We start from the raw sequence: 922,746 nt of genomic DNA, 5'->3' as shown, positions 1-922,746 counted from the left end.
GCAGCACGTTCGGCAGGCAAACGGTGGTGCGCAGGCTGTCATCGGCACTGCCGGCGTTGATCAGCAAACTGTCGGGTAGTGCCGCACTCAATTGGCGCAGGCTGGCCGCGGGGGCATTCACCACAAACAGGCGCAGGCCTTGTTCGTGCTGAGCCTTCGCCGCTTCGAGCAAGGCTTCGGGGCTGTCGACGCTGGCGCTGACCAGGCTGTAGCCGTGGTTGAGAAAACGCCCGGTGCTGTTGCTGTCGGTGATCGCCAGTTCGGCGCCGCGCAGCCCGGCATCGGTGGGTTCGGGAATGACGTTGGACAGCAACGGGCCGGGGGCGGGGCGATAGCCCAGGTAGCCGATCCGCACCTGCAAGGGCGCATCGGCGGCCTGGCTTTGGGTGGCCAGGCCGGCGGCGCAGGCAATCGCCAGCAGGTAGATCAGGGCGTAAGGGGCAAGCTGGCGCATAAGGCTCTCCATGACCGTTAGCGCCAGCATAGGAAGCCTGGGGGGCGGTGAAAATATGCAGAAAGTACCGAAGGGCCAGTACCAAGGTAGTAGCCCGCCACACACGGCGCGGTTCTAGCATGGGTAACCACGGCCACTGATCTGGAGGGGATTGACCATGCGTATCGTCAAAGCACTGCTCCTGCCGTTTCTGCTGATCCTGACCCTGATCGGCGTCGACCGGCTCCAGGGCCCGCGTCCGGTGTCCAACGATCGCCTTACGACCAAGGGAGTAGGTGGCGACCACCAAAGCAGCATGGGGTCTGAGCGCAGGGCTTTCTAAGATGGCTGCCATAGCCTCTGCCAAGAGGTTTTGCGTGCAATCCAGAGGGCATGACAATGACAACAAAACGCAACGCCTTGCTCGTGACCGGTCTATTGGCCAGTTTGATCAGCGCAGGTTCGGTCTGGGCCCACGGCAACGTGGTGCCACAGGCTGTCGCCACCCAGGGCCTGACCCCGATAAAAGATGCCGGTGTGCAACTCGATGCCGATGGCTGGGCCGCGGTGAACCCGTATCGCACCGCCCCGGAACACGACAAGGCAGTGGAAATCGGCGCTTCGGCCTATACCCAGAACTGCGCGGCCTGTCATGGCCTGGAGGCCAAGTCCGGCGGCATCGCCCCCGACCTGCGCATGCTCGATGTCGGCGAGGCGGGCGATGAATGGTTCGCCGAACGGGTGCGCCATGGCGCGGTGCGCGACGGTCGCGTGTACATGCCGAAGATGGCCGACTACCTGAGCCAGGAAGCCCTGTGGGCGGTGCGCACTTATCTGGACACTGTGCACGTCGAGGAGTGACCCATGCGCCTGTTCGCGGTGTTGATCAGCGCTCTGTGGCTGTGCTGCCAGGCGGCGCAGGCGCAGGTTCGCAACTACGACGAAATGATCGCCGCCGGGGAGCTGAAGGTTGCGGTCTACAAGGACTTCGCCCCCTACAGCTTTGAACGTGCCGGCAAACCCCGGGGTGTCGATGTCGAGCTGGCCGAAGCCCTGGCCAAGGCGCTCGGCGTGCGCCTGACGCTGATCTGGGCGCCGGCCGGGGAAAAGCTCGATGACGACCTGCGCGATTACATCTGGCGTGCCAGTGCCTTGCACAACCAGCAACTGGCCGACCTGATGATGCGCGTGCCCTACGACCACGACTACGCGCAGAGGCGCAACGAAGTCGGTGAGCTGGTCAACGGCCATGTGGTGATGTTCGGTCCGTACCAGAACGAACAATGGCAGGTGGCCTATGACCGCCGAAGGCTGGACAAGGTCGCCAGCGTCGCGGTGTTCGAGCAGCACCCGATTGGTGTCGAAGTCGACAGCGTGCCGTCGTTCTACCTGACCTCGGTGTTCAACGGCATGCTCGCCGGCAAGACCCATCACTACCCCGGCGTGCCCCAGGCGTTTGCCGCGATGAAGGCCGGCGAGGTCGACGCGGTGATGGCCATGCGCGGCGAAATCGACTGGCAAGTGCACGAAGCGGCCGACCCGCAGCTGGCGCTGGCAGAAAATGCCTACCCGAACATGGGCAAGCAGCTCTGGGAAATCGGCATGGCGGTGCACGAAAGCAACCGGCAACTGGCCTATGCCGTGGAAGAGGCGCTCGAAGGCCTGATCCGCGAGGGTTCGGTGAAGACCATCTACGGCCGTTACGGCCTGCAATATGACGTGCCCGAGATGTATCAATAAGGAGCAGGCGATGAAATGGCGAGGGAGTTGTCTGTTGGCCTGCTGGTTGAGCCTGGCGGCACAGGCTGGCGCTATCGATCCCGGCAAAGACCCGGTGCCATCGGTGATGTGGGCTTTCTATCACCAGCAGTTTCTGGGCAATGCGCCGTTCGTTTTCGATGAACGGGTCAAGCTGCTGGCGCCGCCGTTTGCCGAAGATGCCCGGCAGGTGCCGCTGGAAATCGACGCCCGGGCGTTCAAGGGCGAGGTGGTAAGAATCCTCGCCTGGGCAGAACTGAATCCGTTGCCGAAAATCGTCGACTTCCAGCCGCTGAATTCGGTTTTGCCCTGGCTGTCGTTGCGCATCCGCATCGAACAGGCCACGCCCCTGCGCGCGGCGGTGTTGACCCGCGACGGGCTGTGGCATGTCGGCTCGACCCTGATTGACGCCGCAGGTGGCGGTTGCACCGCGCCGAGTGTGGTGCGCACCCAGTCGGGCTGGGAGGAACACATCGGCGAAGTGCTCGGCGGGCGCTATCCCCGGGACGGGTTCAGCCGTTTGCGTATGCAGGTGGCCCATCCCATGGACAACGGCATGGTCAGCGGCATTCCGGAATTCTTCATCAACCATGCCGAGCTGCGTGACCACAACCAACACGTGCTGGCCCGGCTGGAGCTGTTCCCCGCAGTCAGCGAAAACCCCAATCTGGCCTTTGACATCGAGGGGGCAGGGCAAACACGTCTGTTACTACGGGACAACAGCGGCAATGAGTTCGATGCGTCGATCCCCTGACCCCAAGGAGCGTGGCATGCGCTGGATCCTGTTGATGGTGTTAAGCGTCAGTCTGCCGGCCCTGGCCGATCTCGACTACTCACTCAAGCCCCGGCAGATCGCCCGGGACACCTGGCTGCTGGAAGGCAGCACCGATAATTTCGCCAAGGCCAACGGCGGCAACATCGTCAACACCGCGTTCATCGTCACCGAGCGCGGCGTGGTGGTAATCGACACCGGGCCGTCCCGGCGTTACGGCGAAGCGATGCGCAAGGCCATTGCCGCCACCACCGACAAGCCGGTGATCGAGGTCTTGCTGACCCATCACCACCCGGACCATGTACTGGGCAATCAAGCCTTCACCGACGTGCCGATCGGCGCCCTGGCCGGCACCACCGAACTGTTGCACCGGCAAGGCGACGCCATGGCCGAGAATATGTACCGAATGGTCGGCGACTGGATGCGTGGCACCGAAGTGGTGCTGCCGACGCAGACGCTGACACCCGGCGTGAAAAGTTTTGGGAATCACGATCTGCGCTTGCTGAGCCTGGGTGGGCATACGGGCGCGGATCTGGCTATTCTCGACCAGCAAACCGGCGTGCTGTATGCCGGGGACCTGGTGTTTTATCAGCGGGCGCTGACCACGCCAAACAGTCCGGGGCTGTCAGTGTGGCTGGCAGACATCGCGACCCTGCAAGGCTTGCCCTGGACGCAGGTCGTGCCGGGCCATGGGCCGGTGGCCAGTGATCGACAACCCTTCGAGCAGATGCGCGATTACCTGAGCTGGCTCGATCAGCTCATGCGCGACGGCGCGGCCAATGGCAGTGATATGGCCGAGATGATCCGCAGCCCCATCCCCGAACGCTTCGCCGGGATCAGCCTGAGCCGTTATGAACTGATCCGCAGCGTCAGTCATCTGTACCCGCGCTACGAGCGCGAGCGAATGACGCGGGTGGATTCTGCCAGCAAGTAGCCGACCACAGATCCCCTGTAGGAGCGAGCCTGCTCGCGATGGACGTTAACGATAACGCTGGCAGCCTGACACCCTGCGGTGTCCTTGAGTCCATCGCGAGCAAGCTCGCTCCTACAGGGGCCGGTGCTGTTCAAAAAAATCTTGTGTCCATCTCCTCCCACCCTGTACCAAGGAACTAGCAATCTCCTCATTGCGGGCAATTGTTGCCAGGGCGGCGGCGCCCAAGAATCTGCACCAGACCGGAAAATTTCCGGGCATAACAAAAATCCGCAGAGGAAGCCGTCATGACTCAACCCGCACGTCGCCAGCCCTTCGTCCTGAGCTTGCTGCTCAGTGCCATGCTGTTGTCCGGCCAGGCATTGGCCGGGGTTTCCGACCAGGACATTCTCCAGGACCCGAAGAACCCGGAACAGGTCGTGACCAACGGCCTCGGCGTTCAAGGGCAGCGCTACAGCCCGCTGGATATTCTCAACGTCGACAACGTCAAGGAGCTGCGCCCGGCCTGGGCGTTTTCCTTCGGCGGTGAAAAACAGCGTGGCCAGCAAGCGCAGCCGATGGTCAAGGACGGCGTGATGTACATGACCGGTTCCTACTCCCGGGTCTTCGCCGTGGATGCGCGCACCGGCAAGAAACTCTGGCAATACGATGCGCGTCTGCCCGATGACATCCGCCCTTGCTGCGACGTGATCAACCGTGGCGTCGCGCTGTATGGCGACCTGGTGATCTTCGGTACCCTCGACGCCAAGCTTGTGGCGCTGAACAAGGACACCGGCAAGGTGGTGTGGAGCAAGAAAGTCGCCGACCACAAGGAAGGCTACTCGATCAGCGCCGCGCCGCTGGTGATCAACGGCAAGCTGATTACCGGCGTGGCCGGTGGCGAGTTCGGCGTGGTGGGCAAGATCGAGGCCTACGATCCGAAAAACGGTGCTCTGCTGTGGACCCGGCCGACAGTCGAAGGCCATATGGGCTACGTCTACAAGGACGGCAAAGCCGTGGAGAACGGCATCTCCGGCGGCGAGGCGGGCAAGACCTGGCCGGGCGATCTGTGGAAAACCGGCGGTGCGGCCCCTTGGCTTGGCGGTTATTACGATCCGGAAACCAACCTGCTGCTGTTCGGTACCGGCAACCCGGCGCCGTGGAACTCGCACCTGCGCCCTGGCGACAACCTCTACTCCTCATCGCGCTTGGCGCTCAACCCGGACGACGGCACCATCAAGTGGCACTTCCAGAGCACGCCTCACGACGGTTGGGACTACGACGGCGTGAACGAACTGGTGTCGTTCAACTACAGCGAAGGCGGCAAGGAGATCAAGGCAGCGGCCACGGCCGACCGTAACGGTTTCTTCTACGTGCTGGATCGTACCAACGGCAAATTCATCCGTGGCTTCCCGTTCGTGGACAAGATCACCTGGGCCACTGGCCTGGATAAGGACGGCCGGCCGATCTACAACGAAGCCAGCCGTCCCGGCGCCCCGGGTTCGGAAGCCAAGGGCAGCTCGGTGTTCGTAGCGCCGGCGTTCCTCGGTGCGAAAAACTGGATGCCGATGGCCTACAACCGGGACACCGGGCTGTTCTATGTGCCGTCCAACGAATGGGGCATGGACATCTGGAACGAAGGCATCGCCTACAAGAAAGGCGCGGCGTTCCTCGGTGCCGGCTTCACCATCAAGCCGTTGAACGAAGACTACATCGGCGTGCTGCGGGCCATCGATCCGAAAACCGGCAAGGAAGTCTGGCGTCACAAGAACTACGCGCCGCTGTGGGGCGGGGTGCTGACCACCAAGGGCAACCTGGTGTTCACCGGCACGCCTGAAGGTTTCCTGCAGGCGTTCAACGCCAAGACCGGCGAAAAGGTCTGGGAATTCCAGACCGGTTCCGGCGTGCTCGGCTCGCCCGTGACCTGGGAAATGGACGGCGAACAGTACGTCTCGGTGCTCTCCGGCTGGGGCGGCGCGGTACCGCTGTGGGGCGGCGAAGTGGCCAAGCGGGTGAAGGACTTCAACCAGGGCGGCATGCTCTGGACGTTCAAGTTGCCCAAGGACCTTGTGGCCAAGCACTGATCCCTTGTGGGAGCGAGCTTGCTCGCGATGTTCGTCAACGATAACGCTGGAAACCTGATACCCCGCGGCGTTCTCGGGTTCATCGCGAGCAGGCTCGCTCCTACAGTGATCTGTGTGAAATCTACGACCAAATAACGAGAGCCCCTCCTGCCAACGACGCATTCGTCTGGCACGCGGGGCTCTCTAGTATCGGCTCATCGCCTGTCAGTACGGCAGGCATCGACCCAGACAGAGGCCCACCATGATCTACGCACAACCCGGAACCCCAGGCGCCGTCATTACCTTCAAGCCGCGCTACGGCAACTTCATCGGTGGCGAGTTCGTTGCCCCGATCAATGGCGAGTACTTCACCAACACCTCGCCGGTCAACGGTGAAGTGATCGCCGAATTCCCGCGTTCCAGCGCCGCCGACATCGACAAGGCCCTCGACGCCGCCCATGCCGCTGCCGACGCCTGGGGCAAGACCTCGGCCCAGGACCGCTCCCTGGTGCTGCTGAAGATCGCCGATCGCATCGAGCAGAACCTTGAGGTCCTGGCCGTCACCGAAACCTGGGACAACGGCAAGGCCGTGCGCGAAACCCTGAACGCCGACGTACCGCTGGCGGCCGACCACTTCCGTTACTTCGCTGGCTGCATCCGTGCCCAGGAAGGCGGGGCTGCCGAGATCAACGAGCTGACCACGGCCTATCACTTCCATGAGCCCCTGGGCGTGGTCGGGCAGATCATTCCGTGGAACTTCCCGCTGCTGATGGCCGCCTGGAAACTCGCCCCGGCGCTCGCCGCCGGCAACTGCATCGTGCTCAAGCCTGCCGAGCAAACGCCGCTGTCGATCATGGTGTTCGCCGAGCTGATCGCTGACCTGCTGCCAGCGGGCGTGCTGAACATCGTCCAGGGCTTCGGTCGCGAAGCCGGCGAGGCCCTGGCCACCAGCAAGCGCATCGCCAAGATCGCCTTCACCGGTTCGACCCCGGTGGGTGCGCACATCATGCATTGCGCCGCCGAGAACATCATCCCGAGCACCGTTGAACTGGGCGGCAAGTCGCCGAACATCTTCTTCGAGGACATCATGAACGCGGAACCGGCGTTCATCGAAAAAGCCGCCGAAGGCCTGGTGCTGGCGTTCTTCAACCAGGGCGAAGTCTGCACCTGCCCGTCTCGGGCGCTGGTGCAGGAGTCGATCTACGAGCCGTTCATGGCCGAGGTGATGAAGAAGATCGCCAGGATCAAGCGCGGCAACCCGCTGGACACCGAGACCATGGTCGGCGCCCAGGCGTCCGAGCAGCAATACGACAAGATCCTCTCGTACCTGACCATTGCCCAGGAGGAGGGCGCCGAGCTGCTCACCGGCGGCGCGGCCGAGCGTCTGGAGGGCGAACTGTCCAGCGGTTACTACATCCAGCCGACCCTGCTCAAGGGTCACAACAAGATGCGCGTGTTCCAGGAAGAAATCTTCGGCCCGGTGGTGGGTGTCACCACCTTCAAGGACGAAGCCGAAGCCCTGGCGATTGCCAACGACAGTGAGTTCGGACTCGGCGCCGGCCTGTGGACCCGCGACATCAACCGCGCCTACCGCATGGGCCGGGCGATCAAGGCTGGACGGGTGTGGACCAACTGCTACCACCTGTACCCCGCGCATGCGGCGTTCGGCGGGTACAAGAAGTCCGGCGTTGGCCGGGAAAACCACAAGATGATGCTCGACCACTATCAGCAGACCAAAAACCTGCTGGTGAGCTACGACATCAATCCGCTGGGGTTCTTCTAACCCGCAAAAACACCACAAACCAAAATGTGGGAGCGGGCTTGCTCGCGAATACGGAGTCCCATTCAGCAGAAATGTTGACTGGCACACCGCTTTCGCGAGCAAGCCCGCTCCCACATTGGTTATGTGTGTTTTGTAAGTCCTGCAACACCCCCTACCAAATCACCCCGCCAACTCCTTCGAAAGTAGCATTCGGGCGCCCGATGCCCCGTGCATTAATGGCTCTACCGGAATCACCCGGCACAAGAAGAGGAATGACCCATGTGGACTAAACCCGCGTTTACCGATCTGCGCATTGGCTTCGAAGTGACGATGTATTTCGCCAACCGTTGATTGATCACCCGGCCAGCCGATGCGTTGGCCGGGCCTGCCTTCCGGAGCATCTGCCATGCACATCCGCGTTCTCGGTTCCGCCGCTGGCGGTGGTTTTCCGCAATGGAACTGCAACTGCCGCCAGTGCGCCGGTGTGCGCAATGGCAGCCTGCGGGCCCGGCGCCGTACGCAGTCGTCGATTGCCTTGAGTGACGACGGTGTGGAGTGGGTGCTGTGCAACGCGTCACCGGACATTCGCGCGCAACTCGAGAGTTTTGCGCCTCTGCAACCGGCGAGGCGCCTGCGTGACAGCGCCATCGCCGGTATCGTGCTGCTGGACAGCCAGATCGACCATTGCACCGGTTTGCTCAGCTTGCGCGAAGGCTGCCCCCATGACGTCTGGTGCACCGAGCGTGTGCATCAGGACCTGAGCAGCGGTTTCCCTTTGTTCAACATGCTCGGCCACTGGAACGGCGGACTGCAATGGCAACCGGTCGGCCTCGATCGCCAGCCGTTCGGCATAGCGGCCTGCGGGCATTTGCAATTTCGCGCGATTCCCCTGGTGAGCAACGCGCCGCCGTATTCGCCCAATCGCGGCAACCCGCAACCAGGCGACACCATTGGCCTGTTCATCGAAGACCTGCGCAACGGCGCCTCGCTGTTCTATGCGCCGGGCCTTGGCCGAATCGACGATGAAGTGCTGGGCTGGATGCAGCGTGCCGATTGCCTGCTGCTGGACGGCACCCTGTGGCGCGATGACGAGATGCGTATCTGCGAAGTCGGCCAGAGCCTGGGCAGCGAAATGGGGCACCTCCCACAAAGCGGCCCCGGCGGGATGCTTGAAGTGCTGGAGGGTTTCAACCGCCAGCGCAAGGTGCTGATCCACGTCAACAACACCAATCCCATTCTCGATGAAGACTCGGCCGAGCGGGCTTTGCTGGAGCGGCGGGGGATTGAAGTGGCTTATGACGGCATGAGTATTGAGCTGTAGCGAAGGACGCCTTCGCGGGCAAGCCCGCTCCCACAGGTTTTGTGGACACTGCCGAACCCTGTGGGAGCGGGCTTGCCCGCGAAGAGGCCGGAACAGACACCGAAGATTCCCCGGAGACCCGCAATGACCGACACTCCCATGTCCCCCAGCGAATTCGAAGCCGCCCTGCGCGCCAAGGGCGCCTACTACCACATCCACCATCCTTTCCATCAAGCCATGTACGCCGGCCGCGCCAGCCGCGAGCAGATCCAGGGCTGGGTCGCCAATCGCTTCTACTATCAGATCAACATTCCCCTGAAGGACGCCGCGATTCTCGCCAACTGCCCGGACCGCGACGTGCGCCGGGAGTGGCTGCAACGGATTCTCGACCACGATGGCGTCCCCGGCAGCGAGGGTGGAATCGAAGCCTGGCTGCGCCTGGGCGAGGCTGTGGGCCTGGATCGCGAGCAGATCCTCTCCCAGGAACTGGTGCTGCCCGGTGTGCGTTTCGCCGTGGACGCCTACGTCAATTTCGCCCGTCGCGCCTGCTGGCAGGAAGCGGCCAGCAGTTCGCTGACCGAACTCTTTGCCCCACAGATCCATCAGTCGCGACTCGATGCCTGGCCGACCCATTACCCGTGGATCGACGTCGCCGGCTACGACTATTTCCGCACGCGCCTGAGTCAGGCACGGCGCGATGTCGAGCACGGGTTGCGCATCACTCTCGCGCACTACGTGACCGCCGAAGGCCAGCAACGCATGCTGGAGATCCTGCAATTCAAGCTCGACGTGCTGTGGAGCATGCTCGATGCCATGAGCATGGCCTACGAACTTGCGCGCCCGCCGTATCACACGGTTACCGGCGACAACGTCTGGCATCGGGGGATCGCCCTGTGAGCCTGATCGATCGCCAACAGTCACCGGCCTTGCGTCGCGGTTTTCGTCTGCAATGGGAGCCCCGTCAGGACTGCCATGTACTGCTGTACCCCGAAGGCATGATCAAGCTCAACGCCAGTGCCGGGCAGATTCTCGATCTGGTGGATGGCCAGCGCAGCGTGGCGGCGATCATTGAGCGATTGAGCGCGAATTTCCCCGGCGTACCCGGGATCGACGAAGACGTGCTGGCGTTTCTGGAGGTGGCCCATGCGCAATTCTGGATCGAGTGAGACGCTGCCCGGACCGCCGTTGTGGCTGCTCGCCGAGCTGACTTACCGCTGTCCGTTGCAGTGCCCCTATTGCTCCAATCCGTTGGACTTTGCCCGGCACGGCGAGGAACTGAGCACGCAAGAATGGATTCGCGTATTTCGCGAGGCGCGGGACATGGGCGCCGCGCAATTGGGCTTTTCCGGTGGTGAGCCGCTGGTGCGCCAGGACCTCGCCGAACTGATCAAGGCCGCCCGGGACATGGGCTACTACACCAATCTGATCACCTCCGGCATCGGCCTGACCGAGCAGAAGGTGCGCGACTTCAAGGTGGCCGGGCTGGATCATATCCAGATCAGCTTCCAGGCCGCCGACGAAGCGGTGAACAACATGCTCGCCGGTTCGCGCAAGGCCTTTGCCCAGAAACTCGCCATGGCCCGTGCGGTGAAAGCCCAGGGCTATCCGATGGTGCTGAACTTCGTCACCCATCGGCACAACATCGACCGGATCGCGCAGATCATCGAGCTGTGCCTGGAGCTGGAGGCGGACTTTGTCGAATTGGCCACCTGCCAGTTCTACGGCTGGGCTGAACTCAACCGCGTCGGCCTGCTGCCCACCCGCGAGCAATTGCAGCGCGCCGAGCGCATCACTAACCAATACCGCGAACGCCTTGAAGCCCAGGGCCACCCGTGCAAGCTGATCTTCGTCACCCCGGACTACTACGAGGAACGTCCCAAGACCTGCATGAACGGCTGGGCCAACCTGTTTCTCGACATCACCCCCGACGGCACCGCCTTGCCTTGCCACAGCGCCCGGCAGTTGCCGGTAGCGTTTCCCAACGTGCGCGAGCACAGCCTCTCGCACATCTGGAACGATTCGTTCGGCTTCAATCGTTTTCGCGGCGACGACTGGATGAAAGAGCCGTGCCGTTCCTGCGACGAAAAGCACAAGGACCTGGGCGGGTGCCGCTGCCAGGCTTTCATGCTGACCGGTGATGCCGCCAATGCCGACCCGGTGTGCAGCAAGTCGCCCCATCACGGGGTGATCCTCAAGGCCCGCGAGGAAGCCGAGGCACCGGGGTTGGGGATCGAATACCTGACGCTGCGCAACGCGAAGGCTTCGCAGCTGATCTACCGCGGCTAGTCTGGCGACATAAATCCCCTGTGGGAGCGGGCTTGCTCGCGAAAGCGGTGGGTCAGGCAATATAAATGTTGAATGTTAAGGCCTCTTCGCGAGCAAGCCCGCTCCCACAGGGGATCTGCGGTGAATTTGAATGTGAGTACGCTCCGGACAGTGCTACCCATTGGTCTGATTGCATTCACAGCTGGATGGTTTAGTGTGGTTTCTACCTTCCAAAACAATAAGAACAGGCTTTCCAATGAGCCAGAGTCTCAACCAGTTGCGCAAGTTCGTTTCCCCCGAAATCATCTTCGGTGCCGGTAGCCGGCACAGTGTCGGCAATTACGCCAAGACCTTTGGCGCACGCAAGGTCCTGGTGGTCAGTGACCCCGGCGTGATCGCCGCCGGTTGGGTCGCCGATGTCGAGGCCAGCCTGCAGGCGCTGGGCATCGAGTACTGCCTGTACAGCGATGTCTCGCCCAACCCTCGGGTTGAAGAGGTGATGCTCGGTGCCGAAATGTACCGGGAAAACCACTGCGACGTGATCGTCGCCGTGGGTGGTGGCAGTCCGATGGACTGCGGCAAAGGCATCGGCATTGTCGTCGCCCATGGCCGCAGCATTCTCGATTTCGAGGGCGTGGACACCATCCGCGTGCCCAGCCCGCCGCTGATCCTGATTCCGACCACCGCCGGTACCTCGGCCGATGTCTCGCAATTCGTGATCATTTCCAATCAGCAGGAGCGCATGAAGTTCTCCATCGTCAGCAAGGCCGTGGTGCCGGATGTTTCGCTGATCGACCCGGAAACCACCCTGAGCATGGATCCGTTCCTGTCGGCCTGCACCGGCATCGACGCCTTGGTGCATGCCATCGAAGCCTTCGTGTCCACCGGACACGGGCCGTTGACCGATCCTCATGCGCTGGAGGCGATGCGCCTGATCAATGGCAACCTGGTGCAGATGATCGCCAACCCGAGCGACATTGCCCTGCGCGAGAAGATCATGCTCGGCAGCATGCAGGCCGGGCTGGCGTTTTCCAACGCCATCCTGGGCGCCGTGCATGCCATGTCCCACAGCCTCGGCGGCTTTCTCGACCTGCCCCACGGCCTGTGCAACGCGGTGCTCGTCGAGCATGTGGTGGCCTTCAATTACAACTCGGCACCAGAGCGTTTCAAGGTGATCGCCGAGACGTTCGGCATCGACTGCCGGGGTCTGAATCACCGGCAGATCTGCGGGCGCCTGGTCGAACACCTGATCGCCCTCAAACACGCCATCGGCTTTCACGAAACCCTCGGTTTGCATGGCGTCAGGACCTCGGACATTCCGTTCCTGTCGCAACATGCGATGCACGATCCGTGCATCCTGACCAACCCGCGCGAATCCAGCCAGCGTGATGTCGAGGTCGTCTATGGCGAAGCCCTCTGACGAGCAACAACGGGCCCTGACCGGGCTGCTGGGGCTGGGCAGCCATTCTGCGCGCAAGAGTCATTACCCGGAACTGGCCGCGCGCCTGGATGATCTGGAAGCCGAGCGCAATCGCTACAAGTGGCTGTTCGAAAACGCGGTGCACGGGATCTTCCAGGCCAGCCTGCACGATGGCATGCGCGCCGCCAACCCGGCGCTGGCACACATGCTCGGCTACCAGGACCCGCAGGAGGTGCTGTTCTCCCTGACTGACCTGGGCAGCACCCTGTTCGTCGACGGCGCGCAGGAACTGGAAGCCATCGGCGAAATCCTCAGGCACCAGCGCAGCCTGCACGGCTATGAAACCCGCTTGCGACGCAAGGACGGCAGTCACCTGGATGTGTTGATGAACCTGCTGCTCAAGCCCGGCCAGGAAGGTCTGGTGGAAGGGTTCGTCTCCGATATCACCGAGCGCAAGCTGGCCCAGCGACGCCTGCAGCAACTCAATGACGAACTGGAGCAGCGCGTCGTCGCGCGCACCGATGAATTGCTCGAAGCCAACCGTAACCTTCAGCAGCAGATCACCCAGCGTAAACAGATTGCCAAGGCCTTGCGCGATGCCCGCGATGCCGCCGAGGCCGCCAACCACAGCAAGGACAAATACCTCGCCGCCGCCAGCCACGACCTGCTGCAACCGCTGAACGCCGCGCGGTTGCTGATTTCGACCTTGCGCGAACGCAAGTTGCCGCAAGCTGAACAGGTGCTGGTGGAGCGCACTCACCAGGCCCTGGAGGGCGCCGAAGACCTGCTGACGGATCTGCTGGACATTTCCCGGCTCGATCAGGCTGCGGTCAAGCCGGACATCGCGTTGTACCGCCTCGACGAACTGCTGGGGCCACTGGTGTCGGAGTTCCAGTCCGTCGCCCAGGCGGCCGGTTTGAACCTGCGGGTGCACATGGCCGATTACGCCATCAGCACCGACTTGCGCCTGATGACGCGGATCCTGCGCAACTTCCTCAGCAATGCCTGCCGCTACACCGATGAAGGCAGCATCCTGCTGGCGGCAAGGCGTCGGGGCGAGATGTTGCGCCTGGAGGTCTGGGACACCGGGCGTGGCATCGCCGCCGACCGGCTCGATTCGATCTTCCTCGAGTTCAACCAACTGGATGTCGGCCGAGCCGCCGACCGCAAGGGCGTGGGCCTGGGGTTGGCGATTGTCGAGCGCATCGCCAAGATCCTTGGCTACAGGATTGGCGTTCACTCGTTGCCGGGACGGGGTTCGATGTTCAGCATCGAGGTGCCGTTATCCGACGAGGTTCCATTGCCCGTGAGCCAGGCGGTGCCACAGCCGGGCACCGGCAACCCGTTGCCGGGACGCCGTTTACTGGTGATCGACAACGAAGTGAGCATTCTCCAAAGCATGGGCGCGTTGCTCGGGCAGTGGGGCTGTGACGTTCTGGTCGCCACCGATGAAGCGGCTGCACTGGCGGCGTTAGGCGGGCAGGCGCCGGAACTGATTCTCGCGGACTACCACCTCGATCACGGGGTGGTCGGCTGTGATGTGGTGCGACATTTGCGTGAGCATTTCCACCAGGACATTCCTGCGGTGATCATTACTGCCGACCGCACCGACCATTGTCGGCGTGCGTTGCAGCGGCTCAACGCGCCCTTGCTGAACAAACCGGTGAAGCCCGGCAAGTTGCGAGCGGTGTTGAGTCAACTGTTGGGGGCATCAGCCTGATACGGCCGATACTGCAGGGTCAAGCCCAGTTCGGTGGCTTGACCTTGCTCCAGCAAACGCAACCCCGGCCGACCGGGAAGGTGGTGTGCGTTGACCGGGTGGCTCACCGGTTCGATGCAGAAAAATTCCAGGCCCACGGGGCAGTAGAGCAGGTAGTAATCGCTACCGGTGGCCTGGCAGTCCAGTTCGTATCCGAGGTCGGGCTGGCGGATCAGGCAGTGGCCGTTCCATTCGCAGAAGCCGTTGTCCACGAGCGATTCGGGCAATGGCTTGAGCTGCTGAAAATCCCACTCGACCGGCAATGCGCTGAGTTGCGTCGGTAGTTTTTTCTCGTTGCACAACCATACCTCGCGGGCCGCGGCCTGCAGTCGAGTGTTGGCGGTGCGCGGCAGATACGGATGCAGGCCCAGTCCATGCCAGGCGGCACGTTCAGCCAGATGGGTGACGCTCAGTTCGATGCTGAGTTTGCCCTGACTCAGATGGAAACGCTGGCGGGCGCGATAAGCGAAGGGGGTTGTGCTGTCGAGTTGCAGGACCACTTCATTTTCCGACCGGGAAACCACATCCCACGCCTGCTGCCAGGCGCTGCCATGGATCGGCAGGGGATCGGTGAGGCTGTTGGGCGCCAGTGCCAGCCAGCCATCGGGGCAATCGAAGCCGCCTTCGGCGATGCGGTTGGACCAGGGGATCAAGGGAAAGCAGCCGAGCTTGCCGGGCAGACCGGTGTTCAGGGCGTGCTCATCGGCGTGGCGCAACAAGGGCTGGCCGCTGCTGCGCACGGTCCAGTTGACGATGCTGGCGCCGAGTTCGGGGGCGAGGGTCAGCTGAGTGTATTCGTCTTCGAGCTCGAGAAGTGCGGGCGTCATCGTCATCACTGATCCTGAAATCGCGGTTCCGGCAATCCCTTCACGCCAGGATCGAGCGCGAACACCCCCCCGGCCAGTGATTGCGGATCATGGTCGTCGCCGGGGCGGATCGAGGTCACGAAGAGCGTGTCCAGTCGAGGGCCACCGAAGGCGCACATGGTGGGTTTTTTCACCGGTACGGCCAGAGAAAGGTCTAGCCGGCCGTCGGGGGTAAAACGGTGGATCAAGCCGGCGTCGTTGGCGCAAATCCAGTAGCAGCCATCGGCGTCCACCGCCGCACCGTCGGGTCGACCTTCGTGCCGGTTCATGTCAACGAACACGCGGCGGTTGGAAGGGGTGCCGGTTTCGGTGTCGTAGTCGAAGGCCCAGATCTGCTGGATCTGCGGATGGGAGTCGGACAGGTACATCGTGCGCCCGTCCGGGCTGAAACCCAGGCCGTTGGGCACGATGAACCCGCTCAGCCGGGAATCGAGCGGCCCGCGTTGTCCGGCGCTGTAGCGGTACAACGTGCCGTTGGCGGCGTTGGCGCCCATGTTCAGCACCATGCTGCCGGCCCAGAAGCGTCCCTGACGATCGCAGCGGCCGTCGTTCAGGCGCATGTCGGCGCGGGCATGGTCGACGTGGGCCAAGGGTTCACTGTCGAGGCTGCCGTCGTTGCGCGGATGCACACGGAAGAACCCGCTTTCCATGCCGGCGACCCAGCCGCCGTCGGCATGAGGCGCGATGCAAGCGAGCATCTGCGGGGTTGTCCAGGTAGTCACCTGCCCGGTGTCGGCACTCCAGCGCTGTAAACCGCCGGCGGGAATATCGACCCAGTACAGAGCGCTTTCCTCAGGCACCCAGACCGGGCTTTCACCGACTGCGTTACGGGCGTCGACAATCAATTCGGCTTGCATGGCAACTCATTCCCTTGGTTTTTGTTGTGGGGATCAAGCGGGGCGCGAAGGTTCAGTCACCGAACGGGCCGGCTACGCAAAAGGCGCCGCCCTGATACAGCCGCGCCGGGTCATCGGCGGCAGGCATCGGCTGGGTTTCGATTTTTTCGCGGAACTGTTCGGAGCTGTCCTGCGCGACAAAACCCAGGGCCGTAGCGTAGCGGTTGTCCCACCAGACGTCCTTGTTGTCGGACACGCCGTAGACCACGGTGTGGCCGACGTTCGGGGTGTACAAGGCGCGTTCGAGCAGTTGCGTCAGGTCGCCGAAACTCAGCCAGGTGCTCATCATCCGCCGGTTGTGCGGCTCGGGGAACGAGGAGCCGATGCGCACGCTGACGGTCTCGATGCCATAGCGGTCGAAGTAGAACGTGGCCATGTCCTCGCCGTAGGACTTGGACAGGCCATAGTAGCTGTCCGGGCGGCGAGGGGAGTGGGCGTCGATGACTTCGTCCTGCCGGTAGAAGCCGATCACATGGTTGGAACTGGCGAAGATCACCCGCTTCACCCCATGGCGGCGCGCGGCTTCGTAGATGTGGAACACGCCACAGATGTTGGCGCCGAGGATCTGTTCGAACGAGTGCTCGGTCGACACGCCGCCGAAGTGCAGGATCGCGTCCACGCCTTCGACCAGTTGATGCACCGCTTGCTTGTCGGCGAGGTCGCACGGCATCACTTCTTCGCGATCATCGATGGCGGGCGCGATGTCGGCGATGTCCGACAGGCGAATGACATTGGCGTAAGGGCGAAGGCTTTCGCGCAAGACTTTGCCGAGGCCACCGGCGGCGCCGGTCAGCAGCAGGCGGTTGAAAGGGGGGCGGGCGGTTGCTGTGGTGGTCATGGGAATCCTGGGTACGCGGTTGTTGTTATTGGTTTGTTGTAGGTTGTCGTATGACTTGGTTGAAGTATCGTTAGGGTTTCCGCTGCTTGTCAACGCGGCATGGGTGGAAATTGACGGAGGGTCGTCCTGTCCTGTCCTGTCCTGTAGGAGCGAGCCTGCTCGCGATGAACCCGAGAACGCCACGGGGTATCAGGTTTCCAGCGTTATCGTTGACGACCATCGCGAGCAAGCTCGCTCCTACAGAGGGCGATTTGATCTTGGGAGTTACAACAACGAAATCGGGTAGCTGATGAAAATGCGGTTTTCATCGAATTCGTTGGTGCTGAAACTCTTGCGGATACTCGCGTTACGCCATTTCACGTTGAGGTTTTTCAGCGCACCACTTTGCACCGTGTAGGCCAGTTCGGATTCACGGCCCCATTCCTTGCCATCGGTGATCGCGCCGGTGTGCACGTTGTCACCACTGATGTAGCGGTTCATCAGGGTCAGGCCGGGAATGCCGAGGGCGACGAAGTTGTAGTCGTGGCGCACCTGCCAGGATTTCTCCCGGGCGTTGTCATAGCTGGAGTTGTAGCTGTCGTTGGCCAGGGTGCCGCCGCTGGTGCCATTGACCCGCATCCACACATCGTCGCCGGTGAGCTTTTGCAGGCCGACATAGAAGGTGTTGCCGCCATATTTGGCCGAGAGCAGGGCAAACGCGGTCTTGTTGTCGAGGTCACCGGCCTTGGCGCTGCCGTCTTCCTTGCCGATGAAGTAGCCCAGGTTGGCACCCAGGGTCCAGTCGCCGACGGGCTGGCTGTGGGTCAGGTTGAAGTATTGCTGCTGGTAGATGTCGCTCAGTTCCGAGTACCAGACGCCGACCTGCGTGCGCTTTTCATTGAACGCGTATTCACCGCCGCCGAAGTTGAAACGGTCGGAGGTGAACGCGGTTTTTCCGTTCATGAACATGTCTTCCATGCTCGCGTCATTGCGCGGGCTGTTTTTCTGGAATTGACCGCCATACAGCGTCAGGCCGCTGATTTCGGTGGACGTCACCTGGGCGCCCTGGAAGGTCTGCGGCAGTGAGCGGCCATCGTCGGAACGCAGGATCGGCAATACGGGCATCCATTCGCCGACCTTCAATTCGGTTTTCGAAATCTTGCCTTTGAGCGCCACGCCCAGGCGGCCGAAATTGTCGGCGGGGCGGCCGTCGTCGTGGATCGGCAACAGCTGCGTGCCGCCAGTGCCCTTGCCGCCATCGAGCTTCTGCGAATACAGGCCCAGTACATCGACACCGAAACCCACGGTGCCCTGGGTGAACCCGGACCTGGCATCGAGGATGAAGTTTTGCGTCCACTCTTCAGCCTTGCCCTGGGGGTAGGCCGGGTTGGTGTAGTTGCGGTTGATGTAGGCGTTACGCAGGTTCAGCGTGGCCTTGGCGTCGTCGGTGAAACCTGCGGCTTGGCCGGTGATGGGCAAGGCGAGGGCCAGCCCGCTGCAGCCGATCAGGCTCAGGGTATGACGACGAGAAAGGTATGCACGCGAAGAACGGGCGGACGAATTGCGGACGAGCTTGCTCACTGTGACGCTCCCTTGTTTCTTGTTTTTATAGTTGTCATACGTCGTCGTACAACATTGCGGGCGATATTTGCGGGATTTTTGCGGGTTGTCAATCGGAAGTTATACGATGACTTGTGGCGGGGTGGATTAGACTCTCAGCTTTCTGACTGCGGCTGTACGAAGATTCGTTTTCCCCTGTCGCCGCAGTCCAGAGCGGATGCTAGTCTTGCTCAACGCTGTTGTCGGGGACCCGCATGGGCAATCACAAGATCGAGATTCGTCGCAGTAACGTCGAAAAAATCCTGCTGGGTGCGGAAAAGGTCTTCGCTGAAAAGGGCTTCGGCAGCACGGCCATGGCCGACATCGCCGCGCAAGTGCAACTGCCGCGTTCCAACCTGCATTACTACTTCAGCACCAAGACCGAACTGTACAGCGCGGTACTGTTCGACTTGCTGGAAGTCTGGAAGCAGGACGCACTGTGCTTCGAGATGTTCGACGACCCGCGCGTGGTGCTCAGTAGCTACATCCGCGCCAAGATGAACCATTCCCGCAGCCGGCCTTATGGTTCGAAAGTCTGGGCCAACGAAATCATCCACGGCGCGCCGACCCTCGGCGCAGCGCTGGATGCGAGCCTGTACGACTGGGCCAAGATGAAGGAAGCGAAAATCCGCCAGTGGGTGGACGACAAACGCATCCTGCCGGTGGAGCCGTCGAGCCTGTTGTACATGATCTGGGCCTCGACCCAGCACTATGCCGACTTCGATCACCAGGTGAATATTCTCAACGACCATCAGCCGCTGTCGGACATGCAATTTGAAAAAGCAGTGCAGACGGTGACCAGTGTGATTTTACGGGGGATCGGGTTGGAGCCTTGAGTTTTGTGGTGACTGTGCCGGCCTCTTCGCGAGCAAGCCCGCTCCCACAATTGAAATGCATTCCAAAGTGGGAGCGGGCTTGCTCGCGAAGGCGTCGGTTCAGGCGCCGCTAATATCAAGGGCTGACATGATACGGATTCCTCGGATCATGATTCCAGTCCAGGAACGGTTTGCCGGTCTCCACCGGCACCATCTCGATACAGTCCTGCACCGGGCAGGTGATCTGGCACAGGTTGCAGCCCACGCACTCCTCATCGATCACCTGGTACTTGTGCGTGCCATCCGCTTGCTTGAGGCTGGCCACGGCCTGGTGCGAGGTGTCCTCACAGGCAATGTGGCAACGACCACAGCCGATGCACGCCTCCTGGTCGATTTTCGCGATCACCTGGTAGTTGATGTCCAGGTACTTCCAGTCCGTGGTGTTGCCCACCGCGCGCCCGGAAAATTCCGCGATGCTGGCGTAGCCCTGACTGTCCATCCAGCGTGACAAGCCGTCCTTCATGTCTTCGACAATCCGGAAGCCATGCAGCATCGCCGCCGTGCACACCTGCACCGCGCCGCTGCCCAACGCGATGAATTCCGCGGCGTCGCGCCAGTTGCCAATGCCGCCGATGCCGCTGATTGGCAGGCCTTGGGTCTGCGGGTCACGGGCGATTTCAGCGACCATGTTCAAGGCAATCGGCTTGACGGCCGAGCCACAGTAACCGCCGTGGGTGCTTTGGCTGCCGACCATGGGATTGGCGACCATGCGTTCGAGGTTGACGCTGGTGATCGAGTTGATGGTGTTGATCAGCGACACCGCGTCGGCACCGCCACGGTGGGCCGCGCGGGCGGCGACGCGGATGTCGGTGATGTTCGGCGTGAGCTTGACGATCACCGGCAGCGAGCAATAGGTCTTGCACCAGCGGGTGACCTGTTCCACGTATTCCGGCACCTGGCCGACCGCGGCGCCCATGCCGCGTTCCGGCATGCCGTGGGGGCAACCGAAGTTCAGTTCGATGCCGTCGGCGCCAGTGGCTTCCACCAGCGGCAGGATGTGTTTCCAGGATTCCTCGACGCAGGGCACCATCAAGGACACGATCAGCGCGCGGTCCGGCCAGTCCTTTTTGACCTGGGTGATTTCCCGCAGGTTGATCTCCAGCGAGCGGTCGGTGATCAGCTCGATGTTGTTAAAGCCAAGCACCTCCCTGTTCGCCCCGAAGTGCGCCGAGTAGCGCGACGACACGTTCACCGCCGCCGGATCTTCCCCCAGGGTTTTCCAGACCACGCCGCCCCATCCGGCCTCGAAGGCGCGGACCACGTTATAGGCTTTGTCGGTGGGTGGCGCGGAGGCCAGCCAGAACGGATTGGGTGCCTTGATGCCGGCGAAGACAATCGACAGATCGGCCATTTATGCAGCCTCCACGTTGAGCATCAGTTGAGCGTTGATCGCCTCGGCGGCGCGCTTGCCGTGTTGCACCGCTTGCACGGTGAGGTCTTGATCGAGGCTGGTACAGTCGCCACCGGCATACACGCCGGGGATGCTGGTGCGCAGCTGTTCATCGACGGCGATGCGCTCGCCCTGGCGCTTGAGTTCGCGCGCCAGCGGATCGGCCAGGGCGTCGCTGTCGAAGGCCTGGCCGATGGCCTTGAAGATCGCGTCGGCGGCCAGTTCGAAGGTTTCACCGGTGGTTTGCAGGCGACCTTCGACCAGATGGGTGCGGGCGAAACGCATGCCGCGCACCCGGCCGTGGTCATCGAGCAGCACCTCTTCAGGTTGTGCCCAGGTCATCAGCCGCACCTGATTGGCCTTGGCAATCTCCTGTTCGTGATGGGTGGCGCCCATGTCTTCGACGCCGCGCCGGTACACCAGGTTCACGTCACGGGCGCCGAGACGAGCCATTTGCACGGCCATGTCGATGGCGGTGTTGCCTGCGCCGAGGACGATGCAATGGTCGGCCAGGGGCAATTGGCTCAGGTCATCGGCCTGGCGCAGTTCGCGGATGTAGTCGGTGGCGGCGAGCAGGCCGGGCGCGTCTTCGTGGGCCAGGCCCAGTTGCTTGCTGGCGTTGAGCCCGAGGCCGAGGAACACCGCATCGAACTGTTGATGCAGTTCGCTGAGGGTCAGGTTGTCCCCGAGTTTTTGCCCGTGGCGGATTTCGATTCCGCCGATTTCCAGCAGGAACTCAAGCTCCCGTTGCGCGTAGTCGTCCACCAGTTTGTATTTGGCGATCCCGTATTCATTGAGGCCGCCAGCTTTTTCCCGCGCCTCGAAGATCACCACGTCATGCCCGTGCATGGCGCTGCGGTGGGCGCAGGACAATCCGGCCGGACCTGCGCCCACCACGGCGATGCGTTTGCCGGTGGCTGCAGCACGCTGGAACGGGTGAGTGCTGAAGTTGGCGTTGTCCACGGCGTAGCGCTGCAACAGGCCGATCATGACCGGCGCGCATTCGTGGGCGTTGTTGCGCACGCAGGCTTGCTGGCAAAGGATTTCCGTCGGGCACACCCGGGCGCAACTGCCGCCGAGGATGTTGGCCGAGAGGATCTTCTGCGCGGCGCCTTGCACGTTGTCCTGCTGGATATTGCGGATGAACGAGGGGATGTCGATTTCGCTCGGACAGGCATTCACGCAGGGCGCGTCGTAGCAATACAGACAGCGCGAGGCTTCCAGGTGCGCCTGGCGCTCGTTGAGCGGCGGCGCCAGATCGGTGAAATGGCCGGCGAGGGCGGCCGCATTCTCAACGGGATGCGGGAGGTGGTCCAGGGTCTTGATCACGGTGTTGGCCTCACGGTTATTTGAGGTATTGCCTCTGATGGGCATTGTTTTGTGTTGCCTGTACCGGCCTCATCGCGAGCAAGCTCGCTCCCACAGGATCTCGGGTGTTCACAAAACCTGTGGGAGCGAGCTTGCTCGCGATAGGCCGCAGGCCGCTTTCAGCGTTTCACAGCGACCGGCTGATTCAGCTCGGCCCGCTTGCTCAGCAAATCAAACACCGCCGGGTACGCCGGCCGTTCGATGTAGCGCCCGGCCCCGCGCTCGGCCCGCAAATCCCCATCGGCCCAGACCACCCGGCCCTGGCTGATGGTGTGACTGGGCACGCCGCGCACGGTCTTGCCTTCGAAGATGTTGAAGTCCACCTGCTGATGGTGGGTCTTGGCGGAAATGGTCCGCGTGCCTTGTGGGTCCCACAGCACCAGGTCGGCATCGGCCCCCACACGAATCGCGCCTTTGCGTGGGTAGAGGTTGAAGATCTTCGCCGTGTTGGTGGACGTCAGCGCGACGAATTGCTGCATCGAAAAGCGTCCGCTGTTCACCCCTTCATCCCACAACACCGCCATGCGGTCTTCGATGCCGGCGGTACCGTTGGGGATCTTGCTGAAGTCGTCGCGGCCCGCGGCTTTTTGCTCGGCGCAGAAGCAGCAGTGGTCGGTGGCGGTGGTGTGCAGGTTGCCCGATTGCAGGCCATGCCAGAGCGCCTCTTGATGACCACGGGGGCGGAACGGCGGACTCATCACGTAACCGGCGGCGGTTTGCCAGTCCGGGTGGCGGTAGACACTGTCGTCCAGCAGCAGGTGCCCGGCCAGCACTTCGCCGTAGACCGGCTGGCCCTTGCCGCGGGCGTAGGTGATTTCGTCGAGGGCTTCCTTGGTCGAGACGTGCACCAGATACAGAGGCGTACCCAGGGTTTCGGCGATGCGGATTGCCCGGCTCGCGGCCTCGCCTTCAACCTGTGATGGCCGCGACAGCGGATGCGCTTCCGGCCCGGTGATGCCCTGGGCCATCAGCTTGCGTTGCAGGTGATAGACCAGTTCGCCGTTTTCCGCATGCACGGTCGGCACCGCGCCCAGTTCCAGGCAGCGTTCGAAGCTCGCCACCAGGGTGTCATCGGCGGCCATGATCGCGTTCTTGTAGGCCATGAAGTGCTTGAAGCTGTTGACGCCGTGCTGGCTGACCAGTTCGGCCATTTCCTCGCGGACCTGTTCGCTCCACCAGGTGATGGCGACGTGAAAGCCGTAGTCCGACGCCGACTTCTCGGCCCAGCCGCGCCATTGATGGAAGGCTTCGAGCAAGGATTGCTGCGGATTGGGAATCACGAAGTCGATGATCGAGGTGGTGCCGCCAGCCAGTCCTGCCGCCGTGCCACTGTAGAAGTCTTCGCTGGCCACCGTGCCCATGAACGGCAGTTGCATGTGGGTGTGCGGGTCGATGCCGCCGGGCATCAGGTATTGGCCGCTGCCGTCGAGCACTTCGGCGCCTGCAGGGACATCGAGGTTTTCGCCGATGGCCTTGATCACGCCGTCTGCGCAATACACATCGGCGCGATAACTTTCATCATGGGTAATAACGGTGGCGCCACGGATCAACAGAGACATTCCGAGTTCCTCGCAGGCAATGACCGGCTTGTGCCGGCTCTAGATGTTTTATGTGACGCCAGCGTCAACAGGTGTAATCCTGTCAATGCTGTCAGGATTAAACGCTAGCTGCAGTTATTCGAATCGGCAAGAATATTTTTTATAAGCTTATTCGGTTATTAACTAATTGATATTCAACGATTAAATACAAGAATCACCAAAATGGTGAGCGGCCTCACCATTTTGACGCACTTGACAGGATCGAAAAATAGTCAAGATTTCTTATGTGAAATCAGCTGTTTGAGTATGGTCTATGGTTGATGCGCGGCCATTGAAAAAAAGATCAACGCACCAGTTTGAGTCCTGACTGTGCGGACAACTTGCCTGGCATTCGGCCTGAGTGGCCTGACAAATAGTCGAGTCAGTGAATAAAACCGATAAACATCAGTGGGTTGCAATGTGTTTATGGAACTGCCCGATGCGTAATCGGGGTACCCGGCACGTTTATTGATGCCGCCAGTCCCCGATGAGCAAAAAAATAATTCAAAGAACAGTGGAGCGGCCATGCAACAGATCAGATCGCAAGTGACCGAGCGCGACGGCTTGTTTGAGCTGGAAGCCGGCAGCGATGTCCTCGACAGTCCCCGTTACAACCACGACATTGCACCGACCAAGGTGCGCGAACGCACCTGGAACAAATGGCACATCACCGCGCTGTGGGTGGGCATGGCGATCTGCGTGCCGACCTACACCCTCGGTGGCGTGCTGACGGCGTACTTCGGCCTGACGGTCGGTGAAGCGCTGCTGGCGATTCTGTTTGCCAACATCATCGTGCTGATTCCCCTGACCTTGAACGCCTTTCCCGGCACCAAATACGGCATTCCCTTTCCGGTGTTGCTGCGCTCGTCCTTCGGCGTGCTCGGTTCCAACATTCCGTGTCTGATCCGCGCCCTGGTGGCGTGCGGCTGGTTCGGCATCCAGACCATGTTCGGCGGGTTGGCCATTCACCTGTTCCTCGGTTCGGTGTTCGAGGGCTGGAAGTCCCTGGGCGGCACCGGCGAGGTCATCGGCTTCATGGTGTTCTGGGCGCTGAACCTGTGGGTGGTAATACGCGGCGCCGAGTCGATCAAATGGCTGGAAACCCTGTCTGCACCACTGCTGGTACTGGTGGGCGTAGGGCTGTTGGTCTGGGCCATGCCGAACGTGTCGATGACCGAGTTGCTGGCGATTCCGCCCAAGCGTCCCGAAGGCGCCGGGGTAGCCAGTTACTTCGCCGCCGGGCTGACCGCGATGGTCGGTTTCTGGGCCACGTTGTCACTGAACATTCCGGACTTCAGCCGCTATGCAAAAAGCCAGAAGGATCAGATTGTCGGGCAGATCATCGGCCTGCCGCTGACCATGTTCCTGTTTGCTTCGCTGGGTGTGGTAATGACCGCGGCCTCGGTGAAGCTGGTGGGCGTGACGGTTTCCGATCCGGTGACCCTGATCGGCCATATCCAGAGCCCGGTGTGGGTCGCACTGGCCATGGCGCTGATCATCATCGCCACGCTGTCGACCAATACCGCAGCGAATATCGTGTCGCCGACCAATGACTTCCAGAACATCGCCCCCAAGGTGATCAACCGCACCAACGCCGTGCTGCTGACCGGCTTCGTCGGCTTGGCGTTGATGGCCCATGAGCTGTTGAAAAAGCTCGGCCTGATCGTTTCCGATCTCAGTCTGGAAACGGTCTATTCCAACTGGTTGCTCGGCTATTCCAGCCTGCTGGGGCCGATCGCCGGGATCATGGTGGTGGACTATTTCCTGATCAAGAAACAGCAACTGGACCTTGCCGGCCTGTACCGCGATGACGTGTATCCGGCGTGGAACTGGAGCGGTTTCATGGCCTTCGGTGTGCCGGTGGTGTTGACGCTGCTGTCGCTTGGCAGCGATGTCTTCAGCTGGTTCTACAGCTACGGCTGGTTCACCGGTTCGATTTTGGGAGGGGTGATTTATTACGGGTTGAGTGTGATGCGGTCCAGCCCATCTGTCGCGAAATCTGCGGTGTAGCGGCTGGCCTCTTCGCGAGCAGGCTCGCTCCCACAGGTTTTGTGAACACCCGAGAACCCTGTGGGAGCGAGCCTGCTCGCGAAGGCGGCCGCACAATCACCAACGAATTGCCTGAAGAAACACACAAGAACAGCCAGAGGAGATCATCATGAACGCGGCCGTCGACGTTCTGCAGTCCAGCCATCAACACATCAACCGCGACCGCCTGTGGCAGTCGCTCATGGAGCTGGCCAAACTCGGCGCCACGGTCAAGGGGGGCGTGTGTCGCCTGGCCCTGACCGATCTCGATCGCCAGGCTCGGGACATCTTCGTCAAATGGTGTGTTGATGCCGGTTGTACCGTCAGCATCGACGCCGTCGGCAACATCTTCGCCCGTCGCCCCGGGCGCAATCCCGACCTGCCACCGGTGATGACCGGCAGTCACATTGACACCCAGCCCACGGGCGGCAAGTTCGATGGCTGCTTCGGTGTATTGGCGGGCGTCGAGGTCCTGCGCACCCTCAATGACCTGAACATCGAAACCGAAGCACCGCTGGAGGTGGTGGTCTGGACCAACGAAGAAGGCTCGCGCTTTGCCCCGTGCATGATGGGCTCTGGCGTGTTCGCGGAAAAATTCACCCTCGAAGAAACCCTGGCCAAGGTCGATGCCGATGGCGTGACCGTGGGTGAGGCGCTGAATGCCATTGGCTACGCCGGCCCGCGTAAAGTCAGCGGCCACAAAGTCGGGGCCTATTTCGAAGCCCATATCGAGCAAGGCCCGATCCTTGAAGACGAACGCAAGACCATAGGCGTGGTCATGGGTGCGCTCGGGCAGAAATGGTTCGACCTGAAACTGCGTGGCGTCGAAGCCCACGCCGGCCCGACCCCGATGCACCTGCGCAAGGACGCCCTGGTCGGCGCCGCGGTGATCGTCGGTGCGCTCAACCGCGCCGCCCTCAGCCATCAACCCCATGCCTGTGGCACCGTCGGTTGTCTGCAAGCCTATCCCGGCTCGCGCAACGTCATCCCCGGTGAAGTGCGCATGACCCTGGATTTCCGCCACCTGGAACCGGAACGCCTGGACTCGATGATCGCCGAAGTGCGCGAAGTCATCGAAACCACCTGCGACGAACACGGCCTGACCTTCGAACTCACTCCGACTGCCGACTTCCCGCCGCTGTACTTCGACAAGGGCTGCGTCGAGGCGGTGCGCGGCGCTGCCCAAGGCCTGGGCCTGTCGCACATGGATATCGTCAGCGGAGCAGGGCACGACGCGATCTTCCTCGCCGAACTCGGTCCGGCGGGGATGATCTTTGTGCCGTGCGAAGGCGGTATCAGCCACAACGAAATCGAAAACGCCGCACCGGAAGATCTGGCGGCTGGGTGTGCGGTGTTGTTGCGGGCGATGCTGGCGGCTTCGGCGGCGGTGGCCAGCGGTGAATTGGCGGCTTGAAGATCAGAGGATCGCAGCCTTCGGCAGCTCCTACAGGGGAATGCGTTCTCATGTAGGAGCTGCCGCAGGCTGCGATCTTTGCTTTTATGTCACCAAATTGGCAGGGCGGGAGGCATTGTTGAATCTGTACTAGTCAAACAGCCGCCCGGAGCAGGCTCGCTCCCACAAGGTTTCTTTGCACTATTGCAAGCCCGGGCGGTCGTATTCTTCACAGGGTCGCCATTCTTGTGGAGATGCAATGAGCCAGGACGTCCTGAGCACGGAAACCAATCGCCGCCAGTTGCAGCAGATCATCGCCGGTCTCTCCGACGGGGTTATACTGCTCGATCCCGACCAGAGCATCCTGTGGGCCAATGAGGCGGCGCTGGCCATGCACGGTGTTTCGCAAGTCAGCGACCTGGGTGCCACTGCCGCGGCATATGCCAAACGCTTCGCCTTGCGCTATCGCAACAAGCACGGGTTGGCAGTCGACAGCTACCCGATCAGCCGGGTCGCGCGCGGCGAGACGTTCAGCGATGTGTTGGTGGAAGTGACGCCGGCGGCGGACGAAGCGCGTACCTGGGTCCATCGCGTGCGCAGCCTGGTATTGGCCGACAGTCGTGGCGACCCGGAATCTCTGGTGTTGATCATGGACGATGTCACCGAGTGGGCCAGCGCCGAGCAGCGTTTTGAAAAAACCTTCACGGCCAATCCGGCACCGGCGGTGATTTGTCGGCTCAGTGATTTGCGCTACATCAAGGTCAACCCGGGGTTCCTCGAAATGACCGGTTACTCCCGTGACCAGGTGATCGGCACTTCGACCTATGAGCTGGACGTGCTGGACCAGGCCGAGCACAAAGAACTGGCCAGGCAGCGTCTATGCGAAGGGGCGACCATTCCCCAGATGCAGGCCGAGTTGCGCCTGGCCGACGGTGGTCGCAAGCAAGTAATCGTGGCCGGCCAGCCGCTGGAGCTCAACGACGAAGCCTGCATGCTGTTTTCCTTTGTCGACATGGAGCCCCGGCACAAGGCTGAAATCGCCCTGCGCCAAAGCGAAGAACGTTTCGCCAAGGCCTTTCGCCTGTCGCCGGTGCCGATACTGGTATGCGGCGCGGCGGATCAGTTGGTGCTGGATGTCAACGAAGCCTTCCTTGATACCCTGGGTTATCCCGGTGAAGAGGTGCGTGGGATCGGCATAACGCAGATCGACTTCTTCGAAGACCGGCACGCACGCATCCAGCTGTTCGCCGCCCTGGAGAAAACCGGCAGCCTGGACCGCATCGATGTGCGTGTGCGTAGAAAAGACGCCGGGCTGATCGATTGCACGGTGTCGGCGGACACCGTGAACATTCAGGGCACACCCTGTTATCTGCTGGTGTTGATGGACATCACCGAGCGCAAGCGCACCGAGCTGGAGCTGGTGGCGGCCATCGAGGAAGTGATGAAGGACGCCTCCTGGTTCAGCCGCACGCTGATCGAAAAACTGGCCAACGTGAAGAGCGTGAATTCTGCGCAGTTGCCCAACCTGTCCTTCACTGACCTGACCGCCCGTGAGCGCGATGTGCTGGGCTTGATTTGCGAAGGCCTGGCCGACAAGGAAATCGCCGCGCGCCTGAAGCTGGCGCCGAACACGGTGCGCAACCATGCGGCTGCGGTGTATTCCAAGCTCGACATACACAGTCGCAGCGAGGCGATTGTCTGGGCGCGGGAGCGGGGGCTGTTCTCCAGCGAGTGGCGGCCCAAGGTGCAGCGTTAAGGTGCAATTGCACTAGGGCGCTGGGTGCAAATGCATGTGTCGACCTGCCGTGGTGGCTCTTAGGCTGGGGGTGCAGCTATGCGCCCCCTGAGTAAACCGCCAACAGGAATAGCCCCATGAGCCCTTTACACCCTGCATCAAGCCACCAGGGCCCGTCGCAATGATTACGCTGGTGCAGTTGAGGATGCTGATCGAGCACAGTTTTTCACCCCTGGCCTGTGAATGCAGTATCACCGGCGAACACTGGCTGACCGTCAAGCTCTATCACCCGGTGTCGGGTCAGGTGGACCTGGTGGTCAGTGGCCTGAACATGAGCACGCTGCAAACAGCAGAGTCGGTCGCTTCGCTGATCGAAGAATTGCGCTATGAACTGCAGTGCAATTCCCTGCAACGTCCAGACCCGGTGATGTAAGAACTGCCAGCTTTTTGCTGGCATTGGCCACTGGCTGGGCTATAAGTGATTCGCAGATATTTATTTTTGTGACAGGTGTATGGATTTTGCGCGCCGGTTTTGTTGTCACAAAAATGTGTCGATCACTTATCGCGGGTCAACCTATGAAAACTCTTGGGAAACGCGTTATCTCACCCTTGTCGCTGGCATTGTGCGTAGCGATTCTCGGCGGCTGTTCCAGCCCGCCACCACCTCCAGCGGTCACGCCACCCCCTCCTGTACGCAACTGCCAGGCCATGGATAAAACCGATGTACTGGGCGATGTGCGGGCTGAAAACGGCGAGGTGACCCGAGTCACCACCACGACTCGCTGCGTTACGCAGTAAACCCGGGCACGATGTGCAGCAACCTCGACCTGCTCGGGGTGATGGTGATTGCTTTCATCGTTGCCCTGGGTAGAGCGGGACCCGAGATCTGCTGATTGGCGTCACGCCTGCCAATGCCGTGGCCGAATCGATGCATTTCTGGCGAGGTACGGCACCGACCCGGTCACCTTAAAAACGTGAACGACTTGTATGCCATCTGCGGTTTATATCGCAGTTTGGTCTAGTAGCCCTGTCGTTTATGGCAGTTTTCGGTATATCGACTTTTCCTGATAGTGAATGGACTGTTTTTTTCCAACGCTAAAAAGGAAACGTCGTCATGACCGACGAATTAAAAGCTGCAACCGTTGCACCAAGCCCTTGGGACCAAGCCACGTTGTCGATCAACGGTAATAAAGTGGAAAGGGGTACGGCACCTGTTTTGCTCCGTGGGCAGGAGAACGTTGTGACGGTGGAGGCCTCACCCGCAATCGCCAGGGCGCTGAATCTGGCCGACGAGGTTGAAGCCCTGATTGACGGCGAAGCTGTTCCTGATTTTGGATTGAGTTTCAAATCAGGTGAAGGGCGAACGGTTACTCTGAAAATAAAAGACAACAGTCCATTAGCGGGACTCCCTCTGCAACTGAACTTTTCAACTATTGAAGGGGACGACCTCCAGTTTACGAGCGAGCCTGATTTTTGTGTACCGCAAACAGATTACGAGTGGAGTGTCAGGGGGGTATCCGGGACTGGCACGTTTCAACTGAGCCTTAAAGGTGATGGCATAATTGGAACTTTGGATTTACCGATTTGCTGGATTAGACCAGATACAGAAAATGATCTGATGATTTTCATGTTCGATGGTCGGGTAGTTACCGAGCGTGAGGTGATAAGTATTCCATCACCTGAAAGTGAACACACTATTAGACTTTTACCAAACAAAATACATCCCGAAAAAATCTGGACCTTTTTGAATCCTGGTAGTCGGTTTGTGACGACTCCAAGCGAAAGAATCCCTGTGGCGGTAGATCCAATAGACGGAGCGACATGGCGCATAGCTAATAAGGGGTGGAGGCCACAAGATGCTATTGTATTTGTTTATGGTGATCCGAAGGGGCATTGGGAGTACGTGGGAGCGCTTTATTTTTAATAACCAGCAATGAGCGGCGTGCCCCTTTTTATGTAATCCGGTCTTACCGTGTGAGCGTCCTCAAGGAAACTATCGTTTGCAAGCCGAGTTTATCGAAAAGTAGTTGATGCCATAACACTCGTGCAGTGGGGACATTCCACTCGGCTCCACCGATGTACAGGATTCATTCAGGTCGATAAGCGCAAAGAAGAAAGGCAGCCTAACGACTGCCTTTCTTTCATTCGCAAACCGAATCAGGACAGGAACCCCCCATCCACATTCAACGAAACTCCTGTCGTGTAACTCGAAGCATCACTCGCCAAATACAACACAGCGCCCGCCATCTCACTCGGGTCTGCCACCCGCTTCAGCGGAATTTGCTGCAGCGCGGTATTCAGAATCGCCTCATTCTTCACCAGCGCCGAAGCAAACTTGGTATCGGTCAACCCCGGCAGCAACGCATTGCAACGAATCCCGAACTGCGCGCACTCCTTGGCAAACACCTTGGTCATGTTGATCACCGCCGCCTTGGTCACCGAGTAGATGCCCTGGAAGATCCCCGGCGAAACGCCGTTGATCGAAGCAACGTTGATAATGCTGCCGCCGCCGTTTTCGCGCATCAGCTTGCCGGCTTCGACCGACATGAAGAAGTAGCCGCGAATGTTCACGTCGACGGTTTTCTGGAAGGCGCTGAGGTCGGTGTCCAGGACGTTGCAAAACTGCGGGTTGGTCGCGGCGTTGTTGACCAGGATGTCGAGGCGGCCGAACTGTTCCTTGATCCCGGCGAAGACCTGGCTGATCTGTTCCATTTCACCGATGTGGCAGGCGATGGCGGTGGCCTTGCCGCCGGCGGCGATGATCGAGTCGGCGACGTGCTGGCAGCCTTCAAGCTTGCGGCTGGAGACGATCACGTGGGCGCCTTGCTGGGCCAGCAGTTTGGCGATGGCTTCACCGATGCCACGGCTGGCGCCGGAGACGAAAGCGATCTTGCCGTCGAGGTCGAACAACTGAGTCTTGGACATGGGATTCCCTTATGAAAAGTCTTGTTATCGAGTCAAATGCCGGGTTGCGGCCAATGCTGTTGAGGCCGGTTAGTGCGCGTTATCGTTGACGATCTTCGCGAGCGGGCTCGCTCCTACAGGGATCGCGTACGGTCATAGGCTGGATTTCTGGATCACCTGCAGGCTCATCTGTTCCAGCAGTTTGTTCATGTGGATGAACTGGGCGAAGCGTTTGTCCTGGGTCTGGCCGTGGTAGAAGCGGTAGTAGATCTGCTGCACGATGCCGGCCAGGCGGAACAGGCCGTAGGTGTAGTAGAAGTCGAAATTGTCGATCTGGATGCCCGAGCGTTGGGCGTAGTAATCGACGAACTCGCGGCGGGTCAACATGCCCGGCGCGTGGCTTGGCTGGCGGCGCATCATCTGCACCGGTGCCGGATCATCGGCTTCGATCCAGTAGGCGAGGGTGTTGCCCAGGTCCATCAGCGGATCGCCCAGGGTGGTCAGTTCCCAATCGAGCACGCCGATGATCTGCATCGGGTTGTTCGGGTCGAGGATGACGTTGTCGAAGCGGTAGTCGTTGTGCACGATGCTGGAGGTCGGATGGTCGGCCGGCATTTTGTCGTTTAGCCAGGCTTTCACCGTTTGCCATTGTGGCGCATCGGGGGTCAGGGCCTTCTCGTAGCGATCGCTCCAGCCTTTGATCTGGCGCGCCACGTAGCCTTCGGGCTTGCCGAGGTCACCCAGGCCGTAGGCGTTGTAGTCGACCTGGTGCAGTTCGACGAACTTGTCGATGAAGCTCTTGCACAGGGCTTCGGTTTTCGCCGAGTCCAGCCCCAGTTCCGGCGGCAGGTCGGAGCGCAGGATGATGCCGTTGACCCGTTCCATCACGTAGAACTCGGCCCCGATCACCGATTCGTCGGTGCAGTGCACGTAGGCTTTCGGGCAGTACGGAAATCCGTCGCGAAGTTGATTGAGGATGCGGAATTCACGGCCCATGTCGTGAGCCGACTTGGCCTTGTGGCCAAAGGGCGGTCGACGCAGGACGAATTCCTGCTCGGGGTATTCCAGCAAGTAAGTGAGGTTCGACGCGCCGCCCGGGAACTGGCTGATCTTCGGCAAACCGCTGAGGCCCGGAATATGGGCCTTGAGGTATGGATCGATCAGGCTGGCATCGAGCTCTTCGCCGGTGCGGATACGGGTGGACTGGTCAGTAAGCGCCATGCTTATCCCTTCTGCTTATTCTGGAGGCCTGAAACTATTGGCTAATCTAATGCGCACACCCCGCACCCACAACCGCGATCGGCTCTTATAGGTGAGCGTGTTGCCGGCCAATCATTGTTTTTGATACAGCTGTTTGAATTGCCATCAATGAACCACCCGGCTTATGGCCGGCGGCAAATCGATCGGCGTCAGCACCGGTTGGCTGGAGAAAAACGCGACAAGGTTCTTGCCCACCAGTTCGACGGTGCCCTGGGTGGCTTCCGGGGACAGTCCGGCGACATGGGGCGTGAGGATCACGTTGCTCAGGGTCTTGAGCGCATCCGGCACCTTCGGTTCGGCGTCGAACACATCCAGCGCTGCGCCGGCGATCCGGCGTTGCTCCAGGGCGGTGATCAGTTCGGCGGTGGCAATCACGCTGGCCCGGGCGATGTTGACGATAAATCCCTGGGGGCCCAAGGCGTCGAGCACCTGGCGATTGATCAGGTGCTTGGTGCCCAGCCCGCCCGGCGTGGCGACGATCAGGAAGTCCGAGGCGCGCGCCAGTTCGGTCGGGGTCGAGCAGAACGTGTAGGGCACATCGCTGCGACGTTGGCGATTGTGGTAGCAGATGCTCATGTCGAAGCCGGCACTGGAACGTTTGGCGATGGCCATGCCGACCGCGCCGAGGCCGAGGATGCCCAGGCGCTTGCCGGCGAGGGAAGGGCGCATGATCTTCGGCCACTCGCCGCGCCGAACGGCGGCGTCACAGCGGGGCACGTCACGTACCAGCGACAGCAGCAGCGCCATGGCATGGTCGGCGACGGACGAGGCGTTGACCCCGGCACCATTGGTGACGGTGATGCCCCGGTCGGCGGCGGCCTGCAGGTCGACGTGTTCATAGCCGGCGCCGATCACGCAGATGATCTTGAGTCTGGGCAGCGCGGCGATTTCATCGGCATACAGCCCCAATGGCCCACGGGTCAGGACGGCGTCGATCTGCCCGGCGTGGCGGGCGATGGCTTCGGCACGCTCGGCGGGCGTCGGGGCCAGTATCAGGTGGAAGCCCTGATGTTCGAGGATAGGCAGGTAATCATTGATGGTTTCAACCAGTACCAGAACGGTTACAGGCATGCTTGGCTCCCTGTGGGCATCGGAAAAACGGCTCGAACGTCGCTTGAGATTGCTGATTTCAGGATAGCTTGGCAACCGCCGGCGATGGTCGTTAACGATAACCCGTGGGAACCGGATAAACGCGGCGCGTTTGAGTCCATCGCCAGCAGGCTGGCTCCTACAGTTTCAGCGTGGGCATGGCCCCTTGTGGGAGCTGGCTTGCCAGCGATGGTCGTTAACGATAACGCGTGTGGACTGGATATACGCGGCGCACTGGAGTCCATCGCCAGCAAGCTGGCTCCTACAGTTTCAGCGTGGGCGCGGTCCTTTGTGGGAGCTGGCTTGCCAGCGATGGTCGTTAACGATAACGCGTATGACCTGGATGAACGCGGCGCACTGGCGTCCATCGCCAGCAGGCTGGCTCCTACAGTTTCAGCGTGGGCACGGTCTTTTGTGGGAGCTGGCCTGCCAGCGATGGTCGTTAACGATAACGCGTGTGAGCTGGATTAACGCGGTGCGCTTGAGTCCATCGCCAGCAATCGAGCGTCGACCGGCTGTTCCTACAGTTTTAGCGTGGGCGCGGTCCTTTGTGGGAGCTGGCTTGCCAGCGATGGTCGTCAACGATTACGCGGGCGAACTGGATGATCGCGGCGCACTGGAGTCCATCGCCAGCAGGCTGGCTCCTGCAGTTTTCCGGGAATGCGTGAAGAACCTTTTATTTCGACGCCGAGAGTGCTGATCGGGCAGCCTCGAGAATTTCATCCGACAGTGGATCGCCGCGGGTCGCCCGGGACAACATCAGCGCGCCGAACATCAGCGAATACTGCACCAGCGCCTGTTGCCGTTTGTCGGCTTCGTCTTGGGTGTCGAGCAGTGAGCCCAGGGAATCGAGCAGGTTGTTCAGGCCCAGCAGATAGGTTTGACGCAAACCGCTCTCGGCGGCCTCGTGGCACATGTCCCCGGCAAAGGCCACTACCGGGCAGCTGTCACCCGGATTGTCCCGGCTTTCTCTGGACAGGTACGTTTCGACCACGGCGCGGCGGGCGGTGTCCTTGCTCTCCTGATCGGCCACCCGTGCTTGCCAGCGTTGCGCGGCCTGCTCGAAAGCCCGGCCACTGGCCTCTTGCGCCAGGGCTTCGCGGGATTCGAAGTGCCCGTAGAAGCCGCCGTGGGTCAAACCCGCGGCGGCCATCACATCGACCACGCTGATCCCGTGCAAACCGCGTTCGCGGAACAGCCGCGTAGCGGCATTGACGATGGTCTCGCGGTTGAGGTCGGCTTGTTTGCGGGAAACGCGGGGCATGGGTCTTTCTCGATTTCAGGTTGAATATCAGAGGGCGTATTGGGCAATTCCGTTGCCGAACGACCAGTTCTCTTTTTTGACTTCCACCAGATTGATGAATACGTCCTCCAGGCGCACGCCCAGCTCTGTGTGAAGGCTTTCGGCGATGGTTTTGTAGAGGCGTTTTTTCTGCTCGACGGTTCGCCCCTCGCTCATGGTGATCTGGATCACCACCAACTGGTCCGTGCGGTCGATACCCAGGTAACCGGGATCAAAGATGAAATGCTGCTCATCGTGTTCGGCGAGTATCTGAAAATTATCATTCTCCGGCACGCCGATGGTGCTGTGCATCGCGGCGTAGATCAGTTGGCCGATGCGTTTGGCGTGGGTGGGGTCCTGATGTTTTTTGATGTCGACGCGAACCAGTGGCATGGGAAGACTCCAGGAGGAATGCAGGTTGTTTAAAAATACATGATGGTGGACCTTTATCAAGTGCGGACTGCTGTTTGGCGATGAAGCACAAGTACACGACAGATCCTTGTGGGAGCGAGCCTGCTCGCGATGGCGGTGTGTCAGCCAAAGTGAATGTTGGATGTGCCAAGGTATTCGCGAGCAGGCTCGCTCCCACAGGTCTGTTTTTTGCCAATCTGGTACCACCGTTCCTCACCTAAGTCTTTGCTTCTGTTCACTAATCCTCCAGAATCGCGCCCCTGTTCCGGTCAGGGCGCTGCCTGTCGGGTATTCCGACGCGTTCTGACCGGGTGGCAAGTGACCGGAATGTGGAGATCCCACCGGATGAATGATCAGGCCAATAGCGTCAACAAACGCTATGTAGCAGCAACACCCGCAACGCTTTCGAGCTGGAATCGCCAGGACACCACGTGGATGCTGGGCCTGTTTGGCACGGCGATTGGTGCGGGCACCCTGTTTTTGCCGATCAATGCGGGCCTCGGCGGCTTTTGGCCGCTGCTGATCCTGGCGTTGCTGGCGTTCCCGATGACGTTCTACGCGCACCGCGGGCTGACCCGTTTTGTGTTGTCCGGTCGCGAAGGCGCCGACATCACTGAAGTGGTGGAAGAGCATTTCGGCATCAAGGCCGGTGCGCTGATCACCTTGCTGTACTTCTTCGCCATTTTCCCGATCCTGCTGATCTACAGCGTGGCCCTGACCAACACCGTGGGCAGCTTCCTCGAGCATCAACTGCACATCACGCCGCCACCGCGCGCCGTGCTGTCGCTGGTGCTGATCCTCGGCCTGCTGGCGGTGGTGCGTTGCGGTGAGCAACTGATCGTCAAGGCCATGAGCCTGATGGTCTATCCGTTCATCGTCGCCTTGCTGTTCCTGGCGGTGTACCTGGTTCCGCACTGGAACGGCGGCATCCTGACCACCGCCAGCAGCGTGCCGGCACCGTCGGCGCTGTTGCACACCCTGTGGCTGGCGATTCCGGTGATGGTGTTCTCGTTCAACCATTCGCCGATCATCTCGGCCTTCGCCGTGGACCAGAAGCGTCGCTACGGTGATCACGCCGAGGAGCGCAGCTCGCAGATCCTGTCCCGGGCGCACCTGTTGATGGTGGTGATGGTGCTGTTCTTCGTCTTCAGTTGCGTGCTGACCCTGTCGCCAGCGCAACTGGCTGAAGCAAAGGCGCAGAACCTGTCGATCCTGTCGTACCTGGCCAACCACTTCAGCAACCCGACCATTGCCTTCGCGGCGCCGTTGATTGCCTTCGTGGCCATTTCCAAGTCGTTCCTGGGGCACTACATCGGCGCCAGCGAAGGTCTCAAGGGGCTGATCGTCAAGAGTGGCCAGCGTCCGTCCGCCAAGGCCCTGGACCGCATGACCGCCGCGTTCATGCTGGTGGTGTGCTGGATCGTCGCCACGCTGAACCCGAGCATCCTGGGCATGATCGAAACCCTCGGTGGCCCGGTGATCGCGGCGATCCTGTTCCTGATGCCGATGTACGCCATCCGCAAGGTGCCGGCGATGGCACGCTATCGCGGTCAGGCGTCCAACGTCTTCGTGACGGCGGTGGGTCTGGTGGCGATTACCGCGTTGATTTATTCGTTGAGCGCGTAAGATCAATAGATCGCAGCCTGCGATCCTTTGATTTTCAGCTACAGTGGCCGCTGCACGTGATACGTGCAGCGGCTTTTTTTCGCCTGGAGACATTCGATTGTCGAGCGCCCCCAACGCCAACCCCACCGAGCAACCCAAGCGCTGGCAGGACCTGTTGGCCGGGTTGTCGATAGCCGGCCTGTTGTTGCCCGAAGCCGTCGCTTATTCAAGCATCGCCGCACTGGCGCCCCAGGCCGGGGTGATCGCCTTGTTTGCCGGGTTGCTGTGTTATGGCCTGTTCGGTACCAGCCGTTTTGCCATTGTCTCGGCCACTTCATCCTCCGCCGCCGTGCTGGCCGCCGCGACCGCCACCTTGGCCAATGGCGATCCCGAGCTTCGCTCGACCCTGGCCCTCGGTCTGGTACTGATGACCGGGGCGTTTTTCCTGCTGGCGGGGCTGTTCAAACTCGGCAGCGTGACGTCGTTCATCGCCAAGCCGGTGCTGCGTGGTTTTGCCTTTGGCCTGGCGCTGACCATCATTCTCAAGCAGGTCGCCAGCGTAGTGGGCGTGCATTTGACCGAAGCCAACCTGGTGGGTTTTCTGCCGCAATTGCTGGAGCAACTGCCGCAATGGAACTGGGCCGCAGCTGCTGTCGGCGCCGTGGCATTGGCCTTGTTATGGCTGTTCGCGCGGTTTCGGCGCCTGCCGGGTGGTTTGCTGGTGGTGGTGATCGGCATCGCGGCGGGGCAGTGGCTGGACCTGCCGGACTATGGCGTGAAGCTGATCGGCTTGATCGACCTGGGCCTGGAGGTGCCGAAGCTGCCGGTATTGCCGTTTACCGACTGGCTGCGTGTGGGTGAGCTGGCGTTTGCCATGGTGATGATTCTGTATGCCGAGTCGTATGGCTCGATCAGTGCCTATGCGCTCAAGCACGGTGATCGCGTAACGTCGAACCGCGACCTGCTGGCGCTGGGGGCTTCCAACCTGTTGTCCGGTCTGTTCCACGGCATGCCGGCGGGCGCGGGGTATTCGGCGACGTCGGCCAATGAGGCTGCCGGCGCCACTTCACGCCTGGCCGGGATCGTGGCGGCGCTGGTGGTGCTGCTCATTGTCCTTACGGTGCTGCCGTATATCGCCCTGACTCCGGAACCGATTCTCGCCGCCATCGTTATCCATGCGTTGGGGCGTGGCTTGAGCCTGCAACCGCTGGGACGCTATTTCATCTGGCGCCGTGACCGCTTGCTGGTGATCTGCGCCGTGGGTGCGGTATTGCTACTGGGTGTGCTGGATGGCTTGCTGGTGGCGGTGGCGATCAGTGTGTTGCTGATGCTCAAGCAACTGTCGGCGGCGGATATCCAGATTCTCGGGCGCATCGATGGCGGTCACGACTTTGTCGACCTGCAACGCCATCCAGCGGCCCAGGCCGTGCCTGGCGTGTTGATTGTGCGGCCGGGTGAAGCGTTGTTCTTTGCCAATGTCGAGCGGATTCTCGGCGCTGCCTTGCACTTGATCCGGCATTCGCAAACGCCGATTCATACAGTGATTCTGAGTCTGGAGGAGTCGCCGGATCTGGATGGCACCAGCATTGAGGCGTTGCAGGCGTTTTTCGTGCATGTGCATGAGGAAGGCCCGTGCCTGATCCTGGCGCGTCTGAAGGACGACGCACAAGCGGCGTTGGCGGTGTTGTCGCAGGTGAAGGCTAACGGGGTGGTGCTGAGTGGGTTGAGTGTGGATGGTGCGGTGAAACAGGCGCTTCAGTTGAATGCATGACTCCCACAGGGGGTAGTGTTCAAATTGAAGGCATAAAAAAACGCCGCTCATCTCACGATGGGCGGCGTTTTTCATTGCGTTGCAACGTTAGGCTTGAACGACCGGGATGTTGGCGTTCGCAGCAGCTTCACGGAACTCGGCGATCTGGTCGAAGGACAGGTAGCGGTAGACATCGGCCGCCATGCTGTCGATCTTGCCAGCGTATTCCATGTACTCCTCGACGGTCGGCAGGCGACCCAGGATGGAAGCCACGGACGCCAGCTCAGCCGAAGCCAGGTAGACGTTCGCGCCGTCACCCAGACGGTTCGGGAAGTTACGGGTCGAAGTCGACACAACGGTCGAGTTCGGCTCTACACGTGCCTGGTTACCCATGCACAGCGAGCAGCCCGGCATTTCCATGCGCGCGCCGGCCTTGCCGTAGATGCCGTAGTAGCCTTCTTCGGTCAGCTGGTGAGCGTCCATCTTGGTCGGCGGCGACAGCCACAGACGGGTTGGCAGCTGACCTTTGACCTGTTCCAGCAACTTGCCGGCAGCGCGGAAGTGACCGATGTTGGTCATGCACGAACCGATGAACACTTCGTCGATCTTCTCGCCAGCAACGCTGGAGAGCAGGCGAGCGTCGTCCGGGTCGTTCGGCGCGCAGAGCACAGGCTCCTTGATGTCGGCCAGGTCGATCTCGATGACTTCGGCGTATTCGGCGTCCTTGTCTGCTTCCAGCAGCTCAGGGTTGGCCAGCCAGGCTTCCATCGCTTGAGCGCGACGTTCCAGAGTACGTGCATCGCCGTAGCCTTCGCCGATCATCCAGCGCAGCAGGGTGATGTTGGACTGCAGGTATTCGGCAATCGACTCTTTGGACAGCTGGATGGTGCAACCGGCAGCCGAACGTTCAGCCGAGGCGTCAGACAGTTCGAACGCTTGTTCTACGGTCAGTTTAGGCAGACCTTCGATCTCCAGGATGCGACCGGAGAAGGCGTTCTTCTTGCCTTTCTTCTCTACGGTCAACAGGCCAGCCTGGATCGCGTAGTAAGGAATGGCGTGAACCAGGTCACGCAGGGTGACGCCTGGCTGCAGTTCGCCTTTGAAGCGAACCAGGATCGACTCAGGCATGTCCAGCGGCATGACGCCGGTGGCTGCGGCGAACGCAACCAGACCGGAACCGGCCGGGAACGAGATGCCGATCGGGAAACGGGTGTGGGAGTCACCACCGGTACCGACGGTGTCTGGCAGCAGCATGCGGTTCAGCCACGAGTGGATGATGCCGTCGCCCGGGCGCAGGGAAACGCCGCCGCGGGTCATGATGAAGTCAGGCAGGGTGTGGTGGGTGGTCACGTCGATCGGCTTTGGATAAGCCGCGGTGTGGCAGAAGGACTGCATCACCAGATCGGTCGAGAAGCCCAGGCACGCCAGGTCTTTCAGTTCGTCACGGGTCATTGGACCTGTGGTGTCCTGGGAACCCACGGTGGTCATCTTCGGTTCGCAGTAGGTGCCCGGACGAACGCCGGTCACGCCGCAAGCCTTGCCGACCATTTTCTGCGCCAGGGTGAAACCCTTGGTGCTTTCAGCCGGTGCTTCAGGCTTCTTGAACAGGGTCGAAGGTGGCAGACCCAGCTCGGCGCGAGCCTTCTCGGTCAGGCCACGGCCGATGATCAGCGGAATACGGCCGCCGGCGCGAACTTCGTCCAACAGGACCGGGGTCTTCATTTCGAAGGTGGTCAGGACTTCGTCGGTGCCGTGCTTGCAGACTTTGCCAGCATGCGGGTACAGGTCGATCACGTCGCCCATGTGCATGTTGGAAACGTCGAATTCGATTGGCAGTGCGCCGGCATCTTCCATGGTGTTGTAGAAGATCGGAGCGATCTTGCTGCCGAAGCAGAAACCGCCGGCACGCTTGTTCGGCACGTAAGGAACGTCGTCGCCGAAGAACCACAGTACGGAGTTGGTTGCCGATTTACGCGAAGAACCGGTACCGACCACGTCGCCGACGTAGGCGATCGGGAAGCCGGCATTGCGCATTTCTTCGATCTGCTTCATCGGACCGGTGACGCCTTGTGCGTCAGGCACGATGCCGTCGCGAGCCATTTTCAGCATGGCCAGGGCGTGCAACGGGATGTCCGGACGGGACCAGGCATCAGGCGCAGGAGACAGGTCGTCGGTGTTGGTTTCGCCGGTGACCTTGAACACGCGCAGGCTGATCTTGTCGGCCAGGGTCGGGCGCTTCACGAACCACTCGCCGTCAGCCCAGGATTGCAGCACGCCTTTGGCGTGAACGTTACCGTTCTTGGCTTTTTCAGCGACGTCGTGGAAAGCATCGAACATCAGCAGGGTGTGCTTGAGTTCTTCGGCAGCTACTGGCGCCAGTTCGGCGTCGTCCAGCAGGTTTACCAGAGTCACGATGTTGTAGCCGCCCTGCATGGTGCCGAGCAGTTCAACAGCGCGCTTCTTGTCGATCAGGGGGGAGGTGGCTTCGCCTTTGGCGATGGCGGACAGGAAGCCGGCCTTGACATAGGCTGCTTCGTCCACTCCAGGCGGAACGCGATTGGTGATCAGGTCAACGAGGAATGCTTCTTCGCCAGCCGGGGGATTTTTCAGCAGCTCGACCAGGCCTGCAGTTTGTTCGGCGTTTAGCGGCTGGGGAACGATACCCAGTGCTGCGCGCTCTTCGATATGTTTGCGGTAGGCTTCAAGCACAGTTATTACCCTCATCAGTGGTCCCAAATGGGTGTCCGGGACGCTCATCCCGAAATTGCCGTACTCATGCGCTGCATGGCGTTGTGAGCCACTTAGCCAGAATTACCGACAATTCCTTACAGAAGCTGCTTTCAAAGTTTTACGCCTGCAGAACGGGAGCTGATGAGGGTTGGCGTTGGGCTTTTCCCCGCTGGAAAAACCCCTCGCCAACACCGCTCTGAAGGAACGACTGTGCTCGTGACGCTTTGAAAACAGCTTCTAACGGACATTGGCGCCTAAAAAGGCAGGCTGATTCTACGGCAAAAAAAAATTTAAGGTAAGTCAGGTTTTATTGGACTTTGGTGGCGGTCGGTAAACGCCGATTTAGCCATGGCCCTGAACTTTGAGGGGTGATCAATGGTGGACAAAGGTCTAACATGCCGGCCTGTTCTGCTTTTTCGCGTTTTGCCTACCTATGCCCAATCAGACCATCAAGACGCCGTGCGTCGGCCTTTGCTCCACTGTTTACGGTGACCTGGTGTGCCGTGGCTGCAAGCGTTTCCACCACGAAGTGATCCACTGGAACGGTTACAACGAGGAGGAAAAGCGCGCTGTATGGCTGCGTCTTGAGCAATTGCTGTCGCAAGTGATGGCCGCCAAGGTGGAAATTTTCGATCCGGCGCAGCTGCGGATGCAGCTGGAGCAACGCAAGATCCGTTTCGTGCCCCATCAGTCGGAATATTGCTGGGCCTACCAGTTGATCGCCCGGGGGGCGCGGGTGATCAACAACCTGGAAGCCTACGGGATGGTATTGCTGCCGGAGTTTCGCGACTGGAACCTGCCGGAACTGCGCGATGCCATTGATCGGGAATTTTTCCTGCTCTCCGAGGCGCATTACCAGCGCTACATTGCGCCGGGGTTTCTGAAGGATGCGTTTGAAGGCTAAATTTTTTAAAAGCTTCGCGAGCAAGCCCGCTCCCACATTTATCCCCCGTCGTACACAAAAGTTGTGTCTGCTGAAGATCCAGTGTGGGAGCGGGCTTGCTCGCGAAGACGGCCTTTCAATCACCACATATCTCAGTGCTTGCCGGCAATCTCCTCAAGATGATCCTCGATCTCCTGCGGCTTGAGCACCAATACGTCACTTTCAACCGAATCGAGCACCACTTCCGCCGTATTGCCGATCAACACGCCTGACAACCCGCTACGCGCCACGGTACCGATGACGGTCACGGCCGCCTGCAGCTTGTGCACCATGAACGGAATCAATACGTCCGCCGGGCCTTCCTCGATGTGCAGGTGATCATCGTCGATGTCGAACTCGGCCTGGAACGACTTGCATTGCTCGCGGTAGCGCGCCTGGATGGTTTCGCTAAGTTGAAACGTGGGGTCGGCCGACGACAGCATCGGCGACGGGTGGGCGCTGATCACGTGCAAACGGGCCTTGGCCAGGGTTGCGATGTCATAGCCATGATCAATGATTGTGTTGTGCAGGTGGCGGTGTTCGAGGTCGGTGTTGCCGACGTCGATGGCTGCCAGGATCACTTTGTCTTTCCATGAGCCAGCGGTTTTCACCAGCAGTACCGGGGAAGGGCATTGGCGCAGCAGTTTCCAGTCCTCGGGTGTCAGCAAGGCTTTTTTCAGGGCGCTGTCGGGAAAGTGCTGTTTCACCACCAGACCGCAGCCTTCGGCTTGCTGCACCTCGACGATGGTTTGATGCAGGCTCTGGTTCCAGGCCTGCTCGGTGGTGACGCTGTATCCGTCTCCCTGTAAAGCGGCCTTGAGCACACCCAACATGCCACTGTGATCATGCTTGGGGTCGCACACCAGCAGATGCAACTGCGCCTGGGTCACGCCGGCGATCAGCTTCGCCCGCTTGAGCGCGAGGCTTTCGGAGTGTTCGGGGGCGATGACCACCAGAATGCTGCGTACGGCTTGCATGAGCGCGATCTCCTGAAAATAAAAAAGCACGGCGTTGCACAACTATAGTTGCTGCCTGCGATTCGGGGACTTGATGCATATCAACGGTTGGCGACTGGTGGTCTGCGGGCAGGCCGGTATAATCGGCGCCCTTCGTTTTGAACCTATTTGTCCGTGAGCCCCATGATCCTTCCCGAAATTCACGAGTTCCTTGGCTGCCGCACCCCCGACGGCTGGGTTCAAGCCGCGCTGGCCGATCAGGAAACCTTGCTGATCGACCACAAGAACTGCGAATTCAAGGCCGCCAGCACCGCGTTGAGCCTGATAGCCAAGTACCATTCCCATGTCGACCTGATCAACATGATGTCGCGTCTGGCCCGGGAAGAACTGGTGCACCACGAGCAGGTCATGCGCCTGATGAAGCGCCGCAAGATTGCGCTGCGCCAGCTGTCCGCCGGGCGTTATGCGTCGGGCCTGCGCAAGGTGGTGCGCAGTCACGAGCCGGTGAAACTGGTGGACACCTTGGTGGTGGGCGCCTTCATCGAGGCCCGCAGTTGCGAGCGTTTCGAAGCGCTGGTGCCGCATCTGGACGAAGAACTGGGCAAGTTCTATTTCGGCCTGCTCAAGAGCGAGGCCCGGCATTTCCAGGGATACCTGAAACTGGCCTACCAGTATGGTGACGCCAGGGACATCGCTCAGGTGATCGACAAGGTCCGCGCCGCCGAACAGGAACTGATCGAATCCCCGGATGTGGAATTCCGTTTCCATAGCGGCGTACCGGCTGCGGCCTGATCAACTGGTGTGGTTCCGACGCGCTCCCACATGGGATCTCATAAACGCTGGGAACCATTGTGGGAGCGGGCTTGCTCGCGAAGACTGCGCAACAGTAAACATTGATGCTGCCTGACACACCGCTTTCGCGAGCAAGCCCGCTCCCACAGGTATTGCGCTTGACTGACTGGCTTTAGCCTTTCTGGCCGGTTTTTTTCAGGTGTTCAGCTTCAGAAATCCCACTTGGTGGTCAACATCACGTTGCGTGGTTCGCCGTAGTACGTGGTGTCGAAGTTGCCCAGTCCCGTCAGGTAGCGTTTGTCGAAGACGTTGTTGGCGTTGACGGTGAAGCTCAGGTTCTCGTTGAACTGGTAGCGGCTCATCAGGTCGACGAGGGTGTATCCGCCTTGCTTGATGCGGGTGTAGTCGCCCACGGTCGGGCTGTAGATCTTGCCGTAGAACGCGCTCTGCCAGCTGATGCCGCCTCCGATGGTCACCTTGTCCAGTGCGCCGGGCAGGCGGTAGGTGGTGAACGTACGCACGACGTGTTCCGGTTTGCTGGTGGACAGCGGGAAGCCGAAGACGCGCTGTTCATCGGCGTCACGGGTGCGGGCGTAGGTGTAGCCGGCCGACACGTTCCAGCCTTGCGCCACTTCCCCGGCCAATTCCAGTTCCACGCCTTTGGTGGTCGCGCCGTCGATGGCCTTGTAGATGCCTTCGTTGGTCACCGGGTTGGTGCCGATCGATTCAGCGAGGTTGTCTTGCTCGATGCGGAAGAAGGCCAGGCTGGCATTCAGGCGCCCGTCGAAGTAGGCGGCTTTCAGGCCGGCTTCGTAGCTGTCGCCTTCGACCGGCGCCAGGGTCGAACCGTTGATGTCCTTGTAGGTTTGCGGCTGGTAAATGCTGGTGTAGCTGGCGTAGGCCGAGTAGGTGTCGTCCAGGTCATACACCACACCGGCATAAGGCGTGACCACGCCATGCTCCTTGTAGCTGGCATGGGTGTCATCGAGTCCCGCACCCGGATAGTACGAATAGTCTTCGTTGTACTTGAAGGTGCTCAAGCGGCTGCCGAGGATGATCGACAGGTCATCGGTCGCGTGCAGACGCGTGGCCAGGTACAGACCGTTCTGGCTTTGGGTGCGTTCGTACTTGCCGTTTTTCGGGAAGTCCTGTTCCGGCAGATCGCCGTTCCAGTCGTAGATGCTCCCCGGGACCATGGCGAAGGCACTGGTGTCGAAGGTCGCGCCGGTCTGGCGCGAGTGGGAGGCCATGAAGCCGGCCACCAGTTCATGCTCGCGGCCTCCCAGGGAGAAGGGGCCGGTGACGTTCACGTCAGCGGTGTTTTGCACGCGATGACCTTCCCAGCGACCCCAGTACAGAAACATGCCTTCACCGGTGGCACGGTCCGGGTTGCCGCCACTGGCCGAGGCCAGGCGAGTGTCGTGATCGGTGGTTTTCTGGTCGAACGTGGCCTTGAACTTCCAGTCGTTGGCCAGGGCCTGTTCCAGGGAGGCGAAGTAGGTGATGTCGTCGAAGTCGCGACGACTCCAGTCGGCACCCGGGTTGAAGTGACGCGGGAAGTCGGTACGGCCGCCGTCCGAGAAGTACACCGGGTTGCCGGTCCAGGACGAGCCGCGCGGGGTGGCGCTGGACTTGTCGATGCCGAAGGTCAGCAGGGTGTCGGGAGTCAGGTCGGCTTCGAGGACGCCGTAGAACAGGTCCTTCTTCTGGCTGTAGTGATCCTGGTAGGAGTTCTTGTCGGAATACGCGCCGACAAAGCGGCCACGCACGCTGCCGGAATCGTTCAGCGAACCGGAAATGTCGCCGACGCTGCGATAGGCATCCCACGAACCGACGGTGCCGCTGATCGACGCCTTGAATTCCTTGGTCGGCTTCTTGCGGATCAGGTTGACGGTGGCAGCCGGGTCGCCCGAACCGGTCATCAGGCCGGTCGCACCCTTGACGATTTCGATGCGGTCCAGGCTGGAGGCGTCGTCGCTGTTGTTAGGGTTTTCACCGTAGACGCCGTCATACGGGATGTTGATGCCGTCGTACTGAAAGTTGGTGATGGCAAAGCCACGGGCGGAAAACTCGGTGCGGTCACTGTCGTACTTCTGCGTCGAAATCCCGGGGGTGTTGCGTAGCGCGTCGCCGATGGTCTGCACGCCGCGGTCGTCCATTTGCTGGCGGGTGATGACGGTCACCGATTGCGGCGTTTCGCGGATCGACAGGGGCAGGCCGGTGGCCGTAGACGTTGAACCGGTGGTGTAGGAGTGGGTGCCTTCGGTAGTAGCGCCCAGCGCCTGGGCGGAAATGGTCGTTGCGCCCAGTTGCAGCACGCCGTCGTCCTTGGCCGGCTTCTTCTCGGCATCGGTTTCAGCGGCGTGGGCGGCGAAGCTCAGCAGGGCGGCAGGCAGGGCCAGCGCCAGAGGGCACAAGGCAAAACGGAAACGGGTGACAAGCGGGTGCGACATGGGGATCCCTTTGCATCGAATCGATCGGTAGTTGAAGTGCTTCTGAGGGGTTAACCGAACGAAACATGCAAAGGGGAACTGCCGCCTGAAAAAAATTGATAATTATTCTCAGTGAGCCAGGCTGAAACGCTGATGCCACTGGGCGATGGATTCTTCAGGGTAATGGACCGTCGTTGCTATTGGACAGGCACCAGAATCGCGTCGCCGGTCGCCACCAGCTTCAGTTGATCGCCGGTTTGGGTCACTTCCAAACTGGCCCAGCGGTTGAAGGCCGAGGTCGAGTTGATCAGTCCGCGTGATAGGTCATTGGATTTGAGGTGAATGGACTGTCCTATTCGCGAGCAAGCCCGCTCCCACAGGGGATTGCATTCTAAATGTGGGAGCGGGCTTGCTCGCGAAGAACGATAACGCGGTGATACTGGACGCCTGCCACAGGCCAAGTCAGCATGTCCGCCTCGAAACCGGGACACGACCTGATGCGACGACTACCTTCCCTGGCAGCCCTGCGAACCTTCGAATGCGCCGCCCGCCATGCCCATTTCGGCCGGGCGGCGGGCGAGTTGTGTGTCACCGACAGCGCGGTCAGCCACCAGATTCGCCAGCTCGAGGAGCAACTCGGTGTGCCGCTGTTCGTGCGCGAAGGCCGGCAGATTCGCCCGACCCTGGCCGCCGGGCGCCTGATGCAGAGTTTGCAGCAGGCGTTCGAACTGATTGGCGATGCCTGCGATGAACTGCGCGATCCTTCATCGCTTGCGGTGCTGCGTCTGGCGGTGACCGCCGAGCTGGCGCAAAAGTGGCTGATGAGCCGTCTCACAGATTTCTATGCGCGCTATCCGCACATCACCCTGCATCTGTACGAACAACCGATCGACGCCACGGCGCCGGGGGAAGACATCGACCTGGCGATCACCTACGGCACCGGTCCGGTGGACAGCAGCGCGTATTTCGTCCGACCGCTGCCGGCGTTGCAGTTCTTCCCGGTGTGCAGCCCCGGCCTGTTCAACCAGGGCTCGCTGAAAACCCCGAAGGACCTAGCCCGTCACTGCCTGCTGCACGACGACCAGGACGGCAAGACCTGGACTGCGTGGCTCACCAGCCACGCCGGCGACCAGCGCCCCGACCGCCAGTTGTATTTCGCCCACGCGGGGCTTGCGCTGGAGGCGGCGGCGCAAGGGCAGGGCGTGGCCATGGGCGACAACCTGACGGCCCAGGAAGATTTGCTCAGCGGTCGCCTGGTACGGCCGTTCACGTCGAGCATGACTGCCCTGGGCCAATACGCGCTGGTGTGCGAACGGGTGCGGCTGGAGCGTCCGGCCGTGGCGCAGATGCTGGAATGGTTCAACGATCAGTTGCTCGATTGATGAGTTGAATTCAAGTATTCCGAAATAATCATCGTTGGCGGGCCAGTCGCCAACGCCCTTAGCCTGTGGTCATTCCAATCCCTGCTGAAGAGGTTTGACCATGGCCCGTTTGCTCGACACCACTCCCAAACAGGACGGTTTCCGTCTGCCTGGCGAATTCGAAGCCAAGTCCGGTTGCTGGCTCGGCTGGCCGGAGCGCACCGACGTCTGGCGCAACGGTGCCAAGCCTGCGCAGAAAGTCTGGGTGCAGATCGTCACCGCCATTTCCATGAGCGAACCGGTCACCGTGTGCGCCTCGGCGGCACAGTTCGCCACCGCGCGCCGCCAGTTACCGCCGCAGGTGCGTGTGGTGGAAATGACCTGCAACGACACCTGGTTCCGCGACAGCGGCCCGTGCTTTGTGGTCAATGACCAGAGCGGCGAAGTGCGCGGTGTCGACTTCGAATTCAATGCCTACGGCGGGCTCGACGGCGGCCTGTACTACCCGTGGGACAAGGACGACCAGATCGCGGGCAAGATCCTCGAAATCGAACGCTTCGACCGCTATCGCGCCCCCTTGATTGCCGAGCTGGGCGGCATCCAGAGCGACGGCCAGGGCAGCATCCTCACCACCGAGCAATGCCTGCTCAATCGCAACCGCAACCAGCATCTGGGCAAGGACGAAGTCACCCGCCGCCTCACCGATTACCTCGGCGCCGAGCAGGTGATCTGGCTGCCGCGGGGCTGCAAGTTCGACGAAACCGATGGCCACGTCGACGACCTCGCCTGCTTCGTGCGCCCCGGTGAAGTGGTGCTGCAATGGACCGACAACCGCGACGACCCGCAGTGGGAAATCTATCAGGAGGCCTATGACATCCTGCGCAGCACCCGCGACAGTCGCGGCCGCGAGCTGGTCGTGCACAAGCTGCCGCAGCCGGATGTGCTGCAATGGACGGCCGAAGAAGCCGAAGGGCTGGACCAGCAGGACAGCACCCATACCCGCCAGGCCGGGACGAAGATCTGCGCGTCGTACATCAACTACTACGCCGGCAACAGCGCCATCGTGGTACCGCTCTTTGGTGATCGCAACGACAAGGTGGCGCTGGCGACCCTGGCCGAGCTGTTTCCGAAACACAGCATCGTCGGCATCGAAAACTCCCGGGAAATCCTCCTCGGCGGCGGCAACGTCGCGTGCATCACCATGCCGCAGTACGCCGGCACTGCTTGCAACAAAAAGGGAGTCTGACCATGGGCCTGCACAAACTGACTCAAGCAATACTGCTGGTGCTTGCACCCCTGTGTGTGCAGGCCGCCGACACCGCCAAGCCGGTGGTCAACCTGTATATCTGGGGCGAGTACCTGGCCCCGGATACCCTGAAAAACTTCGAGGAAAAAACCGGCATTCATGTGGTGGTCGACCACTTCGACTCCCTGGAAACCGTCGAGACCAAGCTGCTCACCGGCCACAGTGGCTATGACCTGGTATTGACGGCGGGGCAGCACCTGTCGCGCGCCATCGAGAGTGGCGCTGTGCAGACGGTCGACAAGCAGCAACTGCCGCATTTCGCCGGCGTCGGCGAGGAGTTCCGCCAGCACATGGCGGTGTTCGATCCAGGCAACCGCTATGCCGGGATCTACGCCTGGGGCACCACGGGCGTGGGTTATCAGGAACAGGCCGTGAAACAGCGCCTGGCCGACGCGCCGACCGACAGTTGGGCGATGCTGTTCGACCCGGCCGTGGTCTCGAAATTCGCCGATTGCGGGGTCAGCCTGCTCAACGATCCCAATGAAGTGTTCGCGGCGGTCATGAAGTACATGGGGCTGGACATCAATCGCCAGAACCTCGACGACCTGAAACTCGCCGAGCAGCAACTGGCGAAGATTCGGCCGTACATTCGCTACTTCGACAACGACCTGAACATCAGCGACCTGGCCAACGGCAACACCTGCGTGGCGATGTCGTGGAACGGCAACGTGGGCATCGCGGCGGGCCAGGCCGAGGCGGCGGGTAAACCCTATTCGCTCAAGTACCGGATTCCGAAGGAGGGCACGTTGATCTGGTTTGATGCCATGGTCATTCCCAGGGATGCGCCGCATCCGAAGGCCGCTCTTGCCTTGATGGACTACCTGATGACCCCGCAAGTGATCGCGCCGATCACCGACACCATCCATTACGCCAATGCGATCACGGCGGCCGATGGCTTGATCGACCCGGCGATCCGCAATGATCCGGGGACGTATCCACCGGCCGCGGTCAAGGCTTTGCTGTACAGCAAGAATGACAATGGCAAGGTATTCAACCGGGCGTTGATCCGGGCGTTCAGCCGGTTGAAGTCGGGGTTGTGACAGGCTCTGGTTGTGTGTTGTTGGTAAGGATGCCTTCGCGAGCAGGCTCGCTCCCACATTTAACCGAGTTCTGACATGGGAATGCGGTCGAATGTGGGAGCGAGCCTGCTCGCGAAGAACGATAACGCGGTCTACCGCCCGGGCACCCGCCACAAATACCAGGCCGCCACCGTCCGGTAAGGGCTCCACGCCGAGCCGATCTCGATCATCTGCTTGCGCGTCGGCTGCACCTCCAGCCCTTTGAGCCGTCGATAACCCTCGCGCACGCCAAAGTCATCGGCCGGCAGGATGTCCGGGCGTTCCAGGCTGTAGATCAGCAGCATCTCCACGGTCCAGCGCCCGACGCCGCGCAACGTGATCAACCGCTCGATCAGCGCTTCATCGTCCATGGCCAGCGCCGTGGCGTAATCCGGCACCACACCGTCCAGCGATGCCTGGGCGATACCCTGGATGGTCGCGATCTTGCTCGCGGAAAATCCACAGCTGCGCAATCGGTCGAAATCCGTGGCGACGATCTGTTCAGGCCGGGGAAAGGCACCCGAACCGAACAGCGCCAGCAGCCGCCCGACAATCGCATCGCCGGCCTTGGCGTGCAGTTGCTGATAGGCAATCGCCCGCACCAGCGACTCATAGGGATCACGCGCCGCATGCGGCTGGTGCAGGCACGGGCCGATGGCGTCGATGTGGCGGCGCCAGTCGTCATCGATGGCGGCCAGGAACTCACTGGCAGCCTGATAGCCCTCGGACATGGGCTCAGGCTTTCCCGGACGGTTTCAACAGGGCGTTGATTTCGCCATAGGTGAAGGCCTTCAGGTTGTGGCTATCGAACTTGCCGGTTTGCAGAAAACTTTGGGCAATGCCGGCCATGGCGCCGTAGAGGAATTCGGCGATGCCGGAACCGGCGCTCAGACGGCGCACGCCGAGCGCTTCAAGCGCTTCGGGCGACGGCAGGCCCGGGAATCCCAGCACATTCAGTGGCAGCGAGGTGCCGTGGCACAGCGCCTTGATCTCGTACTCGGCGGTAACGCCCGCCGCAAACAGGCCATTGGCACCGGCCGCCTGATACAGCGCGGCGCGCCTGAGGGTTTCGGCGACGCGGTCTTCGGCAGGCACCAGGCCGCGCAGGTAGACATCGGTGCGCGCATTGATGAACAGGTTCACGTTACGTCGATCGGCCACCTGGCGCGCGGTTTCAATCTTGCGTACCAGCAATTCCGGTGGCGAGGAACCGTCCTCGATATTGATCCCGACCGCACCGGCGGCGATCACCGCGTCAACCACCTGTGCCACCCGCTCCAGGTCATCGGAGTAACCGGCCTCGATGTCCACGGTCAGCGGCACCGAAATGACCCGGGCAATCGACTCGACGGTCGAGACCAGGCGCTCAAGGGGCAGGGTGTTGCCGTCCGGATAGCCATGCACCCAGGCCACCGCGGCGCTGCTGGTGGCCACCGCCTTGTTGCCCAGTTGCTCCACCAGTCGCGCCCCGGCGGCATCGGCGACATTGGTGAGGATCAGCAACCCCTCGTGATGCAGTTGGTGCAGTTGATTGTCGAGCCTGTCCATCGAGTGTCCTTCCTTACGAAAAGCCTGTGGGGGGATCAGAGCGTCAACTGCTCCGTGAGCTGCACCGCAGCGTTTTCCAGCCTGAGCAAAAACGCCTTGCGCGGCTGGCCTCCAGCGTAGCCGGTCAGCGAGCCGTCGGCGCCGATCACGCGGTGGCACGGCACGACAATCGATAAGCGGTTATGCCCGTTGGCCAGGCCCACCGCCCGGCTGGCACCGGGCTTGCCCAAGGTCGCCGCAATGGTGCCGTAGGTGGTGGTCTGTCCGTAGGGGATCTTCGCCAGCTCCGCCCAGACGCGGCGGGAGAACTCGCTGCCGGGCATGTGCAGGGCAACGCTGAACTCAGTCAGCGTCCCGGCGAAGTACGCCGACAATTGCGCTTCGATCTGCTGCAAATGGGTGTTGTGCCCCGGGGCCACGGCATAACCGAAACGGTTTTGCAGCGCTTCGATCGACGGGGTCAGTGAGGCCTGATCGAGAAACTCCAGCAGCACCAGCCCGCGCCGTTCGGCCATGGCGATCATCGGCCCCAGCGGCGTGGTCAGGCGGGTGAACAGCAGCGGCTCGCTGCTGGCCGCGCGGCCCGGGGTGATGTGAAACGACTTTTGAAAGGCATCGCGAAAACCGCTCAGGGACTCGTAGCCGGAATCGAAGGCGACGTCGTCGATGGAGTCGCCTTGTTTGATCCCGCCCAACGCCATGCCCAGGCGCCGGGCGCGTAGCCACGCGTGGAAGGTCATGCCGAAATGCTGCTTGAACCAGCGGCGCAGTTTCAGCGGCTCGATGCCTGCGGCCAGTAGCTGGGCGTCGGTCCAGCGCTGCTCCGGGTCGGCATCTACTGATTTGAACAGGCTCTGCACCCAGTCCGGCGCGCTGGCAGCGGTGTCCAGCGGTTTGCAGCGCAGGCAGGCGCGGTAGCCCGCCGCCAGGCATTGCTGCGCGTTGGCAAAGAACTCGACATTCTCAGGCTTCGGGCTGCGAGCGGTGCAGCCGGGGCGGCAGAAGATCCCGGTGGTCTTGACCGCCGTGAAGAACACGCCCTCGTAGGAGGTGTCTCGTTCGAGCATGGCGCGAACCATCTCGGCGCGGGGCGGGAGCAGCGTTTTTTGTAGGTTCATGGGCGCAGCATAGAGGGCGTCATGGGGGACCTCCACCGGAAAATCGACAGCGAATTCCGGACTGGAAATTGATCTCAGCCTGTGGGAGCGAGCAAGTCGGATCGCCGCACCGCCGCTCCCACATTAAGCAAGTGCAAATCCTTCAGGCGCGGCGCGCCATCAGGAGTACCGAAGCCGCCGCCGACAGCAACCCGGCGCAACAGCGGTTGAACAGGCGCTTGCCGGACGGCCTGGCGAACCAGCGGCGCATGTGCAGGCCCATGTAGGCGTAGGCGCCGATGGCGATCCATTCCAGCACCAGGAACAGCGCGCCCAACACCATGAACTGCGGCGCAATGGCCTGGGTCGAGTCGACGAATTGCGGCAGGAACGCGGTGAAGATCAGGATCGCCTTGGGGTTGCCGGCCGCCACCAGGAACTCCTGCCGCGCCAGTGCCAAGGTGCCCGCTGGCGCGCTGGTGGCGACACTCTCGACACCAGGATCGGCGCGCCACAATTGCCAGGCCAGGTAGAACAGATACGCCGCACCCAGGATCTTGATAGCGTAGAACAACAGCTCGGAGGTTTGCAGCACCACCGCCAACCCCGCCGAGGCCAGGGCGATCATCCCGGCGAACGCCAGCAACCGGCCGATGCCGGCCACGCACGCGGTGCGGTAGCCATAGCGGGTCGAATTGCTGACCGACAGCAGGTTGTTGGGGCCGGGTGCCATGTTGAGGGCGAAGCAGGCCGGCAGAAACAGGGTGAGGGTGGCGAGGTCCATGGTCGGCTCCTGAAGCAAGAGCGCTATTTTTATCACAGCCCGGCGGTGGTCAGACCCATACAGTGATGGGCGTAAACCACCGTATCAGGGTTCATTTGGCGAATTTTTTCGCCCCGGCGACGCACAGGATCACCGCGACGGTCACACCCAGCATGCCGAGGCTGACCTGTTCATGCAGCAGGGTCGCCGCCAGGGTCAACCCGAAAAACGGCTGCAGCAACTGCAATTGTCCAACGGCGGCGATGCCCCCTTGGGCCAGGCCGCGATACCAGAACACGAAACCGATCAGCATGCTGAACAGCGAGACGTACGCCAGGCTGAACCAGGCTGGCGTGCTGATGCCGCTGAACGAAGCCGGCATGCGCATCCAGCTGAGCAGCGCCACGACCGGCAGCGACAGCACCAGCGCCCAGGAAATCACCTGCCAGCCACCGAGGGTGCGCGACAGCTTCGCGCCTTCGGCATAACCCAGGCCACAGGCAAGGATCGCCAGCAGCATCAGGATGTCGCCCTGCGGGGAGGCGCTCAGCCCCTGAGACAGGGCAAAGCCGACCACCAACAGGCTGCCCAGCACCGAGAAAATCCAGAACGCCGCCCGTGGTCGCTCGCCGCCGCGCAGCACGCCAAACACCGCCGTCGCCAGGGGCAACAGGCCGACAAAGACGATGGAGTGCGCGGACGTCACGTATTGCAGCGCCAGGGCTGTCAGCAGGGGGAAGCCGATGACCACGCCAAGGGCGACTATGATCAGCGGGACCAGTTGCTGGCGCGCCGGGCGTTTTTCCTTGAATAACCCCAGCAGGCACAGCGCCAGGATCGCCGCGATGGTCGCCCGCGCGACCGTCAGGAACACCGGATCGAATTCCAGCACCGCCACCCTGGTCGCCGGCAGTGAGCCGCTGAAGATCACCACGCCGATCAGTCCGTTGATCCAGCCGCTGGTGTTGTTTTCCAGCGTCCGGTGTTGCAGGTTCGAAGTCCGTTCCATTTGGCTCACGCTCATTGTCTGATTGCACGAAACCCATCGTATGAGCGAGTATCGATACAATCAAAAAATTGTCATGGATACATCTCGACATGCCTCGATCCCGCTACAAAACGCTGGTGGATGCCTTTGCCGCCGACATTCGTTCTGGCAATTTGCCGCCGGGCACGCGCCTGCCGACGCACCGGCAACTGGCAACCGAGCACGGTCTGGCGCTGGTCACCGCCAGCCGGGTCTATGCCGAGCTGGAGGGCATGGGCCTGGTCAGTGGCGAAACCGGTCGCGGGACCTTTGTCAGGGAGACCTCGCTGCCGCCGGGGCAGGGCATTTCGCAGCACGTGGTGGCGGCGGGGATGATTGACCTCAATTTCAACTACCCGTCATTGCCCGGCCAGGCCGACCTGCTGCGCCATGCCTTGCGTCAACTGGCGCTGTCCGGAGACCTGGAGGCGCTCCTGCGTTACCAGCCCCACGCCGGGCGCCTGCATGAGCGGGCCTCGGTCGCGCGTCATCTGGCCGAGCGCGGGCTGAACGTGCCGGCCGAGCAGGTGTTGATCGTCAGTGGTGCCCAGCATGGCCTGGCGGTGACGCTGATGACGCTGCTCAAACCCGGCGATGTCATCGCCGCTGATGCGCTGACCTATCCCGGTTTCAAGACGCTGGCCGAAACCCTGCATCTGGAAGTCTTGCCCATTCCGGTCACGGATACCGGGCCTGATCTGCCGGCCCTGGCAAGACTCTGCCGCAGCCGATCGGTGCGCGCCGTTTATTCGATGCCGACCCTGCATAACCCGCTGGGCTGGGTGATGGACGCCGATCAGCGCGAGCAACTGGTGGCGATAGCGCGCCAGCACGACCTGACGATCATCGAGGACGCCGCCTATGCGTTCCTGGCCGAAAACGTACCGCCACCGCTGGCCGAACTGGCGCCGGAGAGAACGGTGTACGTGTCCGGTCTGTCGAAGAATATCGCCACCGGCTTGCGCGTCGGCTTTATCGCCGCACCGGCGCAATGGATCGCCGCCTTCGAACGCACCATCATGGCGACCACCTGGAACACCCCCGGCGTGATGACCGCCATCGCCACGGCCTGGCTCGACGATGGCACCGTCCTCCAGCTGGAAGCGCAAAAACGTGCGGACGCCCGGGCCAGGCAAGCCTTGGCCCGCGAGACGTTGGCGGGGCTCAGGACCATCAGTCACCCGAGTTCCTACTTCATCTGGTTGCCGTTGGCGGAAGACGCCCGGGCCGACCAGATCGCCATGGCGCTGATGCGCGAGCAAGTGTCGGTGTCGCCGGCCGAACCCTTTGCGACTTCAACCCATGTGCCCCACGCGATACGCCTGGCGTTGGGCTCGGTGGACATGGACTCGCTGCGCATTGCCCTGACCAAGGTAAAAAACGTCGTCGGCTATTACTCATAGCGCTGCAGGGCAGTTTTGTTCAATACGCGAGCCGCTCGGCTCATTACCTTGAGGGCCTTGTTCAACTCGATGGAAGAAGGTGTGCAATGAGTCTGATGATGTCCATGGCGGCGTTTGCGCTGGTCGCGTCCATCACCCCGGGGCCGGTCAATATTGTGGCGTTGAGTGCTGGCGCGCGGTTTGGTTTCCGGGCCAGCCAGCGTCACGTGGCCGGGGCCACGCTGGGGTTTGTCCTGCTCTTGGTGCTGATGGGGCTGGGCCTGCATGAGTTGCTGCAACAGTGGCCGGCGTTGACCCAGGGGGTGCAATGGGCCGGCGTAGCCTTTCTGTTGTACATGGCCTTCAAGCTGGCGGCCGACAATGGGCAGGTGCAAGCCAGTGAATCGCCAAAGGCCCCGTCGATGCTGTATGGCGCCATCATGCAATGGCTCAACCCCAAGGCCTGGCTGGCCTGCGTGGCCGGCATGGGCGCGTTTGTCGCCGATGGCGAGGCGCGTCTGGTCTGGCAGTTTGCCGCGATTTATCTGGTGATCTGCTATGTGTCGGTCGGTTGCTGGGCTTATGCCGGGACGTTTTTGCGCGGCTTTCTGAACAATCCCGCGGGGATGCGGTTGTTCAATCGGGTGATGGCGGCGTTGTTGGTGGTGAGTGCGGTGTATCTGGTGTTGCCTGAGATGCACTGATAGCAGACGTTTTTGATGCTCATGCCATTCGCAGAAATGCCCTACGCACTTATCAGAAACAGCTTATTTCCATCCTCGTCACCCTCGTGAAAGCTTGCGAGCGTTTGATCGAGGGTGGACCTCCAGTCTCCCCTTATCCCTCATACAGACCAAGGATGTCTGGATTTGCTCAACCCCCTGCGGCCCTTCTTCGACCCCAGCAGCGCTAGACGATACGTCCACGGTGATGACGCCGTTCTCGCCTTCAAGGGCGAAAAACGGTCAATAGCAAAACGTGTGGTTGAAAAAGACAAACATCCCTGGCTGTCGAGTAACCCAATGTAAAAGGGCTGATATGAACGACACCTTGCACCGTACGGACACGCTGAACCCTTTCAAGACCGTTACTTGCGGCCCACAAAAACGGCACTGGATCGAGTTCCAGTTGCTGGACGAGCAGGGTGAGCCCCTGGCGAACCTGCCTTGGCGCGCGGTGAATGAGGCCACTCGATGTGGCATTGCTGCCGAATATGCCGGGCAGAGCGATGCCCTGGGGGTGATCCGCATTGAGGGTTTGCACCCGTTACCCATCACCCTGCAGATGCAGGCCGATCCATTGGCGGAACAACTGCAGGGTCGGCGCCTGCGTGCCGTACGGGCCGAGCCACCGCAACCCGGTTTTGGGGATCGCACGCCACTGTATGGTCCGCAGCGCTCGGGCTTCTCGCCGATCGAGCGACAGGCGCTGGTGGAGGGTCATGGCTATCACTACCTGCGCATTGGGCAGTTGTGCGCTCAGCGTCCGACTTTTGTGCCGCCGTTGGAAGACCCTGATCAGCTCCCGGCCTTCCATTTTCCGGACCGGACATTCAGTGGCTTTACCATTGGTGACGAGCAACTGGATCGCCGGCATGTGTTGGAAGTTTGCCCGTTCCGCGCTTGGTCGCTGGTGTTGCATCACCAGGCGGAGTACAGCCTGGCTAACGCCTACAACTTGGGGTTGATGAGCATCTTGGCTTACAGCAATCAGCCCAAAAAGGAACGTGGATCTGTCGAGGAACTTTTTAAAGACCAATGTCAGGATCTGTCGCGCACACCTCGGGTCTGGGATAACGGTCAGGCGTGGCCCTGCTTGGTTACTGACGTGCCCTTCAGTGAGCGCTATATAACGATTAAACCCATCAACACAGCTCAAGCAGAGCCACCGGAAGGTGATACCCAACTGTTTTATGCCATCAGTGCCACCCAGGTGCTGGTTGGCTGGCGTGGCACCGAAACGAATGGTCTGTCCGATCTCATCACCGATGTCACCTTCCGTCCGACCGAGCCGAAGGTTGCGGCCCATTGTGAGCCCAAGGTGCCCTGTGGCGACCTGACCCCAGCAGGCAGCGTGCATATGGGCTTTCGCGATGCCTTCGAGGTAGCCACAAGGAATTATGCGAAAGATTTGGGAGAGACGATTCTGGAAAATGCGTTCGACAAGGAGTTGTTTATCTGCGGCCACAGCCTAGGCGGGGCCTTAGGTCTGATTCATGCAGCTTCGCTGAAAGAACGCAATCCGCTCCTATACACCTACGGCATGCCGCGCACCTTCACCCTCAAGGCCGTACAGTCCTTGAACGAGCTATGGCATTTCCGTCATGTCAACGACACCGACGTCGTCCCTCGCGTCCCCCCCGAGGCGGCGCTGGACAATCATCTCTATGACCTCCACGGCCCGATGGGCACATTGATGGGCCTGGGCTGGTCGGCCCGCCAGGCGTTGGTCAGTGCACTGTTCAAACACGGCGACCCCTTCAGCCATCACGGCGAAGTCGCCATGTTTTTCAGGACCGAACAACACCGGGAGGAACAGATCACGCCGTATCCCGCCTACCGCAATCCACAGGGCGCGCCCTATCGCAGCACCATCACCGTCAAGCTGCAGGAAAAGGCCAAGTTGTACCTTGTGCCCAGCCTGGGCGAGGCTGAAGAGCAGCAGGCCGAACAAGCCCAGGAACGTCTGAACGCGTCGCTGAATCCCGAAAGCCGGGCGAGGTTTTTTCCACAGTACAGCAACCCGGCGGTGGGCCGGATGCTGCGCATTGGCGACCACTTCATGTCGCAGTACCAGCCCTATATCCACAATCAGTTGCTGGAGTCGATCAATCCCGAACGCGAGCCGTTGCTGGAGCGGCAGGTGCAGCGGCGCAAGTTCGAACGGCAGATGCAGGAACACTACGGCAGCATTCCCGAGGATGAATACACCCGTAACAGCGTGTTCCTCGAGTTGCAGAAACTGATCGACCGCGCCTTGCAGGTGACGCTGCAAGCCGAGGGCGGCGGTGAGGCGTTACAGCGCTTCGATGCCATCGCCGACCCAAAGGCCTATTACGAAAAAACCTTCGGATAAGCCCGTCAATACGGCAGAGGAAAAAAGCATGCACCTGAGGATTTCTGTTGGTTTGTTCGTTGTATTTTTCAGTCTCAGTGGCTGCGGTCAGGATTACAGCCTGTCCCCGCCGGCGGACAGTGAACAGATTACCGTGACGGTCAAGGTCCCTAAGGAACTGAAAGCGGAGACCATGCAGGTCATGTATCGCTCAGCCACCTGTAAAAGTATTACCCATGGTGCCAGCGGTCAACGCGTTGAGGTGGACGGCCGTCACGGGATTGATGTGCAACTGCAACGTCAGGGGCTGAGCGACCTCTATCAAACCACGCTGGCAGTGGACGGAGGTGGTACCTGCCGGTGGCAGTTGAGCAATGTGATGTTTGGTGTCACCTACGATGATCCAACTTACTTTGGCGAGAACGTGACGTCTGGTGGGGGAGGAGGAACTTTGGTGAAGTTTGATCGCAACCGCCCGATGAGAAGTTCTGGAATACCAATAGAAATTGATGGGGATTTGACGATCAAGAAGGACTACTACCCTTGGTTAAAAGAGAACTTTATTGGGGGATACAGTAAACGTATCAGCCTTGCGGGTGAGGGCGATATCTATCTCAGTTATCAGGCATTGCAGGCTCGCCAAGTGTATTTCGAGCCCGTTCTACACACCGACTTCGTGGTCTATTCAGCCGGTCCCAAAGTGAAAAAAGAAGGTAACTACACTGCCATCACCTATCCCGATGGCAGTGTTGAATCGGATGGTCGCTGGGGACCCGATATCCGCAAATTGCAGGCTATACGCCTGGCTGCGGAGCACAAAAAATGACCTCGGTCTATACCATTGCTTTGACTGTTCTTGCGCTCAGTTTGAACGGCTGTGGTCAGGATTACAGCCTTTCCCCACCTGTAGACAGTGAACAGGTCACCGTAACGGTCAAAGTCCCCAAGGAACTGAAAGCGGAGATCATGAAGGTCATGTACCGCTCGGCCACTTGCAAACGCATCTCTCAGGGGCCGAGCGGCCAGCGTCTTGAATCGGACGGCCATCACGGATTTGATGTGCAACTGAAGCGTCAGGGGCAGAGCGATCTCTATCAAGTCAAGCTGCCGAAGGATGGCGGCGGGGCATGCCGTTGGCATTTGGCCAATGTGATCTTTGGGGTCACTTATGCCGATCCGACTCGCTTTGGCGAGAATGTGACCGCCGGGGCAGGGGGCGGTGTAGTGGTGATATTTGACTACAACAATTCACCACGAGGAGGTGCGGGGATTGAAGTCGATGGGGATTTGACGATCAAGAAGGAATACTACCCTTGGTTAAAAGAGAACTTTTTGGGCGGATACAGTAAGCGTATCAGTCTCGTGGGAGCGGGAAGTATTTATCTCAGCTATCAGGCGTTGCAGGCGCGGCAAGTGTACTTTGAGCCGATACTGCATAGCGACTTTACGGTTTACTCCACCCAACCGAAGGTTAAGAAAAAAGGTAATCACACCACCTTCACGTATCCGGACGGCAGCGTCGTGGCAGATGGCCAATCGCAGCCGGACTTTCTGAAACTACAAATGATCCGCACTGGGCGCGACCGCGATTGTTTCGATGTTTGGCGTTATGCCAACTGTCCAGGCCGCCGTCCACAGCTATTGCCCGATTGGCTTCCCGAGCCCGATCAACCTGGTTTTGGGCGCTACCTCATTGTTGACGAATGGGGCAATAAGCTGCCGTCGTATTTCTATCGGCTGGTCGGCGAGAACGGTGAGGTGTTCCAGGGATTGACCGAGCTCAACGGGCGGACAAACCCATTGCCGGAAAGCGCGCGTGCGCTGAGCAAAGCCGAGTTTCCCGAGCGGGTGTGGTGATGTTTATGCGCAAAAACTGGCAATCAAGGTACTCGCCGCGATTTATCTGGTGATCTGCTATGCATCGGTGGGTTGCTGGGCCTATGCCGGGACGTTTTTGCGCGGCTTCCTGAACAACCCGGTGGGGATGCGGTTGTTCAATCGGGTCATGGCGGCGTTGTTGGTGGTGAGTGCGGTGTATCTGGTGTTGCCGTAATGGCAGTCACTGCAGGTCTTGTGGCTAGGGAGCTTGTTGTGGCGAGGGGGCTTGTCGGAATGCCGCACCACCCCGTTCGGCGGCGAAGCCGTCGTAAAACCAGTATGCAGCCTATGTCTGAAGGAACGCTGGGGGCCGCTCCGCAGCCCAACGGGGGCAAGCCCCCTCGCCACAGATTCAGCCAAACCCCAGATTCAACCAGGCCACAGATTCAGGTAAACCTCTGCCTCACCCCCGATACTGCCCCGGTGTCGCCGCCAGATGCTGTTTGAACGCCCGTTGAAAATGCGCCTGATCGGCAAACCCCGCTTCCAGTGCCACGTCCGCGATCAGCTTGCCGCTGCGCAGTTGATCCTGGGCGAACTGGATGCGCCGGTTCACCAGGAACGCGTGGGGCGTCATGCCGTAATGCTGTTTGAAGGCGCGGATCAGATAGGACGGCGACAGTTGCGCGGCCTCGCAAATGTCTTCGAGCCTGAGGGTTTGCGTGCAGTGGTCGCGGATGTAATCGGCGGCACGCTCGAGCTTGAAATTGGGTTCGCGCAGCGGTTGATCGACCGGGTTGAGTCGTAGCTGAACGTCAGTGAAAAACTCCACGGCCACGCTGTGCTTGCGCAGGACATCCTGCTGCGGGTCGACCAGCACTTCATACAAGTCGACGAGGCCGGCAAACAGGTTGGCATCGCGCGTATGGGTCGCTGAAAAACGGCGAAACGCCGCGTCATCGCTGAACCCGAGCTGGCGCTGCAAATCCGTCAGCCACGGCGTATCGACGTACAGCATCAGGTACGACCAGGGTTGGTCTTCGATCGGGTTGCAGGCGTGGACGTCGCCGGGGTTCATCAGCACTACCGTGCCGGCGCTGACCTCGAAGGCTGACTGCTCATGGAGATAGGTGCTGCGCCCGGCGGTGATCGCTCCGATGGAAAAGTGTTCGTGGGCGTGCCGGGTGTAGCAGACCTCGCGCCCGTCGGCGATGGCGCGGGCTTCGATGAAGGGCAGGGCGTCATCGCGCCAGAAGCGCGGGGCCTTGTCGGCGTTCTTGGCATCGGCGTGCTTCATGCTCTCTCCTCGGCAGGTCAGTGCCGGAGTGTATTAGCTCTCGCCGTCAAAGGCTCGTTGCAGTGTGGCGATATCGAGTTTTTTCATTTGCATCATCGCCTGCATGGCGCGCTGGGATTTTTTCGTGTCGGGGTCTTTGAGCATGTCCATCATCGCGACGGGGATGATCTGCCACGACAGCCCGAACTTGTCCTTGAGCCAGCCACACTGCTGGGCCTCGGGCGCGCCATCGGCCGACAGGTTGCCCCAGTAATGGTCGACTTCTTCCTGGCTCAGGCAATTGACCTGAAACGAAACCGCCTCAGTGAACGTGAACGAGGGACCGCCGTTGAGGCCGGTGAAACTCTGGCCGTCGAGTTCGAAGCTGACGGTCATGACCGAGCCTTCGGGCCGGCCGTGGAACTCGAAACCGGCGCGGCCGTAATGGGTGATGGCGGTGATTTTCGAGCGGTCGAAGATCGAGCAATAGAACTTCGCCGCTGCTTCGGCCTGATCGTCGAACCACAGGCAGGGCGTGAGTTTTTGTACGCGTTGCATGGCGGGCACTCCTCGGCAGGTTATGCATGCAGGAATACAGCGTAGCCAGCCTGAGTGGGGTCGGCAGTACCGTAGATCGCCAAACAGCCGTTTCAGGACGCGATCAGAACGCCCACCGGGTGGTCAGTTGCACGGTGCGCGGTTCGCCATAAAACCCGGTGCCGAAGTTGCCCAGCCCGGTGTAGTAGGTTTTGTCGAACAGGTTCTTCACGTTCAGCGTAGTGCTCAGGTGCTCGTTGAAGCGATAGCGCGCCATCGCGTCCACCAGGGTGTAGCCCGGTTGGGTGATCGTCGTGTACTGACCGAAGCTCAGGTTTTCGGCAGGGTCGGGACGGAACACCTTGCCGAAGAATTCGCTTTGCCAGTTCAGGCCGGCGCCAACGGTGAGCCCGTCCCATGCGCCTGGCAGGCGGTAGGTGCTGAAGACCCGCACCAGCTGTTCCGGTGCCGTAGTTTGCAGCACCGAACCGTAGACGTAATCACCCTGGGCATCGCGGGTGTGGTTGTAGGTGTAGCCGGCCGACAGGTTCCAGCCGTCACGCAACTCGCCGGCCAGTTCGAACTCGAAGCCTTGGGTGGTGGCGCCCTGGACGGCGCGGTACACCGACTCGGTATCGATGCCACTGACATGTTCGGCGATGTTGTCCTGTTCGATGCGGTACAGGGCGAAGCTGGCGTTCAGGCGCCCGCCAAAGTATTCGGCCTTGATGCCCGCTTCAAGACTTTTGCCCTGTACCGGATCGAGCAGTTGGCGGTTGGCGTCCTTGCTCATTTGCGGCTGATAGATGTTGGTGTAGCTGGTGTACACCGACCAGGTGTCGTCGAGATCATAGACAAGCCCGGCGTAAGGCGTGACGACACCACTCTGGCGATAGCTGTCGCGCAGGTCGGCGCTGTGCGGGTCACTGTAGTCCAGGTCGTCGTGTCCGCTGAAGTTGCTGACACGTGCGCCGAGGATCAGCGCCAGGTCGTCGAGGGGTTTGAGCCGGGCGGCCAGGTAGGCACCGGTCTGGCGCTGGACGATGTCGTCGGTGCCCACCTGTGGGATCTCGGGTTTGGCAAACTCGCCGCGCCAGTCGAAGATGCTGCCGTCCACCGGCGGATACACCGAGCCGTACACCGGGATGTCCTGGCGGGTGTTCATCGACATGAACCCGACGATCAGTTCGTGCTCGCGACCTGCCAGGGTGAACGGTCCGCTCAGGTTGACGTCGACGTTGTCCTGCACCTGGTCGCCCTTGAACTTGCCCATGTACATGAACATGCCGTCACCGCTGACCGGGTCCGGGTTGCCGCCACTGGCGGAGGCGAGGAAGGTATCGTGCTGGCGGTGCTTGCGGTCGTAACTGACCTTGAGTGCCCAGTCGTTGGCCAGTTGTTGCTGCACGTTGGCGAACAGCGTCTGGTTGGTGAAATCGCGACGGCTCCAGTCGGTGGCCGGGTTGAAGGAACGGGAGAAATCGGTGCGCGAGCCGTCGCTGTAGTACATCGGGAAACCGGTCCAGCTGGCGCCTCGGGAGCGGGTGTCTTGCTGGTCGATACCGAGGGTGACGAGGGTGTCCGGGGTCAAGTCGGCCTCGACAATGCCGTAGGCGATGTCCCTGGAGTTGCGGTAGTGATCGACGTAGGCGCTGCGGTCCTGATAGACCCCGACCAGACGCCCGCGGACATTAGCGCTGGCGCTCAGCGGGCCGGAAATGTCGCCTTCGCTGCGATAGGTGTCCCAGGAGCCGACGGTGCCGCTGACCGAGGCTTTGAATGCCGGGGTCGGGCGCTTGCGAATCAGATTGACGCTTGCTGACGGATCACCCGCCCCGGTCATCAGGCCGGTCGCGCCCTTGATGATTTCGACGCGGTCATAGGGGGCCATGTCGGTGCTCGTGGTGCCGTAGTCGTAGACACCGTCGTAGTCGGTATTGACGCCGTCGTACTGGAAGTTGGTGATTGGCAGGCCACGGCTGGAAAACTCCCAGCGCTCGCTGTCGTAGTTTTGCACGCTGATACCGGGCGCGCGGCGCAGGGCGTCGACGATGCTGGTGGCGCCCTGGTCGTCCATGAGTTGGCGGGTGATGACCGTGACCGATTGCGGCGTCTCGCGCAGGGACAGCGGCAGGCCGGTGGCTGAAGACGTCGAGCCGACGGTGTAGGAGTGGGAGTCTTCGCTGATGGTCCCGGGTGCCTGCCCCGAAATGTTGGTCGCCCCCAGTTCCAGCGCTTCGGGTGCCATAGGGGCGGCGTGCAACACATAACCGCCGTTCCCCAGGCGTTGCGCTTGCAGGCCGCTGCCTTGCAGCAGTTGTTGCACAGCTTGCTGCTGGCTGTAGACACCGTTGAGGCCTGGGCTGCGTTTGCCCGCAGCGAGTTCATTGTGTCCGGCGAGAAAAATCCCGGCCTGTTCGGCAAAGCGGTTGAGAACGCTCACCAGCGATCCGCCGGCAATTACGTAATGGTGTGTCTGGCTGCCGGATTGTTCGCTCTCGACCAGCGGGGCAGCTTGACTGCGGGACACGTTCAGGCCCGGCAGGACAACCGCCAGCGCCAGCACCAGCGGATGCAAGGCGAAGCGCTGGCGGGTAAGGGTGGCGCGCGGCATGGAGTTCCCGGAGGGCGGATCAATCTGCATTCGAAGTGCTTGAAGGATTAACCGAGCGAAAAAGGCAAAAGGGAACCGACGCACCGGAAAAAAACGCTCATCAGGTTTTCGGGCCTACGTTGACCCACCACTCCAGCGGCTTCTGCAACCGTACCGGCAATGCTGCTTCCAGCAGGCGCAAAGCCTGATCGGTGTCCTTGAGCGGGAACGCACCCATGACCGGCAGCCCGGCCACCGCCGGGTCACATCCCAGATGCCCTGGACGATAGCGACTCAGTTCTTCGAGCAACTGCCCCAGTGGCAGGTTGTCCGCCAGTAACAGGCCGCGGCGCCAGGCTTCGCGGCCGGCCGACGCAGCGGTTGGTGTCGACGTGTGGTCTTGTGTAAAGCACAGCTGCTGTCCGGCCTTGACCACCTGCATCTGACCCTGGGTGGTGCGGACTTCAACTGCGCCTTCGTAGACATTCAACAGTGTTTGCCGGTCTTCCTGGCGCACGCTGAAACGCGTGCCCAGCGCGCGCAGGCGGCCCTCGACGGTTTGCACCAGCAGCGGGCGGCTGGTGTCGCTGGCGGTGTCGATCAACACCTCTCCGGCCTGCAACAGCAATAACCGTTGTGCGGTGTCGAAACGTACATTCAGTGCACTGAGGGCGTTGAGCCAGATCCGGCTGCCGTCGCTGAGCCGGGCTTCCCGGGTTTCGCCGGTGCCGGTGGAGAGGTCGGCGGTCCAGCGGGCCAGGGACAGCGGAAGGGCGCTTTGCCGCCATGCGCTCCAGCCGAGCCAACTGCCCGACACCAGCACCAGCAGGCTCTTGAGCGTCTGGCGGCGGCTGATGGAAGCGCGGCCGCTGTTGCGTAACACGTGGCCGGCCGCTTGTTGATGAGTGTCCTGTAGCGCGGCAAAGCGCTGGCTCACACGCTCGACATAGTGCCACGCGGCCTGGTGCTCGCCGCTTTGCGCCAGCCAGGCTTGCCAATGCTCGCGTTCCTGCTCGCTGGCGTGGTGATCGTTGAGTTGCACGTACCAGCTTGCCGCCTGTTCGAGGCTGGCGTGGCTGATGGCGTTGGTGGCGGCGCGGGTCATTGAATCAGCAGGCCGTCGAGTTCGGCTTCGAGCATTGCGCAATGCATCAGCGCCTGGGCCAGGTACTTTTTCACCATGCGCTCGCTCACGCCGATTTCTTCGGCAATGTTTCGGTAGGGCAGCCCATGCACCTGCGCCAGAACGAACGCATCACGCACCCGCTGGGGCAAGCGCTGCAACATGGCATCCACTTCGTACAGGGTTTCGACGATGATCGCCCGCTGCTCCGGCGAAGGCTGGACGGCCTGGGGCTGCGCGGCCAGGGTCTCGAGCCAGGCCTGTTCCAGCTGGCGACGACGCCAGTGGTCAATGCACAGGCCTCGGGCGATGGTCGCCAGATAAGAGCGTTCGTGGGTTTCCCCGTCAAACACCTGCGGACGCTTGAGCACCCGTATGAAGGTGTCATGGGACAGGTCTGCGGCATCGAACGCATTGTTCAAGCGCCGGCGCAGCAACTCGTGCAGCCAGTGATGGTGGCTGGCGTAGAGGTTCTGGACGCAGGAGGAGTCGGCAACCGTCATCGTGAGCACATGTCCATGGGCGATCTGCACGCTTATGCAAATAAGAATTGATCGCGATTAAAGCAAAAGGCCTATGACTGTGCAAATGATATTGGTTTGCTTTTATCAGGTTCGGCCCGGGCTCGAATGAGCTTGCAGTCGTTATGACTCTTGTGTGTGTCATAAGGACTATTTTTTGCATGAGTCATATTGACTGCGACTTTCTGAGGTCATTGATTTACCGGGAGATATCTCATTGGCACGAAACATGATGCAGGAGAGGTACAACTGAACGCCTTCAGGAAAACGCAAAATGTCCGACTTCTCCAGCAAACTTCAGAGATATCGCCAGAGCCCAAGCCTGCTCCAGGTGGTGGCTTGATGCGTAAGCTTGGCGCTGCAGCGCTTTTCAGTGTTGGTTTTCGGCCGTTCTTTCTGGCCGGGGCCGGGTTCGCCAGCTTCGCCGTGGCGGTCTGGGCAATGTGGCTGTACGGCCGTTTACCCCACGCGCAACCCGTGGGCGGCATGCTGGCCTGGCATCGACATGAAATGCCCTTCGGATTTGCCGCTGCCATCATCGCCGGGTTCCTCCTGACCGCGGTGCCGAACTGGACAGGTCGACCGGGGCTCAAGGGCTGGCCGCTGATCGGCCTGGTGCTGGTGTGGCTGCTGGCGCGGCTGGCCTGGTGGCTGCCGATGCCTGCATCCTTGCTGCTGGCCTTGCAGGTGCCTTTTCTGCCGCTGCTGGCATGGGCGTTGGGGCGCGACCTGGTGGCGGCGGGCAAGCGCGAGAATTATCCGATTCTGTTGATGGTGTCGCTGCTGGCCGGGTGTCAGGCATTGACGTTGCTGGGTTTTGCCGTTGATGACGGCAACCTGCAGCGGCATGGCGTGCTGGCCGCCCTGTGGCTGGTCGGTGCGCTGATGAGCGTGATTGGCGGGCGGGTGATTCCGTTCTTTATCCAGCGCGGCTTGAACCGCCCGGCAACGCCTGCGGCCCATCCGTTGCCGGGCAAGGTGCTGCTGGTCAGCGCCATGCTGGCGGCGCTGTCCTTTGCCGCCGGTTTGAATGACGTCCCCCGTGTGTGGCTGGCGCCGCTGTTTGCGTTGATCAGCGCTTTGCATCTGCTGCGCCTGTGGCGCTGGCATGACCGCGGCCTGTGGCGCGTGCCGCTGCTGTGGTCGCTGTACCTGGCTTACGCCTGGCTCGCCGTGGCGACACTGGCCATGGCGCTGTGGCACCTGGGTTGGCTGGCGCAACAAAGCCTGGCCACCCATTCGCTGGCCGTCGGCGGTATCGGCGGGTTGATTCTGGCGATGATCGCGCGGGTCAGTCTGGGGCATACCGGACGTTTGCTGCAGCCGTCCGGGGCGGTCGTAGCGGGGTTTGTCCTGGTGTTGCTGGCGGGGGCGTGCCGGGTAGGGCTGGTGCCTTTTTCCAGTCTTGGATTGGCGCTGTCGGCGCTGTTGTGGTGTAGCGCTTTTGCGGTTTTTGTCTGGCGCTACACCGGGATCTTATTGGGGCCAAGGCTCTAGCGAAGGGTTCCAGGGCCGTCCATCGAGGCGGCCTTTGCATGACCGGTGGTCGATGCGCAATGGTCTGGCGGCAAATCTGCGCTTAGCTGAAGGGATACCCGAGGCGCGCGCAGGTTGTACAAGGCTGCAGCGACGCCCCTTCAGATCACCGTGAGTCTGAGGAACCGCGCCATGCTCACCCTGAACATCAATGGCCAGGATCAGGAGCTGGATGTCCCCGCCGACATGCCGTTGCTCTGGGTCTTGCGCGATGTCGCCCACCTTACCGGCACCAAGTTCGGTTGCGGCATGGCCCAATGTGGAGCCTGCACAGTGCACGTCGATGGCGCGCCGCTACGCTCCTGCATCACACCGGCTACTGCCGTCGCCCATGGACAAAAGATTCTCACCATCGAAGGCCTGTCGGCGGACGGCTCGCATCCGGTGCAAAAGGCCTGGGCGGAACTCGACGTGGTTCAGTGCGGTTACTGCCAGTCCGGGCAGATCATGTCGGCGGCGGCGTTGCTGGCGAAAATTCCCAAACCGACCGACAGCGACATCGATCAGGCGCTGTCCGGCAACATCTGCCGCTGCGGCACTTACCCGCGGATTCGCGCGGCGGTCAAGCGCGCCGCCGAGCTGGGTTGAGGTGGCCATGAACAGCATCAACGGGTTATCGCGCCGGGGTTTTCTCAAGGGCAGTGCTGTGATGGGCGGTGGGCTGGTGGTGGCGTTTGTCATGCCCGGCGCCCATCGGTTCGCCATGGGCGCGGAGAATCAGGGCAACGTGTTTGCCCCCAACGCTTTCCTGCGTATTGGCAATGACAACAGCGTCACCGTGTTGCTCGGCCATTCGGAAATGGGCCAGGGCATCTGGACCGGCCTGACCATGCTGATTGCCGAGGAACTGGACGCCGACTGGTCGAAGATCCGCGTCGAGCATTCCCCTGCATCGGCCGCCGACTACGGTATGCCCGGGTTTGGCGGGATGCAGATCACCGGCGGCTCGACCTCGACCTGGATGGAGTTCGATCGCTATCGTCAGGCCGGCGCGGCGGCGCGCTTGATGTTGATCGATGCCGCGGCCAAGCGTTTCAACGTCGCTCCATCGCAGATTCATACAGAGTCGGGCGTGGTGGTTGCCGGTGAGCATCGCGCCACCTACGGCGAGTTGGCCGATGACGCCGGACAGCTGCCACCGCCGGACCCCGCCTCGATCAAACTCAAGGACGCGAAAGACTGGCGGCTGATCGGTAAACCCACCCAGCGTCTGGACACACCGGAGAAAATCACCGGCCGGGCGAAATTCGGCATGGACGTGCAGTTCGATGGGCTGATGACGGCGATGGTCGCCCGTTCGCCCACCTTCGGCGGCAGCGTCAAATCCTTTGAAGGCGCCGAGGCGCTGGCGATTCCTGGCGTGCACAAAGTGCTGCAAGTGCCGACGGGCATTGCGGTGATTGCCGATCATTACTGGGCGGCGAAGCTGGGGCGCGACGCGCTGAAAGTCGAGTGGAACCCGGGGCCGAACGCGGGGCTCAATAGCCAGGCGCTGCTGGAAAGCTTCCGCAAGCTCGCCGCCACCCTTGGGCTGAACGCCGGTCAGGCGGGCGATACCCCGGCTGCGCTGGCGAAAGCGGCCAAGACCATCGACGCCGAATACAGTGTGCCTTATCTGGCCCACGCGCCGATGGAACCGCTCAACTGCACCGTGAGCATCAGCAAGGACAAGTGCGAAATCTGGACCGGCACCCAGTTCCAGACCCTGGACCAGATGGTCGCCGGGCAAATCACCGGGCTCAAACCCGAGCAGGTCAAGATCCATACCGAGTTTCTCGGCGGCGGCTTCGGGCGCCGGGCCAATCCGACCTCGGATTTCGTCAGCGAAGCGGTGCATGTCGCCAAGGCCGCCCGGATGCCGGTGAAAACCGTGTGGGCGCGGGAGGACGACATCCGCGGCGGCTATTACCGTTCGGCGTTCCTGCACCATGCGCGTATCGGGCTGGGCGCTGACGGCCTGCCACTGGCCTGGAAGCATGTGATGGTCGGGCAGTCGATCATGGCCGGGACCTCGCTCGAAGCGAGCATGGTCAAGGACGGGATCGACAAAACCTCGGTCGAAGGCGTGGCCGACAGCCCCTACATCGGAGGGCTGGCCAATCACCAGATCGAATTGCACTCGCCACAAACCGGGATCAGCGTGTTGTGGTTGCGTTCGGTGGGCCACACCCACACCGCGTTTGTCATGGAGTCGCTGATCGATGAGCTGGCGACGGCGGCGGGCAAGGATCCGGTGGAGTACCGGCGCACCTTGCTCAAGGACCATCCGCGCCACCTCGGTGTGTTGAACCTGGCGGTGGAGAAGGCCAACTGGAAGGCACCGCTGCCCGATGGCCATGCCCTGGGTGTGGCGGTGCATGAATCCTTCGGCAGTTACGTGGCCCAGGTGGCCGAGGTGTCCCAGGACAACCTCGCCATCCGCGTGCACCGGGTGGTGTGTGCGGTGGACTGCGGCATTGCGGTCAACCCGCAGAGCATCGCTGCGCAGATGGAGTCGTGCATCACCTTTGGCCTGAGCTTCGCCTTGCACAGCAAGCTGACACTCAAGGACGGGCAGGTGGTGCAGTCCAACTATCACGACTATCAAGTGCTGCGGCTCAACGAAATGCCGGTGGTCGAAGTGTATATCGTGCCCAGCAGCAACAAACCCGGCGGTATCGGCGAAGCCGGTGTGCCACCCACGGCACCGGCGGTGGCCAACGCGGTGTTTGCCCTGACCGGGCAGCGCCTGCGCGAGCTGCCCTTGCAGCTGTCGGGGGTGTGAGATGAAACGTCACCACTGGTTGCTCGGGACGGTGATTCTGATCTGTCTTGCAGCCTACGCGTCGCATGTATTCGCCGATGACCGCGAGGCCTTGCAGGCGTTCGACACCGTGCAGAAGGTCTTCCAGAGCCCGCGTTGCCAGAACTGTCACATTCCCGGGGATTCGCCGCTGCAATTCGATGCCGGCGTGCCCCACGCCATGAATGTCGTGCGCGGCATGGACGGCAAGGGCTCGGCCGGGTTGCCCTGTGCAACCTGCCATGGGCAAAGCAATCCACCGGCCAGCTATGGCCCTCATGCGCCGCCCGGGGCGCCACACTGGAGCCTGCCGCCGGCAGCGCAGCGGATGGCCTGGATCGGCCTGCCGGCCGACCGTCTGTGCGCGATGATCAAGGATCGCGCCAGCAACGGCGACCGGGATTTCGCCGCGCTGATCAAGCACGTCAGCGACGACAAGCTGGTGCTGTGGGGCTGGAACCCGGGCGGCAATCGCGCGCCGGTGCCGGTGCCGCACGACATCTTCGTCAGCCAATTCAAACGCTGGGCCGACGCAGGAGGGCCGTGTCCGGTGGCGGGTACCTGACCAACGGCGCGCTTGCAGGGAGTCAATGCGGGTATGGGCGACTCTAAAGTGCATACCAGCAATGGGAGTGAACGATGTTGATCTCAGGCAAAACGGGCAAATCGGGCCGTTCCGCGAGCCCGTTGCTCACGCCACAGCAAGAACGGGAGCGGCTGCGTGAAATGGCGCGCCAGGCCGAGCGAGAGCTGGCGGGCGTGCAAATGGCAAGCATGGATGAGCTGACGCTGCTGTCCAATCGCCATGGCTTCACCGCGCTGGCCCGGCTCGGGCTGGACGCTTGCCTGGCGCTGGAGACGCCGGCGACGCTGCTGTATTTCTCCCTCGATGAGTTCAAGCGCATCAGCTATCTGTATGGCCGGGCCAAAGGTGACGATGCACTCAAGACCTTCGCCGATGTGCTGCGTATCGGCTTTCGTGAAAACGATGTGGTCGGCCGGCTCGAAGGCGACCGCTTCGTGGCGCTGCTGACCGGGTCCGGCACCGTGGAGACTGCGGCAATCAAGGCGCGTCTCAATGAGATACTCGACGAGCGCAACGCTGCGGCGCATCGCAGTTATGACATTCGCTTCAGTGTTGTGCAGGTCGAATATGACCCGGTTGTGCATGGCTCGATCGAGGAGCTGCTGGAGGAGGCCGAGAGTGTGATGAGCCGTTAGGACTGTGTTGTATTGGCGGGCCTCTTCGCGGGCAAGCCCGCTCCCACAGTACTTTGTGGCGATCCAGTAATGTGTGAACAACGCCGGCCACTGTGGGAGCGGGCTTGCCCGCGAAGGCGGCCGAACAGGCAGCGCATATCCTCACTTGGCAAACAACTGCCCAATATCCTTGAACGCCTTGAACTCCAGCGCATTCCCGCAAGGATCGAACAGAAACATCGTCGCCTGTTCCCCCACCAGCCCCTGAAAACGAATCCCCGGCTCAATGACGAAGCGAGTTCCCAGCGATTTCAGCCGATCGGCCAATGCTTCCCACTCCGCCATCCCGAGTACCACGCCAAAATGCGGCACCGGCACATCGTGACCATCGACGGCGTTGGTGTGGGCTGCTTCTTGCGAAGGGTTTTTCGGCGCCAGGTGAATCACCAGTTGATGGCCGAAAAAATTGAAATCGACCCAATGGTCGCTCGACCGACCTTCTTCCAGGCCAAACACCGCGCCATAAAAGTGCCGGGCGGCGGGCAAGTCGTAGACTGGAATGGCCAGGTGAAAAGGGGACAGTTGCATCGGGTAAACCTCGGTGGTGGGTGGGCGTGTGTTGAGTTTAGTCCTGTGCTTTTTGATTGAAAGACGATAATTTTTGCGCCGAGCTCAAATTATTTCGATCAATCGAGGCCGCCATGCTGCGAGAACTGAAAACCTTTGTCGCCGTGGCGCGTCACGGCACGTTCGCCGCGGCCGGCATGCACATCGGCCTGACGCAGTCGGCCGTCAGCGCGCAGATTCGCAATCTGGAACAGGCCCTGGGCATCCGTCTGTTCGATCGTACCGGGCGTCAGGCGCTGCTCAATGCGGCGGGGCAGCGTGCATTGCCGATGGCCAGGGAAATGCTCGAGACCTTCAGCCGCATGGCGGTCAGTGACGATGTCAGCGAGTACCGTGGCGAGTTGAAAATCGGCGCGGTGGCGACCGCCCAGACCGGGCTGTTGCCTCAGGCGCTGCTGCGATTGCGCCAGCAGGCGCCCTTGCTGGAGCCCAAACTGGTGCCGGGTGTGTCACTGAACCTGCTGAGTCAGGTGGACACCGGGGAAGTGGACCTGGCGATCCTGATCAAGCCGCCATTCGAGTTGCCCAAGGAGTTGTCCGCGCAGGTGATACGCCGGGAGCCGTTCGTGCTGATCGTACCGGCGAACCTGGACGGCGATGACCCGTTGCAACTGCTCGCCGAGCACCCGCATGTGCGCTACGACCGCAATTCGTTTGGCGGGCGACTGGTGACGCGGTTTTTGCGCGAACAGCAGATCGAGGTGCACGGGGCACTGGAGCTGGATGAACTGGAGGCCATTGTCAAAATGGTTGAGTGTGGGTTGGGGATTTCGTTGTTGCCGCAGGCGGGGTTGTGGCTTGAGCATGGGGCCGGGGTGCGAGTCATCCCCTTGGGCGAGTTGACGTTCTATCGGGAGATTGTGTTGTTGCAGCGCTATAGTCAGCGGACTCAGCCGATTCAGCAGTTGTTCGCTCAATGCCTGGCACAACACTGACCCTGTGGGAGCGGGCTTGCTCGCGAATACGGTGTGTCATTCAGAATTTATATCGACTGACACTACGCCTTCGCGAGCAAGCCCGCTCCCACATTTGATCGAGTCATGGCGGAAATCACAGGCATAAAAAACCCGCCAAAAGAGGCGGGTTTTTACTGGCTGACCGAAGATTACTCTTCGAGGCTGCCCATGGCCGTGGTGTTGAAGCCACCGTCCACGTACATGATTTCACCGCTGATGCCGGACGCCAGGTCGGAGCACAGGAAGGCGCCGGCGTTGCCGACTTCTTCGATGGTGACGTTGCGGCGCAGCGGAGTTTGCGCTTCGTTGGCGGCCAGCATCTTGCGGAAGTTCTTGATGCCGGAAGCGGCGAGGGTGCGGATCGGGCCTGCCGATACGCAGTTGACGCGGGTACCGTCCGGGCCCAGGGAACCGGCCAGGTAACGTACGCCGGCTTCCAGGGAAGCCTTGGCCATGCCCATCACGTTGTAGTTCGGCATGGTGCGCTCGGCGCCCAGGTACGACAGGGTCAGCAGGCTGCCGTTGCGGCCTTTCATCATTTCGCGGCCGGCCTTGGCCAGGGCCACGAAGCTGTAGGCGCTGATGTCGTGAGCGATGCGGAAACCTTCACGGGTGGTGGCTTCGGTGAAGTCGCCGTCCAGTTGGTCGCCCGGGGCGAAGCCCACGGAGTGCACGATGCAGTCCAGGCCGTCCCACTTTTTGCCCAGTTCAACGAAGACCTTGGCGATTTCTTCATCGCTGGCCACGTCGCACGGGAAGCACAGGTCAGGGTTGGAACCCCAGCTCTGTGCGAACTCTTCGACACGACCCTTGAGTTTGTCGTTCTGATAAGTGAAGGCAAGCTCAGCGCCCTCGCGATGCATGGCGGCAGCAATGCCGGATGCGATGGACAGCTTGCTGGCGACACCGACGATCAGTACGCGCTTACCGGCGAGAAAACCCATGTGTTGCTCCTCTTTCAGGTTATTGCGCAGTGGCCGGAGCCAAAAAAGCGGCTTCCAGCAACTGCTGTGTATACGGATGTTGGGGGGCGGCAAAAATGCTTTGCGCGTCTCCCTGTTCGACCACTTGGCCATGCTTGACCACCATCAGCTGGTGGCTCAGCGCTTTCACCACAGCCAGGTCATGGCTGATAAACAGATACGTCAGGTTGTACTTGGTTTGCAGCGAACGCAAAAGCTCCACTACCTGGCGTTGTACCGTGCGGTCGAGGGCCGAAGTCGGCTCGTCCAGCAAAATCAACGCCGGTTTTAACACCAATGCCCGGGCAATGGCGATTCTCTGCCGTTGCCCGCCGGAAAATTCGTGGGGGTAGCGGTGCCGGGTTTCCGGATCCAGGCCTACCTCCTTGAGTGCTGCAATGATCGCTTGTTCCTGTTGTTCCTCGGTGCCCATCTTGTGGATCCGCAAGCCTTCGCCAACGATCTGGCTCACGCACATCCGTGGGCTCAGGCTACCGAACGGGTCCTGAAACACCACTTGCATCTGCCGCCGCAGCGGCCGGACCTGTTGCTGCGTCAGGCTGTCCAGCGCCTGGCCTTCAAAGCGAATGGCGCCTTTGCTGGCGATCAGCCGCAAAATCGCCAGGCCCAGGGTCGATTTACCGGAACCGCTTTCACCCACTATCCCAAGGGTCTGGCCCTGGGGCAGGCTGAAATTGATGCCGTCGACCGCCTTGACGTAATCCACCGTGCGCTTGAGCAAGCCTTTCTTGATCGGAAACCAGACTTTCAGGTCCTCGACCGCCAGCAAGGGCGGGCCGATCACGTTGCTTGCAGGCTTGCCGTCGGGCTCCGCTGTCAGCAGTTCCCGAGTGTACGGATGCTGCGGCGCACGGAACAATTCTTCGCACGATGCCTGTTCGACGATGCAACCTTGCTGCATGACACATACGCGATGCGCAATTCTTCGCACGAGGTTCAAATCGTGGCTGATCAGCAGCAGCGCCATGCCCAAACGAGCCTGCAATTGCTTGAGCAATTCGAGGATTTTCAGCTGAACGGTCACGTCCAGCGCGGTGGTCGGCTCGTCGGCGATCAGCAGTTCCGGCTCGTTGGCCAGGGCCATGGCGATCATCACCCGCTGACGCTGGCCGCCGGACAATTCGTGGGGCAGGGCCTTGAGGCGCTTGTGTGGCTCGGGGATGCCGACCATCTCCAGCAGTTCCAGGGTGCGTTTGGTCGCGACCTTGCCGCTCAGGCCCTTGTGGATGCCCAGCACCTCGTTGATCTGCTTTTCGATCGAGTGCAGCGGATTGAGCGAGGTCATCGGCTCCTGGAAGATCATCGCAATCCGGTTGCCACGGATGTGGCGGATGGTTTTTTCCTTCAGGTCCAGCAGGTTCTGCCCGGAATACTCGATGGTGCCGGATGGATGGCGGGCGAGCGGGTAGGGCAGCAGGCGCAGGATCGAATGCGCGGTCACCGATTTACCGGAACCGCTCTCGCCGACCAGGGCCAGGGTTTCGCCGCGCCTGATGTCGAAGCTGACGCCTTCGACGGCCCGCTGACAACGATTGCCGACAACAAATTCGACGGACAGGTTGCGCACTTCGATCAGATTTTCCTGATTCATTTCACTTCCTCGGGTCGAAGGCATCGCGAGCGGATTCGCCGATGAACACCAGCAGGCTCAACATCAGGGCCAGCACCGCAAAGGCGCTGATGCCCAGCCAGGGCGCCTGCAGGTTTGATTTGCCCTGGGCCACCAGTTCACCCAGCGACGGGCTGCCCGCCGGCAGACCGAAACCGAGGAAGTCCAGGGCGGTCAATGTGCCGATGGCGCCGGTGAGGATGAACGGCATGAAAGTCATGGTCGAGACCATCGCATTGGGCAGGATATGGCGGAACATGATCGCGCCGTTCTGCATGCCCAGGGCGCGGGCGGCGCGTACGTATTCCAGGTTGCGCCCGCGCAGGAATTCGGCGCGCACCACGTCCACCAGGCTCATCCACGAGAACAGCAGCATGATCCCCAGCAGCCACCAGAAGTTGGGTTGCACGAAGCTGGCAAGGATGATCAGCAGGTACAGCACCGGCAGCCCGGACCAGATCTCCAGGAAGCGCTGCCCGGCCAGGTCCACCCAGCCGCCGTAAAAACCCTGCAAGGCGCCTGCGATCACGCCGATGATCGAACTGAACACGGTCAGGGTCAGGGCGAACAGCACCGAAATGCGGAAACCGTAGATCACCCGGGCCAGCACGTCGCGGCCCTGGTCGTCGGTGCCCAGCAGGTTGTCCGTCGAGGGCGGGGCCGGGGCCGGGACTTTCAGGTCGTAGTTGATGCTCTGGTAGCTATAGGGAATGGGCGCCCACAGCACCCAGGCGTCCTTGGCCTTGAGCAGTTCGCGGATGTACGGGCTCTTGTAGTTGGCTTCCAGCGGAAATTCGCCGCCGAAGGTGGTTTCCGGGTAGCGCTTGAGCGCCGGGAAGTACCAGTTGTTGTCGTAATGCACCGCCAGCGGCTTGTCGTTGGCGATCAGCTCGGCGCCGAGGCTTGCGCCGAACAGGATCAGGAACAGCCACAGCGACCACCAGCCACGCTTGTTGGCCTTGAACAGTTCGAAGCGTCGGCGATTGAGAGGGGACAGGTTCATCTCAATGCTCCCGGCTTTCGAAGTCGATGCGCGGATCGACAAAGGTGTAGGTGAGGTCGCCGATCAGTTTCACCACCAGCCCCAGCAACGTGAAGATGAACAGCGTGCCGAACACCACCGGGTAATCGCGGTTGATCGCCGCTTCGAAACTCATCAGGCCCAGGCCGTCGAGGGAGAAGATCACCTCCACCAGCAACGAGCCGGTGAAGAAGATGCCGATGAAGGCTGAAGGGAAACCGGCGATCACCAGCAGCATGGCGTTGCGGAACACATGGCCGTACAGCACGCGGTGGTTGGTCAGGCCCTTGGCCCTGGCGGTGATCACGTACTGCTTGTTGATCTCGTCGAGGAAGCTGTTTTTGGTCAGCAGGGTCATGGTCGCGAAGTTGCCGATCACCAGCGCGGTCACCGGCAGCGCCAGGTGCCAGAAGTAGTCGAGGATCTTGCCGCCCATGCTCAGTTCATCGAAGTTGTTCGAGGTCAGCCCGCGCAACGGGAACCAGTCCAGATAGCTGCCGCCGGCGAATACCACGATCAACAGGATGGCGAACAGGAACGCCGGGATCGCGTAGCCGACGATGATTGCCGAACTGGTCCAGACGTCGAAATGGCTGCCGTGTCGCGTGGCCTTGGCGATCCCCAGCGGGATCGACACCAGGTACATGATCAGGGTGCTCCACAGCCCGAGGGAGATCGACACCGGCATCTTTTCCTTGATCAGGTCGATGACCTTGGCGTCGCGAAAGAAGCTGTCGCCAAAATCCAGCGACGCATAGTTCTTGACCATGATCCACAAGCGTTCCGGCGCCGACTTGTCGAAGCCGTACATGTGCTCGATTTCCTTGATCAGCGCCGGGTCCAGGCCCTGGGCGCCGCGATAGGCCGAGCCTGCCACCGAGACTTCGGCACCGCCGCCGGCGATGCGGCTGGTGGCGCCTTCGAAGCCTTCGAGCTTGGCGATCATTTGCTCCACCGGCCCGCCCGGGGCGGCCTGGATGATCACGAAGTTGATCAGCAGGATGCCGAACAGGGTCGGAATGATCAGCAACAGTCGACGAAAAATGTACGCCAGCATCTGATTACTCCGTGCCCGCAGGATCGGCCTGCAGTATGGTTTCGACTTCTATCGCCGGCTTGATGTCGGGCTTGACCCACCAGGTGGCCGTGCCGATGTCGTACTTGGGCGAGACCTTCGGGTGGCCGAGGTGGTTCCAGTACGCCACGCGCCAGGTCTTGATGTGCCAGTTGGGTATTACGTAATAGCCCCATTGCAGAACGCGGTCCAGCGCGCGGGCATGGGCCACCAGGCTTTTGCGCGAATCGGCGTTGATCAGTCGCTCGACCAGTTGATCGACCACCGGATCTTTGAGCCCCATGGAATTGCGGCTGCCGGGTTTGTCCGCGGCGGCCGACATCCAGAATTCCCGTTGTTCGTTACCCGGTGAGTTGGACTGCGGGAAGCTGCCGACGATCATGTCGAAGTCCCGGGAGCGCACGCGGTTGATGTACTGCGAGACGTCGACCCGGCGGATCACCAGGTCGATGCCCAGGTCGCTCAGGTTGCGCTTGAACGGCAGCAGCACCCGTTCGAATTCGGTCTGGGCCAACAGGAACTCGATGACCACCGGCTTGCCGGTAGCATCGACCATTTTGTCATCGACGATGCGCCAGCCGGCCTCCTGCAGCAGTTGATAGGCTTGCCGTTGCTGGGTGCGGATCATGCCGCTGCCGTCGGTGGTCGGGTTCTGGAAGGCTTCGCTGAACACCTGCGGTGGCAGCTTGGCGCGGAACGGTTCGAGGATCGCCACCTGCTCGGCGTCAGGCAGGCCGGTGGCGGCCATTTCCGAGTTCTCGAAGTAACTGCGGGTACGCACATAGGCCCCGTTGAACAGTTGCTTGTTGGTCCATTCGAAATCCAGCAACAGTGACAGGGCCTGGCGCACACGCACATCCTGGAACACCGGGCGACGCATATTGAATACGAAGCCTTGCATGCCGGTCGGGTTGCCGTTGGGGATCTGCTCCTTGACCAGTCGGCCCTCGGTGACTGCCGGGATGTTGTAGGCGTTGGCCCAGTTCTTCGCGGTCATCTCAAGCCAGTAGTCGAACTGCCCGGCCTTGAGTGCTTCCAGGGCGACGGTGTTGTCGCGGTAGTAATCGGTGGTCATCACGTCGAAGTTATAGAAACCGCGATTGACCGGCAGGTCCTTGCCCCAGTAGTCCTTGACTCGCTCGTAGCGCACCGAGCGCCCGGCCTTCACTTCGCCGACCTTGTAGGGGCCGCTGCCCAACGGGATTTCAAGGTTGCCCTTGTTGAAGTCGCGGTCGGCCCACCAATGCTTGGGCAGCACCGGCAACTGGCCGAGGATCAGCGGCAGCTCGCGGTTGTTGGTGTGCTTGAACTTGAACAGCACGGTCAACGGGTCTTCGGCGATCACTTCGGCCACGTCGTTGTAGTAACCGCGGTACATCGGCGCGCCGTCCTTAGTCAGCATCTGGAAGCTGAACACCACGTCCTCGGCGCGTACCGGATGGCCGTCATGGAAGCGCGCTTCGGGGCGCAGGTAGAAGCGCACCCAGCCGTTGTCCGGGGCTTTCTCGATCAGCCGGGCGATCAGGCCGTACTCGGTGAACGGCTCGTCCAGGCCTTGCTTGGCCAGGGTGTCGTAGATGATGCCGATATCATCCGCCGGCACGCCTTTGCTGATGAACGGGTTGAGGCTGTCGAAGCCACCGAACCCGGCCTGGCGGAAGATCCCGCCCTTGGGCGCGTCGGGATTGACGTAGTCGAAGTGCTTGAAGTCGGCCGGGTACTTCGGCGGCTCGTTGTACAGGGTCACGGCGTGTTGCGGGGCGGCGCAGGCCAGCCCGGCGAACAACAGGCCGCTGGCCTGCAGGAGCAGGGTGCGGATGGGGTTCATTGATCTTTCTCCGAAGATTTCAGCCACCACGCATTCAGGCCCAGGGTGTAAGGCGGCGTGGTGACGAAGGCGAGCCGGTTGCGGTACGCCAGACGGTGATAATTGAGGTACCAGTTGGGAACGATGTAGTGCTGCCACAGCAGCACGCGGTCAAGGGCCTTGCCGGCGGCGACTTGCTGGTCACGGGTCTGGGCGGCCAGCAACTGTTCGAGCAGATGGTCGACCACCGGATTGGCAATGCCAGCGTAGTTCTTGCTGCCCTTGACCCCGGCCTGGCTGGAGTGAAAGTACTGCCATTGTTCCAGGCCCGGGCTGAGGGTCTGGTTGAGGGTCATCAGGATCATGTCGAAATCGAACTGGTCGAGGCGCTGCTTGTATTGCGCGCGATCGACCGTGCGCAGACGCGCATCGATGCCGATGCTGGCGAGGTTCTCGACATAAGGCTGGAGGATGCGTTCCAGATTCGGGTTGACCAGCAACAGCTCCAGGCGCAAGGGTTGGCCTGCGGCGTTTTGCAGGTGCTGGCCATTGAGCTTCCAGCCGGCTTCGGCGAGCAGGCCGAGGGCATTGCGCAAGGTCTCGCGGGGGATGCCGCGGCCATCGGTCTGCGGCAGGCTGAATGGCTCGGTAAAGAGCCTGGCCGGCAGCTGTTCACGGTAGGGCTTGAGCAACAGCCATTCATGCCCGACCGGCAAGCCGCCGGCCGAGAACTCGCTGTTGGGGTAATAGCTCATGGCGCGTTTGTAGGCACCGCTGAACAGCGCACGGTTGGTCCATTCAAAGTTGAACATCAGCCCCAGTGCTTCACGGACCCTGGCATCCGAGAAAGTCGGTCGGCGGCCGTTCATGAACAGGCCCTGGGTCTGGGTCGGGATCTGGTGGGGAATCTGTGCCTTGATCACGTCACCACGGCGTAGGGCGGGGAAGTTGTAGCCGGTGTCCCAGTTCTTCGCCTGATGCTCGATATAGATGTCGAATTCACCGGCCTTGAACGCCTCGAACGCGACGTCGCTGTCGCGATAGAACTCGACTTCCATGCGGTCGAAGTTGTACTTGCCGCGATTGACCGACAGGTCCTTGCCCCAGTAATCCTTGACCCGTTCAAAGACGATCTGGCGTCCTGGCGTGACCGACGTGATGCGATACGGCCCGCTGCCCAGTGGCGGTTCGAACGTGGTGGCCTTGAAGTCACGGCCCTTCCAGTAGTGCTGTGGCAACACCGGCATTTCGCCCAGGCGCAGGATCAGCAGCGGATTGCCGGCGCGCTTGAACACGAAACGGATGCGCTGGGGGTTGAGGATGTCGACCCGCAGCACCTCCTGAAGGTTGGTGCGGTACAGCGGATGCCCTTCCTTGAGCAGCGTGCGGTAGGAGAACGCAACGTCGAAGGCGGTAATCGGCGTACCGTCATGGAAGCGTGCTTCAGGACGCAGGTTGAATACCACCCAACTGCGGTCCTCGCTGTACTCCACCGACTGGGCGATCAGGCCATAGCTGGACGCGGGCTCGTCACCCGAAGGCGCGTACTGCCCGGTGCCGACCATCAGCGGCTCGTTGAGTTCGTTGATGCCGTATTGCAGGAAGTTCGGGGTGGTGACCGGGCTGGTGCCCTTGAAGGTGTACGGGTTGAGCGTATCGAAGGTGCCAAACGCCATCACCCGCAACGTACCGCCCTTGGGCGCTTGCGGGTTGACCCAGTCGAAGTGGGTAAATCGGGCCGGGTACTTGAGCGTGCCGAACTGCGCATAACCATGGCTTTCGCTGATCGTCGCGCTTGCGGTGGAGCTCAAGGCCAGGCTGATCAGGAGCAGGGGCAGGGGACGCTTCAAATAGGAGATCCGATCCAGGCGGCTTGGGCTTTGTGGACCGTACAGTAACAGCTTGTATGGACAGGAAAAAGACGGGGGATTAATGCGCAATATCGGTCGGGCCACAATCCCTGTGGGAGCAGCCCACAAAAACTGTGAAGACATAAAAGAGCCCCTGAAATCAGGGGCTCTTTTTTAATGCGGATTGGCCACCGTCAACATCTGGCCGGGTTTCAGCGCCTGGCCGACACGAGGATTCCAGCGCTTGAGGTGCTGCATCTCGACGTTGAAGCGCTTGGCCACGATGTACAGCGAGTCGCCTTGCTGGACCTTGTACTTGGTCTGCTGCTTTTTGGAGTTGGCGGCAATCACGGTGTTGACGCGCCCGGAGCTGCGTTTGCTGTTGTCCTGCATGACCAGGGTCTGGCCGGGCTTGAGATTCTTGCCGGTCAGTTTATTCCAGCGTTGCAGGTCCTTCACGTCAACGTTGTTGGCCTTGGCGATGGAGCCGAGGTTGTCACCCCGTTTGACCCGGTAGGACCGCCTGGCGCTGGCGACCTGGGTGTCGTCGGCACCTTCGAAGACCGGCTTGAGCGATTTCTTGCTGATCAACTCTTCAGGACGCATGGTCTGCAGGCTGCTGGTCAGCAGTTGCGCCTTGGAGGTCGGCACCAGCAGGTGCTGCGGGCCGTCGATGGTGGTGCGCTGCTTGAAGGCCGGGTTGAGCTGGAACAGTTCGTCTTCGTCGATGTTGGCGACTTCAGCAACCTTGGAGAGGTCCATGCGCTGGTTGATTTCGACGACCTGGAAATAGGGTTCGTTGGCGATCGGGTTGAGGTTCACGCCGTAGGCTTCCGGCGCCATCACCACTTGCGACAGCGCCAGCAACTTCGGCACGTAGGCCTGGGTTTCGGAGGGCAGTGGCAGGTTCCAGTAATCGGTCGGCAGACCGAGACGCTCGTTGCGCTCGATGGCCCGGCTGACGGTGCCTTCGCCGGCGTTGTAGGCCGCCAGGGCCAGCATCCAGTCGCCGTTGAACATGTCGTGCAGGCGGGTCAGGTAATCCAGCGCGGCGGTGGTCGACGCAGTGATGTCTCGACGGCCATCATAGAAACGGGTCTGGCGCAGGTTGAAGTAACGCCCGGTGGACGGGATGAATTGCCAAAGACCCACCGCGTTGGCCCGGGAATAGGCCATCGGGTTGTAGGCACTCTCAATCACTGGCAGCAGGGCCAGTTCCAGCGGCATGTTGCGTTCTTCAAGGCGCTCGACGATGTAGTGAATGTAGAGGCTGCCACGTTCGCCGGCGTTTTCGAGGAAAGACGGATTGCTGGCGAACCACAGGCGCTGCTGCTCAATACGCGGGTTGACACCCAGCCCGTCCTGCAACTGGAAGCCCTGGCGCATTCGCTCCCAGACGTCCTGTGGAATTTGCGGGCTGGGCTTTTCGCTGAGCCAGATCGGCTTCTGCTTGGCGCGCGCGGCGACGTTCGGCGTGTGCGCCGCATCGGTCTGCGGCGCATGGCTGGAACAGCCCGCCAGGGTGGCGGACACAGCCACCGCAATGGCTTGAGCCAGGCGGGTCAATGCGTCGGAACTGATGGCTTTGCGAATAGGTGACGACATTGGCTGGAAGTAAGTTCCGGGCAAAAATGTCGGGCGATTCTAGAAAGCGCACCCTGCGCGGTCAACCTTTCAGAATTGTTACAGCCTTGGGGGACCCCTTTAGAACGTGTCTTTCCAAGCGCGAAGCGCAGCAAAAACCATATCGGGCGCCGAGTTATCGGTGCCGGTCCGTTCGTCCGCTTTTTCTTTAACGGATGTTTCACCGGCGCGCAAAAACGGGTTTGTGAGCTTTTCCAGTGCCAGTGTCGACGGCAGCGTCATGATCCCGGATTCCCGTTGGCGGGTGACTTTGGCCAGGCGTTCGGCCGTATCCGGATTGTTCGGTTCGACGGCTGCGGCAAACTTCAGATTGCTCAGGGTGTATTCGTGGGTGCAGTAGACCAGCGTGTCTTCCGGCAACTCCGCGAGACGTGTCAGCGAGCTGTACATTTGCTGTGGCGTGCCTTCGAACAACCGCCCGCAACCGGCGGCAAACAGGGTGTCGCCGCAGAACAGCAAGCCGTGATGGTAATAGGCGATATGCCCCAGGGTGTGGCCGGGGACCGCAAAGATATCGAAGTCCAGCCCCAGCACGCTGATGCGTTCGTTGTCCTTGAGCGCAACGTCTCGCGCCGGGATCTTTTCGCTGGCCGGACCATAGACTTTCGCGTCCGTCGCTTTTTTCAGCTGTTCGACTCCGCCGACGTGGTCATGATGGTGGTGAGTGATCAAAATATCACTCAGTACCCAGCCCGGATTGGCCGCAAGCCAGGCGTGTACCGGGGCGGCATCACCCGGGTCGACCACCGCGCAGCGTTTGCTGCCGTGGTCTTGTAACAACCAGATGTAGTTGTCGGTGAAGGCGGGCAGGGCTGTGATCTGTATCATCGTCGGATTCGCCAAGCGGAAAACAATGGCGCATCTTAGAACTTCCTGGCGCGTTGGAGAATGCAATGACTGATAAAGCGTTCGCACAGGCTGATCCTGACTGGCTGGCGTTGATCAGCGCCGCCCGCGAGTGGCTGGAAGGTCCGATCGGGCAATTCCTGCTGGACGAAGAGCGTCGCATGCTCGAAGACGAGCTCGGGCGGTTCTTTGGTGGCTATCTGGTGCATTACGGTCCGTCGGCCCAGACCCCGCCGTCAGCGCCGCAGGTGCAGCGCAACGTACGCCTTGGCGCGCCGTTGCCGGGGGTCGAGATCGTCTGTGAAGAACAGGCCTGGCCGCTGAGCGAGCACGCCGCCGACGTGGTGGTGTTGCAGCATGGCCTGGATTTCTGCCTGTCGCCCCACGGGTTGCTTCGCGAGGCGGCAAGCAGCGTGCGGCCCGGCGGGCATCTGCTGATCATCGGCATCAATCCCTGGAGCAGTTGGGGCCTGCGGCATGTGTTTGCCCAGGATGGGCTGCGCAAGGCGCGCTGCATTTCGCCGTCACGGGTCGCGGACTGGCTGAACCTGCTGGGCTTCGCGCTGGAGAAACGCCGCTTCGGGTGCTATCGTCCGCCGCTTGCGTCTGCGGCGTGGCAAACCCGCCTGGCCGGATGGGAGCGCAGGGCCGGTGACTGGCAACTGTCGGGCGGCGGCTTCTATTTATTGGTGGCGCGCAAGATCGTGGTGGGCCTGCGACCGGTCCGTCAGGAGCGGCGCGAGCCGATGGGCAAGTTGATTCCTTTGCCGATGGCCAAGGTCAACCGTCGCAACATCGAACCGTAATACACACTTTTCATTTGCGGCCGGGCCTGTCCCGGCTTCGGGCGTCGTCGATCTGCGATCGGCGGGCCAGCGCATTTTCTGGATAGATTGGCATGAGCGATAGCGTAGAACTGTTCACCGACGGCGCCTGCAAGGGCAACCCCGGCCCTGGCGGCTGGGGCGCACTGCTGGTGTGCAAGGGCGTTGAAAAGGAACTCTGGGGCGGCGAAGCCAATACCACCAACAACCGCATGGAGCTGATGGGCGCGATCCGTGGCCTGGAAGAGCTCAAGCGTCCCTGTGAGGTGCTGCTGGTGACCGACTCCCAGTACGTGATGAAAGGCATCAACGAGTGGATGGACAACTGGAAGAAGCGCGGCTGGAAAACCGCGGCGAAGGAGCCGGTGAAGAACGCTGACCTGTGGAAGTTGCTCGACGAGCAGGTCAACCGCCACAAGGTCACCTGGAAATGGGTGCGCGGGCACATTGGCCATCACGGCAACGAACGCGCCGACCAGTTGGCCAACCGTGGCGTCGACGAAGTGCGCGGGTACAAGCAGGACTGATTTGGGCTCGACTGCTGGACCGAGTCGTGGCCTTCGCGAGCAGGCTCGCTCCCACAGATGATCTCCATATGCCGAAGAGCCCTTGTGGGAGCGAGCCCGCTCGCGAAGGGCGCAACACGGTCCACCTGAAAGACCCGGGCGAGCGTGTTAACATCACCGCTTTTGCACGATTGACCGATTGAGAGCTGAGCACTGATGGCCACCAGATCCGTTGTACTCGACACCGAAACCACCGGCATGCCGGTGACCGACGGCCACCGGATTATCGAAATCGGTTGTGTCGAGTTGATCGGCCGCCGCCTGACGGGCCGGCACTTTCACGTGTATCTGCAGCCCGATCGCGAAAGTGACGAGGGCGCCATCGGAGTCCACGGCATTACCAACGAATTCCTCGTGGGCAAGCCGCGTTTTGCCGAGGTGGCCGAAGAATTCTTCGAGTTCATCAAGGGCGCGCAGCTGATCATCCATAACGCGGCGTTCGACGTTGGCTTCATCAACAACGAATTCGCCCTGATGGGGCAGCAGGACCGCGCGGACATCACGCAGCACTGCACGATCCTCGACACCCTGATGATGGCCCGGGAACGTCACCCGGGGCAGCGCAACAGCCTCGACGCCTTGTGCAAACGTTATGGCGTCGACAACTCCGGCCGTGAGCTGCACGGCGCCTTGCTCGACTCCGAGATTCTCGCCGACGTCTACCTGACCATGACCGGCGGGCAGACCAGCCTTTCCCTGGCCGGTAACGCCTCCGATGGCAACGGCTCCGGTGAAGGGGCGGACAATTCGGCCACCGAAATCCGTCGTTTGCCGGCGGACCGCCAGCCGACGCGCATCATCCGCGCCAGCGAAGACGACCTGGCCCGCCACGCGGCGCGTCTGGAAATCATCGGCAAATCCGCTGGTGCCCCGGCGTTGTGGGTGCAGTTGGCTGAGGCTGAAGCCCAGGCCTGACGCCAGTCTTTTGGTGAATGGCTTTTGTGGCGAGGGGGCTTGGCCCCGTTCGGCTGCGAAGCAGACGTAATTCCATTCTCTGCGGTTTATCCGAAAGATTGTTGGGGGTCGCTTCGCGACCCAACGGGGGCAAGCCCCCTCGCCACAGGGAAGCGCTCTCGTCGCCACAAAGTGGTGCATCCCGCTCGCCACTTGCGCTGCAACACTCTACCCTGAGGTGATTGGCAGGCTCTGGTCTGCCGTCTCAGGACACTGAGCCTCATGTATAAAGATTTGAAATTCCCGGTCCTGATTGTCCATCGCGACATCAAGTCCGACAGCGTCGCCGGCGACCGCGTGCGGGGGATTGCCCGGGAGCTGGAGCAGGAAGGGTTCAGCGTCGTTTCGGCGGTGAACTACACCGAAGGACGACTGGTGGCGTCGACCTACCATGGCCTGTCCTGCATGCTGATAGCGTCTGAGGACGCCAGCACCCATTCCCATTTATTGCAAAACATGGCCGAACTGATCGGTCTGGCGCGAGTGCGTGCGCCGGATCTGCCGATCTTCGCCCTGGGCGAAAAAGTGACCCTGGAAAACGCGCCCGCCGATGCCATGGCCGAGCTCAACCAGTTGCGCGGCATTCTTTACCTGTTTGAAGACACCGTGCCCTTTCTTGCCCGGCAGGTGGCCCGTGCTGCGCGCAAGTACCTTGATGGCCTGTTGCCGCCATTCTTCAAGGCCCTGGTGCAGCACACCGCGGATTCCAACTATTCCTGGCACACCCCCGGTCACGGCGGTGGCGTGGCGTATCACAAAAGTCCGGTCGGGCAGGCGTTTCACCAGTTTTTCGGGGAAAACACCCTGCGCTCGGATCTTTCGGTGTCGGTGCCGGAGCTCGGATCCTTGCTCGATCATACCGGCCCCCTGGCTGAAGCCGAGGCCCGTGCAGCGCGTAATTTCGGCGCCGATCACACCTTTTTCGTGATCAATGGCACGTCCACGGCCAACAAGATTGTCTGGCACTCGGTGGTCGCTCGCGATGACCTGGTGCTGGTGGATCGCAATTGCCACAAGTCGGTGCTGCACTCGATCATCATGACCGGCGCGATCCCGCTGTACTTGTGTCCGGAGCGTAATGAGCTGGGGATCATCGGCCCGATTCCCCTGAGCGAGTTCAGCCGCGAATCGATCCAGGCCAAGATCGATGCCAGTCCGCTGACCAAGGGGCGTGCACCGAAGGTCAAGCTCGCCGTAGTGACCAATTCGACCTATGACGGCCTTTGCTACAACGCCGAACTGATCAGGCAGCAACTGGGCAACAGTGTTGAGGTATTGCACTTCGACGAGGCCTGGTACGCCTATGCGGCGTTCCATGAGTTTTTTGCCGGGCGCTACGGCATGGGCACGTCCCGTGATGAAGGCAGTCCGTTGGTGTTCACCACCCATTCCACCCACAAGTTGCTGGCGGCCTTCAGTCAGGCGTCGATGATTCACGTTCGCGACGGCGGCGCGCGGCAACTGGACCGGGATCGCTTCAACGAAGCGTTCATGATGCACATCTCGACCTCGCCGCAGTACGGCATCATCGCCTCGCTGGATGTGGCTTCGGCGATGATGGAGGGGCCGGCGGGGCGTTCGCTGTTGCAGGAAATGTTCGACGAAGCCCTGAGTTTTCGCCGGGCGCTGGCTAACTTGCGCCAGCACATTGCCGCTGATGACTGGTGGTTTTCGATCTGGCAACCGCCGTCGGCAGAAGGCATCGAGCGGGTCGTCACCGAGGACTGGTTGCTGCAGCCGGAGGCCGACTGGCACGGCTTTGGCGGCGTGACTGACGATTATGTGCTGCTCGACCCGATCAAGGTCACGCTGGTGATGCCGGGGCTGACGGCCGGTGGCGCCCTCAGCGAGCGCGGGATTCCGGCGGCGGTGGTCAGCAAGTTCCTTTGGGAGCGTGGCCTGGTGGTTGAGAAGACCGGGCTGTATTCGTTCCTGGTGTTGTTCTCCATGGGCATCACCAAGGGCAAGTGGAGCACGCTGCTCACCGAATTGCTGGAGTTCAAGCGCAGTTATGACGCCAACGTCAGCCTGGCCAGTTGCCTGCCTTGCGTGGCGAAGGAGAAGGTCGCGCGGTATCAGGGCATGGGCCTGCGTGATCTGTGCGATCAGTTGCATGCCTGTTATCGCAGCAATGCCACCGCCAGGCACCTCAAGCGCATGTACACGGTACTGCCGGAAGTCGCGATGAAGCCGGCGGACGCCTATGATCAATTGGTGCGCGGTGAAGTCGAAGCCGTATCGATCGATGCGCTGCACGGACGGATCGCCGCGGTGATGCTGGTGCCGTATCCACCCGGCATTCCGTTGATCATGCCGGGTGAACGCTTTACCGAGTCGACCCGCTCGATCATCGACTACCTGGCGTTTGCCCGCACGTTCGATAGCAGTTTCCCGGGGTTCGTTGCTGATGTGCACGGATTGCAACACGAAGATCAGGGCAGTGGGCGGTGCTACACCGTCGATTGCATCAAGGAGTGAGGACCTTTCCCAGTATGCAGCCGGTTATAAATCCGAATTACCCAGGGTTGTCGGTACGGGTTGCCGATGAAGGTTTTGCCGCGTACATCTGGGGCAGTGACTTCAGTTTCGAAGTCGCGGCCTATGGTGCGGCCGAAATCGGCAAACCGGTCGCACAGTGGCCGGTGACGCCGATCACGCCTTATCGCAAGTGCTACGGCATCGACCCGGAGGAGTTCAGCAGCTTTCGCAATGCCGCCGACAGCGCGATCTTCATGGCTTATCTGGATGACCAGCCCGTGGGGCACCTGGTGGTCAGTACCAACTGGAACGGCTTTGCCCATATCGACGAACTGGCGGTGCATGCACCGGCCCGACGGCACGGTGTGGCCAAGGCCCTGCTGGATGTGGCGCAGTTCTGGAGCCGCAAGAAGAAACTCCCGGGCATCATGCTCGAAACCCAGAACAACAACCTGGGGGCCTGCCGGCTCTATGAGCGCTGCGGTTACGTGATCGGCGGGATCGACCACCTGCGTTATCGCGGCATCGATCCGAACACCGCCGAAGTGGCGCTGTTCTGGTATCGATTGTTCGAAAACCCGCTGGAAAACCCGCTCAGTTCGTCAGCATCGCCGCGGCTTGTTCCGTGACGATGGCCAACAGGGCCTGAACCGCCGGAGACGCTTCGGCGTTTTTCAGGGACAGGGCGTAGAGACTGACCGGGATGGCGGGTGCCAGCGGGCAACTGTCCAGTCCCGAGGCTTTGGCACCGAGGGCGGTAAAGGGGTCGACGATGGCCAGTCCTTCGCCGGCCTCGACCATGCTGCGCATCATCTGGTGCGTCTGCACCCGGGTCTGGATCACCGGGGCAGGGCGCAAGCCGTGCAGTTTGTTTTCCAGTGCCGGGCTCAGCGGGTCGTGCCCCTCCAGGCCGATCATCGATTGACCGGCCAGGTCCTGCAGTGAAATGTATTTCTGTTTCGGTTGCAGCCAGCCATGGGGGGCGAGCAACTGAAGTTTGCCCTGGGCAATCACTTGGCAATCGAGGTCGGCGTGATCGGGGTCGTGCAGGCTCAGGCCCAGATCGCTTTCACGCAGCAGCAGGCTTTTGACGATCTCGCGGGTCGGCTGGCTCAGCAGTGTGCAAGGCGCTTCGGGCAGGCGTCGGCGCAGGGCTGCGATACTGTGTGGCAACAATTGGTTGGCCAGGGGCGGGGTGCAGATGATGCGCAGCGGCGGCGCCAGGTATTGCCTGAGGCTGTTGGCCAGACGCTGCACCGGTTCGAGCGCGTCGTAGACCCGGGCAATTTCCACCTGCAGTTGCTGCGCTTCGCGGGTGGCCTGCAATCGTCCGCGAACGCTGGCGAACAACATGAACCCCAACTGATCCTCGGCGTCGCGCAGCAAGCGCTCGACTTCGGTCACTGGCAACTGCAGCCATTCGGCGGCGGTGCCCAGGTGACCGGTCTGCAGGAGCGCCTGGATCACTTCGATATGGCGTAAGCGCATGCGTGAAGTCCATGTTCAGCAGGTGGAGGAGTCAGTGGCTGAATCCTACCCCAAGTCCGCGCATATGACTTCTGCTCATAACGACGGGTTATGAGGCGCTGACGGTTTGCGGTTCGCGGGTAATGGTCACGCCGGTTTGCACCAGCATGAATTGATTGTCGTCGACCTTGTTGACACGGTCGCCAATGGCCAGCTTATAAGTGGTGACAGGCCCGGAACCGTCTACCGCCGGGGTGGATTCCTGGAACTCGTGCACCGAATAAATACGGCCTTGCGCGTCTCTTGCATGGAACTGACCGACAAGTACTGCTGCCATCTGCTTAGAACCTCTGGAGATAAATCACTCAATTTGCGGTTCTGTAGACCGTGTCTGGGTGAGGTAAGTTTTCCTACAGGAAAAAAATAGTCAGGGACGGCGTTTTTCAGTCGGCCGCTGCTTGAATCGTCATCTATAACTACAAGCTCTTCATATCGGACAGTCGAGACATTCCCATGAGCAACGTCTATTCGGTCGCCGTCGTGGTCGGCAGCTTGAGAAAGGAATCGATCAACCGCAAGGTCGCACGGGCCCTGGCTGAACTGGCACCGGCCAATCTGAAGCTGAACATCGTCGAAATTGGCGATCTGCCGCTCTACAACGAAGACATCGATGGCGCTTCACCGCCGGCAGCCTACAGCACTTTCCGACAACAAGTGAGTACATCCGACGCGGTGCTGTTCGTGACCCCGGAATACAACCGCTCGGTGCCGGCACCGTTGAAAAACGCGATTGACGTGGGTTCGCGTCCCTATGGCAAAAGTGCCTGGAACGGCAAGCCGGGCGCGATTATCAGCGTTTCGCCGGGGGCCGTCGGCGGGTTCGGTGCCAACCACAACCTGCGTCAATCCATGGTGTTCCTCAATGTGCCGCTGATGCAGCAACCTGAGGCCTATCTGGGGAACGCTGGTACGGCATTCGACGAGGCGGGCAAGCTGTCCGAGTCGGTCAAGCCGTTTCTGCAAAGTTTCATCAATGCCTATGGGCAATGGGTCGAGCAGCACAAGAAAGTCTGATGGTCGTTTGCCAGCGCTTTGGCCTGCAAAGCGCTGGGTGGTTATCTCTTTAGACCGTGTTGGCCCCTTCGCGAGCAAGCCCGCTCCCACAGGGATCCTCAGTGGATACAAGACTTGTGTTCGGCTGAGGCCCAATGTGGGAGCGAGCTTGGTCCGGGCGGCGATCCGACGAAGAGGCCGTCTCAGGCAATACTGGACTCAACCCTGTCCCGGCACATTCGGCCAAAGATCCGCCACCAGAAACAATCGCTCGGCCTCTTCCCAGTCGCCGCTGGCATTTTCCGTCAGGCGCACCAGCAGTTGTGCCGGCGCCAGCGGGTCAAGGTCATTGAGCCATGCCCGCATTTGTTCAGGGGTCCAGGTGTGCTCCGCCCAATAGTGCGCCGGTGCCAGCCACGCATGGCGGGGCAGGGGTTGCCAGCGACCGGGCGGGCTTTGGGCAATTAGCGCCGGCCAGTCCTTTTGATGCAGCCAGCGACCGCGCAGATGCTGCGGATGGGCACCCGACGGCGGGGCGGCCTGTCCGGGCCAGGGGTACAGCAAATAACCCCCCAGCCATAAATGGGCGCTGAAGGCCTGAATATCCAGCGCCGCCAGTACTTCACGGCTCTCGGGACGTGCGGAAATCGGTAACTGATGCTGGCTCAGGTGCGCCAGTTTGCGGTCGAGCCGATCGTGGCAGCCCGGGCCCAGCCACTGGGCGGTGTCGTGTCCGTCGCCCGATTGCGGGCCGAGGTAGAGCTTGATCGCCAGTTCCAGGTGATGCACCCCGTCGCGGTCGCGCAGCAGCATGTCCAGTTCACCCAGGGTGTGCCCTTCGCGGCGAATCGGCATGTTGGCGGCAATCAGCTCAATGCCCGGCGCGTGCTGCACGGCAAATTGCCAGAGGCGTTCGTAGTACAGACCCAGGCGGCGGGTGCGGGCCTGGGCCAGCCAATGCAGCAAGCCATAACTGTCCCGGTCCAGCTGCCTTAGCCACTGCTCCAGCCGGTCGGGAGCCTGCACCCAGTCGCTGCCGGCCAACGGGTGACGTTGCGGCCACGGGGTATCGTCCAGCATGGGCGGGGCGAGGATGACCCACGCCAGGTCACGCACTTCGGGATGGCGTAACTGATGGGGCAGGTGGAGCAAATCCGGAAATAGCATCATCTTGCGAGCATAGCCCGAAACCCGGGCACACCCTTGAAGCTGAAAGGATTTTGTCTATGAGCGGCTTTCGCCCATAATCGTGGTTTTCGCCGCCACACAGATCCCCGCAGGAGCCTCATGGAGCAATTTCGCAATATCGGCATCATCGGTCGCCTGGGCAGTTCCCAGGTGCTGGATACCGTCCGCCGACTGAAACGGTTTCTGCTCGATCGTCATCTGCACGTGATCCTCGAAGACACCATCGCCGAAGTGCTGCCAGGGCACGGCCTGCAAACCTCGTCGCGCAAGATGCTCGGCGAAGTCTGCGACATGGTCATCGTGGTCGGTGGTGACGGCAGTCTGCTCGGCGCTGCCCGGGCGCTGGCCAAACACAATATTCCGGTGCTCGGCATCAACCGGGGCAGCCTGGGTTTCCTGACCGACATCCGCCCCGACGAGCTGGAAGCCAAGGTCGCCGAAGTGCTGGACGGCCACTATCTGGTGGAAAACCGCTTCCTGCTGCAGGCCGAGGTCCGCCGCCACGGTGAGGCGATCGGCCAGGGCGATGCCCTGAACGACGTCGTGCTGCACCCTGGCAAATCCACGCGAATGATCGAATTCGAGCTGTACATCGACGGCCAGTTCGTCTGCAGCCAGAAGGCCGACGGCCTGATCGTCGCCACGCCGACCGGCTCCACCGCCTACGCGTTGTCTGCCGGCGGGCCGATCATGCACCCCAAGCTCGACGCTATTGTTATTGTGCCGATGTACCCCCATACCTTGTCGGGCAGACCGATCGTGGTCGATGGCAACAGTGAGCTGAAAATCGTCGTGTCCAAGGATATGCAGATTTACCCGCAAGTCTCGTGTGACGGGCAGAACCACTTCACCTGCGCGCCCGGCGACACCATTACCGTCAGCAAAAAAGCCCAGAAACTGCGGCTGATTCACCCGCTCGACCACAACTACTACGAAGTCTGCCGGACCAAGCTCGGCTGGGGCAGCAAGCTGGGGGGTGGAGGCGACTGATGCTCGATCCCGCGCGTAGCTACGACCTGATCGGTGACGTGCACGGTTGCGCCCTGACCCTGGAGCACTTGCTCGACCGACTCGGCTATCACAAACAGGGTGGCGTCTGGCGGCATGCCTCGCGCATGGCGGTGTTCGTCGGCGATATCATTGACCGCGGCCCGCGGATTCGCGAGGCGCTGCACATCGTCCACGACATGGTCGAGGCCGGTCAGGCGCTGTGCATCATGGGCAACCATGAGTTCAATGCGCTGGGCTGGAGCACGCCGGCACTGCCCGGCAGCGGCAAGCAGTTCGTGCGCGAGCACACGCCGCGCCATGCCCGCCTGCTGCAAGAAACCCTGACCCAGTTCGAAGGCCATCCGGCTGACTGGCACGACTTCCAGCAATGGTTCTATGAGCTGCCGCTGTTCGTCGATGCCGGGCGTTTTCGTGTGGTCCACGCCTGCTGGGATGCCGGGCTGATCGAGCCGCTGCGGGCGTTGTTCCCCAACGGTTGTATCGACGAGCATTTTCTCCAGGCATCGGCGGAGTCGGGTTCGTTTGCCTGCACCGTGTTCGATCGCTTGCTGCGCGGCACCGACATGCGCTTGCCCCATGGCCTGACCATGACCAGCGGCGACGGCCTGGTGCGTTCGTTCTTTCGCACCAAGTTCTGGGAAGACGATCCGAAAACCTACGGCGACATCGTGTTCCAGCCGGACGCGCTGCCTGAGCCCGTGGCCCGGACGCCGCTGACGTCCACTGAAAAGAACAGCTTGCTGCGCTATGGCGTCGATGAACCGTTGTTGTTCGTCGGCCATTACTGGCGCAGCGGCAAGCCGGCACCGATCCGCCCGAACCTGGCCTGCCTGGATTACAGCGCAGTGCTCTACGGCAAACTGGTTGCCTACCGACTAGATCAGGAAACCCGCCTCGATCCGGATAAATTCGTCTGGGTCGATGTCGAGCGGCCGGAGGTGCTGCAATGAGTGCTGTAGCGGTATTGCGTCTGCCCCTGGCAGTGGACTTGAGCGGGTTCGTCAACTTGCTCAAACGCATGCAAGTGCCCCATCGGGTCAGCGAAGAAGCGGGCGAGCAAGTGCTGTGGGTGCCGGACAATATCAGTGAAGACGTGCGCGCACTGTACGAACGGTTTCCTGGGGGCGATCCCGATCAGCAACTGGACATTCCGGTGGCGCAGACCGTCAAGCGTCCGGGCTTTGTCGAACAGTTGAAATACGCCAGGGCCACTGCACTGGTATTGCTGCTGAGCCTCATCGTCGGTGCGATCACCTTGCTCGGTGACAACCTGGAAACGATGCGCTGGCTGACCTTCCTCGAATTTCGCGTAGTCGGCGAATACATCCACTTCACACCGCTGGCCGACAGCCTGGCGGCGGGGCAGTGGTGGCGCCTGTTCACGCCGATGCTGATCCACTTCGGCATCCTGCACCTGGCGATGAACGGCATGTGGTACTGGGAACTGGGGCGGCGCATCGAGTCGCGCCAGGGCAGCATCAACCTGATCGGCCTGACCCTGCTGTTCAGCCTGGTGTCCAACTACGCCCAGTACTCCTTCAGCGGCCCGACCTTGTTCGGCGGTTTGTCCGGCGTACTGTACGGCCTGCTCGGGCATTGCTGGATCTTCCAGTTGCTGGCGCCGAACCCGGCCTATCGCCTGCCGCGCGGCGTGCTGGTGATGATGCTGGTGTGGTTGCTGCTGTGCCTGTCCGGGCTGGTCTCGATGATCGGCTTCGGCGAAATCGCCAACGCGGCCCACGTCAGCGGGTTACTCATCGGATGCTTCACCGGTTTGTTGGGCGGTTTGTATAACCGCCGTAAACTGGCCGCCTAATTCAAGAACATGCAATAAAGAGACGGAGACCCAATGTCCTCTTTTAACGAAATGATCCAGAACATCACCCCCGATATCTACGAAAGCCTGAAACTGGCCGTGGAAATCGGCAAATGGTCCGACGGTGGCAAACTCACCGCCGAACAACGCGAGCTGTCGCTGCAGGCAATGATCGCCTGGGAAATCCAGAACCTGCCCGAGGACCAGCGTACCGGCTACATGGGGCCGCAGGAATGCGCCTCGAAGTCGATCGAAGTGCCGAACATCCTGTTCAAGTCGGATGCCATCCATTGATCGAGATTGGCCGCGGTGCAATCAGCAAAATGTCGGCACGCCTTGACGGGCCGAACGTGCAATACGCTTTCCGTCTGGGCGAAACCGAGGTCCCGGTCAATCCGTTGATCGGTACCACGGTGCGCCTGGAATACCTGGGGGCGATCCACTGCACCCATTGCGGACGCAAGACCAAGACCAGCTTCAGCCAGGGTTACTGCTACCCGTGCATGACCAAACTGGCCCAGTGTGACCTGTGCATCATGAGCCCGGAGCGCTGCCACTTCGACGCCGGCACCTGCCGTGAGCCGGAGTGGGGCGAGAAGTTCTGCATGACCGATCACGTGGTGTACCTGGCCAACTCGTCGGGGATCAAAGTCGGGATTACCCGCGCTACCCAGTTGCCGACCCGCTGGCTCGACCAGGGTGCGAGCCAGGCCTTGCCGATCGTGCGCGTCTCAACCCGGCAACAGTCGGGTTTCGTCGAGGATCTGTTTCGCAGCCAGGTGGCGGACAAGACCAACTGGCGTGCTTTACTCAAGGGCGATGCGGCGGCGGTCAACCTGGCCGAGGTCCGCGATCAACTGTTCGACAGCTGCGCCGAAGGCTTGCAAGGGTTGCAGGAACGTTTCGGCTTGCAGGCGATCCAGACGGTTACCGGCGTCGAACCTCTGGAAATCCGCTACCCGGTCGAACAATACCCGGCGAAGATTGTCAGCTTCAACCTGGACAAGAACCCGATTGCCGAAGGCACGCTGATGGGGGTCAAGGGCCAATACCTGATCTTCGACACCGGCGTGATCAACATTCGTAAATACACGGCTTACCAGCTCGCCGTGCTTCAGTAAGGACTCCAGCATGCGCACCGAACAACCGAAGATGATCTACCTCAAGGACTATCAGGCGCCCGAGTACCTGATCGACGAAACACACCTGACCTTCGAGTTGTACGAGGACCACAGCCTGGTCCATGCGCAACTGGTGATGCGCCGCAACCCCGAGCGTGACCCGGGACTGCCGCCGCTGGTGCTGGACGGCCAGCAGCTGGAACTGCTGTCGGTCACCCTGGCCGACCAGGCGCTTTCTGCCGCGCAGTATCAGTTGACTGAGAATCACCTGACCCTGCACCCGACCAGCGCGACCTTCACGGTCGATACCAGTGTCAGGATCCACCCGGAAACCAACACCGCGCTGGAAGGCCTGTACAAGTCCGGCACGATGTTCTGCACCCAGTGCGAGGCCGAGGGCTTTCGCAAGATCACCTATTACCTCGACCGCCCGGACGTGATGAGCACCTTCACCACCACGGTCGTCGCCGAGCAGCACAGCTATCCGGTGCTGCTGTCCAACGGCAACCCGATCGCTTCCGGCCCCGGCGAAGATGGCCGGCACTGGGCGACCTGGGAAGACCCGTTCAAGAAACCGGCGTACCTGTTCGCGCTGGTGGCCGGTGACCTGTGGTGCGTCGAAGACAGCTTCACCACCATGAGCGAGCGCAACGTGGCGCTGCGCATTTACGTCGAGCCGGAAAACATCGACAAGTGCCAGCACGCCATGAACAGCCTGAAGAAGTCCATGCGCTGGGACGAAGAGGTCTACGGTCGCGAGTACGATCTGGACATCTTCATGATCGTCGCCGTGAACGACTTCAACATGGGCGCCATGGAGAACAAGGGCCTCAATATCTTCAACTCCAGCGCCGTGCTGGCCAAGGCCGAAACCGCCACCGACGCCGCGCACCAGCGGGTCGAGGCGATCGTCGCCCACGAATACTTCCACAACTGGTCGGGTAACCGCGTGACCTGCCGCGACTGGTTCCAGCTGTCGCTCAAGGAAGGCTTCACCGTGTTCCGCGATGCCGGTTTCTCCTCGGACATGAACTCGGCCACGGTCAAGCGCATCCAGGACGTGGCGTACCTGCGCACCCACCAGTTCGCCGAAGACGCCGGCCCCATGGCCCACGCCGTGCGCCCGGACAGCTTCATCGAGATTTCCAACTTCTACACCCTGACCGTGTACGAAAAGGGCTCGGAAGTGGTCGGCATGATCCACACTCTGCTCGGCGCCGAAGGCTTCCGCAAAGGCAGCGACCTTTACTTCGAACGCCACGACGGTCAGGCCGTGACCTGCGATGACTTCATCAAGGCCATGGAAGATGCCAATGGTGTCGACCTGACCCAGTTCAAGCGCTGGTACAGCCAGGCCGGTACACCGCGTCTGGCGGTGAGCGAGTCCTTTGATGCCGCGGCGAAAACCTACAGCCTGACCTTCCGCCAGAGCTGCCCGCAAACCCCGGACAAGGTTGAAAAACTGCCGTTCGTGATCCCGGTCGAGCTGGGGCTGCTCGATAGCAAGGGTGGCGAGATTGCCCTGCGTCTGGCTGGTGAAACCACCGCGCAAGGCACTTCACGGGTGATCTCGGTGACCGAAGCCGAACAGACCTTCACCTTCGTCGACATCGCCGAACAACCGCTGCCGTCGTTGCTACGTGGCTTTTCGGCGCCGGTGAAACTGAGCTTCCCGTACAACCGCGACCAGTTGATGTTCCTGATGCAGCACGACAGCGACGGCTTCAACCGCTGGGATGCCGGCCAGCAACTGTCGGTGCAGGTGCTGCAGGAATTGATCGCCCAGCAGCAGAAGGGCGAAGCGCTGGTGCTCGATCAGCGTCTGGTGTCGGCGTTGCGCACTGTGCTCTCGGACGAGTCGTTAGATCAGGCCATGGTCGCCGAAATGCTCTCGCTGCCAAGCGAAGCGTACCTGACCGAAATCAGCGAAGTGGCGGACGTCGAAGCCATTCACAGCGCCCGCGAGTTTGCCCGCAAGCAATTGGCTGACGCGTTGTTCGAAGGCTTGTGGCTGCGTTACCAGGCCAACCGCGAACTTTCGAAACAAACACCGTACGTGGCCGAGGCGGAACATTTTGCCCGCCGTGCCTTGCAGAACATTGCGCTGTCGTACCTGATGCTCAGCGGCAAGTCGGAGGTTCTGGCGGCGACGCTGGAGCAGTTCGACGCGTGCGACAACATGACCGAGCGCCTGACCGCGCTGGCGGTGTTGGTCAATTCTCCGTTCGAAGCCGAGAAGGCCAAGGCCCTGACCAGCTTCGCCGAGCACTTCAAGGACAACCCGCTGGTCATGGACCAATGGTTCAGTGTCCAGGCCGGTAGCGTGTTGCCGGGCGGACTGGCGCGGGTCAAGGCGTTGATGCAGCACCCGGCGTTCAACATCAAGAACCCGAACAAGGTGCGGGCGTTGATCGGCGCGTTTGCCGGGCAGAATCTGATCAACTTCCATGCGGCGGATGGTTCCGGGTATCGCTTCCTGGCGGATCTGGTGATCGAGTTGAACGGGTTTAACCCGCAGATCGCGTCGCGTCAGTTGGCGCCTTTGACTCGCTGGCGCAAGTACGAGAGCGCTCGGCAGGCTTTGATGAAGGGCGAGCTGGAGCGGATTCGGGCTTCGGGGCAGTTGTCCAGTGATGTGTTTGAGGTGGTCAGCAAGAGTTTGGCTTGATCCTGCTGCCGCGCAGTGCCAGGCACTGCGCGGCGTGCAGGTTAGCGCAGCGAGAAAAACTTCGTGGCCAGTTCCTTGTCGATGTGGCCGCGATAGATGTCGATTTTCTGGTTAGGGTTTTGTGCCTTGGCCAGTGCCGTGGCATTGGTTTCGAAGCGCTGTTCTTTGGTTTTCAGGCTGGCGGCAGTGTAATCAGCCTGGGCATCAGTGAGCTTGTCATAATGAAAGTGTGCATACCATAACGGCCGTTTGTTACGGTTCAACAGGACGTATTCCTGCAAAAAGTCCTGGCGTCCGGTTTTTAGTTGTATGCGCTCGCCGATTTTTTGCGGGTGAACTTCCTCGCGACTCAACAGATATTCAACGGCTTCACTGGTAGGGGCTTGGGCCAGGGATATCTGGATACGCAACTGCGTTGCCTTTTCCTTGATTTTTCGCGCCCTGACCCGTAGGTCTTTGACGAGGTCGACATCCTTCTGCGAGTCTGACGGTGCGTTTTCATGGCGTTCCATGCGGTCCGCATAGTCGATCAGATTCTGTGCCGTGTTCTGCAAGCTCTCTTCGATTCCCTTTGGATGGCTCGTCCCTCGAGCGTATTCCTCGAATTTGTGCACCAATTCATCGATTTTTGCCAACGCCTTTCGAGCATCACCCTTGAGTTGCGGGTAGGGAGTGACTCGCGCTTTAGGTGCGGGGTTCGTCTCTTCGGCGACTTCTACCCAGACACCCCTCCCATCTTTTTTGAAAGAGGCCTGTCGCTCGCCTCCCATAGGGTTGTTGATGTCGACAGTGTCTTCGCTCTGATCGGCAGCTCGATCCCGAATCTCTCCGATCAATGTGCCTTTGGCAGTGTGGATGACCCGCTTGCGGGAGGGCGATGTAGCGGGAAGTTCCGCTTTCGATGTTGGGGAGGGCGTTGCAGTGTCCGCCTGGTTCTTCAGCTCATCAGCCAGACGGCGCTCGGCATCGTCGCGCAATTGTCCAACGATTTCACACAGACGGGCGAACCGGTCCGGCTGCAATTCATCGGATCTTAAGATCTCAATACTGGTTAGCCCGACCATTGTCGTGTCGTAGTGTTTGACCAGGTTATCGAGTACGGCAATGCGATCGTCGCTTTTATAGTGCTGTGAGCCTTGAAGCTCAATATGGGACATGACCACCAACCGCAGAGGCTCCAGAGCGTCTTGCAGTGCTACTGATGTGTCGCTGCCAAGTGTCTTGGCGCTGAGGAAGCGCAAAGTGGACAGTTGGCAGACCTTGGTACTCAGCACGCAAGCTTCATTTTCGGGCCTGTTGCTGGTCAATCGCTCCCAGGCCTCGGCCCCCTGGTGCGATATCCCTTGAAGTTGGAGAAGCCGGCTCCCCACATCTGTATGGAGCTTGAGTACCGTTTCGTAGATTTCGCAGCTCTTGCTCTTGTATTCCAAAAAACTATCCACTACGACCGTACCGTCGGTTAGTTGGGCTGTAACGAGCTGCGCTGCATTACTATTAGATTGGGTGTGCTCATATTCAGCGGCTTCGAGATCCAGGCCTGCTATGACGATTTTCGCGCGAGCATTGTTGACCAGATTTACTAGCAGGTTGCACCGCATTTGAGCAGTTTCAGGATCAGCCCCGAAGTCAATCAATTTCTCGGTCACGTCCAGCAGCGTGACATAGCTTGTGCTTTGAGTGTCCAGTTCGACGACATAACGTTGCCTGAACTTCGCCCGTTCCTGTTCAGAGCATGACGGATCGTTTTGTTTGCTCAGCATTACGTCGTGCGTGATATCAACGCGCTTTTTCATCCGTTCCTGTTGCCCCAGGAACTCCTCGACATTTTTCATTAGCCCTGCGAAGCGCTGCCGGTTTTGCTCTCGCATCTCGATGATTCTGTTCTTGCGGCCACCCCCGGATGGCTTCGGTCCCTTCGCAGATGAATCATGCCCCGGTTTTTTATCCGCTGATTGCGCGCACGGCACAAAATCCGCTTGTCCCTGGTGAACGAGTTTCACCGCTTGTGCAATGGGTGTGCGGTCTATTGGACGGTCGTTGTTTGCGAGAGTGCGGCTGGATGAGGAGCTAATTGGGGATGGAATCATTTCTTGCCGTCGATGGGTGATTGATGCGCATCACCATAGGAGGGCGGCAAGTCGGTTTCTGACAAAAAACGCTCATGGTTACAATTCGCCAGGCAGCATGAATCAGCCAAACACCGGCATAGGCCGTCCATGGACAACTCGATACCCTGACCGTGTACGAAAAGGGCTCGGAAGTGGTCGGCATGATCCACACCCTGCTCGGCGCCGAAGGCTTCCGCAAAGGCAGCGACCTGTACTTCGAACGCCACGACGGCCAGGACGTGACCTGCGATGACTTCATCAAGGCCATGGAAGATGCCAATGGCGTCGACCTGACCCAATTCAAGCGCTGGTACAGCCAGGCCGGTACACTGCGCCTGGCGGTGAGCGAGTCCTTTGATGCCGCGGCGAAAACCTACAGCCTGACCTTCCGCCAGAGCTGCCCGCAAACCCCGGACAAGGTTGAAAAACTGCCGTTCGTGATCCCGGTTGATCGGCGCGTTTGCCGGGCAGAACTTGATCAACTTCCATGCGGCGGATGGTTCCGGGTATCGCTTCCTGGCGGATCTGGTGATTGAGCTGAACGGGTTTAACCCGCAGATCGCGTCGCGTCAGTTGGCGCCTTTGACTCGCTGGCGCAAGTACGACAGCGCTCGGCAGGCTTTGATGAAGGGCGAGCTGGAGCGGATTCGGGCTTCGGGGCAGTTGTCCAGTGATGTGTTTGAGGTGGTCAGCAAGAGTTTGGCTTGAGTCTGTTGCCGTGGGCTGCCTGGCAGCCCGCGGTGCCTGCTTCGCGAGCAGGCTCGCTCCCACAAGCGATGTTCGATCCCAGCAGGCGTTGACATCATCTCTGCGGAAGTTTAGGCGCCTGGGAAGGAACCACGCCGCGAATTTGCGGCGTGGTGCCTTGAAAACATTCAAGCGGTTTTAAAGAATAGTTTCCTGGCTATTTCGGTAGGCACCTTGCTTCGCCAGATGCGCACCACTTGCGCGTCTTCCCGCGCCTGTTTGAGCTGTGCCTTGAGCCCGATGAAACGTTGATTCGCACGTTTCAAGTGGGCAGCGGTATAGGACAAGTCTGGATCGGTGCTGTTGGCATAGTGAAAATGCGCATACCACAGGACTTCGCCGGAGTGTTTATCCCTGATGGCAAACTCTGTGAGAAAGTCCCTTGCGTTAGTGGCTTGGCGGTTTATCAGCGGTTCGATACTCAGCTCTTTACATTGCCACAAGACTAGAAGCTTCTCCGCCGTCGGCGCTTGCCTTTTGTATCCGGCATTGCGGTGCTTCGGACCTGCGCGCCTCAACTCTTGTGCTTCAGTACGAAACGCTTCGATGACTGCCGGTGTCTCCGGGTTTGCGCTTTCGACGAGAACGAGTTCGTCAATGATTGACTCCAGTTGTTCGGCGAGCTGCTCCAGCAAGGTGTTCCATTCCGCAGGACGCTTTTCTTCGCACAGCGAAGGGTCTTTCAGCTGTTTAATTTCGCGTTGAATCATTGCGTCGTGTTTTGCGCGCTTGAGTAGCAGTTCGTTACCTGCCGCGATAATTTTCTTCTCAGACCGATAGACCGGTTTTGGCGCGACAGTTAGTGTTTGCTCAATTTCGACGTTGTCACTTATCAGTGGACTCTCTTGCTGGGTATTGGCGATTTCGCCGGATTGAGGGGTACGAGTTTCGATGGCTTCGTCTTCCACTTTGGACTTTCGAATTTCAGTGTTCTTGGTCAAAGCGCCTTTATTGTGCAATTTGAAGTTGCGTGCTTCTTCCGGCTTGTGTTTCAACGGCAATGACGAGAGGGGCAATACCACGACTTCTTCGACTTCTTCGACCTCTTTGATCGCAGCGGCCAGATCTTTTTCGGCAATGACGCGAGCTTCTTCGAGACACTGTTGAAAGGGCTCCTGATATTCCATGCAGATTTGAGTTGATCCCATTTCCTTGAGTGAGCGAATGGCGTGGGCATAGGTTTCATACAGTTTGAGCGCATTTTCGTACGTCGAGATTTTGTTTTCCGGTGGGTTGCCCCGATTGTTGCGCATCTCAATGTGCGGCCTGACCGCAGAATGGAGTTCGTTTCCAACTATTTGCTTGAGGAAGGTACGCTCGGTCAGATCAGTGATCGGGCCGTGGAGGTTTGGTATCAAGTTTTTGTAGCGCATCAGCATGTTTAACTTCACACTGCTGGAGTCACTTGACGTTGACGCCTTCCTCAGAGATTTATCATGGGCGTGGGACTTCGTCAGCCGAGGTATTTCCTCAAGTATCGTTTCTAGTTGGATCGTCCCCTCTAACAACTCTTTCAATTTGTCTAATTCTTTTTTCTGCTGGCTCACCAATTCTTTGTAAGCAGCGGACTCGCCACGGCCCCTTTCGATCTTCGCCCGGGATACCAGCTTGTGCGTGCTTTCACCTCGGGAGGAAACTTGCAGGTAGCGAACCTGTTTGCTCAGAAAGGTATTGCACACCCTCTGCTCATTGGCTGCACCGATCAATGCTTTCCGCAGATCGTTTTCGTGAGCAGTGTCAGTGTCAATTTCTCGAACATGATTCAGGGCTTCGATCAACCTCTGTCGCACCGGTTTGGCATTGTCCATGCACAGTTTCCACTTGCGCATGGCGACTTCGAATGCGACTTGGGCTACTCGAGTTTCTTTAAGCTCAACCTCATGTTCCCGTGCTGCCTGGTCCTTGCCCGCAGGTGATGCGACCTCCAGGCTATTGAAAGCGCAAACAAGTTTTTCCATTTTCAACTCAAAATCTTTTCTGGTAGCAAGGACTTTGGTGTGCGCTGCCTTCAGCGTCGGGAGATGGGCGTCGAACTGTTGTTTTGTGGTCTTCAGCGCAGCAGATCTATTGGCTTTTTCTGCACGCAAGGCATCAGTTCTATTTCTTCCAACTGTCGGCTTGACGCCATTGGCAATCGATCCGTGGCTCTTGTCATCCAGATCTGCCGGCAAACTCGCTGCGGGTGATAGCGCGGGCGACACTAATACCGATGGTCCCTGGCTAACGAGATTCACCGCTGTTGCTAGGGGTGTGTGGCCTTTTGGAGGGTTGTCGTTTGCGGGAGAATTGGTGGGTAAGGGGCTTGCACCACTTGCGGATCGAATCATTTCTTGCCGTCGATGGGTGATTGATGCGCATCACCATAGGAGGGCGGCAAGTCGGTTTCTGACAAAAAACGCTCATGGTTACAATTCGCCAGGCAGCATGAATCAGCCAAACACCGGCATAGACGGTCCATGGACAACTCGATCACTCTCGGCAATACCCGACCATTCACCCGGGCCGCCTTCCCCCTCGGTTAACAAAAGATAACGTGGCGTCGATTGTCAGACGTTAAAAAACACCGATAGGATAAGCCAGCTTCCGAAGGGGCTCTGGATTGCGGGTTTCAGGACTATGCTCTGAAACAACCGGTCCAGACACGCACCCTTGCGGCGCCCAGAAAGGTTGAACGACCTAACAATAATAATGGGAGAAGGTCTATGAGTGAGCCTGTCATGGGTGTGGGTATCTGCCGCCCGCCGGCACTGCGCAAATTAGCGTTGCTGGCTACAGCGCTCTCGCTGTTGGGCTCTGCCATGCTGTCGGCACCTGTGCTGGCCGCGGCGGCGCCAGCATCCGATGTTGTTTATTCCATTGAATCGGCCAAGGCTGCCAAAAGCCTGATGCTCGATGTCGTCCACACCGGCAAGCGCCTGGTGGCGGTCGGGGATCGTGGGCACATCCTGTATTCCGATGACCAGGGCGCGACCTGGACCCAGGCCAAGGTGCCGACCCGGGCCCTGCTGACGTCGGTGTTCTTTGTCGATGACAAGCACGGCTGGGCCGTCGGCCATGACGCACAGATCCTCGCCAGCGAGGACGGCGGCGCGACCTGGACCAAGCAATTCGAAGATCTGAATCGTGAATCGCCGCTGCTCGATGTCTGGTTCAAGGACGTCGACAGCGGCTTTGCCGTGGGCGCTTATGGCTCGCTGATGGAAACCACCGACGGTGGCAAACATTGGGAAGACGCCAGCGACCGCCTGGACAACGAAGACCAGTACCACCTGAACGCGATCGCCGCGGTCAAGGATGCCGGGCTGTTCATCGTTGGCGAGCAGGGCAGCATGTTCCGCTCCGCTGATTGGGGCCAGACCTGGGAAAAGCTCGAAGGTCCGTACGAAGGTTCGCTGTTTGGCGTGATCGGCACGGCGCAGGCCAATACGCTGCTGGCCTACGGACTGCGCGGCAACCTGTACCGCTCCACGGATTTCGGCAGCACCTGGGAGCAAGTCGAGCTCAAGGCTGAGCGCGGCGACCTGGAGTTCGGGCTGTCCGGCGGCACGCTGCTCGACGATGGTTCGATCGTGATTGTCGGCAACGGCGGTTCGGTGATTCGCAGCAGCGACAATGGCGAAACCTTCAAGGTGGTCAACCGTGCGGACCGTATTTCGGTCTCGGCAGTGACGGCGGCAGGCAATGGCAATCTGGTTCTGGCCGGGCAGGGCGGCGTTCGCGTCACCTCGCCAAACGGCACCGAGTCGGGCAAATGAGCCGGGTTAATAATAAGAAGGCGGAGCTATGACTTCCTTGAGTACACATCACCAGGACAAGGCGACGTTCCTCGAGCGCCTGATCTTCAACAACCGTCCGGCAGTGATCACGATCTGCCTGCTGGTCAGTATTTTCCTGTTCTGGCAGGCGACGCTGATCCGTCCGTCCACCAGCTTCGAAAAAATGATCCCGCTGGAGCATCCCTTCATCCAGAAGATGATGGAGCACCGCAACGATCTGGCGAACCTGGGCAACACCGTGCGGATCTCGGTGGAAGCCACCGATGGCGACATCTTCTCCAAGGAGTACATGGAGACCCTGCGTCAGATCAACGACGAGGTGTTCTACATCTCCGGTGTCGACCGTTCCGGTCTGAAGTCGCTGTGGAGCCCCAGCATTCGCTGGACCGAAGTGACGGAAGAGGGCTTCGCCGGCGGTGAAGTGATCCCGCAGAGCTACAACGGCTCCCAGGCCAGTCTCGATTTGCTGCGCAACAACGTGCTCAAGTCCGGTCAGGTCGGGCGCCTGGTGTCCAACGATTTCAAGTCGAGCATTGTCGACATTCCGTTGCTGGAGTCCTACCCGGACCCGCAGGACCAGGGCAAGCTGCTGGCGCTGGACTATCGCAAGTTCTCCCACGAGCTTGAAGACAAGATCCGCACCAAGTTCGAAACGCAGAACCCGAATGTGAAGATCCACATCGTCGGTTTCGCCAAGAAGGTCGGTGACCTGATCGATGGCCTGGTGATGGTCGTGATGTTCTTCGGCATCGCCTTCGTCATCACCCTGATCCTCCTGCTGTGGTTCACCAACTGCCTGCGCAGTACCGTCGCCGTGTTGAGCACGACGCTGGTGGCCGTGATCTGGCAACTGGGCCTGATGCACTTCTTCGGTTTCGGGCTCGACCCCTATTCGATGCTGGTGCCGTTCCTGATCTTCGCCATCGGTATTTCCCACGGCGTGCAGAAGATCAACGGGATCGCCCTGCAATCGAGCGAGGCGGACAACGCCCTGACGGCGGCGCGCCGCACCTTCCGTCAATTGTTCCTGCCGGGGATGATCGCGATCCTTGCCGATGCCGTGGGTTTCATCACGCTGCTGATCATCGATATCGGCGTGATCCGCGAGCTGGCGATTGGCGCATCCATCGGTGTGGCGGTGATCGTGTTCACCAACCTGATCCTGCTGCCGGTGGCGATTTCCTATGTCGGCATCAGCAAGCGTGCCGTGGACCGCAGCAAGAAAGACGCAACCCGCGAACATCCGTTCTGGCGCCTGCTGGCGAATTTTGCCAGCGCCAAAGTCGCACCGGTTTCCATTCTGCTGGCGCTGATCGCCTTCGGCGGCGGCCTGTGGTACAGCCAGAACCTGAAAATAGGCGACCTCGACCAGGGTGCCCCGGAGCTGCGTCCGGACTCGCGCTACAACAAGGACAACAACTTCATCATCAACAACTACTCGACCAGTTCCGACGTGCTGGTGGTGATGGTCAAGACCAAGTCCGAAGGCTGCTCGCGCTATGAAGCCATGGCGCCGATCGACGAGCTGATGTGGAAGATGCAGAACACCGAGGGCGTGCAGTCGGCGATTTCCCTGGTGACCGTGTCCAAGCAAATGATCAAGGGCATGAACGAGGGCAACCTGAAATGGGAAACCCTGTCGCGTAACCCTGATGTGCTGAACAACTCCATCGCCCGCGCCGACGGCCTGTACAACAACAGTTGCTCCCTGGCGCCGGTGCTGGTGTTCCTCAACGATCACAAGGCCGAAACCCTGGATCGTGCGGTGCATGCGGTGCAGGAGTTCGCCAAGGAAAACAACAAGGAAGGCCTGGAGTTCATCCTCGCTGCCGGTAACGCCGGGATCGAGGCGGCCACCAACGAGGTGATCAAGAAGTCCGAGCTGACCATCCTGATCCTGGTGTACATCTGCGTGGCGGTCATGTGCATGATCACCTTCCGTTCATGGGCGGCGACCTTGTGCATCGTGCTGCCGCTGGTGCTGACCTCGGTACTCGGTAACGCCCTGATGGCCTTCATGGGCATCGGCGTGAAAGTGGCGACCCTGCCGGTCGTGGCGCTCGGGGTGGGGATTGGCGTGGACTACGGCATCTACATCTATAGCCGCCTGGAAAGCTTCCTGCGTGCCGGCCTGCCGCTGCAGGAGGCGTACTACCAGACGCTGAAGTCCACCGGTAAGGCCGTGCTGTTCACCGGTCTGTGCCTGGCGATCGGCGTGTGCACCTGGATCTTCTCGGCCATCAAGTTCCAGGCCGACATGGGTCTGATGCTGACCTTCATGCTGCTGTGGAACATGTTCGGTGCGCTGTGGCTGTTGCCGGCACTGGCGCGGTTCCTGATCAAGCCGGAGAAACTGGCGGGGCAGAAGGGCAACTCGTTGTTTGCTCACTGATCCATGCAGAAATGAAAAGCCGCAACCTCAGGGTTGCGGCTTTTTTTTATCTCAAATTCGCACCAGTCCCTGTAGGAGCGAGCTTGCTCGCGATGGTCGTCAACGAAAACGATGGCTGGCAGGTGCCCCGCGGTGCTCTGCGGTTTATCGCGAGCAAGCTCGCTCCTACAAGGGGACGGTGATCAGGCAGGATCGCTACCCAACACCACATTCAGCGCACTGCGCGCATCATCCAGCTGCACCAGCGTTGCATGCCGGGCGCCCAGAGCATCACGGTTCTCGATGGCGGTGAGAATCGCCTTGTGCCGCGGCAGCGCAAGTTCATGCAGGTTCGGTCGCTGGTTCGAATGCTTCAAGGCTTCGGCAATCGCCACCGAGAGCATGTTGCACAGGTTGGCCAGCAAGTCGTTGTGCGTGGCGTCGGCGATGCGACTGTGGAAGTCCAGGTCCGGCTGCAACAGCGCCTCCGGTGTCGGCGCGGCTTCCATGCGCTGGTAGGCCTCAGCGATGGATGCGATGTCCGCCTCGGTGGCGAATTGCGCGGCGAGGGCGGCAGCGGCCGGTTCGATGATGCTGCGCACACTGGTCAGCAGGTCGAAAAACTGGTTCTGCGGACTGCTCTGCATCAGCCAGTGCAGCACGTCCGGATCGAGCATGTGCCAGTCCTTGCGTGGCTTGACCACAGTCCCGACGCGCGGGCGGGAATACACCAGGCCCTTGGCAACCAATACTCGGGTGGCTTCGCGCAGCACCGGCCGGCTGACCGCATACTCTTCGCACAACAGCGCTTCGGCGGGCAGTTTGTCGTCCGGCAGGAAACGTCCCGAGACGATCTGCATGCCCAGTTCCTGGACGATGCGCGAGTGCATGCTTTTGCGGTCGGAGGGTTTGCGGTAATCCATGGGGAGCGGCGCGGTCCTGTGCGAATTGGTGTCGCGCATGATAGCAGGCGCGGCACAATCTTGAGGCGGGCGTAGATCAAATGTGGGAGCGGGCTTGCTCGCGAAAGCGGTGGGTCAGACAACATATGCGTAGGCTGACACTGCACTTTCGCGAGCAAGCCCGCTCCCACAGGGGGCGGAGGTGATCAGTGGGAGTGACGCGGCACTTCAGCCCCACGGCAACCGACCAGGAAGTCGAAGTCGCAACCCTGGTCCGCTTGCAGCACATGGTCGATGTACAGCTGACGATATCCCCCGACGATCAGGTTCTGCGGCGGTTGCAGGTCGGCCATGCGCGCGGCCAGTTCGGCATCGGGAATATCCAGGTGCAAACGGCCGCTGGCGCAATCGAGTTCGATCCAGTCGCCTTCTTTCACTGCGGCCAGCGGTCCACCGGCAGCGGCTTCGGGGGCTACGTGGAGGACAACAGTGCCGTACGCGGTGCCGCTCATGCGCGCATCGGAAATGCGCACCATGTCGGTCACACCCTGGGCCAGCAGCTTGGCTGGCAAACCCATGTTGCCCACTTCGGCCATGCCCGGATAACCCTTCGGCCCGCAGTTCTTCATCACCAGGATCGAGTTGGCATCCACGTCCAGTTCCGGGTCGTTGATCCGCGCCTTGTACATGTCGAAGTTCTCGAACACCACCGCGCGACCGCGATGCTGCATCAGTGCCGGCGTGGCGGCGGACGGCTTGAGCACGGCGCCCAGCGGTGCCAGGTTGCCGCGCAAGACGCAGATGCCGCCATCGGCGCGGATCGGGTTGTCGAGGGTGCGGATCACTTCGTCCTCGCCATAAATCGGCGCGTCTTTGGTGTTCTCGCCGATGGATTTGCCGTTGACGGTCAGGGCATTCGGATTCGGGATCAGGTTGGCTTCGCCGAGGCGACGCAGCACTGCCGGCAAGCCACCGGCGTAATAGAACTCTTCCATCAGGAAGCGTCCCGACGGTTGCAGGTCGACGATGGTCGGCATGCCGCGACCGATACGGGTCCAGTCGTCGAGGTCCAGTTCCACGCCAATGCGCCCGGCGATGGCTTTGAGGTGAATCACCGCGTTGGTCGAACCGCCAATGGCGGCGTTGACGCGAATGGCGTTTTCGAAGGCTTCCCTGGTGAGGATCTTCGAGAGTTTCAGGTCTTCACGCACCATCTCCACGGCGCGCATGCCGGACATGTGCGCCAACACATAACGGCGCGCATCCACGGCCGGGATCGCGGCGTTGTGGGGCAGGGAGGTGCCCAGTGCTTCGGCCATGCAGGCCATGGTCGAGGCCGTGCCCATGGTGTTGCAGGTGCCGGCCGAGCGGGACATGCCGCCCTCGGCCGCGAGGAAGTCGTCGATGCTGATGGTGCCGGCCTTGACCTGTTCGCTGAGCTGCCAGACCACGGTGCCGGAGCCGATGTCCTTGCCCTTGTGCTTGCCGTTGAGCATCGGCCCGCCGGTGACGACGATGGCCGGTACGTCGCAACTGGCGGCGCCCATCAGCAGAGCCGGGGTGGTTTTGTCGCAACCGGTCAGCAGCACCACGCCATCGATCGGGTTGCCGCGAATGGCTTCTTCCACGTCCATGCTCGCCAGGTTACGGGTGAGCATGGCGGTAGGACGCAGGTTGGATTCGCCGTTGGAGAACACCGGGAACTCCACCGGGAAGCCGCCGGCCTCGATCACGCCGCGTTTGACGTGCTCGGCAATCTGGCGGAAATGCGCGTTGCACGGAGTCAGTTCCGACCAGGTGTTGCAGATGCCGATGATCGGCTTGCCATGGAACTGGTGGTCGGCGATGCCCTGATTCTTCATCCAGCTGCGGTACATGAAGCCGTTCTTGTCGGCTGTGCCAAACCATTGGGCGGAGCGCAGGGTGGGTTTCTTATCAGACATGATCGGTTCTCTTATTGTATGACTATATTGTTCGAGCTGAGGCGTAACATAAGCTCAAATTGCGATGTTTGGAAGTGTTGTTGAGTAAATAGTATTACTATATAGTCCGCTCAAACGGAGGGATGGTCCTGGCGAATTTTTCGCGAGAGGCGTCCCCCGAGGTTCCATAACAACAACAATCGGAGACCGATCTCATGAGCCAGGAACTGCGGCTTATCCGTCGCATCACGCTGAAACTGATTCCCTTCCTGATCCTGCTGTACCTGATCGCCTACGTGGACCGCTCCGCAGTGGGCTTCGCCAAACTGCACATGGGCGCCGACATCGGTCTGGGCGATGCGGCCTACGGACTTGGTGCCGGGCTGTTCTTCATCGGCTACTTCCTGCTGGAAATCCCCAGCAACCTGATGCTCGACCGCTTTGGCGCACGGCGCTGGTTCGCGCGGATCATGCTCACCTGGGGCGCCATCACCATCGGCATGGCTTTCGTCCAGGGGCCGAACAGCTTCTATGTGATGCGCTTTTTGCTCGGCGCCGCCGAGGCCGGGTTCTTTCCCGGTGTTCTGTACTACATCACCCAATGGTTCCCGGTGCGCCATCGCGGCAAGATCCTCGGGCTGTTCATCCTCTCGCAACCCATTGCGATGATGATCACAGGCCCCGTGTCCGGCGGCCTGCTGGGTATGGACGGCGTGCTCGGGCTGCACGGCTGGCAGTGGCTGTTCATTGTCATTGGCATCCCGGCGATCCTGCTGACCTGGCCTGTGCTGCGCTGGTTGCCGGACGGCCCGCAGCAAGTGAAGTGGATGGACCAGGCGGAAAAAGACTGGCTGAGCGGCGAGCTGAAAAAGGACCTGGACGCGTATGGCCAGACCCGTCACGGCAATCCGCTGCACGCCCTCAAGGACAAGCGCGTCCTGTTGTTGGCGCTGTTCTACCTGCCGGTGACCCTGAGCATCTATGGCCTCGGCTTATGGTTGCCGACCCTGATCAAGCAGTTCGGCGGCAGCGACCTGGTGACCGGCTTCGTTTCCGCGGTGCCGTACATCTTCGGCATCGTCGGCCTGCTGATCATTCCGCGCAGTTCCGACCGTTTGAATGACCGCTACGGCCACCTCGCCGTGCTTTACGTGCTGGGTGCGATCGGTCTGTTTCTCAGCGCCTGGCTGTCGGTGCCGGTGCTGCAACTGGCGGCGCTGTGCCTTGTGGCGTTCGCGTTGTTCTCCTGCACGGCGGTGTTCTGGACCTTGCCGGGCCGCTTCTTTGCCGGCGCCAGTGCGGCGGCGGGGATCGCCTTGATCAACTCGGTGGGCAACCTCGGCGGCTACCTCGGCCCATTCGTGATCGGCGCACTCAAGGAATACACCGGCAACCTGGCTTCGGGCCTGTATTTCCTGTCGTGCGTGATGGTGTTCGGGCTGATTCTGACTGGCGTCGTCTATCGCCTGCTGGAACGCAAACACGTCCTGCCGACTGATGAGTTTGCAGCGAGTGCGCGTGGGGCCACCCGTACTTAAAGACCAACACCCATCAACTGTGGGAGCGAGCTTGCTCGCGATGAGGTCGTCACATTCAAATTTGATGGCGACTGATACACAGCCATCGCGAGCAGGCTCGCTCCCACAGGGATTTACGGTGTTTTAAAGGAATAGGAGAAATCATGCGTTTGGTTCAATTCGAATTGAGTAACGGCGAACGCCGTGTCGGTGTGGTCGACAACGACCTGGTTCGTGAAGTGCAGGACGCGCGCACTGTCCGCGACCTGGCACTGGCGGCGATTGAAGCGGGCGCGAGCCTTGAGCAACAGGTGCAGAGCCTGGGGCTGGGCATCAGCCATGACTATGCCGATCTGCTGACGCAACGGCGCATCCTGCCGCCGCTGGATCATGCTGACCCGGCGCACATGCTGGTCAGCGGTACGGGCCTGACCCATCTGGGCAGCGCGTCGGCCCGGGACAAGATGCACCAGCAAAGCGGCGACGAAACCGCGATGACCGACACCATGCGCATTTTCAAATGGGGCGTGGAGGGCGGCAAGCCGGCGGCGGATGAAGCCGGCGTGCAACCGGAATGGTTCTACAAAGGCGATGGCAGCATCGTCGTAAGGCCAGGCCAGCCGTTTCCATTGCCACCGTTTGCCGAAGATGCCGGTGAAGAACCGGAGATCGCCGGCCTGTACGTGATCGGTCACGACGGCAAGCCGTATCGCCTGGGTTTTGCCGTGGGCAACGAGTTCTCCGACCACGTCATGGAGCGCAAGAACTACCTGTACCTGGCCCATTCAAAACTGCGCAGCTGCAGCTACGGCCCGGAACTGCGGGTGGGCGAGCTGCCGCAGCATCTGGCGGGCACCAGCCGCATCCTGCGCAACGGCGAAGTACTGTGGCAGAACGAGTTCCTCAGTGGCGAAGCGAACATGTGCCACAGCCTCGCCAACCTGGAATTCCATCATTTCAAGTACAGCCAGTTCCTGCGCCCGGGGGACGTGCACATTCACTTCTTCGGCACCGCGACCCTGTCCTTTGCCGACGGCATTCGCACCCGACCGGGTGACGTGTTCGAGATCACCCAAGCCGAGTTCGGCGCACCATTGATCAACGGTATCGCACCGGTCCCGGCGGCTTTCGAACCCGGTACCGTCGGCACACTTTGAGGACTTACCCATGACCCGGATTCTTGGTCACAACTACATCGGCGGCCAACGCAGCGCCGCCGGCAGCGTCAAGTTACACAGCGTCGATGCCAGCACCGGCGAAGACTTGCCCCACGATTTTTATCAGGCGACACCGCAGGAAGTCGATGCGGCGGCCCACGCAGCAGCGATCGCCTATCCGGCCTATCGCAGCCTGAGCCCGGAGCGACGGGCGCAGTTTCTCGATGCCATCGCCGATGAACTGGACGCCCTCGGTGACGACTTTGTCGCTGTCGTCTGCCGAGAAACGGCGTTGCCCGCAGGGCGGATTCAAGGCGAGCGTGGGCGCACCAGCGGGCAGATGCGTCTGTTCGCCAAAGTGCTGCGTCGCGGTGATTTCTACGGCGCGCGAATCGACCGGGCATTGCCTGAACGTCAGCCGTTGCCGCGTCCGGACCTGCGTCAGTACCGCATCGGCCTGGGACCTGTGGCGGTGTTTGGTGCCAGCAACTTTCCGCTGGCGTTCTCCACCGCCGGCGGCGATACCGCCTCGGCGCTGGCCGCCGGGTGCCCGGTGGTGTTCAAGGCCCATAGCGGCCACATGGCCACGGCCGAGCAGGTGGCGGATGCGATCATTCGCGCTGCCGAAAAAACGGGTATGCCGGCCGGCGTGTTCAACATGATCTACGGCGGGGGTGTCGGCGAGGCACTGGTCAAGCATCCGGCCATCCGGGCCGTGGGGTTCACCGGTTCGCTCAAGGGTGGTCGGGCCCTGTGCGACATGGCCGCGGCACGAGCGCAACCGATTCCGGTGTTCGCCGAGATGTCGAGCATCAACCCGGTGATCATCTTGCCCCAGGCATTGCAGGCGCGGGCCGACACGGTTGCCCGGGACCTCACGGCCTCGGTGGTGCAGGGCTGCGGGCAGTTCTGCACTAATCCGGGTCTGGTGATCGGCATTCGCTCGGCGTCGTTCAGTGCCTTTGTGCAGCAAGTGGCCGGGCTGATGGCAGATCAGCCGGCGCAAACCATGCTCAATGCCGGCACCTTGGGCAGCTACGGACAAGGCTTGCAAAAACTGCTGGCGCATCCGGGAATTGAACACCTGGCCGGCAATCCGCAACAGGGCAATCAGGCCCAGCCGCAGCTGTTCAAGGCTGATGCCCGCCTGCTGCTCGATGGCGATGAAGTCCTGCAAGAGGAAGTGTTCGGGCCGACCACCGTGGTGGTCGAGGTCGCGGATCAGGCGCAACTGACGGCCGCCCTGAACGGCCTGCACGGCCAATTGACCGCCACCGTCATTGGCGAGCCGCAAGACTTCGAGCAGTTCGCCGGGCTGACGGCATTGCTGGAGCAGAAGGTCGGACGCATCCTGCTCAATGGCTATCCCACTGGCGTGGAGGTCTGTGATTCGATGGTCCATGGCGGGCCTTATCCGGCAACGTCCGATGCGCGCGGTACATCGGTGGGCACGCTGGCCATCGATCGTTTCCTGCGCCCGGTGTGTTTCCAGAACTACCCGGACAGTTTGCTGCCGGACGCGCTGAAGAATGGCAATCCGCTGCGCATCCAGCGACTGGTGGATGGCCAATCGTCCCGCGAGGCGTTGTAACGACTCACCACAATCCCTGTGGGAGCGGGCTTGCTCGCGAAAGCGGAGTGTCAGCCAACAGAGATGTTGAATGATAAACCGCCTTCGCGAGCAAGCCCGTTCCCACAGTTTTGTGTGAAACTTTGGTCGGGTGCTTGCGCTATCATTGGTGCTTTCCCATTCAAAGATTGACTGCCATGACTTCCGCAACCGACACCCTGCTCAACGTCCTCGAACACTGCGATATGGTGGAAATCGACGGTTTTCACGCTTTCGAATTCTCCCTCGATGAATTCGACAACCTGCACATCGAATGCATGGATGGCCGCGCGGCCAAGCACTGGGAGTTCACGCCGGCGCAAATCCAGGCGGCGAGCTTCGATCCAACCCTGCAAAGCTGGCTGATTACAGGTGATTCCGGCGAGCACCGGTTGGTGTGCATGACCGCATACCGCGGTGACAACGATGACGGCGAAGACGCGCAAGACGATGCGTAACCTCTGGCCACTGTTGATGGCCAGCAGCATCGGAGCGATGGGCGTCCAGGCCGCATCCGCCGAGGACTATCAACTGCTGGTGGGCTCCTACACCACCGGCCAAAGCCAGGGGATCTATCGCCTGGCGTTCGACAGCAGTACCGGGCAGATCGATGCCAGGCCCCTGCAAGTGATCAAGAGCGAAAACCCGTCGTGGCTGACCCTGTCGAAAGACCAGCGACACCTGTTCGTGGTCAACGAAAACGGTCCGGGCCAGGCTGATCCGCTCGGGCGCGTCAGCAGTTATGCGATTGATCCCAAGACCCATGGGCTGAGCCTGATCAGCCAGGTGCAAAGCCTGGGCAACGAGCCGACCCATTCCAGTCTCAGCGCCGATGGCAGCCATTTGTTTGTCAGCAATTATTCGGTGGCCGAAGACCCCGGCGGCACCCTCGCGGTGGTGCCGGTGGCGGCCGATGGCACGCTCAAACCTGTGGTGCAGATGAGCAGCCACCCGGCGAGCCGGGTCAATCCCGAGCGCCAGGCCTCGGTCCACGTGCATTCGACCGTCCCGTCGCCGGACGGTAAATACGTGTTCTCCATCGACCTGGGCGCCGACAAGGTGTTTGCCTACCGTTTCGACCCAAAGGCCAATCCGCAGCTGCCATTGACCCCGGCCAACCCGGCATTCGTGCAACTGCCGCCCGGTAGCGGGCCGCGTCATCTGCTGTTCAGCAGCGATGGCAAGCACGCCTGGCTGACCATGGAAATGAGCGCTCAGGTGGCGGTGTTCGATTACCACGACGGCACGCTAGAGCAGACGCAGATGGTCGACCTGGCTGCCGGGCAACCCGTCTCGGACAAGGCGGCCGCCGCGTTGCATGCCTCGGCCGATGGCAAGTTCCTCTACGTCAGCAACCGTGGCACGGCCAATCAACTGCTGGTGTTTGGCATTGACCCGGTAACCGCACGCCTTACCGAACTGCAACGCCGGGCGGTAGAAGGCGATCATCCGCGGGAGTTCAGCCTTGATCCGAGTGGCAAATTCCTGTTGATCGCCAACCAGAAGAGCAACCAGATTGTCGTCGTCGAACGCGACGCCAAGAGCGGTCTGTTGGGTCAAACCGTGCAAAAACTACCGATGGACGCCCCGAGCGACCTGAAGTTTCTGCTGCGTCAATAAGCCGCAGGCCCCGGTTGATGGGGCCTGCCTGCTTTTATCAATGACGCTGATATCTGGTACTGCTACAAAGCATTTCAAGGCGCGAACCCTCGAGGGTTAAGTTTGCTTCACGGCCCCACCGGGCAAGCAAGCCAACTGAATCCGAGGAATACCGCCATGAACTTCAACATCTTCTCTGTCATCGCCGCTTCCGCCATTTCTGCCACCGTTGCGCTGCCAGCCAGTGCCAACGTTGAAATCAGCGACAAAAAAGCCCACACCCAGAGCTACACCCAGAAATACCTGCAACAGAGCGCCAACTTCTACGCCGCGCTGGATCACAAGACCCAAGCCTGAACTTCCCCCCCTGCCTTTATGCAGGAGCGAAGTCATTGATGATCGAAGCGCCTGATGCTGAGAAGCAGGTGTCGAAAACGATCAGAGTGATGTCGCTCCTGCATAACGCATTTGCGACAGCATCATTTTGCTATCAATGTCGCGCTTGATATCACATGGCCATGCGTTTAAATTGACGCTGATTTTTTGACTCCTCCTCACGGCAAGGATCGGCAGCATGGTGACGCGTCTGGCATTGGTTCTTCTGTTTCTCTATTCCACCCCTATTTTGTCGGCATCCGACGCTGTTTCCGGTGAACCGGATGCTGCGCGCGAGCGCTTGATGAGTTTTATTGAAGACTGAAATAGTCTGGCTTGATGATCAACGAAGCTGATGATCACTATGGATAACCCTGAGTGGTTACCCAGGCTTTTTTGATCGATTCTGTGGGCATTGAAACATGCCTGCGGAGAACATCATGGCCAGCGCAATTCTCACTTCTGCCAAACTCGGTGCCTATGTAGCGATCGGCCTGTACCTTGCCATGGTGCTGTTGGTCAGCCTGTCAGCCCAGTCACAATCCAGCTTCGAAGCACCGATCCAGGTCGCTCATCCCGGCACCCAGTTTGACCACCGTGCGCAAAACGCCAGCGTTGATCAGGCTGAACTCGCAGGAGTCGCCGGCGCATGAAAGGGCACAGACTTTGGGTCATCGCCTTCCTGGCGTTCATGACCAACGGATCCTCCCTGCTGGGGATCGGACAGGGCTCGGCGGGCTCGGTGGCACGCGCCATCGAAGCCAATCACAACATTGCCCGCAACATCGAAAATGCCAATGCGCAGGGCATGCTGGCCGGTAATCCGCCGATCAGGAATGAAGGCGTGGTTTTCGGCCCGTTCCAGGTGGATTGCTCGGCGATCGGGATGTGTGGGGTGTTGGCTTGAACCCTGCTGGTCACTGAATCCTTTGTGGCGAGGGGGCTTGCCTGTGGCGAGGGGGCTTGCCCCCGTTCGGTCGCGAAGCGGCCGTAAATCCGGATGACCAGAAAAAGCTTGGGGCTGCTTCGCAGCCCAACGGGGGCAAGCCCCCTCGCCACAGGGGTCGTGCTTACTTGCGCATCACACTGGTAAACAGTTCAGACTCCAGAAACCGCTGCAACCAGTCCTGCAACCGCCGATACGGCGTCTGCGCAAACCATTCGCGGTCGACGTGGGCGAACTGGCGCACGAAGGGCATCAGCGCCACGTCGGCCAGGCTTGGATGGTCGGCCAGCAAATAGTCGCGTCCCTCCAGCAACGCCTCCAGCCTTTGCAAAAACACCTCGCCCTCGGCGCGATAAACCTCCATAGGTTGCTCGGGATAACGCTCGGCGTACTTGTAGCGGTTCAAGTGCACCTTGAACACTTGATCGTTCTGTTCGATCAGCAGGGCGATCTGCGCCGCTGCGTCAGGATCATCCTTGAGCAGCCAGTCTTGCGGATCGTTCTGTGCCAGGGCCCAGCGCATGATGTCGAGGCTTTCGTCGATCACCCGGCCATCGGCGCTCAGCACCGGCACCGTGCCTTTGCCCGACAGCGCGAGCATCTCGGCGGGCTTGGCCTTCAGGCTGACTTCGACGATGTCCACGGCCACTGCCGAATAACGCAGGGCCATTCGTGCACGCATGGCGTAGGGGCAGCGGCGGAAGGAATACAGCGTGTTCATTTCACCTCCAGGATGCTCAGGCCGTTGCCCTGGCGGCGGACCTGAATCTGCACCGGAATCCGTTCATGCATTTCCTGTACGTGGGAAATCACCGCGACCTTGCGGCCCTGGGCCTGCAAGCCGTCGAGGGCGTCCATGGCCAGTTGCAGGGACTCCGGATCGAGGCTGCCGAAGCCTTCGTCGATGAACAGCGACTCGATTTTCAGCGTACTCGATGCCATCGAGGCCAGGCCGAGGGCCAGTGCCAGCGATACCAGGAAGGTCTCGCCACCGGACAGCGAATGCACCGAACGCAGTTCGTCACCCATTTCGGTGTCCATCACCAGCAACCCGAGCATGCTGCCGCCGCGCTTGAGGCGATAACGGCGCACCAGTTGGCGCAATTGCACGTTGGCGTGATGCACCAGCAGGTCGAGGTTGTAGGCCTGGGCGATCTTGCGGAAGGTGTCGCCGGTGGCGGACCCGATCAACGCATTCAGGCGTGCCCAGCGTTGATACTCGTCGTAGGCGTCGGCAATCTGTTGGGCCAGGGCCTGATTGGCGTTCTGCCGGCGCTGGTCTTCGACCTGCTCGGCGCGCAGTTCGGCGCAGTGCTGCTCGCTGACGGCGAACTGATTTTGCAGGTCGGTGAGGGCGGTGGCGAGTTGCTCGGCATCGAGATGGCCGTTGTGCTGGGTTTGATGATCGAGCAAGCGCTGATCACGCTCCTGCAGCAGCACCTTGGCCTGTTCGATGGCTTTTTCGTTGTGTTGCAAACGTTGGCGCAGTTCGCTGACTTGCGTGTCGTCGACCCGCAGCAAGTCTTCGAGGCCACCGTCATCCAGCTCAGGATGTCGGCCGCGCCAGTCGGCGATTTTGTCGGTGAGATCGCGATCTTCGTTTTCCAGCGCTTGCAAACGCTCCTGCTGCGCCTTGAGTTCGGCGGCGATCTGCACCCTTTGCGTACTTACGTGCTGCAGCTCCTGCGCCGTTGTTGCCTGGGCACAGCGTGCTTGCTCTACGGCGTTTTCCAGCCCTTGCTGCCACTGCTCGGCGCTGCCGTGCTCGCCCAGCAGTTGTGCAAGCTGGTGCTGGCAAGCCCGTTGCTGTTCGGCCAGTGCACTGAATTGCCGCTCGGCGATTTGCAGTTGTTGTACGCGGGTTTGCTGGCGATCCTGTTCTTTCTCAAGCGTCTGTTGACGCTGTTGCTGCTCGGCAAGTTCTTCCTTCTGCTGATCGAGCTGTGTGAGGCGTTCGGCGATCTGCCGATCCAGCTGCATGAACGTCGCAGCAGGCTCCTCCCGCACTGCTTCGAGGGTTTCGGCCGGCAGAAGACTGCCGAACGCGCTGAGCTCCTCGTCGAGCCGCTGACGGTCGCTGCTCAGTTCGCGCTGCTGGTTGCTCAGGTGCTGGGCCGCTTGCTGGTGCGCGGTTTCGGCGTGGCGCAATTGCTGGGTCAAGCGCGCGGCGTCCTGCTGCAGGGTGAGCAGGGCGCGCTGACGTTGTTCGTCCTGAGTGATGCTCTGGTTCAACTGATCGTTTTGCCGGGTCAACCAGGCGTCGCGCTTTTCGGCGTCCTGGTCCAGAAGCTGTGCAGCCAGTGGGTGAGCGTCGAGGCTCGGAGCCAAAGCTTGTTGTTGGGCGTCCAATTGCTCCTGTTGTTGCAGCAGCTCCTTTTGCCGGGCGATGACGCCCACCACCTCGGCGCGCAGTTCGGTGAGTTTTTCCTTGAGCTGGTCGACCGCTTGCTGCGCGCGGGTCTGTTCGTTTTCATCGTGGCGACCGAGACTTTGCAGCAGCGCTTCGGGCTGATGGTAAGGATGCTCGTGACTGCCGCAGACCGGGCACGGCTGGTCGTCCTGCAACTGCGTGCGCAACTCTTCGACACTCGCACTGCGGGCCAGACGTTGGCGCTCCAGCAGTTCCCGGGTGACGTTGAAGGTTTGTTCGGCGACCGTCAGTTCGGCTTTGGTTTTCACCCCGTCCTGAGTCAGGCGCTCACGTTCCTGTTGCGCGGTGAGCTGACGCTGTTGCAGTTCGGTACTGCGCTTGTCCAGTTCCTGCTGGCTGGCCCACAGCCGCGTCAGGTCTTCGACAGCGCGCAGCTGTTTACGGTTGTCCTGCAACAGGTTGCCGAGGATGCCGATCTGCTCGGCTACGGCGTCCGGCTCCGCACCGGCCTCTTTGAACAGCACTTCAAGTTGCTGCTTTTGCAAGGCGAGTTCTTCGCCGTAGCGGGTGGCGTTTTGTTCGAGGGTCGCCAGCTCGGCCTGGCCTTTATTCAACCGGTTGCCGATCAACATCAACTGTTGCAGGCGATCCCGATAGGCATTCCACGCGTCGCTGAGCGGCGCCAGATGGGCGCTTTGTTCAAGCTCGGTGGCGATACGCTGCAAACGTTCGGCAACGTGCTTCTGCTTTTCCAGCAAGGCTTGAATGGCACTTTGGCCCTGGATGCAGGCTTGTTCTGCGTTGTGCTTCGCGTCGGCGCTGAGGGCGGTTTCCCTGGCCAGGCGGGCGAGGGTGCTTTGTTCTTCGAAAGCCTGACGCAGCAGCGGAGCACTGTCGGTTTGTCGTTGTTGGGCTTCGCTCAGGGCGATTTGTGTGGCCGAGAGGTTTTGCTCCAGCGACGTCTGGCGTTCAGTCAGCTCGTGCTGCTGCCGGGTATGGGCAGCAACCTGTGCAGCCAGTGGCGTCAGCAGTGCATCGAGTTCGGTTTTGCGCGCGAACTGGTGCCGTTGCGGGCCGAGTTGTTCCAGCCGTGTCAGCTTCAAGCGCTCGTCGGCCAAACCTTCCCACTGCTGTTGGGCGCTTTGAAGTTGCTCGGTCGCTGCGAGTTGAGCGTCCTGCAACTGACGCAAATCCTTGAGCCAGGTGTGCTGCTGCTCAAGCTGTTTGAGTTGTGCCTGCTGCAATTTCTGCTGTTGTTGCGCTTCGTTGAAGCGCGCATCCAGTTCTGCACGGACCTGCGGCGCCAGCGGCGTCACACCGCTGGCCTGATCCTGCAGCAGCTTGTGAACCTCGCGAGCCTCCTTGGTCTTGTCGAAGGCGCGACGACCGAGACGGGTGTAGAGCGCGGTGTCGGTGAGTTTCTCCAGCAGTTCGCTGCGGTCGTTGTCGTCGGCCTTGAGGAATGCGCTGAACTCGCTTTGCGCCAGCAGCACGGCGCGGGTGAACTGTTCGAAGTTCAGCCCCAGCGCGGCTTCGAGCTGAGCCTTGTATTCGCCTTTCTGGCTGGCCAGCAACTGGTCCTGATCGATGTCTCGCAAGCTCTGGCGGCTGGCCTGCAGTTTGCCGGCGGCCTTGTCCCGAGCGCGATTGGCTTCCCAGCGAGCGCGGTAGCGGCGGCCGTCGACTCCGACGAAATCCACTTCCGCATAGCCTTCACCGGTGCCGCGCCGCAGCAGGGTTCGCGGGTCGCCGGTGCCGATTTCGCCGTCGGCGTCCGGCACTTTCGCGTCGCGGCCGGTGTTGTTCAGGCGTGGAACGGCGCCAAACAGCGCCAGGCACAAAGCATCGAGCAACGTGCTTTTACCGGCACCTGTGGGGCCGGTGATGGCGAACAGTCCGGCACTGGCCAGGGGTTCGGCGGTGAAGTCGATTTCAAAGGGCCCGGCCAGGGAGGCGAGGTTTTTCAGGCGGATCGCGAGAATTTTCATGGCTGTTCGCTCTCCATCTGCACGTCTTGCAACAGCTCGGCAAAGTCCTTGAGGGTCTGCTCATCGACCTCGCTGCCGTAGTTGTCCTGCCAGGCACGGCTGAACAGCTCCTGGGGCGTGAGCTGGTCCAGCTCGATCAGCGTGCTGCCCTCATCGGCACCGTCACGGCTGCCGTTGCCGGCGTACTCGGCGGCGATGCGCACCAGGCGCACGGCCTTGCCTTGCAGGGCGGTTTCCACTTGATTGCGCAGGTCGGGCTGCGGCTCATCGAGGCGCACCCGCACCTCCAGCCACGGTTGGCGCTGGATGTCGGCCAACAGGTCGATGTCCGGCAGGTCCGCCAGCTGCAGCAGGATCTCGCTCAAGGGCGCCGGGCCGATGCGTTGCAGGTTGACCGCGCGGGGAATCAGTTTCGGCTCGACGCTGACCAGGGTTTCGCCGTCGAGCCTGATGTCGAGAATCTGGTGCTGATAGCTGATCTCGGAGAACGACAGCGGAATCGGCGAGCCGCTGTAGCGGATGCGCTCCTCGCCGTTGACCTTCTGCGGTTTGTGCAGGTGACCCAGGGCAACGTAACTGATGCTCGGCCCGAACAGGCTGACGGGCAGGGCTTCGGCGTTGCCGATGATCAGGCTGCGCTCGGAGTCTTCCGACACCGAGCCGCCCGCCATGTGCGCGTGGCTGATGGCGATCAGTGCCTGGCCTGGTGTGCGCTTGGCGTTGGCCGCTTCGATCAGCCATTCGTGCACCTGGCCGATCCCGCGCAGATAGTTGTCGCCCAAGTGCGCGCCGGTGACTTCCGCCGGGCGCAAGAACGGCAGCGCCAGGCACCAGGCGGTGACTTCACCACTGGCGTCAGGCAACGGTAACAACAGGCGCTCGGCATCCAGCTGTCCGTCATCCAGCCACAGCACACGACCGAGCGCATGGGTGCGCAAGCGGCGCATCAAGGGGGCCGGCAGCTCGATCCGCGAGCCGGAATCGTGGTTGCCGGCAATCATCACGATGGTCAGCGACGGCTGCTGCTCGTGGGCGCTGACGATGAAGTCGTAGAGCCGCTCCTGGGCTTTGACCGGCGGGTTGACCGTGTCGAAGATATCGCCGGCGATCAACAGCACATCCGGCTGATCCAGTTTCAGCTGGCGCAACAGCCACTCAAGAAAACAGCCATGTTCGAAATCGCGATCCTGGCCGTGCAGGTTTTGCCCCAGGTGCCAGTCGGAGGTGTGAAACAAGCGCAAGGCGGACTCCGGTACAAAAAACAGGTGATGGCCGCGTGAAAATGAAGGCGGCGAAAGGGGGGAGAGTTTACTGGGAAAAGCGCTTGACGGGATCAACCAAATGCTTGAGTAGAAAGTCTTTTCAGACGTGTTCGAAGTGGCGAGGCGGCGATGGTATCGCCGCTTTGTGGTTGTTGGCTTCAGGCAACCTGTTATTTCTGACAGTAGAGGCAGCATTAACACTCATGCTATAGAAGTGCGCATGAACAATACCTTTTTGGATCGTGCCACACCCGCGCTGAGGGTCATTGACCCTCGTGGTGCTGTTTGTCGTGAAATTGCCTTTTGCCGCTCCCAAGCCGATCAGGTACCGGAACGACGAGTTACGCGCTTTGGTTACGATTTGATGGGGCGAGAAATCACCAGTTGGGATCCCAGGCTATGGGCGAAAGTAGAGTTGGGGAATACACTCGCGGCCAATCTAATTCGGGTGCGTAGTTTGTCCGGTGCCGAGCTGCTTACAGATAGTGTTGATGCAGGTTGGCGTGTGACATTGTTTGGGGTCGCTGGCATGGAGTGCCATCTTTGGGATAGTCGCAAGAGTGAGTTTCAGTACTCCTACGATTTTTTACTCCGGCTGATTGCGGTGCAGGCATCCGCAAAAGATGAACAAGAAAAAATAGTTGAGCGATTTTGTTATGGGGATACCGGGGAGGACGCCATATTTCGAAATCAGGGTGGCCGCCTTGTTCGCCATGATGATGAGGCAGGCACGTTGCGTTTTACCCGATACTCACTGGATGGCCACCTGTTGGAGGAATCCAGGCAGTTTATGGCGAACCTGGATATTTCCGATTGGCCGTCCGATTTGTCTTCGCGTGACAAGTTGTTGGTGGATGAATGTTTTATCTCAATGTTTCGTTATTTTGCGTTGGGCGAAATGCGTGCTGAAGTTGATGCATTGGGCAATACGAAAGAATTCACTTATACACGTGCTGGAGAATTGCGAAATGTAAAGCTTAAAGCGTCTGGCAGTGATGAGTCATGCGCTTTGGTCAGCAATATAAGCTATAACGCCCAAAGACAGATTGAGAGTGAGCACTTAGGGTGTGGTGCAAATGTCGTCGCTGAATATGATCCTGAAATCAATCGGCTGAGTCGGCTTGTCATCAGTCACGGTCTCTCGAAGATTTTGCAAGATCAACGATATGTCTATGATCCGGTTGGTAATGTCTTGCATGTTGAAAACGTTGCTCAGTCGGTAAGTTTTTATAAAAACCAGAAAGTAGAGCCGGTTAGCATTTATCGGTACGACAGTCTCTATCAACTTGTTGAAGCAACGGGCCGTGAAATAAGCTTTCCAATATTTGGGCCTCAATTGCCGGTGTGGCAAAAAGTGCCTATTGATCCGAATTGTTTACGCAGTTACACACAGAGTTTCGAATATGACCGTTCGGGAAATCAGCGAGTTCGATTTCACAGTAATTCGCCAACAATCAGGATGGCGGTTTCCGAGTTTGGCAATCGGAGTTTGGGTCAAAACGAGGATGGTTCACTGCCGACTGAGCAGGAAATCGCTGATGGGTTTGACGCTAACGGGAACCAGCATGAGCTTTCTCGTGGCCAACGAATGTCGTGGAATGTTCGTAATCAACTGCACAAGGTCACTATGGTCAAACGCAAGAGTGGTAGTGATGACGAAGAACGATATTTTTACGATGGTACGGGACGACGTGTGAGAAAGGTGCACCTGACACAAGTTGGAAGTCGGACCCTGTTGGCTCAGGTATTTTATCTTCCCGGCCTTGAGATCCATCGATGCGAAAATCGCGAACACCATGTAGTGGATATCGAACTGGGAAGGTGTCGTGCCCGGATAATGCAGTGGGCGCAAGATCCCGCAGTTGGAGTCACTAATGATCAAATAATCTATGGCTTGAAAGATCACCTTGGGTCAAATACTCTCGAGCTTGACGGGGGGGCGGGCTGAGCAGTCAGGAAAGTTACTATCCGTTTGGTGGGACTGCATGGCATAGCAGCAGGAGTGAGGAAGCATCAAAGTGCAAAGTAATTCGGTATTCAGGCAAGGAGCGTGATGCTACAGGGCTTTATTATTATGGTTTCAGATATTACGCCACCTGGTTATGTCGCTGGATAAGTCCGGATCCGGCCGGTACGGTGTATGGTCAGAATCTCTATGCGATGGTCGAGAATCGACCCACGTCACTCACTGACATCGATGGTTTGAAGCCGGGCTTTCCGGATGCTGTGAGCCAATCTTTCCAACATCCGAATCTGAAGGCGAGGTTTGACCAGTTGGACCAAAAAAGTCAAGCGGCACAGCGCTTCATACAGGAAAAATTTGAACGGCCGGACGTTCATCCTGAGTCTCATTTAATCAGTTCTACATACTTCCATGATGAGGGCGGTCATCGCTATGAAAGTTGGTTTGTGAATGAATTTCGCGAAGATATCTGGGTTTTCAAAGAAAACTATATAACCAAGCCTCCGCGAAGTGACAAGATGGACGCTGGCGGTGTACTTGGGTTTTATGCTAGCGATGTTGCGCGGTATCAGTATGAGGTTGTCGCTAATCAGCTTGGTTTTTTTGGTAGGTTACCCTCGATTATAAAAAGGGAAAATGTTCTGAATTTTACAGCGCTCACCAATACGGAAAGCAGTGCAAATGAATTGGACGATTTAAGTACGGCTTTTTTCACTAAAACACCGAACGGAAAAAGTACAAGGCGAATAATCGAAGATTTCGATCTGGAAGCCGTCAGTGTGGAAAAAATCAAAAACTCAGATGGTGAATTTGATTTTCTGATTCATGTGCAGCCTAAAAATATTCAGCGAGCGGAACCGCAAGCATTCACGGCGAAACCGCAAGGGGGGTCGACAGATCGCGATGACGTAGCGACAAGATCAGAGTTCTTCGGATCAGATCCGATAAAAGGGTCATTCCGCAGAGGATCTGTAGATATGAACCACTTCGATCGTTACTGGTGATCCTGCAAAAATGCCTGGTTTCCTTACTTCGGATAAAGCCGCGGCAACCCACTGTCGCCGACCGGGTCCTGTACCCGTTCGGCCATCGGAATCGCCTTGATCGCCCGCCAAAACTCGTCACCTTGCCGGTACTGGCCGGTTTCGCTGTAGAGCACGTCGTTCAAGCTGAGCTTTGACAGGCGGATTGACCGCGATGAAGATATCGCCTGCGATCAACAGCACATCCTGCTGATCCAGTTTCAGCTGGCGCAACAGCTACTCAATCAGCCATGTTCGAAATCGCGATCCTGGTCGTGCAGGTTATGCCCCGGGTGCAAGTCGGAGGTGTGAAACAAGCGCAAGGCGGACTCCGGTACAAAATAGGTGATGGCCGCGTGAAAAATGAAGGCGGCGAAAAGGGGGGAGAGTTTACTGGTAAAAGGGCGGGAATGCAGAAGGCAAAAAAAGCAGCCTGCGACATTTCCTACAGGATATGCGCATGTCCCATGTAGGAGCTGCCGCAGGCTGCGATCTTTCGATCTTGTTGTTGGTAGAGGGGTACGCTTGGTCGAGGTACATTGGCCCTCGGGACGTCTGGTGTAGAGGGTGACACAAGATCTTTCGACGTCTATCAGGGCGGGCATGCTGTTACGCACCATCAGGGAGTAGTCCAGTGCCTATCGGGCCGAGTGCATAAGGAAGTGTCATGACTCAACGGTTACTTCAGCTTGATCAAGTGTCCTTCAACCTGCCCGACGGGCGCGTGTTGCTCGATCACTTGAACCACACCTTCAGTCCCAGGGCCACGGGGATCGTCGGCGCCAATGGCTGTGGCAAGTCCTTGCTTGGCCGGCTCCTGACGGGGGAGCAACAGCCCACCAGCGGCATCGTCCGTCGCGAAGGGCGGGTTTACTCTGTTGCGCAGTTACTGGAACCGGAGCGCTATCCCAGCGTTGCCGCGCTGGCCGGGGTCGCCCCTATTCTGGCGGCGCTGGATCGCATTGCCCAAGGCAGCGTCGACGATGACGACCATGCGCTGGCGGTCGACCAATGGGACTGTGCCACTCGTCTTGAGGCGCAGCTTGCGCAGATCGGGCTGGGTCATTTGAACGCCGACTCCCGTACCGACGCACTCAGTGGTGGCGAGCGACAGCGGGTGGCACTACTGGGGGCATGGCTCTCCAGAGCCGACTGGCTCATTCTCGATGAACCCAGCAACCACCTCGATAGGGATCAGCAACACAAGCTCGCGCAGCAGATCGATCGTTGGCCGAGCGGCCTGGTGTTGGTCAGTCACGACCGAGGGCTTTTGGAGCACATGGACGAAATCGTCGAGCTGTCGCCATTGGGGCTGGCGGCTTATGGCGGCAACTACAGTCAGTATGCGGCGGCGCGCGAGCAGGAGCAGCAGGCGTTCCAGTCGGCATTACTAGGTGAGCGGGCGCAGGCCAAACGCGAGCAACGCGAGATGGTCATACAGATGGAGCGTCAGCAGCGACGCAATGCCCGTGGCGACCGTCAGGCTCGCGATGGTAATCAGACCAAGCTCATCACCAACGCCCAGAAAGAACGCAGCGAAAACAGCCAGGGCAAGTTGCGCCTGAACCAGCAGTTGGCCCGGGAACAGCAGCAACAACGAATCACCGAGGCCAGGGCACGGTGTGCGCCTGACATTCAACGCATGATGCTGTCTCCGGAAAGCGTAGTGCCCAATGGCAAGCTGGTTGTGCAGCTCAATGACGTCATTCTCCCGTACGGTTACGCGGCACCGATCAATCTGACGCTCACCGGGCCTATGCGCATGGCAATCCTGGGCGCCAACGGCAGCGGCAAGTCGACGCTGTTGCGGGTGATCGCCGGCCAATTGCCGGTGCGCGAAGGCGAACTCATGCGCAGTTGCCATATCGGCTGGCTGGATCAACACGCCGGGTTGCAGCACCCCGAACGCACGGCGGTGCAATGGCTCCACGAGAGCAATCCTGAGTTGCCTGAGGCCGAGGCGCGGACCCGCCTGGCCCAGATGGGAATTGATGCAGACCGTGCGGTGCTCAAGACCTGTCAGTTGAGTGGCGGCGAACGCCTGAAAATAGCGCTCGCTGCGCAGTTGTATGCACAGCGTCCACCGCAATTGCTGTTGCTGGACGAACCGGATAACCATTTGGATCTGCCTAGTCGAATGGCGCTGGAGCAGATGCTTGATCAATACCAAGGGGCATTGATCGTGGTTTCTCACGATTGCGCTTTTTTACACGCGATTCATCTGGATGCTGAGTTTCATCTCTAAAGAATAAAACAATCACTTCGGATAAAGCGGCGGCAACCCGCTGTCACCGACCGGGTCCTGTACCCGTTCGGCCATCGGGATCGCCTTGATCGCCCGCCACAACTCGTCGCCTTGCCAGTACTGGCCGGTTTCGCTGTAGAGCGCGCCGTTCAAGCCGTCGAGGGCATTGGACAGGGGCACGAAGCGGGCGGCCATGTCGGCCAGGGTTTCCGGTTGTTGCCGGGCCCAGGCGTCGAGGGCCTGGCGGGTGGCGTGGGAATCATTGGCCAGGCAGGCGCGCTTGAGGTCGTCGAGTACGGTGCGCGGGCTCGGGCCGGTTTGGGCGGTGCGCGCCACCGCCGGTTGCCAGCGGCCACGCCACCAGAGGCCGAAGCCGAGCAGGGTGGTGCAGGCCAGGAACAAGGTGCTGAGTTTCCAGCGCCACAGGGCTTCGCTGTCGGCGCTGGCCTGGACCGCAGACGCGCCGGCCGGGGTGTCGACCACCAGGCTCGGGTTGGCCGCCACGTGTAGCGTGCGGGCAGGCAGGCTGCTGTGTTCCAGATGGTCTTCGAAAGTGTTCCACCAGACCACGTCGACGGTGGGCAGCTCGATGGCACCGGTCCGTGTCGGCACCAGGGCCTCGCGGTCTTCACGGCTGCCGACCAGGCCGCGTTCGCTGTTCTGGTTGCCGAACACCGGTTGATCCGGGTAGCGGCGCAGCCCGCCGACATCGGTGCCGGGCAGCGGTGGCAGTTGGCTGCTGGACAAGCCTTCGGCCGTCACCGTCAGGCTGCGGGTCAGTGAATCGCCGACCTGGGTGTGGTCCGGTTCCGGGTTCCAGCTTTCGCTCAGGGTCAGGCTGCGCGCAGGCAGCCAGGGTGCATCGTCCGGCCAGGTGGTGGGTTTGGCCTTGACCGTCAACAGCAGTTCGGTCGAGGTGACGCGCATCAGCTTGCCGGATTTCGGCCCCTGGGCGGCGCTGTCCTGTACCGGTTGTGCGTCGACCAGCGCAGCGTTGAAGATCTGTGCCGGAATGATCAGTTCGCCACTGTGTTGCGGGTAGATCGCGTAGCGCATTTCGATCACACCGTGGCGCAGGCCATCGATGTCTTTTTCGTAGGTGCGTGAGTCGCCCAATTGTTCGATGCGTGCATCAGGTATCTGCAAGGGTGGCAGGCTGCTGTCGTCGTACAGCGACACCGAGTGGTAGATGCGCAGGGTCAGGACGGCCTGGGCCTGAACGTACACGCTGGTTTGATCGAGGCTGGCATCGATGAACACCGGGGCGCGTTTGTTCGGGGTGTCCGGTGTTTCGCTCTCGACCACTTGCAGGGTGATCGGCTGGCTCTGCAGTTCGCCCAGTTGCAGGGGCGCAATCACGACGCTGCCGTTTTGCCGCGGCAGGAGGGTGATGATCCAGCGCGTGGCGGCCTGGTTCTCGCCGCTGAGGGTGTTCAGCTGGTTGACCTGGCGGGTGCCGCGCACTTCGAACAACGGCTCCAGGGGTGTCAGGTCGGGTTTGCCGAACTGTGTCACGTCGGTGGACTCCAGGGTCAGCTCGACCGTCTCGCCTGAACTCAGGCGAGTGCGGTCCACACTGGCGGCCAGCTCTGCAGCCTGTGCCTGGACAGTGCAGAACAACAGGCCGTGCATCAGCGCGAGCAATAAAACGGTGAAGCGGGTCATCGAGTTTTTTCCTGATCCTGATGTTGCTGCTGTTCGTACCAGAATTTTCGCCGCAGCAGCTCACCGGGGTCATCCGGGATCTGCCGCAACCACTGCTCCAGTGCCTGACGCTGTTCACCTTCGATACTGTCGGTGGCCGGGCGCAGGGGCGGCGTGGTGTGCTGTTCGTCACCCAACTCGCTGCCGGGCACTTCATTGGCCCCCGGTCTGGGCGGCGACACCGGCGGTTGCGCGGTGTTGGAGTCGGCCGGCGGTTGTTGCGCCTGCGGCTCGCCGCTGTTCGTAGACTGCGATGAAACACCGGGTGGAGTCTGTTGTTGCATGGCCTGGGGTTCGTCGCTGGCGGAGCGATCCGGTTCCGGGGTGGGCGGGCTGTTTTTCTGCTTGAGCAGCTCCTCCACGAGCGCCTTGTTGGTCAGCGCCGGGCGCAAATCCGGTTGACGTTCCAGAGCTTGTTCGTACGCGTCCAGGGCCGCCTCCAGCTCACCGCTTTTGGCCAGGGCATTGCCCCGATTGTAGTGGGCGTGGGCATTGTTGCCTTCTGCGAACCGCTCGGCGGCGCCGGCATAGTCTGCGGCTTCATAGAGCGCCACGCCTTGCCACTGGTGGTCTTCGAAGCGCCGGGCGGCTTCGGCGGGGCGCTTTTGTTTGAGCAGGTGCACGCCTTGTTGGTCGGGACGCAACCACAGGTCGGCGAGGTCGAAGGCGTAGCTCGGTTGAGGCAACGCCAATAGCAGCGGCAGGCACAGCAGCCAGCCGCGACGTCCCGCGCAGGCCGCAAGCAACAGGAGCGGTAGCAACAGCCAGTAACCCTGATCGGCCCAAGTGTCCAGGCGCAGGGTCTGACCGTCGTTGCGCAGGTGGCGTGGGCCGTCGAACAGGCCAAGGGCATGCAAGTCACTATCGTCCAGGCGTGCCTGGCGAAAGCCTCCATCCAGGTCGTTGGCAAAACTTTTCAAGCCTGGCTCGTCCAGACGCGGCACGAGAATGGCCCCTTGTTCATCCTTGAGGAAACTACCGTCCTCCTGGGTGATGGGCGAGCCTTCGGCGGTGCCAATGCCAAGCATCAGAAATTGAGTCGATTTGCCGTTGAGCGCGTGACGAATGCCCAGCCGTTCCTGTTCGGTCAAGGACGAACCGATCAGCAGGATCCGGCCGTCGCCCAGCGCCGCTTGTTCGAGTAGTGCCAGGGCCTTGGTCACTGCCAGATCGGCGCGATGTCCGGCCTCTGGCATCAACGACGGTTTCAGTGCGTCCAGCAGATTGCGGCTGGTGGAAAGATCATCCGACAGCGGTACCAGCGTGTGGGCACTGCCGGCGTAGACGACGATGGCGGTTTGCGCGTCGCTACGAATCTGCAGCAGATCGAACAACTTGCGTCGAGCCTGTTCGAGGCGGTTGGGCATGACGTCGGTGGCAAGCATTTCCGGGGTCAGTTCGAGCACTACCACCAGCGGGTCGGCGGGCTTTTGGCTGGTCTGCTCGACACGCTGCCAGCCCGGACCGAGCAGGGCGAGCACGGTCAACAGCCATGCCAGACCGAGGGCGATCCAGGGCAGTTTACTGTCACGGCCACTGCCGCCACTGAGCAGTGCGGCGTGAAAGGCCGGTGGCAGAATCATTTGCCAGCGTCCGGCGCGCTTCTTGCGGTGCCAGAGTTGCCAGAGCAACCAGCCAAGCACCGGCAGCAACAGCAGCCACCAGGGGCGGAACCAGTACGGCCACAGCGCACTCATCGACGCCTCCGCAGGCGCAGGCGTTTGAGACGCTGGCGCCAGTCAGGCAGCAGTTGGGTTTGCAAGAACAGATCCTTGGTAAGCAGGCGTTGCAAGGGGTTGTCCGGCCAGAGCACGTGGGCCACCAGGAGCATGCTCAACCAAAGCGCCAGGGCCAGTGGCCAGTGGTACAACGCTTGAGTCGGGCGGGCCTGGGTGGGTTGCTGGGCCACGGGCTCCAGTTGGTCAAGGGTGTCCTTGATGGCCTGCAGCTCTTTGCCGTCGCGAGCACGGAAATACTGGCCACCCGTGGCCTCGGCGATGGCCTTGAGGGACGGTTCGTCCAGGTCCAGGCTCGGATTGACGCCGAGAAAGCCGACCGTGCCACTTTGCTCGGGATCGGCGCCGATGCCGATCGGATAGATTTTCACGCCTTCCTTGGCGGCGAGTCGCGCAGCGGTGAGGGGGTCGATTTCACCGCCATTGTTGGCGCCATCGGTCACCAGAATCAGCACGCGGCTGGTGGCCGGACGCAAGCGCAGGCGCTTGAGGGCCAAGCCGATGGCATCGCCGATGGCGGTGTTTTTGCCGGCGATGCCGATGCGCGCCTCGTCGAGCCAGACGCGCACGGTGTGGCGGTCGAAGGTCAGCGGTGCCTGCAGGTAGGCCTGGCTGCCGAACAAGATCAGCCCGACCCGGTCACCTTCGCGGCTTTCGAGAAAGTCTCCGAGCAGATGCTGGACCAGTGACAGGCGACTGATGTCTTCGTCCTGCCATTGCATGTCAGGGAAATCCATGGACCCGGAAACATCCACTGCCACCAGCAGATCACGGCCGCTGGCGGCAATCGGCAAGGGTTCGCCGAGCCACTGCGGACGAGCCGCCGCGACCAGCAGCAACAGCCACAGCAGGATGAACGGTGCCTGCTGGCGCCAGGCTGGCAGGTTGGCCCGGGCGCGTCGCCCGGCGAGGCCTTCCAGATCGCTGAGGAAGCTGACCTTGAGTGCCGGTTCACCACTGTCGGCCACCGGCAATAGGATGCGCATCAGCCACGGCAGCGGCGCAAGGGCAAAAATCCACGGCCAGGCGAATTCAAACATGTTTGCGAATCCACGTTTCGACGGCTTGGGTCAGGCCGGCGATGGCCTTGTCGTCGAGTTTGCATTCGGGTTTGTAGGCGCCTTCCACGAGCACCATCCAGCGGGTCAGGCCGGCCGCCGGGCAGCGATTGTCGAGGAACGCCAGCCATTTGCGGCCGTTGAGGGTGTGGCTCTGGCTGTAAGGATAGTGGTTGCGGCACAGACGCTTGAGCAGGCCGTTGAGTTGCTGCAGCCAGGCACCGGCCGGCGCACCGTCGTAAGGCTTGGGCATCAGTGCCAGCTCGGCCAGGGCCGCAAGGCGTACCGGGTCAAGCGGCTGTTCGGCGCGTACCACTGGACGTTTGTGTGGAATGAAGCGACGCAGCTTCCACAGGCCCAGACCGATCAGCGGCACCACGAGAAGCAGCAGCCACCAACCCGGTGCCGGAGGCCAGAATTCCACCGGAGGCGGGGATATCAGCGGTTGCAGTTGATCAAGGCTGCTCATCGGCCTTTCCCCGGTTTCTGTGGGTTCAGGTATTCGCGCAATTGCTCGACCATCTCGCTCTGAGTGCTCAACGGCATCAGCAGCACCCGCAGTTTCTGCGCGAGCAGTTCCCAGCGGGCGATACGTGCTTCGGCCAGGGCCCTGTAAGTCTGGCGCAGATCGAAATTCAGCGTGTCGAGTTCCAGTTGTGCGCCGCGTTCGGCGAAACGCAACAGACCTGCGGCGGGCAGGGCATGGTCCAGCGGGTCGGACAATGGCAGCAGCAACAGGTCACAGTGGCGCGATAACAGGCTCAGCTGTTGCTCGGCGCTGTCCGAAAGGGCGCGTTCGTCGCAGATCACGATCACCAGGCTGCCAGGGCGCGACACTTCCCGGGCACGGCGCAGGGCAATGCCAAAGGCGTCGCGGTCCGGCTCGCTTTCGCTGTTGAGCGACTGATTGACCCGCACCAGCCGGTTGAGCAACTGCAGCAGGCTTTGTTTGCTGCGCCGAGGCTTGATTTCGTAGTGCTCGTTGTCGCCATACACCAGCCCGCCGACCCGGTCGTTGTGCCCCAGGGCGGCCCAACCGATCAGGCTCGCGGCCTGGGCGGCGAGCACCGACTTGAACATCAGGCCCGAGCCGAAAAACAGCCGGCGGCTTTGTTCGACCATGATGAAGATCGGTCGCTCACGTTCTTCGTGGAACAGCTTGGTGTGGGGTTCCTGGGTGCGGGCAGTCACGCGCCAGTCAATGGTGCGCACATCGTCGCCGGCCTGATAGACCCGCACCTGATCGAAGTCGACGCCACGTCCGCGCAGTTTGGAGTGGTGCAGGCCGATCAGCGGGCTGCGCTGGCTCGGCGTGGAAAACAATTGCACTTCACGCACGCGATGGCGCATCTCGATCAGGTCGGCGAGGCTGACACGGATGCCCGGCTCGGGCGGCAGGCTGGCGTTCATCGGGGTCAAGCGACGGCTACGACGTCGAGAATCCGCTGGACCACCCGGTCCTGATCGATGCCAGCGGCTTCGGCTTCAAAGGAAAGAATGATGCGATGGCGCAACACGTCGAACAGCACGGCCTGGATGTCTTCGGGGCTGACGAAGTCGCGGCCGGCCAGCCAGGCGTGGGCACGGGCGCAGCGGTCCAGGGCAATCGAACCGCGAGGGCTGGCACCATAGGCGATCCACTCGGCCATCTCCGGGTCGAACTTGGCCGGGATGCGGGTGGCCATGACCAGCTGCACCAGGTATTCCTCCACGGCGTCGGCCATGTACAAACCGAGGATTTCCTTGCGCGCGACAAAAATCGTCTGTTGAGTAACCCGACGCTCAGGCTTCGCTTCGCCGTTCAGGGCTTCTCCACGGGCTTGCTGCAGAATCCGGCGCTCAACAGCGGCATCGGGAAAGCCGATTTTCACGTGCATCAGGAACCGGTCAAGCTGGGCTTCCGGCAGCGGATAGGTACCTTCCTGCTCGATGGGGTTTTGCGTGGCCATCACCAGGAACAGCGGCGACAGCTCATAGGTGCTGCGCCCGACACTGACTTGCCGCTCGCCCATGGCTTCGAGCAAGGCCGACTGAACCTTGGCCGGGGCGCGGTTGATTTCGTCCGCCAGTACCAGGTTGTGGAAGATCGGCCCTTGCTGGAACACGAAGCTGCCGGTTTCCGGGCGGTAGATTTCCGTACCGGTAATGTCGGCCGGCAACAGGTCGGGGGTGAACTGGATGCGGTGGAACTGGGCCTCGATGCCTTCGGCGAGTTCTTTGATGGCCTTGGTCTTGGCCAGGCCAGGGGCGCCTTCGACCAGCATGTGGCCGTCAGCGAGCAGGGCAATGAGCAAGCGCTCGATGAGTTTTTCCTGGCCGAGAATCTGCGTTGAAAGAAAGGTTCGCAGCGCGAGCAGCGCTTCACGATGTTCCATCGATGACTGTTCCTGCAAAAGGGTGGCCGAGGACGTTCGAAAATGCGCCAGGGCTGGGGGCGTTACTTTAATCCATCGCGGGGGGCGGCGACTAACGGCATTTTGTGCAAAGTGCAGGAAATGGCTGGCAATCGTTGTAGGAACTTTCTACGGGTTTCAGGCTGGTGGTGTTCTTTCGGGTCTCTTCGCGAGCAAGCCCGCTCCCACATTTGATCGCATTCTTGTTGGAAGAGCGCGGTCGACTGTGGGAGCGAGCCTGCTCGCGAAGGCGCCCGCTAAGGCACCATCAAATCTGGCTGATATAGGTGCCAGTACCCTTGAGAATGTTCTGCAAGGTTTCATCCACCTCAGACAGATCTGTCATGTCGGCATCAAAGGTGATTTCCAGTACATCATCCCCATTCAGCACATCAGCATCTGCCGCCGCAATTTCAATCTTCAACAGGGAAGGGCTAAGGGTGACTTTCACGCCCTCCAGGGTCGAGGGTTCGCCGTCGAGGGTGATTTCCAGTTCGTCCTCATCCGGGTAACGGCTCATCAGGAACATTTCGCCCTTGTCGCTATGGCAGCAAAGCATGGCCATGTTGTCTTCTTCGTCATCGCATGGGTTGACGATCAAGAGGGCGGTTTTCATTTTCATGGGGATTTCCTGGCTCAACGAGCGCTGCGAAGACAGACAAGGGCACAATTCTGCCAGCCTTTAAAAAATCCTGCTCGGCTACAGGCCCTTTTGCGTAGCGATAGCAACAACAACGAGACGTCTCTGTGCAGTTGTCTTCAGTGTAAGTACCAAGGATTAGATAAGTGTGACCAGTCGTCGGCACTGTTATTTTTGACAGTAGCCACTCTTCGGTTTGCAGCATTCACTGTGGGCCGAGCAATCAATGAATAGCAGTCGAGTTTGTTCTGTGTTGCATGGGCCAGTGCTGGTGTTGCTGGAAAGTGCTTTATTGATTTTTGCAACAGTTGCGAGGTGTAGACATGAGGTCGATGAATAAATGGCTGGGCGCTATGTTGTTTTGTGTTGTTTCGTTGCCTTTGCTGGTGAATGCGGCCGCTCCTGATTATTCGCGTGTAATGATATTGGTTAAGCGCGGTGTTTTATCTTCGGAAAGTCATGATGAATCGTTAAAGACACTCAAGCTTCTTGTGCCTGATATGCGGCCGCTGGTTCCAGTTTCCCGAGAGAGAACCAATGCTCAGATACAGGCGCTGCAGAGACATCGATTGGATCGTTACTTCATGGTTGATACCCATAAACTGACTGAAAATCAGGCTGAGTCATTGCTTGATAAATTAAGACAGAATTCTTTGGTCGAAAGCGCCGAGTTTGAGCCACGTGTAGAAGGGATGCATGAAGATAATGGTAAGCCTATTAAAAAGCTCGCGCGCAAAAATATTCCTGATTTCACGGGTCAACAAAACTACCTGCAAGGCAAAGCTACAGTAGCCCCCTATAAGATTGGTGGCGTGAACGCGGTTGAAGCCTGGAAAGTTTTGGGTGGCAAAGGCCGCGATATGCAAGTGGTCTCCGCAGAAGTAAATCGATGGGCGGAGGAACATGTTGATTTACCAAAAGCTAATCTGGAAATTGATGTCGGGGCCGTAACAGGCGCTCATGACACGGCCAGTGCAGGCATTATTGCATCACAGCAAAATGGTTTTGGCACTACCGGGATTGTTCCCCATACCAAGTTGGGTTATTTGCAATGGGGTACGGATAGACTGCTTCAGTTGGCGGAGAAGTTGAATGCGGGAGATGTTGTGCAATTGGGTGTGCACTATAATTACACGCCTTTTGAGGCGGTGGGGTGCGCAACAAAATGTTATATGCCCCTGGAATATTATAGGCCAGTGCGCGACATTATTTCTTATCTTGTTCAAGAGAAAGGTGTGCATACTGTGTTGGCGGCTGCAAATGGCAATATCAATTTGGATCATCCATTTTTCAAAGGTTATTTTGATCGTACCCTTGTCGATAGTGGTGCAATTTATGCGGGTGCTGTTGATCCAAAGACTGGCCTTAGAGCGAGCTATTCCGAATATGGAAGTCGCGTCGATTTGTTTAGTTGGGGTTACAATGTCACAACGACGACATGGAGTGTGAACAATCCAACCACGGGCTATACGCATACGTTTAGCGGCACCTCTTCAGCGAACCCAATCATTGCCGGTGTTGTTGCCTCGTTACAAGGAGTAGCCCGCGCCAAGGGGCTAGGCAATATTCCACCGAAAGAACTCCGTAAACTCCTTGTCGAAACAGGCTACCCGCAGATCAATGGCGATAGTACAGAAATAGGCGTTCAACCCGATCTGGAAGTCGCAATCAGGAAAATGTTGGAGGACAAACCGCCTACAGGACGGCTTGCCGTGCCAGAGGAAGTAGCATCGGGCGAGACATTCAGCGCACATGTCTATGCGGGGTCTCCAGCAAACAAGCCCCTGAATTATCTTTGGACCGCCACCGGATTCGAGCCTTCGAGAGGTGATACGCAATCGATGTCCTTCAAAGCGCCGACAGTCACTGCGGATACTAGAGGTACCCTTTCTGTAGCCGTTTCTGATGGCACGCATACCATTACGCTAACTGAACATCTCAATATCAAAGCATCTGCCGGGGGCGGTGAGTGCGGCGATATCCCGATCTGGGATGTGGAGAAAATTTATGCAGTCAAAGGAGAAGAAGTGGCGTTCGAGGGAAAAAAATACAAACAGCACCACTGGAGCCGTGGCCAGCGACCGGATATCTACTCAGCTCCGAATGGACAGCCTTGGCTGCCAGGGGTCGATTGCCCATAACAAGGTACTTGTAGGGCAGTGTTGTTGTCTGTGCCGAAATCTTGAACCGCCAGTGGGCACTGAAGGCCCCGTGCTCACTGGCACTTTTGACCCGCTCATCTTCGTTGATCACTGCACCTGACGCCAACAAGCCTCATTCCCCCCCCAAAAAAAAACTCTGCTCGTCCGAACGGCCATGCTCATGTAGCGAACAATCAGTGTGTTTCCGGTCATTTCTGGTACGAAGTTCCCGTAAATGCGGGTGCAAATCCGTCATTTTCCTGTACGACTGCTAGTGTTGTTCGATGCGCATGCCCAGAGCAGCGTGCCGATGACCGAATATGTCGCAGCGCCGCAAGCACGGGCCTTACCGCACTGGTTAAGCTGCGCAACCAATGGATACCTGTAAAGACATTGGAGCAACCTGTGGCCAGTCGTTTTTGCAGATGCCCATTCACGGAAGGTGAATGTGACCTGAGTGTCTCGTCCAGCTTCACCCACCTGTCACCCTGTTTCCTCTGCCCGAGAATCAGGAACCGGGTGACGGCTAGCTTTGAAACGTAGCCCCGAACAGGGGTTTTGCACGCGACGCTTCCATCAATAACAAGCCCAAGCGGAGTACCACAGATGGCGTTCTTCACCGCAGCCAGCAAAGCCGACTTCCAGCACCAACTGCAAGCGGCACTGGCGCAGCACATCAGTGAACAGGCACTGCCACAAGTGGCGCTGTTCGCTGAACAATTCTTCGGCATCATTTCCCTTGACGAGCTGACCCAGCGTCGGTTGTCCGACCTTGCTGGCTGCACCCTTTCTGCATGGCGCCTGCTTGAGCGCTTCGATCACGCGCAACCGCAAGTGCGCGTCTTCAACCCCGATTACGAACGTCATGGCTGGCAGTCGACCCACACGGCGGTCGAAGTGCTGCACCACGACCTGCCATTCCTGGTGGACTCGGTGCGTACCGAACTGAACCGCCGCGGCTACAGCATCCATACCCTGCAAACCACCGTGCTGAGCGTGCGTCGTGGCAGCAAGGGCGAGTTGCTGGAAATCCTGCCCAAGGGCACCCAGGGCGAGGACATTCAGCAAGAATCGCTGATGTACCTGGAAATCGACCGCTGCGCCAACACCGCCGAGCTCAATGTGCTGAGCAAAGAGCTGGAGCAGGTGCTCGGTGAAGTCCGCGTGGCGGTCGACGATTTCGAGCCGATGAAGGCCAAGGTCCAGGAGATCCTGAGCAAGCTGGACAACAGCCAGTTCGCCGTCGATGGCGACGAGAAGAGCGAAATCAAGAGCTTCCTGGAATGGCTGGTGGGCAACCACTTCACTTTCCTCGGCTACGAAGAGTTCGTGGTCAGCGACGAAGCCGATGGCGGCCACATCGTCTACGACAAGGACTCCTTCCTCGGCCTGACCAAGCTGCTGCGTGCCGGCCTGACCTACGATGACCTGCGCATCGAAGACTACGCTGTGAACTACCTGCGCGAACCGACCCTGCTGTCGTTCGCCAAGGCTGCGCACCCAAGCCGTGTACACCGCCCGGCTTACCCGGACTACGTGTCGATCCGCGAAATCGACGCCAACGGCAAGGTCGTCAAGGAATGCCGTTTCATGGGCCTGTACACCTCGTCGGTGTATGGCGAGAGCGTGCGGGTGATCCCGTACATCCGCCGCAAGGTCGAGGAAATCGAACACCGTTCCGGCTTCCAGGCCAAGGCTCACCTGGGCAAGGAGCTGGCGCAGGTGCTCGAAGTTCTGCCGCGCGACGATCTGTTCCAGACTCCGGTGGACGAGCTGTTCAGCACCGTGATGTCGATCGTGCAGATCCAGGAACGCAACAAGATTCGCGTGTTCCTGCGCAAAGACCCGTACGGCCGTTTCTGCTACTGCCTGGCCTACGTGCCGCGTGACATCTATTCCACTGAAGTGCGCCAGAAGATCCAGCAAGTGCTGATGGATCGCCTGAAAGCCACCGACTGCGAGTTCTGGACCTTCTTCTCCGAGTCCGTGCTGGCCCGCGTGCAGTTGATCCTGCGCGTCGACCCGAAAAACCGCCTCGACATCGACCCGCTGCTGCTGGAAAAAGAAGTGGTGCAGGCCTGCCGCAGCTGGCAGGACGACTACGCCGCACTGACGGTCGAGAGCTTCGGTGAAGCCCAGGGCACCAACGTGCTGGCCGATTTCCCGAAAGGCTTCCCGGCCGGTTACCGCGAGCGTTTTGCCGCGCATTCCGCTGTGGTCGACATGCAGCACCTGTTGAGCCTGAGCGATAAAAACCCGCTGGTGATGAGCTTCTATCAGCCGCTGGGCCAGGTTGCCGGTCAGCGCCAGTTGCATTGCAAGCTGTACCACGCCGATACCCCACTGGCACTGTCCGACGTCCTGCCGATCCTGGAAAACCTCGGTCTGCGCGTGCTGGGCGAGTTCCCGTATCACCTGCGTCACAGCAATGGCCGCGAATTCTGGATTCACGACTTCGCGTTCACCGCCGCCGAAGGCCTGGAACTCGACATCCAGCAGCTCAACGACACGCTGCAGGACGCGTTCGTCCACATCGTGCGTGGCGATGCCGAGAACGACGCGTTCAACCGTCTGGTACTGACCGCCGGCCTGCCATGGCGTGACGTGGCGCTGCTGCGTGCCTACGCCCGTTACCTGAAGCAGATCCGCCTGGGCTTCGACCTGGGTTACATCGCCAGCACCCTGAACAACCACACCGACATCGCTCGCGAACTGACCCGGTTGTTCAAGACCCGTTTCTACCTGGCGCGCAAGCTGACCAGCGATGACCTGGACGACAAGCAACAGCGTCTGGAGCACGCGATTCTCAGCGCCCTGGACGACGTTCAGGTACTGAACGAAGACCGCATCCTGCGTCGCTACCTGGACCTGATCAAGGCCACCCTGCGCACCAACTTCTACCAGACCGATGCCAACGGCCATAACAAGTCGTACTTCAGCTTCAAGTTCAACCCGCACTTGATTCCGGAGCTGCCCAAGCCGGTACCGAAGTTTGAAATCTTCGTGTACTCGCCACGCGTCGAAGGCGTGCACCTGCGCTTCGGCAACGTTGCCCGTGGCGGCCTGCGCTGGTCCGACCGTGAAGAAGACTTCCGTACCGAAGTCCTGGGCCTGGTAAAAGCCCAGCAAGTGAAGAACTCGGTGATCGTGCCGGTGGGTGCGAAGGGCGGCTTCCTGCCGCGTCGCCTGCCACTGGGCGGCAGCCGTGACGAGATCGCGGCTGAGGGCATCGCCTGCTACCGCATCTTCATTTCGGGTCTGCTGGACATCACCGACAACCTGAAGGACGGCGCCCTGGTACCACCAGCCAACGTCGTGCGTCATGACGACGATGACCCGTACCTGGTCGTGGCGGCGGACAAAGGCACCGCGACCTTCTCCGACATCGCCAACGGCATCGCCATCGACTACGGCTTCTGGCTGGGTGACGCGTTTGCCTCCGGCGGCTCGGCAGGTTACGACCACAAGAAGATGGGCATCACCGCCAAGGGCGCGTGGGTCGGCGTACAGCGCCACTTCCGCGAGCGCGGCATCAATGTCCAGGAAGACAGCATCACCGTGGTCGGTGTCGGCGATATGGCCGGTGACGTGTTCGGCAACGGCTTGCTGATGTCCGACAAGCTGAAGCTGGTCGCGGCGTTCAACCACCTGCACATCTTCATCGATCCGAACCCTGAGCCGGCGTCGAGCTTCGCCGAGCGTCAGCGCCTGTTCGACCTGCCGCGTTCGGCCTGGTCGGACTACGACACCAGCATCATGTCCGAAGGCGGCGGTATCTTCTCGCGCAGCGCGAAGAGCATCGCGATTTCCCCGCAGATGAAAGAGCGCTTCGACATCGAGGCCGACAAGCTGACCCCGACCGAACTGCTGAACGCCTTGCTCAAGGCACCGGTGGATCTGCTGTGGAACGGCGGTATCGGTACGTACGTCAAGGCCAGCAGCGAAAGCCACGCCGATGTTGGCGACAAGGCCAACGATGCACTGCGCGTGAACGGCAACGAACTGCGCTGCAAAGTCGTGGGCGAGGGCGGTAACCTGGGCATGACCCAGCTGGGTCGTGTGGAGTTCGGCCTCAATGGCGGCGGTTCCAACACCGACTTCATCGACAACGCCGGTGGCGTGGACTGCTCCGACCACGAAGTGAACATCAAGATCCTGCTGAACGAAGTGGTTCAGGCCGGCGACATGACCGACAAGCAGCGTAACCAGTTGCTGGCGAGCATGACCGACGAAGTCGGTGGTCTGGTGCTGGGCAACAACTACAAGCAGACCCAGGCCCTGTCCCTGGCAGCCCGTCGCGCCTTGCCGCGGATTGCCGAATACAAGCGCCTGATGAACGACCTGGAAGGCCGCGGCAAGCTGGATCGTGCCATCGAGTTCCTGCCGTCGGAAGAAGCGATCAACGAACGTGTAGCGCAAGGCCATGGCCTGACCCGTGCCGAGCTGTCGGTACTGATCTCCTACAGCAAGATCGACCTCAAGGAGCAGTTGCTGGGCTCCCTGGTGCCGGACGACGACTACCTGACCCGCGACATGGAAACCGCTTTCCCGCCAACCCTGGTGAGCAAGTTCTCCGTGGCCATGCGCCGTCACCGCCTGAAGCGCGAAATCGTCAGCACCCAGATCGCCAACGACCTGGTCAACCACATGGGCATCACCTTCGTTCAACGACTCAAAGAGTCGACCGGCATGAGCCCGGCGAACGTGGCTGGCGCCTATGTGATCGTGCGTGACATTTTCCATCTCCCGCACTGGTTCCGTCAGATCGAAAACCTGGACTACCAGGTTGCCGCCGACGTGCAACTGGAGCTGATGGATGAGCTGATGCGTCTGGGCCGTCGCGCCACGCGCTGGTTCCTGCGTGCCCGTCGCAACGAGCAGAACGCTGCCCGTGACGTCGCGCACTTTGGTCCGCACTTGAAAGAGTTGGGCCTGAAGCTCGACGAGCTGCTCAGTGGCGAGATCCGTGAAACCTGGCAGCGCCGTTATCAGGCCTACGTCGAAGCCGGTGTGCCGGAGCTGCTGGCGCGTATGGTGGCTGGTACCTCGCACCTGTACACCCTGCTGCCGATCATCGAGGCTTCCGACGTGACTGGCCAGGATCCGGCTGAGGTGGCCAAGGCTTACTTCGCCGTGGGTAGCGCGCTGGACATCACCTGGTACATGCAACAGATCAGCGCTCTGCCGGTTGAAAACAACTGGCAGGCCCTGGCCCGTGAAGCGTTCCGTGATGACGTCGACTGGCAGCAACGCGCGATCACCATCTCGGTCCTGCAACAGGGCGACGGCACCCAGGACGTGGAAACACGGCTTTCCCTGTGGATGGCGCAGCACGAAGGCTTGATCGAACGCTGGCGCGCCATGCTGGTGGAAATCCGTGCCGCCAGCGGCACTGACTACGCCATGTACGCGGTGGCCAACCGCGAACTGCTGGACCTGGCGTTGAGCGGTCAAGCGGTAGTGCCTGCCGCCGTCGCCGCCGAGCTGGAACCGGCGGCCTGATCAGGCGTTGAATAAAAAAGCCCCGCATCGAAGGATGCGGGGCTTTTTTTTAATGGGTCAAATCACCAGACACTGCTATTTCAAGTGTAGGGTGTAGTGCTTTGAGGGGTGGCCACGTTTCTTTCAAGAATGTGCAGTTTGAATAAAACCTGGTGACCCGCCAGGTCGTGGAAGCAATAACGGTTCACCTGAGCGCCCCATAGCATTTTTTTGATAACGCCTGCATTGCGTGCCTGCAAGTAAACGGTCTGATTGTCGCTGTCGAAATCATCTAGCGTGACAGTCTTGAAACTTTCATTCAGCAAGTTAAAAGAAGTCGTATCACCTCCCGCCGCCGGAAGCGCTCCGAGGAAACCTTGGGTGCTCTTGCTGAAGTAGTTGTTGTAGTAGGACTCGCTTAAAATCTGCAGATTGTAATAGTCGTCATAGCACCTGAAATGCACCACTATCCCTATGCTGTTTTTATTTTTAGAGGTGACGCCCAAGGGTACCATTTTCTGTAAATCAGCGGAGTAGACTTCTGCAGTCGTAATCAAGTGTTTGTGCGGGCCATCTTCGTCGTCTTGCTGAAAATGCCTGTCGCTTAATACCCTTTCGAAAAAAGTCATGGGGCTCCCTTCGCAGGTCAGGTGCGCTATGAAGGATCTTTCCTGATCTTTGCTCATATATCAATCCATTATTTAAAGTTAAAAAGGTGGCTGTTCCGTGCCGAACTTAAAATAACTTTAATTGGTTTGTTTTACCTTGGTTAATTGTTTCGCAGTGCTACACAGCCCGCTCCCATTTCCTGATCTACTGTGGGAGCGAGCTTGAGCGTGCCTTTAGGCTTCAGAAAGTCTGGGGGACGATAACATCAGTAGCGGTTTTGCTCTGGCGTGTTGTCAATCATCGAGAGACTAGTCGGTTTGCTAAGCAAACTATTGAGCGACTGGTCAAACTTCTGCAGCGCCCTGACTTGCACATTCTGTTGTTCATGGATGTCGGCAACTATGTCTTCACTACGTTTGTAGTCAGCCCACACGGGACTGAGCGCTTTGGCGTCATGCCCTTGTGCAGTACCGATATAGTTAAAGTTCTTGTCGTAAAAGTCCGCACTGACATCTGACTGGATGTCTGAACTGCGCGATGTCATCAGTTGGCTGCGGGTATCGACTACCGCCATCACGTCCGGTTTCGCCGCCCTGAGACTCTGCATGTCCGGATACACAGTCACCGAACCGAATTGCCGTTGCAGGGAGGCCTTCACCCAATCCACGGCCAGGTCTGGCCTGGAAGTGGCTACATAGGCGTCATGAATCGGCTGCACCAGCAGGCTCTGGCCGAAACCGGTGCCGGCGTTGGCCTGGTAGTCCCGCAGATAGGCACGGTTCGTCTGGGTATTCTGGCTGTAGACGATGCCCAGCGAGACATGGCTGCCGTTGGTAACCAGGGTGGCACCACTGCGGCCTACCGGCTCGGTAAAAATGCCATTGAGCGAAGAGACCGCCGTGGGGGCAGTCGGGATCGAGCAACCAGTTAACACTACCGTTATGGTCAATGTACTGACAAGTGCAAGTTTCATGGTGTTTCTCCAGTGAAACAGTTTGGTCGACAGTTGAAGTTGCCGGCGTTGTGCCGACGGTGACTTAAGACTAAACCCTGGATATTTTATTGAAATGGCCAATGTTCGAACTTATCCGGTGGCCAATAGTTTTGTTTGGCTTAATAGCCTGCGGTTAATTGCCTCGGGAAATAAAAAGGCCCGAATTCGTAATTCGAGCCTTTTTATTTATGGCTGTACGTTCAGCCATCAGTTTTCCAGTGGGATCAACACTTTCTCGTCGGGGGCCAATACCATGAACACCAACAGCTTCGCCGGCTTGGTTGTACTGGCGTTTTTCGAGACCAGGTGTTCCGAACCTGCGGGTTCGTACCAATATTCACCGGCCTTGTAGGTGACCGCTTTTTCGCCTTTCACCTGAGAAGTGACCGACCCCGAAAGCACATAGGCCATGGCCGTGCCGTCGTGCTTGTGGGCGATGGACGATTGGCCTGGCTGGTAGTCAACCTCGATCATCAAAGCCTTTTTGCCCGGGGCATTTTTCAGCATTTGGTCTTGCAAAACGGTGACCTTTTCCGAAGAGTCATGGGCAAAGGCCGAAGCGGACACAATCATGGCCAGAGCGGCGAGGGAGGCAGCACAGCAACGCAACATGTTCATGGTTCTTTACCTGCGGTGGTTAGTTGTTGCAAACCACAGTAGTGCGCAAGCGGTAGCGGTTAAACAGCCAATATTCCGGAAGGCGAGGGGACCAATTGACCGAGGTGAAAAGCAAAGATCGCAGCCTGCGGCAGATCCCGTGTAGGAGTTGCCGCAGGCTGCGATCTTTTGATCTTGTTTTCAGACGATCGGAAAACTGTTGAAGTCCACGGCATTGGCCAGTTGGCTGTCGATCAGGCCAATGAAACCCTGGACTTCGGGGCAGTTGAAATGGGATTTCATGGCCGCTTCCGATTGCCAGCGGGCGCTGACGGTCCAGCGATTGCTGTCCTCTGGGCAGCGGTCGACCATATAGGATTCGCAGCCCGGTAGTTCACGCAGGGTTTCGACAATCTTTTGCAGTTGCTTACCCAGTTCATCCGAGCGGCCGGCGACGGCCTGTACCTGTACGGTATTGATCACTTCATGGGACATTGCTCACACTCCTGAATCAGGCCGGACGAATCCTGCTCATTGAGGGATAACGCCTATGCAGGATAGGCCTGACCCTGGGGACCGCCAATAGCCAATCGCCGGATAAAACCCCAGGCCAATCCGTCAGGCCACCTGCTGCAAAATGTCGCGCACACGGTCCAGGGCGGTGTCGATGTCCAGGGTCTCGATGGCGCCAAAACCGAGGAAAAACCCGGCCTTGGGCGCTTGCTGATAGAAAAAGCCGTCGATGGCATAGAGCCCGACTTCGACTTTTTTCGCCAGTTCGATCACCAATGGAATATCCATGGGCACTTTGCACATCACCACCATGTGGAAGCCGGCGGTGGACGGCACCGCCTCCAGCCAGGGTGAGAGGTCGCCGGCCATGCGCGTCAGGATCCGTTCACGGCGCCCGGCATAGACCGTATGGCAGCGGCGGATGTGCTTGAGCAGGCAGCCTTCGGCGATGAACTTGGCTAGCGCCCATTGCGGCAGGGTTGAGGTGTGCAGGTCGGTGAGCTGTTTGGCGCGCACCACGGCCTCCAGGATCGCTGGCGGCAGGATCGCATAGCCAAGCCGCAGTTCCGGCAGCAGGGTTTTGGAAAAGGTCCCGACGTAAGCGACGATCCCCCGTTCGTCCATGCTTTGCAGGGAATCGGTAGGGCGGCCTTCATAGCGGAATTCGCTGTCGTAGTCGTCCTCAATGATGATCGCGCCCAGCTCATGGGCCTTGGCCAGCAGTGCTTGCCGGCGCGCCTGGCTCATCGGCATGCCCAGCGGGAACTGGTGCGACGGGGTGACGTAGATCAGTCGCGTGCCGCGAGGAATCTGGTCCACCACAATGCCTTCGGCGTCCACCTGCACGCCAATCACCGTGGCACCATGGGTGCCGAACAGCAGCCGCGCCGGCGGGTAGCCGGGGTCCTCCATGGCGACCAGGCTGCCGGGACTGATCAGCACCCGCGCAATCAGGTCCAGTGCCTGCTGCGCGCCGTTGCACACCACCACATCCTCATCCTGGCAATTGACCCCGCGGGAGAACGCGATGTGCCGCGCAATGGCGTTGCGCAGGGCGGGCAAGCCCTCAGGCAAGCTGTACAAGCCCTTGGAGCCGGCTATCTGGCGCAGCGCGTGGGAGGTGCAGCGTCGCCAGTCATCCTGGGGAAACTGGCCTTTGCTGGTGGCGCCACCAATGAAGTCGTAGCGCAGCGAGCCTTCCAGGGTCGGATGACGCAGGAATACCGGCAGGTTGCGCCAGGATTCGATCACCTCAAAGCCGCCAAGATCTGTGTAGTTCTGTTTACGCTGCACCTTCGACGAGCGCGCATTGACGTAGGTGCCTTTGCCGACCACCCCGGTGAGGAAGTTTTCGTAGGTCAACTGGGCGTAGGTATCGGAAATGGTCTTGCGTGAAATACCCAATTGTTCGGCCAGCAAACGGCTGGGCGGCAGTTGCGTCCCGGCGGCCAGGCGTCCGGACTCGATGGCGCTGCGCAGTTGGTTATACAACTGGCCGGCCAGGTCCTTGCGGCCGTTGATGACAACATGTAGTTCCATGTTGGCGAGACTCCGGGGCTGTTGAGGCGCGTGTGCGTCGCGCAAGATTACGCCTATCCGTTCGGTCGGCAGAAGTTGCGCAGTGGAAAAACCGTCAATTGGTCTGCAGGCTTGGTCCACGGGGAAATCGCGAAATTGGATCTGTCATGCTCGCGCGCCAGCGCTTACCGTGAAAGTCAACTCAAGGCAGCACGAGAACGCACCATGAAGCCCCGCCTGGATTACTACAGCGCGTCCCCCAAAGCGATGAAGGCCATGATCGCCATGGAGGCCCTGACCAGCAGCCTGAGCATCGAGCAGGGCCTGCTGCACCTGGTCAAGATTCGCGCCTCGCAACTTAACGGCTGTGCCTTCTGCACCGACATGCACTCGGTGGATGCAAGGCGCCTCGGCGAAAGCGAGCGCCGGCTGTATTCCATTGTGGTCTGGCGCGACAGCAACTTTTTCAATCCGCGGGAAAGAGCCGCGCTGGCCTGGACCGAAGCCGTCACCTTGCTTTCGCAAAGCCACGTACCGGACGATGTTTACGCGCAGGCAAGGAAGCAGTTCAGTGAAAGCGAAATGGTCGACCTGACCATCGCCGTCACCACCATCAACAGCTGGAATCGCCTGGCCGTGAGCTTTCGCCAGACACCCAGCGCCTGAGCCATTGTCACGGCAGGTTCATCAATGATCCGCAGGATGGAACTGTCAGTGTCATGTCGACAGGGAGTCCTCGATGTCAGTCATGGAAACCGGCGCCCACCGGGGCGCTACCGAGTATCGTGTAACCATCGATAAAAATGCGTCCTGGCGCCAGTTGGCTGCGGGTATCGACCCCGAACTGGCGCTGTGCTTTACCGTCAGTGCCCGTTGCGGTTGTTTCATGCAGGCCGCGCGCAGCCTGAACATCAAGGCCACCCGCCTGCGCAGGCAACTGGCGCTGCTGGAGACACAGCTGCGCTGCTCACTGTTCAACCCGTCAGACAATGGTTTGAGCCTCAGCCGCGATGGCTTGCGCTTGCACGCACAATTGATCGCACTGGCTCATGAGCGCGATCTGCCGGTGATCGAACAGCCGTTGATTCGGCTGGCCGTGGCCGATTCGATCCTGCATGACATTCTCGGGCGTGACCTGGTGGCGTTGCTGCGGCGCAATGCCAGCGTGCGCCTGGACATCAAGACCCTCGACAGCGAACTGTCCCTGCAAGCGGTCAGCGCCGACGTGGTGGTGTGGCTGGGCGAAACCGGATCGCCGTTGCCGGGGCCGAGCTTTGCCACCACCGAACCCCGGTCTCTGGCGCAACTGGAGTACCTGCCGCACATTGCCAAGCGTTACTCACGGGTGGCTTCCAGGCCGGAGTGCCTGGAGGAACTGGCCGATTTCCTCCTGGTGCAATGGCAGCAGGACTGCCAGGTTGAAAGCTTCCGGCCATGGAATGCACTGGTGGACCAACGCCTGGCGGGAGCTGTGCAGTTGCAATCCTACGAACTGATGCTGGAGATGATCCGTTGCAGCGCCTGCGTCGGTCTGCTGCCGCACTACATGAGCCATTTCGACCGCGGCCTCGTTGCCTTGCCAGGCCTGTTCGAGCGGCCGATGCGACGTCAGGTGTGGATGGCGGTCAATGCCGAGTCACAGGGTGAAGCACAGGTGCGGACGGTCGTCGAGTTGATCGAAAACACCTTCAGCGAGCGTTGGGAGTGGTTCGAAAGCTGAATGCGATCAAAATGTGGGAGCGGGCTTGCTCGCGAAGGCGTCATCACATTCAACATTGAAGGTGACTGGTCAACCGCCTTCGCTAGCAAGTCGGATCGCCGCACCGCAGCCCCCACATTGATTCTCGCCACACGTGAAGAAAGCGTTATAGAGTGAACGGCCATGTCTGCTTCAAGGATGATTCACCCATGCCGACCACCGAACCCGTTATCACGTTCGAGCGCTTCAACGAATCCCATATCGAAGGCATTACGGCGCTGTACAACGATCCCGCCATCGCCCGGCAGACCCTGCAAATGCCGTTTCAGTCCACCGAGCTCTGGCGCAGTCGCCTGGCGCTGGATAACGAACGCCTGGTGAAGGTAGTGGCCCTGCATCAAGGCACGGTCATCGGCAACATTGGCCTGGAACAGTTCTCGCGCATTCGTCGCAGCCATGCCGGCAGTTTCGGCATGGGTGTTGCGGTCGAGTGGCAAGGGAAGGGTGTGGGTTCGAAGCTGCTCGCGACGGCGCTGGATATCGCCGACAACTGGATGAACCTGCAGCGCGTCGAGCTTTCGGTGTATGCCGATAACGAAGCGGCCATTGCCCTGTACCGCAAGTTCGGCTTCGAAACCGAGGGCCTGTTTCGTGATTACGCCGTTCGCGACGGTGTACTGGTGGACACCTTGAGCATGGCGCGCCTGCGTCGCCCGCCCAGGGCCGGCTGAGTCATTCGCCCAGGGCGATCGCCACCGCAGCTGGCGCTTGCAGCTCGGTGGTGTCGAGCAAGGGCAGGGTGCTTTGTTCGGGCAGATCAGCAAGTCCACTTTCAATACCGTTCGCGCTTTTAGTCGTACGCTGGCAACGCGCATCTGCCATTCTGAAAGTCCGCAGTACTGCTTCAACCAAAGGATCACCGCAATGGACGATGTACAGCAACTGGGCGAGATGCTTCGTCACTACGCAGAAAGTGAAGCGCACAAGAAACAGCTGTTCGAGTCGCAATCGGTACAATGGGCGGCGCGCATTGCTGAACTGTTCGATCAGATCCAGCAGTGGCTGGAGCCAGTGCTGGTACCGCATCTGCTGGAAGTAAGCCGTGAGGCCTATGTCGCATCGGGGCCGAGCGTGCCAGTCGAGGCATCGACGTTCAAGAGCGAAAAGCTGTCCATTGTGATTGCTGGCAAGCCGGTGGAGTTCGTACCGGATGTGATGGGTGTCGGCGGGCAGATTTCCATTGCCGTGATGGGATTTACCGCAGCACGTTATGGCAGCGTGTCACTGGTGTGCCTGCCGCCATCCACTGGCTGGCAGTGGCGCAAGACCAATGGCTTGAAAGACCCGGACACGTTTGAGTTCGATGCAAACTTCCTGGCGCAACAGCTGCAGAGCCTGATTCCCCGCGAGCGCAGCTGATGTCATAGGTCAGGGCGACCCGCGTCTATCTGCACCATAGACGCGGGCTCGCTGGCGCCAGCAGTTACTGTCGCACGTTCTGATACAGCATTAACCTTGAGGTTTCATGCATGGCGCGGGTCAACTGCACCAGGCGCTTGAACTCTTCAGGGTTTTGCTCGGCCACGTTGTCCAGGGGCGTCTTCGAGGCAAGGTCGTGGAGCGTTGGCGAGCTGCCGTCGTGCTCCATTTGCACCATGTAATGTTGAGTCACGCCGGCAATCAGCGGGAACGTTCCTTCGCGCAATACCAGCGGTACCACGCGTTCACCCTCGGGCGCTGGCTGCTGAATATCGCGACCCATGCCGCTGTTGCGGAACTCAAGACCGGCCATGCCCGCCACGGTTGGCAACAAATCCACCAGGCCAACCGCCTCCTGGACCTTGCGTGTCCCGAGCAAGCCCGGGGCGTGGATGATCATCGGCACCGCATTGCTTTCCAGGCCCAGTTGCTCATAGGCCGGGGCCAGGAAAGGGATTTGCGCGATACGGGTGTTGTGGTCGCCAAACAGCACAAAGATGGTGTTGTCGTAGTAGCCGCCGGCCTTGGCGATTTCCATCAAGCGGCCGATGTTGAAGTCCAGCAGGCGCACGGCGTTGTATTGCTCGACACTGCGCGACCCTGCGGCCTGGACTTCCTCGAGGGTAGGGTGCTTGACCTCGAATCCATCATTGGTCTTGGGAATCGTGAAGGGACGATGGTTGCCGGCAGTCTGTACATACGCAAAGAACGGTTTGTCCTTGGGCAGCGCCTGCAGGAGCTGGTCGGTCTCCTTGAACAGGTCCAGATCGGAAATGCCCCAGACATCCACCACCGGGGATTTCCAGTCCCGCTCTTCGTACAGGCGAACGCCGTCGATGCTTTGCCGAATCAAGGCATTCATGTTGGCCCAGCCGGAATTGCCGCCGATGGTGTAGATCTTCTCGTAGCCGGTGAAGGCATTGACCAGGGAGTGCTGCCGGGTGATCAACGGGTTACGCGTCGCAGTCTCTTGACGCGTGACGTCAGGGACCCCGGAAATGCTGGCCCATACGGTTTTTGCTGTGCCGGTCACCGGCACATAGAAGTGCTCGAAGAACCAGCTCTGCGTGGCCAGGCGATCGAGATTGGGGGTCGGATTGATCGGGTTGCCGTAAGCCCCGACAGCACTGGTGCCCAGGGATTCAAGCATGACAAACATCACGTTCGGCGGTCGTGATCCCGGTACTTTGTAGGGTTGTGGTGCCTGGTGGCGAACAAAATTAAGCGTTTGCGGATCGGGCTGGTCAACGCCCAGGTAGTTGGCCATGACTGAATAGTGCTCGCGCACCTGTGCTTCGTCATAGCGCGACTGGCCGACCTTGAGCGTGTCATACAGGAAGATCACCGGGTTGAGCCCCAGTGCGGCAGTCTGGTTATTGCCCGAGAAGAAGGCATCGCTCCAGCGCAATGGCACAGGGTTTTCCAGGTTCATGTTCTCGACACGGCCTAAAATGCCCAGCAATACCACCATGACCATCAACGCGCCGCCCCATGTGGCAGAGAACGGGTGAATCGGTTTGCGAGGGCGGTCCAGCGTCACACGCTCCAGATGCACCAGGGCCAGTGTCGTCAACGCTACCGTTGCCAGCCAACCCAGAGAAATCCAGATGACCGGGTAGGTCTGCCAGACCATGTCACGGGATATTTGTGCATCCTCGATGAAGCGCAATACCGTGGCGTTGATCCTCATGCCCAGGTAAGCGTAATGCCCGAAATCGATGATGTAGATCAGCAGCAGGGCGCCTAGAGCCGCGAAAATGTAAAGGCGTGCGATCCAGCGCAGCAAGCGGCTTGTGATGAGGTTCCAGCGAGGAATCCAGGCAAGCAAAGCCAACGGCAGCATTACCAGAATGGCCAGGCGCAGATCGAAACGAAAGCCGATGCCCAGGGTTTCCCGTACGGCCTCGTCCTTGATCAGGGCATTAGCGTCGAAACCGGAATAGCCGAAAAAGAACACCACCCGTAGCAGGGCAAACAACGCAAACAGAATCGCTGTTGCGCCTAGCCAATAGTGCAAACGTCTCGATTGCAGCCAACCCATCCAAGTTCCCCTGTTAAATTTGTCGTTGAAGCTCAAACGGATCTGGATGCTTTAAACACTGGGCTGGGTTGTTTGTTCAGGCAACCATACGTCCAGCGTGTGAAATGCATCAGAAGTGCCACGCAGCAAAATAGACCCAGTAGTGGATCAATCAGGTAATCCCAATAGTTTTGCGAAGGTTTTATCCCGGCGATGAAGGCCAGGGTCGCGCTGGACAGCATCACGACGGCCAGGCTGTTGCGCAGGTAAAACAGGCCCAGAGTGAGCAGTGCGAAGAAAATCAACATCGGGCGCGGGCTGTATCCAAGTCGATAAGGATCCAGATCGCTCAGACCAAGGGTTGCCGGGTACAGCACCAGGGCCAACAGGGCGAACATGATCAGAATGCAGGTTTTACCCTGCCGCGCAGGCGGCAGGTAGCCCAGCCGACGTAAACAGCCCCATGCCATGAACACCAGTGACGTGATCGCAAGGTCATCGATGTGGCTGCGCAAATACGTGGCCAACGACAACCCGTCCAGCGGTATGAAGCTGGCGGCCAGCAAGGCGGCCAGCAGCGCGATACGCCAGCTCCTGTTCAAACCGAAAGACGGCAGCAAGAGGAAGATGATCATCGCGAAGCAGATATGGGCTTGCCAAAGGTTAATCATTTGAGTCGCTCGGACAGCCACGCATCGTTGAAAGTAACGTGCTTGATGAAAGTGTTGTTCCAGGAATAAACCAGGTGATACATGCCGTCCGGGCTGCGGATGAAATATGGATATTCATATTCAAACTCGCAGCCTCGGGGGTTACAGACACGTGTGTCGAGATTGTTCAGGAATTGCGCCTCCAGAGGTTGGCGCAGCGCGCCACTGGAACCGCGGAACTCATTGCCTATGATTTTTTTGTAGGCCTGGGGTGAAAACGGATCTCCTTCCGGATCAGGTGATTTGTCCAGGTCACGCAACGAGCGCCAATTGTCCATTTTTTCGTCTGTGCCATAAAGGCTCAGTTTGAAGCGCCCCTCTTGCAGGTCATTTAGCGCTACCAGCAGCCCATGCTCGGGGGTTGCGACGGCCGCCAGCGAGGAGTTCGGATTCCATGGCTCGAGCGGATAAGGTTCACTCCAGTTTTGTCCGGCATCTTCAGTGCGGGTTGCCAGAACACGGTGGTGGGTGTTGCCGGCATAACGCAACAAGGCGATGCCGCGCTGCCCATCCAGCGGAACCACCGTGGGTTGCAATGAGTTCTTGCCGTGGCTGATGCGGTATTTGTCGATCACATCACCGTCTGCGCTCAAGTAGAGGTACTCGGCAAACTTGCCCAGGAACTCGTGGTAGACCGGTAAACCGATGGAACCGTCGGCATGAAACACGGGTGCGGACCGGACCAGGGTGCTGATGTTCAGAAAGGGGGACGTGATCAGTTGGCGCGGAGCGGACCAGGTTTCACCGAAATCGTCGGAAACCATCACGTTGACTGCACTGCCGGCCCAGCCGCCCATGGACACGGATACGTAGAACAACCACAGGCGTTTATCCGGCGCCAGTGCAATCACCGGGTTGCCCAGCTTGCGAATGTATCTTTGGGTGCCCTGTTGGGTCGAATTCCGTGTCGCCAATACCCGTTCGGCACCCCATTCGCCGGTTTTCGCGTCGAAGCGGGCGGAACGCACCTGCACATCGGCTGCGCCTTCGCGAGAGCCGGCAAACCAGGCTGTCATCAAACTACCGTCAGGCAAGGCTGTTACGGCCGAGGAGTGCACGAAGTCCACCAGCCCGGACGAGGCGAAACGGCTGGTATAAATGGGCCTGGCTACTTGATCGGTCACAGCCTTCACTGGATTCATCGCAAAGGACGAATGCGTGTGGGCAGGATTGAGTAACCATGCGGTCACAAACAGGCAAGACAGTGCGAGATAAACACCGAGGGCAGGAATACTGGGTAGCTTGATGCGCATTTGAGGCTAGGCATCTCTTGGCCCGATCGAGGGCCATAACTTATCACCTATAGTTGCAAGATCGATTTTATGCAAATGAAGTATTTGTAAGTAAATGTGTTTAAGGCGTCGCCGCTTTTGAAAAAGTCGACTCGCTGAAGTGGGGGATTGATTGAATCCAGGCGTATATTGATAGTGTCGATTCAGACAGTTGAGGCGATAGTAAATCGTCGGTGGTGTGACAGGCCAGAGCGCTGGGGGAATTGGATATCCCGGAACGTTTGGAGGTGTTACATGAGCCAGTATCAACGACTCTTTCTGATAGCAGGTCCAGCCATGCGCCACACCCCGGCGTTGGAACGAGCTATCGCCATTGCCCAAGCCACTGGTGCAGCGCTGCACATCACGGTGTTTATCGAAGACTCCAACCTCTTGGGTTTGATGAGCGCAGGTGCGCGTTTTCGTGAGGCCTGTCAGCAAGAGAACGAAAAGTGGCTCAAGGATGAGGCCGAGCTAATTCGCGGGCACGGGGTCAAGGTGAGTACCGAAGTACTTGTTACGCGAACCGCGCTGCAAGAAATACTTGTGCATGTGGCAGAAATGCAGCCGGATCTGGTTATCAAGGACGTGCAACACGAGTCGGCGCTCAAACGCGTTTTCATTACGCCTCTGGATTGGCACCTGTTGCGCGAATGTCCGGTGGCTGTGCATCTGGTCAGCGAAGTCAGGTGCCCACTTCCGCGAGTGGTAGTGGCGGCAGTCGATCCGTCACAACCCGAGACTCAGATCACTGGCATCAACGACCGCATCATCCAGGCGGCGAACGGATTGTCGATGCAATGCAGCGCGGAGCTGCATCTGCTGTATGCCTACGATCTATCGCTGACACATATATCCGACGCAGGTGCTGGTGCAGTGACGATGCCGGGCTTCAGCAGCGATGTGCGCAAGTCACTGCAAAAGTCATTTATCGCACTGGCCGACCACTACGGCGTGCCCACTGAGCGACAACACTTCGTTGAAGGGCCACCTGGCAAAGCACTGGCCGACTTTGCAGCGCATCACCGGGCCGATGTGATCGTCATGGGAAATGCGCATCGCAAGGGGCTGGGCAAATGGGTGGGCAGTACGACGGAGCATGTCCTGTATCAAGTGCCCTGCAACATTCTTGCCGTTGCGGGATCCGCGGATCAGTGAATGGATTGGCTGTTACACCGCAAAATGGCTCGCTCCTACGGAGATCACATTGATTTCCCAGGAGCGAGGCTTGCCCGCGAGAGGCCTTTGAGCCAGCCCCCCGATCATTTCAACGCCGGATCCCCCATGTTCATTTTCTTCCACCCCTGCAACAGCACCTGTGCCTTGGGCTCCTGGCCGTTGGCCAGGTAATACTGGATCAGCGACAAGCGGGCATTACGGTTGGCCGGTTGTTCTTTCAACAGCCGTTCCAGTTCTGCGCAGGCTTCGTCAATCTTGCCGCTGTCATGCAGGGCCACTGCCAGTACGTAGCCGAATTGCCCACTCTGCGGTTCCAGCTTCGCGGCCTGGCGCAGGTACGGCATGGCTTGAGCCGCCTGGCCGGCACGAATCAGTGCCAGGCCCTGGGTGTATTGCAGCAGGCCCGAGTCAGGATGGTCCTTGAGGCTTTGCGCCAGCAGGGCATGACTTTCCTGGCTGCGACCGTTGGCCTCCAGCCACTGCACCAGGGTGACCAGCGCCGGGTAGAAGTCCGGATCGCGTTGCAGGGCCGTGCGCAGGAATCCTTCGACTTCTGCATTGCGACCGCTGGCCTGATACAGCATCGCCAGGTTGAGGTTCGCTTCGGCGCGTTCGAGCAGGTTTTTCTGCACCGCCTCGTATTCGGCGATGGCGGCATTCCAGCTGTCCTGGGCCGTGCCCAGGCCGTTGGCCGCGACACTGAGCAGATCACGGGCGGCGGCGATGCGCACGGCTCTCACAGGGTCACTCAACAAGGGTGTCAGCAGTGGCGCACGTTCCGCTGGCGGCAGGAAGGCGCTGAGTGCGCGGATGGCGCTCTCACGGACTTGCGGCGCCGGGTTGTTGAGGTCCCTGGTGGCCAGTTTCAACGCTTGTTCGCTCGGATACTGCGACAATTCGCCAAGCAGCGTCGCGCGCTGGATCGCCGGCAGGTTGCTCCGTTGCAGTTGTTCGATCAAGGCCTGTGCGGCACCGGCCTGACCGTTGCGAATCAGCCACAGGCTTTCGTCGTAGCGAGGGGCTTGTACCGCGCTGGCGTTGGCGGTGTTCCACAGCTTGAACTGCTCGGTGACCTTGTCGCCGGCCTTGCCCTGGTGGCAGGTCAGGCAGGCATCAGGCGTACCGAGTTTCTTTGCCCGCTCAGGGTTGGGGATGCTGAAGCTGTGGTCATGCCGCAAGTCATTGCCCATGTAGAACTTGCCGGGCATATGACAATCCACGCACTGCGAACCCGGTTGGCCAATGGTGTGGCGAGTGTGTTCGACGGAGTCGTAGTTTTTCGCTTGCAGGCCCTTGCCGTCGACGCCTTCCACGGTGGTTTTGCCGGCGGTGTTGTGGCATTGCAGGCAGACACCGTTGCCTGGCGCTTTCAATTGCGTGCTGTGCGGGTTGTGGCAGTTGCTGCAACGCACGCCCTTGTCGAACATTTTGCTCTGGGCAAAGGAGCCGTGTTCGAACACTTCGTCCTTGATCTTGCCGTCCAGCGCGTACAGCTCGCGGGTCAGGACGCTCGGCAGGTAGTCGTCCATCAGCCGCTTGCCGACCGTGTAGCCATCATCCAGAGGCGCGCGGCGCGAGTGGCAGCGGGCGCAGGTTTCGATTTCGACGGTGGCGTTCTTGTCCTTGAGGTCGACGGCAAAGCCGGCATGGATCAGATCGGTCTTCTTCGCCGTCCATTCCAGGTGACTGGATGCGGGGCCATGACAGGCCTGACAGCCGACACCCAAGCTGTTCCAATTGCTGTCGAAGGTGTTTTTTGCCGCATCGAAATTGCGCTTGAAGTCGGTGGTATGGCATTCGACGCACATGAAGTTGGCGTTCTGGCTCGGTTTGCTCCAGTGCAGCGGGTTCTTGAAGTTCACGCCCTGGCCCGGATAAAGGTGAAACCAGCGGTGCTTTTCGGTATCCCAGGCAATGCCAAGGGCCTGCAACCGGCCTTCGCCGACTTCGATCAGGTACTGCTGCAAGGGGGCGATGCCAAAGGCATAGGCCACCTTGAAATCGGCATTCCTGCCATCGATGCCCGGCGTGTTGACCCAGTATTCGTCGCCTTTGCGCGAGAACACCGTGGTCTCCTTTTCGGCCTTGAAGGTGACGTTGTTGAAGTCGCCGAGCATCGTGTCCGCGTTGGCTTGCTGCATCGCCAACTGGTGGTGGGAGCCTTGCCAGTCCTTGACCTGCTCGCCGTGGCAACCCTGGCATTGCTGCTCGTCGACCATTTTTGCAGGCGCGATGGCGACGGGTTGCGGTTTGGCCGGTTGAACAGCAGGGGGGCTGACGGTGACCGGCCTGGGCGGCGTGGGTGTACTGCTCAGCAAAAACCAGCCAATACCCGCCACAGTCAGCAACAGGATGCCGATGGTGACGGGGAACAGATAACGGTTGATCAGGGTCGGTTGCGAATCAGGGTTTGGCTGTGCAGCTTTGTTTTTATTTTTCGGCATTACGACTTCCATGGTCCAGGTGCGATTGCCGTCAGGCGCGCGTTGAGGCTTGATGCAGCTTTGCCGGAGGGTCGGCGTCTGTCAAATGGCATTGTTTTGAGGCAGATGGCCTCTTCGCGAGCAGGCTCGCTCCCACAGGGGAACACATCCTCATGTGGGAGCGAGCCTGCTCGCGAAGGCGGCCGCCAAGGCGCAACATCACTCCCCGACAAACCACCGGTAATACGGATTCCCGGAATCCCCACGCATCACCTCGCGCATCTCCCTGGCCCAACCCTCACGGTCACCCTCATAGGCATGCAGGCTCGCCCGGTAGAACTGCATCAGGCGTTGTTGCTGGGTGTTCATGCGCTCGATAAACCCGGCATCGGCGTTCAGCAGTGCGGGTGACTGATACAGGTCGAGCAGGGCGGGAAGCACTCGGGTGATTTCCCTGGCCCGCACCCAGGGCGCGTATTCGATGCGCGGTTGATCGTCCGTCACCGGTTGCGCTTGCCCAGCGAAGCGTTCCAGCCCCGCACGGTCAGTCACCCAGGTGGCGAGCAATGCCGCGGCCGAGCCGATGCCGATATCCTGCAAGGTGCTGCGGACACTGTCCTGCTGCAAGCGTGCGTTGATCTTCGCCGTATCCAGCTCAATCGGCTCCATCGAACCCACCAGCAGCATCTCGTGGAACTCGCTGGTCCACAGGTTCGCGTAGGGGAATACGTCGAGGAAGCTGCGCACCAGTGAGCGCGAGTCGTCGATATTCTGCGTCGGCAGCGGCAGCCATTGGGCGACCAGGCCCTGTTTTTGCAACCGGCTGGCGGCCAGTTGGTAGAAGTCCCGGGAATACAGGTTGACCACGCCGGCAGCGGAGGGCGGTGGCGGTTCAAGGGTGATCAGGTCGTAGCGCTGTGGATTGCGCAGCAGTTCCTGGCGACCGTCACGCAAGCGCACATCGACACCCGGATCGGCTGCGGCATTGAAATTGCCCTTGAACAAGGGGGCCGCCTTGACCACCGAGGGCAGCAGTTCGGCGACCACGCGATGTTCCAGGCCGGGGTAGCGGGTCAGGGCGCCGGCGGTGATGCCGGTGCCGAACCCGATCACCAGCGCCGAACGCGGTTCACCGTTGTGGATCAGCAAGGGCAGCAGCGCCTGAATCCGCATGTAACGCAGGGACGGCATGGCGTCGCCGGTATTGGACACGCCCTGGATATACAAACGCTGGAACGCCCGTTCGCCCTTGCCCTGGGTGACCACGGCGACGGTCCCGCCACGGCCTTCTTCGTAAAACGTCAGCGTGCCATTGCGTGCGCCCGGCAGCAGGCTGGCGAGCTTGTTGACCGGCGTGAACACGGCCAGTGCCAAGGACACCAGGCCAATGGCAACCACCGCCTGACGCCGGCCTTTCTTCACACCATGGCCCTTGCGCACGGCGAGGTACGCGATACCGGCGGCGATCATCGCCAGCAGGCCCAGGGTCCGTACCAGCCCCAGCATCGGGATCAGGACAAAGCCGCAGAGCATCACGCCGATGATTCCGCCAAGGGTATTGAACGCGACGACTTCGCCGACGTTGCGCCCCACCTGTGCGCCGCCGACGCTCAAGCGCAGGGCCAAGGGGAACGCCGCACCCAGCAACAGGGTCGGTACAAATACAATGCTCAAGGCCGCCACCGCAAAGCGCGTGCTCATGCCCGCCAGTTCACTGCCGCCCCATGACAATACCCAGGATTCGGCCAGGGTCTGGGCGAGCACCAGCCAGCGTCCGAGCAACGCCACTTCCAGCAAGGCAATCGCCCCGGCTGCGGCAATCAGCAAACCGAACACCCCCCAGGGATCACGCAGGCGATCGACCCGACGGGCCAGCAGCATGCTGCCCAGGAACAACCCGGTAAGGTAGGTTGCCAGCACCACGGCAAAGGCGTAGGTACGGGTGCTCATGAATTGCACGATCGATTGCGACCACACCACTTCGTAGCCCAGCGCTACGCCACCGGCAATGGAGTACAGCCACAGGGCCAGGCGGTCGGGGGCTTTTTGAACGTGATGTTTCGCTACCGTATCAACGGGGGCCACGCGCCGGCGCTGGAACCACAGGGCCCCTGCGGCGGCCAGCAGGTTCAGCATGGCAGCGGCCAGCGCACTGCCGCGCACGCCGAGGGTGGCAACCAGCACGAACGCGGCGAGCAGGGTGCCGGCGATGGCCCCGGCGGTGTTCGCCGCATACAGTTGCCCGCCGGCCTTGCCCAGGTGTTGCGGGTCAGTGGCCAGGGAGCGAACCAGCACCGGCAGGGTGCCGCCCATCAGCAACGCAGGAATGCCCACCAGCGCGAACGGCAGTACCCAGGCCAGCAAGCCCACGTGCGCTTCCAGCCAGGCAAACGGGCTGGCCGCCAGGCTCATGGCGAAGGTCGCAGCGACGCCCAGTACCGCCACCAGCACTTCCAGACCGGCGTAGAGCACAACCGGGTGCTGCATCCGGTCCGCCCAGCGGCCGAACAGCAAGCCGCCCAAGGCCAGCCCGGCAAAGAATGCGCTGATCCCGGTGGTGATGGCGTAGACCTCGACGCCCACGACCAATGACAGCTGCTTGATCCACAGTACCTGATACACCAGCGCCGCGGCACCGGAGACAAACAGCAGCAGGGCGGGGATCAACAGCGCCGGGGAGGTGACTTGAGGGGCAGGTATGGCCGACGACTTGCTGGCGACACGTGAGGTCATGGATCTGTTGCCTTGTGCGAATTTTTGAATCGATTACGTAGGAGCTGCCGCAGGCTGCGATCTTTTGATCTTGCTTCTTTAAAATCAAGATCAAAAGATCGCAGCCTGCGGCAGCTCCTACAGTGATCGCATTCACATTGCAGAAAAGTCCGCTCGCCGGTGAGGGCGAGCGGCGGTCTTACTGTGCAGCTTTCATTTTTTCAGCGATCTTGGCATCTACCGCAGCACGGATCTGGTCGATGCTGAAGCTCGCCGGTTTCTGGCTTGGCGGGTATTCGATGAACGTTTGCAGGAACCCGGCCGCTTTTTGTACGGCTTGCGCGGCGAGGTAGACGTTTTTGGTCTGCCAATCGTAATACTGGTCGGAAACCACGTCGGCCCGTTCATACGGGTCCATCCTCAGGTTGAAGATTTTCGGTACGCGCAGGCACACGAACGGTTCGCTCCAGACTTTAAAACCACCGGGCTCGCGTTGTTCGCAGAACACCACTTTCCAGTTACCGAAGCGCATCGACACCAGCACGCCGTCGTCGTTGAAGTAGTAGAACTCCTTGCGCTCGCCTTTAGGTTGTTGGCCGGTCAGGTAGGGCAGTTGGTTGAAACCGTCCAGGTGCACTTTGAAGTTGTTGCCACCCGAAGTCGGTGCCCAACCCTTGAGCAGCTTTTCCTTCACGTCGGTTTCGCCCGCGGCTGCCAGCAAGGTCGGGAACCAGTCCATGCCCGAAAACATTTCGTTGGAGACTTCACCGGCCTTGATCTTGCCCGGCCAGCGAATGATCGCCGGCACGCGGTAGGCGCCTTCCCAGTTGGAGTTCTTCTCGTTACGGAACGGCGTGGTGGCCGCGTCCGGCCAGGAGAACTGGTTCGGGCCGTTGTCGGTGGTGTAGACGACGATGGTGTTGTCGGCGATTTTCAGGTCATCGAGGGTCTTCAGCAGTTTGCCGACGTCGCCGTCGTGTTCCAGCATGCCATCGGCGTATTCGTTGCCGGGCATGCCGCTCTGGCCCTTCATCGAATCGCGCACGTGGGTGAACAAATGCATGCGTGTGGTGTTCATCCAGACGAAGAACGGCTTGTCGGCCTTGGCCTGTTTCTCGATGAAGGATTGAGCGGCAGCCGTGGTTTCGTCGTCGATGGTTTCCATGCGCTTGGTGGTCAGCGCACCGGTGTCTTCGATCTTGCCGTCGGCGAAGCTGTGGATCACGCCACGGGGGGTATTGGCCTTGACGAACTCGGCATCGTCTTTTGGCCAGTACGGACGCTCAGGCTCTTCTTCGGCGTTGAGGTGGTACAGGTTGCCGAAGAACTCGTCGAAACCGTGGTTGGTCGGCAGGTATTCATCCTTGTCGCCCAGGTGGTTCTTGCCGAACTGGCCGGTGGCGTAGCCTTGGGACTTGAGCGCCTGGGCGATGGTGATATCACGCTTTTGCAGGCCAACCGGTGCGCCCGGGATGCCGACTTTCGACAGGCCGGTACGCAAAGGCGTCTGGCCAGTGATGAACGAAGACCGGCCGGCGGTGCAGCTGTTCTCCGCGTAATAGTCGGTGAACATCATGCCTTCTTTGGCAATGCGGTCGATGTTCGGCGTCTTGTAGCCAACCACGCCCATGGAATAGGCGCTGATGTTGGTCTGGCCGATATCGTCGCCGAAGATCACCAGAATGTTGGGTTTATCAGCGGCTCCGGCTGTTGCCGAAATCGCCATCACCGAGGTTGCCACCAGGGCGAGTTTCGGTAGCCACTTACCTATGCGAGTCATCTGACTGGCTCCTTTTCACTGCGTCGCTGAATGCGACAAACGTTTATTGCGGTCCTGCGTAACGCTTTTTTTATTGCACTTGCTCGGGTGTGGCGGCGTCGTACGGATAGATCCGGCGCCATTCGGACGCCATGTCGACGACTGTCCAGCCACGCTTGTTCGCTTCGTCCAGGGCCTTGTCCAGGCGACCGATCTGCGACTGTCGGTCGTAAGCCCATTCGCGTTTGGCGTCGGTGTGATGCACCAGCCCCATGAATCGTTTGCCGGGACCGGCGGCGGTCCACTGGAGCATTTGCAGGTCACCGTCGGAATTGCCGAACGCGAGGATCGGACGACGACCGATTACCGCGTCGATGCTTTCCGGCTTGCCTGGGCCATCGTCGTTGTGGGCCAGTTTCGGCGTGCGCAAGATCGACGCCTCGCCGTCCTTGTACTGGAACGCGGTGACGAAGGTGGTGCCGATGACTTGTTCCGGTGGAACGCCATAGACCTTCTCGGCAAAGGCGCGCATGAACCCGGTATCGCCACCGGAGACGATGTAGGTCTTGAAGGCGTTACCGCGCAGGTAGTCGAGCATCTCCAGCATCGGCTGGAAGATCATTTCGGTGTACGGCTTGCCGGTTTTCGGATGCCTGGCCTGACTCAGCCAGGTCTTGGCGTAGTCATCGAACGCTTCGCTGGTCATGCCGGTGTGGGTCGCCCCGAAGATCTTCATCATGCCTTCCATGCCGCTGGCGGCCAGTGCCTTGTGATCGTTTTCCAGCACGGCCTGGAATGGCTGGGTGGTTTTCCATTCCGGGTGCTGCGGCGCTGTGCGTTTGACTTCTTCGAGGGCGAACAGCAATTCGAAGTACATCGGCTGCTCGCTCCACAAGGTGCCGTCGTTATCGAACACGGCAATGCGCTCTTCGGGTTTGACGTAGTCCTTGCTGTTTTGATCGGTCACCGCCTGCACGAACTCGATGATCTGCTTTTTCGACGGTCCATCGTTCCACGAGGGCAGCGGTTCGGCTGCCTGGACCAGCAGCGGCAGGCTCAAGACCAGGGTCAGCAGAAAGCTGAATACGCGATGATGGTGTAACGATATCGAATTCGTCATGGGAAACCCTTCTTGTGAACGGGGTTGAGCGGATGAAGAGCAGAAGAGACTGATTCTCTGTTGCACTCGGCCTGACTATGCAGCGTAGACAAGGATTCCCTGATTTGGCGCAGAGCCTGCTCTTTGTCCGTTTCACGGCCGTAACAGGCCCGCAGAAAGCTTTGCAGGCCCGGGCCGAGACCGGTCAGTTTCAGGCCCCGGCGGCTGCGTCGGGTCCACAGGTACAGGGCGCTCAATTGCGTCGGTTTGCTCTCCAGTTGTGCCGGAATCTGCTGCCACGCGTAGTCGGCGGACTCGAGCCAGGCGGCGTGTCGGGCGCGGCGGCGGGCTTGCCACTTGAGGTATGCGCGGTGTACGAGCGGGCGACTGAACCAGCCCAGTGCCACCACCGCCAACGCCAGGGCCAATAGTCCGAACCAGTGCCCGGAAAGATGCAGGCGATTGTGCTGGCCGAGTTTTTTCAGGTCTTCGGTGATTGAAAATACCGGCTTGTAGGCGCTGTTGGCCGCCGCGTCGAAGGTCATGCCAGGCACCGTGGCCGTGCGGGTTTGCTGGCTGCTGGCATCCCACCATTTCAGTTCGACGGATGGCAGGCTGTAGTGGCCTTCGGTGTCGATTCGATACGTCACGCTGTCGATGCGCTGGCCGCCATTGAAGTGGCCGCGACCGTCATCCAGATTGCGGATTTGCGCTGCTTTCGGGTAGCGACTCAGGCCCCTGATGGCCTCCAGCGTCGGTGTCGGCAATGACATGCCCAGGGCACCGTCGGCCTGTAGCGTCAGTTCCCGGGTGATGCTGTCGCCGACCTTCAGCGGCGTGGCCGAATGGATGATCTTTTGGGTAAGCCGTAGCCCTTGCGCCACCAGCACCGCCTCCCCGGGCTGGAATCCCGGCGGCTGTGCGGCGTTGAAGTGCAGTGGCTGACTGTGGGCGCTGAGTGCGTGGCTGGCCTGGCCCGGTGTGGCTTGTACGGTCAGCGCCGGAATGTCGAAGCCCTGGGCCAGGTTCGGGGTGATCAGGTAGCTGTAGCGCATGCCGCTGAAGGATTGGCCGTCGATCGTCTGGTTGATGTGCTCGGCATGGCCGTCCGGTGGCATCACCAGTGCGCCGGGTAACTTCAGGTCGGGCAGGGTGGGGGCGCTGGTGAACCAGGTGTCGGTGAAGACATCGAGTTGCAGTTCGACCAAGCTGCCGACCATGACGGGGGTGGTGGGTTGCAGGGTGGCCTGGACTTTCAGTTGAGGGTCGGCGGCGAATGTGTTGAGGCTGATCAGGCCGATGAGCAGGGCTCCGAGATTTGTGGTGAGTGGTCGGGCCCTTTCGCGAGCAGGCTCGCTCCCACAGGGGGTTTGTGGTGCGCTTGGATCAAATGTGGGAGCGAGCCTGCTCGCGAAGGCCGCGACACGGACTTTCAGGCTGATCACGGTTTAGCCCCCGCCTGATCCTGCAGGCTGAACTTCTGCTTGAGAAACTTCGCCGGCGACGTGGTCAGGTTCTGCAGCCATTGCTCATCCGAAGCCGCTTGTTGGGTTTCCATCTTTTTGCTTTGCCCTTTACCCGGCGCCTTGTCCATCTTGATTTCGTCGGGTTTGACCTCTGGCGTGTTTTTCTCGGCGCTTTCGGTGTCTTTCTGCAAGGCGATGGCCAGCGCCAGGTTGGCCGTGGCTTCGGGGAACTGCGGTTGCAACTTCAGCGCCTGGTTATAGGCGGCGATGGCCTGATCGAACTTGAACCGGCGCACGTAGATATTGCCCAGGTAGAAATACGCCTGCGGTGTGTTCAGGCGCGCGAAACTGGCCAGTGCCAGGTCGAAATCGGCCGCGTTGTAGGCGGCCACGCCTTTCCAGTACGGATCCACGAACAGCGCCGCCGCCTGAGGGTAGTGCTGGTGTTCGAAGGCCCAGCGGCCTTGCTGGTCGCGGGTGAAAAAGGCATCGGTCAGCGCATTGGCCTGTGCCGGCGCCGATTGCAGCCCCAGGCCCACCGCCAGCAGCAGTCCAGCCATCCAGTTCACGCTCCAGCCCCTGCGTACGCTGAAGAAAGCAAACAGCAACAGCGGCCAGCACAACCAGTAACCGGCGTCTTTCCAGTGCAATTCACGCTGTTCTTCGCTGGCTAACTGGTAGTGCTGCTCGGCGTGCAGTTCGATCCAGTCCAGATCGTCATCGTTGAGGGTCAGGCTGCCCAGCGGGGCATCCAGCGTTGAGGCAAGCTGCTTGAGGGCGTCCTGGTCGAAACTGCCGAGTTGCGGGCGACCATTGCTGTCGATGCGCGGCTGGCCGCTGGCATCGCGGATGATCCCGCCGTCGGTGCTGCCGGCCGCCAGAATCAGCACTTGCAACGCACTGCCAGCCAGTCGTTTGTCCAGCCCGGCCAGTGCCGTGGTGTCGGCGCCATCGGTGATCAGCAGCAGGGTACCGGGTGTTTTTTCGGCGGCCAGCAGGCGCTTGGCCTGATCGATAACGGCACCGGCATCTTTCCCCGGTTTGTTGATCAGATCGGTGCTCAGGGCCTGAATGAAGGTATCGAGCAGCGCCGGATCGTCGGTGGCGGGTAAAACCAGATGCGCGCTGCCGGCATAGGCAATCAAGGCGTTGCGCGAACCGGCGCGGCGCTGGACCAGGTCGTGGAGCTTGTGCTTGACCGCTTCCAGGCGACTGGGTGGGACATCGCTGGCGTCCATGGACGGCGACAGGTCGACGGCGATGATCAGCGGCGCGCGGTTTTCCAGAAAATCCGGGCGATCCTGTTCCCAGGTCGGCCCGGCGGCGGCGAGGGCGCCCAGTACCAACAGCGCACACAGCAGATGCACGGGGCGCAGGCGGTGCCGGTCTTGCGGGGTGATGAGCAGGTGCGGCAGCAGGTGCGCCGCGATATTGCTGCGCCAGCGCCGTTGCAGATCCTGGCTATGTCGCCACAGCACTGGCAGCAGTGCGCCGAACACGGCGAGCAACAGCCACACAGGGCGCAGGAAATGGAAGTCGCTGAGGTTGATGTCCATCTCAGGCCTCCTGCCGTTGACGGGCGAGCATCAGCCGTGGAAGCAGCAGGGCGCCCAGGTGATACATCGCCAGCAGCGCAAGGGCTGCGCCCAGCGGCCACCAGAACAGATCGCGTTTGGGCTGGTGGCTGAGGGTTTTCACCTGATGCGGGGTGAGCTTGTCGAGGGTGCTGTAGACCTGATCCAGGGCGTTGCGATCTTCGGCGCGGAAGAAGCGTCCGCCCGTGGTTTGGGCCATGTCCTTCAGGCCTTGCAGGTTGACCTTGGCTTCGCCTTCGGCGTTCGGGTCGCCGATGCCGATGGTGTGAATCACCACCTCTTTGGCGGCAGCCATGGCGGCCGCGTGATCCGGGGTGATGGCGCTGCTGGTGTCGTTGCCGTCGGTGAGCAGGATCAGCACTTTTTCCTGCTCGTGGGCCTGCTCCAGCAGTTTCAGGCTCAGGCCGATGGCGTCGCCGATGGCCGTGTTGGGGCCGGCCATGCCGATGCCGGTGTCGTCCAGCAGCAGTGACAGGCTGGTGTGATCGAGGGTCAAGGGTGCCTGCGGATAGGCGCCGGTGCCGAACACGATCAGTCCGATTCGATCGTCCTTGCGCTTGTCGATGAACCCGTGCACCACGTCCTTGACGGCGGCCAGGCGATTGATTTTCTGACCGTTGGCGTCGGTGAAGTCGGTGGTTTCCATCGACTGGGAAATGTCGATGGCCAGCATCAGGTCACGCACCGGCTGCTGGCGCTCGATGGGCTTTTCCACCCACACCGGCCGGCTCGCCGCCACCAGCAACAGTGTCCAGACCAGCAGGTTCAGCAGCAACTGCCAGCGGTTGCTGCGGGTACCGGCCTGGCTGGGTGCCTGGCCGACAGCGCGGCTCATGGCGCCGAAAAACGGTACGCGAACGGCACTCCGGGCTTCACGGTAATCGGGCAGGTAGCGATAACCCAACCATGGCAATGGCAGCAGGATCAGCAACCATGGGTAATCAAGCTGCCACATGATGACGCTCCACCCAGGTTTTGCAGGTGCTGAACAACAGTTGGCGCTGCTCGTTGGGCATGGCCCTCAATGTTGCGTCCGGCGCGTAGGCCAGCAGCGACAGTTGTTGGCTGAAGTCGGCGGGCAAGGGTTGTGAAATGTGCCGCTGCAGGAATGCCTGCCAATCCTTGTTTCCTAACGCCGCAGGACCCTGTGGGAGCGGGCTTGCCCGCGATGAGGCCATGACATTCAAAATTGATGTCGACTGACAGGACGCCTTCGCGGGCAAGCCCACTCCCACAGGGAATGCATTCCAGTTAGAGGACGGCATGGAGAGGGCCACGCGTTTGAGCAACTCCGGAAGTTCGCGCAACGCATTCAGGTCATTGCTGCGCTGCTGCAACTCCGCCAGCCGTGCCAGTGCCTCGCGCCGATAGCGGTCGCGCCGCCATTGCCAGTAACGTCGGGCACTGACCAGCAGCAGGCTGAGCACCAATAATGTCAGCAACGCCCACCAACCCCACGTCTGCGGCGCATAGCTGACCGGTGCCGGCAGGGCCATTTCCTTGAGTTGGTCGATGCTCGGGACAGCGGGGTTCATCGGCGCCCCCGGACGAGCTTGCCCAGTTCGGCGCGCAGTTGTTCGTGGGCTTCGGTGGCGGTGCTGAACATCATCAACGGCACCTGGCTGCGGCGCAGCAAGGTCGCGACGTCCTTGAGCCGACCGCTGAGAAAGTCCTCCAATGGCTGATGCACCTGTCGCCGATCCACCGCCAATTCCACCTGCAATTGCCCCTGCGTGATCAGCACGCGACCGTTTTTCGGCAGGTTCAACGCCAGCGGGTCATAGACCTGCATGGCGATCACATCGTTATGGGCCGCCAGTTGCCGCATGAGCTGCAAGGTGCGTTCACCGGCCCCGGCAAAATCACTGACGATGCAGATCAGGTGATCGTGACCGGCCACGGCCAGGCAATGCTGCAGGACCTTGTCGAGCTGGTCTTCGCCCTCGGCATCCGGGTTGCCCGCATTGAGTGCCTGGTTCTGCCGGGCAATGCGGCTGCACAGCGCCTCGACGCGTTTACGGCTGCGCAGCGGGGCGATGCTGTCGATGCGTTGATCGTTGAATACCAGCCCACCGACGCGGTCGCCGGCGTTGAACACCACCCACGCCGCCAGGGCGCCGAGTTCGGCGGCGACCGCGGATTTGAAGCTGCGTTGCGAACCGAAGAACATCGACATGCGCTGGTCGACGAGGATCAGCGCCGGGCGGTCGCGCTCTTCGGTGAATGTCCGTACCACCGGTTTGCCGGTGCGCAGGGAGGCGCGCCAGTCGAGATGACGCAAATCGTCCCCCGGCTGATAACGGCGCAGCTCATCGAAGTTCAGGCCGCGGCCACGCAAGCGTGACGCGTGATTACCCGCGAGGATGCTGCCTTGAGGTTGGCGAGCGACAAAACTCAGGTCACGGGCCTTGAACTCCAGGGCCATCAACTGCGCCAGAGAGACATACACCAGGCCGTCGACGCTGTTCATGGACATCAGGCCGCAATCGCCACTTTATCGAGCAGACGGTCGAGCACCTGGTCGGCGCTCACGCCATCGGCTACCGCGTCGTAGCTCAGTTGCAGGCGATGGCGCAGCACCGGGTGCACCACGGCGCGGACGTTGTCCGGAGAAACGAAATCCTGGCCCTGCAACCAGGCGTCGGCCCGGGCACAACGGTCCAGGCCGATACCGCCGCGAGGGCTGGCGCCGATGCTGATCCAGCGCCCAAGGTCGGCGTCATAATCGGCCGGATGGCGCGTGGCATTGATCAGGTCGATCAGGTAGCGGTCGATGGCCGGGGACACGTGCACCGCACTGACTTCCCGGCGCGCGGCAAAGATCACGTCCTGGGCCAGGGCAAAACCCTGCACCGCAGCCGTTTTGGCGCCGAGTGCCTGCTCTTCTTCGCGCAACAGGCGCAGGACCTGGCTTTCGTTTTCCGCGCTCGGGTAATCGAGCAGCACTTTCATCAGGAAGCGGTCCATTTGCGCTTCCGGCAGCGGGTACGTGCCTTCCTGTTCGATCGGGTTCTGGGTCGCCACCACGATGAACAGTTCCGGCAGGGCATGGCTGTTGCCGGCCACGGTGATCTGGCGCTCTTCCATGGCTTCGAGCAACGCGGCCTGGACCTTGGCCGGCGCACGGTTGATTTCGTCGGCCAGGATCAGGTTGCCGAACAGCGGGCCGGGCTGGAAGCGGATTTCGTTCTTGCCTTCGACCTGATGCAGCACCTCGGCGCCGGTGATGTCCGACGGCAGCAAATCCGGGGTGAACTGGATGCGGCTCATCTTCGCGTCCAGGTGTTTGGCCAGTGCTTTCACCGTGCGGGTCTTGGCCAGGCCGGGCAGGCTTTCGAGCAGCAGATGCCCATTGGCCAGCAGGCCGACGAGGATTTGCCGGATCACCTGGTCCTGACCGAGTACCGCTTCGGCGATGCTGGCTTGCAGGGCATTGAGGTCGTTGAGTGCGGTCATGAAAGGCTCCTGCAGAAGATCGAACGGGTACTGATGACCATGCCTGGCGACCTCCTAGAAAAATGCCAGGGTCAGGTTGACGCTGATGCCATTGCCTTCGGGCCGGTTCTTGGTGTCGAACTCCGGGACCCAACGGGCACTGATGTTGGCCTGGGCGTCGGCGAACTTGCCGCTCCAGCCTACCGTGGGGCCCGCGCCCACCGAGCGCCCGCGAAAGCCGCTGGTTGCGCCGGATCCGGAGTCATCGGTGACCTGCTGGATATAGCCGGCCACCATGCCGGCGTTCCAGCCGTTACCGAAACCGTGGGTCCACAGGGCGTCGAGGGTGAAAATGTTGCCGTTGCGATAATCCGTGGCGTCGTTCTCGGTGTAGAACTCCAGGCCACTCGACAACGTGAACTCGCCGCCCTTGCCAATCAGGTGAGTGAACGCCACCGTCGGCATGAAGGTGTAAGTGTTCTGCCCGGGGTTGGCCAGGCGATCGTCGTTGTAGGCACCGGTCGGCACGTAGATCGGCAGCGAGAACGCGATGTGGTTGAGTTCGTCGAAGTGATAGCCGGCGGCAATCGGCGTCACCAGCATGTCGGCGAATTGGGTGCCGCTGTCCTCGGTGCCCAGGGTCCTGCCGCGAGGGCCGCTGATACTGGCGGTAACGTCGGTGTACTGCACCGGTACACCGATGGCCGAGGCGTAGTTCCAGCGACCCTTGCCCGTGTCCCAGACGCGAGTGAAGTTGGCCATGGTGTAAGACACTTTCATGTCCAGCCCGGTACTCAGGGCGCCCACGATCGGCACCTGGGCGTTGCCCTTGAGATCACCGTCGTACCAGATGCTGGTCAGGGACATGACCCAACCCGGCTCCGGAGGCACGATCCCGGCATCGGAAAACACTAGTTGCCCGGTGATCGGGCGACCGACACCCCCTTCGGCCGCCAGGCTCAATGGACTGACGCTGACCATGCACAGCGCCAACAAGGGGCGCACTACGTAAGGCCTGATCATGAACGACTCCGCTTATTGTTGTGTGGTTGCTGGCGTCAGCAGCGGCAGTTTCCATTGGCCGTTGTTGACTTCCGGTTTGGGCAGGTACAGGCGCCTTGTCAAAATGCAAGGTGTAGTCGGTTTTCGACGCATCGACCGGGTTTCCGGCCCAGGCGTTGGTGCTCAGAGCCAATGCAAGGTCGGTGAATACGATGCGGTAGTTCATGGTGCTTCCTGTCTCGGCCTTCATTGCACAGCCGTGATGTCGTCGAGCTTCCAGCTCTTGTCGAAATACGCCTCGGTCGGGGCGTACAGGCGGAAGTAGCTGAACCAGTGCTTGCCCGGAAGGGTTTGCACCCAGTTGTCTTCAAAGCCTTGCGGTGCCGTCGGGCCGAAGTACAGGTCCACCGAGCCGTCGGGGTTTTTCTTCAGGTTCTGCCGGGACGACAGGTCGGCCTTGCGCTGGGGGTTGTCGATCAGGCAACGGCTGTCGATGTCATACACGGTCATCGACCAGAACTGCTTGGCCGGTGGGTTGGCGTCGACGTGCAGGCGATAATGCTTGCTGCCGTCGAGCCAGTTACCCTGGTTGTCGGTGTAGGCGCCAAGGTAGGTCTGGCCCAGCCCCGGGGTTTTCGAGACCATGCCTTTGGTGTTGGTCACCGCCTCGTAGAACCAGGCACTGCGCTCCCACAGCTGGTCGTAATAGGCGACACGCTGGGACGGCTCGGCGATGTTCAGCACGGTGTCCCATTGGCGATCCGGCCAGTACTGGGCATCGGGGAAACGCTTGGCGAAGGTGTTGGCCTTGGCGATCAGTTCGCCGACCTGCGCACCCTGTTCCAGGGCCGCGCGTTGCTTGTCGTCGGGATTGAACGGCTTGTCCTTCTCGATGCCCAGGCTGGCCAGCATGGCCATGTAGAAACGGTCACGTTCGTTGACCGGTTCCTTCTGAATGATCTGGTGCAAGCGCTCCCAATACGCCAGGCCTCGTGGCTGGGTACCGGACCAGGCTTTGCCGCCGGGGGACAGCAACCTGGTCCTGGACGGTTCTGCACGCCTGGCATACGGGTACATCCTGAATTGCTCGACCAGCGCCTTGCCCTTGGCCGGGTCCGGATCGAGTACACGGAAACCGACCAACACGTTCATGGTTTCCGATTTGGCCAGGTAATATTTGCCGGCATCGGCCGGTGGCTCGGCACCCGGTGGCAGCACCAGGTATTTGCCTCCCTTGCCTTTGTCCGGGCCTGTCTGGCCCATGTCGATGATCGCCCGCTGCCAGAAATCGCCCACGCCGCCAGCAGTCGGGCCGGGTGGCAACTCAATCACCAGTGGCCCGGTTTCATTGAGGTCGACAAAACCAAGGATGTACGGCGTGGTGGCATTGGCCGTGATCACCCCGAGCTTGTCTTCGTAGCTGTTGAGCACCATCAGGTCGCCGCTGTGGGCACCCAGTTTGTCGCGAAACTCTTCCTGCCATTGGGCGTAGGACACCAGCGGCAACGCCCACAGATAACTTTGTGTGGCCTGCTGGAAATCCAGTTCGGCGTAAAGATGGGCGATTGACTCGTGGGCCGGTAGTTCGCCTTGCATGGCAATTTTGCCGATACGCGTATCGAGATCCTGGGCACCCACGCCGCAGCTGACGAACATTGTCATCAGGCTGAAGCCGGCTGCGCGAAGGGCAACGTTCATAAGAAGGTCCTTATTTACTGAAGGTGGCATTGATCCCGGCGAACAGTGTGAGTTGCGGTAAGCCATCGCCTTTTCGGTCAACGGTCCACTGTGGCTCGATAAAGGCATTGAGGATATTGGACCCGGACTTCCAGGCTTTGCCGCCACCCAAACCGAGTGGGATGTAATGAGTGTTGTTCTTCAGGTCGAAAGCCCAGGTGCCGGTCGAGCACAGGTACCAGCCTTTTTCCAGGTTATGGAAGATGAGCGGCTGGAAGGTGGCGGACTCGACTGGAGGGTGAGTAGCCGGTTGGCCGTCTCGGCGTGAACACAAAAAAAAGGCGCCAGTGAAGTCACCCAGACGAAGGCGTACTTCCCCAATTGCTTTGACATCATTCCCCCCGGTTCCCTGGTGGCTGGCTGATCGGGCCTGCGGCCGCTTATGTTCAGCCGCAACTTCGTAATCCCTTTCCGATCAAGCCTGTAGGACTTATCGGATGAAGTTAGCAGTTAACCATGGGTTAGCCAGCCATATGGATTAATTCTTTCGTTTTGTGTGTGGATTCTCGTTATTTTCGTGTACTAAAAAGTTAATACGGGTCAAAGACTTGCCCAAGCAAGTTAAGTGGCTATCTAGTTAATGTGGGAGCAAGCCCGCTCCCACAGCAAGCTTAGGAAAAGGTCGAATCAGTCAGTTCTTCTTCGCTTGCTCCCAAACCCGCTCTTCCTGCTCGCGCAGTTCCGGCGTGAACTCGGCGCCAAAGTCTTCGGCCTCAAACACCTGGCGAATCTCGATCTCGGCCTCGGTGCCCGGCATCGGGTTGGGGCAGCGCTTGACCCATTCGATGGCTTCTTCTCTGGACTTCACTTTCCACAACCAGAAACCCGCAATCAGTTCCTTGGTTTCGATGAAGGGGCCGTCGATCACCGTGCGTTTTTCACCTGAAAACTTTATGCGAGCGCCTTTGCTGCTCGGGTGCAGGCCTTCGCCCGCGAGCATGATGCCGGCCTTGACCAGTTCTTCGTTGTAGTTGCCCATGGCGGTCAGCAGTTCCTGGCTGGGCATGACGCCGGCTTCGGAATCCTGGCTGGCCTTGATGATGATCATGAATCGCATGGTGTCGTCTCCGTTGCGGTTGAGTGATTCGATTTATAGTCGAACGACGATGGAGTAATTCGACAGAGTGCTATCAAAAGTTTTAGTCGAAGACGAGTCGCGTACCTTTCGTCATGAACATCGGGAAGCGGCGGGTGAGGGCGTACTCTGTACTTTTGCCGACTTGATCGGCTAACAAACGAACCCTGTGGGCGCGAGCCTGCTCGCGATGACGTCAGCTCAGTCGCCAGCGATGTTGCATGACATTGCGCTTTCGTCGGATCGCCGCCCGGAGCAAGCCCGCACACGGGGTTATGAGTTGTATCCAGTTTTGTGCGCTGATACATGACAATTTATGTTTGATCGTAGGTCGCAGGACAATTTCGTGGTTAACTTCGGCCTCGTCAAAATTCTCCACCACAACGTTCAGAAGGACTCCGTTCATGGCTCAAGTCACTCTTAAAGGCAACCCGGTTCAAGTCAATGGCCAACTGCCACAAGCCGGTTCCAAGGCGCCAGCCTTTTCCCTGGTTGCCGGCAATCTGTCCGACGTCACCCTCAAAGACTTTGCCGGCAAGCGCAAAGTACTGAACATCTTCCCAAGCGTTGACACCCCGACCTGCGCCACTTCCGTGCGCAAGTTCAACGCCCAGGCCAGCGACGTGGCCAACACTGTTGTGCTGTGCATCTCCGCTGACCTGCCGTTCGCCCAGGCCCGCTTCTGCGGCGCCGAAGGCCTGGAAAACGTACAGAACCTGTCGACCCTGCGCGGCGCAGAGTTCATCCAGAACTACGGCGTGGCCATCGCCGACGGCCCGCTCAAGGGCCTGACCGCTCGCGCCGTCGTGGTTCTGGACGAGAACGACAACGTGTTGCACAGCGAACTGGTTGGCGAAATCGCTGACGAGCCGAACTACGACGCGGCACTTGCTGTTCTGAAGTAAGTACGCCGTTGCAATTGTTAACACCCCCGCTGTCAAAAATGCTGTTGTAGGAGCGAGCTTGCTCGCGATGGACTCAAGAACGCTGCGTTTCGTCAGTAGACATGCGTTATCGTTAACGACCATCGCGAGCAGGCTCGCTTCTGCGCTGATCGGCATTACCCTTTGTCCAGGCCGTTTTCATTTGTGTTTCAGTGTCTTGGATAAAACTCCTGTTACGTAAGCTGAAAGTAAATTGCCGGTAAAGGCGCTTTGCTTAATACCCGCCAGTGCTTATCGTTCAGCCTCATGTAAAAAAGCCCACGCGCCCAATGGTTGATCACTCAATGCAATCCTCCGCTTCCCGTAGTCCCCGTCGCTGGCTGTTCGGCCTGCTCGTCCTGTTGGTCATCGCCGCCCTGTGCTGGAAATTCTGGCCTGGCAGTGCTGCACCCAAAGAGGCTGCGGGACAGAAAGCCGTTGCCGGGCATACCGGCCGATCGGGGGGCATGCGCCCGGGGTTCGGCGGTGCGTCAGGGCCGGTACCGGTGCGCGTGGCTGCGGCCGTCACCGGCGACTTCCCGCTGTATTTCAAGGCGCTGGGCACGGTCACGGCGCTGAACACCATCAACGTCCGCAGCCGCGTCGGCGGTGAGCTGGTCAAGATTCATTTCGAAGAAGGGCAGATGGTCAAGGCCGGCGACCTGCTGGCTGAAATCGACCCGCGCCCTTACCAGAACGCCTTGCTCCAGGCCGAAGGCACCTTGCTGCAGAATCAGGCGCAATTGAAAAACGCCCAGGTCGATGTCGAGCGCTATCGCGGCCTGTACCGCGAAGACAGCATTGCCAAGCAGACCCTGGACACCGCCGAAGCGCTGGTCGGTCAGTTCCAGGGCACGGTCAAGACCAATCAGGCAGCGGTCAACGATGCCAAGCTCAACCTTGAATTCACCCGGATCCGCGCACCCATCACCGGTCGCGTGGGCCTGCGTCAACTGGACGTCGGCAACCTGGTGGCGGCCAACGACACCACCGCCTTGGCGATCATCACCCAGACCCAACCGATCAGCGTGGTCTTCACCCTCCCGGAAAACAGCCTCGACACCGTGCTCGCCCGTTATCGCAGCGGTGCCAGATTGCCGGCCGAAGCCTGGGATCGAGGCGATACCAAGTTGCAGGCCACTGGCGTGCTGCAGAGCCTGGACAACCAGATCGACGTCACCACCGGCACCCTGAAATTCAAGGCTCGCTACGAGAACCGCGATCAATCGCTGTTCCCGAACCAGTTCGTCAATGTGCGCCTGCTGGCCGACACCCTCAAAAACGTGGTGCTCGCACCGTCCGCCGCGATCCAGTTCGGCACCAACGGCACGTTCGCCTATGTCCTGGACGGTGACAAGAAGGTCAAGATCCGTCAGTTGAAAGTCGGCGCCAGTGACGGCCTGAACACCGTGGTCACCGAAGGCCTGTCCGCGGGCGACCGGGTCGTACTGGAAGGCACTGACCGCCTCAAAGACGGCAGCGACGTGGAGGTGGTCAACGACAGCCAGGACGTGCCGACCACGCCAACCGAACACCTGCAAGGCAAGTCGGCGGTCAACGCGGCTGAGCCTGCGACCACTGACAAGGCGAAAAAGGGTGGCGCATGAACCTCTCGCGGCTGTTCATCCTTCGCCCGGTAGCCACCACGCTGAGCATGCTGGCGATTATCCTGGCCGGCGTCATTGCCTATCGGCTGCTGCCGGTGTCGGCGTTGCCCCAGGTCGATTACCCGACCATTCGCGTCATGACCCTGTACCCTGGCGCCAGCCCGGACGTCATGACCAGCGCGGTGACCGCGCCGCTTGAACGGCAGTTCGGGCAGATGCCCGGCCTGACACAAATGGCCTCCACCAGTTCCGGCGGGGCGTCGGTGCTGACCCTGCGGTTCAGCCTCGACATCAACATGGACGTGGCTGAGCAACAGGTGCAGGCGGCGATCAACGCGGCCACCAACCTGCTGCCCAAGGACCTGCCGGCCCCGCCGGTGTACAACAAGGTCAACCCGGCCGACACGCCGGTGCTGACCCTGGCCATCACCTCCAAGACCATGCTGCTGCCCAAGCTCAACGATCTGGTCGATACGCGCATGGCGCAGAAAATCGCCCAGATCAGCGGCGTCGGCATGGTCAGCATTGCCGGTGGTCAACGCCAGGCTGTGCGGATCAAGGTCAACCCGGAGGCCCTGGCGGCCAACGGCTTGAACCTGTCGGACGTGCGCACCCTGATCGGCGCCTCCAACGTCAACCAGCCCAAGGGCAACTTCGACGGCCCGACCCGGGTCTCGATGCTCGATGCCAACGATCAACTGACGTCGCCCAAGGACTACGCCAACCTGATTCTGGCCTATGCCAACGGCGCGCCGTTGCGGCTCAAGGACGTCGCTGAAATCGTCGACGGCGCCGAGAACGAACGCCTCGCGGCATGGGCCAACGAGAACCAGGCCATACTGCTCAACATCCAGCGTCAGCCCGGTGCCAACGTGATCGAGGTGGTGGACCGGATCAAGGCCTTGCTGCCGAGCATCACCGACAACCTGCCGGCCGGCCTCGACGTGGTGGTGCTGACCGATCGCACCCAGACCATCCGCGCCTCGGTCAAGGACGTGCAGCACGAATTGCTGATCGCCATCGCCCTGGTGGTCATGGTCACCTTCCTGTTCCTGCGTCGCGCCAGCGCCACGATCATTCCGTCGGTGGCCGTGCCGCTGTCGCTGATCGGCACGTTCGGCGTGATGTACCTGGCCGGGTTCTCGGTCAACAACCTGACCCTGATGGCCCTGACCATCGCCACCGGTTTCGTGGTGGACGATGCGATCGTCATGCTGGAAAACATTGCGCGCTTCATCGAGGAGGGCGATAGCCCGCTGAACGCGGCGCTCAAGGGCGCCAAGCAGATCGGGTTCACCCTGATTTCCCTGACGTTGTCGCTGATCGCCGTGCTGATCCCGCTGCTGTTCATGGCGGACGTGGTCGGGCGCTTGTTCCGCGAGTTCGCCATTACGCTGGCGGTGGCGATCCTGATTTCCCTGGTGGTTTCCCTGACGCTGACGCCGATGATGTGCGCGCGGTTGCTCAAGCGCGAACCCAAGGAAGCCGAACAGGGGCGTTTCTATCGCGCCAGCGGTGCGTTCATCGACTGGATGATCGCCGCTTACGGACGCCAGTTGCAGTGGGTGCTCAAGCACCAGCCCCTGACCTTGATGGTGGCCATCGGCACCCTGGCGCTCACGGTATTCCTGTACATGGTAGTGCCCAAGGGCTTCTTCCCGGTGCAGGACACCGGGGTTATCCAGGGTATTTCCGAAGCGCCGCAATCGATTTCCTTCGCCGCCATGAGCGAGCGTCAGCAGGAGCTGGCCAAGGTGATTCTGGCCGACCCGGCGGTTGAGAGCCTGTCCTCCTACATTGGCGTGGACGGCGACAACTCGACCCTCAACAGCGGTCGTTTGCTGATCAACCTCAAGTCGCACCGCGACCGTGACCTGAGTGCAACGCAAGTGATTGCCCGCCTGCAACCGGAGCTCGACAAGCTGGTCGGCATCCGCCTGTTCATGCAGCCGGTGCAGGACCTGACCATCGAGGACCGGGTCAGTCGTACGCAGTACCAGTTCAGCATGTCGTCGCCGGACTCGGAGCTGCTGAGCCTGTGGAGCGGGCGCCTGGTGGAGGCCTTGGCCGACCGCCCGGAATTGACCGACGTGGCCAGCGATCTTCAGGACAAGGGCCTGCAGGTTTATCTGGTGATCGACCGCGATGCGGCGTCGCGGGTCGGGGTGTCGGTGTCGAACATCACCGATGCGCTGTACGACGCCTTCGGTCAGCGGCAGATTTCCACGATCTACACCCAGGCGAGCCAGTACCGCGTGGTCCTGCAATCGCAGTCCGGCGAGAAGATCGGCCCGGATGCGTTGAACCAGATTCACGTCAAGACCACCGATGGCGGTCAGGTACGCCTGTCCAGCCTGGCGCATATCGAGGAGCGCCAGGCGCAGCTGGCGATCACCCACATCGGCCAGTTCCCGGCGGTGATGATGTCCTTCAACCTCGCGCCCGGCGTGGCGCTGGGGCATGCGGTCGAGATCATCGAGCAGGTGCAGAAGGACATCGGCATGCCGATTGGCGTGCAGACCCAATTCCAGGGCGCGGCGCAGGCGTTCCAGGCTTCGTTGTCGAGCACCTTGCTGCTGATCCTGGCGGCGGTGGTGACCATGTACATAGTGCTGGGCGTGCTCTACGAGAGCTACATCCACCCGATCACCATTCTATCGACCTTGCCGTCGGCGGCGGTGGGCGCCTTGCTGGCGTTGATCCTCAGTGGCAACGACCTGGGCATGATCGCGATCATCGGCATCATTCTGCTGATCGGCATCGTCAAGAAGAACGCGATCATGATGATCGACTTCGCGCTCGACGCCGAGCGTAACCAGGGCATGGACCCGCAAACGGCGATCTATCAGGCCGCCTTGCTGCGTTTCCGGCCGATCCTGATGACGACCCTGGCGGCGCTCTTCGGTGCCGTGCCGTTGATGCTGGCCACCGGTTCCGGTGCGGAACTGCGCCAGCCGCTGGGGTTGGTGATGGTCGGCGGCCTGTTGCTGAGCCAGGTTTTGACCCTGTTCACTACGCCTGTGATCTACCTGTATTTCGATCGTCTCGGTCGGCGCTTTGGCAAGACCGGCGCTCAGGAGACGGCGGTATGACGGCCTGCCTAACCTGTGGGAGCGGGCTTGCTCGCGAAGGCGTCCGGTCAGGCGACAGGGATGTTGAATGCATGGCCCTCTTCGCGAGCAAGCCCGCTCCCACAGGGGGGCTGCAGGGCTCGTGGGTTGGGGCTGGGAGCAGTCATCGATGAATCTCTCGGGACCTTTCATCAAGCGCCCGGTCGCGACCATGTTGCTGAGCCTGGCCATCATGCTGCTGGGTGGCGTGAGCTTCGGTTTGCTGCCCGTGTCGCCGCTGCCGCAAATGGACTTTCCGGTGATCGTGGTCCAGGCCAGCCTGCCCGGCGCCAGCCCCGAGGTGATGGCGTCGACGGTGGCCACGCCGCTGGAACGCTCTTTCGGCGCGATTGCCGGGGTCAACACCATGAGCAGCCGCTCCAGCCAGGGCTCGACCCGGGTGATCCTGCAATTCGACCTCGACCGCGACATCAACGGTGCGGCGCGGGAGGTGCAGGCGGCCATCAACGCCTCGCGCAATCTGCTGCCCAGCGGGATGCGCAGCATGCCGACCTACAAGAAGGTCAACCCGTCCCAGGCGCCGATCATGGTGCTGTCGCTGACGTCCGATGTGCTGGAAAAAGGTCAGCTCTATGACCTGGCTTCGACGATCCTGTCCCAGAGCCTGTCCCAGGTGCAGGGCGTCGGCGAGGTGCAGATCGGCGGCAGTTCGCTGCCGGCGGTGCGTATCGAACTCGAACCGCAGGCGCTGAACCAGTACGGCGTGGCCCTGGACGATGTGCGCAACACCATCGCCAATGCCAACGTACGCCGGCCCAAGGGCTCGGTGGAGGACGATCAACGTCTGTGGCAGGTCCAGGCCAACGACCAGCTGGAAAAAGCCAAGGACTACGAGTCGCTGATCATCCACTACAACGGCGGCGCGGCCCTGCGCCTCAAGGACGTGGCCAAGGTCAGCGACGGCGTCGAAGATCGTTACAACAGCGGTTTCTTCAACGACGACGCGGCGGTGCTGCTGGTGATCAACCGGCAGGCCGGCGCCAACATCATCGAGACGGTCAACGAGATCAAGGCGCAGTTGCCGGCGTTGCAGGCGGTGTTGCCGGCCAGCGTCAAGCTGAACCTGGCCATGGACCGTTCCCCGGTGATCAAGGCCACGCTGCACGAAGCGGAAATGACCCTGCTGATCGCCGTGGCGCTGGTGATCCTGGTGGTGTTCCTGTTCCTCGGTAACTTCCGCGCCTCGCTGATCCCGACCCTGGCGGTGCCGGTGTCGCTGGTCGGTACCTTTGCCGTGATGTACCTCTACGGCTTTTCGCTGAACAACCTGTCGCTGATGGCGCTGATCCTGGCCACCGGGCTGGTGGTGGACGATGCCATCGTGGTGCTGGAGAACATTTCCCGGCACATCGACGAAGGCGTGCGACCGATGAAGGCGGCCTACCTCGGCGCCCAGGAAGTCGGCTTCACCCTGCTGTCGATGAACGTGTCGCTGGTGGCGGTGTTCCTGTCGATCCTGTTCATGGGCGGGATCATTGAAAGCCTGTTCCGGGAATTCTCCATCACCCTGGCGGCGGCCATCGTGGTTTCGCTGCTGGTGTCATTGACCCTGACCCCGATGCTCTGCGCCCGCTGGCTCAAGCCGCACACGCCGGGGCAGGAGAACCGCCTGCAACGCTGGAGCCGGCGGGCCAACGACTGGATGGTCGGCAAATACGCCACCAGCCTCGACTGGGTGCTGCGCCACAAACGCCTGACGTTGCTCAGCCTGTTTGTGACAATCGGTGTCAACATTGCGCTGTATATTGTTGTTCCTAAAACATTTTTACCTCAGCAGGATACCGGTCAGCTGATCGGTTTCGTGCGCGGCGACGACGGCCTGTCGTTCAGCGTGATGCAGCCGAAGATGGAGATTTTCCGTCGTGCGGTGCTCAAGGATGAAGCGGTAGAAAGCGTCGCCGGATTCATCGGCGGCAGCAACGGCACCAACAACGCCTTCATGCTGGTGCGGCTGAAACCGATCAAGGAACGCAACATTTCAGCGCAGAAAGTCATCGAACGCCTGCGCAAGGAAATGCCCAAGGTGCCCGGCGCACAACTGATGCTCATGGCCGACCAGGACCTGCAGTTCGGTGGCGGCCGTGAGCAAACCACCTCGCAATACTCCTACATCCTGCAAAGTGGGGATCTCGGGGCATTGCGCGAGTGGTATCCGAAAGTCGTCACCGCGCTCAGGGCCTTGCCGGAACTGACGGCCATCGATGCGCGGGAAGGCCGGGGCGCCCGGCAAGTGACCCTGATCGTCGACCGCGACCAGGCCAAACGCCTGGGTGTCGACATGGACATGGTCACGGCGGTGCTGAACAACGCCTACAGCCAGCGGCAGATTTCGACCATCTACGACAGCCTCAACCAGTATCAGGTGGTGATGGAGGTCAACCCGAAATACGCCCAGGACCCGATCACCCTCAAGCAGGTCCAGGTGATCACCGCCGATGGCGCGCGGATCCCGCTGTCGACCATCGCCCATTACGAAAACAGCCTGGAAAACGACCGGGTCAGCCACGAGGGCCAGTTCGCCTCGGAAAGCATTGCCTTCGACATGGCTGAAGGCGTGACCGTGGAGCAGGGTGGTGCCGCCATCGAGCGGGCGATTGCCAAGGTCGGGCTGCCGGAAGAAGTGATCGCGAAAATGGCCGGCACAGCCGACGCTTTCGCGGCGACCCAGAAAAGCCAGCCGTGGATGATTCTGGGGGCGCTGGTGGCGGTGTATCTGGTGTTGGGGGTGCTGTACGAAAGCTACATTCACCCGCTGACCATCCTGTCCACCCTGCCGTCCGCCGGGGTCGGCGCGTTGCTGTCGATCTATGCGCTGGGCGGCGAGTTCAGCCTGATTTCGTTGCTGGGGCTGTTTCTGCTGATCGGCGTGGTCAAGAAAAACGCCATTCTGATGATCGACCTGGCGTTGCAGCTGGAGCGGCATCAGGGCATGGCGCCGCTGGAATCGATTCGCAGTGCCTGCCTGCAACGTTTGCGACCGATCCTGATGACCACCCTGGCGGCGATCCTCGGTGCCTTGCCGTTGCTCCTGAGCCGCGCCGAAGGGGCGGAAATGCGCCAGCCGCTGGGCCTGACCATCATCGGCGGGTTGATCTTCAGCCAGGTGCTGACGCTTTACACCACGCCAGTGGTTTACCTCTATCTCGACAAACTGCGCCATCGCTTCAACAAATGGCGTGGGGTGCGTACCGATGCTGCTCTGGAAACTCCGCTATGACTGAACGTTCGCTTTTCAACCTGGCTGCACCGCTGATCACGGCTCGAGGCTCGCGTCTGCTGAGCCTGTCACTGTGCGTGGCGATGCTCAGTGCCTGCGCCGTCGGCCCGGATTACCAGCGCCCGCAAACCGCGGAACCTGCGCAGTACAAGGCAGCAGAAGGCTGGCGCCAGGCCAACCCGAGCGATGCCCTGGCGCGCGGCGCATGGTGGGAGCTGTATGGTGATCAACAGCTCAATGGCCTGATCGAGAAGCTCAACAGCGCCAACCAGACCGTCGCCCAGTCCGAAGCCCAGTACCGCCAGGCCCAGGCCTTGGTGCGCAGCGCACGCGGGGCGTTTTTCCCCACGGTCGACCTGAACGTCAGCAAGAACCGTTCAAGCCAGGGCACAGGCAGCAGCAGCTCCAGCCTGAGCAGTTCGTCCAGCGGTATTCGCGACACGTATTCGGCCCAGGCGGGCGTCAGTTGGGAGGCGGATGTGTGGGGCAAGCTGCGCCGTGGCCTGGAAGCCGACACCGCGAATGCCCAGGCAAGCTTCGCCGATCTGGCGGCCATGCGCCTGAGTCAACAGTCGGAACTGGTGCAGAATTACCTGCAATTGCGCGTGATCGATGGCCAGAAACGCCTGCTCCAGGACACGGTCGAGGCTTATCAGCGCTCCCTGAAGATGACCGAGAACCAGTACCGCGCCGGCGTATCCGGCAAGGACGCCGTGGCCCAGGCCCAGACCCAGCTCAAGAGCACCGAAGCGGACATGATCGACCTGATCTGGCAACGTGCCCAGTTCGAGAACGCCGTTGCCGTGCTGATCGGCCTGCCGCCGGCGCAGTTCAGCCTGGCGGAAAGCCAGGACATTCCGCAGTTGCCGCAAGTGCCGGTCGCCCTGCCTTCGCAGTTGCTGGAGCGTCGCCCGGACATCGCTTCGGCCGAACGCTCGGTGATGGCTGCCAACGCCAACATCGGTGTGGCCAAGGCGGCCTATTACCCGGACCTGACCCTGAGCTTGAACGGTGGTTACAGCAGCAGTACCTCGAAAGACTTGTTCAGCCTGCCGAACCGCTTCTGGTCGGTCGGGCCGCAATTGGCCATGACCCTGTTCGACGGCGGCCAGCGCTCGGCGGAAGTCGACCGCAGTGAAGCGGCCTATGACGAAACTGTGGCCAAGTACCGCCAGACCGTGCTGGACGGATTTCGCGAAGTTGAAAACTTCCTGGTGCAACTCAAGGTGCTGCAGGATGAGGCCGTCGTGCGCCAACAGGCGCTGGACGCTGCCCGTGAATCGTTGCGCCTAACCCAGAACCAGTACAAGGCTGGCTTGATCGCATACATCGATGTGGTAGTGACCCAGGCGGCGGCGCTGAACAATGAGCGCAGCAACCTGGACCTGTTGCAAAGCCGCCTGATCGCCAGCGTGCAGTTGATCGCCGCGCTGGGCGGTGGCTGGGACGGGCAGCTTGAAGTGAGCGAGAGCCGATAACGCAATCTAACGCACGCTGCAATCCCTGTGGGAGCGAGCTTGCTCGCGATGGCTGAGTCACATTCAGCATGGATGTTGCCTGACCCACCGCTATCGCGAGCAAGCTCGCTCCCACAGGTTTTGTGGTGCCAGCAGCTTGATGCGAGTTGATGTAAAACCTTAAAACAAGCGTTTCATCGGACTGATGGCCCTTTGCTCATTTTGTGAGTGCGTTCTCATTCGGAATCAGTACAATCGCCGCATTTTCCCCCGGCGAGAATCAATACCATTAATGGGGGTATTCGCGAGAAGTCCGCATGCTCATCGGTAGCTATTCCCCCACCCTGGTTATCATTTCGCTCTTTGTCGCGATTCTCGCCTCATATACCGCACTCGACCTGACCGGACGCATTGCCACTGCCAAAGGCCGCGCCGTGCATTTGTGGACCGCGGGCGGGGCCATTGCCATGGGCATTGGCATCTGGTCGATGCACTTTATCGGCATGCTCGCATTCAATCTGCCGATCGATCTGGGCTATGACGGCGCAATCACCCTGTTGTCGCTGTTGATCGGCGTGCTCTCCAGCGGTTTTGCGCTGTGGCTGGTCAGCCAGCCAAAACTGCCGGCCTGGCAACTGGCCTTTGGCGCGCTGGTCATGGGCGCCGGCATCAGCGCGATGCACTACACCGGTATGGCGGCCATGCGCATGCAACCAGGCATCGACTATGACCCGACGCTGTTCGGCGCTTCGCTGATCATCGCTGTCGCTGCCTCGGGCGCGGCATTGTGGATCGCGTTCCATTTACGCCAACACACGCCTTATGTCCGCCTGATCCGTGGCGGTGCCGCCGTGATCATGGGCATCGCCATCGTCGGCATGCACTACACCGGGATGGCCGCTGCACGCTTTGCCGATGGCAGCTTTTGCGGGGCGGCGGTCAACGGCCTGAATGGCAAGGGCCTGGACAACCTGGTGCTGATCACCACATTGGCGGTGCTGTGCATTGCCTTGCTGACCTCGATCCTCGATGCGCGCCTGGAGGCTCGCACCGCAAGCCTGGCCCAGTCGCTGACCGAAGCCAACCGTGAACTGACCCAACTGGCCCTGCACGACACCCTCACCGGGTTGCCGAACCGGACGTTGCTCGCCGACCGAATCGATCAGGCCATGTCCCGGGTTCGTGAACAGGGCGGTTGCTTTGCCCTGATGTTCATCGACCTGGACGGCTTCAAACCCGTCAACGATGCCTTCGGTCACCACATGGGCGACCTGCTTTTGCGCGAAGTGGCCCTGCGCCTGCGCGAAGACTTGCGCAGCCAGGACACCCTGGCGCGGATCGGCGGCGATGAGTTCGTGTTGCTGGTGCAATTGAGCGAGCAGAACGATGCCTTGAACCTCGCGGCCCGCCAGGTCGGGTTGATTGCACGGGCGTTCCGGGTTGCCGAACATGATTTGCACATTTCCGCCAGTGTCGGCATCGCGCTCTATCCGGGTAACGGGCAGTCCGCCCACGAATTGCTGATGAACGCCGACGCGGCGATGTACCACGCCAAGGGCGCGGGTAAAAACGGCTACAGCTTTTTCGACGCCTCGATGAACACCAACGCGCGTAAGCAACTGCAATTGTTGCAGGACCTGCGCAATGCCGTGGAGCATCAGGAATTCAGCCTGCATTACCAGCCCAAGTTCGATGCCGCCAATGGCCGGCCGGTGGGCGCCGAGGCCCTGTTGCGCTGGGAGCATCCGACGCAAGGCTTGCTGTTGCCGGACAAATTCATCGAACTGGCGGAAAAGACCGGGCTGATCATTCCGATCGGCGAGTGGGTGCTCAACGAAGCGTGCCGCCAGATGCGCGAGTGGTACGTGCTGGGCTACACCGATTGGCGCATCGCCGTGAACCTGTCGGCCATCCAGTTTTGCCATGCCGGACTGGTCCAGAGCGTCGCCAAGGCATTGGCGACTCACCATCTGCCGGCCAATAGCCTGACCCTGGAAATCACTGAAACCACCGCCATGAGCGATGCCGACGCGAGCATGACGGTGCTTCAGGAACTCTCGGAAATGGGTGTCGACCTGTCCATCGACGATTTTGGCACCGGTTATTCGAGTTTGATGTACCTCAAGCGCTTGCCGGCCAACGAACTGAAGATCGACCGCGGTTTTGTCCGTGACCCGGAGCACGACAGCGATGACGCCGCCATCGTTTCGGCCATCGTGGCTCTCGGCCAGGCGTTGGGGTTGCGCATCGTTGCCGAGGGTGTGGAGACGGGGTCGCAGCAGGACTTCCTGACGCAACTCGGCTGCGACTCGTTACAGGGTTACCTGCTGGGGCATCCGCTGCCGGCCGAAGGTTTCATGATGGAAATCCATCGCTCGGAGCGATTGGCGCTGGCTTGACAGTCTGTGTCATCGTTCATCGCGGGCAAGCCACGCTCCCACAGGTTTTGCATATTCTGTGGGAGCGTGGCTTGCCCGCGATGGCGTCTGTGCAAACGCCACCGAAGCCATGCAAAAACCACCAATGGCGGTTATTCTTGCCCCCGACCGCTTAAGCTTTGATTGGGGGAAGGCTCGCATGGACAAAGTCATCGTCATCACCGGCGGCAGCCGCGGCATTGGTGCCGCCACCGCACTGTTGGCCGCCGCGCAGGGCTATCGGATCTGCATCAATTACCAGGCGGACGAAAAGGCCGCACTCGGCGTGCTGGAGCAAGTCCGCGCCCTCGGTGCGCAAGCCATTGCGGTAAGGGCCGATGTCAGCATCGAAGACGAAGTCATCGCGCTGTTCCATCGGGTCGACGATGAACTGGGCCGGGTCACGGCGCTGGTCAATAACGCCGGGACCGTGGGGCAAAAGTCCCGGGTCGACGAAATGTCCGAGTTCCGCATTCTCAAGATCATGAAAACCAACGTCCTGGCGCCGATCCTCTGCGCCAAGCACGCGATCCTGCGCATGTCGCCCAAACACGGCGGGCAGGGCGGCAGTATCGTCAACGTGTCCTCGGTGGCCGCACGCTTGGGCGCGCCCAACGAATATGTCGACTACGCAGCGTCAAAAGGCGCGCTGGACACCTTCACCATCGGCCTGTCCAAGGAAGTGGCGGGAGAGGGGATCCGTGTCAACGCGGTGCGCCCGGGCTACATCTACACCGATTTCCATGCCTTGAGCGGCGATCCGGACCGGGTCAGCAAGCTTGAGTCGGCGATCCCGATGGCCCGCGGTGGGCGGCCGGATGAAGTGGCGGAGGCGATTGTCTGGTTGTTGTCGGACAAGGCTTCTTATGCAACGGGGACATTTGTTGATCTTGGTGGTGGACGCTGAGTTGAGCCCGCAAGCATCCACCTGTTATTTCTGACAGTAGACGCTGCTGACAAGGGCGCCTAGATTGGCGACGAGCCACGCAACCGAACACTGCGTGTGTTGAAGCCTCTCAAAGTCGGGCGCCTTGTGCATGCACATCCACACACCAACGCTGAACGCCGTCGACCCTCGCGGTTTAGCTGTTCGTACGGTGGCTTATCACCGTCGCGCGACCAGTGCGCCGCCCGAGTCACGGGTCACGCATCAGCTGTATGACGGGGCCGGCCGTCTTGCTCGGCAACGCGATCCGCGATTGTTTGCGTTGCTCGATGCGCCTTCAAACCTGTCCACCACTTACAGCCTTTCGAATCAGCCGCTGTGCAGCGACAGTGTCGATGCTGGCTGGCAAGTCGATTTGCCCGGTGCAGCCGGGCAGGTAATCGAGTCATGGGATCAACGCGGTTGGCATCGTCGCACTGAGCATGATTCGTCGCTGCGGCCGGTGGCGATGTTCGAGCAAGGCGTCGGTGAGGTGGAGCGCTGTGCCGAGCGCATCCTATGGGGCGCTGCGACAGATGAAGAGGCCCGGCACAATCGCTGTGGTCAGCCGATCCGACAGGATGATCCGGCAGGGAGTCGATTGCTTTCCGATTACGGGATGTCAGCGGCTGTACTGCTTGAGATTCGGCATTTCTTGAACAGTTTTGATCCGCCCGATTGGCCCCTTGTAGAAGCGGAGCGCGACCGTCTGCTGGAACCGGGCGAGGGTGCACGGGCATCCTGGTCCTTCCTGCCTTCGGGTGAGCTCTCGCATCAAACCGACGCCAAAAGTCATACCCGACATTTCACCTATGACCGCGCCGGGCAACTGCATTCGGTCGGGCTACAACGGGCTGGCCAATCCGTCGCCGACACGCTGGTCAATGCCATCGAGTACAACGCCTTTGGCCAGATAGAACAGGAGCGGGCAGGCAATGGCATGCGTACCACCAGCAGTTATGACCCGGCCAATGGACGCCTGACGAACCTCGATACCCAAGGCCCCGCTCAGGGATTTCTGCAGGAGCTCAGTTATGGCTACGACCCCGCAGGCAACATCACCGAAATCGCCGATGCGGCGCTGCCCATTCAGCATTTCGCCAACCAGCGCATCGAGCCGGTGCGGCGCTTCACCTATGACACGCTCTATCAGCTAATCAGCGCCACCGGTTGGGAAACAGCCAGGCCGTCGTTGGGGCCGGCGTTGCCCGAGTGGCAGGGATTCGGCCCGCCGGATGGTAGTCGCTGGTGCAGTTACACAGAAACCTATCACTACGATGAAGCAGGCAACCTGCTGCGGCGTCTGCATCACGGCGCGGTAGACGACACCTTGATCATGCGCGTGGCATCGCACAGCAATCGCAGCGTGAAAGATCGAGCCGGCCAGCCGGCCATTGACGAGCTGTTCGACGCTCGCGGCAACCTGCTGGAGCTGCAACCTGGGCAGGCTTTGCAGTGGAATGGGCGTAATCAGTTAGCCCAAGTCACCCAAGTGGCGCGGATTGAAGGCGCTGACGACATCGAGAGGTATGTCTACGACAGCGAAGGCGCTCGCCTGCGCAAATACCGGGAGGTCACCGCGAAATCCATCGTGCATACGCCCGAGGTACGTTACTTGCCGGGCATCGAACTGCACGCCAATAGCGCCACAGGAGAACGGCTCCAGGTGATAAGCGTACAGGCCGGGCGGTGCACCGTACGCCTGCTGCATTGGGACAGTCCGCCGCCTGCAGGACTGGACAACGATCAGTGGCGCTACTGCTTTGACGATCACCTGGGATCGAGTGCCTTTGAGGTGGATGCCCAGGCTAAAACCATCAGCCAGGAAGTCTATTACCCCTTCGGCGGAACCGCGTGGTTGGCAGGGCGACATGAGGTGGAAACCGGTTACAAGACCATTCGTTATTCGGGTAAGGAACGGGATGTTTCAGGGCTTTATTACTATGGCGCGCGGTATTACGCGCCGTGGTTGCAGCGCTGGTTGAATCCGGACCCGGCGGGGGATGTGGATGGGTTGAATTTTTATCGGTTTGTCAGGAATGGTCCGGTTATCTATACAGATAAAAGAGGATACGCTCCGAGTGAGGCGGAAAAAAACCGTACTGAGCTTGAAAACGAGTTTGGGTTGAAAAATCTAATTCAGTCGCGTGGTATGGAAGCAATTAAAATGAATTATCGCGATATTGCGAAAGCGTTGCATGCTTCATTCTTAGAGGCAGAAATGATTTTAGAAAATACTTTGGCTTCGTTGGAGTCTGCAAATTTTGATAGTGAGGATTCTGGGATAATTGGAAATCACTTTGGTATAATTGACTTTGATGCTCCAGGGTATTTAATCGGTGGTTATCGTAAGGCGTTATCGAATGTTAGGCTTTTAATGTCGGAATCGGATAGCGTTGTTTTGTTTAAAGGGGCTGGAAGGTATTTAAGAACTGAAGCGTTAGTTTTTCCTACTGATACAACAAATTCCGTGTATTTTAATTCGGAAATAATTCGTGGGCTGGATGTGAAAGATCTTGCATTTACAGTAATTCACGAAATTACACATCGGCGTGAAGTATTTGCTTCCAAGGATTTTTGGTATCTCTCAGTTAATGGGGTAGGTGGTGATAATTCTTCTGGAAGCAGGTATTCGCGCACAGAAAAATTATCAAGCAGGATGTTGAACGAAAAAATTGAAAAAAGTGATGTTTCAACCAGGTTACATGAGAAGTTTTCTCGAGTCCTGCGGAGTGAGGATATTCATGCAGCGATAAAGAAATTTAGAGAGAATCCAAGCACTCGAAATAAAATGGCATTAAGAAATGCCGACAATCTTGCATCTGCTGCTGGCAGACTAAGTGAGGCAAGAGAGTTACGGAAACGTCAGCACCAGATTTTCCGTCGGTAATAAATGCGTAATTATAAAGTTCGAATCGGAGTAACGATCAAGGTAAAAACGACCGCACAATCCGCCCCAACGTCTCCATCGCTTTCTCCGCCGCCTCATCCCACGGGCTCCCATAATTCAACCGAATACAATTTCTGAACCGCTGCGTCGGCGAAAAAATCGGCCCCGGTGCAATGCTGATCCCCTGCGCCAGCGCCATCTGAAACAACTTCAACGAATCCATCTGCTCCGGCAATTCCAGCCACAAAAAGTATCCGCCCGCCGGTTGGCTCACTCGCGTCTGCGCCGGGAAATAGCGGGCGATGGCGGCGAGCATGGCGGCTTGCTGGTCTTCCAGCGCATGACGCAATTTACGCAGGTGCCGGTCGTAGCCGCCGTGTTGCAGGTAGTCGGCGATCGCTGCCTGGGCCGGCATCGAGGCGCACAGTGAGGTCATGAGTTTCAGGCGTTCGATCTTCTGTGCGTAGCGCCCGGCGGCGACCCAGCCGATGCGGTAACCGGGGGCCAGGCTTTTGGCGAACGAGCCGCAATGCATCACAAGGCCTTCGGTATCGAATGCCTTGGCCGGTTTCGGGGCTTGTTGACCGTAATACAGTTCGGCGTAGACATCGTCTTCGATCAGCGGCACCTGGTGGCGGCGCAGCAGTTCCACGAGCTGTTGTTTCTTGGCCTCGGGCACAGTGGCGCCCATGGGGTTCTGGAAGCTGGTCATGCACCAGCAGGCCTTGATCGGATGGCGTTCCAGGGTTTGTTCGAGCACGCCGAGGTCGATGCCGTCGCGCGGGTGCACGGGGATTTCCACGGCTTTGAGTTTCAGGCGTTCGAGCACTTGCAGGCAGGCGTAGAACGCCGGTGCTTCGATGGCCACCAGGTCGCCAGGTTGCGTCACTGCTTGCAGGCACAGGTTGAGGGCTTCCAGGGCGCCGTTGGTGATCAGCAGTTCTTCCATGGGCAGCATCAGCCCGCCGACCATGTAGCGCAGGGCGATTTGCCGGCGCAGCTGCGGGTTGCCCGGCGACATGTCGTTGACCACCATGCGCGGGTCCATCTCGCGGGTGGCGCTGGCCAGGGAGCGGGACAAGCGTTGCAGGGGGAACAGCGTCGGGCTGGGGAATGCCGAGCCGAAGGTCACGGTGTTCGGGTCCTTGATCGAGTCGAGTACCGAAAACACCAGTTCGCTGACGTCGACTTCCGTGGATTCGTTGACCTGGCTGCTGATCACCGGCTCGGAAAACGGTCGCGGCGCATGGGCATTGACGAAATAGCCGGAGCGCGGACGGGCGCGGATCAGGCCCCGACGCTCCAGCAGGTAGTAGGCCTGGAACACCGTCGACGGGCTGACGCCGTAGGTCTGGCTGGCGTAGCGCACTGACGGCACACGCTGGCCGGGACCCAGGACGCCGGAGCGGATCAGTTCTGCGATGTCGTCGGCGAATTTTTCGTAGCGTTTCATCAAAAAGCCCGGTTGGGTGTCTTTTGGAAAGAGGGGACGGGGGTACCGCCAAGATCGCAGCCTTCGGCAGCTCCTACAATGGATCGGCTTGCGTGTGTAGGAGCTGCCGAAGGCTGCGATCTTTAACGCTCTGCATCTTAAAGGCTCAGCGATTCATTGGCGCAACAAACCGGCTCTTCGCCACGCTGTAGACGCCAGGCTCATCGCTGTCGATCACTTTGAAGCTGATGCTCTGCGAACTGCTGGCCGGGCGTTCCGTGAGCATCGCCACCGACACAGGCAGATCGACAATCTCGCCCGGCGCCAGGCTCAGCACTGTCTTGCCCTGCAACTCGAAATCATCGGCATCGACCAGGCGCAATTGGTAGTCCTGACGCTGCTGGGTCTTGTTGATCACCTTCAGGCTATAGATGTTTTCGATCTGCCCCCGACTGTTTTCGCGAAACAGGCCCCGGTCCTTGCTGACGTCGAGCGAAACCATCGGCCGTTCCATCAATGCCACCACCAGGGCGGCGATCATCACCAGCAGCACGGCGGTGTAGCCGATCAGGCGCGGGCGCAGCAGGTGCGTCTTGCCACCTTGCAACTGATGTTCGGAGGTATAGCTGATCAGTCCCCGGGCGTAGCCCATTTTGTCCATGATCGAATCGCAGGCGTCGATGCACGCGGCGCAACCGATGCATTCCATCTGCAAGCCATCGCGGATGTCGATGCCGGTCGGGCAGACCTGTACGCAGAGCTGGCAGTCGATGCAATCGCCCAAACCGACCTCGGCGGGTTTGACCTCGCGTTTGCGCGGGCCACGGTTTTCGCCACGGGCCGCGTCGTAGGAAATGGTCAGGGTGTCCTTGTCGAACATCACGCTCTGGAACCGCGCGTAAGGGCACATGTGCATGCACACCGCTTCACGCAACCAGCCGGCATTGATGTAGGTGGCACCGGTAAAAAACAACACCCAGAACAGGCTGACACCGCTCATTTGCAAGGTCAGCAACTCTTCGGCCAGTGGTCGGATCGGAGTGAAGTAGCCGACGAAGGTCAGGCCGGTCAACAGGCTGATGGCCAGCCACAAGGAGTGTTTGGCTGAGCGACGCATCAGTTTGTTGACGCCCCACGGCGCGGCTTGCAGCTTGATCCGTTGGTTGCGCTCGCCCTCGGTGACTTTCTCGCACCACATGAAGATCCAGGTCCACGAACTTTGTGGGCAGGTGTAGCCGCACCAGACCCGGCCGGCAAACACGGTGATCGCGAACAGGCCGAACGCGGCGATGATCAACAGCGCCGACAGCAGGATGAAGTCCTGCGGCCAGAAAGTCGCGCCGAAGATGTGGAATTTACTTTCGGAAAGATCCCAGAGCACCGCCTGGCGGCCGCCCCAGTTCAACCACACGGTGCCGAAAAACAGCAAAAACAGAAAGCCCGCGCCGCTGATGCGCAGGTTGCGAAACAGCCCGGTGAAGCTGCGGGTGTGGATCAGGTTGTCGCTGGTTTTGGCCTTCGTCCTTGGACGCGGAGGCTCGAATGTTTCTACGGTTCGGACGGGGATTCTTTCGCTCATGGTCTTTCGCTCATCAGCCTCCATCAGGCATGAGCACTATGAGCGGCGATCTGTTTGCATAACAGACTCAGGTATTGCATTAAAAAGCGGATCAGATGGCCGTGTCCGCCCGGCCTGCGACAACTTGAAGCACCCGTCGCACAAAGGTGCAAACGCCTGGGCAAAACAGCTGAGGCGGGTATTGATCAACGTCAGTCAAATCACCGAATCACTGTCGCTGGATTTCAGGTGCCGGCGTCCATCCACCGCGCCTGCGACGGTCAAGGCGTCGGCTTCCGCTTCGGTGATGTAGATGCGCTGGCCTTCGATGTCCACCGCCGACATGGCTTTGCGACCATCGGTGACGATGGTCACGTCAGGACACAGACGAATCTGTTCGCCATTTTCGGTGGTGAAAAAGCAGGTCTGGTTATCGATGCGCACGGTCATGGCGGAATCCTTTTTCAGGGGTATCTGAAGTGTCAGGCCGCAACCGCCGGTCATCGTTCTGTGCAACCGATTAATGGTCGCTGCGGTCCACTCTCCATGGCTCCTCACAAGGACAACACCATGAACGCCTGGTGGCACGAAGTCTGGGTGACCCTGCAAGCCGAGTTCGCCGACATCACCGATGCCTCGCAATTGACGCGGATGACCGTACGTCTGTTGATGGCCGCCTTGCTGGGCGGGATTCTCGGATTCGAACGCGAGCACCAGGGCAAGGCCGCTGGTGTGCGTACCCACATGCTGGTGGCGATGGGGGCGGCGCTGTTCGTGCTGGTACCGCAAATGTCCGGTTCACAGGCCGATGCCATGAGTCGGGTCGTGCAGGGCGTGATAGCCGGGATCGGCTTTCTCGGGGCCGGTACCATCCTGAAAAACCACGAAGGCGACGAAGGCAACGTCAAGGGCCTGACCACCGCCGCCGGCCTGTGGATGACCGCCGCCATCGGCGTCGCCACCGGGCTGGGTCGGGAGGCGACGGCAGTGCTCAGCACGCTGTTGGCACTGGGGGTGTTCAGTGTGATGCCGAGGATCGTGAAGCTGATTGACAAGGATCATCAACCCTAGGAGCTGTCAGGGATTAACCCTGTCTGCGCAGTCGCTTCACAGCCTGAGTCCTGCTCGTTGCTCTTCGTTTCCGAGAGTTCGTGCTGGCTGTAGTCCATATCACCGTGCAGCAAATGTTTCTCCAGTTCCCTGATGATTGAACTTTTGGTTGATTGTTCAGAGGGATTGCGCTCGGCTTCGAAGCAAAGAAATTCGTAGTTGAATATTTTCAAGGGATGGCCAGCCGTCGGTGGGTCGTTCACGGTGTAGCGCGTGGTGCGGTGCGCTAGCTTTGTTTGTGAATTCGCTGACGCTGGAAAAAAACGTTTTCATGGCTAACCACACTCAAGGCTGAAGAAGTGATGGCTATATAAGGCGCGGGGTGCAGGTTTCGTAAAGTGTCGGACGGGCAGAATTGGCGCTTTAGGATCGGTACTACAGGTACTTGGGAAGCGTCATTCATTTTTGATGATCGTTCCTGCTGTCGAGGCAGGAACGATCAACTGTCTTCATTCAGGATTCACAATCACCGGCGGCATCGTCGCTGGCGGTTCTTCCCTTGGCGGCGGGGTCGTGCCGGGTGGGTCCTGTTCGGGCACCGGTTGTGGTTCGCTCGGCGGTATCACCGGGTTGTCGATGTTTGGATCGGGGGTTTCTGCCGGGAATGGATTGGTCATGGTTCAAGCCTCCAGTGGCACATGGCGTGAGTCGTGCTTAAGTTGGTGGACTGCAGTGCGAACGATTTGATTCCGCAAATTGCTGATGAACTTTTCCCGGCAGCCATCGCTCGGAACCTAAGTGAGTACGTCCCGGGGCGGATGGCCCAACGGGATGGCGACCCGACACAAGCGCGTCCATGGGGCGTAAGGAGAGAGGCTCGATGACGGCTGAAAAACCGACTGAGTTGAGCTACAACCCGCACATGCCGCTGTCGCAGGCGCTGTTGCTGCCGCGCATAGTCATAGAAAACATCATGCCGACCCTTGAAGGCGGGCAGTTCGCGGTCAAGGCGGTGGTGGGGCAGGATGTGGTGGTGACGGCCAAGGTCTTTGCCGACGGGCATGACAAGCTGGCGGTTCGCGTGCGCTGGCGGGCCGAGGACGAGGACGTCTGGCAAAGCGCTGTCATGCACGATCTGGGCAACAACGGTTGGCAGGGGCAGTTCCGGGTGAACAGTCAGGGCCGTTATCTGTTCTGTATCGAAGCCTGGATCGACCAGTTCGCCAGTTTTCGCTACGAACTTGAAAAGAAGCATATGGCAGCGGTGCCCGTCAGCCTCGAATTGCAGGAAGGGCGGATCCAGGTGCAGCAAGCCGCCGAGCGCAGTGAAGGGCAACTCAGCGAGCAATTGGCGGCATTGCACCATGAACTGGCAGGACTGCTCGAAACCGAGCAGGTCGCACTGTTTTTGCACCAACGTAGCGCCGACCTCATGGCCCGCGTCGATCATCGTGCTTACCTCAGCCTGAGCCCGGAGTACCCGGTGGATGTGGAGCGCGAGCTGGCGCAATTCGCCAGTTGGTATGAATTGTTCCCGCGTTCGATCACCGACAGTCCGGAGCGCCACGGTACTTTCAATGACGTGCATTCACGGCTGGCGATGATCCACGACATGGGCTTCGATGTGCTGTATTTCCCGCCGATCCACCCGATCGGGCGCAGTTACCGCAAGGGCCCGAACAACTCGCTGACGGCAGGCCCCGATGATCCGGGCAGTCCCTATGCGATCGGTAGCGAGGAGGGCGGCCACGAGGCGATTCACAAGCAGTTGGGGACTCGCGAAGACTTCCGGCGACTGGTGTCGGCCGCTGCGGCCCACGGCCTGGAAATCGCCCTCGACTTCGCCATCCAGTGCTCCCAGGACCACCCATGGCTCAAGCAGCACCCCGGCTGGTTCAACTGGCGGCCTGACGGCACGATCAAGTACGCGGAGAACCCGCCGAAGAAATACCAGGACATCGTCAACGTCGACTTCTATGCCCCCGAGGCGATTCCGAGCCTGTGGGTGGAGCTGCGCGACATCGTGGTGGGCTGGGTCGAGGAGGGCGTGAAGATCTTTCGCGTCGATAACCCGCACACCAAGCCGTTGCCGTTCTGGCAATGGCTGATCGCCGATGTACGGGCGCTGTACCCCGAAGTGATCTTCCTTGCCGAGGCCTTTACGACCCCGGCGATGATGGCGCGCCTGGGCAAGGTCGGTTATTCCCAGAGCTATACCTATTTCACCTGGCGCAACACCAAGGCCGAACTGGCGACTTACTTCACCGAACTCAACGAATCGCCGTGGCGCGAGTGTTATCGGCCGAATTTTTTCGTCAATACACCGGACATCAACCCGGCGTTCCTGCATGAATCCGGGCGTCCCGGGTTCCTCATCCGCGCCGTGCTGGCGACCATGGGCTCGGGCCTGTGGGGCATGTATTCGGGTTTCGAATTGTGCGAGTCAGCACCGGTGCCGGGCAAGGAGGAGTACCTCGACTCCGAGAAGTACGAGATCCGCCCCAGGGACTTCAACGCGCCGGGCAACATCATTGCCGAGATTGCCCAGCTCAACCGCATCCGTCGGCAGAACCCGGCGCTGCACACGCATCTGGGCCTGAAGGTCTACAACGCCTGGAACGACAACATCCTGTACTTCGGCAAACGCAGTTTTGACGGCAGCAACTTTATTCTGGTGGCGGTCAGTCTCGATCCGCACAACGTGCAGGAGGCGAATTTCGAGTTGCCGCTGTGGGAAATGGGTTTGCCTGACGACGCCAGCACCCAGGGCGAAGACCTGATGAATGGCCATCGCTGGACCTGGCACGGCAAGCATCAGTTCATGCGGATCGACCCGGCGTACCAGCCGTTCGGGATCTGGCGAATCACCGCCTCTTGAATGCGCCGCCCCCCCCTGTAGGAGCTGCCGCAGGCTGCGATCTTTTGATCTTCGCTGTAAAGCAAAAGATCGCAGCCTGCGGCAGCTCCTACAAGGGGCGCTTTGAGAGCGGCCTTTATGAATTCACCAGGAGTTTCACATGGCGAAGAAACCCAAGGCAGCCACGTTCATCAAGGACCCGCTCTGGTACAAGGATGCGGTGATCTATCAAGTACACGTCAAATCGTATTTCGACTCCAACAACGACGGGATCGGCGACTTTCCCGGCCTCATCGCCAAGCTAGACTACATTGCCGACCTGGGCGTCAACACCATCTGGCTGTTGCCCTTCTATCCCTCGCCACGGCGCGACGACGGTTATGACATCGCCGAGTACCGCGGCGTGCACAGTGACTACGGGACCATGGCCGATGCCAGGCGTTTCATTGCCGAGGCACACAAGCGCGGCCTGCGGGTGATCACCGAACTGGTCATCAACCACACCTCCGACCAGCACCCGTGGTTCCAGCGTGCACGCAAGGCCAAACCCGGGTCGGCGGCGCGGGACTTCTACGTGTGGTCCGACGACGATCAGAAATACGACGGGACCCGCATCATCTTTCTCGATACAGAAAAGTCCAACTGGACCTGGGACCCGGTCGCCGGCCAATACTTCTGGCACCGTTTCTACTCCCACCAGCCGGACCTGAATTTCGACAACCCGCAAGTCATGAAAGCGGTGCTGTCGGTAATGCGCTACTGGCTCGACATGGGCATCGACGGCTTGCGCCTGGATGCGATTCCCTACCTGATCGAGCGCGACGGCACCAACAACGAAAACCTGCCGGAAACCCACGATGTCCTGAAACAGATCCGCGCCGAAATCGACGCCAATTACCCCGACCGCATGCTGCTGGCGGAAGCCAATCAGTGGCCGGAGGACACCCAGTTGTACTTCGGCGACACCGACAAGAAAGGCCTGAACGGCGACGAATGCCACATGGCCTTTCACTTCCCGTTGATGCCGCGCATGTACATGGCGCTGGCCCAGGAAGATCGCTTCCCGATCACCGACATTCTGCGCCAGACCCCGGATATTCCCGCCAACTGCCAATGGGCTATCTTCCTGCGCAACCACGATGAACTGACCCTGGAGATGGTCACCGACAAGGAACGCGACTACCTCTGGAATTACTACGCCGCCGACCGTCGCGCGCGGATCAACCTGGGGATTCGCAGGCGCCTGGCGCCGCTGGTGGAGCGTGATCGACGCCGGGTCGAACTGCTCAACAGCCTGTTGCTGTCGATGCCCGGCACACCGACCCTGTATTACGGCGACGAGATTGGCATGGGTGACAACATCTACCTCGGCGACCGCGATGGCGTGCGCACGCCGATGCAATGGTCCATCGACCGCAACGGCGGTTTCTCCCGCGCCGACCCGGCCAGCCTGGTGCTGCCACCGATCATGGACCCGCAATACGGTTACCTGTCGGTCAATGTCGAAACCCAGGCCGGCGACCCGCATTCACTGTTGAACGGGACCCGTCGCATGCTCGCCGTGCGCAAGCAGTCCAAGGCCTTCGGGCGCGGAACCTTGAAGATGCTGTCGCCGAGCAACCGGCGGATTCTGGCCTACACCCGTGAATACACCGGGGCGGACGGCAAACACGAAGTCATCCTGTGCGTGGCCAACGTGTCGCGCAGTGCCCAGGCCGCGGAGCTAGATTTGTCGGCCTACGTCGGCATGGTGCCGGTGGAGATGCTCGGGGGTAACGCGTTCCCGCCCATCGGCCAGTTGAATTTCCTCCTGACCCTCGCGCCCTACGGCTTTTACTGGTTTGGCCTCGCCGCGGAAAACCAGATGCCCAGTTGGCATGTGGAGCCCGCACAGAGCCTGCCGGACTTCACCACGCTGGTGCTGAAAAAACGCATGGAGGAACTGCTTGAAGCGCCGTCACGCCACACCCTTGAGCAGAGCATCCTGCCCAGCTGGTTGCAGAATCGTCGCTGGTTCGCCGGCAAGGACGCCGCCATCGAGCAGGTCGATCTGGTCTACGGTGTGCGCTTCGGCGATGAGCAGCATCCGGTGCTGTTCAGTGAGATCAATGTCACCAGCGCTGGCCAGAGCAGTCGTTATCAGTTGCCGTTCGGCTTTATCTCCGAGGATCAGGTCGGTACGCCGCTACCGCAGCAGCTGGCACTGTCGCGGGTACGGCGTGGACGCCAGGTCGGCCTGATCACCGATGCCTTCAGCCTGGAGTCCTTCGTGCATGCCGTATTGCAAGGCATTCAGGCTGGCACCGTATTGGCCTGCAGCGATGGCGATATTCGCTTCGAGTCCACCCCCGAGCTGGAAAAACTCGGCCTCAATGCCGAGTCGCCGGTGCGTTACCTGTCGGCGGAACAGTCCAACAGCTCGGTGGTGATCGGCAACAGCATGGTGCTCAAGCTGATCCGCAAGGTCGCCAGCGGCGTGCATCCCGAACTGGAAATGAGCGCCTGTCTGACCGCAGCCGGGTTCAGCAATATCTCGCCACTGCTGGGGGCCGTGGTGCGCCGGGACGGGGCGGGTGAAGACAACCTGCTGATGATCGCCCAGGGCTACCTGAGCAACCAGGGCGATGCCTGGGAATGGACGCAAAACAACCTCGAACGGGCGCTGCGCGATGAACTGGCCGACGCCATGTCCGAGCAGGAGCAACACTACAACGCGCTCGGCGAACTGAAAGATTTCGCCGGTATGCTGGGCCGGCGCCTGGGGGAAATGCATCAGGTGCTGGCAGCGCCCAATGCCAACCCGGACTTCTTGCCGCAGGTCACCACGCAGAAGGAGGCGCTGGCTTCGGCCAGGGATGTCGCAACGCAAATCGAGCACGCGCTGAACTTGCTCAAGCAGCATCAAAATCAATTGAGCCCGGCGGACCAGACCCTGGTCAGCCGTTTACTGGACAACAAAAAAGCCATTCTCGGACATGTGCAAGCGTTGGGCAAAAAGACTGCAGGCGGCTTGCGCATTCGTGTGCACGGTGACCTGCATCTGGGCCAGGTGCTGGTGATCAAGGGCGATGCGTACTTGATCGACTTCGAGGGAGAACCGGCGCGGCCCTTGCATGAACGTCGGGGCAAACACAGCCCGTACAAGGATGTCAGTGGCGTGCTGCGTTCCTTCGACTATGCGGCGGCAATGGCGATCAACGTGCACAACGTCGATAGCACGGCGGCGGCCGATGCCGCGCGTGTGCGGGTCACCGAACGTTATTTGAGTGAAGCGCGAACAGCATTTGTCGACGCCTATCGGCTGGCGGCAGCTAGTCTTGCCCATGCATGGCAAGATCCCGAAGGCGAGGACGCTGCGCTGGCGTTGTTCGGTCTGGAGAAGGCGGCGTATGAAGTGGCCTATGAGGCGGAAAATCGCCCCAGCTGGTTGCCCGTGCCGTTGCACGGTTTATATGGATTATTGAGTGGGCTTAAACCCTTTTCCGATCTTGGTGGAGAGTAGTCATGAGTGTCTCGAACAAGGAACAGGGTCATCACAAAGAAGCGCTGCTGCCCGGCGCACGGGATATCGATGCATTGGTGCGTGCCGAGCATATCGATCCCTTCGCCATACTTGGCCCCCACGGTGATGGCGCCGGTGGACAGTTCATCCGCGCCTACCTGCCGGGCGCCCTGAGTGTAGAAGTTCTGGCCCGGGATTCGGGTGAAGCGCTTGGGAGTCTTCAAGCCACAGAGACGCCGGGGTTGTTTGTCGGGCATTTCGACCGCGCGCAAGCGTATCTGCTGCGCACCCGTTGGGCCGGCGGCGAGCAGACGGCCGAAGACCCTTACAGCTTCGGCCCATTGCTGGGCGACATGGATTTGTACCTGTTTGCCGAAGGTAATCACCGCGACCTCAGTGCGTGCCTCGGTGCGCAGCTCAAGACCGTGGACGGCATCGACGGTGTGCGTTTCGCAGTGTGGGCACCCAATGCCCGGCGGGTGTCGGTGGTGGGTGATTTCAACGTCTGGGACGGGCGCCGCCATCCGATGCGCCTGCGACATCCCACCGGGGTCTGGGAGTTGTTCATCCCGCGCCTGCAAGCAGGGGACGCCTACAAGTACGAAATTCTCGGTGCCCACGGCATCCTGCCACTGAAGGCCGACCCGATGGCGCTGGCCACCAGCCTGCCACCGGATACCGCCTCGAAAGTCGCCTCACCTTTGAACGTCGACTGGCAGGATCAGGACTGGATGATGGCCCGAGGCGACCACCAGCGGGTGACGGCGCCCTTGTCGATCTACGAATTGCACGCCGGTTCGTGGCAATGCGAGCTGGACGACCTGGGTGAAGTGGCCCGCCAGTACACCTGGCCGGAACTGACCGAACGACTGATTCCCTATGTCAAAGACCTGGGCTTCACCCACATCGAACTGATGCCGATCATGGAGCACCCGTTCGGCGGTTCGTGGGGTTATCAGTTGCTGTCGCAATTCGCGCCGAGTGCGCGTTATGGCACGCCGGACCAGTTCGCCGCGTTCGTCAACGCCTGCCACCAGGCCGGCATCGGGGTGATTCTCGACTGGGTGCCGGCGCATTTCCCCACCGATACCCACGGCCTCGCCCAGTTCGACGGCACGGCCCTGTACGAGTACGGCAACCCGCAGGAAGGCTTCCACCAGGATTGGGACACGCTGATCTACAACCTGGGGCGCACCGAAGTGCACGGCTACATGCTGGCGTCGGCGCTGCACTGGCTCAAGCACTTCCACGTCGATGGCCTGCGCGTCGATGCCGTGGCTTCGATGTTGTACCGCGACTACTCGCGCAAAGCCGGCGAGTGGGTGCCGAACCGCCATGGCGGGCGCGAGAACCTGGAAGCCATCGACTTCCTGCGCCACCTCAACGATGTGGTCGCCCTGGAAGCACCCGGTGCGTTGGTGATCGCCGAGGAATCCACCGCATGGCCAGGCGTCAGCCAGGGCACGCAACAGGGTGGCCTGGGCTTTGCCTACAAATGGAACATGGGCTGGATGCACGATTCGCTGCATTACATTCAACAGGACCCGGTGTACCGCGCCCATCACCACAACGAGCTGAGTTTTGGCCTGGTGTACGCCTGGTCCGAGCGCTTCATCCTGCCGATCTCCCACGACGAAGTGGTACACGGCAAGCACTCGCTGATCGACAAAATGCCCGGAGACCGCTGGCAGAAATTCGCCAACCTGCGGGCCTACCTGAGTTTCATGTGGGCGCACCCGGGCAAGAAACTGCTGTTCATGGGCTGCGAGTTCGGCCAATGGCGCGAGTGGAACCACGACCAGCAACTGGACTGGTACTTGCTGCAGTACTCCGAACACAAGGGCGTACAGAAACTGGTTGGCGACCTCAATCGCCTGTACCGCGAAGAACCGGCGCTGCATGAGCAGGACGATGTGCCGCAGGGTTTCCAATGGCTGATCGGCGATGACGCGATCAACAGCGTTTATGCGTGGCTGCGCTGGAGCAAGGACGGCCGGCCTGTGCTGGTGGTGGCCAACTTCACGCCGGTGCCGCGCGAGGCGTATCGCGTTGGGGTGCCGTTTGCCGGGCAGTGGAACGAGGTGCTCAATAGCGACTCGTCCATCTATGCCGGTTCCAACTACGGTAATAGCGGAGGCGCGGTTGCCGAGGAAACGCCGAGCCATGGGCAGGCGTTGTCGTTGGTGTTGAATTTGCCGCCGCTGGCGGTGTTGATGTTGCGGCCGGAGGGGTAAGACTGCCCTCGGTTTCTCTATGTAGCAGGCTTGACATGGGAAGCGTCGAGCCTGTCGCATGGACGGGTATTATCGCTAGTGCTCAACTTGCTTTCGTTGAGGAAGTTGATATTTCGGTCTTAAAGGTAAAATTCAGTTCTAGTGTTGGCGGGAGGAAGCTCCGACTTGCGTCAATTTAAATTGAGAAGCCGTAAATGCGGCCATTCTAGGGGTGAGAACTTGAGGGCGGCCAAGTGTATTGATAACTGGACCTATGTTTTCAATGGGTTGAGAGGTAATGTATTTCTTTAATGCCTTCCTTGTAGCTGATGAAAATTGGGGAAGGTCGGCGGCGACACGCAAGCCTATACCGTTGAGCATGTCGCTGCCAAAGAAAAGTAGGTCTTTCGGCGTTAGTTCAGGCAAGTCGGTTCTGTGAATAAAGTCATGATGAGTTAGTACGGTCTGCTCATGTTTGTTCAATGATAGACGCTTGAAAAAATTAGGGCGTTCTTTGAACCACGGCAATGTAGATAAACGTTGATGGCTAATTTGTCGTAGATTAGGATTAAGTAGATCTGAAAATTCGACGTGTGAGTACCCTTCCAGACTTTCAAAAGAAGCCTCGTAACGAAAATTTCCGAAAGTCGACTCTGACTTAAGCGGGGCTCCCGTTTCCAGCGAAAAGAACGTGAAATCGTCAGTCGCAAAGTACATGAGATCTTCAGGTGCGGTATGTCCTGTGGTGTTTCGAGCTAGCCTTCCCGTTTCCTGGAGTTTCCTTCGCGATAAAATTTCTAAGCTGCCGTCTAAGTTTCTGAAGTCGCTTTTACTAAAATGTACAACTGTGTAGTTCGAGTGTGACAAATTGGCGATCGTAGACGCCACCTTGTTTTGTGAAATTTCGTAGATGTCCAATTCAGCCAGGAGATTGTCGATGTTCTGATTTGAAATTCTACTGATTGCTTCAATTCCCGACTCTCCCTCAGCCCTCAGGTCCTTGAATTTTGATCCAAGCGAAAACATCCTGTTGTACGCTGCTTCACCATAGGTATTCATTTCTTCCTGAGTGAGAGTATTGTTACCGTTCGGATCAACCCATGTAATGGGATTGTTGCGCACGAACCTGTATAGATTGAGACCATCAACTTCAGCGGCAGGATCTGGATTAATCCACCGCTGCAACCACGGCGCGTAGTATCGGAACCCATAGTAGTAAAGCCCCGTCGCATCCCGCTCCTTACCTGAATAGCGCACGGTCTTGTATTTGGCTTCAGTGGCCGAACGGGCCGCAAAACACGCGGTGCCTCCAAATGGGTAATACCATTCCTGGCTGATCAGGTTGGCGTTCTGATCCAGCTCCATCATGCTGGATTGCTGATGGTCGTTGAGGCTGTATCGCACTTGATTGTTGGCGATGTCCTCGGGCTGTCCGGCGACCCAATGCAACACCTGCACGCTATTACTGCCCGCGCTGGCAGTGATCACGTGAAGGATTTCTCCGGTGCCTCCGTGACTACGGATTTCCACGCCGGGCAGATAGCGCACTTCACTGATCAGCGTGCGCGCATTGGTCTGGTTCGCGCGGAGCTTGCGTACACGTTGGCCACCGCCATCGTAGATATAGCGTTCGTAGTCGTCCTCAGCCTCTTCGCGCACCACCGGGCGCACGACGGTGAGTTGATTGCGCAAGTCCCATTCCATCGCCTGGCCGGCTTGCAGTTCCCGCAGGTTGCCATTGGCATCGAAGCCGGCAGCGATTTCCGCTTCAGTCGGTGGCCGGCCGTTGCGCTCGGGCAGGCAGCGGTTGCTGTATTTGGCGCGAGTCAAAATGCGACCGTGGGGCTGGGCGCCGACGTGTACCAGGTTCAGCAGGTTGCCGCCGGCGTCGTAGTGGTAGGTCTGGGTGTAGTTGGCAATCTGGCTGGGGTCGAGGGGCAGGGGGTGCAGGGCGGGCAGGGCGGGGCCGCCGTGGCCGATTTTGGCTTCCCAGCCGCTGGCTTCGATCAATTGATCGAGGGTGTCGTAGCGGAAAGTCTTGATCGGTTCGATGCGCTGGTTGTTGAAGTAGCGAATCGGATGGGCGGCGTCTTCGAGGCTTAGCACGTTGCCGGTGGCGTCGTAGCTGTAGCGCAAGTCTTGAAGGGGGGTGCCATCGGCTTTGTGCGCGCTCAAGCCAATCAGGCGTCCGTCCGCGAGGTCGTAGCGATGGCGGGTGATGACGCGGTTGCCGGCGGTTTCCGACTCGATCTGGCCCGAGGCGTTGTAATGGAGATCGCTGACCAGCGTCATCTCATCCTCACCGACCAAGGTCAACCGAGTGTTTTTCAGTTCGCCGGCGACGGTGTAGGCAAAGCGCTGGCGGTTGCCCAACGCATCCGTTTGCTGGAGTGGTTCGGCGCCTGGCGAGTAGACATGGGAATTGGTGGCGCCATCGCCGGCTTCGAGCAAGGCGTCGCGGGCGGCTTCGCTCGCAGGCCAGTCTGGTGTATCGGCATCGCGCAAGAAGTGCCGAATCTGTTGCAGCACCGCGCCGCCGAGCCCCAACTCCTTCAGGTGCAGCGTGCCGGCCGGATCGTCATGGCGAATCAATTGGCCGCAGAGGTTATGCTCGGCTGTGTCGGCATCAACCCCAGCATAGGTAAAGCGCTCAATCACGTGTTCAGCGCTCACACTGCCATGCTCTCGCACAGCCACGGGGCGCAACAGTGCATCGAACTCAGTCAGCGTGCGGCTACCTCGACCATCCCAACGCTCAACGATTTGCCCGGCAGCACCTTGCAGCGCGACTCGCCACCCGGCGTCGAGGCTGTCACTCGCCAACGGCACGCCGGACAAACTGAACACCTGGCTGAGGTTCGCCGGGACCGACGCATCGTTCTGCGCCAGGGCAAACAGATACGGATCACGACTGGCGACCGGTCGCCCGGCGGTGTCGAAGCGTTGATGCGTGATCCGCGCCTCTGCCGGGTCGGTCGCTAGCCGCCGATGGTATTGAATGGCCCTGACCGCCAGCCCGCGCGCGTCTGAAACCGCAAGGGTGGGTGTGCCGTGATGCGTATGGACCACAGACATTCGTGCCGGCCTCGATCAGGGTGACTTGCCTATTACAATGCATCGCCGTCAATGCCGTGGATACTGTAAGAAATACCAGTTTTCACCAACAAATCTGCGGGTTGCTTCGCTGAAGCGAAGAAGGTTAACCGGCGTCGTGGTGGCCAGCTGCAAGAGGAATCAGACCGAGTGTCGGGATGTCCTGGCGATACCACGGCGTCACAGGCTGCCCGTTTTTACGGGAACCCGCGACTGGATAGAGCGATTTAATCCCCTCACCACTTCACCCGAACCCCCACGTTACCGAATGTCCCCCGTTGTTGGTTGCTGTCGATATTGCTGGTGTAGTCGACGCCGGCATACACACTGACGGATGCCGCGACGCTCAGTACCATGCCGATTCCGAGGTCGGCGGACGAGGTTCGTTGTTGGGTTTCGACCTGATCGACATGGTCAAAGGTGACCGTATCGGTACCGGTGAAGGTGTGCCAGATATTGGCCCGCAGATAGGGTTCCAGCGGCCGGCCACTGACTTCGTAGCGACCCTTGAGGCGTGCGCCGACGCGGCCGGTCCAGGCACTGTCGGAATCGAACGAGACATGGGAGATGCCGTCGTCCTGGCTGTCGAGCTTGACCTTCTGGTAAATCGCCTGGGCCTGGGGTTCGACCACCCAGTTGCCTGCCACGGTGATCGGGTATCCGACTTCTGCCGATAACGTCGTTACATGGCCATCATTGTCGATCTTCAGGCCACTTTCGGAACGGTTGTCGCCATTGAGCCAGGTGTACATGGCCACGGCATCGAAATAGGCGCCGGCGGAATCGGTGAGGGTCCAGTACACGCCAAGGCTGTCGCCTTGCAGCTCGACGTTGCCGGAGCGTTTGCCTTCGAAGCCCTGATTGAAACCATCGACATCACCTTGCAGGCGGCTGTGGCCGATAAAGAAACCGCTGCGCTGGGTTTGTCCACTCGCCAGTTGCGAACTGAACAGGTCATTGCCGACCTGGAAGCCATTGAGCGAGCCGTCCAGCCTTGGCGTGACGGTGCCGGCCCAGGTCTGTTCGAGGTTCTTGCCGTAGACCCGACCCCAACCTGCGCCCAGGGCCCCGGTTTCGGTCAGCAGACGCTGATCGCCCTGACGGTCATGAAAGGTACCCAGTGCTGACAGGCTCAATTGCGCTGCAGCCGGCGGCACCACCGACCAGGCAGGTACCGCCTCGCGATACAGGGGGATAGGTTTTGCGCCGGGTACGGCGGCCGGTAGCACAGGAGCTTCGAGTGTCACGACGCCTCCAGCGCCTTGAACCCCGGTAGTCACGACCACAGGTGCGGCGACCGGCACTGCCACGATCGGTTCCAGCGTCGGCGGCAAAGCGGGATCCGGGTTGGCGACGGCAACCACGGGCGGCGCCACCACCGAGGAGCGCAAATACCAGCTGTTTTCGCTGCCTGGTGTGATACCGCCTTTGAACAGGCGGTAATCGAAGGCGCCAACCGACACCCGGGCTTTGAGGGCGAACGCGGTGTTGTCGCTGACCGCCGTGCCTCGGGCCTGAACCAACTGGATGCCGTTTTGCTGGGTAAGGGCCCCCGCGCCGCCAACGTTGGTGACGCTGATCAGGGTGCTGCCGGTCAGCGTTCCGTTGTTGACCACCAGCTTGTCGCTGGGGGAGCTGTCATCGCCCACTGCGCTTTGCAAGAGTAACTGGCCGCCGTTACCCACGTAATTGCCTTCAACGGTCAGGGTATCGTTGGTACGCGAGTTACCGCTGGCAAGGTCGATGACCCCGCTGTTGTTCAAGGTCGCGAGCCGACCCGCGGTCGAAGACGTGATGCTGCCCCGGATTGACGTGAGCATACTGCTGCCGTCGATGTTGAACACGCCGGTGCCCGTGGTGCTGTCCCCCAGTTGAAGATTGCCATCGAGATCAAGGCGCGAGCCCTTGACCAGATTGATGGTTTCCCAATTGATATACCGGGCAGCGCCCGATGACGTGGTGTGATCGAAGGTCAGCAGGTCATTGTCATTGCCGCCATTGATGCTCGGGGTCTGGGCGAGGCTGCTTTCGGTCAGATTGCGCAAAGTGGCGCGGTCGTTGCCTGCCCCCAGCAGGACTTGCGAGCGGATGATCCCGCCGCCGTCCCACACCAGCGTGTCATCGCCGTTGCCGGCGCGAATCTCGCCGACGATTTCTCCACCTGTGATCGTGATGCTGTCGTTGCCGTTGCTGACACTGATGTTGCCGCCAATACGCCCCCCGGAAACGATGATCTCATCGGTGCCCAAACCGGTCACCAGGTTGCGGAGGATCTGCCCACCGGACATATCGAAGATATTGTTATCGAGTTTCATGTCGACCCGGTCGATGATGCCGTCGGTCATCCTGGCGACGTCGCCATCTTCGAAGGCGCCAAGGATGGTGCCGCCGGTCATCAGAAAGGTGTCGCGGCCGTCCCCTTGGGCCAGGGACTTAATGGTTCCACCGGACATGATGAAATCATCGATGCCATTGCCTTGGCTGACCGCCCCGGTGACTTGCCCGGCGCTGATCATAAAGCTGTCCGCCCCGTCGCCCAGATCCACTGCACCGGTCACGATGCCCGAGGCCATGTTCACAGCGTCGGCGCCGGCACCGAAGCTCACGCTGCCGTTGATCCTGCCGGTGCCATTGGCGGGGAAGGTCAGGGTGTTATTGCCCGACAAATCGGTCAACGGCGCGCTGGTGCCGCTGTCGCAGACGAAGTTGTCGTTACCGGCGCTGGGGGTGAGTGTGCAGGCGGCATAGGCGGGTTGAGGCCAGTTCGCACATATCCAGATCGAGAACAGGCAGGCGCCATAACGGTACTTGGACAGATCTGTCGAAAACTCCATGTTGCCTCCGCGATGGGATCAACTTCCGTTTCTTTGGCCGTCATCGATGGCCAGGAACCAGACGTGCTTGGCAGCGCGAGTTGCAAGACAACATCGGGCGGGACTATGACCCGCAAGTACCTTCGGCAACCAAGGCGCTACGTGTGTGTCGCAAGCCCCTGCGGATTTCCGTCAGGGCGGCAACAACGTAGCAGGCAGCGATCCAGCATGGCTACTGTCAGAAATAACAGGTGGGGGACGATTTCTCGGTACTTCACACTTAATCGCCGCGACTCAAAGATGCACTTCCACCGCTAACGGCAAATGGTCGGAAAGGTGCGTCCATGGTTTATTCCCGAGTATTTTCGGCTCATGGCTGCTGGCATTGCGCAGGTAGACGCGATCCAGGCGCAGCAAGGGGAACCGCGCGGGGTAGGTTTTGGCCGGGCGGCCATGGTGGCGCTCGAAGGCTTCGTGCAGGTAGTTGCGGCGGGCAAGAGCGGCATTGCCTTGCATCTGCCAGTCGTTGAAGTCGCCGGCAATGATCACCGGCGCATCATCCGGCAGGGACTCGAGGAGCTGGCAGAGCAACTGCAATTGCAGCTGACGATGGCTTTCCAGCAGGCTGAGGTGCACGCAAATGGCATGCACTTCGCTGTGCCCAGGCACGTCCAGCACGCAGTGCAGCAAGCCGCGGCGTTCCGGGCCGGTAATGGATACATCCAGGTTTCGGTATTCGCGGATCGGGTATTTCGACAGCAGGGCATTGCCATGGTGACCGTCGGGATAGACGGCATTGCGCCCATAGGCGAAGTCGCTCCACATGCTGTCGGCAAGGAACTCATATTGCGAGGTCTGTGGCCAATCGTTGTAGCGGGAGGAGTGGCGGTCGTGCTCGCCGACCACTTCCTGCAGAAAAACCAGGTCTGCCGATGTACTACGCACGGCTTCACGCAGCTCGGGGAGGATGAAGCGCCGGTTGAGCGCGGTAAACCCCTTGTGGGTGTTGACCGTCAGCACGCGCAGTCGGTGGATGTCCGGGGGAGTACTCAACGGCACCGATTCAGCTGTTTGCCGCTTGGAATGACTGGCCACGTTTGCTCCTGGGATTGGGGGCTGCCTATGCATGCGACTGATGCATGGACGGGCAGTTCAGTTTGCCGTTAACGCCAACGTGCCAGATCTGACACTTTGCGGCGCTCTCTCCTACGGGGTTTGTGTTTTCAGCATCGGCGGCCAATGCTTCCTGTAGGAGCGAGCTTGCTCGCGATAAACCTGAGAACACCGCGGGGTGTCAGGCTCCCCTCATCATCGTTGACCTCCATCGCGAGCATGCTCGCTCCTACAGAAAGCGCATTGGGCTTAGACGAAGACGATTTCATAAGGCAAACGAATGCGCTCCAGCAACGTGCGCGGCAGCAACGGCGCAAGGCCGATGGCGGGTTCACCATCGAGCTGGCTGGCGTAGGCGTGGGTAGCGTGGCTCTTGCGGGCGACGGTCCAGGCATCGAGGCGTACCTTGCGCGCACGGTGCCAGGGAATCAGCTCCCGGTCCCGCGCCGGCCAGTGCCAGGCCCGGAACGGCACGTCGTTGTAGGTGGCTCCCACACTGGCCGCCGCCCTGGCACTGGCGCGGCCGACGGTGTCGTGGTCGACGTTGCCGTCTTCGCACCAGGTGCTGAACACCACATCACCCGGGCGCAGGTAACGCCCGATGAATTGGGCGATCCGTTCTTCGTGTTCCACCAGGGCGTTGTCGGTAAAACCGCCACGAATCCACTTCAGGCTGTGCATCGGCAAACCCAGTCGGCGGATGGCTTCCACGCTTTCCTGGGGACGAAACACACTGAGGCGTTTTTCCGACCACTGCCGGGAGCCGGGATGGCTGGCGCTGCCGTCGGTGATCGAGATCAATTGCAGCGGGTGGCCCAGGTTGCTGAGCAACTGCAGCAGGCCGCCGCAGGTCACGACTTCATCGCCGGGGTGCGGGGCAATGAGCACTGCGCGTGCACCGGCTGGCACCAGGGATTGGGTGCTGATGACCGCAATGCTGTCCAGTTGCGGGGCACTGTTCCAGATCTGGGAGGGCAGGCTGGCTTCGCTGAGGGTAACGGATTTCATGGGTATACGTCCTTGTGCTGCTTCGCCTTCAGTCGTGCGCGAGACAAGCCCGGCCGACCCGTGAGGGCTGGTGAATAGCGAGGTGCGACAACCTCAACCCTGGATTGCCGCGAATCGAGTATTGCTCATGTAACGCTTTTCGTCGCGTGGCGACCCCGGCCAAAATGATTTTTCCGCTCTGCGGCAATGGCGCGCTGAATGCCTGAGCTTCGTCGTCACTCCTCTTCCTCATGCTGCAACTCGAACAGCAGCAATGAGCGGCCGGTTACCGAGTACTCGTGGCCGAACTCGAAGCGCTCCTGGCCACGGATCGACGGCTGGTTGGTGTCGATCATGCACGTCCAGAAACCGCCGTCAGGCACTTGCGGCAGGCGGAAATTGACGATGTCGTGATGCGCGTTGACCACCAGCATCAAGGTCGCGTCGACGCCTTTGCGGCAAATGCCGGTTTCCTGGGCGCGTCCATCGAGCAGCATACCCAGGCAGCGGTTGTGCGCATCGTGCCAATGCCTGGTGGTCATTTCCGTGCCGTCCGGCGCCAGCCAGGTCACGTCCTTGACGCCGATGTCCTCGTTGTAGTTACCCACCAGAAAACGCCCGCGGCGCAGGATCGGGTAGGTCAGGCGCAACTTGATCAGGCGTTTGACGAACTTGAGCAAGGCCTTGCCGTCTTCGCTGAGGTCCCAGTTGACCCAGCCGATCTCGCTGTCCTGGCAATAGGCATTGTTGTTGCCCTCCTGGGTGCGGGCGAACTCGTCGCCGGCCACCAGCATCGGCGTGCCCTGGGCCAGCAGCAGGGTGGCGAAGAAGTTGCGCATCTGCCGATGGCGCAGCGCGTTGATCTCGGGATCATCGGTGGGGCCTTCGACGCCGTGGTTCCAGGACAGGTTGTTGTTGCTGCCGTCCTGATTGTTTTCATCGTTGGCCTCGTTGTGCTTGTCGTTGTAAGAGACCAGGTCGTTGAGGGTGAAACCGTCATGGGCGGTGACGAAGTTCAGCGATGAGTAGGGGCGGCGACCCCGTTCATTGAACATATCCCCCGAAGCGGTCAGGCGGCTGGCGAAGTCCGCCAGTTGACCGTCGTCGCCCTTCCAGAAGGCGCGCACGGTGTCGCGGAATTTGTCGTTCCACTCGACCCAGCCCGGTGGAAAATTGCCGACCTGATAACCGCCGGGGCCACAGTCCCAGGGTTCGGATATCAATTTGACCTGGCGCAGCACCGGGTCCTGGCGGCAGGCGACGAGGAAACTGTGGCGCTCATCGAAACCGCCGTGATAGCGCCCGAGTATGGTCGCCAGGTCGAAGCGGAACCCGTCCACGTGCATTTCCGAAGCCCAGTAGCGCAGGGAGTCGGTGACCATTTGCAGCACGCACGGGTGACTCAGGTCCAGGGTGTTACCGGTGCCGGAATCGTTGATATAGAAGCGTTTGTCATCGGGCATCAGGCGGTAGTAGGACGCGTTGTCGATGCCGCGCATGGACAGGGTCGGGCCTTGCTCGTTGCCTTCGGCGGTGTGGTTGTAGACCACGTCGAGGATCACTTCCAGATTCGCTTCGTGCAGGTGCGCGACCATTTCCTTGAACTCGGCAATCTTGCCACTGGCCAGGTAACGCGGGTCGGGGGCGAAGAACGCGATGCTGTTGTAGCCCCAGTAATTGGTCATGCCCTTGTGCAGCAAATGCTGGTCGTTGACGAACGCGTGGATCGGCAGCAACTCCACGGTCGACACGCCGAGCTTGCGGATGTGCTCCAACACGTCATCGACCATCAACCCGGCAAAGGTTCCGCGCAGGTTTTCCGGGACCGAAGGGTGACGCATGCTGAAGCCGCGTACATGGGTTTCATAAATGATCGTCTTGTCCCACGGTACGCTGACGCGGTGGTCGTGGCCCCAGGTGTGCGCCGGGTCGATGACCTTGCACTTGGGCACGAAGGGCGCACTGTCACGTTCATCGAAGCTGAGGTCGGCGTCGGGGTGGCCGATGGTGTAGCCGAACAGCGCTTCGGACCATTTCAACTTGCCGACCAGTTGTTTGGCGTAGGGGTCGATCAGCAGTTTGTTGGGATTGAAGCGATGACCGTTGGCCGGGTCGTACGGACCGTAGACCCGATAGCCGTAAATCAGCCCGGGATGAGCGTCGGGCAGGTAGCCGTGGTAGATCTCGTCGGTGTATTCGGGCAGTTCGATGCGTTCGAGTTCCACCTCGCCGCTGTCGTCGAACAGGCACAGTTCAACCCGGGTGGCGTGGGCGGAAAACAAGGCGAAGTTGACTCCCAGTCCGTCCCAGGTGGCACCCAGCGGGAAGGGCAGGCCTTCGCGGATTCGTGTGGCTTCGACACGGGGGGCTTTCTTTGGGCTGGTCATAAGTGCTCCTGGCTACAAATACTCGCTGATCAGCATTGCAACCTGTGGGAGCGGGCTTGCTCGCGAAGGCGGTGTGTCAGGCAACATCAATGCTGGAAGTGATGGCCTCTTCGCGGGCAAGCCCGCTCCCACAGGGACCTGTGAGTTGCCACAGATTGCAGTTACAACACCAAACACTGTGGGAGCGGGCTTGCCCGCGAAGGGGCCTCAAGACATATTCAAACCGCGGGCGGTTTTCGTGGTGCCCGGGGCTTTTTCTCGACGGCCTTTTCCCCTGGCGGAATCACTTTCGAGGCCGCTGCAGGCTTGGCTTTGGCTTTCGGCGCGGCGGTCTTGCCATTGAGTGTCTTGTCGGGACCAAGTTTTGCGTCACCGGTTTTCTTCGGCGCTGCCTTGCTGGCGGCGGACTTGGCAGGCTTCTTCGGGGCCAGGGCTTCGGCTTCCGCCAGTTTGCACGCCATCTCCCAGTGGCGGGCTTCCTGGCCTTCGGGTTTTCCTTCGGATTCCCAGATCTGATAGGCGAATTCGCGGATGCGTTTATCGTCGGTACTCATCGCAATGCTCCTGAACTGAACTCAAGTGTGGTGAGTTTGAATAATGAGGTTGACCGGGAAATCCCCCAGCGCGGCGCTGATCAGCAGCTCTCTGTGTTTTGTGACTGTGATGCCGGTAAAAAGTCCCTTCAGATGTTCGTCCGCAACGGTGAACGGCAGTTTGACCCGGGTATCGCCCCACAGCGGCGCGTGGACCTGGGGGCCGGCACTGTTTTCCAGCAATTCGGCACAGCGTATCGGCACAATCACGATGGCGCGTTCTCCCTCCCGCTCACGGACAAAACCCAGCACTCGATGGGCCTCGCTGCCAAGCACTTCCAGGGCCTGGTAAGTGCCACGCCGAAACAGCTCGGCGTGTTTGGCACGCAGGCCCAGGGTGCGTGCAATCAGGGCTTGCTTGATGCGCCCGTCCTGCCAGTTCGACAACAGGTCCGGCAGGTCTGCCGCTTGCTGCAGTGCCTGCTGGCGGCTGGCGTAATCCACGGGGCGACGGTTGTCCGGGTCGACCAGGCTGAAGTCCCAGAAATCGTTGCCCTGATACAAATCCGGCACGCCGGGTACGGTCATGCGCAGCAAGGTTTGCGCCAAACCGTTAAGGGCACCGGGGGCGGCAATCGAACGGGCCGCCTTGGCGAGGGCCGCACGCAGCAGCTCACCCTCTGGGCTGAGCAGCAGGCGCTGGATAAAGTCCTCGGTCGCTTGCTCGTAAGCGTCATTGGGCGCGCTCCAGCTGCTTTGCAGCTTGGCTTCGCGCAGGGCTTTGCGTTGCCATTGCCAGAGGCGTCTGGCGTAGTCCTCGAGCGCCGGCGGATTATCGATAGCCAACCCCAGCGGCCAACTGCCGAGGATGGCCTGGTACAGAATCAACTCATCGCCCGCCGAAGGCACTTGATCGTCTTGGCGCAATGGCCGGGCGAGGGCGCGCCACAGGCCGATCTGCTCGCTGTACCAGCCGCTGCGTTCACTCAGTACCGCCAGCCGCGCGCGTGAGTCTTCGCCACGCTTGTGGTCGTGGGTGGCGCTGGCCAGCAGATTGTCCGGGAAGGTTTCAAGGCGCTCGATGCAGGCCCGATGAAAGTCGGCCACCGGCGCACTGAACTGCTCGGTGCTGAACCCCACGTCATTGCGCGAAAGGAGGACGGCCGAACGATAGAACGCGGTGTCTTCCACCGCTTTCGCCGCGGCTGGCGAAGTCAGTTGCTGGAAACGTACGCAGGCGTGCTTGAGGCGTTTGCGCTGACGACCGGCCGGGCGTTGCCGCCAGGGCTCACCGCCGAGCCAGCCGGCCAGGCAGTCGAGCACCGGCCAGTCAGCCTCGCTCAGTGTCTGGCGGGCGCCGTCCATGGCCTGCTGGAAAAACACCTCGTCCTGGCCTGTCCGGCCAAGGGGGCCGATGTAGGTGCGGTACACCGGGAAATGTACGATCAGCTCCTGCAACGCCCGGCGGATGGCGCCGAGCGTCAGGTCGCGGCTCATGAGATTGTCCCGGGCCACTTGCAGTAAAGCCTGGGCGACGCTTTCGAAATCGCCGGCCAGGGAACCGTTGAGGATTTGCTGACGGGCCAGCTGTGCTTCCCGGGAGAAGTCAGTGGGCCGCTCACTGTGGCGTTGCCAGAGTTCGGCCAGTGTCTGCGCGCCCCGTGGGTCGTGTTGCAGCAGTGACAGCTGGTTCATGAATTCATAACCGGTGGTGCCGTCCACCGACCAATCGAGGTGCAGGGACTCACCTTCGCCGAGGATTTTTTCGACAAAGATGGGCAGATGGCGGCCCGCGGACAGACTGTCGACGCGGCGCCGCAGCTTGCGGCAGTAGCCCCGCGGGTCGGCGAGGCCGTCGATGTGGTCGATGCGCAACCCGTCGATCAGCCCCTCGGCCACCAGCTGGAAGATCTTCGCGTGGGTGGCTTCGAACACCGCGGGACGTTCGACGCGCAGTCCGCCGAGTTCATTGATATCAAAGAAGCGCCGCCAGTTGATGTCATCGGCGGCCGTGCGCCAGCTGGCGAGACGATAGCTCTGGCGCTCCAGCAGGTTGTGCAGGCGCTGGAAGCCTTCGCCGGTCAGTGAGTCGTAGTGCTTCAGGTGTTGTTCAATGGCTTGAGCAATAAGCGGATCGCTGACTAGATCGCGCAGTTCCGCCTTCAGCGGTATGGCCAGGCTGTGGGCGTCGGTCTGATAGCTCAGGGTGCTGAAGCGATCGGCCAGGTTTTTCAGTTGTTCGGCCTGCTCCGTATCGAGCGCTGCATCGGTTTTGAGCAGCTCGCCGTAGTCCCGGGGGCAAATGGGAAAGCGATGTTCGTAGTGCTCGACATGGAAGCTGCCGTGCCAGGCATCGAAGCGCAAGGGCAGGGTGCCGTCCTGCAACGCCACACCGTAATCGCTGCCCAGGAACGGCAGGAGCAGTTGGCCTTCCATCAACGGATCGGGAGAGTGCCACTGGATGTCGAAAAACTCGCCATAGGGACTCAGGCGTCCCCACTCCAACAGGTCCAGCCACCAGGGATTGTCAGCGCCGCCGACCGCCATGTGGTTGGAGACAATGTCGAGGATCAACCCCATGTCCTGCTCGTGCAAGGCGTCGACCAGGTTGCGCAGCGCCACTTCGCCACCCAGTTCCGGGTTGACCCTGGTCGGGTCCACCACGTCATAGCCATGCATCGATCCGGCCCGGGCACGCAGCAGCGGGGAGGCGTAGACATGGCTGATGCCCAGGCGTGCGAAATACGGCACCAGCGGCACCGCGTCTTCCAGCGTGAAGCCTTTATGAAATTGCAGGCGCAGCGTGGCGCGCAAGGGGCGGGTCGGCTGTTGGGTCATCGGTCACGCTCGGCCGCCTGCAGTCGCGCACAGGCGAGCAGTTCCAGGCGCCGCGCGGCATCCGGTCCATCGAGCAGGGCTTCGCTGTAGCCGGGCAAGCGCCGCGACCAGTTCGGGTGGGTGTCGATGGTGCCGGGCAGGTTGGCCTGTTGTTCCACGCCAAGGGCATCTTCCAGCGGCAACAGCACCAAGGGCGCCCGGGTATGACCGAGAAAACGCACGCTGGCATCGAGCACTTGGTCGGTTTCGTGGGATTCTTCGCGGAAGTTCTGCGGGTCCTGGCTCAACGCCCGGCGCAGGCCCTCGCGCTCGCGCTCGCGATGCTGGCGCCATTCGATCTCACCGCTGGCGTCGATCATGCCGAGCCGGGCGTTCCAGTCGATATCGCGACCATGCCACCAGCCGTTGAGGGTCGGCAGGTCATGGGTGCTGGTGGTCGCCAGGGCGTTGTCCGGCCAGTCGAGGATCGGCTTGAAGTGCGTGTTGTCCTGCTCGAACAGCAGCACCCGCATGCCGAGCATCGAACGGGCGATGAGTTTTTCCCGCAGGCCGTCCGGCACGGTGCCGAGGTCTTCGCCGAGGACAATGGCCTGGTGCCGATGGGATTCCAGGGTCAACAAGCGCAACAGGTCGTCCACCGGGTAATACAGGTAGGCGCCGTCGGCCGGCGGCGAGCCGTTGGGGATCACCCACAGACGCTGCAGCCCCATGACGTGATCGATACGCAAGCCACCGCAGTGGGCGAAGTTGGCCCGCAGCATTTCGATGAAAGCCCGGAAACCATTGCGTACCAGGCCTTCAGGGGAGAACGCGGAAATCCCCCAGCCCTGGCCCGTACGGTTGAGAATATCCGGTGGCGCACCGACGGTGAGGGACGCGAGCAGTTCATCCTGCCGGCTCCAGGCCTGGCTGCCGCCGCCATCGGCGCCAACGGCCAGGTCGGCGATCAGGCCGATGCTCATGCCGCTGGCGCGGGCGGCGGTTTGCGCGCGTTCCAGGCAGCGGGTGATCAGCCACTGGCAGAAGGCGAAGAAGCCGATGCGCCCGGCATTCTCTTCGGCGAATGCCGCCAGTTCAGCGCTTCGCGGATTACGCCAGGGTTCGGGCCACAGTCGCCAGTCGAGGCCTTCACCCCGGGCAGCGCGTGCCTCCTGGATGGCTTCGAAGCGACAGTGGTTTTCCAGCGCTTCGCCGGCGGCGTGACGAAAACTGCTGAAGTCTTCGTGCAAGGGGTGTTCACCCTGGACGAAACCTTCGTACAGCGACTGCAACAGCCGATGCTTGGCTTCGGCGGCGGCCGGCCAGTCAATCAGCGGACGCTCTTCCAGCGCCTTGAGTTCAATGGCCAGCCCGGTTGCGTCGATGGCGGTGCGCAGGGCGCGCTCGCCGAGAATGGTGCCGGGGGCGCAGTAAAGGCTGTTGAGAAACAGACGGCTGGAGGGCGAGTAAGGACTGTAGCGTTGGGCGTCATTGGAAAACATCGCATGCAAGGGGCTGATCGCCAGCGCCTCGGCGCCACGTTCACCGGCCACCCGGGCAAGGTCCTCCAGCGCCTGGGTGTCCCCAAACCCGCCATCGCCGGGGCGACGCAAGGCATACAGTTGCACGCTCAGGCCCCAGGCACGAGGGATCGGGTTATCCACGGCATCGCCGACGCTGTAACAACGGGGTGGGGCCACCGCCAGGGTGAAGGTTTGTCCGTCGATACTGACCTGTTGATAGCCGACCGGTACCAGCCCCGGCAGCTTTGCGTTGGCGTCCAGCTTGAGGTTTAGCCGCGAACCGTCTTCGAGGTGGATTTCGCAAGGCGTTTCAGGTGCAAAATAACGCGCCAGATCCAGGCCAACTCCAACATCGGCGGTGATCAATGGCGGCAAGTGATGGGTCTGTTGCACCGCTTGCAATTCCAGCAGGCTGGCGTCGATTTCCTGGGCACTGCCCGCCGGGTGACCGAGGCCAGTCAGCACATTTCGCAACACGGAAGGCGCGACTTTTTGCGGGCGGCCGTTGGCGTCGATCCAGTCGACTGCGAGGCCGGCACGGCTGGCCAGAATTTCCAGTTGCGCATCACTCATGGACGCTCTCCATACGAACTAGCAAAGGGGCTGCGGCGGTGAGGCTGACGAGCGCGCAATACGGGGCAAGGATGCCCTGGTCCAGCAAATCGGCGCTCTGTGGCGGGTATTCGAACAACCGCGCGGCACCGGTCTGTGGTGTGTGGACTACGGGCTTGTCGCTGAGGTTCAGGTCAATGCGCAGCTCGCTGCCATCGCCCAGGCGCCAGGCGGCACTGACCGCGCCTTCGCCCAGCGCGTCAGCCCCCAGTGCCTGGGTGCCCGGCAAGCGGGGGATGAGGACTCGGTGACGGATCTGCAACAGCCGGCAATACAGCTCGTGCATCTCTGTATGGCCGGTCGGAGGCAGGACAGGGCGGGACGCTGCAAACGTCTGCGGATCGTTCGGGTCAGGAATGTGCTCGCGCAGGAGTGGGTCGGCAAACACGCTGAATGCCGCGAACTCGTTGCGCCGGCCGTCCCGTACCAACTTGGCCAGCTCACCGTGATGGCTGGTGAAAAACAGGAAGGGTTGTTCGACGGCGAACTCGTCGCCCATGAACAGCAGCGGAATCATCGGCGACAACAACAGCAACACCGTGGCGGCCCGCAGCGCTTGCGGGTGGGCGAGTTGATGCAGGCGCTCGCCGAAGGCCCGGTTGCCGATCTGGTCATGGTTCTGCAGGAACAGGATGAAGGCGCCGGGCGGCAAGTGCCCGCTGGGTTCACCGCGTGCCACGCCATGGCGATTGACATGCCCCTGGAACACGAAACCCTGACTCAGGCAACGCGCCAGTTGTTTGGTGGGGTTGTGCGCGTAATCGGCGTAATAGGCCTCGGTTTCGCCGGTCAGTAACACATGCAGGGCATTGTGGCCGTCATCGTTCCACTGCGCGTCGTAACCCTGTTCGAGCAGGCCGGCCTGGTTATGTTCGTTCTCCACCATCAGCCACACATGTCGCGCCGGTCCCGTCTGCTGGCGCACCCGTTGCGCCAGTTCCTGGAGAAAATCCGGATCTTCGATGGCGTGTACCGCGTCCAGGCGCAAACCGTCGAAACGGTATTCGAGCAGCCACATCAAGGCGTTTTCAATGAAGAAGTCCCGTACTTCGCGGCGGCGGAAGTCGATGGCCGCGCCCCACGGCGTCTGTTTGTCTTCGCGAAAGAAGCCCTTGGCATAACGATGCAGGTAATTGCCGTCCGGACCGAAGTGGTTGTAGACCACGTCGAGAATCACCGCCAGGCCATGACCGTGGGCGGTGTCGATCAAGTGTTTGAGCTGCTCGGGTGACCCGTATGAAGCCTGGGGCGCGTAGGGCAGGACGCCGTCATACCCCCAATTGCGTTCACCGGGAAACTGCGCGATGGGCATCAGTTCGATCGCGGTGACCCCCAGTTCGACCAGGCGCGCCAGATGCTGCTCGACGGCACTGAAGCCGCCGAGGGCACCGACGTGCAACTCGTAGATCACCGCTTCGTTCCACGGCCGTCCCGACCAGGCACTGTGTTGCCAGGCATAGGCCAGCGGATCGACCACCACACTGTGCCGGTCGATATCGCCGTCCTGTGCGCGGGAAGCCGGGTCGGGCACATCCAGTTCGCCGTCGATGCTGTAGCGGTAACGCGTGCCCGCCGCGCATCGGGTGTCGCTCACGAACCAGCCGTCGGCCTGGGGCAGCAACGGCAAGGACTGTCCATGTTCCAGTTCGACACTGACGTAAAACGCATCTGGCGCCCACAACGCGAATCGCGTGTGCTCTGCGTCCAGCATGATTGCGCCGTGGGGCCAGGTCTCAAGGGTCCGTAACGGCATCTTGAAAGCCTCTTACTGTTTGTTCGATTTCCCCAACGCTTTTGCCACAAGCTGTTCATAGAGTTCGGCGTAGGGTTCGACCGCCTTGCACCAGTTGAACGGCGCTGCCATGGCCCGGCAGCGCATGGCGTGCAGCAGGTCGGGGAAGGCGAACACCTTGAACGCGCGGCTCAGGGCTTCCTGATAGCTTTGCACGGTGGATTCATCGAACAGGAAGCCGGTCACACCGTTTTCGATGGTGTCGGCCAGACCGCCGGTATTGCGCGCCACCGGCAACGAGCCGAAGCGCTGGGCGTACATCTGGCTCAGGCCGCAGGGCTCGTAACGCGAAGGCATCAGCAGGAAGTCGCTGCCGGCGAACATGCGCCGGGCATCGGTTTCGTTAAAGCCGATGCGCACGCCGATCTGCCCGGGGAAACGCAGGGCCAGTTCGCGCATCGACTGTTCTTCTTCCGGCTCGCCACGGCCGATGATCGCGATCTGGCCACCGGATTTGACGATGTACTCGGAGACCGCTTCGGTCAGGTCCAGGCCTTTCTGATAGACCAGGCGCGACACCACGGCGAACAGCGGCCCTTCGGAGTCTTGCAGGCCGAACAGCTCGCGCACATGGGCGGCGTTCACCGCCTTGCCATCCCAGTCGCCGATTTCGAACGGGCAGAACAGGTGCGGGTCGGTGGCCGCATCCCAGCTTTCATCGATGCCGTTGGGAATCCCGCTGAGCAGGCCTTGCTGGGTCTTGGCGGCGAGGAAACCGTCGAGCCCGCAGCCGAAATCCGGGGTGGTGATTTCCTGGGCGTAGGTTGCGCTGACGGTGGTGATGTGGCTCGAGTAGGCCATGCCGGCCTTGAGGAACGACATCTTGCCGTAGAACTCCATGCCTTCCTGTTGCAGCGCGTGATGGGGAATGCCCAGTTCGGGGCACGAGCCCAGGCTGGTCACGCCTTGATAAGCCAGGTTGTGAATGGTGAACAGCGTTGGTGTGCGCTGCCCACGCCAGTGCATGTAGGCCGGGGCCAGGCCGGCCGGCCAGTCGTGGGCGTGCACCAGGTCCGGGCACCAGTGGATTTGCGCGAGGTTGGCGGCAATATCGGCCGCCGCCAGGCCCAGGCGGGCGAAACGGATATGGTTGTCCGGCCAGTCGCGGCCGTTGTTGGCGCCGTAGGGTGAACCTTCGCGCTCGTAGAGTTCAGGGCAGATCAGTACGTAGATGACCAGGCCATCGGGCATGTCCATGCGCCCGATCTTGCACGGTGGCAACGCGGCATGGCCGCCGAGCTCACCGATGATATGAATGGGGTTCTCGCTGTGCAGCACCTGCGGGTAACCCGGGATCAACACCCGCACGTCGTGCAGATGGGCCATGGCTCGTGGCAGCGCCGCAGAAACGTCACCCAGGCCACCGGTTTTCACCAGGTCGGCAATTTCCGAGGTCACGAACAACACTTTCTTACGGTTCGGATTCTGGTGGGCTGCCGGGGTCAGCGTCCTGGTGCCGGGAACGCTGACGGGCTGGGTGTTTGCGGCAGTTACGGCGCTCGATTCGCCGACCTGATGAGCACGTTCTCCCTGTATTTCCAAAGCCGTACTGATCATATGAATCTCCCGTGCTGTTGATCTAATTCTTAGGTCTGGCAAACGGTGTTTCATGGCCAATTGCTGTGGCCGGGCGCAATCGCGCTGAGCATCAGTGAGCAAGCGCTGCCCGATGCGTCTAAGCCAAAGGGGTGAATGAGCCGTTGCAAGGATTGCACCAGTCGCAACGCACCTTCTTGTCAGAGGACCGATCGGGAATGGAAAAAGTTTCGACTGTTTTTCCACTTTATGACCGATCGGTTTCGCTTTGAGAAAATGAGTCTAGGCCAGAACTTAGAGCGGTAAAGGGCAGATGGCAAAATTGTTCGACAATCGGTTTGTAACGGTACGGACGTGCCTGATCGAGGTGCAAACGCCCCGACGAAGTGCATGTTTTTTTTGCGTTTTTGCCGCAAAAAGTCACCGGGCTGTCACATCAATGTGCGACGTGATCGAGCGGTTGCGCACCAATGTGGTGCGCGTGCCAAGTCCCGGATTTGGCTGAACCGCTGCCTTACTGCCGGTCGCGATGCCTTGTTATAGTTCGGGCCTCGTTTTCTGCCCGCAAAAGGATCAATGGAATGTCTCAGTACAGCGCGTTCAACGTCGAACTGGTCGATAAAATCGCCCATGTGCAGATCAACCGGCCGGAGAAGATTAACTCGATGAACGCTGCGTTCTGGAGCGAGATCGTCGAAATCTTCCAGTGGATCGACGACACCGATGAAGTGCGCGTGGTGGTCCTCAGCGGGGCAGGCAAGCATTTCTCCTCGGGTATCGACCTGATGATGCTGGCCGGTGTGGCCAATGAACTGGGTAAGGACGTCGGCCGCAATGCGCGGCTGCTGCGGCGCAAGATCCTTACCCTGCAAGCGTCGTTCAATGCCGTCGACAACTGCCGCAAACCGGTGCTTGCAGCGATTCAGGGCTACTGCCTGGGTGGCGCCATCGACCTGATTGCCGCGTGCGACATGCGTTATGCCGCCGAGGACGCACAGTTCTCGATCAAGGAAATCGACATCGGCATGGCTGCCGACGTGGGCACGCTGCAACGCTTGCCGCGAATCATCGGTGACGGCATGCTGCGCGAACTGGCTTACACTGGTCGCACCTTTGGCGCCGACGAAGCGCGGAGCATGGGCCTGGTCAATCGCGTCTACAGCGACAACGACAGCCTGCTCGACGGCGTCATGGGCATTGCCTCTGCAATCGCCAGCAAGTCGCCGATCGCCGTCACCGGCACCAAGGAGATGATCAGCTACATGCGTGACCATCGCATCGATGACGGCCTCGAATACATCGCCACCTGGAACGCCGCCATGCTGCAATCCACCGATCTGCGCGTGGCCATGGCCGCCCATATGAGCAAACAGAAACCCGAATTTCTGGATTGATTAACCATGATTCCTCGCTGGACCACTGCAGTACTGGACACCGACCAACCCGGCGGCTGGGCCGTCGCGCGCAGCCCCGAAGGCTTTCTGTTTGATGACAATGGCGCACTGTTTCCACGCGAATGGTTGAAGCGTCAGGACCTGCCGATTCTCGCCGAACATGGCATCGGTCATCTCGATGGCGAGCCGGTCTACCTGCTGGAGCTGCGCAGTCACAGCGAGGTGTCGGGCTGCAACTGGAAGGGCTTGCGGGCGTTCATGCTCGAAGGCGATCACACGGTCTACAAGGTGCTCGGTTACGCCGCACAGATCGGCACCTGGGCCCGCGAGCACCGCTTTTGCGGTAACTGCGGTCAGGCCATGACCCAGGTGCCGCGCGAACGGGCGATGTATTGCCAGCCGTGTGATCTGCGCAGCTATCCACGGATTTCGCCGAGCATGATCGTACTGGTCACTCGGGGCGATGAAGTGCTGTTGGCACGCTCACCGCGTTTTGTCAGCGGTGTCTACAGCACATTGGCCGGGTTCGCCGAACCGGGCGAATCGGCCGAGGACTGCCTGATTCGCGAGGTTCGTGAAGAGGTGAGCATCGAGGTCAGGAACATCCAGTACATGGGCAGCCAGTGCTGGCCGTTCCCGCACTCGATGATGCTCGGTTTTCATGCCGAATACGCCAGTGGCGAGATCGTCTGCCAGGAAGACGAGATCGAAGACGCCCAGTGGTTCAACGTGCATGCGCTGCCGCCGTTGCCGGCGTCGCGCTCGATTGCCCGTTACCTGATCGATGTCTACGTGGCGCGGCGTTTAGGCCACGCTGAACCAGTGCTGCCAGGCTAGGCGCACGGTCAGGCCCAACACCACGGTGATGAACACCGGACGAATGAATTTCGCGCCGCCGCTGATGGCGGTGCGAGCGCCGAAAAAGGCGCCGACCATCAATGACGAGCCCATGCACAGGCCGATGATCCAGTCCACCTGACCGGAAAAGATGAAGATCGACAGCGCCGCCGCGTTGCTGACGAAGTTCATGCTGCGCGCCACGCCGCTGGCTTTCACCAGGTCGATGGGGTAGAGCAACAGGCTGCTCACGGTCCAGAATGCGCCCGTGCCGGGACCGGCCACGCCGTCATAGAAACCGAGGCTGAAGCCCTGGGTCGACTGCCACGTTTTCTTGATCGGTGCGTCGCTGTCCGTCGGCGCTTTCGGCGTACCGCCAAACAATAGATAAACGCCGCAGGCGAAGACGATCACCGGCAGCATTTTGTTCAACCATTCCGCCGGCAGGTAATGCGCGACCACGGCACCGGTCAACGCGCCGACCAGTGTGCCGACGATGGCGTGCACCCATTGCGCGGGGTGGAACAGCTTGCGCCGGTAGAAGGTGAAACTGGCAATCGCCGAGCCGAAGGTCGAACTGAGCTTGTTGGTGCCCAGCACCAGATGCGGCGGCAGGCCGGCGGTCAACAGGGCCGGGGTGGTCAACAGACCACCGCCACCGGCGATGGCGTCGATGAAACCGGCAACAAAAGCGACAAGGGCCAGGATGGCCAGGGTGGAGAGGTCAACGCTGAGTTCGAAAGGCATGGGATCGGCTTATTCGGCGGGTGCAGAAAGAGGCTGCGGGGAAGGGCAGCATCTTAACCACCTGCACAGCACAAAACCAATGTGGGAGCGGCGGTGCGACGATTCGACTTGCTCGCGAAAGCGGTGTGTCAGCCAACGTCAATGTTGGATCTGATGGCCCCTTCGCGGGCAAGCCCGCTCCCACAGGGATCAGCGTCAGGTCGGATTACAGGCCCAGATCCGACAGCCCCGGATGATCGTCAGGACGACGCCCCAACGGCCAGTGGAACTTGCGCTCGCTTTCCTTGATCGGCATGTCGTTGATGCAGGCGAAGCGGCGGGCCATCAGGCCGTCCTCGTTGAACTCCCAGTTTTCGTTGCCGTAGGAACGGAACCAGTTGCCCGAGTCATCGTGCCATTCATAGGCATAACGCACGGCGATGCGGTTGTCGGTAAAGGCCCAGAGTTCCTTGATCAGTCGATAATCCAGCTCCTTGGCCCATTTGCGGGTCAGGAAGCCTTTGGCTTCTTCGCGGTTATAGGCGAACTCGGCGCGGTTTCGCCACTGGGTGTCCAGGGTGTAGGCCAGGGACACGCGCTCCGGATCGCGGGAGTTCCAGCCATCCTCAGCCAGGCGAACTTTTTCAATGGCCGATTCACGGGTGAAAGGGGGCAATGGCGGACGAACTTCGGCATTAGACATTTCAAGTCTCCGTATCAAGTTTAAGTTAAAACAATTGTCGAGCTTGATCAGGTTGCTACAGGTCCAATAACTTTCGCGCCATGCATTGCGCATTATCGGCGGCACTGTGATCACCCGTTACAAGCGCCACGGTAATGGCACCATCGATCAGGATCAGCAGCTGTCTGGCCAGCCTCTGCGGATCCTCGGCGCCATGTTCGGTACACAGCTCGCACAGGTAGTCGAGCAGTTTCTGTTTATGTTCTTTGGCGACCAGGCGCACCGGGTCTTGCGGGTCGCCGGTTTCGCCACTGGTGTTGATGAAGGCGCAGCCGCGGAAGCCTTCGTTGTCGAACCACGACTTGAGTACGGTAAACAGGTTGAGCAGCCGCCCGGCCGGGGTTTGTGCCTGGCCGACTTCGCTGCGGTACCAGTGCATCCAGCGCTGATCGCGGCGTTGCAGGGCGGCCACGACCAGTTCGTCCTTGTTGGCGAAGTAACGGTAAATGCTTTTTCTGGAGACACCGGCGGTTTTCACCAGGAGATCCATGCCAGTGGCGGCAATGCCACTTTTGTAGATCAACTTTTCGGTGACATTCAGAATGATGTCGCGTGTGTCGTTGCTATTGAGTTCGTTCATGTGGCTAACAGTAGAACGATCGTTCTCCTTGGTCAATCGATATTTTTGCGGTGCCTGATAAATGGTCTTCGCGAGCAAGCCCGCTCCCACATTTGAAATGCGTTCCCCCTGTGGGAGCGGGCTTGCTCGCGAAAGGGGACATTACAGACAGTAACAAGACCCGAACCTTTGCATGGTGTAAGCTCTCAGGTTCTTCGGATTCGACCCATTGCGAGCCCTATGCCGTCGCTTTTCAAACGCTCCCTGCTGCCCAAGCTGCGCAGTTTTCCGCTGACGGCCGATGCCGTCGGCATCCTCTCCGGCGCTGCCGAGTTCCGTCGTTGCCTGCTGGAAAAAATCGCCAGTGCGACCCGGCGCATCTACATCGTTGCGCTGTACCTGCAACAGGATGAAGCCGGCCAGGAAATTCTCGATGCCTTGCACGCGGCCAAACTGGCGCGTCCGGAACTGGACGTGGTGGTGGTCGTCGACTGGCTGCGCGCCCAGCGCGGCCTGATCGGTGCCGGCAAGCAACCGGGCAACTCGGCCTGGTACCAGGAGATGACCCGCACCCACGCAAGTGAGGTGCCGATCTATGGCGTCCCGGTACAAACCCGCGAACTGTTCGGTGTGTTGCACCTCAAAGGCTTCGTGATCGATGACTGCGTGATCTACAGCGGTGCGAGCCTGAACAACGTCTACCTGCACAAATTCGACAAGTACCGCTACGACCGATACCACGTGCTGCACAATCGCGAACTGGCCGATTCGATGCAGCACCTGGTGCAGCACGGTCTGGTGGCCTCCAAAGCGGTGCACCGCCTCGACCTGCCGAACCTGCCGACGACCCGCAGCCTGCGCAATGACATCGGTGACCTGCGCAGCCGGCTCAAGCACGCGGCGTACGACACCACGCAAGGCACCACCGAGCGGACCGGTCTGTCCGTCAGCCCGTTGCTCGGCGTCGGCAAGAACAATCCGCTGAACCGGGTGATCTGCGAGCTGATCGCCAGCGCCCAGCAGCAACTGACCATTTGCACGCCGTACTTCAACCTGCCGCTGGCGATCATCCGCGAGATCAACCGCGCGCTGGCCCGTGGGGTGAAGATCGATATTGTGGTCGGTGACAAGACGGCCAATGACTTCTACATTCCGCCGAGCGAACCGTTCCGGGTCATATCGGCGCTGCCGTACCTGTACGAAATCAGCCTGCGTCGATTTGCCAAGCGTCATCAGCGCAACATCGACAGCGGTCAGTTGAACCTGCACCTGTGGCTTGATGGTGACAACACCTATCACCTCAAGGGCATGTGGATCGACCGGCGCTATACCTTGCTGACCGGCAACAACCTCAACCCGCGGGCGTTCCGGCTCGATCTGGAAAACGCCTTGTTGATCGATGATCCGCACGGCGAATGGCTGGAGCCGCGCCGTCAGGAACTGGCGGAGATTTTCCAGCACACCCGGAGAATCGAGCACTTCCAGAACCTGGAAACCCTCGCCGAATACCCGATGGGCGTGGCCAAGTTCCTCAAGCGCGTGAGTCGTGTGCGGATCGAGCGCTTGCTGTACCGGATTCTCTAAAAGATCGCAGCCTTCGGCAGCTCCTACAGGGTTTTTTGTCCGTCCGCGGCACTGCGGTGTGTAGGAGCTGCCGCAGGCTGCGATCTTTTGATCTTGCTCGTTTTGGCTTTTGATCTTGCTAATATGCCCCCCACTCGAACAAGAACAGGGCTTGCCGCAATCCATGTCGGAAAAAGACTCCATCTCCATCCAGCTGGTGCGTGAAGCACTGTTGCAAAGCTGTGCGCCAGACATCGACAAGGACGAGGTGTTGATCAAGGTTGGCATCGACCCGCAGCTGTTGGGTAACGCCGGCGCCCGGGTTCCAGCCACCGCTTATGCGCGTCTGTGGCGGCTACTGGCGCGGCGTGGGGATGACGAGTTTTTTGGCATGGACCCACGCAAACTCAAATCCGGCAGCTTCGCATTCCTGTGTCGCAGCGCCATGCTCCAACCCAACGTGGCGGCGGGACTGGCTGGCGGCCTGGCGTTTCTGTCGTTGATCCTCGAACACCTGCCGGCGCAGTTGGTGCGTCAGCAAAGCCTGGCGGAAATCGTCCTGCTCGAAGACGACAAAGAGCCACGCCGGGCCTTCACCTATTTCACCTACTGGATGATCGTCCACGGCGTTGCCTGCTGGCTGGCAGGGCGGCGGATTCCGATTCTGGCCATTGAACTGCGCTGTTCGAAACCGGATTTCTGCGATGATTATCAGGTAATGTTTTCCGAGAACCTGCGTTTCGACCGTCCGCGCACGCGGATGATTTTCTCCGCCGATTGCCTGGATTTGCCGATCAAGCGCAGCCCCGAAGAGCTCAAGCGATTCCTGGCCCACGCGCCGGCGAACATTCTGGTGAGGTACCGTGATCCGCAGAGCCTGGCCAGCCGTATCAAACACGATCTGCGTCACCTGCCGGCCGAGCACTGGCCGGAAACCGAGGCCCTGGCGCAACGCCTGTGCATGTCGGCATCGACCTTGCGGCGCCGGCTGGCCGAAGAAGGGCAAACCTATCAAGGTCTCAAGGACAGCGTGCGCAAGGAACTGGCGATCGTCTGGTTGGCCGAGCCGGCGATAAGCTTCAGCGAAATCGCCACGCGGCTCGGGTTCGCTGACACCAGTTCGTTCTACAAGGCCTTTCGCAAGTGGTCGGGGTCAAACCCGGGGCATTACCGCAGCCTGATTCTCAATGACGTCGAGTAAATTCAGCGCCAGCCTGACCCTCTCTCGCTAGCGACTGCCAGTGGTCGATCCCGGCAGATTGAGTGTGCCGCTGTCGACGAAACGCTTCGTGTTGAACACCCCGCCCGAGAGCTTGCCGCGCAGGATATAAGGCATGTTGTTGAGCGTTTTCATCTGGCTGATGCCATAGGTCTGGCGGATGAACGAAAATGCCGAAACGCTGACCGGCACGCTCACGACGGTGTCGGAAAAACGCCCGATCTCGCCCCTCTGATCGCTGACGCCCGAGGCGAATGGCTGGCCGTTGATGTCCAGATCCAGGGCCACGCCGCTGTAGGTGAGGTTGTAGTCATTGGGGTTCTGCACGCGGATTGTCACGGCAAAGCGTACTTCCATGCCCTCGCCCTGCAGGGGCTCGATACCCACGACGCTGATTTTCAGCGGGTCTCGATTGGGCAGCGAGGAGCAGGCGCCCAGACAGAGCAGGAGGGCAATCAGGACCGCGTGAACGCTGCGCATGGACGTGCTCTCATCTGAAAAGGGCTGTACCGCCACCGGCTCAGCCCCTGAGCCCGTCCGGCGGTTCTACGGTGCGACCACCGCAGCCTTTGCGGGTTCATCCCTGGTGGTCACATCGGGGTTCTGCATCACCTGAAGCACGGAGGCCTCCGGATCGAATTCGTCCTCTTCCAGCTCGATGAACTCCTCAGGCAGGAAGATATTAAGAACGATAGCGCACAGCGCGCCGACGGTGATGGGCGATTCGAAAATGTTGTGCAGGGCCTTGGGCAGTTCACGCAAGACTTCCGGCACGGCGGCCACCCCCAGGCCCATGCCGATGGAAATCGCCACGATCAGCATGTTGCGCCGATGCAGGCCGGCCTCGGCGAGAATCTTGATCCCGGCCACGGCGACGGTGCCGAACATCACCAGCTCCGCGCCCCCCAGCACCGGTTTGGGCATCAATTGCAGTACCGCACCGATCATCGGGAACAGGCCCAGCACCACCAGCAAACCGGCAATGAAAAACGCCACGTAGCGACTGGCCACGCCCGTGAGCTGGATCACCCCGTTGTTCTGGGCGAAGGTCACCATTGGCATGCTGTTGAACACCGCCGCCATGGCCGAGTTGAGACCATCGGCGAGCAGGCCGGATTTGATCCGGCGAATGTACACCGGGCCTTTGACCGGTTGCCGGGAAATCATCGAGTTGGCCGTGAGGTCACCGGCGGCTTCCAATGGCGAAACGAGAAAGATCACCGCCACCGGAATGAACGCCACCCAATCGAAGGAAAAACCGTACTTGAACGGCACCGGTACGCTCATCAGCGGGACGTCGGGCAGGCCGTTGAAATCCACCTGGCCCATGAGCCAGGCCATCACGTAACCGAGGGTCAGGCCGATGACAATCGCCCCCAGGCGCAGAAACGGCACGTCGACCCGGTTCAACACCACGATGGTTCCCAGCACCAGCGCCGCCAGGGCCAGGTGACTGGCAGCACCCAGGTCCGTTGCACCGAAGCCTCCGGCGATGTCGGTCATGGCGACCTTGATCAGCGACAAACCCATCAGCGTGATGATCGTCCCGGTCACTACCGGGGTGATCAGCATGCGCAGTTTGCCGATGAACTGGCTCAACACCACTTCAATGAACGCGGCAAAAAAACACACGCCGAAGATGGTCGAGAGAATCTCGTCGGTACCACCGCCCCGGGCCTTGACCATAAAGCCGGCGCTGAGAATCACACTGATGAACGAGAAACTGGTGCCTTGCAGGCACAACAGGCCCGAACCCACCGGGCCAAAACGCCGCGCCTGGACGAAGGTGCCCAGGCCCGAGACGAACAGCGCCATGCTGATCAGATAAGGAATTTCGCTTTGCAGACCCAAGGCGCTGCCCATGATCAGCGTCGGGGTGATGATGCCGACGAAACTCGCCAGCACGTGTTGCAGGGCGGCGAAGACGGTGGCGGTCAGGTGCGGGCGGTCGTCGAGGCCGTAGATCAGGTCATTGTTACGTGGCGCGGGGGCTTTTTCGGAGGCGGTCATGGAGGTTTGCGTGCCAGAAGGCGGCCGGGTCAGAAAATGGAGGCGCAGGATGCCAGAACCGCCCGGCCACGGCAAAAGATCCTCCAGAACAGGGGCTTACGGACGCGGGGCGAACACCTCGGCGACGCTGCGGCGTTTGGCGTGCAATTGGCTGGCCTGGATCAGCTGTTCGAGGTCCTCGGGCGTGACGTCATAGAAGGCTTCCATGTCCGCCAGCGCCAGTTTCAGGTCTTCGGCGGTGATGGCCTGACTGTCGACTGGCGGGTGATCGGCCGGGACAGTGACGGCCGGTTCGCTGGTGCCCTTGGGGTAACGAACGCGGGTCAGGTTGTTGTAGGCAAGGGCGCAGAGCAGCATCGTCGCTGCGCTGAGCATGACTGGCTCAATGGCTTTCCAGTCCATGGCAATGGTCACCGGATCGGCCAGTACCAGGGTCAGGGCCAGTGCCCCGGCCGGTGGATGCAGGCAGCGTAACCAACACATCAGCAACACCGCCATGCCCGCCGCCAGACAGGCGCTCCCAAGGGTTCGCCCCAACACATGGGCCACCAGCAGCGCAATCACTGCGGCGCACAAGTAGCCACCCAGAATCGACCAGGGCTGGGCGAGCGCTCCCGAAGACACCGCAAATAACAGCACAGCAGACGCCCCCAGCGGGCCGATCAGGTGCTGGGCCACCTCAATGCCAAACACCAGGCTACAGAGCCAGACGCTCAGCAACGTGCCCAAGGCCATGCCGATGGCGGCGCGGCTCCATTCTGTGGGGCGGGTGTTGATGGCGACGGGCAACCAGCGGGCAAGCATTGCGAGAAAACTCCGGCAGAAAAAGTCGAGGTAAAAAAAGGGCTTAGCTGGCAAACCCAGAAAGCCCTTGAAGGTGTTCCAACTGTTGGGGGAGGAACAGGCACAGTGTGCCGTTCAATCCAGCTACTGACAAATTCATATTAATGAGCTTTCAGTGCATTAATTTTGCTTTGAGTGGCCCCGTCGACCACTCATGTAGCAGAGCAGGCCACCCAGCGCCGCGAGTGCACTCAAGGCATAAAACATCGTCGGCGCCGGGGTGTGCATCAACATGAAGCCGCAAATCACCGGACTCACCGCGCCGCCAAGCGCAGCAAGGTTTTGCGCCCCGTAGTAACTGCCGCGCAGTTCTTCCGGAGCGAGGGTGTCGACAAAGAGAAACTCGGCCGGGTAAATGATGATTTCACCCAGGGTGAAGATGAACATTGCCACGCACCAGCTCACCAGGCTGTCCGCCAGGCTGAAACCGATCAGGCCGAGGATGAACAGGCCGGTGCCGGCCACAATCCACTGGCGCAATTGTTCACGTTTGAGAAAACGCCCGACCTGGTATTGCAACAGGATCACGCTGATGGCGTTGCAGGCGAGCAGGGCAGCCATGATTTCCATGGTGTGCTGGGGATTACTGGTCACCAGCAGGTACTGCGACAAGTAAAAGGTAAATCGCCCGTGCACCACGGTGCTGAGCAGGCAACCGGCGGTGAACATGATCAGGGTGCGGTCGTTTTTCAGGGTGATCAGGGTTTTCAGAAAACTCTGCGCTTGACCCGCAGGAGCCACTTTGGCCGGATCCGCGGGAATGCCGGTCATCAGGAAAATACTGAAAAAAGCGATGGCCGCCGCGATCAGGAATGGCGCACTGGCAAAGGCGCCGGCAATCAGCACGCCAAGCATCGGCCCGACCGCGTAGCCAATGTTGGTCAGCGTATAGCTCAAGGAAAACGCCTTGGCTCGCTGGCCCACGGGCAGATTGTCGCTGAGGATCGCTTTTGAACCGATCAGGAACAGCGCCGAGGCGGTTTCGGTGACGATCAGGGTGATCGTGGTCAGGTAGAGGTTTTCGGCAAAGGTCAGCAACACCAGGCCGACCGCGCTGGACGCCATCGACAGCACGAGCAATCGGCGTTTTTCGAAGCGATCGATGATGTAGCCGCCGTAGAGGGAGAGCAGGGTGGCGACGAACACCGCAATGCCGAGCAACAAGCCGACGTCCTGCTGGTCAAGGCCAAGCTTGTCGCTGATGAACAACGTGAGTAACGGGCTGGTGATGGCGCGGCTGACGACGATGGTCAACGAGCAGATCAGCAGGCGGCGGATGAGGGGGGAGTAACGAGTCACGGTGTGAATGTCCTTATTCGATCGGGCCGGCATCAGTCCAATGGTCGGCGCTACTCTAGCAGGCGGACATCCGGTCGTTGCTACAGGATTTACTGGCGGTGCAGCAACGACGCCAGGCACCGGCAGCGCCGATGCCAGCAATCGGAAGTCAAACCGCCGGGAGCATGAGGTTCAAGCGACCACTGACTCGGCCAGCCATTGCTGGTAAGGGATCGGCAACTTGTGCGACTCACCCCGACCGATCGGGAAGTAGGTAAAGCCGATGCGTGCCAGTCGGTCCGCGTCGTACAGGTTGCGGCCATCGAAGATCACCGGCGTGTTGAGGCGTTGGCGGATAAACTCGAAGTCCGGCGCCTTGAACTGTTGCCATTCGGTGCAGATGATCAATGCATCGGCGCCGGACAAGACCGACTCAGGCGTCCCCATGAGCATCAGTTTCGACTCAACCGGATACAGCTTCTGGGTTTCCTGCATGGCTTCCGGATCGAACGCGCGGACATTCGCCCCGGCGGCCCACAACGATTCGAGCAACACCCGGCTCGGTGCATCGCGCATGTCGTCGGTATTGGGTTTGAAGGCCAAGCCCCAGACGGCAAAGGTCTTGCCGCGCAAGTCGCCCTGGTAGAACGCGTTGATGCGCTCGAACAGCTTGTGCTTTTGCCGCTCGTTGATGGCTTCCACTGCCTGCAGCAGGTCACTGGAGCAATGGGCCTCTTCGGCGCTGTGGATCAGGGCGCGCATGTCCTTGGGGAAGCACGAGCCACCGTAGCCGCAACCGGGATAGATGAAGTGGTAGCCGATACGCGAGTCGGCGCCGATGCCCAGGCGCACCGATTCGATGTCGGCACCCAGGTGTTCGGCCAGTTCGGCGATCTGGTTGATGAAGCTGATCTTGGTCGCCAGCATGCAGTTGGCGGCGTATTTGGTCAGTTCGGCGCTGCGCAGGCCCATGAACATGATGCGTTCGTGGTTGCGGTTGAAGGGGGAGTACAGGTCACGCATCACATCACGCACTTCATCGCGTTCACAGCCGATGACGATACGGTCCGGGCGTCGGCAGTCGGCCACGGCCGAACCTTCTTTCAAGAACTCCGGGTTCGAGACGATATCGAACTGCAATACCCGCCCGACACTGAGCAGGCATTTGTCGATGTGCGCGCGCAAGGCGTCGCCGGTGCCGACCGGGACGGTGGATTTCTCCACCAGGATCGCCGGCTGTTCGCGATACCGTGCTACCGCTTCGCCCACCGACATCACGTAGCGCAAGTCTGCTGAACCATCGTCCCGGGACGGTGTGCCGACCGCGATGAACAGCACCTGGCCGTGCTGGACCGCTAATCTTTCGTCGCTGGTGAACTGCAACCGTTTGGCGTCAAGACCTTCGCGTACCAGGCTGGCCAGGCCGGGTTCGAAAATACTCACGTGGCCCTGTTGGAGCAGTTCGACTTTTTTCTCGTCAACGTCCATGCAGATAACGTCGTGGCCGACTTCCGCCAGTACCGCTGCCTGCACCAGGCCAACATAGCCGCTACCAAACACACTGATTTTCATGGGGCACTCCTTTGTTCGGGCGCACGAGCAGGTCGGGAATTGATGGTGATGACGCCGAGGATGACCAATGCCACGCCCAGGCTTTTTGTAAGGCTGAACGCTTCGATCAACAGCGGGACGCTGGCGACCAGCAGACCCAGGCCCAGGCAGGTCAGCAGGATAGGCAAGGCCATATTTCAATTTGCTTATCGTGTTGAAAAAAGCCACGTGCGGCCGTTTCAACCGCCAGGACAACGCCGAAGCGGCGCCCAGGTCGTTGCTCGGCAATCTGACGCTCTGGTTGAGTGACTGCGGCGTGGGTAGCGTCTTGGATCACGGCAATGCCGTGTTTGTCGGCGAGGGCGTAAAGCGGATCGAGATCGAATGCCGCACCGGCGTAATGCACCGGGATGATGGCTTTGGTGCGCGGTGTGATCGCCGCCTCGATATCAGAACCTGCATCAAATCAAATAGTTACCGGTCGGCGGTAAAAAACTGCATCGATTGACTTTTTTCGCCGTGGGCGGCAGGTTGGACGTCCATTCGGGTTGCTTTGACTTCATGGGAGGTTATGCCCGATTTTGTGAAAGGGGCATGAAAAGCGGTGGGGGTATTGTTTATCTGAAGGCTATTTTATCTGCTGTTCAGACTTCCCGCGTTTATGGTGTTTTTAGGAAAAGTTCTACAGAACTGATGTCCTTTATATGATCGTTATTTCTCTTCTTGGTTGCTTCATTGACCTGTTTTCATTCAAGGCTGTTTCGTTTGATTGACTTACCTGTAACTGATTCTCGTACGCCCCTCACCAATCCGCTGACCCTGTATCTGGCGCGGCTGGCACCCTCCAGCCAGCTGACCATGCGCTACGTGCTGCAGGACGCCGCCGACCGCCTGGGCTTCGAAGACTGCGATATCGAGGAGATACCCTGGCACAACCTGCAGCCCGAAGATGTGATCGCACTGGTGGCCACATTGCGTTCAGACGGCTATGCACCGAACACGTCTTCACTGTATGTCAACGCGGTGCGCGGGGTGATGAACGAAGCGTGGCGCATGAGCCTGATCTCGCAGGAGCACCTGTTGAAGATGCGCTCGGTGAAGGGCATCGCCGGTACACGGCTGTCCCAGGGACGCAACCTCAGGCGTACGCTGATCCAGGAACTGATGGCCGTCTGCGCCGCCGATCCGCGGCCACAAGGCTTGCGGGATGCCGCGATCATCGGGATTTTGTACGGCTCGGGAATGCGCAAGTCCGAATCGGTGAACCTGGAGCTGAATCAGGTCGACTTCACCCAGCGCAGCCTGCAGGTGACGGCCAAGGGCAACAAGCAGTTGATCAAGTACGCGCCGGCCTGGGCTTTCGCCAAACTGCAAGCCTGGCTTGAACTGCGCCGCTCCCTGCTCAAGGAAGGCGAAACGGACGATCCGTTTCTGTTCAATCGCATTCGCCGTGGCAGCCATATCACCCGTGAGCGCATCACCAAACATGCGATCTACTACATCGCCCGGCAACGGGGGGCGCAGGTCGGAGTGAAAATCATGCCCCACGACTTCCGGCGTTCATTCATCACCCGGGTGATCGAAGAGCATGACTTGTCGATTGCGCAGAAACTGGCGCACCACAGCAACATCCAGACTACGGCCAACTACGATGTGCGCGACGACAACGAGCGGCGTCGGGCAGTGGATCGTTTCGACCTGTGAACGATTACAGCTCGCTCAGCACGTGGGCGTGGCCAATGGTCGAGACCTGAACCGCGCTGCCGGCGGGTGGTGCGTACATGCCGGAGCTGCGCACCAGCAGTGATCGGCCCGGTTGCTCGCGGCTGGTCAATGACTGGAGTTCGACGGTCAGCGTGCAAGTGTTGCCGCTGAAATCCCGATCGGTGACCACTGCCCGGCAACCATCGGCTTGCGGGTCGCCGGGAAGGATACCGGCCAATTGCAGCTGTTCAGGGCGCAGCATGATCTGCGCCGAGTTGTTGTTGCGGTGGTTGTTGACCGGGATCCGCCCCAGGTCGCAATGAGCCCAACCGGCCTCGATGCGCGCCGGCATCACCACGGCGTCCCCCAGGAACAGGGCGGTCTGTTCGTCTTCGGGATAGCGGTAAAGGTCCAGCGGATGCCCTGACTGTACCAGTCGGCCCTGGCGCATCACCGCCAGCTGGTCGGCGAACGACAGGGCTTCACTCTGGTCATGGGTGACCAGGATGGTGGTGACGCCCGCGTCTTCCAGCAGCCGCGCGACCATCTTGCGCATCGCGGCGCGCAATCCGGTGTCGAGCGCCGAGAACGGCTCGTCCAGCAGCATCAGCCGTGGCTGTTGTGCCAATGCCCGGGCCAGGGCCACGCGCTGTTGCTGGCCACCGGACAATTCGTGTGGCCAGCGCTCGGCCATCTTCGCGTCCAACGCCACGCTGTCCATCAGTTCGGCGACGCGCTGTTGTTTTTCAGAACCCTTGGTCGACAAGCCGAAACCGATGTTCGCCGCCACGGTCATGTGCGGAAACAGCGCGCCGTCCTGCGGCACGTAGCCGATCAGGCGTTGATGGGCCGGTACTTCGTGGGTGCCGTCGACCAGGGTCTGGCCATTGAGCGACAGGCGCCCGGAATCAGGGAATTCGAAGCCGGCAATCATTCGCAGCAAGGTGGTTTTGCCGGAGCCGGACGGGCCGACGATGACCGTGCGACTGCCGCTCGGCACCGACAGGCTGACGTTGTCCAGCGCGCAATGGGCGCCATAGGACTTGTAGAGGGCATTGAGTTCAAGTGTGTTCATCGGCCAGCCGTTTTTTTCGATTGGTGATAAAGAAGTCCGGTCAGCGGCAGCGACAGCACAACCATCAATAAGGCGTAGGGCGCCGCGGCGGCGTAATCGATTTCGCTGGTCATGGCCCAGAATCCGGTGGCCAGGGTGCGCGTGCCGTTCGGGGCCAGCAGCAGGGTGGCGGTCAATTCGTTGGTGATCGCCAGGAACACCAGCGCCGCACCGGCGGCGGCCCCGGGGGCGGCCAGGCGCAAGGTGATCAGCCACAGTGCCCGGGCTGGCGAACGACCAAGGCTGCGGGCGATGTTCTCCAGTTCCACCGGTGCCTGGGCAATGCCGGCGCGCAGGCTGACCAGGGCGCGGGGCAGGAACATCAGCAGGTACGCCAGCAACACGGTGAAGGTGGTCTGGTAAATCGGCCGGGCAAAATGGATCGTGACGGTGACCAGAGCCAACGCCACGATGATTCCGGGCAAGGAACTGGTGATGTAGTTGCAGCTTTCCAGCACGCGTTGCATTCGGCCGGGGTAACGGATCGACAGCCAGGCAATCGGGATCGCCGCGAAAGTTGTCAGCGCGGCACCTGCGACGCCGAGCAACAGGGTTTGTTCCAGAGCAGGCAACAACTCGGCCATGTCCCAGACTTCCACGCCGCCGGCGATCAGCCATTTGCCCAAGGTGATCAAGGGCACGCCCAGGGCCAGGGCACAGGTCACGATTTGCAGCGTCAACGAGAGCAGGGTGGACGCCGGTTTCAGGCACACGACCCGTTGCTCCCGGGCGCTCCCCGAACCGACGCGAGCGTAACGTGCCGAACCCCGGGCGGCGGACTCGGCCGTCAACATGGCCAGGCAACACAGCGCCAGCACACTGGCCAGCATGTGCGCCGCTGCGCCGTTGAAGGTCGATTTGAACTGGTCGAAGATCGCGGTGGTAAAGGTGTCGAAGCGGATCATGGCGTACAGGCCATATTCGGCCAGCAGGTGCAGGCCGACCAGTAACGCGCCGCCGCAGATCGCCAGGCGCAATTGCGGCAACACCACACGGAAAAACACTTTCCAGGGTTTGAGCCCCATGGACTCGGCGACGTCTTCGATGGCCGGGTCGAGCCGGCGCAACGTGGCCGCCACCGGCAGATACAGGAACGGGAAGTAGGCGATGACCGAGACCAGGACACCGGCAAACAGGCCGTGAATCGGTGGCACCAGGCTGACCCAGGCGTAACTGTGAACGAACGCAGGCACCGCCAGCGGTGCGGTGGCCAGCAACGACCACCAGCGCCGCCCTGGCAGATTCGTGCGTTCGGTCAGCCATGCCAGCGTCACCCCCAGTGCCACGCACAAGGGAATCGTCAGCAGCACCAGCAACAGGGTGTTGACCAGCAGCTCACCGACCCGAGGGCGGAACACCAGGGTCACGACGGTTGACCAGCCTGTCTGCAGGGACACGCCGATAACATAAGCGATCGGTAGCAGTGCCAGTAACGAAACCAGCACCGACAAACCGATCACCCATACACCGCCACGTCCGGCGAATAGTCCGCGGGATCGTCGACGCAATTGCGCGGGAGTCGCCTTGGCGACTCCCGCAGGCAGGGTTTCAGGCATCAATTAGAGCAGTCCGGCCTGTGTCATCAGCTCCACGGCTTTTTTGCTGTCGAGTTTTGAAGCATCGACAGTCGGCGCATCGAGTTGATTCAGAGGCACCAGTTTAGGGTTGGATTCAGCGCCTTTGCCGACGGCGTATTCAAACGACTTGCCGTTCTTCAGTACAGCCTGGCCGTCCTTGCCGGTAATGTATTTGAGGAACGCCTGGGCTTGTTCCTTGTGTTGGCTGGAAGCGAGGACGCCGCCGCCGGAGATGCTGACAAAAGCGCCCGGATCCTTGTGCTTGAAATAGTGCAGGGCGGTGTTCTTGCTGTTTTCCCCGGTCTTGGATTGATCCACCAGGCTGTAATAGTGGTAGATCACACCGCTTTCGATCTGCCCGGCATTCACCGCCTTGAGTACTGCGCTGTTGCCACGGTAGCTGGTGTAGTTGGTTTTCATCCCCTTGAGCCATTCCAGCGTGGCGGCTTCGCCCTTTTGTTGCAGGATGGCCGCGACTATGGCCTGGAAGTCAGCACCGCCTGGCGACGCGCCCCAGCGACCTTTCCAGCTTGGGTCGGCCAGGTCCATGATCGATTTCGGCAAGTTGGTTTCCGAGAGTTTGCTCGGGTTGTAGACAAACACCGTGGAACGCGCGGCGATCCCGACCCATTTGCCGTGGGCCGGACGATAGGCCGGGTCGACCTGCTCCTGCGTGGCTTTGTCGACAGGTGCGAACAGCCCGGCGTTGTCGACCAGCACCATGGCCGGGGAGTTTTCGGTCAGGAATACGTCTGCCGGAGAGGACGCGCCTTCCTGCACGATCTGATTGCCCATTTCGGTGTCATCGCCGTTGCGCAAGGTGACAGGGATACCGGTTTCCTGGGTAAAGCCCTCGACCCAGGCCTTGGTCAGGCCTGCATGTTGCGCGTTGTACACCACGATGCCGACGGAGTCGGCAGCATAGACCTGGCCAACGCTCAGCAAAGCGGTGGCCAGCAGGGCTTTTTTCAAGAACGAAGGGATTTTGGGAATCATTCTGCGGGCTGCTCCTGGTGCATTTTTTGAAAGTCATGCGCATTGAAACGCCAGTTAACCAATGCGAATCATTTGCATATCTGGAATTGCAGGGAATGTAGAGATCCAAATGAGAAAATAACGTCAAAAAAACCGTTAATACATGTAATTTTCATTCAGATTAGCAGCACTGTGCCAGCCGTGGTGCGACTCGTCGATTAAACGATGTCGTCGATCAGAATGTGACGCTGCCCACGACTGCCTTTTTCAATCACCCGATGCCAGTTGCTGCTGGCCCCGCGCGGAGTTCATCGGGGTTGCGAAGCGATAGCTCGGTGATTGCCGGTGTGCCGAGGAACGGGTCGCTGAAACTACTGTAGGAGCCAGCCTGCTGGCGATGGACTCCAGTGCGCCGCGTTCATCCAGCTCACCCGCGTTATCGTTAACCACCATCGCAGGCAAGCCAGCTCCCACAGGGGAACGTGCCCACGCTGAAACTACTGTAGGAGCCAGCCTGCTGGCGATGGACTCAAGTGCGCCGCGTTCATCCAGTTGGCACGCGTTATCGTTAACGACCATCGCAGGCAAGCCAGCTCCCACAAGGGACCGTGCCCACGCTGAAACTACCGTAGGAGCCAGCCTGCTGGCGATGGACTCAAGTGCGCCGCGTTCATCCAGTTGGCACGCGTTATCGTTAACGACCATCGCAGGCAAGCCAGCTCCCACAAGGACCGTGCCCAAGCTGAAACTGTAGGACCCAGCTTGCTGGCGATGGATGGTCTTCAGGACGAAGGGCAGTTCGCCTGGGGGCGGGTGGCCGCCTGGCTGATCAGCGCGGCCAGGCGTTTGATGTTGTTTTGGTGGGCAAGTACCAGTTCATCGACACTTGCGCCTGACGGCGTTTGCAAGGTGCTGCGGCAAATCACCTGGGCCTTGTTGCCGGGCTCGGCACTGCGCAGACGCCATATCACGTCCATCAGCGCGTATTGACCGGGGACAGAGTCAAAACGCTGCACATCGACCCGCACCGAATACCTGCCCTGTACGGGACTGTTGCCCAGTTGATCGGCCAGCGCACTGCTCAATTCGTCGACGAGGGTTGCGCCCCACCAATGGGTTTCGAGGATCGCCAGGGTACTGTTGCCCTCGCGAATGACGATCTGCGCACGATCGACCTGGGGCGGCAAGCTTATCGTCTCGATCTGAATCACCCCGGCGGTGGTCGTGGAATGATTGCCCACCTGGGCCGGGGTCAGGGTATGGAACTGAATCGGGTCACTGCGGCAAGCGGCGAGCAGCAACAACGCGGTGAACACTGTGAATTTCAGCGGAAAAGCCATGGGTGTTGCTCCTGTGCTCAATTGCGCGGTGGCCCTTGCAGATCCATGGGCGGGGCATTGTTCGGGCGGCCGCGAAGCAGCGATTCCGGATGCCGTCCCAGGTAATCCGAGAGATCTCGCAAGGATCTCGACGTGCGTCCCAGTTCATCCAGTGTCTGGCCCAGTTTTTCCCGTTGCGGCGAGTCGTCGGCCAAGGTCGAACCGGCGGATTTCAGGGTCGTATTGGCGGTTTCCAGCGTCTTGCTTAAGTCCGCCAGAGTGGTTTGCACGCCGGGCATGATCTTGCCGTTGAATTGCGCCATGCCCTTGCGCAGTTCGACGAGATTGCCATCGAGATTGCCGGCGATTCGCTCGATCGGCAGTTTGTTGATCTTGTCGACCATGGCTTCGAGTTTTTCCTGCAACTGCTCGAGGCTGCCGGGAATGGTTGGAATCATGACCGGACGCGCCGTTGTATCGAAGGCGACTTTTTCTGCCTTGGGGTAGAAGTCCAGGGCAATGTACAACTGGCCGGTCAGGAAATTACCGGTGCGCGCCTGGGCACGCAGGCCGTTTTCGATAAAGGTGCCGATCAGCCTTACGCCACCGGCTTCGTCATTGGGGTCATGATTGAGCGCCTTGAGCATCTTTTCGTGGGCCTTGCCCAGGCGTTGCGGGTAAATCACGATGCCGACGTTGACCGGAAAGGAACGAAGCTTCTCGTCGTAATCCAGATTGACCGACACCACCTTGCCGATTTCCACACCGAGGAATTCCACCGGCGCATCGACCTTGAGCCCGCGCATTGCCTGGTCGAAGCGCATGGCCAGGTACTGCGGCTTGCCGTTTGGCGGGGCGAGGGCGGTTTGCTGGTCGTCGAACAGTTCGTAGGCGTACTCCGCAGCGGCCGGTTTATCGCCAGGGCTGTAGTCGGGTGCGCGGAAGGCAATGCCGCCCACCAGCAGGGAGGACAGCGATTCGGTCTTGACCGCAAACCCGTTGGCGCCGACGTTCACGTCAATGCCGCTGGCGTTCCAGAAACGGGTGTTTTCGGTAACGTACTTGTCATTGGGGGCGTGGATGAACAGCTCGATGTTCACGCCTTTGCCATCCGGGTCCAGCGCGTAGGCCACCACCTGACCCACCGGGATCTTGCGGTAGTAGACCGGGGAGCCGATATCCAAGGACCCCAGGTCCTGGGTGAACAGGGTGAAACGCTTGCCCGGTTCGCCGTAGGTGATGGGTGGCGGGTTTTCCAGCCCCGTGAAGTGTTTTGCCCGGCCGTTGGCCTGGCCGATATCGGCGCCGATGTAATCGCCCGACAGCAGGGTATCGATGCCGGACACACCACCCGCGCCAATGCGCGGGCGCACAACCCAGAACTGCGAATCCTCGCGGGTAAAGCTTTCGGCCTGCTTGGCCAGCTTGATGGTGGCGTTGACACTCTTCTGGTCATCGCTCAGTTCCACATCCGAGACTTGGCCAATCACCACATTACGGTACTTGACCTCGGTTTTATTCGCCGTCAGGCCGCTCCCGGTCTTGAACGTGACAACGATGGTCGGGCCTTGCTGCAGAATGCTGTGAACCACCAGCGAAATACCCACCAGCACCGCGACGATCGGCACGATCCAGACCAGCGAAACGCTGAAACGGCGGGTCTTGATCGGTGCCTGCCCAGGGGCTTGCGGCCCGTCAGTGGCTTGCGACTTCATCCGTGACCTCCTCATTGTGCGGGTTTTCCCGCTCTTTATCCCAGATCATGCGTGGATCGAAACTCATTGCCGAGAGCATGGTGAACACCACTACCAGACCAAAAAACAGAATGCCCGGGCGCGGCTCAATGTCGGCCAGGGCCTGGAATTTCACCAGCGAGGCCACCAGGGCCACGACTATCACATCGAGCATCGACCAGTAGCCGATGACCTCGACGAAGCGGTACAGCGTCGAACGCTCTTTGCGTGCCCACGCGCTGTCGCGCTGGACGGTGACCAGCAGCAAGGTGATGGCGACGAATTTGATGCCCGGTACCGCGATACTGGCAATGAAAATGATCAGGGCGATGTCCCAGGCCCCGGCTTCCCAGAACTCCAGCACGCCGCTCATGATCGTGCTGTCGGCACCATGGCCGACCATTTCGGTGTTCATCACCGGCAACAGGTTGGCCGGGATGTAAAACACCAGGGCCGCGATCATGTAGGCCCAGGTGCGGGTCAGCGAATTGGTTTTGCGCCGGTGCAGCGGCGCGCCGCAACGCTCGCATTCGTTAGGCTCGCCAGTCATGTCGCAAGCCAGGCCGCAGGTGTGGCACAGGCACAGGTTGAGCTCGTCGGCGTACGGAGGCGTGCTCATACAATGTCCCATAGTTCGCGGATGTCGCGCCCGGCGATGCGGATCATCATCAGGCTCAACACGGCCAGGGCAAACAACCCGATACCGGGCAGCACATCAAGCAGGCCGGCGAGTTTGATCACGGCGACCATGGCGCCCAGCAGGCAGACTTCGAGCATGCTCCAGGGCCTCAGGGTTTCCAGCCAGCGCATGCAGAATTTGAAGCCGGGTGAGCGTTGCCCGGAGAGCGCGAAGCCCAGCACCCAGATCAGCAGCAACAACTGGAAGATCGGCGCGATGATCATGGCAATCGCCGCCACCATGGCGATGAAGGTGATAGGCCCCAGGCTCAGGGCCAGCACCGAGTCCCAGAGGGTGGCGCTGTGCTTCGAGCCTTTGAGGCTGATGCTCATCACGGGATAGAAATTGGCGAAAATCCACAGCATCAGCGCGGTAAAGGTCAACGCAAGACGCTGCTCCACTGTCAGGCCGTTATAGCGCTGAAGCACGCCGCCGCAGCGCGTACACAGGGTTTTCTGATGTTTGGCGAGCGTCACTTTTTGGTAAACGCTGTCGCAGTGCTCGCAGATGATCAGCTGATCGGTAGTTGCCATGGGTCAAGCTCAACAAGAGGCAGGAAATTCAGAGCACCCCCTCAATATAGAAGTGCCTCGCGATTGAGCAAATCGAAAGTCGAAACAAGGGGATGGAGGGCGTACCCGATGTTGCCCAAAGCATTGTGGGAGCGAGCCTGCTCGCGAAAGCGGTGTGTCAGGTAGCCCATTCTCTGGCTGCCAAACCGTCTTCGCGAGCAGGCTCGCTCCCACAGGATGAATCTACTTTTCTGGAGGATTGTGTCAGCCGAGCATTTCCCGCATCCGATACCAGAACATGCCAAGGGCCAGCAGCGGCGAGCGCAGGGCGCGTCCGCCGGGGAAGGTCATGTGCGGCACGGCGCTGAACACGTCGAAGCCTTTGCTGTGTCCGGCATGGATCGCTTCGCCCAACAACTTCGCGCACCAGTGGGTCACGTTCAGGCCATGGCCGGAGTAGCCCTGGGCATAGAACACGTTCGGGTGCTGGCTCAGGCGCCCGACCTGCGGGAAGCGGTTGGCCGAGATGCCGATCATGCCGCCCCACTGATAGTCGATGCGCGTTTTGGCCAGTTGCGGGAACACCTTGAGCATCTGCGGGCGCATGTAGGCGGCGATGTCCGCCGGGTCGCGCCCGGAGTAATGACAGGCACCGCCGAACAACAAACGCCGGTCAGCCGAGAGCCGGTAGTAATCCAGCCCGACTTTCTGGTCGCACAGCGCGACGTTGTGCGGGATCAGTTGCCTGGCGGCGTCTTCCGACAAGGGTTCGGTGGCGATGATGTAGCTGCCCGCCGGGAGCACCTTGCCGCTGAGCTTCGGTTCCAGCTCTTCCAGGTGGGCATTGCAAGCCAGCACCAGCGTGGCCGCACGCACGGTGCCCCCGGCACAGCGCACCTGCACCGTGCTGCCGTGGATCAATTCCAGCACCGGGCTTTGCTCGAAGATCTGCACGCCAAGGGACTCGGCGACTTGCGCTTCGCCCAGTGCCAGGTTCAACGGATGCAGGTGCCCCGAGCCCATGTCAACCAGGCCGCCCGCGTAAACGCCGGAGTTCACCACCTGCTCGCGGATCTGGCCAGGTTCGATCAGGCGCGTTTCATGGGCGTAACCGGAATCGAGCAATTGGGCGTGTTCGGCCTTCAGCCCGGCAAAATGCGCCGGGGTGTTGGCCAGTTCACAGAAGCCCCAGCGCAGGTCGCAATCAATGCCGTGTTCGCGGATGCGACTGGCCACGACTTGCACCGATTCGACCCCGGCCTGTTCCAGGTACTGCACGCCTTCGGCGCCCACATGTCGGGCAAAGCCGCTGACGTCATGGCCGATGCCGCGTATCAACTGGCCGCCGTTGCGCCCGCTGGCGCCCCAGCCAATCCGCCGGGCCTCCAGCAGGACCACCGAGAGCCCACGCTGGGCCAGTTCGATGGCGGTGTTGATGCCGGTGAAACCCGCGCCGACCACGCAGACATCGGCCTCCAGGTCTGAGGCCAGAGCGGGACGCTGCCTCATGCCCTTGGCGGACGCTGCGTAATAGGAGTGAGTATGTTCCTGGGTGTACTGATTCATTTGTTGGACTTCACTTTGCTCCACGAGCGGGTCATCAGGCGCATGATCGACTGTGGCGGCGTGGTGGAGATGTAGAGTTTGTCGAGGACCTCCTGGGGCGGATACACCTCGGGGTTGCTCACCAGTTCGGGGTCCATGTACTGCTTGGCGGCGGGGTTCGGGTTGGCGTAGCCGACCGACGCGCTGACCTTGGCAATCACTTGCGGATCCAGCAGGTAGTTGATGAAAGCGTGGGCTTCTTTCTGATTGCTGGCGTCGGCGGGGATGGCCAGCAGGTCGAACCACAGGTTGGCGCCTTCCTTGGGAATGGCGTAGGCGATGTTCACGCCGTTGTTGGCTTCCTTGGCGCGGTTGGCGGCCTGGAACACGTCGCCCGAGTAACCGAACGCCACGCAGATGTCACCGTTGGCCAGGTCCGAGACGTACTTGGAGGAGTGGAAGTAGGTGATGTACGGACGGATCTGCAGCAGCTTGGCTTCGGCCTTCTTGAAGTCTTCGGGGTTTTCGCTGCGCGGGTCCATGCCCATGTAGTTGAGGACCGCCGGGAACACCTCATCCGCCGAGTCCATCATCGACACGCCGCAGGCACTGAGCTTCTTGATGTTTTCCGGTTCGAACAGCACGGCCCAGGAGTCGATCCTGTCGATGCCCAGCACCGCCTTGACCTTGTCGACGTTGTAGCCGATGCCGTTGGTGCCCCACAGGTAGGGCACCGAGTGGGCGTTGCCCGGATCGTTTTTCTCCAGCAGCGCCAGCAGTTTCGGGTCCAGATTCTTGAAGTTCGGCAACTGCTCGCGATCGAGCTTGAGGAACGCGCCGGCCTTTACCTGGCGGGCGAGGAAGTGGTTCGACGGCACGACCACGTCATACCCGGTGCGACCGGCAAGCAGTTTGCCTTCCAGGGTTTCGTTGGAATCGAAAACGTCGTAGATCACCTTGATCCCGGTCTTGGCCTGGAAGTCGGCGAGGGTGGTTTCGCCGATGTAGTCGGTCCAGTTGTAGACACTGACCTGGGGTTGAGCCTGGGCAACGGCGCTGAACAAAACCGCCAGTGCGGCCGGGACCACGGATTTCAGTAGACGCATATCGATACCTTCTTGGAATTATTGGATTCTTCAGGCAATTCTTTGGTGTTTGAGCGGCCGTCTTCGCGAGCAGGCTCGCTCCCACAGGGGAATGCATTCCAATTGTGGGAGCGAGCCTGCTCGCGAAGGGGCCCTTGAGAACAGCGCAGGCCTCAGACGCTGAGCATCAGGAACTCACGCTCCCACGAACTGATCACACGCTTGAAGTTCTCGTGCTCGGCGCGTTTGACCGCGACGTAGCCCCGTACGAACTTGCTGCCCAGGTAGCGGCTGATGGTGTCGCATTCTTCCATCTGGGTCAGGGCGTCTTCGATGGTGATCGGCAGGCGCAGGTTGCGACGCTCATAGGCGCGGCCCTGTACCGCGGCGCTTGGCTCGATACGCTCGACCATGCCCAGGTATCCGCACAACAGGCTGGCGGCGATGGCCAGGTACGGGTTGGCGTCGGCGCCCGGCAGTCGGTTCTCCACGCGCATGGCGTCCGGGCTGGACGTCGGTACGCGCAGGCCGACGGTGCGGTTTTCTTCGCCCCATTCGACGTTCACCGGTGCCGAGGTGTCCGGCAGGAAGCGGCGGAACGAGTTGACGTTCGGTGCGAACATCGGCAGCACTTTCGGGATGTACTTCTGCAAGCCCCCGATGTGATGCAGGAACAGCTCGCTCATGTTGCCATCGGCATCGGCGAAGATCGGCTGGCCGGTAGCAATGTCCACCACGCTCTGGTGAATATGCATGGCGCTGCCAGGCTCGTCGCCGACCGGCTTGGCCATGAAGGTTGCCGCCACGTTGTGCTTGAGTGCCGCTTCACGCATGGTGCGCTTGAACACGGTGATCTGGTCGGCCAGGTCCAGTGCGTTGCCATGACGGAAGTTGATTTCCATCTGCGCCGGGCCGTCTTCGTGGATCAGCGTGTCGAGGTCCAGGCCTTGCAGTTCGCACCAGTCGTAGACGTCTTCGAACAGCGGATCGAATTCGTTGGCCGCGTCGATCGAGAACGACTGACGACCGCTTTCGGCGCGGCCCGAACGGCCCATCGGCGCCTTGAGCGGCAAGTCCGGGTCTTCGCAGCGCTGGGTCAGGTAGAACTCCATTTCGGGCGCCACAATCGGCCGCCAGCCTTTGTCGGTGTACAGCTGCAGGACTTTCTTCAGCACGTTGCGCGGCGACAGTTCGATCGGGTTGCCGAACTTGTCGAAGGTGTCGTGGATCACGATGGCGGTCGGCTCGATAGCCCATGGCACCACGTAGACGGCGTCGGCGTCCGGCTTGCAGACCATGTCGATGTCGGCCGGGTCGAGCAGGTCGTAGTAGATGTCGTCGTCGACAAAGTCCCCGGTTACCGTTTGCAGAAGGACACTTTCCGGCAGGCGCATGCCTCGCTCATGCAGGAACTTATTGGTCGGTGCAATTTTGCCGCGTGCAATGCCGGTCAGGTCGCTGACAACGCACTCGACTTCGGTAATCTTGTGATCTTTCAGCCAAGTGAACAGCTGATCGAAAGGGACATTCATAAAGACCTCGTTATTGGTTTTATTAACGCCAGGAGAAGCCGGTTTCATCCGCCGGACACTTCCCCTGTAGCGCGTTGAGGTCTATCTTGGGCGACCCTTGCGGTTCCATCTATCCACTTTAAGCAGCACAAAGCGCACCAAAAGAGTGCGTAAGGTCATCCCATGACAGGTTCCAACGCCCTCCAGGTCCAAGCCTTCAACACCGCCGATGTCGCCGAGCAAATCCGCGCCACACCGGGTTGGACTCAGCATTACCAGCAGATGTCGCCGGGGCATTTCGCGGGGCTGGTGCGCTACCTGGATCTGCAGGGCGTGGAGATTTACGAAGAGTCGATGAACACCCGGGTCGAGCAGAATTTCAGTGCGCCCCAGGGCTCGTTGTCGTTCTGTTTCGATCGCGGCGACAACGCGCTTTACGTATTGAATGGCGAAAGTCGCAACATCTGGATCACCCCGGAGAACTACCAGGAAATCGCCGTGGTGTTCGGGCCGGAGTTTGTAAAACGCCACAGCCTCGACATCGCCCGGCTCGAAGGGCTGTTCATGGCGCCGCTCAACTCGCAGCAGAATGCGCTGTTCTGCCGCTGGCTCAGCGGGACCCTGACGCGGCTGTCGCAGACCTTCGATCCACCGAGCCGCGAAGCGCTGACCCAGCAACTGCTGGAAGATTGTCTGTTCATTCTCGACAACGCCTGTGTCGGCCTCGACCAGGGCGCATTGCAGCGCCGTGCCGGAGAGCGGGCGATCATGAAGCGCGTAGGGGAATGGGCGGCGGACACCCCGGAAGAACACCTCAATCTGCTGGAGCTGTCCCAGGTGGCCGGGGTTTCACTGCGCCAGTTGCAGCATGCGTTCAAGACCTACACGGGCATGGCGCCGACCCAATGGCTGCGCCTGCGCCGCCTCAACAGCGCACGCCGCGAATTGCTGAGCCGCACGCCGACGCAAACCACCGTGGCCGAAGTGGCGATGCACTGGTCGTTCTGGCACCTGGGGCGGTTTTCCAGCAGCTATCGCGCGCTGTTCAAGGAACTGCCGAGCGACACCCTCAAGCGCGCGAGTGTCACTCCGTCAATCGGGCGCGGCCGGCGTTAGAACGTCGGCGGCGTAATCACCCAGATCACCACCGCGTCCACATCGCCGGGGTTGCCGTAGCGGTGCGGCTCCTGGCTGGAAAAGCTGAAGCTGTCGCCTTCATTGAGCTGGAAATGGCGTTCGCCAACCCACAGTTCGAAGCTGCCGGACAGCAGATAACCGGCTTCTTCGCCATCGTGGCTGTAGCTTTGCTGGCTGTAGGTGCCGGGCGGGAACCGTGAGTGGAGCATTTCCAGTTGGCGGTTGGCTTGTGGCGTCAGCAACTGATCGACGATACCGTCTTCGTAATGCACGTTCAGGCGGCTGTTCTTGCGCACCACGACGCCATCGTCTTCGGGGGCGGTGACCGCTTCACTGGCGAAGAACCACTGGATGGTGACGCCGAGGCTGCGGGCAATGTTGAACAGCGCCGGAATCGACGGGTAGGCGAGGTTGCGCTCCAGCTGGCTGATGTAGCCGGCGGTGAGTTCGCTCTGTTGCGCCAGTGACGCCAGGGTCATGCCCCGACGTTTGCGCAGGCCGCGAATGCGCGTGCCGAGGAAATGCGGTTCGGCGCTGCCGGGTGCGGGCTGTGTGGTGCTGCTGTTGCTCATGGTCAAATCCGAACCGGGAGGAGTGGCGCAAATCCCTGTAGGAGCGAGCCTGCTCGCGATGGTCGCCAACGATAACGCTGCAAGCCTGACACCCAGCGGTGTTCTCGGGTTCATCGCGAGCAGGCTCGCTCCTACAGGGGTGGTGTTAGCCGTCTAAGCCCCGGAGTATAAACAGCCTTAAAGCTCCCACGCGACTTTCAAACCTTCATAAATCGCTTCTTCGGCGGTGCGCGGCGCCAGGCAGTCGCCGATGCGGCGAAACTCCACCAGCCCTTGCAACTCGGCGCCCAACGTATCCACTGGTTGATGACCCTGGCACAGCACCAGCGTATCGATGTTCTCCATCAGCATCGGCTCGCCGCTGGCGGTGTGTTGCAGGTAGACCGTGTTGTCATCGCAGCCATACAGCCGCGCGTACGGCGTGATCGGCACGCCCAGTTTATGCAGCTCGCCGGCCAGTTGATCGCGCACGTACAGCGGCAGGTTTTCCCCGCAGTGGGTGCCGTTGACCGCCAGTTGCACCTGATGCCCGGCACGCACCAGGCGCTCGGCGATGCCGGGGCCGATCCAGTCGCAGCGCCAGTCGACCACCACCACCGAGCGGCCGATCCGTACCTCGTCGCGCAACACCTGCCAGGCATCCACCACCTGCAATTCACCGCCACGCTCGAAGGTTGGCCAGTAGGGCTCGGCACCGGTGGCGACGATCACCATGTCCGGTTTTTCCTGCTCCACCAGCGCCCGGTCGACCCGGGTATTGCGCACCACGCGCACGCCGGCCAGCTGCATTTCCCGCTGCAGGTTGGTGCTGGCGCCGCCAAACTCACTGCGCCGTGGCAGCAACTGCGCGAGCAACACCTGGCCGCCCAGTTGTGAACCGGCTTCGTACAGGGTCACGTCATGTCCGCGCTGGGCGGCGACAGCGGCTGCTTTCATCCCGGCCGGACCGCCGCCGGCGATCATGATGCGTTTGCGATTTGTCGCTTGTCGGCGTTCAGCAAAAATCAGCTCGCGACCGGTTTCCGGGTGCTGGATGCAGGAAATCGGCAAGCCCTTGTGGAAGTGCCCGATGCACGCCTGATTACAGGCAATGCACGCGCGCACGTCTTCGACGCGGCCGGTGTCGGTCTTGTTGGGCATCTGCGGATCGCAGATCAGCGCCCGGGTCATGCCGCAGACATCGGCCTGGCCGCGAGCCAGAATCAGCTCGGCTTCCTGGGGCTGATTGATGCGCCCGGTGACGAACAGCGGAATGTTCAAACCGGCCTTGAACGTCCCGGCTTCCTTGGCCAGGTACGCCGCTTCGATCGCCATGGGCGGCACGATATGCACCGCACCGCCAAGGGAGGCCGAAGTCCCGGCGACGATGTGCACGTAATCGAGCTGCGCTTGCAGTGACTGTACGGCGGCCAGGGACTCGTCTTCGGTCAGGCCTTCGGGATCGCGTTCGTCGGCAGAGATGCGCAGGCCGATGATGAACTGCTCGTCGGTCGCCGCACGCACGGCAGCGATGACTTCGCGCAGGAAACGCAAGCGCTGTTCCAACTCACCGTTGTAGCCATCGGTACGCCGGTTGACCCGCGGATTGATGAATTGCGCCGGCAGGTAACCGTGGCTGGCAACCACTTCGACGCCATCGATCCCGGCCTGATGCAGGCGGCGGGCGGCAGCGGCATAACCGGCGACGATCTCGTCGATCATGGCCTGATCGAGGGCGCGGGGCATCACCCGGAAACGTTCGTTGGGCACTGACGAGGCTGAATAGGCCACCGCCAGCAGACCATCGCTGGACTCCATGATCTCCCGACCCGGATGGAACACCTGGGACAACACCAGGGTGCCGTGGGCGTGGCAGGTTTGCGCCAGTTTGCGATAGCCCTCGATGCACGCATCGTCGGTGGCCATCAGCACATGGGAGGTGTAGCGCGCACTGTCGTGCACACCGGCCACTTGCAGCACGATCAGCCCGGCACCGCCTTCGGCACGGGCCCGGTGATAGGCGATCAGTTGTTCATTGACCAGGTTGTCGGTGGGCATCGAGGTGTCGTGACCGCTGGACATGATGCGGTTTTTCAGGCGCTTGCCACGGATTTCCAGGGGTTCGAACAGGTGCGCGAAGGCAGGTGTCGAGGTCGGCATGGTGCGGGTACTCCAGGCAGGCTGACCTGTGTAGGAGCGAGCTCGCTCGCGATGGACGTCAACGATAACGCTGGGTACCTGACACCCCGCGGCGTTCTCAGGTCCATCGCGAGCAGGCTCGCTCCTACAGAGGTAACAGGTTTTGAGTGCTGTTATTATTGCGCTATAGAAATTTACCTTCAGTAAAAAATCAACTTGTTTTTTTACTATGGCGTGGAGTAATTTCATTTCGAGCCCGCTCCCGGGCCGTACCTCACAACAATAAAAAAGGGCTGCGCCGGCCTCTGTCCGGGCGGCACCTGCAAGAGGAACCCCTGATGAAATCGCACACGCTCAAGCACGGTTTTTATCCCTTGGTGTTGTCCGTGGCCATGGGCCTGGGCAGCGCTCAGGCAGCATCGGACATGGTGGTGGTCGGATACGGCGGAGCCGGACAAAAAGCACAGGACGTGGCGTTCTTTCAACCCTTCGCCGCCGTGGATCAAAGCAAGGTGATCCAGAGCGAATACAACGGCGAGATGGCGAAAATCAAAGTGATGGTCGACACCGGCAACGTCGACTGGGACGTGGTGCAGATCGAAGGCCCGGACCTGATGCGCGGCTGCGAGGAAGGCATGTACGAGCGCCTGGACTGGACCCGTCTGGGCCACGCCGACCAGTTGATCCCCGATGCGGCACAGGAGTGCGGTTCCGCCGCACTGGTGTGGAGCGTGGCGATTGCCTACGACACCGACAAACTGGCCCAGGCCCCGACCTCCTGGGCAGACTTCTGGGACGTGAAGAAAACCCCCGGCAAGCGCGGACTGCGTAAACGCGCGGTGTACAACCTGGAATTCGCCTTGCTCGCGGACGGCGTGAAAACCGAAGACGTCTACAAGGTACTCGGCACCCCGCAAGGCGTGGACCGGGCATTCGCCAAACTCACTGAACTCAAGCCCTACATCCAGTGGTGGGAAGCCGGGGCGCAACCGCCGCAGTGGCTGACCGCCGGCGACGTGGTGATGACCTCGACCTACAGCGGACGCATCGCCGACGCCGCGCAGAAAGGCAGTCACCTCGGCCTGGTCTGGCCCGGCAGCCTGTACGGGATGGACTACTGGGCGATCATCAAAGGCTCCAGGCACGTGGATCAGGCCAAGCGATTCATCGCCTTCGCCAATCAGCCAGACGCCCAGGTCAACTACGTGCAGCAGATCCCCTACGGCCCGACCAACATCCAGGCCGCCGCACGGCTGGACGACAAACTGGCGCAATGGGTGCCTACGGCGCCGCAGAACCTCAAGGGCGCGCTGGCGATGAACGTCGGCTTCTGGGTCGATCATGGCGAAGAGCTGGAAGAGCGCTTCAACGCCTGGGCCAGTAAATAAATGCGGATGGCTGGACGTGTCCAAGCGTCCAGCCTTACTGTCTGCCCAGCCGATCAGCCTGGAGAACCACGACAATGAATAAAATCGCCAGCCACCTGGCCCCTGAGCGCAGCGCCACCGAGCAGCGCCTGCGTGAGGAATTGGCGGCCTGCTATCGCCTGATTGCGCACTTTCGCATGACCGATTTGATTTTCACCCACATCTCGGTGCGCATTCCGGGGCCGGAGCATCACTTTCTGATCAACCCGTACGGGCTGATGTTCGACGAAATCACCGCGTCCAACCTGGTGAAAATCGACCTCGATGGCCACGCTGTGGAGCCATCGCCGTACCCGGTCAACCCGGCCGGTTTCGTGATCCACAGCGCCATCCATGGTGCCCGTGAAGATGCGCAATGCGTGCTGCACACCCATACCAAGTCCGGGTGTGCGGTGGCGGCGTTGAAGTGCGGGTTGTTGCCGGTCAATCAGATTTCCATGGAGTTCTATGGCCGGGTTGCCTATCACGACTACGAAGGGGTGGCGCTGGACCTGAGCGAGCAACAACGGCTGGTGGCGGACCTGGGCGACAAGTCGGTCCTGATGCTGCGCAACCATGGTTTGCTGACCGTGGGCGAGACCGTTAGCCAGGCGTTCCTGCGCATGTACTACCTGGAAAAAGCCTGCGAAATCCAGTTGGCCGCGCAAGCTGCCGGTGAAGTTGTTCTGCCGTCGCACGAGGTCTGCGCGCACACCGAGCGGCAGTTCAATGATCCGGGGCGGCCGTTGGAAGAGGGGGAGTTGAGTGATCCGGATGCCATGCAACTGGCGTGGGCGGCGTTGTTGCGGATGCTGGATCGGGTGGCTCCGGGTTATCGCGACTGATCCGGATTCTTGGTTGTTTGGGCTGGCCTCTTCGCGAGCAGGCTCGCTCCCACAGGGGATTTGCGTCGTACACAGAATGTGTGGAAACCCGAATCAACTGTGGGAGCGAGCCTGCTCGCGAAGGGCGCGCCACGGTCTGCCAGACTGGCAACTGACTGGAGACAAGGCCCACTCTTGCTGTACAGTCGTTCAGCCCGCCGCCAACCCGCGCCGGCCCAAACGATTGAACCAAGGAGCGTGTCGCCCATGAACCAGGAAGCCCGTTTTTCCCGCATGGAACCTGAGTTGCGCAAAGCCAACCTGATCGAGGCGACGCTGGTGTGCCTCAAGCGTCACGGCTTCCAGGGCGCGTCGATCCGCAAGATTTCCGCCGAGGCCGGGGTCTCGGTGGGGCTGATCAGCCATCACTATTCCGGCAAGGATGAACTGGTGGCCGAGGCCTACATGGCGATCACCGGGCGGGTCATGACCCTGTTGCGCGACGCCATGGAGCAGGCCGCACCGAATGCCCGGGAGCGTTTGTCGGCGTTTTTCCGCGGTTCGTTTTCCGCAGAACTGCTTGATCCGCAACTGATCGATGCCTGGTTGGCGTTCTGGGGCGCGGTGAAAACCGCGGAGGCGATCAACAAGGCCCACGATCATTCCTATGGCGAGTATCGCGCCATCCTGCGCAAGGTGCTGGCGGAACTGGCCCAGGAGGAGGGGTGGGAGAACTTCGACGCCGACCTCGCCGCCATCAGCCTCAGCGCCTTGCTCGATGGCCTGTGGCTGGAGTCCGGGCTCAACCCCGGGACCTTTACCCCGGAGCAGGGCATCCAGATTTGCGAAGCCTGGGTCGATGGTTTGCAGGCCGGTGGACGCCAGCGCTTTTGCGTGCAGACGAGCGACTGTTGATCAGTTGTTCAACACTGGATACTCTCTGGCGCCGATGCGGGAAAACACTCTAATAAGAAACTGGCCTTCGGGCCTGAGCCGGACACCAAGCGATGACTCCTCGGGTACTGATCGTCGATGACGATCCGCTGATTCGCGATCTGCTGCACGCCTACCTGTCCCAGGAAGGCTACGACGTCCATTGCGCTGCCACGGCGGAACTGGCGGAAACCTTCCTCGCCAGCCAGACCGTCGACCTTGTGATGCTCGACATCCGCCTGCCGGGCAAGGACGGCCTGACCCTGACCCGCGAGCTGCGGGTGCGTTCGGAAGTCGGGATCATCCTGATCACCGGGCGCAACGACGAAATCGACCGCATCGTCGGCCTTGAATGCGGCGCCGATGACTATGTGATCAAACCCCTCAATCCAAGGGAACTGGTGTCCCGGGCGAAAAACCTGATTCGCCGGGTACGTCATGCGCAGATACCACAGCCAGCCGTTGCGCAGGCCAAACCGGTCAAGCAGTTCGCCGATTGGGCGCTGGACACCGACCGCCGTCGCCTGATCGATCCATCGGGCAACGAAACCCTGCTGACCCACGGCGAATACCAGTTGCTCAGCGTGTTCCTGCGCAACAGCGGCCACACCCTCAGCCGCGATCAATTGATGGACCAGATCCGCAACCGCGAATGGGTGCCCAACGACCGCTCCATCGACGTGCTGGTCGGACGCCTGCGTCGCAAATTGCACGACGATCCGGCCGAACCGCAGTTGATCATCACCATTCACGGCGCCGGTTACCTGTTCACCGCCGGCGTGGCGGCCTGAACCGGATGGCGCGATGGCTTTGCCTGCTGGCGCTGCTGGTGGCCGGCCAGGGCGTTGCGGCGGACAAGGTTCGCTATTGCGATTACCCGGTGTACCCGCCGGTCTCCTGGAGCGATGGCAAACAGGTGCGTGGCCTGGCGCCGAGCGTAGTGAAAAACCTGTTCGGTCGGCTGGGTTATGAGGTCGAGATGGTCGTGCTGGGCAACTGGAAACGCTGCCTGCTGGACGCCGCCGACGGTCGGGTCGATGTGGTGCTGGCCTACAGCACCGCGCAACGGGAGCAGAGCATGCTGTTCTCGACGGTGCCGGTATTGCGTGAAGAAGTGGCGCTGTTCATCAACCGTCAACACCCGGTGAAATTCGAACAACTGGACGACCTGGCCCATTACCGCGGCGGCCTGTTGTTCGGTGAGAGCTACGGTGTGGAGTTCGATCGCATGGTCGCGCGCAACAACAACATCGAATGGGTGTCCGACAGCCACCAGAACTTCGGCAAGCTGATTCGCGGGCGCATCGACTTCATCACCCAGGAGCGGCGCACGGGCCAGTTGTACGTGGAAAACCTGCCCGGCGGCCAGGACATCGTCGCCTTGCCCAGGGCCTTGAGCGTGGACTATCTGCGGGTCGCCGTGTCACGGCGCTCGCCCTTGGCCAATCGCATGCCCGAGATCAACGCGCAATTGCAGCGCATGGTCGATGCCGGCGACATCGAGCGCTGGCTCAATGAAAGCGAAGTGACCTACCGCGACATGATCAACCTGCCGGCGGATGCGCAATGATTGGTGCGCGTCCCGGTGGACTGTTGCGACGCCTGTTGCTGTTCATTCTGTTGTTCAGCCTGTGCTTCACCGTGCTGGCCAGCAGCGTGCAACTGTACATCGAGTATCGACGGGAAATGCGCGACATCGATTCGCGCATGGAACTGATCCGCGCCGGCTACCTGGCCAGCCTGGAACGCAGCCTGTGGGACTTGAACCAGGAGCAGTTGAACGTGCAGTTGCGCGGGCTGGTGGACTTCTCCGACGTCGCCCGGGTGCACTTGACCAGTGCCGATTTCGACCTGATACAGGGCAATCCCGAGCCGGTCGGGCCGCTGCGCATCGAGCGCTTTGCCCTGGACTATCAGCCGCCGTCCGGCCCCTTGCGCCACCTGGGTGAACTGGAAGTCAGCACCGATCTGGGCGCGGTGTATCAGCGTCTCTACGCCACCGGTTTGACCAGCCTGCTGTGGATGGCGGTGTTTCTCTGCGGTCTGGCCGTGGCGTTGTCGGGCTTGTTCTATCGCCTGGTGACCCGACACCTGAAAGTCATGGCCGAGTTCGCCCGGCGCATCGCCGCCGGTGAATGGCAGGAACCCCTGCAACTGGACAAGCGCCGCGGCAGCGACGAAATCGACACCGTGGCCCATGCCCTGGACGACATGCGTCGGGCGATCCTGCGCGACATCGAGCGCCGGGAAAGCGATCGCCTGGCCTTGCAGGACAACCGCGACGAGCTGCTGAAAATGGTCGAGCGCCGCACCGCCAGCCTGATGCGCGCCAAGGATGAAGCGGAAGCGGCCAACCTTGCCAAGTCGCGGTTCCTGGCGACCATGAGCCACGAACTGCGCACGCCCCTCAACGGCATCCTCGGCATGGCCGAACTGTTGCGCGGCGCGCGCCTGGATGCCCAGGATGGCAAGCGCCTGGATGCCTTGCACAAGGCCGGCGAAGGCTTGCTGACGATCCTCAACGAAGTGCTGTATTTCGCCAAGCTGGAGGAGGGCGTCAGCCATCCCGAGCCGGCGGATTTCTCGCTGCGCCAGTTGCTCGACGAGGTGCTGACACTGCTCGAACCGCGAGCGTTGAACAACGACACGATCCTCAGTTGCCGGGTCGATCAGCGGATTGCCGAACATCACCACGGCGCCGAGCAATTCCTGCGCCAGGTGCTGAGCAACCTGCTGGCCAACGCGATCAAGTTCACCGAAGGCGGCGAAGTCAGTGTCCAGGTGGCGCTGCTCAGCGAAACCGGCGAACAAATGGGACAGCGGCTGCGGGTCAGTGTCACTGACGACGGCATCGGCATTGCCCCGGCGATGCAGGCGAAGATTTTCGAGCGTTTCACCCAGGCCAGCGAAGAAGTCGCGCAACGTTTTGGCGGCACCGGGTTGGGATTGGCGATCTGCAAACACCTGGTGGAGCAGATGGGCGGCTGCATCGGTGTGGACAGCGAAGAGGGGCGCGGCAGTTGTTTCTGGTTTGAGCTGTCCCTGCAGCCGGCCAGCGGCGTGGCAGAGGCCCCGCCGGTTCTGGCGGCGGGGCCGGCACTGGATATCCTGGTGGTCGAAGACGTGGCGCTCAACCGCGAAGTGGCCAAGGGGTTGCTGCAGCGCGACGGCCACCGGGTGTGGCTCGCCGAAGACGCGGAGCAGGCGCTGCAACACTGCACAACGCAGGTTTTCGATTTGCTGTTGCTGGACGTGCATCTGCCGGGCATCAGCGGTGTCGAGTTATGCCGGCAGATCCGTCACAGCGACGGGCCGAACCGCCATACGCGCATTTTCGCCCTGACCGCCAGCGTGCAACCGGCACTGGTGCGCAGTTATCTGGAGGTCGGCATGGACGGTGTCCTGGCCAAGCCCTTGAAGCTGGAAAACCTGCGCCAGGTGCTGGAGGGGCGTACTCACATCGCCGGGGCGTTGATGAGTGATGAAGCGATGGACTGGCCGTTGTTGCAGACCCATCGCACCTTGCTCGGTGAGCAAAAGGTCCAGGGCCTGCTGGCGGTGTTGCGCGATTCGATCCTGCAGCACCGCGATGCGCTGCATGAAGCCATGGCCGCCGATGACTGCACAGAGGTCGCGCAACTGGCGCACCGTCTGGCCGGCAGCTGCGATTCCCTGGGTTTCAGGGCCCTGGCCAGCACCTTGAGGACGCTGGAAACCCTGGCGTTGGCCAACGATGAGTCGGACATCCAGCGCATGAACCCGGCGCTGGATGAGCAATTGCAGCACTCGCTCGATACCCTCAAAGGCCTGTTGCAGAGCTGACGTACAAATTTGTTACGACTTTGTACAACTTCGATCCTTACGGTCAACGCGAACTTACATGGCTTTCCAATAATCGACGCAACCGCCGCAGCGCGGTCTTCGAAGCTTATTGGAGATAATAATAATGAATTGCCGTAAAGCTGATCCCTCCCTGCGCCGTGACGTCCTGTCGCGCGCTGTTCACCTCAACGACTGCTGAGGTGCCGACATGAACGAAAACACTGATCGCAGCACCCATCAAAAAGGCATACAGCTGACCCGCGCCCTCAAGAGCCGGCACATCTTCATGCTGTCTTTGGGCGGCGTCATCGGCACCGGGCTGTTCATGGGCTCCGGCGTGACCATCAACCAGGGTGGCCCGGTGGGGGCGATCCTGGCTTACCTGGTCGCGGGTTTCCTGATGTACCTGGTGATGGTCTGCCTGGGCGAACTGTCGGTGCAGATGCCGGTGTCCGGTTCGTTCCAGACCCACGCCACCAAGTACATCGGCCCGGCCACCGGGTTCATGATCGGCTGGGTGTACTGGATGAGCTGGGCCACCACCGTCGGCCTGGAATTCACCGCCGCCGGCATGCTGATGACCCGCTGGTTCCCGGCGGTGCCGATCTGGTACTGGTCGGCGCTGTTCGTGGTGGTGCTGTTCGGCATCAATGCCCTGGCCACCCGCGCTTTCGGTGAAGCCGAATACTGGTTCTCGGGGATCAAGGTCGCGGCCATTCTCGGTTTCATCGTGGTCGGCGTGCTGGTGATCTTCGGCGTGATGCCCCTGAGCAGCGGCGCACCGGCACCGATGGCAACCAACCTGATCGGCGATTCGTTGTTCCCCAACGGTCTGTCCGCCGTGTTCGCGGTGATGATGACCGTGGTCTACGCGTTCCAGGGTTGCGAGATCATGGGCGTGGCCGCCGGTGAAACCGACCAGCCGGAAAAGAGCATTCCCCGCGCCGTGCGCAACGTAGTGTTCCGCGTGCTGATTTTCTACGTGCTGGCGATTATCGTGCTGTCGGCCATTGTGCCGTGGCAGCAGGCGGGACTGATGGAAAGCCCGTTCGTGCAGGTGTTCGATATGGTTGGCATTCCCTACGCCGCCGACCTGATGAACTTCGTGATCCTCACCGCGATCCTGTCGGTGGGCAACTCCGGCCTCTATGCTTCGACGCGCATTCTGTGGGCGATGTCGAAAACCGGCATGGCGCCGAAAAGCCTGTCGCCCTTGAGCAAGCGTGGCGTGCCGTTGCGGGCCCTGAGCATCACCTTGTGCTTCGCGCTGGTATCGCTGATGACCAGCTTCGTCGCCGCCGACACTTTGTTCATGGTGCTGATGGCGGTGAGCGGCATGTCCGGCACCGTGACCTGGATCGTCATCGCCCTGGCGCAATACAAGTTCCGCAAGGCGTTCCTGCGTGACGGCGGCAAACTCAGCGACCTGAAATACCGCGCACCGTGGTTCCCGGTATTGCCGCTGATGTGCATCACGCTGTGCTGCTCGCTGTTCGTGTTCCTGGCCCTGGATGAAACCCAGCGTCCGTCGCTGTATTGGGGCTTTGGATTTATTGCGCTGTGCTATGGCGCGTACTTCCTGATTCATCGCAAGCGTCAGGGCGTGCTGGCACCGAGCCTGCCGACTGCCTGATTCCTTGAACTAAACACTTCCCCCCCTGTGGGAGCGGGCTTGCTCGCGAAAGCGGAGTGTCAGTCACCATCAATGTTGACTGACAGGGCCTCTTCGCGAGCAAGCCCGCTCCCACAGTTGTTTTGTGGTGGGCGGGAAAGCTGCGGCTCACCGAGTGTCGCCAGTTGTGCGAAGTTGTAACAACACCAGCGGCTTATGCTCGTCAATCTATAAATAATTCAATAAAACCAATGTGTTATAGATTTTTTTGGCTTGTTACAGCCCATTTCCCCACCGATTGCCGCCTTGCTGAACACTCGTTTAGTATGGCCACAAGTCGCATCACCTCAGACGAATCACAATAATTCGAGGATTCCCATGACCACTCAATCGTCGCTGCTCAGCCAGGTCGAAGCAGGCGTTGCCTGGATCACCCTCAATCGCACTGCCCAGCGCAATGCGCTGGACGTTCCGACGCTGAAAAACCTGCATGCTTTGCTCGACGGTTTCAACGCCGATCCAGCGGTGCGTGTGGTGGTATTGACGGGCAGTGGCCGCAGCTTCTGCGCGGGCGCCGACCTCGATGAATGGGCGGATGCCGAAGCCCGGGGCGCACTGGAAACCTACGGCTGGACCGAGACCGCCCACGCCTTGATGACTCGCCTGCACAGCCTGGAAAAACCGACCATCGCCGCCATCAACGGCACCGCTGTCGGCGCCGGGATGGACCTGACCCTGTGCTGCGACCTGCGCATTGCCGGGCAGTCGGCTCGCTTCAAGGCCGGCTACACCAGCATGGCGTACTCGCCGGATGCCGGCGCCAGTTGGCACCTGCCGCGCCTGATCGGCAGCGAAAAAGCCAAGCGCCTGCTGTTCCTCGATGAACTGTGGAGCGCTGACCGTGCCCTCGACGCCGGTCTGGTTGGCGATGTCTGTGCCGACGATCAGTTGCTGACGGTCACCAGCGAACTGGCCGCACGCCTGGCCGCCGGGCCGACGTTCGCTTTTGCCCAGACCAAAAAACTCATGCGCGAAGGTGCCGATCGCAGCCTGGCGGAACAACTGCAAGCCGAACTCGCCGCGGGCCTGCTCTGCGGTCGCAGTGAGGATGGCAACGAAGCCCTTCGCGCCGCCATGGAAAAACGCCCGGCACGTTTCGTCGGCCGTTGATTTCCACACTTCTTTCAGCACACGAACAACAGGTAGCAGCATGAATTTCCAACTGACCCAAGAACAAGAAATGTTGGTGGACTCGGTACGCAGCTTCGTCGAGAAGGAACTGCTGCCCTATGAAGAGCAAGTCGACCGCGCCGACGAAGTGTCCCCGGAGCTGGCGGCGCAGATTCGCGGCAAGGCGATCGCCGCCGGGTTCTACGCCTTCAACATGCCCGAAGAAGTGGGCGGCGGTGGCCTGGACTACCTGTCCCAGGCACTGATCGAACGTGAGCTGTCCAAGGTCTCCTGGGCACTGCACGTGTTTGTCGCGCGGCCGTCGAAAATCCTCATGGCCTGCACCGGCGAGCAGATCAACGACTACCTGTTGCCGTGCATCCAGGGCGAGAAAATCGACTGCTTCGCCTTGACCGAGCCGGGTGCCGGTTCCGATGCCAATGCGATCAAGACCCGCGCCGTGCGTGAAGGCGACGACTTCATTCTCAACGGCAGCAAGCATTTCATCAGCCACGCCGGGCATGCCGACTTCGCCATCGTCTTCGCCGTGACCGACACCTACGAACACAACGGCAAAAAGCGTAACGCCGTGACCTCGTTCCTGGTCGACCGCAACACCCCGGGCATGACCATTCGCCGTGGGCCCAAGTGCGTGAGCAACCGGGGTTACCACACCTTTGAAATGTTCTTCGACGACTGCCGCGTACCGGCCAGCAAGGTGCTGGGCGAAGTCGGCAAGGGCTGGGACGTGGCCAACGCCTGGCTGACCGCCGGGCGGGTGATGGTCGCGGCCAACTGCGTCGGTCAGGCCCAGCGAGCACTGGACGTGTCGCTGCAATGGGCGGCGGACCGCAAGCAATTCGGCCAGCCGATCGGCACCTACCAGGGCGTGTCGTTCAAGTTGGCCGACATGGCCACGCAGATCCGCGCCGCCGAACTGCTGACCCTGCACACCGCGTGGAAAATGGACCAGGGCACCATGACCGATGGCGAGGCCGGCATGGCCAAGCTGTTCGCCAGTGAGGTGCTCGGTCGTACCGCCGACGAAGCGGTGCAGATCTTTGGCGGCATGGGCCTGATGGACGAAGGTCCGGTGGAGCGCATCTGGCGTAACGCACGGATCGAACGGATCTGGGAAGGCACCTCGGAAATCCAGCGCCACATCATTTCCCGCGAGCTGCTGCGGCCGCTGCTGCGCTGACTGGCCCGGAGAATCCCCATGTCCCAATCCATTCGTGACAACCTCAAACGCATGCTCGCGCCGCAACACGTGGCGTTTGTCGGCGGCCGCAGCATGGCGCGCGCTCTCAAGCGCTGTGCCGAGGGCGGCTACCCAGGGCAGATGTGGCTGGTCAATCCACAGCACGACAATCTTGAAGGTGTGCCGTGTGTGCGCAGCGTTGCCGAGCTGCCTTGCGGCCCGGACGCCGTGTTCATCGCCACCAACCGCGAACTGACCCTGACCTGCGTCGCCGAACTGGCCGCCATCGGCGCGGGCGGCGCGATCTGCTACGCCTCGGGTTTCGCCGAAACCGGCGCCGAAGGCCAGGCCCTGCAACAGCAACTGCTCAAGGCCGCCGGCGACATGGCCTTGCTCGGCCCCAACTGCTACGGCCTGCTCGACTACCTGCACAGCTGCGCGCTGTGGCCGGTGGCCCATGGCGGCAAAGCGGTGCAGAAGGGCGTGGCGGTGCTGACCCAGAGCGGTAATTTCGCCTACAACCTGTCCATGAGCGACCGCTCGTTGCCGGTGGCCTACATGGCGTCGGTGGGCAATCAGGCGCAACTGGGCGTGGCTGAATTGATGGACGCGTTGCTCGACGAACCTCGGGTCACCGCCATCGGCCTGCACCTCGAAGGCCTGAAAAACGTAGCGGGTTTCGCCCGTGCCGCGCACAAGGCGCTGGAGAAGGGCATTCCGATCATTGCCCTGAAAACCGGCGTGTCGCAGATCGGCGCAGAACTGGCCTTGAGTCACACCAGTTCGCTGTCCGGCTCCGATGCACTGTACGACGCGCTGTTCGACCGTCTCGGGGTGATCCGCGTCAGCGGCCCGGTGAGTTTTGTCGAAACCCTCAAGGCCGCGGCCTGCGGCAACCTGCCAGCGGGTAACAGCCTGATCGCGCTGGCCTGTTCCGGCGGTGACGCAGGGTTGATTGCCGACTACGCCGAACGCAACGACCTGGGTCTGCCGAAACTCGATCAAGGACAGGTCGGCGAACTCGCGCAGGTGCTGCCGAGTTACGCCAACCTGGTCAATCCGCTGGATTTCACCACGGCGATCTGGGGCGACGGAGAAGCCTTGAACCGCATGCTCGACAGCGCCCTGCGCACCGAAGCCGACGCGGCGATGCTGGTGCTCGACTACCCGTCGGAGTTCACCGGCGAGCGCAAGGAGTGCGACCTGCTGCTGGAGCTGTACTGCGCGGCATTGCAGCGTCACGGCAAGACCGGTTTCGTGACTTCGGCCTTCCCCGAATTGCTGCCGGCCCATGCCCGCGAGCTTCTGCACGCGCAGGGCGTCGCGGCCTTGCAGGGCGTGGAAGACGGGCTGGCCGCGTGGGGCCGCATTGTGGGTTATCAGCGCAATCGCCAGGCCTTGCTGGCTCTGGGTGAATCGGCACTGGTGCCGCTGTGCCCGCACGCACTGGAAGGCGAGGGACGCTTGCTCAATGAATGGGATTCCAAAATGGCGTTGAAAGCCTTTGGCCTGCCGACGCCGAACGGCGTATTGAGCACCCCGGAACAGGCCCTGAAGGATGCCGAGTCACTGGGCTATCCGCTGGTCTTGAAAGCCGTCAGCGCACAACTGCCACACAAGACCGAAGCCGGCGCCGTGGCGTTGAACCTCAAGGATGGCGCTGCGTTGAGTGCGGCGCTGGAGAAGATGCACGCCAGCATTGCCGCCTACGCCCCGGGCGTAGCCTTCGATCAACTGTTGCTGGAGCCAATGGCCAAACCGCCACTGGCTGAACTGATCGTCGGCATCAAGCGCGAAAACGATTTCGGCCTCGCGCTGGTGATCGGTGCCGGCGGCATTCTGGTGGAGCTGCTCAAGGACAGTCGCAGCCTGTTGCTGCCGACCACCGACGGCGCAATCCGCAATGCCTTGCTCAGCCTGCGCAGCGCCCCGTTGCTGCAAGGTTTCCGTGGCCGCGAGTCTGCTGACCTCGACGCCCTGGTGACGGCGATCCGCGCCGTGGCCGACTACGCCTGTGAAAACGCCGCGCAACTGCTGGAACTCGATGTGAACCCATTGTTGGTCGGTGCCCAGGGCACGACTGCGGTCGATGCGTTGATTCGCCTCGGCCACGAGTGAGGACATGAACATGCAAAGCAAAACCTTGACCGGCGGCCAGGCCTTGGTGCGCCTGTTGGCCAACTACGGCGTCGATACCGTGTTCGGCATCCCCGGCGTACACACCCTGGAGCTGTATCGCGGCTTGCCCGGCAGCGGCATTCGCCACGTACTGACCCGTCATGAGCAGGGCGCCAGCTTCATGGCCGACGGTTATGCCCGGGTCAGCGGCAAACCCGGCGTGTGCTTCGTCATCACCGGCCCCGGCGTGACCAACGCCGCCACCGGTATCGGCCAGGCCTATGCCGACTCGATTCCGATGCTGGTGATTTCCAGCGTCAACCACAGCGCCAGCCTCGGCAAGGGTTGGGGCAGCCTGCACGAGTGCCAGGACCAGCGGGCGATGACCGCGCCGATCACGGCGTTCTCGGCCGTGGCGCTGACCGCCGAAGACCTGCCGGAACTGGTCGCCCGTGCCTACGCGGTGTTCGACAGCGAGCGACCGCGCCCGGTGCACATCGCGGTGCCGCTGGACGTGTTGGCGGCGCCGATCGCCCGTGACTGGAGCAATGATGTGGTGCGTCGTCCGGGCCGTGGTCCGGCATCCGCCACTGCGCTGGATCAAGCGGTGGCCAAACTCAACGCGGCCAAACGCCCGATGATCATTGCCGGCGGTGGTGCACTCAATGCCGTGCAGGAACTGAACGAACTCAGCACGCGTCTCGCTGCGCCACTGTTCACCAGCGTCGCCGGCAAGGGCCTGCTGCCACCGGATGCACCGCTCAACGCCGGCTCCTCCCTGTGTGTGGAGCCGGGCTGGAACCTGATCGCCGAGGCCGACGTGGTGCTGGCGGTCGGCACAGAAATGGCCGACACCGACTTCTGGCGCGAACGCCTGCCGCTCAAGGGTGAACTGCTGCGCGTCGATATCGACCCGCGCAAATTCAACGACTTCTACCCCTGCGCAGTGGCCTTGCAGGGCGATGCACAACAAACCCTCAGCGGTTTGCTTGAGCGCCTGCCATCGGACGCGCGTGATGCCGGCCCCGCGATTGCCTCGGTTGCCGCGTTGCGCGAAGCGGTCAAGGCCAGCCATGGCCCGTTGCAGTCGATCCATCAGGCGATTCTCGAGCGTATTGCGGCGGAGCTGCCGGAAAACGCCTTCATCAGCACCGACATGACCCAGCTTGCGTATACGGGTAACTACGCCTTTGACAGCCTGGCCATCCGCAGCTGGCTGCACCCGACCGGCTACGGCACCTTGGGTTATGGCCTGCCGGCGGGGATTGGCGCCAAGTTCGGCGCACCGCAACGGCCCGGTCTGGTGCTGGTCGGCGACGGCGGTTTCCTCTATACCGCGCAGGAACTGGCGACGGCTGTTGAAGAGCTGGACAGCCCGCTGGTGGTGCTGCTGTGGAACAACGACGCCCTGGGGCAGATCCGCGACGACATGCTCGGCCTGGACATCGAACCCATCGGCGTACTGCCGCGCAATCCGGATTTCGCCGCTCTCGCGCGTGCGTTCGGTTGCACGGTGAACCAGCCGCAAAGCCTGGCCGAGTTGCAGACCGACTTGCGCCACGGCTTCAAGCGCAACGGCGTGACCTTGATCGAACTCAAGCATGCCTGCGCGCACTGATCTGTATTTGAAGGGGACGAAGCCATGCGCTTTTCCGATCTGACTCAACGTATCGCCGGCGATGGCGCTGCCGCGTGGGATATTCACTACCGCGCCCTGGCGCTGCGCGAGCAGGGCCAGGACATTTTGTTGCTGTCCGTGGGCGACCCGGATTTCGACACGCCACAGCCGATCGTGCAGGGGGCCATCGACAGCCTGTTGAGCGGCAACACCCATTACGCCGAGGTGCGCGGCAAGCGTGCCCTGCGTGAGGCCATTGCCAGGCGTCATCAACAACGCAGCGGCCAAAGCGTTTCGGCCGACCAGGTCACTGTGCTGGCCGGGGCGCAATGTGCTTTGTTCAGCGTCGCCCAATGCGTGCTCAACCCGGGTGACGAAGTGATCGTCGCCGAACCGATGTACGTCACCTACGAAGCGGTGTTTGGTGCCTGCGGCGCCGTGGTGGTGCCGGTGCCGGTGCGTTCGGAAAACGGCTTTCGCGTATTGCCTGAAGATGTCGCCGCGCGCATCACGCCGCGCACCCGGGCCCTGGCGCTGAACAGTCCGCACAACCCGTCCGGCGCCAGCCTGCCGCGCAGCACCTGGACCGCTCTGGCCGAATTGTGCATCGGCCACGACCTGTGGCTGATTTCCGACGAGGTCTACAGCGAACTGCTGTTCGAAGGCGAGCACGTCAGCCCGGCGAGCCTGCCGGGCATGGCCGAGCGCACCGCGACCCTCAACAGCCTGTCGAAATCCCACGCCATGACCGGCTGGCGCGTCGGCTGGGTGGTGGCGCCACCGTCCCTCGCTGCGCACTTGGAAAACCTTGCGCTGTGCATGCTCTACGGCTCGCCGGATTTCATTCAGGACGCTGCCGTGGTTGCCCTGGAAAGCAACCTGCCGGAACTGGAGGCCATGCGCGAAGCCTATCGCCAGCGTCGCGACCTGGTGTGCGACAGCCTGGCCGATTGCCCCGGCGTGCGGGCGTTGATACCCGATGGCGGCATGTTCGTGATGCTCGATATCCGCCAGACCGGGCTCAGCGCTCAGGCGTTTGCCGACCGTCTGCTGGATCGCCACGGTGTGTCGGTATTGGCGGGCGAGGCCTTTGGTCCGAGCGCGGCGGGGCACATTCGCCTCGGTCTGGTGGTCGGTGCTGAACCGTTGCGCGATGCCTGCCAGCGCATTGCCCGTTGTGCCCAGGAATTGATGGAGGCTCAGGTTCATGCTTAATCACAATGCACTGTTTATTGATGGCCGCTGGCAAAAACCGTCGGGGCAGGGCATCGCCGAGGTGATCAACCCGGCCACGGAAGAAGTGGCTGGCAGCGTGCCGCTGGGCGATGAGCGCGATGTTGAAAACGCCGTGGCGGCTGCACGCCGGGCCTTCGATTCATGGTCACGCACACCCTCCAGCGTGCGTGCCGGTTACATTCGCGCCCTGGCCGGGCAATTGCGTGCCCGTGCTGATGAGATGGCCTCGGTCATCACCAGCGAACTGGGCATGCCGGTGCAATGGTGCCGCTCGGTGCAGGTCGACGGGCCGATCGCTGGCCTTGAGCAGTACGTCGAACTGGCTCATCTGATGGACGAGGTGCGCGAAGTCGGCAATTCGCTGGTGATCCGCGAGGCCGTGGGTGTCTGCGCGTTCATCAACCCGTGGAATTACCCGCTGCACCAGTTGATCGGCAAACTCGCCCCGGCTCTGGCCGCCGGTTGCACCGTGGTGGTCAAGCCGAGCCAGGAAACCCCGCTGCATGCCTTCCTGCTGGCGCAGATGATAGAAGACATCGGCTTGCCGGCTGGTGTCTTCAACCTGGTCAGCGGGCCGGGTTCGAAAGTCGGCGAAGCGCTGGCCAAACACCCTGACGTGGACATGGTGTCGTTCACCGGCTCCACCGGTGCCGGCGTTCGCGTTGCGCAAGCGGCGGCGCCTTCGGTGAAACGGGTGTGCCTGGAACTGGGCGGCAAGTCGCCGCTGCTGATCGCCGAGGATGCGGACCTGGACGCTGCCGTGCGCTACGGCGTGCAGGACGTGATGATCAACTCCGGCCAGACCTGCACCGCACTGACCCGCATGCTGCTGCCGGCCAGCCGTTATGCCCAAGCTGTGGAAATCGCCCTGCAGGAGACCCTGAGCCTGCGCATGGGCGATCCCCTGGACCCGCAAAGCTTCCTGGGACCTATGTGTTCAGCGGGGCAAAAACGCACCGTGCTCGATTACATCAAGGCCGGCCAACAGGAAGGCGCAAGGCTGCTGTGCGGCGGTGACGCGCCGTCGGTATTCGAGCGCGGCTTCTATGTCAGCCCGACGCTGTTCGCCGATGTCGACAACCGCATGCGCATTGCCCAGGAAGAGATCTTCGGTCCGGTGCTGTGCCTGATTCCCTACGCCGACGAGGCGCAAGCGGTGCAGATCGCCAACGACTCGCCGTTCGGCCTGTCCAGCGGCGTCTGGGCCGGCAGTGCCGAGCGTGCCTTGCACCTGGGCCGGCAGATGCGCGCCGGCCAGTGCTTCCTCAATGGCGCGGCGTTCAACTATCAGGCGCCGTTCGGTGGCTACAAACAATCGGGAAATGGCCGGGAGTGGGGTGAGGAGGGACTCAACGAGTTCGTCGAAGTGAAGGCGATCCAGGTGTGACGGTTGGCGATGCAGACTGTTCATCACCCACGATGTTGCTACTCCACACTTTCACTCGATACGCTGGAACAAATCTAAGGAACCACCATGAAAGTACTGATCGTCCACGCTCACCCGGAGCCGCAATCCTTCACCGCCGCCCTGCGTGACCAGGCTGTCGCCACCCTCCAGGCCCAGGGCCACGAAGTGCAGGTCAGCGACCTGTACAAAATGAACTGGAACCCGGTGGCCAGCGAAGCTGACTTCTCGAATCGGGAAAATCCCGAGTACCTGGTCTATGCCCTGGAACAACGCCTGGGCGTGAAGAGCCAGTCGCTGGCACCGGACATCCAGGCCGAGCTGGACAAACTGCTGTGGGCCGACCTGCTGATCCTCAACTTCCCGATTTTCTGGTTCTCCGCCCCGGCCATGCTCAAGGGCTGGATCGACCGGGTGCTGGTGTCCGGCATCTGCTACGGCGGCAAGCGCTTCTACGATCAGGGTGGATTGGCCGGCAAGAAAGCGATGGTGACCGTGACCCTGGGTGGGCGTGAGCACATGTTCGGTGAGGGCGCGATTCACGGTCCGTTGGAGGACATGCTGCGGCCGATCCTGCGTGGAACCCTGGCTTATGTTGGTTTTGACGTGCTGGAACCCTTCGTGGCTTGGCATGTGCCGTACATCAGCGAAGAGGCGCGCCAGCAATTTCTGGTTGATTACGGCCAGCGCCTGCAACACCTGAGTGATGACCAGCCCCTGGTGTTTCCGAAGCTGTCGCAGTTCGATGACAAGCTCTATCCGCTGACCACCAAGGCCTGATCAACACTGCAAAACCTGTGGGAGCGGGCTTGCTCGCGAAGGGGCCTTCAAATTCAACATCATTGGTGGCTGATACACCGCCTTCGCGAGCAGGCTCGCTCCCACAGTTTGATCTTCAGTGCGTTCGACTCCCCGCGCCATTGTTCTGAATACACGTCCTACCTTGCTTTCGGCCTCATGCCCCTTCGGGGGATTGGCGCCTGATAAAAATGATGATGCCGGCGCGTTGTGTCGACGACCGGCTGGTCATGGAGATCGAGCCCACCGCCGGTCAGCAATCGGGTGGCTGATGGGGGCTGATCTAAACTCCTGTTGGGGGTGAGCCAGGTTCATCCGGAGGTCATCATGAAAAAATTGTCACCTATCAGTCTGTGTCTCGCCTTGTCGGTTTTAAGCGCCCCGGGATGGGCGCAATCGGTGGTGCCGATGAAAGGGCAAAGTTCACAACAAACCCAGGCCGACATCAACGAATGCAACAGTATCGCCGCCAGCCAAAGCACCTCGACGGCTTCCACGCCTTCTGGCGGGCGGATCAAGGGTGCCGCTGTGGGGGCCGCCGCCGGCGCCGCTGGGGCCCAGGTGCGCGGCAATCAACGTGACGAGGTCTATGATCGTGTCGACGACGACACCAAACAGGACTATCGCCAGAACCGCGCCAAGGAGACGGCGGCGGCCGGTGCCGTGGTCGGTGCGTCACGTCAGCGCCAGGAACGCCGGGAGCAATCGAAAACCACGCAGGCGAACACCACGTCGGCTTACACCAGTTGTTTGCAGGGCAAGGGTTACCAGGTCAATCCTTGAATCAGGTATTGAACACACCGTAACTGTAGGAGCGAGCTCGCTCGCGATGGTCGTCAACGATAACGTTGGTTAGCAGGTACCCCGCGGTGTTCTCCGGTTTATCGCGAGCAAGCTGAACTGGTCAACTAATTTTGGACACCAGTTACGGTTTCATGCCGCCAGCTTCTCCATAGCTACCGGCGACCGGTAGTCGTTGTAGCTATGGAGCCTGACGTTGTTGTAACGCATCACATAACGCTGCACATCCACCCGCGCCTCATGTTCCGAGCGGTAGCCATCTTCTGGTACCCACTCTGACTTGAGGCTTCCAAAGAAACGCTCCATCGGAGCGTTGTCCCAGCACTCACCTTTGCGACTCATGCTTTGCAGGAGGCCATGTTTGCGCATTTCTTTCCTGAATTTATGACTGGTGTATTGGCAGCCCTGGTCAGAGTGAAACAGCACCTCTTTTGGCCGGCCTCGCAGGTCGACCGCCATCCGCAACGCTTCGCAGGTCAGCGTGGCATCGGAAATCATCGAAAACGACCAGCCCACGATCCTGCGGGCAAACAGATCCAGCACCGCCGCGAAATACATCCAGCGCGTGCCGACTTTGATGTAGGTCACATCGCCGCACCACACTTGGTTAACCGCCGTGACATCAAACTTGCGCTTGAGCACATGCGGCGCCACCAGCGCCTCAACGCCGGAAGATTTGTACTTGTGCCGCCGCCGTTGATGACTGGCAACACCGGCTTCGCGCATCAAGCTACGAGCCATATGGCGCCCGACACGGTGCCCCTTGGCTTGCAGTTCCTTGGACAGGGTGCGAGACCCGGCGGACGCTCTGGATTCCTTATGATGCTTGACCAGCACGGCCTTAAGTTTCTCCCGTTCAGGATTCACCTTGCCCTGGCGCTGACGCCAGGCGTAAAAGCTGCTGCGGGTGACTCCAAACGCCCGACAGCAATTGTTAACGCCGTACTGCTCGTCCAGCTCATTGATCAGCGAGAATGATCTTTGGAGTCCAAAAGCAGGAGAGCACTGGCCTTTTTTAGGATTTCAATGTCCAGGTCTTTTTGCCTGAGCAACGCTTTGAGCTGCTGAATCTCCCGCTGATCGGCGGTGATTGCCTTGGCCCCCAACGGGGTCGAACCCAAGCGTTCTTTGCGAACCTGGTCGACCCAACGGCGCAAGGCCGTAGGGCCAATATCCAAACTGGCACAAACATCGGGAACTGACTGGCCCTCGTCCAGCACCATGCTGGCGGCCTTGAGTTTGAACTCACTGGAATAAGATTTACGCATATCCAAACACCTCAGATTTGGGCGCCATCATAGCGCCCGATTGAAGTGTCCAAAATCATTAGGCCAGTTCAAGCTCGCTCCTACAGAGGGCATTGGCCGCTGGCGAAAACACAAACCCTGTAGGAGCGAGCTCGCGATGGTCGTCAACGATAACGCTGGCTGGCAGGTGCCCCGCGGTGCTCTCTGGTTTATCGCGAGCAAGCTCGCTCCTACAGAAGCACCCATCTGACAACCGTTCATCGGTGGACTACGCTGCGGTACGTACACTCGACCAGAAATTTATGAAGTAGGGATCTGACAGATGCGGAGCAGGCTGCTCGTTGTATTGTTCACTGTTTTCGGGTTGTTCTGGTCGTTGCAGCTGTGGGCCGAGGATTCACCAAAGGTGGCTGATGCGCCTGCTGAACTGAAAGTGGCCAACCGCAGTGTCATGGTGTTTCGCGCGACCCTCCTCGGTGAAGCCCCGGCCTCGCGGGTCAAACGGGCGAAAGCGGTGATCGGGGAGGCGCTGGACGAGGCCGACAACCTGAAGGTTACCCTCGACCCGATCATGACAAACTACATGGTGCTGCTGGGTTCTCGCCGCGCTTTCATCGTTACGCCCAAGGATTTCGACGCCACCGAATTCGACTCGGTGCAGCAAGCCGCGGAAGCTGCGGCTGAAAAACTGCGTCAGGTGGTGGCCGAAACCCAGGAAGCTCGCAGCCTGCACTTGATACTCCGCTCGGTGGGCGCCGCGCTGCTCGCCACCGGAGTCTATCTCGGCCTGCTCCTGGCCATGGTTTTTCTACGGCGCAAATTGCTGAAAAAACTGCCCGACCTGATGCATCGGCACACCCAGGCCCTGAAGGTCGGGCGGGTGCCGCTGATCGACGCCAACTTCCTCTATCCCTTGGTCAGCCGCGTGCTGGAAGTGCTGCGCTGGGTCATCGTGCTGCTGCTCACCTACGAGTGGCTGGGGTTTGTCCTGTCGCGTTTTCCCTATACCCGACCCTGGGGGGAAAGCCTTAACAACTATCTGCTGGAAGTCGCCGACTATTTGCTGCAAGGGATTCTCGGGGCCATCCCCGGGCTCGGCGTGGCGCTGGCGATCTTCTTCATTGCGCGAGGCGTGACCGTCTTCTCTCGCCGGATACTGCAGCGCATGGCCACGCCCGGCACCTTCAACTGGCTGAACCACGAAACCCTGAAGCCCACCCAGCGCCTGACGTCGCTGGCGATCTGGCTGTTTGCCCTGGCCATGGCTTATCCCTACTTGCCGGGTGCCGGAACCGATGCGTTCAAAGGCCTGTCGGTGCTGGTCGGCCTGATGATCTCGCTGGGTGCTTCCAGCGTCGTTGGGCAAGCGGCGGCCGGGTTGATCCTGACGTACACCCGGACCCTGCGCCCCGGTGAATTCGTACGCATTGGCGAGCACGAAGGGACGGTCACTGAACTGGGCATGTTCACCACCAGCATTCGTACCGGCCTGGGCGAAGTACTGACCCTGCCCAACTCGATGATCACAGGCACCGTCACCAAGAACTACTCTCGGGTCGTACAAGGCCCCGGTTATGTGGTCGACACCGTGGTCACCATTGGCTATGACACCCCCTGGCGACAGGTCGAAGGGATGTTGCTGGAAGCCGCCAGACGCACGCCCGGCGTCCTCGAAACCCCACCGCCGCAGGTGTTCCAGACGGCGTTGTCGGATTTCTACCCCGAGTACCGGTTGGTGGCCCAGGCCATCCCCAGCCAACCACGGCCGCGAGCGGTGCTGCTGAGCATGCTGCACGCCAACATCCAGGATGTGTTCAACGAGTACGGTGTGCAGATCATGTCGCCGCACTACCTGGGTGATCCGCAACAGGAGAAATGGGTGCCCAGGGACAAGTGGTACATGGCGCCGGCGCAAGAGTCGGAGGAGCCTTGATTGACGCCTGACCGCTAGTCCGCGCCATGCTTGGATTCATACTCCACGGCTTGCGCGCTGTTCCCGAAATCGCAGTCGTCGCCACCGCCCGGAGAGGCGCGTAAGCAATACATCATGTTACGTGATCAGCCCTCCTGAGGGGGGAGCTTATGCCTCGCGTCAGGGTTCACAACGATTCCGATCACGTACCGCTCAGATGACGATGTCGTCTTTTAGCCTGACATGCAGCATACGCACCAACGCGTCGATGGAGATCGTTCGCTCGGCCGAAGTCAACATACCGGTCTGGATGTCGAGTGTCGCTTCCAGTCGGCTGAAGAGCTGCTCCCAGTCACGTGTACTCAATTCAACCCTGTCGAGGGCTGTTACAGCTTCAGGGGGTTCGCCGGTCACATTGCAGAGCGTGTGAATGACGAGTTGGCGAATGAAATGAGGTGTCAAGAGTGTGACCCCTTGCTGATTGGTTTTTAGTTAGCGAATTTAACTTGGCTGGTTTCGAAGAGTAATTAATCTCTTTGATAAAGGCACGATATTTAATTCAGGTCAAATCTCGTCGGGCTGCAAGTTCCGAATCTAACTCGGAATAAAATAGTGGCGTAGTATTTTTCTTTAGGCTTTGTAGGACTCTTCTCCAGTAAGGCTTTTCGATCTCATCGGGTATTGCAAGAGCTCCTGTCACATGAAAATGTAACATGCTACTCCAGCTGTTGTCGGCACAGCTTTCTCAACCTCATTTACATGTTTAGTGTTTGCGACTTGCTCGGCGTGATGCACATAACGGAAGTAACCAACTTACTTCATAAAGCTTTATTTCTGTGCGAAACGCGTTCGTCGTAGGGGCACGGTGACGATTAGCGCCACGTTGCACCATCCCATTCATCGAATCTTGCGTGCTAAATCATGATTACAGAAGAAGAACAGCTCTACGGACCCAAGGTGGATCGGCTTCTGCGCATTCGGAAGCTCGATTCCCTGAGTAATCTTGTGCTGCCCATCTTTCCGATTGCTCCTTTGTCAACTGCAGTTGCGGGCGGGCAGGCAAAGGCGGATGACGCGGTATCGATCTACGAGGCTGCTTTGAAGGAGGCTTTTCCGGGGTTGGCGCGAAGCGTAGAAAACGTCTGTGGTCCGGCGCCCTGGATCGTGCGTAGTGCAGGCAACGAGGATCTGACGGATCACGTCAATGCCGGTGGTTACGAAAGCCTGATCTGTCCCGAGCCAGAAGCGCTGATACAGTGTGTTGCCGCGGTGGCCATGAGTGGATCTACTGAGCATGCACGACTCCAGCTCGCGCTTTCGGGGCATAACGATCAAGTCGAGGCCATTCCATGCTTTGTGCAGCCGCTGCTAAAGATCGATGTCTCCATCGATGTCGGTCCTGATCATTCGCCGTATCTGGACACGGCAGTTCTTGAACACATGGAGGCGGTTTGCAACGAGCTGATGCAGACGTTTGACTTCATGGCTATCGATTGCGAATGGGGCATCGATACAACGCTTGGCTTTGTGTCCGTGACGACCATCATGCCGAGAAACCCGCAGTTGATGAATGTCGCGCATACGATCGGTTTTGGTTTCGCCAGTGCTCAGAATACCGGCTCGCTGGCGACGTCCTTGGTCCTGCGTCCGGCTTGTTCAGACCTTAGGCTCTGGCGTGGACGCCATTTATGCACGACGACAGTGCGACGGTTACATCTGCTGCAGGTGCGGCCGGCGTATCTTGATGATGCCTTTCGCGACCGTGATGTGTTGACCGACGCATGCCGTGAAGCGTTGATCGGGCGCTACGATGTTGTGGATGCCTGCTTGTTGATGCTGGGCGCACAATCTTCGGGCCGCGCATTAGTGGCACCGGATCTCATGAGCGCTTGGCGCCGGTATCTTGCGCTCAACGCACGGGAACAGGCCAACGTGGCGGTAGTGATAGTGGACGAAGGCAGTGCGGAGGAACACGCCGGTATCATGTTCCGTCAGCAGAAAATTACCTGCGTCAGGATGGACACTCGACGCATGCCAGCCGGAGCAGACAGCGTTGTATTTGACCGTGGCACCTGCATTCTCGGTGACGCGACAATGCTGCGAGCAGTTCAGACTGAGCTACGACGAGAGTTGGTGGTGCCCGATGATTGCGCTCTTGTCTTTACCGATGAAGTGTTGGCACCGGGTGGCAAGTTGTCGCGAGACTGCAGCGAAATCCTTTCCCAACTGCGTCGTCTGCCGATCGCGAGAGAGGCCAGGGAACGGCTGTTCACACGCACCGAACAACCGATGCCGGAAAGGTGGATGCATCGTGCAGATGGCATAGTGGAGTCACCTTCCTTGCTCGCGGCAATCTGGCGGTCAAAGAATCCAGGGTATGCCGATGAGTACCGCGCGCTCACGGATTTTTCGAGAGACTACGAACGTGCCGTTCAAGTATCTCGGGATACGCCACAGAACCCATTGCGCGCACTGTTCGCTCTGTCGTTCGTGACACGCACCTTGGTCACAAGCGGTGACCTTCGAATCATCATGGCATTGCTCGACTGTGAAGCGGCGATGTCTTGGGTGCCACCACAAACGTTGCGTCGTCTGCTCGGCTCGGCCGCTGCGCAACTGACGTCGCTTCGGCGAGAAAACGCCGTGTTGATTCTAGAATGCGTCGCCTTCGTCAGGACGGAATGTGCGCAGCTGCCCGTTTATGTGCAGGATGATGCCATCTCCTATCTCGAGGCATTGTCGCGAGATCTTGAAGATGGCTTGCTTGTCGAGGCGATGATATCCATCCGTTCCTTGGAGTTGCCGATATCGAGTGCAATCTTGCTTACGCGGCAGGCTCTCAATAATCCCGCCGTCCTTGAACCGGTGGATGCATTCCGGCAATCAGTAGCGTCGTTTAGAGGCATTGTGTCGGGTGGCGGCGCAACGGCGCGACTTCCTCAACAACTCAACCATACCTACTTGACGTTGCGAGGCGCACTGTATGAGGCAGGTCTGGAAAACGTTGCCGAGCAGATCAGAGGATCATTAGTCGAAACTTACGACGCCTCATTAAAAGGAATGCTAGCGCGCGCGGTGGAGGAGGGCGATTTTAGCAGCTACCGCGACTACCTCATGGCGATGCAATGCTGGATCGATTTTTTGAGCATGGGATCGCTTTCTGAGGGCGATACCGCAGTGCTCCAGTGCTTTCAAACTTGGCTGAGTCAGTGGGCTGATGAAGCGATCCCGGAGTCATTCGAGATACAGGACCGCAACTGGCGGTTCGAGTTCGGCGCCATTGTGCTTTCCCGCGGGGCAATTCAGCGGTACGAAAATCCTCACGTTCTACACAACCTCCTTCATCAATATTCCCTGGCGGGGCTGCGGCTTGATACACAGCAGCTACCAAGGCGCGTACAAGCGCTCGAACACTTCTGTTCGACGTTCAGCAGTCGCTCGACAAAGGTTCTGCGTTTCGAGCGAGAGTTGCTCGAGATCCAGATTCCTATGGGAACGCACAAAGCCAGTTACGTCTTCACGCCGCGTAAGATTTCGGTTGAGTGGACGGAACCACCGGACTGCACCGGGGATGAAATCGCGCGGATCCTGGCGTTTGAGGTATTCCTGGATCGATTCCGTGCCTGGATGTTCCCAGCACTGAGAATCAGGCGCGAACAGGTGCTGGGTACCTGGACACTGTTCATCCGCCTGCACGCGCAAGAATCGGATCCTTGGGATTACGAGAATCTCAGGCATTTTGTGGTCGCCACGCGTTTGCTATTCGACGCCTCTTACGATTTTTCGTATGTTGCCAACGAAGTCGTCGACGGCTTCGCCGAACGTTTCGATGGGCCGAAATGGAAGGCGATTCTCACAACACTGGTCCAGCATCGGGCGATGCTCGATGATGCGTCGCAGTACGTCGCCTTGCACGCCCTACCGTTGTCGTCGACTGTCGCCGCGATAGCGCGGAGTCGACTCGTTCGTGGTCTGCTCTTGCGTTGCCTGCGCAGGGGATTCGATTATTGCCGCGGAATAATTGACGGGTATGCGCACTGGCTGAATGAGGAGTCCGAGGACGATGGACTGTGGTCAGAACGTTATGAGTCGCTCCGTCAAGCCAGCCTTTTTCTGGCAGCCAAGTGGCCAAGAGAAGCACTTTGGGAGCTCGCCAGGCGGGACGTCTTCAATGTCGGCGATGATCTGATTGCAGCCTGCCTGTTCAAACGTTCGGACCTGGTGGATGACCTCCAGCGAGTCATGGCGGCGGGATCGTCAACGCTATCGGGAATGCCGGGGATGATCGTGCGGCATGCTCCCGAAATTGCTGTGGCGGGCAGTGGCGCATCTCCCTTGGCTGCGCAACTAATCGGCACCGGAGTTCGATTTCGCCAAGCGAAACATTACTTGGTCGCTCAATTTGGCGATCGCCTTGATCAGGACATATTGGCGAGTCTGCTGCGGGACCTGGACACGGTTCCGTGGGGACATACCGCCGACGCTGAGCAGACCATCCAGACGCAGATAATGATGCGCGGACCTGTTTGTCGTTTTGAATTAGAAAAAGGCATCGATTGGACGACGTTGGATTCCTGGCGGACTCTTGTACAGAGGTGTCCAGTCTACTTGGGGCAGACCGAGTGTTGATTTATCGCGCGGACCCATTGGCCGGCTTTCCAGTTATTGAGCGTAGGACGATTCTGTAGTTCTAGTGTGTTAGCGGGGGGCTTTCAAAAAACCGGGAAGGACTTCGGGATTTTGGTGTCGTTGGCTTTTTGGCACTTGGCGGGGAGGGAGTGCGTCTTGCGGGTGCAAAGGCACACGTGAGCATCGGTGATCGGGTCCGGTGCCAGGGGGGGGACGTTGCGACGAGTGCGATGAGCGACCGGGGCCGGTCGCTCAGTTGCAGCGGTATTAAAAAAGCATGTAGGCGGATGCAGTCGTCTGATTCAGGTCGATCTCTCCGACCTCCAGCACTTCGTATTCAGCGCGCACACCGATGTTGCGAAAGACATCGAATTCCACGCCGACACCGTAGGTCAGGTCAACCCCGGTATCGTCGTCGGTGGCATTACCGTCGGCGTCCCAGGCGTGAGCACCGACACTGCCGAACAACCGCACCCGATCACCCAGCGGAAAGCCGACATGGGCGGCAGCCTGAGCCGACTTGCCGTCGAAATCGATGTTCTTGTCCTTGAATTGACCGAGATCGACGTAGGCACCTTCGAAGGCCAGGTAGCTGTTGACGCGATAGCCGGCATAAACTTTGTAGCTGGTGTCCTCGTCGTCCAGCCGGGATTCTTCGGTCTGGATGCTGCTTACGCCAGCTCCAAGATACAAACCTTTGTCATCAGCGAGCGCCTGGAAAGACAGCAGCGATAGCAGTGAAGCGAAGCCAAGGTTTCGAAGTAGCATGTGTAGTGGAGTCCTTGTACAGGTTTGTCAGGTGTTAGGGTTCGGCGAGCATTTGAGGGGCCATGAGGCGTTAATAGAAGTCATTGATTGATATTTTCGGGTCGTGAGGCGGGCTGTTTGCCGGGCATTGAAAGTAGCGTCTTGCCAACGCCTGGACAGGCAGCGCTTTGGAGAACAACCAGCCTTGTGCCAACAGAACGCCCTCTGAAACCAGATGCGGCAGTTGCTCCGCAGTCTCGACCCCTTCGGCCACGACCTTGAGTCTTAGCGACCTGGCCAACTGGGCAATGTGTCGCCACAGGGCATCCTCGGCTGCGATCTTGTCGCCGGCGATGAACGAGCGATCTATTTTCAGAATGTCGAAAGGCACTGAATCGAGGAGCGAGAGGTTGGAGTAGCCGATACCGAAGTCGTCCACGGCGATGCGATGACCGCACGCCCGAAGCCGTCGCAATTGCATGGCGGCAGGCTTCTGGTCGAGCATGGTTCTTTCGGTGATTTCAAAGGCCATGGCTGAGACAGGCATGTTGTAGGTTGCCAGCACGCTGGCCACATAGTCTGGGAAGTCCGGGTCCTGAATATCCTGGGCGGACAGATTGACCGTGATGTAGAAATCCTTGCACGCCCAAAGGTAAGTGCTGTAATCCTCCGCTACTTGTCGAATCACCGAACGCGTCAGTTTGCGGATCAGGTCAGACTTCTCCGCCACCGCAATGAACACGTCCGCAGGCACAGGGGTGCCGTTGTCGCTCCAGTGAGAAAGTGATTCGGCGCCAACCAGATAGCCTGTCGTCAAATTGACGATCGGCTGATAGTGAACACCCAGCGTGTTGGCTTTCAGGGCTTTGCGAAGTCGTACGGCAGTGGAGGTGTAATGCCGTTGGAAACACCTTGCGAGCAACAGCAGCGCTGCGAACAGGCACGCAAGGCCAATGAATAATTTGAATTTGAGACCTGTCAGGTAACTCGACGGAAGCGAAATGACCGAGATCAGTTCATTTCGGTTGCCTGCAAAGGCGATGAGGACCTTGTCTGCCGAGGCAACCAGTTCTTCAAGGTGGAACGGCTTCAGCATCTGCAGGGGCTTGAGGCCTGTAGACGCAATGGGTACTGCGCCGCCGGGGCCGATGAGGTCCAGTTGCAGGTCCTCGGGAAACTTCAAGTTGTCGAGCAGGATCTTCTTGTTTGCCCAGACGTAGGTCGACTGTTCCGAGACGATGATAAAGTCGGTGTCCGCAGAAACGGCGTGGCCGGAATCGACCCAATAGGTTCGCCTTCCAACGGAGAACTTGCGCTTCTCATTACCGGCCAGTATCGACGGCAGTTCTTGTCCATAGGAGGAGCAGATCTTGCCATTGGGCAACTGGATTGCCGCTTGATCAACAAATCGCAGGTCTTTGACCAGGTCGGCCAGTTGTGAATACTGCTCGACGGAGCATTCCTGACCTGAGCGATCAAGATCGCCGAGGGCTTCCAGTACCTTGTCGATCTGCGCATTGGGCTCCACTTGAGCCGCACGCAGATCGGCATAAACGTTATTCAACTTCCGTGCAACGACTGACTCCGCCAGACCTGCGGCGCAGAACCATGCGGCCCAGCCCGCTGCAGCAATCAGACATACAGTGATTGCGTGCCTTGCAGATAACGCTTTATATACGGCAATCATCGAAAACCCCGAGGTATCATTATTTCACTGTGCACCTTGCAGTCGCGAGTTAAACCTCTTCAGTACCAGTCAATGACCCAGGCCAATAAGATGCCGCTGACATAGGCGGTCATGCACAGCATGATTTTTTGCTTGAGTGGCAGCGTGTTTATTCGATGAAGCATGCTTATCTCCTTGAGTGGGAAAACAAGCAATTGTCGGCATCCATGGTTAATCAACGGAAATTATTAATCCTCATTTTCAGGGGGAAGATGGAAACGAACCAACGACCTGGTTGTATAGGGATGAGGTGGTATTCCTGGGCCTGGCTGAGTTGCGCCTGGCCGTTTCTGACGGGGTCTCTCCGTAAGCAGTCTGATAGGCCTTGGAAAAGCGGCCCAGATGATGAAAGTTCCAGAACATGGCGGTTTCCGTCACGGTGGGCCATGTTTTATTGATCAGGTCGCGGCGGGCACTGGCGAGTCTCAAGTTTCTGATATAGGCGATTGGCGACATCCCGAATGTCTCGATGAAGCCAAAATGCAGGGTGCGGGTTGTAGTCTCAAGTTGCCTTACAAGCGACTTGATGGTGAGCGTTTTTTTGACATTGTCATGAATGTACTCGATGGCTTCTATCGCCACCTTCCGTCTGGTGGGGACTTTACGTTTAAAGCCGCCAGCGGGGGTCAATGATTGCAATACAGACGCAAGTACCGCAGTTTCAATCGTTGAGCGATCTGCTTGAGCGTACTGTGGGGAAGCCGCGTCATTGATGTCGACACAGCAGGCGCTGATGGCTTGAATGGCAGACTGTATGAATTGAAAGTTATCAACCTGGTAGCTGTGTTTTGTTCTGTTCGCAAGTATGTCTTTGACAGGGTGAAGTTGGCGGCACCGGTCATAGTGCTCCAGTGTTGTGGTGATGGTGAACAGTGTTTCATTCGGTTCGCAGGTGTAATGCACCGATTCGTCGCTGTGCAGTACGATAATTTCGTCAGGCCGTAGTTTGTGATTGTTCACGACGGGGCGGCCAATCGGGGCCTGCGAGATGGCGAATGTGACGAATCCGGCGGGAACGGAACTGACCAGGGTGATGGATGAGTCGAACTCAAGGCGACTGCACTGCAGTTCAGGGCTGTGAAAGAGCTTGTGTTGCCGGATGCGCGCCTCATGCTCGGTCGGGATAAGGCTCATTTCCCAGTTGCCTATGGTTCTGTTCAGTTGACTTGGCAACGCAGTAGACAAATGAAAGATTTCATCGGGAGGTGCGATACTCATGAAATTGAAAGCTCACCTGTTGAATGATTAGGGTCAGGCAATGACTGTCCGTGCAGCGATGACGGTCACATGCCGGATGAAGGTACAGCCGCGTCGGGAGGGGTGTCAGAGCCCGCGGATTATTTCCAGCTCCGCTGAAAACGCGTAATTGCTGTGCGATGGTGAGTCGTCCAGCTGCTGTACGTTGCGCGGGTCAACCATCGGACTGAATATTTTCGACTGGGGTTTCATCGGGTCAATGGCTGCCGCTGTAAAGGAATAAAAGTCGTCAATACGGTAACCCGTTTTTACCTGATAGCCAGTTTTCACAGAATCCGGAGCCTTCTTGTTGGTTTCGACACTCGTCAATTTTGCGCTGTAGATGCCCTTGTCGTCGGCCATGGCCTTGAGCGAAAGCAATAAACCAAACGACACGGTGACGAAGTTTTTCAGTAGCATCGAGGCGATTCCCTTATTTACAGTTCATTCAGGCAGAACCTAGTGTCAGCTGTATCTCTGCCACGACGTGGTCTGAAAATAATCTCACCCCGACTGCGCCTTCCAAAGTCAATAACTCATATTTACCAGGTCGTCAGAAGAGGCCGATCGCCGCTTGCGACGGCAAATGCCGCGCTGTTCAAAGTAATATGAGCGAGGTAGCGTAACTCATTCCGGTATCACTTTGTGGCGGAGTAGGGAGGGCTGAATCACTGTCCTGCTCGTCCGCATGATACTCATTCTCACTATGAATTTTCAGATGCGATAGTTTCTGGGAGTCATCCGGATTTGTTTGAATTTCATAATATTCAATGGTCGTGCTTTCGACGGAGTGTTCGTCGTTCGCTAACGAACAAAATGGCAGGGCAGACAGAAATAGAACCGCCAGCCATCCGAAGGTCGTCGATTTATTGCTTCGCAGGAAATGCATTGTTTTCACTTGATTCCCCTGTGTAGGGCATTGTCCCGGACGAGAATCAAGCAGGCTCGATTCCAGAGATTATTGGCGGGGGATTTTTTTTCGGGACGCCATCTGATTCAAGTCAATAACTGTTATTTTTATCAGGAGTGATTTTTGATATGAGCCTGTGCCAGGCGAGTGCTGAGTCAATTAATGGTTCAGGCAGCGCAAACGGCCAAGATCATGTATGTAAAAGCATACGGCGTTTTTATTCTGCGTGGGAATCAATTCGTAGTTCAGAATGGCGCCTTCTTGCAAGACGTATTGGCGTCTGAAGAACAGGTCAGGGGTTTTTTCAATGGCAAAGAGTTCATTGTCCTGGCTGAGTTTGACGTTACTGATTTTGATCTGTACTTGCGTTTTGCTTTCTTTGATTATATTTGCCGATATGGTTGCATTGCGGATTTTCCCATTCAGGCTTTCCAGCGTGGTCCCGGTGAGTCGACCATGCCCGATAGTGAGATACTCTTCGGTGTTGAGTTGATTGAGATCTTCCAGCCATTGCCGGGTCTTTGTTTGATAGCTGGTATTTTCCATGTAGTGCGAAGGAGAATAAAAAATGGAGAAAACACAGAGTGCATTGATCAAGGCGATAACCGGCCAGTGAGCCGCTTGCGGAATTTCAAACTTCATAAGGTGACTTCCAAGCATTGACGAATCATCATGGCGAGGTCTTTTTCGGCGCTGTTTAATTGTAGATTTGCAGTGCTTAGATCCGGGCGAATGCACGAAACGGAATAGTTGGTTTTATACAGGTTGATCCAGACTTGCCCCTTCAGGTTGGGTGGAAGCTGTTCTGATTGTTTGGCCGATAGCTCCAACAACGCTTGTGCCTCGGCAAGATCATTGCCTACGGCGTGGATGATCAGTCCATTCTTGTCGACACTGGATATTTCAATTTTTGGCGCTTCGAAGTCGAACTGAAAGACCGTCAAGGCAACGACTGCCAGGGTAACGATATAAGCGATCAGTTGGGCCTTGGTAATGCGGGTGGATTTTTCGGTTTTACTCGAGGGCGCCTGCGACTCATCGCCATTCGGCGGCGGTCGTTGTCCAGCAGTGGCAACCGGTGGCTGCACAGCTTCTTCTGAGGGAGCCGGTACGTCGGCTGCTGCATCGACGATAAAGTGCCGGTTGAAGCAATATCCCCGGCGAGGAACAGTCATCAGGATCTCGTGATCGCGACTGTCATTCAAAATGTTTCGTAGTGAGAAAACGGTTTGATTCAAACTGCCGGAAGCAACTACGCGGTCATTCCAGGTGTAGTCGATGATTTCATCGCGGCTTTTAGTGACACCTGGCTCCATCAGCAGCAGGTCCAATAGACGCGATTCGGCTCTGCCTAGCGTGGAATTCTGTACATCTCCATGGGGTGTTGTAAGGGAGAGCATGGCGCTGTCCGGGTCGAATATCGCCACGGCGCCATTTTTCAACTTGAAGGTGTAGCTCATAGAAATCTTCCGATCAGGCGGTACTGGCCTGAGTATAGGGGCCGGATTTGGCTCGGTACATTCTGGACTGGGAGGTGAACGAAGATGGGGACCGTGCGCAAGTCGCGCTGTGTGTCGCCTTTACATTGCGGGACCGGCTCGTTTCAGGAGCGTGCAGTGCGGTAAACAGCCCTGCCTGTCAGAGGCATCAGTTGAATCAGACAAAGGAAAAGCATTGCTGGATGACCCACGGTTTTTGATTTTGACAGCATGAATAATGCTTTGAATGGATATTCTGCGCTATCCGAAAACTGCAAGCTCGGGCGGGTGGGTTTGCGCGGCGACTGGGTCTGAGCGGATTGCCTGCGCAGTCCAGACAAGGCTTTAGTCGCTCCCGAACGGGGCGAGAGTGTTCACAATACAAGTCAATGATTGTTGTTTGTGCGCCCGTTCAACGGCAGATTATTTTTGATTCCAATTAGCTTTGAACCGGGCTCGTTAGCGCTTTTAATGGATCTCGAGGAGCGTTGACACTCATCGCGTTCATGCGCGGCGTAAACGATCCTCACCTCTCGTTCAACGGCTTTTGCCCCGCGCCCTTCATGGAGGACGCGGGGTTTTTTTTGGTTTTTTTCATGCAAGCCCGGGAAATTGCAGGAGCTGGCTTGCCAGCGATGGTCGTCAACGATAACGCGTGTGACCTGGATGAACGCGGCGCGCTTGAGTCCATCGCCAGCAGGCTGGCTCCTACAGGTTCCCGGGATGCGTGAAGAACCTTTTTTGCGGAGGGTATCGGCGTTACAGGCATTCCTGCGCAGCACGCTCGATGCTCGATGGCCTGAAGGTCGAGGCCAGCAATTGGCGCTCGTACAGATACACCTTGCCTCCATCCTGTGCCCTGTGGGTTTCCAGCACGGTGTCTACGGCAATTTTGCTCGAAACGACAACCCGGTAACTGCGTTCGCTGCCAGATACAACCGGGCTCATCGCGTTGTCCTTCAACTTCGGTACAAGGCAGTCGACATACTGCTCGGGCGATTTGTCCGTTTGCAACGATGAAGTCGGGCTGTTAGGGGAGGCGGTGCAACCGGCCAGGAGCCAGGAAGCGAGGATCACGACTGGAACACCTGCTAGGCGCATCGGTGAAGCCCTCAAATTCGAATCGGTTCGTTGAGTCATGGTGAAGAAGGTCGGCCAATGTTTCTGATCATTGTCGCCGCCGATCAAGGCAACACATCGTAGCCACGCTGCTGCAGGCAGCTGCTATAGACGGAGTTATTGGCGGTGACGCTTTGCTCGCTCGCCGCATCATTCTGCCGGCGCGCCTGGCGTTGCCTGGAAGCCCCCACCACGGCACCGGCCGCCGCGGCACTGCGCGCGTGGTTCTGGCGATAGTCTTGCCGGGTGTCGTCGTCGATCTGGTCATAGACGTTTTCATGTTGGCGGCCCCGGACCTCGGCCGCGGTCGCCCCGGCTACGGCGGCGGTTGCGGCGCCCTTTGCCCGACCACCGGTCGGCACGGTGCTTTGTACCGGATGTTGTGCGTTGGCCTGGGATTGGCAGGCACTGGTGTCCTGTTGGATGGCCTGGGAAGTCTGACCTTTGAGGGGGATCACCGTCACTGCCAGGGCGCTGGTGCTCGGCAACAGCATGAGCACCGCCAGGGTATGGGCCAGTATTTTCATGATGGGGTCTCACGTCAGGCGTCGGCACGGCTGACGGTTTTGTTAGAGAACAAGCACGGTTCAAACCCCATGCCAGCCTGCGTGCGATGGGGTTTATCCGGGCATCAGTGCTTGAGGAGCAGGGCCTGCATATCGTCTGTCATGCTTTTGAGCGCGACCTTGAAGTCACTGGCAAGCACCGGCTGTTGGGCATTGTCGAGTGTCGCGCCAAACACCTTGCGAACGATCTTCGCGACCGGCATACCGGTCTTGGCATCGATCAGGTTGGCTTCGATGTACATCTCGGCAGTCTGATCCCGATGGCCGGTGGCTGCTTGTGTTGCCCCGACAATGGCGCCGATCGGAACGGCCTCATACCAGTGCATGCCTTCGTTGTTGGCGCTGACGTGAGTGATCGCCGCTTGCAGGATCAGCGATCGCGAATTGGTCGGTGCCAGTTGCGGATAAGGGACGATCGCATAGCGGCGGGCAAAGGCGAGCTTGACGCTGTTGCTGGCCATCAATTGCAGGTCCTGCAGGGTCTTCAGGCTGACGCGCGCGGTTGGTTTCGGCGCTGGATACAGTTCCATCTGCCTGAACACCACAGTGGAGTACGCGCGAGGATCGAACCCCGGCGATACCCAGCGCAGGACCTTCTGTTCACTCGGCGTGGTTTGCTCCTCCAGGCCCTGGTAATTGCCCAGGAAGCCCGAGTATTGCTCCTGTTGCGCCACTTTCGAGACACAGCCGACCTGAAATACACAGCTCAAAGCAATACCCGCAATCCATTTATTCGACATGCCCATGTGTTCGGTTCTCACGTGATGAAAGTTGTCATTCGGGTACAGGTGTTTGCACGCCGGTCAATGCGGGCCGAATGCTGCCTGCAGTAGCGGGATAATCCGAATCAATAACTCTCAAAAACCCTTAAACACACGGCCAGCGGGTGGCAGGACCGGGTTGCACATCGATCACAGTTGCCTACGCTAACCCTGTGCTACCCGGCTCTGACCTCTACAGGTGAGTGAGAATGGATGTGAAAATACGGTGGATGGGTACCGCTTCGACATTCGTCGTGGTGTTGGGTTTTGTCCCGGTGACTCAGGCCGAGGACTCTGCGGAACTGGCGAAGAAAGCCCTCAACCCGGTCGCAGCCATGTACAGCCTGCCGGTGCAGTACAACTGGGACCAGAAAATGGGGCCGACCGGGGAGGGCATGCACAGCGTGACCAATCTCCAGCCGGTGCTGCCGTTTGCCTTGAACGAGGACTGGAATCTCATTTCTCGCACCATTCTGCCGATCATCGACCAGCACGGCCTGGCCCCCAATGGTGCGGCGGACAAATCCGGCACCGGCGATATCACCCAGAGTTTTTTCTTCTCGCCGACCAAGCCGACGGCAAGTGGCTGGATACTCGGTGCCGGCCCGGCGTTGCTGATACCGACCGGCAGTGACGAGTTGCTCGGCAGCGAGCAATGGGGTCTGGGCCCGACGGGAGTGGCGTTGAAACAGTCCAATGGCTGGACCCGCGGCATCCTGGCCAACCATATCTGGGGCCTGGACGACAGCCCGCCGGACGATAAGGAAAAGGTCAACCAGACCTTCCTGCAACCCTTCCTCTCGTACACCACCCATACGCTCACGACCTACGGGGTCAACACCGAGTCAACCTACAACTGGCAATCGCGGGAATGGTCGGTCCCGGTCAACCTCACGGTCACCCAATTGTTGAAGATCGGCGGTCAACCGCTGACGGTGCAGGCCGGCCCGCGCTACTGGCTCGACAGCCCGGAGGACGGGCCGCAAGGCTGGGGCTTTCGCGCCGCGGTGACGCTTCTGTTTCCACGCTGATACGCCGTATCGGACGGCCTGGAGGAGACACCCCATGGACCGATTCACCGGCGGTTGTTTGTGCGGCAAGGTGCGCCTTGTCGCATCGGGGCGTCCGTTTCGGGTTGGCGTTTGTCACTGCCTCGACTGCCGCAAGCATCATGGGGCGCTGTTCCACGCGTCTGCGATATTTCATCAGGATGCCGTGACGATCGAAGGCGAAACACGTGACTACGCAGGGCGGCATTTCTGTCCGCACTGCGGTTCCTCCGTGTTCGCGCGCAGTGCAGATGAAATCGAAGTGAACCTCGGATCCCTGGATACCCCGGACCAACTGACGCCGACCTACGAGAGCTGGGTCGTGCGGCGTGAGGCCTGGCTGCCGGCGTTTGCGCTCACACGACGCTACGAGCGCGATCGGGATTCCACGGGGCGTTTCGAGGACTAGCGGGCACGCATTGCGGTACGCCAGGTCTTGAGGCTCCGGGTGTCCGGCTCAACGCTCAGTTAGTTTTCAGCACCGCACCGCACAGAACGATAGATGCAGCGAATCTCTCGCCGCTACTCAAGCAGCTGATCGATCAACACCGCGTTGGTATAAATCAGGCTGCCATCGCTCGCACGATGCCCGACCAGATGAAACTGACCGCGTTCGTGGTGCAGATAGACGCGCATCTGACAGTCGGACAGGGGCGCGTATCCCTCGGGCATGATCAAATCCATCGATTCCATATCGACATCGACCATGGCTTCACGCTCGTGGGTCTTCTGCAGACGCTCTTCGGCCTCTTCCAGACGCAGATGGAGAGGTCCGTCGACGTAGAAATGGACTTCCCCCATCGGGGTGGACTTTTGGTCGCTGCTGGTTTTGCACCAGCCTTCGATCGTCAGGGCACTCATGACGAAACCTCCCATGTGGATTGCTGGACCCTGTGGCTATCGTCCCTGCTCAATGTCACCACATTCGTTTGACGACTCTACAAAGGCAGGGTTCGAACGTTGCCATCCGTCATCAAAAATCAAGTATAGCTGGCAACCGGAACTCCCTTGGCGGCCTCACGGTACAAGCCGATGGCTCTATACTTCTTACTGACTTTAACGCCCGGACGGGTGGTATTTGTCAGCCCTGCTTGGACGTCAGTGGCGATGCTTTTTGCATAACCAATGAACAACAGGAATAGGATGAAGAGCAAATGGCAATAGCAATTGTCTTGATACTCATCGTTATTGCCTCCGTGCTATTCCACATACTGGCGCCCTGGCATGCGACACCGGCAGCGTCCAACTGGGGATCCATAGACACCACCCTGTTCATCACCCTGATCATCAGCGGAATATTTTTCATTGCCATCACGGTATTCATGGCGGTAGCGGTGATTCGGTATCGTCACAAGGCGGGTTCCAGGGCGGCCTACCAGCCGGAAAACAAAAAACTGGAAACCTGGTTGATCATCGTTACCTCGGCAGGTATCGCCGGGATGTTGGCGCCAGGTCTGGTTGTCTACAACGATTTCATCCGGGTACCGAAAGATGCCTACGAACTTGAAGTGGTTGGCCAGCAGTGGCAGTGGGCCTTTCGTTTTGCCGGGCAAGACGCAAAGCTGGGCAAGTCGGATATCAGGTTTGTCGACGCCGCCAATCCCCTAGGTCTTGATCCCAAGGATCCTGCAGGCCAGGACGATGTGCTTGTCATGAATAACGAAGTTCGCCTTCCGCTCGATCGGCCGGTGAAAGTTCTACTGCGCTCTAAAGATGTTCTGCACGATTTCTATGTACCGCAAATTCGCAGCAAGATGGATATGGTGCCAGGGATGGTGTCGTACTTCTGGTTTACGCCGACTAAAACCGGAAAATACGAAGTCCTTTGCGCTGAATTTTGTGGTGTGGGTCATTACAACATGCGTGGCCACATGATCGTGGAAGAGCAGGGCGTCTTCGATCAATGGCTAAAAGGCCAGCCGACCTTTGCACAGACATTGACCACAGCTGCCAAGCCCGGTCGAGACAGCGTGCTGGAAAAAGGCCGCCAGTTGGTCGAGCAGTACGGCTGCAAGGCCTGCCATAGCCTGGATGGCAGTGCCAGTCTCGGCCCGGGATGGAAGGGGCTGTACGGTCGCACCGAACAGCTTGCCGATGGCACCAGCGTGCGGGTCGATGAGGCCTACCTGAAAGAGTCGATTCTCGATCCGAAGGCCCGCCTGGTACAGGGCTACCCGCCGGTCATGGTGGCCTATACTCTCAAAGACGACGAAATGGGTGCCGTCATCGCCCTGATCAAATCATTGGGTGCTGATCAAAATTCGACTGGCGAAGCGTCGAGTCCGGGTGAAGACCTGGTGGCGCAGGGACAGCGACTGGCCGGGTCGCTTGGCTGCCTGGTCTGCCACAGTGTCGATGGCAACAAGGGCGTAGGCCCTAGCTGGAAGGGCCTGTATGGCAAGACCGAAACCCTTGCCGACGATACGAGCGTAAAGGTCGATGAGGGCTATTTGAAAGAGTCGGTTCTTCATCCCAATGCCCAAATCGTCAAGGGCTACGCAGCCGTCATGCCAGCCATGGCTCTGAGTGACGAGGAACTGAATGCACTGATCGCTTTTATCAAATCCAAAGCGAATGCTGACGCTGATGCGACCAAGGCGGAGCCAGGGAAACAGCCGTAAAGCAGCCAGAAACACACTGAAACTTCGGAACGAGGATGACGTGATGGCCTATGCGGAGCAAGCCGAAACAGAAGCACTGCACGAGCCCAAAAGCTTCCTGACCAAATATATCTGGAGTCAGGACCACAAGGTCATAGCCATTCAATATTCCTTGACGGCTCTGTTCGTGGGGCTTATCGCCCTGGTGCTGTCCGGCTTGATGCGCATGCAGATCGGCTTCCCAGGCAGTTTGGCGTTCATGGATGCCAGTACTTACTATCAGGCGATGACCATGCACGGCATGATCATGGTCATCTACTTGCTGACGGCCCTGTTTCTGGGGGGCTTCGGTAACTATCTGATCCCGCTGATGGTGGGCGCCCGCGACATGGTCTTCCCCTATGTCAACATGCTCAGTTACTGGTTTTACCTGCTGGCGGTAGTGGTCTTGCTCAGCAGTTTTTTCGTCCCGGGCGGCCCCACGGGTGCCGGCTGGACGCTCTATCCGCCACAGTCCATCGCTCAGGGGACACCGGGCGTCGAGTGGGGCATTGTCCTGATGCTCGTCTCGCTGGCGATTTTTATTGTTGCCGCCACCATGGGCGGGTTGAACTACGTCACCACGGTGTTGCAGGCGCGCACGCACGGCATGACATTGTTTCGCATGCCGCTTTCGGTATGGGGCATCTTCATGGCCTCGATCATGGCCTTGCTGGCCTTCCCTGCGTTGTTCGTCAGCGCGGTCATGATGTTGTTTGACAAGCTGTTGGGCACCAGCTTCTTCATGCCGGCGATGGTCTCGCTGGGGCAGCAGCTCGATCACCAGGGTGGCAGCCCGATATTGTTCCAGCACTTGTTCTGGTTTTTCGGCCACCCGGAAGTCTACATCGTTGCGCTCCCTGCATTTGGCCTGGTCTCGGACCTGATCAGCACCCATGCGCGTAAAAACATCTTCGGCTACCGAATGATGGTATGGGCCATTGTTGCGATCGGGGTACTGAGTTTTGTGGTCTGGGCGCACCATATGTATGTCAGCGGAATGAACCCGTACTTTGGCTTTTTTTTCGCCGTCAGCACCTTGATCATCGCGGTGCCGACCGCGCTGAAAGTCTATAACTGGGTGCTGACCCTGTGGCGCGGCGACATCCATCTGACCGTGCCGATGCTGTTTGCCCTGGCCTTTATCGTCACCTTCCTGGTCGGCGGTCTGACCGGGTTGTTTCTGGGCAATGTGATCGTGGATATTCCGCTCTCGGACACCTATTTCGTCGTCGCCCATTTTCATATGGTCATGGGGGTCGCACCGGTACTGGTGGTGTTCGGTGGTATTTATCACTGGTTCCCGAAAGTCACCGGGCGCATGTTCAACGACACCCTGGGCAAACTGCATTTCTGGATTACCTTCCTGGGCACCTACGCCATCTTCTTCCCCATGCACTACCTGGGTTTCCAGGGCATGCCACGCCGCTACTACGCCTATGAAAACTACGCGTTCATCCCGCAGTCGGCGCAAGAGCTGAATGCGTTCATTACGGTAGTCGCATTGGCCGTCGGGGTTTCCCAGTTGTTGTTCGTGTTCAACATGGCCTGGAGTGCGTTCAAGGGCAAGCCAGCAGGCAGTAATCCCTGGGGCGGGGCCAGCCTGGAATGGCAAACGCTGCACACCCCGCCGAAACACGGTAACTGGGGAGAGAAATTGCCGGTCGTACATCGCTGGGCCTATGACTACAGCGTACCGGGGATAGAACAGGATTTCGTGCCGCAAACGGTCTCCGCCGAGGAGCTGGAGCAGATGCGGCAACTCAGTGCCGGGACTAAAATAGCGGACGTCAAGACATGAACAGGCTGCTATTGAGAAACGCCGACGGCGCTGACCCCGGCGGCAGTTGGAATCGCGACCCTGAGGGTGTTCAGGCCGCCGAGGGTGCCAATAGAAGTCAAATCGCAAGAGTGGGCTTGCGCTTGTTTCTGGTGGTGGTGAGTTCGTTATTCTTCCTCTTCCTGATCGCCTTTGTCGCCCGTTCACAAATGGCCGACTGGCTACCCCTGACGGAGCCTTTGGCGCCGTTAGGCAATCTGCAGCCGCTATGGCTGAATTCGGCTTTTCTGCTATTGAGTTGCATCGCACTGCAGTGGTCGCGCATGGCTGCCCGAAAGGCTCGGCCGGTCGCAACCGTGATGGGTTTTGCACTGGGGGGCGTCTTTGCAATTGCCTTTCTGGCGGGGCAATTCTGGGTCTGGCAGCAGTTTGTCTCCTGGGGCTACTTTGTCGCCAGCAATCCGGCCAACAGTTTCTTCTATCTGTTGACCGGCCTGCATGGGCTCCACCTGCTGGGCGGACTGATCGCCTGGTGCTGGATCGTCGCCAGATTTGTGCGTCATGCGCCATTGGCGCAATTGAGCGCCAGCGTAGAGCTCTGTGCCATCTATTGGCATTACTTGCTGGGTCTCTGGTTCGTGCTGTTCGCTCTGCTGGCCAGCTCGCCGCAAACCTATGAAGCCATCGCCAGATTCTGCGGCCTGAGGTGAACAGCCATGGCATCGCACCCGCAAGCCCAAGTCCACGCCCAGGTCCAAGCCGAGACCAGTTCGTCCAATCCACCAGGTTCGCCACCTGCGCCGGGATGGCAAGGCATCGCCAGCGACTGGTCCTCGGATAAAGACGCCTTCAAGCAGGTGCCCTGGGGCAAGGCGATGATGTGGATATTCCTGCTCAGCGATACGTTTATATTCACCTGTTTTTTAACCGGCTACATGTCAGTACGCATGACCATCACTACGGCCTGGCCGAATCCGAGTGAAGTGTTTGCATTGACGATCGCAGGAGCGGAAATCCCGCTTATTCTGATCGCCATCATGACCTTCGTGCTGATCAGTAGCAGCGGCACCATGGCCATGGCCGTTAATTTCGCCTATCGCCGTGATCGCGCGAAAACGACTGCCATGATGCTGGCGACCGCTGCCTTGGGTGTGGCTTTCGTCGGCATGCAGGCATTTGAATGGAGCAAGCTCATTGCAGAAGGGGTGCGTCCGTGGGGGAACCCCATGGGGGCGGCGCAATTTGGTGCCAGCTTCTTCATGATTACCGGTTTTCACGGGCTGCATGTGTCAATCGGCGCCATCTACCTCAGTATTGTGGCGCTGAAAGTAATGCGCGGGGATTATGAGCGCTCCGGAAACTATCAGAATGTCGAGATAGCCGGGCTTTACTGGCACTTCGTGGATTTGGTGTGGGTGTTTATTTTTGCTTTCTTCTATTTATGGTAGAGGAGCACAGGTGATGGCACATGCTCAGGGACAGCAACATCCAATCAGTTTGTACCTCAAAATCTGGGGGCTGTTATTCGTCCTCAGCACGCTGTCGTACCTGGTCGACTATTTCCACTTCCAAGGTTACCTTCGGTGGTCCCTGATCATCATTTTCATGCTGTTGAAGGCAGGTTTGATTGTCTCCATCTTCATGCATATGGCCTGGGAACGGCTGGCTATGGTCTACGCCATATTGGTGCCGCCTTTGTGTTTGCTGGTGCTCGTCGGACTGATGGCCACCGAGGCCGACTACATTTTCCTCAGCCGGGTCATTTTCTTTGGTCAGTAAGCAGTTTTCGGATGGCTTTGAGTCTCCAGGCGCTAACCCGATATCACTCGCTTGAACTGATGCCATTTGTGCTGCCAGGCCACTGTCCAATGGGGGGCTGCCGCTCCAGTGCCGGCGATCGTCAGCTTTGGATGTTGTTTGATGACCTGATCCAGTACAGATTCCTGGTTCGGCTCAACATCGACAAAGAAGATATGTTTGCCCTCGTTGACTACCTGCTTGAAATTGCGGAAGTGAGTGTTCGGCACCTGGAATCCAAAAAAACCGCCTTCCCAGATGCAGAAGCCCAAAATGACAATGGAAAGGAAGATAAAAGGCATCCAGCCTGCGGCGGATTCGGTCCAACCCATCCAATAGGCGCCACCCAGAACCAGTGCCGCCAGTGGCAAACCGATCACCGCTCCAATCTCACCCGAGTGAACGGCATCCTGTTCCATTAACGAGTTGACCTCGTGCAGGTGATGTTGTTCGACATCAGCAACGTTTTCACTGAGCACATGAATCTGTTCAGAATTGATGCCGCTGGCTTCCAGTTCATATTCAACGGTTTCAAGATCGTTGAGATTGTCACTGATGTAATAGTGCCGATTCATGCCACACCTCCCGACTCGCGTTTGCTGTAGACCTCCTTTGTCCGGCAGCGGTCAACCTGGGTTGCACACTTCATGCAATCTGAAAAAAAGTATAGCACTCGCCTCCCTGCGGACCGGTCGCTAGTTGATCTGCACTATGACCGGACCTTCCGTCACGATCGGCGGGTTCGCGTGGATATGCGAAGTGTTTTTCTGAATCCACTCACGCGCAACTTTCAGGCTCGCATCACTGCCGGCCTTGTCCTTGCACACAGTGATCGAAGTACCACCGTCACCCGTATTGAGCAGTGTGTAGCTAACGAGGCCAGGTACTGTGCGCAAGGTCGCTTCGATGTCGACGCGGCGCTCTTCCAGAAGCTCGAATAGCTGCTTGGCTCCAGCACCCAGGTAGGTTCTTATCACCGCATACATGGTCGTCTCCTTTGAGAGTACCGTCTTGATGCCAATACAGATCCGTTGAAGTGCGCAAATCCCCGGATTTCAGGTCGCCCTGATTCAATAAGCTTAGCCAAACGCCGACGACAATCGACATGCATCGACCACCGGCCACATGGGGCCGATTTCTGCCTGTCCGATCGGAGGCGAAACACCAGCTACATCGAACATCTCGATGGGTTTAACCAACATTTCACTGTTTTTCCGATAACGCCATGTCGCGATAATTCGCCTTCAAAAGTGACGGGAAGGGCAGCGTGATGGCGAAGGAAGGAAGTTATACCGGTACAGCCAAGTGGCTGCATTGGGGCATGGCCCTGATCTGGTTGGGGGCCTGGGTCATCGGATTTGTGGCGACGCATTGGCGCGACGAATTCAATGCCCACCATGAACTCACCTACGTGCACAAGGCGATTGCCAGCACGCTGCTGTTCTTCATCGTCGCGCGTATCGCCTGGCGATTGGGTCACCCGGCACCGGCGCTACCCGATTCGATGAGCCCGACGATGAAGCGTGGTGCGCTGGTCGGGCATGTGCTGCTGTACGCCGTGGCCCTGATCGGGCTGCCGTTGTCCGGCTGGTACTGGAGTTCGGTCGCCGACAAACCCGTCATGGTGGCGGCGCTGTTCGTGCTCCCGCCAATCGTTGACCCCGATCAGAGCCTGTACGATCTGGCAAAGTCGGTTCATACCTACATGGCGTGGTTGTGTGGCGCGCTGGTTGGTGGCCATCTGCTGGTTGCGCTCAAGCATCACTTCGTTGAAAAGGATGATGTGCTCAAGGGCATGCTGCCCGCACGCAACCGCTGATTCTCCTGGCGTTTCATTATCGACGTAATTGCACCGGACTCACGCCGAGGCGTTGCCTGAAGGTGGTCGCCATGTGCGCCTGGGAATTGAAACCGCAGGCGTAGGCGATTTCAGCCAGGGTTGCGCTCGAGTCGCGCATCAGGGCGCGGGCCCTGGCCAGGCGCCGGTCGATCAGGTAAGCATGGGGGCTTTTGCCGGTGGCGTTCTTGAAGGCCCGCATGAAATAGCCTTCGGACAATCCCAGCAGGCCCGCCATCGCCGGTACGCTCAACGGGCCATCGAGGCCCGCGTCAATGAACTCATCGAGCAAGCGCATCCGGCTGCCGGTTATCGAGCCATGGGGCGGTGTCGACACGGCTTCGCTAGCCGTCGCGCGCTCGGACAATGCCAGTGCCCAGGCCTCCCAATCGTCCTCCACGCAAGCGTGCAACAGTGCGGCGCGCATTCGCCATGCGAGGGCGGTCGCTTGCCGGTCGATGCGATTGTTGAAGGCGCGATTACCCTCCAACGCTATACCGTCGGTGCGTATCACCCGCAGATATTCCCCCCCCTTGGGCGATTCGGACAACACGTCACACCCGACCGGAACGAACGCCAGGCCGTTGGGCATGGCATCGAAGGGTTGTACCCGGTCGCTGCCGATCGCGTGCAGGCCTCGTTGGCTGTCGAAGGCAAAGCCGATGCCTGCCTGGGTCGCTACGTATCGGGTCGCGTAGGCGCAGCCGGGGAGCAATTCGATCGCCCAGGGGCCGGCCTCGATGCGGCGGACCGGTTCGGACAGCAGGGGTGGATGCAGACGGTTTCGATGACTCATGTGCACCATAGTAGTGAAGTGGGGACACAAAAGTCAGGTCGGTTTTTTGAAAGCCTGCGTACTGCGCCCCTGTTCAGACTGGGCGAAATCCCGGGGAGACAACTCATGCACACACTGACTCGCGACGACATCGAACAGGCCGCACGCAACGTGTACCAGGTCATGCCCGCCACCGCCCAGTACTCTTGGCCGTTGCTGGCCAGGCGGTTGGGTTGCACGGTGTGGGTCAAGCACGAAAATCACACGCCTACCGGTGCTTTCAAAGTGCGCGGCGGCATCACGTTCATGCACTGGCTCAAACGCGAGCATCCGGGCGTGAAGGGCATTGTCAGCGCGACCCGCGGCAACCATGGCCAGAGCCTTGCACTGGCGGCTGGCGCACTGGGTTTGCGGGCGCTGATCGTCGTGCCGCAAGGCAACTCGGTCGAAAAGAACAACGCCATGCGCGGCTTTGGCGCCGAAGTGGTCGAGTATGGGCGCGATTTCGATGAGGCTCGTGAAGAGGCGGCACGGCTTGCGCAGGAGCACGACCTGTTCCTGGTGCCGCCGTTTCACACCGAACTGGTCAAGGGTGTGGCCACCTATGCGCTGGAGCTGTTCAACGCCGCGCCGGATCTGGATACCGTCTATGTACCGATTGGCTGTGGATCGGGGATTTGTGGCGTGATCGCCGCTCGCGATGCACTGGGCCTGGACACCCGGGTGGTGGGCGTGGTTTCCACCGAAGCGGCGGCCGCACAGTTATCGTTCGACACCGGAGCCCTGTGCGAAACGGCCTCGGCGACCACCTTCGCCGACGGTCTGGCCGTACGCAAGCCGGTGCCTGAAGCCTTTGCCGTCTATGCGGCAGGTGCGACGCGAATCGTTGCAGTCAGTGACGCGCAGATAGCCGAGGCCATGCGCGTGTATTACACCGATACCCACAACCTGGCCGAAGGAGCCGGTGCGGCGGCGCTGGCGGCGCTCATGGCCGAGCGTAAGGCCATGTCGGGAAAAAGGGTGGGGGTCATCCTGTCCGGTGGAAACGTCGACAGATCGGTGTATGCGGGCGTGATTGCGTGAAAGGGAGCTGAAACCTGGTCGCATAAATTTGAAATGCACGGCATTGCCCGACACAATCGCGCCCCGATCCGGCCAAAGGCGCCGGACGTTCGTGGTGAGAAGGGGCCGCAGTTGAACGAACAGACATTGTCCATGCGCCTGGAACGCGTGGCGGCGCATGTGCCGGCCGGTGCGCGCCTGGCCGATATCGGCTCGGATCACGGCTACCTGCCGGTGGCATTGATGCGCCGTGGCGCCATCACGGCGGCGGTGGCCGGGGAGGTGGCGTTGACGCCGTTCCGCGCAGCCGAACGCACCGTGCACGACAACGATCTGGAGCAACGGATCAGTGTGCGCCTGGCCAACGGTCTGGCGGCAATCCTGCCTGGGGACGGGATCACGGCTATCAGCCTCTGCGGCATGGGCGGCGAAACGATCCGCGACATCCTCGACAGCGGCAAGGCGTGCCTGAGCGGGCAGGAGCGCCTGATCCTGCAACCCAACGGCGGCGAGCAGCCACTGCGCCTGTGGCTGATGGAAAACGGCTATCGCATCCTCTGCGAGGAAGTACTGCGGGAAAATCGTTTCGACTACGAAATCATCGTCGCCGAGCGCGCCGGGCCGGTGATCTACACCGCTCAAGAGTTGTACTTCGGCCCGTTGCAGTTGCAGGCCCGCAGCCCGGCGTTCCTGATCAAGTGGCAGCGCAAGCTGCGCCAGAAGCAGAAGACCCTGAGCCAATTTGCCGGAGCGCAGCGGGCCGTGCCTGAGGAAAGGGTGCAGGACATCGCGCGCCAGGTCCGGTGGATCAGCCAGTTGCTGGCCTGATCCTGTTGCGCAAGGTACGCGTCTGCGCTTACGCGGGCAATGGATTGCCCTTGTTCCCGGCCCCTTTGGCCAGACGGGCGCTGCGCCGCAGTTCCTGCGGCGTGCGCCCGACGACTCGCACGAAACTGCGCAGCATGTGATCGGCATCGCCGAATCCGAAGCACCTGGCGATCTCCTCGAACGTCTGGTGCCCGTCTTCGACCAGCGGCCGTGCCGACTCGATACGCAGGCGTTCGATAGCTTTGGCCGGCGTCACCCCGACCGATGCCGCGAACACGCGACCAAACTGGCGCACGCTCATATGGGCAACGTCTGCCAGGCGTTCAACCGACAGATCATCACGCAGATGATCGCGCACATAGCTCAGCACCGTTCGGATCCGGTCCGAGCCCGGGTCGAAATCCAGCAGCGAAGAGAACTGGTACTGACCACCCGGTCGCCGATAGTAGACCACCAGCATGCGCGCGACAGCGCGTGACACTTCCTTGCCCAGGTCCTGCTCGATCATCGCCAGGGCCATGTCGATGCCGGCCGACATGCCGGCCGACGTCCAGACATTGCCGTCTTCGGTCCAGATTCGATCACCATCCACGCGCAGCGCCGGATAGCGTGCCTGCAATTGCGGCGCGTAGTTCCAGTGCGTGGTCGCGACACGACCGTCGAGCAGACCGCTCTCAGCCAGCAGGAAGGCGCCCGTGCAGACGCTGGCAGTGCGGCGGGCGCGCGGGGACATCTGCCGTATCGCCGCTGCCATCGGCATCATCCTCTCATCGATCGGGGCGCTGGGGGCGCCGACGATGATGAGCGTGTCGAGTTGGTCGACAACCTGCAGGGCTTGCGTCGCGACTTGCACGCCGCTCGAAGCTTCGATCAATCCGCCTGCAAGGGAGGCGACCGTGAATCGATAGCCCGAAGGACGCGCACGGCTGGCGTTGGAGAAGGCTTCGAGCGGGCCACTCAGATCCAGCAGCACGAAGCCCGGGTAGACCAGGAAACAGATGTGACGTTGCATGAACGGAGCGCCCAAAGTCTGCATGGGAGGGGAGCCATGGTACGCGCTTGCCGTCTACAAGGTCAGGGTGGGGCATCAAGCCCGTACACCTCACGCGACATGGCTGTGCGTGTCGGCCGAAATCCAGGGATTAATGTCCATTTGCTGATGCCTTCTCGCCGTACCGTACATGCACCCCCCACATTGAGGACGTGCAAATGACCTTCAACAGAATTCAAGCCGCGAGAATGATCTCCTGCGCCACGTTGCTGTCGGCTTTCCTGATGGCGCCCGGCGTTGGCTTCGCCGCAGAGAACCCTTACGCCGATCCGGCCAAACCCGCACTCCCGGCATCCACCTTCGAATGGGATTCCAGTCGAACCGCGCTGGTCGTGATCGACCCGCAGATCGACTTCATGAGCCCGGAGGGGGCGGGCTGGTCGGTCTTCGGACAGAGCGTTACCGAGCAAAATCTTGTGCCGAACCTGAGCCGGCTTTTCGCGGCGTTCAAGCAGGCCGCAGCGACGGTAGCCATCTCGCCGCACTACTACTATCCCCACGATCATAAATGGGAGTTCGAGGCGCCGGCGGAGACCGTGCAGCACAAACTGGGGCTCTTCGATCGCAAGGGCGCCCTGACGCTGGATGGATTTCGCAATTCGGGTGCCGACTTCATGAAGGAGTTCAAGCCCTTCATCGAAGACGGCAAGACTATCGTCGCCTCACCGCACAAGTTGTATGGCCCGCAAAGCAACGACCTGATGCTGCAGTTGCGCAAGCAGCGGATCGACAAGGTCATCCTGGCCGGCATGGCATCCAACCTGTGCGTCGAATCGCACCTTCGCGAGTTTCTGGAACGCGGTTTCGAGGTGGTTGTCGTACGTGATGCCATCGCTGGCCCGAAGCTGCCTGACGGCGACGGGTACGGTAGCGCGCTGGTCAATTTCCGCTACATTGCCAACGGCGTGATGACCACAGACGACGTCGTGAAAAAACTGGAAGGGCGCTGATCTGCGGTATGGCCCATCCGCTGACCAGGCACGGGAGTCCTTGTGGCTTCCGTGCCTGATGACTGACACTGAATGACCCATGAGCGATGGATCGCCCTCATCACTCTTCTTCCCTGAGTGCCTGGATCCGCCCTGACTTTTCTGCCGCCAGTAGCGCGGCATGGTCTTTCGCATTTTGATTGGCATAGGCAATGGAAAATTTGCCGATGGCCTGGTCGAAGGAGTCCGTCTTGCCCAGGTAGCCACTGATGAGCGCGGCATCTCCGGATTTGGCATGGGCACGGGCCAGGGTTTGCCCGCACCACTCGGCGTACATCTTCATTCTTGCGGCGCAAATCCCTTCGATGGGGGCTGACATTTTCATGTCGCGTAACTGGCGTACAAAGAAATGCCGGCCATTTTGTCCGCGTGTCCAGCCCAGAAAGATGTCACTGGAGGACTGCATCAGCCGCTGACCCGTGACCACACGCTGCCCCTGGTTTTCGTATTCGCTGTCGCCTGCATAAGGCGCCAATACCGAGGGGCAGGCTTCCTTGAATTGCAGGAGCAAGGGGTGGTTTTCCGCAGAAAAGAACAGGCCGACGAAACAGTAGGTGCCCACGCTGCCAATGCCGACAGCCTTGACGGCAACGTCTTCGAGGCGGTACCGATCGAAGAGCACACGTCGTTCATGGGGCAGCGACAAACGATAATCCTGCAGGGCGATACGCACTCGCTGCTTGAAGCCCTTTTCATACACATGAAAAAGCAAGGGCGGTTGATCGATCAGTCGCCGTCGACCGCCGACTTCGCTGCTGATCTTGGGGTAGAGGTAATCCCCCAGACGCATCTTCGCCTTTGCCACCACTTGCTCGCGAATTTTCCTGATCTGGGCATTGGGCGCCATGTCGATGATCGCCTGGGCATCCAGACGGTCATACCAGACCTCCAGCGGGCCCATTTTCGAGAATTTGCGCAGGCCCTCGCGGTAAGCACAAACGCATTTGACGGCAATGCCCCGTGCCTCTTTATCGGTGATCCGGTTATCGCGTGCGGCCACGACAAAACTGATTGCCAGGCGTTTGACGTCCCATTCCCAGGGGGCAGGGAGTGTTTCGTCGAAATCGTTGATATCAAAAATCAGATTGCGCTCAGGTGTCGCGAACAATCCGAAGTTCATCAGGTGACAGTCCCCGCAGGCCTGCACCTCAATGCCTGTGGTCGGGGTAGTGGCCAGGTCATGGGCCATCAAACCCGCAGAACCGCGTAAAAAGGTGAACGGGCTGCGCAGCATCCGGCCGTAGCGCAGCGGCACCAGGTTGGGCAGTCGATAGCGGTTGGATTCTTCGAGGCGTTCGATAGGGTCGCGGTGTTTGCCCGGCGGTTTCCATTCGGCGTGAACCGAATGGGGCAAGCGTTCGCGTAATTGCTCACCTGCGAACAGGCGCTCCTTGCGCGAGAGAAAGACGGACTCGTCTGCGCTGTCGTCCGATTGTTTTGCCAGGCCGTCGGCAGACTTGCTTTTGCGGGGGGGCATGTCCACTCCTTTGCTCAACGAAGGCTGACTCCCTCGGGCACAGGATCTGCTAATGCGACTGTTCCATCAGCCTTCAGGGTGACCTGCACTGGTGTTTCGCAAAGAGTCGAAGCCGTTGTTGAAGCGTAGCAGTTCCGTTCCGGGATGCTGTATTGCCAGCATTGAATGGCGTGGCTGCGAGGGAGGCAAAATTCGCTGTTTGCAGCATCAGACGGTGTGAGTTCCGCGGGAAATCCGCTTTTTTTTTCGGCGCGAGAAATGAAACGGTTCAGCCGCTTGGCAACGGTGGTTTCAGCCAATTAAACCGGCCTCCCGAGGCATTGATGGCAGTACCGTTTGTCGTGGTTTTTGTTCGAAAAATGAACAATTGGGGTATTCTGGGCTCTGATCTTCCAGCAGGCGGATCCCTTGAGCTTCGCACTGCACTCCCTAGTAAAATGGACGTATACCTCATCTGCATTGAATGGAATGCACATGGGGATTTTTTTTACCTGAGACCTGGAGTGATATTATGCCGTCATCACTGACTCGCTGGGCGAGTCGCTCTCTCTTGTAATACCCAAACTATTTGAGTTGCTTCAATCAATGTGAACTTTGATTGTGCAGGCGTGATTATTTAATTCACGTGCCTGGGGCATGGTCAATTCACACTGCTGCAATAAGTGGAGATGTAAGCGTGGATATTAATACAATGATCGGCCTGCTTGGCCAGAAAGAATCCATGGAGTTTATGCGTTTAGGAGTGGTTTACGTACACCTGTTGGCATGCTGCGTAGCCATTGGCCTGGTGTTTGCCAGCGATGTCGCAATGGTCAAGGATCTATTGAAAGGCCGTGTGTCGTCCGGGCACAATAATGATCATATGGCCAGTCTCCAGAAGTCTGTTTCCAATGCGTTGTTATTCTTGTGGATCACCGGTGCGGCGATTATAGGCATTGATTACCTTGAAAAAGGGATGACCTATTTTGCCAACCCGAAACTTCAAGCCAAAGTCATAATTGTGTTGTTGCTGACATTCAACGGCATGCTGTTGCACCGCTATGTATTGCCCGCCATGCTCAAGGCCGGTTCCTTGCTTGATCTGCCTATCAATGTGCGAATGTTTGCCCTGTTCTCTGGTGCACTGTCGGGTGTTTCCTGGCTGTATGCCGCGATGCTCGGTGTCGGTCGACCGCTGGCCTGGAAATACTCGCTGACCGAGTTGCTGATGGCCTATCCGGTATTGATCGTGCTCGGCTTTGCGACGATGGTGGCGCTGACCCAGTGGGCGCGCAATCGCAACGCGGCAGCGCCGGCTGAACAGACTACCTGGCTGTTCGCTGGAATTCCTGCGCGATGAGTTGACGAAAGTCCAGGTGAAGACGGGTTTAACCGTTAGAACCTTGCAAACACCAGACCCCCTCCCTGTGAGGGGGTTTTTATTGGGTGTTCACGCAGTTCCGGGGAACACCGATAACTGTAGGAGCGAGCTTGCTCGCGATGGAGGTCAACGATGATGCGGGGAGCCTGACACCCCGCGGTGCTCTCAGGTTTTTCGTCGGAACGCCGCCCGGAGCAAGCTCGCTCCTACAGAGCCCGCCGCGATCGGCCTCGTTGTTTGGTGGTGCACGTGTTCCCCTGTAGGAGCTGCCGGAGGCTGCGATCCTTTGATCTTGATCTTCAGCAATCTCCAGATCGCAAAATCAAAATCAAAAGATCGCAGCCTTCGGCAGCTCCTACAGATATTTCGCTATCTGTGTTCCCCCCGGGATTTGTCCATGGCCGAATGTTGTCCGCTCATCCCTTGATTCGGCGAGGGGCAGGGCAGCACGCTCGGCCGTGACCCTGCCGTTCATCGCCAAGGCCTAAAATAAACTTTGACATCATTGGGGCTTTGGTTGAGTATTCATTCATCGCATGCGATCTAGTCGAATGCGATAGCAAACAAAACAACCCTTGCCGTTTGGAGATTCAGCCATGAACACCGGAAGCCGCCGCACCCTGTTGATCGCTACCGCTCAAGCTTCCCATGGCCATAACGGCAACAACTGGATCGTTGCACACGCCAATTGACGAACGTTGTCTTTTTGAAGGTTACACACATCGCATACGATACAATCGCACAAACTTGAAACCCCGAGGAAATCCCCATGAGCAAAATCGTAAAAGTACTGGCAACCGGCAAAACCCACACCACCCGCAGCAATGTCGGCGGTCACGGCAACCTCGATATCGTCCTGTCGTCACCGGGTTCCACCCAGCCAGCCCACGTCTTTGCCGCCACACAGCCGCATCCGAAAGCCGAGCAACTGTTCGCCGGAGCCTGGTCGGCCTGCTACACCGCAGCAGTGGGGCTGGTGGCCCAGGAGCGCAATATCGTTTTACCGGCGGACATGGCCGTCGACATTGAAGTGGACCTGGGCCAGACTGGTCCGGCCTACTTCCTTCAGGCCCGACTGACCCTGCGCGTGCCCGGGCTGGCACAGGATGTCGCGACTGAACTTGCGCACATCGCCGACTCCATCTGCCCTTACTCCAAAGCGACACGCGGCAATATCGATGTTGCCCTGAACGTGATCACGGCGTGACGTGCGGATGCATCATTAACATCGCATACGATGCAAGCGCATACGAATTTAACTGATTGTAATCCTGAGGGAATCATCATGAGCAAGATCGAAAAAGTACTGGCCAGCGGCAAAACCCACACCACCCATAACAGCGCAGGCAAAACGTCGCGCGGTCATAACGGCAACCTCGACATCGTGCTGTCGTCCCCCGGCAACGACACACCGGCACACGTGCTGACCGCCGTCCAGCCGCACCCGAAAGCCGAGCAACTGTTCGCCGGCGCGTGGTCGGCCTGCTACATCGCAGCGGTGGGGCTGGCCGCCCAACAAATGAAGGTGACACTGCCGACCGATACGGCCGTCGACATTGAAGTCGATCTGGGCCAGACCGGCGCGGCTTACTTCCTCCAGGCCCGACTGACATTGCGCGTGCCGGGGCTGGATCATGGAGTGGCGACTGAACTGGCCCACAACGCCGATGCAATCTGCCCGTACTCCAAGGCCACACGCGGCAACATTGATGTCGACATCAATGTCTTGACGGCCTGACCCGCTGCACGGCCGGTTCAACGGGAATTTTCCCGGTGAACCGGCCGTCGGTGTTTATGCACACTTCCGATACCATCGTGTACGACGTATAGTTTCAGTCTCGCAAGATTGCCCCTGGGAACGTCCATGAAAAACACCGCCAAGATATCCGCCCTGGATCTCAAACTCTCCGACTTCCTGTGTTTTGCCGTCTATTCCACCAACCTGGCCTTCGGCAAGGCCTACAAGCCGATGCTCGAACGGCTCGGCCTGACCTACACGCAATACATCACCCTGGTCGCGCTGTGGGAAGAAGACAATCAGACCGTCGGCAGCCTTGGCGAAAAGCTGTTTCTGGAATCCAACACCCTCACGCCGATCCTGAAGAAGCTCGAAGCGATGGGTTATTTGCAGCGCCAGCGCGACCCGGAAGACGAACGTCAGGTTCGGATCAATCTCACAAAAGAGGGGCGAACACTGCGTGAAGGCCTGCGCGAAGACGGCTTCCCGCAAACCGGCCTCGATCCTGACGATTTCGTGCAAATGCAGAAGGCCATCGTGAAGTTACGGGGTAATCTCATCCGTACGACGAAAGACAGGGAGTAGGGGGCATCGACTCAAGAGACGCAGTGGCCCCCGATTTCGGTGTGAGCGCCCCCACAAACGGGGCGCTATTCCCCAGCCGTATTCAAGCCTCCATCAGCACGGCATTTCAACTTTCGACGAATGTTTGTAGGGACTTGCCGGCCTTTGCACATATTTTGTTACAGCAATGGCAGGCTAATTGCTGAGTGAGCGTGTCCCGTTCATCAAAGGTGCAGCGTCGGCAAGCTGTGGAGCTGTAAGTACCCCATTGAGTGATTGCATGTAACCATCGGTTTGCATCAATACCCCTGGCGACTCAATAGAAGTACTGCACTCATCCTCTGCAAGCCGTCCAGAGGAAATGCCATGAGCCACACCAGACCAACGTGTGCACAGTTAGCGCTGCACGGGCTATCGGCCTTGATTGTTCTATGGACGATCAGCGCCGGGTCTTACATGGCAATGTTCAACGTACCGCCAGGGGTCAAGCTGGCCATTGTCGACTTGAACATTTCCCTGGCGTCATTGTTCATACCGTTGTTCCTGGCGCTCAAACCTCTGGCTCGCCGTTTACTGTTGTTCCTGGCCTGCCTTCTGACGGTAACGCTGGCGGCGGCCGACGAACCGCAGAGCAGCAACAATCAGGGCAATGACAATCAGAGCAATGAGAAGTGGCTGGAGCCGGCACGCTCCAGGCTCATGCGTGTGACGGGCGGGATGCCGTTCTTTCCGCACCGGGCCAATACCACCGGTAACCTGGTGTTGAATGTGAAGGACTTCGACAATGCCCAGGTCTGTGGCGCTTGTCATACGGAGATCTACAGGCAGTGGCGCTCGTCGATGATGTCCCAGGCCTGGGATGAACCCATCTATCGGGCCTTGCTCAAGCGTGCGAGTGCGGCCACCGAGGGCAAGGTCGATAACTTCTGCACCGGCTGCCATACCCCGATCGGTCTCACGACCGGGCAGATCACTTCGCAAGTCAACCGCTCCTCGATTGAAGACAGTGAGAAGAATCATCCGATGCCCGGGGTCGACTGCGAGACCTGCCACAACATCAGTGCCCGCACGGGCCTCGATAACGGGGCCTATGTCATGAGCCCCCGAGCACACGGCAAACCGACCAAGTTCGGCCCGCGCAAAGACGCCGTTTCGCCTTATCACGACACTGTTTACTCGGCTTTGCACACCCGCTCGGACTTTTGCGGCACTTGCCACAACGTCACGCATCCGTTCAGCAGCGTGGCGGTGGAGCGCACCTATGACGAATGGCAGGAGAGCAGCTACAGCCTTAACGACATCACCTGCCAGAGCTGCCACATGCCAGGTTACAAGGGCAAGGCCGCGATCATGGGGCCGGAACGCGAGTCGGTCGCCTCGCATTGGTTCAGTGGGGCCAACGCGATGATGCTCAACCATCTCGGTCAGGAAGAGGGCGCGCAACGGGCTCGCAACATGCTTGCACGCGCGGGGGAAATAACCTTCGAGCAATTGCCGGCAGCGATCGTTGCCGGGCAATACACCTCGGTCGCCGTCAAGGTTTCCAATGTCGGCGCAGGGCACAAGCTGCCGACCGGCTTTCCGGAGGGACGGGAGATGTGGATCGATTTCCGGGTGCTGGATGCCACGGGTCGCGAGATCTACCGACTGGGTTCGATCAAGGACGGCAAGACCGAAATCAACACGCGAAATTTCAAAGTGCACATAGGCGACAAGGACGGCAACCCGCTGGACGTCGAGGTCTGGAATGCCACGCAGATTCTCTCGGACAACCGCATTCTGCCCAAGGGCTACGATATCGGGGAGTTCTCCTTCCTGGTGCCGACCGACGCCGTCGGGCCGCTGACCCTGACGGCCGACCTGAACTACTGGCCGTTTTCGCAGAAGCTGGCCGACTACCTGCTCGGCAAGGACAAGGTGCAGGTGGAAATCACCCGGATGGCAAACGTCACGCAGAGCGTACCCCTGTCGACCCGCCTGCCGGTTGCCGGGGCGGATACGGGTGCAGTGTCGACGCCCGGGCCGGCCACGGTCATGCAAGGTGACAATCAGAAGGCCACTGAAGAGAATCGTCTTGTCACCTTCAGACTTCGTTAAGAATTGTCTTTGATACTGCTCCCCAATTGATCCGGGGAGATGTTTTTCAATGTCCGATTTCAACTGGAACGTTCAGTTGCCACTGTGCTTTGGCCTGACCGAAGCACAGCAGATGCATCTTGTCAGGGCCTTGCCTGGCGCCCCGCAAAGGGGTGTCTTCGAAGCCTTTATCCAGCAACGGTTTCGCAGGGCCCACGGTGCCGATGTTCGTCACTTCATGCCGCAGCTGTTTGGCATGAGCGATGCGTGCGGCACGCTTTGTGCGGTGGTTGGCGTGCGTCTGGCGAGCGACGGACCGTTGTTTCTGGAAGGTTATCTGGACGAGGCGATCGATGCGCTGATCAGTGTCGCGGCCGACCATACCGTAAGCCGCTCAGCCATCGTCGAGGTCGGCAACCTGGCTGCCAGCGACACCGGCAGCGCACGTATGAGCATCATCGCGATGACTTACCTGCTGGCCATGGGGGGGCTGGAATGGGTCGCTTTCACTGGAAACCTGGGGCTGGTCAATAGCTTTCATCGACTTGGCTTGAAACCCGTGACCCTGTGTGCTGCCAACCCGGCGCGTCTTGGTGAAGACCGCCACGCCTGGGGCAGTTACTACGAAAGCAAACCGTGGGTTCATTTCGGCAATATCCGTTCCGGTTTCATTCATTTACGCAACACGGGCCTGTTCAGTCGCCTGGGCTTGCCGACTTCCATTGAAGGGACCTGCCATGTCGCCTGAAATGGAGCGTTTCAAACAGACCCTGCGTCATCATGCTGAGCAAAAAACCAACGCCATTGCCTTGTGGGATGACCATCGCAAGCTTGACTACGCCACGCTCTATGCCGAGGTCAGCTATCGTCAGCAGCGCCTGCGCGATGAAGAGGTCAGGGGGGTCGCCCTGGCACTGGACAATGGTATCGAGGCCATGCTGTGGGACCTGGCCGCGCTGTTCGAGGGTTTGACCTGCGTGGCCTTGCCACCTTTTTTCAGTCCGGCGCAACGCAAGCATTGCCTGGAGCAAAGCCAGGCCGAACACGTCATTGCCGAACCGCCATTGCAGGACGAACTGCAAGCCGCTGGATATCAGAAGTGCGGCGAGTTCTGGCACCGCACGTTCAGTGGCCCGAACCGGATGCCTGACGGCACCGCCAAGTTGACCTTCACCTCCGGCACCACAGGCACACCCAAGGGCGTGTGCCTGAGTGCCGACAGCATTCTGCGGGTCGCTCGCGAGCTGGATCAGGCCAGCAAACCCACTGATCCGCAACATCACCTGGCGCTGCTTCCCCTGGCCATTTTGCTGGAGAACATCGGTTGTTACGCCGCACTGTATGCCGGGGCCACCTTGAGCCTGCCCAGCCAGAAAACCCTGGGGATTGCAGGCGCCAGCGGTGTGGAGGTGCCGAAACTGTTGGGATGCCTGGCCAGCCGCTCGCCTCAGAGCCTGGTCCTGGTGCCGCAGTTATTGCTGATGCTGGTCGGTGCTGCCGAGCAGAAGGTTTTCGATCCACAGCACTTGCGTTTTGCCGCCGTGGGCGGTGCCCGGGTCAGTGAAGATCTACTGCATCGCGCTGAACGCGTGCGCATACCCGTCTATGAAGGTTACGGGCTGTCCGAGTGCGCATCGGTGGTGTGCCTCAATCGCCCGCAAGCTCGGCGCCCCGGCAGTGTCGGACGGCCATTGCCCCATGTGGAGATTCGCCTGGCGCAGGACGGAGAAGTGCTGATCAAGGGTTCAACCTTGCTGGGCTATCTGGGAGAGGCGCCGCACACCGCCCAGTGGTGGCCCAGCGGCGATCTCGGCGAGTTCGACGCCGAAGGTTTTCTCTACCTCAAGGGACGCAAGAAGCATCAGTTCGTCACCAGTTTCGGGCGCAACGTGAACCCCGAGTGGGTGGAAGCCGAGTTGACCCAGCGCGGGCCTGTCGCCCAGGCCTTCGTCTATGGCGAGGCGATGCCTCACAACCATGCGCTGCTCTGGCCGCTTCGCCCGGACTGTACCGACGAACAACTGGCCACCGCCGTGGCCCAGGCCAACGAGGCTTTACCCGAGTACGCCCAGGTCCGTCACTGGAGTCGGCTGGACCAACCCTTCACCGCCACCAACGGCTTGCTTACCGCCAATGGCCGGCCCCGCCGTGACGCCATCATCGAGCGCTACCGGCGGCAATTGACCGAATCTGCATTTTCCGAGGAATCCGCACCATGAGCTTTTTTGACACCTTGCAACAAGCCACTGAGCAAGAACGCAATGAGTTGTTCAACCTGCCGATCATCCGTGATGCGCTGCAGGGCGATGTCAGCCTGGAAAGTTACCGGGCCTTTCTGGCACAGGCCTATTACCACGTGCGCCATACCGTGCCGTTGATGATGGCCTGCGGTGCGCGCCTGCCATTGCGTCTGGAATGGTTGCGCGAAGCGGTATGTGAGTACATCGAGGAAGAGTACGGCCACGAACAATGGGTACTCAATGACATTCAAGCCTGCGGCGGTGACAGGGACGCAGTACGGGACGGGCGCCCGTCATTGCCGATCGAATTGATGGTCAGCTTCCTCTACGACCTGATTGCCAGGGACAATCCGGTGGGACTGTTTGGCATGGTCAACGTGCTTGAAGGCACGAGCATCGCCCTGGCGACCCACGCCGCCGGCAGTATTCGCCAGCGCCTGGACTTGCCGGAAAGCGCATTCAGCTACCTCAGCTCCCACGGCTCGCTGGATATAGAACATATGCAGACCTACCGTCGACTGATGAACCGTCTGGATGACCCGCAAGACCAGGCCGCCGTCATTCATGCCTCCAAAGTGGTGTACCGGCTCTACGCCGATATGTTTCGTGGCTTGCCGCGTAACGGGGAGAGCCTGCATGCGCCTGTCTGAAGCCCGCGTCGTGTTGACCGGTGCCAGCGGCGGCATCGGCCTGGCCATCGCCACTGCACTGTGCGCCAGTGGTGCCCAGGTGCTGGCCGTGGCTCGCCATCGGGAGCCTCTGGTGCCGTTGCTCGAGCTTTATCCCAATAATCTGTGTTGGATCCGTGCAGACCTGACGTTTCTCTCCGACCGCCGCGAGGTGCTGGCGCGGGCCCAGAACATCGGCGGTATCAACCTGCTGATCAATGCCGCCGGAGTCAACCATTTCGCCATGCTCGAACAGCTTGACGACAGTGAGATCAATTCGATGCTCGCGGTGAACATCAGTGCGCCGATGTGCCTGACAAAACTGATGTTGCCGCTGCTCAAGCAAGCCGACAGTGCCATGGTGGTCAACGTCGGTTCGACCTATGGCTCCATTGGCTACCCAGGCTACGCCAGTTACTGCGCCACCAAGTTTGCCCTGCGCGGGTTCTCCGAAGCCCTGCGCCGAGAGTTGGCAGATACCCGGGTCAGTGTGCTCTACGTCGCCCCGCGAGCGACCCGTACCGGCATGAACAGCCCGGCAGCCCAAGCGCTCAATGATGCGCTCAAAACCAATGTCGACGATCCGCAAACCGTGGCGGCCGCGGTGACTCACGCCATTGCCGGTGACCGTCGCGACTTGTACCTGGGCTGGCCCGAGCGTTTTTTTGTACGCCTGAACAGCCTCCTGCCCCATCTGGTGGACCGTGGATTGCGCAAGCAATTGCCACTGATCCGCCGCCTGAGCCAGAAACCCAACCAGGAGAATCTCGAACCATGAAAAACATCATCGCTTGCCTGCTGCTGGGCGCATTGAGCCAGGGTGTCTGGGCGCTGGATGCTGCCGACCAGCAGCGTCTCAACGGTATCCAGCAAAGCTGGGCGCACATTCAGTACGAGCTGCCCGAGGGCCAACGCACTGCGGCTTTCGAAAAGCTGGCGGCCCAGGCTTCGAGTTTCAAGCAGGAGCGCCAAGCGGCGGCGGAGGCGTGGATCTGGTCTGGCATCGTCACCAGTAGCTGGGCAGGTGCCCAGGGTGGGCTGGGTGCGCTGAGCAAGGTCAAGGATGCCAAGGCCGATCTGGAAAAAGCCCTGGCCCTGGACCCCAAGGCCCTGCAAGGCTCAGCCTATACCAGTCTGGCGGCCCTCTATGACCGCGTACCGGGCTGGCCCATCGGTTTCGGCGATTCGGACAAGGCCGAGCAGTTGCTCAAGCTGGCATTGCAAATAAACCCCAACGGCATCGACAGCCTGTACTTCTGGGGCGATCACCTCTACCGTCAGAAGCGTTATGGCGAAGCCAGGACAGCGTTGCAAAAAGCCTTGCAGGCTGCTCCCCGACCTGGCCGCGAGAGCGCGGATGCCGGGCGCCGCAAGGAGATCGAAGCGTTGTTGGTGGACGTGAACAAGAAACTCGGCTGACAGGAGACCCTGTGCGTTTATTACTCGTAGAGGATGACGTGGCGCTCGGCGAGGGCATTCATCAGGCCCTGCGCCGTGAAGGTTATACCGTCGACTGGTTGCAGGACGGCAACAGTGCCTTGCACTCGCTGCGCAGTGAAATCTTTGATCTGGCGGTGCTCGACCTTGGCCTGCCACGCATGGACGGTCTCGAAGTGCTCAGGCGCTTGCGTGACAGCGGCTCCAACCTGCCGGTGCTGATCCTGACGGCACGCGATGCCACCGAAGACCGCATCGCCGGCCTGGATGCCGGCGCCGATGACTACCTGATCAAACCCTTCGACCTGGCAGAATTGAAGGCGCGCATACGTGCGTTGCTTCGGCGCAGCGCCGGGCGTGGGCAATCGCTGATCGAGCACGCGGGCATCAGCCTGAACCCCGGCACCCAGCAAGTCAGCTACAAAGGCGAACCGGTGGCCCTGACACCCAAGGAATACCAGTTGCTCCACGAACTGCTCTCGCCACCGGGTAGGGTAATGACTCGCGATCATCTGATGCAGTTGCTGTACGGCTGGAGCGAGGAGGCCGAAAGCAACACGCTGGAAGTGCACATCCATCACCTGCGCAAGAAGCTCTCCACCGATCTGATTCGCACCGTCCGTGGTATCGGTTACTTGGTGGAGGAGCGTCGATGACCTCGATCCGCCGGCGCACCCTGACCCTGATCATTGGCCTGATGCTCGCAGGTCTGGCGGTGATCAGCGTGTTGAACCTGTACGACAGCAACCATGAAATTGCCGAAGTCTATGATGCCCAACTGGCCCAGAATGCTCGCCTGCTGCAAGGCGTCATGCGTATGCCCATGGTGAGCGAGGATCACGCAGATCTGTACAGGGCTTTCAACCAGGCCCTGAACGAGGCGACGCCCAGGGCCGACGGGCATCCGTATGAAACGAAGATTGCATTTCAGGTCTGGAATGCCAGGAATGAAGTGCTGGTGCATACCGCCAGTTCTCCGTCCTTCAGCCAACCCCCGGTCACACCAGGCTTCAGCGATGTAGTCGACCTGAACAACCGGCACTGGCGCGCCTTCCTGCTTGAAGACAAGCAGAACAACCTGCGTATCTGGGTGGGGGAACGGGACGACGTGCGCACGGACCTGGTGGACCGCATCGTGCGCCACACCTTGTGGCCTAACATTCTGGGGAGTTTGATACTGGCCGCAATGCTTTGGCTGGCCATCGGCTGGGGATTGAAACCTCTGGTCAACATGGCTGCAACACTGCGGGCGAGGCATCCCGGATCACTCGAACCCCTGCAATTGACGCCGCTGCCTACCGAGCTTGAGCCGATGCAGGCAGCCCTTAACCGTATGCTTGCGCAGATTCAGGAAGTCATGGGACGTGAGCGACGTTTTATCGCTGATGCCGCCCACGAAATGCGCACACCACTGGCCGTGCTCAGGGTGCATGCGCAGAACCTGATGGAAGCGGCGAGCGAAGGGGAGCGTCGTGCGTCGCTTGAACACTTGATTGCCGGGGTGGACCGTACCAGCCGGCTGGTCAATCAATTGCTCACGATGGCTCGTATCGAGCCTCAAGCTGGCGCGCAACCGCCTGCACCGATTGACCTGGCAGCCACGGTTCGCGACAGCCTGGTTCAGTTGACACCCTGGTTGTTGAGCAAGGATCTTGAATTGGTTTTCGATGTCGGCGACAACATCGGCCTTGTGAGGGTCGACCCTGCGGCTATCGACATTGCCTTGAACAACCTGGTCACCAACGCGGTGAATTTCTCCCCCCGGCACGGCGTGATCACGGTAAAGCTGGTCGAAAAGAGTAACGGCTACGAACTGTCTGTCGAAGATGAGGGGCCGGGTATCGATGAGCAGGATCGTGATCGGCTCTTCGAGCGGTTCTACAGTCGCGCAAACGATCAGGGGGCAGGGTTGGGGCTGACCATCGTCAAGGCCATTGCCGATCGCCTGGGTGGGCAGATCAGACTGGAGAACCGCATCGCGGGCGGTTTACGCGCCACGTTGGAGATCTGTCGCGTTTGACGTTGTGCCTGGTCATGCCTGGTGCATGGCGTCCATGCGGCGGTAACCGGGAGGCACCGGTTACCGCCGCACGGCGTTGCGTCAAGACGCCTGGACGCGGTCCAGGGTCAGGCTTGCGCGGCGCTGACCTGGCCCGTGACCGCGGAATTCTTGCGCACCGCTTGATACAACAGGCTCGATACCATGAACCCGACAATGGCCAGCAGACTCATCAACGAGAAGACGTAGTTGTAGCCTTGTTGACCCGGGAAGTGGTCGAGTATCGCGCCATAGATGACGTAGGCGAACATGCCCGGCGCATAGCCGATCAGGCAACCAATGCCAAAGGCCGAGCCCGTGATGTGCTGGGGAATGCCAACTTCACCCATCGGTGCCCAGAACACACCGCGCATGGAAAACACAATCAGCGCGAAGGAGAGGGTGGCCGCCATGCCAGCGTAGATGTAATCCGGGCTTTTCGGGATGAGCATGATGACGCCCATCAGCGGCAACAACGCCAGGAATGCCCACTTCAGGTAACGGCTGGAACTCTTGAACTGCTTGTCGGCAATGAAGCCGCCAGCGGGGCCGCCGAGGATCTTGAGGAAGTACTGGTTGATGATGCCGTAGGCGCCCACCAGGGCCACGGGCAGTTCGTACATTTCCTTGAGGTAGGGAATGAAATAGGTCAGGCCGCAGTACACGATGTAGACCATGAACACGTTGAGGCTGACCAGCCAGATGCCCGGAACCTTGATCGCTTCGAGCAGGTTCGACAGTCCGTTCTTCGGCTTGGCGGTCGACTGGGTTTTGCCGCTCTTGAGCAACAGCCAGGTCAGGGTGCCGGCAAGAATGTCGATGACCGAGTAGAACAGGATCGCCGACTTCAAACCGTTTTCACCGGAGCCCATGGCGACGAAGACGCCCAGCGCAGAGAAGGCGACCAGGGTATCGATGACGCCACGCCCGCCTTCGAGCAGACCGAACAGGCGCCCCTGTTCCTTATCGTCACCCAGGTTGCGGATGGCCTTGAGCAGCGAAGGCCAGAAGAGGCAGTCGGCACACACGGCCAGCAGGCAGAACACAACCAGCAGATTGCTGAAGGGCGGAAAGGTCGCCAGGTAAAGTCCCAGGCCTCCGGTACCGATCAGGCCGAGGGGGATCAGCTTGCGCGTGTCGTACCGGTCGGCGAGCATGCCGCCCACCACGAACAGCGCGGTGGCGATGATGGCGTTGGCGCTCAGCAGCACGCCGATTTCAGTGTGGGACAGCCCCATGAATTCCTGCATGGGGATATAGAAGGCGTCCTTGAGGCTCGCCAGCTTGTAGATGGTGCCGCCACCGAGGATGAGAATCAGGAATCTGAGCCATTTGGCCTTGTCTTGGGATGTCATTATTGTTCTCCAGGCTTGATTGGGTAGGCAGTGCCGTTCGGCACGTCAGGTTCAGGCGTCAGCGCAATGGGCCAGGGTCAACTCGGCCAGGGTTCGGAACTCGGCCAGCAGACCTCGTACGTAGGCGACCTGGTTGTTTGCCCAACGGTGTTCATCGGCCAGCATTCGCTCCAGCGAGTAGCCTTGCGGCAGCGCTGTTTCACTCATTTCCCGGTACGCAATGAACGGGTCGGCGGCTTCGTCGAACTGGCGGAACGCCGGTGCCACGTAATGGTTTTCCTGCTCGAGAATGAAGGCGATCACTTGCGGGGTTGATTCGCCGAGCATCAACAGTTCGAACAACATGCGAGCGCTGGGCAGGTCGTCTTCGTCGCTGCCTTGCAGCACGCCGTAATGCCCGAAGCCGTTTTGCTCAGGCACGATGCGCACACCCTTGAGGTGCGTCTGGCGTATGTGCGGGGCCAGGGTGCGCATTGCCGCAAGGGGCTGTTCGCAGGCATTGATCATGTTGCCGAAGTCGAACAGGGCGTGCAGGCGCGGGTGGTTCAGCCGGCTCAGCAGTTGCGCGATCTCGCCGCTCTTGAGTTCCTCGTGCTGCTCGAAATCGAAGAACAGGTCGTGTTCGTCTGCCTGTTGCGCGAGGTAGTGCAGGTCCGACTCGATCACGTCCATGACCCGGGACAGCGCCCCTTCGTAGCGTGAGTAGACACGGATGTTGCGGGTACCCAGCGCCTTGGCGATGGCGATCACTTGATCGACATCTTTTTTCAGGGTGCTGCTGATTTCCAGATGCACGTCCAGCCCGAGTGTTTTGGCCTTGGCAGCGAACGCCTGAAGCTGCGCGGCTGTCATTTGACTCAGGCTGTTTTCCTCACCGTCGAGCAGGTGCAGGCTCAGTCCCTGGAGTTCATGGCGATAGGCAAAGTCCAGCAGGTCGCCAGGGGTGACACGGCCGTGGGTCAGGTTGGTCAGCAAGGGGTAGGCATGGGCAAACAGACGCAGTTGCCCAAGTCGGTCGAGCAACCGGCGGGCCAGTGCCTCGGTCAGTTGAGGGGGAGCCTCGGCCTCGACAGCCTTATGGCTGAGCAAGGCGTTGAATCGTTCCTGGATCTTATTGTTCATTCGAGTCGTTCCTGGTTCAGACACCGGGTCTACCGGCGCAGCCTTTATCGCGCCAGTCAGGAACTCTCGATAGATCCATTATCAGCTAAATCATAAGACCACTTGCCCGGCGTCAGGTGGCCGGCTGCAGGTAACCCATTTTGTCCAGGGCCAGGGCCAGCTCTTCGACCCGCGCCTGGGCCTGGTCCTCGGGGGTGCTGGCAAAGCCGATCAGCAGCGCCGGCGGCAAGACATGTTCGACGCAGTAGTCGCTCAGGGGATAGGTATGAATGCCATGCTGGTCGAGCTCCCTGGCCAGGGCATCGTCATCGAGATGCGCAGGTAACCAGGCGATCATGTGCATGCCGGCTTCCACCGGGGTGATCCTGAAGAAAGTCCCCAGTTGTTTCTGTAGCTGTTCGACCAGTGCCTGCTGGCGGGTTTGGTACAGGGCGCGCATCCGCCGAATATGGCCGAGGAAGTGGCCTTCGCGCATGAAGTCCGCGGTGGCGGCCTGAAGCAGGGTAGGCGGGCTGCGATCCATGACCGCCCGCAGGGTGCAGAAGGGTTCGACCAGGGCGTGCGGCAGTATCACGTACCCCAGTCGCAGCGAGGGGAAGAGCACCTTGCTGAAGGTCCCGGCGTAGATGACCCGGGCCCACTGGTCCATGGCATAGAGCGCGGGCAGGGGGCGGCCGTTGTAGCGAAACTCACTGTCGCAATCGTCCTCGATGATCCAGCTTTGATTCTGCGCGGCCCAGTCGATGAGTTCCTGGCGTCGTGCATAACTCATAGTGACGCCCAGAGGATGCTGGCGAGAAGGCGTGGTAAACACCAGGCGGGCGTCAGGACACACAGCCAGGCCTTGCCGGACATCGATCCCCTGTTCGTCGATACGCAACGGCACGACCTGGCCACCCTGTGCCTGGAGCGCAATGCGCGCCGCGATATGCCCCGGATCCTCCATCCAGAAGCTGTCCTGCGGGTTGAGCAACAGCATGCCCAGCAGGTTGAAGGCTTGCTGGGCGCCGGACACGATGACTACCTGCTCGGCACTGCAATCAATGCCGCGGGCATCGAAGACGTACTCGGCAATCGCCTCGCGCAGGGCCAGCAAGCCTTGCAGTTCGCCATAGCCGAGCATGGCCTTGGTCGGTTTGTGCAGGTGGCGGTTCAACAGGCGCTTCCAGACCGATTGCGGGAACGCATCGTAAGCGCTGTGACTGGGCAGGAACGAGGTCGGGCTGCCGGTCGCCCAGCCGGCATAGGAAACACCACGGAAATGATCGCTGCGCAACGACAGCATCGACTGGCTCAGGTCGGACAGTCGAGGCGGCTGGCGCTTGTGCTCATCGTCTTCAATACCGCGGCCTTCCCATTCATGGCCGACGTAAGTCCCGGCCCCGGTCCGCGACGTCAGGAAACCTTCGGCAATCAGTTGATCGAACGCATTGAGAATGCTGATTCGCGACAGCTCAAGCTCCTTGCTCAGGGTCCGCGTGGACGGCAGGCGCACGCCGCCCTGAATCCTGCCACTGAGAATCTGTTTGCGAATCTGCAAGTAGAGTTGGCGGTACAAGGGGATGGAACTGGCACGATCCAGTTCGATACCCGACAACAGCAAACCTGCGGAGGATTTCATTATTCGTTCGTCCACGGAAAAGGAAGGTGCCTGATCGTCATGTGCATGCCCAAGCGGTCCAGTAAAAAATCAGCAGGAAGTAACAGATTGTAAATTTGAACTATACCCAATAGGGCAATCGCTCCTGGCCTTGGGACATGATGCCTGCCCAGATACTCGTCCCGGGAACTTCAACGTCGGACAGACAGAGAAATTCTGCTTCTGAACGCTTTGAAGATCGCTGCCAGCAATGCGGTGCGTTTACAGGTTCAAAGTCTGATCAAGCATTAGCCCCAGTCCGGCCGCGTGTTGCACGTCGCCAGGCCCAAGTTCAAAACACTGAACAAGGCAAGGAGTTTGCGATGGCTGATTCAAGCAAGAAAATGGGCCTGATGGGGCTCACGACGCTGGTAACGGTCAACATGATGGGCTCGGGCATCATCATGTTGCCCACCAACATGGCTCAACTGGGTGCCGTCTCGCTACTGTCATGGATCTTCACCGCGATCGGTTCGATGGCTATCGCTTACTGCTTTGCCCAATGCGGAGTCTTCTGTTCGCGTTCCGGCGGTTTGTCCGCCTACACAGAAGAGGCCCATTCAAAGTCGGGTTTTTTCCTCTGCTCGTACCTGTACTTCCTGTCCCTGGCCATCGCCAACGTGGCCGTGGCCATTTCGGCGGTGGGCTACATGACCGCCTTCGTGCCCTGGCTGGGCACGGGTGCCATTCCTTTGTGCGTCGGCACCATCGGGCTGATCTGGCTGACCACTTTCGCCAATTTCGGGGGCCCGGGCATCACCGGCAAGATCGGTGCATTCACGGTGTGGGGCGTGATCATTCCGGTAGCGGGCCTGAGCATCATCGGCTGGTTCTGGTTCAAGCCTGATGTGCTGGCCGCCGCCTGGAACCCCAACAGCCTGCCGATTTCCGAAGCCATCAGCAAAGCCATTCCCCTGACCCTGTGGGCCTTCCTGGGCATGGAGTCGGCGGCCCAGGCCACCGATGCCGTGGAAAACCCCAAGCGCAACGTACCGCTGGCCTGCCTGTTCGGCACCCTCGGTGCCGCCGTGGTCTATGTGCTGTCGACCACCGTCATCCAGGGCATCATTCCCAACGCCGAACTGGCCAAGTCCTCGGCGCCCTTTGCGCTGGTCTACGCGACGATATTCAATCCGATGGTGGGCAATATCGTCATGGCCCTGGCGGTCATGGCCTGTGTCGGCTCGCTGCTGGGCTGGCAATTCACCCTGGCGCAAACGGCGAAGATGACGGCTGACCAGAACCTGTTCCTCAAGCTGTTCAGCAAGGTCAACTCGATGAATGCGCCCGTCGTCGGCATGATCGTCTGCGGTGTGCTGCAAACCCTGATGGCCCTGTCGACCATCTCGCCCGACGCCGCCGCGCAGTTCAGCAAGCTGGTCAGCCTGGCCGCGGTCACCAACCTCATCCCCTATATCACTGCGCTGACCGGCCTGCTGGTGATCATGCACAAGGCCGGGGTCTCATCAGCGATTCGCACGCGTAACGTGGTGGTCTTGCTGATTGCAGTCACGTACTCCCTGTACGCCCTGTATGCCTGCGGCAAGGACGCAGTGATGGGCGGCACCCTGGTGCTCGCTGTCGGCTACCTGCTCTACGGATTCCTCGCCAAGCGCTTCACCGAAGCGCCAGCGGCCAGCCAGGCCAGGCCTGCAAACCCTCAGGTGTAGCCATCAGGACTGCACAGACATCTGCATACGGGGAAACCGGACATGAACGTACCATTTGCCACAACCACCAGACTGCTGCTTGCCTTCGCACTCTTGACGCTGCCGCTGGTAGCCGGCGCCAACACCCTTGAACGCGTGCGCAGCAGCCACACCTTTAACCTGGGCTACTTGCCGGACCTGGCGCCCTTCAGCAAGCAGGAAGGCGACAAGGCCAGCGGTTATGCCATCGACCTGTGCCTGAAAGTCGCCGACAAGCTCAAGAGCGAACTGGGCCTGCCCGACCTGCAAGTGCACTACCTGCCGGTCACGGTTGCGGATCAGGTCAGTGCCGTCAGCCAAGGCAAGGTGGATATCCTCTGCACGCCGACCGCGCCCACCCTGGAACGGCGCAAGATGATCAGCTACTCCATCCCGGTCTACACCGCCGGCCTCTCGGTCGTGGTGCGCAACGATGCGGCCGAACCCTTGCTCAACGTGCTCAATGGCAAGGTCGCCACTGCGGGCCCGACCTGGCGTGCAAGCATCAACAATGGCCTGGCCAACCAGACCTACGCGACCCTCGAGGGCGGGGTGACCGAAGACTGGATTCGCGAACGCATGCGCCTGCTCAACGTGATCGCCTCGCTGGTGACCGTGGCCAACAACGACGAGGGCGTCAAGCTGGTCGCCGAGGGCAAGGCCGATGCCTTCTTCTCCGAACGCATGTTGCTGCGAAACGAAATCGCCAAGGAAGGTGCGGCGCAGAACCTGATGATCCTGGACCGCATCTTCGAGTACTCGCCGGTGGCGATGATGGTCGATCGCAACGACGAAGACTTCCGCCTGCTGGTCGACACGGCCCTGAGTGAAGCCTATTACTCGGGCTTTGTGGAAAAGGCCTACGACCAGTATCTGGGCGGGAGCAACCTTACCGTGAAGAGACTGTTCAGGGTCTATGCATTGCCGTAGCTGTGGCGAGGGAGCTTGCTCCCGCTGGACTGCGCAGCAGTCCCTCTTTTTGGGGGCGCTGCGCACCCCAGCGGGAGCAAGCTCCCTCGCCACAGGTGATGCCATTGGTTCGGAGCCGCATCAATTGGCGAGGACCATGGCCAAGCAGGAATCGCCCTGTCGCCACTAACGGTTAAAACGCTCGGCCAGGCTGTGCAGGTATTCAGCCATGACTTCAAGATCCTGGCTGATTGCGGCGCCTTGTTTGGCCTGCCCGGCGCTGTGATCACAGAGCTGGGCAATACGGGTGATCTGCTGATTGATGTCTTCAGCCACGTGACTTTGTTCTTCAGACGCCGAGGCCATCTGCTGGCTCATTCCGGTAATCCGGGTGACGGCCTGACTGATGCCGACCAGCGCCGACTGTACCGCCTCGACACGCTGCATGCTTTCGCGGGACATCTGCTCGCCACGGTTGGCCGTTGATACTGCGCGATCGGCACCGTCGTACAGAGAAGCGATGATGCCGTGGATCTGCTCGGTGGAGGTGCGAGTGCGTTGTGCAAGGGAGCGCACCTCGTCGGCAACTACGGCAAAACCGCGACCTTGCTCACCGGCCCGGGCCGCCTCGATCGCCGCATTGAGCGCCAGCAGGTTGGTCTGTTCGGCAATGGACGTGATGACATCCACGACACTGCCGATCGATTGCGTTTCGCTCGCCAATGCGTTGACCGCCTTGCCGATTTCGTTGACCGCCTCATGCATGGTTTCCATGGCGTTCAGGCTTTGCCGGGCCAGTTCACTGCCCTCACGCGTCAACTGGTCAGCCTGCGACGCGGCATGCGCGGTGCTGATGACGTTCTGGGTGACTTCCTGGATGGTGGCGGCCATCTGTGAGATGGCGGCGGCGGACTGATCGGTTTCACTGCGCTGACGATCAAGCGACTGCGCCTGAGAACCGGAGAGTTCGGATGACTGCGCGGCCTTGGCCTTGACATTGACCCCGGCATCGACGAGTCGGCTCAGGGCGGTCTGCAAGCGCGCTTCCTCACTGACCATGGCCATGTCCAGGCGACCCTGGGGACCATGATTGTCGCTGTAGGTGAGCGCGACCAACGGATCGGAAAAGGCTTTCGGATGCTCGGCCAGGGTGCGCTCGATGGCTTTGCGATGCCGGGACTCGATCAGGTACCAGGCCATACACAGGCTCGCCACCATCAGCCCCTGTGCCGCCGCATTGGGCAGCCACTGCACGGCGAGCAATGAAACTGTGCCAGCGACCAGCAACGGCCACCCCTGTTGCAGCGGCCGGGAAATCCGCGCGCTCAGCGAAACGATGGGCTTGCCGGCCCGCATCCGTGCATAGAGTGCTGCAGCCCGACGAACCTGGTCGCGGCTGGGCAGCGAACGAACCGACTCGTAACCACTCAGGCGTCCGTTTTCATGGATGGGCGTGACGTAGGCACTGACCCAATAGAAGTCACCATTTTTCGCGCGGTTTTTCACAATGCCCATCCAGGGTTTGCCTTGCTTGATGGTGTGCCACATGTGAATGAATACCCCGGGAGGCATGTCGGGGTGTCGAACCAGGTTATGGGGCTGGCCCACCAATTCGTCGTAGGTGAAACCGCTGATGGCAACAAAGGCCTCGTTGCAGTAGGTGATCCGGCTATCGAGATCGGTCGTGGAGATCAATCGTTGTTCGGCGGGAAATACTCTTTCATGCTCGGTTACGGGCAAATTCACGCGCATACGATGCGACCCCTCGGATTATTATTATGATGTTGAGCCTATAGAACAGAACGGGCCCGAAGAGGAATTTATGGAGGGGGGAGGCTGACGGAGATTCATCCGACGACAATTTCTTTTCATTTCATGACAAATTCACGATATCGCTGTGGAATCATGCGTGACGTCCAATTGAGTCGGTTTCGGGGCGCGACGTATAACCTCGGGTGACGGATGTCGCCGCCCCTCTATACAAGGCAGGTTCCAGGCATTGCGGGCAAGCCATGGAGAAAGGCGGCAATCTCCCGACTATTGCGCAAATGCACCACAGGAATCCGCGGGCCCGTGGCCATGCGCACCGCTTCGATACCCGGGCGGTAGCCTCGATCGAAATTCCACACGAACTCAAGGAACGTCAGGAACGCCCGGTCGAGCTTCTCTGCGCAGCCGGCTGCAAGGTCAGGGCGAGGGCGGTTCATGACGCTGCGCAGGATCACCCGGGCGAAGCAGGTGAGTCGCGGCGTATCGAGCCAGATGATCAGGTCGGCCCGGGGCAGGCGAAGATCGAAGGTGCGTCGGGCATAGTTGCCTTCACAAATCCAGCTATCCGCCGCGATCGCTGCGCTGACCCGCGCGCGGAACTGCTCCGCGTCGGGTTCGATCCAGCCGGGCTCCCAGAACAGGGTATCGAGGTGCACCACGGGCAGCCCCAGATGCTTGCCGAGGGTGCGGGCGAGGGTGGATTTGCCGCTGCCGGCATTGCCCAGAATAACAATCCGTTGCACGAGTGACGTCCTGTGGAAAAAAAGATTCTTTACGCATTCCCGGGGAACTGTAGGAGCCAGCCTGCTGGCGATGGACTCAGATGCGCCGCGTTTATCCAGCTCACCCGCGTTATCGCTAACGACCATCGCTGGCAAGCCAGTGACCTCCAAACCAGTGAAGGCCCCAAAAAAAGCCGGCAATTGTGCAGGGTTTTGCTCGCCAGTCAAAGGCCGCTGAGGGAAACCTCGCTGACATGACGCCTGCCGGCCCGTTTCGTGTGTCAGGCGGATGCACCCACGCCTTCGGCTTTCTCCTGCGCCGCAACGTCATGCAGGGAAATCCTCGAGGTCTCCGGCAATGCCAGTCCCCCGGCCAGCGCGAGCAATGCGATCGCGATCAGGTAGAACGCCGGCGACAGGTTGCTGCCGGTGGTGCTGATCAGCCACGTCGCCACCAGCGGCGCGGTGCCGCCGAACAAGGTGTACGCCATGTTGTAGGTGATGGCCGAGGCGGTGTATCGAGTGCGGGTCGGGAAGGTTTCCGAGAGCAAGGCCGCCGTCACCACGCCACACAACACCGCGCCAATCGCCAGGAGCATGACGCCGACGACGGACGCTGCGAACGAGCCGGAGCTGGCCATCAGGAACGATGGATACACGACAACGATCAACAGCGCGCAGGCCGTCATCACCGTCATGCGACGCCCGACCCGGTCCGAATACAGTCCGGCCAGCGGGCAGATCGCCGCGGCGAACAGCAATGCAATCAGTGACACCAGCAACGCGGTTGCGCGACTCAGGCCACCGGCGACTTGCAGGTAAGTCGCGAAATAGGTGGTGAACATATAAAACGACAGGGCGGTCAGTGACACGAAGGCACCCAGGCAACAGATCGCCGCCCCATGGTTGCGCAAGGTGTCCTTGAGCGGCGAGTGGGCGACCGCATGTTCCTGGGTCACCGCCTGGAATGCCGGCGTCTCGTCGAGCTTCCAGCGCAAGTAAAGCCCCACCAGGCCCAGCGGTGCAGCAATCAGGAACGGCAGGCGCCAACCCCAACTGCCCATGGCTTCGGCCGACAATGACGCCTCGAGTGCGTAGGCCACCACGGCAGCCGCGGCGAAGGCGGAAAATGTCGACACCGGGATGAAGCTGCCGTACCAGGCGCGCTTGTCGCTCGGTGCATGCTCCATCAGGTAGGCACAGGCACCTGCGTATTCGCCCCCGGCGGAAAAACCCTGGGCGCAACGGATCAGCGACAGCAGAATCGGCGCCGTGACCCCGATCGCCGCATAAGTGGGCAGCAGGCCGATCAGGGTCGTCGCACCTGCCATCAGCAGAATGGTCATCGCCAGGGTTCGCTTGCGGCCGATCCGGTCGCCCAGCATGCCGAAGAAAATCCCGCCAAGGGGCCGAAACGCGAAGGCCACGGCGAACACGGCGAAGGTCTTGAGCAGCGCGGCGCTGGCATCGCCGCTGGGGAAGAATTGCTGGGCGATGGTCGTGGCTAGAAAGCCATAGACGGCGAAGTCGAACCACTCGACGAAATTGCCGATGCCGGCGGCGACAATCACTCTTCTCAGTGTTTGCGGGCTGACTTGTTCCGTATTTGCGCTCGTCATGCTTGACCTCGACAGTTCGTCAGTAAGCTATCGATTATCGGGGCAGGCACGGCGGCGGCTCACTTCAAAAGTGTCATCCACATAGTCAGTACCGACTTCATACTCTTGAATGACCCATGATTGTCGGCCTGACTGGCCGAAAGCCGCAGTTTGCGAAGGGCGGTGTTTTTAGTGAACTTGTAAAGCACCGGGGGTATTGTCGGTCGCCAGGACCAGATCGATAGGGAAGGGATGAAGATGACATTGACTGCCGAAAGCCTGGTCAGGATCGCAATGACCAATCCGGTCAACGCAGAAATTTACACGCGCTTGCCCGAGCTTGGCTTGAACCAATGCATGCTCACGGCCGGTTGCCTGTTCCAGGCCGTCTGGAATCATCAGTCACAGCGACCGCCAGCGTGGGGAGTGAAGGATTACGACGTATTTTACTTCGATGATGATCTGTCCTGGGAAGCAGAGAACGAGGTCATTCAGTCAGCCCGGCAGCTGTTCAACGATCTCGACGTGAATGTTGAGGTCAAGAATCAGGCTCGCGTTCATCTATGGTACAGCCAGCGGTTCGGCGGGGATTATCCCAGGCTTGAGTCCGCCAGGGACGGAGTCGATCGCTACCTGGTTGCCGGTACCTGCATCGGTTGGGATGTCGCCACCGGCGAGGTCTATGCCCCCAACGGCCTGGCCGACACAGAGCACGGGCTGCTTCGAATCAATCCAGGCAATCCCAGGCCGGACTTGTTCGATCAGAAGGCCAGAAGTTATCAGGCTCGCTGGCCGTGGCTCAGGATCATCGCGCAACACAGTTGAACGGGACCAACCGAACTGACCGATTCGGGCCTCAGATCCTTTGAGGCCCTCGTCGCTAAAGCCAGGTTGAAACTCAGTTCTTCACTACCGGCACCGTCACGGTTTTGCCGAAGGCCGACTTGATGGTCGCCGTCGGGGCAGCCGACGGGCCGCTGCCGACGGTTGTCACCGCTATATTCCAGCGCGCGCCTGTCGGCGTAAGCGTCAGGGTGGCGGTGCCAAGGTTCACCGTGCCGGTTGTGGTCGTGGCCGTCGCCGTGATGCTATTGCCCGCTCCACGCGAGGTGGTGCCGGACAGCACCCAATACCAGCGGCTGCTGCTACGGGCGGTGACGGTGGCGCTGGTGACGATCAGGTTCTCGACGACCCCTGCCGAGACCGCCACGGACACCGTCGCCGGTGCCGACTCCGCGTTCTTGGCATCGCTGGCCCTATAGGTAAAGGTCGCGGTGAACGGCGCGGGGATCGTGGCCGGTGGTGTGTAGATCACACGCAAACCGTCGGTGCTGACCGAGCCCTTGCCGGAGTCCGGTTGCTCCAGACCCACCACTTTAAGTGGCACGTTACCGTCAGGGTCGCTGTCGTTGGCCAACACGTTGATGGTCACCGGTTGGCCGGTGTTACTGATGGCGCTGTCGGGGTTGGCGACAGGTTTCTGGTTGGCGAGGTCTTCGACACGTTCATCGCCAGTGCGGAAAGTCGGCAGCGCGGCGGAATTGACGTAGGTGACGCCGTCCCAGCCAGGCAGGGGCGTTGGCATCAACTGGAACTGGCCGGGGTGCTCGACATCCCAACGCATCAGCATGGACGTGTCCTCGTGCTGGGTGTTGTGGCAGTGCTCCAGGTAGGTCCCGGCGAACTCGCGGAAGCGGATCGCAATGTCCACATCCACCGAACTGTCGATGCCTTGGCCGATGAGATAGACATCCTTGCGTGCCCATTTTTCCCATTCCGGCGGCGCCTTGCCGTCGCGGTTGAGGACGATGCCTTCTTCGAAGTGCACGTGCACCGGGTGGCTCCAGCCGTTGCCGCCGTTCCTGATTTTCCACACTTCCAGGGTGCCATCGCCGGAGAACCCGGCAGGGGTCGGACCGGTGGCCAGTTGCGGAGCGGCGCTGATGATCCGAGGATCCATTTGGTAGCCGAAACCGCCATCGGTCTTGATGGTCCAGGGTTCTTCGTCGGTACCGTCGGAGCGACCGAAGATGAACTCGCGATGGCGTGCAGCCTTGAGCTTGGCCTGCATCGTCGGGTCGTCGCGATTGATCGTCAACGGGATCATGCTTTTACCCACTGGCTTGCCCGGTTTGGCGGGTTCGTAGTCGGCGGGGTTCATGCTCACGTCCTGGCCGGCATATGGCTGGACCACCATCTGCATGAACTTGCCCACCACCGGGTCGCCGTCCTCCCATCTCAAGCCAGTACTGGTCAGCTTGAGCACTGCCTTGTACCTGCCGGCCAGGACATCGGCCAAGCTCAGCGGAATACTCTCCGGACCCTTGCCGTCGTGATGTTCCATCAGGTTGACGAAGTAGAGTTTGTCGCCGGTCCTGATCCCGTATTTCGAGAAGTTGACGATGATGTCGAAGCGCTCGGCAATGCCCTGGGCGGGCAGGATCGCGTTGTGGTCCTGCAGGTCGCCGTCAGCGTCCAGATCCAGGCTGCCGTCGAACGGCACGGCGTGTTCCATGAGGTTGCCGTCGTTGGCGATCAAGTGGAAGGGCACGCGGGTATAGGACAGGCCGGAGCCTGTCGGGCCGGGGAATTCGCCACCGGTGCCGACGACTTCACGCACCAGCGCGATCCTGAAGAAGCGTGACACCGAGCCATTGAGAATGCGGAAGCGATAGCTGCGAGCCCGCACGTTCAGACGTGGTTGGTACTGCCAGTTGACCAGCATCTGATCGCCGAGGAAGCCGTCGGTGTTGAAGGGGTTGAACCACAGCTGGCCGTTCTGATCCCAGGCCTTGTCGGCCAGCATCAGGTTGACGTCGTAGTCGCGGTTGCCCCAAGGCAAGGCCGAGCCACTGGGCAGGCGCAGGTTGACGCCGTCCTGCAGCGCTTCGTTACCGCGATCCAGGGCGCTGTAGTAGTTCATCATTGACGCGCTGCCCTTGTAGACGTTCTGCGCGGTGAAATCGAGCATGTGGTCGTGGAACCAGTGGGTGCTCATGGTTTCGCGCCAGTCACCACGGATCTTGATGGTGCCGTTGTTGCAGGTCTTCAAGCCCGGCGTGGCGTCGTTGACATACAGGGTTTCGCCCGGGGCGCAGGGAAACGCCGCGCGCGGATCCTGGGCGCTGGTGTTGATGCTGTCGTAACCGGCCAACTGGATCGGCCAGCGATAGTCGAAGTACTGCCCCGGAAAGAAAAACGCATTGGCATAGCCGTCGCTTTCGGCCGGGTTGTGGCCGTTGTGTTCGTGGGTGCTGAGGGTGTGCAGGCCAAAACCCATGTTGGCTGATGGATCGATCGGCAGGGCGTTGTAGTGCCGCATCAGCACGCCCTGGCCGTAGCGCACCATCAACAGTTTTGGCGGAAAGGTGCCGTCGAAGGTCCAGAGCGCCTTGTGGTTCTGAATCGGCATGTTGGGGTGGAAACGCGTGTCGATGCCTTTGGTGGTGCCCGCGATGATCGGGTTGTCCGAGGTCTGGTTGTAGAGCCCGCCCGGCCCGAATTCACCGACGGCGTAGTTGTGCAATTGCTTGCGGTCGCGCATGCCGCCGTTGAGCTTGGCGCCCGCTTGGGCGGTCTTGAAGGCGACCTGTGGGTAGAACTCGTTCCAGCGCTGGTGCGACCAGCCTTTTCCTGGCGGACGACCCTCGGCCGGCGAGCCGACCGGATGGCGGTTGAGGAAGGCTTCTACCTGCGCTTTCCACGGGTTGCGGTCCAGCACGTTGGAATACTGTGACGGAAACGGGTACAGCCCGGGCTGGCGCATGAAGGCTTCGAGCGCCACAGCCGAAGGGCCGCTGCGGGCGATGTTGTTCGGGTCCTGCACGGGCGCCGGGCCGACGGTCGGAGGCGGGAAGGTCAGGGTGGGCGGTGGCAGTGTCGGGTCGAGTTTTTCCGTGCCGAATTCTTCGAACAACAGCAATTGCTGGGTGTACGGCTGCGCCCCGAACAACGGGCTGGGCTTGCCGTTGGTGGGGATCTTGAACGATGTCTGCAGCGCTGGTGGCAGCACGTTGTCGGTCGTCGGCGTGGTGCGGGTACCATAAACGCCATTGGGCAGGGCGAAGGCACCCGTGTTGGTGGGTGGCATGGCCTCTACAGCATCCACCGCGGCCTGGGGGTCGGCCGGCGGATTGGTATACGCCGAGGGGTCCGTCGGTGGTGGCGGGCCGTAATCATCCAGTGGTGCGGCGTCTGCCGTGGCCAGGGTAAAGAACATCGCACAAGGCAGGCTTGTTTTGCGCAGCCAGTAGAAGGAATTGCCTGGTTGGGTCGTGCGTTTCATGTTTCACCCCTCACGTGATGTCCCGTCGTCTCCATGTCCGGGACGACTGCTGTTGTGGGCACAAGGGGGGGCGTGCAACTAATGAGCCATCACCCGGGCAAAGAAAAAACCCAGGTTAATGAACAAGTTGCTGGCGGATTTGCATTCGGGAGACGCGGGGAGAAAGGGGATGTTCCTCCAATTTGGTGGTAATTGCCCGCAAGGGTGGGTGAAGTAACCCATTTATGGGGAAGCGGCAGCCCGGCCTGAATGTTTAAGCTGATATCATTCAAGAACCACCGGTTGAGCAGAAAAACATGAATCGTCGCAAGAAAATAAAGCAGCTACTGAAGGCTCACGCGAAAAAGGCCAGTGCCAAACTGGCACCGCAAAAAAAGGATAAATACATCAGCAAGGCTGACCGGTTGAAGCTGGCGGCCGAATCCGATCAAGGCCCGGTTGTTGCCGGCGAAAGCTGATCCCTGCAGGTCCTGCCCCCTTTTTCGATTCGAGGGGCCTTGTCACCATCCACTCAGCGAATACCGGCACCCGCCATGGACTCCGGCACCCACTGTGCCGTCGAGAGCGGCTCGATGTAGCGGATGCCGCCATGAGGGCCGACCACGCCATTGATGTTGTAGGTGCCTTTCGACAGGTCGTACGTCATGAAGGGCGTGGCATCCGGGACTTGCTGGTCATAGCTCTGGCTGAAGAAAGCGAAGGAGCCACGATACAGCTGGCCACGGGTGTCGTATTGGTCGGAGGCCACCGCGGCCCAGGTATCTTCATCCAGGTAAAAGCGGCGCTTGTGGTAGATGTGCTTTGCACCGGGCTTGAGATTGCCCTCCACGACGTAGACCCGGTGTTTCTCCCAGCGAACGAAATCCGGGGCAATGAAATTCGGCGTGGTCAGGGATTTGGCATCGCGAGCGTAGGTGAGCTTGTAGGTGTTGTAGGGCACGATCATTTCCTGCTTGCCGACCAGCGTCCAGTCATACAGCTCGAGCGCACGGGCAGTACCGGGGTTGGGGGTGTCGTAGGCCAGGATCGAAATCTGTTTGACCCGGCGCTGGGCCGGCATGTATTGCCAGGCGCGGCCGGGAAACTCCGTTGCATTGGTGGCGTTCTTGAGCATGATCGACTCGCCGGCTCGGCGCGCAGGCCCGGTATAGGACAATTTCAACTGATAATAAATGTCCGAACTGTTGAACGGCTTGGACATGTTCTCGTAGATCGGGAAGGAGACGAACGCCTCGCCGGTGACCGCAAGGCTCGGTACCCCGGCTGTGTCGACAGTCCAGGAGTCGTACTTGGAATGGATGTTGACGCCCTGGTAGCGCAGCAGGAAGTTCCACATCGCTTCGGCGCCCGATTGCGGGATCGGGAACGGCACTCCGGGCATCACGTTGTCGATGGCGATCCCGCCGTTGAGGGACCTGGCATGGGTGGCATTCCTGCGGCTGTTGTCCAGTACCGCCTGGGGCAGCGATGCCGTGCGGTGGGTCGGATACACGTCGATGCGAAAGCCGGGGTAGCGCCTGGCCAATGCCACGGTGGTGGCGGTGAGCATGCCTTTGTACGCATCGACGTTCTTGCCGTTGATCACCAGCAGCGGTTTTTCGCCCGCAAAGGGGTCCGGGCGCATGCTGTCGCCGGTCTTGAAGCCGGGTGGGGCAGTGGTCAGGCCGCCGTTGTAGGGCGGAATGGAGCCATCGGCATTACCGGCTTTTTCGGCTCCCACCCACGTCAGGCTGCTGCCCAGCCGTGCGGCTTCCTGGCTCGATACATAGGCTTGGGCATCGATGGCCAGCGCCATGAGGGGTACGGCAGCCAGAAGAGTTTTCACGAATTTCATATTGTTGTTCTCCTGCCTGGTGTTCCAGGCAACTCCTTCCCGGAAAACTGTAGGAGCCAGCCTGCTGGCGATGGTCGTTAACGTTAACGCGTGTGAACTGGATTAACGCGGCGCTCTTGAGTCCATCGCCAGCAAGCTGGCTCCTACAGGTATTGCGTTTCCCGGAATTGCGTGAAGAACCATTAAAAGCCCCGCGCATCACAGACGCTTTTCATTCGACGACAGCCCCTTTGCTATTCATGACAGGCCTATTGATGACAGGCCCGGTTGGTCCCAACAGGCAATCAATCGCGCGGTCGCTGAGAGTGACCGTCACTTCTTTGTATTTCCCAGCGGAATCATTGAGTTACAGAATGGTCATAACCCTGTGTGAACACTGCCCGGATGAACGTTTCGAGCAGCCGTGACCCTTCCATAATCCGACATTCAGGACGTTTTCATGAGTCGCGCAGTAATCTTGATATTGGCCATTTCCAGCGCCGTGTTGTTGGGAGGCTGCGGCCCGCATTGGGATGACGGAGAACGGTACGGGCGATATCACGATCATGATCATCGACGTGGTGACGACTGGAGAGGGGACGATGATCAGGGTTATGACCGTGACTATGATCGTCGTGGCTATGATCGCGATCACCGTCGCTACCGTGATCGCGATGACAATGACGACTGATAGGTCACATTGAATTGCAGGGCCTAGTCAGAGCCTGTGCCCGATAGCTCAGACATTCCGTGGACAGCAATACGCAGCGAATAATTTGCAGCCCGTCTCATACCTGGCACTAAAGTGAACAAATCATTGAAAAAAACCGCTATAAGCTTTACATAAATGTGAAACTAGATGGCACATTGCTAGCAATCAGTCAGTGAGTTTCGGCAGTTTTTGGCTCAGGGAGCCCTGATGAGTTTTCGTACATTGACCGACTCCCGGCGGCATTCGAGCCATTGCGAAGTGGCCGCGCTCCAACCCATGGTGAATCCGGATGCTGTCGGCATGGCTTACGCCGGCGGCGACGACTCGATCGAACTCGTGCTGGACTCAGCGCGCAACTGGGCCCACAGCACTGACTGGGTGTTCTACCGCGCCGGCGAACAAATGCATTGGGTCGGGCAAGGCGACCCGCAGGCGCAATGGCCTTCGAGCATTGCCAATGAGGCGTTTGAAGCCTTTTGCCTGACGTCGAACCTGCATCGTTGGCCGACCGGCAGAGGCGAAAGTGAGCTGGGTTGGCTGCTCGCACCCATCAATGAAGCTGCTGAACCCGCGTTCGCGGACTTTGCCCGGCGCCTGGGCATCGAACTACAGACCAATACCCTGGCCCGTGCGCAGATCACCCAGCGTGTGCTGTATGAAATTACCTATCTGGCCAGTTCGACCCGTGACCGTTCAGTGTTCCTGGTGGGGGTTCACCGGCTGCTGGCCAGCCTGATCGACGCCGAGAACTTCTATCTCGCGCTGTATAACCCGCACACTGGCAAGATCGATTACCCGTATTACGTCGACATCATTGACGTCGACGCGCTGGAATCGGAAAACCATGAATACCTTGACCCTTCGCGCCTGTCGTTGACCGGGCAGGTGTTGACCACTGGCCAGCCCTTGCTGATCGACGCCGCCGGCATTCTCGAGGCCCAGGCACAAAACCGTTTCCACTGCGTGGGTGATCGTCCCGAGTTCTGGATGGGCGCACCGTTGAAAAATGCTTCCGATGACGTGTTTGGCATGCTGGCGATGCAGGTCTACGACGTTTCGCGCATCTACAGCGCTGAAGACCGCGCGTTGTTTCTGGTGGTCGCCCGTCACGTGGCCATGGCGCTGGACCGGATCCTGCACCGGGAGGACCTGGAAGAAACGGTGATGCGTCGCACCCTGGAACTGTCCGCAGTCAACAATGCATTGCGCCAGGAAGTGGCAGACCGGGAACGCGCCGAACATCTGCAGAACGCGCTGTTCCAGATTGCCGAACTGTCCAGCCAGCCCGGTGACATGGCCGAGTTGTTTGAAACCCTGCATGGCATCGTCGGTGATCTGCTGTTCGCGCAGAACTTCTATATTGCGCTGTTCGACGACGCCACCGGCGAAGTGACTTTTCCCTATTACGTGGATGAACGGCAGACGACCTGCCCGCCGGCACGGCGAGGGCGCAGGGGCCTGACCGAGTATGTGATCCGTCAGCGCCGACCTTGCCTGATTGACGTTGCCGAGGCAGAACGATTGCACGCGCAGGGTGAAATCGAAATCGCCCATGAGTCTGTGCGCTCTTACTCCTGGCTGGGCATTCCCTTGTTCGAAGACGACGCGGTGCGTGGCGTGCTGGCGGTGCAAAGCTATACCTCGCAGGTGCGCTATACCCAGCGTGACCAGGAACTGCTGACGTTCGTGTCGCGGCACATCGACACGGCGCTGTCACGACGCACGGCCGCTGAAGCGATCCATGCCGCCAACCTCAAGCTCGAGGCCCGGGTGCAGAGCCGCACCCGCGAACTCGATCACGCCAATGCCAAGTTGCAGCACGAAAACGCCCACGATGCGCTGACCGGGCTGCCGAATCGCACCTACCTGCAACAGCGCCTCAATCTGGCCTGGTCGCGGTTCGGCAGCGAGGGCGGGCACCTGGCGGTGATGTTCATCGATCTGGACCGTTTCAAGATGGTCAACGACAGCTTCGGCCACCACTTTGGCGACCTGCTGTTGATGCAGGCGGCCCAGCGTTTGCGCGGTTGTCTGCGCGAGACCGACATGCTGGCACGCCTGGGGGGCGATGAGTTTTCGGTTCTGGCGCCCGAGGCCCCGCTGGACGTGATGATCGAGATCGCCGAGCGGATCCTGGTGGCGTTCGACCTGCCGTTTTTCATCAATGGCCATGAGGTTTTTTCGTCGTGCAGCATCGGTATCGTCAGTGCCGACAGTCAGTTCCACCACGAACCCGCCGACTTGCTGCGCGATGCCGATGCGGCGATGTACCGGGTCAAGAGTGCCGGGCGCGACAGCTATGCGGTGTTCAACCAGGAAGTGCGCCGTGAAGTCTCGGACCAGGTCGAACGGGAAGGGGCCTTGCGCAACGCGCTCAAGCGCACTGACGAACTGCTGCCGTATTTCCAGCCGATCGTCAGCGTCGAAACCGGCGAGCTGCTGGCCCTGGAAGCGCTGATCCGTTGGCATCAGCCGGGCGGCCGCGTGATCGCGCCGGGCGAGTTCCTGCCGGATGTCGAAGGCCTGCGCCTGATCGGTCGACTGGACCTGTACATGCTGACCAGCATTGCCGCGATCCTCGCGCAGCCCGAGCACGCCAATTGGCCTGCTGTGCACGTCAACTGTTCCAGCTACAGCATGACGCGCCCCGACTTCGCCAGTGAGGTGCTGGAACTGTTGGCGCAGCACCGGGTATCGCCGTCGCGGATCTGCCTTGAACTGACCGAAGGGGCGCTGGTCGCCGAGCCGGCGATTGCCCGACAAACCATGCAGCAACTGGCTGACAACGGTATGTCGGTGGTGCTCGATGACTTCGGCGCAGGGTTTTCGTCCCTGAGCTATGTGCATCAGTACCGCTTCAGCGGTTTGAAAATCGACAAGTCGTTCATCCTCGAGCTGACCACCAGTTCCCGCAGTCGCGCGATCGTCCGGGCGATTGTGCGGATGGCCGAGTCGCTGGACCTGAGTGTGGTGGCCGAAGGCGTCGAGGATGAAGCGACGCTGGAACTGCTTCGTGAAATGGGCGCAGGGCAGGCCCAGGGTTATCACTTTGCCAGGCCGATGGCGTTGAAAGCGCTGTTGGCGAGTGAACTGCTCGGCCGTCAGGGATCAAGCGGACTACATGGCGCAAGCCAATACGGATGAACATTTTTCAAGGGAGAGACTCATGGCATCAGGGCAATGTCTTTGCGGGGCTGTACGCTTTTCGCTGGCGGTTGAACCACGATTTTTCTATCGCTGCCATTGTACGCTGTGCCGCAAGCAAACCGGGGTCGGCCATAATCTCGCCACACTGGTCAACGCTCGCGACTTTCGATGGGAAGACGGGCAAGAGGCGATCACCGGTTGGCGCAAATCCAGCGGGTACAGAAATGATTTTTGCTCGCGATGTGGCTCGACCGTGCCTAATGTTCTTCGCGAAACACCTTATTTCTGGATTCCGCTCGGACTTCTCGATGCCGGGCTGAGCATGGAATGCATTGGAGATTTCTGCACCGATGACGCGATGCCATGGGATGAACATCGCTCGGAAAAAAGCCATTGCGCAGCCCCGGAATCACTGGGGTTTCTTCTGCATGAACTCCAGGTCAATGCCTGACCCGGAACCGGTTCACCACAGTCCGCTGCATGGAGTGCGCCGAATGCCGTCCATCACCACGCCCCTGGTGGCGCTGTTTGTGCTTTGCCTGGCGCTTGAAGTGCCGGCCCAGACCAGCGACTGCCCGGCTGGCGAGAGACAGGTGTGCCTGGATGGCTGCATCTGCCTGCCGGACATGGTGCCCGAGGATATCTACCAGATCGCGACGCCGGCCCTGGCGCTGTGGCTGACCCAGGCCCGTGATGAAGCAGTCACCGCCGGTACCCAACCCATTCCTGCGCACATCCGTGAGCAACTGCTGTCCTGGTACGAACCCGGCGTCCTCGATGCCGCGCTCTACAAAATCAGCGACAACGGCCAATTCAGCGCCGCCACTGCCATGCTGCAGAACCCCGATGTCGGCGCCGTCACGCTGATCGACATCATCCTCTTCCGCGACCCTCAAGCCGCAGAAACGGACGTCGCGCTCTGGGCTCACGAACTCAAGCATGTGCAGCAATATCAGGAATGGGGTGTGCACGGATTTGCCCAGCGCTATACCCATGACTTCAATGCCGTGGAGGCACCGGCTTATGCCATACAGGCCGAGGTCAGGCGGGCGGTGCGCAAAGGGGCTGACTGAAGCCGTCCCGACTCAGCCCCCGTTTTGCGCAGACGATAAATTTGATCACCGAGAAATTCACGCCCCCCCATGGCCGCAATCGAAATGGCGAGCAAGAGGTGCCGGGTTTTCATGCGGATCTTCCTTGATCGTTCGTTGTGGAATGACAGCTGATCAACCACAGCACCAGGGCTGTCGCACTGATCGAGGCGCCCAACAGGCTGACGGCTGTCCAGCCCCATTGCGCATAAACCTGGGTCGCGGCCGCGGCGCCCAGTGCGCTGCCCACCGAGTAAAAGCACATGTAGGCGCCCACCATGCGGCTTTGGGCGTCCGGTCGTGCGGCAAAAATGAAGCTCTGGTTGGTCACGTGTGCGGCTTGCACCGCGAAGTCGAGCAGGACCACTGCGCACACCAGCGCGATCAGTGATGTCTGCGCGAACGCGATGGGCAACCAGGACAGCGTCAGGATCACCAGCGAAATGCCGGTCACGCGTTGCCCCAGACCCTGATCGGCCCAGCGACCGGCTCTTCTGGCAGCAAGAGCACCGGCGACGCCAGCCAGACCGAACAGGCCGATGGCCGTGTGTGACAGCGACAGCGGAGGTGCGCTCAATGGCAGCACCATGGATGTCCACAACACCGAAAACGCGGCAAAAATCAGCAAGGCCAGCAGGCCCCGGATGCGCAAGACCGGTTCGGTCATGAACAGCCTGAACAGCGAACGGATGAGCGCCGGGTAGGTGTTTCGGTTGCGTGGAGACAGGGTGCGAGGAAGCACTTTCCAGAACACCGCCGCGAGGACCAGCATCAAGCCCGAGGAAACGAAATACACGGCGCGCCAGCCGGCCAGATCGGCGATCAGCCCAGAGGTTAACCGCGCCAGCAGAATGCCCAGGACAATGCCGCTGGTGACGGTGCCCACGGCCTGGCCCCGTTGTGACGGGGTTGCCAGCACGGCGGCATAGGCCACCAGCACTTGAACCATCACCGCCAGCAATCCGACGATGACCATGGCGCCCAACAGGGTCAGCCATTGCTGCGCTGCACCGACCCCCGCCAGAGCAACCGAAGACAGCAGCACTTGCGTCAGGATCAACCCCTTGCGGTTCAACAAGTCGCCCAGCGGGACGATGAACAGCAACCCCAGCGCGTAACCGACCTGGGTAGCCGTCACCACGACCCCGATCATTGATGAGGCAACTCCCAGGCTCTGAGCCATTGAATCGAGCAGGGGTTGAGCGAAATACACGTTGGCGACTGCAAGCGCGCAGGTGACGGAAAACAACAGCGTAAGTGACGGAGAAAGCCCGGCAGAGCTGTCTGCGCGGGCGCTTTCTCCATCATCCGTATGGGCCAGGCCCGAAGCCTGCGGGGAGAAAGTTTGGGTGGCTGAATCGGCATCGGCTGTCACATGAGCCTCCGTGGCGCTAAACTGGTTTCAATTAAAAACCGGATTGAATTGTTATCGGATCAGGTTTTAATTTGCAACCACTTTGCTCGGGATTGCACGGCAAGCCCGGCAATCCTTATCCAGAAGGTCAATACGATGGTCGAAGACACTTCATCCCACAGCAGCGAATGCCCGGTAGCCAGAACACTGGAGGCCATTGGGGATCGATGGTCGCTGATGATCATCCGCGACGCATTCGACGGCATTCGCCGATTCAGCGAATTTCAAAAAAGCCTCGGCGTGGCCAAGAACATTCTGGCATCGCGCTTGAAAACCCTGGTTGAGGTTGGTGTGTTCGACGTTCAACCCGCGTCAGACGGCAGTGCCTACAAGGAGTACGTCCTTACGGACAAAGGGCGGGAGATCTTTCCGGTGGTGGTCAGCATGCGACAGTGGGGTGAACGTTACCTGTTCAAGCGCGAAGAGACGCGTTCTGTGCTGCTGGACAACGAGCGCGGGCAGACGCTGATGCCGATTGAAGTTCGCTCCTCCAGCGGTCAGAAGCTTGGGCCGTCCGACTGCCACAGGGTCAGGGTGGTTGCCGACGAGTCGTGAATTGATGGGCCATGCGTTCATGACCAGCGCAGAGGCGGGGCGGTGTCAGGCAGATGAATCAGTCGAGCAGTGACACCAACCGAGGTTCGATGGACTGTGCAGACAGCTCCAGCAGCGCCAGGGTGACCGGCAACTTGAAGCGTCGACGCCCGGCGCTGCCCGGATTCAGGAACAGTCGTTCGCCGCGCCATTCGATGCCTGGTTTATGGGAGTGGCCGCAGATCACCAGGTCGATACGCTCATCTGGATTGATTGCAACGTCGGCGATGTCATGCACCAGCAGGACCTTCCAGCCGTTGAGGTCCAGGCGCAGACAGTCGGGCAGCTCGCGTGCCCAGGCCGCGTCCAGGTCGTTGTTGCCACGCACCCCATACACCGGAGCAATGCCCGCCAATTGGTCGAGGATGTGCGCGCTGCCGATGTCGCCGGCGTGAATGATGCCATCGCAGCCCAGCAGGGCGGCGATGGCTTCGGGGCGGAGCAGGCCGTGGGTGTCGGAGATGACACCGACTTTCATCGCGGGTGGGGCGAGCGGCATTCTGACGGGCCTGTCTGCTGTGCGATTGTTGCCGCCACTAACCTTGCGGCACTAACTTTGCGGCACCACCCGCGCTTCGTTTCCAGTGCCCTCGACATAAACCTTCAGGCCTTTTGTCAGCGCCGGATTGATTGGCTGGGTCACCTGAACCAGTACGCCGCTTTGGGTCCGGACGATGATCTGCTGAGCGTCTACGGGCTGATCATATTTTTTCTTTTCTACGTAATTGCCGCCAACCCCGCCGGCGAGGGCACCGGCAACCATCGCCACATCCCGACCGGTTCCCTGGCCGACCAGGCTTCCCAAGGCCAAACCGCCAAGACCGCCCAATATGGCGCCGACGCCGCTATCGTGATTGGTCTGCATCTGGGTGAGTGTAATCTGCTCGATTTTCTCCGAACGGATCTGCGTCTCGCCAGCGCCTCCGCTCCCGGCGCCGACCGCGGCACAGCCGCCAAGCACCAGCCCAAGGAACGTAACCGACAGCCAGGAAGCGAAAGTTTTCATCGTCGAACTCCATTTTCAGGGGAATAGATCATGCAAACGCTTCAATTCACGTTAGACGAAAAAGCCTGGTGCATTCGCTTCTTTCACCTGGCCTGATTCGATGGATAAAGACCGGCAAACCGCGCAATCACTACACCCACGTAAAAAACGCCGGAAAATTCTTCGACCATCACCAGTGAACGGGCATGGTTGGTCAACGGGATAAAATCACCGTAACCGGTGGTTGTGAGTGTCGTGAAGCTGAAATAGATCAGTTTGAAGAACGTGCCGGGCTGTGTGAAGTCGAGGTGGCCGGGGCCGAATGAACCAGCGCTGGATACTTCGACCAGGGCATAAACGAAGGACCAGACGAAGGCCAGCATGATGTAACCCGCAAGCGCGCCATGCAGCTTGTCGGCAGAAATTGGCCCGCGCTTCAGAATATAGCGAAGCACTGCGCTAAACGAGACGGCAAGAGACGCCGTATAAGCTATCCCGGCAAGGCCAAGAATCGCGGTACTCCCAGCCAACAACGCCGCCCATTGAAGACCAACCCCAAGCAACGCCAGCCCCAGCTTGAGGATGAACCCCCGCCGAGTCTGCCTGGTGGCGAAAGCACCCACGAGCAGCACGATTGAAAACAGAATGCCAAGCAACGTACGAGCAAATAGACCTTCCTCAAGAAAGGGAAACAGCAGGATCAATCCCAACAAGAGCAGCAATAGATAGGTGCAGGGACCTTTCCCTATAAGCATCTGAGCTAAACCCTCGTCGGAGTCGGGTTTATCTTGCGGATCTGTCATATCGGTTTCCCAAAGGGCTAAGTAGTGCTTCGGACCTGACGTCGCACGGTTGAAATCAGACTTGGCTTCAGAATAGCCGGCAGTACGATTCAAGTCGTGAATGGGTGTGGAATGCTCTAGTCCGCGCCTTCAGGCAACCGCTGTCGCGAAACTGTAATATTGCAGTCATAGAATTGACATGAGTGATTACATTTATTACAGATGGCCTTTGGCCTTTTCATGGATGAGCAAGCCTTATGCGTCGTGTCGTATTCAATCAAAAAGGCGGCGTTGGAAAATCCAGCATCGCCTGCAATCTTGCCGCGGTGAGTGCTGCCGAAGGGTACCGAACGCTGCTGGTTGATCTCGATCCGCAGGCAAACTCGACTCACTACCTCACGGGGCTGAGCAACGAGCGTATTCCTGCCGGCATAGCCGATTTCTTCAAACAGACGTTGTCCGGCGGCTTCGAAGGCCGGCGCAATCGGGTGTCCATCACCGAGACCCATTACAACAACCTCCACCTGGTGACGGCGAGTCCCGATCTGGCAGACCTGCAATCAAGACTCGAAAGCAAGTTCAAGATCAACAAGCTGCGCAAGTTGCTGGTTGAACTGTCCGAGGATTATGAGCGCATCTATATCGATACGCCGCCATCGCTGAACTTCTACACCTTCAGCGCTTTGGTGGCGGCAGACCGGTTGCTGATTCCATTCGATTGCGACAGTTTTTCTCGCCAGGCGATCTACCGGGTCATCGCTCAAGTGGAAGAGCTGCGACTCGATCACAATGAGTCACTTGAAGTGGAAGGGGTGGTGGTCAACCAGTTCACCGGGCACACCGGGTTACACCAGAATCTCGTCAATGAGCTGCTGGCCGAAGGCTTGCCAGTGCTGCCGGTTTATCTCAGCAGTTCCGTCAAGATGCGCGAGTCTCACGAAGTGTCTGTTCCCATCGTGCATCTGGCCCCGCGCCACAGACTCTCGCTGGAGTACGCGGGCTTGCTGGATGCACTGGAGCGGGCGGCCTGATAGCGAGTCGCTGTCTACGCACTATTGCAAGCCGCCCGTTACGAACCTGTACTCCGATCAGAAGTATTTGAGCCAGCCGATATCACGACGACGAGCCTTCAATGCGGCAAACCAGCGCACAGGTAGATACAGCGTTATAGCCAGGAGTGCTGCCGCCAGCCACACCACCCAAATGCTGTCGAAACCGAAGTAGTTGCCCTGATTCAAACCGAACAACGCCACATGGGCCAGATACAGCATTTTCAGCGCGTAAAGATGGAGCAGGTAGAAGAACATCGGCGCTGCGCCGAATACCGCCAAAGTGCTGATCCACTTGCGTTGCCGAGCCCGCTCAAAGCCAAGCAGCAGCAACAGGCCCACCCCTAGCGTCAGCGAGAGGAACAGCAGGGAAGGCGGGTACTTTGTGATGTTGAAGAAACTCATGAGGGTTTGTGTGGTGCTTTCATAGAGCACCCAATGTGCCTCGCCATAACCGTTGACCAGGCGCAGTGCGATGAAGCCGGTCAATGCGCTGGCCCCGGCCAGTAACAGATGGCGCTGACGCACGGCGGTTGAGGCTGTGCGTGCGAACCAGGGGCCGATGCAGTAACCCAGGGCGATGACACCGATCCACGGCAGCAGCGGATAGGAAGTGCGCAGGCGCAAGCTGTCGGAGAATTCGATCCAGCCGCGATCATGCAAGATTGCCCAGGGCAGGTGCATCGCTGATCCAGACGGGAAGTGCAGAGTATCGAGCAGGTTGTGCCCGGCGACGATGACCAGGCCCAGAACACACAGGAGTGGCCGGGGTAGCCAGACCAGTGCAGCGAGGGCCGTCATGCTGACGCCAATCGCCCAGATCACCTGCAGGTAGATCACATTGGGCGGGAACTGGAATGTCCAGGCGAAATTCACCAGGGTGAGCTCCAGCAGAACCAGGAATAGACCACGCTTGAACAGGAACATCGACACGGCTTTCTTGCCCTGGTGCTTTTCGCCGTACAGATAAGCGGACAGTCCGGTGAGCAGAACGAACACCGGCGCACATAAATGGGCCAGAGTCCGACTGAAAAACAGCGCCGGTTCGGTGGTGTCGATGACCATCGGGTCGGCTACCTGGCGGTGTAGAAAGAACGTCTCGCGCACGTGATCGAGCAGCATCAATATGATCACCAATCCCCTGAGGGCATCGATGGATAGCAGGCGCTGGCTTAGGCTCGTGGCGGGCGGAATCTGATTGAAGTTTGTCATCGAAAGTCGCAGGCAGGGAGGGCGGAGAGCTCTGCCAGTAGCCACCGACAGATTATTCTTAGTTACAGTATAACATAATATAGACCTGTCCCGTGAACGTTCCGGCCATTGATTCGATATGGGGAGCCTACAGAACTCGGAAAAAATCGTACGCTAAGGTTTTCCGACCTGCCGTAGCGGGCTGAATGTACCGTCTTCCAGCTTGCGGTTCTGCCGCCAGATGTAATCGCCGGTCAGGTTGACGTGTTCCCAACCCAACGGCGACAGGTATTGAAACAGGTCGGTGTACACCGGCTTTCCAGCGTCAGTCAGCCCTTGGGTTGCCCGCTCCAGGTAGACCGTGTTCCGCAGCACAATGGCGGCGGTCACCAGGTTGAGGCCGCTGGCCCGGTAGTGTTGCTGCTCGAAGCACCGATCCCTGATTTCACCGAGACGGTTGAAGAACACCGCCCTGGCCAAGGTATTGCGAGCCTCTCCCTTGTTCAAGCCTGCATGCAGCCTGACATCAGGTGAGGGTATAGCCCAACCTGACGGCACTCTTGATGATGTATAATTATTCACTATGATTAGCATTAAATCGAACTGACCAAGATTAGTGCAGAGTAAATCTGTCAAGGATCGGCCGATGAACCATTCCAGCCCATTGACTCTCCAGAATGCTACCCATCGCGATTCCGCGTGGGAACGCGCAGTCAACTACGAGAAGGAAGAGAGACCGATTCGCCCTGTGTGCAAAATTGTGGTCAAGGGCGCGAAGGCCCGCGTGGCGGGTTCTGGCGACATCGTGATCCGTGGTAATCCGCCGATCCGCGATCATTCCGTTGCAGGATCCGGCGACATCAAATTCAAGAAGTAACGATCAGGAGTAACCCTTATCATGGCAACCACCGCGAAAACACGATCTGTCACGGCTCACGTCCCTGAGCAACTGGCCCAAAAGGTCGATTTGATGGCCGAGCGTCTGGAACGCTCCAAAAACTGGATCGTCAAACAGGCTCTGTCCGCTTGGATAGAGCAGGAAGAAGAGCGTAGCCGTCTGACCCGTGAGGCCTTGGACGATGTTGACGCTGGCCGCGTTATTGACCACCAAGCAGTCCAAGCCTGGGCTGATAGCCTCAGCACCGACACTCCGTTGCCGGTGCCGCGCTGATGGAATTGAAGTGGACAAGCAAGGCGCTTTCCGACATTACCCGACTGTACGAGTTTCTGGCCTCGGTGAATCAGCCAGCCGCCGCTCGAACAGTGCAGCAACTCACAGCCGCACCTACCACGCTGCTGACCAACCCGCGCATTGGCGAACGCTTGGAGGAGTTCGAACCAAGGGATGTGCGCCGAATTCAAATCGGCCAATACGAGATGCGTTACGAGATACTGGATTCGACTATCTACCTGCTGCGCCTGTGGCACACCCGTGAAGACCGATAGCCTGGCAGGACAGAGGCCTGAACCGGCCTCTGTCATTTGCAGATAGCAAGACCCCGTAGCATTGAAACGAGAGCCGCTACACCTAAGCAGGCGATCAAAAACGCGGCTTCTGGATCGGGCAGGTGTTTGACGTTGACCCATACACCGATACTGACTACCACCAGATTGGCGAATTCTTCGGTGCTGTAAAACGCGGCGTCAGGCGCAAAAGTATTGGGCCAGAGCATGGCGACGGTACCCGCAATGCCACCTGCGACAACCCCTGCGCTGACGGCAGCACCGGACAACCCCAGCGACAACGAGCCACCGGCTCGCACATGGCTTACGTTGGTTTTTGGTTCCATAGCTTCCCAACCCCCAACCCCCAACCTGGCAGACCTACTCCAGATCAAAAAGCCTGAGCGTACGATTTTTTTCCGAATTCTGTGGGCTCCCCGATATAGCCTGAAGCGAGTTGTTTATTCCATAAAGAAAGTACAAATGCGTTTTATAGTGCGTTTTAATCTATTCAAGATTTTTTGAATTGATTGGAGCATTTGTCTTTGAAAACTATGGCGCTTCTACCCTTTGGCCTGGCGTTGCTCGCTACCTGCTCAACGGCTTTCGCGGGTGCGACCCTGGATCGCGTGACACAGAAAGGGGAGCTGACCGGCGTCCTGATGGAAAGTTATCCGCCGTTCTCGTTTCTCAATGAGCAGAACCAACTCGACGGGTTTGACGTGGATGTTGCCAAGGCTGTTGCGCAACGCCTGGGGGTCAAACTCAAATTGGAAACACCGTCCTGGGATGTGATTGCCGCTGGCCGCTGGAGTGGGCGCTATGACATCTGCGTCTGCTCGATGACGCCGAGCAAGGCACGGGCCGAGGTGTTTGATTTTCCGGTCGAGTATTACCAGTCGCCGGCAGTCATCGTGGTGAATGCCAAGGACAAGGACATCACGGCGGGCAAAGACTTGTCCGGCAAAAAAGTCGGTGTGATCAGTGCGTCGACTTACGAAGCCTACTTGAACAAGGACCTGGTGATCGAGGGCGCCGAGGACAAGCCATTGAACTATCCGTTCGATAACGTCCAGGTGGCCCCTTATGACAATGAAACGGTGGCCTTCCAGGACTTGGCACTGGGAACGGGTGTGCGCCTTGATGCCATGGTCACCAACCTCATCACCGCTCGCGAGCGGATTGCCCAGGATCCGCGCTTCAAGATAGCCGGCGACACGCTGTATGCCGAACCGAACGTCGTGGCCATTGAAAAGGGCGACCCGCAATGGAATGCCAAAGTCACCGAGGTCATTACTCAACTCAAGACTGACGGTACGCTGAGCAAGATTTCGCAGAAGTGGATCGGTGCCGACATCAGCCAATGACAGCCCTCAATCCACACCCGGCCAAGGCGACTGCCGCCCCTGCAATCGAGACGCGCCGATTCAGTCAATTTTTTGGATTTCGCACTCGCCTGTATTTGACGTGGGCAGCGCTGTCTGGATTGTGCGTGCTGTTCTTCATGAGCTTCGATTTGAAGTTTTCGATCATCCTGGAGAAATTGCCCAATCTGGTCGGCCTGCACCTTGGGCCAAACGGTTTCCTGCAAGGCGCCGCGCTGACGTTGTTCCTGTGCTTGTGTTCGATCTGGCTCTCATTGCTCCTTGGCTTTGTCACCGCGCTGGCGCGACTGTCACGCAGCGCAGTGGCATTCGGTATCGCCAGTTTCTATGCGTCTTTTTTTCGCGGTACACCGCTGCTGATCCAGATCCTGCTGATCTATCTGGGCTTGCCGCAGTTGGGCGTTGTACCCGGTGCAATCAGCGCGGGGATCATTGCGCTTTCGCTTAATTATGGTGCCTATCTGAGCGAGATCTTTCGCGCCGGCATCCTGGCTGTAGCACCCGGGCAGCGCGAAGCGGCGAAGGCGCTGGGTCTTGGGCCGAGGGCGACCTTTTTGCACATCATCTTGCCGCAAGCCATGCGCACGATCATTCCGCCGACAACCAGCCAGTTCATTTCAATGCTCAAGGACTCATCGCTGATTTCGGTGATGGGCGTGTGGGAGGTCATGTTTCTGGCGCAGTCCTATGGGCGGTCTTCCTATCGCTACATCGAAATGCTCACCACCGCAGCGGTCATCTATTGGTTGCTGTCCATCGGGCTGGAATTGATACAGCACCGCCTTGAGCGCCACTACGGCAAAGGTTTCAAGAATCAGCGGTGAACCGCCCCGTTTAATGACTTTACTTACAGGAATCACGATGTCCGATCCAAAACCTCTTTTGTTTGCACTCTATGAGCAAGCCAGTGTGGGCTGTGGCGGCGCGCCAAGCCTTTGGACCCATCCCGCTGACGAGCGACTGGCGATCAACTCTCTGGGCTATTGGTCGAACCTGGCGCGCATTGCCGATCAGGCTCACCTCGACATGCTGTTTTTTGGTGATGTGCTGGGCTTCTACGATGTGTTTGGTGGCAACGCCGATGCGGCGATGAAGTGGGCGGTGGAAGCCCCGGCGAACGATCCGCTGATGATCATTCCAGCCTTGGCCGCCGCTACGGAGAACCTGGCCTTTGGCGTTACCGTGACCACCAGCTACGAACATCCCTTTACCCATGCCCGACGCTTCAGCACGCTGGATCACCTCACCAACGGCCGGGTCGGCTGGAACATCGTCACCTCATACCTGTCCAGCGCCGCCCGCAACTTCGGCCTGGAGCAGATGATCAAGCACGATGACCGCTATGAACGTGCCGAAGAGTTTCTTGATGTGGTCTACAAACTCTGGGAGGGCAGTTGGGCCGACGACGCCGTGGTCGCGGACAAGGCGCGCCAGCTCTACGCTCGGGGCGAGCGCGTGCGACCGATCAATCATGTGGGTGAGCATTACCGGGTGGCCGGGCCGCATTTGACGTCCCCATCGCCACAACGCACGCCTTTGTTGATTCAGGCTGGCTGGTCGGGGCGCGGTCGTGAGTTCGCCGCCAAGCACGCCGAATTGATCTTCATTGCCAAGTCCAATCCGCAGGAAATTCGCCTGGGGCTCGAGGAAATCTGGGCCAGGGCTCAAGCACGTGGTCGTCAGCGTGATGATGTGAAGTCCCTGACAGTGCTGCGTATCGTCACCGCGAAAACCGAGATTGAGGCGCAGCGCAAATACGACGAACTGCAAAGCAACTATCACTTGCAGGCGCAACTGGTCAGTTACGCGGGCGACACCGGCATTGATATCGGCCGCTATGCCGACAGTGAGGCGCTTTCCACCTACACCGAGGGCATGACCTCCTATGTGATGCATCCCGATGGCAGTGGCAAACCCTTGACGGCGGGTGACGTCAAACAGCGTTTTGCCAGCGTCACCCGAGGCAGTGATCTTATTCTCGTGGGCACTCCTCAACAGGTGGCCGAGCGCATTGAGGAACACGCCAGAATATCCGGTACCAGCGGGTACATGATCAATCCGCTGATCAGCCCGGGCAGTCTTGAGGATTTCGTAGAACTGGTGATCCCTCAATTGCAGAAACGTGGTCTATACCGTACACAACCGCAAAGCGGTACCTTTCGCTCGCGGTTACGGGGTGACGGTTCGAACCATTTGCCGGCGTCGGCTTATGGCGCTTCGTTCCGTTTCAATGAAGGCTCGTAGTGCCTGGGACACTGGAACTGGCACGAGAAGGACTGCACATGAGCAAGTATCTTGTCTTGTTTCTTGTTGGCGCCACGGGATTCGCTCAGGCGCAATCCCTATGCTCTGACGCCTGGTACCAGGCGATCGACAAGAGACTGCAAACCGCCGATGCGCAAGGGCACGGGCCGGATATTGGCTCCGATGAATGGAAGTCGGTGATCGAATTCAAAGCAGGGGTTCGCGGTGGGGCAAACGTCCCTGAACGAAACTCCGAAAAGTGGTGCACGTACATCGATCAGCAGACCAAGGCGATGCAGGCGACCGGGAGCGACGCCGCAAAACCCCTGACGGTCAATGTTACACCTGGCCCTTCTTACGATTGCGCCAAGGTGAAGCCCGGCGGTATCGAAGCGATGATCTGTGAGGACAAGGACTTGTCCGCACTCGATCGCAAGCTGTCGCAAGTGTATGCCAGTGCGAGTATCAAGGCCGGCAACGAGCATCCTCCCACGCTGAAAGCAGAGCAACGTGGATGGATCAAGGGGCGCGATGACTGCTGGAAGAGCGATGACGCGGGTGCATGCGTACGCATGCAATACCAGCGTCGCATCGCCGAGTTGCAGGCCCGGTACCGACTGGTGTCGGGCACAGGGCCTGTTTACTACGAGTGCGACGGCAACCCGGCTAACGAGGTTACGGCCATGTTCTTCGAAACCGATCCGCCGACATTAATCGCCGAACGTGGCGATAGCGTATCGCTGATGTACCAGCAGCCAGGCGGCAGTGGCATAAAGTACCTTGGGCGCAATGAGACCCTTTGGGAGCATCAGGCCGAGACGATAATCACTTGGGGATACGGTGCGCTCGAGTCGCATTGCAAAAGAAAACCTTGAAACTGCGCGCTCATCGAACGCATCGCCGGCAGGCGATCGCTCGTGGCGCCATGCTGGCTAACCCAGTGCTTTCCTGAGCCCTTTCAAGCGCACATTCGCCCGTTGCACAGCGGCCATTTTTTCAGGCCGCTTCATGCGCTTCCACTTTCTGATGTCTTCCTTGCTTCGCCCGCAACTGACACACAGATCACCACTGAGTTGGCAAACTGCAATGCAGGGGTTTTCGATTTCCTTAGCCATTGTCAGTCACCCTTTGGCTATCCGTGATTGAGCCAGGCGACTTTTCCAGTCGCCGCCGTGAGTGCGCTGGCACTCTTGCTCAGAGTCGAAGCGGACATTGCGGTCTGAAGGGGTCAGGTCGATGTTGGCCTCACTCAACGCGATGGCCGTCAACTCAAGGATGCGCGCCTTCGCGTCAACCTGGGCGAGCTGCCTGTCCGCCAGGGTTTCGAACACCCAGGTGACCTTCAGGGTTTCAGCCAACGCATTCAGGTCAGCGGTGTGGGTGAGCCAGGTAAAGCCTTTGATTTCACCTTTTGCGGTTTCGCATGCTTCGGTGAGCGTGGTGATCAACCGGCGCTCGATCCGCGCCAGTTCACGTTTGCCTGGTGGCATCAGGGGTTCCTTTGGAGGCAAGAGTGGGGAGGTGCTTGATCAGGCCGGTCGAAACTCGACCGTCAGGTGGCTGACTTCGTGCACCGGCTTGAGACGTTCACGAATGCTGTCGGCGCTCGCCGTGGCTTCGCCAAGGACGCTGACGATGGCCGCATGGGCTTGCGGCCCGACTCGCCAGACGTGCAGGTCCGTGATGGTGGCATCCCCCGGTTTCTCGACCAGTTCGCGGATTTCCTCGGCAACGTGCGCATCGGTCTGATCGAGCAGCACGCCTGCGGTGGTCCCCATCAAGGTCCAGGCCCAACGCGCGATAACGATGGCGCCGACGATGCCCATGACCGGGTCCAGCCATACCCAGCCCAGATACCGGCCGGCGAGCAGTGCAACAATGGCCAGAACCGAAGTCAGCGCGTCTGCGATGACGTGGACATAGGCTGATTTCAGGTTGTTGTCGTTGCCGTGATGGGGATGGGCATGGCCGTGATCCTCATGATCGTGCCCATGACTGTGTCCGTGTCCGTGTCCCAGCAGCAGGGCACTGATGACATTGACGATCAAACCGGCAATCGCGATGAGCGTCGCAGTGCCGAACTGAACCTGCGTTGGCTGCAAGAGGCGCATGACAGATTCAACGCCAATGCCCAGGGCGACCATGCCGAGGATCAGCGCCGAGGCGAACCCGCCCAGGTCTCCAACCTTTCCGGTACCGAAACTGTAGCGCTGGCTGTAGGCATGGCGCTTTGCGTATCCGTAAGCGGCCGCCGCGATGCCCAATGCGCCGGCATGGGTTGCCATGTGAAAACCATCGGCCAGTAGTGCCATCGAGCCCGTGATGTACCCTGCGGTGATCTCGCCAACCATCATCACAACGGTCAGTGCCACAACCCAAAGCGTTCGCTTGGCATTTTCGTCGTGCGCCGGGCCAAGGAACACGTGGTCGTGCCTGTAGTTGATGGGGGGGCTGCTCATGATATTTACCTGGATGCGTTCACTTGGAGTAACGGCGAATGGCTTCAAGCAACTCTTCGACGCCCTTGTTGCGCTCCGCTTCACTCAGCGCAGGGTTCGCGACATGCTCGCGCGCGTGGTCCTCAATGATTTCTTCCATCAAGCCGTTGATGGCGCCGCGAGTGGCGGCCACAAGGTGCAGTGTCCTGGCGCAATCGAGATCCGATTCCAGTGCGCGTTCAACGGCCTGGATTTGCCCGGCGATACGTTTTACGCGCTTGAGAAGATCGTCTTTGTTTGCTGCGATATGGCCCATTGGATGGATACCCCCCCTACCTATGCTTTGCGCATGATAGGCATACCCCCTATACCTATACAAGATCGGCGGGGGAAGAGATCGGCGCAACCATCGCGGCAACGAACTTCAGACGATTACACCAAAAGGAAACCTGACAGCTAATGACAGCGAATCATTGCTGGTGGCCGTGCGTGCTGATACGGGCCTTACAACGAAGCGTTGAGTTCCTCGATCAAGCTTTCACGATGTTTCAACGCGGAAACGGACGCCTCGCCCAACTTGCTGGCAACGGCACTCAACAACGCCTGCGCCAGCAACATGAAGGCGCACATGCTGTTGCTGAAAAACAGGCTGTGGTTGGGCACATAGAAGCTGTGCAATGCAACCTTGGCCAGCGGCGAGCTGGATGAGTCGGTCAGCGCAATGACCCTGATCCCGTGGCGGGCAGCCACTTCGGCAGTGGCGAGCACGCTGGGGGTGTAGGGGAAGCAGCTGGACACCACCAGCACATCGCCCACATCCAGTTGCGCAAGGGCATCCGCCACACCCTGGCGACTGGAATCGAGCGCCGCCACATCCGGGCGCAACATGCCCAGGCCGTAGGACATGAAGAGAGCCAGCGAATTGAATTGGCGCATACCGTGGATCCGTACCCGGTGGGCACTGGCCAGCAATTCGACGGTCTGGACAAACACGTCGGGATCGACCTGCTCGATCATGCTGGCGATGTTTGCGCTTTCCTGGCGACCCAGGCGAGTCAACTGGTTGAGGATGTCCTTGTCACCGGCATTGACCACCAGTTGCGAGGCCTGGTCACTGTAGAAATGCTTGCCTTCGGTGATCTCCCGGCGAAAGACGTCCTGCAATTTGCTGAAGCCGCCATAGCCCAGGCGTTGTGCCAGCCGGGACAGTGTCGAGGCGTTGACGTCCAGTTGCTCCGCCAGCTCACTGATCGAAGATACAGCGGTGCGTTGCGGCGACTCGATCAGTGCCATCAACACGCGTCTGGAGCTGCTGCCCAAGGCGATATCCACCTCGCGCCGTTCGATGGCTTCGAGCAATTGCTTGAGGCCATTCAAAGTGTCAGGTAATTCTGCCGGGGCAATAGTCATCAGGGGCATCCATAAGCTGTTGGGCGGTCGCCACTCGACCTTGAGTGCTTGGAAAATCGGTGCTGCGACGCGTGAAAACTGCCAATTCTACCGCGCCAGGGGCCATCGCAAAGACTACCCCTGGCGTGATTTTCATCAGAGTGCCCGGGACAGCTTTTCTCCGGGGCCTTCCTGTTTTCTCATAGCGCTAACTTTTGCCGAGAGGGTTGAGTACTACGCCCTCGATATCGGGTCGGCCGGTGTCTGGCGTTGTATGAATCCGCCACTTTACAGCGCTGGCGCTGATCAGGAAAACCCCGGTGGCCAAGGTGTTTTCATCGTCCGGATCATCGGCGGCGGTGCGGTATACAGGCAGGTGCCCACCCGAAGTGTCGCGCAGTATACCCAAAGACAAATCGGCATCCAGCTCGCCAGGTACCTGCTGCAGCTGCTGGTCAACGCATCGTTGCCGGGCGCCTGAGCTGGCGGTGATGCGTTGAGGGACCCGGTTCAGCGACGGCGCGATCAGGTGGTTCGAATGCCCGCCCGGCCTGCGCACCTCCCTGATGGCGCTGCCTTCGGCGCTGGCCTCGACACTGACGACCCGATTGCTCCCGGCCTGGCCGAACGTATGGTGAAACGCACCGGCGCGGTCGGTTCGGGTCACTATCGCAATCGCTTCCTGGAGGGTGTGGGCGTCAAGCGTTGCGCGGCCCAGGATCTGTCGAGGGATACCGGCTGGAATGCTGGCCGGGCGAATGTTGTTGACGGTCGCCACCAGTCCGCGCTCGTTGACGGCCAGGGTGTGTCCAGGCAAGGAGCCCGGATAGACAAAGCTGCTGAACGCCAGGCCTGACTCGGGTTTGACATGGGCGAATGCGCAGCTCCCCCTGAGTTGTGGCAAGCCGTCCTCATTGTGAGCGATCAGCGTGCCGCCGCCGGCAGGACCGAACACCGTGGTGCAGCCATCCACGCTTTGCGGGTGAACGAAGTCACCCCGGCAGTTCCACATGAACACTTCATTGAACGGCAGCTGCAAGCCAGCGGCCAGTCCTTCGATTTCACGCCAGTAACGAGGAAACGCTGCTTGCACTGCTTGACGCATCTGCGCGGCGGCTGGCGTTTGCGCCAGCGCAGCCAGGTGTTGCCAGAGTGCCAATGGACGCAAGTGCCGATGCACGGCATCACGACCGAAGACACCGAGGCCATGACCTATTGCGTGCGCGTCGCCTTCAAGATGAATTTGGGACAACGTCATGACGTCTCCTCAGGATACGTGCTGTAGAAATTCCCGCAGGCGCGGGCTGGGAGGGTTGGCGATCAGCGTGGCGGGTGGTCCGTCCTCGGCGATGCGGCCCTTGTCGATAAAGATCAGTCGAGTGGCGACCTTGCGGGCAAAGTCCACTTCATGGGTGACTATCACCATGGTCATGCCTTCCTCGGCCAGCGACTTCATGACGGTGAGCACTTCATGACGCAACTCCGGGTCGAGTGCCGAAGTCGGCTCGTCGAACAGCATCAGCTTGGGCTTGACCGCCAGCGCGCGAGCAATGGCCACTCGCTGTTGCTGGCCACCGGACAATTCGGACGGGTAGTGATTGGCCCGCTCGGCGAGGCCGACTTTTGCCAGAAGCCCGGCGGCGATCGCCTCGGCTTCCGCACGGCTGGCGCCACGCACCCGCACCGGGCCGAAGGCCACGTTCTGCAGTGCGGTCATCTGCGGGAACAGGTGAAACTGCTGGAAAACCATTCCGGCTTCCTGGCGAATCAGCCGCTCATCGACCTTGGGGTTGTTGACCTCCAGTCCATCGACGATCAACTGGCCCGCGGTAATCTCTTCGAGCTTGTTGATGCAGCGCAACAGCGTCGACTTGCCTGATCCAGACGGGCCAATGATCACGACCACTTCGCCGCTGGAAATCTTCAGGTTGATGTCATGCAGCACTTGAGTACTGCCAAAGTGCTTGGAGACACCTTTGAACTCGATCATAGGATTTTCAACCTCGATTCCATGCGCCGCAGCACGTAACTCAATACCAGGGTAATGATCAGATAGATGATGGCCACCGCCGACCAGATTTCCATCGCGCGGAAATTACCGGCAATGACTTCCTGCCCCTGGCGGGTCAGTTCAGCGACACCAATGACAATGAACAGTGAAGTGTCCTTGATGCTGACGATCCACTGGTTGCCCAGCGCCGGGATCATCCGCCGGAAGGCCAGCGGCGCAATGACGTAGCGCAGCGTGTCTCTGCCGGATAATCCCAGCGCCAGCCCGGCCTCGCGAAATCCACGGTTGATCGATAGCACCGCTCCGCGGGTGATTTCGGCAATGTAGGCGCCGGAGTTGAGCATGATGGTCACCACCGCCGCGCTGAACGGATCGATGCGCACCGGCACCATCATTGGCAAGGCGAAGTAGATGAACATGACCTGCACCATGATCGGTGTGCCACGAATCAGTTCGATGAAAACGAGCGCAACACGGCTGCTGAGAAAACCGCCGTAGGCGCGGGCAAAGCCCGCGACTACGCCGATGATGGCGCCACCGATCAGACCCAGGATCGAGATCCACAAGGTCAGCTTGGCGCCCTCGAGCAGTACCGGCAGCGCATCCCAGATGGCGCTCCATTGGAAATGCATGCTGAATTCTCTTTTTTATTGAAGGGCAGGGGAGTTACTGCGGATCGGTGCCGAACCACTTGCGGTAGATCTGCGCATAGGTGCCGTTGTCACGGACCTTCTTCAGTGCCGCATTGACCTGTTCGCGCAACTCGCTGCCCTTGGGAAACGCAATGCCGTATTGCTGGGCCATCATCTGTTGGCCGACGGCTTTGACCTGGCCTTCACCCGCCGTCTTGATGTAGTACAAAACGTTTGGCGTGTCGTGCATGGCGGCGTCGACGCGGCCGGTGCGCAGTTCCAGATAGGCATTGTCGATATTGGGGAACTGTCGCAGATCGCTGGCCTTCAGATTGGCCTTGGCATAGTCGGCTGCCGAGGTGCCGCTCTTCACCGCCAGGGTCTTGCCGGCGATATCCGCTTCACCCTTGATTGCGGCATTGTCGCTTTTGACCATCAGCAGGAAGCCGCTGTCGTAGTAGCCGTCGCTGAAATCAATGGCCTGTTTGCGTTCTTCCTTGATGGTGATGCCGGCCAGCGCCACATCGACGTTGTGGGTCTGCAGGGCGGGAATGATGCCGTTGAAATCCATCGGTTTGAGCTTGTAGGTGACGCCCATTTCCTTGGCGATCGCTGCCCACAGGTCGATATCGAAACCGACGTATTCGTTGCCCTGTTTGAACTCGAAAGGTACGAACGCCGTGTCCGTTGCCACGAGCAGTTCCTTGCCAGCGGCAAAGCAGCCCGATGCGCCGACCAGTGCCATTACAGCCAGTGATGCCTTCAGAAGGTTTCTCATGCGTGTTTTCTCTTCAGGTGAGTACAAACCCCAGGGCAAGCCCGGGGAGGTTGGGGTAGCGGCAGTTTGTTTTTCGAGTGATCCAAGGCAATTCACTCCACTGTTTTTGTTGTAGGCCCGGCTAGCCACCTGGAGAGGAGGCGCACGAAACGTATGCTTTGATGCAAAATATACGTGCAAAAATTATAAATGCAAATAAATTTTGCGGATGGCTTGCCACCTGTAATTACAGGCTTCCACCAGTATTGATTGGCTTTTATGGCTAAGCTGGCAGCGAGTGACCGGATTTATAAGTGCAAAAAAATATTGCAATTGGATTTTATGCACATATTATTTGCGAAAATAATCCGGAGGGGATCATGAGCCACGTCTTTCATCGCAGCCTTACACAAAGCTATCCAACGGCCGTTCAAGGCGATGGCCCCTACTTGATCGACAGCGATGGCCGTCGCTACCTCGATGCCAGCGGCGGTGCTGCTGTGTCGTGCCTTGGCCATAGCGATCCGGAAGTGATTGCCGCCATTCGCAACCAGGTCGGTCAATTGGCCTATGCGCACACATCATTCTTCACCACACAGGTGATGGAGGACCTGGCGGATTTCCTGGTAGCGCGGGCACCTGAAGGGATTGAGTCGGTGTACTTCGTCTCGGGTGGTTCCGAAGCCGTGGAAGCGGCATTGAAACTGGCCCGCCAGTATTTCATCGAGATCGGGCAGCCGCAGCGCAAGCACTTGATCGCACGCCGTCAGAGTTACCACGGCAATACGCTTGGTGCGCTGGCCACGGGTGGCAACGCATGGCGGCGCAAGCAGTTCGAACCCTTGCTGATCAACGTCAGCCATGTCAGCCCTTGCTACGCCTACCGCGAGCAGAAAACCGGAGAAACGGTCGAGGCAATGGGCGTGCGCCTGGCTGCCGAACTTGAAGATGAAATTCTGCGCCGGGGTGCCGAAAACGTCATGGCATTCGTCGCCGAGCCCGTGGTCGGCGCGACCTTGGGCGCCGTCGCCGCCGTGCCTGGTTATTTCAAGCGGGTTCGTGAGGTGTGCGACCGCCACGGCGTGTTGTTGATCCTTGATGAAGTCATGTGCGGCATGGGCCGGACCGGGACTTTGTTCGCGGCCGAGCAGGAAGGGATCACCGCGGACCTGATCACCATAGCCAAAGGGTTGGGCGCAGGTTACCAGCCGATCGGCGCGACGCTGGTGAGCAAGAAAATCCGCGACGCCATCGCCCATGGCTCGGGGTTCTTTCAACACGGCCATACCTACATTGGCCATGCGACGGCATGCGCAGCCGCGCTGGCGGTGCAGCAGGTCATCGAATCGCGCAACTTGCTGGCTCGCGTCAATCAACTGGGCGATGGACTGCGCACACGGCTGCTGGATCGGTTGGGTAACCATCCCCATGTGGGTGACATTCGCGGGCGTGGCCTGTTCCAGGGCGTCGAACTGGTAGCTGATCGCGACAGCAAGACGCCGTTCGATCCAGCGCTCAAGTTACACGCCAGGCTCAAGAAAGCCGCCATGGCAGAAGGACTGATGTGTTACCCGATGGGGGGAACCGTCGACGGTCAGTACGGTGATCACATCCTCTTGGCCCCGCCATTCATTCTGCAAGACCATCATCTGGACGAGATCGCCGACAAGCTTCTGCGTGCCCTGAACATTACGCTCAAAGGTCTCTGAGGAATCATCGCCATGGCTATTCAATCGCGCCTGACACCCCTTGACGAAGCACAAATGAACGAGGCCCAGCGCGCCGTTCTCAACGAAATCCTCAACGGCCCGCGCGGCAACCTCGACGGGCCTTTTCTGGCCTGGATTCACAGTCCCGAACTGGCCAACCACGCACAGCGCTTGGGCGCATTCTGCCGTTATGGGACTCGCCTGGAACTGCGTTTGACCGAGCTGGCCATCCTCTACACCGCGGCATGGTGGCAATCCCAGGCCGAGTGGCAGATCCATGAACCCATCGCACGTTCTGCCGGCCTGGCCGATCCGATCATCGAAGCATTGCGCCAGCAAAGGTTCCCACCCTTCACCCGAGCAGATGAACTGCTGGTTTATCGAGTGGGCAAGTCGCTATACGAGACACGGCGTGTCGACGACCTGCTTTACGCCGACGCTGTTAAAGCGTTCGGCGAGCCGGCTGTCGTAGAGCTCATTGGGGTCTTCGGATATTACGCACTGGTGGCGATGACCCTGAACGTCTTCGCCGTTCGCCGCGATAGCGATGCACCGCTTCCATTTGATGAGCCTGGAGAGGGCAGAAGTGCAGAGCAAAAAACACCGCAATGAGTCCCTCAACGACTGACCGAAAAGGAGTTGATCATGGCGCAACCCAATCCGGACACGGTAAGGGTCGGCGAGTTTCGCCGGCGTTACGAAAACCTGTACCGCAAACTCAGTGATTACTATGCCTGCTGTTCCGCCGATGAGGTTCGCAACTGGAGGCGTGTTACCCGAATCCTTCTGGACGAAGCTTCGGCACTCAAATGTGGTCAAGCATCCCGCGAGGATCTTGATGCGCATCGACAGGTCATTGCTGCCGTAACCGAGTGTCTCGCGAAGGCCGGCCTTCGCATTGAGGGTTACGCAATGAAGGCCGTGGCGAGGGCGGCGCTTCAGGAACCATCAATTGGACTGCACGCCAACGATCAAGCAAAACTCCGCAGTTTTGCTAAATCTCGTGTCGGTGGTGAACCGAACTGACGACTGTATTCGCGAGTGAACTGCGATGGGCTCTCATACCCCACTTGAAATCCAGCGGCTGCGACGTCAAGGCCTTCAGAGATCATGAGGCGTCGCGCTTCGTGAAGGCGAAGTTGCTTTTGATATTGCAGGGGGCTCATGGCCGTTATGGATTTGAACCTGTGGTGGAGCGTCGAGGTGCTGAGATTGACGAGTTTGGCCAGCGAATCGATTTGAAGGGGTTTTGAGTAGTTTTCATTAAGCCACTCAATTGCTCGTGTTACGCGATGCGCCTGGCTGTCAACGATCGCAATTTCGTGCAGCCTCTGGCCCTGCTGGCCACGCAAGAGTCGATAGAATATTTCTCGAATGGCTAATGGCGCCAGGGTGGGAATATCTTCCGGGCTTTCCAGCAGTCTCACGAGGCGCAGCATTGCGTCGAGTAACGACGTATCTATTTTATCCAGGAAAAGGCCACGGTTTTGTGCACCACTGGGCACGCCGATCGGACTTGCATCGGCGATCAGCTGCGTAATTTCGCAGGGGTCAATATCCAGGCGGATGCATAGGTATGGCTCCTCGGGAGAAGCTTCAATCACTTGGCCCGCTAAAGGCAGCGTCACGGAAACGACGAGATAATTCAGCGGATCATAGACGTAGCCTTCATCACGCAGTCGAACCTCTTTACGACCTTGAACAACAATACATAGACCTGGTTTATGAATTGTGTGAATCGCATCTGTAGGAGCATCACTTCTGATGAAGTGATGCGGGAGCACTGCCGTCTCGAATACACCATACTCGGGCGCAAAACGTTGAATGATGGACGCCAGCTCGGTTCGACGTTTCGTAGTTTCGGCATCGGACTGAATCAAAGGAAACTCCTTGAGAGTTGCTCACGTGTGGCGGGAGTCGGGGCGCTTTTTCGGCAGTACAGCTTTATTAAATATCAAAAAAGCCCAGCTATTGCCGGGCTTTTTGACGGTTTTGATTCTGTGTTAGCCAACTTGCTGCATTCCTGGAGTGCGATCAGAACCATCCTGGGCAACGAAGGGGCGCATTGCCTCTTTGCATTGCTGAGCTTCGTTCACTGGCGGCCTGGCGCTTGTGCTTTCCAGCGCAAATACGCTCAGGCTAAGCGCTGTGAGGGTCGCGAAAACGAAGATTTTTTTTGAGGTTTTCATGGCAATGACTCCGGTAATTTGAGTGTCTGGTACCGGTAGGTCAGGGCAACGTTTTTTGCACTGAGTTCCGGTTGCAGGCGAGGTGTTCTCTCTGCATGTGTCCAGACTACGGTGCCGGTGTTTTTTACGTTATTCGGTTCCTGTGAGCTTTTTGCACAATCCTGCACTGCGATGCTGGAGCAGCTGATTTTTTAGCTGTAGATGTGTTCGTGGCAGCCAAATGCCTGGTGCGCGATTCACATCATTGTGAGCAGTGATGATGGTGAGCAGACACGACTTGCCTAAAGCTCCCGTAGAGCAGGCCGTCAGTGTTACTTGACGGCCTGCGTTTGCATTTCTCTGACTGCAGGTGCTCCACCAATGGCGCCTGGGTCGAAAGCGTTTCATCCAGCCATTAAAAAAAGCACCCCTTACTCCCGGATATCATGATTTTTCACAAGCATGAGCCTTCCTTATAGTCCTCCCAAGCCCACTTGGAACACGGTTGTGTTTCCCTTGATGCGAGACAACTTTATGGAAAACAAGAAACGCGCCGTCCAGGCTTCAGAGGTTGGGATGGGAACTCGAGTTGTATGGGGAGGAGAGCAGGTTCGACATCCCTACAATGCGACCCAGACCCCCATAGTGGTCAGCGCCGCCTATGGCTATGACGATATCGATAAGTGGTATGACGTGGCATTGGGAAAGGAGCCCGGCTTCATTTACAGCCGGATGAGCAATCCCACTGTCTGCGTCCTGGAAGATAAACTCTGTGAGCTCGAGAACGCAGAGTCGGCTGTAGCTTTCAGTACCGGAATGGCTGCAATCAGCGGTGTACTACACACCTTCCTGTCCTATGGGCAGCGCGTGATATCCACACGTGACAGCTACGGTGGCACGAACAAGATTTTTGAGGAGTTTCTCCCACGCATGGGCGTGGAGGTAACTCTTTGCGATACGCTCGACACTATGGCGCTTGAGCAGGAGATCGCTAAAGGCTGCAGCGTCCTGTACCTGGAAACCCCCACGAACCCAACGCTGAAAATCGTTGATATTCGGCGCCTGGTGGCCGCGGCGAAGCGAGTGGGCGCTTTGGTTGTCGCGGACAATACATTCGCGACCCCTCTGAATCAGAATCCGCTCGCTTTAGGTGTTGATGTGGTTGTGCACAGCGCGACCAAATTCCTCTCCGGCCATGGTGATGTACTCGGCGGCGTGGTGTGCGGCGCCGAGCATTTGATGTCTCAAGTTCGCCATTACCGCGAAATCAATGGGGCCTCGCTGGATCCTTTTTCAGCGTATCTGATTATCCGGGGCATCAAGACTCTGGCCCTGCGTCTTCGCCAGCAACAGGCGAGCGCACAACTTCTGGCCGAGTACCTCTGCACCGAACCGCTGGTTGAGACTGTGAACTATCCGGGGTTGCCTCAACATCCAGGTCATGACATCGCTCGTTCTCAAATGAACGGATTCGGCGCCATCGTCAGCTTCGTACTCAAAGGAGGCATGGACACCGTGACTCGTTTGCTACCGTTGCTCAGATATGCGCATCGGGCGGGTAATTTGGGCGCTGTCGAGACCATTTACGGGCCGGCACGGACGACCAGTCACGTGGAAAATACCCTGGAAGAGCGTCAGGCACTTGGCATTTCCGAAGGTTTGGTTCGAGTGTCCGTAGGTATTGAGGATTCGGCAGATTTATTGGCTGATCTAAAACAAGCCTTCGCTTTAGTGCGAAGTAAAAAAGGTGATGCAACCCTTCACGCTGACAGTGCCCAACGTTTCATTGAAGTAGAAGCCTGAATACGAGCAGGACTTTCGATATTCATCTTAAGCCCTTCATGAAGAATGAAAATAATAAAATCCAGCGACGACAAAATTGTACTGCCCAAAAGCCGGTTACAAGGTGTTTGTCCGAACATTTCATGAGAATAAAACTATGTCCACGCATATCGAAGATAATCAGCCCGATCCAAACTCGCGTTTCAAAAAGGAAATGCAAACACGCCACATCGTGATGTTGGCACTGGGCGGTGTGATCGGTACGGGATTATTCCTGACCTCCGGTTACACGGTTAATCAGGCAGGGCCGCTCGGTGCGGTGATCGCTTACATCATCGGTGCGGTGATGGTGTATCTGGTCATGGTCTGTCTCGGTGAGTTGGCTGTGCAGATGCCGGAAACCGGATCGTTCAGTAGCTACGCAACACGCTACCTGGGCCCAGGTACAGGCTATACAGTGGCCTGGCTTTACTGGCTCACATGGGCAGTAGCGATCGGTTCAGAATTTACCGCTGCGGGCATACTGATGGTTCGGTGGTTTCCTGAGACACCGGTCTGGATCTGGAGTGCGCTGTTTGCCCTTGCAGTCTTCTTCAGCAATGTTGTCTCTGTCCGGTTGTTTGCGGAGACTGAATTTTGGCTTTCGTTGATCAAGGTTCTGACCGTTATCACGTTCATTGCGATCGGCGGAGCGGCAATTTTCGGCCTTTTGCAAGTACAGAGTTTGCAAGGGGCGGGACTTTCCAACTTCACACGTGAAGGGCTGTTCCCCACCGGGTTCCTGCCCATTGCAATGACCCTCCTGGCTGTTTCCTTCGCATTTTCCGGAACCGAGCTGATCGGAATTGCGGCAGGTGAAGCACAAGATCCACAAACCAGCGTGCCCAAGGCTATCCGCACCACAGTGGTACGTTTGGCGCTGTTCTTCGTGGGGACAATTTTCGTCCTTGCGACGTTACTGCCACGCGAGCAAGCGGGGCTCGTAGAAAGTCCATTCGTCATGGTGTTTGAGCTGATTGGCATCCCATACTCCGCCGACATTATGAACTTCGTCATTCTCACGGCACTGATTTCCGCCGCTAACTCGGGGTTGTATGCAGCCTCGCGCATGCTGTGGACATTGAGCGATCAAGGACATATGCCTAAGCGCTACGCCAGGCTTTCCAGTCGGGGCACACCGGTGAACGCCATCGTTCTGAGTATGGCGGGTGCAGTGGCTTCTCTGCTTAGCAGTGTGTTCGCCCCTGATACGGTTTACTTGGCCCTGGTGTCCATTTCCGGTCTGGCGGTCGTCGTCGTGTGGATGAGCATTGCAGCAAGCCAGATCGCGTTCCGTCGTCAATACGTCGCTAATGGCGGACGAGTTGAAGACCTGCATTTCCGTGTGCGCGGCTACCCATGGGTGCCTATCGGTGCACTGTTGTGTTGTCTGCTGGCCTGTGTGGGTATCGCTTTTGATCCCGAGCAGCGAGTGGCGCTGTACTTCGGCCTGCCCTTTATCGCGTGGTGTTATTTCGTGTACTGGATCACTCGAAATAAAAGGGCAGAGCGGTTGGCTTTAGCCGCAGCTGTTCATTCCTCTGGCACCGCGTGAATTTCTCAGGCAATGATTGTGTATAGATAAAGTCCTGATGAGGTTGCGCCGATGAGTCAAAAGTCACTACCACCCTTGAACTGGTTGAGGGCATTCGAAGTATCGGCGCGTTGTTTGAACTTTACCCACGCAGCGCAAGAGCTCCATTTGACTCAAGGGGCTGTGAGTCAGCAGATCCGTCAGTTGGAAAGTCACCTCGGGGTGGCGCTGTTCAAGCGCTTGCCCCGAGGGCTTGGCTTGACCGAGGAAGGGCAGTCGTACCTGCCTGTCGTCCAGGACGCGATCAGTCGCCTTGCCGTTGGCACCAACGAGATTTTCGGCCAGCACAATCGAAGACATTTGAAAGTGCGTGGCAGTCTTTCCTTTCTTCACTATTGGTTGGCCCCCCGGCTCGCAGATTTTTGTCGGGAGTACCCCCAGATTGATATTCGATATATCAGCAACATCTGGGTGAAAGAACCGGATGGCGAGGATGACCTGGAGATTCGCTGGGGATGCGGTTCGTGGTCAGGCTTGCACGCTCAGCGATTGACCTGGGACATCCTTCAGCCTGTTTGCTCCCCACAGCTCATGGCCAGCTCACCCATACATGAGCCTCGCGACTTGATGAACCATTCTCTGCTGCATGTTTTGGGGTACGAAGAGGGTTGGGGTTACTGGTTGAAGCGAGTTGGAGCAGACGACGTCGACTATTCCCGCGGCCTTCAGTTTGACACGCTGATTTCCACGATCCGCATGGCCGAATTGGGGCAGGGCGTTGCGCTGGCACGGTCTTCGGTGGTCGAGGATTTGCTCAAGACTGGGCAATTGGTTGCGCCGTTCAGTCACCGAATCGAGGCCAGTGAGTCTTTTTATCTGGTGCACGAACAGAGCGAAGCGCTATCGCCTGATGCCGCAAATTTTTCTACCTGGCTGGTGGCTCAAGCCCATCGCCTTTTGTAATACCGATTGGGAGTGGTCATGGATTATGTAAGCACACGCGGCGGTGACATGCGGGCAGATTTTCGCAGTGTGGTTCTGTCGGGGCTCGCCGAAAACGGTGGTCTCTATGTCCCAGCCAGTTTGCCGGTATTCACTGAGAAACAGATTGCCAGCTGGTCGTGGCTGCCGTTCGATGAGTTGGTTTGGCGAGTGATTTCGCCTTTTGTTGGCTCTTCCATAGATGAAAGTACCCTGCGTGGCTTGCTCAGTGACAGCTATCGACAATTCAAGCACCGCGCCATTACGCCGCTTGAGCAGATAGGGCATAACGAGTGGATACTCCAGCTGTTTCATGGCCCGACCCGTTCTTCCAAGGATTTCGCCGCGCAATTGCAGTCGCGCCTGGTCAAGCATTTTCTTAAGGAGGTCGGTAAAGAAGCGTTGGTGGTCGGTGCAACTAACGGTGATACCGGCCTTGCTGCGCTTGAAGCCTTTACTGACTGCCCGGCCGCCCGCATGGCGATACTGTATCCGCGCGATGGTCTTGCGCCTGAGCAACTCAGTGCCTTGCAGGCAGCCGACCCGCAGCGGGTACAGCTGTTTGCGGTTGACGGTAATTTCGATGATTGCCAGATGCTGGTCTCCCGACTATTGCGTGAGTGGCCGTTGGACGCAGTCATGCCGATCTGTTTCAACTCGACCAATTGGATCGGCGTCCTGGCCCAGATCGTTTTTTACTTCCACGCGGCCTTGCAACTGGGCGGTGGCTCGCGTCCCGTCGGCTTTAGCGTTCCAGCGGCCAGCTCGGCCGAAATCTACGCCGGCTACATTGCGCAGAAAATGGGATTACCCATCAATCAGGTGATCATTTCGACCAACAGCAATGATGCCCTGCACCAGTTTTTTCATTGCAATCGCTACTCCACCCGGATGACTGATCGAACAGTGTCACCGGCGATGGACTTCTCGTTGTTTTCCAACCTGGAGCGGTTTATCTGGGAGATTTACGAGCACGATGGCTGCTCGACAAAAGCGCTGATGGAGCATTTTGAAAGTTGCGGAGAAATGAGCATCGGCAACCAGCAATGGCTGCGAGCCCGAGTGCTCTTCGATTCCTATGCCGTAGACGAATCCCAGGTGCGCGATGAGGTCGTCGAGCTGTTCCGCGAGACAGGCTCGGCCATCGATCCTCACACCGCTGTCGGTGTACTGGCTGGCAGGCTTCATCGACGCAGCCTGGGCGCGCCGATGGTCACCTTCGGGCAAATAGCGCCGGCCAAGTCAGCGGCGCTGTTGGCCGAACTGGGCGTCTGGCAAGCAAGCGTTCCGATCACTGTCGATGTGCGCGCGCAACCACCGTACCTGGCCAAGGGCGATCTGGACGGTCTGTGCCAGGCCCTTTGTCTGGCGCAGCAGAGGCTTGTATGAAGCGCATTCTGGATCCGTTGGATGAACGCATACTGGCCGAACTGACCGCCAATGCGCGAATAGCCCATATCGAACTGGGTGCCAAGGTCAACTTGTCGCGCAATGCGGTGCGCCAGCGCATCGAGCGTCTTGAGCGCGACGGTGCGATCCAGGGCTATACGGTACTTCTCGGTGAAACGCGGCGGCCTGCGTCGCTTATCAGTGCAGTGATCTTCGTCTACCGCTACGACCGCATGCGTGGCGAAGCAGTATTGGCTGCGCTGCGCTCCATTCCCGAAGTCGTGCAATGTGAAGTACTCAGTGGTGAGTTCGATTTAATGCTGCGCGTGAATGCTGCCACACCTGAGCGTGTCCATCTTGTGTGGAAGGAAATCGCGGCCATGCCAGGGGTGGAAAACACCGTGACCTCGTTCGTCCTTTCTGCCGTGTTTTAAAGAAAATGTGCTTGGGCAAAATGCCCAACTAATAGAGCAAACTGCCATATTCAACTGCCAAAGCGCGGCTCTTAGGATGTTCCTGTCGAACAACATCAATAAAGGAACAGCTTTCATGACTGAGTACAAAATTGCCTTGGTAGGGTTTGGTGGCGTGAACCGTGGCTTCGCCCAGTTGGTCGCCGATCGTAATGCCCAGTGGAAAGAGTCCCTGGGCTTCACTATTAAAATTGTCGGTGTCACCGATCTGTTCCTCGGCTCCATCGTTGCCAAAGACGGTCTGGATGCCAAGCAGTTGGTCGCGCTACCGATTGAGAAAGGCGCTCTCGCTCAACTGCCTGGCGGCAATGCCGAGGCCTTCAACGAAACAGTGATCAAGCATTCCGGTGCCGACATCATCGCTGAGGCCACTTTCACCAATCCGGTGGATGGCGAGCCCGCAACCACCTTCTGCCGCTGGGCCCTGGAAAGTGGCATTCATGTAGTGACCACCAACAAGGGGCCTATTGCACTGCACGGTGCCGAGCTCAAGGCGTTGGCTCGTCGCAACCAGGTTGCTTTCGAGTACGAGGGGGCAGTGATGAGTGGCACGCCCGTGATTCGCCTGGCCAAGCAGGCCTTGGCGGGTGCCGGCGTACAAGGCTTCGAAGGCATCCTGAACGGCACTTCCAACTATGTGCTCAGCCAAATGAAAGACGGCCTGGCGTTCAACGATGCCGTCGTACAAGCGCAACAGCTCGGTTACGCCGAGGCGGATCCAACCGCCGATGTGGAAGGGTATGACGTACGCCTCAAGGTGGTCATCCTGGCCAACGAACTTCTGAATGCACGACTGAATGTCAGTGACGTAGCCTGTTCAGGCATCAGCAATATCAGCGCGCAGGATATCGCTCAGGCAAGTGCCAATGGCGCCAGCTGGAAACTGATTGGCTCAGCCGATCGTGAAGCCGATGGCTCGGTTCGAGCGAGTGTCGAGGCCCGTTTGCTGCCCAATTCCCACCCTCTGGCAGGCATTGCCGGCGCCACGAATGCAGTGTCGTTCAATACCGAGTTGCTGGGAGCTGTCACGGTGTCCGGGCCTGGGGCAGGGCGTATCGAGACGGCCTTCGCATTGCTGTCGGACATCGTCGCCATCCACACCGCCCACGGCAAATAACAGGAGATAGTCATGAGCGTATCCAGCATGGCCAGTATCCAGCTTGTTGAAGCCAAACAGATAGATGTGTTCAGTCCATTCGATGGTCGCTTGGTAGGGAGTGTCCCTTGCCTTGATGCCGCTGCAGTTCCTGGCTTGCTGGAACGCGCGCGAATCGGCGTTCGCGAGAGTGCGGCAATGCCTCGTCACCTGCGGGCGCGCATTCTTGAGAATGCCGCCCGCAGTGTGGAGCTTGAGTCTGATGCATTCGCCAGGCTGATCGTTGCAGAGGCGGGGAAAACGCTGCGACAAGCAGAGAAGGAAGTGAAGCGTTGCGTGAACACGTTGAAGTTATCGGCGGAGGAGGCGCGTCGTAACGCCGGGGAAGTGATTCCATTTGGGGCTTATGAAGGATCGGAATCGCGTCAGGGTTGGTTCACGCGAGAGCCCTTGGGACTTATAGTCGCAATCACGCCCTATAACGATCCGCTGAATCTGGTCGCCCATAAACTCGGCCCCGCAATCGCCGGTGGAAATGCCGTGATTCTGAAACCTTCGGAACTCGCGCCGCTGTCCGCTCTCAAGCTCGTTGAGTGCCTGGTGAAAGCGGGTCTTCCACCCTCTGTGATTACTCCGGCGACCGGTGGCGTCGACTTGGGTAAAGCTTTGGTGGAGATTCGCGAAGTTCGGATGATTTCCTTTACGGGTGGTTTTGCAACAGGAGAAGCCATCGCTCGTAGTGCCGGATTGAAGAAGCTGGCAATGGATCTCGGAGGAAATGCCCCGGTTCTCGTGCTTGAAGATTGTGATATGGAATCGACCGTGGAGTCGTGCGTGTCTGGTGCCTTCTGGGCAGCAGGGCAGAATTGCATCGGTACGCAGCGCATCCTTATCCATAGTTCTATTTATGCGGACTTCCGTGAGCGATTTGTCAGCCAAACGCGCGCCTTGGTAGTGGGTGATCCTCACCAGCGAGCAACGGATGTAGGCCCGATGATTACGGAGCAGGCGGCGCGTCGTACCGAGCAATTGGTAAATGAAGCACTGGCCGAGGGGGCTGTTCTGCTGTGTGGGCACCATCGCCAAGGGGGAAGCTATGCACCGACCGTGCTTGAGCACGTGAGCCATGGCAGTACGATTTGGCAGCAGGAAGTCTTCGCGCCGGTGGTTATCCTGGAGCCTTTTGAGCATTTGGAAGACGCTGTTGCACTGGCTAACGCAACAGAGTACAGCTTGCATGCAGGTCTTTTTACGCGTGACCTTTCCAAGGCTTTGAAACTGGCGCGTCAGATTGAAGCAGGTGGCGTGATGATCAATGATTCTTCCGATTATCGTTTCGATGCCATGCCGTTCGGTGGTTTCAAGTACGGAAGTCTGGGGCGCGAAGGTGTTCGATTTGCGTATGAAGACATGACGCAGCCTAAAGTGGTCTGCATCAGCGAATTGGATTAAACCTGCGAAGTAAATTGCCATTGACTCACAAGGGCCTGAGAGGGCCCTTTTTTGTTGCCCGGATTTCATTCGCAGCCGATCTTGACTTGTACAGTTCCGAGCAAAACCCAAACTCATTTGCATGGGCTGCGACTCACCCAGGGCCGCTCCAAGGGTATTGGTTTGTCACCTGGCCGTGACTCATGAGTTCGCCAAACTGTCCCACCAACAACAGCAATCGATAATGCCCCGAAAAATTCGGCACCAGGCTCGGGTGGGCATTCATCGCACGCGGCAAAAACAACTCCAACATGGCCATACAACATGCACCCGTTACGACAAAGCCTGCACAACGAACTACACGCGCGCCCGTCACTGTATTTCGATGAGCCGGCCCATGTGTTTCATCTGGCCTTCCTCGGCAGCGATCAGGCGTGCAATGCATTCCTTGAACAATGCTGCCTTGGCACCCTCGACCTGAATGCCGCCCAGGGCATTACCCAACTCGATGGCCATGCACTGAAATGGGAGCGCCATGCCGAGTTTTTCACCCTGACACTGGTGGTCACTTCATCCTCTGATGACTTGTCCTGGACAACACTTCCCGAGGTGTTGGCGTCAAAGGTCGAAGTGCATTTGCCGGCCCTGATCAACTCGGTGCAGATTGTCGTGCGTGGTGAAACCGACCTGGATCTGTCCCGGTACGGCTTCAAGGATCCGAGCGGTTCGTGCGTGGGCGGTGGCGATGCCATGGTCTGGAGTGATTTTCGCCTGAGCGAGGAGGGCAACAACCACATGTTGTTCGTCAACCGGCGCCTGAATGCCTACCGCCAGGGCCGGATGATACGCCGCCTGCTGGAAATCGAGACCTACAGGATGATGGCCTCGTTATCCTTGACCACGGCCAAGGACTTGAGCGCGCAGCTCGATGTTTTCGACAAGACCCTGGTCACCCTTTCCGAACGCAACGCCGACCCGCACGGCAGTAATGCAAAAGCCCTGCTTGCGGATATTTCCAACCTTTCTGCGCAAGTGGTGAGCAGCGCGGCGAAAACCCGACACCGCTTCAGTGCCACGCAAGCCTATGCACAATTGGTGTTCGAACGTCTGGGTGAGCTGCGGGAAAGTCACGTAGGTGATTGCCAACGCCTGGGCGTATTTATCGAACGCCGCTTCAAACCTACCGTCAGGTACTGCACCGCCACCGAACAGCGCCTGGAGCACCTGGCCGAAAGCGTGGCCAACCTGGGCGATCTGTTACAAGCACGAGTCCAGGTCGAAATGGAGGAACAGAACTCGGAAATCCTCAAAAGCCTGAATGCCCGCGCCGATGCTCAGATCAAGATTCAGCGCGCAGTGGAGGGGCTGTCGATTATTGCCATTACCTACTACCTGCTCAGTTTGCTCAAGCTGGGTTACTCAGGGGTTCACCTGCTTGGCGTTGAGGTGTCCCCGCGAGAGGCCATGCTGGTCATGGCGCCGCTCGCGATCGGTATTCTTGCATTGATCGTGCTGCGTATCAGGAAAGTCAAAGAGCATTGAGGTGATGGCCTGCGATGTCGTTGCAGTGCCTTTTCCACTTGCACATGGCGGCCGCAGGCAAAGGGGTGAAACTAATTGCAGGTGTAGCAGCAGGCTTGCCAGGCACCCACCGTGGGTACATCCAGTTGGCGATAAACCAGTCCACTGCCTCCGTCCTGACTTTGAACTCATGAGCACTAGCATTGTGGAGTCAGCAGGACATGCACTGTTGTAAAGCGCTGTGCTTAACAAAGTGCACCAGTCGGAAGCGACGCGCTGGGCTTTCGCCTCCATTAGCCCACAGCTCATCGATTTGCTGACCTTGGCAATTAGCTTTCTCGGGATGCCTGCTCATGCCACAGAAACTCGCCTGGATCGCAGTTACCGTGATAACCATCTATAGCTCGGGAGCCTGGACTTGCGCATAGGATGAAGTGTCTGTGCTGCCGGCTGGCACAAAGACTGCAAGACCTGCATCAGGTTTACCTACCACACATTCCTCTGGACTCCTCCTCGGTCAACGATGATCGATGTACTGAACAGGTCATGAATAAGGTTGGTACCTCAGACAGGAATCTCAGGCTTTAACACTGCAAAAGAACAGGCAAAGGCGCCTGGAACCGAAGGGTTTCAGGCGTTTTTTTTGCGTTTTTTATCCGTAATTATCTTCGGAGCCGTTCATGAAAACAGCCGCACAATTGCTGAAACTGAAGGTCACGCAAAACCAGCAGGTACATAGCATCGCGCCAGATCAGATGGTGTATGAAGCGCTGAAGATGATGGCTGAAAAGAATGTAGGTGCTCTACCCGTGATAGAGGATGGGCAGGTGGTTGGCGTTATCAGCGAGCGTGATTATGCGCGCAAGGTCGTTCTACAGGGGCGATCTTCGGTCGGTACTCCAGTCCGGGTCATCATGAGCGCGCCCGTCGTTACGGCAGACAGTCAACAGAGCATCGAGCGTTGCATGATGGTTATGACCGACAGTCATCTGCGTCATTTACCGGTGGTGGAAGGTGACCAACTGATTGGCCTCCTGTCGATTGGTGATCTGGTGAAAGAGGCCATCGTCGAGCAGGCCGACCTGATCCGGCAACTGGAACACTATATCCGTGGACACTGAAACGACCAAGGTAAGGTGGATGCCGGGCGCACAGGCACATGCCGTATTCCAATGTGGCTCTCTCTTGCAGGACAGCCATATTGAATGGCCTCGAGGTTCTTAGACACCACCATGCCTTAAAATGCAGTGTTCCAATGAAACCCGACACCCAATGTTGGACATCAGTTTGAACAACCGACGTCGCTGGTCGTATTGCTAGCAAGGAGAGTTCTTCCTTGATAGGGCGCCGACTGGCGAACACGCAGATCGCTGCAACAATGGCGATACCTGTCGCAGTATTGCCCTGGCGCGGGAAGGCATTGCCTGGCATCCCGGTTTCCCTTGCCATGGCGGCGCGCAATGCGAACTCGCCGTTTTGCAACATACCCGTCCGTCACCCACTTGAAAGCCCGGTCTGCATAACCGGCACTTACCCGAGGCCGCGTTGTCAGTAAATGGCGCCTGTAGCGACGAGGACCGTCTCTGATAGCGGCACGTCAGACTGCATTTGGTGTTTCTCCCCTTGGGCAAACGCTCGCGATGGATTGCGTCCTGTACCGACTCTTTCTTAAGCGAGCAACTTTCTATGGGTTTTTTTCTCGATCCGCGTCATGACATTGACGCCGCGTTATTAAGCTACCGCCGGGTGTTCTGGTCGTTGGCACTGTTCAGTGGCGTGATTAACCTGTTGGTGCTGGTGCCGTCGCTCTACATGATGCAGGTGTACGACCGGGTCCTTACCAGTCGTAACGAAACCACTTTGTTCATGCTTACCTTGATCGCGCTGGGGTTGTTCATGTTCAGCGCCTTGATCGAGTGGGTTCGTGGCGCGGTGATGATTCGCATGAGCGCGGGGCTCGACGAAGCCTTGGGCGAGCGGCTTTTCGACGCTGCTTTCGCCCGTAGCCTTCGCGAGCACGATGCCAACCCGGCCCAGGTGCTCACCGATCTGGCGACACTGCGGCAATTGATCACCGGCCAGGGCCTGATTGCCTTGCTCGATGCGCCATGGTTGCCGATCTTTTTGCTGATAGCGTTCATCTTTCACCCATGGTTCGGCGTGCTGACGCTGGTTCTGGCCCTGATACTGATCGGCCTGGCTCTGTGGGGGGAATGGGCGACTCGAACACGCCTGGACGAAGCCAATCGGCTGGGTGTGCAGTCGTCGATTTATCTCAACAGCACGTTCCACAATGCCGAAGTCATCCAGGCCCTGGGCATGCTCAAGCCATTGCGTCAGCGCTGGAGCCTGCTGCAGCAGCGCATCGTTGCGGCCCAGGCCCATGCCAGTGACCGTAGTGCGCGTATCACGTCGATGACTCGTTTCGTACGCATTTCCGGGCAATCGCTGGCCCTGGGGCTCGGCGCGCTGTTGGTGCTCGAAGGCCAATTGTCGGCGGGCATGATGATCGCCATGTCGCTGCTATTGGGGCGCGCCCTGGCCCCCGTGGAAATCGCCATCGGCTCGTGGAAGCAATTCAACTCCGGCCGCCAGAGTTACCAGCGCCTCAGCCAACTCCTTGTCCGGCATCCAGGCGAGCGCCTGCGCATGTCGTTGCCGCCGCCCAGCGGCGCGGTGCGTGTGGAGCAGTTGTATGTCGGCCCGCCCGGTGCCTCGCAACCGATCCTGCGGGGGATCAATTTCAATTTGGTCAAAGGTGACGTGCTCGGCGTTGTCGGGCCCAGCGCCAGTGGAAAGTCAACGCTGGCCAGGGCGCTGGTCGGGGTCTGGCCAGCCATGGGCGGGTCGGTGCGCCTCGATAACGCCGAGATCAGCCAATGGTCTCACGACGCCTTGGGCCCGCACCTGGGCTACTTGCCGCAGGACATAGAACTGTTCGACGGCACGGTGGCCGACAATATTGCCCGCTTCGGTGAGCAGGACGCCGAAAAGATCATCGCGGCGGGGCGTCATGCTGGCATACACGAGATGATCCTGAGGTTCCCCAAAGGTTACGACACGCCGTTGGGCCCCGGCGGGCTTGGATTGTCCGGGGGACAGAAACAGCGCCTCGGCCTGGCTCGTGCACTCTATGGGCTCCCTACGCTGATCGTGCTCGATGAGCCGAACTCCAATCTCGATGAAGCCGGAGAGCTGGCGCTGGTCCAGGCGATCGGTGCGCTCAAGACTGCTGGCAGCACCGTGGTGCTGATTACACATCGGCCTAGTGTACTGGCGGTGGTTGACCACATCCTCGTGCTCAAGGACGGCACTCAACAAGCATTCGGTCCACGGGATCGGGTGCTCAAGGCATTGCTTGCGGGGCCGAGACCGGCAGCGATCAAGGAGGCTGGCGAAGATGCATGATCTGACCCCAGGCACACAGATGTACAGCGAACAACGACCGATCGTACGTGATAAAGCCACGCCGCCAGGTGCCAATACCGACGCGGGCAGCGCGGCACGATATGGCGTGGGCTTCCTGGCCCTGGCACTGGGTGGCTTCCTGCTCTGGGCCTGCCTGGCGCCGCTCGACCAGGGTGTCCTGGGCAGCGGCACCGTGGTAGTGGCGGGCGAACGCAAAGCGGTGCAGTCGTTGGTCGGTGGCGTGGTGGAAAAACTTCTGGTCAGTGATGGCGACCGCGTCACCCAAGGGCAGTTGCTGGTGCAACTCAACACGGTGCAAGCGCAGTCACAACTGGACGTGACCCGGGGCAAATTGCTTAATGATCGCAGCGTGGAGGCTCGCTTGATTGCCGAGCGCCTGGGCACCGCCGAGATCCAATGGCCCCCTGACTTGCTGGAACACGCTGAAGAGCCGCGGCTCAAGGCAGCCATGGCCTTGCAGAGTAAGTTGTTTGCGACCCGCCGTGCGGAATTGGCCAGTCGCTTGCAGATCATCGAACACGAGACCGCCGCATTGCAGCAGCAATTGACCGGATATGAAGGTGTCAAGCGCAACTACGAAACGCAGATGCGCTTCCAGCAGCAGGAACTGGAAGGCCTGCGTGTTTTGGCACATGAGGGCTACGTCCCGCGCAACAAACTCTTCGAGGCCGAGCGCAACGCCGCCCAATTGGCCGGGCAGATTGCTTCCGTGACAGGTGATGCCGGCAGGACTCGCCAGTCGATCAATGAAAGTCGGCTCAAGGCCTTGCAGGCGCAGCAGGAATTTCGCCGCGATGCCGAAACCCAGCTCAGTGAAGTCTCCGCCGAGGCGTCAGCTTATGCCGATCAGATCAGTGCCTTTGAGTTTGAAGTCGACAACGGTGCGATCCGCGCGCCGGTGTCCGGACAGGTCATGGACGTGAACATTCATACGATTGGCGGCGTTGCCCAGGCGGGGCAAATCCTGATGCAGGTGGTGCCGTTGGATGCGCCGATGGCGATCACCGCGCGTTTCGAGCCGTTGATGGCCAACAAGTTGCGTCCGGGGTTGCCGGTGCACGTGCATTTCACGGCGCTGCAACGGGTGGATACCCCGACTGTCACCGGGACGGTGACTACGGTGTCGGCGGACCAGTTGATCGATGAACAGACTCACCAGCCGTACTTTTCCGCCAAGGTCGAAATTCCCGCAGATACCGTAGTGTCGCTACAGGCCGCCGGCCTGTCGGTGCGGCCGGGCATGCTGGCCGATGTCACGGTGGTCACGGGCGAGCGTACCTTGATGAACTACCTGATGAAACCTTTGCGCGAACGCTTGCTCGCAGCCTTCAAAGAAGAATGAGTGGCTACCCTCGTCTTTTCGAACGCCACACATTCCGGCAGGAGCGTAATGCTGTTCAGTTAAGCGAGAATGCTCCACTGTAGGAGCAAGCTCGCTCCTACAGAATCCTTAAACGTTAGGAGCGGGCAGGCTTGCTATCACCAATTATGGTCTGGACTCAGGCGGTGAAATCGCTGGCGTGCAACTCCTTGACGCCCAGCAGTGCGAATTCGAACTCGGGGGTGGCGTCGGCGTCGACACTGCCGTAGAGAATGCCATCGGCAAAGCGCACTTGGCCGGTGGCGTTGGCAGGGTCGAAAGCGTTGCTGGCGATGAAGGTGAAGGCATCGACAGTGCCGGTCAACGGGTTGGCGTCCAGGCCGGAGAAGTCCAGATGATCGCCTTCGATGCTCTTGAAACCGTTGAGCACATCACGCGAAGCACCGACGCCCATGTCCGACAGCGCACCAAATGCATAGGTATCCGCACCAGTGCCACCGGTGAGATTGTCGGTGCCTGCACCGCCGATCAACCGATCATCGCCGGAACCGCCCACGAGCGTGTCATTGCCCGCACCACCGTTCAGGACGTTCGCGGCGCTGTTGCCCGACAGACTGTCTGCGTAGGCACTTCCCGTCAGGTTTTCGAAGAACTTCAAGGTGTCGAGCCCCGATCCCCCGGTGTTTTGTTGCACTGAGGTCGAGAGGTTGGCGGTGACACCGGACAGAGCGCGTTCAAAAGACACGGTGTCATTTCCCTCGCGCCCGTCCAGCACGTTGTTGCCGGCAGCGGCGAACAGCGTGTTGTCCAACGCGTTGCCCGTGCCATTGGCGGCGCCCGGGTTCTCGATGTACAGATTCTCGACATGGGCGCCAAGGGTATAGGTCCCCAGGCTGCTGCGCACACTGTCGACCCCTCCGGGCAACACATTGCCCTGGGTCTCGATCACGCTGTCGTCGGCGTTGTCGACATAGTAAGTGTCGTTGCCATCACCACCACTCATGCTGTCGGCCTCTGCGCCACCATTGAGCACGTTGGCGGCGGCATTGCCGGTGATGAAGTTGCGCAGCGCGTTACCGCTGCCGTCGATCTCAGAGACACCGGTGAGCACGAGGTTCTCGAGATTGGCGCCCAGGGTCCAGCTGACTGATGCCTGCACCGTATCGATCTGCGAGGCCGAGGTATTGGTTTCCATCACGCTGTCGGACGCGTTGTCGACCAGATAGATGTCGTTGCCATCGCCACCGGTCATGGAGTCGGCGCCCAAGTCGCCATCCAGTGTGTCATTGCCCGAACTGCCCACCAGGGTATCGGCCTGGTCAGTGCCGGAGATCATGCCGCCCTGGTTCTGAGCGTTGTCGAAAATCTCCTGAACACTATTGTTGTCGTCCGGGTTGCCTTGAAAACCAAGGTCTGCGGCGATGTAGTCGGCCAGGCGCTGGCCGACGATTTCCGCCGATTCCTCGTGCAGGTGCCAGACGTCATCGGGATACACCAGCGGATCGACTTCGTAGCGCAAGGGCAGGTCGGTGTAGTCCACCGCCAGCTTGACATCGGCACGTTCGGTGGCGATGACTTCCTGGACGGCGCGAACATAGCCCACGCCCTCGACGATGGAGGCTATCTTTTCTTCGGAATAGCCCCGGGCACGTGCCGCATCCTCCTGATAGTGGCCGGTTTCCATGATGTACACGTTGAAGTTGCCGAACTGGGCATGCAGGTAATCGAACACCTTCAGGGTGGCGTCCTTGTAGGCAGCGGCCGCCGCTGTTTTGTCCGTGGCACGCGCGATCTCCTGGGCAGCTTCCTCGCCCTGGCCCCAAATGATGCCCATGGTGACGTTATCGATCGATTGCAGTTCGGCGAGCTGGTCCCCCAGCAACGCGACGGCACGCAACAGTGCAGGCCCTGGCTGGTTGGTGTCAGTCAACCACCAGCACAACTTGAGCTCTTCGGCGCCCAGGGTCGACAGGCCGTTGACCGTGCTACCTCCCACCGCGATGTCGATGCCGTTGCCGTCGGCATCGGTGAACTGGCTGCGTACGTCATAGGGGGTGTAGCGGTCCAGGTCTTTGACCAGCATCGAGGTGCCGGACTGATCGTCATCCTCTGTCATGCGCAGCAGGCGCGCATTGGATTGACCGAGCGTGGGCAGGTAGAGAATGTCCTGTTGGGCGCGCTCGCCAAACACGAAGTCGCTGGTGGTGAGGGTGTTGAGGTAGTTGCCGTTGAGGGCGATTTCAAAACGGTTGCCATTGGCATCTGCGTCGGCGGATTTGATGTAGGTCTTGTCGCCGGCCGCGTTGAGGGTCGTGTACAGCGTGTGATTGCTGCCGTCGCCGAGACCGAGAAAGCCCAGGCCCGACACATCGATCTTGTCGACGCCAGCAGTGAAGTCATAAATCGTGTCGGTGGCAGTGATGCCGCCGGCGTCGTAATCGCGGTAACTGTCGAGTGCGTTGGTGTAGCGGAAGTTGTCAGCCCCATCGCCGCCATACAGCGAGTCGCGTCCGGCACCACCGTCGATGATGTCTGCCCCGGTGCCAGCCTTGATCGTGTCATTGCCACCGTTGCCCAGGATCAGGTCAGCACCTGCCGTGCCGTTGAGCGTATCGGCATTATCGGTGCCGACGAGGGTACTGGCTGGCGCATCAGCCACCGTCAGAGCGAAGCTGTCGCTGACCGAGGCACCCGAAGGATCGGTGGCCTTGACCAGTACATTGTAGTTTCCGGCCGCAGTGCTGATCGGCGTGCCGCTGAACGTCAGGCTGGTGGCATTGAAGCTCAGCCATGTGGGCAGGGCGCTTGCGTCGGCGAGGGTCGCGGTATAGACCAACGCATCCTGGTCGGCGTCGGTGAAACTGTCCTGGGTCACGGTGTAATTGAACGGCGTGCTTTCGGTGGCGTTCTGGTCGAGCAGGGGAATGGCCACCACTGGCACCGCATTGCCTGGAGTGTTCTGGTCGGCGAAGACAAAATGACTCGCCGTCAGGCTGCTCACCAGATTGCCCGCCATCGACAACTCAAAGCGATTGCCGTTGGCGTCGACGGTGAGATCCTTGAGGTAAGTACGGTTGGTCGACGCACTGTAGGTCAGTTGCAGCGTACCGTTCAGGCCATTGCCCAGCGCCGTGTAGCCGAGTGCCGAGACATCGATCTTGTCGGCGGTCACGTCGAAATCGAGGATTTGGTCGCTGACGCTCGTGGAACTGGTGCGGTAACTGTCGAGTTTCGAGGTATAGCGGAACACATCGGCACCCGCGCCGCCGGTGAGCTTGTCCACCCCGGTGCCTCCGATCAGGATGTCGTTGCCCGCGCCACCATTGAGCGTGTCATTACCTGCGCCACCGAGCAGTTGCTCGTTGGCTGCGGTGCCAGTGAGGGTGTCGTTGTTCGGGGTACCATTGATCACCGTGGGGCCCGCGGGTACGTCCTGCACGGCGAGGGTGAAGCTGTCGCTGACGGTGGCGTTGCTGCCATCGGTCGCGGTGACCAGGATGGAGTAAGTGCCCGACGCGGTGTCGTTGGGTGTGCCACTGAACGTGCGAGTGGCGGCATCGAATGTGAGCCAACCGGGCAGGGCGCTGCCATTGGCCAGCTTGGCGGTGTAGCTGAGGCTGTCGTTATCCGGATCGGTGAAGCTGGTGGCCGGGACCACGTAACTGAACGCTGTACTTTCGGTCGCGCTCTGATCCAGCAGCGGCGTGGCCAGCACCGGCGCCTGGTTGGTTGGTGACGACGTGGCGAAGACGAAGTTGGCGCTGGTCAGTTTGTCGAGGTAGTTGCCGGCCAGCGTCACCTCAAAACGATTGCCATTGGCGTCGGCGGTCAAGGACTTGATGTAAGTCTTGGTGCCGGTGCTGTTGAGCACCAGGTACACGGTGTTGTTCTTGCCATCCCCCAGGCCGGTAAATCCGATGGCCGACAGGTCGATCTTGTCGTTGCTGACATCGAAATCGGTGATCAGGTCGCTAAGGTTGGCACCGCCGGTGTTGTAGTTGCGGTAACTGTCCAGGCGATTGGAGAACACAAAAGTGTCCGCCCCGGCGCCACCGGTGAGGCTGTCCATCCCGGTGCCGCCGTCGAGCTTGTCGTCGCCCGCGCCGCCACCGAGATTGTCGTTTCCTGCGAGGCCGAGCAGGGTGTCGGCCGAATCGCTGCCCAGCAACGCGTCGCTGGCGCTGGTGCCGGTGACCACCCGATTGAAAATGAAGTTGCTGGCGGTCAGGGTGCTGGCGAGGTTGCCCGAGAGAATCAACTCGAAGCGATTGCCGCTGGCGTCGGCATCGTAGTCCTTGATGTAGGTGCGGTCGTTGCTGGCGCTGTAGCTGACCTGCAGGGTGCCACCACGGCCATTACCCAGGCCGGTGAAGCCCAGGCCGGCCAGGTCGATCTTGTCCTGGGTGACGTCGAAGTCGGTCACAGTGTCATCGAAGCTTGCGGTTGCATTACGGTAGCTGTCGGACTGAGAGGCGAAACGGAACGTATCGGCGCCGGTACCACCGGTGAGTTTGTCGATGCCCGCACCGCCCACCAGAATGTCGCCACCGGCCCCGCCATTGATCGTATCGTTGCCGGCCCCGCCGTAGAAAATCTCGCTTTCGGCGCTGCCCGACAGGGTGTCGTTGCCAGCCGTACCTTGCACAGTGGTCATCGGCACCGTGTCGCTGACGTAGCTGCCGTCACCATAGATCAACGTGGCACCCTTGCTGATGTGACTGATGGTATTACCGATGATGGCATTGCGATCCGTGCCGTCTTCATTGCGTTCTGCAACACCGTAGGTCGAGAGGTTGCTGCCGCTGATGATGTTGCCCTGGATGGTGTTGTCGCTGCCGTTGAAGTACTTGCCTGACACGCCCAGGGTGTCGTCATAGGACTGGATGATGATTTCCGGTACGGGGCTGACCAGTGAATTGTTGTGGAGCGTGTTGTCGGTGATTTCAACGTGGTTACTGCCGTAGATGCGAATCCCGGCGCTGGCATTGTCGTGAATATCGACGCCGCTGACAGTCACCTCGCTGGACATCTTGATCAGCACCCCTTCGGCGCCGTTGCCGTACACCTCGCCACCGGTAATGGTTATGTTGCTGGGGGAGGGGATGTCCTCGCTGCCGCGCTGCACCACGATGCCATTACCGCCGTTGTTGTAGGCAATGTTATTGGTCAGGGTGAAGTCGTGGGTACTGGTAACGACGTTGAAACCGTGCCGGTCGTTGTCGTAGGCGATGTTGTTTTCAAAGGTGCTGTCGCTCAGGAAATCAGCGACGAAGCCGTCCAGGCCATTGCCGTGGGACACGCTGTTCTTGATGACCATGTTGACGGTCTGCTCGTGGGGGTCGAAACCGTACCCGGAGCAATCCTTGATTTCGACACTGTCGAGGGTGACGTTGGAGTCGTAGCCTTCTTCGCCGGGAATGAAGCCGTTGAACCAACCGTCGATCTTGCCCGTTGTGTTGTCACGATTGCCATCGATGGTGAGATTGCTGACGCCAAAGTCGTGGGTTTCTTCGCCATAAGCGGAGCGAATAACCCCCGTTATCTTGGTATCCGAACCGTCAGCCACTTTGACGTTGGTGACGCCCATGCCGTCGCCGTACAGGTAGACGTTGCTCTTGAGCATCAGGCATCCGTCAGAGGGTTCCGCGCCTGCGGAAACGATATAGGTCCCGGTTGGCATATACACCTGGCCACCGCCAGCGGCAGCTGCGGCATCAATCGCACTCTGTATTGCGGCCGTGTCGTCGGTAATCCCATCGCCTTTAGCGCCAAAACTTTGTACGTTGAAAATCATTAGGTTATCTCCGTATCAGTCTAAATAGCGGCGCACGCCAATATTCCATCGACGAACAGCTTGTTAGGACTCGGAGACGCGCGAAAGTTGTGACCGCATATCGGAAGCACGTCAAAAAACAGATATTACTGATCAGTGGTCTGAACGATCTTTTATGGAAACAACTTTATTTTGACTCTCACCGTGGACAGTGCCTCTCGGCGTATTTCCGACCCTGGACCAGGACATGACACGGGAATCAGCGACGGTGAAAGCAGCCCGTAGAGTAGGTATGGTCGGCTCCCAGGTAAAATTCAGGTGGATTTACCCACGGAAACTGGAGCCGACGACCCACGACGGTTTTGTCGCTCAAACCATTCGAATAGCGCCATGCCGGCCAGCATGGCCATGACAAACACCGCGCCCTTGAGAATGCCAGAGCCCAACAGCACCAGAGAGGGGCCCGGGCAAATCCCGGCCAATCCCCAACCGACCCCAAATAGTAGGCTGCCGATAATCAGGCGTCGGTCGAAGTGTCTAGCTGTTGGCAGATTCATCGGCAAGCCAAGCAGTGATCGCGTTCGTTTTCTTGCCACCCAAAAGCCCAGGGTAGCCACGGCAATGGCACCGGCCATGACGAATGCCAGCGAGGGATCCCACGTCCCGGTCAGGTCCAGGAACCCCAGCACTTTGGCGGGGTTTGTCATGCCTGAAACCAGCAAACCGACCCCAAATATGAGCCCGCAAATCCAGGCGAAGAAGAGTGCCATGATCAATTCCCTCCCAGAAGGTGGCGAACCACAAAGACGGTGGCAAACCCGGCACTCATGAACACTACAGTCGCCACCCCTGAGCGCGGCGACAAGCGCGACAGGCCGCAGACACCGTGACCGCTGGTGCAGCCAGCCCCATAGCGCGTGCCAATGCCGACCAACATCCCGGCGACAATCAATAGCGGATAACCGGCATCGATCTGCAACGTAGGCAGTGGTGCATTCAGGCGGTAAAGCAGCGGAGCCATGAGCAGCCCCAGGACAAATGCTATGCGCCAGGCGACATCACCAGCCAACGGGCGCAGTAAACCGCCGACAATGCCACTGATGCCGGCGATGCGCCCATTAAACAGCACGAACAGGGTAGCGGCAGTGCCTATCAACAGGCCGCCAATCAGAGCGCTCAACGGTGTGAAATGGTTCAGATCGATCATGGCGACCACCTATCGTAAACCGTCGCTACATTGTCTACAGACTTGTGCGCGTCACTTGCTCATCGGCATGTTCATCATGCTCGATTGCTGATCCATCATTTTCATCATCATGTTCATCATTCCCATCTCCATGCCGTCTTTGTTGCCGGCCATGCCCATGCCATGACAGTTCTTATGCATCATGGCCATGCTGTCCTTCATCGTCTTCATGCTCTCCTGCATGGCGGCGTGTCGCTCGGCAGGGGTCGTGGCTGCGGCTGCCTTGTCGTGTGCAGCCTGCATTTTTTGCATTTGCTCGGTCATGACATTGTTTTGCTTAGGCGTAGCTGTTTCGCTCGTCTGGCCAGGCGCGGTCTGTCCTTGCTCCGGGTGATGCTCGTCGACTGCCGAGGCGATGAGTGGGCTGCTGATCAGCAGGGTGGCGAGGATTATTTTCAATGAGGCATGCATGGCAATCTCCAAAGGGTGAGGACAACTCAGGTAATACCAGGCCGCACCAGGTTGGCGCAGTCAGACAATGCGCCGAAGATCGGCGCGCAGAAGGTCGGATTAATCGTTGAAACGGACGAAAATCAGGCGGGCAGGCGGCTTGGCCGGTACAGGGCGCCGTAATGCAAGAAAGGCAAAAGCGCAGGGATTTGCGGGAAACAAAATCAGCAACGCAGGGATCAGTAACAGAAACGTCCAACTGAACAGATCAAATGTTTGAAGATGGAGCGAAGGACTTACAGCTATCGCCGCATCGGCGCAGTGCTGAAGGCAGCCCAGGGCGTGGGCGTCGTGGCTCTCGTGATCTTGCGCAGTGTTCAGTGAGACATGCGCTTTAGCCGGATTGTGGCTGGTTTGTGCCAGACATCCCTGGGTCGCTGCCACACCAAACGCTAACACCCACAGCACGATGGCGAGGCGTATGAACGTTGGTTGACGATGGCGAAACCAGAACATGGAGAATCTCCGGTACTGATTAGCAAGTTTTGATTTATCAACATACAGCACATCGAAGTGCCACGGTTGATCCACATCAATTTATGCAGGTGGGTGTCGGCTCTTGTGATGTGGTCAAAGAGCGCATGTTCGGGTGGCACATTATTTAACAAGTGGGCCATGTCATATGTTCATAGGCAGGCCGTTACTATGTTCTGCCGCAGGCCCGACGGCTGATGGCGTGGAAATGTTCATCGGTGCAAGTTCATGGAAACCGGGCTGCAGCTTCAGGACTGTCCGGCCAGCAGAATATCAAAACGGCCGAACACCCCGACCATTCCAGCCAAACGGCGGCGATCTGATACTGTTTTTTATGTTGGATCTGAGCCTTTTATTAGTTTGCCGGTGCTCTATAGAGTGCGCGTCCGACGCACTAGTGGACAGTGATCGGCCGCCACTATTTCTGGCTCTCTGAAGACCGGACGACCTCGAGAGTCTTCAGGAACAACCATGAATACTCGTCCGAGCTTTCACAGCAAGACCTTCCCCGAGTCGCAGCGTGAAATTCTCGGTATGATCGCGACCGATCATCATCTGGGCGACATACTCTGCGCCATCTGCCAGATGCTTGACGATCAGGCCCCCGAAACCTTCTGCTCCATCCTGCTAACTGATGCCGAGGGCAAACGCTTGCTGAGCGGCGCGGCGCCCAGCCTACCGGCCGAGTACAGCGAGGCGATTGATGGAATGGCCATTGGCCCACACGAAGGAACCTGCGGCTCCGCAGCGTTGCGGCGCAAACTTGTGGTCACCGAAGACATCGCCCGGGACCCAAACTGGGAGCGTTTTCGCAGCCTGGCTTTGGGGCATAACCTGCGTTCCTGCTGGTCGGTACCGTTGCTCTCCCATCAAGGATGCGTGTTGGGCACATTTGCCCTGTACCAGAACCGCGCCCATACGCCGGACGAGGCGCAGATTCAACGACTGGCCTGCGCAGCCCAACTCCATGGACATCTCCAACCTGCCGATCATGGTCAACGGAGAGATCGTCGGGGTATTTGGCATTGCCCGGGACATCAGCGAGCAGAAACATTTCGAGCGCCAATTGAGCTTCAACGCCAGCCATGACCGCCTGACGGGTTTGCTTAACCGTGTTTCGCTTGAAGACCGGTTTCTTCTGGATTGTCACATCAGCCGTCGGCGTAAGCGTCGTCTGGCGGTGATGTGTATTGATCTGGACGGGTTCAAATCCATCAACGATTCGATCGGACACTACTTCGGCGATCAGGTAATGGCGTTGAATATTTCACCGATGCATTTTCAGCGTGGCCAGTTCGTCCAGTGTGACCCGAAGATGTCAGTGAGGTAAGCAGAGGCCGTTACGAGTTAACTGCCTCAGCGATCGGCCGCAAGCAGGTAGTCATGCAATTTTTCACCTAGCACTTCAAAGGCCAGCATGATCCGTTTTACCTTGCGCAGATCACTGTGCATCGCGATCCACACATCAACCTCAAAGCCGAAACTGTCCGGCAATACTTCTATCAGCTGGTGATCGCGCGCAATCCGCGTCGGGCAGAGGCCGAATCCCAATCCCGCTTTCAGGGCAGCCAGTTGTGCAAGGTGGTTATCGGAGGCAATTGCGAAATGCTGGTCGGCTTCACACAGTCCGACAGCGACTAACCGACGCAAGTCGGCAGAGCGCCGATCTGGCCCGATCAGGGGGCCCTGGCGAAGCGACGCCATGCTGGCCGGCTTGCCATAACGTTGCAGGCATTCGGCGCTGGCATGGATACCCACTTGCAAGCTGCCCACGCGCCGTGTCGCGATATCAGCTTCCACGGGGCGCATCAGGCGCACGGCGATATCCGATTGCAGCCTTGCAATGTCCTCCAGCGCGTCGCCGATGCTCAGCTCAAGCTTCAGCCCAGGGTGGCTGTGATGGAAGTTGCGCAACAAACCGGGCAAAACCTCCACGCCCAGCAACTCACCACAGGTTAGCCGCACCACGCCCTGGTCTACCGACGTTTCAGCGCCAGCCATGCGGTTGAAGGCTTGCGCGGCAAGGTCCATGGCCTCTGCATGCTCGATCAGGCGCAGCGCACCGCTGGTGGGCGTCAGGCCTGTGGATGTGCGAGTGAAAAGGCTCAGACCGAGAGCCTGTTCAAGATAGTCGAGGCGCCGCCGGGCCGTGGCCTGCGCAATCCCGAGTAACTTCGCCGCGCTACTCAAACTGCCGGAACGCAACACGGCAAGGAATACCCGCTGGCTTTCCCATTCAAGTCCGCTCATACATTCTTGACCAACTGTTGCTCCCTTTTATTTCTTCTGCCCGGGCCCACGAAGAGGGATCATGGTGCCCGAACTTTTCCGGACGTCATTGTAAGGAGTAAAGGTATGAGATTCACTGGTCAGTGCCGATGCGGGCACGTCGTCATCGAGATCGAAGCGCAACAACTGCCACCGTTGTATGCCTGCCATTGTCTCAACTGCCAGCGTTGGAGCGGCAGCTCGTTCGGGCTGCACATGCTGTGCGGGGCTTCGACGGTGCGTGTGACAGGTAATACGGCCACCTATGCACACGAACATCAGGGCCATACCTCCACCCAACACGCCTGCGGCGAGTGCCACACCCGGCTGTTCAACGAAACCACGGCAGCGCCTGGCATGCGAGTGGTGCGGGCCGGCGTGATAGAGGGCGCAGAGCAGTTCGAACCAGTGGCGCATATCTGGACTCGACGCAAGCAACCGTGGTTGATGCTGCCGGAAGGCTCCGCGCAATGGAAGGAAAGCCCGACGCCCGAGGCGTTTGCCAGCGCCCTGAGTTAAATCAGACACTGCTTTTTGCGCAAATAAAATATACCTACGGGCGAATTCTGACCGTCGATGGGGCGACACTGTCCACATAGCAAATGGTGGGATGCCCTCTATGAGTCGAAGGCGGGATGTGTTGAATGTCTTTTGGCCGTTTTTCTACCTGTAACGGCCTACTGATTTCGACCCACAGCAGCACACAGTGATCGTTCAATTCCTCTTGTACTTAGCTGTTCCAATGTCGACCTAATCACGTTTCCGGTAACCAGATCCGGCCGTGAGCGTTTGGCCGTTCAAACTGCTTACTACCACCTATACTGCCGAAGCCGTGTCTTCGAGGTGGAGACAAGTCGTTTCGCCTAGCTTCGGCCTTGTGTGCGCTGTCGCATGACCATGATGCTTGTGCAGTAAGCCCAACCACTCTCAAACGGAAAGAGAACGTCGCATGAATATGAACAAGTTTTTGTTGGGAGCCACCACTTTGCTGTTTGCCACTGTGGCCAGTGCTGATATTCCGCAGCTCAACTACGACTGCCCGACCAATATCGCCGTGCATGCGGATAAGGGCGGGCCGGTGTTCATCAATGGCAAGGAGGCGAAACTGAAGAAATTCAACGACAACGCCTATGAAGCCAAGGGCTCTGGCGTGGCGATTTCCCTCACGCGCAATCCAGATGAGTCATGGGACGTATCCTATACCGGTAAAGGCGGGGCTAACGGGGTTTGCCAGCCAGCGACATCGGGCGCTGCGAGTGCCAGTAACACCAGTGGCACATCTGCCACCAGCAAAGCGGAGAAGGCCTGCCTGGCCGAGGTGGCGAAGAAAACCGGTGTGGCCGTCAGCAAACTTTCGGTGACCGACGTCATGACCGCCGAAGCGGGCATTGGCGTGACGATCAGCGTACCTGACGCGGACGCTCCTTGGTCGTGTCTGTCCAGTGCCAGTGGCAAAGTCCAGGGTGCAAGTTACACCGGGTCTGAAGGCAACCTCTGATGCATCCAGGCGCCCCTTGCGTGCGCGGCCGGCAGACCAACAGGGCTTGGCCCGGCCGACCGCGCAATTCGGCTTGGCCTTAGTGCTCAGGGGGTATGGCGCCCAACAGGGCGATGATGAAGAGCGTCCAGTCGTTGAGTATATGGGCGCCCGTGGAGACCCAGATGTTCTTCGTCATGATATAGGGCAGCAGCAGGACCAGCCGCGCGCTGCCGATAACGACGAACGCCTGCACCATGTTCCAATCATAGGTCGGCAGGTGCGCCGCGCCGAAGAGCAGGGCCGACAAGAGCCAGGCACCGACGATCGTTCCCTTGCGTGACCAGTGCAACCGCGTGTTCAGGAACGTCATCAGTGCAAGGAATGGCAAGATCGTCAGCACCTCCTCGCCCAATAGCTGCGGCAGCGTCTTGAGAAAGAAAAGTAGGTGCTCGACTGGTGTTTGCGTCGCCATCCCTGCGAAAACCGGGTTCGAGTGCGTACCCAGGGTCTTCATGACCACCAGGCCTATGACCATGGTGACCACGATATTGAGCAGCGCGAACAGTATCATCCATTTGATGTCGCGGCCCGTGACCCTGCGGAACAGTGCCATCCAATGTTGCGGAGTGATATATGCCAGCGTCGCCAGCGGGATGGCGAAGAACAGGGTTGCGGGAATGAACTGCCCAATGTTTCCCGAAAACAATGGCAAAGGCGCTATCAGCACCAAAAAACCGGCCAGCACCCCAAGCATTAGCAGCAGCCATTGTTTGCCTGAAAGGCCCACGGGCTTGCCGTTGTAGTAGGGGAAGTCGTCGTCGAGGTACTCCAGGCAGTGGAAGCGCTCATCCGCCCCGGATTCGTCATTGCCTGTTGCCTGCTTGCAGTTATCCATAGGTGGCCCCCCTCCGACGTGAAGTACCAAAGGCATGAGAACTCCACGCTGCAGTTCACCGTAGCAGTGCCGGGCCGAGTCGCAAGGCATTTTCGTGCTGGGAGCAACGACAGCGCTTCGCCGCCAATGGAGATAACCCGCCAGATCGTCATAGGCGACTGCCCGCTGTACCGCACAGCTTGGCTATCATGTAAGTGCTTAATTGCGTAGGTGTCCCTCACGACTATCGCAACTCTCACCTCTAAACGCCAAATCACTATCCCTGTCCAGGTACGGGCTGCTCTTGGCCTGCGTCCAGGAGATGAAATCGAATCCGTCGACCTGGAGAATGGTCAGTTCGCCATTGTGCCGGCCTCGGTTTCGCAAGGCCGGGTTTCAACTAAAAACAACTATTTGCAGTTACCTGCCTTTCGATATCCTGCCGCCTGGGCCTCAGATTCTGACGTGAAGGAGACCTGATTTTTTTCAGACACCTGACCATAGCCAGGGCATCCCAAGGCAAGGTGATAGACCTGGCTCTTTCGGTTACCAATGATAGAGCCTACCCCGCTCGCACTTGCCAGGGTTGGATGGACTGGTGACCGCGCAGGATTGACTGGAACGGCGCTTACCACCCCATCACCAACTGCCCTGTATCCTTGCGACCATTGGCGCTCGCCAGTTACGAATGGATTGGAATGTCCCATGATCGCGGCAATGCGTCGATCTCGCTCTTTCTCCCAAGACGAAACCGGATACTGCTTGTCCCAGGCCATCAGTAGCTGTTGCTGCTGACGAGACATGCTCAGTTTGTATCTGTCGAACATGTAGAAGGTTGTCCTTGCGACTAGCCCCTTGACCTCATCACGTGGCTCGGCTGCTCTTTGATCGAAGTCAACTCGCGTCTTGCACTGGCCATACTGCGGCGCGACCCCGGTGGCCATGCCGTAGTTGAAATTGCTACGGTCACCATTCACCTCCCCAACAGATGGATAGAGGTTGAACAGGTCTGCTTCCATTGCTCGAAACACCGGATCATCGTCCACACAGTGCTCTCTACCACCGTTCTTCCAGCATTGGCGTTGGTTACCGAATGTCCAGGCTGGAACTATGTGTTCCCACTCAGTCCGCTCTGCTCGAACTTCGTGCTTTCTGGCCTTCAGTCCACATGACGCTGCATCGATACGACCACCTGATTTACCGACCCACGTCCATTTGCACCCGCAATACAACTCCCCCATGGAGCTGTTCGCTTGGTCGAGGTAAATCTTCTGCTTTGCGATGACCTTGGCCTCGGAAAAGGTCGAGGGAGGGCTTGAGAAGGCGGGGGTAATTACCGAGAGGGCCAGCGCTACTACGGAAAACAGTTTTTTCATTGGAAAGCTTAAGCACTTGAGAAGAAGCGAAGTATACGCACGACTCCATGTGCACCGAAGAAGAACTACCCAATGCTTAGCTGCACAGCCAAGTCCGTGCAGACTAAGGTGAGTGATGATCCGCTCACTGCTTTCGCAACGACTCCAGTACGCCTTCGACGTCCAACCCTTTCAATAGGCAGTTATGCGCAATTCAGCAGACCCTCATCATCAAACAGGATGAACTCACTCGGTTGAAGTATGCCGAGCAGGTGGGGGTGGTGTTTACTAAGCATTGACCTGAGCGCTTCGATGCCCGCGAAAAGGCGGGCTGATATCTCGAGGGAGGGCTGCCTTCATGCACGTGGTCAGATGCATGAGGGCAGACACCGAACATGAAACCTTTTGATCTGCCCGTGGGTAACATCTTCCACCTCATATTTTGCAGCAGCTATTAATTTCTCGGCATCGCACGAGATAAGGCCATTTGGCCGACGGACTCACTGCTCTTTGAATCTTGATCTGCGCATCCGCTCGTGCATTCAAGCTCTTCAAAATTTCGGCGTTCTGCTCCTCCATCTCTACTTGGACGCGCGCCTGTAGAAGTTCACCCAGATTGGCGACGCTCTTGGCTAAAATGTCCAGCCTTTGCTCCGTAACGGCGCAGTATCTAATTGTTGGTTTGAAGCGTCTTTCGATGAAAATACCTAGGCGCTGACAATCACCTGCGCGGTTTTCCCGCAGCTCTGCTAAACGTTCGAACACGAGTTGTGCGTACGCTTGTGTGGCGCTGAAGCGGTGGCGGTGTTTGGCTGCGAGGCTGACGACTTTTGCAGACAGTTCTGCAATTTCTGAAAGCAGGGCTTTGGTATTGCTTCTGGTGGGCGCGGCGTTTTGCTCGGACAGATCTGCCAGCGTTTTATCGAAAACGTTGAGCTGGGTACTCAATTGCTTTGCCGCGGGCAGCGAAAGTGAGGCCATCATGCGATATCGAACTGGCGTCGCGCATTGGTTTTCAAGTCTTCCTCGCTCCGTATAGCCCCAATGGCATGCCGCTTCACGTACAAGGCTTTCTAGCCGCATTCAACACGGCTGCGATACGCAATGCCAGGCAGCTTCAGGCCTTGAGTGAATCGGGTGTGCGCTTGGTCGGTCTGGATCCGGCGATGACGTTGGTATACCGCCAGGAATACGCAAAAGTACCGGGTCTGGCCGAGGCTCCTGCGGTCAGGTTGCCTCAGGAGTGGCTATTGGATTGATTAACAGAAACATCTGTTTGCAAGATGCCGAGGACGTTTCGTTTGCTGGCCCACTGTACAGAGAAGACCAATGTCCCAGCGAGCAGCAAGCAATGGGTTGAAGTATTTCGCCGGTTGAATTTAGAACTGAGTGTCGAAGCGACTGGTTGCTGTGGGATGTCTGGCACCTATGGTCATGAAGCGCGTAATCAAGCGACATCACGGGTCATTTTTGATCAGTCATGGAAACGAAAGCTTGCAGATGATACGCCCGGCGAGCCGCTGGCTACTGGGTACTCGTGTCGCAGCCAAGTAAAGCGCCTTTCCAGCAGAACCTTGAGGCACCCGCTGGAGGTACTGTTGGAAGTGTATCAAGACATCCAGGCAAACGACCTGACCCATTGTAGTTCCGAGGTGAATCACAACGCCTATACGTGAATTCAATCAAACGGTTCATTCAAAAGGTGCGCAGTATTATTCAATACACTGCTCGGTGCCTCCTCTGAAACTGGCCTCTCAAAAACAATAACAGTTATGAGGAAGTCATGAAGGTACTCAATATTTTCGCCAGCCTGCTTGTCCTTGCGACCACTCTCGCCAGCGTTGCACACGCTGCGGACAAACCTGAAATCAAGGCGAAAGTCGCGTTGAAGGAGAGCGTTTCGTGGGACGGGACGCCTTATGAGCCTTACCCCAAGGGGCAGCCGCAACTCTCGATACTGGAAATTACCATTCCTCCCCACACGGCATTGCCTTGGCATCACCATCCCGTTCCTAACGCGGCCTACGTGGTGTCAGGGGAATTAACGATCGAGGACAGGGCGTCGGGCGCGCATCATAAGGTGACCGCCGGGCAAGCATTCGCTGAGTCGGTGGGGGCCAGCCATCGCGGCGTAACCGGCGATCAGGCGGCTGTCGTGATAGTTACCTACTCGGGTGTCGAGGGCATCCCTCTCTCAATTCCCGACAAAGGCGAAAAGGCTGAGTTCGAACACGTCGAATAAACCGTCAGGTGGATGGACCGCAAGGCCGGTTGTTGCACCTTGCGGTCGTTTCACCATTTCATCGAGCTAACATGTCGCGGGCTGGCTTAGAACACCTTGATCGGTACGTTGACGATAAGCCTGAGCTCATCAAGATTGCCCTCCAGTTGATATTCACTTGCACGGTGCGAGGAATAACTGGTCATCAGGCTGATATTCTTGAAGGTGCCCGATTGCACTGTGTAGCTTGCACTGACACCCACTTCATAATGGCTTTCACCCTGCTGCTTTAGTACCGAGTTGTAGATGCCGTTCGGGCCACCGTCGTAATGGCTGCCGTCGATGCCCATGCCCTTGATGTACCAGAGCGTAGTCTTGAGACCAGGTAGACCATAAGCGACCCAATCGTTGTTGTAGAACACCCCGATCGAGTGCTCATTGGGGCCGTTGAAGAAGGACATCATGGTATTGGGCAGGTTGATGGCATTGGATTCGAAGGGATAATCGAAATATTCGTCACCCTTGATTTTCTGCAGACCGATCTTCAGCGAGTGGTTGCGCCACTTGGGCGTAATACTGAGGCCGTAGGCCTGCTGGTCGATATTGCCACCGATTTGGCGACCACTGGACCGGGTGTTATAGGCATCCAATTGCACATCGACGTTGACCGATCCCCAGTTAGTTTTCTTGCCCAGGCCCAGATACTCGCGATCCCATATATCGTTGAAGCGAGAGACATAGGCGCTGCTGCGCCAGCCAGCGCTCGACAAATAGTCGGCCCCGGCGTAAGCGTTGAAGTCACTGGTGACAACGGGCGAACCGTAAGTGGGACTCAAATCCTGGCTTCCGGCTCCCGTACGCGGCGACCCCTTGTCGAAGTAGCCAGATTTGAGCGTCAACCCTTCGATGTCATGACTTTCCAGGGAGACCCCATTGAACGATGAAGGCAAGGTACGGGTATCGGTGTAGGACATCATCGGTGTCCTGACTTGCTGCCTGCCAACCTTGAGCAGCGTCTCGGCGACCTTGAACTTAAGCGCTGCGATACCGAGTTTGCTCCAGTCATCGACCACATCGCCGTCCTTGTCGACCAACAATCGATTACTGCCGCCTGCCGCCGCCGTCCGGCTGCGCTCCAGCGCCACTGCCGAGAAGGTCGAAAGATCCAGCCCGAACTTAACCGGCCCTTGAGTAAAGCCGGAGACGAAGTCGAGCCTGAAGCCTTCCAGCCAGGCGGTACGGTCACGCAACTTGCGTACTCCGTCTGGTGTTTGCAGTTTGAAATAAGTGGCCTTGTGGCCGACCTCGTGTGAGTACCACTGACGGGTATTGAGCGTCAGGGAGCTGTCATCCAGAAAACCTTGTTCCTGGGCATGGACCTGGGTAGTAGAAATTGCGGCCGCCAGCGTGCCGACGGTGAATAACGCCAAATTATCTGTGCGATACATAGACCTTGCCTGTTGTTGTTTTTAGGGCAGATAAGAAGTAAGTCGCTGAGTCATCGTTATTGAGTTTTTGCGCGGGCAGGACTTAGCCCGACTTGCCCATCAGGCCGTAGTGGCCTGATGGTGGTCGTTCAGTTATTGGGGTGCCGGTTCAACGGCTCGAGCACTTTGCAGTCATCAACCATCGATGAAGATGTGGACCCAAGCCTGCGACCTCAGTTGAGATTATCCTTCACAAGTTTCAGCCAGCAGTCGGAGCCGATGCGAATCAGCTCGTCATTGAAGTCGTAGTGGGGGTTATGCACCGAGCAGCCATGAAATTCGCCTTCGCCGTTACCCAGGAAGAAGTAGCAGCCGGGCACTTTGGTCAGCATCCAGGCGAAATCTTCTGTCGCCATGATCTTCGCCGCCTGCGGCAACAAGTGGCCTGGCTTGAACAGCGGCGCCAGGCTCTGGCGAAGCATTTCTGTTTCTGTCCCCGTATTGACCAGTGCTGGCGCCAGTTGCGTAGTTTCAAGTTCGATTTTGACGCCGAACGTGTGTTCATGGCCCTGGGCGATTTCCCCCAGGCGCTGATTGATTTTGCCTTCGGTCTGCGCTGTGTCGGTACGTACGCTGATCAGCATCGATGCCGTGTCGGGAATGATGTTGTAAACACTGCCAGCTTCGACCATGCCGATGCTGATCACGGCGTGTTCATCAACGCAGAGATTGCGCGACTTCACTGTCTGGATTGTGTTGATCATGCTGGCTAGCACCGGTATCGGATCGACAGCGCGTTCGGGCATTGCTCCATGACCGCCACGACCTTTGATCAACACACGCACACATTCCGAAGAGGCCATGGTTGGGCCGGCCTGGACCACAGCAGTGCCCAGCGCAATACCCGGCAAGTTGTGCAAGGCAAAAATCGCGTCACAAGGAAACCGACTGAAAAGACCGTCGTCCATCATGGCCTTGGCGCCGCTCAGTCCTTCTTCGTCCGGTTGGAAAATCAGGTTGAGCGTGCCATTGAAGTCGGGCAACTGAGCGATTCGCCATGCGGCTGCCAGCAGGATGGCCGTGTGGCCGTCGTGGCCGCAGGCGTGCATGCGGCCCTCGATCCGACTGGCATGGGCGAAGCAGTTTTTCTCCTGCATAGGCAGCGCATCCATGTCGGCACGCAAGCCCAATCGGCGAGTGCCGCTGCCTCGACGCAGTACGCCGACCACGCCATGTCCGCCGATATTGCGGTGAACTTCGTAGCCCCATTCTTCGAGCTTGCCGGCCACCAATTCGGCGGTCAGCGGGGTGTGCGCGCCCAGTTCAGGGTTCTGGTGGATCTCCCGGCGCAACTGGATAAAAGCGTCCAAGTCCAGTTCGGCAAGGGTTTGGGTTTGGGTTTGGGTTTGGGTCAATGAATTCATCAGGTCACTCCCGACCAGGGTTTTCGGGGAATACAGCCAGGCAAGCCAGACTGATGGCGCCGCCGGCGAGCAGGTACAGTGCTGGCGCCTGGGGGTTATCCAGGACCGCCGTCAGCCATGTGGCGATCAACGGGGAGAAACCGCCGAACAGGGTGACGCCGAAGCTGTAGCTGACGGCGGTACCCAGGGCGCGGCGATTTTTCGGAAAGGCTTCCATGATCAGAGCGAAGAAGGCTCCCGAACCGATACAGCCAGGCAGTACCAGAATCGCGATAACCAGCATCGCTACGAACAAATCGGTGCTCAAACTGAGCAGGTAGAAAGCTGGCCACGCCAGTAGCACCGGCAGGGTGATCGTCCAGGCCAGCAGTTTTTTGCGCAGGCCGTGGCGATCGGCAAAGCGTCCTGCCAGAGGCGTGATGACAGCCAGACAGGCACTTGCCACACAGGCGATAGCCAAGGCGCTGCGTTGCGGGTAACCCAGGGTGACAGTCAGGTAGGCGGGCAAATAGAAAATGAACAGGTATATGGCGATGGTGGCGCTGGCCATAAGGCCGATTGCCAATAGGGTGTGACGCACGTCAATGTGATCGCGTAGTCGAGCATCGCGTTTGGTCGGTTCAGCTTCGTGGGTTTCTGGCAGACAGCGACGGATGTACCAGCCAAGCGGTCCGATGAGCAGCCCCAGCATAAAGGGGATACGCCAACCCCAGCTCTCAAGGTCATCTGCGCTCAACGTGCTGTTGAGCAGTAAACCCAGACCGGCCCCAACCAGGGCGGCGTAGCCTTGGCTGGCAGCCTGCCAACTCACATTGCGACAGCGATTTGCCGTAGCGCTGGACTCCATCAGATACACCGATGCAGTCCCTATTTCCCCTCCTGCCGAAAAGCCCTGCATGAGGCGGCCAGCCACCAGCATCAAGGTGCCGAACAAGCCGATGTCCTGGTAGGAAGGCGCGAAGGCAATCATCGCTGTGCCGAAAGTCATCAAACTGATCGTGAGGCTCAAAGCGGCCTTGCGGCCACGGCGGTCGGCAAAGCGACCAATCACAAGAGCACCCACCGGCCGCATGAGGAAGCCGACGCCAAATGTGGCAAGCGATATCAGCAGCGATGCCATTGCCGACTGTGCGGGGAAAAAGTTCTTTGCAATTACCACGGCGAAGAAGCTGTAGATCGTGAAGTCATACATTTCCAGGGCATTGCCTAGAGCGCAGGCGACGGTGGCTTTCCTGGACCCTATTACGGATGGCGCGGTGGTGCGGGGGAGAGGGGGCGCTTGCAGAGTAGTCATCGATATTTCCTGTGACAGTTTTGTTGTGGGCCGAATATCCGGCAAACACTGTCACTGCACACTTGCGCTTTTCTTCGATGATTAACCGTTGGTTATGACCTCCAGCCGCCCCAGTGAAACTCGGCGCCAGATCGGTGCGGTTTCGCCCGATAATCGATCACACGCACTGTTTGACGACAGCGACACAGCCGTCCTGGCAATCAACTCAGGCGACAAACACAGGGTTTGGCTCGATGCTCTTGAAGATAGGGTGGTCGGTCCCAAGGAACAGGGACTGACTTAACCGTTGGACATATCGTTGCGTTTTTCTTAAGTTTCTCGCTTGCCGCTGCGCTCTAGCGTGACGCATCCATAGGCTGGTTCTTCGAGAGCACGCTTCTGATCGCGTAGTAAAGGTCTCGTGCCGTTGTGGTCAGCGCGTGGCGATCAATGCAGACCAGATAGATGGGGTACTCAGGGATGCTTTCTTCGATCATGACCCGCATCAGGTCTTCATTGAGTCCTTTGGGTAACGTGTTTTCCATTCCGGCTTCACTGAGCGTCATGAACGCATCGGCGTGATGTAACAGATCAAGGGCCAACAAGACTGATGAACACTCGGTTATCCGCTGCGGCGGAGGTATCTCGTTGTCTTCAAACATTTGATAGAACTGCGACGAGTGATCGTCGATGGCATCGAGGCTGATCCAGTTTGCAAACTGCAACTGACGCAGCGAATGGGAGTAGCGAAGCGGATTGTTTTTTCGACAGACCACCAGACCCCGCATGCGGCTCAGCGCTTCCCAATCCAGGTTTAGTCTCTGTGTATGCTGCTGCGAAGTAATGGCGAAATCCAGGGTGCCGTCCCTAAGTCGCTGCAGCATCTGGTTGGGGCGCAGATTCACCAGGCGGATGCGTACACGCGGATTCTTGGCCTGGAACCCGGCGATGCATTCCCCCAGTCCTTTGAGCACTGAAGTCAGGGACGTGACGCCGATGGTGACTTCACCGACCTGCATATCCTTGATGTTTTCAGCCTCCAGTTGCAGCCGTCGCATGCTCTCGACGGTCAACTGTGCATGGCGAATGATGCGACGGCCTTCGTCAGTGAGCGACATCCCCCTGTGGGAGCGCTGCAGTAGAGCCAGGCCCAGCTCGCTCTCCAGATCCTTGATCGATCGGCTGATGGCGGGCTGAGTGACGTGCAGGATCTGCGAGGCCTCGCTGATGCTCCCGGTTTGGTGGATGGCGACCAGTGCCCTGATTTGATGGAGTTTCACGTACTGACAGGTCCTTGCGGTGCGATGAAGATTCAATCGCTTGCATAGTGTCATGCCTGTCACTGCCGCAACAATGCGGTGGTGTTCCCAAGAGGCCCGGAACCAGGGTCGCTGCCGGATCCAGGCTCCGAAGAGTGGCGCCAGTGCACTGATCAGCAGATCAATGCGATATCACCCTCTGCACAAAACGGATAGCGATCTGCGCAAAGCGGATATTGGCCCCCTCGCGCTCTCAATACCCTTGATTTGCATCCTGCGTAACAGTGCTTTGCATGGCAGGCAACAATGCGGCCGCCATCGGTGAACCGTTGCCCGCGCCGCTCACAGCCGCACGCTAAAACGCTCAAACGAACAAACGAACAAACGAACAAACGAACAAACGAACAAACGAACAATAAAAAATAACAACAAGAGACCGATGTCATGCGAAAAATCGATGTACACGAGGTTATCGACAACGCGCGCTTCAACCGCTTTCACTGGATGGTTTTGTTCTGGTGCGCCCTGATCATCATCTTCGACGGCTACGACCTGGTGATCTACGGGGTGGTCTTGCCGACGCTGATGAAAGAGTGGGGATTGAGCCCGCTGGAGGCTGGGGCGCTGGGCAGCTATGCGCTGTTTGGCATGATGTTCGGTGCGCTGTTTTTCGGGCCGCTGTCGGACAAGATTGGGCGCAAGAAAACCATCACCCTTTGCGTGATGCTCTTCAGCGGCTTCACCGTGCTCAATGGCTTTGCCACAAGTCCGACTACGTTTGGCATCTGCCGGTTCATTGCCGGCCTTGGCATCGGCGGCGTGATGCCAAACGTGGTGGCGCTGATGAACGAGTACGCGCCAAAGAAAATTCGCAGCACCCTGGTCGCCATCATGTTCAGCGGCTATTCGGTGGGCGGCATGCTCTCGGCGGGCCTGGGGATTGTGCTTATTCCCAGCTTCGGTTGGCAGGCTGTGTTCTACGTGGCAGGGCTGCCGTTATTGTTGCTGCCGTTGATCATGTATTTCCTGCCGGAATCGGTGGGTTTCATGCTGCGTCAGGGCCGCAACGAAGAGGCGCGCAACGTACTGCAGCGGGTCGACGCACGCTACATCGCACAGCCCGACGACATCCTGCACATGACTGAGGTGAAGGGGATCGGCACCCCTGTGTTGCAGCTGTTTCGCGAAGGCCGCGCCTTGCGCACCCTGATGCTTTGGTTGGCGTTTTTCTGCTGCTTATTGATGGTCTACGCCTTGAGCTCCTGGCTGCCGAAACTCATGGCCAACGCCGGTTATAGCCTCGGCTCAAGCTTGTCCTTCTTGCTGGTGTTGAACTTCGGCGCGATTTTCGGTGCGGTGGGTGGGGGCGTATTGGGCGATAAGCTCAACCTTCCAAGGGTACTGGCGGTGTTCTTTGCCATTGCCGCGGTGTCGATCACCTTGCTCGGATTCAAAAGTCCAACCCCTGTGTTGTACCTGCTGATCGCCATCGCTGGCGCCACCACCATTGGTTCGCAAATCCTGCTGTATGCCTGTGCTGCGCAGTTCTATTCCATGGCCATTCGTTCCACGGGGCTTGGCTGGGCGTCGGGGATTGGCCGTAACGGAGCCATTGTTGGCCCTCTGTTAGGCGGTGCGTTGCTGGGAATCAGTTTGCCACTGCAACTCAACTTCATGGCGTTCGCCTTGCCGGGTGCGGTGGCTGCCCTCGCCATGACCCTGTATGCCATCAGCAGCGAGCGTAACGCCTCCAGCGTTGGCGAGCCGCTGTCGGCGGCCAAGGCCTGAGTCCGCAAGGAGCTGTTTGATGAAAGGCTTAATGCGTGACTTTTCACTGTCCGCTGCAGTTGCAGGCTTTATTGCTACGGTGATCTCGTATGCGGGCCCCCTGGTGATCATTTTCCAGGCAGCGGACACTGCGCATCTGTCTCGCGAACTGCTGTCGTCCTGGGTCTGGGCGATCTCCATTGGCAGTGCGCTACTGGGGATCGGCCTGAGCCTGCGTTACCGCGTGCCGATCATCATTGCCTGGTCGGCACCCGGCTCGGCCCTGTTGGTGGCGTTGCTGCCGGGCATTTCGATGAACGAGGCCGTCGGCGCTTATCTGCTGAGTAGTCTGATTATCTTTCTGGTAGGCCTCTCGGGCGCGTTCGACCGCGTTATCAGCAAGCTGCCCGGCGCCATCGCAGCGGCAATGCTGGCGGGAATTCTGTTGCGTTTTGGCACTGGCCTGTTCGTGTCATTGCAAGGCAAGCCCGGGTTGGTGCTGGCAATGTTCACCACCTACCTGGTGTGCAAACGGCTGCTGCCGCGATACGCGGTGATGGCGGTACTGGTGGTGGGCTGTGCCATCGCCATGCTCACCGGCCAATTGCACCGCGAAGCCCTGGTGATCGGCCTGGCGACGCCGGTGTGGATCCCCCCCCAGTTCAGCCTGGGTGCAACCTTGAACGTCGCCTTGCCACTGGTGATGGTGGCACTGACCGGTCAGTTCGTGCCGGGCATGGCCGTGTTGCGCGCCTCGGGTTACACCACACCGGCCAGTCCGATCATCGCCTGCAGCGCGCTGGGCACGGCGCTGTTGGCGCCGTTTGGCTGCCACGGCCTCAACCTGGCGGCGATCACTGCCGCCATCTGCACGGGCCGCGAGGCCCACGAAGACCCGGGCAAACGCTATGTCGCCGGTGTGGTCGGCGGCCTCTGTTACCTGGTTCTGGGCATTTTCGGTGCGACCCTGGTGTCGTTGTTCGCGGCCTTTCCCAAAGAACTGATCGCCGCTCTGGCGGGCCTGGCCCTGTTCGCTGCAATTGCCGGTGCCCTGGCCAATGCCATGGCCGTGCCCAATGACCGTGAAGCGGCGCTGGTGACGTTCCTCACCACCGCCTCAGGCATGTCGCTGTTCGGGTTGTCCGCCGCGTTCTGGGGGCTGATTTTCGGCATGGTCGCGCACCTGCTGTCGAGTACGCGTCGGCCACCCCTTGCAACCGCAACCAGCCGCGCCCGAGAGATGACGCGCTGACCCGTTTTCGTAACGCCTTACCTATTCATAACAACAATAAGAGCACACCTATGAAGTCAACCATTCATGCAACTCGTACGCTATTGTCCACGGCTGTCGCCTTGGGTTGTTCCAGCCAATTGATGGCCGCGCAGGGCGGTTTTATCGAGGATGCCACCGCCACCTTGCAGGCACGCAATTACTACTTCAGCCGTGACTATTCGGACATTGTCGGCGCTAACCGGCAGTCGAAGGCCGAGGAGTGGGCCCAGGGCTTTATCCTCAACGCCAAGTCCGGTTACACCCCAGGGCCGATCGGCGTCGGCATCGATGTCATCGGCCTGCTCGGGCTCAAGCTCGACAGCAGCCCGGACCGGGTCAATACCGGCCTGTTGCCGGTGCACAGCGATGGCCGCGCGGCCGATGACTACAGTCGCCTGGAAGGCACGCTGAAGCTGCGTTACTCGAAGACAGAACTGCGCGTTGGCGAGCTGCAACCCAACTTGCCGGTGCTGGTTTTCAGTGACATCCGCCTGCTGCCGCCCAGTTACCAGGGAGCGAGCATCAGCTCCGCTGAGATCAATGGCTTGACGCTGCAAGGCGGCCATCTGAGCTCCACCCACCTGCGTAACGAGGCCGGCGACGAGAAGATGCAGGCCATGCTCGGCTACGTGCCCCAGCGCCAGGTCAGCAGTGACGCCTTCAACTATGGTGGCGGCGATTACGTCTTCAACGACAAACGCACCAGCGTCAGTGCCTGGTACGGGCAACTGGAAGACATCTACCAGCAAGGCTTCCTGGGCCTGAAACACAGCCAGCCCCTTGGCAGTTGGACCCTGGGCGCCAACCTCGGCTATTTCGACGCGAAGGAGGATGGCAAGAAGCTGTTGGGCAATATCGACAACCAGGCGTTCTTCTCCCTGCTGTCGGCCAAGTACGGCGGCCATACCTTTTACGTCGGCTACCAGGGTATCTACGGTGAAAGCGCGTTCCCCCGGGTATTTGCCAATATCTCGCCGCTGGGTAACGAAGTGCCGACCTATGAATTCGCCTCCACCGACGAGCGTTCCTGGCAGGCGCGCTACGACTACGACTTCGCCGCCCTCGGCGTGCCGGGACTGACCAGCACCGTGCGCTACATCACCGGCAACAACGTCAACACCGGCAAGGGCTTCGAAGGCAAGGACCGCGAACGCGACCTGGACCTCGGTTACGTCGTGCAGAGCGGGACCTTCGCAGGGCTGGGTGTCCGGGTGCGCAATGCCATGGCGCGCTCCAATTACCGCAGCGATATCGATGAGAACCGGCTGATCCTGAGCTACACCTGGACGTTGCTGTGAGTGAGGCGAGTATGAGCAATAAAGTCTGGGCGCAATTGGCCCTGTGTGCAGCGGGTGGCGCAGTTGTGCTGCTCGCTGTCGGCAACGGCATGCACCTGATGTATGCCGGCATTATCGACGTGTTGCTGCTGGCAGCGGCGGTGCTTTATCACCGTCAGCCAGTACGGATAGTCGAAGTGCCCGTGCAACGGGAACCAGATCTCGTGGAGTCCAGTGCGCCGGTCCCGCTATCGTCGCTGCAAGTGGTCGAGCCCGCTTGGCCGGGCACCCAGGTAAAGGTGGCACTCGAACACTTGACTCAAGTGGTGCAGCAAACCGAAGAAGACATGCGCTTTGCCGACCAGCTGGCGCGTGGCGCGGGCGAACGGGTACAGGCAAGTGCCGTGAGCATGCAGTCTTCGGCTGCCGTGCTGGGGGATCTTGATCAGTATCTGCAGCGCCTGGATCAGGTGTTCGATGAACTGGGCAGCCAGTCGGTACGCATCGGTGCGATTGTCGGCAGCATCCAGGACATCGCTCGGCAGACCAACCTGCTGGCGCTCAATGCCGCGATCGAGGCCGCTCGGGCTGGTGACCATGGCCGGGGTTTTGCTGTGGTGGCGGACGAGGTGCGCAATCTGTCGCGCCAGGCAGCGGACTCCAGTGCGCAGATCCGGCAGATCGCCACAGGTCTGGAAAAGTCGGCACAGGATGCGCGTCAGGGCCTTGAACAGCTTACCGATTCGACGCGTTTGGGCCTGGACAAGGCCGAGGTCGCGTTGCAGTCGATGGGGGAGTTACGCAGTGGTGCGGTCGCCAGGCTGGAAGTGGTCGAGCGCATCATGCAGCGTTTGGCCAGTTTGCACGAGTTGGCACTGCAGGCAACCCGGATAGCGGTCTGAACAACGTGGCTTGCCGGTCTCTCAAACGCCCGAGCAAATGCCCATCACCTTGTAGGTCAACGTGTGCGTTTCACCCTGGTGGTCGATATAGACCATGGTCGCCGGCACGACTTCGCATGCAGTCGAGGTATCGGTTACCGAGATGACCTTGGCGATATCCAGAGCTGGAGATGTTGTGACCGGGTTGCTTTCGGCGGCCATCACGGCGGTTGTGGTCAGGGCCAACAGTACACTCAACAAGGTCTTCATGTTTTTTCTCCGTGGTGTTTTGATGAGTGAATTTTATTCTTTTACGGGTAGGGATAAAGAGGGCTGTACTTGATGCTGCGTTACATCAGATGCAACAGTCATTGCCGTCGGAGGGTTCATGGATTTGCTTAACAGCCTGCGGGTATTTGTGCGTGTAGCCGACGCAGGCAGCTTTACCACCGCCGCACAGGCGCTGGACTTTTCCACGGCGCAAGTGTCTCGGCTGGTGGCTGATCTTGAGCAGCACGTGCAGGCACGTCTGCTGCAGCGCACCACCCGCCGGTTGAGCCTGACCGAAGCCGGCGAACGCTTCCTGTTGCGGGCGCGGCAAATACTCGACGACATGGCCGAGGCCACCGCAGAAGCGCGTGGCGCTCACCTGGAGCCCAATGGCCGGTTGCGTCTGCACTGTTTGACCGGGCTGGGCGTGCTGATGACGCCACTCATTGCCCGCTACTGCGAGCTCTATCCGGACGTGGTGGTTGAGTTGACCTTGTCGCAACGCAACCCCGACCCCCTTGAAGACGGGCACGACGTGGTCATCTCCATTGCCCAGGAACTGGCGGATTCACAATTCGTTGCCCAAGCGGTAGGGCGCATCTTCAGCATCCCTTGCGCGTCGCCTGCGTACATCGCGCGTCGGGGCCTGCCCACCCAACCCGAACAACTGAATGAACACTGCTGCCTGCGCATGATCGACCCGTTGTACGGCGATGATTGGGTTTTCCGTGACGAGCAGGGCGAGCATTCAGTGGTGCCCGGCAAGACCTTCCAGAGTAACGTTCCCGAGGCGATGGTCAATGCGTCGGAGGCCGGGATGGGCATCAGCCTGCTGCCGTTCTACACCGCAACCCGGTCGCTGCGCGAGGGCACGTTGCTGCGCCTGCTGGGCGACCATCGGCTCAGGGAGCGAAACGTCTATGCACTCTATCCTTCCAAGCGTTTTCTGGATGCCAAGGTGAGGACCTGGGTGGACTTTCTCAAGGCGGAGTTGCCCGGGCTTTTTTCCGGACATGAGATCACAGCGAATGATGTTCGGTATTGGGCAGCAGGCTAGCTGAAAAGGCCAACATTCCGGGATGGAGTCTGGGTGATTGGCCGCCGCGCTGTTTCGTTACTGCAAGGCCGATGAGCAAAAAAGCCTGGAGGCGTTTTTCTCGCGATACTGTTTGGGCGTCATGAACAGTTTTTCCTGAAACAGTCGGGTCATATGGCTTTGGTCCGAGAATCCACAATCCATGGCCACCGCCTTCAACGGAATGTCGCGCACCGTCGACAGGATCCGCTCGGCCTTTTTCAAGCGGCGCGACTGAACGTACTGATGGGGAGAGACCCCGTATACAGCCCCAAATACTCGTACAAAGTACGACGGGCTCAGGTCGACGATGGCGGCCATTTCCTTGACCGAGATGGGGCAGGACAGATGTGAATCGATGTATTGCTGAAGCTGGTCGCGCTTGAGGTTTGTCAGGCGAGACGCTTGATCGCTGTCTCTGAGGTCACACCGCACGTACTGACGCAGCAGATGAATGCACATCTGTATTTCCAGCGTCTGGGCGAAGATGCTGCTCCCCGGTTCGCCACTCAGGCACTCCATTTCATAGGTAGCCATGAGTCTGGAGAGCTTCGCGTCGTTGACGAGCGGGCAGTGGTCGACAAAAACGCCGTCAACATCCTGTTGAAAGACTTCATTGGCGACTTTGGCCATCATGGCTTGCGAAATGTAGATATGACTGACTTCGATATCGTTCATCCAGTACCACCTGGATGATTCACCTCGGGTCAAAATGGTGACGTCGTTATCGCCAACGGACCATTTTTGCCATTGCTTGCCATCGTGGAAGCCCAGATTTGACGTGCCCGATTTCCATCTCACCAGCTCGTAATCGCGCATGCACGGGATGCTGACTTCGGTTTTGTCAAAGCGGTAGCCCCGAATCGACACGCCATTATCAGGTGCGGTCTCAACGGTTCCCTTGATCGTTACTTCACCAGGGATAACGTCCAGCATTTTTTCTGGCGTTAGCAGGATGGCACTCATCACAACTCCCTTTTTATTTGTATTGGCTGTGGAGTTTTTATCAGTACTTAGCGGCTTTTGAGCGTTGAAGGTGTCGAGAACACAGATATAAAAATTAACACATCCTTCAAATTTGTACGCAATACAGGCTTGCCATCGATCAGGGGAATTTCCACCGCTCGTCTGGCAAGCCTTTTCTTATTGCGCCTGAATTTCGTGGTCACCCGGCCCGGTCAAGTCCGGTCGCCAGCGGCGCAGGTGAGTGTGACGCTCATAGGCTTGCGATGAGGGGTAAGTCACCAATTCAATCGTGCTTCCCCAAGGGGTGCGGGTGTACACGTAGCGATTACCTGGTCCGGCGTCACCACCCGGGAGGTCGCCGGGTCGGCTGAGCAGAATGCCGCCGGCCTTCTCAAGGCGATTGGCAGCGGCATCGATATCGTCAACGTAGATGCAGATGTGCTGAATACCAAAGTCGCTCGGAACGATCGGCTGCAACTGCTGGACGCCAGTGTAGGAAAACAGCTCCAGGTTGGGGCCGTTGCCCAGACGCAGCATCCGGATTGAAGCAATGACTGCACCAGGCGCAATGCCGAGTCCCGCTTCTACCTCAGGCCCTCCCAGGGGCGCGTCGAGCATGTCGTAAAGCTTCTCGGCACCAAAGGCCTCGATGAAGAATCGGGTTGCCGCTTCCATATCGGGAACGGTGATGCCTACGTGTTCAATTGCACGAACATTCATGACAACTCTCCTATTTTCGCCGCCGCCCAGAAACCGGATTGGGTCGCCTCATACATCCGCCCACCGCGGGACCTTGTACCGATGCTGTGGACGCGAATGTCATCGACCGACTCCTCCAGAACCGTTGAAGGCGCACGGGCGGTCGCCATTACTACGTAACCATTATCAGGCACCTTTGCTGCTGTGTTGATCGAAACGTCCAGATGCTTGAGAAGGCCGGCGAGATGCTCGCGCTGCATATCATTGGTATCGATACCCACGCTATCGGCGGGTGAAACAAGGCTGACCTTTTTGCCTTGCTCCGCCAGCCATAGGGCAGCGAACATTGCCGCCTCGGTTTCACCAAACACTGTGACCTCGTCCGTCACAGGCAAATTGGCGCTTGCCAGCATATCGGCCACATCCGGGCCGCGATCCTGCGCAACTGTACCGGTCGCAAGCAGTACGGTGTCCCATGGGCTCAGGTCCAAGTCAGCTGCATCGGTATTGAGATGAACGTCGACGCCTACGCGTTCGAGTTCGCTCTCGTAAAACGCAATCATGTTCTTGACCTCCATGCGAAACGGGCTCGCGGCTGCCCACGCATGGAGCTGGCCGCCGATGCGGTCCGCTCTCTCGACCAACCTCACACTATGGCCACGCTCGGCAGCCAGTATCGCGGCCTCACAACCGGCCGGACCGCCACCGACAATCAATACTCGCTCCTGTCTGGAAGCAGGGCGGCGAGCATCACTTGCGCGACGTTCCTGTCCGAGGGTCGGATTGATCACGCACTGGGTGCCTTTGCCGTTGAACATCCACCGCGAGATGCATTCATTGACCGCCAGGCAGCGGCGGACACTTTGCGGTTGCCCGCGCCGTGTCTTGTTGACTGTTTCGGGGTCCGCCAGGCCCGATCGACCCAGGGCCACAAAGTCGAGTTCGCCGTCAGACACCGCTTGTGCCATCTCGTCGAACAGCCAGGTAAGTCGACCGACACCGATCACCGGGATGGAGACACGCTGTTTCACCAGCTTGGCGTAGTTGACTAATGATCCTGGCGGGACCATCGGCAGCAACGTCATCGCGGTGTCGTAGTTCCCGGCACTGACATCCAGGGCGTCAACGTAAGGCTCGAGCATTTCGCAAAAGGCCAGGCCATCTTCCAGTGAGAGACCGCCCTCGTAAGGCTCCATCACGCTGAGCCGATACAGGATCGGATAATCCGCACCGACCTGTTCGCGGATCCCACGCACGACTTCGAGGGCGAAACGGGCACGGTTTTCCAGGGAGCCGCCCCAGCGGTCGGTGCGTTTGTTTGTGAAAGGGGAGAGAAACTGGCCGAGCAGATAGCCATGTGCACCGTGCAGCTCAACGGCATCGAAGCCAGCGGCCACCGCACGTCGGGCGCCCTGGACATACTTATCGATCAGTCCTGGTATTTCATGTTCTTCGATTGCACGCGGTGGGGTACCGAATGCGCTGGTGATACCGGCTGTCGGTGCCAGTGGTGGCTCGTTACGCTCTGTGTTGCTTTGGGAGTTCTGGCGCCCGGTGTGGTGCAGCTGCACGGCAATCTTCGCGCCTTCACCGTGGACCGCGTCGACCAGGTTGCTGAGTGCGCCAATGAACCTGTCATGGTCGATTCGCATCGGGTGACCCGCGGTGCGCCCGACCTCCCAATCGATAGAGGTATTCTCGGTGATGATCAGACCAACGCCGCCTCGGGCGCGGGCTCTATGGTATTCGATGAGCTTATCGTCAACCTCACCGAAGGTGCTGGCGAACTGAGTGAAGATCGGTGCTTGCACGAAGCGATTGCGCAACTGCAAGGTGCCAATTCGTCCGGGTTGGTAAAGCGCCGCGGCAGGGCCGTCTGAAATCACAAGGTTTCGGATGTCTGGGTGTGCCATTGCCATCTCCTCATTATTTTTTTTGTTTGAGGTTCAAGCATGGAATGAGCGCGGGCATGAGTATTGAACATTCATGTCGAGGCGTTGAAGAATCCTGCCTTGGTGTCGTAGCGGTACTTTTCAGGTGGTTTAGTCCGAAAATAACTCAAACATCAGCTGGCGAAGCCAACGATTGGCGGGGTCTTTGTTAAAGCGTGCGTGCCAGAACAGGTTGATTTCGATGTTCGGCAGTTCCACAGGCGTCGGTAGAACCGCGAGGCCAAACGGTTGTTCGCAACTGCTGGCGAAACGTTCAGGCACTGTTGCCACTAAGTTGGTGCGTTGAAGGATGTGGCCAACCGCAACGAAATGGGGGACTTCCAGGCGAATGTTGCGCTCGATACCGGCCCGCGCCAGAAACGTATCGACTTCGCCGTGTCCTGTGTTCGCCGCTACCACACGAACGTGCTCATAACTGCAAAAACGCTCAAGCGTTAACGGTTCCCGGGTAGCGGGGTGATCCTTACGGCACATGCAGACGTAGCGATGGTGAAACAGGCGCTGCTGAAAAAATCCGGCTTGCAGGTGTGGCAGTAATCCAACGGCGAGGTCGATCGCACCGTTTTGCAACCCTTCAGCCAGGGTATCGGATGTGTTGCGCAGCGTGCTGATCGAGCAGCCCGGCGCGCGTTCAGCCAGCGCGTCCATCAGCCGTGGCATGAAGTAGATTTCACCAATGTCGGTCATTGCCATGGTAAATCGGCGATTGCTGTTGAGCGGGTCGAACGTATCCTGTCGGCTCAGTGCATCGCGTAAGGTCTGAATGGCCAGTGCGACGGGTTCGGCCAACTGCCGGGCATAAGGTGTGGGCTCCATTCCCTGATAAGTACGCACGAAAAGCTCGTCGTTCAAGGCGACACGCAGGCGTTTCAACGCATTGCTGACAGCGGGCTGGGTCAGATCGAGATTATCCGCCGCGGTCGATACCCGCCGGTCAACCAGCAGTTGGTTGAATACCAGCAGAAGATTGAGGTCAAGCTCACGTAATTCCATAACGCCTCGTGCAGATTGTGCGCTCATGAGGGCGATAGATCTTTGCCCGTTATTGGGTCTGAACCGCTCTAAATTCGCCGCTGCAAGGGTCCCAAGCCTAACAAGCGCCTACCATCGCGTCCATTGAGAGATATTCGGGCCTTTTGCTTAACCTCGAGCTTTATTCACGTTCGAAATATTGAGTATTCGCCTGACTGCATTTATCCCGGTTGTTGGTTTGCCCATGATCGAATCCATGCCCGGTTCTGAACGCTCCGCGTCCATTGGGCAGCTCGCAACTTTCCGGAGGCGTCAGATCCTCCGGCTCTATAACAATGACAAGAAGAGCGAAGCCATGCGTACGATCGATGTATCAGCCCTGATTGACGGGGCACGGTTCAATGCCTTTCATGCGCGCGTACTGTTCTGGTGCGCGCTGATCATCATTTTCGATGGATACGATCTAGTTATCTATGGAGTCGTGCTGCCTTCATTGATGTCCGAGTGGGGCCTCAGTTCGTTGCAGGCGGGTGCGCTGGGCAGTTGCGCACTGGTGGGCATGATGCTGGGGGCGTTGTTTTTCGGTTCACTGTCCGACCGTATAGGTCGACGTAAAACCATCATGATGTGTGTCGCCATCTTCAGTGGCGTCACAGCGATCAACGGCTTGGCGCAGGGCCCCGAGGCGTTTGCGTTGTGCCGGTTTATCGCCGGTCTTGGCATCGGCGGGGTGATGCCCAACGTTGTGGCGTTGATGAACGAGTACGCGCCAAAGAAATCGCGCAGCACCCTGGTGGCGATCATGTTCAGCGGCTACTCGTTGGGCGGAATGCTATCGGCGGGCCTGGGCATGGTGCTGATCCCGCAATGGGGATGGCAAGCCGTGTTCTATGTAGCGCTGATACCTCTGTTGGCCTTGCCTTTTCTAATACGCCAATTGCCGGAGTCAATGGATTTTCTACTGCGCACAGGGCAGTCCGTGAAGGCTCAAAATCTATTGGCACAAGCCGAGCCGTCTTACGTACCCACTCCCAATGACCAGTTGAACCAAATGGTCGCCAAAGGCACGAAAGTGTCGATTGCGCAGCTGTTCCAGGACGGGCGCAAGGTGAACACTTTCATGCTGTGGCTGGCGTTTTTCTGTTGTTTGCTGATGGTTTACGCACTGAGTTCCTGGCTGCCGAAACTGATGACGGCCGCAGGCTATGGATTGAACTCCAGCCTGGCGTTTTTGCTGGCACTAAACGTCGGCGCGATTATTGGCGCAGTGGCCGGTGGGTGGCTGGGGGACCGCATTGGAATCGCCAGAGTCTTATTCGCGTTTTTCAGTTGTGGAGCGTTAGCCCTGAGCCTGTTGGCGCTCAAGGCGCCGTTACCCGTTCTTTATCTGCTTATCGCCATCGCCGGGGCCTGCACTATTGGTACGCAAATCCTGGCCAACGCTTGCACCGTGCAGTATTACCCCGCGCACATAAGGTCTACCGGGCTTGGCTGGGCAATGGGTGTCGGGCGTACCGGGGCCATCATCGGTCCGTTGCTGGGTGGGGCACTGCACGCTTCATCACTGCCGCTGCAGGCCAGCTTTCTCATCTTCGCCTTACCAGGATTGGTAGGGGCCATCGCTATTCTGGTGTTTCTGATTCAGAACGCTCCAGGCCGTCAGGCCGCTTTATCCCGGCAACCGGCGCAGTAACCCTTGCAGCAAAAGACGAGCCCCGAGAGGGCTCGTCCGGCCGATGCCTGTTCGACCTGGCGAGTAATATTCACACCCATGATGGGAAGTATGGGGGTTGCGGTATTTATCAATAGCGCTCGGATGGCGATGATTTGCTTACTCCAATAACAATCAGCCTCATGGGTAACTTGCTATGCGTACTTCTCAATCCAAACTGCAAATCGGCATTGTTGGCGGCGGTATCGCCGGCGTCGCTCTGGCCTTGGACCTTTGCCGTCATTCCCACCTCGACGTGCAATTATTCGAATCGGCGCCTGCCTTTGGCGAGGTCGGAGCGGGTGTCTCGTTCGGCGCCAATGCCGTTCGCGCCATTGCGGGCCTGGGTATTGCCGAACCTTACCGCAAGATTGCCGACCAGACGCAGGATCCCTGGCAGGACATCTGGTTCGAATGGCGTCGTGGTGAAGATGCCGGTTATCTGGGCGCAAGCCTGGCCGAAGGGGTAGGGCAGTCATCGGTACACCGTGCCGACTTCCTCGATGCGCTGGCCAGCCAGTTGCCGGACGGAATCGCTCAATTCGGCAAGCGCGCCGTCAGCGTGGAGCAGGATGCCGAACAGGCTCGCGTAGTGTTCACCGATGGCACTGAGCATCGCTGCGACCTGTTGATCGCCGCGGACGGTATCAAGTCATCGATTCGTGATCATGTGCTCAACGGTCTTGGCCAACCCCTGGTGGCGCCGCGTTTCAGTGGTACCTGCGCCTATCGCGGGATGATCGACAGTCAACAGTTGCGCGCGGCCTACCGCGCCCGGGGTGTCGATGAACACTTGATCGACGTCCCGCAGATGTACCTGGGGCTTGATGCACATATCCTCACGTTCCCCGTCAAACAAGGCCGGCTCATCAACGTTGTGGCGTTTATTTCCGATCGCAGCCGCCCCGATCCAACCTGGCCTAGCGATGCTCCGTGGGTACGCAATGCCAGCCAGGAAGAAATGCTTTCTGCCTTCAACCATTGGGGAGACGCTGCTCGGGTTCTGCTCGAATGCATTCCGTCCCCCACGCTTTGGGCGTTGCATGAACTCGATGAGTTGCCAGGTTACGTGCACGGCCGCGTGGGACTGATCGGCGATGCTGCGCATGCGATGTTGCCACACCAGGGCGCTGGAGCAGGTCAGGGCCTGGAAGACGCCTGGCTTCTGGCGCGATTGCTGGCCGATCCACAGGTCCTGGACAGCCAGCCACAGGCGGTGCTCGAAGCCTACGACGCCATCCGTCGTCCCCGTGCCTGCCGTGTGCAGCGTACCTCCTGGGAAGCCGGTGAGCTGTATGAAATGCGTGATCCAGCGGTGGCCGATGACGAACAACTGCTGAGCAAAACCCTCGCCGAGCGTTTCGACTGGCTATGGAATCACGACATGCAGTCCGACCTTCAAGAGGCCCGTGCCCAGTTGGGCTGGCGAGCGGTCGCCTAATGATTTGAACCGACACGCGCGGAGGGAGCACCGAGCGGCTCTCTTCGTGGGTGGATACCAATAAGATCAGGTGAATCGAAATGACAGTGAAAATTTCTCAACTGCCGCAATTGCAGCAATTCTTCCGAGAAGCCTCTGGGCTGGACAACAATGCAGGCGATCCGCGCCACAAGCAGATCGTCTTGCGGTTGCTGCAGGAAGTCGCCCGAGTGATCGAAGATCTGCAGATCAGCGACGATGAATTCTGGGGCGCGGTGGACTACGTCAACCGCCTGGGCGCCAAAAACGAAGCAGGTTTGCTGGTCGCCGGGCTTGGCATCGAACACTTCCTTGATCTGCTGGCCGATGCCAGAGACGCCGAAGCGGGTCGTACCGGTGGCACCCCACGGACAATCGAAGGCCCGTTGTATGTCGCCGGTGCCCCACTATGTGAGTACCAGACTCGAATGGATGATGGGACCGAGGATGGCACAGCAACGGTGATGTTTCTGGAAGGGCGTGTAACCGACCTGAACGGTCAGCCGATCGCTGGGGCCACCGTGGATTTGTGGCAAGCCAACACCCAGGGCAACTACTCCTACTTCGACAAAAGCCAGTCTGAATTCAACTTGCGTCGCCGGATTCTCACGGACGCCAATGGATGCTACCGGGCTCGCAGCATCGTGCCTTCGGGCTACGGTTGCGATCCAGCCGGCCCGACTCAGGAATGCCTCGATCACTTGGGCCGCCACGGTCAGCGACCCGCGCATATCCATTTCTTCATTTCTGCCCCTGGGCATGAACATCTGACCACCCAGATCAATCTGTCCAATGACAAGTACCTGTGGGACGACTTCGCCTATGCGACGCGTGACGGATTGATCGGTGAAGTTCGCTTTGTGGAAGACGAGGAACGAGCTGCCGCCATGGGAGTGGCAGGGCGCTTCGCCGAGATGACTTTCAATTTCAGCCTGCGTCCGGCCGCCAGCGAACAAGCAACCCATCGCAGCCAACGCCCGCGCGCGTTGCAGTCTGCTTGACCAACCGATGTTCACTCGACGTCGACGAACCACTTCAAGGAGACAACGATGTCCCGGACTGATGCACAATCGATGAAAATCCGTGCCGCAGTATTGCGTACCTCGGGAGCCCCTTTGCAAATTGAGGATGTCTTGCTCGAGGCTCCTCGGCCAACCGAAGTGCGCGTGCGTGTGGTCGCTACAGGTGTTTGCCACACTGACATGGTGGTGCGTGATCAGCTGTTTCCCACTCCTCTGCCCATTATTCTCGGTCATGAAGGTGCCGGTGTCGTCAATGCAGTCGGTTCTGCCGTGACGACGGTACAACCGGGCGATCACGTGGTCATGACGTACATGTCCTGCGGTCTTTGCCTGCCTTGCGAAACGGGCCACCCGGCGCACTGCACACACATGCACCCGTTGAACTTTGGTGGTGGCCGACTAGATGGCACCACCTCTGCTTGCGCATGTGGCAGCGACCATGCCATCCACGACCATTTCTTTGGCCAATCCTCGTTTTCCACTTACACAATCGCCAATGAGCGAAACGTCGTCAAAGTCCCAAAGCTGGCACCATTGGAACTCTTGGGGCCGCTGGGTTGTGGTATTCAGACGGGCGCTGGATCAGTGCTCAACGCACTCAGGGTTGAGGCAGGATCGAGCTTCGCCGCCTTTGGTGCAGGCGCGGTCGGGCTGGCGGCGGTAATGGCAGCGAAGGTCGCTGGCGCTACGACCATCATTGCTGTGGACGTCACTCCCAGTCGACTGGAACTGGCTCTCGAACTGGGAGCGACCCATGTCATCAATAGTCGCGAAGAGGACCCGGTTCAACGCATTCAGGCCATCACCCAGGGTGGTGTCAATTACAGCCTTGAATGCTCCGGTCGCTCCGAGGTGTTGCGCCAGGCGATCGACTCAGTCGCAACGCTTGGCACCTGTGGCATTGTCGGCGCTACCAAAGTTGGTACCGAGGTCGCCTTTAATATCAACGACGTGATGATTCCCGGCAAACGCATCATGGGCATCGTGCAAGGCGATGTCGTTGCCAATGCCTTTATTCCGAAGCTGGTTGATCTGTTCCTGCAGGGCCGATTCCCCTTCGACAAGCTATGCAAGTTTTATGAGTTCGATGAGGTGAACCAGGCGATGGCCGATAGCGAGCGCGGTATCACCATCAAACCGATTCTCCGTATGCCAGTCCCTGCTTCGGTCTAACTTTTTCGATCTGCCAAGGAACCAGCAATGACCGTTCAAATCGTAATAGACAATCAAAAGCTCGACGCCTCCAATGGCAAGACTTTCCAGCGCATCGATCCGCTCAGTGCCGCGACCGTGAGTGTAGGTGCAGCCTGCAGCGTCGAGGATGCCATCCGTGCTGCCGAGTCTTCCCAGCGCGCTTTTCAAACATGGTCAAAAACCGGGCCAACCGAACGCCGCCGTATATTGCTAGCGGCAGCCGATGCCCTGGAATCGAAAATGGCGCAGTTCTGCTCGGTCATGGCCGAGGAGATTGGCGCTTCGCAACTCTGGGCACAATTCAACGTGGGAGCATCGGCCAACCTGCTGCGTGAAGCTGCAGCCCTGACCACACAAATCAAAGGCGAAACCATACCTACCGACAAGCCCGGCGCACTGTCGATGACGTTGCGCCAACCGGTGGGCGCCGTACTGAGTATCGTGCCTTGGAACGGGCCGGTCATTCTTGGCGCACGGGCTATTGCCTACCCACTGGCGTGTGGCAATACGGTAATCTTCAAGGGTTCTGAAAGCAGCCCACGTACGCATGCGTTGCTGGCCGAAGCCTTTTACGATGCCGGTTTGCCGGCGGGGGTATTGAACTTTCTGATCAGCGCGCCAGAAGACGCGTCTGCGGTGACTGAAGCACTGGTCGCTCATGACGTTGTGCGTCGAGTGAATTTCACCGGTTCGACCAAGGTTGGCCGCATGATCGCCCAGACGTGCGCCAGTCATCTCAAGCGCTGCCTCCTGGAACTGGGTGGTAAAGCACCTTTTGTTGTTCTGGACGATGCGGATATCGACGGAGCAGTCAACGCGGCCGTTTTCGGAGCCTTCCTTTATCAGGGTCAAATCTGCATGTCGACCGAGCGTTTCGTGGTCGATGAAGCGGTTGCCGAGCAATTCGTTTCTCGTTTTGCAGAACGCGTAAAGTCGCTGGAAACGGGCGTTCCATCGACGTCGCCAAGTTGCGTGATAGGCCCGATGATCGGCCAAGGCTCGGTACAGCGGATCAATCATTTACTCGACGACGCCATCGGCAAGGGCGCTGTCATCGTGGCTGGCGGCCTGGCCGAAAATGCCTTGATGGGCCCGACGCTGGTCGATCGGGTTACCCGTGAGATGTCGATTTACGACGAAGAGACCTTTGGTCCCGTGACGACGATCGTGCGAGTGAAGGGAGCCGAGGAAGCGCTGGTGGTCGCCAACGACACTGCCTACGGTCTTTCCTCTTCTATCTTCAGTCGCGATGTGACACGGGCATTGGAATTGGCCGGCCGACTGGATGCCGGCTGTGTACACATCAATGGCGCCACCGTGCAAAACGAACCGCAGGCCCCGTATGGTGGAATGAAGAAGAGCGGTTACGGCCGCTTCGATGGCAGCGCAGTCATCGAGGAGTTTACCGAGGTCAAGTGGGTCACGGTCGAACCCTCCAACCAGCCTTATCCATTCTAGGATTGAAACCGGCGCGTAATGCGCCGGTTTTTTTTCGATCACGTGACGCAGGGACTTCAATCAAGCAGGTCGGAGATGGATTCAGCCGCCAGTTGATAGGAGCGGGAGCGGGCTTCAGGATCATAAATCCGCGCATCAATTATGATCTCGTCTGCCTCGGTGGTCGCGATGAACTGGCGCAGCCAACTTGAAACATCATCTTGGTCGCCTACCGCGGTGCAAGCCATGGCCTGCGCCAGATTGTGGCGGTCCACGTCGGCGAGCCTTTCCATAAAACCCTCTTGTGGACGCGGCAGAGCTCCTGCTTTTCCCGCGTACAAATTGCTTACCCAATGCCGATGCGAACTCGCCTGATACTCAGCTTCGGCGCGTGAGGGGGCCGCGAAGACATTGGCGCCAGCGATGACATAGGGGCGCTCAAGCAACATCGAGGGCCGGAACGAGGCGCGATAGTGCGCGATGGCCTGCATCAGGAATCGAGGCGCAAAATGTGAAGCGAAGGCGTAGGGGAGTCCCATTTTTGCAGCGAGATCCGCACTGTTGAGGCTCGAACCTAGCAGCCATAGCGGAACGTCATGGGTTTCAGGGATTGCACGAACCGGCTGATTTCCGTTGTCCGCCAGGTAGTCAGTCAATTGCTTGATATCCTGGGTAAAGTCTCGCTCGGAGGCATCACCGCGCATGGCACGAATAGCCAGCCCTGCCGACCCCGGTGCTCTGCCAATGCCCAAATCGATGCGACCGGGAAACAAGGTATTCAATGTCCCAAACTGCTCCGCCACTATCAGAGGCGAGTGGTTGGGTAGCATGATTCCACCGGAACCGATACGCAGGGTGCTGGTTGCCGCAGCGAGATGCTGGATGAGCAAGGTGGTTGCCGAAGAGGCAATCCCCGGTAGGTCGTGGTGCTCGGCGATCCAATAGCGTTTGTAGCCGTGGGCTTCCACGTGTCGCGCCAGAGTGGCGGCTTCTTCTAGCGTATGGGCGAAAGTTTTGCCTTCGCCGATCATCATGAGGTCAAGCACAGAAAGGGCTGTCATTGCATATTCCGTTTTGAAGGTTAGGTTTGTAACGCAGCAATCCGCTACTTCAGTGGGAACTCTGACCAGGACGGATGGCAATCCAGGCGTTGATCGATTTCACGTAGCGTCGCCAGGCAGCGTTGGAGCTTGAGGTAAATGTCCCCCCCGTAGTCCCAGCCGAGCACGCCGATGCTGCCGGTGTACCCCACACGATTCAGTGCGGCGATCAGGGCGAAGTTGTCCATCTCCCCGCGGTCGACTGGCTCCATGGTCGCCACGCCGCCCCAGCCCAACTGCGAAAGTGCACTGCCAGAGGTCACCACTTGCATGAGCCAGGGTTTCATCGCCGCAAGGCGCAGTTCCAATTCGCCTTCCTGACTGGCGTACCAGTGATAACCATTGAACGAGGCCCCCAGGCGTGGGTTAGCGAAGAGCTCGCAAATTTGCACGACTTGCGTAGTGGTCTGGGTGACATGATGAAGATGCGGATACAAGGCGATCCGTAATCCGCGCCGCTCGGCAATGGGCAGCAGCGACTCGATAAACCGCAGAATGGCTTGGGCGCCATTGACTGTGGTCTGAATCGCCAACTCGATCAGCTCTACACCCTCGACGGTTTCGACGATGCGCCGTATCAGGGCATCGTTACGCCCCTCATGTAGCACCACGTAAAGGCCTTCGATGTGCAGACCATGGTTTTCCCGGACGCTGGGCAACAGGCTGAGGTCCGTCAGTGGTGTGCCGCCCCAAGCGGCGACAGTGATGCCGTCGTAGCCGATCTCGGCCAACATTTCGCACTGTGTCTGAAAGGCGTATACGCCCATCGATGAGTAGAAGAAGGAATCGAGTGCATGGATGCGATGAGCCATGATTTATCTCCTGGCTCAGCGGGGCGAGTCGGTCACGACAGCCCACTCGGGGTGGGCAGCCAACCGTTGTTCCATGGACCGAAAGGCGGTGGCCGATCGGCGCAGGTTGCCGTAGACATCGCCGCCCATGCTTTCCCAGCCGAGCACGCCAAACCGTCCGTCAAAGCCACGCCGTTCGAGCGCGCCCAGCAACACGAAGTTGTCCATTTCCCCCTCATCGAGCGGTTCGATGGTTGCAAGGCCGCCCCATCCGAGCGGGGAGCGTCGAGTGCCAGCGATGTTCACCTGTTTCAGCCAAGGCCACATCGCATCAAGGCGCTGCTCCAGGGCCTGTTCTTCAGTCGCGTACCAGTGATACCCGTTGAACACGATGTTGAGTCGTGGATGGTTGAACTCCCTGCAAAGGGCCACTGCCTCGGTGGTCGTCTGCATGCCGTAGCGGGCGTGCGGATACAGGCTGATCTCCAGGCCTCGGCGCTCGCAGATCGGGAGTAGGCGCTGGATCATTTGGCGGTCGAAGTTGGTGACTTCGTCGCCGGAGTGCAGGGCCAGTTCGATGGTGGTGCAGCCCTCGATAGTCTCGAACAGGTTGGTCACAAACGATTCCAGGCCCCTGCGATAAATCAGGTAGACCGCACCGACGTCCAGGCCCCAGGTGGGTTTGACCTGGGCGATCGACTTCAAATCGTTACTCCAGGCAGACATCGTCAATCCCTGGTAGCCAAGCTCGGCGAGCATCTCGCACTGCGCCGCCAGGGGATAGGTCCCCAAGGCTGTCTGAAAAATGAAATCCATGTGATGCAAAGGACGATTCATGAGTGGGTCTGCGCTGTAGTTGGTTTGGCGGGTAAGGACGCACTTGGAAAGTGCGGCAAGAGGTATTCGCCTAGCTCGTCGATGACTTCCGAGGCGTGGCGTCGTTGAGGTTTGAAGTGCAGGGCTACGTGACTGACGCCTTGGTCCTGTTGACGTTTCCAATGTTCGATCAGCGCGTTACGTCCGGCACGCAACACGCGCCCAGTCTGGAGGGGATGGTTCGGATCTCGGTCCAGGTCGAACAGAGTGCCGTAGCCATAGGGCTTGTAGACGTTGTCGCCGCAGGCTGCACGCCACCGCTCGATGATCTGGGGAATCAAGGCTGGGTTGGAAATGTAGGAGAGGATGCCGTCACTGTTTTTGCCAACCCACTCAAACGACTGGCCGGCCTGACCAATGATAAGGGTTGGCATGCGCGAGCCCACTGGTTTGGGAACGAGGTCGATGTCTCCATTCAACTGGCCATAAAACCGAGACGGGTGCACGGCCCAGTGCGTTTCCGAAGCGGCACGAATGATTGCGAGCGCATCACGGAAACGCTCTGCGCGATTGCCGAAGTCGAGTCCGAAGGCCGGGTATTCCACCGGCCGATCGCCTGTGGCCAGGCCCAGAATAAATCGTCCCCCCAGCAGTTGATCGATACTCGCGGCCTGCTTGGCAACAATCAACGGATCGCGCAGGGGCAGGACAATTCCGGCAGTACCGATGGCTATCTGCTTGGTCACTGCAGCGAGGAAACCGGCATAGACCAACGGATCAAGAATTTGCCCCACGTCACCGAAGTTCGGATCGTAAAAGGGCACGTCCCGTAGCCAGATAGCGGAAAACCCCGCTTCGTCAACCTTATGAGCTAACTGCGCGTGATCCTGCAGGGTCGGGCCCGGGCTATCGGGGTAGCTTTCCAGCGGTGCAATAAAACCGAAGGTCAAATGGCCGGGTTGAAAAACCCTCGCGAAGCCGGGGTGCTGTTTGAGCGCCGGTGCGAGTTCAATGGGGGAAGGCATCGAAATCATTCGAGGTCTCTCATGTAGTCAGATGACGTTAACTTCGCGGTGCGATAGAGCGGGTGAAGTCACAATGGCGGTGACTATAAGTTGTATGATTGGAAAGAAAAACAGGATGAAATTCCGATCATTTACGAATACAACGCTCAAATACACTGAGGTGACCATGGATCATTTTGGAGCGCTCGGCGCGTTCGTTCATGCCGCGCAAACCCGCAGCTTTACCGAAGCCGGGCGCAGAACCGGCGTGTCGTCATCTGCCGTTGGCAAGGCGGTTGCGCGACTGGAGGAAGAACTGGGTGTGAGGCTGTTTCATCGATCCACGCGGGCCATCACCCTGACGTCCGAGGGCAGCCTGTTTCTGGAGCGCTGCCATCGAATATTTGCCGAATATGAAGTCGCCAAACGGGAGATCACTCAGGCTGCCGGTAAACCCCAGGGAAAGTTGCGCCTCGGTTTGCCGCAGCTGGGGATGAGGCTGATGCCTCACTTGATTGCGTTTCAGCAGGCATATCCCGACGTGGAGCTGGAACTGGAGTTCAGTGATCGGTTGGTCAACGTGATCGAGGAGGGTTTCGATGCCGTGATGCGGATCGGTGAAGTTGAAGACTCGCGACTGATGATGCGCAAGCTCAACGGCTACAGTCACCGCCTGGTGGCATCTGCTGCATATCTTTCACTGCGAGGTGTTCCTTCACGACCCTCGGAACTGTCCAGCCATTCATGTCTGCGTTACCGATTTCCCACCAGCGGTAAACTCGACCCCTGGCCTCTGGTGACGAAAAAGGGGCAGACCAGTGTTGAACTGGGACAGTCAGCTACCGCCAACGCAATTGAACCGTTGATGGCAATGGCTGAGGCGGGGCTGGGAATCGCCTGTCTCCCTGATTTTTTCGTCGAGGACGCGATTGCTGAAGGACGATTGGTGCCGGTACTGGATCGCTACGTTCGCGACCACCGCACGTTCAGCATTCTCTGGCCATCGAGTCGCCATCCGTTGCCCAAGATAAAGGCGTTCGTGAGCTTCATGACATCGCGCCTAACGTGATGACTTACGGCTGAGCTCAAACGAAAACCACCGACGCTCCGGGGCAGGGCGTCGGTGGGTGTTGAGCCAGCAGTAACTTACGCGTTGCTGGATGCTTTTGTCGCCATGGCGCCGTCGCCCAGCAACGCGACAACCAGAGCTGTTGCCGCCAGGTAGACAGGATATTCCCAGCCGCCATTGGCGTTAGTGAAGCTCCAGCCATTACCGAAGTGGACGGTAGCGGCCACGACCAGTTGAACCACCGCCAGCGCGGCCACCCAGCGTGCGTAGACACCCAGCACCAGCATCAAGCCGCCGATGACTTCAAAGGCCATGACCGGGTACGCCAGGAAACCCGGGAAACCAATGGACTCAAAAAAACCTGCGGTGCCAGCGGGGGTGAACACCAGCACCTTGGTCAGGCCGTGAGCAATGAACATGATGCCAAGGGCCAGGCGCATAACGAGTGCGGCATACGGAGCGGTACGTGAATCGATCATGGTGCAGTTCCTTTTTTTTACTTGGAGAGAGACAGCGTGTGGTTCAGCCATTGCGAAAAATCCGCCAGTTCTTCAGCGATGATCTCGTGGGCCATGTCGTAAAAATGCGTTTCGTGGGCGACACCGATTCGACTCAGCCAGGCGTCCGATTCTTTCGCCCAAGTCACTGGTAGGACGTTGTCCTGCAGCCCATGGGCAATGAACGCGCTGACCGACTTGAGTCGCTCGGTGGAAGCGATCCGAGGATCAAGTTCACGCAGCATTCGTCCGCTTAAAATTGCGAAACCGGCAACCAATTCGGGCTCGGTGACCCCAAGGCTCGCGCTCATGATGCCGCCCTGGCTGAAGCCGGCGATCACGGTCGGCAACTTGGGCAGTGCTTCGATAAAGCGTTGCAGCAGTTGCCGGCTTGACTCTGCTTGCTCTTGATTGAACGAAGGGCCGTTGCTGGTGAAGTTCACCTGATACCAGGCGAAGCCCTGTGGGCCGACTTGCAGCGGACCGCGAAGCAGAATCACCTCCAGCTCCTCGGGCAACGATGCGGCCAATGAGGCAAGATTCGCTTCGTTTGAACCAACGCCATGCAGCAAAACCAGGCGGCCCTTGGGCGCCGAAGTACCGCACCCTTTGCGGAAAAACAGGCCCGTTTGCGGTTCGCGGGCAGCGTCAGAAAAAATCGTGTCAACCATAGTCTGTGCGCCTTAACTAGTTTGAATGGATTCAGATCCATCATTGTCGTTCGAGGTAAACAGGTAGCTGTCCATTGCCAGCACTCCGTAGCTCACGCCGCCTTCCAAGACACGCGTTTCATATCGTTCACCCGCCGCACCAAGGGCGATGAGCAACGGCAAAAAATGTTCATCCGTCGGGTGGGCGCGTTCGGCTGAAGGGGCGTGCTGCCTATAGTCCAGTAGCAAATCGGTGTTGCCCGCCTGCAGGTTTTGGGCTGTCCAGGCAGCGAACGCTTTCACGTAGTCAGCCTCATGGCTGGCAGCCCCCCGAAACTCATACAAGTTATGGGTCAGACTTCCGGAAGCCACGATCAACACGTTCATCTTGCGCAGTGGCGTGAGGGCTTTGCCCAATTTCCAGGCCTGGTAAGTGTCAAGGCCGGCAGGCATCGAGACCTGAACGATGGGAATGTCGGCTTCAGGCGCCAGATAAAGCAGAGGCACCCAGGCGCCGTGGTCCAGACCTCGACGGGCGTCAAGCCGAGATCTCCATCCGGCATTCTGTAGCAGACCCACGATATGAGCGGCGAGGGCCGGAGCACCCGGTGCGGGGTAGCGCAGCTGGTATAAGGCGTCGGGAAATCCGCCGAAATCGTGAATGGTTTCAGGGGCGGTGCTCGCTGTAACGCTGATTTCGCCGCGGGTCATCCAATGCGGGGAGATGATCACGATGGCGTCAGGTCGCGGCAGCTTGCGACCGAGTTCGGCCAGACGTTGACCCGCCAGACCAGGCTCGATGGCAAACAGTGGTGCACCGTGAGACACAAACAACAGGGGGAACGACGTGTTCATAGTGAATGCTCCCCACGGATTACTTGTTAAGCCAGGAAGGGGCGATGGAAGTGCCTAGGCCGGCGCCATAACCGAGGTAGATGTTCAGACCTGCCAATGGCTCCAGGTAGCGGGCATTGATCAGTGCGCCCGCGTCCACCGTGTCCCAGCCAAGGCTGTGTGCCAGGGTGTTCGCGGTCTGCTTGGCGCGCTCGCTGTCGCTGGCGACAAACACACTGCCGCGTTGGTCATTGGCGAATGTCGGACCATCGGCAAGCACTTGGGCAAACAGCGTGTTGAACGCTTTGACGACTTGGGCTTGAGGTACTGCTTTGGCAATCTCTTCGCCAGCGCTCGTCACGTGACCGAGAGTCAGCGACATATAGTCGGCGCTCAGTGGGTTGGTGATGTCTATAACCACCTTGCCCGTCAGGTCGCCCAGGCTTTGCAAGGCTTTGGCGGCGTCTTCATAGGCAGTTGCAACGACAACGACGTCGCTGTCACCCAGTGCCTTCGCAGCTGGATAAGCGCTGACATTGTCAAACTGAGCGGCCAGGGTGTTGGCCTTGTCGATGTCGCGGCCGGTGATTCGAACGATATGGCCGACACTGGACAACTGTTTGGCGAACGCCGAACCCATGTTGCCGGTACCCACTACTGTAATTTTCATCGCGGCCTCATTCAGGTTGATGTGCGTTTCGATGGGCTCAGTTTATAGATTGAGAAATCGAGATAAATAAGGCCAAATGCGACTAACCGTTCCACTTATCGAGACAATGATGGACAGAGCACTGGAGATGCAGGTTTTCTGCACCGTGGTCGATAAAGGCAGTTTTGTCGGGGCGGCCGAACCGCTGGAGATGTCCAAGGCGGCCATTTCGCGTTATGTGAGCGGCCTGGAAGAACGGCTCGGTGCGCGGCTGTTGCATCGCACAACCCGCCGGCTTTCATTGACGGAGGAGGGGCGTCAGTTTTACCACCAGGCGCGTGAAGTCCTGGCGCTCATGGATCAGGCCGAGGAGGCCGTATCGTCCACCGCTCCGGAACCCAGTGGCGTTTTACGGGTGAATGCACCGGTCAGTTTTGGTGTGCTGCACTTGGCGCCGCTATGGGGCGACTTCATGAAGGCGTATCCCAACGTCGAGTTGGACATCAGCTTGAACGACAGACTGGTGGATCTTGTGGAGGAGGGCTTCGATGCCGCTGTTCGTATTGCCCGCATGGAAAGCTCTTCACTGATAGGGCGCCGTCTGGCTGGCACGCGGATGTGCCTGTGTGCGTCACCCGACTATCTGGCGAGCCACCCACAAGTGCACACGTTGGCAGACCTGGCAGAGCACGGAGTGATTGCCTATACCAACTTCGCCAGCGGCAATGAATGGCAATTCATGGGGCCTGATGGCAGCGAAAATGTTCGTACTCGCTCGATTGTTCGCTGCAACAATGGCGATACCTGTCGCAGTATTGCCTTGGCGGGGGGCGGCATTGCCTTGCAGCCCAGCTTCATGGTGGCCGAGGATTTGCGGGCGGGGGACCTGGTTGAGATCCTGCCCGAATACCAGTCCGTCGAACTGGGTATCTACGTGGTGTATCCCACCCGCAAGCACTTGGCGACCAAGGTTCGGGTGCTGATCAACTTTCTGGCTGAGCGATTTGCCCATCCTCAATGGGAACAGTAGAGAGGATTTCTCCGGACAGGGGCTGACTCAGCACTTACCCAGAAAGCCTCGCAGGTCGGCCGTGAACTTTTCCGGGTTCTTCAGCGCCAGGAAGTGATCGCCTTGTTCGGCCTTGGTGTACACATGCAGCGCAGATCCCGCAACGACCGAATTCATCCAGCGCTGGCTGTCCAGCCAGTCGCTGTATTCGCCAGTGAAAATCGCGGTAGGAACATCAATCTTTGCCTGGATGACATCCCGCCAATCGTTGGTGACGTGATCGAACAGCACGCGTTCCATAAACGCCATGTCATCCTTCATAACGGCCTGAGCCAGGCTTATTACGTTGTGAAACCAGGGTGAGTCCAGGGCAGTGGCGCGTTCCAGCACCCGAGTCGCGCTGATCAGTTGATTGGTGGGCGCTCCTTTGGCGTAGGACGCAATCATGCGCTCGGGCGAGGTGGTGAACGCCCCGGCTTGCAGTCGCTCCTGTTCTGTCCAGTCTTCGTGACAATAAACGGAGGGTGCCTGGTCAATGATGCTCAGCGTACGCATGCCTTGTGTGCCGAACAGGTCGATATAGGCCCACAGGATCGACGCCCCCATCGACCAACCGCAGTAATCGGCTTCGGACACGCCCAGGTGATCGGCAAACTGTTTTACGTCCATGGCATGTCGGGAAATTCGGTTGCCAAAGGCTACCTTTTCAGAGAATCCCTGGTTTCTGACATCCAGCACGTACACGTGATAATGCTGGCTGAGGATGTGCATGAGGTGGAAATACAAGGCGCCGTTGGCTGACCATCCCGGGATGAAAATCAACGGCGTGCCAGCCCCGGCCTCCCAATAGGCGAGGTTAACCCCGTCGCTGGTGACAAAGCTGTTGAGTTTCAGGCCATCAAAGTCAGAAACGCGAACCGGTTGGCCAGGTATTTCATGGGGAAAGTGGAAGTTTTGGCCCAGCAGTGAAAGCAGCGATTGATTGTTCAGTGGGTAATTCAAAGTGCAATCCAATCCGGTTGAAGAAATGGCGCGGAGGGCAGCCCCCTCCGGGATCTATTGACGTCGAGCGGTGGCCGTATACAGATTGACCGCGATGCAAAGCGCCAGGACCAACGCTGAAAACAGCATCGCGCTGGAAAGCCCTGCAGAAAAATCGGTTTTGTCCGTATGAGCGATCATTGTGCCGAACACAGCAACACCTATCACGCCGCCCAGTTGCCGGGCGGAGGCCATCAGGCCGGAGGCGATACCCGCGTCATGCTGCGTGACCGAGGACAGCATCGAGTTGGTAATGAACGGTACTGACATGGCGCTACCGATTCCCACCAGCATCAACGCACCGTTGAGCAGCCAGAGCGAGCTGTTGGATGTGGTCTGCGAGAGCGCGATGAACCCGACGATCTGAACCGTGAAACCCGTCGTGATAATGCGAGTGGCACTGAATCGCCGGGCGAACCTCGATGAGAGCATCGTGGAAAGTGTCAGCACCGCTGTCAGCGGGATAAACGACAAGCCGGTTTTGAATGCGTCGTAGTGCAGGAAGGCTTGAAAGTAGATGCTGAAAACAAAGACCGTCCCGTAAAACGTCAAATTGATCGCAGCGCCTGCAAGCGCCATGCTCCCAAGCACTTTGTTCCTCGCCAGGCGGGGGGGCAGCATGGGATGTTTAACCCGACGCTCGATCAGGATGAATGCCACCGCACTGATCGCGGCAATGGCCAATGCGGTGAGTGTTTCGCTCGCCCAGCCTTTGGCGCTGGATTCGGTCAAGCCATAGGTCAGAGACGCCAGGCAAATCGCGATACTGATTTGCCCTGGCAAATCGACCTGCTTATCAACCCGAGGGGAGGCGGGGGCATAGTGCAGAATCAGCCCGACTGCCAGCAGGCCGATCGGAATATTCAGCAGAAATACGCTTCGCCAGCCGAAGTACTCGATCATCAAACCGCCAATCACAGGACCGGCAGCCAATGCGATACCCCCACAGGCACCCCAAAGTGCAACAGCGGCACGACGCGAGTCGGTGTCATGAAATGACACGCGAATCAGGGTAAGTGATGTCGGTATCAGAAAAGCCGCTCCAATGCCCTGCACGATACGCATGGTGATCAGCATGCTCATGCTGGCGGCGGCACCACAGCCAATGGAGGCAAGCGTAAAGAGTGCGAAGCCCGCGGCAAACACGGATTTGGCTCCCCATTTGTCGCCCCAGGCGCCCCCCAGGATGAGCAGGGCAGAAAAAGGCAACGCGTAGCTGTTGATGACCCACTGCAGGCCTGTGAGGTCACTACCGAAAGCAGTCTTGAGAGCGCCCAGGCCGACGTTGACGACACTCACATCGAGTTGAACGACAAGGAATCCCAAACAGGCGGCGATCAGGATCGCCCGTAGCGAGGCGGGTGAGATGGGTTTTTCGGACACTGGTTTAAGTCCAGGCATATTGTAGGCGCGTGCTGATCATGAAATGCCAGTGCAGCCAGGCAGTGCCTGGCTGCACTGGCAGCATGGCTTACACGAATTGCAGAACTTCGTTAACAGCTTTGCGAGGCTTTTGAGGCCAGTTGGCCGAGCCTGGGTAGCCAACGGTGATCAACATCACCGGGATCTCCGTCGCGCCAAGACCGAACGCTTGTGCCACTGCCGATTGGTCGAAACCGATCATGGGCGTCGAAACAAGGCCTTGACCTTTGGCGGCGAGCATCAGGGTCATGGCCGCCAGCGAGCCCGAGCGGATTGCCTCATCGCGTTGCAACTGCGGGTTTAGCTGGTACATGCCTTGAGCGGCGCCCAGCCACATGTCGTAGATCGACTGGTCGATAATGCCGGCGTCCAGCGTCGGTTTCAGAGCTGAAGGCAGGGTTTCATGGGGATTGAGGGTGCCACAGACAATGAAGGTCACGGCGGCGTCCATGACTTTCTGTTGGCCGTAGGCCAGCGGCAGCAACCGTGCCTTGGCTTCACTGCTGCGAACGGCCAGGAACTTCCAGTTTTGGAGGTTGAAGGCCGAAGGGGCGTGCGTAGCCAGATCGATCAGGTCGCTGACCTGTTGGTCGGTCAACTCACGTTCAGTGTCGTAGCTGTTGGCGGAAATTCGGGACTTAATAACTTCAGCAATACCGGACATGGTGGTCTCTGTGCAGGGCGGGAGTGTGCGCAGCCACGGCGGTTACCGTCGGCGTGCGCAGTCAATGTAATTAGCGACTGAAGCCGTCGAAAGGGGTCATGTAGACCGCGCCGAACGGATCCAGGCGTTTGCGCACTTCAGCATCCGGCGTGCCGTAGACCACCAGACTTTTGATGGTGCACAACTCAAGGAAACGTTTGCCGAAGGGGGCGAAGGTGGTGTCTACGTGACTGACGATGGCGTCGGCGTTATAGCGTTCGAGGATGTGAACGGTGCTGTTGTCTTCGTTGACGCTGTATTCGTAAACCAGCGTGCCAGCCTCAGTGCGGGTGGCGGCCACGATATTGGAGATCAGTGCCTTGAACTCCGCAAACGCTTCGGGCTTTACAGCGAGGGAGAACAGGCAGGAAATATAGGAGTGCATGGTTAGCCCTTGCGTCAGAGGCTTGATAAAGCCATTGAGGATGCATCGCTGGCCAAGCCGATGCATTCGATGCTGATGGGGTCAGGATTTCTCGGGCGCGTCCCCGAACAGCTTGCCAGCACCGGCCCAATCCGAAGCCGCGACGTCCTCGAAAATGACGTAGATGTAATTGGCATCCGTACCGGTGTGCTTAACGATGCTTTCGGTGATCTCGGCGGCAACAGCGGCTTTTTGCGCGTGTTCTTTACCTTCGAACCAGCTCACACGTACGACGGGCATGATGATGTCCTTTTTGGGCATTGATGATCGGGAAGAGGTGCGCGACGTGCGATCACGAACTGCACCGTTACATTGCTGGAACTCATCTTACTGTTGCGAATAGTGGCGATAAACGGCCTAAAACTATAATGTGGGTAGATCAAAACTCTATAATTGGCGAATCGGCATGGTCCCTATCGAATCGTTTCAAGGAGTCATCACCTTCGTCGTGGCGGCGCGTTCGATCAGCTTCACCCAGGCTGCCGAGCGCCTCGGGGTGTCAAAATCCGCCGTCGGCAAAGCCATTGCGCGCCTGGAAGAACGCTTGGGTACACAGTTGTTTCATCGCACCACGCGTCGCATCTCCCTGACCGCCGATGGTGAGGCTTATTTCGTTGCGTGTTCTTCCGCCCTTGAAGAAATCGGTGCCGCAGAGAGCGGATTGGGGCCCGGTGGTGGCGAGCCCTCCGGACGCCTGCGAGTCGACATTCCTGTGGCATTCGGGCGTCGGGTCGTGGCCCCATTGCTGTTCGAGATCGCCAACAAGTACCCGGCTTTGCAATTGAGCCTGACGTTCTCCGATCACCTGGTTGACCCCTTCGAGGAAGGCATCGATTTACTGGTTCGCTTTGGAGAACTGCAAGACACCAGCGGTCTGGTGGCGCGACGCCTGACCCGACAACGCTGGGTCATTTGTGCCTCACCTGACTATCTGATGCGCTTTGGCGTCCCGCAGACCCTGGAAGACCTGAGCCAGCACCGTTGCATTGTCGGGCATCGACGCGGCCAGCCGCTGTCGTGGCGGGTCATGCAGACAGGGCAGACCGTACGTTACGCGCCACCTTCGACCCATCAGATTGGCGATGGGGAAGCCATGATTCTCGCGGCGGTCGCTGGCGCCGGTTTGTGCCAGATGCCACGCAGCCTGTTCCAGGAGGATATCCAGGCGGGCAGGCTGGTGGAGGTTCTGCAAGGGTATGAACCCGAAGCTGTCGATGTGCATGCCGTGTGGCCGAAGGTGTCTCACCTGCGACCGAAGGTCAGGTATGTGGTCGATGAGTTGGTCAGGCTCTGTGAGCATTGGCAGTGATGTAGTCCAATAAGCGGAAAAGGCCTCACTTGAAGGTTTTTTGAGTGATAGAAATGACCAGTGCAACACTGGCGACAATGATGATCGCCCAGAAGTACTCCATGCTCGCGACCAGGGTTGATTGTTGGTGCAGGGATTGGGCAAGTGTCGCTACGGAAATCTGACTGGAAAAAATGCAGAAAGGGAGTAATCAAGGGTTCTTGCTTTCAAAGGCGTTTGTGGCTACTGACGGGGCGCTGGCTTTCGCAGGACCGGATGCCAGTGGTAGTCACAGCTTTGCTGATTGCGATCGTGTCGACGCTAAGGTGGGGGGGCAGGATGTATCGCGACGGCGTATCGAGCTTTTTGAAGTACTGCACGGCAAAATCGACGAAGGTCTTGACCCGTAACGGCAGCTTTTTTCCACCCTCGGTCAGCAGGTGAAACCCGGTGTTGGGGCATTGATAGTCTTCTAGCAGCGGGACCAACCGTTTGGCTTGTATGTCGTCCGCCACCTCCCAGACTGACTTCCAGATGATCCCCAAGCCTTGAACGCCCCATTGGCGCAAGGTGAAACCGTCATTGGCCAGCCGATTGCCCTTGACCTGAATGCTGGTCGGCACGCCTTTGTCCATGAATTTCCATCGATCCAGTGTGAAATCTGCACTCAGGTGTACCAGGCAGTTGTGATGCTGCAGGTCTTCAGGGCTGAGCGGTGCGCCGTGCTGTTCTAGATACTGCGGAGAACAACAAACTATATGCCGGTCCACTCCAAGGGAGCGGGCGATAAGTGTGCTGTCCGGAAGGTCGCCGAACCTGATCGCAATGTCCGAGCCAGACTCGACAAAGTCCAGTACGCGGTCGGTGAGAAAAAGGCGAATGCGGATATGGGGATTTTCGCTGATGAAGCTATCGACCAGTTGGCTGATCCACTGCCGACCCAGATCGGTAGGGCACGTCAGGCCGATAGTGCCCAGCAAATCGCTGTGGCCGTTTTTGATGATGCTGTCGAGGGTGTCGACCTCCTCGAGAATTCTCTGGGCATTTTCAAACAGCAACTGCCCTTCGGCGGTAGGGCTCAAGCTTCGGGTGTTGCGCTTGAGCAAGCGCAATCCATAGAAGTCCTCCATCGCCTTGAGTCGACCACTCATGGCCGCTGGCGACAGGCCCATTTGCCGACCCGCCGTTGAAAGTGAACCTGTCTGAACGACAAGTCGAAACAGCCGCATGTCCTGCAATCGATCGACCATGGGGATTTCGCCTCGTGAAAGTTGCTTTTTATAGCTGTCAAAGTATCAGCCAATTATTCAGTAAAAACCATCTAATCAAAGAAGCGACAGACAAGGTGAATAAGTGCGCAAGCGCTTTGGAATAGGGGCTTGAGGGTGCCTGTGAAACGAATTCAAATATGTTTGTTGTTTGATTCATCTTTCAGCTTTAGTGAAGAGTCAATTTCCTAAAATCGAATAGAAAAGTCCGGTTGATTGTTAATAATGCTAGCCAGTGCCTGTGAGTCACAATAAAAAGAGGGTTTATGCTATGCGCGTTCAATATCAAGAGGCCGCCCCTTCGATAGACCTGGCCGGTCAGTTCAAATTGGCAATGGGCCGCTTTGCCTCTTCTATAACCCTGATCACCACACTTGATGACGATGGTCAGCCCCACGGTCTGGCTGCGACTGCCTTTTCCTCGGTGTCGATGGACCCTGCGTCGGCCCTGATCTGTGTCAATCGCAGCGCAAGTGCCTCACCGATCATCAAACGTTCCGGGCTGTTCTGCGTGAACATGCTGCAAAGTCAGCACGAACCGATCTGCAAAATATTCAGCCAGCCCGATCTGCGCGAACGACGTTTTGTCGAGGGTGATTGGCGCACGGGTGTTCACGGTATTCGTTACTTGGCCGACGCCCAGGCGGCGATCTTTTGCGAAGTGGTGCAGGAGATTGAACACGGCACGCACACGGTGATTATCGGCAACGTCATTTATGTCATCACGCAGCCACTGGACGAGCCACTTCTTTATATGGAAGGGCGTTACAGGGTGTTGGGTCGTTAGTTCGTAGTTGGCGCGTATTGCTCGATCTTATAACAATTACATAAGAAGTGGATGTGGGTATGAATAATCAGTTGTTGGCAAAAACAAGACTGCCCGGGTCGGTTCCAAAGTGGGTCGGTCTGGAAAACAGTGTGGCAGGTCCGATGGTCGGGCTTTTATTGTTATGTGCAGTATTAACCTTCTTTACCGATAGTTTTCTGACCTTGAGCAACCTGCTCAATGTGCTGGATCAAGTGACGGTGCTGGGCATCATGGCGCTGGGCATGACGCTGGTGATTCTCATCGGTGGCATCGATCTGTCGGTGGGTGCAGTGCTGGCGGTAGCGATCATGGTCATGAGCTGGCTCGAACAGGTTCTCGGCCTGCCGATGTGGGCGGCCATGCTCGGAGCGATAGCCGTTGGTGCAGCGTGTGGGTCGACCACGGCCTTGCTGGTGGTTAGGGCTGGCCTTCCATCATTCATTGCGACGCTGGCGATGATGTCCATAGCACGTGGCCTGGCCTATATGGTCACGGACGGCGCGCAAGTCAGCGGATTTCCGGAGTGGTTCAGCAACCTCTCGGTTATTCGCTATGGCGGCGTGCTGTCACTCACCGTCAGTTGTTTCGTGGTGCTGGCGCTGGTGTTCTGGTTCGTTCTCAAGTTCACGGTGCCCGGTCGCAGCCTGTATGCCATCGGCGGTAGCAGCAAGGTCGCCAAGCTCGCCGGTATCCGGGTCAAGGGTTACACCAGCGCGGTGTATATCATCTCCGGCATCTGTGCGGCCCTGGGCGGCATCATCATGACGTCCCGCCTGGACACCGCCGGTGCTGGCGCGGGTGTCGGCTACGAACTGGATGTGATCGCTGCCGTGGTGATCGGCGGTGGCAGCCTCAAGGGCGGTGCGGGGAGTGTGGTCGGCACGATCATCGGCGTATTGATCATCGGCGTTTTGCGCAACGGCCTGAACCTGGCCGGCATTTCTCCCTTCGTCCAGCAAGTGGTCATCGGCGCGGTGATCGCTTTCGCGGTGATGCTCGACTTGCTCAAGCGCAAGGCCGACTGATCCCGGGTCATTGACCAACACCCGTACCGTTCCACGCACAATAAAAAGGTAAAAAACATGAACCTGTCTGCTTTTTCGCTTCGTTTTCTGTGGGTGTCATTGCTGGGCTGCCTGATGTCGGCCGGTGCTTACGCACAAAGCAAACCTACGGACGAAATCACCGTGGGGATGTCGATCCCGAGCCTGCAATGGGTGTTCTACCTGATGGTTCGAGACGGTGTCATGGAGCAAGCCAAGACCCTCGGCATCAAGAATGTGCTGGTGGCCGATGCACAGGCCGATCCCGCGCGCCAGGTCAGTCAGATTCAGGACATGTTGAGCAAAGGCATCGATGTGCTGCTCTACACCGCCACCGGTAGCGCTGCTTCGGCCGTACCTGTGCGCCTGGCGCGACAGCAGGGTGTGCCGGTGATCTGCATTGACAACTTTCCGAAAAACGTCGAATGCGATGCCTACATCTCTACCGACAACCTGGCTGCAGCGGGCGAACTGGCCCGGCAAATGATCAAGTTGACGGGCGGCAAGGCTGAAATCGGCCTGCTGCAAGGGACTCTTGGCGACTCCACTGAAGTAGCTCGGGCCAAAGGGCTGGATGCGGTGCTGTCCGAGGCCCCGGAGATGAAGATCATCGACCGCAAACCGACTGACTGGCTGCAGGACAACGGCTTCAAGGTCGCTCAGGACATGCTGCAAAAAAACCCGAAGATCAACGTGTTCATCGGACGTTCCGATGCGCCGGCGCTCGGTGCGGCTCAGGCGGTAAAGGTGGCCAACATCGATCACAAGGTCTGGGTGTTCGGTTATGACGGTTTGCCATCTGCCCTGGAAGCGATTCGCGATGGAAAACTGGACATGACCATCACGCAACAAGCCGTGGAAATGGGTCGTACCGCGTTGCGTACCGCGGTCGATCTGCAGCAAGGCAAACCGGTGACCAAGACTCAGCTGTTGCCAGCCTTCGTCACCACCCGGGAAAACGCAGCAACCTTCCTTGAGCAGCATCCTTGAGACCGGTGAAGGGAGAACAAGTCATGAGTGCGATCAATACCACCCACGCGCCGTTGTTCCGTGCAAGCAACATCGGCAAGTCATTCAACTCGGTCAGGGTGCTGGAAGATATCAGCCTCGATATCGGCTATGGAGAAGTGGTGGCATTGCTGGGGGAAAACGGCGCGGGTAAATCGACCTTTTCCTCCATCGTCGCCGGCGCACTGACGCCGTCCAAAGGCACGATGTTCCTGGCCGGTGAACCCTATGCGCCGAGTGGACCGGGGGCTGCGATGGCGCTGGGGATCAACATGATCCATCAGGAAGTCCACCTGCTGCCTGACCTGAGCGTGGCGGAGAACGTTTTCCTCGGTCATCTGCCGACCCGCGACGGCATCATCGACCGTAAGAAGATGTTCCGTGAAACAGAGACGCAACTGCGGCGCCTGGGTCTGGATATCTCGCCGGATACACCGGTGCGGCAACTGAAAATCGCCGCCCAGCAGCTGGTGGAAATCGCCCGGGCCCTGACGCTCAACTCGCGTCTGTTGATTCTCGACGAGCCGACCGCTGCGCTGGGCAAGGACGAAACCGACCTGCTGTTCAATCAGATCGAGGAACTGAAGAAGGAGGGCGTTTCCTTCATCTACATCAGTCATCGCATGGATGAGATCGCGCGGATCGCCGACAAGGTCGTGGTCATGCGCGATGGTCACCTGATCGCTCGTCACGACAGCGGAGCGGCCGATGTCGGCGTCCTGGTGTCGCAGATGGTGGGGCGCCCGATCGACCGTTTGTTTCCGGAGTTGCCGACCCCAGGGGATGCGCCGGTATTGAGCGTCGAGCATCTGTCAGACAAGGCGGGGCGCTTTCACGATGTGTCATTTTCAGTGAAGGCCGGGGAGATTTTCGGCATTGCCGGTATCGTCGGCGCCGGTCGAACGGAGCTGGTTCAGGCGATCGCCGGGTTGAGTGCGTTGAGCCAGGGCAGGGTGATCCTGGGGGATCGGTCACTGCCAGCCAATAACGTGCTGGCGGCGATCCATGCCGGTGTCGTGCTGATCCCGGAGGACCGCAAATCCGAAGGCGTGGTGCTGAGCCAGACGATTGCCGAGAACCTGGCCTACTGCAATCTGGATAGTCTCAGCTCTTGCGGCGTCATGGCCAATCACCGGGTAGCGGCATTCGCTCGTGAACGCATTGCGACGCTGGGGATCAAGGGCGTGGCGGGGCAGATGCTCGACAAGTTGTCCGGCGGCAATCAGCAGAAAGTGGTGATCGCCAAATGGATCGCGCGCAATCCGAAAGTCATCATCCTCGATGAGCCGACCCGAGGCATCGACATGGGCGCACGCGCGGCGATTTACGAGCTGATCATCAATCTGGCTAAAACCGGGGTGTCAGTGATTGTCGTCAGTTCCGACCTGGAGGAAGTCATCGGTCTGTCCCATCGGGTCATGGTCATGGCGCGCGGCTGTTCCCAAGGCATTCTGCATCGGCCGCAGATTGCCCCCGACAGCATCATGACCCTAGCCACCGCTTGATGACGGACATTAATCGAGGAGGATCAAACATGTCGAACCCGTACCAGGCACTGCCGTATCGGCCCTTTGCCGAACTGCTGGATTTGTCCGGAAAAACCGCCGTTGTCACCGGCGGCAGCAACGGCATCGGCTTCGCCATCAGTCGGCGCCTAGCCGAAGCAGGGGCCAATGTACTGATTGGCAGTCTGGCGCCGGAGCGCAGCGGCGAACTGATCGAGGCCGGTTTCGCCGTGGACTTTCACGCTACCGATGTCAGTCGTCCGAGTGACATTCAAGGGTTGGCGGACACCGCGATCGAGCGTTTCGGCGGTCTGGATATCTGGGTCAATAACGCTGGCGTCTATCCGCTCCAGGCGATTGATGACATCGATGCGGGTTTCTGGGACGCAGTCCACGCGATCAATACGCGGGCGGTGTTTCTCGGCACTCAGGCCGCACAACGACAAATGCGCCGGCAGAAAAGCGCCGGCGCGATCGTCAATCTGTCGTCGATTTGCGGTCACCGACCCATGGCCAATCACTGCACCTATGACGCTTCCAAGGGCGCGGTACTGGCTATGACCCGAAGCCTGGCGAAGGACTTGAGTGCCTTCAACATTCGGGTCAACTCGATCTCTCCGGGCTTGACCGCGACGCCGGGAAACCTGGAGCCGGAACTGCTCGAACAGCACCGGCAGGACAACGTGCTGGGCAACATCGCCGTGGGTCGGGCGGCCGAGCCCTGGGAGATCGCCGATGCCGTGCTGTTCCTGGTTTCGCCGCTGTCGTCCTATGTGACAGGCATCGATTTGCTGGTGGACGGCGGCTGGTTGCTGCACGGAAGTTGAAGCACAAATAAAGCATTTGAGGGTGAGTTGTACGCGCTGAAGTCACGCGTCAATTGCCCCGGATATTTAACCCATTCCTTGAACGTTGCGACTTGCAGCGCTGGCACTGGCACGCCTGCGAAACGAGCGCTCGTCATGAAAACGGTGTGCAGCGAAAACAGTTTCGCAGTGCACCGGTCACTGAAAACAGCAGGAGAACGACATGAAACTCGCCATGTTCATGCAGCCACTTCATCACAAGGGCTGGGACTATCACGAGATGTACGATCAGGACATCGCTTGTGCCGTCCATGCCGACAGCGTCGGTTTTGATGAGCTTTGGGTCGGTGAACATACGTCACAGCGCACCGAGCCGATTACCAATGCGCTGCAATTTCTGTCCACCCTGATTCCGCTGACCCAACGCATGAAACTGTGCACCGGAGTGCTGAATCTTCCGCACCATTTCCCGGCGCGAATCGCCGCCGATGCCGCGATGTTCGACCACATGTCCAAGGGACGTTTCATCATGGGCATCGGCCCGGGTGGGCTGGCTTCCGACTTCGAGGTGTACGGCAGCAATGGCAAGGACCGTGGGCAGATGATGGTGGAGTGCTACGAGATGATCCGTGCGATCTGGAACTCGGACGCGCCCTATGATTTTTCCTCGCAGCACTACCAGGTCAGCCTCAAGGACTCGGTGCACCACGAACTGGAAATCGGCTACATGCCGACGCCATTCCAGAAGCCGTTTCCACGGGTGGCAACCACGGCCATGAGTCCGTTTTCCGGCACCGCAAAACTCGCGGGCGCCAAGGATTGGGACCTGATGTCCGCCAACTTCAACCCGACGGCAACGGTGGCTTCCCATTGGCTGGCTTACTGCCAGGGCGCGGAAAGTGCCGGGATCAAGGCCGATGCCAATAATTGGCGAGTGGCCCGTTCGGTGTTCGTTGCCGACTCTCAGGCCCAGGCCGAAGACTATCTGGCGCAAGAGAGCTGCACGCTGCGGCGCTACTTTGACTACATGATCGATAACCTGGCCACCAACCATTACACCAAGATCTTCAAGACCCGCCCCGACATGACCGACGAGGAAGTGACGGTCGACCACTGCATCAAGGAAATGGTGATTTACGGCGACGTCAATTCCGTCACCGAGCAACTGGTCGCGTTCAGTGAGCAGACCGGGCCGTTCGGCACGTTGATGACCACCTTCCACGAGTGGGACGACGAAGCGCTGTGGCGGCGCTCGATGCAGCTGACCGCGCAGCAGGTCATGCCGCGCCTCAACGACTACATGACGCCACGCTTGAAAGCGCAGTAATCGCCCGATTGCGCTGGGCTTATGTGCGGCCGCGTCGCGGATGCGGCCGAAACTCTGGTATTGCGCCTGGACACGACATATGACTGATTTGACGAATTTCCGCGGAAGCGCGGATCACGCTTTTGAACTGAGCGAGAACGAATTGTCTCGACTGCGGGAGAAGGCCCAGTTCATTCGCCTGGAAACCATCCGGCTGATCGAGATCGCCAAGGTCGGCCACTACACCTCAGTGTTCTCCGCCGCCGAGTTGTTCGCCGCGTTGTATTACGACGTGATGGACCTGCGGTTCGCCGAGCCAAAATGGCCCGACCGTGACCGTTTCATGATGGGTAAGGGGCATGCGGCCGTCGGGTTGTTTCCAGTGTTGGTGGAGTGGGGCTTCTTCGCCAAAGAAATCCTCGACAACTACACGCGTCTCGGTAATCCCCTGGGCGACCACCCAGATATGCGCAAAGTCCCCGGTGTGGATTTCTCCTCCGGTTCCATCGGTCATGCCCTGTCCGGCGGCTTGGGCATGGCCCTGGCCGGGCGGATGCTGGGCAAGTCGTTCACCACTTACGTGATGCTCGGTGACGGGGAAATGCAGGAAGGGCAAGTGTGGGAGGCGGCACTGTCGGCGGCCCACCATAAGACTGCAAACCTGGTGGCGATCATCGACCGCAATGGCTATCAGCTCGACGGTAATGTCGATGACGTCATCGGTATCGAGCCGTTGGCGGACAAGTGGATTGCTTTCGGTTGGGAGACTCACGTGGTGGATGGCCATGATCTCGCTGCAGTCACCAGTCTGTTGCGACGCCTCAAAGCCGACACGACGCGCACGCAGCCGGTGTGCGTCATCGCCAATACGGTCAAAGGCAAAGGGGTTTCTTACATGGAAACCGAGCCGGGTTGGCACCTGGGGTATCTCGATCCCGAAGATGCGCAGCGTGCTATCGACGAAATCAAAAGCAAGGTGATCTAACTCATGAATACCGCACCTCTGTCGAACAACTCCTGGCAGTACCGGGAACTGAACAGCCAGACACCGAGCTTGAATGCCTTGTCGGATGCCCTGATCGAACTGGTCGAACGGGGCGAGCCGATCGTTGCCGGTACCGCCGACCTTCAGTACTCCAACGGCCTTTCTAAATTCGCCGAACTGCATCCAGAGAAATTCGTGCAGTTCGGTATTTCCGAACAGAACATGGTGTCTGCCGCGGCCGGGATGGCCGCAGTAGGCATGAAGCCATTCGTAGCGACCTTTGCGTCCTTCCTGCCATTGCTGTGCTGCGAGCAGATCCGTATGGACGTTGCATATTCAGCCTTGCCGGTGCGCCTGATCGGTCACCATGCCGGGATTTCCCTGGGCTTCTACGGCACCTCGCACCACGCCACCGAGGACCTGGCGATCATGCGTTCGATTGCCGATATCACGGTGGTTGCTCCAGCCGATGGCAATCAGCTCAAGGCGGCAATCCTGGCTTCGGCCAACTACCCGCAACCGATCTACTTCCGCATCCAGCGCGGGCGTGATCCGGTGGTGTATGAAACCGTTCCGGATTTTGTCTTTGGCAAGGCAACCGTGCACCTGACGGGCGATGAACTGACCATCATCGCGACAGGCTCCACGGTTCACCCCGCCCTTGAAGCGGCGCGAGCCTTGAATGCTGCCGGGCGTTCGGTAGGTGTGATCGATATGACCACCATCAAGCCATTGGACCGTGAAGCGGTACTGACGGCTGCGCGCAACAGCCGGTCCATTCTTACCGTTGAAGAACACAACATCATTGGCGGTCTGGGTGGCGCTGTGTGTGAAGTCATCGCGCAAGAAGGCATTGGCGTCAAAGTGCGACGCCATGGGATTTACGACGAGTACAGCCTCATTGCGCCGCCGACTCACCTTTATCGGCATTACCGGCTGGATGCGGCGGGCATCGAAAGCGTGGCGCTGGAGGTGTTGGCTTAAGCCTTGATATCGGGTGGGAGCGAGCCTGCTCGCGAGGGTGTACCAGTCGCCGATGATTCGACGGATACATCGCTTTCGCGAGCAGGTTCGCTCCCACATGACTGACCGGCAGTAACGCCATAACGAATTTCCCCTTTAGGCTTAATGGGCCTGGCGTGCAACGAGGGTCTTCATTGACGATCACCCTGGTTGCACGTTTTTTTTATGGGTGTGATTTGCCTGGAAACAGCATTCGCCAGCCCATAAAAAAGCTCACCGAAGTGAGCTTTCAGAATCTCGACAGTCAGCGGTTATTACCATTGAACTCCGCTGTTTTCGATCCACTGCAAAATCGATTCGCGCTTTGGCTTCCAGCCAAGCAAAGTGCGCGCATTGACTGCCCGCACGCGGCTGTTGGAGCCGATGGCAAAACGCGCCCAATCTCCAAGTTTGGCGATGGCATCATCAGCCGGCCAGCTTTGAATCTCGCCGCCAAAGCCAAGTGATTTGCTGATCGACGTAGCGATTTCGAGGAACGATGCTTCGCCGTTTTCGGCGAAGAACAACGAGGCCGATGGAGCCTTTTCGATTGCAAGGCGATAAAGCTCTGCCAGATCTTCAATGTGCACATTGGACCAGCGATGTACTCCGGCACCCATGTAGGCCCCGGCGCCATATTTGCGCGATTGCGCGAACAGCTTGGGCAGTTGATCGCTTTTTGCCGGCAATCCCAATGATTCACCGTAAATCATGGTCGGGCAAAACACGATGCTGCGGATACCTTGTTCGACACCTGCGCGCCGCACGGTCTGGTTGATGTGAACCCGATCCTTGCGGATGTCCATGGGGGTGAATGGCGTCTCGTCGGTGAAGATCTCGGCACGCTCATAAGCCCCGCGAGCATCGTCTCCTACAACACTTGAACCAGAGGTGTGCAGCAGCACTTTTCCGCTACCGCTCAGGGCGCTGATAAAGGTTTGAACCGAGGCCAGATGATCCGAATTGGCCGCATTCACGACCGCGTCTGCAGCACGCGCCTGTTCGCTGAGAATGAACGCGTCATCCAGGGTGCCGAGCACAGGGGTGATGCCCAGCGCCAGCAGCGCACTGCGCTGTTCCGGATTACGCAGCAGGCCACTGACTTCATGACCCGCATCTACCAGGTATTTGGCAATCGAACCGCCGATGTAACCGGTCACACCGGTAACGAAAATTTTCAATGTTCTGTCTCCTTCGCATCTTGAGTTTGCCCGGCCTCTACTTGAAACAAAGGCGCGGTCATTCCTGGTTAAGGAATCTCTTCACGATACGATGGGGTCCGTTTGTGAGCTAGACTGCTCTAACTACAAGTATCTGTGAATACAGTTCATGCTAAATCTCAAAGACATCAACCGCTCTGGCGAAATGGAAGTGTTCACCCGAGTCGTCAACGCAGGCACCTTTTCCGAGGCTGCCCGGCTTCTGCACATGTCGCCCTCGGCGGTGAGCAAGTTGATCGCCCGATTGGAAACGCGGCTGGGTGCGCGTTTACTTCATCGCTCCACCCGGCGCCTCGAGCTCACGGCCGAAGGCGAGCGATTCAACAATGAGTGCCTGCGGATACTTGAGCTGATTGACTCCGCCGAGCGCGATATTGCCAATGTGGCCAAACCTAGCGGGTTGATTCAGGTCAATGCCAACCTTCCTTTTGGCCTGCATTGCTTGTTACCGCAATTGCCTGATTTTCTGGCGGCTTACCCGGACATCACCCTGAACGTAGAGTTGACCGATACCGTTGTGGATCTACTGGAACGACGCGCGGATGTCGCGATACGTACCGGACCGATGAAGGAGTCGAGCCTGGTTCAGCGTCGACTGGGTGAAAGCCGAATGATCACGGTGGCGTCACCGGCGTACATCGCACGATACGGTCAGCCGAAAACCCTGGAAGACCTGCAGCGACATAATCGGCTGAGCTTTGGTTTTCATCGTCATTCTCAGGCCTGGGTTTATCGCGACGCCGAAGGCCAGCGCATCGAGATTGAACCCAAAGGCAATGCCTTGCTCAGTGATGGCGAGAGCATGCGCCAGTCTGCGCTGGCGGGATTGGGTATCGCTCGACTCGCGAGCTTCCATATTAATGCCGATATCGAGTCGGGGCGTTTGATACCGCTGCTGGAGCCATTCAACAGCGGTGAAACCGAGGCGATTCATGCGGTGTTTATCGGCCCGGGACAGCAACTACCCCATCGCGTCAGGGTTTTTATTGATTTTCTGTTGGAAAGGATTGGCCCGCATCTCAGACCTTAATAACGGCAGGTCAAGCAGCCATTTTCAGAGTTTTGTTAAAGCAGTCTTCTGCAACCCTTGAAAGACTTCAGCCCGAGCCTGGGGCAAGATTTTGCGCATAACAACAAACAAGGCAGCTTTCATGGATTATCAACTGACTGGCAAAACCGCACTCATCACAGGCGGGGCGACAGGCATTGGCAAGGCCATCGCCCAACGCTTTATCCTCGAAGGTGCAAAGGTTGTCATTAGCGGGCTATTGGCGGGCGAAGTGAATGCTGCGGTGGAAGAACTGGGCGACTCCAGCAGGGGCCTGGTTGCCGATTTGACGCAGGACGGGGCGGCGGAGCGCCTGGTCAACATGGCCCTGGAGTCCGGCCCGATCGACTTCCTGATCAATAATGTCGGGATATTCGAGGTCAGGGATTTTTTCGAAACAGACGATGCCCAGTGGTTTCATTACTTCAACGTCAATGTCATGAGCGGTGTGCGCATGACGCGCCTTGTCATGAAGGACATGCTCAATCGCGGGCATGGGTCGATTGTCTTTATCAGCAGTGAGTCCGCCGTCAAGCCGCAGCCGTGGATGGTTCACTATGGCGCGATGAAAACCTGTCTGCTGGGTATCTCCAGGGCTTTGGCGGAATTGACCAAGGGCACTGCGGTGCGCGTCAACTCGATACTCCCCGGGCCTACCTACACCGAGGCGGTCAAGCGCTATCACCGGGAAATCGCAGAAGAGAAGGGCATCTCGGCGCAACAGGTGGTACACGACTATTTTGACGAAACTGAACCGACATCCCTGATCAGACGCATGATCGAGCCCGAAGAGGTGGCCTGCAGCGTCCTGCACCTGGCAGCATCGCCGGCGCTCAACGGTATGGCCATGCGCATTGAAGGTGGAACCATACGCTCGATACTTTGAAGGGGTACCCGTTCTCACGCCCTTGCGAGAGGACAGCACGTCACAGTGCTGTCCTCTTCTTGCCTATCCCGCAGACAGGGCAGTCCGGGCCACCTCAGCGAAATAATGCGCACCGGTGGTCAGTACATTGTCGTTGAAATCGTATTTGGCGTTGTGGAGCGGAATACCCCCTTCATCCGCCTTTTCGCCATTGCCGATGAACACAAAATTACCGGGCACGACTTGAAGGAAGGCACCAAAATCCTCCGAGATCATCATCGGCTGGATTTCTGCATTCACCTTGTCTGCGCCAACGATTTTTGTCGCGGCAGCAACAGCGATGGGGGTGCACTGCGCCCAGTTCACCGTCGGTGCGAACTCGTGGGAGTATTCGAACTCGCAGGAAGCGCCATGAAGCCTGCAAATACCTTCTGCAACTTCTCGCATGCGCGTTTCCAGCATGGCCTGGACGTCGGGCGCATAGCTGCGAGTGTCCCCCTTGATCACAACATGGGTTGGAATCGCATTGCGGATTCCATCAGTGATGAACTCTGTGCACGAAATCACCGCCGGAACGCTTGGATCGAGGTTTCGGGAAATGATGGTCTGCAATGCCAACACCACTTCAGCCGCGATGACGATTGGGTCAACCCCCATGTGAGGTCGTGCCGCATGGGTCCCCTGGCCTTTGATTCGAATAACGAAGTTATCTTCACTGGCCATGATCCCCCCTGAGCGAGTCGCGATCGATCCAGCGGGGAGCCCGGGCATGTTATGAGCACCGTAGATCGCATCAACAGGAAAGCGCTCAAACAGACCATCGGCGATCATCGCTTTTGCACCACAGCCGTGTTCTTCGGCGGGCTGGAAAATAAAACGCACGGTGCCATTGAAATCGCGACTTTCGGTCAATAGCCGCGCGGCTCCGAGGATCATCGTCATGTGGCCGTCGTGACCGCAGGCATGCATCTTCCCGGCGGATACGGAGGCGTGATCGCGTCCAGGCGCATCTTCAAGGATATGCAGCGCATCCATATCGGCACGCAAGCCTACGACCGCCGGACTATCACCGATCTTCAGACTCGCGACCAACCCCGTGCCACCAATGCCTCGGTGAACTTCGAGGCCCATAGAGGTGAGCGCATCGGCAACGTAGTTTGAGGTCTGCAGCTCTTCGAAGCCGACCTCGGGGTGTTGGTGCAAGTGATGACGCCAGCTCACAAGCTGTGCGTGGAATTCGTCTTGGTTGATCACTGGAGGTGCTCCTTTTCTCTTCGAATCACAGATGTTTTCGTTTCTGCCATTGACGCTGGCGGTCGATCACTGCTTCGTCGGATTCACCCACCAAGCTTTCGTACACTGTCGGTGCAGTAGCGCCTTCGGTACTGATGATCAGGATGCGAGAGTCACTGTTGAGGCCGATTTTTTTGGCGGCTTCTGAATCGCGCACCAGTATTTGAACAGCCGCCAGACCGGCCACCCCCGACTCACCGGCAACGATGGGAATATCGTTTGCGCTCCCTTGAGCGAGCTTGCGCATCGCGGTTACAGCTTCGTGGTCAGCGATGGTCAAAAAGAAATCGATGCTCGGCTCCAGGAATCGCCAGGCGAGGGGAGAGGTTTCACCACAGGCCAAACCCGCCATGACGGAATCTACCGAGCCTGTCGCTTTGGCAGGACGACCCTGAATCGCGCTTTGATAAAGGCAATCAGCTTGCCGGGGTTCGACCATCACGAATGCAGGTCGTTGGTCTTGATAAATTTCCCAGAGATAGCTGCTGATCCCGGCGGCCATTCCGCCAACGCCCCCCTGCAGGAAGACATGGGTAAAGGGGCAGGGCGCTGTGGTATCCCCCGTGGTTTGCTCTATCAGTTCGGCGGCGATGGTGCCGTAACCCTGCATCACATCACGAGGGACAATCTCGTAACCCTCGTATGACGTATCGGAGACGACGGGCCATCCATTCTGTTCAGCAACCTTGGCCGTATGCTCGACAGACTCATCGTAGTTGCCTTCAATGCGGATAATGCGAGCACCGTACGCCGCAATGGCAGTCTCGCGCTCGGCACTCACATTGGCGTGCAAGACGATGACGCATTTGCAGCCGACGCTTTGAGCGGCCGCAGCCAGGGCCCGGCCATGATTTCCGTCGGTGGCACTGATAACGGTGAAGTCACGAAGGCGTTCCCGATACCTGCCGGTAATAAGCCCTTTGGGGTCGAAGGACTCCTGGGGCATGAGACGCAGAATCAGCCTGATCAGCGCGATGGGGGCACCGAGTGCCTTGAAGCTGGCCAAGGGTGAGCGTGTCGACTCATCTTTGACCCAAAACCGGGCGACACCAAGCTCTGCGGCAATGCCGGGAAGCTCCCACAGTGGCGTTGCGTCCTGGCTCAGATGCTCCCAGCTCGATAGCCAGTCTCGTGATTCATGTGCTGAGCCGACGCTCATGACTTCCTTGAGGTCGGCAGGATAAGGGCAACGAGAGGCGCGAGGATTTACGAATAACATACCGGTTCCTTGTAAATCATTGAGAAGTGGCGTGTGGATAGGCGCGGATGGCGTTGCTTTGGGTGCAATGTCAGCGAGTGGCATGGTCAGTCATGCACTAGTCGTTCTGTAGCGCCCTAAAAACTGACGTACACGTTCACTGTCTGAATTCGTGAAGAATTTTTCCGGTGTAGCCCGTTCAATGATCTGTCCTTTTTCAATGAAGACCACTTCATTTGATACGGCGCGAGCGAACTCCATTTCATGAGTGACGATGACCATGGTGAAACCGTCCTCGGCCAGCGAGCGCATCACCGCAAGGACTTCACCGACAAGCTCCGGATCGAGAGCAGAGGTCGGCTCATCGAACAAAATGACTTCAGGGTTCATCGCCAGGGCTCTGGCAATAGCCACGCGTTGTCGTTGTCCACCCGACAAAGACCAGGGGTAGGCATCGTGCTTATGGGACAGTCCTACCTTTTCCAGCAGCGCTACGGCGTGATCGTTGGCATCCTTTCGGCTAACGCCAATGACATGAACAGGGGCCTCGGTAACATTCTGGAGCACCGTGAGATGCGGCCAAAGATTGAAGCTTTGGAACACCATGGCGGTTCGAGCGCGCATGGCTGAAAGTTCGCGGTTTGACATGGGTTTAACCCCATCGCTCTTGACACCCATGCGATCCCCTCCGATGTAAATCTCACCGCCGTCAGGAACCTCCAGCCAGTTGATGCAGCGCAGCATCGTGGATTTACCTGAGCCAGATGAGCCTAAAACGCTGACGGTTTGTCCTCGTTCAACATTGAGATTGATCCCGCGAAGAACCTCGATACCGGCGAAGTGTTTATGGAGGTCACGTATTTCAACGACTGGAGCTGACTTATTCATTTACCAATCCTCTTTTCTGCGCTCGCCGGCCCAGGCGACGTAATAACGCCTCTACACACAATGTGATGGACCAGTACAGAACAATCACAAATATGAAGGGTGGTAGCGGAACGAAATATTTAGCTTGAACTGCAGATGCCGCGGCCGTTAGATCCATCAGGGTGATGATCGATAAAAAGGCGGTGTCCTTTAGCAGGCAGACTAATTGGTTGCCAAACAGAGGACCTGAACGCATCACCATTTGCGGCAGTAAAATTCTCCAATACATCTTGGAGTTGATGAAACCATGAGCGCATGCAGCTTCTGCCTGGCCAGAGGGTAACGAAGTTCTCGCCGCACGGAGGATCTCGGCGAAATAAGCGCCGTGATAAGTAATCAATGCAATGAACCCGGCCGACCAAACATCCATGCTGATGCCCACGTTAGGAAGGCCGTAATAAAGCAGGTATAAAAAAATCAGGAACGGCAACATACGCATGAGATCCAATCCCCCGCGTACAAACCGTCTGGGAATATTGTCCCGTCCTTCTAACAGGAAGGCGATGAAGCAGGCCAACAGAAATGAAAACACGGCCGATACGCAAAAGAGTATGAGTGTGTTCTGGAGGCCAACCGAGAACACATCCAGGTTGTCCCACAGCATTTTAATTCCGTTCATGGGGTCCCCTACATGGCCAGGCGCTTGGCGCGCGAATCTGCGATCCGCTGGAAGCGAACAAGGCCACCAATGATCAAAATGTAAAGAAGGCCTGCCGCGAGGATGGGCGGAAGCGGATCGTAGGTCACAGCAGCAATCCGGTTGGTGACACGGGTTAAATCCACAATGCCAATCATCGCAATCGCCGGACTGCTTTTGACCAATAGAGACATTTCATTTACAAGCCCGGGAAGACTTGTCGTCAGCATCTGTGGAAGCATGATGCGTCGCAGGGTCAATCCCGTGGTCATGCCTGCTGCTTTTGCTGCCTCCAGTTGTTCACGCGAGAAGCTCGTCAGGGCGCTACGCCAGATCTCGGCGTTAAATGCGGTGGTATTGATAGTCATCGCCGCAATGGCGACAACTCTCGCATCGACTTCCCAACCAACAGAAGGTGCTATTACGAACAGAAATAAAACCAGGGTGACCATCGGTGTAGCCCTGATCAAGCTGACATACACAGCGAGAGCCTGACTAACGACAGGGATTTTTGCTGCTCGCAACATCGCAACAACCAGCCCCAGGATAATGCCAAACACTATAGATACGCCGGAAACCCAAATGGTCGTCCAGCCAGCATAAAGTAGAGTGATCCAGTCACTGCTATCCATTGAGTACGTCCTTCGAGCAAGTCTTTTGGCTCTTTGGTATCTACCGAGTCAAAAAGAATAAGTTGCCGACCTGACCATCGTTGACAATTCTTTTTGCCAACGATGGAGGCGCTCGGATTATTTCGCCGTCAACTGTGTAAATTGTTCACCGGAAGTAATGGGGTCGTGGGGAAGTTTGTCGAAAGATTGTCCGAGCCACTTCTTCTGTAGCTCAGCGAGTTTGCCGGTTTCGCGCAAATGGTTAACAAAACCACTCAGGTAATCGAGTAGTTCCTTGTTCCCCTTGGCCACCGGCCAAGCGATATAACCCATGCTTGAAGTGGCCTCGCCAACGGCAAACACTTTTGGTCGCTCTTTCACCAGCATGTTGGCAGGCACGATCGAGTTGACGACGTAGTCCAGCCGATGATTAGCCAGGTCGGCATACGCCTCCGGGTAAGATTGATACTGCACAATCTTGCCTATCGCTCCGCCGGAGGCTTTCAGTTTTGCATCCAGTTGCGTCAATCGTGCCAGTTGGGCACCACCGGCCTGTACACCCACGGTCATCCCCGAAAGGCTTGAAATATTCTTGATGCGGTCGTCATCTGCCCGCTTGATGTAATACGAGACCTCGGGGGCGACCGGTGCAACGAAATCAAAGGCTCCCAACCGCTCCTCGGTAACGCCAGCACCCGTGATTGCAGCGTCGTATTTACCGGATGTGACACCGGCCAGCAGGCCGGTCCAAGGCATAATGTCCTGGTTTATCTTGAATTGTGCGTACTTGCGCAGCTCCGCGATAACGTCCTTGTGGAAGCCGTCCGACTCACCATCCTTGATAAACTCAAAGGGGTAGTAGCTGTCTTCAGTTGCAACATTGAGTGTGCCGCGACTTTTGATCTCTGCCAGGCTGGCCGCATTTGCCATGCTGGTAATACCAAGGGTCGCGCTGAGGATAATACTTGCCGCGCCAATTGCGAAAAGACTAACCGCTTTGAACATGACACTTCGGTCTGTGCTTTTTTCTTGAACGATATGCATCGTGAAACTCCCATCGGATAGGTGGCGGGGCAGTACCAAACTAAAAGCTGCGATTGCTGTTGGGATAGCTTTGATCATGCTTTCTCCGCTCTTATTGTTTTTTGCAGTTGAAGGCGCAGCCCTTGCCTGACAAGCAGGTGGGATAGAAGGATGCTAATGCGCCGGACGCGCACGATTGCTCGAAAATCGAGTCGTCAAATGCATCATCGTTGCGTTTTCAGTATTTTGTTGCGCGGGTTGGGGGAGAGGGTGCGAGAGCGGAGGGGCTTTACGCAACGAATGAGCGTTCAGTGCGCTTTTCTGCTGTAATGGGTTCGCCCAAGCCAAGGAGACTCAAGATGCAACTTGATGCCTATGACCGAAAAATCCTCAGCTTCCTTCAAGAGAACAATCGGATTTCCCAGCGCGAATTGGCAGAAGGCGTGAACCTGTCTCCCTCTGCGGTCAATAGAAGAATCGCAGCATTGGAATCTGCAGGTGTAATAAAATACAACGTCAGTATCGTGGACCCCGCTGCTGTAGGACGCCCCATTACCGTTATTGTCGAAGTCAAGCTCGAGAATGAGCGACTTGACTTGCTGGATGAGATAAAAAAGCGCTTCGTTAGTTGCCCGCAAGTGCAACAGGTTTATTACGTGACGGGCGACTTTGATTTTTTGTTGGTGTTGAACGTCAAGGATATGACTGAGTATGAGCAACTCACTCGTGAACTTTTCTTTTTTGGGAATATCAAGCAGTTCAAGACATTCGTGGCGATGCAGAACAACAAAAGAACTTTTGCGATACCCATGGATATTGAGTGAAATGCAGTTCCATGCAGGCCGGCAGCGCGGATTTGTCCCGCACCACCGGTTCACCGCCCCTCTGTAGGCGGACCTGCAGCTGATGTCCTGTCACCGACCTTCCACAGGCCAGGTGTCGGAGAGGCGATAGCCAGAGGGGAAGGGGTCTGTCGGATAGAGTGTGTGCTGATGGGTACCGGTAATCCAGGCTTGTCCGGAGATGATGAGACTAATGCCAGGCCGGCCGCCAACCTGCAATTCAGAGTCAATGCGACAGTCGAATTCGGTGCCAAGGATCGACTGACCGATAAAGCGGTCTCCTACCTTAATTTGGCCCTTGGCAAGCAAAACCGCCATTCGCGCGGAACAACCCGTACCGCAAGGGGAGCGATCGACCTTCCCGGGACGGATAGCTACAGCATTGGCTGCTGTCAGCACGCCATTTTTCATCTCGCCCGGGTTGGCGATCTGGCAGAAAGAGATGTGGTTCCATTCGGCATTTTCCGGATGTGCGAAGCCCAATTGCTCGTTGGTCGCCTGGGTGATTTTCATGCCGTAGTCGGCAATTTCCCGAGCCTCGTCGGGGGTGAGCGAGAAGCCAAAATACGCGATTTAACATAATATACATTATGCGCACTCATGGGTATTCCACACGGGGCGTCTCCCAGGTACATTTCAAACCCCAGCAACTTCCCTCGACCACATCCCCCCAGGAATGTCCCTCATGCATGAAGCAGCCCATCAGATCATCGATCTCTACGAACGTCACGCTCAAACATGGGATCGTGTTCGCTCGCGGGGTCTGGTCGAGCAATCCTGGCTGGATCGTTTTCGCCAGGCCATGCCGGTTGCGGCTGGTCATGTCCTCGACATCGGCTGTGGCTGTGCCGAACCCATGGCTGGTTACTTGATCGGCGCGGGACACGCTGTGTCTGGCATTGATTCGTCCATGGCGATGATCGCCTTGTGTCGGCAACGTTTTGCGCAGCACGATTGGCATGTGGCCGACATGCGCCAATTGGCGCTTGAACAGCGTTTCGCTGGCATTCTGGCGTGGGACAGTTTCTTTCACCTGACGCCTGAGGATCAGCGTCGAATGTTCCCGATTTTCCAGGCCCATGCCCAACCTGGTGCTGCGCTGATGTTTACCAGCGGAACGGCCCATGGCGTTGCGTTGGGCAGCTTCGAGGGTGAAACTCTTTATCATGCCAGCCTGGACCACGATGAATATGTTGCGCTGCTCGATGCCCATGGTTTTAGCGTCGTTGAGCAAACAACGGAAGATCCGGCCTGTGGTGGACATACGATCTGGTTGGGTGTTTTCGGTTAGATTTTTGGATAGAAACGTCCCTTTGCCCTGCTCGCTTATATAAGTAATTCATATAACTCGACTAAACAACCATTTAGTTGAGTTATGTTCAGGCTAAGTTCGATCGTATTCGACCAGCGCGACCACGCTCCTTCCAACCGCCCTCTCCCTCCATGGCGTAAAAATGGATTACTCCGATTGCGACTAATGCTTAGTGCTTATCGTGATTAACCTCAGTGGAAAGTTCCGGCCCAGCAGCAATACTCCACTCTGTTTCGAAAACCATTCGAGTATAGCGTGGGGCAATAAGTCATGAACTTGAGCGTCTGCGAAGCGAAAGTATCTCGACTTTCGTTAATCAAGCGATGCCTGCGCCAGCCGTTACTGCACTTTTTAGTTGCCGGTTTTGCACTCTTCGTCCTGTACGGAGGTTTGCACCGTTCAACGGTCAATCAAGATCCGCAACGCATCGAAATCACCCCTGAAGTTGTCCAGCGGCTCGCGATTTCCTGGCTGGCGCGATGGCAACGCCCCGCCTCGGAGCAACAGTTGCAGACCCTGATCGATGACTATGTGAAAGAGGAAATCCTCTATCGCGAAGCACTGAAACTTGGCCTGGATAAAGACGACACCATCATTCGCCGCCGACTGGCGCAAAAAATGGATTTCCTCGCCGAAGATGTCGCCTCACTTCGCGAACCGGCCCCGGGTGTACTGGAGGCCTGGTACAACCAGAATCAGGACCAATATGCCCCGCCACCCCTGGCGACCTTTCATCATGTGTTCTTCGCCCTGGACAAACGCGGCGCGGATACGCAGGCCCAGGCTCAGGCCGCGCTAAGGGGGCTGACTGACAGGAACAGCGGTGAAGGCGATGCGTTCATGTTTAACAGCGCTTACACGGAGCAATCACAGGATCAAGTGGCGCGGGTCTTCGGTTCAAAGTTCGCCCTTTCGTTGTTCCAGCAAACGCCGGGGAGTTGGGTGGGGCCTGTGGAGTCAGGTTTTGGCTGGCATCTGCTGTGGATCGATACGCTGGCCAAACCACCGGCACCGGCTTTCGAAACCGTGGCCCAGCAGGTCAAGTCCGATTGGTTGTCCGCGCAACGCAGCGAATCGAAACGGGCGAATTTCGATGCACTCAAAGCACGCTATGAAGTCGTGGTGATGATGCCTGCTGCCGCCGCTGACGTTGCCGCTATCCAAACGGAGCGGCCGTGATGAGGCGCAGGGTTTGGCTGCTGTTGCTGCTCGGGTGCATGGGGCTGAGCGCCATGGCCCATGAGTCGCGCCCCGCTTACCTGGAACTCAACGAAACGGCTACCGGGCGCTATGACGTACTGTGGCGCACGCCGGTGCTGTCAGGCATGCGCTTGCCGATTGCGCTGCGGTTTGCCGAAGGTGTGCGCACTGTCGTTGACCCGGTGGAAAGCCAACTGAACGATTCGCTGATCGAACGCCGGGGCATTGAAGCCGGTCCCGCCGGGCTGGTCGGGCAGCGCATCGAGTTTGTCGGCCTGCAAGCGAGCATCACCGATGTGCTGGTGCGTGTCTCGCGCCTGGACGGCAGCCTGACTACCACCCTCGTCCACCCCGCGCAACCCTGGATGGAAATCGCTGCCACGCCGGGAATGTTCTCGGTGGCCGGTGCGTTTTTGCTCCATGGCGTCCAGCACATCCTGGGGGGCTTCGATCACTTGCTGTTCGTCTTCGGTCTCCTGCTGCTGGTGGGTAATGGCTGGATGCTGGTGAAGACCATCACTGCGTTCACCCTCGCCCACTCCATCACCCTGGCGCTCGCAGCATTGGGGACGGTGCAGCTTCCCGGCCCGCCTGTGGAGGCGACGATTGCCCTGAGCATCCTGTTGCTGGCGGTGGAAATCGTCCGCAAGAACCGTGGCGACGTCAGCTTCACCATCCAATGGCCATGGGTGGTGGCGTTCTGTTTTGGCCTGTTGCACGGCTTTGGTTTTGCCGGTGCGCTGGCGCAAATCGGCTTGCCCCAGCGCGACCTGCCGCTGGCGCTGTTCACTTTCAATGTCGGCGTCGAAATCGGCCAGTTGATGTTCGTCGCCGCCGTGCTGTGCCTGCGAGCGCTGTTGCTGCGATGTCGACTGCCACGGTCCGCGCGCCTGTATGCCCGACCACTCGCAGCCTACGGGTTGGGAACACTGGCGGCCTTCTGGTTTTTCGAACGAGTCTCGAGTTTCTGGACCTGAACTTCACCCTGTCACTGCCGTATTCCGGAGACGTGGAATATGAAAACCCCTACACACTTCACCGCGCCGTCACTGCTCGGTTGCGCCGTGCTCACTGTCAGCTCATTGGCATTGGCAGAGGGCAATCCGGACCGCGAGGTTTACTTTGGCCAGACGCACTCGCACAGCTCCTGGTCGATCGATGCCTACCTGATCGGCAACCACCAGGTCGATCCCGAGCAGGCCTACCAATACTCGCTTGGCATGCCGGTCAAGCATCCGATGGGGTTTGAAGTGCAGCTCAAAGGCCGTCCGCTGGATTTCCATGGCGTAACCGATCATTCGGAGTACGTGGGCGTGATCGCCCTGGCCAACGATCCGAAGTCAGACTTCAGCAAACTGCCCATCGCGCAAAAACTGATTGCCAAGACTCCGGAGGATTTCAACCGGGTGTTCAAGTGGATCGCCGGCAGCTTGAACAATCCCATCAAGGAGCTGATTGATCCGAAGGTGGCCGGCAACATCTGGCAGCAGAACATCGCCATCGCCGACAAGTACTACAAGCCCGGCAAGTTCACCACCTTCGTCGCCTATGAATGGACCTCGGCACCGAACAATCAGAACATGCACCGCAACGTGTTTTTCCGTGACTCGAAGAAGGTGCCGGACCTGCCCTTCACAGCACTCGACTCGAGCAAACCCGAGGACTTGTGGAGCTGGATGGACGATCAACGGAAAAAGGGCAACGAAATACTGGCGATCTCCCACAATGCCAACCTCAGCAACGGCCTGATGTTTCCGGTGGACGTCGATGACCGCGGCCGGCCCATCGATGCGGCGTGGGCCGAAACGCGGATGCGCAATGAATCGCTCACGGAGATTCACCAGGTCAAGGGCACTTCCGAAACCCACCCCGAGCTGTCGCCGACCGACGAATTTGCCAATTATGAAATCATGAGTTTCCTGATTGGCATCGACAACAGCACCTCGAAACTCAACGGCAGCTACATCAGGCAAGCCTGGCAAAACGGCATGGCCTTGCAGGAAACCCGCGGCTACAACCCTTACAAAATGGGCGTGGTCGGCGCCAGCGACTCGCACAACGGGGTGATTCCCTATTCGCAGAGCAACAACTTCGGCTCCCACGGTTTTACCGACAGCACCCCGGCGGCGCGACTTTCCGGCAAACAGAACTCGGGCATGATGGCCCTGCAAACCAGCACCTCTGGCCTGGCCGGCGTCTGGGCGGAAGAAAACACCCGTGAATCGATCTTCGATGCCATGAAGCGTAAAGAGGTCTACGGCACCAGCGGCGTGCGCATCCCCGTGCGCATGTTTGGTGGCTGGGGCTTCGACAACAGCCTGTGGAACGAAAAAGACTGGGTGCATGCCGCCTACGCCAAGGGCGTTCCCATGGGCGGCGACTTGCCGGCAAAACCGGGCAAACAGGCACCGTCCTTCGTGGTATGGGCGGTCAAGGATGCCGACGATGGCAACCTCGACCGAATCCAGATCATCAAGGGCTGGACCAAAAACGGCCAGACCTTCGAGAAGATCTACGACGTCGCCTGGGCCGGTGATCGCCAACCGGATCCGGTCACCGGCAAAGTCCCTGCGGTGGGCTCAACCGTCGATGTTTCCAAGGCGACCTACACCAATACCATCGGTGCCACGGAGCTGAAAAAAGTCTGGGTCGATCCGGACTTCGATCCGGCCCAGCACGCGTTCTACTACGCCCGCGCGCTACAGATCCCGACCCCGCGCTGGAGCACCTATGACGCGGCCAAGCTGCAAGTACCGCCACCGGCCGACGTCTCGCCCACCGTCCAGGAGCGCGCGTGGACCTCACCGATCTGGTACACGCCGACAGCCGAGGACAGCAAGACTGTCGCTGGCGGCAAAACCATTGACCAACTGAAAACCGAAGGCGCCAAAGCGCTGACCAACGAGCAGTTGCAAACCTTCGTGGTGGGCAAAACCATCAAGGTGCGCAATACCGTCACTGGCCAGACATTCGAAATCGTCTATGGCACCGACGGCCAACGCCTGGTCGCCAGCGTCGATGGCAAGGCGCCCGCCGAGGGGGAATACCTGAACATGCTGCATGGCGGGCAGTTCGGCGTACCGGCCAAGTATGAAATCAAGGACGGGCACCTGCTGACAACACTCGGCGGCACGCCCTTCGAGGCCACGGTGTTCGAGCAGAACGGCAAGTACGTGGCGGCTCGCAGCAACGAATTCGGTTATGTGAATTATGAGGTTGAAGCGGTCAAGTAGCGCGCAGGCCAGCACCGATGTTCTGCATCCATCGCTGCTGGCCCTGGCCGGGCTCTCTCCTGATCAGTGACAAGCACACGCAGGACTGCCCTGCGCCTCGACAATTACTGCATCGGCAGCGGCGGAACGTAGGTCTTGAAGGTGGCGATATGCTTGTCCGCCGCGCGTTTCAGAACCGGCAGGTGCGGCTGTTTTAGCGCGGCCATGGCGTGCTCTTCCTTGGTATCGACCAACAAGTTGAACAACTTGCCGCCGTACAGCAGAGGTACCGCCGTGCCTTGGAATGGACTCATGCGCGGCCAGGTATCGTCCTGCTGATAATGCTGTTCCTTGACCATCAACTTGAACTCGGCGATCCGTACGCCCATGAAGGCATTGTTGGCCCAGTAGTAGATGGCGCGACGGCGCGAAGCACCGTTGTCAGCCAGCAGGAACGAGGACTGGTCGATACTGTCGATGTAGCGGTCGGTCGGGAGCTTGTCATTGGCACCCGCCAAGGCAAGGGACGTGGCGTAAATGTCGGTAAGGTCGAACAGGCCGGCAGAAACACGCCCCGGCTTGATGGTGTCTTTCCAGTAAGCAATGCCCGGCACCCTCACACCCCCTTCATAGCTGCTGCCTTTGGCACCGCGAAACGGTGTAACGCCGGTATCAGGGAACGCCTCGGCAAACGGACCGTTGTCACTGGCCACAAAGATCAGGGTGTTTTCCAGTTGCCCGGCACGCTCAAGCGCTGCCTGCACCTGACCGATCCGGTAGTCCAGTTCGACCATCACATCCTTGTAGGGATACTTGGCCAGTGACTTGCCCACGAAATCCGGGTGAGGGTAATTGTCGTTGTGCGCACCGCGGGTGGCGAAGTACAGGAAGAATGGCTTCTTGCTGTCCTTGGTGCGTTCAATGAAATTCACCGCATGCTCAGTCAGCTTCTCGTCAACCAGGCGGATGGAGTCATTGTCGATCGGGAAAACCGGCTTGGCCTCCTCTCCGGCATCACCCTCGACGATTGCCATTTCTTCACCCTGTGCAGCCCAGGCCTTGCGCGCCGGATCAGCGATCAGATCGGGATTACGCCACGGCTCACGCCATGCGGTGTAGTCGTCGGATGAGGTAAGAATGCCGTAGTAGTGGTCGAAACCGACGTTCTGCGGTTGTGCTTCCTTGAACTCCCCCAGATGCCATTTTCCAACCGCTTGGGTGATGTACCCCGCTTCCCTGAGTTTCTGTGCCAGTGTCGCCTTGGCATCAATCCCCCGTCCGCTTGCCCCCTCCCCCGGCAGCATCGGCCGCAGCATGCCGGTACGCATCGGAAGCTGCCCGGTCATGATCGATGCCCGGGTCGATGTGCAGGACGGTTGCGAGTAGGTGTCCATCAACTGCAGGCCTTCGTGGGCGAGTTGGTCAAGATTGGGCGTTGCCGCGCCAACAGCGACACCACCGCCGTAGACGCCGAGGTCACCCCAGCCGACATCGTCCATCAATACCACGACGATATTGGGCGCATGACCGAAACGTGTCCTGAGCGCGGCCAGGCGCTCCATCGTCAGTTGCTCCTGGTCAGCCCGTACGATTGCCGGCTCAAGGTTCGGTTTCGCGGCGACCGTCCGGGCCAGGAACGTATCATCGGTGTCCGCAGCAGGCACAGCCTCTTGCGCAGCGCTGGCAGGCAGCGCAATGGCGGCGAAAAAAACGGCTTGGGCGATACCCAGTGCCGCTGTGATTGAAGGTTTTTTCAGACGATTTTTCTTGTTCTTGTCAAGCATGGCGTGGAGCCTCGTAGATGAGCGCTGGTTTCATTGAGTCGATTTCCTCGACCTGTTGTGGCGGACGCCAGACGAACAGGGAAAAGACGATTTTTTCCGGGGTGATGTCGATCACGGTGAAACCGTTTTTTTCTGGATGGATTACATTTTTATCGTTCTCACTCATGGAGAAAATTCCTGTCATTCATTGCGCCAACCGTCACCGGGTTTTGCGATCAAACCCCAGCAGCGAAATCAAGGCCGGTAACAGCAACAACGCACCGACCATGTTCCAGAGAAACAACAGCACCAGCAGCAGCCCCATGTCGGCCTGGAATTTCAGCGCCGAGAAGGCCCAGGTGGCCACGCCCAGCGCCAGCGTCACACCGGTGAATGCCACCGACGTGCCCGTGGTTTTCAAGGCTTCGAAGAAGGCGGCTTCGAGCTTCAACCCTTGCTTGAGGAAGCTTTCCATGCGGCTGTACAGGTAGATGCCGTAGTCCACGCCAATGCCCACGCCCAAGGCGATCACGGGCAAGGTGGCGATCTTCACGCCCAGGCCCATTCGCGCCATCACCGCCTCGCACAACACCGTCGAGAGGTACAGCGGCGCCATCAGCGCGAAGGTCACTTTGAGCGAGCGAAACTCCCAGAGCACCACCAGGGAAATGATCACGAACACCAGCACCAGCATCAGCGGTTCGGAGAACTTGATGACGATATTGGTGGCGGCTTCGATGCCGGCATTGCCGGCCGCCTGGAGGATTTTGAAGTCGCCGGTATCATGGCTTCGGGTGAAGGCTTCGATGGCGTTGACCACACGGGTCAGGGTTTCGGCCTTGTGGTCGGCCAGATACAGGCTGATCGGCGCGACGCTGCAATCAGGATCGACCAGCTCCGAGGACACACCGGAGCGCGCGTTGTTCATCACGTATTGGTCGCGGGAGAACTCGGCCCATTTCGGGTTGCCCTCATTGCGCGCGACGATGTTGAATCGCATGGTCCGGTACAGCGATTGAACCGACTCCACGCCTTCGACTTCGCGCAGTGCCTGCTCCAACTGATTGGCGAGATCGGCGGCGGCAAACCGCGAACATTGCTCCGGAGGTGTCTGGAACATCACCACGAATACGTCGGTACTGGTGGTGTAGTGATCCAGCAGGTAGGCATTGTCCAGGTTGTAGCGCGCCTGAGGTCGGAACTCCGGGGCGCCCTTGTCCAGATCGCCGATCTTCAGATCTTCACGAGCATGATAGCCGTAGCCCAGCAAGGCCACACCAGCCAGGACCAGCGGCACGGCATAGCGTGGCCGCACCACTTTGACCAGGCGGCTGAAGATCGGCCAGGTCGAATCGGTCCTTAGTTTTTGCCTGGCCAGGCCACCCGGGCTGACGCCGACATAGGACATCAACACCGGCAGCAGGAACATCTTGGTGAACAACGCCACAAACACACCGATGCTCGCGGTGATCGCCAACTGCTTGATCACACCGATATCGATGACCAGCAGCGTGATGAAACCGATGGCATCGGCGATCAGCGCCGTGGAGCCGGGAATGAACAATGCCCTGAAGGTACGTTGTGAGGCTTGCAGCGATGTGGCACCCGCGCTCATTTCGCTCATCATCAGATTGATGTTCTGCACCGCGTGGCTGATGCCAATGGCAAAAATCAGGAATGGCACCAGAATCGAGTACGGATCCAGGCCAAAGCCCAGCAGACCGAGCAACCCCAATTGCCAGACCACCGTCAGCAAGCAGGTCAGCACGGTCACCAGGGTGCTGCGCCAGCAACGGCAGTACCAGAGCAGCATCGCCGTGATCAAACCGACGGTGATGGCGAAACACAGCGCAATGTCCGCCGACGCGGCCAGCAGATCACCGATGATCTGCGCAAAGCCGATCACCCGCACATTCACACCCTGAGCGGCAAAATGGTCGCGCACCTCGGTTTCAAGCGCTTTGCTGAACGCGCCATAATCCAGCGGCTCCCCCGTCTGAGGATTACGTTCGAGCAATGGCACGCGAATGATCGCCGAGCGGAAATCGGTGGCCACGAAACTGCCGACCATATTGGCCCGCTGGATGTTCTGCCGAACCTGTGCAAGGGCCTCGGGGCTGCCGTCGTACGTGTCGGGAATAACCCTGCCCGACCGCAAGCCCTCGGTGGTGACTTCGGCCCACAATGCATTGGGTGTCCACAACGACTTGAGGTTGCCGCGATCGACACCCGGAATGTAGAAAATGCGATCGGTCGCTTCTTGCAGCGTTTGCAGGAAACCCTTGGTCAGGATCTCTCCCGAAGGGTTTTCCACCACGACACGCAACACGTTGCTTTGCGCACGCAGCACTTCCTCAAACTTCAGGTAGTTGGCAACAAACGAATGCCCGGTGGGGATCATCCGACTAAAGCTGGCATCTGGACGCACCGTCAGTGCGAAATAACCCAGTACCAGCGAAACCAGCAGGAAAAAAACCAGCACCGCCGGACGGTTGTGAAACAACGCACGCTCACTGGCGGCCACCAGGCGGTGCAACCCGCTTTTGGTTTCTTGAACAGGGGGACGACCACCCTGAATCTGGATGGTCATTTGCGTTGTTCCTTCAGTTCAGCCAGTGAAATGGTTTGCAGGCCGCCATTGCCGATCAGCAACAGGCGTTTATCCGCGACCTCGATGGCCCCCAGCCATGCGTTTTTCTTGCCCGGAGCCTGCCAGAGTTCGAAGTGGCGGCCATCGCGACTGTGCAACAACGCACCGCCCTGTCCGGTGAGCAGCAAGCTGCCATCGGCCAATGGGCCGCCGCCGTAAAGGCTGGCCCGGGTCGGCACTTGCAAGACGTGCCAACTTTGCCCTTGGTCGTCACTGCCCAGCAGCGTGCCACCGAAACCGAGTGCGAGCAGTCGTCCGTCTTTCACGGCGAGCAGTTTGTACAGCGAAGCGTTGGACACTGGTGGGAGCAGTTGCCAATGTTCACCACCATCGCTGGAGCGGTGCAGGTGCCCGCCTTCGCCGGCCACCAACAGGCTGCCGTCGCTCAAGCCAAGTACCGCGTTCAGGTGCAGGCGATCGGGGTTATCCAGACCCGCGGCGTACTGCCAGGTCTGACCTGCGTCACGGGTGTGCAGGATGATCCCGTAGGCTCCCACCACCCAGCCTTCATGGGCATCTTTGAACCACACGCCCAGCAAAGGCCGTGAAGGGCCATTAGTGTTGCCGGCAATGATGTCGTCAACGGCGAAGTTGGCGTTTTCCAGGGCACGGCTCAATCCGGCGTCATCGGGTGCTGCGTTGCTGGCGCTCTCAAGTCGCGAGACCTCAGACTCGGCCCGGGCCAGCATCAACTGATAAATGGCAACGCCATCGAGTTGCTTGCTCCAGGTCAGCCCACCATCGTTGCTGTGCAGAACCACCCCATCGTGGCCCACGACCCAGCCATTGCGTGCGTCGACAAAATGCACGGCCGTCAGCAGCAGGTCGACCGGCACTTGCGCCTGGGTCACGCTACCGTCGGCGGCGCGCAGCAAGATGCGCCCGCTCTCGCCGACCATCAGCACCTGCGGACCGAGGGCCTGGATGCCGGTAAACAACGAGCCGACCGCCAGCGGAGAAACCCGCGAAGGGCGTTCCAGACGATCGACCAGGGCTGCCGAGTCTTGCGCCAGCGCCTGGCCGACGCTCGATCCGAGACACAGCACGAGCGTAGCCTTAATGAAAATCTTCATCGCCGGGTTTCCCTGCAAAATTAAAAAGGGGGGTGTTTGACGAATGCCGCCCACCCCAAGGCGCAACGTCAGTCTTTAATGACCGCTGCGGCGCAGGGATGCGGGGCTGAAATCACTCAATTTGAAGGCAACGCCAAACTGACCCGGCTTCTCTTCGTTGGACAGGCCGTAAGCCACGTAGCGGCGTGCCTGCAGGTCGTAGGAAACCTCGCTCAACTGCATGGCCGATAGAATGTCGTAGCGCTGCAGACCATGGGCTTCCTGCAGGCGCCACAGCTCGCCACGTCCGTCATAGATATCGCTGGACACGATGCCCCAGCTGTCCTCGTCGATGTAGAACACGCGCTTGGCGTAGATATGGCGTTGACCGGGTTTGAGCGTGGCTTCGACTACCCATACACGGTGCGGCTCGTAACGCACCAGATCCTGATTCAGGTGATTGGCCTGGAGAATCTGTTTGTACTTGAGCGAACGGTCGGCCAGCTTGTAGGTGTTGTACGGCACCAGCATTTCCTTCTTCCCGACCAGCTTCCAGTCGTACCTGTCCGGCGCGCCGTTATACATATCCACCGAGTCATTGGTGCGCAGCCCGTCAGAGGTCACTGCCGGTGAGTCATAGGCCACTTCCGGCGCACGCAACACTCGACGTTGACCCGGGTTGTACAGCCAGGCCAGGCGCTGTTCCCTGGTCTGGTCCAGCGGCTCGTGGATCAGCGTCTGGCCGCCGGCCACGCTTTCCGGCGAAGTGATGTTTTGCAGGAAGTAGTACAAGCGGTTGGGCTCGGGGTTGCCCATGGCCGATGCCATCGCCAGGGTGCGGATACGACGCACCGGCGTGAAGGATCCATTGGACTGCACGACCATTTCCGCCGGGTAGTCGATGAAGCCGCCGGTGCGGTAGCGCACCAGATGGTTCCACATTGCTTCCAGGCCGGATTTCGGAATCGGGAATGGCACGCTGGTTTTCTGGTAGTTGAGCAAGCCGTTACCGCCGCCGGCCAGTTCGACTGTGCCCGCCTCCTGGCGAATCAGATCGAACTCACCCTGTGGCAGCGCCGCGGTACGGTGGCTTGGATAGACTTGCAACTTGTACTCCGGATACTTCTGCAGCATGGCCTTGTGACCCGCCGTCAGCTTGTCGGCGTACTGCGCCATGTTCGCGGCAGTGATGGTGTACAGCGGTTGCTCGCTGGCGAACGGATCCACGTAACCCTTCTCGGCACTGTAACCGGTCGGTGGCTGGGTAATCCCGCCCGTCCACGCCGGGATGCTGCCATCGGCATTGGCGGCTTTTTGCGCCCCGGTGGGCGTCAGGTCCTGGCCCAGCCTTGCCACTTCAGCGGTGTCGAGCTTGGCCAGGGCGCTGCCGCTGGCAAGGCTGAGGAGGCCACCGAGGATGGCGGTCGAAAGCAGATTCTTATTCATGAAAGCACCCTTGGGTCAGAAGCCTGCACGCAGGCTCAAAGCAATGAAGTCACGGTCGGTCTGGGCAAAAGGCGTATTGCCGCTGCCGGACCAGGAGAGATCGGCGGAGTAGTTCTGCAGGTAGTCGGCCTTGACCCCGACCGAACCCAACAGGCGGCCTTCGACCAGGTTGCCGTCATAGGACCAGCCCTGGACGTCCTGACCGAATGCCACGTACGGCGACACGTTGATCCCGGCAAACAGTCCCTGATAGTTGAGCTGTGCACGCAAGCGGTAGCCCCAGGCAAAGTCCGTGGTAAAGCCGTCTTTGGTACAGGCGTATTTCCTGTACTGCGGCGCCACACCACCGGCGCAACCGGCAGCACTGCCGCTGGCCAGGTCACTGCCATACACATCGCTCTTGTTGTAGCGACGCTCGTCCTGGCTCGGCAGGTCGTGCACGTACTTCATCGCCGCCTCACCGGTCAGGCCCAGGCTGTCGGCGCCCAGTACCTGAGAGATGGTCTTGATGAACCCGAGTGACAACTGCGAGACCGCGAGTCGGTCGTACCCGTCATAAACCGAACCGGGGGCGGCATTGATCGCGTCCAGGCCCAGGGTGAGGTTCTGGCCGATCGCGTTGGCGGTGGCCACAGGGTTGCCGCCAAAGGCTGGCACCAGGTCACCGGTAGCCAATTGCACCGGTTGGTTCGGCCGGTAGCTGTATTCGCCGAACACCGAGGCGCCCATCACGTTGGAGGAAAAGCTGAGGCCATAGATGTGGATGTCTTCGGCGAAATCGGCGAAGTAACGGGCGTTGTTCGCATCATTGCCAGGAGCGAGGCGTGGATCTCGCCAGCCGGCGCCTGCCGTGGTGTACGTGTCGGTGATGATGCTGACATTGGGCGTGCGCGAATGGATGTTCATTGCATAAGCGCCGAACTCCGTGCCGATGCTGTCGGCGAAATAGCGCAGCGCCAGGCCGTACTGGCCACTGTCTTTCGGATCGTTGTCATCGGCCCGGCGAATGTACGAATTGGCCGCATAGGCGACAGGGTCCGATGCCGTGCCTCGTCCGACACCGAAACAACCGGCTTGCTTGCCAGTGACGTAGTCGTTGCCGGAGAAGTAAGTGCCGCATCCTTCAAGAACACTCTGGCGCCACTGCAACTGGTAGAACGCCTCCATGCTCAAGGCGTCGGTCAGTCCCAGGTTCATGTACGCCAGCGGTACCGGCAACAAGGCTTCCTTGAGCTGAGAGCCGGGGCGACGCAACGCCGCGACATCCACCGGGTTGACGGCGTTCAGGCCATTCTGGAAGAACAGACCTTCACCCCAGTTGACGACCTGATTACCCAGCCGTGCATTCAACGGGTGATCGGCGATATCGAAGTCACCGAACACATAAGCGTCGAGCAGTGCCACGCCCTGGGACTTGGCAAGATCGTCGAAGTGACTGTCATCGAGTTTGCTGTCGGGTTTGTAACCGTTACTGGAGTTACCAAAGTCCAGCTCCCGGTTGCTCAAGGTGTAGTCGTACCAGGCCTTGGCCCGCAGGAATACACCGTAGTTCTGATACTTGAGCTCGATTTCACCCAGCAGAGTCGTGGGCGAGGACACCAGGTTTCGCTTGCGGAAATTCAGGCGGCCGTCATCACCATTTCTCCCATTATTGGGATTGAACTCGCCAGCCTTGCCGTAACCGATGCTGTTGGCGTTGGGTTGATAGATAAAATTGCTCTCGGGTTTTTCCGCACTCCAGATGCCACCGATGCTGAGACTGCCGTTGGCCCGACCCGTGATCTGGCCCAGCTCAAATTCACCGGCATGACTGTGCAGAGAAATGGCGCATGCCAGGGGACTGAGGACCATGGCCGCTTTGCCAAACCAGTTGCGCAAGGAAACGCCGCCCAATGATGATGTCATTCAACATGCCCCTACTTATTATTATTGAGCTACACGGCTTGTACTACGGACCTGAAGAGGGACCGAGCCAGCCGATTGGGGGCGAGTCTAGGCTTTCAAAGTGATTCGAAATAGTTTAAAAAAATCATCATTCGATGCATTTAAGGAATCACAAGGTGCTGACGTTAAAGCAACTCAAACATCTGCAAGCCGTGCAACGGCATGGCAGCGTTCACCGTGCGGCGGATGTCCTGCACATCACCCAATCTGCCCTGACGCGCAGCCTCGCAACGCTGGAAGAAGGCCTGGGCGTGCGCCTGTTCGACCGCAGCACAAGCGGCATGCAACCGACCGAGTTCTGCCTGAGGATTCAAGAACGGTGCGAGCAATTGCTGCTGGAAGCAGAGGAAATCGACCGTGAGGCGCGGCTGTATCGCAAGCTCGAATCAGGGCAACTGACACTGGGGCTGGGACGGGCCTGTCGGGACCTGGTACTGCGTGCCGCGCTGCCGGAATTCGTGCGAAACCATCCGCAGATCAAGGTCCAGGTGAACGAGGGCGTTCCGGATGAATTGGCGTACGGATTGAAGAGTCGTCAGTTTGATCTGATCATCGCAGGCTCCGGCAGCTTTGCCGAAATCGAAGGGCTCACCTGCCAGCCATTGCGAACTTTCAATGTACCGGTGTTTGTCCGACCCGATCATCCGCTGGCACACCGGCAGGGCCTGACCCTGGCTGAATTGACACAGTTTTCGATGGTTGCAACCACTGACCTCTCATCAGCCCACCCCTTCAGGAAAAAGCTGGCAAAGATGGCGCAGATGCAAGTGCATGTATTGTGCAATGACTATCAGGCACTCAGCGAAATACTCCTGAGCACCGATGCCTGGACCGCCGCCCCGGAGCAACAGTTTGCCGCTGAGCTGGCCTCGGGCAGCCTGGCCACGCTGTCGATCGAACAATGGAACCTCACTACGGAACTGAGTGCCATCGAACTGACAGGACGCTCGCGCTCGCCTGCCGCGCAACGGTTCGTCGAGCTGTGTCAGGCGAATCTGCCCTGAACATCGATCCGGTTGGCCAACAAGGATATCAAGCTGGCGGCGCCTGTGACTGGACCGGTCGCGGTACCTCCCAGCATGAAATCAAGGACGGGCATCTAGTGACAACACTCGGCGGCACGCCCTTCGAGGCCACGGTGTTCGAGCAGAACGGCAAGTACGTGGCGGCTCGCAGCAACGAATTCGGTTATGTGAATTATGAGGTTGAAGCGGTCAAGTAGCGCGCAGGCCAGCACCGATGTTCTGCATCCATCGGTGCCGGCAGATTGACGCGAAAGGATAGGCATTACCGCAGGCCCAAAAAGCCAGCCGATGACTCTTTACATCTCAACCTGTGTGCCCAATTCTATTACCCGATTCAATGGCAACTTGAAGTACTTCAGATTGCTATTGGCATTTTTCAGCAAAAATGCGAACAGGCTTTCTCGCCAACGGGCCATCCCGATGCGCTTGGTCGGGATCACCGTTTCCCGGCTGAGGAAATAGGTCGTGCGCATCGGACTGAAGTCCAGTTCGGTCAAGTGACAGAGACTCAACGCCAAGGGCACATCGGGCTCCTCGATAAAACCAAAGTGCAGACTGACCCGGAAGAACCCTTCACCATAGGCCTCAACCTCGAACCGCCGATCAGCACTCACTCGAGGGCTGTCTTCAGACACTACTGTCAGCAATACCACTTGCTCATGCAAAACCTGGTTATGCAGCAGGTTGTGCAGCAGCGCATGAGGAACAGCATCGGTCCTGGCCGTCAGGAACACCGCCGTGCCTTGTACACGATGGGGCGGTTGCGTACGGATGCTGCTGATGAACAGCGGTAGAGGCAGCGCCGATTCATCCAGCCGCTCGACGATAATCTTTCTGCCGCGCTTCCAGGTCGTCATCAAAATGAACAGACCAATGCCGGCGATCACCGGGAACGCACCGCCCTGGAAAATCTTCGGCGCATTGGCTGCGAAATACAGACTGTCTACGAGCAAGAAGCCGAGCAGCATGGGAATGGCCAGCCAGCGCGGGGTTTTCCATAGGAGCAGGACGACTGCCGAAGACAGGATCGTTGTGATCAGCATGGTCCCGGTCACCGCGACGCCATAGGCTGCGGCCAATGCGCTGGACGACTCGAAACCGATGACCAGCAGAACAACACCGACCATCAGTGCCCAGTTAACCGTGCCGATGTAAATCTGCCCCTGCTCCTGACTGGAGGTGTGCTGGATAAACATGCGCGGGATATAACCCAACTGAATGGCCTGGCGAGTCAGGGAGAAAGCACCGGAAATCACGGCTTGTGAAGCGATGATGGTGGCCAGTGTGGAGAGCGCGACCATCGGCAGCAGTGCCCAATCAGGCGCCAGCAAATAGAACGGGTTACGCACAGCCTCCGGGTTTCCCAGGATCAACGCGCCCTGGCCAAAGTAATTGAGCGCCAAACCGGGCAGTACGAGCATGAACCATGCACGAGAAATCGGCTTTCGACCAAAGTGCCCCATGTCGGCATACAGTGCTTCAGCACCGGTCAATGCCAACACGACAGCCCCCAGAATCGCCACACCGATGCCCGGATGAACCACGAAAAACTGCACTGCCCAGACAGGGTTGAGAGCTTGCAACACTTCCGGGCGCTGCAAAATCCCGTAGATGCCAAGCGCGCCCAACACCACAAACCACAGCACCATGACCGGACCAAACAGGATGCCGATTCGAGCCGTGCCATGTTTTTGTATCAAGAACAGCGCCACCAGCACGATCACTGACAAGGGCACAACCCAGTGCTCGATCCCGTCAAACGCCAGCTGTAGTCCTTCAACCGCAGAGAGCACCGAAATAGCCGGGGTAATCATGCTGTCCCCGTAAAAAAGTGCCGCGCCAAACAGACCGAGCAGTACCAGTACCTTGCTCATGTGCGGATAAGGTGCTGCCGCGCGGCGGGCTAACGCCGTCAACGCCATGATGCCGCCTTCGCCCTGATTGTCGGCTCGCAGGATGAACAACACGTACTTGATCGAGACCACCCAGATCAGCGACCAGAAGATCAACGACAGAATGCCAAGCACCCCGTCGTGATTGACCTGAACCCCGTAGTGGCCGGAAAAGACTTCCTTCAGCGTGTAGAGGGGACTGGTGCCGATGTCCCCGTAAACCACACCAACGGCGGCGACGAGCAAGCCCGCTCCTGACGTTCTGGATTGGGAATCTGTTTGCGCGCTGATTACATTTTCACTCAAGGGTCGCTTCTCTCAAATTGCGGGGGAGGAAGTTCTCGCCATCCTTGGGCAATACGGGGCCAGCGTCATTGGAAATGCAGGCGGACGCATGGATGGACTAAAAATTCGCGGCCAGTATCGTTGGGGGCAAAACCGCCTACCGTAAAGAAAGCGTAAAAATTTATACGGCAGCCTCCAAACGTTTTGATAAGCCTCACCCGTCCAGGCCTTCTCGAACCATGTCGAGAAAGGTCGTCAAGATACGCCGCGAGCTCTGTGCGCGCAGGCACACCAAGGTCTCGGTGAAGTGCCGCTGACAGTCAACGATCGGCAAGCCGCGAACCCGTGAATCCGAGCCCAGTTCGGCGGCCGAGACGACCCCGACGCCCATGCCGATCGCCACCGCCTCGCGCGCGGCTTCACGCCCCTCCACTTCGATGGCCTTGCGGATGTGCAAACCCGCCGCAGCCATCTCCTCTTCCAGCGATAAGCGCGTGACCGAGCCCTGTTCGCGCAAGACCATGGGCGTGTCGTGCAGGTCGGCCAGGCAGATGGAATCTCGTTGTGCCCAGGGATGGTCCTGGGCGACGAAAGCGAGCATGGGATCGCTGCGCAGATGCAGCGACATCAAGCGGTCGTCTTCGATGTTGCGCCCCAGCAAAGCGATGTCGGCCTGGTGGCTGAACAACCGCTGCAGGACCTCATCGGTATTGGCGGTTTCAATCTTCACATCGATACCGGGGTAACGGCTGCAGAAGCGTGAGACATAAGGCAGGACGTGCACCGGTGCATCCACGGCAAGGTTCAGGGTTCCGGTCGACAGGGTGCGGTAGTCCGTCAGCATGTCGTGGGCATCGACACTGATATCGAACAGGCGCTGGGTCAGGCCGAACAGCCGCTCGCCCACCTCTGTCAGGCGTACCAGGCGCTTGTCGCGGTAGAACACCATCACCCCGTAATAATCCTCGAGCTTGCGCACCTGGTCGGATACCGCAGGTTGCGACAGGCACAGTTGCTCGGCCGCCCGGGTGAAGCTGCCATTCATGGCGACGGCGTGAAACGCCTTGAGTTGGGTATGGGAAATCGTCATCGGCACACCTTGCTATAGGTTCAACTTATTCGTTCATACGATAAATCGATTTTATTTATAAACAATGAACTGCAAGCATGATTCTCACAAGTGCCGCCCTCGTATCCCTCCAGGAATGCCCTATGGAAATTGAACGTTTCGCTGTGACAAAACGCCGTTCGGACATGGTCCGGTACTACAACCATCTCTATATCGGTGGCCAGGTTGCCACGGACCTGCAGGGTGATATCCAGGCGCAGACCCGCGAGGTGTTGGCCTCTATCGAGCAGCTTTTGCTCAGTGCCGGCAGCTGCCGCGAGCGGGTGCTTTCGGTGCGCATCCTGCTCGCCCATCGCGAAGACTATGAAGGGCTGAACCGGGTCTGGGACGAGTTTTTCCCTGAAGGCCATGCCCCCACACGCGCTTGCACCCTGGCGCAGCTGATCGACCCCGGTTGGCGCGTGGAAATGATCGTGGTCGCCGCGTGCGGCTGATTGCGTCCAAAACCCTGCCTCGAACCGATCCAACGGAGATGACCCCATGCGCCCCTACTGGCTGGACCAGGCCCTGAAAAATCAACCCGCTGCGCCCTGCCCTGCGCTGCAACAGAACACCCGCGCCGACGTCTGCATCGTCGGCGGTGGCTACACCGGTCTGTGGACCGCCATCATGCTCAAGGAACAGAATCCCGAGCTGGACGTTGTCATCGTCGAAGCCGACATCTGCGGTGCCGGTGCCAGCGGGCGCAATGGCGGCTGCGCGCTGTCATGGTCGGCCAAGTACTTCACCCTCGAGCGCCTGTTCGGCGTCAAGGAGGCGATACGCCTGGTCAAGGAATCGGAGCAGAGCATCTACGCCATTGGCACCTTTTGCGAAAAGTACGCGGTGGATGCCGATTACCGTCTCGACGGCACGCTCTACACGGCGACCAACCGCGCCCAGGTTGGCTCGACCGACGGGGTGATCGCGGCACTGGAGCGCCATGGCATCAACTCTTTCGCCAAATGTGCGCTACCTGACGTGCAACGCATGGCCGGCTCGACCCGGCACATCGAGGGCTGGTTCTCGCCGGCGGCTGCCAGTGTGCAGCCGGGCAAGCTGGTGCGTGGGCTGCGCCGGGTGGCACTGGAACTGGGCGTACGGATTTTCGAGGGCACGCCGATGACCGGTCTGGAAGAAGGCATGCCCGCCAGCGTCAATACGCCAAACGGCAAAGTGACCTGCGACCGGGTCGTGCTGGCGATGAACGCCTGGATGGCCCGTGCCTTTCCACAGTTCTCGCGTTCGGTGGCCATTGTCTCCAGCGACATGATCATCACCGAGCCGCGACCGGACTTGCTGGAGCGGATCGGCCTGACCAGCGGGGTCACCGTGCTCGACTCGCGGATTTTCGTGCACTACTACCACAACACCCCGGACGGCCGGATCATGCTCGGCAAAGGGGGGAACACCTTTGCCTACGGCGGTCGCATCCTGCCAGTGTTCGACCAGCCATCGCCCTACGCAGGGCTGTTGCGCAACACGCTGACGGAGTTCTTTCCGGATTTTGCCGATGTCGGTATCGCCGCCACCTGGAACGGCCCCTCCGATCGTTCGGTCACCGGCCTGCCTTTCTTCGGCCGCCTGGGCGCGAGCGGCAACGTCTTCTATGGCTTCGGCTATTCCGGCAGCGGCGTGGGTCCGTGCCATATGGGTGGGCAGATCCTGTCGTCACTGGTGCTCGGGGTGGACAACCCCTGGACGCGCTCGCCGCTGGTGCAAGGTCCGCTTGGCCATTTCCCGCCGGAGCCGGTCCGCTACCTGGGTTCATTGATGGTGCGTAACGCCATTCGCCGCAAGGAGCATGCTGAAGACCACAACCGACCTCCCCGTCGACTTGACGTGCGCCTGGCGAAATTCGCGGCGGCCGCCGGCAAGGCGGACAAGGGATAGTCGCCTCGCCCTCCAAGGGAAATTTCAATCCGACCAACAGAAAACCCCGCCCGGTCATTCACCGCGCGGGGTTTATCCGCTTGCTGTCAATTCATGCGGGCAGCGAACGGCGTGTGCTCCGACCAAGTGCATTTGCACTTATAAGCTCAGCTTGTTTGTGACATGTGATAAATCGATTTCAGTTATTTCTTGCCAAATGTTTTTATCAATCCATGCATCACTCCTCACAAAAACAACACCGCCGGAGAAGATCATGACCAAAGCCGAATTCCCGACTACCCAGCCACTGGCAACCCCAGCCCTGGGTGAACCCTACCTGCTGACCCCAGGCCCGCTGACCACCTCCAAAGCGACCAAGGAAGCCATGCTGCGCGACTGGGGATCATGGGACGGTGCCTTCAATCAGGTCACCGCTGAAGTTCGCCAGAAACTGCTGGGCATGGCCGGCGTAGAGGATGACAGCTTCGCCTGCGTGCCACTGCAAGGCAGCGGCAGCTACTCGGTCGAGGCCGCCCTGGCCACCGCCATCCCGCGTGACGGCAAAGCCCTGGTGCTGATGAACGGCGCCTACGGTCAGCGCGCCACCAAGACCCTGGAGTACCTCGGTCGCGCGTTCATTACCCTGGACAAGGGCGATTACCTGCCGCCCCAGCCCGAAGAAGTGGACGCCCTGCTCAAGGCCAACCCTGACATCACCAACGTCTTCGTCGTCCATTGCGAAACCAGCTCCGGGATCCTCAACCCGCTGCGTGAAATCGCCGATGTGGTGAAGGCCCACGGCAAGAGCCTGATCATCGATGCCATGAGCTCCTTCGGTGCCGTGCCGCTGACGGTGAATGAAATAGCCTTCGACGTGGTGGTGTCCTCCGCCAACAAGTGTATCGAGGGTATCCCGGGCTTCGGTTTCGTGATCATCCGTCGTTCCGTGCTGGAAGCCGCCAAAGGCCGCGCTAACTCGCTGTCCCTCGATCTCTTCGAGCAATGGGCCTACATGGAACGCACCGGCCAATGGCGCTTCACACCGCCGACCCACAGTGTGGTGGCGTTCCACAAGGCACTGGAACAGCACAGCGACGAAGGTGGCGTGCACGGCCGGTTGGCGCGCTACACCCGCAACCGCGACGTGCTGGTTGCCGGCATGCGTGAACTGGGTTTCAAGACGCTGCTGGAAGACCGTTGGCTGTCGCCGATCATCACCACGTTCTTCAGCCCTGAACATCCCAACTTCGATTTCACGCGCTTCTACGAAGAACTCAAGGCCCGCCAGTTCATCATCTACCCCGGCAAGTTGACCGTTGCCGAGAGTTTCCGCATCGGCTGCATCGGCCAGATCGACGAATACATCGTCCACCAGTTGCTCCGCGCAATCGCGGACAGCCTGGTCGCCATGGACGTGGACATGCTCAAGCCCGCGGCCTGATCGACCCTTTTCAAGGTCTCTGCCGATTCGAGCGAAGGTGCAATGGGTAGCACCTTTGGGCAGGGATCTTTTTTTAAACCATGGATTCGATGACGTACCGCTCGGCAGCGCCGGGCAGGAGTCAGCGATCGCGTAATTCATGAATCAAAGCCTGATGCCATTGGCACGTTCATCAATCGATGTCGTGCGAATGGACAGACTTGTGCACCGAAAACAAAAACAAAAACCGACCAATTTGCGCTGTCTGGCACCACATACGGGATCAGTACACCATGAACAACACGACAAGCCCTCTCGCAACCGGCTGGAAATCCCTCCAGCGTTGGCGCGTGCAGATTTTCCTGATCACCTGGGTGGCGTATGCCGCCTTCTACTTCACCCGCAAAGCTTTCTCTGTCGCCAAGCTGGGTATTGGCGAAGACCCGAACTTCGTACTTGAAAAGTCCATGATGGCCAATCTCGACGCCCTCTACCTGATCGCCTATGCCGTGGGTCAGTTCCTCTGGGGCAATTTCGCTGACCGCTTCGGGCCGAGGGTCGTGGTACTTAGCGGCCTGGTCATCTCGGCCCTGGCGGCGCTGCTCATGGGCACCTATGCCACCTTGCCGATTTTCGTCTCCTGCATGTTGGTACAGGGGCTTGCGCAGTCCACCGGTTGGTCAGGCCTGTGCAAGAACGTCGGCAGTTTCTTCAGCACTGGCGAACGTGGCCGTGTACTGGGTTACTGGTGCACCTGCTACGCCTTCGGCGGTCTGGTAGCCACGCCGTTTGCCGGCTGGTGGGCTTATCAGGCCTATCACGACTGGCGTATCGCGTTCATCAGCAGTGCCGTTGTCGTGCTGGTGGTGGCGGTGTTGTTCTATTTCCTGCAGCGCAACCGTCCGGAAGACGTGGGCCTGCCTGCTGTCGAAATCGAGATCGAACCCGTCAGCGGCGTCGTGGTTCCCCGCGAAAGCATGTGGGCCGGCTTACGGACCGTGATGAAAAATCGCACCGTCCTGATTCTCGGCCTGGCCTATTTCATGCTCAAGCCCGCGCGCTACGCCATCCTGCTGTGGGGCCCGGTGATCATCTACGAACGCATGCCCGAGATCGGCAAGGTTGCCTCTGCCATCGTCCCAACCTCGTTTGAACTGGCAGGTCTGGTAGGCCCCATCCTCATCGGTATCGCATCAGACAAATACTTCGGCGCTCGCCGCATACCGGCCTGCGTGCTCAGCCTGGTGGTCCTCACTGTCTGCCTGGGACTGTTCGTTCCCGCCATGCAAAGCGGCAGTCTGTACATGGTGGTCGGCCTGCTGTTCATGATGGGCCTGACGCTTTACGGGCCGGACTCGATGATCAGCGGTTCGGCGGCCATCGACTTCGGCAGCAAGGACGGGGCTGCCTCCGCCGCAGGCTTCGTCAACGGCTGTGGTTCGGTCGGTGCGGTCCTTGGCGGCCTGCTGCCGGGTTACTTCGACACCATCACCGTGTTCCTGGTGTTCACCGGCGCCGCACTCCTGGCCAGCCTGATGTTGGTGCCTTTCTGGAACAGCCGGCCGAAAACACTGGAAAACCCGTTGTTGGTATCGACCCCGGTGCAACCGGTCATTGTCGGCACCACGCCCTGAATTCGTACTACCCACTCACCTTTCCCTGGAGCAATCATCATGCAATACAAACAACCTTCCCAACTGCAAGCCGTGGTTCTGGACTGGGCGGGCACCGTCGTTGATTTCGGGTCCTTTGCACCCACGCAGATTTTTGTCGAAGCCTTCGCCGAGTTTGGCGTAGCGGTCTCCCTGGCAGAAGCCCGGGGCCCGATGGGCATGGGCAAGTGGGACCACATCCGCACTCTGTGCAACGAGCCGCAGATCGCCGCACGTTACCAGGCAGCCTTCGGACGCCTGCCGACGGATGACGATGTCACCGCCCTTTATGAGCGCTTCATGCCCTTGCAGATCGAAAAGATCGCCCTGCACTCGGCGCTGATTCCGGGGGCCCTGGATACGATCGATGCCTTGCGCGACAAGGGTCTGAAAATCGGTTCGTGCTCCGGTTACCCGGCCGTGGTCATGGAGAAAGTCGTCGAGCTGGCGCGCAAGAACGGCTACGTCGCCGACCACGTCGTGGCCACTGACGAAGTACCCAATGGCCGTCCGCACCCGGCCCAGGCCCTGGCCAACGTGATCGCTCTGGGCATCAGTGATGTAGCCGCTTGCGTCAAGGTCGACGACACCTGGCCAGGCATCCTTGAAGGCCGCAGTGCCGGCATGTGGACGGTCGCATTGACCTGCTCCGGCAACGCACTGGGGCTGACCTATGACCAGTTCAGGGATTTGCCTTCGGACAAGCTGGCCGAAGAGCGCGCCCGCATCACCAGGATGTTCGAAGGTTCGCGCCCGCATTACCTGATCGACACCATCGTCGATCTGCCGGCCGTCATTGAAGACATCAATGCACGCCTGGCTCGTGGCGAAACCCCTCAGGGTTCCTGACCCTGCGCCGCTTGTGCACCTGACAGTGACCGTCCCACGGGCGGTCACACCCAAGAACAACAAGAGAACCCGATCATGAACTACGCCCACCCAGGCACTGCCGGTGCCATCGTTTCCTTCAAGTCCCGCTACGGCAACTACATCGGCGGCGAGTTTGTCGCACCGGTCAAAGGTCAGTACTTCACCACCACCTCGCCGGTGAATGGTCAACCTATTGCCGAGTTTCCCCGCTCCACGGCCGAAGACATCGACAAAGCCCTGGACGCTGCCCACGCAGCCGCCGACGCCTGGGGCAAGACCTCGGTGCAGGACCGCTCCCTGGCGCTGTTGAAAATCGCCGACCGCATCGAGCAGAACCTCGAACTGCTGGCCGTCACCGAAACCTGGGACAACGGCAAGGCCGTGCGTGAAACCCTCAACGCCGACATCCCGCTGGCCGTGGACCACTTCCGCTACTACGCCGGTTGCATCCGCGCGCAGGAAGGCAGCTCGGCGGAAATCAACGAACACACCGCGGCCTATCACTTCCATGAGCCGTTGGGCGTGGTCGGCCAGATCATCCCGTGGAACTTCCCGATCCTGATGGCCGCTTGGAAACTCGCCCCGGCACTGGCTGCTGGCAACTGCATCGTGCTCAAACCCGCCGAGCAAACCCCGCTGGGCATCACCGTGCTGGTCGAACTGATCGGCGACCTGCTGCCACCGGGCGTGCTGAACATCGTGCAAGGCTTCGGCAAAGAAGCCGGCGAAGCCCTGGCCACCAGCAAACGCATCGCCAAGATCGCCTTCACCGGCTCGACCCCGGTCGGCTCGCACATCATGAAATGCGCCGCCGAAAACATCATCCCGTCCACCGTGGAGCTGGGCGGCAAATCGCCGAACATCTTCTTCGAAGACATCATGAAGGCCGAACCGTCCTTCATCGAGAAAGCCGCTGAAGGCCTGGTGCTGGCATTCTTCAACCAGGGCGAAGTCTGCACCTGCCCTTCCCGCGCCTTGGTGCAAGAGTCGATCTACGACGAGTTCATGGCCGTCGTGATGAAGAAGGTCCTGCAAATCAAACGCGGCGACCCGCTGGACACCGACACCATGGTCGGCGCCCAGGCGTCCGAGCAGCAATTCGACAAGATCCTTTCGTATCTGGAAATCGCCAAGGGCGAAGGTGCCGAGTTGCTGACCGGCGGCAAGGTGGAAAAACTCGAGGGCAACCTGGCGAGCGGGTATTACATCCAGCCGACGCTGCTCAAGGGCACCAACAAAATGCGTGTGTTCCAGGAAGAAATCTTCGGCCCGGTGGTGAGCATCACCACCTTCAAGGACGAAGCCGAAGCCCTGGCCATCGCCAACGACACCGAATTCGGCCTCGGCGCCGGCCTCTGGACCCGCGACATCAACCGCGCCTACCGCATGGGCCGCGCCATCAAGGCCGGCCGAGTGTGGACCAACTGCTACCACCTGTACCCGGCGCACGCCGCGTTCGGCGGGTACAAGAAGTCCGGCGTCGGCCGTGAAACCCACAAGATGATGCTTGATCACTATCAGCAGACCAAAAACCTGCTGGTGAGCTACGACATCAATCCGTTGGGCTTCTTCTAAGCAGCGGGGGCGATGCACTTAACACTGCATCGCCCTTTCGATAGCCATCGCGAGCAGGCTCGCTCCCACAGTGGATCCGGGCCGGCTCCTCAATAGTGATTTCACCCCATAACCCTGTGGGAGCGGGCTTGCTCGCGAAGGCGTCCTCACTGACCTGAGATTTTTCTGTTCCCCTTGATCGCCCCTTTGGAGCCCTCGATGAAAATCCGTTACAAGGTGAGCCTTGTGGCTGCTTGTGTGCTGTTGGTGACCACCAGTCTTCTATCGCTGGTTCAGGTAGAGCAGATCCGTAGCATTTTGCGTCACCAGGTCGAGGCGAGCATTGCCGAATCGAGCAATGCGGTGGCACGTCAGATCGAGAGCTGGCTGAACGGTAAACTTCATTTGATGGACCTGGCCTCCCAGGCGATCGATCGCCAGTACAGTGTGCAAACGACCCAACGGATCATCGACTCACCCATTCTGAAAGACGAATTCAAGCTGGTGTTCGGCGCCCTCGAGGCTGATGGAAAGCCCATCAAGAATACGGCGGCGTGGAATCCGAAACCCGATTATGACGGCCGCACCCGTCCCTGGTATTCGACGGGAAAGACCGGCAGCCAAGCCGTCCTGACCGAACCCTACAAGGACTCCACCACGGGTGAAATCCTGATTTCGGCCGTCGCCCGGATCAGCGACGCGGGGCAGTTGCTCGGGGTGTTTGGCGGTGACATCCGCCTGACCACAGTGGCCGATGCCATCAATACCCTGGATTTCGGCGGGGCCGGTTATGCGTTCCTGCTCAGTAAAAGCGGCAACATCATTTCCCACCCGGACGCCGAGCTGAACGGCAAGCCCTACAGTCAGCTTTTTGCCGGGAGCGCCCTGCCCCTCGACGGTCAGCTTCAAGAGGTGCGCAGCGCTGGGAAGTCCCTCCTGGTGTCCTTCATCCCGCTCTCCGATCTCAAGGGTATGGATTGGTACATCGGCGTGGTCCTGGACCAGGACATCGTCATGGCCGCCGCCCATACCCTGAGTTGGCGAGCGGTGATCGGTACCGGCCTGGGCGTGCTGCTCAGCCTGTTGGTGTTGGGCCTGCTGGTCAAGCGACTGCTGCGGCCGCTGGAACAACTGAAGGATTCACTGGCAGACATCAATCGCGGTGAAGGCGACCTGACCCGCCAGTTGCCCGTGGTCGGCAATGATGAAATTGCGCTGGTCGCCGGGGAGTTCAACCAGTTCCTGCACAATCTCAAGGCGCTCATTGGCGACGTGAAAAACAGCTCGCAACAGGTCCGCGAGAGCACCACAGCGACTTCATGCGAAGCGGATCAGGCCGCCAACCGCGTACAGGTGCAATTGCAGGAACTGGATCAACTGGCCACCGCCATGACCGAGATGGCCTCGACCGCCGAGGATGTCGCGCGCAACGCGCAAACCGCTGCCGAAGCGGCCATCGCGGCTAACGAAGAATCCGCCGACGGCGTCGCTCTGGTTTCCCGGTCTACCGGGGCCATCAAGCGCTTGGCCGAGGAGATGGACGCCACCGGTCATGCGATCAATGACTTGTCCACCCTCAGTCAAAGCATTGAATCGATTGTGGCGGTCATCACCAGCATCGCTGACCAGACCAATCTGCTCGCCCTCAATGCCGCCATTGAGGCGGCCCGTGCCGGCGAATCGGGACGCGGGTTTGCGGTCGTGGCCGATGAGGTGCGCTCCCTGGCCTCGCGCACCCAGCAATCCACCCAGGAAATACGCGAGATGATCGACCAGCTGCAGACCGGGGTAAAACATGCCCAGGCGCGCATGCAGCAGAGCCGCGACACGGCCAGCAAAACGGCTGGCGATGCCAAGGCCGCCAATGACACCCTCGAACGCATACGCCTGGCCATTTACCGCATCAATGACATGAACCTGCAGATTGCCGCGGCCGCTGAAGAACAAAGCGCCACGACCGAAGAAATCAACCGCAACACCACCAATATCCGCGACATCAGTCTTGAAGTGTCCGGCAGTGCGGACAAACAGGTTCGCCAGTGCCTGGTCATGGTCGACCACGTCGGCCAGCAGGACAAACTACTGAGTCGCTTCCGGATTTGAATGTTGCATTTGCCCGAATGCTTGAGCTGCAAACCCGTAAAAGATCACAAAAACAACTATTCCACCGAGGTAAGAAAGATGAGTGCGGCTTCCCTGTATCCCGTTCGTCCCGAGGTTCTGGCCAATACCCTGACCGACGAGGCGACCTACAAGGCCATGTACCAGCAGTCGGTCGTCAACCCGGACGGCTTCTGGCGCGAGCAAGCCAAGCGCCTCGACTGGATCAAGCCTTTCACCACGGTGAAGCAGACCTCCTTCGACGATCACCATGTCGACATCAAGTGGTTCGCCGACGGCACCCTGAACGTGTCCTACAATTGCCTCGACCGTCATCTGGCCGAGCGCGGCGACCAGGTCGCGATCATCTGGGAAGGCGATGACCCTGCCGAAAGCCGCAACATCACCTACCGCGAGTTGCACGAACAAGTCTGCAAGTTCGCCAACGCCCTGCGCGGCCAGGACGTGCACCGCGGCGACGTGGTGACGATCTACATGCCGATGATCCCCGAAGCCGTGGTCGCCATGTTGGCCTGCACCCGGATCGGCGCGATCCACTCTGTGGTGTTCGGCGGCTTCTCGCCGGAAGCCCTGGCCGGTCGCATCATCGACTGCCGCTCGAAAGTGGTGATCACCGCCGACGAAGGTATTCGTGCCGGCAAGAAGATCCCGCTCAAGGCCAACGTCGACGACGCCCTGACCAACCCGGAAACCAGCAGCATCCAGAAAGTCATCGTGTGCAAGCGCACCGGTGGCCAGATCAAGTGGAACCAGCACCGCGACATCTGGTTCGAGGACCTGATGAAAGTGGCCGGTACCGTGTGCGCGCCGAAAGAGATGGGCGCCGAAGAGGCGCTGTTCATCCTCTACACCTCGGGCTCCACCGGCAAGCCGAAGGGCGTGCAGCACACCACCGGCGGCTACCTGCTGTACGCCGCCATGACCCACGAGCGCGTGTTCGACTACCGCCCGGGCGAGATCTACTGGTGCACCGCCGACGTCGGCTGGGTCACCGGCCACAGCTACATCGTCTACGGCCCGCTGGCCAACGGCGCGACTACCCTGCTGTTCGAAGGTGTGCCGAACTACCCGGACATCACCCGGGTGGCGAAGATCGTCGACAAACACAAGGTCAACATCCTTTACACGGCACCGACGGCGATCCGCGCCATGATGGCCTCGGGCACCGCCGCGGTTGAAGGTGCCGATGGCAGCAGCCTGCGCCTGTTGGGCTCGGTGGGCGAGCCGATCAACCCGGAAGCCTGGGACTGGTACTACAAGAACGTCGGCAAGTCCCGTTGCCCGATCGTCGACACCTGGTGGCAGACCGAAACCGGCGGCAACATGATGAGCCCGCTGCCGGGCGCTCACGCCCTCAAGCCGGGCTCGGCGGCGCGTCCGTTCTTCGGCGTGGTGCCGGCCCTGGTGGACAACCTGGGCAACATCATCGAAGGCGAGGCCGAGGGCAACCTGGTGATTCTCGATTCGTGGCCAGGCCAGGCGCGTACGCTGTTTGGCGACCATGACCGCTTCGTCGACACCTACTTCAAGACCTTCCGCGGCATGTACTTCACCGGTGACGGCGCCCGTCGCGATGCCGATGGCTACTACTGGATCACCGGGCGCGTGGACGACGTGCTCAACGTCTCGGGCCACCGCATGGGCACCGCCGAGATCGAAAGCGCGATGGTCGCGCACCCGAAAGTCGCCGAAGCGGCGGTGGTCGGTGTGCCGCACGACATCAAGGGACAGGGCATTTATGTCTATGTCACCCTGAAAAACGGTGAAGAGCCGAACGAGCAACTGCGCCTGGAGCTGAAGAACTGGGTGCGCAAGGAGATCGGGCCGATTGCCTCGCCGGATGTGATCCAATGGGCACCGGGGCTGCCGAAGACTCGTTCGGGCAAGATCATGCGGCGGATTCTGCGCAAGATTGCGGCGGCTGAGTACGAAGGGTTGGGGGATATCTCCACCCTGGCGGATCCGAGTGTGGTGCTGAACCTGATCAATACGCACCGCAGCATGAACGTCGCCTGACAGTTCGGGCCCCATCTATGAGCCGCCAGAGGCTCAAGGCATCGGCACGACGGTGTAATAAACGCCGTTGGCGCCAAAGGACGGTCGCAACCAGGAGTTGCCGCACTGGTAGTACGTGGTATTGGAGAAACTTATCAGGCCACAGCCTTGGGGCAGTGAGGCGTACGTCGCGCCCATGGGCATTGTCGGTGGGGCGGAAGCCACCATGCCGGCGTTGTAGCTGGCGTTCTGGTCGGCGACCGTCGCTGCGGCTTCACCGACGACCACGCCCGCCGCAGCGGCGGCTGCCGGATTGACGCCCTCGTTATAGCCACAGTTGTAGCAGCCACTGCTGGCAATCACGGCGGTTGGCGGATGGTAGTAAGCGGTCCCGTAAGGCACGGCACGGTAGGCGGTTGTGCCATAGACGGGAGGGCGGTAAGCCGTCGTGCCATAGCCATCCGCGTGATAGCCGGCGGCGGTGGCGCCATTTGCACCCTGCGCATGCCAGGCACCTTCGCCACCCGAAGCCGTTCCACCTTCCGCGCCCGTGCCGTGCCAGGAGCCCTCGCCACCGGACGCCGAGCCGCCGCGATAGCCTGTGCCGCTCCAGCTCCCATCACCTCCGGAAGCCGAGCCGCCGCGATTGGTTTCGCCACTCCAACTGCCGCCACCGCCCGACGCCGAGCCGTATTCACCCGAATGACTCCATGAGCCCCCTCCTCCGTAAGTGCGTCCGAAGCCGGAAGCGTGGTACCAGGCCGCTGCCTGGTCGCAGGTGAGCACAGCGATAAGCAGGCCGGCGAATTTCAAGGTAGATCTGTTCATGGGTCAGTCTCCTTGTTCAGGGTTTCGCCACGGGCTCTTTTACCCCCTGCGGGGCACGAAGATCGGGCGGTGGGGCAAACTGAATGCGGTGGGCCGTCTCGATGTGGTCAGGCTTGAAAAAATCGGCAGGCATCGCCGACTGGAGCTTCCAGTCACTGAAATCGACTTGATGCCGGGATCGTGTCGGATCATCGAGAAACACGGCGCGCAACCGGCGTGGCAGCTTGTCCTGCACGCCGATCCACGCCTGGACGAACACGCTGTCGCTGGTGTAGGCGATCACATCGGTGGTGGTATCACCGACCACCGTGCTTTGGCCGACGTAAAACGCCACACGCAGGTCCCGGGACAAATCCTTGTAGGGATCGGCGACGATCACGTCGGTGAACGGAAAGTAGATCGCGGCACGCTGGTACGCGGCCTCCAGGGTCGCATCAATGGTAGGCGGCGCGTCCGCCTGGGCCAGCAAGTTGCCTTTACGTTCGAAGGCATAGGCTTTTTTGCCGTCGTAGTAAAACTCGGTGGCCGGGCCGTCGCCGGAAGTCAGCACACGAAGGCGATCCGGTCGTTGCACGTTGACCAGGTCCACCGTGCCATAGGTCAGGGGAGGCCCCAGCCGGCTGGGCTTTTCATAGGTCGTGACGGCTTTGAAACTCATGCCCTGAGTGCCTGCGAGCCTGGCACTCATGCCCTTTAGAACCTCCAGCGCCCTTGGTTCCAATTGCACCGCAGGCGGATTGGCAGAGGGAGCTTGTGCGGCGTGCAGCGGGATGGCGAACAGACCTATGGCTAGACCGAGACCGAACAACCGGACAGGCGTTTGGAAGGTAGGCATCGATTGTTCTCCTCGGAAACCTGCGGGGCGATCACGGGTCGTCAGACTCAGTAGCAAAGCTCAGTTACAGGGTGATTGCCATGCATTCGGGAAAATAGTTTGGACAAATCCGCTCAGAAACCCGCGCAAAGGCTACAGCAGCGCGAACCTCGCGAGGCGTACGCTCGGCAGCACGCCCCACGCATGACGCCGCTGTGTATCACACTGTGTCAGTGCGACTTCCCGATACATAGACTTTCACCCGGCCGGCGCCTGGACACAGGCCGGATACGTTGCCGCGTTTCAATGCAAGCAAGGTTTGCAGGGGGTCAGACCGACCCCTGACCCATGGCTGGTAATGGAGACATCCCATGAAGATGGCACTGCGCAACAGCAACACCGGCAAGACTCGCCGCCACCTGGTCGGCCCATCGATCCTCGCCCTCACCCTGTTCGGTGTGCTCGGCGCAGCCCATGCGCAAACGGCCGCTACCGTGCAGCCGGCTGCGACCCCTGCCCAAACCACTCAGGCGGCGCCCTCGCCGTTCGGCCCGCTCAAGCATGTCAACGCCGGGCTGCTGGACGTGGCGTACGCCGAAACCGGCCCGGCCGACGGACCGGTGGTGATCCTGCTGCACGGCTGGCCGTACGACATTCACAGCTATGACGAAGTCGCGCCGTTGCTCGCCGCCAAGGGCTACCGGGTACTGATGCCCTATGCGCGCGGCTATGGCGATACGCATTTCCTCTCCGACAAGACCCTGCGCAATGGCCAGCCGGCTGCGCTGGCCAGTGATGTCATCGACTTCATGGATGCGCTGAAGATCAAGCAAGCGGTGCTCGGTGGTTATGACTGGGGTGCGCGTTCGGCCGGCATTGTCTCGGCGCTGTGGCCGGAGCGGGTCAAGGCGCTGGTCTCGGTCAGCGGTTATCTGATCGGTAACCAGGCGGCCGGCAAGAACCCGCTGCCACCCAAGGCGGAACTGCAGTGGTGGTATCAGTTCTACTTCGCCACCGACCGCGGTCGCGCCGGTTACGCGAAAAACACCCACGACTTCGCCAAGCTGATCTGGCAACTGGCTTCGCCGAAATGGGCGTTCGATGACGCCACTTTCGACCGCAGCGCCAAGGCGCTGGACAACCCCGACCATGTCGACATCACCGTGTTCAACTATCGCTGGCGCCTGGGCCTGGTCCAGGGTGAAAGCCGCTACGAAGCGCTGGAGCAGAAACTGGCCACGGCGCCGTCCATCAGCGTGCCGACCATTACCCTTGAAGGCGATGCCAACGGCGCACCGCACCCGGCCCCCGAAGACTATGCCAAGCGCTTCACCGGCAAATACGAGTTCCGGCTGATCAACGGCGGCATCGGCCACAACCTGCCGCAGGAAGATCCGCAGGCGTTCGCCAAGGCTGTGATCGATGCGGATCATCTTTGACATTGCGGTCTTCTGTGGGAGCTGGCTTGCCAGCGATGGTTGTTAACGATAACGCGTGCAATCCGGATAAACGCGGCGCACTGGAGTCCATCGCCAGCAGGCTGGCTCCTGCAGATGCGGTCTCTTGTAGGAGCGAGCTTGCTCGCGATGGTCGTTAACGATAACGCGTGCAATCCCGATAAACGCGGCGCACTGGAGTCCATCGCCAGCAGGCTGGCTCCTACAGACGCGGTCTCTTGTAGGAGCGAGCTTGCTCGCGATGGTCTTTAACGATAACGCGTGCAATCCGGATAAACGCGGCGCACTGGAGTCCATCGCCAGCAGGCTGGCTCCTGCAGACGCGGTCTCTTGTAGGAGCGAGCTTGCTCGCGATGGTCGTTAACGATAACGCGTGCAATCCGGATAAACGCGGGGCACTGGAGTCCATCGCCAGCAGGCTGGCTCCTACAGTTCCCTGCCATTGGTTTACTACGAGTAATGGATCTCGCTCAAGTCGATCGACACCAGCAACGCCTCCTTGTTGACCTGCCCATCGGCCTTGCGCCGATAGGCTCGCCGCTTGCCCGGCATGCGCAAGCCGTCGGCCTGGACGTAGTCATAAACCAGTTGGGCAGCGGGCATGCCACCGCTCACATCGACGTTGTAGTCGTGGCGGCGCAGCAGAAAGTCATCGCCGAAATAGAAGTCCTGGATGGCGCTGTGGGTTGCGATGCTGTCGGGGAAGCGCACCCGCAAATGCCGCCACAGCTCGGCGCCCTCTTGCAAGGGCTCGATTTCCTCGCTGGTTACGCCCGGCAAGGTGAACAGGAAGGGCATGGTCAGGTAGGACCACATCGCATAGCCGTTGAAGTAGGCCCGGTGCAACGGGTCCCAGGCTGTGTGTTCCCCGTGGCCCTTGAAGGATGCCCGGGGTGCCTGGCGCTCGGCAATCACCTTGCCCGCGGTATTCTCGATGGCGATCCGGTTCGGCGTATAGGCCGTGAATTGCCCCGGTGCACCGAAGGGTGTCACCGAGGCTCTTTGTTCATGCAGCCACACAGTCATCTGGCGTGGCGCGCTGTCCTGGGTCAACCCTTTCATGCCCCAGAGCGAGCCGCCGGTGACGAGCGTGGCGCAGACCTTATTGAAACTGTTCCAGCGCGCCAGGCCGCCATGAGCGGTCAGTATCCGGTCCAGCAGTTCGCGATCCTGGGCAGGCATGATTGCGTCACCTCCTCGTCCGTTAGCGCTTGCATCAATATCAGAATAATGGATAGCCGGCCGCGTGCCGGACCGGCCGATGGACAGCCGGATTGAGACGAGCGCATCGTTGGTCCGGCGTTGTCGGCGATTGACCAGTCTGTAGGAGCGAGCTTGCTCGCGATGGTCTCAAGAGCGCCGCGTTTAGCCAGTAGAAACGCATTATTGTTAACGACCATCGCTGGTAAGCCAGCTCCCACAGAGGACCTCGTCTGTAGGAGCGAGCCTGCTCGCGATGGTCTCGAGAGCGCCGCGGTTACCCAGTAAACAAGCGTTATCGTTAACGACCATCGCGAGCAAGCTCGCTCCTAAAGAGTCAGCAAGCCTGGGAGTGATTGGCGGAAGGCAGCCGGAGTCGAACCTGCCCGGGAACGGATGCCGTCCCCAACCGGGTTTGAAGCCCGGCCGCGCCACCGGGCGCGATTGCCTTCCTTGAAATCCTGCCCCTGAATCAGGGCTCATTGCGCTGGGCCAACGCATTGTCCGGGCGAACCAGGCGACGATCGCCAAAACGCCGGGTCAGGCCGATGCGGTCGAAGTATTCCAGTATCTGGATACTGCGCTTGCGCCCCAGGCCCACCGCATCACGAAACGCCGTCACCTGTATTACCGGGTTGGCGTCCGCCAGTTGCAACAGCATAGCCGCCAATCGGCGAATAATGCTGTCGGTATAAAACAGGTCGCGCACTACTTGATGCATCAGGCCCAGGCGCGCCATTTTGCGCAGCAACCCGCGCACGGCCGCTTCCTCATGCCCCAGGTCGCGCACCCACGGCGGGTCGAACACGGCCTGTTCGAACAGCGGTTGCAATTGCAGCCACAGGGCTTCGTCCTCTTCGCTCAAGCGCACCTGGTGCCCGGGCAGATGCAACCACGGGCCACTGCTGGCGATGTCGCCGCTGGCCAGCAACTCATCGAGCAGGCTGATGAATGTCGCGCGTTCTTGAGTGCTGCCGGCAAATCGGCGCAAGCGATCGCGGTCTGGCCCCATCTGGTCCGGTTCCAGTTGATGAAAGCGTGCGAGTTGTTCCAGCACGGCGGCCTTCAAGCCCTGCCAACGGCTGGCACTGAACAGCAACGCGCCCTGGCGGGTGTCGATTAAGCGCACGTCAGCGGGTAATACCCAACGGCTGCGCGGTCGGTTGAACTGCCGCTCCAGGCGCTGCGGATCGAGCCCGGTGTCGCTGTGGGCCAGCAATGCCGATAAAACATCTTCCAGCCTGGTGCTGCTCGCCAGCGCCGTCAGCTGCGCCAAGCGTTCGGGGCTGCGGCGTTGCCGGGTGGGTGCGAACGGATCGAGTACCCGACCGCCGCCCAAGGTACGTTGGGCACTCTGGTCGCGCAGGATCAGCCGATCGCCTTTCACCGCGTGCACCGGCGTATTGAGCAGCAGTTGTGCAAACATCCGCCCACCGGGCGCCAGGCTGGCGCCTTCAAGCAAGGCGACTCTGCCGGTGACGTCCTGGGTGCCGAGGTGCACGTGCACCGGTTGAAAGTGCTCGAAGGCCCGGGATTCGCCGGCAAGCAACTGCATGTCGATGTCCAGGCGTTGGGTGGGCGCGTACAAGCCGTCGGCGAGCAACCAGTGACCGCGGTGGATGTGCTCCAACGCCAGCCGTTCGGCACTCAGGTTCAACGCCACGCGCTGGCCGGCACAGGCGCTGTCGGCGGCTTGATTCTGTGCGTGCAGTCCGCGAATGCGCACCGGTTTGCCTTGTGGCCCCAGTAACAAGGTATCGCCCACCGCGACCTGGCCGGACAGCGCCGTGCCAGTCACCACGATACCGGCCCCGGCCACGCTGAAGGCCCGATCGATCGCCAGGCGAAAACCACCTTCGGTGTTGCGTCGCCGTACTTCACGCTGGGCTTGCAGCAATTGTTGGCGCAAGGTTTCGATGCCCTCGCCGGTCATGCTCGACAGCACTATCAGCGGCGCATCGGCATAGGGTCCGGGCGCCAGCAAGGTACGGATCTGTTCACGCACGTCTTGCACCCTGGCGCTGTCGACCCGATCGCACTTGCTGATCGCCACCAGCGCCCGCGGGATGCCGAGCAACTCGACGATCGCCAGGTGCTCGCGGGTCTGCGGCATCACCCCGTCATCGGCGGCCACCACCAGCAACACCAGATCGATGCCCTGTGCCCCGGCCAGCATGTTGTGGGTGAAGCGCTCATGACCGGGAACGTCGATGAAACCGGTCAGTGGCGCCTCCGGCGCCAGCGCGGCATACAGGTAGCCGAGGTCGATGGTCATGCCGCGCTCACGCTCCTCCCGGCGCCGATCGCCCGCCTGCCCCGTCAGCGCCTGGAGCAGCGCCGTCTTGCCATGGTCGATGTGTCCTGCGGTGCCGACAATCACCCTGCCCGGCCCTCCACGTGCAATTGATCGAGCTGCGTCAGCCAGGCCGGTTCGTCGTCCAGTTGCCGCAGGTCCAGCCACAGGGCGTCATCGTCAATGCGCCCGAGCACTGCAATCGGCAAGGCGCGAAAGGCCTCCTCCAGATTCAGCAAGGATCGCCCGCGCAAACGCTTCGACGTGAGTGGGCGAATACACAGCGCCGCGCTGGCCAGCCGCGCCACCGGTTGGCTGCCGCTGCCGATCATGCCCAGTGACGGCATGGCGCTGACGCTCCAGCCGTCACCCAACTTATGGGCCAGCGTCGGCTGCAAGCGCTCAGCCTGGGCGAGGATATCGGCCTGTGGCCGGGTCAGCAGGCGCAGGCTCGGCAAGCGCTCGGCCAGCCGGTCCGGGTTTCGGTATAGACCCAGCACCGCTTCCAGGGCGGCCAGGGTCATTTTGTCGACCCGCAGCGCACGCTTGAGCGGGTTTTTCTTGATCCTGGCGATCAGGTCCTTGCGACCGACAATCAGCCCCGCTTGCGGGCCGCCAAGCAGTTTGTCGCCACTGAAGGTCACGATGTCCGCGCCATCCAGCAGCGCCTGGCGCACCGTCGGTTCGGCGGGCAGCCCCCAGCGGGTCAAGTCCAGCAGGCTGCCGCTGCCGAGGTCTTCGAGCAGCGGCAAGCAGTGCCGGTGGGCCAGTTGCGCCAGTTCGGCGGTCGGCACACTCGTGGTGAAGCCTTGAATGCTGTAGTTGCTCGCGTGCACCCGCATGATCAAACCGCTGCGCGGGCTGATGGCAGCCTCGTAGTCGCGGGCATGGGTGCGGTTGGTGGTGCCCACCTCGACGAGCTTCACCCCGGCGCGGGCCATGATGTCGGGAATGCGGAAGGCGCCGCCGATTTCAATCAGTTCGCCCCGGGAAATAATCCCCTCCTTGCGCGCCCCCAGGCTGTTGAGGGTCAGCAGGACCGCGGCGGCATTGTTGTTGACCACGGTCACCGCCTCGGCGCCGGTCAACTCGCGGATCAAGCCTTCGATCAGGTCGTCGCGATCGCCGCGCTTGCCGCTGCGCAGGTCGAATTCCAGGTTGAGCGGATAACGTGCGGCCATTTGCACCGCCTCGATCGCTTCTTCGGGCAACAACGCCCGCCCGAGGTTGGTGTGCAGCACCGTGCCGGTGAGGTTGAACACACGCCGCACATGGCTGCGATGCTGGATGGCCAATCGCTCGCCGACCCTGCCTGCCAGCACCTCGGCGCTGAGTTCTACAGGTTCGAGCAAACCCTGCCGTGCCCCTTCGCGCATCTCATCCAGCAAAAGCCGCAAGGCACCCAGCAAGGCGTCGCGTCCATGCCGCTCGGCCAGCGGCCGGCACGCGGGGTGACGCAACAGACTGTCGATGGAAGGTAGACGCAGGGATTGGCTGGCACCGCGTGCAGACATCTGGCACTCCTGGAAACGAATGACCCTCGCGCCAGAGTGTAGACGCTGCGTTTATTCGTCTCCCGGCGCCAGCAGCAGATTCGGCGCCAGGCGCTGATAACCGTCCTGGGCCAGGCGCATGTCGAGCATCAGGCTGGACAGGTCTGCCGACAACGCTTCGGCATGCGCGTCGTTTTCCAGGTAGAGCAACTTCAGATAGCTGTTGCAACCGGGGCAGACTTCGGCGCGCAACGGCGCCTGGTTGGCGGCATGGCGATCATCTTCAAGGCTGAGGTATTCCAGGCCCTTGCTCTGCTCGCAATACACGCACTTGACCCGCACCACGTGCCACTCGCAGGCACACAACGAACAGACCAGATAACGCAAGCCATTGTGCTTGCCGCGATGGCGGATGACCCCGGCCATGGCCGGCGAGCCGCAGGCCGGGCACTGGCTGAGGCTGTCGCCGGGAGTCAGTGCCAGGTTCGGCGTACTCAACAGCCAGTGGCTCCAGGCCGTTTGCAGCGCCGCACCGAGAAACGGCACCAGCGCCGCCGGTACCAGAGAATACTGGCCGCTGACCAGTGCCACCGCCCAGGCGCGGCGTTGCCCGGCACCGGCCAGGCGCAAGGTGTCCACGGCATCGGCCACGGCGGATTGTGGCGGTGCGCCATAGCGCTGCAACAAGGCATCGAGGTAAAGCTGCCAGTCGTCTTCGCGCGCCAGGCTGTCGGCCGCAAAGGGCGGCAAGCCGTGCTGCTGGCACAATTCGATGCGCTGCCGGTCCAGAGGCTCGCCAGGCGGCGGATCGTCCAGCACCTGTTGCTGCACCCGGCACAACCCGGCAATCAGGCGCAGGTAATCGGCCAGCGGGTGCCCTTCGGCCAACGCTTCCAGACGTTGGGCGCGCAGGCTGAACAGGTTGGGCGGTGGCAGGTACAGAAACGGCGGCGAACTGGCCGCCGCTTCGATTTCTCCAGGTTCGAGGATGGTTGGCAAATGTCAGCCCTTTTTAGTGATCGGTCGCGTAGGCGCTTCGTCGCGGGTCTCATCTTGAGTCACTTGGCGATACCAGAGTTCGTGGTGCTTCCTGGCCCAGGCGCGGCTGACCCGGCCGTGCACCATGGCGCTGACCGAGCCTTTGATCCAGATACCGGCGTAGATGTGCACGATGATGCTCAGGATCAGCACGAAACCGGCCAGCGCATGCAGCAACATCGCCCAGCGTATCGCGGTGATGCCGAAATACTCGCTGAAGTAGGCACGCCAGATCACCAGCCCGCTGAACAACAGCACCAGCATGCACAGCAGTAAAGTCCAGAACAGCAGCTTCTGCCCGGGGTTGTATTTGCCGATGGGCGGGACGCCCTCCTCTTCGTTTTTCATCACCCGGTCGATGCGCTTGAGCCACAGGCGATCGTTGGCGATGAAGTAGTTGGCGCGCCAGAAGCGAAACACCAGGCCAAGGAACAGCAGGAACATCAGCACGCCCATGAACGGGTGCAGGATGCGTGTCCATGGCCCGCCGCCGAACAGGTTGCTCAGCCAGAACAATGCCGGGTGGAACAGCGCCAGACCGGACAGCCCCGCCATGAGGAACAGAATCGCCACCAGCCAGTGATTGGTGCGCTGGTTGCTGGTGTAGCGCAGGATCGTCTTGTTGCTCATGGCCTGCCCTCCCCACGGGGATCGAAGGTATGCACCGACGGATCGACTTCGTGCACGGCGTTGTCCGGTGGCTCGGGATGTTCATCCTCTTCGACGATTTGCGGGCCGACCCGCACGTAGTGGAAGAACCCGGCCAGCACCGCCGCGCCCATGGCCAGCAGCGCCAGGGGTTTACTGATGCCTTTCCACAGCCCTACCAACGGGCTGATCGCCGGGTGATCGGGCAAGCCCGCGTACACTCTTGGCGTATCGGCATGGTGCAGCACGTACATCACGTGGGTGCCGCCAACGCCTTCGGGGTCGTACAGGCCGGCGTTTTCAAAGCCGCGGCTTTTGAGATCGACGATGCGTTCGGCGGCGTGCTCCTTCATGTCGTCTTTGGAGCCGAACACGATGGCACCGGTCGGGCAGGTTTTCACGCAGGCCGGTTCCAGCCCGACCGCCACCCGGTCCGAGCACAGGGTGCACTTGTAGGCCTTGTGATCCTTTTGCGAGATCCGTGGAATGTTGAACGGACACCCGGTAATGCAGTAACCGCAGCCGATGCAGTGGTCCTGATCGAAATCGACGATGCCGTTGGCGTGCTTGATGATCGCCCCGGGGCTGGGGCATGCCGCCAGGCAACCGGGCTCGGCGCAGTGCATGCAGCCGTCCTTGCGGATTAGCCATTCCAGGTTGCCGGCATCGGTCTCGTGCTCGGTGAATCGCATCAGCGTCCAGGTTTCCGCGCTGAGGTCCTGCGGGTTGTCGTAGGTGCCGTGGTTATGGCCGACCTCATCGCGCAGATCGTTCCATTCCGAGCAGGCAACCTGGCAGGCCTTGCAGCCGATGCATTTGGTGGTATCGATCAGCTTGGCGACTTCCTCCATGCCGCGCACCGAGGGCGCGGGTGTGGTGGTGGCCGAGCGGGCAATGATGTCTTGGCTGGCCATTTAGACTTTCTCCACGTTGACCAGGAATGACTTGGATTCCGGGGTCTGTGTGTTGCCATCGCCGAGGAACGGCACCAGGGTGTTGGTCAGGTAACCGTGCCGTGTGAGCCCGGTAAAGCCCCAGTGCAGGGGAATGCCGATCTGGTGCACCACCTGGTTGTTGACCTGCAGCGGACGAATCCGCTTGGTCACCACCGCCACCGCTTCAATGAAGCCACGCTTGCTGCTGACCCGTACCCTATCGCCTGCGACTATGCCTTTTTCCTTGGCCAGCACTTCGCCGATCTCGACGAATTGCTCCGGTTGGGTAATTGCGTTGAGCTTGCAATGCTTGCTCCAGAAGTGGAAATGCTCGGTCAGCCGGTAACTGGTGGCGGCGTACGGGTAATCCTTGGCCACGCCGAGGGTGTCCCAGACCGAATCGAAGATCCGTGCTGCCGGGTTGCTGGTGGCTTTCTTGTTTTGCGGGTGCAGCGGATTGATGCCGATCGGTGTCTCGAACGGCTCGTAGTGCTCGGGAAACGGACCTTCGTTCATCTTGTCGACGGCGAAGAATCGCGCCACGCCTTCGGGGTTCATGATGAACGGGTTCATCCCGGCTTCCGGCGGCACGTCGGCCTTGTAGTCCGGCACATCGGTGCCGGCCCAGGCTTTGCCGTTCCACCACACCAGGCGTTTTTTCGGATCCCACGGTTTGCCTTGCAGGTCCGCCGAGGCGCGGTTGTAGAGAATCCGCCGGTTGGCCGGCCAGGCCCAGGCCCAGCCCTGATGCTGGTGCATGCCGTACGGGTCGTTATTGTCGCGGCGGGCCATCTGGTTGCCCAGTTCGGTCCAGCTGCCACAGAAAATCCAGCAACCGGAGGCCGTACTGCCGTCATCCTTGAGCTGGCCGAAACCGGCCAGTTGCGCGTTGGCCTTGATCGCCGCGCCGGTGGCGTCGGTGAAGTCGGTAGTCGCCGAGCCGTTGATCTCCTTGGCCAGTTCCTCCGGCGAAGGTTCGTCGGCGATCTTGTACGGCCACGCCAACTTGAGCAGCGGGTCGGGGTACGCGCCGCCATCGGCCTGATAACGCTGGCGCAGACGCAGGAACAATTCGCTCATGATCCGTACGTCGGTGCGCGCTTCGCCGGGGCCGTCGGCGCCTTTCCAGTGCCATTGCAGCCAGCGGCTGCTGTTGACCAGCGAACCGTCTTCCTCGGCAAAACAGGTGGTGGGCAGGCGGATCACTTCGGTCTGGATGTCGGCGCTGTTCACGTCGTTGTACGGCCCAACCTTTTGCCAGAACTCGGAAGTCTCAGTGGCCAGCGGGTCCATCACCACCAGCCATTTAAGCTTGGCCAGCGCCGCCATCACGCGGTTTTTATCGGGCAGCGCGGCGATCGGGTTGAAGCCCTGGCACATGTAGCCGTTTACCTTGCCTTGCCCCATCAGGTCGAACACCTTGAGGATGTCGTATTGAGGGATGTCCAGTTTCGGCAGGTACTCGTAAGCCCAGTTGTTCTCGACGGTGGCGTTGGCGCCGTACCAGGATTTCATCAGGCTGACGTGGAACTTGCTGTAGTTCTGCCAGTAGGACAGTTGCCCCGGGCGCAACGGCTTCTGCGTACGCTTGGCGATGTAGGCGTTGTAATCCTGTTCGGCATCGCCAGGTAGCGTGAGGTAGCCCGGCAGTGAATTGGACAACAGCCCCAGGTCGGTCAGCCCCTGGATGTTGGAGTGCCCGCGCAAGGCGTTCACGCCGCCGCCCGGCATGCCGACGTTGCCCAGCAGCAGTTGCACCATCGCCGCGCTGCGGATGATCTGCGCGCCAATCGAGTGCTGGGTCCAGCCCAGTGCATAGAGGATGGTCATGGTCTTGCCCGGTTGCGAGCAAGTGGCGATTTCCTCCCAGATTTTCTGCATGGCATCGACCGGCATGCCGCAGATCTGGCTCGCCAGTTCCTTGGTGTAACGGCTGTAATGCTGCTTCATCAACTGATAGACGCAGCGCGGATCCTGCAGGGTCGGGTCGACCTTGGCAAAGCCGTCTTCACCGATTTCGTAGCCCCAGCCGGATTTGTCGGTATAGAGGCGCTTGGCCGCGTCATAGCCGCTGAAAATCCCGTCCTCGAAGCCATAGCCGGCTTTGACGATGAACGACACGTCGGTGTAGTTACGCACGTACTCGTGCTGGATCTTGTCCTCGGTCAGCAGGTAGTTGATCAGCCCGCCCATGAAGGCAATGTCGGTGCCGGTACGGATCGGCGCGTAATAGTCGGCCACCGAGGCCGTGCGGGTAAAACGCGGGTCGACCACGATCAGCCGCGCCTTGTTGTGCGCCTTGGCTTCGGTCACCCATTTGAAGCCGCACGGGTGCGCTTCTGCTGCGTTGCCGCCCATCACCAGAACCAGATTCGCGTTGGCGATATCGGTCCAGGTATTGGTCATGGCACCACGGCCGTACGTCGGGGCAAGACTTGCCACCGTCGGGCCGTGTCAGACACGCGCCTGGTTATCGAACCCCAGCATGCCGAGGCTGCGCACCACCTTGTGGGTGATGTAGCCCGCTTCATTGGACGCCGCCGATGCCGCGAGGAAACCGGTGGTCAGCCAGCGGTTCACCGTTTGCCCCTGCTCGTTCTTCTCGATGAAGTTGGCGTCGCGGTCGGCCTTCATCAGGTTGGCGACGCGATCGAGGGCTTCATCCCAGGAGATGCGCGTCCACTCGGTGCTGCCGGGCTTGCGCACCTGCGGGTATTGCAGGCGGCCGGGACTGTGAATGAAATCCAGCAGGCCCGCGCCTTTGGGGCACAGGGTGCCGCGGTTGACCGGGTGGTCGGCGTCACCTTCGATGTGGATGATGTTTTGCGCGACATTCTTTGCCGTATCGCCCTGGCTGTACATGATCAAGCCGCAACCGACCGAGCAATACGGGCAGGTGTTGCGGGTTTCATGGGTGTGGGCGAGCTTGAAATGACGCACCTGTTCGGCAAAGGCAAGCGTCGGGGCCATGCCCAACGCACCCAGGCTAGAGCCTGCAAGGCCGATACCGGCGACCTTGAAGAACTGACGACGGCTGAGATCCATCGTGCACTCCTGATCAGGTGGAACCCGGTACATGGCCGGGCTTTTTCGAACAACCACGGTAGCGGCAGTCTGGCTGCCGACAGTTGAACTTTAGTCAATGCTGTCGAATCTGCGATGAAACCCGACCGTCGGGCGTTAGTCGGCGCGCCCGGCTATTGGCACAAAACCTGTGGGAGCGGGCTTGCCCGCGAAGGCGTAGTGTCAGCCAACACTCATGCTGGATCTGCCGGCCCCTTCGCGGGCAAGCCCGCTCCCACAGGGGGTGTGGTGTCAGTCATCGCGAGCAAGCTCGCTCCTACAGGGGGTTGGCGCTTATCATGGTCGGCATGATTAACCGGCCTTTACGAGATTTGCGCATGACTTTCGATTTTGATCAGGTGTTCGACCGCCACAATACCGGCAGTACCAAGTGGAGCCGCTACCCGGCGGACGTGTTGCCGATGTGGGTTGCCGACATGGATTTCGCCGCGCCGCCGGTGATCATCCAGGCCCTGCAAAAACGACTGGAACACCCGATGGTCGGTTACAGCGTGGCCCAGGATGATCTGCGCGAGGCTATCGTTGCCGACCTCTGGAACAAATACGCCTGGCGTGTCGAGCCCCAGGAGCTGATTTTCCTGCCGGGCGTCGAGTCGGGCTTCAACATGGCGTTGAAGGCCCTGGTGCAATCGCAACAGAACGTCGTTGTGCAGGTGCCGAACTACCCGCCGCTGCGCCACGCACCCGGACATTGGGGCCTTAACAAGGTCGAGCTGAATTTCGATGCGCAAGCCGACGGCACCTACAGCACGCCGCTGGATACCCTGAGCCAGTCGCTGCAAGGCGGTGGTGCACTGCTGCTGAGCAACCCGCATAACCCGCTGGGCAAAGCCTTCCCCCGCGCAGAGCTGCAAGCCATTGCCGACATTTGCCTTGAACATGATGCCTGGATCATTTCCGATGAGATCCACGCCGAGTTGTGCTTCGACGGCCGCCAGCACATTCCGATGGCCACGCTGAGCCCGCAAGTCGCCCAGCGCACCATCACGCTGATGTCGGCGAGCAAGGCCTACAACATCGCCGGCCTGAAGACCTCGTTCATGATCATCCAGGACCGCCACCTGCGCGAGAAGGTCAACCACGCCCGTTGCGGCATGGTCGACAGCGTCAATCCGCTGGGCATGGAAGCCACCCGCGTCGCCTACAGCGAAGCCACGCCATGGCTGGCCGAACTGAAGATCTACCTGCAAGGCAACCGCGACTTTCTCGCCGAAGCGGTACGCACCCGCCTGCCGGGCATCACCATGAACCTGCCGCAAAGCACCTACCTGGCGTGGCTCGACTGCACGGCACTGGGGCTGGACGACCCGCAGCAGTTCTTCCTCGAACAGGCCAGGGTCGGCTTGAGCGCCGGCCTGGACTTCGGCGATGACTGCAAGCAGTTCGTGCGCCTGAATTTCGGCTGCCCACGCTCGCTGCTTGAAGAAGGTATCGCGCGGATGGAGCGCAGCTTGCGCCATCTCAAGGCCTGATTCGCCCCTCAACAACAACCCGGATCCCTGTGGGAGCGGGCTTGCCCGCGATGAACGCCAGCGCAACGCGTTTATTCAGACAGAACGCGTTATCGTTTACGTCCGTCGCGAGCAAGCTCGCTCCTACAAGTCATCTGCATCGCGCGGATGGAGCGCAGTTTGCGCCATCTCAAGGCCTGACCTAGCCCTCCTGCCATACCTATCCCCCTTGTGGGAGCGAGCTTGCTCGCGATGGCGTCCTGTCGGTCGGCAATGTCGTCGCCTGACACCGCGCCTTCGCGAGCAGGCTCGCTCCCACAGGGCGGCAAGCCGATTCTGTGCCTCTCTGAAAAATTGAACCGACCCAAGCCTGCGATGCTCAACAACCTATAGCCCTGCACTGGCGGTTGTTTTTTGGGATCCTGACCATGAGCTTCATTACCTGGGTGGCGGTGTTGGGGGCTGTGTTGCTGACGCTGGCACTGACTTCGTCGTACCTGCGCTGGATGCCGGTCACCACGTCGGCGGTGTGTCTGGTACTGGGCGTCGCCATCGGTCCGGCGGGCCTGGGTTTGCTCAGGCTGGATGTCAAGGATGCCGCCTTCTGGATGGAGCATCTATCGGAAGTAGCGGTACTTTTTTCGCTGTTTGTCTGCGGGTTGAAGTTGCGCCTGCCCCTGGGCGATTGCCGATGGCGGGTGGCATTTGCCCTGGCGGGACCGGTGATGATCCTGACCATTGCCGGTGTAAGCCTGTTGCTGCATTTCGGGTTTGGGTTCCCGTGGGGGCCGTCGCTATTGATCGGGTCGATTCTGGCGCCCACCGATCCGGTCCTGGCCTCTCTGGTACAGGTCAGCGATGCCAGGGATTACGACCCGGTCAGGTTCGGGCTAACCGGTGAAGCCGGTTTCAACGATGGCATTGCATTCCCCTTCGTGATCCTCGGCTTGTTGTTTCTGCAACACAGCGACAATACAGGTGCCTGGCTCGACGACTGGATCCTCAAGAGTCTGCTATGGGCCGTGCCCGCCGGACTGCTGACCGGTTACTGGATGGGGCGCGGCATAGGCCGCCTGACCTTGTTCATGCGCATCAAGAACGCCGACAGCACCTTCTCACCCAATGATTACCTGGCCCTGGCCCTGATCGCACTGGCCTATGTCGTGGCCGAAACCATTCAGGGCTACGGGTTTCTCTCGGTGTTTGCCGCCGGCCTGGGCTTGCGCCAGGCCGAGGTCAAGACAAGCGGTGACACCCAGGCACCAGCCGAACATCTGGTCCAGGCGGTGGTCGGTCACCAGCATGTCGAACCCGAAGCGGCCGTGGCCGGCAATGTGGACCACCTGGAAGACACGCAAGTCGCTGCCGGAATCATGATGGGCGACATGCTATCGTTCGGCAGCCTGGTGGAACGGGCCATGGAAGTGTTTCTGGTCACCTTGCTCGGGGTCGTGCTGGTTGCACACTGGGACTGGCGGGCTCTGGTGCTCGCACTGGTGCTGTTCGGGATGATTCGCCCGCTAGCAGTCTGGCTGATGCCCTGGGGTTCGCTGCTCAATGGCCCGCAGCGCTGGTTGATCGGCTGGTTCGGCATTCGCGGCATCGGCAGTTTCTACTACCTGTTCTACGCCTTGAACCACGATCTGTTGCCTTCGGTGGCCACCTTGTGTACCGACTTGACGCTCTCGGTGGTGGCCCTGAGCATTCTGGTCCACGGCATCAGCACCCAGCCAATGCTTGCCCGCTATGAACAGCACAACCGCCACGTCACTTCATCGCCAAGGCAATGATTTCCACCAGGTTGAGTTGGGTAAAAGGTTTCGGCAAACGCGGCAGATGAGCGGCAAAGCCTTCCAGCCGCTCGGCATAACCGGTGGCGAGGATGATCGGCACGTCCGGTCGCATGCTCCTGATGGCATTGGCCAGTTGTGCTCCACTCATCTGTGGCATGGCCATGTCGGTGATGACCAGATCGATCTGCGGTTCACTGTTGAACAGTTCCAGCGCCCTGGCACCGCAAGGCGCACTGATGACCCGATGCCCGAGGTCCTCGAGCAGCAGGCAGGTGCTGGTCAACACCAGGCTGTCATCGTCCACCACCAATACGCTCAGGCCAGGCCCTGTCACGGCCGGCGTTTCGGCGACCGGTTGCACGGGCGAATCACCGGTGGCGACCGGCAACCAGAGTTCGGCGGTCGTGCCATGGTCCTTCTGGCTTTTGAGGATGAACCGTCCGCCCAGTTGTTCAATAAAACCGTGAACCATCGACAACCCCAGGCCCGTGCCTTTACCCACGCCCTTGGTGGTGAAAAACGGGTCCATCGCCGAGACCAGCGTGGTTTCATCCATGCCCTCGCCGGTATCGGCAATGCTCAGGCAGACGTAGCACCCCGGGGCCAGGGATGAGGTGGCTGTGTCGGTCACTTCACGGTTTCTGGCGCTGAAGCTGATGGTCCCGCCGTTGGGCATGGCGTCACGGGCGTTGGTGGCCAGGTTCAGTACGGCCAGTTCCAGCTGATTGAGGTCCGCCAGCACCGGTTCGAGATCTTCGGGAAAGCGAGTTTCGATTTTCACCGAAGGCCCCAGGGAACTGCGCAACAGCCCGGAAATGCCTTCCACCAAGGCCGGTATCCGCACAGGTTCCGACTTGAGTTCCTGGCGTCGGGCAAACGCCAGCATGCGCTGGGTCAGGGAAACGCCGCGCAAGGCACCCTGGGTAGCGTTGTCGATCAAGCGGGTTAATTTGGGGTTATCCGTCACCCGTTTGCGCACGATTTCCAGATTGCCGAGGATCACCGTCAGCAGGTTATTGAAATCGTGAGCGATGCCACCACTGAGCTGGCCGATGGCCTGCATTTTCTGCGCCTGGAACAAGGCCTCCCGGGTTTGCTCCAGCACCTGCTGCGCTTGCGTGACGTCAGTGATATCACGGGTAATCTTGGCAAAACCGAGCAAGGTGCCGGTGTCGCCCCAGATCGGATCGACGATGACGTGGGCGAGGAACCGCGTACCGTCCTTGCGCATCCGCCAGCCCTTGTTTTCAAAGCGCCCTTCACGCTTGGCGATGTCCAGCGTCCTTTGTGGCTCGCGGGCTTCGCGATCCTCCGGGGTATAGAAGATCGAAAAATGCTGGCCAATGACTTCTTCCGGCAAGTAACCCTTGATGCGCTGGGCACCAAGGTTCCAGTTGCTCACGCGTCCGTCCGGCGAAAGCATGTAGATCGCATAGTCGGTAACGCTCTGCACCAGCAGGCGGAACTGCTGCTCGCTTTGCTTGAGGATTTCCTCGGCCACCCGGCGATCGGTCAGGTCGCGGGTGATCTTGGCGAAACCCAGCAAGGTGCCCGACGGGTCGAAGATCGGATCGATGACCACATGGGACCAGAAATGGGTGCCGTCCTTGCGCACCTGCCAGCCTTCGCCCTCGAAACGCCCTTCACCAAGCGCCGTGTCCAGTGTCTGCTGGGGCAAGCCGGCACGGCGATCGTCATCGGTGTAGAAGCGCGAGAAATGCTCACCGAGGATCTCGGCCTCCTCATACCCCTTGAAACGCCTGGCGCCGGCATTCCAGCTGGTAATGACGCCGTCCGGATCAATCATGTAGATCGCATAGTCGATCACCGCATCGATCAATAGCCGGAAACGACCGTCTTCGATGGCACTGACCTTGGTTCGATCTTCGCTCATTGATCCCACCGCCTCATTGTTTTTCTGGAGTATGCGTCATACCGGGAATTTGGACAGCCCACCAACGCGGCAACAATTGTTTGACCTTGCTCTCGCCAAAACGGTCATCGATCAACATCACTACTCCTTGATCCTGTTGCGTACGGATGACCCGTCCGGCGGCCTGCACCACTTTCTGTACACCGGGAAACAGATAGGTGTAGTCGTAACCGGCGCCAAAGATAGCGGCCATGCGCCGTTTCAGTTGCTCGTTTACCGGATTGAGTTGGGCCAGCCCCAAGGTGGCGATAAATGCACCGATCAACCTGGCACCGGGCAAATCGATGCCTTCACCAAAGGCCCCTCCCAATACCGCAAAGCCGACCCCCTGGCCGTCGGCGTGGAATTGGTCGAGAAACTGCTGGCGTTGCGCCTCACCCATGCCTCGGGACTGCGACCACAGGCTGATGTGCGGATGTTTCTCGGCGAGTAGCTGCGCCACCTGCTGCAAATATTCGAAACTGCTGAAAAACGCCAGGTAATTGCCGGGGCGCTTGCAGAACTGCCTGGCGATCAGGTCCACGATCGGTTCGAGAGAGGACTGGCGGTGCACGAACCGCGTGGAGATCTGGTTGACGATGTGCACCTGCAGTTGATCGGCATGAAACGGCGACTCGACGTCGATGCACACCGTATCCGCCGGCGTCCCCAGTAAATCGGCGTAATAGTGCCTTGGGCTGAGGGTCGCGGAAAACAGCACCGTGCTGCGCGCGGCAGTCAGGCGCGGGCGGATGAACCCTGCGGGTACCACGTTGCGCAGGCAAAGTTGCGAGAGATTGCGCTTGCGTTCGAGGTCGCGCTTGCTGATGTCGAACAGGAACTGCCCATCGAACAGTTCGGCCACCCGGCAGAACTGCAGCATGTCGAAGTAGAAGCCTTGCAGTGCTCTGTCCAGCCCTTGCGGGTGATCGTTCAGGTAGTCACCGATGCTGGCGCTGCACGATGACAGTGCCTGAAGCAGCTTTTCCGGCGCCTTGTCATAGGCTTGATAGGCGCCGGTTTGCACGTCATGCAGGGCATTCCACTCGCGGTTGATTCGCTGCATCGGCTTTTTAAGCACCTCGGGTGCGGTTTTGCGCACAGCGTTGAAGGTCGCCTGATCGAGGCTGGCGCTGTACATCTGCCGGCCGCGCTCCACCAGGTTGTGAGCTTCGTCGACCAGCACCGCGACCTTCCAGTGATTGGCCTGGGCCAGACCGAACAGCAAGGCGCTGAAATCGAAGTAATAGTTGTAGTCGGCAACCACCACGTCGGCCCATCGCGCCATTTCCTGGCTCAGGTAATAGGGACAGACATCGTGTGCCAGGGCAACCTCGCGCAAGGCGCCCTGGTCCAGCAGGCTCAGTTGACTGGCCGCCTGCCGTGCGGCCGGCAGGCGATCGTAGAAACCCCGGGCCAGCGGGCAGGACTCACCGTGGCAGGCTTTGTCCGGATGTTCGCAGGCCTTGTCCCGGGCAATCATTTCCAGCACCCGCAACGGTGGCGCATCGGCGCTGGCCAGCAGCACTTGCGCGGCGTCCAGGGCCAGCTTGCGTCCCGGGGTTTTCGCTGTCAGGAAGAACACTTTGTCCAGTTGCTGCGGTGCCAGAGCCTTGAGCATGGGAAACAGGGTGCCCAGGGTCTTGCCGATTCCCGTGGGTGCCTGCGCCATCAGGCAGCGCCCTGTGCTGACGGCCTTGAACACCGACTCGGCCAGATGGCGCTGCCCCGGCCGAAAATCGGCGTGGGGAAAGGCCAGGCGCTGCGCCGCGAGATTGCGCCCGTCACGGTGGACGACTTCCTGTTGCGCCCATTGCAGGAAGCGCCCGCAATGCTGGTCGAAGAACTGTTGCAGCTGCGCGGCCTCGTAGGGCTCGACCAGGCAGGTTTCCTTTTCGCTGACGATGTCGAAATACACCAGCGCCAGGTTGATCCGGGGCAGATCCAGTTGGCGGCACATCAACCAGCCGTAGATTTTCGCCTGGGCCCAATGCAACTGACGGTGGTTGGCCGGTTGTTTGCTCAAGTCACCGCGGTAGGTCTTGACCTCTTCCAGGCAGTTTTGCCCCGGATCATAGCCATCCGCCCTGCCCTTGACCGTCAGGGTCTGAAACTGGCCCTCAAGGGCGACTTCACTTTGGTAACCCTCGCTGCGCCGCGAGGCCACCGTGCGGTGCCCGACAATGCCCTCCAGCGCGGTGGGTGACGGCGTGAAGCGCAGGTCGAGGTCGCCGGCCTTGGCGGTGAACTCGCACAGCGCCCGCACCGCAATGCTGTAGCTCAAGCGTCCTGCTCCGCCCATTGCACGTAGCACACGGCGATGGGCATCTGGTGTTCGTGACAGAACTCCAGCCAGCGCAACTGGTTGTCCTGCAGGCGATCGCCCGGGCCCTTGACTTCGATCATGCGGTAGGTCTTTTGCTGCGGCCAGAACTGGATCAGGTCCGGCATGCCGGCGCGATTGGCCTTGATGTCCAGCAAGAGGCGATTGAACCAGTGCTTGAGATGCTCGGCGGGGAGGCATTCGAGGGCTTGCTCCAGCAACTCTTCGCTGAGCACACTCCAGAACACGAACGGCGACTGCACGCCCCACTTGGCGGCATAACGCTGGCGAATGGTCTGCCGGTAGCGCCCGTCTTCGAGTTCGGCCAGGCAGGCCTGGAACAGTTCGGCCCGGCGGGCCTGGAAGTCCTCGCTGAGCAAATCCACCGGCCCGCGCTGGAACGGGTGAAAAAACGCACCCGGCAAAGGCGCGAAGATCGCGGGCCAGCACAGCAGGCCGAACAGCGAGTTGATCAGGCTGTTTTCGACGTAGTGGATCGGTGCCGAATCCTCAGCCAGATGCGCCTGAACGTAAAACTCGACCGACACTGCCGGATCGACTCTTGGTAATTGCAGGTCCAGACGCTGCATTTCCCGAGGCGCCGCCCGCTTGATGGGCGGCCCGCCGAGCTTGCGCCGCAGGCGCGGCAGCACGCGGTGCAACTGCTGGTGTTCGGCGGCACTCTCCGGTGCCTGTTCGGCCTGTTCGGCCAGATCCAGCGCCAACTCGAACTCCCCGCTGCGCTCCAGCACGCGAATGAGCCGCGCCCGCGCACCCGGATAAGCGCATTCACGGTAGAGATCCAGGGCCATGGCGAAATCCGCGATGCGTTCGCAATACTGGCCCATCTGGAACAGCAGCTTGCCGCGTCGGCGTTGCAACCAGGGATTGTCCAGCGCCAGAGCCTTGATGCGCCCGGCCACCTCTTCCAGCGTTTCACCGGCTTCGAATTGTTGCTGGTACGCGTGCAGGAGGACACAGGCATCCACGTCTTCGCGGCTGCGCAAGCCGCGGGACTCGGCGCTGAATTCGACTTTTTCATAGGTGTAGATACCCAGGTCGGCCAGCACGAACTCCGACCAGTCCTGATACAGGTTGCCGAAGAACATCAGGCGCAGGCGATCGCACAATTCCATGATGGTCAGGCTGAGCAGGCGTTCATCCAGCCACGGGCACCAGTCGTTGAAGCTTTGCGCCTGGGGAAACTGTTCGCTCAGTGCTGGCAGCCAATCGGTTTTCCTGCCTTTGGGTTGATCGATGACGGAGCCAAAGGTCTGGAGGATTTCACCCTTGAGCAGCAGTTCGAACAGTTCCTCGACCGCCAGCGGCATGCGCTCATCGACCCAACCGAGTGTCAACAGCGGGCCGACGGCGCCGGGGATATCGCCGATTTCGTCGTAATGCAGTTTGCCGGCCCTGAAATGAATGCCCTTGCGCATGACCATTCTGACCAGCAGTGCCTGCGATTCACGGGGCAACCGCTTAAACTCATTAATGAATCGCAGCTCGTCGACGCTCAGTACATCGGCAAAGCGCTGCTCAAGCCAATCAAGCACTTGCATGAAGTTGTTCAAGTAGTAGAACGGATCGTCGAGGGGATTTGCGGTCACAGGAAATGGGCCATGGCAAGCGAGTACTGGTTATGCGTACAGATACCAGTTCCACCCTGCCCGGTGCAATCGGAAAAGGATAAATGGAGGCGCTGTACGGAATATTTCCCGGGCAGTAGAACTTTCTGCCCCCTGGCGGCACCAACCGCCATAGGCATGCAGTGACAGGCGCGAATGGATGGCACTGCCTCACAACGAACGGGAGGTGATCATGGACATCAAGACTTTGGGCTTGCCCCTGGCCGTCGCGGCCCTGCTGATGCTGGCCGGCTGCTCGACGCCAACGGTGGTGACCCTGCAGAACGGCACTCAGTACCTGACCAAGGACATGCCGAAGACCAAAACCAAGGACGGATTCTTTGAGTTCGAGGACATTTCGGGAGCGATGGTGAAAGTCAGGGCCGACGAAGTGGCGACGATTCGCGAGGAAGACTGACGTTTCTCCTGGCACGATGTGGCAGGTTTCGAGCACTGCCTTACACTCGATAGACCCCGTGCGACCGAATGAATGTGCAACGCTTGGACACAGGCGTTGCAATACGGGCATCACGCATAGACTCAGGTGACGCCGAAATGAAAATGGTCATGCCACTTCTGGCCTCTGTGCTCGCCGTCAGCGCGTGCGTGACGGCGAGCCTTTGTGACGCAGCGACAAAGGCAAAGCCAAAACCCTTGCCAACTTACAAAACCAGTTTCGATTGCACCACGCCCCAGGCATCCACCGAAAAGCTTATCTGTCACGACGCTCAGCTGGCGCGCATGGACCTGGAACTCGATCGTCTTTATCGCCTGGCGCTCACCGACGAACATTCAGTGCCGCGCCCGAATAAAGTCGAGATTGACCAGCGGTTCTGGATTGAGTCGCGTAACCAGTGTGGTGCCGGCCCGCAAGCCAAGACGTGCGTCATCGCCAGTTATGCCGAGCGTGCGTTCCAACTGCGCCAGGGTTCGGCCATTGCCAGAACCAAGGACCCGAGCAGGCTCTCCGAAGGCCCCTTGGCTTATCGTTGCGCAGGGTTCAACGCATTGGTTGCCGCGACCTTCTTTACGGTCGAACCGGGCGTGGTGTTCCTCAAATGGGCCAACTCCTCGGTAACGCTGAACCAGGTGCCGAACAATTCCGGAACCCAGTACAGGGGCAAGGATTACAAAGGCAGCTACAGCTTCTGGCAAATCGGCGATGAGGTTTTTTTCCAGATACCCGGCTCAGGCCAGATGAGTTGCGCAGCCGAGCCGGTCGGCTGACAAGGATGGCAGCGGGACATCCTGTCCCGATTGCCTGACCAGGCCCTCAGCTGCCGGTGCGAATCTTGTTCCACACGCGTGTGCGAACCCGGTCGATGTTCAATGGCATGGCTTCCAGGGCAAAGAGTTTCCCCATCATTTCCGGGCTTGGGTAAACCTTGGTGTCGTTCTTGATCGCCGGGTCGATCAGGCTGTCAGCCTTTTCGTTGCCATTGGCGTAGTGCACGTAGTTGCTGACGCTGGCCATGACCTCCGGGCGCAGCAGATAGTTCATGAAGGCGTAACCGGCCTTTTCGTCCGGAGCGTCGACCGGCATCGCGACCATGTCGAACCAGATGGCGGCGCCTTCCTTGGGAATCGCATAACCGATGTCGATACCATTGTTGGCTTCCCTGGCACGGTTTTCCGCCTGCAGGATGTCGCCGGAGAAACCGACCGCGACGCAGATATCGCCGTTGGCCAGGTCACTGGTGTACTTGGACGAGTGGAAATAGCTGACATAGGGCCGCACTTTCAACAGCAAGGCTTCGGCCTTTTTGTAGTCTTCCGGGTTCTTGCTGTGAGGCGCCAGCCCGAGGTAGTTCAACGCGGCCGGCAGCAGTTCGGGACCGTTGTCGAGGATGGCCACGCCGCACTTCTGTAACTTCTGCATGTTCTCGGGCTTGAAAATCAAGTCCCAGGAATCCACCGGGGCGTTGTCGCCCAGCACCGCCTTGACCTTGGCAATGTTGTAGCCGATGCCGGTGCTGCCCCACAGGTACGGGAAGCCGTGCTCGTTGCCCGGATCGTTGGTCTGCAAGGCCTTGAGCAGTACCGGGTTGAGGTTTTTCCAGTTCGGCAACTGGCTCTTGTCGAGCTTCTTCAGGGCGCCGCCCTCAATTTGCCGCGCCATGAAGTGGTTGGACGGAAACACCACGTCATACCCGGATTTGCCGGTCATCAGCTTGCCATCGAGGGTCTCGTTGCTGTCGTAGACGTCGTAGGTGAAGCCGATGCCGGTTTCTTTCTGGAAGTTTTTCGTGGTGTCCGGCGCGATGTAATCCGACCAGTTATAGATTTTGACGGTTTCGGCCGCCTGACTGATCGATGCAGCAAGCAGCAGCGGAGCCAGGGTCAGTGTCTTTCGGAGCATGAGTCGATTCCTGTAGGTTGTTTTTGTTGGCAGGCAATCAAGGATCAGAAAATCAGGACGTAGGTCTTGCGCACGGTTTCCTGGATATCCCAGATCCCGAGGCTGTTGGCCGGCAACATCAGTGCGTCGCCCGCTTCTATGTGCAGCGGTTCGCCGCCGTCCGGGGTGAAGGTGCAGCGGCCCTGGATGAAGTGACAGAATTCCTGGGCGACGATCTGCCGCCGCCAGCGCCCCGGGGTGCATTCCCAGACGCCGGTCTCGACGCCGTCGTCGCGTTCGACGCTGGTGGTCGAAGCCACGGCCACGGGCGTGCCGAGGGGCACGGCGACCGGGTTGGATTCCTCCAGTTTCAGGGTTGCGGTGTGTTTGAATTGCGTGATGCTCATGGGATTACCTGTCGATATGGCCTGTCGATGAAGAGCGCGCCGTTTAGTGCATGAAACCTTCCATGAAACCGGCCACCCCGCTGGCCAGCTTGCGCCGCCAGGGCGCGGTAGCCGGGTTGGCCAGGGTCTGGTCCTCATGGACAAAGCTGCGGATGATTGCGTTGTAGCCAAGCCAGCGGATCGGTTCCGGCTCCCAGGCCCTGAGCGCGTCGAGGCCCCGCTGCGGGATGACCCACGGCTGGCGCACCAGATCGGTGTCGCGCCCCAGGATCAGGTCGGCCAGCGTGCGTCCACCGAGGTTGCTGGCGCCAACGCCCTCCCCGCCGTAGCCGCCAGACAAGGCGATGCCTTTGGTCCGGTCGCAGAGCATGTGCGGCTTGAAGTGCCGGGACATGCCCAGGTTGCCGCCCCAGGAATGAGTGATCTGCACGTTCTTCAACTGCGGGAACAGTTCGCCGAACAGGTAGCGCCGCAGGTCTTTTTCATCCGTGGTCAGCTCGAAGTCGTGGCGCAGCTTGCCGGCGAACTGATAGCCGCCACGGGCGCCAAAGATCAAACGGTTGTCAGCGGTGCGCTGGCCGTAGGTCACCTGGCGACTGGCCTCGCTGAATGCCTGGCCACGGCTCAGGCCGATTTCATCCCAGGTGGCCGCCGACAGCGGCTCGGTCGCGACGATCAGGCTCTGCACCGGCATCTGATAACGCCCCAGGGGCGGCAAGGTGACGGCGTAGCCTTCTACTGCCGGAACGACCCAGTGACAGCGCACCGACGCTTTCGCCGTGCGCAGACTGCCGGATTGCCAATGGGTAACCGGGCTGTTTTCGTAGATCCTGACCCCCAGGCGCTCCACCATCCGGGCCAGCCCGCGTACCAGCCTGGCCGGGTGGAGGGTCGCCACGTGTGGCGCATAGATGCCGCCATAGGGTTTGGCGACGCGGATCTGCTGCGCCAGTTGTTCCGGGCTCAGCCAGCGATAGTGGTTGTCGTCGAGGCCCTGGCGATGGAGATCGTCCAGGTGGTGACGCAGGCTGGTCGCCTGCTCCGGATAACGCGCAGCGCAATACAGCACCCCGCCTTTACGGAAGTCGCAGTCGATGCCCTCACGTTCGAGGACAATCTCCACTTCATCCGGAATGCCATGCAACAAACCGTAGGAAGCGCGCCGCTCTTCGACCGGCAAACCGGCCAGTAGACGATCTTCACCCAGCAAGTTGCCCATCAGCCAGCCGCCATTGCGCCCCGACGCGCCGAAACCGGCGGTCTGCGCTTCGACAATGGCGATGTTCAGCTGCGGTTTGTGCTGCTTGAGGTAGTACGCGGTCCAGAGACCGGTGTAGCCCGCGCCGATGATCGCCACGTCCACATCCAGGTCCCGCTCCAGCGCCGGACGCGCCAACAAAGGCTCGTCGAGCTGGTCCATCCACAAACTGATAGTGCGCCACGCCGGCATGCAAGACTCCGCCACTGAAAACTTCGATGGCGTCGATCCTAGTGCGTGGGCTCAGGCGCTGTCTTGCGCGCGTGCACGCAAAGAAATTTGTTTGACGTAAGCCTTGGGTGACTGACCGGTGTGCTGGCGGAAACAGCTGTAGAACGCCGACAGCGAATTGAATCCGGCGGCGAACGCCAGTTCATCGATACGCAGCGGTGGCGTGGCGCCATCCAGTGCCGCGAGCAAGTGTTGCAGGCGCGCCTGGTTGACGTAGCGGTAGAAGCTCTGGCCCAACACCTGGTTCAACAGATAGGAAATCTGGTTACGACTGTAACCGCACTCCTTGGCCACCCGTTGCAGGTCGAGCTCCGGGTCGAGATACGGCTGCTGGCGCTGGAAATACTGCTGCAGGTCATCGGCCATGAAGCTCAACTGGCGAGGCGACAGGCCCAGCCGGCTGACCGCCGGGCGTTGGCTGTGGGTGGCTTTGCTGACGGGTTGCTCATGCACCAGCGAAGCGTATTCATTGACCCGCCAGATCAGCCCGTCCTTGACGGTGATCGCCTCGCTGGCGCGGAACGACACCAGTCCTTCACCACCGCGCAGGGTGATGCGGTACTGAATGAAGGCGGTGTTGCCGTCCAGTCGAATGCGGTCGGAGTGCTCCAGCGCTTCATCCGGATCCCGGGGCATGCTGCTGCGAACATAGTCGCGCAATTCGGCCAGGCCCATGACCCGGTTCTGGAAAAAGTCGTTGTACTGGACTTCAGGGTGATAGAGCGCCATGACGCCGTCCAGATCCCGGTGTTTCCAGCGCAAGTGATAGCGCATGACCGTCTCGCCCGTGGCCTGGGTTTGCAGCGGGCCATCATCCTCGGCGTGCATTGAAAATCTCGAACGAAAAAACCGAGCTTGCCCAACTTCCGCTTTGTCTTCAACGACTAAACGGATGCGGGCTCTGGGACGCAAATATCAAGGAAGCGTGACCTGAATCAAAAAAAGGGGGGGCAATCGCCAAACGACCTGAAAAAACCACATTCTTTTCACATTCGGATGCTACTTTTAAAGACTGTCACTGGTTGAGCCATTGAAGGTTCTTCCCTCCTACCATGAGCTAAAGGAAGCGCTCGATACTGAAGGCGGGCAACACATGAATAGAGGGTTCAGTAAGGTCACGTTTCCAAACGCCTGCCAGCTGATGCGCTGGCATTTTCATCCCATGGGTTTCGAGGCGAGCATGGACGCGCCGGGCAGCATGATTGCCCGTCTTTTCGATCGTGCCACTGGCGAGACCATGATCGCCATTGCCGGTATTCCTTGCTCCACCGTCATGAATGCCGCGGATGTAGAACGAATAATCGAAGCGGTGGAGGATGAACTTGAAGCCTTCGTTCCACCCCAGGCCCTCAGGAGTTACGCCTGAGACCTGTCCACTCCCAAAAAAGCCCACATCAAGTGGGCTTTTTGTTGAGCGATGTTCCTTGTAGGAGCGAGCCTGCTCGCGATGGTCGTTAACGATAACGCGTATTTACTGGCTAAACGCGGCGCTCTTGAGTCCATCGCGAGCAAGCTCGCTCCCACAAAGTGTCGATTCAGAAGTCAGGCGGTGGTTTGGCTTTTACGATGATCGACAAAGAACGCCTTGCCCTTGCCGATCCGGTCGGACGCCTTGGGCATGTTCGCGGCCTGGGTGTCTTGCGCATCGACGTACCAATAGCAATGGCTGACGGCACGGGTAATACCCACGTAGGCCAGGCGCAGGATCTCGTCTTTCTGGGCATTGTCGTAGGGCTCGCTGTCACCGGCCTTGCCCAGGCCCGCCATCCGGTAAACCTGATTCTTGTAGGGCGAACTGGTCAGGTGTTGGCAGTCGCCCAGCAAAAACACCGCATCGGCCTGGAGGCCCTTGGCACTGTGATACGTCAGTTGCTTGAGTCTGCGAGCTTCATGGGGCAAGCTCGAATCAAGATTAACTACTGACTGAATATGCTCTTCTATCAATGACTTATCGTTACTTTTTCGATAAAGCATCAAGATTGAATCACCCTTTCGGTAATGCTCCATCAGGCGCTGCGCCATGCCCTGGTCATCACGGTCAAGGACGTTCACCGGCTGCAATGCCTTGGGTTCACCGCTGGCCTTGGCCTTCTTCCCGGCAATCGCCGGCGCTGCGCGCACGATGTGCTCGGCGGCATCGATGATGTGCTGGTGGCTGCGGTAGTTGTCGCTAAGCATGACCTTGGTGGTGCTCGGCGACGGGAACTCCTTGTTGAACTCCATGAAGTAGCTCGGCGAACTGCCGCGCCAGCCATAGATGGATTGCCAGTCATCGCCCACACAGAGCAGCGAGGAACGCTGAGCACCGCGCCCGACGTGCATGACCGGCCCGCGACTGCGGATCTCCGCCAGGCTGGCCCTGATCCAGGAGACGATCTGCGGCGAGACGTCCTGGAATTCGTCGATCATCAGGTGCGACAGCGGCCGCAGCAGCTCATCACTGAGCAGCTTGAGGTTTTCCGGCGAATGCTCGCTGAACAGGGCGAACATTCGGTTGTAGGTCATGATCGGCGGTTTCTGATCGAGCAAATGATCTTCCAGCGCCCGCCAGTAAAGGCTCAGGGCCTCGAAGAAGAACCGGTCGGGATCGTCCTTGGCGAAACTCATCTGCCCCACGGCACTGGGCACATCCAGCCCGAGGTTTTCGATGAACCCGGCGGCGGCGACAAAGCAATCGAGCAACGGCGCGGAGGCGAGCTCGCCCTTGACCTTGTAATCGAAGCCCGGCCCGGCGCTGGCATCCCCCGCCAGCGAGGCCAGAACACGCCTTGATGATTCGTAACTGTCTAGCCATATCAATGGCTTACGACAGAAAGCTTGAAACAGGGTGCGCTTTACTGCCCATTCTGCGCGCACCGTCAGCTTGGCGTTGGGCCGCGTGACTTGCGGGTTCTCCCGAGGATCGAACCCCAGCACCACCCAGGCGTCCAGCGTCGGGATGTAGCCGTGACAGTGGAATTTCGAACCGTTGATATCGAACGACTGGCGATTGGGTTCGATGCCCTTGATGGGCCACGCACCGGCGCGAAACCACAGGTCTTCAATGACGTCACACAACTCTTCATCACGCTTGGCCGCCAGTTCGGTGACGCCCATGCGTTTCTGCACATCGGGGTGATCCCGCTCCAGCTCCTTGAGTTGCAAGGCATGCCGGGACAATGGCTTAATCAGCTCACGAAAGCGCTCGTTATTACTGTGCAGACGGTGATAGCAGGCGTTGAGCTGTTGACGCTGAGCGTCGTTGATGCGCAGGTCGAACGGATTGCTGTCGACCTCCTCGTCACCCTGTGCAGCCCGCAGGCTGAGGTTCTCGAAGGCCTGCAAACGCTCGAAACCAGGAAGACTGCGCACCATCGGCAGGATCCGCGAGTGAAAGGTGCGCACCAGGTCCCGTGCCTCCTTGAAACTGATAGCGCGGCCCCAGAGCGCATACAGTTCGATCAGCTTGTTGATGAAGTCCTTGCGCGACTCGCGGGTGAAAGTCACCACCGTCATCGAACTCAGCTCGAAGCCCAGGTAATGGCTCAACAGCAAGATGCGCAACACCAGCGTGGTCGACTTGCCTGCGCCGGCGCCGGCGATCACCGAGGTGGACGGCGTATCGCTGAAGATCATTTTCCACTGTGCGGCGCTGGGCTGGGCATGGGCCGGCAGCAACCGGGCCACATCTGCCTTCATGCGCTTCTTCAACTCGGCGCTCAACGGCAGGCGCCAATCGTCGAACAGCAGGTCATCGACATTCGGTGGCCGGTGTTCAGTGGAGCGCGAGTCGCGGATCAGCAGGACCTGCCGGCCCTCCTCCAGCCCTTCGAGCTTGCCTTCCCTGTAGCCGTAATCGACCCCGGCGCTGTGTCCGCTGCGAAAACCATCGGCCTGGCCATGCAACCACGACGCACGATGCTGTGCGTGCAGGCGGGTCAGGCTGTAACCGAAGAATCGGGCGAGCAGTCGCTTGATCAGCGGCATCTCGGCCAGGGGGCGAAGTTCAGGTGGAAGATCGGGGGTGTGTTGCGGCACGCGGACTGACTCCAGGGTGTGAGGCTGTTGAGCACTATGGTGTCTGCATTTGCCATTGAGTTCTAGTGAATTGCTTATGACTCATTGGCTTATGCGATGAAGTGAAGGTTGCATGAGAAAATTTCGAGCCCACTTCATATCAAATCATTCGATGGGAATGCCGCATTTTTTACGCTTTTTATCGATTGTTGCCTGATGGATGATGCCCGTCATCAACCACCGGTATCGCTTCGTGGCTCAGGCGCTTGCCCCCATGACGAACCTTTTCTGGAGACGATCATGCTTGAACTCAGACCTTTCAAAACGCTTGGCGGTGCTCACCACGGCTGGTTGGATGCGCATCACCATTTTTCGTTCGCCGAATACTACGATCCACAGCGCATGAACTGGGGCAATCTGCGGGTCTGGAATGACGATGTGATCGCTCCCGGCACCGGTTTCCCGCAGCACCCGCACCGGGACATGGAAATCATCACCTATGTCCGCGAAGGCGCTATTACCCACCAGGACAACCTGGGCAACAAGGGCCGGACCGAAGCGGGAGACGTCCAGGTCATGAGCGCCGGTACCGGGATCGCCCACAGCGAGTACAACCTGGAAGCGACGCCGACCCGGATTTTCCAGATCTGGATCATTCCGAATGAGACCGGCCTGGCACCGTCCTGGGGCGCCAAGCCGTTCCCGAAAGGCGACCGCGAAGGTTTTGTCACCCTGGCCAGCGGCAAGGAAGGCGACGAGCAGAGCCTGCGCATCCGCGCCGATGCCCGGTTGGTGGCTGCCAACCTGAAGGCCGGCGAAACGGCCGAATACCCTTTGGACAGCGGTCGTCGTGCCTACCTGGTTCCGGCCACCGGGGTCATTGAAGTCAACGGCTTGCGCGCACAAGCTCGAGACGGTGTCGCGGTAGCCGATGAGCAGGTGCTGCGGGTGACAGCCATTGAGGACAGTGAGATTGTGTTGGTGGACCTGGCGTGACCTGCTGAGGGCAATCGCAAAAAAAGGGGCGACCGTGTTGGTCGCCCCTTTTTTATTGTTGCAGCGAATCCTTTGTGGGAGCGGGCTTGCTCGCGAAGGCGGTGTTTCAGTCAGCATTGATGTTGAAGCTGATACCGCTTTCGCGAGCAAGCCCGCTCCCACAGGGTTGTGTGTTTATTTCGCGGAGATGGCACCATCCACCAGCGTTTGCGCCTCGGCCACCAGTTGCTTGAGGTGGTCGTCGCTGACAAAGCTTTCGGCGTAGATCTTGTAGATGTCTTCCGTGCCCGACGGACGCGCCGCGAACCAGCCGTTTTCGGTCATGACCTTGAGACCGCCAATGGCCTGATCATTGCCCGGCGCATGGCTGAGGATGCTCTGGATCGGCTCGCCGGCCAGTTGGGTCGAGGTGACCTGTTGCGGCGACAGCTTGCTCAACAGGGCTTTCTGCTCCGGGTTGGCCTTGGCGTCGACCCGTACCGAGAACGGTTCACCCAGTTCATCGGTCAAGGCACGGTACGCCTGGCTCGGGTCGCGACCGGTCCGGGCCGTCATCTCGGCAGCCAGCAGGGCCGGAATCAAACCGTCCTTGTCGGTGCTCCAGACGCCGCCGTCCTTGCGCAGGAACGAGGCACCGGCGCTTTCTTCGCCGCCGAAACCCAGGGAGCCATCGAACAGTCCATCGGCAAACCACTTGAAGCCCACCGGCACTTCGTACAGGCGACGGCCCAAGCGTTTGGCCACGCGATCGATCAAGCCGCTGCTGACCACGGTTTTGCCTACGGCGGCATCGGCGCGCCATTGCGGACGATTCTGGAACAGGTAGTCGATGGCAACGGCGAGGTAGTTGTTCGGTGCCAGCAAACCGCCGGACGGCGTGACGATGCCATGGCGGTCATGGTCAGGGTCGCAGGCAAACGCCACGTCGAAGCGCTCTTTCAGGCCGATCAGACCTTGCATGGCATGGCTGGACGATGGGTCCATGCGGATCTGGCCGTCCCAGTCGACGGTCATGAAGCGGAAGGTCGGGTCGACCTGTTTATTCACCACATCCAGGTCCAGACGGTAATGCTCGGCAATCGCCGACCAGTAGCGCACCCCTGCTCCACCCAGCGGATCGACGCCCAGGCGCAGCTTGGCATCGCGGATGGCGTCGAAGTCGATCACGTTGATCAGGTCGGCGACATAGGTGTTGAGGTAATCGTGACGATGGGTGGTGCTGGCCTTGAGTGCCTGCTCGTAGCTGATGCGCTTGACGCCTGCGAGCTTGTTGGCCAGCAATTCGTTGGCCTTGGCTTCGATCCACTTGGTGATGTGGGTATCGGCCGGACCACCGTTGGTGGGGTTGTACTTGTAGCCACCGCTTTGTGGCGGGTTGTGCGACGGCGTGATGACGATGCCGTCCGCCAGGCCACTGGTGCGACCACGGTTGTAGCAGAGAATCGCATGGGAAATGGCCGGTGTCGGGGTGTACTCGTCGCCAGCGGCGATCATCACGGTCACGCCGTTGGCCGCCAGCACTTCAAGAGCGCTGGCACCGGCCGGCGTGGACAGCGCATGGGTGTCGATACCGACAAACAGCGGGCCATCGATGCCCTGAGCTTCGCGATACAGACAAATGGCCTGGCTGATCGCCAGCACGTGCCATTCGTTGAAACTCAAGTCGAACGAGCTACCGCGGTGCCCCGATGTGCCGAAGGCAACGCGCTGGGTCGAAATGGCGGCATCAGGCTGGCCGGTGTAATAGGCCGTGACCAGTCGCGGGATATCGACCAACAGTTCTGCCGGTGCCGGTTTACCCGCAAAAGGACTGAGTGTCATGCAAAACCTCTGGAATCGAGTGGTTCAGGAATTGAGTCGCAGTTTACTGGCAGTTTGACCGCAACGCGATGGGATCGATCCCACACAGTGGAGGTTGTTATTTTTTGTCACTCACTCGATCGATTCCAGGCGCAGCGCATCCCCCAGCAGTCCCAGCGCGGCCGCCAGGTTGTGATCGCCGCCGAAGGTATGACTCAGGCGCAAATGCTGCCCGTGCAGACCGTGGAGGCTGAACAGTTCGCCCGGCGCGATGACCACCTGTTGCGCCAGCAGGCGCTGGAACACACGGCGCACATTGACCCGGCGCAACGAACGCACCCAGATCGTTGCACCGCCTTGCGGCTCGACTAAATGCAAGGCATCTCCCAGTCGCTCCTGCAACAACTGGGTCATTTGACTCTTGCGCTCCTTGAGTAGCCGTCGCAGCACCAGCAGGTGTTGATCGATGCGGCCGCTGCTATACAAACGGGCGATGGCTTTCTGGCGAATCGGCGACAGTCGAAACGAACGCAGCAGGAAGTGCCGTTGCAGTTCGGCGCTCAAGTGCCTTGAAAGCAGGTAGCCGTAGGGCGCTTCCGGTCCAATGATTTTCTCGAACGCGGAAAACACCATCAGCCGTTCAGGGTCCAGCAAGTCGCGAAAGCGCAAGCCGCCCGGGTCGAATCCGAGCTCGCCATAACAGTCGTTTTCCAGCACCCAACTGTCATGCGTGGCCAACAGCCGGGCAATGGCCTGCCTGTTTTCCTCAGGCGCCAGGCTGCCACGGGGCATGTTCAGGGCCGATGACAGCATCACCAGTCGTACCGGCTCGGTCTCCAGCAACGTTTTCAGCCGGTGCGGATCGAGGCAACCATCGGCTTGCACAGGCCACTCGATCACCCGCACACAGGCGGCTTGAAACAAACGCAGGATCGTCCAGTCGCACGGCGACTCAACCACGACCGTGGCGTCCTTCAAGCCCAGCACGGCGATGAGGATTTCCAGGACGCCGCGCAGGTCGGCACCGATGTAGACATCATCGGCGTGCCAGTAACGCATGGGAGACGTGGTGTAGCGTGCTGCCAGGGCGGTGCGCAGCTCGAGCTCGCCGCAGGGTTGCGAGGGCGACTGCGGCTGTCGGGGATACTGGCGCAGCATCTCTCGCTCCAGCAGCAACAAGGGGCTGTCGAGCGGCTGCAGCAAAGCCGGTTCATCGGCGCTCAGGACCAGCATCCCCGGACGCCTGGCATTGACATAGACAGCTTCGAGCAGATCGCTGCCGCTGTCCTGCGGGTTGAAAGACGACACTGGCAACGCGTAATAACCCGACTTGGCCACCGAAAACACGCGCCCTTCCTTCTCCAGCAGCGAATAGGCGTACTGAATGGTCGAGATCGACACATTGAGGCGCTCCGCCAGCTGCCGCAGCGAAGGCAGGCGGATGCGTGAATCCCCTTCGGACTCATTGATCAGGCTGCCCAGGTATCGATAAACGGCCTGATAGGCGAAATCCGTTTCTCGTGGACCTTTCATGGCTGAAGGCCGACCGCACTGGCTGATAGTCCGCTCACCTTCAGTGACCCGCTGACCATTCATCCACCAAGGTGTTGCCGGTGTCAGGATCGCCCACTGCCTCTTGCAACGCGGCGCACTGGATCTGTGCTTCGGGCGCCCCGTCATCGCTTCCTGGCGCCCGCTCCATGCGATAAAGGCGGCCAATCAGGCTGACTGGCAACCCGCTGACATCAGTCATCCATTGCATGATCTGTTCGGCGACCGGCTGCCCCTGCATGGCCCGGTGCAACTCGGGCATGGCCACCAGCATGCCCGGATGGCACTGACGCAAGAATCGCTCAAGCCCCGCACCTTCTTCGATAAACGGCGCAAAAAGCAGACACACCAATTGTGCTTCGCTCAGGCCCAGGTTCTTTTGCGCTTCGGCCGCCGCTCGGGCACGCTGATCGCCCAGTGTCGCCGGGTTGCCGAACACCTCGATGGCCTGCTCGCACAAACGCTCGGGCAAACGCTTGCGGCGCATCATCACCAGGGCGCGTTGCAGGTATTGCGCAACGCCTGACTCATAATCGCGGCCCTGCACGAAGCTCGCTTGCAACCCACGTACGTGCGCCGAGATCGACGCGCTGACGAATTCGTTGTCGCTGATCTGCGCGGACAGTTCGTCAGGCTGGAAGCCGAGAAATTCAGTCAGCAATGACCAGCGCTCCTCCAGGTTGCTGACCAGCAGGTCGTGAATCTCGATGCAGGTGGTACGACGGCAGGTCTCAAAGCGCTCTTCAGGACGCCATCGGGCCTGGTCGTCATCGGCATAGAACGCCTGATAACAGTCGCTGCCCAGCTCATCGAGCAATGCAAACAACCCCGCATGGCCGGCCTCGCCCACCGGCGAGGGCTTGAGCCCTGCCTTGGTAGCGGCACGCTTCAAGCCGTCGATGAACTGTTTCTGCTGACGCGGCGTGTCACTGACGAGCAAAGCGTCGACACCACCGTCCCAACGGGCGATTTGGCCGTAGAACTCGCCCGTGGCCAGATACCCGTCATCCCACAGGTCGAACCCGCCGTGCCACGCCCGGCGATGCCCGATCAGCAGCAGGTTCAGGCGGCTGGACTCGCGGCCAGCGTCGGAGATCCGCGTCAGGTGATCGAACGGCAACACTTCCCGATCATCGACCATCAGCACCTCGACCCGTGGATCGTCATAGACAAACAGTGCGCTGTTGGTCCGGTGCATGTTTTCCACGGCCGCCCGGCTTGTCCCGTTCAACCGCAACGAGGCGATGCGCAACTGAAATGTCGCTGGCGCCCGCGTGGCGATGGTCAATTGCGCCGCACGCAACAGCGCCAGGCTGTAGCAGTTGTCGCGGGCCCCGGACTGGACCGCCAACACCTTGTAATCACCAATACGCTCCATGCCCCCCGCCGCCACTGCCAGACGCTGAATCAATAACTGCAATGCAGTGCGCTCGGCACGGGAGAAGAAACCCAGCAATCGCTGCAGCACTTGTTGATAGACATAGTTCATCGCTTGGTCATGGATGCTGGTCATCTTTATTTACCTGGTACTCGTAAGTTCAATATCGCGCGGACAACACATTCCGCTGGACTGTCTGCACAAATGGAGTCGTCGACTTTATTGCCAAATGCTAGCACTTGAATTTTCTGGCAATCATTTGAATTGATCGTAACAGCCCTGCTTGCGCAAACTGCAGACATGACTGTAACGCACGGCTGGCAAGGGTTTTATCAATTGGAGACAGCGTCCTAGGAAGCGTCCTACAACGTCCCACAGACACTTATCACAAGAAATAAGGAAAGAAGTTGTTGCTGTCTTTCTGGCTACTACACAACAACTAACTAAATTGGAAGCGTGCACCGAGGGCGCACATTGAAAAGTTTTAGCCTGACACCCAGCCATGACTCATTCCTTGAGATGAAAGTAATCATTCAATTATCAGGGCTTAGTGGCTGATTAGAAGCTACAGATTACGGGCAAAAACCAGTTCAGTTGCTGGACCGGCCTGCGGATCGACAGGTTTGGGGGGGCACAAACGAAAGAGTCCGTGCGGGCACGGACTCTTGGGGGGGCTTTTGCGTCGGCACTTGTGACGAGTGCTACGCCGGTTCGACTTGCAGGGCGACCCGCTCGCGACAAGGGCATTCGTCCATGTAGCGGTGTGCTTCGACCACCTCGGCAAACGGGAAGACCCGAGTCTTGAGCGGCAGCAGCACGCGGTCAGCGGTCAACTGGTTGATGTCGCGCAAGGCACGTTGCAGGGCGACCTGGTCCTGGGTGATGCCCAGTTCCGGCTTGCCGGTGAAGTTGCCGATGCAGTGCACGAAGAACTGAATGTTCTTCTGGAACGCTGCGCAGGCCGGGAATGGCGTCTGGTTGCCACCTTGCAGGCCGTACAGCACCAGGCTGCCGCGAGGCGCCAGCACATCGCCCAGCAACGACATCTGAGGACCGCCCAAACCATCGAAGACCACATCCACACCGCGGTTATCGGTGATCTTGTTGATCCGTATCAGCAGATCTTCTTCCTCGGTAACGATGACTTTTTCGGCACCCAGCGACAACAGATACTCACGTTCCTCTGCTGACTTGGTTGCGGCAATCACACGAACACCCAAGGCCTTGCCCAGTTGTACGAACGAAGGTCCGGCGCAATGGCTGGCGTCGGTCACCAGGGCGAATTGCCCGGGCTTGACCCGTGCCAGGTCGGCATAAGCAAAATAGGCGACCAACAGCGGCGTGTAATGCACGCTGGCTTCGATCGGGCTCAGCACGTCCGGGTAACGGGTCAGCGACGAGCGCGGCAGGACAATCAGTTCTCCGTAGACCGGATAGTCGTTCGGGCTTTGGGCCGGGAAACTGGCGACCTTGTCACCTATCGCCAGGTCATCCACACCCTCACCGACAGCCGTGACGATACCGGCCATTTCCTGGCCAAGGCCGGAAGGCAGATGGGCGCGGGACGACGCCAGGTTCTGGCGCCAGAGAGTGTCGTACCAGCTGATGCCAATGGCCTCGACGCGCACCTGCACTTCGCCCGGTGCAGGCAGAGCCGCCGCATGCTCTTCGCATTTGAGCACCTCGGCTGGACCAAACTTGTGAAAACGGATCGTGCGGGACATCACAAACCTCGCCAAATGAACCTCTAATGCCATGAACTCTAGCTGGGCTTTCAACCCAACACTATCAGTGGGTATTAATAGTCGACATGCCTGTCATTGATTCCGCAGCGGCGGCGACATTGTCAAATGCCGCAAGAAACCGAACCCTCCTTTGCAGGAAATCTGAATTACCCGGTGCAGAGTACCAGCCTTTCCCCTTAATATTCCTGCTGGCCATTGTTCTCATATGGCCGCCCACGTCAAGTTTGCTGACTCTGCCAGGACTCCAGATGAATCGTAATGACCTGCGTCGTGTCGACCTGAACCTGTTGATCGTTTTTGAAACATTGATGCACGAACGCAGCGTGACCCGTGCTGCGGAAAAACTGTTCCTCGGCCAGCCGGCCATCAGTGCGGCGCTCTCGCGCCTGCGCGGGTTGTTCGATGACCCGTTGTTTGTGCGTACCGGCCGCAGCATGGAGCCGTCCGCCCGGGCGATCGAGATTTTCGCCCTGCTCTCGCCGGCTCTGGATTCGATTTCCACCGCGGTCAGCCGAGCGGCCGAGTTCGATCCTGCCACAAGTACCGCCGTGTTCCGCATCGGCCTTTCGGACGACGTCGAATTCGCCTTGCTGCCCATGCTGCTCAAGCGCCTGCGTGCCGAATCACCGGGGATTGTGCTGGTGATACGCAGGGTCAACTACATCCTGATGCCAGGGTTGCTGGCCTCCGGTGAGATCTCCATCGGCGTCAGCTACACCACCGACCTGCCGGCCAACGCCAAGCGCAAGGTACTGCGCCGCAGCCAGCCCAAGCTGTTGCGCGCCGACACCGTGCCGGGGCCATTGAGCCTGGATGATTACTGCGCGCGCCCCCATGCACTGGTGTCGTTCGCCGGCGACCTCAGCGGCTTTATAGATGAAGAACTGGAAAAGCTCGGGCGCAAACGTCATGTGGTGCTCGCGGTGCCGCAGTTCAACGGCCTTGGCACCTTGCTGGCCGGCACTGACATCGTCGCAACCGTGCCGGACTACACGGCCGATGCACTGACGGCCGCAGGCGGTGTGCGCGCGGAGGATCCGCCGTTGCCGGTGCGCAGCTTTGAATTGCACATGGCCTGGCGTGGGTCGCAGGATAATGATCCGGGGGAGCGCTGGTTGCGGTCGCGGATTCAGATGTTCTTTGGGGATCCGGATAGTCTCTGAGAAGGATTGGCTGCCTGATCGGCTATGCAGCGGGCAATCCTTCCAGCGTAAATCATGGCAAACGGTGAAATGGGCGCGGCGCAAGCCTGAATGAAAACGGGTGCACCGACGTCGAACCGGGGAAGATCAGCAAAAGAATTTCGTATACCCTAGCGCTATCTCACTCCAAATGACCGCCGCCGTGAACCCACCCAAACTCAACGCCCCCGACCTTGGTAACACGCCTTCGACTTCGGAAATCATCACCCGCCATCTGCGGGATGCGATTGTCGCCGGGCATTTTGCCGAGGATGAGCCGATCCGCCAGGACGACATCGCCCGCCAGTTCAATGTCAGCAAGATCCCGGTGCGCGAAGCCCTCAAGCGCCTGGAGGCCGAAGGGTTGGTGATGTTCCAGCGCAATCGCGGGGCGATGGTCACGCGGGTTTCCGATGCGGAACTGGCGCAGATGTTCGAAGTGCGGATGTTGCTGGAGGACAAGATTCTGCGCCTGGCCATTCCGAACATGACCGAAGAGACCTTCGCCCGTGCCGAGCGCATCTGTCAGGAGTTTATCGGCGAGGACGACGTGGGGCGCTGGGCCGAGCTCAACTGGGAGCTGCACTCCTGCCTGTACGAGCCTGCGCAGCGACCGTTTCTGGTGAGTCTGATCCGTTCGGTCAACGACAAGCTGGAGCGTTATCTACGCATGCAGATGAGCTTGTCGGCCGGTAAGGAACGGGCCGATCACGAACACCGCGAGATCCTGGCGGCCTGTCGCGCCGGGGATGTGGACCTGGCGGTGAAGCTTCTGGACGAGCACATTGCCGGCGTCTGCACGACCCTGTTCGAGCACCTGCCCCACAGCCACTGACAGCGTCGGATGCTGTGCCGATTTCGTCATCGACACAGACTAAATCCATCAAGCCGACACCCCGCCGCACGGGCCACTCTTGCGTTCACTCAACCGAATGGACGTGGCCCTCCCATGAAACGCATCTTAGTGATCGACTCCCACACCGGCGGCGAACCGACCCGCCTGGTGACCGCCGGCTTTCCTGACCTGGGCACCGGCAGCATGGCCGAACGGCGCAAGGTATTGGCCGAACAGCATGATCAATGGCGCGCCGCCTGTATGCTGGAACCACGGGGCAGCGACGTACTGGTGGGCGCCCTGCTCTGCACGCCGGTGGACCCTGGCGCCTGTGCCGGGGTGATTTTCTTCAATAACACCGGTTATCTGGGCATGTGCGGCCACGGCACCATCGGCCTGGTGGCGTCGTTGGCGCACCTGGGCAAGATCGGCCCCGGCGTGCACAGCATCGAAACGCCGGTGGGCACGGTGCAGGCAACCCTGCACGAAGACCATTCGGTGAGTGTGCGCAACGTGCCAGCCTACCGTTATCGCAAGGCGCTGGCGGTGCAGGTGCCGGGCATCGGCCAAGTGGTCGGTGATATCGCTTGGGGCGGCAACTGGTTTTTCCTGGTCGCCGAGCACGGCCTGCGGGTGGCCGGCGACAACCTCGAAGCGCTGACCGCTTACACCTTCGCCGTGCAGCAGGCACTGGAAGCCCAAGGCATTCGCGGTGAAGACGGCGGCTTGATCGATCACGTCGAGTTGTTCGCCGATGACGATCACGCCGACAGCCGCAACTTCGTGCTCTGCCCCGGCAAAGCCTACGACCGTTCGCCCTGCGGCACCGGCACCAGCGCCAAACTGGCATGCCTGGCGGCCGACGACAAGTTGCAACCGGGGCAGATCTGGCGCCAGGCCAGCGTCATCGGCAGCGAGTTCGAGGGTTCCTACGAACTGCAGGGTGAGCGCATCGTGCCGACTATTCGTGGTCGCGCGTTCATCAGTGCCGAGGCGAGCCTGATCATCGAACAGGACGACCCGTTCGCCTGGGGCATTCGTCCATGAACGAGGGCCAGGTGGCCGATGTGATCGTGATCGGCGCCGGCATTATCGGCGCCGCCTGTGCCCAGGCGCTGGCCCGTCGCGGCTTGCAGGTGCTGGTACTGGACGCCGGTCTGCACGGGGCCACGGCCGCCGGCATGGGCCACTTGCTGGTACTCGACGACAACCCCGCCGAACTGGCCCTGAGTCAATATTCGTTGCAGCGCTGGCGCGAACTGGGCGCAGACCTGCCCGACAGCTGTGCCTACCGCTGCAACGGCACGCTGTGGCTGGCGGCCAATGCCGAAGAAATGGCGGTGGCCCACAGCAAATTCCTGAACCTGCAAGCCCAGGGCGTGGCTTGCGAACTGATCGGCGCCAATGCCCTGCGCCAGCGCGAACCGGAACTGCGCGAAGGACTGGAAGGCGGCTTGCTGATCAATGGCGACGGCATTCTATACGCCCCGGCGACGGCCGGATGGATGCTCGAAACACCGAACATCCGCCAACGCCGGGCACGGGTCAGTGCGGTCGATGGCAACCGTGTCTGCCTCGATGATGGTCGTTGGTTGAGTGCCGATGCCGTGGTGTTGGCCAACGGTATTCAAGCCAACGAGTTGTGCCCGGAGTTGCCCATCGAGCCGAAAAAAGGCCACTTGCTGATCACTGACCGCTACCCCGGCAGCGTCACCCATACGCTGGTGGAACTGGGTTACGTCACCAGTGCCCACAATGCCACGGGGCCGTCGACCGCCTGCAATATCCAGCCGCGCCCCACCGGGCAACTGTTCATAGGCGCCTCGCGGCAATTCGCAACCACCGACCCGCAGGTCGAAGGCTGGATGCTCGCGAAGATGCTCAAGCGTGCCGCCGAGTACATGCCGGGGCTGGCCCGGCTCAATGGCATCCGTGCCTGGACCGGCTTTCGCGCCGCCAGCCCCGACGGTTTGCCGCTGGTGGGCCAGCATCCACAACGTCAAGGCTTGTGGCTGGCAGTCGGTCACGAAGGACTGGGCGTAACCACCGCCCCCGGCACCGCCGATTTACTGGTGGCGCAACTGTTCGACGAAACCCCGCCACTGGTCGCACAACCTTATCTGCCCCAGCGTTTTCTCGGAGAACCGGTCTATGCCTGAATTGTTGCTGGACGGCCACGCCCTGACAGTCGCCGAAGGCACCAGCGTCGTCGCTGCCCTGGCGTTGGCCAGTGACGGCAGCACGCGCACCTCGGTCAGCGGTCAGCGCCGTGCGCCGCTGTGCGGCATGGGCATTTGCCAGGAATGCCGGGTGACCATCGATGGCCGGCGACGCCTGGCTTGCCAGACCCTTTGCCGTGACGGCATGCGGGTGGAGACTCGCCCATGAATGAATACGCTGATCTGTTGATCATTGGCGCGGGCCCTGCCGGGATGAGCGCCGCCCTTGCCGCCGCCCCCAGCGGCGCCCGCATTGTCATGCTCGACGACAACCCGCTGCCGGGCGGCCAAATCTGGCGCGACGGACCTCAAGCCAACGTGCCCGGTCAGGCCCGGCGCCTGCGCGAGCGTCTGGCGTCGTGCAACAACATCCGCCATCACGCCGGTACTCGGGTGATCGCCAATCCCGGCGCGAAACAACTGCTGGTGGAAGATGACGACCATGGCTGGTTGATCGGCTACGACAAACTGATTCTGTGCACCGGCGCCCGTGAATTGCTGTTGCCCTTCCCCGGCTGGACCCTGCCGGGTGTCACCGGTGCGGGTGGTTTGCAGGCACTGATCAAGGCTGGTTTGTCGGTGCAGAACGAGCGCGTGGTGATCGCCGGCAGCGGCCCGCTGTTACTGGCCAGTGCCGCCACCGCCAAACAGCATGGCGCGCAAGTACAACGCATCGCCGAACAAGCCAGCCGCAGCGCCCTCGTCGGTTTCGCCGCGCAACTGCCGCGCTGGCCCGGTAAATGGCTGCAATCGTTCAGCCTGTTCGACCACCGCTACCGCACTGCCACCCACGTATTGGCGGCGCTTGGTACCGACCGAGTGGAAGGCGTGCGCCTGCAACAACAAGGCAACATCGTCGAACTGGAATGTGATCGGCTGGCCTGTGGATTCGGGTTGATCCCGAACATCCAGTTGGGTCAGGCACTGGGTTGTGCCATCGAAGATCAAGCCATCGCGGTGGATGCCTGGCAGGCCAGCAACCGCGCCGATCATTATGCGGCGGGCGAATGCACAGGGTTCGGCGGCAGTGAGCTGGCCTTGGTGGAAGGTGCGATTGCCGGCCACGCTGCGGTTGGCAATCTGCAAGCCGCCTGGCAATTGTGGCCGCGCCGGGCGCGCTGGCAGGGTTTCGCCAAAGTGCTGAACAGCGCGTTCGCCCTCGACCCGCGACTCAAGTCCCTGGCCCAACCCGATACCCTGGTTTGCCGCTGCGAAGACGTGCCGTACGCGGCATTGACCGGTCACTCTGACTGGCGCGAAGCCAAACTCGCCAGTCGCTGTGGCATGGGCGCCTGCCAGGGCCGGGTGTGTGGCGGCGCAGTGCAGCATTTGTTTGGTTGGCAGCCCTCGGCACCGCGCCCACCCTTCAGCCCGGCGCGGATCGAAACCTTGATGTCCCTGGACGATACCCCGCCGGCGTGATGACCACGCCTGGGGTTTCGGCCACGCTGCCGAGCCTCTATGATCCCGGGGGTCACCCTCAGACTCCCGGCGCCATGTATCCATCGCTCACCACCTTCAAACCTTGCGATCTGCCGGCGCTGCTGAACAGCCTTCAGCCCATCGCGCCGTTGCTCGATACCTTGTCGGACGTGGTGTTTTTCATCAAGGACTGCGAGGCCCGCTACGTCTTCGTCAACCAGACCCTGGCCCGGCGTTGTGGTTTCAAACACAGGGACGAGCTGCTGGGGCGCACCGCCGAAATGGTCTTCCCGGAACGCTTCGGTCCGCTGTACACCGAGCAGGATCGGCGCGTGCTGTCCAGTGGTCGCGAACTGGCCGATCAGCTCGAGTTGCATTTGTATTATGGCAATCAGCCGATCTGGTGCCTGACCCACAAACTCGCCCTGAAGGATGAACAGGGTCGGATCGTGGGCCTGGCCGGTATCTCACGAGACCTGCAATCGCCACAGTCGAACCATCCGGCGTTCCAGAAACTCGCCGCCGTGGATGCCCATATCCGCCGCCACTTCGCCCGCGCCATCAGCCTCGCCGAACTGACCGCCATCGCTGGCTATTCCGTGGCGCAATTGGAGCGGCACTGCAAACGGGTGTTCCAGCTGACCCCACGGCAAATGATTCACAAGGCGCGCCTGGAGGAAGGTTCGCGGTTGTTACTGCACACCGAATTGCCGATTACCGAGATTGCCTTGCGCTGTGGTTACACCGACCACAGTGCCTTCAGCCGGCAGTTTCGGGCGCTGACCAGTTTGTCGCCGACTCAGTATCGCGATAATCAGCGTTAGGCGGGTGATGAAGAGTGTTCTTCCGGGCCTCATCGCGAGCAAGCTCGCTCCCACAATTGACCGCGTGCGCAAGGTAAATGCGATCCCCTGTGGGAGCGAGCTTGCTCGCGATGAGGCCAGCCCATCCACCACAAAACCTGCAATGAACCGAAAAGCAGGCACGCACCTCTCACCTGCCAGTGTTCCCTAAAGGGGCGCCCACGCTACCGCTGCTCCCATATGTAACACCTGCCCCCGATACCTTGGCGTCACCATGCCTCGGGTTGCAGCGCTACAAAACCTCTACGCCAAGGCCTGACAACTAATTCACCCCTCGGACTGGAAATAGGCACGTTGATTGCTATTGTTAATATCGTATACGAAATCCCCAATACGATATTCAACAGCACTTCACGTCACGAGGCCTCTATGAAAAACCCCGCATTTGCCGTAGCCCTCAGCGCTGTTCTCAGTACCTCCTTTATCGCCACTGCCCAGGCCGACAAGCTCGACGACATCATCGGTTCGGGCAAGCTGCGCTGCGCCGTGACCCTGGACTTCCCGCCCATGGGCTTTCGAGACGCCAGCAACTCGCCGGCCGGCTTCGATGTGGACTATTGCCGCGACCTGGCGAAGATCCTCGGGGTCGAGGCCGAGGTGGTGGAAACGCCGTTCCCGGATCGCATTCCGGCACTGGTCTCCGGCCGGGCTGACGTGATCGTCGCGTCCACCTCCGACACCCTCGAACGCGCCAAGACCGTTGGCCTCACCGTGCCCTACTTTGCCTTCCAGATGGTGGTGCTGACCCGCGACGACACCGGCATCAACGGCTTCGACGACCTCAAGGGCAAAGCCGTGGGCAACACCAGCGGCACTTATGAGGCCATCGCCCTGGAGAAAGACGTGAAGAACTGGGGCTCGGGTAGCTTCCGAGCCTACCAGTCGCAAAACGATACCCTGCTGGCCGTCACCCAAGGCCACATCGATGCCACCGTGGTCACCAACACCGTGGCCGCCGCCACCCTCAAGTCAGGCAAATACAAAAACCTGAAAGTCGCCGGTAACGCCCCGTACGTCATCGACTACGTGTCCCTGGGCGCCAAGCGCAGCGAGTACGGCCTGCTCAACTACCTCAACCTGTTCGTCAACCAACAGGTACGCACCGGTCGCTACCAGGAGCTGTTCGTTAAATGGGTCGGCACCGAGATCTCGCCGACCAACCTGACCGTGCCTCAGGTCTACTACTGAGATGTCCGGCATGCCTGGGCCAATGTCTCTGACCGGGCGCAGCCTGGTGGCGGGTGCTGCGCAAGGCGCCCTGCTGTTCGCCGATGTCGGCTTGAGTTTCTGGGGCGGAGTCGATCCCTGCACGGGTGAAGTCATCGACCGCCATCACCCGCTCAGCGGCCAACACCTGGCCGGCCGCGTGCTGGCGATTCCCAGTGGTCGCGGCTCGTGTACCGGCAGCAGCGTGTTGATGGAACTGATCAGCAACGGCCATGCACCGGCGGCATTGGTGCTGGCCGAAGCCGACGAGATCCTGACCTTGGGCGTGCTGGTGGCGCAGACCATTTTTGCCCGTTCCCTGCCGGTGCTGTGCATCGGTCGGGAGGCCTTCGCCGCCCTGCGCGGCCAGGCCTTCGCCCGGGTCGAAAATGCAACGCTGAGCCTGTTCGATCACCTGCCGGGCGACGCCTGGCAGGCGCTCGATAGCCCATTACCAGACACTGACAGCATCGCCTCGATCAGGCTCACCGAGCACGATCGGGCGCTGCTCGATGGCCGGCATGGCAAGGCCGCGCAAATGGCCATGCAGATCGTCCTGCGTATGGCCGAACTGCAGGGTGCCGACCAGTTGGTGGATGTCACTCAAGCACACATCGACGGCTGCATTTACACGGGACCGGCGAGCCTGCGCTTTGCCCGGCAGCTGGTGCAATGGGGAGCAAAAGTGCGAGTGCCCACCACGCTCAATTCAATTTCCGTCGACCAGCGCCGTTGGCGCGAACTGGGTATCGACCCGGCACTGGGTGAACCGGCCAGTGCCTTGGGCGATGCCTATATGGCGATGGGCGCACAGCTCAGTTTCACCTGCGCGCCGTACCTGCTCGACACTGCACCGAAGGCTGGCGAGCAAATCGTCTGGGCGGAATCCAACGCAGTGGTCTACGCCAACAGCGTGCTCGGTGCACGCACCCTGAAATACCCGGATTACCTGGACATCTGCATCGCCCTCACCGGTCGTGCCCCGCTGATCGGCTGCCACCTGGACGCGCAACGCAAGGCTCGGTTGCAGATCGAGTTGCCTGCCCTCGGTGAACTGGACGATGCCTTCTACCCGCTGCTGGGTTACCACATTGGTGCCCTGGCCGGCAGTCGCGTGCCGCTGGTGCTGGGACTGGAAAAACGCAAGCCGGGCCTGGACGACCTCAAAGCCTTTGGCGCGGCCTTCGCCACCACCTCTGCGGCGCCACTGTTCCACATCGCCGGGGTCACGCCGGAGGCCATTGACCCGGCGCAGGTGCTGGATGCGGACATTTCCATTGCCGTGGAAAAAATCCGCCTGAAGGACCTGCTGCGCAGTTGGCGCGAACTCAACAGTGCTCGTGATAACCGGGTGGATGTGGTGTCGCTGGGTAACCCGCACTTTTCCCTCAGCGAGTTCGCTCACCTGGCGCAACTGTGCCGGGGACGACAAAGACACCCGGATGTGGTGCTTGCCATCACCTGCGGCCGTGCCGTGTTGGAGCAGGCCCGCGAGGCCGGGCACATCGCCGTGATCGAAGCGTTTGGCGCGACCCTGGTCACCGACACCTGCTGGTGCATGCTCGGCGAACCCGTAATCCCCCTGGCGGCTAAAAACCTGATGACGAACTCGGGCAAATACGCCCACTACGCACCGGGCCTGGTCGGCCGCAAGGTGCACTTCGCCAGCCTTGCCGAATGCGTCGACGCGGCCTGCACCGCAACGGCCAGCGGACGTTTACCGGCCTGGCTACAACCTGCTGCCCTACTGGAGAGCCCTGCGCATGTTTGACTACAGCTTCCAATGGCGTTCCGCCCTGCGCGCCCTGCCGGACATGCTTGCCGGTGCCATCGTCACCTTCGAAACCGCCGCGCTGTCGATGATCTTCGGCGTGCTGATCGCCCTGGCCCTGACAGTGATGCGCGAGGCCAAACACCCGTTACTGCGCGGGTTCGGCAACGGTTGGGTATCGATTGCCCGCAACACCCCGTCGCTGTTCCAGATCTACATCCTCTACTTCGGCCTCGGCTCGCTGAACCTGCACGTCAGTTCCTGGTTCGCCCTGCTGGCCGGGATCACCTTCAACAATGCCGGGTATCTGGCGGAGAACTTTCGCGGCGGCCTCAAGGCCGTGCCTGACACGCAGGTACGTGCGGCGCGTTCCCTCGGCATGAGTGCCTTCCAGGCCTACCGCATGATCATCGTCCCGCAACTGCTGCGGATCGTGTTCTACCCGCTGACCAATCAGATGGTCTGGGCGGTGTTGATGACGTCGCTGGGGGTGATCGTCGGACTAAACAATGACCTGACCGGTGTGACCCAGGAATACAACGTCAAAACCTTCCGCACCTTCGAGTATTTCGCCATCGCAGCGGTGCTGTATTACTTGATTGCCAAGGCGATCGTCGCGGCAGCCCGGCTGATGGCCTGGCGGTTGTTCCGTTACTGAGGAGCTGTCCATGTTTTCCACCGATTTTTCCTCGAATGACCTGATGTTCCTGCTCAACGGTGCGTGGGTCACGATGCAACTAACGTTCTGGTCGATCATTCTCGGTTCCTTGGCCGGGTTGTTATTCGGCCTGCTGCGGGCCTTGTTGCCACGGGCCAGCCTGCCGTTGGCCTGGGTGCTGGACGTGTTTCGCAGCGTGCCGTTGCTGATCCAGTTCGTACTGTTCAACTCACTCAAAAGCATCATCGGCCTGAACATCAGCGCCTTCAGCGTCGGCTGCATTGTGTTGGGGGTTTACGCTGCGGCGTACTTCACCGAGATCGTGCGGGCCGGCGTGCTGGCGGTGCCGTTCACCGTGCGCCGGGCCAGCCGGTCGCTGGGGCTGAGCTTCTTGCAGGACTTGCGCTGGATCGTCCTGCCGATGGCCACCCGGGTAGCGTTCCCCGGCTGGCTGAACCTGGTGCTCGGTGTAATGAAAGACACCGCGCTGGTGATGTGGATCGGCATCGTCGAACTGCTGCGCGCCTCGCAAACCATCGTCACCCGCATCCAGGAACCGTTGCTGGTGCTGTGCATCGCGGGCCTTATCTACTACGTCATGAGCCTGGTGGTCGCACGCCTGGGCGCTCGTCTGGAAAGAAGGTGGCAAGAAAATGATTGAGATCGACAACGTACATAAATCCTTCGGCAACCTCGAAGTGGTCAAGGGCGTCAACCTGACGGTGAACAAGGGCGAAGTGGTGTCGATCATCGGCGGCTCCGGCTCCGGCAAATCGACCTTGCTGATGTGCATCAACGGCCTGGAACCGATCCAGAAAGGCAACATCCGCGTTGATGGCGTCGAGGTCCATCACAGCGCCACCGACCTCAATCGCCTGCGGCAGAAAATCGGCATTGTGTTCCAGCAATGGAATGCCTTCCCGCACCTGACGGTGCTGGAAAACGTCATGCTCGCGCCGCGCAAAGTGCTGGGCAAAAGCAAGGCTGAAGCTGAAGAACTAGCGGTGAAGCAACTGACCCACGTCGGCCTGGGCGACAAGCTCAAGACTTTCCCTGGCAAGCTGTCCGGTGGACAGCAACAACGCATGGCCATCGCTCGCGCCCTGGCCATGTCACCGGACTACATGCTGTTTGACGAAGCCACCTCGGCCCTCGACCCGCAGTTGGTCGGTGAAGTGCTGGACACCATGCGCATGCTCGCCGAAGACGGCATGACCATGGTGTTGGTGACCCACGAAATCCGCTTTGCCCGGGACGTGTCCGACCGTGTGGCGTTCTTCCGCAATGGCCTGGTGCATGAGATTGGTTCGCCGGATCAGGTGATTGGCAATCCGGTGCATGCGGAAACTGCAGCGTTTCTGAAATCAGTGAAATAGCGACTGGCCTCATCGCGAGCAAGCTCGCTCCCACAGGGTTTTGTGTGGGCCGCAATGTTGTGTACACCACTCATTCCTGTGGGAGCGAGCTTGCTCGCGATGAGGCCTTCACAGGCGAAACAAGGAGCAAGCCATGCGTTCATCAAAAGTCATTCATGTAGTCAGCTGCCACGCCGAAGGCGAAGTCGGCGACGTGATCGTCGGCGGTGTCGCCCCGCCGCCCGGCGCCACCGTGTGGGAACAGTCGCGCTGGATCGCCCGGGACGAAACCCTGCGCAACTTCGTCCTCAACGAACCCCGCGGCGGCGTGTTCCGCCACGTCAACCTGCTGGTCCCGGCCAAGGATCCACGGGCGCAGATGGCCTGGATCATCATGGAACCGGCGGACACCCCGCCGATGTCCGGCTCCAACTCGTTGTGCGTCGCCACCGTATTGCTCGACAGCGGCATCCTGCCCATGACCGAGCCGCAAACTCGCCTGGTGCTGGAAGCGCCCGGCGGCCTGATCGAAGCCGTGGCCGACTGCCGGGACGGCAAGGTGCAACGGGTGGAAGTGAAAAACGTGCCGTCCTTCGCTGATCGGCTGGATGCCTGGATTGAAGTCGAAGGCATCGGCTCGCTGAAGGTTGACACCGCTTATGGTGGCGACAGTTTTGTGATTGCCGATGCCAAAGGCCTGGGTTTTTCCATCCGCCCGGATGAAGCGGCCGATCTGGTCGCGGTGGGGCTGAAAATCACTCGAGCGGCCAACGAACAACTGGGCTTCGTGCATCCGCTGAATCCCGAGTGGTCGCACATTTCCTTCTGTCAAATCGCCGCGCCCATCGTCCATGAGAACGGCATCGCCACCGGCGCCAATGCGGTGGTGATTCAACCGGGCAAGATCGACCGTTCCCCCACCGGCACGGGTTGCTCGGCGCGCATGGCGGTGTTGCAGGCCAAAGGCTTGATGCAGGTTGGCGAGCGCTTTGTCGGCCGTTCGATTATCGGCTCGGAGTTCCACTGCCGCATTGATTCGCTGACCGAAGTCGCCGGCCGCGCCGCGATTTACCCGTGCATTTCCGGCCGGGCGTGGATCACCGGCACCCATCAATTGCTGCTCGACCCAAGCGATCCGTGGCCACAAGGCTATCGCCTGTCCGACACCTGGCCCGGCGCCTGATCACGCAATCCCTGCCCCCCAGACCAACGGCCAGTAAAACCCCCTGAAAAACCAAAAAAAGCACTAGCCGAGCATTGTCATTTTTAATATCGTATACGAAATACAATTAACGAACCGGAGGCAACAATGAGCAAGCGCATTAACTGGAGTGGCGTCTTCCCAGCGGTGACCACTCAATTCAACGATGACTTCTCCATCAACCTGGAAAAAACCCATCAGGTGATTTCCAACGTGATCCGCGACGGCGTGTCAGGCCTGGTGGTCTGCGGCTCGGTGGGTGAAAACACCTCGCTGACCGCCGAAGAGAAAATCGCCGTGACTGAAGTCGCTGTCGATGCCGCCCGTGGTCGCGTACCGGTGATTTGCGGCGTGGCCGAGTTCACCAGCGTACAAGCGGCCAAGGTCGCCAATGCCGTACGCCGGGTCGGCGTCGATGGCGTGATGCTGATGCCGGCGCTGGTCTACGGTTCCAAGCCGTTCGAAACCGCCGAGCACTACCGCTACGTGGCGAAAAACGCCGACGTGCCGCTGATGGTCTACAACAACCCGCCTATCTATAAGAACGACGTCACCCCGGACATCCTGATTTCCCTGGCCGACTGCGACAACGTGGTGTGTTTCAAGGACTCTTCCGGCGACACCCGCCGCTTCATCGACGTGCGCAACGAAGTTGGTGACCGTTTCGTGTTGTTCGCCGGCCTCGACGACGTGGTGCTGGAAAGCATCGCCGTGGGTGCCGAAGGTTGGGTCTCGGGCATGTCCAACGTGTTCCCGAAAGAAGGCGAAACCATCTTCCGCCTGGCCAAGGCCGGTCGTTTCGCCGAAGCCATGCCGATCTACGAATGGCTGATGCCGATCCTGCACCTCGATGCCCGTGCCGACCTGGTGCAGTGCATCAAACTGTGTGAAGCCATTGCCGGTCGCGGCAGCGCCTTGACCCGTCCGCCACGCCTGGCCCTGCCGGAAGCCGACCGCGTATTCGTCGAGCAGATCATGGCCAAGGCGTTGGCCAACCGCCCGGAACTGCCAGACGTCGGTCTCTGAGTGATTGCCGGGCGGGTCTTTACTGGCCCCGCCCGGCTGCCCGTTTTTTGCGTCTCAACAAGGTACGTCAGCATGTCGAATCCTCAACACACGCAAAGCGCAACCACACCCTCGGGACTCAAACGCGTGGTGGCCGCCGCCATGGCTGGCACCGTCGCCGAATGGTATGAATTCTTTCTCTACGGCACCGCCTCGGCATTGGTTTTTGGCAAGCTGTTCTTCCGCCAGACCGACAGCCCCATCGACGGCATCATTGCCGCCTTCGCTTTGTACGCGGTCGGCTTTCTCGCCCGGCCGTTAGGCGGTTTGGTATTCGGTCACTACGGTGACAAATTCGGCCGCAAACGCCTGCTGCAACTGAGCCTGGTAGTGGTCGGCATCACCACCTTCCTGATGGGTTGCCTGCCTGGCTTCGACCAGATCGGTTACGCAGCGCCGGTGCTACTGGTGCTGTTGCGGTTGATCCAGGGCTTCGCTTTCGGTGGCGAATGGGGCGGCGCGATTCTGCTGGTGTCCGAACACTGCCCGGACAATCGTCGGGGCTTCTGGGCCAGTTGGCCGCAAGCCGGGGTGCCGGCCGGCAACCTGGTGGCCACGCTCGCCCTGCTGCTGTTGTCGTCGAACCTGTCAGAGCAACAGTTCCTTGCCTGGGGCTGGCGCGTGGCGTTCTGGTTCTCGGCGGTAGTCGTGTTGATCGGTTACTGGATTCGCACCAGCGTCGATGACGCGCCGATCTTCAAGGAAGCCCAGGCCCGTCAGGCCCAGACCAAACAGCAACAGCACGGTGTGGTGGAAGTGCTGCGCCATCACTGGCGTTCGGTGCTGGTGGGAATCGGCGCTCGCTTTGCCGAGAACATCCTCTACTACACCGTAGTGACGTTCTCGATTACCTATCTGAAACTGGTGGTGCACAAGGACACTTCGCAAATTCTGCTGCTGATGTTCGGCGCGCACCTGGTGCACTTTTTCCTGATCCCGCTGATGGGCTATCTGTCGGACATCGTCGGGCGCAAGCCGGTGTACCTGACCGGCGCGGTGCTCACAGCGTTCTGGGGTTTCATCGGTTTCCCGATGATGGACACTGGCAACAACTGGCTGATCATGGCCGCCATCACCCTGGGCCTGGCCATCGAGTCGATGACTTATGCGCCTTACTCGGCGCTGATGGCTGAACTGTTCCCGACCCACGTACGCTACACCGCTCTGTCCCTGTGCTACCAGGTGGCGCCGATCTTCGCCGGTTCCCTGGCACCGCTGATCGCCATCACCTTGCTCAACAAGTACCACAGCTCGACTCCGATCGCCTGGTATCTGGTGGGCGCCGCGCTGATTTCCGTGGTGGCTGTCGGCCTGACCCGCGAGACCCGTGGCAAGTCATTGCGCCAGGTGGATGCCGAGTCGGCGGCGCGGGTTGCTGCGCTGGACCCAGCCTCAACTGGCCCACGCCGGGCCGACTCTCTGGCCTGAGTAAATCCCTGTGGGAGCGAGCCTGCTCGCGATGGACGTTAACGATACCGCGCTGATCCTGGATAAACGCGGTGCCTTTGAAACCATCGCGAGCAGGCTCGCTCCCACAAAGGTTTTGTGTTGCAAACCCATTTTTCGACAGGAGCTTTTTCGATGCCTGAGATCCTTGGCCACAACTACATCGGTGGCGCCCGCAGCGCAGCCGGCAACATCATCCTGCACAGTCACGACGCCAGCACCGGTGAAACGCTGCCGTTTTCATTCATGCAAGCCACCGCGCAAGAAGTCGACGCGGCCGCCCAGGCCGCTGCGGCCGCCTATCCAGCCTTTCGTAACTTGCCGGCGACGCGCCGGGCGCAATTCCTTGAAGCCATCGCCGCGCAACTGGATGCCCTGGATGACGAGTTCGTTGCCCTGGTGACGCGCGAGACCGCCCTGCCCAGCGCCCGGATTCAGGGCGAGCGCGGCCGCACCAGCGGCCAGATGCGTCTGTTCGCTCAGGTCCTGCGTCGGGGCGATTTCTACAGCGCGCGCATCGACCGCGCCCTGCCGGAGCGTCAGCCGCTGCCACGGGTTGACCTGCGCCAGTACCGGATCGGCGTCGGCCCGGTGGCGGTGTTCGGCGCCAGCAATTTTCCGTTGGCCTTTTCGACTGCCGGCGGCGATACCGCAGCGGCCCTGGCCGCCGGTTGCCCGGTGGTGTTCAAGGCCCACAGCGGGCACATGGCAACCGCCGAATGCGTGGCCAATGCGATCCTGCGCGCCGCCGAGCAGACCGACATGCCCAAGGGTGTGTTCAATATGATCTACGGCGCTGGTGTCGGTGAAGCGCTGGTCAAGCACCCGGCGATTCAGGCCGTCGGTTTCACCGGCTCGCTCAAAGGTGGCCGTGCCCTTTGCGACATGGCCGCAGCACGGCAACAACCCATCCCGGTGTTCGCCGAGATGAGCAGCATCAATCCAGTGTTGGTATTGCCCGAAGCCTTGCGCGCGCGGGGCGAGAAAATCGCCGGTGAACTGGTGGCATCGGTGGTCCAGGGTTGCGGGCAGTTCTGCACCAATCCGGGGTTGGTCATTGGTATTCGCACCCCTGAATGGACGGCGTTCACTGCGCGACTCAGCAACCTGATGGCCGAACAACCGGCGCAAACCATGCTCAATGCTGGCACCCTCGGCAGCTATGAAAAAGGGGTGCGGGCCTTGCTCGAGCATCCGGGCGTGACGCACCTGGCGGGCCACGACCAGCAGGGTAATCAGGCGCGGCCGCAACTGTTCAAGGCTGACGTCAGCCTCCTGCTCAATGGGGATCGGCTGTTACAGGAAGAAGTGTTCGGGCCGACCACCATTGTCGTAGAGGTGGCGGACAAGGCTGAACTGCGGCAGGCGTTGAACAGCTTGCACGGGCAACTGACCGCGACATTGATTGGCGAAGCATCGGATCTTCAGACCCATGCGGACCTGCTGGTACTGCTGGAACAAAAAGTCGGCCGGGTACTGTTCAATGGTTACCCCACCGGGGTCGAAGTCTGCGATGCCATGGTCCATGGCGGGCCTTACCCTGCAACCTCCGACGCCCGTGGCACGTCGGTTGGCAGCCTGGCCATCGAGCGATTCCTGCGTCCGGTGTGCTACCAGAACTGCCCGGACGCCTTGCTACCCGACGCCTTGAAAAACGCCAACCCACTGGGGATTGCACGGCTGGTGGATGGCAGCAGCCAGCACGACCCAATCTAGAAACCACACAAATGACTGTAGGAGCTGCCGCAGGCTGCGATCTGTTGATCTTGAAAATCAACAGCAAAAGATCGCAACCTTCGGCAGCTCCTACGCAAAATATGTGATCACCACCAATCAAATGTGGGAGCGGCGGTGCGGCGATCCGACTTGCTCGCGAAGGGGTCATCGAGTCCAACATCTTGGTTGATTGACACACCGCCTTCGCGAGCAGGCTCGCTCCCACAGGATTGAGCACTTGACTCAATCAGGCGAGCAAGGCTTTGAGGTCGTTATACAGCGCCTCGGGAATTTGCACGCCTTCCACCAGACTGCGTGCCCGCGCCGCGTATCGTCGCTGCGACGGTAAGCGTGCGCCCTGCCCTTCAATGCCCTGGAACAACGTTTCGGCACGGGCCAAATGCTCTTCAGTGGCGTCCCCCAGAAAGCGCCGAGGGTCCAGGGCGATAATCAACTCGCCATGGTACGGCGACGACTTGCTGCCCCCGTCGTAGGCCAACGACTCGGCACTGGTCAGGTCACCGATCAGCGGCCCGGCAATCAACTCCACCATGGCCGCCAGCGCCGAACCCTTGTGCCCGCCGAACGTCAGCATCGCGCCGCTATCAAGCACCACGTTGGCGTCAGTGCTCGGCTGGCCTTGGGCGTCCACGCCCCAACCTTCGGGAATCGCCTTGCCGGCACGCCGGTGCAGTTCGATATCACCCCGGGCAATCGCGCTGGTGGCGAAGTCGAATACAAACGGATCTTGCCCCGCACGCGGCCATCCGAAGGCAATGGGATTGGTGCCGAACACCGGCAGTCGTCCTCCAGCCGGCGCCACCCAGGCGTGGCTCGGATTACACGCCAGTGCCACCAGACCGGCAGCCGTCAGCTGCTCGATCTCCACCCACAGCGCCGAGAAATGTACACAGCGGTTGATTGCCAACGCCGCTATGCCGTTGGCCCGGGATTTCTGCGCCAGCAACGGGAGCCCCGCCTGAAACGCCAACTGCGAAAACCCACCGCCAGCATCCACCCGCACAATCGATGGCGCCTGGTAGATCACCTGTGGCTCGGCATCGGCCGACACCTTGCCGGCCCGCAGGGAATTCACACACCCCAGAATCCGGTACAAACCGTGGGAGGCACAGCCATCACGTTCGCCAACAACCACCGTCGCCGCCACCGCTTGTGCATGGGCCAGATTAAAACCGTTGTACAACAAGATCGACTCGGCCAACTCACGGGCTTCGATCAGGGTCAGTCGGATCATGGTCATCTCCTTGGACAGACCGGTCAGGGTGGTCTATCCGAGGCGTCATGGCTTGATGGGTTTGGGCATTGGCGATGACGAAATTGGCACAGCGCAGGCAGTTGGCGCCCGTTAAACCAATGGCTGATGACTGGTCACAGTGGATGCTGCCACCGGCGGCGAAGTCCGGGGTGTTTTCGGGGGACCGGATAGCTCGGCCTGATCCTGATTGTGTTGAAGGCTGCTGGCCTCTTCGCGAGCAAGCCCGCTCCCACAGGGGGATCATGTACGCCACAGAACCAATGTGGGAGCGGGCTTGCTCGCGAAGGGCGCAACTCGGTCCCAAGCCTGATCTTTGCAGACGAGGCAACACAGATTTGTCATCAATCCAATTGATCGCCGATTAATCAAAGGCGCAATCTAGAGGGCTGGCTCGGGCCTTATATCATTCCGGATGATAGTTACCTTCGCCCCATTCGATTCGTGAGATACAAACCCGCCGCGCATCATTCGCCAATCTCAATACATTGGCGGATGCATCCATGGAACAGTCATTCAAACATTTGCGCTTCCCGTTGGCTTTGTTGGCCGTCGTGGTGATCAGCGCTTGCGGCAAGGCCCCGGAAACCGCCGCCACTATGCCAGCAGCCAAGGTCAGCGTGGCCAAGGTGCTGGAACAACCGGTCAACGAGTGGGACGAATTCACCGGGCGCCTGGAAGCGCCGGAAACCGTTGAAATCCGTCCACGGGTCTCCGGCCAGATCGATGAAGTGGCGTTCACTGAAGGCGCCCTGGTCAAGAAAGGCGACCTGCTGTTCCAGATCGACCCGCGTCCGTTCCAGGCTGAGGTCCGCCGCCTCGAAGCACTGGTTGCACAATCGCGTGCCAATGCCACCCGCAGCGAAAACGAAGCCCAGCGCGGTGAACGCCTGCGCATCAGCAACGCCATTTCCGCCGAGCTGGCCGATTCGCGCACCAGCGCCGCCCAGGAAGCACGCGCCGCCGTCGGTGCGCTTCAGGCACAGCTCGACCTGGCCAAGCTCAACCTGAGCTTCACCCGCGTCACCGCACCGATCAGCGGCCGTGTCAGCCGTGCGGAAATCACCGCCGGCAACCTGGTGACCGCCGACACCACGCCGTTGACCAGCGTGGTCTCCACCGACAAGGTCTATGCCTACTTCGACGCGGACGAGCGTGTGTTCCTCAAGTACACCGAGCTCGCTCGCCAAGGCAAACGCGGCGCCACCACCCCGGTGTATATGGGCCTGTCCAATGAAGACGGCAACCCGCACCAGGGCGTGATGAACTTCGTCGACAACCAGGTCAACCCCAAGACCGGCACCATCCGTGGCCGCGCCGTGTTCGACAACAGCGATGGCAGCTACACCCCGGGCCTGTATGCACGCCTGAAACTGGTGGGCAGCGGCACCTACAGCGCCATGCTGATCAACGATGAAGCGGTCGGTACCGACTTGGGCAAGAAGTTCGTGATCGTGTTGGACGGCGACAACAAGACCGCCTACCGCGCGGTGGAACTGGGGCCGAAGATCGAAGGTTTGCGCATCGTGCGCAGTGGCCTGAACAAGGACGACACCATCATCGTCAAGGGCCTGCAACGGGTACGTCCCGGTTCACCGGTCACCCCTGAAGTGATTCCGATGGCCAGCGAACAAACCCTCGCGGCACTCGCACAACAACGCCAAGCGCTGGAAGCCAGCAACCTGCCCCAAGTCGCGCCTGCCAAGGTCGCGCCGGGCACGGTTGTGAAACTGGCTGCCACGACCCCACGCGGTTAAGGGATTTTTACGATGAATTTTTCCCAATTCTTCATTTCGCGGCCGATCTTCGCAGCGGTGCTTTCGCTGCTGATCCTGATCGCCGGTGCGATCTCGCTGTTCCAGTTGCCGATCAGCGAATACCCGGAAGTCGTGCCGCCGACCGTGGTGGTGCGCGCCAACTTCCCCGGTGCCAACCCCAAGGTCATCGGTGAAACCGTGGCCGCTCCCCTGGAGCAAGCCATCACCGGCGTCGAGAACATGCTGTACATGTCCTCGCAGTCGACCGCCGACGGCAAGATCACCCTGACCATCACCTTTGCCCTGGGTACCGACCTGGACAACGCGCAGGTGCAGGTGCAGAACCGCGTGACCCGGACCGAGCCGAAACTTCCCGAGGAAGTGACGCGCATCGGTATCACCGTGGACAAGGCATCGCCCGACCTGACGATGGTGGTGCACTTGACCTCGCCGGACAAACGCTACGACATGCTCTACCTGTCCAACTACGCGATCCTCAACATCAAGGATGAACTGGCGCGGCTGGGCGGTGTCGGCGACGTGCAGCTGTTCGGCATGGGCGACTACTCGCTGCGGGTCTGGCTCGACCCGAACAAGACCGCTTCGCGCAACCTGACCGCCACTGATGTTGTCACCGCCATTCGTGAGCAGAACCGCCAGGTGGCCGCCGGTGCACTGGGCGCGCCCCCTGCCCCGAGTGCCCAAAGCTTCCAGCTGTCGGTCAACACGCAGGGCCGCCTGGTCAGTGAAGAAGAGTTCGAGAACATCATCATTCGCTCTGGCGACAACGGTGAGATCACCCGTCTCAAGGACATCGCTCGCGTCGAACTGGGTTCCAGCCAGTACGCCCTGCGTTCGCTGCTGAACAATCAGCCGGCGGTGGCGATCCCGATCTTCCAGCGCCCGGGTTCCAACGCCATCGAAATCTCCAACGAAGTCCGGGCAAAAATGGCCGAGCTGAAGAAGAGCTTCCCTGAAGGCATGGACTTCAGCATCGTCTATGACCCGACGATCTTCGTGCGCGGCTCGATCGAGGCGGTGGTTCACACCCTCTTCGAAGCACTGATTCTCGTGGTGCTGGTGGTGATCCTGTTCCTGCAGACCTGGCGCGCCTCGATCATTCCATTGGTGGCTGTGCCGGTTTCGCTGATCGGTACCTTTGCCGTGATGCACCTGTTCGGTTTCTCGCTCAACGCCCTGTCGCTGTTCGGCCTGGTACTGGCCATCGGTATCGTGGTCGACGACGCCATCGTGGTGGTGGAGAACGTCGAGCGGAACATCGAGCTCGGATTGACCCCGATTGAAGCCACCAAGCGCGCCATGCGTGAAGTGACCGGCCCGATCATTGCCACGGCGCTGGTGCTGTGTGCGGTGTTCGTTCCGGCGGCGTTCATTTCCGGGTTGACCGGGCAGTTCTACAAGCAGTTCGCCCTGACCATTGCGATTTCCACGGTGATCTCGGCCTTCAACTCCCTGACCCTGTCGCCGGCGCTGGCGGCGGTATTGCTCAAGGGCCACGACGCACCGAAAGACCGTTTCTCCAGGGTGCTGGACAAGATGTTTGGCGGCTGGCTGTTCCGTCCGTTCAACCGTTTCTTTGAAAAGGCCAGCCATGGTTATGTCGGCACCGTTGCCCGTGTGATCCGCTCAAGCGGCATCGCCCTGCTGCTGTACGCCGGCCTGATGGTCCTGACCTTCTTCGGTTTCTCCAGCACCCCGACCGGTTTCGTACCCGGCCAGGACAAGCAATACCTGGTGGCCTTCGCGCAATTGCCGGATGCCGCGAGCCTGGACCGCACCGAAGACGTGATCAAGCGCATGTCCGACCTGGCCCTGAAACAGCCTGGCGTGGAAAGCGCGGTGGCCTTCCCTGGCCTGTCGATCAACGGTTTCACCAACAGCCCGAACGCCGGCATCGTGTTCGTGACCCTCAAACCGTTCGACGAGCGTAAAGACCCGAGCATGTCCGCCGGTGCGATTGCCGGTGCCTTGAACGGCCAGTACGCGAACATCCAGGAAGCCTACATGGCGATCTTCCCGCCGCCGCCGGTGCAAGGCCTGGGCACCATTGGTGGTTTCCGCCTGCAGATCGAAGACCGGGGCAACCTGGGCTACGACGAGCTGTACAAGGAAACCATGAACATCATCGCCAAGAGCCACAACGTGCCGGAACTGGCCGGCCTGTTCACCAGCTACACGGTGAACGTGCCGCAGGTCGATGCCGCCATCGACCGGGAAAAAGCCAAGACCCATGGCGTGGCCGTCAGCGACATCTTCGACACCCTGCAGATCTACCTGGGTTCGCTGTATGCCAACGACTTCAACCGCTTCGGGCGCACCTATCAGGTCAACGTTCAGGCCGAACAGCAGTTCCGCCTCGAATCCGACCAGATCGGCCAATTGAAAGTGCGTAACAACAAAGGCGAGATGATCCCGTTGGCGACCTTCATCAAGGTCAGCGACACCTCGGGCCCCGACCGCGTGATGCACTACAACGGCTTCATCACCGCTGAAATCAACGGTGCTGCAGCTCCCGGCTACAGCTCCGGCCAGGCCGAAAAAGCCATCGAGAAACTGCTCAAGGAAGAACTTCCGAACGGCATGACCTACGAATGGACCGACCTGACCTACCAGCAGATTCTGTCCGGCAACACCGCGCTGTTCGTGTTCCCGCTCTGCGTCCTGCTGGCGTTCCTGGTACTGGCGGCCCAGTACGAAAGCTGGAGCCTGCCACTGGCGGTAATCCTGATCGTACCGATGACCCTGCTGTCGGCCATCACCGGTGTGATCGCCTCCGGCGGTGACAACAACATCTTCACCCAGATCGGCCTGATCGTACTGGTGGGCCTGGCGTGCAAGAACGCGATTCTGATCGTCGAGTTCGCCAAGGACAAACAGCTGGAGGGCCTCAACCCGCTGGCCGCGGTACTGGAAGCTTGCCGTCTGCGTCTGCGGCCGATCCTGATGACCTCCTTCGCGTTCATCATGGGTGTTGTGCCGTTGGTGTTCTCCAGCGGTGCCGGTGCCGAAATGCGTCACGCCATGGGTGTGGCGGTGTTCTCCGGGATGCTCGGGGTGACCTTCTTCGGTCTGTTGCTGACGCCAGTGTTCTACGTATTGATTCGTAACTTTGTCGAGCGTGGCCAGGCGCGCAAAGCCGCCAAGGTCGCCCTGAAGCTGGAGTCGCACTGATGAGTTTGAAAGCCTTCCTGCCGAGCCTGCTGGTCCTGGCCTTGAGTGCCTGTGCCGTGGGTCCGGATTACCAGACGCCCAACACCGAGGCGGCCAACATCACGGCCGCCACCGATGGCGCCGCCGGCCAGAAGAACTTTGACCGTTCGCGTTTCGAAGGCATCTGGTGGCAGCAGTTCGAAGACCCGACCCTCAACCAGTTGGTGACACAATCGCTCAAGGGCAACCGTGATTTGCGCGTCGCTTTTGCCCGCTGGAAAGCCGCACGGGCGATCCGCGATGACATCAGTAACGACAACTTGCCGGTCGTCACCAGCCGTGTCAGCAGTGACCTGGGCAAGGGCCAGATTCCGGGCCAGACCACCGACCGGGTCAACAGCGAACGCTACGACCTGGGCCTGGACATGGCCTGGGAGATCGATCTGTTCGGCCGCATCCAGCGCAACCTGGAATCGGCGAATGCCGAGCAACAGTCGCTTGAAGCCGATCTGTACCAGCTTCAGGTGAGCATGATTGCCGAACTGGTGGATGCCTACGGTCAACTGCGTGGAGCGCAACTGCGGGAAAAGATCGCCCTGGCCAACCTGGAGAACCAGCAGGAGTCGCGCAAGATCACCATCAACCTGCGTGATGCCGGTGTCGGCGATCAACTCGATGTGGAACGTGCCGATGCGCGACTGGCGTCTGTCGAAGCCAGCGTGCCGCAATTGCAGGCCGAGCAGGTTCGGCAGAAGAACCGTATCGCCACGCTGCTGGGCGAGCGTCCGGACAAGCTGACCGTGGACCTGAGCCCGAAAGACTTGCCGGCGATTGCCAAGGCTTTGCCGATCGGGAATCCGGGTGAGTTGCTGCAACGTCGCCCGGACATTCGCAGTGCCGAGCGCCAATTGGCGTCAGCCACGGCGCGGATCGGCGTGGCCAAGGCCGACCTGTTCCCGCAAGTCAGCCTCAGCGGCTTCCTTGGTTTCACCGCCGGGCGCGGTTCGCAAATCGGCTCCTCGGCGGCCAACGCCTGGGCGCTCGGCCCGAGCATCACCTGGGCAGCGTTTGACCTGGGCAGCGTGCGCGCCCGTTTGCGCGCCGCCGACGCCGATGCCGAAGGCGCCCTGGCAACGTACGAGCAGCAAGTGTTGCTGGCCCTGGAAGAATCGGAAAACGCGTTCAGCGACTACGGCAAGCGCCAGCAGCGCCTGATCTCGCTGATTCGCCAGAGCGAGTCCAGCCGTTCCGCTGCCGATCTCGCCGAGATTCGCTACCGCGAAGGCACCGCCGATTTCCTCGTGCTGCTCGACGCCCAGCGTGAACGCCTGGCGGCCGAAGACACCCAGGCCCAGGCCGAAGTCGATTTGTATCGCGGCATCGTCGCCATCTACAAGGCCCTCGGTGGCGGCTGGCAGCCTGAGACGGTCGCCAGCAATTAACCCGATGGTTTAAAGCGCTCCTTTGGTTGGCCGCAACCAACCAATTCCTTTGCCCTGCGTCTCATTCGGTCGCGGGGCTTTTTTTGCCTTTTCAACGGTAATGTAGATCCCTTGTGGGAGCGGGCTTGCTCGCGAAGGCGGTGTGTCAGGCAATGCAAATGTCAAATGACACACCGCATTCGCGAGCAAGCCCGCTCCCACAGGGGTTATTGTTGGTCTTTGGATTTTTGGCTTTCCTGGACGGTCACGGTGGCCGTGGTCCCCGCCCTGAGTTTGTCTTTACCGGCATAGTCGGCATCGATCTCGATCCGCACCGGCACCCGCTGCGCCAGTTTGACCCAGGTGTAACTGGGGTTGATGCTGGCCAACAGGCGACCGCCCGGCAGGTTTTCCCGGTCGGCAATGGCAAAGGCAATGCTCTGCACTTTGCCGCCGAAGGTTTCGCCACTCATCAACTCGATCCTGACCCGGTCGCCCTCGCCGATCCGTGGCAACTTGGTCTCTTCAAAGTAACCGCTGACATAGAACGAATCGCTGTCCACCAGCGCCAGCAATGGCCCCCCGGCGGAAGCATAGTCGCCTTCCCGGGTCAGCAGATTGGTGACAAAGCCGGTCACCGGGGAGACGACGTGGGTACGCTGCAGATCGAGCTCCGATTGGGTCAAGGCCGCGATGGCCAGTTGCACGTTGGCCTGGGCCAACACCAGGTTGGCCTGATTTCGCAGCAGATCCGCCTGGGCCACCGACACATCGGTGTTGGCTTTTTCCCACTCTTCGCCGGAAATCGCCGAACGGTCCTTGAGCGTGCGCCGCCGTTGCTCCTCGCTCTGACGTTGTTTGAGCAAGGCCTCGCTGGCAGCAATGGACGCCTGGGCCTGCCCGAGCGAGGCTTTCGACACCTCGACGGCACGCTTGGCATGCTCCACCGCCAGCGTGTAACGCGCCGGATCGATCTCCAGCAGCGCCTGGCCCTTGTTCACATGTTGGTTGTCCTGCACGGCCAGGCTGACGATTCGCCCCGAAACATCAGCGGACAGGGTCACCACATCGGCACGCACCCGGGCATCCCGGGTCCAGGGGGCACGGGTGTAATGCTCCCAGGCGAACCAGCCCAGGATCAAGGCCAGCAGTACCACCGCCAGCGTCGTGAGTCGGGGAAGGATGTTCTTCAAGGCATCAGACTCCCATCACCAGTATCAACGTGGCGCAAACGCAGACGTACAACGCGCCTTCGAACAAGGCCTCATGCCAGACGAACTGCAGCACACCGAGGCGGCGCAGCACCCAGTCCAGCAACAGGAAAATCGGCAAGCCCAGCAGCAACGCCTGGGCAATCGGGGGCAGATAGGCGCCACCCACTTCCAGATCAATGGGCAAGGACAGGGTCTCCTTCAATGCCGGAGGGTTGAAAGTAGCCGCGATAACGCTCGACGAACGACACCACGATCAACAGCGCCACGCGCATACGGAACACTGACCACAAGCGCTCATGGACATCGGTATGCAGGGCATCCAGTTCGTCGCCCAGGGCGTGCAGGCTATCGAGTACCCGGGTCACTTCGACCCCGGGTCGGCCGGCGACCAGCCTGCCCGTTTCCCGGACAGTGGAAAACAGGCGACTTTGCAGATCCGGACTCAACAGTGCGTTGTTCTGCCCCTGCTGCCTGAGCTGATTCAAGGCAATCCCCAGCGCCATGCAGGCCAGGCTGACTTGAAACCGCTCATGGGATTTGGCCTCCTGCGTTGCCGGCAGCAGCCCCAGCATCATGGTCAGGCGATCAACCATGCGGCTCTCGAAAGCAAATTGCTGTTCATCGGTCGGCGCGGTTTTCAGCAAGGCGTATACCTGTTCGCCGTTCTCTTTATAGAGCCGCCTCATGCGCAAATCCGGTCTGAACGGAAAGATCAGCGCATAGACGCTCAACGCCAGCACGGTCGCGCAGGTATAGGCCCCGGCAAATTCGAACCACTGGATGGCGGTGTTTTGACCGATCCCCACGTTCAACGGACCGAGCAGCAGAAAAGTCGTGAGCCCCAGACCAATGCCGGTGCCTGTCGTGGCCGGGCTGGCCAGCCCCACTGCAACGGCATAGAGCAAGGGCGCCAACAGCAAGGCAAGCATCTCGAAATTGCTGACCATCGGCACGAACAGAAACTGCAGGAGCGCCGAGGCCACCAGTGCCAGCCCGAATCCCCTCGCGTAGCTTTGCACGGCCAGCAGCGGTCTTGGAAAGGTCGACATCAGCGAGCAAAGGATGCCCACCAGCACCATCCCGCCTCGCGCACCGTCCCAGCCGGTTTCGATCCAGATCAGGCCGCAAATCAACAGCGCGGAAAAAGCCCGGATGGCATTCATGGTCGCCAGGGTGAAGTCCAGATGCAGCGGATTTTCCCGCCCGCGAAACACGCTGCTGGCCGGTCGCCCGCTCTGGATGGCGTCACTCAATTCCAGAATCTGCTCCAGCTGCTGCAGCAGGCGAGCCTGCTCCCAGCGCAGCGACCAGGCCAACGAGCGCAAGGTGGCCGGCAACGGCTCGGTCAATTGTTCGGCTCTGTAGGCCAGCTCATCAAAGCGTTGTTGCAACGACGTGAAATGATGGCGCTTATCACTGGAAAGCGAACGCCCTTCCCGCGCCAGCTCATCGAGAAACGCCAGTTCTTCGGCCCGCAAACGTTGAATTTCCTCGGGCAACTCGCCCTCCCAACGCTCGGTCAACAGCAGCCGCTGGTGGCGCAGGGCTGTCAGCCGCGCGGTCAACAACACCAGTTGGTTGCCCAGTAGTTGCACCAGGCCGTTGGCACTGCGCAACCGCGGCGCATCGAAGTACATGTGCCGGCGCACGCCCTCCAGACCGCTGATCTGGCCCAACAGCTGCATTTGTCGCTGCTGGAAATCGGCTTCGCTCTCTTCGGTGCGGATGACGGCGCTGGCATGGGTGGCCAGCAACCGGGTGATCTGGTCGATCCTGGCGAAGTAGTCACGGGCCACGGCTTCAGGCCTGGCGGTCAGCAGGCTGACCAGACACACGCAGGCCACCGCCAGCAAGGTCTCGGTGACGCGGGTCACCGCCAGCAGAAACATGCCGTCCTGATCCGGCACCGCCAGCAAGGCCACCACCACAGCGGTGTAGCCGCTGAGGACAAACGCCTGGGAACTGGTATAGCGCAACAAGGTGCCACCGGCGGTGCACAACGCCAGCCACAATGCCAGGGTGGTGATGAACGGCAGCGGAGCCTGGGGAAAGATCGCCATGATCAACACCGCCACGGCCGCGCCCAACGTGGTGCCGATCACCTGGCCAAAACTGCGGGCCAGCACCATGCCGCCCAGTGGCTGGCTGATGATGACCACGGCCATGATCGACCACTTGGGTTGGTCCAGATCGAACAAAAACGCCAGGTACAGGGTCAATAACCCCGCCGCGATGGTTCGCAAGGCAAACAGCAACACCCCGGGGCCGGGGTTGAGCATGGCTTTGAAGTATTGCAGTAGCGCTTGCATGGGAAAGCCTGTCGGACTGTCTCCAGCAAGCGTAGTCATTTGTGCGGCGCCTCGACAGGAATCCCTGCCGAGGCGATATTCAGGTTTACTGGTTGGCCCGCTAGCCGCTCAGAGGGAAAGTAATGCCTGTACTATTAGTTGCTGCTTTCTGCTTCGGAAGTTTAACATTTGAACCATGTTTAGGAGTGCTTAGTGCAACACTTCTGCCGATGGCTGTTGGGTTGGGGTAGAAGATTTCGTTAGCGTCATAAGCGCCTAGTATTTTTTCCGGTGGAATGTCATTTGGGTAGTTGATCTCGTGGGGCTTTTTTCCAAGTTTTGAGGCGGGATGCATTGCCCATTGTTGATTTTGATACAAATGAAAACCCTCTATATCTCGACCATCAATGACATACGTGTATCCTTTTTTTCCGCCTCCATAGAAATACGCGCCCTGACCACCCTCCTTGTAATAAGCGGAGGTCGATATCCCCATTCCATCCATATCAAGTGCATCTTTACCTCCACCAAAACCACCCTGCATTCCATTAACCTGCTTTATATCTATGTATGTCTTTCGTAACTTGAAACCCTCCTCAAAAATTTCGCTTGGCGGGCGCATATCCCCTCGCATGACGACCCCCCTATACACATAACCCTTTGATGGCCCACCAAAATACGTCACCCCTGTTCTATCCATTAATTTTTGCGCCACTTTCGGCCCACGATTCAATCGCATAAACTTGTTTGCAGTTCGATGATTTATAAACTTCAAGTCAACCTTTGAAAGTATTTCCAGGATATCCTTCTCCACAGGAGCGACCCATCGAGATATTTTTTTTACTGCTTCCAGAATGGGATTTTTTGGCGTTTTTATTGGTAAATACTTAGCTACATCATCTGGCACACGCCCTGACGAAGCCATCCGCTCGATTACTTCATTGCCAATTTTTTTGTATGAAGACTTGGGAATAGCTTTACCAGCCACTTTCCCTATAAATGGCCCGACAAGTTCAAAAATGGCTCCACGTAACGCATTGGCCTTGTGTTGCGCTGCCAGGCCCGGATCGTCCTCCAGTTCACCTCGTACATAAGTTGCCCCTACCGAGCCAAAGCCTAACAACATCGACATTCCCGCTGCTAGAGCACCAGGGCCAGGAATAAATGCGGTGCACATCGACAGCATGGCAAGTGCATCGGACACCAATGCCAAAATGGCATCTGTCATGCGCTCGGCGAAGGTTGAGGTCAACGTGTCTATGGCAGCCTTGACTTGATCACCTTGTCTTTTGTAAAGCTCCTCATAAATCGCTTCGACATCACTGTCTGGCCATCCAAACAGAATAGGCTCATAGGATAACTTTCCATCTATCTTTTTTGCGAAAAATGAAGGAAGGTTAAATATGTTAAAAAAATCCAATGGTTCCAGTTCTAATTTTTTAGGATCGATAAAACCCAGGCTGTACTTGAAGTCATATTCGCCCCGCCCCAAAAGTTCATTCAGAGCAATTCGCATGGACAAATTACCTCGCAGCTCTGGAAACTGCTCGATTGACTTCGTTCTTTGTCTCAATTCGGGAGGGTGCTCGATCACCGTGCTGTTCCCACCCAAAAAAACGAACAACCCCCCTGAATTACTCCAGTCTTGCAAATAAACGGCGTTACTCACTTTGTGAGGAGTACTGAGACCATCATCACGAATCGAGATCGTTTGCGCCTTGATCTTGCCATCAAGAAACTTCTTTGCAATATTCTTGTTTTGCGCCGTGCCCTTACCTTCCTGCAGGAATACTTTCAGGGCGCGTTCCAGTTCTTTTTGCTTGCCAACCCTCCAAAAATCAAAAACATCTGGCTGTGAAAGTATTCCCTGCGCGTGCTCGTTATACAATTCCAGAAGATCCATCTCGTCAACCTGCGCAATAAACTGCGACGTGTAACGATCAGGCCACGATATGGTAATTGATTTGCCGTTCGCTTCTTTCTTATGTTGCCCCGTAAATAATTGTGCTAGATTATATCTTTTCCTAATATGCTCTCCAGGCGTGTGCTTCTCTGGCAACCCTCGAAACCAAACTGTGAATTTGGTTTTATAATTCAGCGTTGACTTTATGTCCTTCGGCAGATTCGAACCAGCAATGGTTTCCTCGATGACTGTCCGTATAAAAACTGAAGGATCGGAAACCTTTTGCAGGCCTTCAAGCGTATTGATGAATCTGTCAGCTGCCTGACCAATCGTCATACCAGGAGCTATTTCCTCGTCCGGGCGACCTGTTGCGCGAGCGTTTAATGAGTGTTGTCCCGCCTCGACTAGCCAACGAGCAGAAGCATGTGCGGATACGCCTTTTTCATTTATTTGCATGTTACCGCCCAGGCTTCGTTTCCTGCGCACGCCACCATGGATGTCATCAGTTTCCACCTGAGCTGAAGCATGCTCCGTGGTTGAACCTCCTCCTGAATATTCCTCGAACTCCTCGAATTCTTCGTGAGCATCGGCAGCCGCCAACTGGATAATTTCTTCGAGATAATCCTGGTAAGTTACATCGGCACTACCGTGGACCGTCTGTTTTAAAAGCGCCTCGATATCTTCTATCAGCTGTGGATCGTCGCCCGGATCAAGATATTCGGATTCGCTGATACGCTGTAGAACCCTATCTGCAAATTCTGGCTGTTCATCAAGTAGCTCAGTGATGCCCTCTATTGTATTTTCATGAACAACGAATGCTTCATCAGGTTCAAAGTCAGGTTTTGAGTTCGATTGTCTTGCTTCGGCAGTTTCGTCATTGGCAGGCAGAAACCAACTGATGTAAAAGTTGCTGATCGCCATGTAGGCAACAAAGACTCCCGCGGGAACATGCGAATTGCGCTCTATCAAGTCTCCCGTTCGGCTCAGGACCGCGACGCCCGTGCTGAGCAAACGCCCACTCATTGCACTCAGCCAATTGCCCAGTTGCTCTCCCAGTGCGTCCATGTCGGGCATACGGGACCAGAATGAATCGGAGGGCAGAGCTTCGGTTGTCGGGCTGTAGACTTGTTCATTCAGCAGAACTTTAACCTCACCCAGCTCTTCGGCATAAGCGCTGTTCCAGGGCGTAATGCTGTTGATGACCCGGGTTAAAACGCCGTCCAACTGCGCGGCAAACTGTTCGAACGAATGGGAGGCGGCATCGGGTTGATGTCCCGACAAATCAGCCGAGGATGCCGGCAGACCTTCGGTTGCACCCCTGCTCGTTTGATCGTCTTGTGTCGAAGCCGGTCGACCGATTGCAATATGCCTGCTGTCCAATCTCAACGCCCCGAACGAATCCAGCACATTGCAGACCCACAAAAGCCTGGCAGCAAACCCCTCGGGCATGCTCGAGCCTTTTGTGCTGACGTTCAAGTAAAAGTCGGCGTTGCGCTCGAATGCCTGCAAGGTCGATAGCAGAGTCGTGGATTTCTCGGTGGTTGGCTTTGCATCTTGCGCGGGTTCCGATGAGTTCACCGGCGTTGAAAATGAATTCGGTGGCTCGAGCGGGCTTTCCAGCCAGCGAGGGTCGATCAGCCACTCCTGCCAAGTCTGTTTATACTCTTCAGCAGGTTTAAGCTGATTGCAGATCGCCTCTACCTCTATCGCAAAGCGGTCCGGCCACCGCACTCGCTCGCTTTGTAGCGGCTTGCGCAGTTCATCAAGGAACTTGACCAACTGCTGATGCGCATCCTTGGGAGAAGGCCGAACAACGCACGCGTCTTCAAGCATCATCAGGGCGCTATTGAGCACGCTTTCACTTGAAGGACGAATATAGGTCCGGGCTTGCTGTGTAATTTGCTTGAGGGCTGCCCACTGAGAGTCTGTAAGCAACTCGTTGTTTGCCACTCGTTCATTCAGCAGCGCTGTTGAACGATCCAGCTGTGACTGGATAAAGCCCGTCACCCGCTCGGGGGTTAGTCCACTCGTAAACCTGATGTTTTCACCCAGCGCCGCCTGCCATTGGCCGGGCGGCAAATGACAAACCACATCAACTATTGTTTTCAAACGATCGTCGTTCGTCGATCCCAATTGTCGGATCGAACGAAACATTGCGTCTGCAAATAGATCGGCAATGGCTTTGCCAGTGTTCGTTTGCAAAATACCGCTTCTCAGAACAGCTAGCATTTCTTGCTCGGTAAGAGACGCCGTCTGCAATTGCGCCTTGAGTTCTGACCACTGCTGTTCGAGATCATCCTGACTGGTGAAGCGATCTTCGAAGGCGTTGCGTGCGAGCATTGGGGGTGAACTATCGACACTAGCGCCCGTGGACCTTGCAGGTGCACGACCGGACTTGTGCAGAACCAGGGGCGTGTTCTCGGTATGCCGGACCTCGTCGGAAACCAACGTTCTATTCATTTGATCGCAGGTTAAAGAGGTTGTGGATGGCGCATGAATGATGCTTGTGACGCTAGGAGGGAGAGGCACTCGGGATTTTCCGTTTCAGTTGACTCAGTTCTCGCGAGGCTACGCACTGTCACGGTAAACGACTTGTAAAAAACGCTACTGAAACGCCCACCAGGAACATGGCGACGGCATCTCAGAGCCACGCAGGTTTGACTCCCTTCCCAGACTGATCGAAGCTGGCACTCTTTTGCTGATGCCTCATCTCCCGGATTTTTGCATGCTCCAGTCCCGCCGCTATCTGTTTATCAGCCTCTTCGCCCTGCTCGTCATCGGCCTTGCATGGTTTTCCCTGCGCGATACCACCCCGGTGGTTCCCGAAGCCATCAAGCACGGTTACAGCGAAGCGCTGGCAGCGGCCCGGGGTGGTCAACCCGGTGCCGCGCGGGTGCTCTATCAGCAGTTGAAGCGTCCGGACCTGTCCCCCAAGCGCCGTGTCTGGTTGCATGCCGAGCTGCCCAATTATCCAAGCTCGGTGGCCCTGAAACTGGCGGATGCCGACTTGCAGAACGAGTCGCCCGAAGTGCGTATCGCCGCAATCAGGAGCATCAGCGCCCTGGTACCCAACGGCCAGCGCAGTCTTTTGCTGGGGCCATTGCTCGATGACAACGATCAAAGCGTGCGGCTGGCGGCAATCAATGCGCTGCTGGGGTTGTCCCCGGATGAACTCGGCTTGTATTTCGGGCCGCTGGAGCAAGCCATCGATGCCTGGGAGCTCGTGCTCAAGAGCGAACCGCAAAGCGCCGAAAACCAATATCAGCTGGCCCGGCTGCACCTGCACAACGCCGAACTCAAGCAAGCCCAACAGGCGCTGGACAACACCCTGCGCCTGGCGCCGGACAACCTGCCGGCGCTGGTGCTGCAAATCGAAGTGCTGGACAAACAGGGCCAGAACGACGCCGCCCGGCAACTATTGGCCAGGCAACTGCAGGCACAGCCCAACTCGGCCTATCTGCAACACGCCCTGGGGCTCTGGCTACTGCATCACGACCAAAGCGAATTCGCCCTGCTCGGCCTGTCCAAGGCCGTTGAGCTTGAACCCGATAACCGGAATTACCGCTACGACCTTGCGACCACGTTGCGCGGTGAGCAGGAACTCGAAGCGGCGCAGATACAGTTGCAGGAAATCGTTCAACGCCATCCGAACGATCGCAAGGCACGGGTGCTGCTGATCAACTACTGGAAGGAAAGCGGGCAGCTGCAAAACGTGCAGATCCTGACGGCACAGCTCGAACAGATGAACCCTGATGATCCGTCGTTGCAGCAGGGGCTCTGAAAGCAAAAGATCGCAGCCTTCGGCAGCTCCTGCAGGGTAGGTGTAGGAGCTGCCGCAGGCTGCGATCTTTTTGCGTTAAAAAAGGTTGAACGCTCGTCCGGGCCAGGGGTCAAGTGAAAAGGCAGCCCGTTGCGGCTCTTCGAAGTGGCTGCCTCATTGTTCCTGGCCACAAGAGGACTCTTATTTGTCTCTAACCAACGAATTGAACCGTACCAAAGCCGCCACCGGTATCGAGGGCCTGGACGATATCCTCGATGGAGGATTGTCCCGCGGTCATGTGTTTTTACTCGAAGGCGAGCCGGGAACCGGCAAGACCACGGTGGCGCTGCACTTCCTGTTGGCTGGCGCGCAAGACGGCGAGCGTTCCTTGTATATCACGCTGTCTGAAACCGAACGCGAGCTGCGCCAGGGCGCCTTGTCCCATGGTTGGGAGATGGACGACAACGTCCACATCTTCGAGCTGACGCCTCCGGAAAACCTGCTCAATGCCGAACAGCAGCAGACGTTGCTTTACTCCTCCGACCTTGAACTGGGCGAGGCCACCCGCCAGATTTTCGAAGTGGTCGAACGGGTCAAACCGACCCGCGTCGTCCTGGACAGTCTTTCCGAAATTCGCCTGCTGGCACAAAGCTCGCTGCGTTATCGTCGGCAGATTCTGGCCATCAAACATTATTTCGTGCGTTATGACGCCACGGTCTTGCTGCTCGACGACCTGACCACCGAGTCCCTGGACAAGACCGTGCACAGCGTCGCCCACGGCGTGATTCGCCTGGAAGAGTTGACGCCAAATTACGGTGCCGAGCGACGGCGCGTGCGCGTGGTGAAGTACCGCGGCCAGAAATACCGGGGCGGCTTTCATGACTTCACCATCGCCAGCGACGGCGTGCATGTATTTCCGCGTCTGGTGGCCGCCGAACATCGCGGTCAATACCTGCGCCAGCAATTGACCAGTGGCATCCGGGAAATGGATGCGCTGTTGGGCGGCGGTATCGAAACCGGGTCCAGCACCTTGATTCTCGGTCCGGCCGGGACCGGCAAATCGCTGATATCCATGGTGTTCGCCGCCGCGGCGGTGGCCCGGGGTGAAAAAGCCGCGCTGTTCATCTTCGATGAAGAGCTGGGGTTGCTGTTCGAGCGCATGAAGAACATCGGCATCGATTTGCAGGCCCTGCAAGACAGCGGCAATTTGCTGGTCGAACAAGTGGACGCCGCCGAGCTGTCTCCCGGAGAGTTCTCCCACCGGGTCCGGCGCTGTGTCGACGAAGGCAATATCAAGACCGTGGTGATCGACAGCATCAATGGCTATCAGGCGGCAATGCCGGAAGAGAACGCCCTGGTACTGCACATGCACGAGCTGTTGCTGTACCTCAATCGACAAGGCGCCGCGACCTTCATGACGGTTGCCCAGCATGGCCTGGTCGGCGACATGCAGACCCCGGTCGACATCACCTACCTGGCCGATACGGTGATCCTGCTGCGTTACTTCGAAGCCCTGGGCAAGGTACGCCGGGCCATTTCGATCATCAAGAAACGCACCGGCAGCCATGAATCGACCATCCGTGAATACCGCATCAGCGCCCAGGGCATGACCATCGGTGAACCGCTGGAAGCCTTCCAGGGCGTACTGCGCGGGGTGCCCACCTATCTCGGGGCCAGCAACCCCTTGCTTGCGGAAGATATCCGGTGACTGCGGTGCTGGCGACACCCGAGCGCACCCTCATCCTTGCGCCGCGAGGGCGTGACAGCCAGATTGCCTTGATGATGCTCAACGAAGCCGGGTTTCACGGGGTAATCAGCCAGGACCTGCCCGGACTGTGCGCCGAGTTGGAACTCGGTGCCGGCCTGCTGCTGATTTCCAGCGAAGCACTGCTGGGCAGTGATCTCGAACCGTTGATCCGGCTGATTGAACAACAGCCCGCGTGGTCGGACCTGCCGATCGTGTTGATGACGCACCATGGCGGCCCGCAACAGAATCCGGCATCACGTTTCGGTCCGCAATTGGGCAATGTCACCTTCCTCGAACGGCCCTTTCACCCGATCACACTGATCAGTCTGGTCACCACCGCCTTGCGCGGACGGCGACGACAGTACGAGGCCAGGGATCGGCTGATCGACCTGAGCCAGAGTGAATTGCGCCTGCAAAACACCCTCGAAACCCTTGAGCAGCAGGTGGAAGAGCGCACTGCGCAATTGCGTCACAACGAAGAGGCGCTGCGCCAGTCGCAGAAAATGGAAGCCGTCGGCCAGCTCACCGGCGGCATCGCCCATGACTTCAACAACATGCTGACCGGCATCATCGGCAGCCTGGAACTGTTGCGTCGACGCCTGGCCCGGGGGCGTACCGAAGATCTGGACAGCCTGATCGACCTGGGGGTGACCTCGGCCAACCGCGCGGCGGCCCTGACTCACCGCCTGCTGGCGTTTTCCCGCCGCCAGTCGCTGGATTCCAAACCCGTTGAGATGAATGCCCTGGTGATCTCCATGGATGAACTGCTGCAACGCAGCATCAACGAAAGCATTCGCCTGGACATGCAACTGGACCAGCAACTCTGGGTAGCCGAAGCCGACCCCAATCAACTGGAAAGCGCCCTGCTCAACCTGGTGATCAACGCCCGCGACGCCATGCCCAATGGCGGCAGGCTGGTGGTCTCGACCTCGAACCGGCACCTCGACGAGGACTTTGCTCAGTCCCAGAGCAATCTCGATGCGGGTGATTACGTCGTGCTCAGCGTGACCGACACCGGTTGCGGCATGGCGCAAAGCATCGTCAACCGCGCCTTTGACCCCTTCTTCACCACCAAGCCGATCGGCCAGGGCACCGGGCTCGGTTTATCCATGATCTATGGCTTCAGCAAGCAGTCAGGCGGTCATGTCGTCATCCACAGCGTAGTGGACGAAGGGACCACGGTGAGTCTGTTTCTGCCACGCTTTGGGGGTGACCTGCCTCATGAGCATCCGGCCAATGTCGAACACTCGCCCTTCACCAACAATGGCGAGACCGTATTGATCGTCGAGGACGATCCGGCGGTGCGGGTGCTGATCAGCACGGTGTTGAGCGATCTGGGTTATGCCTTCGTCGAAGCCTGTGATGGCGATAGCGCGGTGCCGATACTCGATTCGGCCCAGCGCATCGACCTGCTGATCAGCGATGTCGGCCTGCCCGGCATGAATGGCCGGCAACTGGCGGAAATCGGCCGGCAGTTACGGCCCGATCTCAGGGTGCTGTTCATCACCGGCTACGCCGAGCACGCCGCAGTGCGCGGCGGGTTCCTCGATCCGGGCATGCAGATGATCACCAAGCCGTTCACCTTTGATCTGTTGACAGCGAAGGTACGGGAAATGATCAGCGCCTGAATGCTTACGAAAGCATGTCCTGCATCAGTTCCTGCAACTTATCCAGATCGAATGGTTTGTCCAGGATCGGCGCCTTGCGCGTGATCGGGCTGTCGGTCTCACGGATTTCCTGGGCATAGCCGCTGATGAAGATCACCTTGAGTTCCGGTCGCAGCTTCACGGCGGGTTCGGCGATCTGCACGCCGGAGATTCCACCGGGCAGGCGGAAGTCAGTGATCATCATGTCCAGGTGGGGTTTGCTCGCCAGGATTTCAAAAGCCTGTTCGCCGTTTTCGGCCTGCAATACGCGATAACCCTCGCCCGACAGGTAAGCGGACAGCACCATCAGAATCGAGGGATCGTCCTCGACAACGAGTACTACGTCTTGTGCATCTTCGCTCATGGGAAGCCTTTGTTCGGTCAATTGCTGCTGATACGACCGTGGGGTCGATCAGAGGTTGCGTTTATCTGGCTGTTTTCCTACAGCGGCAGACAAACGCGAAACAAGGCGCCCTCGCCAATCCGGCTCTGGACGGTGATTGTACCGCCATGGGCGGTCACGATCTGTTCTGAAATAAACAATCCCAGGCCCAGTCCGGCGACGGCCTGCCTGGCCGATACGCGCTCGAACTGCTGGAATATGCGCGTCTGGTTTTCTTCGCTGATCCCGATCCCCTGGTCGCGCACGTCTACCAGCGCCAGGCCCCCTTTACTGTATACCTTCACCGAGACCGGGCTCTTGGCCCCGTAGCGCAAGGCATTGGTCAACAGGTTGGATATGACCTGCTCAATCCGAAATTCATCCCAGTTTCCGATCACCGGTTGCTCGGCATCGAGGGTTACCGACGTCTCGGCGGCGTCGATCTGCCGGGAAAAATTGTGCAGCAAATCGCGAACCAGCGTCGAAAGATCGAACCGTGTCGGTCGGATCGACAGCTTGCCGGTGCGAATGCGCGAGACATCGAGCATATCCTCGATCAGGCGAATGAGGCTTTTGATCTGCCGCTCGTCGCGGTCGACCATGGCGTGCATCTTGTCCAGGGTGAAGGCGGCGGCGTTGTCCCGGGCCAGGTGCATCTTGCGCAGCTGGGTTTCAAGGATCAGGCCGTTGAGCGGTGTGCGCACTTCGTGGGCGACGATGGACATGAAGTCATCGCGCATGCGCACCGCTTGCTCCAGTTCCAGCTGGGTGTTCTGCAGTTGCTCGAGCAGGGCTTCCTGTTCGCGGCGGCTTTGCTCAAGGGCCAGCACTTGCTCCTTCATCGCCTTGCTCTGGCGGTACAGGTCGACGAACACATTGACCTTGCTCTTGACCGCGTGGATGTCCAGAGGTTTGTGCAGGAAGTCCACGGCGCCGCTTTCATAGCCCTTGAACGCGTAGTTCATTTCACGCCCGGCGGCGCTGACAAAAACGATCGGGATGTTCTTGGTTTTTTCGGTACCGCGCATCAACTCCGCCAACTCGAAGCCATTCATGCCAGGCATCTGCACATCGAGGATGGCCATGGCGAATTCGTGTTGCAACAGCAATGACAAGGCTTCGTCGGCGGACAGCGCCTTGTACACAATCCGGTCCTCACGCCTGATCAGCGCTTCAAGCGCCAGCAGATTCTCCGGCAGATCGTCCACGATCAGCAGTTTGGCCTGGATATTACTCAGCATGCGATTCGTTCCATCTCGACAAGCAGACGGCCGATGCCGCGTACAGAAAGTATGTGGTCTGGCCGGTGCATATCCAGCGCAGCCTGGGGCATGGTGGCGACCTGAGCCTCTTGCGGGTCTTGCACGATGGTGATGCCACCGCGCTGTTTGACCTGGACCAGCCCGTGCGCGCCATCGCGGTTGGCGCCTGTGAGCAGGACTGCAGCGAGCCCGGCACCGTAGGCATCGGCAGCCGATTCGAACAGGTAATCGATGGCGGGGCGCGAATGATGCACTCGAGGCTCCAGGCTCAGGGAAAAGCTACGGTCCCGCTCCACCGACAGGTGATAACCGGGCGCTGCGAAATACAGCGTGCCGGCCTCGACCGCAGTCTTGTCGCACGCCTCCAGCACCGGCATGGCCACCCGGCGGGCAAACACATCCGCCAGCTGGCTGCGGCGTTCGTCCGGCAGGTGCAGCACGACAATGATCGGCAACACAAATCCTTCGCGCAGCGGTCCGAGGATGTTCAACAGCGCCTCAACGCCACCGGCGGAGGCACCGATCACGATCGCTTCGATAGCTGGCAGGCTCGTTGCACTGTTCATGTTTTTCTATAGATCCGTTCTTGTTTGACCAGCGGCTCGAACTGATCGCCAAAAGTCGAGAAATCCGGGGTTTCCTTGCTGCCCAACACCAGGAATCCGCGATGACAGAGGGACTCATGAAACAGTCCGAACGCTCGATCCTGAAGCTTTTTATTAAAATAAATCAATACGTTACGACATGAAATTAATTGAGTTTCGGAGAACACACTGTCCGTCGCCAGGCTGTGATCGGCGAAGGTCACGTTTTCGCGCAGTGTCTTGTCGAAAATCGCGTACCCATAGGCCGCCGTATAGTAGTCGGCAAAGGAGCACTGGCCACCGGCCTGCTGGTAATTAGCAGTGTAGGCACGGACGTTCTCCATCGAGAAAATCCCTTGCTTGGCTTTTTCCAGAGAGCGCGGATTGATGTCGGTCGCGTAGAGGATGGTACGGTCGAGCAAGCCCTCTTCGCGCAACAGAATGGCCATCGAATACACCTCTTCCCCGGTGCTGCATCCGGCGATCCAGATCTTGATCGAGGGGTAGGTTCGCAACAGCGGCACCACTTCCTTGCGGATGGCCAGGAAGTGCGAGGGGTCACGAAACATCTCGCTGACCGGGATGGTCAGCAATTGCAGCAATTGCATGAAAGCGGCCGGATCGTGCAGGACCTTTTCCTGCAGCGCCGAGATGGTCTGGCACTCGAACTGACTCAACGCATGATTGACCCGACGCTTGATCGACGCGCCGGAGTAATCGCGAAAGTCGTAGCTGTACTTGAGGTAAATCGCCTCGATCAACAGGCGCAATTCGATTTCGCTGCTGCGCTCCCCTGAAAAATGGCGCTCCACTAGATGCGTTCCATCTTCGGCAACCACACGCGAATCAGCGAAAACAGGCGGTCCAGGTCGATGGGCTTGGCCAGGTAATCGTTGGCGCCGGCTTGCAGGCAGCGCTCCTGATCATCCTTCATGGCCTTGGCCGTCACCGCGATGATCGGCAATTTGCGCCAACGCGGGACCTTGCGGATTTCAACAGTGGCTTCAAAGCCATCCATTTCCGGCATCATCACGTCCATCAACACCAGATCGATGTCCTCCACTTCATTGAGTCGTTCAATCGCTTCCCGGCCGTTGCGACCAATGACCACGACTGCGCCCTTTTGCTCCAGCGCGCTGGTGAGGGCGAAAATGTTGCGCACATCATCATCCACCAGCAGCACCTTGCGCCCTTCGAAGACCCGGTCGCGACTGCGGGCGACCTTGAGCATCTTCTGCCGGTCATGGGACAACCGCGATTCGACTTTGTGCAGAAAAAGTGTCACCTCGTCCAAAAGCCGCTCCGGGGAACGCGCGCCCTTGATAATGATCGAACGCGAATACTTGCGCAGTTCAGCCTCTTCATCGCGGGTCAGGTTGCGCCCGGTATAGACGATGACGGGCGGAAAGGAGCAGATGTCTTCGGTGGACATGCGCTTGAGCAGGTCGTTGCCGAGCATGTCAGGCAGCTTGAGGTCGATGATCATGCAATCGAAGACCGACGCGCTCAGCAGGTCCAGTGCCTCCTGCGCCAGGCCAACGGCGGTGATCTCTATGTCATCGTCGCCGATCAGGCGGGCAATGCTGTCGCGCTGCAGGTCGTCGTCCTCGACCAGCAGTACACGTTTGACCTTCTGGGTCAGCTTGGCCTCCAGGCGCGCAAATACGTCCTTGAGTTCCTCGCGGGTGGTTGGCTTGACCGCATAGCCAATGGCGCCCATGTGCATCGCCGCTTCGACCCGGTCCTCGACCGAAATCACATGCACCGGGATGTGCCGGGTTTCGGCGTGCTCTTTCAGGCGTTGCAGCACGGTCAGGCCGGAATGATCCGGAAGCCGCATGTCCAGCAGGATCGCGTCGGGGATGAACGCCTTGGCCAGGTCGTAGCCTTCGTCGGCGCCATGGGCCACCAGGCACTGATAACCCAGCTCATGGGCAAGATCGTAGAGGATGTGCGCAAAGTTCGACTCGTCCTCCACCACCAGAATGCAGCGGCTGGTGAACGGCCCCTTGTGGCGATCGTCGTCGAAACGCGCAATGTCGACTTCGGCCACCAATGGCGACAACGTGGGCGGCACTGCATTCGGCGCAGCCGCCACCGCAACGGCCCTCATCGGTTCGACAGGCTCCTCGCCCGGTTCCACGTACTGCTGCGGCATGACCAGGGTAAACACACTGCCCTGCCCCGGTTTGCTGGTCACGCTGATGGAACCGCCGAGCAGCGCGGCCAGATCGCGGGAGATCGACAAGCCCAGCCCTGTGCCGCCGTAGCGCCGATTGGTGGTGCCATCGGCCTGACGGAAGGCTTCGAAAATGCTGTCGTGCTGATCCGCCTCGATGCCGATCCCGGAATCGCGGATGCTGAACGCGATGCCGTCATTCGGCGCCGCGGCGACGGACAGGCTGACGCTGCCGCTTTCTGTGAACTTCACGGCGTTGGACAACAGGTTCTTGAGCACTTGCTCCAGGCGCTGGCGATCGGTGAACAGCATCTGCGGCACGCCGTCCTGCAAGTCCACCTGGAAATCCAGTTGCTTGTCCATGGCCAACGGCTGGAACAGGCCCTGTAGGCCATCGACCAGGCGTGCCACGCTGGTGTTCTCCGGACGGATTTCCAGCTTGCCGGCCTCGACTTTGGAGATGTCCAGAATGTCGTTGATCAGGTTGAGCAAGTCATTGCCGGCACAGTAGATCGACTCGGCGAACTTCACTTGCTCGGCCGTGAGGTTTTCTTCCGGGTTTTCCGCCAGTAGCTTGGCCAGGATCAACGAGCTGTTGAGCGGCGTGCGCAGCTCGTGGGACATGTTGGCGAGGAATTCGGACTTGTACTTGCTCGAACGCTGCAATTCCAGCGCGCGCTCTTCGAGCTGGATCTGCGCCTGATTGAGTTCGGAGTTCTTCAGGTCCATGGCGTCGCGTTGCTCGGCCAGCACTTGTGCCTGCTCGGCGAGTTGTTCGTTGGTCTGCTCCAGCTCCACCTGCTGGGTTTCCAGGTGCGCCTGGGACTCCTTGAGCACCCGCGACTGTTCTTCGAGCTCTTCGTTGGCGGTCTTGAGCTCTTCCTGCTGCACCTGCAACTCTTCATTGAGCTGCTGGGTTTCGGCCAACACTTCCTGCAAGCGCTGGCGATAGCGTGCGGACTCGATGGACGTGCCGATGTTGCTGGCAATCAACTCCAGCAATGCGACATCGCGGTCATTCAGCGGACGCAGGAAACCCAACTCGATCACGCCATTGACCCGGTCGTCGTCGCTGGTCGGCACCACCAGTACACTGCGCGGCAATCCGTCACCGAGGCCGGAGCTGACCTTGAAATAATCCCCCGGCACCTCGTCCAGGCGAATCAGCCGCGCCTGCTGCGCCACCTGGCCGACAATGCCTTCATCGCTGTAGATCTGCTGCTCGCGCTCTTCCTGTTCGCGGGAAAAACCGTAGCTGGCGATGCGTCTGAGACCGCCGTGGTCTTCGCGAACATAGAGCGCCGCCACGACGGTACCGAGGTACTGCGCGCAAAACTGCAGGATGTTGCGGCCCAGCAGGTTCAGGCTCAACTGTCCCAACACCTGCTCGGCGAGCTCGGTCTGACCGTTGCGCAGCCAGGCCTGTTGCTCCAGGCGCTGGGCACTGGCTTGTTGGGCTGCGAGATTGACACTGTAGCTTTGAGAAAGGCTGAGCAAATCGCGACGCCCGACATACGCCAGCAAACCACTGACGCCGGCGATGAACAACAGATAGAGGCTGATGCTCCAGACCGTGGTGCGGCGCACCTCATCATTGCGCGTGGTGCGCAACTGTTGTTCGGAGTCGATCACCTCCTCGAACTGCTTGCGAATTTCATCAGTCAGGCGTTTGCCCCGCCCGGCCTTCACCACCGAGCGATAATCACCGCTGCTGCGCTGCAAATCGATCAACGATTGCGCATAGCTGGCCCACTCCTGTTGCAATGCCTGCAACCGCAGCAAGCGGTCAGTCTGCACCGGGTTGTCGGCGGTCAGCTCGAGCAAGGTGTTGAGGGCCACGGCAATCCGCGGCTTGGCGGTTTCGTAAGGGTCGAGGAAATGCTCGTCGCCACTGAGCAGGAAACCGCGCATCCCGGTTTCCAGGTCCACGGTCAGCTTGACCGCTTCATTGGCGTTATTGATCACCCGGTCGGTGTGTTCCACCCACTGGATCGTCGACAGCAGATAGGTGATCAGCGAAACGAAGAACACCGCGCTGATAAGGCCCAGCCCCAACGGCAGGCTGATATTGCGGCTCAGGAGTTTACGAAATCGTTGCTCATCAACCGAGGACGCAGAGGTCATGGGGCAGGCCTTGTCGAACTGTCAGAATGCAAGGAGTTTGCCCCAAAACTGGCACATGGATCCATTTTTCTGACATGTTTTCGCGCATAGGCCTACATTCCGCTGCGCCCACGCTAAACGGCGGGTTATCCTTGCTGATCTGCGTTGCATGCTTTTTTTGCGCCACCTCGGGAACTTGTCTGGATCTGCCACTTACTGATGCTAGAGGCCGGTGATTTCCAGCGACCGGCAATGCCAAACTTATTCAGGAAGTCGACTATGTCATCCGCCAACGCCTACACCATCCTCGTCGTCGAAGACGATGCCATCGTGCGCATGCTGATTGTCGACGTACTGGAGGAGCTGGAGTTCAAGGTGCTGGAGGCTGACGGCAGCGTACAGGCGCTGGAGACGCTCGGGGACTCGAAGCAACGCATTGACCTGATGATGACGGATGTCGGCCTGCCGATCATGGATGGTCGCGAGCTGGCCAAAGAAGCACGTGTCTTGCGTCCTGACCTGCCCATTCTGTTTGCCAGCGGTTATGCCGAAAGCATCGACGTCCCCCCCGACATGCACGTGATCGGCAAACCCTTCTCCATTGATCAGTTGCGCGACAAGGTCAAAGGCATTCTCGGGTGACCTAGCGATCCACTGTGGTTTAATGCGCGCCGTTTTTGTCCCTGCCCTGTCTTCGCTTCAAGGAAATTCCGTACATGATTGAGCCCCGCGCAACCAAAGTCCTGGTCATTGGTTACGTCTGGCCCGAGCCCCGTTCTTCGGCGGCCAGCGGGCATGTCATGCAGATTCTCGAGGTTTTCCTGCAGCAAGGCTGGGACATCACCTTCAGCAGCCCGGCAGGTTTCGGCGAACAGCGCGCAGACCTGACGGCGCTGGGTATTCGTGAAGTACCCATCGAGCTGAACAACAGCAGTTTCGACACCTTCATCAGTGAACTGGCGCCGGACATCGTGTTGTTCGATCAATTCATGATGGAGGAACAGTTCGGTTGGCGGGTCGAGAAGTATTGTCCCGATGCGTTGCGCGTGCTGGAAAGTTGCGACTTGCAAAGCCTCAGGCATGGTCGGCATCAACGCCTCAAGGAGCGCTTGAAGGCCAGCGAGGACAACAATGACTTCAGCGGCCTGTTCGCCCCGGCGTCGGGTGAAGAGTTTGAACACATGGCCAATACCGATCTGGCCAAGCGCGAGATCGCCTCGTTTTATCGTTGTGATTTGACGCTGATGGTTTCCGAAGTGGAAATCGAATTGCTGGTCGAGCAGTTCAGGATCCCGCGCAGCCTGTTGCACTGGTGCCCATTGATGGTCGATCTTCCGGCCAGCGCGCCAGTAGAGTACGAAGATCGCGCGCATTTCCTGCACATCGGCAACTTTCGCCATGCGCCCAACTGGGATGCCGTGCTCTGGCTGAAAACCGCGATCTGGCCGCTGGTTCGCGCGCAACTGCCTGATGCGCAGTTGCACATCTATGGCGCGTACACCCCACCCAAGGCCACTGCCCTGCACAACGCGGCACAGGGCTTTCATGTACTTAACTGGGCAGAAGATGCCTTGCAGGTGATGTCCAAGACTCGGGTGTGCCTGGCACCGCTGCGTTTCGGCGCCGGCATCAAAGGCAAGATCGTCGATGCGATGCTCTGTGGAACACCCAATGTCACCACGCCAGTGGGCGCGGAAGCCATGCACGATCAAGAGCCCTGGCCCGGTGCCATAACCCGTACGGCGCGCGAGTTCGCCGACAGCGCCGTGCGGCTTTATCAGGACAAGGCGCAGTGGCTTGTCGCCCAGGCCCAGGCCCGTCACCTATTGAGCAGCCGCTACCCGCAGTCCACCCATGGCCCTGCGTTGATCGAAAGGCTGATCGAATGCCAGAGGCATCTGCCACAGATCAGGCGCGATAACTTTACCGGCAGCATGTTGCGCCATCATCAACACAAAAGTACCCAGTACATGGCGCAATGGATCGAGGAAAAAAATCGCAATCAAGCACACACCTTGTAGCGCTCGCCCATATCCCCATCAAAACGCCGACAGGATACTCACTGAATTCCGTCGGCGTTTTGCATTTCAGGGTGGCTAACCTATTCAAGGCTCCGCGACGCTGTAGATAAGTAACACCACTCCCTTTGTCACTCCGGATAGTTTCGGGCTGCCTTGAACTTGAAGCCTTCAGGTTGCCAGTGCATTCAGACATAGGAACAACCATGACAGTCAAAAAAACGGAATTTATCTACAAACAGAACTGGATAAGCAACATCCTCGACGTAGACAGATTAAAACTCACCGATATTGTCTGGCCCTGCACCCATAACGCAGGGATGGACAAAAAAGCACCTGATTTTGATGATGTGACCGGTAACTGGACCACTTGCCAGAGCGATTCATTTGCCTGGCAACTGGCCAATGGCGCACGGGCCTTGGATATTCGCCTCGAATACGCGGAAGATCCGCAAGCGGTTTTTTACTTTCAGCACAGTGGCCATCGCTCGGGTCGGGTACTGGACGAATTAATCGAGGCAGTGCTGTCGTTTCTTGATCACAACCCGGATGAATTCCTCGTACTGGACTTTCATGAACTCAGGGATGGCAGCAAGCCTTTCGATTATAAGAAGCTCAACGACCAACTGGTGCGGCGACTCGGGATGCGGGTCATACTTCCCGCCAACAGGCATGCCACCGTGGGCGAACTCAAGCGCTCCAGTACAAGGCGGCGAATTGTCATGGCGGCGCAGTTCAGGTCTGGTCTGGACGATAACTATTTCTGGCCGCGTATCCCCCACAAATGGCGCGACAGTTCATTCACCAGTTCCGGCGATCTGCGGACCTATATTGCGAAAACCCTGAAAAATGCGTCTTACGACACATTTTTTTGGTCATTGTCGGCAACTGCCTACACGCTATTTGGCGGGCCAAGGAATATCAAACAAGAGATCAACGACTGGTTCAATACCACCGCAGACTGGGTGACGCGTTGCAGCATCATCAATACCGACTTTTTCGACACATCTGAAATTGTCCGTTACTGCTGGAGTGCCAGCAGCATGAAGGCCGTTTACGGCCCCTCACTGCACAAAACATGATCGAGGCGAGCAAACAGCAAAGTGCGCACAACTCGCGCTCGCTGGCCTGCCGCTACCCAACATCCCGTATGAAGTTGATGATTGACCGCGCGCGTCCCACGACAAAATACTTGACCGCATTCAATCAACACTACTTTGGCGCAACTTATTATTCACCAATCAATGCAAGGACGCATTTATGAACAATACGACCCGAGACGATTACGCACTCAATAACTGGATGAGCGCTACACCGGCAATCGATAACCTCTCGCTTGGTGAACTTACGCTACCCGGCACACACAATGCAGGGTGCGACCGGCAAGCGAGCTATCCACTGATCCCCGGCGCGCACTGGCTGGCCTGCCAGCACGATTCGTTCGCAGCTCAACTCAACAACGGTTCACGCGCACTCGATTTACGACTGGACTTTGACGGCCCGGCCACAGAGTTTGAAAAATTCCGGTTCCAGCACAATGGCTATCGCTCATCTCGTAACCTGTTAGCTTTATTTGCTGCAGTGAATCTGTTTTTGCGCGATAACCCTGACGAGTTTGTGATTCTGGATTTTCATCAACTCAAGGACGGGCAACAATCGTTCGACTATGCACTCTTCAACGAGATGATGCTCCGTTATCTTGGCGAGAGAATAATCCCTACCGGCAATAGAGGCCTGCCACTTGGCGAGCTTAAGAAAATCAGCGGCAAGCAGCGAGTTCTGGTAACGGCCCAACAACATCCGGAGTTAAATCCCGCCTGGTTCTGCGAGAAAATCGAACACAAATGGAGCGGAATTGGCGACACAAGTGTCAAGGAACTGGAGCAGCACATCATCAACGTGTTGAGGACGCCACCTCCCCGTACCAGCTTGTGGTCACTGTCCGCCACAAGCTACTCAAAGGTTGGAGGCCCCGTCGATATCCATGATGAACTGGATAACTGGTTTGACCCCACCACCCACGACCGAAGCGAAAGGTGCAACATTATCAATGTCGATTTCATGGAGGAGTCGCAACTGGTTGCCTACTGCCGTAGCGCGAGCTTGATAAATGCCAGAAAAGCCAGAAATCCCGGATAGTACCGAAAGCCGAGAAGGCTCCTGTCAGGTTTCGCAACGTCGACAACTGGCATTAGCCCCCGCACAAGAGGCATGATCAGGACGCGATAACAAGAAAAGTGTATCGACATGCCCCGTAATGCCAGAGTCACCGATCCTTCCTACGAATTGATGGACGACCACAACGGCTTGTCCATCATTTACCGCCAGCATGGTTTCCCCTGCCCGCTGGTGCGCTGGCATTTCCACAAGGAATACGAGCTGCACCTGATCGTCGCCAGTTCCGGCAAGGTATTCATTGGCGACTATATCGGCAACTTCTATCCGCAAACCCTGTTCCTGACCGGCCCCAACCTGCCCCATAACTGGATCAGCCAGGTGGCCGAGGACGAAGTGGTGCCCAAGCGCGACATGCTGGTCAACTTCACCGACGAGTTGTTCGACAGCGGCTATCAAGTGTTCGCCGAGCTCTAAACCCTGGCCCCCCTTGCTGGAACGCGCGCAGTACGGCATCGAGTTTCGCAGCAAGCACACCATTGCCCAGGCCATGCAGTTGATGCAGCGCATTGCCGATACCAGCGGCATAACCCGGCTCGGGCACTTTTTCATCCTGCTCGAATTGCTCGCCGCCACCGACGACTACCAATTGCTCTCCGGCGCCACGACGCCACAGTTGGCCGACGAGAACAACATCGATCGCACCAACCGCGCGGTGGATTACATCTTCGCCCATTACGGCCGGGAATTGCCGCTGGAAGAAGTCGCCGAACATCTGGGCATGAAGCCCACGTATTTCAGCCGCGTATTCAAGCAGGCCACCGGGCGCAATTTCATCGAATTCGTCAATCGCCTGCGCATCAGCAAGTCCTGCGAGTTGCTCGCCGATAGCGACAAACCGGTCACGGACGTGTGCTTCGAATCGGGCTTCAACAACATTTCCAACTTCAACCGGCGCTTCCAGCAGCTCAAGGGCATGACGCCTTCGCATTACCGGCGATTGGTGGTGCAGCGGCTGACCGAGCAAAACCAGGGATAGCCGCTGGTCGCAACTGGTAGTTTTGACAGTGGTTTGGCCGTGATGGGTTATCCATGCTTGCAGCAACCCTGTCATCCACATCGAGACCTCAGACCATGAGCCCCGATTCCTCGCAAGATTCCATCACCCCAACAAACATCGACGAATACGCACGCTTCGACACACCGGGAGACACCCAGGGATGGACGGGTGGAGGTGAAATAAAACAGGATGACACCGCCAACAAAAACTGCTGGTTTTCAACCCTCGCCCGTCGGGATTTTGGGCAGCAACTTGCGCCGTCGATTGACGTCCGGGTGCTGATCCGCCTCCGCGGTCTTCTTCCCGGCGAAACATTGATTGCTGAGCATCCCGCTGGTGTCCACGAGATTCAGGGGCTGCCTTTTCGTCAGCACAGCTCGTACCTGATTACAGGTGCAAAAGCCGATGCGGATGGAAAATTCTTCGTGCAGTTTAAATTGGCCACCGGACAAACCATGTCGATTGAGTCAATCCAGGTACAAGCGCCCGTGCGGCGACGCAAAGTATGGACTCGCATTTCAGCATTTCTCCATCAGTGCAAAATAGTATCAGCCAAAGTGCTGCCAACAACATGATGGGGGCCATCGGCACCGGCAATATCCGGCCCGGTGCAATCACCATGAGCCTCGGCTCGTCAGGCACGGTGTGGCCCTTGCCGATCAGCCGAATGTCGCCCCGGAGGCCGCAGTCACCACGTTCTGTTCTTCCAGTGGCGGCTGGCTGCCATTGATCTGCACCATGAACCTGACCAACGCCACCGGCCTGATTCGCGACCTGCTGGACCTCGACATCGATCAGTTCAACGCACTGGTTGCCAAAGCCCCCATTGGTGCCGAAGGCGTGAGCATGCTGCCGTTCTTCAACGGCGAGCGGGTACCCGCCCTGCCCCATGCCAGCGGCAGCCTGTCGGGCCTGACCATGAGCAACCTGACCCGGGCCAATCTGTGCCGCACGGTCGTCGAAGGCACGACGTTCGGTTTGCGTTACGGACTGGACCTGCTACGCCACAATGGCTTACAAAGCCGCAGCATTCGGCTGATCGGTGGCGGTTCGAAAAGCGCGGTGTGGCGGCAGATCGTCGCCGACATCATGAATACCCCCGTGATCTGCACGGAACAAAGCGAGGCCGCGGCCCTGGGTGCGGCAATCCAGGCGGCCTGGTGCGTATCCTGGACAAACGGAAACGGACTCAGCCTGGCGGACTTGTGCGAGCGTTGCGTAAAACTCGACCCGGCCGGTGAAACCCTGCCGGTCTCCGACAATGTACAAGCCAGTCAGCAGGCTTATGAACGCTATCGACAGCAAGTCGCAACCCTTTGAAGAGTGAACAACTATGTACCTGGTGTGTGGCGAAGCGCTGTTCGATTTTTTCAGTGAAGACGACGCCGGCGGTCTGGCGTCCAAAGTGAATTTCAAAGCCATCGCCGGTGGCTCGCCGTTCAACGTGGCAGTGGGATTGCGCCGGTTGGGCGTGGATTCGGCGCTGTTGGCCGGGTTGTCCACCGACTACCTGGGCCGACGCCTGTTGCAGGTGCTGCAGGATGAAGGTGTGCGCCAGGACTTCCTGCTGGATTTCGCCGCGCCGACCACCCTGGCGATGGTCGCCGTGGGCGCCAATGGCTCGCCGCAATACAGCTTCCGTGGCGAAGGTTGCGCCGATCGACAGTTGAAACCGGAGCACCTGCCGGCACTCGGGCCTGAAGTGCGCGGCCTGCATATCGGATCGTTTTCCCTGGTGGTGCAGCCGATTGCCGACACCCTGTTGGCATTGGTGCGCCGGGAAAGTGGCAAACGCCTGATCAGCCTCGACCCGAACGTGCGCCTGAACCCGGAACCGGACATTGAATTGTGGCGTAAACGGATCGCGACGCTGGTGCAATTGGCCGACCTGATAAAGATCAGCGACGAGGACCTGCATCTGTTGTACCCAGGCCAGGCCCCGGCGCAAGTGATCGAGGGCTGGATGCGGCATCGCTGCCAGCTGGTGTTCCTGACCCGGGGTGGCGAAGGCGCGACCGTGTTCAGCCGGGTTCACGGCTCGTGGTCGACTCCAGCCTGCGCGGTAAAAATCGCCGACACCGTGGGCGCGGGCGATACCTTTCAAGCGGCGTTGATTGCCTGGTTGACCGAGCAGCAACTGGATTCCGTGGAGGGTGTGAAGCAACTTGGCCGCGAGCAGATTGACGGCATGCTGAAGTTCGCGGTGCAGGCGGCGGCGTTGACGTGCAGCAAGACCGGGCCGGATCTGCCTTATCGGGAGCAGCTGGATCTGCGCTGAATTCGAGGGCCACTTCGCGAGCCTGCTCGCGATGACTTTCTATCAGGCGCCCTATGGTCTTAACTGATAAACAGGATCGCGCCTTCGCGACAGGCGGCGTTCAGCCGGGTTAACCCTCGCTTAACCGTGCGGTCCAACACTTCACTTGACCGCACGCCCTCAGACTGTTCTGACGCCCGGTGCGGCAGGTTCGACAAGCCACACATCGAACTGACTTCCCGTACGCACTGGAGATCACTGATGAATACTCGCATCTTGCTGGTTACCGCCGCCCTCGCCTGCACCGCGTTTACCGGCCTGGCCCAGGCCAATGACACCGCTACCTCTCAGGCCGTGCCCTATCACTACGGCATGCCATTGCATGTCAGCAAAGTGATTTCACTGACCGAGCCAGACACCCTGGAGTGCAAAGTGGTGAAGGCTGACATGAAGTACATCGATGACACGGGAAAACCCGCAGAAATCACCTACCGTAAACTTTCCGACGCCTGCGAGAACCAAGGCTGACCGAAACGTCTGATTTGATACCTGGCAGTATTCCTTTGAGGGCTGCGGCGCTATGCTCTAGCGCCCCCCTCACTGCCCGCAAGGATTGGCCATGCAGTTTTCGTTTCGCACCTTGTCGATGTTTACCGCCGCCTTATGCCTTTTATTGAGCCTGGTCTGGGGTTTGGCACCTCAATGGCTACTGTCGCTCTGGGGTATCGAATTTTCATTCGTGGCAGGATTGGTCGCGCGCCGCACCGCCGTGCTGTTCGCAGCGTTTAGCGTGCTCTCTTACCTGGTTCGCAACGCATCCCCTTGCGCAACCCGCAATGCGCTGAGCCTCGGCTTCGTCGTCGGCTGCTGGGGATTGGCCGTGCTGGGTTTTGCCGAATGGCTCGCCGGCCATGTCGGGCCGGGCATGTTGCTGGCTGTCGGGCTTGAACTGGCGCTGGGCCTGGCATTCTTCCAGACCCGGCACGTGTCGGTGGAACTCGAAACTGCAGGTTAAAGCGCTTTGCCCAGTATGGAGTGTGGCTCGACTTCTACGTGATGCTGTCCGGAACGCAGTTGGGTAATCAACTCGTTTATTTCCCGACAACCATTGAGTCCGGAGGCATCGATGCCGGTGACATTTAGATCGAGATGATCGGTTTGCCCGTCGGCATAAACCTTCACGGTCATCAACAGATCCGGTGACAACGTGCACTCGCAACGCTTGGGTAAAAAGCTGGTTTCGATAATACGGCGAAGTTCCAAGGCAGAAAGAAACATGGCGACCCTCTCCTTTGTGAGACTGCCAATCAACATCAACGCTCGCTCGTATGCTCTCTCATATAAAAGCCCGGCAAGCTTCAAGGACAGCTACAGCATAAAACATACCCCGGATTTCGGAGTGCAGCTCATCGGCAATTCAAGGGTTTAGGTCAGTCACCTGTAAAACCTGCCGTGCAGTTTGCAATGTACGCCCCTGGCGCCCCCTGCAGTTTGCACGTTTGGCGCCGCGGGTTTGCATTCGTGCCACACGACAGTGAAAATGCCGCCCTTCACTTCAAGCAAGGAGGCATCATGAATTCTTTGGCCGTTAACGCTGGCGCTGCGCTGTTCGCACTGGGGCTTGCCAGCGTGGCGCACGCCGCCAAACTCGAAGACACCGCGCCCTATCCGAAAGCCGAGAGCGGGTTTACCCGCCAGGTGATTCACCTGGCGCCACAGCCCCGGGAAGATGACTTCCAGGTCGAGATCCTGGCCGGCAAAACCATGACCGTAGATTGCAACCGCCCTCGTCTGGGCGGCATTCTCGAAGAGAAAAACCTCGAGGGTTGGGGCTACCCCTTCTATCGCCTGGAAAAAGTCATTGGCCCGATGAGCACGCTGATGGCCTGCCCGGACGGCACGAGCAAACAGGGTTTTGTGCCAGTGGTCGGTGACGGCTTCCTGCTGCGTTACAACAGCAAGCTGCCGCTCGTGCTGTACGTGCCCAAGGACATCGAAGTGCGCTACCGAATCTGGTCGGCGTCGAACAAGGTCGAGAAGGCCATTCAGGAATAACCCGGGCATCTGTTATCGGCCTGCACCAGAGTCATGCCGGCGCGCTGTTCAACGCGGCGCGCTCGGCCACATGCCCCAGGCTGTCAAAATTGATGTTGGCACCGGAGTCGATGGCGACCAGCGTCTGGCCGCGTATCCCGCTGCGTGCCACGTACTGTTTGATTCCGGCCACGGCCAGCGCACCGGAAGGTTCGGTGATCGAGCGGGTATCGTCGTAGATATTCTTGATGGCGGCGCAAAGCTCATCATTGCTGACCGTCACCACCTCATCAACGCAAAACCGGCAAACCTCAAAACCGTAAGCGCCGATCTGCGCCACCGCCACCCCATCGGCAAAGGTGCCGACCTTGGGCAGGATGACTCGCTCACCGGCCAGCAACGCGGCTTGCAGGCACGCGGAATGCTCCGACTCGACGCCAACGATGCGCACCTGCGGCCGCAAGTATTTGATGTAAGTGGCGATGCCTGCGATCAGCCCCCCGCCACCCACCGGCACGAAAATCGCGTCCAGCGGACCTTGATACTGACGCAAGATTTCCATGGCCACCGTGCCTTGGCCCGCGATCACATCCGGATCATCAAAGGGCGAAACAAAGGTGCGCCCGCTTTCCGCGGCCAGCTCCAGTGCATAGATCAGCGCAAACGGAAAACTTTCGCCATGCAATACCGCATCGGCGCCCCGGCTACGAACTCCGATCACCTTCAATTGCGGCGTCGTGCAAGGCATTACGATAGTGGCGCTGATTCCCAACTCCCGCGCAGCCAGCGCCACACCCTGCGCATGATTACCGGCAGAAGCCGTGACCACGCCGCGAGCCTTTTGCGTATCGCTCAGTTGCACCAGCTTGTTGTAGGCGCCGCGGATCTTGAAGGAAAAGGTCGGTTGCAAGTCTTCACGCTTGAGCAGGACCTGGTTGCCCAGTGCCTCGGACAAGGCCGGTGCCGCTTGCAAAGGCGTGCGCACCGCCAGTTCATACACCGGCGCGGCAAGGATTTTTTTGACGTAGCGTTCAAGCAGGGATTGCTGGTCGGTTGTAAAACTCATGGTCGTCTCCTGACATTGATCGGGGCCCGGGAGACAGAAAGTAAAAACCCGCCTCGAGGGCGGGTTGGGTGCTGCAGTCGTGAGCTAGCCCGCCAAATGAGGAATGGCGGTAATAATGCTTGGCTGGCAGCGCAATACGGTGGAAGTCATGGCTCGAAATTAGCCGGGCGTTGATGGCAAGTCAATGGCAAATTTGTGCAGATCCCTCTAGGCTGCCGATTCCAGTCATTGCCCAAGGAAGGAACACATGAATGCCATTGCCCTGCCCCTTATCGTCCTGGTCGCCTTTGCCGGCTATACCCTTTCGGTGATGCTCCAGGCCGAACAGTCGCTGATCGACTTCGGCATCAGCCTGATGTCACGTCCCGATACTGCGCAGGTGGTGATCGATCTGTACTTGCTGGCGACGCTGGCGGGTATCTGGATGTACCGGGATGCGCGAAAGCGCGGGCTGTCGACGCTTTCGGTGGTGCCTTATCTATTGATCACCGCTGTGTTTGTGTCTGTTGGGCCATTGTTGTATCTGGTGGTACGCGGGGTTCAGGATCGCAAGAAATTGCCTGCCGCGACTCGACAGTTGTAGAAACCTTGAAATTGCTTTCGCGAGCAAGCCCGCTCCCACACTTGTCTTGCGCCCACTGAAATCCCCTGTGGGAGCGGGCTTGCTCGCGAAGGGGTCATCAGATTCGACATCATCATTGCCTGACTCACCGCCATCACTTCGCCAACCGCTTGAGCCCCACTACCATCGCCCCCGCCCCGATCATCATCGTCGACAGCAGCAAGGGGTACGATACCCACCACGGCGTTCCCGCTGTCACCATGCTGAACTCGGACATGCCGCCGATGCTCGCAATCAGGTTCAAGGGCAAAAACACCACGTTGATCAACGTCAGCTTGCGCAGCAGGTTGTTCATGCTGTTGTTCATCAGGTTGCCCCGGGCGTCAATGAGGCCGGAGAACACCGTCGAATAGATTTCCGCCTGCTTGTAACACTGGTTGTTTTCGATGATCAGGTCATCGATCAGGCTGATGGCCTCGGCGTTGAAGCCCTGCTTTTGCGCATGATTGCGCAGTCGGTTCAGCACGGCGCCATTGCTGTGAATCGCATTGATGTAATAGATCAGGCTCTCGCTGAGGTTGAACATCTGGATCAGATGCTGATTCTGCATCGAGGCGTTGAATTTCTGCTGCAATTCCCGGGCGATCAGCTTGATCACCTTCAAGTGCCCCAGATAGTGGTGGATGTTGTTGAACAGCAGATCGAGCAGGACATCCAGTGGCGTGTCGAGCGCCTGGCGCTTGCCGAGCCCGTTGAGCGGTGCGTCATCGGTGGCGATCACCAGCAAGCGCCCCGGAGAAAACAGCAGGCCACAGGACGACACCTGGAACCCCAGGTTGTCGGCGCCGGAGTAACTGTCCGGACGCTTCCAGATCAGGAACAGGTTGTCGGGATGGAACTCGATGCGCGACACCTCGTCAGGGTCCAGCGCCGAGGCCAAGGCGTGTTCGTCGAGTTTGAAATGACTGTGCAGCAGGTCGCGCTCGGCCGCATCGGGGTGACTGAACAGCACCACCTCGGCATCCAGTCGCTCGACGGCCTGCAGCGTTCCACCGCTCAACTGAAAACTCTTGATCATCGCTGCTTCACCAGGCCTGGCCGCGACGTTTAAGCTCCAGACGCCGAACGAACTCTTCCAGCACCAGTGAATACAGATCGTCCTGCAGGTAGGCGTCTTCGATGCCGGCGTCCATGTTCGGGTTGTCGTTGACCTCGATCACCACCACTTTGTCGCCGGATTGTTTGAGGTCGACCCCGTAGAGACCGTCGCCGATCAGGTTGGCCGTCTTCACCGCCAGCTCCACCACCGCGCGCGGCGCTTCGTGAACCGCCAGGGTGCGGCATTCACCGTTGATGTCCTGGCCCTTGGCCTTGTGGTTGTAGATTTGCCAGTGGCCCTTGGACATGAAGTACTGGCAGGCAAAGATCGGTTTGCGGTTGAGCACGCCAATGCGCCAGTCGTACTCGGTGTAGAAGAACTCCTGGGCCAGCAACAGCACCGAATGTTCGAACAGTTCGGCGGTAGCTTCGAGCAACGCCTGCTGGCTCTCGACCTTGATCACGCCCCGGGAGAAACAACCGTCGGGGATCTTCAACACCAGCGGAAAGCCCAGTCGTTCGCCAACCCGCTCAAAGTCTTCCGGTCGTTCCTTGTAGAGGATTTCAGTGGCGGGCATGCCCAGTTGATGACTCTTGAGCAGGTCGGTCAGATACACCTTGTTGGTGCAGCGCAGGATCGATGTCGGGTCGTCCATCACCACCAGCCCTTCGCTCTCGGCTTTCTTGGCGAAGCGATAGGTATGGTTGTCGACGCTGGTGGTCTCGCGGATCAACAAACCGTCGTATTCGGCAATCCGTGCATAGTCCTTGCGCTCGATCAAATCGACATCGATGCCCAGGGTCCGGCCGACCCGGACGAAGTTGTCCAGCGCCCTGGCATTCGACGGTGGCAGGGCTTCCTCGGGATCGTGCAGGATGGCCAGGTCGTAGCGGGCCAGCCGCCGTGAGCGCGGCTGGCGCCAGATCTTGCGACTGAAACTGTCGAGGGAGTGGGCAAATTGATCTTCCTGATCCTCCCGCAACTTGTGCAACGCACCCGACTTGATGCCTTCGATATGCCAACCGTTAGTTCGGCGAAATTCAACTAACAAGATCGGACAGGCAAACACTTCAAATAATTGCCTGGCCAAATCCTGCAAGGGTTCAATATTGGTCTTGCCGAAATACAGCGTCAGGGTAAACCCTTCGGTGTCACTGTAAGCATGATGACTGAGGGCTTTTTCCAGGGTTTTATCCAGGTCGTCAAGCGCCAGGCCATAGAGGGATTTGCGGGTCAGTTCGCTGATGGTTCGCACCGACGGAATGACCTTGTGCCCACGGGCTTCAGCCAGCAGCGAGCAGTAATAACCGTGCCCCAGGTACTTGTAGCTGCGGCACAGGTTGATGACCTGCACGCGCTTGCCCTGCTCATTGTCGCGGGTTTGTTCCAGATACTCCTGGGCCGTGACGATGTCCTCGCTGGGAAAATAGGAGGCCCAGTCTTCCTTGCGTTCGACGATGATAATCAACTGGCTGGAAGTTTTATTGGAATCATTTAAATAAGTTGCCGAAGTGATTGCTGTCGGCAAAGTTTGCTCGGATACTTCGCGCCAATGACCTTGTACCGCTGACATAGTGATTGATCCGTTGGAGAACAAGACCTTTCCTATTAAGCACGAACTTTTTCGAAAGTCCCGTTTCGTTACGCAACTTTTACGGTGGTCAGTATGAATACAGTTTTTCGTTTGGCGGTAATAGAAGACTTACCCGCACTGCTGCAACTTGAAGAGCAGTGCTTTACCACCGATCGGCTCAACAGTCGCAGCTTTCAATGGATGATCAGCCGCGCCAACGGGCAACTGCTCGTGGCCCAGCGCGGCGAGCATCTGCTGGGTTACGCCCTGGTGCTTTTCCATCGAGGTACGTCGCTGGCGCGTCTCTATTCGATAGCCATCGCGGCTCAGGCGCGGGGCAATGGCCTGGGCAAGCAACTGCTTGATCGCACCGAAGCCATTGCCCTGGAACACGATTGCGCCTATCTGCGTCTGGAGGTGCGTATCGACAATCCGGCGGCGATTGCCCTGTATGAACGTAACGGTTACCGGCGCTTTGCCCTGATCCACGACTATTATCAAGACCACGCCGATGCGTTGCGCCTGGAAAAACGCATCCTCCAGCACCGCGAATCACGCAACATCCAAGTACCCTACTACCCACAGACCACCGATTTCACCTGCGGTCCGGCCTGCCTGCTCATGGCCATGGGCGCGTTGCAGCCGGGGCGTTTGCTGGAGCGGCGTGAAGAACTGCAGATCTGGCGCGAGGCAACTACCGTGTTCATGACCTCCGGCCACGGTGGCTGCAGCCCGCAAGGCCTGGCATTGGCGGCCTGGCGCCGCGAACTTCGGGTGCGCCTGCAACTGAGCAAGGCCGGGCCGTTGTTCCTTGACGGGGTGCGCGATGAGCATAAAAAAGACGTAATGCGTCTGGTGCACGAAGAGTTCACCGCGCAGCTGCTTGCCAGTGACGTCGTGTGCGAGATCGGCGGGCCACTGAATCTTGCGCAACTGCTGGAGCATGGCGGGCAGCCATTGGTGCTGATCAGTAGCTATCGCCTGACCCGCTCCAAATCGCCGCACTGGGTGATAGTGACCGATTGCGATGAAGAATTTGTCTATCTGCACGATCCCGATGTGGACCACAGCCAGCATCGCCAGGCCATGGACTGCCAGCACCTGCCGGTCAGCCATGGGGAGTTCGAGAAGATGTGCAGCTTTGGCCGGGACAAATTGAGGGCGGCTGTGATTGTGTATGGACAGAAGCAGTAGCTGCTTTTGTGGTCGCTCCAACAGCCTTCGCGATCCCACACTTGAAATGCATTCCCCTGTGGGAGCGGGCTTGCTCGCGAAGGCGGCGTGTGAGTTTCACTTCAATCCGACCTTATACAACGCACCATCCTCTTCATCGGTCAACACATACAAATACCCATCCGGCCCCTGCCGCACGTCGCGAATACGCTTTCTCAACGCCCCGAGCAAGCGCTCCTCGTGAACCACCTTGTCGCCATCGAACTCCAGGCGGATCAGCTCCTGGCTGACCAATGCGCCGATGAACACATTGCGTTGCCACGCCTTGAATCGATCGGCATCGTAGAACGCCATGCCGCTCAGTCCCGGGGACTTTTCCCAGACATGGTTCGGGGCAACGGTGCCTTCAAGGGTTTCACCCCTGGCTTCGGGAATCGGTTTACCGGAGTAATTGATGCCATGGGTCGCCAGTGGCCAGCCGTAATTCCTGCCGCGCTGGATGATGTTGATTTCATCGCCGCCCAGAGGGCCATGTTCGTTTTCCCACAGCGTACCGTTCCACGGGTTGAGCGCCGCACCTTGCGGGTTGCGCTGGCCGTAGGACCAGATTTCCGGGCGCACGTTGGCCTGACCGACAAAGGGGTTGTCCTTGGGCACCGTGCCGTCCGGGTAGATTCGCACCACCTTGCCTTGCAGCTTGTCGAGGTCCTGGGCGGTCGGGCGCTCGTTGTTTTCCCCCAGCGTCACGAACAGATAGCCGTCTCGATCGAACACCAGCCGCGAACCGAAATGGTTGCCTTGCGAGAGTTTGGGTTCCTGGCGCAGGATCACCTGGAAGTCCTTGATTGCCGTCAGATCGTCGGAGAGCCGGCCGCGCCCCACCGCAGTACCGGCCTTATTGTCCTCTCCACCCCCTTCGGCATAGGTCAGATAGACCATCCGGTCCTTTCTGAAATCGGGTGACAACGCAACGTCGAGCAAGCCGCCCTGCCCCTTGGTCCAGACCGTTGGCACGCCATTGAGCGGTGCCGACAGCTTGCCGTCGGCGGTGACCAGCCGCAGGTTGCCGGGCCGCTCGGTGACCAGCATGCTTTTACCATCCGGCAGGAATGCCAGCGCCCAGGGGTGCTCCAGTCCCGTCACGACAGGGGTCACCTCGAGAGTGCCCTCTTCGCTTTTCATCGTCTGGGTGGGCGCGGCAAGCACAGGGACAGTGGCGGTGATCAATACGCTGGTACAGAGGATTGCCAATGAGTTTTTACGCAACATGCAGACTCCTTTTCTGATGATCATGAGGACGGATAAAACCTGGGCACACGTCATGCCGGCCGCTCAACGGTTGCCGGTGCCGGTGCCGGTGTCTCGTGGCGCAGGATTGGGAATGAATGTCGGTGGGCTGGCGGGAGCGCTGCGCTCGGGGTAGCGATTACCGATGCCGCCGTTGTCCAGTGTCGGCGGGCGCGGGACCGGCACGGTATTGGGCCCGCGAATGGCCGGGGCGCTGGGTCGGGTGCCTTGCATGCTGTTGGGGTTGGCCCGGTTGATCGGGCTGCTGTAAGGATTGTTGTTGGTGTTGCCCGGCAGATTCTGGGCCATGCGCAACGAAGCAGAGGTGTCGGCCTCGACCATTGGGCCCAGTACAGCACTCAGGGCCAGCGCAATGGCGCCAGACACGTATCGGTTCATGGCGGTGCCTCGCTACGTCACGTGGATAAGGACTTCGATATCACGCTACGCCCGGGGTTCGTATTTGTTAACAAAAACCTCCCCGGCAAGATGTAACACGACGTTGATCCGGTTAAAGGAACGGCCCCAAAGACCACGGAAACTTTTGCTCGAGGCCGCAGGTCACCTGAACATCACTCGCGAGTAGACGACCATGGCACGGGCAATCTGGAAAGGCGCAATCAGCTTCGGACTGGTGCATATCCCCGTGGCGCTGGTCTCGGCAACGTCTTCCCAGGGCGTCGATTTCGACTGGCTGGACAGCCGCAGCATGGACCCGGTGGGCTATAAGCGTGTCAACAAGGTCACGGGCAAGGAAGTCACCAAGGAGCACATCGTCAAGGGCGTGCAATACGAAAAGGGCCGGTACGTGGTGCTCAGTGAGGAGGAGATCCGCAGCGCTCACCCGCTCTCGACCCAGACCATCGACATTTTTTCCTTTGTCGACGGCGAGCAGATTCCCTTGCAGAACATCGACACGCCCTACTACCTGGCACCCGACAAGCGCGGCGGCAAGGTCTATGCATTGCTGCGCGAAACCCTGAGCAAAACCGGCAAGGTCGCCCTCGCCCATGTGGTACTGCATACGCGACAGCACCTGGCCGCGCTGATGCCGCTGGAGTCGGCGCTGGTGCTGGTGATGCTGCGCTGGCCAGCGGAAGTTCGCAGCCTCGATGAGTTGGCGCTGGGCAGCGAAGTGACCCGGCCGGAACTGGCCAAGGGCGAACTGGACATGGCCAGGCGCCTGGTGGAGGACATGAGCGCCCAGTGGTCGCCGCAAGACTATCGGGATGGTTTCGAGGACAAGATCATGACCCTGGTGGACAAGAAGGCCCATGAAGGCAAGATCGAAGACGTCGAGACCGCCTCTGGTGAAGAGCTACGTAAAACGGCGGATGTCATTGACCTGACCGAACTGCTCAAGCGTAGCCTGGGCAGCAAGGGTGCGGGGAAGGCAACGGCAAAGCCCAAGGCGAACAGCAAACCGGCCGCGAAGAAGAAAGCCGGTCAGTGATTGGCTGGATGTACCGGCCTCATCGTCTGGACGCCGCCCGGACATACCACTCAGATCAGAATGATGACCACCAGCAACCCCGCGAAGATCGACCACTTTTCGAGGTAGTAAAGCTTGCGGTTGCGTTTTTTCAGTTGTTTGCCGTGCAGGCGAACCTTGTAGATCTTGCCGAACAGGCGGTTGAGGCCGCCGGTCCTGTCGCCCGCCTCGTTTGGCGCACCCGCCGCCGACATGACATGGCGACTGAACCAGCGATTGAATGCTGCTGCCCATCTGTATTTCATTGGCCGCTCGACGTCGCAGAACAAAATGATGCGGTTCTGCTGCGTGGTGTTTTCTGCGTAATGAATGTAGGTCTCATCGAACATCACCGCTTCGCCATCGCGCCAATGATAGTCCTGGCCATCGACATTGATGTAGCAACCCTCGGCGTTGGGGGTTTCCAGACCCAGGTGATAACGGTACGAACCGGCATACGGGTCGCGGTGACGCACCAGTCTGGACCCCGGTGGCAACTCGGCGAACATTGCCGCCTTGATCGAACCAATGCCCTGCACCAGTTCGGTGGTGCGCGGGCAGAGCTTCATGGCCGATGGATGGCTGTCGCCGTACCACTTGAGATAGAAGCGCTTCCAGCCGGTCTTGAAAAACGAGTTGAAACCCACGTCATCGAACTGGTCCGAACGCTTGATCTGGCCGGCCCGAAGCAAATTCTGGCCTTCGGCACGAATTTCTTCCCAGTGCGCCTGCAGCGGACTCAGGTCGGGGAAGTCGGCCGGGTCGAGATAGGGTTTGTTAGGGATTTTCGAAAACAGATAAAGAAAGCAATTGATCGGCGCCAGAAACGTCGAGTGATCACTCAACTGGCGGCCCAGCTTATGGCGCACTTGGCCACGCAGGTGGACATACGCAATAGAGACAACGTAGATAACGGCAATGATCAGTTTCACGGAAATCGTCACACGTCAGAAGAAAACAAACTGCGCCCTTTACCGGAATGCCGGTCTCCGGGTCTTGTGCAGCGGCTGAAAACGAAACAGCGGCCCTGTAGCACCATTGAGCTACACCGACGATCGGCGCTTGGCCGACAGATGGCATTTTAGCCACAGTTTGTAACCAATAGTTAACCTGTAACTGTGAAAAACTGTCCACAAAATCCGCCGAAACGTCACTGCGGCCTCAACGCCCTATCGTTTAAAGAGCCAGACCAGTACAATCGCCGCCAAACTTTACGCGCCACCAGGTTGAAAGCGGGAAATTCCCCTTTCAGCGCACATCGACTCGGGCCAGGCGCGCCACATGCTGCTGTCCACTTAATGCCAGATTGAACTTCCACTGCCGATCGGGATGAATGTCCCGCGGACCGGACAGTGGAAACGGGTACTGAACCGGTACTGCCGCAACCCTAGCTACTCTGAATGCTTCGCAGGAAAAACCTTTGATTTCTACAGCTAACATCACGATGCAGTTCGGCGCCAAGCCGCTCTTCGAAAACGTTTCGGTCAAGTTCAACGGTGGCAACCGTTACGGCCTGATCGGCGCCAACGGTTGCGGCAAGTCGACCTTCATGAAGATCCTCGGCGGCGACCTGGAGCCGTCCGGCGGCCAGGTCATGCTGGAGCCGAACGTGCGTCTGGGTAAATTGCGCCAGGACCAGTTCGCCTACGAAGAATTCACCGTGATCGACACCGTGATCATGGGTCACGAAGAGCTGTGGAAGGTCAAGGCCGAGCGCGACCGCATCTATTCTTTGCCGGAAATGAGCGAAGAAGACGGCATGGCCGTGGCCGAGCTGGAAACCGAATTCGCCGAAATGGACGGCTACACCGCCGAATCCCGCGCCGGTGAACTGCTGCTGGGCCTGGGTATTCCCCTGGAACAGCATTTCGGTCCGATGTCCGAAGTGGCTCCGGGCTGGAAGCTGCGCGTATTGCTGGCCCAGGCGCTGTTCTCCGATCCGGAAGTGCTGTTGCTCGACGAACCGACCAACCACCTGGACATCAACACCATTCGCTGGCTGGAATCGATTCTCACCGTGCGTAACAGCACCATGATCATCATTTCCCACGACCGTCACTTCCTCAACAGCGTCTGCACCCACATGGCCGACCTGGACTATGGCGAGCTGCGCCTGTTCCCGGGCAACTACGACGAGTACATGACCGCGGCGACCCAGTCCCGCGAGCAACTGCTGTCGGACAACGCCAAGAAAAAAGCCCAGATCGCCGAACTGCAAACGTTCGTCAGCCGCTTCTCGGCCAACGCCTCGAAAGCCAAGCAGGCCACTTCCCGCGCCAAGCAGATCGACAAGATCCAGCTGGCCGAAGTCAAGCCATCGAGCCGCGTGAGCCCGTTCATCCGCTTCGAACAGACCAAGAAACTGCACCGCCAGGCCGTGACCATCGAGCAGATGTCCAAGGGCTTCGACGGCAAGACCCTGTTCAAGAACTTCAGTTTCACCGTCGAAGCCGGCGAGCGCGTGGCGATCATCGGCCCGAACGGTATCGGCAAGACCACCCTGCTGCGTACCTTGATGGGTGAGCTGACCCCGGACGCCGGTTCCGTGAAGTGGACCGAAAGCGCGGAGCTGGGCTACTACGCCCAGGACCACGCCCATGACTTCGAAGACGACGTCAGCCTGTTCGACTGGATGGGCCAGTGGACCCAGGGCGAGCAGATCATTCGTGGCACCCTGGGCCGCATGCTGTTCTCCAACGACGAGATCCTCAAGTCGGTCAAGGTCATTTCCGGTGGTGAGCAAGGCCGCATGCTGTTCGGCAAGCTGATCCTGCAAAAGCCGAACGTACTGGTGATGGACGAACCGACCAACCACCTGGACATGGAATCCATCGAGGCGCTGAACCTGGCGCTGGAAAACTACCCGGGCACGCTGATCTTCGTCAGCCACGACCGTGAGTTCGTATCGTCCCTGGCCACCCGCATCATCGAGTTGAGCCCGAACGGCGTGACCGACTTTAGCGGCACCTATGACGACTACCTGCGTAGCCAGGGTGTGGTGTTCTAAGGGCAGCTATTGGTTTCAAGCCGCAAGCTGCAAGTTGAAAGCCCTGTCCATGTGACGGGGCTTTTTGTGTTTCATGGCCAGGATTTTGTTGGGTACCGAATCCTTCGCGAGCAAGCCCGCTCCCACATTTGGAATGCATTTCCCCTGTGGGAGCGGGCTTGCTCGCGAAGAGGCCCTCGATACCAGCAATAATTAGTTAGCCTGCTTCCTTTTATCAATGTCCCGCGCCATGATGCAGTTCTCCCACCGCCGCCCGCGAACGAGCCCTCATGTCTGTGCAGCAAGTGCCCCCGCAAAGCTCCATGGCGATCACCCTGCAGATCGTCTCCATCGTGTTCTATACCTTTATTGCCTTCCTCTGCATCGGTTTGCCGATTGCGGTATTGCCGGGTTATGTCCACGAGCAATTGGGGTTCAGCGCCATCGTGGCCGGGCTGACCATCGGCTCGCAATACCTCGCCACCCTGCTCAGTCGCCCCATGGCCGGGCGCATGTCGGACAGCGTCGGCACCAAGCGGGCGATCATCTATGGCTTGTCCGGGATTGTGCTCAGTGGCCTGCTGACGCTGCTGTCGACCCTGTTGCAAGGTTTGCCGTTGCTCAGCCTGCTGATCCTGATCGCCGGGCGCTTGTTGCTGGGCATTGCCCAAGGCTTGATCGGCGTCGGCACCATCAGTTGGTGCATGGGTCAGGTGGGCGCCGAGCACACCGCGCGGTCGATTTCCTGGAACGGCATCGCCTCCTATGGTGCGATTGCCATTGGTGCGCCGCTGGGCGTGGTCATGGTGCAACAACTCGGTTTCGCCAGCCTGGGCATCGCCCTGTCGCTGCTGGCCCTGGCTGCACTATTGCTGATTCGCAACAAGCCCTCGGTGCCGGTGGTACGTGGTGAACGCTTGCCGTTTTGGGCGGTGTTCGGGCGCATTGCGCCGTTTGGCGCGAGCCTGAGCCTGGCTTCCATCGGCTACGGCACCCTGACGACTTTTATCACCCTGTATTACGTCAATCGCGGCTGGACCGGTGCCGCCTATTGCCTGACCGTGTTCGGGGTCTGTTTCATTCTGTCGCGGCTGCTGTTCATTTCCGCCATCAGCCGATTCGGCGGGTTCACCTGCGCCATTGCCTGCATGTGCATCGAGACGGCGGGCCTGGTGCTGCTGTGGCTGGCCCCGTCGACCGGGTACGCGCTGATTGGCGCCGGCCTGACCGGCTTCGGCCTGTCGCTGGTGTACCCGGCGCTGGGTGTCGAGGCCATCAAACAGGTGCCCAATTCCAGCCGGGGCGCGGGACTAAGTGCCTATGCGGTGTTTTTCGACCTGGCGCTGGCGATCGCCGGCCCCTTGATGGGCGCGATCGCATTGAACATGGGGTATTCGTGGATTTTCTTCAGTGCCGCGTTGTTGTCGGTGATCGGCCTGGGACTGACCCTGCTGCTCAAGCACCGCGCCATGGCTTGAACCTCTGTAGGAGCTGCCGCAGGCTGCGATCTTTTGACTTTAGGATCAAAAGATCGCAGCCTTCGGCAGCTCCTACAAAGAAATCTATTGATCAGCCGTCTGCATCCCGGCCCGGGTCGCCCTGCCCAGGGTGCGCGAGAAGAAACTTCCGGCTTCAGAGATCAGATTGCGGTGAATGTCTTGCCGATCGACGCCATCGGCATCGGTACACAGCGCGGGCATGATCGCGATCTGCTCGTCATTGCACGGCGCCATGAAAACGAAGTGCCCTGCTCCCGCCAGTAACTTGAAGTCAGGCGCCGTCGGCAGCTTGCGCGCCAGTGCTGCGGCGTTCTTGTCGACCGCCACCAGCTTGTCGCCATCGCCGCTGTAAAGCAGCACCGGCACGTGCACATCAGCCAGGGTGTGGCGACCGAACTTCAGGCTCAACGGCGCCATCAGCATCAAGGCGTGCACGCGTGGGTCCGCCACCGGTTGCAGGTCGTCGCGGTCGACAATCAATTCACCCTGAGTGTTGCAGGCGTCGCGGTCGTCCGGACGTTCCTGGCAATAACGGCGCAGGCGATCCAGGTCCGGCGTGGCGCCGGACAGAATCAATGCGGTCTCGCCCCCGGCCGAATAACCAATGACGCCAACCTGATCGGCGTTGACGAAGGGGGACAACATGCGGTCGCCCAGGGTGGCAGTGATGGCTTCGGAAATCTGGATCGGCCGGCCGTACAGGTTACTCAAAGTACCGAGGCGGCTGTGGTCCCTGGAGTTGTCACCGGGGTGGATCACCGCCACCACGACGAAACCTTTGCGTGCCAGCGAGGTGGCGAGGTCGTGCAAGGCCAGGGGGGTTCCGGTGTTACCGTGGGACAGCATCAGCATCGGGAACCGGCCAATGGCGACCTTGGTGTCCTCCCCGGCTTCGACGGTATAACCCTCGAGTTTGCTGGTGTGTTCCCAATCACTGGAAGGATAGAAGGCGATGGCACGCATCGGCTGCAGGTCCAGTGGGTCGAGAAACGTCATCTCATGAAAGCCGACGCTCCAGTGCGGATGCGGTGCAGGCGCGGCGTGCACTGTATTCAGGCTGCTGAGCAGGCAAATCAGTAAAGTTGCACAAAGACGCACCATGAGATGCCCACCTTGTTACCGGACTTGAGACGTACACCCCGAACAGCATAAGTCGGGCCACCCTCCGAAACGACCAGAAACAAAAAACTCCGTAGCTGGTACTTGCGTAGCCAGAATACAGAGTTTTTTGGGCTTTACCTGAACGGTTGCGAACTTTTACACAGGCCTTACGCAGCGGCGAACAACTGCTCGCTGATTTGCGCGTGAGCAGCGCTCATGGCTTTGCTGCGTACGTCGTCACCGTAAGCCAGGCCTTCGGCGCGGACGATTTCGATGTCGGTGATACCGATGAAGCCGAACAGCAACTTCAAATATTCTTCGTGGGCAACACCGGTTGCCTGACCGGCGTGCATGCCGCCGGAAGTCGAAACGACCACCACTTTCTTGCCGCCGCACAGGCCTTCAGGGCCGGCTTCGGTGTAGCGGAAGGTCTGGCCGGCTACGGCGATGCGATCGATCCAGGCCTTCAACTGAGTCGGGATGGTGAAGTTGTACATCGGTGCGGCAATCACCACGGCATCGGCGGCCAGGAATTCGGCCAGGGTCGAGGCGCTCAGTTCGGCTTCGTGCTGTTGTGCGGCGTTTCGCAGTTCAGCGGTGGTGCCGGCGGCGACCAGGGTAGTGGAAGAGAAATGGCTGATGGCGTCAGCGGCCAGGTCGCGGTAGGTCACTACGGCGGTCGGCTCGGCGGCTTGCCAGGCCTTGACGACTTCACCGCTCAACTGACGGGAAGCGGAGTTGTCGCCCAGGATGCTCGAATCGATATGCAGCAGTTTCATGTGGGATCTCCAAGTGAGGATCGCCCACAAGGGCGATCTGATGGGACTAATCCTACAGACGAAACCAATAGCTGATTAGTCGGCAACAATGCGATAGTTCGTCCCACAGATAGAACAATCGGATGCACATCATGCAAGACCTCAACGACCTGTATTACTTCGCCAAAGTCGTGGAAGCCGGCGGATTCGCGGCAGCCGGACGCTTGCTGGGCATCCCCAAGTCCCGACTGTCGCGGCGCATCGCCGAACTGGAAGAGCGCCTGGGTGCACGTTTGCTGCAACGCACCACGCGGCAGCTGAAACTGACCGCTGTGGGTGAACGCTACCTCAGGCACTGCCAGGCGATGCTGCTGGAAGCGGAAATGGCCGACGAGGCCGTGGCCAGCATGTCCAGTGAACCCCGAGGGCGTTTGCGGGTGTCCTGCCCGGTCGGGTTGGCCCACGAAATACTACCGGGGGTGATCAGCGACTTTCTCGAACGCTTCCCTCAGGTCCAGCTGGAGGTCATGCTGCTTAACCGCCGGGTTGACCTGGTGAACGAAGGCATTGACGTTGCCCTGCGTGTGCGGGAGCTAGGCGATGAAGACCCGCTGCTGGTCACCCGCCGCCTGCGTCAGGCGCAGATGCTGATGGTCGCCAGCCCCGGTTTCCTCAAAGGTCGTGAGATCAATCACCCCGAAGATCTGAAAAGCCTGCCGGTGCTCGGCGCCCTGGAAGCCGACCGCCTGGTGCACATCCGCCTGCTGGATCAAAACGGCAAGAGTTGTGAACTCGCGCTCGAGGCCCGGCTGGGCATCGATGACTTTATCGTGCGCAAGGCCAGCACCCTCTCCGGCCTGGGCTTTACGATGCTGCCCATGATGTATTGCGAACAGGAGCTGGAAGACGGCTCACTGGTGCAGTTATTGCCCGAGTGGTCGCTGCCCGGTGGCTGGCTGCAGGCGGTCTATCCTCATCGACGCGGAGTGATGCCGGCGGTACGCGCCTGGATTGACCACTTGGTCGAATCCTTCAATGCCTGTGGGGAACGATTGTTATGAAAGCTGGACGGATGAGCGAAGAGGATGTCGCGAAGTTCTGCCTCGCCCTGCCCGGTGCCCGGGAAGATTACAAATGGGGAGGTGTGCGGGTGTTTTCGATTGCAGGGAACAAGATGTTCGCCTTGCAGGGCCTGAGGGGTGATTCCCTGGCCTTCAAGGTCGACAAGGATCTGTTTCTCGGTCACTGCGACCGTCCGGGCATTCATCCGGCGCCGTATCTGGCCCGGGCCCAGTGGATCATCATGCAAACGCCCTACCCGCTCGGCAGCGAGGAATTGCAGGGCTTGCTGCAGCGCTCCCACCAATTGGTGGTGAGCAGACTGCCCAGGCGCACTCAAGTCGGACTGCTACTGTAGGGCTTTGTTTAAAAGGTCAAGGCGAACACATGTGCGCCGAGAAACAGGTGATCGATCCAGAACACCTGGTGCAATAGCACTATGATCCAGAACACCAACTGGTACGAGACTTTGCGGGTTTTGTGGCGAAACGCCTGCTGGGCCAGCAATGCACCGGGCCAGCCGCCGGCGAGCTCCAGCGCATGCAGGACATTCTCCGGCGTACGCCATTGCTCGGCGCGTGCCTTGCGCTTGTCGCTCCAGTACAGGAAAAACGTCACGACGCTGACGATGCCGTAGGCCGCGAGGGGAATCAGCGACTCCCCGTGCAGCCATAACGACAGCGAACCCGACAGCGGCAACGTGCACAGGACTGCAAACAACAGCCACTTCAGCCGTGGATGGCGGAACTGTCCCCCGGACGAGCGTCCGGGGTTGTTGCGCGAGCGCGAGTCACTCACGGCTTGACCGCACTCCAGTCGACCCAGCCGAACTGCCAGGTCGCCAGGATGATCAGGCCGAACACAATGCGATACCAGGCAAACGCTGCATAGCTATGGTTGGCGATGAACTTGAGCAGCCCGCGGACCGCAATCATTGCAAAAATGAACGCCGTGACGAAGCCGACGGCGAACACCGGGAAATCCGCCGGGACAAACAGTTCACGGTACTTGTAGCCCGAGTACACCGCTGCGCCGACCATGGTGGGCATCGCCAGGAAGAACGAGAACTCGGTAGCGGTCTTGCGCGACAGGCCGAACAGCAAACCGCCGATGATCGTCGAGCCCGAACGCGAAGTGCCCGGAATCATCGCCAGGCATTGGGCGAAGCCGACTTTCAAGGCATCTTTCCAGGTGATGTCATCCACGGATTCGGCGTGTACTTCATGCTGGCGGCGCTCGGCCCACAACATGACGATCCCGCCCACGACCAGCGCCGTTGCCACGGTGATCGGATTGAACAGGTAATGGTGAATCAGGTCGGCGAAGATCACGCCCAACACCACGGCCGGCAAGAACGCGATCAACAGGTTTGCGGTAAACCGCCGGGCGCCCGGCTGGGTTGGCAGACCGATGACCACGTCGAAGATCTTGCGTCGAAACTCCCACACCACCGCCAGGATGGCACCCAGCTGAATAATGATGTTGAACGCCATCGCCCGCTCGCCCCCGAAGCCGAGCAAGTCGGCCACGATGATCTGGTGGCCGGTACTGGAAATGGGCAGGAACTCGGTAAGTCCTTCTACAACCCCAAGAATCAATGCCTGAAAGGCGGTCCAAAGATCCATCAATCCCCCAAAAGGCTATGCACGCCGGCATGCCCCGATAATATTTTTCAAATGCTTTTTGCGATCAGCCTGGCTGAGGTCCCCGCGCATCAAGGATCACCACAGAACCGTTAAAATCCTGTGAAAAAACCACCTTGAATCAGCTTTACCCGTGCGGGGGGGCGAAATCCTATCAGACAAGTCCGATCGGCGGTTACAATCCGCCCCTCTTCGATTTCCCAAAGGTATCTCCATGTCCGGGCTTGAACTGTTTGCCGCCGCCCTCGGTGTCATTGCCGTCTGGCTGACGGTCAAACAGAACCCCTGGTGCTGGCCTATCGGCCTGGTCATGGTGCTGCTCTACAGTTGGATCTTTTTTGAAGTGAAACTGTATTCCGACATGCTGCTGCAAGTCGTGTATGCCGCCTTGCAGCTTTACGGCTGGTGGCAGTGGACACGGGTTGGCGACACGACCCATGGTCGCGAAGTCAGTCGTCTCGACGCTCGAACCGTGGTGTTGAGCCTGGCCATTGGTGCCGTCGGCAGTCTGTCGCTGGGAGCGGCCATGGCCCACTGGACCGACGCTGCACAGCCCTGGCTTGATGCGGCACTGACCGGGTTCAGCCTGGTGGCGCAGGTCTGGATGGCGCAAAAACGTGTCCAGTGCTGGCCGTTGTGGATCGCTTTGGATGTGATATTCGTCGGATTGTTCGTCTATAAGGACCTGTACCTGACCGCCACCCTGTACGGGTTGTTCGCCGTCATCGCCGTACAGGGCTGGCGCGAATGGCGTGCCGACCCGGCATTGCGCGCATGAAAGTCCTGGTCCTCACAGGTCCTGAATCCAGCGGTAAAAGCTGGTTGGCAGCCGAGTTGCAACAGCGTTTCGGCGGAATGCTGGTTGACGAGTACGTGCGCTGGTTCATCGAGCAGAATCCGCGGGACACCACGTTGGCCGACATTACGCCCATCGCCCGCGGTCAATTGGCATGGGAAGACCAGGCGCGGGCGCAACAGCCACCTTTGCTCATCCTCGACACGCACCTGCTGAGCAATATCCTCTGGAGCCAGACCCTGTTTGACGATTGCCCCGCCTGGATTGAACAAACGCTACTGGCCCGGCATTACGATTTGCACCTGCTGCTGTCACCGGAGCACGTCGAGTGGACGGATGACGGCCAGCGTTGCCAGCCCCGATTGAGTGAGCGCCAGGCATTTTTCGAGCAGACCCTGGCCTGGCTTGAACGCCACGCACAACCGGTTCAAGTGCTGCACGGAGATTGGGCAGAACGCCGAATCCAGGCACTGAACGCCGTGAACCGATTGCTCGGCGCCTGACCGGCGTTTGGGGCATTTTCCCCATCCTCCCCCTGCTGTGGGGGGGGGAGTGTCCGATCCTGAAACAACCTCCCTGCCTGAAACTACCCGTTTCAACACCCCTCATCGTTTGCCCACAGGATGTGTTAAGACATTGTTACAACAGCGCTAGAACCCTTGTTCCAGAGGGATTGGTCGGCAATTACGGGCTGCCTGCGCAGGGATTCGTCTCACCCTTGGTACACCCTCGACATAGGGTTCCCGAACCAAGTCTGTAAACCATTGAATCAACTCGATATTCAAAAGGCGGCACAGCTTTCGCTCTATTCCTCACACAGCTGACCGGGGCCAGCTTACAAATGAAGGAATGAATGTCGTGGAGATATTCAAAAAAAAAGGCTTGATGTGCCTCCTGCTGATCGCGAGCGCTGCGGGCACTGTTCTCAGTTTAAACGTTCAAGCCGAAGGCAACGGTGTCATCGTGCTTGACCGTACCGTTCACCCAACGCTCATCGGTCGCAGCGGCGGCAGGGATCCGAACCCGGCCACCATCAGCGCCAACCCTTCTGCCCGCGTCACCGGCGAACTCAGCGACGCCGACATCGCCGGGGTAACCACCGGAACGGCCCCTCATAACAGCTTCGGGCAAAACCCGGGCGGCATGCACGGCCTGAATGTCATCACCAACCCCAACGGTTTGCCCGGCATGTCAGTCGGCCACGGTGGTGGCAGCGGTGCCGCCATTTCCGGAACCATCAACCGCGCCATGAGCAGCGGCCTCAGCCCACTGAGCAGAATCACGGGGGGGCAATGAGATGGATCGTTCCCTTCTTTTAACTGCCCTTTTACCTGCCCGGATACCTGCCCTGTTACTTGCCCTGCTCGGCGGCACCAGCGTGATGGCCGATTCGGGCGTCAGTTCGGTGAACAACGCCACCCTTCTGGATTCCGGTACCCAATACCGAGGCAACTTCAGCGTCAACCAGGCGGCGGGTGATCAACAGCAGCAGGCCAACGTCCGCGCGATCGCCATTGGCACCGAAACCGGGGCGACCACCAGCGTCAGGCAGAGCATCACCACGCCGGCCAATCCGTCGATGGATGCGACGGCCAATATCGGTGGCACCTCTTTCAGTAATGGCAACGGCGTACTGGGCGTCAACCAGAGTGCCGGGGCGAACAACCAGATGGCCAACGCCCTGCGCATCAGCATCGGCGCTGCACCGCAAGCCATCGACGATAGTGTTCTTTCTCAACAGAACGTGGCGTTGCTACCGAGCTCGGGAGCAACTGGCACCCCAATCGGCAGTCGCCAGGTCGTGACAAGCGACCAAGCCTTCACCGGCAGCCGGGGCGTGATCCAGGTGAACCAGAGTGCCGGGGTGGGGAATCGAATGGCTAACACCCTGAGTATCCGGGTCTCTGACTGACCCCGATACAGTGCGAATGGGGAAGTATCAACACTTGACCAACTAATGAGCACGGAGAATCACCATGAACCCGACAACTGCTCTCAAACCACTGGCTTTCGCCCTGGCAGCAGTGATGGCATTCGCAGCCCAGGCAGCCGGTGTTGATGATCCCGAAGGCAATGGACAAGGCAGCAACCAACAGCCTAATGGCCCGTCGCTGGAACAGATTCTGCAGATTACCGCAGGCGCCGGGGCCGCCGTGCTGGACTCGCAGGAAAGCAGTGACAGCGGAGTAGTGAACCGGGGCACCCAAAACGACGCTAAAATCGATAACTCCCTGAACAACTCCAACGGCAACATGGGCGCCAACGTTGCAGCCGGTAACGGCAACCAGCAAGACAACGCCGCCGCCCTTGCCACGGCTGACGAAGCCTTCATCTTCGGCAGCGCGGTCGCCGTCTCCAGCGCGACTCAGAGGAACACCGGCAACACCGCCAGGAACCGCTCCAACACCAACAACACAACGCTCAATAACGCGGGCAACAGCGGTTCCGGCAACATCGGCATCAACGTGACCACCGGCGACTTCAACCAACAGAAAAACAACCTGGCAATTGCCGTTTCCGGCGGCCGTGTAGCGGTAGCTGCGGCGGCGGCGAACCAAAGCACGTCCGGGCTGAACGTCACCAACAACGCCAGGACTGAATTCGTACCCGTGGGTGTACTCGGTCTGTCCGGCATAACCACTCAACAAGTGATGACGCCAGAAGGCTGGAGACCTCCTGTAACCAACAATGCTTCGATCACGAGCTCGATGAACAACTTCTCCGGCAACGGCGGAGCCAACGTATCGTCCGGCGTCGGCAACCAGCAAAGCAACTCGCTGTCCATCGCCGCAGGCTGTAAATCATGCCCATAATCGCGACCGCCATGAAAGCCCCGGCGACGGCGCTTTTCCTTGGTTTGAAGGCGTATCGTCCATGCGTAAGACGGCCCTTTTCGTTCTGCTGTGCCTGTCTGGCCTGACCCAGGCTGCACAGATGCCGGTTGCCGCCCTGCCGGGCGGCGTGCTGGTGTACAAGCACGTACAAAGTTTGCGTGAGCGCAAGTTCAGCGACATCGTCGAACAGAAAACCGATTTCAGCTGCGGCGCCGCCGCGCTGGCAACGATCCTGCGCCAGGCCTATTGGCTCGACGTCGATGAGGAGTACATCATCAAAGGCATGCTGGACTTCGCCGACCAGGATCTGGTCCGTACCCAGGGTTTTTCCATGCTGGACATGAAGCGCTACATAGAAAGCATCGGCATGCGCGCCCGGGGTTACAAGATCCCGCCTGAACGACTCGATGCCGTGACGATTCCGGTGGTAGTACTGATGGAAACTCGTGGCTACAAGCACTTCGTGGTGTTGCAGCGGGCGGACAAGAACTGGGTCTACATCGGCGACCCGGTGCTCGGTCACAAACGCTACTCCCATGATGACTTTGTCAAAGGCTGGAATGGCATTGTCTTCGCTATCATCGGTCCCGGTTACGACAAGACCAATGCGTTACGCAGTCCACCGGAACCGCTGACTGCCAAGAACAAGATGGATAATTTCAACCCGGTCAAAGATGCTGAATTGATGGAATTTGGTTTCATACAGAGCGACTTCTTCTAATCGCCAATAAGATGACAGGGGGCAGGATGCTCCGGGAGCAGCAAATGAAAACCTCGTATTGGGTGGTCACTGCCTGTCTGGCAGCGACCACTTCAGGTTTTGCTGATGAGTTCAGACCCATCGAAATCAAGGACCAGGAACTGGCCGAGTTGCGTGGCCGGTATGTGATGCCGGGGCGGATCATCAGCTTCGGTGTTGTCATGAGCAGTACCTGGCGCAACGCCAGTGGTGATCTGATCGGGGCAACCACCTCGATGCGTCTTCAAGCCGCAACGGTCAAGCCCGAGTTCTACGTATCAACCATCAAACACAGCGGTAAAGGCGGTTCGCCCAACTCGGGCACCGGTCGTGTAACGGGTGGCGCCGGACTGAGCACCTCTCAGGGCATTACCCAGGTCACACGGGCTGCAGGCGATGGCAACCGCTCAAACAACAAGATCGCCATCAACGTCAAAGAGGCCAGTACGGCCCCTGCGCCGGTGCCTAGCCGGGGCCAGGCGCTGATAGCCGGTCAAACCATCACCGGCAGCAATGCTGCAGGGAGTGTCGCCGTGTCCGCGACCGGCGGCGGTGTTCAGCTGGCCATTACCGCCAACAACAACCAGGGCTCAAGCCTGCAACAAGTCGCCCAGGGCGGATTACTGCAAGACACCCGGTTGCTGGGCAGCAGCAATGTGGTCAACAACATGACCCGACTCAACGTCGTGCTCGACAATAAAAGCCCGAGTGCTGGTGCATTGGGCTACAACCTGAACCAACTCACTGCATTACGGACCTTGGGGTATTGAGCTACGCTAAGTCACGACCATTGGGCACAAATGGACGGCTTTTTCATGTACCGATCGGTATCACTGCGTGCAGCTATATGCTTGTGCTCTCTACTCCCGGTGGCGATGGTGCAGGCAGCACCTGACCCGGAACTGGAGGCTCTCAAACGAGAGCTTCTGGAGTTGAAACAACGATACGAAGTCCAGCAAAAAGCTCTGGCGGTTCTCGAACAACGGGTCCGCCAGGTCGAAGAACAGCCCGCTGCCCCCCCTCCCAAACGCCTGGCCAAGTCACCAGCAGACCTGAAGGGCAATCCAAACGTCGCCACCGGCACCGGTGCCGCGGCGGCTTCAGGGGGGGCCGCCGGAGGCAGCGGCAGTTCGTATGGACAATCGCTGGCCGAAGACTCACAACCGGCGCAAAGCGTTTCAAACCTGTATGACGAGGCCAGCGGGTTCTTCGGCGGTGGCAAGTTCAGCGTCGAAACCGGGATAACCTACTCCAGGTACGATACCCGCCAACTGGTCCTCAACGGTTTTCTCGCCCTGGACTCGATCTTTCTCGGTGCCATCAACCTGGACCGGATCAAGGCTGACACCTGGACGCTGGACCTCACCGGCCGCTACAACTTCAACAATCGCTGGCAGTTCGACCTGAACGTGCCGGTGGTCTACCGCCAGTCCACGTACCAGTCCGGTGGCGGCAATAGCGGTGCCGCCAACGTCACGACCGAAGACACCGTCAAGGAAGACCCGGCCATTGGTGACGTCAACTTCGGTATCGCCTACAAATTCCTCGACGAGTCGGCCAACACGCCGGATGCCGTGTTGACCTTGCGCGTCAAGGCTCCCACCGGCAAAGACCCGTTCGGCATCAAGCTGGTTCGGGTGGACGCCAATTCCAACCTGGCCGTGCCTGAGTCCTTGCCTACCGGTAACGGCGTCTGGTCGATTACGCCGGGGATCTCTCTGGTCAAGACCTTCGATCCGGCAGTGCTGTTCGGCAGCCTGTCGTACACGCACAACCTGGAAGAATCCTTCGACGACATCAGCTCCAACCCGGCGCTCAAGACGCCGGGCAAAGTACGCATTGGTGACAGTTTCCAGATTGGCGCCGGTATTGCGTTCGCCTTGAACGAAAAGATGAGCATGTCGTTCTCGGTCTCCGACCTGGTGCAACGCAAAAGCCAGCTCAAGGAAGATGGCGGGGATTGGCAGTCGGTGGTGTCCAGCGATGCCAACGCCGGTTACTTCAACATCGGCATGACCATTGCGGCCACCGACCGCCTGACCATCGTACCCAACCTGTCCATTGGCATGACGGACGACGCCCCGGACTTCCAGTTCAGCCTGAAATTCCCTTACTACTTCTGACCAGGCTCTTCACGCAATCCAGGAAAACTGTAGGAGCCAGCTTGCTGGCGATGGACTCGAATGCGCCGCGTTCATCCAGATCAAACGCGTTATCGTTAACGACCATCGCAGGCAAGCCAGCTCCCACAGGGGGCCATGCCCACGTTGAAACTGCAGGAGCCAGCCTGCTGGCGATGGACTCGAATGCGCCGCGTTCATCCAGGTCACACGCGTAATCGTTAACGACCATCGCAGGCAAGCCAGCTCCCACAGGGGGCCATGCCCACGTTGAAACTGCAGGAGCCAGCCTGCTGGCGATGGACTCGAATGCGCCGCGTTCATCCAGATCAAACGCGTTATCGTTAACGACCATCGCAGGCAAGCCAGCTCCCACAAAAGACCCTGCCCACGCTGATACTGTAGGAGCCAGCCTGCTGGCGATGGACTCCAGTGCGCCGCGTTCATCCAGGTCACACGCGTAATCGTTAACGACCATCGCAGGCAAGCCAGCTCCCACAAAAGACCCTGCCCACGCTGATACTGTAGGAGCCAGCCTGCTGGCGATGGACTCCAGTGCGCCGCGTTCATCCAGGTCACACGCGTAATCGTTAACGACCATCGCAGGCAAGCCAGCTCCCACAGGGGGCCATGCCCACGTTGAAACTGCAGGAGCCAGCCTGCTGGCGATGGACTCAAGCGCGCCGCGCCAGCAACTTCCACTGCAGCGGTCTTTTTGTTTGAAGCAGGAGTTCAACGAATCTGATGCTTGTGCAACAACCGGTAGAAAGTCGGGCGCGACACGCCCAATACTTTGGCGGCGACACTCAGGTTATCGCTGTGACGGTTCAATACATCGCACAACGCCTGGCGTTCGGCCCGGGTCTTGTATTCTTCGAGGGTGCCCATCGGCGCGGCAATTGCGTGTTGACTGATCAACCCCAGGTCGCGGGCCTCGATCTGCCGGCCTTCGGCCAATACCAGTCCGCGACGAACGCGATTGGCCAGTTCACGCACATTGCCTGGCCAGTCGTGTTTGCCCATGGCAATCAAGGCGTCTTCGCTGAAACTGCGGGGGCGACGTCCGGTTTCACGGCTGTAGAAATGGGAAAAGTGATTGGCCAGCATCGCTAAGTCGCCATGGCGCTCGCGCAGCGGAACGGTCAGCACTTGCAGTACGTTCAGGCGGTAATACAAGTCTTCGCGAAAGCGTTTCTTCGCGATAGCGGCTTCAAGGTCGACATTCGTCGCCGCCAGCACCCGCACATCGACCGGAATCGGCTGACTGCCACCCACCCGCTCGATGTGCTTTTCCTGGAGGAACCGCAGCAGATTGGCCTGCAACTCCAGTGGCAGGTCACCGATCTCGTCGAGAAACAGAGTGCCACCGTTAGCGGCTTCTATTCGTCCGACCTTGCGTTGATGTGCGCCGGTAAAAGCGCCTTTCTCATGACCGAACAACTCTGACTGAATCAAGTGTTCGGGAATCGCACCACAATTGATCGCGATGAAGGGTTTGCTGTGACGCTGGGACAGGCGATGCAGGGTTCGTGCGACCAATTCCTTGCCAGTGCCGCTTTCACCGCGAATCAATACCGGAGATTCGGTCGGGGCCAGTTTACTCAACAGTTTTCGCAGTTCACGCACAGGTTTACTGTCGCCGAGCAATTCGTGCTCGGACTGGTCAACATGCACCGTACCCTGCCCACGCAACCGCACCATGCCAAATGCCCGGCCCAGCGTTACCTGAACCCTGGACACATCGAATGGCAAGGTATGAAAGTCAAAAAACCATTCACAGACAAAGTCGCCGACATTTTTCAGTCGCAGCACTTCCTGGTTGAGTACGGCTATCCACTCTGCGCCACTGCGGCTGATCAACTCCTTGACCGGCTCCGGGTGCTCAAGGTGATACGGCTGCAGGCGTATCAAGCCCACGTCACAGGTTCGCTCAGCGGCGTGCTCCAGCGTGCAGCTGTCAACCTCCCAACCGATTTCGCGCAGTCCAGGGAGCAGACGATAGCAATCGTCACAGGGGTCCACCACTAATAGACGTCGTGAAGCTGGCACATCGCTCATGACTGTTCCTTGGCGCCAAATTTTAGAAAATTTATTAAAAACAATCATTTGGCGGACCTGACTGTAACGTTAGCAAGAACTTGACAGCCCCTTGTACCGTTTGACTATAGGACTGCAATAAATGCAGTTATAAGAAGCGCGCCTTTGATAGTTACCTAACGACTCTTTCCTTTCATTCAGCTTTCAATGCCGGACTCATTCTTGAGCCTATGAAATAAAGTCGAAATTTCTTTTGATTGTGTGTGACCCGGACCCCGGTTGCGGGCATCAGTACAAGTAACCAGCCGAACGGTAAGCCCAACCGACGGCACATCACTTGATTGGGCATACAGAGAGAAGATCCTATGAACGCCCCGCTCCGTATCAACGAAGCACTTCTGATTGCCGACCGCGCATTCAAACCATTCAAATGCGTGGCCTGGGCTCCACAAGACGGTAATGGCGAACTCAGCCTGACCGTTATCGATCGCACCAGCACCAGCATTGGCCGCAAGCAGATCCCAAGCAGTGCTTATTCCGATCCCGCACAACTCGAACAGCTGCTGGAACAGGCTCGCGCCGAATTGAGCGAGGAAGGTTACACACTGCAGTCGTGGTCGATGCCGCACTGATCGTTTTGCGGATTACTCCGGGGTAATCCGCGCCCTCCCCCCCGCCTTTAGTTGGGCTGATGGTTCTCGCCCATACGCACTCATTGCCCCGTTAGTTTGAACTTTTGTGTGCCTGATACTTTGCAGGCTTGCCATTGGTTCGAAAAGACACTGTTGTGGCACACAGCGACTCTCCGTCTGTTAGTTCATACCGTTGTGCATCTCCCCATTCAGGGATTGAATGTTCTCCTTATAAAGTCGCCACCCAAACTTCTGGATAAGGACGACTCGCAAGGAGATGCGGTTCATGCCAATCCAGTCCGCCATTGCCCGCCCCGCCGTCCGGAACACTGCCGGCGCTCTCGATACGACGTTTGCAGGCAACGGTAAAACCCAGGTGTATTTCGCCGACAGCCTTTGCAGCATGGCCAACGACGTCGCAATCGATGCCCGAGGCCGTGTGCTGGTGGCGGCAAAGGTCGCCATGGCCGAGGGCAGCCGCTTTGGCCTGGCCCGCTTGCTGGAGGATGGTTCGGCAGACCTTGCGTTCGGCAGGCAAGGCAGCGTCATCGGGCAATTCGAACCCGGATTCGAAGCCATGGGCGCCAGGGTACTGGTCATGCCCGACGGCAATATCCTGTTGGCCGGCCTGCAATACGATAACGCACACCGCACGCTCCCGGGTCTGGCACTGTTCGATCAAGAGGGGCGCCTGGTTCGAAGCTTTGGCGATAATGGCCGCCGCGTCGTGCGATTGCCTGGTGGTCTGTCACTCGGTATGCGCGATATCTGGCTGCCTCCCGGCGTGCCGGGCGCTGAAGCCTGCGATGTGGGCGTACAGCGAGACGGCCGGATCCTGATCCTGGCCAACCATCACTTCGAACAGGCCGATCACGTGGGCCTGTTGATACGACTGGATGTCGAAGGCTCGCTGGACTGCTCGTTCAATGGCCGTGGCTTTGTGGTGGTCCGGCACCTGCTGATGAATACCTGGCTCAGCAGCCTGACGGTACAAGGTGACGGCCGGGTTATGGTGGGTGGGTCGATCAACTTTCCTGAAGAAGGCTTGCTGGCGCGCTACCACGCCGACGGCCGCCTCGACGACAGTTTTGCCGTGGATGGATTCCTGACGTTCAAGGCGCGTGGGCATGGCGCCCGGGTCAGTCAGGTGGTCCAGCAAATCAACGGCGACGTCTTGTGTTTTGGCAGCAGTCGCGAACCGATGCACTGCCTGACATTCAAGATGCACAGCAACGGCCGCCCCGACAACCACTGCAACGGCGGCCAGCCGCAGCGTCTGGTAATTGGCCACAACGGCTGCCAGTGGAATACCGCGCAGTTACTGCCCGATGGCGGTGTGCTGACGGCGGGCGCAACCATCGGCGGCATCGAAGCAGACTTCATTGTCGGGCGATACCTGCCCAGCGGCCTTCCCGATCGCCGTTTCGGCAAAGGCAGCGGCTATACGCGAACTCGCCTGGGCCCGAGCCTGGATACCGCCACCTGTGTCGCGGCGCAGGCCGACGGAAACATCGTCGTCGGCGGCTATTCACTGCATGGAAACTACAAGGCGGTCATCGTTCGCTATCACGGGTAGGCACATGCATTTTTCCTGCGCTTGATCTTCTCACTCGCTTGCGGCAACTTGCGCGCTTCTTAAAACAAGGAGCAGCCGATGTCCGGTTCAATGGCCCAGGCGTTCGCGCACAACTTTCTCGGGCATTCGCCCCGTTGGTACAAGGCCTGCATCGTCGGCTTTCTGATTCTCAATGCCCTGGTAATGTGGACCGCTGGCCCGGTGGCGGCCGGCTGGCTGCTGGTGCTGGAGTTCATCTTCACCCTGGCCATGGCGCTCAAGTGTTATCCGCTGATGCCCGGCGGCCTGTTGTTGATCGAAGCCCTGCTGCTGAAGATGACCACGCCCCAGGCGCTGTATGACGAGTTGCTGCACAACTTCCCGGTGATCCTGCTGCTGATGTTCATGGTGGCCGGTATCTACTTCATGAAGGACTTGCTGCTGTATCTGTTCTCGCGCCTGCTGTTGGGGGTTCGTTCAAAGGCCGCGCTGGCCCTGATGTTCTGCTTTTTGTCGGCCTTCCTTTCGGCGTTCCTCGATGCCTTGACCGTGACCGCCGTGATCATCAGTGCCGCCGTAGGCTTTTACTCGGTGTATCACCGCGTCGCCTCGGGTAACGACCCACGCCAGGACAGCGAGTACAGCGACGACAAACATCTGCCGACCCTGCATCAGGGCGATCTCGAACAGTTCCGCGCTTTTTTGCGCAGCCTGCTGATGCACGGTGCCGTAGGCACCGCACTGGGCGGTGTGTGTACGCTGGTCGGCGAGCCGCAGAACCTGCTGATCGGCCATGAAATGGGTTGGCATTTCTACGAATTCTTCACCAAGGTTGCACCGGTATCCCTGCCGGTACTGGTTGCAGGCCTGGTGACATGCGTCCTGCTGGAAAAGCTGCGCTGGTTCGGATACGGCACGCTGCTGCCGGATAACGTCCGTGCAGTGCTGGCCAACTACGCCGCCGAAGACAATGCCGAGCGCACCGCCCGCCAACGTGCCGCGCTTGTGGTACAAGGCGCTGCCGCATTGATTCTGATCGCCGGGCTGGCGTTTCACATCGCCGAAGTGGGCTTGATCGGCTTGATGGTGATCGTGTTGATCACCGCGTTTACCGGCATCACCGACGAACACCGCCTCGGCACCGCGTTCAAGGACGCCATGCCGTTTACCGCCTTGTTGGTGGTGTTTTTCGCCGTGGTCGCGGTGATTCACGACCAGCAATTGTTCTCGCCGTTGATCCAATGGGTACTCGCACTGCCGGCGGACCAACAACCGGGCATGCTGTTCATTGCCAACGGCCTGCTGTCAGCCATCAGTGACAATGTGTTCGTCGCGACTATTTACATCACCGAAGTGAAGCGCGCATTCATGGCGGGTGAGATGACCCGCGAACATTTCGAGACACTGGCCATTGCGATCAACACCGGCACCAACCTGCCGAGCGTGGCGACGCCCAACGGCCAGGCAGCGTTCCTGTTCTTGCTGACCTCGGCGATTGCACCGCTGGTGCGTCTGTCTTACGGGCGGATGGTCTGGATGGCGTTGCCGTACACCGTGGTCATGGGCTTGCTCGGGTGGTATGCGGTGAGCTACTGGCTGTAATCCCCCGCCCCTGTGGGAGCGATCTTGCTCGCGATGGCGTCGGCACATTCACATCCAAGTGTCTGACAGACCGCTTTCGCGAGCAAGCTCGCTCCCACATTACCCGAGTCGGTGCCAGACGCGACCGTCACGGGTGAGCAATTCTTCGCCGGCCTTCGGGCCGTTTTCCCCGGCGGCATAGCTCTGCACGCTGGCGTCCTGCTGCCAGGCATCGAGGAACGGCTGTACGGCGCGCCAGCCGTTTTCGATGTTGTCGGCGCGCTGGAACAACGTCTGATCGCCGGTCAGGCAATCGTAGATCAGGGTTTCGTAGCCCGTGGACGGCTGCATCTCGAAGAAATCCTTGTAGGCAAACCCCAGTTCGATGTTGTCCATTTTCAGGGCCTGACCGGGACGTTTGGCCAACAGGTCGAACCACATGCCTTCGTTCGGCTGGATCTGAATGCGCAAATATGTCGGCTGCAGCTCATCGACCTCGGTGTCGCGAAACTGCGCATAGGGCGCAGGCTTGAAACAGATGACGATCTCGGTGTCACGCACGCTCATGCGTTTGCCGGTGCGCAGGTAGAACGGCACCCCGACCCAGCGCCAGTTATCGATCATGACCTTGAGGGCCACATAGGTTTCGGTATTGCTGTCGGGCGCGACCTTGTCTTCCTGGCGATAGCCCGGCAGCACCTTGCCGTCGATTTCACCCGCGGCGTACTGGCCGCGCACCGAGTTGGCGCGGGCCTCCTCGACTGTCCAGGGCCTGATCGCGCCGACGACCTTGGCCTTCTCGCCGCGCACCGCATCGGCGCCGAACGCGGCGGGCGGCTCCATCGCCACCATCGCCAGCAACTGGAACAGGTGATTGGGCACCATGTCCCGCAGCGCGCCCGTGTGCTCATAAAAACTGCCACGGGTTTCCACGCCGACGGTTTCAGCGGCGGTGATCTGCACGTGGTCGATGTAGTGATTGTTCCAGAACGCTTCGAACAGACTGTTGGAGAACCGGCTGACCAGAATGTTCTGTACGGTCTCTTTGCCCAGATAGTGATCGATCCGGTAGATCTGCTTTTCCGTCATCACCTTGAGCAGGCAGGCATTCAAGGCCTCGGCCGTTTGCAGGTCGGAGCCGAAGGGTTTTTCGATCACCACCCTTCTGAAGGCCTCGGGGGTTTCTTCCAGCAAGCCGGCGGCACCGAGTCGGCGCGCCACCTCACTGAAGAAACGCGGCGCGGTGGCCAGGTAGAACACCGCATTGCCGGTTCCGCTGTCGGCGATTTTCGCCGCCAGCGCTTGATAAGTGCTGTCGTCCAGGAAATCGCCCTGGACGTAGCTGATGCCTTTGGCAAGTCTGGACCAGACCGCTGGATCAAGGGTGTGATCGCCCTTGCCAGCCATCTCGTTGCGAATGAAGTCTTCGAGCTTTTGCGCAAAACCTTCATCGCTGATGGCGTTGTGGTCAACGCCAATGATCCGCAGTCCATCCCCGAGCAGCCCGTTGCGCTTGAGGTTATACAGCGCCGGCACCAACAGACGCTTGACCAGGTCGCCATGGGCGCCAAACAGAAACAGCGTCGTCGCGGGTGCAGGCTCAGCCTTGGATTTCCTGCGGATCACGTGGGTCATTTTTTCGAGGTCTCCACATGGCCGCCGAAGCCGAAGCGCTGGGCCGAGAGAATCTTGTCGCCAAAGGTGCCCTGGCCGCGCGAGCGATAGCGGGAAAACAGCGAGTTCGACAGCACCGGCACCGGCACCGCTTGCTCCATCGCCGCTTCGATGGTCCAGCGACCTTCACCGCTGTCGGCCACCGACCCGGAGAAACCGTCGAGCTTCGGATCACTGGCCAGGGCGTCGGCCGTCAGGTCGAGCAACCATGAGGACACCACGCTGCCACGACGCCAGACTTCGGCGATGTCGGCGACGTTCAGATCGAAACGCTGGTCGGCTGGCAAGCTCTCGCTGTTTTTGGTTTGCAGAATGTCGAAGCCTTCGGCGAAGGCCTGCATCATTCCGTATTCGATGCCGTTGTGGATCATCTTCACGAAATGCCCGGCGCCAGCTGGACCTGCGTGAATGTAGCCACGCTCGGCACGATCGTCGTCGGACTTGCGGTCCTTGGTACGCGGGATGTCGCCCATGCCCGGGGCCAGGGTTGCGAACAGCGGGTCGAGACGCGTAACGGTCGCGGCATCGCCGCCGATCATCATGCAGTAGCCACGCTCCAGGCCCCAGACGCCGCCGGATGTACCGACGTCGATGTAATGCAGGCCTTTTTCCGACAGGGTCCTGGCCCGACGGATATCGTCCTTATAGAAGGTGTTGCCGCCGTCGATGATGGTGTCGCCAGCTTCGAGCAAGGTGCTCAGGGTGTCGATGGTCTCTTCGGTCGGCGCGCCTGCCGGCAGCATGACCCACACCGCACGCGGCCTGGCCAGGCCAGCGACCAGCGCAGGAAGATCCGTGACGCCGGTGGAACCCTCAGCGGACAGGGCTTCGACAAAGGCGGTATTGCGGTCGTAAACAACGGTGGTGTGCCCGTTGAGCATCAGGCGCCGCGCAATATTGCCGCCCATGCGGCCCAGTCCAATAATCCCGAGTTGCATGTGCTGATGCTCCCTACTACAAATAAAAAGTGTGTCAAAGGTTATAGCCCAACGCGACTCATGAGGTTAGTCCAGAGCGTTGGCGTGAAGTTTCCGGGCATTGTGCCCGATCCTGATGGATAACGTCGGGAATCAAGCCGAAGACACAACGACAATGAAAAATAAAAAAGTTCCCTTCCGGAGCAAAAGAAATCAAAATCGGCGCCGATAGTAGATCAGCCGTTGATTTCGACGCGGCTCTACAGTTGAGACACGCCATTTGCGAGGTGAGCAATGGGCACAGTACATACCGCACTGCCAGCACAAACCCTTTACGTCACTATCCGTCGCGATGAATTGCGTCAGTTGAAGGACGAACGCGATCAATTGAAACAGGAACTGGCGCAGTTGCGACTGCTGCTGCAAACGGGTCAGACGCAGCCCCTGGCTGCGGTGCAACGCGCCCCACTCGCCTGATTCCCCCGTCTCAAGCGGGAGCAGTCTGCACTGCTTCCGCACCGGCTCATGCCCTGCCATCTGCGGCAACTCACGAAATTTTCACAATTACCCCACGATAATTACTCGTTTCAGGCCGCCCGGTTCCGCGCGGCCCTCGTTCGTCGTCCGCGATTTCCAAGTCCCGGCGGTGGTAGTGAATTCTCGGCTGGAGCGCTGAATGTCTTTGTTCGAACGCAGCAAAACGACTGCGGCAGGTTTTGATTGGGCCGGATTCGTCTGGCTGTTTGTATTCTTCTGGTACTTTTCCGGCATTACCCAACTGTTGATCCAGCTGACGGGCACCTCCGGGTTTTCCGGATTCCGCCAGGCCTTCGTCATGAGCGCGATCTGGCTGGCACCGATGCTGCTGTTCCCCAAACAGACCCGTGTCATGGCCGCCGTGATCGGCATCGTGCTGTGGGCGTGTTCCATGGCGAGCCTGGGCTACTTCTTCATTTATCAGCAGGAATTTTCCCAGAGCGTCATCTTCATCATGTTCGAGTCGAACGTGGCTGAAGCCGGCGAGTACATGACCCAGTACTTTGCCTGGTGGATGATCCCGGCGTTCCTGGCCCACACAGCATTTGCCTATTTCCTGTGGACTCGCCTGCGCCCGGTGTACCTGCCCCGTGGCAAGGCCATCGTGGCGGCGCTGGGCATTGTCGTGGCAGTGGTCGGTTATCCGCTGATCAAGCAAACCTTGCGCACCGGCAGTTTCGCCGAAGGCTTCGACAAGTTCGAAACCCGCATCGAGCCGGCGGTGCCATGGCAGATGGCCGTGGCCTATCACCGTTACCTGGAAACCCTGGCCGGCATGCAGGACATGCTCAACAGCGCCAGCAGGATTGCGCCGCTGCACAACCTCAAGGACGCCATGGCCAACACGCCTGCGACCCTGGTGCTGGTGATCGGCGAGTCCACCAACCGTCAGCGCATGAGCCTGTACGGTTACCCGCGGCAAACCACGCCGGAACTGGACAAGCTCAAGGATCAACTGGACGTTTTCGACAACGTCATCACCCCGCGCCCCTACACCATTGAAGCGCTGCAACAGGTCCTGACCTTCGCCGACGAAGAAAACCCGGACCTGTACCTGTCGACGCCATCGCTGGTCAGCATGATGAAACAGGCCGGTTACAAAACCTTCTGGATCACCAACCAGCAGACCATGACCAAGCGCAACACCATGCTCACGACCTTCTCCGAACAGGCCGACGAGCAGGTGTACCTGAACAACAACCGCAACCAGAACGCCGCGCAGTACGACGGCGACGTGATCGAGCCGTTCAACAAGGCCCTGGCCGACGCGGCGCCGCGCAAACTCATCGTCGTGCATCTGCTCGGCACGCACATGAGCTACCAGTACCGCTACCCGTCGACCTTCGACAAGTTCCAGGACCGCAATGGCGTACCGGCCGGCGTACGTGACGATCAGGTGCCGACGTACAACAGCTATGACAATGCCGTGCTGTACAACGATTTCGTGGTCTCCAGCCTGATCAAGGACTACGCCAAAACCGATCCGAACGGCTTCCTGCTGTACCTCTCCGACCATGGTGAAGACGTGTTCGATTCCGCGGGTCACAACACCCTGGGGCGTAACGAGAACAAGCCCACGGCACCGATGTACACCATTCCGTTCATGGCCTGGGCTTCGCCGAAGTGGCGGGCAAGCCATGACTGGAACCTCGCCGGCAATCTGTCGCGTCCTTACAGCAGCTCGCACCTGATCCACACCTGGGCCGATCTGGCAGGCCTGAGCTTCGACGAACTCGATCGCAGCAAGAGTGTGGTCAGCGACAGTTTCAAGGCCCGGCCATTGATGATCGGCAACCCCTATGAGCGTGAGCAGCGCGCGTTGATCGACTTCAGCCTGATGAAGGCGAAAACGTCACCCGCGGTCGTTCAGCAGTAATCCTTTCAGGGGCCGCTTGCGGCCCCTTTTTCATGGGGCGGCCAGCGGTGAAGTTAATTCCCATTTAAGCGAATCGGCGGATAATGCCATTTCGACACTGCTTCATTGATTCATGGACGAAAGGCATCCGACAACTTTAGTGGGAGGCATACCATGAAACGCACCGCCGTGATCCTCGCCGGCCTGATGGCGCTGGGTTCGACCAGCGCATTCGCCGAAGGTGGAGCCGAACGCATGCGCTATTACTTCGAAAGTCTGCGACTGGCCCAGCAAGAAGCCCTCGGCCATCCGATCCAGAGCACCGAACTACGGGTGCCTGACGATCAAACCGCACAAATGACTGAAACCTACAGACCGAAATGATCCTCTGACTGCGGCTCTACAGTCGCAGAAGACCGTTTGGGCGTCCTGATGGACGCCCTTTTTTGGGCTCTACACACATTTCCGGGACACTGACACTGTAGGAGCCAGCCTGCTGGCGATGGACTCAAGCGCGCCGCGTTCATCCAGTTCACCCGCGTCATCGTTAACGACCATCGCTGGCAGGCCAGCTCCTACAGGGGACCGCGTTTATCCGGTTCACACGCGCTATCGTTCACGACCATCGCTGGCAAGCCAGCTCCTACAGGGGAGCATGCCCAAAAAACGTTCTGTCGATTTAGAGGCTCTTGGTCCAGAACAGCATGCGTCCATGGGCCGGGTCGAACATGCCGGCGGCGAAACCGGCTTTTTCATACGAGCCCTGCGCCACGGCATTGCCTTCCAGCACTTCCAGGGTGAGCTTGCAGCAGCCACGCTGACGAGCGATGTCCTCGACCTTTTGCAGCATCTTCTGGCTCAAGCCCAGGCCGCGAAATTTTTTCACCACCGACACGTCGTGCACATTGACCAACGGCCGGCAGGCAAAGGTCGAGAAGCCCTCGAAGCAATTGACCAGCCCGGCCGGCTCGCCCCCGACAAAGGCCAGCACACTGAAAGCGTGGGGACGCCTGGCAAGCTCTGCCGGGAGTTGCTCCAGTACATGGGCCGGCAACGGCTGGCCGCCCCCCATCGGGTCCTCGGCGTAGTGGTTCAACACCAGACAAATAGCCTCGGCATGCACCGGATTGGTGTAACTGGCCTGAAGCACAAGAATTTCTGCGGAGTCCATTTCCATCCTCGATCACACATGAAGTAGCCCCCAGCCTGTATTTCACGCTGAAGTACCGGCGGACCATAGCGCGAGCACCCGGGTATCTACAATCACCACCGCGCAATTCTTTGGCGTTCAAACGCCCCAGATCAACGCTTCCGTCCACCCCAGCTCGGCAAAATCCTCGGCCCGCAAGTGCGACTCGCCGGCGCAGAAAAACTCGTCGAGTTGCGGTGGCTTGACCGAGGTGCCGCTGAGCATGGCGTGAACCTGACCACGATGATGGATCTGGTGTTCGAACAAATGGGACAGCAGGCGCAAACGGCTGTCGTGTTGCGGCGTGTCGCGGGCGATGGTCACTATTTTGCCAAGGCTGGCGTCGCGCAGCTGTTCGCAGTAAGCGATCAATCGGCGGTCGACATGGGCCTGTTCACGAACAAGGTCCGACGCGATGAGGCAGGGTTCGTCTTCCTTGAAAAACACCCGGCAATCGGGATGCGGATCGTCACCGCGCATTTCGCGCTCCAGCGCATCCACATAAAACCAGTCGCAGGTGAGAATGTGGTTGAGGGTCGCGCGGATACTGGGGAAGAAGCTGACCCGGGCGGCGATCAACTCCTGCGGACTCAACTGCCTCCAGGCCTTGGCCAATCGGTGGTTGGCCCAGGCATTCTGATAAGCCATGGTCAGCAGGTGGTGCGACAGGGGCTGATTCATGTGTGCTGCTCCCGATCAGACTTCGGCAAACCGTTGCAACTGCATTTCCTGCAATCGACTGAGGGTGCGGCGGAACGGGAATTCCAGATAACCCTCGGTATAAAGCGCTGCCATCGGCACTTGGGCCTCAACGTACAGCGGCACCTTGCGGTCGTAGCACTCGTCCACCAGCGCGATGAAACGTCTTACGCCGTCGTCATGCACCGACAATTGCGGCAGCTCGCGGTCCCCCGCTTCCACCCGCTCGACACCGTCCTCGGTACCGCGGGCGATGCGCCCGGCACGTTTTTGCGCGCTGAGGTTAGGTACGTCCCCCAACAGAATAGCGTCGAAGGTATCGCACAGGGCGATGAAATCCATGGCCGCGAAGGGTTGCTCGCACAGCGCGGCGTAACGGGTCCAGAGCACGGTCGGGCTGGCCTTGACCACTTCCAGCGAGCGGTAACCGACCGGGACCGGCTCGCACGATTCCGACTGGCCGTCGCTCAACGCCTGGAACACCTCACCCAGCGCACCGGGCTTGCCTGGTTCAGCCACCCAATAGCGCTGCGAAACGGCCCCCGGATGCAGGCGATGGTCTTCTGCGCCATTCACCGCGATCACCTGCATGTGTTGCTTGATCGCGGCGATGGCGGGCATGAAACGGTCACGATTGAAACCGTCGGCGTACAACTGGTCCGGCGGCAGGTTGGAGGTGCAGACCACCACTACGCCCTGCTCGAACATCACCTGGAACAGGCGCCCGAGAATGATCGCGTCGCCGATGTCATTGACGAACAACTCGTCGAAACACAGCACGCGCACGGCTTCGGACAACTCACGGGCCAACGCCTTGAGCGGGTCGGCGGTGCCGGTCAGTTGAAACGAACGCTGGTGCACCCAGCCCATGAAGTGGTGAAAGTGCTGGCGCCGCGCCGGTACTCGCAGGCTTTGGTAGAACTGGTCCATCAACCAGGTTTTACCCCGCCCCACCGGCCCCCACAGGTACACGCCGCAAACGGGAGAGCGGCCTTCATGCAGCGCTTCGTGGCATTTTTGCAGCGCCCACACGGCATGCTCCTGGGCCTCGTCCTGGACGAAGCCCTTTTGCTCGATCGCGTGCTGCCAGGCACTTAAGGGGGATTCGAAAGTCATGGGCGGCAGTATGCCATTGCGCAGTGATGACGTGACCGGCGATCGGCGGTTTTGTGCAGGGAAGAAATGCACCTTGACGATTTAAATTATCACCATCATATTTAATGCATGTCATGCATCATTTATAAACCCTGTCGTCATCCCTCTGGAGTTATCCCATGCATTACAAAGTTTTCGGTCGTAAAACCGGCTTGCGAGTGTCCGAACTGGCCCTGGGCGCCGGCAATTTCGGTACCGGCTGGGGCCATGGTGCCGAGCGTGACGAAGCCAGACGCATTTTTGATGGCTACCTGGAAGCCGGCGGCAACTTCATCGATACCGCCAATGGTTATCAGGGCGGGCAGTCCGAGGCCATGCTCAGCGAATTCATCCAAGCGGAACGGGATAGCCTGATCATCGCCACCAAATACACCCTGGGGACTACACCGGCGGCCGGTATTTCCCACACCGGCAACAGCCGCAAGAACATGGTGCGCGCCGTCGAAGAGAGCCTGAAACGACTGAAGACCGATCACATCGACCTGTTCTGGGCCCACATGAGCGACGGCGTCACCCCCATGGAAGAGATCCTGCGCGGCTTCGACGACCTGGTCAGTGCCGGCAAGATCCACTATGCCGGGCTGTCGAACTTTCCCGCGTGGCGCATCGCTCGCGCCGACCTGCTGGCCGAAGTCCGTGGTTTTGCGCCGATCGCTGCGATCCAGGTCGAGTACAGCCTCGCCGAACGCACCGCCGAGCGCGAACAACTGCCGATGGCCGAAGCCCTTGGCCTGGCCGCGACGCTATGGTCGCCGCTGGGTGGTGGCTTCCTCACCGGTAAATATCGCAACAGCGAAGGCGACAACCGCGCTAACAAGCTCGGCGTGCTGATTCATGCTGAAAAAAGCGACCGCGAAACCGCCCTGCTCGACACCTTGATCGACGTCGCCGCAGAACTCGACGCCAGCCCGACCCATGTGGCGATTGCCTGGTTGCGGGAAAAGGCCAAACGCTCAACCACGGCGCTGATTCCGATCCTCGGGTCGCGGACTCGTGAACAGTTGGATGCCACGTTGGGGGCGCTGGATGTGCAGTTGAGCACTGATCAACTGGCGCGGCTGGACGGTGTCAGTGACGTAGCCAAAGGCGTTCCGCACGAATCCATTGCCGGTTCGTTCGCGCGGTTCAGTGGTGGTCAGGTGCTCGACTTGCCAATCGTGCCAGTCGCCTGACACCCATCAAACCTGTGGGAGCGAGCCTGCTCGCGATGAGGCCCTGTCAGCCAACAGAGATGTTGAATGCAAGACCGCCATCGCGAGCAGGCTCAATACTCGCAGACATTCATCATGGGTCTGACTCAGTTTGGTACCGTACTTATCTTCATAAGTTGGCGCAATACGACTGAACGCATGCACAAAATCTGGATTTCCACTCCCTTTTTCCGTCAGAAAAAACGCAAGCCATTATTGATCTTCCACATATCGATAGTTACTCATTATGGACTTTAGTAGTGAAAACCCACCCCACACAAATAAAAATTAAATAAGCAGCCACCAAGCAAATAACACCCACCCCCAACTAGCGCACTGACTCAAAAATGAATTTCCCATTTGAGCTACTCTTATATAGCCTGGCGCGATCTAGGGAAACTCTGAAAGACCCACTCTTTTGAAAAATATCTGTCTGGAGCCCCCCGTATTTCCAGAACTTATGTTTTTGATCTCGGGCTTTTTTCCAGAACACTCCTACAGATCATTCCTAAAAGTTGGCTTCCCACCCAGATTTTTGGGCCATCGCAGCATTTTGTTACTCTCTTATCATTTGATTTGCAATCTAAATATTCAATCATAAATCCAACTGAAATAGCCGCACTACGCCTAAAATTCAAAGTTAAAAATTAAAATGCGCCTTGTAATCAAGAACACTTTACAAGCTGTATGAGGCATAAAGCTCCGCTGCTTCGCCGTATCAGCACGAAAAGTAAAAATACTTACCCCATTACCAAGGAGATAGTATACGGCGCAACCAGGTAAAGCGCCTACCAAGTGGCAACAGCATTATCTTCGCCTACCCGAAACAAATGATCTCCATCGCCCCTCGCTACTTTCGAGAGGGGCAGTTTATTTATGGATCATTTCTCGCCTGGATGATTACAAGGAAAGGAAAACACATGTCGACGCTGGTTTATTACGTAGCTGCCACCCTAGATGGTTATATTGCCACTCAACAAAACAAACTCGATTGGCTGGAGAACTTTGCGCTGGGGGATGACGCAACGGCCTATGATGATTTTTATCAGACAGTCGGAGCGGTGGTCATGGGGTCGCAGACCTATGACTGGATCATGTCGAACGCTCCCGATGACTGGCCCTACCAGGATGTACCCGCCTTTGTCATGAGCAACCGGAATCTGTCAGTCCCCGCCAATCTGGATATCACCTTCGTACGCGGAGATGCCGGGGCCATCGCAGCCAGGGCCAGGCAAGCGGCGAAGGGCAAGAATGTCTGGCTGGTCGGTGGCGGTAAAACGGCAGCCTGTTTTGCCGACGCCGGGGAATTGCAGCAGCTGTTCATCACCACCATTCCGATCTTTCTGGGCTCGGGCGTTCCCGTACTGCCCGTTGACCGCGCGCTTCAAGTCGTTCCAAGAAAACAGCGTACGCTGCAGAGCGGTGCCATGGAATGCATCCTCGACCTGCCAATCGTTCCAGTGGCCTGACACCCATCACGACTGTGGGAGCGAGCCTGCTCGCGAATAGGGAGTGTCAGTCTACCGCTGCACCAACTGACACACCGCTTTCGCGAGCAGGCTCGCTCCCACAGGGAGATTGTGTTTTACCGATCGACCTTATGCCTGGCCGCATACAGACACAGCATCTCCATCGCCAATGTCGCCGCCGCCAGTGAGGTGATCTCCGCACTGTCATAGGCCGGGGCCACTTCCACCACGTCCATGCCCACCAGATTGATCCCGCGCAGGCCGCCGAGGATCTCCAGCGCCTGCACCGTGCTCAGGCCGCCGCACACCGGTGTTCCGGTACCGGGAGCGAATGCCGGATCGAGGCAGTCGATGTCGAAGGTCAGGTACACCGGGTTATCGCCGACCCGCGCGCGAATCGCCTCGACAATCGCTTCGCAGCCACGGCGATGCACCTGTCGCGCATCCAGCACTTGAAAGCCCTGGTGATCGTCATTGGTGGTGCGCAAGCCGATTTGCACCGAGCGCGACGGATCCACCAGCCCTTCCCTGGCCGCGTGCCAGAACATGGTGCCGTGGTCGATGCGCTTGCCCTCTTCGTCCGGCCAGGTGTCGCTGTGGGCGTCGAAGTGGATCAGCGACAACGCCCCGTGCTTGCGGGCATGGGCCTTGAGCAGCGGATAGGTGATGAAATGGTCGCCGCCAAAGGTCAGCATCGCCGTGCCGGCATTGAGGATGTGCTCGGCGTGGGCCTCGATGCATTCCGGCGTCGATTGCGGCGAACCGTAATCGAAATTGCAATCGCCGTAGTCGATCACCGCGAGATGGTCGAACGGGTCGAAGGTCCACGGCCAGTGCCGTTCCCAGGCGATCCCGGCGGAGGCGGCGCGAATGCCCCGTGGTCCGAAGCGTGCGCCGGGGCGGTTGCTGGTGGCGGTGTCGAAGGGTACACCGCTGACCGCCACGTCGACCCCGCGCAAGTCACGGCTGTAGCGGCGACGCATGAAACTGGTGATACCGGCGTAGGTACTTTCGGCGGCCGTGCCATAGAGGCTGTCACGGGTAAGGGCTTGATCGTTCTGCATCGGGACGTCCATTGAAGGCTCCTTTTTTGTTATTGGCGACTACGGAAAGTGGTCCACAGGCGGGTGCGCTGACGCAGGTCCTTGAGGTTCATGCTGCGGTCGGCGTACAGCCGCTCACGTACATCAGCCAGGGGGTAGATGTCCGGATCGGTGCGCACCGCTTCATCCACCAGCGGCGTGGCGGCCTGGTTCGCCGTGGCGAAGAACAGGGTGTTGGTCAGTGCCGCCACGGACTCGGGGCGCAACATGAACTCGATAAAGGCACGGGCGGCTTCGGGGTGCGGCGCGTCCTTGGGAATCGCCAGGTTGTCCTGCCAGACGAGGGTGCCCTCCCTGGGAATCCGGTAGGCAATTTCATAGGGTTTGCCGGCCTTGCGTGCCTGGTCGGCAGCCATGCTCGCGTCACCGTTGTAGGTCAATGCCAGGCACACGCTGCCATTGGCCAGGTCGCTGATCTGCCGCCCGGTGGCGACGTACAGCACGTTCGGCTGCAGCTGATGCAACAACGCCTCGGCGGCTGACAGATCGTTCCTGTCGGTGCTGTAGGGATCTTTACCCAGGTAATGTAGAGCGAGTCCGATCACCTCCTGGGGCGAATCGAGAATGGCGATGCCGCAATCTTTCAGCTTGCTCGCGTACTCGGGTTTGAACAGCAGATCCAGGCTGTTGAGCGGTACGTCCGGCAAGCGCTGCTTGAGCGCCTCGACGTTCATGCCCAAACCCAGGGTGCCCCAGGTATAAGGCACACCGTAGCGATTGCCGGGATCGACGGCGGCGAGCTTTCCCAGCAAATCCGGATCGAGGTTGGCATAACCCTTGAGGCCTTCGTGGGGAATCGGTTTCAGCGCCCCGGCCGCAAGCCCCCGGGCCAGCACGCTGGAGGACGGCACCACCACGTCATAACCGCTGCCGCCGGTGAGCAATTTGGTCTCCAGCACTTCCGAAGAGTCAAAGGTGTCGTAGCGCACATGGATGCCGGTTTCCTGCTCGAACCGTTGCAGGGTTTCGGGGGCGACGTAATCGGCCCAACTGTACAGATTGACCACCTTGTCCTCGGCCTGGGCCGATGCGGCCATGGCAAGGAATAACGCGGGTAAACACAGCTTGAACATGGGAGCCATGACGAACACCTGACCAGAGGAAGTGGTTGCAGGATGCGTCGTCGGTTACATTGATAAAATATCAAGTTAATTAACCTGACTTTATTGCGGAGTAATGTTTGATGCTCGGCCAACTGCATGATCTGGACCTGCACCTGTTGCGTCTGTTTGTCAGCGTGGTGGAGTGCGGCGGATTCAGCGCCGCCCAGGGCCAGCTGGGGTTGAGCCAGTCGAGCATCAGCCAGCAGATGGCCAAGCTGGAAACCCGCCTCGGCTATCGGCTGTGCAGTCGCGGTAAAGGCGGGTTCAGGCTCACGCCCAAGGGCGAACAACTCCTCAGCGCCACCCGTGGCTTGTTCCAGTCCATCGAAGCCTTCCGCCATCAATCCAACGGCGTGGCCGGGCGCCTGATCGGCGAAGTGCGTCTGGGCCTGTCCGAGGCGCTGGATCAATCGGTGCTGCAGCGGGTGGCCGAGGCGATCCGGCGCTTTCGTGAACGGGACGAGTCGGTGCGCATCGAGCTGATCAGTGCCATGCCCGGCGAGATGGAGCGCTTGCTGCTGCAACAGCGGCTGGACCTGGCCATCGGCTACTTCTCGCAGGTGCAAAGCGCGTTTGACTACCGCGAACTGTTCATTGAAACCCAGCATCTGTATTGCGCCCCCGGCCATCCGCTGTTCACCAGCGCGCAACCGGACGATCAGGATCTCCAGGCCTGCGACCGGGTCGATCACCCCTACCGTTTCCTGCGCAGTGACGAGCCTTTTCAGGGCAAGCGCTGTTCGGCGCGTTCGGAACAGGTCGAAGGCACCCTCGCCTTCATCCTGTCCGGCAAGCATATCGGTTATCTGCCCAGCCACTTTGCCCGCACCTGGGAAGACAAGGGATTGCTGCGGTCGGTGCGCAGCGACATGAGTTTCGACGTCGCGTTTCACCTGGCCCGGCACCGGGCACAGGTGGCCGGGGATGCGCAGAAGGCCTTCGAAGAGGATCTGCTCGCGGCGTTTGTCTGAATCCGCCGTGGTCTACGCTGCAACAATGCCGGACATCCACATGCAAAAATGCACAGATAACCTGCACTTATCCGGCTTGTACACGGCAAATTTGCACTGTTACGATCCGCCATCGCTCGCGCGCGAGCATCTCGATAAAGAACAATAAAAGCAGGGAGTTAGTGATGACTGCTCAGGTTACATCGAATGGGCCGCTGTCCATGGATGCCATGCAAAACGAAGTGCTGGCCGAGGTTCGCAACCACATCGGTCACCTGACCCTCAACCGCCCCGCCGGCCTCAATGCCCTGACCCTGGACATGGTGCGCAACCTGCACCGCCAGCTCGACGCCTGGTCCCAGGATCCGCAAGTCCATGCCGTGGTCCTGCGCGGTGCCGGCGAAAAAGCCTTCTGCGCCGGCGGCGACATTCGTTCGCTGCATGACAGCTTCAAAAGCGGCGACACCCTGCACGAAGATTTCTTCGTCGAGGAATACGCCCTTGACCTGGCGATCCACCATTACCGCAAACCGGTGCTGGCCCTGATGGACGGTTTTGTCCTCGGCGGCGGCATGGGCCTGGTGCAAGGCGCGGACCTGCGGGTGGTCACCGAGAAAAGCCGCCTGGCCATGCCGGAAGTCGGTATCGGCTATTTCCCGGACGTCGGCGGCAGCTACTTCCTGCCGCGCATCCCCGGTGAACTGGGGATTTACCTGGGCGTCAGCGGTGTGCAGATTCGCGCCGCCGATGCGCTGTATTGCGGCCTGGCCGACTGGTACCTCGAAAGCGACAAACTGGGCACGCTGGACGAAAAACTCGACCAGCTCGAATGGCATGACTCACCACTCAAGGACCTGCAAAGCCTGCTGGCGACACTCGCCGTCCAGCAACTGCCCAACGCTCCGTTGAGTGCACTGCGCCCGGCCATCGACCACTTCTTCGCCCAACCCGACGTGCCGAGTATTGTGGAGCAACTGCGTCAGGTCACAGTCGCCGACAGCCATGCGTGGGCCGCCAGCACCGCCGACCTGCTGGAAACCCGCTCGCCGCTGGCCATGGGCGTCACCCTGGAAATGCTCCGTCGCGGACGCGAGCTGCCCCTTGAACAATGTTTCGCCCTTGAGCTGCACCTGGACCGCCAGTGGTTCGAGCGCGGCGACCTGATCGAAGGCGTGCGCGCCTTGTTGATCGACAAAGACAAGACACCACGCTGGAACCCGCCCACTCTAAAGGCGCTGGACGCCGAACACGTGGCGAGCTTCTTCAGCGGTTTTGACCGGAACGAGGGCTGAGCCATGCACGATATCGAATTGAGCGAAGAGCAAGTGATGATCCGCGACATGGCCCGGGATTTTGCCCGTGGCGAAATCGCGCCCCATGCCCAGGCCTGGGAAAAGGCCGGCTGGATCGATGACGGTCTGGTGGCGAAGATGGGTGAGCTGGGCCTGCTGGGCATGGTGGTCCCCGAGGAATGGGGCGGCACCTATGTCGACTACGTGGCCTATGCACTGGCGGTAGAAGAGATTTCCGCCGGCGACGGCGCTACCGGCGCTTTCATGAGCATCCACAACTCCGTGGGCTGCGGGCCGGTGCTCAACTACGGCAGCGAAAAACAGAAACAGACCTGGCTGGCGGACCTGGCCAGCGGAAAGGTCATTGGCTGCTTCTGCCTGACCGAACCCCAGGCCGGTTCCGAAGCGCACAACCTGCGCACCCGCGCCGAACTGCGCGACGGCCAATGGGTGATCAACGGCGCCAAGCAATTCGTCAGCAACGGCAAGCGCGCCAAACTGGCGATTGTATTTGCCGTGACCGATCCGGACCTGGGCAAACGTGGCATCTCGGCGTTCCTGGTACCGACCGATACCGCCGGTTTTATCGTTGACCGCACTGAACACAAAATGGGTATCCGCGCATCCGACACCTGCGCCGTCACCCTGAACAACTGCGCCATCCCCGAAGCCAATCTGCTGGGTGAACGCGGCAAAGGCCTGGCCATCGCCCTGTCCAACCTCGAAGGCGGTCGTATCGGCATCGCCGCCCAGGCGCTGGGCATCGCCCGCGCGGCGTTCGAAGCGGCGCTGGCCTATTCCCGGGACCGGGTGCAGTTTGGCAAGACGATCAATGAACACCAGAGCATCGCCAACCTGCTGGCCGACATGCACATGCAACTGAACGCCGCACGGTTGATGATCCTGCACGCTGCGCGCCTGCGCACAGCTGGAAAGCCCTGCCTGTCGGAGGCATCACAGGCCAAGCTGTTTGCGTCGGAAATGGCGGAAAAGGTCTGTTCGTCCGCGATTCAGATTCATGGCGGGTACGGGTATCTGGAAGACTATCCGGTGGAGAAGTACTACCGGGATGCTCGGATCACGCAGATCTACGAAGGCTCGAGCGAGATTCAGCGGATGGTGATTGCCCGTGAACTGAAGAACTATCTGGTTTGACTCGGTAAAAATCAAAAGCTTCGCGAGCAAGCCCGCTCCCACATTGGATCCCGGCGTTTATGAGATCCCTTTGTGGGAGCGGGCTTGCTCGCGAAGGCGTCAGCAAATACGCCGCATTACTTACCGACGAACTCCGCCTCACGCTTGGCAATGAACGCCGCCATGCCTTCCTTCTGATCCTGCGTCGCAAACGCCGCATGGAACACCCGACGCTCAAAGCGCACGCCTTCGGACAGGCTCACTTCAAAGGCACGGTTGACGCTTTCCTTGACCATCATTGCAATCGGCAGCGACTTCCTGGCGATCAACGCCGCGACTTTCAGTGCTTCGTCCAGCAGCTCATCGCTTGGCACGATCCGCGCCACAATGCCGCAACGCTCCGCTTCCACGGCATCGATCAAGCGCCCGCTCAGGCACATTTCCATGGCCTTGGCCTTGCCCACGGCGCGGGTCAGGCGTTGGGTGCCGCCCATGCCCGGCAACACGCCCAGGTTGATTTCCGGCTGGCCGAATCTGGCGTTGTCGCCAGCCAGGATGAAATCGCACATCAGCGCCAGCTCACAACCGCCACCCAAGGCAAAACCGTTGACCGCTGCGATGATCGGCTTGCGGCGGTTGGCGACGCGGTCGCTGTCGCTGAACAGATCGTCGAGGTAGATCTGCGGGTAGGTCAGCTCGGCCATTTCCTTGATGTCGGCACCCGCGGCAAACGCCTTTTTCGAACCGGTCAGGACGATACAGCCGATGTTCGCATCCGCCTCGAAACCATCGAGGGCCTGGTTCAGTTCGCTGACGATCTGCGCGTTCAACGCGTTCAACGCCTGAGGACGGTTGAGGGTGATCAGGCCAACGCGGCCGTGGGTTTCCAGCAAAATCGTTTCGTAGCTCATAAACAACTCCTGTTTCACATAAGACCAGATCCCTTGTAGGAGCTGCCGCAGGCTGCGATCTTTTGACTTTGATTTTAAAGATCAAAAGATCGCAGCCTGCGGCAGCTCCTACAGGGGTCTGCTTTTTATAAGTTGCGCGAAATGACCATGCGCTGAATGTCGCTGGTGCCTTCGTAGATCTGGCACACCCGCACGTCGCGGTAGATGCGTTCCAGCGGGAAGTCGTTGAGGTAACCATAACCGCCGAGGGTTTGCAGCGCCGATGAGCATACCTTCTCGGCCATTTCCGAGGCGAACAACTTGGCCATCGACGCCTCGACCAGGGCCGGCTTGCCGCTGTCGCGCAGGGCCGCAGCGTAGTGCACCATTTGCCGCGCCACGGCGATCTGGGTGGCCATGTCCGCCAGGCGGAACGCCACGGCCTGATGCTCGATGATCGGCTTGCCGAAACTCTCGCGCTCACGGGCGTAGTCGCGAGCCGCTTCAAACGCGGCACGGGCCATGCCCACCGATTGCGAGGCGATGCCGACGCGGCCACCTTCCAGGTTGGCCAGGGCAATCCTGTAGCCTTCGCCCTCCTCGCCCAAACGGTTGGCCACCGGCACCTTCACGTCTTCGAAGAGGATCTGGCAGGTGTCGGACGCGTGCTGGCCGAGTTTGTCCTCGACCCGCGCGACTTTATAGCCCGGCGAATCGGTCGGTACGATAAACGCGCTGATGCCACGTTTGCCGGCGTTCGGATCGGTCACCGCAAACACAATCACTATCCCGGCATTCTGCCCGGAGGTGATGAACTGCTTGCAGCCGTTGAGCACGTAGTGGTCGCCTTCCAGACGCGCACGGGTTTTCAGGCCGCTGGCGTCGGAACCCGCCTGGGGCTCGGTCAGGGCGAAAGCGCCGAGCATCGCGCCGCTGGCCAACGGCTTGAGGAAGCGCTCCTTCTGCTCGTCGTTGCCGTAGTTGAGGATCGGCACACAACCCACGGAGTTGTGCACGCTCATGATGGTCGAGCAGGCGCCATCGCCGGCGGCGATTTCTTCCAGCGCCATGGCGTAGGCCAGGTAACCGGTGTCGCACCCGCCCCACTGCTCCGGCACCAGCATGCCGAAGAAGCCCAAACCGGCCATCTCGCCGATGGCTTCCTTGGGGAAGCGGTGTTCGCGGTCCCACTCGGCGGCGAAGGGTTTGAGCCGTTCCTGGGCAAAGTCCCGGGCCATGTCGCGGATCTGTTGTTGGTCGTCATTGGGGATCATGGTGAATCCTTAAAAAAATCGTGCTGAATGCAAGAACCTGTGGGAGCGAGCCTGCTCGCGAAGAGGCCGAGTCAGTCGACATCATCGTCAGATGACAAACCGCATTCGCGAGCAGGCTCGCTCCCACATTGGAAAGTATTGCCTCAGTACAGGCATTCCACGGCCATTGCCGTCGCTTCACCGCCACCAATGCAGATCGCCGCGACGCCGCGCTTCAGGCCTTTCTGGCGCAGGGCCGACAGCAAGGTCACGAGAATCCGCGCACCGGACGCCCCGATCGGGTGGCCCAAGGCACAAGCGCCGCCGTGCACGTTGAGTTTCTCGTGGGGGATTTCCAGGTGAGTCATCGCGGCCATGCCGACCACGGCGAAGGCTTCGTTGACTTCCACCAGATCGACGTCATTGATCGACCAGCCGGTTTTCTTCATCAATTTCTTGATCGCTCCGATTGGCGCCACCGGGAACAGGCCCGGGGTGTCGGCGAACGCGGCGTGGCCATGGATCACCGCCAGCGGCTTCAGGCCTTGTTTCTGTGCCTGGGACTGGCGCATCAGCACCAATGCCGCCGCACCGTCGGAGATCGAACTGGAGTTGGCCGCCGTCACCGTGCCGCCTTCGCGGAACGCCGGTTTCAACGAAGCGATCTTGTCCAGTTTGGCTTTTGGCGGTTGCTCGTCGTTGCTGATCACCACTTGCTCTTTGCCGACCGTCACGGTCAGCGGGACAATTTCGGCCTTGAAGCTGCCGTCCTTGATCGCCTGTTGCGCGCGGGTGGTCGAGGCGATGGCGAACGCGTCCTGGGCTTCCCGGCTGAAGCTGTTGGTTTCGGCGCAGTCTTCGGCGAAGGTGCCCATCAGGCGGCCCTTGTCGTAGGCGTCTTCGAGGCCGTCCAGGAACATCGAGTCCTGCACCCGGCCATGGCCCATGCGGTAGCCGGCACGGGCACGGTCCAGCAGGTAAGGCGCGTTGGACATGCTTTCCATGCCACCGGCGACCACCACGTCGGCACTGCCAGCCACCAGCATGTCGTGGGCCAGAATCGCCGCTTCCATGCCCGAACCGCACATCTTGTTCAGGGTGGTGCAGCGGGTTGATTTATCCAGCCCGGCACCCAGTGCCGCCTGGCGCGCAGGGGCCTGGCCAAGGCCGGCCGGCAGAACGCAGCCAAACAGCACTTCGTCGATGCTGTCAGTGGAAACGCCGGCACGCTCAACGGCGGCCTTGATAGCGGCGGCACCCAGTTGCGGCGCGGTCAGGCTTTTCAGTTCGCCCTGGAATCCACCCATGGGGGTGCGGACGGCGCTGACGATTACAATCGGATCGTTGGACATTGTCATGACAAATCCTCCTTATTTGGCGGCCATGCGCAAGGCACCGTCGAGACGGATCACCTCGCCGTTGAGCATGCTGTTTTCAATAATATGCCTGACCAGCCCGGCATACTCGCCCGGTTTGCCCAAACGCGGCGGGAATGGCACGCCAGCGGCCAGGGAATCGCGGACTTCCTGGGTCATGCCGGCCATCATCGGCGTCTCGAAAATGCCCGGTGCAATGGTCATTACACGGATGCCGAAGCGCGCCAGTTCACGGGCCGCCGGCAACGTCAGGCTGACGATCGCCCCTTTGGACGCCGAGTAGGCCGCCTGACCGATCTGACCGTCATATGCCGCGGCAGACGCGGTGTTGATGATCACGCCGCGTTCGCCATCGGCATCCGCTTCGGTTTGCGCAATCGCCGCTGCCGCAAGGCGCAGCATGTTGAAGCTGCCGATCAGGTTGACGTTGATCACCTGGCTGAAACTGGACAGCAAGTGCGGACCGTTCTTGCCGAGAATCTTCTCGCCACGCACGATGCCGGCGCAATTGACCAGGCCATTGAGGCCGCCAAAGGCTTCGACCGTCGCCTGCACGGCCGCTTCGGCCGCCGCTTCGTTGCTGATGTCCGCCACCACGCTATGCGCGCCAAGGCGCTGGGCCTGGGCTGCAACGGCCTCGGCATTCATGTCCACCAGCATCACTTTCGCGCCTGCGGCGACCAGCACCTCGGCCGTCGCTGCGCCGAGGCCTGAAGCACCACCGGTGACGATAAAAATCTTGTTCTGGATCTGCATCATTGTTTCCCTTTCAAGCTGGAAGGTTCTTCGCCGCAGCCTCTTGAGCCTTGGCGATTTCCTGGTTGCGCAAGATAAAGCGCTGCAATTTGCCGCTTGGGGTTTTCGGCAACTCGCTGACAAATTCGATTTCACGGGGGTAGGAATGCGCCGCCAGGCGCTTGCGTACGTGCTGGCGCAGCTCTTCGGCCAACGCAGGTTCTGCGCGGTATTGCGGGCTGAGCACGACGAACGCCTTGACCAGTTCGGTGCGCTCCGGATCGGGTTTGCCGACCACGGCGGCCTCGACCACGGCCGGGTGTTCGATCAGCGCACTTTCCACATCGAACGGGCCGACCCGGTAGCCGGAGGTGGTGATCACGTCATCGCTGCGACCGACGAAGCTGATGCTGCCGTCCGGGTTCCACTCGACGGTGTCGCCACTCAAGTAGTAGTTGCCGACAAAGGCCTTGGTCGGTCCGCCTTCGTAGCCGGCGAACCAGCACATCGGCGACTGGCTGCGGTCGATGGCCAGGATGCCGGGCTGGCCAACGCCGAGTTCCTTGTATTCGTCATCGAGGACCGCAATGCGGTGGCCCGGCGAGGTAAAACCGGCGGCGCCCATATGAATCGGGTGTTCAAGGCCATGGTGGTTGCACAGCACCATGCCCAACTCGGTCTGGCCGTAGTGGTCGTGGATGACCACGTCGAGGTTGTCGGCGAACCAGCGGATCACTTCCGGGTTCAGCGGTTCGCCGGCGCTGCTGACGATGCGCAGCTTGCCCTTGATCGACCTGGCGAACTCATCGCCGCCGGCAATCAGCAAACGGTAGGCCGTCGGGGAACCCGCGAGATTTGTAATCCCGTACTTGTTGATCACCCGGCAGGTGCTTTCGAGGGTGAACGGGCCATCGTAAAATGTGATCGGATGCCCCATCGACATGGGCCCGGTGACACCGTAGTAAATGCCGTAGGCCCAACCCGGATCGGCGACGTTCCAGAAAGCGTCTTCCGGGCGCAGGTCAACCGCGTCGCGGATGTAGCTCTGGAACGCAACGATGGCCTTGAGCGGCACCGACAGCGCTTTCGACGGGCCGGTGGTGCCCGAGGTGAACATCATCAGGAACGGATCTTCGCCAGTCAGCAGCACGGGTTCGCAGTGGGAGGAATGGTTGGCCAGTTCGGCCCAGAAACTGCTATCGCCACGCACCAGGCCCTGCCCTTTGGGGCCGGTGACGGTAACGATGGTCGGGCAGTCGGCGACTTCGGCGAGTTTTGGTCGGTTCACCGCGTCGGTCACCACCACTTTGGCGCCAGAGCAGCTCAGGCGGTGCTCGATGGCTTTGGGGCCGAACGCGGTGAACAGCGGTTGATACACCGCGCCGATGCGCCAGGCGGCAAACACGGTGATCAGCAATTCGATGTTGCGTGGCATCAGGCCGGCGACCTTGTCGCCCTTCTTCACGCCCTGGGCCAACAGGTAATTGGCGAAACGCGCGGCCTTGTCCTGCAAATCAGTGAAGGTGTAGGTCGCACTGGCGCCGTCGCGCCCCTCCCAGAACAGCGCGATGCGCCCCGGCAAGGCATGCCGGTCACAGCATTCGACACAGGCGTTGAGTGCCGTCAGATCGCCTGCGAGTGTGGCGTCGACTGTGTGCTGATAGTTGAACTGATCTGTAGCAGACAAGTAATCGCGCATTGCCAGAATCCCTTTGTGTTTCTTATTAGGTTGGGGGGAACCGTAATCAACAGGGAAATACTCGCTCTGCCAGGGGTGGCGGGCAATGGTCAAAGTTATCAAGTTGCCTGACTGCTTTGGCCAAAGCCCTCAGGCATCAGGAAGTGAAGCGCACCCCCGGTTTAGCGCGCTCGTCCACGGTCAGCTCGAACACATCCGGGCGAGCGTAGTGACCGACCACGTCATAGTCGTAGCGGGCACGCACCAGGTCGTCAGTATCGATCTGCGCGGTCAGAAGACCTGCGCGATCTCGCATCGGTCCGGCGAGGATGTCGCCCATGGGTCCTACGATCACGCTGCCACCGGCGATCAACGGCCGATCCGCCGGCCAGTTGGCGATGTCCAGGCCCAGGGCTTGGGGCGATGCCTGGACCTGACAGGCGCTGACCACGAAACAACGCCCCTCATGGGCGATGTGGCGCATGCTGACCTGCCACATTTCCCGTTCGTCCACGGTCGGCGCGCACCATACCTCCACGCCCTTGGCGTACATCGCCGTGCGCAGCAGCGGCATCATGTTTTCCCAGCACACCACCGCACCGATGCGCCCGACCTGGCTGTCGATCACCGGCAGCGTCGAACCATCGCCCTTGCCCCAGATCAGCCGTTCGGTGCCGGTGGGCATCAGCTTGCGGTGTTTGGCCACCAGCCCGGCCTGCGGATCAAAGTACAAGGCGGTGCAGTACAAGGTGCTGCCGGCGCGTTCGATGACGCCGATCACCAGATTCGCCCCGGTGCGTGCGGACAGGCCGGCCAGCGCCTCGGTTTCCGCGCCGGGCACGTCGATGGCATTGGCAAAATAGCGGGCAAAGGCTTCGCGACCTTGCGCCAGCCGAAAACCAAGCTGAGTGCCAAAACCCTCGCCCTTGGGATAACCGCCCAGCAGCGCTTCGGGCATTACCACCAGCGCAGCGCCGGATTCGATGATCGCGTGTTCATAGGACAGGATCTGTTCCAGGGTGTCGGCCTTGCCACCGGGCAAGGCGCCAATCTGCAAGGCCGCAACGATTGATTTGGGCATCACGAAAACTCCATTCGCATCAGGGATTGCTCATTCTCCGGCGCCACGCGATCATCAATAAAGACCGATTCACTGCTGAATGATATGAATCAGATGAATATCACCAACATCGACCTCAACCTGCTCAAAGTCTTCGAAGCGCTGCACGAAGAGTCCAGCGCCAGCCGTGCCGCCTTGCGCCTGGGCGTGACGCAATCGGCGGTCAGTGCAGCCTTGCGCCGGTTGCGCGAGGTGTATGGCGATCAACTGTTCGTGCGCACCGGGCGCGGCCTGGCGCCCTCGCTCAAGGCCAATCAGCTCAAGCCGGTGGTCAGCGAAGCCCTGAACAAATGCCGGCAGAGCCTGGCGATGGTCGATCCGGCTGCGCAGCAGTACGAAGGTCGCTCGGTCACCGTGGGAATGTCGGACGATTTCGAAATTGCCTACGGCCGGCGACTGATCGAGGAAATCGCCCGGAGCGCGCCGAAGTTGCGGCTGATTTTTCGCCAGACCCACAGCCAGATCGTTGCCCAGGCGTTGATGGAGCGCAGCATTGACCTGGCGATCACCGCGGGCGGGTTTGCCGAACGGCTGCTCAGCCGCCAGGTGCTGGGAGAAGGTGGTTATCTGTGCCTGGCAGACCCGTCGAGCCTGGCCGAGGGCCAGCACAGCATCAGTCTTGAGGAGTTTGTGGCCCGCGAGCACATTCTGGTGTCTTCCGGCGGTTTTATCGGGATTACCGATGAAGGATTGGCGGCGCTGGGCCTGAGTCGGCGGGTGTGCGCCTCGACCACGCATTTTGCCGCGCTGCCGCATTTGCTCAAGGGCAGCCAGGCCTTGGCGACCATTCCGGCCCATGCCGCCCGAAGCATCGCGACGCTCAGCGGCCTGGCACTGCTGCCCTGCCCTTTGGCCTTGCCGCGCTACCCGATCGAACTGGGCTGGCGCACCAGCACCCAGCTTGACCCGGTCGTGTTGAAAGTGCGCGAGGCGATTGTCGCGAGTTTCGCCTGACAGCCGATGTTACTTGTTGGCCGCCATCAGGCGATTGACTTCACTGCGCACCATGTTGGCGTATTCCGGGGGCGACATACCGTCCAGTTCGGCGCGCACCCATTCGGCCCACTTGCCTTTGCGCTTGGCCCGTTCACCAAACAACCGTGCGGCCTCGCCCTTGGCTTTGCCCAGGTTGTTTTGCCAGAGTTCGAACAGACGGGATTTCTCGTCTTCAAGCGCAGCGCGCTCGGCGAGGGGTTTGTCGGCCAGATTGAAGCTCATGGGAATTTCCTGCTGCGTAAAATTGGCGACATCTTACACTGTAGGGCGAAATGTCCTGCGCCGGTTTTTCAGCAAGATGACCTTCCCGGGCAAAATAGCTGCAACTTTTCCGACGACCGCAGACTCCATTGTTCACTGTCCACTTACCCGCAAGGAGTACTTCAATGGCCCGCAAAACCGCCGCGCAAGCTGCCGAAGATCAAATCAAGGATCAAGCGTTCAGCGAACTTCAATCGTTGATCGAAGAGTCGGAAAAACTGCTGAAAAGCAGCGCCTCACTGGTCGGGGAAGAAGCGGACACCCTTCGCGGACAAATCGCCCTGAAACTCCAGCAGGCCAGGGATTCGGTGAACAGCGTGCGCAACCGCACCCTGCCCGCGGTCGAGGCCACTGAAACCTATATCGGCGGGCATCCATGGCAAACCGTGGCGATTTCCGCCGGGTTCGGTCTGGTGGTGGGGTTGTTGCTGGGGCGTCGCTGAGCGTTCCGATCAAAAAACGCAAACCTTGGTAGGAGCGAGCCTGCTCGCGATGGACGTGAGGGCACCGCGGGGTATCAGATTTCCCGCGTAATCGTTAACGACCATCGTCGGAACGCCGCCCGGAGCAAGCTCGCTCCTACAGGTTTACTCCCCCGCCAGCTCCCGCAGGTTCGCCAGCGTCCGGGCATCCAGTTCAATGCCATTGGCCAGCGACTTGGCGCGCTGATGATGACGCCGGTCACCCGGCAAACGCTTCAGGCCGACACCGTGCATTTGCCGCACCAGTTCCTGGCTGCGCTGGGCAAAACTTTGCCCCGCCGCTTTTTCCGGATCAATCACGATCAGCAATTGGCCCGTCCAGGGCGTCTTGGCGCCTGGGTGGTTGTTCCAGTCGAACTCGAAGGAAAAATTGCCGCCGGTCAGTGCCGCCGCGAGCAACTCGACCATCATCGACAACGCCGAGCCCTTGTGTCCGCCAAAAGGCAGCAACGCGCCGCCCTCAAGAATTGCTTTAGGGTCGGTAGTCGGCTGGCCGAGGCTGTCCACACCCATCCCTTGCGGCAAGCGTTCACCCTGGCGTGCGGCAATTTGCACGTCGCCATGGGCAATGGCACTGGTGGCGAGGTCAAAGACAATCGGTTCGCCGCCAGCCCGTGGCGCGGCGAAGGCAATCGGATTGGTACCGAACAGTGGTCGGTCGGCACCGTGGGGCACCACGCAGGTCATGCTGTTGACCACGCTCAACGCTACCAGCCCTTCATACGCGAAGGGTTCGACATCTGGCCACAAGGCCGCGAAATGGTGCGAATTACGGATCGCCAGCACCGCAATGCCGGCACTTCGGGCTTTCTGCACCAGTAATTCGCGTGCCGCCGCCAGGGCCGGTTGCGCAAAACCGTTATTGGCGTCGACCCGCACAAACCCCGAAGCCACATCTTCGACCACCGGAACGGCCTGGCCATTGACCCAGCCGCTTTGCAGCGTCGAAACATAACCCGGGATCCGGAACACCCCGTGACTGTGGGCGCCATCGCGCTCGGCGCCGGCGCAGTTTTGCGCCAGTACACGGGCAACCTCGGCCGAGGTGCCATGACGCAGAAAAATCTTTTCCAGCAAAGCGCTCAGCGCTTCGAGTGACAGGTGTGACGAGACGGTAGTAGAGGCGTGATCGTGTGGCGCAGACATCTGAAGCTCCAGAATGATTATTGGAGGGAACAACAGCGTAAAAAGACCCGCCGATTAACAACGCGCGGCGAGTGACCTGTCAACCTTTCGCTCAGGGGCGACGAGGTAAATCCGTGTCACCAATGCCCACGCCCCGTGCGTTATCTATTTACCACCTGCATCCGCGCACCCGCTTTTAGTCTCGATGCTCAACCCACAGGCGCCCTTGAGTGGCCCCTTGAGCGAGACTCGACGATGTCTACACCCGTAACTCCGCTGTTTTTCCCCGAAGCACTGTCGTTGCCCGGCCTCTGGCGAGAGCTGGGCCAAACCCACGGGCTGACGCAAAAGGATTTCCAATGGTTCAGCCATATCGAACTGGCCAGCCAGGCCCTGCGCGATGAGCAGACGCCGCCCATGCTGGCGAAAAAAATCCTTTTGAAGATCCCTGGCCAGGAACCCGTGGCACTGGCCGGCAGTTTTTTGCTGACCGCGACGCCGGATGAGAACGGCGTGATTCTCTACACCCCCTACGCCGGCATACAGAAATTCACCAGTCGTTCGGCCCTGACCGAACATCTGACGGCACGCCTCAAAACAGCCAACGAAGACGATGAACTGCTGGCCTTCATGGCGCTGGCACAACGCAAGGCCGTGGTGGCTGCCGACGATATCGGGCTGGAGTTTCAAACCATTGAAGGAGACGTGTTCGAGGACCAGCGCAACACCCTCTCCCGCCATCAGCAGCTCAACGACCAGGCCCTGCTCGATGAACTCAAGGCGCTACCGTCCCTGACGTCGCTGCTCGATGCATTGCTGGCTGCACAACTGACCGCGTCTTTTCCCGACGTGGATCAGAGCCAGACCCGGGTGAACTTCTATCTGGCAGCGACTGACGGGAACGAGGATGCAAGCCGTCCGTCGCGACCTTGGGTCAATTCCCTGTCGCTGAGTGACGCCGTGCTCCTGCACTATCGCCATCAGCGTTGGCCCTCCGGGCAGACCCATGAATTTTCCCACCCGAAAAAGTCCCTGCTAAACGCAGACCAGGGGCACTGGGAGACGGCGGTCACGACTGTCTCGCGCAAACTGGTCAGCCTGCTGATCGGGCAGCTCGAACAATACTGGGACGCGGCGAGCGCCAATGGCGCCTCGCGTCGCGCACTCTTCGGCCGGGCCATCGCCGATCAGGCGCGCGTGCAGCTGCTGCTCAAGCGCGAAGCCGGGATCATCACCCCGAAGCAAAGCCAGGACCTGCACGCGTTGATCTCGACAGCCAGCCGGACGAACACATCAATGACGGTCGAAACCGTGCGCCTGTGGGAGTACCCGGCCAATTACGTCGAGCTGGCCGGTTCACTGATGGTCAGCGCCAGTCATGCGTTTCTCTACACGCCCACCGAAGGTTTGCAGGTGCTCAAGGACTATCAGGACTTGCGCGATACCGTGCGCAGCAAGTTCGGCGCGGCCGGTCACGAGGACGAACTCTATGGCCTGCTGAGCCTGGACGAACGCCAGCGATTCATTGGTTTTGACCGGCCGAATGTGACCGGGGAAGCGATTTCCGGCGCGATCTTCAGCAAGCTCTTCGACGCCATCGTCACCAAGCAACTGCAAAACACGGAATACAGTCTGCAGGTGTTCCGCCACAGTGACGGCGCCGTGGACATCCAGGCCCTGTTCGACAAGGCGCTGGATATCCGTTCGATGATCAACGAGCGGCTGCTGAAGCTGGAGACTGACGGACGCTGGAGCACGCGGCCGGTGTTGTCCGGCGACCAGCATCCGTCCATGGTGCTGGCCGATACGGCGGCAGCGTTCGTCAAGAGCTTCAGTGACATCGAAACGCTGATCAACGCCGACTTCGCCGCACAACCGATCGCTTCACTGGCGTTGCAGCGGGTCTACCTGGAAAACTTGCAGCCGCGCCTGGCCCATGCACTTTCTGTCGGCATCCGCGGCGAGGCAAGCCTGCGCACCCTCAGCGCGACATTGACGGATGCGGACCGGGCCATCGTCGATACAGTGTTCAACCCGGATCAGGCCGAAAGACATAACCGTCGCTCCTTGAAGGGCTTCCGGCCCGATGCCTATTCACTGACCCTTGAGTGCTCCGGTGTGCGGGATGTCCTGCCGCTGGCCCATTGCCTGCTCCTGACCGAGCGCGGCGGACTCGATCCCTCGCATTCCGGCCGAACGATTCTGTGGACGCCCGCCGAGGGGCTGGAGGTGTTTGACAACATCAGCCGTGCCAGGCAAGAACTGAACCGGCGCCTGCTCGACCCGCAACAACGCATGGCGCTACTGGAAAACCTCACCCCGAGCCAACGCCAATTCCACCAAAGCTACTCGCTGGGTGCGCTGCGGCTGATTGAAGGATCAGTACTGGAGCAAGTCGCACGATCATCCATCGATCACTTTCTGGCTCGCTGCGAACACGCGCGCAGCCTGGAACTGAGCGACACGAAGCAGAAAAAGGCGCTGAAAGCGCTGACCACCGCCGGGATCAACACCCATTTGCGCAGAGCCACCTCGATCGCCCGGGCGATCACTCTGCAACAGTCACTGCCCACATGGCTTGGCATGGCCCCGCTTGAAGATCAGCGGCTGCACGTTGAACTGCTGGAGCAATACCGCAACAGCGTCGAGGAGGACAAAGACTACCTGCACGGGATCACTCCCCTCAGGTCGTATGTGCATGAACGGCTGACGACGTTGCTCGGCAATCGCTTCCCGGCCATTACGCTGGACCCCGACGATATTCAAATCATCCCCGACCTCAACCTGACCGGTCCCGCCCGCAGCCTTACCGAGTTCGCCCTGAACCATGTCAATGTCGCGCAAGGCTCCGGATTCCAGGTCTCCCCGACAACCTCCCAGGCGCTGCCCGAGGGCCTGGACCAGACTGCGGTCCGTCAACTGCTGCAGTCATTGAACATTGTGCAAAGCTACGCAGCACAGGTAACGCAGACATTGTCCAGTGCAACGGCCGATGCTCAAAGCCGGATGCAGCGCTTCGTCAAGCAACTGCCCTGGCAACTGCTGCAACACGCCCACGAGCTGAAGCTGTTGCAAAGGCTATCCGGCTGCGCGTTCGATTTGCTTCGACAGGTGCTCGACATGCCGGACGCCACGGCCCGGGCAACCGTACAGGGAGCACACGCGATTGCCCGACCTCTGGAGCTGATCAAGACCACCGGCGCCGCCGCGGTCAAAGCGTTGGGCCTGTACCTGGTGAGCCCCGGCAACGCAAAGGCCGGGCCGCAGGTCCTCTATGCCCCTTACCACCCTGGCGGCTCGCCTTTTATCGAATTCGACACTGAGGCCAGTCTTGTCTCGGCGCTGAACACGCCGGGCCCCTTGCAGGACATGTTGCTACGGCGCCTGCCGGACAGCGAGCAGTCCGCCTTCCGCAACCTGTTCAGCTCGACCGTTGGGCAATCGAGTGAGATCACCCTCGGATCCAACCCCATCGACGGCAACTTGCTCACCCAGCTGTACCACGACAACACCCGACTGCTGTCGCAAATGCTTGGCAGCCAGTTACACACGGCAAGCCAGGCGGACTGGGAGGCCGTCAAACATCTGTTCGGCGCCAACATCCACCGCATACTTGGCCTGTTGCCGGGCAAACTCGCTTATGCGCAGTTTCTCTGGAACGCCTACAAGGATGCCCTCAACTCCGCAGAAGCCCTGCAGGATCATCACTGGAAAGTTGCGCTGGAGGAGTTCATCGCCGGTGCGGCGCAACTCATCTCATTGGGCAGGCTGTCGCTCGAAGGATGGACCGACACGGCCCAGGCGACCCAGGAAAACCCTGGCGCACCGGTCGCCACACCGATCATCGCGCCAAAGTGGTCCGAGATCGATTCGACGGCACCGCTGCGCACACGGCTGCAACCGTTCGAAACCACGGTCGAACTCAAGAACCTGACGAAAAACAGCGCTGACGGCACCTACCTCGATGCGGCGAGCAAAAAAACCTACGCCCCCATCGCCGGTAAGGTCTACGGCGTAGACAAGACCGGGCCGGCCTGGCGAATGATCAAGGACAAGGAACAAGGCCCCGTATTGCTGACGGCGCCAGACAAGCAACTGGTGATCGACCCGGACATCCATACGGTGCACTTCGGCAAGGCCATGTCGAAAATGCACAACCAGTTTGCTCATGCCCGTATCGCCGGGGAGGTGCTGAACATCAAGGCCCGGGGGATGGAAGACATTCGTGCCAGGCATCCCGAAAAAGCCCGAATGATCGTGCAGGCCATCGACATGGCGCGCTATTACGCGTTCAACAGCCTGCACAACATGACGCAACTGCGCAGATTCGTCCCCGGTACCCGGCTGGACACCTTCCTCAAAGATTTCTTTGGTGTCGGCGAGGTCAACGCAGCGCTGCTCGACAAGATCAAGGACGCCATCCTCCCCATCTGCAACGCGCTGGTCGACCCTGATGAAGACTGGATGAACTCCCATCGTTTTGTCGTGGGTTCAAACCGGGCCCCGCAGGACAACCTCATCGCGTTTGTCCTGGACAAGGACCGACAGCGCCACGTGCATTTCACCGAAAGGTTCTTCGATCAACAACTCGACTGGTACAAATCCTGTCTGACCGAGCCCTTCGACGTCGACGGCCACAGCCAGGCCGCCACGCTGATACACGAATTCGCTCACCTGTTTTCCGCGGCCGTGGACATTGCATACCTTGAAGCCCGGCGCCCTTTCAGCGACCTGGTAGCGCCGATCACGGCCTACGGTGAAGCCATGAAACAGTCCCAACTGAAATTCCAGCGCGAAGCCTTGTCGCTGAACACACCGAAGGAGGAACTGTTTGCGCGTTGGAACAGCAGCCTGCAATCGTGGATCAGCCTGGATTCGATCCCGGAGTCTTATCACGTCGGCAAGGCCATTCTGAGGTTAACGGGCAGCAGGACCATGGAGAGGGCAAGGGATGCATTCCTGGACGGGCAAAATGCGAACTTCAGGGCTGACGTCATTTTGCACAATGCCGATTCGCTCGCGTTCCTGATCTGCGAAATGGGCCGGCAACTGGACCCGGTGCCGGTCACACCGGCCTCCTGAACCTGATTCTGACATCACAAAGCGCAGATCCCGGATCTGCGCAGCACATCGGCCGCAATGGCTCTGTGATGATTTTTTTGATCTTTTTTTCACGCGCCCTATGGATACTGCAAGCCGACAACAGGCTATCCAGGGGCGGAGCGTTGAAAAAAAGTTACACATTGATAGTTAAATGCCATGACTGATGTTCTCGCAGACTGCCCCCAAGGTTAGAATGCACGAAATCAGGATGAGCCAATGACCGACCCCACGCTCTCGGAAGCCGAATACGACGCCATCACCGATGCCGCTGCGCATTGGTGCATGCGTCTGCACGCCAATGACTGCACAACGCAGGAGCGCCAGGCGTTCGAAGAATGGCGTAATGCACATCCGCTCCATGCCTTCGAGTACGAAGCGATGCTGGAAATATGGGATGTGGCCGGCGACCTGCCCCGCCCCGCGCCCGTCCTGCCGCTGGTTCGCCCCCAGCCCGAAGCCCCGTGGCGACGCCTGGCCATTGCCGCGGCAGTCTGTGCCCTGGCGCTGCCTTTGGCCGGATATGGCGGCTGGCACCTGGGCTGGGTACCGAACGCGTACCAGCACTTCGAAGCCACCGACAATGTTCGTACGGTCACCTTGAAAGATGGCAGCCAGGTGGAGCTGAACCTGGGCAGCGAGCTCACGTACAGCAACTACAAGGATCAGCGGCAAGTCACGCTGAAAAAAGGCGAAGCGTTCTTCAGGGTCAGCCATGACACCCGCCACCCTTTTGTGGTCAAGGCCGCCGAAGGCCGGATTCGCGTGACCGGCACCCAATTCAACGTCTGGATGTATGAAGACCAGGTCAAGGTCAATCTGATCGAGGGTTCGGTACTGGTCAGCAGCAACACCGACCTGCCCGGCGACGGTTTGCGCCTCGACCCGGCGATGCAGGCCAGTTATCGTCGCGGCGACTTCACTCCCCGCATCAGCCAGACCTATGAAAATGACAGTTCGCTGGCCTGGCGCCAGGGTAAGCTGGTGCTCGACGATCTGGCACTGAGCGATGCGCTGCCATTGATCAATCGTTACCTGGACAAACCGTTGATGGTCGCCGACAACAGCACCGGCTCGATCCATATCGGCGGCATCTACAACATCAAGGATATCAACGGCCTGGTGAAGTCCCTGCCGCGGGTCCTGCCGGTCTACCTGACCCGCAATGACAACGGCAATCTGGTGGTCAACGCGATCCCGCAAAAGCCCCCGAAAAGCTGAAAAGGCCGCCACCCGTGCGGGGTGCGGCCTACAGTGCTCCCGTAAAACTCCACTACCTCAATGCGCGACGACCTTGGCATCCTGCTGGCGGATCGTCTGTACCTGATACTGCGGATCGGACGTGATCTGTTGCTCGGTGAAGGGCAGCACGCTCCATTGCTTCTGCGAAAAGGCCTGCGTCTGATCCCGTGAAAATTCCGAAGCGGGGTCACTCGACAACGAGAACGCCAGCAACCCCTTGGCTTGCGGTCCTTTTTCGTCGAAGGTCACCACTTGCAGGTAACTCGTGCCACTGACCACCTCGCGCTTGCCATCGCTGCGCGGCACGCTCTGGATAGCGTTGTAGACCCCCAGCGTTCCCGGCCCGCCATGGATCGGCGTCTGTTGCCCGCCGCTGCTGACCACCTGGATGTCACCCCAGCGAGTGTCCGGCTTGAGACCTGACGCCTTGACCTGCTCAGCCGAAGCCAGCATCGCTGTGCGCAGCGCCTTGGCCACTGGCGGGTGATCGACGGCCAGTCCACTCGGGGTGTGTTGCGGGTCCTGCGGATCGAACGCCACGCGCCATACGTCCGGCACCGACTCCAATGCCTCCATGACATTCTGGAAGTGCACCAAGCCCAGACCGCTGCCCAGGTTGGCCTTGCGGTCCCAGGCCTTGAGGCTGGCACACAGTGGCGCGAGGGTTTTGGCATCGGCAGCGAGATCCGCCGCGCAGAATTGCAGCAGGTCCGGCATCACTTGAGCCGCCTGATAGACCTGATCATCCATGACCATGTGCTGCAAGTCCCCCACCGCGACCTTGCCGGCCCCGGCCAGCGTACTCAAACGGTCCAGGGCAAAGCGTGAACGCAGGCCCAAAGGCTGGCCATCCTGGCTGATCAGCGGCGAATAGCCGGTCAGCGGTTGCGCCGGATTTGCCATCCATGCCGAATCGTTGGAATGCTGGACAAAATCCTTGCGCAGCAGCTGCGGCAACTTATCCGCTGCATAGATGCCCTGTTGTGGCGCCTGCGGGTCGATGTCCCAGGCACAGGCACTGTTGGAGCCGTCAAGAATGATCATCTGCAGGCCGATCCGCGGATCGCTGCATTGTGCCAGCTTGTCGACGCTGACGTTGGGCACCACCGAGAGGTTCATGTACAGCGTCTGCCCCTGATCGTCCGCCGCCAGCGTGTTGACCCACGGAATGCCCTGAATCTTGTGCACCGAGTCCTGGAAATCCTTGAGGTTTTCGGCACGGTTCATCGCATACCACTGCTGCAGGACGCGATCGTTATCCAGGTTGGCGTCGCGCAGGCTGAAGGCGTACTGATGATCCCAATCCAGTTTTCCCGGCCATTGCACCACCGGACCGAACTTCGAGCTGTAGACCACACGGGAAATCGCCTTGACCTGCCCGTCCGCCTGCCTGACGTTGACGGTCACAGTCTGCTGGTCCATCGGCAAGGACTGGCCGTCGAGCAGGTAACGGGTCGAATCCTTGGGATCGAGTTGCAGGCGGTACAGCGTGAAATGCCTGGACGAATCCACGGTGTGGGTCCAGGCCAGATGTTGATTGAAACCGATGTTGATCAGCGGCAGGCCGGGCAACGCCGCGCCCATCACGTCCAGTTTGCCGGGAATGGTCAGGTGCATCTGATAAAAACGCATGCCACCCACCCACGGGAAGTGCGGATTGGCCAACAACATGCCGCGTCCGTTAAAGGAACGTTCGCTGCCGATCGCGACCGCGTTGCTGCCGCGGTCCAGGGCAAACCTTTGCATGCGCGTGGCGGCCACCTGGAACGCTGCCTGGGCGCTCACCCCCCGGGCCACGCCTTGGGGTGGCGTGGCACCGGCCAGGGCTTCGGCGAACTGGCCGACGCCACCTTCGACCAACAGGCGCCGGGTCAGCTTGACCAGATCCGACGGGGTGATGTCCCGCACCCAATCACCCTGGCACTGTTGCGGCAGACCCTGGGCACGACGTTCGCTCAGGAAACGGTTGTACCCCGCTACGTAACCTTCAACCAACTCACGCACTGGTGGAGTCTGGGCCTGCCAGAAACCGGCGACGGCTTGCGGGGTGTTGAGCCAGGTGAAGAACAGATCGCTGACCAGGTTCTCACGCGCCTCGACGGTGAACTGATCCGGTCCGAAATAGCGCGAACGCTCGCCGTTCACCGTAGTGATCTCGTTCGCCAGCAGGCACAGGTTGTCCTGGGCGTAGGAATAGCCGATGCCGTAGCCCAGCCCGCGCTCATTGTCGGCGCGGATGTGCGGCACGCCGAAACTGGTTCGGCGGATGTCCGCGCTCGTTTGCGCAGGCGTATCGCTTGCGCTCGCCGCAAGGCTCAGCCCCAGGCTCAACCCCAGAGTCACACCCGCCAGGCTCAACCTGGTTAACTGGCTGGAAATAATCACGCTCGCTCCTGATCGAAAAAACGATGGCCGCCGTTGCGCGCACCCACGCGCGCAGTGCCTCCCTGTAGGGACGAAGCTCACATCAATAATTTAGGGTTTTGCCGCGCATTGGCGTGCGAACTGACAGGCTGATCACACGACGTCGACAAAATTTCTACATTCGAGCCTTCATGATTTGGGCAGCTCATACGTCTAAACTTGTAAGAGCGCCCCATTTTTCCTGATCAGGCTCTGAAAAGGAGTTTTGCAATGTACAACTCGCAACTGCCAACGGACGGTAGCAACGCGCCAAAGGGTACTTCCATGGGAGTCGGCGTATTCGAGCCGCGTACCGATCGCCACGGCAACGAGCGGATCCGGATCCTGCTCAAAAGCTATGGCCTGCGCACCAGCCTGATCCGCCTTAAAGTCATCGATGCCCTGCTGACGGCCGCCGAAAGCGACCGCAGTCTTGGCGTGCGCGGGGTGCACAGCCAATTGCTGGACCTGGACATTCCCCTGTCCTTTCTCAGCGTGCGCGAAGTGCTAAAGCGCTTGTGCAGTGAAGGCGTGATTGTCCTCAACCCCGACAAAAGCTACAGCCTGCATCCACAGGCTGCCGCCATCCTGCGCAACCAGTGAGCGAATGATCAGGTCTTGACCTTGCGGCGCATCACGCCATTGATGACGACCACAATCACCGCCACGCCAATGGCGATGTACTGGAACATTTTTTCGCTGATGACGCCGGTGTTCTGCAACCAGGAAAGGCCAAACATGATCCCCAGCACCACCAGGGAGATCAGAATCGAGTATTTCAAACGTTGCGACTGAGTCATTGCGGGTTCCTGAATCTGAAAATGTATCCGGTTTGTATCAAGACGCTTGCCAGGCACTTACCCTGTTCCCAGGATAAGCGGCCACAAGCGGGGTCACATGTTACAGCCGATGAAGAGTTTTAGCTTCATTGCGGCAATAACCATGAGGACTTTCAAATGTTGCGTCGAATCACATTGCTGATTCCCCTGCTGGCCATCCTGACCCTGAGCGGTTGCATTGTTTTCCCCCATGGGGGCTGGCATCACGATCACTACTACGACCATGGCGGACCGGGTTACTACCCACATCGTTAACCGCTGTTCAACGTCCTGAATCCTTCCGGTAAAAGTCATTGCCGGGCTGGGCACAGAGTTCCACCAGCCAGTCGCCGGGATAACTGACGCTGGCGTGGGTGCTGGCCCTGGGTGACTACCTGATTCCGACTCCGATTCCGGGCACCAAGCAACGCAAATACCTGGAAGAAAACGTGGCCGCTCTGCAGGTGAGGCTGAGCGCTGATGAACTGCTGGCGCTGGAGTCGGTCTTTGCGGCGAATGCCACCGCTGGCCTGCGTTATCCGGGGGAAGTCATGAAACTGCTCGACCGCTGAGATAACGAAATATCTGTAGGAGCGAGCATGCTCGCGAAAAACCTGAGAGCACCGCGGGGTGTCAGGCTCCCCGCATCATCGTTGACCTCCATCGCGAGCAAGCTCGCTCCTACAGGTATGCGTGAAGAACCTTTTTTGACCCGAGGATCACGTAAACACGCGCCTGCGGCATTTCAACCTGACGATTTTGTAATGTCCCCCTCATCTGCCTGACAGCTCTGATCTACCATCATCGAACAGCCGATCTTTGTAGTACTTCGAAACACTCCTTGAATGCCTGACCGGAAAAAAGGGTCAGAATGCGTTTTTTTGCCCGTTAGCCGAGACGAATCCCATGCGAAACCCTCTGCGTCTGATCGCCCTGAGCGCCCTGTTCATGTCCTCTCTGGTCCAGGCCGCCGACCTCATTCCGATCGAGGTTCATCGCGACGCCAATTGTGGTTGCTGCAAAAAATGGATCAGCCATCTTGAGGCCAATGGTTTCAAGGTCGAAGACCACGTCGAAGCCAACATGAGCGAATTCAAGCAACAGCACGGCGTGCCGCCACGCCTGGCGTCGTGCCACACCGCGTTGATCAATGGCAAATTCGTCGAAGGTCACGTCCCGGCCGACCAGGTCCTGGCCTTGAGCAAGCGCGACGATCTGTTGGGCGTCGCGGCCCCCGGCATGCCCATGGGTTCGCCCGGCATGGAAATGGACGGCATGAGCGATGCCTATCAGGTCATCGGCCTGAAAAAGGACGGCACTGACGTGGTGGTTGCGGACTACCCCGCCCATTGATGCCAGGCGCGTACCTTGGGCTGTTTTTCGCGGCATTCGGTGCCGCCACGCTGCTGCCGTTGCAATCGGAAGCCGTGCTTGTCGGCCTGTTGCTCAGCGACCGCTACTGGCTCTGGGCACTGCTGGCGGTGGCGACGTTCGGCAATGTTCTGGGGTCGCTGCTCAACTGGTGGCTGGGGCGCGGGATCGAACGGTTCCGCGACCGGCGCTGGTTTCCGGTAAGCCCCCGGCACCTGGAAAAAGCCCGGCTGCATTACCAGCGCTACGGCCATTGGTCATTGCTGCTCAGTTGGCTACCGGTGATCGGCGATCCGCTGACACTGGTCGCCGGGGTCATGCGCGAGCCATTGGGGCGCTTCCTGCTGATCGTCACCCTGGCCAAAGGTGCCCGCTACGGCGCGTTGGCCGTCGCGACGCTGGGCTGGATGGGTTGAACCATCGAGGGCGGCGATTGCCTGTGTTTAATGCCGCCCTAATCGAGCCGATCCAACATCGGCGGATTTTCCATGGAGCTCACCCATGTCGCGCCACCTCCCCCGCTGGTTACCCGGCCTGTTGTTGACTGCCGCCCTGCCCGCCATCGCCCACGCCCAAGCCCACACCCAAGCCCAAGCCCAAGCGCCGGAATACGGCCCTGAGCTGCAAGGGTTCGACTATCCCTACACACTCAAGAATTTCGCCTTTGAATCCCAGGGCCAGTCCCTGCAAATGGGCTATATGGACGTCGCCGCACACGGCAAGGCCAATGGACGCAGCGTGGTGCTGATGCATGGCAAGAATTTCTGCGGCGCCACCTGGGACAGCTCGATCAAAGCCCTCAGCGACGCCGGCTATCGGGTCATCGCCCCGGACCAGATCGGCTTCTGCAGCTCCAGCAAGCCGGCGCACTATCAGTACACGTTCCAGCAACTGGCGACGAACACCCAGCAATTGCTCAAGGCATTGGGCATTCAGAAAGCCACCCTGCTGGGGCACTCCACCGGCGGCATGCTCGCCACTCGCTATGCCTTGCAATACCCCGAACAGGTCGAGCAACTGGCACTGGTCAACCCCATCGGCCTGGAAGACTGGAAAGCCCTCGGCGTGCCCTACCGCACGGTAGACCAATGGTATGAGCGCGAACTCAAGCTCAGCGCCGACGGTATCCGCAACTACGAACGCACCACCTATTACGGCGGTCGCTGGAAGCCGGAATTCGATCGCTGGGTCGACATGCTCGCCGGCCTCAACAAAGGCCCGGGGCATACGCAAGTCGCGTGGAACTCGGCGCTGATCTACGACATGATCTTCACTCAACCGGTGTACTACGAATTCAAGAACCTGAAGATGCCGACCCTGCTGTTGATCGGAACGTCCGATACCACCGCCATCGGCAGTGACATCGCCCCGCCCGAGGTCAAGGCGAAGATCGGGCACTACGACGTCCTCGGCAAACAAGTGGCGAAGTTGATTCCCCGGTCCACGCTGGTCGAATTCCCTGGCATGGGCCACGCGCCACAGATGGAAGAGCCGGCACAATTCCACCAGGCCCTGCTCGCCTGGCTGAACAAGACCAACCCCGTGCGTTGAAGAGGTAAGGCTGATGCCTGTGCAGATTGCAGTGCTTGATGATTGGCAGGATGTGGCGCGGGATGTGGTGGACTGGTCGGCGCTGGACAGCGTCGGCCAGGTGAGTTTTCTCCATGACTTTCCCGTCGACAACCAGACGCTGGCCGAGCGTCTGGCCGGGTTCGAGGTGATCTGCGTCATGCGCGAGCGCACCCGCTTCGATGAAGACCTGCTGCGCCGCCTGCCCAGGCTCAAACTGCTGGTGACCGGCGGCATGCGCAACGCCGCCCTGGACCTGAAAGCCGCCGCCGCGCTGGGCATCCAGGTCAGCGGCACCGACAGCTACAAACACGCCGCACCGGAGCTGACCTGGGCGCTGATCATGGCCGCCACCCGCAACCTGGTGGCCGAAGCCAATGCCTTGCGTGCCGGCCAGTGGCAACAAGGCCTGGGCGGCGACCTGCACGGCAAGACGCTGGCGATCCTCGGCCTTGGCAGCATCGGCCAGCGTGTCGCGCAATTCGGCCAGGTGTTCGGCATGCGCGTCATCGCCTGGAGCGAAAACCTCACCGCCGAACGTGCGGCACAAGCCGGAGTGACCCGTGTCAGCAAGCAGGAGCTGTTCGAACAGGCCGACGTGCTGTCGGTGCACCTGGTGCTCAGCGACCGCAGTCGCGGCCTGGTGGACGCACAAGCCCTGGGCTGGATGAAGCCCACGGCATTGCTGGTAAACACCGCCCGCGGACCGATCGTCGATGAGGCAGCGTTGATCAAGGCACTGCAGAAGCAACGACTGGCCGGTGCCGCACTGGACGTGTTCGAGCAAGAGCCGTTGCCCGCACACCATCCGTTCCGAACCCTGGACAATGTATTGGCGACGCCCCATGTCGGGTACGTCAGCCAACAGAACTACCGGCTGTTTTTCTCGCAAATGATCGAGGACATCCAGGCCTGGGCGGCAGGGGCTCCGATTCGTCTGCTGGGTTGAACGAGAACCCCATGTGGGAGCGAGCCTGCTCGCGAAAGCGGTGGGTCAATCAACATTAATGCTGCCTGATACTCCGCCTTCGCGAGCAGGCTCGCTCCCACAGGGATCTTCAGTGCACACAAAACTGTGTACGGCACAAAACGATGCCCGTTCGCAATCGGCCGCCAGAACGTAACGAATAAATGTTCATGCTGCGGTGTTCTCATCACATCAACCTTGCACTGCGTCTGGCGGGACGCGTCCTGATCTGAACCCATGAAGCTCTGGAGCAAAGCCCATGAATATTCGTTTTGCAGTCCTGATGACCCCGTTTTTGCTGACCGTTGCGTTGTCCGGTTCCCTCGCCCTGGCCAACGGCGGCGATGACGAGCCGCCCGCCAGACCCAACTGCCCGAAAGGACAGGTGCTCGATACCCGGTCGCAGCGGTGCGTCAAACAGACCAGCAGCCTGGTGCCTGACGAAGACCGCACCAATTATGCCTATCAACTGGCCAAGGACGGACGTTACGAAGAGGCCCTGGCCCTGCTCGATACGCTGAAACAGCCAAATACCGCAAAAGCGCTGAACTATCGCGGCTACGCCACGCGTAAACTGGGACGCACCGACGAAGGCATCGGTTATTACCTGCAATCGGTAAAACTCGACCCGCAATACGCGCAAGTCCGCGAATACCTGGGCGAGGCCTATGTGGTCAAGGGCCGGCTGGACCTTGCACAGGAGCAACTGCAGCAGATCAAATCCATCTGCGGCAATACCCAGTGCGAGGAGTACCAGGACCTGGCCGAAGCCATCAACGGATCATCGAAAACCTGACAACCCGAGCGGACGGAGGTCGCCATCGCCAGCGATCAGGCAATACGAACGGAACTGAACCAGCATCTGGCGCGTTTATGGCGCTACGGCCTGCTGTTGTCCCGGCAACGGCATATCGCCGATGACCTGGTGCAGGCCACCTGCGTGCGGGCGCTGGAGCGGGCCGGGCAATACGAGTCGGGGACGCGCATGGACCGCTGGCTGCTGAGCATCCTGCACTCGATCTGGCTCAACGAAGTCCGTGCCCAGCGGGTGCGGCAAGGCCAGGGCCAGGTGGATGCCGACCAGGCCTTGTCGTTCGATGGAGAGTCGGTGGCCCAGACCCACGTGTTGGCGGCACAGGTCATCCGCCGCGTCGATGCATTGCCCGAGGCCCAGCGTGAAACGGTATTTCTCGCCTACGTCGAAGGATTGTCCTACCGCGAAGTCGCCGACGTGCTGCAAGTGCCCATCGGCACGGTCATGAGTCGCCTGGCCGCCGCCCGGGCGAAACTGGCCGAATATCCACCGTTGCACACGGTGCCCCACCCTTACCGAGGAGAACATTGATGAACACGAAACCCTCGGACGAACAACTGGTGGCTTATCTCGACAACCAGCTCGATGCCGAGCAGCGCTCGCGCATCGACGCGGCCATCAGCGCCGACCCGATGCTGGGCCTGCGCCTGCAATGGCTGGATCGCAGCAGTCTGCCATTCAAGGACGCCTACGATGAACTGGCCCGGCAGGCGCCGGTGGATCGCCTGCAAGCCATGCTCGCCACACTGCCCTCACCCGCCCGCCCCGGGCTCAGCCGACGCTGGTTCCTGGCCGCAGCGGCCGGGTTGCTGGCCGGCGGCGTGCTGGCGGACCGTTTGTTCCTCGGCTGGCAAGCGAGCCAGCAGACTCACAGCTGGCGCGGTCTGGTGGCCGATTACATGGCGCTCTACGTGCCGGAAACCCTGGATCACCTGCCAGCTGATGAAGCCACCCAGCGGGCCCAACTGCGGACCATCGACGCGCGCCTGGGCCTGAACCTCGCTCCGGCAAAACTGAGCCTGCCCCGTGCCGAGCTCAAGCGGGCGCAAATCCTCGAGTACGACGGCGCGCCCATCGCCCAGATCACTTACCTCGATCCGGTGCACGGCCCCATGGCGCTGTGCGTGACCCGCTCCAACAGCGGCAGCCGCCATTTCGCCCGGGAACAGCGGCGCGAGCTGAACATCGTGTATTGGGCGGACATGGAACACGCCTGGATGTTGATCGGGCACCAGCCGATGGCGGATCTGGAGGAGATGGCCAAGGTGTTGCGGGGCCGGTTGAGCGCTTGATACGCAGGCACAGGTTTGCGGGGTCGTAAAAAGCCCCCGCAAGCCATCATGTTCTGCTGCCGACGCCCGACTTCTCGAGGTCTTGTACCCTTGGCGGCACACCATCCACCCCGCTCGTCATCGTGTATCTCACCGCATCGCCGACAAGAAAACAGGCGTTACCCTCTGCGGTCATGTTCGGCCCAATCCGGATCGCCAAGGTGCAACAGCCACCATCAGGCATGACCATCGCAAACTTTGTCGACAGGCTTTCGACCTTGACGTCCCTGATTGCACTGATCGTGCCCTGCCCGCTGGTTTTTATTATTGGCGTGCCCATTCGTCCCTCCAGCCTTGCCGCCCTGTATTGACTTCGCAGGCTAATGAAACCCGTAAGCGTGGCACCTTGCTACTGTCAAACCTGACAGATGATGCGGCCGTTTGTCGAAATCAGACCGGCAATGGCAACCATAAACGGAACCGCGCCCCGCCCAGCGGCGAGGCTTGCACCGTCAGCGTGCCGCCCTGGGCTTCCAGGGCGCGGCGGCTGATCGCCAGCCCCAGTCCGAAACCACCCGTGGCGCGGTCTCGGCTGCGGTCGAGACGGTAGAAGGGTTCGAAAATCCGTTCGCGCTCGTCATCCGGAATGCCGATGCCGTCATCGTCGACCCAGATTTCACAGCCACCGGCACAGACCTGCACACCGATCTGGATACGCTTTTCGCAGTAGCGCATGGCGTTGCGCAGCAGGTTTTGCAAGGCGCGGGCGGTCAGGCGCGGGTCGAGGTTGAAGCGTTCGAGCTGGCCGTGGAGCAATACGTCGATGACGATGTCCGGGGATTGTTCGTCGTCGATGCTGCCCAGAATGCTGTCGATGAATTCGTCAAGCGACACTTCGACCCGCTCCGGTAACCGCGCCGGGTTTTGCAGACGGCTGTAGGACAGCAACTCAAGCACAAGCTCATCGAGCTCACGGATGTGATCGACCAGCCCTTGCAGGCGTTCGCGGCTGGTGGCCGGCAAGTCGTCGGACAGGGCCAGCGCCAGGCCAAAATCCAGCCGTGTCAGCGGTGTGCGCAGTTCATGGGAGACTGCGTTGAGCAGATCACGCTGCTGGTTCAACAGGTTCTCGATGTCGCCGGCCATGGTGTCGAAGACGTTGGCCAGACTGCCGATGTTTGAACTCGGGGCAATCTGCGTGCGCTCGCTCAAGTGGCCCTTGCCGAAGCGTTCCGCCGCGCTTTTCAGACGTTCCAGGTCGCGCCAGTGCGGGCGCAACCACAGCAACAGGCACGCGAGCATGGTCGCGCCGATCAGCACGTTGATGCTCCAGTACAACAGGCTGACATCCATCGGGTCCGGCGGCACGACCATTTGCACCACGGTGCGCTCGTTCAGTGGTGCCACTGCCAAAGTGCGCCAGCCCCAGTCGCCGATCCGCACAACGTTCTCGCCGCGCTGCAATCGCTGCTGCTCATCAGACGTCAGGCTGCTGTCATCGTTACCGCTGAGCACGATGTGCAGCGGATTGAAGTCCTTGTCCATTTCGGCGGCCAGGGCCGGCCACTGTTCGGCCGGGGCCGCGTGAAACTGTTTGACGATCAGCGTTTGCAGGCCACGGGAGTAATCGAGGTTGTAGGTGACAAAGCGCTCCTGGAACACCTTGATCACCAGATCCGGCACCAGATAAATCGCCGCGCTGAACGAGACGATGGTCACCAGGTACAAGCGAAAGAGGATTCTGAACATCGGCTCAGCATTCCCACTCGGAACGGCTGAACAGGTAGCCCTTGCCCCACACGGTCTTGATCTTGCGCGCCTCGCCGGCGTGGTCGTCGAACTTGCGCCGCAACTTGGAAATCGCCACGTCCACCGAACGATCGGTGCCGTTGAATTCGATGCCGCGCAGGCGTTGCAGGATCTGGTCGCGGCTCAGCACCTCCCCGGCATGCCGGGCCAGCACCACCAGCAGGTTGTACTCACCGCTGGACAAGTCCACCAATTGCTCGCGCCAGGTCACGGTGCGTTCGGACAGGTCGATGCACAGGTTGCCCATCAGAATGCGGTCGTTGGCGGTCTGCGGCTCGCTGAGGCTGCTGCGGCGCAACAGGGTCCGCACCCGCGCCAGCAGTACCCGTGGCTCGCAGGGTTTGGTCACGTAGTCGTCGGCCCCCATTTCCAGCCCCAGTACCTGGTCGTGACTGTCGTCGCGGGCGGTGAGCATCAGGATCGGCAAGGTTGCCGAATCGGCGCGCAGCAGGCGACAGACTTGCAGGCCGTCGAGGCCGGGCAGCATCAGGTCGAGGATCACCAGGTCCGGCGGATTGAGCCGCGCACGTTCGCGCACATGGTCACCGCGACCGATCACGCTGACGGAATAACCGTTGCGCTCCAGGTAGCTGGCAATCAGTTCGGCGAGGGCGGTGTCGTCTTCGACCAGGAGGATGTTGGGCATGGGGTGTTTCCAGAAAGAGCCGTGGCGTCTGCATTGGCCTCTTCGCGAGCAGGCTCGCTCCCACAGGGGACCGCATTTCAAATGTGGGAGCGAGCCTGCTCGCGAAGGCGGCCTGTCAGGCGCAATAAAATTCAAGGACTGAAGGATATACGCCCTCACTCGTCTCTGAGTAAAACCCTTACACAATTTCACACAGCACCAACAAAGCTTCACCGCTACCCTCGCCTGCGCCCAGTAGCATGCTGGGAGTCTTTATTGGGGTATTACATGTCGAAGAATCTGCTTGCCAGGCTCAGTCTGATTGCTCTGGCGTTGACACTGGGCGCGTGCGACGAGGCCTCGAACGCCGAGGAACAGGCGCCGCTGGCCACGGTTCGCATCGAAACCATCGAAGCACAACCACTGACCATCAGCAGCGAACTGAGCGGACGGATTGCCGCACCGCGCATGGCCGAAGTTCGCGCCCGCGTGGCTGGCGTGGTCCTGCAGCGCACCTTCCGTGAAGGCAGTGACGTGAAACAGGGCGATGTCCTGTTCCGCATCGACCCGGCGCCGTTCAAGGCTGACCTGGACAGCGCCGAAGCAGCGCTGCGCAAGGCCGAGGCCAACGCGTTCCAGGCCCGGTTGCAGGAACAGCGCTATGCCCAGTTGATCGACGACAAGGCCATCAGCGGTCAGGACTACGACAACGCCCGGGCCAACGTGCGACAGACCGCCGCCGACATCGCGGCCAACAAGGCTGCGGTGGAGCGGGCGAAACTCAACCTCGGCTACGCCACCGTCACCGCGCCGATTTCCGGGCGCATCGGCCGTGCGTTGGTCACCGAAGGCGCGCTGGTCGGGCAGAACGAAACCACGCCGCTGGCACTGATCCAGCAACTCAATCCGATTCATGCCGACTTGACCCAGTCCACCCGTGAGCTCAACGAACTGCGCCGCGCCTTCCGTTCCGGTCAGTTGCAGCAGGTCGGCCAGGACCAGGCCAAGGCCACGCTGATTCAGGATGACGGCAGCCTCTACCCGCTGCCGGGCAAAATGCTGTTCAGCGACATCACCGTCGACCCGGGCACCGGCCAGATCATCCTGCGCAGCGAGTTCCCCAACCCCGACCTCGACCTGCTGCCCGGCAGTTTCGTGCGCGTGCGCCTGGAACAAGCGGTCAACCGCCAGGGCATCAGCGTGCCGCAACGGGCCATCCAGCGCGACAGCGCCGGCATCGCCCAGGTGCTGCTGCTCGATGCCGAACAGCGCGTCGGCCAGCAACCGGTCGAACTGGGCGCCGTGCAGAACGATCGCTGGATCGTCACCGGCGGCCTGAAAGCAGGCGACCGCATCGTCATCGAGGGCCTGCAGCACGCCCGCCCCGGCGAGAAAGTGCAGATCGACGACACCCCTCTTCCACTTGCCCAGGTGACTGGTCAGTAAGCAGGACGCTTTTTTATGCCGCAGTTCTTTATCGACCGCCCGGTGTTTGCCTGGGTGGTCGCATTGTTCATCCTGCTGGCCGGTGCCCTGGCCATTCCACAGTTGCCGGTGGCGCAGTACCCCGACGTCGCGCCGCCGCAGATCGAAATCTATGCCGTGTACCCGGGCGCTTCGGCGCAAACCGTGGACGAAAGCGTGGTCAGCCTGATCGAGGAAGAACTCAACGGCGCCGATCACCTGTTGTATTTCGAATCCCAGAGCAGCCTCGGCAGCGCGACCATCAAGGCCACTTTCCAGCCGGGCACCAACCCGGAACTGGCGCAGGTCGATGTGCAGAACCGCCTCAAGGCCGTGGAGTCGCGCCTGCCGCAAGCGGTCATCCAGCAAGGTTTGCAGGTGGAGAAAGTCTCCTCCGGTTTCCTGCTGTTGATCACCCTGACCTCCAGCGACGGCAAACTCGACGACGTGGCGCTCAGCGATTACCTGGCGCGCAACGTGATGAACGAGATCAAGCGCCTGGACGGCGTCGGCAAGGCGCAGCTGTATGGCGCCGAGCGGGCGATGCGGATCTGGATCGACCCGCAGAAACTGCTCGCCTTCAACCTGACGCCAGCGGACGTCAACGCCGCCATCGTCGCGCAAAACGCCCAGGTATCGGCCGGCAGCATCGGCGATCTGCCGACCCGCACCACCCAGGAAATCACCGCGACCATACTGGTCAAGGGTCAGTTGTCGACCCCCGAAGAGTTTGCCGACATCGTCCTCAAGGCCAACCCGGACGGTTCGACCGTGCGCATCAGCGATGTGGCGCGTGTCGAGATCGGTAGCCAGGAATACCAGTTTTCCACGCGCCTGAACGGCAAGCCGTCCACCGCCGTTGCCGTGCAGTTGTCGCCGGGCGCCAACGCCCTGAACACCGCGACCCTGGTGCGGGCGAAGATGGATGAACTCAAGCGCTACTTCCCGGCGAACGTCGAGTACTCGATCCCGTACGACACCTCCCCCTTCGTCAAGGTCTCGATCACCAAGGTGGTCTACACCCTCTTTGAAGCCATGCTGCTGGTGTTCGCAGTGATGTTCCTGTTCCTGCAGAACATCCGCTACACACTGATTCCGACACTGGTGGTGCCGGTAGCGCTGATGGGCACCTTTGCGACGATGCTGGCGCTGGGGTTTTCGATCAACGTGCTGACCATGTTCGGCATGGTGCTGGCCATCGGCATTCTGGTGGACGACGCCATCGTGGTGGTGGAGAACGTCGAGCGCATCATGGCCACCGAGGGCCTGTCGCCCAAGGAAGCCACGCGCAAGGCCATGCGGCAGATCACCGGGGCCATCATCGGCATCACCCTGGTGCTGGTCGCGGTGTTCATTCCGATGGCGTTCATGCAAGGCTCGGTCGGGGTGATTTACCAGCAGTTCTCGTTGTCGATGGCCACCTCGATCCTGTTCTCGGCCTTCCTCGCTCTGACCTTGACCCCGGCCCTGTGCGCGACGCTGCTCAAGCCGATTGCCAAAGGCGAGCACCACGAAAAGAGCGGATTCTTCGGCTGGTTCAACCGCCGCTTCGAGCAACTGACCGCGCGCTATCAAGGCTGGGTCGCTTATGCGTTGAAACGCACCGGGCGCTACCTGATGATCTACGGCGTGCTGCTGATTGGTCTGGGCCTGGCCTTCAGTCGCCTGCCTTCCTCGTTCCTGCCGGTGGAAGACCAGGGTTACACCATCACCGACATCCAGTTGCCACCGGGCGCGAGCAAGAACCGCACGGTGCAGGTGGCCGAGCAGGTGGAAGCGCACAACGCCGGTGAGCCGGGCATTCGCGACAGCGTGGTGATTCTCGGATTCAGCTTTTCCGGCAGCGGGCAGAATGCGGCGCTGGCGTTCAGCACGCTCAAAGACTGGTCCGAGCGCGGCAGCGACGATTCGGCCAGCTCGATTGCCGACCGGGCCAACGTCGCCCTCAGCCAGATCAAGGACGCGGTGACCTTTGCCGTGCTGCCACCACCCGTGGATGGTCTGGGTACATCCAGCGGCTTCGAGTTCCGCCTGCAGGATCGCGGTGGTCTCGGCCATGAGAAGCTGATGCAAGCGCGCACCGACTTGCTCGCGGCCGCCGAAAAAAGCCCGATCCTGATGAACGTGCGCGAAAGCGCCCTGGCCGAGGCGCCGCAGGTGCAACTGGTGGTCGACCGCAAGCAGGCCAACGCGCAGGGGGTGTCCTTTGCCGACGTCGGCAACGTGCTGTCCACGGCCGTGGGCTCGGCGTACATCAACGACTTCCCCAATCAGGGGCGGATGCAGCGCGTCGTGGTGCAGGCCGAGGGCGACCAGCGCAGCCAGGTGCAAGACCTGCTGAAGATCCACGTGCGCAACACCCACGGAAAAATGGTGCCCTTGTCAGCCTTCGTGCAGGCCAAATGGACCCAGGGCCCGGCGCAGTTGACCCGCTACAACGGCTACCCGGCGATCAGCATTTCCGGTGAACCGAGGCCGGGCCACAGCACTGGCGAGGCCATGGCCGAGATCGAGCGGTTGGTGGCCCAAGGCCCGGCGGGCCTGGGCCAGGAATGGACCGGGTTGTCGTTGCAGGAACGCCTGTCCGGCAGCCAGGCGCCGATCCTGCTCGGGCTGTCGCTGTTGATCGTGTTCCTGTGCCTGGCGGCGTTGTACGAGAGCTGGTCGATCCCGACCTCGGTGCTGCTGGTGGTGCCGCTGGGTGTGCTCGGCGCGGTGCTGGCCGTGACCTTGCGCGGTATGCCCAACGACGTGTTCTTCAAGGTCGGGCTGATCACCATCATCGGCCTGTCGGCGAAGAATGCGATCCTGATCATCGAGTTCGCCAAGAGCCTGTACGACGAAGGCCACGACCTGGTCGACGCCACCTTGCAAGCGGCGCGCCTGCGGTTGCGGCCGATTGTCATGACTTCGCTGGCGTTCATCCTGGGCGTGGTGCCCCTGGCGATTGCCACAGGCGCCAGCTCGGCGAGCCAGCAGGCCATCGGCACCGGGGTGATCGGCGGGATGATCACGGCGACGCTGGCCGTGGTGTTCGTGCCGGTGTTTTTTGTGGTGGTGATGAAGCTGGTGCGCAAACGCCACAAGAATATCTGACCCGATACTCATCAACTGTGGGAGCGAGCCTGCTCGCGAAGGCGGAGTGTCATTCAACATAGATGTTGGATGTGATGGCCTCTTCGCGAGCAGGCTCGCTCCCACAGGAGATCAGGGTGATTTCAAGACTGGGGGCAACTGGGCTAAGGTGATTGCATCGCCCCAACCCGTCGAGCCTCCATGCCCTACCTCACCCACACCCACCCTCGCCTGTCCGCCGCCACGACGCTAGGTATCGCGGCGGGCATCCTGGTTCCGGCCGATTCGGTGATCAGCAAAATCCTCATCGGCTGGAATGCCGGAGTCTGGACTTACCTGATCCTCATGTCCTGGCTCACCGTGCGTTCAAAAGCGACCGACGTAAAACGCATAGCCGAAATCGAAGACGAAAACGCCGGGCTGGTGCTGTTGGTGGTGTGCATCGCGGCATTGGCCAGCCTGGCGACCATCACCTTCGAACTGGCCGGCAGCGAAGACCTGGAAACCACTCGCAAGCTCCTGCACTACGGTTTCACTGCATTGACGGTGATCGGCTCGTGGCTGCTGATCGGGGTGATTTTCAGCGTGCACTACGCGCGCCTGTTTTACACCTGGGAAGGCAAAGAACCGGCACTGCGCTTTGCTGAAGGCCTGACTACGCCCAATTACTGGGACTTCCTGTACTTTTCGTTCACCGTCGGCGTGGCGGTGCAAACCTCGGATGTCGGCGTGGCGACCCGTGATTTGCGCAAGATCGTGCTGGCGCAGTCGTTGATCGGTTTTCTGTTCAACACCGCCATCCTTGGGTTCTCAATCAATATTGCGGCGGGCCTGTTCAACTGATGCCTGCACAAACGTTCTAGTCATCGCACTTGCAGCAGGCGTTAAATAGCTCGGCAATCCGTCCCGCAGGTGCAACATGAGCGCTCACAACTGGATCGACCTGTCCCAAGATGCCGACACCGGCATCGAGACCCTGCGTGCGCATTTCGAAGGTCACGCCTACGACCCGCACTGGCATGACAGTTATCTGGTGGGCGTCACCGAGCAAGGGGTCCAGCAATTCAATTGCCGACGGGCCAGGCACCAGAGCACGCCGGGCAAGGTGTTTTTGCTCGAGCCCGGTGACATCCATGACGGTGACGCACCGACCGCCGACGGTTTTACCTACCGCATGCTGTACCTCGATCCGCAGTGGTTGCAGCGCGAACTCGGCGCTGTGTTCGATCATGCCCCCGACAACAGTCAACTGAGTTTCGCCGCCACCTTGGCCTGCGATGCGCGCCTGGCCCAGGCCACCAGCCTGGCGTTTGAAACCCTGCATCGCGGTGAGCTGAAGATCGTCCGCCAGACCGCCCTCGACGCGTTGCTCGAACGCCTGACCAGCCACTTGCATTGGCGCGCCCGCGATGGCCAGGACCCGCGTCTGCCGCGCGTGGCGCAGAAGGCCCGGGACTACCTGCATGCCAACGCGCAATACGACATCGGCCTCGATCAACTGGCCGCCGTCACAGGTGTCGACCGCTTCCGCCTGACCCGTGCGTTCAAAGCCGCTTACGGCATGGCGCCCCACGCGTATCTGGTGCAATTGCGCCTGGCAACCGCACGGCGAATGCTGGCCCGTGGCGAACAACCGGCGGCGGTGGCCATGGAACTGGGCTTTGCCGACCAGAGCCATCTGGGCCGTTGGTTCGTGCGCGCCTACGGCCTGACACCGGCGCTGTATCGCAAGCGCTGCTCAAATCTTCCAGACAAGTAACGTCGGGGATTGTGAAGATCGGTCTCACTGATCTTGACCGGAGTTTGCCCGCGATGCTGTCCTCTTTCCCGACGTTACTGCCCTTCTTGCTGTTTGCCTTTGTGGCATCCATCACTCCTGGACCGACCAACATTCTGGTGCTCAGCAACAGTGCCCGATACGGCTTGGGCGCTGCCCTGCCGATTATCTTCGGCGCCTGCGCCAGTGCCGCGACGCTGGTGTTGCTGGTGGGCATGGGCGTTGGTTCGTCACTGACGGCCTGGCCTGCGTTGCAAAGCGTCATGCAATGGGCCGGCGTGGCGTGGCTGAGTTATCTGGCCTGGCAGATTATCCGTTCGCCGGCCGAAGCCATCAGCTCGCAGAAATCCGGGGCTCGATTGGGTTGGGTGGGCGCTGCCAGCCTGCAATGGATCAACCCGAAAACCTGGATGATGGCGCTGGCTGTGGTCAGTGTTTTCGCCGGAGCGGGGGAAGATCGGCTCATCCAGGTGATCAATCTTTCATGGGTGTTTTTCCTGATCTCCCTGCCCTGCCTGTGTGCCTGGGCGCTGCTCGGTGCCGGGGCGAGTCGCTGGTTGCGCTCGCCCCGGGCCGTGCAACGTTTCAATCGCTGCATGGGCCTGGTGCTGCTGGGTTCAGCGTGGCTGAGCGTGCTGGCCTGAACGCCACCGGTCGGTGTTTTTTCGACAATCGACAATCCGGGGCTTGACGGCGAATTGGCTTTTGGTGTCTTCTGAAACCGGTTTCAGCGCTATCTCACGAAGCGCTCGACCTTATAAATCCAATAAGAAGGTTTCAGACCGTGAACGATTTCTCCGCCGCCCAGCGCAGCCGCGTGACCATGCTCGACGTGGCCGAACACGCCAAGGTCTCCAAGGCCAGCGTTTCGCGGTTCATTGGCGAAGACCGCGCCCTGCTCTCCGATGCCATAGCCCAGCGCATCGAGCAGGCGATTGCGGAACTGGGCTATCGCCCCAACCAGATGGCCCGCGGCCTCAAGCGTGGGCGCACCCGCCTGATCGGCATGCTGGTGGCCGATATCCGCAACCCTTATTCAATTGCCGTGATGCACGGGGTGGAAACCGCCTGCCGTCAGCACGGCTATAGCCTGGTGGTGTGCAACACCGACCGCGACGACGAGCAGGAACGCCAGCACCTGGCCCTGCTGCGCTCGTACAACATCGAAGGCCTGATCGTGAACACCCTCGGTCATCACCGTGACGAATTGCACGAACTGCACCGGGAAATGCCCCTGGTACTGGTGGACCGCAAGGTCGAGCACCTTGAGAGCGACATGGTCGGGCTGGACAATCCGGCAGCCGTTGAAATGGCCCTCGCGCATCTTGAAGAGCGCGGCTACCGCGATGTGTTGATGGTGACCGAACCGTTCGATGGCACAAGTTCACGGCTCGAGCGGGTCGCCAGTTTCAAGGCGCAAATTGCCCTGCGCCCGGCCCTCCATGGCAGCCTCATCGAAACCGGCAGCGAACTGACCGCAAAACTTGCAACCTTCCTCGACACGCCCGGCCCCGGCCCGAAAGCGCTGTTTTGCGCGAACGGCATTGCGGCGCTGGCCTGCACCCACGCGTTGCGTGAACTCAAGTGCAACCTGTTTGAGGACGTGGGCTTGATTGCTCTGGATGATCTGGACTGGTATCCGTTGGTGGGTAGCGGCATTACCGCGCTCGCGCAGCCGACCACCGAGATAGGCGCCAGTGCGTTTGAGTGTCTGCTCAAGCGGCTGCGGGGGGATGACGGGGCGGTGCGGACGCTGGATTTTTCGGCGCGGTTGATTGTTAGAGGATCGACCCTTGGACATTCTCGGTGAATGTTCCGGCCTCTTCGCGGGCAAGCCCGCTCCCACATTTGGAATGCATTCCCCTGTGGGAGCGGGCTTGCTCGCGAAGGGGCCATCAAGATCACCCACTATTTTTTTGAACAAAAATGAAACCGGTTTCAGAGGTAAAACAACAATGAACAAACCCGCCGTTTCCATCAGCCTCTCCAGCTACGGCGCCGACCTGGTGCGCCAGCGTGGCCAAGGCAGTTTTATCGAAGTACTGGCCGCCGCCGGCGCCACGCGCATCGAGTGGCGCGAGGAATTGCTGACCATTGAGGACCCCGTTCAACTGGCCAATGCCACTCAGGCAGAAGGCCTGGAGAGCGTGTATTCATCGCCAATGGAACTCTGGTTGGCCGGACAATCCAGGCCCAATCCAGAACTGATCACCGCCCTGCAACGCGCCCAGGCGTTCGGTGCCAAATGGCTGAAAGTGTCCCTGGGTTATTTCACTGACAACTGCGACCTGCACTTCCTCGCCCGGCTGCTGGACGCCAGCCCCGTGCAGTTGCTGGTGGAAAACGACCAGACCCTGCACGGCGGGCGCATCGAACCCTTCCAGCGCTTTTTCACTGAGGTCGAGCAACACCACTTGCCGATCAAGATGACCTTCGATATCGGCAATTGGCACTGGCAGGACCAGTCCGCCGCCAGCGCCGCGCGCCTTCTCGGACGCCACGTCGGCTATGTGCACTGCAAAGCGGTTACCCGTCGCGCCGACGACAAGCTGGTCGCCATCGCGCCGACCGCCAGCGACTTGCAACAGTGGGAACAGCTGCTGGGGCACATGGCCCAAGGCGTCATGCGGGCCGCGGAGTATCCGCTGCAAGGTGATGACCTGGTGCAGCTGACCCGCGAACACGTGGCAGCCCTCGCCCGCCTCGGCCAGGCGCAACGGGAGAGTGCTCATGTCTGAGATCGATACTCTGTCCTTCGGCGAGACCATGGCGATGTTCGTCGCCGAGCAGGAAGGCGACCTGGCCAGCGTTGGCGCCTTCCACAAACGCATTGCCGGGGCTGACAGTAATGTGGCGATCGGTTTGTCCCGGCTTGGCTTCAACGTGGCATGGCTAAGTCGGGTCGGTGCCGATTCGTTGGGCCGGTTCGTGGTCGACACCCTGGAAAAAGAAGGCCTGGATTGCCGTCACGTCGACATCGACACAGAGCACCCGACCGGTTTTCAACTCAAGTCCCGCACCGACGATGGCAGCGATCCGGTGGTCGAATACTTCCGCCGTGGTTCGGCGGCCAGCCACCTGTCGCCGCACTCGATCGTGCCCGAGTTGCTCAAGGCCCGACACCTGCACGCCACCGGCATTCCCCCGGCGCTGTCGGAGTCGGCGCGGCAGATGTCGTTCGAGTTGATGACCCGCATGCGCGAGGCCGGGCGCAGCGTGTCCTTCGACCCGAACCTGCGCCCGAGCCTGTGGGCCAGCGAACGACAAATGATCACCGAGATCAACCGCCTCGCCGCCCTCGCCCATTGGGTGCTGCCGGGCTTGAGCGAAGGTCGCTTGCTGAGCGGTTTCGAAGACCCGGCCGACATTGCCGCCTTCTACCTCGACCAGGGCGCCGAAGCCGTGGCGATCAAGCTTGGGCCGCACGGTGCTTACTACCGCACCCATCTTGATCAAGGTTTCGTCGCTGGCGTGCCGGTGGCCACGGTGGTCGATACGGTGGGCGCCGGCGATGGTTTTGCCGTCGGCATGATCAGCGCGCTGCTGGAAAACCATAGCTTTGCCGAGGCCGTGAAACGCGCCAACTGGATTGGCAGCCGTGCGGTACAGAGCCGGGGGGATATGGAGGGGTTGCCGACCCGATCCGAAATGGATGTCGAATTTGCGGCCGTCTTCGCGGGCAAGCCCGCTCCCACAGGTTTTGCGTCTGTGGGAGCGGGCTTGCTCGCGAAGGGGCCAGCACAGTCACTGAAGATCTAAAAGCCGTTACCTGCTGCAACAAAAACAACAAGCTCAGGAGCACCACTCATGAAAACCGCAACGCTCGCCACCCGCCGCTGGTGGTACATCATGCCCATTGTGTTCATCACCTATAGCCTGGCGTATCTGGATCGCGCCAACTACGGGTTCGCCGCCGCGTCCGGCATGGCGGCGGACCTGATGATCACACCAGGCTTGTCGTCGATGCTTGGCGCGCTGTTCTTCCTCGGCTACTTTTTCTTCCAGGTACCCGGCGCGATCTACGCGCAGAAACACAGTGTGAAGAAGCTGATTTTCGTCAGCCTGATCCTCTGGGGCAGCCTGGCGACCTTGACCGGGATCGTCTCCAATGCCTACTGGCTGATCGTCATTCGCTTCATGCTCGGCGTGGTCGAAGCGGCCGTCATGCCGGCGATGCTGATCTACCTGTGCCACTGGTTCACCCGCGCCGAACGCTCGCGGGCCAACACCTTCCTGATCCTCGGCAACCCGGTGACCATGCTCTGGATGTCGGTGGTCTCGGGCTACCTGGTGCAGCACTACAGCTGGCGCTGGATGTTCATCATCGAAGGTTTGCCGGCAGTGTTGTGGGCATTCATCTGGTGGCGCCTGGCCGATGATCGTCCGTCACAGGCCAAGTGGCTCAACGATCAGGAAAAGCAGGATCTGGAAAGCGCACTGGCCGCCGAACAGGTCGGTATCAAGGCCGTGAAGAACTACGCCGAAGCGTTCCGTTCATCCAAAGTGATCATCCTGGCCCTGCAGTTTTTCTGCTGGAGCATTGGCGTGTACGGTTTCGTGTTGTGGCTGCCGTCGATCCTCAAGGCCGGCGCGCAGATGGACATGGTCCAGGCCGGCTGGCTGTCGGCGCTGCCGTACCTGGCGGCGGTGATCGGCATGCTGCTGGTGTCCTGGGGTTCGGACAAACTGCAAAAACGTAAACGTTTCGTCTGGCCGCCACTGCTGATTGCCTCGATCGCCTTCTATGGCTCCTACGCCCTGGGTGCCGAACATTTCTGGTGGTCCTACACCCTGCTGGTGATTGCCGGCGCCTGCATGTACGCGCCTTACGGCCCCTTCTTCGCGATCATCCCGGAGATCCTCCCGGCCAACGTCGCGGGCGGCGCCATGGCGCTGATCAACAGCATGGGCGCCCTCGGCTCGTTTGGCGGTTCCTATCTGGTCGGTTACCTGAACAGCTCCACCGGCTCGCCGGGTGCGTCGTACCTGTTGATGAGCGGCGCGTTGATGTTCTCGGTGGTACTGACGATTTTCCTCAAGCCCGGCGCCAGCGACCGGGAGCGGCCCTCGGCCACGTTAACGCGCGCCGCCACGGCACATTCCTGAACTGAAATCGAGATCCCGAAGATGAAAAAGCAGGTCGTCCTCTACAAGAAACTCTCGCCGCTATTGATGGCTCGCTTGCACGAGCAGGCCGAAGTGACGCTGATCGAAAACCTTGATGCCGAGGGCCAGGGCAAACTGCGCGAGGCCCTGCCCCGCGCTCACGGTTTGCTCGGTGCCAGCCTGAAGCTGGATGCCGAACTGCTCGACCTGGCGCCCGACCTACAAGCCATTGCCAGCGTCTCGGTGGGCGTCGACAACTACGACATCGACTACCTCACCGAACGGCGAATCCTGCTGAGCAACACGCCGGATGTGCTCACCGAAACCACCGCAGACACGGGTTTTGCACTGATCCTGGCGACCGCCCGGCGGGTAGTGGAACTGGCGAATCTGGTTCGCGCCGGCCAATGGAACCGCAACATCGGCCCTGCGCATTTCGGCAGCGACGTGCACGGCAAAACCCTGGGCATCATCGGCATGGGCCGTATTGGCGAGGCCCTGGCGCAGCGCGGGCATTTCGGGTTTGGCATGCCGGTGATCTACCACAGCCAGTCACCGAAACCGGCAGTGGAACAGCGGTTCAATGCGCGCTATCGAAGCCTGCCGGAACTGTTGCAACAGGCCGATTTCGTTTGCCTGACGTTACCGCTGACCGCTGAAACCCAAGGGCTGATCGGCGCAGAGCAGTTCGCCCAGATGCGTCCCGAGACCATCTTCATCAATATTTCGCGGGGCAAAGTGGTGGACGAAGCGGCGCTGATCGAAGCCTTGCGCACGGGGCGGATTCGCGCGGCGGGGCTGGATGTATTCGACCGCGAACCCTTGAATCAGGACTCGCCGTTGCTGCAGTTGAACAACGTGGTGGCCACACCCCACATCGGCTCGGCCACCCATGAAACACGGGAGGCCATGGCCAGGCGCGCGGTGGACAACCTGTTGGCGGCGCTGGCGGGTGAACGGCCGGCCAATCTGGTGAATGTTGGGGCGTGGAAGGGCTGAGGTATTCGGTGCCTGTCAGGCAGCCTTCGCGAGCAAGCCCGCTCCCACACTAGATCGTGTACAACCGAGATCAAATGTGGGAGCGGGCTTGCTCGCGAAGAGGGCAGCACAGGCAACACAAATCCTTCAGGCCCGCCGCACCTCCAGCAAATCCGTCGCACACAAAGCAATGCGCCGGCAGGCATCAGCCAGCTTCATCTGATCCACCACCAGACCGATGCGGATATGCCCCGCCGCACTCGGCCCGAAAGCTTCACCGGCCAGCACCGACACGCCATAACCTTCCAGCAGTCGCTCGGCGAAGCGCTGGGCCGATAACCCGGTCTGGCGCACATCGACCATCACGAACATTCCGCCGTCCGGGCGTATCGGCTTGAGCCCCGGGCATTGCCCCAGGCTTGCACACACCAGGTCGCGGCGCTGGCGATACTCTTCGCGCATCGAGGCCACTTCCGGCAGGTCCCGGTCCAGCGCCAACTGCGCAGCGTTCTGCACGAAATCCGGGATACCGAACAACATGCTCAGCGACAAATTGACCAGGTGACCCGCCATGGGCTTGGGCCCAATCACCCAGCCCACCCGCCAACCACTCATGGCGTGGGACTTGGACAGGCTGTTGATCGTCGCGGTGCGCTCGGCCATGCCCGGCAGGCTCGCCGGACTGATGTGCTGGCCTTCGTACAGCAAGTCGCTGTAGACCTCGTCACTGATCAGCCACAAATCGTGACGAATGCACAGCGCCGCCAGCTCTTGCCAAATGGCCAGTGGCAAACTGGCGCCGGATGGATTGTTCGGACTATTGAGCAGTATGGCGCGTGTCTTGGGCGTGATCCGCGCCGCGACATCCAGCGGGTCGACGCGAAACCCGTTCTGCGGGCGCACCGGCACCGGGACCACGGTGGCCGCACACGCGCCGATCACGCCTTCATAGGTCACGTACATCGGCTCGGCGACAATCACTTCATCGCCCGGGTCGAGCAGGCACTGCGCCACCGAATACACCGCGCACTGCGCCCCCGGAAAGACGATCACGTGTTCGCCATCCACCACCTGGCCATTGCGTTGCCGATGCCGGCGGGCAATGCTGTCGCGCAGCCCGCGACTGCCGCGCACTTCAGGATAGTGCGTATCACCGGCCAACAAGCTGGCGATGGCGGCCTGGACAATGGGTTGCGGCGTATCGAAGTCGGGGTCGCCAATGGACAACAGCAGGACGTCGACGCCCTGTTCGCGCAAGTGCAGCGCTCGATCGTGAATCTGCCAGGCCGCCGCACCGTCACCGGCGATTCGTTGGGTCAAGGCTGAGTAGCGCATGTTGTTCTCCTGTCGCGCGGGTACTCCAAGCCACAACCCTATCTCAAATCACGAAACGTGCCAGCATGGCGTTTCAAATCCACCCTCAAAATTGCCATCGGAGCTTTTGTGGCGAGGGAGCTTGCTCCCGTTCGGTTGCGTAGCAACCGCCGAACAAGGGGGGCCGCTGCGCAGCCCAACGGGAGCAAGCTCCCTCGCCACAAGGATGTCGTTGATTGACAGGCATCGTTCAAGGCTTGCGAACAGCCATCCGCCAGACACGCGCGATGTCGGTTGCCCGCTCACGCAGCAAGCGCGGCGCCTCGGCGCAGGCCTGTTCCAGGGTCATCGGTCCGCTCGCCAGGGCAAACGCAGCGTCGATGCCGTGCTCATAAAGCGCCTGATACCCCTCGCCCAGGGTGCCGGCGATGACGATGACCGGCACGGCGTGTTGCCTGGCGACACGCGCCACACCGAATGGCGTCTTGCCGCGCAGGGTTTGCGCATCGAAACGCCCTTCGCCGGTGATCACCAGATCGGCGCCTGCAACCGCCTCGGCCAGGCCCACCAGTTCGCCGACCACCTCGACCCCGGCCTTGAACTGCGCGCCCAGGAACGCCTTGGCGGCAAACCCCAGGCCACCCGCCGCGCCACTCCCCGGTTCGTCGCGAACGTCATTGCTCAAAGCGACCGCGCAATGGTCGGCAAAGTGCCCCAGCGCCCGGTCCAGTTGTTGGACCTGCACGGGCGAGGCGCCTTTTTGCGGGCCGAAAATCGCCGAGGCGCCGTGGGGGCCGCACAGCGGATTATTGACGTCGGCAGCGATGTCGAAGCGCACCTGCGCCAGACGCGGATCGATGTCGCTCAGGTCCACGCGGGCCAATTGCGCAAGGGCGAGGCCGCCCGGTGACAGCGTCTGTCCCTGAGCGTCGAGCAATTTAACGCCCAAGGCCTGCACGGCACCGGCGCCGCCGTCGTTGGTCGCGCTGCCGCCAATCGCCAGGATCACCCGTTGTGCACCGGCATCCAGTGCGGCACGGATCAATTGCCCGGTGCCGAAGGTGCTGCTGATGCACGCATCCCGCTGCGCCACCGGGACCAACTGCAAACCGCTGGCCTCGGCCATTTCGATGATTGCGGTGTGGCTCTGCGGCAACCATCCCCAGGCGGCATCCACCATGGCCCCCAGCGGCCCGCGAACCAGGGTGCGACGCAGTTCGCCTTCGCAGGCGGCAAGAATCGACTCGACAGTCCCTTCCCCGCCGTCGGCCATCGGGCATTTGACCAGTTGGGCATCAGGCCAGACCTGCGCCAATCCCAAGGCAATGGCGTCGGCTACGCCTTGAGCGCTGAGGCTGTCCTTGAACGAGTCGGGGGCGATTACGATTTTCATGGGAATTCTCCAGTTCCAATGCCCACATGCTGCCAGCCGCCATGAACAATAACGCCGGTCCGCTGCACAAGCGGTGTTGAGGATTATTGTTCATTTCCACAAAACCCGAGGCAGACGTTTCACTTGTAGGAGCGAGCTTGCTCGCGATGGAGGGTAACGATGACGCGGGAAATCAGACTTACCGCGGCGTCCTCTGGTTTTTCGCGAGCAAGCTCGCTCCTACAGGGGGATTTTGTCGCTCACGAAATTGAGTCTGGCTCGGGCAGCAGTTGCACGCCGAGATACAACGCGAGCATTCCATCAAGCCGCAGCGGATCGACGCCGCTGAGCTCGGCAATCCGCTCCATGCGATAACGCAGGCTGTTGCGATGAATGCCCAGCGCATCGGCGCAGGCCTGGCTCTGGCCGTCGTGTTCACACCAGCTGCGCAGGGTCGCCAGCAACTGACCATTGCTGTCTTTGGCAATGACCTTGCGCAGCGGGTTGAGCAATTCGTCGAGGGCGTCGTCGTTGCGGTGGCGCCAGAGCATCACCGGCAGCCGATAGCGGTTGAGCGTCAACAGCCGGGAGCGCGGCAACACTTCGCGACCGTAGGCCAGCAAGTCACCGACCCGGCGATAGCAGCGACGCAACCCCGCCAGCCCATCGGCTTGCCCACCGACGGCAATGCGCAGGATGTTCCAGCCGAGGCCGTCAAGCTTGTCCAGCAAACGCTCGTTCTCGATCGTCTGGCTGGCCGGACGGCACCAGAGCAACGAAGTTTTGGCCGAGCTGACGCACCAACTGTCCGGGTGGCGAGTGGTCAACCAGGCACTCAGTGCCTCGACGGTTTGCCCCGCAGCATGTTCCAGGCCCAGTTCGAACAGGTACGGCACCCGGGTCATTTGTGGCTTGAGACCCAACTGCTGCGCCTCATCGATCAGTCGCGGAGAATCCCCGGCTTCGCTGAGCAGCAGCGCCAGCAGATCATCGCAGCGCTGGCGCCGCCATTGCTGTTCGGCCTGCTGGTTGCGCTGGCCCACCAGCATCTCGGCGGTCATGCGCACCAGTTCGGCATAGGTGCGCAGTTGCTCGGGTTCGCCGGTGATACCCAGCACGCCGATCAGGCGCTGATCGAGCAACAGCGGCAGGTTGATGCCCGGCTGCACACCCTTGAGATGAATCGCCGTCTGCGCATCGATCTCCACCACGCGGCCGTTGGCCAGGACCAGTTGCGCGCCTTCATGCCGGGTGTTGACCCGTTCCGGTTCGCCACTGCCCAGGATCAGGCCCTGGCTGTCCATGACGTTGACGTTGTACGGCAGGATGGCCATCGCCCGGTCGACGATGTCCTGGGCCAGGTCGTGATCGAGTTCGAACATGCAAGTGATCCTTGAAGACGGTGATGGAACGGGTTGTTCACCCGCACAGGCCTTGGTTGCAAACCCTGTGCTCAGGCACAAAGACAGCCACCCTGAGGGTGATCGAGACTCTCTGGGCGATCAACGTTACCCTTTGCATCGCAAAAAATCATAATAAAGAGAGAGCCGTCATGACACAGAGCGCCGTAGCGTCCGAGGCCATCGCTGACGACAAAAACGCCGTCTACAAACGCATCACCCTGCGTTTGATCCCCTTCATTTTCATCTGCTACCTGTTCAACTACCTCGACCGGGTCAACGTTGGATTTGCCAAGCTGCAGATGCTCGACGCGCTGAGGTTCAGCGAAACCGTGTACGGCCTGGGCGCCGGCATCTTCTTTATCGGTTACGTGCTGTGCGGCGTACCCAGTAACCTGGCCTTGACCAGATTCGGTCCACGGCGCTGGATCGCGCTGATGATGATGACCTGGGGCACGCTGTCGACCTGCCTGCTGTTCGTCACCACGCCGACCGAGTTCTATACCCTGCGCCTGTTCACCGGTGCCGCCGAAGCCGGGTTCTTCCCGGGCGTGGTGCTGTATCTCTCGCAGTGGTTCCCGACCTTCCGCCGTGGCCGCATCATGGCGCTGTTCATGTCGGCGATCCCGGTCTCCGGCCTGCTCGGCAGCCCCTTCTCCGGCTGGATTCTCAACCACTTCGCCGCGGGCCAGGGCGGTCTCGCCGGCTGGCAGTGGATGTTCCTGCTGCAAGGCATTCCGACGGTGATCCTCGGTGCGCTGGCTTACTTCCTGCTCAGTGACAGTTACGCCAATGCGAAATGGCTGACCCCGTTCGAGCGTTCGGTGCTGGAAGCGGACCACGCTGAAGACCTGGCCAACAAACCGAAAACCACCACTGATTCGCTGCTGGCGGTGTTCAAGAACCCGGCGATCTGGGCCTTCGGCCTGATCTACTTCTGCATCCAGAGCGGCGTGTACGCGATCAACTTCTGGCTGCCCTCGATCATCAAGAACCTGGGCTTTGGCGATAACCTGGTGATCGGCTGGCTCAGTGCGATTCCGTACCTGCTGGCGGCGGTGTTTATGCTGATCGTGGGTCGCTCGGCGGACCTGCGCAAAGAACGTCGCTGGCATCTGGTGGTGCCGATGCTGATGGGCGCGCTGGGGCTGCTGATCGCGGTGAACTTCGCCGCCAACCCGGCTATCGCGATTCTCGGCCTGACCATCGCCACCATGGGCGCCCTCACCGGCCTGCCGATGTTCTGGCCGGTGCCGACCGCCCTGCTCAGTGCCGGCGCTGCTGCCGGTGGCCTGGCGCTGATCAACTCGATGGGCCAGATGGCCGGTTTCCTCAGCCCGTACCTGGTGGGTTGGGTCAAGGACAGCACCGGTTCGACCGATGCGGCGCTGTACCTGCTGGCGGGGGTGATTGTCTGCGGCAGTCTGCTGGCGTTGCGCATGACTCGTACGCTGCGCACCTGATCCCCACAAATCAGGTGTGGGAGCGGGCTTGCTCGCGAAGGCGGAGTGTCAGACAACAATATTGTCGACTGATACACCGCCTTCGCGAGCAAGCCCGCTCCCACATTTGATTCGATTTGCGTTTGCTCCAGGGTGCAGTTCTGGTATCTGATTGAGCCTTTCCCACCGGTAAAAGGATTTGCTCATGAGCTATCGCACACTGGGTCATTCGGGTCTGCAGGTGTCCACCCTGACCTTGGGCACCATGATGTTCGGCGAACAGACCAGTACCGAAGACTCCCTGCGGATCATCGACAAGGCCTGGGACCAGGGCATCAATTTCATCGACACCGCCGACGTCTACACCAACGGCCGTTCCGAGGAAATCGTCGGCGAGGCCATCGCCAGCCGCCGTCATGAATGGGTACTGGCCACCAAGGTCGGCTTCGGTCCCGTGGACGGTATCCCCAACCGCAGCGGTCTGAGCCGCAAGCATCTGTTCAACGGTCTCGACGCCAGCCTGACGCGCCTGGGCACCGACTACCTCGACATCTACTACCTGCACCGTGAAGACCACAACACGCCGCTGGACGTCACGGTATCGGCCATCGGCGACTTGATTCGCCAGGGCAAAATCCGCTATTGGGGCCTGTCCAATTATCGTGGCTGGCGCATCGCTGAAGTGATTCGCGTGGCTGACAAGCTCGGCGTTGACCGGCCGGTGATCAGCCAGCCGCTGTACAACATCGTCAACCGCCAGGCTGAAACCGAGCAAATCACGGCGGCGCAAAACTACGATCTGGGCGTGGTGCCCTACAGCCCGCTGGCGCGCGGGGTGCTCAGCGGCAAATACGCGCCGGATGTGAAACCGGACGCCAACAGCCGTGCCGGTCGCCAGGACAAACGCATCCTGGAAACTGAATGGCGCGTCGAATCCCTGCGCATCGCCCAGCAGATCCAGCAGTACACCCAGGAGCGCGGCGTCGGCATCGTCGAGTTCGCGATTGCCTGGGTGCTGAACAACAGCGCCGTGACCTCGGCCATTGTCGGGCCGCGTACCGAAGCGCAATGGGACGCCTACACTAAGGCGCAGGCGGTGAAGATCACGGCCGAGGACGAGGCGTTCATCGATGCGCTGGTGACACCGGGGCATGCGTCGACACCGGGGTTCAATGATGTGAGCCATTTTGTGTCGGGGCGTAAACCGCGTAGCAACTGAGTGAACAGATAACCCATTGTGGGAGCGGGCTTGCTCGCGAAGGCTGCTTAACATTCAACATTGATGTTGGCTGGAAAACCGCTTTCGCGAGCAAGCCCGCTCCCACAGTTGGACCGTGTTGATTGATTGGTCAATATTCGGCTCGAAAACCACGTATCCTCCGCACCCCCCGTTTCACCTTCAACCTCGCGAGGACAGCTTGTCTAAAGGTATCGCTCTATCGGTTTCAGCCTCGGTGCTGTTTGCCGTCATGTATTACTACACGTCGCTGCTCACCCCCTTGAGCGGCGTGGAAATCTTCGGTTGGCGCATGCTGCTGACCGTGCCGTGCATGACCGTGTTCATGGTGGTGTCAGGCGAGTGGAAGCGCGTGCTGGAGATCGTACGGCGCGCCAAGGCCGATCCGAAGCTGATTGGCGCGCTGATCGCCTCCTCTGCCCTGCTCGGCGTGCAATTGTGGCTGTTCATGTGGGCGCCGCTGAACGGTTACAGCCTGGATGTATCCCTGGGTTACTTCCTGCTGCCGCTGACCATGGTGTTGACCGGGCGGATCGCCTATGGCGAACGCCTGTCGTACCTGCAAAAGGTCGCCGTGGTGTTCGCCTGCCTGGGCGTGGTCAACGAGGTGTATCAGGTCGGTGGTTTTTCCTGGGCGACCTTGCTGGTCTGCATTGGTTATCCGGCCTACTTCGTTCTGCGCAAACGGCTGGCAGCGGACAACCTCGGCGGCTTGTGGCTGGACATGGCGTTGACGCTGCCGGTGGCCTTCTGGTTCGTTCAGAGCGGTGCACAGGGTTTTGGCGTGTTTGACCAGCATCCATGGTTGTCGCTGCTGATCCCGCTGCTCGGCGTGATCAGCGCTTCAGCGCTGGTGGTCTACATCATTGCCAGTCGCCTGCTGCCGTTCAGCCTGTTCGGTTTGTTGAGCTACGTCGAACCGGTGCTGCTGCTGGGCGTGGCGCTGCTGTTGGGAGAGAGCATCAAGGCCGGCGAATGGCTGACCTACATCCCGATCTGGATGGCCGTGCTGGTGCTGGTGTTCGAAGGGTTCAAGCATCTGGTGCGGCAGCGCAGGCCTTAATCGCACACAAAACAAATGTGGGAGCGGGCTTGCTCGCGAAAGCGGTGTGTCAGCCAGCTTAGATGGCGACTGACACACCGCTTTCGCGAGCAAGCCCGCTCCCACAGTTTTTTACAGCGTCAACGGTTTAGTCAGTGGAGAGAACACCACGACGAACCTGGTCACGCTCGATCGATTCGAACAGCGCCTTGAAGTTGCCTTCGCCGAAACCGTCATCGCCCTTGCGCTGGATGAACTCGAAGAACACCGGCCCCATCAGGGTTTCCGAGAAGATCTGCAACAGCAGACGCTTGTCGCCCGATTCGGACGAACCGTCCAGCAAGATGCCACGCGCCTGCAGTTCGCCGACCGGCTCGCCGTGGTTCGGCAAACGGCCTTCGAGCATTTCGTAATAGGTGTCCGGCGGCGCGGTCATGAAACGCATGCCGATGCTTTTCAGGTGGTCCCAGGTCTTGAGCAGGTCATCGGACAGGAAGGCAACGTGCTGGATGCCCTCGCCGTTGAACTGCATCAGGAACTCTTCGATCTGCCCGGCGCCCTTGGACGATTCTTCGTTCAGCGGGATGCGGATCATGCCATCGGGTGCGGTCATGGCCTTGGAGGTCAGGCCGGTGTACTCGCCCTTGATGTCGAAGTAGCGGATTTCGCGGAAGTTGAACAACTTCTCGTAGAAGTTGGCCCAGTAGGCCATGCGACCGCGATACACGTTATGGGTCAGGTGATCGATGATCTTCAGGCCGGCACCGACCGGGTGGCGGTCAACGCCTTCGATGAACACGAAGTCGATGTCATAGATCGAGCTGCCTTCACCGAAACGGTCGATCAGGTACAGCGGCGCACCGCCGATGCCTTTGATCGCCGGCAGGTTCAGCTCCATCGGGCCGGTTTCGATGTGGATCGGCTGGGCGCCGAGTTCCAGGGCACGCTTGTAGGCTTTTTGCGAATCCTTGACGCGGAACGCCATGCCGCACACCGACGGGCCGTGCTCGGCCGCGAAGTACGAGGCGACGCTGTGGGGTTCGTTGTTGAGGATCAGGTTGATCGCGCCCTGACGATACAGGTGCACGTCCTTGGAGCGGTGGGTCGCCACCTTGGTGAAGCCCATGATCTCGAAGATCGGTTCCAGGGTGTTCGGGGTCGGCGATGCGAGCTCGATGAATTCAAAGCCCATCAGGCCCATCGGGTTTTCGTATAAATCTGCCATGGTTGGCGCCTCATCATTTTTTATCAATTAACTAAGGTTAGTTGTAAGCAATGCTGAGACCGCTGGGTGGCGCACAGGAGATGCCCCGCACGCTGCGGGCGAGAAAATCACCGTAGATCAGTTGAAACCCGAATATCTTCATTGTCGACCCAAGGCTCTTGCGGGCGAGGCTTCTGCTGCCAGAAGACGATTATTATTGTATGCGTAACCTGATTCTACACAGCGTAAATAGATTTGTCCGCCTTCTGTATCAAATCCCCTTTTTCCTTACCCGCGCAAGGGGTTTGTTGCAGAGGAAAATCCCCGCCAGTATCAGCCCGCCACCCAGGCACATGACCAGCGTCAACGGCTCATCGAGCAACAGCGCTCCCAGGATCACCGCTGTCAACGGGTTCAAGGCAATGAACACCCCGGAACGCGTCGCACCGATTTTACGGATGCCGTCGTAGTAGCCAATGTACGCCAGCGCCGAACCCAGCACGCCAAGATACAGAAGGCTCAACCATTGCTGGGCACCGAGGTGGGCGATCGCGGTGACGCTCACCTCGCCACGGACAAGGCAGGTCATCCAGAGCATGACGGTGCCCAGCAGAATCGACCAGGTCACGGTTTGCACCGGCCCCAGGGTCTGGTTCAGTTCTCTGGAGCACAGCGAGTAGACGCCCCAGCCGAGCACGCAGCCGAAAATCAGCAAATCGCCGATCCAGGCATCGGTACCGGCGGCCAATAATTGCGGGTTGCGACTGACGATCACCATGCTCGCGCCTGCCATGCAAATCGCGATACCGGCGACTTTCGTCCGGTTCAAGCGCTCCTTGAACAGCAACCAGGAAGCCAGCCCGATCACCGCCGGGTTCAGCGCCACGATCAAGGATGCCCGTGAAGCGTTGATGTAATGCAGGCCATAAAAGAAGCACAGGTTGTAGAAGAAGATCCCGAAAAAGCCAAGCAGGAGCAATTGCAGCCATTGCCGGGCGCTGGGCCGGAGCAGCGGTATCCGCGCCATGCGTACAAACAGCAGCAATGCCACGCTGGCCAGTAAAAACCTCAGGCTGGCAGCCAGCAGCGGGCTGAGGCCGTCGGCCAGAAAGCGTCCGGCAACGAAGGTGCCGCCCCACACCATGCTGACGCCTGCCAGTTTCAGATACACCGGCAGATCCGAGGGTTTTGTCAGGGTTTGCTCACAGATCGTCATAAGGTTCCAGGGTCGGATATCGGAGAGATGATCTATCATTCGACTAATAGTCAGTCATTGTAAAATGAGCAAATACTCATGACCCTCACTCAACTGGAGATTTTCTCCCTCGTGGCCGAACTCCACGGCTTCACGCCAGCGGCCAATCGCCTGGGCATTTCCCAATCGGCGGTATCCCATGCCTTGAAGTCTTTGGAGCAGGAGCTAGGGGTCGAGTTGTTGCACCGGCATCAAACCCGGGTCGAGCCAAGCGACATTGGCCAGCAGTTGCTGCTTCGCGCCCGAGCGATGCTGGGCCTGGCCAACACCCTGCGCCAGGAAGCGGCCGATGCGCGGGGCATGAAACGCGGCACGTTGCGTATCGGCTCGTTCGGCCCGACTTCATCGATCAAATTGTTGCCGTTGATTCTGCAGCAGTACCGCGCCGCCCATCCCGGCATAGAAGTGCATATCGATGAAGGCCCTGACCGCCAGGTACTGCAGTGGCTGGAGGAGCGACGGATCGACATCGGCTTCGTGGTGTTGCCCGAGGAGCGTTTCGACACGGTCGCGCTGATCGAAGACCAGATGATCGCGCTGCTGCCCGCCGACCACCCGCTGGCGGTTCACGACAGCCTGAACCTGAAGGACCTGTGCGACGTCCCGTTTGTGCTGACCGAGGCCGGTTCTTCGGAGCTGGTTTCACGCCTGTTCACTGCGGCCCGACTGACGCCCAACATCCGTTATCGCTGCTCACAGCTGATAAGCACCCTGGATGTCGTCGCTCGCGGCGACGGGGTGACGGTAATCGCCGAAGGTTCATTACCCAATCAATCAAACAGCCGCTATGTGAAAAAACCGCTGTCGCCGACGGTGGTGCGCCAGGTCGGCCTGGCGGTACTCGATCGACGCCAGGCATCACCCGCGACGCTGGCCTTTATCGAACTGGCCGCAAGCCTCGACCTGCGTTGAGCGGCATAGCTACCAGCACAACTACCAAGGGCCAACTATCATGGCCATTACCCGAACTCTTTATGGGAGGCGTATTGCCCTGCCAGTTGTTGAGAGCCTTACTTCTTCGTGACGGGATTCGCGAATGCCGCTGAAAGCCAAAACCCGCAGTCGCAGCACAAAAGTTGCTGTCACCCTGATCAGCGGATTGCTCCCGGTGCTGCTGGGGGCCACCATTCTTTACATGCAGGCAGGGCGTGTGCTCAAGCAAGACAGCGAAAAAACCGCCGAGGAAGCAGTTCGTCAGTTCGACTTGATGCTCGACAACGCCTCTCAGGCCGCTCGCGAACTGCTGCCGATGGCCGGCCAAAGTTGCGGTGACGTCAAACTGGCGCTGCGCGAGCAGGTCACTCGTCGCCCATTCGTGCGTTCGACCAATCTGGTGTGGGAGAACAACCTGTATTGCAGTTCGCTGTTCGGCGACTACCAGGAGACGGTCAGCCCCGGAGACTACACCCAGGGCGCTTTGTGGCTCATGAACGGCAATCCGGTGACGCCCAACACCGCCTTGCTGGTGTACCGCCTGAGCGAAGGAAAAAAAGGTGCGCTGACGACCCTCTATGGTTATCACTTGGGCAACGTTCTGCGCTTGATCGGCCGCCAGACCTTGCTGGTGCTGCAAGTTGGCCCGGACTGGATGTCCGCCGATGGCAAGGTTCACACAGGTGCCGCGCCTGAACTCCCCGTTGCGCAGAGCCGCTTGACCTCCGGGCACTATGCTTTTGCCGTGCAAGCCGGTTTCCCCAAAGGCGAAACCTGGCGATACATGAGCAGCGAGTATCCCCCCCTGTTCAGTCTGCTGATTTTCTTCGGCGTGATTGCCGGGTCAATTGGTCACTTCCTGCAAAAGCGCTCATCGGCCCCCACCCAGGAAATGCAACGGGCACTGGAAGCCGCAGAGTTCATTCCGTACTTCCAGCCCGTGGTGCATGGCGACAGCAAAAGCTGGTCCGGTACTGAAGTGCTGATGCGCTGGAAACATCCGAAGGAAGGCCTGGTGCGTCCGGACCTGTTCATCCCGTTTGCCGAGCACTGCGGACTGATCGTACCGATGACCCGTTCGCTCATGCGACAAACCGCCGCCCTGCTCGCGCCGCAATCCGCCGGATTCAAAAAACCCTTTCACATTGGCATCAACATTACCGCCAGCCATTGCCAGGACCTGGACCTGGTCAAGGATTGTCGCGAGTTTCTCGATGCGTTCGAGCCGGGCTCGATCTACCTGGTACTGGAACTGACCGAGCGCGAACTTATCGAGCCAACGGCGATCACCCTGCAACTGTTCGAGCAACTTCGCGAACTGGGCGTGAAGATCGCCATCGACGATTTCGGTACGGGTCATTCAAGCCTTGGCTACCTGCGGCAGTTCAATGTCGACTTCCTGAAAATAGACCAGAGTTTTGTCGCCATGATCGGCATCGACACCCTCTCCAGCCACATCCTCGACAGCATCATCGACCTGGCCGTGAAACTCGACCTTGCCATGGTGGCCGAAGGTGTCGAAACCCGTGAGCAGAGTGATTACCTCAGCGCTCGTAAGGTCAACTTCCTGCAGGGTTATCTGTTCGGCAAACCCATGCCCGGGGCGGAATTCATTAGTGCATTAAGCAACCATTAACTCGAAAATTTAATCGATAAAACAACGACTACAGGCATAAATTTGAATCAAGACACTACCAACGTTACATGAAGAAAAAGACAGGATTTACTCTTGACCAATTAACTACTACAATTTTTCCTGCCTGCGCTAATTTGGCAGGTGAGCCACTATCACCGAGTCGCTTCAAGGCTCTTGGCTTATAGCTTTGTTTGCGGTTGGTATCAGCCAAACACACTATTGGAGTAAAGATATTGTCCAGACTCGCTGAATTTCGTGCAGCCGAAAAGGCCCTTCAAGAACAGCTCAAGCAGTTGGAATCCCTGAAGAACGATGCCGGGCTCAAGAAAGAAATCGAATTCGAAGAGAAGCTCCAGGGCTTGATGAAAACCTATGGCAAGAGCTTGCGCGACATCATCGCCATTCTCGACCCTAACCCGGCAAAATCCGGCCTGCAGCAAGCAGCACCGAAAACCCGCCGTGCTCGTGTGGTCAAGGTTTATCAGAACCCGCATACCGGCGAGCTGATTGAAACCAAGGGCGGCAATCACCGCGGCCTGAAAGCCTGGAAAGAACAGTACGGTGCAGCCACCGTTGACTCCTGGCTGCGCGGCTAACTCTCGCGGCGACAAAAAAGCCCTGCTTATGCAGGGCTTTTTCATGGGCTATCTAAATGCCCCCGGCGAGCACAAGACAACTACCTGGCCGCCAACTACTTTGTGCTTAATCCATTTGGATATCTAAAATTTTTTTCATGCATCGAAAAAGCACTGTCGCCAACTAAAGTTTCAAGCTGTTACGGGCTGCGTCTATTTCATCCTGGCTCGCCTTATAAGCCTCGGCCTGCCCTGCATAGGAAAAAACATAGGCCTTATCGGCATCCACCGCGGCCACCAATGTTTGCGAAAGCACATGCCTGCCGTTTTGCGTCACGGTGCAGGTTGTTTCCAGCGCGGCCAATCGACTCAAGGTAGTCGAATGAATTCGCGTACAGACACTTTGATACCCACCCTGAAAGAAGTCTTTTTGAACCGACTTGCGCATCTCCAGCAATACGCCTTCGAGGTTTACCTGATGATCGCTTTGCACCGGGCTCATGGTCAGTTCCATCACCAGGAGCGGCGCTCCGTGCTGATCATTTTTCACCGCCCGCTGGCGACTCACCCCCGCCGCAGAGTCAGGGACAGCTTCGATCTGCCAGCCTTGCGGCCAGGTCACCACTGGCGCATCGGCACGAGCAGCGCCAGCAAGCGAAAACACACTCAGCAGGATAAACAGCAGGTTACGGAATCGAATCATTGCAATCGGCACTCACGGATCAAGCCGTAAAGTCTGGGCCCAGGCCGGCTGTCAGGCAATAGCCGACTGTTTGGGTTTGGTGATGTCCGTACCCTTGCGTATCATTGCCCCCATCCGTTAGCCCACATATTTTCCGGAGGGCCCATGAGCCTGCACGAATTGAACACCTTCCCCGGCGTCACCGCCCAACCGGACACTGCCACGCAGAAATTTGTCTTCAACCACACCATGCTGCGGGTCAAGGACATCACCAGGTCCCTGGACTTCTACACACGCATCCTGGGCTTTAGCCTGGTGGAAAAACGCGACTTCCCGGAAGCCGAGTTCAGCCTGTATTTCCTGGCGCTGGTCGACAAAAACCAGATCCCGGCCGATGCCGCCGCGCGCACCGAGTGGATGAAATCGATCCCCGGTATTCTCGAACTGACCCACAACCATGGCACAGAGAACGACCCGGACTTCGCTTACCACAATGGCAACACCGACCCCCGCGGTTTTGGCCATATCTGCATCTCGGTGCCGGACATCGTCGCCGCCTGCGAGCGCTTTGAAGCACTGGGCTGCGATTTCCAGAAACGCCTGAGCGATGGCCGCATGAAGAGCCTGGCATTCATCAAGGACCCGGACGCCTACTGGGTCGAGATCATCCAGCCGGCGCCTCTGTAGGAGCGAGCTTGCTCGCGATAAACCTGAGTACACCGCGGGGCACCTGCCAACCCGCGTTATCGTTGACGACCATCGCGAGCAAGCTCGCTCCTACATAAGTAATGTGCAAGGCACAAAAAACCCCATGATCGTTCATGGGGTTTTGTGTTTTCAGCGCCGGGTTTTATGCCGGGGCGGACGTGCGGATCAGGTGATCGAAGGCGCTTAGCGAAGCCTTGGCGCCCTCGCCCACCGCAATCACGATCTGCTTGTACGGCACAGTGGTCACGTCGCCGGCGGCGAACACACCCGGCACCGACGTTTCACCGCGAGCGTCAACAATGATCTCGCCACGGGGTGACAGCTCAATCGTGCCTTTGAGCCAATCGGTGTTGGGCAGCAAACCGATCTGCACAAAGATCCCTTCCAGCTCCACGCTGCGCACTTCGTCGCTCTGGCGATCCTTGTAGCGCATGCCGTTGACCTTCTGGCCGTCGCCGGTGACTTCGGTGGTTTGCGCACTGGTGATCACGGTGACGTTCGGCAGGCTGTGCAACTTGCGCTGCAACACCGCATCGGCGCGCAACTGAACGTCGAACTCCAGCAGCGTGACGTGGGACACGATGCCCGCCAGGTCGATGGCCGCCTCGACGCCGGAGTTACCGCCGCCAATGACTGCCACGCGCTTGCCCTTGAACAGCGGGCCGTCGCAGTGCGGGCAGTACGCCACGCCTTTGTTGCGGTATTCCTGCTCGCCCGGGACGTTCATTTCACGCCACCGCGCTCCAGTCGCCAGAATCACGCTTTTGGCTTTGAGCGATGCGCCACTGGCGAAGTGAATCTGGTGCAGCTCGCCATTTTTGCCGGGCACCAGTTTGTCGGCACGTTGCAGATTCATGATGTCCACGTCGTACTGTTTGACGTGTTCTTCCAGGGCCACGGCCAGTTTCGGCCCTTCGGTTTCCTGCACCGAGATGAAGTTTTCGATGGCCATGGTGTCCAGCACCTGACCACCAAAACGCTCGGCCGCGACACCGGTGCGAATGCCCTTACGGGCCGCATAGATGGCCGCCGAAGCACCGGCCGGGCCACCGCCGACCACCAGTACGTCAAAGGCGTCCTTGGCGCTGATTTTCTCGGCCTGGCGTTCAATGCCGCTGGTGTCGATCTTCGCGAGGATTTCTTCCAGGCCCATGCGGCCCTGGCCGAAGTTCACGCCATTGAGGTAGATGCTGGGCACGGCCATGATCTGGCGTTCATCGACCTCAGCCTGGAACAGCGCACCGTCGATGGCGACGTGGCGAATGTTCGGGTTCAGTACCGCCATCAGGTTCAGCGCCTGGACCACGTCCGGGCAGTTCTGGCACGACAGCGAGAAGTAAGTCTCGAAGTTGAACTCGCCTTTGAGCGTGCGAATCTGCTCGATCACCTCAACACTGGCTTTGGACGGATGACCGCCGACTTGCAGCAAGGCCAGCACCAGCGAAGTGAATTCATGGCCCATCGGGATGCCGGCGAAACGCAGGCTGATGTCGGCTCCCGGGCGATTGATCGAGAACGATGGCTTGCGTGCATCATCACCGTTGTCGAGCAAAGTAATCTGGGTGGAAAGACTGGTAACGTCTTTCAACAGTTCGAGCATTTCCTGGGATTTCGCACCGTCGTCGAGGGAAGCAACGATCTCGATCGGCTGGGTGACCCGTTCCAGGTACGATTTCAACTGGGCTTTAAGATTGGTGTCCAACATACGGGCGATTTCCTTTTTGCTTTTGCGAAGACATAAAAAAACGCCCGAGCGAATCTCGCCCGGGCGTTTTTATTGGGCGGTGCAGCTTGCTTAGAAGGTGCGGAAGTCCGCCCTGATGAAGCGCGTCACAGACTTAGATCTTGCCGACCAGGTCCAGGGACGGCGCCAGAGTGGCCTCGCCTTCTTTCCACTTGGCAGGGCAAACCTGGCCCGGGTGAGCAGCGACGTACTGGGCAGCCTTGATTTTGCGCAGCAGCTCGGAAGCGTCACGACCTACACCGCCGTCGTTCAGTTCAACGATCTTGATCTGGCCTTCCGGGTTGATCACGAAGGTGCCACGGTCAGCCAGGCCTGCTTCTTCGATCAGCACGTCGAAGTTGCGGGAGATGGCGTGGGTCGGGTCGCCGATCATGGTGTACTGGATTTTGCCGATGGCTGGCGAAGTGTTGTGCCAGGCAGCGTGGGCAAAGTGGGTGTCGGTGGAAACGCTGTAGATCTCGACGCCCAGTTTCTGGAAGGCGTCGTAGTTGTCAGCCAGGTCTTCCAGCTCGGTCGGGCAGACGAAGGTGAAGTCGGCCGGGTAGAAGAACACGACAGACCACTTGCCTTTCAGGTCAGCGTCCGAGACTTTTACGAAGTCGCCATTTTTGAATGCGTCAGCTTTGAACGGTTTAACTTGGCTGTTGATGATAGGCATCGTTGACTCTCCGTCAGGGGTTAAGAAGTTGATGGAGAGAACTTTACCCACTCGACGAACGGAAGGCTCATTGGCAAACCTGATGCTGCTGATTGGCTTTCGCTATTAGCCGACTGTATTTATAGAAGAAAACGATCTCTATGACTCAATCGGCTTTTCCGTGAGGCGCGCCATCCCCAGGAACGGACTGGCTTCGATGTAGCGCATGGCCGACTTCATGTCCTTCCAGCCCACATAACTCATCAGCGACTTCAGATCCCAGCCGCTTTGATGCGCCCAGGTCGCAAAGCCGCGGCGCAAGGAATGGCTGGTGTAGAGTTCGCCGGCAATGCCTGCGCGCGCCAACGCCTGGCGCAACAAGGGAATCACGCTGTTGGCGTGCAACCCCTCCTCACCCAAATGCCCCCAGCGATCGATGCCACGAAACACCGGCCCACGCACCAGTGCCGCTTCGGTGATCCAGTCAAAGTAAGCCTGCACCGGGCACAACCGCTGCAAGGCCGGCGTCTGATAAGTCTTGCCGAGGTTGTCGCGATCACTCTTGCTGCGCGGCAGATAAAGGCTGATGCCGGAACCGGCGCTGGCCTGCACGTGTTCAACCTGAAGCCTGCACAACTCGTCGCTGCGAAAGCCGCGCCAGAAGCCCAGCAGGATCAACGCCATGTCGCGCCTGGCCCGCAGCAATCCCGGTCGGTCGCCTTCGGCCCTTGCGATTTGCACTTCCAGCTCCAGACGACTGACCACCTGCTCCAGGTGTTGAAGCTGCAAGGGTTCGGCCTGTTTTTCCTGGGCCGGGTGCAACGCGCGGATGCCCTTGAACACCTTGCGCACCACCGGCGCCTTGGTGGGGTCGGCAAAACCCTGGCTGTTGTGCCACTGCGCCAAGGCCGACAAGCGCAGTTTTAACGTATTGATCGACAACACCCCGGCATGCGCCACCAGATAACGCGCCACGCTGTCGCCGGTTGCCGGCAGAAACCCGCCCCACGTGACTTCGAAGTGTTCGATGGCTGCCCGATAGCTGCGACGGGTGTTGTCGCGAGTTGCGGCTTGCAGGTAACGATCCAGTTCAGTCATGGGGTCAACTCTTGAATTCATACCGCTTTGACGGGTCAAAAACCGGTACTTGGCGTATCACACGGGGTAATACCAGTATATCCCGTGTTAAATACATTCAGCATTTAACTTTATCAATTGAATGGTACAATGTGTATTTACGTGGTACGTACCACATCAACAAAACCCGGGAGATCTCATGGCACGCGGCGGTGTAAATAAGGCGGTGGTGCAAGCCGCTCGGTTGGCGATCCTCGCCCGCGGCGAAAACCCCAGCATCGATGCCGTACGGATCGAAATGGGCAATACCGGCTCGAAAACCACGATTCATCGCTACCTCAAAGAGCTCGATGACAGGAACGAGACGGCTGAAGCGCCAGCGGAACCGATTGACGACGAACTGATGGCGCTGGTGGCGCGGCTCGCACAAAGACTCAAGGAGCAGGCACAGGAACCCATCGACCAGGCGCGCACGCAGTACGAGGAACAACGCAAGGCGCTGGAAAAACAGCTCGACGAAGCGCAAGAGGCCAACAGCGAACTGCACCAGCAATACGAGTTCCAGAGCCTGGCACTGACTCAGGAATCCGAGGCCCTGCAAGAAACCCGCGCCATGCTGCAAACGGAGCAAACCCGTAACGCCGGGATGAACCAGGCGCTGGCCGATTTCGAATTGCGCTTGAAAGACAAGGACGAGCAGATCCGCTCCCTCGAGGAAAAGCACCTGCACACACGCGACGCACTGGAGCACTACCGCAATGCGGTCAAGGAACAGCGCGAACAGGAAATGAGTCGCCACGAAGGCCAGGTGCAACAGCTACAGATGGAACTGCGCCAGGCACAACAAAGCGCACTGGTACGCCAGGATGAAATCACCCAGTTGCACCGCGACAACGAACGCTTGCTGACTGAAAACCGCGGCACACTGCGCGAGCTGAGCCTGCTGCAGGAACAGCTCAAGCAAAGCAATACCCGCCAGGATCAGTTGCTGGAACAGGCCACCCGCGTCGACGGCGAGCGCACCCTCCTCCAGGAACGCCTGCGCGTCGCCTTGCTGGAAAGTCAGGCACTCAAGCAGAACGTCGATGAGCAGTCGCAGCTCAACAAGTCACTGGAAATTGAACTGACCAGGACCCGGACGGATCTGGAAGAACGCGTACGTCTGGCCGCAACCCTTGCGGCAGCGGCAGACGCAGCGAAGGACGATTAACCGGCGACCGGCGTGCGCATGGTGACGAACTCTTCGGCGGCCGTCGGGTGCACGCCGATGGTTTCGTCGAAGTCGCGCTTGGTGGCACCGGCCTTCAAGGCAATCGCCAGGCCCTGGACGATTTCACCGGCCTCGGGGCCGACCATGTGGCAACCCAATACCTTGTCAGTCTTGGCATCCACCACCAGCTTCATCAGCGTGCGCTCCTGGCACTCTGTCAGGGTCAGCTTCATTGGCCGGAAGCGGCTTTCGAAGATCTGCACCTCGTGGCCGGCTTCGCGGGCCTCTTCTTCGGTCAAACCGACGGTGCCGATGTTCGGCAGGCTGAACACTGCCGTCGGGATCATCTTGTAATCCACCGCACGATACTGCTCAGGCTTGAACAGGCGTCGCGCAACCGCCATGCCTTCAGCCAGCGCGACCGGCGTCAGCTGAACACGACCGATCACATCGCCCAGCGCCAGAATCGACGGCTCGGCGGTTTGATACAGCTCATCGACTTCGACAAAACCCTTCTTGTCGAGCTTGACCCCGGTGTTTTCCAGCCCGAGATTGTCCAGCATCGGACGACGCCCGGTGGCGTAGAACACGCAATCGGCTTCCAGTTGGCGGCCGTCCTTGAGCGTGACTTTCAAGCTGCCATCGGCCTGCTTGTCGATACGCTCGATGTCCGCGTTGAATTGCAGGTTCATGCCACGCTTGGTCAACTCTTCCTGCAAGTGCTTGCGCACCGAACCGTCAAAGCCGCGCAGGAACAGTTCGCCGCGATACAGCAACGTGGTCTCGGCACCCAGACCATGGAAGATCCCGGCGAACTCGACGGCAATGTAGCCACCGCCCACCACCAACACCCGCTTGGGCAGCTCTTTGAGGAAGAACGCCTGGTTGGAACTGATGGCATGCTCGTGCCCCGGAATCTCCGGAATCTGTGGCCAGCCACCGGTCGCGATCAGGATGTTCCTGGCGGTAAAGCGCTCGCCATTGATCTCGACCTGATGCGGATCGACGATCTTCGCGTGCCCCTCATGCAAGGTGACGCTGCTGTTGACCAGCAGGTTGCGATAAATGCCATTGAGGCGATTGATCTCGCGGTCCTTGTTGGCGATCAGCGTCGGCCAGTCGAACTGCGCTTCATCCAGGCTCCATCCAAAACCGGATGCCTGCTCGAAGTCCTCGGCGAAGTGCGCACCGTAGACCAGCAATTTTTTCGGCACGCAACCGACGTTCACACAGGTGCCGCCCAGGTAGCGACTCTCGGCCACCGCCACTTTCGCGCCAAACCCGGCGGCAAACCGCGCAGCCCGCACACCGCCGGAACCGGCACCAATCACATAAAGGTCAAAATCGTAGGCCATTTTCAATCTCCTCGGCAGGCCAACAGCATACCTGCGGACAGCCGCTGAGCAAGCATTGTGCTGAAATGCTCAGGCTGGGCAATGCGCGACCCAATCTTCGTTTTCAATCAATGCCCCTCTGCGGATTGCGTTTTCGGTGTCCGCAGAGTGCGCCAAGCAATCAAAATCGCCATGAGTGCCAAGCCGAACGTCACCCACGAAACCAAACCGATTCCACCTTCGAATGCCCTTCCCGCCTGCACCATCAATTCCCTTGCTTGATCACCCGACAAGTCTGCCGCCACATGATAGGCGCCAGACAGCGTCTCACTCGCCAGCATCATCTGCACTTCGCTCAGGAACCCCGGAAGCTGCAATGCACCGCGATAGTAGGCGGTGACGACACCACCTAGCACTGTCGTCCCCAGAACTACGCCCACTTCATAGGCCGTTTCGCTAATGGCCGACGCGGCGCCTGCCTTTGCCGGCGGTGCGGCAGACAAAATCACATCATTGGACACCGTCGCGATCGCGCCCACGCCAATGTTCAGCAAGGCAAAAGCCACCACCAGAACGGTCAGGCTACTGCCCATACTGGCGACCAGCAAAAACGCCGCTCCAGCAAAAGCCATCAGAATCGGTATCAGCACATGCACCTGTAATCGCCGTGCAATTGATACGACCGCCATTCCCACTATGATCGCCATAACCTGACCAGGAACCAACGCGAGGCTAGCACTCAAGGGCGACATCTGAAGAACGATCTGCAGGAACTGAGTGGTAAAGAATACGAAGCCGACGAGAAACGCGAGACTCATCAAATTGATCGCGACAGAGCCGCTAAAGGCGCCACTACGAAACAGACTCAGATCCATCAGCGGCACTGGCAAACGTAACTGTCGAAACACAAACATCCATCCCGCAACTGCGCCTACTGCAAATGCTGTCAGCGCCATCCAGTCGATACCATTACTGGCGCTGTGCTTAATGCCATAAACAATGGCACCAAGGGCTACCATCGATTGCAGGATGCTTATCGGATCCAACGGTCCTGAAGCATCGCGCTCGGATTCGGGCAACAACAGTGGCCCCAGCACCAGCAGTGGCACCAACACGGGCACCGCCAACAGGAAAATCGCCCCCCAACTGAAGAATTCCAGCAACACCCCGCCCACCAAAGGACCGAGTGCCGAACCTACCGTCAACGTCGTCGCCCAGATCGCGACTGCGAGCCTGCGTTCTTCTCGGTCCTCGAACACCGAACGTATCAACGCCAGCGTTGAGGGCATCAGCATTGCGCCGAAAACGCCCATACAAGCTCGCCCGGCAATCAGTTGCGCGGCGGTATCGGAATACGCGGTTAATACCGACACAATCGCAAAACCCAAGGACCCGATCAACAACAACTTACGATGACCGACCCGATCTCCCACACTCCCCATAGATACCAGCAATCCCGCCAATACCAAGGAGTAAGCATCAATTATCCACAACTGCTGGCTAGCACTTGGACTCAGGGCCTCGGCAATCTTGGGCAACGCGAATCCAAGTACCGTATTGTCAATTGTTACCAGCAGTACCGGTAGCATCAGTACGCTTAGAGCCAACCACCGTTTTAGGGCCACGCCTCCTGTTAACGCCATTCACGAAACTCCATTTCCTCATACACCCCAGTGACTTTAAGCGTGCCCTAGACCTGACATTAGTCACACCGAGCAAGCCGGCTCTGGTAGATCCCATTTAATACAGAGGTTTTTAGTCGCAACAATCATCGTTTGCCCATGCAATTAACAAATCAGGATTTTCTTTCGCAACACCTACCGAGAGATGTCAGGCGATGCCTACCTTCTCGCTCCCCTGCGTACTTGAGTCCACACAAAAGCAAACGCCCCGAACAAGTCGGGGCGTTTACCTGGGTCTTTATCTGTTTGTTGTTACACAAACTGAGAAGGTGAATTCAATACAAGCAGCTCAAGCGCTATCAGTAAGCCTTACCCGTCTTGTAGAAGTTCTCGAAGCAGAAGTTGGTCGCGTCGATGTAGCCTTCAGCGCCACCGCAGTCGAAACGCTTGCCTTTGAACTTGTAGGCAATCACGCATCCATCCTGCGCCTGTTTCATCAGGGCGTCGGTGATCTGGATCTCGCCGCCTTTGCCTGGCTCGGTTTGTTCGATCAGGCTGAAGATGTCCGGCGTCATGATGTAACGACCGATGATCGCCAGGTTCGACGGGGCATCTTCCGGCTTTGGTTTCTCGACCATGTTGCGCACGCGGTACAGGTCGTCACCAATCAGGTCGCCTGCAATCACGCCGTACTTGCTGGTTTCCTGCGGGTCCACTTCCATGATCGCGACGATGGTGCAGCGATACTGCTTGTACAGCTTGACCATCTGCTTCAGAACGCCGTCACCTTCCAGGTTGACGCACAGGTCATCCGCCAACACCACGGCGAACGGCTCGTCGCCGATCAGCGGGCGACCGGTCAGGATCGCATGACCCAGGCCTTTCATTTCTGTCTGGCGAGTGTAGGAGAACGAGCACTCATCCAGCAGGCGACGGATGCCGACCAGGTATTTCTCCTTGTCGGTGCCCTTGATCTGGTTTTCCAGCTCGTAGCTGATGTCGAAGTGGTCTTCCAGGGCGCGCTTGCCGCGACCTGTGACGATGGAGATTTCGTTCAAGCCGGCATCCAGTGCTTCTTCGACGCCGTACTGGATCAGTGGCTTGTTCACCACCGGCAGCATTTCTTTGGGCATGGCTTTAGTCGCTGGCAGGAAGCGAGTACCGTAACCGGCTGCTGGGAACAAGCATTTCTTGATCATAAAAGTCCTTGAAAGGGCTGTGTGTACGAGTTTCGGCGCAGTCTAATCAGGCGGCGTGCACCTTACAATGCCCCCGCGCTGGCTAACTGATGCCAACATAGAGAATTATTCTGACGGATAGTTCCCTGCGAGGTTGCACAGGCGATTGCACAGCCTCTTATGCATAGCAGAGACTGGCGCAAATGCACGGTTTTCTAGCGCCCGGAACCCATCACCATACGCCCATCGCCCCCCGTTGCGTGCGTTTGCCGGTATCATGGCGCGATTGAACCAGACAACGAGGCAAATAGATGTCGCAAGAAAAAAGCGTCAACGGATTCCTGATCAACAAGGTGAAAGACGGCCAATGGTGGGTGGCCAGTGTCACCGGTGAAAATATCGCCGGGCCTTTCCCTTCCGAAGCCTTGGCAATCGAAGTGGCCTCGGTGCTGGAGCTTGAGCATCCGGAACCCAAGCGACGCGGCAAGGACAAGAGCTGATCGACGTACGATGCGAAAAGCCCTGCCATGGCGCAGGGCTTTTTTATGAACTCCGAAAAAGAAGTGGCCTTTGGCTATAACCTTTTGACTCCGACGCTGTCTCAGCCTTAGCCCACCCCCCTGACGATGATCAAACCATGAATAAAATTTTGCCTTTGCTAGCGGTATTGGCCCTGAGTGGCTGCGCAACGTCGGAAGAAACCTACCTGGGCAACGGAGAGCAGGGTCTGACGATCGACTGCTCGGGAGAGGCGAATTCCTGGGCCGCCTGCTACGAAAAGGCCGATGCCTCCTGTGCAGGTACCGGCTACCGGATTGTCGGCACCGACGGCACGCCAGCGCTCAAGGTCAGTGAAAAAACCCTCGGCGCCGATATCGGCAATTACAAGAACCGTAGCGTCGTGGTGGTCTGCAAATAGGGCGCTCTGCCCTACAGATGAATTTCGGCGAACCTGATCCCGAGTCCGCGCACCGTTTCAATCAGATCGTCGAGTTTGCCAAAGGACTCGACTTCATCATTGTCATCCACCAGGAAATAGCTGCGCCCGGCGCTTTTCTTGAAAAACACGATCCATTCCCCCAGCTCCGCCGGATTCTGGATCACATGGGTGGCAGAGATAAGTCCCTCTGCATGGCGCTCCCGGACCTGCTCTCGTTTCATAGTCGACTCCAGAAATGACGATGCCGCCAAAAACAGGCTTTGGCGGCATCGGTGCTGTTGGTCGATAGTTTATCAGCCGGAAATGCACTCGGTGGCAGCCTTCTGTACATCCTTTGGACGCACCGGGACGTTGGACATGCTTTCGTGCAGCTTGATGCTGCTGCCACCCGAGCGCTCTTCAATGTCGAATACGGCTGACGGCCCCGTGGAAAACTTGAGCGGCACAATCACACGCAGGCCATCCTTGTGCGGCTCGATTTGCAAGGCGCCACGGCTGTCGGTCAGTTTTTCGCTGAGGCATTGCGCATATTCATGGGGGTTCTTGCCAGAAATCACGCTCATGGTCGGCAGTGACTCGTTGATGTCAGAGACGTTCGCACAACCACTCACCAATGCCGCCAGCGAAACAACCCACAAACCCCACTTCATACAAAACCTCCAATAAAGAGGCTCGGACAACGCAGATGCGTTTTTTCTCCGAGGCAAACTGCTTTATCGCTCATCAAAGGTGAAATTAGCGTTTTTAATTGTCAAAGCGACCGGATAATAAGGCCTTCGGGCTGATAAACTGCGCCCATCGCCCATGCTATCGTTTTGATTTTGTAGAAAAAGCCCTTCTGGAGGCGCCCCATGAAATTTATCCATCAGCGCGAGCACCTCAATGAAGACGACATCGTCGTCATTCAATGCTCCCAAATGTGCAACATCCGTTTGATGAACGACGCCAACTTCCGCAGCTTCAAGAATGGCGGCCGTCACACCTATCACGGCGGTGCGTTCGACACGTTTCCGGCGCGCATCACCGCCCCCAGCACCGGTTTCTGGAACATCACGATCGATACCGTCAACCGCCGCGCTATCAGCGTGACGCGCAAGCCCACCCTGACGCATTCGATCAAAATCATTCGCCGTTCCAGCACGAAACTGAGCTGATCAGCACACCCGAAACACAAGACAGGCAGATACGACCGTGGCCCAAACGACCAAGTACGTCATCAAATACAAACTCAACGGTGAGCGCCGCTTCGAGTTTGCCCAGCTTGAAAACGGCACCGCAGAAGAAGCCAAAGCGGCGCTGGATGCCATTCATGGACCGGACGACGTCATCAGCGAAATCAGCGTCAGCAAAGCGCTGTAACGCAATCCGGAGCGACAATGGACGTCGGCTCCCGTTCGCAGTTCGACCGCAAGCGCCGGAGTGCCTGCTTCATTCATGTCTTGCAGACTGGCCACCTCAACAACAAGAGGCCCGGCAATGAGCGAGCAATATCTGGAGCGGCTGGACTGGCCCCGGCTGGAACAGCAACTTGACCTGGACGGTTACGCCGTCATCCCTTCACTGCTGAGCCACAAGGCTTGTGATCAGGTCAGCGCCCTGTACCCCCGGGCCGAGCCCTTTCGCTCGCACGTGGTGATGGCTCGTCACGGCTTCGGCCGCGGCGAGTACAAGTATTTCAGCTACCCGTTGCCGGACCTTGTGACTCGCTTGCGCAGCGCGCTCTACCCGCGCCTGGTGCCCATCGCCAATCGCTGGCATGAACAAATGGGCTTGCCGCAGCGTTTTCCTGACACTCACCCCGCCTTCCTCGAGCGCTGTCATGCCGCTGGTCAGAACCGTCCGACACCCTTATTGCTGCAATATGGTCCGCAGGACTACAACTGCCTGCATCAGGATCTGTACGGTGAGCAGGTTTTCCCGCTGCAAGTGGCGATTCTGCTGTCAGACCCCGATCAAGACTTCACCGGCGGCGAATTTGTCATGACCGAACAACGCCCGCGCATGCAGTCACGCCCGATAGTCATCGACCTGAAGAAAGGTGACGGGCTGATCTTTGCCGCCAACCAGCGGCCGGTCAAAGGCACTCGCGGTTACTACCGCGTGACCCTGCGCCACGGCGTGAGTCGCCTGCACAGCGGCAAACGGCATACCCTTGGAATCATCTTTCACGATGCGACATGAGTCCATGTACCCGCTGACTTTCGATCTGTTTGCCGATGCAGAGCCCGAGCAAGAGCCCCGGCGCGAGCAGATCGGCGAACAATCCTGGGTGCTCAGAGGTTTTGCCCTGCCCTGGTTCGAGTGTTTGCTGCCCGCGCTGGAGGCGGTGCTGGCGGCCGCGCCGTTTCGGCAGATGGTCACGCCCGGCGGCTTTACCATGTCGGTCGCCCTGAGCAGTTGTGGCACATTCGGCTGGACCACGGACCGCACCGGATACCGCTACACCCGTCACGATCCTCAGACCGGTCAGCCCTGGCCATTGATGCCCGAGGCGTTTCTCCAATTGGCACAAGCGGCGGCGCAGGCTGCGGACTTCAGCGACTTTGTGCCCGATTCCTGCCTGATCAACCGCTACATCCCAGGGGCAAAAATGTCATTGCATCAAGACAAGGACGAACATTCCTACACAGCCCCCATCGTTTCGGTATCGCTGGGCTTGCCCGCGACCTTCCTGTTCGGCGGTTTTGCACGCAGTGACAAAAGCCAGCGCATCCCCCTGCTGCATGGTGACATCGTGGTCTGGGGTGGCGTGGATCGCCTGCGTTATCACGGCGTATTGCCGATCAAGGACGGCTGCCACCCGAGACTGGGCGAGCAACGCATCAACTTCACCTTCCGCACCGCCGGATGAAGACTTCGAATTTGACCGCAAGCGTCGGAGTGTGTGGGAATTGCCCCATGGTTAATGTGCAGGCAACTCCTCAAAGGACGTGACGCCATGACAACCCGATCGACCAAGATCACCACCGAAAACGATCCGCGCTGGGCCGCCGTGGTCGCGCGCGATCCCAAGGCTGACGGGCAGTTTGTCTATGCCGTGAAGACCACAGGCATCTACTGCAACCCCAGCAGCCTCGCGCGCCTGCCCAAGCCACACAATGTCGAGTTCTTCGATAGCGCCGAACAGGCCCGGGCCGCGGGTTATCGTCCGAGCAAGCGCGCGGCAAAGGACCAGAGCGAACTCGCTGCGCAGCATGCCGCCACAGTGGCCGCTGCCTGCCGCCAGATTGAACGCGCCGAAACGCTGCCCACCCTGGGCGACTTGGCCGAGGCTGCGGGATTGAGCAGCTTCCATTTCCATCGCGTGTTCAAAGCCGTCACCGGCCTGACGCCCAAGGGCTACGCCGATGCCCATCGCTCACGCAAGGTGCGCGAGCGCCTGGCAGATGGCGGCTCGGTGACCGATGCCCTGTATGACGCCGGCTTCAACTCCAACAGCCGGTTTTATGAAGCGGCAGACCAACTGCTCGGAATGAAACCCGGGGACTACCGCGCTGCCGGGCAAAACAACGACATTCGTTTTGCCGTCGGCCAGTGTTCGCTGGGGGCGATTCTGGTGGCGCAAAGTGAACGCGGGGTTTGCGCGATTTTGCTTGGTGATGATCCGCACCAACTGGTCTGTGATCTGCAAGACAAGTTCCGGCGAGCCAATTTGATTGGCGCCGATCAGGCGTTCGAAGCGTTGATTGCCAAAGTCGTCGGCTTTATTGAAGCCCCGGCGATTGGCCTGGACCTGCCATTGGACGTGCGTGGCACCGCGTTCCAGGAACGGGTCTGGCAAGCGCTGCGGGAGATTCCTGTCGGCAGCACGGCGAGCTACGCCGATGTCGCGCTACGCATCGGTTCGCCGAAAGCTGTTCGCGCCGTGGCTCAAGCCTGCGGCGCGAACAGCCTGGCCGTGGCGATCCCGTGCCATCGCGTGGTGCGCAGCGATGGCAATCTCTCGGGCTATCGCTGGGGCGTCGAGCGCAAACGCCAGTTGCTGGAGCGCGAATCGCGCTAATCAGCGATTCACATCCACCACCACGCGCCCGCGCAACTGCCCGGCAAGCAAGCGCGGTGCGGCCTCGATGGCTTCGCTCAAGCCAATTTCGTGACTGATCAACGGCAACAGGTTGAAGTCCAGGTCCTTGGCCAGGCGACTCCAGGCCTCCACGCGTTTGGCTTTGGGCTGGGTCACGCTGTTGATGCCGGCCAGGGTCACACCGCGCAGGATGAATGGCGCAACGGACGCCGGAAAGTCCATGCCCTGCGCCAAACCGCAGGCCGCGACGGTGCCATTGGCCTTGGTGCTGGCGCACGCATTGGCCAGGGTGTGGCTGCCGACCGAATCGATGACGGCCGCCCAGCGCTCCTTGGCCAAGGGTTTGCCCGGCTCGGACAGCGTGGCGCGATCGATGATTTCGCTGGCGCCCAGTTGCTTCAGGTAGTCGTGCTCCGACGTACGTCCGGTGGACGCGACCACCCGGTAGCCGAGCCTGCTCAACAACGCGATGGCGAAACTGCCGACGCCACCGTTGGCACCGGTGACCAGGATTTCACCCTGCCCGGGCGTCACACCGTTATGTTCCAAAGCCAGGATGCACAGCATGGCCGTGTAGCCCGCCGTACCGATGGCCATCGCCTGGGCGGCGGTGAATGCCTTGGGCAGCGGGATCAGCCAGTCACCGTTCAGGCGAGCTTTCTGCGCCAGGCCGCCCCAATGCCCTTCCCCTACGCCCCAGCCATTGAGCAGGACATGGTCACCGACCTTGTAGTCCGGATGCCCGCTGACCTCGACCACACCGGCCAGATCGATGCCCGGCACCATCGGGAATTTGCGCACCACCGGACTGCTGCCGGTGATCGCCAGGCCATCCTTGAAGTTCAGCGTGCTGTAGGCGACACGCACCGTGACATCGCCCTCGGGTAACTGATCGTCCTGGATCTCTTGCAGTGTGGCCCGGTAACCGCTGTCGTCTTTGTCGATCAAAATACCTTTGAACATTAAGGCCTCTCAATGGAATCAGTCGGGTTGTGGTGCATTTGAAATAACACATGGCAACGGATTGTCGTACCCGACTTTAAGCCAATCAACCAACCCGTCGGGTGCCGAAGAAAGCCAGGTGAACTCAAATGACGACTGGCCTTGCGCCAATCGTTGCGTTACAAATCCTGTTCTACCGTCCCTGCCCTGCTTCAAAGTCGGAGAACACAGCACATGAACCAATGGCCAGATACCCGCATTCTTGACCTGCTCGGGATCGAACTGCCGATCATTCAGGGGCCGATGGCCGGTGCCACAAACTCGTCCATGGTGATTGCGGCCTGCAATGCCGGCGGCCTCGGCTCGATGCCAGCGGCGATGCTCAGCATCGATCAACTGCGCGAAGAGCTGAAAACCATCCGCCAACACACCCGGCGCCCGATCAACGTCAATTTCTTCTGTCATCAGCCTCCAGCCCCTGATGAGCAACGCGCGCAGGACTGGAAAAACCTGCTGCAGCCCTACTATCAGGAACTCGGTGCCGATTTCGCTGCGCCAACCCCCGTGTCCAATCGGGCGCCGTTCGATGACGCGGCCTGCCAAGTGATCGAAGAGTATCGCCCTGAAGTGGTGAGCTTTCACTTTGGCCTGCCGGAAAAAACCCTGCTGGACCGGGTCAAAGCCACCGGTGCGAAAGTGTTGTCCTCGGCCACCACTGTCGAAGAAGCCGTGTGGCTGGAGCAGCACGGTTGCGATGCGATCATTGCCATGGGTTTTGAGGCCGGAGGTCATCGCGGGATGTTCCTCAGCGATGACCTGAGCAGCCAGGTGGGCACGTTCGCCCTGGTGCCACAAGTCGTCGATGCAGTGAAAGTGCCGGTGATTGCCGCTGGCGGTATCGCTGACGCACGGGGCGTCGCCGCCGCCTTCATGCTGGGCGCTTCGGCGGTACAGGTGGGCACCGCGTACCTGTTCACCACGGAGGCCAAGGTCAGCCCGTCCCATCACAAAGCGTTGCGCACCGCCAAGGAAAGCGAGACGGCGGTTACCAACGTGTTCACCGGTCGCCCGGCCCGGGGCATTCTTAATCGGGTGATGCGCGAACTGGGACCCATGAGCGCCAAGGCTCCGGCCTTCCCTTTGGCCGGTGGCGCGTTGATGCCGTTGCGGGCCAAAGGTGAAGCGGACTTCAGCAACCTCTGGGCCGGCCAGGCATTTACTCTCGGCGTTGAATTGACCACCGAGGCGCTGACTCGAAAACTGGCTGAAGAAGGACTGGCGAGGCTGCTGGGTCGCCCCTGAGCTTCACTTTCGTCAAAATTGTATACATTTCTGGCAATACATTCCGTTAAAAGGCAATTCGCTATATATTTATGTACATAACGATTTACCCTTGCTGCAATTGCCTTTAACGGAGCCGTTTCATGACTATTTGCGTCTCACGTTTTGCCCCTGCGTGCCTCACGAGCCTGCTCGCCGTATTTGCCTTCGGCTCAGCCCAGGCGGACGAAGTCCAGGTGGCTGTCGCTGCCAACTTCACCGCGCCCATCCAGGCCATTGCCGCTGGTTTCGAAAAGGATACCGGGCATAAACTGGTCACCGCCTTTGGTGCCACCGGCCAGTTCTACACCCAGATCAAAAACGGCGCGCCGTTCGAAGTGTTCCTCTCGGCAGACGACAGCACCCCGAAAAAACTCGAGGCTGAAGGCGACACCGTCAAGGGTTCGCGCTTCACCTACGCAGTCGGCACCCTGGCGCTATGGTCGGCCAAGGAAGGCTACGTCGATGCCAAGGGCGATGTGCTGAGAAAGAACGAATACCAGCACCTGTCCATTGCCAATCCGAAGGCTGCGCCTTACGGCCTCGCGGCAACCCAGGTGCTGGCCAAAGAAGGTCTGACCGACAAGGTCAAGGACAAGATCGTTGAAGGCCAGAACATCACCCAGGCCTATCAGTTCGTCTCCACCGGCAACGCCGAGCTGGGTTTTGTCGCCCTGTCGCAGATCTACAAGGACGGCAAGATCACCAGCGGTTCGGCCTGGATCGTTCCGGCCAGCCTGCACGACCCGATCAAACAGGACGCTGTGATTCTCAACAAGGGCAAGGACAACCCGGCCGCCAAGGCATTGGTTGACTACCTCAAGGGCCCGAAAGCGGCAGCTGTCATCAAGTCCTACGGCTACGAAATCTAAAATGTCGCTATCGAGTGCCGATTTTTCCGCCATCTGGCTGACCCTGAAACTGGCGTCCCTGACGACCGTCATCCTGCTGATTGTCGGCACTCCGATTGCGTTATGGCTTTCGCGCACCCGCTCCTGGTTGCGCGGCCCGGTAGGGGCGATTGTCGCCCTGCCCCTGGTGCTGCCACCAACCGTGATCGGTTTTTATCTGTTGCTGGCGCTAGGCCCTCACGGGTTCATTGGCCAGTTCACCCAATCACTCGGCCTTGGCACCCTCACGTTCAGTTTTGCAGGCCTGGTCATCGGTTCGGTGTTGTATTCGATGCCCTTTGTCGTCCAGCCGCTGCAAAACGCTTTTTCCGCCATTGGCACGCGCCCCCTCGAAGTGGCCGCGACGCTGCGGGCCAATCCCTGGGATACCTTTTTCAGCGTGACGCTGCCATTGGCCCGCCCCGGTTTCATTACCGCCGCCATTCTCGGTTTCGCCCACACCGTCGGCGAGTTCGGCGTAGTGCTGATGATCGGTGGCAATATTCCCGAGAAGACCCGCGTGGTCTCGGTACAGATCTACGATCACGTCGAAGCCATGGAATACGCCCAAGCCCATTGGCTGGCCGGGGCGATGCTGGTGTTCTCGTTTGTCGTCTTGCTGGCACTGTATTCCAGCCGAAAAACCAAAGCGGGCTGGAGCTGACCGATGATTTATATGCGCCTGAAACTGGATTACCCGGGCTTCGCCCTGGACGTCGACCTGCAACTGCCGGGCCGTGGCGTCACAGCACTTTACGGTCATTCCGGTTCGGGCAAGACCACTTGCCTGCGCTGCATCGCCGGCCTGGAACGAGCCGATCAGGGTTTTATCCAGGTCAACGATGAAGTCTGGCAAGACAGCGCAAACAAGGTTTTCGTCGCGCCGCACAAACGCGCGCTGGGCTACGTGTTCCAGGAAGCCAGCCTGTTTCCTCATCTGTCGGTGCTGGCCAACCTGGAGTTTGGCCTCAAGCGCATCCCGAAGCCGCAACGTCGGGTCGACATGGCCCACGCCAGCGAGTTGCTGGGCATCAGCCATTTGCTGGATCGGCGCCCGCAACACCTTTCGGGCGGCGAACGACAGCGCGTCGGTATCGCCCGCGCCTTGCTCACCAGCCCGAAACTATTGTTGATGGACGAGCCACTGGCCGCGCTGGATGCCCAACGCAAAAGTGAAATCCTGCCCTACTTGCAACGCCTGCACGACGAACTCGACATTCCGGTGCTGTACGTCAGCCACTCCCAGGATGAGGTCGCGCGGCTGGCCGACCATATCGTGTTGCTCAGCAACGGCAAGGCACTGGCCAGCGGCCCGATCGGCCAGACCCTGGCGCGCCTCGACTTGCCTCTGGCCATGGGGGACGACGCCGGCGTGGTGATCGAAGGCCGCGTCAGCGCCTATGACGCCGACTATCAATTGCTGAGCCTGCAATTGCCCGGCACCAGCCTCAACATTCGAGTACCGCATACGCCCATGAATGCAGGCCAGGCACTGCGCTGCAAGGTCCAGGCGCGGGATGTCAGCCTGAACCTGCACAGTGCCGGGCAAAGCAGCATTCTCAATCGCCTGCCGGTCACCGTGGTCAGTGAAATGAACGCCGACAACGCCGCCCATGTGCTGATTCGCCTGGATGCGGCCGGAACGCCGCTGCTGGCGCGGATCACGCGTTATTCCCGTGATCACCTGAACATCCACCCTGGCCAGCAACTCTGGGCACTCATCAAAGCGGTCGCGGTGCTGGCGTAAATCCGCCGGCACGACTGCAGCGGGGCGCGGTCCATGGCTGTAACGCCCCGTGATTCCTCGCCCAGGACGCCTGTCATGCCCGATGCACTGCCACCTGACCTGCATTATGTCGATGACACTCAGCCGGGCATCACCCGCAGGAAACTGCGCGGAAGATTCGCCTATTTCAACCCGGCGGGCCAGCGCATCACCGATCCGGAGGCGATCAAACGCCTCAACGCACTCGCGGTGCCACCCGCCTATACCCAGGTGTGGATCTGCGCCGATCCATGCGGGCACCTGCAGGCCACCGGCCGAGATGCCCGGGGTCGCAAACAATACCGTTATCATCCGCGCTGGCGGGAGGTGCGCGACGCCGACAAATACTTGCGCCTGCGTGAGTTCGGGCTGGCCTTGCCGAAACTGCGTCAGCGACTGGAAGCCGAATTGGCGGCACCGGGATTCAGTCGCGACAAAGTCATGGCCACGGTCATCACCCTGCTGGACACGACGTTGATTCGTATTGGCAACAGCCAATATGCCCGGGACAACCGCTCCTACGGCCTGACGACCTTGCGCAGCCGCCACGTGGAGATCAACGGCAGTGCCATCCTGTTCCAGTTCCGCGGCAAAAGTGGCGTCGAACACCAGATCACCGTGAAAGACCGAAGACTGGCGCGGATCATCAAACGCTGCCAGGACATTCCCGGGCAGAACCTGTTTCAGTATCTGGATGAAAACGGAGACCGGCACACCGTCAGTTCATCCGACATCAACAGCTATTTGCAAACCCTCACCGGCGCCGATTTCACCGCCAAGGATTACCGCACCTGGGCCGGCAGCGTCCTGGCGATGGCGATGTTGCGCAAACTGCAGTGGGAGCCTGAAACAGAAGCCAGGCGGCACCTGGTGGAAATGGTCAAGAATGTTGCCAGGCAGCTCGGCAATACCCCGGCGGTGTGCCGCAAATGCTATATCCACCCGGCAGTGCTGGACGGCTTTCTTCTCGGTGATCTGGCGCAACTGCCAAGGACCAGGGCGCGCAAGGGGCTATCGGCCGAGGAGGTCGGGCTGGCGATCTTCCTTGAGAGAATGCCCGCCGCGCCTGAACCGACGAATTGACCTGCCTATTTTTTGCACGATCACCAATGACTTCTATAGTTGAACTGAACACGAATCCGCTGCGGAGACGCCATGGAAGACATTTTCGTCGTGAAGCGTTGTAACAAGATCATCATTCATGGCCGTCGTGCGGGTGAAAATGACCATCTGCCTCCGGATGCCGCAGTCTGGTATCGCATCGCCGATACCCGCACCCAAGGTTTTATCGGAGATGGCTACGACACTGAAGAAGACGCTCTGCGTGTTTGCCGGCAGTTGAACGCCAAATCACAAGTGACAGCCCGACAAAGTTGAGGGGCCTGTCACCATTTTTTAACGGGTCTATACTGAAATGGCTGAAGGAACAGCGACCCCAACGGCAGAAAGCTCGCTCCCGGCGGGCTTTTTGCTGCCACACCAGGTTTCTTGAACGGAGGTGTCTCCCATGTCCGAAAAAGAGTCCATCACCACCCTGCTCACCTTGCTCGACTCCCGTCAGGCGCGCCTGGCTGCGGCCTGCAAGGAAATCGCCGACTGGGTCGATCATCAAGGCGGACACCCCACCGCCCTCAGAATTCGTGATCGCCTGAACGACATCGAGAAGGACACGCCGCTGATCCGGCACACACTGTCTTCTCTCCAGCCTGTCGACCGGCCTCTGCCTCGGTTCAGATGATCCGCCACGGACTCGCGGTACGAGGACAGGCCCGATTCGGGCAGCATGACCGGTGGCACTAACGCCTCCGGATAGCTGGCTGCCTGCCGAGTTTTCACCCTCTCTTGAAACCCGACCTCGTGCCGGGATTTTTTGTTGCGCAAAACCAATCGAACGTCACCGCTCACGTGGGGTCAACCGATCACATGTCACCAAGGAGACGTTCCAATGGTCACTCATTTCAAAGTCAGCGGGCACCTGGCCTGCGGTCACCACGGCAACAACCTGGTATCGACTCGCGAACTCAATCGGGTGAAATGCAGAAGCTGCCGAAACACCGACGCCTACAAAGAAGCCCGCAAGACCGAACGCAACGCTGCCCGCCGCGCAGCACGCAAAGCCAAAGCCGTGCACACCGCCGACAACTGGCGTTCAGCCTGGACCGAACGACTGACCGCGATGGCCGGCCTGCAACGACTGCCACGGGGATTTGCCGGCCAACCTTTCGTCTAAGTAATTGAAACAGCTACCAGGCTTTTACTGCGATCAGATGTCCCTGCACGCTGGCTCCATGACCTCGCGCAGGGACATGCGCTTGAATGCCTCGACCAGCGCGCGCCCTTCCTCTGGCGTACAAGTGACAGCCAGCCGCATGGTCGCCTCGCCCAAGTGCCAGATCAAAAGCAACTGCCAATAGGCGGCCTGCAACCCCTGGGCATCCTCGACAGCCTCCAATGCCTGTTCAATGCAACGACGGCTCTCAGCGTTGTAGCGTTCGGCAAGCATTCGGATGACGGAACTCGACGGCCGGCCCGCGATTTCAGCGACTACGTGCAGCGCACGGCGACTGCGGGCATCTGGGGAAATGGGCGTACGATGTAATGCATTGGCGAGAACAGGGTTCGTCGGCTAGGGTCTCTTGCGTATCGAACTGCGGCGCCTTAATTGGCAGGAGCCTGATCAAGGAGAAAACGCATGTCACTCAATCGTAGTGCCGAACAAACCTACCGCCAGTGGTCCACCCCGATCCTGCTGGAACTCAAGGAGCGAGAGCATCAATTGACCCCGTCAGACCGCCAGGCGTTGGAAAACGTGTTGCAGGAAAGAAGGCTGATCAACACCGGCAACCCGACCGGCAACGATCGTCGCAAGACCGGCCCGGCTTCCTGAAAAAAATCCGGCAACCACCATCAAGACAGAAATGATGGCGCAGAAACCGCAAGGGCTTGCATCGGATTTCGCTGGCAAGCCCTTGATCCCGCATAACGCCCGCTAGCGGAGTCTTTGCCGCGCTAGAACCACCCACTGCGATCATCTTCCAGCGCCTGGCGACACTGCTTGAGTTGAGCGTTGTAAATCTCCGATTGCTTTTGCACTTTCCGGGCAACCTGCATCAGCCACGGCTTACTGCGATAGGAATTGCGGCTAAAGCCCCCGCGCCCCTCGTGATAAGCCAGGTACTGATTGTAGGTGTCCCATTTGGAGATTCCGAGCTGACGTTGCGTGCCAGTGGTGTACCAGCCGATAAACATGATCGCGTCGTCGAAACTGTCACGTGAACCGCCGTTGCCAGTACTGTCCTTGTACTCACCCCACACCGGGTCCTGAGCCTGCGCATAACCATAGGCCGAACTGACTCGCCCCCAGGGAATCACCCAGAGCAGGTAGTCACGCGGCGGCAATGCGTCCGCCACGTAGCTGCTTTCCTGCTTCATGATGGCCATGGCCACATGCAGAGGCGTCCCGTACTCACTCTGCATTTCCAGCGAGTCCTCGTACCAGTCTGGATATTCACGGTAAATACTGCAGAGATTGTCTTGATCCTTGGGTGGAGTCGTTGTGCAACCTGTCAAAAACATGAACAACAAAGCCAACAGCAAAATATTTCGTTGTGTCATTCATCACGCTCAAAAATAAGGTTCTTCGCACATTCCCGGGTAACTACTGTAGGAGCCAGCTTGCTGGCGATGAACTCAAGTGCCCCGCGTTCATCCAGTTCACACGCGTTATCGTTAACGCCCATCGCTGGCAAGCCAGCTCCCACAAGGGACCGTGCCCACGCTGAAACTGTAGGAGACAGCCTGCTGGCGATGGACTCAAGCGCGCCGTGTTTATCCAGTTCACACGCGTTTTCGTTATCGCCCATCGCTGGCAAGCCAACTCCCACAAGGGACCGTGCCCACGCTGAAACTGTAGGAGCCAGCCTGCTGGCGATGGTCTCAAGCGCGCCGTGTTTATCCAGTTCACACGCGTTTTCGTTAACGACCATCGCTGGCAAGCCAGCTCCTGCAAGGTGCCTGAGTCAGGCAGGTGCAGGCAAAAACGTCAGAAGACCTCCAGCTTGATCACGTCACGCTTATCGAACGGGTTCTTTGTAAATCCCTGTTGCACGACGAGACCAGAGGGGGACTCCGGGTTTCGATTCAGAGCATCTTCTCCAAACCGACCTTGTCGCTGAGCCAGGCTTTGAAGCTGCGCCATTTGCCGCCGGGTTCCTTGCGCAAGGTATGTTGGCGGCCGTCGTCCTCGGTGAACCAGACGACTTCGCCGTTTTCCAGTCGGGCCTGGTAACTCATGGCCGGCGCCATGCCCTCAAGCGCCGCCTGGCGCACGTAGCCGGCCAGTTCGGGACTGTCGACCAGGACCCCGACTTCAGTGTTCCAGAACACTGAACGCGGGTCGAAATTGAACGAACCGATGAACACCTTCTGCTTGTCCAGGATCATGGCCTTGGTGTGCAGACTGGAGTCCGAGCCACCACTGAATCCAAACGAAGAGCTGCGGCCGGGATCGTCCGGCTGACGCCGCAGCTCAAAGAGTTTCACGCCATGTTCGAGCAGCGTCTTGCGATACGGTGCATAGCCGCCATGCACCGCCGGCACATCGGTGGCTTCCAGTGAGTTGGTCAGCAGGCGCACATCAACGCCGGCATCGGCACGACCTAGTAGATAGTCCATGCCCGACTTTTGCGGGACGAAGTAGGCCGAGATCATGATCAGCTCGTTACTGACGCCATCGAGTTCAGGCCGCAGTTGTGTGGCCATCAATAACGCGCGTGCCGGTTCGCCGTCAGCCAGGACCTTGCTCGGAGCGTCCCACATCGCCGTGCTATGGGCCCAGATCAGCTGCTTGCGCCAAGTCTCGAATTGCGGTCGAGTCTGGTAGGTCATGAGATGGTTGTACAAAGCCCTGTGCTCGGTACGTGAGGACTGGAGCGATTGCTCCAGACGTTGGCGGCTCTCGAGCAAGTCCTGTGCTGTCGGCTTGTTGATCTGGAAGTCACTGATCGACTGGCTCAAAGCGCTGTTCCAGTACTGATCGAAGCTGTGCCCCAACTGCTCGGCGACCGGGCCGATGCAAAGCAGGTCCATATCGGTGAAGTTGAGATCGGGCTTGGCGTCGAAATATTCATCCCCCAGGTTGCGTCCGCCGACGATGGCTGCGCTGTTGTCAGCCAGCCACAGTTTGTTGTGCATGCGTCGGTGCTGCTGGGAGAGATCAAGCAAGCGACCCATGGTTCGAGTCACCACGGTACTGCGCCCCAGATGCAAAGGGTTGAAGACGCGGATATGGATGTTCGGGTGCACCGCCAGGGTAGCGATGACTTCTTCCTGGCCGTCGGTGGCCGAGTCATCGAGCAGCATACGTATCCGTACGCCGCGATCGGCAGCCAGCAGCATTTCATTAACCAGTGCCCGGGTGCTGAGACCGTTATGCACGATGTAGTACTGCAGATCGACGGATTTCTGCGCATTGCGGATCAACTCGGCGCGCGCCCGGAATGCTTCACTGCTGTTGGGCAGCAAGCGAAAACCCGAGCGCCCCTCATGCGCGGCGGCCTGAGCCTGGATCGAACGCCCGAAAGCCGATTCGCTGGCGGGGATCGCCTCGCTGAAGTCATGGGGCAAGCGCGTGGTGGCGCAGCCGACTAGCAGCATCGCGAACAACATGGCGCAGAGGAACCGGGACATGGGCTGGCCCTCAACATCGACGGGTGTAGATAGGGACCCGGCATCCAGCCAGTACCGGCTGCCGAGAACATGCAGCCCTCGATAATCCGCACGACTTTTTCCAGTAAAGCCCGTTTCAGGCAGCGTGTCGAAATTTACCGGTTCCCTGCAGAGATGCAGCCGGCATTAGCGAATTGCAAAAAAGATTTTTTGATGGCAGAAAAAACTAAGGGCCTGCATGAGGTATCTCACGCAAGCCCTTGATATTCATGGTGCCAGAAGCCGGAATAGAACCGGCACGCCCTTACGAGCCCACGCTCGCATTATTGCCCAATGACCACTCTGATCGAAACGCATTTGGTTGTTTTCGTCAGCGTTAAAGAGGCGTCGAATGCCTGACCAACGGTAACGTCACCACAAACTCGCTTCCCTTGCTATCACCCTCGCTCATGACGTTCACGGTGCCGCCGTGGGCTTCGACCAATTCACGTACCACCGTCAGACCAATGCCCAGACCAGCGCCATTGAAGCCGGTGGCATGAACGTCCTGCACAAACGGCTCGAAGATAAACGGCAGTGCCTGGGCGGAAATGCCGATTCCGTTATCAAAGATGCTTATCTTAAGTACATCGACCTCCGTCGACACCGAAAGCGTCACAGTGCCGCCTTCTGGTGTGTATTTGGCGGCGTTGCCCAGTAGATTGCCCAGAATCTGCGCGAGACGCACCGGGTCGCCGTCTACCGCCAGCGCACACTCGGGCAACCGCACAGTGAAGTGCAGATCGTGAGCGATCATCACGGGACTGCTCGCGGCAATGGCTTCTTGGATAATCTGCATGATGTCTACCGTACGGCAATCCAGGCGCAGCTTGCCGGTGCTGGCGCGAGAAACGTCGAGCAAATCCTCCACCAGCCGCGACATGTGCAGTACCTGGCCTTCGATCAACGCCTGCATTCGCGGCAGTTCTTCACTGGGTGCCCGCGCCAACCGTCCGGCGATCATCCTGATTGGCGTCAGCGGGTTGCGCAGCTCGTGCGCTACCATGGCGAGAGTGTGTCGTTGTTGTTCCAGTGAGTGTTCGGCCGAAGCTTGCAAATGTTGCGCGCTGAGGGCGGCGATCACCAATTGTTCATTGGCTTCGCGCATCTCCAGGTACAGCTGTTGTTCTTCTTGCGTACATTGGGGTTTTTCCGCCTCTGATTGCGCCAGCAGGATCGCCAGTACCAATTGCTGATTGGCCTCGATCAGCGTCTCGATTTGCTGGCTATCGACGAGTTGGGTATTGGCGTCGCTCAACTCTTTTTGCAATGCCGCCAACACCGCTCGCGCCTGGACGGTTTTCTGACCGAGCAGGAACAGTTCCTGAGCGGCATTGGCCACCGCTTGTTCGTTCTTGCCACCGGCCTTACTCATGACCTTGACTCACGCATTGTTGTCTCCGGGACGCTGCCGGGTTGGCCGCCCCCCGAGCAAACCTTCCTGATCCGGCAACATTTCGCCGATTTGCAGGCCGTTATCGTCAATGTGGTAAAGGCGCAACTCATCGGAGTGCGCGCTGGCCCGCACCTTGACCACGGCCATGATGCGCAACAGGCGACTCTGCACTTCAATATAGCGCTGAACGATGATCGCGTCGGTGAGAAACGCGGTGCCGTAGGGACTGAATCGCAGATCGGTGTAGCGGTCTTCCAGCTCCGAGGTCATCAATACACTGACCCCAGCGCTGGTCAGCGCAGTAACCATGCGTGACAGCGACTCGCGAAAATCTTCGCGGAAGGTCGGCGCCAGCGCCAATTCAAACCCCGACAGCGAATCGATTACCACGCGAGTGGCTTTCAGTCGGGCGATCTCGGCTAATAGCAACTGGACGATTTCGTCGATGGATAGATCCGGCGCGCGGCTGTCCACCAGACCGACTTGGCCATTCTGGATCAGGCTGGACAGAGTGGCGTTTTGTGAATGATTGGGGCGCTGCTCGAACACCGCAATCACGCCGGTTTCACCATTGCGTGCGCCTTCAGCGAGGAAGGTCGCCGCCAGAATACTTTTACCCGAGCCCGAGGGCCCGGCCACCAGCAATGAATAGCCGCGTGGCAGGCCACCACCGAGCATGTCATCGAGCCGTGGCACGCCCATTTTCAGGCGTTTGATGGGGAGCTCCAGCGGAGCCTCAGCCGAATTGATTGCCGTTGGAGCAAAAACCTTGATTCCCGACGTAGCAATACGGAACGTGTGCAACCCTGGCAGCGTGGGCTGGCCGCGCATCTTCATGATTTCCATTTTGCGGACCATGGAGTTGCGCTGAACGCTCTGACGCAACCAGATCAGACCGTCGGCCACGGTAAAAATCGGGTTGGTGTCGGTTTCGGTGAAATATTCGCCAATCAGAAAGGTCGTCGCTTGCCAGCTGGTCATCAACATGCCCAACTGCTGGATAAACTGCGGGAGGTTGTTGTTCGGGTTGTGCCGGGTCTGGCTCGCCAGAACCACCGAGCGGAATGAGTCGACGAACACGAGTGACGGTGCGTGGGTTTCGACTTCGCTGACGATGCGCCGCAGTACCTGATCCAGATCTCCGGCCAGAGTGTCGTCGACCAGGTTGATATAGCGAATCGACTGGTTGATCGCATCACTGTCAAAAAAATCGAACTGCTGCTGATAGCGCAGCATCTTCAGCGGCGGCTCGCCGAGCACCGTAAAAAACAGCGCCGGGCGCTTGGGTGTTGCCAGGGCAAACATCATCTGGTGAGCAAGGGTGGTCTTGCCGCAGCCTGGCGGGCCGGCGATCAGGTTGAACGAAAACTCCGGCAGACCTCCGCCCAGCACCTCGTCCAGTCCTGGCACTCCGGTGGCCAAGCGGTTGATAGTCACTTTGGTGCTCATGGCGAATTTTCCTGCGAAGGGGTGTCGCTCAAAGAAGGTTCCCACACGCCACGAAGCAAACGTGCGGTGAGCGAGGGCCCAATGAGTGTGCTCAGTAGCTCATAGAAGGTGGTCAGCAACGTCTCACCGAAAAACAGCGCATCGGCTTCGCTTTGCTGAACGAGTATGGATGTGAGGACTGTCAGATCCATGGCAGCCTGCACACTGTCATAGGTGCCGGCCAAACGCGGATGAGTGGAGATGCACAGATGGAGGCTGCGACGATAAAGTGCAACAACCCCTTGCTGGCCGATGATGGGGGCGAGGGCTGCGTCCATATCCTGCATGATTGAAACAATCGCTTGGGCGATCTGTGCAATGTCGGCGTTAGGGCCAACGCGGTGCGCCAGAGAAGCTACGATCTGGCGGCTCTCTTCGCTTAGCGTGGACATGGCTAACTGATATCCGATGGACAGATATTGATAGTACACCCTAAACCGCGCCAGGAAGATTCATTTGGACGCTGCACTTCACCTACGGTCGTGTCAGATGGGCGCGACAGTATCCAGTTTAACGGGTCAATCTGTAGTCTTGGGCGACGTAGCGAGTGTTCAGAGCTCGCGCTGCTTATCGGGCTTAGGTTAGCAACTTACCCATCAGGGTGCAGAACAGCGCCCCCCAGCGACACGCCACTTGACTCATAACCAGTACTCCCAAAGTCGCGCCATCTGCTCCTTGGATCTCACACCGAACGAGCGGTTTTGCCACTTTTCCAGCTTGATTTCGTTCGACTTGGCAAGATCAGCCAGGAATGCCGCCTGCATTTTTTTCCCAAACCCGGTGCCCAGCACAACAACGTTGACTTCATCGTTGTGCAGGAAGCTACGCCAGTCGAGGTTGGTGGAGCCAACACTCGACCACACGCCATCGATTACGGCTGTCTTGACGTGGAGTAGCGCGTCGTTGCGTTCGTAAAGCTTGACGTTGGCTTTCAGCAGCTCGCTGTAGTAGGCGCGTCCAGCATGGAACACCAGCCACGAATCGGTGCTGCTGGGCAGTACCAGTTTGACGTCGACTCCACGTGCTGCAGCCTCCTTGAGTGCCTCCAGCAACTGCGGGTCGGGAACAAAGTAGGCGTTAGTCAGCCATATCTCGGACTGCGCGCTACGCAGCGCCGAAATCAGCGTGGCATAGATCAAGCTGAACGGCTCGTTTGGCGAGCTTCCGATGGCCCGCACCACCTCGGTGCCTTTGCGCTCAGGTGGCGGAAAGTAGTGGCGAGCCGCGAGTGGTTCGCCTTTCTGGGTAGTCCAGGTTTCGATGAACAGCTTCTGGAGTTCCGCAACCACTGGCCCTTCGATGCGCAAGTCGGTATCGCGCCAGGGCAAATCACCATTTGGGCGAGTCTTCGAATGAGAGCTGAACGAGCCCCCCGAATAGACGCTGCTGATGTTGATCCCGCCGAGAAAGGCAATACGGCCATCCACTATCAGCAGCTTTCGGTGGTCGCGCTGGTTCACGTCCCAGCCCGCTTTGGCCGTCATCGGATTGACTGGGTTGTACTCCAGCACCTTGACGCCCGCTTCGGTCAATCGAGAGAAAAACGCTGATGGTGTTCCAAGGGTTCCGACGCTGTCATGGATCAGATTGACCTGCACGCCTTTCTGTTGGCGATCGATCAGTGCGGCGGCGAAGCGCTGGCCGACTTCATCATCATCAAGGATGTAGGTCTCCATGTTGATGTGGTCGCGCGCTGCTTCCACGGCTTTGATCATCGACTGGTAGGTGGTGGGGCCGTCCTGCAGCAAGTCGACCTTGTTTCCTTCCGTTAGCGGGCTGCCGACGATGGACTCTTCGATTGCGAGGTGCACGTCGAAGATGTCGGTCTCTGCGCTGGTGGACTTGAGTCGCTCGAGAATGGCCTTGCTGCGCTCGGCTGACAGAGGTCCGTGTATCCCGTCAAGCTGCACTGGCACGGAGGGTGCACGAGCCATATCGGGCACTATCCTCGGCAACGTACTGCAGGAAACCACAAGTGCCAGGAGCACAGCCACGCACAGAGCCAGAGGAATATATGCCCCCTTACATGTGGCTAGAAGATTCATCAGGCTCCCTCTTTGTGAGGACGGTGATAGCGAGTCGCGACGCCATCACTTGTTTTGACTACTGCGTAAGGGCCGGGTTCGTCGTCAGAGAGTGCTTTTGGCCGATTGTTGCCCTTCGGGAACACGATTGCTGCGCGTCACGACAGGAAGAAATCAGCCTGCTTCGTGGAAAAAAAGGGCCAACCTCGACTGGCCCACGGGGAATGAACGAAGATCAGAGGAAGAAGTCACCGGCCGCCAGGCTGGTGATGCCAGTCAGCTGGATGGCGAACTCCGCCGTGACATCTACGTCGGTATTACCGTACAGGACGCCGGAAACCAGTTTGAGCTGGCCGGCGGCCGTGAAGTTGGCGGTCGAAGCGAGCAGGGTGCCGCTGAAGGCATCGTTGGCCGCCGTGGCCAAATTGGCATCCAGGGTGGACAGATCGATCTTGTCCTGCCCCCGGACGAAGCCTGAGAGAACATCCCAGGTGGCACTCGTTACTCCCATCTCGGACAGGGCGTTGAAGTCAAAGATGTCGTTACCGTTGCCACCGACCAAAGTGTCCTTGCCGGCTCCACCGATCAGGCGGTCGTTGCCCTCTCCCCCGAGAGACTGTCGTTACCCGATCCGCCATCCAGCACGTTAGCGGCGCTGTTGCCCACCAGGGTGTTATTGAGGCCGTTACCCGTCCCGTTGATTGCCGCAGTGCCGGATAAGGTGAGCGCTTCCTGATAGTTTCCAAGCGTGCGGGAAACCGAGGCGATGACCGTGTCGACACCGCCCGAGTCGGAGGACTCATAGGTGACATCCGACACGTTGTCCACGTAATACGTGTCATTGCCCAGTCCGCCAGACAGCGTGTCAGCCCCGAGTCCGCCATTCAGGACGTTGGCGGCGCTGTTGCCAACCAGGGTGTTATTGAGGTCGTTACCCGTCGCGTTGATTGCCGCAGTACCGGTTAAGGTGAGCTTTTCCTGGTAGTTGCCAAGGGTGCGGGAAACCGAAGAGATGATCGTGTCGACACCGCCATTGACCGCGTCGGCAGATTCACTGATCACATCCAGCACGTTGTCCACGTAATAGGTGTCGTTTCCCAGCCCGCCAGACAGCGTGTCAGCCCCGAGTCCGCCATCCAGGACGTTGGCGGCGCTGTTGCCAACCAGGGTGTTATTGAGGTCGTTACCCGTCGCGTTGATTGCCGCAGTACCGGTTAAGTTGAGCCTTTCCTGGTAGTTGCCAAGCGTGCGGGAAACCAAAGAGTTCACCGTGTCGACACCGCCATTGACCGAGTCGGCGGATTCATTGATCACATCCAGCACGTTGTCTACGTAATAGGTGTCGTTGCCCAGTCCGCCGGTCAGCGTGTCCGCCCCGAGTCCGCCATTCAGGACGTTGACGGCGCTGTTGCCAACCAGGGTGTTATTGAGGTCGTTACCCGTCGCGTTGATTGCCGCAGTACCGGATAAGGTGAGCTTTTCCTGGTAGTTGCCAAGCGTGCGGGAAACCGAAGAGATGATCGTGTCGACACCGCCATTGACCGCGTCGGCGGATTCATTGATCACATCCAGCACGTTGTCTACGTAATAGGTGTCGTTGCCCAGTCCGCCGGTCAGCGTGTCCGCCCCGAGTCCGCCATTCAGGACGTTGGCGGCGCTGTTGCCAACCAGGGTGTTATTGAGGTCGTTACCCGTCGCGTTGATTGCGGCAGTACCGGTTAAGTTGAGCCTTTCCTGGTAGTTGCCAAGCGTGCGGGAAACCAAAGAGTTCACCGTGTCGAAACCGCCATTGACCGAGTCGGAAGACTCATTGATCACATCTGACACGTTGTCCACGTAATAGGTGTCGTTGCCCAGTCCGCCGGCCAGCGTGTCAGCCCCGAGTCCGCCGTCCAGGATGTTGGCAGCGGCGTTGCCGGCGAGGCTGTCGGCGTAATTTGAACCGACAAGATTCTCAATGCCGCTCAAGGTGTCGCTGCCGGAAGTGCCCGTGCCCTGAACACCCGTGAGGTCCAGGTTGACCGTCACGCCGCTGGTGCCCGAAGTCCCGAGCCGATAGGAAACGGTGTCCATTCCCGCGCCACCTGCCAGGACATTGTTGCCAATGCCGGCATACAGGACGTTGTTGAGCGCATTCCCGGTCAGGTTAGCGGCCAGCGCACTCATGATTTGAGCGTTTTCGACATTTTCCTCCAGCGTGTAGTTGGCCAGATAGCTATTGACGGTATCAGTGCCGTTGTTGGAATACTCCATTACGCGGTCGCCGTCGTTGTCCACGATGTAAATGTCGTCGCCGGCATCGCCAGACATCGTATCGGTCCCAGTGCCGCCATTCAGCAGATCGTTGCCCTGGCCACCATATAGCGTGTCGTTGTTGCCCTCGCCATAGAGCTGGTCATTGCCGTCATCGCCAGACAAAGAGTCATTGTCCCCGCCGCCGTACAGCAAGTCCTTGCCCTTGTCGCCATACAACGAATCATTGCCGATGTCGCCGCGCAGGGTATTGATCGCATCTGCCGCATCGGCAATGCCGTCCCCGACCCAGTTTTCGCTGTAGCCTGCATGCAGGGTGTCGGAACCATTTCCGCCGTCCAGCGTGTCCGACCCGCTGCCTCCCCAGAGTTCGTCATCGCCCTCGCCACCGGTTAGACGGTCGTTGCCGCTTCCCCCCAGGACGGTATCGTTGCCGGCCTGCCCGTTCAGAGTGTCGTTGCCTTGATTGCCACTCAGATAATCGTTGCCGGCGCCGCTATTGAGTTGGTCGTCACCCCGGGCGCCGAGCAGCATGTCCGCCAATGGCGAGGATGCCAGGGTCGCGTCAGTATCGGCGGCGCCCGTGCCGAGCCTGGCCAGGATCGTCCCGGCGCTGAAGCTGGCGGGATTGAGGGCGACGTTACCGGTGAAGAGGATCTTCAGGTCTTGCGCATCGACTAGCGCATCCCGGTTGCGGTCCATGTACAACACCGTCTGGTTCGTCCCGGCATTGTAGGCAGTCCAGAACTCCAGGAATCGCGTGTCCGTCGGGTCCGCTCCGGCCAGGGCCGTGCTCTGCCCCACCGCCGCCGTAAAGCCCGCCGCGGCCGCTCCCCGCCATACCACCGGCAAATACCCTCCCAAGCCGTTGGTAATGCCGGTGTCGATGACGTCCCCTTGGGCGGCATTGAAATCGGTGATCAGGTCCGGGGTCGCCACCGGACTGTATAACCGGTTGCCACTTAACAGGTTGTAATCCTGGTTGAAGGTAAAATGGTCGGCCCCCAGCCCGCCGGTCATGACCGCCTTGTCGCGGCTCCCATAGCCCGCCGCCATCAGCGAGTCATCACCCTCTCCGCCCAGCAGGGTGTCGGTAAAGGCTCCCACGACACCGCCCGAAAGGCCGGCAAACAGGATGTCATTGCCCGCCCCGCCCGTCAGTGAGTCGCTGCCCGCGCCACCGTCCAGCCTGTCGGCACCATCCCCGCCGTCCAGGGTGTCGCTGCCATCGTTCCCATAAAGTTGATCGTTGTCCGCATCCCCGTTGAGCCGGTCGTTGCCCGCCCCACCGGAAAGGTAGTCGTCGCCCGCCCCACCATTGAGGACGTTCAACGTACCCGCGGCGTCCGAGGCATAGATTCCGGTCGAGTCCAGTTGGCCCTCGGCCATAAGATTATCCGCATCGTCGCCCCCGTTCAGGGTATCGGCCCCGGTACCGCCGTGTAGCATGTCTCGCCCTGCGCCGCCATACAGGACGTCGGCGCCGCTACCGCCATACAGCCAATCACTGCCCAACCCGCCGACCAGGCTGTCATTGCCCGCATCCCCGCTGACCGTATCGTCACCATCAAGCCCATCGAGGGTGTCGTTACCGCCGAGCCCAAAGGCCAGGTCGTTCCCGGAGGAAAGCACCGGCAGCGTGTTGGTGTCCGCGCCGGCGGTACCCACCTTCACCGTGAAGGTCCCGGCGCTGAAGCTGGCGGGGTTGAGGGCGACGTTACCGGTGAAGAGGATCTTCAGGTCTTGCGCATCGACTAGCGCATCCCGGTTGCGGTCCATGAACAACACCGTCTGGTTCGCCCCGGCATCGTAGACCGTCCAGAACTCCAGAAATCGCGTGTCCGTCGGGTCCGCTCCGGCCAGGGCCGTGCTCTGCCCCACTGCCGCCGTGAAGCCCGCCGCGGCCGTTCCACGCCACACCACCGGCACGTACCCCGACAGGCCGTTGGCAATGCCGGTGTCGATGATGTCCCCTTGGGCGGCATTGAAATCAGTGATCAGGTCCGGGGTCGCCGCTGGACTGGCGCTCATCAGGCCATAGTCCTGGTTGAACATAAAATGGTCAGCCCCCAGCCCGCCGGTCATGACCGCCTTGTCGCGGTTCCCATAGCCCGTCGCCATCAGCGAGTCATCACCCTCTCCGCCCAGCAGGGTATCGGTAAAGGCTCCCGCGCCCCCCGACGAATAGCCGGCACGCAGGATGTCATTGCCCGCCCCGCCCATCAGCGAGTCGCTGCCCGCGCCACCGTCCAGCGTGTCGGCGCCCTCCCCGCCGTCCAGGGTGTCGCTGCCATCGCTCCCATAAAGTTGATCGTCGTCCGCATCCCCGTTGAGCCGGTCATTGCCCGCCCCACCGGAAAGGGCGTCGTTGCCCGCCCCACCATTGAGGACGTTCAGCGTCCCCGCCGCGTCCGTGGCATAGATCTGGGTTGAGTCCATTGCGCCATCGGCGATGAGATAATCTGCATCGTCGCCTCCGTTCAGGGTGTCGGCGCCGCTACCGCCATATAACCAATCCCGCCCCGCACCGCCATACAGGACGTCGGCGCCGCTACCGCCATACAGCCAATCACTGCCCAACCCGCCGACCAGGCTGTCATTTCCCGCGTCGCCGCTGACCGTATCGTCACCCTCAAGCCCATCGAGGGTGTCATTACCGCCGAGCCCAAAGGCCAGGTCGTTGCCGGAGGAAAGCGCCGGCATCGTGTTGGTGTCCGCGCCGGCGGTACCCACCTTCACCGTGAAGGTCCCGGCGCTGAAGCTGGCGGGGTTGAGGGCGACGTTGCCGGTGAAGAGGATCTTCAGGTCTTGCGCATCGACCACCGCATCCCGGTTGCGGTCCATGTACAACACCGTCTGGTTCGTCCCGGCATTGTAGGCAGTCCAGAACTCCAGGAATCGCGTGTCCGCCGGGTCAGCTCCGGCCAGGGCCGTGCTCTGCCCCACTGCCGCCGTGAAGCCCGCCGCGGCCGTTCCACGCCACACCACCGGCACGTACCCCGACAGGCCGTTGGCAATGCCGGTGTCGATGATGTCCCCTTGGGCGGCATTGAAATCGGTGATCAGGTCCGGGGTCGCCGCTGGACTGGCGCTCATCAGGCCATAGTCCTGGTTGAACATAAAATGGTCAGCCCCCAGCCCGCCGGTCATGACCGCCTTGTCGCGGTTCCCATAGCCCGTCGCCATCAGCGAGTCATCACCCTCTCCGCCCAGCAGGGTATCGGTAAAGGCTCCCGCGCCCCCCGACGAATAGCCGGCACGCAGGATGTCATTGCCCGCCCCGCCCATCAGCGAGTCGCTGCCCGCGCCACCGTCCAGCGTGTCGGCGCCCTCCCCGCCGTCCAGGGTGTCGCTGCCATCGCTCCCATAAAGTTGATCGTCGTCCGCATCCCCGTTGAGCCGGTCATTGCCCGCCCCACCGGAAAGGGCGTCGTTGCCCGCCCCACCATTGAGGACGTTCAGCGTCCCCGCCGCGTCCGTGGCATAGATCTGGGTTGAGTCCATTGCGCCATCGGCGATGAGATAATCTGCATCGTCGCCTCCGTTCAGGGTGTCGGCGCCGCTACCGCCATATAACCAATCGTACCCCGCACCGCCATACAGGACGTCGGCGCCGCTACCGCCATACAGATTATCCGTGCCCAACCCGCCGACCAGGCTGTCATTGCCCGCGTCGCCGCTGACGGTATCGTCACCCTCAAGCCCATCGAGGGTGTCGTTACCGCCGAGCCCAAAGGCCAGGTCGTTCCCGGAGGAAAGCGCCGGCATCGTGTTGGTGTCCGCGCCAGCGGTACCCACCTTCACCGTGAAGGTCCCGGCGCTGAAGCTGGCGGGGTTGAGGGCGACGTTGCCGGTGAAGAGGATCTTCAGGTCGTCCGAATTGACTACCGCATCCCGGTTGCGGTCCATGTACAACACCGTCTGGTTCGCCCCGGCATTGTAGACAGTCCAGAACTCCAGGAATCGCGTGTCCGTCGGGTCCGCTCCGGCCAGGGCCGTGCTCTGCCCCACCGCCGCCGTGAAGCCCGCCGCGGCCGCTCCCCGCCACACCACCGGCACGTTCCCAGACAGGCCGTTGGTAATGCCGGTGTCGATGATGTCCCCTTGGGCGGCATTGAAATCGGTGATCAGGTCCGGGGTCGCCACCGGACTGTATGGCCGGTAGAGCAGGCCGCCATCATTGAACATGAAATGGTCGGCCCCTAGCCCGCCGGTCATGATCGCCTTGTCGCGACTCCCATAGCTCGCCACCAGAGAGTCATCGCCCTCTCCGCCCAGCAGGGTGTCGGTAAAGGCTCCCGCGCCCCCCAACGAATAGCCGGCACGCAGGATGTCATTGCCCGCCCCGCCCGTCAGCGAGTCGTTGCCCGCGCCACCGTCCAGCGTGTCGGCACCCTCGCCGCCGTCCAGGATGTCGCTGCCATCGTTCCCAAGAAGGTAATCGTTGTCCGCATCCCCGTTGAGCCGGTCGTTGCCCGCCCCACCGGAGAGGGAATCATTGCCCGCCCCACCATTGAGGACGTTCAGCGTACCCACCGCGTCCGCGGCATAGCTAGTAGGGGTGTCCTGACCTTCGGCATTCAGAAAGTCGGCGCCATCGCCGCCATTCAAGGTATCGGACCCGGCCCCCCCGTTCAGCGTGTCACTCCCCGCATCCCCGTTAAGAAGGTCGTTTCCGGTGCCACCGTAAAGCTGGTCGTTTCCCAAACCTCCACTCAAGGTGTCATTGCCGGCCAAGGCATAGGCCTGGTTGTCGGCGCCGTTGCCGATGTAAGAATCTGCTGCGGCCGTGCCGCGCCAAGCCACAAAATTGTCGGCGAAGTCGCTAAAGACGAGAGAGGTTTTTCCGGTTCCGGCATTGGAGAGATGAATCAGCAGGTCGGTCTCGCTGAACTGCCCGTCATCGTTGCCATCCACCCAGACTTCCAGGCGGCCGGCGGCGGCATTGTTTCGCCAATAGACATCGACAAATCCGTCGCCGGCGTTGACTGAGTCCTGCGTGCCGGAGTTTCCTCCCGTGTAATTGAAACTGAGTGAACTGCTGTTGAACACCAGGGCCTTGCCGTTGATGTTGTTGATACCCGGCAGATCGATGAGATCCCCTGTCGCGAAGTCACCAATCGTATCCACTGTGGTGGGAGATGAATCGGTTCGAGGCGAACCCAGGCCGAAAACGAACCGGTCATTGCCTGCCCCGCCAACCAGGGTGTCGGCATCCAGCCCTCCCGTCAGCGTATCCGCGCCCCCCCCGCCCACCAGACTATCGCTCCCGGCTCCCCCGAATAAGCTGTCCCCGGCGGCCCCGCCCATCAGGCTGTCCGCGCCCGCCCCCCCTTGGGCGTTCAGGCTGTAGGTAATCGTACTTGCGTCCAGATACAGCGCATCCGTTTGTCCCTGGGCTGTAGCATCGAATGTCACCTGGCCGTTTGCCGTCGAAAAAACAGCATTGTTGAGTTGCAGGCGAACGGTCCCACCCTGGCCAAAAACGAATTTTTCAACGCCGTTGACCGTGGTGCCTCCCAAGCTGACTATCGATGCGTAGTTGCCCCAAAGATGCAGTTCATCGGCCACGCCTGTGCCGCCATCGATTGAATCGGCGGCGGTCAGGCTGATTCCAGCAAGGATGAGGTCGTCCCCCGCACCCGCTGAGACCGAGTCATTCCCTCCAGCGCGCAAATCCAGTTGATCCGACTGCAACGTCCCGGTCAGGGAATCCGCTCCAGAGGTACCCTGTCTAAAAACCGAGTTATCAGAGAAAATGAAGTGCGTGCCATTGAGTGCGCCTGCCGACAAACCTGCCAAGCGAACGGTCTGCCCACCAAAGGTGACCAGTGTGTCCGCCCCGGATGCCGCCAACACCAAGCCTCGCGCTCCTCCTGTAAAGGAGAGAGAGTCGTTGTTGAGGTTAAACGACGAGAGCGTGGTATTCGCGACAGTTGAAAAAATGTAAACGGTCATGAGCAGGGCGGCTCCGAAGTGGCTGTTAGAGGACGACTAACATTATGAAAGAACGCCTGATTATATTTTTCATGGATGGTAGCAAATCGCCACAGAGCGCATAGACACTCAATCAGGAGTAACACGGGGTGATGGGTATTTTCCGATAGGCGGCCAGATAGTGGGCCAGATAGTGGGCCCACCACTGAATCATCAGTCGGCGTTCTTCCAGAATGTTTGGCCTTTTCGTTACCGAGGATGGCACACCAATGTCGGTGGCGATGTTGCGGGGAAGGTTTGACCTGGCCAGAGAAGCAGCCGGGGTTTCAAAATTCGAGTTCCAGATGCGCGATTTGCGCCAAAGCCGGTACGGACAAGGCGGAGTCAAGCGGCGATATTTTACAGGCCAGAGATCAACTTGGGCATACGACCGTCGTAATGACCGAGCAGTACATCCGCAATCGAAAGGGGAAAAAGGTCTCTCCAACAAAGTGAATTGCGGACCAGATCAATAATTGCGGACCAGAAACGAACAAGGGCTTGCCCAGCTTTCGCTCGCAAACCCTTGATATATATGGTGCCGAAGCCGGGGTCGAACATACCACATAAATACCGCTTAATTACTGAGTTTACCCGCTCTTGAGCTTCATTCGTATACCTAAACGTATACCTAAAACGGGAAGTACTCCCGCCTTCTCCGCCTCCAGCCGGTCACCCTGCGTGCCAGCGTCCTCCCACCGTTTCGCCGTCGCAGCCATGTGGCGCTTGTGATCATCAGCGCTCTACCCGTTTCAGGATGGTGGTTAGGAATACGAATTTTGAAGATACGGAAAAATAGTTTGGGCGCTGGGGGCGATAATGTGAAGGCGTAGACTTTTGACGCGGCACCTTCCGGCATTCCCTCATGTTCGCCCAAGACGGCGATTTTCCTAAGAAACTACGAATTAATGGTTGAAACGGACAGGGACCGGTCTTTGAGACGAAGCTTCCAGACTTTTGACCCTCCCCCTAGAGGGACTGTTGAGCAGCGCCAGGGCCTAGGTTACGTGGCCAGCCAACTCGTGCTGTACGTGATCCAGCGCGGGTCTCGAATTAACCGCATGGAGGGCACGGTATTCCATTCGATTTGTCGAGCGTAGCTGGCAGCGCTCTGAATCACCGCAGATTGAATCGACATACATCTGCTAGGTATTGCATTAGGGCAATAACTTTACAATGCTGTCGTCCAACAGCTATGACTGTACAGCTTGCCAGCAAAGCATTAGCTTGGCCTCGTACAAGGTCATCTCCCATGTTACTTTTCTCACTGAACACTATCGCTTTTCTCTTCGAAAACTGCAGGAAGAGCAACGTGCTTAGCGGATGGCAAGAGATGCTATCTGACATCCCTTGAGTTGTTACTCGACAGAAATGTTGCCTAGAAGGAGTTGGGCATATGGCGCTTGACCCGCAACTCACCGGCAACGCAGGCCTTTACTACACCTGCTATCACCTCTCTCTGCTGGGTTGGAATGTCATGCCCACTGCTCGGAATGCTCGTGGCGTAGACATCATTGCCTATAGCCAAGACGCTACACGCATGCTTGCCATTCAGGTCAAAGCATTAAGTAAGCGCAACCCCGTTCCGCTAGGCATGTCCCTTAAGAAAGTCATGGGTGACTTCTGGGTCATTGTGAACAAGGTTACCTCCCCAACCCCTTCCGCTTTCATACTCTTGCCTTCTGAAGTGAAGGAACTCGCCCACCGTGGCGAAAAGGACGGCCGTGTGTCGTTCTGGCTTCAGCCAACCAGCTATGACCACGAGAGTTTCAAAGAAAAGTGGGAGCGCATCGGTCATGGTATGTCGTCCGAGGCCCAACCTATCGTCCAAGAGAGTCCGACTTTGATCGGTCCCTTACCCCTCAAAAGTTGGGCGCCTTAAAAAACATGTGCAAACACACAGAGAACTCATCATTCCGCGAGAAGTTAGTTGAGCATCCCTTCGTCGGGGAGCTGCTCAAACTGTCCTGGTGCAGTGTTTTTTGCGATCTTGACGTCGCTAAGCTTGAAGTCGACAACTCAGGTTACGACCTTGTTGCAGAGGCCCGCAGGGTGGTGCGCCATGTTCAGTTGAAGGCGTCATTTGTTGATTCTAAAACCGCGCCGCAGAACATACACCTGAGCTTGGCAGGCAAGCCTTCGGAGTGCGTGGCCTGGAGATATTTCAATGAAGAAACCTTGGTGTTAGGCCCATTCCTCTATTTTGGCGGTAGGCCTGGAAACAGGCTCCCTACTGTTGAGGGGATGCAGGGCGCAAAACACGCTAGGGGCAACCAGTCTGGCCATAAGACGGAGCGGCCCAATATTCGAGTCATCAACAAGGTCGAGTTCAAAAGCTTCGAGTCAGTTGAGGGAATATATTCTGCCCTGTTCGGAGCGCCGATATCCAACTAGTAGTCCAAGGCCGGCGACCCTGACGCTCCGCAGCCTTAACCCAAACGTTAGCCACAACTCCGGCCTGCCACGGACGGTAGAAAACGCCCCATGGCTTCCGGTGACGACTGGCAGAGATTGGCCAAAATCCGTTGTTAGTGAACAACCGCTCTAGAGCTATGGGTACAAAATGATTGTTGACCTGCGCCGGACCTTTTCAAAGTACACAAATGCCGTGATCGACAGCGATAACCAGGAATGGAGCCAGTTCTGGGAGCAACGCCAAGGCCACAGTACATGGGCAGACCTTCACGAGAAGCCGCTCGTCGTCGTTCTTGGTGAGGCAGGTATCGGCAAGACCCTCGAATTTCAGAGCGAGGTCGGAAAACTTCGGCAGGCCGGTCAAGCAGCGTTCTTTATTCCGCTGAATCAGCTTTCTGACGCCGAGTCCTGGCAACTTGTGCTGACCGGACATGACGCCGAGTTCGATGCTTGGGCTGCATCCGATGAGCTCGGCTTCTTCTTCCTCGATGCAGTCGACGAGGCGCGCCTCAAGTCGCATGCTGACTTCGAGAAGGCGCTCACGGTCGTTCAACGAGCGCTCGGCTCGAGCTTGGCTAGAGTGCGGATTGCCATTTCTTCGCGGGTCACGGACTGGTCGGCACCCAAGGTTCAGTCAGCGGTTGACACCCGCCTCGCAAAGCCTATTGCTCGCGCCCTTGCAACCAAGGTAGCGGCTGAAGCTCCTCTCACCCAGCTTAATTCACCCACCGTTGCTTTCCCTGCTATAGACGTAACACCGTCAGAGGAGGCATTTGTCGTCGGTCTGGACCCACTGTCGAACTCCGAGGCTCAACGTTGCGCTGCCTCGTTTGGTCTCCAGGATATGGAGCAGTTCTGGACAGCGGTAGCGGACGGTGACTACGAGTTTATGGCGACACGTCCGCTGGACTTGCGGTGGATGGTCGGACTTTGGAACCAGCGTAGGAGCCTTGGTAATTACCAAGAACTCATCGAGGCGAACATCTCCAACCGACTGCAGGAGTTCAACGAGAGTTATGAGGCCGCGGGTGAGGTCCTATCAGTCGACCAACTTCACGCGGGGGCCATCGAACTGGCAGCCGCTGCGGAGTTCGGGGGCTGTGCGTTCTTTACCTTGGACCTCAGTGTTACGCCGACGGCGGGTGAAATGGCTCCGCACACGGCCCTTGCCGATTGGCCTCCAACAGCTGTCCGGCGCTTACTGGCGACCGCCGTATTCGACGAAGCCAGTTTTGGGCGTGTAAAGTTCCACCACCGCTCAATTCGTGAGTTCCTAGCGGCCCAGTGGGTAGCCAGGCAGCTCACGCTTGGCGTCCCGCTACAGCGCCTGCAGGGACTTTTCGCAGGATGTCCGTTCGGCCAGCCTGTGCTCATCACTGCGCGCCGAGCGTCGCTCAGCTGGTTGGCGGCAATCAACGTCACGGCTCGCGAATGGGTAGTGCGCGCGTTCCCGGAAATCCTTCTATTCGAAGGCGACCCCCAGGCCTGGGACGGGATTTCGGCAGATCAGGCGTTTGCGAATTTTATCGATGCCACCAAGTGCGGCCTACAGGTGAGCTGGTTCAAGAGCGCCAGCGAGTGCATGCGTGTGGGGCGCACCCTTGGTGCCGGGAAGGTTGCCGGAGCACTGGCCGATGCCAACATGCCCCCTCAGGTCAGGAGCATGTGCTTTCACATTGCGGCGCATGCAAAGCTGGCCGACTGTGCATCGGTTTCGTTTGCCATCTATCGGAACCTCGCTGCACCAACTTGGGAGCGTGCTCTCGCACTGGGAGTTCTAGAGTTTGTTGGAACGGCGGACCAGCGGCAAGAGGTGCTGGCCGACTTGAAGTCTGGTCTGCTGGGCACAAACGAACTCATCGCGCCCGCCCTGCCTGTTACGGAATGGAGGAACCTCACTGAAGTCGAATTGTCAGTTATCTTTGGCTGCACCCACGAAGAGGCAGAGTTCGGTTCGGGGCCGATGACAAGAGTACTCAAGACGGAACTCCTGCCAGCAGCTGACCTACCCGCAGCGGTAATGCTCCTTAGGGCGGTCATTATCTCCTTGCCGCACTCAGAAGCGCGCAGGCGATTCGTTCGGCTCCCGGAGTCAGACCGGCCCGTAAGGACTTGGCTGTTCTATGCCCTACTTGACTGCTATGAGCGTCTGCTTGAATTGCTGCCGCAGATGGTGGACTCCTACACTACGGTTTGCATGGAAGCCGCGGAGCGGATTCAGGCTCAGCGCGATTCAGTGTTCACCGACAGCAACGTGTTCAATCGACTGTGCAAAGCTATCGCATTGCACCCGGAACTTCGTTGGAACATCGCCCTTGCCATTGCTCAGTCCGAAGACACCAAGATATCGGTCAGTCGCTTGGTGTGGGGTTCGAACGATCTTGTGCACTTCGACGCAGAGGACCTCCCTGAGTTGACGAATAGAGCGAACGACTCGGCTCGCCCTACCGATGAGCGGGAAATCTGGTTTGCTGTTGCTGTAATGGTTGCGTTCTCTCTAAGGAATCGTCGCGAGCGTGCTAACACGCTCAGATTGCTCGATCTGGGTGGCGCATGTTCAACGCGCGCTCTCGTCGTCGGGGACAAATACGCGGGATGGCGCAAGAGTGCCAAGCTAAACCGTAACTGGAGTGTTCAGGAGCGTAATAGGAAGGCTGTGGCCAGCCAGGCCGTCGAAGACTACAAGTCACGACTCCTTGGTGAACTGGCCCATGTTCGCGCCGGTGCCCATGAGGGCTTACTGAAAAGCCCGCTGTGCTATTCCTTCAACCGCTCGGACCAACGCAACTACTCCGACGTGGATTTCGAGGCGATTTCGATGAGCCTCAGTCCCGAAATCAGCTCGGCGTTTGAAGACGGACTGATGGCGTATTGGCCTACCGTAACCCCGCCTGTCCCCTCCGACTATACCGGTGGGAATGTCCCTTGGACTGCTCTCATAGCACTTGCAGGACTGAGTAGGTCGCTTCGCGACGCCAATTCGATTTCTGATCTGTCGACGACAAATGCCGCCAAGGCTGCGCAGCTTGCCGTGTGGGAGCTGCACAGTCCGCCAATCTGGTTTGACGCTCTCGCTCGCTCGCACCGGGCTGTCGTGGAAGCAGCGCTCACGCCTTGGGTGATCGGCGATGCTCAAGCGGCTTCACCGGGCAACAGCGAGCTAGGTACCCTGGAAATGGTGCTGCGCTGTGCACCAGATGTTCGCCGAGGCCTTTTGGCGCCGCTGCTCCCGTTGGTTTCTTCCGACCAAATCAGCCGACGCGAGCTCCTCAAGAAGGTCATCATTGCTCTGAGAGAGGACGACCTCCTGCCCCCGACGACGGTCAGCACTCTGTGCCGAGGCAGGCTCACATCTTCGATTGGCTCCAACGGCCGTCTTGGAGAAATGGCGTGGCTTCGCATTTGGATGGATGAGGACGTACCCGCAGCTTGGTTATGGTTCCTCGGGCACGTGCAGGGCATAGCGAGTGACGTCGTGGCCGAGGTGAGAGCATTTGCCGAGGTGGTGGGAGACCTGAAGTGGTTGCCAGTTCCTTTGAGCCAAGAGGCTGCCGATGCGCTGCTGGGTATACATGCTCTGCTAAGCGCTCATCCGCCCATACTCATACCAGACGAGGCTGGCGACAGCCCCTTCTTGGGGACACCGTCAAAACGCCTTCGCGAAGCGATTCCGAACGTGTTTCTTGGCACCCGCGGGCAGATTGGGCACGACTCGTTGGCTGCCTTGTTGGCCACCCTTACTGACTCGGCTGAGCGGAACTGGGTCACGGGGCGGATTACCGAGCATGCTTCGCTCGATGCGGCGCAAGCTGCGAACCGGACTCCCGAGCAACTGAAGTCCATTGCTTCGCCGTTCTTGTCGGCCCCTTGCACTGAGGCGCAGCTGTATGAGCAGGTGATTGCTCGCCTCGAGGATATTCGTAAGAACCTCGAAGAAGGGCCTTTCAGTGAACGCAGTCTTTTCTTTGCAGGCATGCCTGAAAAGTCCTTGCAACTATGGTTGGCCGCCAAGTTTCGCGAGACCCAAAACCGTCGATTCGACGTCCACCGGGAGGAAGAGGTTGACGACGACAAAAAAACGGACATTCAGCTGAGTTGCCCTGCTGGCAACATCTGCGTGGAAATCAAGCCTGTTGATGCTGGGCGAGGCTACTCAGCCAATTCTCTGGTGGACACGCTCCGAAGTCAGATAGTCGGGCAGTACCTCAAAGGCTACAACAGTTCGCGAGGCATCTTGGTGCTGATGCAACTCGACAACAAGACCTGGAGCATTCCAGGAGGCTCTACTGGGCAGCCCTTCACTGCCTTGGTCGACTATCTGGCGCCTCAAGCGGAATCGATAAAGCGTAGTTCGGCTGGTGTGAGCGAGCTTGTAGTCTTCGGAATCCGATGTGTAGTCTGAAGTCGCGCCTTGAACGTTGACTGCCTGCTGCCGGCATCAATTTCGGTAAGCCCATAGACCGAGTGGGGTCGACTGCTGCCGGCCACGGCAGGCTGGTTTCGCCCCTCCTCGGTCATTCGCAGAAGTCTATTAAGTATGAGAGCAACTCACGCCGCAAGTTCAGAGAGGCCAGCAGCGCAGGTTGCATCCCGCCCTACCTGGCTCCTCCCCCTACCTAACCCGGCCTGCCAGTACCGCGGCAGCCCCATAGAAGATCACATGACTGAGAAGCGCTGGCAGTCCTACGAAGAAGAAATTTATGTCTGAGTGCGCATATTGTAAGAGGGAATCTACTGCAACTCGTGAGCATGTGATACCTGCTTTTCTATACAATTTTCAACGGAAATTGGATGAATCTATTATCGGGTGGAACGAAGTCGCGAAAAAGATGGTGGGAGGCGAGCATAAAATTAAAGATGTTTGTGCAGATTGCAATAATAAAAAATTATCGGCACTTGATGCTTACGGAAAGGGCTTTTTAACCTCTTCGGGCTTTCTTTGTCATAATTACAGCAAATTATCTGCAGATTTATCTTATGACTACGACCTTCTCGTTAGATGGCTTCTAAAAATCTCCTTTAACTCATCTCGTACTGATAAAGCACATAGCCCTCTCCTCGAGAGATTTATCCCTTATATACTTGATGGCACACATCCTCCTAGCAGAAGGGATTTAGCTGTAGTCGCCGCATTGGCTGCCCCGACAAATATCAGTCAGCTTAAAGGTGAGTACCCTCCTTTAGAGAGCGTTGCAGGAGCGTCTGGGCGTATTAATCCATTTTTTGTTCGCATTGCTTATGGCCCTAATCACTACAAGAGCTTTACACTAAGAATAGTGATGTTTGGGCCTTTGATATTTTTCATGCTTGTTTTCCTTCCTGGTGTACTGCCAGGCCATGCGTCAATCGAAATTAAGCGTTTTTTGAAAAACCTACCAAAGGGTGTTGAGATCCATCGAAATCGAAAGCGTGCATATATAGATGTCGGAACCACTACTTGGCTGGATTACTACACGCCTCAAGTGCTTCGAGTGAAGTCACTTGAGCACTCCTAGTGCCAAGGCTGGGGCAGACACCCCTTCTAATCCATAAATCTTGGTCTGACTCTGATTCAGCTCGCCTAGTTGAAAACGGGCTTATCCGGCACCACCCGTGTCAGGGCTTGGTGGTATGGAACGGGTGGCGTTTTCAAGGGAGAGTCTGGGTCGAAACTGCCGCTCTCAACAGACCGTTCTCGGCCAAAAGCTGTCTCTGGGCGGTGATAATGAAAAAGCCTTTGAATGCATCTACTGGAGATTGCTTGGGGCCACGCCTTGTCTGTTATCATGTCTTTTTTGCTTCGCGCCTAGCAAAGCAACCCTAAAGAGAAATAGATGCAGCTGGCTAGCTTGAGCATTAACCCGGCCCTCTGGACTTTGAACAACAAGTGCCTCATCCAGAAATTGAACTAATATTTATATCGCAAACGAATCGCCTTGAAAACAGAATTTCTGATACTAATACCGGATGACGAAGCTTTTTGTAGTAGCAAGAAGGCATTTATTGACTTTTTGAAAGTGGACTCCTTGATATCGGTTATAGGCAACAAGATAAATTTCAGAAAAACACCAAAAGGCAAAGATCAAGTTTCAGCAAGATTTCGTGTTGAGACGAACAAGGTAAAGTCCAACAACGAAAGATACTTCTTACTTGTACTTGAATGCGACCAGCAAACTCAAATCGATGAATTTTCAGAGTTGTCAGAAAGACTAAAAACCATTGTCGAGCGGATTTCCCCAGGAGCTACCGCGGTAAATACACTTTGGGATGGTGTTGGGCGAATATATGCAGAAAAGGCATACCCAATTATCAATGAAATTGAAAATCTAATGCGGCGCTTGATAGCCAAGTTCATGCTAGTTACGGTTGGCATGAATTGGTCTAAGGATGCGATCAATCCGGAGCTATTTAAAAAAATCGAAAAATTTGAAGACGAAGACCCATACCTCAATGATCTCCACAAATTGGACTTCATTCATTTAAGTCAAGTTCTTTTTGAGAAGAAGCGAGATATTTCGCTTGAGGAACTCGACAGACTGCTACCAAAAACCAAATTCAACGAAGAAGACCAAGAGAGAATTCTTAGATATATCCCTCGCTCAAATTGGGAGAAATATTTTTCTTCGCTCGTAGATGAAAAAGATCATAGCCTTGAAAAAAAGTGGGAGCTGCTTTACAAGCTAAGAAATAAAGTTGCGCACAATCGTAATGTAAAGAAATCCGAGTACGAACAGATCAAAGGCCTTGCCAGCAACATCAAGGACGTTATTGGAAGGGCAACGGCAAAGCTGGGGGAAATAGACATAAACGAAGAAGATCGCGAACTTATTATTTATTCTTATCGATCAGAGTCACCTGCAGCTATTGGTTACCTATCTGAAAAGGCAGTAGCAGAGCATTATGCAAAATCCGGTTATGAAGTCACACCAATACCTAACAAAGCAACACATCAAGCATTTGATTTTATAGCGTCGAAAGATGGAAAAATCATAGCGATAGAAGTTAAATCGGTTCGGCGCGCGCACTTATACCCGATGATACGTACGACTTTAAAACGTCTTGAAGAAAGCTGGTTGCAGTATCCAGAATATGAAACCTTGTCAAAAATACACCTCGTGTGCGTATTGCGAGACGACGAATCTGATTACCCAATAGAGCGGGTCTTTATGAACGTAGAAAAACTCTCAGCGATGCTCGGCGACAAGGTTGAAATTCATATCGGTCGCCTTGATGAAGAGAATTCTTACGCTCAGTTTTAGAGAATGACCGGAATGAGCCTACTTTGCCGGTCACAACTGGCCGGAGTCGACCCAAAGCAATCTCACCTACATGTCCAGGTTCGATTCTAAGGGGCCATGGCATTAACCCAACTGCCTAGTTTTCCCTTTCGAGGGATGCCTTGGATTGGTGAGCGCGAGAGGCCTAATATCGCGTGATCGATACAGCTTCATCGTTTCTGGCTCTACAGGCGAAAGCAACCCCTTTGCATCTGATCCCACACCAGGGAAGAAAAAAATGAAAATTGAGGAAATGCTCACCAAATCTGCAGAACTTCAGGATGAAATTCTGCACTTACTCGAGAATGTCCCGATACACCCAGGCAAACGCTTCGAAGCCTGCCTAGCTGCTTGTGGGGTCGCTCTGGAGCACGCTCATGCATTGCGAATTCTGTTCGAGACTGGTTGCCCTACTACTGCCATGTCGGTGTTACGCTTGCAGTTCGAAGCCCTCACCCGAGCGATGTGGATGCTGTACGCGGCGACCGATCTAGCCATCCAGAAACTCACTGCACCACTGACGGCGGAAAGCGAGCGGGTTGCCAACAAGCTCCCTCAGGTTTCAGACATGGTTGATGCAATCGTGAAGAAAGCGCCGGTTGAGGCCTCGACCATGCTGGCCCAGTTCAAAGACGTGTCTTGGTCTACTATGAACTCATTCGTCCACAGTGGTATCCATCCGCTACGCCGACACTGGCAGGGCTACCCTCTCCAGCTCATCTTGCAGACCCTGCAGAACTCAAACGGATTGATGACCATGACGGGTATGCTCGCCGCGACCCTTACCGGTAATGAGCTCTGCACGAAACCCATGAGAGCGATCCAACTGAAGTTCAAAGAGTGCCTACCGCCGCTTCTTTCTCAAAATCATTAGGCACAGTAGGACCCGAAGCGTCTCAAAACACCCCGGACAATTATCACTTCGACGCGGTGGCTGCCAGCCACGAACGAACACACAGATCTCATCTGACGCCCGCCCACTTGCAGATCACTGCATTGCGAGGTTTTTTAGGCCCTCATTCTGATTTTTTCCACGTCTTGGTCTGTTAGGTCAAACCATTCGCCATTGATTCGCTTGTTGACAAACATGTCGTGGTAGCGCCGCTCTGCTACATGGCAGTCTTCAAACCATGCACACAAAGGGATGGTATAGGTAATGGGTAGGTGAACCCCAAAGGCTCTCATACGAGCGGGCACATTTCGGGTTCTGCCCACCTTGTAACCGTAGGCTGACTTAAGGAGATAGACAACTCCAGCTTTGGGGCCGGCCGTTGGCTCTCCGATAACTTCAATGGGGTTGAGTCGCTCTGGAGGAATGGCTCTGTTTTTCGTTGACCTCTGGGCAGTGGGTTTCGTGGCAACTGGTGCATGGTCACGAAGCTCCATGCCTTCAAAGGCCTCGCTCCAAAGCTCGTGCAAGCCGTACCCGTTAATCTTGGAGTCTGCGAATCCAAAGGCTCCCACCTTCCATTTGCTTCGGCCATACCCCGTATCTACCCAAATTTGAGCATTGGAGGGCTTCCACTCGACGATTACTGCAGCCCCAATTACACCAGTAACCACGCCAAGCCATCTGAGCAATCCCGTCTGCGCCCCTTCATCGTAGGCTGCAACCGTGATTCCATGGCCAACCCTAGGAGGAGAGGACTGGCTAGCCAGAGCCTCCGGTAAGATGAACTCGGTCGGCGGTCGGGGAGGCTCTGCGTCAAGGTCGCAGGGTGCTCGCCAGTACTTCTGTGGTGTCAGCATAAATTTGTCCTCAATAAACTCCAACCCATCTATACCTACCTCAACGGGAATCCAACAGCGTCAAATCCATTCTCCTACTGGGTTACGAGGAGGTCGTTGCAAGCAACCATGATTTCCGGCATGACAGTTCGCAGTAACGCGCAACTGATAAGCCGACGACGCCCCTCGCCTTTAACATCGAAGGGTAGCTTCTATTCGAAGTGACTGACGGCTTCTGGCCGATTCTGTTGAAACAGTCATCGGTGGACTCGACTACAAAAAAACCCGTCCGAGATTGGAAATCTGCACTTGGTGTAGAAGAAAACCGGCTAAATTTTACTTAGCAATGCGTAAATCGGATGCTTTTCAAGCTCAATGCAGGCTGTGCGCAAACTGCTCGGACTTTCCGGCCAGAAGCAATGGACAAAATGGGGCGATCTACTACTGTTGTTTGGGTTGCTAACGAATCAACTTGAGCAGCCGGACTCGCCATCCGTGTGGTGTTTTTCCTAAAAGCACAAGGCGTCATAATTTCAGATGAGGAGCATTATTTATGCCCGAAAAAATCTCCGACACGCTAGTTGAAATCTACGTTACGCAGGTACTCAGACCCCAACTCCGAGCCCTTGGCTGGAGTACTCGCCAGCGAACTATGGTCACGAACGATGTTTGTCTCCGTTTGTATTCAATGCTTGCCCTTTGGCACGACGTTGCCTTTCGCCGAACGGCGCTTCTCTGTGGAATTGAGGAAGCTACTTTTTATACTCCTAGTGAAGCCGCATTGGACGTGCGAGCTTTGGTGGTTGTCGCGATCCGAAACAGCTTGATCGAAGATTTGGGCACCGATAAGCCAGTAACTCAAGAGCTAAGGAGACCTCGACCGCCAATAACGGATTCAGATATGGCCAGTATTACACGCGCAGCCGTTGAGTACTTTCATAGCGTTGACCTTAGTGAATTCCATACTTCATCGAAAGCCCCCTCTGAAAGTATCATTTTTAGCACCTTAAGGTCGGAGTATCCAAACGCATGGTATGCCTTAGCACATATCGCAAACTCTTCAGCCGTTGAAATAGCCTATGAGTTACCTGGCAATCCTAACCGGGAAACCCCTTCACCTGACAACTTCCACAACGACAAATGCTCGTTTATGATTGTCACCCGAAGCGGTATAGACCCGATGTTCGACGAGGAGTTGATCAGTCAATTAAACGATATCAAGAATGGGCTAATGCGCGTCTTTTACACAGACTCATTTAAAAGCCTTACCCGAAACACTCAAAAACTTTATCAAGTAATCGATTTCATTCTTAAACATGGGGCCGCCTTCGTTACATCCAACTACTACTTTGACCCGACTTATGCATCGAGACGGCATCCATTACTTCGCCCCTGCCATACATATTCGGATATAATAATGAGCGTGCGCCTTTCCAATAAAGCTGGATTGAGCCAACGCCATAGTGAGGTCTTGACCTCTCTCGAAAAAGGGCAACCCTGAAAGTTTTCAAACCAACTCATGTAGTTTAATGAAACAGCACTTCACCGGTAGCTATCTGCGGTATTCGACCTTCGCGTTAGGCCATCGGCTTCGGGCTTCAACCAAGGCTTCGGCATGAGTCATAGGCTCGCCGATCATTGTGTAGGGACTGTACCCTGCCACGAACACTGTCCAGTGACTGCGACGGGCTTCACCATCGTTGGCCGCCACTTCGACCATCAGCTCCAAACGGTGCAACTTGATGTAGCGGCGCACCTCCTGTGTCAGCCTGCTGGATGGCGAGACGATTAAGCGGGTACCCACCACCTTGGCACTGAACCCGCGATCATGGAGATAGTCGATAACTCCCATCAGAAGGCCTCCGCATCGGATTCATCGAAGGCCATGTCCGGCGAAGTAATGGTAGCGTCGGGGGATAGTTGCCGACTCGAAGTCTTGCAAGTCCCAATGTCCTGCTCGGGGTGATCGTCTGGCAAGACATCAAGACTTGCAGGACATTGCTTCGATAACTTTCTCCCGATGCCCCACTTCACCGTCCCCCCAGATTTACCCAAGGGCTTGCACTCGATGCCTATCTGCCGAAGAGCTGGAGCGGCACGTCGCAGGGCGTCCCCTAGCCCCTTCGCGGAACGCGGCCACGAATCGCAGCCGGTTGGACGGTACTGTTCCAGAGTACGCAGAATCTCCTTTACCGGGGCGGTCACTCCGTGCGGACGCGCCTCGACCAGTTCCACTACGGCGGCAGCTACCGGGCTAGCGTCAATGGTGCGAGCCAGACTCTCCAGCCGACTGGCGTTGAACTCGCGCAGGAAGTCCTCGGGCTCATGTCCTGCTGCGGCGGCGACAGCCATACCGAGGCGAGCGAATTCAACCAGCCGCGGACGCTCGTCAGCGGGGATGTGCATCTGCGGCGCTAACTCCAACGCCTTGGCGAAAATATCCAGCAGCGCCCCCAGCAGACACGGACGCTCGGCTTCGTACTCCCGCCAAAGGTCTGTCACTTCCAGCCGCTCACTGATAACCGGCGTCTCGATAGTGATCGTTCTGTCCACCAGATCTTGCGCCGTGACTGCTGCTGATATGCCATTCAGCACGACGGGGCGCTTCACGCTGATAACACTCTCGTCGGCATCCGAGTACAGCTTGCGCTTGGCAAAGCCGCCTCCGGTTGCCAATACGCACATGGCATCCTGAGTTGCTGCAGGCAAGTGCGAGACGTTCTCCAGGCTCACTACCGCACACACACCAGCAGAAACAAATAGGTCCTCCGACGACTTCGGTGCACTGCGCAATGGGCAGGAATTCGGATCAATGAGCTGGCGCAGTGCTGTTTGTGTCGTGCTCTTGGCACTCCCCTGCTCGCCCAGCAGCTCCAGCACTGGATAAGGCGTATCAGGACGAAGGCATTCGATCAGCCAAGCCAGGGCCAGCAGACGGGAGCCGCGCGGGATGTTCGCCACGTGCCAAAGTTGCTCGATCGATCCACCTGGAACTGGAGCCGGAATCGGCTGCATGGATTCAGGTCGAACGAACATGGCCTCGGGTGACTCGGCGATCTCCCACTTACCCGGCCGGATGCGAACCGCTCGACTACTGCCTGGTACAGCCAGGTCGAGAAAGTAATCACCAGCGGCACCGGAAGTGCGCAGGTGTACCTCCTGACAGTCTCCATGGAATCGGCCGAGGCCGGCCAGGGTGCCCAGCGCCTCCCGGATCGATTGATCTCGGGGCGCCTTTCCGCTGTCGGAGTAAAAGCCGGCAACCAGTGCATCTCGGAACTGGCGCGCGGCTAGATTACGCACTTCGCCCGTCGTGCGATCCTTGGCAAAGACGTCCTTGTTTTGATCGTGGAACAGTTCGAAGCGTTGCTCCACGAACTTGACCAGCAGAGAAGCCTGGCTCTGCTTTTCGTCAGCATCATCACCGGGCTCGAATTGTTCCTCGACTGGCTGCTGATCGTCGTCTTCGAACTGCTGTTTGCCGGGAGCGTCCACCATTTGCAGCAGTTGCTCTACGGTGCCGCCCATGTCCAGCCAGTCGGACACGTCACCCTTCGGTAGCAGCCCTAGAAGGCTGAGCACGCGAACTTGTGCCTCTGCCTGACTCAGCGCCCGACAAACCTTGTCGGCGTGCTGATGTCCCGGCTCATCGTTATCCGCCAGAATCACTACGTGGCGGCGCGCGAAAGGTTTGTTGAGCGCATCAGGCCACTTGCCAGCGCCGCCGGCGTTGCAGGTTGCGACCAGCCCCAGCGACTCAAGGCGCAGTACGTCCTTCTCGCCTTCCACGACAAACACTGGCGTATCCAAGGGTGCGTGCAGCAACTGCGGCAGACGGTAGGGAACCTGACGCACGCCCTTCACCGACCACACCCAGCCGCCTTTTCCGTCCGGGCGGCGCTGGCGAAAGTCCTTTGGTTCGTAGCGGACAACTTGAAACAGAACGTTGCCGTCCTCGTCGGTGTAGTCATAACAAGCCGACATGCGACGGCTGGCCGGTAGGACATCAGGACTTTCAGGACATGGTGCCGGCCGATTTTCTTTAAAGCCGTGCTGCTCAAGCCAGCCCATTTGCTCGGCCCAACTTGTGATGCCGGTTTCCTTGGCGATCAAATGCAATACGCCACCACCGCTTCCGTCTTCGTGCGAGTGCCATACCCCCTTTTCCAGATCAACGGATAAAGAGCCATGCGCTCCAAATCGAAGCTCGGTCGGCTTGCTCATTACGCGATTTGGCTCGCCAAAAAGGTACCGGGCTACTGGCCCAATCATGGATTTCAGCCAAGCCGATCCCGTCGGCGCATGGGCGCCGTTTTGATTTTTCATGGGTTATACCCCGCGCTGCTTGGCTTTGCGCCAGGACCAGTTAGAAGGAGACGGGAAGGAATCAACGTGCATGGCGGCCATCACGCGGAACTTCCAGGAAGCTGTAAGCCATGATGAATGGCTCATACTGCGTCTCTCGCTTCAATCTTGGTCCGCAACCAAGCCTCCACCTCAGCCAAGACGTAATAAGCTGCTGCCTGGCGGCTTTCGTTGGCCTTAATTGGCTTCGGAAATGTCGGGTCTTTCTTGCGGAGCTTGTCTAGGCCAGAGCGGGATATGTCCAACCACTCACACAGCGCTGGTTGGCGGATTAGAACTTTCGGGGGAGTCGTTGCTAGGTGCATGTGAGCGCCTCCGTATGGGTGACGCTCACAAGTTAGTTTTCGAAACGACGGTCTAATAATTACACCGTCGTTTGTTTTCGCCGCCACTCTCGATAGGTGGTTTTCGGGATGCCGAAACGCTTCTCCATAATACTTGCAAGATCGCGCCGCGACCTGCCGCTAGCCAATAGCTCCGCTTCCGCCTTGGCGACTGCCACCCAATCGTAAAGGACGGGACGCTCGGCGCGGGCCGTCTCCATCTTCTGGCTGTGTTTTTGCTTGGTCTCAGACCTGACTATTTGTTCGGCTTTAATTAAGGAGCGCAGGTTCTTTTGCAAAGAATGGCGCGCCGTAACTGCCCGTTCAAGTGACTCCAACCGCTTGATCAGTTCTCGAACCTCCTCAACAGCGCACTCGGCATGGCCATTCGGATCAAATTGCCGCGTGTCTTCGATATGGCCTAGCACCGATAGACAAGATGATCGGACATCCAGCAGCGAGCAGACATATTCGGGTAGATGAAAGCCGAAGCGGGAAAACCTCATGTGCTGACAATCGCTCAATGTTTCGAAGTCGTCAGAACTGTACCCGGTGGTCATTACCAAACAGTCAAGGGCTCGCCCGGCCAGCTCCTGACAAGGCATCTTAAATGCGAGGTCTACATCAATTGGCTCCCGTTCAATCTCAGCACGAAGGATGACCCCGGCCAGAAAGCCCCGCATATACTCACTTTCCCCACAATCCCATTGGGTAAGGTGCGCTTCAATGATCGGCAACATGTCAGGCTTTATCATGCTCCCACCGCCCCTAGAGCTCTGGGCTCGTCAACACTGACTTTATGCGCAAATTCGTAGGGCGTGATGTGCTTTTCCCGGTTGGCGTCCAGGTAATCGGCCCACCAGGTCATCATCAGTCGACGCTCTTCCAAGTGCTCAGCCTTGTGGATATAGGCCGCGCGCACGCCGTTGCGCTCTTGGTGGCTCATTTGCCGTTCAACCGCGTCACGCGACCACAGGCCGGACTCGACCAACGCGGAACAGGCCATAGTGCGGAAACCGTGCCCGCAAATCTCTATCTTGGTGTCGTACCCCATGCGGCGCAGTGATTTGTTTACGGTGTTCTCCGACATTGGCCGCCAGTGGTAGTGATCGCCCGGCAACACCAGATCAAAACGCCCGCTTAGCCGGCGTATCTGCTCTAGCACTTCAAGCGTCTGACGTGACAACGGGACAAGGTGCGGAGTCCCCATCTTGGCTCCTCGGTGCGACCTCTTGACGCCCTCGATTGGTGCCCGTTCGCCGGGAATCGTCCACATGCTCCGGGTAAAGTCGAACTCAGACCAGCGGGCAAAGCGCAGCTCACTAGAACGAATGAACACCAGTAGAGCGAGGCTTACAGCAAGACAGGTAAGCGGTCGTCCGGTGTCAGCCTCGCAGCGTTGCAACAACTCCGGCAACCGCTCAAGGGGCAAGGCCGGGCGGTGTTTGGTCTTGCGGGTGGCAGCCCCCCCCACCAGATCAAGCGCCGGGTTGTATTCGATGAAATCGCGCTGAACGGCGATTCGCATGATTCCGGCGATGCGCTGGCGCAGTCGCCCAACCACATCAAGCGCGCCGCGCTTCTCTACCGCCTTCAGACAGGCCAGCAGGTCGCGGGTTTTCAGGTCGGATACGGGGCGTTTGCCCAGCATGGGGAAAAGATCGACCTCGATCTCTTTCAACACCCTGACCGCGTGATCCTTAGACCATTTTCCGGACATGCTGGCGTGCCATTCCAGGGCCAGCGCCTCAAAGGTGTTCCCCGCCTCACTGGCCGCCTCGATCTTTGCTTGCTTAGCGCTCTCGATGGGGTCTTGGCCATGCGCCAGCAACTCGAGTGCATCGGCTCGACGTGCGCGGGCGGCTTTCAGAGTGAGAGCCGGGTAGTTGCCGAACGTAGCCAGACCGGGCTTACCGCTTGGCTTTTTATACTTGAAGCGCCAGACCTTGGTGCCGGTAGCCTTTACAAGCAAAAAAAGCCCCTGCCCGTCGAACAGGGTGTAGTCCTTTGCGCGGGACTTGGCGGCTTCACATTTGGGGTCTGTCAGAGGGGTTACGGTGCGCGCCATAGGTATACGCCTCGATATCGAACCGATATATACCTAAACGTATACCTAAATCGTGGGGCTGTACAGGAACATACGGGGATATTCAGACACAAAAAAACCGGCTATAAGGCCGGTTTCTCTAGGTTTCAGGTGTTTACGGGAACATCTGAAATCATACTATTGGTGCCCGAAGCCGGAATCGAACCGGCACGCCCTTACGAGCGGGGGATTTTAAGTCCCATGCGTCTACCAGTTTCGCCATTCGGGCGGTAGCGCGGTGAAGCGTCCAGGTTGTGCCAAATAACGATCTGGCAATTCTGACGCCTGTGCAGCAGAGGTGGAAATATATACATCCCGCCCCGGTGAAGCAAGTTCGCAAATACCCTTTTCAAGACTAAATCTTGCAGGCTACTGCAAATAAAAAAGCTCCGTAAATCATAGATCTACGGAGCTTGTTTATTAGTGGAGGCCGAGGTCGGAATCGAACCGGCGTAGGCGGATTTGCAATCCGCTGCATAACCATTTTGCTACTCGGCCTCAAAACATTTGATATCTAGTAGCGCGACATCAAATGCGTACAAACTTGGAGCGGGAAACGAGACTCGAACTCGCGACCCCGACCTTGGCAAGGTCGTGCTCTACCAACTGAGCTATTCCCGCGTCTTGGTGTGGCGCATTCTATAGAATCCAGAAGCCCCGTCAACCCTTTGATTCAAAAAAGTTTTATTTCTTTTCAACGTCAGTCTTCAGATGTGGCCAGGCAGCCCGCAGGTACTGGACCATCGACCACAAAGTCAGGCCGGCCGACACCATCAGCAGCGTATAGCCCAGCAAGACCCAGAAACTGAAATCCTTGGGATTGGCCAGCAGGATCACCAGCGCGAGCATTTGCGCGGCGGTTTTCCATTTACCAAGGTTCGATACGGCGACGTGGGCACGTGCGCCCAGTTCGGCCATCCATTCGCGCAGGGCCGAGACGACAATCTCGCGACCGATGATCACGGCAGCCGGCAGTGTGAGCCACAGGTTTGCGTGTTCCTGCACCAACAGTACCAGCGCAACCGCGACCATCAGCTTGTCGGCAACCGGATCGAGAAAAGCCCCGAACGGTGTGCTTTGTTCCAGGCGGCGGGCCAGGTAGCCGTCCAGCCAGTCGGTGGCGGCAGCAAAGGCGAATACCGAGGCGGAAGCCAGGTAGCTCCACTGGTAAGGCAGGTAGAACAGCAAAATGAAGATCGGAATGAGCAGAACGCGTAGAACGGTAATCAGATTAGGGATATTCATCGGCACAACTGGCTACGAGGTGAGGGGGCATTCTACTCGCTGTGCAGATTTGCATAAATCAACTCTGCGAGCTTTTTACTGATCCCGGGGGTTTTGGCAATTTCTTCGATGCTTGCACGAGACAGCTCCTGCAATCCACCAAAATGTTTCAACAAATCCCGCCGACGTGTTGGACCGACGCCAGCGACGCCTTCCAGTGTAGACGTCCGACGGGTTTTTCCACGCCGGGCGCGGTGCCCGGTAATGGCAAATCGGTGGGCTTCGTCGCGAATCTGCTGGATCAGATGCAGCGCGGGAGAATCGCCGCGCAAGGTGAATTCATGCGCGGCGTCGTTCAGGTACAGGGTTTCGAAACCGGCCTTGCGCGTCGCGCCTTTTGCCACGCCGAGCAGGATCAGATCAGGTACGGCCAGTTCATCGAGTACGTCACGGGCCATGGACAACTGACCTTTACCACCATCCACCAGCAGGATATCCGGCAGCTTGCCCTCCCCGTCCTTCAGTTTGCTGAAACGTCGGGTCAATGCCTGGTGCATCGCCGCGTAATCATCGCCGGCCGTAACGCCTTCGATGTTGTACCGGCGGTAGTCGGACTTGATCGGGCCTTCGGGGCCGAAGACCACGCAGGACGCCACTGTCGCCTCGCCACTGGAATGACTGATGTCGTAGCACTCCAGGCGTTGTGGAGGCTCGTCTAGCTTCAGCACCTCAGCCAATGCATCGAAGCGCGCCGTAATGTGCTGACGATTCGCCAGGCGCGCATTCAGCGCCTGCTCGGCATTGGTCACGGCCAATTGCTGCCAGCGCGCTCGCGTACCACGCACGCGATGGCTGATGGTCAGTTCACGACCGCGCAGCTCGTCGATGGCCGCGATCAGTGTTGGAAAGTCATCGTGGACCACATTGACGATCAACTCGCTGGGCAAGTCGCGTTCAGGGCTGCTGATGAAGTATTGGCCAAGAAACGCGGCCATGACTTCAGAAACATCTTCTTCAATACCGACTTGAGGGAAGAAGTTCTTGCTGCCCAACACCCGCCCGCCCCGCACGCTGATCAAGTGCACACAGGCACCGCCCGGGTTGACGAACGCGGCGATCACATCGACGTCCCCGGTCCCGCCTTCCATGCTCTGCTGGTCCTGAACCCGGCGCAGCAACGCAATCTGGTCCCGCAGCTCAGCCGCTCGCTCGAACTCCAGATTGATCGCCGCTTCTTCCATCCCGGCAGACAACTCGTCAGTCAGCGCATTGCTGCGCCCCTCAAGAAACATCACCGAGTGGCGCACATCTTCGGCGTACACCTGAGGTTCCACCAGCCCAACGCAGGGTGCCTTGCAGCGTTTTATCTGGTACTGAAGGCAAGGACGGGTGCGGTTCTTGTAATAGCTGTCTTCGCATTGACGAACGAAAAACGTCTTTTGCAGCAGGCTCAGGCTTTCGCGGATCGCGCCGGCGCTGGGGTAAGGACCGAAATACTTGCCCTTGGCCTTTTTCGCACCGCGATGAATGCTCAGGCGCGGAAACTCTCCGTCGGAGAGAAAGACATAGGGGTAGGATTTGTCGTCGCGCAGCAGGATGTTATAGGGCGGGCGCCATTCCTTGATCAGCGTCTGCTCGAGCAGCAAGGCTTCGGTTTCGTTGGCGGTGATCGTCGTTTCGACCTGGGCGATACGTGCGACCAGTGCGGCGGTCTTGGGGGCAAGCCCGGTCTTGCGAAAGTAACTCGACAGGCGATTCTTGAGGTTTTTCGCCTTGCCGACGTAAAGCAACCGCGCTTCGCTGTCGAACATGCGGTACACGCCGGGACGCCCGCTGACGGTCGACAGAAAGGCGCTCGGATCAAAGGTTTCGGTCATTTTCAGAGGCTGGCGTCGACCATGCCATGACGCACCGCCAACAGCGTCAACTCGACATCACTGCTGATCGAAAGCTTTTCGAAGATGCGGTAACGGTAGGTGTTCACGGTTTTCGGGGACAGGCACAATTTGTCGGAAATGATCTGTACTTTCTGGCAGCCGACTATCATCAGCGCGATCTGGATTTCCCGCTCGGACAGGGCATCGAAAGGCGAGTCGTTGGTGGGCTGGAAGGACTTGATCGCCAGTTGCTGGGCAATTTGCGGACTGATGTAGCGTTGCCCGGCGAACACCAGGCGGATGGCCTGGACCATTTCCGGCAAACCTGCCCCCTTGGTCAGGTACCCTGCCGCACCGGCTTGCAACAGCCGCGTAGGAAACGGGTCCTCTTCACACACGGTCACCGCGACGACCTTGATATCCGGATGACTGCGCAATAATTTGCGAGTGGCCTCAAGACCGCCGATACCCGGCATCTTGACGTCCATCAACACCACATCGGGTTTCAGCTCACGCGCCTTGAGCAGGGATTCTTCACCCGACTCGGCCTGGCCGACTACTTGCAGGCCATCGATGTCAGCCAGCATTCGTGTAATACCTGTACGAACGAGATCATGGTCATCGACTACTAGCACCCTAATCAAGCAGACACCTCGCGATATGGTCTTATTGGGTTGCCAGACACCTTAGCAAAAAGCATCTGGCAGACCTAGCGGAAAGCATCAGATTAAAAGTTTCAATTCATCTTGAAAGGCCAGTCGCAAACGCGTTGCGCCAATGTCATGGATTGATATCAAGCTGCATTCTCAGGAAACATTCATCCTTACCCACCACCGTGAATCCCTTGCGCTCGTACAACGCCCGCGCCGGGTTATTTTCAAAAACCGTCAAGCGTAGCGCCGGTCGCCGCTCCTGGTACGCGACTGACAGTACCTGATCGATTGCCCAGGAACCAATGCCCTGCCCGCGAAACGCTTCGACGACCTGCAGTTCGCGGATGTACAACGCTCTGGCATCACGGCTCAAGCTCACATAACCCGGCAACTGATCGCCGCTTGTCAGCATGCGGTTGTCCCGCCCTGACCAGGCCACGTCAAAAGCTTCGTCCAGCCATATCAGGTCGTGCCGAATGTAGTAGCGCAGCATGTTTTTACAGGTCAGGTGGCGGGCGAAGGCCAGGTCCTCTGGCGTGGCCGCACGCCATGCGCAATCCATCACACCGGCTCCACGGCGACGACTTCCCCGCTCCAGCCCTCGCTGTTGCGCCGGGCTACAACCAACTGGCTGCCGGTACCGGTGGCGGCCGCAATCAACAAACCGTCCGACGCCCAGATCGCGCTGCGTCCTGCCGATCCCCAGCCACCTGTCGCACCACCATGATTGGCCATCAACACCACCATGGCGTGCTGCGCGGCATAGCCTTGCAGCAACGCGGTATCCGCGACGTAGCCGTTTTCCGTGATCAGCACGCCTGCGGCGTAGACATCTGCACCCTGGCACGCTGCAGCAGCGGCATGGCTGGAGTGGGAAAAGTCGGCGCAGACCGCCAGAGCAATAGTGTCTGTCCCGATGGTAAGGGGCTCCCCCCCGGCGCCCGGTGCAAACGCCACTTCTTCCCCGGGATGCAGATACTGCTTGCTGTAGACCCCAAGCGAACCATCGGCCCCCAGCACCAGCGCACCGATCAGGACCGACGGGTTATCCGGCAGTCGAATCGGCATACCGACAACAGCCGTCACACCGACTGCCCGGGCGACGTCTCGCAGCGGTTGCAGAAGGGCGTCATCCGACACAATGGCCAGCTCGGCCGCGAGCCCGCGCTCGTAGCCGGTCAGCGACAATTCAGGGAACACCAGCAACTGCACGCCCTGCTCCGCGGCTGCCGCGATGAAGCGTTGGTGCCTGGCGATATTGCCAGCAATGTCTCCGGCGATAGAGATCGATTGGGCTGCAGCGATGGTCAGCGGTAACATGAAGCGTCCTTGTGTCGATGTGCTTTTGAACAGACGCAGAGTTTGTCACAACCCTCAGGCCACTCAAGCGATAGAAAACCCTGTCGCCGGCCAATAGCATTTTCTGATTGAATCTGCGCACCGGCCTCTAGTAAGCTCGACCCATCCATCGGAGACAGACCATGTTCAGCACCCTCTCACAGCTTCGTACCGCCAGCGCCCTGCGCTCGGTTGCGGCTGCCCGGGTGAACGACGGCTGTGCTCCGGTCAGCTTTTATTTTGGGTATTGGTTTAGCCACTGGCGCGCCTGATACCCACACGGCGCCCATTTTAAACGGGTCGCCACCAGAGAATTCTCAACCCCCGGTCGGCCTCCCGACCGGGGGTTTTGTTTTTTCAGCCCCAAAGTTTTTAGCGACACACCAGACATTTAGAGGATTCAGACCATGAACTACGCCACTTATTACCGTTACGACAGTTTTACCGCCTGGCGATTTACCACCCACCGCTCGGGACAGCCTGCCGCCTCCGATCGGTCACCCACAGGTGGCAAGCGCACACACACAGCCAGTCTGGCCAATTGTCGAACACCCCAGTAGGGCCGAGCGCGCGGGCACGAACCCGCCACCAGCCCAGGAAGCCTTGAATATGAACTCGTCCGTCTCCGCACTGCCACTGTCCACCTTGAGCCCTGCCAATGAAGCGCTGACCCTGCGTCTGCCCAGCTCATTGCAACTCAAACAGCAATTGCCCCTCGGCAACATCCTGACCCAGCAAGTCGCCACCCACCGCCAGGCGGTTCGCGCGATTCTCAACGGTGAAGACTCCCGTATGCTGGTCATCGTAGGCCCATGCTCGATCCATGATCCAGAATCAGCCCTCGAATACGCCAGCAACCTTGCCCGCCTCGCCACAGAAGTCAGCGACGAAATGCTCCTGGTGATGCGCGCCTACGTCGAAAAACCCCGTACCACGGTTGGCTGGAAAGGCCTGGCCTACGATCCGCACCTGGATGGCAGCGATGACATGGCCGCAGGCCTGACGCTTTCCCGCGAGCTGATGCGTAAAATGATCCGCCTGGGTTTGCCCGTCGCCACTGAACTGCTGCAGCCGATGGCCGCCGGCTACTTCGACGACCTGTTGAGCTGGGTGGCGATTGGCGCCCGGACCACGGAGTCGCAGATCCATCGGGAAATGGCCAGCGGCCTGGGCATGCCTGTCGGGTTCAAGAACGGGACTGACGGCGGTGTCGCTGTCGCCAGCGATGCCATGCGTTCCGCTGCCCATCCGCATCGCCATTTCGGTGTCGACAGCCAGGGCCATCCGGCGATCATTCAAACCCCGGGCAATGCGTATACTCACCTGGTATTGCGCGGCGGCCATCGCGGGCCGAACTACGACAGCGCCAGTATCGCCCGGGTGAACAGTGACTTGGCCCGGCTCAGGATCCCGGCCCGGATCATGGTCGATTGCAGTCACGCCAACAGTGGCAAAGACCCATCGCGCCAGCCGGCCGTGTTCAACGATGTGCTTGAACAGCGTCTGCAAGGTGATCGTTCGCTGATCGGCATGATGATCGAGAGCCATTTGTTCGAGGGCTGTCAGCCGTTGAGTTCGTCAATGCAATACGGTGTGTCAGTGACCGATGGCTGCCTTGGTTGGGCCGGGACTGAACAGCTGTTGCTTGAAGCGGCAGATCGGCTGCGAGTGCAAGACAACGCCCAATAACCGGCATCATCTGTCCGCCCTCCGGCCTTCATCTGAAGACTGGAGGGCAAATGGCGATCAATGCCCCATCAGGGATTGCACCTTAACCAGTGTCACCCCGGACTGTTGAGAGCTGTCATCAAGGCGCTCGACCGAACAGGAAACACGGATCGCAGAATCTCGATGCTCCCTCCAGAACCGGTAGGGAACGATGAATATCAACGGCTCGCCCACAGTGTTTCTGGTGATTTCGCGCTCGTCACAGTGATTGAATTTCTCCCCGTCGCACCTCAGGCAAACCAGCTCCCCTTTTTCAGCCCTGGGGTTTTCGATGACGACGGTCACCCCATCCTGCACGTCATGCAGATCCACCCAGCCTTCGTCGGCTTCCAGCACAATAGGTGCTGGCAGTGGCCCCCGCTCCATCTTGCCAATCATCAGTGTCGTTACTTCAGCGTATCGAGGGCCATATCCTGCCTGCTTGACGCAATAATCGACGGAAACGGATGATCCCAGATTGGGCGCAATGCACTCCGGGCTGACCCAGAACGACAACTCATTGCCCACAGCAAAGGACTCGACCTTGAGTGCATCACTGAAGCTTGCTTCGAGCGAAACACCCGTCCAGGTCAGCAACACCCAGTCGCCCGCCGTCATGCGCGCATAGGGTTTTATTGTAACGATCGCCCCTTCCCTGACCCGATCCGGATCAAGCGTTCTGCCCACCACGTCGTCCACCGTCGCGGGTAACAGGTCTGATTGCACATCACCCACACACAGCTGTAAACGATGGGAATGCACGATCCCGGAAAAACGACTGCTCAAGAGCGAGTAGCTGATTTCGAGTGAACCACCGTCGAGCGCCTCGATATAAGCGCTACCCACAGCAAAGATCATGTCCTCGCCGACCCTGTCGTCACTGACGAAACGCGTCACCTGATGATTGCAGGCGAGGCCATCGGCATCCAGCCCCGCCCAATTCAATAGCAATTTGTCGCCGCAGGTCATGCCTGGGTAAGGTCGGACCCTGATCACGGCTTTTCGGTCAGAGGGGTTCAGAACGCCGTTTTCCGCCTGCTCCAGTAAGGGCGGTGGCAATGGTCGCTGTACGAGATTCAGGGTGTCGGGTTCATAAACAGTCATTCATTCGCTCCAGTCCTTGGAATAAACACCGAACGGGTGGCCGGCTTGGGGTGACGTGTATTTAACCTCACGACTACCCGCCGTGATGTCGGCCTCTCACTCAGCCTCGCTCGGAAAGTCGATACATACGAAGTAGGTCTTTGATCAAGAGCAACCTGATTTCCGTGAAAAATCATCAAACGATTCCGACTAAAACCTCAGCAAATCTTGAGCATTCACACTTGCACTATTCCGCTTTCCGGAGGTTTCGGCGGACTTTTCATACATCGCGCCAACCTCGAGTGTTTTAGAGTGAAACGCCATGCAGTCCCGACGAACTTCTGTGCAAAGGTGTGAATATGCAAAGGAATGCAAGCACTCGTTATCCAATACTGCTGATCCACGGCCTTTTCGGCTTCGAAAGAATCGGCAAGTTCGAGCTGTTTCACGACATCAGGCAGGCGCTGAGGAACGCCGGAGCAAGGGTGTTCGTTCCCCACTTGTCAGCCATCCATGACAACGAAGTACGCGGTAAACAATTGCTCATGCAGATCGAGCGGGTACTGGAAGGAACCGGTGCCTGCAAAGTCAACCTCATAGGCCATAGCCAGGGTGCACTGGCCGCACGTTATGCTGCAGCGGTTGCACCAAACAGTGTGGCATCGGTGACTTCCGTCAGCGGGCCGAACCATGGCTCGGAGCTCGCCGATTTCCTGCGCAAGGCATTGACACCGGGCCGTCTGCCGGAGCATGTGGCCGAGACGGTGGTGAACCTCTTCGCCGACTTCCTCGCGACCCTGAGCGACAACCGGTACCAGCCGCGGAACGCCATTGCCGCCCTCAATGCACTGACCACCGAGGGCGTAGGCGCCTTCAATGACAAATACCCGCAAGGGCTGCCCGCCACCTGGGGTGGCAAGGGTAACGAACGGGTCAACGGTGTTCGTTACTACTCGTGGAGCGGCATAGTGCCTTCGAATGTGCTCAAGGAGGGGCTCAATGCGCTCGATCCGCTCAACGGTTTCTGTCGGCTCCTTTCCGGGTATTTCGTCACGGAAGCCGGGCAGAACGACGGTTTGGTCGGTCGCTTCAGTTCTCACCTGGGCACGGTTATCCGCTCCGACTATGCGCTGGATCACCTGGACACCCTTGGGCAGCCGGCAGGCCAGTTGCGCACAGGCGTCGACCCGGTCGAACTGTATGTCCAGCATGCCGAGCGCTTGAGAGCCGCCGGCCTTTAAGCGGCTACCTGCCGCGAATCCCGCATGGAACGGAACTTTGAGGAGAAATAGCTCACTGAATCCGGTAGGCTGCGCATTTTACCGAATATTGAAAGGAGTATTTTCCCATGGCCAAAGCCACTGCCCGTCACATCCTTGTTGCCTCGGAAGCCAAGTGCAACGAACTCAAGACCCAAATCGAGGCTGGTGCCGATTTCGCCGAAGTTGCCAAGGCAAACTCCACCTGCCCTTCCAGCCGCCAGGGCGGTGATCTGGGTTCGTTCGGTCCAGGCCAGATGGTCAAGGAATTCGACACCGTGGTTTTCAGCGCGCCGCTCAACGTGGTCCAGGGCCCGGTCAAGACCCAGTTCGGTTACCACCTGCTGGAAGTGACCAGCCGTCAGGACTGATCGACGCTTGAGCTATTCACACAACGGCCCGCCTTTTGGTGGGCCGTTGTGTTTCGCACGCGTAATTCGGCTGGCGAGGGACGCGCCGCTAGCGTACAAATTGTCGTTAACGACCACCCGGCTCTAAGGCTGACAATGCGACTGGCTTTCCCTACCTTGTTGTTCACGGCCGTGGCCCTGATGTCGGGTGCCGCGGGTGTGAATGCGGCACCGCAACCGGCAATGACCGTGTACGGCGAACCGGCAAAATATCCTGCCGGCTTCAGTCATTTCGCCTACACCAATCCGCTGGCCCCCAAAGGCGGCACGATGCGGCGATCGGCGATCGAAATCGGGCAGTTCGACCATGTCTTGCCTTACATCGACAAAGGCATCGGCGTCACACAGATCGACGGCTTGCTCTATTCGCCGCTGGCCCAGCGCTCGCTGGACGAGCCGTACACCGTGTACGGCCTGGTGGCAGAGAAGATGGAGCGTTCCGAGGACGGCCTGTCACTGCGTTTTTACCTCAACCCCAAGGCGCGTTTTGCCGATGGCAAAGCCATTACCGCCGAAGACGTGCGTTATACCTTCGACCTGCTGATGACCCAGGGCAGCCTGCGTTACCGCACCCAGTTCGCCGACGTCAAAGGCGTGGAAGTGGAATCTCCTCTGACTATCCGCTTTGATTTCAAGAACAACGAAAATCGCACTCTGCCGCTGGATATCGCAACCCTGCCGGTGTTTCCCGAACACTGGTGGAAGACTCGCGATTTTGCCGGTGGCGGCGGCTATGAAGCGCCGTTGGGCAGCGGCCCCTATAAAGTGGGCAAGATCGATTCCGGGCGCAGCATCACCTTCGAACGCAATCCCGACTGGTGGGGCAAGGACCTGCCGGTCAGCCGTGGCCTGTACAACTTCGATCATTTCAGCATCGAGTACTTCGGCGATACCGACGTGGCGCGCCAGGTCCTGCGCGGTGGCGCCTATGACTACAACCGGGAATTTTCCGCCACCGGCTATTCCATCGGCTATGACAGCCCGGCCCTGAGCGATGGTCGCCTGCAAAAGGCCCACCTCGCCACCGAGGCGCCGCAGCCGGCTCAGGGTTTTGTGTTCAATCTGCAAAAGCCCATGTTCCAGGACCGACGCGTGCGCCAGGCGCTGGTGATGCTGTGGGACTTCGAGTGGAGCAACCGGCAGATGATGCGCGACATGTACATCCGCCAGCAGAGCTTTTTCTCCAACACCGATCTCGCCGCCCGGCAACTGCCGGATGCCGGGGAGCTGGCGATTCTCGAACCGCTGCGCGGGCAGATTCCCGACGAAGTCTTCACCCAGGTGTTCGAGGCGCCGAAGACCGATGGCAGCGGCGTGATTCGCGACAAGCAGTTACAGGCCCTGGACTTGCTCGAGCAGGCCGGCTGGAAACCCTATGGCGACCAACTGGTCAATGCCGACGGCGAGCCGCTGAGCTTCACGTTCCTGGTCAGCCAGAACGGCATGGACCGTCTGCTGTTGCCCTATAAACGCACGCTGAAACAGATCGGCATCGACCTCAATATCCGCCGCATCGACTCGTCCCAGTACGTCAACCGCCTGATGAGTCGCGACTACGACATGATCGTCACCGGCTACCCCGTCACCACTTCTCCGGGAGGCGAACTGCTCAATTACTTCGGTTCCGAGGCGGCCACCGACCCGGGCTCCAACAACTACATGGTGTTGAAGAACCCGGCAGTGGACACCCTGATCACCGGGCTGATCCGGGCCAATACCCAGGCTGACATGCTGCATTACGCCCATGCCCTGGACCGGGTGCTGCAATGGAATTACTACTGGATCCCCAACTATTACCCGCCGGGCACCTCGACGGTGTGGTGGAACCGCTTCGGCATCCCGAACGTGCAAGCGAGCAATGACGAAGCCATCGAGAGCTGGTGGGAGATGAGCACCACGCCATTGACCAACCAACAGATGACGGCCGAGCGTATCCGCCGTGGCAAACCCGGAGGGCCGCACTGATGTGGGCTTACATACTGCGGCGCCTGCTGCTGATCATTCCGACGCTGGTGATCATTCTTCTGGTCAACTTTGTCATCGTCCAGGCGGCACCGGGCGGGCCGGTCGAACAGGCCATCGCACACTTGCAGGGCATCGGCGGTGCGGCGGTCGGCGGCGGCTCCGGCGAGCCCATGAACGGCAAGTCCCGGGCCAGTCGCGGGCTCGATCCGCAGCTGATCAAGGACATTGAAAAACAGTACGGCTTCGATAAACCGGCACACGAACGCCTCTGGCTGATGCTCACCAGCTACGCGCGCCTGGACTTCGGCAAGAGTTTCTTCCGCGGCGCCACCGTCACCGACCTGATCCTCGAGAAAATGCCCGTGACCATTTCCCTCGGACTCTGGGCGACGCTGATCACTTACCTGGTGTCGATTCCCCTGGGCATCCGCAAGGCCGTGCACCATGGCAGCCATTTCGATATCTGGAGCAGTACCGCGATCATCATCGGCTATGCCATGCCGGCGTTCCTGTTTGCGATGTTCCTGATCGTGATGTTTGCCGGCGGCACTTCGCTGAACTGGTTCCCCGTTCGCGGGCTGGTCTCGGACAACTTCGAATCGCTGTCGACCATTGGCAAAGTGGCCGATTACTTCTGGCATCTGGTGTTGCCGGTGACCGCGCTGGTGATCGGCGGCTTCGCCACGCTGACCATCCTGACCAAGAACTCGTTCCTCAATGAAATCACCCGCCAGTACGTGGTCACTGCCCGGGCCAAGGGCTTGAGTGAACGACGAGTGCTCTATGGGCACGTGTTCCGCAACGCCATGCTGCTGGTGGTGTCGGGCATTCCCCAGGCGTTCATCAGTGTATTTTTTGCCGGTTCCCTGCTGATCGAAGTGATCTTCTCCCTCGACGGTCTGGGCCGCATGAGTTACGAAGCAGCGGTATCCCGGGACTATCCGGTGGTGTTCGGCTCGTTGTTCATCTTCACCCTGTTCGGCCTTTTGATAAAACTGGTCGGCGACCTCTGCTACACCCTGGTCGACCCGCGTATCGACTTTGCCGCGAGGAACGCCTGATGCTCAAGCTTTCACCGCTGGCGCGCCGGCGATTCGAGCGTTTCAAGAAAAACCGTCGGGGCTGGTGGTCGCTCTGGCTGTTTGTCGGCCTGTTCCTGATGACCCTGGGCGGCGAACTGATCGCCAACGACAAACCGCTGATGGTCAGCTATCAAGGCCAGTGGTACTTCCCGGTGTTCAAGCGCCACACCGAACAGGAGTTCGGCGGGCAACTGCCGTTCCAGGCCGACTACCGCAGCGACTACGTGCAGAAGCTGATCAAGAAGGATGGTGGCTGGTTGCTGTTTCCACCGATTCCATTCAGTGACGACACGCCCAACTATGACCTGAACAAACCCGCTCCAAGTCCGCCCACCAGCGTCAACTGGCTGGGCACCGACGACCAGGCGCGGGACGTTCTGGCCCGGGTGATCTTCGGTGCCCGGGTGTCGATCCTGTTTGCCTTGATGTTGACGTTTGTCAGCGCGCTGATCGGCATTGCGGCCGGTGCCCTGCAAGGCTATTACGGGGGCTGGGTGGATTTGCTCGGCCAGCGCCTGCTGGAAGTCTGGTCCGGGTTGCCGGTGCTGTACCTGCTGATCATTCTGTCGGGTTTCGTCGAGCCGAATTTCTGGTGGCTGCTGGGAATCATGGCACTGTTTTCATGGCTGGCCCTGGTGGACGTGGTGCGCGCCGAGTTCCTGCGCGGGCGCAACCTGGAATACGTCAAGGCCGCGCGCGCGCTGGGCCTGACCGACCGCAAAGTCATAGTCCGGCACATTCTGCCCAACGCCATGAACGCGACCTTGAGCTACCTGCCGTTCATTCTCACCGGGGCGATTTCCACCCTGACGGCGCTGGACTTCCTCGGCTTCGGCATGCCGGCGGGCAGTGCTTCCCTGGGCGAACTGATCGGCCAGGGCAAGCAGAACCTGCAGGCGCCGTGGCTGGGCCTGACGGCGTTCTTCACCCTGGCGCTGATTCTTTCTTTACTGGTGTTTATCGGCGAGGCGTTGCGAGACGCCTTCGATCCGAGATCTTGAGCGGACGGCTGCAATGACCAACCTGATCGAAATCCGTGACCTCAGCGTGGCCTTCAGTGGCCAGACCGTGGTGCGCAATCTGTGCCTGGACATCCGCCCCGGCGAATGCCTGGCGCTGGTGGGCGAATCGGGATCGGGCAAGTCGGTGACGGCCCACTCTATCCTGCAACTGCTGCCGCAAACCGATACCCGGACAACGGGCAGCATCCGCTATCGCGGGCAGGAACTGGTGGGTGCCGATGCCGGCAAGTTGCGACAACTGCGCGGCAATCGCATTGCGATGATCTTCCAGGAGCCGATGACGTCCCTGAACCCGCTGCACAGCATCGAAAAACAGATCGGCGAAACCTTGCTGGTGCACAAAGGCCTGGCAGGCAAAGCGGCGCAAGCGCGGATCCTTGAACTGCTGCACCTGGTGGGCATCCAGAAACCCGAGGAGCGCCTCAAGGCCTATCCGCATCAACTATCCGGCGGCCAGCGCCAGCGGGTGATGATTGCCATGGCCTTGGCGTGCGAACCGGAACTGCTGATTGCCGACGAACCGACCACCGCGCTGGATGTGACGGTGCAGCGCAAGATCCTGCTGCTGCTCAAGTCCCTGCAACAGCGGCTGGGCATGTCGTTGCTGCTGATCAGCCACGACCTGAATCTGGTGCGCAGCATCGCCCAGCGCGTGTGCGTGATGAAGGCCGGGGAAATCGTCGAGCAAGCGCCGTGCGAAACCCTGTTCACCGAACCGAAGCACCCTTACAGCTGCGTATTGCTGCACGCCGAACCCGAGGGCGAAGCCTTGCCCCGGGACGAGCGCGAAAACGTACTGGAGGTGAACGATCTGCAGGTGCGGTTTCCCGTCAGTGGCGGCCTGTTCCAACGCAAGACCTGGCTGCGTGCCGTCGATGGCATCAGCCTGAACATACAGCGCGGCAAGACCCTGGGCATTGTCGGTGAATCCGGTTCCGGCAAGTCCACGCTCGGTCAGGCGATCCTGCGCTTGCTCGATTCCGAAGGCGGCATCCGCTTTCAGGGCCAGGCGCTGGACGGCCTGACGCAAAAACAGCTAAGGCCGTGGCGCAAGAAAATGCAGGTGGTGTTCCAGGACCCCTTCGGCAGCCTCAGCCCGCGAATGTCGGTGGCGCAGATCATCAGCGAAGGCCTGGAAGTACACAGCCAGTTGAGCCCCCAAGAGTGCAACGCCGAAGTGATCCGCGCACTGAGCGAAGTCGGCCTCGACCCGCAAAGCCGCCATCGCTATCCCCACGAATTCTCCGGTGGCCAGCGCCAGCGCATCGCCATCGCCCGGGCGCTGGTGCTCAAGCCGGCGCTGATCCTGCTCGACGAACCGACCTCGGCGCTGGACCGCACGGTGCAGAAACAGGTGGTCGCCCTGCTCCGTCAACTCCAGGAAAAGCACGGCCTGACCTACCTGTTCATCAGCCACGACCTGGCGGTGGTGCGCGCCCTGGCCCACGACATGATCGTGATCAAGGACGGCAAGGTGGTGGAGCGTGGCGCCAGCCATGAGGTGTTCGATTCGCCACAGCACCCGTATACCAAGGAGCTGTTGGCGGCGGCGTTGCTCGGGCAGGCATAATCTTGCCGTTGGACCGCGGCGCGGCCTTCGCGAGCAAGCCCGCTCCCACAGTTGATCTGTGTCGTTCACAAATCCCCTGTGGGAGCGGGCTTGCCCGCGAAGGGGCCAGTACAGGCAAAACATAATCAGGATCAGCCCCCATGAACACCACCGAAAGCCTCAAGGACTACCAGCGCGTTCGCCAGCTGGCGATCCGTTCATTGTTCGAAATCATCGAGCAATCGAGCGAGGGAACGGTGATTGTCGACCGCGATGCCAACATCGTCTGGATGAATGAGCGCTATGCCCGGCGCTTCGGCCTGCAATCGGCGCAAGTGGCGATCGGCAAGCCCTGCGAAAGCGTGATCCCCGGCAGCCTGTTACGTGAAGTGGTGCGCACCGGCCGGCCGATTCTGCTGGATATGCAAGACACCCCAAAAGAGCCGCTGGTGGTCATGCGCCTGCCGATTCACGACGATGCCGGCGTGGTGATCGGCGCCATCGGTTTTGCCCTGTTCGACGAACTGCGCAGCCTGTCGCCGATGCTCAAGCGCTACATGAGCATGCAGGAAGAACTGGCCTCCACCCGTTCGCTGCTGCGGGCGCGGCAGACCAAATACAACTTCGCCCATTTCATCGGCACCAGCGCCGCCAGCCTGGAAGTCAAACGCCGTGCCCGGCGCAGTGCGAGTACCGAATCGCCGGTACTGCTGCTCGGCGAAACCGGCACCGGCAAGGAGTTGTTGGCCCAGGCCATCCACAATGCCTCGCCCCGTGCGCACAAGGCATTTGTCAGCATCAACAGCGCAGCGATTCCCGAATCATTGCTGGAGGCCGAATTCTTCGGCACCGCCCCTGGCGCGTTTACCGGTGCCGACCGCAAGGGCCGCGCCGGTAAATTGCAGATCGCCCAAGGCGGCACATTGTTCCTCGACGAAATCGGCGACATGCCGCTGCCCCTGCAAAGCAAACTGCTGCGCGTGCTGCAGGAAAAGGAATTCGAACCGGTGGGGTCCAATGAAGTGATCCAGAGCGATGTACGGGTGATCGCCGCGACCTCGACCGACCTGGAAGCGGCGATCAAACGCGGCGAGTTCCGCGCCGACTTGTACTACCGGCTCAACGTGCTACCGATCCAGGTGCCGCCCCTGCGCGACCGCCTCGATGACGTACCGGCGCTCAGTGAAGCGATTCTCGAGGAACTGCGCAGCCAGCATGAGCTGCACCACGAAGCCCTCGAATTATTGGGGCAACACGCCTGGCCGGGGAACATCCGCGAATTGCGCAATGTGCTGGAGCGCGCGGCGCTGCTCAGCGATGACTTGCGCCTGACGGCGGCAGACATCCGCGCGGCGATTGGTACGTTCACCCGGGTTGAGCGCGTGACGCCCTTGGCCCAGGAGCCCTTTGCCCATGAAACCTTCAGTGCGGCGCGAGAGCGATTTGACCGGCAACTGATCGAGACGACCCTTGCGCAATGCGGGGGCAAAGTCATTGAGGCAGCGGCGCGACTGGGGCTGGGGCGGTCGACGTTGTACAAGAAGATGGTGGCGTTGGGGATTGCCGAGTCTCCATAACGAGACATATATCTCCGTTATTGGACAGACCTTCGCGAGCAAGCCCGCTCCCACAGGAGAAGGCATTCCCCTGATCAATTCGATCAACTGTGGGAGCGGAATTGCCCGCGAAGAGGCCGGCACTCCCAATACAAGTCTCAAACAAGAGACAACAATCCCGAATCAGCTCACCAACATCAGAATATATCTTTATATTTCAACAAGTTAAGTACTTGGCACAAAACCCGCTATACGCCTCCCTACCCAGTTCCACCCTACAAAAATAACAACCCAGGAGACACACCATGAGTGTGATCATTGCCTTGGCAGCCCTCGCGCTGCTGATGCTGGCTGCCTACCGTGGCTATAGCGTTATCCTTTTTGCCCCGATTGCCGCCCTCGGCGCAGTCCTGCTCACCGACCCCTCTGCCGTCGCCCCCGCTTTCACCGGGGTGTTCATGGAAAAAATGGTCGGTTTCATCAAGCTGTATTTCCCGGTGTTCCTGCTCGGCGCAGTGTTCGGCAAGCTGATCGAACTGTCCGGCTTCTCGCGCTCCATCGTCGCCGCGGCGATTCGCCTGCTCGGCACCCGCCAGGCGATGCTGGTGATCGTGCTGGTCTGCGCCTTGCTCACCTATGGCGGCGTGTCACTGTTTGTGGTGGTGTTCGCGGTCTACCCGTTTGCCGCTGAAATGTTCCGCCAGAGCAACATCCCCAAGCGCCTGATCCCGGCGACCATTGCCTTGGGCGCGTTCTCGTTCACCATGGACGCCCTGCCCGGCACGCCACAAATCCAGAACATCATCCCCAGCACCTTCTTCAACACCACTGCCTGGGCGGCGCCGTGGCTGGGCGTGATCGGCACGATCTTCGTGTTCTGTGCCGGCATGCTGTTTCTGCAGCGTCAACGCAACAAGGCACAGCGCGCCGGTGAAGGTTATGGCTGCGACCTGCGCAACGAGCCGGAAACCGCCCCCGACCTCAAGCTGCCCAATCCGTGGCTCGCGCTGTCGCCACTGTTGGCGGTAGGCATCATGAACCTGCTGTTCACCCATTGGATTCCGCAGGTGTACGGCAAGACCCACAGCCTCGCGCTGCCAGGCATGGCCGCGCCGGTAACCACGGACATCGCCAAGCTCACGGCGATCTGGGCGGTACAGGCAGCCTTGCTGGTCGGCATCCTCATGGTGCTGGTGTTTGGCTACAAGGCGATCAGCCGCAAACTCGCCGAAGGCAGTAAAAGCGCAGTCAGCGGCGCGTTGCTGGCGGCGATGAACACCGCCTCCGAATACGGTTTCGGCGCTGTGATCGCGTCCCTGCCGGGCTTTCTGGTGTTGGCCGACTGGCTCAAGAACATTCCCGACCCACTGGTCAACGAAGCGATTACCGTGACCCTGCTGGCCGGCATCACCGGTTCCGCCTCGGGTGGCATGAGCATTGCGCTGGCGGCCATGTCCGAGCAGTTCATCAGCGCCGCCCATGCGGCGAACATTCCGCTGGAAGTGCTGCACCGGGTCGCCGCGATGGCCAGCGGCGGCATGGACACCCTGCCGCACAACGGCGCTGTGATTACCCTGCTGGCGGTCACCGGGCTGACCCACCGCGAGGCTTACAAAGACATTTTCTGTATTACGCTGATCAAGACCCTGGCGGTTTTCGTGGTGATCGGCACCTTCTACGCTACTGGCATTGTGTGAGGTATTCATGACGACTCTTTCGGGCAAGACCGCACTGGTCACCGGTTCCACCAGCGGTATCGGCCTGGGGATCGCCCTCAGCCTGGCCAAGGCCGGGGCCAACCTGATCCTCAACGGCTTCGGCGATGCGTCCCAAGTGATCGCCGAAGTGCAACAGTTCGGCGGCAAGGTCGGCCACCACCCGGCCGATGTCAGCGATCCGGCACAGATTGCCGACATGATCGCCTACGCCGAGCGTGAGTTCGGCGGCGTCGATATCCTGGTCAACAATGCCGGCATTCAACACGTGGCAGCGGTGGATGAGTTTCCGGTGGAGCGCTGGGATTCGATCATCGCGATCAACCTGTCGTCGGTGTTCCACAGCACCCGCTTGAGCCTGCCTGGCATGCGCGCCAAGGGCTGGGGCCGGGTGATCAACATTGCCTCGGTGCATGGCCTGGTCGGTTCGGTGGGCAAGTCCGCCTATGTCGCCGCCAAGCACGGGGTGATCGGCTTGACCAAGGTGGTCGCGCTGGAAACCGCGACCACCCAGGTCACCTGCAACGCAATCTGCCCAGGCTGGGTACTGACGCCGCTGGTGCAGAAACAGATCGACGATCGTGCCGCCAGCGGGGTTGATCCACAGCAGGCACAGCATGACTTGCTCGCTGAAAAGCAGCCATCGCTGGAGTTCGTGACACCGCCGCAACTGGGTGAGCTGGTGCTATTTTTGTGCAGCGACGCCGGCAGCCAGGTGCGGGGCGCGGCGTGGAATGTGGATGGTGGGTGGTTGGCGCAGTGATCAGCCGCTAACGCTGTGGCGAGGGGGCTTGCCCCCGCTGGGTGGCGAAGCCGCCCTATAAACTCACAGACGATTAAGGTTGTCTGATTTTACGACTGCTTCGCAGCCGAACGGGGGCAAGCCCCCTCGCCACACAAGCGCCCCGGTCACAGAAGCCTGCTCCACATCAGCTTGTATGAAGGCATAAACAAGAAGAGGCAAACCATGTCCGACATCCTCTGGCAACCCGACGTCAAACGCATCGGCAAGACCCGCATGGAGGCCTTCCGGCGCTTCATCAATCAGCGGTATCACCTCAAGATCGACGACTACCCTGCCCTGCACCAGTGGTCCATCGAACAACGCCCGGACTTCTGGCAGGCCATCGTCGATTTCTTCGACATCCGCTTCCACGAACAACCCGACGCCGTGCTGCTCGAAGGCCCGCAGATGCCCAGCGCTCAATGGTTCCCGGGCGCCACGCTGAACTTTGCCGAACATCTGTTACAGCGCCGCGATGATGCAATCGCCGTGGTAGCCGTTGGCGAAAACGGTCAGCGTGAACATTTGACCTGGGCCGAGCTGGCAGAGCATGTCGCCGGCTTTCAAAACGGCTTGATCGCCGCCGGCGTCGGTGTGGGTGACCGGGTCGCCGCGTGCATGCCCAACACCTGGCAAACCCTGGTGGCCATGCTCGCCACCACCAGCCTTGGCGCTGTCTGGTCCTGTTCTTCACCGGACTTCGGCACCCAAGGGGTGGTTGACCGTTTCGGCCAGATCGAACCGAAAGTGCTGGTGACCTGCGCCGGCTACCGCTATGCCGGCAAAGAGATCGACCAGACCGCCAAGATCAACGAGATCCTCCAGCGCCTGCCGTCACTGCAACAGCTGATCGTCGTGCCTTACGCTCGCCCACAGGCGCACATCGAACACTTCCGTACCCCGGCCAACGTGACGCTGTGGGGCGATTTCTACGCACCCGGCGGCGAGCCGGATTTCGTCCCGGTGCCCTTCGCCCATCCGCTGTACATCCTCTACTCCAGCGGCACCACCGGCGTGCCCAAATGCATCATCCACAGCACCGGCGGCGTACTCCTGCAACACGTCAAGGAACACGGCCTGCACTGCGATCTCGGCCCCGGCGAGCGCCTGTTCTACTACACCACGTGCGGCTGGATGATGTGGAACTGGCTGGTCTCGGCCCTCGCGGTAGGCAGCGCGGTGGTGCTGTACGACGGCTCGCCGTTCCACCCTGACCCGCAACGCTTGATCGACCTGATCGACGACGAAGGGATCAGCGTGTTCGGCACCAGCCCGAAATACCTCGCGACCCTGGAAAGCAGCGGCATCAAGCCCCGTGAAAGCCATGACCTGGGCAGCCTCAGGACGTTGCTGTGCACCGGCTCGGCGCTGTCGCCGCAGAGTTACGACTTTGTTTATCGCGACTTCAAGCCTGACCTGTGCCTGGCCTCGATGTCCGGCGGCACCGACATCGTCTCGTGCTTCGTCAACGGCAACCCTTTGTCGCCAGTGCGGCGCGGCGAAATCATGGGCAAGAGCCTGGGCATGGCCGTCGAGGTATGGAGCGACGCCGGTCAGCCGGTGATCGGTGAAAAAGGCGAACTGGTCTGCACCCGGCACTTCCCGGCGATGCCCGTTGGCCTGTGGAACGATGCCGATGGCGAGAAACTGCGCCAGTCCTATTTCAGCCTGTTCCCCGGCGTCTGGGCCCAGGGCGACTACGCCGAACAATTGCCCCATGGCGGGATGATGATTCACGGCCGCTCGGATGCCGTGCTCAACCCCGGTGGCGTGCGCATCGGCACGGCGGAAATCTACCGTCAGGTGGAAAAGATCCCGCAAGTGCTCGACAGCGTGGCCATCGGTCAGCAATGGCAGGATGACGTGCGGGTGGTGCTGTTCGTACGCTTGTGCGACGGGCTTGAGCTGGACGAGGCGCTGCAACAACAGATCCGCCAGACGATTCGCGCCAACACCACGCCGCGTCATGTGCCGGCGAAGATTGTCGCGGTCTCCGACATTCCGCGGACCATCAGCGGCAAGGTGGTTGAACTGGCGGTGCGCAATGTGGTGCATGGGCAGAAGGTGAAAAACACCGATGCCCTGGCCAATCCCGAAGCGCTGGAGCAATTTCGAGACCGGCCCGAACTCATGAATTGAAATGGGATTACCTGTGGGAGCGAGCCTGCTCGCGATGGCGTAGAGTCAGGCGACATTGACTTTGAATGTACCGCCCTCTTCGCGAGCAGGCTCGCTCCCACTTTTACCGCTCAGGCCTCTGAATCAGTCGGCGCCTGCCACCTGTGCAAGAATAGACGCCAGCTAAAGCGACTCAGGCGCAGGACTCCCGGATGAACGCAATACCCACCGCCAGCGATGCCCAGGCCCTGATCGCCCGGATCGACTGGGCAAGCAGCCCGCTGGGCGCTGCCAGCACCTGGCCACAGAGCCTGCGAACCGCCGTGGACATCGTCATTCACTCACCGATGCCGATGCTGCTGCTATGGGGCCCGCAACTGACACAGATCTACAACGACGGCTTCGCCCTGCTCGCAGGAAGCAAGCATCCGCAGGCTTTCGGACAACCGACACACCTGATCTGGCCAGAGTTGAAAGACTTTACCGACCCGATCTACAGCGCCGTCCTGCAAGGTCAGGTACGAACCTACAGTGAGCAGCGCTTTACCCTGCAACGTGAGGGCCGGGAGTCCGACTTCTGGCTCGACCTGACCTACAGCCCGATCCGCGACGAAGGTGCCGAGGTGGCCGGGATCCTGGTCACCGCCATCGAAACCAACGAGCGCCGGCGCATCGCCCTCGAACTCGAACAGCGCTCGGCGGCCAGCCTCAAGGCCCAGCGTGAAACCGAGGAACGCCTGCAACTGGCCCTCGCCGCCACAGATGCGGTTGGCACCTGGGACTGGGACATCAGCGAGGACCGTTTCATCGCCGATGTGCATTTCGCCCAGCTCCACGGCGTCGACCCGGCCATGGCCAACCAGTTGCCGATCAGCGAATACCTGCATGGCGTACACCCGCAGGACCGCGCCCTGATCGCCCGCAGCATCAAGCACTGCATCACCCACGGCAGCGAATACGCCGAGGAATATCGCCTGTTGCAAACCGACGGCCAGATGCGCTGGGTGTTTGCCCGCGGTCGCTGCTACAAGGACCATCACGGCCGGCCGATCCGTTTCCTCGGCGCCGCCCTGGACCTGACCGAGCGCAAACACACCGAGCAAGCCCTGCGCCAGAGCCAGACCGAGCTGCAACTGATCATCAACGCCATGCCGATCCTGATCAGCTACGTCGACCGCGAAGAACGCTTTCGCCTCAACAACGCAGCGTACCTCGACTGGTACGGGCTGACGCCGCAAGAGCTATACGGGCGAACCATTCTTGAAGTACTCGGCGAAGAAGCCTACGCGCTACGCGCCCCGTACATCACCGAGGCGCTGTCCGGCCGGCCCTGCTGTTTCAGCATCAGCACGCCGCACCGCGACGGCAGCATGCGCCAGGCCTTGATGAATTACCTGCCGCGCCACGGTGCAGATGGTGCGGTCAACGGCTTCTACATCTTCGTGATCGACGAAACCGAACGCAAAATGACCGAAGAAGCCTTGCGCAACCTGAACGAAACCCTTGAGGAACGGGTGGCTGCCCGCACCCGACAACTGGCCGAGGCCAACGAGCGTCTGCAAAACGAGATGTTCGAGCGTGAGCGTGCCGAAGACGCCTTGCGCCATGCGCAGAAAATGGAAGCCGTCGGCCAGCTGACCGGTGGCATCGCCCATGACTTCAACAACATGCTCACCGGCATCATTGGCAGCCTCGACCTGATGCAACGCTACATCGCCGAAGGCCGCGCCAGCGAGATCGGCCGGTTCACCGAGGCGGCAGTGTCCTCGGCCAACCGTGCCGCCGCCCTCACCCATCGCTTGCTGGCGTTCTCCCGGCGTCAGTCGCTCAATCGCACGCCGCTGAACCCCAACGACCTGATTCGCTCGCTTGAGGACCTGCTCAGTCGTACCAAGGGCGACCACATTGAACTCAAGCTGCAACTGGCCGAGCACACCTGGCGGGTCAACACCGATGTCAGTCAGTTGGAAAACGCCCTGCTCAACCTTGTGATCAACGCCAGGGACGCCATGCCAGGCGGCGGCGAGTTGCAGATCGAAACGGCCAACGTGTACCTCGACGGCAGTGACATCACGACCCTGGAACCGGTCAAGGCCGGCGACTACGTGATGATTGCCGTCAGCGACAACGGCACCGGCATGACGCCCTCGGTGCTGGCCAAGGCATTCGACCCCTTCTTCACCACCAAGCCCATCGGCCAGGGCACCGGTCTGGGCTTGTCGATGATCTACGGTTTTGCCCAGCAATCGGGGGGCCACGTCAGCCTGTTCAGCCTGCCCGGACGAGGCACCAGCGTGCGTTTGTACCTGCCGCGCCTGCATTCGACCGAGCCGGAAAAAGTCCTGTCACCCGTGGTCGGCGAGGCGCCAGCGGCGATTGCCGGCGAAACGGTGATGCTGGTCGAGGATGATGCGGCGGTGCGCATGTTGGTGCTGGACCTGCTCAAGGAACTCGGTTACCGCGCCCATGAAGCCGAAGATGCCAAAGACGCGCTGCCGGTGCTGGAGTCCGACCTGCGGGTGGACCTGCTGGTGACCGACGTGGGGTTGCCGGGCATGAACGGCCGACAACTGGCAGAAATCGCCCGCCAGCATCGTCCCGGACTGAAAGTGTTGTTCATGACCGGTTACGCGCAGATCGCTGCCGAGCGCCAGGGTTTCCTTGAAGAAGGCATGGACATGGTGACCAAACCGTTTTCCATCGACCTGCTGGCCAACAAGATTCGCACGATGATCGGTCAACCGGACTGAGTTGAGGCATAATCGCGCCCCCCCCCCGCTGCCACCCACATAACCAGCATCGTTGCAAGGTAACCGCCCCATGAAAGCTCAAGCCCGCCATATCCTGGTGAAAACCTCGGAAGAAGCCGAGCAGCTCAAACAACGCATCGCCAAGGGTGAAGCGTTCGATGTGCTGGCCAAGAAGTATTCGACCTGCCCGTCGGGCAAGCGCGGCGGCGACCTCGGTGAAGTGCGGCCGGGGCAGATGGTCGGCGTGATCGATGCGGTGATCTTCAAGAAACCTCTGCGGTTGGTGCATGGGCCGATCAAGAGCAAGTTCGGGTATCACCTGGTGCAGGTGTTTTACCGGGATTGATGCAGTTGGCTTGAGGGCCTCTTCGCGGGCAAGCCCGCTCCCACAATGAAACGCGGTCAACTGTGGGAGCGGGCTTGCTCGCGAAAGCCGCGCCGCGGTTTCAATCTTAGAAACAGGTTTCCATGGTCTCGATGACGTTCAGTTGCTCATCGACCAGACAGCCGACACGCCACTTGTCGAACGTCAGGCACGGGTGCGAAGTGCCGAACGAAATGATGTCGCCCACCCGCAGATCAACCCCCGGCGCCACGGTCATGAACGCATGCTGGTCCATGACCGCGGTGACTTTGCAGGCACTCACATCATCGCCGCTGGCCGGCACCACGCCCGCCTTGTAGCGCCGCAACGGCACCGGCAAACCGGCGTCGTAGGCGACGTCGCGTTTGCCCAGGGCAATCACCGCAAACCCCGGCTCCGGCAACGATTGCACATGCGCCCACACTTCCAGCGCCGGGCGCAGGCCTTCGTGCAGGTCGCTGCGACGGTCGAGCACGCAGCACTGCGCTTGCTTGTAGATACCATGGTCGTGAGCCACGTAACTGCCGGGACGCAGCACGCTGAGGAAGCGTCCAGCGGCGTTCTGTGCTTCGAAGGACTCGGCAATCAGGTCATACCAGGCCGAACCCGACGCGGTGATGATCGGCTTGGCAATGGCGAAGGCGCCGCTGTCCTGCAACTGCACCGCCAGACGCACCAGCGACGCGGCGAAATCGCGGATGCCGGTCACGGCGTGATCGCCATGGATCACCCCCTCGTAGCCTTCGATCCCGGTCAGGGCCAGGGCCGGTTGCGCGGCGATGGACTTGGCCAGGTCGAGCACTTCCTGTTCACTGCGGCAACCGCAACGCCCGCCGACCACGCCGTATTCGATCATCACGTTCAGGCGCACGCCACGGGAGGCGAAGTAGGCACCGAGGTCGGCGACGTTGTCCGGGTGATCGACCATGCAATAGAAGTCGAACGTCGGGTCGGCCAGCAGGTCGGCGATCAATGCCATGTTCGGCGTGCCGACCAACTGGTTGGCCATCAGGACACGGCGCACGCCATGGGCGTAGGCGGCACGGGTTTGCGTGGCGCTGGCCAGGGTGATGCCCCAGGCACCGGCGTCCAGTTGGCGACGGAACAACGCCGGGGTCATGCTGGTCTTGCCATGGGGCGCCAGTTCCGCTCCGCTGTCGCTGACGAACGCCTGCATCCAGCGGATGTTGTGTTCCAGCGCCTCGCGATGCAGTACCAGCGCAGGCAGGCTGACATCACGCACCAGGCTGGCACCGATGGGCGCCGCGCCTTTATCCACGTTGGCAGTTTGGGGGGCAGAAGACATGGTCGAACTCCTCGTTCACGCGGCGGCAGGCAGCCGCTGTTACTCGTTGATGCGACGGGCCAGGTTGTTGGCGCTTGCGATCAGCACCCGGCGGTAGTCGTTGTAGTTTTTCTTCGCATCGGCCCGTGGGGCGACGATGCACAGGGTCGCGATGGCCACGCCGTCAGGGCTTTTGACCGGCGCGGCGCAGCAATGGGTAAAGGTGTCGGCGACGCTATCGAAGGAAAAGAACCCCTCGATACCGGCCTGACGGGGCCGCCTTCGCGAACAAGCCCGCTCCCATATTTGGAATGCGTTCCCCTGTGGGAGCGAGCCTGCTCGCGAAGAGGGCACCTCGGTTCAAGCCTTTTTCTTGTACGCAATGCAGTCGATCTCGACCTTGCAGTCGACCATCATGCTCGCCTGCACACAGGCCCGCGCCGGGGCGTGCTCGGGTTTGAAGTACTCGGCGAAGACCTTGTTGAAGCTGGTGAAATCCCGCGGATCCTCCAGCCACACGCCAGCACGCACCACATCTTCCAGGGCATAACCGGCCTCTTCGAGAATCGCGATCAGGTTCTTCATGGTCTGGTGGGTCTGTTCGACAATGCCGCCCGTAATAATCTCGCCGTCCACCGCCGGTACCTGCCCGGAAACGTGCAGCCAGCCATCGGCTTCAACGGCGCGAGCGAAAGGACGAGGCTGACCGCCAGCGGCGGTACTGCCGGTGCCGTAACGAGTAATGCTCATGAGTGTTTCTCCTGATTGAAAATTGAAGGATCAAAAACGGGTGCTTTTGAGAAATTCCGCCAGTCGTGGCAATTGCGGGCGTTCGAACAGGTCCTTGGGGGGCTGGCCGTTTTGAGCATGATTTAGTGCATGGTTTTGAGTCTGTGTCATGGCAAAGCCATCTTCCCGTCAAACAAGTGCTAGCGATATCTACAGGGTGAAGTGATAACGCTCAATCAGTGTGCACATGACCACGACATGCCACAGGTCCATCTGCGTCCAGGCCGGCTGTCACCACTGTCAACTCTGACAGTAGACCCGCGCAAGACATGTAGAAATACTGGAGTCTCATCTGACTCATACCCCCCAATTAAAGGGAATGTGAAATGAAGACGCCAAAAGGATTAGTTTTCTGTGCCGTACTGGGAGTTGGATTAGCAGGCTGTAACGTTCAACAGGACACGTCTGTGACCTCTGTAAACGAAGAATGCAAATATCTGGTCAACGGAAAATTTATCGGCCAAAACGGTCCGGAAGTTTGCGTCACGACACCGCTGTCAAAAAGCGCCACATCGATTACGGGAACTATCGTTGGTACCGGAACAACGGGGCCGTTCATGGTGACTGCATTAACCAGCGATGGAACCATCCTTAAACAGGTCACCACCCTCGCCAACGGTGACTTCACGATGACCCCGTTAAACCTGCAGAGCCTGCCTGGCAAGGGGATTTCAATCTCGGTTTTCGTTAACGATGTCAGTTCGCCTCCCACCAAACTGGTCGTTGGGCAAGAACCCCCGGCGAAGTGCAGGCAAGGCACCCCCGGGTTTCCACTGTGCGGTACTTACCCTGGCGCGATTTTCTTCCCGATAAAAACGTCCATCACCACAATATTCTTGCTTCCCCCCGGAGACGTCTTTGGGGGCGCAACGGTTATCCCGAATTTTATGGGGTTGAATTTTATCAATTGGAAGCCGGACAGAACCATTGCATATCAAATGTCCATCGCTCCGTTACAGCCTGGAGATGAACCTAGTGTTTATGCGGAGAACAAAAACAACGAGTCGTTTGCCTACCTCGTGTCGCAAACAGTTCTTGCCAATAAAAAACAAGAATGAAAAATCGAGGTTTCCAAGAAAAAAGACATCTGGATAGCTGGGGCAACTCTGGAAAATATCGAGTCAATTCAGCCGTGGAGCAAGGTCGGTGATGTACAAAATCATTGAAGACGAAGTGTTGAAAAAAATCGGCGCCGGCTGAGGTTAAAGCCGAGTTTTCCAGCATGAGTTTGATCGGCTACACACCTATTGCCTATTGATCTACTCAACTGCGCCAATTCACCAATTTCCATTGCGGCCTCATTTTCCTGCTTGACATTAAAGTTAACTTTAAGCTTAGCCTCTGCTCATCAGTATGAGGAGTCAAGCATGTCACCCTTCCGAATCTTGAATTTGCCCAACGGCCAGACCATCGCCAATCGCATTGCCAAAGCCGCGATGGAAGAGAACCTCGCCAACACCGATCAAGTACCCGATCAGGCACTGCTTCGCCTGTATCAAGCCTGGGCCGAAGGTGAAGCCGGTTTGCTGCTGACCGGCAATGTGATGATCGACCGCCGCGCCATGACCGGCCCTGGCGGTGTCGCACTGGAGGACGAGCGGCATCTGGAACGCTTCCGCCAGTGGGCCAGTGTCGGCCGGGCCGGCGGTGCGCACTTCTGGATGCAACTCAATCACCCTGGCCGCCAGACCATGGCCAACCTCGGCCAGCAAGCACTGGCGCCGTCGGCGATTGCGCTGGATCTCGGCCAGTTCTCGAAGATGTTCGCCGAACCCAAGCCCATGGGCGAGGACGACATCCAGGAGGTGATCCGACGTTTCGCCACCAGCGCCGCACTGGCGGAGAAAGCCGGTTTTACCGGTGTGCAGATCCACGCCGCCCATGGCTATCTGCTCAGCCAGTTCCTGTCGCCGCTGACCAATCGACGCACTGATCGCTGGGGTGGTTCGCTGGAGAATCGCGCGCGCCTGCTGTTGTCCGTCGTCGAGGCGGTTCGCCAGGTGGTATCGCCGCAATTTTGCGTGTCGGTAAAGCTCAACTCAGCGGATTTCCAGCGCGGTGGCTTCGATGCCGATGATGCACGGCAAGTGATCCAGTGGCTCAACGAGCAACCGATCGACCTGCTGGAACTCTCCGGCGGCAGTTACGAAGCACCGGCCATGCAAGGCGAAGCGCGCGACGGCCGGACCCTGGCCCGGGAGGCGTACTTTCTGGAAATGGCCGGCGAACTGGCCAGCGTGGCGCGCATGCCGGTGATGGTGACAGGCGGAATCCGGCGTCTGGCAATCGTCGAACAGGTTCTCGACAGCGGCATCGCCATGGCCGGCATCGGCACCGCCCTGGCCGTGGAGCCGCATCTGGTCAAGCATTGGCGCGAAGGCAAGAACAGCCACCCACAACTACCGCCGATCCGCTGGAAGCGCAAACCCCTGGCGGCGCTGGCGAGCATGGCGGTGGTGAAGTTCCAGCTGCATCGCTTGAGCCGTGGGCGCAAAACCCGGCCTGAGGTTTCGGCGCTATGGGCGTTGATTGTCGACCGGTTGTACATAGGCAAGCGTACCCGGCAGTATCGGCAGGCGATGGGTAAGTAATCCAGAATTGATGTTGACTGATCCACCGCCTTCGCGAGCAAGCCCGCTCCCACATTTGGAATGCGTTCCACCCTGTGGGAGCGGGCTTGCTCGCGAAGAGGCCAGCCTGGGCAAAGGAGAACTCAACCAGGCAGCAACTCGTCAATATGCCGATACTCAGCCTGCAACTGCGCCGCCAACACCCTGCTGCGCCCGAGCCGGATCGGCCCGCGCTCGATGTCGATCAACAACCCCGGACACGCAAGCACAGGAAGGAGCGGCCAATCCTTCAGCCGGCCATCGGTCACCAGCAACAAGCGCTGCTGCTCTGCCGGAAAACGTTTCTGCCGTGCGGCAAGCCACTGCCCTGCTTCGCTCAATGCCGCCAGCAGCGGCGTGCCACCACCGGCACCCAGGCCGTCGAGCCAATGGCGCAGCCCCGTGGAAGCCTTCAATCCCTGCACCTGCCACCTTGGAGCAGCACCGCTGGCCGTGAGCAGCGCCAGTCGTGCGCGCTGGCGATAGGCATCGTCGAACAACTGCGCCAGCAAGCCCTTGGCATCGCTCAATGCCTGATGACGGCGGGTCGATGCGGAGGCATCGACTATCACCAGCCACAGTTCATGGGGCGAACGCGTGCGCAGTTGAAATATCAGGTCGTCGCGCTGACGCGGCCGGCCATTGAGCAAGGTGCCGGGCCAGTTGACCGAGCCGCTGCGGGCTGCGTGACGCACGCCCTGTTTGCCATGGTCCAGTCGCCCGGCTCGGGGTCTGGCATTCGCCCCCGCGTCGCAGCGAGGGCGAATGCCTAGGGCTTTTTTGGCCAGCTCGGCACTTCACGTCGTGCGCCGGTCGCCAGCGCCTGGGCAGGCAATTCGCCCCACTGGCCCTGCCCTTCGCTCGGGTTGGCGTGCTGCGGTGCGCAGGGCTGCGGCGCTTGGGATGGCTGAGGCGCCGCAGCCGAATGCTCGCGACGACGATGGCGCAAGGCGAATTCGGCGACGGCGTCGATATCTTCCTCGGCGATAGCGTTCGCCCCGCGCCAGGCGGCGTGAGCCCGGGCGGCACGCAGCCAGACCAGGTCGGCGCGCAAACCATCGACGCCAGCGGCAAAGCAGCGCTCGGTAATCCGTGCCAGCGCCTGGTCGTCCAGAGGAATGCTCGCCAGGGCGTTGCGTGCGTGCTGGCAACGTTCGCGCAGTGACGCCTGCGCCGATTCCCATTCGGCGCAGAAACCTTGCGGATCGCTGTCGAAATCCAGGCGACGACGGATGATCTGGCCTCGTTCGGCCGGCGCTGTGTGACCACCAAGGGCGACATTCAGGCCGAAACGGTCGAGCAGTTGCGGACGCAGTTCACCCTCTTCGGGATTCATGGTGCCAATCAGCACGAACTTCGCCGAGTGCCGATGGGAAATGCCGTCACGCTCAACCAGATTGGTGCCGCTGGCGGCCACATCGAGCAGCAGGTCAACGAGGTGATCAGGCAACAGATTGACCTCGTCGACGTAGAGCACGCCACCGTCTGCCTTGGCCAGTACGCCGGGGGAAAACTGAGCCCGACCTTCGCCCAGCGCCGCGTCGAGATCGAGGGTGCCGACCAGGCGCTCTTCGGTGGCGCCCAGCGGCAGTGTGACAAACTGACCGCTGGCCAGCAGGTCCGCCAGACCACGGGCCAGGGTCGACTTGGCCATGCCGCGCGGACCTTCGATCAGGACTCCGCCGATTTTCGGGTCGATGGCGGTCAGGTACAGGGCCAATTTCAAATCGTCGGCGCCGACCACGGCGGAGAGCGGGAAATGCGGGGTGTCGGTCATTGTTCAATCTCGGTCATGGTCGGTGATCAATTCACAAATATCACAGTTGCCTTCATCCCTGTGGGAGCGAGCCTGCTCGCGAAGGCGGTGTGTCAGCCAGCATAAATGTCGTCTGACGCTCCCTCATCGCGAGCAGGCTCGCTCCCACAGGTTCGAGCGTGTCAGCCGTCTTCTTCTATATCCAGCAACAGATTCTCCAATGCCTCGCGGTAGGCGCCCGGCTCCTTCCACATTCCGCGTTGTTGCGCCTCGAGCATGCGTTCAGTCATGTCGCGCAAGGCATGGGGATTGTGTTCACGGACAAAATCCCGGGTTTCAGGGTCGAGCAAATAGGCGTCGGCCAGCAACGCGTACTGGTGATCGTCGATCAACTGCGTGGTGGCATCGAAGGCGAACAGATTATCGACGGTCGCAGCCATTTCGAACGCACCTTTGTAGCCGTGGCGCTTTACCCCTTCGAGCCACTTCGGATTGGCCGCCCGGGAGCGGATCACCCGGTTCAGCTCTTCCTTCAAGGTGCGAATCTTCGGCAGGTCCGGCTGACTGTGATCGCCATGATAACTGGCCGCCGCCTCGCCTTTGAGGCTTTCCACCGCCGCGAGCATACCGCCCTGGAACTGGTAGTAATCATTGGAGTCGAGCAAATCGTGCTCGCGGTTGTCCTGGTTTTGCAGCACCGCCTGTACCTGGCTCAGGCGCTGGCTGAACTGTTCTCGGGCGGCGGTGCCTTCGTCGGAACCGCCGTAAGCGTAGCCGCCCCAGTTGAGGTAAACCTCGGCCAGGTCCTCGCGGGTTTGCCACAGACGACCGTCAATGGCGCCCTGCACGCCGGCGCCGTAGGCCCCGGGCTTGGCCCCGAAAATCCGCCAGCCGGCCTGCCGTCGCGCAGCGTCTTCATCCAGTCCGGTCTGCAACAAGGCTGCACGCTCGGCACGCACCTTGGCCGCCAACGGATTGAGGTCGTCCGGCTCATCCAGGTCGGCCACCGCTTGCACCGCCGCGTCAAACAGGCGGATCAGATTGGCAAAGGCATCGCGGAAGAAACCGGACACGCGCAAGGTCACGTCGACCCGAGGGCGGTCGAGCAAACTCAACGGCAGAATCTCGAAATCGTCGACCCGCTGACTGCCGGTGGCCCAGACCGGACGCACACCCATCAACGCCATCGCCTGGGCGATGTCATCGCCGCCAGTGCGCATGGTCGCGGTGCCCCACACCGACAGGCCGAGCTGGCGCAGATGATCGCCGTGGTCCTGCAGGTGCCGCTCCAGAATCAGGCTGGCCGACTGGAAACCGATGCGCCACGCCGTGGTGGTCGGCAAATTGCGCACGTCCACCGAGTAAAAGTTACGCCCGGTGGGCAGCACGTCCAGACGACCGCGACTCGGCGCACCGCTGGGGCCGGCCGGGACGAAGCGACCGCTGAGGGCATCGAGCAGACCGCGCATTTCCGCTGGGCCGCAGGCGTCCAGGCGCGGGGCAACTACTTCGCGAAGGCTGTCGATTATGGCACTCACTTCAGCCCAACCTGCCTCCTGTGGGAGCGGACTTGCTCGCGAAAGCGGTGGGTCAAGCGACATCAATGTTGAATGGTCCACCGATTCGCGAGCAAGCCCGCTCCCACAGGGGTCATTCAACACGCCCGAAATCAACTGCGCTGCATACAGCTCCAGGCGCTCGCGGGTATCGCCCGCCGTGCGCCAAATCTCGTCACTGATAAGCAAAAGAGACTCGGGACGCGGCCCGGTCCATGGCTCGCCCAGCGCACAATCCAGTGGGTCAAACCCCAGCGCAAACGCCTTGGCCAGCGCCCGCAGCAGGCTCGATTGCGCTCCTCGGCCATCGCCCCGTGGAATGCGCAACAACGCCAGCAAGGTGTCGATACGCAGGCGACCGGTGGGCGATTCGCCGAACACGTGCAGACCATCGCGGATCTGCGACTCTTTCAAGTCGCACAGGTAAGTGTCGAGTCGCGGCAACCAGATCGCTGCGTCGGTATCGCTGTCGAGTTGCTCGTCCAGCTGCAGTTCACGGTCGATGTGCGAGTCACGCACCAGTTGCAGGATGTCGCGCTGCAACTCCCGAGCGCGGCGCGGATCGAGCAACTGCGCTTCGTAATACTCGTCGGCCAACAGTTCGAGGTTGCGCAGCGGGCCATAGGTTTCGGCGCGGGTCAGCGGTGGCATCAGGTGATCGATGATCACCGCCTGGGTGCGCCGCTTGGCCTGGGCGCCCTCGCCCGGGTCGTTGACGATGAACGGATAGATGTTCGGCAGCGGCCCGAGCAGCGCATCCGGCCAGCAGTTTTCCGACAGCCCCACGCCCTTGCCCGGCAGCCATTCGAGGTTGCCGTGCTTGCCGACGTGAATCACGCCATGGGCGCCATAGGTGTGGCGCAGCCAGAAGTAAAACGCCAGGTAGCCGTGGGGCGGCACCAGGTCCGGGGCGTGATACACCGCGCTCGGATCGACCTGATAACCCCGCGCCGGTTGGATGCCGACGAAGGTCTGGCCAAAGCGCAGGCCGGCGATCATCATCCGTGCACTGCGGCACATCGGGTCGTTTTCCGGCGCGCCCCAACGTTCGAGCACCGCCGCACGATTGGCTTTGGGCAGGGCATTGAACATCGTCAGATAGTCGTCCATTGCCAGGCTTTGCTGGCACGGACGCAAGTCCAGGGTATCGAGATCGTTGCTGACACCGCCCAGCAACTGCTGGATCAGCGCGGTGCCACTGTCCGGCAATTGCGCCGGCAACGGATAACCTTCAGCATGCAGCGCCCGCAGGATATTCAGTGCGGCGGCCGGAGTGTCGAGGCCGACGCCATTGCCGATGCGCCCGTCGCGAGTCGGGTAATTGGCGAGAATCAAGGCGATGCGTTTTTCGGCGTTTGGCACCCGCGCCAGTTCGACCCAGCGTCGCGCCAGTTCGGCAACGAAGTCCATGCGCTCCGGTTGCGGCCGGTAGCAGACCACATCCGACTGGCTGCGCTCACTGCGCCACGCCAGGTCCTTGAAGCTGATCGGACGGCTGATGATGCGCCCGTCCAGCTCCGGCAAGGCAATGTGCATCGCCAGATCACGCGGGCCAAGCCCCTGTTCACTGGCGCGCCAACCCGGTTCGTTGTCCTGGGCACAAATCGCCTGGATCACTGGAATATTGCGACGGAACGGTCGCAGGTGTGGCGCTTCGGGGCTGGACTGGGCGAAGCCGGTGGTGTTCAGGATCACTGAGACACCTGATTCATCCAGCCAATCTTCGACCGCGCCGAGGCAGCCGGGCTCCTTCAAACTGGCCAGCGCAATCGGCAACGGATTCAAACCCGCTGCCTGCAAGCGTTGGCAGAAAACATCGATGAAAGCGGTGTTCGCCGCCTGCAAATGCGAGCGGTAAAACAGCACCGCCGCCACCGGTTGATCGGCGCGCCAGTCGGCTTGCCAGTCGCTCAGTGCGGCAGAATGTTTGTGCGGATGGTAGATCGCCGTACGTGGCAGGGTCTGCGGCTCGCCCCAGGTGTAATCGCGGGCCAGCCAGCGGTTGGCCAGGCAGCGGAAGAAATCCAGGGCGTTGCCCATGCCACCCTGACGCAGAAACTGCCAGAGCCGGTCGCGGTCCGCGGCGCCGACGGTACTCAGGTCGCTGAGCTCCGGGTCCGGGCGGTCATCGCCCGGCACCAGAATCACCTGCACGCCGCGCTGGGACAGCTCGACCAGGCGCTCGATGCCGTAACGCCAATAGGCGATGCCGCCGTGCAGCGAAATCAGGATCACCCTGGCGTGACGCAGCACTTCATCGACGTACAAATCGACCGAGGCATGGTTCTGCACCTGCATCGGGTTGGCCAGGCGCAGGCTCGGGTAATCCTCGGGCAACTGCTGCGCCGCCTCGGCGAGCAGCGCCAGGCTGGAGTCGCCGCTGCACAGGACCACCAGCTCGGCGGGGGTTTGTCCAAGGTCGGCGATGTTGTCATCCGACACGAAACCGCCGGGCTGGGTCCTGAGCAGGTGCATGGCTTACACGCTGAGCGCAGCGCGCAATTGCGCTTCGAGAACGGCGGCGTCGAGTTCCTGGCCGATCAGCACCAGACGGGTGATACGCGCCTCTTCGGCGCCCCACTGACGGTCGAAGTGCTTGTCGAAACGCGTGCCCACGCCCTGGATCAGCAGGCGCATCGGTTTGTTCGGGATTGCTGCAAAACCCTTGACCCGCAGGATGCCGTGCTGGACCACCAGTTGCGTCAGCGCGTCCATCAGCAGGCTTTCGTCGGCTTGCGGCAATTCGATGGAGATCGAATCGAAGGCGTCGTGATCGTGGTCGTCATGATCATCGTCGCCATCGTGATGATGGTCGTGGTGGCTGTGGCGGCTGTCGATGTGTTCTTCGGAGCCGGCACCCAGGCCAATCAGCACGTCCAGCGGCAGGCGACCGCTGCTGGCTTCGATGATTTTCACCGCTGGCGGCAACTCTTCGGCGACTTCCACGCGCACGCGGGCCAGGTCGGCCGGGTTGATCAGGTCGGATTTGTTGAGAATCACCAGGTCGGCGCTGGCCAGTTGGTCGGCAAACAGCTCGTGCAATGGCGATTCGTGGTCCAGGTTCGGGTCGAGTTTGCGCTGGGCATCGACCTGGTCCGGGAAGGCGGCGAAGGTGCCGGCGGCCACGGCCGGGCTGTCGACCACGGTGATCACCGCGTCAACGGTGCAGGCACTGCGAATTTCCGGCCACTGGAAAGCCTGGACCAGCGGTTTTGGCAGGGCCAGGCCCGACGTTTCGATGAGGATGTGGTCGAGATCGCCGCGACGAGCCACCAGTTCGCGCATCACCGGGAAAAATTCTTCCTGGACAGTGCAGCACAGGCAGCCGTTGGCCAGTTCATACACACGGCCGTTGGCTTCTTCTTCGGTGCAACCGATGGAGCACTGCTTGAGGATTTCGCCGTCGATGCCCAGCTCGCCAAACTCGTTGACGATCACTGCGATGCGGCGCCCCTGGGCGTTGTCGAGCATGTGCCGCAGCAGCGTGGTTTTACCCGAGCCAAGAAAGCCTGTGACGATGGTGACGGGAAGTTTGGCCAGTGTTTTCATCGGATGCCCTATGGCTAGGTGGCGGGCATACGGGACGACAACGGGCAACGCAGATGCGCGTGCCTGAAGAGTTCGCCACCGGATCACCCCGCCCGGTTGAAAGTGAGAATCTGTGTCGAGGCAGGTCTCCTGGCTGACGGTGTGCCGGCTTGAGCCTGGCATTCGCTGCGCCTTCCCGCCGGCCTCATGGATTGGGCCTGCAGTGGCGTGGCAACGAACATCACCGTTCACAGTTGCGGGGGCAGCCGCGGCATTGACCGCGTTCCCTTCTTAGCTTCGACAAACGCCGAAGAACCTCGAAAGCGCAAGGCTACGCATGGTATTGGGGCGGGTCAATGTTCACGTGACTTCTGCGGTGTGCCCTTCGCGAGCAAGCCCGCTCCCACATTTGATCGGGTTCTTTCAGAGGAAAAGGGTCAAGTGTGGGAGCGGGCTTGCTCGCGAAGAAAGCGACTCGGTTTCCAGTTGAGAACCCTTGCCAATTGACGCCCAACCCTCGCCCATGCTCTCCTACGCATCTTGTTACGGGTGCCCTTCACAGGGTGAAACGGGAAACCGGTGAATCATGTGCTTTACTCTAAAGCCATGTCAGTCCGGTGCTGCCCCCGCAACGGTAAGCGAGCGAAGCATCAGATCCACTGTGCCACTACGGCATGGGAAGGTGATGCTTGCAGGATCAGGCCCAAGCCTTTGCCCCTCGTGAGCCCGGAGACCGGCCCGCAACATAAAGTGACCATAACGATCACTGAAACAACAAACCCGCGGTGGGCGGGCGCTGTTTGAAACCCTGCGCGCCTGGTCGTGCAGGTTTTTGCATGCGCTCTTGATTCCCCGCTGACAGACCAGAGGGAAACGCCATGTCGATCATCAGCAGCACCGGCCACACTACAGCCAGCACCACTTCTACCCTGACTCAACGTCTGACCGCCGCCGTCTGCGCGTCGATCCTGGGCGCAAGCCTTGTGTATTTCGCCGGTTTCTCGCACATCGAAGCGGTGCACAATGCCGCCCACGATACCCGTCACAGCTCCGCGTTCCCGTGCCATTGAGACCTGCTGACATGATCAAGCGTATTGCGCAAACCGCAGGTTTCAGCGGGCTGCTGGCCGCCCTGTTGCTGACCCTGCTGCAAAGTTTCTGGGTCGCCCCCCTGATCCTGCAGGCCGAAACCTACGAAAAAGCTGAACCGGCGGCCGTTGAAATGCATGAACACGCCGATGGCGCGATGGCTGCCCACACCCACGACGCCGAAGCCTGGGAGCCGGAAGACGGCTGGCAGCGCGTGCTGTCGACCACTGGCGGCAATCTGGTGGTGGCTGTCGGTTTCGCGCTGATGCTGGCCGGCCTGTACACCTTGCGTGCGCCGACCAAAACCTCCCAGGGCCTGCTCTGGGGTCTGGCCGGCTATGCGACCTTCGTACTCGCGCCGACCCTCGGCCTGCCACCTGAATTGCCCGGCACTGCCGCCGCCGATCTGGCACAACGGCAACTGTGGTGGATCGGTACCGCCGCCTGCACCGCCGTCGGTATCGCACTGATCGTTTTCAGCCGTCACTGGCTGATGAAAGTCCTCGGCGCGGCAATCCTTGCAGTTCCCCATGTGATTGGCGCACCGCAACCGCAAGTGCATTCGATGCTCGCTCCGGAGGCACTGGAAACCCAATTCAAAATCGCTTCGCAACTGACCAACGTGGCGTTCTGGCTGGCCCTGGGCCTGATCAGCGCCTGGTTGTTCCGTCGCAAAAGCGATGGCCAATACCACGCATGACTGACGTCAGCACTGCGCCGACCCTGGTGGTCGGCCTGGGCTGTCAAAAGGGCTGCCCCGTCAGCACCCTGCTGGCGCTGCTCGACCAGGCACTGGAGGCGCACCAGATTGCGCGCCATGAAATCAAGGCCCTGGCCAGCATCGATTCGAAGCGCGACGAACCTGCACTGATCGAACTGGCCCAGCAGCTTGGCCTGGAATTGATGTACTTCAGCAGCGAGCAACTGGCCCCCTATGAGCCGCAACTCAGCCATCAATCGCAAATAGCGTTTGAACGCACCGGTTGCTACGGCGTGGCGGAAAGCGCCGCGCTGGCCCTGGCCGAACAACTGGCCCAGGCCCCGGCAAAACTGCTGATTCCCCGACAGAAATATGCCCAGGCAACCCTGGCATTGGCCGGTGCGGCATAAAATCCCCGATAATCCCCGCCTCGATCATGAACATTCTTCATCTGAAGCCCTGTTCAGCCCCTTTTATCCCCACAGGAACCGACGATGACCGTCTACTTCATTGGCGCAGGTCCCGGCGACCCCGAACTGATTACCGTCAAGGGCCAGCGGCTGATTCGCAGTTGCCCGGTGATCATTTATGCCGGCTCGCTGGTGCCAGCCGCCGTACTGGAAGGTCATTGTGCCGAGCAGGTAGTCAACAGCGCCGAACTGCACCTTGAACAGATCATCGACCTGTTCAAGGCCGCCCACGCCAAAGGCCAGGACGTGGCCCGGGTACACTCCGGCGATCCGAGCCTGTATGGCGCCATTGGCGAACAGATTCGCTGTCTGCGTGAGCTGGGCATTGCGTTCGAAATCGTCCCGGGCGTGACGGCCACCGCCGCTTGCGCAGCGCTTCTGGGTGCTGAACTGACGCTGCCGGACGTTTCACAAAGCGTGATCCTGACTCGCTACGCCGACAAAACCGCCATGCCACCCGGAGAGGAATTCGCCAGTCTGGCGCAGCACGGCGCGACCATGGCGATTCATTTGGGGGTCAATCACCTGCCGAAGATCGTTGAGGAACTGCTGCCGCATTACGGCGCCGATTGCCCGATTGCGGTGGTTCACCGCGCGAGCTGGCCGGATCAGGACTGGGTAACGGGAACGCTTGAGGACATTGCCGGGAAGGTTGCCGCCAAAGGGTTTCGGCGCACGGCGTTGATTCTGGTGGGACGGGTGCTGGGCAGTGATCATTTCAGCGAATCGTCATTGTATCGCGCGGGGCATGCGCATCTCTATCGCCCATAAGGCCCCTTCGCGAGCAGGCGCGCTCCCACATTGGATATGGTCAACTGTGGGAGCGAGCCTGCTCGCGAAGGCTTCAGCGAATTTAACTCATAAAAAACGGCGCTCACGGGGCGCCGTTTTTTTATTTTGCAGTGAACACCTTAGTAGTAGGCGTTTTCTTTCTGCGTGTGGTCGGTCACGTCGCGAACGCCCTTGAGCTCGGGAATACGCTCGAGCAGGGTACGCTCGATGCCTTCCTTGAGCGTCACGTCGGCCTGGCCGCAGCCCTGGCAACCACCGCCAAACTGCAGGACGGCGATGCCGTCTTCGACCACGTCGATCAGGCTGACCTGACCGCCGTGGCTGGCCAGCCCCGGGTTGATTTCGGTTTGCAGGTAGTAGTTGATGCGCTCGTTGACCGGGCTGTCGGCGTTGACCATCGGTACTTTGGCGTTTGGCGCCTTGATGGTCAGCTGGCCGCCCATGCGGTCGGTGGCGTAGTCGACAACGGCATCGTCCAGGAAGGCTTCGCTGAAGTGGTCGATGTAGGCGGTGAAGCTTTTCAGCCCCAGCGCGGTGTCTTCGGGTTTTTCTTCGCCCGGCTTGCAGTAGGCAATGCAGGTTTCGGCGTACTGGGTGCCAGGCTGGGTGATGAAGACGCGGATGCCGATGCCCGGGGTGTTCTGCTTGGAGAGCAGATCAGCCAGATAATCGTGGGCGGCGTCGGTAATGGTAATAGCGGTCATGGAAACTCCTCGCAGGCTTGGGCGCAGTTTACGCCAATCGGCGCGCCGGACAAAGTCCCAGTATTTTTGTCGGGAAAGAATTGTGGGAGCGGGCTTGTGTGGCGAGGGGGCTTGTCGGAACGCCGCACCGCCCCGTTGGGTCGCGAAGCGGCCCCAGAAAATGGGACTGCTGCGCAGTCCAACGGGGGCAAGCCCCCTCGCCACAAGCCCCCCCACAGGGGATCAGCGGTGTTTCAGAGGTTCTCGAAGCGGTTCATGTCCAGCACGCCCTCTTCCACCGGATCGGTCTCCTGGATGTAGCGGCTCAGGTCATGGAAATATAGCCAGAATTGCGGATGACTGCGGCGTATTCCCCAACGTTCGACGATTTTCTCAAAGCTGTCGCTATCCTTGGCGTTCTCCATCGCATCCACAAACGCCGGCACTTGCCCGGCCGGAATGTTGAACATGAAGTTCGGGTAGCTGCTGAGCACACCCGGGAAAATCGTCAGGGTATCGAGCCCCGGCTGATAGCGCAGCGATTCGCCAAGCAGGAACGCCACGTTGCTGTGGGCCCGGTTGCGCAGCAGGCTGTAAACCTCTCGCTTGCCGCTGCCGGTTTCGATTCGCAGCATGGTCGCTTCCGGCAGTTGATCAATCACTCTCAACCCCGCCGCCGGACGCGAGGTCAGGCGGCTCAACACCTGCTCGGCATTTTGCAGATCCGGATCAATGTTCGGCCGCGAGCAGTAGGCGCCGTCGCAGCGGTTGATCGGGTCGGGCCTGGCATTGAGGTCGCCATAACGGGTCAGCAATTGCCGGGCGAAATCGCGCTTGGGATCCTGCGGATCAAGCTTCAGCGCGGTCGGTTTGTCATCGTCGATGGACTCGTAGTCCAGCCACATCTTGAATTTGCCACTGTTCTGATACCAGTCGTCGAGGTAGCCCTCCCGCGAATCGGCGGGCATCAGACGCAGGAAATTCTGCTCGGCTCCGTTACGGATCAGGTCGAAATACAAGCGCGTCTGGGCCTGATGGGACACGTTGCCGAACACATCGAAATTGACTGCCAGTTGGTAGTAGGTGCGCTCCAGCAGCGGATAGTCGAACAGCCACATCGTCTGCGGCACTTCGCCGATCAGGCCTTTGGTCACTGAGGCGCTGTCGAAATGGCGAAAGATGCTCAGCAGTGCGTTGTCGTTGCCGGCCCACAGGGTCGACCAACTCGGCGCGGGCAAGTCTGCGTAACTATCGCGGCGCAGGGCCTCGTATTCGTTGCGTTTGTCGCGGTAGTCATGCCACAGGGTCAGGACGCTGCCGACATCATCATTCTGCCCTGGCATCGCCAGCAGGGGCGTGGCTTGCCCGCGATAGTTCGGGTCGGTGATGTAGAGGTCGTGTTCAGGTGCCTGGAACAGCGCCCAGAAGTTATCGCGAATCACGTCCGTGGCGATCTGCCCACGACAGACTGGCCCACGGATAAAGGTGCGCACGAAGTACTCGGCGTTATCGAGCATGAACTGGTAGCGCGCCTGGGCCGGAATCGCTTCGAAGGTGGTAAAGGGGTTGGCCCGGCTCTTCGGCCCGTAGCCCGGCAATGCATTGGCCTCCCAGTTGCCGCTGTAGAACAGGGATTTGACACGCGCCAGCTTCGCCGCACTCAGGGGATAGGAGATATGGGTCTTGTGCACGATCACGCCCTGCACCGGCCACAAGCGGTAGTAAAACTCCGAGCCTGGATCATCGTTGGGACGCCGGGTATTGATCAGGTCAATCGGCTGGCCGGTCGGCGTGCGCGAACGCACCCACTGGAAGAAATGCCCGGGTTCACCCTCCTTGAAGTAAAGATGGGCGAGGAACCAGTGCTCATACAGCCAGCGCCCCACCAGGCTTTGCCGGGCGCCCGGCGAATTGAGCAGGTTTTCCCACTGGATTACTTGCAGCGCTTCTTGCGCACTCGGGGCCAGGGCCTGCTGATCGATAGGTGCGCCTGCGGCCAGCCAGCGTTGCAGCGTCTGGTACTGCTGGTCGGTCAGCCCGGTCACCGCCAGCGGCATGCCTTCTTTCGGGTGCGAAGCGGCGTAGCCATCGAACTGCGCGGGCATGGAACACATGTTCTCCCGGTTCAGACCCAGGACGATGTCTTGCGGCAGCCTGGCGTTAGGTTGCAAGGGGGTGTTGTGGCCCAGTTCCAGCATCCGCGCCATCAATGAGGCCTGGCTGCCCTGGGCATCAAGCACCGAAAAGAAGCCCTTTTGCTGCCAGGCGGCTTTGCCGGAGGCGTCCAGAAACAGCCGCGTCGGCGCCACCGCTTTAGTACGGTCACCGTCGTAAACCGGGACTTTCGTCGCGCCGCGTGCCGCGCCTTCGCCGCTGCCCAGGTTGAGCTGACAGGCAGCGTCGTTGCAAGCGTGGCAGGCCACGCACTTTTCAGTGAAGATCGGTTGAATGTCTCGACTGTAGGAAATGGCAGAGGAGTTCGCCGGACTTTGCGCCGCAGCGCCCCAGCTTAAAAGCATCAACACACTGCTGATGACGAAGCGATAAGACATGTCCCTGGTCCCGGATCCTGAAAAAACGCCGCGATTCTACCGGTCTGCCATGCCTGCCAACATGAACGATATTCATGCAAAACCGAGTCATGCTCTAAAAGCGCACAGGTTTGCTATCATCCCGGCCCTTCGTCATGGTCTTACCGAGTAGTCCAAATGTCCGATCGCAGCGTTCGCCTTCAAGCTCTCAAGCACGCCCTCAAAGAGCGCATCCTGATTCTCGATGGCGGTATGGGCACGATGATCCAGAGCTACAAGCTCGAAGAGCAGGATTACCGTGGCAAACGCTTCGCTGACTGGCCGAGCGATGTCAAAGGCAACAACGACCTGTTGGTACTGACTCGTCCGGACGTGATTGGCGGCATCGAGAAAGCCTACCTCGACGCTGGCGCCGACATTCTGGAAACCAATACCTTCAACGCCACCCAGATCTCCCTGGCCGACTACGGCATGCAAGGTCTGGCGTATGAATTAAACGTAGAAGGCGCTCGCCTGGCACGCAAGGTCGCCGACGCCAAGACCCTGGAAACCCCGGACAAACCGCGCTTCGTCGCCGGCGTGCTCGGTCCTACCAGTCGCACCTGCTCGTTGTCCCCGGACGTGAACAACCCCGGCTACCGCAACGTGACCTTCGATGAACTGGTGGAAAACTACACCGAATCCACCAAAGGCCTGATCGAGGGCGGCGCCGACCTGATCCTGATCGAAACCATCTTCGACACCCTCAACGCCAAAGCCGCGATCTTCGCCGTGCAGGGCGTGTTCGAAGAACTGGGCGTCGAACTGCCGATCATGATTTCCGGCACCATCACCGACGCCTCGGGCCGCACCCTGTCGGGCCAGACCACCGAAGCCTTCTGGAACTCCGTGGCCCACGCCAAGCCGATTTCCGTTGGCCTGAACTGCGCCCTCGGCGCCAGCGAGTTGCGCCCGTACCTCGAAGAGCTGTCGAACAAGGCAGGCACCCACGTGTCGGCGCACCCGAACGCCGGCCTGCCGAACGAATTCGGCGAGTACGACGAACTGCCGTCGCAAACCGCCAAGGTCATCGAAGAGTTCGCTCAAAGCGGCTTCCTCAACATTGTCGGCGGCTGCTGCGGCACCACGCCGGGCCACATCGAAGCCATCGCCAAGGCCGTGGCCGGCTATGCGCCGCGCCAGATCCCGGACATTCCCAAGGCTTGCCGCCTCTCGGGCCTGGAACCCTTCACCATCGATCGCAGCTCGCTGTTCGTCAACGTCGGCGAGCGCACCAACATCACAGGTTCCGCCAAGTTCGCCCGGCTGATCCGCGAGGACAACTACACCGAAGCCCTGGAAGTCGCCCTGCAGCAGGTCGAGGCTGGTGCCCAGGTGATCGACATCAACATGGACGAAGGGATGCTCGATTCGAAGAAGGCCATGGTGACCTTCCTCAATCTGATTGCCGGCGAACCGGACATCTCCCGCGTACCGATCATGATCGACTCCTCGAAGTGGGAAGTGATCGAAGCCGGCCTCAAATGCATCCAGGGCAAGGGCATCGTCAACTCGATCAGCATGAAAGAAGGCGTCGAGCAGTTCATTCACCACGCCAAACTGTGCAAGCGCTACGGCGCCGCGGTCGTGGTGATGGCCTTCGACGAAGCCGGCCAGGCCGACACCGAAGCGCGCAAGAAGGAAATCTGCAAACGCTCCTACGACATCCTGGTCAATGAAGTGGACTTCCCGCCGGAAGACATCATCTTCGACCCGAACATCTTCGCCGTGGCCACCGGTATCGAAGAGCACAACAATTACGCCGTCGATTTCATCAACGCCTGTGCCTACATCCGTGACGAGCTGCCGTATGCGCTGACCTCCGGTGGCGTGTCCAACGTATCGTTCTCGTTCCGTGGCAACAACCCGGTGCGTGAGGCGATCCACTCGGTGTTCCTGCTCTACGCAATCCGCGCCGGGCTGACCATGGGTATCGTCAACGCCGGGCAACTGGAGATCTACGACCAGATCCCGGTGGAACTGCGCGACGCCGTCGAAGACGTGATCCTCAACCGCACCCCGGAAGGCACCGACGCCCTCCTCGCCATCGCCGACAAGTACAAGGGCGACGGCAGCGTCAAGGAAGCCGAGACCGAAGAGTGGCGCAACTGGGACGTCAACAAGCGCCTGGAACATGCGCTGGTCAAAGGCATTACCACCCACATCGTCGAAGACACAGAAGAATCGCGCCTGTCCTTCAGCCGCCCGATCGAAGTGATCGAAGGCCCGTTGATGGCCGGCATGAACATCGTCGGCGACCTGTTCGGTGCCGGCAAAATGTTCCTGCCCCAGGTGGTGAAGTCCGCTCGCGTGATGAAGCAGGCCGTGGCGCACCTGATCCCGTTCATCGAACTGGAAAAAGGCGACAAGCCTGAAGCCAAGGGCAAAATCCTCATGGCGACCGTGAAAGGCGACGTGCACGACATCGGCAAGAACATCGTCGGCGTGGTGCTCGGTTGCAACGGCTATGACATCGTCGACCTCGGCGTGATGGTCCCGGCGGAGAAGATCCTCCAGGTGGCCAGGGAGCAGAAGTGCGACATCATCGGCCTGTCCGGCCTGATCACTCCGTCGCTGGATGAGATGGTCCATGTTGCCCGCGAAATGCAGCGCCAGGACTTCCACCTGCCGTTGATGATCGGTGGCGCCACCACCTCCAAGGCGCACACGGCGGTGAAGATCGAGCCCAAGTACAGCAACGACGCAGTGATCTACGTCACCGACGCCTCCCGCGCCGTGGGCGTGGCGACCCAGTTGCTGTCCAAGGAGCTCAAGGCCGGTTTCGTCGAGAAAACCCGCCAGGACTACATCGAGGTTCGCGAGCGCACCGCCAACCGCAGCGCCCGCACCGAACGCCTGAGCTATGGCGCGGCCATCGCCAAGAAACCACAGTTCGACTGGGCGAGCTACACGCCGGTCAAACCGACTTTCACCGGCACGCGGGTGCTGGACAACATCGACCTCAACGTTCTGGCCGAGTACATCGACTGGACGCCGTTCTTCATATCCTGGGACCTGGCCGGCAAGTTCCCGCGCATCCTCCAGGACGAAGTGGTCGGTGAAGCCGCCACCTCGCTGTACAACGATGCAAGGGAAATGCTGCGCAAATTGATCGACGAAAAGCTGATCAGTGCTCGCGCAGTGTTTGGCTTCTGGCCGGCCAACCAGGTGCATGACGACGACATCGAGCTCTATGGCGATGACGGCAAGCCAATGGCCAAACTGCATCACCTGCGCCAGCAGATCATCAAGACCGACGGCAAGCCGAACTTCTCCCTGGCCGACTTCGTCGCGCCCAAGGACAGTGAAGTGACCGACTACGTGGGTGGTTTCATCACCACCGCCGGCATCGGCGCCGAAGAAGTGGCCAAGGCCTACCAGGACGCTGGCGACGACTACAACTCGATCATGGTCAAGGCCCTGGCCGACCGCCTGGCCGAGGCCTGCGCCGAATGGCTGCACCAGCAGGTGCGTAAAGACTACTGGGGCTACGCCAAGGATGAAGTGCTGGATAACGAAGCGCTGATCAAGGAACAATACACCGGTATCCGTCCGGCACCGGGTTATCCGGCCTGCCCGGATCACACCGAAAAAGCCCAATTGTTCGCCCTGCTCGATCCGGAGGCCGAAGAAATGCGTGCAGGCCGCAGCGGCGTGTTCCTCACCGAACACTACGCCATGTTCCCGGCGGCAGCGGTCAGCGGCTGGTACTTCGCTCACCCGCAGGCGCAATACTTCGCCGTGGGCAAGGTCGACAAAGACCAGGTGCAAAGCTACACCTCGCGCAAAGGCCAGGAGTTGAGCGTGACCGAGCGCTGGCTGGCACCGAACCTGGGTTACGACAACTAAGCGGCTCTATTGACCACGATATTGTGGCCAACACATACCTCTGTGGGAGCGAGCTTGCTCGCGATGGCGGACTGACAGTCGCATGGATATCGACTGTTACGGCCTCATCGCGAGCAAGCTCGCTCCCACATTTGTTTTGTGCATGCTGTGTATTGTCTATGCTTGCCTCACACACATCCGTGGCGAGGGTTTTATGGACGATCCGGCCGACAACAAGCCGCCGAGCTTCTGGCAAATGCTGCACAGCGTCATGGCGGCGGCGTTCGGGGTGCAGAGCGGGAAGAACCGGGCCCGTGATTTCACGCACGGCAAGCCCAGTCATTTCGTGATTCTGGGGATCCTGTTCACGGTGGTGTTTGCCTTGACGTTGTTCGGCATCGTCAAGCTGGTGCTACTCCTGGCCGGGGTTTGACGCGGCTCAGTGCATCAGGGTTTGCAGGGTGAACGGGTAACGCCAGGACGCGGGACGCCCCTTGGCCGAGAGTTTGTGAAAATCCACACCGAAGTCCTGGGTGGCCCCCATCGCCAGCAGTCGCCTGGCCTGTGCCCGGTCGATCAGCTGCAGCAACGGAATCTGGCGGTCACGGCCGCCGTACTGGCTGATGTCCACGCCTTCATCGTAGTCATGCAATTGCACCAGCGCCCAGCCACCCAGAGTGAAGTGCCCGCCCAGCAACACACTCAGGCGACGGTCCAGCAGTGCCTGCAACGCCGCGGGTGAATTGTTGATTGCGCCGAACAGCACGCCTTTGCCCGGCACACCGCCGGCCTCGACATACGCCTGCATCACACCTAGCGCCATCTCGTCGTTCGCGGCCCAGACCAGCGACGTCTGCGGGTAGCGCTTGAACAACAGCCTGGCCTGCTCGTAGGCGCGTTGCCGGGTCCAGCCGCCGTACACCAACTGGCGCAAACGCACTTCTGGGTGCTCGGCCAAGGCGCGCCGCAGGCCTTTTTCGCGATACTGCGCAGACGGGGTGATCTTCAAACCGGAAAAGGCCAGCAGCTCAATCGTCTGGCCGAGGGCCACCGGACCGTGCTGCCGGATCAATTCCTTGAGCATCAGGTAGCCGCCCTCTTCATCATTGGGCACCAGGCTGCCGAGCAAATCGGGATACTTGTCAGGCCGCGCGCCAATCAGCTTCATCTGATCCGCCGTCAGGGCGTTGTTGACCATGAACAGTTTCACCCCGCTGCCTTTGGCCAGCCGCAGGATCTCGGGGGCGATGTATTGCTCGTTGACGAAGATCAGGTAGTCGGGACGATGTTCGCCCTGAAGGGCTTCACGAGCCTGGCGGATGGTGTTTTCGGAGACGCGGTCGGAATACTGGATACGCAAGTCCATCCCCAGGTCCGTCGCCGCAGCCTGCATGAACTGCGAGTAACTCGCCCAGAACGCTTCCGTTGGGGTTCCCGGATTCAGGAACAGCACTGACGCCGCTTGGGCACAAGGTCCCACGACCATGCCCAGCGTCAGCAATACGCCATACAGAAACTTCAACATTGGTCGTCCGAGCCCACGGAAATTCGCCGCGCATTATAGCCAGCGAACATCCGTAAAACGGCGATTTTTCCGGTTTTTGTCGGACAATCGTCGGAACCGGGCCCGGACGGGTCGTTTATTGGTGGCTGACCCAGAAAACCGCCGTCCCCACGACCAGCATGATCAGGAACAAGATTGCCCAGGCATCTACGGTGCTATCGCTTTTCCGTGCTTTGGTTGGGTTGCTCATTGCATCGCCTCTTGTCGGTTTTATCGGTGATTGCATAAAGACTCGAGCAGAGTAAAGACGACGATTGCCCGCATCACAAACAGGGTCTTTGCCACAACGATTCTCATTAGGCGATTTGGTTCTTTACATATGCTCAAACATCACTTTTACGCATAACTGCAAACTGGTATCTTGCCTCGGCTCCGTAGGGAGTGCGCGGCCGTGCGCGCAGAATTGCCGAGGTTTTATCGGACGCCAGCCAGCCAAAAAACGCCGCTGTTTCCGACCGGCCCAAGCCTGAGAACAGGACTTATATGTACGTATACGACGAATACGATCAGCGGATCATCGAGGACCGCGTCAAGCAGTTCCGTGATCAGACCCGACGCTATCTGGCAGGCGAGCTGAGCGAAGAAGAATTCCGCCCCCTGCGCCTGCAAAATGGCCTTTATATCCAGCGTTTCGCGCCTATGTTGCGAGTCGCGGTGCCTTACGGCCAACTGACTTCGCGGCAAATGCGAATGATGGCCAAGATCGCCCGTGACTACGACAAGGGCTACGCCCACATCAGTACCCGGCAGAACGTGCAGTTCAACTGGCCGGCCGTGGAAGACATTCCGGACATTCTCGCTGAACTGGCCACCGTGCAGATGCACGCGATCCAGACCAGCGGCAACTGCCTGCGCAACGTCACCACCGACCAGTTCGCCGGTGTCGCCGCCGATGAACTGATCGATCCGCGCCCATGGTGCGAGATTGTGCGCCAGTGGACGACTTTCCACCCGGAATTCGCCTACCTTCCGCGCAAGTTCAAGATCGCCGTCAACGGTTCGACTTCCGACCGCGCCGCCATCGAAGTCCATGACATCGGCCTTGAGCCGGTGCACAACGCCGCTGGCGAACTGGGTTTCCGTGTGCTGGTCGGTGGTGGTCTGGGCCGTACGCCGGTGGTGGGGGCATTCATCAACGAGTTCCTGCCATGGCAAGACCTGTTGAGCTACCTCGACGCCATCCTGCGGGTCTACAACCGCTATGGCCGTCGTGACAACAAGTACAAGGCGCGGATCAAGATCCTGGTGAAAGCGCTGACGCCTGAAGTCTTCGCGCAGAAAGTCGACGCGGAAATGGAGCACCTGCGCGGTGGCCAGACCACGCTGACCGAAGCCGAAGTGCAGCGCGTCGCCAAACATTTCGTCGACCCGGACTACAAGGCCCTGGACAACCAGACCGCCGCCCTGGCCGAGCTCGACCTGCAGCACCCGGGCTTCGCCCGCTGGCGCGCACGCAACACCCTGGCCCACAAGAAACCGGGCTACGTGGCCGTGACCTTGTCCCTCAAGCCTACCGGCGTTGCACCGGGCGACATCACCGACAAACAGCTCGACGCCGTGGCCGACCTGGCCGAGCGTTACAGCTTCGGTCAACTGCGTACCTCCCACGAGCAGAACATCATTCTGGCCGACGTCGAGCAGGACAAGCTGTTCGTCCTGTGGGGCGAGCTGCGCGAGCAAGGCTTCGCCACGCCGAACATCGGCTTGCTGACCGACATCATCTGCTGCCCGGGTGGCGACTTCTGCTCCCTGGCCAACGCCAAGTCGATCCCGATCGCCGAATCGATCCAGCGCCGTTTCGACGACCTGGACTACCTGTTCGACATCGGCGAGCTGGACCTGAACATCTCCGGTTGCATGAACGCTTGCGGCCACCACCACGTGGGCCACATCGGCATCCTCGGGGTGGACAAGAAAGGCGAAGAGTTCTATCAGGTTTCCCTCGGCGGCAGCGCCAGCCGTGACGCCAGCCTGGGCAAGATCCTCGGCCCGTCCTTTGCCCAGGAAGCCATGCCTGACGTGATCGAAAAGCTGATCGACGTGTACATCGAACAACGTACCGAAGACGAACGCTTCATCGACACCTATCAGCGTATTGGTATCGACCTCTTCAAGGAGCGTGTCTATGCAGCGAATCATTAAGAACAACGAGGTCGTCGACGAGACCTGGCACCTGCTGCCCAAGGACTTCAGCATCGACGAGATCACCAACTGCGACGACTACATCGTCCCCTTGCAGTTGTGGCGCGAACACAGCCGTATGCTCCTGGCCCGCGACGGCGGCCTGGGCATCTGGCTTGACGCCGATGAAGAAGCCGAGGAAATCGGTGAAGACGTCGCGCAGTTCCAGGTCATTGCCCTGAACTTCCCGGCATTCACCGATGGCCGCAACTACTCCAACGCCCGCCTGCTGCGTGACCGTTACGGTTTCAAGGGCGAATTGCGGGCCATTGGTGACGTGCTGCGTGACCAACTGTTCTACATGCATCGCTGTGGTTTCGACGCGTTCGCCATTCGCCCCGACAAGGATCCGCACGAAGCCCTTGAAGGCCTCAAGGACTTCTCGGTGACTTATCAAGCCGCGACCGACGAACCGCTGCCGCTGTTCCGTCGCCGCTGACCGTCACCCCTTGAACCCCGGCCCCGGGGTTCAAGGGGGTTTACCCTTCGCGCTAGAACACCGGATGTTCCACCAGCGGAATCGGCCGCCCCATGGCCACCCAGTCACGGTATAACCGGACTCGTTCTTCCAGCACCACGAACATCCTGAACGGGTTTTCTGCATCGCCAACCCGCGATTCGATACTCTGACGCAACCAGCCCCACAACTCCTCTGACGTATCCGCTTCGTGCAGCAAGTGCCACACGCGCGCCTGCAGCGACAGATAGCCGACCTGGAAATCCGCCGTCAGGCGCAATCCATCCATGACCCGCAGCAATGTACTGCCCGATGGCTTGACGGCCAGTCGTTGCCAGATCTGTTGCCGCGCCTCGCGCAGGCTTTCATCGCCCTCCTCCAGCCAGGGCGTCGCACTGCCGTAATCGGCACCCGGTTCACTCAGCCACAGATTGATGCCGGTACGCTCGCGATGATCGACCAGGCGCAGCAAGGTATCTTCATCCGTCAGCGGATTACCCCACAGTTTCACCCGGTCCCGGGAGACCGCCTGATTCAGTATCGATTGGGGAACCCGGCTGATCCGGTTGCCTCGCAAGTCGAGCGAGGTGAGGTACGGCTGATCGGCGATGCCCACCGGACAACGGCTGATCCCGGTGTTTCTCAGGTTCAATACACGCAACTCATTGAGCCCCAGGACAACGGGCGGGACGGTCAAAGGGTTGTCACTCAGGTCCAGCGCTTGCAGGCTCACCAGATCACCAAACTGTGCAGCCGTGTTCTCCTGAAACTGCAGCAAAGTGGCGCTCAGGTTCAGCGTAGTGAGACGGGTCATTTGCCGAATCGGTGGAGGCAACACACCTTCCAGTACGCCGTTTGCGTTGAGTCGACGCAGGTCGACACGCTCCAGGCTCAGGGAACGCAGGTTCGGAAAGCTTTCGAGAAAGGCGCTCAGGCTCTCGCGCTCGATCAGGTGCAGGCCCAGCATCGATAACTCGACGACCTCATTGAAGCGTACGTTCATCGTCGGCAACCGATGGTAGTCCTCGAAAGCCAGGTCCAGCCTGTACCCGGAAAACGTCTCACCCGACATCACTCTATTGATCCGGGGCGCGCATTTTTGCCAGATGCTCATCAGTTCATCGCCCAGTTCGGTCCGAGTTTCACGCTCGTAATCGATCACGGTTTGCAGCAGTTGGACATTGTGCGCCGCCACCTGCCCCAGGGTCATGCCCTCTGCTTCATCATCGCCAACGGACAGAAAATCGATGTCCATGTCATCGGCATCCAGCACGGACTGATCGATCCACTGGCGCAGATCGGCATGCAACTGCTGCATCTGCGCTATCAGGCGATCCACCAGCGCCTGAGCCCCGGCACCCGCTTCAGTCAGCAACTCATCCGCCTGGGCATCAGTGAAATCCGGATACAGATCCTTGACCTGCAGACGCATGACACCATGGGTCAGCGCTGCGGCCTGTGGCGTGTTCGGGAAGCCGCCACCGCGCAATCCCCCAGCTTCGAAAGGCAACCGCGAATCCATTCGATTCAAGCCCAGTATCAACTCGGAACGGGCCAAGGCATGACCGCCAATGCGCAACCGCAACTCGCTGGCAGCATCCGGCGAGTGAAGCGACATCGCCGTACGTTCCTCCACGGACAATAGGTCGAGCAGCGCGGTAAACAGGTCTGAACCCTCGCCGTCAGTAGACGCCACGGTGGAATACCGGTAGCGCTCACCGACCTTGATCAAACGCCGGCAATCCGTGGAATCGAGCGGACCGCAGCGGTCCAGGACACGGCCACTGATTGCCCCGTCGAGTACCTCGATGCGCAGGCCTTGCGGCCAGTCGGGCAGGCGATGCAGGGAGTGCAGTGCCAGGACATCGGTTTCGGGATGCAGGACCGAACGCAAGTACAAGCCTTCATAGGCCCGGTTGAGTCGTACATGCTGTTGGTAGTCCCGCGATTTGTTGTCCAGTCGCTTGAGCAATTGCAGCGCCTCGTCAGCGTCGAAGGGCCGATGGATGTCGACTCCCGAACGGTCGAGGATTTGCTCCACGGCGCCTTTCGGCAATCCTGGGTATTCGCGCTGAAACAGGCGAACCCATTCCCGCTCCGAGTGCTGGAGCGCCTGATAGCGGGCGTTGAACAATCCGGCCCGCGCTTGCGCATCGGCGACGGCTTCGAGTTCCTGATCGAGCTTGAAGCGTGTGATGGTATCGGCCAGCAACGGCGTTGGTGGGCGCCCCGCCTGCATCAGGCGCAGCATGTCGTCGTCGACCGTGCTGACCCGGGCGATCTGCCCCAGTACCTCATCACTGAAGGCAGCATGGGGTGCGCACACCTCACGCAACAGCTCTATGCGAGTCGACACCGACGCCGGAACCGATCCGGCTACGGGCTTGGCCAGCGTGCCGGGATGCGGCTCGCTCGAGGGCTCCCCAGGCTCGTGCAGGGTTCCGGCGATTTTTTCTTCGCCCTTGAGTGCCACCACAGCCCCGACCAGCGGGAGCGCATTGAGCAAGCCGAACACGGTGCGCGTCACGCCCTCGGAGCGCTGCTCCGGTGTCTTGCCGTTGATGGCCTGATCAAGGCCATAACCGGCGTCGATCAGGCCGGCCAGCACCAGGACACCCTCGCCTCCCGGAATGAACAATGCCAATGGCCCCAGCCGGTTGATCCAGCGCACCAGCGGTTCCACCACCGCGCTCAGGTTATCGCGATTGACCTGGGCATCGTCACGGATGGTTTTGACGCTGGCCATCGAGGCCTGCTTCATCGTCAGTACCAGTTGCGCGAACGGATCGGTGTCGGAGTGAGCTCGCTCAAGATCTATGTAATCCTGCGGGTCCCAGAAACCGTCGTCGTTGAAGAGCCCGGCGCTCCTTTTCAGCCAGTGTTCGTTCGGGTAAACCGCCATGCCCTCCAGCGCGGTCGACACACCCGCATGGAAAGTGCCGTCTTCCCGATCGTTCTCGGCAAAATGCGCGAGCAGCGCCTGGCGTGTGGCCGGCACCTGGCCCTGGGCCACGATCCATTGGCGCAGGTGTCGCCAGTCGGTGAATTCATGCAAGGGAGAGGAGTTGCCCGGGATATTCAGCAGGACCCGGCCGCTGTGACGGTGGCGATAACACCAGATATCGTCCGAGGTGTAGCGATAGATCGTCAGCCGACCGGCCTCGATCAGTGCGCTGACACGAGTCGGCGCCTGTAGCTGATCGATGGTCAACGCACTCCACGCCTGCTCCGCCGGCAACCCGGAGGCCTGCATGGCCAGGGCCAGGCCTTCCTGACTCAAACTGCCCTCCTGGTGTTGCAGGCAGGCGCTCATGATAAAGGCGGCCTTGGCCGAGGTTCTCAGGTCGTAAGGCTGCGCCTGGACGATTCGCTTGTCAGAGGGCCAGGTGCGATCAAGGTAAGCCTGATAGCGGGTTTGCAAATCCAGCTCCCACACCCACTGTTTGAACGCCGCCGGCCTGAGGGCAATTTGCGTTGTCGGCCCATACACCTGGGGCGTGGTCTGGCGGTAGATGCCTTCGTAGGTATGGTGATTGCCATTACCGTGGTCGGCGAACTCATCGACATGTTCCACGATGCGAATGGACGGGCCGACATCGGGCGGTGTGTAAAAGCCAAACGCGCTTTCGGCGAAGCGCCCGTCACCGACGGTCTGGTAATTCTCCAGCAACGCCTGGACCAGGGTTTGGGTGCTTGCCACCTGACCCTGCTCGATGCCGTCCTGCGGCGAGTGCCCGCGGTAGTGGTAATCAAGAGTGACTAACAGCGCAGTGTGCGGGTCGATGTTTTGCCCCCATTTCTCCCTGATCAACTGCGCACCGAACTGCTCGGGAGATTGCGGTAAAGCCGCGCTCACCACAGATTGCAGTGTTTCGCGCAGCGGCACAGGCTGGGGATTTAGCGGTATCTGATGGTCATTCATGTGCATTCCATGGCAACTGTTTTTGGAACACCAACATAACCAGCCGCCGCGTTGCCGAAAGCAGGAACGATCGCCTGACGCCTTCAGAGATTTCGCCGTGCCGTGGAAGACATCGGGCAAGCGTTCGCAGGCAAAAAAAGGTTCCCGGGAACCTGTAGGAGCCAGCCTGCTGGCGATGGACTCAAGTGCGCCGCGTTCATCCAGTCCACACGCGTTATCGTTAACGACCATCGCAGGCAAGCCAGCTCCCACAAGGGACCGCGCCCGCGCGGCCTCCAAACCACTGAAAACACCCCAAAAAAAACCGGGGCAAATACCCCGGCTGGATGTTTGGCAAATTTCCTGGCCCGTTACCAGAAACGTTGCTGGGTCAAACGGCTCCACCAACTCAACAGCACGCGGTCGACCGAGCCGCTGGCAGCCATGCCGATGCGCTCCGGCAGGCTTTTGCGTTCGGCGTAATGCAAGTGATAGAGCTCGGACTTGCTGGCGCGCTCAGCGAGGTATTCATCGCTGGTCTTGAGTTCGTCGACCAGGTGCTTGTCCAGCGCCGCGACGCCGAGCCAGATTTCGCCGGTGGCCACTTCATCGATCGCCAGTTGCGGACGGTAGCGCGACACGAAGTTCTTGAACAGTTGATGGGTGATGTCCAGGTCTTGCTGGAACTTCTCCCGGCCCTTCTCGGTGTTTTCTCCAAACACGGTCAGGGTGCGTTTGTATTCACCGGCGGTCAGCACTTCGAAGTCGATGTCGTGCTTTTTCAGCAGGCGATTGACGTTGGGCAACTGCGCCACCACACCAATCGAGCCGAGGATCGCGAACGGTGCGCTGATGATTTTCTGGCCGATGCACGCCATCATGTAGCCACCACTGGCCGCGACCTTGTCGATGCACACGGTCAGGGGCACGCCGGCTTCGCGGATACGCGCCAGTTGCGAGGAAGCCAGGCCGTAGCTGTGAACCATGCCGCCGCCGCTTTCCAGGCGCAGGACCACTTCGTCCTTGGGCGTGGCAAGGGTCAGCAAGGCCGTGATTTCGTGGCGCAGGCTTTCGGTGGCCGAAGCCTTGATATCGCCGTTGAAATCGAGCACGAACACCCGGGGTTTGACCTCGGGTTTTTTCTTCTGCTTCTTGTCGGTCTTGGCCTGGGTCTTGCGCAGGGCCTTGAGCTGGTCCTTGTCGAGCAAGGTTTGCTCCAGGCGTTCGCGCAGCTCTTTGTAGAAATCATTGAGCTTGCTGACCTGCAACTGGCCGGACGACTTGCGCCGCCCCTTGCTGCGCAGGGCCGCAAAACTGGCCAGGACCACCAGAATGGCGATCACCAGGGTCACGGTCTTGGCCAGGAAAATGGCGTACTCGGAAAAAAACTCCACGGGGACTCCTCAAACGATGCGCGGCTTGAACGCGCGCGGGATACCTCCAGCATACCCATGCGCCGACCTTGCGACCAGCCGTGAAACCTCTGGCAACGGGCCTGTAACAAGCATTTCAAACAAGCGTATGTTTTTTCATTGACAGCTCACCGCCATCCTCATAACCTCGCCAAACCTTCAACGTACCGGGATGACGCGGACGTGGGCAGTATCTATTTGATTCGACATGGCCAGGCCTCCTTCGGTGCAGACGACTACGACGTCCTGTCGCCGACCGGCATTCGTCAGGCTGAAATCCTTGGCCGGCACCTGGCCGAACTCGGGATCAGCTTCGACCGCTGCCTGGCAGGGGATCTGCGCCGCCAGCAGCACACGGCCAACAGCGCGCTGGAGCAATTCGCCGCGGTGGGCCTGCCGGTGCCGCTGCTGGAAACCGACTCCGCCTTCAACGAATTCGACGCCGACGCGGTGATCCGCGCGCTGTTGCCGGCCATGTTGCCGGACGAACCCGAAGCGCTGAACATCTTGCGCAACGCCGCGCAAAACCGTGGTGAGTTCCAACGCATCTTCGCCCTGATCATCGAGCGCTGGCTCACCGGTACCTACGACACACCGGGCCTGGAAAGCTGGCTGGGGTTTGTCGAGCGGGTGCGGGGCGGCTTGCATCGCATCCTCGACCAGGCCGACAACACCCAGAAAATCGCCGTGTTCACTTCCGGCGGCACCATCACCGCCCTGCTCCACCTGATTACGCAAATGCCTGCCCGGCAGGCCTTTGAATTGAACTGGCAAATCGTCAACACCTCGCTCAACCAGCTTAAGTTTCGTGGTCGCGAGGTGTCGCTGGCTTCCTTCAACAGTCATGCGCACCTGCAACTGTTGAAGGCCCCGGAGCTCATCACGTTTCGCTGAGTCCGGACTATTGTGACCCTGGCAGTAATCACCCTGCTCTTATTACCCAAGAAAGGATCGAACCATGACCTCCGTAGCAGACGCCGTACAAGCAATGAAAGCCAAGTTCAACCCAGCCGCTGCTGCCGGCCTGGACCTGGTCTTCGGTTTCCGCATCGACGACACCAAGAACTTCTCGCTGATTGTCAAAGACCAGACTTGCGAGCTGCAGGAAGGCGAGAACCCGGACGCCCAGGTGACTCTGGTGATGGACGGCGAAACCCTGGAAGGCATCGTCGACGGTTCGACTGACGGCATGCAAGCGTTCATGGGCGGCAAACTGCGCGCAGAAGGCGACATGATGCTGGCCATGAAACTGTCCGAACTGTTCCCGTCGTAAGCACCTGACTCCCGGCCTTCGGGAGCGTGCCTGCTGCAAACGAATCCCGCCCCTAGTGGCGGGATTCGTCGTTTTTGTCTGCCCTGTGGCGAGGGGTATGAGTGGTGCCTGTGAGGTTTGTGCTCTTACAATGCCTCAATCTCCCACACCGGCCACCCCATGGACATCGACCTCGCCCGCACCTTCCTCGAAATCGTCCGCCATGGCAGCCTGGCTGCCGCCGCGCAAAAGCTCCATGTCACCCAGACCGCGATCACCGCACGGGTGCAGAAGCTCGAGAGCCAACTGGGCAGTACCCTGTTCGTGCGCAATCGTGCCGGTGCTCGCCTGACGCCCAACGGTGAAGCGTTCGTGGTGTACGCCAACCAACTGGTGCAAACCTGGGACGCCGCGCGGCGTGATCTGCCCTTGCCCGAGGGTTATCGCGATGTGCTGCACATCGGTGGCGAGGTGAGCCTGTGTAACCCGCTGATGCTCGGTTGGGCCGGCGAAATCCGCAAGCACATCCCCAGCCACGCCCTGCGCATGGAAATCCATGAGGGCGAAAACCTCCTGCGCCAACTGGAGTTGGGCGTTCTGGATGCTGCGCTGGTGTATCAGCCCGAGTATTGGCCGCGTTTGCAGGTCGAGCAGGTACTCGAAGAAAAACTGATTCTCGTGCGCCTGGCCGACAGGCCCGATCCTTATGTGTACATCGATTGGGGCGCCGAATTCCGGCGCCAGCACGATGCCGCCCTGCCGGAAAAAGCCAAGGCGGCGCTGAGTTTCAATCTTGGCCCGTTGGGCTTGCAGTACCTTCTCGAAAACGGCGGTAGTGGTTACTTCCGTACCCGTGTCGTGCAGAGTTATCTCGATAGCGGTGCCCTGGAACGGGTGCCCAAGGCTCCGGAATTCAGCTACCCGACCTATCTGGTCTACTCCCGCGATCGTGACTCGCCGACGCTGCAACGCGCCTTCGACCTGCTGCGCGAGGTGATCGATTCCGACGAAGACTGGTCGCAACGCTGGGACCCGCTGACCTGAAACCGGTTTGCACCGGATCATGGCCGTTGTGTCCTCAAGGTTCGCCCCGCCAGAACAGCGCAATCGACTAATCTGCAGGAGATAACAACAACGACAGGTGATTGCAGTGAGGCAGACCACCGAAGGATTCCGCAGCCGCTACCGCGCCGCCATTCATCCGCTCTACAACCCTTGGCTGCACGGCGCTTTTGTCCTGTTGTTCGGTGCGCTGGCGATCAGCGTTTTCTGGAGCAACGTGCATCAGGTACAGCCGGCCCAATGGATTGCAGTGCCGGTCACGCTGCTAGTGTTCAACCTCGGCGTGTACATGGTGCATCGCCACCTGGGGCATCATAAAAAGGGATTCGCCCGGCTGTTTTATGCCCGTCACGCCGGCGACCACCACAGCTTTTTCACCCCAGGCCACATGACCTACGACAGCGCCCGCGACTGGCGGGTGATCCTGTTTCCGGCATGGCTGATCGTACTGCACACATTTGCCGTGGCCCTGCCCCTCTGGTGGCTGCTCAAGCACATCGATACCAACGTCGCCGGACTGGTCGGCGGTGTTCTTGTCCTCGGCTACCTGGCTTATGAAGTGTTCCATGCCTGCGAGCATCTGCCACCGCACAATCCGCTCACACGGCTGCCGTGGATCCGCCAGATGCGCCGGCTGCACGAACTGCACCACCGCCGCGAACTGATGCAGGAGCGCAATTTCAACATCGTTTTCCCGCTGATGGACTACCTGTTCGGCACCCTCTATTGGGAGCCGGAACCTGTGCCGCTCAACCCGACGAGAACGCCCATGACCCGCATGCAGCATCAGATTGTCATTGCCGGACACCCGATCGATGTACTGGCCTACGCCAGCACCGTGACCCTTTGGCCGCAATGGCATCCGTCGTCGCTGCACATCGATGGCCCCAAAGGTCCATTGCAGGCCGGCGCACGTTTCGAGGAGGACATCCGCGCCGGCGGTCGTGAAGGACACTTGCGCTGGGAAGTGGCGCAGTACCTGCCCGGCCAGCGCTGGAGCGCGCGTGCCCAGGGTGACCATGGCCTGTCGCTGGTGGTGACCTACGAATGCGAAGCCCTGGGCAAGGACACACGTTTCGTCCGCACCCTGGAGTACCAATTCAGCGGTCTGGCGATGCGGCTTGCCAACCGGTTGTTGCTCAAGCGGCGCATCGATCGGGAATCGGCGGCGTCGATGCAAGCATTGCGCGAGATGGCGCAGAAATACCTGGTGGCAACCGGAGTCAACGCGTGAGCAAAATCCTCAAATGCCTGCTGCTGGTCATTGTCGTCATCTGCGCCTTCCTCCTGCTGATGCCGACCAAGGTGCGACCGGTGGCCTGGACGCCACAACCCGCGCCGTCCCTCTCCAGCGGCATTTACGCCGACAATCAGCGCCTCAAAGGCATGGAACGCGTCGGTGCCGCCGACATCGACGGGCCGGAAGCCCTGCTGCTGGAAAACGACACGCTCATCACCGGCCTGCACGACGGGCGACTGATCCGCACCAGCCTGGATGGCAAGACCACCAAAGTCCTGGCCGACACCGGTGGCCGGCCACTGGGCCTGGCCCGGCATCCCAATGGCTTGCTGGTGATCGCCGATGCCGTCAAGGGTTTGTTGTCCCTCGACGCCCAGGGTCGCCTGGTGGCCTTGACCACAGAGGCCGGCGGCGTTCCCTTCGGTTTTACCGACGATGTGGTCATCGACAAACCCGGTCACTACGCTTACTTCAGCGATGCTTCGAGCCGCTTCGGCTATGGCCACGACGGTGAGGCCGTGCTCGAACACGGTGGTGACGGTCGATTGCTGCGCTACGACTTCCAGACCGGCAAAACGTCGGTTGTGCTGGACAAGCTGGAGTTTGCCAACGGTGTGGCCCTGGGACCGGACGACGCCTACGTGCTGGTCAATGAAACCGGCGCCTACCGCATCAGCCGCTTTTGGCTCAGCGGCCCCAAGGCCGGCACCCAGGACCTGTTCATCGACAACCTGCCGGGCCTGCCGGACAACCTGTCGTTCAATGGTCACGACCGGTTCTGGGTGGCATTGTACGCCCCCCGAAACGCCCTGCTCGATGGCACGGCGGCGCATCCCTTCGTGCGCAAGATGATCGTGCGAGCCATGACCGTCCTGCCCAAACCCGTGGAAAAGCGCGGGTTCGCCCTGGGCCTGGACCTTGAAGGCAAGGTCATCGCCAACCTGCAGGACGGCAGCAGCGACAACTACTCACCGATCACCACAGTGCGCGAGTATGGGGACTGGTTGTATTTCGGTTCACTGAAGGCACAGAACATGGCGCGGTTGCCTTTGAGCAAGGCGTTGCAATGATCGGTGCACCTGCCTGAGTTCACCGTAGACCCCCTGTGGGAGCGGGCTTGCTCGCGAAGGCGTCAGCACATTCAACATCGACATTGACTGGCAGGCCCCATTCGCGAGCAAGCCCGCTCCCACAGGGGACAGCATTCAGTTCACCGGGATATTCGGGCCGGGTCATGAGGCACCTCGTTGAGAGCTGTAATATCGGTCTCTGAGCATTCGAGGTGCCGGTTCTGGTGGCCCTTCCAACTTTCCAGTCACCGATCGTCGGTGGCAGGCACGCTGGATCAGGACCGCAACTGGAGTTGTTTGACGATCTTGTCCTTGACCTCCAAGCGCTTCGCCTTGAGCTTCGTCACCGCGTCATCGCTGGATTTGGCTTCCTCCGCTTTCACCACTTCGGCATCAGCCTGGGAATACTTGTTGATCAGTGAATCCAGTAACGGATCCTTGGTGCGTTTCTGCTGGATTTCTTCCTTTGTGCAACTCAGATCCTGAAAAAGGTCATGGGGCACCGGCATGGAACACCTCCGTTTGTTAATCGGTAGCAAACGCCGACTGATTGCGTTCACCAACTATCAGAATGGCCTCGGTTGGCCCGTTCTGTCGACCATCTGTCAGACCAGCGGTGCCCGTTCGTCGTCCTGTCGCAAATGCGATAAAACCTTTGTCTGCGCCGCCGCCTCCACCGGTTAACGATCACTCGATCACCTTTGAAAACCTGTGTGGAGAATCACCGATGGACAGACTCAACGTACGTCACCTGGCCCTGGTTATCGCAATGAGCAGCTGCATGGGCAGTGCCCTGGCTGCTACTTCCAATGACTTTGTCGACAAAGCGGCCGCCGGCGGCATCGCCGAAGTCGAGGTCAGCCGGCTGGCCCTGGAAAAAAGTGCATCAGCCGACGTCAAGAAATTCGCCAACATGATGATTACCGATCATTCCAAGGCCAACGATGAACTGGCCGCCCTGGCGAAAAAATTCGACATCGAAGTGCCGGACAGCACGACGCTGACCAAACAAGCCAAGGAAAAAATCCTCGACATGCGCGACGAATCCTTCGACGCGGCCTATGCCGACAACCAGGTCAAGGCCCATGAAGAAACCATCGACCTGTTCAAGAAGGAAGCCAATACGGTGACGGACGACCAGGTCAAAGGCGCCACCGAGCTCAAGGGCTTTGTGCAAAAAATGCTGCCGGCGCTGGAAAAACACCTGGAAATGGCGAAAAAACTCCAGGCCGCCCATCCGAGCAAGTAACTGCGTCATCCATGCACCCTTGTGGGGGCGGGCTTGCTCCGGGAAGCGATCCGATCAAGGCGCCAGGTCAGCAAGCATCTCTATTGGATGTACCGGCCTCCTCGCGAGCAAGTCGGATCGCCGCACCGCCGCCCCCACAGGGAATTGTGTCAGCCGCCAAGAACTGTCCGCACCATTTGCGTCAACGCGTCAGGACTGTAGGGTTTGCTGAGCAAATGGGTATCCGGACTAAGCTGATGATTGCGCGAGATGATGTCGCGGGTATGCCCCGAAGTGAACAGCACCGCCACCGGCGGCTCTTGCACCTTCGCCCAGGCCGCCAGGTCCGAACTCTTGATCAGGCCGGGCATGACCACGTCGGTGAATATCAGGTCCACCGTCACCCCTTCCAGCAACATTTGCATGGCAGCGTCTGCGTTGGTGGCCGTGAGGACTTGATAGCCCTCCTCGCACAACAACTCCACCGCCGACACTCTCACGGCCTCATTGTCCTCGACCACCAGGATGCGTTCGTGCCCACCCCGTTGCGGCATATCGGGGCCCGGCGTTTCACTGGGTACCGCGCGCAAGGTGCGCGGAAAGTACAACTGCACCCGGGTCCCCCGCCCCACGTCACTGGCGATTTCGATATGACCGCCACTCTGCTTGACGAAGCCAAACACCATGCTCAAGCCCAATCCGGTGCCCTGTCCGTCGGCCTTGGTGGTGAAGAATGGCTCGAACACCTGGGCCAGCACCTGCGGCGGCATGCCGACACCGGTATCCGTCACGGACACCCGCACATAGTCCCCCGGGGCAATGCCCCTACCGGCGCAAAACTTGCGATCGAGGACGATGTTCTCCGCGCACAGGTCAATCCTGCCCTCGCCTTGAAGGGCGTCACGGGCATTGATCGCCAGATTGAGAATGGCGTTTTCCAGTTGGTTGCGATCAACAAACACATTCCAGGAATCTTCGGGTGCCGTCATGTGAACCTGAAGGGTTTCACCCAGGGCACGCAGCAACAACTCCGCCAGGCCATCGAAAATCTGCCGCAATGTGAAGACCGCAGGCGACAAGGGTTGGCGGCGGGCGAATGCCAGCAATTGCGAGGACAGCTTGGCACCGCGCTCGACAGCGGCAATCGACGCCGAGACCCGGCGCTGCACATTGGCGTTACCTCGCTCATGGCGCGCCAGCAAGTGCAGGTTACCGGCGATCACTTGCAGCAGGTTGTTGAAGTCATGGGCCACACCGCCGGTGAGGCCGCCGATGGCTTCCAGCTTCTGTGACTGGCGCAATTGTTCTTCCGCCGCCAGCCGCGCCTCGACCTCGTCGGCCACCCGATGCTCCAGGTTGCGGGTGAACTTGAGCAGGGACTCTTCGGCGGTCTTGCGTTCGTGGATGTCGATCAGCACGCCGGGGAAACGAAACGCCTCGCCCTGTTCATTGAACTCGCAACAGCCACTGGCGAGTACCCAGAGGTAACTGCCGTCGGGGCGCCGAATCCGGTATTCGACGTTATAGGGCTCGCCCGTCTCCACCGACAATTTGACGCGTTCCCGGACCCAGCTGCGGTCGTCTGGATGGATGCGGCTTTCTGCGATTTCCTGGGACAGGTTTTCCAGGTCTTGCCCGAGGGGATAGGAAAACGTGCGGGCGAAACGCTCATCGCCCGACAGCACATTGGCCTTGATGTCCCAGACAAAAGAGCCGAGCAATGCACCGGCGTTCAGCGCCAGGCGCACCCGTTCATTGTCGGCACGGTAGGCGTTTTCAGCCGCCTGTCGCCGACGTTCGGAGATCACCCGATCCGTGGTTTCCACCACCATGGCCATGACCCCGGCCGGGCGTCCGTCATCGTCGGCTACCGGGCTGTAGTAGAGGTCCATCCAGACATCTTCCGGAACCCCGTCACGCAGCAGCACCAGTTCTTTGTTGCGATAGGACAAGGTGCCGCCCGCCAGGCAGGTGTCGACCACGTGGCGATTGAATTCGGCGACCTCGGGCCAACCCAGTTCCACGGCGGAGCCAAGCAGGTACGGATGACGCCCACCGGCAAACTTGGAATAAGCGTCGTTATAGATCATGTACCCGGACTGGCCCCAGAGCATCACCATCGGCAGCGGCGAGGCGAGCATCAACTGCACCGCGCTGCTCAGGCTCCTGGACCATGAGTCGAGCGGGCCCAGTTCGGTCCGGCTCCAGTCGAACGCACGAATGCGCCCGGCCATTTCGCCGCTCCACCCGGCACACCCGTGGCTATCCGCTAGAAACTGCATCGGCTGGCTCTATCCCGGTAAATGGCACCCGTTTGTTTCGAGCATGCTGCACGCGATTCGTTTCATAGAGGTATAGCTGATTCTGGCGGGCTACCGGAGATCCCCACACTTTGGTCCTCAGTAACCGAGAGACCGTGCACTACACCTCAATCAAATGCTTGAGCGGGTTGTAACTGCTTTTCAGGGTCGCCGCGACATCGAGAATGGCCTTCTCGATGCCATTCAAATGCATGCAGGTCAGCTCGATGGCCGCGCTCTGGTTGCCCGCTTCGATGTACTCGATCAACCGCAGGTGTTCATCGTCGCGACAGGCTTCGTGGCTGTCGTCATCCAGTGCGGCGGCATACAGCGAGGCCCGGGAAATCAGCTTCTGGAACCAGTCGAGCAATACCGGATTGTTCAGGCTGCGGGCCAGTTTGATATGGAACTCGCCGAGCAGGTGAATCAGCCGTTCGTGATCACCGCTTTGATGTGCTTCATCTTCCAGCAGCAGGTGATCGCGCAGATCCTGGGTCACCGCCGTATCACGGCGACGGCACAGTTCACTGACGATACCGATCTCGACCAGACGCCGGGTTTCGAACAGCGAGCGGATCTCCTCGTCACTGGGCAATGACACCGATGCACCTTTATTGGGCTCGGTGGTGACCAAGCCATCGGCCTCCAACTGCTTGAGCGCAGCTCGCACAGACGTGCGGCTGACGTTGAACAGTTCGGCCAGCGAAGCTTCGCCCAGCTTCATCCCCGGACGCAACGAACGCTTGCTGATCGCCTCGTAAACCCCTTGGTAGACGCGGTCGACCGTGGTTTCCAGTTTCTTTTCCGTCATTCATCAACTCCTTGCGCCCTGTGCAAACAACCCTGGCGAATGGTCAGCCTTTTGAAAAAGGGGCTTGCACGAGCAGATTAATCCGGGTATTTCTAAATTGCATCCAGATTTTGCATACAATAATTAGAGGAATGCACCATTATGGGTCATCCAGTTGCAATTGAAGTGCGAAACGTCTCCAAGCGATATTCCGACGACCCTGGGCTGGCGCCAGCCCTCGACAATGTTTCTGTCGACATCGCCGACAACGAATTCTTCACCCTGCTCGGCCCCTCGGGCTGTGGCAAGACCACCCTGCTGCGCACCATTGCCGGCTTCGAGCACGTCAGCGACGGTGAGATCCGCCTCGCAGGCGAGCCGGTCAACGATTTGCCGCCGTTCAAGCGTCGGGTCAACACGGTGTTCCAGAGTTACGCGCTGTTTCCGCACATGAGTGTTGCGCAGAATATCGCCTTCGGCCTCGAGATGCAGGGCCTTGATCGCAAACTGATCCCGCAGCGGGTCGAGGAAATGCTCGCGCTGGTGCAAATGCAGCACCTGGCCAAACGCAAACCGGCCGAACTGTCCGGCGGCCAACAGCAACGGGTGGCTCTGGCCCGGGCCCTGGCGCCGAAACCGAAAGTGCTGTTGCTCGATGAGCCGCTGTCGGCGCTGGACCTCAAGCTGCGCAAGGAAATGCAGGTCGAGCTCAAGCGCGTGCAAAAAGAGGCCGGGATCACCTTCATTTTCGTCACCCACGATCAGGAAGAAGCGCTGACCCTGTCCGATCGCATTGCCGTGATGTCCGCCGGCAAGATCCTGCAAATCGGCACGCCCAACGAAATCTACGAGCGCCCGCAGCACCAGTTCGTCGCGCAATTCATCGGCGACATCAACTTCCTCCCCGGGCACCTCAAGCGCGGCCAGCAGAACGAAAAGCTCTTCGTGCCCAACGGCATGCCCGTGGAAATCCCCTGCCCGGCCCAGGGTTTTGACGGCAGCAAGGTGCAACTGGCGTTCCGCCCCGAGCGCTCGCAACTGGTCGAACCGTCGCAGCCCCATCACCTGCGCGGCGTGATCGAGGCCGTGCTGTACGTCGGCACGGCCACGCTCTATCAGTGCCGATTGAACAACGACATCAAGGTCATGCTGCGCGAGAACAACGAAGGCCTGAACCACGGGCGGGTGGTGGGTGATCGCGTCGCGGTCAACCTGCCGCCCCACGCCTGCCTGTTGATGGAGGCCTGAGATGAGCGTCAGCAGCACTTCCCCGGCCCTCAACCGCGCGCTGTTGCTCAGCCCGGTCGTCCTGACCCTGCTGGCCCTGATCGCCATTCCGCTGGGCATCATGGGCTACATCAGCCTGTTGCCGCGCAACGTCTATGGCGGCGTCGACTGGCAGGCCGACTGGCAATTGCAAAGTTATGTGCAGCTGTTCTTCCAGGAAGGTTTCGACGGCGAACTGGAACTGAACTGGGTCTACGCCCAAGCGTTGTTGCGCTCGGTGTTCCAGGCCGGCGGCACCACGGTCCTGTGCTTCCTGTTCGGCTTCCCGGTGGCGTTGTGGATGTCGAGCCTGACACCGCGCCGGCGCAACCTGATGGTGTTGCTGATCACCATCCCGTTCTGGACCAACCTGCTGATCCGCAACTATGCCTGGCTGATCATCCTGCGCGAACACGGCTGGGTCGCCCAGAGCCTCAACGCGCTGTTCCCCCAGGCCGGCGGCATCACCCTGCTCTACAACGACTTCGCGGTCAGCGTCGGCCTGGTCTACAGCTTCCTGCCGTTCATGATCCTGCCGATCTACTCGACCCTGGAGAAACTCGACTGGCGTCTGGTGGAAGCCGCCTATGACCTGGGCGCCAATCGCTGGCATGCGTTGCGGCGGATCATCCTGCCGCTGTCGATGCCGGGGGTGATTGCCGGTGCCTTGCTGGTGTTCGTGCCGAGCCTGGGTGCTTTCATTACCCCGGCGATCCTCGGTGGCGGCAAGACGCTGATGATCGGCAACCTGATCCAGCAGCAGTTCGGCACTGCGCGCAACTGGCCGCTGGGCAGTTCGCTGTCGTTCCTGCTGCTGGGGATCATGTTGCTGTCCCTGGTGCTCTACGCCCTCTATAGCCGCAATGCCGCCAAGACCCAACGCCCAGGAGCCCAAGCATGATTGCCCTGCACCTGAAGAAACTGCCGCTGACCCGTGAAGTCAGCCTGTTGATGCTGGCCTATCTGTACCTGCCGATCTTCGTGCTGATTGCCTACAGCTTCAACGCCAACCGCTCGGCGACGGTGTGGACCGAGTTCTCGTTTGCCTGGTACGGACGCATCCTGGCCAATCCGTCGATCCAGACCGCGGCGTTGAACTCGATCATCGTCGCCAGCATCGCCACGGTCTGCGCCACGGCGATTGCCCTGCTCGCGGCGCTGGCGACGTACCGGCCGTTCTACGGACAGAAAATGGTCGAAGGCGGGATCAACCTGCCGCTGATCCTGCCGGAGATCGTCACGGCCGTGGCCACCCTGCTGCTGTTCATGGCACTGGGAATCAAGCTCGGCCTGCTGACGGTAATCGTCGCCCATATCGGCTTTTGCATCCCCTTTGCCTACCTGCCGATCCGCGCGCGGCTCAATGACCTGGACAAGAGCCTGCTGGAAGCGGCGAACGACCTGTACGCCAACCCCTGGCAGGTGTTTCGCCGGGTGACCTTGCCGCTGCTGTGGCCGGCGGTGCTGTCCGGTTCGGTGCTGGCGTTCGTGGTCAGCCTCGACGATTTCATCATGACCTTCTTCGTCGCAGGCCCCGGTTCGACCACCTTGCCGGTGTACATCTTCTCGGCGATCAAGGCCGGCGTGACGCCGGAGATCAATGCGATTTCGACCCTGATGCTGGTGATATCCATCGTGCTGGTGGTGCTGGCCTTCTGGCTGGGACAGCGCGGCAAACAACAATGAGCCTGGAGACTTCTTTATGAGCAAGAAAGTGAAAAGCCCCCGTTTTGCTGCTGCCGGTTTCGCCATTGCCGGTCTGGCCTTGAGTTGCTTCACCGCGTTCGCTGCGTCCAGCGCCCAGGCCGCAGAGCCCAAGGAGCTGTTCTTCTACAACTGGACCGATTACTACCCGGTCGACCTGCTGGCCAAGTTCGAAAAGGAGACCGGCATCAAGGTCACCATGGACGGCTACGACAGCAACGAAACACTGCTGGCCAAATTGCAGGCCGGCGGCGCGGCGTACGACGTAATCGTGCCCTCGCAATCGATCATGCGCACTTTGATCAACCAGGACCTGCTGCTGGAAATCGACGCCTCGGCCCTGCCCAACTTCCAGTACGTCAAACCGGCATTCCGCGACCCGAGCTTCGACCCGGGACGCAAGTTCTCGGCACCGTACCTGTGGGGCACCACCGGGTTCTCCTATGACAGCGCCCGGGTGCCCGGCGGCAAGCTCGACGACTCGTGGAAAGAGTTCTTCGAGCCGCGCAAGGAACTGCAAGGCCAGCTCGCCGCCCTCGACACCTCCAGCAGCGTGATCAATGCCGCCAGCCACTACCTGAATGTCGACGAGTGCAGCGAAAACCCGCAGGACGCCAAGCGCATCCTCGAACTGCTGCAAAAACAGAAACCCTTCCTGAAGATGTACAGCTCGGACAACACCGTCGACCGCATGGCCTCCGGCGAAGTGATCATGATGCAGAACTGGAACGGCTCCACTGCCCGCGCCACCCTGCAGAAGAGCACCATCAAGTACGTGTATCCGAAGGAAGGCCTGGCCATGTTCCAGGACAACTTCGCCGTACCCAAGAGCGCGCCACACCCCGGCAACGCGAAGATTTTCATCGACTGGATGATGAAACCGGAAAACGCCGCCGCCGTGTCCAACGCCATCGCCTACGCCAACGGCATCCAGAGCGACAAGCTGATCGACGCCAAATGGCGGGTGATGGATGCCATCAACATGCCCGACGAATTCGCCTCGCGCCTGCGTCCTGAAAAGGAATGCAGCAACAAGGCGCGTGAACTGCAGGACCGGATCTGGGCCAAGCTCAAGGGCTGATCCGAAACCGAGTCGCGGCCTTCGCGAGCAAGCCCGCTCCCACAAGTGATCTCCAATGTTCACACGGACAATGTGGGAGCGGGCTTGCTCGCGAAGAAGCCGGCCCTGACAACATACAACTTGAGGTTTGCAATGAATCAACCCCGCTGGCTGCGCAATGTGCGCCCCTACGGCACCCCCGCCGAAGACCTGCTGATCGAAAACGGCCGGTTCACCCAACGCCGTCCGGCCTCGATCGAAACTCTGTCCGCCACCGACATCGACGGCCAGAACCAGTTGCTCACTCCCGCCCTGGTGGAAAGCCACGTACACCTGGACAAAACCCTCTGGGGCCAGCCCTGGCGCCCCAACAGCGCCGGTCCGACCCTCAAGGACTACATCGCCAACGAACGGCGCATCCTGCGCGAAGTCACCACCCCCATCGCCCAACGGGCCGGGGCCCTGCTGGAAAACTGCATCGCCCGCGGCTCACTGACCATGCGTTGCCACGTCGACATCGACCCGGAATTCGGCCTGCGGCATGTCGAGGCCATGCAGCAACTGCGCGAACAATACCGCGACCTGATCGACCTGCAACTGGTGGTGTTCCCACAAACCGGCCTGATCAGCCGCCCCGGCACTGCCGAACTGATGCGCGAAGCCATGGCCCTGGGCGTGGAGAACGTCGGTGGCCTGGACCCGTGCGGCGTCGACAACGACCCGATTGCCCAACTGGATTTCGTCTTCAAGCTGGCCAGCGAATTTGACCGTGGCGTCGACATTCACCTGCACGACAAGGGTGAGCTGGGTCTGTGGCAGATCGCGCTCATCGCCGACTACACCGAGCGCTTCGGCCGCCAAGGCCGGGTGATGATCAGCCACGCCTACTGCCTCGGCATGCTGCCATGGAGCCAGGTCAAACCGGTGGCCGAGCGCCTGGCGACACTGGGTATTTCGCTGATGAGTTCGGCCCCGGCCGATTGCGCGGTGCCGCCGTTCCTGGCCCTGCGCGAAGCCGGCGTGAATCTGTGCCTGGGCTCGGACGGCATTCGTGATGCCTGGTCGCCCATGGGCAACGGCGACATGCTGGAGCGGGCGATGCTGCTGGCGTTCCGTTTCGATTTGAACAAGGACGAAGAACTGGCGGCGGCGTTCGAGGCGGCGACCGTCAACGGCGCGCAGGCGCTGGGTTGCGCAGCCAATCGCCTGGAGATCGGCCAGCCGGCGGACTTCCTGCTGATGCCGGTACAAACGTTGGGTGAAGCGGTGGTTTCGCGACCGCCGCGTCAAGTCTATCGTGCGGGTCGCTTGATCGCTGCGGGCGGTCGTTTGCTGGAAAGCCGCCTGTGAAGCGCATCGGCTTGCGGGCCAGTTGCGTGGTCGGCTTCGACGGCACGCAGCATGTACTGTGGCGCGACGGCGAAGTGGTGTTCGAAGGCTCGCGCATCGAGTTTGTCGGACGCGGTTATCCGGGTCCGGTGGATCAGTGGATCGACTACGGCAACGCGCTGATCGGCCCCGGCTTCATCGACCTGGATGCCCTTGGCGATCTCGACTCCACGGTACTGACCCTGGACAACGGCGACGAGCGCGACATGGGCCGGATGTGGTCGGCGCAGTATCTGGCGCGCGGATCGCGGGAAAGTTACAGCCCCGAAGAAGAAGTCTTCAAATACCGCTATGCCATTACGCAACTGATCCGCAACGGCATCACCACGGCCATGCCGATCACCTCGATGTATTACCGCGAGTGGGCCGAGACCTACAACGAGTTTGCGGCGGTCGCCGGCGTGGCGACCGAGTTGGGACTGCGCACTTACCTGGGCCCTTGCTACATGAGCGGCATGAGTTACTGGCGCACCGATGGCACCCTGGCGCACCACTGGGACGAAACCCGGGGCCTGGCCGGCCTTGATGCCGCCGAACGGTTTTTCCGGGATTTCGACGGCACGAACAACGGCCTGATTCGTGGTGCACTGTTGCCCGACCGCATCCAGACCTGCACCCCGGCGCTGCTGCAACGCACCGCCGCACTGAGCCGGGAACTGAACGCTCCGATGCGCCTGCACTGCTGCCAGGGCCTCGGTGAAGTGGCGATGGTCGAGCAACTGCGCGGCACCTCGCCGCTGGGTTGGTTGCAGCAACTCGGGCTGCTGACCCCGCGCAGCCTGCTGCCCCACGGCATCTACACCCAGGGTGATGACGACCTGCAACGTGTGGTGGATGGCGGCGCGAGCCTGGTGCATTGCCCGGTGGTGTTTGCCCGGGACGGCGAGGCCTTGAATTCGTTTGGCCGCTATCGGGCCAAGGGCGTCAACTTCGCCCTCGGTACCGACACCTGGCCGGCGGACTTGCTGGACAACATGCGTCAGGGTCTGAACATCGCCCGACTGATGGAGGGCGGCAACTCACTGACCAGCACGCTGGATATGTACAACGCCGCGACCCTCGGCGGCGCCAGGGCTCTGGGCCGCGACGATCTCGGTCGACTGGCACCGGGGTGCAAGGCCGACATCAGCGTGTTCAACCTGCGCGGGATGCACCTGGGGCCTTTGTTCGACCCGCTGAAAAATCTTCTACTGGCCGGTCGCGGCGACGACTGCATCGCCAGCTACATCGATGGCCGCTGCGTGATGCAGGACGGCCAGGTCGAGGGCGTCGACTACCCCGCCCTGCAACGCCAGGCCCAACGCCAATTCGAAAAACTGATGCGCAGCCACAGTGACCGGGCCTTCGGCCAACCGGACTGGAAAAGCCTGTTCCAGCCGGCCATCCCGTTCGCCGACGACTACAGCGCACAGTCGCCACTGAGCGCGATCGAGCCTCTCCTTTAGGGAATTCTGCCTATGCAAAGCTTTGACTTCAGCACACTGAGTCCACGGGACAAATACAAGATTCTGATCGGCAGCGTCGTGCCACGACCGATTGCCCTGGTCACCACCGTCGACGGCGAAGGCCGGATCAACGCGGCGCCGTTCAGCTTTTTCAATGCGCTGTCGGCCGATCCGCCCATCCTCGCCCTGGGCGTGGAAAACTACGGCGACCAAAGCCCCAAGGACACCACCCGCAATATCCAGCTCAATCAGGAATTCACCGTGAACATCGTCAGCGACGCCCTGGTGGAGGCCATGAACGTCTGTGCCGTGCCCTTCGCCCCCGGCTTCGACGAACTGACCGCCGCCGGCCTCACCGCCATCCCCGGCACCACGGTCAAATGCCCGCGCATCGGCGAAGCCCCGGTGGCGCTGGAGTGCCGGCGGATGATGGCGCTGTCCATCGGCCAATCCCGGGAGATCATCTTTGGTGAAGTGCTGATGGCGCATGTGCGTGACGAACTGATCGACCCGAAAACCCTGTACATCGATCAGTTGGGGCTTGATGCGATCGGCCGCATGGGTGGGCATGGCTATGCGCGCACGCGGGATTACTTCGATTTGCCGACTCGCTCGTTACAGGCGTGGACGGATGCCCCGGGCGGTGGCGAGCGGTTTTGGCCACTGGCCAAGTAAGCCGCTGCTGCACAAAACCTGTGGGAGCGGGCTTGCCCGCGAAGGCGTCGGCACATTCAATATTAACGTGTCTGACACTCCGCTTTCGCGGGCAAGCCCGCTCCCACAGGAACTGCGGTATTAATGGAAATCCCGGCTACGCACAGTGATGCCATCGAGCAACGCACTCAGGTCACTCAAGCGCCCGGCTATCAGATGCCGGACCTCGCCCTCCTTCTCCCAGCGCCCGTCGACCTTGAGCAACTGCGAGCCGACCAGCACCTGGCGCTGGCGCTCGGCCAGGTCGCGCCACACCACCACGTTGACGTTGCCGAATTCGTCCTCGAGGGTGACGAAAGTCACGCCGCTGGCGGTGGCCGGTCGTTGTCGGCCAGTGACCAGCCCGGCGACGCTGACCGGCCGACCGTGCTCGACGTCCAGCAGCTCTTTCGAACTGCGGCAGCGCCGCGCCTTCAACTCACCACGCAACAGGGCCAGCGGATGCGGCCCGAGAGTGGTGCCGACACTGGCGTAATCGGCTTGCAGGTCCTCGCCCACGGTGGGTTTGGGTAGCGCCACCGCGTCCTCCTCCTGGCTCGGCAGGCCGGCAAACAAACCCAGCTGCTTTTGTACTCCGGCCACTTCCCAGCGTGCCCGGTGGCGGTCGCCGGCCAGGCCACGCAACGCTCCGGCATCGGCCAGTTGCTCCTGGGCGCGGGCATCGAGCCGTGCCCGCTCGCCGAGGTCGGCGATGTCGGTGAACGCGCCTTGCGAACGGGCCGCTTCGATGCGTCGGGCATCGTCCTCACGAAAGCCCTTGATCATGCGTAGCCCCAAGCGAAGCGCCGGTTGCGTACCGCTGATCGGTTCCAGGCTGCAATCCCAGTCACTGGCGCGCACGTCCACCGGGCGAACCTGCAAATGATGACGCCGAACATCCTGCAGAATCTGGTCCGGGCTGTAGAACCCCATCGGCCAGCTGTTGATCAGCGCACAGGCAAAGGCCGCCGGCTCGTGGCATTTCAACCAGCAACTGGCGTAAGTCAGCAAGGCAAAGCTGGCGGCGTGGGACTCGGGAAAACCGTAGCTGCCAAAGCCCTTGATCTGCTCGAAGATCTGCGCGGCGAACTCGGCGGTGTAGCCGTTTTTCCTCATGCCGGCGGCCAGCCGCTCCTTGTGCGGTTCGAGTCCGCCATGGCGTTTCCAGGCGGCCATGGAGCGGCGTAGCTGATCAGCCTCGCCGGGGCTGTAGTCGGCGGCGACAATGGCGATCTGCATCACCTGCTCCTGAAACAGCGGCACGCCAAGGGTGCGCTTGAGCACCACTTCCAGTTCCGGCGACGGATACGCCTCCGGCTCTTCCTTGTTCCGTCGCCGCAGGTACGGGTGCACCATGCCGCCCTGGATCGGCCCTGGCCGAACGATGGCGACCTCGATCACCAGATCGTAAAACGTCTTGGGCCTGAGCCTCGGCAACATCGACATCTGCGCCCGGGACTCGATCTGGAACACGCCGATGGTGTCGGCCCGACCGATCATTTCGTAGGTGGCCGCATCCTCGGGCGGGATGGTCGCCAGGCTCAGGTCCAGCCCCCGGTGCCGGCGCAGCAGATCGAAACATTGGCGAATCGCGCTGAGCATGCCCAGCGCCAGGATATCGACCTTGAGCAGGCCCACTGCGTCGAGGTCATCCTTGTCCCACTGGATGATGGTGCGCTCGGCCATGGCGGCGTTTTCCACCGGCACCAGACTGTCCAGCGGCTGCTCGGAAATCACGAAACCGCCGGGGTGCTGGGACAAATGCCGGGGGAAGCCGATCAACTGCCCCGTCAGGCTCAGTACCCGGTGCAGCACCGGGCTCTGCGGGTCAAAGCCACCTTCACGCAGGCGTTCGACGGGGGGCGTTTCATCGCTCCAGTGACCGCAGCAATCGGCCAGGGCGTTGATCTGGTCCGGCGGCAAGCCCAATGCCTTGGCCACATCCCGTACCGCACCGGCGGCGTGGTAAGTGCTGACCACCGCCGTCAGCGCGGCGCGGGCCCGGCCATAACGCTGGAACACGTACTGCAAGACTTCTTCGCGGCGTTCATGTTCGAAATCGACGTCGATGTCCGGCGGTTCGTTACGTTCCCTGGACAGAAAGCGCTCGAACAGCAACGTGGTGCGATCCGGATCGATTTCGGTAATCCCCAGGGCGAAGCACACTGCCGAGTTGGCGGCAGAACCACGACCCTGACAAAGAATCTGTTGCTGGCGGGCAAAGCGGACGATGTCGTGGACCGTCAGGAAATAACTTTCATAGCCCAGTTCGGCGATCAGTTGCAGCTCTTTATCGATCTGCACCAACACTTCGTTTTTCGGCCCTTTTGGCCAGCGCCACTCGATGCCTTCCTCGGTCAAATGACGCAGCCATGAGGTGGCCGAGTGCCCTTGCGGCACCAGTTCGCGGGGGTATTGATAACGCAACTGGCCGAGGTCGAAGGTGCAGCGCCGGGCAATGACCAGCGTTTGCGCCAGCAAGTCCGGCGGGTAAAGCGCCTGCAGCACATCGAGACTGCGCAGATGGCGCTCGCCGTTGGGATGCAGGCGCAACCCGGCATCGGCCACCGGCAGGTGGTGACGGATCGCGGTCATGGTGTCCTGCAAGGCCCGGCGCCCGCGTGCGTGCATGTGCACATCGCCACTGGCCACGGCTGGAATTCGCAGTTCCCGAGCCAGTATGAGCAAATCGTTCAGGCGTTGCCCATCGTCCTGACCGCGATGCAACTGCACCGCCAGCCACAGGCGTTCGCCGAAGACCTGCTTGAGCCAGTGGCCCTGTGCAAAGGCATCGACAGCGTCCGGCACCCACAACGCCAACAGCCCCGGCAACGGTTCGCCGAAATCTTCGCGCAGCACCTGATACTGGCCTTTGTGCGTGCGGCGCCGGGCGCGGGTGATCAATCGGCACAGCGCCTGATAGCCCTCGAGGCTCTCCACCAGCAGCACCAGTTTCGGACCGTTCTCGATGCGTATTTCACTGCCGATGATCAGCGGCAACTCCACGGACTTCGCCGCTTGCCAGGCACGAACGATGCCCGCCAGGGTGCATTCGTCGGTGATCGCCAGGGCTTGGTAACCCTGTTTTTTCGCACGCTGGAACAGCTCGAGGGCACTGGAGGCACCGCGCTGGAAGCTGAAGTTCGACAGGCAGTGCAATTCGGCATAGTCGCGGCTCATGCGAACCAGCCCTGCAACCACAACGGGCCGTCCTCGCCGACCGCCCGGTAGGCCCAGCCCTGTTGGCCGGCACGGGTTTCGATCAGGTAATAGTCACGGCGTACGTCGTCACCGTCCCACCAGCCGGACTCGATACGCTCCGGCCCCATGAGGATGCGCGCCGAGCCCTGGTGCACGGCCAGCGGTTCGGTCAGCAGCCAGCCCGGCCGCTTCACGGCGCCCAGCGCTGCGCACGGCTGGCTGTCGGCACTGGCCTGCCACGCGCACTCGGGGCGATGATCGGCTTGGAAGCGCAAGCCATGCACCGCGTCATCCCCCAGCCGTGCGCGCAGGCGTTCGCGCAGTTGCTCCCAGGGCAAGGACTGCTGCGGGCGATCGTCGAACAGCTCCTGATGCTGGGGCACGAAGGTCGGCAAATCCTCGGCACACAGACGAAAACCGCGCACCGGCGCCTCGACCTGGACTTGCTCCAGCCGCCCCCGGGCCAGTTCGAAGAGCATCGCCGGATCACGCTCTGCGCTGAGCAGGCCGACCTTGATCAGCGTGTCCGGCAACCCGGCGTGCTCCAGATGCAGGTCGAAACGCTGTACGCCGCTGTCGCGACCGCACAGGAACGCCGACAGGTCGCCCGTCAACCGGCGCAACGGAAACAGCAGGGCTTGGTGGGACTGCACATCGAAATTGAGCTCGATACGCACATCGAAGCGGTCCGGCGGCAGGTAAAACGCCAGCGCCAGCCGCCGCGTGCCAAGCAACGCATCCAGATGCTTGAGCACCTGGGCCTCGAAACGCCGGGCCAGGCTCTGCCGGGGCAACGCCTGCACCTGGCTCAAGGTGCGCAGGCCCATACGCGACAAGGCCGTGGCAACCTGTGCTTCGAGGCCGATCCGGTCGACGGGCATCTGCCCCAGGTGATGCTGCAAGGCTTGATCATCCGGTACCACCAGGCCGTCATAGGCATTGGCCAGCACCCGCGCCGCCACCGGGTTGGGCGCGGCCACGATGCGGTGCCGAAACCCCAGTTCGCCGAGCTCACGGCGCAAAAGCGCTTCGAATTGCGGCCAGGCGCCGAACAGGCCGAGGCTGGACTCGATCTCGAACACCACGGCCCGGGGGTAATGCACGCTGACCTGGGAACTGAAGCGATAGGCCCAGGCGGCGAGAAACTGCTGCCAGCGCTCGATTTCACTGGCGTCGTATTCAGCCGTGGCAAACCCCTTGCTCAAGGCCTGTGCCGCGCTCATGGACTGGCCGGGACGCAAACCCAGCGCCCGCGCCGCAGTGTTGACGGCCTGCAGCACCCGGCGCTGGGCCGGGCCGGTCAGCAACGCCAGGGGTTCATCAGGATCGGCGCGCTGACGCAATGCCGCGTCCAGCGCCAATTGCGGGAAAACAATGCAGACCCAGCGCATGGCAACCTCAATGCCCCACGGCGAAGGCAATCGGCGCCGAACGGGCCAGGCCGCCGCGGCACTTGAGCACGCGCAGTTGTGCCGGCCGGGCATCGATGGCGATGCGCAGGGCCGCCGGCGAAGGGTTGATCGCTTCACTGAGGGGACGATAGGCGAAGGCCAGGGTCTGGCCGGTTTCCGCCGCCACCTGCAAACGGCGCAAGGCGCGGTCATCGGCCTTGTGCGGCCAGCACAGCACCGCGCCGCAACTGCCCGAACGCAGGCATTGTTCCGCGGCCCACAGCGCATCGCGCTCGCTGGCCCGGATGATCGACAGCTGACGCAGATCGACCCCGGCGCCCTGCCACGCCTGGGGATATGGCACATAAGGCGGCGCCACCAGCACGATGCGTTCGCCCGCCGCAGACAGCCGTGCCAGCGTCGGCCACACCAGTTGCAACTCGCCCACGCCCTGCCCGGCCAGCAGGATTTCCGTCAGCGCCGCCTCCGGCCAGCCGCCGCTGGGCAATGCCGCGTCCAGCGCGGCGTGCCCGGTGGGCTGCGGGCTGGCGGCCGGCGGCGCAGGCCGGCCCCTCCAGACCTGGCCGCCATTGAACAGCGTATCCAGCGCAACGACGGCACCCATCAGCCTTGCCTCACCAGGCCACAGAACACACCTTCGATGGCCAGGTCCTGATCGGCGTTCACAATGATCGGCTGGTAGGCCGGGTTGCGCGGCAGCAGGCGAACCACCTCACCGACCCGCTCAAAGCGCTTGATGGTGACCTCACCGTCGAGACGCGCCACGACGATCTGGCCGTTGAGCGCCTCGGGGTTGCGGTGCACGCCTACCAGATCGCCGTCGAGAATGCCGTCCTCGATCATCGAATCACCGCGCACCCGCAACATGTAGTCCGGCACCCGCGAGAAGATCGACGGATCGAGCAGCAAGCGGCTATGGATTTGCGCATCGACCCCGATCGGCGCACCGGCCGCCACCCGACCAAGCACCGGGATGTCCAGCAACTCGGGACGCGGCGGCTGCCCGAGCAGGCGAATGCCCCGGGCCTGATGCGGGTTGACCTCGATAAACCCGGCTTCGGTCAGCGCCAGCACATGCTTGCGCGCCACGCTGCGGGAGGCGAAACCGAACGCCTCGCTGATTTCAGCGAGGCTCGGAGGCTGACCGTGCTCGGCGATGCGATCGCGGATGAAAGTCAGGATGGCGGTACGGCGGGGAGTCAGAGTCGTCATGGAGTACATTTGTACTCTTTTGGCTTTTTCCTGGCAAGGACTTGCAGGAGCTGTCGAGTGAAACGAGGCTGCGATCTCTTGGGACCAGAGCAAAAAGATCGCAGCCTGCGGCAGCTCCTGCAGGAGGCAGGTTCAGCCAGTGAGTCCACGGATAAAACCTGCCGCTCGTCGCCTTTCTAAAAAAATCAGCATTTGAAGAAAATAAAAATCCATAAAAAAGTACAAAACGCGCACTGACTCCGACAGAAATATCTTACTCAACATAGCAAGATCATTTCTCTGTGCCGAAAACTAAAACACCGTTTCAAAAAGGAATTCCACGAATCCACATTTGAACCCACTTCCACTAAAAGCAAACCGAACCATTAAGCGTCCTAATCACATGTAGGAAACATCTTAAAAAACCATAAGAACCCCCCTACCACATCACTTGCACCCAACGCCAAAATCAACTAATCAATGCCAGACAGCAAACCACAAACGAAAGCGAACTGAAAAACAACAACCCCAGGGCGATACCATTCAATGACTAAAAACATTTTACCCAGAGTATTCTCCCTAACCTCCATATTCATCAAAGAACAACTAAAAGAACCCATCGCCTTTTTCTGGATCATGATATCCCCTTGTGCAATGTTCTATTTTTTCGCAACAACCAGGCAAGACCCCAACTATTTCTCCAGCAATTACATTACGATTTCAGCATGGTTTTATGCCTACATATCTTCAGGTGTCGCATTATTCGGATTCGCCTTTTACATAATTGGAAGAAGGGAAAGCGGATTCACCCGATCATTTATTTACTCCAGGGAATCAAAACTGATTTTTCTCTTATCGCACTTCATTGCCTATTCGCTAATATCAATAGCTTATTGCGCAACCTTTTACTTAACGACCAAGCTTCCATTTGGAAACTATGCCTTCGATGAACTACTGAATCTCGCACTACGCTTTTACATCTGCTTTATCATGTTTTGCACTTTTGGGGCTGCCTTCTCATTGCTACCGATCAATTTTCAGAACTCGAACACTTTGCTTTCAATTTTTTCGTTCTGCATGTTGATCCTCGGAGTAATGAGTGCCAGCAGATCAAAACCCATCACCGACGCTTTGAACCTCGCAAACCCGCTGACACTTGCAAGCCAGATAATGGAACAAGGTCTTGAATCCAACAAACTCATCACAGCCGCAATAGTTCTTTTGTTTATTTTTGTACTGTACAAAACGTTCAAACACCTAAGAATCAATCTCGTATGGAGCCGGTACTGATGAAAAAATTCACGGCGCAGAACATTGACTTCTCCTATACCGATACGCCGCTCTTGACCCGGGCATCTCTTGAGGTTGCTCAAGGTGACATTGTCGGCATTCTGGGGCCCAACGGTTCTGGAAAAACAACTTTTTTCGATATCGTCTGCGACCTTAAAAAAGTAAAATCCGGCTTCATAAAAAACGACTTCATTCGCTTTTTATACCTTTCCCAAATCATCTCCACGCCCCCATCGCTGCGCATGCGTGACATCTTTAAGATGGTATCTGCGCTGTCATCAAACGAGCCCATGACGCAAGATAAAACCCTGAAAAAACTAAGTACCTGGAGCCCAGCGATAGTTGACCGATACCAAGACATATGGAACAAAAAATCATCGCTGTGCAGCTACGGAGAGACACGCTGGTTCTTTACTCTTTCTCTTCTTTCAATATCTGCAGACTTTGTGATTCTCGACGAACCTACTGCCGGCGTAGATCCAGAATTTCGTCACTATATCTGGCAATGTCTTCACGGCGCTGCCAGGGAGGGCACCGCCATTCTGGTTTCCTCGCACAATGTTGATGAAGTCATTAACCATTGTGATTATTTTTATATGATTAGCCAGCAACGTTTCAATCGCTTTAACAACGGCAGTGAGTTCATGCAAAAATATGGAGTAAAGACTGTGGACGATGCGTTTATCCGGGCCGTTACTGAACCTGTATTCGCCACATAAACCACTGGAAGCGCACGGGGGAGCTGCCGCAGATCGCGACAACTCCCGAGGAATGGATTCGATTCAGTCGGTAAGTCCAGCCAGATACGCCCACGGATAAATCCCCCGCTCATGCCCATCGCTGAAGACCAGTTGCAGGCCATAGCCCTGCGGGTTCAGTTCGATTACCCGCACCCGGGCATCCACCATCGGCGCCATCCCCCGCAGACGAAAGGCCCGGCACTGCGAACATGGACACTGACGACGCAGTTCGGCGTGGTCCAGCCACTGTTCGCGACCATCGGGCCAGTTCAATCGCAGCTGCTGCCTACTCTGCGAATTACCCACCGCCAGCGGATTCATTGCAGTTGACTCAAGGCAATGCGCACGGCCTTGCGCACTTCAGGGTCGCCGTCGTGTTGCGCGGCCTGCAATGGCGCAATGGCCCGTGGGTCGCTCAGGTCGCCGAGGGCCAGCGCGGCTTCCTTGCGCAGGTTGCTGATGCGATGGTCGAGGGTGTCGATCAGCGCTTCAAGCGCCGGTACATAACGCAAGCGACCGAGGCTGCGGGTGGCGCGCAGGCGCACCTGCCAGTAATCGTCGCCCAAGGCGTCAACCAGGGCCGGGCCGGCGTCGGGGTGGCCGACCTTGCCCAGGGTGGTGGCGGCTTCTTCGCGGACTTGCCAGGCATCGTCCCGCAAGGCCTGGCGCAGGGCCGGCAGCACCTGGGCGTCAGACGCCAGGCCAAGCGCCCCGGTGGCGGCCCGCCGCACGTCGGTGTCTGGGTCAGCGCTGGCCAGTCGCGCCAGTGCCGGCAAGGCATCAAGCTGCTTGAGCCAGCCGAGTACGCCCACCGCCTCGCGGCGCACGCTGGCGCTTTCATCGTCCAATGCCCGGGCCGCCGCATCGGCGGCATCGGGGCAGCGCAACTCGCGCAACGCCCGGAACGCGGCAATGCGTACGCCGCTGTCAGCGTGCCCGGTCCACGGCAGAATGACCCGGCCCGCCGCTTCGCTCTTGAGCAGGCTGAGGCTTTGCGCAGCGGCCGCCTGCACCGCCGGGGATGGATCCGTCAGGGCCTGGCACAAGGCTTCGACCACGGGCGCGTCCTCCCAGGCTTCCAGCAACCGGGCGGCTTCGGCGCGAACGTCTGCACTCGGGTCTTCGGCCAGTCGATCGATCAACCACTGCAGGCCGTCCGGCTCCTCGAGATCGGCCAACTCGATCAGCGCAATCCGGCGTACGCCGGGGTCGTCATCGGTCAGGCGCGGTTGCAGGGCCAGAATGTCGTCGTTATCGGTTACATCAAATAGAGAGGTCATAGGGCAAATCGCGGCAGTTTGTTTTCAGGGGGAAGTCCGAGCGGATTCAGGCGCGGCAGTTGCCGGCCGTCTTCGTGACGCAGGAGTTCGAGGCAATGGCGCTTCAGATGCGAGAATTCAGGGCGGGTCATCAGCTCCGTGCTGCGCGGCCGGGGGAAATCCAGGCGCAGGTCTTCGATGATTCGCCCGGGGCGCGAGCTCATGACCAGCAAGCGGTCGGCGAGGAATAGCGCTTCGTCGATGTCATGGGTGACAAACACCACGGTGGTGCGGATGCGCGTCCAGATGTCCAGCAGCAGTTCCTGCATGTTCAATCGGGTCAGGGCATCGAGGGCGCCAAAGGGCTCGTCCATCAGCAACAGGCGCGGACGGTTGACCAGCACCCGGGCGATTTCCACCCGCTGCTGCATGCCGCCGGACAGTTGGTCGGGCCAGCGCCCGGCAAAACCTTCGAGGCCCACCAGGGCGAGGATTTCATCCGCTGCCTTGAGCCGTTCGACCTTGCCGACGCCACGCATTTTCAGGCCGAACGCCACGTTGTCACGCACCGTGCGCCACGGAAACAGTGTGTGCTGCTGAAACACCATGCCCCGTTGTGGCGATGGCCCCGACACCGGCGCGCCATCCACGCTCAAGCTGCCGGTGCGCGGTTGCAGGTGGCCGGCCAGCGCCCCGAGCAAGGTGGATTTACCGCAACCGGACGGCCCGAGGATGCACACGAACTGCCCCGGTTCAATCTGGCAGTCGAGGCCCTGCACCGCTTCGAAAACCCCGTGGCCCTCGCCCAGGCTGATCGACAACCCGCGGATATCGATACGTCCTTCCAGGTGTTGAAAAACGCTCATCAGGCTTTTCCTCGTGGTCGATGCCAAGGCGTGAACAGCCCGCCCAGGCGCTTGATCAACAGGCTGCTACCCATGCCGAGCACGCCGATCAGCAACATGCCGACGACGATGTCGGCGTAGTTCTGGATGGTGTAGGACTCCCAGGTGTAATAGCCGATGCCGAATTGGCCGGAGATCATTTCCGCCGTCACCAGGCAAAACCACGAGGTGCCCATGCCGATGGCCAGGCCGGTGATGATGCTCGGCGCCGCGCCCGGCAGAACGACCTCCAGCAGGATGGCCCGGCGCCCTGCCCCGAGGCTTTTCGCCGAGGCGATCAGCCGTGGGTCGACGCCTTCGACGCCATGCACGGTGTTGAGCAGGATCGGGAACAGGGCGCCGGTGAAGGTGATGAACACCATCGACAGTTCCGACGAAGGAAACATCAGGATCGCCAGGGGAATCCAGGCCACGGCCGGAATCGGCCGCAGTACCTCCAGGGGTGGCAGCAACAGATCTTCGGCCCATTTCGAGCGACCGATGGCCAGGCCCAGGGCGACGCCTATGATCAGCGCCGCGAGGTAGCCGGCGAATACCCGCCCGAGGCTGCTGCCCAGGTGCTGGGCGAGTTTGCCGGAGTCGCCAAGGCCGAAGGCGGCTTCGATGACCGCCAAGGGTGTCGGGACGTTGGCGAAGGTCACCAGGCCGAGGTTCCAGTGGTGGCTGGCGGCGAGTTGCCAGAACAGCAGGCAGAGCAGCAGTGAAGCGGCTCTGGGAATCCAGCGTGCATATGATCGGTACACAAATATTCCTCTCAACCGAGATCCCTGTGGGAGCGAGCCTGCTCGCGAAAGCGGTGGGTCAGTCGACATCGATGCTGAATGTCAGTACGCATTCGCGAGCAGGCTCGCTCCCACAGGAGATCAGTGGTGTTTGGGGGTTAGCGAGCGGCCACGGCCTGGGTCGTGGCATCGGTGAAGTCGAATACCTTGCCGCCCTGGGCGGTGGCGAACTGTTGGGCCTGGCCTTTGAGCAGGAACGCGATCAGCCGCCCTTTCCCGTCGGTGGCAAACCACGCCTGATCCGCCAGCAGCTTGATCCCGCTGTCGCTGGCCTGGGTGTACACCGCGCGGATGTTCTTGCCTTCCTGTTTCAACGCTGTCAGCGCGGTAAATGCCGATTCCGCCGAGGCGTATTGACGAACCTTCGGCTCGCCACGCACCCAGATTTCCGCCACATGGCTGAAGTCGGTGATGGCGTTGCCGCTTGCCGCATCGACAGCCTTGAGCGGCGTCTGCTGGTAATGCCCAAGCTGCGCGCTGTAGTCCAGGTTCGAGGCCTTGAAGGCGGCACGGATGTACTGGTCGTCGATGAAGGTGTTGAGATCGAGACCGCGATCGGCCTTCTTCAACAGCTTGAGAGTATCGATGGCAGTTCCCACGGCCTGACGGTATTCCGGCTTCCAGCTCAGGTCGCGGGTCTGCACGCCGAGGGGGCCATGGAACAGGTAGTTGACCTCGGCATCGACCCCGGTGACCTTGGCGATCAACTCGCTGTATTTCTCCGGTTCAGCCGCCAGCAACTGATTGGCTTCGATGCTCGCCCGCAGGTAAGCGACGACGATTTCCGGATACTTTTTCGCATAGGCCTGATCGACCAGCGCACCGTGGAAGGTCGGCGCATCGGCCTGGGAGCCGTCATAGATCTTGCGGGCGAAACCACGGCTGGGGAACAGCTCGGCGAAGGGTACGAAGTCGGCGTGAGCATCGATCTTGCCGGCCTGCAACGCGGAGCCGGCGACTTCCGGCGGCTGAGCGATGATGTTCACGTCCTTGAGCGGGTCCCAGCCCTGGGCCGCGACGGCGCGCAGCAGCATGCCATGGGCGGTGGAAGCGAACGGCACGGAAATGGTCTTGCCCTTGAGTTCGGCCAGCGACTGCACGCCCGATGCACTCGGCACCACGATGCCGTTGCCACTGCCCTTGGTGCTGCCCGACAACACGCTGATGAACAGGCTGTGCTTGCCCGCCGTTTCGAAGGCCACGCCGTTGAACGCACCGGGGAAATCGGCCATGGCGCCGAAGTCGAGTTTGCCGGCGACCATCTCGTTGGTCAGCGGTGCGCCGCTGGTGAAGTTTTTCCACTGCACCTCGTATTGGGCGTCTTTGTAGGGGCCGTCGTGGGGCAGGTATTTGTCCAGCAGGCCGAGTTCGCGAATCAACAATCCGCCGGCGGCGCAGTTGATGGTGGTGTCCTGGGTGCCGATGGCAATGCGGATGGTTTCGGCCGAGGCCGACAGGGTGAAGGAAGCCAGTACCAGACCGGCCAAAGCTGCACGCAACATCATGAGTGTTTCCCCTCGAATCATTTATTGGATGTTCGTCTCCGCCACGATCAGGGCGTGGTGGGAAACGAGGGGTGTTTTGAATCAGGCGTCCGGTGGTGGCCGGATGGCTTTAAATATTATTTGAACTGGCCACGATCCCCTGTGGGAGCGGGCTTGCTCGCGAAGGCGTCCGGTCAGTCAATGGAGATGTCGCCTGTGCCGGCCTCTTCGCGAGCAGGCTCGCTCCCACAGGGACGGTGTTTCAGCGCAGCAGGTAGGGGATCTCCACTTTCACCGCCCCGGTCGGGCAGTCCTTTTCACAGGGCATGCAGTACCAGCATTCGTCGAACGCCATGTAGGCCTTTTGCGTGGCCGGGTTGATCGCCAGCAGGTCCATCGGGCAAACGTCGACGCACACGGTGCAGCCTTTGTGGGCGATGCATTTGTCTTCATCGACCGTGACCGGTGCGTTGGAGCGAAAGAAGATTTCCTGGGGTTGGTAAGCCATGTTCGGTCTCTCTCGGGTTGTCGGCATCAAGCCGCATCGGCACCGACCCGCAGCCGGTCGTAGGCCTGCATCTCGTCGGCATCCAGCGGGATGATGTAAGGCTCGACGGCTTTCCTGAAACTGCTCATCAAACCGTTTTCGTCCTTCTTCAAGTGGCAATGGCAGAACCAGTCGCGGTCGTTGCGTTGCGGGTGATCGACGCGATGGTGGTAAAGCCCCCAGCGGCTTTCGGCGCGGAACAATGAAGCGCGGGCGGCCATTTCGGCGCAGTCGCGGATCATGCTGACTTCCATGGCGCGCATCAGTTCGTGGGCGTTGTGGGCCTTGATCTGGTCGAGGTCACGCTGGATGTCACTGAAGCGTTGCAGGCCGATCTGCATCTTCTTTGTCACTTTCGGCGGTTGCAGGTAGTCGTTGACGAAGCGCCGCAGCTTGTACTCGACCTGGGCCGGTGGCAGGCCGTGTTCGCGGTCCAGCGGTGCATAGACCCGCTGTTTTTCGCTTTCGATCTGCGCGGCATCCAGCGCGGAAAACTCACGCCCGTCGACAAAATCCGCCGCGTTGTTGCCGGCAAACCAGCCATAGGTGAACGCACCGAGCATGTAGTTGTGCGGCACCGCCGCCATGTCCCCCGCCGAGTACAAGCCCTTGACCGAGGTCTCGGCCTTCTCGTTGACCCACACCCCCGACGCCGAATGCCCGCTGCAAAAACCGATTTCCGAGATGTGCATCTCGACCATCTGTGTGCGGTAGTCGGTACCGCGATTGGCATGGAACTGGCCCCGGCTCGGACGCTCGTTGCTGTGCAGGATCTCTTCGATATTCTGGATGGTTTCCTCGGCCAGGTGATCGAGCTTGAGGAACACCGGACCGTTGCCGCTCTCCAGCTCCTGATGGAACTCCCACATCATCTGCCCGCTCCAGTAGTCGCACTCGATGAAGCGTTCGCCCTTGTTGTTGGCGGTGTAGCCACCCAGGGGGCCGGTGACGTAGGCGCAGGCCGGGCCGTTGTAATCCTTGATCAGCGGGTTGATCTGGAAGCATTCCAGGTTCGCCAGCTCGGCCCCGGCGTGGTAGGCCATCGAGTAGCCGTCGCCGGCATTGGTCGGGTTTTCGTAGGTGCCCATCAGGTAGCCCGAGGACGGCAGGCCCAGGCGGCCGGCGGCACCGCAGGCGAGGATCACCGCCTTGGCCTTGATCACATGGAAGTCCGCCGTGCGGCAATCGAAACCCATCACACCGTTGACCGCGCCCTCCTCGTCCGTCAGCAAACGGGTGCAGACCAGCCGATTGGTGATGCTCACCCGCGCGCGCTTGAGCTGGCGGTACAGGACTTTCTTGATGTCGTGCCCCTCCGGCATCGGCAACACGTAAGCGCCCATGTGGTGGACCTTTTTCACCGCGTAGTCGCCGGTTTCGTCTTTCTCGAACTTAACGCCCCAACGGTCCAGTTGCTCGATCGTCTCGAAGCTGTGGGTGGCATAGGCGTACACCGCGGCCTGGTTGACGATGCCGTCGTTGGCGATGGTGATTTCCTTGGTGTACTGCTCAGGCGTCGAGTGGCCGGGAATGATCGCGTTGTTCAGGCCGTCCATGCCCATGCTGATCGCACCGCTGCGCTTGACGTTGGCCTTGTCGATCAACAACACCCGCAGGTCGCGGTTGCGTTCCTTGGCCTTGATCGCCGCCATCGGGCCGGCGGTGCCGCCGCCGATCACGACGATGTCGTATTCCTGCTCCAACGTGCTGCGCGTCATGCCTGATCCCCTTTTTGCCGGTCGATCCGCAGGCGGTACTGGAAGGCATCGCCACGGTAGTAAAGGTGTTCGAAGTCCAGCGGCCGGCCTTCGGCGTCGTGGGTCAGACGCTCGATGCGCATGATCGGCGAGCCGGGTTCGACGTTCAGCGCCTGGGTCAGGTCGCTGTCGGCCAGTACCGCATCGATGGCCAGGTCAGCGTGACCGAGTGCCAGGCCGCAGTCGTTTTCCAGGATCAGGAAAATGTCGCGGGTGACCAGATCGGCCTTTTCCAGACGCTCGCCAACGGCTTTGGGCAGGTAGGTGATTTCCAGGGAAATCGGCTCGCGATTGATCAGGCGCACCCGCTTGATCTGCGCCACGATCTCGCCTTCCTCGACCTGCAAACGCTCGGCGACAAGCTTGTCGGCTGCAATGAATTTGAAGCTGCGCAGGCGGTTGATGACCTCGTAGCCGCGACCGGTCATGGACTCGGCCAGGCCTTGCAGGGTGCTGACGTTCTGGAAGGTTTTCGGTTTGGCGACGAAAGTGCCCTTGCCGTGGATCTTGAAGATCAGCCCTTCCTTTTGCAGGTCACCCAAGGCTTGGCGCACGGTGATGCGGCTGACCTTGAACAAGGCGCCAAGCTCGCTTTCGGAAGGCATCTGGCTGTCTTGCGGGTATTGGCCGTCGAGGATGCGGGCGCGCAGCACGTCTCGCAGCTGGGTGTGCAGCGGGACGCTGCTCAGGGATAGAACGTTATCGGGCATGGCAGATCACTTGTTATAACGAGTTATGACGTGATCTTAGAGAGGCCGTGTGGGGATTGAGAAATACTGTTTGAGAATAAGGTTAAGCAAAAGATCGCAGCCTGCGGCAGCTCCTACAGGGATTGGGTGTATCTGTAGGAGCTGCCGCAGGCTGCGATCTTTTGACCTTGCTCAGCCGCGCTTGAGAATCCGGTCCATCACCCAATCAGTCTTCAGCGCCTCTGCGGCTACCGCCGGATGCTGCGCCTCACCACGAATATGTGCATTCATGCCCAACACATGGTGCCACTGAATGTGCGCGTGATGCTCGATGGTCAGGCTGAGGTGTTCGTCGGCGTGCAACTCGACCGGGTGCTCGTCGAACACTGAAAAGCTGATCCGGCCTTGACTGCCAATCACTTCGACCCGGTCTTCGCGGCGATCGGCGACGAAGTTCCAGCAGCCCATCCCCAGTGCCCCGCTGGCAAACCGCCAAGTGGCGCTGACGGCATCTTCGGCCGCGTACAAACCGGCCTGCCGTGCAGTGAGCCCGGCGACTTCGACGATATCGCCAAACAGGTACTGAAACAGGTCCAGGCCATGGCTGGCCAGATCGGCGAAGTAGCCACCACCGGCAATCGCCGGATCGGTACGCCAGTTGTCCGCGCCCGCAAGATCCGCTGCCGACGGGGCTTTGGTGAGGGTCCAGCTCAAGTGCCGGACCTCGCCGATCCGCCCCTCCTCCAGCCATTGCCGCACTTGCCGGAAGCGTGGCAGCGAACGCCGGTAATAGGACACGAACAGATGCAACCCGGCATCGGCAAACACCTGTTGCATCTCGCGACTTTGCCCGGCGTTGAGCGCCATCGGTTTCTCGACGCAGCAATGCTTGCCGGCGGCGGCCACCTGCAAGGCATAGGCGTGATGGCTGTCGGGCGGTGTGGCGATGTATACGGCGTCGACTTCGGGATCGTTGATCAGCGCATGCGCATCGGTATAAACCCGCGCGATGCCGTGGCGCGCGGCGTAGTCGGTGACGGCTTCCAGGCGCCGCCCCATCACCGCCACCAGCGCCGATCCGGGCGCTTTGTAGAAGGCCGGTGCGCTTTTGCGTTCAGCGACACTGCCACAACCGATCATGCCCCAGCGCACCAGGTTCATAGGCTCTCCTTGCCGTTCAGTCGATACGCAATGCGCGCAGGTCCAGTCGACCGTCCTTGAGCGGCGGGCACCAGTAGTAGCCACCGGTGACCGGACGGCTGATGCGGTACAGGCCGTCGGTGATGCCGTCTTCCAGGCCACTCATGCGGCGCAGCTGGGCTTCGAAGGCGTCGAGGGAAAAACCGAAGGCCAGGAACATCAGGCCGGCGCGGTCACCTTCGATCCACGGCATCGAGCGGCGCACCACGAAGGCCTCGGGCGCAAAACTTTCTTGGGCGGTGCGTTTGACGTGGGCGGAAACCGGCGCATCGTCGATCTCTTCGTTATCGCTCAGGCGGCGGCCCATGATGTTGTCTTTCTCATCCGCCGACAGCCCATGGAAACCTTTCAAGTCATGCTGCCACTGCTGGATCGCGGCGAAGCTGCCACCCACCAGGCCGTCCGCGCCTTCAGCCACCAGTGCAGCAGCCACTGCGGCTTCGTCGTGGGGGTTTTCGGTGCCATCTTCGTAGCCGGTCAGGTCATGGCCCGTCATGTGGCGGAAGGTTTCGTTCATCTGCACCAGGCGCAACGCCGGGGCCAGTGCCGCTGTGATGGCGTTGCTGCGGTTGAGCAACTCGCCACGGTCCTCACCGTGCAGCCAGCACCAGAGCGCGTGTTGGGTCGACGGATTGTCGACGCCGACGCCCGTCAGCGCCGGGAACGGCCGCAGACCGTCGATCTGCCCGTCCAGCGCCTTGACCAGGGACTCGCCGAAGCCGGCCACCACCGACTTGCCGTCCACCAGCCCTTGCAGGTTATCGAGCGCAGCCGGCAGTGCAGCGGCGGATTCGAGCGCGAAGAACATATGGCGGGCTTGAGGTGGAACGGGGGTGGCGAGAATGCCCGGCTGGTAATGACTCATATGAACTCCTTGAAAAGAGCATGGAGTTTAACCGGTGTGTGAGGTTTTGTGTGCCGTCGGAGGCCAGGAACCTGTGGCAAAGGGGCTTCGGTGGTAAGTGGACTAATATGGCAAGTGGCTTCTGTGGCGAGTGGGCTTCTGTGGCCATGACGCAGGGCACCGATAAACCCGCGAACGGCAAAACGCTGAGATGAGTCATGACAAGGGTTGCTGAGGTCTGCTAAAACGATTCATCAGTGCATCACCCAATCCAGAGGGGTAACGACATGACCACAGCCAATATTCTCCAGAACCTGTTCCCGAGCCCCGCCGACGTCCCGGAAAAGTATCGCCTTGAAGGCCAGACCGAACAGCGTGAGTACCTGGTCGATGGCGTCCTGAGAACCTGGAACGGGCCACTGGCCCAGGTCCGCAGCCCGGTGTACTTGACCGGTGCCAACGGTGACGAGCAAGTGATCCTTGGCAGCACGCCGCTGCTCGATGCCGACACAGCATTGACCGCCCTCGACGCTGCCGTGCGCGCCTACGACCGCGGCCAGGGATTGTGGCCGACCATGCGCGTGGCCGAGCGCATCCAGCACGTCGAAACCTTCCTCGGGCGCATGCGCGAGCAGCGCGACGCCGTGGTCAAGCTGCTGATGTGGGAAATCGGCAAGAACCTCAAGGACTCGGAAAAGGAGTTCGACCGCACCTGCGACTACATCGTCGACACCATCAACGCGCTCAAAGAGCTCGATCGCCGCTCCAGCCGTTTCGAACTGGAACAGGACACCCTCGGCCAGATCCGCCGTGTGCCGCTGGGCGTCGCCCTGTGCATGGGGCCTTACAACTATCCGCTGAACGAAACCTTCACCACGCTGATCCCGGCGCTGATCATGGGCAACACCGTGGTGTTCAAACCGGCGAAACTCGGCGTGCTGCTGATTCGCCCGCTGCTGGAAGCCTTCCGCGACAGCTTCCCGGCCGGAGTGATCAACGTCATCTATGGCAGCGGCCGCGAGACGGTCAGTGCGCTGATGGCCAGCGGCAAGATCGACATCTTCGCCTTCATCGGCACCAACAAGGCCGCCAGCGACCTGAAAAAACTCCACCCCAAACCCCACCGCTTGCGCGCGGCGCTGGGCCTGGATGCGAAGAACCCGGGCATCGTCCTGCCGGAAGTGGATCTGGACAATGCGGTCAGTGAAGCGGTGACCGGTTCGCTGTCCTTCAATGGCCAGCGCTGCACCGCCCTGAAGATCCTGTTTGTTCACGAAGACGTGGTCGAGTCCTTCATCGACAAATTCAATGCCAGGCTCGCCAACCTCAAGCCCGGCATGCCCTGGGAAAGTGGCGTAGCCCTGACGCCCCTGCCGGAATCGGGCAAGGTCGACTACCTGCATGCCCTGGTGGCAGATGCCGAGAGCAAAGGCGCCAGGGTGGTCAACCCCAACGGTGGCGAGGCCCGGGCGTCGTTCTTCTACCCGGCGGTGCTGTACCCGGTCACACCGCAGATGCGGGTTTATCAGGAAGAACAGTTCGGCCCGGTCATCCCCATCGTGCCGTACCGTCATCTGGATACCGTGATCGACTACGTATTGGAGTCGGACTTCGGCCAGCAGTTGAGCATCTTCGGCACCAATCCGGTGGCGGTCGGCCGGCTGGTGGACACCTTTGCCAACCAGGTCGGGCGCATCAACCTCAATGCCCAATGCCAGCGCGGACCGGACACCTACCCCTTCAATGGTCGCAAGAACTCGGCCGAAGGCACCCTGTCGGTGCATGACGCACTACGGGTGTTTTCGATCCGCACGCTGGTGGCCACCAAGTTCCAGGAGACCAACAAGGACCTGATCAGCGAGATCATCAGTGGTCGCAGTTCGAGCTTCCTGACCACCGACTACATCTTCTGAGGAGAGCCAGCCTGAGTACATCCATAGCCGATCGACTGCCACCGCTGCTGCGCCGATTGCTGCGTCCGTTGCTGGACCCGTACCGGCGCTACCGCCATGCCCGGGTGATCCATGCGGTGCGGGTGTCGCTCGGCTTGCTGGCGACGATCCTGCTGACCACCGGGATCAAACTGCCCCACGGCGAATGGGCGTCGGTGACCATGCTGGTGGTGATCGGCGGCTTGCAGCACCACGGCAACATCGGCAAGAAAGCCGCCGAGCGCGCCATCGGCACCCTGATCGGCGCCGGTGTCGGCCTGGCGCTGGTGCTACAACAGGCCTGGCTAGGAATGCCCTGGCTGACCTATTTCGCGATGTCGGTGGTCTGCGGGTTCTTCTCGTATCACGCCATCGGCAAGGGCGGCTACACCGCGCTGCTGTCGGCGATTACCGTGTTCATCGTCGCGGGGCATGGCGACAACCCGGTCACCGATGGCTTGTGGCGCGGGGTGGATATCCTGATCGGCATTGCCCTGGCCCTGGCGTTTTCCTTCGCCCTGCCGCTGTATGCGGTGTATTCCTGGCGCTACAACCTGGCCGATGCCCTGCGTGATTGCGCGAAAGTCTACGGGCGCATCATTGACGGCCAGGCCATCACCGCCGACGAACACCTCAAGCTCATGACGCGCCTGAATGCGGCGATGGTGCAACTGCGCTCACTGATGCCGTCGGTGTCCAAGGAAGTGAAGATTTCCATGACCGAGCTCGATGCCATCCAGCGCAACCTGCGCATGTGCGTCAGCACCCTGGAAATCCTTGGCAATACCCGACCGGATGCCAATGACCCCGAGGCCATGACGCTCCTGCAAACGGCATTGAAAGCCGAACATCGGCAGATTCGCGTGCAATTGATCGGCATGGCCCGGGCGTTGAAATCAGGCGCCGCCCAGCGCCTCGATCGGCCCATGGAAGTGCCGCTGGTCAGCCTCGATGCACCGGTCTACAACAGACTGGACGGCTATCGCCTGCTGACCCAACAACTGGCTGCCAACATCGGCGAGATGCGCCAGCGCCTGGCCTGGAACGCGCCGCGCTGGAACATCTGACGCCGGCGAGATGGGTTACGGCGTCACCGTGCGCCGAAACTTGAGTGACCAGCCTTGCTGCATACCGGCAGCGGCCAGCAGAATCGCCGCGACGCCGATCCACTGCAGCGGCTCCAGGCGATGGCCGAAGGCAAACCAGTCGACGAAAATCGCCGCAATCGGGTAGATGAAGGACAGCGCCCCCGTCAGCGCAGTCGGCAGTTTTTGAATGGCGCCGTACAGCAACACATACATCACACCAGTGTGCACCATGCCCAGTGTCACCAGGCTGGCCCATGCGCTTGGCGCCTGCGGCAGTGTCGAAAGATTCGCCAATGGCGCGAGCAACAACACGCCGGTGCCGACCTGGATCAGCGCAATCAAGTGCGGTGGCGTACCCGTCAAACGCTTGATGATCAGCGCGGCAATCGCATAGAGAAACGCCGCGCCCAACGCCAGGGCAATGCCCGTCAGGTAATCGCTGCCGCTCTCGCCCTGGCTGCCATGGGCACTGACGATGGCCAGCATCCCGAGAAACGACACACCCAGCCAGAGCATTTTCTGCGCGGTGATCTTTTCGTTGAGAAACAGCGCCGCCAGCCCGACCAGCATGAACGGCTGAACGTTATAGACGGCGGTGCCGATGGCAATCGACGCCCGGGAATAGGACGCGAACAACAACACCCAGTTGCCGACGATCGCCACCCCGCTGAGCACCGCGAGCAAAAACGTGGTGCGGGTCAGAATACCAGGGCGCAGAAAGCCGAAGGCGGCGCAAATCAACAGCAAGGTGCCGGCACCGAACAGGCAGCGCCAGAACACCACATCCAGCACCGGTTGCCCGGACACCAGCACGAACCAACCGATGGTGCCGGAGATCAGCATGGCGGCCGTCATTTCAAACGAACCGCGGCGTAGGGTTTTGTCCATCATCAGACTCCTGTGTTTGTGACCAAAGTATGCCAATGCAGCCGGGGGCTACTCCATAGCAGAAAGCAGGCTAAACTCTGAGTCAGCCTTTTTTACAAAGGCAATTTTGAAAAAATGCCTAACAGAGGGTTCGCCATGACCGATGACATCGACCAAGTGCTGATCACGGCCCTGATGCAAGACTCGCGACGCTCGCTCAAGGCCCTGGCGCAAATCAGCGGCCTGTCCTCCCCCAGCGTCGCCGAGCGCCTGCGCCGCCTGGAAGAGCGCGGCGTGCTCAAGGGCTACACCGTTGAAATCGACCCGAAAAGCTTCGGCTATCAACTCCAGGCCATCGTGCGTATTCGCCCGTTGCCGGGCCAGTTGCAAGAGGTGGAGCGGCAAATCATGGCCATTCCCGAATTCACCGAGTGCGACAAGGTGACCGGCGACGACTGTTTCATCGCACGCCTGCACGTGCGCTCGATGGAGCAACTGGACACCCTGCTCGACCGCCTCAACACCCACGCTGAAACCAACACGGCCATCGTCAAGAAAACCCCGGTCAAGCGCCGGTTACCGCCCATGGCGTGAGTGATATTTGTTTCAGGCTGCAGTAGATTGATGGTTTCCGGCGAAGGATTGACGGTATGAAAACTCAGGCAATGCTACTGGTGGCTATGATGCTTGCGGGTTGCGGCACGATTCAGACGGTTGTGCGCAGTGATGAAGTAGCGTCGAAAAGTCTCAAGGAACAAAAGAGTTACTGCGGCGCGGTACCGCGAATCTACAGCGGCGTGACCTACAACTTTTGCATGCTGAACGCGCCCCTCGAAGAGGGTCGGGATGCACAGATACATGGCCCCGCCCCCGCCGTCGTGCTGCTTGACGTGGTCGTGTCCGGGGCGATGGACACCTTGCTGCTGCCATACACCATCTACCGCCAGCAAGCTGACGGCAGCATTGTCATTACCGAGTAACCCTGGTTTCCAGGCAATAAAAAACCCGCCTGAGCGGGTTTTTTACTTCAAGGCCGACGATCAGTCATCACGGCTCATGATGCCGAACAGCTGCAACAGGCTGACGAACAGGTTGTAGATCGATACATACAGGCTGATGGTGGCCATGATGTAGTTGCGCTCACCGCCGTGAATGATGGCGCTGGTCTGGAACAGAATGCACACCGAGGAGAACAGCACGAAACCTGCGCTGATCGCCAGTTGCAGGCCGCTGATCTGGAAGAACAGGCTCGCCAGCGTCGCACCCAGCAGCACAAAGAAGCCTGCCGTGATGAAACCGCCGAGGAAGCTCATGTCCTTGCGGGTAATCAGCACATAGGCCGACAGGCCACCGAACACCAGCGCGGTCATCGCGAAGGCCGAGCTGACCACTTCAGCGCCGCCCTGCATACCCAGGTAACGGTTGAGGATCGGACCAAGCAGGAAACCCATGAAACCGGTCAGGGCAAATGCCGACACCAGGCCCCAGGCGGAATCACGGAGTTTGTTGGTGAGGAAGAAAAGGCCGTAGAAGCCGATCAGCACCACGAAGATATTCGGGTAGCCAACACGCATCTGCTGGGCAACGTAGGCCATCACACCACTGAATGCGAGGGTCAGGGCGAGCAAGCCGTATGTGTTGCGCAGGACGCGGCTAACCTCTAGCTGCTCAGCCTGCACGCTGTTATTAACTGCGTAATCCTGTTCGCGCATGGCGACACTCCTGTTGGTTTGAAACGTTCAGTCGCAAAGATCATAACAGACACTCTGTAACTAGCTATGCAGAGAGTTTGACAGTGTGTTTCATTCAGGTATTATGGCGCCCGCAACGCAAACGGAGGTGTGGCCGAGTGGTTTAAGGCAACGGTCTTGAAAACCGTCGACTGTAACAGGTCCATGAGTTCGAATCCCATCGCCTCCGCCATCTTTATACGACAAAGCCCTGATTATTCAGGGCTTTGTCGTTTCCGGGGTTTGGCGAACATACGACCACACTCAAAGTGTGACAAAACCATCCCGATTTCCCGCCTTCCTACATCCTGCCCCCCGATAATGGTTTGACGATCATCAAACTGCACGGTGCCCGGTTCAACACGCTCTCGGCGGTATCGCCGATAAACCGCTCAGGCCCATGGTGATAAGCCGTGCCCAGCACTACCATGTCGAAAGCATGCTGTTGAGCGAACAGTGCGATAACCTTGTGGGGGGAGCCCGTCAATAAATGTCGACGGGCATCCTTGATGCAGTAGCGCTCGGCAAGCACATCGAAAGCCTCTTGTTGGGCATCCTCGATAGCGTCTCTCAAACTGTCATCAAGACTGCCTGTCGGTACACTCATCGGCGCATCGCTTATCTCTGACCAACGACTGACGTTAAGCAAGTGCAACTGCGCACCGCAACTGGCCGCCAGAGTAGAGGCCAGGTCGAGTATTCGGTCATTCAATCCCTGAGTGAGCTCTTCCAGATGGGACAGATCGATCGCCGCGAGAATTTTCAAGGGCTTGGGATTTTTGGCGCTGGTCACCAGGTGCAGGTGGGTCGGACACTCGCGAAGCAGTCGCCAGTCCACAGGCCGGTGAAAGGCACGGTCAAGTGCCGGCACATAATGGGTGTCCTTGATCACCAGGTCCGGAAGAAAGTCGTTCACGTACTCCAGCAGGTTTGTCAGGCTCGACTTGGCCCAGACCACTTCGGTGGTCACCTGTATGCCGCCGCATCGTTGAAACCGGGCCTGCTGCTCCAGCCAATGACGGTGAACCTGCAGATAGCCTTCTCGTGCCTGTGCCATCGCGTCATGGTCAAGCAGACCGGCTACCGCCAGGGCCTGGACATAATCGAACGCGACAATGTGCAATAAGGCACCGGTTGCACCCGCCAAGGCATGTGCACGCTCAAACGCCGGGGTCAGGGTCATTTCGCTGGGGGCTATCAATAGAATGCGTTTGAGCTTGAGCATCACATACCTCGCCCTGAAACCTGCCTGAGTGCAAACCCGCCTGGCTGTCTGGGCCTTGAGTCAAATGCTTGTTACTTCGAGCGAACTCGTGACTGCAGCCAGCAAAAAGTGCCCCGCAATACAATGAACAGGTACGTGTTCATAATCGTCCGTCGACTTGTTGCGACTGGAAAGCGGCAGTTCGATTATTTGGCGTTATGCCGTGGGAGATCTGACTTTTATCAACTAATCAACAGCTATCGTTAACCGAACGACTGGCTTTCGATTACTTGAACCTTTGTTGATTCAGTTCAACGATTATCCAGCTTCCTGGCGTAGAAGTACTCTGATGCACCACCTCCCCTAACGCTGGAGATTTGCCATGCTGGCAGTCACGCTGATCAATACACTGGTGGTCATCATCGTCGTAGCGATCCACTACGAATGCCTGTTACGCCTGAATGACTGGCTACCCCGGCTCAAGGTGTGGAACCGCTTCAGAATCGTGGTTGGCGTATTCGGCGCCCTCCTGGCCCACGCCATAGAGGTCTGGTGCTTTGCGCTGGTCTATTACCTGATGGTGCACTCAGGGAAATGGGGCAGCCTGACGGGTAACTTCGACGGTTCGCTGATGGACTGCGTTTACTTTTCCTTTACGACGTACACGACAATCGGCTTCGGCGATATTTCGCCAGTGGGCAACCTCAAATACCTGACCGGTCTACAAGCCCTTACCGGGCTGGTGCTCATCACGTGGACCGCATCCTTCCTGTTTCTGGAAATGCAAAAGTACTGGAAGCGCAAATAATCTCTTTCTGACTCGTATCAGATTCAACTGTCGAACTGACGGTCTGGATCAAGCCTTGAACAGACAGGATCTAGACCGCCAGAACGCAGCATGGCACCTGATACAGAACATGCTCGGTCGTGCTGCCTAGAAGCTTGCCCACACCATCGGACTGGACTCTGCCCATCACGATCACATCCACATTGTGTTCGTTGGCAAACTCGCTCAACACCGTGACCGGGTTTCCCTCAATCAAATGTCGACGATCGGAGGGCACTCCGAACCGATCTGCCAACTCAATGAAAGACTTTTCCAGGTCTCTGCGAAGTTCTTTGGTCAGGTCAGCCAGTGTCAGGCCGCCCATCTCCGCCAGAAAAGCGGCCGAGATATCGCAGGCATACAGCAAATGCAACTCGGCGCTGCACTGCATCGCAAGGCTGCAAGCCTGCTTGATGATTCGGTCGTTCAGTTCATTGTCGGTAGACTCGATATCCGATACCTCGACCGCTGCTACAACCTTGCGAGGCAAAACGAAGCTGCTCCCGCCCACCAGAAAAACCGGCACCGGACAGTGACGCAACAAGTGCCAATCCAGCGGGGTGAAGAAGGCCCGCTTGAGCACGGACTCATGCTGAACCTCCTTGATCAACACGTCGGGCTGCATGTCCGTGACGTGTTCAATGATGTCTTGCTTCATGTCCTCGGCCCAGGCCACCTCGGTGGTCACCTCTATTCCCCTGCCACGCAAATTTTCGGCCTGAGCCTCAAGCCAGCCGCGATGGTCCTGCAGGTAGCGCTCCCGACCCGATTCTCGATCGCCCTCTTCAAGCAGCGATAACCATTTGAACGAAGGGATAAGCGCCGCGATATGCAAACTTGCACCGCTGGCCTTGGCCAGCGCCGCTGCATGACTCATGGCTGGAGAATGGCGCAAGGCCGGATTGATGATCAGTAACAGGCTTTGATACTGGCTCATGATAAATCTCCCGTGGGGTGGAAATTCGACGCAGGCGGACTCTGTGTAGACGAAAGCACTTGGCCATCAATGGCCATTGCCGGCTCAGCCTGGACATCATGTGCCTGCAGTTGCCCGGCACTTGGATGATTGCTCATGGGAGCCAGCCGACGGAGCGGTTTTTTACCCGTTTGTCTGTTACATCCACAATAGTTCGGAACAACCGGTGGTTTGGGCAGGTAGCACCTATGCTAAGCCCATCCATGCGGGGGCATTTAGATCATGTCTGAAGCCAGGCCGTTTCAAAGTCAAAACCTCAAGTCTGCATGTTCCAACTGCAGCGTCCTGGAGCTGTGCCTTCCGCTTGGCCTGACCGGTCCGGAAATCGAACGTCTCGACACACTGATCGTGCAACGATTCAAGGTCAAAAAAGGCGCGACGCTTTACCGCGCAGGCGACCCGTTGCGTTCGCTGTATGCGGTGCGAATCGGTTCGTTCAAGACCAGCGTGCTGTCGGTCGATGGTCGCGAGCAAGTCACAGGGTTCCAGATCCCCGGCGAAATGCTCGGTCTGGACGCCATCAGCACCGATCTGCATGCGTGTAATGCCGTTGCTTTGGAAGATAGCGAAGTCTGCCCCATCCATTTTGCTCACCTGGAAAAACTTGCCCGGGAACTGCCTTCGTTGCAGCACAACTTGAACAAAATCCTCAGCCGGGAAATCGTTCGCGATCACGACATGCTGATGATGCTGGGCAATATGAACTCGGATGAACGCCTGGCCGCTTTTCTCCTCAATTGGTCGCAGCGCTTGAATACCCGCGGTTATTCGTCCACCAGCTTTGTGTTGAAAATGCGTCGAGAGGAAATTGGCTCCTACCTGGGCCTGCGCCTTGAAACCATCTGTCGGGGCATCGCGCACCTGCGAGACCAGGGACTGGTGGAAATAAACGGCCGCGACGTCAAGATCCTGAACATGGACGGGCTCAAGCAACTGAACGTGGGCTGCCATCGTAACCTCCACTGACACCTGCAGCCTGGAGAATCTTCATGCGTGCCATGGTGCTGGCTGGCGCTGTTGCGCACAGGTCGGTTCAACGGTGCGATAGCGCTCATTCCCTGACATGCGACCTGACCACCAACAGACTGCCCGGCACGGAGTACAGCGCCCGCTCTGTGTTGCTGCCGATCAACCGGTCGAGCCCCACCCGATGCGCAGTGCCCATCACCACGACATCGGCCAGGTATTGCTCGACAAACTCACTGATCACCGGCACCGGCAGCCCCATGACGAAATGCCGTCGCTCCGGTGGCACCCCGTAGCGATCCGCCAGTGCAACAAACGCCTGGTGCAAGGATTGACGCAGCTCTTCGCTCAGATCCACGCCCCAACCGCCCCCGGCCAATGGCGCGTCGCTGTTGAAGGCAGGCGACAGGTCATAGGCGTAAAGCAGGTGTAGCGGCGCATCGCATTGCAGGGCCAGGGCATTGGCGGTCTGAATGATGGTGTCGTTCAAACCGCTCAATTGTGTCGATGGATCGAACGGATCCACTGTCGCCACGATTCGGTGCGGCAAGCTGTAACGAACGTGGTTGACCAGATGCACGGGGATCGGGCATTCACGCAATAAGTGACAATCAAGCGGGGTGATGAACACTCGCTTGAGCACAGGTTCAAGGGTTACATCCTTGATCAACAGGTCGGGCTTGAGATCCTCGACCGTCTTCAAGATATCCAGCAGCGCATGGGTGGTGAAGACGGCCTTGACCGTCACCTGCAGGCCCAGGTCGCTGAGTCGATCGAGCTCTTCGGCCTCCCAGCGACGGTAGCGACGCAAATACCGCTGTTGCTCTGCGTCATCGACTTTTTCTTGCCATAAATGCACCACCGGTGCCGGTTCGACAAAGGCCCGCACATCCAGTACGGCCCCGGCTGCCTTGGCCAATGCGACGGCACGCAACTGGGCGGGAGACTGATGCAGGGTTTGGTCAGCGATCAGCAGAAAACGTTGATATTGACCCATCACACACCTCCGTTCGACTCCGGCCATACAGTGCCGGCATATTTTCAAGACTGCGCTCTATCACCTGGCGCGGTTTGATTTACATCAAGCACGCACGAATCAACGCCGCCGACACGGGTGTCTGATCCAGATCAGATTCAAGCATCGACAGCGGTGTAGAAAAGGATTCAAACGCGGTTCTTTTGCCGTATGCCAACCTTTCAAACCGCACTGGAGGAACACCCCATGCTTACCGTCAAAGACCACAATGATCGGGCCGCAGCCACCTATGCCGCGGTTGACGGCCAATACTGGATCGAAGCGCTCAGGGACGGTCGCCACGTTTTGATCCGACCACTGGCGCAGAAGGATCGCGACCGTGAATACGCGTTCATCAAACGGCTGTCTCCCGAATCCAGTCATATGCGCTTTCTCGCGCAGATCAGCGAACCCGGCGCTGCGATGCTCGATCAGTTGATGGACACGGACAATAAACAGCGTGTGGCCTATATCGCCCTGGTCCATGAAAAAGGGGATCTGATCGAGATCGGCATCAGCCGTTACGCGGCCACCCGCGAGCATGAGTGTGAATGTGCCGTTACGGTCGCCGATGAATGGATGCATCTGGGGCTGGGCATGTTACTGATGGACCATCTGATCAAGGCAGCCCGCAAAAACGGCTTTCGCCAGATGTACTCGGTGGACGCCTCCAGCAATGCCCCCATGCGCGACCTGGCCAAGGCGCTCGGATTCGAGACGCACAATGATCCCGACGACAGCCGTCAGGTGATCCATCGTCTTTACCTTTAGAACAATCGCTGCGCGATGTTCCGGCCAACGGTTCGTCGCGGGGCGATCAAGCCCTCAGGATTGCAGCATTCTTCCCGGCTTGATCGCCAGCACACTGCACGGTGCCCGATGCAGGAGTTGCTCGGCGGTGGTTCCGAGTAATTTGCTCAGGCCCTTGTGCTGTACCGTGCCCATGACAATGACATCGCAGCGGTGCTTGAAGACAAACTCACAAATACTCGGTACGGGTGCCCCCAACCTGAAGTGACGATGCTCCGGTGACACGCCGTGGCGTTCAGCGATGGCCGCAAATGCCTCATGCTGAGCCGCTCCCAACATTTCATGGATCCCGCTGGCCAGCGGCAATGCGCCAATGCCCATGTCTTGGACGTATACAGCCGTCCAGTCATACACATGCAGCAACTCAAGACTGGCATCACAGACTGAGGCCAGTTTCGCCGCGGCGTCGATAACCTGGTCGTTGAACACGCGGTCCTGATCTTCATCGCGCAACACATCAATGATGGCCAGCACATTGCGGGGTCGGGCATTCAGCGCAGTAGTCACCAGATGCACCGGCACAGGACAATCGCGCAGCAGCTGCCAATCCAGCGGAGTAAAAAATACTCGTTTTAATGCCGATTCTTCCTCGGCGTCCTTGATGATCAGCGTCAGCGGCATCTCATTGATGAAGTTCAGAATCTCCTCATAAGGATGCTGTACCCACACCACTTCGCTGGTGACCTCGACACCCTGCTTGCTCATCAATCCGGCCTGACCCACGAGCCATTGGCGATGGGTTTGCAGATAGCCATCCCGAGCCCTACTGAATTGTTCCGGGGCGAACAACCCGGCCACCGCCAGGGCCTGGGAATAGTCGAACGCCACGATGTGCAACGGCAACTGCATCGCGAGCGCAAGCGCAGCAGCCCGGTCGAATGCCGGTGTCCGAGTCATGGCGGCAGGAGCGATCAAGAGTAAACGCTGAGATTGCGACATGGGGCACCTCGGCACACGGCCATTTCAATCCAGGAGTAGAACCACAGATTGATTACTCCTTGTTCCGACCACTTGATTTTTATCAGTTGCGTACGCGATATCCATCAGAACAGCCCCATTCCCGTCCTCAACGCCAGGGTCAGCAACACCTGGCCCGGAATCAAGTAAACGGCGAAGCGGCGCCCGCCGCTGACCCAACAACGCCTTAATGGCGAACGTCCGTAAACCGGCACAAGCTCGGGTTTCGCCCTGACCCTTGTGCCGTTGGAGTTCAAGACCGATGAGCATGCCAACCCCCAGCGCTGCGGCTGCGCCTGTCAGCCCAATGGCTCCGTTCATTGGATCGTCATCTGGTTGAACTGCGCCCCGCACTGGTCCACGTTGTTACTCCACGCGGTCGACGCAGACCCGCTTGCCATTGGAGTAAGCCGTTTGACGGTCAGGCATCGGTCTTGTGCCGTCTGCCCGGCAGGTAACACTTGGCCAGACATGTGGCGCCTCGATACGCGCCTTGAGTTGGCCAACAAACGCCTGTGCTTCTCCCAGCGTGTAGAAGTTCACTTGCAAGGCATCCATGCACACGACCCAGCAATGGCTTGCCGGTCTTTCCGTGATATCAATGATCATAGAGACCTCCGTACAGCTTCGAGTAAACGAGGACACCCTCACGGGGTGATCGCGACCTTCATCACTCCGTCCCGTTGGTGCGCAAACAATTCATAAGCCGCTTCAATATCATCGAGTTTGAAACGGTGGGTCACCAGCGGCGACAGGTCCACTCCACCGCTTTGCACCACTGCCATCAAGCGACGCATGCGCTCTTTCCCGCCCGGACACAGTGAGGTGACAATGCTGTAGTCCCCCAGCCCTGCGGCAAAGGCGTCCAGGGGAATGCGCAGATCGCTGGAGTAAACACCGAGGCTGGACAGTCGACCACCCGGACGAAGTACGCGCAGGGCAGATTCGAAAGTGCCCTGGGTACCCAGTGCCTCGATGGACACATCGACACCGCGACCATCGGTAAGCGCCATGATCTGCTCGACTACGTTACCGTCCTTGAAGTTGACCACATGGGTCGCTCCCAATTGTCGTGCGACAGTCATCCGCTCGGCCACGGCATCCACGCCAATGATCGTCGTCGCGCCTTTGAGGCGCGCACCCGCGACCGCACACAGGCCGATGGGGCCAAGGGCAAACACGGCAACGGTATCGCCGATATTCACCTCGCCTCGTTCGGCCCCCGAAAACCCGGTAGACATGATGTCCGGGCACATCAGAACTTGCTCGTCACTGAGCTCGTCAGGAATCGGGCATAAATTGGCAAGGGCGTCCGGTACCAGCACGTACTCGGCCTGGCAGCCATCGATGATGTTGCCGAACTTCCAGCCGCCGGTTGCGCGAAAGCCATGGCGGGTGTCTGGTCCGTCTTGGGAGCCGCAGCCACACAGGCAGGCATAACTTTGCCCGCTGGGCGTGATGGCACCGGCAATCACCCGTTGCCCTTCGATAAAACCGCGTACCTGCGACCCCAGCCGCTCAATGACGCCCACCGGCTCGTGGCCCACGGTCAACCCTTTGGCCACAGGGTATTCACCGCGCAGGATGTGTACGTCGGTGCCACAAATAGTTGTGGTGGTGATACGGATCAATGCGTCCAGCGGTCCGACTTCAGGGACGGGCTTGTCTTCCAGTACGATTCGGTTCTTTTCGACGAAAACAGCCGCTCTCATGGTTGCCATGGTGATCCTCCTTTTCTTATGTAAGCCAAGGTCTGTAAGAGCCCAAAGACTGCGCCGGGGAGACGGATGAAAGATTGATAATGGTCAACAATTTGGTCATGGGTTGAAGCCTGGATTACCGCACGTCGGGCAATACGATCCTTTCCCTTCGATTTGACAAAGATCAAACCCGGCGCTCTGAACAGTGGCAGGCTAGGTTCAAGGCTTCACTGCCCAATAACACCGCAGCCATCGGGGCAAGCGATTACCTACCGGAGATCTGTCATGTCCGATCAATTACGCTTCATGCTGGTCGTTTCGCCGTTGATGGAAAACAGCCCCGCCTTCGACCGGGCCGCTGCCTTGGCCAAGGCTTCAGGTGCTGCCCTGCACATCGTGGCGTTCGATTATCTTGAAGGGCTGGCGACTGCAGGAATGGTCAATGGACAGGCGCTGGAACAGATGCGGCTGGGCTATGTCGAGCGCCATCGTCAGTGGCTCGAAGACCAGGCCCGCCCCCTACGCAAGATCGGTGTGCACGTCACCACGGAAGTCGTCTGGGTCGAAAGGCCCTTGCAGGAAATCCTCATTCATCTCAAAGAACAGCCAATGGCCGTATTGATCAAGGCGCTGGAACACGAATCGCTGCTGTCACGCCTGATGTTTACGCCATTGGATATCCACCTGCTACGTGAATGCCCGGTGCCCCTGCATTTTGTCAGTCATTCGCACAACACTTTACCGCGCAAGATCGTCGCCGCCGTTGACCCTTTTCATTCTGATGAGCAATACGAAGGCTTCAACGACAGTATTCTGCGCGAGGCCTCCAAACTGGCGAGCACCTGTAATGCAGAACTGGACGTGATCTACGCCCATGACCTTTCCAGCATCAGTGCGGACGAATTCGGTTTCAGCAATGGATCGGCGTTTTTCTCCTCGGGAAAAGCCAAGTCGCTGTTCGAGGCGCAGGCTGATGCGTTTCGCGAACTTTCTGAGCGCAACGGTATTCCGCCGGCGCACCAGCACATGATCATGGGCAATCCGGTCAAGGTGCTTTCCAGCTACGCGCAGACTTATGACATCGATGTGATTGTCATGGGTCGCATTGGTCATCGCGGCATGGAGCGGCTGGTTGGCAGTACGGTGGAACATCTGCTGTACAAGTTGCCCTGCAGCGTGTGGGTGGTTTCCCCGGAAAAAATCTGAATGTTCGATGACGCGCTTGTTTCATCGTTTAGCGTTTTCCAGGTACGGCAATTTATGCCACGGATAGCCCTTCGCGCTGAGTTGAAAGGCGTAATCGAATAAACGCTTCATGTACTCGCCATCGAATTTCCGATCGTGCGCAAAGTTAAAGTCGGAGCCAATGTACGCAAGATTGAAATCCGCCCCATCCTGTTGCGCCATACGGTAGATGCGCTCCAGATCGCTGATCCCCTGGGTTTGAATCAAGGCACTGATGGCTCGACCGCCGATGCTCAATGTGCGGCGCTTGGTCCCGGACCACTGTGGCTCCAGTGTCCCGTTACGAATGACATAGAAATGGCGGTCGAATCGCAACGGTGCTCCGGTGGCTTTGCTCAGCGCCATCACGGTGCTGGGTGGGTAAAGAAACACTTGGGTGATAACCCCTCCGTCCACGTGCATTTCCTGGAACTGTTTGCCGTCCACGTCCACATCAATCATGACGGGTGAGACTGCACCGGGAATGCTCATTGACGCGAGCATGATGTTGCGAAAGAGGTCGAGCGCTCCCGGTGCCTGGCTTGCAGCAATCGCGCCCATGTTCCAGGTGACTGGCCGGCCGGAATCAAGGTCTGTTGTGCCGATCAGCAGGATTCGTCCTTTGGCGTACTCCGTCGCAATTGCCTCAAGAGTCTGTGCCGTGACGTATTTTGCGATGAGCCGCGACAGTGGCTTGCTGTCCGCTATACCGTCGCTGGCAAAACGGGTTAATACGTTTCGCGAATGAAAAATGTCTTTGGGACCGATTGCGTTGGAGACATACCGAATCACGCCGTCGTAATCGGACCCCAGGTAAGCGAACGGGGCGACCAAGGCACCCGCGCTAATGCCTGTGACGACCTTGAACCGGGGGCGAGTCCCATGCGTCGTCCATCCCGCAATCAATCCCGCTGCGAAAGCGCCCGCATCGCCGCCACCGGAAACCGCCAGCATATTGGCCAGCGGAAGGATATGGTTCGGCTTCCCGGCCTTGGCGAGCACCTCGCTCTCACGCTTGTTGGACTGAACCGCATCCTCAATGAAAGGCGTCAGGTCGTGGTCCAGCCTGTAGCGAGCATTGGGAATGCCCGGGATGACCGCTTTTTCCGTCAAGGTTGGCGGAACAGCGTCACGACGTGGCAGACACGCTTGAAGAAACATGTCCAGAGTTGAGGCGCCTGGTCTGAGCGGGAATGGTTTCAAAGCGCGTCTCCAGCCCTTGCCGTCGTCAGCAAGCGCTCATCATCGCCGAGAGAGTCCCTCCCCCGGCTGCTCAAGTTGACCACACGCCAGCCCCGCCTGCGGCACTTCATTCGAACGCCGGGCTGCTCATTCTGCGCTCCTTTACCTGATAAAAAAACTCATTGGCCGCGCGCGCCAGGTTTTATGCGAAAGCTGTTGGGCTCACCAGGTTGTAATATTCAACAAGCCGGGTTGGAGCGCCGAATGAAAGAGCATGGCTTCAATAACCAGCAGAAGATGTATCAGAACTTCTAGCTCACGAGTGACAACCCACTACTAGAACAGGACGTGGTATTTATTACTGGCGATATTCAGTGTTGCCATAACCCTGACAGAACTATCGGCGTAGAACTTCCGGACAATACCGTCATATACACAAAGTACAACCCCTTCACCCGACACGTATGAACTACCGTTATCCACCAACTTCAAATTGTGCACGCCGTAACTACGAGTGATATCTGGCTTGAGTTCGTCGCAAATGGCCAGGTGATCAGGTTCGCCAGCAATGGCGATAAGGGGTGCAAGCAGGGTCAACAGGATGAGTGACTTTTTCACTTTGGCTCGCCTTAACGCACATTTAGTTTGAATCTGACAGGCTCGACATTCAGCAATACTGCAGGCACAACAGCACATGAATATATATTTACACCCGGGTGTCGGAGCAAATGCAAGATACCCGTTATTAGCTGCCTTAAAGCTCATGACGCCGGATGGTAGTTTTGGCTTGACTACCTGTCAATATGCGATATCTGCTAGATTTTTATGCAGTATCGGATCCCGTCAAATGCAAAAACCGACTGTTTAACTATTGGAACATCAATAATAAAACCGACAAGCCAACCAGGTTAATACTGAGCTTCAATCGTTAAGATCAGCGATATGCAAGGCACCCAAGTTATCTCGCGCTTGCAACCGGTCCGGTGGTGCCGCTCAGCAGCTGTCGCAGGTGCTCATCGAGAAGCGTGCTACCCGAGCTCGTGGGCAAGTTCGATGAGAATGCCTTCGGGGCCCCGGATGTCGATGTCTTCTACAACGATGCCGATGTTATCCATGCGCTTGACCGTCATGATGTCTCCCTCGCGCCTGAAGGGGCTCGACGCCCGGCCTGAGGCATGCCCACGCCCTCCCCCTGGCGTGAGCATGCGGCGATCACTCAGGTAAAGGCGAAGTCCGACTCGGTGATGGCGGCCTGTGGCACGCCGCTCAAGGTGATGGTTCCCACCTCCGGCTGGCCCGTGACGCTGATGACGGCCTCGCCGAACTGCTCTGCAACGGTGAGGTTGGCGAAGGTCAGACCGCTGGCGCTCAGGTCGATCAGGTCAGTGCCGTCCTCGAAGTCGGCGATGGTGTCCGTTCCCCAGAGGGCACCGAACTGGAACCTGTCCGCATCGAGGCCGGGTTCGAACTGGGCGCTGCCGACCATGAAGTCATCCGCCGCGCTGCCCACCAGCCGGTCGTCCCCGGTGCCACCAATCATGAAGGCGCCTACGCTGCCCGATTGCAGCGTGTCGTTGCCTTCATTGCCCTCAAGGGTCGTCTGGAAGGCGAACTCGGCACTGCTGCCGATCACCAGGTCGTTGCCGGCTCCGCCGAAGGCACTGCCAAAATCCTCGATGGTGAGTGTGTCGTTACCCTCGCCGCCGAACAGATTATCCAGGCCAGTGCCGCTGAGCAGCACGTCGTCCCCCGTACCGCCATCGAGCAGGTCCTCTCCTGCCTCGCCGAACAACTGGTCGTTGCCGCCGAGGCCGAAGATCTTGTCGTCGCCATCGGTGCCGACGATGATGTCGTTGCCATCGGTGCCCGCCGTGACGAACTCGGTATTGTTACCGAAGTCGCCCACTGTGAAGTTGTTGACGCCAAGGAACTTCGCCGTGAAGTCGGTGCTGTCGAGCTGGCCGTTGTCATCGTTGTCCGCTATCAGCCAGGTGTTGCCCTGGCGGACCGTGTAGAACAGGTCGGTGATGCCGTTGCCGCCACCGACCAGTACCGCGCCAAGCTGTGGATTGAGCGTGACCTGGCCACGAAACACGAACTCATCGTTCAGCTCGAGCGTATCGCCCCCGGCCACACCTGCACCCTGGAAGTCCTGGACCGTATCGAAGGTCGCGAAGGTCGAGCTCGGGTTGAACGAGGCAAGGAAGAACTCGAACTCGTCATTGCCGGCACCGCCGTTCAACTGGTCTGCCCCGGCGTCGCCTTCGAGCGCGTCGTCACCATTGCCGCCGAACAGCTGGTCGTTGCCGGCATCGCCGAACAGTTCGTCGTTACCGTCCTCGCCGAAGATCTGGTCGTTACCCTCACCGCCAAAGAAGTCGTCGTTACCGACACCACCGAACAACTGGTCGTTACCGGCATCGCCGTCGAGGGTATCGTTGCCGGCACCGCCATTGACGATATCAGTGCCGTTGCCGCCGGAAAGCGTCGTGTCATTGCCTGCGCCACCGTCAATGATGTCGTTGCCGTCGCCCCCGGTGATGAGGTCGCGGTCATCGCCGCCGTTGAGGATGTCATTGCCCAGCCCCCCGGTAAGCCGGTCGATTCCCGCGCCACCGTTGAGGATGTCGTTGCCGGCGCCGCCGTCGACGATGTCATTGCCGTTGCCGGCGTTGACCACGTCGTTGCCACCGAGCGCCAGGATCGTATCGGCGTCCTGGGTGCCGTTGATCACGTCACCGCCCTCGGTGCCACGCACGACGAAGGCCGTGGTACCGAAATCGGCTCTTGTGAGGTTGTGCTGTCCCGTCAGCTCTACGGAGAAGTCACTGGCGTCGAGCACGCCATTGTCGTTGGAATCCGCGAACAGCAGCGTGCTGGCGGCACCTACGGCATAGAACACCTCGGTAAAGCCGTTGCCGCCGAAACCGAGCGAAGCGCCCAGTGTTGGCACCGTGGGGCGAGCCCCCTCGAAAACCAGGCGGTTGCTCGCGGAGAGAAGCAGGTTGTCACCACCGGCAACGCCGGCCCCCTGGAAGTCGGTCACCGTGTCGCGGGCCAGGGAAGTGGAATCCGCGCCAATGCCGACGAACCAGTTGAAAGCGTCATTATCCGCGCCCCCGGTCAGGGTATCGGCACCGACACTGCCCGTGAGACTGTCGAGTCCGGCGCCACCGCGAAGGAGGTCATCGCCGTCACCACCGACGAGTTGATCGTTGCCGTCCCCCCCTTCTATCGTGTCGTTGCCTCCGTCACCCAGGATAAAGTCGTCGCCACCCAGGCCGAAGATCTGATCATCCTCCGGGTTGCCAAATATGAAGTCGCCTTGTTCAGTCCCATTGATAACAGCCATGGTACTACCCTCCATTAAAGGAAATGGTACGCGTTAACTGCGTTACAGCGGGTTGGGGAAATTAGACAAGCCCAAGGGGTCACAAGTGCGCCATTTCGGCCTTACCGTTTATCGCGAATGCAGACGGGTGTTCTGGAGCCTTTGCCAACCTTCCAACGTCGCCACATGGCTGGTTCGGGGGTTCCAGGGCAGGAGGGTTTGAAAAGCTGCGATCCCCCGGTGACGGGAAGAAACATTAGGAAACACTAAAGGTTTCCCCTGCGTGAACTTTTGACAAGAGCTCTACCGCATACCTGCTCACTTTTTCAACGCACGATTTGACGCCGACCAGTGGTGCAAAAAGTGGTATGAAATTCGCTCATTTCCGACGTCATCATGATTATCAGTAACAAGCACAAATCGACATAATGGCCAATTGTAGGCATTGTACCAAAGCTGTGATTTAATCGCCGCCCTCCCTGCAGGCTCGACCTGCCAGACAACCGCAATGGAGTGCTTGATGCGCGCCGCACACATACAAAACCTGACCGGGCTACGGGGATTCGCCGCCTTGTCAGTTCTGCTGCTTCACATTCGATACGGGGATCTCGCCAATGCCTACGGTGGCCTGGCATTTCTCTTCCAGACGAGAGGCCTCGGGGTAGATATATTCTTCATCCTCTCCGGTTTCATTCTGGCTTATGTCCACGGCAAAGACTTTGCAGACGGCCTTCGCCCTAAAGAAGCTATCAGTTTCTGGGTGGCCAGGCTTGCCCGGATCTACCCGGTGCATTTGTTTATGCTGGTCATTACAGCGTTCATTCTGCCGATGCATCGTTTGTATGAATGGTCGCCTGTCGATACCGCCTACACTTTCTACGCGAACCTGTTTCTGGTGCATGCGTGGGGCGTAACCCCCAACCTGACGTTCAATCAGCCGTCCTGGTCGATCAGTTGCGAGTGGGCGGCCTACCTGACCTTTCCGTTCGTCGCCTACCTCACAAGAAAGTGGGGAAAGATTTCGTTCTCACTCCTCTTGATCGGCCTGGCACTTTATGCGCCCTTCCTGCAACCGAACTTGCTTGCCAATGGCATCTGGACCATCAAGTGCATCTTCTACTTTGTTGCCGGGTACTGCACCTATCAGGTATGCCATGACCTGCCGGACTCCAGACTCTGGAGAGTCACCGCAATCGCAATTGCCCCTCTGATCCTACTGATGTTCTGGGCAACCAGCATCCAGTACTACTTCGACATGGTTTTCCCGTTCCTCGTGATCGTGATGATTGCCAGCCTGTTCCGTGCAGGACCGATTTGGGCTTATTCCAACCCGGTGTCGGTTTACCTTGGGAAAATCAGTTTCAGCCTCTACATGTGTCACATCATGGTGTTGTTCGTAGAGCGCAAGATGTTTGGCATGATGGATCTCAAGTATGAGATTCCCCTGATCCTGGCCTTCTCGATGTTCCTCTATCACTGCATTGAAGAGCCGGCGCGGAAAGTGATCCGCCTGGTTTCCGAAGGTCGTCACCGCGAACTTCCGCAAAAAAGCTTCACCGATAGCTACGCATTGCCAACTACGGCAGCGCAGCCGGAACCACAGAAAGAGCGCCAGACTCTGGCGTAATAAAAGAAGGCCCGCCCAATCAGCGGGCCTTTTTTTATTCGACAAAAACCCAAAGAAAGGCCTGGCGAACGAACACCACCATGACGCAGTGGTCACAACATCTGATGGCATCGCAAATGACAGGTGGTCAAGAACCTGCTTCATACAAAAGCAATGCTTGAATTCACACATTTCAGGGTGCGCCGGATAACCTCAGCGGGTTCGGATCCTGCCTCACGCAGGCGCCTGCCGCTGCTCTCATCCAATGCTCCCTCAGCGGAGTATGCAAATGACTCAATCAATGCGGTTCCTCCTCTCGTTCTTCCTCGCCACTGCAACATTGGCATCGACCGGTTTCCTGAACACTGCAGGAGCGGCCACCGCCGAGGATCTGAATGCCGATGCCAAACAAGCCTTGCAATTGCTTTACAAGGCCCATCCTTTTGCCGAAAAAATCTCGCACGAAGCCAAAGCGGTGCTGGTTTTCCCGAAAATCATCAAGGCGGGCCTTGTGTTCGGTGGCAGCTACGGCGAAGGCGTCCTGATGAAAGGCGCCACAGTCGACAATTACTACAACTCCGTCAGCGGTTCATGGGGGCTGCAGGCCGGCGCCCAGTCGTACGGCTATGCGGTTTTCCTGATGACCGATAAAGCCGTGAAATACATAGCCGAAACCAAGGGCTGGGAAATCGGTGTGGGGCCAACGGTTGTCGTGGTTGATGAAGGGGTGGCGAAGAACCTGTCCAGCTCGACGCTGAAAGACGACGCCTACGCGTTCATCTTCGACCAGCAAGGGCTAATGGCGGGGGTCAGTATCGAGGGAACGAAGATTTCCCTGATCAAGCGCTAAGCCGCGCTGTTGGATTGACCATCGCAAGCGTGATGGCAGCCTATGCCAATACTGGTGGGTTTTCCCATTCAGGCTAGGCTGTCCTCACTGCTGGCGCACAGGCGTAGCTGATGATCGGAGCTATCTGGCGAGCAAGGCTGGAAGTGGCTGTATCGACCATTCATTGATCCAGGTCCAAACATTGAATGACCGGATCCTGATAATGATTTTTCAGTTTTCAGGTGGGCCTTAAATGACTTCACAGCTCTTCCAGGTTCACGGCCTCGTGAGCTTTACCCTTGCCATTCTCCTGCTTTTCCTCGGCAAAACCCTCGTCCAGCACAACGCCTTTCTCCGTCAATACTGTATCCCCGAATCGGTCGTCGGCGGCTTCGTCTGTGCGGCGGTGACGTCCTTGCTCTACTTCGGCCTGAATATCCAGGTCGAATTCGACCTGCAGGTTCGCGACACCCTGCTGCTCTATTTCTTCGCCGGCATTGGCTTGAAATCGGACATGCGCCAACTGCTCAAGGGCGGGCGCCCGTTGCTGATCCTGTTGTTACTCGCCGCCGCGTTCATTCTCCTGCAGAACTCGCTGGGCATGGGTGTGGCCCAGGCCTTTGGGCTTGATCCCAAGGCGGGCCTGATGGTGGGCTCCATTTCCCTCACGGGCGGAGTGGGCACCACCCTGGCCTGGGCACCGCTTTTCGTCGAGAAACTGGGCATCAGTAACGCCCATGAACTGGGCATCGCCAGCAACACCGTCGGCCTGATTGCCGCTTGTGTTATCGGCGGCCCTATCGCCAACCGACTGATAGATCGTTACCGACTGACGCCGTCCAGGGATGCGGAGCTGGAAGTCGGCATTCTCGAGCAACAACCGAGCAAGGCGCTGGACTACTACGACGTGCTCTGGGCGTGGATGTGGCTCAACCTGACCCTGATGCTCGGCTATGGACTCAACTTGCTGCTGGTCGATGCCGGCGTCACCCTGCCCAAATTTGTCAGCTGCCTGTTCGCGGGCATCGTCATTCACCACCTTGTGCTGGCCTTTGTGGGTGATCAACGCCTGAAAAGCTGGAGCGGCGCCAGCCTGGGTCTGTCGCTGATCTCCGATATCTGCCTGGGCATGTTTTTGACCATGGCCCTGATGGGGCTTCAGCTATGGCAGCTCAGCGGCGCGCTGTTGTTCATTCTGTGTGCGTTGACCCTGCAAATTCTGCTGACGGTCGCCTATACGTATTTTGTGGTCTTCCGCTTCATGGGGCGCGATTACGAAGCCAGCGTGATTGCTTCCGGATTCGGCGGGATCGCCCTCGGCTCCACGGCGACAGCCATCGTCAACATGTCGACCGTGACACAGAAGTACGGCGCGGCGCACCAGGCTTTCCTGATCGTGCCACTGGTGTGTGGTTTTTTCATTGACCTGGTCAATGCCGTGATCATCAGCCTGTTCAGTGGCCTGTAGCGACCGCGGGTGCCTCAGTAACCACCTCCGTTACTGGCACCCCATGGATCTAAACCGCGTGAGCACCTAGACTTTGTGCGCCCCTGCCCTCCTTGCCGATTGTTGAACGGGTCCCATGACTGAGCATGCCAAGTACCATCACGTACCCGAAGTACCAGGCCTGGTGTTGGGTTCCGCACGTTTTGCGGATGTCGGTTTCGATCGCCATTACCACCTCGATTTCCACATTGGCTTTGTCACCGAAGGCATCCAGCGTCATCGTTCGAAAGGCGAGTCATTTCTTTTGGGGCCGGGACGTATTGCCCTGATGCCACCGGGTGAAATTCACGATGGTGCGTCTGAAGGTGGCGGCACCTATACACTCAAGACGTTCCGCCTGTCGCAGGCACTGATCGCGGGCATGGCCGAGGAGATCAGCGGTCAACCGAGAGAACTTGAGTTGACCAGTGTGTTGCTGGAAGACCCGCGGCTTGTCGGCAACCTGCGCGGCCTGCACGAAGCGATGCAGCAGGCCGTTGGACCTGGCAGCCTAGCGCTGCAGACGCAATGGTTCACCCTGCTTGAACGCCTGTTGTGCCAGTCACGGACAATCACGCCCGAAAGCATTCCCGGATCGCTCTCAGCCCTGCAATGGTCCCGCGTCAGGGACTATTGCTTCAGTCACATCGATCAGCGAATCACGCTCGATGATCTTGCCGGACTGTGCGGTCTGGGCCGATTCCCGTTCCTCAAGCAGTTCAAGCGGACCATCGGCATGACGCCGCATGCGTGGCTGCTTCGGCTGCGTCTGGAACGGGCGTGTGGCCTGCTATCGCGCAGCGGGCAACCGATCATCGATGTCGCCCACGCCGTCGGCTTTTACGATCAGAGCCATTTCAACCGCGCCTTTCGCCAGGCATTCGGCGTCGCACCCTCGCGCTACAGGACTTAGGGCGTCGACCATCAGGCGAGCGTCAATTTTTTACAAGCGCGACAACCGTCCCTCTCCCTAGGATGCGCCAATCCAGGCGAAACACCTTCGCCTGCGCAGCCGAGAATTCGATGATGAACGGTGAAACAAACAGACCGCCCGCCCTGGGTTTTTCAAGTGACAACATCGCAGGCGCATCGCCTGAGGTGGCACACGCCATGGTGAAACACAGCACGGGCCAGGCGGGCCCCTATGGCAGCGACGAGCTGACGGCGCGGGTCCAGCGCAAATTCTGCGAGATCTTCGAGCGCGATGTGGAGGTCCTTCTCGTGCCCACCGGCACCGCCGCCAACGGCCTGTGCCTGAGCGCGATGACGCCACCCTGGGGCAACATCTATTGCCATCCCGCCAGTCACATCAACAACGACGAATGTGGCGCGCCGGAGTTCTTCTCCAACGGCGCGAAGCTGATGATCATCGACGGCCCGTCGGCCAAGCTGGACATCACCCGACTGCGTGAGCGCACCCGCGAAAAACTGGGTGACGTGCACACGACCCAGCCCGCTTGCGTCAGCATCACCCAGGCCACCGAAGTCGGCAGCCTCTACACCCTGGACGAAATCGCGGCTATCGGTGAGGTCTGCAAGTCGGCTTCCCTTGGGTTCCATATGGATGGGTCCCGATTCGCCAACGCCCTGGTATCCCTGGATTGCTCGGCGGCAGAGATGACCTGGAAGGCCGGCGTGGATGCCCTGTCGTTTGGCGCCACCAAGAATGGCGTGCTGGCGGCGGAAGCCATCGTCCTGTTCAACACCTCGCTCGCCACCGAAATGAGGTACCGCCGCAAGCGTGCAGGTCACCTCTTCTCCAAAATGCGTTTTCTTTCGGCGCAGATAGATGCGTACCTGAGCGATGATCTCTGGCTGCGCAATGCCCGCAAGGCCAACGATGCCGCCCAGCGCCTGGCGCAGGGGCTTGCCGGGCTGAGCGGCGTTGAAGTGCTGGGCGGCACCGAGGCGAATATCCTGTTCTGTCGGCTGGACTCTGCCGTGATCGATGCACTGCTGAAGGCCGGGTTCGTCTTCTACCATGATCGCTGGGGCCCCAACATCGTGCGTTTTGTCACCTCGTTCGCCACCACCGCCGAGGATGTCGATCACCTGTTGAGCCATGTGAGGCGAGTGGTGAGGTCGGTACACGCATAACGGGCGCAATGCTCGATGACGGATGGCGGCGGTGCTCACTCTTTGTCGAATGAGCACCCGCCACTGCGACGTCAGGCGTCTACATCTGGCGATAAAGAATCATGCCCGCGTGGTACAGGATCCCGTCGCGGAACTCCCCGTCAGCCGTGAAGCCGGTGTCATCGACGTACTCGATGTGGTCACCCTCCAGCCAATACTGGCCCTGATAGGCACTTGTCTTGCGGCCCCGGGCTTCATCGTACCGGCCACCCGGCAACAGCTCATGGCGGATGAGCCCGTCTGCCGTGACCCACAGACCGACGTACTTATCCTGATCAGCGGATTTTTTCATCGTCATGTTCAAGTCCTCCGTTCAGAACGCACTGGCGGTCGGGCGGACAATCAGCTCACTGACGTCCACATCGGCAGGCTGTTCAATGGCGTAAGCGATCGCACGAGCGACCGCCATTGCAGGGATGGCGATCTTGCGGAACTCGCGCATCTCGGCCCGCCCGCCTTCATCGGAAATGCTCTCGGCCAATTCGGACTCGGTAACGCCCGGGGAAATCACGGTGACACGGATGTCCCCGCCGACCTCCTGGCGCAAGCCTTCCGAGATGGCGCGCACGGCAAACTTGGTCGCGCAGTAGACCGCCGCCGTCGGGCTGACGGTGTAGGCACCGATCGAGGCGATATTGATGAACTGGCCTGATTGCTGTTTTTGCATCAGCGGCAAACCGGCCGCGATACCGTGCAACACGCCGCGAATATTGACGTCGATCATCCGGTCCCACTCGGAAACTTTCAGCGCCTCGAGTTTCGACAGTGGCATCACCCCGGCATTGTTGACGATCACATCGACCCGGCCATGCAGCTTCAACGCAAAGTCCACAAACCCTTGCATGTCGTCTCGGCGGGTGACATCCAATGCCTGAAAGTGCGCGACTCCACCGCTCGCGTTGATCTCGCCACAGAGTACTTCGAGGCGCTCTGTACGACGCGCCCCGAGTACGACATGCGCCCCCTTGCTGGCTAACAGGCGCGCTGTCGCCTCGCCTATGCCACTGCTCGCGCCCGTGATCAGAACGACTTTTTTCGAGATGTTCGACATGACCTAATCCCTCACTTGAGTGCCTGGTGACGCGAGATCGGTGTCTCGCTGCCAGTCCAGATTAGGGATAACGGCGCTCGGCCAGTTAGTCAGATCCTTCTGACAACTTGCCTGATCCTGTCGGGGAACCCCTTACTTCGTGGCGTCGAGGACAAGCCTGCCCTGTAAATGCCGGCCCATGCTTTTCTCGATCGCCACTTTCGCGTCACTCAACGGGAATGCCTCGACGTCGACCCTGAGGTGTCCCTTGTCGAACAGTTCGGCAATCAGCGAAAGCTGCCGGCCATCGGAGCGGGTGGCAAAGTTGGCGGGGGTCACACCGTAGTCGTTGGCCAGTGACATGTTCGGCAGGCTTACGGGCGATACCAGCACGCCGTGTTTTTTCAGCACCGCAAAGGAACGGGTCTGTGTGTCGCCGCCCACCAGGTCCAGTACCACATCGACACCGGACACCAACTCGTCGAATGCCTGTGTCCTGTAGTCGATGGTGTAATCAGCGCCGAGGTCTTTCAGGTAAGCATGATTATGCGCGGAGGCCGTTGCGTAGACTTCGGCGCCCAGGTACTTGGCAATCTGCACGGCCATGCTACCCACGCCACCGGCCGCGGCGTGGATCAACACTTTCTGCCGACGTTGCACGCCCGCGTGTTCGGTCAGGGCCTGCCAGGCCGTCAGGGCCGTCGCGGGGACAGCGCCGGCCTGCAAGGCACTGAGTGACTTGGGTTTCAGCGCCAGTTTTGCAACCTGGGCGACGGCTTTGGTCGCATAACCTCCGACGATGTTGATGAAGCCAAACACTTCATCGCCAAGGCTGAATTCAGTGACGCCCTGCCCCAGCGCGATCACGGTACCGGCCACTTCAACCCCGGGGGTAAAGGGCAGCGGCAAAGGGATGAACGCTTTCATGGCACCGGAGAGAATCTTCCAGTCAATCGGGTTCACCCCGGCTCCGGCGACATCGATCAGCACTTCACCGACACCGGCCACCGGGTCGGCAATGTCTTCCAGACGTAAAACTTCAGGGCTGCCGTATTCGTACACGCGTATGGCTTTCATGGAGGTCTCGACTATCGAAAAAGAAGGGAGAAGAACATTGCGCTGCGAGGGGCTGGCCTTCGCAGCGCGGGGGTATCAACGACGGCGAGCGTCGAGGCTGAAACGACCGGCACCGAAGGCCACGACCTGCAACAGGCCACCGGCCATCGCGATGTTCTTGAAGAAGTGGATGAACTGGTTTTGATCGCCCAGGGCGTTATGGAAGGCCAGTGCAGTAAACACGCTGAACACAGCCAGCACAGCGGCAACGGTGCGGGTGCGGTAACCGGCGATCAGTGCCAGGCCACCACCGATCTCAACGATGATCGCCAGCGCCAGCGCCAATTGCGGAAGGGGAAGACCTACAGAGCTGATGTAGCCGACCATCATGGCCGGAGCGGCCAGTTTCGAAAAACCGGAGAGGATGAAGATTGCGCTGAGCAGTACGCGGCCGATCAACGAGGCCGAGGCCTGGGTGACGTCGGAATGGCTCTGTTCAGCGGGGGCGGAATGAGCGATGTTTGCGGAAGTCGTCATGAGGCATTTCCTTCAATGGGGGTGCGATTCGACATGAACCGCCCTGTTGAGGAAATGTTGCTCTCGGCCAGCTCATCTGAATAGCCGACTAATTTAGATCATTAGATTCGATAAAATAGACAAGCCAATCACCCCATCGAAAGGGAGCTCAATCGTGCAAACCGCTGAGCGAACGTCTGCAACAGGCCTGGAGGCCCACATTCGCGGTCAGCGCCTGGCCGCCTCCGACGAGGTTTTTTCCAACGATGTGCTGGTGCAGATCTTTACCCGCGAGCGGATCGAGCAAAGCGTTATCGTTCCCGCCGTGGCTGAGCCGCTGATTGTCTGGGTACTTTCCGGGAGCGCCACCATTGAGGAACGGGAGGCTGGCGAAGCGTGGCGGGCGAGTGAAGTGACACAGGGGGATTTTTTCCTCACCACCAGCGCCGTGCCCTACGAAATGCGCTGGCAAGTGACCAGTGTGGAACCCTTTGTGGTGATGCACATTTACCTCGGCCTGCCCCTGCTTGAACGAGCGATCCAGGAAACCGGCAAACACGTCACTGGTTCGATTGGTCTGCGTGAGATATCCGGGGGGCGTGACCAGACTTTATCGTTGTTGTTCGAACAGTTCAGAGTCGAACTGCAATCCCGGGGAGAAACCAGCCCGCTGCTGATGCAAGGCATCGCCCAGTGCATCGCCGTGCACCTGGCGCGCCACTATCTGGATGCGCAAGCCGATAACATCGTTCAGCGCAACGCCCTGCCGGCCTTCAAGCTCAAGCGTGCGGTGACTGCGATGGAGGCGTCGCTGGGCGAGACGTTTTGCCTGGGGGATCTGGCCGACGCAGCCGGGATGAGCGAGTACCACTTCAGCCGCCTGTTCAAACGCACCACGGGGCTTTCACCCTCGCGCTACTTCATCAGGCTGAGAATGACCAAGGCCAGGCAACTGCTGATTGAAACCGACATGAGCATCATCGATGCGGGACTGGAGGTCGGCTACAGCAGCGCCAGCCATTTTTCCCAGGCATTCAAACGGGAGGTCGGCGTTCCGCCCAGTCATTACCGCAAATGAAAACGCGGCACGGCGCTCGCCGTGCCGCAAGTACAACCGGCCAATCAACTGCCCACGGGAATGCTCATGCCGCCATCGGCCATGACCACCGAGCCGACAATGAAACTGGCGCGCTCGGAGGCCAGGAATGCCACGATCTCGGCGATTTCATCGGGCGAAGCGGCACGGCCGATCGGTGCCGACTTTCCGTGCTCCTGCAGGAAGCCCGGGCCGTCTTCCATGAAGTGATTGAGCAGGTTGGTGACCACGTCGCCCACGCCAATCGCATTGACCCGAATGCCGTGCTCTATCGCTTCCAGGGCCTGGGTTCGGGTCAGTTGAGCAAGAGCCCCTTTCGACGCCGTGTAGGCCGCGATGCCCGGGAACGCGAAGTAGGAGGCATAGGACGCGATGTTGACGATGGCGCCTGACTTGCGTTTCATCATTTCCTTCGCCGCTTCACGGGAATGGAGGAACGCACCCGTCACGTTGGTCTCCATCTGCCAGCTCCAGTCCTCGCGCGTCATCTCGACCAGAGGCTTGTAGATGATCCGCCCCGCGTTGTTGACCAGCACATCGAGCTTGCCGAAGTGTTGAACGGCCAGGGCAACTGCTTTTTCCGCCGAGCCATCGACCGTGATGTCGGCCACGAATGGCACCAGGCCCGGGCGCTCGAGGGTGTTCACTTCAGGGTTGATATCTTCGGCAACGACCTTGGCGCCACGGGCATGGAACAGCTCGGCGATGGCACGGCCGATACCACTGGCGGCGCCCGTGACAATCACGACTTTGCCGGCGATTTCGTTGGGGGTAGGCATAAAATCAGTCATTTCGTTTCTCCTTTCCAGAGAGCAGCTGAACCATTCCAGCCGCTGCGCATACGCCGTATGCGGGTGTCGCTTTCGACGACTCAACTGTCGCCGATCACGGTTCGCCACTCTTTAGGAGCCTTGTTCAACCTGTCGCGGTTTTGCGCTTATCTGCCTGGTGTTTCATTTTTTCAGCACACCGGGCAGATGCATGACGCGACAAGTTGTACCGGGATAATATTGGCCATTACGTTCGAGGAAACAGGCATGATCTCTGACCCCGGAACACCGACACTGGACCAGCTGCGCGTGTTCCTGACGGTCGTGGAAGTCGGCAGTTTTGCCGCAGCGGCCAGAAAACTGCACCGGGCCACCTCGGTCGTCAGTTACTCGATCGCCAACCTGGAAATGCAGCTCGGCGTGTCGCTGTTTGACCGTCAGACCACCCGCAAACCCCAGCTCACCGATGCCGGCCGCACCGTGCTGGCCGAAGCCAGGACCATCGCCAACGGTATTCATGGATTACGCGCCAAAGTGAAGGGCCTGCTCCAGGGACTCGAAGCCGAGGTTCACGTGGTACTCGATGTAATGCTTCCGCCCGAACGCGTGGTGGACGCACTCAAATCCTTTCGCGAAGCATTCCCGACCGTTGCCCTGCACTTGCACATGGAAGCCCTCGGCGCCGTCACCGAGCTGGTGATCAACCGTGGCGCGATCATCGGCGTCAGTGGGCCCATGAATGAGGGCATCGACGGTATCGAAAGAATGGGCGTCGGCAGTGTCGAGTTGATTCCGGTGGCCGCCCCCAATCATCCTCTGGCATCGAGCGACTCGAATGTTCCGGGCGCCGGGCGAGAGTTCACGCAACTGGTGCTGTCCGACCGTTCGGTGCTGACCAAGGACAAGGATTTCGCCGTGCTCAGCAACCGCACCTGGCGGCTGGCGGACCTGGGCGCCAAGCACATGCTGCTGCGTGAAGGCATCGGCTGGGGCAACATGCCGGCCCCGATGGTCCAGGAAGATCTGGAGAGCGGCCGACTCGTGCAACTGAACATTCCGGAATACAAAAGCGGTCAATACTCCTTCGACGTCATCTACCGCACGGATGTGCCACCGGGGCCGGCGGCGCGGTGGTTGATTGAACGCTTCGTTCAGCAAGGCTCGGCGCAGGAGGCATTGGCTTGAGGACGGTACTTGTCGATTTTCTGGAACCTGGCGATCGAATTTAACCGGGTTTTTCCGAACAGCGTTCCGTGGGACATTCTTTCGACCAGGCCGTGAGTAGCCGTCACAGCACACCGGCCATCACAACCCCGGAGGCGAAAGATGAACCAGGCTCAAACATTGCTACAGGCGCACTTCGACACTTTTGTCGCCCACCCCGAGAAATGGAAATCGCTGATTTCCGACGACATTGTCTGGGAGCTTCCCTACGCCCCGGGCCTGGGGCATCCGACCCGTTTGTCGGGCCGTGATGAGGTGTTGGGTCATGTCGGCTGGTTTATCGCAGCGGTGCAAGATTTTCGCTTTTACGACCTTCAGATCGATGCCTTGGCCGACCACTCAAAAGCCGTCGCGCAAGTAAAGGCCGAAGGGACAATCAAGACGACGGGCCGAATCTACCGGCAGGCCTACGTTTTGTTCGTCGAAGCCGAGAACGGCAAGCTCAGGTTTATCCGTGAATACTTCGATCCGATCCAGGCAGCCCATGCGCTGGACGAAGAGATCAAGCTGCCGACCCGATGACAAACGGCTGAGGCACAGGAACACTATGGAGCGTGTCCAAGGAGTGCGGCGTCTATACTGAACAGGCACGACCTTGAGCACGCCTCTTGATACAGGGGAACCGCAATGACGGGACATACAGCACGCCAAGGCTCGTCATGGCTCCTGCTTTCCCTGCTCGCCGCCAATCTGGCGCTGCTGGCCGGATGTTCAGGCAAAACCACCACGGCTCGCCCTGCAGCCTCAAGCATTGGCTCAACCTGCTATGCAAAGGCACTTCCCACTGTCGGTGAAGGAGGCCTCGCTTGGGGCAACACCTTGAACATCGCACGCCATAAATCCCTGGCTAATTGCAAACGCTATGCCGGCCGATCGGGTGGCACGCCGGATACCTGCCAGGTGGTGTTGGCGGAATGTAAACACTGAAAGAGCGTTTTTTCGTTTCTGCGTCGCTTTTGCATTTCTGTGCGACAGATCCCACTTCAGGGACTCCCGTTTCACAGGCTCACGGTGTTAGTTTTGAAATGTTTCTGATCAAACGATCAGATATTTCTTACAACCCGCCTGCAAAGGAATGCCCCCAGCAATGGATTTTTCACTCAAGCACCTGGCTGCGACCACCCTGATGCTCGCCAGCCTTTCGTCGTTCACCAGCGTTGCCCACGCCAACATCACACCGCAACAGAGCGCGATCATCCTCAAGACGTTCAATGATGCTTCGGTCAAGGATTTCCGCCAGTTCCTGCAAACCCTGGCCAAGAGCGATGTCGCCAAAACCGACGACCTCGGCCCGGCCATCGGTGCCTTCCTCGACAACAAGGCGCTGTCCGCTGAGCAGCAGAACGAAATCCATCGTTTGCTGGGTCTTTATGCCCGGGTGAAGTACGGCAGCGCGGCCACCGAGACCCTGAAGGAGTTGGTGGCCATTCCGACCGTGCGCGTGGACGGCGTTGACCAGCACGACAATCCCGAATTCCTCAAGATTGCCGAGAAGATCAAGGGCCTCGCCCAGGCGTTCAACCTGAACTTTCGCAACATCGACAACCGCGTCTACGAGATCTCCCTCGAAGGCAAGGGCGATGAAGTCGTCGGCATTCACGCCCATGCCGATGTGGTGCCGGTGACGCCGGAGAACTGGGTTCTGCAGGACGGCACCCGCCTCGATCCGTTCAAGGTCACCCTGGTCGGCGATCGCATGTATGGCCGCGGCACCGAAGATGACAAGAACGGTATCGTGGTGGCGCTCTACGCCATGAAGATCATCAAGGAAGAGCAACTGCCGCTGGCGCGCAACTTCAAGCTGCTGGTCGACACCACCGAAGAAACCAGCGGTGACGCCATCCCCTACTACTTCGAGCGCAACCCGACGCCCAACTACAACCTGGCGCTGGATGGCGGCTACCCGGTGGTGATCGCCGAGAAAGGCTACGGCACCGTCATGGCCAGCTTCGCCAAGCGCTCAGGCGAAGGCAAAGGCGCGCAGATCATTTCGATGACCGGCGGCCTGGCCACCAACCAGATTCCGTCGACATCGGTCGCGACCCTGGTGACCGACAAGCCCGCCGAACTGGCTGCCAGCCTGCAAAAGGCCGGCACTGAGTACGCCATGCAAAATGGCGGCAACTTCGAAGTGGCTGCCAAGGTCGACGGCAAGGACGTCAAACTGACGGTCACCGGCGTTTCCGCCCACTCCTCCGAGCCCGAGTCCGGCGTCAACCCGGTGGCCAGGATGCTCGACTTCATCAATAGCCTCGACGGCAAGGTCGCGCTCAAGCACAACCAGATCACCGACGCCGCCCGCTACGCCGCCGACAACTGGGGGCTGGACTACCTGGGTGGCAAGCTGGGGGTCGGTTTTGCCGATGAGTTCATGGGCCCGCTGACCACTTCCCTGACTTATGTCGGGATGGATGACAAAGCCTTGAAACTCGCCGTCAACCTGCGCGTGCCGAAGGGCAAGACGCCAGAAGCGCTCAAGTCCGAAATCGCCACCAAGCTGGACGCCTGGAGCAAGAAGACCGGGATCGCACCGACCTTCGACCTGTCGATTGCCGAACCGATGTACCGCAACCCCGAGGGTGAATGGGTCAAGGCCCTGCTCGCGGTGGCCAGCGAAAACCTCGGCATGGTACACAAATTCGGCACCTCCGCCGGCGCCACGTCCGTGCATGAACTGCCTAACGGCGTGCAATTCGGCCTGGCCATGCCGGACGTCAAGTACACCGGTCACAACGACAACGAGTTCAAGACGACAGAGCAATTCCTGCTGGACTTGCAGATCGTGACCGAGATGATGGGCCGCATCGGGCAATTGCCGACGCTTTGATCGGTTCTTTCACTGGATTGGACTCGGACGCGGTCCCCTGTGGGAGCTGGCTTGCCAGCGATGGTTGTCAACGATTACGCGTGTTAACCGGATAACCGCGGCGCACTTGAGTCCATCGCCAGCAGGCTGGCTCCTACAGTTTTAGCGTGGCACGGTCCTTTGTGGGAGCTGGCTTGCCAGCGATGGGCGTTAACGATTACGCGGGTGAGCTGGATAAGCGCGGCGCATCTGAGTCCATCGCCAGCAGGCTGGCTCCTACAGTTTTTTCTGTGTGGACGCGGTCCCCTGTGGGAGCTGGCTTGCCAGCGATGGTCGTTAACGATAACGCGGGTGAACTGGATGAACGCGGCGCATTTGAGGCCATCGCCAGCAGGCTGGCTCCTACAGTTTTCCGGGAATGTGTGAAGAAAATCTCCCTTCGGACCCGCCCTCCCGGCGGGTCCGGTTTGATGCCGGCTACGGGACCTGGGGTACCCGCCACGACATGGCGCAGCGGCTACCGGGCTCAAAACCGCAGCCGTACTCTTGTGCCAGGATGTCTGCAAGGCGCTTGCCCAGAGTTGCCCCAGCGGTGACTTCAAACCCCAGCCGCCGGTAAAAGGGCGCGTTCCACGGCACCTGTGTGAAGGTCGTCAGCGTGACACAAGCCAGCTGATTCAAGCGTGCATATTCCATCGCCGTTTCAACCAGTCTTCGTCCCCAGCCCTGCCCCTGCACGGACTGTTTGACCGACAGTTCATGGATATGAAGATCGCTGCCGTGGCGTTCTGCACTCAGGAAACCCATGGGCCGAGCTTGCGCGTCGACAGCCACCCAGCAAGTCGATAACGCGATCAACTGCCTGTGACGGTCGACTGTCATGGTGGCAGCGTCCGCCAGCCAACCCAGCTCATCGATCGAGCGGAATGATTGAGCGGCGCAACGCTCAACAGGGGGCAGCAACGGTGCATCATCGGGTACAGCCAGGCGAATGTGTGCAGGCATGAGTTAGCTTTTCTCCTCGACGTCCCGAATCACGGCAGCAAGAATGCGGACCCCGTCATGAACCTGCTGCGGTGTCAGACCGGCATAGCCCAAAATGAGTCCTGCGGGTCGCTCATGCTCTGCGCACGAGGGGTTGGCAAACAGCGGCGAGAGCGGATAAACGCCCACCCCGCGTTCGAGCGCCAGCGCCTGTAGCCTGGGCTCATCCTGAGCGCGCAGTGCCGATAACAGCAGTACGCCATGCAGGCCCGCCGCCATGCCGACCAGTTGCCCGTGCCCCGCCAGATGTTGCTCGACAGCCTCCAGCAAAGCCCTTCGCCGCTGCTCATTCTCCCGGCGCAGACGGCGTACGTGGCGCTCATAGGTGCCACTCTCGATCAACGAAGCGAGCACGTTTTGCTCCCAGCGCGGTGAGTGGCGATCGGTCAGCCGCTTGGCTTCACGGAAAACATGCACCAACTCCCGTGGCAGCACCAGATAGCCCAATCTGAGCTGCGGTGAAAGTGCCTTGGAGAAGGTCCCGACATAAATGACGCGGGCTTGCGCGTCCATCGATTGCAGCGCGTCGATGGGTCGCTGACCGTAACGAAACTCACCGCCGTAATCGTCCTCAATGATCCACGCGCGGTGTCGACTCGCCCACCCCAGCAGTTCCAGTCGACGTGCGACAGGCAGCACCGCCCCCATGGGAAACTGGTGCGACGGCGTCACATAGGCCAGGCGCACGCGATCATCTTCCGGCAGGGCGGCGGTATTGAGTCCAAAGGTGTCGACGGACAGGGGCAGCGCCACGGCGCCCACGGCCTCAAAGCAATATCTGGCCATGCGGTAACCCGGTTCCTCGAAGACGAACCCATCGCCGGGGTTCAACAAAAGCCGGGCACACAGGTCAAGTCCCTGCTGCGAGCCATGCACGACGAGGATTTGCTCCGCATCGCACGTCAGGCCTCGTGCCCGTTGCAGATAGCCTTGCAGGGCGCTGCGCAAACGCGCCTCCCCTTCGGGCTGCCCGAACGAGAGGCTCGGCTGACGCTTGACCAGTTCGACACGATAGGCGCGCTGCCAGCCCAGGGCCGGAAAGTCCCTCGATGCGACCGAACCGTAGCGGAAATCGATGCGCGCACCCGGCGATGCCATGCTGTAGGGCTTCAGGTCGGCAACACGCTGCCCGTACAGGGAAAGCGCAGGTGGCAGCGCTTTGTGCCGCACTAAGTTCCCCCTGGCGTGCCCGGACGAGGGACTGATCATGCTCGCGACCGTGGCAGCCTTACCCGTCGATGTCGCGACAAAGCCCTCGGCCGCCAGTTGCTCGTAGGCCGCCGTCACCGTGGTTCGCGACACGCCGAGCTCGGCCGCCAGTGCCCTGGTCGACATCAGCTTCGTGCCCGCTGCGAGCGTACCCTCTTCGATCTGCGCCCGCAGCCTGGCATAGATACGGCGCTGCGCACCGCGCAAGGATGCATCCGGCCCATCTGAAAACTGGCCCATGGAAAAACCTCAAAACTGGCACTTTCTGTGAAGCAGGTCGTGGTCGACATTATGGATACCCGGCCACCCGGAATGAAATCCCCATTTTCAACCGACAACGGCAAGGAGACCGCCCCTTGGAACTGGAACTGACCGCCACCACACTCCTTGTCACCTTCGCCGGCGTCTTTCTGATCTGCTTCATGAAAGGCGCGTTCGGTGGCGGCTTTGCCATTGTCGGCATTCCGCTGCTGTCGCTGGTAATGGACCCGATCACTGCCGGCGGACTGCTCGCGCCGCTGTTCATCGCCATGGACTTGTTCGGCCTGCGCTACTGGAAGCCGTCTACCTGGTCAAAACCGGACCTTGGGCTGCTGGTCCCTGGCCTGGTCGTCGGCATTGGCGTCGGCTATTGGCTCTTTCGCGTGATGGACCACCGCGCGGTCGCCATCGTGATGGCAGCGATCACACTGATTTTTGTCGGTCTCTGGTTCAAGGCCGGTGGAGAAGTCCGCGTACGCCCGCGCTCATCGCCCAAGGCGGTGGCCGCGGGCGTCACCTCGGGCATCACGACCATGGTCGCGCATTCAGGTGGACCACCCTTGGCGATGTACCTGTTGCCGCTGGGTCTGAGCAAGCAACTCTATGCCGGCACCACCAGCATGTTCTTCACGGTGGGCAATCTCCTCAAGGCGGTGCCCTGGCTGCTGCTGGCCAAGCCCACCGGAAACGTGCTGAGCCTGATGCTCATTTGCCTGCTCGCCGTTCCCAGCGGTGTCTGGCTTGGCTGGCGTCTGCACGCCAGACTGGATCAACGCCAGATGTACCGCGCCTGTTACGGCTTGCTGGTGGTCACCGCCGTGAAGCTGCTTTGGGATGGCATCGGCGGCTACATCGCCTGAGACTGTCCCGCCATCTGAACGTATTGCTCAGCCTGACCCGGCCCCGGGCGTTGCAGTGACGTCAACGCCACTGGAAATATCCGGAGGGCAAAAAACCAAATTGCCATGTGTTCCCTTCGTTCATTCTTGCGTCGCACTGTTCATTGCCCGTTCCCTGTACGTCTGGAGTTTCCCCAATGCCCTCGCCTAATTCCTTGCCCGCCGCGCTGCTGGGCCTGGCCCTTGTTTGTCCGGCCATGACCCAGGCTCAGGGCCTTGAACTGGGGCAAGTGCTGATCGGGGCCGAGGACCTGAGTGACGAAGACCAGGGGATCGAGGACGCCAAGGCCCGGCTGGCCCAGGTACCCGGCGGTACCAATGTGGTCGACATGCGCCGTCCGCTGCAGGGCCGTGTGGCGAGTAACCAGGATGTGCTGGCTTATCAGCCCGGGATCTATGCCCAGTCGGCGGGCAATGAGGGGGTGAAGATCTCGATCCGCGGATCGGGCATCAACCGTGCGCCGGGTGCCCATGCCTCGGGGCTGTACGCCATGCTCGACGGTCTGCCGCTGACCGGCCCTGGTGGCACGCCCTATGAACTGCTGGAGCCGCTGTGGCTCGACCATGTGGAAGTGCTGCGCGGCGCCAACGGTTTCGACCGCGGTGCCCTGGCCCTGGGCGGGGCCATCGATTACGTCAGCCATACCGGCTACAACGCGCCGAAGTTGCAGGTACGCTACGCAACCGGCAGTCACGGTTATCAGCAGCGTCAGGTCAGTTCCGGACAGGTGCTGGGTGACTTCGATTACTACGTGGCCATGACCGACGCAAACGCCAATGGCTACCAGGACCACACGGCCAGCGAGAGCCAGGGCGTGATCGCCAACTTCGGTTATCGCTTCAACCCGAACCTGGAAACGCGCTTCTACCTGCGCCACCGCCAGACCGACAACGACCTCGCGGGACGCGTGACCAAGCACTCCATCGAGCACGATCCACGGGCGGCCAACCCCGCCTACGTGGCGCGGGACGATCGCCGCGACGAGCCCGGCAGCACCTTTATCGGCAACAAGACCACCTGGTACCTCGATGACGATTCGAGCATCCAGACCGGCCTTGTCTACCACGACTACCCCATGGACTTGCGTGAGGGGCCCAACCGCCTGAAGGTGGCGTACACCGACGTCAGCGGCACGTTCGACTACAAGCGCCGCGACACCCTCTGGGGTCTGCAAAGCCAGAGCACCCTGGGCCTGCGGGTGACCAAACACCTGCCCAACGCCGGCGCCAGCGAGTTCGTGCGCATCCCCACCGGCAACACCGCCGGTTACGCACCGGGCACGCTGATGCGCAACTTCACCTACCAGGGCTCGGACACGGTCCTGCATGTCGGCAACGACCTGGAGATCGCCGACGACCTGTGGCTGACCACCGGCCTGGCCGCCATTTACACCCGCCGTGAAAGTGACGTCACCTATCCGCAGGAAGGCGGCAAGACCAGCCTGCACGACTGGGACTATGCCCCGCGTGTAGGCTTGCGCTACCAGCTGACACCTGACCTGCAACTGTTCGGCAATCTCAGTCGCTCGGTCGAGGCGCCGCACCCCTGGTCGCTGATCTATAGCTCCAACATTCGCTTCCCCGCCGGCAGCGGCCCCGCCACAGGCGCCCAGCGCGATCCGGTCAAGCTGCAAAACCAGACCGCCACCACCCTGGAAATCGGTGGTCGTGGTGACAGTAACCTGGGCCAGTGGAGCCTGGCCTGGTACTACGCCCAGGTGCACCATGAACTGCTCTCGGTGTTGCCGGACGCCAACGCCACCACGCCGTACGAGCTCAACGCCAGCCCCACCGTGCACCAGGGCGTCGAAGCCAGCCTGCTGAGCCCACTCTGGTCGCCGGGCGATGGCGGCCAGTTGAGCCTGCGCCAGAGCTACACCTTCAGTGACTTCCACTACCGCGACGATGACCGCTTCGGCGACAACCGCCTGCCGGGCCTGCCGATGCACTATTACCAGGGCGAACTGCGTTACGACTGGCAACAAGGCTTTTTCGCCGCGGTCAACACCCAATGGGTATCCAAGGTGGCGGTCGATTACGCCAACAGCTACTACGCCGATCCCTATGCCATATTCGGCGCGACCCTGGGCTACAACGCGCCCAAGGGCGACTGGCAGACCTGGCTGGACCTGCGCAACCTGACCGACAAGCACTATGCCGCCACGGTCACGCCGGGCTACGACGACAAAGGGCTGGACGCGGCCCGCTCCACCCCTGGCGAGGGCATGGCGATGTACGTCGGGGTGTCGTGGAGCCTGCTCTGAGGCCGCGTTGGACAGGCTTTGAACCTCCACACGGCCCCTGTACGCGTCAGACCTTGAAGTCGGTGGACAGCGCCAACGCTTTCCACTCGCTCAACTCCGCCTCCACAAAGCGGTTTTTCGCCTCGATGCGTGCAACAGTGTCGCTGCCCAGCGCCAGGCGTTGTGGCGGTTTCGGGGCGTTGACCAGCGCGAGCATCGCTTCGGCAAACTTCACCGGATCCCCAGGCTGCGCATGGTTGGCGCCTTCGGCAAACTGGCGCATCTTGCCGACGGTTTCCTCGTAGTCCGGCAGTTCCAGGGCGGTCTTGATCAGCGACTGCTCGTCCAGGAAGTCGGTGCGGAAGAACCCGGGTTCGACAACCGTCGCATGGATGCCCAGAGGCGCCAGCTCTTGGTGCAGCGCTTCGGTAATGCCCTCCACCGCAAACTTGGTGGAACCATAGACGCCCCAGCCCATGTAGGCCTGATAGCCGCCGATCGACGAGATATTGATCACATGACCGCTACGCTGGCGACGCATGTGCGGCAGTACCGCGCGGGTGACGTTGAGCACGCCGAACACGTTGGTGGCGAACAGGCGTTGCGTTTCGCTGGCGCTGGTCTCTTCCACCGCGCCCAGCACGCCGAAGCCGGCATTGTTGATCAGCACGTCAATGCGCCCGAAACGCTTGATGCCTTCGGCAACCGCCTGATGCGCCTCTTCCTCGCGGGTGACGTCCAGCCGCACGGCGAGCAGGTTCGGGTGATCGCCCAAGCGATCAGTGATGTCTTGTGGTTGACGAGCGGTGGCAATCACAGCGTCGCCAGCACGCAGGGCGTGTTCTGCGATAAGGGTGCCAAAACCACGGGAAGCGCCAGTAATGAACCAGGTACGCATTTCAACTCCTCCTGTCTGCGACCCGAGCGTTGTTGCCGGGCCTTCTCGATGAGTTGATGCCACTTTAAGGCTGTGCTACTGATGTGATAATCCCAACAAATTTGCATGACTTTGTGAAAGGTGTTCACAAATGAAATCCCCCTCCACCGCCGACCTGTCGATCTTCCTGTGCATCGCCCGGCACCTGAACTTCAGTCGGGCAGCGGTCGAACTGGGTCTGACGCCCTCGGCACTCAGTCACTCATTGCGAGCGTTGGAAAATCGCCTGGGCGTACGCCTGTTCAATCGCACGACGCGCAGCGTGGCGTTGACTGACGCTGGGGAGCGACTTTTCGTACGGCTGAAACCGGCCTTCCGGGACATCGATGATGCCCTGGAAGACCTTAATAGCTTTCGCGACAAGCCCTCAGGGAACCTGCGCATGACAGCAGGGCGACAGGCCTGTGAGTTGGTGCTCTTGCCGATCGTCAGCCAGTTCCTCAAGGAGTATCCGGATATCCGTCTTGAGATCGTCGAAAGCGACGCATTGGTCGACGTGGTGGCTGGCGGTTTTGATGCGGGGGTACGTTTCGGCAACCGTCTGGAAGCCGACATGGTCTCGCGACCTATCGGGCCGAACATGCGGTCGGTGGTCGTGGGCTCGCCGGCATTCTTCGAGCAGCATGCCGCCCCCCGAAAACCCGAGGACTTGCATGGCATCCCATGCATCCGCCATCGCTTCCCCAGCGGCTCGATGTACCGCTGGGAATTCGAACGCGGCGCGATCACCCAGGAAATCGACGTCAGCGGCCCGCTCACGCTCGGCGATGTCAGCCTGATGATCGGCCCGGCACTGCAGGGTGTGGGCCTGGCCTACGTGTTCGAGGACATGGTCAGCGGGTATCTGGCCGATGGCCGCCTGATCCAGGTGCTGGCCGATTGGTGCCCCTTTTATCCGGGCCTGCATCTGTATTATCCCAGTCGCCGCCATGTGCCCGCAGCGCTCAAGGCCTTCATCGACTTTGCCCGTACGGCTCAACACGCAGCCGTCCGCGACGACTAAGCTTTTGTAACGTCACCTCGTCCCTCAAGGAGCTATCCATGAGCGCCGCTGCCCTGTCCGAACTCGATGCCGCCCTGCCCGGCCTGACCCGCAAGATCCGCGTGCTCGATGCGCTGTCCTGGCCCGATGGCGTCGAGGAGGACTTCCTGGCGAAATGGCGCAGCGGGCGTGCCACGCTGCCCAATGTCAAGTTGCAGCCCCGCGACCACAGCGCCGACATCGCCGCCCTGGAAACCTTTATCAGCCATTGCGATGTGGGGCATCCGGCCGGGAACCACCTGGCCCTGACCGCCCGTAGCTATGCCACGGCCGGGCACATGCTGGGGGCCGTGGGTACTCCCGCCTTTACCCAATACTCGTCAGCGCTGTACCGGCGTCCGGATTTCCATTACTCGCGCCTGCAACTGAGCATGCTCGACGCGGCCCGGTTCTTTCTCGACACCACCGACGCCCTGCTCGGGGGTGCACGAATTCCACCCTGCCCTGCCGAGATTCCGGCCAAGGTGTTCGCCGCCTGGATTCAACCGGAACTGGACCGTTTCTTCGGCGTCGGACAGATCACGGTGGTGCTCGATCCGAACCTGGCCGCCAAGGCCATCGCCGGATCGAGCCGCATTCGCCTGCGGGCCAGTGCGCTGTTCACGGAGCTGGACAAGCATCAGCTGTTGCAACACGAGGCCTTCGTGCATGTCGCCACCGCACAGAACGGCGCGCGGCAGCCCAACCTCACAAGCCTGGGCCTGGGCGCTCCGCGCACAACCCAGACCCAGGAGGGCATTGCCACCCTGGCCGAACTGTTCACCGGCAGCATGGACATCAACCGCCTGCGTCGCCTTGCCCTGCGCGTGCTGGCCGTTCAGCAGGCGCTGGAGGGCGCCGACTTCATCCAGGTGTTCGAAGGATTTCTGGCTGCCGGGCAGACGCAAGAGGAATCCTTCCGCTCAACCCAACGGGTGTTCCGCGGCGCCGATCTGCGGGGCGGTTCGGCGTTTACCAAGGATGCCGCTTACCTGACCGGGTTGCTCGGCGTCCACACCCTGCTGCGCATTGCAATCCGCGATAACCGGCCGGAACTGATCGGGCACTTGTTTGCAGGGCGCCTCAGCCTGGCGGACACTGTGCGCCTGGCGCCACTGTTCGAGTCCGGCTGGCTCAAGGGACCGACCTACCTTCCGCCCTGGGCCTCTGATCTGCGTCTGCTGGCGGCCAACCTGGCCTTCTCGGCGTTCATTTCCCGGATCAAGCTGGATGTGCTGGACCTGGACGTGTTCATGGCATTTGCCGAAGAACACGAAAGCGATGCCAGCGCACACTGATCAGAATCAGGACCTGGATCACAGCGTTTCAAAGCCAGCCTGTCTCCTCCAAATGAGCTGCTACCCTTAGGGAGCGGTGTCGAGGCGCAGCTCTGTGGCTTGCAGAGTCGGCTTTCACCTGCCGGGGATTGATCCACTCATTTCAAGCCTGCCTGACCACATGGGGGGTGCAATGCACATTCCATTTCTTTACGCGTTGTCGGCCGTACTGTTATTGAGCGGATCTTCCAGCCTGGCACTGGGTGCGGATGAGACCGCAGCCGCACCGGCCCCGGTTCCGGCACCCGCCACCGCTCCAGCAAGCGCGGCCAATGCGGCGCCCGTCGCCCCGGTGGCCAAGGATCCGGTGTTCAACCAGGAACAGCTGGATCAGATGCTGGCGCCCATTGCGCTTTACCCGGACCCTCTTTTTGCACAGGTGCTGATGGCCACCACCTACCCCGGGGAAGTCGGCGAGGCCGTCAGCTGGTCCAAAGCGCATCCGGACGCCAAGGGTGACGACGCGGTCAAACAGGTGGCGAACCAGCCCTGGGATCCGAGCGTGCAAGCGCTGGTCGCCTTCCCGCAGGTTCTGGCAACGCTGGGGCAGGATCCCGTCTGGGTCCAACGCCTGGGTGATGCCTTCCTGGCGCAGCCCGACGATGTCATGGAAAGCGCGCAACGCCTGCGTCGCCAGGCACAGGCCGCCGGCAATCTGCAGAGCAACCAGTATCAGAACGTGACGATCCAGAATGTCGCGGCGCCCGCACCTGCAACCACGAATGCGGCACCGGCTCCTGCTCCTGAATCGGCACCGGCGCCGGCCAGCAGCTCCACCATCATCATCCAGCCTGCCGATCCGCAGGTGGTGTACGTCCCCACGTATAACCCGACAACTACCTACGGCACATGGCCCTACCCGGCCTCGCCGCCCGCGTACTATCCACCGCCACCGGCCTATTACCCGGGCCAGGCCCTGATGGCCGGACTCGCGTTTGGCGCCGGCGTGGCGATCATTGGATCGTTGTGGGGTGAATGTGACTGGGGCAATAACGACATCGACATCGACGTCAATCGCTACAACAACATCAACGCCAACAACCGGATCACCAACAACAAATGGCAGCACAACCCGGTGCACCGCAATGGCGTGCCTTATCGAGACAATGCGAGCCGCGCACAATACGGCCGCCAACTCAACGGTGCCAGTCAGCGTGAAGCCTATCGCGGGGACACTGCACAGCGCGCCCAGGCCCGTGAAAATGCCCGCAGTTCAATGGACAGGCACGGTATCGAACGACCTGCCACCAGCAACCGCGAAGCCCGTGATCAAACGCGCAAACTCCAGTCAGCAGCCGCGGACGGCAATCGGTTACAGGGCGGTGCGGACAGGCCCAAGGCGGCTGACAGAGGCCAGGGTACCGCCAGAAATACCCGGGAAAATCAGCAGCCGAGGACCCAGGCCCGCCAGGAACCCAGAAACCAGACCGCCCAGTTGAACCAGCGCAGAGAAGGCACAGCGCAGACGCGGCAAGCGCCGTCCAAACGGCCCGCCGCCAGTGCCGGCAGTGCCCGCAACAATGCGTTCGCCGGCGCACGCTCACCGTCCCAGGCCAACGTCCAGGCCAATCGTGGCCGGGCCAGCCAGGCATCCGCCCATCGCCCCAGTGCCGCCCGTTCGGCCGGTCACCAGGTCAGTCGGCCGTCCAATCCACCAGCGCGTCAAAGGGGGGGCCGTCGTTGAAAAACCATCCTCGAGTGAAAGGATTCACGGGCTTGCTGCCTCCTGTCCTTGCGGTAGCTGCCGGCTTGTTGTGGTCGTGCATGGCGACGGCGCAGCAGGCCTTTCCAACCCCGGAAAAGGCCGCAGAGGCCTTGGTCCAGGCACTGGGTACGGAACACGCCGACCAGGCACGCCTGACGGAACTGCTCGGTAGTGACTGGCACAATTACATCCCGCGTGAAGGTGTGCAGCGCAAAGACGTCGATGCGTTTTTGCAGCAGTACCGCGAGCAACACCACATTGAAAAAATCAGCGACCGCAAGGGCATCCTGGCGGTCGGCCCCGAGAATTGGACACTGCCTATCCCCTTGGTAAAGGTTGCGAGCGGCTGGCGCTTCGACTTGAAGGCCGGCAGTGCCGAGATCCGCGCACGCCAGATCGGCCGCAATGAACTCGACGCGGTGCAGTCGGTGCTGGCCTATCACGACGCCCAGATGGACTATGCGTCAGTCGATCGGGACGGTGATGGCGCACTCGAATATGCGCAGAAAATCTTCAGCACCCCCGGCAAGCACGACGGACTCTATTGGGCACAAGACGATAGCGGCCAGATCAGCCCGCTGGGGCCTTCGTTCGGCAAAGCCATTGCCGACGAAGAATGGCATGGCTACCGCTTCCGCATTCTTCACGGCCAGGGGCCTTCGGCACCGGGTGGTGCCTACAGTTACCTTATCGGCGACAAGATGAGCCGCGGCTTTGCCCTGATCGCTTGGCCGGCGAAATACAACGTCACCGGGGTGATGAGCTTCATGATCAGTCACGAAGGCCAGGTGTTCGAAAAAGACCTGGGGCCCGAAGGTGAAAAACTGGCGCAATCGATGAAGCGCTTTGACCCGGATGACAGCTGGCAAGAGGTGGCGGCAGATCAGGATCAGGAGTAGCCCGCAGCAACCTGCTGCGGGCTTGCAGAACTATTGAAACGACAGGACGAATCGCTCTTCGCTGCCCGGGCTGTCATCACGGCAAGGTTGCTCAAGCTTGAATCCGCACCGCTCCAGTACCTTTCTGGAGCCCAGGTTTTCCTTGAAGGCATAGGCCACCAGTTGCGCAAGTCCCCAGCGCACCTGTGCCTGCTGGATCAGATGCCTCAACGCCAGTGTTGCCAGCCCCTGCCCGCACACGCGCTGATCGATCCGATAACCCACTTCGGCAGACCCCATCGCCAGGTCGATGCTTTTCAGATTGGCTCGACCAACGATTGCCTGGCTTGAGTCCTCGATGACAAACGGGTGCCAGGCGCCGATGGCCAAACCCGACAGATAACTGTCGATATGATCGGCGACCCCGCGCAACGAATAAAACGCAGGTTCGCGCGCATCGATATGCGATTCGAACCATTCACGGTTGCGGATTTCGAACGCCAGTAAAGCTTCAGCGTCAGTGGTTTTCAGCTCGCGAACGTTAAACGATTCCATGCACTGCATCTCCTTTGCCTTGCGTCGAAACCGTTCAAGTCTATCGCATACCTGAACAACTCTGCCCTTCCTGAGTCCGAGCGGCTTGCACGAAACATATGGATAAACGTATATTCGCATGACCATATGTACAGAGCCCTGCCAATGCTCAACCCTGCCGCCGTATTCAAATGCCTGTCCGACGAAACCCGCGCCCGGGCCACTTTGCTCATCGCCCGTGAAGGCGAGTTATGCGTGTGTGAGCTGGTCTGTGCCCTGGACGATAGCCAGCCGAAAATTTCCCGCCATCTTGCCCAGCTTCGCGGATGCGGCCTGCTTCTGGACCGCCGCCAGGGGCAATGGGTGTATTACCGGCTCAACCCTGATCTGCCCGCGTGGGTGCGTGATGTTCTGCAGACCACGCTGGCAGCCAACGCCGACTGGCTCAAGGACGACAGCACCCGCCTGAACGCCATGGGCGACCGCCCTCTCAACACTGCCGCCTGCTGCTGACCCTTCAACCGTCGAGAATCCACATGCTGACTGCGTTTTCCATTTTCCTGCTCACCATGGTGTTGGTCATCTGGCAACCCAAGGGTCTGGGCGTCGGCTGGAGCGCCTCCCTGGGCGCCGTTCTGGCCCTGCTGGCAGGCGTCGTGACGCTGCAGGATATTCCGCTGGTGTGGGCCATTGTCTGGAACGCCACCGCGACCTTCATCTCGCTGATCATCATCAGTCTGTTGCTCGATGAGGCCGGGTTCTTCCAGTGGGCCGCGTTGCATGTGGCACGCTGGGCCAAGGGTGACGGGCGACGCCTGTTCGTCTTCACGATACTGCTGGGGGCCGGCGTCTCCGCGTTGTTTGCCAATGACGGCGCCGCCCTGATCCTGACCCCCATCGTTGTTTCAATCCTGCTCGCACTGCGTTTTTCGCCAGCGTCCACCCTGGCGTTCGTCATGGCGGCCGGCTTTATCGCCGACACGGCGAGCCTGCCCCTGGTGGTGTCCAACCTCGTCAACATCGTTTCGGCGGACTACTTCGACCTGGGCTTCAGCGAGTACGCCGCCATCATGGTGCCGGTCAACTTCGTTGCCGTGGCGACCACCCTCGTGGTGCTGTACTGGTTTTTCCGCCGTGACATTCCCCGGCACTACGCGCTCGATGACGTGATGGATCCGCGACGCGCCGTGCGTGATCCCCTGACCTTCCGCGTCGGCTGGATCGTTCTGGCCCTGTTGTTGGTCGGGCTGTTTGCCCTGGAGCCCCTGGGCATTCCGGTCAGCGCCATCGCAGCGGTCTGTGCCGCGATGCTGTTCGCCGTGGCGGCGCGCGGGCATGTGATTTCCACCCGCCGGGTGCTGCGTGAAGCGCCCTGGCAGGTCGTGATCTTTTCGCTGGGCATGTACCTGGTGGTGTACGGGTTGAAAAACGCCGGACTGACCACCTACATGACAATGGCCCTGAACCGCATGGCCGAGTTCGGCATCTGGGGCGCTGCATTGGGCACCGGCCTGCTCACGGCCTTGCTGTCATCGGGTATGAACAACATGCCCACGGTGCTGGTGGGCGCGCTGTCGATTCAAGCCAGTGACGCCACCGGCGTAGTGCGTGAAGCCATGATCTACGCCAACGTCATCGGCTCTGACCTGGGCCCCAAGATCACCCCCATCGGCAGCCTGGCCACCCTGCTCTGGCTGCATGTTCTGGAGCGCAAGGGCATCCGCATTACCTGGGGTTACTACTTCAAGGTCGGCGTGGTCCTGACGCTGCCGATTCTGCTCATCACCTTGTCTGCCCTGGCCTTGCGCCTGAGCGTATAGCCCTGTGCGACCGCAAAGAGGAGTCACCATGCGCGTTCTGTTTATGTGTACCGCCAACAGCTGTCGCAGCATCCTGTCCGAAGCCATGTTCAACCATCTCGCGCCGGAAGGCTTTGAGGCAATCAGTGCCGGCAGTTTCCCCAAGGGACAGGTGCTGCCCCGCAGCCTGAGCACCTTGCAAGAGGCCGGCATTGCCATCGACGGCTTGAGCAGCAAAGGCAATGAGGCTTTCGAAGCCAACCCGCCGGACATCGTCATCACGGTCTGCGACAAGGCTGCCGGCGAGGCATGCCCGGTGTACTTCGGACCGGCACTGAAAGCCCATTGGGGCCTGGAAGATCCCTCGGACATAACGGGGGATGAAGCACGGGTAGCAGCGGCGTTCCACTCAACCCTGGCGCGCATCGAAACGCGCTGCCGGGCATTCCTCGAGCTGCCTTTTGCACAACTTGACCGCGATGCATTGAAGCGCGAACTCGAACGCATCGGCACGCTTTGACCGGAGCCCTTATGACCCATTCCCTGCCCAATCTCGACACGGCACTGACCCACCCCATCGCCAATGGACGCAACGACCAGCACAAGCCGCGCATCCTGTTGTTATACGGCTCGACTCGTGCGCGGTCGTTCAGTCGCCTGCTGGTCGAGGAAGCAGCCAGGTTGCTCGAACACTTCGGCGCCGAGACGCGGATCTTCAATCCATCCGGCCTGCCGCTACCGGACGACGCGCCCTCCGACCACCCGAAAGTCCAGGAACTGCTCGAACTGATGCAGTGGTCTGAAGGACAGGTCTGGTGCTCGCCAGAGCGCCACGGCTCGATGTCTGCGGTGTTCAAGGCGCAAATCGACTGGGTGCCGTTGGCGTTGGGGGCCATTCGCCCAACCCAGGGTAAAACCCTTGCGGTCATGCAGGTCTGCGGCGGCTCCCAGTCCTTTAATGTGGTGAATCAGCTTCGTGTGCTGGGACGCTGGATGCGCATGTTCACCATCCCCAATCAATCTTCGGTGCCAAAGGCTTTTCTGGAGTTTGACGAAGCCAATCGCATGAAACCCTCATCGTTGTACGACAGGGTCGTAGACGTCATGGAGGAACTGGTGAAATTCACCCTGCTGCTACGGGATCGCCCCGACCTGGTTGACCGCTACTCGGAACGCAAAGAGTCCGCGCAAGAGCTGACTCAGCGCGTGAATCAGCGGTCGATCTGACTATGGAGATTTGACCCGATTGCCGAAAAAAGTCGCAAACCCCATGACCTTTAAGGGCTTGCGACTCCCTCCCTGGCGTCCTTCGCCTCAACTTTGGCGGCCTCTCTGGCTGCCTTCGCCTCGGCTTTTGCTGCGTCCCGAGCGGCATCCGCGGCATCGTTGTCGTCCGCGTCGCTGTCATGGCGATTGCCCGGGCCTTTGTTCCCGAGTTCAAAAAAATCAGGACTGACGCATGGGTTGAGCAACAACTTCAACTCACAGCAAGCAAGCCACCAGACTGCCCGCAGCAACGAGCCAGACCACTACAACGATCACCGCAGCAAATCTGTTCACTGGCCGCTTCCTGTGGTTTTTCTCCCACTCACTCGCTTTGATCCGACAATCTTCGAGCACCTGTGCAGGCATCAACCGAATAGCGAGCAGAATGCCAAGCGGCAAAATAATCACGTCGTCCAGATACCCAAGCACAGGAATGAAATCGGGAATGAGGTCGATTGGACTTAGTGCATACGCGACGACAAAAACCGAAATCCACTTGGGTAACCAGGGTGTTTGCGGATGCTGAAAGCAAAACCAGAGAACCATCGTTTGCTGTTTGAGCTTTCTGGCCCAGCCACGTAAACGATCAAGCAGGTGTTTCATATCGGCATCGTCTGTAGTTGAAGGCGCGTGCCTGCGAGCGTAGCGCCTTGGGTGATTGACAGCCATGAGTCAAGAGCTGGCAAACAGCAACAGACTGGTGCGATCAGCGAAGCAACGCTCTAGCCGGTGTCACCCCTTGGTCAGATCAACCAACGGCGTCTGCCGCACCTCAGTCTCCCGCCCGCCCTGAATCTCGTTCACCTGCTGCAAGGCCTTGTCCACAGCCGCCTTATCCGCCAACAAGCTGTAGCTGATGCGGAACTGCTTGTGTTCCTTGGGCCCAATTGTCGGTACCAGGTTCAGTGGCCGTTGATAACGGCGGTTGTAGGAAAAACTTGTCCCCGGCTCCAGCCCCGTGACATAGCCCTGGCCTTGGGTGTCGGTGTTTTTCCATAGGGAAAACACGGGCAGTGTCTGAGTGTTGAAGCCGACCGAAACGCCCAGGCTGCCGGCCTTGTTATGCAACACGGTCAATGTATCGCCCTTGGCATCGGCATAGGGCACCACGTTGTAAACCGTTTCGTCGTAGTCTTTGGTCGGTGCGCGATAGGTTTGCCAGTCAGGCAGATCGCCCTTGGCCTTGTCGTTGAACGGCGACACCTGTTTCACCGGCGCGGAGAACCGGGCGCCCTGTTCCAGGAACGGGGTGCTGAAGTTGCTGTGGTACAGCGCCTGGTATTCCTTCGGATAGTCGCCGTTGTTGGTCAGGGTGTCGTTGAGGGCGAACACTACGCTGCCGGGTTCGGTGACCAGTTCGGTCGCGACGGAGAAGTCGACTTTCTTGAATGCCTGCTCTTTCAGTTCGCCGCGCAGGGTGATGGCGTATGGCGGTTTTTCATCGATGTGCAGGGTGACTTTGTTCGCGGGGATATTGGCGGCGCGACCGTGCAGGGTCAGCAGTTCGCCGTTGTCGATGCCGGGGTGGCCGACCCATTCGTAGCCGCAGCGAGTGACCAGTTCGTTGAAACCTTCCAGCCAGCCCAGGCCACCACGACCGTTGAGTTCGATGAAGGATGGATTGACCACTTCCTTGACCGGTGAATCCCAGCCCATGCGCACATCGCCGACCGAGGCTTGCAGGACGTTCATGCCTCGAGTCGGCACTACCGAAAGTTTCATCGTGCCGTTATCGATGTCGACGATGCTGACGCCCTCCTGCCGACCGCCGTGCAAGGTGCGCAGGGTAACGCTAAAGGGTTTGTCGGTTTTTATGCCGAGTTGCTGGCTGGTGATCTGCCAGTTCCGGGCGGCTTTGTCGGTGTCGAGCAGAACGTAATCCCAGGCCATGGCGTGGGAGGCAGCGGACATTGCGCCGAGGGCAACAAAGAGTTTGAGCGGGGTCATAACAGCAGCCTTTCTTGGAGTTGTGCCGTTTTTATAGACTTGATGAAACGTTTCAGCAAGCTTGAAAAGCGAAAAAACGCCGGCAAATGCCAAGAAAAATTTTGTACAAACCGGAAAATCGAGGCGATGCCATCGCGAGCAGTCTCGCCCCCACATTCACGTGCGAGCATTGCTACGTCCATAATCGACATGATGATGCCAACCGCTCGACAGAAGTCGCCATTCAATCCCGGGCAATCTTGTCATTTGCCAAGGCTTGGCGCAGGGTCGATACCACTGAGATCTCTGCCAAAGGAGTCACCTATGTCAAAGCTATATCCCAGTATCGATCCCGAGGGGCTGGTCGAGTACTCAGTGGTCTACACCGACCGCTCGCTCAACCACATGTCGCAGTCATTTCAAGGTGTGATGAAGAACATTTCCAGGACCCTGAAACAGGTCTACAACGCCCAGGCTGTTGCGGTGGTCCCGGGCAGCGGCACATTCGGCATGGAAGCGGTGGCGCGACAGTTCGCCACCGACCAGCAATGCCTGGTGATACGCAACGGCTGGTTCAGTTATCGCTGGAGCCAGATCCTTGAGATGGGCAACATCCCGGCGGCCACCACGGTGCTCAAAGCCCGACCGGTCGACACTGCTCGCCAGACTGCCTACGCCCCACCCCCTCTGGACGAAGTGCTGGCAGCCATTGCGGCTTCGAGGCCGCAGATTGTCTTCGCCCCCCACGTTGAAACCTCATCAGGGATTATCCTGCCCGACGAGTACCTGCGGGCCGTCGGCGACGCCGTGCATGCGGTGGGTGGCCTGTTCGTGCTGGACTGCATCGCCTCAGGCACGCTTTGGGTTGATATGCACAAATGCGCAGTCGACCTGCTGATCAGCGCACCGCAGAAAGGCTGGAGCGCCTCCCCTTGCTGCGCCCTGGTGATGTTCAGTTCCCTGGCCCTCGAGCGCATCGAACAGACGCAAAGCAGCAGCTTCGCCTGCGACCTGAAAAAGTGGCTTCAGATCATGCAGGCCTACGAACAGGGCGGACATGCCTACCATGCGACCATGCCCAGCGATTCCCTCGCGCGATTTAACGAGGTGATGAAAGAGACGCAAGCCTACGGTTTCGACAAGGTCCGCGACGAACAACAGGCGCTGGGCGATCGGGTACGCGCAATGTTGACCGGCAAAGGTTTCAAAAGCGTCGCTGCAGCCGGCTTTCAGGCCCCTGGCGTAGTGGTGAGCTACACCGATGATGCCGACATCAAGAGCGGCAAGAAATTTGCCAACCACGGCCTGCAGATCGCCGCCGGAGTGCCGTTGCAATGCGACGAGCCGGCCGACTTCCAGACCTTCCGCATCGGTCTGTTCGGACTCGAAAAGCTGCACAATATCGAGCGTACGGTCAGCACCCTCGAGCAGGCACTGGACGAGGTAATGGTTGACTAAGGCTTCATCTTGCCCGCAGCACATGCCGAACTTGTGAATTGCAGGCCTTGAAGAGGGTAAGGGCGGGATTTTTACCCGCCCTCAATTGTTTAGCTCCGCACGAATGCCAGCAGATCGGCGTTAATCGTATCGGCGTTGGTTGTAGGCATTCCATGCGGGAAGCCCGGGTAGATTTTCAGCGTACTGTTTTGCAGAAGTTTTGCTGACAGAACCCCGGAATTTTCATAAGGCACGATCTGGTCATCATCACCATGCATCACCAGAACGGGGATCTTGATGCTCTTCAAATCTTCGGTGAAGTCGGTCTGAGAAAAAGCCACGATCCCGTCATAGTGTGCCTTTGCACAACCCATCATGCCTTGCCGCCACCAGTTCCAGATGATGCCCTCAGACGATTTTGCACCTGGGCGGTTGTAGCCGTAAAAAGGTCCCGCTGGAACGTCGTGGTAGAACTGTGCGCGGCCGGCCTTCAGTTGTGCCTGCAAGTCGTCGAAAACTGACTTGGGCAGGCCGCCAGGATTACTCGGGGTCTGGACCATCAGCGGTGGGACGGCACTGATGATGGCGGCCTTCGACACTCGGTCTTCGCCGTGGCGCGCGATGTAATGAACGACTTCACCCCCGCCGGTGGAGTGGCCGACATGGACTGCGCCTTGTACGCCGAGGTGATCAACCACGGCCGCGACGTCGTCAGCATAGTGATCCATGTCGTGTCCGTCCCAGACCTGACTGGAGCGCCCGTGACCACGTCGGTCGTGTGCAACAACCCGGTAGCCGTTGGCCAGGAAAAAGAGCATTTGCGCGTCCCAATCGTCCGCGCTCAGTGGCCATCCATGATGGAAAAAGATGACCTGGGCATCGCGCGGCCCCCAGTCTTTGTAAAAGATTTCAACACCGTCTCGCGTAGTGACATACCCCATGTTCGCATCTCCTGAATGAAGTGAAGGCCTGAACCGAATCCTGTTTCGATCAAGGCCCTGAATGAACAAAGTGCAGCCCATCCAATAGGCGGTTCAGAGGGCGTGTTTCAGGATCGGTTTCCGTTTGCCCCCCCTCCCCCAGAGCTCCATGACGGCTTGGCAACCCATTGCACCCGAGCCGCTTGGCCGCCCGAAGACTTTAGGTTTAAAGTCAACTTTAAGGTCAATGGATTTTTCGAGGTGGAATATGAGAATAGGCGAACTGGCGAAAATCAGCGGGTTGGCGCCTTCACGCATCCGCTTCTACGAAGCGAGCGGCCTGATCAAATCGGTCGAGCGTAAAGCCAATGGCTATCGCGATTATGCGCCTGACACCCAGTGGGTTCTGGAGATCATCACTGGCGCGCAGGCGGCGGGCTTTTCATTGGAAGAAATCCGCCAATTGATGCCGATGAATGCGAGTGGTTGGCAGCACGAAGAGTTGCTCAGTGGCCTCAAGCAAAAGGTTCAGGAAATCGAAGTCCTGCAGCAGCGGTTGGCCCAGAACAAGGCGCAACTTCTGCTGGTCATCAAGGGCATCGAGGGTAAGCCCGAGGGCATGGCGTGTGCGGACAATGCGCAATTGCTGTTGCATCGTCTGCGCGATGAGGGCGTGACAGCCACTTCAGGCCGCCGTGATGCAGTGTCTTCCAGGAAAAAAACAGCCCGTCAGGCTTCCGGGGCCTGACAGGCGCAACAGGTTTCAGCGCTCGCCAATCAGGGTGGCAAGTGGTTTTGGCGCATAGAGCGCGCTCTGGAACTCGGGCACATATTCGTACTTCATCATTTTCCCCAGCTTCAGGGAGCGGAGGTAGTTCGACAGACTGCCGTCGCCCAGCGTGAGGGTGGCCGAATCCGTGTCCCGACTGGAGCTTTGGCTGAGCTGGCGGGAAACAGCGTACCCATAGGCCAGTTGGCTCTGGTGATCGAGATTGGTGAAACTGCTGGTGACGATATCGACATCGCGGGACAGGTCGTCGAGCTTCTTCGCTTTGAAGGACACGTCCAGTTTGCCGGTCTGGCTGTCGGTAATGTCATACACCACCGATTGCGCATCCTCTTTGCGGTCAATGCCGGTCAGCCATTTCGGCAGGTTATAACCGACGACACCACGCACCCTCGCCAGCTCGGTATTAACCGGCAGTTTGAGCACATAACCCCAGAAATCTCCAGACATCGACTGGCCAATCAGCGTGAACGGCCCCAGATTGGCTTTGCCGGGTTTGTTGGTGATGATCGACACGGCCACCTCGTTGTAGGCATCGTTATCGCAGTGCTCATAGCCGGCCGCTTCCACCACATCGGTGAAATGCGTCAGCTCGGTATCTGGCGATCTTGCGCAACAACCGCGGAAGGGGCCGGCCCGGCATTTGCAAAAGTCATGAATGCACCGCCTATCAATACCAACGCACAGGAAATAAAGGTTTTCAACATCATCCAGGGTCCGACAGTCATGCAGGTCCGTGCATGCTCACCTTAAACCTCACTTTAAGGTCAACCCCCGCTGCTGCAAAAAATCGCCGCGCCTGTTCGCCCACATCACACCACCGGCATTGCCAATATTGAAGTGTTCATATCGGGGGTTCTGCCGGCATGATTCGCGGTGCCAGAGTTGCCAATCTGATTCGTCCGCTGCCGGGTTTGTCGTTCGTCATAAACCTTTCAAGTTCAAATCGCCTCGCGACCCGATGTCGCTTGGCAGTCTTCAAAATGATGTCGTAGTAAAGGCACCCCTCGTCAACACCCAGCGTAGACACGCACTCCCCCACTAAATCCCTCCTGTAAGCGCGATAATTAGCCAGCTATTGGTTGATGAAAGTCTGAAGTATTCATTTGAACTTTCAGATTCTTCCGCCGCGCAGCCTGTGCCTAACATCAGCTCCACAGCGAACCAGCCTCGGCATCGCTCAGTGGCACCAGGTTACGCAGGGACCCGGTTTCGAAGTCCTCTGCCGCCACCGACCATTGATCGCTTGGCCGCCTGGTGCAGTCGAAGTGCTTTTGCAGTAGGCCCTGGGATTTTTGAGGATCACCGATGAAGCTGGAAATTTTCCGTACGCTGTGGGGTTACACCGCCAGCAAGGCTCAGGCGCTCGAGGAGTTGCTGCAAGCGGGCTTTGATGGCATGGAAGCGCGTCTGCCACTGGACGCCCGCGAACGGGCTGAGTTTGGCGCCTTCCTCCAGGCCAACCGCCTGGGCTATATCAGCACCGTCTTCAGCGCCTACGACGTGCTGCCGGATCAGTCGGCAACGCCTGCCGTCCACCTCAATGACCTCGACCAGAAGCTCGCCTGGGCCGCTGAACTCTCCCCGCGCTTCGTCAACGTGCTGGCGGGCAACGACCGCTGGTCCCTGGCGCAACAGGTGGAGTTTTTTGGCCAGGCGCTGGAGCTGGCGCGCAAGCACGGTCAGGTCTGCAGTTTCGAAACCCATCGCTCGCGTTCGCTGTTCAACCCCTGGGTGACCCTGGAGTTGATCCGGCAACTGCCCGATCTGCTGTTCACCAGTGACATCAGCCATTGGGTCGTGACCTGCGAGCGCCTGTTGAATGATCCGGCCGACGACCTGAGCGCGTTCATCGAACGCGTTCACCACATCCAGGCCCGGGTCGGTTATGACCAGGGGCCGCAGGTTCCGCACCCGGCGGCGCCCGAATATGCAAAAGAACTGGCTTTCCATCAGCAGCACTGGGAAAGCATCTGGCGCTCGCAGCAAGCCCGCGGCTACCAGGTCAGCACCCTGACCCCGGAATTCGGTGCCGACGGCTACCTGCATCACCTGCCCTTCACCAATGTCCCGGTCGCCGACCTGTGGTCGTTGAACGTGTGGATGGGCCAGACCGAGCGCAAACACTTCGAGCGTTTCCACCACTCAAGCCATCCTTAGGGAGCCGATGCGTCATGCCTGACAATAAAAACAACAGCGCCAGCACTGACACACTCAAAGCCAACTTCAACAGCATCCCGGTGATCAACATCGCCGGTCTGTTCAGCTTTGAACTGGAACACCGCCTGGCCGTGGCCGAACAATTGGGGCGCGCCGCCAGCGAAGTCGGGTTTCTCTATATCACCCATCACGGTATCGACCCGCAACTGATCGCCAACCTGCGCAAGGCGGCCAAGGACTTTTTCGACCAGCCCCTCGACACCAAGATGCGCCACTACATCGGCACCTCGCAGACCCACAAGGGTTTTGTGCCCGAAGGCGAAGAGGTTTATTCCAAGGGCAAGCCGGACCACAAGGAAGCCTTCGACGTCGGCTTCGAAGTCCCGGCCGATGACCCGCTGGTACTGGCCAATACCCCCTTGCTGGGGCCCAACGACTGGCCGCAGCTGGCAGGCTTCAAGGCATCGGTGCAGGCCTACTATGAAGCGATTTTCGCCTTGGGCCGGCGTCTGTTCAGCGGCTTCGCCCTGACCCTGGGCCTGGAAGAAAACTACTTCGACAGCCTGGTCACCCGTCCGCCGTCCAAGCTGCGCCTGATCCACTACCCGTTCGACGGTGCCGCCCATGACGCACCAGGGCTTGGCGCCCATACTGATTACGAGTGCTTCACCATCCTCCTGGCCGACAAACCAGGCCTTGAGGTGATGAACAATCTTGGCCAATGGATCGATGCACCACCGATTGCCGATGCCTTCGTGGTCAACATCGGCGACATGCTGGAGGTGATGACGGCAGGCGCATTCGTTGCCACTGCGCACCGGGTGCGCAGCGTGAAGGAGGAGCGTTATTCCTTCCCGCTGTTTTATGCCTGCGACTACCACACCCAGATCAAACCGCTGCCCGGATTCGCCCAGGCCGGCAATGACTATGAAGAGATCACGATCGGCGAACACATGTATGGCCAGGCGCTGCAGACCTATCAGTATCTGCGCCAGAGGGTGGCCAACGGGGAAGTTCAACTGCCAGGCAAGGCACGCAAGCCCGCCAGTTTCGGACATTTGAAAAATCAGGCGCAACCGTCCTGATTGAAGTTTTCAGCTAACCCCTACCTACGCCGGAGTCAGTAAATAATGAAAAACAATAAAATGAACCTCTTGAGCCTGGCTGTATTGGCAGCCGGCATGTTCGCAGCCACGGCGAGCATGGCCGCGGCAGAATCGTTCAAGGTCGGCATGGAGATCACCTACCCTCCTTTCGAGTCCTATGACAAGGACAAGAATGTGGTGGGTTCGGACCCCGAGCTGGCAACGGCACTGGCCAGGCACATGAACGCCAAGGTCGAGTTCGTCGACACCAAGTTCCCGAGCCTGATCCTGGGCCTTAACTCCGGCAAGTACGACGCGATCATTTCCGGCATGTACATCACGCCGGAGCGCCAGACCCAGGCCCAGACCATTGCGTACGCCAACACCGGCGCCGCGGTCATGGTGCCCCAGGGCAGCGAGATCAATGCGAAAAAACCGGAAGACCTGTGCGGCCTGAAACTGGGCCTGGAACAGGGCACGACCTGGGTCAAGCAATTCAGGAAGCTGTCCGACGAATACTGCGTGCCGAACAACAAAGGCGCCATCACCGTCAGCGAGTACCCTTCGGCGCCCGAAGTGACCCAGGCCTTGCTGTCCAGGAACATCCAGGCCCAGGTTGAAATCGCCGGTGCCGCCAAGATGATCGCGGAAAAGACCAATGGCCGGGTCGTGATCACCACCGAGCATCCGATCTATCAGCAAACCCTGGGCATCTTCGTCAAGAAAGGTAACGACGAAACTTACCAGGCCGTGCAAAAGGCCTTCGAGGAGACGAAAAAGAGCGGAGAATACGCAGCAATCCTCAAGAAGTATGGCCTGGAAGAACCGACCGCCAACTAAGAACCTGCCCTTGTAGTCTGGTTATCTGCCGTCCCTGCGCGGGGGCGGCAGATCGAGGTGTCCCATGCAATTCGATTGGTCGTATTTCTTCTCCCTGTTCTCCCTGCCGGACTTCTGGAATGCCTGCGTCACGGTCATCCAGCTCAGTGCCCTGGCCTGGTTCATCGGCATGCTGCTGGGTTTTGTCCTGGCCACCGCCAAGCTATCCCAATCGCCCTTGCTGCGCATTCCCGCAGCGGTCTACATCTGGTTTTTCCGCAGCATCCCGTTGCTGGTGCTGGTGGTGTTCGTCTACAACCTGCCGCAGTTGTTTCCCGGTAGCGGACCGATTCTGTCCAACCCCTTCTACTCCGGCCTGCTGGCCCTGGTGGTCACTGAAGCGGCGTACATGGCGGAGATCCATCGTGGCGGCCTGATTTCCGTGGCCAAGGGCCAGAAGGAAGCCGGGCGCGCGCTGGGTGTCGGCGTGCTCGGCATGCAACGCCTGATCGTGATCCCCCAGGCTTTCCGTATTTCGTTGCCCACCCTGATCAATGAATACATCACAGTGGTCAAGCTGACTTCGCTGGTCTCGGTCATCTCCCTGACCGAAATCCTCACGGTCGGCCAACGCCTCTATGCCACCAACTTCCTGGTCATGGAAACCCTGGCGGCGGTGGGCGTCTACTACGTGTTGATCGTCACCGTATTCGGCTATTTCCTGCAGCGCCTGGAGCGTTACCTGGACCTGAACTTCCGCAAGCCGCACACACTCGACGCGGCCACCATCGCCAAGTTCAAGGCCAGCGCCGAAGCCTTGCCCGACATTGCGCGCAAAGCCGCAGGCAACAACACAACGCCGATCCTGCAACTGAACAACATCCAGAAGAGCTATGGCACCCACAAGGTGCTGCTGGGTATCGACCTGAGTGTCGATTACGGCCAGGTGGTCTCGATCATCGGGCCATCGGGCTCCGGCAAGACGTCGCTGATCCGCACGGTCAACGGCCTGGAAAGCATCGATACCGGCGACATCAAGTTGTTCGGCGAAACCTTCATCGAAGCCTCGGACAAACCCAACAGCTCGCGCCTGCGCAAAGGCGTGCGGCACATCGGCATGGTGTTCCAGAACTTCAACCTGTTCCCGCACCGCACCATCCTCGACAACATCACCCTGGCACCGCGGTACCACGGCCAGCCGGGCGAGCTGAGCGAGCATCGTGCCTATGCGCTGCTGGACAAGGTCGGCCTGCTGGCCCATGCCCACAAGTACCCGCACCAGCTCTCCGGCGGCCAGCAGCAGCGCGTGGCGATCGCCCGGGCCCTGGCCATGGAACCGCAGATCATGCTGTTCGACGAGCCGACCTCGGCCCTCGACCCGGAGTTGGTCAACGACGTGCTCAACGTGATCCGCGACCTGGCCAGGGAAGGCATGACCATGCTGATCGTGACCCACGAAATGGACTTTGCCATGTCGATCTCCGATCGGGTGATTTTCATGGAGAACGGCAATGTTCAACTCGATGCCGCACCTGAGACCATTCGCTGCGAAGCTGAAGGTGAGAGGGTACGACGCTTCATGGGCATCGGTGCCCGATCGGCAAACCTGTCTGCAGCGGTGGATCACGCATGAATCTTGGAATTGCAGGACGTTGGGCGCTGGTGTGCGCCGCCAGCAAAGGCCTGGGTAAAGCCTGCGCACAGGCACTCGTCACCGAGGGCGTGAACGTGGTGATCACCGCACGGGGCGAAGACACGCTGAATGAAACAGCCCGTCAGCTGAGGGCGATAAATCCTGAAGTGACGGTCATAGCCGTAGCCGGAGACATTTCCACCGCCGAGGGTCGGGCGGCAGCGCTCAAGGCCCATGAGCATTTCGATATCCTGATCAACAACGCCGGCGGCCCTCCTCCCGGGGATTTCCGCGAATGGAATCGCGACGCCTGGCTCAAGGCGCTGGATGCCAACATGCTGACCCCTATCGAGCTGATCAAGGCAACCGTGGACGGCATGGCGGCACGCGGATTTGGCCGGATCATCAACATCACCTCGAGCGCCGTGAAGTCCCCGATCGAAAGCCTGGGCCTGTCCAACGGCGCGCGCAGTGGCCTGACGGGGTTCATTGCGGGGCTGGCCCGGCAAGAAAACATTGCCAGCCGCAATGTGACGATCAACAACCTGCAACCGGGCTCGTTCGACACCGATCGACTGCGCGACAACCTGGTCGCCGCTGCCCACGAAATGGGGCAAGACAGTGAGGCATTCCTTGACGAATGCCGCCGCGAAATTCCTGCCAGACGCTTCGGCTCACCCGAGGAGTTCGGTGCGCTGTGCGCCTTCGTCTGCAGCAGCCATGCGGGCTACCTGACCGGGCAAAACCTGTTGATTGACGGAGGGGCCGTTCGCTCCAGTCAGTGATGACGGCAGGCACCCCCATGCCATTGGTCAGCGCCATTCTCCTGTAGGAGCTGTCGAGTGCAACGAGGCTGCGATCTTTTGATTTTCAAAAGCAAGATCAGAAGATCGCAGCCTGCGGCAGCTCCTACAAGTAACCACTCCATCTGAATGTGATCGCTTGCTACCCATTCCCTCAGGGCGACGGCAAGTAGAGCATCGTATGGGACTCCCCCATCAACAACGGACGATTCAGCTGCGCACAAGCGCGCAGATAGTCGGCTACCAGGGTGACCCGCTTGAGCTTGCGCAAGTCCTCGCTGTAATACATCCAGAACTGTCGCGTGACTTCCACTTCCCCCGGCAGCACTTCGCACAGGCGGGGATCGGGGCCGGCGAGGAAGCAAGGCAGGATGGCCAGCGCCCGCCCTTCCAGGGCTGCATGGTAATGGGCGACCACACTGGTGCTGCGCAGGCGGCAGTTGGCGCCAGGCATCAGGTCGTTCAGGTAGAGCAGCTTGAAGCTGAAGGCCAGGTCTTCGACGTAGGTCACGAACGGGTGGCCGGACAGGTCTTCACGACATTCGATCAACGGATGATTGGCCAGGTACTCCGGCGTCGCATACAGGCGCAGGCGGTAATCGCACAGTCGCGAGCACACGTATGGACCGCGTTCAGGCCGTTCCAGGGTGATGGCGATATCCGCCTCGCGCCGTGACAGGTTTATGAAGTGCGGGACCGGCAAAATATCCGCCGAGATATTCGGGTAGTGCTCGAGGAAATGGCTCATCTGCGCCGTGATGAAACAGGTTCCGAAGGCTTCCGTGCAACCAATGCGCAGATGCCCGGAGAGCCCCCCTGTGGTGCCGAAAACCTGTTCGCAAGCCACCAGCAGCGTACTTTCCAGGCTTTCGGCGTGGCTGACCAGACGCTGCCCTTCCACGGTCAGGACGAAACCTGAGGTTCGCGATTTCTCGAACAGCAGGGCGCCCAGGCACTGCTCCAGGGCACGGATGCGCCGCGACACCGTGGTGTAGTCCACTCCCAGGCGTCGAGCCGCACCGCTGGCGGTGCGAGCACGGGCAACTTCGAGGAAGAAACGCAAGTCGTCCCAGTTCAGCGGGGGCTGCGTTGTGCGTTTTTGCATATCCATCGAGCTTTTCTGCCAATACATATGGGAAATATGCCCTTATATACTCGCATCTCACCCAACTTGGCCAGCGTCGTTTTCCGGCCAGGAAAGTCCCCTCCCCAATAATAAATAACGAGGGCTGACAGCATGAGCGCATGGATAAACGCCGGCCTGCACGCCGGACACAAACAGCTGCGCAACAGCGCAATCGCGACCACGGTTCTCGTCTGCCATTGGCCCGATCCTCTGCTCGCCTCGCAGCCGATCAGGCCCACCCTCCTGCACCGCCCACTCTCCTTCGCAAGATCGTCCAGGCGGCAATAACTCCAGCACATCAGCATTCAGGTGGCGTCCCGCATCGGGTCGCTGCCCGGGTACCCGTACGCCCCTCAAAAGGCCGAACAACAAAAACAACTAGAAAAAGCGGAGCCTCACCATGACGACTGACCATCCGAACCACACCCAGACCTGTGCACGGGTCAGGGCCAACCCCAAGTTCCAGCGCCTCACGCGCCAGCGTGCGCTGCTGGCCTGGACACTGAGCGGCGCGGTCCTGGCGATCTACTACAGCTTCATCATGGTGGTGGCTTTCGCTCCCGCCTGGTTGCACCTGCCGCTGTATGACGGCAGTCACCTCAGCCTCGGCATGCCAATCGGCGTGACGATCATCCTGTTGTCCTGGCTACTCACCGCCTGGTACGTGCACAGCGCCAACACCCGCTTCGACGTGCTCAGCTCGCAGATCCTCCAGGAGTCCCGCGCATGAAACGCCTGTCCGCCCTTCTCGCCCTCAGCCCTGTGCTGGCTCATGCCGATCCCATCATTGCGCAGAAGCAAGCGCTCAACCTGCACGCCATCGGCATGTTTTTCGTCTTCGTCCTCGCCACCCTGCTGATCACCTGGTGGGCGGCACGGCGCACCCGCTCCGCCGCCGATTTCTACAGCGCAGGCGGCGGTATCACGGGATTTCAGAATGGCTTGGCAATCGCCGGTGACTACATGTCGGCCGCCACGCTGCTGGGCCTGTCGAGCATGGTATTCGCCAAGGGTTACGACGGCTTCGTCTACATCATCGGCTTCTTTGTCGGCTGGCCGATCGTCACCTTCCTGATGGCCGAGCGCTTGCGCAATCTGGGCCGCTACACCTTCGCCGACATCGTCTCCTACCGACTCGATCAAACCCGCGTGCGCAGTTTCGCCGCCCTCGGATCGCTGACCGTGGTGTGCTGCTATCTGGTGGTACAGATGGTCGGTGCCGGCCAATTGATCAAGCTGCTGTTCGGTCTCGACTACCGCACGGCGGTGGTGGTGGTCGGACTGTTGATGCTGGTCTACGTGATCTTCGGCGGCATGCTCGCCACCACATGGGTACAGATCACCAAGGCAGTCCTGCTGCTGGCGGGCGGCACCACCCTGGTGCTGATGGCCCTGAGTCGCTTCGACTTCAGCTTCGAGACGCTGGCGGCCCAGGCTGTGGCGGTGCATGCCAGCGGCGTGCAGATCATGGGCCCGGGCACCTTGCTGGCCGACCCGATCAACGCGGTGTCCCTATCCCTCGGCCTGGTCTTCGGCATTGCCGGCCTGCCGCACATCCTGATGCGCTTCTTCACGGTGCCCAATGCCAAGGAGGCGCGTAAATCGGTGCTGTTCGCCACGGTGTTCATCGGTTTCTTCTTCCTGGTGGTCTGCGTCCTGGGCTACACCGCCATCGTCATCGTCGGCACGGATCCGCAGTACTACGTCGATGGCAAGCTCGGCGGGGCCATGATCGGCGGCGGCAACATGGTGGCCATGCACCTGGCGAAGGCAGTGGGTGGCAACCTGTTTCTCGGTTTCCTCTCTGCCGTGGCTTTCGCCACCATTCTCGCCGTGGTGTCCGGTCTGGCCCTGGCCGGTGCCTCGGCCATCTCCCATGACCTTTACGCCTCGGTGTTTAAAAAGGGCTGCGCCGACGAGAAACAGGAAATGCGCGTGTCACGCATCGCCACCGTTTGCCTGGGCATCGTGGCGATTTCCCTCGGCATTCTGTTCGAGGGCCAGAACATCGCCTTCCTGGTCGGCCTGACGTTCGGCATCGCCGCCTCGGCGAATTTCCCGGTACTGATCATGTCCATGTACTGGGGCGGCCTGACCACCCGCGGCGCCCTCTATGGCGGCCTGACCGGCCTGATCAGCGCACTGGCCCTGGTGATCTGCTCGCCGTCGGTTTGGGTCGGTGTACTGGGTCATGCCCAGGCGCTCTTCCCTTACGACCAGCCGGCGCTGTTCTCCATGCCACTGGCCTTCGTGGTCATAGTGGTCGCTTCCAGGCTTGACCGCAGCGAGCGCGCCAACCGCGAACGCGCCGCCTACGCCGACCAGTTCGTCCGTGCCCAGACCGGCCTTGGAGCTTCCATGGCCAGCAGTCACTGACGCTGATTTTTCCGGGGCTGACGCCCCGAGCGCGAGTCCGCTCCTTTGCTTCGCGCTTTTTTACACCCGCCCTGCGCCGCTCGGCGCAGGACACCCCCAATAGCGCCCTTCCCTCGCCACTCCAAGTAGCGCGGGAGCGGCTCGTCGACAACAAAAACAACAAAAGGCATCCAATGAAACCCACCACCCTCACCCTGTTCCTGGCCGGCAGCGGCCTCGCTGCACAGGCTCATGCCGACTTCCTGGAAGACAGCACGGCCAGGCTGGAGATGCGTAACTTCTACTTCAACCGCGACTTCCGCCAGGCTAATGCCACCCAGTCCAAGCAAGAAGAATGGGCCCAGGGATTCCTGCTGCGCTACGAATCCGGTTATACCGACGGCACGATCGGCCTCGGTATCGATGCCCTCGGCCAACTCGGCGTCAAGCTCGATTCCAGCCCCGATCGCGCCGGCACCGGCCTGCTCAAGCGCGACAGCCAGCCGCCCAGGCGCGCCAAGGACGAGTATGGCGAACTGGGCCTGACGGCCAAGTTCAAAGCGTCCAACAGCGTGCTCAAGCTCGGCACCCTGGCCCCGAAGCTGCCTGTGCTGCTGGCCAATGATTCGCGCCTGTTGCCGCAAACATTCCGCGGTGGCCAGTTGAATGTTCAGGAGATCAAAGGCCTCAGCCTCGACGCGGGGCGCGTGGATCGGGTCAACCAGCGCGACTCCTCGGACTACGAGAAAATGACCATCACCACCACCGGCGCCAAGGGCATTGTCGGTGGCCAGGCCCGCAGCGACGCCTTCAATTTCGCCGGCCTGGCCTACCAGTGGAACGAGCGGCTGAACACAGGCTACAACTACGGCGGCCTGGACGACTTCTATCACCAGCACCAGTTCAGTCTGGTCCACGTCCTGCCGCTGGGCCCAGGCCAGACGCTCAAGAGCGACCTGCGCTACGCCCGCTCCACCGACGATGGCCACAGCAACATCGACAACAATGCCTTCGGCGCCATGTTCACCTATGCCCTCGGCGGCCATGCCTTCGGTCTCGGTTACCAACGCATGAGCGGCGACACCGGCTTTGCCTACGTCAATGGCACCGACGCCTACCTGGTCAACTTCGTGCAGATCAACGATTTCGCCAACAAGGACGAGCGCTCCTGGCAGGCGCGCTACGACTACAACTTCGCGGCCCTCGGTGTTCCCGGCCTGACCTTCATGACCCGCTACTTATCCGGCGACAGCATCGACCTGGGCGTCGGCAAACCCGACGGCCACGAATGGGAGCGCGACACCGACATCGGCTACGTGCTCCAGAGCGGCCCGCTGAAAAACCTCGGTCTCAAGTGGCGCAACGCTACGGTGCGCACCGCCCACTTCGGTAACGACCTCAACGAAAACCGCCTGATCCTCAGCTATACCCTGGCACTCTGGTAAGTCCCAGCACAAGGCGGGCGCTGCCTGCATCGCTTGACGGTGCCGGCAGCGCCCGCCTTGTGCATTCTGTCGATTCAACGATGCAGCAGGCCCATGCTTTTTTGCACAACATACGGGATTTTTTGAGCATTCTTATTTGATTTATGCCTGCCTATACTCGATTCAACCACCTGGCCATGAACCCGGTCAGTCCCAATAAAAATAAATAGGGCACCCACCGTGAAGCTATCCTTGCTTGCTGTCGTCTCCCCACTTTCAGGTACCCGCGCGCGTCTCGGGAGCCTCCAATGAACAACCACTGCCAACCCTTCCTGGCCGCTCGTGATTTCCTGCTGGCCCACCGTACCGACTACGCCACCGCCGTACGTGACTTCCGCTGGCCGCAGCTGAACGAATTCAACTGGGCGCTGGATTACTTCGATGCCATGGCCGTAGGCAACCAGGCCAACGCCCTGTGGATCGTCGAAGAGGACGGCAGCGAACAACGCTACAGCTTCCAGCAACTGGCAGCGCGCTCCAACCAGGTGGCCAATCACCTGCGAGCCCTCGGCGTGCGCCGTGGCGAACGCATCCTGTTGATGCTCGGTAACGATGTCGCCCTGTGGGAAACCATGCTGGCCGCCTTCAAACTCGGTGCCGTGGTCATTCCCGCCACCGCCCTGCTGACCCCCGATGACCTCAGCGACCGCATCGAGCGCGGCCATGTTCGCCATCTGGTGGTCGGTAGCGCCCATGTCGACAAGTTCGACGGGCTGGGTGAAGACTGCAGTCGCATCTGCGTCGGTCCGTCCCCCGCCGGCTGGACCCCGCACAGCGCCGCCAGCGAGCATTCCGAGCAGTTCGAATCAGAGGGTCGCACGCTGGCCACCGACCCGATGCTGCTGTACTTCACCTCCGGCACCACCTCCAAGCCGAAGATGGTGTTGCACAGTCACCAGAGTTACCCGGTCGGCCACCTCTCGACCATGTACTGGATTGGCCTGCAGCCGGGCGACCTGCACCTGAACATTTCGTCCCCGGGCTGGGCCAAGCACGCCTGGAGCTGCCTCTTTGCACCGTGGAATGCCGGTGCCTGCATCTTCATCCACAACACCGCACGCTTCAGCGCGCCAGCCCTGCTCGGCGTGCTCGAGCGCTACGGCGTCACCAGCCTGTGCGCGCCGCCTACCGTGTGGCGCATGCTGATCCAGGAAGACCTGGCCAGTTACAAGTCTCGCCTGCGCCTGCGCGAACTGGTGGGCGCCGGTGAGCCGCTCAACCCGGAGATCATCGAGCAGATCCTGCATGCCTGGGGCCTGTTGCTGCGCGACGGCTTCGGCCAGTCGGAAACTACCGCACTGGTCGGCAACACGCCTGGCCAGCGGCTCAAGCCGGGCTCCATGGGCCGTCCGTTGCCGGGCTACCGGGTGACCATGCTCGATCCCGATGGCGTGCCGGGTAACGAAGGCGAAGTAGCCCTGCCGCTGGACGTACGCCCGCTCGGCCTGATGCTGTGCTACGAGGACAGCCCGGAAAAGACCGCCGAAGTGATGCGCGACGGCTACTACCGCACTGGCGACACCGCACAGATCGACGAAGAGGGCTACATAACCTTCGTCGGCCGTGCCGATGATGTGTTCAAGGCCTCCGACTACCGCATCAGCCCCTTCGAGCTGGAAAGCGCGCTGATCGAGCACCCGGCGGTGATGGAAGTGGCCGTGGTGCCAAGCCCCGACCCGGTGCGCCTGGCAGTGCCCAAGGCCTATCTGATCCTGGCCCATGACGCACAGGGCAGTCACGAACTGGCCGGCAGCATCCTCGCGTTCGCCCGCGAGCACCTGGCGCCCTACAAGCGGGTACGGCGCATCGAGTTTGTCAGCGAGCTGCCCAAGACCATCTCCGGAAAAATCCGCCGGGTGGAACTGCGGCAAATGGAAGTGCAGCGTCGCCAGGGCGACGCACGTGGCCCGCAGGAATACTTCGAAGAAGACTTCCCGCAACTCAAAGGCTGACCTCTGGGGCCGGCATGCCGGCCCCTCCCCCCGAATCCAGACCCGACCACTCGGCCAACCACGCCGAGGGGACTCATTCGCCCTAACAAAAGCAGGCAGGACCCGTAAATGACCTCTTCCATCGTTCCCAGCGTCAAGCTTCTCATCAACGGCGAGTTCGTCGAATCGCGCAGCACCCAGTGGCGCGACGTAGTCAACCCGGCCACCCAGGAAGTCCTGGCCCGTGTGCCCTTCGCCACCGCCGAGGAAATGAACGCCGCCGTGGCCAGCGCCAGGCAAGCCTTCAAGACCTGGCGCAAGACCCCGATCGGTGTCCGTGCCCGTGTGTTCCTCAAATACCAGCAGTTGATCCGCGAAAACATCAAGGAACTGGCCGCCCTGCTCACCGCCGAGCAGGGCAAGACCCTGCCGGATGCCGAAGGTGACGTGTTCCGCGGCCTGGAGGTGGTCGAGCACGCCGCCAGCATCGGCAATTTGCAGATGGGCGAATTGGCCAACAACGTGGCGAACGGCGTCGACACCTACACCCTGCTGCAGCCGCTGGGCGTGTGCGCCGGCATCACCCCGTTCAACTTCCCGGCGATGATCCCGCTGTGGATGTTCCCGATGGCCATCGCCACCGGCAACACCTTCGTCCTCAAGCCATCCGAGCAGGATCCGCTGGTGACCATGCGCCTGGTGGAACTGGCGCTGGAGGCCGGGGTACCCAAGGGCGTGCTCAACGTCATCCACGGCGGCGTCGACGCAGTGAACCTGATCTGCGACCACCCGGACATCAAGGCCGTGTCCTTCGTCGGCTCGACCAAGGTCGGCACCCACGTCTACAACCGCGCCACCCAGAACGGCAAGCGCGCGCAGTGCATGATGGGCGCGAAAAACCATGCCATCGTCCTGCCCGATGCCAACAAACAACAGACCCTGAACAACCTGCTGGGCGCCTCCTTCGGCGCTGCCGGCCAGCGCTGCATGGCCCTGCCCGTGGTGATCCTGGTGGGTGAAGCGCAAGCTTGGCTGCCGGACCTGATCGAGCGAACCAAGACCCTCAAGATCAACGGTGGCACCGAGCCGGGCACTGACATCGGCCCGGTGATTTCCTGCGCCGCCCTGGAGCGTGTCAACGGTCTGATCGCCAGCGGCATCGAAGAAGGCGCCAGGCTCGAACTGGATGGGCGTAACCCGAGCGTGCCGGGCTACCGGGATGGCAATTTCGTCGGCCCGACCATTTTCTCCGGCGTCACTGCGCAAATGTCGGTGTACCGCGAAGAGATCTTCGGCCCGGTGCTGTGCGTCATGCACGCCGCCAACCTGGACGAGGCGATCGAGATCATCAACGCCAATCCGAACGGCAACGGCACTGCCCTGTTCACCCGTTCCGGCGCTGCCGCGCGGCACTTCCAGGAAGAGATCGACGTTGGCCAGGTAGGCATCAACGTGCCAATCCCGGTACCGGTCCCGCTGTTCTCCTTCTCCGGTTCGCGCGCCTCCAAGCTGGGCGACCTGGGTCCCTACGGCAAGCAAGTGGTGACCTTCTACACCCAGACCAAGACGATCACCCAGCGCTGGTTCGACGAGGAAGACACCGGCGGCGCGGTGAACACCACCATTACCCTGAAATGACCTTTGCCGGCCGACGCCCTGCGTCGGCCTACGACAAGCGCGCAGGGATTCCTGCGCCACTGCCCCCTATCGTAAAAGGTAGCCAACATGCATATCGGATTTCTCGGCCTCGGCAACATGGGCGGCCCAATGGCCCGCAACCTGCTCAAGGCCGGGCACAGCCTGACCGTCTTCGATCCCTTCCCCCAAGCGGTCGCCGCGCTGATGGAGGCCGGCGCCAGCGCCGCCGACTCACCCGCCGCCGTGGCCAAGGCCAGGGTTGAGGTGATCATCACCATGCTGCCCACCGCCGAGCACGTGAAGCAGGTCTATCGCGGCAAGGATGGCCTGCTGGCCAATATCGGCCCGGGCGTGCTGTTGATCGACAGTTCGACCATCGACCCGCTGAGCACTCGCGAGGTGGCCAAATACGCCCTTGCCCAAGGCAACCCGATGCTCGACGCACCGGTATCCGGCGGCACCGGAGGTGCGGCGGCGGGCACCCTGACCTTTATGGTCGGTGGCCCGGACAGCGTGTTCGACCAGGCCTTGCCGATCCTCTCGGCGATGGGCAAGAACATCGTGCACTGCGGCGCAGCAGGCAACGGCCAAGTGGCCAAGATCGCCAACAACATGCTGCTCGGCATCTCCATGGTCGGCGTCGCCGAAGCCATGGCCCTGGGCGTAGCCCTGGGCATGGACGCCAAGGTCCTGGCCGGAGTGATCAATACCTCCACCGGTCGCTGCTGGAGCTCGGAAATCAACAACCCGTTCCCGGGCGTGCTGGAAAACGCTCCAGCCTCGCGTGGTTACAGCGGCGGCTTTGGCAGCGACCTGATGCTCAAGGACCTGGGCCTGGCCACTGAAGCGGCCAGGCACGCGCGCCAACCGGTCGCGCTCGGTGCCGTAGCCCAGCAGCTGTACCAGACCTTCAGCCTGCAAGGTAACGGCGGCCTGGACTTCTCCGCCATCATCAACCTGTTCCGCCGGGAAGCCTGAACATGAGCGAGCAGCAAGCCCCGGTGCTGGCCAGCGTACGCAACCGTGTCGGCCACCTGACACTGAATCGGCCAAGCGCGTTGAACACCCTGGACCTGCCCATGGTGCGTCTGCTCTGCCGGCACCTGTGGGCGTGGGAGCAGGACCCGGAGATCGTCGCCGTGACCCTTCGCGGCGCCGGTGAAAAGGCCTTCTGCGCCGGTGGCGATATCCGCATGCTGTACGACAGCTACAAGGCCGGCAACAACCTGCATGAGCTGTTCCTCGAGGAGGAGTACGCCCTGGACGAGTACCTGCATGGCTACACCAAGCCAGTGCTGGCACTGCTCGATGGTTTTGTCCTCGGTGGCGGCATGGGCCTGGCCCAGGCCGCCTCGTTGCGGGTGATCACCGAGCGCACGCGGATGGGCATGCCGGAAGTCGGCATCGGCTTTTTCCCCGATGTCGGCGGCAGCTATTTCCTGCCGCGCCTGCCAGGTGAACTGGGAACCTATCTGGGTATCACCGGCTGCCAGGTGCGTGCCGCCGATGCCCTCTATGCGAACCTTGCCGACTACTACCTGCCCAGCGAACGGCTGGCCGAACTGGATGCCTGCCTCGACCACCTGAACTGGACCGCTGCGCCCGTCGAAGACTTGCAGGACCTGCTCGCCGACATGGCCACCGAGCGACTTGCCGGTTCCGAGCTCAAGGCCTGTCGCCAGGCGATCGACGCGTATTTCGCCTTGCCCGATGTCCCGGCCATTCACGCCGCGCTGCAGCGCGAACAACGTCCCGAGCTGCAAGACTGGGCCGAGCAGACAGTGAAGCTGCTCGAAAGCCGCTCGCCATTGGCGATGGCCACGACGCTCGAGTTGTTGCGCCGTGGTCGTTACCTGAGCCTGACCGAGTGCTTCGCCCTTGAGTTGCACCTGGACTACCAGTGGTTCGACAAGGGCGACCTGATGGAGGGTGTGCGCGCCCTGATCATCGACAAGGACAAGTGCCCACGCTGGAACCCGCCAACCCTGACAGAACTGGCACCTGCCCGGGTGCAAGCCTTCTTCAACGACTTTGAACGCGCCTCCGGCAAGCCCGTACGCACCGCCTGATCGGCAGGAGATTTTGCAATGCACGATATCGAATTGACCGAAGAACAACGCATGATCCGCGACATGGCGCGCGACTTCGCCCGCAGCGAAGTCGCGCCGCATGCCCAGGCCTGGGAGAAGGCCGGCTGGATCGATGACGCCGTGGTGGCGCAGATGGGCGAGCTGGGCCTGCTGGGCATGGTCGTACCGGACACCTGGGGCGGCAGCTATACCGACTATGTGGCCTATGCCCTGGCCGTTGAAGAAATCTCGGCCGGTGACGGAGCCCTCGGCGCGCTGATGAGCATCCACAATTCGGTGGGCTGCGGCCCCCTGCTGAAATACGGCACCCCTGCGCAACAGGACAGCTGGCTGCCGCTGCTGGTCAGTGGTCAAGCGATCGGCTGCTTCTGCCTGACCGAGCCACAGGCCGGCTCCGAAGCGCACAACCTGCGTACCCGTGCCGAACTGCGCGACGGTCAGTGGATTCTCAACGGTGCCAAGCAGTTCGTCAGCAACGGGGAGCGGGCCAAGCTGGCCATTGTCTTCGCCGTCACTGATGCGCAACTGGGCAAGAAAGGGCTGTCGGCCTTCCTGGTCCCCACTGACAACGCCGGATTCGTGGTCGACCGACGCGAACACAAGATGGGTATCAAGGCCTCAGATACCTGCGCGGTGACCTTGAACAACTGCACCATTCCCGAAGCCAACCTGCTGGGTGAGCGCGGCAAAGGCCTGGCCATTGCCCTGTCCAACCTCGAAGGCGGTCGTATCGGCATCGCCGCCCAGGCCCTGGGAATCGCCCGCGCCGCCTTCGAGGCTGCCCTGGGCTATGCCCGCGAACGCGTCCAGTTCGGCAAGCCGATCATCGAACACCAAAGCGTGTCCAACCTGCTCGCCGACATGCACACCCGGCTCAACGCCAGCCGCCTGATGGTCCTGCATGCCGCGCGCCTGAAAAGCGCCGGGCAACCGTGCCTGTCCGAAGCCTCCCAGGCCAAGCTGTTCGCCTCGGAAATGGCCGAACGCGTGTGCTCCAGTGCCATGCAGATCCATGGCGGCTACGGCTACCTGGAAGATTACCCGGTGGAGCGCTACTACCGAGACGCACGCATCACCCAGATCTACGAAGGCTCCAGCGAAGTCCAGCGCCTGCTGATCGCCCGCGAACTGAGCCACTACGCACTCTGACCCCCTCGAGCCGGACGCAACTGCCGCCTCCGGCTTTCACCTGCCTTCCCTCTCGCGGAGTTGCCCATGCCCGGCTTGCGCAATATTTCCATTAGCCGACGTCTGTGGCTGATTTTGCTGACATCCATCCTGATGCTGCTGATTCTCGCCGGCCTGATGCTCAAGCAAAGCCATGACGACCTTTATGCGGCCAAGGCGCTGAAAACCCGCCACGTGGTCGAGACCGCCAGCGGCATCCTGCGCCACTTCCAAAGCCTGGAAGGCCAGGGCCTCAGTCGTGAGCAGGCGCAGCAGCAGGCCATCGCAGTCATGCGCGACTTGCGCTACGACGGCGAGGACTACTTCTGGCTCGAAGACCTCGACACGCGAATGGTCATGCACCCCAATGCCAAGCTCGAGGGCAAGCGCATGGCCGGTACTCTCGATCCGGACGGCAAGGCGCTGTTCGACGAAATGGTCGCCACCGCCAAACGCGATGGCGCCGGGCTGGTGCACTACCGCTGGCCCAAGCCGGGTTCCGACGCGCCGGTGGAGAAGGTTTCCTACGTCGAACTGTTCAAGCCCTGGGGCTGGATTGTCGGCTCGGGCATCTACATCGACGACGTGCAGGTCGAGTTCCGCCGCCAGCTGCTCCAGGCTTTCGTCATATTGCTGACGATCACCCTGATGCTCAGTGCGCTGATCCTGTTGATTGCCCGCAGCATCGCCTCGCCACTGGCGCGGGTGGTCGATGCAATGGAGAACATCGCCAGCGGCGAAGCCGATTTGACCCGTAATCTGGATAACCGCTGGCGCGATGAACTGACAGACTTGAGCGGTCATTTCAACGTGTTCACCAACAAGCTCCGTGGCGTGATCAGCCAGTCCATGCAGTCCGCCGACAGTCTGGACCAGGCTTCGAAGTCCCTCGGTGAAATCGCCGCCGATAGCCAGAACCACAGCCAGCAGCAATCGCAGCAGATGGAGCTGGTCGCCACCGCCATCCATGAGGTCTCCTACGCCGTGCAGGAAGTGGCCAGGAACGCCGAGCACGCGGCCAACGAAGTTCGCCAGGCCGAAGAACAGGCACGCCGGGGCCAACACAACATTGACAGCAGCCTGCTCCAGATCGACCAGTTGTCCGATACCATCGGCCAGGCCGTCGAGGTAATCCAGAGCCTGGCCCGGGAAAGCACCCAGATCGGCAGCGTGCTGGAAGTGATCCGCGCCATCGCCGAGCAGACCAACCTGCTCGCGCTGAACGCCGCCATCGAGGCGGCGCGAGCTGGCGAGCAGGGTCGCGGCTTCGCGGTGGTGGCCGACGAAGTGCGCCTGCTGGCACAGCGCACCCAGCAGTCCACCGCGCAAATCCAGGACATGATCGAGCGCCTGCACGGCAACTCGGAAGCTGCTGTGGATGTCATCAATGCCAGCAGCCAGGCCGCTCGACAAACCGTGGAACAGGCCCACCAAACGGCTGAAAGCCTGCACCAGGTACTCGGCGCGCTGCGCAATGTCACTGAACTGAACGCCTCAATCGCCAGCGCCACGCTGGAGCAGTCACACGTGGTCGAAGACATCAACCAGAATGTGACCCGAGCAGCCTCTCTGGCCCACGAAAACGCCCAGGCAGCAGACCGGTCCAACGCGGCGAGCCAGGAGCTGGGCCAACTGGCGGGTCAGCTCAATCGGCTGTTGGGGCAGTTTCGCGTATGAGGTGGATGAGCAACATGCAGCCCTCCAAATCCCTTTTTGCCGTACCTGTCGACGAAGAGCGCAACACGCGCTACCTGGAAACTCGGCACAAGGCAGTCGAGCTGTTCGCCAGGCATGGTTTCAGCCGGGTCAGCATGCGCGACCTGGCCACTTGCCTGGGGATCACGGCCGGCTCCATCTATAACCACATCGATAGCAAAGAGGCATTGCTGTTTGAACTGATTGAGGAGCTCTACGAAGCGTTGCTTGATGGCGCCCGCCTGGTGACCCGGCGCAAATCCGCCCCCACTGCCCGACTGCACGGCCTGCTTGAGGCGCACCTGCGGCTCCACGAGCGCATGGCCGCGCATTTTCGCCTGGCTGAGTACGACCTCCATTGCTTGAGCTGCGAACAGCAGGCCTCGATCCTGACCCTGCGCGGGCGCTACGAAGAGCACCTGGTGGAGGCCATAGAGCAACTCACCGGTAAACCGGCTGGCACCACCCTGCGCGCGACCATGACCGGCATCGTTTCCCTGCTCAATCAACTGCCGGCCTGGGTCGGGAAGCCCCAGGCCGGCATTGGAGCACGCCGCAAGCTGCTGCATGAGATGGTGATGAGTACGCTGCAGGGTGCATTGCGTGCAACTCAGGCCGCAGACCTTGCGCACCAGGAAAAACCACCGCTCCAGCGCTTATGAAGCATGCAGTGGCCAAGCGAAGCCTTGGCCATCTGCCCTACGACCTTGCAGCGACGGCATCCCTGTCGATCAGCCTGTGAACCGAACCAGAGCTGCCAAAAAACTGTTCTGGAAACACGGCGCACTCGGCCAAAAAACAAGACCGCGCGCTATTTGAAACCTTGCGGCTGCGGTGAGGTAACCCTGGCCGCGCTCAAGGCGTCATCGCAGACTATTCTTGATCAGGGTAACCAACCGGTAGCACCGAAGGAGGTCACTCGTTTATGCACTGTGTCCTTTTCAAAACCCGATGATCCAACGGTCTGGGGCACCGCCCCAGGCACCTTTGCCTGCCCCCTGAAACGGAGACGCCAGCATGAGCACCTTGCAACTTCACCCTGCGCTGGACAATGGTATCCAACCCGCAGCCGCGAATTTCACAGGCGGCACCCTGCAATGCCTGTGTGCGACCGACAAGGTCGAGGTGAGGATCGACGCACAAACCCTGCATAACCACGCATGCGGCTGCAGCAAATGCTGGAAACCACAAAACGCGATATTCGCTGTCATCGCCGTGGTGCCTCGAGATAAGGTCAGCGTCATTGCCCACGGCGAAAAACTGGAGATTGTCGACGCAGCCGCCACCATCCAGCGCCACGCCTGCAAGCAGTGTCACGCCCATCTCTTCGGGCGCATCGAGAACAAGGACCATGCGTTTTATGGCCTGGACTTCGTCCACACCGAGCTTTCGCCACAGAGTGGATGGGCGGCGCCAGGATTCGCGGCGTTCGTGTCCTCCATCATCGAAACCGGCACACCGCCAGGGCAAATGAAGGCGATCCGCGAGCGCTTGCGCTCGATCGGCCTGGAACCCTACGACTGCCTGTCCCCGGACTTGATGGATGCACTGGCCACCCATGTCGCCAAACAGAAAGGCCTGCTGCCCACCGCCTGATTGATTGGTCGCCGCGGTTTCTTTTCCGGACCGCGGCTCCGATTCACCTTGAGATTGAATCCCCCCCCCCGGAGGCTCATCTGACCCGCCGTCCGATGTAACGAACTATTTCGTGGATATTTACCTATAGAGTGGATCCTTATACGATGAGGCCCAAATCCACTGCTCTCCATCAGGCGCGAGCAAGCCATGTAAATTTAGTGCATGACAAAGCGACTTAAAGATCGAGCTTATAGATACGAAAAACCTTGCGCGGGCAAATACGCGAAACCGGATATGGACTCAGTCGCCCCCACATATAAATACAATATCATTGAGCACCCGAACAATGAACAGTACTAGCCCTCCGACTGATTTCCCCAATAACTTCAGCATCGTCATCGTGAATTACAAAACACCGGAAATCACCAAGATATGCTTAGAGTTATTGCACCAGCACGTGGGTGACAAGAACGTCCCAGTCTGGGTGGTTGACAACTACTCGGCCGATGAAAGCACTCAATATTTGCGAACACTTGACTGGATCAATTTAATCGAACGATCTGTTTCCGAACCAGAAGCAGGCCATATCGCGCACGGCAAGGCACTCGACATGGTTTTGGAGCGAGTCGACACCGATTATTTAATCCTGATGCATACCGATACGTTTGTTTTCGATAAAAATATTTTTCCGATGATACTGAACAAGTGCATCAATAATAAAAAAGTCGTAGCCGTCGGGTGTGTAGAGCAATTAAATCGTGGCACCGCGAGAACGCTTTGGCGCTTTAGCTCGCGACTGTTCAAACATCACTACAGACGCCTTAGAATCTCCATGGGCTTACGCTCCAGAGAACCAAAACCATACAGAGAAGTTTACTTGAAGAGCTTCTTTACATTGTGGAACTGCAAACTAGTCAAACAGCACGGCATGCACTTTTCGATGGATGATCGCGTTCCTGGATATACCCTTCAAGACCAGATGACCGAGCTTGGTTATGTCGTTGAAACTTTATCGCCACGTAAAATCTTCAGCTATCTTGATCATATCCAGGCGGGCACTGTCGCAGCGACTGGCGGCTATGGAAAGACTCATAGACGAACCAAAATGTACAATAATATACTTAAACGCCTGAACAAGGGTGACGGCAAGGCTTAAGCTACGCCTACACGTATGAGCCAGTCACCCACGGGTCGTTATATCAAGTTATCGGAGCAATAATGGCAGTCATCACTCAGGCACTACCCATCACCCTCTCACCGGAGCTTGATTTCGACCAGAACGACGCCAGCGCCTTTGGTGAGTCATTGACCAGCCAATATGTTCAGGCTACGCCATTTCCGCACATAGTCATCGACAACTTCCTGCACGAAGACCTGATTGCAAGCATTTGCTCGAATTTCCCGGTCGAGCCAACCAACAACGAAATGCTCTACGAGCGCGGTTATAAAGGGCAACGAAAACGTCAAATCAGTCCCAACGAATGCTCGCCGTTTTTAAAGACCGTTTTCAATGCTTTCAATTCGGCACCCATGTTGCAGTTTCTAGAAAAGTTAACAGGCATCGAAGGCTTGATACCTGACCCCTACTTCACCGGTGGCGGCTTGCATGAAACGAAAAGCGGAGGCTTCCTGGGGGTACACTCGGACTTCAGGCTCAACAAAAAGCTTAATGTCGAGCGCAGACTGAATATCATTATTTATCTGAACGAAGACTGGAAAGACGAGTATGGAGGCAACCTGGAACTTTGGGATGTCAAGATGAAAACCTGTCTTAAAAAGGTCTTGCCCATTTACAATCGCTGCGTCATTTTCAATACAGACAAAGACAGCAATCATGGGCACCCGGAGCCTTTAACGACCCCAGAGCACATCACTCGCAGGTCTATAGCGCTTTATTACTACACCGCAGGCACCTTGGCGATCGATCCTGCGCAAAGAAACAAAACCCACTACAAACCAAGACCCAAAGATCGTTTCAGTCTCAAGTATTACATGAACAAATTAATCAAGAAGAAAAACTAAGCCATACCGCCAGACGATCGAGCTCGTGCTTTTCAGGCTTTAGCTCGGCGCCCGGTCGCGACCAGATCCTTCGAGCATCAGCACCTTTTGCACGGTCGCGCGCCGGCAAGCCGATAACCTCTGGATCACTCCTGCTGCAAGGGTAACGGAACGGAAACGCGAACGAGGGTGTCAGCTGTTTAGACACCCCTGTTTCTTCCCTCAACCCAAATGAAGCGGTGAAGTCATGAACAACATCATCTACCTCGTTGGCGCCGTCGTGATCATCCTGTTTATCCTGTCGTTTGTCGGCTTGGTCTGAATCAGACTGCCAGATGCCAAAGGTAAAAAAGCCCGCTCAAAGCGCGGGCTTCGTAATCGGCTTTTTTATGGCGCGTGGCTCAAACTCTTGCGGAAATCGTCCTCCAGCTTTCGACAAACCTCTGCGATTATGCTTTTTCCGACTGCCGGGCCGAAGTAGCTGTCTACTTCCTCGCGGCACCGTTCGGCGGCATCATGGGCCTGCATGCTTTCCTTGTCTTGCGATGTATTGCTGACATAAAAGCCGACTGCCAGGCACAAGGTGATTGCGATAGTGATGTCGACGACGATCTTGCCGACCCGGCCAATTTTCTTTTCTGACGGTATTGGCCACCCGGGCGGGATTCGTATTTTTTGCCTGAGGTCAGATTGGCAGTGTTTACATAAAATGGCTTCAGCCATGATGACTTCCGCGCAATAGGGACAGCTCTTTTTTCCAGCCTCCACAGATGAAACTCCTTTTTCAAAACCAGATTCTATCCTGAACAGCTCTCAGGTTCTTCGTCCTGCGATAGATCAGCGATGCCTTGGTTCGCCGTGGTGTGTGAGTACCGCACACGGTTGGGTCAAGGCCAATGGCTGTCACCCGCACTTTAGTTGACTAACGCCTAATTGTGTGGCCGATGGTTATGGTGGTTATAGGGCCAGGAGGAGACCGCAGTATCTGCCGATGTACTTGCTGATGGGGCGGCCAACTCCTCCAGATGGGTAATGATGTCGTCCGGTTTGAGCACAAGTACGTCACTGTCCAGGGTGTCCAGAATCATCTCGGCGGTATTGCCGATCAACGCGCCGGACAGGCCGGTACGGGCCACACTGCCGATCACCGTGAGCACGGCTTCGAGCTTGTGCGCGACGTACGGGATCAGCACATCGGCAGAACCTTCCTCGATATGCAGGCGTTCGTCGCTGACGTCGAATTCGGCCTGGAATGTCTTGCACAGGTCGCGATAGAGAGCCTGAATGCTCTCTTTGAGTTGGAGTACGGGGTCGGCCGCCGACAGCATGGGATAGGGGTGGGCGCTCATCATGTGCAGAGTGCCGCCAGCCAGTGCGGCGATGTCATAGCCGTGGCTGACTATGCCGGAATGCAGGACGCGATGCTCCATATCACTGCTGCCAGCATCAATGGCCGCGAGAATGGTGCCACCGGTCCAGGGCCTCGGGGTTTTTACTATAAGCACCGGGCAGGGGCAGTATCGCAGTAGCTTCCAGTCCTCGGGGGTGAGAAGGGCTTTCATCAGCGGGGTGTCGGGCAGGTGCTGTTTGATCACCAGGCCACAGCCCTCCGCCCGTTGGGCGGCGATGATGGTCTTGTGTGAACTCCCATGCCAGGCCTGCTGGGCGCTGACGCTGTAACCCTCCTGTGCCAAGCCTTCATGCATGTCGATCAGGTAAGAGGAATGGTGTTGTCCCTTGTCGCAGGCCAGCAGATGCAGGTGGGACCGGGTGGCGCTGGCAATCATTTTGGCTCTGTTCAGGATCAGGTCCTTGGACTGCTTCGAATCCACCACCACCAAGGTGTTGCGAATGGTGTGCATGAGCGTCTTCCTGTGCGTGAGTACAGTTTTTGTGTGGGGAGGCGCTCTTGGCCTATGCCCCTTCGGCGGGTTGTACGCGTTACTGGCCAACCCTTGCCCGCCCGTCAACCGGAATCTCACTTACCGACATCATGCACGCGACAGCTAAAATCGAATTCTGCCAGCTCAGTCCGATTGTTAACGCTTGAATCGACCTGGCTTTAATTACCGGTACGGGTGCTGATCGCTCATGCAACTGCGCAAGCTGACTCCACAGCGCTGGCACTGTTGCTCCATTGCATCTATATTGAGTTGTAACGCGGCCGGTACACTTGATGCCGGATGAACTGCGTTACTTCTTGCTGGTTGCGCTGCTGGCAAAGAAAGCGCGTGAGCGTCTGCCGCTTTCAATGTCGTACCTGCCTGCGCCTATCCGCCTGCGCTAATTATTACGCTCAGGTGGATACCCCCGACCTTGGTGGAATAAATCGAGTTGCTCTCTTGCGGGCATTTTCTGCGCGCTCAATTCAGTGGCTAAGTATGGTGGCTATTCTGCTTAAAGCTTAGGTAGTTGGTCGACTGAGTTAGTTGATTTTCACCTAAGGAATCTCTGTACAAACCCCATTCGATCTGATGAAAAAGCACCGCTCTTCCTCAGGCTCAGGGTAACCGTCCGGCCAACTCATCTTCCTGACGCCGATTATTGAAGTGATGGGCCAGGAAGATGTGTTGGCCGAATGGTGTTACGAGTTCCTGGAGGACAAATTCGATGCACAGCCATACCCAACATCCACTGCCACTCTGTCAAATTTTGTAATAACTCGTCTTGTATGAGGTGTCCCGAAACATTGTAGGATTTCATCCCCAATTTTTTTCAGGTCTATATGAGCACCCTCCTGGAGCCTCCCAGTAGCTTTTTTCAATCCACACCTTGTATCAGTTCGTTCTCCGCTATCAGGCGTAGAACTCGTTTTTCAAGATCGCTTAATCTCGAAATCTCGTCTGTAGATTTCTCGGCGATTACCTTCCCCAAGACGAACGGTGTCATCTCCAAAGCTTTACCTCCTTGCATACGCTTGGGGAAGCCTTTCTCTCTTGTGCCTTTTGCCCTGAACATCAATTCCGCTCCGCCGAGCAGGAGTCCGTGTTTTCGTGCAATTTACTCATTCGCCCTGACTCTTCGAGAGATTGAATAATCCCTATGGAATGGATTGCTGACCCCACGGCATGGCTTGGCCTGCTGACCCTGATCGTGCTGGAGCTGGTACTCGGCATCGATAACCTTGTATTCATTGCCATCCTGGCTGACAAGCTGCCGCCAGAGCAGCGAGATCGTGCGCGTGTCATCGGCCTATCCCTTGCGTTGTTGATGCGTCTTGGCTTGCTGGCCAGCATCTCCTGGATGGTCACCCTTACCGAACCTTTGTTCGAGGTCTTTGACAAGACGTTCTCGGGCCGAGACTTGATCATGCTGTTCGGTGGTGTGTTCCTGTTGTTCAAGGCAACCATGGAATTGCATGAGCGACTCGAAGGACATGTGACAGAACGTTCAGGTAATGCGGCCTATGCGATGTTCTGGCCTATCGTTGCGCAGATTGTGGTGCTGGATGCAGTCTTCTCGCTGGACGCTGTGATCACTGCAGTGGGCATGGTGGAACACCTGTCGGTCATGATGATCGCTGTGATTTTTTCCATTGGTCTGATGATCATCGCAAGTAAGCCGCTGACTAACTTCGTCAACGGGCACCCAACCGTCATCATGCTCTGCCTGGGCTTTTTGATGATGATCGGCTTCAGCCTCACCGCTGAGGGCCTGGGCTTCCACATTCCGAAAGGCTATCTGTACGCGGCGATTGGTTTCTCGATCCTGATCGAACTGTTCAACCAGTTGGCTCGCTCACGTCGCAAGAAGAGCCTGCATGGTCTTCGCCCCATGCGTGAGCGTACCGCGCATGCCGTGATGCGTTTGCTGGGTGGTCACAAGTTGGGGGCAGATGAAGTCGGCGAGGAAATCGCTGATATGCTGTCAGGCGCAGATGCCGATCAGGTTTTCCACCGACGGGAACGCGTCATGATCAGTGGTGTGCTTCAGTTAGCGGAACGCCCGATACGTGGTGTTATGACCCCCCGTGCAGAAATCGACCACATTGACTTGGCCGACTCTCCAGAAGAAATCCGCACAAGGCTGATGCACTCGTCGTACTCCAGGTTGCCGTTGATCCGGGAGGGACGCGTTGATGAGCCGTTGGGGTTCATCCACAAGAAGGAGTTGCTCAAAGAGCTGTTGGCAGGTAACCAGCCCAATCTGGAAGCCATGGCCCGCAAGGCATTCAACTTGCTGGACAGTTTCACGATCCTGAACGCGCTGGAACAGATGCGTAAGGAATCGACCCACATCGCTTTTGTGGTGAACGAGTTCGGTGACTTCATTGGTCTTCTCACCATGACCGACATTCTGGAATCTATTGCAGGTGAACTGCCGGATGCCAGTGAAATCGAAGGCCCGAACATCGTTGCCGAGGATGGAGGTTTCCTCGTCAGCGGTGCACTGAATCTCAGCCAGATTCGCGAACACACCGGTTTCCAGGCGAAAGCGACCGATGACTACCAAACGCTCGCAGGGTTGGTCATGAGCTTGCTGGATCGCTTGCCTATCATTGGAGACAAGCTCAATTGGCAGGAGTGGAGCATGACCGTTGTCGAGGTTGAAGAGCGCAGAGTGACGAGGGTGCTGTTACGTAAAGAGTGAGAATAGAAAACAAGGCCGCATTTGCGGCCTTGTCTGTTTTCAGGGTATTACTCGTGCGAATGTCCGTGAACAGCGCTCTTGGTGCAGCTTCTTTTTCGCCGCCGCTGCATGCGGTCACTAGGGGGATGGCGTGTTGGACAGAGCGCAATTGGCGCCGAGCCAGTAACCTCTGCTGGCTGAACTCCTGAATACTCGGTAATCGATGGTCTTAAGCGTGTCTTCAGAGACCGCCCCAGGGCAGCTAAAGTCAGCAGTTTGGGTCAAAAACCGCAATAGCACCGACAGATGTACGGCTGTTCTGCGGCGCGCCCCATGCCACCCGCCTTGGCCACGGAGCAGAAACTAATGCCATTGCCGGTAGTTGAGCATCCGAATCAAATACTTCGTAAAAAACGAACAATTCAAAACGAATAAACGATTTTTATTGATGCAACATGCCCCTTAGCATGACCTCTTGCAGCATATTGCTGCGCCATGCGGAGACAGTCATGCAGATGGCCATTCAACGCCGCGGTTTCGAGCTAACCGAGGTTTTGCACGGTTACCTCAAACCGCCTGGCCTACAACTCAAGTCACGGCGCCGCCCGCATTGGGGCGGGTGACCGTGCGGCGCCACATGAATATCGACCAACCCTGGATACTTAAATGACCGCCATCAGCGTCGGCCAATCCTGGATGTGGGCCGCCTTCATCGGGTTCGTCCTCGCCATGCTGGCGCTGGATCTTTTCGTCTTCGGCGGTCGAAAGGCGCATCGTGTTTCGGTACGCGAGGCGCTGGCCTGGGTCATCGCCTGGACCAGTTTGGCGTTGGTCTTCTCCATACTGCTCTGGTGGTATCTGCGCAGCATGTTCGGCGCCGAAGTGGCCCAGCGTACAACGCTCGAATTCCTGACGGGTTACCTGATCGAACAGTCGCTGTCGATCGACAACATGTTCGTTTTCGTGATGATCTTCGGCTATTTTGCCGTGCCGCCAGAGTTGCAGCGCCGTGTCCTGCTCTATGGCGTGCTCGGCGCCATCATCATGCGCGCCATTATGATTTTCGCCGGTGTCTGGCTGGTGCAGGAGTTTGCCTGGCTGCTCTATGTCTTTGGCGCTTTCCTCGTCATCACCGGCATCAAGATGCTGATCTTCGCCAACCAGCAGCCAGACCTCGAAAAAAACCCTTTGCTGTGCTGGCTGCGTAGCCATCTTCGCATCACCGACGGTTTTCACGGCGAGCACTTCTTCGTGCGCCAGAAAGGCCTGCGCTGGGCGACGCCGATGTTCCTGGTGCTGGTACTGATCGAGGCCAGCGACCTGGTATTCGCAGTCGACAGCATCCCGGCTATCTTCGCCGTCACCACCGACCCCTTCATCGTGTTCACCTCCAACATTTTCGCCATCATGGGCATGCGCGCACTGTATTTTCTACTGGCCGACATGGCTGACCGCTTTCACTTGCTCAAATATGGTCTGGCCATCGTACTGGTGTTCATCGGCGGCAAAATGCTCGTCGCGCCGTGGTGGCACATGCCGATCCAATGGTCGCTGAGCACAGTCGGCGGCATCATCTTGATTTCGGTACTGTTGAGCCTGACTTTGACGAAGAGCAAGGCACGGGTTACGAAAGAACAATGATGAATTTGAGAAAAGAACGGGCAATGACGGCACCGACGCTAGCCGCCTTGCTCATCAGTCGCCCATCGACCCCAGAAGCCACTGGCGAAATATCTCGGCAGAGGCAGAACGCTTGCGATGCTTGAGCGATACCAGGAACTCGCCATTGCCCGTCACGCATTCAAAAGGCGTAACCCGCTGCAATTCTCCCTTGGCCAGTGCCTCATCCGCCATGAACGACCATGCCAGGCCGATGCCCATGCCTTGTTGAACGGCCCGATACGCCAACGTCAGTTGGTTGAAGACCGGGGCTTTGTCCCGCGCGACGAAGTCGATACCAAAGTGGCCGAACCATTGATGCCAGTCCAGGCACTGCCAGGCGCAGGTGTCGATCTGCACCAGGTTGGCTTGCGCCAATTGTTCCAGTGTCTCAACCCCCGAGACATCCAGTGAAGGATGAGCCACGGCATAGACGATTTCCGGCAGCAGGAAATCGCTGTCAAGCGAGGGCCATTGGCCGCAACCATAGAGTACGCCCACGTCGAAATCATTGAGGCTGGCCTCATCGAACTCATTCATCGCGTGAACGTGCACGGCGATGTCGGGGTAAGTCTTGTTGAATTCGATCAGTTTCGGGAACAGCCAGAATTGGGCCAGGGCATGGGTCGCCAGCACCGAGACGGCGTTGGACTGATGAACGTTGCGAATTCGCGTGACGCTTTGGTACATCGTGGTGAGGAGCACGTTGACCGTCATCAGCAGTTCATCCCCTGCGCTGGTCAACTTGACTCCTCGTGGCTTGCGCTCGAAGAGCGGGACGCCCATGCAGTCCTCAAGCTGGCGCATCTGTTTGCTCACGGCGCTCTGGGTCAGAAACAATTCGCCGGCGGCGCCCGTGAAGCTGGCGTGTCGTCCCACGGCCTCGAACGTGATCAGAGTCTCCAATGGGGGCAAGGTACGCAGATAACGGTTAATGACGGTTCTCCGGGACTGGCGATTGCTGCAAGACATTCCCCTGCGGAATGGGTGACCAACTTTATATCGCAGGTGGCGCTTATCTGCCATGGCTAGAATGCGGCTAAACAGCCTGCCAGAGCCGAGATGATGAACAGTGGAGTTGTATTTGCGATATTGGCGGGTGCCATCTGGGGTGGCGTGATTATCGGCCCTTCGTTGCTGCCGGAATTCAATGCCGTGCTGATCAGCAGTGTACGGTTTGCCCTGTATGGGATGATCTCGCTTCTCGTGGCCTTGCCCATCGCGTCTCGCCTGCTGTCGCGTTTGACGCGCAACGATGCCTGGATGCTGTTGCGTCTGTCACTGACCGGAAATATCCTGAACTACGCGCTCCTGGGCGCTTCCGTACAGCTGAGCGGGGTGACCGCGGCCGCCCTTATCAACGGCATGATGCCGCTCGCCATCACCTTTCTGGGGCGTAGCGATGCAGGGTCCCTGCCCCTGACCAGGCTCAAGCTCCCCCTGCTGCTGGTATTCCTGGGCATCGTATCGGTCAGCCTGGAACATACGGGTGCGCAGGCGGCGAGCACCTCGCTGCCTTCCCGGTTGCTGGGCCTGGCCTGTGGGTTCAGTGCTGTGGCCTGCTGGTCGTGGTACGCCACCCACAACGCCCGGTACCTCAAGCAAAGCCATTTCAACAGCAGCGAATGGTCGACGCTGACAGGCATCGTGACGGGCATCGTGGCGATCGTGTTCGGCATCGCGGCCTTGATGCTGTTCCCGAACCTGGTGCCCTCTGAGGTTGAAAGCAGCCGCTGGACGACTTTCCTGTGGGTTTGCCTGTTCCTGGCGCTCTGTGGTTCATGGCTGGCCAATGGGCTCTGGAATGCTTGCTCGCGCCGCATGCCCGCGTCGTTGAGCGGCCAGATGATCGTGTTCGAAACGCTGTTTGCCTGCGTATACGGTTTTCTGTTCAGCCAGCGAATGCCTGGCTTGATGGAAGTGGTCTCGATCGTGCTGCTGGTGAGCGGGGTCGTATGGGCGGCGAAACGTCATCGGATAATGCCGGTGAAACAGGCGCAACCCTGCGAATGACAGTCAATACTGTGGCGCAAACGCTTTCGGCGACTTCAAGACGACGCTCAGGGCAGAGGTTGGAGGCTGGTTTTGAAGGCAGTGACCACACGGTTACGGCCTTGGTGTTTAGCGTGATACAGGCGTTGATCGGCTGTACGCAGAATGGCCTCGATGGTGTCGCCATCGCGACCGGATTGCGATACGCCGATGCTCACTGTGACCACGGTTGACCGCTGCAGGCCATGAAAAGAACTATTGGCCACGGTGCTTCGCAGACGCTCGGCGATTTCATGCGCGCCTTCAAGTGAAGTCTGAGGCAGCAGTATCATGAATTCCTCTCCGCCCACTCGGGCCACGCCGTCATACGGCCGGATCGAATCGAGGCATTTCTCCACGAAACTCTTCAGGATGTCATCGCCAACCTGATGCCCGAAGCGATCGTTGATGGACTTGAAATTATCCAGATCCAGTGCCAACACGGAGAATGGCGCATCGCCGCGTTTGGTCCGGCCAATTTCGCCTTCGACCCGCTCCATGAATCGACGCCGATTATCAGCGCCTGTCAGTGGATCGGTCGCCGCAAGGTGCCCGAGTTCCTGATTGGTGCGCTGGAGTTCCTGCAGGGCGTTCTCGGCATACGCCATCGCTTCGGCAAGGCGCACCATCAACTCCTCCTGGCTGTAGATCCTGGAAAACGACCGCGTGGTGAGGAACGCTTGCACCACCCCATAGCTCAACATGAAGAATCCACCGGCGAAGATCGCGTGAGCGAGCCACCACATATGGTTCCACGGACGCGCAAGGATGAAGGCAAGGGAGGACAGCGCGAACGCGGTGACCGAGATGATGAAAATGGTCATCAGCGGCGAACGGATACGGCGCAGCAGGAGAATTGTCACGGTCAATATGGAAAGAACGAGGGCGCCCCCCTCCATCGAGAGGCGCACCGCGAGATTGCCGGCGATCGGCGAATTCGCGACGTACGCCACTGCCACGTCAACCAGCAGGAACAGTCCTATCCAGGTCAACCAAGGGCGGGCCGTCATTCGTTGGTCCGCGGCATCTGGTGGGCGGTGGTACGACAGCATTGCGACTAACAGCAAAACCGACATGACCAGTCGAGAGGCCGGTCCATAAAGCAGGAAGAGCCAGATATTGTGGTGCGCAAGCCCGGTGAACGCACCATGCAACGCGTAGATCACTACAAAGCCGAGAAATCCAAGCGTCATCCATCGCAGCAGCGGCTCTCCCGATGACTGATAGCAGCGCCACGTTACGTAAGTAACAAACAGGCCTGCCAGGGTGGCTGCCGTGATCGCAATGATATGGAACAGGTGATTCTCGAATAAAAGCGTGGAGTCCTGAAAATAGTGCAAATAACCAATCAGATAGGCCGGAACAAGCGCAAATCCTGCGAGCAGCAAGCAGGCGTAAACCTTGACCATGAGGCGAACGGCTTCAGGTGGCTCGTCGGTGGCAATGAAGTTGCTCATGGGTCCCTCCAGTTTTGATCCATTCAGAGTTTTTTCAGGAAGCCCAGTAGCAGCTCATTGACCTCTGTCGCGCGCTCTTGCTGTATCCAGTGGCCGGCACCTTCGAGGATATGACAACCGCGCAGTTGCGGCAGTGTCTGCGCGAAAGCTTCGATCTGCCGCGGGGAACCGGGAAACTTCAGCACGCCGTCGCGACTGCCGGCAATGAACATCGACGGCTGCAGGATTTTGCAACCGCGCCAGGGTGCCAGCAGCGCCCATGAGCGCGTCATGTTGCGGTACCAGTTCAAGCCACCGCGAAATCCGCTGCGGGTGAATTCACGGGTGTAGCAGGCAATATCCTCCAGGCTTAGCCAGGCTGGCAGGGTTTCGGGCTCGATCATCGCGCCCAGGAAGCCCTGATCCGGCTGCAGCCGCCCGAACACCGGCCAATCGGGTCCGTCCCCCGAACCACTGAAGTAGATGCGCCGGATCGACGATTCGACGTCCCTTTCCAGCTCGGCCTCGGCCACACCCGGCGTCTGGAAATACTGGATGTAGAAGTCGTTGATACCCCGCGAGGCCAGCGCGCTGAGGAGTTCCACGCGCGCCGGTGGCGAGAAGGGAACGCTCATGCCGACCACGGCGCGGAACAGATCGGGTCGCATCATTGCTGCGCTCCAGGCCACCTGCGCGCCCCAGTCATGACCGACGATCACGGCTTGCTGTTCGCCGAGTGCGTTGACCAACTCGACCATGTCGCCTACCAGGTGGAGCGTGGTGTAGGCGTCGGGTTCGGCCGGCGCATCTGTGCCGCCATAGCCGCGCATGTCGGGTGCTACCGCCCTGTAGCCGGCGGCCGCCAGCGCAGCGAGCTGGTTGCGCCACGAGTACCACAGCTCCGGAAAACCATGGCAGAGCAAGACCAGCGGGCCGCTACCTTGCGTGGCTATCTGCATGCGGATGCCATTGATGTCGAGCAGTTCCAGGTGTGGCTCGTTCATGTGCGCTTCCTGCGATTCAATCGATGGCCCCCAGCAACCGTGGCAAGCTCGCCAGAGCCTGCTGCCTGCTGACAGAGAGCCGATGCAGCTGTGCGAGTTTCTCGGTGTCGGTTTCCGTAAGGCCCCTGACCACCGCGGTCATGAAGAACAAACGCGACTGCCTGATCCAGCGGGCCAAACCTTCATGCTCTCCCCAGCGTAGCTGGTTACCCAGGTAGACCGCCCAGATTCTGATCCAGTCCGTGGGGACGTGAGGCGGCGGGACCATCATGCACAGCGCGTTCATTTGCGCTTGATCGACCAGGTGGCTTTCCACATAGGCGATCAAGGCCGCGCTGAACACGGGTTGGCAGCTGCTGACCATCAACAGGTTGATCTTGCCGCCGTCGAACACCTTCATTTCAGGCAGTCTCGGGATGGCACTGGCGCTGCAATCAATGTGCAGAGCATGTGGGCTTGTGGCGATGCTGCCCTGCTCGAGCACGATGCGTGTTGGCTCGATAACGCGCACCCTCCCCTGGCGCACGACGTTGTCGATGCGTCGCAGCTCACGCAGTTCCGCCTGTGTGACGGTGGCGCAGCGGTAAGCAGTGGGTTCGACGGACTTGTCCAGGCGCAGGAGCTGGCCTGTCGCCTCAAGCCTTAAGAACAGGTCCGGGATCGAGTCCGCGGCGGCGATAGCCTCGAACTGTGCCGTGAGACCGCCGATTGTTCGTTCGAAGCCGTCGAGGCCGGGTTGCAAGTTGGCCCGGTCGATCAACCACGGATCGTTCGGCATGATCCAGCAGATTTTTTCGGGCGCAACACCGTTTTGCAGCAACCACAGGCAAGCGTCGATCCCTGTCTTGCCCGCCCCCACCACTACGTAGCTGGAGTATGGGTGGCGGATTTTCGGCAAGTCGTTCAGTGGCACGCATTGCACGCCGGGTTCCACCCTGTACCTGGGCGGGTGGGTCGAGGGCACTGCTGTCTGGGCATGGGTGGCGTCCACTACCTTTTTGTGCACCCGCACCTGATGGTCTGCGCCGCTGACGAGCGAGGTAAACCGGTGGTCGTCAATCCGGTCGCCGGTGTAGTTGCACATGGGGAAGTAACGGACCCGACCTGATGGCAGGAACTGCTGATTCATCACCTGATCGAAGTAGCTCACCACCTCCGCGCCGGAGGCTAGCTCATACAAGCCCTCGTTCAGTGCCGTCGTATCTTTCGTTCCGCTACCCAGTTCCCGTGAGTTGACGCCATAGAAGGCCGAGGGCTGGTGCAACCGTACAAAGGGGTAGGCATCATTCCAGTGCCCGCCAGCTCGTTCGTGTCGGTCCACCATCACGATGCGTGCATTCGTTTCCTTGAGTAGCGTATCGACGAAGGCCATGGCCGTCGCGCCAGCACCGATGACCAGGTAATCGGTTTCGATCGGATTTTCGTCCATATGGCTGCACCGCCCTGAAGGTTGCCCCCTTAACCTCCGTAGATTAGCCACCTATGCCGCGCTCAATAGAACGAATGCTGCTCACCTCCATAACCAATGGATTAATGGCTGCAGCCCGCGCGCCAGACGGACACCCCGTCAACCGAAGGGCATCGATTGTGGTGATCACCGGTCGAATCCATAGCCCATTGCTGCCTGTCACAAAGGACTCGGTCGACTGGCTTGAAGGCACTGATTCACCCTGCGTAAAAATCCGTCATGACATGTTATGACCTCCCTGAAAAACGGACTTTAACCAGCAAATTCAGGGGTTTTAGGACGAATGGTCGAGAGGCGTCAAGCGCGGGGAATTGCAGGGAGTTTGCAGCCACTACAGGCTTTTCAGACGGGCACGTTCGTCGTGGTGAAGTGAACTTCACTTTCATGGCGTGTCACATTAAGTCCTTGTCAAGTGAACTTCAGTGGAGGTACAGCCTTATGAGCATGGCCACGATAGTCAGTGCCGTGATTTCCAGTCTCGCACCCAGTGTCTTTGACCAGAACAACCTGCAAGACCCCGGTGCACATGCCTCAGCCGTCGAATACCACTACGGTATGGACATCGATGTGAAAAGGGTACTGCAGCGCACCGATACATCCGACAAGACCGGCGTAGTACCGGTGACCCTGGTCTACGAAGACAGCGCGGGCGAGATTCACAAGATCCGTTTCCTCGAATGGGGTGGAAGCCCTGCCGACCCCACCAGCATTGCCTGATCCGCACGTCGATCGGGTTCCCCAGAAGCGGAAGTTAAACCTCCTGTGCACTCAGTGCGATTGAGGTTTTGTGTTACCTGAAAATGGACATATTCGAATGAATGAAAGTTCATTCGCGAAACTCACTATTATCTTGGAGGTGTATTGCCCCAGGATTAATTGATAACAATGGCTGGATCTAATTGGCAGTCAGCAACGGTAAATTCCAATCAAACCGTGCCGAGAGCCAAGTTGATTCACTATTTAATAAAAGAGGTCACCATGGAACTTAGTATGTTTTCTTCGTCCACCGTGGAATATGTGCGTTTGGGCGTTGTCTATTTTCATCTCATCGCCTGTTGCGTGGCAGTCGGGCTGGTCTTGACCAGTGACATTGCAATGGTCAAGCAACTCCTGAAGGGGGATGCGTCAGGTCACCACGATGACGCGCACATGGAAAGCCTTCAAAAAACCGTATCGCTTGCACTTGTAGCGCTTTGGATTACGGGCATTGGTATCGTCGGGATCGATTATGCCGGTAAGGGGATGGAGTATTTCCTCAATCCAAAACTGCAAGCCAAAATCGGCATCGTTGTGCTGTTGACCTTTAACGGCTTCCTGTTGCATAGCGCTGTATTGCCGGCGCTGAAAAAAGCCGGTTCTTTACTCAAGCTCTCCTTCAGCCTGCGCATGCTGGCGCTGTTCTCCGGTGCCCTCTCTGGCGTGTCCTGGTTCTATGCCGCGATGCTCGGTATTGGTCGTCCGCTGGCCTGGAAGTACTCGCTGGTGGAGTTGCTGGCAGCCTATCCGGTTCTCATCGTCGGCGGTTTCGGGATGATGGTCCTGCTCACTGCCTGGGCAAAAGACAGAGACACCGAAACGCGTATGGAGCAAGGCTTCAGGACTCCAGGAAACGCCGCCCTCGCTGGATGGTGAAACCAGACTGAACAAGGAAGTTCAGCTTCAGCCAATAAAGCCTGCTGTCAGCCGTTCGAAAACGGTGCTGCTAACGCCTCTATCGCTTCCCCTTCATGCAGACTACGGAAAGATAAGCCCCCCAAAGGACACCACACAGGGCAAGTATCAACTCCGGATTGAAAATACTCTGATCGACCGGTGCCACCAGGATTTCGCTGTAAAGGCACATGGCGCCCGCGATCAACGCAATAAAGTAGCCAGTCCGTGTTCTGGTCCGGCGCAGCAATAGAACCTTTTTCAGACCCTCTTCTTTCCATTCCTGACGGGGCATGAGTTGGATTTCCTCCAGCAGCACCACACCCCACAGTAATGCGCATAACCCATAACCTATCATCATGATGCCCTCCAGAATTCAACCTGAATGCAGCCTGCACTCAGCGCTCAACTTGTGAATATCCATTGCGGAGTCTTTTCTGACTCGTTGACGATTGAGCGGACGATAATTTCCGAAGGGTCAATATGCTTGATTGGGACGCCCCCCGCTATCGACGTTAGCAGGAGTTCTTTGTGGAGATATCAGCCAAAAGCTTGTAGTGATTCCACTACAAGCAGCCACTCTAGGTTAACAAGCCGTTTTCGAGTGCATAGCGGGCCAGTTGCGCGTTGCTGTCCATCCCGGTTTTTTCCAGGATGCGTGCCCGGTACGTCGTGACGGTGCTCGGGCTCAAGTGCAGTATCTGGGCGATACGGACAATTCTTTCGCCTGCAGCCAGGAGCTTCAGTACTTCAAGCTCCCGGTCGGAGAGCGCTTCGTGGGGTGCCTCGTCGCCTCTGCCGATCGCGTTGACCAGTTTTTCTGCCAGCTCAGGACTGACGTGCTTGCCGCCTGAGGCCACCTTGCGAACGGCCGCCACCAGGGTGGCTGCGCAAATATCCTTGGTGAGGTATCCCGCTGCGCCGTGCTTGATTGCGCGTAACGCATAGGCCTCGACCGAATGCATGCTCAACATCAGAACGGCGAGCCTGGGCTTGTGCGCACGCATGAGTTTGAGGAGTTCGAGGCCGTTCTTGTCGGGAAGCTGAATATCGACCAGCGCCACGTCGAAATCCTGTTCGCGGACCAGGAGCATGGCGTCTTGTGCGGTCTCGGCTTCACCCGTTACGTCGATCTCGCCGGCAGTCTCCAGCATGCGTCGCACGCCGCTACGCACGATGCTGTGATCATCCACCAGCAAGACTCTGATTTTGTGGTCAGTCATCTGTCTTTTCCATTCGCACCCGCAAGGCCCTGGCCGTTTCGTGTCTCGATGTACAGATGATGTTGAACCCGCCGGCCCCGCCGCTACAGAAGTGCGCGCTCATGCATTCCCACACCCATCCTGCGGCCAGTGGCCAGCAAGCCATTGAATCTGCTGCCGGGTTCTACGTTAGCAGGTCGGGATTGCACTGCAAGATGACAATTGCCCCCAGGATCCGGGGCATTGCGTCAACCTTGCTAGTATTTCGTAAGCCAGCGCGCAGTTTTCAACAGGGTAAACACTGCAATGCCGGCTCCTGCGGCAAGGGGTGATGCCTTGCCCGCGGCATCATTCTGACTGGACAAAGACATGGCCACAGTGACGACACCGATCGAAGTATTGGACATGAAGACATTGCTGGCAGCGCTGAAGTCGTTGCGCAAAGGTGACTTCACTACGCGTATGCCGGAAGACTGGACCGGCATGCCGGGCAAGATCGCCGACACGCTCAACGAAATCATCGACATGGCCGCCGAGACCACCACCGAATTCGAGCGCGTGGCGCAACTGATCGGCAAGCAGGGCAAGGTCGATGAGCGAATCCAATTGCCGATGATGAAAGGCTCGTGGCAAAAGATCGTCAACTCCAGCAATGCGCTCACCAGCGACCTCATCAGCCCGATGAACGAGATCATTCGCGTGGTCGGTTCGGTTGCCGAGGGTAATCTGAGCCAGCGGGTACCGCCGGTACTAGACGGTCTGAAACTGCGGGGCCAGTTCCTCAAGTCCGCCGAGATCGTCAACACAATGGTGACGCGACTGGGTTCCTTCGCTTCCGAGGTCACCCGCGTGGCGCGCGAAGTCGGCACTGAGGGGATTCTCGGTGGGCAGGCCAATGTCAAAGGGGTGTCCGGCACCTGGAAAGACCTGACCGACTCCGTCAACGACATGGCCGCCAACCTGACCACCCAGATGCGCAACATCGCTTACGTGACCACTGCAGTGGCCAAAGGCGATCTGGGCAAGACGATTACCGTCGAAGCCCGGGGTGAGATTCTCGAGCTGAAAAACACCATCAACACCATGGTCGGCCAGCTCTCGAGTTTCGCGGCTGAGGTGACCCGCGTGGCGCTGGAAGTCGGTACCGAAGGCAAGTTGGGCGGCCAGGCGGAAGTGCGCGGCGTATCAGGCACCTGGCGCGACCTGACCGAATCGGTCAACGGCATGGCGGCCAACCTGACCACCCAGGTGCGCAACCTCGCACAGGTGACGACGGCGGTGGCGCGCGGCGACCTTGGCAAGAAAATTACCGTTGAAGCCAAGGGCGAGATTCTCGAACTGAAAAACACCATCAACACGATGGTCGACCAGCTCTCCAGCTTCGCCTCGGAGGTGACACGCGTCGCGCTGGAAGTCGGTACCGAAGGCAAACTGGGCGGACAGGCCGAAGTGACCGGCGTGTCCGGTACCTGGAAGGACTTGACCAATTCGGTCAACGGCATGGCGGCCAACCTGACCACCCAGGTGCGCAACATTGCCGACGTGACGACGGCGGTGGCCAACGGCGACCTGTCGCGCAAGATCACCGCCGAAGCCAAAGGTGAAATTCTCCAGCTCAAGGAAACCATCAACACCATGGTGGACCAGCTCTCGACCTTTGCCGACGAAGTGACGCGCATGGCTCGCGAGGTGGGGACGGACGGCAAACTCGGCGGCCAGGCCAAGGTGACGGGCGTCGGTGGGACCTGGAAAGACTTGACCGACTCGGTCAACAGCATGGCGGCCAACCTGACCAATCAGGTGCGCAACATCGCCGACGTGACGACGGCCGTGGCCAAAGGCAACCTGGGGCGCAAGATCACCGTGGAAGCCAAGGGCGAAATCATGGAGCTGAAGAACACCATCAACACCATGGTGGACCAGCTCAATAGCTTTGCCGCCGAAGTGACGCGGGTGGCGCGCGAAGTCGGCACCGAAGGCAAGCTCGGGGGGCAGGCACAGGTGCAAGGCGTGTCTGGCACCTGGAGGGATCTGACCGAAAACGTGAACTTCATGGCGGCCAACCTGACCAGCCAGGTGCGAGGCATCGCGAAAGTGGTGACCGCCGTCGCCAACGGCGACATGAAGAAGAAGCTGACACTGGAAGCCAAGGGCGAGATCGCCGAACTGGCCGACACCATCAACGGTATGACCGATACGCTGGCGCTGTTCTCCGATCAGGTGACCTCGGTGGCGCGTGAAGTGGGCGTCGAGGGCAAGCTGGGGGGCCAGGCCAACGTGCCGGGTGCTGCCGGCACCTGGCGCGATCTGACGGACAACGTGAACGGTCTGGCGGCCAACCTGACCAACCAGGTGCGCGCCATTGCCGATGTGGCGACTGCCGTGACCAAGGGCGATCTGACCCGTTACGTGGAGGTGGAAGCCAAGGGTGAAGTGGCGGAACTGAAGGACAACGTCAACGAGATGATCCGCAACCTGCGCGAAACCACGCGGCAAAACGCGGAACAGGACTGGCTCAAGAGCAATCTGGCGAAGTTCAACCGTCTGCTGCAGGGCCAGCGCGATCTGGCGGCAGTCTCCAAGATGGTGCTGTCTGAACTGGCTCCGCTGATCAACGCCCAGCACGGTGTGTTCTACATGATGGACGAGAACCCGCCGGATCCGGCGAAACTCAAGCTGCTGTCCGCTTATGCGTACAAGGGCAACATCAATGTGAACGATGAGTGGCGGCTCGGCGAGGGCCTGGTCGGGCAATGCGCCTACGAGAAGCGGCGCATCCTGCTGACCGATGTACCGGCCAATTACGTCGCGATTTCATCGGGACTGGGTGCTGCCGCCCCGCTGAATATCATCGTGTTGCCGATCCTGTTCGAGAACAAGGTCAAGGCCGTCGTCGAAATGGCTTCGTTCACGCGCTACAGCATCATTCATCAAACCTTCCTCGATCAGCTGGCCGAATCGATCGGTATCGTGCTCAACACGATCGAAGCCAACATGCGTACCGAAGAACTGCTCAAGCAGTCGCAATCGCTGGCGCACGAACTGCAAAGGCAACAGGAGGAACTGAGACAGACCAACGAGGAACTGGAGGACAAGGCCGGCCTGCTGGCGGAGCAGAAAGCCGAAGTCGAGCGCAAGAACCGTGAAGTCGAAATCACCAAGCTGTCGCTGGAGGAGAAGGCGGAGCAGCTGACGCTGACCTCGAAGTACAAGTCCGAATTCCTCTCCAGCATGTCCCATGAGCTCAGAACGCCCTTGAACAGCTTGCTGATCCTGGCCCGGCAGCTCAGCGACAACGCGCAACACAATCTCACCCCCAGGCAGGTCGAATATGCCAAGACCATCCGCAGCGCGGGCAAAGACCTGCTGGAGCTGATCGACGAGATTCTCTACCTGTCCAAGATCGAGTCGGGTACGGTCACACTGGATCTCAATGAAGCGCGGTTCGCCGATCTGCACGACCAGATCGAACGCACCTTCAGGCCGGTCGCCGAAAGCCGGGGCCTGACCTTCACGATTGAACTGGCACCTACCCTGCCCCCCGTCTTGTGGACCGACGAAAAGCGCCTGCTGCAGGTGGTCAAGAACCTGCTGTCCAACGCCTTCAAGTTCACTGAACAAGGCAGCGTCAGGATCAGCATCGAGCCCGTTGTGTCCGGGTGGAGTGTGGATCACAGCGAACTGAATCGCGCCGATGCGGTGGTCGCCTTCGTGGTCACCGACACCGGCATCGGCGTCTCGGCCGGCAAGCAGAAGCTGATCTTCGAGGCGTTCCAGCAAGCCGATACCGGAACCTCACGAAAATACGGTGGCACCGGCCTCGGCCTGTCGATCAGCCGCGAGCTCGCACACCGGCTGGGCGGTGAGCTGCGGTTGATCCCCGGTGAGATCGGCAAGGGCAGTACTTTTGCGCTGTACGTGCCCTTGCGAACACAGGATGCCCAGCGTCAGATGCTGGACGAACCAGCGACAGAGACAGCACCTGGCCAGGTCAGGCGCGACCTCCTGTCAGGTCCGACTGCACAGATACTCGACGACCGCGAGTCGATCCAACCCGGCGACCAGGTGCTGCTGATGCTCGAGGGCGATGCCCGATTTGCCGGCATCCTGCTCGAGGCCGCGCACCAGGAAGGGTTCAGGGCTATCGTCACGACCCGTGGCGCGGATGCACTGGAGCTGGTCGAGCGCTTCAAACCCGCCGCGATCACGCTGGACCCGGGCCTGACGGACATCGATGGCTGGTTGCTGCTCGAGCAGTTGAAGGGGAATTTCGCCACGCGTCACATCCCGGTCCAGATCATCTCGAACGCTGACGACCGCACACGCGGGCTGCGCTATGGCGCTTTCGACTATCTGCTCAAGCCGGTCACAGCCGACGAGATTCAGCATGCGCTGGTCGGCATCGTGGCTTTCGCAGGACGCAAGACCAGGAACCTGCTGCTGATCGACGGCGACGAAGCGAACCGCGCCCGTATCCTCGATCTGCTCGGCAACACCGACGTCAAGATCGAAACGACCGCCAGCGGCGCTGAAGCCTTGAAGAAACTGGCAAAGAAACGCTACGACTGCATGGCAATCCATCTCGAACTGCACGACGCATCCGGCATCAAGCTCCTGGAGGCGTTGCAGCAAGACCAGGCCATGCGTGAATTGCCGATCGTCGTCTATGGTGCTGAGACACTGACCAAGCCGCAACACGAGCGTTTCAGGACACTGCTGGGCAAGGGCGTGATCAAGGCTGTTCAATCCCCCGAGCGCATTCTCGACGAAACCGCACTGTTTCTTCACCGTGTCGTCGACAGGCTGTCGCAGACCCAGCGCAGGATGCTGGAAAAACTCTATGAGGGCTCGGACAGCCTCGAGGGTAAAAAGGCCCTGGTGGTCGACGACGACGTGCGCAATATCTTTGCCCTGACCAGCGTGCTCGAAAGCAACAACATGCGGGTGGCCACGGCCGAAAACGGCCGAACCGCCATAGAACTGCTGCAGCAGCAGCCCGATACCGACATCGTGCTGATGGACATCATGATGCCCGAGATGGATGGCTTTGAAACCATGCGCCAGATCCGTACCTTCAAACGATTTGAAGCCTTGCCCATGATTGCGCTGACGGCCAAGGCGATGATGGGTGACCGTGAAAAGTGCATCGAGGCAGGCGCCTCGGACTATGTCAGCAAGCCGGTGGATACCGACCAGCTGCTGTCACTGATGCGCAAATGGCTCTATCGATGAAGCAACCTCCGGTATTCAATGAAAGAGCCCAGGTGCGGCACCCGGCCCCGCCTGATGGCGTGCCAGCATCGGTGTTGCTGGTGGATGACAACCCCGCCAAGCTCACCGCGCTCGCCGCAGTGATTACCGACATGGGCCTCGATGTCGCCACGGCGACTTCCGGACGCGAGGCGCTGCGCCTGCTATTGCAACGCGACTTCGCCGTCATTCTGCTCGACGTGAAAATGCCGGCGATGGACGGTTTTGAAACCGCTGCACTCATTCACGGCCGCCCGAAGTCGGCCCATACACCCATTATCTTCGTCACCGCGGAGGCCGACACCGACTCCGAGCGTTTCCGCGGTTATACGTCCGGCGCCGTGGATTACATCTTCTCGCCGATTGTGGCCGAAGTGCTTCGCGCCAAGATCCAGGTGTTTGTCGACCTGTACTACTTGCAGCGCAAACTGACGATGCAGGCCGAAGAATTGCTGCAATCGAAGCGGCAGCTGCGTGAACTGGCCTCCTATCAGGAGCACATCAAGGAAGAAGAGCGAAAGCGCATCGCACGCGACATCCACGACGAGCTGGGACAGAGTCTGCTGGCGTTGCGAATCGATGTCTCCATGCTGCAGGCGCGCACCCGTACCATGCACCCCAGGCTCAACGAAAAGGCCAGCGATGCGCTGAATCACCTCGATACGGCCATCCGCAGTGTGCGCAGCATCATCAATGATCTTCGACCACCCGTACTCGACCTGGGATTGCAGGCCGCGATCGAGTGGCAACTTGAAGAGTTCCGGCAGCGCAGCGCGATCGATTGCACGATGTCGGCCAAAGACGAAAATTTCCGTTGCGACCTGAATGAAAAATCCGCCACGACGCTATTCCGCATCGTGCAGGAATCACTGTCGAATATTGCCCGGCACGCGCAAGCGACACAGGTGCACATCGAACTTTCCAGGGAGGGTCGCCGGCTTTACTTGCAGATCAAGGACAACGGCGTAGGCATGACGGATCGCAAAAAACTGAACTCGTTCGGGTTGGTGGGCATGAAGGAACGCATCAGCATGCTGGGCGGGGAATTCACGATCGACAGCGCACCGGACAAAGGAACGAGACTGACAATATCGCTGCCCATTGACTGACCTGGATGGCACTGCAAGTGCTATGGCCCGTGCCCATGACCGGGTATGCGTATCTCGTCGCAGGTGAATCACAGCACTGCGTTGAGTCACCGCTAAAACGGGGTGATTTCTACCCGTCGCGCCAGGCAGAAATCGGCCAAAACCGGCCTCCCACTAGTGACAATGGCTCTGCTTCATCCAAGGCGAAATAGCCTTCGCTATATCGTTAACACCACAGTGCCCATTGCATGGTGCTCTGCCATTTCAGAGCGAAGCTCACCAATCAGATTGGCAATGGCACGGCTGGAGTTCAGTTCGCTGGTCATGGCCGCAGTGGCCAGCAGATCAATCCGCCCGGATATCGAATCGAACACTTTGATCATCAGTGATCCATCCGGGTTTACCGTGCAGGTACACGAAAGAGGTTGAAATTCATGTTCAATAATATGACGAAACTCAGGCGTAGAAATCATGGCTCACGTCCATAGGGTCGGGGATCTGGATGGCTACCGATCTTCGATTGGGGAACGAAAACCGGCTTCAATCGTATTGATGGCATCTGACATGTGCTGGGTGCGATGGTCTGAACGCGCACCTTCATCATAAAAAACGGCGCCCCTTTCAACGGAGGGCGCCGTTTCGGTTTAAAGCCTTACACCACGCCGACAAAATCACTCGCGGTGAGGGCCACATGACCGACCAGGTCAATTTGGAAGTCGGCGCCATTACCGTTGTTCACGTTGCCCTCCACATAAGTGTGATCGACCCCGCCGACGTTGACGAAGTGGTACTTCAATTGCGCCTGGTCGTTGAACTCGTTGCCCACTCCGCTCCAGGCGCCGAGGAAGTTGAAGTCCTGATTACCGCCTGCACCTGCACCGGACGTCCGGGCATCGATCTGGGTCAGATCGATATGATCGGTGCCCTGTACAAAGTCGGTGATCACGTCACGGCTCGCATTCGAGGTGCCCGAATCGTTGATCGAACTGAACATGAAAATATCTGACCCGGCGCCGCCGGTCAGCGTATCGCGGTTGCCATTACCGGTCAGCGTATCGTCACCGCCACCGCCGCTCAGGGTGTCGATACCACCCTGCCCCGTCAGCGCATTGTTGCCGTTGTCACCGGTCAGGCTGTTGGTGCCACTGCCGCCGACAACACTCTCGATACTGATCAACGTGTCATTGCCCGTCTGAGCGCTGCTGGCCAGGCCGGTGGACAGATTGACCGTTGCATTGGCCGATGTCCCCGAAAGGTCATAGATGTCGGTGCCGCCACCGCCATCGTAGGTGTCATTGCCATCGTTGACCGACGCGACAAAGGTGTCATTGCCAAGACCACCAGACACGTTGTCCAGGCCCTGCCCACCCACTACACGGTCATCACCGCTGCCACCGTCAATCCAGTCATTGCCGCCCTGACCTTGCAACAGGTTACTGGCCGCATCGCCTTGAATGTGATCGCTACCCGAACCGCCGATGACGTTCTCGATGCCCGTCAGCAGATCACTACCGGTCTGTGCACTGCTGGATATGCCCGCTACCAGATCGACCGTTGCTGCCGCCGAAGTGGAGGACAAATTGTAGGTGTCGACTCCCGAGCCACCGTCATAGCGGTCGTTGCCGTCGTTCAGCGATGCCAGCAAAATATCGTTGCCGGCATCGCCGAAGATCACGTCATTGCCCGCCTGGCCACTGAGCTGGTTATTGCTGCCATTGCCGTGGATGACATTGTCCAGAGCGTTACCGGTACCGTTGATGTTGCTGGAACCCACCAGAGTCAGGTTCTCGACGTTCGCGCCCAGGGTGTAGCTCACAGAAGACATCACCGTATCGGTGCCCTCGGCAAAATTCTCCTGCACCACATCGCCATTGGCATCGACCATGTAGATATCGTTGCCAGCATTACCTCGCATCGTGTCGTTGCCGCTACCACCATCCAGCAAGTCGGAACCCAGGCCACCGTTGAGGACATCGTTGCCCGAATAGCCCATCAGGATGTCCTGATAATTGGTGCCATTGAGCGTGTTACTGAAGAAGTTGCTGCCTTCAATGAAGCGCCCGACTGCCTCTGACGGGGCCGACGTCAGTTGCTCCACTGTCCCGCTGTTGTCCGTATAAGTTGTAACCACACGCAGTTGCTGGCCGAACTGTGCCGAGGTGGGCGCAAAGGTCGAAGCATTCGCTCCGGCGATGCTCAGCCAGGTCGCACCCACCAGTGCTTGCCATTGATAGGAGAAACCGCTTGGCCCAGGCAAACCGTCTGCGTCCTGGATAGCCGAAGTGTTGGCCGTCAGCCGATATTGGGTCGGCACCGGGCGACTTGGGGTAGACGGTGCGGTGGCAAAGCCAGACAGCACCACATTACCGGTCGGCAGTTGGTTAGTGAGACTCAGGTTGATCGTACGGTCGGCGAAACGCAGTTTTTCCACCCCCATCACGATGTCGGTGCCGTCGACGTTAGCCGTGCCGAGTCGCAGGTCCACCACTTTGAATGCCGTGATCAGTTCTCCCCCCGGCCGGGTATCGGTGAACCTGGTGATGCTGTAGTCGGCAAAATTGCCGCTGAACAGTGCCGCATCTGCTGCGCCGTCAGCCGTACCGGAAGCTGCGTGGTTGTCACCCAGTATGAAATCCGCCCGGGTCGCTTGCAGGCCAGTAAAGTGTTGAGCAAAACCCTGGCTGGCGAGCAAGTGGTTCAAATCGGCGAGATGGATCGAATCGCCGACGATCACATCATTGCCGCCGTTCCCCTGGGAGACGTCATCGCCACTGCCTCCAATCAGCCAGTTCTCTGTGGCATTGCCGATCAGGCCCGCCATTGGGCTGGACGGGGTCGCCGAATTCGGACGGCTGTCACTGAAGCGTGAGCCGATCAGTCCTTCTATGTCCGTCAGTAAGGCGTTGAACGGCTGGAACAACACTGCAGTGCCTGGTGCAGCCACGATGTTTTGGTTATTGAGGTCTGCCGCTGCGTCCAAGGAGATGTTCACATCGCTGAAGGCAGCAATATCGAAACCCACGTCGCCCAAGGCCTCATCACCGTCCCCTTGACCCGGTGCACCACCCAGGCCTGGCAACAGAATGTCGTCACCGACACCGCCGAACTCCTGGTCGCCGGTGGAGCCACCGGAAATGATGTCATCACCGTCTTCACCGAACAGAATGTCCGGGCCGTCGCCACCGTAGATCTCATCGTTACCGTCACCGCCATGCACCAGATCAGTGTCGCCGCCTGCATCGATGTAGTCATTGCCGGCGCCGCCGTACAACTCGTCGATACCCGCTTCACCGTAGAGGTGATCGTTACCGTTACCGCCAATCACCACATCCAGGGCACCGGCGCTGGTCCCGGCATAGATAATGTCGTCCCCTTCCCCGCCATCGAGGAAATCTTCGATATCACCGCCGTAGATCACATCGTTGCCGTCACCACCGTAGATATGGTCGGCACCGGCCTTGCCATCAAGGATGTCATCACCACCTTCGCCGTAGATCGTATCGTCACCGTCACCAGCGTCGAGCCAATCGTTGTAGTCGGTGCCAGACAACACTTCGTGGGAGTTGTACCCCACTGCCGCGGTGCCATCAGGGTTCTCGCCCTGATCCGGACGGTAGTCACGGATATAGGATTGAGCGATATGCGTTTCCGGGTTGGTCAGGCTGACCAGTAAACCGTTACCGCCAATTCCGCCCGCGCCACCGGTCGAGTAAACGCCCACGTGGTTTGCCGCAATCAGCGTGCCGTACTTGTGCTCGCTTTTGTACGCAGTGGCACTGGCACCGGAGTCGGTATTGTTCAGTTCGATGTAGCTGTCGGCATAACCGAACACGTCGCCGGCCAGGTGGCGGGCGTCGGTGGTGCGCTCGATGATGTCCTTGAATTGTTCGGTCACCACCTGCTCGTTGAGGTTGGTCATCGCTGGCAAGCCCAGATCCAGTCGGAACAGGTAATAGAAGCGGTCACCGTCCATCAACCGCTCCATCTGGTCCTCGAAGATGGCATTGAAGGTGGTGCCCAATTGCCCGGTGTAGACATGTTTTTCCGCCAGGCCACCGATCCACAGGTCGATCGCGTTGTACCCGTCATAGCCGGCCACATGATTGCCATTGGCATCGGCGGCGCCGGAAAGAAAATACGCCGCCTCTTCGGCCGTGACGCTCCCGCCCGCGTAGTTGACCGTGACACCTGATACATCGGCATCAATGATCGCCTGGGCATGGGCCTTGTCTCCGTCAAAAGAATACGCGGCGATGAAATTGACCAGGGATTCGGGGTGGATCATGTTGTTGGCGAAGTCACTCCAACTGGTATAGGGCGTCAAGGCGTCCACGATCAGGTTGGTGTGGTGCTGAGCTCCTGCCGGTGACTCCCGCTCGGCAATCAGCGCATCGTGAATCTGCTGACGCGCCTGGTTCAGTGTGGGCAGTCCCAGGTCACGGCCACGGGCCAGGTTGATGGTCGCCAGGTCCAGCGGCTGACCGAGCAGGCCCTGTTGCAAGGCCGGGGTGACGAATTCGTCGATTTCATTGCTGATCTGCCGGGTCATGCCCAAGGCAATGGCCGTCGGCCCAACCTCGGCAAAACCGCCGGGATTGAGGAATGCCTGCTCGAGCGCATAGTGGGTGATCGCGCCGGTCAGGTCATAACCACCACTGGCATTTTTCTCAAGGGCATCGATGGTTTCGCGCAGTTGCGAGTGACCGAAACGGAATGCTGCCTGGCCGTATTCGAGCGAAATATTGGCGTTGATGCCCGAGTCATAAGTCACGAACTCTGGTAAATCCGGAGTGATCAGCCGGGCGTACTGATCAATCGCAACGTGCTGGTATTCCATTTCCACGGTCAGTTTGGCGGCGTAGAACAGCTTGTCCTGGTCCCAGGACACCGTCAGGCCATCAGCCAGGGTGAAGTTGCCGCTGGCATCGGAATAAAAACCACCACTGCCATCGCTGACCTGAACCTGCCAGTTGTGCCGCACGTTGACGTCAGTCTGCGCCAGCACCTCATTTTGCAGGTTAATCAACTGCACGTTGTGGTCTTCGTGGAAGACATGGTGGATCGCAGTCAGGCCAAAGTTTTCGTTCACCCTGCCGTCACCGGCAATGTAGTGGTCGCCCACCGATTGCAGCAGCAGTTCGTTGGCCACCGCGTAATCGGCACTGCCCGCAGCGGCACTGATGGAGAAGTCGGCAAAATTGACAAAGCTGAACAGGTTTTTCGGTCCGGAATTATCGTAGTTGATGACCATCCCGAAGGGGTTGTTCGCGTCGAAGGTAATACTGGTGATATGCGCATCCAGAGACATCAGTTTCGCTTGGTCGATATGCAAATCATCGAAGTGCGGATTCATGTCCAGCAGGATCGCCTCGCGGGTATACACCGCTTGCACGCCAGGCGTGCCGGGGTCGGCATCCAGCACATGGCCATTGGCATCGCGCACGCGAAAGTTGGCGATGTCATCCCAGGTCAGATCGTCACGGCCGGTCGCCAGCACATGGGCGCGCAGTTCGCTCAGGGTCGGCAAAGTCTGGTGGGTCAACACGCCATTGAGGGTCCAGGCCGCGTCGTCACTCAAGGTGGTGCCATCGAACAGCGCTGCGCCAGCAATGAACTGCCCTGGATGATTTGGATCTGTCACCCACTGACGCAGCAACTGCGTCACCGCGTCATTGGAGCCATACGTCTGGTTCTGGTCGATATAGGGCGAGTCGAGGTTGACGTATTGCGCCTGTCCCTGCCCGTCCACTTCGCTGACGGAGGCCCGGTGTACCTTGATCGAGTACACAGGCTGCCCATCCGGGCCGATCGTGCCGTATAGCGGGTCGTCCGGCGCAAGGGGAATAGTGATCGTTGCGTTTTGGTTGGGCTTGTTGATGAAGTCCAGTCCATGGTCAAAAAACTGCCCGAACAGTGTGAACCAGCCAGTAGTCGACGGGTCA

Annotated in this window: 773 protein-coding genes, 5 tRNA genes, 26 pseudogenes and 2 riboswitches (2 of these 806 only partly in view); of the genes and pseudogenes, 426 read left to right on the top strand and 378 right to left on the bottom strand. The window is 59.7% G+C overall.

Annotated features, from left to right (window positions below):
• Positions 1-454 carry the 5' end (the start) of a lanthanide ABC transporter ABC transporter substrate-binding protein PedA1 gene (locus tag ACXX83_RS12140; protein ID WP_458548582.1) on the bottom strand. The gene continues 731 nt to the left of window position 1, outside the view, so 454 of the gene's 1,185 nt are visible here — the first part of the coding sequence; the start codon lies at positions 452-454; its stop codon lies off the left edge, out of view.
• Between the two features lie 157 nt (positions 455-611).
• Between ACXX83_RS12140 and ACXX83_RS12135 the strand changes: the two genes are divergently transcribed.
• The 14 genes from ACXX83_RS12135 to ACXX83_RS12070 all read left to right on the top strand — a co-directional run bounded on the left by ACXX83_RS12135 (position 612) and on the right by ACXX83_RS12070 (position 14,403).
• Entirely contained in the window at positions 612-776 is a 165-nt protein-coding gene (locus ACXX83_RS12135) for a hypothetical protein (protein WP_177325098.1), read from the top strand.
• A gap of 56 nt (positions 777-832) precedes the next feature.
• A complete protein-coding gene (gene pedF, locus ACXX83_RS12130) occupies positions 833-1,294 on the top strand; it encodes a cytochrome c-550 PedF (RefSeq protein WP_015095433.1) in 462 nt (153 codons plus the stop codon).
• Positions 1,295-1,297: 3 nt separating this feature from the next.
• On the top strand, positions 1,298-2,173 hold the full coding sequence (locus ACXX83_RS12125; protein WP_458548581.1) for a substrate-binding periplasmic protein: 876 nt from the start codon (positions 1,298-1,300) through the stop codon (positions 2,171-2,173).
• Between the two features lie 10 nt (positions 2,174-2,183).
• Complete coding sequence (locus tag ACXX83_RS12120) at positions 2,184-2,945, top strand: quinoprotein dehydrogenase-associated SoxYZ-like carrier (RefSeq protein WP_458548580.1); 762 nt, start codon at positions 2,184-2,186, stop codon at positions 2,943-2,945.
• A gap of 16 nt (positions 2,946-2,961) precedes the next feature.
• Positions 2,962-3,897, top strand: a complete 936-nt coding sequence (locus ACXX83_RS12115) for a quinoprotein relay system zinc metallohydrolase 1 (protein ID WP_458548579.1) — start codon at positions 2,962-2,964, stop codon at positions 3,895-3,897.
• Between the two features lie 284 nt (positions 3,898-4,181).
• Positions 4,182-5,957: a PQQ-dependent methanol/ethanol family dehydrogenase gene (locus tag ACXX83_RS12110; protein ID WP_458548578.1), complete on the top strand. Its 1,776-nt coding sequence runs from the start codon at positions 4,182-4,184 to the stop codon at positions 5,955-5,957.
• Positions 5,958-6,198: 241 nt separating this feature from the next.
• On the top strand, positions 6,199-7,719 hold the full coding sequence (exaC, locus tag ACXX83_RS12105) for an acetaldehyde dehydrogenase ExaC (RefSeq protein ID WP_458548577.1): 1,521 nt from the start codon (positions 6,199-6,201) through the stop codon (positions 7,717-7,719).
• 258 nt (positions 7,720-7,977) lie between these two features.
• Positions 7,978-8,049, top strand: coding sequence for a pyrroloquinoline quinone precursor peptide PqqA (pqqA, locus tag ACXX83_RS12100; protein WP_003253598.1), 72 nt, complete (start codon positions 7,978-7,980; stop codon positions 8,047-8,049).
• 55 nt (positions 8,050-8,104) lie between these two features.
• Positions 8,105-9,019 carry a pyrroloquinoline quinone biosynthesis protein PqqB gene (gene pqqB, locus ACXX83_RS12095; protein ID WP_458548576.1) on the top strand — a complete coding sequence of 305 codons (915 nt, stop codon included), beginning with the start codon at positions 8,105-8,107 and terminating at the stop codon, positions 9,017-9,019.
• 123 nt (positions 9,020-9,142) lie between these two features.
• On the top strand, positions 9,143-9,895 hold the full coding sequence (gene pqqC, locus ACXX83_RS12090; RefSeq protein ID WP_429486853.1) for a pyrroloquinoline-quinone synthase PqqC: 753 nt from the start codon (positions 9,143-9,145) through the stop codon (positions 9,893-9,895).
• Positions 9,892-10,164: a pyrroloquinoline quinone biosynthesis peptide chaperone PqqD gene (gene pqqD / locus ACXX83_RS12085; protein WP_007972043.1), complete on the top strand. Its 273-nt coding sequence runs from the start codon at positions 9,892-9,894 to the stop codon at positions 10,162-10,164. Before pqqC ends, pqqD begins: the two co-directional genes overlap by 4 nt.
• Positions 10,142-11,284 (top strand): pyrroloquinoline quinone biosynthesis protein PqqE, encoded by a 1,143-nt coding sequence (pqqE, locus tag ACXX83_RS12080; protein ID WP_458548575.1) that lies wholly within the window; start codon positions 10,142-10,144, stop codon positions 11,282-11,284. The genes pqqD and pqqE overlap by 23 nt, the downstream gene beginning before the upstream one ends.
• A gap of 235 nt (positions 11,285-11,519) precedes the next feature.
• Positions 11,520-12,683 carry an alcohol dehydrogenase-like regulatory protein ErcA gene (gene ercA, locus ACXX83_RS12075; RefSeq protein WP_007972176.1) on the top strand — a complete coding sequence of 388 codons (1,164 nt, stop codon included), beginning with the start codon at positions 11,520-11,522 and terminating at the stop codon, positions 12,681-12,683.
• Entirely contained in the window at positions 12,667-14,403 is a 1,737-nt protein-coding gene (locus tag ACXX83_RS12070) for a PAS domain-containing hybrid sensor histidine kinase/response regulator (protein ID WP_458548574.1), read from the top strand. The genes ercA and ACXX83_RS12070 overlap by 17 nt, the downstream gene beginning before the upstream one ends.
• Here ACXX83_RS12070 and ACXX83_RS12065 read toward each other — a convergent pair.
• The 4 genes from ACXX83_RS12065 to ACXX83_RS12050 all read right to left on the bottom strand — a co-directional run bounded on the left by ACXX83_RS12065 (position 14,379) and on the right by ACXX83_RS12050 (position 18,602).
• A complete protein-coding gene (locus ACXX83_RS12065; RefSeq protein WP_458550195.1) occupies positions 14,379-15,269 on the bottom strand; it encodes an aldose 1-epimerase in 891 nt (296 codons plus the stop codon). The two genes, ACXX83_RS12070 and ACXX83_RS12065, sit on opposite strands and share 25 nt — an antisense overlap.
• Before the next feature lie 5 nt (positions 15,270-15,274).
• Entirely contained in the window at positions 15,275-16,165 is an 891-nt protein-coding gene (locus ACXX83_RS12060; RefSeq protein ID WP_458548573.1) for an SMP-30/gluconolactonase/LRE family protein, read from the bottom strand.
• 52 nt (positions 16,166-16,217) lie between these two features.
• Complete coding sequence (locus ACXX83_RS12055) at positions 16,218-17,042, bottom strand: NAD-dependent epimerase/dehydratase family protein (protein ID WP_102674550.1); 825 nt, start codon at positions 17,040-17,042, stop codon at positions 16,218-16,220.
• 264 nt (positions 17,043-17,306) lie between these two features.
• Positions 17,307-18,602 carry an OprD family porin gene (locus ACXX83_RS12050; protein WP_126046085.1) on the bottom strand — a complete coding sequence of 432 codons (1,296 nt, stop codon included), beginning with the start codon at positions 18,600-18,602 and terminating at the stop codon, positions 17,307-17,309.
• Between the two features lie 233 nt (positions 18,603-18,835).
• Here ACXX83_RS12050 and ACXX83_RS12045 point away from each other — a divergent pair, with 233 nt between their 5' ends.
• Complete coding sequence (locus tag ACXX83_RS12045) at positions 18,836-19,456, top strand: TetR/AcrR family transcriptional regulator (RefSeq protein ID WP_015095419.1); 621 nt, start codon at positions 18,836-18,838, stop codon at positions 19,454-19,456.
• Between the two features lie 115 nt (positions 19,457-19,571).
• On the opposite strand, the gene preA is transcribed toward ACXX83_RS12045, so the two are convergent.
• The 3 genes from preA to hydA form a co-directional block, all read right to left on the bottom strand.
• Entirely contained in the window at positions 19,572-20,846 is a 1,275-nt protein-coding gene (gene preA, locus ACXX83_RS12040; RefSeq protein WP_116582825.1) for an NAD-dependent dihydropyrimidine dehydrogenase subunit PreA, read from the bottom strand.
• On the bottom strand, positions 20,847-22,214 hold the full coding sequence (locus ACXX83_RS12035; RefSeq protein WP_458550194.1) for an NAD(P)-dependent oxidoreductase: 1,368 nt from the start codon (positions 22,212-22,214) through the stop codon (positions 20,847-20,849).
• Between the two features lie 158 nt (positions 22,215-22,372).
• On the bottom strand, positions 22,373-23,812 hold the full coding sequence (gene hydA, locus ACXX83_RS12030) for a dihydropyrimidinase (protein WP_217835409.1): 1,440 nt from the start codon (positions 23,810-23,812) through the stop codon (positions 22,373-22,375).
• A gap of 543 nt (positions 23,813-24,355) precedes the next feature.
• On the opposite strand from hydA, the gene ACXX83_RS12025 reads away from it, so the two are divergent.
• The 5 genes from ACXX83_RS12025 (at position 24,356) to ACXX83_RS12005 (ending at position 30,910) form a co-directional block, all read left to right on the top strand.
• A complete protein-coding gene (locus tag ACXX83_RS12025; RefSeq protein WP_458548572.1) occupies positions 24,356-25,840 on the top strand; it encodes an NCS1 family nucleobase:cation symporter-1 in 1,485 nt (494 codons plus the stop codon).
• 148 nt (positions 25,841-25,988) lie between these two features.
• The gene (locus tag ACXX83_RS12020; protein WP_458548571.1) at positions 25,989-27,272 is read left to right on the top strand and encodes a Zn-dependent hydrolase; all 1,284 of its coding nucleotides are present in this window, start codon (positions 25,989-25,991) and stop codon (positions 27,270-27,272) included.
• A gap of 238 nt (positions 27,273-27,510) precedes the next feature.
• Positions 27,511-29,007, top strand: a complete 1,497-nt coding sequence (locus ACXX83_RS12015; RefSeq protein WP_458548570.1) for a helix-turn-helix transcriptional regulator — start codon at positions 27,511-27,513, stop codon at positions 29,005-29,007.
• A gap of 160 nt (positions 29,008-29,167) precedes the next feature.
• The gene (locus ACXX83_RS12010) at positions 29,168-29,419 is read left to right on the top strand and encodes a DUF1652 domain-containing protein (RefSeq protein WP_015095413.1); all 252 of its coding nucleotides are present in this window, start codon (positions 29,168-29,170) and stop codon (positions 29,417-29,419) included.
• Positions 29,420-30,100: 681 nt separating this feature from the next.
• Positions 30,101-30,910: a hypothetical protein gene (locus tag ACXX83_RS12005; RefSeq protein ID WP_458548569.1), complete on the top strand. Its 810-nt coding sequence runs from the start codon at positions 30,101-30,103 to the stop codon at positions 30,908-30,910.
• Positions 30,911-31,143: 233 nt separating this feature from the next.
• On the opposite strand, the gene ACXX83_RS12000 is transcribed toward ACXX83_RS12005, so the two are convergent.
• From ACXX83_RS12000 to ACXX83_RS11980, 5 genes are all read right to left on the bottom strand, one after another.
• The gene (locus tag ACXX83_RS12000) at positions 31,144-31,911 is read right to left on the bottom strand and encodes an SDR family oxidoreductase (protein ID WP_458548568.1); all 768 of its coding nucleotides are present in this window, start codon (positions 31,909-31,911) and stop codon (positions 31,144-31,146) included.
• 132 nt (positions 31,912-32,043) lie between these two features.
• Positions 32,044-33,111, bottom strand: coding sequence for a phosphotransferase family protein (locus ACXX83_RS11995; RefSeq protein ID WP_217835403.1), 1,068 nt, complete (start codon positions 33,109-33,111; stop codon positions 32,044-32,046).
• A 144-nt stretch (positions 33,112-33,255) separates the two neighbouring features.
• The gene (locus tag ACXX83_RS11990) at positions 33,256-34,221 is read right to left on the bottom strand and encodes a 2-hydroxyacid dehydrogenase (protein ID WP_458548567.1); all 966 of its coding nucleotides are present in this window, start codon (positions 34,219-34,221) and stop codon (positions 33,256-33,258) included.
• Positions 34,222-34,915: 694 nt separating this feature from the next.
• Positions 34,916-35,503, bottom strand: coding sequence for a TetR/AcrR family transcriptional regulator (locus ACXX83_RS11985; RefSeq protein WP_458548566.1), 588 nt, complete (start codon positions 35,501-35,503; stop codon positions 34,916-34,918).
• Between the two features lie 27 nt (positions 35,504-35,530).
• Positions 35,531-35,914, bottom strand: coding sequence for a tautomerase family protein (locus ACXX83_RS11980; RefSeq protein ID WP_015095408.1), 384 nt, complete (start codon positions 35,912-35,914; stop codon positions 35,531-35,533).
• Positions 35,915-36,277: 363 nt separating this feature from the next.
• On the opposite strand from ACXX83_RS11980, the gene ACXX83_RS11975 reads away from it, so the two are divergent.
• Together ACXX83_RS11975 and ACXX83_RS11970 are read left to right on the top strand one after the other, a co-directional pair.
• Entirely contained in the window at positions 36,278-37,558 is a 1,281-nt protein-coding gene (locus ACXX83_RS11975; protein WP_015095407.1) for a serine/threonine transporter, read from the top strand.
• A gap of 97 nt (positions 37,559-37,655) precedes the next feature.
• Positions 37,656-39,308: a SulP family inorganic anion transporter gene (locus ACXX83_RS11970; protein WP_458548565.1), complete on the top strand. Its 1,653-nt coding sequence runs from the start codon at positions 37,656-37,658 to the stop codon at positions 39,306-39,308.
• 87 nt (positions 39,309-39,395) lie between these two features.
• On the opposite strand, the gene acnB is transcribed toward ACXX83_RS11970, so the two are convergent.
• Complete coding sequence (gene acnB, locus ACXX83_RS11965; protein WP_041474887.1) at positions 39,396-41,996, bottom strand: bifunctional aconitate hydratase 2/2-methylisocitrate dehydratase; 2,601 nt, start codon at positions 41,994-41,996, stop codon at positions 39,396-39,398.
• 454 nt (positions 41,997-42,450) lie between these two features.
• On the opposite strand from acnB, the gene ACXX83_RS11960 reads away from it, so the two are divergent.
• Entirely contained in the window at positions 42,451-42,921 is a 471-nt protein-coding gene (locus tag ACXX83_RS11960; RefSeq protein WP_095966964.1) for a DUF1289 domain-containing protein, read from the top strand.
• Between the two features lie 131 nt (positions 42,922-43,052).
• Here the strand turns inward: ACXX83_RS11960 and uspL are convergent, their stop codons facing one another.
• Complete coding sequence (uspL, locus tag ACXX83_RS11955; protein WP_458548564.1) at positions 43,053-43,916, bottom strand: universal stress protein UspL; 864 nt, start codon at positions 43,914-43,916, stop codon at positions 43,053-43,055.
• A 162-nt stretch (positions 43,917-44,078) separates the two neighbouring features.
• Here uspL and ACXX83_RS11950 point away from each other — a divergent pair, with 162 nt between their 5' ends.
• Positions 44,079-44,687, top strand: coding sequence for a MiaE family protein (locus ACXX83_RS11950; RefSeq protein WP_007976299.1), 609 nt, complete (start codon positions 44,079-44,081; stop codon positions 44,685-44,687).
• Positions 44,688-44,896: 209 nt separating this feature from the next.
• On the opposite strand, the gene ACXX83_RS11945 is transcribed toward ACXX83_RS11950, so the two are convergent.
• A complete protein-coding gene (locus tag ACXX83_RS11945; protein ID WP_458548563.1) occupies positions 44,897-47,140 on the bottom strand; it encodes a TonB-dependent siderophore receptor in 2,244 nt (747 codons plus the stop codon).
• Positions 47,141-47,616: 476 nt separating this feature from the next.
• Here ACXX83_RS11945 and ACXX83_RS11940 point away from each other — a divergent pair, with 476 nt between their 5' ends.
• The 3 genes from ACXX83_RS11940 to ACXX83_RS11930 all read left to right on the top strand — a co-directional run bounded on the left by ACXX83_RS11940 (position 47,617) and on the right by ACXX83_RS11930 (position 50,826).
• On the top strand, positions 47,617-48,501 hold the full coding sequence (locus ACXX83_RS11940; RefSeq protein WP_458548562.1) for a LysR substrate-binding domain-containing protein: 885 nt from the start codon (positions 47,617-47,619) through the stop codon (positions 48,499-48,501).
• Positions 48,502-48,601: 100 nt separating this feature from the next.
• Positions 48,602-49,726, top strand: coding sequence for an agmatine deiminase (gene aguA, locus ACXX83_RS11935; RefSeq protein WP_458548561.1), 1,125 nt, complete (start codon positions 48,602-48,604; stop codon positions 49,724-49,726).
• Between the two features lie 2 nt (positions 49,727-49,728).
• A complete protein-coding gene (locus ACXX83_RS11930) occupies positions 49,729-50,826 on the top strand; it encodes an extracellular solute-binding protein (RefSeq protein WP_458548560.1) in 1,098 nt (365 codons plus the stop codon).
• A 131-nt stretch (positions 50,827-50,957) separates the two neighbouring features.
• On the opposite strand, the gene ACXX83_RS11925 is transcribed toward ACXX83_RS11930, so the two are convergent.
• The 5 genes from ACXX83_RS11925 to ACXX83_RS11905 form a co-directional block, all read right to left on the bottom strand.
• The gene (locus ACXX83_RS11925; RefSeq protein ID WP_458548559.1) at positions 50,958-51,575 is read right to left on the bottom strand and encodes a DNA-3-methyladenine glycosylase family protein; all 618 of its coding nucleotides are present in this window, start codon (positions 51,573-51,575) and stop codon (positions 50,958-50,960) included.
• A 4-nt stretch (positions 51,576-51,579) separates the two neighbouring features.
• Positions 51,580-52,392, bottom strand: coding sequence for an isocitrate lyase/PEP mutase family protein (locus ACXX83_RS11920; RefSeq protein WP_007976284.1), 813 nt, complete (start codon positions 52,390-52,392; stop codon positions 51,580-51,582).
• Positions 52,393-52,427: 35 nt separating this feature from the next.
• A complete protein-coding gene (locus ACXX83_RS11915) occupies positions 52,428-53,510 on the bottom strand; it encodes a bifunctional transcriptional activator/DNA repair enzyme AdaA (RefSeq protein ID WP_217835392.1) in 1,083 nt (360 codons plus the stop codon).
• Positions 53,511-53,652: 142 nt separating this feature from the next.
• Positions 53,653-54,273 (bottom strand): LysE family translocator, encoded by a 621-nt coding sequence (locus tag ACXX83_RS11910; RefSeq protein WP_217835391.1) that lies wholly within the window; start codon positions 54,271-54,273, stop codon positions 53,653-53,655.
• A 91-nt stretch (positions 54,274-54,364) separates the two neighbouring features.
• Entirely contained in the window at positions 54,365-55,261 is an 897-nt protein-coding gene (locus ACXX83_RS11905; RefSeq protein WP_102700578.1) for a DMT family transporter, read from the bottom strand.
• A gap of 89 nt (positions 55,262-55,350) precedes the next feature.
• Here ACXX83_RS11905 and ACXX83_RS11900 point away from each other — a divergent pair, with 89 nt between their 5' ends.
• The 6 genes and pseudogenes from ACXX83_RS11900 to ACXX83_RS11875 all read left to right on the top strand — a co-directional run.
• Complete coding sequence (locus ACXX83_RS11900; RefSeq protein ID WP_458548558.1) at positions 55,351-56,682, top strand: aminotransferase-like domain-containing protein; 1,332 nt, start codon at positions 55,351-55,353, stop codon at positions 56,680-56,682.
• 86 nt (positions 56,683-56,768) lie between these two features.
• Positions 56,769-57,365 carry a LysE family translocator gene (locus ACXX83_RS11895; protein ID WP_458548557.1) on the top strand — a complete coding sequence of 199 codons (597 nt, stop codon included), beginning with the start codon at positions 56,769-56,771 and terminating at the stop codon, positions 57,363-57,365.
• 424 nt (positions 57,366-57,789) lie between these two features.
• Complete coding sequence (locus ACXX83_RS11890) at positions 57,790-59,736, top strand: lipase family protein (RefSeq protein ID WP_458548556.1); 1,947 nt, start codon at positions 57,790-57,792, stop codon at positions 59,734-59,736.
• A gap of 28 nt (positions 59,737-59,764) precedes the next feature.
• Positions 59,765-60,541 (top strand): hypothetical protein, encoded by a 777-nt coding sequence (locus tag ACXX83_RS11885; RefSeq protein ID WP_458548555.1) that lies wholly within the window; start codon positions 59,765-59,767, stop codon positions 60,539-60,541.
• Positions 60,538-61,572, top strand: coding sequence for a hypothetical protein (locus ACXX83_RS11880; protein WP_458548554.1), 1,035 nt, complete (start codon positions 60,538-60,540; stop codon positions 61,570-61,572). The genes ACXX83_RS11885 and ACXX83_RS11880 overlap by 4 nt, the downstream gene beginning before the upstream one ends.
• Positions 61,573-61,606: 34 nt before the next feature.
• A pseudogene (locus ACXX83_RS11875) lies at positions 61,607-61,768 on the top strand (LysE family translocator); the annotation flags it as partial.
• A 228-nt stretch (positions 61,769-61,996) separates the two neighbouring features.
• Here the strand turns inward: ACXX83_RS11875 and ACXX83_RS11870 are convergent.
• The 5 genes from ACXX83_RS11870 to ACXX83_RS11850 form a co-directional block, all read right to left on the bottom strand.
• Positions 61,997-62,830 (bottom strand): AraC family transcriptional regulator, encoded by an 834-nt coding sequence (locus ACXX83_RS11870; protein ID WP_458548553.1) that lies wholly within the window; start codon positions 62,828-62,830, stop codon positions 61,997-61,999.
• Positions 62,831-62,863: 33 nt separating this feature from the next.
• The gene (locus ACXX83_RS11865; protein WP_458548552.1) at positions 62,864-63,367 is read right to left on the bottom strand and encodes a VOC family protein; all 504 of its coding nucleotides are present in this window, start codon (positions 63,365-63,367) and stop codon (positions 62,864-62,866) included.
• Positions 63,368-63,470: 103 nt separating this feature from the next.
• On the bottom strand, positions 63,471-65,960 hold the full coding sequence (locus ACXX83_RS11860; RefSeq protein WP_458548551.1) for a TonB-dependent siderophore receptor: 2,490 nt from the start codon (positions 65,958-65,960) through the stop codon (positions 63,471-63,473).
• 100 nt (positions 65,961-66,060) lie between these two features.
• A complete protein-coding gene (locus ACXX83_RS11855) occupies positions 66,061-67,044 on the bottom strand; it encodes a FecR domain-containing protein (protein ID WP_458548550.1) in 984 nt (327 codons plus the stop codon).
• Positions 67,041-67,565, bottom strand: coding sequence for a sigma-70 family RNA polymerase sigma factor (locus ACXX83_RS11850; RefSeq protein WP_458548549.1), 525 nt, complete (start codon positions 67,563-67,565; stop codon positions 67,041-67,043). The genes ACXX83_RS11855 and ACXX83_RS11850 overlap by 4 nt, the downstream gene beginning before the upstream one ends.
• Positions 67,566-67,925: 360 nt before the next feature.
• Between ACXX83_RS11850 and ACXX83_RS11845 the strand changes: the two genes are divergently transcribed.
• The 5 genes from ACXX83_RS11845 to ACXX83_RS11825 all read left to right on the top strand — a co-directional run bounded on the left by ACXX83_RS11845 (position 67,926) and on the right by ACXX83_RS11825 (position 73,122).
• Complete coding sequence (locus ACXX83_RS11845) at positions 67,926-69,080, top strand: NnrS family protein (RefSeq protein ID WP_458548548.1); 1,155 nt, start codon at positions 67,926-67,928, stop codon at positions 69,078-69,080.
• A gap of 171 nt (positions 69,081-69,251) precedes the next feature.
• Positions 69,252-69,707, top strand: a complete 456-nt coding sequence (locus ACXX83_RS11840) for a (2Fe-2S)-binding protein (RefSeq protein ID WP_015095385.1) — start codon at positions 69,252-69,254, stop codon at positions 69,705-69,707.
• A gap of 7 nt (positions 69,708-69,714) precedes the next feature.
• Entirely contained in the window at positions 69,715-71,883 is a 2,169-nt protein-coding gene (locus tag ACXX83_RS11835) for a xanthine dehydrogenase family protein molybdopterin-binding subunit (RefSeq protein WP_458548547.1), read from the top strand.
• 1 nt (position 71,884) lies between these two features.
• Positions 71,885-72,466 (top strand): hypothetical protein, encoded by a 582-nt coding sequence (locus tag ACXX83_RS11830; protein WP_458548546.1) that lies wholly within the window; start codon positions 71,885-71,887, stop codon positions 72,464-72,466.
• A gap of 74 nt (positions 72,467-72,540) precedes the next feature.
• On the top strand, positions 72,541-73,122 hold the full coding sequence (locus ACXX83_RS11825; protein WP_458548545.1) for a GGDEF domain-containing protein: 582 nt from the start codon (positions 72,541-72,543) through the stop codon (positions 73,120-73,122).
• 141 nt (positions 73,123-73,263) lie between these two features.
• Here ACXX83_RS11825 and ACXX83_RS11820 read toward each other — a convergent pair whose 3' ends face one another.
• On the bottom strand, positions 73,264-73,689 hold the full coding sequence (locus tag ACXX83_RS11820; protein ID WP_458548544.1) for a VOC family protein: 426 nt from the start codon (positions 73,687-73,689) through the stop codon (positions 73,264-73,266).
• A gap of 113 nt (positions 73,690-73,802) precedes the next feature.
• Here ACXX83_RS11820 and ACXX83_RS11815 point away from each other — a divergent pair, with 113 nt between their 5' ends.
• The gene (locus ACXX83_RS11815; protein WP_217835378.1) at positions 73,803-74,663 is read left to right on the top strand and encodes a LysR family transcriptional regulator; all 861 of its coding nucleotides are present in this window, start codon (positions 73,803-73,805) and stop codon (positions 74,661-74,663) included.
• Positions 74,664-74,833: 170 nt separating this feature from the next.
• Here ACXX83_RS11815 and fabI read toward each other — a convergent pair whose 3' ends face one another.
• The 8 genes from fabI to gloB all read right to left on the bottom strand — a co-directional run bounded on the left by fabI (position 74,834) and on the right by gloB (position 85,501).
• Complete coding sequence (fabI, locus tag ACXX83_RS11810) at positions 74,834-75,628, bottom strand: enoyl-ACP reductase FabI (RefSeq protein ID WP_008028639.1); 795 nt, start codon at positions 75,626-75,628, stop codon at positions 74,834-74,836.
• Between the two features lie 19 nt (positions 75,629-75,647).
• Positions 75,648-77,258 carry an ABC transporter ATP-binding protein gene (locus ACXX83_RS11805; RefSeq protein WP_458548543.1) on the bottom strand — a complete coding sequence of 537 codons (1,611 nt, stop codon included), beginning with the start codon at positions 77,256-77,258 and terminating at the stop codon, positions 75,648-75,650.
• 1 nt (position 77,259) lies between these two features.
• Complete coding sequence (locus ACXX83_RS11800; RefSeq protein WP_015095378.1) at positions 77,260-78,279, bottom strand: ABC transporter permease; 1,020 nt, start codon at positions 78,277-78,279, stop codon at positions 77,260-77,262.
• Between the two features lies 1 nt (position 78,280).
• Entirely contained in the window at positions 78,281-79,354 is a 1,074-nt protein-coding gene (locus tag ACXX83_RS11795; protein WP_007979116.1) for a microcin C ABC transporter permease YejB, read from the bottom strand.
• Between the two features lie 4 nt (positions 79,355-79,358).
• Positions 79,359-81,200, bottom strand: a complete 1,842-nt coding sequence (locus tag ACXX83_RS11790; RefSeq protein ID WP_458548542.1) for an extracellular solute-binding protein — start codon at positions 81,198-81,200, stop codon at positions 79,359-79,361.
• The gene (locus tag ACXX83_RS11785; RefSeq protein WP_458550193.1) at positions 81,197-83,017 is read right to left on the bottom strand and encodes an extracellular solute-binding protein; all 1,821 of its coding nucleotides are present in this window, start codon (positions 83,015-83,017) and stop codon (positions 81,197-81,199) included. Before ACXX83_RS11785 ends, ACXX83_RS11790 begins: the two co-directional genes overlap by 4 nt.
• Before the next feature lie 186 nt (positions 83,018-83,203).
• Positions 83,204-84,634, bottom strand: coding sequence for a transglycosylase SLT domain-containing protein (locus tag ACXX83_RS11780; RefSeq protein WP_015095375.1), 1,431 nt, complete (start codon positions 84,632-84,634; stop codon positions 83,204-83,206).
• A gap of 99 nt (positions 84,635-84,733) precedes the next feature.
• The gene (gene gloB, locus ACXX83_RS11775) at positions 84,734-85,501 is read right to left on the bottom strand and encodes a hydroxyacylglutathione hydrolase (protein WP_126050797.1); all 768 of its coding nucleotides are present in this window, start codon (positions 85,499-85,501) and stop codon (positions 84,734-84,736) included.
• Between the two features lie 65 nt (positions 85,502-85,566).
• Between gloB and ACXX83_RS11770 the strand changes: the two genes are divergently transcribed.
• The 5 genes from ACXX83_RS11770 (at position 85,567) to ACXX83_RS11750 (ending at position 90,970) form a co-directional block, all read left to right on the top strand.
• Positions 85,567-86,325: a class I SAM-dependent methyltransferase gene (locus ACXX83_RS11770; protein ID WP_015095373.1), complete on the top strand. Its 759-nt coding sequence runs from the start codon at positions 85,567-85,569 to the stop codon at positions 86,323-86,325.
• A 92-nt stretch (positions 86,326-86,417) separates the two neighbouring features.
• Positions 86,418-86,870 carry a ribonuclease HI gene (gene rnhA, locus ACXX83_RS11765; RefSeq protein WP_007996378.1) on the top strand — a complete coding sequence of 151 codons (453 nt, stop codon included), beginning with the start codon at positions 86,418-86,420 and terminating at the stop codon, positions 86,868-86,870.
• A 195-nt stretch (positions 86,871-87,065) separates the two neighbouring features.
• Positions 87,066-87,824, top strand: coding sequence for a DNA polymerase III subunit epsilon (gene dnaQ, locus ACXX83_RS11760; RefSeq protein ID WP_007979124.1), 759 nt, complete (start codon positions 87,066-87,068; stop codon positions 87,822-87,824).
• Positions 87,825-88,085: 261 nt separating this feature from the next.
• Positions 88,086-90,341 carry an Orn/Lys/Arg family decarboxylase gene (locus tag ACXX83_RS11755; RefSeq protein ID WP_458548541.1) on the top strand — a complete coding sequence of 752 codons (2,256 nt, stop codon included), beginning with the start codon at positions 88,086-88,088 and terminating at the stop codon, positions 90,339-90,341.
• Positions 90,342-90,355: 14 nt separating this feature from the next.
• Positions 90,356-90,970, top strand: a complete 615-nt coding sequence (locus ACXX83_RS11750; protein ID WP_015095371.1) for a GNAT family N-acetyltransferase — start codon at positions 90,356-90,358, stop codon at positions 90,968-90,970.
• Here ACXX83_RS11750 and ACXX83_RS11745 read toward each other — a convergent pair.
• Both ACXX83_RS11745 and ACXX83_RS11740 read right to left on the bottom strand, forming a co-directional pair.
• Complete coding sequence (locus tag ACXX83_RS11745) at positions 90,936-91,829, bottom strand: LysR substrate-binding domain-containing protein (RefSeq protein WP_458548540.1); 894 nt, start codon at positions 91,827-91,829, stop codon at positions 90,936-90,938. The two genes, ACXX83_RS11750 and ACXX83_RS11745, sit on opposite strands and share 35 nt — an antisense overlap.
• Positions 91,830-91,917: 88 nt before the next feature.
• Positions 91,918-92,145 carry a hypothetical protein gene (locus tag ACXX83_RS11740; RefSeq protein WP_015095369.1) on the bottom strand — a complete coding sequence of 76 codons (228 nt, stop codon included), beginning with the start codon at positions 92,143-92,145 and terminating at the stop codon, positions 91,918-91,920.
• 176 nt (positions 92,146-92,321) lie between these two features.
• Between ACXX83_RS11740 and ACXX83_RS11735 the strand changes: the two genes are divergently transcribed.
• On the top strand, positions 92,322-92,882 hold the full coding sequence (locus ACXX83_RS11735; protein WP_015095368.1) for an NADPH-dependent FMN reductase: 561 nt from the start codon (positions 92,322-92,324) through the stop codon (positions 92,880-92,882).
• 198 nt (positions 92,883-93,080) lie between these two features.
• On the opposite strand, the gene ACXX83_RS11730 is transcribed toward ACXX83_RS11735, so the two are convergent.
• Positions 93,081-94,031: a DUF1853 family protein gene (locus tag ACXX83_RS11730; RefSeq protein ID WP_458548539.1), complete on the bottom strand. Its 951-nt coding sequence runs from the start codon at positions 94,029-94,031 to the stop codon at positions 93,081-93,083.
• Between the two features lie 117 nt (positions 94,032-94,148).
• Here ACXX83_RS11730 and ACXX83_RS11725 point away from each other — a divergent pair, with 117 nt between their 5' ends.
• Genes ACXX83_RS11725 through pepN form a run of 6 tightly spaced genes read left to right on the top strand, consistent with a single transcriptional unit; the run spans position 94,149 to position 100,665 of the window.
• The gene (locus ACXX83_RS11725) at positions 94,149-95,039 is read left to right on the top strand and encodes an NAD(+) kinase (protein ID WP_007979142.1); all 891 of its coding nucleotides are present in this window, start codon (positions 94,149-94,151) and stop codon (positions 95,037-95,039) included.
• Positions 95,036-96,010 (top strand): metallophosphoesterase, encoded by a 975-nt coding sequence (locus tag ACXX83_RS11720; protein ID WP_437179756.1) that lies wholly within the window; start codon positions 95,036-95,038, stop codon positions 96,008-96,010. The genes ACXX83_RS11725 and ACXX83_RS11720 overlap by 4 nt, the downstream gene beginning before the upstream one ends.
• Complete coding sequence (locus ACXX83_RS11715; protein WP_458548538.1) at positions 96,007-96,876, top strand: rhomboid family intramembrane serine protease; 870 nt, start codon at positions 96,007-96,009, stop codon at positions 96,874-96,876. Before ACXX83_RS11720 ends, ACXX83_RS11715 begins: the two co-directional genes overlap by 4 nt.
• Positions 96,877-96,909: 33 nt before the next feature.
• Complete coding sequence (locus ACXX83_RS11710; protein WP_007979148.1) at positions 96,910-97,170, top strand: YeaC family protein; 261 nt, start codon at positions 96,910-96,912, stop codon at positions 97,168-97,170.
• Positions 97,167-97,997: a DUF2797 domain-containing protein gene (locus tag ACXX83_RS11705; RefSeq protein WP_458548537.1), complete on the top strand. Its 831-nt coding sequence runs from the start codon at positions 97,167-97,169 to the stop codon at positions 97,995-97,997. Before ACXX83_RS11710 ends, ACXX83_RS11705 begins: the two co-directional genes overlap by 4 nt.
• Before the next feature lie 10 nt (positions 97,998-98,007).
• On the top strand, positions 98,008-100,665 hold the full coding sequence (pepN, locus tag ACXX83_RS11700) for an aminopeptidase N (protein WP_458548536.1): 2,658 nt from the start codon (positions 98,008-98,010) through the stop codon (positions 100,663-100,665).
• A gap of 41 nt (positions 100,666-100,706) precedes the next feature.
• Here pepN and ACXX83_RS11695 read toward each other — a convergent pair whose 3' ends face one another.
• Positions 100,707-102,752, bottom strand: coding sequence for a hypothetical protein (locus tag ACXX83_RS11695; RefSeq protein WP_458548535.1), 2,046 nt, complete (start codon positions 102,750-102,752; stop codon positions 100,707-100,709).
• Positions 102,753-102,895: 143 nt separating this feature from the next.
• Between ACXX83_RS11695 and ACXX83_RS11690 the strand changes: the two are divergent.
• Positions 102,896-103,481 (top strand): annotated as a pseudogene (locus tag ACXX83_RS11690) (DUF3458 domain-containing protein); the annotation flags it as partial.
• Between the two features lie 167 nt (positions 103,482-103,648).
• Here the strand turns inward: ACXX83_RS11690 and ACXX83_RS11685 are convergent.
• Positions 103,649-105,847, bottom strand: a complete 2,199-nt coding sequence (locus tag ACXX83_RS11685; RefSeq protein WP_458548534.1) for a hypothetical protein — start codon at positions 105,845-105,847, stop codon at positions 103,649-103,651.
• A gap of 375 nt (positions 105,848-106,222) precedes the next feature.
• Here ACXX83_RS11685 and ACXX83_RS11680 point away from each other — a divergent pair, with 375 nt between their 5' ends.
• Together ACXX83_RS11680 and ACXX83_RS11675 are read left to right on the top strand one after the other, a co-directional pair.
• The gene (locus ACXX83_RS11680; protein WP_458548533.1) at positions 106,223-107,275 is read left to right on the top strand and encodes a WD40/YVTN/BNR-like repeat-containing protein; all 1,053 of its coding nucleotides are present in this window, start codon (positions 106,223-106,225) and stop codon (positions 107,273-107,275) included.
• Positions 107,276-107,303: 28 nt separating this feature from the next.
• Entirely contained in the window at positions 107,304-109,688 is a 2,385-nt protein-coding gene (locus tag ACXX83_RS11675) for an efflux RND transporter permease subunit (protein ID WP_217835365.1), read from the top strand.
• Positions 109,689-109,870: 182 nt separating this feature from the next.
• Here the strand turns inward: ACXX83_RS11675 and ACXX83_RS11670 are convergent, their stop codons facing one another.
• Both ACXX83_RS11670 and ACXX83_RS11665 read right to left on the bottom strand, forming a co-directional pair.
• A complete protein-coding gene (locus ACXX83_RS11670) occupies positions 109,871-110,590 on the bottom strand; it encodes a FadR/GntR family transcriptional regulator (protein ID WP_015095359.1) in 720 nt (239 codons plus the stop codon).
• A gap of 185 nt (positions 110,591-110,775) precedes the next feature.
• Positions 110,776-112,512, bottom strand: coding sequence for an IlvD/Edd family dehydratase (locus tag ACXX83_RS11665; RefSeq protein ID WP_007979961.1), 1,737 nt, complete (start codon positions 112,510-112,512; stop codon positions 110,776-110,778).
• Positions 112,513-112,706: 194 nt separating this feature from the next.
• Here ACXX83_RS11665 and ACXX83_RS11660 point away from each other — a divergent pair, with 194 nt between their 5' ends.
• The 9 genes from ACXX83_RS11660 (at position 112,707) to ACXX83_RS11620 (ending at position 119,655) form a co-directional block, all read left to right on the top strand.
• Positions 112,707-114,029 (top strand): MFS transporter, encoded by a 1,323-nt coding sequence (locus ACXX83_RS11660; protein ID WP_458374523.1) that lies wholly within the window; start codon positions 112,707-112,709, stop codon positions 114,027-114,029.
• 143 nt (positions 114,030-114,172) lie between these two features.
• A complete protein-coding gene (gene araD1, locus ACXX83_RS11655) occupies positions 114,173-115,165 on the top strand; it encodes an AraD1 family protein (protein ID WP_458374524.1) in 993 nt (330 codons plus the stop codon).
• A gap of 10 nt (positions 115,166-115,175) precedes the next feature.
• Complete coding sequence (locus ACXX83_RS11650) at positions 115,176-116,756, top strand: aldehyde dehydrogenase (NADP(+)) (RefSeq protein WP_458548532.1); 1,581 nt, start codon at positions 115,176-115,178, stop codon at positions 116,754-116,756.
• Between the two features lie 176 nt (positions 116,757-116,932).
• Entirely contained in the window at positions 116,933-117,232 is a 300-nt protein-coding gene (locus tag ACXX83_RS11645) for a DUF5629 family protein (protein WP_458548531.1), read from the top strand.
• Complete coding sequence (locus ACXX83_RS11640) at positions 117,225-118,394, top strand: lactonase family protein (protein ID WP_458550192.1); 1,170 nt, start codon at positions 117,225-117,227, stop codon at positions 118,392-118,394. Before ACXX83_RS11645 ends, ACXX83_RS11640 begins: the two co-directional genes overlap by 8 nt.
• A 156-nt stretch (positions 118,395-118,550) precedes the next feature.
• Positions 118,551-118,730: a hypothetical protein gene (locus ACXX83_RS11635; protein ID WP_007979950.1), complete on the top strand. Its 180-nt coding sequence runs from the start codon at positions 118,551-118,553 to the stop codon at positions 118,728-118,730.
• Positions 118,731-118,947: 217 nt separating this feature from the next.
• Positions 118,948-119,073, top strand: a complete 126-nt coding sequence (locus ACXX83_RS11630) for a hypothetical protein (RefSeq protein ID WP_007979948.1) — start codon at positions 118,948-118,950, stop codon at positions 119,071-119,073.
• Between the two features lie 115 nt (positions 119,074-119,188).
• A complete protein-coding gene (locus ACXX83_RS11625) occupies positions 119,189-119,401 on the top strand; it encodes a hypothetical protein (protein ID WP_458548530.1) in 213 nt (70 codons plus the stop codon).
• On the top strand, positions 119,398-119,655 hold the full coding sequence (locus tag ACXX83_RS11620) for a hypothetical protein (protein ID WP_007979945.1): 258 nt from the start codon (positions 119,398-119,400) through the stop codon (positions 119,653-119,655). Before ACXX83_RS11625 ends, ACXX83_RS11620 begins: the two co-directional genes overlap by 4 nt.
• Before the next feature lie 163 nt (positions 119,656-119,818).
• On the opposite strand, the gene ACXX83_RS11615 is transcribed toward ACXX83_RS11620, so the two are convergent.
• Genes ACXX83_RS11615 through ACXX83_RS11605 form a run of 3 tightly spaced genes read right to left on the bottom strand, consistent with a single transcriptional unit; the run spans position 119,819 to position 125,294 of the window.
• On the bottom strand, positions 119,819-120,415 hold the full coding sequence (locus tag ACXX83_RS11615) for a glutathione S-transferase (protein WP_458548529.1): 597 nt from the start codon (positions 120,413-120,415) through the stop codon (positions 119,819-119,821).
• Positions 120,412-124,053, bottom strand: a complete 3,642-nt coding sequence (locus tag ACXX83_RS11610) for an AAA family ATPase (protein WP_458548528.1) — start codon at positions 124,051-124,053, stop codon at positions 120,412-120,414. The genes ACXX83_RS11615 and ACXX83_RS11610 overlap by 4 nt, the downstream gene beginning before the upstream one ends.
• Entirely contained in the window at positions 124,050-125,294 is a 1,245-nt protein-coding gene (locus ACXX83_RS11605; RefSeq protein ID WP_458548527.1) for an exonuclease SbcCD subunit D C-terminal domain-containing protein, read from the bottom strand. The genes ACXX83_RS11610 and ACXX83_RS11605 overlap by 4 nt, the downstream gene beginning before the upstream one ends.
• A 241-nt stretch (positions 125,295-125,535) precedes the next feature.
• Between ACXX83_RS11605 and ACXX83_RS11600 the strand changes: the two genes are divergently transcribed.
• The 3 genes and pseudogenes from ACXX83_RS11600 (at position 125,536) to ACXX83_RS11590 (ending at position 128,282) form a co-directional block, all read left to right on the top strand.
• Positions 125,536-127,263: an RHS repeat domain-containing protein gene (locus ACXX83_RS11600; protein ID WP_458374531.1), complete on the top strand. Its 1,728-nt coding sequence runs from the start codon at positions 125,536-125,538 to the stop codon at positions 127,261-127,263.
• Positions 127,260-127,460: pseudogene (locus tag ACXX83_RS11595) on the top strand (RHS repeat-associated core domain-containing protein); the annotation flags it as partial. The gene ACXX83_RS11600 and the pseudogene ACXX83_RS11595, both read left to right, overlap by 4 nt.
• Positions 127,461-127,475: 15 nt before the next feature.
• Entirely contained in the window at positions 127,476-128,282 is an 807-nt protein-coding gene (locus tag ACXX83_RS11590) for a hypothetical protein (protein ID WP_458548526.1), read from the top strand.
• 23 nt (positions 128,283-128,305) lie between these two features.
• On the opposite strand, the pseudogene ACXX83_RS11585 reads toward ACXX83_RS11590, so the two are convergent.
• Positions 128,306-128,446, bottom strand: a pseudogene (locus ACXX83_RS11585) (hypothetical protein); the annotation flags it as partial.
• A 1-nt stretch (position 128,447) separates the two neighbouring features.
• Positions 128,448-128,623, bottom strand: a pseudogene (locus ACXX83_RS11580) (metallophosphoesterase); the annotation flags it as partial.
• Between the two features lie 344 nt (positions 128,624-128,967).
• Between ACXX83_RS11580 and ACXX83_RS11575 the strand changes: the two are divergent.
• Positions 128,968-130,545 carry an ATP-binding cassette domain-containing protein gene (locus ACXX83_RS11575; protein ID WP_458548525.1) on the top strand — a complete coding sequence of 526 codons (1,578 nt, stop codon included), beginning with the start codon at positions 128,968-128,970 and terminating at the stop codon, positions 130,543-130,545.
• Between the two features lie 12 nt (positions 130,546-130,557).
• Here the strand turns inward: ACXX83_RS11575 and ACXX83_RS11570 are convergent, their stop codons facing one another.
• The 7 genes from ACXX83_RS11570 to ACXX83_RS11540 form a co-directional block, all read right to left on the bottom strand.
• Complete coding sequence (locus ACXX83_RS11570) at positions 130,558-132,210, bottom strand: BatD family protein (RefSeq protein ID WP_217835355.1); 1,653 nt, start codon at positions 132,208-132,210, stop codon at positions 130,558-130,560.
• Positions 132,207-133,946, bottom strand: a complete 1,740-nt coding sequence (locus ACXX83_RS11565; protein WP_217835354.1) for a VWA domain-containing protein — start codon at positions 133,944-133,946, stop codon at positions 132,207-132,209. Before ACXX83_RS11565 ends, ACXX83_RS11570 begins: the two co-directional genes overlap by 4 nt.
• Positions 133,943-135,025, bottom strand: coding sequence for a vWA domain-containing protein (locus ACXX83_RS11560; RefSeq protein WP_458548524.1), 1,083 nt, complete (start codon positions 135,023-135,025; stop codon positions 133,943-133,945). The genes ACXX83_RS11565 and ACXX83_RS11560 overlap by 4 nt, the downstream gene beginning before the upstream one ends.
• Positions 135,018-135,512, bottom strand: coding sequence for a DUF4381 domain-containing protein (locus ACXX83_RS11555; protein ID WP_015095344.1), 495 nt, complete (start codon positions 135,510-135,512; stop codon positions 135,018-135,020). The genes ACXX83_RS11560 and ACXX83_RS11555 overlap by 8 nt, the downstream gene beginning before the upstream one ends.
• A complete protein-coding gene (locus tag ACXX83_RS11550) occupies positions 135,509-136,453 on the bottom strand; it encodes a DUF58 domain-containing protein (protein ID WP_458548523.1) in 945 nt (314 codons plus the stop codon). Before ACXX83_RS11550 ends, ACXX83_RS11555 begins: the two co-directional genes overlap by 4 nt.
• Positions 136,454-136,458: 5 nt before the next feature.
• Positions 136,459-137,418, bottom strand: a complete 960-nt coding sequence (locus tag ACXX83_RS11545) for an AAA family ATPase (RefSeq protein ID WP_015095342.1) — start codon at positions 137,416-137,418, stop codon at positions 136,459-136,461.
• A gap of 286 nt (positions 137,419-137,704) precedes the next feature.
• Entirely contained in the window at positions 137,705-138,058 is a 354-nt protein-coding gene (locus ACXX83_RS11540) for a hypothetical protein (protein ID WP_015095341.1), read from the bottom strand.
• Between the two features lie 350 nt (positions 138,059-138,408).
• Between ACXX83_RS11540 and ACXX83_RS11535 the strand changes: the two genes are divergently transcribed.
• Together ACXX83_RS11535 and ACXX83_RS11530 are read left to right on the top strand one after the other, a co-directional pair.
• Positions 138,409-140,217 (top strand): S8 family serine peptidase, encoded by a 1,809-nt coding sequence (locus tag ACXX83_RS11535; RefSeq protein WP_458548522.1) that lies wholly within the window; start codon positions 138,409-138,411, stop codon positions 140,215-140,217.
• A 606-nt stretch (positions 140,218-140,823) separates the two neighbouring features.
• Positions 140,824-145,719 (top strand): NAD-glutamate dehydrogenase, encoded by a 4,896-nt coding sequence (locus tag ACXX83_RS11530; protein WP_458548521.1) that lies wholly within the window; start codon positions 140,824-140,826, stop codon positions 145,717-145,719.
• A gap of 80 nt (positions 145,720-145,799) precedes the next feature.
• Here the strand turns inward: ACXX83_RS11530 and ACXX83_RS11525 are convergent, their stop codons facing one another.
• From ACXX83_RS11525 to pdxR (ACXX83_RS11505), 5 genes are all read right to left on the bottom strand, one after another.
• Positions 145,800-146,384 carry a hypothetical protein gene (locus ACXX83_RS11525; RefSeq protein WP_458548520.1) on the bottom strand — a complete coding sequence of 195 codons (585 nt, stop codon included), beginning with the start codon at positions 146,382-146,384 and terminating at the stop codon, positions 145,800-145,802.
• Positions 146,385-146,572: 188 nt separating this feature from the next.
• The gene (locus ACXX83_RS11520; protein WP_458548519.1) at positions 146,573-147,280 is read right to left on the bottom strand and encodes an ATPase; all 708 of its coding nucleotides are present in this window, start codon (positions 147,278-147,280) and stop codon (positions 146,573-146,575) included.
• 228 nt (positions 147,281-147,508) lie between these two features.
• On the bottom strand, positions 147,509-147,919 hold the full coding sequence (locus tag ACXX83_RS11515; protein ID WP_458548518.1) for a cupin domain-containing protein: 411 nt from the start codon (positions 147,917-147,919) through the stop codon (positions 147,509-147,511).
• Positions 147,920-148,099: 180 nt separating this feature from the next.
• On the bottom strand, positions 148,100-148,393 hold the full coding sequence (locus ACXX83_RS11510) for an antibiotic biosynthesis monooxygenase family protein (RefSeq protein WP_015095335.1): 294 nt from the start codon (positions 148,391-148,393) through the stop codon (positions 148,100-148,102).
• A 123-nt stretch (positions 148,394-148,516) separates the two neighbouring features.
• Positions 148,517-149,950 (bottom strand): MocR-like pyridoxine biosynthesis transcription factor PdxR, encoded by a 1,434-nt coding sequence (gene pdxR, locus ACXX83_RS11505; protein ID WP_458548517.1) that lies wholly within the window; start codon positions 149,948-149,950, stop codon positions 148,517-148,519.
• 204 nt (positions 149,951-150,154) lie between these two features.
• On the opposite strand from pdxR (ACXX83_RS11505), the gene ACXX83_RS11500 reads away from it, so the two are divergent.
• The 3 genes from ACXX83_RS11500 (at position 150,155) to ACXX83_RS11490 (ending at position 152,359) form a co-directional block, all read left to right on the top strand.
• Positions 150,155-150,595: a carboxymuconolactone decarboxylase family protein gene (locus ACXX83_RS11500; RefSeq protein ID WP_458548516.1), complete on the top strand. Its 441-nt coding sequence runs from the start codon at positions 150,155-150,157 to the stop codon at positions 150,593-150,595.
• Between the two features lie 73 nt (positions 150,596-150,668).
• Entirely contained in the window at positions 150,669-151,649 is a 981-nt protein-coding gene (locus ACXX83_RS11495) for a LysR substrate-binding domain-containing protein (protein ID WP_458548515.1), read from the top strand.
• A 188-nt stretch (positions 151,650-151,837) separates the two neighbouring features.
• On the top strand, positions 151,838-152,359 hold the full coding sequence (locus tag ACXX83_RS11490; RefSeq protein ID WP_217835343.1) for a GNAT family N-acetyltransferase: 522 nt from the start codon (positions 151,838-151,840) through the stop codon (positions 152,357-152,359).
• A 1-nt stretch (position 152,360) separates the two neighbouring features.
• Here ACXX83_RS11490 and ACXX83_RS11485 read toward each other — a convergent pair whose 3' ends face one another.
• Positions 152,361-152,510, bottom strand: coding sequence for a hypothetical protein (locus ACXX83_RS11485; protein ID WP_458548514.1), 150 nt, complete (start codon positions 152,508-152,510; stop codon positions 152,361-152,363).
• A gap of 42 nt (positions 152,511-152,552) precedes the next feature.
• Here ACXX83_RS11485 and ACXX83_RS11480 point away from each other — a divergent pair, with 42 nt between their 5' ends.
• On the top strand, positions 152,553-153,047 hold the full coding sequence (locus tag ACXX83_RS11480; RefSeq protein WP_458548513.1) for a hypothetical protein: 495 nt from the start codon (positions 152,553-152,555) through the stop codon (positions 153,045-153,047).
• Between the two features lie 64 nt (positions 153,048-153,111).
• On the opposite strand, the gene ACXX83_RS11475 is transcribed toward ACXX83_RS11480, so the two are convergent.
• From ACXX83_RS11475 to ACXX83_RS11465, 3 genes are read right to left on the bottom strand one after another with little or no spacing between them, the layout of a single operon-like run.
• On the bottom strand, positions 153,112-155,148 hold the full coding sequence (locus tag ACXX83_RS11475; RefSeq protein ID WP_458548512.1) for an LTA synthase family protein: 2,037 nt from the start codon (positions 155,146-155,148) through the stop codon (positions 153,112-153,114).
• A gap of 32 nt (positions 155,149-155,180) precedes the next feature.
• Positions 155,181-155,798, bottom strand: coding sequence for a hypothetical protein (locus tag ACXX83_RS11470; RefSeq protein ID WP_458548511.1), 618 nt, complete (start codon positions 155,796-155,798; stop codon positions 155,181-155,183).
• Entirely contained in the window at positions 155,795-157,090 is a 1,296-nt protein-coding gene (locus ACXX83_RS11465; protein ID WP_458548510.1) for a sialidase family protein, read from the bottom strand. Before ACXX83_RS11465 ends, ACXX83_RS11470 begins: the two co-directional genes overlap by 4 nt.
• A 273-nt stretch (positions 157,091-157,363) precedes the next feature.
• Between ACXX83_RS11465 and ACXX83_RS11460 the strand changes: the two genes are divergently transcribed.
• On the top strand, positions 157,364-158,266 hold the full coding sequence (locus ACXX83_RS11460; RefSeq protein WP_015095326.1) for a universal stress protein: 903 nt from the start codon (positions 157,364-157,366) through the stop codon (positions 158,264-158,266).
• Positions 158,267-158,370: 104 nt separating this feature from the next.
• Here the strand turns inward: ACXX83_RS11460 and ACXX83_RS11455 are convergent, their stop codons facing one another.
• From ACXX83_RS11455 to ACXX83_RS11390, 14 genes and pseudogenes are all read right to left on the bottom strand, one after another.
• The gene (locus ACXX83_RS11455) at positions 158,371-160,731 is read right to left on the bottom strand and encodes a tetratricopeptide repeat protein (protein ID WP_458548509.1); all 2,361 of its coding nucleotides are present in this window, start codon (positions 160,729-160,731) and stop codon (positions 158,371-158,373) included.
• A 198-nt stretch (positions 160,732-160,929) separates the two neighbouring features.
• On the bottom strand, positions 160,930-163,443 hold the full coding sequence (locus tag ACXX83_RS11450) for a spermidine synthase (protein ID WP_458548508.1): 2,514 nt from the start codon (positions 163,441-163,443) through the stop codon (positions 160,930-160,932).
• Positions 163,444-163,621: 178 nt separating this feature from the next.
• Positions 163,622-165,202: an arylsulfatase gene (locus ACXX83_RS11445; protein WP_217835337.1), complete on the bottom strand. Its 1,581-nt coding sequence runs from the start codon at positions 165,200-165,202 to the stop codon at positions 163,622-163,624.
• A gap of 70 nt (positions 165,203-165,272) precedes the next feature.
• Complete coding sequence (locus ACXX83_RS11440; protein WP_458548507.1) at positions 165,273-166,301, bottom strand: HAD family hydrolase; 1,029 nt, start codon at positions 166,299-166,301, stop codon at positions 165,273-165,275.
• Positions 166,298-167,725, bottom strand: a complete 1,428-nt coding sequence (locus ACXX83_RS11435) for a hypothetical protein (RefSeq protein WP_458548506.1) — start codon at positions 167,723-167,725, stop codon at positions 166,298-166,300. Before ACXX83_RS11435 ends, ACXX83_RS11440 begins: the two co-directional genes overlap by 4 nt.
• Positions 167,722-169,302: a VWA domain-containing protein gene (locus ACXX83_RS11430; protein WP_458548505.1), complete on the bottom strand. Its 1,581-nt coding sequence runs from the start codon at positions 169,300-169,302 to the stop codon at positions 167,722-167,724. The genes ACXX83_RS11435 and ACXX83_RS11430 overlap by 4 nt, the downstream gene beginning before the upstream one ends.
• Position 169,303: 1 nt before the next feature.
• Entirely contained in the window at positions 169,304-170,296 is a 993-nt protein-coding gene (locus ACXX83_RS11425; protein ID WP_458548504.1) for a vWA domain-containing protein, read from the bottom strand.
• Positions 170,283-170,876 (bottom strand): DUF4381 domain-containing protein, encoded by a 594-nt coding sequence (locus ACXX83_RS11420; protein ID WP_458548503.1) that lies wholly within the window; start codon positions 170,874-170,876, stop codon positions 170,283-170,285. Before ACXX83_RS11420 ends, ACXX83_RS11425 begins: the two co-directional genes overlap by 14 nt.
• A complete protein-coding gene (locus ACXX83_RS11415; RefSeq protein ID WP_458548502.1) occupies positions 170,873-171,817 on the bottom strand; it encodes a DUF58 domain-containing protein in 945 nt (314 codons plus the stop codon). The genes ACXX83_RS11420 and ACXX83_RS11415 overlap by 4 nt, the downstream gene beginning before the upstream one ends.
• Positions 171,817-172,797, bottom strand: coding sequence for an AAA family ATPase (locus tag ACXX83_RS11410; RefSeq protein WP_217835332.1), 981 nt, complete (start codon positions 172,795-172,797; stop codon positions 171,817-171,819). The genes ACXX83_RS11415 and ACXX83_RS11410 overlap by 1 nt, the downstream gene beginning before the upstream one ends.
• Before the next feature lie 54 nt (positions 172,798-172,851).
• On the bottom strand, positions 172,852-173,799 hold the full coding sequence (locus tag ACXX83_RS11405; protein ID WP_458548501.1) for a SphA family protein: 948 nt from the start codon (positions 173,797-173,799) through the stop codon (positions 172,852-172,854).
• Positions 173,800-174,024: 225 nt separating this feature from the next.
• Positions 174,025-175,476, bottom strand: a complete 1,452-nt coding sequence (locus ACXX83_RS11400) for a DUF1254 domain-containing protein (RefSeq protein WP_458548500.1) — start codon at positions 175,474-175,476, stop codon at positions 174,025-174,027.
• 10 nt (positions 175,477-175,486) lie between these two features.
• Positions 175,487-175,753: pseudogene (locus tag ACXX83_RS11395) on the bottom strand (hypothetical protein); the annotation flags it as partial.
• Between the two features lie 393 nt (positions 175,754-176,146).
• Positions 176,147-176,572, bottom strand: a complete 426-nt coding sequence (locus tag ACXX83_RS11390) for a YciI family protein (RefSeq protein WP_015095313.1) — start codon at positions 176,570-176,572, stop codon at positions 176,147-176,149.
• Between the two features lie 422 nt (positions 176,573-176,994).
• On the opposite strand from ACXX83_RS11390, the gene tpx reads away from it, so the two are divergent.
• From tpx to ACXX83_RS11350, 8 genes are all read left to right on the top strand, one after another.
• Entirely contained in the window at positions 176,995-177,495 is a 501-nt protein-coding gene (gene tpx / locus ACXX83_RS11385; RefSeq protein ID WP_015095312.1) for a thiol peroxidase, read from the top strand.
• 308 nt (positions 177,496-177,803) lie between these two features.
• Positions 177,804-179,120 (top strand): MdtA/MuxA family multidrug efflux RND transporter periplasmic adaptor subunit, encoded by a 1,317-nt coding sequence (locus ACXX83_RS11380; protein WP_458548499.1) that lies wholly within the window; start codon positions 177,804-177,806, stop codon positions 179,118-179,120.
• Complete coding sequence (locus ACXX83_RS11375; protein ID WP_458548498.1) at positions 179,117-182,212, top strand: MdtB/MuxB family multidrug efflux RND transporter permease subunit; 3,096 nt, start codon at positions 179,117-179,119, stop codon at positions 182,210-182,212. Before ACXX83_RS11380 ends, ACXX83_RS11375 begins: the two co-directional genes overlap by 4 nt.
• Positions 182,213-182,360: 148 nt before the next feature.
• On the top strand, positions 182,361-185,468 hold the full coding sequence (locus ACXX83_RS11370) for an efflux RND transporter permease subunit (RefSeq protein ID WP_458374551.1): 3,108 nt from the start codon (positions 182,361-182,363) through the stop codon (positions 185,466-185,468).
• Positions 185,465-186,946: an efflux transporter outer membrane subunit gene (locus tag ACXX83_RS11365; protein WP_458548497.1), complete on the top strand. Its 1,482-nt coding sequence runs from the start codon at positions 185,465-185,467 to the stop codon at positions 186,944-186,946. Before ACXX83_RS11370 ends, ACXX83_RS11365 begins: the two co-directional genes overlap by 4 nt.
• Positions 186,947-187,242: 296 nt before the next feature.
• Positions 187,243-189,324 carry a putative bifunctional diguanylate cyclase/phosphodiesterase gene (locus tag ACXX83_RS11360; protein ID WP_458548496.1) on the top strand — a complete coding sequence of 694 codons (2,082 nt, stop codon included), beginning with the start codon at positions 187,243-187,245 and terminating at the stop codon, positions 189,322-189,324.
• A 178-nt stretch (positions 189,325-189,502) separates the two neighbouring features.
• On the top strand, positions 189,503-190,249 hold the full coding sequence (locus ACXX83_RS11355) for an SDR family oxidoreductase (RefSeq protein WP_458548495.1): 747 nt from the start codon (positions 189,503-189,505) through the stop codon (positions 190,247-190,249).
• A gap of 130 nt (positions 190,250-190,379) precedes the next feature.
• Positions 190,380-193,157: an RHS repeat protein gene (locus ACXX83_RS11350; protein ID WP_458548494.1), complete on the top strand. Its 2,778-nt coding sequence runs from the start codon at positions 190,380-190,382 to the stop codon at positions 193,155-193,157.
• Positions 193,158-193,194: 37 nt separating this feature from the next.
• Here the strand turns inward: ACXX83_RS11350 and mapR are convergent, their stop codons facing one another.
• The 3 genes from mapR to ACXX83_RS11335 all read right to left on the bottom strand — a co-directional run bounded on the left by mapR (position 193,195) and on the right by ACXX83_RS11335 (position 196,597).
• Positions 193,195-194,610 (bottom strand): GntR family transcriptional regulator MpaR, encoded by a 1,416-nt coding sequence (mapR, locus tag ACXX83_RS11345; protein WP_458548493.1) that lies wholly within the window; start codon positions 194,608-194,610, stop codon positions 193,195-193,197.
• 145 nt (positions 194,611-194,755) lie between these two features.
• On the bottom strand, positions 194,756-196,168 hold the full coding sequence (gene ccoG, locus ACXX83_RS11340) for a cytochrome c oxidase accessory protein CcoG (RefSeq protein ID WP_458548492.1): 1,413 nt from the start codon (positions 196,166-196,168) through the stop codon (positions 194,756-194,758).
• Positions 196,169-196,363: 195 nt separating this feature from the next.
• Positions 196,364-196,597: a DUF3203 family protein gene (locus tag ACXX83_RS11335; RefSeq protein WP_458548491.1), complete on the bottom strand. Its 234-nt coding sequence runs from the start codon at positions 196,595-196,597 to the stop codon at positions 196,364-196,366.
• Positions 196,598-196,717: 120 nt separating this feature from the next.
• Between ACXX83_RS11335 and ACXX83_RS11330 the strand changes: the two genes are divergently transcribed.
• Positions 196,718-197,218 carry an MgtC/SapB family protein gene (locus ACXX83_RS11330; protein WP_015095302.1) on the top strand — a complete coding sequence of 167 codons (501 nt, stop codon included), beginning with the start codon at positions 196,718-196,720 and terminating at the stop codon, positions 197,216-197,218.
• On the opposite strand, the gene ACXX83_RS11325 is transcribed toward ACXX83_RS11330, so the two are convergent.
• Both ACXX83_RS11325 and ACXX83_RS11320 read right to left on the bottom strand, forming a co-directional pair.
• Complete coding sequence (locus tag ACXX83_RS11325) at positions 197,215-197,460, bottom strand: hypothetical protein (protein WP_458548490.1); 246 nt, start codon at positions 197,458-197,460, stop codon at positions 197,215-197,217. The two genes, ACXX83_RS11330 and ACXX83_RS11325, sit on opposite strands and share 4 nt — an antisense overlap.
• Positions 197,461-197,706: 246 nt before the next feature.
• The gene (locus ACXX83_RS11320) at positions 197,707-197,874 is read right to left on the bottom strand and encodes a hypothetical protein (RefSeq protein WP_172435747.1); all 168 of its coding nucleotides are present in this window, start codon (positions 197,872-197,874) and stop codon (positions 197,707-197,709) included.
• A 203-nt stretch (positions 197,875-198,077) separates the two neighbouring features.
• Between ACXX83_RS11320 and ACXX83_RS11315 the strand changes: the two genes are divergently transcribed.
• The 3 genes from ACXX83_RS11315 (at position 198,078) to glgB (ending at position 205,790) form a co-directional block, all read left to right on the top strand.
• On the top strand, positions 198,078-200,075 hold the full coding sequence (locus tag ACXX83_RS11315; RefSeq protein ID WP_458548489.1) for an alpha-1,4-glucan--maltose-1-phosphate maltosyltransferase: 1,998 nt from the start codon (positions 198,078-198,080) through the stop codon (positions 200,073-200,075).
• A gap of 139 nt (positions 200,076-200,214) precedes the next feature.
• Entirely contained in the window at positions 200,215-203,556 is a 3,342-nt protein-coding gene (gene treS / locus ACXX83_RS11310) for a maltose alpha-D-glucosyltransferase (protein ID WP_458548488.1), read from the top strand.
• Positions 203,557-203,558: 2 nt separating this feature from the next.
• The gene (gene glgB / locus ACXX83_RS11305; RefSeq protein WP_458548487.1) at positions 203,559-205,790 is read left to right on the top strand and encodes a 1,4-alpha-glucan branching protein GlgB; all 2,232 of its coding nucleotides are present in this window, start codon (positions 203,559-203,561) and stop codon (positions 205,788-205,790) included.
• Between the two features lie 138 nt (positions 205,791-205,928).
• On the opposite strand, the gene ACXX83_RS11300 is transcribed toward glgB, so the two are convergent.
• The 10 genes from ACXX83_RS11300 to glgA all read right to left on the bottom strand — a co-directional run bounded on the left by ACXX83_RS11300 (position 205,929) and on the right by glgA (position 224,996).
• Complete coding sequence (locus tag ACXX83_RS11300) at positions 205,929-208,844, bottom strand: RHS repeat domain-containing protein (protein WP_458548486.1); 2,916 nt, start codon at positions 208,842-208,844, stop codon at positions 205,929-205,931.
• A 254-nt stretch (positions 208,845-209,098) separates the two neighbouring features.
• The gene (locus ACXX83_RS11295) at positions 209,099-211,696 is read right to left on the bottom strand and encodes an autotransporter family protein (RefSeq protein WP_458548485.1); all 2,598 of its coding nucleotides are present in this window, start codon (positions 211,694-211,696) and stop codon (positions 209,099-209,101) included.
• Positions 211,697-211,969: 273 nt separating this feature from the next.
• Positions 211,970-212,770 (bottom strand): endonuclease/exonuclease/phosphatase family protein, encoded by an 801-nt coding sequence (locus ACXX83_RS11290; protein ID WP_458548484.1) that lies wholly within the window; start codon positions 212,768-212,770, stop codon positions 211,970-211,972.
• A gap of 267 nt (positions 212,771-213,037) precedes the next feature.
• Complete coding sequence (locus ACXX83_RS11285; protein ID WP_458548483.1) at positions 213,038-213,796, bottom strand: PIG-L deacetylase family protein; 759 nt, start codon at positions 213,794-213,796, stop codon at positions 213,038-213,040.
• A gap of 215 nt (positions 213,797-214,011) precedes the next feature.
• Entirely contained in the window at positions 214,012-216,162 is a 2,151-nt protein-coding gene (gene glgX, locus ACXX83_RS11280; protein ID WP_407801626.1) for a glycogen debranching protein GlgX, read from the bottom strand.
• A gap of 218 nt (positions 216,163-216,380) precedes the next feature.
• Positions 216,381-216,716, bottom strand: coding sequence for a DUF2934 domain-containing protein (locus ACXX83_RS11275; RefSeq protein ID WP_458548482.1), 336 nt, complete (start codon positions 216,714-216,716; stop codon positions 216,381-216,383).
• 21 nt (positions 216,717-216,737) lie between these two features.
• Positions 216,738-219,533: a malto-oligosyltrehalose synthase gene (locus tag ACXX83_RS11270; protein WP_458548481.1), complete on the bottom strand. Its 2,796-nt coding sequence runs from the start codon at positions 219,531-219,533 to the stop codon at positions 216,738-216,740.
• Entirely contained in the window at positions 219,530-221,608 is a 2,079-nt protein-coding gene (malQ, locus tag ACXX83_RS11265; protein WP_458548480.1) for a 4-alpha-glucanotransferase, read from the bottom strand. Before malQ ends, ACXX83_RS11270 begins: the two co-directional genes overlap by 4 nt.
• Positions 221,601-223,400, bottom strand: a complete 1,800-nt coding sequence (gene treZ, locus ACXX83_RS11260) for a malto-oligosyltrehalose trehalohydrolase (protein ID WP_458548479.1) — start codon at positions 223,398-223,400, stop codon at positions 221,601-221,603. The genes malQ and treZ overlap by 8 nt, the downstream gene beginning before the upstream one ends.
• 12 nt (positions 223,401-223,412) lie before the next feature.
• Positions 223,413-224,996 (bottom strand): glycogen synthase GlgA, encoded by a 1,584-nt coding sequence (glgA, locus tag ACXX83_RS11255; RefSeq protein ID WP_126045985.1) that lies wholly within the window; start codon positions 224,994-224,996, stop codon positions 223,413-223,415.
• A 560-nt stretch (positions 224,997-225,556) separates the two neighbouring features.
• On the opposite strand from glgA, the gene ACXX83_RS11250 reads away from it, so the two are divergent.
• Complete coding sequence (locus ACXX83_RS11250; protein ID WP_458548478.1) at positions 225,557-226,369, top strand: crotonase/enoyl-CoA hydratase family protein; 813 nt, start codon at positions 225,557-225,559, stop codon at positions 226,367-226,369.
• Between the two features lie 6 nt (positions 226,370-226,375).
• Positions 226,376-227,206 carry an NAD(+) diphosphatase gene (gene nudC / locus ACXX83_RS11245; RefSeq protein ID WP_015095286.1) on the top strand — a complete coding sequence of 277 codons (831 nt, stop codon included), beginning with the start codon at positions 226,376-226,378 and terminating at the stop codon, positions 227,204-227,206.
• Here nudC and ACXX83_RS11240 read toward each other — a convergent pair.
• The 3 genes from ACXX83_RS11240 to ACXX83_RS11230 form a co-directional block, all read right to left on the bottom strand.
• Positions 227,174-227,953: a TSUP family transporter gene (locus tag ACXX83_RS11240; RefSeq protein ID WP_007974280.1), complete on the bottom strand. Its 780-nt coding sequence runs from the start codon at positions 227,951-227,953 to the stop codon at positions 227,174-227,176. The two genes, nudC and ACXX83_RS11240, sit on opposite strands and share 33 nt — an antisense overlap.
• 205 nt (positions 227,954-228,158) lie before the next feature.
• Complete coding sequence (locus ACXX83_RS11235; RefSeq protein WP_458548477.1) at positions 228,159-228,635, bottom strand: nuclear transport factor 2 family protein; 477 nt, start codon at positions 228,633-228,635, stop codon at positions 228,159-228,161.
• A 55-nt stretch (positions 228,636-228,690) separates the two neighbouring features.
• Entirely contained in the window at positions 228,691-229,254 is a 564-nt protein-coding gene (locus ACXX83_RS11230) for a TetR/AcrR family transcriptional regulator (protein WP_458548476.1), read from the bottom strand.
• Positions 229,255-229,473: 219 nt separating this feature from the next.
• Here ACXX83_RS11230 and pssA point away from each other — a divergent pair, with 219 nt between their 5' ends.
• On the top strand, positions 229,474-230,817 hold the full coding sequence (gene pssA, locus ACXX83_RS11225; RefSeq protein WP_458548475.1) for a CDP-diacylglycerol--serine O-phosphatidyltransferase: 1,344 nt from the start codon (positions 229,474-229,476) through the stop codon (positions 230,815-230,817).
• A 163-nt stretch (positions 230,818-230,980) separates the two neighbouring features.
• Positions 230,981-231,997: an AraC family transcriptional regulator gene (locus tag ACXX83_RS11220; RefSeq protein ID WP_458550191.1), complete on the top strand. Its 1,017-nt coding sequence runs from the start codon at positions 230,981-230,983 to the stop codon at positions 231,995-231,997.
• A 27-nt stretch (positions 231,998-232,024) separates the two neighbouring features.
• Here ACXX83_RS11220 and ACXX83_RS11215 read toward each other — a convergent pair whose 3' ends face one another.
• The 7 genes and pseudogenes from ACXX83_RS11215 to ACXX83_RS11185 form a co-directional block, all read right to left on the bottom strand.
• Complete coding sequence (locus ACXX83_RS11215; protein WP_458548474.1) at positions 232,025-232,495, bottom strand: LEA/WHy family protein; 471 nt, start codon at positions 232,493-232,495, stop codon at positions 232,025-232,027.
• A 66-nt stretch (positions 232,496-232,561) separates the two neighbouring features.
• Complete coding sequence (locus ACXX83_RS11210) at positions 232,562-234,025, bottom strand: nucleobase:cation symporter-2 family protein (RefSeq protein ID WP_458548473.1); 1,464 nt, start codon at positions 234,023-234,025, stop codon at positions 232,562-232,564.
• Between the two features lie 96 nt (positions 234,026-234,121).
• Positions 234,122-234,829 (bottom strand): HPP family protein, encoded by a 708-nt coding sequence (locus ACXX83_RS11205; RefSeq protein ID WP_217835303.1) that lies wholly within the window; start codon positions 234,827-234,829, stop codon positions 234,122-234,124.
• A gap of 159 nt (positions 234,830-234,988) precedes the next feature.
• Positions 234,989-236,200: an MFS transporter gene (locus ACXX83_RS11200; protein ID WP_458548472.1), complete on the bottom strand. Its 1,212-nt coding sequence runs from the start codon at positions 236,198-236,200 to the stop codon at positions 234,989-234,991.
• Between the two features lie 138 nt (positions 236,201-236,338).
• A complete protein-coding gene (locus ACXX83_RS11195) occupies positions 236,339-237,718 on the bottom strand; it encodes a UDP-glucose dehydrogenase family protein (protein ID WP_458548471.1) in 1,380 nt (459 codons plus the stop codon).
• A pseudogene (locus ACXX83_RS11190) lies at positions 237,715-237,852 on the bottom strand (4-amino-4-deoxy-L-arabinose-phosphoundecaprenol flippase subunit ArnF); the annotation flags it as partial. The gene ACXX83_RS11195 and the pseudogene ACXX83_RS11190, both read right to left, overlap by 4 nt.
• Positions 237,853-238,001: 149 nt before the next feature.
• Positions 238,002-238,145, bottom strand: a pseudogene (locus ACXX83_RS11185) (DegT/DnrJ/EryC1/StrS family aminotransferase); the annotation flags it as partial.
• Between the two features lie 317 nt (positions 238,146-238,462).
• Here ACXX83_RS11185 and ACXX83_RS11180 point away from each other — a divergent pair.
• Positions 238,463-239,401 (top strand): site-specific integrase, encoded by a 939-nt coding sequence (locus ACXX83_RS11180; protein ID WP_458548470.1) that lies wholly within the window; start codon positions 238,463-238,465, stop codon positions 239,399-239,401.
• Positions 239,402-239,405: 4 nt separating this feature from the next.
• Here ACXX83_RS11180 and ACXX83_RS11175 read toward each other — a convergent pair whose 3' ends face one another.
• From ACXX83_RS11175 to ACXX83_RS11130, 10 genes are all read right to left on the bottom strand, one after another.
• Positions 239,406-240,476: an ABC transporter ATP-binding protein gene (locus ACXX83_RS11175; RefSeq protein ID WP_458548469.1), complete on the bottom strand. Its 1,071-nt coding sequence runs from the start codon at positions 240,474-240,476 to the stop codon at positions 239,406-239,408.
• A complete protein-coding gene (locus tag ACXX83_RS11170; protein WP_458548468.1) occupies positions 240,473-242,071 on the bottom strand; it encodes an ABC transporter permease in 1,599 nt (532 codons plus the stop codon). Before ACXX83_RS11170 ends, ACXX83_RS11175 begins: the two co-directional genes overlap by 4 nt.
• 3 nt (positions 242,072-242,074) lie before the next feature.
• Positions 242,075-243,088 carry an iron ABC transporter substrate-binding protein gene (locus tag ACXX83_RS11165; RefSeq protein ID WP_015095273.1) on the bottom strand — a complete coding sequence of 338 codons (1,014 nt, stop codon included), beginning with the start codon at positions 243,086-243,088 and terminating at the stop codon, positions 242,075-242,077.
• Between the two features lie 761 nt (positions 243,089-243,849).
• Positions 243,850-244,407, bottom strand: a complete 558-nt coding sequence (locus ACXX83_RS11160; RefSeq protein ID WP_458548467.1) for a PqiC family protein — start codon at positions 244,405-244,407, stop codon at positions 243,850-243,852.
• 17 nt (positions 244,408-244,424) lie between these two features.
• Positions 244,425-246,101 (bottom strand): PqiB family protein, encoded by a 1,677-nt coding sequence (locus tag ACXX83_RS11155; RefSeq protein WP_458548466.1) that lies wholly within the window; start codon positions 246,099-246,101, stop codon positions 244,425-244,427.
• The gene (locus ACXX83_RS11150; RefSeq protein WP_458548465.1) at positions 246,082-246,738 is read right to left on the bottom strand and encodes a paraquat-inducible protein A; all 657 of its coding nucleotides are present in this window, start codon (positions 246,736-246,738) and stop codon (positions 246,082-246,084) included. The genes ACXX83_RS11155 and ACXX83_RS11150 overlap by 20 nt, the downstream gene beginning before the upstream one ends.
• Positions 246,735-247,331 carry a paraquat-inducible protein A gene (locus ACXX83_RS11145; protein WP_104448259.1) on the bottom strand — a complete coding sequence of 199 codons (597 nt, stop codon included), beginning with the start codon at positions 247,329-247,331 and terminating at the stop codon, positions 246,735-246,737. Before ACXX83_RS11145 ends, ACXX83_RS11150 begins: the two co-directional genes overlap by 4 nt.
• Before the next feature lie 243 nt (positions 247,332-247,574).
• Positions 247,575-248,876, bottom strand: coding sequence for an NAD(P)/FAD-dependent oxidoreductase (locus ACXX83_RS11140; protein WP_458548464.1), 1,302 nt, complete (start codon positions 248,874-248,876; stop codon positions 247,575-247,577).
• Positions 248,873-249,961 carry a polyamine ABC transporter substrate-binding protein gene (locus ACXX83_RS11135; protein WP_458548463.1) on the bottom strand — a complete coding sequence of 363 codons (1,089 nt, stop codon included), beginning with the start codon at positions 249,959-249,961 and terminating at the stop codon, positions 248,873-248,875. The genes ACXX83_RS11140 and ACXX83_RS11135 overlap by 4 nt, the downstream gene beginning before the upstream one ends.
• Before the next feature lie 152 nt (positions 249,962-250,113).
• Positions 250,114-251,472, bottom strand: a complete 1,359-nt coding sequence (locus ACXX83_RS11130) for a glutamine synthetase family protein (RefSeq protein WP_007974329.1) — start codon at positions 251,470-251,472, stop codon at positions 250,114-250,116.
• A 162-nt stretch (positions 251,473-251,634) separates the two neighbouring features.
• Here ACXX83_RS11130 and ACXX83_RS11125 point away from each other — a divergent pair, with 162 nt between their 5' ends.
• Positions 251,635-252,567 carry a helix-turn-helix domain-containing protein gene (locus ACXX83_RS11125; protein ID WP_015095265.1) on the top strand — a complete coding sequence of 311 codons (933 nt, stop codon included), beginning with the start codon at positions 251,635-251,637 and terminating at the stop codon, positions 252,565-252,567.
• On the opposite strand, the gene ACXX83_RS11120 is transcribed toward ACXX83_RS11125, so the two are convergent.
• Positions 252,564-253,160 (bottom strand): cupin domain-containing protein, encoded by a 597-nt coding sequence (locus ACXX83_RS11120; RefSeq protein ID WP_015095264.1) that lies wholly within the window; start codon positions 253,158-253,160, stop codon positions 252,564-252,566. The two genes, ACXX83_RS11125 and ACXX83_RS11120, sit on opposite strands and share 4 nt — an antisense overlap.
• Before the next feature lie 177 nt (positions 253,161-253,337).
• Positions 253,338-255,299, bottom strand: coding sequence for an oxidoreductase (locus tag ACXX83_RS11115; protein ID WP_458548462.1), 1,962 nt, complete (start codon positions 255,297-255,299; stop codon positions 253,338-253,340).
• A 317-nt stretch (positions 255,300-255,616) separates the two neighbouring features.
• On the opposite strand from ACXX83_RS11115, the gene ACXX83_RS11110 reads away from it, so the two are divergent.
• The 15 genes from ACXX83_RS11110 to ACXX83_RS11040 all read left to right on the top strand — a co-directional run bounded on the left by ACXX83_RS11110 (position 255,617) and on the right by ACXX83_RS11040 (position 274,204).
• A complete protein-coding gene (locus ACXX83_RS11110; protein ID WP_458548461.1) occupies positions 255,617-256,666 on the top strand; it encodes an ABC transporter substrate-binding protein in 1,050 nt (349 codons plus the stop codon).
• A 74-nt stretch (positions 256,667-256,740) separates the two neighbouring features.
• A complete protein-coding gene (locus tag ACXX83_RS11105; RefSeq protein ID WP_458548460.1) occupies positions 256,741-257,529 on the top strand; it encodes a class II aldolase/adducin family protein in 789 nt (262 codons plus the stop codon).
• A gap of 246 nt (positions 257,530-257,775) precedes the next feature.
• Positions 257,776-258,423, top strand: a complete 648-nt coding sequence (locus tag ACXX83_RS11100) for a TetR family transcriptional regulator C-terminal domain-containing protein (RefSeq protein WP_007974341.1) — start codon at positions 257,776-257,778, stop codon at positions 258,421-258,423.
• 92 nt (positions 258,424-258,515) lie between these two features.
• Positions 258,516-259,232, top strand: a complete 717-nt coding sequence (locus tag ACXX83_RS11095) for a response regulator (RefSeq protein WP_015095260.1) — start codon at positions 258,516-258,518, stop codon at positions 259,230-259,232.
• Between the two features lie 5 nt (positions 259,233-259,237).
• The gene (locus tag ACXX83_RS11090) at positions 259,238-260,011 is read left to right on the top strand and encodes a substrate-binding periplasmic protein (protein WP_458548459.1); all 774 of its coding nucleotides are present in this window, start codon (positions 259,238-259,240) and stop codon (positions 260,009-260,011) included.
• Complete coding sequence (locus tag ACXX83_RS11085) at positions 260,008-262,263, top strand: ATP-binding protein (protein WP_458548458.1); 2,256 nt, start codon at positions 260,008-260,010, stop codon at positions 262,261-262,263. The genes ACXX83_RS11090 and ACXX83_RS11085 overlap by 4 nt, the downstream gene beginning before the upstream one ends.
• Positions 262,264-262,471: 208 nt before the next feature.
• Positions 262,472-263,896, top strand: a complete 1,425-nt coding sequence (locus ACXX83_RS11080) for an amino acid permease (protein WP_217835287.1) — start codon at positions 262,472-262,474, stop codon at positions 263,894-263,896.
• 357 nt (positions 263,897-264,253) lie between these two features.
• Entirely contained in the window at positions 264,254-265,045 is a 792-nt protein-coding gene (locus ACXX83_RS11075) for an enoyl-CoA hydratase/isomerase family protein (protein ID WP_015095254.1), read from the top strand.
• A 40-nt stretch (positions 265,046-265,085) separates the two neighbouring features.
• Positions 265,086-266,246 (top strand): acyl-CoA dehydrogenase family protein, encoded by a 1,161-nt coding sequence (locus ACXX83_RS11070; protein WP_007974349.1) that lies wholly within the window; start codon positions 265,086-265,088, stop codon positions 266,244-266,246.
• Positions 266,247-266,264: 18 nt separating this feature from the next.
• Complete coding sequence (locus ACXX83_RS11065) at positions 266,265-268,364, top strand: acetate--CoA ligase family protein (protein WP_458548457.1); 2,100 nt, start codon at positions 266,265-266,267, stop codon at positions 268,362-268,364.
• 10 nt (positions 268,365-268,374) lie between these two features.
• Complete coding sequence (locus tag ACXX83_RS11060) at positions 268,375-269,982, top strand: 5-guanidino-2-oxopentanoate decarboxylase (RefSeq protein ID WP_458550190.1); 1,608 nt, start codon at positions 268,375-268,377, stop codon at positions 269,980-269,982.
• A gap of 24 nt (positions 269,983-270,006) precedes the next feature.
• The gene (locus ACXX83_RS11055) at positions 270,007-271,197 is read left to right on the top strand and encodes a pyridoxal phosphate-dependent aminotransferase (protein ID WP_458548456.1); all 1,191 of its coding nucleotides are present in this window, start codon (positions 270,007-270,009) and stop codon (positions 271,195-271,197) included.
• Complete coding sequence (locus ACXX83_RS11050) at positions 271,190-272,605, top strand: aldehyde dehydrogenase family protein (RefSeq protein ID WP_458548455.1); 1,416 nt, start codon at positions 271,190-271,192, stop codon at positions 272,603-272,605. Before ACXX83_RS11055 ends, ACXX83_RS11050 begins: the two co-directional genes overlap by 8 nt.
• Positions 272,606-272,692: 87 nt before the next feature.
• The gene (locus tag ACXX83_RS11045) at positions 272,693-273,403 is read left to right on the top strand and encodes an NAD(P)H-dependent oxidoreductase (protein WP_458548454.1); all 711 of its coding nucleotides are present in this window, start codon (positions 272,693-272,695) and stop codon (positions 273,401-273,403) included.
• A gap of 345 nt (positions 273,404-273,748) precedes the next feature.
• Positions 273,749-274,204, top strand: a complete 456-nt coding sequence (locus ACXX83_RS11040) for a YMGG-like glycine zipper-containing protein (RefSeq protein ID WP_015095234.1) — start codon at positions 273,749-273,751, stop codon at positions 274,202-274,204.
• A gap of 150 nt (positions 274,205-274,354) precedes the next feature.
• On the opposite strand, the gene ACXX83_RS11035 is transcribed toward ACXX83_RS11040, so the two are convergent.
• Together ACXX83_RS11035 and ACXX83_RS11030 are read right to left on the bottom strand one after the other, a co-directional pair.
• Positions 274,355-275,179 (bottom strand): IS3 family transposase, encoded by an 825-nt coding sequence (locus tag ACXX83_RS11035; protein WP_256582901.1) that lies wholly within the window; start codon positions 275,177-275,179, stop codon positions 274,355-274,357.
• Between the two features lie 8 nt (positions 275,180-275,187).
• Positions 275,188-275,490 carry a transposase gene (locus ACXX83_RS11030; protein ID WP_458548453.1) on the bottom strand — a complete coding sequence of 101 codons (303 nt, stop codon included), beginning with the start codon at positions 275,488-275,490 and terminating at the stop codon, positions 275,188-275,190.
• A 301-nt stretch (positions 275,491-275,791) separates the two neighbouring features.
• Between ACXX83_RS11030 and ACXX83_RS11025 the strand changes: the two genes are divergently transcribed.
• Entirely contained in the window at positions 275,792-277,402 is a 1,611-nt protein-coding gene (locus ACXX83_RS11025) for a mechanosensitive ion channel family protein (RefSeq protein WP_458548452.1), read from the top strand.
• A 192-nt stretch (positions 277,403-277,594) separates the two neighbouring features.
• On the opposite strand, the gene ACXX83_RS11020 is transcribed toward ACXX83_RS11025, so the two are convergent.
• Positions 277,595-277,843, bottom strand: coding sequence for a DUF6137 domain-containing protein (locus ACXX83_RS11020; protein ID WP_041474875.1), 249 nt, complete (start codon positions 277,841-277,843; stop codon positions 277,595-277,597).
• Positions 277,844-278,302: 459 nt separating this feature from the next.
• Here ACXX83_RS11020 and ACXX83_RS11015 point away from each other — a divergent pair, with 459 nt between their 5' ends.
• Positions 278,303-282,010, top strand: coding sequence for a hypothetical protein (locus ACXX83_RS11015; protein WP_458548451.1), 3,708 nt, complete (start codon positions 278,303-278,305; stop codon positions 282,008-282,010).
• Positions 282,011-282,277: 267 nt separating this feature from the next.
• On the opposite strand, the gene ACXX83_RS11010 is transcribed toward ACXX83_RS11015, so the two are convergent.
• The 7 genes from ACXX83_RS11010 to ACXX83_RS10980 form a co-directional block, all read right to left on the bottom strand.
• Positions 282,278-282,778 carry an outer membrane beta-barrel protein gene (locus tag ACXX83_RS11010; protein ID WP_218485004.1) on the bottom strand — a complete coding sequence of 167 codons (501 nt, stop codon included), beginning with the start codon at positions 282,776-282,778 and terminating at the stop codon, positions 282,278-282,280.
• Positions 282,779-282,848: 70 nt separating this feature from the next.
• The gene (locus ACXX83_RS11005) at positions 282,849-284,444 is read right to left on the bottom strand and encodes an EAL domain-containing protein (protein ID WP_458548450.1); all 1,596 of its coding nucleotides are present in this window, start codon (positions 284,442-284,444) and stop codon (positions 282,849-282,851) included.
• A 240-nt stretch (positions 284,445-284,684) separates the two neighbouring features.
• Entirely contained in the window at positions 284,685-285,701 is a 1,017-nt protein-coding gene (locus ACXX83_RS11000) for a helix-turn-helix domain-containing protein (protein WP_458374592.1), read from the bottom strand.
• 105 nt (positions 285,702-285,806) lie between these two features.
• Entirely contained in the window at positions 285,807-286,139 is a 333-nt protein-coding gene (locus ACXX83_RS10995; RefSeq protein WP_217835273.1) for a hypothetical protein, read from the bottom strand.
• A gap of 178 nt (positions 286,140-286,317) precedes the next feature.
• The gene (locus tag ACXX83_RS10990) at positions 286,318-286,608 is read right to left on the bottom strand and encodes a hypothetical protein (RefSeq protein WP_458550189.1); all 291 of its coding nucleotides are present in this window, start codon (positions 286,606-286,608) and stop codon (positions 286,318-286,320) included.
• A gap of 180 nt (positions 286,609-286,788) precedes the next feature.
• Positions 286,789-287,271, bottom strand: a complete 483-nt coding sequence (locus ACXX83_RS10985) for a hypothetical protein (RefSeq protein ID WP_458548449.1) — start codon at positions 287,269-287,271, stop codon at positions 286,789-286,791.
• Positions 287,268-288,089: a winged helix-turn-helix domain-containing protein gene (locus ACXX83_RS10980; RefSeq protein WP_458548448.1), complete on the bottom strand. Its 822-nt coding sequence runs from the start codon at positions 288,087-288,089 to the stop codon at positions 287,268-287,270. Before ACXX83_RS10980 ends, ACXX83_RS10985 begins: the two co-directional genes overlap by 4 nt.
• 506 nt (positions 288,090-288,595) lie before the next feature.
• Here ACXX83_RS10980 and ACXX83_RS10975 point away from each other — a divergent pair.
• Positions 288,596-288,838 carry a hypothetical protein gene (locus ACXX83_RS10975; RefSeq protein ID WP_458548447.1) on the top strand — a complete coding sequence of 81 codons (243 nt, stop codon included), beginning with the start codon at positions 288,596-288,598 and terminating at the stop codon, positions 288,836-288,838.
• 28 nt (positions 288,839-288,866) lie between these two features.
• On the opposite strand, the gene ACXX83_RS10970 is transcribed toward ACXX83_RS10975, so the two are convergent.
• From ACXX83_RS10970 to ACXX83_RS10960, 3 genes are all read right to left on the bottom strand, one after another.
• A complete protein-coding gene (locus ACXX83_RS10970; RefSeq protein WP_015095224.1) occupies positions 288,867-289,208 on the bottom strand; it encodes a hypothetical protein in 342 nt (113 codons plus the stop codon).
• Between the two features lie 83 nt (positions 289,209-289,291).
• A complete protein-coding gene (locus ACXX83_RS10965) occupies positions 289,292-289,753 on the bottom strand; it encodes a hypothetical protein (protein ID WP_458548446.1) in 462 nt (153 codons plus the stop codon).
• A gap of 104 nt (positions 289,754-289,857) precedes the next feature.
• Complete coding sequence (locus tag ACXX83_RS10960) at positions 289,858-290,538, bottom strand: DUF3313 domain-containing protein (RefSeq protein WP_458548445.1); 681 nt, start codon at positions 290,536-290,538, stop codon at positions 289,858-289,860.
• A 245-nt stretch (positions 290,539-290,783) separates the two neighbouring features.
• On the opposite strand from ACXX83_RS10960, the gene ACXX83_RS10955 reads away from it, so the two are divergent.
• On the top strand, positions 290,784-291,584 hold the full coding sequence (locus ACXX83_RS10955) for a hypothetical protein (protein WP_049810835.1): 801 nt from the start codon (positions 290,784-290,786) through the stop codon (positions 291,582-291,584).
• 34 nt (positions 291,585-291,618) lie between these two features.
• Complete coding sequence (locus ACXX83_RS10950; RefSeq protein WP_458548444.1) at positions 291,619-292,011, top strand: GFA family protein; 393 nt, start codon at positions 291,619-291,621, stop codon at positions 292,009-292,011.
• Between the two features lie 113 nt (positions 292,012-292,124).
• Here ACXX83_RS10950 and ACXX83_RS10945 read toward each other — a convergent pair whose 3' ends face one another.
• On the bottom strand, positions 292,125-292,463 hold the full coding sequence (locus ACXX83_RS10945; protein WP_126045937.1) for a hypothetical protein: 339 nt from the start codon (positions 292,461-292,463) through the stop codon (positions 292,125-292,127).
• A 293-nt stretch (positions 292,464-292,756) separates the two neighbouring features.
• On the opposite strand from ACXX83_RS10945, the gene ACXX83_RS10940 reads away from it, so the two are divergent.
• From ACXX83_RS10940 to ACXX83_RS10920, 5 genes are read left to right on the top strand one after another with little or no spacing between them, the layout of a single operon-like run.
• Complete coding sequence (locus ACXX83_RS10940; protein ID WP_458548443.1) at positions 292,757-294,223, top strand: c-type cytochrome; 1,467 nt, start codon at positions 292,757-292,759, stop codon at positions 294,221-294,223.
• 43 nt (positions 294,224-294,266) lie between these two features.
• Positions 294,267-296,042 (top strand): cytochrome c oxidase subunit I, encoded by a 1,776-nt coding sequence (gene ctaD, locus ACXX83_RS10935; protein WP_458550188.1) that lies wholly within the window; start codon positions 294,267-294,269, stop codon positions 296,040-296,042.
• Entirely contained in the window at positions 296,039-296,731 is a 693-nt protein-coding gene (locus ACXX83_RS10930) for a cytochrome c oxidase subunit 3 (protein ID WP_458548442.1), read from the top strand. The genes ctaD and ACXX83_RS10930 overlap by 4 nt, the downstream gene beginning before the upstream one ends.
• A gap of 6 nt (positions 296,732-296,737) precedes the next feature.
• A complete protein-coding gene (locus ACXX83_RS10925; protein ID WP_458548441.1) occupies positions 296,738-297,469 on the top strand; it encodes a heme-copper oxidase subunit III family protein in 732 nt (243 codons plus the stop codon).
• A 13-nt stretch (positions 297,470-297,482) separates the two neighbouring features.
• Positions 297,483-297,800 carry a cytochrome C oxidase subunit IV family protein gene (locus ACXX83_RS10920; protein WP_015095214.1) on the top strand — a complete coding sequence of 106 codons (318 nt, stop codon included), beginning with the start codon at positions 297,483-297,485 and terminating at the stop codon, positions 297,798-297,800.
• Positions 297,801-297,832: 32 nt separating this feature from the next.
• Here ACXX83_RS10920 and ACXX83_RS10915 read toward each other — a convergent pair whose 3' ends face one another.
• Together ACXX83_RS10915 and ACXX83_RS10910 are read right to left on the bottom strand one after the other, a co-directional pair.
• Positions 297,833-298,393 carry a magnesium transporter gene (locus ACXX83_RS10915; RefSeq protein WP_217835262.1) on the bottom strand — a complete coding sequence of 187 codons (561 nt, stop codon included), beginning with the start codon at positions 298,391-298,393 and terminating at the stop codon, positions 297,833-297,835.
• Between the two features lie 120 nt (positions 298,394-298,513).
• Positions 298,514-298,804, bottom strand: a complete 291-nt coding sequence (locus ACXX83_RS10910) for a hypothetical protein (protein WP_015095212.1) — start codon at positions 298,802-298,804, stop codon at positions 298,514-298,516.
• Between the two features lie 284 nt (positions 298,805-299,088).
• Between ACXX83_RS10910 and ACXX83_RS10905 the strand changes: the two genes are divergently transcribed.
• A complete protein-coding gene (locus ACXX83_RS10905) occupies positions 299,089-299,637 on the top strand; it encodes a cytochrome b (protein WP_458548440.1) in 549 nt (182 codons plus the stop codon).
• Between the two features lie 16 nt (positions 299,638-299,653).
• Here ACXX83_RS10905 and ACXX83_RS10900 read toward each other — a convergent pair whose 3' ends face one another.
• Entirely contained in the window at positions 299,654-300,460 is an 807-nt protein-coding gene (locus ACXX83_RS10900; RefSeq protein WP_458550187.1) for a helix-turn-helix transcriptional regulator, read from the bottom strand.
• Positions 300,461-300,556: 96 nt separating this feature from the next.
• Between ACXX83_RS10900 and ACXX83_RS10895 the strand changes: the two genes are divergently transcribed.
• Together ACXX83_RS10895 and ACXX83_RS10890 are read left to right on the top strand one after the other, a co-directional pair.
• On the top strand, positions 300,557-301,513 hold the full coding sequence (locus tag ACXX83_RS10895) for a threonine dehydratase (RefSeq protein WP_458548439.1): 957 nt from the start codon (positions 300,557-300,559) through the stop codon (positions 301,511-301,513).
• Positions 301,514-301,624: 111 nt separating this feature from the next.
• Entirely contained in the window at positions 301,625-302,320 is a 696-nt protein-coding gene (locus tag ACXX83_RS10890) for a tRNA (adenine(22)-N(1))-methyltransferase (protein WP_302469549.1), read from the top strand.
• 28 nt (positions 302,321-302,348) lie between these two features.
• On the opposite strand, the gene ACXX83_RS10885 is transcribed toward ACXX83_RS10890, so the two are convergent.
• Positions 302,349-303,332 carry a GlxA family transcriptional regulator gene (locus ACXX83_RS10885; RefSeq protein WP_458548438.1) on the bottom strand — a complete coding sequence of 328 codons (984 nt, stop codon included), beginning with the start codon at positions 303,330-303,332 and terminating at the stop codon, positions 302,349-302,351.
• 197 nt (positions 303,333-303,529) lie between these two features.
• Between ACXX83_RS10885 and ACXX83_RS10880 the strand changes: the two genes are divergently transcribed.
• Positions 303,530-304,321, top strand: a complete 792-nt coding sequence (locus ACXX83_RS10880) for a cysteine hydrolase family protein (RefSeq protein WP_458548437.1) — start codon at positions 303,530-303,532, stop codon at positions 304,319-304,321.
• A gap of 100 nt (positions 304,322-304,421) precedes the next feature.
• Here the strand turns inward: ACXX83_RS10880 and ACXX83_RS10875 are convergent, their stop codons facing one another.
• Both ACXX83_RS10875 and ACXX83_RS10870 read right to left on the bottom strand, forming a co-directional pair.
• Complete coding sequence (locus tag ACXX83_RS10875) at positions 304,422-305,837, bottom strand: DUF2252 domain-containing protein (RefSeq protein WP_458548436.1); 1,416 nt, start codon at positions 305,835-305,837, stop codon at positions 304,422-304,424.
• A gap of 14 nt (positions 305,838-305,851) precedes the next feature.
• Positions 305,852-306,136: a hypothetical protein gene (locus tag ACXX83_RS10870; RefSeq protein WP_458548435.1), complete on the bottom strand. Its 285-nt coding sequence runs from the start codon at positions 306,134-306,136 to the stop codon at positions 305,852-305,854.
• A 392-nt stretch (positions 306,137-306,528) separates the two neighbouring features.
• On the opposite strand from ACXX83_RS10870, the gene ACXX83_RS10865 reads away from it, so the two are divergent.
• The 12 genes from ACXX83_RS10865 to ACXX83_RS10810 all read left to right on the top strand — a co-directional run bounded on the left by ACXX83_RS10865 (position 306,529) and on the right by ACXX83_RS10810 (position 317,940).
• Positions 306,529-307,176, top strand: coding sequence for a hypothetical protein (locus ACXX83_RS10865; protein ID WP_458550186.1), 648 nt, complete (start codon positions 306,529-306,531; stop codon positions 307,174-307,176).
• Positions 307,177-307,966: 790 nt separating this feature from the next.
• A complete protein-coding gene (locus ACXX83_RS10860; protein ID WP_015095202.1) occupies positions 307,967-308,404 on the top strand; it encodes an Ohr family peroxiredoxin in 438 nt (145 codons plus the stop codon).
• 78 nt (positions 308,405-308,482) lie between these two features.
• Complete coding sequence (locus ACXX83_RS10855) at positions 308,483-308,935, top strand: Ohr family peroxiredoxin (RefSeq protein WP_458548434.1); 453 nt, start codon at positions 308,483-308,485, stop codon at positions 308,933-308,935.
• A gap of 126 nt (positions 308,936-309,061) precedes the next feature.
• Positions 309,062-309,520, top strand: coding sequence for a MarR family winged helix-turn-helix transcriptional regulator (locus ACXX83_RS10850; protein WP_015095200.1), 459 nt, complete (start codon positions 309,062-309,064; stop codon positions 309,518-309,520).
• A gap of 345 nt (positions 309,521-309,865) precedes the next feature.
• A complete protein-coding gene (locus ACXX83_RS10845; RefSeq protein WP_458548433.1) occupies positions 309,866-311,596 on the top strand; it encodes a multiheme c-type cytochrome in 1,731 nt (576 codons plus the stop codon).
• 49 nt (positions 311,597-311,645) lie between these two features.
• Positions 311,646-312,323, top strand: coding sequence for a thermostable hemolysin (locus tag ACXX83_RS10840; RefSeq protein ID WP_458548432.1), 678 nt, complete (start codon positions 311,646-311,648; stop codon positions 312,321-312,323).
• Positions 312,313-313,794, top strand: coding sequence for an AMP-binding protein (locus tag ACXX83_RS10835; RefSeq protein ID WP_458548431.1), 1,482 nt, complete (start codon positions 312,313-312,315; stop codon positions 313,792-313,794). The genes ACXX83_RS10840 and ACXX83_RS10835 overlap by 11 nt, the downstream gene beginning before the upstream one ends.
• A complete protein-coding gene (locus ACXX83_RS10830; RefSeq protein WP_458548430.1) occupies positions 313,791-314,465 on the top strand; it encodes an iron-containing redox enzyme family protein in 675 nt (224 codons plus the stop codon). The genes ACXX83_RS10835 and ACXX83_RS10830 overlap by 4 nt, the downstream gene beginning before the upstream one ends.
• A complete protein-coding gene (locus ACXX83_RS10825; RefSeq protein ID WP_458548429.1) occupies positions 314,452-315,261 on the top strand; it encodes an SDR family oxidoreductase in 810 nt (269 codons plus the stop codon). Before ACXX83_RS10830 ends, ACXX83_RS10825 begins: the two co-directional genes overlap by 14 nt.
• Positions 315,258-315,902: a tetratricopeptide repeat protein gene (locus ACXX83_RS10820; protein WP_458548428.1), complete on the top strand. Its 645-nt coding sequence runs from the start codon at positions 315,258-315,260 to the stop codon at positions 315,900-315,902. Before ACXX83_RS10825 ends, ACXX83_RS10820 begins: the two co-directional genes overlap by 4 nt.
• 11 nt (positions 315,903-315,913) lie before the next feature.
• Positions 315,914-316,576: a response regulator gene (locus tag ACXX83_RS10815; protein ID WP_458548427.1), complete on the top strand. Its 663-nt coding sequence runs from the start codon at positions 315,914-315,916 to the stop codon at positions 316,574-316,576.
• Complete coding sequence (locus ACXX83_RS10810) at positions 316,573-317,940, top strand: sensor histidine kinase (RefSeq protein WP_458548426.1); 1,368 nt, start codon at positions 316,573-316,575, stop codon at positions 317,938-317,940. The genes ACXX83_RS10815 and ACXX83_RS10810 overlap by 4 nt, the downstream gene beginning before the upstream one ends.
• Positions 317,941-318,047: 107 nt before the next feature.
• Here the strand turns inward: ACXX83_RS10810 and ACXX83_RS10805 are convergent, their stop codons facing one another.
• The 3 genes from ACXX83_RS10805 to pdxR (ACXX83_RS10795) form a co-directional block, all read right to left on the bottom strand.
• Positions 318,048-319,313 carry an MFS transporter gene (locus ACXX83_RS10805; protein ID WP_458548425.1) on the bottom strand — a complete coding sequence of 422 codons (1,266 nt, stop codon included), beginning with the start codon at positions 319,311-319,313 and terminating at the stop codon, positions 318,048-318,050.
• A gap of 51 nt (positions 319,314-319,364) precedes the next feature.
• Positions 319,365-320,435: a sugar phosphate isomerase/epimerase family protein gene (locus tag ACXX83_RS10800; RefSeq protein ID WP_458548424.1), complete on the bottom strand. Its 1,071-nt coding sequence runs from the start codon at positions 320,433-320,435 to the stop codon at positions 319,365-319,367.
• 112 nt (positions 320,436-320,547) lie between these two features.
• A complete protein-coding gene (gene pdxR, locus ACXX83_RS10795) occupies positions 320,548-322,056 on the bottom strand; it encodes a MocR-like pyridoxine biosynthesis transcription factor PdxR (protein ID WP_458548423.1) in 1,509 nt (502 codons plus the stop codon).
• 341 nt (positions 322,057-322,397) lie between these two features.
• On the opposite strand from pdxR (ACXX83_RS10795), the gene potE reads away from it, so the two are divergent.
• Together potE and ACXX83_RS10785 are read left to right on the top strand one after the other, a co-directional pair.
• Complete coding sequence (gene potE / locus ACXX83_RS10790; RefSeq protein ID WP_458548422.1) at positions 322,398-323,744, top strand: putrescine-ornithine antiporter; 1,347 nt, start codon at positions 322,398-322,400, stop codon at positions 323,742-323,744.
• A gap of 42 nt (positions 323,745-323,786) precedes the next feature.
• Entirely contained in the window at positions 323,787-324,692 is a 906-nt protein-coding gene (locus tag ACXX83_RS10785; protein WP_458548421.1) for an amino acid ABC transporter substrate-binding protein, read from the top strand.
• Positions 324,693-324,857: 165 nt separating this feature from the next.
• On the opposite strand, the gene ACXX83_RS10780 is transcribed toward ACXX83_RS10785, so the two are convergent.
• The 4 genes and pseudogenes from ACXX83_RS10780 to ACXX83_RS10765 all read right to left on the bottom strand — a co-directional run bounded on the left by ACXX83_RS10780 (position 324,858) and on the right by ACXX83_RS10765 (position 328,782).
• Positions 324,858-325,889 (bottom strand): methyl-accepting chemotaxis protein, encoded by a 1,032-nt coding sequence (locus ACXX83_RS10780; RefSeq protein ID WP_458550185.1) that lies wholly within the window; start codon positions 325,887-325,889, stop codon positions 324,858-324,860.
• Between the two features lie 255 nt (positions 325,890-326,144).
• Positions 326,145-326,423: pseudogene (locus ACXX83_RS10775) on the bottom strand (PAS domain-containing protein); the annotation flags it as partial.
• Between the two features lie 224 nt (positions 326,424-326,647).
• On the bottom strand, positions 326,648-327,184 hold the full coding sequence (locus ACXX83_RS10770; protein WP_458548420.1) for a P-loop NTPase family protein: 537 nt from the start codon (positions 327,182-327,184) through the stop codon (positions 326,648-326,650).
• Positions 327,185-327,444: 260 nt separating this feature from the next.
• Positions 327,445-328,782 carry an MFS transporter gene (locus ACXX83_RS10765; protein ID WP_458548419.1) on the bottom strand — a complete coding sequence of 446 codons (1,338 nt, stop codon included), beginning with the start codon at positions 328,780-328,782 and terminating at the stop codon, positions 327,445-327,447.
• A 273-nt stretch (positions 328,783-329,055) separates the two neighbouring features.
• Here ACXX83_RS10765 and ACXX83_RS10760 point away from each other — a divergent pair, with 273 nt between their 5' ends.
• Positions 329,056-329,586: a nucleotidyltransferase family protein gene (locus ACXX83_RS10760; protein WP_458548418.1), complete on the top strand. Its 531-nt coding sequence runs from the start codon at positions 329,056-329,058 to the stop codon at positions 329,584-329,586.
• Between the two features lie 73 nt (positions 329,587-329,659).
• Here ACXX83_RS10760 and ACXX83_RS10755 read toward each other — a convergent pair whose 3' ends face one another.
• Complete coding sequence (locus ACXX83_RS10755; RefSeq protein ID WP_458550184.1) at positions 329,660-332,980, bottom strand: Ig-like domain-containing protein; 3,321 nt, start codon at positions 332,978-332,980, stop codon at positions 329,660-329,662.
• Between the two features lie 362 nt (positions 332,981-333,342).
• Here ACXX83_RS10755 and ACXX83_RS10750 point away from each other — a divergent pair, with 362 nt between their 5' ends.
• Positions 333,343-333,504 (top strand): DUF2986 domain-containing protein, encoded by a 162-nt coding sequence (locus ACXX83_RS10750; RefSeq protein ID WP_126045912.1) that lies wholly within the window; start codon positions 333,343-333,345, stop codon positions 333,502-333,504.
• Positions 333,505-333,557: 53 nt separating this feature from the next.
• Here ACXX83_RS10750 and ACXX83_RS10745 read toward each other — a convergent pair whose 3' ends face one another.
• Positions 333,558-334,880, bottom strand: coding sequence for a DUF1329 domain-containing protein (locus ACXX83_RS10745; protein ID WP_015095181.1), 1,323 nt, complete (start codon positions 334,878-334,880; stop codon positions 333,558-333,560).
• 439 nt (positions 334,881-335,319) lie between these two features.
• Between ACXX83_RS10745 and ACXX83_RS10740 the strand changes: the two genes are divergently transcribed.
• From ACXX83_RS10740 to ACXX83_RS10725, 4 genes are all read left to right on the top strand, one after another.
• Positions 335,320-335,550, top strand: coding sequence for a hypothetical protein (locus ACXX83_RS10740; protein WP_458548417.1), 231 nt, complete (start codon positions 335,320-335,322; stop codon positions 335,548-335,550).
• Positions 335,551-335,778: 228 nt separating this feature from the next.
• Entirely contained in the window at positions 335,779-338,715 is a 2,937-nt protein-coding gene (locus tag ACXX83_RS10735; protein WP_458548416.1) for a sensor domain-containing phosphodiesterase, read from the top strand.
• A 22-nt stretch (positions 338,716-338,737) separates the two neighbouring features.
• Entirely contained in the window at positions 338,738-339,169 is a 432-nt protein-coding gene (locus ACXX83_RS10730; protein WP_458548415.1) for a GFA family protein, read from the top strand.
• Between the two features lie 43 nt (positions 339,170-339,212).
• Complete coding sequence (locus tag ACXX83_RS10725; protein WP_458548414.1) at positions 339,213-339,791, top strand: eCIS core domain-containing protein; 579 nt, start codon at positions 339,213-339,215, stop codon at positions 339,789-339,791.
• A 109-nt stretch (positions 339,792-339,900) separates the two neighbouring features.
• Here ACXX83_RS10725 and ACXX83_RS10720 read toward each other — a convergent pair whose 3' ends face one another.
• Positions 339,901-341,184, bottom strand: coding sequence for an MFS transporter (locus tag ACXX83_RS10720; protein ID WP_458548413.1), 1,284 nt, complete (start codon positions 341,182-341,184; stop codon positions 339,901-339,903).
• Positions 341,185-341,319: 135 nt separating this feature from the next.
• Between ACXX83_RS10720 and ACXX83_RS10715 the strand changes: the two genes are divergently transcribed.
• A complete protein-coding gene (locus ACXX83_RS10715; RefSeq protein WP_458550183.1) occupies positions 341,320-341,778 on the top strand; it encodes a winged helix-turn-helix transcriptional regulator in 459 nt (152 codons plus the stop codon).
• A gap of 58 nt (positions 341,779-341,836) precedes the next feature.
• Here the strand turns inward: ACXX83_RS10715 and ACXX83_RS10710 are convergent, their stop codons facing one another.
• The 3 genes from ACXX83_RS10710 to ACXX83_RS10700 all read right to left on the bottom strand — a co-directional run bounded on the left by ACXX83_RS10710 (position 341,837) and on the right by ACXX83_RS10700 (position 343,605).
• Positions 341,837-342,295, bottom strand: a complete 459-nt coding sequence (locus ACXX83_RS10710) for a metallophosphoesterase family protein (RefSeq protein ID WP_458550182.1) — start codon at positions 342,293-342,295, stop codon at positions 341,837-341,839.
• Between the two features lie 72 nt (positions 342,296-342,367).
• Positions 342,368-342,823, bottom strand: a complete 456-nt coding sequence (locus tag ACXX83_RS10705) for a glycine zipper 2TM domain-containing protein (RefSeq protein WP_458548412.1) — start codon at positions 342,821-342,823, stop codon at positions 342,368-342,370.
• Between the two features lie 83 nt (positions 342,824-342,906).
• Positions 342,907-343,605 carry a potassium channel family protein gene (locus ACXX83_RS10700; protein WP_458550181.1) on the bottom strand — a complete coding sequence of 233 codons (699 nt, stop codon included), beginning with the start codon at positions 343,603-343,605 and terminating at the stop codon, positions 342,907-342,909.
• 236 nt (positions 343,606-343,841) lie between these two features.
• Between ACXX83_RS10700 and ACXX83_RS10695 the strand changes: the two genes are divergently transcribed.
• Positions 343,842-344,615 (top strand): ParA family protein, encoded by a 774-nt coding sequence (locus tag ACXX83_RS10695; RefSeq protein ID WP_015095171.1) that lies wholly within the window; start codon positions 343,842-343,844, stop codon positions 344,613-344,615.
• A 57-nt stretch (positions 344,616-344,672) separates the two neighbouring features.
• Here ACXX83_RS10695 and ACXX83_RS10690 read toward each other — a convergent pair whose 3' ends face one another.
• Together ACXX83_RS10690 and ACXX83_RS10685 are read right to left on the bottom strand one after the other, a co-directional pair.
• Entirely contained in the window at positions 344,673-345,845 is a 1,173-nt protein-coding gene (locus ACXX83_RS10690) for an acetyltransferase domain-containing protein (RefSeq protein ID WP_458548411.1), read from the bottom strand.
• 153 nt (positions 345,846-345,998) lie between these two features.
• Positions 345,999-346,346, bottom strand: a pseudogene (locus ACXX83_RS10685) (Tn3 family transposase); the annotation flags it as partial.
• A gap of 124 nt (positions 346,347-346,470) precedes the next feature.
• Between ACXX83_RS10685 and ACXX83_RS10680 the strand changes: the two are divergent.
• Genes ACXX83_RS10680 through ACXX83_RS10670 form a run of 3 tightly spaced genes read left to right on the top strand, consistent with a single transcriptional unit; the run spans position 346,471 to position 347,270 of the window.
• Entirely contained in the window at positions 346,471-346,701 is a 231-nt protein-coding gene (locus tag ACXX83_RS10680) for a hypothetical protein (protein WP_458548410.1), read from the top strand.
• Between the two features lie 21 nt (positions 346,702-346,722).
• A complete protein-coding gene (locus tag ACXX83_RS10675) occupies positions 346,723-346,995 on the top strand; it encodes a CopG family ribbon-helix-helix protein (protein WP_458548409.1) in 273 nt (90 codons plus the stop codon).
• Positions 346,995-347,270 carry a type II toxin-antitoxin system RelE/ParE family toxin gene (locus tag ACXX83_RS10670; RefSeq protein WP_458548408.1) on the top strand — a complete coding sequence of 92 codons (276 nt, stop codon included), beginning with the start codon at positions 346,995-346,997 and terminating at the stop codon, positions 347,268-347,270. The genes ACXX83_RS10675 and ACXX83_RS10670 overlap by 1 nt, the downstream gene beginning before the upstream one ends.
• Positions 347,271-347,302: 32 nt before the next feature.
• On the opposite strand, the gene ACXX83_RS10665 is transcribed toward ACXX83_RS10670, so the two are convergent.
• Positions 347,303-347,614, bottom strand: coding sequence for a hypothetical protein (locus ACXX83_RS10665; RefSeq protein WP_458548407.1), 312 nt, complete (start codon positions 347,612-347,614; stop codon positions 347,303-347,305).
• A gap of 207 nt (positions 347,615-347,821) precedes the next feature.
• Between ACXX83_RS10665 and ACXX83_RS10660 the strand changes: the two genes are divergently transcribed.
• Genes ACXX83_RS10660 through ACXX83_RS10645 form a run of 4 tightly spaced genes read left to right on the top strand, consistent with a single transcriptional unit; the run spans position 347,822 to position 351,771 of the window.
• Positions 347,822-348,634 carry an ABC transporter substrate-binding protein gene (locus ACXX83_RS10660; protein WP_086780440.1) on the top strand — a complete coding sequence of 271 codons (813 nt, stop codon included), beginning with the start codon at positions 347,822-347,824 and terminating at the stop codon, positions 348,632-348,634.
• Positions 348,631-349,476: an amino acid ABC transporter permease gene (locus ACXX83_RS10655; RefSeq protein WP_015095168.1), complete on the top strand. Its 846-nt coding sequence runs from the start codon at positions 348,631-348,633 to the stop codon at positions 349,474-349,476. Before ACXX83_RS10660 ends, ACXX83_RS10655 begins: the two co-directional genes overlap by 4 nt.
• Before the next feature lie 37 nt (positions 349,477-349,513).
• Positions 349,514-350,896, top strand: coding sequence for an LLM class flavin-dependent oxidoreductase (locus ACXX83_RS10650; protein ID WP_217835228.1), 1,383 nt, complete (start codon positions 349,514-349,516; stop codon positions 350,894-350,896).
• Positions 350,897-350,934: 38 nt separating this feature from the next.
• Positions 350,935-351,771, top strand: a complete 837-nt coding sequence (locus ACXX83_RS10645; protein WP_458548406.1) for an MliC family protein — start codon at positions 350,935-350,937, stop codon at positions 351,769-351,771.
• Between the two features lie 57 nt (positions 351,772-351,828).
• On the opposite strand, the gene ACXX83_RS10640 is transcribed toward ACXX83_RS10645, so the two are convergent.
• Genes ACXX83_RS10640 through ACXX83_RS10625 form a run of 4 tightly spaced genes read right to left on the bottom strand, consistent with a single transcriptional unit; the run spans position 351,829 to position 353,650 of the window.
• Positions 351,829-352,011, bottom strand: coding sequence for a DUF1289 domain-containing protein (locus ACXX83_RS10640; protein WP_015095164.1), 183 nt, complete (start codon positions 352,009-352,011; stop codon positions 351,829-351,831).
• A 6-nt stretch (positions 352,012-352,017) separates the two neighbouring features.
• On the bottom strand, positions 352,018-352,386 hold the full coding sequence (locus tag ACXX83_RS10635) for a hypothetical protein (protein ID WP_458548405.1): 369 nt from the start codon (positions 352,384-352,386) through the stop codon (positions 352,018-352,020).
• Positions 352,387-352,425: 39 nt separating this feature from the next.
• Entirely contained in the window at positions 352,426-353,355 is a 930-nt protein-coding gene (dmeF, locus tag ACXX83_RS10630; RefSeq protein WP_458548404.1) for a CDF family Co(II)/Ni(II) efflux transporter DmeF, read from the bottom strand.
• 19 nt (positions 353,356-353,374) lie between these two features.
• Positions 353,375-353,650 carry a metal/formaldehyde-sensitive transcriptional repressor gene (locus ACXX83_RS10625; protein ID WP_007974809.1) on the bottom strand — a complete coding sequence of 92 codons (276 nt, stop codon included), beginning with the start codon at positions 353,648-353,650 and terminating at the stop codon, positions 353,375-353,377.
• Between the two features lie 85 nt (positions 353,651-353,735).
• On the opposite strand from ACXX83_RS10625, the pseudogene ACXX83_RS10620 reads away from it, so the two are divergent.
• Positions 353,736-353,840 (top strand): annotated as a pseudogene (locus ACXX83_RS10620) (LysR family transcriptional regulator); the annotation flags it as partial.
• Here ACXX83_RS10620 and ACXX83_RS10615 read toward each other — a convergent pair.
• From ACXX83_RS10615 to glnH, 5 genes are all read right to left on the bottom strand, one after another.
• Positions 353,839-354,744, bottom strand: a complete 906-nt coding sequence (locus ACXX83_RS10615; RefSeq protein WP_126045891.1) for a MurR/RpiR family transcriptional regulator — start codon at positions 354,742-354,744, stop codon at positions 353,839-353,841. The pseudogene ACXX83_RS10620 and the gene ACXX83_RS10615 sit on opposite strands and share 2 nt — an antisense overlap.
• 187 nt (positions 354,745-354,931) lie before the next feature.
• Positions 354,932-355,981, bottom strand: coding sequence for a C45 family autoproteolytic acyltransferase/hydrolase (locus ACXX83_RS10610; protein WP_458548403.1), 1,050 nt, complete (start codon positions 355,979-355,981; stop codon positions 354,932-354,934).
• Between the two features lie 9 nt (positions 355,982-355,990).
• Positions 355,991-356,713 carry a glutamine ABC transporter ATP-binding protein GlnQ gene (glnQ, locus tag ACXX83_RS10605; protein ID WP_217835223.1) on the bottom strand — a complete coding sequence of 241 codons (723 nt, stop codon included), beginning with the start codon at positions 356,711-356,713 and terminating at the stop codon, positions 355,991-355,993.
• A complete protein-coding gene (gene glnP / locus ACXX83_RS10600) occupies positions 356,710-357,366 on the bottom strand; it encodes a glutamine ABC transporter permease GlnP (protein ID WP_102700415.1) in 657 nt (218 codons plus the stop codon). Before glnP ends, glnQ begins: the two co-directional genes overlap by 4 nt.
• 34 nt (positions 357,367-357,400) lie before the next feature.
• A complete protein-coding gene (gene glnH, locus ACXX83_RS10595) occupies positions 357,401-358,144 on the bottom strand; it encodes a glutamine ABC transporter substrate-binding protein GlnH (RefSeq protein WP_217835222.1) in 744 nt (247 codons plus the stop codon).
• A gap of 359 nt (positions 358,145-358,503) precedes the next feature.
• On the opposite strand from glnH, the gene ACXX83_RS10590 reads away from it, so the two are divergent.
• Genes ACXX83_RS10590 through ACXX83_RS10580 form a run of 3 tightly spaced genes read left to right on the top strand, consistent with a single transcriptional unit; the run spans position 358,504 to position 360,858 of the window.
• Positions 358,504-359,832, top strand: a complete 1,329-nt coding sequence (locus ACXX83_RS10590) for an aspartate aminotransferase family protein (protein WP_458548402.1) — start codon at positions 358,504-358,506, stop codon at positions 359,830-359,832.
• Positions 359,833-359,844: 12 nt separating this feature from the next.
• Positions 359,845-360,444 carry a carboxymuconolactone decarboxylase family protein gene (locus ACXX83_RS10585; RefSeq protein ID WP_126045887.1) on the top strand — a complete coding sequence of 200 codons (600 nt, stop codon included), beginning with the start codon at positions 359,845-359,847 and terminating at the stop codon, positions 360,442-360,444.
• A 33-nt stretch (positions 360,445-360,477) separates the two neighbouring features.
• Positions 360,478-360,858, top strand: coding sequence for a hypothetical protein (locus ACXX83_RS10580; RefSeq protein ID WP_126045886.1), 381 nt, complete (start codon positions 360,478-360,480; stop codon positions 360,856-360,858).
• Here ACXX83_RS10580 and ACXX83_RS10575 read toward each other — a convergent pair.
• Entirely contained in the window at positions 360,804-361,712 is a 909-nt protein-coding gene (locus ACXX83_RS10575; protein WP_458548401.1) for an AraC family transcriptional regulator, read from the bottom strand. The two genes, ACXX83_RS10580 and ACXX83_RS10575, sit on opposite strands and share 55 nt — an antisense overlap.
• A gap of 123 nt (positions 361,713-361,835) precedes the next feature.
• On the bottom strand, positions 361,836-362,021 hold the full coding sequence (locus ACXX83_RS10570; protein ID WP_458548400.1) for a hypothetical protein: 186 nt from the start codon (positions 362,019-362,021) through the stop codon (positions 361,836-361,838).
• A 513-nt stretch (positions 362,022-362,534) separates the two neighbouring features.
• Between ACXX83_RS10570 and ACXX83_RS10565 the strand changes: the two genes are divergently transcribed.
• The 11 genes from ACXX83_RS10565 to ACXX83_RS10515 all read left to right on the top strand — a co-directional run bounded on the left by ACXX83_RS10565 (position 362,535) and on the right by ACXX83_RS10515 (position 377,017).
• Entirely contained in the window at positions 362,535-363,803 is a 1,269-nt protein-coding gene (locus tag ACXX83_RS10565; protein ID WP_458548399.1) for a cystathionine gamma-synthase family protein, read from the top strand.
• 136 nt (positions 363,804-363,939) lie between these two features.
• The gene (locus ACXX83_RS10560) at positions 363,940-365,376 is read left to right on the top strand and encodes an amino acid permease (RefSeq protein ID WP_458548398.1); all 1,437 of its coding nucleotides are present in this window, start codon (positions 363,940-363,942) and stop codon (positions 365,374-365,376) included.
• Between the two features lie 51 nt (positions 365,377-365,427).
• Positions 365,428-366,318, top strand: coding sequence for a LysR substrate-binding domain-containing protein (locus tag ACXX83_RS10555; protein ID WP_458548397.1), 891 nt, complete (start codon positions 365,428-365,430; stop codon positions 366,316-366,318).
• Positions 366,319-366,336: 18 nt separating this feature from the next.
• Positions 366,337-367,725 (top strand): threonine synthase, encoded by a 1,389-nt coding sequence (thrC, locus tag ACXX83_RS10550; protein WP_458548396.1) that lies wholly within the window; start codon positions 366,337-366,339, stop codon positions 367,723-367,725.
• Positions 367,722-368,159 carry an Lrp/AsnC family transcriptional regulator gene (locus tag ACXX83_RS10545; RefSeq protein ID WP_458374622.1) on the top strand — a complete coding sequence of 146 codons (438 nt, stop codon included), beginning with the start codon at positions 367,722-367,724 and terminating at the stop codon, positions 368,157-368,159. Before thrC ends, ACXX83_RS10545 begins: the two co-directional genes overlap by 4 nt.
• A gap of 115 nt (positions 368,160-368,274) precedes the next feature.
• The gene (locus ACXX83_RS10540; RefSeq protein ID WP_458548395.1) at positions 368,275-369,315 is read left to right on the top strand and encodes a homoserine dehydrogenase; all 1,041 of its coding nucleotides are present in this window, start codon (positions 368,275-368,277) and stop codon (positions 369,313-369,315) included.
• Positions 369,316-369,327: 12 nt separating this feature from the next.
• Entirely contained in the window at positions 369,328-370,746 is a 1,419-nt protein-coding gene (locus ACXX83_RS10535; protein WP_458548394.1) for an aldehyde dehydrogenase family protein, read from the top strand.
• A gap of 303 nt (positions 370,747-371,049) precedes the next feature.
• Positions 371,050-372,267, top strand: coding sequence for a DUF3422 domain-containing protein (locus ACXX83_RS10530; protein WP_458548393.1), 1,218 nt, complete (start codon positions 371,050-371,052; stop codon positions 372,265-372,267).
• 659 nt (positions 372,268-372,926) lie between these two features.
• Entirely contained in the window at positions 372,927-373,367 is a 441-nt protein-coding gene (locus ACXX83_RS10525) for a CBS domain-containing protein (RefSeq protein WP_007971558.1), read from the top strand.
• 565 nt (positions 373,368-373,932) lie between these two features.
• Complete coding sequence (locus ACXX83_RS10520; RefSeq protein ID WP_458548392.1) at positions 373,933-375,654, top strand: type I secretion system permease/ATPase; 1,722 nt, start codon at positions 373,933-373,935, stop codon at positions 375,652-375,654.
• The gene (locus tag ACXX83_RS10515; RefSeq protein WP_126045876.1) at positions 375,647-377,017 is read left to right on the top strand and encodes an HlyD family type I secretion periplasmic adaptor subunit; all 1,371 of its coding nucleotides are present in this window, start codon (positions 375,647-375,649) and stop codon (positions 377,015-377,017) included. Before ACXX83_RS10520 ends, ACXX83_RS10515 begins: the two co-directional genes overlap by 8 nt.
• A gap of 157 nt (positions 377,018-377,174) precedes the next feature.
• Here the strand turns inward: ACXX83_RS10515 and ACXX83_RS10510 are convergent, their stop codons facing one another.
• The 5 genes from ACXX83_RS10510 to ACXX83_RS10490 all read right to left on the bottom strand — a co-directional run bounded on the left by ACXX83_RS10510 (position 377,175) and on the right by ACXX83_RS10490 (position 384,921).
• Positions 377,175-382,790, bottom strand: coding sequence for a putative Ig domain-containing protein (locus ACXX83_RS10510; RefSeq protein ID WP_458548391.1), 5,616 nt, complete (start codon positions 382,788-382,790; stop codon positions 377,175-377,177).
• A 293-nt stretch (positions 382,791-383,083) separates the two neighbouring features.
• Positions 383,084-383,539 carry a DUF6691 family protein gene (locus ACXX83_RS10505; RefSeq protein ID WP_458548390.1) on the bottom strand — a complete coding sequence of 152 codons (456 nt, stop codon included), beginning with the start codon at positions 383,537-383,539 and terminating at the stop codon, positions 383,084-383,086.
• A 2-nt stretch (positions 383,540-383,541) separates the two neighbouring features.
• Positions 383,542-383,976, bottom strand: coding sequence for a YeeE/YedE family protein (locus tag ACXX83_RS10500; RefSeq protein ID WP_458548389.1), 435 nt, complete (start codon positions 383,974-383,976; stop codon positions 383,542-383,544).
• A 51-nt stretch (positions 383,977-384,027) separates the two neighbouring features.
• A complete protein-coding gene (locus ACXX83_RS10495) occupies positions 384,028-384,426 on the bottom strand; it encodes a hypothetical protein (RefSeq protein WP_458548388.1) in 399 nt (132 codons plus the stop codon).
• Positions 384,427-384,525: 99 nt separating this feature from the next.
• Positions 384,526-384,921 (bottom strand): hypothetical protein, encoded by a 396-nt coding sequence (locus tag ACXX83_RS10490; protein ID WP_458548387.1) that lies wholly within the window; start codon positions 384,919-384,921, stop codon positions 384,526-384,528.
• 489 nt (positions 384,922-385,410) lie between these two features.
• Between ACXX83_RS10490 and ACXX83_RS10485 the strand changes: the two are divergent.
• Positions 385,411-386,194, top strand: a pseudogene (locus tag ACXX83_RS10485) (GAF domain-containing protein); the annotation flags it as partial.
• A 101-nt stretch (positions 386,195-386,295) separates the two neighbouring features.
• Here ACXX83_RS10485 and ACXX83_RS10480 read toward each other — a convergent pair.
• Positions 386,296-387,189: a LysR family transcriptional regulator gene (locus ACXX83_RS10480; RefSeq protein WP_458548386.1), complete on the bottom strand. Its 894-nt coding sequence runs from the start codon at positions 387,187-387,189 to the stop codon at positions 386,296-386,298.
• A 105-nt stretch (positions 387,190-387,294) separates the two neighbouring features.
• Here ACXX83_RS10480 and ACXX83_RS10475 point away from each other — a divergent pair, with 105 nt between their 5' ends.
• Both ACXX83_RS10475 and ACXX83_RS10470 read left to right on the top strand, forming a co-directional pair.
• Positions 387,295-387,726, top strand: a complete 432-nt coding sequence (locus ACXX83_RS10475) for a GFA family protein (protein WP_458548385.1) — start codon at positions 387,295-387,297, stop codon at positions 387,724-387,726.
• 436 nt (positions 387,727-388,162) lie between these two features.
• Positions 388,163-388,441, top strand: a pseudogene (locus ACXX83_RS10470) (hypothetical protein); the annotation flags it as partial.
• A gap of 343 nt (positions 388,442-388,784) precedes the next feature.
• On the opposite strand, the gene ACXX83_RS10465 reads toward ACXX83_RS10470, so the two are convergent.
• Positions 388,785-389,582 (bottom strand): CPBP family intramembrane glutamic endopeptidase, encoded by a 798-nt coding sequence (locus ACXX83_RS10465; RefSeq protein WP_458548384.1) that lies wholly within the window; start codon positions 389,580-389,582, stop codon positions 388,785-388,787.
• 210 nt (positions 389,583-389,792) lie between these two features.
• Here ACXX83_RS10465 and ACXX83_RS10460 point away from each other — a divergent pair.
• A pseudogene (locus ACXX83_RS10460) lies at positions 389,793-389,939 on the top strand (AbrB/MazE/SpoVT family DNA-binding domain-containing protein); the annotation flags it as partial.
• Between the two features lie 32 nt (positions 389,940-389,971).
• Here the strand turns inward: ACXX83_RS10460 and ACXX83_RS10455 are convergent.
• Together ACXX83_RS10455 and ACXX83_RS10450 are read right to left on the bottom strand one after the other, a co-directional pair.
• Positions 389,972-390,937, bottom strand: coding sequence for an endonuclease (locus ACXX83_RS10455; protein ID WP_458548383.1), 966 nt, complete (start codon positions 390,935-390,937; stop codon positions 389,972-389,974).
• Positions 390,938-391,417: 480 nt separating this feature from the next.
• A pseudogene (locus ACXX83_RS10450) lies at positions 391,418-391,909 on the bottom strand (DUF3422 family protein); the annotation flags it as partial.
• On the opposite strand from ACXX83_RS10450, the pseudogene ACXX83_RS10445 reads away from it, so the two are divergent.
• Both ACXX83_RS10445 and ACXX83_RS10440 read left to right on the top strand, forming a co-directional pair.
• Positions 391,897-392,592, top strand: a pseudogene (locus ACXX83_RS10445) ((Fe-S)-binding protein); the annotation flags it as partial. The pseudogenes ACXX83_RS10450 and ACXX83_RS10445 sit on opposite strands and share 13 nt — an antisense overlap.
• A gap of 107 nt (positions 392,593-392,699) precedes the next feature.
• Entirely contained in the window at positions 392,700-393,158 is a 459-nt protein-coding gene (locus ACXX83_RS10440; RefSeq protein WP_217835203.1) for a cupin domain-containing protein, read from the top strand.
• Between the two features lie 86 nt (positions 393,159-393,244).
• Here the strand turns inward: ACXX83_RS10440 and ACXX83_RS10435 are convergent, their stop codons facing one another.
• From ACXX83_RS10435 to ACXX83_RS10420, 4 genes are all read right to left on the bottom strand, one after another.
• Positions 393,245-394,585, bottom strand: coding sequence for an OprD family outer membrane porin (locus ACXX83_RS10435; RefSeq protein WP_458548382.1), 1,341 nt, complete (start codon positions 394,583-394,585; stop codon positions 393,245-393,247).
• Positions 394,586-394,797: 212 nt separating this feature from the next.
• Positions 394,798-395,988 (bottom strand): M20 aminoacylase family protein, encoded by a 1,191-nt coding sequence (locus ACXX83_RS10430; protein WP_458548381.1) that lies wholly within the window; start codon positions 395,986-395,988, stop codon positions 394,798-394,800.
• Between the two features lie 4 nt (positions 395,989-395,992).
• Positions 395,993-397,282, bottom strand: coding sequence for an MFS transporter (locus ACXX83_RS10425; RefSeq protein ID WP_458548380.1), 1,290 nt, complete (start codon positions 397,280-397,282; stop codon positions 395,993-395,995).
• A 335-nt stretch (positions 397,283-397,617) separates the two neighbouring features.
• The gene (locus tag ACXX83_RS10420) at positions 397,618-398,541 is read right to left on the bottom strand and encodes a LysR family transcriptional regulator (protein WP_458548379.1); all 924 of its coding nucleotides are present in this window, start codon (positions 398,539-398,541) and stop codon (positions 397,618-397,620) included.
• Between the two features lie 423 nt (positions 398,542-398,964).
• Between ACXX83_RS10420 and ACXX83_RS10415 the strand changes: the two genes are divergently transcribed.
• From ACXX83_RS10415 to ACXX83_RS10400, 4 genes and pseudogenes are all read left to right on the top strand, one after another.
• Entirely contained in the window at positions 398,965-400,308 is a 1,344-nt protein-coding gene (locus tag ACXX83_RS10415) for an MFS transporter (protein WP_458548378.1), read from the top strand.
• 19 nt (positions 400,309-400,327) lie between these two features.
• Complete coding sequence (locus ACXX83_RS10410; RefSeq protein WP_458548377.1) at positions 400,328-401,539, top strand: benzoate/H(+) symporter BenE family transporter; 1,212 nt, start codon at positions 400,328-400,330, stop codon at positions 401,537-401,539.
• A gap of 50 nt (positions 401,540-401,589) precedes the next feature.
• Positions 401,590-402,858 (top strand): OprD family porin, encoded by a 1,269-nt coding sequence (locus ACXX83_RS10405; protein WP_015095158.1) that lies wholly within the window; start codon positions 401,590-401,592, stop codon positions 402,856-402,858.
• Positions 402,859-403,337: 479 nt separating this feature from the next.
• Positions 403,338-403,739 (top strand): annotated as a pseudogene (locus ACXX83_RS10400) (methyl-accepting chemotaxis protein); the annotation flags it as partial.
• Positions 403,740-403,760: 21 nt separating this feature from the next.
• Here ACXX83_RS10400 and ACXX83_RS10395 read toward each other — a convergent pair.
• Positions 403,761-403,988 carry a DUF2790 domain-containing protein gene (locus tag ACXX83_RS10395; protein ID WP_458548376.1) on the bottom strand — a complete coding sequence of 76 codons (228 nt, stop codon included), beginning with the start codon at positions 403,986-403,988 and terminating at the stop codon, positions 403,761-403,763.
• 118 nt (positions 403,989-404,106) lie between these two features.
• Between ACXX83_RS10395 and ACXX83_RS10390 the strand changes: the two genes are divergently transcribed.
• On the top strand, positions 404,107-405,045 hold the full coding sequence (locus ACXX83_RS10390; RefSeq protein WP_458548375.1) for a LysR family transcriptional regulator: 939 nt from the start codon (positions 404,107-404,109) through the stop codon (positions 405,043-405,045).
• 57 nt (positions 405,046-405,102) lie between these two features.
• On the opposite strand, the gene ACXX83_RS10385 is transcribed toward ACXX83_RS10390, so the two are convergent.
• The 4 genes from ACXX83_RS10385 to ACXX83_RS10370 all read right to left on the bottom strand — a co-directional run bounded on the left by ACXX83_RS10385 (position 405,103) and on the right by ACXX83_RS10370 (position 409,673).
• Positions 405,103-406,029 carry a helix-turn-helix domain-containing protein gene (locus ACXX83_RS10385; RefSeq protein WP_007980479.1) on the bottom strand — a complete coding sequence of 309 codons (927 nt, stop codon included), beginning with the start codon at positions 406,027-406,029 and terminating at the stop codon, positions 405,103-405,105.
• A gap of 177 nt (positions 406,030-406,206) precedes the next feature.
• Positions 406,207-406,749 carry a VOC family protein gene (locus ACXX83_RS10380; RefSeq protein ID WP_458548374.1) on the bottom strand — a complete coding sequence of 181 codons (543 nt, stop codon included), beginning with the start codon at positions 406,747-406,749 and terminating at the stop codon, positions 406,207-406,209.
• Positions 406,746-408,641, bottom strand: a complete 1,896-nt coding sequence (locus ACXX83_RS10375; protein WP_458548373.1) for an oxidoreductase — start codon at positions 408,639-408,641, stop codon at positions 406,746-406,748. Before ACXX83_RS10375 ends, ACXX83_RS10380 begins: the two co-directional genes overlap by 4 nt.
• 129 nt (positions 408,642-408,770) lie before the next feature.
• Complete coding sequence (locus tag ACXX83_RS10370; protein ID WP_458548372.1) at positions 408,771-409,673, bottom strand: LysR family transcriptional regulator; 903 nt, start codon at positions 409,671-409,673, stop codon at positions 408,771-408,773.
• 334 nt (positions 409,674-410,007) lie between these two features.
• On the opposite strand from ACXX83_RS10370, the gene ACXX83_RS10365 reads away from it, so the two are divergent.
• The 5 genes from ACXX83_RS10365 (at position 410,008) to ACXX83_RS10345 (ending at position 416,496) form a co-directional block, all read left to right on the top strand.
• Positions 410,008-411,345 carry an MFS transporter gene (locus tag ACXX83_RS10365; RefSeq protein WP_458550180.1) on the top strand — a complete coding sequence of 446 codons (1,338 nt, stop codon included), beginning with the start codon at positions 410,008-410,010 and terminating at the stop codon, positions 411,343-411,345.
• A 175-nt stretch (positions 411,346-411,520) separates the two neighbouring features.
• Complete coding sequence (salA, locus tag ACXX83_RS10360) at positions 411,521-412,804, top strand: salicylate 1-monooxygenase (RefSeq protein ID WP_019689163.1); 1,284 nt, start codon at positions 411,521-411,523, stop codon at positions 412,802-412,804.
• Between the two features lie 80 nt (positions 412,805-412,884).
• Complete coding sequence (catA, locus tag ACXX83_RS10355; RefSeq protein WP_217835190.1) at positions 412,885-413,823, top strand: catechol 1,2-dioxygenase; 939 nt, start codon at positions 412,885-412,887, stop codon at positions 413,821-413,823.
• 48 nt (positions 413,824-413,871) lie between these two features.
• The gene (locus tag ACXX83_RS10350; RefSeq protein ID WP_458548371.1) at positions 413,872-415,017 is read left to right on the top strand and encodes an NAD(P)-dependent alcohol dehydrogenase; all 1,146 of its coding nucleotides are present in this window, start codon (positions 413,872-413,874) and stop codon (positions 415,015-415,017) included.
• Positions 415,018-415,044: 27 nt separating this feature from the next.
• Positions 415,045-416,496, top strand: coding sequence for an aldehyde dehydrogenase (locus tag ACXX83_RS10345; protein WP_458548370.1), 1,452 nt, complete (start codon positions 415,045-415,047; stop codon positions 416,494-416,496).
• Between the two features lie 56 nt (positions 416,497-416,552).
• Here the strand turns inward: ACXX83_RS10345 and ACXX83_RS10340 are convergent, their stop codons facing one another.
• The 4 genes from ACXX83_RS10340 to ACXX83_RS10325 are packed head-to-tail and all read right to left on the bottom strand — an operon-like array spanning position 416,553 to position 420,216.
• Entirely contained in the window at positions 416,553-417,536 is a 984-nt protein-coding gene (locus tag ACXX83_RS10340) for an LLM class flavin-dependent oxidoreductase (protein WP_458548369.1), read from the bottom strand.
• Between the two features lie 44 nt (positions 417,537-417,580).
• Positions 417,581-418,387, bottom strand: a complete 807-nt coding sequence (locus tag ACXX83_RS10335) for a sugar phosphate isomerase/epimerase family protein (RefSeq protein WP_458548368.1) — start codon at positions 418,385-418,387, stop codon at positions 417,581-417,583.
• A gap of 15 nt (positions 418,388-418,402) precedes the next feature.
• On the bottom strand, positions 418,403-419,203 hold the full coding sequence (locus ACXX83_RS10330) for a sugar phosphate isomerase/epimerase family protein (RefSeq protein WP_458548367.1): 801 nt from the start codon (positions 419,201-419,203) through the stop codon (positions 418,403-418,405).
• Positions 419,200-420,216: an LLM class oxidoreductase gene (locus tag ACXX83_RS10325; RefSeq protein WP_217835185.1), complete on the bottom strand. Its 1,017-nt coding sequence runs from the start codon at positions 420,214-420,216 to the stop codon at positions 419,200-419,202. The genes ACXX83_RS10330 and ACXX83_RS10325 overlap by 4 nt, the downstream gene beginning before the upstream one ends.
• Before the next feature lie 157 nt (positions 420,217-420,373).
• On the opposite strand from ACXX83_RS10325, the gene ACXX83_RS10320 reads away from it, so the two are divergent.
• Positions 420,374-421,255 (top strand): LysR family transcriptional regulator, encoded by an 882-nt coding sequence (locus ACXX83_RS10320; RefSeq protein WP_217838418.1) that lies wholly within the window; start codon positions 420,374-420,376, stop codon positions 421,253-421,255.
• Positions 421,256-421,332: 77 nt separating this feature from the next.
• Here ACXX83_RS10320 and ACXX83_RS10315 read toward each other — a convergent pair whose 3' ends face one another.
• The 4 genes from ACXX83_RS10315 to ACXX83_RS10300 are packed head-to-tail and all read right to left on the bottom strand — an operon-like array spanning position 421,333 to position 423,906.
• Positions 421,333-421,734 (bottom strand): DoxX family protein, encoded by a 402-nt coding sequence (locus ACXX83_RS10315; RefSeq protein WP_007970848.1) that lies wholly within the window; start codon positions 421,732-421,734, stop codon positions 421,333-421,335.
• A 17-nt stretch (positions 421,735-421,751) separates the two neighbouring features.
• The gene (locus tag ACXX83_RS10310) at positions 421,752-422,423 is read right to left on the bottom strand and encodes an alpha/beta hydrolase (protein ID WP_458548366.1); all 672 of its coding nucleotides are present in this window, start codon (positions 422,421-422,423) and stop codon (positions 421,752-421,754) included.
• Between the two features lie 12 nt (positions 422,424-422,435).
• Positions 422,436-423,257 (bottom strand): DODA-type extradiol aromatic ring-opening family dioxygenase, encoded by an 822-nt coding sequence (locus tag ACXX83_RS10305; RefSeq protein ID WP_458548365.1) that lies wholly within the window; start codon positions 423,255-423,257, stop codon positions 422,436-422,438.
• Positions 423,258-423,276: 19 nt separating this feature from the next.
• Entirely contained in the window at positions 423,277-423,906 is a 630-nt protein-coding gene (locus tag ACXX83_RS10300; RefSeq protein WP_458548363.1) for an NADPH-dependent F420 reductase, read from the bottom strand.
• A gap of 109 nt (positions 423,907-424,015) precedes the next feature.
• Between ACXX83_RS10300 and ACXX83_RS10295 the strand changes: the two genes are divergently transcribed.
• The gene (locus tag ACXX83_RS10295; RefSeq protein WP_458548361.1) at positions 424,016-424,915 is read left to right on the top strand and encodes a LysR family transcriptional regulator; all 900 of its coding nucleotides are present in this window, start codon (positions 424,016-424,018) and stop codon (positions 424,913-424,915) included.
• Positions 424,916-424,942: 27 nt separating this feature from the next.
• Here ACXX83_RS10295 and ACXX83_RS10290 read toward each other — a convergent pair whose 3' ends face one another.
• The 5 genes from ACXX83_RS10290 to ACXX83_RS10270 form a co-directional block, all read right to left on the bottom strand.
• The gene (locus ACXX83_RS10290; protein WP_458548359.1) at positions 424,943-425,896 is read right to left on the bottom strand and encodes an alpha/beta fold hydrolase; all 954 of its coding nucleotides are present in this window, start codon (positions 425,894-425,896) and stop codon (positions 424,943-424,945) included.
• A gap of 54 nt (positions 425,897-425,950) precedes the next feature.
• Complete coding sequence (locus ACXX83_RS10285) at positions 425,951-427,318, bottom strand: MFS transporter (RefSeq protein WP_458548357.1); 1,368 nt, start codon at positions 427,316-427,318, stop codon at positions 425,951-425,953.
• 88 nt (positions 427,319-427,406) lie between these two features.
• Positions 427,407-428,021 (bottom strand): nitroreductase family protein, encoded by a 615-nt coding sequence (locus ACXX83_RS10280; protein WP_458548356.1) that lies wholly within the window; start codon positions 428,019-428,021, stop codon positions 427,407-427,409.
• 70 nt (positions 428,022-428,091) lie between these two features.
• Positions 428,092-428,445, bottom strand: coding sequence for a putative quinol monooxygenase (locus ACXX83_RS10275; protein WP_007970833.1), 354 nt, complete (start codon positions 428,443-428,445; stop codon positions 428,092-428,094).
• Between the two features lie 81 nt (positions 428,446-428,526).
• Positions 428,527-428,724, bottom strand: coding sequence for a tautomerase family protein (locus ACXX83_RS10270; RefSeq protein WP_007970831.1), 198 nt, complete (start codon positions 428,722-428,724; stop codon positions 428,527-428,529).
• Between the two features lie 166 nt (positions 428,725-428,890).
• On the opposite strand from ACXX83_RS10270, the gene ACXX83_RS10265 reads away from it, so the two are divergent.
• Entirely contained in the window at positions 428,891-429,793 is a 903-nt protein-coding gene (locus tag ACXX83_RS10265) for a LysR family transcriptional regulator (RefSeq protein ID WP_458548354.1), read from the top strand.
• Positions 429,794-429,999: 206 nt separating this feature from the next.
• Here ACXX83_RS10265 and ACXX83_RS10260 read toward each other — a convergent pair whose 3' ends face one another.
• Entirely contained in the window at positions 430,000-431,001 is a 1,002-nt protein-coding gene (locus ACXX83_RS10260) for a LysR family transcriptional regulator (RefSeq protein ID WP_458550179.1), read from the bottom strand.
• Positions 431,002-431,311: 310 nt separating this feature from the next.
• Between ACXX83_RS10260 and ACXX83_RS10255 the strand changes: the two genes are divergently transcribed.
• From ACXX83_RS10255 to ACXX83_RS10220, 8 genes are all read left to right on the top strand, one after another.
• Positions 431,312-431,827 (top strand): flavin reductase family protein, encoded by a 516-nt coding sequence (locus ACXX83_RS10255; RefSeq protein WP_217835175.1) that lies wholly within the window; start codon positions 431,312-431,314, stop codon positions 431,825-431,827.
• A 59-nt stretch (positions 431,828-431,886) separates the two neighbouring features.
• Positions 431,887-432,873, top strand: coding sequence for an ABC transporter permease (locus ACXX83_RS10250; RefSeq protein WP_007979549.1), 987 nt, complete (start codon positions 431,887-431,889; stop codon positions 432,871-432,873).
• Between the two features lie 57 nt (positions 432,874-432,930).
• Positions 432,931-433,881: a sugar ABC transporter substrate-binding protein gene (locus ACXX83_RS10245; RefSeq protein ID WP_217835174.1), complete on the top strand. Its 951-nt coding sequence runs from the start codon at positions 432,931-432,933 to the stop codon at positions 433,879-433,881.
• A gap of 23 nt (positions 433,882-433,904) precedes the next feature.
• On the top strand, positions 433,905-435,404 hold the full coding sequence (locus ACXX83_RS10240; protein ID WP_217835173.1) for a sugar ABC transporter ATP-binding protein: 1,500 nt from the start codon (positions 433,905-433,907) through the stop codon (positions 435,402-435,404).
• 29 nt (positions 435,405-435,433) lie between these two features.
• Positions 435,434-436,231, top strand: a complete 798-nt coding sequence (locus ACXX83_RS10235) for an SDR family NAD(P)-dependent oxidoreductase (RefSeq protein ID WP_458548353.1) — start codon at positions 435,434-435,436, stop codon at positions 436,229-436,231.
• 202 nt (positions 436,232-436,433) lie between these two features.
• Complete coding sequence (locus ACXX83_RS10230; protein ID WP_217835171.1) at positions 436,434-437,537, top strand: LLM class flavin-dependent oxidoreductase; 1,104 nt, start codon at positions 436,434-436,436, stop codon at positions 437,535-437,537.
• 79 nt (positions 437,538-437,616) lie between these two features.
• Positions 437,617-438,501: a transketolase gene (locus ACXX83_RS10225; protein WP_458548351.1), complete on the top strand. Its 885-nt coding sequence runs from the start codon at positions 437,617-437,619 to the stop codon at positions 438,499-438,501.
• Between the two features lie 3 nt (positions 438,502-438,504).
• A complete protein-coding gene (locus ACXX83_RS10220) occupies positions 438,505-439,485 on the top strand; it encodes a transketolase family protein (RefSeq protein WP_217835169.1) in 981 nt (326 codons plus the stop codon).
• Between the two features lie 293 nt (positions 439,486-439,778).
• Here ACXX83_RS10220 and ACXX83_RS10215 read toward each other — a convergent pair whose 3' ends face one another.
• Positions 439,779-440,684 carry an NAD-dependent epimerase/dehydratase family protein gene (locus ACXX83_RS10215; RefSeq protein ID WP_217835168.1) on the bottom strand — a complete coding sequence of 302 codons (906 nt, stop codon included), beginning with the start codon at positions 440,682-440,684 and terminating at the stop codon, positions 439,779-439,781.
• Positions 440,685-440,832: 148 nt separating this feature from the next.
• Here ACXX83_RS10215 and ACXX83_RS10210 point away from each other — a divergent pair, with 148 nt between their 5' ends.
• Positions 440,833-441,753, top strand: a complete 921-nt coding sequence (locus ACXX83_RS10210; protein WP_458548349.1) for a LysR family transcriptional regulator — start codon at positions 440,833-440,835, stop codon at positions 441,751-441,753.
• A 121-nt stretch (positions 441,754-441,874) separates the two neighbouring features.
• A complete protein-coding gene (locus ACXX83_RS10205; RefSeq protein ID WP_458548348.1) occupies positions 441,875-442,657 on the top strand; it encodes an SDR family NAD(P)-dependent oxidoreductase in 783 nt (260 codons plus the stop codon).
• A 63-nt stretch (positions 442,658-442,720) separates the two neighbouring features.
• Here the strand turns inward: ACXX83_RS10205 and ACXX83_RS10200 are convergent, their stop codons facing one another.
• From ACXX83_RS10200 to ACXX83_RS10175, 6 genes are all read right to left on the bottom strand, one after another.
• The gene (locus tag ACXX83_RS10200; RefSeq protein WP_458548347.1) at positions 442,721-443,890 is read right to left on the bottom strand and encodes a M20 aminoacylase family protein; all 1,170 of its coding nucleotides are present in this window, start codon (positions 443,888-443,890) and stop codon (positions 442,721-442,723) included.
• Positions 443,891-443,915: 25 nt separating this feature from the next.
• On the bottom strand, positions 443,916-445,148 hold the full coding sequence (locus tag ACXX83_RS10195) for a diaminopropionate ammonia-lyase (protein ID WP_458550178.1): 1,233 nt from the start codon (positions 445,146-445,148) through the stop codon (positions 443,916-443,918).
• 90 nt (positions 445,149-445,238) lie between these two features.
• Positions 445,239-446,015 (bottom strand): amino acid ABC transporter ATP-binding protein, encoded by a 777-nt coding sequence (locus tag ACXX83_RS10190; protein ID WP_458548346.1) that lies wholly within the window; start codon positions 446,013-446,015, stop codon positions 445,239-445,241.
• On the bottom strand, positions 446,008-446,673 hold the full coding sequence (locus ACXX83_RS10185) for an amino acid ABC transporter permease (protein ID WP_007979520.1): 666 nt from the start codon (positions 446,671-446,673) through the stop codon (positions 446,008-446,010). The genes ACXX83_RS10190 and ACXX83_RS10185 overlap by 8 nt, the downstream gene beginning before the upstream one ends.
• Positions 446,674-446,681: 8 nt before the next feature.
• Entirely contained in the window at positions 446,682-447,323 is a 642-nt protein-coding gene (locus tag ACXX83_RS10180) for an amino acid ABC transporter permease (RefSeq protein WP_007979518.1), read from the bottom strand.
• 117 nt (positions 447,324-447,440) lie between these two features.
• Positions 447,441-448,424, bottom strand: coding sequence for a transporter substrate-binding domain-containing protein (locus ACXX83_RS10175; protein WP_225923684.1), 984 nt, complete (start codon positions 448,422-448,424; stop codon positions 447,441-447,443).
• A 260-nt stretch (positions 448,425-448,684) separates the two neighbouring features.
• Here ACXX83_RS10175 and ACXX83_RS10170 point away from each other — a divergent pair, with 260 nt between their 5' ends.
• Positions 448,685-449,149 carry an Lrp/AsnC family transcriptional regulator gene (locus tag ACXX83_RS10170; RefSeq protein ID WP_007979515.1) on the top strand — a complete coding sequence of 155 codons (465 nt, stop codon included), beginning with the start codon at positions 448,685-448,687 and terminating at the stop codon, positions 449,147-449,149.
• Between the two features lie 90 nt (positions 449,150-449,239).
• Here the strand turns inward: ACXX83_RS10170 and ACXX83_RS10165 are convergent.
• Positions 449,240-449,728 (bottom strand): annotated as a pseudogene (locus ACXX83_RS10165) (proline racemase family protein); the annotation flags it as partial.
• A gap of 124 nt (positions 449,729-449,852) precedes the next feature.
• Between ACXX83_RS10165 and ACXX83_RS10160 the strand changes: the two are divergent.
• The 4 genes from ACXX83_RS10160 (at position 449,853) to ACXX83_RS10145 (ending at position 454,912) form a co-directional block, all read left to right on the top strand.
• The gene (locus tag ACXX83_RS10160; RefSeq protein WP_458548343.1) at positions 449,853-450,458 is read left to right on the top strand and encodes a class I SAM-dependent DNA methyltransferase; all 606 of its coding nucleotides are present in this window, start codon (positions 449,853-449,855) and stop codon (positions 450,456-450,458) included.
• 291 nt (positions 450,459-450,749) lie between these two features.
• On the top strand, positions 450,750-451,658 hold the full coding sequence (locus tag ACXX83_RS10155; protein WP_458548342.1) for a peptidylprolyl isomerase: 909 nt from the start codon (positions 450,750-450,752) through the stop codon (positions 451,656-451,658).
• Positions 451,658-452,656 carry a HupE/UreJ family protein gene (locus tag ACXX83_RS10150; RefSeq protein ID WP_458548340.1) on the top strand — a complete coding sequence of 333 codons (999 nt, stop codon included), beginning with the start codon at positions 451,658-451,660 and terminating at the stop codon, positions 452,654-452,656. The genes ACXX83_RS10155 and ACXX83_RS10150 overlap by 1 nt, the downstream gene beginning before the upstream one ends.
• Positions 452,657-452,695: 39 nt before the next feature.
• A complete protein-coding gene (locus ACXX83_RS10145; protein ID WP_458548339.1) occupies positions 452,696-454,912 on the top strand; it encodes a DUF3604 domain-containing protein in 2,217 nt (738 codons plus the stop codon).
• Positions 454,913-455,016: 104 nt separating this feature from the next.
• Here the strand turns inward: ACXX83_RS10145 and ACXX83_RS10140 are convergent, their stop codons facing one another.
• The 6 genes from ACXX83_RS10140 to ACXX83_RS10115 all read right to left on the bottom strand — a co-directional run bounded on the left by ACXX83_RS10140 (position 455,017) and on the right by ACXX83_RS10115 (position 463,707).
• Complete coding sequence (locus ACXX83_RS10140; RefSeq protein WP_458548338.1) at positions 455,017-456,675, bottom strand: sulfatase-like hydrolase/transferase; 1,659 nt, start codon at positions 456,673-456,675, stop codon at positions 455,017-455,019.
• The gene (locus ACXX83_RS10135; protein ID WP_458548337.1) at positions 456,668-456,841 is read right to left on the bottom strand and encodes a hypothetical protein; all 174 of its coding nucleotides are present in this window, start codon (positions 456,839-456,841) and stop codon (positions 456,668-456,670) included. Before ACXX83_RS10135 ends, ACXX83_RS10140 begins: the two co-directional genes overlap by 8 nt.
• A gap of 33 nt (positions 456,842-456,874) precedes the next feature.
• Positions 456,875-459,244 carry an efflux RND transporter permease subunit gene (locus ACXX83_RS10130; protein WP_458548336.1) on the bottom strand — a complete coding sequence of 790 codons (2,370 nt, stop codon included), beginning with the start codon at positions 459,242-459,244 and terminating at the stop codon, positions 456,875-456,877.
• On the bottom strand, positions 459,241-460,377 hold the full coding sequence (locus ACXX83_RS10125; RefSeq protein ID WP_458548335.1) for a WD40/YVTN/BNR-like repeat-containing protein: 1,137 nt from the start codon (positions 460,375-460,377) through the stop codon (positions 459,241-459,243). Before ACXX83_RS10125 ends, ACXX83_RS10130 begins: the two co-directional genes overlap by 4 nt.
• Before the next feature lie 75 nt (positions 460,378-460,452).
• The gene (locus ACXX83_RS10120; protein ID WP_458548334.1) at positions 460,453-461,802 is read right to left on the bottom strand and encodes a DUF1329 domain-containing protein; all 1,350 of its coding nucleotides are present in this window, start codon (positions 461,800-461,802) and stop codon (positions 460,453-460,455) included.
• A gap of 15 nt (positions 461,803-461,817) precedes the next feature.
• The gene (locus ACXX83_RS10115; RefSeq protein ID WP_458548333.1) at positions 461,818-463,707 is read right to left on the bottom strand and encodes a DUF1302 domain-containing protein; all 1,890 of its coding nucleotides are present in this window, start codon (positions 463,705-463,707) and stop codon (positions 461,818-461,820) included.
• Positions 463,708-463,862: 155 nt separating this feature from the next.
• On the opposite strand from ACXX83_RS10115, the gene ACXX83_RS10110 reads away from it, so the two are divergent.
• Together ACXX83_RS10110 and ACXX83_RS10105 are read left to right on the top strand one after the other, a co-directional pair.
• A complete protein-coding gene (locus ACXX83_RS10110) occupies positions 463,863-464,750 on the top strand; it encodes a LysR family transcriptional regulator (RefSeq protein WP_458548331.1) in 888 nt (295 codons plus the stop codon).
• The gene (locus ACXX83_RS10105; RefSeq protein ID WP_458550235.1) at positions 464,729-464,968 is read left to right on the top strand and encodes a hypothetical protein; all 240 of its coding nucleotides are present in this window, start codon (positions 464,729-464,731) and stop codon (positions 464,966-464,968) included. Before ACXX83_RS10110 ends, ACXX83_RS10105 begins: the two co-directional genes overlap by 22 nt.
• Before the next feature lie 99 nt (positions 464,969-465,067).
• On the opposite strand, the gene ACXX83_RS10100 is transcribed toward ACXX83_RS10105, so the two are convergent.
• Both ACXX83_RS10100 and ACXX83_RS10095 read right to left on the bottom strand, forming a co-directional pair.
• The gene (locus ACXX83_RS10100) at positions 465,068-466,969 is read right to left on the bottom strand and encodes a potassium transporter Kup (RefSeq protein WP_458548329.1); all 1,902 of its coding nucleotides are present in this window, start codon (positions 466,967-466,969) and stop codon (positions 465,068-465,070) included.
• A 193-nt stretch (positions 466,970-467,162) separates the two neighbouring features.
• Positions 467,163-468,038, bottom strand: coding sequence for a LysR substrate-binding domain-containing protein (locus tag ACXX83_RS10095; protein WP_015095084.1), 876 nt, complete (start codon positions 468,036-468,038; stop codon positions 467,163-467,165).
• 122 nt (positions 468,039-468,160) lie between these two features.
• Here ACXX83_RS10095 and ACXX83_RS10090 point away from each other — a divergent pair, with 122 nt between their 5' ends.
• From ACXX83_RS10090 to acs, 9 genes and pseudogenes are all read left to right on the top strand, one after another.
• A complete protein-coding gene (locus tag ACXX83_RS10090) occupies positions 468,161-468,511 on the top strand; it encodes a RidA family protein (RefSeq protein WP_217835107.1) in 351 nt (116 codons plus the stop codon).
• 46 nt (positions 468,512-468,557) lie between these two features.
• Positions 468,558-469,949, top strand: coding sequence for an FAD-dependent oxidoreductase (locus ACXX83_RS10085; protein WP_458548328.1), 1,392 nt, complete (start codon positions 468,558-468,560; stop codon positions 469,947-469,949).
• A 253-nt stretch (positions 469,950-470,202) separates the two neighbouring features.
• Positions 470,203-471,369, top strand: a complete 1,167-nt coding sequence (locus ACXX83_RS10080; protein WP_458548326.1) for a 2-aminoethylphosphonate--pyruvate transaminase — start codon at positions 470,203-470,205, stop codon at positions 471,367-471,369.
• Between the two features lie 272 nt (positions 471,370-471,641).
• On the top strand, positions 471,642-472,982 hold the full coding sequence (locus ACXX83_RS10075) for an MFS transporter (RefSeq protein WP_015095081.1): 1,341 nt from the start codon (positions 471,642-471,644) through the stop codon (positions 472,980-472,982).
• Between the two features lie 39 nt (positions 472,983-473,021).
• The gene (gene phnX / locus ACXX83_RS10070) at positions 473,022-473,849 is read left to right on the top strand and encodes a phosphonoacetaldehyde hydrolase (protein ID WP_007970212.1); all 828 of its coding nucleotides are present in this window, start codon (positions 473,022-473,024) and stop codon (positions 473,847-473,849) included.
• Positions 473,850-473,924: 75 nt separating this feature from the next.
• Positions 473,925-475,445, top strand: coding sequence for an acetaldehyde dehydrogenase ExaC (exaC, locus tag ACXX83_RS10065; RefSeq protein ID WP_458548325.1), 1,521 nt, complete (start codon positions 473,925-473,927; stop codon positions 475,443-475,445).
• Between the two features lie 198 nt (positions 475,446-475,643).
• Positions 475,644-476,669: pseudogene (locus ACXX83_RS10060) on the top strand (HAMP domain-containing protein); the annotation flags it as partial.
• Positions 476,670-476,813: 144 nt separating this feature from the next.
• Positions 476,814-477,527: a methyl-accepting chemotaxis protein gene (locus ACXX83_RS10055; protein ID WP_458550177.1), complete on the top strand. Its 714-nt coding sequence runs from the start codon at positions 476,814-476,816 to the stop codon at positions 477,525-477,527.
• Between the two features lie 78 nt (positions 477,528-477,605).
• Positions 477,606-479,561, top strand: a complete 1,956-nt coding sequence (gene acs, locus ACXX83_RS10050) for an acetate--CoA ligase (RefSeq protein WP_458548324.1) — start codon at positions 477,606-477,608, stop codon at positions 479,559-479,561.
• 33 nt (positions 479,562-479,594) lie between these two features.
• Here the strand turns inward: acs and ACXX83_RS10045 are convergent, their stop codons facing one another.
• Both ACXX83_RS10045 and ACXX83_RS10040 read right to left on the bottom strand, forming a co-directional pair.
• Positions 479,595-480,368, bottom strand: coding sequence for a hypothetical protein (locus tag ACXX83_RS10045; RefSeq protein WP_458548323.1), 774 nt, complete (start codon positions 480,366-480,368; stop codon positions 479,595-479,597).
• Positions 480,369-480,384: 16 nt separating this feature from the next.
• Positions 480,385-481,203 carry a DUF2092 domain-containing protein gene (locus ACXX83_RS10040; protein WP_458548322.1) on the bottom strand — a complete coding sequence of 273 codons (819 nt, stop codon included), beginning with the start codon at positions 481,201-481,203 and terminating at the stop codon, positions 480,385-480,387.
• 350 nt (positions 481,204-481,553) lie between these two features.
• Between ACXX83_RS10040 and ACXX83_RS10035 the strand changes: the two genes are divergently transcribed.
• Positions 481,554-482,621, top strand: coding sequence for an alpha/beta fold hydrolase (locus ACXX83_RS10035; RefSeq protein ID WP_458548321.1), 1,068 nt, complete (start codon positions 481,554-481,556; stop codon positions 482,619-482,621).
• Between the two features lie 468 nt (positions 482,622-483,089).
• Here ACXX83_RS10035 and ACXX83_RS10030 read toward each other — a convergent pair whose 3' ends face one another.
• From ACXX83_RS10030 to fdnG, 8 genes are all read right to left on the bottom strand, one after another.
• Complete coding sequence (locus tag ACXX83_RS10030; RefSeq protein WP_458548320.1) at positions 483,090-483,821, bottom strand: hypothetical protein; 732 nt, start codon at positions 483,819-483,821, stop codon at positions 483,090-483,092.
• Positions 483,822-484,196: 375 nt separating this feature from the next.
• Positions 484,197-484,292: transfer RNA gene (locus tag ACXX83_RS10025), tRNA-Sec, on the bottom strand.
• A 19-nt stretch (positions 484,293-484,311) separates the two neighbouring features.
• A complete protein-coding gene (gene selB, locus ACXX83_RS10020; protein WP_458548319.1) occupies positions 484,312-486,219 on the bottom strand; it encodes a selenocysteine-specific translation elongation factor in 1,908 nt (635 codons plus the stop codon).
• Positions 486,216-487,646, bottom strand: coding sequence for an L-seryl-tRNA(Sec) selenium transferase (gene selA, locus ACXX83_RS10015; protein ID WP_458548318.1), 1,431 nt, complete (start codon positions 487,644-487,646; stop codon positions 486,216-486,218). The genes selB and selA overlap by 4 nt, the downstream gene beginning before the upstream one ends.
• Positions 487,647-487,697: 51 nt before the next feature.
• Positions 487,698-488,624, bottom strand: a complete 927-nt coding sequence (fdhE, locus tag ACXX83_RS10010) for a formate dehydrogenase accessory protein FdhE (RefSeq protein WP_458548316.1) — start codon at positions 488,622-488,624, stop codon at positions 487,698-487,700.
• A gap of 3 nt (positions 488,625-488,627) precedes the next feature.
• Positions 488,628-489,293: a formate dehydrogenase subunit gamma gene (locus ACXX83_RS10005; RefSeq protein ID WP_458548315.1), complete on the bottom strand. Its 666-nt coding sequence runs from the start codon at positions 489,291-489,293 to the stop codon at positions 488,628-488,630.
• Positions 489,290-490,225, bottom strand: a complete 936-nt coding sequence (gene fdxH, locus ACXX83_RS10000; protein WP_217835094.1) for a formate dehydrogenase subunit beta — start codon at positions 490,223-490,225, stop codon at positions 489,290-489,292. Before fdxH ends, ACXX83_RS10005 begins: the two co-directional genes overlap by 4 nt.
• Positions 490,226-493,291 (bottom strand): formate dehydrogenase-N subunit alpha, encoded by a 3,066-nt coding sequence (gene fdnG, locus ACXX83_RS09995; protein WP_458548313.1) that lies wholly within the window; start codon positions 493,289-493,291, stop codon positions 490,226-490,228.
• A 356-nt stretch (positions 493,292-493,647) separates the two neighbouring features.
• On the opposite strand from fdnG, the gene ACXX83_RS09990 reads away from it, so the two are divergent.
• On the top strand, positions 493,648-494,802 hold the full coding sequence (locus tag ACXX83_RS09990; RefSeq protein WP_458548311.1) for a MalY/PatB family protein: 1,155 nt from the start codon (positions 493,648-493,650) through the stop codon (positions 494,800-494,802).
• Between the two features lie 407 nt (positions 494,803-495,209).
• Positions 495,210-496,571, top strand: coding sequence for a cation:proton antiporter (locus ACXX83_RS09985; RefSeq protein ID WP_458548310.1), 1,362 nt, complete (start codon positions 495,210-495,212; stop codon positions 496,569-496,571).
• Here the strand turns inward: ACXX83_RS09985 and ACXX83_RS09980 are convergent.
• From ACXX83_RS09980 to ACXX83_RS09970, 3 genes are read right to left on the bottom strand one after another with little or no spacing between them, the layout of a single operon-like run.
• The gene (locus ACXX83_RS09980) at positions 496,549-498,468 is read right to left on the bottom strand and encodes a hybrid sensor histidine kinase/response regulator (RefSeq protein WP_458548309.1); all 1,920 of its coding nucleotides are present in this window, start codon (positions 498,466-498,468) and stop codon (positions 496,549-496,551) included. The genes ACXX83_RS09985 and ACXX83_RS09980 overlap by 23 nt on opposite strands.
• 13 nt (positions 498,469-498,481) lie before the next feature.
• The gene (locus ACXX83_RS09975) at positions 498,482-500,770 is read right to left on the bottom strand and encodes an ATP-dependent DNA helicase (RefSeq protein ID WP_458548307.1); all 2,289 of its coding nucleotides are present in this window, start codon (positions 500,768-500,770) and stop codon (positions 498,482-498,484) included.
• Positions 500,767-502,371, bottom strand: coding sequence for a VRR-NUC domain-containing protein (locus ACXX83_RS09970; RefSeq protein ID WP_458550176.1), 1,605 nt, complete (start codon positions 502,369-502,371; stop codon positions 500,767-500,769). The genes ACXX83_RS09975 and ACXX83_RS09970 overlap by 4 nt, the downstream gene beginning before the upstream one ends.
• A gap of 259 nt (positions 502,372-502,630) precedes the next feature.
• Between ACXX83_RS09970 and ACXX83_RS09965 the strand changes: the two genes are divergently transcribed.
• Both ACXX83_RS09965 and ACXX83_RS09960 read left to right on the top strand, forming a co-directional pair.
• On the top strand, positions 502,631-502,855 hold the full coding sequence (locus tag ACXX83_RS09965) for a YgdI/YgdR family lipoprotein (protein ID WP_095966778.1): 225 nt from the start codon (positions 502,631-502,633) through the stop codon (positions 502,853-502,855).
• A 137-nt stretch (positions 502,856-502,992) separates the two neighbouring features.
• Positions 502,993-503,664, top strand: coding sequence for an MliC family protein (locus tag ACXX83_RS09960; RefSeq protein ID WP_217835087.1), 672 nt, complete (start codon positions 502,993-502,995; stop codon positions 503,662-503,664).
• A 46-nt stretch (positions 503,665-503,710) separates the two neighbouring features.
• On the opposite strand, the gene ACXX83_RS09955 is transcribed toward ACXX83_RS09960, so the two are convergent.
• Genes ACXX83_RS09955 through ACXX83_RS09940 form a run of 4 tightly spaced genes read right to left on the bottom strand, consistent with a single transcriptional unit; the run spans position 503,711 to position 507,499 of the window.
• Positions 503,711-504,796, bottom strand: coding sequence for a polyamine ABC transporter substrate-binding protein (locus ACXX83_RS09955; protein ID WP_458548306.1), 1,086 nt, complete (start codon positions 504,794-504,796; stop codon positions 503,711-503,713).
• A 44-nt stretch (positions 504,797-504,840) separates the two neighbouring features.
• Positions 504,841-505,182, bottom strand: coding sequence for a cupin domain-containing protein (locus tag ACXX83_RS09950; protein ID WP_015095054.1), 342 nt, complete (start codon positions 505,180-505,182; stop codon positions 504,841-504,843).
• A gap of 43 nt (positions 505,183-505,225) precedes the next feature.
• Entirely contained in the window at positions 505,226-506,632 is a 1,407-nt protein-coding gene (locus ACXX83_RS09945; protein ID WP_458548304.1) for an NAD(P)/FAD-dependent oxidoreductase, read from the bottom strand.
• Positions 506,633-506,683: 51 nt separating this feature from the next.
• Complete coding sequence (locus tag ACXX83_RS09940) at positions 506,684-507,499, bottom strand: helix-turn-helix transcriptional regulator (protein WP_095966751.1); 816 nt, start codon at positions 507,497-507,499, stop codon at positions 506,684-506,686.
• Between the two features lie 265 nt (positions 507,500-507,764).
• Between ACXX83_RS09940 and ACXX83_RS09935 the strand changes: the two genes are divergently transcribed.
• Positions 507,765-508,037 (top strand): DUF1652 domain-containing protein, encoded by a 273-nt coding sequence (locus ACXX83_RS09935; protein ID WP_458550175.1) that lies wholly within the window; start codon positions 507,765-507,767, stop codon positions 508,035-508,037.
• Positions 508,038-508,213: 176 nt separating this feature from the next.
• Here ACXX83_RS09935 and ACXX83_RS09930 read toward each other — a convergent pair whose 3' ends face one another.
• Positions 508,214-510,688: a UvrD-helicase domain-containing protein gene (locus ACXX83_RS09930; protein WP_458548302.1), complete on the bottom strand. Its 2,475-nt coding sequence runs from the start codon at positions 510,686-510,688 to the stop codon at positions 508,214-508,216.
• A gap of 279 nt (positions 510,689-510,967) precedes the next feature.
• On the opposite strand from ACXX83_RS09930, the gene ACXX83_RS09925 reads away from it, so the two are divergent.
• On the top strand, positions 510,968-511,663 hold the full coding sequence (locus ACXX83_RS09925) for a pirin family protein (protein ID WP_458548301.1): 696 nt from the start codon (positions 510,968-510,970) through the stop codon (positions 511,661-511,663).
• Between the two features lie 174 nt (positions 511,664-511,837).
• On the opposite strand, the gene pgm is transcribed toward ACXX83_RS09925, so the two are convergent.
• The 4 genes from pgm to ACXX83_RS09905 all read right to left on the bottom strand — a co-directional run bounded on the left by pgm (position 511,838) and on the right by ACXX83_RS09905 (position 518,116).
• Positions 511,838-513,484: a phosphoglucomutase (alpha-D-glucose-1,6-bisphosphate-dependent) gene (gene pgm / locus ACXX83_RS09920; RefSeq protein ID WP_095966747.1), complete on the bottom strand. Its 1,647-nt coding sequence runs from the start codon at positions 513,482-513,484 to the stop codon at positions 511,838-511,840.
• Positions 513,485-513,595: 111 nt separating this feature from the next.
• Positions 513,596-514,996: an aminotransferase-like domain-containing protein gene (locus ACXX83_RS09915; protein ID WP_458548300.1), complete on the bottom strand. Its 1,401-nt coding sequence runs from the start codon at positions 514,994-514,996 to the stop codon at positions 513,596-513,598.
• Positions 514,997-515,036: 40 nt separating this feature from the next.
• Positions 515,037-516,527: a hypothetical protein gene (locus ACXX83_RS09910; protein WP_458548298.1), complete on the bottom strand. Its 1,491-nt coding sequence runs from the start codon at positions 516,525-516,527 to the stop codon at positions 515,037-515,039.
• Positions 516,528-517,093: 566 nt separating this feature from the next.
• Entirely contained in the window at positions 517,094-518,116 is a 1,023-nt protein-coding gene (locus tag ACXX83_RS09905) for a zinc-dependent alcohol dehydrogenase family protein (protein WP_015095045.1), read from the bottom strand.
• A gap of 269 nt (positions 518,117-518,385) precedes the next feature.
• Here ACXX83_RS09905 and ACXX83_RS09900 point away from each other — a divergent pair, with 269 nt between their 5' ends.
• From ACXX83_RS09900 to ACXX83_RS09825, 16 genes are all read left to right on the top strand, one after another.
• Complete coding sequence (locus tag ACXX83_RS09900) at positions 518,386-519,300, top strand: LysR family transcriptional regulator (RefSeq protein ID WP_225923676.1); 915 nt, start codon at positions 518,386-518,388, stop codon at positions 519,298-519,300.
• A 181-nt stretch (positions 519,301-519,481) separates the two neighbouring features.
• A complete protein-coding gene (locus ACXX83_RS09895) occupies positions 519,482-520,153 on the top strand; it encodes a GntR family transcriptional regulator (protein WP_458548296.1) in 672 nt (223 codons plus the stop codon).
• A 114-nt stretch (positions 520,154-520,267) separates the two neighbouring features.
• On the top strand, positions 520,268-521,200 hold the full coding sequence (locus tag ACXX83_RS09890; RefSeq protein WP_458548295.1) for a 4-hydroxyproline epimerase: 933 nt from the start codon (positions 520,268-520,270) through the stop codon (positions 521,198-521,200).
• On the top strand, positions 521,197-522,312 hold the full coding sequence (locus ACXX83_RS09885) for an NAD(P)/FAD-dependent oxidoreductase (protein ID WP_458548294.1): 1,116 nt from the start codon (positions 521,197-521,199) through the stop codon (positions 522,310-522,312). Before ACXX83_RS09890 ends, ACXX83_RS09885 begins: the two co-directional genes overlap by 4 nt.
• Entirely contained in the window at positions 522,305-522,541 is a 237-nt protein-coding gene (locus ACXX83_RS09880; RefSeq protein ID WP_458548292.1) for a (2Fe-2S)-binding protein, read from the top strand. The genes ACXX83_RS09885 and ACXX83_RS09880 overlap by 8 nt, the downstream gene beginning before the upstream one ends.
• Complete coding sequence (locus tag ACXX83_RS09875; RefSeq protein ID WP_458548291.1) at positions 522,538-523,794, top strand: FAD-dependent oxidoreductase; 1,257 nt, start codon at positions 522,538-522,540, stop codon at positions 523,792-523,794. The genes ACXX83_RS09880 and ACXX83_RS09875 overlap by 4 nt, the downstream gene beginning before the upstream one ends.
• A 74-nt stretch (positions 523,795-523,868) precedes the next feature.
• Positions 523,869-524,618 carry an AraC family transcriptional regulator gene (locus ACXX83_RS09870; protein ID WP_458548290.1) on the top strand — a complete coding sequence of 250 codons (750 nt, stop codon included), beginning with the start codon at positions 523,869-523,871 and terminating at the stop codon, positions 524,616-524,618.
• A 408-nt stretch (positions 524,619-525,026) separates the two neighbouring features.
• Positions 525,027-525,845, top strand: coding sequence for an ABC transporter substrate-binding protein (locus ACXX83_RS09865; protein ID WP_217835074.1), 819 nt, complete (start codon positions 525,027-525,029; stop codon positions 525,843-525,845).
• 10 nt (positions 525,846-525,855) lie between these two features.
• Positions 525,856-527,634: a cis-3-hydroxy-L-proline dehydratase gene (gene lhpI, locus ACXX83_RS09860; RefSeq protein ID WP_458548289.1), complete on the top strand. Its 1,779-nt coding sequence runs from the start codon at positions 525,856-525,858 to the stop codon at positions 527,632-527,634.
• The gene (locus ACXX83_RS09855) at positions 527,627-528,292 is read left to right on the top strand and encodes an amino acid ABC transporter permease (RefSeq protein WP_007997725.1); all 666 of its coding nucleotides are present in this window, start codon (positions 527,627-527,629) and stop codon (positions 528,290-528,292) included. Before lhpI ends, ACXX83_RS09855 begins: the two co-directional genes overlap by 8 nt.
• A 10-nt stretch (positions 528,293-528,302) precedes the next feature.
• Complete coding sequence (locus tag ACXX83_RS09850; protein ID WP_095966737.1) at positions 528,303-528,953, top strand: amino acid ABC transporter permease; 651 nt, start codon at positions 528,303-528,305, stop codon at positions 528,951-528,953.
• Positions 528,946-529,668, top strand: coding sequence for an amino acid ABC transporter ATP-binding protein (locus tag ACXX83_RS09845; RefSeq protein ID WP_047530195.1), 723 nt, complete (start codon positions 528,946-528,948; stop codon positions 529,666-529,668). Before ACXX83_RS09850 ends, ACXX83_RS09845 begins: the two co-directional genes overlap by 8 nt.
• A gap of 133 nt (positions 529,669-529,801) precedes the next feature.
• Complete coding sequence (locus tag ACXX83_RS09840) at positions 529,802-530,830, top strand: trans-3-hydroxy-L-proline dehydratase (RefSeq protein ID WP_008018645.1); 1,029 nt, start codon at positions 529,802-529,804, stop codon at positions 530,828-530,830.
• Between the two features lie 126 nt (positions 530,831-530,956).
• Positions 530,957-531,874 (top strand): dihydrodipicolinate synthase family protein, encoded by a 918-nt coding sequence (locus ACXX83_RS09835; protein WP_126045788.1) that lies wholly within the window; start codon positions 530,957-530,959, stop codon positions 531,872-531,874.
• A 72-nt stretch (positions 531,875-531,946) separates the two neighbouring features.
• Positions 531,947-533,341, top strand: a complete 1,395-nt coding sequence (gene abaF / locus ACXX83_RS09830) for a fosfomycin efflux MFS transporter AbaF (RefSeq protein WP_458548288.1) — start codon at positions 531,947-531,949, stop codon at positions 533,339-533,341.
• A 153-nt stretch (positions 533,342-533,494) separates the two neighbouring features.
• Positions 533,495-535,075: an aldehyde dehydrogenase (NADP(+)) gene (locus tag ACXX83_RS09825; protein WP_458548287.1), complete on the top strand. Its 1,581-nt coding sequence runs from the start codon at positions 533,495-533,497 to the stop codon at positions 535,073-535,075.
• A gap of 247 nt (positions 535,076-535,322) precedes the next feature.
• Here ACXX83_RS09825 and ACXX83_RS09820 read toward each other — a convergent pair whose 3' ends face one another.
• Positions 535,323-536,330: an Ldh family oxidoreductase gene (locus ACXX83_RS09820; RefSeq protein WP_458548285.1), complete on the bottom strand. Its 1,008-nt coding sequence runs from the start codon at positions 536,328-536,330 to the stop codon at positions 535,323-535,325.
• Between the two features lie 521 nt (positions 536,331-536,851).
• Between ACXX83_RS09820 and mexE the strand changes: the two genes are divergently transcribed.
• From mexE to ACXX83_RS09805, 3 genes are read left to right on the top strand one after another with little or no spacing between them, the layout of a single operon-like run.
• Positions 536,852-538,105, top strand: coding sequence for a multidrug efflux RND transporter periplasmic adaptor subunit MexE (gene mexE, locus ACXX83_RS09815; protein ID WP_458374662.1), 1,254 nt, complete (start codon positions 536,852-536,854; stop codon positions 538,103-538,105).
• 12 nt (positions 538,106-538,117) lie between these two features.
• Positions 538,118-541,297 carry an efflux RND transporter permease subunit gene (locus ACXX83_RS09810; RefSeq protein WP_217838350.1) on the top strand — a complete coding sequence of 1,060 codons (3,180 nt, stop codon included), beginning with the start codon at positions 538,118-538,120 and terminating at the stop codon, positions 541,295-541,297.
• Positions 541,297-542,718, top strand: coding sequence for an efflux transporter outer membrane subunit (locus ACXX83_RS09805; RefSeq protein ID WP_458548284.1), 1,422 nt, complete (start codon positions 541,297-541,299; stop codon positions 542,716-542,718). Before ACXX83_RS09810 ends, ACXX83_RS09805 begins: the two co-directional genes overlap by 1 nt.
• Before the next feature lie 206 nt (positions 542,719-542,924).
• On the opposite strand, the gene ACXX83_RS09800 is transcribed toward ACXX83_RS09805, so the two are convergent.
• The 4 genes from ACXX83_RS09800 to ACXX83_RS09785 all read right to left on the bottom strand — a co-directional run bounded on the left by ACXX83_RS09800 (position 542,925) and on the right by ACXX83_RS09785 (position 550,442).
• Complete coding sequence (locus ACXX83_RS09800) at positions 542,925-543,890, bottom strand: HlyD family secretion protein (RefSeq protein ID WP_458548282.1); 966 nt, start codon at positions 543,888-543,890, stop codon at positions 542,925-542,927.
• 4 nt (positions 543,891-543,894) lie between these two features.
• Complete coding sequence (locus ACXX83_RS09795) at positions 543,895-544,095, bottom strand: DUF1656 domain-containing protein (RefSeq protein ID WP_015095039.1); 201 nt, start codon at positions 544,093-544,095, stop codon at positions 543,895-543,897.
• On the bottom strand, positions 544,085-546,220 hold the full coding sequence (locus ACXX83_RS09790) for an FUSC family protein (protein ID WP_126045780.1): 2,136 nt from the start codon (positions 546,218-546,220) through the stop codon (positions 544,085-544,087). The genes ACXX83_RS09795 and ACXX83_RS09790 overlap by 11 nt, the downstream gene beginning before the upstream one ends.
• 100 nt (positions 546,221-546,320) lie before the next feature.
• Entirely contained in the window at positions 546,321-550,442 is a 4,122-nt protein-coding gene (locus tag ACXX83_RS09785; RefSeq protein WP_458548281.1) for a hypothetical protein, read from the bottom strand.
• Between the two features lie 385 nt (positions 550,443-550,827).
• On the opposite strand from ACXX83_RS09785, the gene ACXX83_RS09780 reads away from it, so the two are divergent.
• The 3 genes from ACXX83_RS09780 to ACXX83_RS09770 all read left to right on the top strand — a co-directional run bounded on the left by ACXX83_RS09780 (position 550,828) and on the right by ACXX83_RS09770 (position 555,237).
• Positions 550,828-551,883, top strand: coding sequence for a HEAT repeat domain-containing protein (locus tag ACXX83_RS09780; RefSeq protein WP_458548280.1), 1,056 nt, complete (start codon positions 550,828-550,830; stop codon positions 551,881-551,883).
• A gap of 184 nt (positions 551,884-552,067) precedes the next feature.
• Positions 552,068-553,570 (top strand): ATPase domain-containing protein, encoded by a 1,503-nt coding sequence (locus ACXX83_RS09775; protein ID WP_458548279.1) that lies wholly within the window; start codon positions 552,068-552,070, stop codon positions 553,568-553,570.
• Complete coding sequence (locus tag ACXX83_RS09770) at positions 553,567-555,237, top strand: response regulator (RefSeq protein WP_458548277.1); 1,671 nt, start codon at positions 553,567-553,569, stop codon at positions 555,235-555,237. The genes ACXX83_RS09775 and ACXX83_RS09770 overlap by 4 nt, the downstream gene beginning before the upstream one ends.
• A 4-nt stretch (positions 555,238-555,241) precedes the next feature.
• On the opposite strand, the gene ACXX83_RS09765 is transcribed toward ACXX83_RS09770, so the two are convergent.
• The 5 genes from ACXX83_RS09765 to ACXX83_RS09745 all read right to left on the bottom strand — a co-directional run bounded on the left by ACXX83_RS09765 (position 555,242) and on the right by ACXX83_RS09745 (position 561,786).
• Positions 555,242-555,619, bottom strand: coding sequence for a response regulator (locus tag ACXX83_RS09765; protein ID WP_007970583.1), 378 nt, complete (start codon positions 555,617-555,619; stop codon positions 555,242-555,244).
• A gap of 77 nt (positions 555,620-555,696) precedes the next feature.
• Entirely contained in the window at positions 555,697-556,878 is a 1,182-nt protein-coding gene (locus ACXX83_RS09760) for a hybrid sensor histidine kinase/response regulator (protein ID WP_458548275.1), read from the bottom strand.
• Positions 556,872-557,465, bottom strand: a complete 594-nt coding sequence (locus tag ACXX83_RS09755) for a chemotaxis protein CheB (protein WP_458548273.1) — start codon at positions 557,463-557,465, stop codon at positions 556,872-556,874. Before ACXX83_RS09755 ends, ACXX83_RS09760 begins: the two co-directional genes overlap by 7 nt.
• Positions 557,462-558,295 carry a CheR family methyltransferase gene (locus ACXX83_RS09750; protein ID WP_458548272.1) on the bottom strand — a complete coding sequence of 278 codons (834 nt, stop codon included), beginning with the start codon at positions 558,293-558,295 and terminating at the stop codon, positions 557,462-557,464. Before ACXX83_RS09750 ends, ACXX83_RS09755 begins: the two co-directional genes overlap by 4 nt.
• Positions 558,295-561,786, bottom strand: a complete 3,492-nt coding sequence (locus ACXX83_RS09745) for a response regulator (RefSeq protein ID WP_458548271.1) — start codon at positions 561,784-561,786, stop codon at positions 558,295-558,297. Before ACXX83_RS09745 ends, ACXX83_RS09750 begins: the two co-directional genes overlap by 1 nt.
• A 258-nt stretch (positions 561,787-562,044) precedes the next feature.
• Here ACXX83_RS09745 and ACXX83_RS09740 point away from each other — a divergent pair, with 258 nt between their 5' ends.
• From ACXX83_RS09740 to ACXX83_RS09695, 10 genes and pseudogenes are all read left to right on the top strand, one after another.
• A complete protein-coding gene (locus ACXX83_RS09740; RefSeq protein ID WP_458548270.1) occupies positions 562,045-562,407 on the top strand; it encodes a response regulator in 363 nt (120 codons plus the stop codon).
• A gap of 74 nt (positions 562,408-562,481) precedes the next feature.
• Positions 562,482-563,786 carry a glycosyltransferase gene (locus ACXX83_RS09735; protein WP_458548268.1) on the top strand — a complete coding sequence of 435 codons (1,305 nt, stop codon included), beginning with the start codon at positions 562,482-562,484 and terminating at the stop codon, positions 563,784-563,786.
• Positions 563,787-563,989: 203 nt separating this feature from the next.
• Complete coding sequence (locus ACXX83_RS09730) at positions 563,990-564,865, top strand: PI-PLC domain-containing protein (protein ID WP_458548267.1); 876 nt, start codon at positions 563,990-563,992, stop codon at positions 564,863-564,865.
• A 178-nt stretch (positions 564,866-565,043) separates the two neighbouring features.
• Positions 565,044-565,922: a phosphatidylinositol-specific phospholipase C domain-containing protein gene (locus ACXX83_RS09725; RefSeq protein ID WP_458548266.1), complete on the top strand. Its 879-nt coding sequence runs from the start codon at positions 565,044-565,046 to the stop codon at positions 565,920-565,922.
• A gap of 108 nt (positions 565,923-566,030) precedes the next feature.
• A pseudogene (locus tag ACXX83_RS09720) lies at positions 566,031-566,937 on the top strand (helix-turn-helix domain-containing protein).
• A 95-nt stretch (positions 566,938-567,032) separates the two neighbouring features.
• Entirely contained in the window at positions 567,033-567,533 is a 501-nt protein-coding gene (locus ACXX83_RS09715; protein ID WP_458548264.1) for a hypothetical protein, read from the top strand.
• Positions 567,524-568,278: pseudogene (locus ACXX83_RS09710) on the top strand (FGGY-family carbohydrate kinase); the annotation flags it as partial. The gene ACXX83_RS09715 and the pseudogene ACXX83_RS09710, both read left to right, overlap by 10 nt.
• 13 nt (positions 568,279-568,291) lie before the next feature.
• Positions 568,292-569,236, top strand: coding sequence for a carbohydrate kinase family protein (locus ACXX83_RS09705; protein WP_458548263.1), 945 nt, complete (start codon positions 568,292-568,294; stop codon positions 569,234-569,236).
• 240 nt (positions 569,237-569,476) lie between these two features.
• Positions 569,477-569,743 carry a DUF2790 domain-containing protein gene (locus ACXX83_RS09700; protein ID WP_126045760.1) on the top strand — a complete coding sequence of 89 codons (267 nt, stop codon included), beginning with the start codon at positions 569,477-569,479 and terminating at the stop codon, positions 569,741-569,743.
• A gap of 91 nt (positions 569,744-569,834) precedes the next feature.
• The gene (locus tag ACXX83_RS09695; protein ID WP_015095021.1) at positions 569,835-570,230 is read left to right on the top strand and encodes a hypothetical protein; all 396 of its coding nucleotides are present in this window, start codon (positions 569,835-569,837) and stop codon (positions 570,228-570,230) included.
• Here the strand turns inward: ACXX83_RS09695 and ACXX83_RS09690 are convergent.
• Positions 570,227-570,493, bottom strand: coding sequence for a DUF1652 domain-containing protein (locus ACXX83_RS09690; protein WP_015095020.1), 267 nt, complete (start codon positions 570,491-570,493; stop codon positions 570,227-570,229). The genes ACXX83_RS09695 and ACXX83_RS09690 overlap by 4 nt on opposite strands.
• 294 nt (positions 570,494-570,787) lie before the next feature.
• On the opposite strand from ACXX83_RS09690, the gene eco reads away from it, so the two are divergent.
• The gene (eco, locus tag ACXX83_RS09685; RefSeq protein WP_015095019.1) at positions 570,788-571,270 is read left to right on the top strand and encodes a serine protease inhibitor ecotin; all 483 of its coding nucleotides are present in this window, start codon (positions 570,788-570,790) and stop codon (positions 571,268-571,270) included.
• Between the two features lie 31 nt (positions 571,271-571,301).
• Here the strand turns inward: eco and ilvA are convergent, their stop codons facing one another.
• Positions 571,302-572,315, bottom strand: coding sequence for a threonine ammonia-lyase, biosynthetic (gene ilvA / locus ACXX83_RS09680; RefSeq protein WP_458548261.1), 1,014 nt, complete (start codon positions 572,313-572,315; stop codon positions 571,302-571,304).
• A gap of 247 nt (positions 572,316-572,562) precedes the next feature.
• On the opposite strand from ilvA, the gene ACXX83_RS09675 reads away from it, so the two are divergent.
• Positions 572,563-572,898 (top strand): DUF2834 domain-containing protein, encoded by a 336-nt coding sequence (locus tag ACXX83_RS09675; RefSeq protein WP_458548259.1) that lies wholly within the window; start codon positions 572,563-572,565, stop codon positions 572,896-572,898.
• 133 nt (positions 572,899-573,031) lie between these two features.
• On the opposite strand, the gene ACXX83_RS09670 is transcribed toward ACXX83_RS09675, so the two are convergent.
• The gene (locus ACXX83_RS09670; RefSeq protein ID WP_217838328.1) at positions 573,032-573,955 is read right to left on the bottom strand and encodes a magnesium transporter CorA family protein; all 924 of its coding nucleotides are present in this window, start codon (positions 573,953-573,955) and stop codon (positions 573,032-573,034) included.
• Positions 573,956-573,962: 7 nt separating this feature from the next.
• Entirely contained in the window at positions 573,963-575,549 is a 1,587-nt protein-coding gene (locus ACXX83_RS09665; protein WP_225923751.1) for a RimK family ATP-grasp domain-containing protein, read from the bottom strand.
• Positions 575,550-575,642: 93 nt separating this feature from the next.
• On the opposite strand from ACXX83_RS09665, the gene ACXX83_RS09660 reads away from it, so the two are divergent.
• The gene (locus tag ACXX83_RS09660; protein ID WP_458548257.1) at positions 575,643-576,743 is read left to right on the top strand and encodes a GNAT family N-acetyltransferase/peptidase C39 family protein; all 1,101 of its coding nucleotides are present in this window, start codon (positions 575,643-575,645) and stop codon (positions 576,741-576,743) included.
• Positions 576,744-576,839: 96 nt separating this feature from the next.
• Here the strand turns inward: ACXX83_RS09660 and ACXX83_RS09655 are convergent, their stop codons facing one another.
• Positions 576,840-577,991: a PQQ-dependent sugar dehydrogenase gene (locus ACXX83_RS09655; RefSeq protein WP_458548256.1), complete on the bottom strand. Its 1,152-nt coding sequence runs from the start codon at positions 577,989-577,991 to the stop codon at positions 576,840-576,842.
• Between the two features lie 63 nt (positions 577,992-578,054).
• Positions 578,055-578,408 carry a hypothetical protein gene (locus tag ACXX83_RS09650; RefSeq protein ID WP_458548254.1) on the bottom strand — a complete coding sequence of 118 codons (354 nt, stop codon included), beginning with the start codon at positions 578,406-578,408 and terminating at the stop codon, positions 578,055-578,057.
• Positions 578,409-578,601: 193 nt separating this feature from the next.
• On the opposite strand from ACXX83_RS09650, the gene ku reads away from it, so the two are divergent.
• Positions 578,602-579,462 (top strand): non-homologous end joining protein Ku, encoded by an 861-nt coding sequence (gene ku, locus ACXX83_RS09645; protein WP_458548253.1) that lies wholly within the window; start codon positions 578,602-578,604, stop codon positions 579,460-579,462.
• 50 nt (positions 579,463-579,512) lie between these two features.
• Here ku and lpxO read toward each other — a convergent pair whose 3' ends face one another.
• Positions 579,513-580,412 (bottom strand): lipid A hydroxylase LpxO, encoded by a 900-nt coding sequence (lpxO, locus tag ACXX83_RS09640; protein WP_217838323.1) that lies wholly within the window; start codon positions 580,410-580,412, stop codon positions 579,513-579,515.
• 488 nt (positions 580,413-580,900) lie between these two features.
• Between lpxO and ACXX83_RS09635 the strand changes: the two genes are divergently transcribed.
• A complete protein-coding gene (locus tag ACXX83_RS09635) occupies positions 580,901-582,487 on the top strand; it encodes an ABC-F family ATPase (RefSeq protein WP_033044478.1) in 1,587 nt (528 codons plus the stop codon).
• Positions 582,488-582,756: 269 nt separating this feature from the next.
• Positions 582,757-583,944: an MFS transporter gene (locus tag ACXX83_RS09630; protein WP_015095009.1), complete on the top strand. Its 1,188-nt coding sequence runs from the start codon at positions 582,757-582,759 to the stop codon at positions 583,942-583,944.
• Positions 583,945-584,028: 84 nt separating this feature from the next.
• Here the strand turns inward: ACXX83_RS09630 and ACXX83_RS09625 are convergent, their stop codons facing one another.
• Entirely contained in the window at positions 584,029-585,066 is a 1,038-nt protein-coding gene (locus tag ACXX83_RS09625) for an alpha/beta hydrolase family protein (RefSeq protein ID WP_218499987.1), read from the bottom strand.
• Between the two features lie 167 nt (positions 585,067-585,233).
• On the bottom strand, positions 585,234-585,845 hold the full coding sequence (locus ACXX83_RS09620; protein WP_458548250.1) for an FMN-dependent NADH-azoreductase: 612 nt from the start codon (positions 585,843-585,845) through the stop codon (positions 585,234-585,236).
• Positions 585,846-585,976: 131 nt separating this feature from the next.
• Between ACXX83_RS09620 and ACXX83_RS09615 the strand changes: the two genes are divergently transcribed.
• Entirely contained in the window at positions 585,977-586,885 is a 909-nt protein-coding gene (locus ACXX83_RS09615) for a LysR substrate-binding domain-containing protein (RefSeq protein WP_458550174.1), read from the top strand.
• Positions 586,882-587,241 carry an MmcQ/YjbR family DNA-binding protein gene (locus ACXX83_RS09610; protein WP_015095005.1) on the top strand — a complete coding sequence of 120 codons (360 nt, stop codon included), beginning with the start codon at positions 586,882-586,884 and terminating at the stop codon, positions 587,239-587,241. Before ACXX83_RS09615 ends, ACXX83_RS09610 begins: the two co-directional genes overlap by 4 nt.
• Before the next feature lie 8 nt (positions 587,242-587,249).
• Here ACXX83_RS09610 and ACXX83_RS09605 read toward each other — a convergent pair whose 3' ends face one another.
• Positions 587,250-587,681 carry a DUF1294 domain-containing protein gene (locus ACXX83_RS09605; protein WP_458548249.1) on the bottom strand — a complete coding sequence of 144 codons (432 nt, stop codon included), beginning with the start codon at positions 587,679-587,681 and terminating at the stop codon, positions 587,250-587,252.
• Complete coding sequence (locus tag ACXX83_RS09600) at positions 587,678-588,508, bottom strand: undecaprenyl-diphosphate phosphatase (protein ID WP_015095003.1); 831 nt, start codon at positions 588,506-588,508, stop codon at positions 587,678-587,680. Before ACXX83_RS09600 ends, ACXX83_RS09605 begins: the two co-directional genes overlap by 4 nt.
• A 232-nt stretch (positions 588,509-588,740) precedes the next feature.
• On the opposite strand from ACXX83_RS09600, the gene pnuC reads away from it, so the two are divergent.
• From pnuC to fapF, 8 genes are all read left to right on the top strand, one after another.
• On the top strand, positions 588,741-589,304 hold the full coding sequence (gene pnuC, locus ACXX83_RS09595) for a nicotinamide riboside transporter PnuC (protein ID WP_217838317.1): 564 nt from the start codon (positions 588,741-588,743) through the stop codon (positions 589,302-589,304).
• The gene (locus ACXX83_RS09590; protein ID WP_458548247.1) at positions 589,301-589,825 is read left to right on the top strand and encodes an AAA family ATPase; all 525 of its coding nucleotides are present in this window, start codon (positions 589,301-589,303) and stop codon (positions 589,823-589,825) included. The genes pnuC and ACXX83_RS09590 overlap by 4 nt, the downstream gene beginning before the upstream one ends.
• 355 nt (positions 589,826-590,180) lie before the next feature.
• The gene (gene fapA / locus ACXX83_RS09585) at positions 590,181-590,618 is read left to right on the top strand and encodes a functional amyloid chaperone FapA (RefSeq protein ID WP_496197741.1); all 438 of its coding nucleotides are present in this window, start codon (positions 590,181-590,183) and stop codon (positions 590,616-590,618) included.
• A 1-nt stretch (position 590,619) separates the two neighbouring features.
• Positions 590,620-591,234: a fibril amyloid subunit FapB gene (gene fapB / locus ACXX83_RS09580; RefSeq protein ID WP_458548246.1), complete on the top strand. Its 615-nt coding sequence runs from the start codon at positions 590,620-590,622 to the stop codon at positions 591,232-591,234.
• 64 nt (positions 591,235-591,298) lie between these two features.
• Positions 591,299-592,135: an amyloid-like fimbrin subunit FapC gene (fapC, locus tag ACXX83_RS09575; protein ID WP_458548245.1), complete on the top strand. Its 837-nt coding sequence runs from the start codon at positions 591,299-591,301 to the stop codon at positions 592,133-592,135.
• A gap of 61 nt (positions 592,136-592,196) precedes the next feature.
• Complete coding sequence (fapD, locus tag ACXX83_RS09570; RefSeq protein WP_217838312.1) at positions 592,197-592,877, top strand: fibril amyloid maturation endopeptidase FapD; 681 nt, start codon at positions 592,197-592,199, stop codon at positions 592,875-592,877.
• Positions 592,878-592,903: 26 nt separating this feature from the next.
• On the top strand, positions 592,904-593,665 hold the full coding sequence (gene fapE, locus ACXX83_RS09565; RefSeq protein WP_217838311.1) for a fibril amyloid subunit FapE: 762 nt from the start codon (positions 592,904-592,906) through the stop codon (positions 593,663-593,665).
• A 45-nt stretch (positions 593,666-593,710) separates the two neighbouring features.
• Entirely contained in the window at positions 593,711-595,018 is a 1,308-nt protein-coding gene (gene fapF / locus ACXX83_RS09560) for a fibril amyloid transporter FapF (protein ID WP_458548243.1), read from the top strand.
• A gap of 729 nt (positions 595,019-595,747) precedes the next feature.
• Here fapF and ACXX83_RS09555 read toward each other — a convergent pair.
• On the bottom strand, positions 595,748-597,073 hold the full coding sequence (locus ACXX83_RS09555) for a sigma-54 dependent transcriptional regulator (protein ID WP_217838309.1): 1,326 nt from the start codon (positions 597,071-597,073) through the stop codon (positions 595,748-595,750).
• A gap of 344 nt (positions 597,074-597,417) precedes the next feature.
• On the opposite strand from ACXX83_RS09555, the gene ACXX83_RS09550 reads away from it, so the two are divergent.
• The 3 genes from ACXX83_RS09550 (at position 597,418) to nhaB (ending at position 600,841) form a co-directional block, all read left to right on the top strand.
• Positions 597,418-597,684, top strand: coding sequence for a hypothetical protein (locus tag ACXX83_RS09550; RefSeq protein WP_217838308.1), 267 nt, complete (start codon positions 597,418-597,420; stop codon positions 597,682-597,684).
• A gap of 286 nt (positions 597,685-597,970) precedes the next feature.
• Positions 597,971-599,260, top strand: a complete 1,290-nt coding sequence (locus tag ACXX83_RS09545) for an NHL repeat-containing protein (protein WP_458548241.1) — start codon at positions 597,971-597,973, stop codon at positions 599,258-599,260.
• Between the two features lie 78 nt (positions 599,261-599,338).
• Positions 599,339-600,841 (top strand): sodium/proton antiporter NhaB, encoded by a 1,503-nt coding sequence (gene nhaB / locus ACXX83_RS09540; RefSeq protein WP_458548240.1) that lies wholly within the window; start codon positions 599,339-599,341, stop codon positions 600,839-600,841.
• A gap of 99 nt (positions 600,842-600,940) precedes the next feature.
• Here the strand turns inward: nhaB and zwf are convergent, their stop codons facing one another.
• The gene (gene zwf, locus ACXX83_RS09535) at positions 600,941-602,455 is read right to left on the bottom strand and encodes a glucose-6-phosphate dehydrogenase (protein WP_102673777.1); all 1,515 of its coding nucleotides are present in this window, start codon (positions 602,453-602,455) and stop codon (positions 600,941-600,943) included.
• Positions 602,452-603,432: a phosphogluconate dehydrogenase (NAD(+)-dependent, decarboxylating) gene (gene gnd / locus ACXX83_RS09530; protein ID WP_217838305.1), complete on the bottom strand. Its 981-nt coding sequence runs from the start codon at positions 603,430-603,432 to the stop codon at positions 602,452-602,454. The genes zwf and gnd overlap by 4 nt, the downstream gene beginning before the upstream one ends.
• 273 nt (positions 603,433-603,705) lie before the next feature.
• Between gnd and ACXX83_RS09525 the strand changes: the two genes are divergently transcribed.
• From ACXX83_RS09525 to ACXX83_RS09515, 3 genes are all read left to right on the top strand, one after another.
• On the top strand, positions 603,706-603,888 hold the full coding sequence (locus tag ACXX83_RS09525; RefSeq protein WP_007970071.1) for a DUF6026 family protein: 183 nt from the start codon (positions 603,706-603,708) through the stop codon (positions 603,886-603,888).
• 199 nt (positions 603,889-604,087) lie between these two features.
• Entirely contained in the window at positions 604,088-605,824 is a 1,737-nt protein-coding gene (locus tag ACXX83_RS09520) for a phosphoethanolamine transferase CptA (protein WP_458548238.1), read from the top strand.
• A gap of 153 nt (positions 605,825-605,977) precedes the next feature.
• On the top strand, positions 605,978-606,187 hold the full coding sequence (locus ACXX83_RS09515; protein ID WP_015094988.1) for a hypothetical protein: 210 nt from the start codon (positions 605,978-605,980) through the stop codon (positions 606,185-606,187).
• Positions 606,188-606,482: 295 nt separating this feature from the next.
• Here ACXX83_RS09515 and ACXX83_RS09510 read toward each other — a convergent pair whose 3' ends face one another.
• From ACXX83_RS09510 to zapE, 3 genes are all read right to left on the bottom strand, one after another.
• Positions 606,483-606,974, bottom strand: a complete 492-nt coding sequence (locus tag ACXX83_RS09510; protein WP_015094987.1) for a GNAT family N-acetyltransferase — start codon at positions 606,972-606,974, stop codon at positions 606,483-606,485.
• 117 nt (positions 606,975-607,091) lie between these two features.
• On the bottom strand, positions 607,092-607,673 hold the full coding sequence (locus ACXX83_RS09505; RefSeq protein ID WP_458548237.1) for a DinB family protein: 582 nt from the start codon (positions 607,671-607,673) through the stop codon (positions 607,092-607,094).
• Positions 607,674-607,688: 15 nt separating this feature from the next.
• Positions 607,689-608,807, bottom strand: coding sequence for a cell division protein ZapE (gene zapE, locus ACXX83_RS09500; RefSeq protein ID WP_458548235.1), 1,119 nt, complete (start codon positions 608,805-608,807; stop codon positions 607,689-607,691).
• A 158-nt stretch (positions 608,808-608,965) separates the two neighbouring features.
• Here zapE and ACXX83_RS09495 point away from each other — a divergent pair, with 158 nt between their 5' ends.
• Together ACXX83_RS09495 and ACXX83_RS09490 are read left to right on the top strand one after the other, a co-directional pair.
• A complete protein-coding gene (locus ACXX83_RS09495; RefSeq protein ID WP_458548234.1) occupies positions 608,966-610,018 on the top strand; it encodes an aldo/keto reductase in 1,053 nt (350 codons plus the stop codon).
• A 938-nt stretch (positions 610,019-610,956) separates the two neighbouring features.
• A complete protein-coding gene (locus ACXX83_RS09490; protein WP_458548233.1) occupies positions 610,957-611,505 on the top strand; it encodes a dihydrofolate reductase family protein in 549 nt (182 codons plus the stop codon).
• A gap of 116 nt (positions 611,506-611,621) precedes the next feature.
• Here ACXX83_RS09490 and speB read toward each other — a convergent pair whose 3' ends face one another.
• Both speB and ACXX83_RS09480 read right to left on the bottom strand, forming a co-directional pair.
• Positions 611,622-612,581: an agmatinase gene (speB, locus tag ACXX83_RS09485; RefSeq protein WP_458548232.1), complete on the bottom strand. Its 960-nt coding sequence runs from the start codon at positions 612,579-612,581 to the stop codon at positions 611,622-611,624.
• Between the two features lie 17 nt (positions 612,582-612,598).
• Positions 612,599-613,690 (bottom strand): polyamine ABC transporter substrate-binding protein, encoded by a 1,092-nt coding sequence (locus ACXX83_RS09480; RefSeq protein WP_458548230.1) that lies wholly within the window; start codon positions 613,688-613,690, stop codon positions 612,599-612,601.
• A gap of 101 nt (positions 613,691-613,791) precedes the next feature.
• On the opposite strand from ACXX83_RS09480, the gene ACXX83_RS09475 reads away from it, so the two are divergent.
• From ACXX83_RS09475 to ACXX83_RS09465, 3 genes are all read left to right on the top strand, one after another.
• Positions 613,792-614,682 (top strand): LysR family transcriptional regulator, encoded by an 891-nt coding sequence (locus ACXX83_RS09475; RefSeq protein ID WP_015094981.1) that lies wholly within the window; start codon positions 613,792-613,794, stop codon positions 614,680-614,682.
• Positions 614,683-614,846: 164 nt separating this feature from the next.
• A complete protein-coding gene (locus ACXX83_RS09470; RefSeq protein ID WP_458548228.1) occupies positions 614,847-615,953 on the top strand; it encodes an enoyl-CoA hydratase/isomerase family protein in 1,107 nt (368 codons plus the stop codon).
• Positions 615,954-615,956: 3 nt separating this feature from the next.
• Positions 615,957-617,108 (top strand): acyl-CoA dehydrogenase family protein, encoded by a 1,152-nt coding sequence (locus ACXX83_RS09465; protein ID WP_458548226.1) that lies wholly within the window; start codon positions 615,957-615,959, stop codon positions 617,106-617,108.
• Between the two features lie 116 nt (positions 617,109-617,224).
• On the opposite strand, the gene ACXX83_RS09460 is transcribed toward ACXX83_RS09465, so the two are convergent.
• The 6 genes from ACXX83_RS09460 to ACXX83_RS09435 all read right to left on the bottom strand — a co-directional run bounded on the left by ACXX83_RS09460 (position 617,225) and on the right by ACXX83_RS09435 (position 624,100).
• A complete protein-coding gene (locus ACXX83_RS09460) occupies positions 617,225-617,998 on the bottom strand; it encodes an enoyl-CoA hydratase (RefSeq protein ID WP_217838296.1) in 774 nt (257 codons plus the stop codon).
• Positions 617,999-618,123: 125 nt separating this feature from the next.
• Entirely contained in the window at positions 618,124-619,251 is a 1,128-nt protein-coding gene (locus tag ACXX83_RS09455; protein WP_126045725.1) for an acyl-CoA dehydrogenase, read from the bottom strand.
• 143 nt (positions 619,252-619,394) lie between these two features.
• Positions 619,395-620,588, bottom strand: a complete 1,194-nt coding sequence (locus tag ACXX83_RS09450; protein WP_458548224.1) for an acetyl-CoA C-acyltransferase — start codon at positions 620,586-620,588, stop codon at positions 619,395-619,397.
• 12 nt (positions 620,589-620,600) lie between these two features.
• Positions 620,601-621,362, bottom strand: coding sequence for an SDR family NAD(P)-dependent oxidoreductase (locus ACXX83_RS09445; protein WP_095966772.1), 762 nt, complete (start codon positions 621,360-621,362; stop codon positions 620,601-620,603).
• Between the two features lie 13 nt (positions 621,363-621,375).
• Positions 621,376-623,040, bottom strand: a complete 1,665-nt coding sequence (locus ACXX83_RS09440) for an AMP-binding protein (protein ID WP_458548223.1) — start codon at positions 623,038-623,040, stop codon at positions 621,376-621,378.
• A 136-nt stretch (positions 623,041-623,176) separates the two neighbouring features.
• Positions 623,177-624,100 carry a carbon-nitrogen hydrolase family protein gene (locus tag ACXX83_RS09435; RefSeq protein ID WP_015094975.1) on the bottom strand — a complete coding sequence of 308 codons (924 nt, stop codon included), beginning with the start codon at positions 624,098-624,100 and terminating at the stop codon, positions 623,177-623,179.
• A gap of 84 nt (positions 624,101-624,184) precedes the next feature.
• On the opposite strand from ACXX83_RS09435, the gene ACXX83_RS09430 reads away from it, so the two are divergent.
• On the top strand, positions 624,185-625,093 hold the full coding sequence (locus tag ACXX83_RS09430) for a LysR family transcriptional regulator (protein ID WP_458548222.1): 909 nt from the start codon (positions 624,185-624,187) through the stop codon (positions 625,091-625,093).
• A gap of 9 nt (positions 625,094-625,102) precedes the next feature.
• On the opposite strand, the gene ACXX83_RS09425 is transcribed toward ACXX83_RS09430, so the two are convergent.
• Positions 625,103-625,357: a hypothetical protein gene (locus tag ACXX83_RS09425; protein ID WP_007970091.1), complete on the bottom strand. Its 255-nt coding sequence runs from the start codon at positions 625,355-625,357 to the stop codon at positions 625,103-625,105.
• A 164-nt stretch (positions 625,358-625,521) separates the two neighbouring features.
• On the opposite strand from ACXX83_RS09425, the gene ACXX83_RS09420 reads away from it, so the two are divergent.
• Positions 625,522-625,839, top strand: coding sequence for an ElaB/YgaM/YqjD family protein (locus ACXX83_RS09420; RefSeq protein ID WP_217838292.1), 318 nt, complete (start codon positions 625,522-625,524; stop codon positions 625,837-625,839).
• Positions 625,840-625,983: 144 nt separating this feature from the next.
• On the opposite strand, the gene ACXX83_RS09415 is transcribed toward ACXX83_RS09420, so the two are convergent.
• The gene (locus ACXX83_RS09415) at positions 625,984-627,024 is read right to left on the bottom strand and encodes an Ldh family oxidoreductase (protein WP_458548221.1); all 1,041 of its coding nucleotides are present in this window, start codon (positions 627,022-627,024) and stop codon (positions 625,984-625,986) included.
• 234 nt (positions 627,025-627,258) lie between these two features.
• Here ACXX83_RS09415 and ACXX83_RS09410 point away from each other — a divergent pair, with 234 nt between their 5' ends.
• Positions 627,259-632,085 (top strand): hypothetical protein, encoded by a 4,827-nt coding sequence (locus tag ACXX83_RS09410; protein WP_458548220.1) that lies wholly within the window; start codon positions 627,259-627,261, stop codon positions 632,083-632,085.
• A gap of 237 nt (positions 632,086-632,322) precedes the next feature.
• A complete protein-coding gene (locus ACXX83_RS09405) occupies positions 632,323-633,324 on the top strand; it encodes a FecR family protein (protein ID WP_458548218.1) in 1,002 nt (333 codons plus the stop codon).
• 57 nt (positions 633,325-633,381) lie between these two features.
• On the opposite strand, the gene pvdQ is transcribed toward ACXX83_RS09405, so the two are convergent.
• Entirely contained in the window at positions 633,382-635,730 is a 2,349-nt protein-coding gene (gene pvdQ, locus ACXX83_RS09400; RefSeq protein WP_458548217.1) for a bifunctional acylase PvdQ, read from the bottom strand.
• 249 nt (positions 635,731-635,979) lie between these two features.
• Between pvdQ and ACXX83_RS09395 the strand changes: the two genes are divergently transcribed.
• Positions 635,980-636,351 carry a hypothetical protein gene (locus ACXX83_RS09395; RefSeq protein WP_015094968.1) on the top strand — a complete coding sequence of 124 codons (372 nt, stop codon included), beginning with the start codon at positions 635,980-635,982 and terminating at the stop codon, positions 636,349-636,351.
• Positions 636,352-636,359: 8 nt separating this feature from the next.
• On the opposite strand, the gene ACXX83_RS09390 is transcribed toward ACXX83_RS09395, so the two are convergent.
• Entirely contained in the window at positions 636,360-636,548 is a 189-nt protein-coding gene (locus ACXX83_RS09390; RefSeq protein ID WP_015094967.1) for a hypothetical protein, read from the bottom strand.
• Positions 636,549-636,704: 156 nt separating this feature from the next.
• Here ACXX83_RS09390 and ACXX83_RS09385 point away from each other — a divergent pair, with 156 nt between their 5' ends.
• From ACXX83_RS09385 to ACXX83_RS09345, 9 genes and pseudogenes are all read left to right on the top strand, one after another.
• Positions 636,705-636,842 (top strand): hypothetical protein, encoded by a 138-nt coding sequence (locus ACXX83_RS09385; RefSeq protein ID WP_007970990.1) that lies wholly within the window; start codon positions 636,705-636,707, stop codon positions 636,840-636,842.
• An 83-nt stretch (positions 636,843-636,925) separates the two neighbouring features.
• Positions 636,926-637,138: pseudogene (locus ACXX83_RS09380) on the top strand (aldo/keto reductase); the annotation flags it as partial.
• 334 nt (positions 637,139-637,472) lie between these two features.
• The gene (locus ACXX83_RS09375; RefSeq protein WP_095966660.1) at positions 637,473-637,919 is read left to right on the top strand and encodes a DUF411 domain-containing protein; all 447 of its coding nucleotides are present in this window, start codon (positions 637,473-637,475) and stop codon (positions 637,917-637,919) included.
• A complete protein-coding gene (locus tag ACXX83_RS09370) occupies positions 637,919-638,353 on the top strand; it encodes a YqaA family protein (protein ID WP_458548216.1) in 435 nt (144 codons plus the stop codon). Before ACXX83_RS09375 ends, ACXX83_RS09370 begins: the two co-directional genes overlap by 1 nt.
• An 85-nt stretch (positions 638,354-638,438) precedes the next feature.
• Entirely contained in the window at positions 638,439-639,488 is a 1,050-nt protein-coding gene (locus ACXX83_RS09365; protein ID WP_458548215.1) for an alpha/beta fold hydrolase, read from the top strand.
• 13 nt (positions 639,489-639,501) lie between these two features.
• On the top strand, positions 639,502-640,455 hold the full coding sequence (locus ACXX83_RS09360; RefSeq protein WP_458548214.1) for a D-2-hydroxyacid dehydrogenase family protein: 954 nt from the start codon (positions 639,502-639,504) through the stop codon (positions 640,453-640,455).
• Between the two features lie 277 nt (positions 640,456-640,732).
• The gene (locus tag ACXX83_RS09355) at positions 640,733-641,269 is read left to right on the top strand and encodes a tetratricopeptide repeat protein (protein ID WP_458548213.1); all 537 of its coding nucleotides are present in this window, start codon (positions 640,733-640,735) and stop codon (positions 641,267-641,269) included.
• A 66-nt stretch (positions 641,270-641,335) separates the two neighbouring features.
• Positions 641,336-641,818, top strand: coding sequence for an RNA polymerase sigma factor (locus ACXX83_RS09350; RefSeq protein WP_310650742.1), 483 nt, complete (start codon positions 641,336-641,338; stop codon positions 641,816-641,818).
• Positions 641,818-642,579 carry an anti-sigma factor family protein gene (locus ACXX83_RS09345; protein ID WP_458548212.1) on the top strand — a complete coding sequence of 254 codons (762 nt, stop codon included), beginning with the start codon at positions 641,818-641,820 and terminating at the stop codon, positions 642,577-642,579. The genes ACXX83_RS09350 and ACXX83_RS09345 overlap by 1 nt, the downstream gene beginning before the upstream one ends.
• A gap of 46 nt (positions 642,580-642,625) precedes the next feature.
• Here the strand turns inward: ACXX83_RS09345 and ACXX83_RS09340 are convergent, their stop codons facing one another.
• From ACXX83_RS09340 to ACXX83_RS09330, 3 genes are all read right to left on the bottom strand, one after another.
• The gene (locus ACXX83_RS09340; protein ID WP_015094957.1) at positions 642,626-642,898 is read right to left on the bottom strand and encodes a hypothetical protein; all 273 of its coding nucleotides are present in this window, start codon (positions 642,896-642,898) and stop codon (positions 642,626-642,628) included.
• 110 nt (positions 642,899-643,008) lie between these two features.
• Positions 643,009-644,307 (bottom strand): ATP-binding protein, encoded by a 1,299-nt coding sequence (locus ACXX83_RS09335; protein WP_217838279.1) that lies wholly within the window; start codon positions 644,305-644,307, stop codon positions 643,009-643,011.
• A gap of 4 nt (positions 644,308-644,311) precedes the next feature.
• The gene (locus ACXX83_RS09330; protein WP_007970971.1) at positions 644,312-645,013 is read right to left on the bottom strand and encodes a response regulator; all 702 of its coding nucleotides are present in this window, start codon (positions 645,011-645,013) and stop codon (positions 644,312-644,314) included.
• A gap of 267 nt (positions 645,014-645,280) precedes the next feature.
• Here ACXX83_RS09330 and ACXX83_RS09325 point away from each other — a divergent pair, with 267 nt between their 5' ends.
• From ACXX83_RS09325 to ACXX83_RS09280, 10 genes are all read left to right on the top strand, one after another.
• Positions 645,281-646,438, top strand: coding sequence for an efflux RND transporter periplasmic adaptor subunit (locus ACXX83_RS09325; protein WP_458548209.1), 1,158 nt, complete (start codon positions 645,281-645,283; stop codon positions 646,436-646,438).
• Between the two features lie 15 nt (positions 646,439-646,453).
• Positions 646,454-649,552, top strand: coding sequence for a multidrug efflux RND transporter permease subunit (locus tag ACXX83_RS09320; RefSeq protein ID WP_458548208.1), 3,099 nt, complete (start codon positions 646,454-646,456; stop codon positions 649,550-649,552).
• Positions 649,553-649,732: 180 nt separating this feature from the next.
• Entirely contained in the window at positions 649,733-650,374 is a 642-nt protein-coding gene (locus tag ACXX83_RS09315) for a DUF1345 domain-containing protein (RefSeq protein WP_015094953.1), read from the top strand.
• A gap of 76 nt (positions 650,375-650,450) precedes the next feature.
• Entirely contained in the window at positions 650,451-651,290 is an 840-nt protein-coding gene (locus ACXX83_RS09310; RefSeq protein WP_126045703.1) for an AraC family transcriptional regulator, read from the top strand.
• Between the two features lie 53 nt (positions 651,291-651,343).
• Complete coding sequence (locus tag ACXX83_RS09305; RefSeq protein WP_458548206.1) at positions 651,344-651,952, top strand: LysE family translocator; 609 nt, start codon at positions 651,344-651,346, stop codon at positions 651,950-651,952.
• A 140-nt stretch (positions 651,953-652,092) separates the two neighbouring features.
• Positions 652,093-653,118, top strand: coding sequence for a LacI family DNA-binding transcriptional regulator (locus ACXX83_RS09300; RefSeq protein ID WP_458548204.1), 1,026 nt, complete (start codon positions 652,093-652,095; stop codon positions 653,116-653,118).
• Between the two features lie 145 nt (positions 653,119-653,263).
• Positions 653,264-654,046: a sugar phosphate isomerase/epimerase family protein gene (locus ACXX83_RS09295; protein ID WP_458548203.1), complete on the top strand. Its 783-nt coding sequence runs from the start codon at positions 653,264-653,266 to the stop codon at positions 654,044-654,046.
• Complete coding sequence (locus ACXX83_RS09290; protein WP_458548202.1) at positions 654,039-655,067, top strand: sugar kinase; 1,029 nt, start codon at positions 654,039-654,041, stop codon at positions 655,065-655,067. The genes ACXX83_RS09295 and ACXX83_RS09290 overlap by 8 nt, the downstream gene beginning before the upstream one ends.
• A 48-nt stretch (positions 655,068-655,115) precedes the next feature.
• Complete coding sequence (locus tag ACXX83_RS09285) at positions 655,116-656,414, top strand: MFS transporter (protein WP_015094947.1); 1,299 nt, start codon at positions 655,116-655,118, stop codon at positions 656,412-656,414.
• 21 nt (positions 656,415-656,435) lie between these two features.
• Positions 656,436-657,413, top strand: a complete 978-nt coding sequence (locus ACXX83_RS09280; protein ID WP_458548201.1) for a 2-hydroxyacid dehydrogenase — start codon at positions 656,436-656,438, stop codon at positions 657,411-657,413.
• 126 nt (positions 657,414-657,539) lie between these two features.
• On the opposite strand, the gene ACXX83_RS09275 is transcribed toward ACXX83_RS09280, so the two are convergent.
• From ACXX83_RS09275 to ACXX83_RS09265, 3 genes are all read right to left on the bottom strand, one after another.
• Positions 657,540-658,727, bottom strand: coding sequence for a pyridoxal phosphate-dependent aminotransferase (locus tag ACXX83_RS09275; RefSeq protein WP_126045696.1), 1,188 nt, complete (start codon positions 658,725-658,727; stop codon positions 657,540-657,542).
• 229 nt (positions 658,728-658,956) lie between these two features.
• Positions 658,957-660,099 (bottom strand): glycerate kinase, encoded by a 1,143-nt coding sequence (locus ACXX83_RS09270; RefSeq protein WP_458548199.1) that lies wholly within the window; start codon positions 660,097-660,099, stop codon positions 658,957-658,959.
• A gap of 239 nt (positions 660,100-660,338) precedes the next feature.
• Positions 660,339-661,460 carry a sugar diacid recognition domain-containing protein gene (locus ACXX83_RS09265; protein WP_104447285.1) on the bottom strand — a complete coding sequence of 374 codons (1,122 nt, stop codon included), beginning with the start codon at positions 661,458-661,460 and terminating at the stop codon, positions 660,339-660,341.
• Positions 661,461-661,630: 170 nt separating this feature from the next.
• On the opposite strand from ACXX83_RS09265, the gene ACXX83_RS09260 reads away from it, so the two are divergent.
• From ACXX83_RS09260 to rarD, 3 genes are all read left to right on the top strand, one after another.
• The gene (locus ACXX83_RS09260; protein WP_458548197.1) at positions 661,631-662,941 is read left to right on the top strand and encodes an MFS transporter; all 1,311 of its coding nucleotides are present in this window, start codon (positions 661,631-661,633) and stop codon (positions 662,939-662,941) included.
• Between the two features lie 184 nt (positions 662,942-663,125).
• Positions 663,126-664,139, top strand: coding sequence for an aldo/keto reductase (locus tag ACXX83_RS09255; RefSeq protein WP_458548196.1), 1,014 nt, complete (start codon positions 663,126-663,128; stop codon positions 664,137-664,139).
• Positions 664,140-664,338: 199 nt separating this feature from the next.
• On the top strand, positions 664,339-665,220 hold the full coding sequence (gene rarD / locus ACXX83_RS09250) for an EamA family transporter RarD (protein WP_407802339.1): 882 nt from the start codon (positions 664,339-664,341) through the stop codon (positions 665,218-665,220).
• Positions 665,221-665,347: 127 nt separating this feature from the next.
• Here the strand turns inward: rarD and hppD are convergent, their stop codons facing one another.
• Both hppD and ACXX83_RS09240 read right to left on the bottom strand, forming a co-directional pair.
• A complete protein-coding gene (gene hppD, locus ACXX83_RS09245) occupies positions 665,348-666,424 on the bottom strand; it encodes a 4-hydroxyphenylpyruvate dioxygenase (protein ID WP_007979060.1) in 1,077 nt (358 codons plus the stop codon).
• A 250-nt stretch (positions 666,425-666,674) separates the two neighbouring features.
• Positions 666,675-667,619: a DMT family transporter gene (locus ACXX83_RS09240; RefSeq protein ID WP_458548195.1), complete on the bottom strand. Its 945-nt coding sequence runs from the start codon at positions 667,617-667,619 to the stop codon at positions 666,675-666,677.
• 78 nt (positions 667,620-667,697) lie between these two features.
• Between ACXX83_RS09240 and ACXX83_RS09235 the strand changes: the two genes are divergently transcribed.
• The 3 genes from ACXX83_RS09235 to ACXX83_RS09225 all read left to right on the top strand — a co-directional run bounded on the left by ACXX83_RS09235 (position 667,698) and on the right by ACXX83_RS09225 (position 670,823).
• The gene (locus ACXX83_RS09235) at positions 667,698-668,570 is read left to right on the top strand and encodes a LysR family transcriptional regulator (RefSeq protein WP_458548194.1); all 873 of its coding nucleotides are present in this window, start codon (positions 667,698-667,700) and stop codon (positions 668,568-668,570) included.
• Between the two features lie 124 nt (positions 668,571-668,694).
• Complete coding sequence (locus ACXX83_RS09230) at positions 668,695-670,227, top strand: EAL domain-containing protein (protein WP_458548193.1); 1,533 nt, start codon at positions 668,695-668,697, stop codon at positions 670,225-670,227.
• A gap of 233 nt (positions 670,228-670,460) precedes the next feature.
• Positions 670,461-670,823 carry a histone-like nucleoid-structuring protein, MvaT/MvaU family gene (locus ACXX83_RS09225; protein ID WP_008065377.1) on the top strand — a complete coding sequence of 121 codons (363 nt, stop codon included), beginning with the start codon at positions 670,461-670,463 and terminating at the stop codon, positions 670,821-670,823.
• Between the two features lie 163 nt (positions 670,824-670,986).
• Here the strand turns inward: ACXX83_RS09225 and ACXX83_RS09220 are convergent, their stop codons facing one another.
• Complete coding sequence (locus tag ACXX83_RS09220) at positions 670,987-671,505, bottom strand: DUF4946 domain-containing protein (RefSeq protein ID WP_458548191.1); 519 nt, start codon at positions 671,503-671,505, stop codon at positions 670,987-670,989.
• A 144-nt stretch (positions 671,506-671,649) separates the two neighbouring features.
• Between ACXX83_RS09220 and gloA the strand changes: the two genes are divergently transcribed.
• Positions 671,650-672,171, top strand: coding sequence for a lactoylglutathione lyase (gene gloA / locus ACXX83_RS09215; RefSeq protein ID WP_217838264.1), 522 nt, complete (start codon positions 671,650-671,652; stop codon positions 672,169-672,171).
• 163 nt (positions 672,172-672,334) lie between these two features.
• Here gloA and ahpF read toward each other — a convergent pair whose 3' ends face one another.
• The 3 genes from ahpF to ACXX83_RS09200 form a co-directional block, all read right to left on the bottom strand.
• A complete protein-coding gene (gene ahpF / locus ACXX83_RS09210; protein ID WP_458548189.1) occupies positions 672,335-673,897 on the bottom strand; it encodes an alkyl hydroperoxide reductase subunit F in 1,563 nt (520 codons plus the stop codon).
• 133 nt (positions 673,898-674,030) lie between these two features.
• Complete coding sequence (ahpC, locus tag ACXX83_RS09205; RefSeq protein ID WP_007975937.1) at positions 674,031-674,594, bottom strand: alkyl hydroperoxide reductase subunit C; 564 nt, start codon at positions 674,592-674,594, stop codon at positions 674,031-674,033.
• Positions 674,595-674,732: 138 nt separating this feature from the next.
• The gene (locus tag ACXX83_RS09200; RefSeq protein ID WP_458548188.1) at positions 674,733-675,671 is read right to left on the bottom strand and encodes a site-specific integrase; all 939 of its coding nucleotides are present in this window, start codon (positions 675,669-675,671) and stop codon (positions 674,733-674,735) included.
• Between the two features lie 178 nt (positions 675,672-675,849).
• Between ACXX83_RS09200 and ACXX83_RS09195 the strand changes: the two genes are divergently transcribed.
• Positions 675,850-676,860 carry a DNA-binding protein gene (locus ACXX83_RS09195; protein WP_458548187.1) on the top strand — a complete coding sequence of 337 codons (1,011 nt, stop codon included), beginning with the start codon at positions 675,850-675,852 and terminating at the stop codon, positions 676,858-676,860.
• Here ACXX83_RS09195 and gorA read toward each other — a convergent pair.
• The 3 genes from gorA to galU form a co-directional block, all read right to left on the bottom strand.
• The gene (gene gorA / locus ACXX83_RS09190; protein ID WP_458548186.1) at positions 676,857-678,215 is read right to left on the bottom strand and encodes a glutathione-disulfide reductase; all 1,359 of its coding nucleotides are present in this window, start codon (positions 678,213-678,215) and stop codon (positions 676,857-676,859) included. The two genes, ACXX83_RS09195 and gorA, sit on opposite strands and share 4 nt — an antisense overlap.
• A 107-nt stretch (positions 678,216-678,322) precedes the next feature.
• Complete coding sequence (locus ACXX83_RS09185; protein ID WP_458548185.1) at positions 678,323-679,837, bottom strand: MFS transporter; 1,515 nt, start codon at positions 679,835-679,837, stop codon at positions 678,323-678,325.
• A gap of 338 nt (positions 679,838-680,175) precedes the next feature.
• Positions 680,176-681,015 carry a UTP--glucose-1-phosphate uridylyltransferase GalU gene (gene galU, locus ACXX83_RS09180; protein ID WP_007975949.1) on the bottom strand — a complete coding sequence of 280 codons (840 nt, stop codon included), beginning with the start codon at positions 681,013-681,015 and terminating at the stop codon, positions 680,176-680,178.
• A gap of 290 nt (positions 681,016-681,305) precedes the next feature.
• Here galU and ACXX83_RS09175 point away from each other — a divergent pair, with 290 nt between their 5' ends.
• Together ACXX83_RS09175 and ACXX83_RS09170 are read left to right on the top strand one after the other, a co-directional pair.
• Positions 681,306-681,494 (top strand): hypothetical protein, encoded by a 189-nt coding sequence (locus tag ACXX83_RS09175; protein ID WP_217838258.1) that lies wholly within the window; start codon positions 681,306-681,308, stop codon positions 681,492-681,494.
• Positions 681,495-681,631: 137 nt separating this feature from the next.
• Positions 681,632-681,913: a hypothetical protein gene (locus tag ACXX83_RS09170; RefSeq protein WP_015094930.1), complete on the top strand. Its 282-nt coding sequence runs from the start codon at positions 681,632-681,634 to the stop codon at positions 681,911-681,913.
• An 11-nt stretch (positions 681,914-681,924) separates the two neighbouring features.
• Here ACXX83_RS09170 and ACXX83_RS09165 read toward each other — a convergent pair whose 3' ends face one another.
• Positions 681,925-682,155: a hypothetical protein gene (locus tag ACXX83_RS09165; RefSeq protein ID WP_007975952.1), complete on the bottom strand. Its 231-nt coding sequence runs from the start codon at positions 682,153-682,155 to the stop codon at positions 681,925-681,927.
• 72 nt (positions 682,156-682,227) lie between these two features.
• Entirely contained in the window at positions 682,228-682,584 is a 357-nt protein-coding gene (locus ACXX83_RS09160) for a hypothetical protein (protein WP_407802348.1), read from the bottom strand.
• Positions 682,585-682,785: 201 nt separating this feature from the next.
• On the opposite strand from ACXX83_RS09160, the gene ACXX83_RS09155 reads away from it, so the two are divergent.
• The 5 genes from ACXX83_RS09155 (at position 682,786) to ada (ending at position 685,937) form a co-directional block, all read left to right on the top strand.
• Positions 682,786-683,088, top strand: a complete 303-nt coding sequence (locus tag ACXX83_RS09155; protein ID WP_007912251.1) for a DUF1883 domain-containing protein — start codon at positions 682,786-682,788, stop codon at positions 683,086-683,088.
• A 37-nt stretch (positions 683,089-683,125) separates the two neighbouring features.
• Complete coding sequence (locus ACXX83_RS09150) at positions 683,126-683,293, top strand: hypothetical protein (protein WP_008020806.1); 168 nt, start codon at positions 683,126-683,128, stop codon at positions 683,291-683,293.
• Between the two features lie 117 nt (positions 683,294-683,410).
• Complete coding sequence (locus tag ACXX83_RS09145) at positions 683,411-684,115, top strand: 2OG-Fe(II) oxygenase (protein ID WP_458548184.1); 705 nt, start codon at positions 683,411-683,413, stop codon at positions 684,113-684,115.
• Positions 684,105-684,785, top strand: coding sequence for a DNA oxidative demethylase AlkB (alkB, locus tag ACXX83_RS09140; RefSeq protein ID WP_458548183.1), 681 nt, complete (start codon positions 684,105-684,107; stop codon positions 684,783-684,785). Before ACXX83_RS09145 ends, alkB begins: the two co-directional genes overlap by 11 nt.
• 87 nt (positions 684,786-684,872) lie before the next feature.
• Positions 684,873-685,937, top strand: coding sequence for a bifunctional DNA-binding transcriptional regulator/O6-methylguanine-DNA methyltransferase Ada (gene ada / locus ACXX83_RS09135; RefSeq protein WP_458548182.1), 1,065 nt, complete (start codon positions 684,873-684,875; stop codon positions 685,935-685,937).
• On the opposite strand, the gene acuI is transcribed toward ada, so the two are convergent.
• Positions 685,938-686,921 (bottom strand): acrylyl-CoA reductase (NADPH), encoded by a 984-nt coding sequence (gene acuI, locus ACXX83_RS09130; RefSeq protein WP_458548181.1) that lies wholly within the window; start codon positions 686,919-686,921, stop codon positions 685,938-685,940.
• Positions 686,922-687,134: 213 nt separating this feature from the next.
• Between acuI and ACXX83_RS09125 the strand changes: the two genes are divergently transcribed.
• From ACXX83_RS09125 to ACXX83_RS09090, 8 genes are all read left to right on the top strand, one after another.
• Positions 687,135-688,202, top strand: coding sequence for an NAD(P)H-dependent flavin oxidoreductase (locus ACXX83_RS09125; RefSeq protein WP_458548180.1), 1,068 nt, complete (start codon positions 687,135-687,137; stop codon positions 688,200-688,202).
• 122 nt (positions 688,203-688,324) lie between these two features.
• Positions 688,325-689,092, top strand: coding sequence for a molybdate ABC transporter substrate-binding protein (gene modA / locus ACXX83_RS09120; protein ID WP_458548179.1), 768 nt, complete (start codon positions 688,325-688,327; stop codon positions 689,090-689,092).
• 1 nt (position 689,093) lies between these two features.
• The gene (modB, locus tag ACXX83_RS09115; protein WP_015094922.1) at positions 689,094-689,774 is read left to right on the top strand and encodes a molybdate ABC transporter permease subunit; all 681 of its coding nucleotides are present in this window, start codon (positions 689,094-689,096) and stop codon (positions 689,772-689,774) included.
• A 3-nt stretch (positions 689,775-689,777) separates the two neighbouring features.
• Complete coding sequence (modC, locus tag ACXX83_RS09110) at positions 689,778-690,857, top strand: molybdenum ABC transporter ATP-binding protein (protein WP_458548178.1); 1,080 nt, start codon at positions 689,778-689,780, stop codon at positions 690,855-690,857.
• 75 nt (positions 690,858-690,932) lie between these two features.
• Positions 690,933-691,958, top strand: a complete 1,026-nt coding sequence (locus tag ACXX83_RS09105) for a DNA topoisomerase IB (RefSeq protein WP_458548177.1) — start codon at positions 690,933-690,935, stop codon at positions 691,956-691,958.
• A 72-nt stretch (positions 691,959-692,030) separates the two neighbouring features.
• Positions 692,031-692,252 (top strand): hypothetical protein, encoded by a 222-nt coding sequence (locus tag ACXX83_RS09100; protein ID WP_217838248.1) that lies wholly within the window; start codon positions 692,031-692,033, stop codon positions 692,250-692,252.
• A 130-nt stretch (positions 692,253-692,382) separates the two neighbouring features.
• The gene (locus ACXX83_RS09095; RefSeq protein ID WP_007975977.1) at positions 692,383-692,613 is read left to right on the top strand and encodes a hypothetical protein; all 231 of its coding nucleotides are present in this window, start codon (positions 692,383-692,385) and stop codon (positions 692,611-692,613) included.
• Positions 692,614-692,820: 207 nt separating this feature from the next.
• The gene (locus ACXX83_RS09090) at positions 692,821-693,105 is read left to right on the top strand and encodes a hypothetical protein (protein ID WP_041474854.1); all 285 of its coding nucleotides are present in this window, start codon (positions 692,821-692,823) and stop codon (positions 693,103-693,105) included.
• 33 nt (positions 693,106-693,138) lie between these two features.
• Here the strand turns inward: ACXX83_RS09090 and ACXX83_RS09085 are convergent, their stop codons facing one another.
• A complete protein-coding gene (locus tag ACXX83_RS09085; protein ID WP_458548176.1) occupies positions 693,139-693,378 on the bottom strand; it encodes a hypothetical protein in 240 nt (79 codons plus the stop codon).
• Between the two features lie 189 nt (positions 693,379-693,567).
• Here ACXX83_RS09085 and ACXX83_RS09080 point away from each other — a divergent pair, with 189 nt between their 5' ends.
• Positions 693,568-693,762 (top strand): hypothetical protein, encoded by a 195-nt coding sequence (locus tag ACXX83_RS09080; protein WP_015094917.1) that lies wholly within the window; start codon positions 693,568-693,570, stop codon positions 693,760-693,762.
• A gap of 122 nt (positions 693,763-693,884) precedes the next feature.
• Here the strand turns inward: ACXX83_RS09080 and ACXX83_RS09075 are convergent, their stop codons facing one another.
• The 9 genes and pseudogenes from ACXX83_RS09075 to ACXX83_RS09035 all read right to left on the bottom strand — a co-directional run bounded on the left by ACXX83_RS09075 (position 693,885) and on the right by ACXX83_RS09035 (position 709,700).
• Complete coding sequence (locus ACXX83_RS09075; protein ID WP_015094916.1) at positions 693,885-694,490, bottom strand: transglycosylase SLT domain-containing protein; 606 nt, start codon at positions 694,488-694,490, stop codon at positions 693,885-693,887.
• Positions 694,487-694,870: a hypothetical protein gene (locus ACXX83_RS09070; RefSeq protein WP_458548175.1), complete on the bottom strand. Its 384-nt coding sequence runs from the start codon at positions 694,868-694,870 to the stop codon at positions 694,487-694,489. The genes ACXX83_RS09075 and ACXX83_RS09070 overlap by 4 nt, the downstream gene beginning before the upstream one ends.
• A gap of 145 nt (positions 694,871-695,015) precedes the next feature.
• Positions 695,016-696,563, bottom strand: coding sequence for a phospholipase D-like domain-containing protein (locus ACXX83_RS09065; RefSeq protein ID WP_458548174.1), 1,548 nt, complete (start codon positions 696,561-696,563; stop codon positions 695,016-695,018).
• Between the two features lie 355 nt (positions 696,564-696,918).
• Positions 696,919-697,956 (bottom strand): sensor histidine kinase, encoded by a 1,038-nt coding sequence (locus ACXX83_RS09060; RefSeq protein ID WP_458548173.1) that lies wholly within the window; start codon positions 697,954-697,956, stop codon positions 696,919-696,921.
• A 9-nt stretch (positions 697,957-697,965) separates the two neighbouring features.
• Positions 697,966-699,426 carry an ATPase domain-containing protein gene (locus tag ACXX83_RS09055; RefSeq protein WP_458548172.1) on the bottom strand — a complete coding sequence of 487 codons (1,461 nt, stop codon included), beginning with the start codon at positions 699,424-699,426 and terminating at the stop codon, positions 697,966-697,968.
• Positions 699,423-699,896, bottom strand: coding sequence for a hypothetical protein (locus ACXX83_RS09050; protein ID WP_458548171.1), 474 nt, complete (start codon positions 699,894-699,896; stop codon positions 699,423-699,425). The genes ACXX83_RS09055 and ACXX83_RS09050 overlap by 4 nt, the downstream gene beginning before the upstream one ends.
• 207 nt (positions 699,897-700,103) lie before the next feature.
• On the bottom strand, positions 700,104-701,399 hold the full coding sequence (gene cls, locus ACXX83_RS09045; RefSeq protein ID WP_458548170.1) for a cardiolipin synthase: 1,296 nt from the start codon (positions 701,397-701,399) through the stop codon (positions 700,104-700,106).
• Positions 701,400-701,724: 325 nt separating this feature from the next.
• A pseudogene (locus ACXX83_RS09040) lies at positions 701,725-702,063 on the bottom strand (M10 family metallopeptidase C-terminal domain-containing protein); the annotation flags it as partial.
• Positions 702,064-702,074: 11 nt separating this feature from the next.
• Positions 702,075-709,700: a hypothetical protein gene (locus ACXX83_RS09035; protein ID WP_458548169.1), complete on the bottom strand. Its 7,626-nt coding sequence runs from the start codon at positions 709,698-709,700 to the stop codon at positions 702,075-702,077.
• 218 nt (positions 709,701-709,918) lie between these two features.
• On the opposite strand from ACXX83_RS09035, the pseudogene ACXX83_RS09030 reads away from it, so the two are divergent.
• The 7 genes and pseudogenes from ACXX83_RS09030 to ACXX83_RS09000 all read left to right on the top strand — a co-directional run.
• Positions 709,919-710,174, top strand: a pseudogene (locus ACXX83_RS09030) (tyrosine-type recombinase/integrase); the annotation flags it as partial.
• Positions 710,175-711,114: 940 nt separating this feature from the next.
• Positions 711,115-711,600, top strand: coding sequence for a hypothetical protein (locus tag ACXX83_RS09025; RefSeq protein ID WP_458548168.1), 486 nt, complete (start codon positions 711,115-711,117; stop codon positions 711,598-711,600).
• A 5-nt stretch (positions 711,601-711,605) separates the two neighbouring features.
• A complete protein-coding gene (locus ACXX83_RS09020) occupies positions 711,606-712,112 on the top strand; it encodes a hypothetical protein (protein WP_458548167.1) in 507 nt (168 codons plus the stop codon).
• Between the two features lie 169 nt (positions 712,113-712,281).
• Positions 712,282-716,535 carry a hypothetical protein gene (locus tag ACXX83_RS09015; RefSeq protein WP_458548166.1) on the top strand — a complete coding sequence of 1,418 codons (4,254 nt, stop codon included), beginning with the start codon at positions 712,282-712,284 and terminating at the stop codon, positions 716,533-716,535.
• Positions 716,536-716,833: 298 nt separating this feature from the next.
• Positions 716,834-717,628 carry a hypothetical protein gene (locus ACXX83_RS09010; RefSeq protein WP_458548165.1) on the top strand — a complete coding sequence of 265 codons (795 nt, stop codon included), beginning with the start codon at positions 716,834-716,836 and terminating at the stop codon, positions 717,626-717,628.
• A 420-nt stretch (positions 717,629-718,048) separates the two neighbouring features.
• Entirely contained in the window at positions 718,049-719,371 is a 1,323-nt protein-coding gene (locus ACXX83_RS09005) for a hypothetical protein (RefSeq protein ID WP_458548164.1), read from the top strand.
• 256 nt (positions 719,372-719,627) lie between these two features.
• Positions 719,628-720,263 carry a DUF6988 family protein gene (locus ACXX83_RS09000; protein ID WP_458548163.1) on the top strand — a complete coding sequence of 212 codons (636 nt, stop codon included), beginning with the start codon at positions 719,628-719,630 and terminating at the stop codon, positions 720,261-720,263.
• Positions 720,264-720,397: 134 nt separating this feature from the next.
• Here ACXX83_RS09000 and ACXX83_RS08995 read toward each other — a convergent pair whose 3' ends face one another.
• A complete protein-coding gene (locus tag ACXX83_RS08995; protein ID WP_458548162.1) occupies positions 720,398-721,138 on the bottom strand; it encodes a GIY-YIG nuclease family protein in 741 nt (246 codons plus the stop codon).
• Between the two features lie 532 nt (positions 721,139-721,670).
• Here ACXX83_RS08995 and ACXX83_RS08990 point away from each other — a divergent pair.
• On the top strand, positions 721,671-722,618 hold the full coding sequence (locus ACXX83_RS08990; RefSeq protein WP_458548161.1) for a hypothetical protein: 948 nt from the start codon (positions 721,671-721,673) through the stop codon (positions 722,616-722,618).
• A gap of 51 nt (positions 722,619-722,669) precedes the next feature.
• Here ACXX83_RS08990 and ACXX83_RS08985 read toward each other — a convergent pair whose 3' ends face one another.
• From ACXX83_RS08985 to ACXX83_RS08925, 13 genes are all read right to left on the bottom strand, one after another.
• On the bottom strand, positions 722,670-722,969 hold the full coding sequence (locus tag ACXX83_RS08985) for a hypothetical protein (protein WP_458548160.1): 300 nt from the start codon (positions 722,967-722,969) through the stop codon (positions 722,670-722,672).
• Complete coding sequence (locus ACXX83_RS08980; RefSeq protein WP_458548159.1) at positions 722,969-725,443, bottom strand: AICE element replication initiation protein; 2,475 nt, start codon at positions 725,441-725,443, stop codon at positions 722,969-722,971. Before ACXX83_RS08980 ends, ACXX83_RS08985 begins: the two co-directional genes overlap by 1 nt.
• Before the next feature lie 122 nt (positions 725,444-725,565).
• Positions 725,566-725,787 carry a helix-turn-helix transcriptional regulator gene (locus tag ACXX83_RS08975; RefSeq protein ID WP_423504474.1) on the bottom strand — a complete coding sequence of 74 codons (222 nt, stop codon included), beginning with the start codon at positions 725,785-725,787 and terminating at the stop codon, positions 725,566-725,568.
• A 59-nt stretch (positions 725,788-725,846) separates the two neighbouring features.
• Positions 725,847-726,560 carry a hypothetical protein gene (locus ACXX83_RS08970; protein WP_458548158.1) on the bottom strand — a complete coding sequence of 238 codons (714 nt, stop codon included), beginning with the start codon at positions 726,558-726,560 and terminating at the stop codon, positions 725,847-725,849.
• On the bottom strand, positions 726,557-727,873 hold the full coding sequence (locus ACXX83_RS08965) for a tyrosine-type recombinase/integrase (protein ID WP_458548157.1): 1,317 nt from the start codon (positions 727,871-727,873) through the stop codon (positions 726,557-726,559). The genes ACXX83_RS08970 and ACXX83_RS08965 overlap by 4 nt, the downstream gene beginning before the upstream one ends.
• A gap of 160 nt (positions 727,874-728,033) precedes the next feature.
• Positions 728,034-728,120: transfer RNA gene (locus ACXX83_RS08960), tRNA-Leu, on the bottom strand.
• Between the two features lie 195 nt (positions 728,121-728,315).
• Positions 728,316-728,389, bottom strand: a tRNA-Cys gene (locus ACXX83_RS08955).
• Positions 728,390-728,436: 47 nt separating this feature from the next.
• Positions 728,437-728,512: transfer RNA gene (locus tag ACXX83_RS08950), tRNA-Gly, on the bottom strand.
• A gap of 63 nt (positions 728,513-728,575) precedes the next feature.
• Positions 728,576-729,136 (bottom strand): CDP-diacylglycerol--glycerol-3-phosphate 3-phosphatidyltransferase, encoded by a 561-nt coding sequence (gene pgsA, locus ACXX83_RS08945; protein WP_015094913.1) that lies wholly within the window; start codon positions 729,134-729,136, stop codon positions 728,576-728,578.
• 32 nt (positions 729,137-729,168) lie between these two features.
• Complete coding sequence (gene uvrC, locus ACXX83_RS08940) at positions 729,169-730,992, bottom strand: excinuclease ABC subunit UvrC (protein WP_458548156.1); 1,824 nt, start codon at positions 730,990-730,992, stop codon at positions 729,169-729,171.
• 2 nt (positions 730,993-730,994) lie between these two features.
• The gene (gene gacA, locus ACXX83_RS08935) at positions 730,995-731,636 is read right to left on the bottom strand and encodes a response regulator transcription factor GacA (protein ID WP_008015884.1); all 642 of its coding nucleotides are present in this window, start codon (positions 731,634-731,636) and stop codon (positions 730,995-730,997) included.
• 136 nt (positions 731,637-731,772) lie between these two features.
• Positions 731,773-732,207 (bottom strand): GNAT family N-acetyltransferase, encoded by a 435-nt coding sequence (locus tag ACXX83_RS08930; protein ID WP_217838399.1) that lies wholly within the window; start codon positions 732,205-732,207, stop codon positions 731,773-731,775.
• Positions 732,207-732,965, bottom strand: a complete 759-nt coding sequence (locus ACXX83_RS08925; protein ID WP_458548155.1) for a carbon-nitrogen hydrolase family protein — start codon at positions 732,963-732,965, stop codon at positions 732,207-732,209. The genes ACXX83_RS08930 and ACXX83_RS08925 overlap by 1 nt, the downstream gene beginning before the upstream one ends.
• Positions 732,966-733,592: 627 nt before the next feature.
• On the opposite strand from ACXX83_RS08925, the gene ACXX83_RS08920 reads away from it, so the two are divergent.
• Positions 733,593-734,672, top strand: a complete 1,080-nt coding sequence (locus tag ACXX83_RS08920; RefSeq protein ID WP_458548154.1) for a 3-deoxy-7-phosphoheptulonate synthase — start codon at positions 733,593-733,595, stop codon at positions 734,670-734,672.
• Positions 734,673-734,729: 57 nt separating this feature from the next.
• Here ACXX83_RS08920 and ACXX83_RS08915 read toward each other — a convergent pair whose 3' ends face one another.
• Entirely contained in the window at positions 734,730-735,794 is a 1,065-nt protein-coding gene (locus ACXX83_RS08915; protein WP_458548153.1) for a hypothetical protein, read from the bottom strand.
• Positions 735,795-736,132: 338 nt separating this feature from the next.
• Between ACXX83_RS08915 and ACXX83_RS08910 the strand changes: the two genes are divergently transcribed.
• The 12 genes from ACXX83_RS08910 to ACXX83_RS08855 all read left to right on the top strand — a co-directional run bounded on the left by ACXX83_RS08910 (position 736,133) and on the right by ACXX83_RS08855 (position 752,329).
• On the top strand, positions 736,133-737,014 hold the full coding sequence (locus ACXX83_RS08910) for an esterase/lipase family protein (protein ID WP_458548152.1): 882 nt from the start codon (positions 736,133-736,135) through the stop codon (positions 737,012-737,014).
• 107 nt (positions 737,015-737,121) lie between these two features.
• Positions 737,122-737,403, top strand: a complete 282-nt coding sequence (locus ACXX83_RS08905; protein WP_104447325.1) for a peptidylprolyl isomerase — start codon at positions 737,122-737,124, stop codon at positions 737,401-737,403.
• Between the two features lie 135 nt (positions 737,404-737,538).
• The gene (locus tag ACXX83_RS08900) at positions 737,539-739,407 is read left to right on the top strand and encodes an extracellular solute-binding protein (RefSeq protein WP_458548151.1); all 1,869 of its coding nucleotides are present in this window, start codon (positions 737,539-737,541) and stop codon (positions 739,405-739,407) included.
• Entirely contained in the window at positions 739,407-740,468 is a 1,062-nt protein-coding gene (locus ACXX83_RS08895) for a microcin C ABC transporter permease YejB (RefSeq protein WP_217838221.1), read from the top strand. Before ACXX83_RS08900 ends, ACXX83_RS08895 begins: the two co-directional genes overlap by 1 nt.
• Positions 740,468-741,490, top strand: coding sequence for an ABC transporter permease (locus ACXX83_RS08890; protein WP_007974697.1), 1,023 nt, complete (start codon positions 740,468-740,470; stop codon positions 741,488-741,490). The genes ACXX83_RS08895 and ACXX83_RS08890 overlap by 1 nt, the downstream gene beginning before the upstream one ends.
• 13 nt (positions 741,491-741,503) lie before the next feature.
• A complete protein-coding gene (locus ACXX83_RS08885; RefSeq protein WP_217838220.1) occupies positions 741,504-743,081 on the top strand; it encodes an ABC transporter ATP-binding protein in 1,578 nt (525 codons plus the stop codon).
• A 140-nt stretch (positions 743,082-743,221) separates the two neighbouring features.
• Positions 743,222-744,637 carry a sigma-54 interaction domain-containing protein gene (locus ACXX83_RS08880; protein WP_217838219.1) on the top strand — a complete coding sequence of 472 codons (1,416 nt, stop codon included), beginning with the start codon at positions 743,222-743,224 and terminating at the stop codon, positions 744,635-744,637.
• 284 nt (positions 744,638-744,921) lie between these two features.
• On the top strand, positions 744,922-746,313 hold the full coding sequence (locus ACXX83_RS08875; RefSeq protein WP_015094900.1) for a GntP family permease: 1,392 nt from the start codon (positions 744,922-744,924) through the stop codon (positions 746,311-746,313).
• 7 nt (positions 746,314-746,320) lie between these two features.
• On the top strand, positions 746,321-747,094 hold the full coding sequence (locus ACXX83_RS08870; RefSeq protein ID WP_007974690.1) for a 3-hydroxybutyrate dehydrogenase: 774 nt from the start codon (positions 746,321-746,323) through the stop codon (positions 747,092-747,094).
• A 204-nt stretch (positions 747,095-747,298) separates the two neighbouring features.
• A complete protein-coding gene (locus tag ACXX83_RS08865; RefSeq protein WP_458548150.1) occupies positions 747,299-749,254 on the top strand; it encodes an acetoacetate--CoA ligase in 1,956 nt (651 codons plus the stop codon).
• Between the two features lie 191 nt (positions 749,255-749,445).
• Positions 749,446-751,983 carry a PAS domain-containing hybrid sensor histidine kinase/response regulator gene (locus ACXX83_RS08860; RefSeq protein ID WP_458548149.1) on the top strand — a complete coding sequence of 846 codons (2,538 nt, stop codon included), beginning with the start codon at positions 749,446-749,448 and terminating at the stop codon, positions 751,981-751,983.
• 70 nt (positions 751,984-752,053) lie between these two features.
• A complete protein-coding gene (locus tag ACXX83_RS08855; RefSeq protein ID WP_458548148.1) occupies positions 752,054-752,329 on the top strand; it encodes a peptidylprolyl isomerase in 276 nt (91 codons plus the stop codon).
• A gap of 106 nt (positions 752,330-752,435) precedes the next feature.
• Here ACXX83_RS08855 and ACXX83_RS08850 read toward each other — a convergent pair whose 3' ends face one another.
• From ACXX83_RS08850 to ACXX83_RS08840, 3 genes and pseudogenes are all read right to left on the bottom strand, one after another.
• A complete protein-coding gene (locus ACXX83_RS08850) occupies positions 752,436-753,653 on the bottom strand; it encodes an amino acid deaminase (RefSeq protein WP_458548147.1) in 1,218 nt (405 codons plus the stop codon).
• Between the two features lie 39 nt (positions 753,654-753,692).
• Positions 753,693-753,905: pseudogene (locus ACXX83_RS08845) on the bottom strand (IclR family transcriptional regulator); the annotation flags it as partial.
• Positions 753,906-753,992: 87 nt separating this feature from the next.
• Positions 753,993-754,382: a RidA family protein gene (locus ACXX83_RS08840; protein ID WP_015094895.1), complete on the bottom strand. Its 390-nt coding sequence runs from the start codon at positions 754,380-754,382 to the stop codon at positions 753,993-753,995.
• A 365-nt stretch (positions 754,383-754,747) separates the two neighbouring features.
• Between ACXX83_RS08840 and ACXX83_RS08835 the strand changes: the two genes are divergently transcribed.
• Positions 754,748-755,479, top strand: coding sequence for a hypothetical protein (locus ACXX83_RS08835; protein ID WP_458548146.1), 732 nt, complete (start codon positions 754,748-754,750; stop codon positions 755,477-755,479).
• A gap of 309 nt (positions 755,480-755,788) precedes the next feature.
• Complete coding sequence (locus ACXX83_RS08830; protein ID WP_458548145.1) at positions 755,789-757,012, top strand: NADH:flavin oxidoreductase/NADH oxidase family protein; 1,224 nt, start codon at positions 755,789-755,791, stop codon at positions 757,010-757,012.
• A gap of 122 nt (positions 757,013-757,134) precedes the next feature.
• Here the strand turns inward: ACXX83_RS08830 and ACXX83_RS08825 are convergent, their stop codons facing one another.
• The 4 genes from ACXX83_RS08825 to cobW all read right to left on the bottom strand — a co-directional run bounded on the left by ACXX83_RS08825 (position 757,135) and on the right by cobW (position 763,891).
• A complete protein-coding gene (locus ACXX83_RS08825; RefSeq protein WP_458548144.1) occupies positions 757,135-757,725 on the bottom strand; it encodes a vWA domain-containing protein in 591 nt (196 codons plus the stop codon).
• 74 nt (positions 757,726-757,799) lie between these two features.
• Positions 757,800-758,807 (bottom strand): magnesium chelatase ATPase subunit I, encoded by a 1,008-nt coding sequence (locus ACXX83_RS08820; protein ID WP_458548143.1) that lies wholly within the window; start codon positions 758,805-758,807, stop codon positions 757,800-757,802.
• Positions 758,808-758,968: 161 nt separating this feature from the next.
• Positions 758,969-762,817, bottom strand: a complete 3,849-nt coding sequence (gene cobN / locus ACXX83_RS08815; protein WP_458548142.1) for a cobaltochelatase subunit CobN — start codon at positions 762,815-762,817, stop codon at positions 758,969-758,971.
• Positions 762,818-762,820: 3 nt separating this feature from the next.
• Entirely contained in the window at positions 762,821-763,891 is a 1,071-nt protein-coding gene (gene cobW, locus ACXX83_RS08810; protein ID WP_458548141.1) for a cobalamin biosynthesis protein CobW, read from the bottom strand.
• Between the two features lie 102 nt (positions 763,892-763,993).
• A riboswitch (cobalamin riboswitch) is annotated at positions 763,994-764,205 on the bottom strand.
• 195 nt (positions 764,206-764,400) lie between these two features.
• A riboswitch (cobalamin riboswitch) is annotated at positions 764,401-764,626 on the top strand.
• A 122-nt stretch (positions 764,627-764,748) separates the two neighbouring features.
• On the opposite strand from cobW, the gene ACXX83_RS08805 reads away from it, so the two are divergent.
• The 4 genes from ACXX83_RS08805 to cobM all read left to right on the top strand — a co-directional run bounded on the left by ACXX83_RS08805 (position 764,749) and on the right by cobM (position 766,900).
• Positions 764,749-764,940 (top strand): CbtB domain-containing protein, encoded by a 192-nt coding sequence (locus ACXX83_RS08805; protein WP_217838207.1) that lies wholly within the window; start codon positions 764,749-764,751, stop codon positions 764,938-764,940.
• Between the two features lie 11 nt (positions 764,941-764,951).
• A complete protein-coding gene (locus tag ACXX83_RS08800; RefSeq protein WP_458548140.1) occupies positions 764,952-765,659 on the top strand; it encodes a CbtA family protein in 708 nt (235 codons plus the stop codon).
• Positions 765,656-766,069, top strand: a complete 414-nt coding sequence (locus ACXX83_RS08795) for a cobalamin biosynthesis protein (protein WP_015094887.1) — start codon at positions 765,656-765,658, stop codon at positions 766,067-766,069. Before ACXX83_RS08800 ends, ACXX83_RS08795 begins: the two co-directional genes overlap by 4 nt.
• An 84-nt stretch (positions 766,070-766,153) precedes the next feature.
• Entirely contained in the window at positions 766,154-766,900 is a 747-nt protein-coding gene (gene cobM / locus ACXX83_RS08790; RefSeq protein ID WP_458548139.1) for a precorrin-4 C(11)-methyltransferase, read from the top strand.
• Positions 766,901-767,040: 140 nt separating this feature from the next.
• On the opposite strand, the gene nfuA is transcribed toward cobM, so the two are convergent.
• Both nfuA and ACXX83_RS08780 read right to left on the bottom strand, forming a co-directional pair.
• Positions 767,041-767,625 carry a Fe-S biogenesis protein NfuA gene (nfuA, locus tag ACXX83_RS08785; protein ID WP_007912592.1) on the bottom strand — a complete coding sequence of 195 codons (585 nt, stop codon included), beginning with the start codon at positions 767,623-767,625 and terminating at the stop codon, positions 767,041-767,043.
• A 233-nt stretch (positions 767,626-767,858) separates the two neighbouring features.
• Complete coding sequence (locus ACXX83_RS08780; protein WP_217838205.1) at positions 767,859-770,156, bottom strand: fatty acid cis/trans isomerase; 2,298 nt, start codon at positions 770,154-770,156, stop codon at positions 767,859-767,861.
• Between the two features lie 156 nt (positions 770,157-770,312).
• Here ACXX83_RS08780 and metH point away from each other — a divergent pair, with 156 nt between their 5' ends.
• Positions 770,313-774,023 carry a methionine synthase gene (metH, locus tag ACXX83_RS08775; protein ID WP_458548138.1) on the top strand — a complete coding sequence of 1,237 codons (3,711 nt, stop codon included), beginning with the start codon at positions 770,313-770,315 and terminating at the stop codon, positions 774,021-774,023.
• A gap of 193 nt (positions 774,024-774,216) precedes the next feature.
• Complete coding sequence (locus ACXX83_RS08770; protein ID WP_007980782.1) at positions 774,217-774,435, top strand: DUF2970 domain-containing protein; 219 nt, start codon at positions 774,217-774,219, stop codon at positions 774,433-774,435.
• Between the two features lie 6 nt (positions 774,436-774,441).
• Here ACXX83_RS08770 and ACXX83_RS08765 read toward each other — a convergent pair whose 3' ends face one another.
• A complete protein-coding gene (locus tag ACXX83_RS08765) occupies positions 774,442-775,527 on the bottom strand; it encodes an ABC transporter substrate-binding protein (protein WP_458548137.1) in 1,086 nt (361 codons plus the stop codon).
• A 522-nt stretch (positions 775,528-776,049) separates the two neighbouring features.
• On the opposite strand from ACXX83_RS08765, the gene ACXX83_RS08760 reads away from it, so the two are divergent.
• Both ACXX83_RS08760 and ACXX83_RS08755 read left to right on the top strand, forming a co-directional pair.
• Complete coding sequence (locus tag ACXX83_RS08760; protein WP_116580622.1) at positions 776,050-777,708, top strand: nitrite/sulfite reductase; 1,659 nt, start codon at positions 776,050-776,052, stop codon at positions 777,706-777,708.
• On the top strand, positions 777,692-778,186 hold the full coding sequence (locus tag ACXX83_RS08755) for a DUF934 domain-containing protein (protein WP_007976503.1): 495 nt from the start codon (positions 777,692-777,694) through the stop codon (positions 778,184-778,186). The genes ACXX83_RS08760 and ACXX83_RS08755 overlap by 17 nt, the downstream gene beginning before the upstream one ends.
• Positions 778,187-778,238: 52 nt before the next feature.
• On the opposite strand, the gene ACXX83_RS08750 is transcribed toward ACXX83_RS08755, so the two are convergent.
• Both ACXX83_RS08750 and sohB read right to left on the bottom strand, forming a co-directional pair.
• Positions 778,239-782,126 carry a dermonecrotic toxin domain-containing protein gene (locus ACXX83_RS08750; protein ID WP_458548136.1) on the bottom strand — a complete coding sequence of 1,296 codons (3,888 nt, stop codon included), beginning with the start codon at positions 782,124-782,126 and terminating at the stop codon, positions 778,239-778,241.
• 350 nt (positions 782,127-782,476) lie between these two features.
• Entirely contained in the window at positions 782,477-783,499 is a 1,023-nt protein-coding gene (gene sohB, locus ACXX83_RS08745) for a protease SohB (RefSeq protein WP_126045583.1), read from the bottom strand.
• A 201-nt stretch (positions 783,500-783,700) separates the two neighbouring features.
• Here sohB and ACXX83_RS08740 point away from each other — a divergent pair, with 201 nt between their 5' ends.
• From ACXX83_RS08740 to ACXX83_RS08720, 5 genes are all read left to right on the top strand, one after another.
• Complete coding sequence (locus ACXX83_RS08740; protein WP_217838200.1) at positions 783,701-784,411, top strand: histidine phosphatase family protein; 711 nt, start codon at positions 783,701-783,703, stop codon at positions 784,409-784,411.
• Positions 784,412-784,475: 64 nt separating this feature from the next.
• Positions 784,476-784,790 carry an SCP2 sterol-binding domain-containing protein gene (locus ACXX83_RS08735; RefSeq protein ID WP_015094878.1) on the top strand — a complete coding sequence of 105 codons (315 nt, stop codon included), beginning with the start codon at positions 784,476-784,478 and terminating at the stop codon, positions 784,788-784,790.
• 159 nt (positions 784,791-784,949) lie between these two features.
• Positions 784,950-785,813, top strand: coding sequence for a LysR family transcriptional regulator (locus ACXX83_RS08730; RefSeq protein ID WP_217838199.1), 864 nt, complete (start codon positions 784,950-784,952; stop codon positions 785,811-785,813).
• Between the two features lie 106 nt (positions 785,814-785,919).
• Positions 785,920-787,065 (top strand): sterol desaturase/SRPBCC family protein, encoded by a 1,146-nt coding sequence (locus ACXX83_RS08725; RefSeq protein WP_458548135.1) that lies wholly within the window; start codon positions 785,920-785,922, stop codon positions 787,063-787,065.
• Positions 787,062-788,141, top strand: a complete 1,080-nt coding sequence (locus tag ACXX83_RS08720; protein ID WP_458548134.1) for an SMP-30/gluconolactonase/LRE family protein — start codon at positions 787,062-787,064, stop codon at positions 788,139-788,141. Before ACXX83_RS08725 ends, ACXX83_RS08720 begins: the two co-directional genes overlap by 4 nt.
• Positions 788,142-788,416: 275 nt before the next feature.
• Here the strand turns inward: ACXX83_RS08720 and ACXX83_RS08715 are convergent, their stop codons facing one another.
• A complete protein-coding gene (locus tag ACXX83_RS08715) occupies positions 788,417-788,650 on the bottom strand; it encodes a DUF465 domain-containing protein (protein WP_015094874.1) in 234 nt (77 codons plus the stop codon).
• On the opposite strand from ACXX83_RS08715, the gene ACXX83_RS08710 reads away from it, so the two are divergent.
• Positions 788,649-788,825 carry a hypothetical protein gene (locus ACXX83_RS08710; RefSeq protein ID WP_217838196.1) on the top strand — a complete coding sequence of 59 codons (177 nt, stop codon included), beginning with the start codon at positions 788,649-788,651 and terminating at the stop codon, positions 788,823-788,825. The genes ACXX83_RS08715 and ACXX83_RS08710 overlap by 2 nt on opposite strands.
• A 43-nt stretch (positions 788,826-788,868) precedes the next feature.
• Positions 788,869-789,390, top strand: coding sequence for a DUF4142 domain-containing protein (locus tag ACXX83_RS08705; RefSeq protein WP_458548133.1), 522 nt, complete (start codon positions 788,869-788,871; stop codon positions 789,388-789,390).
• A 149-nt stretch (positions 789,391-789,539) separates the two neighbouring features.
• Here the strand turns inward: ACXX83_RS08705 and ACXX83_RS08700 are convergent, their stop codons facing one another.
• Both ACXX83_RS08700 and ACXX83_RS08695 read right to left on the bottom strand, forming a co-directional pair.
• Complete coding sequence (locus ACXX83_RS08700; RefSeq protein WP_458548132.1) at positions 789,540-791,651, bottom strand: hybrid sensor histidine kinase/response regulator; 2,112 nt, start codon at positions 791,649-791,651, stop codon at positions 789,540-789,542.
• Positions 791,652-791,790: 139 nt separating this feature from the next.
• The gene (locus ACXX83_RS08695) at positions 791,791-792,480 is read right to left on the bottom strand and encodes a GntR family transcriptional regulator (protein WP_007973313.1); all 690 of its coding nucleotides are present in this window, start codon (positions 792,478-792,480) and stop codon (positions 791,791-791,793) included.
• A 141-nt stretch (positions 792,481-792,621) separates the two neighbouring features.
• Between ACXX83_RS08695 and ACXX83_RS08690 the strand changes: the two genes are divergently transcribed.
• The 7 genes from ACXX83_RS08690 (at position 792,622) to ACXX83_RS08660 (ending at position 799,998) form a co-directional block, all read left to right on the top strand.
• Positions 792,622-793,707 carry an ABC transporter ATP-binding protein gene (locus ACXX83_RS08690; RefSeq protein ID WP_015094871.1) on the top strand — a complete coding sequence of 362 codons (1,086 nt, stop codon included), beginning with the start codon at positions 792,622-792,624 and terminating at the stop codon, positions 793,705-793,707.
• 1 nt (position 793,708) lies between these two features.
• Positions 793,709-794,626 carry an ABC transporter permease gene (locus tag ACXX83_RS08685; RefSeq protein WP_015094870.1) on the top strand — a complete coding sequence of 306 codons (918 nt, stop codon included), beginning with the start codon at positions 793,709-793,711 and terminating at the stop codon, positions 794,624-794,626.
• Positions 794,623-795,411: an ABC transporter permease gene (locus tag ACXX83_RS08680; protein ID WP_007995935.1), complete on the top strand. Its 789-nt coding sequence runs from the start codon at positions 794,623-794,625 to the stop codon at positions 795,409-795,411. Before ACXX83_RS08685 ends, ACXX83_RS08680 begins: the two co-directional genes overlap by 4 nt.
• 16 nt (positions 795,412-795,427) lie before the next feature.
• Positions 795,428-796,510, top strand: a complete 1,083-nt coding sequence (locus tag ACXX83_RS08675; protein ID WP_458548131.1) for an extracellular solute-binding protein — start codon at positions 795,428-795,430, stop codon at positions 796,508-796,510.
• Between the two features lie 132 nt (positions 796,511-796,642).
• Entirely contained in the window at positions 796,643-797,839 is a 1,197-nt protein-coding gene (locus tag ACXX83_RS08670) for an amidohydrolase family protein (RefSeq protein WP_458548130.1), read from the top strand.
• The gene (locus ACXX83_RS08665; RefSeq protein ID WP_458548129.1) at positions 797,836-799,323 is read left to right on the top strand and encodes an amidohydrolase family protein; all 1,488 of its coding nucleotides are present in this window, start codon (positions 797,836-797,838) and stop codon (positions 799,321-799,323) included. Before ACXX83_RS08670 ends, ACXX83_RS08665 begins: the two co-directional genes overlap by 4 nt.
• 12 nt (positions 799,324-799,335) lie before the next feature.
• Positions 799,336-799,998 carry a flavin reductase family protein gene (locus ACXX83_RS08660; RefSeq protein WP_007973324.1) on the top strand — a complete coding sequence of 221 codons (663 nt, stop codon included), beginning with the start codon at positions 799,336-799,338 and terminating at the stop codon, positions 799,996-799,998.
• A gap of 120 nt (positions 799,999-800,118) precedes the next feature.
• Here the strand turns inward: ACXX83_RS08660 and ACXX83_RS08655 are convergent, their stop codons facing one another.
• The 4 genes from ACXX83_RS08655 to lexA are packed head-to-tail and all read right to left on the bottom strand — an operon-like array spanning position 800,119 to position 805,850.
• Positions 800,119-803,217: an error-prone DNA polymerase gene (locus ACXX83_RS08655; protein ID WP_458548128.1), complete on the bottom strand. Its 3,099-nt coding sequence runs from the start codon at positions 803,215-803,217 to the stop codon at positions 800,119-800,121.
• Positions 803,193-804,608 carry a Y-family DNA polymerase gene (locus ACXX83_RS08650; protein WP_458548127.1) on the bottom strand — a complete coding sequence of 472 codons (1,416 nt, stop codon included), beginning with the start codon at positions 804,606-804,608 and terminating at the stop codon, positions 803,193-803,195. The genes ACXX83_RS08655 and ACXX83_RS08650 overlap by 25 nt, the downstream gene beginning before the upstream one ends.
• Before the next feature lie 7 nt (positions 804,609-804,615).
• Positions 804,616-805,233, bottom strand: coding sequence for a translesion DNA synthesis-associated protein ImuA (gene imuA, locus ACXX83_RS08645; RefSeq protein ID WP_007973327.1), 618 nt, complete (start codon positions 805,231-805,233; stop codon positions 804,616-804,618).
• Entirely contained in the window at positions 805,233-805,850 is a 618-nt protein-coding gene (lexA, locus tag ACXX83_RS08640; RefSeq protein ID WP_217838186.1) for a transcriptional repressor LexA, read from the bottom strand. Before lexA ends, imuA begins: the two co-directional genes overlap by 1 nt.
• Positions 805,851-807,109: 1,259 nt before the next feature.
• Here lexA and ACXX83_RS08635 point away from each other — a divergent pair.
• Positions 807,110-807,829, top strand: coding sequence for an AAA family ATPase (locus ACXX83_RS08635; RefSeq protein WP_458548126.1), 720 nt, complete (start codon positions 807,110-807,112; stop codon positions 807,827-807,829).
• Positions 807,830-807,892: 63 nt separating this feature from the next.
• Here ACXX83_RS08635 and ACXX83_RS08630 read toward each other — a convergent pair whose 3' ends face one another.
• From ACXX83_RS08630 to ACXX83_RS08585, 10 genes are all read right to left on the bottom strand, one after another.
• Positions 807,893-808,171: a DUF971 domain-containing protein gene (locus ACXX83_RS08630; protein WP_217838183.1), complete on the bottom strand. Its 279-nt coding sequence runs from the start codon at positions 808,169-808,171 to the stop codon at positions 807,893-807,895.
• Entirely contained in the window at positions 808,168-809,130 is a 963-nt protein-coding gene (locus ACXX83_RS08625) for a HEAT repeat domain-containing protein (protein WP_458548125.1), read from the bottom strand. Before ACXX83_RS08625 ends, ACXX83_RS08630 begins: the two co-directional genes overlap by 4 nt.
• Complete coding sequence (locus ACXX83_RS08620) at positions 809,127-809,975, bottom strand: ABC transporter ATP-binding protein (RefSeq protein WP_217838181.1); 849 nt, start codon at positions 809,973-809,975, stop codon at positions 809,127-809,129. The genes ACXX83_RS08625 and ACXX83_RS08620 overlap by 4 nt, the downstream gene beginning before the upstream one ends.
• Positions 809,975-810,757 carry an ABC transporter permease gene (locus ACXX83_RS08615; RefSeq protein ID WP_015094857.1) on the bottom strand — a complete coding sequence of 261 codons (783 nt, stop codon included), beginning with the start codon at positions 810,755-810,757 and terminating at the stop codon, positions 809,975-809,977. The genes ACXX83_RS08620 and ACXX83_RS08615 overlap by 1 nt, the downstream gene beginning before the upstream one ends.
• A gap of 137 nt (positions 810,758-810,894) precedes the next feature.
• Complete coding sequence (locus ACXX83_RS08610) at positions 810,895-812,301, bottom strand: ABC transporter substrate-binding protein (RefSeq protein ID WP_458548124.1); 1,407 nt, start codon at positions 812,299-812,301, stop codon at positions 810,895-810,897.
• Positions 812,302-812,542: 241 nt separating this feature from the next.
• The gene (locus ACXX83_RS08605) at positions 812,543-812,788 is read right to left on the bottom strand and encodes a 4Fe-4S dicluster domain-containing protein (RefSeq protein ID WP_003180418.1); all 246 of its coding nucleotides are present in this window, start codon (positions 812,786-812,788) and stop codon (positions 812,543-812,545) included.
• Positions 812,789-812,814: 26 nt separating this feature from the next.
• Entirely contained in the window at positions 812,815-814,545 is a 1,731-nt protein-coding gene (locus ACXX83_RS08600; protein WP_015094855.1) for a fumarate reductase/succinate dehydrogenase flavoprotein subunit, read from the bottom strand.
• Positions 814,542-815,294, bottom strand: coding sequence for a GntR family transcriptional regulator (locus ACXX83_RS08595; RefSeq protein ID WP_458548123.1), 753 nt, complete (start codon positions 815,292-815,294; stop codon positions 814,542-814,544). Before ACXX83_RS08595 ends, ACXX83_RS08600 begins: the two co-directional genes overlap by 4 nt.
• Before the next feature lie 171 nt (positions 815,295-815,465).
• Positions 815,466-816,434, bottom strand: coding sequence for a Gfo/Idh/MocA family protein (locus tag ACXX83_RS08590; RefSeq protein ID WP_458548122.1), 969 nt, complete (start codon positions 816,432-816,434; stop codon positions 815,466-815,468).
• A gap of 16 nt (positions 816,435-816,450) precedes the next feature.
• Entirely contained in the window at positions 816,451-817,338 is an 888-nt protein-coding gene (locus ACXX83_RS08585; protein WP_217838177.1) for a Dyp-type peroxidase, read from the bottom strand.
• Between the two features lie 266 nt (positions 817,339-817,604).
• On the opposite strand from ACXX83_RS08585, the gene ACXX83_RS08580 reads away from it, so the two are divergent.
• The gene (locus ACXX83_RS08580) at positions 817,605-819,230 is read left to right on the top strand and encodes an NADP-dependent glyceraldehyde-3-phosphate dehydrogenase (RefSeq protein ID WP_407801560.1); all 1,626 of its coding nucleotides are present in this window, start codon (positions 817,605-817,607) and stop codon (positions 819,228-819,230) included.
• A 44-nt stretch (positions 819,231-819,274) separates the two neighbouring features.
• Positions 819,275-820,315 (top strand): FUSC family protein, encoded by a 1,041-nt coding sequence (locus ACXX83_RS08575; RefSeq protein WP_458550172.1) that lies wholly within the window; start codon positions 819,275-819,277, stop codon positions 820,313-820,315.
• Positions 820,316-820,330: 15 nt separating this feature from the next.
• On the opposite strand, the gene ACXX83_RS08570 is transcribed toward ACXX83_RS08575, so the two are convergent.
• Entirely contained in the window at positions 820,331-821,224 is an 894-nt protein-coding gene (locus ACXX83_RS08570) for a DMT family transporter (RefSeq protein WP_458548121.1), read from the bottom strand.
• A gap of 135 nt (positions 821,225-821,359) precedes the next feature.
• Here ACXX83_RS08570 and ACXX83_RS08565 point away from each other — a divergent pair, with 135 nt between their 5' ends.
• Positions 821,360-821,797 carry an Lrp/AsnC family transcriptional regulator gene (locus ACXX83_RS08565; protein ID WP_015094848.1) on the top strand — a complete coding sequence of 146 codons (438 nt, stop codon included), beginning with the start codon at positions 821,360-821,362 and terminating at the stop codon, positions 821,795-821,797.
• Between the two features lie 56 nt (positions 821,798-821,853).
• Complete coding sequence (locus ACXX83_RS08560; protein WP_458548120.1) at positions 821,854-822,183, top strand: YceK/YidQ family lipoprotein; 330 nt, start codon at positions 821,854-821,856, stop codon at positions 822,181-822,183.
• A gap of 60 nt (positions 822,184-822,243) precedes the next feature.
• Here the strand turns inward: ACXX83_RS08560 and ACXX83_RS08555 are convergent, their stop codons facing one another.
• Positions 822,244-822,915 carry a Bax inhibitor-1/YccA family protein gene (locus ACXX83_RS08555; protein ID WP_015094846.1) on the bottom strand — a complete coding sequence of 224 codons (672 nt, stop codon included), beginning with the start codon at positions 822,913-822,915 and terminating at the stop codon, positions 822,244-822,246.
• Positions 822,916-823,038: 123 nt separating this feature from the next.
• Between ACXX83_RS08555 and ACXX83_RS08550 the strand changes: the two genes are divergently transcribed.
• Positions 823,039-823,126, top strand: a tRNA-Ser gene (locus tag ACXX83_RS08550).
• Positions 823,127-823,234: 108 nt separating this feature from the next.
• Here the strand turns inward: ACXX83_RS08550 and ACXX83_RS08545 are convergent.
• Positions 823,235-824,158, bottom strand: coding sequence for a universal stress protein (locus ACXX83_RS08545; protein ID WP_407801569.1), 924 nt, complete (start codon positions 824,156-824,158; stop codon positions 823,235-823,237).
• A 361-nt stretch (positions 824,159-824,519) separates the two neighbouring features.
• Here ACXX83_RS08545 and ACXX83_RS08540 point away from each other — a divergent pair, with 361 nt between their 5' ends.
• Positions 824,520-824,945 carry a potassium channel family protein gene (locus ACXX83_RS08540; protein ID WP_458548119.1) on the top strand — a complete coding sequence of 142 codons (426 nt, stop codon included), beginning with the start codon at positions 824,520-824,522 and terminating at the stop codon, positions 824,943-824,945.
• Between the two features lie 70 nt (positions 824,946-825,015).
• Here ACXX83_RS08540 and ACXX83_RS08535 read toward each other — a convergent pair whose 3' ends face one another.
• Positions 825,016-825,900: a universal stress protein gene (locus ACXX83_RS08535; RefSeq protein ID WP_458548118.1), complete on the bottom strand. Its 885-nt coding sequence runs from the start codon at positions 825,898-825,900 to the stop codon at positions 825,016-825,018.
• A gap of 261 nt (positions 825,901-826,161) precedes the next feature.
• On the opposite strand from ACXX83_RS08535, the gene fnr reads away from it, so the two are divergent.
• Complete coding sequence (gene fnr, locus ACXX83_RS08530) at positions 826,162-826,905, top strand: fumarate/nitrate reduction transcriptional regulator Fnr (RefSeq protein WP_407801571.1); 744 nt, start codon at positions 826,162-826,164, stop codon at positions 826,903-826,905.
• Positions 826,906-826,990: 85 nt separating this feature from the next.
• On the opposite strand, the gene ACXX83_RS08525 is transcribed toward fnr, so the two are convergent.
• Complete coding sequence (locus tag ACXX83_RS08525) at positions 826,991-827,902, bottom strand: universal stress protein (protein WP_015094829.1); 912 nt, start codon at positions 827,900-827,902, stop codon at positions 826,991-826,993.
• A gap of 225 nt (positions 827,903-828,127) precedes the next feature.
• On the opposite strand from ACXX83_RS08525, the gene ACXX83_RS08520 reads away from it, so the two are divergent.
• Positions 828,128-828,691, top strand: coding sequence for a GNAT family N-acetyltransferase (locus tag ACXX83_RS08520; RefSeq protein WP_458550171.1), 564 nt, complete (start codon positions 828,128-828,130; stop codon positions 828,689-828,691).
• 54 nt (positions 828,692-828,745) lie between these two features.
• On the opposite strand, the gene ACXX83_RS08515 is transcribed toward ACXX83_RS08520, so the two are convergent.
• The 3 genes from ACXX83_RS08515 to ACXX83_RS08505 form a co-directional block, all read right to left on the bottom strand.
• A complete protein-coding gene (locus ACXX83_RS08515) occupies positions 828,746-829,669 on the bottom strand; it encodes a universal stress protein (protein WP_126045547.1) in 924 nt (307 codons plus the stop codon).
• Positions 829,670-830,053: 384 nt separating this feature from the next.
• Entirely contained in the window at positions 830,054-830,296 is a 243-nt protein-coding gene (locus ACXX83_RS08510; protein WP_126045545.1) for a hypothetical protein, read from the bottom strand.
• Between the two features lie 38 nt (positions 830,297-830,334).
• Positions 830,335-831,408, bottom strand: a complete 1,074-nt coding sequence (locus ACXX83_RS08505) for an NAD(P)-dependent alcohol dehydrogenase (RefSeq protein ID WP_217838123.1) — start codon at positions 831,406-831,408, stop codon at positions 830,335-830,337.
• A gap of 264 nt (positions 831,409-831,672) precedes the next feature.
• On the opposite strand from ACXX83_RS08505, the gene ACXX83_RS08500 reads away from it, so the two are divergent.
• Positions 831,673-832,593, top strand: a complete 921-nt coding sequence (locus ACXX83_RS08500; RefSeq protein WP_458548117.1) for a universal stress protein — start codon at positions 831,673-831,675, stop codon at positions 832,591-832,593.
• A gap of 21 nt (positions 832,594-832,614) precedes the next feature.
• Here the strand turns inward: ACXX83_RS08500 and ACXX83_RS08495 are convergent, their stop codons facing one another.
• The 3 genes from ACXX83_RS08495 to ACXX83_RS08485 form a co-directional block, all read right to left on the bottom strand.
• Positions 832,615-833,814, bottom strand: a complete 1,200-nt coding sequence (locus tag ACXX83_RS08495; RefSeq protein WP_458548116.1) for a patatin-like phospholipase family protein — start codon at positions 833,812-833,814, stop codon at positions 832,615-832,617.
• Between the two features lie 315 nt (positions 833,815-834,129).
• Positions 834,130-834,411 carry a hypothetical protein gene (locus ACXX83_RS08490; protein ID WP_217838120.1) on the bottom strand — a complete coding sequence of 94 codons (282 nt, stop codon included), beginning with the start codon at positions 834,409-834,411 and terminating at the stop codon, positions 834,130-834,132.
• Between the two features lie 598 nt (positions 834,412-835,009).
• A complete protein-coding gene (locus ACXX83_RS08485) occupies positions 835,010-837,145 on the bottom strand; it encodes a calcium-binding protein (RefSeq protein WP_458548115.1) in 2,136 nt (711 codons plus the stop codon).
• A 499-nt stretch (positions 837,146-837,644) separates the two neighbouring features.
• Between ACXX83_RS08485 and ACXX83_RS08480 the strand changes: the two genes are divergently transcribed.
• From ACXX83_RS08480 to ACXX83_RS08460, 5 genes are all read left to right on the top strand, one after another.
• Complete coding sequence (locus ACXX83_RS08480) at positions 837,645-838,751, top strand: acyltransferase family protein (RefSeq protein ID WP_458548114.1); 1,107 nt, start codon at positions 837,645-837,647, stop codon at positions 838,749-838,751.
• A 268-nt stretch (positions 838,752-839,019) separates the two neighbouring features.
• On the top strand, positions 839,020-839,580 hold the full coding sequence (locus tag ACXX83_RS08475; protein ID WP_458548113.1) for a lipid-binding SYLF domain-containing protein: 561 nt from the start codon (positions 839,020-839,022) through the stop codon (positions 839,578-839,580).
• A 232-nt stretch (positions 839,581-839,812) separates the two neighbouring features.
• Positions 839,813-841,027 carry a sodium/glutamate symporter gene (gltS, locus tag ACXX83_RS08470; RefSeq protein ID WP_458548112.1) on the top strand — a complete coding sequence of 405 codons (1,215 nt, stop codon included), beginning with the start codon at positions 839,813-839,815 and terminating at the stop codon, positions 841,025-841,027.
• A 115-nt stretch (positions 841,028-841,142) separates the two neighbouring features.
• Entirely contained in the window at positions 841,143-841,958 is an 816-nt protein-coding gene (locus tag ACXX83_RS08465) for an AraC family transcriptional regulator (protein ID WP_458548111.1), read from the top strand.
• Positions 841,959-842,020: 62 nt separating this feature from the next.
• Positions 842,021-843,142 (top strand): threonine aldolase family protein, encoded by a 1,122-nt coding sequence (locus ACXX83_RS08460; RefSeq protein ID WP_458548110.1) that lies wholly within the window; start codon positions 842,021-842,023, stop codon positions 843,140-843,142.
• A gap of 79 nt (positions 843,143-843,221) precedes the next feature.
• Here ACXX83_RS08460 and ACXX83_RS08455 read toward each other — a convergent pair whose 3' ends face one another.
• From ACXX83_RS08455 to ACXX83_RS08440, 4 genes are all read right to left on the bottom strand, one after another.
• Positions 843,222-843,479, bottom strand: coding sequence for an Atu4866 domain-containing protein (locus ACXX83_RS08455; RefSeq protein WP_015094817.1), 258 nt, complete (start codon positions 843,477-843,479; stop codon positions 843,222-843,224).
• Between the two features lie 15 nt (positions 843,480-843,494).
• On the bottom strand, positions 843,495-844,232 hold the full coding sequence (locus ACXX83_RS08450; RefSeq protein ID WP_458548109.1) for an SDR family oxidoreductase: 738 nt from the start codon (positions 844,230-844,232) through the stop codon (positions 843,495-843,497).
• A gap of 132 nt (positions 844,233-844,364) precedes the next feature.
• Positions 844,365-845,288, bottom strand: coding sequence for an NADP-dependent oxidoreductase (locus tag ACXX83_RS08445; RefSeq protein WP_458548108.1), 924 nt, complete (start codon positions 845,286-845,288; stop codon positions 844,365-844,367).
• A 75-nt stretch (positions 845,289-845,363) separates the two neighbouring features.
• Positions 845,364-845,804 (bottom strand): DoxX family protein, encoded by a 441-nt coding sequence (locus ACXX83_RS08440; RefSeq protein ID WP_458548107.1) that lies wholly within the window; start codon positions 845,802-845,804, stop codon positions 845,364-845,366.
• A gap of 154 nt (positions 845,805-845,958) precedes the next feature.
• Between ACXX83_RS08440 and ACXX83_RS08435 the strand changes: the two genes are divergently transcribed.
• Entirely contained in the window at positions 845,959-846,861 is a 903-nt protein-coding gene (locus ACXX83_RS08435) for a helix-turn-helix domain-containing protein (RefSeq protein ID WP_458548106.1), read from the top strand.
• A gap of 44 nt (positions 846,862-846,905) precedes the next feature.
• On the opposite strand, the gene ACXX83_RS08430 is transcribed toward ACXX83_RS08435, so the two are convergent.
• The gene (locus ACXX83_RS08430; RefSeq protein WP_458548105.1) at positions 846,906-847,670 is read right to left on the bottom strand and encodes an SDR family NAD(P)-dependent oxidoreductase; all 765 of its coding nucleotides are present in this window, start codon (positions 847,668-847,670) and stop codon (positions 846,906-846,908) included.
• Positions 847,671-847,916: 246 nt separating this feature from the next.
• Here ACXX83_RS08430 and ACXX83_RS08425 point away from each other — a divergent pair, with 246 nt between their 5' ends.
• The 4 genes from ACXX83_RS08425 (at position 847,917) to ACXX83_RS08410 (ending at position 851,700) form a co-directional block, all read left to right on the top strand.
• Positions 847,917-848,834, top strand: a complete 918-nt coding sequence (locus ACXX83_RS08425) for a LysR family transcriptional regulator (protein WP_217838107.1) — start codon at positions 847,917-847,919, stop codon at positions 848,832-848,834.
• Positions 848,835-848,975: 141 nt separating this feature from the next.
• Positions 848,976-849,395 (top strand): nuclear transport factor 2 family protein, encoded by a 420-nt coding sequence (locus ACXX83_RS08420; RefSeq protein WP_126045534.1) that lies wholly within the window; start codon positions 848,976-848,978, stop codon positions 849,393-849,395.
• A 105-nt stretch (positions 849,396-849,500) separates the two neighbouring features.
• Positions 849,501-849,800, top strand: coding sequence for a hypothetical protein (locus ACXX83_RS08415; protein WP_458548104.1), 300 nt, complete (start codon positions 849,501-849,503; stop codon positions 849,798-849,800).
• Between the two features lie 160 nt (positions 849,801-849,960).
• Positions 849,961-851,700: a dipeptidase gene (locus ACXX83_RS08410; RefSeq protein WP_458548103.1), complete on the top strand. Its 1,740-nt coding sequence runs from the start codon at positions 849,961-849,963 to the stop codon at positions 851,698-851,700.
• A gap of 456 nt (positions 851,701-852,156) precedes the next feature.
• Here ACXX83_RS08410 and ACXX83_RS08405 read toward each other — a convergent pair whose 3' ends face one another.
• Both ACXX83_RS08405 and pdxR (ACXX83_RS08400) read right to left on the bottom strand, forming a co-directional pair.
• Complete coding sequence (locus ACXX83_RS08405) at positions 852,157-852,684, bottom strand: GNAT family N-acetyltransferase (protein WP_015094804.1); 528 nt, start codon at positions 852,682-852,684, stop codon at positions 852,157-852,159.
• A gap of 3 nt (positions 852,685-852,687) precedes the next feature.
• Positions 852,688-854,172, bottom strand: a complete 1,485-nt coding sequence (pdxR, locus tag ACXX83_RS08400) for a MocR-like pyridoxine biosynthesis transcription factor PdxR (protein ID WP_217838105.1) — start codon at positions 854,170-854,172, stop codon at positions 852,688-852,690.
• A 116-nt stretch (positions 854,173-854,288) separates the two neighbouring features.
• Here pdxR (ACXX83_RS08400) and ACXX83_RS08395 point away from each other — a divergent pair, with 116 nt between their 5' ends.
• Together ACXX83_RS08395 and ACXX83_RS08390 are read left to right on the top strand one after the other, a co-directional pair.
• A complete protein-coding gene (locus ACXX83_RS08395) occupies positions 854,289-855,053 on the top strand; it encodes a sulfite exporter TauE/SafE family protein (protein ID WP_015094802.1) in 765 nt (254 codons plus the stop codon).
• A gap of 176 nt (positions 855,054-855,229) precedes the next feature.
• Positions 855,230-857,356: a TonB-dependent receptor family protein gene (locus ACXX83_RS08390; RefSeq protein WP_458548102.1), complete on the top strand. Its 2,127-nt coding sequence runs from the start codon at positions 855,230-855,232 to the stop codon at positions 857,354-857,356.
• A 46-nt stretch (positions 857,357-857,402) separates the two neighbouring features.
• On the opposite strand, the gene ACXX83_RS08385 is transcribed toward ACXX83_RS08390, so the two are convergent.
• A complete protein-coding gene (locus ACXX83_RS08385) occupies positions 857,403-858,233 on the bottom strand; it encodes an oxidoreductase (RefSeq protein WP_015094800.1) in 831 nt (276 codons plus the stop codon).
• A gap of 130 nt (positions 858,234-858,363) precedes the next feature.
• Here ACXX83_RS08385 and ACXX83_RS08380 point away from each other — a divergent pair, with 130 nt between their 5' ends.
• The 4 genes from ACXX83_RS08380 (at position 858,364) to ACXX83_RS08365 (ending at position 863,234) form a co-directional block, all read left to right on the top strand.
• The gene (locus ACXX83_RS08380) at positions 858,364-859,275 is read left to right on the top strand and encodes a LysR family transcriptional regulator (RefSeq protein WP_458548101.1); all 912 of its coding nucleotides are present in this window, start codon (positions 858,364-858,366) and stop codon (positions 859,273-859,275) included.
• 38 nt (positions 859,276-859,313) lie between these two features.
• On the top strand, positions 859,314-860,591 hold the full coding sequence (locus tag ACXX83_RS08375; RefSeq protein WP_458548100.1) for a peptidase MATCAP family protein: 1,278 nt from the start codon (positions 859,314-859,316) through the stop codon (positions 860,589-860,591).
• A 172-nt stretch (positions 860,592-860,763) separates the two neighbouring features.
• A complete protein-coding gene (locus ACXX83_RS08370) occupies positions 860,764-862,314 on the top strand; it encodes a DUF3300 domain-containing protein (RefSeq protein WP_458548099.1) in 1,551 nt (516 codons plus the stop codon).
• Positions 862,315-862,394: 80 nt separating this feature from the next.
• On the top strand, positions 862,395-863,234 hold the full coding sequence (locus ACXX83_RS08365; protein ID WP_458550170.1) for a DUF2950 domain-containing protein: 840 nt from the start codon (positions 862,395-862,397) through the stop codon (positions 863,232-863,234).
• Positions 863,235-863,264: 30 nt separating this feature from the next.
• Here ACXX83_RS08365 and ACXX83_RS08360 read toward each other — a convergent pair whose 3' ends face one another.
• Positions 863,265-863,768 (bottom strand): GNAT family N-acetyltransferase, encoded by a 504-nt coding sequence (locus tag ACXX83_RS08360; RefSeq protein ID WP_217838098.1) that lies wholly within the window; start codon positions 863,766-863,768, stop codon positions 863,265-863,267.
• 144 nt (positions 863,769-863,912) lie between these two features.
• On the opposite strand from ACXX83_RS08360, the gene ACXX83_RS08355 reads away from it, so the two are divergent.
• The 4 genes from ACXX83_RS08355 to arsH are packed head-to-tail and all read left to right on the top strand — an operon-like array spanning position 863,913 to position 866,773.
• On the top strand, positions 863,913-864,260 hold the full coding sequence (locus tag ACXX83_RS08355; RefSeq protein ID WP_126045525.1) for a metalloregulator ArsR/SmtB family transcription factor: 348 nt from the start codon (positions 863,913-863,915) through the stop codon (positions 864,258-864,260).
• Between the two features lie 23 nt (positions 864,261-864,283).
• The gene (locus tag ACXX83_RS08350) at positions 864,284-865,567 is read left to right on the top strand and encodes an arsenic transporter (RefSeq protein WP_217838097.1); all 1,284 of its coding nucleotides are present in this window, start codon (positions 864,284-864,286) and stop codon (positions 865,565-865,567) included.
• A gap of 28 nt (positions 865,568-865,595) precedes the next feature.
• Positions 865,596-866,066: an arsenate reductase ArsC gene (locus ACXX83_RS08345; RefSeq protein WP_095966897.1), complete on the top strand. Its 471-nt coding sequence runs from the start codon at positions 865,596-865,598 to the stop codon at positions 866,064-866,066.
• A gap of 11 nt (positions 866,067-866,077) precedes the next feature.
• Positions 866,078-866,773, top strand: coding sequence for an arsenical resistance protein ArsH (gene arsH, locus ACXX83_RS08340; RefSeq protein ID WP_458548098.1), 696 nt, complete (start codon positions 866,078-866,080; stop codon positions 866,771-866,773).
• A gap of 255 nt (positions 866,774-867,028) precedes the next feature.
• Here arsH and ACXX83_RS08335 read toward each other — a convergent pair whose 3' ends face one another.
• The 3 genes from ACXX83_RS08335 to ACXX83_RS08325 form a co-directional block, all read right to left on the bottom strand.
• A complete protein-coding gene (locus ACXX83_RS08335; RefSeq protein WP_217838093.1) occupies positions 867,029-867,415 on the bottom strand; it encodes a YkvA family protein in 387 nt (128 codons plus the stop codon).
• Between the two features lie 129 nt (positions 867,416-867,544).
• Positions 867,545-868,759, bottom strand: a complete 1,215-nt coding sequence (locus tag ACXX83_RS08330) for an aldose 1-epimerase family protein (RefSeq protein ID WP_458548097.1) — start codon at positions 868,757-868,759, stop codon at positions 867,545-867,547.
• The gene (locus tag ACXX83_RS08325; RefSeq protein WP_458548096.1) at positions 868,756-868,929 is read right to left on the bottom strand and encodes a hypothetical protein; all 174 of its coding nucleotides are present in this window, start codon (positions 868,927-868,929) and stop codon (positions 868,756-868,758) included. Before ACXX83_RS08325 ends, ACXX83_RS08330 begins: the two co-directional genes overlap by 4 nt.
• 133 nt (positions 868,930-869,062) lie before the next feature.
• Between ACXX83_RS08325 and ACXX83_RS08320 the strand changes: the two genes are divergently transcribed.
• The gene (locus tag ACXX83_RS08320; protein ID WP_458548095.1) at positions 869,063-870,196 is read left to right on the top strand and encodes a pyridoxal-phosphate-dependent aminotransferase family protein; all 1,134 of its coding nucleotides are present in this window, start codon (positions 869,063-869,065) and stop codon (positions 870,194-870,196) included.
• 89 nt (positions 870,197-870,285) lie between these two features.
• Here ACXX83_RS08320 and ACXX83_RS08315 read toward each other — a convergent pair whose 3' ends face one another.
• On the bottom strand, positions 870,286-871,116 hold the full coding sequence (locus ACXX83_RS08315) for an alpha/beta fold hydrolase (RefSeq protein ID WP_458548094.1): 831 nt from the start codon (positions 871,114-871,116) through the stop codon (positions 870,286-870,288).
• A gap of 247 nt (positions 871,117-871,363) precedes the next feature.
• Between ACXX83_RS08315 and ACXX83_RS08310 the strand changes: the two genes are divergently transcribed.
• Entirely contained in the window at positions 871,364-871,843 is a 480-nt protein-coding gene (locus ACXX83_RS08310) for a MerR family transcriptional regulator (protein ID WP_458550169.1), read from the top strand.
• Between the two features lie 15 nt (positions 871,844-871,858).
• On the opposite strand, the pseudogene ACXX83_RS08305 reads toward ACXX83_RS08310, so the two are convergent.
• A pseudogene (locus ACXX83_RS08305) lies at positions 871,859-872,592 on the bottom strand (hypothetical protein).
• Positions 872,593-873,190: 598 nt separating this feature from the next.
• On the opposite strand from ACXX83_RS08305, the gene ACXX83_RS08300 reads away from it, so the two are divergent.
• The 5 genes from ACXX83_RS08300 to ACXX83_RS08280 all read left to right on the top strand — a co-directional run bounded on the left by ACXX83_RS08300 (position 873,191) and on the right by ACXX83_RS08280 (position 878,364).
• On the top strand, positions 873,191-874,042 hold the full coding sequence (locus ACXX83_RS08300) for a sugar phosphate isomerase/epimerase family protein (protein WP_217838090.1): 852 nt from the start codon (positions 873,191-873,193) through the stop codon (positions 874,040-874,042).
• 14 nt (positions 874,043-874,056) lie between these two features.
• The gene (locus tag ACXX83_RS08295; RefSeq protein ID WP_015094782.1) at positions 874,057-875,127 is read left to right on the top strand and encodes an isopenicillin N synthase family dioxygenase; all 1,071 of its coding nucleotides are present in this window, start codon (positions 874,057-874,059) and stop codon (positions 875,125-875,127) included.
• Between the two features lie 45 nt (positions 875,128-875,172).
• On the top strand, positions 875,173-875,967 hold the full coding sequence (locus tag ACXX83_RS08290; protein ID WP_217838089.1) for an ABC transporter substrate-binding protein: 795 nt from the start codon (positions 875,173-875,175) through the stop codon (positions 875,965-875,967).
• 64 nt (positions 875,968-876,031) lie between these two features.
• On the top strand, positions 876,032-877,579 hold the full coding sequence (locus tag ACXX83_RS08285; protein ID WP_458548093.1) for an amino acid ABC transporter permease/ATP-binding protein: 1,548 nt from the start codon (positions 876,032-876,034) through the stop codon (positions 877,577-877,579).
• Complete coding sequence (locus ACXX83_RS08280; protein ID WP_458548092.1) at positions 877,576-878,364, top strand: SDR family oxidoreductase; 789 nt, start codon at positions 877,576-877,578, stop codon at positions 878,362-878,364. Before ACXX83_RS08285 ends, ACXX83_RS08280 begins: the two co-directional genes overlap by 4 nt.
• Positions 878,365-878,536: 172 nt before the next feature.
• Here the strand turns inward: ACXX83_RS08280 and ACXX83_RS08275 are convergent, their stop codons facing one another.
• Entirely contained in the window at positions 878,537-879,514 is a 978-nt protein-coding gene (locus ACXX83_RS08275) for a LysR family transcriptional regulator (protein WP_458548091.1), read from the bottom strand.
• Positions 879,515-879,908: 394 nt separating this feature from the next.
• Between ACXX83_RS08275 and ACXX83_RS08270 the strand changes: the two genes are divergently transcribed.
• From ACXX83_RS08270 to ACXX83_RS08210, 13 genes are all read left to right on the top strand, one after another.
• Positions 879,909-880,238 carry a DUF485 domain-containing protein gene (locus tag ACXX83_RS08270; RefSeq protein WP_015094777.1) on the top strand — a complete coding sequence of 110 codons (330 nt, stop codon included), beginning with the start codon at positions 879,909-879,911 and terminating at the stop codon, positions 880,236-880,238.
• Positions 880,235-881,884, top strand: a complete 1,650-nt coding sequence (locus ACXX83_RS08265; protein ID WP_458548090.1) for a cation acetate symporter — start codon at positions 880,235-880,237, stop codon at positions 881,882-881,884. The genes ACXX83_RS08270 and ACXX83_RS08265 overlap by 4 nt, the downstream gene beginning before the upstream one ends.
• Before the next feature lie 173 nt (positions 881,885-882,057).
• On the top strand, positions 882,058-883,308 hold the full coding sequence (locus ACXX83_RS08260; RefSeq protein WP_458548089.1) for an OprD family porin: 1,251 nt from the start codon (positions 882,058-882,060) through the stop codon (positions 883,306-883,308).
• A gap of 287 nt (positions 883,309-883,595) precedes the next feature.
• The gene (locus tag ACXX83_RS08255) at positions 883,596-885,299 is read left to right on the top strand and encodes an AMP-binding protein (RefSeq protein ID WP_458548088.1); all 1,704 of its coding nucleotides are present in this window, start codon (positions 883,596-883,598) and stop codon (positions 885,297-885,299) included.
• Positions 885,300-885,407: 108 nt separating this feature from the next.
• Positions 885,408-886,916: a CoA-acylating methylmalonate-semialdehyde dehydrogenase gene (locus ACXX83_RS08250; RefSeq protein WP_458548087.1), complete on the top strand. Its 1,509-nt coding sequence runs from the start codon at positions 885,408-885,410 to the stop codon at positions 886,914-886,916.
• 87 nt (positions 886,917-887,003) lie between these two features.
• Positions 887,004-887,894, top strand: coding sequence for a 3-hydroxyisobutyrate dehydrogenase (mmsB, locus tag ACXX83_RS08245; RefSeq protein WP_458548086.1), 891 nt, complete (start codon positions 887,004-887,006; stop codon positions 887,892-887,894).
• A 2-nt stretch (positions 887,895-887,896) separates the two neighbouring features.
• Positions 887,897-888,985, top strand: coding sequence for an enoyl-CoA hydratase/isomerase family protein (locus ACXX83_RS08240; protein ID WP_458548085.1), 1,089 nt, complete (start codon positions 887,897-887,899; stop codon positions 888,983-888,985).
• 18 nt (positions 888,986-889,003) lie between these two features.
• The gene (locus tag ACXX83_RS08235; RefSeq protein ID WP_126045512.1) at positions 889,004-890,155 is read left to right on the top strand and encodes an acyl-CoA dehydrogenase family protein; all 1,152 of its coding nucleotides are present in this window, start codon (positions 889,004-889,006) and stop codon (positions 890,153-890,155) included.
• A 66-nt stretch (positions 890,156-890,221) separates the two neighbouring features.
• Positions 890,222-891,850, top strand: a complete 1,629-nt coding sequence (locus tag ACXX83_RS08230) for a methyl-accepting chemotaxis protein (protein WP_458548084.1) — start codon at positions 890,222-890,224, stop codon at positions 891,848-891,850.
• On the top strand, positions 891,847-892,530 hold the full coding sequence (locus tag ACXX83_RS08225) for a TetR/AcrR family transcriptional regulator (protein ID WP_458548083.1): 684 nt from the start codon (positions 891,847-891,849) through the stop codon (positions 892,528-892,530). Before ACXX83_RS08230 ends, ACXX83_RS08225 begins: the two co-directional genes overlap by 4 nt.
• A 355-nt stretch (positions 892,531-892,885) precedes the next feature.
• A complete protein-coding gene (gfa, locus tag ACXX83_RS08220; protein WP_217838077.1) occupies positions 892,886-893,464 on the top strand; it encodes an S-(hydroxymethyl)glutathione synthase in 579 nt (192 codons plus the stop codon).
• Positions 893,465-893,792: 328 nt separating this feature from the next.
• Positions 893,793-894,602, top strand: a complete 810-nt coding sequence (locus ACXX83_RS08215) for a glycosyltransferase family 2 protein (RefSeq protein ID WP_458548082.1) — start codon at positions 893,793-893,795, stop codon at positions 894,600-894,602.
• Between the two features lie 62 nt (positions 894,603-894,664).
• Entirely contained in the window at positions 894,665-895,468 is an 804-nt protein-coding gene (locus tag ACXX83_RS08210; protein WP_015094749.1) for a 2OG-Fe(II) oxygenase, read from the top strand.
• 366 nt (positions 895,469-895,834) lie between these two features.
• On the opposite strand, the gene ACXX83_RS08205 is transcribed toward ACXX83_RS08210, so the two are convergent.
• Together ACXX83_RS08205 and ACXX83_RS08200 are read right to left on the bottom strand one after the other, a co-directional pair.
• Positions 895,835-896,170 (bottom strand): hypothetical protein, encoded by a 336-nt coding sequence (locus tag ACXX83_RS08205; protein ID WP_458548081.1) that lies wholly within the window; start codon positions 896,168-896,170, stop codon positions 895,835-895,837.
• A gap of 206 nt (positions 896,171-896,376) precedes the next feature.
• Entirely contained in the window at positions 896,377-897,309 is a 933-nt protein-coding gene (locus ACXX83_RS08200; RefSeq protein WP_458548080.1) for a universal stress protein, read from the bottom strand.
• Between the two features lie 1,180 nt (positions 897,310-898,489).
• Between ACXX83_RS08200 and ACXX83_RS08195 the strand changes: the two genes are divergently transcribed.
• Together ACXX83_RS08195 and ACXX83_RS08190 are read left to right on the top strand one after the other, a co-directional pair.
• Positions 898,490-900,037 (top strand): TerC family protein, encoded by a 1,548-nt coding sequence (locus tag ACXX83_RS08195; protein WP_458548079.1) that lies wholly within the window; start codon positions 898,490-898,492, stop codon positions 900,035-900,037.
• A gap of 645 nt (positions 900,038-900,682) precedes the next feature.
• Entirely contained in the window at positions 900,683-901,657 is a 975-nt protein-coding gene (locus ACXX83_RS08190; RefSeq protein WP_015094743.1) for a TerC family protein, read from the top strand.
• A 54-nt stretch (positions 901,658-901,711) separates the two neighbouring features.
• On the opposite strand, the gene ACXX83_RS08185 is transcribed toward ACXX83_RS08190, so the two are convergent.
• The gene (locus ACXX83_RS08185; RefSeq protein WP_458548078.1) at positions 901,712-902,647 is read right to left on the bottom strand and encodes a LysR substrate-binding domain-containing protein; all 936 of its coding nucleotides are present in this window, start codon (positions 902,645-902,647) and stop codon (positions 901,712-901,714) included.
• Between the two features lie 90 nt (positions 902,648-902,737).
• Here ACXX83_RS08185 and ACXX83_RS08180 point away from each other — a divergent pair, with 90 nt between their 5' ends.
• The gene (locus ACXX83_RS08180; RefSeq protein WP_217838072.1) at positions 902,738-903,688 is read left to right on the top strand and encodes a DMT family transporter; all 951 of its coding nucleotides are present in this window, start codon (positions 902,738-902,740) and stop codon (positions 903,686-903,688) included.
• A gap of 47 nt (positions 903,689-903,735) precedes the next feature.
• On the opposite strand, the gene ACXX83_RS08175 is transcribed toward ACXX83_RS08180, so the two are convergent.
• The 3 genes from ACXX83_RS08175 to ACXX83_RS08165 are packed head-to-tail and all read right to left on the bottom strand — an operon-like array spanning position 903,736 to position 907,575.
• Positions 903,736-905,163 (bottom strand): GGDEF domain-containing protein, encoded by a 1,428-nt coding sequence (locus tag ACXX83_RS08175; RefSeq protein WP_458548077.1) that lies wholly within the window; start codon positions 905,161-905,163, stop codon positions 903,736-903,738.
• Between the two features lie 23 nt (positions 905,164-905,186).
• On the bottom strand, positions 905,187-906,146 hold the full coding sequence (locus ACXX83_RS08170) for an alpha/beta fold hydrolase (protein ID WP_458548076.1): 960 nt from the start codon (positions 906,144-906,146) through the stop codon (positions 905,187-905,189).
• Between the two features lie 16 nt (positions 906,147-906,162).
• On the bottom strand, positions 906,163-907,575 hold the full coding sequence (locus ACXX83_RS08165) for an NAD(P)/FAD-dependent oxidoreductase (RefSeq protein WP_458548075.1): 1,413 nt from the start codon (positions 907,573-907,575) through the stop codon (positions 906,163-906,165).
• A gap of 477 nt (positions 907,576-908,052) precedes the next feature.
• Here ACXX83_RS08165 and ACXX83_RS08160 point away from each other — a divergent pair, with 477 nt between their 5' ends.
• Together ACXX83_RS08160 and ACXX83_RS08155 are read left to right on the top strand one after the other, a co-directional pair.
• Positions 908,053-908,331 (top strand): DUF2790 domain-containing protein, encoded by a 279-nt coding sequence (locus ACXX83_RS08160; RefSeq protein WP_458548074.1) that lies wholly within the window; start codon positions 908,053-908,055, stop codon positions 908,329-908,331.
• Between the two features lie 261 nt (positions 908,332-908,592).
• Entirely contained in the window at positions 908,593-909,246 is a 654-nt protein-coding gene (locus tag ACXX83_RS08155; protein ID WP_217838068.1) for a hypothetical protein, read from the top strand.
• A gap of 79 nt (positions 909,247-909,325) precedes the next feature.
• Here ACXX83_RS08155 and ACXX83_RS08150 read toward each other — a convergent pair whose 3' ends face one another.
• Both ACXX83_RS08150 and ACXX83_RS08145 read right to left on the bottom strand, forming a co-directional pair.
• Positions 909,326-909,625 (bottom strand): hypothetical protein, encoded by a 300-nt coding sequence (locus ACXX83_RS08150; RefSeq protein ID WP_217838067.1) that lies wholly within the window; start codon positions 909,623-909,625, stop codon positions 909,326-909,328.
• A gap of 220 nt (positions 909,626-909,845) precedes the next feature.
• Positions 909,846-910,487 carry a response regulator gene (locus ACXX83_RS08145; protein WP_458548073.1) on the bottom strand — a complete coding sequence of 214 codons (642 nt, stop codon included), beginning with the start codon at positions 910,485-910,487 and terminating at the stop codon, positions 909,846-909,848.
• Between the two features lie 348 nt (positions 910,488-910,835).
• Here ACXX83_RS08145 and ACXX83_RS08140 point away from each other — a divergent pair, with 348 nt between their 5' ends.
• Positions 910,836-915,698 carry a HAMP domain-containing protein gene (locus ACXX83_RS08140; protein WP_458548072.1) on the top strand — a complete coding sequence of 1,621 codons (4,863 nt, stop codon included), beginning with the start codon at positions 910,836-910,838 and terminating at the stop codon, positions 915,696-915,698.
• On the top strand, positions 915,695-916,825 hold the full coding sequence (locus tag ACXX83_RS08135) for an ATP-binding response regulator (protein ID WP_217838064.1): 1,131 nt from the start codon (positions 915,695-915,697) through the stop codon (positions 916,823-916,825). Before ACXX83_RS08140 ends, ACXX83_RS08135 begins: the two co-directional genes overlap by 4 nt.
• Positions 916,826-917,022: 197 nt before the next feature.
• Here ACXX83_RS08135 and ACXX83_RS08130 read toward each other — a convergent pair whose 3' ends face one another.
• Together ACXX83_RS08130 and ACXX83_RS08125 are read right to left on the bottom strand one after the other, a co-directional pair.
• A complete protein-coding gene (locus ACXX83_RS08130; RefSeq protein ID WP_015094731.1) occupies positions 917,023-917,277 on the bottom strand; it encodes a DUF1652 domain-containing protein in 255 nt (84 codons plus the stop codon).
• Between the two features lie 179 nt (positions 917,278-917,456).
• Positions 917,457-922,746, bottom strand: partial view of a peroxidase family protein gene (locus ACXX83_RS08125; RefSeq protein WP_458548071.1) — the 3' portion only. 656 nt of this gene lie beyond the right edge of the window; the window shows 5,290 of its 5,946 coding nt (coding positions 657-5,946); its start codon lies off the right edge, out of view — the gene reads right to left on this strand; the stop codon is at positions 917,457-917,459.

The organism is Pseudomonas sp. GNP012 (assembly GCF_054343835.1).
This window is presented reverse-complemented; position numbering and strand designations above follow the sequence as displayed.

What these genes read in the sequence shown, in the direction of transcription:
- ACXX83_RS12135 (WP_177325098.1), top strand. Translation starts at nt 612, where the DNA reads ATGCGTATCGTCAAAGCACTGCTCCTGCCGTTTCTGCTGATCCTGACC.
- pedF (WP_015095433.1), top strand. Translation starts at nt 833, where the DNA reads ATGACAACAAAACGCAACGCCTTGCTCGTGACCGGTCTATTGGCCAGT.
- ACXX83_RS12125 (WP_458548581.1), top strand. Translation starts at nt 1,298, where the DNA reads ATGCGCCTGTTCGCGGTGTTGATCAGCGCTCTGTGGCTGTGCTGCCAG.
- ACXX83_RS12120 (WP_458548580.1), top strand. Translation starts at nt 2,184, where the DNA reads ATGAAATGGCGAGGGAGTTGTCTGTTGGCCTGCTGGTTGAGCCTGGCG.
- ACXX83_RS12115 (WP_458548579.1), top strand. Translation starts at nt 2,962, where the DNA reads ATGCGCTGGATCCTGTTGATGGTGTTAAGCGTCAGTCTGCCGGCCCTG.
- ACXX83_RS12110 (WP_458548578.1), top strand. Translation starts at nt 4,182, where the DNA reads ATGACTCAACCCGCACGTCGCCAGCCCTTCGTCCTGAGCTTGCTGCTC.
- exaC (WP_458548577.1), top strand. Translation starts at nt 6,199, where the DNA reads ATGATCTACGCACAACCCGGAACCCCAGGCGCCGTCATTACCTTCAAG.
- pqqB (WP_458548576.1), top strand. Translation starts at nt 8,105, where the DNA reads ATGCACATCCGCGTTCTCGGTTCCGCCGCTGGCGGTGGTTTTCCGCAA.
- pqqC (WP_429486853.1), top strand. Translation starts at nt 9,143, where the DNA reads ATGACCGACACTCCCATGTCCCCCAGCGAATTCGAAGCCGCCCTGCGC.
- pqqE (WP_458548575.1), top strand. Translation starts at nt 10,142, where the DNA reads ATGCGCAATTCTGGATCGAGTGAGACGCTGCCCGGACCGCCGTTGTGG.
- ercA (WP_007972176.1), top strand. Translation starts at nt 11,520, where the DNA reads ATGAGCCAGAGTCTCAACCAGTTGCGCAAGTTCGTTTCCCCCGAAATC.
- ACXX83_RS12070 (WP_458548574.1), top strand. Translation starts at nt 12,667, where the DNA reads ATGGCGAAGCCCTCTGACGAGCAACAACGGGCCCTGACCGGGCTGCTG.
- ACXX83_RS12065 (WP_458550195.1), bottom strand. Translation starts at nt 15,269, where the DNA reads ATGACGCCCGCACTTCTCGAGCTCGAAGACGAATACACTCAGCTGACC.
- ACXX83_RS12060 (WP_458548573.1), bottom strand. Translation starts at nt 16,165, where the DNA reads ATGCAAGCCGAATTGATTGTCGACGCCCGTAACGCAGTCGGTGAAAGC.
- ACXX83_RS12055 (WP_102674550.1), bottom strand. Translation starts at nt 17,042, where the DNA reads ATGACCACCACAGCAACCGCCCGCCCCCCTTTCAACCGCCTGCTGCTG.
- ACXX83_RS12045 (WP_015095419.1), top strand. Translation starts at nt 18,836, where the DNA reads ATGGGCAATCACAAGATCGAGATTCGTCGCAGTAACGTCGAAAAAATC.
- preA (WP_116582825.1), bottom strand. Translation starts at nt 20,846, where the DNA reads ATGGCCGATCTGTCGATTGTCTTCGCCGGCATCAAGGCACCCAATCCG.
- hydA (WP_217835409.1), bottom strand. Translation starts at nt 23,812, where the DNA reads ATGTCTCTGTTGATCCGTGGCGCCACCGTTATTACCCATGATGAAAGT.
- ACXX83_RS12025 (WP_458548572.1), top strand. Translation starts at nt 24,356, where the DNA reads ATGCAACAGATCAGATCGCAAGTGACCGAGCGCGACGGCTTGTTTGAG.
- ACXX83_RS12020 (WP_458548571.1), top strand. Translation starts at nt 25,989, where the DNA reads ATGAACGCGGCCGTCGACGTTCTGCAGTCCAGCCATCAACACATCAAC.
- ACXX83_RS12015 (WP_458548570.1), top strand. Translation starts at nt 27,511, where the DNA reads ATGAGCCAGGACGTCCTGAGCACGGAAACCAATCGCCGCCAGTTGCAG.
- ACXX83_RS12010 (WP_015095413.1), top strand. Translation starts at nt 29,168, where the DNA reads ATGATTACGCTGGTGCAGTTGAGGATGCTGATCGAGCACAGTTTTTCA.
- ACXX83_RS12005 (WP_458548569.1), top strand. Translation starts at nt 30,101, where the DNA reads ATGACCGACGAATTAAAAGCTGCAACCGTTGCACCAAGCCCTTGGGAC.
- ACXX83_RS12000 (WP_458548568.1), bottom strand. Translation starts at nt 31,911, where the DNA reads ATGTCCAAGACTCAGTTGTTCGACCTCGACGGCAAGATCGCTTTCGTC.
- ACXX83_RS11995 (WP_217835403.1), bottom strand. Translation starts at nt 33,111, where the DNA reads ATGGCGCTTACTGACCAGTCCACCCGTATCCGCACCGGCGAAGAGCTC.
- ACXX83_RS11990 (WP_458548567.1), bottom strand. Translation starts at nt 34,221, where the DNA reads ATGCCTGTAACCGTTCTGGTACTGGTTGAAACCATCAATGATTACCTG.
- ACXX83_RS11985 (WP_458548566.1), bottom strand. Translation starts at nt 35,503, where the DNA reads ATGCCCCGCGTTTCCCGCAAACAAGCCGACCTCAACCGCGAGACCATC.
- ACXX83_RS11980 (WP_015095408.1), bottom strand. Translation starts at nt 35,914, where the DNA reads ATGCCACTGGTTCGCGTCGACATCAAAAAACATCAGGACCCCACCCAC.
- ACXX83_RS11975 (WP_015095407.1), top strand. Translation starts at nt 36,278, where the DNA reads ATGAATGATCAGGCCAATAGCGTCAACAAACGCTATGTAGCAGCAACA.
- ACXX83_RS11960 (WP_095966964.1), top strand. Translation starts at nt 42,451, where the DNA reads ATGCCCAATCAGACCATCAAGACGCCGTGCGTCGGCCTTTGCTCCACT.
- uspL (WP_458548564.1), bottom strand. Translation starts at nt 43,916, where the DNA reads ATGCAAGCCGTACGCAGCATTCTGGTGGTCATCGCCCCCGAACACTCC.
- ACXX83_RS11950 (WP_007976299.1), top strand. Translation starts at nt 44,079, where the DNA reads ATGATCCTTCCCGAAATTCACGAGTTCCTTGGCTGCCGCACCCCCGAC.
- ACXX83_RS11945 (WP_458548563.1), bottom strand. Translation starts at nt 47,140, where the DNA reads ATGTCGCACCCGCTTGTCACCCGTTTCCGTTTTGCCTTGTGCCCTCTG.
- ACXX83_RS11940 (WP_458548562.1), top strand. Translation starts at nt 47,617, where the DNA reads ATGCGACGACTACCTTCCCTGGCAGCCCTGCGAACCTTCGAATGCGCC.
- aguA (WP_458548561.1), top strand. Translation starts at nt 48,602, where the DNA reads ATGGCCCGTTTGCTCGACACCACTCCCAAACAGGACGGTTTCCGTCTG.
- ACXX83_RS11930 (WP_458548560.1), top strand. Translation starts at nt 49,729, where the DNA reads ATGGGCCTGCACAAACTGACTCAAGCAATACTGCTGGTGCTTGCACCC.
- ACXX83_RS11925 (WP_458548559.1), bottom strand. Translation starts at nt 51,575, where the DNA reads ATGTCCGAGGGCTATCAGGCTGCCAGTGAGTTCCTGGCCGCCATCGAT.
- ACXX83_RS11920 (WP_007976284.1), bottom strand. Translation starts at nt 52,392, where the DNA reads ATGGACAGGCTCGACAATCAACTGCACCAACTGCATCACGAGGGGTTG.
- ACXX83_RS11915 (WP_217835392.1), bottom strand. Translation starts at nt 53,510, where the DNA reads ATGAACCTACAAAAAACGCTGCTCCCGCCCCGCGCCGAGATGGTTCGC.
- ACXX83_RS11910 (WP_217835391.1), bottom strand. Translation starts at nt 54,273, where the DNA reads ATGGACCTCGCCACCCTCACCCTGTTTCTGCCGGCCTGCTTCGCCCTC.
- ACXX83_RS11905 (WP_102700578.1), bottom strand. Translation starts at nt 55,261, where the DNA reads ATGGAACGGACTTCGAACCTGCAACACCGGACGCTGGAAAACAACACC.
- ACXX83_RS11900 (WP_458548558.1), top strand. Translation starts at nt 55,351, where the DNA reads ATGCCTCGATCCCGCTACAAAACGCTGGTGGATGCCTTTGCCGCCGAC.
- ACXX83_RS11895 (WP_458548557.1), top strand. Translation starts at nt 56,769, where the DNA reads ATGAGTCTGATGATGTCCATGGCGGCGTTTGCGCTGGTCGCGTCCATC.
- ACXX83_RS11885 (WP_458548555.1), top strand. Translation starts at nt 59,765, where the DNA reads ATGCACCTGAGGATTTCTGTTGGTTTGTTCGTTGTATTTTTCAGTCTC.
- ACXX83_RS11880 (WP_458548554.1), top strand. Translation starts at nt 60,538, where the DNA reads ATGACCTCGGTCTATACCATTGCTTTGACTGTTCTTGCGCTCAGTTTG.
- ACXX83_RS11870 (WP_458548553.1), bottom strand. Translation starts at nt 62,830, where the DNA reads ATGAAGCACGCCGATGCCAAGAACGCCGACAAGGCCCCGCGCTTCTGG.
- ACXX83_RS11865 (WP_458548552.1), bottom strand. Translation starts at nt 63,367, where the DNA reads ATGCAACGCGTACAAAAACTCACGCCCTGCCTGTGGTTCGACGATCAG.
- ACXX83_RS11860 (WP_458548551.1), bottom strand. Translation starts at nt 65,960, where the DNA reads ATGCCGCGCGCCACCCTTACCCGCCAGCGCTTCGCCTTGCATCCGCTG.
- ACXX83_RS11855 (WP_458548550.1), bottom strand. Translation starts at nt 67,044, where the DNA reads ATGACCCGCGCCGCCACCAACGCCATCAGCCACGCCAGCCTCGAACAG.
- ACXX83_RS11850 (WP_458548549.1), bottom strand. Translation starts at nt 67,565, where the DNA reads ATGACGGTTGCCGACTCCTCCTGCGTCCAGAACCTCTACGCCAGCCAC.
- ACXX83_RS11845 (WP_458548548.1), top strand. Translation starts at nt 67,926, where the DNA reads ATGCGTAAGCTTGGCGCTGCAGCGCTTTTCAGTGTTGGTTTTCGGCCG.
- ACXX83_RS11840 (WP_015095385.1), top strand. Translation starts at nt 69,252, where the DNA reads ATGCTCACCCTGAACATCAATGGCCAGGATCAGGAGCTGGATGTCCCC.
- ACXX83_RS11835 (WP_458548547.1), top strand. Translation starts at nt 69,715, where the DNA reads ATGAACAGCATCAACGGGTTATCGCGCCGGGGTTTTCTCAAGGGCAGT.
- ACXX83_RS11830 (WP_458548546.1), top strand. Translation starts at nt 71,885, where the DNA reads ATGAAACGTCACCACTGGTTGCTCGGGACGGTGATTCTGATCTGTCTT.
- ACXX83_RS11825 (WP_458548545.1), top strand. Translation starts at nt 72,541, where the DNA reads ATGTTGATCTCAGGCAAAACGGGCAAATCGGGCCGTTCCGCGAGCCCG.
- ACXX83_RS11820 (WP_458548544.1), bottom strand. Translation starts at nt 73,689, where the DNA reads ATGCAACTGTCCCCTTTTCACCTGGCCATTCCAGTCTACGACTTGCCC.
- ACXX83_RS11815 (WP_217835378.1), top strand. Translation starts at nt 73,803, where the DNA reads ATGCTGCGAGAACTGAAAACCTTTGTCGCCGTGGCGCGTCACGGCACG.
- fabI (WP_008028639.1), bottom strand. Translation starts at nt 75,628, where the DNA reads ATGGGTTTTCTCGCCGGTAAGCGCGTACTGATCGTCGGTGTCGCCAGC.
- ACXX83_RS11805 (WP_458548543.1), bottom strand. Translation starts at nt 77,258, where the DNA reads ATGAATCAGGAAAATCTGATCGAAGTGCGCAACCTGTCCGTCGAATTT.
- ACXX83_RS11800 (WP_015095378.1), bottom strand. Translation starts at nt 78,279, where the DNA reads ATGAACCTGTCCCCTCTCAATCGCCGACGCTTCGAACTGTTCAAGGCC.
- ACXX83_RS11795 (WP_007979116.1), bottom strand. Translation starts at nt 79,354, where the DNA reads ATGCTGGCGTACATTTTTCGTCGACTGTTGCTGATCATTCCGACCCTG.
- ACXX83_RS11790 (WP_458548542.1), bottom strand. Translation starts at nt 81,200, where the DNA reads ATGAACCCCATCCGCACCCTGCTCCTGCAGGCCAGCGGCCTGTTGTTC.
- ACXX83_RS11780 (WP_015095375.1), bottom strand. Translation starts at nt 84,634, where the DNA reads ATGTCGTCACCTATTCGCAAAGCCATCAGTTCCGACGCATTGACCCGC.
- gloB (WP_126050797.1), bottom strand. Translation starts at nt 85,501, where the DNA reads ATGATACAGATCACAGCCCTGCCCGCCTTCACCGACAACTACATCTGG.
- ACXX83_RS11770 (WP_015095373.1), top strand. Translation starts at nt 85,567, where the DNA reads ATGACTGATAAAGCGTTCGCACAGGCTGATCCTGACTGGCTGGCGTTG.
- rnhA (WP_007996378.1), top strand. Translation starts at nt 86,418, where the DNA reads ATGAGCGATAGCGTAGAACTGTTCACCGACGGCGCCTGCAAGGGCAAC.
- dnaQ (WP_007979124.1), top strand. Translation starts at nt 87,066, where the DNA reads ATGGCCACCAGATCCGTTGTACTCGACACCGAAACCACCGGCATGCCG.
- ACXX83_RS11755 (WP_458548541.1), top strand. Translation starts at nt 88,086, where the DNA reads ATGTATAAAGATTTGAAATTCCCGGTCCTGATTGTCCATCGCGACATC.
- ACXX83_RS11750 (WP_015095371.1), top strand. Translation starts at nt 90,356, where the DNA reads ATGCAGCCGGTTATAAATCCGAATTACCCAGGGTTGTCGGTACGGGTT.
- ACXX83_RS11745 (WP_458548540.1), bottom strand. Translation starts at nt 91,829, where the DNA reads ATGCGCTTACGCCATATCGAAGTGATCCAGGCGCTCCTGCAGACCGGT.
- ACXX83_RS11740 (WP_015095369.1), bottom strand. Translation starts at nt 92,145, where the DNA reads ATGGCAGCAGTACTTGTCGGTCAGTTCCATGCAAGAGACGCGCAAGGC.
- ACXX83_RS11735 (WP_015095368.1), top strand. Translation starts at nt 92,322, where the DNA reads ATGAGCAACGTCTATTCGGTCGCCGTCGTGGTCGGCAGCTTGAGAAAG.
- ACXX83_RS11730 (WP_458548539.1), bottom strand. Translation starts at nt 94,031, where the DNA reads ATGATGCTATTTCCGGATTTGCTCCACCTGCCCCATCAGTTACGCCAT.
- ACXX83_RS11725 (WP_007979142.1), top strand. Translation starts at nt 94,149, where the DNA reads ATGGAGCAATTTCGCAATATCGGCATCATCGGTCGCCTGGGCAGTTCC.
- ACXX83_RS11715 (WP_458548538.1), top strand. Translation starts at nt 96,007, where the DNA reads ATGAGTGCTGTAGCGGTATTGCGTCTGCCCCTGGCAGTGGACTTGAGC.
- ACXX83_RS11710 (WP_007979148.1), top strand. Translation starts at nt 96,910, where the DNA reads ATGTCCTCTTTTAACGAAATGATCCAGAACATCACCCCCGATATCTAC.
- pepN (WP_458548536.1), top strand. Translation starts at nt 98,008, where the DNA reads ATGCGCACCGAACAACCGAAGATGATCTACCTCAAGGACTATCAGGCG.
- ACXX83_RS11695 (WP_458548535.1), bottom strand. Translation starts at nt 102,752, where the DNA reads ATGATTCCATCCCCAATTAGCTCCTCATCCAGCCGCACTCTCGCAAAC.
- ACXX83_RS11685 (WP_458548534.1), bottom strand. Translation starts at nt 105,847, where the DNA reads ATGATTCGATCCGCAAGTGGTGCAAGCCCCTTACCCACCAATTCTCCC.
- ACXX83_RS11680 (WP_458548533.1), top strand. Translation starts at nt 106,223, where the DNA reads ATGAGTGAGCCTGTCATGGGTGTGGGTATCTGCCGCCCGCCGGCACTG.
- ACXX83_RS11675 (WP_217835365.1), top strand. Translation starts at nt 107,304, where the DNA reads ATGACTTCCTTGAGTACACATCACCAGGACAAGGCGACGTTCCTCGAG.
- ACXX83_RS11670 (WP_015095359.1), bottom strand. Translation starts at nt 110,590, where the DNA reads ATGGATTACCGCAAACCCTCCGACCGCAAAAGCATGCACTCGCGCATC.
- ACXX83_RS11665 (WP_007979961.1), bottom strand. Translation starts at nt 112,512, where the DNA reads ATGTCTGATAAGAAACCCACCCTGCGCTCCGCCCAATGGTTTGGCACA.
- ACXX83_RS11660 (WP_458374523.1), top strand. Translation starts at nt 112,707, where the DNA reads ATGAGCCAGGAACTGCGGCTTATCCGTCGCATCACGCTGAAACTGATT.
- araD1 (WP_458374524.1), top strand. Translation starts at nt 114,173, where the DNA reads ATGCGTTTGGTTCAATTCGAATTGAGTAACGGCGAACGCCGTGTCGGT.
- ACXX83_RS11650 (WP_458548532.1), top strand. Translation starts at nt 115,176, where the DNA reads ATGACCCGGATTCTTGGTCACAACTACATCGGCGGCCAACGCAGCGCC.
- ACXX83_RS11645 (WP_458548531.1), top strand. Translation starts at nt 116,933, where the DNA reads ATGACTTCCGCAACCGACACCCTGCTCAACGTCCTCGAACACTGCGAT.
- ACXX83_RS11640 (WP_458550192.1), top strand. Translation starts at nt 117,225, where the DNA reads ATGCGTAACCTCTGGCCACTGTTGATGGCCAGCAGCATCGGAGCGATG.
- ACXX83_RS11635 (WP_007979950.1), top strand. Translation starts at nt 118,551, where the DNA reads ATGAACTTCAACATCTTCTCTGTCATCGCCGCTTCCGCCATTTCTGCC.
- ACXX83_RS11630 (WP_007979948.1), top strand. Translation starts at nt 118,948, where the DNA reads ATGGTGACGCGTCTGGCATTGGTTCTTCTGTTTCTCTATTCCACCCCT.
- ACXX83_RS11625 (WP_458548530.1), top strand. Translation starts at nt 119,189, where the DNA reads ATGGCCAGCGCAATTCTCACTTCTGCCAAACTCGGTGCCTATGTAGCG.
- ACXX83_RS11620 (WP_007979945.1), top strand. Translation starts at nt 119,398, where the DNA reads ATGAAAGGGCACAGACTTTGGGTCATCGCCTTCCTGGCGTTCATGACC.
- ACXX83_RS11615 (WP_458548529.1), bottom strand. Translation starts at nt 120,415, where the DNA reads ATGAACACGCTGTATTCCTTCCGCCGCTGCCCCTACGCCATGCGTGCA.
- ACXX83_RS11610 (WP_458548528.1), bottom strand. Translation starts at nt 124,053, where the DNA reads ATGAAAATTCTCGCGATCCGCCTGAAAAACCTCGCCTCCCTGGCCGGG.
- ACXX83_RS11600 (WP_458374531.1), top strand. Translation starts at nt 125,536, where the DNA reads ATGAACAATACCTTTTTGGATCGTGCCACACCCGCGCTGAGGGTCATT.
- ACXX83_RS11590 (WP_458548526.1), top strand. Translation starts at nt 127,476, where the DNA reads ATGGTCGAGAATCGACCCACGTCACTCACTGACATCGATGGTTTGAAG.
- ACXX83_RS11575 (WP_458548525.1), top strand. Translation starts at nt 128,968, where the DNA reads ATGACTCAACGGTTACTTCAGCTTGATCAAGTGTCCTTCAACCTGCCC.
- ACXX83_RS11570 (WP_217835355.1), bottom strand. Translation starts at nt 132,210, where the DNA reads ATGACCCGCTTCACCGTTTTATTGCTCGCGCTGATGCACGGCCTGTTG.
- ACXX83_RS11565 (WP_217835354.1), bottom strand. Translation starts at nt 133,946, where the DNA reads ATGAGTGCGCTGTGGCCGTACTGGTTCCGCCCCTGGTGGCTGCTGTTG.
- ACXX83_RS11560 (WP_458548524.1), bottom strand. Translation starts at nt 135,025, where the DNA reads ATGTTTGAATTCGCCTGGCCGTGGATTTTTGCCCTTGCGCCGCTGCCG.
- ACXX83_RS11555 (WP_015095344.1), bottom strand. Translation starts at nt 135,512, where the DNA reads ATGAGCAGCCTTGATCAACTGCAACCGCTGATATCCCCGCCTCCGGTG.
- ACXX83_RS11550 (WP_458548523.1), bottom strand. Translation starts at nt 136,453, where the DNA reads ATGAACGCCAGCCTGCCGCCCGAGCCGGGCATCCGTGTCAGCCTCGCC.
- ACXX83_RS11545 (WP_015095342.1), bottom strand. Translation starts at nt 137,418, where the DNA reads ATGGAACATCGTGAAGCGCTGCTCGCGCTGCGAACCTTTCTTTCAACG.
- ACXX83_RS11540 (WP_015095341.1), bottom strand. Translation starts at nt 138,058, where the DNA reads ATGAAAATGAAAACCGCCCTCTTGATCGTCAACCCATGCGATGACGAA.
- ACXX83_RS11535 (WP_458548522.1), top strand. Translation starts at nt 138,409, where the DNA reads ATGAATAAATGGCTGGGCGCTATGTTGTTTTGTGTTGTTTCGTTGCCT.
- ACXX83_RS11530 (WP_458548521.1), top strand. Translation starts at nt 140,824, where the DNA reads ATGGCGTTCTTCACCGCAGCCAGCAAAGCCGACTTCCAGCACCAACTG.
- ACXX83_RS11525 (WP_458548520.1), bottom strand. Translation starts at nt 146,384, where the DNA reads ATGAGCAAAGATCAGGAAAGATCCTTCATAGCGCACCTGACCTGCGAA.
- ACXX83_RS11520 (WP_458548519.1), bottom strand. Translation starts at nt 147,280, where the DNA reads ATGAAACTTGCACTTGTCAGTACATTGACCATAACGGTAGTGTTAACT.
- ACXX83_RS11515 (WP_458548518.1), bottom strand. Translation starts at nt 147,919, where the DNA reads ATGAACATGTTGCGTTGCTGTGCTGCCTCCCTCGCCGCTCTGGCCATG.
- ACXX83_RS11510 (WP_015095335.1), bottom strand. Translation starts at nt 148,393, where the DNA reads ATGTCCCATGAAGTGATCAATACCGTACAGGTACAGGCCGTCGCCGGC.
- pdxR (WP_458548517.1), bottom strand. Translation starts at nt 149,950, where the DNA reads ATGGAACTACATGTTGTCATCAACGGCCGCAAGGACCTGGCCGGCCAG.
- ACXX83_RS11500 (WP_458548516.1), top strand. Translation starts at nt 150,155, where the DNA reads ATGAAGCCCCGCCTGGATTACTACAGCGCGTCCCCCAAAGCGATGAAG.
- ACXX83_RS11495 (WP_458548515.1), top strand. Translation starts at nt 150,669, where the DNA reads ATGTCAGTCATGGAAACCGGCGCCCACCGGGGCGCTACCGAGTATCGT.
- ACXX83_RS11490 (WP_217835343.1), top strand. Translation starts at nt 151,838, where the DNA reads ATGCCGACCACCGAACCCGTTATCACGTTCGAGCGCTTCAACGAATCC.
- ACXX83_RS11485 (WP_458548514.1), bottom strand. Translation starts at nt 152,510, where the DNA reads ATGGCAGATGCGCGTTGCCAGCGTACGACTAAAAGCGCGAACGGTATT.
- ACXX83_RS11480 (WP_458548513.1), top strand. Translation starts at nt 152,553, where the DNA reads ATGGACGATGTACAGCAACTGGGCGAGATGCTTCGTCACTACGCAGAA.
- ACXX83_RS11475 (WP_458548512.1), bottom strand. Translation starts at nt 155,148, where the DNA reads ATGGGTTGGCTGCAATCGAGACGTTTGCACTATTGGCTAGGCGCAACA.
- ACXX83_RS11470 (WP_458548511.1), bottom strand. Translation starts at nt 155,798, where the DNA reads ATGATTAACCTTTGGCAAGCCCATATCTGCTTCGCGATGATCATCTTC.
- ACXX83_RS11465 (WP_458548510.1), bottom strand. Translation starts at nt 157,090, where the DNA reads ATGCGCATCAAGCTACCCAGTATTCCTGCCCTCGGTGTTTATCTCGCA.
- ACXX83_RS11460 (WP_015095326.1), top strand. Translation starts at nt 157,364, where the DNA reads ATGAGCCAGTATCAACGACTCTTTCTGATAGCAGGTCCAGCCATGCGC.
- ACXX83_RS11455 (WP_458548509.1), bottom strand. Translation starts at nt 160,731, where the DNA reads ATGCCGAAAAATAAAAACAAAGCTGCACAGCCAAACCCTGATTCGCAA.
- ACXX83_RS11450 (WP_458548508.1), bottom strand. Translation starts at nt 163,443, where the DNA reads ATGACCTCACGTGTCGCCAGCAAGTCGTCGGCCATACCTGCCCCTCAA.
- ACXX83_RS11445 (WP_217835337.1), bottom strand. Translation starts at nt 165,202, where the DNA reads ATGACTCGCATAGGTAAGTGGCTACCGAAACTCGCCCTGGTGGCAACC.
- ACXX83_RS11440 (WP_458548507.1), bottom strand. Translation starts at nt 166,301, where the DNA reads ATGACGAATTCGATATCGTTACACCATCATCGCGTATTCAGCTTTCTG.
- ACXX83_RS11430 (WP_458548505.1), bottom strand. Translation starts at nt 169,302, where the DNA reads ATGGACATCAACCTCAGCGACTTCCATTTCCTGCGCCCTGTGTGGCTG.
- ACXX83_RS11425 (WP_458548504.1), bottom strand. Translation starts at nt 170,296, where the DNA reads ATGTGGCAGCTTGATTACCCATGGTTGCTGATCCTGCTGCCATTGCCA.
- ACXX83_RS11420 (WP_458548503.1), bottom strand. Translation starts at nt 170,876, where the DNA reads ATGAACCCCGCTGTCCCGAGCATCGACCAACTCAAGGAAATGGCCCTG.
- ACXX83_RS11415 (WP_458548502.1), bottom strand. Translation starts at nt 171,817, where the DNA reads ATGTCCATGAACAGCGTCGACGGCCTGGTGTATGTCTCTCTGGCGCAG.
- ACXX83_RS11410 (WP_217835332.1), bottom strand. Translation starts at nt 172,797, where the DNA reads ATGACCGCACTCAACGACCTCAATGCCCTGCAAGCCAGCATCGCCGAA.
- ACXX83_RS11405 (WP_458548501.1), bottom strand. Translation starts at nt 173,799, where the DNA reads ATGATCAGGCCTTACGTAGTGCGCCCCTTGTTGGCGCTGTGCATGGTC.
- ACXX83_RS11400 (WP_458548500.1), bottom strand. Translation starts at nt 175,476, where the DNA reads ATGAACGTTGCCCTTCGCGCAGCCGGCTTCAGCCTGATGACAATGTTC.
- ACXX83_RS11390 (WP_015095313.1), bottom strand. Translation starts at nt 176,572, where the DNA reads ATGCGATTCATGATCATCATCAAGGCCAGCCAGGATTCCGAAGCCGGC.
- tpx (WP_015095312.1), top strand. Translation starts at nt 176,995, where the DNA reads ATGGCTCAAGTCACTCTTAAAGGCAACCCGGTTCAAGTCAATGGCCAA.
- ACXX83_RS11380 (WP_458548499.1), top strand. Translation starts at nt 177,804, where the DNA reads ATGGTTGATCACTCAATGCAATCCTCCGCTTCCCGTAGTCCCCGTCGC.
- ACXX83_RS11375 (WP_458548498.1), top strand. Translation starts at nt 179,117, where the DNA reads ATGAACCTCTCGCGGCTGTTCATCCTTCGCCCGGTAGCCACCACGCTG.
- ACXX83_RS11370 (WP_458374551.1), top strand. Translation starts at nt 182,361, where the DNA reads ATGAATCTCTCGGGACCTTTCATCAAGCGCCCGGTCGCGACCATGTTG.
- ACXX83_RS11365 (WP_458548497.1), top strand. Translation starts at nt 185,465, where the DNA reads ATGACTGAACGTTCGCTTTTCAACCTGGCTGCACCGCTGATCACGGCT.
- ACXX83_RS11360 (WP_458548496.1), top strand. Translation starts at nt 187,243, where the DNA reads ATGCTCATCGGTAGCTATTCCCCCACCCTGGTTATCATTTCGCTCTTT.
- ACXX83_RS11355 (WP_458548495.1), top strand. Translation starts at nt 189,503, where the DNA reads ATGGACAAAGTCATCGTCATCACCGGCGGCAGCCGCGGCATTGGTGCC.
- ACXX83_RS11350 (WP_458548494.1), top strand. Translation starts at nt 190,380, where the DNA reads ATGCACATCCACACACCAACGCTGAACGCCGTCGACCCTCGCGGTTTA.
- mapR (WP_458548493.1), bottom strand. Translation starts at nt 194,610, where the DNA reads ATGAAACGCTACGAAAAATTCGCCGACGACATCGCAGAACTGATCCGC.
- ccoG (WP_458548492.1), bottom strand. Translation starts at nt 196,168, where the DNA reads ATGAGCGAAAGAATCCCCGTCCGAACCGTAGAAACATTCGAGCCTCCG.
- ACXX83_RS11335 (WP_458548491.1), bottom strand. Translation starts at nt 196,597, where the DNA reads ATGACCGTGCGCATCGATAACCAGACCTGCTTTTTCACCACCGAAAAT.
- ACXX83_RS11330 (WP_015095302.1), top strand. Translation starts at nt 196,718, where the DNA reads ATGAACGCCTGGTGGCACGAAGTCTGGGTGACCCTGCAAGCCGAGTTC.
- ACXX83_RS11320 (WP_172435747.1), bottom strand. Translation starts at nt 197,874, where the DNA reads ATGACCAATCCATTCCCGGCAGAAACCCCCGATCCAAACATCGACAAC.
- ACXX83_RS11315 (WP_458548489.1), top strand. Translation starts at nt 198,078, where the DNA reads ATGACGGCTGAAAAACCGACTGAGTTGAGCTACAACCCGCACATGCCG.
- treS (WP_458548488.1), top strand. Translation starts at nt 200,215, where the DNA reads ATGGCGAAGAAACCCAAGGCAGCCACGTTCATCAAGGACCCGCTCTGG.
- glgB (WP_458548487.1), top strand. Translation starts at nt 203,559, where the DNA reads ATGAGTGTCTCGAACAAGGAACAGGGTCATCACAAAGAAGCGCTGCTG.
- ACXX83_RS11300 (WP_458548486.1), bottom strand. Translation starts at nt 208,844, where the DNA reads ATGTCTGTGGTCCATACGCATCACGGCACACCCACCCTTGCGGTTTCA.
- ACXX83_RS11295 (WP_458548485.1), bottom strand. Translation starts at nt 211,696, where the DNA reads ATGGAGTTTTCGACAGATCTGTCCAAGTACCGTTATGGCGCCTGCCTG.
- ACXX83_RS11285 (WP_458548483.1), bottom strand. Translation starts at nt 213,796, where the DNA reads ATGAAATCCGTTACCCTCAGCGAAGCCAGCCTGCCCTCCCAGATCTGG.
- glgX (WP_407801626.1), bottom strand. Translation starts at nt 216,162, where the DNA reads ATGACCAGCCCAAAGAAAGCCCCCCGTGTCGAAGCCACACGAATCCGC.
- ACXX83_RS11275 (WP_458548482.1), bottom strand. Translation starts at nt 216,716, where the DNA reads ATGAGTACCGACGATAAACGCATCCGCGAATTCGCCTATCAGATCTGG.
- ACXX83_RS11270 (WP_458548481.1), bottom strand. Translation starts at nt 219,533, where the DNA reads ATGACCCAACAGCCGACCCGCCCCTTGCGCGCCACGCTGCGCCTGCAA.
- malQ (WP_458548480.1), bottom strand. Translation starts at nt 221,608, where the DNA reads ATGAGTGATGCGCAACTGGAAATTCTGGCCAGCCGTGCCGGCCTCGCA.
- treZ (WP_458548479.1), bottom strand. Translation starts at nt 223,400, where the DNA reads ATGCCGTTACGGACCCTTGAGACCTGGCCCCACGGCGCAATCATGCTG.
- glgA (WP_126045985.1), bottom strand. Translation starts at nt 224,996, where the DNA reads ATGATCAGTACGGCTTTGGAAATACAGGGAGAACGTGCTCATCAGGTC.
- ACXX83_RS11250 (WP_458548478.1), top strand. Translation starts at nt 225,557, where the DNA reads ATGTCTCAGTACAGCGCGTTCAACGTCGAACTGGTCGATAAAATCGCC.
- nudC (WP_015095286.1), top strand. Translation starts at nt 226,376, where the DNA reads ATGATTCCTCGCTGGACCACTGCAGTACTGGACACCGACCAACCCGGC.
- ACXX83_RS11240 (WP_007974280.1), bottom strand. Translation starts at nt 227,953, where the DNA reads ATGCCTTTCGAACTCAGCGTTGACCTCTCCACCCTGGCCATCCTGGCC.
- ACXX83_RS11235 (WP_458548477.1), bottom strand. Translation starts at nt 228,635, where the DNA reads ATGTCTAATGCCGAAGTTCGTCCGCCATTGCCCCCTTTCACCCGTGAA.
- ACXX83_RS11230 (WP_458548476.1), bottom strand. Translation starts at nt 229,254, where the DNA reads ATGAACGAACTCAATAGCAACGACACACGCGACATCATTCTGAATGTC.
- pssA (WP_458548475.1), top strand. Translation starts at nt 229,474, where the DNA reads ATGCCGTCGCTTTTCAAACGCTCCCTGCTGCCCAAGCTGCGCAGTTTT.
- ACXX83_RS11220 (WP_458550191.1), top strand. Translation starts at nt 230,981, where the DNA reads ATGTCGGAAAAAGACTCCATCTCCATCCAGCTGGTGCGTGAAGCACTG.
- ACXX83_RS11215 (WP_458548474.1), bottom strand. Translation starts at nt 232,495, where the DNA reads ATGCGCAGCGTTCACGCGGTCCTGATTGCCCTCCTGCTCTGTCTGGGC.
- ACXX83_RS11210 (WP_458548473.1), bottom strand. Translation starts at nt 234,025, where the DNA reads ATGACCGCCTCCGAAAAAGCCCCCGCGCCACGTAACAATGACCTGATC.
- ACXX83_RS11205 (WP_217835303.1), bottom strand. Translation starts at nt 234,829, where the DNA reads ATGCTTGCCCGCTGGTTGCCCGTCGCCATCAACACCCGCCCCACAGAA.
- ACXX83_RS11200 (WP_458548472.1), bottom strand. Translation starts at nt 236,200, where the DNA reads ATGCCGGCCCGATCGAATAAGGACATTCACACCGTGACTCGTTACTCC.
- ACXX83_RS11195 (WP_458548471.1), bottom strand. Translation starts at nt 237,718, where the DNA reads ATGAAAATCAGTGTGTTTGGTAGCGGCTATGTTGGCCTGGTGCAGGCA.
- ACXX83_RS11175 (WP_458548469.1), bottom strand. Translation starts at nt 240,476, where the DNA reads ATGAACACACTTGAACTCAATGCCCTCTACAAGTCCTATGGCGCCCAT.
- ACXX83_RS11170 (WP_458548468.1), bottom strand. Translation starts at nt 242,071, where the DNA reads ATGCCTGAAACCCTGCCTGCGGGAGTCGCCAAGGCGACTCCCGCGCAA.
- ACXX83_RS11165 (WP_015095273.1), bottom strand. Translation starts at nt 243,088, where the DNA reads ATGATTCCCAAAATCCCTTCGTTCTTGAAAAAAGCCCTGCTGGCCACC.
- ACXX83_RS11160 (WP_458548467.1), bottom strand. Translation starts at nt 244,407, where the DNA reads ATGGCTTTTCCGCTGAAATTCACAGTGTTCACCGCGTTGTTGCTGCTC.
- ACXX83_RS11155 (WP_458548466.1), bottom strand. Translation starts at nt 246,101, where the DNA reads ATGAAGTCGCAAGCCACTGACGGGCCGCAAGCCCCTGGGCAGGCACCG.
- ACXX83_RS11150 (WP_458548465.1), bottom strand. Translation starts at nt 246,738, where the DNA reads ATGAGCACGCCTCCGTACGCCGACGAGCTCAACCTGTGCCTGTGCCAC.
- ACXX83_RS11145 (WP_104448259.1), bottom strand. Translation starts at nt 247,331, where the DNA reads ATGGCAACTACCGATCAGCTGATCATCTGCGAGCACTGCGACAGCGTT.
- ACXX83_RS11140 (WP_458548464.1), bottom strand. Translation starts at nt 248,876, where the DNA reads ATGAATCAGTACACCCAGGAACATACTCACTCCTATTACGCAGCGTCC.
- ACXX83_RS11135 (WP_458548463.1), bottom strand. Translation starts at nt 249,961, where the DNA reads ATGCGTCTACTGAAATCCGTGGTCCCGGCCGCACTGGCGGTTTTGTTC.
- ACXX83_RS11130 (WP_007974329.1), bottom strand. Translation starts at nt 251,472, where the DNA reads ATGAATGTCCCTTTCGATCAGCTGTTCACTTGGCTGAAAGATCACAAG.
- ACXX83_RS11125 (WP_015095265.1), top strand. Translation starts at nt 251,635, where the DNA reads ATGACAGGTTCCAACGCCCTCCAGGTCCAAGCCTTCAACACCGCCGAT.
- ACXX83_RS11120 (WP_015095264.1), bottom strand. Translation starts at nt 253,160, where the DNA reads ATGAGCAACAGCAGCACCACACAGCCCGCACCCGGCAGCGCCGAACCG.
- ACXX83_RS11115 (WP_458548462.1), bottom strand. Translation starts at nt 255,299, where the DNA reads ATGCCGACCTCGACACCTGCCTTCGCGCACCTGTTCGAACCCCTGGAA.
- ACXX83_RS11110 (WP_458548461.1), top strand. Translation starts at nt 255,617, where the DNA reads ATGAAATCGCACACGCTCAAGCACGGTTTTTATCCCTTGGTGTTGTCC.
- ACXX83_RS11105 (WP_458548460.1), top strand. Translation starts at nt 256,741, where the DNA reads ATGAATAAAATCGCCAGCCACCTGGCCCCTGAGCGCAGCGCCACCGAG.
- ACXX83_RS11100 (WP_007974341.1), top strand. Translation starts at nt 257,776, where the DNA reads ATGAACCAGGAAGCCCGTTTTTCCCGCATGGAACCTGAGTTGCGCAAA.
- ACXX83_RS11095 (WP_015095260.1), top strand. Translation starts at nt 258,516, where the DNA reads ATGACTCCTCGGGTACTGATCGTCGATGACGATCCGCTGATTCGCGAT.
- ACXX83_RS11090 (WP_458548459.1), top strand. Translation starts at nt 259,238, where the DNA reads ATGGCGCGATGGCTTTGCCTGCTGGCGCTGCTGGTGGCCGGCCAGGGC.
- ACXX83_RS11085 (WP_458548458.1), top strand. Translation starts at nt 260,008, where the DNA reads ATGATTGGTGCGCGTCCCGGTGGACTGTTGCGACGCCTGTTGCTGTTC.
- ACXX83_RS11080 (WP_217835287.1), top strand. Translation starts at nt 262,472, where the DNA reads ATGAACGAAAACACTGATCGCAGCACCCATCAAAAAGGCATACAGCTG.
- ACXX83_RS11075 (WP_015095254.1), top strand. Translation starts at nt 264,254, where the DNA reads ATGACCACTCAATCGTCGCTGCTCAGCCAGGTCGAAGCAGGCGTTGCC.
- ACXX83_RS11070 (WP_007974349.1), top strand. Translation starts at nt 265,086, where the DNA reads ATGAATTTCCAACTGACCCAAGAACAAGAAATGTTGGTGGACTCGGTA.
- ACXX83_RS11065 (WP_458548457.1), top strand. Translation starts at nt 266,265, where the DNA reads ATGTCCCAATCCATTCGTGACAACCTCAAACGCATGCTCGCGCCGCAA.
- ACXX83_RS11060 (WP_458550190.1), top strand. Translation starts at nt 268,375, where the DNA reads ATGCAAAGCAAAACCTTGACCGGCGGCCAGGCCTTGGTGCGCCTGTTG.
- ACXX83_RS11055 (WP_458548456.1), top strand. Translation starts at nt 270,007, where the DNA reads ATGCGCTTTTCCGATCTGACTCAACGTATCGCCGGCGATGGCGCTGCC.
- ACXX83_RS11050 (WP_458548455.1), top strand. Translation starts at nt 271,190, where the DNA reads ATGCTTAATCACAATGCACTGTTTATTGATGGCCGCTGGCAAAAACCG.
- ACXX83_RS11045 (WP_458548454.1), top strand. Translation starts at nt 272,693, where the DNA reads ATGAAAGTACTGATCGTCCACGCTCACCCGGAGCCGCAATCCTTCACC.
- ACXX83_RS11040 (WP_015095234.1), top strand. Translation starts at nt 273,749, where the DNA reads ATGAAAAAATTGTCACCTATCAGTCTGTGTCTCGCCTTGTCGGTTTTA.
- ACXX83_RS11030 (WP_458548453.1), bottom strand. Translation starts at nt 275,490, where the DNA reads ATGCGTAAATCTTATTCCAGTGAGTTCAAACTCAAGGCCGCCAGCATG.
- ACXX83_RS11025 (WP_458548452.1), top strand. Translation starts at nt 275,792, where the DNA reads ATGCGGAGCAGGCTGCTCGTTGTATTGTTCACTGTTTTCGGGTTGTTC.
- ACXX83_RS11015 (WP_458548451.1), top strand. Translation starts at nt 278,303, where the DNA reads ATGATTACAGAAGAAGAACAGCTCTACGGACCCAAGGTGGATCGGCTT.
- ACXX83_RS11010 (WP_218485004.1), bottom strand. Translation starts at nt 282,778, where the DNA reads ATGCTACTTCGAAACCTTGGCTTCGCTTCACTGCTATCGCTGCTGTCT.
- ACXX83_RS11005 (WP_458548450.1), bottom strand. Translation starts at nt 284,444, where the DNA reads ATGATTGCCGTATATAAAGCGTTATCTGCAAGGCACGCAATCACTGTA.
- ACXX83_RS11000 (WP_458374592.1), bottom strand. Translation starts at nt 285,701, where the DNA reads ATGAGTATCGCACCTCCCGATGAAATCTTTCATTTGTCTACTGCGTTG.
- ACXX83_RS10995 (WP_217835273.1), bottom strand. Translation starts at nt 286,139, where the DNA reads ATGCTACTGAAAAACTTCGTCACCGTGTCGTTTGGTTTATTGCTTTCG.
- ACXX83_RS10990 (WP_458550189.1), bottom strand. Translation starts at nt 286,608, where the DNA reads ATGCATTTCCTGCGAAGCAATAAATCGACGACCTTCGGATGGCTGGCG.
- ACXX83_RS10985 (WP_458548449.1), bottom strand. Translation starts at nt 287,271, where the DNA reads ATGAAGTTTGAAATTCCGCAAGCGGCTCACTGGCCGGTTATCGCCTTG.
- ACXX83_RS10980 (WP_458548448.1), bottom strand. Translation starts at nt 288,089, where the DNA reads ATGAGCTACACCTTCAAGTTGAAAAATGGCGCCGTGGCGATATTCGAC.
- ACXX83_RS10970 (WP_015095224.1), bottom strand. Translation starts at nt 289,208, where the DNA reads ATGCGCCTAGCAGGTGTTCCAGTCGTGATCCTCGCTTCCTGGCTCCTG.
- ACXX83_RS10965 (WP_458548446.1), bottom strand. Translation starts at nt 289,753, where the DNA reads ATGAAAATACTGGCCCATACCCTGGCGGTGCTCATGCTGTTGCCGAGC.
- ACXX83_RS10960 (WP_458548445.1), bottom strand. Translation starts at nt 290,538, where the DNA reads ATGGGCATGTCGAATAAATGGATTGCGGGTATTGCTTTGAGCTGTGTA.
- ACXX83_RS10955 (WP_049810835.1), top strand. Translation starts at nt 290,784, where the DNA reads ATGGGTACCGCTTCGACATTCGTCGTGGTGTTGGGTTTTGTCCCGGTG.
- ACXX83_RS10950 (WP_458548444.1), top strand. Translation starts at nt 291,619, where the DNA reads ATGGACCGATTCACCGGCGGTTGTTTGTGCGGCAAGGTGCGCCTTGTC.
- ACXX83_RS10945 (WP_126045937.1), bottom strand. Translation starts at nt 292,463, where the DNA reads ATGAGTGCCCTGACGATCGAAGGCTGGTGCAAAACCAGCAGCGACCAA.
- ACXX83_RS10940 (WP_458548443.1), top strand. Translation starts at nt 292,757, where the DNA reads ATGGCAATAGCAATTGTCTTGATACTCATCGTTATTGCCTCCGTGCTA.
- ctaD (WP_458550188.1), top strand. Translation starts at nt 294,267, where the DNA reads ATGGCCTATGCGGAGCAAGCCGAAACAGAAGCACTGCACGAGCCCAAA.
- ACXX83_RS10930 (WP_458548442.1), top strand. Translation starts at nt 296,039, where the DNA reads ATGAACAGGCTGCTATTGAGAAACGCCGACGGCGCTGACCCCGGCGGC.
- ACXX83_RS10925 (WP_458548441.1), top strand. Translation starts at nt 296,738, where the DNA reads ATGGCATCGCACCCGCAAGCCCAAGTCCACGCCCAGGTCCAAGCCGAG.
- ACXX83_RS10920 (WP_015095214.1), top strand. Translation starts at nt 297,483, where the DNA reads ATGGCACATGCTCAGGGACAGCAACATCCAATCAGTTTGTACCTCAAA.
- ACXX83_RS10915 (WP_217835262.1), bottom strand. Translation starts at nt 298,393, where the DNA reads ATGAATCGGCACTATTACATCAGTGACAATCTCAACGATCTTGAAACC.
- ACXX83_RS10910 (WP_015095212.1), bottom strand. Translation starts at nt 298,804, where the DNA reads ATGTATGCGGTGATAAGAACCTACCTGGGTGCTGGAGCCAAGCAGCTA.
- ACXX83_RS10905 (WP_458548440.1), top strand. Translation starts at nt 299,089, where the DNA reads ATGGCGAAGGAAGGAAGTTATACCGGTACAGCCAAGTGGCTGCATTGG.
- ACXX83_RS10900 (WP_458550187.1), bottom strand. Translation starts at nt 300,460, where the DNA reads ATGGTGCACATGAGTCATCGAAACCGTCTGCATCCACCCCTGCTGTCC.
- ACXX83_RS10895 (WP_458548439.1), top strand. Translation starts at nt 300,557, where the DNA reads ATGCACACACTGACTCGCGACGACATCGAACAGGCCGCACGCAACGTG.
- ACXX83_RS10885 (WP_458548438.1), bottom strand. Translation starts at nt 303,332, where the DNA reads ATGCAACGTCACATCTGTTTCCTGGTCTACCCGGGCTTCGTGCTGCTG.
- ACXX83_RS10880 (WP_458548437.1), top strand. Translation starts at nt 303,530, where the DNA reads ATGACCTTCAACAGAATTCAAGCCGCGAGAATGATCTCCTGCGCCACG.
- ACXX83_RS10875 (WP_458548436.1), bottom strand. Translation starts at nt 305,837, where the DNA reads ATGCCCCCCCGCAAAAGCAAGTCTGCCGACGGCCTGGCAAAACAATCG.
- ACXX83_RS10865 (WP_458550186.1), top strand. Translation starts at nt 306,529, where the DNA reads ATGATCGGCCTGCTTGGCCAGAAAGAATCCATGGAGTTTATGCGTTTA.
- ACXX83_RS10860 (WP_015095202.1), top strand. Translation starts at nt 307,967, where the DNA reads ATGAGCAAAATCGTAAAAGTACTGGCAACCGGCAAAACCCACACCACC.
- ACXX83_RS10855 (WP_458548434.1), top strand. Translation starts at nt 308,483, where the DNA reads ATGAGCAAGATCGAAAAAGTACTGGCCAGCGGCAAAACCCACACCACC.
- ACXX83_RS10850 (WP_015095200.1), top strand. Translation starts at nt 309,062, where the DNA reads ATGAAAAACACCGCCAAGATATCCGCCCTGGATCTCAAACTCTCCGAC.
- ACXX83_RS10845 (WP_458548433.1), top strand. Translation starts at nt 309,866, where the DNA reads ATGAGCCACACCAGACCAACGTGTGCACAGTTAGCGCTGCACGGGCTA.
- ACXX83_RS10840 (WP_458548432.1), top strand. Translation starts at nt 311,646, where the DNA reads ATGTCCGATTTCAACTGGAACGTTCAGTTGCCACTGTGCTTTGGCCTG.
- ACXX83_RS10835 (WP_458548431.1), top strand. Translation starts at nt 312,313, where the DNA reads ATGTCGCCTGAAATGGAGCGTTTCAAACAGACCCTGCGTCATCATGCT.
- ACXX83_RS10830 (WP_458548430.1), top strand. Translation starts at nt 313,791, where the DNA reads ATGAGCTTTTTTGACACCTTGCAACAAGCCACTGAGCAAGAACGCAAT.
- ACXX83_RS10825 (WP_458548429.1), top strand. Translation starts at nt 314,452, where the DNA reads ATGCGCCTGTCTGAAGCCCGCGTCGTGTTGACCGGTGCCAGCGGCGGC.
- ACXX83_RS10820 (WP_458548428.1), top strand. Translation starts at nt 315,258, where the DNA reads ATGAAAAACATCATCGCTTGCCTGCTGCTGGGCGCATTGAGCCAGGGT.
- ACXX83_RS10810 (WP_458548426.1), top strand. Translation starts at nt 316,573, where the DNA reads ATGACCTCGATCCGCCGGCGCACCCTGACCCTGATCATTGGCCTGATG.
- ACXX83_RS10805 (WP_458548425.1), bottom strand. Translation starts at nt 319,313, where the DNA reads ATGACATCCCAAGACAAGGCCAAATGGCTCAGATTCCTGATTCTCATC.
- ACXX83_RS10800 (WP_458548424.1), bottom strand. Translation starts at nt 320,435, where the DNA reads ATGAACAATAAGATCCAGGAACGATTCAACGCCTTGCTCAGCCATAAG.
- pdxR (WP_458548423.1), bottom strand. Translation starts at nt 322,056, where the DNA reads ATGAAATCCTCCGCAGGTTTGCTGTTGTCGGGTATCGAACTGGATCGT.
- potE (WP_458548422.1), top strand. Translation starts at nt 322,398, where the DNA reads ATGGCTGATTCAAGCAAGAAAATGGGCCTGATGGGGCTCACGACGCTG.
- ACXX83_RS10785 (WP_458548421.1), top strand. Translation starts at nt 323,787, where the DNA reads ATGAACGTACCATTTGCCACAACCACCAGACTGCTGCTTGCCTTCGCA.
- ACXX83_RS10780 (WP_458550185.1), bottom strand. Translation starts at nt 325,889, where the DNA reads ATGGTGGCGAGCCTGTGTATGGCCTGGTACCTGATCGAGTCCCGGCAT.
- ACXX83_RS10765 (WP_458548419.1), bottom strand. Translation starts at nt 328,782, where the DNA reads ATGACGAGCGCAAATACGGAACAAGTCAGCCCGCAAACACTGAGAAGA.
- ACXX83_RS10760 (WP_458548418.1), top strand. Translation starts at nt 329,056, where the DNA reads ATGACCAATCCGGTCAACGCAGAAATTTACACGCGCTTGCCCGAGCTT.
- ACXX83_RS10755 (WP_458550184.1), bottom strand. Translation starts at nt 332,980, where the DNA reads ATGTTCTTTACCCTGGCCACGGCAGACGCCGCACCACTGGATGATTAC.
- ACXX83_RS10750 (WP_126045912.1), top strand. Translation starts at nt 333,343, where the DNA reads ATGAATCGTCGCAAGAAAATAAAGCAGCTACTGAAGGCTCACGCGAAA.
- ACXX83_RS10745 (WP_015095181.1), bottom strand. Translation starts at nt 334,880, where the DNA reads ATGAAATTCGTGAAAACTCTTCTGGCTGCCGTACCCCTCATGGCGCTG.
- ACXX83_RS10740 (WP_458548417.1), top strand. Translation starts at nt 335,320, where the DNA reads ATGAGTCGCGCAGTAATCTTGATATTGGCCATTTCCAGCGCCGTGTTG.
- ACXX83_RS10735 (WP_458548416.1), top strand. Translation starts at nt 335,779, where the DNA reads ATGAGTTTTCGTACATTGACCGACTCCCGGCGGCATTCGAGCCATTGC.
- ACXX83_RS10730 (WP_458548415.1), top strand. Translation starts at nt 338,738, where the DNA reads ATGGCATCAGGGCAATGTCTTTGCGGGGCTGTACGCTTTTCGCTGGCG.
- ACXX83_RS10725 (WP_458548414.1), top strand. Translation starts at nt 339,213, where the DNA reads ATGCCGTCCATCACCACGCCCCTGGTGGCGCTGTTTGTGCTTTGCCTG.
- ACXX83_RS10715 (WP_458550183.1), top strand. Translation starts at nt 341,320, where the DNA reads ATGGTCGAAGACACTTCATCCCACAGCAGCGAATGCCCGGTAGCCAGA.
- ACXX83_RS10710 (WP_458550182.1), bottom strand. Translation starts at nt 342,295, where the DNA reads ATGAAAGTCGGTGTCATCTCCGACACCCACGGCCTGCTCCGCCCCGAA.
- ACXX83_RS10705 (WP_458548412.1), bottom strand. Translation starts at nt 342,823, where the DNA reads ATGAAAACTTTCGCTTCCTGGCTGTCGGTTACGTTCCTTGGGCTGGTG.
- ACXX83_RS10700 (WP_458550181.1), bottom strand. Translation starts at nt 343,605, where the DNA reads ATGACAGATCCGCAAGATAAACCCGACTCCGACGAGGGTTTAGCTCAG.
- ACXX83_RS10695 (WP_015095171.1), top strand. Translation starts at nt 343,842, where the DNA reads ATGCGTCGTGTCGTATTCAATCAAAAAGGCGGCGTTGGAAAATCCAGC.
- ACXX83_RS10690 (WP_458548411.1), bottom strand. Translation starts at nt 345,845, where the DNA reads ATGACAAACTTCAATCAGATTCCGCCCGCCACGAGCCTAAGCCAGCGC.
- ACXX83_RS10680 (WP_458548410.1), top strand. Translation starts at nt 346,471, where the DNA reads ATGAACCATTCCAGCCCATTGACTCTCCAGAATGCTACCCATCGCGAT.
- ACXX83_RS10675 (WP_458548409.1), top strand. Translation starts at nt 346,723, where the DNA reads ATGGCAACCACCGCGAAAACACGATCTGTCACGGCTCACGTCCCTGAG.
- ACXX83_RS10670 (WP_458548408.1), top strand. Translation starts at nt 346,995, where the DNA reads ATGGAATTGAAGTGGACAAGCAAGGCGCTTTCCGACATTACCCGACTG.
- ACXX83_RS10665 (WP_458548407.1), bottom strand. Translation starts at nt 347,614, where the DNA reads ATGGAACCAAAAACCAACGTAAGCCATGTGCGAGCCGGTGGCTCGTTG.
- ACXX83_RS10660 (WP_086780440.1), top strand. Translation starts at nt 347,822, where the DNA reads ATGGCGCTTCTACCCTTTGGCCTGGCGTTGCTCGCTACCTGCTCAACG.
- ACXX83_RS10655 (WP_015095168.1), top strand. Translation starts at nt 348,631, where the DNA reads ATGACAGCCCTCAATCCACACCCGGCCAAGGCGACTGCCGCCCCTGCA.
- ACXX83_RS10650 (WP_217835228.1), top strand. Translation starts at nt 349,514, where the DNA reads ATGTCCGATCCAAAACCTCTTTTGTTTGCACTCTATGAGCAAGCCAGT.
- ACXX83_RS10645 (WP_458548406.1), top strand. Translation starts at nt 350,935, where the DNA reads ATGAGCAAGTATCTTGTCTTGTTTCTTGTTGGCGCCACGGGATTCGCT.
- ACXX83_RS10640 (WP_015095164.1), bottom strand. Translation starts at nt 352,011, where the DNA reads ATGGCTAAGGAAATCGAAAACCCCTGCATTGCAGTTTGCCAACTCAGT.
- ACXX83_RS10635 (WP_458548405.1), bottom strand. Translation starts at nt 352,386, where the DNA reads ATGCCACCAGGCAAACGTGAACTGGCGCGGATCGAGCGCCGGTTGATC.
- dmeF (WP_458548404.1), bottom strand. Translation starts at nt 353,355, where the DNA reads ATGAGCAGCCCCCCCATCAACTACAGGCACGACCACGTGTTCCTTGGC.
- ACXX83_RS10625 (WP_007974809.1), bottom strand. Translation starts at nt 353,650, where the DNA reads ATGGGCCATATCGCAGCAAACAAAGACGATCTTCTCAAGCGCGTAAAA.
- ACXX83_RS10615 (WP_126045891.1), bottom strand. Translation starts at nt 354,744, where the DNA reads ATGACTATTGCCCCGGCAGAATTACCTGACACTTTGAATGGCCTCAAG.
- ACXX83_RS10610 (WP_458548403.1), bottom strand. Translation starts at nt 355,981, where the DNA reads ATGACGTTGTCCCAAATTCATCTTGAAGGCGACGCGCACGCAATAGGT.
- glnQ (WP_217835223.1), bottom strand. Translation starts at nt 356,713, where the DNA reads ATGATCGAGTTCAAAGGTGTCTCCAAGCACTTTGGCAGTACTCAAGTG.
- glnP (WP_102700415.1), bottom strand. Translation starts at nt 357,366, where the DNA reads ATGCATTTCCAATGGAGCGCCATCTGGGATGCGCTGCCGGTACTGCTC.
- glnH (WP_217835222.1), bottom strand. Translation starts at nt 358,144, where the DNA reads ATGAGAAACCTTCTGAAGGCATCACTGGCTGTAATGGCACTGGTCGGC.
- ACXX83_RS10590 (WP_458548402.1), top strand. Translation starts at nt 358,504, where the DNA reads ATGAGCCACGTCTTTCATCGCAGCCTTACACAAAGCTATCCAACGGCC.
- ACXX83_RS10585 (WP_126045887.1), top strand. Translation starts at nt 359,845, where the DNA reads ATGGCTATTCAATCGCGCCTGACACCCCTTGACGAAGCACAAATGAAC.
- ACXX83_RS10580 (WP_126045886.1), top strand. Translation starts at nt 360,478, where the DNA reads ATGGCGCAACCCAATCCGGACACGGTAAGGGTCGGCGAGTTTCGCCGG.
- ACXX83_RS10570 (WP_458548400.1), bottom strand. Translation starts at nt 362,021, where the DNA reads ATGAAAACCTCAAAAAAAATCTTCGTTTTCGCGACCCTCACAGCGCTT.
- ACXX83_RS10565 (WP_458548399.1), top strand. Translation starts at nt 362,535, where the DNA reads ATGGAAAACAAGAAACGCGCCGTCCAGGCTTCAGAGGTTGGGATGGGA.
- ACXX83_RS10560 (WP_458548398.1), top strand. Translation starts at nt 363,940, where the DNA reads ATGTCCACGCATATCGAAGATAATCAGCCCGATCCAAACTCGCGTTTC.
- ACXX83_RS10555 (WP_458548397.1), top strand. Translation starts at nt 365,428, where the DNA reads ATGAGTCAAAAGTCACTACCACCCTTGAACTGGTTGAGGGCATTCGAA.
- thrC (WP_458548396.1), top strand. Translation starts at nt 366,337, where the DNA reads ATGGATTATGTAAGCACACGCGGCGGTGACATGCGGGCAGATTTTCGC.
- ACXX83_RS10545 (WP_458374622.1), top strand. Translation starts at nt 367,722, where the DNA reads ATGAAGCGCATTCTGGATCCGTTGGATGAACGCATACTGGCCGAACTG.
- ACXX83_RS10540 (WP_458548395.1), top strand. Translation starts at nt 368,275, where the DNA reads ATGACTGAGTACAAAATTGCCTTGGTAGGGTTTGGTGGCGTGAACCGT.
- ACXX83_RS10535 (WP_458548394.1), top strand. Translation starts at nt 369,328, where the DNA reads ATGAGCGTATCCAGCATGGCCAGTATCCAGCTTGTTGAAGCCAAACAG.
- ACXX83_RS10530 (WP_458548393.1), top strand. Translation starts at nt 371,050, where the DNA reads ATGCACCCGTTACGACAAAGCCTGCACAACGAACTACACGCGCGCCCG.
- ACXX83_RS10525 (WP_007971558.1), top strand. Translation starts at nt 372,927, where the DNA reads ATGAAAACAGCCGCACAATTGCTGAAACTGAAGGTCACGCAAAACCAG.
- ACXX83_RS10520 (WP_458548392.1), top strand. Translation starts at nt 373,933, where the DNA reads ATGGGTTTTTTTCTCGATCCGCGTCATGACATTGACGCCGCGTTATTA.
- ACXX83_RS10515 (WP_126045876.1), top strand. Translation starts at nt 375,647, where the DNA reads ATGCATGATCTGACCCCAGGCACACAGATGTACAGCGAACAACGACCG.
- ACXX83_RS10510 (WP_458548391.1), bottom strand. Translation starts at nt 382,790, where the DNA reads ATGATTTTCAACGTACAAAGTTTTGGCGCTAAAGGCGATGGGATTACC.
- ACXX83_RS10505 (WP_458548390.1), bottom strand. Translation starts at nt 383,539, where the DNA reads ATGGCACTCTTCTTCGCCTGGATTTGCGGGCTCATATTTGGGGTCGGT.
- ACXX83_RS10500 (WP_458548389.1), bottom strand. Translation starts at nt 383,976, where the DNA reads ATGATCGATCTGAACCATTTCACACCGTTGAGCGCTCTGATTGGCGGC.
- ACXX83_RS10495 (WP_458548388.1), bottom strand. Translation starts at nt 384,426, where the DNA reads ATGCATGCCTCATTGAAAATAATCCTCGCCACCCTGCTGATCAGCAGC.
- ACXX83_RS10490 (WP_458548387.1), bottom strand. Translation starts at nt 384,921, where the DNA reads ATGTTCTGGTTTCGCCATCGTCAACCAACGTTCATACGCCTCGCCATC.
- ACXX83_RS10480 (WP_458548386.1), bottom strand. Translation starts at nt 387,189, where the DNA reads ATGAGCGGACTTGAATGGGAAAGCCAGCGGGTATTCCTTGCCGTGTTG.
- ACXX83_RS10475 (WP_458548385.1), top strand. Translation starts at nt 387,295, where the DNA reads ATGAGATTCACTGGTCAGTGCCGATGCGGGCACGTCGTCATCGAGATC.
- ACXX83_RS10465 (WP_458548384.1), bottom strand. Translation starts at nt 389,582, where the DNA reads ATGGATAACTGCAAGCAGGCAACAGGCAATGACGAATCCGGGGCGGAT.
- ACXX83_RS10455 (WP_458548383.1), bottom strand. Translation starts at nt 390,937, where the DNA reads ATGAAAAAACTGTTTTCCGTAGTAGCGCTGGCCCTCTCGGTAATTACC.
- ACXX83_RS10440 (WP_217835203.1), top strand. Translation starts at nt 392,700, where the DNA reads ATGAAGGTACTCAATATTTTCGCCAGCCTGCTTGTCCTTGCGACCACT.
- ACXX83_RS10435 (WP_458548382.1), bottom strand. Translation starts at nt 394,585, where the DNA reads ATGTATCGCACAGATAATTTGGCGTTATTCACCGTCGGCACGCTGGCG.
- ACXX83_RS10430 (WP_458548381.1), bottom strand. Translation starts at nt 395,988, where the DNA reads ATGAATTCATTGACCCAAACCCAAACCCAAACCCAAACCCTTGCCGAA.
- ACXX83_RS10425 (WP_458548380.1), bottom strand. Translation starts at nt 397,282, where the DNA reads ATGACTACTCTGCAAGCGCCCCCTCTCCCCCGCACCACCGCGCCATCC.
- ACXX83_RS10415 (WP_458548378.1), top strand. Translation starts at nt 398,965, where the DNA reads ATGCGAAAAATCGATGTACACGAGGTTATCGACAACGCGCGCTTCAAC.
- ACXX83_RS10410 (WP_458548377.1), top strand. Translation starts at nt 400,328, where the DNA reads ATGAAAGGCTTAATGCGTGACTTTTCACTGTCCGCTGCAGTTGCAGGC.
- ACXX83_RS10405 (WP_015095158.1), top strand. Translation starts at nt 401,590, where the DNA reads ATGAAGTCAACCATTCATGCAACTCGTACGCTATTGTCCACGGCTGTC.
- ACXX83_RS10395 (WP_458548376.1), bottom strand. Translation starts at nt 403,988, where the DNA reads ATGAAGACCTTGTTGAGTGTACTGTTGGCCCTGACCACAACCGCCGTG.
- ACXX83_RS10390 (WP_458548375.1), top strand. Translation starts at nt 404,107, where the DNA reads ATGGATTTGCTTAACAGCCTGCGGGTATTTGTGCGTGTAGCCGACGCA.
- ACXX83_RS10385 (WP_007980479.1), bottom strand. Translation starts at nt 406,029, where the DNA reads ATGAGTGCCATCCTGCTAACGCCAGAAAAAATGCTGGACGTTATCCCT.
- ACXX83_RS10380 (WP_458548374.1), bottom strand. Translation starts at nt 406,749, where the DNA reads ATGAATGTTCGTGCAATTGAACACGTAGGCATCACCGTTCCCGATATG.
- ACXX83_RS10375 (WP_458548373.1), bottom strand. Translation starts at nt 408,641, where the DNA reads ATGGCACACCCAGACATCCGAAACCTTGTGATTTCAGACGGCCCTGCC.
- ACXX83_RS10370 (WP_458548372.1), bottom strand. Translation starts at nt 409,673, where the DNA reads ATGGAATTACGTGAGCTTGACCTCAATCTTCTGCTGGTATTCAACCAA.
- ACXX83_RS10365 (WP_458550180.1), top strand. Translation starts at nt 410,008, where the DNA reads ATGCGTACGATCGATGTATCAGCCCTGATTGACGGGGCACGGTTCAAT.
- salA (WP_019689163.1), top strand. Translation starts at nt 411,521, where the DNA reads ATGCGTACTTCTCAATCCAAACTGCAAATCGGCATTGTTGGCGGCGGT.
- catA (WP_217835190.1), top strand. Translation starts at nt 412,885, where the DNA reads ATGACAGTGAAAATTTCTCAACTGCCGCAATTGCAGCAATTCTTCCGA.
- ACXX83_RS10350 (WP_458548371.1), top strand. Translation starts at nt 413,872, where the DNA reads ATGTCCCGGACTGATGCACAATCGATGAAAATCCGTGCCGCAGTATTG.
- ACXX83_RS10345 (WP_458548370.1), top strand. Translation starts at nt 415,045, where the DNA reads ATGACCGTTCAAATCGTAATAGACAATCAAAAGCTCGACGCCTCCAAT.
- ACXX83_RS10340 (WP_458548369.1), bottom strand. Translation starts at nt 417,536, where the DNA reads ATGACAGCCCTTTCTGTGCTTGACCTCATGATGATCGGCGAAGGCAAA.
- ACXX83_RS10335 (WP_458548368.1), bottom strand. Translation starts at nt 418,387, where the DNA reads ATGGCTCATCGCATCCATGCACTCGATTCCTTCTTCTACTCATCGATG.
- ACXX83_RS10330 (WP_458548367.1), bottom strand. Translation starts at nt 419,203, where the DNA reads ATGAATCGTCCTTTGCATCACATGGATTTCATTTTTCAGACAGCCTTG.
- ACXX83_RS10325 (WP_217835185.1), bottom strand. Translation starts at nt 420,216, where the DNA reads ATGATTTCGATGCCTTCCCCCATTGAACTCGCACCGGCGCTCAAACAG.
- ACXX83_RS10320 (WP_217838418.1), top strand. Translation starts at nt 420,374, where the DNA reads ATGGATCATTTTGGAGCGCTCGGCGCGTTCGTTCATGCCGCGCAAACC.
- ACXX83_RS10315 (WP_007970848.1), bottom strand. Translation starts at nt 421,734, where the DNA reads ATGATCGATTCACGTACCGCTCCGTATGCCGCACTCGTTATGCGCCTG.
- ACXX83_RS10310 (WP_458548366.1), bottom strand. Translation starts at nt 422,423, where the DNA reads ATGGTTGACACGATTTTTTCTGACGCTGCCCGCGAACCGCAAACGGGC.
- ACXX83_RS10305 (WP_458548365.1), bottom strand. Translation starts at nt 423,257, where the DNA reads ATGAACACGTCGTTCCCCCTGTTGTTTGTGTCTCACGGTGCACCACTG.
- ACXX83_RS10300 (WP_458548363.1), bottom strand. Translation starts at nt 423,906, where the DNA reads ATGAAAATTACAGTAGTGGGTACCGGCAACATGGGTTCGGCGTTCGCC.
- ACXX83_RS10295 (WP_458548361.1), top strand. Translation starts at nt 424,016, where the DNA reads ATGGACAGAGCACTGGAGATGCAGGTTTTCTGCACCGTGGTCGATAAA.
- ACXX83_RS10280 (WP_458548356.1), bottom strand. Translation starts at nt 428,021, where the DNA reads ATGTCCGGTATTGCTGAAGTTATTAAGTCCCGAATTTCCGCCAACAGC.
- ACXX83_RS10275 (WP_007970833.1), bottom strand. Translation starts at nt 428,445, where the DNA reads ATGCACTCCTATATTTCCTGCCTGTTCTCCCTCGCTGTAAAGCCCGAA.
- ACXX83_RS10270 (WP_007970831.1), bottom strand. Translation starts at nt 428,724, where the DNA reads ATGCCCGTCGTACGTGTGAGCTGGTTCGAAGGTAAAGAACACGCGCAA.
- ACXX83_RS10265 (WP_458548354.1), top strand. Translation starts at nt 428,891, where the DNA reads ATGGTCCCTATCGAATCGTTTCAAGGAGTCATCACCTTCGTCGTGGCG.
- ACXX83_RS10260 (WP_458550179.1), bottom strand. Translation starts at nt 431,001, where the DNA reads ATGCGGCTGTTTCGACTTGTCGTTCAGACAGGTTCACTTTCAACGGCG.
- ACXX83_RS10255 (WP_217835175.1), top strand. Translation starts at nt 431,312, where the DNA reads ATGCGCGTTCAATATCAAGAGGCCGCCCCTTCGATAGACCTGGCCGGT.
- ACXX83_RS10250 (WP_007979549.1), top strand. Translation starts at nt 431,887, where the DNA reads ATGAATAATCAGTTGTTGGCAAAAACAAGACTGCCCGGGTCGGTTCCA.
- ACXX83_RS10245 (WP_217835174.1), top strand. Translation starts at nt 432,931, where the DNA reads ATGAACCTGTCTGCTTTTTCGCTTCGTTTTCTGTGGGTGTCATTGCTG.
- ACXX83_RS10240 (WP_217835173.1), top strand. Translation starts at nt 433,905, where the DNA reads ATGAGTGCGATCAATACCACCCACGCGCCGTTGTTCCGTGCAAGCAAC.
- ACXX83_RS10235 (WP_458548353.1), top strand. Translation starts at nt 435,434, where the DNA reads ATGTCGAACCCGTACCAGGCACTGCCGTATCGGCCCTTTGCCGAACTG.
- ACXX83_RS10230 (WP_217835171.1), top strand. Translation starts at nt 436,434, where the DNA reads ATGAAACTCGCCATGTTCATGCAGCCACTTCATCACAAGGGCTGGGAC.
- ACXX83_RS10225 (WP_458548351.1), top strand. Translation starts at nt 437,617, where the DNA reads ATGACTGATTTGACGAATTTCCGCGGAAGCGCGGATCACGCTTTTGAA.
- ACXX83_RS10220 (WP_217835169.1), top strand. Translation starts at nt 438,505, where the DNA reads ATGAATACCGCACCTCTGTCGAACAACTCCTGGCAGTACCGGGAACTG.
- ACXX83_RS10210 (WP_458548349.1), top strand. Translation starts at nt 440,833, where the DNA reads ATGCTAAATCTCAAAGACATCAACCGCTCTGGCGAAATGGAAGTGTTC.
- ACXX83_RS10205 (WP_458548348.1), top strand. Translation starts at nt 441,875, where the DNA reads ATGGATTATCAACTGACTGGCAAAACCGCACTCATCACAGGCGGGGCG.
- ACXX83_RS10195 (WP_458550178.1), bottom strand. Translation starts at nt 445,148, where the DNA reads ATGTTATTCGTAAATCCTCGCGCCTCTCGTTGCCCTTATCCTGCCGAC.
- ACXX83_RS10190 (WP_458548346.1), bottom strand. Translation starts at nt 446,015, where the DNA reads ATGAATAAGTCAGCTCCAGTCGTTGAAATACGTGACCTCCATAAACAC.
- ACXX83_RS10185 (WP_007979520.1), bottom strand. Translation starts at nt 446,673, where the DNA reads ATGAACGGAATTAAAATGCTGTGGGACAACCTGGATGTGTTCTCGGTT.
- ACXX83_RS10180 (WP_007979518.1), bottom strand. Translation starts at nt 447,323, where the DNA reads ATGGATAGCAGTGACTGGATCACTCTACTTTATGCTGGCTGGACGACC.
- ACXX83_RS10175 (WP_225923684.1), bottom strand. Translation starts at nt 448,424, where the DNA reads ATGATCAAAGCTATCCCAACAGCAATCGCAGCTTTTAGTTTGGTACTG.
- ACXX83_RS10170 (WP_007979515.1), top strand. Translation starts at nt 448,685, where the DNA reads ATGCAACTTGATGCCTATGACCGAAAAATCCTCAGCTTCCTTCAAGAG.
- ACXX83_RS10160 (WP_458548343.1), top strand. Translation starts at nt 449,853, where the DNA reads ATGCATGAAGCAGCCCATCAGATCATCGATCTCTACGAACGTCACGCT.
- ACXX83_RS10155 (WP_458548342.1), top strand. Translation starts at nt 450,750, where the DNA reads ATGAACTTGAGCGTCTGCGAAGCGAAAGTATCTCGACTTTCGTTAATC.
- ACXX83_RS10150 (WP_458548340.1), top strand. Translation starts at nt 451,658, where the DNA reads ATGAGGCGCAGGGTTTGGCTGCTGTTGCTGCTCGGGTGCATGGGGCTG.
- ACXX83_RS10145 (WP_458548339.1), top strand. Translation starts at nt 452,696, where the DNA reads ATGAAAACCCCTACACACTTCACCGCGCCGTCACTGCTCGGTTGCGCC.
- ACXX83_RS10140 (WP_458548338.1), bottom strand. Translation starts at nt 456,675, where the DNA reads ATGCTTGACAAGAACAAGAAAAATCGTCTGAAAAAACCTTCAATCACA.
- ACXX83_RS10135 (WP_458548337.1), bottom strand. Translation starts at nt 456,841, where the DNA reads ATGAGTGAGAACGATAAAAATGTAATCCATCCAGAAAAAAACGGTTTC.
- ACXX83_RS10130 (WP_458548336.1), bottom strand. Translation starts at nt 459,244, where the DNA reads ATGACCATCCAGATTCAGGGTGGTCGTCCCCCTGTTCAAGAAACCAAA.
- ACXX83_RS10125 (WP_458548335.1), bottom strand. Translation starts at nt 460,377, where the DNA reads ATGAAGATTTTCATTAAGGCTACGCTCGTGCTGTGTCTCGGATCGAGC.
- ACXX83_RS10120 (WP_458548334.1), bottom strand. Translation starts at nt 461,802, where the DNA reads ATGAATAAGAATCTGCTTTCGACCGCCATCCTCGGTGGCCTCCTCAGC.
- ACXX83_RS10115 (WP_458548333.1), bottom strand. Translation starts at nt 463,707, where the DNA reads ATGACATCATCATTGGGCGGCGTTTCCTTGCGCAACTGGTTTGGCAAA.
- ACXX83_RS10095 (WP_015095084.1), bottom strand. Translation starts at nt 468,038, where the DNA reads ATGACGATTTCCCATACCCAACTCAAGGCGTTTCACGCCGTCGCCATG.
- ACXX83_RS10090 (WP_217835107.1), top strand. Translation starts at nt 468,161, where the DNA reads ATGGAAATTGAACGTTTCGCTGTGACAAAACGCCGTTCGGACATGGTC.
- ACXX83_RS10085 (WP_458548328.1), top strand. Translation starts at nt 468,558, where the DNA reads ATGCGCCCCTACTGGCTGGACCAGGCCCTGAAAAATCAACCCGCTGCG.
- ACXX83_RS10080 (WP_458548326.1), top strand. Translation starts at nt 470,203, where the DNA reads ATGACCAAAGCCGAATTCCCGACTACCCAGCCACTGGCAACCCCAGCC.
- ACXX83_RS10075 (WP_015095081.1), top strand. Translation starts at nt 471,642, where the DNA reads ATGAACAACACGACAAGCCCTCTCGCAACCGGCTGGAAATCCCTCCAG.
- phnX (WP_007970212.1), top strand. Translation starts at nt 473,022, where the DNA reads ATGCAATACAAACAACCTTCCCAACTGCAAGCCGTGGTTCTGGACTGG.
- exaC (WP_458548325.1), top strand. Translation starts at nt 473,925, where the DNA reads ATGAACTACGCCCACCCAGGCACTGCCGGTGCCATCGTTTCCTTCAAG.
- ACXX83_RS10055 (WP_458550177.1), top strand. Translation starts at nt 476,814, where the DNA reads ATGACCGAGATGGCCTCGACCGCCGAGGATGTCGCGCGCAACGCGCAA.
- acs (WP_458548324.1), top strand. Translation starts at nt 477,606, where the DNA reads ATGAGTGCGGCTTCCCTGTATCCCGTTCGTCCCGAGGTTCTGGCCAAT.
- ACXX83_RS10045 (WP_458548323.1), bottom strand. Translation starts at nt 480,368, where the DNA reads ATGAACAGATCTACCTTGAAATTCGCCGGCCTGCTTATCGCTGTGCTC.
- ACXX83_RS10040 (WP_458548322.1), bottom strand. Translation starts at nt 481,203, where the DNA reads ATGCCTACCTTCCAAACGCCTGTCCGGTTGTTCGGTCTCGGTCTAGCC.
- ACXX83_RS10035 (WP_458548321.1), top strand. Translation starts at nt 481,554, where the DNA reads ATGAAGATGGCACTGCGCAACAGCAACACCGGCAAGACTCGCCGCCAC.
- ACXX83_RS10030 (WP_458548320.1), bottom strand. Translation starts at nt 483,821, where the DNA reads ATGCCTGCCCAGGATCGCGAACTGCTGGACCGGATACTGACCGCTCAT.
- selA (WP_458548318.1), bottom strand. Translation starts at nt 487,646, where the DNA reads ATGTCTGCACGCGGTGCCAGCCAATCCCTGCGTCTACCTTCCATCGAC.
- ACXX83_RS10005 (WP_458548315.1), bottom strand. Translation starts at nt 489,293, where the DNA reads ATGAGCAACAAGACGATCCTGCGCTACACCAGCAACCAGCGCACCAAT.
- fdxH (WP_217835094.1), bottom strand. Translation starts at nt 490,225, where the DNA reads ATGGCCAGCCAAGACATCATTGCCCGCTCGGCCACCACCACACCCGCG.
- ACXX83_RS09990 (WP_458548311.1), top strand. Translation starts at nt 493,648, where the DNA reads ATGACTTTCGATTTTGATCAGGTGTTCGACCGCCACAATACCGGCAGT.
- ACXX83_RS09985 (WP_458548310.1), top strand. Translation starts at nt 495,210, where the DNA reads ATGAGCTTCATTACCTGGGTGGCGGTGTTGGGGGCTGTGTTGCTGACG.
- ACXX83_RS09980 (WP_458548309.1), bottom strand. Translation starts at nt 498,468, where the DNA reads ATGAGCGAAGATCGAACCAAGGTCAGTGCCATCGAAGACGGTCGTTTC.
- ACXX83_RS09970 (WP_458550176.1), bottom strand. Translation starts at nt 502,371, where the DNA reads ATGCAAGTGCTTGATTGGCTTGAGCAGCGCTTTGCCGATGTACTGAGC.
- ACXX83_RS09965 (WP_095966778.1), top strand. Translation starts at nt 502,631, where the DNA reads ATGGACATCAAGACTTTGGGCTTGCCCCTGGCCGTCGCGGCCCTGCTG.
- ACXX83_RS09960 (WP_217835087.1), top strand. Translation starts at nt 502,993, where the DNA reads ATGAAAATGGTCATGCCACTTCTGGCCTCTGTGCTCGCCGTCAGCGCG.
- ACXX83_RS09955 (WP_458548306.1), bottom strand. Translation starts at nt 504,796, where the DNA reads ATGCTCCGAAAGACACTGACCCTGGCTCCGCTGCTGCTTGCTGCATCG.
- ACXX83_RS09950 (WP_015095054.1), bottom strand. Translation starts at nt 505,182, where the DNA reads ATGAGCATCACGCAATTCAAACACACCGCAACCCTGAAACTGGAGGAA.
- ACXX83_RS09945 (WP_458548304.1), bottom strand. Translation starts at nt 506,632, where the DNA reads ATGCCGGCGTGGCGCACTATCAGTTTGTGGATGGACCAGCTCGACGAG.
- ACXX83_RS09940 (WP_095966751.1), bottom strand. Translation starts at nt 507,499, where the DNA reads ATGCACGCCGAGGATGATGGCCCGCTGCAAACCCAGGCCACGGGCGAG.
- ACXX83_RS09935 (WP_458550175.1), top strand. Translation starts at nt 507,765, where the DNA reads ATGAATAGAGGGTTCAGTAAGGTCACGTTTCCAAACGCCTGCCAGCTG.
- ACXX83_RS09925 (WP_458548301.1), top strand. Translation starts at nt 510,968, where the DNA reads ATGCTTGAACTCAGACCTTTCAAAACGCTTGGCGGTGCTCACCACGGC.
- pgm (WP_095966747.1), bottom strand. Translation starts at nt 513,484, where the DNA reads ATGACACTCAGTCCTTTTGCGGGTAAACCGGCACCGGCAGAACTGTTG.
- ACXX83_RS09915 (WP_458548300.1), bottom strand. Translation starts at nt 514,996, where the DNA reads ATGAAAGGTCCACGAGAAACGGATTTCGCCTATCAGGCCGTTTATCGA.
- ACXX83_RS09910 (WP_458548298.1), bottom strand. Translation starts at nt 516,527, where the DNA reads ATGACCAGCATCCATGACCAAGCGATGAACTATGTCTATCAACAAGTG.
- ACXX83_RS09905 (WP_015095045.1), bottom strand. Translation starts at nt 518,116, where the DNA reads ATGTCCCGCACGATCCGTTTTCACAAGTTTGGTCCAGCCGAGGTGCTC.
- ACXX83_RS09900 (WP_225923676.1), top strand. Translation starts at nt 518,386, where the DNA reads ATGAATCGTAATGACCTGCGTCGTGTCGACCTGAACCTGTTGATCGTT.
- ACXX83_RS09890 (WP_458548295.1), top strand. Translation starts at nt 520,268, where the DNA reads ATGAAACGCATCTTAGTGATCGACTCCCACACCGGCGGCGAACCGACC.
- ACXX83_RS09885 (WP_458548294.1), top strand. Translation starts at nt 521,197, where the DNA reads ATGAACGAGGGCCAGGTGGCCGATGTGATCGTGATCGGCGCCGGCATT.
- ACXX83_RS09880 (WP_458548292.1), top strand. Translation starts at nt 522,305, where the DNA reads ATGCCTGAATTGTTGCTGGACGGCCACGCCCTGACAGTCGCCGAAGGC.
- ACXX83_RS09875 (WP_458548291.1), top strand. Translation starts at nt 522,538, where the DNA reads ATGAATGAATACGCTGATCTGTTGATCATTGGCGCGGGCCCTGCCGGG.
- ACXX83_RS09870 (WP_458548290.1), top strand. Translation starts at nt 523,869, where the DNA reads ATGTATCCATCGCTCACCACCTTCAAACCTTGCGATCTGCCGGCGCTG.
- ACXX83_RS09865 (WP_217835074.1), top strand. Translation starts at nt 525,027, where the DNA reads ATGAAAAACCCCGCATTTGCCGTAGCCCTCAGCGCTGTTCTCAGTACC.
- lhpI (WP_458548289.1), top strand. Translation starts at nt 525,856, where the DNA reads ATGCCTGGGCCAATGTCTCTGACCGGGCGCAGCCTGGTGGCGGGTGCT.
- ACXX83_RS09855 (WP_007997725.1), top strand. Translation starts at nt 527,627, where the DNA reads ATGTTTGACTACAGCTTCCAATGGCGTTCCGCCCTGCGCGCCCTGCCG.
- ACXX83_RS09850 (WP_095966737.1), top strand. Translation starts at nt 528,303, where the DNA reads ATGTTTTCCACCGATTTTTCCTCGAATGACCTGATGTTCCTGCTCAAC.
- ACXX83_RS09845 (WP_047530195.1), top strand. Translation starts at nt 528,946, where the DNA reads ATGATTGAGATCGACAACGTACATAAATCCTTCGGCAACCTCGAAGTG.
- ACXX83_RS09840 (WP_008018645.1), top strand. Translation starts at nt 529,802, where the DNA reads ATGCGTTCATCAAAAGTCATTCATGTAGTCAGCTGCCACGCCGAAGGC.
- ACXX83_RS09835 (WP_126045788.1), top strand. Translation starts at nt 530,957, where the DNA reads ATGAGCAAGCGCATTAACTGGAGTGGCGTCTTCCCAGCGGTGACCACT.
- abaF (WP_458548288.1), top strand. Translation starts at nt 531,947, where the DNA reads ATGTCGAATCCTCAACACACGCAAAGCGCAACCACACCCTCGGGACTC.
- ACXX83_RS09825 (WP_458548287.1), top strand. Translation starts at nt 533,495, where the DNA reads ATGCCTGAGATCCTTGGCCACAACTACATCGGTGGCGCCCGCAGCGCA.
- ACXX83_RS09820 (WP_458548285.1), bottom strand. Translation starts at nt 536,330, where the DNA reads ATGATCCGACTGACCCTGATCGAAGCCCGTGAGTTGGCCGAGTCGATC.
- mexE (WP_458374662.1), top strand. Translation starts at nt 536,852, where the DNA reads ATGGAACAGTCATTCAAACATTTGCGCTTCCCGTTGGCTTTGTTGGCC.
- ACXX83_RS09810 (WP_217838350.1), top strand. Translation starts at nt 538,118, where the DNA reads ATGAATTTTTCCCAATTCTTCATTTCGCGGCCGATCTTCGCAGCGGTG.
- ACXX83_RS09805 (WP_458548284.1), top strand. Translation starts at nt 541,297, where the DNA reads ATGAGTTTGAAAGCCTTCCTGCCGAGCCTGCTGGTCCTGGCCTTGAGT.
- ACXX83_RS09790 (WP_126045780.1), bottom strand. Translation starts at nt 546,220, where the DNA reads ATGCAAGCGCTACTGCAATACTTCAAAGCCATGCTCAACCCCGGCCCC.
- ACXX83_RS09785 (WP_458548281.1), bottom strand. Translation starts at nt 550,442, where the DNA reads ATGCTCGCACGCAACGCCTTCGAAGATCGCTTCACCAGTCAGGATGAT.
- ACXX83_RS09780 (WP_458548280.1), top strand. Translation starts at nt 550,828, where the DNA reads ATGCTCCAGTCCCGCCGCTATCTGTTTATCAGCCTCTTCGCCCTGCTC.
- ACXX83_RS09765 (WP_007970583.1), bottom strand. Translation starts at nt 555,619, where the DNA reads ATGAGCGAAGATGCACAAGACGTAGTACTCGTTGTCGAGGACGATCCC.
- ACXX83_RS09760 (WP_458548275.1), bottom strand. Translation starts at nt 556,878, where the DNA reads ATGCTGAGTAATATCCAGGCCAAACTGCTGATCGTGGACGATCTGCCG.
- ACXX83_RS09755 (WP_458548273.1), bottom strand. Translation starts at nt 557,465, where the DNA reads ATGAACAGTGCAACGAGCCTGCCAGCTATCGAAGCGATCGTGATCGGT.
- ACXX83_RS09745 (WP_458548271.1), bottom strand. Translation starts at nt 561,786, where the DNA reads ATGACCTCTGCGTCCTCGGTTGATGAGCAACGATTTCGTAAACTCCTG.
- ACXX83_RS09740 (WP_458548270.1), top strand. Translation starts at nt 562,045, where the DNA reads ATGTCATCCGCCAACGCCTACACCATCCTCGTCGTCGAAGACGATGCC.
- ACXX83_RS09735 (WP_458548268.1), top strand. Translation starts at nt 562,482, where the DNA reads ATGATTGAGCCCCGCGCAACCAAAGTCCTGGTCATTGGTTACGTCTGG.
- ACXX83_RS09730 (WP_458548267.1), top strand. Translation starts at nt 563,990, where the DNA reads ATGACAGTCAAAAAAACGGAATTTATCTACAAACAGAACTGGATAAGC.
- ACXX83_RS09725 (WP_458548266.1), top strand. Translation starts at nt 565,044, where the DNA reads ATGAACAATACGACCCGAGACGATTACGCACTCAATAACTGGATGAGC.
- ACXX83_RS09715 (WP_458548264.1), top strand. Translation starts at nt 567,033, where the DNA reads ATGAGCCCCGATTCCTCGCAAGATTCCATCACCCCAACAAACATCGAC.
- ACXX83_RS09705 (WP_458548263.1), top strand. Translation starts at nt 568,292, where the DNA reads ATGTACCTGGTGTGTGGCGAAGCGCTGTTCGATTTTTTCAGTGAAGAC.
- ACXX83_RS09700 (WP_126045760.1), top strand. Translation starts at nt 569,477, where the DNA reads ATGAATACTCGCATCTTGCTGGTTACCGCCGCCCTCGCCTGCACCGCG.
- ACXX83_RS09695 (WP_015095021.1), top strand. Translation starts at nt 569,835, where the DNA reads ATGCAGTTTTCGTTTCGCACCTTGTCGATGTTTACCGCCGCCTTATGC.
- ACXX83_RS09690 (WP_015095020.1), bottom strand. Translation starts at nt 570,493, where the DNA reads ATGTTTCTTTCTGCCTTGGAACTTCGCCGTATTATCGAAACCAGCTTT.
- eco (WP_015095019.1), top strand. Translation starts at nt 570,788, where the DNA reads ATGAATTCTTTGGCCGTTAACGCTGGCGCTGCGCTGTTCGCACTGGGG.
- ilvA (WP_458548261.1), bottom strand. Translation starts at nt 572,315, where the DNA reads ATGAGTTTTACAACCGACCAGCAATCCCTGCTTGAACGCTACGTCAAA.
- ACXX83_RS09675 (WP_458548259.1), top strand. Translation starts at nt 572,563, where the DNA reads ATGAATGCCATTGCCCTGCCCCTTATCGTCCTGGTCGCCTTTGCCGGC.
- ACXX83_RS09670 (WP_217838328.1), bottom strand. Translation starts at nt 573,955, where the DNA reads ATGATCAAGAGTTTTCAGTTGAGCGGTGGAACGCTGCAGGCCGTCGAG.
- ACXX83_RS09665 (WP_225923751.1), bottom strand. Translation starts at nt 575,549, where the DNA reads ATGTCAGCGGTACAAGGTCATTGGCGCGAAGTATCCGAGCAAACTTTG.
- ACXX83_RS09660 (WP_458548257.1), top strand. Translation starts at nt 575,643, where the DNA reads ATGAATACAGTTTTTCGTTTGGCGGTAATAGAAGACTTACCCGCACTG.
- ACXX83_RS09655 (WP_458548256.1), bottom strand. Translation starts at nt 577,991, where the DNA reads ATGTTGCGTAAAAACTCATTGGCAATCCTCTGTACCAGCGTATTGATC.
- ACXX83_RS09650 (WP_458548254.1), bottom strand. Translation starts at nt 578,408, where the DNA reads ATGAACCGATACGTGTCTGGCGCCATTGCGCTGGCCCTGAGTGCTGTA.
- ku (WP_458548253.1), top strand. Translation starts at nt 578,602, where the DNA reads ATGGCACGGGCAATCTGGAAAGGCGCAATCAGCTTCGGACTGGTGCAT.
- ACXX83_RS09630 (WP_015095009.1), top strand. Translation starts at nt 582,757, where the DNA reads ATGTCTGTGCAGCAAGTGCCCCCGCAAAGCTCCATGGCGATCACCCTG.
- ACXX83_RS09625 (WP_218499987.1), bottom strand. Translation starts at nt 585,066, where the DNA reads ATGGTGCGTCTTTGTGCAACTTTACTGATTTGCCTGCTCAGCAGCCTG.
- ACXX83_RS09620 (WP_458548250.1), bottom strand. Translation starts at nt 585,845, where the DNA reads ATGAAACTGCTGCATATCGATTCGAGCATCCTGGGCGACAACTCCGCT.
- ACXX83_RS09615 (WP_458550174.1), top strand. Translation starts at nt 585,977, where the DNA reads ATGCAAGACCTCAACGACCTGTATTACTTCGCCAAAGTCGTGGAAGCC.
- ACXX83_RS09610 (WP_015095005.1), top strand. Translation starts at nt 586,882, where the DNA reads ATGAAAGCTGGACGGATGAGCGAAGAGGATGTCGCGAAGTTCTGCCTC.
- ACXX83_RS09600 (WP_015095003.1), bottom strand. Translation starts at nt 588,508, where the DNA reads ATGGATCTTTGGACCGCCTTTCAGGCATTGATTCTTGGGGTTGTAGAA.
- pnuC (WP_217838317.1), top strand. Translation starts at nt 588,741, where the DNA reads ATGTCCGGGCTTGAACTGTTTGCCGCCGCCCTCGGTGTCATTGCCGTC.
- ACXX83_RS09590 (WP_458548247.1), top strand. Translation starts at nt 589,301, where the DNA reads ATGAAAGTCCTGGTCCTCACAGGTCCTGAATCCAGCGGTAAAAGCTGG.
- fapB (WP_458548246.1), top strand. Translation starts at nt 590,620, where the DNA reads ATGGATCGTTCCCTTCTTTTAACTGCCCTTTTACCTGCCCGGATACCT.
- fapC (WP_458548245.1), top strand. Translation starts at nt 591,299, where the DNA reads ATGAACCCGACAACTGCTCTCAAACCACTGGCTTTCGCCCTGGCAGCA.
- fapD (WP_217838312.1), top strand. Translation starts at nt 592,197, where the DNA reads ATGCGTAAGACGGCCCTTTTCGTTCTGCTGTGCCTGTCTGGCCTGACC.
- fapE (WP_217838311.1), top strand. Translation starts at nt 592,904, where the DNA reads ATGCTCCGGGAGCAGCAAATGAAAACCTCGTATTGGGTGGTCACTGCC.
- fapF (WP_458548243.1), top strand. Translation starts at nt 593,711, where the DNA reads ATGTACCGATCGGTATCACTGCGTGCAGCTATATGCTTGTGCTCTCTA.
- ACXX83_RS09555 (WP_217838309.1), bottom strand. Translation starts at nt 597,073, where the DNA reads ATGAGCGATGTGCCAGCTTCACGACGTCTATTAGTGGTGGACCCCTGT.
- ACXX83_RS09550 (WP_217838308.1), top strand. Translation starts at nt 597,418, where the DNA reads ATGAACGCCCCGCTCCGTATCAACGAAGCACTTCTGATTGCCGACCGC.
- ACXX83_RS09545 (WP_458548241.1), top strand. Translation starts at nt 597,971, where the DNA reads ATGCCAATCCAGTCCGCCATTGCCCGCCCCGCCGTCCGGAACACTGCC.
- nhaB (WP_458548240.1), top strand. Translation starts at nt 599,339, where the DNA reads ATGTCCGGTTCAATGGCCCAGGCGTTCGCGCACAACTTTCTCGGGCAT.
- zwf (WP_102673777.1), bottom strand. Translation starts at nt 602,455, where the DNA reads ATGACCCACGTGATCCGCAGGAAATCCAAGGCTGAGCCTGCACCCGCG.
- gnd (WP_217838305.1), bottom strand. Translation starts at nt 603,432, where the DNA reads ATGCAACTCGGGATTATTGGACTGGGCCGCATGGGCGGCAATATTGCG.
- ACXX83_RS09525 (WP_007970071.1), top strand. Translation starts at nt 603,706, where the DNA reads ATGGGCACAGTACATACCGCACTGCCAGCACAAACCCTTTACGTCACT.
- ACXX83_RS09520 (WP_458548238.1), top strand. Translation starts at nt 604,088, where the DNA reads ATGTCTTTGTTCGAACGCAGCAAAACGACTGCGGCAGGTTTTGATTGG.
- ACXX83_RS09515 (WP_015094988.1), top strand. Translation starts at nt 605,978, where the DNA reads ATGAAACGCACCGCCGTGATCCTCGCCGGCCTGATGGCGCTGGGTTCG.
- ACXX83_RS09510 (WP_015094987.1), bottom strand. Translation starts at nt 606,974, where the DNA reads ATGGACTCCGCAGAAATTCTTGTGCTTCAGGCCAGTTACACCAATCCG.
- ACXX83_RS09505 (WP_458548237.1), bottom strand. Translation starts at nt 607,673, where the DNA reads ATGAATCAGCCCCTGTCGCACCACCTGCTGACCATGGCTTATCAGAAT.
- zapE (WP_458548235.1), bottom strand. Translation starts at nt 608,807, where the DNA reads ATGACTTTCGAATCCCCCTTAAGTGCCTGGCAGCACGCGATCGAGCAA.
- ACXX83_RS09495 (WP_458548234.1), top strand. Translation starts at nt 608,966, where the DNA reads ATGCATTACAAAGTTTTCGGTCGTAAAACCGGCTTGCGAGTGTCCGAA.
- ACXX83_RS09490 (WP_458548233.1), top strand. Translation starts at nt 610,957, where the DNA reads ATGTCGACGCTGGTTTATTACGTAGCTGCCACCCTAGATGGTTATATT.
- speB (WP_458548232.1), bottom strand. Translation starts at nt 612,581, where the DNA reads ATGGACGTCCCGATGCAGAACGATCAAGCCCTTACCCGTGACAGCCTC.
- ACXX83_RS09480 (WP_458548230.1), bottom strand. Translation starts at nt 613,690, where the DNA reads ATGGCTCCCATGTTCAAGCTGTGTTTACCCGCGTTATTCCTTGCCATG.
- ACXX83_RS09475 (WP_015094981.1), top strand. Translation starts at nt 613,792, where the DNA reads ATGCTCGGCCAACTGCATGATCTGGACCTGCACCTGTTGCGTCTGTTT.
- ACXX83_RS09470 (WP_458548228.1), top strand. Translation starts at nt 614,847, where the DNA reads ATGACTGCTCAGGTTACATCGAATGGGCCGCTGTCCATGGATGCCATG.
- ACXX83_RS09465 (WP_458548226.1), top strand. Translation starts at nt 615,957, where the DNA reads ATGCACGATATCGAATTGAGCGAAGAGCAAGTGATGATCCGCGACATG.
- ACXX83_RS09460 (WP_217838296.1), bottom strand. Translation starts at nt 617,998, where the DNA reads ATGAGCTACGAAACGATTTTGCTGGAAACCCACGGCCGCGTTGGCCTG.
- ACXX83_RS09455 (WP_126045725.1), bottom strand. Translation starts at nt 619,251, where the DNA reads ATGATCCCCAATGACGACCAACAACAGATCCGCGACATGGCCCGGGAC.
- ACXX83_RS09450 (WP_458548224.1), bottom strand. Translation starts at nt 620,588, where the DNA reads ATGACAATGTCCAACGATCCGATTGTAATCGTCAGCGCCGTCCGCACC.
- ACXX83_RS09445 (WP_095966772.1), bottom strand. Translation starts at nt 621,362, where the DNA reads ATGCAGATCCAGAACAAGATTTTTATCGTCACCGGTGGTGCTTCAGGC.
- ACXX83_RS09440 (WP_458548223.1), bottom strand. Translation starts at nt 623,040, where the DNA reads ATGCGCGATTACTTGTCTGCTACAGATCAGTTCAACTATCAGCACACA.
- ACXX83_RS09435 (WP_015094975.1), bottom strand. Translation starts at nt 624,100, where the DNA reads ATGCCCAAATCAATCGTTGCGGCCTTGCAGATTGGCGCCTTGCCCGGT.
- ACXX83_RS09430 (WP_458548222.1), top strand. Translation starts at nt 624,185, where the DNA reads ATGAATCAGATGAATATCACCAACATCGACCTCAACCTGCTCAAAGTC.
- ACXX83_RS09425 (WP_007970091.1), bottom strand. Translation starts at nt 625,357, where the DNA reads ATGAGCTTCAATCTGGCCGACAAACCCCTCGCCGAGCGCGCTGCGCTT.
- ACXX83_RS09420 (WP_217838292.1), top strand. Translation starts at nt 625,522, where the DNA reads ATGGCCCGCAAAACCGCCGCGCAAGCTGCCGAAGATCAAATCAAGGAT.
- ACXX83_RS09415 (WP_458548221.1), bottom strand. Translation starts at nt 627,024, where the DNA reads ATGTCTGCGCCACACGATCACGCCTCTACTACCGTCTCGTCACACCTG.
- ACXX83_RS09410 (WP_458548220.1), top strand. Translation starts at nt 627,259, where the DNA reads ATGTCTACACCCGTAACTCCGCTGTTTTTCCCCGAAGCACTGTCGTTG.
- ACXX83_RS09405 (WP_458548218.1), top strand. Translation starts at nt 632,323, where the DNA reads ATGACCGACCCCACGCTCTCGGAAGCCGAATACGACGCCATCACCGAT.
- ACXX83_RS09395 (WP_015094968.1), top strand. Translation starts at nt 635,980, where the DNA reads ATGTACAACTCGCAACTGCCAACGGACGGTAGCAACGCGCCAAAGGGT.
- ACXX83_RS09390 (WP_015094967.1), bottom strand. Translation starts at nt 636,548, where the DNA reads ATGACTCAGTCGCAACGTTTGAAATACTCGATTCTGATCTCCCTGGTG.
- ACXX83_RS09385 (WP_007970990.1), top strand. Translation starts at nt 636,705, where the DNA reads ATGTTGCGTCGAATCACATTGCTGATTCCCCTGCTGGCCATCCTGACC.
- ACXX83_RS09375 (WP_095966660.1), top strand. Translation starts at nt 637,473, where the DNA reads ATGCGAAACCCTCTGCGTCTGATCGCCCTGAGCGCCCTGTTCATGTCC.
- ACXX83_RS09370 (WP_458548216.1), top strand. Translation starts at nt 637,919, where the DNA reads ATGCCAGGCGCGTACCTTGGGCTGTTTTTCGCGGCATTCGGTGCCGCC.
- ACXX83_RS09365 (WP_458548215.1), top strand. Translation starts at nt 638,439, where the DNA reads ATGTCGCGCCACCTCCCCCGCTGGTTACCCGGCCTGTTGTTGACTGCC.
- ACXX83_RS09360 (WP_458548214.1), top strand. Translation starts at nt 639,502, where the DNA reads ATGCCTGTGCAGATTGCAGTGCTTGATGATTGGCAGGATGTGGCGCGG.
- ACXX83_RS09355 (WP_458548213.1), top strand. Translation starts at nt 640,733, where the DNA reads ATGAATATTCGTTTTGCAGTCCTGATGACCCCGTTTTTGCTGACCGTT.
- ACXX83_RS09345 (WP_458548212.1), top strand. Translation starts at nt 641,818, where the DNA reads ATGAACACGAAACCCTCGGACGAACAACTGGTGGCTTATCTCGACAAC.
- ACXX83_RS09340 (WP_015094957.1), bottom strand. Translation starts at nt 642,898, where the DNA reads ATGGGCACGCCAATAATAAAAACCAGCGGGCAGGGCACGATCAGTGCA.
- ACXX83_RS09335 (WP_217838279.1), bottom strand. Translation starts at nt 644,307, where the DNA reads ATGTTCAGAATCCTCTTTCGCTTGTACCTGGTGACCATCGTCTCGTTC.
- ACXX83_RS09330 (WP_007970971.1), bottom strand. Translation starts at nt 645,013, where the DNA reads ATGCCCAACATCCTCCTGGTCGAAGACGACACCGCCCTCGCCGAACTG.
- ACXX83_RS09325 (WP_458548209.1), top strand. Translation starts at nt 645,281, where the DNA reads ATGTCGAAGAATCTGCTTGCCAGGCTCAGTCTGATTGCTCTGGCGTTG.
- ACXX83_RS09320 (WP_458548208.1), top strand. Translation starts at nt 646,454, where the DNA reads ATGCCGCAGTTCTTTATCGACCGCCCGGTGTTTGCCTGGGTGGTCGCA.
- ACXX83_RS09315 (WP_015094953.1), top strand. Translation starts at nt 649,733, where the DNA reads ATGCCCTACCTCACCCACACCCACCCTCGCCTGTCCGCCGCCACGACG.
- ACXX83_RS09310 (WP_126045703.1), top strand. Translation starts at nt 650,451, where the DNA reads ATGAGCGCTCACAACTGGATCGACCTGTCCCAAGATGCCGACACCGGC.
- ACXX83_RS09305 (WP_458548206.1), top strand. Translation starts at nt 651,344, where the DNA reads ATGCTGTCCTCTTTCCCGACGTTACTGCCCTTCTTGCTGTTTGCCTTT.
- ACXX83_RS09295 (WP_458548203.1), top strand. Translation starts at nt 653,264, where the DNA reads ATGAACAAACCCGCCGTTTCCATCAGCCTCTCCAGCTACGGCGCCGAC.
- ACXX83_RS09290 (WP_458548202.1), top strand. Translation starts at nt 654,039, where the DNA reads ATGTCTGAGATCGATACTCTGTCCTTCGGCGAGACCATGGCGATGTTC.
- ACXX83_RS09285 (WP_015094947.1), top strand. Translation starts at nt 655,116, where the DNA reads ATGAAAACCGCAACGCTCGCCACCCGCCGCTGGTGGTACATCATGCCC.
- ACXX83_RS09280 (WP_458548201.1), top strand. Translation starts at nt 656,436, where the DNA reads ATGAAAAAGCAGGTCGTCCTCTACAAGAAACTCTCGCCGCTATTGATG.
- ACXX83_RS09275 (WP_126045696.1), bottom strand. Translation starts at nt 658,727, where the DNA reads ATGCGCTACTCAGCCTTGACCCAACGAATCGCCGGTGACGGTGCGGCG.
- ACXX83_RS09270 (WP_458548199.1), bottom strand. Translation starts at nt 660,099, where the DNA reads ATGAAAATCGTAATCGCCCCCGACTCGTTCAAGGACAGCCTCAGCGCT.
- ACXX83_RS09265 (WP_104447285.1), bottom strand. Translation starts at nt 661,460, where the DNA reads ATGTTCGAACTCGATCACGACCTGGCCCAGGACATCGTCGACCGGGCG.
- ACXX83_RS09260 (WP_458548197.1), top strand. Translation starts at nt 661,631, where the DNA reads ATGACACAGAGCGCCGTAGCGTCCGAGGCCATCGCTGACGACAAAAAC.
- ACXX83_RS09255 (WP_458548196.1), top strand. Translation starts at nt 663,126, where the DNA reads ATGAGCTATCGCACACTGGGTCATTCGGGTCTGCAGGTGTCCACCCTG.
- hppD (WP_007979060.1), bottom strand. Translation starts at nt 666,424, where the DNA reads ATGGCAGATTTATACGAAAACCCGATGGGCCTGATGGGCTTTGAATTC.
- ACXX83_RS09240 (WP_458548195.1), bottom strand. Translation starts at nt 667,619, where the DNA reads ATGACGATCTGTGAGCAAACCCTGACAAAACCCTCGGATCTGCCGGTG.
- ACXX83_RS09235 (WP_458548194.1), top strand. Translation starts at nt 667,698, where the DNA reads ATGACCCTCACTCAACTGGAGATTTTCTCCCTCGTGGCCGAACTCCAC.
- ACXX83_RS09230 (WP_458548193.1), top strand. Translation starts at nt 668,695, where the DNA reads ATGCCGCTGAAAGCCAAAACCCGCAGTCGCAGCACAAAAGTTGCTGTC.
- ACXX83_RS09220 (WP_458548191.1), bottom strand. Translation starts at nt 671,505, where the DNA reads ATGATTCGATTCCGTAACCTGCTGTTTATCCTGCTGAGTGTGTTTTCG.
- gloA (WP_217838264.1), top strand. Translation starts at nt 671,650, where the DNA reads ATGAGCCTGCACGAATTGAACACCTTCCCCGGCGTCACCGCCCAACCG.
- ahpF (WP_458548189.1), bottom strand. Translation starts at nt 673,897, where the DNA reads ATGTTGGACACCAATCTTAAAGCCCAGTTGAAATCGTACCTGGAACGG.
- ahpC (WP_007975937.1), bottom strand. Translation starts at nt 674,594, where the DNA reads ATGCCTATCATCAACAGCCAAGTTAAACCGTTCAAAGCTGACGCATTC.
- ACXX83_RS09200 (WP_458548188.1), bottom strand. Translation starts at nt 675,671, where the DNA reads ATGACTGAACTGGATCGTTACCTGCAAGCCGCAACTCGCGACAACACC.
- ACXX83_RS09195 (WP_458548187.1), top strand. Translation starts at nt 675,850, where the DNA reads ATGGCACGCGGCGGTGTAAATAAGGCGGTGGTGCAAGCCGCTCGGTTG.
- gorA (WP_458548186.1), bottom strand. Translation starts at nt 678,215, where the DNA reads ATGGCCTACGATTTTGACCTTTATGTGATTGGTGCCGGTTCCGGCGGT.
- ACXX83_RS09185 (WP_458548185.1), bottom strand. Translation starts at nt 679,837, where the DNA reads ATGGCGTTAACAGGAGGCGTGGCCCTAAAACGGTGGTTGGCTCTAAGC.
- galU (WP_007975949.1), bottom strand. Translation starts at nt 681,015, where the DNA reads ATGATCAAGAAATGCTTGTTCCCAGCAGCCGGTTACGGTACTCGCTTC.
- ACXX83_RS09175 (WP_217838258.1), top strand. Translation starts at nt 681,306, where the DNA reads ATGTCGCAAGAAAAAAGCGTCAACGGATTCCTGATCAACAAGGTGAAA.
- ACXX83_RS09170 (WP_015094930.1), top strand. Translation starts at nt 681,632, where the DNA reads ATGAATAAAATTTTGCCTTTGCTAGCGGTATTGGCCCTGAGTGGCTGC.
- ACXX83_RS09165 (WP_007975952.1), bottom strand. Translation starts at nt 682,155, where the DNA reads ATGAAACGAGAGCAGGTCCGGGAGCGCCATGCAGAGGGACTTATCTCT.
- ACXX83_RS09160 (WP_407802348.1), bottom strand. Translation starts at nt 682,584, where the DNA reads ATGAAGTGGGGTTTGTGGGTTGTTTCGCTGGCGGCATTGGTGAGTGGT.
- ACXX83_RS09155 (WP_007912251.1), top strand. Translation starts at nt 682,786, where the DNA reads ATGAAATTTATCCATCAGCGCGAGCACCTCAATGAAGACGACATCGTC.
- ACXX83_RS09145 (WP_458548184.1), top strand. Translation starts at nt 683,411, where the DNA reads ATGAGCGAGCAATATCTGGAGCGGCTGGACTGGCCCCGGCTGGAACAG.
- alkB (WP_458548183.1), top strand. Translation starts at nt 684,105, where the DNA reads ATGCGACATGAGTCCATGTACCCGCTGACTTTCGATCTGTTTGCCGAT.
- ada (WP_458548182.1), top strand. Translation starts at nt 684,873, where the DNA reads ATGACAACCCGATCGACCAAGATCACCACCGAAAACGATCCGCGCTGG.
- acuI (WP_458548181.1), bottom strand. Translation starts at nt 686,921, where the DNA reads ATGTTCAAAGGTATTTTGATCGACAAAGACGACAGCGGTTACCGGGCC.
- ACXX83_RS09125 (WP_458548180.1), top strand. Translation starts at nt 687,135, where the DNA reads ATGAACCAATGGCCAGATACCCGCATTCTTGACCTGCTCGGGATCGAA.
- modA (WP_458548179.1), top strand. Translation starts at nt 688,325, where the DNA reads ATGACTATTTGCGTCTCACGTTTTGCCCCTGCGTGCCTCACGAGCCTG.
- modB (WP_015094922.1), top strand. Translation starts at nt 689,094, where the DNA reads ATGTCGCTATCGAGTGCCGATTTTTCCGCCATCTGGCTGACCCTGAAA.
- modC (WP_458548178.1), top strand. Translation starts at nt 689,778, where the DNA reads ATGATTTATATGCGCCTGAAACTGGATTACCCGGGCTTCGCCCTGGAC.
- ACXX83_RS09105 (WP_458548177.1), top strand. Translation starts at nt 690,933, where the DNA reads ATGCCCGATGCACTGCCACCTGACCTGCATTATGTCGATGACACTCAG.
- ACXX83_RS09100 (WP_217838248.1), top strand. Translation starts at nt 692,031, where the DNA reads ATGGAAGACATTTTCGTCGTGAAGCGTTGTAACAAGATCATCATTCAT.
- ACXX83_RS09095 (WP_007975977.1), top strand. Translation starts at nt 692,383, where the DNA reads ATGTCCGAAAAAGAGTCCATCACCACCCTGCTCACCTTGCTCGACTCC.
- ACXX83_RS09090 (WP_041474854.1), top strand. Translation starts at nt 692,821, where the DNA reads ATGGTCACTCATTTCAAAGTCAGCGGGCACCTGGCCTGCGGTCACCAC.
- ACXX83_RS09085 (WP_458548176.1), bottom strand. Translation starts at nt 693,378, where the DNA reads ATGCTTGCCGAACGCTACAACGCTGAGAGCCGTCGTTGCATTGAACAG.
- ACXX83_RS09080 (WP_015094917.1), top strand. Translation starts at nt 693,568, where the DNA reads ATGTCACTCAATCGTAGTGCCGAACAAACCTACCGCCAGTGGTCCACC.
- ACXX83_RS09075 (WP_015094916.1), bottom strand. Translation starts at nt 694,490, where the DNA reads ATGACACAACGAAATATTTTGCTGTTGGCTTTGTTGTTCATGTTTTTG.
- ACXX83_RS09065 (WP_458548174.1), bottom strand. Translation starts at nt 696,563, where the DNA reads ATGTCCCGGTTCCTCTGCGCCATGTTGTTCGCGATGCTGCTAGTCGGC.
- ACXX83_RS09060 (WP_458548173.1), bottom strand. Translation starts at nt 697,956, where the DNA reads ATGAGTAAGGCCGGTGGCAAGAACGAACAAGCGGTGGCCAATGCCGCT.
- ACXX83_RS09055 (WP_458548172.1), bottom strand. Translation starts at nt 699,426, where the DNA reads ATGAGCACCAAAGTGACTATCAACCGCTTGGCCACCGGAGTGCCAGGA.
- cls (WP_458548170.1), bottom strand. Translation starts at nt 701,399, where the DNA reads ATGGCTCGTGCACCCTCCGTGCCAGTGCAGCTTGACGGGATACACGGA.
- ACXX83_RS09035 (WP_458548169.1), bottom strand. Translation starts at nt 709,700, where the DNA reads ATGACCGTTTACATTTTTTCAACTGTCGCGAATACCACGCTCTCGTCG.
- ACXX83_RS09025 (WP_458548168.1), top strand. Translation starts at nt 711,115, where the DNA reads ATGGCGCTTGACCCGCAACTCACCGGCAACGCAGGCCTTTACTACACC.
- ACXX83_RS09020 (WP_458548167.1), top strand. Translation starts at nt 711,606, where the DNA reads ATGTGCAAACACACAGAGAACTCATCATTCCGCGAGAAGTTAGTTGAG.
- ACXX83_RS09015 (WP_458548166.1), top strand. Translation starts at nt 712,282, where the DNA reads ATGATTGTTGACCTGCGCCGGACCTTTTCAAAGTACACAAATGCCGTG.
- ACXX83_RS09010 (WP_458548165.1), top strand. Translation starts at nt 716,834, where the DNA reads ATGTCTGAGTGCGCATATTGTAAGAGGGAATCTACTGCAACTCGTGAG.
- ACXX83_RS09000 (WP_458548163.1), top strand. Translation starts at nt 719,628, where the DNA reads ATGAAAATTGAGGAAATGCTCACCAAATCTGCAGAACTTCAGGATGAA.
- ACXX83_RS08995 (WP_458548162.1), bottom strand. Translation starts at nt 721,138, where the DNA reads ATGCTGACACCACAGAAGTACTGGCGAGCACCCTGCGACCTTGACGCA.
- ACXX83_RS08990 (WP_458548161.1), top strand. Translation starts at nt 721,671, where the DNA reads ATGCCCGAAAAAATCTCCGACACGCTAGTTGAAATCTACGTTACGCAG.
- ACXX83_RS08985 (WP_458548160.1), bottom strand. Translation starts at nt 722,969, where the DNA reads ATGGGAGTTATCGACTATCTCCATGATCGCGGGTTCAGTGCCAAGGTG.
- ACXX83_RS08980 (WP_458548159.1), bottom strand. Translation starts at nt 725,443, where the DNA reads ATGAAAAATCAAAACGGCGCCCATGCGCCGACGGGATCGGCTTGGCTG.
- ACXX83_RS08975 (WP_423504474.1), bottom strand. Translation starts at nt 725,787, where the DNA reads ATGCACCTAGCAACGACTCCCCCGAAAGTTCTAATCCGCCAACCAGCG.
- ACXX83_RS08970 (WP_458548158.1), bottom strand. Translation starts at nt 726,560, where the DNA reads ATGATAAAGCCTGACATGTTGCCGATCATTGAAGCGCACCTTACCCAA.
- ACXX83_RS08965 (WP_458548157.1), bottom strand. Translation starts at nt 727,873, where the DNA reads ATGGCGCGCACCGTAACCCCTCTGACAGACCCCAAATGTGAAGCCGCC.
- pgsA (WP_015094913.1), bottom strand. Translation starts at nt 729,136, where the DNA reads ATGAATATCCCTAATCTGATTACCGTTCTACGCGTTCTGCTCATTCCG.
- uvrC (WP_458548156.1), bottom strand. Translation starts at nt 730,992, where the DNA reads ATGACCGAAACCTTTGATCCGAGCGCCTTTCTGTCGACCGTCAGCGGG.
- ACXX83_RS08930 (WP_217838399.1), bottom strand. Translation starts at nt 732,207, where the DNA reads ATGGATTGCGCATGGCGTGCGGCCACGCCAGAGGACCTGGCCTTCGCC.
- ACXX83_RS08925 (WP_458548155.1), bottom strand. Translation starts at nt 732,965, where the DNA reads ATGTTACCGCTGACCATCGCTGCAGCCCAATCGATCTCTATCGCCGGA.
- ACXX83_RS08920 (WP_458548154.1), top strand. Translation starts at nt 733,593, where the DNA reads ATGAACTCGTCCGTCTCCGCACTGCCACTGTCCACCTTGAGCCCTGCC.
- ACXX83_RS08915 (WP_458548153.1), bottom strand. Translation starts at nt 735,794, where the DNA reads ATGACTGTTTATGAACCCGACACCCTGAATCTCGTACAGCGACCATTG.
- ACXX83_RS08910 (WP_458548152.1), top strand. Translation starts at nt 736,133, where the DNA reads ATGCAAAGGAATGCAAGCACTCGTTATCCAATACTGCTGATCCACGGC.
- ACXX83_RS08905 (WP_104447325.1), top strand. Translation starts at nt 737,122, where the DNA reads ATGGCCAAAGCCACTGCCCGTCACATCCTTGTTGCCTCGGAAGCCAAG.
- ACXX83_RS08900 (WP_458548151.1), top strand. Translation starts at nt 737,539, where the DNA reads ATGCGACTGGCTTTCCCTACCTTGTTGTTCACGGCCGTGGCCCTGATG.
- ACXX83_RS08895 (WP_217838221.1), top strand. Translation starts at nt 739,407, where the DNA reads ATGTGGGCTTACATACTGCGGCGCCTGCTGCTGATCATTCCGACGCTG.
- ACXX83_RS08890 (WP_007974697.1), top strand. Translation starts at nt 740,468, where the DNA reads ATGCTCAAGCTTTCACCGCTGGCGCGCCGGCGATTCGAGCGTTTCAAG.
- ACXX83_RS08885 (WP_217838220.1), top strand. Translation starts at nt 741,504, where the DNA reads ATGACCAACCTGATCGAAATCCGTGACCTCAGCGTGGCCTTCAGTGGC.
- ACXX83_RS08880 (WP_217838219.1), top strand. Translation starts at nt 743,222, where the DNA reads ATGAACACCACCGAAAGCCTCAAGGACTACCAGCGCGTTCGCCAGCTG.
- ACXX83_RS08875 (WP_015094900.1), top strand. Translation starts at nt 744,922, where the DNA reads ATGAGTGTGATCATTGCCTTGGCAGCCCTCGCGCTGCTGATGCTGGCT.
- ACXX83_RS08870 (WP_007974690.1), top strand. Translation starts at nt 746,321, where the DNA reads ATGACGACTCTTTCGGGCAAGACCGCACTGGTCACCGGTTCCACCAGC.
- ACXX83_RS08865 (WP_458548150.1), top strand. Translation starts at nt 747,299, where the DNA reads ATGTCCGACATCCTCTGGCAACCCGACGTCAAACGCATCGGCAAGACC.
- ACXX83_RS08860 (WP_458548149.1), top strand. Translation starts at nt 749,446, where the DNA reads ATGAACGCAATACCCACCGCCAGCGATGCCCAGGCCCTGATCGCCCGG.
- ACXX83_RS08855 (WP_458548148.1), top strand. Translation starts at nt 752,054, where the DNA reads ATGAAAGCTCAAGCCCGCCATATCCTGGTGAAAACCTCGGAAGAAGCC.
- ACXX83_RS08850 (WP_458548147.1), bottom strand. Translation starts at nt 753,653, where the DNA reads ATGTCTTCTGCCCCCCAAACTGCCAACGTGGATAAAGGCGCGGCGCCC.
- ACXX83_RS08840 (WP_015094895.1), bottom strand. Translation starts at nt 754,382, where the DNA reads ATGAGCATTACTCGTTACGGCACCGGCAGTACCGCCGCTGGCGGTCAG.
- ACXX83_RS08835 (WP_458548146.1), top strand. Translation starts at nt 754,748, where the DNA reads ATGAAGACGCCAAAAGGATTAGTTTTCTGTGCCGTACTGGGAGTTGGA.
- ACXX83_RS08830 (WP_458548145.1), top strand. Translation starts at nt 755,789, where the DNA reads ATGTCACCCTTCCGAATCTTGAATTTGCCCAACGGCCAGACCATCGCC.
- ACXX83_RS08820 (WP_458548143.1), bottom strand. Translation starts at nt 758,807, where the DNA reads ATGACCGACACCCCGCATTTCCCGCTCTCCGCCGTGGTCGGCGCCGAC.
- cobN (WP_458548142.1), bottom strand. Translation starts at nt 762,817, where the DNA reads ATGCACCTGCTCAGGACCCAGCCCGGCGGTTTCGTGTCGGATGACAAC.
- cobW (WP_458548141.1), bottom strand. Translation starts at nt 763,891, where the DNA reads ATGAAAACACTGGCCAAACTTCCCGTCACCATCGTCACAGGCTTTCTT.
- ACXX83_RS08805 (WP_217838207.1), top strand. Translation starts at nt 764,749, where the DNA reads ATGTCGATCATCAGCAGCACCGGCCACACTACAGCCAGCACCACTTCT.
- ACXX83_RS08800 (WP_458548140.1), top strand. Translation starts at nt 764,952, where the DNA reads ATGATCAAGCGTATTGCGCAAACCGCAGGTTTCAGCGGGCTGCTGGCC.
- ACXX83_RS08795 (WP_015094887.1), top strand. Translation starts at nt 765,656, where the DNA reads ATGACTGACGTCAGCACTGCGCCGACCCTGGTGGTCGGCCTGGGCTGT.
- cobM (WP_458548139.1), top strand. Translation starts at nt 766,154, where the DNA reads ATGACCGTCTACTTCATTGGCGCAGGTCCCGGCGACCCCGAACTGATT.
- nfuA (WP_007912592.1), bottom strand. Translation starts at nt 767,625, where the DNA reads ATGACCGCTATTACCATTACCGACGCCGCCCACGATTATCTGGCTGAT.
- ACXX83_RS08780 (WP_217838205.1), bottom strand. Translation starts at nt 770,156, where the DNA reads ATGTCTTATCGCTTCGTCATCAGCAGTGTGTTGATGCTTTTAAGCTGG.
- metH (WP_458548138.1), top strand. Translation starts at nt 770,313, where the DNA reads ATGTCCGATCGCAGCGTTCGCCTTCAAGCTCTCAAGCACGCCCTCAAA.
- ACXX83_RS08770 (WP_007980782.1), top strand. Translation starts at nt 774,217, where the DNA reads ATGGACGATCCGGCCGACAACAAGCCGCCGAGCTTCTGGCAAATGCTG.
- ACXX83_RS08765 (WP_458548137.1), bottom strand. Translation starts at nt 775,527, where the DNA reads ATGTTGAAGTTTCTGTATGGCGTATTGCTGACGCTGGGCATGGTCGTG.
- ACXX83_RS08760 (WP_116580622.1), top strand. Translation starts at nt 776,050, where the DNA reads ATGTACGTATACGACGAATACGATCAGCGGATCATCGAGGACCGCGTC.
- ACXX83_RS08755 (WP_007976503.1), top strand. Translation starts at nt 777,692, where the DNA reads ATGCAGCGAATCATTAAGAACAACGAGGTCGTCGACGAGACCTGGCAC.
- ACXX83_RS08750 (WP_458548136.1), bottom strand. Translation starts at nt 782,126, where the DNA reads ATGAATGACCATCAGATACCGCTAAATCCCCAGCCTGTGCCGCTGCGC.
- ACXX83_RS08735 (WP_015094878.1), top strand. Translation starts at nt 784,476, where the DNA reads ATGACCTCCGTAGCAGACGCCGTACAAGCAATGAAAGCCAAGTTCAAC.
- ACXX83_RS08730 (WP_217838199.1), top strand. Translation starts at nt 784,950, where the DNA reads ATGGACATCGACCTCGCCCGCACCTTCCTCGAAATCGTCCGCCATGGC.
- ACXX83_RS08710 (WP_217838196.1), top strand. Translation starts at nt 788,649, where the DNA reads ATGGAACACCTCCGTTTGTTAATCGGTAGCAAACGCCGACTGATTGCG.
- ACXX83_RS08715 (WP_015094874.1), bottom strand. Translation starts at nt 788,650, where the DNA reads ATGCCGGTGCCCCATGACCTTTTTCAGGATCTGAGTTGCACAAAGGAA.
- ACXX83_RS08705 (WP_458548133.1), top strand. Translation starts at nt 788,869, where the DNA reads ATGGACAGACTCAACGTACGTCACCTGGCCCTGGTTATCGCAATGAGC.
- ACXX83_RS08700 (WP_458548132.1), bottom strand. Translation starts at nt 791,651, where the DNA reads ATGCAGTTTCTAGCGGATAGCCACGGGTGTGCCGGGTGGAGCGGCGAA.
- ACXX83_RS08695 (WP_007973313.1), bottom strand. Translation starts at nt 792,480, where the DNA reads ATGACGGAAAAGAAACTGGAAACCACGGTCGACCGCGTCTACCAAGGG.
- ACXX83_RS08690 (WP_015094871.1), top strand. Translation starts at nt 792,622, where the DNA reads ATGGGTCATCCAGTTGCAATTGAAGTGCGAAACGTCTCCAAGCGATAT.
- ACXX83_RS08685 (WP_015094870.1), top strand. Translation starts at nt 793,709, where the DNA reads ATGAGCGTCAGCAGCACTTCCCCGGCCCTCAACCGCGCGCTGTTGCTC.
- ACXX83_RS08680 (WP_007995935.1), top strand. Translation starts at nt 794,623, where the DNA reads ATGATTGCCCTGCACCTGAAGAAACTGCCGCTGACCCGTGAAGTCAGC.
- ACXX83_RS08675 (WP_458548131.1), top strand. Translation starts at nt 795,428, where the DNA reads ATGAGCAAGAAAGTGAAAAGCCCCCGTTTTGCTGCTGCCGGTTTCGCC.
- ACXX83_RS08670 (WP_458548130.1), top strand. Translation starts at nt 796,643, where the DNA reads ATGAATCAACCCCGCTGGCTGCGCAATGTGCGCCCCTACGGCACCCCC.
- ACXX83_RS08660 (WP_007973324.1), top strand. Translation starts at nt 799,336, where the DNA reads ATGCAAAGCTTTGACTTCAGCACACTGAGTCCACGGGACAAATACAAG.
- ACXX83_RS08650 (WP_458548127.1), bottom strand. Translation starts at nt 804,608, where the DNA reads ATGCGCTGGGTCTGCATTGTTTTCCCGCAATTGGCGCTGGACGCGGCA.
- imuA (WP_007973327.1), bottom strand. Translation starts at nt 805,233, where the DNA reads ATGGGTGCCGTCGTTGCGCTGGATACGCTGTTCAATGGCGGCCAGGTC.
- lexA (WP_217838186.1), bottom strand. Translation starts at nt 805,850, where the DNA reads ATGTACTCCATGACGACTCTGACTCCCCGCCGTACCGCCATCCTGACT.
- ACXX83_RS08635 (WP_458548126.1), top strand. Translation starts at nt 807,110, where the DNA reads ATGAAAAAATTCACGGCGCAGAACATTGACTTCTCCTATACCGATACG.
- ACXX83_RS08630 (WP_217838183.1), bottom strand. Translation starts at nt 808,171, where the DNA reads ATGAATCCGCTGGCGGTGGGTAATTCGCAGAGTAGGCAGCAGCTGCGA.
- ACXX83_RS08625 (WP_458548125.1), bottom strand. Translation starts at nt 809,130, where the DNA reads ATGACCTCTCTATTTGATGTAACCGATAACGACGACATTCTGGCCCTG.
- ACXX83_RS08620 (WP_217838181.1), bottom strand. Translation starts at nt 809,975, where the DNA reads ATGAGCGTTTTTCAACACCTGGAAGGACGTATCGATATCCGCGGGTTG.
- ACXX83_RS08610 (WP_458548124.1), bottom strand. Translation starts at nt 812,301, where the DNA reads ATGATGTTGCGTGCAGCTTTGGCCGGTCTGGTACTGGCTTCCTTCACC.
- ACXX83_RS08605 (WP_003180418.1), bottom strand. Translation starts at nt 812,788, where the DNA reads ATGGCTTACCAACCCCAGGAAATCTTCTTTCGCTCCAACGCACCGGTC.
- ACXX83_RS08600 (WP_015094855.1), bottom strand. Translation starts at nt 814,545, where the DNA reads ATGACGCGCAGCACGTTGGAGCAGGAATACGACATCGTCGTGATCGGC.
- ACXX83_RS08595 (WP_458548123.1), bottom strand. Translation starts at nt 815,294, where the DNA reads ATGCCCGATAACGTTCTATCCCTGAGCAGCGTCCCGCTGCACACCCAG.
- ACXX83_RS08590 (WP_458548122.1), bottom strand. Translation starts at nt 816,434, where the DNA reads ATGAACCTGGTGCGCTGGGGCATGATCGGTTGTGGCAGTGTCGCTGAA.
- ACXX83_RS08585 (WP_217838177.1), bottom strand. Translation starts at nt 817,338, where the DNA reads ATGAGTCATTACCAGCCGGGCATTCTCGCCACCCCCGTTCCACCTCAA.
- ACXX83_RS08580 (WP_407801560.1), top strand. Translation starts at nt 817,605, where the DNA reads ATGACCACAGCCAATATTCTCCAGAACCTGTTCCCGAGCCCCGCCGAC.
- ACXX83_RS08570 (WP_458548121.1), bottom strand. Translation starts at nt 821,224, where the DNA reads ATGGACAAAACCCTACGCCGCGGTTCGTTTGAAATGACGGCCGCCATG.
- ACXX83_RS08565 (WP_015094848.1), top strand. Translation starts at nt 821,360, where the DNA reads ATGACCGATGACATCGACCAAGTGCTGATCACGGCCCTGATGCAAGAC.
- ACXX83_RS08560 (WP_458548120.1), top strand. Translation starts at nt 821,854, where the DNA reads ATGAAAACTCAGGCAATGCTACTGGTGGCTATGATGCTTGCGGGTTGC.
- ACXX83_RS08555 (WP_015094846.1), bottom strand. Translation starts at nt 822,915, where the DNA reads ATGCGCGAACAGGATTACGCAGTTAATAACAGCGTGCAGGCTGAGCAG.
- ACXX83_RS08545 (WP_407801569.1), bottom strand. Translation starts at nt 824,158, where the DNA reads ATGCTCAAGCTCAAACGCATTCTATTGATAGCCCCCAGCGAAATGACC.
- ACXX83_RS08540 (WP_458548119.1), top strand. Translation starts at nt 824,520, where the DNA reads ATGCTGGCAGTCACGCTGATCAATACACTGGTGGTCATCATCGTCGTA.
- ACXX83_RS08535 (WP_458548118.1), bottom strand. Translation starts at nt 825,900, where the DNA reads ATGAGCCAGTATCAAAGCCTGTTACTGATCATCAATCCGGCCTTGCGC.
- fnr (WP_407801571.1), top strand. Translation starts at nt 826,162, where the DNA reads ATGTCTGAAGCCAGGCCGTTTCAAAGTCAAAACCTCAAGTCTGCATGT.
- ACXX83_RS08525 (WP_015094829.1), bottom strand. Translation starts at nt 827,902, where the DNA reads ATGGGTCAATATCAACGTTTTCTGCTGATCGCTGACCAAACCCTGCAT.
- ACXX83_RS08520 (WP_458550171.1), top strand. Translation starts at nt 828,128, where the DNA reads ATGCTTACCGTCAAAGACCACAATGATCGGGCCGCAGCCACCTATGCC.
- ACXX83_RS08515 (WP_126045547.1), bottom strand. Translation starts at nt 829,669, where the DNA reads ATGTCGCAATCTCAGCGTTTACTCTTGATCGCTCCTGCCGCCATGACT.
- ACXX83_RS08510 (WP_126045545.1), bottom strand. Translation starts at nt 830,296, where the DNA reads ATGATCATTGATATCACGGAAAGACCGGCAAGCCATTGCTGGGTCGTG.
- ACXX83_RS08505 (WP_217838123.1), bottom strand. Translation starts at nt 831,408, where the DNA reads ATGGCAACCATGAGAGCGGCTGTTTTCGTCGAAAAGAACCGAATCGTA.
- ACXX83_RS08500 (WP_458548117.1), top strand. Translation starts at nt 831,673, where the DNA reads ATGTCCGATCAATTACGCTTCATGCTGGTCGTTTCGCCGTTGATGGAA.
- ACXX83_RS08485 (WP_458548115.1), bottom strand. Translation starts at nt 837,145, where the DNA reads ATGGCTGTTATCAATGGGACTGAACAAGGCGACTTCATATTTGGCAAC.
- ACXX83_RS08480 (WP_458548114.1), top strand. Translation starts at nt 837,645, where the DNA reads ATGCGCGCCGCACACATACAAAACCTGACCGGGCTACGGGGATTCGCC.
- ACXX83_RS08475 (WP_458548113.1), top strand. Translation starts at nt 839,020, where the DNA reads ATGACTCAATCAATGCGGTTCCTCCTCTCGTTCTTCCTCGCCACTGCA.
- gltS (WP_458548112.1), top strand. Translation starts at nt 839,813, where the DNA reads ATGACTTCACAGCTCTTCCAGGTTCACGGCCTCGTGAGCTTTACCCTT.
- ACXX83_RS08465 (WP_458548111.1), top strand. Translation starts at nt 841,143, where the DNA reads ATGACTGAGCATGCCAAGTACCATCACGTACCCGAAGTACCAGGCCTG.
- ACXX83_RS08460 (WP_458548110.1), top strand. Translation starts at nt 842,021, where the DNA reads ATGCGCCAATCCAGGCGAAACACCTTCGCCTGCGCAGCCGAGAATTCG.
- ACXX83_RS08455 (WP_015094817.1), bottom strand. Translation starts at nt 843,479, where the DNA reads ATGACGATGAAAAAATCCGCTGATCAGGATAAGTACGTCGGTCTGTGG.
- ACXX83_RS08450 (WP_458548109.1), bottom strand. Translation starts at nt 844,232, where the DNA reads ATGTCGAACATCTCGAAAAAAGTCGTTCTGATCACGGGCGCGAGCAGT.
- ACXX83_RS08445 (WP_458548108.1), bottom strand. Translation starts at nt 845,288, where the DNA reads ATGAAAGCCATACGCGTGTACGAATACGGCAGCCCTGAAGTTTTACGT.
- ACXX83_RS08440 (WP_458548107.1), bottom strand. Translation starts at nt 845,804, where the DNA reads ATGACGACTTCCGCAAACATCGCTCATTCCGCCCCCGCTGAACAGAGC.
- ACXX83_RS08430 (WP_458548105.1), bottom strand. Translation starts at nt 847,670, where the DNA reads ATGACTGATTTTATGCCTACCCCCAACGAAATCGCCGGCAAAGTCGTG.
- ACXX83_RS08425 (WP_217838107.1), top strand. Translation starts at nt 847,917, where the DNA reads ATGATCTCTGACCCCGGAACACCGACACTGGACCAGCTGCGCGTGTTC.
- ACXX83_RS08420 (WP_126045534.1), top strand. Translation starts at nt 848,976, where the DNA reads ATGAACCAGGCTCAAACATTGCTACAGGCGCACTTCGACACTTTTGTC.
- ACXX83_RS08415 (WP_458548104.1), top strand. Translation starts at nt 849,501, where the DNA reads ATGACGGGACATACAGCACGCCAAGGCTCGTCATGGCTCCTGCTTTCC.
- ACXX83_RS08410 (WP_458548103.1), top strand. Translation starts at nt 849,961, where the DNA reads ATGGATTTTTCACTCAAGCACCTGGCTGCGACCACCCTGATGCTCGCC.
- ACXX83_RS08405 (WP_015094804.1), bottom strand. Translation starts at nt 852,684, where the DNA reads ATGCCTGCACACATTCGCCTGGCTGTACCCGATGATGCACCGTTGCTG.
- pdxR (WP_217838105.1), bottom strand. Translation starts at nt 854,172, where the DNA reads ATGGGCCAGTTTTCAGATGGGCCGGATGCATCCTTGCGCGGTGCGCAG.
- ACXX83_RS08390 (WP_458548102.1), top strand. Translation starts at nt 855,230, where the DNA reads ATGCCCTCGCCTAATTCCTTGCCCGCCGCGCTGCTGGGCCTGGCCCTT.
- ACXX83_RS08385 (WP_015094800.1), bottom strand. Translation starts at nt 858,233, where the DNA reads ATGCGTACCTGGTTCATTACTGGCGCTTCCCGTGGTTTTGGCACCCTT.
- ACXX83_RS08380 (WP_458548101.1), top strand. Translation starts at nt 858,364, where the DNA reads ATGAAATCCCCCTCCACCGCCGACCTGTCGATCTTCCTGTGCATCGCC.
- ACXX83_RS08375 (WP_458548100.1), top strand. Translation starts at nt 859,314, where the DNA reads ATGAGCGCCGCTGCCCTGTCCGAACTCGATGCCGCCCTGCCCGGCCTG.
- ACXX83_RS08370 (WP_458548099.1), top strand. Translation starts at nt 860,764, where the DNA reads ATGCACATTCCATTTCTTTACGCGTTGTCGGCCGTACTGTTATTGAGC.
- ACXX83_RS08365 (WP_458550170.1), top strand. Translation starts at nt 862,395, where the DNA reads ATGGCGACGGCGCAGCAGGCCTTTCCAACCCCGGAAAAGGCCGCAGAG.
- ACXX83_RS08360 (WP_217838098.1), bottom strand. Translation starts at nt 863,768, where the DNA reads ATGGAATCGTTTAACGTTCGCGAGCTGAAAACCACTGACGCTGAAGCT.
- ACXX83_RS08355 (WP_126045525.1), top strand. Translation starts at nt 863,913, where the DNA reads ATGCTCAACCCTGCCGCCGTATTCAAATGCCTGTCCGACGAAACCCGC.
- ACXX83_RS08350 (WP_217838097.1), top strand. Translation starts at nt 864,284, where the DNA reads ATGCTGACTGCGTTTTCCATTTTCCTGCTCACCATGGTGTTGGTCATC.
- ACXX83_RS08345 (WP_095966897.1), top strand. Translation starts at nt 865,596, where the DNA reads ATGCGCGTTCTGTTTATGTGTACCGCCAACAGCTGTCGCAGCATCCTG.
- arsH (WP_458548098.1), top strand. Translation starts at nt 866,078, where the DNA reads ATGACCCATTCCCTGCCCAATCTCGACACGGCACTGACCCACCCCATC.
- ACXX83_RS08335 (WP_217838093.1), bottom strand. Translation starts at nt 867,415, where the DNA reads ATGAAACACCTGCTTGATCGTTTACGTGGCTGGGCCAGAAAGCTCAAA.
- ACXX83_RS08330 (WP_458548097.1), bottom strand. Translation starts at nt 868,759, where the DNA reads ATGACCCCGCTCAAACTCTTTGTTGCCCTCGGCGCAATGTCCGCTGCC.
- ACXX83_RS08325 (WP_458548096.1), bottom strand. Translation starts at nt 868,929, where the DNA reads ATGCTCGCACGTGAATGTGGGGGCGAGACTGCTCGCGATGGCATCGCC.
- ACXX83_RS08320 (WP_458548095.1), top strand. Translation starts at nt 869,063, where the DNA reads ATGTCAAAGCTATATCCCAGTATCGATCCCGAGGGGCTGGTCGAGTAC.
- ACXX83_RS08315 (WP_458548094.1), bottom strand. Translation starts at nt 871,116, where the DNA reads ATGGGGTATGTCACTACGCGAGACGGTGTTGAAATCTTTTACAAAGAC.
- ACXX83_RS08310 (WP_458550169.1), top strand. Translation starts at nt 871,364, where the DNA reads ATGAGAATAGGCGAACTGGCGAAAATCAGCGGGTTGGCGCCTTCACGC.
- ACXX83_RS08300 (WP_217838090.1), top strand. Translation starts at nt 873,191, where the DNA reads ATGAAGCTGGAAATTTTCCGTACGCTGTGGGGTTACACCGCCAGCAAG.
- ACXX83_RS08295 (WP_015094782.1), top strand. Translation starts at nt 874,057, where the DNA reads ATGCCTGACAATAAAAACAACAGCGCCAGCACTGACACACTCAAAGCC.
- ACXX83_RS08290 (WP_217838089.1), top strand. Translation starts at nt 875,173, where the DNA reads ATGAAAAACAATAAAATGAACCTCTTGAGCCTGGCTGTATTGGCAGCC.
- ACXX83_RS08285 (WP_458548093.1), top strand. Translation starts at nt 876,032, where the DNA reads ATGCAATTCGATTGGTCGTATTTCTTCTCCCTGTTCTCCCTGCCGGAC.
- ACXX83_RS08280 (WP_458548092.1), top strand. Translation starts at nt 877,576, where the DNA reads ATGAATCTTGGAATTGCAGGACGTTGGGCGCTGGTGTGCGCCGCCAGC.
- ACXX83_RS08275 (WP_458548091.1), bottom strand. Translation starts at nt 879,514, where the DNA reads ATGTATTGGCAGAAAAGCTCGATGGATATGCAAAAACGCACAACGCAG.
- ACXX83_RS08270 (WP_015094777.1), top strand. Translation starts at nt 879,909, where the DNA reads ATGACGACTGACCATCCGAACCACACCCAGACCTGTGCACGGGTCAGG.
- ACXX83_RS08265 (WP_458548090.1), top strand. Translation starts at nt 880,235, where the DNA reads ATGAAACGCCTGTCCGCCCTTCTCGCCCTCAGCCCTGTGCTGGCTCAT.
- ACXX83_RS08260 (WP_458548089.1), top strand. Translation starts at nt 882,058, where the DNA reads ATGAAACCCACCACCCTCACCCTGTTCCTGGCCGGCAGCGGCCTCGCT.
- ACXX83_RS08255 (WP_458548088.1), top strand. Translation starts at nt 883,596, where the DNA reads ATGAACAACCACTGCCAACCCTTCCTGGCCGCTCGTGATTTCCTGCTG.
- ACXX83_RS08250 (WP_458548087.1), top strand. Translation starts at nt 885,408, where the DNA reads ATGACCTCTTCCATCGTTCCCAGCGTCAAGCTTCTCATCAACGGCGAG.
- mmsB (WP_458548086.1), top strand. Translation starts at nt 887,004, where the DNA reads ATGCATATCGGATTTCTCGGCCTCGGCAACATGGGCGGCCCAATGGCC.
- ACXX83_RS08240 (WP_458548085.1), top strand. Translation starts at nt 887,897, where the DNA reads ATGAGCGAGCAGCAAGCCCCGGTGCTGGCCAGCGTACGCAACCGTGTC.
- ACXX83_RS08235 (WP_126045512.1), top strand. Translation starts at nt 889,004, where the DNA reads ATGCACGATATCGAATTGACCGAAGAACAACGCATGATCCGCGACATG.
- ACXX83_RS08230 (WP_458548084.1), top strand. Translation starts at nt 890,222, where the DNA reads ATGCCCGGCTTGCGCAATATTTCCATTAGCCGACGTCTGTGGCTGATT.
- ACXX83_RS08225 (WP_458548083.1), top strand. Translation starts at nt 891,847, where the DNA reads ATGAGGTGGATGAGCAACATGCAGCCCTCCAAATCCCTTTTTGCCGTA.
- gfa (WP_217838077.1), top strand. Translation starts at nt 892,886, where the DNA reads ATGAGCACCTTGCAACTTCACCCTGCGCTGGACAATGGTATCCAACCC.
- ACXX83_RS08215 (WP_458548082.1), top strand. Translation starts at nt 893,793, where the DNA reads ATGAACAGTACTAGCCCTCCGACTGATTTCCCCAATAACTTCAGCATC.
- ACXX83_RS08210 (WP_015094749.1), top strand. Translation starts at nt 894,665, where the DNA reads ATGGCAGTCATCACTCAGGCACTACCCATCACCCTCTCACCGGAGCTT.
- ACXX83_RS08205 (WP_458548081.1), bottom strand. Translation starts at nt 896,170, where the DNA reads ATGGCTGAAGCCATTTTATGTAAACACTGCCAATCTGACCTCAGGCAA.
- ACXX83_RS08200 (WP_458548080.1), bottom strand. Translation starts at nt 897,309, where the DNA reads ATGCACACCATTCGCAACACCTTGGTGGTGGTGGATTCGAAGCAGTCC.
- ACXX83_RS08195 (WP_458548079.1), top strand. Translation starts at nt 898,490, where the DNA reads ATGGAATGGATTGCTGACCCCACGGCATGGCTTGGCCTGCTGACCCTG.
- ACXX83_RS08190 (WP_015094743.1), top strand. Translation starts at nt 900,683, where the DNA reads ATGACCGCCATCAGCGTCGGCCAATCCTGGATGTGGGCCGCCTTCATC.
- ACXX83_RS08185 (WP_458548078.1), bottom strand. Translation starts at nt 902,647, where the DNA reads ATGTCTTGCAGCAATCGCCAGTCCCGGAGAACCGTCATTAACCGTTAT.
- ACXX83_RS08180 (WP_217838072.1), top strand. Translation starts at nt 902,738, where the DNA reads ATGATGAACAGTGGAGTTGTATTTGCGATATTGGCGGGTGCCATCTGG.
- ACXX83_RS08175 (WP_458548077.1), bottom strand. Translation starts at nt 905,163, where the DNA reads ATGAGCAACTTCATTGCCACCGACGAGCCACCTGAAGCCGTTCGCCTC.
- ACXX83_RS08170 (WP_458548076.1), bottom strand. Translation starts at nt 906,146, where the DNA reads ATGAACGAGCCACACCTGGAACTGCTCGACATCAATGGCATCCGCATG.
- ACXX83_RS08165 (WP_458548075.1), bottom strand. Translation starts at nt 907,575, where the DNA reads ATGGACGAAAATCCGATCGAAACCGATTACCTGGTCATCGGTGCTGGC.
- ACXX83_RS08160 (WP_458548074.1), top strand. Translation starts at nt 908,053, where the DNA reads ATGAGCATGGCCACGATAGTCAGTGCCGTGATTTCCAGTCTCGCACCC.
- ACXX83_RS08155 (WP_217838068.1), top strand. Translation starts at nt 908,593, where the DNA reads ATGGAACTTAGTATGTTTTCTTCGTCCACCGTGGAATATGTGCGTTTG.
- ACXX83_RS08150 (WP_217838067.1), bottom strand. Translation starts at nt 909,625, where the DNA reads ATGATGATAGGTTATGGGTTATGCGCATTACTGTGGGGTGTGGTGCTG.
- ACXX83_RS08145 (WP_458548073.1), bottom strand. Translation starts at nt 910,487, where the DNA reads ATGACTGACCACAAAATCAGAGTCTTGCTGGTGGATGATCACAGCATC.
- ACXX83_RS08140 (WP_458548072.1), top strand. Translation starts at nt 910,836, where the DNA reads ATGGCCACAGTGACGACACCGATCGAAGTATTGGACATGAAGACATTG.
- ACXX83_RS08135 (WP_217838064.1), top strand. Translation starts at nt 915,695, where the DNA reads ATGAAGCAACCTCCGGTATTCAATGAAAGAGCCCAGGTGCGGCACCCG.
- ACXX83_RS08130 (WP_015094731.1), bottom strand. Translation starts at nt 917,277, where the DNA reads ATGATTTCTACGCCTGAGTTTCGTCATATTATTGAACATGAATTTCAA.